The 922746-nt window shown below is 53.7% G+C and carries 775 protein-coding genes, 19 tRNA genes, 3 rRNA genes, 1 other RNA gene, 6 pseudogenes, 3 riboswitches and 1 other annotated feature (2 of these 808 only partly in view); of the genes and pseudogenes, 345 read left to right on the top strand and 459 right to left on the bottom strand.

The genetic code is table 11. The features are described 5' to 3' along the window. From DD586_RS11865 to DD586_RS22120, 7 genes are all read left to right on the top strand, one after another. Positions 1-77, top strand: the 3' end of a protein-coding gene (locus DD586_RS11865; protein WP_012885062.1) for a hypothetical protein. 112 nt of this gene lie to the left of the window's left edge; 77 of the gene's 189 nt are visible here — the last part of the coding sequence; the start codon falls outside the window, past its left edge; it ends in the stop codon at positions 75-77. Next, on the top strand, positions 61-1755 hold the full coding sequence (locus tag DD586_RS11870; protein ID WP_012885063.1) for a glycoside hydrolase family 24 protein: 1695 nt from the start codon (positions 61-63) through the stop codon (positions 1753-1755). Before DD586_RS11865 ends, DD586_RS11870 begins: the two co-directional genes overlap by 17 nt. Before the next feature lie 58 nt (positions 1756-1813). Further along, a complete protein-coding gene (locus DD586_RS11875) occupies positions 1814-2335 on the top strand; it encodes a helix-turn-helix transcriptional regulator (RefSeq protein ID WP_012885064.1) in 522 nt (173 codons plus the stop codon). Between the two features lie 833 nt (positions 2336-3168). Further along, on the top strand, positions 3169-3459 hold the full coding sequence (locus tag DD586_RS11880; RefSeq protein ID WP_012885065.1) for a hypothetical protein: 291 nt from the start codon (positions 3169-3171) through the stop codon (positions 3457-3459). Between the two features lie 579 nt (positions 3460-4038). Next, positions 4039-4281 (top strand): ABC transporter ATP-binding protein/permease, encoded by a 243-nt coding sequence (locus DD586_RS11890; RefSeq protein ID WP_012885067.1) that lies wholly within the window; start codon positions 4039-4041, stop codon positions 4279-4281. 603 nt (positions 4282-4884) lie between these two features. After that, positions 4885-5361, top strand: coding sequence for a GNAT family N-acetyltransferase (locus DD586_RS11895; RefSeq protein ID WP_012885068.1), 477 nt, complete (start codon positions 4885-4887; stop codon positions 5359-5361). Between the two features lie 85 nt (positions 5362-5446). Next, on the top strand, positions 5447-5593 hold the full coding sequence (locus DD586_RS22120; RefSeq protein ID WP_012885069.1) for a hypothetical protein: 147 nt from the start codon (positions 5447-5449) through the stop codon (positions 5591-5593). A gap of 376 nt (positions 5594-5969) precedes the next feature. Here DD586_RS22120 and DD586_RS11905 read toward each other — a convergent pair whose 3' ends face one another. The 5 genes from DD586_RS11905 to DD586_RS11925 form a co-directional block, all read right to left on the bottom strand. Continuing rightward, positions 5970-6623 (bottom strand): CPBP family intramembrane glutamic endopeptidase, encoded by a 654-nt coding sequence (locus DD586_RS11905; protein ID WP_012885070.1) that lies wholly within the window; start codon positions 6621-6623, stop codon positions 5970-5972. 106 nt (positions 6624-6729) lie between these two features. Then, a complete protein-coding gene (locus DD586_RS11910; protein ID WP_012885071.1) occupies positions 6730-7071 on the bottom strand; it encodes a hypothetical protein in 342 nt (113 codons plus the stop codon). Positions 7072-7480: 409 nt separating this feature from the next. Then, positions 7481-7909 carry a glutaredoxin-dependent arsenate reductase gene (gene arsC, locus DD586_RS11915; RefSeq protein ID WP_012885072.1) on the bottom strand — a complete coding sequence of 143 codons (429 nt, stop codon included), beginning with the start codon at positions 7907-7909 and terminating at the stop codon, positions 7481-7483. A gap of 43 nt (positions 7910-7952) precedes the next feature. Beyond that, complete coding sequence (locus tag DD586_RS11920) at positions 7953-9236, bottom strand: arsenic transporter (RefSeq protein ID WP_012885073.1); 1284 nt, start codon at positions 9234-9236, stop codon at positions 7953-7955. A gap of 51 nt (positions 9237-9287) precedes the next feature. Next, entirely contained in the window at positions 9288-9620 is a 333-nt protein-coding gene (locus DD586_RS11925; protein WP_012885074.1) for a metalloregulator ArsR/SmtB family transcription factor, read from the bottom strand. A gap of 197 nt (positions 9621-9817) precedes the next feature. On the opposite strand from DD586_RS11925, the gene DD586_RS11930 reads away from it, so the two are divergent. The 5 genes from DD586_RS11930 to DD586_RS11950 all read left to right on the top strand — a co-directional run bounded on the left by DD586_RS11930 (position 9818) and on the right by DD586_RS11950 (position 12593). Then, complete coding sequence (locus DD586_RS11930) at positions 9818-10225, top strand: Imm63 family immunity protein (RefSeq protein ID WP_041164452.1); 408 nt, start codon at positions 9818-9820, stop codon at positions 10223-10225. Then, on the top strand, positions 10222-10485 hold the full coding sequence (locus DD586_RS11935) for a hypothetical protein (protein ID WP_095522537.1): 264 nt from the start codon (positions 10222-10224) through the stop codon (positions 10483-10485). The genes DD586_RS11930 and DD586_RS11935 overlap by 4 nt, the downstream gene beginning before the upstream one ends. Beyond that, positions 10482-10727 (top strand): hypothetical protein, encoded by a 246-nt coding sequence (locus tag DD586_RS11940; protein WP_012885077.1) that lies wholly within the window; start codon positions 10482-10484, stop codon positions 10725-10727. The genes DD586_RS11935 and DD586_RS11940 overlap by 4 nt, the downstream gene beginning before the upstream one ends. Before the next feature lie 448 nt (positions 10728-11175). After that, positions 11176-11541, top strand: a complete 366-nt coding sequence (locus DD586_RS11945) for a protease inhibitor I42 family protein (protein ID WP_012885079.1) — start codon at positions 11176-11178, stop codon at positions 11539-11541. A gap of 518 nt (positions 11542-12059) precedes the next feature. Further along, positions 12060-12593, top strand: coding sequence for a hypothetical protein (locus tag DD586_RS11950; protein ID WP_012885081.1), 534 nt, complete (start codon positions 12060-12062; stop codon positions 12591-12593). A 112-nt stretch (positions 12594-12705) separates the two neighbouring features. Here the strand turns inward: DD586_RS11950 and DD586_RS11955 are convergent, their stop codons facing one another. From DD586_RS11955 to DD586_RS11990, 8 genes are all read right to left on the bottom strand, one after another. Further along, positions 12706-13047: a GlpM family protein gene (locus DD586_RS11955; protein WP_012885082.1), complete on the bottom strand. Its 342-nt coding sequence runs from the start codon at positions 13045-13047 to the stop codon at positions 12706-12708. A gap of 234 nt (positions 13048-13281) precedes the next feature. Further along, positions 13282-13770, bottom strand: a complete 489-nt coding sequence (locus DD586_RS11960) for an Hsp20 family protein (RefSeq protein WP_012885083.1) — start codon at positions 13768-13770, stop codon at positions 13282-13284. A 213-nt stretch (positions 13771-13983) separates the two neighbouring features. Further along, positions 13984-15291 (bottom strand): purine-cytosine permease family protein, encoded by a 1308-nt coding sequence (locus tag DD586_RS11965; protein WP_012885084.1) that lies wholly within the window; start codon positions 15289-15291, stop codon positions 13984-13986. 213 nt (positions 15292-15504) lie between these two features. Then, entirely contained in the window at positions 15505-16512 is a 1008-nt protein-coding gene (locus tag DD586_RS11970; RefSeq protein WP_012885085.1) for a 5-oxoprolinase subunit C family protein, read from the bottom strand. After that, positions 16499-17383, bottom strand: a complete 885-nt coding sequence (locus DD586_RS11975) for a 5-oxoprolinase subunit B family protein (RefSeq protein ID WP_012885086.1) — start codon at positions 17381-17383, stop codon at positions 16499-16501. Before DD586_RS11975 ends, DD586_RS11970 begins: the two co-directional genes overlap by 14 nt. Position 17384: 1 nt before the next feature. After that, positions 17385-18773 (bottom strand): acetyl-CoA carboxylase biotin carboxylase subunit, encoded by a 1389-nt coding sequence (locus DD586_RS11980; RefSeq protein ID WP_012885087.1) that lies wholly within the window; start codon positions 18771-18773, stop codon positions 17385-17387. A gap of 53 nt (positions 18774-18826) precedes the next feature. After that, entirely contained in the window at positions 18827-19075 is a 249-nt protein-coding gene (locus DD586_RS11985) for an acetyl-CoA carboxylase (RefSeq protein ID WP_012885088.1), read from the bottom strand. Positions 19076-19104: 29 nt separating this feature from the next. Further along, a complete protein-coding gene (locus DD586_RS11990; RefSeq protein ID WP_012885089.1) occupies positions 19105-19887 on the bottom strand; it encodes a 5-oxoprolinase subunit PxpA in 783 nt (260 codons plus the stop codon). A gap of 127 nt (positions 19888-20014) precedes the next feature. On the opposite strand from DD586_RS11990, the gene DD586_RS11995 reads away from it, so the two are divergent. Continuing rightward, positions 20015-20929 (top strand): LysR family transcriptional regulator, encoded by a 915-nt coding sequence (locus tag DD586_RS11995; RefSeq protein ID WP_012885090.1) that lies wholly within the window; start codon positions 20015-20017, stop codon positions 20927-20929. On the opposite strand, the gene DD586_RS12000 is transcribed toward DD586_RS11995, so the two are convergent. Then, positions 20926-22107, bottom strand: a complete 1182-nt coding sequence (locus DD586_RS12000) for an MFS transporter (protein ID WP_012885091.1) — start codon at positions 22105-22107, stop codon at positions 20926-20928. The two genes, DD586_RS11995 and DD586_RS12000, sit on opposite strands and share 4 nt — an antisense overlap. A gap of 96 nt (positions 22108-22203) precedes the next feature. Here DD586_RS12000 and DD586_RS12005 point away from each other — a divergent pair, with 96 nt between their 5' ends. After that, the gene (locus DD586_RS12005) at positions 22204-22698 is read left to right on the top strand and encodes a MarR family winged helix-turn-helix transcriptional regulator (RefSeq protein WP_012885092.1); all 495 of its coding nucleotides are present in this window, start codon (positions 22204-22206) and stop codon (positions 22696-22698) included. A 69-nt stretch (positions 22699-22767) separates the two neighbouring features. Here the strand turns inward: DD586_RS12005 and ompX are convergent, their stop codons facing one another. Further along, on the bottom strand, positions 22768-23283 hold the full coding sequence (gene ompX / locus DD586_RS12010) for an outer membrane protein OmpX (protein WP_012885093.1): 516 nt from the start codon (positions 23281-23283) through the stop codon (positions 22768-22770). Positions 23284-23656: 373 nt separating this feature from the next. On the opposite strand from ompX, the gene rhtA reads away from it, so the two are divergent. The 6 genes from rhtA to DD586_RS12040 all read left to right on the top strand — a co-directional run bounded on the left by rhtA (position 23657) and on the right by DD586_RS12040 (position 30246). Next, positions 23657-24538 carry a threonine/homoserine exporter RhtA gene (gene rhtA / locus DD586_RS12015; RefSeq protein WP_012885094.1) on the top strand — a complete coding sequence of 294 codons (882 nt, stop codon included), beginning with the start codon at positions 23657-23659 and terminating at the stop codon, positions 24536-24538. A gap of 462 nt (positions 24539-25000) precedes the next feature. After that, on the top strand, positions 25001-25504 hold the full coding sequence (dps, locus tag DD586_RS12020) for a DNA starvation/stationary phase protection protein Dps (RefSeq protein ID WP_012885095.1): 504 nt from the start codon (positions 25001-25003) through the stop codon (positions 25502-25504). Between the two features lie 501 nt (positions 25505-26005). After that, positions 26006-26752 carry a glutamine ABC transporter substrate-binding protein GlnH gene (gene glnH / locus DD586_RS12025; protein ID WP_012885096.1) on the top strand — a complete coding sequence of 249 codons (747 nt, stop codon included), beginning with the start codon at positions 26006-26008 and terminating at the stop codon, positions 26750-26752. A gap of 155 nt (positions 26753-26907) precedes the next feature. Then, the gene (gene glnP / locus DD586_RS12030; protein ID WP_012885097.1) at positions 26908-27567 is read left to right on the top strand and encodes a glutamine ABC transporter permease GlnP; all 660 of its coding nucleotides are present in this window, start codon (positions 26908-26910) and stop codon (positions 27565-27567) included. After that, entirely contained in the window at positions 27564-28286 is a 723-nt protein-coding gene (gene glnQ / locus DD586_RS12035) for a glutamine ABC transporter ATP-binding protein GlnQ (protein ID WP_012885098.1), read from the top strand. The genes glnP and glnQ overlap by 4 nt, the downstream gene beginning before the upstream one ends. A 232-nt stretch (positions 28287-28518) precedes the next feature. Then, the gene (locus tag DD586_RS12040) at positions 28519-30246 is read left to right on the top strand and encodes a DUF1349 domain-containing protein (RefSeq protein ID WP_012885099.1); all 1728 of its coding nucleotides are present in this window, start codon (positions 28519-28521) and stop codon (positions 30244-30246) included. Positions 30247-30346: 100 nt separating this feature from the next. Here the strand turns inward: DD586_RS12040 and DD586_RS12045 are convergent, their stop codons facing one another. The 4 genes from DD586_RS12045 to dinG all read right to left on the bottom strand — a co-directional run bounded on the left by DD586_RS12045 (position 30347) and on the right by dinG (position 37093). Next, positions 30347-31624 carry an acid phosphatase gene (locus tag DD586_RS12045; protein WP_012885100.1) on the bottom strand — a complete coding sequence of 426 codons (1278 nt, stop codon included), beginning with the start codon at positions 31622-31624 and terminating at the stop codon, positions 30347-30349. Positions 31625-31890: 266 nt separating this feature from the next. Next, positions 31891-33756, bottom strand: coding sequence for a M3 family metallopeptidase (locus DD586_RS12050; RefSeq protein WP_012885101.1), 1866 nt, complete (start codon positions 33754-33756; stop codon positions 31891-31893). A gap of 30 nt (positions 33757-33786) precedes the next feature. Further along, on the bottom strand, positions 33787-34755 hold the full coding sequence (ybiB, locus tag DD586_RS12055) for a DNA-binding protein YbiB (protein WP_012885102.1): 969 nt from the start codon (positions 34753-34755) through the stop codon (positions 33787-33789). Positions 34756-34975: 220 nt separating this feature from the next. Next, a complete protein-coding gene (gene dinG / locus DD586_RS12060; protein ID WP_012885103.1) occupies positions 34976-37093 on the bottom strand; it encodes an ATP-dependent DNA helicase DinG in 2118 nt (705 codons plus the stop codon). Positions 37094-37310: 217 nt separating this feature from the next. Between dinG and DD586_RS22285 the strand changes: the two genes are divergently transcribed. Continuing rightward, positions 37311-37418 carry a membrane protein gene (locus DD586_RS22285; RefSeq protein ID WP_012770198.1) on the top strand — a complete coding sequence of 36 codons (108 nt, stop codon included), beginning with the start codon at positions 37311-37313 and terminating at the stop codon, positions 37416-37418. Between the two features lie 116 nt (positions 37419-37534). On the opposite strand, the gene bglX is transcribed toward DD586_RS22285, so the two are convergent. Together bglX and DD586_RS12075 are read right to left on the bottom strand one after the other, a co-directional pair. Next, on the bottom strand, positions 37535-39850 hold the full coding sequence (gene bglX, locus DD586_RS12070) for a beta-glucosidase BglX (protein ID WP_012885104.1): 2316 nt from the start codon (positions 39848-39850) through the stop codon (positions 37535-37537). Between the two features lie 222 nt (positions 39851-40072). Continuing rightward, on the bottom strand, positions 40073-41413 hold the full coding sequence (locus tag DD586_RS12075) for an aspartate aminotransferase family protein (protein WP_012885105.1): 1341 nt from the start codon (positions 41411-41413) through the stop codon (positions 40073-40075). A gap of 396 nt (positions 41414-41809) precedes the next feature. Between DD586_RS12075 and DD586_RS12080 the strand changes: the two genes are divergently transcribed. Both DD586_RS12080 and DD586_RS12085 read left to right on the top strand, forming a co-directional pair. After that, entirely contained in the window at positions 41810-42586 is a 777-nt protein-coding gene (locus tag DD586_RS12080; RefSeq protein WP_012885106.1) for a DeoR/GlpR family DNA-binding transcription regulator, read from the top strand. 96 nt (positions 42587-42682) lie between these two features. Then, positions 42683-43369, top strand: coding sequence for a glutathione S-transferase family protein (locus tag DD586_RS12085; protein WP_012885107.1), 687 nt, complete (start codon positions 42683-42685; stop codon positions 43367-43369). Positions 43370-43388: 19 nt separating this feature from the next. Here DD586_RS12085 and pbpG read toward each other — a convergent pair whose 3' ends face one another. Next, positions 43389-44348: a D-alanyl-D-alanine endopeptidase gene (pbpG, locus tag DD586_RS12090; RefSeq protein ID WP_012885108.1), complete on the bottom strand. Its 960-nt coding sequence runs from the start codon at positions 44346-44348 to the stop codon at positions 43389-43391. A gap of 207 nt (positions 44349-44555) precedes the next feature. Here pbpG and DD586_RS12095 point away from each other — a divergent pair, with 207 nt between their 5' ends. Further along, positions 44556-45329, top strand: a complete 774-nt coding sequence (locus DD586_RS12095; protein WP_012885109.1) for an epoxyqueuosine reductase QueH — start codon at positions 44556-44558, stop codon at positions 45327-45329. Between the two features lie 51 nt (positions 45330-45380). Here the strand turns inward: DD586_RS12095 and cyaB are convergent, their stop codons facing one another. From cyaB to DD586_RS12115, 4 genes are all read right to left on the bottom strand, one after another. Further along, positions 45381-45920 (bottom strand): class IV adenylate cyclase, encoded by a 540-nt coding sequence (gene cyaB, locus DD586_RS12100; protein ID WP_012885110.1) that lies wholly within the window; start codon positions 45918-45920, stop codon positions 45381-45383. A 693-nt stretch (positions 45921-46613) separates the two neighbouring features. Then, entirely contained in the window at positions 46614-47021 is a 408-nt protein-coding gene (locus tag DD586_RS12105; protein ID WP_012885111.1) for a VOC family protein, read from the bottom strand. A gap of 89 nt (positions 47022-47110) precedes the next feature. Further along, positions 47111-48046, bottom strand: coding sequence for a tRNA dihydrouridine(16) synthase DusC (dusC, locus tag DD586_RS12110; RefSeq protein WP_012885112.1), 936 nt, complete (start codon positions 48044-48046; stop codon positions 47111-47113). Positions 48047-48211: 165 nt separating this feature from the next. Beyond that, complete coding sequence (locus DD586_RS12115; protein ID WP_012885113.1) at positions 48212-49807, bottom strand: ABC transporter substrate-binding protein; 1596 nt, start codon at positions 49805-49807, stop codon at positions 48212-48214. A gap of 114 nt (positions 49808-49921) precedes the next feature. Between DD586_RS12115 and pepT the strand changes: the two genes are divergently transcribed. Then, on the top strand, positions 49922-51163 hold the full coding sequence (gene pepT, locus DD586_RS12120; protein ID WP_012885114.1) for a peptidase T: 1242 nt from the start codon (positions 49922-49924) through the stop codon (positions 51161-51163). Here pepT and DD586_RS12125 read toward each other — a convergent pair. The 3 genes from DD586_RS12125 to DD586_RS12135 form a co-directional block, all read right to left on the bottom strand. After that, positions 51155-52030 (bottom strand): AraC family transcriptional regulator, encoded by an 876-nt coding sequence (locus DD586_RS12125; RefSeq protein WP_012885115.1) that lies wholly within the window; start codon positions 52028-52030, stop codon positions 51155-51157. The two genes, pepT and DD586_RS12125, sit on opposite strands and share 9 nt — an antisense overlap. 169 nt (positions 52031-52199) lie before the next feature. Further along, the gene (locus tag DD586_RS12130; RefSeq protein WP_012885116.1) at positions 52200-53162 is read right to left on the bottom strand and encodes a DMT family transporter; all 963 of its coding nucleotides are present in this window, start codon (positions 53160-53162) and stop codon (positions 52200-52202) included. A gap of 63 nt (positions 53163-53225) precedes the next feature. Further along, a complete protein-coding gene (locus DD586_RS12135; protein ID WP_226510872.1) occupies positions 53226-53969 on the bottom strand; it encodes an AraC family transcriptional regulator in 744 nt (247 codons plus the stop codon). A gap of 204 nt (positions 53970-54173) precedes the next feature. Here DD586_RS12135 and DD586_RS12140 point away from each other — a divergent pair, with 204 nt between their 5' ends. Beyond that, positions 54174-55070: a DMT family transporter gene (locus DD586_RS12140; RefSeq protein WP_012885118.1), complete on the top strand. Its 897-nt coding sequence runs from the start codon at positions 54174-54176 to the stop codon at positions 55068-55070. Between the two features lie 4 nt (positions 55071-55074). On the opposite strand, the gene rhlE is transcribed toward DD586_RS12140, so the two are convergent. Then, a complete protein-coding gene (gene rhlE / locus DD586_RS12145; protein ID WP_012885119.1) occupies positions 55075-56433 on the bottom strand; it encodes an ATP-dependent RNA helicase RhlE in 1359 nt (452 codons plus the stop codon). Positions 56434-56878: 445 nt separating this feature from the next. Here rhlE and hlyD point away from each other — a divergent pair, with 445 nt between their 5' ends. The 6 genes from hlyD (at position 56879) to clsB (ending at position 64030) form a co-directional block, all read left to right on the top strand. Continuing rightward, the gene (gene hlyD, locus DD586_RS12150) at positions 56879-57883 is read left to right on the top strand and encodes a secretion protein HlyD (RefSeq protein ID WP_012885120.1); all 1005 of its coding nucleotides are present in this window, start codon (positions 56879-56881) and stop codon (positions 57881-57883) included. Beyond that, complete coding sequence (locus DD586_RS12155; protein ID WP_012885121.1) at positions 57873-59624, top strand: ATP-binding cassette domain-containing protein; 1752 nt, start codon at positions 57873-57875, stop codon at positions 59622-59624. Before hlyD ends, DD586_RS12155 begins: the two co-directional genes overlap by 11 nt. Next, positions 59608-60798: an ABC transporter permease gene (locus DD586_RS12160; RefSeq protein ID WP_012885122.1), complete on the top strand. Its 1191-nt coding sequence runs from the start codon at positions 59608-59610 to the stop codon at positions 60796-60798. The genes DD586_RS12155 and DD586_RS12160 overlap by 17 nt, the downstream gene beginning before the upstream one ends. Before the next feature lie 55 nt (positions 60799-60853). Next, positions 60854-61960 carry an ABC transporter permease gene (locus tag DD586_RS12165; protein ID WP_012885123.1) on the top strand — a complete coding sequence of 369 codons (1107 nt, stop codon included), beginning with the start codon at positions 60854-60856 and terminating at the stop codon, positions 61958-61960. A 91-nt stretch (positions 61961-62051) separates the two neighbouring features. After that, complete coding sequence (locus tag DD586_RS12170) at positions 62052-62822, top strand: endonuclease/exonuclease/phosphatase family protein (RefSeq protein ID WP_012885124.1); 771 nt, start codon at positions 62052-62054, stop codon at positions 62820-62822. Further along, positions 62819-64030: a cardiolipin synthase ClsB gene (gene clsB, locus DD586_RS12175; protein WP_012885125.1), complete on the top strand. Its 1212-nt coding sequence runs from the start codon at positions 62819-62821 to the stop codon at positions 64028-64030. Before DD586_RS12170 ends, clsB begins: the two co-directional genes overlap by 4 nt. 461 nt (positions 64031-64491) lie before the next feature. Here clsB and DD586_RS12180 read toward each other — a convergent pair whose 3' ends face one another. From DD586_RS12180 to DD586_RS12230, 12 genes are all read right to left on the bottom strand, one after another. After that, on the bottom strand, positions 64492-65202 hold the full coding sequence (locus DD586_RS12180; RefSeq protein ID WP_012885126.1) for a Bax inhibitor-1/YccA family protein: 711 nt from the start codon (positions 65200-65202) through the stop codon (positions 64492-64494). A 198-nt stretch (positions 65203-65400) separates the two neighbouring features. Further along, on the bottom strand, positions 65401-66435 hold the full coding sequence (locus DD586_RS12185) for an ABC transporter ATP-binding protein (protein ID WP_012885127.1): 1035 nt from the start codon (positions 66433-66435) through the stop codon (positions 65401-65403). Then, positions 66432-67934: an ABC transporter permease gene (locus DD586_RS12190; protein ID WP_228669786.1), complete on the bottom strand. Its 1503-nt coding sequence runs from the start codon at positions 67932-67934 to the stop codon at positions 66432-66434. Before DD586_RS12190 ends, DD586_RS12185 begins: the two co-directional genes overlap by 4 nt. 124 nt (positions 67935-68058) lie before the next feature. After that, positions 68059-69075 (bottom strand): iron ABC transporter substrate-binding protein, encoded by a 1017-nt coding sequence (locus tag DD586_RS12195; RefSeq protein ID WP_012885129.1) that lies wholly within the window; start codon positions 69073-69075, stop codon positions 68059-68061. A gap of 247 nt (positions 69076-69322) precedes the next feature. Further along, entirely contained in the window at positions 69323-69775 is a 453-nt protein-coding gene (gene moaE, locus DD586_RS12200) for a molybdopterin synthase catalytic subunit MoaE (RefSeq protein WP_012885130.1), read from the bottom strand. 1 nt (position 69776) lies between these two features. Then, positions 69777-70022: a molybdopterin synthase sulfur carrier subunit gene (gene moaD / locus DD586_RS12205; RefSeq protein WP_012885131.1), complete on the bottom strand. Its 246-nt coding sequence runs from the start codon at positions 70020-70022 to the stop codon at positions 69777-69779. Beyond that, positions 70019-70501 carry a cyclic pyranopterin monophosphate synthase MoaC gene (gene moaC, locus DD586_RS12210; RefSeq protein ID WP_012885132.1) on the bottom strand — a complete coding sequence of 161 codons (483 nt, stop codon included), beginning with the start codon at positions 70499-70501 and terminating at the stop codon, positions 70019-70021. The genes moaD and moaC overlap by 4 nt, the downstream gene beginning before the upstream one ends. Before the next feature lie 6 nt (positions 70502-70507). Next, the gene (moaB, locus tag DD586_RS12215) at positions 70508-71020 is read right to left on the bottom strand and encodes a molybdenum cofactor biosynthesis protein B (RefSeq protein WP_012885133.1); all 513 of its coding nucleotides are present in this window, start codon (positions 71018-71020) and stop codon (positions 70508-70510) included. Positions 71021-71064: 44 nt separating this feature from the next. Further along, the gene (gene moaA / locus DD586_RS12220) at positions 71065-72054 is read right to left on the bottom strand and encodes a GTP 3',8-cyclase MoaA (RefSeq protein WP_012885134.1); all 990 of its coding nucleotides are present in this window, start codon (positions 72052-72054) and stop codon (positions 71065-71067) included. Further along, a riboswitch (molybdenum cofactor riboswitch) is annotated at positions 72042-72186 on the bottom strand. (Overlaps the previous gene by 13 nt.) 317 nt (positions 72187-72503) lie before the next feature. Next, positions 72504-72644, bottom strand: coding sequence for a DUF2474 domain-containing protein (locus tag DD586_RS21435; RefSeq protein WP_012885136.1), 141 nt, complete (start codon positions 72642-72644; stop codon positions 72504-72506). After that, positions 72644-73651, bottom strand: coding sequence for a cytochrome d ubiquinol oxidase subunit II (gene cydB, locus DD586_RS12225; RefSeq protein ID WP_012885137.1), 1008 nt, complete (start codon positions 73649-73651; stop codon positions 72644-72646). The genes DD586_RS21435 and cydB overlap by 1 nt, the downstream gene beginning before the upstream one ends. A gap of 1 nt (position 73652) precedes the next feature. Beyond that, positions 73653-75062, bottom strand: coding sequence for a cytochrome ubiquinol oxidase subunit I (locus DD586_RS12230; protein ID WP_012885138.1), 1410 nt, complete (start codon positions 75060-75062; stop codon positions 73653-73655). A gap of 568 nt (positions 75063-75630) precedes the next feature. On the opposite strand from DD586_RS12230, the gene DD586_RS12235 reads away from it, so the two are divergent. Next, positions 75631-76551 (top strand): gluconeogenesis factor YvcK family protein, encoded by a 921-nt coding sequence (locus DD586_RS12235; protein ID WP_012885139.1) that lies wholly within the window; start codon positions 75631-75633, stop codon positions 76549-76551. Here the strand turns inward: DD586_RS12235 and DD586_RS12240 are convergent. The 6 genes from DD586_RS12240 to bioB form a co-directional block, all read right to left on the bottom strand. Beyond that, positions 76548-77000 carry a VOC family protein gene (locus DD586_RS12240; RefSeq protein ID WP_012885140.1) on the bottom strand — a complete coding sequence of 151 codons (453 nt, stop codon included), beginning with the start codon at positions 76998-77000 and terminating at the stop codon, positions 76548-76550. The two genes, DD586_RS12235 and DD586_RS12240, sit on opposite strands and share 4 nt — an antisense overlap. A gap of 72 nt (positions 77001-77072) precedes the next feature. Further along, the gene (uvrB, locus tag DD586_RS12245) at positions 77073-79085 is read right to left on the bottom strand and encodes an excinuclease ABC subunit UvrB (protein ID WP_012885141.1); all 2013 of its coding nucleotides are present in this window, start codon (positions 79083-79085) and stop codon (positions 77073-77075) included. Between the two features lie 733 nt (positions 79086-79818). After that, positions 79819-80499: a dethiobiotin synthase gene (gene bioD / locus DD586_RS12250; RefSeq protein ID WP_012885142.1), complete on the bottom strand. Its 681-nt coding sequence runs from the start codon at positions 80497-80499 to the stop codon at positions 79819-79821. Beyond that, positions 80492-81274: a malonyl-ACP O-methyltransferase BioC gene (bioC, locus tag DD586_RS12255; protein ID WP_012885143.1), complete on the bottom strand. Its 783-nt coding sequence runs from the start codon at positions 81272-81274 to the stop codon at positions 80492-80494. The genes bioD and bioC overlap by 8 nt, the downstream gene beginning before the upstream one ends. After that, positions 81261-82415 carry an 8-amino-7-oxononanoate synthase gene (bioF, locus tag DD586_RS12260; RefSeq protein WP_012885144.1) on the bottom strand — a complete coding sequence of 385 codons (1155 nt, stop codon included), beginning with the start codon at positions 82413-82415 and terminating at the stop codon, positions 81261-81263. Before bioF ends, bioC begins: the two co-directional genes overlap by 14 nt. Continuing rightward, a complete protein-coding gene (bioB, locus tag DD586_RS12265; protein WP_012885145.1) occupies positions 82416-83453 on the bottom strand; it encodes a biotin synthase BioB in 1038 nt (345 codons plus the stop codon). 89 nt (positions 83454-83542) lie between these two features. Here bioB and bioA point away from each other — a divergent pair, with 89 nt between their 5' ends. The 18 genes from bioA (at position 83543) to DD586_RS12355 (ending at position 103639) form a co-directional block, all read left to right on the top strand. Next, positions 83543-84835 (top strand): adenosylmethionine--8-amino-7-oxononanoate transaminase, encoded by a 1293-nt coding sequence (gene bioA, locus DD586_RS12270; protein ID WP_012885146.1) that lies wholly within the window; start codon positions 83543-83545, stop codon positions 84833-84835. A 366-nt stretch (positions 84836-85201) separates the two neighbouring features. Next, on the top strand, positions 85202-85873 hold the full coding sequence (locus DD586_RS12275) for a thermostable hemolysin (RefSeq protein WP_012885147.1): 672 nt from the start codon (positions 85202-85204) through the stop codon (positions 85871-85873). Further along, on the top strand, positions 85870-87432 hold the full coding sequence (locus tag DD586_RS12280) for an AMP-binding protein (protein WP_012885148.1): 1563 nt from the start codon (positions 85870-85872) through the stop codon (positions 87430-87432). Before DD586_RS12275 ends, DD586_RS12280 begins: the two co-directional genes overlap by 4 nt. Next, entirely contained in the window at positions 87429-88334 is a 906-nt protein-coding gene (locus DD586_RS12285; protein ID WP_012885149.1) for a TauD/TfdA family dioxygenase, read from the top strand. The genes DD586_RS12280 and DD586_RS12285 overlap by 4 nt, the downstream gene beginning before the upstream one ends. Positions 88335-88391: 57 nt before the next feature. Further along, complete coding sequence (locus DD586_RS12290) at positions 88392-89318, top strand: hypothetical protein (protein ID WP_012885150.1); 927 nt, start codon at positions 88392-88394, stop codon at positions 89316-89318. Then, entirely contained in the window at positions 89315-90682 is a 1368-nt protein-coding gene (locus tag DD586_RS12295; protein WP_012885151.1) for an MFS transporter, read from the top strand. The genes DD586_RS12290 and DD586_RS12295 overlap by 4 nt, the downstream gene beginning before the upstream one ends. A 29-nt stretch (positions 90683-90711) precedes the next feature. After that, complete coding sequence (locus DD586_RS12300; RefSeq protein WP_012885152.1) at positions 90712-91491, top strand: helix-turn-helix domain-containing protein; 780 nt, start codon at positions 90712-90714, stop codon at positions 91489-91491. A gap of 215 nt (positions 91492-91706) precedes the next feature. Then, the gene (locus DD586_RS12305; RefSeq protein ID WP_012885153.1) at positions 91707-92192 is read left to right on the top strand and encodes a hypothetical protein; all 486 of its coding nucleotides are present in this window, start codon (positions 91707-91709) and stop codon (positions 92190-92192) included. 298 nt (positions 92193-92490) lie between these two features. Continuing rightward, positions 92491-94455, top strand: coding sequence for a glycoside hydrolase family 3 protein (locus DD586_RS12310; RefSeq protein WP_012885154.1), 1965 nt, complete (start codon positions 92491-92493; stop codon positions 94453-94455). Between the two features lie 284 nt (positions 94456-94739). Beyond that, complete coding sequence (locus DD586_RS12315; RefSeq protein ID WP_012885155.1) at positions 94740-95150, top strand: CidA/LrgA family protein; 411 nt, start codon at positions 94740-94742, stop codon at positions 95148-95150. After that, positions 95150-95848, top strand: a complete 699-nt coding sequence (locus DD586_RS12320; protein ID WP_012885156.1) for a CidB/LrgB family autolysis modulator — start codon at positions 95150-95152, stop codon at positions 95846-95848. The genes DD586_RS12315 and DD586_RS12320 overlap by 1 nt, the downstream gene beginning before the upstream one ends. A gap of 179 nt (positions 95849-96027) precedes the next feature. Then, positions 96028-96915 carry a cytidine deaminase gene (gene cdd, locus DD586_RS12325; protein WP_012885157.1) on the top strand — a complete coding sequence of 296 codons (888 nt, stop codon included), beginning with the start codon at positions 96028-96030 and terminating at the stop codon, positions 96913-96915. Between the two features lie 264 nt (positions 96916-97179). Then, entirely contained in the window at positions 97180-98877 is a 1698-nt protein-coding gene (locus DD586_RS12330; protein ID WP_012885158.1) for an NAD-dependent malic enzyme, read from the top strand. Between the two features lie 200 nt (positions 98878-99077). Then, positions 99078-100313, top strand: a complete 1236-nt coding sequence (gene moeA / locus DD586_RS12335; protein ID WP_012885159.1) for a molybdopterin molybdotransferase MoeA — start codon at positions 99078-99080, stop codon at positions 100311-100313. After that, a complete protein-coding gene (moeB, locus tag DD586_RS12340) occupies positions 100313-101071 on the top strand; it encodes a molybdopterin-synthase adenylyltransferase MoeB (RefSeq protein WP_012885160.1) in 759 nt (252 codons plus the stop codon). Before moeA ends, moeB begins: the two co-directional genes overlap by 1 nt. 193 nt (positions 101072-101264) lie before the next feature. After that, positions 101265-101660 (top strand): acyl-CoA thioesterase, encoded by a 396-nt coding sequence (locus DD586_RS12345; protein ID WP_012885161.1) that lies wholly within the window; start codon positions 101265-101267, stop codon positions 101658-101660. Between the two features lie 109 nt (positions 101661-101769). Further along, the gene (locus tag DD586_RS12350; RefSeq protein WP_012885162.1) at positions 101770-102822 is read left to right on the top strand and encodes a glycosyltransferase; all 1053 of its coding nucleotides are present in this window, start codon (positions 101770-101772) and stop codon (positions 102820-102822) included. A 262-nt stretch (positions 102823-103084) separates the two neighbouring features. Beyond that, positions 103085-103639 carry a flavodoxin family protein gene (locus DD586_RS12355; protein WP_012885163.1) on the top strand — a complete coding sequence of 185 codons (555 nt, stop codon included), beginning with the start codon at positions 103085-103087 and terminating at the stop codon, positions 103637-103639. A 139-nt stretch (positions 103640-103778) separates the two neighbouring features. On the opposite strand, the gene DD586_RS12360 is transcribed toward DD586_RS12355, so the two are convergent. The 3 genes from DD586_RS12360 to DD586_RS12370 all read right to left on the bottom strand — a co-directional run bounded on the left by DD586_RS12360 (position 103779) and on the right by DD586_RS12370 (position 106786). Next, entirely contained in the window at positions 103779-105866 is a 2088-nt protein-coding gene (locus DD586_RS12360; protein ID WP_012885164.1) for a discoidin domain-containing protein, read from the bottom strand. A gap of 87 nt (positions 105867-105953) precedes the next feature. Continuing rightward, a complete protein-coding gene (locus DD586_RS12365; RefSeq protein WP_012885165.1) occupies positions 105954-106301 on the bottom strand; it encodes a DUF3168 domain-containing protein in 348 nt (115 codons plus the stop codon). 395 nt (positions 106302-106696) lie between these two features. After that, positions 106697-106786, bottom strand: a tRNA-Ser gene (locus tag DD586_RS12370). Positions 106787-106880: 94 nt separating this feature from the next. Between DD586_RS12370 and mtfA the strand changes: the two genes are divergently transcribed. From mtfA to DD586_RS12385, 3 genes are all read left to right on the top strand, one after another. Continuing rightward, positions 106881-107657, top strand: coding sequence for a DgsA anti-repressor MtfA (mtfA, locus tag DD586_RS12375; protein ID WP_012885166.1), 777 nt, complete (start codon positions 106881-106883; stop codon positions 107655-107657). Positions 107658-107781: 124 nt separating this feature from the next. Then, positions 107782-107857 (top strand) — tRNA-Asn (locus DD586_RS12380). Between the two features lie 157 nt (positions 107858-108014). Further along, entirely contained in the window at positions 108015-108326 is a 312-nt protein-coding gene (locus tag DD586_RS12385; RefSeq protein ID WP_267195264.1) for an amidase family protein, read from the top strand. Between the two features lie 148 nt (positions 108327-108474). Here DD586_RS12385 and DD586_RS12390 read toward each other — a convergent pair whose 3' ends face one another. Continuing rightward, complete coding sequence (locus tag DD586_RS12390; RefSeq protein WP_012885167.1) at positions 108475-109857, bottom strand: APC family permease; 1383 nt, start codon at positions 109855-109857, stop codon at positions 108475-108477. Between the two features lie 144 nt (positions 109858-110001). Beyond that, complete coding sequence (locus DD586_RS12395; RefSeq protein ID WP_012885168.1) at positions 110002-110835, bottom strand: helix-turn-helix domain-containing protein; 834 nt, start codon at positions 110833-110835, stop codon at positions 110002-110004. 178 nt (positions 110836-111013) lie between these two features. Here DD586_RS12395 and DD586_RS12400 point away from each other — a divergent pair, with 178 nt between their 5' ends. From DD586_RS12400 to DD586_RS12410, 3 genes are read left to right on the top strand one after another with little or no spacing between them, the layout of a single operon-like run. Further along, positions 111014-112153, top strand: coding sequence for a tyramine oxidase subunit B (locus tag DD586_RS12400; protein ID WP_012885169.1), 1140 nt, complete (start codon positions 111014-111016; stop codon positions 112151-112153). A gap of 15 nt (positions 112154-112168) precedes the next feature. Further along, positions 112169-112591, top strand: coding sequence for a RidA family protein (locus DD586_RS12405; protein ID WP_012885170.1), 423 nt, complete (start codon positions 112169-112171; stop codon positions 112589-112591). A 21-nt stretch (positions 112592-112612) separates the two neighbouring features. Next, positions 112613-113905 carry an NAD(P)/FAD-dependent oxidoreductase gene (locus tag DD586_RS12410; RefSeq protein ID WP_012885171.1) on the top strand — a complete coding sequence of 431 codons (1293 nt, stop codon included), beginning with the start codon at positions 112613-112615 and terminating at the stop codon, positions 113903-113905. Positions 113906-113948: 43 nt separating this feature from the next. Here the strand turns inward: DD586_RS12410 and DD586_RS12415 are convergent, their stop codons facing one another. After that, on the bottom strand, positions 113949-114860 hold the full coding sequence (locus tag DD586_RS12415) for a LysR family transcriptional regulator (protein ID WP_012885172.1): 912 nt from the start codon (positions 114858-114860) through the stop codon (positions 113949-113951). Positions 114861-114956: 96 nt separating this feature from the next. Between DD586_RS12415 and DD586_RS12420 the strand changes: the two genes are divergently transcribed. Further along, complete coding sequence (locus DD586_RS12420) at positions 114957-115943, top strand: NAD(P)H-binding protein (RefSeq protein WP_012885173.1); 987 nt, start codon at positions 114957-114959, stop codon at positions 115941-115943. A gap of 705 nt (positions 115944-116648) precedes the next feature. Here the strand turns inward: DD586_RS12420 and DD586_RS12425 are convergent. Beyond that, positions 116649-117074 carry a phage terminase small subunit gene (locus DD586_RS12425; RefSeq protein ID WP_012885174.1) on the bottom strand — a complete coding sequence of 142 codons (426 nt, stop codon included), beginning with the start codon at positions 117072-117074 and terminating at the stop codon, positions 116649-116651. Between the two features lie 275 nt (positions 117075-117349). Here DD586_RS12425 and DD586_RS12430 point away from each other — a divergent pair, with 275 nt between their 5' ends. After that, the gene (locus DD586_RS12430) at positions 117350-118282 is read left to right on the top strand and encodes a LysR family transcriptional regulator (RefSeq protein ID WP_012885175.1); all 933 of its coding nucleotides are present in this window, start codon (positions 117350-117352) and stop codon (positions 118280-118282) included. On the opposite strand, the gene mdcH is transcribed toward DD586_RS12430, so the two are convergent. The 10 genes from mdcH to DD586_RS12480 all read right to left on the bottom strand — a co-directional run bounded on the left by mdcH (position 118266) and on the right by DD586_RS12480 (position 128150). Beyond that, positions 118266-119174 (bottom strand): malonate decarboxylase subunit epsilon, encoded by a 909-nt coding sequence (gene mdcH / locus DD586_RS12435; protein WP_012885176.1) that lies wholly within the window; start codon positions 119172-119174, stop codon positions 118266-118268. The two genes, DD586_RS12430 and mdcH, sit on opposite strands and share 17 nt — an antisense overlap. Before the next feature lies 1 nt (position 119175). Next, entirely contained in the window at positions 119176-119793 is a 618-nt protein-coding gene (locus DD586_RS12440; RefSeq protein ID WP_012885177.1) for a malonate decarboxylase holo-ACP synthase, read from the bottom strand. Between the two features lie 21 nt (positions 119794-119814). Next, complete coding sequence (locus DD586_RS12445; protein WP_012885178.1) at positions 119815-120774, bottom strand: AEC family transporter; 960 nt, start codon at positions 120772-120774, stop codon at positions 119815-119817. A gap of 259 nt (positions 120775-121033) precedes the next feature. Continuing rightward, positions 121034-121834 (bottom strand): biotin-independent malonate decarboxylase subunit gamma, encoded by an 801-nt coding sequence (gene mdcE, locus DD586_RS12450; protein ID WP_012885179.1) that lies wholly within the window; start codon positions 121832-121834, stop codon positions 121034-121036. After that, a complete protein-coding gene (locus tag DD586_RS12455) occupies positions 121831-122664 on the bottom strand; it encodes a biotin-independent malonate decarboxylase subunit beta (protein ID WP_012885180.1) in 834 nt (277 codons plus the stop codon). Before DD586_RS12455 ends, mdcE begins: the two co-directional genes overlap by 4 nt. Further along, positions 122657-122956, bottom strand: a complete 300-nt coding sequence (mdcC, locus tag DD586_RS12460) for a malonate decarboxylase acyl carrier protein (protein WP_012885181.1) — start codon at positions 122954-122956, stop codon at positions 122657-122659. Before mdcC ends, DD586_RS12455 begins: the two co-directional genes overlap by 8 nt. 9 nt (positions 122957-122965) lie before the next feature. Next, positions 122966-123823: a triphosphoribosyl-dephospho-CoA synthase gene (locus DD586_RS12465; RefSeq protein ID WP_012885182.1), complete on the bottom strand. Its 858-nt coding sequence runs from the start codon at positions 123821-123823 to the stop codon at positions 122966-122968. Beyond that, a complete protein-coding gene (gene mdcA, locus DD586_RS12470; RefSeq protein WP_012885183.1) occupies positions 123824-125479 on the bottom strand; it encodes a malonate decarboxylase subunit alpha in 1656 nt (551 codons plus the stop codon). A 476-nt stretch (positions 125480-125955) separates the two neighbouring features. Further along, complete coding sequence (locus DD586_RS12475; protein ID WP_012885184.1) at positions 125956-126924, bottom strand: chemotaxis protein; 969 nt, start codon at positions 126922-126924, stop codon at positions 125956-125958. 605 nt (positions 126925-127529) lie between these two features. After that, positions 127530-128150 carry a helix-turn-helix transcriptional regulator gene (locus tag DD586_RS12480; protein ID WP_012885185.1) on the bottom strand — a complete coding sequence of 207 codons (621 nt, stop codon included), beginning with the start codon at positions 128148-128150 and terminating at the stop codon, positions 127530-127532. Positions 128151-128344: 194 nt separating this feature from the next. On the opposite strand from DD586_RS12480, the gene DD586_RS12485 reads away from it, so the two are divergent. Then, positions 128345-129313 carry a threo-3-hydroxy-L-aspartate ammonia-lyase gene (locus DD586_RS12485; protein WP_012885186.1) on the top strand — a complete coding sequence of 323 codons (969 nt, stop codon included), beginning with the start codon at positions 128345-128347 and terminating at the stop codon, positions 129311-129313. A gap of 15 nt (positions 129314-129328) precedes the next feature. Here DD586_RS12485 and DD586_RS12490 read toward each other — a convergent pair whose 3' ends face one another. The 9 genes from DD586_RS12490 to DD586_RS12530 all read right to left on the bottom strand — a co-directional run bounded on the left by DD586_RS12490 (position 129329) and on the right by DD586_RS12530 (position 139680). Then, positions 129329-130396, bottom strand: a complete 1068-nt coding sequence (locus DD586_RS12490; protein ID WP_012885187.1) for an alginate lyase family protein — start codon at positions 130394-130396, stop codon at positions 129329-129331. Between the two features lie 14 nt (positions 130397-130410). Continuing rightward, a complete protein-coding gene (locus DD586_RS12495) occupies positions 130411-131331 on the bottom strand; it encodes an alpha/beta hydrolase (RefSeq protein WP_012885188.1) in 921 nt (306 codons plus the stop codon). Positions 131332-131390: 59 nt separating this feature from the next. Continuing rightward, positions 131391-133181 carry an ABC transporter ATP-binding protein gene (locus tag DD586_RS12500; RefSeq protein WP_012885189.1) on the bottom strand — a complete coding sequence of 597 codons (1791 nt, stop codon included), beginning with the start codon at positions 133179-133181 and terminating at the stop codon, positions 131391-131393. A gap of 3 nt (positions 133182-133184) precedes the next feature. Further along, entirely contained in the window at positions 133185-134105 is a 921-nt protein-coding gene (locus DD586_RS12505; protein ID WP_012885190.1) for an ABC transporter permease, read from the bottom strand. Further along, positions 134105-135076, bottom strand: coding sequence for an ABC transporter permease (locus DD586_RS12510; RefSeq protein WP_012885191.1), 972 nt, complete (start codon positions 135074-135076; stop codon positions 134105-134107). Before DD586_RS12510 ends, DD586_RS12505 begins: the two co-directional genes overlap by 1 nt. A 40-nt stretch (positions 135077-135116) precedes the next feature. Next, positions 135117-136076, bottom strand: a complete 960-nt coding sequence (locus DD586_RS12515) for a nucleoside hydrolase (RefSeq protein ID WP_012885192.1) — start codon at positions 136074-136076, stop codon at positions 135117-135119. Beyond that, complete coding sequence (locus tag DD586_RS12520; RefSeq protein ID WP_012885193.1) at positions 136073-137116, bottom strand: nucleoside hydrolase; 1044 nt, start codon at positions 137114-137116, stop codon at positions 136073-136075. Before DD586_RS12520 ends, DD586_RS12515 begins: the two co-directional genes overlap by 4 nt. After that, positions 137113-137997: a dihydrodipicolinate synthase family protein gene (locus DD586_RS12525; RefSeq protein ID WP_012885194.1), complete on the bottom strand. Its 885-nt coding sequence runs from the start codon at positions 137995-137997 to the stop codon at positions 137113-137115. Before DD586_RS12525 ends, DD586_RS12520 begins: the two co-directional genes overlap by 4 nt. A 141-nt stretch (positions 137998-138138) precedes the next feature. Beyond that, positions 138139-139680: an ABC transporter substrate-binding protein gene (locus DD586_RS12530; protein ID WP_012885195.1), complete on the bottom strand. Its 1542-nt coding sequence runs from the start codon at positions 139678-139680 to the stop codon at positions 138139-138141. Positions 139681-139846: 166 nt separating this feature from the next. On the opposite strand from DD586_RS12530, the gene DD586_RS12535 reads away from it, so the two are divergent. Both DD586_RS12535 and DD586_RS12540 read left to right on the top strand, forming a co-directional pair. Then, positions 139847-140737, top strand: a complete 891-nt coding sequence (locus DD586_RS12535; protein ID WP_012885196.1) for a LysR substrate-binding domain-containing protein — start codon at positions 139847-139849, stop codon at positions 140735-140737. A 201-nt stretch (positions 140738-140938) separates the two neighbouring features. Then, positions 140939-141718, top strand: a complete 780-nt coding sequence (locus tag DD586_RS12540) for a CDP-diacylglycerol diphosphatase (protein WP_012885197.1) — start codon at positions 140939-140941, stop codon at positions 141716-141718. Between the two features lie 222 nt (positions 141719-141940). Here the strand turns inward: DD586_RS12540 and DD586_RS12545 are convergent, their stop codons facing one another. The 5 genes from DD586_RS12545 to DD586_RS12565 form a co-directional block, all read right to left on the bottom strand. Next, positions 141941-142333 (bottom strand): hypothetical protein, encoded by a 393-nt coding sequence (locus tag DD586_RS12545; RefSeq protein ID WP_012885198.1) that lies wholly within the window; start codon positions 142331-142333, stop codon positions 141941-141943. Between the two features lie 324 nt (positions 142334-142657). Beyond that, positions 142658-143329, bottom strand: a complete 672-nt coding sequence (locus DD586_RS12550) for a methionine ABC transporter permease (protein WP_012885199.1) — start codon at positions 143327-143329, stop codon at positions 142658-142660. Further along, positions 143314-144105 (bottom strand): methionine ABC transporter ATP-binding protein, encoded by a 792-nt coding sequence (locus DD586_RS12555; protein WP_012885200.1) that lies wholly within the window; start codon positions 144103-144105, stop codon positions 143314-143316. The genes DD586_RS12550 and DD586_RS12555 overlap by 16 nt, the downstream gene beginning before the upstream one ends. Positions 144106-144108: 3 nt before the next feature. Further along, the gene (locus DD586_RS12560) at positions 144109-144915 is read right to left on the bottom strand and encodes a MetQ/NlpA family ABC transporter substrate-binding protein (protein ID WP_012885201.1); all 807 of its coding nucleotides are present in this window, start codon (positions 144913-144915) and stop codon (positions 144109-144111) included. A gap of 36 nt (positions 144916-144951) precedes the next feature. After that, positions 144952-145986, bottom strand: a complete 1035-nt coding sequence (locus tag DD586_RS12565; RefSeq protein WP_012885202.1) for an isopenicillin N synthase family dioxygenase — start codon at positions 145984-145986, stop codon at positions 144952-144954. A gap of 415 nt (positions 145987-146401) precedes the next feature. On the opposite strand from DD586_RS12565, the gene DD586_RS12570 reads away from it, so the two are divergent. The 3 genes from DD586_RS12570 to dsbG all read left to right on the top strand — a co-directional run bounded on the left by DD586_RS12570 (position 146402) and on the right by dsbG (position 149848). Beyond that, positions 146402-147196: a DUF2076 domain-containing protein gene (locus DD586_RS12570; RefSeq protein WP_012885203.1), complete on the top strand. Its 795-nt coding sequence runs from the start codon at positions 146402-146404 to the stop codon at positions 147194-147196. 371 nt (positions 147197-147567) lie between these two features. Continuing rightward, on the top strand, positions 147568-148983 hold the full coding sequence (locus tag DD586_RS12575) for a GGDEF domain-containing protein (RefSeq protein WP_012885204.1): 1416 nt from the start codon (positions 147568-147570) through the stop codon (positions 148981-148983). Positions 148984-149095: 112 nt separating this feature from the next. Further along, on the top strand, positions 149096-149848 hold the full coding sequence (dsbG, locus tag DD586_RS12580; RefSeq protein WP_012885205.1) for a thiol:disulfide interchange protein DsbG: 753 nt from the start codon (positions 149096-149098) through the stop codon (positions 149846-149848). Positions 149849-149963: 115 nt separating this feature from the next. Here dsbG and DD586_RS12585 read toward each other — a convergent pair whose 3' ends face one another. The 3 genes from DD586_RS12585 to DD586_RS22505 form a co-directional block, all read right to left on the bottom strand. Next, on the bottom strand, positions 149964-150812 hold the full coding sequence (locus DD586_RS12585; RefSeq protein WP_012885206.1) for a GNAT family N-acetyltransferase: 849 nt from the start codon (positions 150810-150812) through the stop codon (positions 149964-149966). A gap of 10 nt (positions 150813-150822) precedes the next feature. Then, entirely contained in the window at positions 150823-152154 is a 1332-nt protein-coding gene (locus tag DD586_RS12590) for an NAD(P)/FAD-dependent oxidoreductase (protein WP_012885207.1), read from the bottom strand. 273 nt (positions 152155-152427) lie between these two features. Continuing rightward, complete coding sequence (locus DD586_RS22505; RefSeq protein WP_226510955.1) at positions 152428-152595, bottom strand: YnfU family zinc-binding protein; 168 nt, start codon at positions 152593-152595, stop codon at positions 152428-152430. A gap of 118 nt (positions 152596-152713) precedes the next feature. On the opposite strand from DD586_RS22505, the gene DD586_RS12595 reads away from it, so the two are divergent. From DD586_RS12595 to DD586_RS12610, 5 genes are all read left to right on the top strand, one after another. Continuing rightward, a complete protein-coding gene (locus DD586_RS12595; protein ID WP_012885208.1) occupies positions 152714-152947 on the top strand; it encodes a hypothetical protein in 234 nt (77 codons plus the stop codon). 85 nt (positions 152948-153032) lie between these two features. Then, positions 153033-153227 carry a hypothetical protein gene (locus DD586_RS12600; protein WP_157668902.1) on the top strand — a complete coding sequence of 65 codons (195 nt, stop codon included), beginning with the start codon at positions 153033-153035 and terminating at the stop codon, positions 153225-153227. Between the two features lie 188 nt (positions 153228-153415). Continuing rightward, entirely contained in the window at positions 153416-153586 is a 171-nt protein-coding gene (locus tag DD586_RS22290; protein ID WP_226092910.1) for a YnfU family zinc-binding protein, read from the top strand. A gap of 121 nt (positions 153587-153707) precedes the next feature. Beyond that, entirely contained in the window at positions 153708-162290 is an 8583-nt protein-coding gene (locus DD586_RS12605; protein ID WP_012885210.1) for a GH36-type glycosyl hydrolase domain-containing protein, read from the top strand. A gap of 240 nt (positions 162291-162530) precedes the next feature. Beyond that, positions 162531-163337, top strand: a complete 807-nt coding sequence (locus DD586_RS12610) for a C1 family peptidase (RefSeq protein WP_012885211.1) — start codon at positions 162531-162533, stop codon at positions 163335-163337. A gap of 74 nt (positions 163338-163411) precedes the next feature. On the opposite strand, the gene DD586_RS12615 is transcribed toward DD586_RS12610, so the two are convergent. The 15 genes from DD586_RS12615 to DD586_RS12685 form a co-directional block, all read right to left on the bottom strand. Then, positions 163412-164692, bottom strand: coding sequence for an MFS transporter (locus DD586_RS12615; protein WP_012885212.1), 1281 nt, complete (start codon positions 164690-164692; stop codon positions 163412-163414). A 54-nt stretch (positions 164693-164746) separates the two neighbouring features. Further along, positions 164747-166876, bottom strand: a complete 2130-nt coding sequence (locus tag DD586_RS12620) for an alpha-galactosidase (protein ID WP_012885213.1) — start codon at positions 166874-166876, stop codon at positions 164747-164749. 148 nt (positions 166877-167024) lie between these two features. Continuing rightward, entirely contained in the window at positions 167025-168047 is a 1023-nt protein-coding gene (locus DD586_RS12625) for a LacI family DNA-binding transcriptional regulator (protein ID WP_041164967.1), read from the bottom strand. A 148-nt stretch (positions 168048-168195) separates the two neighbouring features. Further along, positions 168196-168837 (bottom strand): formate dehydrogenase-N subunit gamma, encoded by a 642-nt coding sequence (gene fdnI, locus DD586_RS12630; RefSeq protein WP_012885215.1) that lies wholly within the window; start codon positions 168835-168837, stop codon positions 168196-168198. Next, positions 168830-169753 carry a formate dehydrogenase subunit beta gene (gene fdxH, locus DD586_RS12635; protein WP_012885216.1) on the bottom strand — a complete coding sequence of 308 codons (924 nt, stop codon included), beginning with the start codon at positions 169751-169753 and terminating at the stop codon, positions 168830-168832. Before fdxH (DD586_RS12635) ends, fdnI begins: the two co-directional genes overlap by 8 nt. 12 nt (positions 169754-169765) lie before the next feature. Beyond that, entirely contained in the window at positions 169766-172813 is a 3048-nt protein-coding gene (gene fdnG, locus DD586_RS12640) for a formate dehydrogenase-N subunit alpha (protein WP_012885217.1), read from the bottom strand. A 412-nt stretch (positions 172814-173225) separates the two neighbouring features. After that, positions 173226-175826 (bottom strand): bifunctional aconitate hydratase 2/2-methylisocitrate dehydratase, encoded by a 2601-nt coding sequence (locus DD586_RS12645; protein ID WP_012885218.1) that lies wholly within the window; start codon positions 175824-175826, stop codon positions 173226-173228. A 365-nt stretch (positions 175827-176191) separates the two neighbouring features. Next, complete coding sequence (gene citX / locus DD586_RS12650) at positions 176192-176734, bottom strand: citrate lyase holo-[acyl-carrier protein] synthase (RefSeq protein ID WP_012885219.1); 543 nt, start codon at positions 176732-176734, stop codon at positions 176192-176194. Next, positions 176731-178260 (bottom strand): citrate lyase subunit alpha, encoded by a 1530-nt coding sequence (citF, locus tag DD586_RS12655; RefSeq protein WP_012885220.1) that lies wholly within the window; start codon positions 178258-178260, stop codon positions 176731-176733. The genes citX and citF overlap by 4 nt, the downstream gene beginning before the upstream one ends. A gap of 89 nt (positions 178261-178349) precedes the next feature. Next, positions 178350-179240: a citrate (pro-3S)-lyase subunit beta gene (gene citE, locus DD586_RS12660; RefSeq protein WP_012885221.1), complete on the bottom strand. Its 891-nt coding sequence runs from the start codon at positions 179238-179240 to the stop codon at positions 178350-178352. Next, positions 179240-179530 carry a citrate lyase acyl carrier protein gene (citD, locus tag DD586_RS12665; RefSeq protein ID WP_012885222.1) on the bottom strand — a complete coding sequence of 97 codons (291 nt, stop codon included), beginning with the start codon at positions 179528-179530 and terminating at the stop codon, positions 179240-179242. Before citD ends, citE begins: the two co-directional genes overlap by 1 nt. 33 nt (positions 179531-179563) lie before the next feature. Further along, positions 179564-180613 carry a [citrate (pro-3S)-lyase] ligase gene (citC, locus tag DD586_RS12670; RefSeq protein WP_012885223.1) on the bottom strand — a complete coding sequence of 350 codons (1050 nt, stop codon included), beginning with the start codon at positions 180611-180613 and terminating at the stop codon, positions 179564-179566. 75 nt (positions 180614-180688) lie between these two features. Then, on the bottom strand, positions 180689-181573 hold the full coding sequence (locus DD586_RS12675) for a fumarylacetoacetate hydrolase family protein (protein ID WP_012885224.1): 885 nt from the start codon (positions 181571-181573) through the stop codon (positions 180689-180691). Positions 181574-181716: 143 nt separating this feature from the next. Further along, positions 181717-182961: an MFS transporter gene (locus DD586_RS12680; protein WP_012885225.1), complete on the bottom strand. Its 1245-nt coding sequence runs from the start codon at positions 182959-182961 to the stop codon at positions 181717-181719. 69 nt (positions 182962-183030) lie between these two features. Beyond that, positions 183031-184122, bottom strand: coding sequence for a 4-oxalomesaconate tautomerase (locus DD586_RS12685; protein ID WP_012885226.1), 1092 nt, complete (start codon positions 184120-184122; stop codon positions 183031-183033). A 161-nt stretch (positions 184123-184283) separates the two neighbouring features. Here DD586_RS12685 and DD586_RS12690 point away from each other — a divergent pair, with 161 nt between their 5' ends. Both DD586_RS12690 and DD586_RS12695 read left to right on the top strand, forming a co-directional pair. Then, on the top strand, positions 184284-185210 hold the full coding sequence (locus tag DD586_RS12690; protein WP_012885227.1) for a LysR family transcriptional regulator: 927 nt from the start codon (positions 184284-184286) through the stop codon (positions 185208-185210). Positions 185211-185374: 164 nt separating this feature from the next. After that, the gene (locus tag DD586_RS12695) at positions 185375-186442 is read left to right on the top strand and encodes an MBL fold metallo-hydrolase (protein WP_012885228.1); all 1068 of its coding nucleotides are present in this window, start codon (positions 185375-185377) and stop codon (positions 186440-186442) included. A gap of 209 nt (positions 186443-186651) precedes the next feature. Here the strand turns inward: DD586_RS12695 and DD586_RS12700 are convergent, their stop codons facing one another. Continuing rightward, positions 186652-187677 carry a magnesium transporter gene (locus DD586_RS12700; protein WP_012885229.1) on the bottom strand — a complete coding sequence of 342 codons (1026 nt, stop codon included), beginning with the start codon at positions 187675-187677 and terminating at the stop codon, positions 186652-186654. Positions 187678-187751: 74 nt separating this feature from the next. Then, a riboswitch (M-box (ykoK) riboswitch) is annotated at positions 187752-187921 on the bottom strand. An 816-nt stretch (positions 187922-188737) separates the two neighbouring features. Between DD586_RS12700 and DD586_RS12705 the strand changes: the two genes are divergently transcribed. Beyond that, positions 188738-189427, top strand: a complete 690-nt coding sequence (locus DD586_RS12705) for an MgtC family protein (protein ID WP_041164467.1) — start codon at positions 188738-188740, stop codon at positions 189425-189427. Between the two features lie 49 nt (positions 189428-189476). Further along, positions 189477-189602: pseudogene (locus DD586_RS21445) on the top strand (type II toxin-antitoxin system HicB family antitoxin); the annotation flags it as partial. 47 nt (positions 189603-189649) lie between these two features. Here DD586_RS21445 and DD586_RS12710 read toward each other — a convergent pair. From DD586_RS12710 to DD586_RS12845, 28 genes are all read right to left on the bottom strand, one after another. Next, on the bottom strand, positions 189650-190273 hold the full coding sequence (locus DD586_RS12710) for an RraA family protein (protein WP_012885232.1): 624 nt from the start codon (positions 190271-190273) through the stop codon (positions 189650-189652). Further along, complete coding sequence (locus DD586_RS12715) at positions 190270-191115, bottom strand: ABC transporter ATP-binding protein (RefSeq protein ID WP_012885233.1); 846 nt, start codon at positions 191113-191115, stop codon at positions 190270-190272. The genes DD586_RS12710 and DD586_RS12715 overlap by 4 nt, the downstream gene beginning before the upstream one ends. A gap of 11 nt (positions 191116-191126) precedes the next feature. Next, on the bottom strand, positions 191127-192176 hold the full coding sequence (locus DD586_RS12720; protein ID WP_012885234.1) for a FecCD family ABC transporter permease: 1050 nt from the start codon (positions 192174-192176) through the stop codon (positions 191127-191129). After that, a complete protein-coding gene (locus DD586_RS12725; protein ID WP_012885235.1) occupies positions 192169-193191 on the bottom strand; it encodes a FecCD family ABC transporter permease in 1023 nt (340 codons plus the stop codon). The genes DD586_RS12720 and DD586_RS12725 overlap by 8 nt, the downstream gene beginning before the upstream one ends. Then, positions 193188-194105 carry an ABC transporter substrate-binding protein gene (locus tag DD586_RS12730; RefSeq protein ID WP_041164469.1) on the bottom strand — a complete coding sequence of 306 codons (918 nt, stop codon included), beginning with the start codon at positions 194103-194105 and terminating at the stop codon, positions 193188-193190. The genes DD586_RS12725 and DD586_RS12730 overlap by 4 nt, the downstream gene beginning before the upstream one ends. Positions 194106-194468: 363 nt before the next feature. Beyond that, on the bottom strand, positions 194469-196346 hold the full coding sequence (locus DD586_RS12735; RefSeq protein ID WP_041164972.1) for an IucA/IucC family protein: 1878 nt from the start codon (positions 196344-196346) through the stop codon (positions 194469-194471). Between the two features lie 19 nt (positions 196347-196365). Further along, positions 196366-197142 (bottom strand): HpcH/HpaI aldolase family protein, encoded by a 777-nt coding sequence (locus DD586_RS12740; protein ID WP_012885238.1) that lies wholly within the window; start codon positions 197140-197142, stop codon positions 196366-196368. Next, positions 197136-198992, bottom strand: coding sequence for an IucA/IucC family protein (locus tag DD586_RS12745; protein WP_012885239.1), 1857 nt, complete (start codon positions 198990-198992; stop codon positions 197136-197138). The genes DD586_RS12740 and DD586_RS12745 overlap by 7 nt, the downstream gene beginning before the upstream one ends. Before the next feature lie 97 nt (positions 198993-199089). After that, positions 199090-200538: a DHA2 family efflux MFS transporter permease subunit gene (locus DD586_RS12750; RefSeq protein WP_012885240.1), complete on the bottom strand. Its 1449-nt coding sequence runs from the start codon at positions 200536-200538 to the stop codon at positions 199090-199092. Beyond that, positions 200528-201781 (bottom strand): type III PLP-dependent enzyme, encoded by a 1254-nt coding sequence (locus DD586_RS12755; protein WP_012885241.1) that lies wholly within the window; start codon positions 201779-201781, stop codon positions 200528-200530. The genes DD586_RS12750 and DD586_RS12755 overlap by 11 nt, the downstream gene beginning before the upstream one ends. Beyond that, the gene (locus DD586_RS12760) at positions 201774-203663 is read right to left on the bottom strand and encodes an IucA/IucC family protein (RefSeq protein WP_012885242.1); all 1890 of its coding nucleotides are present in this window, start codon (positions 203661-203663) and stop codon (positions 201774-201776) included. The genes DD586_RS12755 and DD586_RS12760 overlap by 8 nt, the downstream gene beginning before the upstream one ends. Before the next feature lie 102 nt (positions 203664-203765). Next, the gene (locus DD586_RS12765; protein WP_012885243.1) at positions 203766-205880 is read right to left on the bottom strand and encodes a TonB-dependent receptor; all 2115 of its coding nucleotides are present in this window, start codon (positions 205878-205880) and stop codon (positions 203766-203768) included. A 166-nt stretch (positions 205881-206046) separates the two neighbouring features. Next, positions 206047-207441, bottom strand: coding sequence for a diaminobutyrate--2-oxoglutarate transaminase (locus tag DD586_RS12770; RefSeq protein WP_012885244.1), 1395 nt, complete (start codon positions 207439-207441; stop codon positions 206047-206049). 397 nt (positions 207442-207838) lie between these two features. Then, positions 207839-208735: a phosphonate ABC transporter, permease protein PhnE gene (gene phnE, locus DD586_RS12775; RefSeq protein ID WP_012885245.1), complete on the bottom strand. Its 897-nt coding sequence runs from the start codon at positions 208733-208735 to the stop codon at positions 207839-207841. After that, positions 208732-209598, bottom strand: coding sequence for a phosphonate ABC transporter, permease protein PhnE (gene phnE, locus DD586_RS12780; RefSeq protein WP_012885246.1), 867 nt, complete (start codon positions 209596-209598; stop codon positions 208732-208734). Before phnE (DD586_RS12780) ends, phnE (DD586_RS12775) begins: the two co-directional genes overlap by 4 nt. A 162-nt stretch (positions 209599-209760) precedes the next feature. Next, positions 209761-210693 (bottom strand): phosphonate ABC transporter substrate-binding protein, encoded by a 933-nt coding sequence (gene phnD / locus DD586_RS12785; protein ID WP_012885247.1) that lies wholly within the window; start codon positions 210691-210693, stop codon positions 209761-209763. A 141-nt stretch (positions 210694-210834) separates the two neighbouring features. Further along, entirely contained in the window at positions 210835-211695 is an 861-nt protein-coding gene (gene phnC, locus DD586_RS12790; RefSeq protein WP_012885248.1) for a phosphonate ABC transporter ATP-binding protein, read from the bottom strand. Between the two features lie 242 nt (positions 211696-211937). After that, entirely contained in the window at positions 211938-212687 is a 750-nt protein-coding gene (gene phnP, locus DD586_RS12795; protein ID WP_041164471.1) for a phosphonate metabolism protein PhnP, read from the bottom strand. A 435-nt stretch (positions 212688-213122) separates the two neighbouring features. After that, positions 213123-213689: a ribose 1,5-bisphosphokinase gene (gene phnN / locus DD586_RS12800; RefSeq protein WP_012885250.1), complete on the bottom strand. Its 567-nt coding sequence runs from the start codon at positions 213687-213689 to the stop codon at positions 213123-213125. Next, entirely contained in the window at positions 213689-214858 is a 1170-nt protein-coding gene (phnM, locus tag DD586_RS12805; protein ID WP_012885251.1) for an alpha-D-ribose 1-methylphosphonate 5-triphosphate diphosphatase, read from the bottom strand. The genes phnN and phnM overlap by 1 nt, the downstream gene beginning before the upstream one ends. Further along, positions 214855-215577 carry a phosphonate C-P lyase system protein PhnL gene (phnL, locus tag DD586_RS12810; protein WP_012885252.1) on the bottom strand — a complete coding sequence of 241 codons (723 nt, stop codon included), beginning with the start codon at positions 215575-215577 and terminating at the stop codon, positions 214855-214857. The genes phnM and phnL overlap by 4 nt, the downstream gene beginning before the upstream one ends. Before the next feature lie 24 nt (positions 215578-215601). Further along, positions 215602-216417, bottom strand: coding sequence for a phosphonate C-P lyase system protein PhnK (gene phnK / locus DD586_RS12815; protein ID WP_012885253.1), 816 nt, complete (start codon positions 216415-216417; stop codon positions 215602-215604). Beyond that, a complete protein-coding gene (locus DD586_RS12820; RefSeq protein WP_012885254.1) occupies positions 216404-217258 on the bottom strand; it encodes an alpha-D-ribose 1-methylphosphonate 5-phosphate C-P-lyase PhnJ in 855 nt (284 codons plus the stop codon). The genes phnK and DD586_RS12820 overlap by 14 nt, the downstream gene beginning before the upstream one ends. After that, positions 217236-218327: a carbon-phosphorus lyase complex subunit PhnI gene (locus DD586_RS12825; protein ID WP_012885255.1), complete on the bottom strand. Its 1092-nt coding sequence runs from the start codon at positions 218325-218327 to the stop codon at positions 217236-217238. The genes DD586_RS12820 and DD586_RS12825 overlap by 23 nt, the downstream gene beginning before the upstream one ends. Further along, positions 218327-218902: a phosphonate C-P lyase system protein PhnH gene (gene phnH, locus DD586_RS12830; protein ID WP_012885256.1), complete on the bottom strand. Its 576-nt coding sequence runs from the start codon at positions 218900-218902 to the stop codon at positions 218327-218329. Before phnH ends, DD586_RS12825 begins: the two co-directional genes overlap by 1 nt. After that, entirely contained in the window at positions 218899-219348 is a 450-nt protein-coding gene (gene phnG / locus DD586_RS12835) for a phosphonate C-P lyase system protein PhnG (protein ID WP_012885257.1), read from the bottom strand. Before phnG ends, phnH begins: the two co-directional genes overlap by 4 nt. Continuing rightward, a complete protein-coding gene (phnF, locus tag DD586_RS12840; protein WP_012885258.1) occupies positions 219349-220068 on the bottom strand; it encodes a phosphonate metabolism transcriptional regulator PhnF in 720 nt (239 codons plus the stop codon). Between the two features lie 474 nt (positions 220069-220542). Then, a complete protein-coding gene (locus tag DD586_RS12845; RefSeq protein WP_041164473.1) occupies positions 220543-221445 on the bottom strand; it encodes a LysR family transcriptional regulator in 903 nt (300 codons plus the stop codon). A 137-nt stretch (positions 221446-221582) separates the two neighbouring features. Between DD586_RS12845 and DD586_RS12850 the strand changes: the two genes are divergently transcribed. Further along, entirely contained in the window at positions 221583-222329 is a 747-nt protein-coding gene (locus tag DD586_RS12850) for an SDR family oxidoreductase (RefSeq protein ID WP_012885260.1), read from the top strand. A gap of 167 nt (positions 222330-222496) precedes the next feature. Here the strand turns inward: DD586_RS12850 and DD586_RS12855 are convergent, their stop codons facing one another. After that, entirely contained in the window at positions 222497-223036 is a 540-nt protein-coding gene (locus DD586_RS12855) for a DUF3916 domain-containing protein (RefSeq protein ID WP_012885261.1), read from the bottom strand. Between the two features lie 93 nt (positions 223037-223129). On the opposite strand from DD586_RS12855, the gene DD586_RS12860 reads away from it, so the two are divergent. Next, positions 223130-223432 (top strand): hypothetical protein, encoded by a 303-nt coding sequence (locus tag DD586_RS12860; RefSeq protein WP_049779777.1) that lies wholly within the window; start codon positions 223130-223132, stop codon positions 223430-223432. 110 nt (positions 223433-223542) lie between these two features. On the opposite strand, the gene ygjG is transcribed toward DD586_RS12860, so the two are convergent. Both ygjG and patD read right to left on the bottom strand, forming a co-directional pair. Further along, positions 223543-224964, bottom strand: coding sequence for a putrescine aminotransferase (gene ygjG / locus DD586_RS12865; protein ID WP_012885263.1), 1422 nt, complete (start codon positions 224962-224964; stop codon positions 223543-223545). Between the two features lie 279 nt (positions 224965-225243). Then, the gene (gene patD / locus DD586_RS12870; protein WP_012885264.1) at positions 225244-226680 is read right to left on the bottom strand and encodes an aminobutyraldehyde dehydrogenase; all 1437 of its coding nucleotides are present in this window, start codon (positions 226678-226680) and stop codon (positions 225244-225246) included. A 1183-nt stretch (positions 226681-227863) separates the two neighbouring features. Between patD and DD586_RS12875 the strand changes: the two genes are divergently transcribed. Next, positions 227864-229204 carry an anaerobic C4-dicarboxylate transporter gene (locus tag DD586_RS12875; protein ID WP_019844855.1) on the top strand — a complete coding sequence of 447 codons (1341 nt, stop codon included), beginning with the start codon at positions 227864-227866 and terminating at the stop codon, positions 229202-229204. A 95-nt stretch (positions 229205-229299) separates the two neighbouring features. On the opposite strand, the gene DD586_RS12880 is transcribed toward DD586_RS12875, so the two are convergent. The 3 genes from DD586_RS12880 to cbl all read right to left on the bottom strand — a co-directional run bounded on the left by DD586_RS12880 (position 229300) and on the right by cbl (position 233147). Then, positions 229300-230289, bottom strand: a complete 990-nt coding sequence (locus tag DD586_RS12880; RefSeq protein ID WP_012885266.1) for a Gfo/Idh/MocA family protein — start codon at positions 230287-230289, stop codon at positions 229300-229302. A gap of 152 nt (positions 230290-230441) precedes the next feature. Beyond that, on the bottom strand, positions 230442-231761 hold the full coding sequence (gltP, locus tag DD586_RS12885) for a glutamate/aspartate:proton symporter GltP (protein ID WP_012885267.1): 1320 nt from the start codon (positions 231759-231761) through the stop codon (positions 230442-230444). 432 nt (positions 231762-232193) lie between these two features. Continuing rightward, positions 232194-233147, bottom strand: a complete 954-nt coding sequence (cbl, locus tag DD586_RS12890; protein ID WP_012885268.1) for an HTH-type transcriptional regulator Cbl — start codon at positions 233145-233147, stop codon at positions 232194-232196. Between the two features lie 298 nt (positions 233148-233445). Between cbl and DD586_RS12895 the strand changes: the two genes are divergently transcribed. Beyond that, entirely contained in the window at positions 233446-234240 is a 795-nt protein-coding gene (locus tag DD586_RS12895) for an FkbM family methyltransferase (RefSeq protein WP_012885269.1), read from the top strand. Positions 234241-234282: 42 nt separating this feature from the next. Here the strand turns inward: DD586_RS12895 and hybG (DD586_RS12900) are convergent, their stop codons facing one another. Continuing rightward, positions 234283-234561 (bottom strand): hydrogenase maturation factor HybG, encoded by a 279-nt coding sequence (gene hybG / locus DD586_RS12900; protein WP_012885270.1) that lies wholly within the window; start codon positions 234559-234561, stop codon positions 234283-234285. A 407-nt stretch (positions 234562-234968) separates the two neighbouring features. On the opposite strand from hybG (DD586_RS12900), the gene DD586_RS12905 reads away from it, so the two are divergent. From DD586_RS12905 to hycI, 11 genes are read left to right on the top strand one after another with little or no spacing between them, the layout of a single operon-like run. Then, entirely contained in the window at positions 234969-235595 is a 627-nt protein-coding gene (locus DD586_RS12905) for a 4Fe-4S dicluster domain-containing protein (RefSeq protein ID WP_012885271.1), read from the top strand. Further along, complete coding sequence (gene hyfB, locus DD586_RS12910) at positions 235592-237631, top strand: hydrogenase 4 subunit B (RefSeq protein WP_012885272.1); 2040 nt, start codon at positions 235592-235594, stop codon at positions 237629-237631. Before DD586_RS12905 ends, hyfB begins: the two co-directional genes overlap by 4 nt. 11 nt (positions 237632-237642) lie before the next feature. Continuing rightward, positions 237643-238590 carry a respiratory chain complex I subunit 1 family protein gene (locus DD586_RS12915; RefSeq protein ID WP_012885273.1) on the top strand — a complete coding sequence of 316 codons (948 nt, stop codon included), beginning with the start codon at positions 237643-237645 and terminating at the stop codon, positions 238588-238590. 16 nt (positions 238591-238606) lie between these two features. Further along, positions 238607-240046 (top strand): hydrogenase 4 subunit D, encoded by a 1440-nt coding sequence (locus DD586_RS12920; protein WP_012885274.1) that lies wholly within the window; start codon positions 238607-238609, stop codon positions 240044-240046. A 9-nt stretch (positions 240047-240055) separates the two neighbouring features. Then, complete coding sequence (gene hyfE, locus DD586_RS12925; protein ID WP_012885275.1) at positions 240056-240706, top strand: hydrogenase 4 membrane subunit; 651 nt, start codon at positions 240056-240058, stop codon at positions 240704-240706. Between the two features lie 4 nt (positions 240707-240710). Continuing rightward, complete coding sequence (locus DD586_RS12930) at positions 240711-242357, top strand: hydrogenase 4 subunit F (RefSeq protein ID WP_012885276.1); 1647 nt, start codon at positions 240711-240713, stop codon at positions 242355-242357. Beyond that, positions 242350-244077, top strand: a complete 1728-nt coding sequence (locus DD586_RS12935) for a hydrogenase large subunit (protein ID WP_012885277.1) — start codon at positions 242350-242352, stop codon at positions 244075-244077. The genes DD586_RS12930 and DD586_RS12935 overlap by 8 nt, the downstream gene beginning before the upstream one ends. 10 nt (positions 244078-244087) lie before the next feature. Continuing rightward, complete coding sequence (gene hyfH / locus DD586_RS12940; RefSeq protein ID WP_012885278.1) at positions 244088-244657, top strand: hydrogenase 4 subunit H; 570 nt, start codon at positions 244088-244090, stop codon at positions 244655-244657. Continuing rightward, positions 244654-245442: an NADH-quinone oxidoreductase subunit B family protein gene (locus DD586_RS12945; protein WP_012885279.1), complete on the top strand. Its 789-nt coding sequence runs from the start codon at positions 244654-244656 to the stop codon at positions 245440-245442. The genes hyfH and DD586_RS12945 overlap by 4 nt, the downstream gene beginning before the upstream one ends. Then, positions 245442-245840 (top strand): formate hydrogenlyase maturation HycH family protein, encoded by a 399-nt coding sequence (locus tag DD586_RS12950; protein ID WP_012885280.1) that lies wholly within the window; start codon positions 245442-245444, stop codon positions 245838-245840. The genes DD586_RS12945 and DD586_RS12950 overlap by 1 nt, the downstream gene beginning before the upstream one ends. Further along, positions 245833-246327 (top strand): hydrogenase maturation peptidase HycI, encoded by a 495-nt coding sequence (hycI, locus tag DD586_RS12955; protein ID WP_012885281.1) that lies wholly within the window; start codon positions 245833-245835, stop codon positions 246325-246327. Before DD586_RS12950 ends, hycI begins: the two co-directional genes overlap by 8 nt. 88 nt (positions 246328-246415) lie before the next feature. Here hycI and dhiA read toward each other — a convergent pair whose 3' ends face one another. Both dhiA and DD586_RS12965 read right to left on the bottom strand, forming a co-directional pair. Next, positions 246416-246901 (bottom strand): type II toxin-antitoxin system antitoxin DhiA, encoded by a 486-nt coding sequence (gene dhiA, locus DD586_RS12960; RefSeq protein WP_012885282.1) that lies wholly within the window; start codon positions 246899-246901, stop codon positions 246416-246418. 7 nt (positions 246902-246908) lie between these two features. Next, positions 246909-247088 carry a DUF4160 domain-containing protein gene (locus DD586_RS12965; RefSeq protein ID WP_228669684.1) on the bottom strand — a complete coding sequence of 60 codons (180 nt, stop codon included), beginning with the start codon at positions 247086-247088 and terminating at the stop codon, positions 246909-246911. A 626-nt stretch (positions 247089-247714) separates the two neighbouring features. On the opposite strand from DD586_RS12965, the gene DD586_RS12970 reads away from it, so the two are divergent. Together DD586_RS12970 and fdhF are read left to right on the top strand one after the other, a co-directional pair. Further along, on the top strand, positions 247715-248257 hold the full coding sequence (locus DD586_RS12970) for a 4Fe-4S binding protein (RefSeq protein ID WP_012885283.1): 543 nt from the start codon (positions 247715-247717) through the stop codon (positions 248255-248257). 34 nt (positions 248258-248291) lie between these two features. After that, positions 248292-250442 (top strand): formate dehydrogenase subunit alpha, encoded by a 2151-nt coding sequence (fdhF, locus tag DD586_RS12975; protein WP_012885284.1) that lies wholly within the window; start codon positions 248292-248294, stop codon positions 250440-250442. 89 nt (positions 250443-250531) lie between these two features. Here fdhF and flhA read toward each other — a convergent pair whose 3' ends face one another. Beyond that, positions 250532-252700, bottom strand: a complete 2169-nt coding sequence (flhA, locus tag DD586_RS12980) for a formate hydrogenlyase transcriptional activator FlhA (protein WP_012885285.1) — start codon at positions 252698-252700, stop codon at positions 250532-250534. 914 nt (positions 252701-253614) lie between these two features. Here flhA and DD586_RS12985 point away from each other — a divergent pair. Further along, complete coding sequence (locus DD586_RS12985) at positions 253615-254904, top strand: dicarboxylate/amino acid:cation symporter (RefSeq protein ID WP_012885286.1); 1290 nt, start codon at positions 253615-253617, stop codon at positions 254902-254904. Between the two features lie 58 nt (positions 254905-254962). Here DD586_RS12985 and hypT read toward each other — a convergent pair whose 3' ends face one another. Then, complete coding sequence (gene hypT / locus DD586_RS12990; protein WP_012885287.1) at positions 254963-255856, bottom strand: hypochlorite stress DNA-binding transcriptional regulator HypT; 894 nt, start codon at positions 255854-255856, stop codon at positions 254963-254965. 150 nt (positions 255857-256006) lie between these two features. On the opposite strand from hypT, the gene cuyB reads away from it, so the two are divergent. From cuyB to DD586_RS13015, 5 genes are all read left to right on the top strand, one after another. Next, positions 256007-256723: a cysteate racemase gene (gene cuyB / locus DD586_RS12995; protein ID WP_012885288.1), complete on the top strand. Its 717-nt coding sequence runs from the start codon at positions 256007-256009 to the stop codon at positions 256721-256723. An 82-nt stretch (positions 256724-256805) separates the two neighbouring features. After that, positions 256806-257879, top strand: a complete 1074-nt coding sequence (locus DD586_RS13000; protein WP_012885289.1) for a LacI family DNA-binding transcriptional regulator — start codon at positions 256806-256808, stop codon at positions 257877-257879. Between the two features lie 188 nt (positions 257880-258067). Then, on the top strand, positions 258068-261178 hold the full coding sequence (locus DD586_RS13005) for a beta-galactosidase (protein WP_012885290.1): 3111 nt from the start codon (positions 258068-258070) through the stop codon (positions 261176-261178). 212 nt (positions 261179-261390) lie between these two features. Beyond that, positions 261391-261466 (top strand) — tRNA-Asn (locus DD586_RS13010). Positions 261467-261627: 161 nt separating this feature from the next. Continuing rightward, positions 261628-262899 (top strand): tyrosine-type recombinase/integrase, encoded by a 1272-nt coding sequence (locus DD586_RS13015; RefSeq protein ID WP_012885291.1) that lies wholly within the window; start codon positions 261628-261630, stop codon positions 262897-262899. 135 nt (positions 262900-263034) lie between these two features. Here the strand turns inward: DD586_RS13015 and DD586_RS22295 are convergent. The 5 genes and pseudogenes from DD586_RS22295 to DD586_RS13035 form a co-directional block, all read right to left on the bottom strand. Further along, positions 263035-263347 (bottom strand): annotated as a pseudogene (locus tag DD586_RS22295) (helix-turn-helix domain-containing protein). Between the two features lie 13 nt (positions 263348-263360). Then, positions 263361-263603: a Sec-independent protein translocase subunit TatA gene (gene tatA, locus DD586_RS13020; protein WP_012885292.1), complete on the bottom strand. Its 243-nt coding sequence runs from the start codon at positions 263601-263603 to the stop codon at positions 263361-263363. 147 nt (positions 263604-263750) lie between these two features. After that, complete coding sequence (locus DD586_RS13025) at positions 263751-264827, bottom strand: alpha/beta hydrolase family protein (RefSeq protein ID WP_012885293.1); 1077 nt, start codon at positions 264825-264827, stop codon at positions 263751-263753. A gap of 62 nt (positions 264828-264889) precedes the next feature. Beyond that, the gene (locus DD586_RS13030) at positions 264890-265267 is read right to left on the bottom strand and encodes a DUF1330 domain-containing protein (RefSeq protein WP_012885294.1); all 378 of its coding nucleotides are present in this window, start codon (positions 265265-265267) and stop codon (positions 264890-264892) included. A gap of 190 nt (positions 265268-265457) precedes the next feature. Next, the gene (locus DD586_RS13035) at positions 265458-266351 is read right to left on the bottom strand and encodes a LysR family transcriptional regulator (RefSeq protein ID WP_012885295.1); all 894 of its coding nucleotides are present in this window, start codon (positions 266349-266351) and stop codon (positions 265458-265460) included. Positions 266352-266835: 484 nt separating this feature from the next. Here DD586_RS13035 and DD586_RS13040 point away from each other — a divergent pair, with 484 nt between their 5' ends. After that, on the top strand, positions 266836-267531 hold the full coding sequence (locus DD586_RS13040; RefSeq protein ID WP_012885296.1) for a heavy metal response regulator transcription factor: 696 nt from the start codon (positions 266836-266838) through the stop codon (positions 267529-267531). Positions 267532-267539: 8 nt separating this feature from the next. Then, a complete protein-coding gene (locus tag DD586_RS13045; RefSeq protein WP_012885297.1) occupies positions 267540-268928 on the top strand; it encodes a heavy metal sensor histidine kinase in 1389 nt (462 codons plus the stop codon). A gap of 91 nt (positions 268929-269019) precedes the next feature. Here DD586_RS13045 and bhsA read toward each other — a convergent pair whose 3' ends face one another. Next, positions 269020-269274, bottom strand: coding sequence for a multiple stress resistance protein BhsA (gene bhsA, locus DD586_RS13050; protein WP_012885298.1), 255 nt, complete (start codon positions 269272-269274; stop codon positions 269020-269022). A 305-nt stretch (positions 269275-269579) separates the two neighbouring features. Between bhsA and DD586_RS13055 the strand changes: the two genes are divergently transcribed. The 3 genes from DD586_RS13055 to DD586_RS13065 all read left to right on the top strand — a co-directional run bounded on the left by DD586_RS13055 (position 269580) and on the right by DD586_RS13065 (position 272176). Further along, a complete protein-coding gene (locus DD586_RS13055) occupies positions 269580-270704 on the top strand; it encodes an alpha/beta hydrolase (protein WP_012885299.1) in 1125 nt (374 codons plus the stop codon). 105 nt (positions 270705-270809) lie between these two features. Continuing rightward, on the top strand, positions 270810-271469 hold the full coding sequence (locus tag DD586_RS13060) for a flavodoxin (protein WP_012885300.1): 660 nt from the start codon (positions 270810-270812) through the stop codon (positions 271467-271469). Between the two features lie 20 nt (positions 271470-271489). After that, on the top strand, positions 271490-272176 hold the full coding sequence (locus tag DD586_RS13065) for a DUF4405 domain-containing protein (protein WP_012885301.1): 687 nt from the start codon (positions 271490-271492) through the stop codon (positions 272174-272176). A gap of 140 nt (positions 272177-272316) precedes the next feature. On the opposite strand, the gene DD586_RS13070 is transcribed toward DD586_RS13065, so the two are convergent. The 5 genes from DD586_RS13070 to DD586_RS13090 all read right to left on the bottom strand — a co-directional run bounded on the left by DD586_RS13070 (position 272317) and on the right by DD586_RS13090 (position 277266). Further along, positions 272317-273060 carry an NAD(P)H-dependent oxidoreductase gene (locus tag DD586_RS13070; RefSeq protein WP_012885302.1) on the bottom strand — a complete coding sequence of 248 codons (744 nt, stop codon included), beginning with the start codon at positions 273058-273060 and terminating at the stop codon, positions 272317-272319. A gap of 24 nt (positions 273061-273084) precedes the next feature. Beyond that, positions 273085-273846, bottom strand: a complete 762-nt coding sequence (locus tag DD586_RS13075; protein ID WP_012885303.1) for an SDR family NAD(P)-dependent oxidoreductase — start codon at positions 273844-273846, stop codon at positions 273085-273087. Positions 273847-274049: 203 nt separating this feature from the next. Then, positions 274050-275192 (bottom strand): NADH-dependent flavin oxidoreductase, encoded by a 1143-nt coding sequence (locus DD586_RS13080; RefSeq protein WP_012885304.1) that lies wholly within the window; start codon positions 275190-275192, stop codon positions 274050-274052. Between the two features lie 284 nt (positions 275193-275476). Then, positions 275477-276115, bottom strand: a complete 639-nt coding sequence (locus tag DD586_RS13085; protein ID WP_012885305.1) for a flavodoxin family protein — start codon at positions 276113-276115, stop codon at positions 275477-275479. 137 nt (positions 276116-276252) lie between these two features. After that, entirely contained in the window at positions 276253-277266 is a 1014-nt protein-coding gene (locus tag DD586_RS13090; RefSeq protein ID WP_012885306.1) for a zinc-dependent alcohol dehydrogenase family protein, read from the bottom strand. Between the two features lie 350 nt (positions 277267-277616). Between DD586_RS13090 and DD586_RS13095 the strand changes: the two genes are divergently transcribed. Further along, positions 277617-278612, top strand: a complete 996-nt coding sequence (locus tag DD586_RS13095) for an aldo/keto reductase (protein ID WP_012885307.1) — start codon at positions 277617-277619, stop codon at positions 278610-278612. Positions 278613-278738: 126 nt separating this feature from the next. Here the strand turns inward: DD586_RS13095 and DD586_RS13100 are convergent, their stop codons facing one another. Together DD586_RS13100 and DD586_RS13105 are read right to left on the bottom strand one after the other, a co-directional pair. After that, positions 278739-279416 (bottom strand): FMN-dependent NADH-azoreductase, encoded by a 678-nt coding sequence (locus DD586_RS13100; protein ID WP_012885308.1) that lies wholly within the window; start codon positions 279414-279416, stop codon positions 278739-278741. A 311-nt stretch (positions 279417-279727) separates the two neighbouring features. After that, positions 279728-280321, bottom strand: coding sequence for an NAD(P)H-dependent oxidoreductase (locus DD586_RS13105; RefSeq protein WP_012885309.1), 594 nt, complete (start codon positions 280319-280321; stop codon positions 279728-279730). 218 nt (positions 280322-280539) lie between these two features. On the opposite strand from DD586_RS13105, the gene DD586_RS13110 reads away from it, so the two are divergent. The 5 genes from DD586_RS13110 to DD586_RS21460 all read left to right on the top strand — a co-directional run bounded on the left by DD586_RS13110 (position 280540) and on the right by DD586_RS21460 (position 284174). Continuing rightward, the gene (locus DD586_RS13110) at positions 280540-281442 is read left to right on the top strand and encodes an AraC family transcriptional regulator (RefSeq protein WP_012885310.1); all 903 of its coding nucleotides are present in this window, start codon (positions 280540-280542) and stop codon (positions 281440-281442) included. A 678-nt stretch (positions 281443-282120) separates the two neighbouring features. Continuing rightward, a complete protein-coding gene (locus DD586_RS13115) occupies positions 282121-283035 on the top strand; it encodes a hypothetical protein (RefSeq protein ID WP_012885311.1) in 915 nt (304 codons plus the stop codon). Between the two features lie 152 nt (positions 283036-283187). Then, on the top strand, positions 283188-283382 hold the full coding sequence (locus tag DD586_RS13120) for an AlpA family transcriptional regulator (RefSeq protein ID WP_012885312.1): 195 nt from the start codon (positions 283188-283190) through the stop codon (positions 283380-283382). A gap of 14 nt (positions 283383-283396) precedes the next feature. Then, positions 283397-283981 (top strand): DUF2857 domain-containing protein, encoded by a 585-nt coding sequence (locus DD586_RS13125; RefSeq protein ID WP_012885313.1) that lies wholly within the window; start codon positions 283397-283399, stop codon positions 283979-283981. Continuing rightward, complete coding sequence (locus tag DD586_RS21460; RefSeq protein ID WP_012885314.1) at positions 283971-284174, top strand: TraR/DksA family transcriptional regulator; 204 nt, start codon at positions 283971-283973, stop codon at positions 284172-284174. The genes DD586_RS13125 and DD586_RS21460 overlap by 11 nt, the downstream gene beginning before the upstream one ends. A 175-nt stretch (positions 284175-284349) precedes the next feature. Here DD586_RS21460 and DD586_RS13135 read toward each other — a convergent pair whose 3' ends face one another. Beyond that, positions 284350-285201: a LysR family transcriptional regulator gene (locus tag DD586_RS13135; protein ID WP_012885315.1), complete on the bottom strand. Its 852-nt coding sequence runs from the start codon at positions 285199-285201 to the stop codon at positions 284350-284352. 99 nt (positions 285202-285300) lie between these two features. Here DD586_RS13135 and DD586_RS13140 point away from each other — a divergent pair, with 99 nt between their 5' ends. The 12 genes from DD586_RS13140 (at position 285301) to virB10 (ending at position 295812) form a co-directional block, all read left to right on the top strand. Next, positions 285301-286164 carry a DMT family transporter gene (locus DD586_RS13140; RefSeq protein ID WP_012885316.1) on the top strand — a complete coding sequence of 288 codons (864 nt, stop codon included), beginning with the start codon at positions 285301-285303 and terminating at the stop codon, positions 286162-286164. A 483-nt stretch (positions 286165-286647) separates the two neighbouring features. After that, complete coding sequence (locus DD586_RS13145; protein ID WP_012885317.1) at positions 286648-286881, top strand: hypothetical protein; 234 nt, start codon at positions 286648-286650, stop codon at positions 286879-286881. Between the two features lie 76 nt (positions 286882-286957). Further along, positions 286958-287665, top strand: a complete 708-nt coding sequence (locus DD586_RS13150) for a lytic transglycosylase domain-containing protein (RefSeq protein WP_012885318.1) — start codon at positions 286958-286960, stop codon at positions 287663-287665. Continuing rightward, positions 287665-287958 (top strand): TrbC/VirB2 family protein, encoded by a 294-nt coding sequence (locus DD586_RS13155; RefSeq protein WP_012885319.1) that lies wholly within the window; start codon positions 287665-287667, stop codon positions 287956-287958. Before DD586_RS13150 ends, DD586_RS13155 begins: the two co-directional genes overlap by 1 nt. A gap of 10 nt (positions 287959-287968) precedes the next feature. Next, positions 287969-290713 carry a VirB4 family type IV secretion/conjugal transfer ATPase gene (locus DD586_RS13160; protein ID WP_012885320.1) on the top strand — a complete coding sequence of 915 codons (2745 nt, stop codon included), beginning with the start codon at positions 287969-287971 and terminating at the stop codon, positions 290711-290713. Positions 290714-290733: 20 nt separating this feature from the next. Further along, positions 290734-291438, top strand: coding sequence for a type IV secretion system protein (locus tag DD586_RS13165; protein ID WP_012885321.1), 705 nt, complete (start codon positions 290734-290736; stop codon positions 291436-291438). A gap of 11 nt (positions 291439-291449) precedes the next feature. Beyond that, positions 291450-291674, top strand: a complete 225-nt coding sequence (locus DD586_RS13170; protein WP_012885322.1) for an EexN family lipoprotein — start codon at positions 291450-291452, stop codon at positions 291672-291674. A 10-nt stretch (positions 291675-291684) separates the two neighbouring features. Then, positions 291685-292749: a type IV secretion system protein gene (locus tag DD586_RS13175; RefSeq protein ID WP_012885323.1), complete on the top strand. Its 1065-nt coding sequence runs from the start codon at positions 291685-291687 to the stop codon at positions 292747-292749. Positions 292750-292832: 83 nt separating this feature from the next. Then, entirely contained in the window at positions 292833-292970 is a 138-nt protein-coding gene (locus DD586_RS22125; RefSeq protein WP_012885324.1) for a hypothetical protein, read from the top strand. Continuing rightward, positions 292963-293646 carry a virB8 family protein gene (locus tag DD586_RS13185; RefSeq protein ID WP_012885325.1) on the top strand — a complete coding sequence of 228 codons (684 nt, stop codon included), beginning with the start codon at positions 292963-292965 and terminating at the stop codon, positions 293644-293646. Before DD586_RS22125 ends, DD586_RS13185 begins: the two co-directional genes overlap by 8 nt. Beyond that, complete coding sequence (virB9, locus tag DD586_RS13190) at positions 293646-294551, top strand: P-type conjugative transfer protein VirB9 (RefSeq protein WP_012885326.1); 906 nt, start codon at positions 293646-293648, stop codon at positions 294549-294551. The genes DD586_RS13185 and virB9 overlap by 1 nt, the downstream gene beginning before the upstream one ends. Positions 294552-294570: 19 nt before the next feature. Then, complete coding sequence (virB10, locus tag DD586_RS13195; RefSeq protein WP_012885327.1) at positions 294571-295812, top strand: VirB10/TraB/TrbI family type IV secretion system protein; 1242 nt, start codon at positions 294571-294573, stop codon at positions 295810-295812. A gap of 309 nt (positions 295813-296121) precedes the next feature. Here virB10 and DD586_RS13200 read toward each other — a convergent pair whose 3' ends face one another. Beyond that, positions 296122-297129: a hypothetical protein gene (locus DD586_RS13200; protein ID WP_012885329.1), complete on the bottom strand. Its 1008-nt coding sequence runs from the start codon at positions 297127-297129 to the stop codon at positions 296122-296124. Between the two features lie 37 nt (positions 297130-297166). Here DD586_RS13200 and virB11 point away from each other — a divergent pair, with 37 nt between their 5' ends. The 6 genes from virB11 (at position 297167) to mobC (ending at position 302610) form a co-directional block, all read left to right on the top strand. Continuing rightward, positions 297167-298186, top strand: a complete 1020-nt coding sequence (virB11, locus tag DD586_RS13205) for a P-type DNA transfer ATPase VirB11 (RefSeq protein ID WP_012885330.1) — start codon at positions 297167-297169, stop codon at positions 298184-298186. Then, complete coding sequence (locus tag DD586_RS13210; protein WP_012885331.1) at positions 298183-298581, top strand: cag pathogenicity island Cag12 family protein; 399 nt, start codon at positions 298183-298185, stop codon at positions 298579-298581. The genes virB11 and DD586_RS13210 overlap by 4 nt, the downstream gene beginning before the upstream one ends. 45 nt (positions 298582-298626) lie before the next feature. Continuing rightward, the gene (locus DD586_RS13215; RefSeq protein WP_012885332.1) at positions 298627-298929 is read left to right on the top strand and encodes a TrbM/KikA/MpfK family conjugal transfer protein; all 303 of its coding nucleotides are present in this window, start codon (positions 298627-298629) and stop codon (positions 298927-298929) included. A gap of 49 nt (positions 298930-298978) precedes the next feature. Further along, the gene (locus tag DD586_RS13220; protein WP_012885333.1) at positions 298979-299284 is read left to right on the top strand and encodes a hypothetical protein; all 306 of its coding nucleotides are present in this window, start codon (positions 298979-298981) and stop codon (positions 299282-299284) included. Between the two features lie 710 nt (positions 299285-299994). After that, complete coding sequence (locus DD586_RS13225; protein ID WP_012885334.1) at positions 299995-301854, top strand: type IV secretory system conjugative DNA transfer family protein; 1860 nt, start codon at positions 299995-299997, stop codon at positions 301852-301854. A 9-nt stretch (positions 301855-301863) separates the two neighbouring features. Further along, complete coding sequence (gene mobC, locus DD586_RS13230) at positions 301864-302610, top strand: MobC family replication-relaxation protein (protein WP_012885335.1); 747 nt, start codon at positions 301864-301866, stop codon at positions 302608-302610. A 195-nt stretch (positions 302611-302805) separates the two neighbouring features. Here the strand turns inward: mobC and DD586_RS13235 are convergent, their stop codons facing one another. From DD586_RS13235 to DD586_RS13260, 6 genes are all read right to left on the bottom strand, one after another. Next, positions 302806-303753 carry an ArdC family protein gene (locus tag DD586_RS13235; protein ID WP_012885336.1) on the bottom strand — a complete coding sequence of 316 codons (948 nt, stop codon included), beginning with the start codon at positions 303751-303753 and terminating at the stop codon, positions 302806-302808. A gap of 284 nt (positions 303754-304037) precedes the next feature. Beyond that, entirely contained in the window at positions 304038-306179 is a 2142-nt protein-coding gene (locus tag DD586_RS13240; protein ID WP_041164987.1) for a DEAD/DEAH box helicase, read from the bottom strand. A gap of 100 nt (positions 306180-306279) precedes the next feature. Continuing rightward, positions 306280-307911, bottom strand: coding sequence for a HamA C-terminal domain-containing protein (locus DD586_RS13245; protein ID WP_228669686.1), 1632 nt, complete (start codon positions 307909-307911; stop codon positions 306280-306282). A 912-nt stretch (positions 307912-308823) separates the two neighbouring features. After that, positions 308824-309600, bottom strand: a complete 777-nt coding sequence (locus DD586_RS13250; RefSeq protein ID WP_012885339.1) for an SDR family NAD(P)-dependent oxidoreductase — start codon at positions 309598-309600, stop codon at positions 308824-308826. A 30-nt stretch (positions 309601-309630) separates the two neighbouring features. Beyond that, positions 309631-309924: a Dabb family protein gene (locus tag DD586_RS13255; protein WP_012885340.1), complete on the bottom strand. Its 294-nt coding sequence runs from the start codon at positions 309922-309924 to the stop codon at positions 309631-309633. A 10-nt stretch (positions 309925-309934) separates the two neighbouring features. After that, entirely contained in the window at positions 309935-310996 is a 1062-nt protein-coding gene (locus tag DD586_RS13260; protein WP_012885341.1) for an NAD(P)-dependent alcohol dehydrogenase, read from the bottom strand. Between the two features lie 149 nt (positions 310997-311145). Here DD586_RS13260 and DD586_RS13265 point away from each other — a divergent pair, with 149 nt between their 5' ends. The 3 genes from DD586_RS13265 to ggt all read left to right on the top strand — a co-directional run bounded on the left by DD586_RS13265 (position 311146) and on the right by ggt (position 316358). Next, the gene (locus tag DD586_RS13265) at positions 311146-312105 is read left to right on the top strand and encodes a LysR family transcriptional regulator (RefSeq protein WP_012885342.1); all 960 of its coding nucleotides are present in this window, start codon (positions 311146-311148) and stop codon (positions 312103-312105) included. A 996-nt stretch (positions 312106-313101) separates the two neighbouring features. After that, on the top strand, positions 313102-314364 hold the full coding sequence (locus tag DD586_RS13270; protein WP_012885343.1) for a glycosyltransferase: 1263 nt from the start codon (positions 313102-313104) through the stop codon (positions 314362-314364). A gap of 230 nt (positions 314365-314594) precedes the next feature. Further along, entirely contained in the window at positions 314595-316358 is a 1764-nt protein-coding gene (gene ggt / locus DD586_RS13275; RefSeq protein WP_012885344.1) for a gamma-glutamyltransferase, read from the top strand. On the opposite strand, the gene DD586_RS13280 is transcribed toward ggt, so the two are convergent. Next, positions 316352-317962 carry a methyl-accepting chemotaxis protein gene (locus DD586_RS13280; protein WP_041164480.1) on the bottom strand — a complete coding sequence of 537 codons (1611 nt, stop codon included), beginning with the start codon at positions 317960-317962 and terminating at the stop codon, positions 316352-316354. The genes ggt and DD586_RS13280 overlap by 7 nt on opposite strands. A gap of 377 nt (positions 317963-318339) precedes the next feature. On the opposite strand from DD586_RS13280, the gene DD586_RS13285 reads away from it, so the two are divergent. Further along, positions 318340-319356, top strand: coding sequence for a S66 family peptidase (locus DD586_RS13285; protein WP_012885346.1), 1017 nt, complete (start codon positions 318340-318342; stop codon positions 319354-319356). On the opposite strand, the gene DD586_RS13290 is transcribed toward DD586_RS13285, so the two are convergent. Further along, the gene (locus DD586_RS13290; RefSeq protein ID WP_012885347.1) at positions 319347-320231 is read right to left on the bottom strand and encodes a LysR substrate-binding domain-containing protein; all 885 of its coding nucleotides are present in this window, start codon (positions 320229-320231) and stop codon (positions 319347-319349) included. The genes DD586_RS13285 and DD586_RS13290 overlap by 10 nt on opposite strands. Before the next feature lie 360 nt (positions 320232-320591). Here DD586_RS13290 and DD586_RS13295 point away from each other — a divergent pair, with 360 nt between their 5' ends. Together DD586_RS13295 and DD586_RS13300 are read left to right on the top strand one after the other, a co-directional pair. Further along, complete coding sequence (locus DD586_RS13295; protein ID WP_012885348.1) at positions 320592-321761, top strand: pyridoxal phosphate-dependent aminotransferase; 1170 nt, start codon at positions 320592-320594, stop codon at positions 321759-321761. A 92-nt stretch (positions 321762-321853) separates the two neighbouring features. Next, on the top strand, positions 321854-322630 hold the full coding sequence (locus tag DD586_RS13300) for a transporter substrate-binding domain-containing protein (RefSeq protein ID WP_012885349.1): 777 nt from the start codon (positions 321854-321856) through the stop codon (positions 322628-322630). Between the two features lie 110 nt (positions 322631-322740). On the opposite strand, the gene DD586_RS13305 is transcribed toward DD586_RS13300, so the two are convergent. After that, entirely contained in the window at positions 322741-323859 is a 1119-nt protein-coding gene (locus tag DD586_RS13305; RefSeq protein ID WP_012885350.1) for a hypothetical protein, read from the bottom strand. 221 nt (positions 323860-324080) lie between these two features. Next, a complete protein-coding gene (locus tag DD586_RS13310; RefSeq protein WP_012885351.1) occupies positions 324081-325226 on the bottom strand; it encodes a hypothetical protein in 1146 nt (381 codons plus the stop codon). Positions 325227-325351: 125 nt separating this feature from the next. Here DD586_RS13310 and DD586_RS21480 point away from each other — a divergent pair, with 125 nt between their 5' ends. Both DD586_RS21480 and DD586_RS13315 read left to right on the top strand, forming a co-directional pair. After that, positions 325352-325495: a DUF3885 domain-containing protein gene (locus tag DD586_RS21480; protein ID WP_228669689.1), complete on the top strand. Its 144-nt coding sequence runs from the start codon at positions 325352-325354 to the stop codon at positions 325493-325495. A gap of 167 nt (positions 325496-325662) precedes the next feature. Beyond that, positions 325663-326208, top strand: coding sequence for an NADPH-dependent FMN reductase (locus DD586_RS13315; protein ID WP_012885352.1), 546 nt, complete (start codon positions 325663-325665; stop codon positions 326206-326208). A gap of 48 nt (positions 326209-326256) precedes the next feature. Here the strand turns inward: DD586_RS13315 and cobA are convergent, their stop codons facing one another. The 10 genes from cobA to DD586_RS13365 form a co-directional block, all read right to left on the bottom strand. After that, positions 326257-327087, bottom strand: coding sequence for a uroporphyrinogen-III C-methyltransferase (cobA, locus tag DD586_RS13320; protein ID WP_012885353.1), 831 nt, complete (start codon positions 327085-327087; stop codon positions 326257-326259). Between the two features lie 27 nt (positions 327088-327114). Continuing rightward, positions 327115-329763, bottom strand: coding sequence for a nitrate reductase (locus DD586_RS13325; protein WP_012885354.1), 2649 nt, complete (start codon positions 329761-329763; stop codon positions 327115-327117). Next, positions 329760-333938, bottom strand: coding sequence for a nitrite reductase large subunit NirB (gene nirB / locus DD586_RS13330; protein WP_012885355.1), 4179 nt, complete (start codon positions 333936-333938; stop codon positions 329760-329762). The genes DD586_RS13325 and nirB overlap by 4 nt, the downstream gene beginning before the upstream one ends. A gap of 12 nt (positions 333939-333950) precedes the next feature. Then, entirely contained in the window at positions 333951-334745 is a 795-nt protein-coding gene (locus DD586_RS13335; RefSeq protein ID WP_012885356.1) for an ABC transporter ATP-binding protein, read from the bottom strand. A 10-nt stretch (positions 334746-334755) separates the two neighbouring features. Next, positions 334756-335685, bottom strand: coding sequence for a nitrate ABC transporter permease (gene ntrB / locus DD586_RS13340; protein WP_012885357.1), 930 nt, complete (start codon positions 335683-335685; stop codon positions 334756-334758). A gap of 12 nt (positions 335686-335697) precedes the next feature. Further along, positions 335698-336984 carry an ABC transporter substrate-binding protein gene (locus DD586_RS13345; protein WP_012885358.1) on the bottom strand — a complete coding sequence of 429 codons (1287 nt, stop codon included), beginning with the start codon at positions 336982-336984 and terminating at the stop codon, positions 335698-335700. Positions 336985-337439: 455 nt separating this feature from the next. After that, a complete protein-coding gene (locus DD586_RS13350) occupies positions 337440-338729 on the bottom strand; it encodes a nitrate regulatory protein (protein WP_012885359.1) in 1290 nt (429 codons plus the stop codon). Positions 338730-339120: 391 nt separating this feature from the next. Continuing rightward, complete coding sequence (locus DD586_RS13355; RefSeq protein ID WP_012885360.1) at positions 339121-340518, bottom strand: efflux transporter outer membrane subunit; 1398 nt, start codon at positions 340516-340518, stop codon at positions 339121-339123. Continuing rightward, positions 340518-343685, bottom strand: a complete 3168-nt coding sequence (locus tag DD586_RS13360; protein WP_012885361.1) for an efflux RND transporter permease subunit — start codon at positions 343683-343685, stop codon at positions 340518-340520. The genes DD586_RS13355 and DD586_RS13360 overlap by 1 nt, the downstream gene beginning before the upstream one ends. Before the next feature lie 2 nt (positions 343686-343687). Then, positions 343688-344833: an efflux RND transporter periplasmic adaptor subunit gene (locus DD586_RS13365; protein WP_012885362.1), complete on the bottom strand. Its 1146-nt coding sequence runs from the start codon at positions 344831-344833 to the stop codon at positions 343688-343690. A 122-nt stretch (positions 344834-344955) separates the two neighbouring features. On the opposite strand from DD586_RS13365, the gene DD586_RS13370 reads away from it, so the two are divergent. Both DD586_RS13370 and DD586_RS13375 read left to right on the top strand, forming a co-directional pair. After that, on the top strand, positions 344956-345549 hold the full coding sequence (locus tag DD586_RS13370; RefSeq protein WP_012885363.1) for a TetR/AcrR family transcriptional regulator: 594 nt from the start codon (positions 344956-344958) through the stop codon (positions 345547-345549). Further along, positions 345546-346778, top strand: a complete 1233-nt coding sequence (locus DD586_RS13375; RefSeq protein ID WP_012885364.1) for a multidrug effflux MFS transporter — start codon at positions 345546-345548, stop codon at positions 346776-346778. The genes DD586_RS13370 and DD586_RS13375 overlap by 4 nt, the downstream gene beginning before the upstream one ends. A gap of 88 nt (positions 346779-346866) precedes the next feature. Here the strand turns inward: DD586_RS13375 and DD586_RS13380 are convergent, their stop codons facing one another. Together DD586_RS13380 and fdhE are read right to left on the bottom strand one after the other, a co-directional pair. Next, a complete protein-coding gene (locus DD586_RS13380) occupies positions 346867-347850 on the bottom strand; it encodes an alpha/beta hydrolase (protein WP_012885365.1) in 984 nt (327 codons plus the stop codon). 673 nt (positions 347851-348523) lie between these two features. After that, entirely contained in the window at positions 348524-349468 is a 945-nt protein-coding gene (gene fdhE, locus DD586_RS13385) for a formate dehydrogenase accessory protein FdhE (RefSeq protein ID WP_012885366.1), read from the bottom strand. Positions 349469-349779: 311 nt separating this feature from the next. On the opposite strand from fdhE, the gene DD586_RS13390 reads away from it, so the two are divergent. Next, positions 349780-351081 (top strand): MFS transporter, encoded by a 1302-nt coding sequence (locus tag DD586_RS13390; protein WP_012885367.1) that lies wholly within the window; start codon positions 349780-349782, stop codon positions 351079-351081. A 178-nt stretch (positions 351082-351259) separates the two neighbouring features. Here DD586_RS13390 and fdoI read toward each other — a convergent pair whose 3' ends face one another. From fdoI to DD586_RS13490, 19 genes are all read right to left on the bottom strand, one after another. After that, the gene (fdoI, locus tag DD586_RS13395) at positions 351260-351892 is read right to left on the bottom strand and encodes a formate dehydrogenase cytochrome b556 subunit (RefSeq protein WP_012885368.1); all 633 of its coding nucleotides are present in this window, start codon (positions 351890-351892) and stop codon (positions 351260-351262) included. Then, on the bottom strand, positions 351879-352781 hold the full coding sequence (fdxH, locus tag DD586_RS13400; protein WP_012885369.1) for a formate dehydrogenase subunit beta: 903 nt from the start codon (positions 352779-352781) through the stop codon (positions 351879-351881). Before fdxH (DD586_RS13400) ends, fdoI begins: the two co-directional genes overlap by 14 nt. 15 nt (positions 352782-352796) lie before the next feature. Next, positions 352797-355847 carry a formate dehydrogenase-N subunit alpha gene (fdnG, locus tag DD586_RS13405; RefSeq protein WP_012885370.1) on the bottom strand — a complete coding sequence of 1017 codons (3051 nt, stop codon included), beginning with the start codon at positions 355845-355847 and terminating at the stop codon, positions 352797-352799. A gap of 758 nt (positions 355848-356605) precedes the next feature. After that, positions 356606-358027, bottom strand: a complete 1422-nt coding sequence (locus DD586_RS13415) for an aminotransferase-like domain-containing protein (protein ID WP_041164993.1) — start codon at positions 358025-358027, stop codon at positions 356606-356608. Positions 358028-358038: 11 nt separating this feature from the next. Further along, positions 358039-358764 carry a glutamine amidotransferase gene (locus DD586_RS13420; RefSeq protein ID WP_012885372.1) on the bottom strand — a complete coding sequence of 242 codons (726 nt, stop codon included), beginning with the start codon at positions 358762-358764 and terminating at the stop codon, positions 358039-358041. A gap of 112 nt (positions 358765-358876) precedes the next feature. After that, positions 358877-359353 (bottom strand): YlaC family protein, encoded by a 477-nt coding sequence (locus tag DD586_RS13425; RefSeq protein ID WP_012885373.1) that lies wholly within the window; start codon positions 359351-359353, stop codon positions 358877-358879. 93 nt (positions 359354-359446) lie between these two features. Then, on the bottom strand, positions 359447-361747 hold the full coding sequence (hypF, locus tag DD586_RS13430; RefSeq protein ID WP_012885374.1) for a carbamoyltransferase HypF: 2301 nt from the start codon (positions 361745-361747) through the stop codon (positions 359447-359449). A 368-nt stretch (positions 361748-362115) separates the two neighbouring features. Next, positions 362116-363144 (bottom strand): hydrogenase expression/formation protein HypE, encoded by a 1029-nt coding sequence (hypE, locus tag DD586_RS13435; RefSeq protein WP_012885375.1) that lies wholly within the window; start codon positions 363142-363144, stop codon positions 362116-362118. Next, a complete protein-coding gene (hypD, locus tag DD586_RS13440; RefSeq protein WP_012885376.1) occupies positions 363144-364259 on the bottom strand; it encodes a hydrogenase formation protein HypD in 1116 nt (371 codons plus the stop codon). The genes hypE and hypD overlap by 1 nt, the downstream gene beginning before the upstream one ends. Beyond that, positions 364246-364533 carry a hydrogenase maturation factor HybG gene (hybG, locus tag DD586_RS13445; RefSeq protein ID WP_012885377.1) on the bottom strand — a complete coding sequence of 96 codons (288 nt, stop codon included), beginning with the start codon at positions 364531-364533 and terminating at the stop codon, positions 364246-364248. Before hybG (DD586_RS13445) ends, hypD begins: the two co-directional genes overlap by 14 nt. Before the next feature lie 2 nt (positions 364534-364535). Next, complete coding sequence (hypB, locus tag DD586_RS13450; RefSeq protein WP_012885378.1) at positions 364536-365762, bottom strand: hydrogenase nickel incorporation protein HypB; 1227 nt, start codon at positions 365760-365762, stop codon at positions 364536-364538. A gap of 65 nt (positions 365763-365827) precedes the next feature. Continuing rightward, a complete protein-coding gene (gene hypA, locus DD586_RS13455) occupies positions 365828-366172 on the bottom strand; it encodes a hydrogenase maturation nickel metallochaperone HypA (protein ID WP_012885379.1) in 345 nt (114 codons plus the stop codon). Next, positions 366165-366674, bottom strand: a complete 510-nt coding sequence (gene hybE, locus DD586_RS13460) for a hydrogenase-2 assembly chaperone (protein WP_049779818.1) — start codon at positions 366672-366674, stop codon at positions 366165-366167. Before hybE ends, hypA begins: the two co-directional genes overlap by 8 nt. Positions 366675-366720: 46 nt before the next feature. Beyond that, the gene (locus DD586_RS13465) at positions 366721-367221 is read right to left on the bottom strand and encodes a HyaD/HybD family hydrogenase maturation endopeptidase (RefSeq protein WP_012885381.1); all 501 of its coding nucleotides are present in this window, start codon (positions 367219-367221) and stop codon (positions 366721-366723) included. Next, positions 367221-368927 (bottom strand): hydrogenase 2 large subunit, encoded by a 1707-nt coding sequence (gene hybC, locus DD586_RS13470; protein WP_012885382.1) that lies wholly within the window; start codon positions 368925-368927, stop codon positions 367221-367223. Before hybC ends, DD586_RS13465 begins: the two co-directional genes overlap by 1 nt. Continuing rightward, complete coding sequence (gene hybB, locus DD586_RS13475; protein WP_012885383.1) at positions 368905-370104, bottom strand: Ni/Fe-hydrogenase cytochrome b subunit; 1200 nt, start codon at positions 370102-370104, stop codon at positions 368905-368907. The genes hybC and hybB overlap by 23 nt, the downstream gene beginning before the upstream one ends. After that, positions 370091-371110: a hydrogenase 2 operon protein HybA gene (gene hybA / locus DD586_RS13480; RefSeq protein WP_012885384.1), complete on the bottom strand. Its 1020-nt coding sequence runs from the start codon at positions 371108-371110 to the stop codon at positions 370091-370093. Before hybA ends, hybB begins: the two co-directional genes overlap by 14 nt. 3 nt (positions 371111-371113) lie before the next feature. Next, positions 371114-372241 carry a hydrogenase 2 small subunit gene (hybO, locus tag DD586_RS13485; protein WP_012885385.1) on the bottom strand — a complete coding sequence of 376 codons (1128 nt, stop codon included), beginning with the start codon at positions 372239-372241 and terminating at the stop codon, positions 371114-371116. Positions 372242-372829: 588 nt separating this feature from the next. Next, positions 372830-374422: an ABC-F family ATPase gene (locus tag DD586_RS13490; protein ID WP_012885386.1), complete on the bottom strand. Its 1593-nt coding sequence runs from the start codon at positions 374420-374422 to the stop codon at positions 372830-372832. Between the two features lie 213 nt (positions 374423-374635). On the opposite strand from DD586_RS13490, the gene DD586_RS13495 reads away from it, so the two are divergent. Next, positions 374636-375517 (top strand): PhzF family phenazine biosynthesis protein, encoded by an 882-nt coding sequence (locus tag DD586_RS13495; RefSeq protein ID WP_012885387.1) that lies wholly within the window; start codon positions 374636-374638, stop codon positions 375515-375517. A 629-nt stretch (positions 375518-376146) separates the two neighbouring features. Here DD586_RS13495 and nuoN read toward each other — a convergent pair. The 14 genes from nuoN to lrhA all read right to left on the bottom strand — a co-directional run bounded on the left by nuoN (position 376147) and on the right by lrhA (position 392847). Beyond that, complete coding sequence (nuoN, locus tag DD586_RS13500) at positions 376147-377604, bottom strand: NADH-quinone oxidoreductase subunit NuoN (RefSeq protein WP_012885388.1); 1458 nt, start codon at positions 377602-377604, stop codon at positions 376147-376149. Positions 377605-377610: 6 nt separating this feature from the next. Further along, positions 377611-379146, bottom strand: coding sequence for an NADH-quinone oxidoreductase subunit M (gene nuoM, locus DD586_RS13505; RefSeq protein WP_041164492.1), 1536 nt, complete (start codon positions 379144-379146; stop codon positions 377611-377613). A 97-nt stretch (positions 379147-379243) separates the two neighbouring features. Further along, positions 379244-381094 carry an NADH-quinone oxidoreductase subunit L gene (gene nuoL / locus DD586_RS13510; protein WP_012885390.1) on the bottom strand — a complete coding sequence of 617 codons (1851 nt, stop codon included), beginning with the start codon at positions 381092-381094 and terminating at the stop codon, positions 379244-379246. After that, on the bottom strand, positions 381091-381393 hold the full coding sequence (gene nuoK, locus DD586_RS13515; protein ID WP_012885391.1) for an NADH-quinone oxidoreductase subunit NuoK: 303 nt from the start codon (positions 381391-381393) through the stop codon (positions 381091-381093). Before nuoK ends, nuoL begins: the two co-directional genes overlap by 4 nt. After that, a complete protein-coding gene (gene nuoJ / locus DD586_RS13520; protein WP_012885392.1) occupies positions 381390-381941 on the bottom strand; it encodes an NADH-quinone oxidoreductase subunit J in 552 nt (183 codons plus the stop codon). Before nuoJ ends, nuoK begins: the two co-directional genes overlap by 4 nt. A gap of 10 nt (positions 381942-381951) precedes the next feature. Next, positions 381952-382494 (bottom strand): NADH-quinone oxidoreductase subunit NuoI, encoded by a 543-nt coding sequence (gene nuoI / locus DD586_RS13525; RefSeq protein ID WP_012769140.1) that lies wholly within the window; start codon positions 382492-382494, stop codon positions 381952-381954. A gap of 16 nt (positions 382495-382510) precedes the next feature. Then, positions 382511-383485 (bottom strand): NADH-quinone oxidoreductase subunit NuoH, encoded by a 975-nt coding sequence (nuoH, locus tag DD586_RS13530; protein ID WP_012885393.1) that lies wholly within the window; start codon positions 383483-383485, stop codon positions 382511-382513. Beyond that, the gene (gene nuoG, locus DD586_RS13535; RefSeq protein WP_012885394.1) at positions 383482-386208 is read right to left on the bottom strand and encodes an NADH-quinone oxidoreductase subunit NuoG; all 2727 of its coding nucleotides are present in this window, start codon (positions 386206-386208) and stop codon (positions 383482-383484) included. The genes nuoH and nuoG overlap by 4 nt, the downstream gene beginning before the upstream one ends. A gap of 114 nt (positions 386209-386322) precedes the next feature. Further along, the gene (gene nuoF, locus DD586_RS13540) at positions 386323-387672 is read right to left on the bottom strand and encodes an NADH-quinone oxidoreductase subunit NuoF (protein ID WP_012885395.1); all 1350 of its coding nucleotides are present in this window, start codon (positions 387670-387672) and stop codon (positions 386323-386325) included. After that, positions 387669-388199, bottom strand: coding sequence for an NADH-quinone oxidoreductase subunit NuoE (nuoE, locus tag DD586_RS13545; RefSeq protein ID WP_012885396.1), 531 nt, complete (start codon positions 388197-388199; stop codon positions 387669-387671). Before nuoE ends, nuoF begins: the two co-directional genes overlap by 4 nt. Before the next feature lie 2 nt (positions 388200-388201). Further along, the gene (nuoC, locus tag DD586_RS13550) at positions 388202-390001 is read right to left on the bottom strand and encodes an NADH-quinone oxidoreductase subunit C/D (protein ID WP_012885397.1); all 1800 of its coding nucleotides are present in this window, start codon (positions 389999-390001) and stop codon (positions 388202-388204) included. Positions 390002-390117: 116 nt separating this feature from the next. Next, positions 390118-390792 (bottom strand): NuoB/complex I 20 kDa subunit family protein, encoded by a 675-nt coding sequence (locus DD586_RS13555; RefSeq protein WP_012885398.1) that lies wholly within the window; start codon positions 390790-390792, stop codon positions 390118-390120. Positions 390793-390810: 18 nt separating this feature from the next. Then, on the bottom strand, positions 390811-391254 hold the full coding sequence (locus DD586_RS13560) for an NADH-quinone oxidoreductase subunit A (protein ID WP_012885399.1): 444 nt from the start codon (positions 391252-391254) through the stop codon (positions 390811-390813). Positions 391255-391917: 663 nt separating this feature from the next. Further along, positions 391918-392847 (bottom strand): transcriptional regulator LrhA, encoded by a 930-nt coding sequence (gene lrhA / locus DD586_RS13565; protein ID WP_012885400.1) that lies wholly within the window; start codon positions 392845-392847, stop codon positions 391918-391920. 1338 nt (positions 392848-394185) lie between these two features. On the opposite strand from lrhA, the gene DD586_RS13570 reads away from it, so the two are divergent. Continuing rightward, positions 394186-395400 (top strand): pyridoxal phosphate-dependent aminotransferase, encoded by a 1215-nt coding sequence (locus DD586_RS13570; RefSeq protein ID WP_012885401.1) that lies wholly within the window; start codon positions 394186-394188, stop codon positions 395398-395400. Between the two features lie 43 nt (positions 395401-395443). Here the strand turns inward: DD586_RS13570 and DD586_RS22375 are convergent, their stop codons facing one another. Next, a complete protein-coding gene (locus DD586_RS22375; protein ID WP_264183294.1) occupies positions 395444-395572 on the bottom strand; it encodes a hypothetical protein in 129 nt (42 codons plus the stop codon). Between DD586_RS22375 and yfbR the strand changes: the two genes are divergently transcribed. Beyond that, positions 395571-396170, top strand: a complete 600-nt coding sequence (gene yfbR / locus DD586_RS13575; RefSeq protein ID WP_012885402.1) for a 5'-deoxynucleotidase — start codon at positions 395571-395573, stop codon at positions 396168-396170. The genes DD586_RS22375 and yfbR overlap by 2 nt on opposite strands. A 113-nt stretch (positions 396171-396283) precedes the next feature. Here the strand turns inward: yfbR and DD586_RS13580 are convergent, their stop codons facing one another. The 4 genes from DD586_RS13580 to yfbV all read right to left on the bottom strand — a co-directional run bounded on the left by DD586_RS13580 (position 396284) and on the right by yfbV (position 400047). Further along, on the bottom strand, positions 396284-398119 hold the full coding sequence (locus DD586_RS13580) for an SLC13 family permease (protein WP_012885403.1): 1836 nt from the start codon (positions 398117-398119) through the stop codon (positions 396284-396286). 146 nt (positions 398120-398265) lie between these two features. Beyond that, positions 398266-398922, bottom strand: coding sequence for a sugar phosphatase (locus DD586_RS13585; RefSeq protein ID WP_012885404.1), 657 nt, complete (start codon positions 398920-398922; stop codon positions 398266-398268). A 38-nt stretch (positions 398923-398960) separates the two neighbouring features. Next, complete coding sequence (locus tag DD586_RS13590) at positions 398961-399455, bottom strand: YfbU family protein (protein ID WP_012885405.1); 495 nt, start codon at positions 399453-399455, stop codon at positions 398961-398963. Between the two features lie 136 nt (positions 399456-399591). Beyond that, positions 399592-400047, bottom strand: coding sequence for a terminus macrodomain insulation protein YfbV (gene yfbV, locus DD586_RS13595; protein ID WP_012885406.1), 456 nt, complete (start codon positions 400045-400047; stop codon positions 399592-399594). 467 nt (positions 400048-400514) lie between these two features. Here yfbV and ackA point away from each other — a divergent pair, with 467 nt between their 5' ends. Both ackA and pta read left to right on the top strand, forming a co-directional pair. Continuing rightward, complete coding sequence (gene ackA, locus DD586_RS13600) at positions 400515-401717, top strand: acetate kinase (RefSeq protein ID WP_012885407.1); 1203 nt, start codon at positions 400515-400517, stop codon at positions 401715-401717. An 89-nt stretch (positions 401718-401806) separates the two neighbouring features. After that, positions 401807-403948, top strand: a complete 2142-nt coding sequence (pta, locus tag DD586_RS13605; protein WP_012885408.1) for a phosphate acetyltransferase — start codon at positions 401807-401809, stop codon at positions 403946-403948. A gap of 103 nt (positions 403949-404051) precedes the next feature. On the opposite strand, the gene yfcD is transcribed toward pta, so the two are convergent. Next, positions 404052-404666: an NUDIX hydrolase YfcD gene (gene yfcD / locus DD586_RS13610; protein WP_012885409.1), complete on the bottom strand. Its 615-nt coding sequence runs from the start codon at positions 404664-404666 to the stop codon at positions 404052-404054. A 93-nt stretch (positions 404667-404759) separates the two neighbouring features. After that, complete coding sequence (gene yfcE, locus DD586_RS13615) at positions 404760-405311, bottom strand: phosphodiesterase (protein ID WP_012885410.1); 552 nt, start codon at positions 405309-405311, stop codon at positions 404760-404762. A gap of 251 nt (positions 405312-405562) precedes the next feature. Here yfcE and yfcG point away from each other — a divergent pair, with 251 nt between their 5' ends. Further along, positions 405563-406192 (top strand): GSH-dependent disulfide bond oxidoreductase, encoded by a 630-nt coding sequence (gene yfcG, locus DD586_RS13620; RefSeq protein ID WP_012885411.1) that lies wholly within the window; start codon positions 405563-405565, stop codon positions 406190-406192. A 316-nt stretch (positions 406193-406508) separates the two neighbouring features. After that, a complete protein-coding gene (locus DD586_RS13625) occupies positions 406509-407417 on the top strand; it encodes a TIGR01777 family oxidoreductase (protein ID WP_012885412.1) in 909 nt (302 codons plus the stop codon). A gap of 64 nt (positions 407418-407481) precedes the next feature. On the opposite strand, the gene hisP is transcribed toward DD586_RS13625, so the two are convergent. The 16 genes from hisP to tctD form a co-directional block, all read right to left on the bottom strand. Continuing rightward, positions 407482-408255: a histidine ABC transporter ATP-binding protein HisP gene (gene hisP, locus DD586_RS13630; protein ID WP_012885413.1), complete on the bottom strand. Its 774-nt coding sequence runs from the start codon at positions 408253-408255 to the stop codon at positions 407482-407484. A 38-nt stretch (positions 408256-408293) separates the two neighbouring features. After that, positions 408294-409010: an ABC transporter permease gene (locus DD586_RS13635; RefSeq protein ID WP_012885414.1), complete on the bottom strand. Its 717-nt coding sequence runs from the start codon at positions 409008-409010 to the stop codon at positions 408294-408296. Further along, positions 409003-409692: a histidine ABC transporter permease HisQ gene (locus tag DD586_RS13640; protein WP_012885415.1), complete on the bottom strand. Its 690-nt coding sequence runs from the start codon at positions 409690-409692 to the stop codon at positions 409003-409005. The genes DD586_RS13635 and DD586_RS13640 overlap by 8 nt, the downstream gene beginning before the upstream one ends. Before the next feature lie 64 nt (positions 409693-409756). After that, the gene (locus DD586_RS13645; RefSeq protein ID WP_012885416.1) at positions 409757-410536 is read right to left on the bottom strand and encodes a lysine/arginine/ornithine ABC transporter substrate-binding protein; all 780 of its coding nucleotides are present in this window, start codon (positions 410534-410536) and stop codon (positions 409757-409759) included. Between the two features lie 385 nt (positions 410537-410921). Beyond that, a complete protein-coding gene (locus DD586_RS13650) occupies positions 410922-411491 on the bottom strand; it encodes a UbiX family flavin prenyltransferase (RefSeq protein ID WP_012885417.1) in 570 nt (189 codons plus the stop codon). Between the two features lie 144 nt (positions 411492-411635). After that, the gene (gene purF / locus DD586_RS13655) at positions 411636-413153 is read right to left on the bottom strand and encodes an amidophosphoribosyltransferase (RefSeq protein WP_012885418.1); all 1518 of its coding nucleotides are present in this window, start codon (positions 413151-413153) and stop codon (positions 411636-411638) included. Between the two features lie 30 nt (positions 413154-413183). Further along, a complete protein-coding gene (gene cvpA, locus DD586_RS13660; RefSeq protein WP_012885419.1) occupies positions 413184-413675 on the bottom strand; it encodes a colicin V production protein in 492 nt (163 codons plus the stop codon). A 261-nt stretch (positions 413676-413936) separates the two neighbouring features. Then, entirely contained in the window at positions 413937-414821 is an 885-nt protein-coding gene (gene dedD, locus DD586_RS13665) for a cell division protein DedD (RefSeq protein WP_012885420.1), read from the bottom strand. Next, a complete protein-coding gene (gene folC / locus DD586_RS13670) occupies positions 414811-416079 on the bottom strand; it encodes a bifunctional tetrahydrofolate synthase/dihydrofolate synthase (RefSeq protein ID WP_012885421.1) in 1269 nt (422 codons plus the stop codon). The genes dedD and folC overlap by 11 nt, the downstream gene beginning before the upstream one ends. Before the next feature lie 79 nt (positions 416080-416158). After that, positions 416159-417070, bottom strand: coding sequence for an acetyl-CoA carboxylase, carboxyltransferase subunit beta (gene accD / locus DD586_RS13675; protein ID WP_012885422.1), 912 nt, complete (start codon positions 417068-417070; stop codon positions 416159-416161). A gap of 229 nt (positions 417071-417299) precedes the next feature. Continuing rightward, entirely contained in the window at positions 417300-417965 is a 666-nt protein-coding gene (locus DD586_RS13680) for a DedA family protein (protein ID WP_012885423.1), read from the bottom strand. 30 nt (positions 417966-417995) lie between these two features. After that, the gene (truA, locus tag DD586_RS13685; RefSeq protein ID WP_012885424.1) at positions 417996-418874 is read right to left on the bottom strand and encodes a tRNA pseudouridine(38-40) synthase TruA; all 879 of its coding nucleotides are present in this window, start codon (positions 418872-418874) and stop codon (positions 417996-417998) included. Beyond that, on the bottom strand, positions 418874-419884 hold the full coding sequence (locus DD586_RS13690; protein WP_012885425.1) for an aspartate-semialdehyde dehydrogenase: 1011 nt from the start codon (positions 419882-419884) through the stop codon (positions 418874-418876). Before DD586_RS13690 ends, truA begins: the two co-directional genes overlap by 1 nt. Positions 419885-419969: 85 nt before the next feature. Beyond that, complete coding sequence (pdxB, locus tag DD586_RS13695) at positions 419970-421103, bottom strand: 4-phosphoerythronate dehydrogenase PdxB (protein ID WP_012885426.1); 1134 nt, start codon at positions 421101-421103, stop codon at positions 419970-419972. Between the two features lie 134 nt (positions 421104-421237). After that, positions 421238-422629: a sensor histidine kinase gene (locus DD586_RS13700; RefSeq protein WP_012885427.1), complete on the bottom strand. Its 1392-nt coding sequence runs from the start codon at positions 422627-422629 to the stop codon at positions 421238-421240. Further along, positions 422616-423290: a transcriptional regulator TctD gene (gene tctD / locus DD586_RS13705; RefSeq protein ID WP_012885428.1), complete on the bottom strand. Its 675-nt coding sequence runs from the start codon at positions 423288-423290 to the stop codon at positions 422616-422618. Before tctD ends, DD586_RS13700 begins: the two co-directional genes overlap by 14 nt. A 196-nt stretch (positions 423291-423486) precedes the next feature. Between tctD and DD586_RS13710 the strand changes: the two genes are divergently transcribed. The 4 genes from DD586_RS13710 (at position 423487) to flk (ending at position 427976) form a co-directional block, all read left to right on the top strand. Continuing rightward, a complete protein-coding gene (locus DD586_RS13710; RefSeq protein WP_041164497.1) occupies positions 423487-424470 on the top strand; it encodes a tripartite tricarboxylate transporter substrate binding protein in 984 nt (327 codons plus the stop codon). A 33-nt stretch (positions 424471-424503) separates the two neighbouring features. After that, positions 424504-424935, top strand: a complete 432-nt coding sequence (locus DD586_RS13715) for a tripartite tricarboxylate transporter TctB family protein (protein ID WP_012885430.1) — start codon at positions 424504-424506, stop codon at positions 424933-424935. Between the two features lie 15 nt (positions 424936-424950). Further along, complete coding sequence (locus DD586_RS13720; RefSeq protein ID WP_012885431.1) at positions 424951-426468, top strand: tripartite tricarboxylate transporter permease; 1518 nt, start codon at positions 424951-424953, stop codon at positions 426466-426468. Positions 426469-426764: 296 nt separating this feature from the next. Further along, entirely contained in the window at positions 426765-427976 is a 1212-nt protein-coding gene (gene flk, locus DD586_RS13725) for a flagella biosynthesis regulator Flk (protein WP_012885432.1), read from the top strand. A gap of 113 nt (positions 427977-428089) precedes the next feature. Here the strand turns inward: flk and fabB are convergent, their stop codons facing one another. Next, complete coding sequence (fabB, locus tag DD586_RS13730) at positions 428090-429310, bottom strand: beta-ketoacyl-ACP synthase I (protein WP_012885433.1); 1221 nt, start codon at positions 429308-429310, stop codon at positions 428090-428092. A gap of 158 nt (positions 429311-429468) precedes the next feature. On the opposite strand from fabB, the gene mnmC reads away from it, so the two are divergent. From mnmC to DD586_RS13745, 3 genes are all read left to right on the top strand, one after another. Further along, positions 429469-431496, top strand: coding sequence for a bifunctional tRNA (5-methylaminomethyl-2-thiouridine)(34)-methyltransferase MnmD/FAD-dependent 5-carboxymethylaminomethyl-2-thiouridine(34) oxidoreductase MnmC (gene mnmC, locus DD586_RS13735; RefSeq protein WP_012885434.1), 2028 nt, complete (start codon positions 429469-429471; stop codon positions 431494-431496). Positions 431497-432322: 826 nt separating this feature from the next. Next, on the top strand, positions 432323-433990 hold the full coding sequence (locus DD586_RS13740; protein WP_012885435.1) for a methyl-accepting chemotaxis protein: 1668 nt from the start codon (positions 432323-432325) through the stop codon (positions 433988-433990). Positions 433991-434275: 285 nt separating this feature from the next. Then, on the top strand, positions 434276-434620 hold the full coding sequence (locus DD586_RS13745) for a hypothetical protein (protein ID WP_012885436.1): 345 nt from the start codon (positions 434276-434278) through the stop codon (positions 434618-434620). A 144-nt stretch (positions 434621-434764) separates the two neighbouring features. Here the strand turns inward: DD586_RS13745 and DD586_RS13750 are convergent, their stop codons facing one another. The 3 genes from DD586_RS13750 to DD586_RS13760 form a co-directional block, all read right to left on the bottom strand. Next, positions 434765-435394: a glutathione S-transferase family protein gene (locus tag DD586_RS13750; protein ID WP_012885437.1), complete on the bottom strand. Its 630-nt coding sequence runs from the start codon at positions 435392-435394 to the stop codon at positions 434765-434767. Positions 435395-435432: 38 nt separating this feature from the next. Beyond that, on the bottom strand, positions 435433-436110 hold the full coding sequence (locus tag DD586_RS13755) for a type 1 glutamine amidotransferase domain-containing protein (RefSeq protein ID WP_012885438.1): 678 nt from the start codon (positions 436108-436110) through the stop codon (positions 435433-435435). A gap of 120 nt (positions 436111-436230) precedes the next feature. After that, positions 436231-437655: a coniferyl aldehyde dehydrogenase gene (locus DD586_RS13760; RefSeq protein WP_012885439.1), complete on the bottom strand. Its 1425-nt coding sequence runs from the start codon at positions 437653-437655 to the stop codon at positions 436231-436233. A gap of 191 nt (positions 437656-437846) precedes the next feature. On the opposite strand from DD586_RS13760, the gene DD586_RS13765 reads away from it, so the two are divergent. Continuing rightward, positions 437847-438740 (top strand): LysR family transcriptional regulator, encoded by an 894-nt coding sequence (locus DD586_RS13765; RefSeq protein WP_012885440.1) that lies wholly within the window; start codon positions 437847-437849, stop codon positions 438738-438740. Positions 438741-438805: 65 nt separating this feature from the next. Here the strand turns inward: DD586_RS13765 and DD586_RS13770 are convergent, their stop codons facing one another. The 6 genes from DD586_RS13770 to prmB all read right to left on the bottom strand — a co-directional run bounded on the left by DD586_RS13770 (position 438806) and on the right by prmB (position 443494). Next, positions 438806-439084, bottom strand: a complete 279-nt coding sequence (locus DD586_RS13770; protein WP_012885441.1) for a YfcL family protein — start codon at positions 439082-439084, stop codon at positions 438806-438808. A 35-nt stretch (positions 439085-439119) separates the two neighbouring features. Continuing rightward, positions 439120-439683: an elongation factor P hydroxylase gene (locus DD586_RS13775; protein WP_012885442.1), complete on the bottom strand. Its 564-nt coding sequence runs from the start codon at positions 439681-439683 to the stop codon at positions 439120-439122. Beyond that, complete coding sequence (locus DD586_RS13780; protein ID WP_012885443.1) at positions 439683-440483, bottom strand: sulfite exporter TauE/SafE family protein; 801 nt, start codon at positions 440481-440483, stop codon at positions 439683-439685. The genes DD586_RS13775 and DD586_RS13780 overlap by 1 nt, the downstream gene beginning before the upstream one ends. 3 nt (positions 440484-440486) lie before the next feature. Continuing rightward, positions 440487-441317, bottom strand: coding sequence for a penicillin-insensitive murein endopeptidase (mepA, locus tag DD586_RS13785; RefSeq protein WP_012885444.1), 831 nt, complete (start codon positions 441315-441317; stop codon positions 440487-440489). Between the two features lie 84 nt (positions 441318-441401). Beyond that, the gene (gene aroC, locus DD586_RS13790) at positions 441402-442487 is read right to left on the bottom strand and encodes a chorismate synthase (protein ID WP_012885445.1); all 1086 of its coding nucleotides are present in this window, start codon (positions 442485-442487) and stop codon (positions 441402-441404) included. Positions 442488-442561: 74 nt separating this feature from the next. Continuing rightward, positions 442562-443494 (bottom strand): 50S ribosomal protein L3 N(5)-glutamine methyltransferase, encoded by a 933-nt coding sequence (prmB, locus tag DD586_RS13795; protein WP_012885446.1) that lies wholly within the window; start codon positions 443492-443494, stop codon positions 442562-442564. Positions 443495-443755: 261 nt separating this feature from the next. Here prmB and smrB point away from each other — a divergent pair, with 261 nt between their 5' ends. Next, entirely contained in the window at positions 443756-444298 is a 543-nt protein-coding gene (gene smrB / locus DD586_RS13800) for an endonuclease SmrB (protein WP_012885447.1), read from the top strand. 77 nt (positions 444299-444375) lie between these two features. Here the strand turns inward: smrB and sixA are convergent, their stop codons facing one another. The 4 genes from sixA to DD586_RS13820 form a co-directional block, all read right to left on the bottom strand. Continuing rightward, positions 444376-444876 (bottom strand): phosphohistidine phosphatase SixA, encoded by a 501-nt coding sequence (gene sixA, locus DD586_RS13805; RefSeq protein ID WP_012885448.1) that lies wholly within the window; start codon positions 444874-444876, stop codon positions 444376-444378. Between the two features lie 953 nt (positions 444877-445829). Continuing rightward, positions 445830-448022, bottom strand: coding sequence for a fatty acid oxidation complex subunit alpha FadJ (gene fadJ, locus DD586_RS13810; protein ID WP_012885450.1), 2193 nt, complete (start codon positions 448020-448022; stop codon positions 445830-445832). Continuing rightward, positions 448019-449332 carry an acetyl-CoA C-acyltransferase FadI gene (gene fadI, locus DD586_RS13815; RefSeq protein WP_041165005.1) on the bottom strand — a complete coding sequence of 438 codons (1314 nt, stop codon included), beginning with the start codon at positions 449330-449332 and terminating at the stop codon, positions 448019-448021. The genes fadJ and fadI overlap by 4 nt, the downstream gene beginning before the upstream one ends. Positions 449333-449699: 367 nt before the next feature. Beyond that, positions 449700-449996, bottom strand: a complete 297-nt coding sequence (locus DD586_RS13820) for a YfcZ/YiiS family protein (RefSeq protein WP_012885452.1) — start codon at positions 449994-449996, stop codon at positions 449700-449702. A 381-nt stretch (positions 449997-450377) separates the two neighbouring features. Between DD586_RS13820 and fadL the strand changes: the two genes are divergently transcribed. Then, positions 450378-451643: a long-chain fatty acid transporter FadL gene (gene fadL / locus DD586_RS13825; RefSeq protein ID WP_012885453.1), complete on the top strand. Its 1266-nt coding sequence runs from the start codon at positions 450378-450380 to the stop codon at positions 451641-451643. Positions 451644-451717: 74 nt separating this feature from the next. Here fadL and mqo read toward each other — a convergent pair whose 3' ends face one another. Together mqo and mlaA are read right to left on the bottom strand one after the other, a co-directional pair. Continuing rightward, the gene (gene mqo, locus DD586_RS13830; RefSeq protein ID WP_012885454.1) at positions 451718-453289 is read right to left on the bottom strand and encodes a malate dehydrogenase (quinone); all 1572 of its coding nucleotides are present in this window, start codon (positions 453287-453289) and stop codon (positions 451718-451720) included. Between the two features lie 413 nt (positions 453290-453702). Beyond that, positions 453703-454464: a phospholipid-binding lipoprotein MlaA gene (gene mlaA, locus DD586_RS13835; protein ID WP_012885455.1), complete on the bottom strand. Its 762-nt coding sequence runs from the start codon at positions 454462-454464 to the stop codon at positions 453703-453705. Positions 454465-454967: 503 nt separating this feature from the next. Between mlaA and DD586_RS13840 the strand changes: the two genes are divergently transcribed. Continuing rightward, positions 454968-455042, top strand: a tRNA-Arg gene (locus DD586_RS13840). A 101-nt stretch (positions 455043-455143) separates the two neighbouring features. Here the strand turns inward: DD586_RS13840 and DD586_RS13845 are convergent. Next, complete coding sequence (locus tag DD586_RS13845) at positions 455144-455935, bottom strand: NPP1 family protein (protein WP_012885456.1); 792 nt, start codon at positions 455933-455935, stop codon at positions 455144-455146. A 621-nt stretch (positions 455936-456556) separates the two neighbouring features. Between DD586_RS13845 and DD586_RS13850 the strand changes: the two genes are divergently transcribed. Further along, positions 456557-457363 carry a 5'-nucleotidase, lipoprotein e(P4) family gene (locus DD586_RS13850; RefSeq protein ID WP_012885457.1) on the top strand — a complete coding sequence of 269 codons (807 nt, stop codon included), beginning with the start codon at positions 456557-456559 and terminating at the stop codon, positions 457361-457363. 152 nt (positions 457364-457515) lie between these two features. Here DD586_RS13850 and DD586_RS13855 read toward each other — a convergent pair whose 3' ends face one another. Next, positions 457516-459372, bottom strand: coding sequence for an Svx/AvrXca family virulence/avirulence protein (locus DD586_RS13855; protein WP_012885458.1), 1857 nt, complete (start codon positions 459370-459372; stop codon positions 457516-457518). A 415-nt stretch (positions 459373-459787) separates the two neighbouring features. Here DD586_RS13855 and fepB point away from each other — a divergent pair, with 415 nt between their 5' ends. Next, entirely contained in the window at positions 459788-460834 is a 1047-nt protein-coding gene (gene fepB / locus DD586_RS13860) for a Fe2+-enterobactin ABC transporter substrate-binding protein (protein ID WP_012885459.1), read from the top strand. A gap of 28 nt (positions 460835-460862) precedes the next feature. Here fepB and entS read toward each other — a convergent pair whose 3' ends face one another. Next, the gene (entS, locus tag DD586_RS13865; RefSeq protein WP_012885460.1) at positions 460863-462143 is read right to left on the bottom strand and encodes an enterobactin transporter EntS; all 1281 of its coding nucleotides are present in this window, start codon (positions 462141-462143) and stop codon (positions 460863-460865) included. Positions 462144-462353: 210 nt separating this feature from the next. Between entS and fepD the strand changes: the two genes are divergently transcribed. The 3 genes from fepD to DD586_RS13880 are packed head-to-tail and all read left to right on the top strand — an operon-like array spanning position 462354 to position 465311. Next, a complete protein-coding gene (gene fepD, locus DD586_RS13870; RefSeq protein WP_080516776.1) occupies positions 462354-463421 on the top strand; it encodes a Fe(3+)-siderophore ABC transporter permease in 1068 nt (355 codons plus the stop codon). Between the two features lie 10 nt (positions 463422-463431). After that, positions 463432-464466: an iron-enterobactin ABC transporter permease gene (gene fepG / locus DD586_RS13875; RefSeq protein ID WP_012885462.1), complete on the top strand. Its 1035-nt coding sequence runs from the start codon at positions 463432-463434 to the stop codon at positions 464464-464466. Between the two features lie 47 nt (positions 464467-464513). Then, complete coding sequence (locus DD586_RS13880; protein ID WP_012885463.1) at positions 464514-465311, top strand: ABC transporter ATP-binding protein; 798 nt, start codon at positions 464514-464516, stop codon at positions 465309-465311. A 380-nt stretch (positions 465312-465691) separates the two neighbouring features. Here the strand turns inward: DD586_RS13880 and DD586_RS13885 are convergent, their stop codons facing one another. From DD586_RS13885 to fes, 3 genes are read right to left on the bottom strand one after another with little or no spacing between them, the layout of a single operon-like run. After that, positions 465692-474400: an amino acid adenylation domain-containing protein gene (locus DD586_RS13885; RefSeq protein WP_012885464.1), complete on the bottom strand. Its 8709-nt coding sequence runs from the start codon at positions 474398-474400 to the stop codon at positions 465692-465694. A gap of 50 nt (positions 474401-474450) precedes the next feature. Next, on the bottom strand, positions 474451-474669 hold the full coding sequence (locus tag DD586_RS13890) for an MbtH family protein (RefSeq protein ID WP_012885465.1): 219 nt from the start codon (positions 474667-474669) through the stop codon (positions 474451-474453). Between the two features lie 34 nt (positions 474670-474703). Next, positions 474704-475996, bottom strand: coding sequence for an enterochelin esterase (gene fes / locus DD586_RS13895; RefSeq protein ID WP_012885466.1), 1293 nt, complete (start codon positions 475994-475996; stop codon positions 474704-474706). 311 nt (positions 475997-476307) lie between these two features. On the opposite strand from fes, the gene DD586_RS13900 reads away from it, so the two are divergent. The 6 genes from DD586_RS13900 (at position 476308) to DD586_RS13925 (ending at position 483507) form a co-directional block, all read left to right on the top strand. Continuing rightward, positions 476308-478518, top strand: coding sequence for a TonB-dependent siderophore receptor (locus tag DD586_RS13900; RefSeq protein ID WP_012885467.1), 2211 nt, complete (start codon positions 476308-476310; stop codon positions 478516-478518). An 84-nt stretch (positions 478519-478602) separates the two neighbouring features. After that, positions 478603-479790, top strand: a complete 1188-nt coding sequence (locus tag DD586_RS13905) for an isochorismate synthase (protein WP_012885468.1) — start codon at positions 478603-478605, stop codon at positions 479788-479790. After that, positions 479787-481415: a (2,3-dihydroxybenzoyl)adenylate synthase gene (locus DD586_RS13910; protein WP_012885469.1), complete on the top strand. Its 1629-nt coding sequence runs from the start codon at positions 479787-479789 to the stop codon at positions 481413-481415. Before DD586_RS13905 ends, DD586_RS13910 begins: the two co-directional genes overlap by 4 nt. A gap of 3 nt (positions 481416-481418) precedes the next feature. Further along, positions 481419-482294, top strand: a complete 876-nt coding sequence (locus DD586_RS13915; protein ID WP_012885470.1) for an isochorismatase family protein — start codon at positions 481419-481421, stop codon at positions 482292-482294. Further along, entirely contained in the window at positions 482291-483049 is a 759-nt protein-coding gene (gene dhbA, locus DD586_RS13920) for a 2,3-dihydro-2,3-dihydroxybenzoate dehydrogenase (protein WP_012885471.1), read from the top strand. Before DD586_RS13915 ends, dhbA begins: the two co-directional genes overlap by 4 nt. A 41-nt stretch (positions 483050-483090) precedes the next feature. Further along, positions 483091-483507, top strand: a complete 417-nt coding sequence (locus tag DD586_RS13925; RefSeq protein ID WP_041165008.1) for a hotdog fold thioesterase — start codon at positions 483091-483093, stop codon at positions 483505-483507. 55 nt (positions 483508-483562) lie between these two features. On the opposite strand, the gene DD586_RS13930 is transcribed toward DD586_RS13925, so the two are convergent. Together DD586_RS13930 and DD586_RS13935 are read right to left on the bottom strand one after the other, a co-directional pair. Next, the gene (locus DD586_RS13930; RefSeq protein WP_012885473.1) at positions 483563-484621 is read right to left on the bottom strand and encodes an alkene reductase; all 1059 of its coding nucleotides are present in this window, start codon (positions 484619-484621) and stop codon (positions 483563-483565) included. Between the two features lie 547 nt (positions 484622-485168). Beyond that, positions 485169-485741 (bottom strand): RBBP9/YdeN family alpha/beta hydrolase, encoded by a 573-nt coding sequence (locus tag DD586_RS13935; protein WP_012885474.1) that lies wholly within the window; start codon positions 485739-485741, stop codon positions 485169-485171. A 524-nt stretch (positions 485742-486265) separates the two neighbouring features. Here DD586_RS13935 and ypdK point away from each other — a divergent pair. Then, entirely contained in the window at positions 486266-486340 is a 75-nt protein-coding gene (gene ypdK / locus DD586_RS22510) for a membrane protein YpdK (protein ID WP_099327210.1), read from the top strand. A 174-nt stretch (positions 486341-486514) separates the two neighbouring features. Here the strand turns inward: ypdK and DD586_RS13945 are convergent, their stop codons facing one another. The 12 genes from DD586_RS13945 to gspC form a co-directional block, all read right to left on the bottom strand. Next, positions 486515-487366 (bottom strand): prepilin peptidase, encoded by an 852-nt coding sequence (locus tag DD586_RS13945; RefSeq protein WP_012885476.1) that lies wholly within the window; start codon positions 487364-487366, stop codon positions 486515-486517. Positions 487367-487510: 144 nt separating this feature from the next. Beyond that, positions 487511-487999 (bottom strand): type II secretion system protein GspM, encoded by a 489-nt coding sequence (gspM, locus tag DD586_RS13950; protein ID WP_012885477.1) that lies wholly within the window; start codon positions 487997-487999, stop codon positions 487511-487513. Then, positions 487996-489198 carry a type II secretion system protein GspL gene (gene gspL / locus DD586_RS13955; RefSeq protein ID WP_012885478.1) on the bottom strand — a complete coding sequence of 401 codons (1203 nt, stop codon included), beginning with the start codon at positions 489196-489198 and terminating at the stop codon, positions 487996-487998. Before gspL ends, gspM begins: the two co-directional genes overlap by 4 nt. Further along, positions 489195-490301 (bottom strand): type II secretion system minor pseudopilin GspK, encoded by a 1107-nt coding sequence (gene gspK / locus DD586_RS13960; protein ID WP_012885479.1) that lies wholly within the window; start codon positions 490299-490301, stop codon positions 489195-489197. Before gspK ends, gspL begins: the two co-directional genes overlap by 4 nt. Then, the gene (gspJ, locus tag DD586_RS13965; protein WP_012885480.1) at positions 490298-491059 is read right to left on the bottom strand and encodes a type II secretion system minor pseudopilin GspJ; all 762 of its coding nucleotides are present in this window, start codon (positions 491057-491059) and stop codon (positions 490298-490300) included. The genes gspK and gspJ overlap by 4 nt, the downstream gene beginning before the upstream one ends. Continuing rightward, positions 491056-491433, bottom strand: coding sequence for a type II secretion system minor pseudopilin GspI (gspI, locus tag DD586_RS13970; RefSeq protein WP_012885481.1), 378 nt, complete (start codon positions 491431-491433; stop codon positions 491056-491058). The genes gspJ and gspI overlap by 4 nt, the downstream gene beginning before the upstream one ends. Positions 491434-491436: 3 nt before the next feature. Further along, positions 491437-491976, bottom strand: coding sequence for a type II secretion system minor pseudopilin GspH (gspH, locus tag DD586_RS13975; RefSeq protein ID WP_012885482.1), 540 nt, complete (start codon positions 491974-491976; stop codon positions 491437-491439). A 2-nt stretch (positions 491977-491978) separates the two neighbouring features. Beyond that, positions 491979-492440, bottom strand: coding sequence for a type II secretion system major pseudopilin GspG (gene gspG, locus DD586_RS13980; protein WP_012885483.1), 462 nt, complete (start codon positions 492438-492440; stop codon positions 491979-491981). A gap of 33 nt (positions 492441-492473) precedes the next feature. Further along, the gene (gene gspF, locus DD586_RS13985) at positions 492474-493700 is read right to left on the bottom strand and encodes a type II secretion system inner membrane protein GspF (RefSeq protein WP_012885484.1); all 1227 of its coding nucleotides are present in this window, start codon (positions 493698-493700) and stop codon (positions 492474-492476) included. Between the two features lies 1 nt (position 493701). Then, positions 493702-495198, bottom strand: coding sequence for a type II secretion system ATPase GspE (gene gspE / locus DD586_RS13990; protein WP_012885485.1), 1497 nt, complete (start codon positions 495196-495198; stop codon positions 493702-493704). Then, positions 495195-497336 carry a type II secretion system secretin GspD gene (gene gspD / locus DD586_RS13995; protein ID WP_012885486.1) on the bottom strand — a complete coding sequence of 714 codons (2142 nt, stop codon included), beginning with the start codon at positions 497334-497336 and terminating at the stop codon, positions 495195-495197. The genes gspE and gspD overlap by 4 nt, the downstream gene beginning before the upstream one ends. 1 nt (position 497337) lies before the next feature. Further along, positions 497338-498156, bottom strand: coding sequence for a type II secretion system protein GspC (gene gspC, locus DD586_RS14000; protein WP_012885487.1), 819 nt, complete (start codon positions 498154-498156; stop codon positions 497338-497340). Between the two features lie 1121 nt (positions 498157-499277). Here gspC and gspB point away from each other — a divergent pair. After that, the gene (gene gspB / locus DD586_RS14005) at positions 499278-499925 is read left to right on the top strand and encodes a type II secretion system assembly factor GspB (RefSeq protein ID WP_012885488.1); all 648 of its coding nucleotides are present in this window, start codon (positions 499278-499280) and stop codon (positions 499923-499925) included. A gap of 35 nt (positions 499926-499960) precedes the next feature. On the opposite strand, the gene outS is transcribed toward gspB, so the two are convergent. Further along, on the bottom strand, positions 499961-500362 hold the full coding sequence (gene outS / locus DD586_RS14010; RefSeq protein ID WP_012885489.1) for a GspS family T2SS pilot lipoprotein variant OutS: 402 nt from the start codon (positions 500360-500362) through the stop codon (positions 499961-499963). A 155-nt stretch (positions 500363-500517) separates the two neighbouring features. After that, positions 500518-501759: an alanine transaminase gene (gene alaC / locus DD586_RS14015; protein ID WP_012885490.1), complete on the bottom strand. Its 1242-nt coding sequence runs from the start codon at positions 501757-501759 to the stop codon at positions 500518-500520. Between the two features lie 513 nt (positions 501760-502272). Between alaC and DD586_RS14020 the strand changes: the two genes are divergently transcribed. Further along, positions 502273-503133 (top strand): D-amino-acid transaminase, encoded by an 861-nt coding sequence (locus DD586_RS14020; RefSeq protein ID WP_012885491.1) that lies wholly within the window; start codon positions 502273-502275, stop codon positions 503131-503133. Between the two features lie 134 nt (positions 503134-503267). Here DD586_RS14020 and DD586_RS14025 read toward each other — a convergent pair whose 3' ends face one another. Further along, positions 503268-505718, bottom strand: coding sequence for a DUF3772 domain-containing protein (locus DD586_RS14025; protein ID WP_041164507.1), 2451 nt, complete (start codon positions 505716-505718; stop codon positions 503268-503270). A gap of 328 nt (positions 505719-506046) precedes the next feature. Between DD586_RS14025 and DD586_RS14030 the strand changes: the two genes are divergently transcribed. Beyond that, positions 506047-506123 (top strand) — tRNA-Arg (locus DD586_RS14030). Positions 506124-506316: 193 nt separating this feature from the next. Beyond that, entirely contained in the window at positions 506317-507522 is a 1206-nt protein-coding gene (locus DD586_RS14035; protein WP_012885493.1) for a tyrosine-type recombinase/integrase, read from the top strand. Positions 507523-508020: 498 nt separating this feature from the next. On the opposite strand, the gene DD586_RS14040 is transcribed toward DD586_RS14035, so the two are convergent. Further along, the gene (locus DD586_RS14040; protein ID WP_049779780.1) at positions 508021-508575 is read right to left on the bottom strand and encodes an SDR family NAD(P)-dependent oxidoreductase; all 555 of its coding nucleotides are present in this window, start codon (positions 508573-508575) and stop codon (positions 508021-508023) included. Here DD586_RS14040 and DD586_RS14050 point away from each other — a divergent pair. Then, a protein-coding gene (locus DD586_RS14050; protein WP_095522536.1) for an IS3 family transposase occupies positions 508574-509685 on the top strand; the annotation gives its coding sequence in 2 pieces (ribosomal slippage) (positions 508574-508835 and positions 508835-509685; 1113 coding nt in all). The two genes, DD586_RS14040 and DD586_RS14050, sit on opposite strands and share 2 nt — an antisense overlap. On the opposite strand, the gene DD586_RS21490 is transcribed toward DD586_RS14050, so the two are convergent. After that, positions 509665-509937 (bottom strand): SDR family NAD(P)-dependent oxidoreductase, encoded by a 273-nt coding sequence (locus DD586_RS21490; protein ID WP_080516798.1) that lies wholly within the window; start codon positions 509935-509937, stop codon positions 509665-509667. The genes DD586_RS14050 and DD586_RS21490 overlap by 21 nt on opposite strands. Before the next feature lie 87 nt (positions 509938-510024). Then, entirely contained in the window at positions 510025-510603 is a 579-nt protein-coding gene (locus tag DD586_RS14055) for a TetR/AcrR family transcriptional regulator (protein WP_012885494.1), read from the bottom strand. Between the two features lie 256 nt (positions 510604-510859). Between DD586_RS14055 and DD586_RS14060 the strand changes: the two genes are divergently transcribed. The 4 genes from DD586_RS14060 to DD586_RS14075 all read left to right on the top strand — a co-directional run bounded on the left by DD586_RS14060 (position 510860) and on the right by DD586_RS14075 (position 514629). After that, positions 510860-512299 carry an NAD-dependent succinate-semialdehyde dehydrogenase gene (locus DD586_RS14060; protein WP_012885495.1) on the top strand — a complete coding sequence of 480 codons (1440 nt, stop codon included), beginning with the start codon at positions 510860-510862 and terminating at the stop codon, positions 512297-512299. 49 nt (positions 512300-512348) lie between these two features. Continuing rightward, positions 512349-513224, top strand: a complete 876-nt coding sequence (locus tag DD586_RS14065) for an aldo/keto reductase (protein WP_012885496.1) — start codon at positions 512349-512351, stop codon at positions 513222-513224. A 106-nt stretch (positions 513225-513330) separates the two neighbouring features. Beyond that, on the top strand, positions 513331-513981 hold the full coding sequence (locus DD586_RS14070) for an SDR family NAD(P)-dependent oxidoreductase (RefSeq protein WP_012885497.1): 651 nt from the start codon (positions 513331-513333) through the stop codon (positions 513979-513981). A gap of 69 nt (positions 513982-514050) precedes the next feature. Then, positions 514051-514629 carry a TetR/AcrR family transcriptional regulator gene (locus tag DD586_RS14075; RefSeq protein WP_012885498.1) on the top strand — a complete coding sequence of 193 codons (579 nt, stop codon included), beginning with the start codon at positions 514051-514053 and terminating at the stop codon, positions 514627-514629. 254 nt (positions 514630-514883) lie between these two features. Here DD586_RS14075 and DD586_RS14080 read toward each other — a convergent pair whose 3' ends face one another. Further along, entirely contained in the window at positions 514884-515846 is a 963-nt protein-coding gene (locus DD586_RS14080) for a LysR family transcriptional regulator (RefSeq protein WP_012885499.1), read from the bottom strand. A 136-nt stretch (positions 515847-515982) separates the two neighbouring features. On the opposite strand from DD586_RS14080, the gene DD586_RS14085 reads away from it, so the two are divergent. The 13 genes from DD586_RS14085 to DD586_RS14145 all read left to right on the top strand — a co-directional run bounded on the left by DD586_RS14085 (position 515983) and on the right by DD586_RS14145 (position 531170). Then, positions 515983-517131 carry an iron-containing alcohol dehydrogenase gene (locus DD586_RS14085; protein ID WP_012885500.1) on the top strand — a complete coding sequence of 383 codons (1149 nt, stop codon included), beginning with the start codon at positions 515983-515985 and terminating at the stop codon, positions 517129-517131. 244 nt (positions 517132-517375) lie between these two features. Continuing rightward, positions 517376-518308, top strand: coding sequence for an AEC family transporter (locus DD586_RS14090; RefSeq protein ID WP_012885501.1), 933 nt, complete (start codon positions 517376-517378; stop codon positions 518306-518308). Between the two features lie 305 nt (positions 518309-518613). Next, positions 518614-519810: a multidrug effflux MFS transporter gene (locus DD586_RS14095; RefSeq protein WP_012885502.1), complete on the top strand. Its 1197-nt coding sequence runs from the start codon at positions 518614-518616 to the stop codon at positions 519808-519810. A 150-nt stretch (positions 519811-519960) separates the two neighbouring features. Continuing rightward, positions 519961-520608: a flavodoxin gene (locus DD586_RS14100; RefSeq protein ID WP_049779821.1), complete on the top strand. Its 648-nt coding sequence runs from the start codon at positions 519961-519963 to the stop codon at positions 520606-520608. Positions 520609-520812: 204 nt separating this feature from the next. Next, entirely contained in the window at positions 520813-521304 is a 492-nt protein-coding gene (locus tag DD586_RS14105; protein ID WP_228669793.1) for a DUF4405 domain-containing protein, read from the top strand. A gap of 237 nt (positions 521305-521541) precedes the next feature. Beyond that, positions 521542-522606 (top strand): alpha/beta hydrolase, encoded by a 1065-nt coding sequence (locus DD586_RS14110; RefSeq protein ID WP_012885505.1) that lies wholly within the window; start codon positions 521542-521544, stop codon positions 522604-522606. A 305-nt stretch (positions 522607-522911) separates the two neighbouring features. Continuing rightward, positions 522912-523763 (top strand): aldo/keto reductase, encoded by an 852-nt coding sequence (locus DD586_RS14115; protein ID WP_012885506.1) that lies wholly within the window; start codon positions 522912-522914, stop codon positions 523761-523763. Between the two features lie 26 nt (positions 523764-523789). After that, a complete protein-coding gene (locus tag DD586_RS14120; protein WP_012885507.1) occupies positions 523790-524779 on the top strand; it encodes an aldo/keto reductase in 990 nt (329 codons plus the stop codon). 69 nt (positions 524780-524848) lie between these two features. Continuing rightward, positions 524849-525895, top strand: coding sequence for an NAD(P)-dependent alcohol dehydrogenase (locus DD586_RS14125; protein WP_407635427.1), 1047 nt, complete (start codon positions 524849-524851; stop codon positions 525893-525895). Positions 525896-526156: 261 nt separating this feature from the next. Beyond that, positions 526157-526411 (top strand): YdgH/BhsA/McbA family protein, encoded by a 255-nt coding sequence (locus tag DD586_RS14130; RefSeq protein ID WP_012885509.1) that lies wholly within the window; start codon positions 526157-526159, stop codon positions 526409-526411. An 84-nt stretch (positions 526412-526495) separates the two neighbouring features. Then, positions 526496-526837: a helix-turn-helix domain-containing protein gene (locus tag DD586_RS14135; RefSeq protein ID WP_012885510.1), complete on the top strand. Its 342-nt coding sequence runs from the start codon at positions 526496-526498 to the stop codon at positions 526835-526837. Between the two features lie 28 nt (positions 526838-526865). Next, positions 526866-528035, top strand: coding sequence for an efflux RND transporter periplasmic adaptor subunit (locus tag DD586_RS14140; RefSeq protein WP_012885511.1), 1170 nt, complete (start codon positions 526866-526868; stop codon positions 528033-528035). Positions 528036-528041: 6 nt separating this feature from the next. Beyond that, on the top strand, positions 528042-531170 hold the full coding sequence (locus tag DD586_RS14145) for an efflux RND transporter permease subunit (protein WP_012885512.1): 3129 nt from the start codon (positions 528042-528044) through the stop codon (positions 531168-531170). A gap of 42 nt (positions 531171-531212) precedes the next feature. Here DD586_RS14145 and DD586_RS14150 read toward each other — a convergent pair whose 3' ends face one another. Further along, a complete protein-coding gene (locus DD586_RS14150; RefSeq protein WP_012885513.1) occupies positions 531213-532106 on the bottom strand; it encodes a LysR family transcriptional regulator in 894 nt (297 codons plus the stop codon). 146 nt (positions 532107-532252) lie between these two features. Here DD586_RS14150 and DD586_RS14155 point away from each other — a divergent pair, with 146 nt between their 5' ends. The 3 genes from DD586_RS14155 to DD586_RS14165 are packed head-to-tail and all read left to right on the top strand — an operon-like array spanning position 532253 to position 534142. Continuing rightward, complete coding sequence (locus DD586_RS14155; RefSeq protein WP_012885514.1) at positions 532253-533023, top strand: SDR family oxidoreductase; 771 nt, start codon at positions 532253-532255, stop codon at positions 533021-533023. Between the two features lie 46 nt (positions 533024-533069). Beyond that, complete coding sequence (locus DD586_RS14160) at positions 533070-533711, top strand: carboxymuconolactone decarboxylase family protein (protein WP_012885515.1); 642 nt, start codon at positions 533070-533072, stop codon at positions 533709-533711. Positions 533712-533734: 23 nt separating this feature from the next. Next, entirely contained in the window at positions 533735-534142 is a 408-nt protein-coding gene (locus DD586_RS14165) for a cupin domain-containing protein (RefSeq protein ID WP_012885516.1), read from the top strand. Between the two features lie 391 nt (positions 534143-534533). Here the strand turns inward: DD586_RS14165 and DD586_RS14170 are convergent, their stop codons facing one another. Continuing rightward, positions 534534-535364 (bottom strand): SDR family oxidoreductase, encoded by an 831-nt coding sequence (locus DD586_RS14170; protein ID WP_012885517.1) that lies wholly within the window; start codon positions 535362-535364, stop codon positions 534534-534536. A 479-nt stretch (positions 535365-535843) separates the two neighbouring features. Then, a pseudogene (locus DD586_RS14175) lies at positions 535844-536850 on the bottom strand (IS3 family transposase); the annotation flags it as partial. Positions 536851-536916: 66 nt separating this feature from the next. Between DD586_RS14175 and DD586_RS14185 the strand changes: the two are divergent. After that, positions 536917-537933: an IS110 family RNA-guided transposase gene (locus DD586_RS14185; protein WP_012883551.1), complete on the top strand. Its 1017-nt coding sequence runs from the start codon at positions 536917-536919 to the stop codon at positions 537931-537933. A gap of 219 nt (positions 537934-538152) precedes the next feature. On the opposite strand, the pseudogene DD586_RS14190 reads toward DD586_RS14185, so the two are convergent. The 4 genes and pseudogenes from DD586_RS14190 to DD586_RS14210 form a co-directional block, all read right to left on the bottom strand. Then, positions 538153-538272 (bottom strand): annotated as a pseudogene (locus DD586_RS14190) (transposase); the annotation flags it as partial. A gap of 394 nt (positions 538273-538666) precedes the next feature. After that, a pseudogene (locus DD586_RS21735) lies at positions 538667-539707 on the bottom strand (transposase). Positions 539708-539916: 209 nt separating this feature from the next. Beyond that, positions 539917-540384: a nuclear transport factor 2 family protein gene (locus DD586_RS14205; protein WP_012885520.1), complete on the bottom strand. Its 468-nt coding sequence runs from the start codon at positions 540382-540384 to the stop codon at positions 539917-539919. A gap of 37 nt (positions 540385-540421) precedes the next feature. Beyond that, positions 540422-541942 (bottom strand): alpha/beta hydrolase domain-containing protein, encoded by a 1521-nt coding sequence (locus tag DD586_RS14210; protein ID WP_012885521.1) that lies wholly within the window; start codon positions 541940-541942, stop codon positions 540422-540424. Between the two features lie 197 nt (positions 541943-542139). Here DD586_RS14210 and DD586_RS22300 point away from each other — a divergent pair. Then, positions 542140-542415: pseudogene (locus tag DD586_RS22300) on the top strand (IS3 family transposase); the annotation flags it as partial. Between the two features lie 252 nt (positions 542416-542667). Here the strand turns inward: DD586_RS22300 and DD586_RS14215 are convergent. After that, positions 542668-543906: a GGDEF domain-containing protein gene (locus tag DD586_RS14215; protein WP_228669693.1), complete on the bottom strand. Its 1239-nt coding sequence runs from the start codon at positions 543904-543906 to the stop codon at positions 542668-542670. 62 nt (positions 543907-543968) lie between these two features. After that, positions 543969-544244 (bottom strand): plasmid SOS inhibition protein A, encoded by a 276-nt coding sequence (locus DD586_RS22515; RefSeq protein ID WP_157668904.1) that lies wholly within the window; start codon positions 544242-544244, stop codon positions 543969-543971. Positions 544245-544506: 262 nt separating this feature from the next. Here DD586_RS22515 and DD586_RS14220 point away from each other — a divergent pair, with 262 nt between their 5' ends. The 5 genes from DD586_RS14220 to DD586_RS14240 all read left to right on the top strand — a co-directional run bounded on the left by DD586_RS14220 (position 544507) and on the right by DD586_RS14240 (position 548728). After that, a complete protein-coding gene (locus tag DD586_RS14220; protein ID WP_012885523.1) occupies positions 544507-545169 on the top strand; it encodes a DUF3313 domain-containing protein in 663 nt (220 codons plus the stop codon). An 86-nt stretch (positions 545170-545255) separates the two neighbouring features. Further along, positions 545256-545882 (top strand): paraquat-inducible protein A, encoded by a 627-nt coding sequence (locus DD586_RS14225; RefSeq protein ID WP_012885524.1) that lies wholly within the window; start codon positions 545256-545258, stop codon positions 545880-545882. Continuing rightward, positions 545872-546495 (top strand): paraquat-inducible protein A, encoded by a 624-nt coding sequence (locus DD586_RS14230; RefSeq protein ID WP_012885525.1) that lies wholly within the window; start codon positions 545872-545874, stop codon positions 546493-546495. The genes DD586_RS14225 and DD586_RS14230 overlap by 11 nt, the downstream gene beginning before the upstream one ends. Beyond that, complete coding sequence (locus DD586_RS14235; protein WP_012885526.1) at positions 546492-548126, top strand: PqiB family protein; 1635 nt, start codon at positions 546492-546494, stop codon at positions 548124-548126. Before DD586_RS14230 ends, DD586_RS14235 begins: the two co-directional genes overlap by 4 nt. Next, positions 548123-548728: a PqiC family protein gene (locus tag DD586_RS14240; RefSeq protein WP_012885527.1), complete on the top strand. Its 606-nt coding sequence runs from the start codon at positions 548123-548125 to the stop codon at positions 548726-548728. Before DD586_RS14235 ends, DD586_RS14240 begins: the two co-directional genes overlap by 4 nt. A 66-nt stretch (positions 548729-548794) precedes the next feature. On the opposite strand, the gene DD586_RS14245 is transcribed toward DD586_RS14240, so the two are convergent. The 5 genes from DD586_RS14245 to DD586_RS14260 all read right to left on the bottom strand — a co-directional run bounded on the left by DD586_RS14245 (position 548795) and on the right by DD586_RS14260 (position 551958). Then, positions 548795-549418: a TetR/AcrR family transcriptional regulator gene (locus DD586_RS14245; protein WP_012885528.1), complete on the bottom strand. Its 624-nt coding sequence runs from the start codon at positions 549416-549418 to the stop codon at positions 548795-548797. A gap of 424 nt (positions 549419-549842) precedes the next feature. Further along, positions 549843-550049: a helix-turn-helix transcriptional regulator gene (locus DD586_RS14250; RefSeq protein ID WP_041165037.1), complete on the bottom strand. Its 207-nt coding sequence runs from the start codon at positions 550047-550049 to the stop codon at positions 549843-549845. Positions 550050-550238: 189 nt separating this feature from the next. Further along, positions 550239-550622 (bottom strand): putative zinc ribbon protein, encoded by a 384-nt coding sequence (locus DD586_RS21495; protein WP_012885530.1) that lies wholly within the window; start codon positions 550620-550622, stop codon positions 550239-550241. A 9-nt stretch (positions 550623-550631) separates the two neighbouring features. Then, positions 550632-551162 carry a hypothetical protein gene (locus tag DD586_RS14255; RefSeq protein WP_012885531.1) on the bottom strand — a complete coding sequence of 177 codons (531 nt, stop codon included), beginning with the start codon at positions 551160-551162 and terminating at the stop codon, positions 550632-550634. A gap of 160 nt (positions 551163-551322) precedes the next feature. Beyond that, entirely contained in the window at positions 551323-551958 is a 636-nt protein-coding gene (locus DD586_RS14260) for an inovirus Gp2 family protein (protein WP_012885532.1), read from the bottom strand. Positions 551959-552443: 485 nt separating this feature from the next. Here DD586_RS14260 and DD586_RS14265 point away from each other — a divergent pair, with 485 nt between their 5' ends. The 5 genes from DD586_RS14265 to DD586_RS14285 all read left to right on the top strand — a co-directional run bounded on the left by DD586_RS14265 (position 552444) and on the right by DD586_RS14285 (position 559364). Next, positions 552444-553343, top strand: a complete 900-nt coding sequence (locus DD586_RS14265) for a hypothetical protein (protein ID WP_012885534.1) — start codon at positions 552444-552446, stop codon at positions 553341-553343. A gap of 82 nt (positions 553344-553425) precedes the next feature. Then, entirely contained in the window at positions 553426-554301 is an 876-nt protein-coding gene (locus DD586_RS14270; protein ID WP_012885535.1) for a GTPase family protein, read from the top strand. A gap of 83 nt (positions 554302-554384) precedes the next feature. Further along, entirely contained in the window at positions 554385-555206 is an 822-nt protein-coding gene (locus DD586_RS14275) for a DUF932 domain-containing protein (RefSeq protein WP_012885536.1), read from the top strand. Between the two features lie 263 nt (positions 555207-555469). Continuing rightward, positions 555470-556156 (top strand): helix-turn-helix transcriptional regulator, encoded by a 687-nt coding sequence (locus tag DD586_RS14280; RefSeq protein ID WP_012885537.1) that lies wholly within the window; start codon positions 555470-555472, stop codon positions 556154-556156. Positions 556157-556232: 76 nt separating this feature from the next. Continuing rightward, positions 556233-559364: an AIDA repeat-containing protein gene (locus tag DD586_RS14285; protein WP_041164518.1), complete on the top strand. Its 3132-nt coding sequence runs from the start codon at positions 556233-556235 to the stop codon at positions 559362-559364. Positions 559365-559482: 118 nt separating this feature from the next. Here the strand turns inward: DD586_RS14285 and DD586_RS14290 are convergent, their stop codons facing one another. Genes DD586_RS14290 through DD586_RS14300 form a run of 3 tightly spaced genes read right to left on the bottom strand, consistent with a single transcriptional unit; the run spans position 559483 to position 563170 of the window. After that, the gene (locus DD586_RS14290; RefSeq protein ID WP_012885539.1) at positions 559483-561474 is read right to left on the bottom strand and encodes a DUF3732 domain-containing protein; all 1992 of its coding nucleotides are present in this window, start codon (positions 561472-561474) and stop codon (positions 559483-559485) included. After that, a complete protein-coding gene (locus tag DD586_RS14295) occupies positions 561474-561959 on the bottom strand; it encodes a three component ABC system middle component (RefSeq protein WP_012885540.1) in 486 nt (161 codons plus the stop codon). The genes DD586_RS14290 and DD586_RS14295 overlap by 1 nt, the downstream gene beginning before the upstream one ends. A 20-nt stretch (positions 561960-561979) precedes the next feature. Further along, entirely contained in the window at positions 561980-563170 is a 1191-nt protein-coding gene (locus DD586_RS14300; RefSeq protein ID WP_012885541.1) for an ABC-three component system protein, read from the bottom strand. A 1016-nt stretch (positions 563171-564186) separates the two neighbouring features. Between DD586_RS14300 and DD586_RS14305 the strand changes: the two genes are divergently transcribed. The 7 genes from DD586_RS14305 to DD586_RS14335 all read left to right on the top strand — a co-directional run bounded on the left by DD586_RS14305 (position 564187) and on the right by DD586_RS14335 (position 567218). Further along, positions 564187-564630, top strand: a complete 444-nt coding sequence (locus tag DD586_RS14305; RefSeq protein WP_041164520.1) for a hypothetical protein — start codon at positions 564187-564189, stop codon at positions 564628-564630. Between the two features lie 148 nt (positions 564631-564778). Then, positions 564779-565258 (top strand): RadC family protein, encoded by a 480-nt coding sequence (gene radC, locus DD586_RS14310; RefSeq protein ID WP_012885543.1) that lies wholly within the window; start codon positions 564779-564781, stop codon positions 565256-565258. Positions 565259-565319: 61 nt separating this feature from the next. Then, a complete protein-coding gene (locus DD586_RS14315) occupies positions 565320-565793 on the top strand; it encodes an Ivy family c-type lysozyme inhibitor (RefSeq protein ID WP_012885544.1) in 474 nt (157 codons plus the stop codon). Between the two features lie 155 nt (positions 565794-565948). Continuing rightward, positions 565949-566281: a type IV toxin-antitoxin system YeeU family antitoxin gene (locus tag DD586_RS14320; RefSeq protein ID WP_012885545.1), complete on the top strand. Its 333-nt coding sequence runs from the start codon at positions 565949-565951 to the stop codon at positions 566279-566281. An 11-nt stretch (positions 566282-566292) separates the two neighbouring features. After that, a complete protein-coding gene (locus DD586_RS14325; protein ID WP_012885546.1) occupies positions 566293-566487 on the top strand; it encodes a hypothetical protein in 195 nt (64 codons plus the stop codon). 45 nt (positions 566488-566532) lie between these two features. Then, positions 566533-566886: a TA system toxin CbtA family protein gene (locus DD586_RS14330; protein WP_012885547.1), complete on the top strand. Its 354-nt coding sequence runs from the start codon at positions 566533-566535 to the stop codon at positions 566884-566886. Further along, entirely contained in the window at positions 566883-567218 is a 336-nt protein-coding gene (locus DD586_RS14335) for a DUF5983 family protein (RefSeq protein ID WP_012885548.1), read from the top strand. The genes DD586_RS14330 and DD586_RS14335 overlap by 4 nt, the downstream gene beginning before the upstream one ends. 479 nt (positions 567219-567697) lie before the next feature. Here DD586_RS14335 and DD586_RS14340 read toward each other — a convergent pair whose 3' ends face one another. Genes DD586_RS14340 through DD586_RS14365 form a run of 6 tightly spaced genes read right to left on the bottom strand, consistent with a single transcriptional unit; the run spans position 567698 to position 573015 of the window. Further along, positions 567698-568540 (bottom strand): VOC family protein, encoded by an 843-nt coding sequence (locus tag DD586_RS14340; protein WP_012885549.1) that lies wholly within the window; start codon positions 568538-568540, stop codon positions 567698-567700. A gap of 33 nt (positions 568541-568573) precedes the next feature. Then, a complete protein-coding gene (locus tag DD586_RS14345) occupies positions 568574-569293 on the bottom strand; it encodes an ABC transporter ATP-binding protein (RefSeq protein WP_012885550.1) in 720 nt (239 codons plus the stop codon). Further along, complete coding sequence (locus DD586_RS14350) at positions 569290-570069, bottom strand: ABC transporter ATP-binding protein (RefSeq protein WP_012885551.1); 780 nt, start codon at positions 570067-570069, stop codon at positions 569290-569292. The genes DD586_RS14345 and DD586_RS14350 overlap by 4 nt, the downstream gene beginning before the upstream one ends. After that, entirely contained in the window at positions 570066-570953 is an 888-nt protein-coding gene (locus DD586_RS14355) for a branched-chain amino acid ABC transporter permease (protein WP_012885552.1), read from the bottom strand. Before DD586_RS14355 ends, DD586_RS14350 begins: the two co-directional genes overlap by 4 nt. After that, complete coding sequence (locus DD586_RS14360; protein ID WP_012885553.1) at positions 570946-571839, bottom strand: branched-chain amino acid ABC transporter permease; 894 nt, start codon at positions 571837-571839, stop codon at positions 570946-570948. Before DD586_RS14360 ends, DD586_RS14355 begins: the two co-directional genes overlap by 8 nt. Before the next feature lie 48 nt (positions 571840-571887). Then, positions 571888-573015 carry an ABC transporter substrate-binding protein gene (locus DD586_RS14365; protein ID WP_012885554.1) on the bottom strand — a complete coding sequence of 376 codons (1128 nt, stop codon included), beginning with the start codon at positions 573013-573015 and terminating at the stop codon, positions 571888-571890. A gap of 548 nt (positions 573016-573563) precedes the next feature. Between DD586_RS14365 and DD586_RS14370 the strand changes: the two genes are divergently transcribed. From DD586_RS14370 to DD586_RS14380, 3 genes are all read left to right on the top strand, one after another. Next, positions 573564-574265, top strand: coding sequence for a GntR family transcriptional regulator (locus DD586_RS14370; protein WP_012885555.1), 702 nt, complete (start codon positions 573564-573566; stop codon positions 574263-574265). 121 nt (positions 574266-574386) lie between these two features. Then, positions 574387-575571, top strand: a complete 1185-nt coding sequence (locus tag DD586_RS14375) for a M20 aminoacylase family protein (RefSeq protein WP_041164523.1) — start codon at positions 574387-574389, stop codon at positions 575569-575571. After that, positions 575568-576371, top strand: coding sequence for a pyrroline-5-carboxylate reductase family protein (locus DD586_RS14380; protein ID WP_012885557.1), 804 nt, complete (start codon positions 575568-575570; stop codon positions 576369-576371). The genes DD586_RS14375 and DD586_RS14380 overlap by 4 nt, the downstream gene beginning before the upstream one ends. 211 nt (positions 576372-576582) lie before the next feature. Here DD586_RS14380 and DD586_RS14385 read toward each other — a convergent pair whose 3' ends face one another. Genes DD586_RS14385 through DD586_RS14405 form a run of 5 tightly spaced genes read right to left on the bottom strand, consistent with a single transcriptional unit; the run spans position 576583 to position 581872 of the window. Continuing rightward, positions 576583-578097, bottom strand: coding sequence for an ABC transporter substrate-binding protein (locus tag DD586_RS14385; protein WP_012885558.1), 1515 nt, complete (start codon positions 578095-578097; stop codon positions 576583-576585). Beyond that, the gene (locus DD586_RS14390; protein ID WP_012885559.1) at positions 578078-579115 is read right to left on the bottom strand and encodes an ABC transporter ATP-binding protein; all 1038 of its coding nucleotides are present in this window, start codon (positions 579113-579115) and stop codon (positions 578078-578080) included. Before DD586_RS14390 ends, DD586_RS14385 begins: the two co-directional genes overlap by 20 nt. Beyond that, positions 579112-580095 carry an ABC transporter ATP-binding protein gene (locus tag DD586_RS14395; RefSeq protein ID WP_012885560.1) on the bottom strand — a complete coding sequence of 328 codons (984 nt, stop codon included), beginning with the start codon at positions 580093-580095 and terminating at the stop codon, positions 579112-579114. Before DD586_RS14395 ends, DD586_RS14390 begins: the two co-directional genes overlap by 4 nt. Further along, the gene (locus tag DD586_RS14400; protein ID WP_012885561.1) at positions 580092-580937 is read right to left on the bottom strand and encodes an ABC transporter permease; all 846 of its coding nucleotides are present in this window, start codon (positions 580935-580937) and stop codon (positions 580092-580094) included. Before DD586_RS14400 ends, DD586_RS14395 begins: the two co-directional genes overlap by 4 nt. Next, positions 580934-581872, bottom strand: a complete 939-nt coding sequence (locus DD586_RS14405) for an ABC transporter permease (protein WP_012885562.1) — start codon at positions 581870-581872, stop codon at positions 580934-580936. The genes DD586_RS14400 and DD586_RS14405 overlap by 4 nt, the downstream gene beginning before the upstream one ends. A gap of 267 nt (positions 581873-582139) precedes the next feature. On the opposite strand from DD586_RS14405, the gene DD586_RS14415 reads away from it, so the two are divergent. The 3 genes from DD586_RS14415 to DD586_RS14425 all read left to right on the top strand — a co-directional run bounded on the left by DD586_RS14415 (position 582140) and on the right by DD586_RS14425 (position 585911). After that, positions 582140-582892, top strand: coding sequence for a LuxR family transcriptional regulator (locus tag DD586_RS14415; RefSeq protein ID WP_012885563.1), 753 nt, complete (start codon positions 582140-582142; stop codon positions 582890-582892). Positions 582893-582976: 84 nt separating this feature from the next. Beyond that, positions 582977-583870 carry a proline iminopeptidase-family hydrolase gene (locus tag DD586_RS14420; RefSeq protein WP_012885564.1) on the top strand — a complete coding sequence of 298 codons (894 nt, stop codon included), beginning with the start codon at positions 582977-582979 and terminating at the stop codon, positions 583868-583870. A 502-nt stretch (positions 583871-584372) separates the two neighbouring features. Then, positions 584373-585911: a diguanylate cyclase gene (locus DD586_RS14425; RefSeq protein WP_012885565.1), complete on the top strand. Its 1539-nt coding sequence runs from the start codon at positions 584373-584375 to the stop codon at positions 585909-585911. A gap of 96 nt (positions 585912-586007) precedes the next feature. Here the strand turns inward: DD586_RS14425 and DD586_RS14430 are convergent, their stop codons facing one another. From DD586_RS14430 to DD586_RS14440, 3 genes are read right to left on the bottom strand one after another with little or no spacing between them, the layout of a single operon-like run. Continuing rightward, positions 586008-586418 (bottom strand): DUF6691 family protein, encoded by a 411-nt coding sequence (locus DD586_RS14430; RefSeq protein WP_012885566.1) that lies wholly within the window; start codon positions 586416-586418, stop codon positions 586008-586010. 10 nt (positions 586419-586428) lie between these two features. Next, a complete protein-coding gene (locus tag DD586_RS14435; protein ID WP_012885567.1) occupies positions 586429-586860 on the bottom strand; it encodes a YeeE/YedE family protein in 432 nt (143 codons plus the stop codon). Positions 586861-586866: 6 nt separating this feature from the next. Continuing rightward, complete coding sequence (locus DD586_RS14440; RefSeq protein WP_012885568.1) at positions 586867-587196, bottom strand: ArsR/SmtB family transcription factor; 330 nt, start codon at positions 587194-587196, stop codon at positions 586867-586869. A 229-nt stretch (positions 587197-587425) separates the two neighbouring features. Between DD586_RS14440 and DD586_RS14445 the strand changes: the two genes are divergently transcribed. Together DD586_RS14445 and DD586_RS14450 are read left to right on the top strand one after the other, a co-directional pair. Beyond that, complete coding sequence (locus DD586_RS14445) at positions 587426-588565, top strand: ribosomal protein uL16 3-hydroxylase (RefSeq protein ID WP_012885569.1); 1140 nt, start codon at positions 587426-587428, stop codon at positions 588563-588565. 223 nt (positions 588566-588788) lie between these two features. Beyond that, positions 588789-588977, top strand: coding sequence for a YjfB family protein (locus tag DD586_RS14450; RefSeq protein ID WP_012885570.1), 189 nt, complete (start codon positions 588789-588791; stop codon positions 588975-588977). A 160-nt stretch (positions 588978-589137) separates the two neighbouring features. Here the strand turns inward: DD586_RS14450 and DD586_RS14455 are convergent, their stop codons facing one another. Continuing rightward, the gene (locus tag DD586_RS14455; protein WP_012885571.1) at positions 589138-590211 is read right to left on the bottom strand and encodes a LacI family DNA-binding transcriptional regulator; all 1074 of its coding nucleotides are present in this window, start codon (positions 590209-590211) and stop codon (positions 589138-589140) included. Positions 590212-590478: 267 nt separating this feature from the next. Here DD586_RS14455 and DD586_RS14460 point away from each other — a divergent pair, with 267 nt between their 5' ends. After that, a complete protein-coding gene (locus DD586_RS14460; RefSeq protein ID WP_012885572.1) occupies positions 590479-591750 on the top strand; it encodes a maltoporin in 1272 nt (423 codons plus the stop codon). Positions 591751-591868: 118 nt separating this feature from the next. Here the strand turns inward: DD586_RS14460 and DD586_RS14465 are convergent, their stop codons facing one another. The 6 genes from DD586_RS14465 to DD586_RS14490 form a co-directional block, all read right to left on the bottom strand. Next, complete coding sequence (locus DD586_RS14465) at positions 591869-592183, bottom strand: glucose PTS transporter subunit EIIB (RefSeq protein ID WP_012885573.1); 315 nt, start codon at positions 592181-592183, stop codon at positions 591869-591871. Positions 592184-592300: 117 nt separating this feature from the next. Beyond that, complete coding sequence (locus DD586_RS14470) at positions 592301-594358, bottom strand: beta-galactosidase (RefSeq protein ID WP_012885574.1); 2058 nt, start codon at positions 594356-594358, stop codon at positions 592301-592303. Positions 594359-594491: 133 nt separating this feature from the next. Then, positions 594492-595691, bottom strand: a complete 1200-nt coding sequence (locus tag DD586_RS14475) for a glycoside hydrolase family 53 protein (protein ID WP_012885575.1) — start codon at positions 595689-595691, stop codon at positions 594492-594494. Positions 595692-595696: 5 nt separating this feature from the next. Continuing rightward, a complete protein-coding gene (locus tag DD586_RS14480; protein WP_049779784.1) occupies positions 595697-596593 on the bottom strand; it encodes a sugar ABC transporter permease in 897 nt (298 codons plus the stop codon). Between the two features lie 10 nt (positions 596594-596603). Beyond that, positions 596604-597911: a carbohydrate ABC transporter permease gene (locus DD586_RS14485; protein ID WP_012885577.1), complete on the bottom strand. Its 1308-nt coding sequence runs from the start codon at positions 597909-597911 to the stop codon at positions 596604-596606. A gap of 70 nt (positions 597912-597981) precedes the next feature. After that, positions 597982-599214, bottom strand: a complete 1233-nt coding sequence (locus DD586_RS14490) for an extracellular solute-binding protein (protein ID WP_012885578.1) — start codon at positions 599212-599214, stop codon at positions 597982-597984. A gap of 361 nt (positions 599215-599575) precedes the next feature. Here DD586_RS14490 and DD586_RS14495 point away from each other — a divergent pair, with 361 nt between their 5' ends. Further along, positions 599576-600688 carry an ABC transporter ATP-binding protein gene (locus DD586_RS14495; RefSeq protein ID WP_012885579.1) on the top strand — a complete coding sequence of 371 codons (1113 nt, stop codon included), beginning with the start codon at positions 599576-599578 and terminating at the stop codon, positions 600686-600688. Positions 600689-600943: 255 nt separating this feature from the next. Here DD586_RS14495 and DD586_RS14500 read toward each other — a convergent pair whose 3' ends face one another. Then, positions 600944-601306: a hypothetical protein gene (locus tag DD586_RS14500; protein ID WP_228669695.1), complete on the bottom strand. Its 363-nt coding sequence runs from the start codon at positions 601304-601306 to the stop codon at positions 600944-600946. 602 nt (positions 601307-601908) lie between these two features. On the opposite strand from DD586_RS14500, the gene pelI reads away from it, so the two are divergent. Next, a complete protein-coding gene (pelI, locus tag DD586_RS14505; RefSeq protein ID WP_012885581.1) occupies positions 601909-602943 on the top strand; it encodes a pectate lyase PelI in 1035 nt (344 codons plus the stop codon). 129 nt (positions 602944-603072) lie between these two features. Here the strand turns inward: pelI and DD586_RS14510 are convergent, their stop codons facing one another. After that, the gene (locus tag DD586_RS14510; RefSeq protein ID WP_012885582.1) at positions 603073-604164 is read right to left on the bottom strand and encodes an iron-containing alcohol dehydrogenase family protein; all 1092 of its coding nucleotides are present in this window, start codon (positions 604162-604164) and stop codon (positions 603073-603075) included. 273 nt (positions 604165-604437) lie between these two features. Between DD586_RS14510 and manD the strand changes: the two genes are divergently transcribed. From manD to DD586_RS14535, 5 genes are all read left to right on the top strand, one after another. Continuing rightward, positions 604438-605652 carry a D-mannonate dehydratase ManD gene (manD, locus tag DD586_RS14515; protein ID WP_012885583.1) on the top strand — a complete coding sequence of 405 codons (1215 nt, stop codon included), beginning with the start codon at positions 604438-604440 and terminating at the stop codon, positions 605650-605652. Positions 605653-605680: 28 nt separating this feature from the next. Beyond that, positions 605681-607087, top strand: coding sequence for a glucuronate isomerase (uxaC, locus tag DD586_RS14520; RefSeq protein WP_012885584.1), 1407 nt, complete (start codon positions 605681-605683; stop codon positions 607085-607087). 30 nt (positions 607088-607117) lie between these two features. Beyond that, positions 607118-608662 (top strand): MFS transporter, encoded by a 1545-nt coding sequence (locus DD586_RS14525; protein ID WP_012885585.1) that lies wholly within the window; start codon positions 607118-607120, stop codon positions 608660-608662. A 63-nt stretch (positions 608663-608725) separates the two neighbouring features. Then, positions 608726-610183: a mannitol dehydrogenase family protein gene (locus tag DD586_RS14530; RefSeq protein WP_012885586.1), complete on the top strand. Its 1458-nt coding sequence runs from the start codon at positions 608726-608728 to the stop codon at positions 610181-610183. Between the two features lie 135 nt (positions 610184-610318). Beyond that, positions 610319-611005 carry a GntR family transcriptional regulator gene (locus DD586_RS14535; RefSeq protein ID WP_012885587.1) on the top strand — a complete coding sequence of 229 codons (687 nt, stop codon included), beginning with the start codon at positions 610319-610321 and terminating at the stop codon, positions 611003-611005. A gap of 127 nt (positions 611006-611132) precedes the next feature. Here the strand turns inward: DD586_RS14535 and hutU are convergent, their stop codons facing one another. The 6 genes from hutU to DD586_RS14565 all read right to left on the bottom strand — a co-directional run bounded on the left by hutU (position 611133) and on the right by DD586_RS14565 (position 618144). Further along, positions 611133-612824, bottom strand: a complete 1692-nt coding sequence (gene hutU / locus DD586_RS14540) for a urocanate hydratase (protein WP_012885588.1) — start codon at positions 612822-612824, stop codon at positions 611133-611135. A 13-nt stretch (positions 612825-612837) separates the two neighbouring features. After that, positions 612838-614400, bottom strand: a complete 1563-nt coding sequence (gene hutH, locus DD586_RS14545; protein WP_012885589.1) for a histidine ammonia-lyase — start codon at positions 614398-614400, stop codon at positions 612838-612840. A gap of 111 nt (positions 614401-614511) precedes the next feature. Then, on the bottom strand, positions 614512-615297 hold the full coding sequence (locus DD586_RS14550) for an ABC transporter ATP-binding protein (RefSeq protein ID WP_012885590.1): 786 nt from the start codon (positions 615295-615297) through the stop codon (positions 614512-614514). Then, on the bottom strand, positions 615294-616154 hold the full coding sequence (locus tag DD586_RS14555; RefSeq protein WP_012885591.1) for an ABC transporter permease: 861 nt from the start codon (positions 616152-616154) through the stop codon (positions 615294-615296). The genes DD586_RS14550 and DD586_RS14555 overlap by 4 nt, the downstream gene beginning before the upstream one ends. An 18-nt stretch (positions 616155-616172) precedes the next feature. Beyond that, on the bottom strand, positions 616173-617135 hold the full coding sequence (locus DD586_RS14560) for an ABC transporter substrate-binding protein (protein WP_012885592.1): 963 nt from the start codon (positions 617133-617135) through the stop codon (positions 616173-616175). A 244-nt stretch (positions 617136-617379) separates the two neighbouring features. Further along, positions 617380-618144 carry a YkgJ family cysteine cluster protein gene (locus DD586_RS14565; protein WP_041165044.1) on the bottom strand — a complete coding sequence of 255 codons (765 nt, stop codon included), beginning with the start codon at positions 618142-618144 and terminating at the stop codon, positions 617380-617382. Between the two features lie 264 nt (positions 618145-618408). On the opposite strand from DD586_RS14565, the gene hutC reads away from it, so the two are divergent. The 4 genes from hutC (at position 618409) to DD586_RS14585 (ending at position 623967) form a co-directional block, all read left to right on the top strand. Continuing rightward, the gene (gene hutC / locus DD586_RS14570) at positions 618409-619158 is read left to right on the top strand and encodes a histidine utilization repressor (protein ID WP_012885594.1); all 750 of its coding nucleotides are present in this window, start codon (positions 618409-618411) and stop codon (positions 619156-619158) included. A 941-nt stretch (positions 619159-620099) separates the two neighbouring features. Further along, positions 620100-621416, top strand: a complete 1317-nt coding sequence (locus DD586_RS14575; RefSeq protein ID WP_012885595.1) for a PTS transporter subunit IIC — start codon at positions 620100-620102, stop codon at positions 621414-621416. A 221-nt stretch (positions 621417-621637) separates the two neighbouring features. Further along, positions 621638-623251 (top strand): ATP-binding protein, encoded by a 1614-nt coding sequence (locus DD586_RS14580; protein WP_012885596.1) that lies wholly within the window; start codon positions 621638-621640, stop codon positions 623249-623251. Positions 623252-623274: 23 nt separating this feature from the next. Beyond that, positions 623275-623967 carry a response regulator gene (locus DD586_RS14585; protein WP_071818931.1) on the top strand — a complete coding sequence of 231 codons (693 nt, stop codon included), beginning with the start codon at positions 623275-623277 and terminating at the stop codon, positions 623965-623967. Between the two features lie 27 nt (positions 623968-623994). On the opposite strand, the gene DD586_RS14590 is transcribed toward DD586_RS14585, so the two are convergent. The 7 genes from DD586_RS14590 to DD586_RS14620 form a co-directional block, all read right to left on the bottom strand. Continuing rightward, a complete protein-coding gene (locus DD586_RS14590; RefSeq protein ID WP_012885598.1) occupies positions 623995-625539 on the bottom strand; it encodes an HAL/PAL/TAL family ammonia-lyase in 1545 nt (514 codons plus the stop codon). Between the two features lie 10 nt (positions 625540-625549). Beyond that, on the bottom strand, positions 625550-626332 hold the full coding sequence (locus DD586_RS14595) for an ABC transporter ATP-binding protein (protein WP_012885599.1): 783 nt from the start codon (positions 626330-626332) through the stop codon (positions 625550-625552). After that, complete coding sequence (locus tag DD586_RS14600; RefSeq protein ID WP_012885600.1) at positions 626325-627041, bottom strand: ABC transporter permease; 717 nt, start codon at positions 627039-627041, stop codon at positions 626325-626327. The genes DD586_RS14595 and DD586_RS14600 overlap by 8 nt, the downstream gene beginning before the upstream one ends. Then, positions 627038-627760, bottom strand: coding sequence for an ABC transporter permease (locus DD586_RS14605; protein WP_012885601.1), 723 nt, complete (start codon positions 627758-627760; stop codon positions 627038-627040). The genes DD586_RS14600 and DD586_RS14605 overlap by 4 nt, the downstream gene beginning before the upstream one ends. A 16-nt stretch (positions 627761-627776) precedes the next feature. Then, positions 627777-628634 (bottom strand): transporter substrate-binding domain-containing protein, encoded by an 858-nt coding sequence (locus DD586_RS14610; RefSeq protein WP_012885602.1) that lies wholly within the window; start codon positions 628632-628634, stop codon positions 627777-627779. A 275-nt stretch (positions 628635-628909) separates the two neighbouring features. Beyond that, the gene (locus DD586_RS14615) at positions 628910-629458 is read right to left on the bottom strand and encodes a HutD/Ves family protein (protein ID WP_012885603.1); all 549 of its coding nucleotides are present in this window, start codon (positions 629456-629458) and stop codon (positions 628910-628912) included. Further along, a complete protein-coding gene (locus DD586_RS14620) occupies positions 629458-630822 on the bottom strand; it encodes a formimidoylglutamate deiminase (RefSeq protein ID WP_012885604.1) in 1365 nt (454 codons plus the stop codon). Before DD586_RS14620 ends, DD586_RS14615 begins: the two co-directional genes overlap by 1 nt. Positions 630823-631052: 230 nt before the next feature. Here DD586_RS14620 and hutI point away from each other — a divergent pair, with 230 nt between their 5' ends. Next, entirely contained in the window at positions 631053-632267 is a 1215-nt protein-coding gene (gene hutI, locus DD586_RS14625) for an imidazolonepropionase (RefSeq protein WP_012885605.1), read from the top strand. Beyond that, positions 632264-633064: an N-formylglutamate deformylase gene (gene hutG / locus DD586_RS14630; RefSeq protein WP_012885606.1), complete on the top strand. Its 801-nt coding sequence runs from the start codon at positions 632264-632266 to the stop codon at positions 633062-633064. Before hutI ends, hutG begins: the two co-directional genes overlap by 4 nt. An 11-nt stretch (positions 633065-633075) precedes the next feature. Here hutG and DD586_RS14635 read toward each other — a convergent pair whose 3' ends face one another. Continuing rightward, entirely contained in the window at positions 633076-635040 is a 1965-nt protein-coding gene (locus tag DD586_RS14635) for a methyl-accepting chemotaxis protein (protein ID WP_012885607.1), read from the bottom strand. Between the two features lie 460 nt (positions 635041-635500). On the opposite strand from DD586_RS14635, the gene folD reads away from it, so the two are divergent. Then, the gene (gene folD, locus DD586_RS14640; RefSeq protein WP_012885608.1) at positions 635501-636370 is read left to right on the top strand and encodes a bifunctional methylenetetrahydrofolate dehydrogenase/methenyltetrahydrofolate cyclohydrolase FolD; all 870 of its coding nucleotides are present in this window, start codon (positions 635501-635503) and stop codon (positions 636368-636370) included. A gap of 5 nt (positions 636371-636375) precedes the next feature. Next, positions 636376-636588 (top strand): ribosome-associated protein YbcJ, encoded by a 213-nt coding sequence (gene ybcJ / locus DD586_RS14645; protein WP_012885609.1) that lies wholly within the window; start codon positions 636376-636378, stop codon positions 636586-636588. 130 nt (positions 636589-636718) lie between these two features. Here the strand turns inward: ybcJ and cysS are convergent, their stop codons facing one another. Both cysS and DD586_RS14655 read right to left on the bottom strand, forming a co-directional pair. After that, a complete protein-coding gene (cysS, locus tag DD586_RS14650; RefSeq protein WP_012885610.1) occupies positions 636719-638104 on the bottom strand; it encodes a cysteine--tRNA ligase in 1386 nt (461 codons plus the stop codon). A 250-nt stretch (positions 638105-638354) separates the two neighbouring features. Then, entirely contained in the window at positions 638355-638777 is a 423-nt protein-coding gene (locus DD586_RS14655; RefSeq protein WP_012885611.1) for a DoxX family protein, read from the bottom strand. A 338-nt stretch (positions 638778-639115) separates the two neighbouring features. On the opposite strand from DD586_RS14655, the gene ppiB reads away from it, so the two are divergent. From ppiB to DD586_RS14685, 6 genes are all read left to right on the top strand, one after another. Continuing rightward, positions 639116-639610 (top strand): peptidylprolyl isomerase B, encoded by a 495-nt coding sequence (ppiB, locus tag DD586_RS14660; protein WP_012885612.1) that lies wholly within the window; start codon positions 639116-639118, stop codon positions 639608-639610. A gap of 10 nt (positions 639611-639620) precedes the next feature. Further along, positions 639621-640343, top strand: coding sequence for a UDP-2,3-diacylglucosamine diphosphatase (gene lpxH, locus DD586_RS14665; RefSeq protein ID WP_012885613.1), 723 nt, complete (start codon positions 639621-639623; stop codon positions 640341-640343). A gap of 222 nt (positions 640344-640565) precedes the next feature. Continuing rightward, the gene (gene purE / locus DD586_RS14670; protein WP_012885614.1) at positions 640566-641075 is read left to right on the top strand and encodes a 5-(carboxyamino)imidazole ribonucleotide mutase; all 510 of its coding nucleotides are present in this window, start codon (positions 640566-640568) and stop codon (positions 641073-641075) included. Next, complete coding sequence (gene purK, locus DD586_RS14675) at positions 641072-642142, top strand: 5-(carboxyamino)imidazole ribonucleotide synthase (protein WP_012885615.1); 1071 nt, start codon at positions 641072-641074, stop codon at positions 642140-642142. The genes purE and purK overlap by 4 nt, the downstream gene beginning before the upstream one ends. Positions 642143-642693: 551 nt before the next feature. Next, positions 642694-643977, top strand: a complete 1284-nt coding sequence (locus DD586_RS14680) for an HAAAP family serine/threonine permease (RefSeq protein ID WP_012885616.1) — start codon at positions 642694-642696, stop codon at positions 643975-643977. 61 nt (positions 643978-644038) lie between these two features. Continuing rightward, complete coding sequence (locus DD586_RS14685) at positions 644039-645409, top strand: L-serine ammonia-lyase (protein WP_012885617.1); 1371 nt, start codon at positions 644039-644041, stop codon at positions 645407-645409. Positions 645410-645703: 294 nt separating this feature from the next. On the opposite strand, the gene DD586_RS14690 is transcribed toward DD586_RS14685, so the two are convergent. The 4 genes from DD586_RS14690 to DD586_RS14705 form a co-directional block, all read right to left on the bottom strand. Continuing rightward, positions 645704-646144 (bottom strand): helix-turn-helix domain-containing protein, encoded by a 441-nt coding sequence (locus DD586_RS14690; RefSeq protein WP_016943354.1) that lies wholly within the window; start codon positions 646142-646144, stop codon positions 645704-645706. A 193-nt stretch (positions 646145-646337) separates the two neighbouring features. Then, positions 646338-647153, bottom strand: a complete 816-nt coding sequence (gene pstB / locus DD586_RS14695; RefSeq protein ID WP_012885619.1) for a phosphate ABC transporter ATP-binding protein PstB — start codon at positions 647151-647153, stop codon at positions 646338-646340. A gap of 17 nt (positions 647154-647170) precedes the next feature. Further along, entirely contained in the window at positions 647171-648817 is a 1647-nt protein-coding gene (gene pstA, locus DD586_RS14700) for a phosphate ABC transporter permease PstA (protein WP_012885620.1), read from the bottom strand. After that, positions 648814-651000, bottom strand: coding sequence for an ABC transporter permease subunit (locus DD586_RS14705; protein ID WP_012885621.1), 2187 nt, complete (start codon positions 650998-651000; stop codon positions 648814-648816). The genes pstA and DD586_RS14705 overlap by 4 nt, the downstream gene beginning before the upstream one ends. Positions 651001-651221: 221 nt before the next feature. Between DD586_RS14705 and ppk1 the strand changes: the two genes are divergently transcribed. The 3 genes from ppk1 (at position 651222) to DD586_RS14725 (ending at position 655701) form a co-directional block, all read left to right on the top strand. After that, positions 651222-653291: a polyphosphate kinase 1 gene (gene ppk1, locus DD586_RS14710; protein WP_012885622.1), complete on the top strand. Its 2070-nt coding sequence runs from the start codon at positions 651222-651224 to the stop codon at positions 653289-653291. Positions 653292-653295: 4 nt separating this feature from the next. Continuing rightward, positions 653296-654825, top strand: a complete 1530-nt coding sequence (ppx, locus tag DD586_RS14715) for an exopolyphosphatase (RefSeq protein WP_012885623.1) — start codon at positions 653296-653298, stop codon at positions 654823-654825. A gap of 609 nt (positions 654826-655434) precedes the next feature. After that, a complete protein-coding gene (locus DD586_RS14725) occupies positions 655435-655701 on the top strand; it encodes a DksA/TraR family C4-type zinc finger protein (protein WP_012885625.1) in 267 nt (88 codons plus the stop codon). A 94-nt stretch (positions 655702-655795) separates the two neighbouring features. Here DD586_RS14725 and DD586_RS14730 read toward each other — a convergent pair whose 3' ends face one another. Then, positions 655796-656224 carry a universal stress protein gene (locus DD586_RS14730; RefSeq protein WP_012885626.1) on the bottom strand — a complete coding sequence of 143 codons (429 nt, stop codon included), beginning with the start codon at positions 656222-656224 and terminating at the stop codon, positions 655796-655798. Positions 656225-656448: 224 nt separating this feature from the next. Here DD586_RS14730 and DD586_RS14735 point away from each other — a divergent pair, with 224 nt between their 5' ends. Further along, positions 656449-656814, top strand: coding sequence for a DUF4186 domain-containing protein (locus tag DD586_RS14735; RefSeq protein WP_012885627.1), 366 nt, complete (start codon positions 656449-656451; stop codon positions 656812-656814). Here the strand turns inward: DD586_RS14735 and DD586_RS14740 are convergent. Together DD586_RS14740 and DD586_RS14745 are read right to left on the bottom strand one after the other, a co-directional pair. Then, entirely contained in the window at positions 656811-657335 is a 525-nt protein-coding gene (locus DD586_RS14740; protein WP_012885628.1) for an isochorismatase family protein, read from the bottom strand. The genes DD586_RS14735 and DD586_RS14740 overlap by 4 nt on opposite strands. Before the next feature lie 178 nt (positions 657336-657513). Further along, a tRNA-Ser gene (locus DD586_RS14745) sits at positions 657514-657601 on the bottom strand. Positions 657602-657837: 236 nt separating this feature from the next. On the opposite strand from DD586_RS14745, the gene yccA reads away from it, so the two are divergent. Next, complete coding sequence (gene yccA, locus DD586_RS14750; RefSeq protein WP_012885629.1) at positions 657838-658497, top strand: FtsH protease modulator YccA; 660 nt, start codon at positions 657838-657840, stop codon at positions 658495-658497. A 113-nt stretch (positions 658498-658610) separates the two neighbouring features. Here the strand turns inward: yccA and DD586_RS14755 are convergent, their stop codons facing one another. Then, positions 658611-658970, bottom strand: a complete 360-nt coding sequence (locus DD586_RS14755) for a winged helix-turn-helix transcriptional regulator (RefSeq protein ID WP_012885630.1) — start codon at positions 658968-658970, stop codon at positions 658611-658613. 100 nt (positions 658971-659070) lie between these two features. Here DD586_RS14755 and DD586_RS14760 point away from each other — a divergent pair, with 100 nt between their 5' ends. After that, a complete protein-coding gene (locus DD586_RS14760) occupies positions 659071-659820 on the top strand; it encodes an SDR family oxidoreductase (protein WP_012885631.1) in 750 nt (249 codons plus the stop codon). Positions 659821-659918: 98 nt separating this feature from the next. Next, positions 659919-660248, top strand: a complete 330-nt coding sequence (tusE, locus tag DD586_RS14765; RefSeq protein ID WP_012885632.1) for a sulfurtransferase TusE — start codon at positions 659919-659921, stop codon at positions 660246-660248. A 29-nt stretch (positions 660249-660277) separates the two neighbouring features. Here tusE and yccX read toward each other — a convergent pair whose 3' ends face one another. Further along, positions 660278-660556: an acylphosphatase gene (gene yccX, locus DD586_RS14770; RefSeq protein WP_012885633.1), complete on the bottom strand. Its 279-nt coding sequence runs from the start codon at positions 660554-660556 to the stop codon at positions 660278-660280. Between the two features lie 204 nt (positions 660557-660760). Here yccX and hspQ point away from each other — a divergent pair, with 204 nt between their 5' ends. Further along, positions 660761-661069, top strand: coding sequence for a heat shock protein HspQ (gene hspQ, locus DD586_RS14775; RefSeq protein WP_012885634.1), 309 nt, complete (start codon positions 660761-660763; stop codon positions 661067-661069). A gap of 92 nt (positions 661070-661161) precedes the next feature. Here hspQ and DD586_RS14780 read toward each other — a convergent pair whose 3' ends face one another. Then, positions 661162-661575: a CoA-binding protein gene (locus tag DD586_RS14780; protein WP_012885635.1), complete on the bottom strand. Its 414-nt coding sequence runs from the start codon at positions 661573-661575 to the stop codon at positions 661162-661164. 250 nt (positions 661576-661825) lie between these two features. Between DD586_RS14780 and DD586_RS14785 the strand changes: the two genes are divergently transcribed. Beyond that, positions 661826-662473 carry a DUF2057 family protein gene (locus DD586_RS14785; protein WP_012885636.1) on the top strand — a complete coding sequence of 216 codons (648 nt, stop codon included), beginning with the start codon at positions 661826-661828 and terminating at the stop codon, positions 662471-662473. 142 nt (positions 662474-662615) lie between these two features. Continuing rightward, positions 662616-663074: a methylglyoxal synthase gene (locus DD586_RS14790; RefSeq protein ID WP_012885637.1), complete on the top strand. Its 459-nt coding sequence runs from the start codon at positions 662616-662618 to the stop codon at positions 663072-663074. Positions 663075-663149: 75 nt separating this feature from the next. Here the strand turns inward: DD586_RS14790 and helD are convergent, their stop codons facing one another. Then, on the bottom strand, positions 663150-665207 hold the full coding sequence (gene helD, locus DD586_RS14795) for a DNA helicase IV (RefSeq protein WP_012885638.1): 2058 nt from the start codon (positions 665205-665207) through the stop codon (positions 663150-663152). A gap of 167 nt (positions 665208-665374) precedes the next feature. Here helD and DD586_RS14800 point away from each other — a divergent pair, with 167 nt between their 5' ends. Both DD586_RS14800 and yccS read left to right on the top strand, forming a co-directional pair. Continuing rightward, positions 665375-665821, top strand: coding sequence for a YccF domain-containing protein (locus DD586_RS14800; protein WP_012885639.1), 447 nt, complete (start codon positions 665375-665377; stop codon positions 665819-665821). A 9-nt stretch (positions 665822-665830) separates the two neighbouring features. After that, positions 665831-668035 carry a YccS family putative transporter gene (yccS, locus tag DD586_RS14805; RefSeq protein WP_041164537.1) on the top strand — a complete coding sequence of 735 codons (2205 nt, stop codon included), beginning with the start codon at positions 665831-665833 and terminating at the stop codon, positions 668033-668035. On the opposite strand, the gene DD586_RS14810 is transcribed toward yccS, so the two are convergent. Further along, positions 668036-668665 carry a TfoX/Sxy family DNA transformation protein gene (locus DD586_RS14810; RefSeq protein ID WP_012885641.1) on the bottom strand — a complete coding sequence of 210 codons (630 nt, stop codon included), beginning with the start codon at positions 668663-668665 and terminating at the stop codon, positions 668036-668038. It abuts the gene before it with no gap. A gap of 219 nt (positions 668666-668884) precedes the next feature. On the opposite strand from DD586_RS14810, the gene sulA reads away from it, so the two are divergent. Together sulA and ompA are read left to right on the top strand one after the other, a co-directional pair. After that, positions 668885-669379 carry an SOS-induced cell division inhibitor SulA gene (gene sulA, locus DD586_RS14815; protein ID WP_012885642.1) on the top strand — a complete coding sequence of 165 codons (495 nt, stop codon included), beginning with the start codon at positions 668885-668887 and terminating at the stop codon, positions 669377-669379. A gap of 363 nt (positions 669380-669742) precedes the next feature. Beyond that, the gene (gene ompA / locus DD586_RS14820; protein WP_012885643.1) at positions 669743-670807 is read left to right on the top strand and encodes a porin OmpA; all 1065 of its coding nucleotides are present in this window, start codon (positions 669743-669745) and stop codon (positions 670805-670807) included. 965 nt (positions 670808-671772) lie between these two features. Here the strand turns inward: ompA and DD586_RS14825 are convergent. Further along, positions 671773-672735 (bottom strand): aldo/keto reductase, encoded by a 963-nt coding sequence (locus tag DD586_RS14825; protein ID WP_012885644.1) that lies wholly within the window; start codon positions 672733-672735, stop codon positions 671773-671775. Positions 672736-672990: 255 nt separating this feature from the next. On the opposite strand from DD586_RS14825, the gene DD586_RS14830 reads away from it, so the two are divergent. The 9 genes from DD586_RS14830 to trhP all read left to right on the top strand — a co-directional run bounded on the left by DD586_RS14830 (position 672991) and on the right by trhP (position 688119). Beyond that, positions 672991-674172 (top strand): NupC/NupG family nucleoside CNT transporter, encoded by a 1182-nt coding sequence (locus DD586_RS14830; protein WP_012885645.1) that lies wholly within the window; start codon positions 672991-672993, stop codon positions 674170-674172. Between the two features lie 211 nt (positions 674173-674383). Further along, the gene (locus DD586_RS14835) at positions 674384-675649 is read left to right on the top strand and encodes an MdtA/MuxA family multidrug efflux RND transporter periplasmic adaptor subunit (RefSeq protein WP_012885646.1); all 1266 of its coding nucleotides are present in this window, start codon (positions 674384-674386) and stop codon (positions 675647-675649) included. Then, on the top strand, positions 675649-678789 hold the full coding sequence (locus DD586_RS14840; RefSeq protein WP_012885647.1) for an MdtB/MuxB family multidrug efflux RND transporter permease subunit: 3141 nt from the start codon (positions 675649-675651) through the stop codon (positions 678787-678789). The genes DD586_RS14835 and DD586_RS14840 overlap by 1 nt, the downstream gene beginning before the upstream one ends. Beyond that, complete coding sequence (mdtC, locus tag DD586_RS14845) at positions 678786-681875, top strand: multidrug efflux RND transporter permease subunit MdtC (protein WP_012885648.1); 3090 nt, start codon at positions 678786-678788, stop codon at positions 681873-681875. Before DD586_RS14840 ends, mdtC begins: the two co-directional genes overlap by 4 nt. Before the next feature lie 95 nt (positions 681876-681970). Continuing rightward, the gene (mdtD, locus tag DD586_RS14850) at positions 681971-683374 is read left to right on the top strand and encodes an MFS transporter (protein WP_012885649.1); all 1404 of its coding nucleotides are present in this window, start codon (positions 681971-681973) and stop codon (positions 683372-683374) included. Positions 683375-683382: 8 nt separating this feature from the next. Then, complete coding sequence (baeS, locus tag DD586_RS14855) at positions 683383-684741, top strand: envelope stress sensor histidine kinase BaeS (protein WP_012885650.1); 1359 nt, start codon at positions 683383-683385, stop codon at positions 684739-684741. Positions 684742-684754: 13 nt separating this feature from the next. Further along, positions 684755-685486, top strand: a complete 732-nt coding sequence (baeR, locus tag DD586_RS14860) for an envelope stress response regulator BaeR (protein WP_012885651.1) — start codon at positions 684755-684757, stop codon at positions 685484-685486. A 124-nt stretch (positions 685487-685610) separates the two neighbouring features. Next, a complete protein-coding gene (locus DD586_RS14865; protein ID WP_012885652.1) occupies positions 685611-686573 on the top strand; it encodes a glutathione S-transferase family protein in 963 nt (320 codons plus the stop codon). A 169-nt stretch (positions 686574-686742) separates the two neighbouring features. Further along, the gene (gene trhP, locus DD586_RS14870; protein WP_012885653.1) at positions 686743-688119 is read left to right on the top strand and encodes a prephenate-dependent tRNA uridine(34) hydroxylase TrhP; all 1377 of its coding nucleotides are present in this window, start codon (positions 686743-686745) and stop codon (positions 688117-688119) included. Between the two features lie 185 nt (positions 688120-688304). On the opposite strand, the gene psiE is transcribed toward trhP, so the two are convergent. The 4 genes from psiE to DD586_RS14890 all read right to left on the bottom strand — a co-directional run bounded on the left by psiE (position 688305) and on the right by DD586_RS14890 (position 691716). Beyond that, on the bottom strand, positions 688305-688712 hold the full coding sequence (gene psiE, locus DD586_RS14875) for a phosphate-starvation-inducible protein PsiE (protein WP_012885654.1): 408 nt from the start codon (positions 688710-688712) through the stop codon (positions 688305-688307). Positions 688713-688908: 196 nt separating this feature from the next. Then, positions 688909-689712: a bifunctional hydroxymethylpyrimidine kinase/phosphomethylpyrimidine kinase gene (thiD, locus tag DD586_RS14880; protein ID WP_012885655.1), complete on the bottom strand. Its 804-nt coding sequence runs from the start codon at positions 689710-689712 to the stop codon at positions 688909-688911. Continuing rightward, on the bottom strand, positions 689709-690503 hold the full coding sequence (gene thiM / locus DD586_RS14885; RefSeq protein WP_012885656.1) for a hydroxyethylthiazole kinase: 795 nt from the start codon (positions 690501-690503) through the stop codon (positions 689709-689711). Before thiM ends, thiD begins: the two co-directional genes overlap by 4 nt. Positions 690504-690537: 34 nt before the next feature. Then, a riboswitch (TPP riboswitch) is annotated at positions 690538-690638 on the bottom strand. Between the two features lie 175 nt (positions 690639-690813). Beyond that, positions 690814-691716, bottom strand: coding sequence for a LysR family transcriptional regulator (locus tag DD586_RS14890; protein ID WP_012885657.1), 903 nt, complete (start codon positions 691714-691716; stop codon positions 690814-690816). Positions 691717-691854: 138 nt separating this feature from the next. Here DD586_RS14890 and DD586_RS14895 point away from each other — a divergent pair, with 138 nt between their 5' ends. Further along, the gene (locus tag DD586_RS14895; RefSeq protein ID WP_012885658.1) at positions 691855-693507 is read left to right on the top strand and encodes an alpha-keto acid decarboxylase family protein; all 1653 of its coding nucleotides are present in this window, start codon (positions 691855-691857) and stop codon (positions 693505-693507) included. A 587-nt stretch (positions 693508-694094) separates the two neighbouring features. Here the strand turns inward: DD586_RS14895 and DD586_RS14900 are convergent. From DD586_RS14900 to DD586_RS14925, 6 genes are all read right to left on the bottom strand, one after another. Next, a complete protein-coding gene (locus DD586_RS14900; RefSeq protein WP_012885659.1) occupies positions 694095-695276 on the bottom strand; it encodes a MalY/PatB family protein in 1182 nt (393 codons plus the stop codon). Positions 695277-695316: 40 nt separating this feature from the next. Next, positions 695317-696579, bottom strand: a complete 1263-nt coding sequence (locus DD586_RS21105; protein WP_012885660.1) for a multidrug effflux MFS transporter — start codon at positions 696577-696579, stop codon at positions 695317-695319. After that, a complete protein-coding gene (locus DD586_RS14910) occupies positions 696576-698099 on the bottom strand; it encodes a Gfo/Idh/MocA family oxidoreductase (RefSeq protein WP_012885661.1) in 1524 nt (507 codons plus the stop codon). The genes DD586_RS21105 and DD586_RS14910 overlap by 4 nt, the downstream gene beginning before the upstream one ends. Before the next feature lie 16 nt (positions 698100-698115). Then, positions 698116-699822, bottom strand: a complete 1707-nt coding sequence (locus DD586_RS14915) for a carbamoyltransferase C-terminal domain-containing protein (RefSeq protein ID WP_012885662.1) — start codon at positions 699820-699822, stop codon at positions 698116-698118. A gap of 14 nt (positions 699823-699836) precedes the next feature. Then, a complete protein-coding gene (locus tag DD586_RS14920) occupies positions 699837-700658 on the bottom strand; it encodes a class I SAM-dependent methyltransferase (RefSeq protein WP_012885663.1) in 822 nt (273 codons plus the stop codon). A gap of 726 nt (positions 700659-701384) precedes the next feature. Beyond that, positions 701385-702281 (bottom strand): LysR substrate-binding domain-containing protein, encoded by an 897-nt coding sequence (locus DD586_RS14925; protein ID WP_012885664.1) that lies wholly within the window; start codon positions 702279-702281, stop codon positions 701385-701387. A gap of 112 nt (positions 702282-702393) precedes the next feature. Between DD586_RS14925 and DD586_RS14930 the strand changes: the two genes are divergently transcribed. The 3 genes from DD586_RS14930 to DD586_RS14940 are packed head-to-tail and all read left to right on the top strand — an operon-like array spanning position 702394 to position 703616. Further along, positions 702394-702699: a carboxymuconolactone decarboxylase family protein gene (locus DD586_RS14930; RefSeq protein ID WP_012885665.1), complete on the top strand. Its 306-nt coding sequence runs from the start codon at positions 702394-702396 to the stop codon at positions 702697-702699. A 3-nt stretch (positions 702700-702702) separates the two neighbouring features. Next, positions 702703-703089 (top strand): tautomerase family protein, encoded by a 387-nt coding sequence (locus DD586_RS14935; protein ID WP_012885666.1) that lies wholly within the window; start codon positions 702703-702705, stop codon positions 703087-703089. Next, positions 703086-703616, top strand: coding sequence for a DUF4865 family protein (locus DD586_RS14940; protein ID WP_228669698.1), 531 nt, complete (start codon positions 703086-703088; stop codon positions 703614-703616). The genes DD586_RS14935 and DD586_RS14940 overlap by 4 nt, the downstream gene beginning before the upstream one ends. A 42-nt stretch (positions 703617-703658) precedes the next feature. Here the strand turns inward: DD586_RS14940 and DD586_RS14945 are convergent, their stop codons facing one another. Then, positions 703659-704051 (bottom strand): VOC family protein, encoded by a 393-nt coding sequence (locus DD586_RS14945; RefSeq protein WP_012885668.1) that lies wholly within the window; start codon positions 704049-704051, stop codon positions 703659-703661. A gap of 244 nt (positions 704052-704295) precedes the next feature. Continuing rightward, positions 704296-705075 (bottom strand): DUF3750 domain-containing protein, encoded by a 780-nt coding sequence (locus tag DD586_RS14950; protein WP_012885669.1) that lies wholly within the window; start codon positions 705073-705075, stop codon positions 704296-704298. Positions 705076-705198: 123 nt separating this feature from the next. On the opposite strand from DD586_RS14950, the gene DD586_RS14955 reads away from it, so the two are divergent. The 20 genes from DD586_RS14955 to DD586_RS15050 all read left to right on the top strand — a co-directional run bounded on the left by DD586_RS14955 (position 705199) and on the right by DD586_RS15050 (position 756654). After that, complete coding sequence (locus tag DD586_RS14955) at positions 705199-706389, top strand: MFS transporter (protein WP_012885670.1); 1191 nt, start codon at positions 705199-705201, stop codon at positions 706387-706389. A gap of 415 nt (positions 706390-706804) precedes the next feature. Further along, the gene (locus DD586_RS14960) at positions 706805-707929 is read left to right on the top strand and encodes an FIST N-terminal domain-containing protein (RefSeq protein WP_012885671.1); all 1125 of its coding nucleotides are present in this window, start codon (positions 706805-706807) and stop codon (positions 707927-707929) included. Beyond that, positions 707922-709037 carry a sensor histidine kinase gene (locus DD586_RS14965; protein ID WP_012885672.1) on the top strand — a complete coding sequence of 372 codons (1116 nt, stop codon included), beginning with the start codon at positions 707922-707924 and terminating at the stop codon, positions 709035-709037. The genes DD586_RS14960 and DD586_RS14965 overlap by 8 nt, the downstream gene beginning before the upstream one ends. Then, the gene (locus tag DD586_RS14970) at positions 709028-710125 is read left to right on the top strand and encodes an HDOD domain-containing protein (RefSeq protein WP_012885673.1); all 1098 of its coding nucleotides are present in this window, start codon (positions 709028-709030) and stop codon (positions 710123-710125) included. Before DD586_RS14965 ends, DD586_RS14970 begins: the two co-directional genes overlap by 10 nt. Beyond that, positions 710118-711257: a response regulator gene (locus DD586_RS14975; protein ID WP_012885674.1), complete on the top strand. Its 1140-nt coding sequence runs from the start codon at positions 710118-710120 to the stop codon at positions 711255-711257. The genes DD586_RS14970 and DD586_RS14975 overlap by 8 nt, the downstream gene beginning before the upstream one ends. Before the next feature lie 173 nt (positions 711258-711430). After that, positions 711431-712177 (top strand): MerR family transcriptional regulator, encoded by a 747-nt coding sequence (locus DD586_RS14980; RefSeq protein ID WP_012885675.1) that lies wholly within the window; start codon positions 711431-711433, stop codon positions 712175-712177. A 279-nt stretch (positions 712178-712456) separates the two neighbouring features. Then, positions 712457-712927, top strand: a complete 471-nt coding sequence (locus DD586_RS14985) for a nuclear transport factor 2 family protein (RefSeq protein ID WP_012885676.1) — start codon at positions 712457-712459, stop codon at positions 712925-712927. Then, a complete protein-coding gene (locus DD586_RS14990; protein WP_012885677.1) occupies positions 712924-713643 on the top strand; it encodes an SDR family NAD(P)-dependent oxidoreductase in 720 nt (239 codons plus the stop codon). The genes DD586_RS14985 and DD586_RS14990 overlap by 4 nt, the downstream gene beginning before the upstream one ends. Continuing rightward, positions 713640-714902, top strand: a complete 1263-nt coding sequence (locus DD586_RS14995; protein WP_012885678.1) for an NAD(P)/FAD-dependent oxidoreductase — start codon at positions 713640-713642, stop codon at positions 714900-714902. Before DD586_RS14990 ends, DD586_RS14995 begins: the two co-directional genes overlap by 4 nt. After that, a complete protein-coding gene (locus DD586_RS15000; protein ID WP_012885679.1) occupies positions 714895-715638 on the top strand; it encodes a DUF1365 domain-containing protein in 744 nt (247 codons plus the stop codon). Before DD586_RS14995 ends, DD586_RS15000 begins: the two co-directional genes overlap by 8 nt. Then, complete coding sequence (locus DD586_RS15005) at positions 715635-716861, top strand: SAM-dependent methyltransferase (protein WP_012885680.1); 1227 nt, start codon at positions 715635-715637, stop codon at positions 716859-716861. Before DD586_RS15000 ends, DD586_RS15005 begins: the two co-directional genes overlap by 4 nt. A 31-nt stretch (positions 716862-716892) precedes the next feature. Beyond that, positions 716893-717429, top strand: coding sequence for a chalcone isomerase family protein (locus tag DD586_RS15010; protein ID WP_041164545.1), 537 nt, complete (start codon positions 716893-716895; stop codon positions 717427-717429). Continuing rightward, on the top strand, positions 717426-717959 hold the full coding sequence (locus tag DD586_RS15015; protein WP_012885682.1) for a DUF3833 domain-containing protein: 534 nt from the start codon (positions 717426-717428) through the stop codon (positions 717957-717959). The genes DD586_RS15010 and DD586_RS15015 overlap by 4 nt, the downstream gene beginning before the upstream one ends. A gap of 38 nt (positions 717960-717997) precedes the next feature. After that, entirely contained in the window at positions 717998-718957 is a 960-nt protein-coding gene (locus tag DD586_RS15020) for a YbgA family protein (RefSeq protein ID WP_041165056.1), read from the top strand. A 168-nt stretch (positions 718958-719125) separates the two neighbouring features. Next, positions 719126-719761 (top strand): carbonic anhydrase, encoded by a 636-nt coding sequence (locus DD586_RS15025; RefSeq protein WP_012885684.1) that lies wholly within the window; start codon positions 719126-719128, stop codon positions 719759-719761. 593 nt (positions 719762-720354) lie between these two features. Continuing rightward, on the top strand, positions 720355-722130 hold the full coding sequence (locus tag DD586_RS15030) for an autotransporter domain-containing protein (RefSeq protein WP_228669700.1): 1776 nt from the start codon (positions 720355-720357) through the stop codon (positions 722128-722130). 357 nt (positions 722131-722487) lie between these two features. Next, positions 722488-722730: an Imm26 family immunity protein gene (locus DD586_RS22305; RefSeq protein WP_012885686.1), complete on the top strand. Its 243-nt coding sequence runs from the start codon at positions 722488-722490 to the stop codon at positions 722728-722730. A 510-nt stretch (positions 722731-723240) separates the two neighbouring features. Beyond that, positions 723241-723630 carry an acyl-CoA thioesterase gene (locus DD586_RS15040; RefSeq protein ID WP_012885687.1) on the top strand — a complete coding sequence of 130 codons (390 nt, stop codon included), beginning with the start codon at positions 723241-723243 and terminating at the stop codon, positions 723628-723630. Between the two features lie 697 nt (positions 723631-724327). Further along, positions 724328-754906: a non-ribosomal peptide synthase/polyketide synthase gene (locus tag DD586_RS15045; protein ID WP_012885688.1), complete on the top strand. Its 30579-nt coding sequence runs from the start codon at positions 724328-724330 to the stop codon at positions 754904-754906. Between the two features lie 83 nt (positions 754907-754989). Further along, a complete protein-coding gene (locus tag DD586_RS15050; RefSeq protein WP_012885689.1) occupies positions 754990-756654 on the top strand; it encodes a cyclic peptide export ABC transporter in 1665 nt (554 codons plus the stop codon). 165 nt (positions 756655-756819) lie between these two features. Here DD586_RS15050 and guaA read toward each other — a convergent pair whose 3' ends face one another. Then, entirely contained in the window at positions 756820-758397 is a 1578-nt protein-coding gene (guaA, locus tag DD586_RS15055; protein ID WP_012885690.1) for a glutamine-hydrolyzing GMP synthase, read from the bottom strand. Between the two features lie 86 nt (positions 758398-758483). After that, entirely contained in the window at positions 758484-759947 is a 1464-nt protein-coding gene (gene guaB, locus DD586_RS15060; RefSeq protein ID WP_012885691.1) for an IMP dehydrogenase, read from the bottom strand. Positions 759948-760119: 172 nt separating this feature from the next. On the opposite strand from guaB, the gene xseA reads away from it, so the two are divergent. The 3 genes from xseA (at position 760120) to DD586_RS15075 (ending at position 762990) form a co-directional block, all read left to right on the top strand. Next, the gene (xseA, locus tag DD586_RS15065) at positions 760120-761508 is read left to right on the top strand and encodes an exodeoxyribonuclease VII large subunit (protein ID WP_012885692.1); all 1389 of its coding nucleotides are present in this window, start codon (positions 760120-760122) and stop codon (positions 761506-761508) included. A gap of 86 nt (positions 761509-761594) precedes the next feature. Beyond that, complete coding sequence (locus tag DD586_RS15070) at positions 761595-762644, top strand: M4 family metallopeptidase (protein WP_012885693.1); 1050 nt, start codon at positions 761595-761597, stop codon at positions 762642-762644. Next, positions 762625-762990, top strand: coding sequence for a protealysin inhibitor emfourin (locus DD586_RS15075; protein WP_012885694.1), 366 nt, complete (start codon positions 762625-762627; stop codon positions 762988-762990). Before DD586_RS15070 ends, DD586_RS15075 begins: the two co-directional genes overlap by 20 nt. 24 nt (positions 762991-763014) lie before the next feature. On the opposite strand, the gene DD586_RS15080 is transcribed toward DD586_RS15075, so the two are convergent. The 10 genes from DD586_RS15080 to ndk form a co-directional block, all read right to left on the bottom strand. Then, positions 763015-763272: a zinc ribbon domain-containing protein gene (locus DD586_RS15080; protein WP_012885695.1), complete on the bottom strand. Its 258-nt coding sequence runs from the start codon at positions 763270-763272 to the stop codon at positions 763015-763017. 82 nt (positions 763273-763354) lie between these two features. After that, positions 763355-764851, bottom strand: a complete 1497-nt coding sequence (der, locus tag DD586_RS15085) for a ribosome biogenesis GTPase Der (RefSeq protein ID WP_012885696.1) — start codon at positions 764849-764851, stop codon at positions 763355-763357. Between the two features lie 141 nt (positions 764852-764992). Further along, positions 764993-766174, bottom strand: a complete 1182-nt coding sequence (gene bamB / locus DD586_RS15090; protein WP_012885697.1) for an outer membrane protein assembly factor BamB — start codon at positions 766172-766174, stop codon at positions 764993-764995. Positions 766175-766184: 10 nt separating this feature from the next. Beyond that, positions 766185-766805, bottom strand: a complete 621-nt coding sequence (locus tag DD586_RS15095; protein ID WP_012885698.1) for a YfgM family protein — start codon at positions 766803-766805, stop codon at positions 766185-766187. 13 nt (positions 766806-766818) lie between these two features. Beyond that, entirely contained in the window at positions 766819-768093 is a 1275-nt protein-coding gene (gene hisS / locus DD586_RS15100) for a histidine--tRNA ligase (protein ID WP_012885699.1), read from the bottom strand. A 156-nt stretch (positions 768094-768249) separates the two neighbouring features. Beyond that, entirely contained in the window at positions 768250-769371 is a 1122-nt protein-coding gene (gene ispG / locus DD586_RS15105; protein ID WP_012885700.1) for a flavodoxin-dependent (E)-4-hydroxy-3-methylbut-2-enyl-diphosphate synthase, read from the bottom strand. A 36-nt stretch (positions 769372-769407) separates the two neighbouring features. Then, a complete protein-coding gene (rodZ, locus tag DD586_RS15110) occupies positions 769408-770424 on the bottom strand; it encodes a cytoskeleton protein RodZ (RefSeq protein WP_012885701.1) in 1017 nt (338 codons plus the stop codon). After that, on the bottom strand, positions 770414-771169 hold the full coding sequence (gene pilW, locus DD586_RS15115; RefSeq protein ID WP_012885702.1) for a type IV pilus biogenesis/stability protein PilW: 756 nt from the start codon (positions 771167-771169) through the stop codon (positions 770414-770416). Before pilW ends, rodZ begins: the two co-directional genes overlap by 11 nt. Before the next feature lie 198 nt (positions 771170-771367). Continuing rightward, entirely contained in the window at positions 771368-772546 is a 1179-nt protein-coding gene (locus DD586_RS15120) for a bifunctional tRNA (adenosine(37)-C2)-methyltransferase TrmG/ribosomal RNA large subunit methyltransferase RlmN (RefSeq protein WP_012885703.1), read from the bottom strand. Between the two features lie 176 nt (positions 772547-772722). Continuing rightward, on the bottom strand, positions 772723-773151 hold the full coding sequence (gene ndk, locus DD586_RS15125; RefSeq protein ID WP_012885704.1) for a nucleoside-diphosphate kinase: 429 nt from the start codon (positions 773149-773151) through the stop codon (positions 772723-772725). Between the two features lie 416 nt (positions 773152-773567). Between ndk and sseA the strand changes: the two genes are divergently transcribed. After that, positions 773568-774422, top strand: a complete 855-nt coding sequence (sseA, locus tag DD586_RS15130; RefSeq protein ID WP_012885705.1) for a 3-mercaptopyruvate sulfurtransferase — start codon at positions 773568-773570, stop codon at positions 774420-774422. Positions 774423-774540: 118 nt separating this feature from the next. Here sseA and sseB read toward each other — a convergent pair whose 3' ends face one another. The 11 genes from sseB to trmJ all read right to left on the bottom strand — a co-directional run bounded on the left by sseB (position 774541) and on the right by trmJ (position 783395). Next, complete coding sequence (gene sseB / locus DD586_RS15135) at positions 774541-775335, bottom strand: enhanced serine sensitivity protein SseB (protein WP_012885706.1); 795 nt, start codon at positions 775333-775335, stop codon at positions 774541-774543. A gap of 94 nt (positions 775336-775429) precedes the next feature. After that, positions 775430-776725: an aminopeptidase PepB gene (gene pepB, locus DD586_RS15140; RefSeq protein WP_012885707.1), complete on the bottom strand. Its 1296-nt coding sequence runs from the start codon at positions 776723-776725 to the stop codon at positions 775430-775432. A gap of 115 nt (positions 776726-776840) precedes the next feature. Then, positions 776841-777041: a Fe-S cluster assembly protein IscX gene (iscX, locus tag DD586_RS15145; protein ID WP_012885708.1), complete on the bottom strand. Its 201-nt coding sequence runs from the start codon at positions 777039-777041 to the stop codon at positions 776841-776843. Positions 777042-777052: 11 nt separating this feature from the next. Further along, the gene (gene fdx / locus DD586_RS15150; RefSeq protein WP_012885709.1) at positions 777053-777388 is read right to left on the bottom strand and encodes an ISC system 2Fe-2S type ferredoxin; all 336 of its coding nucleotides are present in this window, start codon (positions 777386-777388) and stop codon (positions 777053-777055) included. Between the two features lies 1 nt (position 777389). Then, positions 777390-779240 carry a Fe-S protein assembly chaperone HscA gene (gene hscA / locus DD586_RS15155; protein ID WP_012885710.1) on the bottom strand — a complete coding sequence of 617 codons (1851 nt, stop codon included), beginning with the start codon at positions 779238-779240 and terminating at the stop codon, positions 777390-777392. 74 nt (positions 779241-779314) lie between these two features. Then, positions 779315-779833, bottom strand: coding sequence for a co-chaperone HscB (hscB, locus tag DD586_RS15160; RefSeq protein ID WP_012885711.1), 519 nt, complete (start codon positions 779831-779833; stop codon positions 779315-779317). 104 nt (positions 779834-779937) lie between these two features. After that, positions 779938-780261, bottom strand: coding sequence for an iron-sulfur cluster assembly protein IscA (gene iscA, locus DD586_RS15165; RefSeq protein WP_012885712.1), 324 nt, complete (start codon positions 780259-780261; stop codon positions 779938-779940). A 25-nt stretch (positions 780262-780286) separates the two neighbouring features. Continuing rightward, the gene (gene iscU / locus DD586_RS15170) at positions 780287-780673 is read right to left on the bottom strand and encodes a Fe-S cluster assembly scaffold IscU (protein ID WP_012885713.1); all 387 of its coding nucleotides are present in this window, start codon (positions 780671-780673) and stop codon (positions 780287-780289) included. A gap of 24 nt (positions 780674-780697) precedes the next feature. Continuing rightward, positions 780698-781912 carry a cysteine desulfurase gene (gene iscS, locus DD586_RS15175; RefSeq protein WP_012885714.1) on the bottom strand — a complete coding sequence of 405 codons (1215 nt, stop codon included), beginning with the start codon at positions 781910-781912 and terminating at the stop codon, positions 780698-780700. A 58-nt stretch (positions 781913-781970) separates the two neighbouring features. Beyond that, on the bottom strand, positions 781971-782465 hold the full coding sequence (iscR, locus tag DD586_RS15180; protein ID WP_012885715.1) for a Fe-S cluster assembly transcriptional regulator IscR: 495 nt from the start codon (positions 782463-782465) through the stop codon (positions 781971-781973). Between the two features lie 183 nt (positions 782466-782648). Continuing rightward, positions 782649-783395 carry a tRNA (cytosine(32)/uridine(32)-2'-O)-methyltransferase TrmJ gene (trmJ, locus tag DD586_RS15185; RefSeq protein WP_012885716.1) on the bottom strand — a complete coding sequence of 249 codons (747 nt, stop codon included), beginning with the start codon at positions 783393-783395 and terminating at the stop codon, positions 782649-782651. A gap of 127 nt (positions 783396-783522) precedes the next feature. On the opposite strand from trmJ, the gene suhB reads away from it, so the two are divergent. The 4 genes from suhB (at position 783523) to DD586_RS15205 (ending at position 787510) form a co-directional block, all read left to right on the top strand. Further along, positions 783523-784326 (top strand): inositol-1-monophosphatase, encoded by an 804-nt coding sequence (gene suhB / locus DD586_RS15190; protein WP_012885717.1) that lies wholly within the window; start codon positions 783523-783525, stop codon positions 784324-784326. Positions 784327-784511: 185 nt separating this feature from the next. Next, entirely contained in the window at positions 784512-785636 is a 1125-nt protein-coding gene (locus DD586_RS15195; protein WP_012885718.1) for an ABC transporter substrate-binding protein, read from the top strand. Positions 785637-785738: 102 nt separating this feature from the next. Beyond that, positions 785739-786722: a FecCD family ABC transporter permease gene (locus DD586_RS15200; protein WP_226511666.1), complete on the top strand. Its 984-nt coding sequence runs from the start codon at positions 785739-785741 to the stop codon at positions 786720-786722. Next, on the top strand, positions 786719-787510 hold the full coding sequence (locus tag DD586_RS15205; RefSeq protein WP_012885720.1) for an ABC transporter ATP-binding protein: 792 nt from the start codon (positions 786719-786721) through the stop codon (positions 787508-787510). Before DD586_RS15200 ends, DD586_RS15205 begins: the two co-directional genes overlap by 4 nt. A 119-nt stretch (positions 787511-787629) precedes the next feature. On the opposite strand, the gene DD586_RS15210 is transcribed toward DD586_RS15205, so the two are convergent. The 5 genes from DD586_RS15210 to glyA form a co-directional block, all read right to left on the bottom strand. Next, positions 787630-788751: an ABC transporter substrate-binding protein gene (locus DD586_RS15210; protein ID WP_012885721.1), complete on the bottom strand. Its 1122-nt coding sequence runs from the start codon at positions 788749-788751 to the stop codon at positions 787630-787632. Between the two features lie 300 nt (positions 788752-789051). Next, positions 789052-790089 (bottom strand): nickel/cobalt transporter, encoded by a 1038-nt coding sequence (locus DD586_RS15215; protein WP_012885722.1) that lies wholly within the window; start codon positions 790087-790089, stop codon positions 789052-789054. Beyond that, a complete protein-coding gene (locus DD586_RS15220; RefSeq protein ID WP_012885723.1) occupies positions 790080-790742 on the bottom strand; it encodes a DUF1007 family protein in 663 nt (220 codons plus the stop codon). The genes DD586_RS15215 and DD586_RS15220 overlap by 10 nt, the downstream gene beginning before the upstream one ends. Before the next feature lie 42 nt (positions 790743-790784). After that, entirely contained in the window at positions 790785-791933 is a 1149-nt protein-coding gene (locus DD586_RS15225; protein WP_012885724.1) for a 3-phenylpropionate MFS transporter, read from the bottom strand. 135 nt (positions 791934-792068) lie between these two features. Then, positions 792069-793322 (bottom strand): serine hydroxymethyltransferase, encoded by a 1254-nt coding sequence (gene glyA / locus DD586_RS15230; RefSeq protein ID WP_012885725.1) that lies wholly within the window; start codon positions 793320-793322, stop codon positions 792069-792071. A 332-nt stretch (positions 793323-793654) separates the two neighbouring features. On the opposite strand from glyA, the gene hmpA reads away from it, so the two are divergent. From hmpA to pemA, 6 genes are all read left to right on the top strand, one after another. Next, complete coding sequence (gene hmpA, locus DD586_RS15235; protein ID WP_012885726.1) at positions 793655-794842, top strand: NO-inducible flavohemoprotein; 1188 nt, start codon at positions 793655-793657, stop codon at positions 794840-794842. 494 nt (positions 794843-795336) lie between these two features. After that, the gene (gene pelA, locus DD586_RS15240) at positions 795337-796518 is read left to right on the top strand and encodes a pectate lyase PelA (protein ID WP_319003326.1); all 1182 of its coding nucleotides are present in this window, start codon (positions 795337-795339) and stop codon (positions 796516-796518) included. Between the two features lie 438 nt (positions 796519-796956). After that, positions 796957-798174 (top strand): pectate lyase PelE2, encoded by a 1218-nt coding sequence (gene pelE2, locus DD586_RS15245; protein ID WP_012885728.1) that lies wholly within the window; start codon positions 796957-796959, stop codon positions 798172-798174. Positions 798175-798705: 531 nt separating this feature from the next. After that, positions 798706-799863 (top strand): pectate lyase PelE1, encoded by a 1158-nt coding sequence (pelE1, locus tag DD586_RS15250; protein WP_012885729.1) that lies wholly within the window; start codon positions 798706-798708, stop codon positions 799861-799863. A gap of 78 nt (positions 799864-799941) precedes the next feature. Next, the gene (gene paeY, locus DD586_RS15255) at positions 799942-801600 is read left to right on the top strand and encodes a pectin acetylesterase PaeY (protein ID WP_012885730.1); all 1659 of its coding nucleotides are present in this window, start codon (positions 799942-799944) and stop codon (positions 801598-801600) included. Positions 801601-801700: 100 nt separating this feature from the next. Further along, entirely contained in the window at positions 801701-802798 is a 1098-nt protein-coding gene (gene pemA, locus DD586_RS15260; protein WP_012885731.1) for a pectinesterase PemA, read from the top strand. A gap of 80 nt (positions 802799-802878) precedes the next feature. Here pemA and glnB read toward each other — a convergent pair whose 3' ends face one another. From glnB to purL, 5 genes are all read right to left on the bottom strand, one after another. Continuing rightward, positions 802879-803217 (bottom strand): nitrogen regulatory protein P-II, encoded by a 339-nt coding sequence (gene glnB / locus DD586_RS15265; protein WP_012885732.1) that lies wholly within the window; start codon positions 803215-803217, stop codon positions 802879-802881. 85 nt (positions 803218-803302) lie between these two features. After that, complete coding sequence (glrR, locus tag DD586_RS15270; RefSeq protein ID WP_012885733.1) at positions 803303-804640, bottom strand: two-component system response regulator GlrR; 1338 nt, start codon at positions 804638-804640, stop codon at positions 803303-803305. Next, positions 804637-805422 (bottom strand): two-component system QseEF-associated lipoprotein QseG, encoded by a 786-nt coding sequence (qseG, locus tag DD586_RS15275; protein ID WP_012885734.1) that lies wholly within the window; start codon positions 805420-805422, stop codon positions 804637-804639. The genes glrR and qseG overlap by 4 nt, the downstream gene beginning before the upstream one ends. A 2-nt stretch (positions 805423-805424) precedes the next feature. After that, on the bottom strand, positions 805425-806858 hold the full coding sequence (locus DD586_RS15280) for a HAMP domain-containing sensor histidine kinase (RefSeq protein WP_012885735.1): 1434 nt from the start codon (positions 806856-806858) through the stop codon (positions 805425-805427). 710 nt (positions 806859-807568) lie between these two features. Further along, a complete protein-coding gene (purL, locus tag DD586_RS15285; protein WP_041165062.1) occupies positions 807569-811453 on the bottom strand; it encodes a phosphoribosylformylglycinamidine synthase in 3885 nt (1294 codons plus the stop codon). Positions 811454-811731: 278 nt separating this feature from the next. On the opposite strand from purL, the gene mltF reads away from it, so the two are divergent. After that, complete coding sequence (gene mltF / locus DD586_RS15290) at positions 811732-813189, top strand: membrane-bound lytic murein transglycosylase MltF (RefSeq protein WP_012885737.1); 1458 nt, start codon at positions 811732-811734, stop codon at positions 813187-813189. Between the two features lie 83 nt (positions 813190-813272). Here the strand turns inward: mltF and tadA are convergent, their stop codons facing one another. From tadA to DD586_RS15305, 3 genes are all read right to left on the bottom strand, one after another. After that, positions 813273-813785, bottom strand: a complete 513-nt coding sequence (tadA, locus tag DD586_RS15295) for a tRNA adenosine(34) deaminase TadA (RefSeq protein WP_012885738.1) — start codon at positions 813783-813785, stop codon at positions 813273-813275. After that, complete coding sequence (gene murQ / locus DD586_RS15300) at positions 813785-814723, bottom strand: N-acetylmuramic acid 6-phosphate etherase (RefSeq protein ID WP_012885739.1); 939 nt, start codon at positions 814721-814723, stop codon at positions 813785-813787. The genes tadA and murQ overlap by 1 nt, the downstream gene beginning before the upstream one ends. 128 nt (positions 814724-814851) lie before the next feature. Continuing rightward, positions 814852-815193 (bottom strand): tryptophan synthase subunit beta, encoded by a 342-nt coding sequence (locus DD586_RS15305; RefSeq protein WP_012885740.1) that lies wholly within the window; start codon positions 815191-815193, stop codon positions 814852-814854. A gap of 754 nt (positions 815194-815947) precedes the next feature. On the opposite strand from DD586_RS15305, the gene DD586_RS15310 reads away from it, so the two are divergent. Next, positions 815948-818134 carry a type I secretion system permease/ATPase gene (locus DD586_RS15310; protein ID WP_012885741.1) on the top strand — a complete coding sequence of 729 codons (2187 nt, stop codon included), beginning with the start codon at positions 815948-815950 and terminating at the stop codon, positions 818132-818134. Further along, positions 818121-818945, top strand: a complete 825-nt coding sequence (locus DD586_RS15315) for an HlyD family efflux transporter periplasmic adaptor subunit (protein WP_012885742.1) — start codon at positions 818121-818123, stop codon at positions 818943-818945. Before DD586_RS15310 ends, DD586_RS15315 begins: the two co-directional genes overlap by 14 nt. 10 nt (positions 818946-818955) lie before the next feature. Here the strand turns inward: DD586_RS15315 and DD586_RS15320 are convergent, their stop codons facing one another. Further along, entirely contained in the window at positions 818956-820473 is a 1518-nt protein-coding gene (locus tag DD586_RS15320) for a sensor domain-containing protein (protein ID WP_012885743.1), read from the bottom strand. Positions 820474-821251: 778 nt separating this feature from the next. Then, complete coding sequence (gene pdeH, locus DD586_RS15325) at positions 821252-822043, bottom strand: cyclic-guanylate-specific phosphodiesterase (protein WP_012885744.1); 792 nt, start codon at positions 822041-822043, stop codon at positions 821252-821254. 347 nt (positions 822044-822390) lie between these two features. Between pdeH and DD586_RS15330 the strand changes: the two genes are divergently transcribed. Beyond that, positions 822391-822651: a YfhL family 4Fe-4S dicluster ferredoxin gene (locus tag DD586_RS15330; RefSeq protein ID WP_012885745.1), complete on the top strand. Its 261-nt coding sequence runs from the start codon at positions 822391-822393 to the stop codon at positions 822649-822651. Between the two features lie 28 nt (positions 822652-822679). Here DD586_RS15330 and acpS read toward each other — a convergent pair whose 3' ends face one another. The 11 genes from acpS to rpoE all read right to left on the bottom strand — a co-directional run bounded on the left by acpS (position 822680) and on the right by rpoE (position 832128). Next, positions 822680-823060, bottom strand: a complete 381-nt coding sequence (gene acpS / locus DD586_RS15335; protein ID WP_012885746.1) for a holo-ACP synthase — start codon at positions 823058-823060, stop codon at positions 822680-822682. Next, complete coding sequence (pdxJ, locus tag DD586_RS15340) at positions 823060-823791, bottom strand: pyridoxine 5'-phosphate synthase (RefSeq protein WP_012885747.1); 732 nt, start codon at positions 823789-823791, stop codon at positions 823060-823062. Before pdxJ ends, acpS begins: the two co-directional genes overlap by 1 nt. 72 nt (positions 823792-823863) lie before the next feature. Continuing rightward, positions 823864-824598: a DNA repair protein RecO gene (gene recO, locus DD586_RS15345; protein WP_012885748.1), complete on the bottom strand. Its 735-nt coding sequence runs from the start codon at positions 824596-824598 to the stop codon at positions 823864-823866. An 11-nt stretch (positions 824599-824609) separates the two neighbouring features. After that, positions 824610-825515, bottom strand: coding sequence for a GTPase Era (gene era / locus DD586_RS15350; RefSeq protein WP_012885749.1), 906 nt, complete (start codon positions 825513-825515; stop codon positions 824610-824612). Further along, entirely contained in the window at positions 825512-826192 is a 681-nt protein-coding gene (gene rnc / locus DD586_RS15355; RefSeq protein WP_012885750.1) for a ribonuclease III, read from the bottom strand. Before rnc ends, era begins: the two co-directional genes overlap by 4 nt. A gap of 183 nt (positions 826193-826375) precedes the next feature. After that, complete coding sequence (gene lepB, locus DD586_RS15360) at positions 826376-827344, bottom strand: signal peptidase I (RefSeq protein WP_012885751.1); 969 nt, start codon at positions 827342-827344, stop codon at positions 826376-826378. 15 nt (positions 827345-827359) lie between these two features. Beyond that, the gene (gene lepA, locus DD586_RS15365; protein ID WP_012885752.1) at positions 827360-829159 is read right to left on the bottom strand and encodes a translation elongation factor 4; all 1800 of its coding nucleotides are present in this window, start codon (positions 829157-829159) and stop codon (positions 827360-827362) included. A gap of 261 nt (positions 829160-829420) precedes the next feature. Continuing rightward, a complete protein-coding gene (rseC, locus tag DD586_RS15370; protein WP_012885753.1) occupies positions 829421-829891 on the bottom strand; it encodes a SoxR-reducing system protein RseC in 471 nt (156 codons plus the stop codon). Further along, positions 829888-830838 (bottom strand): sigma-E factor regulatory protein RseB, encoded by a 951-nt coding sequence (rseB, locus tag DD586_RS15375; RefSeq protein WP_012885754.1) that lies wholly within the window; start codon positions 830836-830838, stop codon positions 829888-829890. Before rseB ends, rseC begins: the two co-directional genes overlap by 4 nt. Continuing rightward, positions 830838-831503, bottom strand: a complete 666-nt coding sequence (rseA, locus tag DD586_RS15380; RefSeq protein WP_012885755.1) for an anti-sigma-E factor RseA — start codon at positions 831501-831503, stop codon at positions 830838-830840. The genes rseB and rseA overlap by 1 nt, the downstream gene beginning before the upstream one ends. 49 nt (positions 831504-831552) lie before the next feature. Next, positions 831553-832128 carry an RNA polymerase sigma factor RpoE gene (gene rpoE, locus DD586_RS15385; RefSeq protein ID WP_012885756.1) on the bottom strand — a complete coding sequence of 192 codons (576 nt, stop codon included), beginning with the start codon at positions 832126-832128 and terminating at the stop codon, positions 831553-831555. Between the two features lie 355 nt (positions 832129-832483). On the opposite strand from rpoE, the gene nadB reads away from it, so the two are divergent. After that, positions 832484-834088 carry an L-aspartate oxidase gene (nadB, locus tag DD586_RS15390; RefSeq protein WP_012885757.1) on the top strand — a complete coding sequence of 535 codons (1605 nt, stop codon included), beginning with the start codon at positions 832484-832486 and terminating at the stop codon, positions 834086-834088. A gap of 102 nt (positions 834089-834190) precedes the next feature. Here nadB and trmN read toward each other — a convergent pair whose 3' ends face one another. Beyond that, positions 834191-834952, bottom strand: coding sequence for a tRNA(1)(Val) (adenine(37)-N(6))-methyltransferase TrmN (gene trmN, locus DD586_RS15395; RefSeq protein ID WP_012885758.1), 762 nt, complete (start codon positions 834950-834952; stop codon positions 834191-834193). A 146-nt stretch (positions 834953-835098) separates the two neighbouring features. On the opposite strand from trmN, the gene srmB reads away from it, so the two are divergent. After that, on the top strand, positions 835099-836451 hold the full coding sequence (gene srmB, locus DD586_RS15400) for an ATP-dependent RNA helicase SrmB (protein ID WP_012885759.1): 1353 nt from the start codon (positions 835099-835101) through the stop codon (positions 836449-836451). 254 nt (positions 836452-836705) lie between these two features. Here the strand turns inward: srmB and grcA are convergent, their stop codons facing one another. Then, the gene (grcA, locus tag DD586_RS15405; protein ID WP_012885760.1) at positions 836706-837089 is read right to left on the bottom strand and encodes an autonomous glycyl radical cofactor GrcA; all 384 of its coding nucleotides are present in this window, start codon (positions 837087-837089) and stop codon (positions 836706-836708) included. 405 nt (positions 837090-837494) lie between these two features. Between grcA and ung the strand changes: the two genes are divergently transcribed. Then, positions 837495-838181 (top strand): uracil-DNA glycosylase, encoded by a 687-nt coding sequence (gene ung, locus DD586_RS15410; RefSeq protein ID WP_012885761.1) that lies wholly within the window; start codon positions 837495-837497, stop codon positions 838179-838181. Positions 838182-838305: 124 nt separating this feature from the next. On the opposite strand, the gene DD586_RS15415 is transcribed toward ung, so the two are convergent. Together DD586_RS15415 and DD586_RS15420 are read right to left on the bottom strand one after the other, a co-directional pair. Next, positions 838306-838381 (bottom strand) — tRNA-Ala (locus DD586_RS15415). Positions 838382-838428: 47 nt separating this feature from the next. Then, positions 838429-838504, bottom strand: a tRNA-Ala gene (locus tag DD586_RS15420). 271 nt (positions 838505-838775) lie between these two features. Here DD586_RS15420 and DD586_RS15425 point away from each other — a divergent pair. Next, the gene (locus tag DD586_RS15425; RefSeq protein WP_012885762.1) at positions 838776-840044 is read left to right on the top strand and encodes an O-acetylhomoserine aminocarboxypropyltransferase/cysteine synthase family protein; all 1269 of its coding nucleotides are present in this window, start codon (positions 838776-838778) and stop codon (positions 840042-840044) included. Positions 840045-840188: 144 nt separating this feature from the next. On the opposite strand, the gene gltX is transcribed toward DD586_RS15425, so the two are convergent. Then, positions 840189-841604: a glutamate--tRNA ligase gene (gltX, locus tag DD586_RS15430; RefSeq protein WP_012885763.1), complete on the bottom strand. Its 1416-nt coding sequence runs from the start codon at positions 841602-841604 to the stop codon at positions 840189-840191. Positions 841605-841922: 318 nt separating this feature from the next. Between gltX and DD586_RS15435 the strand changes: the two genes are divergently transcribed. The 6 genes from DD586_RS15435 to DD586_RS15455 all read left to right on the top strand — a co-directional run bounded on the left by DD586_RS15435 (position 841923) and on the right by DD586_RS15455 (position 843283). Next, positions 841923-841998 (top strand) — tRNA-Val (locus DD586_RS15435). A 44-nt stretch (positions 841999-842042) separates the two neighbouring features. Continuing rightward, positions 842043-842118, top strand: a tRNA-Val gene (locus tag DD586_RS15440). Positions 842119-842158: 40 nt separating this feature from the next. Then, positions 842159-842234, top strand: a tRNA-Val gene (locus tag DD586_RS15445). Between the two features lie 7 nt (positions 842235-842241). Further along, positions 842242-842317 (top strand) — tRNA-Lys (locus DD586_RS15450). A gap of 46 nt (positions 842318-842363) precedes the next feature. Next, positions 842364-842488, top strand: a non-coding RNA gene (locus DD586_RS21515) — RtT sRNA. A gap of 360 nt (positions 842489-842848) precedes the next feature. Continuing rightward, positions 842849-843283 (top strand): DoxX family protein, encoded by a 435-nt coding sequence (locus DD586_RS15455; protein ID WP_012885765.1) that lies wholly within the window; start codon positions 842849-842851, stop codon positions 843281-843283. 49 nt (positions 843284-843332) lie between these two features. Here the strand turns inward: DD586_RS15455 and DD586_RS15460 are convergent, their stop codons facing one another. The 7 genes from DD586_RS15460 to dgt all read right to left on the bottom strand — a co-directional run bounded on the left by DD586_RS15460 (position 843333) and on the right by dgt (position 851897). After that, complete coding sequence (locus DD586_RS15460; protein ID WP_012885766.1) at positions 843333-844325, bottom strand: sulfate/molybdate ABC transporter ATP-binding protein; 993 nt, start codon at positions 844323-844325, stop codon at positions 843333-843335. Continuing rightward, complete coding sequence (cysW, locus tag DD586_RS15465; protein WP_012885767.1) at positions 844315-845199, bottom strand: sulfate ABC transporter permease subunit CysW; 885 nt, start codon at positions 845197-845199, stop codon at positions 844315-844317. Before cysW ends, DD586_RS15460 begins: the two co-directional genes overlap by 11 nt. A gap of 17 nt (positions 845200-845216) precedes the next feature. Next, positions 845217-846029, bottom strand: a complete 813-nt coding sequence (gene cysT / locus DD586_RS15470) for a sulfate ABC transporter permease subunit CysT (RefSeq protein ID WP_012885768.1) — start codon at positions 846027-846029, stop codon at positions 845217-845219. A 97-nt stretch (positions 846030-846126) separates the two neighbouring features. Next, positions 846127-847137 carry a sulfate ABC transporter substrate-binding protein gene (locus DD586_RS15475; protein ID WP_012885769.1) on the bottom strand — a complete coding sequence of 337 codons (1011 nt, stop codon included), beginning with the start codon at positions 847135-847137 and terminating at the stop codon, positions 846127-846129. Positions 847138-847434: 297 nt separating this feature from the next. Then, on the bottom strand, positions 847435-848592 hold the full coding sequence (locus tag DD586_RS15480; protein ID WP_012885770.1) for a CdaR family transcriptional regulator: 1158 nt from the start codon (positions 848590-848592) through the stop codon (positions 847435-847437). 172 nt (positions 848593-848764) lie between these two features. Continuing rightward, the gene (gene degP, locus DD586_RS15485) at positions 848765-850216 is read right to left on the bottom strand and encodes a serine endoprotease DegP (protein ID WP_012885771.1); all 1452 of its coding nucleotides are present in this window, start codon (positions 850214-850216) and stop codon (positions 848765-848767) included. A gap of 163 nt (positions 850217-850379) precedes the next feature. Beyond that, a complete protein-coding gene (dgt, locus tag DD586_RS15490) occupies positions 850380-851897 on the bottom strand; it encodes a dGTPase (RefSeq protein WP_012885772.1) in 1518 nt (505 codons plus the stop codon). Positions 851898-852079: 182 nt separating this feature from the next. Here dgt and mtnN point away from each other — a divergent pair, with 182 nt between their 5' ends. Together mtnN and btuF are read left to right on the top strand one after the other, a co-directional pair. Beyond that, the gene (mtnN, locus tag DD586_RS15495) at positions 852080-852781 is read left to right on the top strand and encodes a 5'-methylthioadenosine/S-adenosylhomocysteine nucleosidase (RefSeq protein ID WP_012885773.1); all 702 of its coding nucleotides are present in this window, start codon (positions 852080-852082) and stop codon (positions 852779-852781) included. A gap of 89 nt (positions 852782-852870) precedes the next feature. After that, complete coding sequence (btuF, locus tag DD586_RS15500) at positions 852871-853683, top strand: vitamin B12 ABC transporter substrate-binding protein BtuF (protein ID WP_456072982.1); 813 nt, start codon at positions 852871-852873, stop codon at positions 853681-853683. Between the two features lie 85 nt (positions 853684-853768). Here btuF and erpA read toward each other — a convergent pair whose 3' ends face one another. After that, positions 853769-854113: an iron-sulfur cluster insertion protein ErpA gene (erpA, locus tag DD586_RS15505; protein WP_012885775.1), complete on the bottom strand. Its 345-nt coding sequence runs from the start codon at positions 854111-854113 to the stop codon at positions 853769-853771. A 79-nt stretch (positions 854114-854192) separates the two neighbouring features. Then, entirely contained in the window at positions 854193-855590 is a 1398-nt protein-coding gene (gene clcA, locus DD586_RS15510; RefSeq protein WP_012885776.1) for a H(+)/Cl(-) exchange transporter ClcA, read from the bottom strand. Positions 855591-855767: 177 nt separating this feature from the next. Here clcA and hemL point away from each other — a divergent pair, with 177 nt between their 5' ends. Then, entirely contained in the window at positions 855768-857048 is a 1281-nt protein-coding gene (gene hemL, locus DD586_RS15515) for a glutamate-1-semialdehyde 2,1-aminomutase (protein ID WP_012885777.1), read from the top strand. A 65-nt stretch (positions 857049-857113) separates the two neighbouring features. Here hemL and mrcB read toward each other — a convergent pair whose 3' ends face one another. Next, positions 857114-859657, bottom strand: a complete 2544-nt coding sequence (gene mrcB / locus DD586_RS15520; protein WP_012885778.1) for a bifunctional glycosyl transferase/transpeptidase — start codon at positions 859655-859657, stop codon at positions 857114-857116. A gap of 102 nt (positions 859658-859759) precedes the next feature. Then, positions 859760-862249, bottom strand: coding sequence for an ATP-dependent helicase HrpB (gene hrpB, locus DD586_RS15525; RefSeq protein ID WP_404830631.1), 2490 nt, complete (start codon positions 862247-862249; stop codon positions 859760-859762). A 204-nt stretch (positions 862250-862453) separates the two neighbouring features. On the opposite strand from hrpB, the gene thpR reads away from it, so the two are divergent. The 9 genes from thpR (at position 862454) to panD (ending at position 869556) form a co-directional block, all read left to right on the top strand. Then, positions 862454-862987 (top strand): RNA 2',3'-cyclic phosphodiesterase, encoded by a 534-nt coding sequence (gene thpR / locus DD586_RS15530; protein WP_012885780.1) that lies wholly within the window; start codon positions 862454-862456, stop codon positions 862985-862987. 10 nt (positions 862988-862997) lie between these two features. After that, positions 862998-863717, top strand: a complete 720-nt coding sequence (gene sfsA / locus DD586_RS15535; RefSeq protein ID WP_012885781.1) for a DNA/RNA nuclease SfsA — start codon at positions 862998-863000, stop codon at positions 863715-863717. 168 nt (positions 863718-863885) lie between these two features. Beyond that, positions 863886-864341, top strand: coding sequence for an RNA polymerase-binding protein DksA (gene dksA / locus DD586_RS15540; RefSeq protein ID WP_012768782.1), 456 nt, complete (start codon positions 863886-863888; stop codon positions 864339-864341). 92 nt (positions 864342-864433) lie between these two features. Then, positions 864434-865342, top strand: a complete 909-nt coding sequence (gene gluQRS, locus DD586_RS15545) for a tRNA glutamyl-Q(34) synthetase GluQRS (protein ID WP_012885782.1) — start codon at positions 864434-864436, stop codon at positions 865340-865342. A 68-nt stretch (positions 865343-865410) separates the two neighbouring features. Next, positions 865411-866814 carry a polynucleotide adenylyltransferase PcnB gene (gene pcnB / locus DD586_RS15550; protein WP_012885783.1) on the top strand — a complete coding sequence of 468 codons (1404 nt, stop codon included), beginning with the start codon at positions 865411-865413 and terminating at the stop codon, positions 866812-866814. Continuing rightward, on the top strand, positions 866811-867299 hold the full coding sequence (folK, locus tag DD586_RS15555; protein WP_012885784.1) for a 2-amino-4-hydroxy-6-hydroxymethyldihydropteridine diphosphokinase: 489 nt from the start codon (positions 866811-866813) through the stop codon (positions 867297-867299). The genes pcnB and folK overlap by 4 nt, the downstream gene beginning before the upstream one ends. Before the next feature lie 186 nt (positions 867300-867485). After that, entirely contained in the window at positions 867486-868280 is a 795-nt protein-coding gene (gene panB, locus DD586_RS15560) for a 3-methyl-2-oxobutanoate hydroxymethyltransferase (RefSeq protein ID WP_012885785.1), read from the top strand. A 15-nt stretch (positions 868281-868295) separates the two neighbouring features. Then, the gene (gene panC, locus DD586_RS15565) at positions 868296-869150 is read left to right on the top strand and encodes a pantoate--beta-alanine ligase (protein ID WP_012885786.1); all 855 of its coding nucleotides are present in this window, start codon (positions 868296-868298) and stop codon (positions 869148-869150) included. Between the two features lie 25 nt (positions 869151-869175). Then, on the top strand, positions 869176-869556 hold the full coding sequence (gene panD / locus DD586_RS15570) for an aspartate 1-decarboxylase (protein ID WP_012768777.1): 381 nt from the start codon (positions 869176-869178) through the stop codon (positions 869554-869556). Positions 869557-869628: 72 nt separating this feature from the next. Here the strand turns inward: panD and DD586_RS15575 are convergent, their stop codons facing one another. After that, a complete protein-coding gene (locus DD586_RS15575) occupies positions 869629-870399 on the bottom strand; it encodes an ABC transporter permease (RefSeq protein WP_012885787.1) in 771 nt (256 codons plus the stop codon). Beyond that, entirely contained in the window at positions 870396-871319 is a 924-nt protein-coding gene (locus DD586_RS15580) for an ABC transporter ATP-binding protein (RefSeq protein ID WP_012885788.1), read from the bottom strand. Before DD586_RS15580 ends, DD586_RS15575 begins: the two co-directional genes overlap by 4 nt. Before the next feature lie 127 nt (positions 871320-871446). On the opposite strand from DD586_RS15580, the gene can reads away from it, so the two are divergent. Next, positions 871447-872088, top strand: coding sequence for a carbonate dehydratase (gene can / locus DD586_RS15585; RefSeq protein ID WP_012885789.1), 642 nt, complete (start codon positions 871447-871449; stop codon positions 872086-872088). Between the two features lie 43 nt (positions 872089-872131). On the opposite strand, the gene hpt is transcribed toward can, so the two are convergent. Then, a complete protein-coding gene (gene hpt / locus DD586_RS15590) occupies positions 872132-872662 on the bottom strand; it encodes a hypoxanthine phosphoribosyltransferase (RefSeq protein WP_071818949.1) in 531 nt (176 codons plus the stop codon). 147 nt (positions 872663-872809) lie between these two features. On the opposite strand from hpt, the gene DD586_RS15595 reads away from it, so the two are divergent. Together DD586_RS15595 and DD586_RS15600 are read left to right on the top strand one after the other, a co-directional pair. Beyond that, positions 872810-873280 (top strand): GNAT family N-acetyltransferase, encoded by a 471-nt coding sequence (locus tag DD586_RS15595; RefSeq protein ID WP_012885791.1) that lies wholly within the window; start codon positions 872810-872812, stop codon positions 873278-873280. A 153-nt stretch (positions 873281-873433) separates the two neighbouring features. Then, a complete protein-coding gene (locus DD586_RS15600) occupies positions 873434-873787 on the top strand; it encodes a hypothetical protein (RefSeq protein ID WP_012885792.1) in 354 nt (117 codons plus the stop codon). A 105-nt stretch (positions 873788-873892) separates the two neighbouring features. On the opposite strand, the gene DD586_RS15605 is transcribed toward DD586_RS15600, so the two are convergent. Both DD586_RS15605 and DD586_RS15610 read right to left on the bottom strand, forming a co-directional pair. Next, positions 873893-874960, bottom strand: coding sequence for an ABC transporter ATP-binding protein (locus DD586_RS15605; RefSeq protein WP_012885793.1), 1068 nt, complete (start codon positions 874958-874960; stop codon positions 873893-873895). Positions 874961-874967: 7 nt separating this feature from the next. Then, a complete protein-coding gene (locus tag DD586_RS15610; protein ID WP_012885794.1) occupies positions 874968-876575 on the bottom strand; it encodes an ABC transporter permease in 1608 nt (535 codons plus the stop codon). A gap of 232 nt (positions 876576-876807) precedes the next feature. Between DD586_RS15610 and DD586_RS15615 the strand changes: the two genes are divergently transcribed. From DD586_RS15615 to speD, 3 genes are all read left to right on the top strand, one after another. Continuing rightward, positions 876808-877155, top strand: a complete 348-nt coding sequence (locus DD586_RS15615) for a YacC family pilotin-like protein (RefSeq protein WP_012885795.1) — start codon at positions 876808-876810, stop codon at positions 877153-877155. 108 nt (positions 877156-877263) lie between these two features. Then, entirely contained in the window at positions 877264-878127 is an 864-nt protein-coding gene (speE, locus tag DD586_RS15620; protein WP_012885796.1) for a polyamine aminopropyltransferase, read from the top strand. A 30-nt stretch (positions 878128-878157) separates the two neighbouring features. Next, a complete protein-coding gene (gene speD, locus DD586_RS15625; RefSeq protein ID WP_012885797.1) occupies positions 878158-878952 on the top strand; it encodes an adenosylmethionine decarboxylase in 795 nt (264 codons plus the stop codon). Positions 878953-879106: 154 nt separating this feature from the next. Here speD and DD586_RS15630 read toward each other — a convergent pair. Further along, a tRNA-Asp gene (locus DD586_RS15630) sits at positions 879107-879183 on the bottom strand. A gap of 130 nt (positions 879184-879313) precedes the next feature. Next, positions 879314-880048, bottom strand: coding sequence for a DNA polymerase III subunit epsilon (dnaQ, locus tag DD586_RS15635; protein ID WP_012885798.1), 735 nt, complete (start codon positions 880046-880048; stop codon positions 879314-879316). On the opposite strand from dnaQ, the gene rnhA reads away from it, so the two are divergent. Continuing rightward, positions 880002-880568, top strand: a complete 567-nt coding sequence (gene rnhA, locus DD586_RS15640; RefSeq protein WP_167316303.1) for a ribonuclease HI — start codon at positions 880002-880004, stop codon at positions 880566-880568. The genes dnaQ and rnhA overlap by 47 nt on opposite strands. Before the next feature lie 28 nt (positions 880569-880596). Here the strand turns inward: rnhA and DD586_RS15645 are convergent, their stop codons facing one another. Further along, a complete protein-coding gene (locus DD586_RS15645) occupies positions 880597-881316 on the bottom strand; it encodes a class I SAM-dependent methyltransferase (protein WP_012885800.1) in 720 nt (239 codons plus the stop codon). Positions 881317-881362: 46 nt separating this feature from the next. Here DD586_RS15645 and gloB point away from each other — a divergent pair, with 46 nt between their 5' ends. Then, positions 881363-882118, top strand: coding sequence for a hydroxyacylglutathione hydrolase (gloB, locus tag DD586_RS15650; RefSeq protein ID WP_012885801.1), 756 nt, complete (start codon positions 881363-881365; stop codon positions 882116-882118). Between the two features lie 70 nt (positions 882119-882188). Next, the gene (gene mltD / locus DD586_RS15655; protein WP_012885802.1) at positions 882189-883586 is read left to right on the top strand and encodes a murein transglycosylase D; all 1398 of its coding nucleotides are present in this window, start codon (positions 882189-882191) and stop codon (positions 883584-883586) included. Positions 883587-883641: 55 nt separating this feature from the next. On the opposite strand, the gene DD586_RS15660 is transcribed toward mltD, so the two are convergent. From DD586_RS15660 to rluD, 9 genes are all read right to left on the bottom strand, one after another. Beyond that, on the bottom strand, positions 883642-884433 hold the full coding sequence (locus DD586_RS15660; protein WP_012885803.1) for an endonuclease/exonuclease/phosphatase family protein: 792 nt from the start codon (positions 884431-884433) through the stop codon (positions 883642-883644). 203 nt (positions 884434-884636) lie between these two features. Further along, positions 884637-884713 (bottom strand) — tRNA-Asp (locus DD586_RS15665). 67 nt (positions 884714-884780) lie between these two features. Then, positions 884781-884896: ribosomal RNA gene (gene rrf, locus DD586_RS15670) — 5S ribosomal RNA — on the bottom strand. Positions 884897-885025: 129 nt separating this feature from the next. After that, positions 885026-887931: ribosomal RNA gene (locus tag DD586_RS15675) — 23S ribosomal RNA — on the bottom strand. Between the two features lie 192 nt (positions 887932-888123). Next, positions 888124-888199 (bottom strand) — tRNA-Glu (locus DD586_RS15680). Between the two features lie 86 nt (positions 888200-888285). After that, a 16S ribosomal RNA gene (locus tag DD586_RS15685) occupies positions 888286-889828 on the bottom strand. The 16S, 23S and 5S rRNA genes sit together here with 2 tRNA genes alongside, the layout of an rRNA operon. A gap of 507 nt (positions 889829-890335) precedes the next feature. Further along, positions 890336-892909: an ATP-dependent chaperone ClpB gene (gene clpB / locus DD586_RS15690; protein WP_012885804.1), complete on the bottom strand. Its 2574-nt coding sequence runs from the start codon at positions 892907-892909 to the stop codon at positions 890336-890338. A gap of 134 nt (positions 892910-893043) precedes the next feature. Further along, positions 893044-893769, bottom strand: a complete 726-nt coding sequence (gene yfiH / locus DD586_RS15695; protein WP_041165071.1) for a purine nucleoside phosphorylase YfiH — start codon at positions 893767-893769, stop codon at positions 893044-893046. A gap of 19 nt (positions 893770-893788) precedes the next feature. Continuing rightward, positions 893789-894766 carry a 23S rRNA pseudouridine(1911/1915/1917) synthase RluD gene (gene rluD, locus DD586_RS15700; protein ID WP_012885806.1) on the bottom strand — a complete coding sequence of 326 codons (978 nt, stop codon included), beginning with the start codon at positions 894764-894766 and terminating at the stop codon, positions 893789-893791. 133 nt (positions 894767-894899) lie between these two features. Between rluD and bamD the strand changes: the two genes are divergently transcribed. The 3 genes from bamD (at position 894900) to pheA (ending at position 897772) form a co-directional block, all read left to right on the top strand. Next, complete coding sequence (gene bamD, locus DD586_RS15705) at positions 894900-895631, top strand: outer membrane protein assembly factor BamD (protein WP_012885807.1); 732 nt, start codon at positions 894900-894902, stop codon at positions 895629-895631. A 287-nt stretch (positions 895632-895918) separates the two neighbouring features. Further along, positions 895919-896254, top strand: coding sequence for a ribosome-associated translation inhibitor RaiA (gene raiA / locus DD586_RS15710; protein WP_012885808.1), 336 nt, complete (start codon positions 895919-895921; stop codon positions 896252-896254). 211 nt (positions 896255-896465) lie between these two features. Beyond that, positions 896466-896592: a sequence feature (Phe leader region), on the top strand. Positions 896593-896614: 22 nt separating this feature from the next. Beyond that, the gene (pheA, locus tag DD586_RS15715; RefSeq protein ID WP_012885810.1) at positions 896615-897772 is read left to right on the top strand and encodes a bifunctional chorismate mutase/prephenate dehydratase; all 1158 of its coding nucleotides are present in this window, start codon (positions 896615-896617) and stop codon (positions 897770-897772) included. An 89-nt stretch (positions 897773-897861) separates the two neighbouring features. Here the strand turns inward: pheA and tyrA are convergent, their stop codons facing one another. Both tyrA and DD586_RS15725 read right to left on the bottom strand, forming a co-directional pair. Then, positions 897862-898983, bottom strand: a complete 1122-nt coding sequence (gene tyrA / locus DD586_RS15720) for a bifunctional chorismate mutase/prephenate dehydrogenase (protein ID WP_012885811.1) — start codon at positions 898981-898983, stop codon at positions 897862-897864. 13 nt (positions 898984-898996) lie between these two features. Beyond that, positions 898997-900061, bottom strand: coding sequence for a 3-deoxy-7-phosphoheptulonate synthase (locus DD586_RS15725; RefSeq protein WP_012885812.1), 1065 nt, complete (start codon positions 900059-900061; stop codon positions 898997-898999). A 627-nt stretch (positions 900062-900688) separates the two neighbouring features. Here DD586_RS15725 and DD586_RS15730 point away from each other — a divergent pair. Then, positions 900689-901054: a DUF2799 domain-containing protein gene (locus DD586_RS15730; RefSeq protein WP_012885813.1), complete on the top strand. Its 366-nt coding sequence runs from the start codon at positions 900689-900691 to the stop codon at positions 901052-901054. Positions 901055-901363: 309 nt separating this feature from the next. Next, positions 901364-902314: an SAM-dependent methyltransferase gene (locus tag DD586_RS15735; RefSeq protein ID WP_012885814.1), complete on the top strand. Its 951-nt coding sequence runs from the start codon at positions 901364-901366 to the stop codon at positions 902312-902314. Between the two features lie 76 nt (positions 902315-902390). Here DD586_RS15735 and rplS read toward each other — a convergent pair whose 3' ends face one another. The 5 genes from rplS to ffh form a co-directional block, all read right to left on the bottom strand. Then, positions 902391-902738 (bottom strand): 50S ribosomal protein L19, encoded by a 348-nt coding sequence (gene rplS, locus DD586_RS15740; RefSeq protein ID WP_012768745.1) that lies wholly within the window; start codon positions 902736-902738, stop codon positions 902391-902393. A 70-nt stretch (positions 902739-902808) separates the two neighbouring features. Next, positions 902809-903558, bottom strand: a complete 750-nt coding sequence (trmD, locus tag DD586_RS15745; RefSeq protein WP_012885815.1) for a tRNA (guanosine(37)-N1)-methyltransferase TrmD — start codon at positions 903556-903558, stop codon at positions 902809-902811. A gap of 38 nt (positions 903559-903596) precedes the next feature. Beyond that, entirely contained in the window at positions 903597-904145 is a 549-nt protein-coding gene (gene rimM / locus DD586_RS15750) for a ribosome maturation factor RimM (protein ID WP_012885816.1), read from the bottom strand. A gap of 18 nt (positions 904146-904163) precedes the next feature. Continuing rightward, the gene (gene rpsP, locus DD586_RS15755) at positions 904164-904412 is read right to left on the bottom strand and encodes a 30S ribosomal protein S16 (protein WP_012885817.1); all 249 of its coding nucleotides are present in this window, start codon (positions 904410-904412) and stop codon (positions 904164-904166) included. 158 nt (positions 904413-904570) lie between these two features. Then, positions 904571-905932: a signal recognition particle protein gene (ffh, locus tag DD586_RS15760; RefSeq protein ID WP_012885818.1), complete on the bottom strand. Its 1362-nt coding sequence runs from the start codon at positions 905930-905932 to the stop codon at positions 904571-904573. 172 nt (positions 905933-906104) lie between these two features. Between ffh and DD586_RS15765 the strand changes: the two genes are divergently transcribed. Beyond that, positions 906105-906899 carry a cytochrome C assembly family protein gene (locus DD586_RS15765; RefSeq protein ID WP_012885819.1) on the top strand — a complete coding sequence of 265 codons (795 nt, stop codon included), beginning with the start codon at positions 906105-906107 and terminating at the stop codon, positions 906897-906899. Between the two features lie 105 nt (positions 906900-907004). Here the strand turns inward: DD586_RS15765 and luxS are convergent, their stop codons facing one another. The 13 genes from luxS to pncC form a co-directional block, all read right to left on the bottom strand. Next, positions 907005-907520 (bottom strand): S-ribosylhomocysteine lyase, encoded by a 516-nt coding sequence (gene luxS / locus DD586_RS15770; protein WP_012885820.1) that lies wholly within the window; start codon positions 907518-907520, stop codon positions 907005-907007. 166 nt (positions 907521-907686) lie between these two features. Continuing rightward, positions 907687-909237: a glutamate--cysteine ligase gene (gene gshA / locus DD586_RS15775; protein ID WP_012885821.1), complete on the bottom strand. Its 1551-nt coding sequence runs from the start codon at positions 909235-909237 to the stop codon at positions 907687-907689. An 80-nt stretch (positions 909238-909317) separates the two neighbouring features. Beyond that, positions 909318-909746, bottom strand: a complete 429-nt coding sequence (locus DD586_RS15780) for a YqaA family protein (RefSeq protein ID WP_012885822.1) — start codon at positions 909744-909746, stop codon at positions 909318-909320. Further along, positions 909743-910309: a fructose-1-phosphate/6-phosphogluconate phosphatase gene (gene yqaB, locus DD586_RS15785; protein ID WP_041164563.1), complete on the bottom strand. Its 567-nt coding sequence runs from the start codon at positions 910307-910309 to the stop codon at positions 909743-909745. Before yqaB ends, DD586_RS15780 begins: the two co-directional genes overlap by 4 nt. Positions 910310-910492: 183 nt before the next feature. Further along, positions 910493-910569, bottom strand: a tRNA-Arg gene (locus DD586_RS15790). Between the two features lie 58 nt (positions 910570-910627). Continuing rightward, positions 910628-910704 (bottom strand) — tRNA-Arg (locus DD586_RS15795). 73 nt (positions 910705-910777) lie between these two features. Continuing rightward, positions 910778-910854: transfer RNA gene (locus tag DD586_RS15800), tRNA-Arg, on the bottom strand. Positions 910855-910861: 7 nt separating this feature from the next. Continuing rightward, positions 910862-910954 (bottom strand) — tRNA-Ser (locus DD586_RS15805). Between the two features lie 310 nt (positions 910955-911264). After that, complete coding sequence (gene csrA, locus DD586_RS15810; protein WP_005972168.1) at positions 911265-911450, bottom strand: carbon storage regulator CsrA; 186 nt, start codon at positions 911448-911450, stop codon at positions 911265-911267. 322 nt (positions 911451-911772) lie between these two features. After that, on the bottom strand, positions 911773-914400 hold the full coding sequence (gene alaS / locus DD586_RS15815) for an alanine--tRNA ligase (RefSeq protein ID WP_012885824.1): 2628 nt from the start codon (positions 914398-914400) through the stop codon (positions 911773-911775). Between the two features lie 136 nt (positions 914401-914536). Beyond that, a complete protein-coding gene (gene recX, locus DD586_RS15820; protein WP_012885825.1) occupies positions 914537-915040 on the bottom strand; it encodes a recombination regulator RecX in 504 nt (167 codons plus the stop codon). Positions 915041-915083: 43 nt separating this feature from the next. Further along, a complete protein-coding gene (recA, locus tag DD586_RS15825) occupies positions 915084-916166 on the bottom strand; it encodes a recombinase RecA (protein ID WP_012885826.1) in 1083 nt (360 codons plus the stop codon). A 111-nt stretch (positions 916167-916277) separates the two neighbouring features. Beyond that, positions 916278-916766, bottom strand: coding sequence for a nicotinamide-nucleotide amidase (gene pncC / locus DD586_RS15830; RefSeq protein ID WP_012885827.1), 489 nt, complete (start codon positions 916764-916766; stop codon positions 916278-916280). A gap of 2081 nt (positions 916767-918847) precedes the next feature. On the opposite strand from pncC, the gene DD586_RS15835 reads away from it, so the two are divergent. Next, positions 918848-919357, top strand: a complete 510-nt coding sequence (locus DD586_RS15835; RefSeq protein ID WP_012885828.1) for an SRPBCC family protein — start codon at positions 918848-918850, stop codon at positions 919355-919357. Positions 919358-919410: 53 nt separating this feature from the next. Here the strand turns inward: DD586_RS15835 and cybB are convergent, their stop codons facing one another. The 3 genes from cybB to DD586_RS15850 form a co-directional block, all read right to left on the bottom strand. Further along, positions 919411-919944, bottom strand: coding sequence for a cytochrome b561 (gene cybB, locus DD586_RS15840; protein ID WP_012885829.1), 534 nt, complete (start codon positions 919942-919944; stop codon positions 919411-919413). Between the two features lie 414 nt (positions 919945-920358). After that, positions 920359-920988, bottom strand: a complete 630-nt coding sequence (locus DD586_RS15845; protein WP_012885830.1) for a LysE family translocator — start codon at positions 920986-920988, stop codon at positions 920359-920361. A 119-nt stretch (positions 920989-921107) separates the two neighbouring features. Further along, positions 921108-921761, bottom strand: coding sequence for a hypothetical protein (locus tag DD586_RS15850; RefSeq protein ID WP_012885831.1), 654 nt, complete (start codon positions 921759-921761; stop codon positions 921108-921110). A gap of 335 nt (positions 921762-922096) precedes the next feature. Between DD586_RS15850 and DD586_RS15855 the strand changes: the two genes are divergently transcribed. Next, on the top strand, positions 922097-922746 hold the 5' portion of the coding sequence (locus DD586_RS15855; RefSeq protein ID WP_012885832.1) for a (S)-acetoin forming diacetyl reductase. It continues 124 nt past the right edge of the window; only the first 650 of its 774 coding nucleotides appear in the window; its start codon is at positions 922097-922099; its stop codon lies off the right edge, out of view.

Below are 922746 nucleotides of genomic sequence, written 5' to 3' on the forward strand. Positions count from 1 at the left end.
CGGTACACGCTATCGCACGCAGCCTGATGGATAAGGCATTACACGATATCGGGGTGTTGCATGTCACAGACCATTGATGAACTGCTGATTTCGCTTGGCCTGAAAATGGATGCCAAATCCTTTCAGGCGGCCAACGATGCGATTAAAGGCGTGAGTGACAAAGTCCTCCAGTTGGCTGCCGTTGCCGGTACCGGCATGGGGCTCAGGGCGCTAACGTCTGGTGTGGCTCAGACGGCGCTTGAAATGAAGCGCGTTGCAGATAATACCGGGTTTACCATTCGCCAGATTCAGGGGCTGGAAATGGCGATGAACCGGCTTAAAATCAACCCGGAAGCGGCGCAGGACATTGCCAAGATGATCCCCGCCCTGCAATTAAAGGCGCGGTTTGGTCAGTTGGGCGATAAGGCATACTGGGGCGCGGCATTTAACCCCACCGAGTTTGCCAGTATGGGCGCCATGAATGGGTTGAAATACTTCATCAATGCCTACAGCAAGATGAATTATGACCAGAGAACGTTTTTACGTCAGGGGGCAGAAACCGGCCAGGACTCACCACTTATCAGGCTGTCGGAAAAAGGCAGCGGTTTTCTTGATGAATCCATGAAGATGGCAGGCAACATGCCGTTTCCGATTGATAACGAATTGCTAAAGAATGCGCAGGTGTTTAACGATGAAATGGCCCAGTTCAAAAACAATCTTGATGCGTTAGCGATTTCGCTCGGAAAAGGGATTATTCCCGTCGTTAACGACCTGCTGAAAGCCGCCAACAAATTTATTCAGGAAAACCCGGGAGCAGCAGCCGGGGTGCTGGCAACGGCAGGGGTGGGAAGTGTTGTCGCAGGCAGCGGCATATTAAAGCGGCTCCTCCGACCCACCCCACCCAAAGGGCTGGCTCCCACCGCCAGCAGAGGCTTGCTGTCTCGCCTGCTCTTTAATCCCCTGACTCTCGAAGCCGCAGCAGCTTTTACACCGGGGAATATCTTTACATCGACCGATGAAGCCAGAGCCATGAGCAATCCCCTGTTGAATCGTGGTGGGTCTGGCGGCGGGGTGAGTCCGCGCGAGGCATACCAGCGCCAGACGAGCGGTGAAATAGGAAAATTGGTAGACAATCCCAACGCTCGTGCATATCTGGACGCTATCTCAAAAGCCGAAGGGACGGCGGGATACATGAACAATGGCTATAACACCCTGTTTGGCGGTGAACAGTTTGCCAATATGTCCGACCACCCCCGGATTATGAAGCCATTCACGCAGACGGACGGAGTCCAAAATAAAACGTCCGCCGCCGGGCGCTACCAGTTCACTCAAAAATCGTGGGATGAAGCGGCATCCGCTCTGGGCCTGACCGACTTTTCACCCCGTAGTCAGGACATGGCCGCTTTATGGCTAATCCAGCGTGCCGGGCAGCTGGATAACGTCGTCAACGGTGATTTTATGTCGGCGACAAATGGGCTGGGTGGTGTATGGGCCTCCCTGCCGTCGTCTCCCTATGCGCAGCCTAAAAGGTCACAGGAAGACATGGCGAACTATCTGGGTGACTACGGTTACAGAGCCGGATCCGTGCCAACACCTGCGGCGCTACCCGTTATTGGGCAGGGTGGAAGCGCTGGCGGCGGAATGGTCGTCAACCAGCAAAACGAGTTCAACATATCCGGCGCGGGTCTGAATGAACAACAAATGAAAGACGCAGCCGCCGCGGCAATTGGTGAAACGGCCAAGCGCTGGCAACAGTCTTATGCCCTGGGGAGGTGATCAACACAGGCCCCTTCTGAATACAATCAACGCCACCAACAGAACATGAGGAATAACCATGTTAATGAGTAAGGCCGAATATGCCCGGCATTGCGGTGTCAGCCGCCAGACAGTGTATGACTGGGTGAAAAAAGGTGACGTGGTGCTTTCTGGTGCGAAAATCGATGTGTCCGCAACGGAACAACAACGTGCCAGCACCAGTAACGCCGATGCCTCACCGTGGCCGCATCGCACTGTCGAAATGACGTGGAAACAGACCGCTGAATGGGTGAGGCAACACGATAGCAAGGAGCCCGATGAGGATAATTACACCGCTCGCCTAACTCGCCTGATCGCTGCTGCCGAGGAATTGGGCTATGACGTTGATAGCAGTCAATACGATGCGCAGGAGTCCATGATTGCTCTGTACATGGATGGCAGCGCACGGCACGAATTCTACGATAAAGACTGTGTGGATGCGGCGATCACTTTTTTGCGGACAGAGCTTTTCTATGTCGCATTCCATATTCCTGATGATGAGGCTGACTGGAGTCCTCAGGGGTTATCAGCGTTGTGCTTACGGCAAGGCAACAACATATAAACCGCCATCCAGGTGAAAGGCAAAATCTTAGCAGTTATGGACGCTGTTGAAATCGGCATTACGCCGGGATGTACAGAAATATCGGGTTTATCATCAGTCTAACCGTGACAGCGTCAAGAACGCCCTGACGTGTAAAGCGACCGTTATAGAGATTTATATATGCCATCGGCAGGATGCCGGACACCAATCGGCGTACACCTCAAGGCTAAACATCCTTGATAATTAATATAATCAGCATGTTACCTTACACACCTCACGCCATTGATAACACAAACCACACTGTAAAGTGTCCAACCTCCAAAACGGTCGGAAAACTGGACGGTCGGACAGATTCGCAACCCTCAAAATCAATTTCATCAATTGAAAATCAAATTGCCCGTCAATTGAAATCAATTGGCCGATATGGCTGAAAGCCTTGTGAATACTGGGTTTGTGCTTTATTGGGCTTTCTACTGGCCTGTGCTCTGTCGTGCGAAAGCCACTCAACGGATTGGGTTTGCGTTGATTCGAAGGGCGAGAAAGTGTCAATTTATGCGACCAGTACGATGTATAGAAATGTTAAGGTTTGCTGTATCGGAATGTATCGGCTTTGCTGGTTGAGGTGTAAAGCGAGTGATAGTACTACTACCTCCAGTTGCAGACTGTATAGGCGCTGGCGGTTTATTGGATTAATCCGTTAGTGTCTGCGATTGATCAGGCAAACGGGCAACTGGCGGCAATTTGGGAGGTAAAAAACAAGATGATGCAAGTGCATTAAAATTGCTAAAGATACTTGCAAATCATCCGATACATTAAATTCATTTATGAAAAACTAGTAATGTAAAGGATAAAGCATGGCTCAGGTAAAAAATGTAGAAAAGAAGATTTGGGATGTTCAGGGGTTCGATGTGGATTTTAAATATCCAGATGGGACTAATGTTCGCGGTGATAAAAAAGATATGCCGCAGTACTCACGGAAGAACGCATCTAAAAATGACATGACCGTCAAGGAGTGGAAAGAAGGGCATTTCAAGAAAATTTATCCTGGCTTTGATTGTGACATTCTCTTGGGGGATGGTAGTTCAGCGCATGGTTCCACGAAGCTCGGAACGGTAAGGGATTCATACACAGACGATAGCGAGTGAAACTTTAACCACCTACTGGGGCAGTTTTTATCGCCATCACAAAGGCCACCATCTGGTGGCTTTTTTAATGGTTATAACGGAGTAGCAAACATGGCAAAGACGGACTGGGAGTCGGTCAAGAGCGATTACACCGCCGGTCAACTTTCGATAAGGGCCATCGCCTTACTGCCCCTGTTGGTTCTGAGGGACATGTCGGGCAGATTATCAAGCAATGAAAAATCAAACTCTCTACCGCCATTTTTCAGGATGACTTTTCGCTTTAGTTATACGTTTAGTTATACAAGAAAAAATAAAACCATATAAAATTAAATAAAAACATTATCTTGCATTGAAAATTCAATTTCTCTCGTGAAGTACCGGTTACTGACGGAAACCCCACAGAAACCCGCATCCTCTCTGAGTTTGCGGGTTTTTTGTTGCCTGTTATCTGCCGGGATACCCCGTTTACAGCCTGAAGATTCAGTCTCGTAAGCAGAGCCGAAAACATACGCCACTACCCATTATTTTCTCGTCACCTTGCCCTCTTCCGTTACAGAAACCACAATAGATGCAAGATAACCATTTCTGTGAGGTTTCATCATGGATGCTATGCCAGTTCACCTGAATGACCATTCTTCTGCCCAATTAGTCGCGCCAGTAACGGCGACCGAACGGGTACACACCTTTCTGGTAGAACAGGAGTCTATTGAAGAGAATCTCGCGCGGGAATACCGGCAGATTGCTGAAATTGAACAGGCAATCAAAGAAGCCCATGCAGGCGATTTTGTTGCGGCGGATGAAATGGATAAACTGTTTCAAAAGTTAGGAGAAACAGAGCAATAAGGAAATTAAGCAATGACGCCACTATCCCCCACAGGGCCGTTAGCTTCTGTCTGCGTATTTTCTGTTTCGCCCGGTGTGGAGGTTCGGTTTGTTATTGGGTCAACAAGGCGCAAAACGGAACCGAGCGAGGACCATCTGCAAAAGTGTGGGATGACTTGACCTATACTGCCCCATGCCAGAACAGTCGTTATCTTTATTATGTGAGATAGTCCGATTTATCGGGCAGCTTAGAGCCAGAGTTTGCACTTGAACGAATTCCCTCCTTTGATATAGAAAAATTAGAGCAATTCTCGAAGGTTACGAGCAGAGAAACGTTAGAAATGAACGAATCTCGTTTGCTTGCATTCGCAAATGCTGACTTAGGCAAGAATAGCGGTCGTTACGACGACGGCACTATTATTCCAACAAATCTCTGCAAAATATTTGTAAGAATTGGTATAGGCATGCCCCGGTATTCTACATCCGGCTCTGCTGCCCAATCAGATATCAAGGCACCATCAGTAGAAACCAAGTATAAAAAACGAATTATATTGACGCACTGGAACCACCAACGTTACTAATATTGTCCGATTTGCTGTAGGAACTATCGCTAAGGAGTAATGGATGATCTCGTTCCGTTCGATGACTGAAGAAGAGTATCCAGCTTTTCTTGAATATTTTATTCCTGATTATGCTGATGAGATACGGTCAAACTATAGACTTTCCCCAACTGATTCTCTTGTAAGAGCGACTAAGGAAATATCGGAAACACTAACTGGGGGAGTGAATACTCATAGGCACGTACTATGGTGTCTTTTTGAACGGTCAGATCAAACCGACAGACATATCGGCTATATCTGGTATAAACCAGATACGGCTATGGGTAGTGTTTTTATCTACGATTTTCATATCTTCAACTCCTGCCAGGGAATAGGGCTTGGTAAACGAACTCTTCGCGCTTTTGAAGAAAATCTACGGGAGAACGGTTTTAAAGAAATCAGACTACGTGTTGCTGGTGATAATGTCCGTGCCCGACATATCTACGAGAACAGTGGATTTGGTGTTACGGGTATCAACATGAGTAAGGTTATTGCGGGCTGAGGTACTAAAAATAGCCAGAGTAATATTGTTTTTTTTCTTCTTAACAATATGTCTTCTGTCTGAGCATGTAGTTGAGGATATCGTTATGAATCACCTGGCTATCAGCGGTGATGGTGAAGAGGCGATGGATGATTTCTACTTTTCAGTCTTGATTATCAGGATCATCGTATCGTCTGTTTTCGCTTTTGCCCTGGCGTCCTTGATCGGAAGGCTTTTGAAAAAGAAAAGATAGTTTCTTCGTCCACGGCTGGTTGGTCGTACTGCTAATCCATCACTCACGTTGCAATCATGGCAACCCGTCAGAGAGATACACAGCAGGCAACGCTGTCTCCCCACACAGTAGCCAACTCTGGGATGGGTACGCATACACCGCTGTCATCCAGTGATGTGGATCAGAGGCATATGCGGGAAGTGTTTATTCACGGTTAAGGTATTCCCCCGCAGTCGCTTCGTACTGGCAGGTAGTGTCTCAGTGTCGGATTGTTATTACAATAGAGAAAGAGGCGACTGCCCCACGGGCAGAACACTAAAACGAAAATATTTGATTTATCACTAAGCTGATTTTGAGTCCGAGTCAACCACGCTTCGCATCCAAGTATTAAGTGAAATCAAGCTGCGCTGACATACCTGAACAACAAAACGACTGAATTAGCCAGTATATGTGTTAACACCGGCATCAGCAGACCTTTGCTGGTCAGGCGCGCGTAACACAGCAGCAATGATATTGCTACTAACTCAGTGAGGCTTACAGTGGATGAATATTGTGTATGCGCACCTGCAAATAACAGCGAAACCAGAATACAGCAAGCCAACCTATTATTAGGCAACCACGTAAGAAGCCCCTGCAGCAAAAAACCCCGGAATACTATCTCTTCAACGATAGGACTGAGCAGAACCAGCGCCAACACAACACTCAGCCACCCTTGTTTTGAAAAATCAGTCACCTGCTGCATCCAGCGCTCTTCTCTCGACATTATCAAACCTGTCAGCATCAAAATGAGCAACAGCACAACGGTGAGTTTACGCATCAGACGATAGGAAAAAGGCCCAAGAGAAAGCAATCCATACCGTTTTGTGTACCAAAACCAGAATGGCACAATGATAATAAAGGCCAGTAATGTAAAAAAGACTAACGAATAAGCTGGATTAATCGCTATGCCACGATACAGCAAAATCCCCGTAAAAATTGAAATACTGTACCAAAGGACAGGTAACCCGAAACACCAAAGAGATTGTTCCAGACGATCTATATGATGCGACATATCTTCCCTGAGAAAATGTAATTATTGCTTAAACATTACTAACGCCAATAATTGTGGCATCTGGGTTGTCGGAGACGATAACAACATGCTGTACCAGAAACGGAAGTTAATAAGACGATAAAGGATCGTATTCCCAGTCTGATTCGTCATGGTAAACCGAACCATCGTCATCCATCACTTGCGCATTGAAGTATTTGGCAATTTTCAGCATTTTTCTATACAAGTGCGTGTCTGGCCACTTGGTGTAAATATTACCTGCACTCCAGTCAAGCCATGGCTCATCATGCAGTGAAAAACCTGACCACAACGCATAATAATCGCCGTTTTTAACGTCTATGCTTAATTCATCATCACTATGAATATAGGAAAGCCATTCATCAGAGGTTATTTGAGCTTCGTCATTATCTGCCCAAAAATCAGCTCTTGTTATATGAAACTCAACGCCCATAACATCCCCTGCACACAGTTCAGATAGTAATTTTGCACAACGGTTACCGTTGTTTTCTTACCTTCATACATTAACACAGTGACTTATCAGGAGTGGCTTTATTTGAGTGTACTGCTTTCACTGATTGGAAAGTCGCCATGCCCAAATTTCGCTCTATACCGCTCTTTTACTGACCGCTTTTCAAGCCATAAGCGCTCTGATTTAACGGCATAGTGCTGCGACCTCATCTTTGAGTATCGTCACGCAAACATCATATAGTTGCAGGCCTACCAGTTCCATCAGACTGCTTTTTCATAACACAATTGCCAGTCGCATGGATAAAGGGCTGGGTCACCCCGCATCGTGGTGAAATATGGGCTGCATACCTGACTTTGCCCCACAAAAAGTCCAGCACCGCCGTTGTATGCAGCTAACTCTTAACACGCTTTCCCGACGCATCAATTACTCGCTCGCCATCTTCTTTAATGAATTCGCCTTGTTGTGCATCAGGCAAAATATCCAGCACCACTTCTGATGGGCGACATAGCCGGGTGCCAAGTGGCGTGACCACAATCGGGCGATTAATCAATATGGGGTGAGCCAGCATAAAGGCGATCAACTGTTCATCGCTGAAGCTATCGTCGGCCAGACCTAACGCGGTGTAAGGTTCAACGTTTTGACGCAGCAACATGCGTGGGGTGATACCCATCGCACGAATCAGCTCCTCAAGCTCCGCTTTAGAGGGAGGCGTATCAAGGTAATGAATAACGGTGGGTTCAACACCGCTATTGCGAATCAGCGCCAGTGTATTACGCGATGTGCCGCACGCTGGGTTGTGGTAAATAGTTATCTCTGTCATTGCCCTATTCTCTTTGAAAAGCTGATGCTGAAAGCCGCATGGGTTAAATAGAAAGATGTAGCGCCAACGCTACCAGCGTCACGAATAACACCGGCAACGTCATCACCACACCAACACGGAAGTAATATCCCCAACTGATGCGGATATCTTTTTGCGCCAGTACATGCAGCCACAGCAATGTGGCAAGACTGCCGATGGGAGTCAGTTTGGGGCCTAAATCGCAGCCAATAATATTGGCGTACGTCATGGCCTCACGGATTACACCATTAGCCGCAGATGCATCAATCGACAATGCGCCGATGAGCACCGTCGGCATATTGTTCATCACCGATGACAACACCGCCGTGAGGAAACCGGTGCCTATCGTCGCCATCCACAGCCCTTGAGCAGCAAAATAATTCAGCACATGGGACAGGTAATTAGTCAGCCCGGCATTACGCAGACCATATACCACCAGATACATGCCCAGTGAAAACACCACAATCTGCCAGGGCGCGCCGCGCAGTACACTGGTGGTATCAATCACGTTCCCTCGCCGGGCGACCAGCCAGAGGATCACGGCAGCAATCGTCGCAACCACGCTGACAGGCACCCCATGTGGCTCCAGTACAAAAAAGCCGCTTAACAACAGTGCCAATACCCACCATCCTGCCTTAAACGTTTGCCTGTCACGAATAGCCGCAGCAGGATCTTTCAGTTTGTCCAAATCGTAATCGGCCGGAATCTCCCGGCGGAAAAACAGATGCAAAACGCCCAATGTGGCAACAACAGCGGCGATATTGACTGGAATCATCACCCGCGCATAGGTATTGAAACCGATGCGGAAATAATCCGCCGTAACGATATTAACCAGATTGGATACCACCAGCGGCAGGCTGGAGGTATCGGCAATAAATCCGGCGGCCATCACGAAGGCCAGTGTTGCGCCACGACTAAAGCCCAGCGCGGTCAACATCGCCACCACAATCGGCGTCAGGATCAGTGCTGCACCATCATTCGCGAACAGTGCAGCAACCAGCGCCCCCAGCACAATCATCAAGGAGAACAGGCGTTTGCCTCGCCCGTGTCCTTTGCGTGCCATGTGCAGCGCGGCCCACTCGAAAAAACCGGACTTATCGAGCAGTAAGCTGATAATAATGATCGCAATAAACGTGATAGTCGCATTCCAGACGATATGCCATACCACGGGAATATCGTCTATGTGAATCACCCCGGTAGCCCAGGCCAACACAGCCCCGAACGACGCGCTCCAGCCAATCCCCAACCCGCGAGGTTGCCAGATGACCAGGATCAGCGTCAGTATAAAAACGGCTCCAGCCAGTACCATGCCATGCTCCCATCAACACATATGAAATAACGAATATATAGAGATAAATTTTTATCCGCAAACCCGCTGATGCCCGAGTCGGCTTACCACGCTTGTAACGGTATGCCGCTGGCTTAGCCATGCCTGCTCAATAATCGCGGCACACCAGGCGGGAACATGCGGTGAAAGCCGATAATGAATCCATTTCCCCTGACGACGATCCACTAACAGCCCGGCATCGCGTAACAGCGCAAGGTGACGGGAAATCTTGGGTTGAGGCTCCTGTAACCCCTCACACAAATCGCACACACATAACTCGCCCGCTTCTCGCAGCAATAACACAATCGAAAGGCGGGTTTCATCCGACAACGCCTTAAACAGTTCCAGCGGGGTCAACATAGTCATGAAATCCTCCCCAAAGCACATTTACATAGGTTAAAACAGATATGTTTGTTATGGCAACTATGTAATCTAGTCAATCACCTTTATATGAAGCGGATCGACACTACATGCCAATAACAAATCCCACTTTTCTTTTATGATACAATCAATTAGCATCATTGGTAAAATTGAACATTATTTCAACTCTCTCAGATGGCATCATGAAGACGCTCGAAGAATTACGTCAGCAGCTTATCGAAATTGGCGAGAAATTGGGTGAAGGGGTTCGTCCAAATGGGCATTTTATTATTCCTGATGCACCCGATGGCATGGCAACGCCTCATCTCGAAATTCATGATGATAAATACCATTATGTTGTCTGTGAAAGAGGTGTGGAGTTTTCTCGAAAAATCACCTCAAGTGAAGATGAAATACTTTATTGGTTTGTCGAATCAAGCGTCAGTGCCATTGCCTCCAGCCTGGCTGCCAGCGAATGCCTCCCTAACGGTGAATTCAGACGACTATATTTTAAAAAACAATATGAATTGCTTAAATCAGTAAACCCGACATGGGCAGAAAAAAAGCGAAGAGATTTCGTTGAGATCCTTGTCAGTGAAATGAAAAAATGAGCGTGTTAGATGATGATGGTGGAAAGATGACAATTGTTTTTATACCCGCATTAATTTCACTACTAATGATGCGAGAAGACGAGGCAGGAAGGCCACTAACAAGAGAAGAAGTAGAAACCATTCGGGATAACGCCACCGCAATAAATTTACCTGAAGACGTCGCAATCAGTATGGCCGCCGAAAGAGGATATCATGATATATCCCCTGAACATGTCTGGGATGAATGGATATCATTTAAAATTAATAGGATAGAACTATGAAACATGAACTATGGACGAACGAAGAAGGTCTGGATTTATTTTGCCTGGCGGGTAAAATGGGTGATGATGCACGTAGCCTTCTTGAACCCGACTATAAATTAATCTGGACGTGTGAGGCTGACTGTTATTTTGAAGCAATGACCAAATACTATGAATTTCGCAACTGGGGTAAATATAAAACTAACTTCCCTGCGCATGATAAAAAAACATATAAAGAATTAGAATGGGAGCCAGATAAATAACAATGGCATAGCACAATTATTATTTAAAAATACCATGAACAGCATACTTAAATAAAATTTAGAATAGTGCCATGGAAAACCGATACCACTACATAACCCCTATAAAAACATAATTAAACCATATAATTAATTCAAGTAAGATGTTCACCCATCAATATTCATAGCCTGATCACTATATCCAAAAAATGCTTTATTGCTATTTCAAGATCCTGTGCCATCTTTTATAAAACACAATAAAATCACTATAAAAGAGGTATATACCATGTCATCTGTGATGAATTATCACCTGCTTAACTTTCTGACTTGTATCTTATTGGAGCCTACTGTTCATTTCTTTCATCACACTGGTTTTCATGGCGGATATGACTGCCTGCTAATGCGAAAACACTGGCCGTAATTGCCCTATTCAAGCCATATTTTATATTCACGCTTATCTCTGGAGAGATTCATGAAAAAATTTATGTTTGCAGTTGGTTTATTGTTTCCGCTGAGTGCTATGGCCGCTACCGCCGTAGAGAATCAGCACAAAGAAGTGAAAGTTGGCGAGCAGTTTGAGGTGACGCTGCCAGCGAACCCTAGCACGGGCTATACCTGGGCTATCAAGAAACTGCCCGACGTGGTGGTGTTGACGGGCAAGTCTTACAAGCCCGGCGCGGAGTGCCACGATAAAGTCGGCTGTGGTGGTCATGAAATGTTCCACTTCAAGGCAGTAAAAGCCGGTGTTGGCGATATTGACCTCTCTTATTCGCGCCCGTGGGAAAAACAACCTCAACCGGATGATAAGGAAACGGTTATTAAGGTGACCGTGAAGTAAGGTACGTTTGCCGTCAGGGTGCTCGCCCACTTTATTTACCAGCCTCGCCCCTGACGGCTGTTATCGCAAAACACTGCGTATTCCCCCACCCACCATTTATTCGGCTTTCTGTGCGACAGGGTTACCCACCGTAAATAGCACCACATCCCTCCCCTGCCCCATACCGTAGTAGCGATGAAGCACGGGAAAGGCTCACCACAAGCAGTCGTATCATGGGGCGAAAAGCGCTAGATTAAGCCAATGAGGTATAACACAGGAAACACCATGAGGTTTGATGACGGGTTATGGCGCAAAAAACTGATTGCTTTGCTGATTGTTGTCGTGGTGATTGAACTGCTGTTATTGCTGATCCCTTGGGATCACCGTTGAGTCATGCCACCGGCATTGCGCCATAAGCAAATAAATCGTTCAGAGAATCCGTCTGTCGACGTAAGATAGGTTTTATTATTACCGCCAGGCCCATACGGTTCGTCAGGTGCAAGGCTCATTACCATAGCAACACAATCACGAGGGTTCACATGAACAAGCCACATACCCCTTTGCTGGCGATTGCCTTGTCGCTGCTGTCGCTGACGGCGTCCGCCGCCGATGGCTACAAAAACCTGAAATTTGGGTCTTCCGCCGCCACTATCCGGCAACAGGCGAATTGTTCACTGCGCGGCCCGGAGATGATCATGGGCCAGACGGTATACATCTGCCCTGATTTCAATTTTGCCGATAAGAAAACCCAGGCGATATTCAGTTTCAACAATGACAAATTCAACCGTATGGCTATCTCTATCACAATGGCCGATCTGCCAAGCGTCGTCGAAGGGTTAAAAAGCAAATACGGCATGACGACACCACTGTCAGCCAACGATGTGGATACCTTCATGAACAAGCCCAATACCCGCGTCACCGCCCGGTTCGACAAGAACACGATTACGCTGGTGTTCGATAACGGTATCGATAGCCAGAAGAATATCTACCTGGTGTATAACGCTGAAAACAGTGTCAGCGCCGGCCCGACGGCGGCACCGGCCAGCCGGGGCATCACCAAAGACGACCTGTAATATCACCATCCCGGCGCTCGGCGCCGGGCTCTTCTCGCAGCAACACGGCTATCACACGGGTTTATCCGGCATGCTGGTTTATCCAACATGTGGGTTTATCCAACATGTGGGTTTATCCAACATGATAGTCACTCCAGACTTTGACCAATACCGCGGCCGAAAGGCTCCAGCATACCACCGCCAGTAACAAAGCCGGTGGCAGGCGCATCACACCGGTAAAGTAATAGAGCGATATCAGGTACACCAGATAAGGGATCACCGCCCAAATACCAAACAGAATCGTGGCGCGCAACGCTTCCACACCACGCTCCGTTCCCACGATGTAGTGCGCAATCAACGCAAAGGTCGGAAACAGTGGCACCAACCCGGCAATGTAGTAATTACGGGTTTTGGCCAACAGGCCAATCAAAACCACCACAAGTGCGCCAAGCGCCGCTTTTATCAGTAAGGCCATATTGATGATGTTCGGTTATCGGTTTGCTATTCGGCACGTCACACGTCCGCCCTTTCCGCCCTTACTACCCGGCAGCTATTGCTATATCTAACAGAAAAGCCGCGCAAAAACAGGAGGCGCGCTATTTTTCTCAAAACCGCCCGCAAAACGCACGGCAACATCATGAATGATTGCAAAGTAAAAAGCCCCGAGACTCTCGGGGCTACACTCTGTAACGATGGCGGAAAATACCGGTTAGTGGGCGTGCTCCAGCGCCTTAGACGCCTGCGGATTACGGTTTTCAATGGCGATTTTCTTCGGTTTTTCGCTTTCCGGGATATCCTGCCGGAGGTTGACGGTCAGCAACCCGTTTTCCAGGTGTGCGCCTTCCACCTTGACATGCTCCGGTAGCGAATAACTGATGCTGAAATCCGTGCGGTTGATCCCACGGTAGAGCCAGCCTTCCTGATTTTGCGACGTTTCCGGTACGTCTTCACTGTGTTTGCCGCTAATGGTGAGCTGACCACCCTGTGTATTGATCTCTAATTCCTCTTCGCGCCAACCCGGCACACTCACCGTAATGCCGTAATGGGTGTCGTCAAGACGACGGATATCATAGGATGGTGTCGCACTAAGCGGCGTATCCCCCGTCAACTGGCTGAAAAGCCTGTCGATGCGGTTGAAACGATCAGAAAACAGTGAATCGGTAAACGCCGGAAATAAAGACACCGTTTTGAATGCCATGGTTAACCTCCTGAATATATCGAGACACACATTCAAAAGTGCAAACCGCAAGGCAACAGTATTGTCTTGCTTTCACTTCTTCATATAGATCCGTATCTGATTTTTTCAAGGGGATGGGTCAAGAAATCGACCAGCGGAAAACGGTGGGCGTCCCTGCCCGGTCAGTGCTGTCTTACACAATTACGGCGTTGCGGCTGTCACCAAACGCCACCGTTACCCACGGACGCGATGGCTATCCGGTAGCACCCGGTATAGCGCCAGCGCCACCACAAAGGTCACCGGCGCGGAAAATGACTGCAACAGCGCGCTGCCATGCATTAACGCTACCCCGGCAATCACGCTCAGCAGCCAGGCGATAAGGCCGGTCGGATTAAATGCACGAACCGCTGTTGTGGTCGGTAGAGAACGGCGACCAAGAATATGCGCCAGCGCCACGCCGACCCACGCCACCACAAACACCCCCTGATAGGCCAGCGCCTGCAAAATATAGGCGAAGACATCCGCCAGCATCAGGCCATATACCGCCGCGCCCACCACACAGGCCCAGACAATCTTGCGATGGCGCAACCGAAACAGTCGGTCAAAAAACACCTGCATGTTGACGGTAGCCAGATAATAGTTGGCGGTATTGATACGTGTTTGTGTCACCCACACAAACAGTAATCCCCAGAAACCGAGCAGATTAAGGATATTAACCACGACGGCGGTTTCACTGACGCCATTTTGCTGGGCAAAACTACTGACCAGATAGATACCTACCGCGCCATTGAGCAGGAAAGTAATCAGATAGAACGGCATACCGAAGTTAATGCGCGCATGATACTGACTGTCTTCCTGACGGCCGAAGCGGGCGTAATCAAAGGTGTACATCATCAGGATCCACACCCCCATATAGTAGGTAAAACAGTTCCACCAACCATTGGCAGGTGGCGACGCCGGGCCAAACGACAGCCATTGCGGCTGATAGCCATAATGCTGGATAGATACCGCAACCGTCAGCGCCAGACCTAACAGATAAAACGGCAACAGTACGCCATTGAATTTATCCAGCCAGTGCTGCACGCTGCCGAAAATCAACGGTACGCTGTAGAGCACCACCAGTAATGCCGCCCAACGATAATCCAGCGAGGGAAACAGGTGATTGATAGCAAACGCGATTACCGAGCCTTCAAACACGGCGTAATAAATCGCAGTAGAGAAAAAAATCAGCGTCGCCAGTGCTGACCCCGCCTGACCGAATAACTGGCCAGAAAACGCCGCCACCGACAGGCCGCTGCGGATGGCAAAACGACTAATCACCGCATTGATCACGCCGTAACACACCACAGAGAGCACCATGCCAATAATGGCATTGCGCGCACCGTAGTTCAGCGCCAGCGATGCACCGACCACAATGTAAAAAATCGCGCTGCACACCGCCCACCAGGCCATGGTCAGCGAGAGTTTGCCCATGCGCTCTGCGTCAGACACGGTATCGGCAGGCGTTACCACCTCCCCTTGTACTCCGGATATTTCAGCCATACACCCTCCACAGACCTGTCATTGATGTATCGTTGTTAACGTTAATAAAGTTGACGTTAATGAACCTGCTGATGCAGGTTTTAAGGCCGAACACACCCGCCGTGGCGGTAATAACCGCACGGTCAATGATGTATTCGGTATAATCAGACATGCCCCGCCGCCACCGTTGCCCTGGCGTTGGCGCGGGGTGAGATTTGGCGGGGCTGTCTGAAATCAGTGCGCTAACAGATGTTCCAGCCGCTCAAGGCGGTGGCGATAGTGCTGGCGGGCAAGAAGCGCCTCCTCCAGCGATACCGGCGTAAAGCGAACGCCGTAATGGGGCTGCAACTGTCCGATGAGGTCGAGATCACTGCTGATCACCGTTCCCAACGTCATGTACCCCCCGCCGGATACCGCGTCTCGCAGCAAAATAATCGGCTCCAACCCGCCCGGCACCTGTACCGAACCGATGGGATAACAGGCATCGACGATATTAGAGGGATCTGATCCGGCACCAAACGGTGGTGTGCGCGGCTCAAACGCCAACGGCGCGCCGCCTTTCAGTCGGTACCCGATACGATCCGCCTCGGTGCCAACCCGCCAGTCATCAGCAAAAAACTGCTCGACGGCGGCGGGAGTCAGCCGATGGATATACAACCCGGTGACCATGCGCAGCGTCACCTGCTTATCGAGCGGCTGAAGGCAATCTGCAGGCACCGTCACACCGGGGTTCACCTGACGGGTCGGTACCCCTATCGGTAAGACATCATTGGCCACCAGCCGCCGCCCCTGATAACCTCCCAGCGCGCCCAACGCATAGGTCGAACGGCTATCCAACACTTCCGGTACCGCAATTCCCCCGGCTACCGCCAGATAGGCACGACAGCCTGCCGTCGTCGGTGCAAATCGCAACACCTGACCGGCCCGCACCGCGAACGTGGTATTCATCGGCATGGCTTCGCCGTCCAGCAATGGCGACATACACGCGCCACACACCGCCACCACAGCATCGCCTTCAAACTGTAATTCCGGCCCTAACAGCGTCATTTCCAACACTGCCGCCTGTGCCGGATTCCCCACCAGCAGGTTGGCCAGCCGCAGTGAATACTGGTCTAACCCACCGGACGGCGGGATACCGAGATGGTAATACCCCTCGCGCCCGGTATCCTGTACCGAGGTGGCAAGCCCTGGCCGGATAACGTTGACTCGCCCACCCGATAGCTGCCCACTATTGCGCTGCATACAGCACCCCCTGAAGATAGTGTTTATAACCCACCGGGTCGGCGAGGAATTTATCCAGCTCAAACGTGACTGGGCGAATACGCAGACTGAAACGACCAGCTTCCACCGCCTGCACGTCTTGTTCGTAACGAGCCAGATCGATTGGCTTGAACTGCACGATGTCGCCCGCACGGAAAAACACCATCGACGATTGCAAATAGTCCAGCCGCTGTTCCGGGTCGTAAATCGGCGCGGGCGTTACGCCAAACAACTGATAGCCGCCTGCCCCACGAACCGAGTAGATGCAGCCGAAACAGCCGCCGTGCCCCAGCGACAGCTTGGGGGTATCGGTACGCGGGCGCAGGTATTTCGGTACCTGAAGCTGTTGTGCCTGCTCTGCCATTTGGAACATGAACGGTAATCCCGCCACGAACCCCACCATCGACACAAACCACGGTGTACCGCTGTGCGCGGCAATAAACGCCGCCACATCCTGATAACCGTTGATGCGAGCGGCGTACTCCAGATCAGTAGCGCCGGGGTCCTGATGACGATCGCGAAACCGCATCAGGGTCTCGTGCGTCCAGGGGTCGTTGTACAACACCGGAATTTCGATGATGCGTGTGTCGAGCACCGTCATCGTTTGCGCCTGACTCTCGGTTTGCCGCACCTGTTCCAGCAGCGCCTGCGGTGCGATGACGTCTGGATTAAAACGCACCTGAAACGATGCGTTGGCAAGGCAAATATCCAGTACGCCGGGCAACGCCTGCTGTTCGAGTGCACGGGTCATCGCCAATCCACGGAAGAACGCCCCCAACGACATCGCTTCATCAATTTCAGCAAATAAGTGCTCATCGCCACCAAAGGTGTACCTGATTTCAGGGAACGTCATCTCAGGCCTCCTTGGTCAGCGGTAGCGCATGAGTCGCTTCCCGCTCCTGTAGCCAGTTTTCCAACGAAGTGGTATCAAAGCGCCCAGCCCGCACGCGGGGGTCAGCCAACAGCCACTGGTGTAACGATTGCGTGGTCGTGATGCCATCGATCCGCAACTGACGCAACGCCTGTTCGGCACGGGCCAGTGCTTGTGAGCGATCCGCTCCTGACACCACCACTTTCGCCAGCAGCGAGTCGTAATACGGTGGAATCCGGTAACCACTGAACACATGGCTGTCGATACGAATGCCGGGGCCCTGCGGCCAGGTCAGCGAGGTCACCACGCCGGGGCAAGGAAAGAAATTCCGCGCTGGGTCTTCCGCATTAATTCGCATTTCGCAGGCATGCCCGCGTAAGGCGATGTCCTCCTGACTCAGCGCAAGGGGTTCACCACTGGCGATACGCAACATCCACTGCACCAGATCAACGCCGGTTACCCGCTCGGTAACCGGGTGTTCGACCTGAATGCGGGTATTCATTTCGATAAAATAGAACTGCTCTCGCTCGGTATCAAACAGGTATTCCAGCGTACCGGCGCTGCGATAGCGCAACTGCTGTGCCAACTGCAATGCGCTACGGCACAGCGCGTCACGCTGTTCTGGTGATAACGCCGATGAAGGCGCTTCCTCAAAGACTTTCTGACGTCGGCGTTGCAGCGAGCATTCACGCTCATACAAATGCACCGCCCGTTCGCCATCCCCCAGAATTTGCACTTCAATGTGGCGGGCATGACGAATAAACAGCTCCAGATAGACATCGCCACATCCAAATGCCGCTTTCGCTTCACTTTGGGCGATCGGTAATTCTCGTTTCAGGTCATCCTCGTTATTCACAACCCGAATGCCGCGCCCACCGCCACCGGCGGCGGCTTTAATCAACAATGGATAGCCAATCTCCGTCGCCGCCTGCAACGCCGCTTCCAATGATGACAGCACCCCGGAACCGGGAACGACCGGCACCCCGGCAGCCTGTGCCGTGCGCCGCGCCGCCGCTTTGTCCCCCATCAGGCGAATGGTGTCCGCCGTAGGGCCGACAAACACCAGCCCGGCCTGTTCCACCGCGTCGGCAAATGCCGCATTCTCCGACAGGAAACCGTATCCCGGGTGGACCGCATCGGCGGCGCAATCCCGGGCGGCGTTGAGCAACGCGGCCTGATTCAGGTAACTTTGATCGGCACGCGCCGGACCTAACAATACCGTTTCATCCGCCAGACGCGCGGGCAATGAATCGATGTCGGCTTCGCTGCAGGCAGCGACCGACGTGATCCCCAGACTGCGGGCGGCATGAATAATGCGTACGGCAATCTCCCCACGGTTGGCGATAAGCAATTTTTTGATCGGCTGACGCATCGTTGTGGTCCTCCTGATGGCGTAATAATGAGGTTTATAGGGTAGATTTACCGTTATTCATCGATTTTTATGATGGCTATAACCTGCCCCGGTTCCAGCGCATCACCGTTATTCACACAAAACGAGACTAATACCCCTGCCTGCTCGGCATAAATCTCACTGAACTGTTTCATCACTTCAACCAGGCCAATAACGCTATTCGCCATCACCGGGGTATTTTCTTCAATAAACACAGGGGTATCCGGGGCAGGCTGACGATAGAAAATACCCGGCAAAGGGGAACACACTTCATATGTTTTCATTATCTTTAACCCTTATATTTATTGACTGATTACCGATGATTGAAACTATTTTTCAATGGCGATCGCACCTGAATATTGGCGTCATTCAATGCTTCTCGCGTGGCTTTAATTAATGACAGCGCACCGGGGGTATCACTATGAATACAGATAGAATCAAACTCGACAGCGATATCCTCGCCGTCAACCGTCGTGACCTTGCCCTCAACACACGCGCGCACGACCTTCGCCGCCACCGCCGTCGGGTCGAGCGCACCAACACGGCGGGTAAATACGATAGAACCGCTGATGTCGTATTCCCTGTCACCATAAAACTCGCAAATAACAGGGTGTTGCAGTTTTTTCGCCTCCTGCCACACCAGGGAGCCGTGCAGGCAAAATAACCGTAATTCCGGGTCCAGCCGGTGTAGTGCTTCCACAAACTGTTGCGCGCAAACCTGATCGCGGGCCAGATGCATATACAATGCGCCATGTGGTTTCACATGCTGCAACGGTAATTGGTGCAGTCGGGTAAATTCCCGCACCGCCCCAAGCTGATACAAAATGTCATTCACCACTTCCTGTGGCTGGCTATGAATATGCCGACGACCAAAACCAACCAGATCGCGAAATCCGGGATGAGCACCCACCGCCACGCCACACGCCTTAGCCCATTCAATGGTTTGACATATCGTTGAAGGATCGCCTGCGTGAAATCCGGCGGCAATATTGGCCGAACTGATATAAGGCATAATTTCCTGGTCAACGTTATCGCCTATTTTCCAGGGACCGAAGTTTTCGCCCATGTCGGAATTCAGATCGATTTCATATTTCATAGTTATTTCTTATTTGTGATGGTTTTGTTTAAAAATAATATAGAACTACAATTTTCCATTCGGAAAGACGTATTTTCAGAACACTTACTATCTGAAAAACAGAACGCTCATCGATAAGGAACCGGTCATGGTCACATTGCGTCAGATCCGCTACTTCATCGCCACTGCCGAGATGGGCCAAATCTCACAGGCGGCGATTCATCTCAACATTTCGCAGTCGGCGGTTACGACCGCTATTCAGGAGCTGGAACACCTGCTGGGGAAACCGCTGTTCCTACGCTCGGTACACGGTATGACGCTGACGGAAAACGGCAGTTACTTCCTTAATCACGCTTATGCGGTGCTGCGCAGTGTGAACGACGCCATGAACATCCCGTTAACTGACAACCGGATCAGCGGCTCACTGAATATCGCCGCCAGCTACACGGTCATGGGCTACTTCCTGCCCTTTCACCTGCAACGGCTGTCTGACGGTTTTCCACACGTCACCTTGCATCTCAACGAACGTGAGCGGCAGGATATCGAATTGGGGTTATTGGACCGCTCGTTGGATCTATCGTTAGTGCTGACGGCTAACCTCACGCATCCGGAAATCACCTCAGAAACCCTGTTTAATTCCGAGCGACGTTTATGGCTGCCCAGTCGGCATCCTTTGTGTGATAAAGCGGAAGTGAGCCTGGCGGATGTTGCCGACGAGCCTTTTATCATGCTGACCGTCGATGAGGCGGACCACAGTGCGATGCGTTACTGGGAATCCAGCGGACACCGCCCGAAGGTGATGTTACGCACCAGCTCAGTGGAAGCGGTGCGCAGCATGGTGGCGAATGGGTTAGGTGTGGCGATACTGTCTGATCTGGTGTACCGCCCCTGGTCGCTTGAGGGGCGGCGTATCGAGACCCGTTCGCTAAAAGACAAGGTTCACCCGATGAGCGTCGGGCTAGCCTGGTACCGTGACGCCGAGTTTACCCCGGCCATGCAGGCGGTTCGGGAATATTTCCGTAATCTGTTCCTGACGCCTCAGTTGGCGTTTTCACGCCGTTAGGCTGATGCCGGAACCGGACGGCGTGGACCAAAACGCAACGCCATCAGGATCAAGACGACAACACCTGCCGCCATAATCAGCCAGGCTTGATTCAACCCGCTGGTATGCTGCCGGATGAATCCAGCCAGCAGTGGCATCAGGCTGGCTATCAGGTAACCACCGCCTTGCACAAACCCCATCAATGCCCCGGCCTGACGTGGGTCGTCCACCTGATCCAGCGCGATAATCAGCGATAGCGGAAACAACGCACCGATCCCAAGCCCCAGAGCAATCATAATCGGCAGCACCAGCGTCAGCGGTGCCAGTATCAGGCCCGCCATGCCCAGCAACAGCAACAGCAACACCGGCAGCAACAGATAGCGCCGGTCAGGAACATGGTTGATAAGCCACGACACCAGCAACCCGGCCACCACTTCTGTCAGCGTCAGCCCGCCCAGGAGCAGGCCACTATGGGCCGAACTCCAGCCAAGCTGGGTGTAGTACGGCGGCAACCAGGCCAGCACCAGGGTATAGGCCGCGGTGCCGATACCAAAAAAGATCATCAACGCCCACGCCCGGCTACGCGACAATGTGGTAACCGCCTTCGAGTGCGGTGCGTTATTCGGCATTGGATTGAGCGACACGGTGATCATCCAGGCCATGGCAGCCAGCGTCGCCAGACCGCCCCATATTGCCAGCGCACCGTCCCAATCCATCACATCGGCCAGCGGCGAGACACTGGCGGCCGCCAGCGCGGCACCCGCCATAATCGCGGTGGTGTACAACCCCATCAGGCGGCTGCTTTGTTGACTGAAGCTACGACGTAAAAACGACGGCATCAACGCCTGAATCAACGCAATACCGATACCCGCTAACGCCGCGGTCAGCAGTAACCCGGCGGTGCCAGTTAACCAACAGCGTAGCAGGCTGGCAACCGCAATGCCGACAATACCGATCCCGATCCCCCGGTATTCACCCACCCTGGCCTGCAACCACCCACCATACAAGGCACAGATTCCCATAGCGAACACCGGCAACGTTGTCAGCAGACCCGCCTGCGTATCCCCCATGCCGGTATCCGCCTGAATCCGTGACAACAGTGGCCCAATACCGGCCAGCACCGGACGGAGGTTAAGTCCCAGTAACATGACGGTAATAACGACAAAACATAGTGATTTGGCACGAATTGCGTGTGACATAGCGCTCCCTGTGGCTCCTGATACTTGAGCAACGATACATTTTACCCATAGAATATCTTCACAAAAAGAATCTTAACGTCAAGATAAATTACACGTATGACTGATCGAGCAGATAACGCATATGAGCAATGGCAGCGGGAAAGACCGGATATTGATCCGTTCCCGATGCAACTGGTGGGAAGGCTGTTTGAAGCCTCGTTGCGGCTGGAACGGGATCATCTCAATCCGCTGTTTGCGCAGTTCGGTCTGCGTCCCGGTGAATTTGATGTACTGGCCACATTGCGACGTAGTGGCGCACCTTACGCCCTGACCCCCACGCAACTGTACGAAGCGCTGATGATGTCATCAGGCGGTATGACTAACCGTATCGACCGGCTGGAGCAGGCACAATGGGTCGTGCGTCAAAGTAACCCGCAAGACCGACGCGGCACCCTGGTGAGGTTGACAGAAAAAGGGCGAGAACAGGTGGAGGCGCTGCTGAGGCTGCATATTGATAACGAACGGCAACTACTGGCATCACTGGATGCAGACGAACAGCAACAGCTGAATGTGTTGCTCAAAAAATTACTGGCAGGATTGCCACCGCAATAAAAAATCCGCCCGGACGGGCGGATTTTTAAGCGTACGGTGGTTACACCGCACCTGTCGCACTGGGTGCGATTAGAAACGGTAGCCTACGCCAACGTTCCAGCTGCCCACGTCAACGCTACGGATGCGGCTCTGTTCGTAGCCAACATCAAAGGCAACGTTCTGAACCGGGTTGAACTGCAGACCAGCACCATACACAAAGCCAGCATCGCTGGTGCGGTTGTTGGAAGAACCGTCAGTTTGGTTGAAGGTGAACTTGCCTGCGCTCACACCCACCAGACCGTAGATGCTTGCCCAGTCATTGAAGCGGAAAGACGGACCTGCGCTGAAACCGTAGTACTGGTTCTTGTTGTAGGTGGAGTCAATAGTCTGGCTGTCTTGCAGGTAAGTGAAAGAACCTACCACGCCCAGTTGGCTATTATCGAACTCGTAACGGTACTTCAGGTTGAAGCCCGGCAGTTTGTTCTGCACGCTCTGAGCGTCGCCCTGAGCATAACCCAGAGTAACAGTACTTTCACCAGCGACAGCAGAACCAGCGCTTACAGCCAAAACGCAAGCTAAAGCGGAAAGACACGCGATTTTTTTCATAATATGCCTCGAATTTATCTTACCAAAGAAGATTTAAGCGAGGTAAATATAACAAAAAATTAGGGCGCATGCTGCCTGGTTATTATTTTTCAATTAGGATAAACATGTAACAAATTTTTTCAATATCAAGGTAATCGACTGTTTTAAAACAAAAAACAAAGTTCATTTTTGCATGAAAAAAATAATAACAGGCTGTTCTTTGATACAGAGTTTTCTTAATTTTTTGATTAATTTTCAGGCTGATTTTATATCAAAAAAAAGATTTTCAAAGTGAGAGTAAATTAAGGTCAACAAGAGTAAACTAAGCGAGAATAATTTGTTCATTTATTGCCTGCTTTTCCCCGATTGCCCCACTGAATGTTAAGGCCCTGCAATGACCTTGATTTCCGCATTAAAAAACTCCGTTCTGTTGCCAGTATTACTGCTCATCATCGCCATGCTGTCCATCCAGACGGGGGCCGCGCTGGCCAAAACTGTCTTTCCACTGATCGGCGCATCCGGCATGACGGTGCTGCGTCTGGCGATAGGCTCGCTGATTTTACTGATAGCGTTCAAACCCTGGCGACTACGCGCGGGTTCCAACCGGTTGCCATTGCTGATTTATGGCATCACGCTGGGCGGCATGAACTATCTGTTTTATCTGGCGGTGCGCACCGTACCGCTGGGTATTGCAGTAGCGCTGGAATTCACCGGGCCACTGGCGGTAGCAATACTGGCCTCGCGCCGGGTGTTGGATTTCGTGTGGATAGCGCTGGCCGCCGCTGGGCTGTGGCTGCTGTTACCGCTCGGCCAGCACGTCAATAATGTCGATCTCGCCGGTGCGGCTTTCGCTGTGGGCGCAGGGGCCTGCTGGGCAGGCTATATCCTGTTCGGCCAAAAGGCAGGTGCCAGCCACGGGGCCAGTACTGTCGCGATGGGCTCGCTTATCGCCGCGCTGGTGTATTGCCCGATTGGGCTGCTGTTTTCCGATATCAGCAGCTTATTGTCGATGAGCATCTTACCCATCGGAATTGCCGTAGCGGTACTGTCTACCGCCTTACCCTACACATTAGAAATGATGGCGTTGACCCGGCTGCCAACGCGCACCTTCAGCACATTGATGAGTCTGGAGCCTGCGGTAGCAGCCTTATCCGGCATACTGTTTTTGAATGAGCACCTGACCCTCACGCAGTGGCTGGCGCTGGCATTCATTATTATTGCGTCTCTGGGCACCACGCTCAGCGTAAAAACACGTAGCGCCTCTGCCACATCCTAAAACATCAGTTGTCAGTATTGGTCTGCGATACTGACCCATCATTACGGTGTAACCCTGGCTGAAAAATAATTTCCCACCGGTCATCCGGCTGGGAAATAGTGCGTTGGTTATCTTCACTGCCGTCAGTCGCGAGTGTCATTCTTCGCTGATGTGTTATTAACCACCGTATTCAGAAAATCAGTGGATTATTCCAATAGCACTAAATGTGAAGTTAACCTTCTTGTTTTCGTCATCAGGCTGGCAACATAAATCACTCGCCCTCCTTCTCCGATCTGCTTTCGCTTTTTTAGCGAGTGATGTGAGCGATAAATAACATGCCAACGGCGCGTTATTTCTCACTGACTGAAGCTATTCCTGTAATAGACCGAACTGAGCATCCCCGACTGATATCGGCTGTTATAATTCTTTTTGTTGAAAGCCAGAATCACTATCAGCAACAGAAGAAATAAAGAGGATAACACTATGCGTACAGCCAAACTGGTAAAAGCAGCATCTGCTGACCTTATTTTCACCCGTAACGATCTGGACGATAACGTTAAAGCCTCGACCATCGCCCTGCTCAACCAGCTGGTCGTGGACTTTACCGATCTGTCGCTTATTACCAAACAGGCGCACTGGAATATGCGTGGCGCCAATTTCATCGCCGTACATGAAATGCTGGATACCTTCCGCACATCGCTGGTGACCCATCTGGATACCTTCGCCGAACGCGTAGTGCAGTTGGGCGGCGTAGCAACCGGCACAGTACAGGTCATCCATCAGAATACGGCGTTAGCCAGCTACCCACTGACGCTCCACAGCGTGCAAGACCATCTGAAAGCGCTGGCGGATCGCTATGCCGTTGTTGCCAATGCGGTTCGTAAAGCCATCAGTCAGGCGCAGGACGAAGATACCGCCGACATGCTTACTGCTGCCTCCCGCGATCTGGATCAGTACCTGTGGTTTATCGAAGCTAACATCGAATAATTCATCAATCACTGCCGGCGGCTCTGCCGCCGGGTTTCCCCGACTGTTATCAGCACTTCCCCTTCACCGTTGTTCTCTCTGCCCCATTTTCCACGATTCTGACATCATCAGACGTCATGAAATAATATGCATTTTTTTTGCATCACTACTCAAAATGCATGTATGGTAGCCAAAAAATGTACAAAAAATTAGCGCTTGTTAGCAATATTGCCCTTTGAACGTAATCAACGGTTGTGTCCCCTGCGCAATTCAGTTATTCATAGCAGCGCGTTCCATAGGCGTTTCTGATGGAAGCACCATAATTATTAGCGGGTCTACCCGTCCTGTTTTGGCAACGACTCCCCCTGTTTTCTCCGCCGCACCGTCAACGGCAGCACGGCGGGCGACCCTAGCCGATGCCGTGCCATCAGCGTCATACCGACATGCCGGAGCGGGTGCAACACACCTGTGAGGTGCGGTGAGACAGTGGAATATATAACCAACGAGAGGAAGGACGTTTTGATGAAATCGTTATTTAAATCTTCACTGGCCGCATTAGCGCTGGCCTTCAGCCTGTCCGGTCAGGCCGCCGAGAAACCGCTCATCGTAGCAACCGATACAGCATTCGTACCGTTTGAATTCAAGCAAGGCGACAAATATGTCGGTTTTGATATCGACCTGTGGGATGCCATCGCTAAACAGCTGAACCTGACCTATACCTTGAAACCGATGGATTTCAGCGGGATCATCCCGGCACTGCAAACCCGCAATGTGGATCTGGCGCTGGCTGGCATAACTATTACTGAAGAGCGTAAGCACGCAATCGATTTCTCGGACGGTTACTACAACAGCGGCCTGCTGGTGATGGTGCGTGCCGACAATCAGGACATCAAAGGCGAGCAGGATCTGGCCGGTAAAGTCGTGGCAGTGAAGAGCGGCACCGGTTCTGTCGACTACGCGAAAGCCAACATCAAAACCAAAGAGCTGCGTCAGTTCCCGAACATCGACAACGCCTATCTGGAACTCGGCACCAACCGCGCCGATGCCGTGCTGCACGACACGCCGAATATCCTTTACTTCATCAAAACCGCAGGCAATGGCAAGTTTAAAGCGGTAGGCGATTCCATCAAAGCACAGCAGTACGGTGTGGCGTTCCCGAAAGGCAGCGACGACCTGCGCAACAAGGTGAACGCGGCGCTGAAAACCCTGCGTGACAACGGCACCTACGCCACTATCTACAAGAAATGGTTCGGTACTGACCCGAAATAACCAGCGGAAACACAACACGCGTGCTGAGCATGCGTGTTACCTGGTTAACGATGTACCAGGTTGAGTAACGTATCCGCTTAATAGCATTTAGGGTGCCGTCGGCCAGGCCGTTCGGCACCTTGCTATTACAGAATGATTATTGCTGGAGAATGTTCATGCAGTTTGACTGGAGTGCCATCTGGCCGTCCATCCCGCTTCTGCTGGAAGGGGCGAAAATGACCCTGCTGATTTCGGTGTTGGGTCTGCTGGGGGGGCTGATAATTGGCGTACTGGCAGGGTTTGCCCGTGTTTACGGCGGCTGGCTGTCCAACCGTATCGCGCTGGTATTTATCGAAATCATCCGTGGTACGCCGATCGTCGTACAGGTGATGTTTATCTATTTCGCGCTGCCGATGCTGCTGACTTCGATACGCATCGACCCGTTTAGCGCGGCTGTGGTCACCATTATGATCAACTCGGGCGCTTATATCGCGGAAATCACCCGTGGCTCGGTGTTGTCTATCCACAAAGGCTTTACTGAAGCGGGTCTGGCACTGGGGTTGTCCCGTCGTGACACCCTGCGTCATGTTATCGCGCCGCTGGCGTTGCGTCGCATGCTGCCGCCACTGGGCAACCAATGGATCATCAGTATTAAAGACACCTCATTATTTATCGTCATCGGCGTTGCAGAGCTGACCCGTCAGGGACAGGAAATCATTGCCGGTAACTTCCGCGCACTGGAAATCTGGAGTGCAGTCGCCATCATCTATCTGGTGATAACGCTGGTGTTGAGTGCCGTTTTACGCTGGCTGGAAACAAGACTGAAAATTATATGATTGAATTTAAAAACGTATCGAAACACTACGGCCAGACGCAGGTGCTGCACGATATCAACCTGCAAATTAAACAGGGTGAAGTCGTCGTGATTATCGGGCCGTCAGGGTCGGGTAAGTCCACCCTGCTGCGCTGTATCAACAAGCTCGAAGAGATTACCAGCGGTGAGCTGGTGGTGGATGGTCTGACTGTCAACAGCCCGAAAGTGGACGAACGGCTGATTCGTCAGGAAGCGGGTATGGTGTTCCAGCAGTTCTACCTGTTCCCACACCTGACGGCACTCGAAAACGTGGCCTTCGGCCCGATTCGGGTTCGTGGCGCCAGCAAAGCCGACGCGGAAAAACTGGCACGCGAGCTATTGGGTAAAGTGGGTCTGGCAGAACGTGCGCACCACTACCCTTCCGAGCTCTCTGGCGGTCAACAGCAGCGTGTGGCTATCGCCCGTGCATTGGCGGTTAAACCGAAACTGATGCTGTTTGATGAGCCCACCTCGGCGCTGGACCCAGAGCTGCGTCACGAAGTCCTGAACGTAATGAAGGATCTGGCTGAAGAAGGCATGACCATGGTGATCGTGACCCATGAAGTGGGATTCGCCCAGAAAGTGGCCTCCCGCCTGATCTTCATCGATAAAGGCCGCATCGCCGAAGATGGTCACCCGGATGAGTTGATTTCCAATCCGCCCAGCGATCGTCTGCGTGAGTTCCTGCAACACGTATCCTGATAGCGCAGTGACGGCGGCCTTGACCAGGCTGCCGTCAGTACTGACTTCTGACCCCTTCTGACTGCCCTTCACTGTTGCTGCTATTATCACCACACGATGTCCGACTATTCCGAGATTGATGCTACCGGATTTGGCATTTTTTCCTGATTCCGATACGCTGCACGAAACGTTTGTCACGCATTATTCATATCACTTTTAAATCAATACGTTATCAGTTCACCAGGATGTACGCATGAAAACTCCCCGTTCTCGCCTTTCCCGACGCCGATTCAGCGCCCTGCTGGGCGGATTGTTTTTCAGCGCATATGGACTCGCGGACGACACGCCGCCCACGGTCGATACGCAACGCAGTGCTGACACCGTCGCCTCATCCAGTACTTCCACGTTTAGTACTTCCACGCTCAATAATTCCGCATTCGATAAAGGCAGTCAGGATCTGTCCTATCCGAAGATCAACGGCCTGTACCAACGACCAGCGACCAGTGGCGTCACGCTGGTCGGCGACAACGACGGTGAAGCCAATAAGTACGTTGAACCGGTTAAAGGCTCAAAAGAAGGAAAGTACCTGTTACTACACGCCGGAGAGCACCTGACTTTGACCGGCCAGGGGTATTTTCTGATGCACTGGGAACTGAACTATTTCAATCATGGCGGCACCTTGCTGGCAGAAAATGCACCACTGGTGACCACCTCGCAGGGTTTCATCAAAAAAGTGGCGTTAACCGGCCGTTACGCGCCAGATTACCCCTTTGATGGCGCACCCGGTCGCTCTGCGCTGTGGAACGCCGGTATCCAAACCAGCACCGGCAATCCTCTGGTGCCTTTCTCCGTCGGCGCAGCGGCCGGTAACGGTGAAATCATGCCCAGTCTGTGGCTCAACGAGATTTTCTATCTGGACGGCACCGCGACCCTTACCCAGCGCGAAGGCCCGGTGGATTACGATATCAGTATCACACCGCTGACGTTGGCCGAGGTGAATAACCGACTGGCGGCAACGCGCTATCGCATTAACGCCGCCACGCTACGCGACGGTATCTCGTTGGATCCCTATACCGGCGCAGATAAGCCCCCCGCCTCGCCCGATAGTCTGACGGCAGGCGTTATCTCCAGCTCGGTGGTACAACTGGACTGGAATGATTGCTCGGACAACGAACGCGGCTTCGTCGTTGAATATTCGTATGCTGGTACTTTCGGCGAAGGGTCCTATGACACTACGCCCCATCACTATGACGCTGGTGCAGTCTATACCAGTGCCAAATCGCTGGGGCCGAACGCCACCTCAATCGAGGTCGGGACGCTGGAGCCCAACACGACTTACGCCTTTCGGGTCAAAGCCTACAATCAAGCTGGGGATTCCGCCTACTCCAACGTGGTCACGGTCACCACTCCACCCGACGCGGCACTCAGCGGCAACTGGACGCAGCAGGATATCGGGAAAGCCGACACGCCCGGCTCCGCCAGCGAAGATCATGACGTGATCGCTTTGCAAGCGCATAACGGCGATATGTGGGCAGAGTCTGACAGTGTCCATTTTGTGTATCAAAAACTGAAGGGCGACGGCAGCATTACCGCACGATTGATAGACCTGCGCTATAGCGACCCTTACGCCAAAGCCGGTGTGATGATGCGTAATACCCTATCCGACAGCAGTGCTTACATGCTGACTGGCTATATCGCCTCATCCGGCGCGATGTCGCAATGGCGCAGTAAAGAGGCCAGCGCCACGGGTAGCAGGGGACGGTTTGCCAAATCTGAAAATGGCAGTCAGCCGACCTGGTTACGATTAACTCGTGATGGCAACGCCTTTATCTCTGAGGTATCCAGCGATGGGCAGAGCTGGACTACGCTCAATAAAGTCATCAATCAAAATATGAACGATACGCTGTACGTCGGGCTGGTACTCTCGTCACGCCATAACAGCGGGAAAGTCAGTTTCGATAACGTGAGTATTGAGCGCTAGCCGCCCCGTTGCAGTTGGGTATAGCCACAAAAAAAGAGAGGCGTGAATTTCGCCTCTCTTCATCGCTCACCATGATTTCCCTCAGTGAAGAGGGAATTCTTTATTTCTTCGCAGCTTCCACCGCGTCATGCAGGTTCAGGCGCTGCCAGAAATTGGCGTCCGGTCCACCGGAGGACAACGGATAGCCGTCGGCAATGGCGGTTTTTACCATCAAGGCACGACGTTGGGCAGCGCTCAACTTAGGCAACGGCCCTTCCAGCAACACCTCAGCGCCTTCCGGTACCTTGACCGGCTGGGCTTTCACCTTCGCCATCGGCAGGTTGTACGTCATGGTGTAACGGTAGAATGACTTCATCGCCGGGTCGGTGTAAGGGTCGTTTTTACCCTGCGGTTTGGCACATTCCGCCACTGTCGTGCCACAGGCTTTTTCCAGCGCGGCCCGCAACTGGGCTTTCGCCTCGTTGAACAACACACGGTATTTCGGGTCATTGAGGAAATGCGCCACGCTACGCTCGGCAGTCATACGTCCACCGATGACATCCAGCGGGTAATGCACCCCCAACACCAAGCGGGAATATCCGTAGGTGGCGGCGCGGTCGAGGAGCGGCACAAAACGCTCTGGCAGCATCTGCGCCAATAGCAGTGCATCGTTATAGCCGCCATTGGTATGCCCGCTCGGGAATGAACCACCCGATGCGGTGTAAAGCGCATTGTCCGCCACGACAGCGGTATCCGGCACCAGATGGATGCTGTTACCCTCGTGTTTGAACGGACGCGGGTAGTTAAACGCGTTTTTCGCCGCAGAGGTACTGACGTTAGTGGCTTTAATCAACGCAGCGGCTTTGCCGATTTCACCTTTCTGGTAGACAGCAAGAAACGCCTTGCCCAATTTCGGCCCCAGCGCTTCTGCCAGCGCATACAGATAGCGGGTATTTTCAGCATCAATCAGCGCTTTCTGCCGCAATGGCAGCGTCGCTTCCAGATTAATGCGCTCAACGGTTGCCAGGTTTTTCGCTAACACCTCGGCTGGCAGGGTTCTGAACCCTTCCAGCAATTTCACGCTGGCCTGCTGCTGGTCCTTCGGGTTGAACACGTAACCGGTGGCTTTCAACCATTTCATATCACCCTGCGGTTCCCCCTGATCCGGCGCTTTATCCAGCACGGCGCGAGTCAGCTTTGGCGCGGTTCCCTGTAGGGCTTTTTGCAGGTACTGCTGCACCCGTTGCTGCATTTCAATCACCGGCGCGCTATTGCTGGCCTCGGTGGTAGTTTGCAGCAGGCTTATCTGCGGCAACTGGGTGTCACTACGGGAAGCGGCTTGCGCCTGGGCTGTCGCCAGTGAGCAAACCACCGCCATAAACACGTAAGAATAGCGCATGATATGTCCTTTTTTATTGTCACGGATATCGTCAAAGACAGAAACAGCATCAGCCTAAGCGCTGCTGATGACAGTTCAGTGAAACTTTTTTAATAACAGGCACTTTCATTGCAAATTGATTGCAAATAACCACCAGACCAGTATAGGCAGGGGTTTGTGATGGCGCGAGAGAGCCGCACCGGTTTAGCGATATAAAAGGGTTATGGGAACGCAAGAGATGGCGCGGTGAGACAGACGCTGTGGTTCACCACAGCGCCTGTACATACTCAAGCATGAAGCAGATAAGTTTCCTCAATCACACGAGCGAATGCCTGACACATGAGGTCATCGCCGTCCTGATTATCTGCCAGCACCGTATCACCATCCACCACCTGGATATGGGCGTTGAGGGGGAAATCCGCCGCGGGTTGCGGGCGCGCCATCGCCGCGGCGATGGTGACCTGTGCCTGCTGCCACACCTGCTCAACCGTCAGGTTGCACTCATGGGCCAGATAGTCTGGATTGAATCCTTCGCCCGTCAGGCTGCGTAGCGTTTCATCGTGGCTCAGGCTATTGCCGGGTTGCCAGTAATGGCGCGTCAAATCCGGGCCAATCGCCGGGTTATCCGTCAAATAGCCATCACGCTGACGGAAGAAGTGCCGCGTTTGCTCTACTGCCATCGTCGCCAACAGGTAGCCCTGATAGGAGCAGGCTGACTCCATCGACAACAAATGGGGGATCGCCATCGTCGGGCGCGGACTGCCGCTAATGCCGAGAATACGTTGCTCGGTATCGCGGGCCAGCTGCAAAATCGCCTCGGGCGTGCGCGCCTCATCCTCCATGCAGTACAACTGCCATTCGAAATACGGCACCAGCAAAATGTGGCGTTCGTTGAACGCCCGCATCGGCTGGCGGGCGCGGATATCCGCCTGAATCAACGCATCGGGGATCACCTCGCCTTGTGCGTTATAGGCATAGCGCTTGAGCCAGTCGGCATCCTGCAACAGGCTGTCGCAAAACATCGACTGCGTTTCGGCGTAAGCCATTGATGTCGGCGGGAACTCCTGAGCAAAACAGGGCGCATTCTGGCGGATATTGGCGAAATGCGCCGCATGGCCCCCTTCATGGAACAACGTGTTGATACCGTTGGCACCACTGCCGACCTGATCTGGCTGCGCCAGACTGGTGAAGTTGATGCGCGCAGGCAACCACCGGCCTTGGTCGACAAACGGCGGCACCGGCTGGTGCATAAAACCGTTTTCATATTTCCCTTTGCGTACCAGCAAATCGAGCTGCATTTGTGCCCCACTAAAGCCAATATGCAGACGTTTGAAGCTATCGACCCAGCGGGACAACGACGCTGAAAATGGAAAGTACGGGTCCATCTGCCGGGTCACATCACCGGTACTGGCATAGCGCACGTTCCACGGTGTTAATGCGTCCTCGCCTTTCTCCGCCGCCAGTTGACGCAGACTACGCAGGTTGGCCTCCCGGGTCTGTTCTTCGAAGCGGTCAAGAATGGCGAATAACTGCTCCGGCGTCATGCGCTCGGTCTTGTTGACCTTGTAGTCAAAGTAGTTGCGATACCCCATCTGGCGCGCAAAGCGGTTACGCAGGCTGACCAGCTCTGGAAATCCGTGCTTGACCAGCCACTGTTCTAAATCACGCAGCGCTTGTTGCGAGCTGCGGCGATGCGCCTCGTTATCATTGGTGGCCTGGTTGGTCAGCAACTCGCCAAGCGACGCAGCAACCAGTTCCCCTTGCTCGTCAACATGCATGGGCTGATAGGTTTTGCGGCGGGCGAACAACGCATGCTCAGCGGCAATCAGCTCATCCATTAGCGCCTGCGCCTTCGGGTCTTCAATCACATTGCAGTCAAAAAAACGATACCAGCCGCGTAACCCATGCAACAGCGCGTCACGCGCTTCACTGGCAGGCTCAGCCTCAACCGTCGCCATGTGTTGGCGCAATTCGGCCAGCCGTGAGGATTGTGCAATAAAGCGTTTCCAGGCACTTTCCGCTTCGGCAAAACGGGTGGCAACAGTCTCGTCGCCAGTCCCCATGTAACATTGCCAGAAAAGATCTTCTTTCGTTTGATGCACCGCCAGATAATCACGGTTCAGGGCGTCAAAATACGCCTTAGCCTGTTGCATGTGGTTGTTCCTTATCGTTAATCGTTATGTTCAACCCAGTCGTTTTCGTATTGTCGACACCGCCTGCTCCATCGACGCGGCTTCGCCGGTCCCGACCAGACAGCACGCCAGTTGCAGCCGAATCGCTTGCGGTATCGGTTGTTCCCCGGCCAGACAGGCTTGTGTCCAGCGGGCCGTCGTCACCGCGTCTTTATCAGCAGGTAGTGCTGAGCGATCGACGGCGATATCCTGACGAACCTGCAAAAGGTCGTTGCGCTGTTCACGGATGAAATACATTTCCGGGCAGCGCTGCGGGTTAGCGTACACCTCGCCTTCCGTGCCGTGCATCAATAACGCACGGCCGTTGATGTCCTGAAAAAAGGTACCCACCCGGCCGACGTATTCCGGGTGCGACACGCTTGCCAGACGCAACGCCGCACCTTCATCAAACGGCGTAGCCAGCTTGGCCAGCGTATGCGCGCTATTACGCACCCCCATACGCCAGCGCAAATCCAACTGATGCTCGATGGCCGGGCACAACAGCGACACCGGCATAAACACCGGCTCGCCCTCATCAAGCCGTTGCTGTGCCGACTGGGCATCACTCACCGGCATCAGGCCCAGTTCACGAAAAATGGCCTCGCTGGTCACGCGGGTTGGGTCGTGGCTCACACCGTGCACCACCACCGGCAGCCCCAGGCGGTGCAGCAACATCGCCAGCAATGGCGTTAAGTTAGCTTGTTTGCGTGCGCCGTTATAACTGGGGATCACCACCGGCATCGGCCTGTTGGCCGGTACAGACAGGTGTAGCGTCTGCTCGCGCATCGCCTGATAAAAGCCCCGCATTTCGGCTTCAGACTCGCCTTTAATGCGAAATGCAATCAACAGCCCACCCAGCTCCAGCTCCGGTACCTGATCATTGAGTATATGACCATACAGTTGATACGCCGTGTCCTGGTTCAGATCGCGCGCATGATTTTTGCCGCGACCAACCTCTTTAATGATGTGGGTGTAATCCATGATCTGCTCTCACTGGTAAAGCGATGGTTAAACGATGCCCTCGAACGGGCGAGTGGGTAGCCCCGGTTATGTGGGATAACACACTGGAAACATAGCATGAATTGGTCTGAGGGGAAGTGTGAAATCACCGTTGCCGCTCCCGATGGGAGCAGCAAGGAAAGCGGGTCAACTGTTGCTGTTTACTGTTGATGCGGCTGATAGCGCACGTTGAAACCGCGAGCTACTTATCATCAGGCATCTCATCTGGCATCGCACGCTGTTCGATAGGAAAAACGGGTAACGCCGCCAGTAACTGGGCCCCGTAGCCTTTGGTCAGCAGGCGACGATCGTAGATGACGATTTCACCAAAACAGTCGTGGCTACGAATCAATCGCCCGACCTGTTGAATCAGGCTAAAGGACGCACTGGGCAAACTTTGCACCACAAAAGGATGGCGTTTGAGACTTTTCAGCCACTCACCTTCCGTCAGGATGAGCGGGCTGTCGATCGGCGGAAAGGCAATCTTGTGGATGTGTACCTGCGAGAGCAATTCGCCCTTGAGATCCAACCCTTCGGCGAAAGACTGCAAGCCAATCAACACGCTGGTCTGCCCTTGCTGTACCCGCTGGCGATGCAATTCCACCAGCCGGTAACGCGGTTGATCGCCCTGCACCAGCAACATCAGCCGCAGGTCCGGCACCTCGGTCAGAAATTGCTGCATGGCACGCTGGCTGGCAAACAGCATCAGCATGCCCTTATGCACGTCGCGCTGCAGTTGCGCACGGAAAAAACGCGCCATCTCGGCGAGATGTTCCGCTTCCTGGGTAATCAGCGGTTCATGACGCATCTGCGGGATCACCAACTTACCCTGTTCGCGGTGATTAAACGGTGAATCCAGCGCGATAAAAGTATCGCCCTCCTCTTCATCCAACCCGGATAGCTCTTTCAGGCGGGAAAAGCTGTTGAGCGAGCGCAAGGTCGCCGAGGTGATCACTACATGTGACACATTACGCCACAGTAATCGATCCAACTGGTCGCACACGCGAATACCCGCGCAGTGGAAATAGAGGTGCAACTGGTTGTCACGCCGTTCCCGTTGCAACCATTTCGACACCGGCGCGTTAGAGGATTTCTCCAGCGCCGCCAGCCGCCATAACTTACTTTGCGCCTCCCAATAACCATTGAGTCGACTGATACGCAGCATTGCCTGGTGTAACTTCACGACGTCATGCTTACCGGTTTTTTCCGCCAGGTCGTTTAACAGATACTCCGCCAGACCGCGCAAGCTATCCGTCAGTTTGAATAACCGATTGCAGCACTCGCGCATCTCGTCTGGCAATTCCCCCATCGGGAAACGGTAGTCGGCATCGGGTTGGGCGGCAGGCAGAAACAGGCTGCTCAGGCGATCGAACAATTGCAACTGTTCACGAATTTCACCGCAATACTCACCCAGCCTATCCGGTTGCATCAGTCTGGGTGACGACTTGGGCGGGAACTGCGCCAGACACATCCCTACCTGCTGAATCAATTGATCCATCTGATGTTGCACCGCGCTGACTGTCACCTCGCCGGACATCTCCAGCGCATCGCGCGCCACATCCGGCACATGGTGACCTTCATCCAGTACCAGTAGCATGTTCTTTGCCTGCGGTAATACGGAATCGCTCTCCATCGCCGCCATCACCAGCGCGTGATTCGTCACCACCACATCGGCGTCTTCAATTTCCCGGCGGGCGAGAAAGAACGGGCACTCGCGATAATAATGGCAATTACGCCCCAGACAGTTGGCTTTGTCGGTACTCAGGCGTTGCCATAATCCATCGTCGATAGACTCCTGGCAATGGTCACGCAACCCATCCCAGGCGTAGCTTTGCAATGCCTGTTGCAACCGGGCGCTGGTGGTTTGCTCTTCACGGCTGGATGGCAAGTGATCATCCATAAACAACATCAAATCGCCCTGTGCTGAAGCCTCGGTTGCCATCGCCGCCAGATTGCGTGTGCACACATAGCGCCCGCGACCAAACGCCGCCGTGAATTTCAGCTCAGGAATGAACTGGCGCAACAGCGGCAAATCTTTGTTGAAGATCTGGTCCTGCAACGCCACGTTGGCGGTGCTGATGACCAGCGTTTTCAGCTCAACGCGGCCAACAGCAATGCCGGGGATCAGATACGACAGGGTTTTACCCACACCGGTCGGCGCTTCAATCACCAGATGACGCGGGTAGTCCCCTGCCAGCGCTTTGGCTACCTCGGCGATCATCTGACGCTGCGGCGCACGGGAGACAAAATCAGGAATTTGCTGTTGCAGCGCTTTATACCATTCGCCAATCTGCTGCTTTAACGCGGGGGTCAGGGTCATGCCATCTCACTGTCGTTCAATCTGGCGGGTATTGTCCCACAGACCAACGGCAACGTCAGCAAGCACAGTTTTGCCATCTTGATATTGTGACGTTGTCACATTTATCAGCCCTGTAACGGATTAATAGCAACACGTGCGGCTGGCTTGTATCCGATGGCGGAGTCTCTATAATCGCCGGAACGTCACCATTACCGGGGCGTAACAAAAGGATAACCGGATGAATATCAAAAAACTGGGGGTCGTCAGCCTGTTTGCGTTGTGCGCGTTAGGCGGCATCGGCGGTGTGATGCTGGTGGGGTATATTATTATCGTGCACGGCGGCTAACACCGAACCGGTCAGTCCCGGCCGCCTGTTGCCGTGCAGCCGGTTTTCCTGTCAGGCCCCTGCCAATATCGCAGGGGCTTTTGTTTATCACCCTTAACGGGCTCAACCCACCGTCTTTACAGCAAGGTAAAGCTGCTGGTTTTCACACGCTGGGAATCCAGCCCAATCATCACGTCAAACTTGCCCGGTTCCACCACCTGCTGCATCTGTGCGTTGTAGAACATCAGATCTTTCGGCGACAGGGTAAATGTCACGGTGCGGCTTTCACCCGGCATCAACATCACCTTCTGGAAACCACGCAGTTCTTTCACCGGACGGCTAACCGACGCCACTACATCATGCAGATACAGCTGTGCTACGGTTTCGCCAGCCCGTTTACCGGTGTTGGTGATCGTCACCGACGCGGTAATACTGCCGTTACGTTTCATCGTCGGGCTGGAGAGCTTCACATCGGATACCGCAAAGGTGGTGTAACTTAAGCCATAACCGAACGCATACAGTGGCCCGTTGGCCTCGTCAAAATAGTGCGACGTGTATTTGTTGGGCGCGTCGGCTGAATACGGACGACCGGTTGGCAAGTGGCTGTAGTACATCGGGATCTGACCCACTGAACGCGGGAAGGTCATCGGCAATTTACCCGATGGGTTGTAATCACCAAACAGCACATCGGCGATGGCATTGCCGCCTTCGGTACCACTAAACCAGGTTTCCAGTATCGCGTTCGCCTGCTGATCTTCACGGCTCAGATCCAGCGGACGGCCATTCATCAGCACCAGTACCAGTGGTTTACCGGTTGCTTTCAACGCGGCGATCAGCGCTTTCTGCTCCGGCGGAATAGTGATTTTGGCCCGACTGGAGGCTTCATGTGCCATCCCCTGAGATTCCCCCACGACCGCGATCACCACGTCAGATTTCTTCGCCACGTCGACCGCTTCATCAATCATTGCCTGCGGTGAGCGCGGGTCGACCACCACGGATTCATCATATTCATTCAGGAATTTGATCAACCCCGGATGATTGGTGATGTTCGAGCCTTTAGCGTAGTAAACCCGGGCGTTATACCCGACGGCTTTACGGATGCCTTCATATACGGTGACTGCCTGCGCCTTACGTCCGGCGGCAGACCAACTGCCGATAATATCGCGCTGGCTATCGGCCAGCGGGCCGACAACCGCGATCGTGCCGGATTTTTTCAGCGGCAGAATATCCAGACGGTTTTTCAGCAGCACCAGGCTGCGACGCGCCACATCACGCGCTTCTTCACGGTGTAACCGGCTTTCGGCATTGGTATCCACCGGGTCGGAACCAGCCGGGCCAAGGTGACGATACGGGTCTTCGAACAGGCCCATGTCGTATTTCATGTTCAGCACCTGGCGGCAGGCATCATCGATATCTTTCATGCTGACCACGCCGCGCTTCACCAGATCCGGCAGGTAACGCGCAAAATACTCGTCGCTCATACTCATACCGATACCGGATTGCACCGCGATACGCGAAGCATCACTCGGGTCTGCCGCCACGCCATGCTTGATCAGTTCTTTGATAGCACCGTGGTCGCTGATGGTAATGCCTTTGAAATGCCACTGGTCACGTAACACATCTTTGAGCAACCAGCGGTTGGCGGTCGCCGGTACACCGTTGATAGAGTTGAGCGAGGCCATCACACCGTAGCTGCCGGCATCAATCGCGGCTTTGTACGGCGGCATATACTCCTGGAACATGCGCTGCGGGCTCATGTCGACGGTGTTGTAATCACGCCCGCCTTCTGCCGCGCCATACAACGCATAATGTTTGACGCTGGTCATCAGCGAGTGACGACCGGTCAGGTCATCCCCCTGAAAACCTTTTACCATCATGCGCGCGATTTCACTGGTCAGATAGGTATCTTCACCGAAACCTTCGGAAACACGGCCCCAGCGCGGATCGCGGGTGATATCCACCATCGGCGCCCAGGTCATGTTCAGGCCGTCTTCGGTGGCTTCATACGCCGCTATCTTTGCCGACAGCTCGACGGCATTCATGTCCCAACTGGAAGCCAAGCCCAACCCAATCGGGAAAACGGTACGCTGACCGTGCACCACGTCATAGGCGAAAAACAGCGGAATCTTCAGGCGGCTTAACTGCATCACCTGATCCTGCATCACGCGAATATCCTGCCGGGTGACGGTGTTGAAAATCCCACCGACCTGACCGTTGTGGATCATTTCGCGGATGGCCTGTTTCGGGTTATCCGGACCGACACTGATCAAACGAAGCTGGCCAATCTTTTCATCCAGCGTCATTTTTTTCATTAAGTCGTTAACGAAAGCATCGCGCTGTTGCTGGTGAGCGGGCGTTGCCTGTGGCGCAGCTGTCTGTTGCAGAGGCGTTTGCGCCCAAAGCGGGCTACAGGCCAAACCGACCGCAAGCGCCAGTGGAGTAAACCATTTCATTGTTATTGCGAATTCCTTGTGCAGTTGCCAGTTAGGGTGCGACACGCTGCCCGATGAGTGTGTGGTTAACAAGGCGGCTAATGTGCCACAAAACCGCCAGCGGAAAAATGGCTATCACACATTTTCCCGCCGACGGTGTGACACAACACAAGGGCTGGGGAGGAATCAAACACCGTTCAGGCTAGTTATCGTCAGACGACTGCTCATCGCACGTCGAAACAATCAGGAGCCGGTGGCGCTCAACGCCTTATCCAGCGCGCCGACCAGCCAGTCGATATCATGCGCCTGAAACGCCAGCGTTGGCCGTAATTTCAGCACGTTGCCGTGCGGACCAGCGACCGAGGTTAGTACGCGCTGTTCACGCAACTGTTCTATCACGTTCAACGCGCGCGTTTTGTCCGGCGTTTTGCTATCACGATCGCTCACCAGCTCAAAACCGATAAACAACCCGGCACCGCGAACATCGCCCACACAGGCATGACGATCCGCCAACCCTGCCAGCTCTTTCAGTAACTGGGCACCGACGACCTTGCTGTGCTCCTGCAATTTCTCTTCACGGATCACCGTCAGTACGGCTTGTGCCGCCGCCATCGATACCGGATTACCGCCAAAGGTATTGAAATAGGGAATCTCATCACTGAATGCCGCCAGCACATCGGGTTTCGCCAGCAGCGCCGAGACCGGAATACCATTTCCCATCGGTTTGCCCATCGTGATGATATCCGGCACGATGCCGTGGCGGGCAAATCCCCAGAACGCGTCACCGGTACGGGCGAAGCCGGGTTGTACTTCGTCGGCGATAAAGATGCCGCCGTTGGCATGGACCACATCGATAGCGGCTTGCAGGTAACCGGCTGGCCCCGGCAACACGCCGTCAGAGGAGAAAATCGAATCGGCGAGAAAACCGGCAAACTTGATGCCGTGCGCGGCCATGTCATCGATCTGTTTCTGAATTTCATTGGCAAACCAGGCCCCCAAATCCGGCGCTTCGACACGATAGCGATCCGGCGCGGGGACCAGACGTGTCGTTGCCGCAATCGGCTGGCCGCTACCCAACGCTGGCGATGCACCGGACGTAAGTTCACTGGTGCCATGATACGCTTCACGGGTCACGATAATCCCGGTGCCACCGCTGTAAGCGCGCGCGACGCGAATCGCCAGATCGTTGGCTTCCGAGCCGGTACACATGTACATCGCCTTGGTGATAGCCGTCGGCACCAGCGTCAGCAACTCTTCGGTGTAATCCAGAATGCGGTCGTGCAGATAGCGGGTGTGCGTATTGAGCTGGCACATCTGCGCGTGTACCGCCGCAATGACCGCCGGATGGCAATGGCCGATACTGGCAACGTTGTTGTATACATCCAGATACTGGTTACCCGCCGCATCCCACAGGTATTGCTTCTCACCACGCACCAGATGCACCGGGTTGCGGTAGAACAGTCGGTAAGACTCCCCCAGTACCCTGCCGCGTTTTTCGGTCAGCGTGCGGATATTGTCGCTCAGTGCCGCGGCGTGCTCAGCCCGGAAGCTGTTGGTATCCATGATGGTTGAACGTGTCGCCATGATGACTCCCGATTAAAAGTAGTGTGCCAACGCGTGATGGCGACCGGCTCTCCGGTGCCGCCTGATGAACACTACCCTACACCAAAAGCAACAAAATACACAAATACAAAAATACGCACTATAAAATCGACTCTTCTCTCCTCAAAAAAACCCGTGATTCAGCGCGTTATCACGCGATATATTCCTTCGCATGAAAAGCAATTTAATCAATCAAAAACAAATAAATATATGCGTTCATCTCGTTTTTCCAGCAGACCATTGCCAACACGGTGACACCTGCTATGCTTAAATGCACAAAATAACACAAAAAGACCAACCCTGTGTTGTTCCTGCCAGTCTGCCGTCTTATCGTTATAATGACGGCGACTGTCATCCTGACTGAGAGAATGCCTGCTAATGCTTGAAGAAACCCGTCTGCATCGTATCCGCCTGCTGCTGTCGTCCCTCAACCGGGTCAGTACCGACTACATCATTCAGCACCTTGGTGTGTCGCGGGAAACCGTGCGGCGTGATGTGCTCAAGCTGGAAGCTCAGGGAGTATTGCGCCGGGTTCATGGTGGTATCGTCGCGACGAATGTCGAGCCGGAGCCGCCGCTATCCGTTCGCAACACGGTGAGGGAGCTGGAGAAACGGGCGATTGCCCAACTGGCGGCGCAGCAGGTGAAAGCAGGCCAGACATTATTTATTGATGCCGGCAGCACCACCACCTTGCTGGCTGCAGAATTGCTGGTGCTTCCCGGCATGACCATCATCACCAATAGTCTGAACGTCGCGCTGACGCTCACCGCCGCAGAAACCGACGAGCATGCGCCACATGAGGTTATCCTGCTCGGCGGCCACATGGGCGCAGCCGCACAGGCCACCAGCGGTGCCCTGACAGTGACGGAAATCCAACGTTATCGCGCTGATATCGCGCTGCTCTCGCCGGTCGGTATTGCCAGCAAGTCTGGCGCCAGCAGCTTTTCCCACCATGAAGCAGCGATTGCCGGAGCGATGTCTCGCAATGCCAGACAACGCATCATGCTGGCGGATCACAGCAAGATTGGCGTTACCAGCCGTGTTATCTACGCCGCTCCCACGGATATCGACCTGCTGATTACCGACAGTGGCAGCAGTAGTCATGCCGACTTCCCGGCATTGCAGGCGGTTTGCGCTCACGTGCTGTTGGCCTGAACCGAGGGACGAGCTAATCGGTCAGTGCCATGTTGCTGATTTCGTGATACATCTAAAACGACACCGCCCATCGTTATATCTCCCACGGAGGAAAACATGTATCAGTTGCACATCGCCAATAAAAACTATTCGTCCTGGTCGCTGCGCCCGTGGATCCTGCTGAAAACGTTGGATATCCCGTTTGAAGAGATCCTGACCCCGTTTACCCCCGCCCCCGTCCAGACGGCATTCAAAACATTCTCACCGACCGGCAAAGTCCCTTGTCTGGTTGACGATGGCATCACCGTTTGGGATTCGCTGTCCATTACCGAATATCTGGCGGAAGATTTCCCAGCGGTATGGCCGCAAGACAAGGCGGCCCGTGCCTGGGCGCGCAGCGCGGCGGCGGAAATGCATTCCGGCTTTAACGCCTTGCGTAACCAGTGCTCGATGAGTTGCGGCGTACGGGTGGAACTTCATACCATCACCCCGGAATTGCAACGCGATGTCGACCGGCTCAATCAGTTGTGGCAGGAAGGTATACAGCGATTTGGCGGGCCATTTCTGGCAGGAGCGCAGTTCAGTGCCGTTGACGCGTTTTTCGCCCCAGTAGTCTTCCGGGCACAAACCTATGCACTGCCACTGACGGGCGCGGCGGCACAGTATGCCAGCCACATGCTGGCACAACCGGCGATGCAGTTATGGTACCAGCAGGCACTGGCAGAAACCTGGCGCGAACCCGGCCACGAAGAGGAAATCGCGGCATCAGGCCGGATAGTTCAGGACCAACGGGCGGCGTCGTAACACCGCCCTTATCCGACGGTTATTCATCTACCTCAGCAGTGACGCCAGCTCCGCTGCCATGCGGCTGGCGTGACGCCAGTGACTTCTGCTGCTTGTAGCTCAGCGCCGCTTCCGGAACCGGGCTCACTTTCCCCGTTTCCAGCCAGTTACGCAGGCGATTGGCATCAGCAAAATGGGTGAATTTGCCAAACGCATCCAATACCACCAGCGACACCGGGCGTCCACCGATCACCGTACGCATCACCAGACAGTGGCCTGCCTGATTGGTAAAACCGGTCTTGGTCAACTGAATATTCCAGTCCGGACGATAAATCAGATGGTTGGTGTTACGAAACGGCAGTGTGTAAGACGGGTGGGTAAACACGGCGGTTTTTTCATGCGTGGTACTGAGTTGGCTTAACAGCGGATACTGTTTGGACGCAATCAGCAACTTGGTCAAATCACGTGCGGTAGACACATTACTGGTTGAGAGCCCGGTCGGTTCCACATAGTAGGTATGCATCATGCCAAGCGAACGCGCTTTGGCGTTCATCGCAGTGATAAACGCTTGATACCCGCCACGGTAGTGATGCGCCAGGCTAGCAGCAGCACGGTTTTCCGACGACATCAACGCCAGCAACAGCATATCGTGGCGGCTGATTTCACTGCCCAGACGCACGCGGGAATACACCCCTTGCATCTCTTTGGTATGGCTGATATCAACGGAAATCAGCTCGTCCAGCGGTTGATTGGCATCCAGAACCACCATGGCGGTCATCAGTTTCGTCACAGAGGCAATCGGTACGACCACATCCGGATTACTGGAATAGAGCACCTCGTTATTACGCATATCCACCACCATCGCACTGCCGGAGGCAATCTCCTGACGGGATGGGGCATGCTGTGTCACAGGTGTTTTAGCCACGGCCTGTGCTGCAAAACACACAGGGGCGGAAAGCAACAGCAGGCTTACAACGGAAAGCCGAAATTTTTTATTCATTATTCAATAGCTTAAACAGTGTACTGTTAACTGAAAAAAAAGAACGACGCATTATAATGCGCCGACGGATCGCACGCACTCCGCCTGTCTTAAAAGCTTTGTGACAAAGTTTGACAGCCGTATCCCAACGGGTGCCCGGTTGTCATCGATAAGTGGATAACCGATACTGCCCACCGCTGATGACTCCATGAAGATAAGGATGGCGCCGTGTCTGACAAGGAACTCTTACCCCAAAAGGAACACTCCACCCATAAGGAACACTCCACCGGCAATGAACCGCGCACCGGCTTTCAACGCCCAGTGCTGACACTGCCTAATCAGGCTGACAAATTGTTGCTGCACTCCTGCTGTGCGCCGTGTTCAGGCGAAGTGATGGAAGCTATCACCGCGTCTGGTATCCAGTACACTATTTTCTTTTATAACCCGAATATTCACCCGCAGCGCGAATATCTGATCCGCAAGGAAGAAAACATGCGTTTTGCCGAAAAACAAGGTATTCCGTTTGTCGATGCGGATTACGACAGCGATAACTGGTTTGAACGCGCTAAAGGCATGGAATGGGAACCAGAACGTGGTATTCGCTGCACCCTATGTTTCGACATGCGTTTTGAGCGCACCGCGTTGTACGCACACGAGCACGGCTTTTCGGTTATTTCCAGCTCGTTAGGTATTTCCCGCTGGAAGAACATGCAACAGATCAATCAGTGCGGTGTCACCGCCGCCAGTCGCTATCCGGGCATGACCTACTGGGACTACAACTGGCGTAAAGGCGGTGGCTCAGCCCGCATGATTGACATCAGCAAACGCGAGCGTTTCTACCAGCAGGAATACTGTGGGTGTATCTACTCGCTGCGTGATACCAATAAACACCGCAAGGCGCAGGGCCGCGATATCATCCGCATCGGTACGCTGTATTACGGCGACAACGCGGCCTCCGACAACGACGCCACCGCCGATAAAGACCAGGGCGATAGGGGCTGATAGCCCCGGCTCGTGGAACAGGTGGTGTCACGCTCTATTGGGTGACGCCACTTAATATCCCAGTAGTTGACGGTAGGAGCGGGTTTCGATGCTGTCCATCTGTAACCCCAGCCGTAATGCGCAATCCTGGCAATGTTCACCCAGAATATCGAGTTCTGTTTCGTCTTCCGTCATGCAGGATATTTCGACGAAATGACCCAACGACTCAATATAATCCAGCGTGATGTGAAACCGGTCGAGAAAATAGATGCTACGGGTTTTATTCACTTCAAATATAGGCAAAAAACCCAGCGTTCTCAGCATACTGTCTGTCATATCGAATGATTCTACGTTGACGGCTTCACAACGGCCAGTACGCGGACCTTTCACAATCCATAGCTTAATCCCGGATGGTGCCATACGGCGTAACAGCATACTGATATTTTGCTGACCTAGCTTCTTTTCCGCTGAATCATAATAAATATCATGTTCCTTATTTTCGAATACGAACGATTCAGGATGATGACTGAATAATTTTTCACGAAAAGCGATAATATCCTGAATGCGAAATTTCAATTCAACTTCATATTTCCCTCTAAAATGCTCGTGCACTTTTTTTCTCCGCTTATCGGTTCTCTCTGATCGTCTCCTTATTTGGCAAATACCTACAAGCAGGACAACAGACGATCAGCTTATGTAATATTAATCATCAGATAGATTATTATGCTAACTTTTATTCAGGCTGTCAGCGGTATAGCTAATGGTTCTCAATTATCACGCCGCCAACCGCCCTGCACTCTACCTATCTGGAATCGTATCACCTGGATATTGCTCCGGATAACGACGCGTGAGTTGCGCCAGCCTTCATTGGCATGATGTGCTGAAATAAGCACCACAAGCAAAAAGCACAGTGTGCGTTCACCATGCTGAAAAAAGAGAACGGATTAAACAGAAACGCCATCTATTCCTTACCAGAAAAACCAGTCTTCCATTTTCCATCATGGCTGGCTGGCAAAATGAATCTCATTGCGTCAGACGATCTACCGTTACCGGTTATCGTAACGATAAAAACCAGTCGCTGTTTTCACTTACCCCACGTAACCATGAATCCTGTCACCCTCCCATGTGGAATGTGGATCGTCGTATTTTTCATCACTATTTTCTCTATTTCACCCCGTCATTATTACAAATCTTGCTTTTTGATACTCATGTATAGATACGAAAGCATAATAATTCAATCTGCCATCACGCATTTTGCCGATCAGGAAGAGATATTGTTGTAAATTTTCTTTTCACAGCCCGGCTTCACGAATAAAACGTCATCGCGTGGTAAGGGGCCTGACGGCAGCGCGCCAGCCGTGACGCCAAATCACCAACATGCGCCTCCAGTTGGTGACCGTCAGGGTCGAGAAAATAGAGCGAGTCGCCTTCACTGCGGTTATCTTTCCACTCTGTAACGCCCGCATCACGCAGACGCTGGCAAAACAACGAAAAATTATCGGCAGAAAGGCTGAATGCATAGTGGGTATAGCCCGCGGCGATATCGCCACGTGTCGGTTCCAGTGACAAGCAAAGCCATAATCCCGGTAATGACAGATACGCGCCCGTAGCCCACTCGGCCTCCAGTCGCAACCCCAGCAAATGGTGGTAGAACGCCAGGCTGCGCGGTAAATCGCACACCGATAATGTCAAATGATTGAATCCGGATAACATCAACAACCTCGCGCCTTTCAGGCCAATGCATAAACGAGCAGGTAAGGCACACAGGTTACGACGCTCAGGATGGCACAGCAAGGCATCCTTTAGCGGATGCTGTCGATAACCCGTGCGATATCGGCCGAGGTCGTCAGCGCACGAATCTGGCTAAACAGCTCGCTGGCGTCGTCATACTCTTTACGCAGATAGCCCAGCCACTGCTTGATTCGCGCAACGTGATACAAACCGGTGTCGCCTTGTTTCTCCAGTCGCACGTATTTCTGTAGCAATTGCACCACTTCCGCCCACGGCATACGTGCCTCGCGATACTTGATGACCCGGCTCAGGTTAGGCACATTGAGCGCGCCACGGCCAATCATCACCGCATCACAACCGGTCACGGCCATACAATCCTGTGCGCTTTGCCAGTCCCAGATTTCTCCGTTGGCGATAACGGGAATACGCAGACGTTGGCGGATTTCTCCTATCGCCGCCCAGTTGATGCGCTCTGCCCGATACCCATCCTCTTTCGTGCGCCCATGCACCACCAGCTCACTGGCCCCCGCCTGTGCTACCGCATCGGCAATCTCGAACTGGCGCTCGCCAGAATCCCAGCCTAAGCGCACTTTTACCGTCACCGGCAGCGATAGCGGCACCGCGTCACGCATCGCTTTGGCAGCCTGGTAGATCAGCTCGGGGTCTTTGAGCAAGGTGGCTCCGCCGCCACTGCCGTTAACCAGTTTCGATGGGCAACCACAGTTGAGATCAACCCCCCAGGAACCGAGTTCCACCGCCCGGGCGGCATTTTCTGCCAGCCACTGCGGGTACTGACCGAGCAGTTGTACCCGTACCCGGGTGCCGGATGGGGTACGACTACCGTGGCGCAATTCCGGGCACAGGCGATAAAACGCTTTTACCGGCAGGCGGCTATCCACCACCCGCAAAAATTCGGTGATGCACAGATCGTAATCATTCACTTCGGTGAGTAATTCCCGCACCAGGGAATCCAGCACCCCTTCCATCGGGGCCAGTAAAACGCGCATAACTCGACTCATCATAAAAAAGGCACGTCATGGTACTGTCGGCGGGAGAAACTGTCGACGGGGAGAAAGCATCGACAGGAAAAACGGTGTCACAGCGGGGTGATTGAACGAGCGGGAAAGCCGGAACCCTCCCGCTATGGTGTTAGTATTGCTGTAGTACTGGCATTACTGGCGGATATCGACCTGATAAAAAATGTGTTTACCGAACGGGTCGATTTCGTATCCGCTTACCGTGTTGCGCACCGGCTCAAAGATCGTCGAGTGCGCAATCATCACCGCCGGTGCCTGCTCATGCATCATGAACTGCGCCTGACGGTATAACGCCACGCGTTTCTGGTGATCCTGCTCGGCACGCGCTTCGGTAATCAAGGTATCAAACGGCGGGTAACACCACTTAGATGAGTTCGACCCACCATTGGCGGAAGGACAGGTAAATAGCGGGCCGAAGAAATTATCCGGGTCGCCGGTCGCGGTAGTCCAGCCCATCAGCGCCGCCTGATGCTCACCGCTTTTCACCCGCTTCAGGTATTCGCCCCACTCGTAACTGACGATATTCGCTTTCACCCCCACCTGCGCCCAGTCGGCCTGAATCATTTCCGCCATGCGGCGTGCGTTCGGGTTATACGGCCGCTGTACCGGCATCGCCCACAGGTCGATAGTGGTGCCTTGCGCCATACCGGCTTCTTTTAGCAGCGCTCTGGCTTTTTCCGGGTCGTATGGGTAATCCTCAAGATCAGACGCGGCGCTCCATACGCCAGGCGGCAGCAAATTTTTCGCCGCCGTCCCGGTGCCCTGGAATACCGCCTCGATAATCGCTGGTTTGTTGATAGCCATCGTCAATGCCTGACGTACTTTGAGGTTATCCAGCGGTGGTTTTTGGGTATTAAATGCCAAAAAACCGATGTTCAGCCCGGCTTTTTGCATCAGGGTAATGTCTTTATTGCTCTTCATGTCTGCCAGTTCAGCCGGGTTGGGAAACGGCATCACCTGACATTCATTCTTACGCAGCTTGGCATAACGCACCGAGGCATCCGGTGTGATGCTAAAAACCAGCCTGTCCAGTTTAGCTTTACCCTGCCAGTAGTCCGCAAATGCCTGATACAGAATGCGGGAATCTTTCTGGTACTGCACCAGTTGGAACGGGCCGGTGCCGATAGGCTCCAGATCCACTTTCTCTGGTGTACCGACTTTCAGCATCTGCTCGGCGTATTCAGCAGACAGGATTGAGGCGAAATACCAGGCCAGATCGGCCAAAAACGGTGCCTCCGCATGGCTTAAGGTAAAACGTACCGTGTGGTCATCGAGCTTGTCGATAGCAGTAATCAGGCTGCGAAACGACAGGCTTTCGAAGTTGGCATAGGTGCCGCCGGACACCTTGTGGTAAGGGTTATTGGGATCACGCTGGCGTTGAAAAGAGAAAATCACGTCGTCGGCGTTGAAATCACGACTCGGGGTAAACTGGGCGTTGTGATGGAATTTCACCCCTTTACGCAGATGAAAGATGTATTGCGTGCCATCCGGGCTTACTTCCCAGCTTTCCGCCAGACTCGGCACCAGTTCAGTGGTGCCGACCTTGAAATCCACCAGCCGGTTATAAATCGGCACCGCGCTGGCATCCACGCTGGTCCCGGAGGTATACAACTGCGGGTTAAAGTTCTCCGGTGAACCTTCTGAGCAGTACACCAGGGTTTTGGCGCATGCCATCTGTGTCACCGTCAGCGTCATCGCCGCCAGTGCGATGCGTGTGAGTGTGTTTTTCATCCCCATCCTCGCTTTTTATTGACTTCCAGGTAGCTCGCTGAGTACAACGAAGCCTTTGATTATGGTTGAAAACAATACCGAACCTTCCATGGGGTTTACCAATAAGGATCCGTTATGAACGATAACCTGACGCGTCAGTTGACCGACCGTTTCTACCGCTATCTGGCTGTCACCAGCCAGAGCAACGCCGCCGCGACCACGCTGCCGAGCACGTCAGGCCAAATGGCGATGGCCCAGTTGCTGGCAGACGAGCTGCACACACTGGGGCTGAGCCAGATAGAGTGCGACGAGCATGCCATCGTCACTGCGGTGAAACCGGGCAATACCCCATCTGCGCCACGCATTGGTTTTATTACCCATATTGATACCGTAGATGTCGGCCTGTCACCGGATATTCACCCGCAAACCTTACGTTTTACCGGCGAGGACCTGTGCCTGAACCCGGAACAGGATATTTGGTTGCGCGTTGGCGAGCACCCGGAGATTCTGCCCTATCGCGATCAGGACATTATTTTCAGCGACGGCACCAGTGTGCTGGGAGCGGACAACAAAGCCGCCGTTACCGTGGTGATGACACTGCTGGAAAATCTGCCTGATGACCAGCCACATGGTGACATTGTCGTCGCGTTCGTGCCGGACGAAGAAATTGGTTTGCGGGGCGCTAAAGCGCTGGATCTGACGCGTTTCAACGTCGATTTCGCCTACACCATTGATTGCTGCGAATTGGGCGAAGTGGTGTACGAGAATTTTAATGCGGCGTCGGCGGAAATCCGCTTTACCGGTGTGACCGCCCACCCGATGTCGGCCAAAGGCGTGCTGGTTAACCCTATTCTGATGGCGCACGATTTCATCAGCCAGTTTGATCGCCAGCAGGCCCCGGAACACACCGAAGGGCGGGAGGGATACGTCTGGTTTAACGACATTCACGCCAACGCCAACGAAGCGGTGCTGAAAGCCTCGATCCGTGATTTCGATCTGACCGGGTTTGCACAACGCAAACAGCAGATACGCGATGTCACGGCAGAGATTACCGCCCGCTATCCAGCCGGTCAGGTCAACTGCACCATCGCTGATATCTACAGCAACATCAGCAACGCGTTAGGGGATGACCGGCGGGCGCTTGACCTGCTGTTCGCCGCCATGAGCGCACTGTCGATTACCCCGAACGTGATTCCGATGCGCGGCGGCACCGACGGCGCGGCACTGTCGGCCAAAGGCATTCTGACACCAAACTTTTTTACCGGCGCGCACAACTTTCACTCACGCTTCGAGTTTCTGCCGGTGCCGTCGTTCGTTAAATCGTATCAGGTGGCATTGACGCTATGCCAGCTTGCCGCACAACAGCCATCAGTCTGAGTTGTGCTGACGTAGCGCCGACGGCGTGATGCCGTATTCAGCGCGAAAACGCTGGCTGAAATGACTGGCGGAGCTAAACCCGCAGGCCAGCGCGATATCGGTAATCGAACGGCGGCTGTGACGCAGCCACTGTTCCGCCTGCGCCAGACGGCGTTTCATCACATACTGATGCGGTGCCATCCCCTCACTCTGGCGGAACATGCGTGAGAAGTGAAACTCGCTCAGCCCGGCTTCCATCGCCAAATCCGCCAGGGTGAGCGGTTCCCCCAGTTGGGCGTCAATCCGTGCTTTTACCCGCCGTAACACCGCTGGTGCCAGCCCACCGCGACTGCCCGGCGTCTGCCACTGCAACTGACTGTATTGACGCAACATATGCAGCATCACCATCGTTGATGCAGAACTCAGCATCATCTGACTGGCGGGGTCATCCCAGTTACCGGTCAGCAAAAAATGGCGATACAGTGCTTCCAGTGCCGGGTCGGCGACAAAAATGCGCTCATCCAGTTGGATAGACGCCGGGCTGCGATCCCAGGTCTGTTCCGCCAGTTGGCGCAGGTGCTGATCGGTACAGTAAAAGTGGGCAAAACGCAGGCTACCGCGAATATCCCAGGTGGACTGACTCTCTTGTGGCATCAGGCAAAAACGTCCCGGCGCACCACCGTTAAACCACCCATCCGGACGCTTGTGGTAGCTTTCGTACCCATCTTGCACGTACATACTGAAGGTGTGATGACGGGTATTTTCCAGCGTGACCCGATCGTGACTATTCTGCCAGACCGCCAGTTGCACCTGATTCTCCAGCGTCACGGTTTCCTGCAACCGGGTTTTATAATGTTGTAACACCTCAAACGCGTCGTACTGGCTCATCTGTCACCCTGAAAAACATCCCTCTCTGGCTAACAGAGTAAAACAAGCGTTCACGATTAGGAATGGATCTTTCCGTGTCGATACGCCTCGCATGTCTTTTTTGTCCTAAACGCGGATGTCCAGAATAACAGACCCGATACGGGCAGGCGCGACGCCTCATATCATGACGTCATAACGATAGGGTTAACCGGTCTTCATCATCGCGATGTGTAGGCTTTCGGTGTACGCTGATGCAGGATATTACGCTACAAACGACCAGCGTAAAGGCCGCGGCCTCCAGGTACGTGGGCAGACGTTGTTCCCACAAAAAGCCGTAAATTAACGCGAACAGGGTTTCAAACAAAATCATCTGACCAACCAGCGTGAGCGGCAATAAACGGCTCATCTGATTCCAGAACAGATTACCGACAATCGAGGCCAACACCGCCACTCCGATAGATACGCCAGCGAACTGCGCCCAGTCGATATTGCTATGGTTACTGGTGTTAAGGATGATGGCGACGGGTATCAAGACCAGCGACTGCACGCCGGTAACAATACCCATCAACAGATTCCAGTCGTGACCCGAAACTGGTGCCACCCGTGTCAGCCAGCGACTGTTACCTACCGCGAAGCTACTCCACGATACCAACGCGCCCAGTGCGCACAACAGACCGACCACTTGCGATCCCCGCGCGGTGGACACCGATGGCCCCAGTGCTTGCCAACCGATGCACAGGGCACCGGCTGCACACATCAGCAAAGACGGTAATAGTCTGCGCAGTGGAACCGCACCCTGATCGCGGCTACCGATCAGCGTCACCACCACCGGCATAAAGCCGATCACCAAAGACGTGATGGCGATACCTGCCATCTGCACCGCGCTGGACAGAAGAATGTAATACAGGGTGTTACCCGCCATTGACAGCCAACCCAGTGCGACCCATTCACGGCGTGTCAGTCGCCGCACCAGAGACGACCAGCGCGGGACCAGTAATATCAACGAAATCACTCCATACGCGGCATAGCGGCCGATGGCTATCTGCAACGGACTAAACGTACGCACCAGTTCCGGTGCCAGAAAAACCAGTCCCCATAGCGCGCCAGCTCCCATGCCACACGCCACACCTGCTACTGTTTTTTTGCTATCCACTCTACCGCTCTCTCCCCTATTGCTGACGAGAGAGTATCGCTCAAGGTATACCGCAATGCTTGACTAAGACTCGCGTACTTTAGGCCCAGACTCCTGCAACTGCTGCCGAAACACTGCCGGCGTCAACCCTGTCGCTTTACGCATAGCCCGGGTCAAGGCGCTTTGGTCAGCATAACCGCCGCGGTAGGCAATCTCAGCGATGGGCAGATTAGTTGTCGCCAGCCAATGCTGCACCCTGCCCAGCCGTACATGCGCCAGCCAGGCATGTGGCGTGTTATCCAGCTCGTTTCGGAATACAGCATGCAGTCGACTGACGCTCATCCCCACCTGTTGCGCCATGAACTCGATGGTCCAGTCCAGAAAGGGGTCGCTGTCAATAGCCGATATCAATCCTGCCAACCGTGAGCGCGGCGGCAACCCCTGACCAGTCAGCGCATCTAACAACAACGGCGTCCACAGTTGAATCCGCGATATCGGCACCCTCCCCTTGACCAGCATACCGCCCATATAGTCGATCAGATGGTTAGCTTCCGGGGCGAGCTTCAGGAACCGGCATGATGCCAGATAATCCTCTACCCAAGGCTCCAGATGACTGGACTCAAGATCCACAATCAAGAACTGGTTTTCCCCATGGCTTTGCTGTGCATGAGGGAAATCTCTGTCAACATAGGCGGCCAGTCGGCGATCCAACTGCGCACTTTGTCCTGAGATATCGATATTCAGCGAACCTGACAGCGGTAAAACTAACTGCGCATGTTCGTGACGATGGGGCGACTCCAGCGCACCGTAGCCGCGAATGGACAGCATGAAAGCACCAGGTACGAACATCTCTTACCACCTCACCACTACGTTCTGCTGATATATGAATGGACTACTCATCGAGATAAGCCAACACCGTCGTCTGCACAAAATAAAAAACCGCAGGATTCTGCTACTCACCGCAACCTGCTGACAGCCAGCCTCTCGGCAATGCCGGATAATGAGCGCCTGTGTAGGGTCTGGAGTATAACAATGAATAGCCTGCTTTATAGCGCCGTCGTGCTGATCTGGGGGACTACCTGGATAGCCATCAGTTTGCAGCATGGTAACGTACCACCAGAAGTGTCGATTTTCTGGCGTTTTGCCAGCGCCTCGACGCTGCTGATGGCACTGTTGATCCTGACGCGTCGCCTGCGTCCGTTGAGTGGACGTGCGCATGTATTGTGCATGGCGCAGGGGGCGACCGTCTTCGGCCTTAATTTCTTCTGTTTTTATCATGCCGTCGCCTGGATCCCGAGCGGGTTGGAATCGGTGATTTTTTCGATGGCGGTGCTGTTTAACGCCTTCAACAGTCGGCTGTTTTTCGGCACCCGGCTCAGCCGTAATGTGATGATCGCTGCCCCGCTGGGGCTGGCCGGTATTCTCCTGCTGTTCTGGCACGATCTGTTGCGTCTTAACAGCAGCCCACAACTGCTATGGGGCGTCGGTTTGAGTCTGCTGGGGACGTACGGTTTCTCTCTTGGCAATATGATCAGTGCCCGTCATCAGCACAGCGGCCGGGACATTATGACGACCAACGCCTGGGGAATGTTGTACGGGGCGCTGGCGATGGGGCTGATAGCGTTGATGCTAGGTTACCGCTTCACGCCGGAATTCTCGCTGCAATATCTCGGCTCGCTGTTTTACCTGTCGCTGTTTGGTTCGGTGATTGGGTTTGGCGCTTACTTTGCGCTGGTCGGGCGGATCGGTGCCAGTCAGGCGGCGTATGCGACCTTGCTGTTTCCGTTGGTGGCGCTTTCGGTCTCCACGCTGTACGAAGGATACGTGTGGCACAGTAATGCGGTGCTGGGGTTATTGCTGATTCTGGCGGGCAATGCAGTGATGTTTTATCGCCCCCGGCCACAGCCGGAGGCAAAAACTGCCATCTAGTCGATTATTGCGCGTTGGCAGGCTTATTACGCGGTGGGCGACGGCGAGCAGGTTGCCCTTCCGGACGGCCTGCCGGGCGAGCTCCGCCGTCACGACGTGGCTGAAGCGGACGATCGCCTTGTGGACGAGCAGTCGCTCTTTCACCTTGTGGGCGATCCCCCTGGCGTGGTGCGCCGCCCCGGCCACCCTGACGGCCGTTCTGGATCGGCTCAGCCTTGATGGTTGGGTCCGGTTCGTAACCCGGGATGGCGATGCGCGGGATCTCCCGCTTCAGCAGACGTTCGATATCGCGCAGCAGCTTGTGTTCATCGACGCACACCAGCGACAACGCTTCGCCAGTCGATGCCGCTCGCCCGGTACGACCAATGCGGTGCACATAATCTTCCGGTACATTCGGCAGTTCGTAGTTCACCACGTGCGGCAACTGATCGATATCCAGCCCACGCGCGGCGATATCGGTCGCCACCAACACACGGATGTCGCCGTCTTTGAAATTCGCCAGAGCACGGGTACGCGCCCCCTGGCTCTTGTTGCCGTGGATAGCCGCAGCGGTGATGCCGTCTTTATTCAGCAGTTCCGCCAGATGGTTAGCACCGTGCTTGGTACGGGTAAATACCAGTACCTGCTGCCAGTTGTGCTTGCCGATCAGGTGCGACAACAGCTCACGTTTGCGTTTCTTATCAACAAAATGCACGTGTTGCGTCACCAACTCAGACGGGGTATTGCGACGCACCACTTCCACTGAGGCCGGATTGGTAAGCAGCTTGCCAGCCAGTTCCTTAATCTCGTCGGAAAAAGTCGCCGAAAACAGCAGATTCTGCCGTTTAGGCGGTAACTTCGCCAGTACACGGCGAATATCATGGATAAAGCCCATATCCAGCATACGGTCGGCTTCATCCAGTACCAGAATCTCTACCTGCGACAGGTCAACCGCGTTCTGGTGCTCCAAATCCAGCAGACGCCCAGGGGTGGCGATCAGAATATCGACGCCGCCGCGCAGCTTCATCATCTGCGGATTAATGCTGACGCCGCCGAATACCACCAGTGAGCGCAAGCGCAGATATTTGCTGTACGCCTGAACGTTTTCGCCGATCTGCGCCGCCAGCTCACGGGTTGGCGTCAGGATCAGCGCCCGCACCGGGCGACGGCCTTTCGCCAGTACCGGGCTTTCGTTCAGCAGTTGCAGCAGCGGCAGGGTGAAACCGGCGGTTTTACCGGTACCGGTCTGGGCGCTAGCCATCAGATCGCGCCCTTCCAGCACAACCGGAATCGCCTGACTCTGAACCGGCGTCGGCTCACGGTAGCCCTGCTCTTCCACAGCGCGCAAAATATCGGCACTCAGACCGAGGGATTGAAAAGACATAACGAGAACAACTCCAGAGTCACCCTACCCGGTATCTACCGGTGCAGTTTTTAGGGTGATGACAGATGGGTTCCGCGTCGCTTCGGCTTGTATGCCGCACAACGCCGACTCCAGATGAATGGGCACAAACTACGGTGCATGACTGCCTGCGATTGTAACAGGAAATCGCTTGTCTGAGGAATTTTTATCTGTCGATCACATTTTATCCTCTGCATTGTGCGCAAAATAGTTTTGCTCTTTATGGATATCAATTAGTTACTGATTATAAAGCCCATTCATCCACCGTAGCGTCCGTGAAGGGGGTATCAAACCGCCCCGTCGGCAGTCAGCATGCGGCAAACGGTTGAATGAGCGATTATTCTTACAGTGATGCCATCGTCCAGTGGGAGAGGCCATCCCGCGCTCGATGGGCACACTCAGGACGCAAGAGCACATCGGGAGCGCTATGAATAAGAAAACAGGGCTGTGGCTGGCACTGGCGGTCGTGAGTATCGCAGCCGTCGGTTACGGTCTGGTGCAGCATCGTCATCAGCAAAATACGCCGTTAACGCTGTACGGCAATGTGGATATCCGCAGTGTTAATCTCGGTTTCAGGGTGGGTGGACGCCTGGCGGCACTCAATGTGGATGAGGGTGATGTCGTTCAGCCCGGACAACAATTAGCCAGGCTGGACAGCGCGCCGTTGCAAAACGCGCTGCAACAGGCGAAAGCCAGCGTCGCCAACGCACAAGCGCAACTGGCGCTATTACAGGCAGGCTACCGCAGCGAAGAAATCGCGCAGGTACGCTCTCAGGTAGAGCAGGCACAAGCCGCCTACGACTACGCCAACCGTTTCTACCAGCGACAGCAGGGATTGTGGAAGCAACACACCCTCGCCGACAACGCACTGGAAGACGCCCGCTCGACACGCAATCAGGCTCAGGCGACATTACAGGCTGCGCGAGAAAAACTCAGCCAGTATCAACGTGGTAACCGACCGCAGGAAATTGCTGCCGCCGAGGCCGCACTGGCGCAAGCGCAAGCCGCCGAAGCACAGGCACAACTCAATGTGCAGGATACCCATCTGTATGCGCCCTCCCCCGGCGTGATCCTCACCCGTGCAGCCGAAGTCGGCAGTATGCTGAATGCGGGCAGCACCGTCTTTACTCTATCGCTGACCCACCCGGTGTGGATTCGCGCTTACGTCAGTGAACCGCAGTTAGGGCGTGCCGCACCGGGGGCAAACGTGCTGATTTACACCGACAGCCGTCCGGGACGCCCTTATCATGGCCGTATCGGCTTCGTCTCACCCAGTGCTGAATTTACGCCCAAGAGTGTTGAAACCACGGCACTTCGCACCGATCTGGTATACCGGCTGCGTATTATCGTGAACGATGCAGACGACGGCTTGCGTCAGGGAATGCCGGTCACACTCACGCTGGAACAGGATAACGCCTCACATGACCAGTGATGTACCGCTTATCCACCTTGATGCGCTGGAAAAACGCTTCGCTGGCCGGGAAAAACCAGCGCTGGCGCAACTGAGTGCGGATATTCGCGCCGGGGCGGTCACCGGGCTGGTGGGGCCAGACGGGGCGGGAAAAACCACGCTATTGCGCATGCTGGCCGGGTTGCTGACGCCCAGCGCAGGCACTATTCGGGTGATGGGACTCGACCCGATAGCCGATGATCGCCAGCTACACGCCCGACTGGGCTACATGCCGCAGAAATTTGGTCTGTACGAAGACCTCACGGTGATGGAAAACCTGACGCTGTACGCCGACCTGCGGGGCATTACCGGTGATATCCGGCGTGCCACGTTTGAGCGTCTGTTGCAGTTTACCGATCTCACCCGTTTTACCACCCGGCTGGCTGGCAAACTCTCTGGTGGTATGAAGCAAAAGCTCGGGTTGGCCTGCACGCTGTTGGGGCAACCCAACGTGCTGCTGCTGGATGAGCCAGGCGTCGGTGTCGACCCCATCTCCCGTCGCGAGCTGTGGCGCATGGTGCACGAGCTGGCGGATGATGGCATGCTGATTCTGTGGAGCACCTCTTATCTGGATGAGGCGGAACAGTGCCGCGATGTACTGCTACTCAACGACGGCGAACTGCTCTACCGGGGTGCGCCCGCCGACCTGACGCAACAGATGGCGGGCCGCTGCATTCTGCTTGACCAGCCGGACAGTAACCACCGTCGCCTGCTGCAACAGGCATTGCGCCAGCCACAGGTGAGCGATGGGGTGATTCAGGGGCGCTACGTGCGGCTGATTCTCAAACCACAGGCAGACCGCGACGCCTTACTGCATGCCCTCAGCCTGCCACCTGATCGGGTACAAAATACCGCGCCACGTTTTGAGGATGCCTTTATTGACCTGCTGGGAGGCGGCCCCAGCGCCACCTCGTCACTGGCGGCGATTTTGCCGCAACTGGATACCCATCGCCGGGAAACGGTGATCGAAGCGCGCAACCTGACAAAAAAATTCGGTGATTTTGCCGCCACCGACCAGGTGAATTTTCAGGTTCGTCGTGGTGAAATCTTCGGTTTGCTGGGGCCAAACGGTGCCGGTAAATCCACCACCTTTCGTATGATGTGCGGCCTGCTGACACCCACCGATGGTCAGGCGCTGGTGCTGGGTATGGATCTCAAAACTGGCTCCGGGCGAGCACGCCAGCACCTCGGTTATATGGCGCAAAAATTTTCGCTCTACGGCAACCTGACGGTAGAACAGAACCTGCGCTTTTTCTCCGGTGTCTACGGCCTGAGCGGCCGACGTCAGCAGGAAAAAGTGAACAGCATGGCGCAGGCGTTCAATTTCCATCCCATTTTCCAGCAAACACCCGATTCGCTGCCGCTGGGTTTTCGCCAGCGGCTGGCGCTGGCCTGCGCGTTAATGCACGAACCGGATATCCTGTTTCTTGACGAACCCACCTCCGGCGTCGACCCGTTCACCCGACGGGAGTTCTGGCAGCATATCAACGGCATGGTGGACAAAGGCGTGACCGTCATGGTCACCACCCATTTTATGGATGAAGCCGAATACTGCGACCGTATCGGGTTGGTATACCGGGGACGGCTTATTGCCAGCGGCACACCGGACGATCTCAAGCAGCAGGCGGCCTGCGACGACACGCCGGAGCCAACCATGGAACAGGCGTTTATCACGCTGGTACAGGCTTACGACCGGGAGGTGACGCATGCCGCAAGACCTTGATGAACAGCACCTTGATAACCAGCACCGTGATAAAAAACGCCTTAACGATCAACGTTTTTCCTGGCGACGGCTGCGCGCGCTGTGTCTGAAAGAAACCCGCCAGATCCTGCGCGACCCCAGCAGCGCACTGATTGCCTTCGTCATTCCTTTGTTGCTGCTGTTTATTTTCGGTTATGGCATCAACCTCGACTCCAGCCGTTTGAACGTCGGCGTGTTGATGGAGCAGCACAGCGCCGAAGCCAATAGTCTGGCGCGCGCCTTTACCGGTTCACCCTTTTTGGCCGTCACCCTGAGCGACAACCGCCCGGCGCTGATAGAGAAGATGCAAGCCGGGCAAATTCGCGGCTTAATCGTGATCCCTGCCGACTTCGCTACTCGTCTGGCGCGGCCACAAGACTCGGCCCCGATTCAGGTGATCACCGATGGCAGCGAACCTAATACGGCGCAGTTCGTACAGGGCTACGCCCAGGGGGTATGGCAACTTTGGCAGCAGCAATACGCGCAAGACAACGGCAGCCATTACCAACCGCTGATTGACGTACAGACACGCTATTGGTTCAACGCTGCCGCCATCAGCCGCCATTTCATCATTCCCGGTGCCATCACCATCATCATGACGGTGATCGGCGCTATTCTGACCTCACTGGTGATCGCCCGCGAGTGGGAACGGGGCACCATGGAGGCATTATTATCAACCCAGGTCACCCGCGCCGAATTGCTGCTCACCAAATTGCTCCCCTACTACGTGCTGGGCATGATTGCCATGGTGCTGTGCGTGGTGGTGGCGGTATTTGTACTCGGCGTACCGTATCGTGGTTCGCTGTGGCTACTGTTTGGCATGAGCAGTTTGTTTCTCGCCAGCACGCTGGGTATGGGGTTGCTGATTTCCACGCTGACACGCAACCAGTTTAATGCCGCGATGGTGGCGCTTAACGCGGCGTTTTTGCCCGCGGTGATGCTGTCCGGGTTTATCTTTGAAATTCACAGCATGCCGGTGCTGGTACAGGCGGTATCGTACCTGATCCCCGCACGCTATTTCGTCAGCACACTGCAAACCCTGTTTTTAGCCGGGAACATCGGCAGTGTATTGCTGATGAATCTGTTGTTTTTGATGACATCGGCGGTGTTTTTCATCGGACTGACCGCCTGGAAAACCCGACGTCGGCTCGATTAGATCCGACGCACAACCAGGGACAGTGACGCCCAGAGCAGCACGGAGGGAAAAGCGTATGTTGCATCGCCTGTGGACGCTAATCCGCAAAGAGCTTCAATCATTACTGCGCGAACCACAGACTCGCGCCATTTTGGTATTACCGGTACTGTTACAGGTGCTGTTGTTCCCGTTCGCCGCTACGCTGGACGTCACCGACGCCACCATCGCCATTTACAGCGAAGATAACGGCGCTGCTTCCGTCGAGCTGACGCAGCGTTTCGCCAGCGCCAGCGCGTTTTCGCAGGTCATCCTGTTGCACAGCCCGCAGGCAATCGCCCCCACGCTTGATGACCAGCGAGCTCTGCTGCTGGTGCGCTTTCCCGCTGATTTCTCACGCCAACTGGCAAACGGTTCGCCGACCAGCCTCCAACTGTTACTTGACGGACGCCACTCCAACAGTGCCCAAATTGCTGCCCGCTATATTCAACAAATCGTGCAGGACTACCAGCAGGAGCTTATTAACGCCCCGACGCTGACGCACCAAAGTCACCTGGTGATCCGTCACTGGTATAACCCGAATCTGGACTACAAGTGGTTTGTAGTACCATCGCTGGTGGCGTTGATCACCACCATTGGCGTCCTGATCGTCACCGCGCTGTCGGTGGCCCGTGAGCGGGAACAAGGGACGCTGGAGCAGTTGCTGGTGTCACCACTTTCTACCGGGCAAATTTTTGTTGGTAAAGCGGTACCGGCGCTGATTGTCGCCACCGTGCAGGCCAGTATCGTGCTGGCTGCCGGTATCCTGGCTTACCGCATTCCGTTTTCCGGTTCGCTCTTGTTGTTCTATCTCAGCATGTTGGTATACGGGTTATCGCTGGTGGGGTTTGGGCTGTTGATTTCCGCGCTCTGCTCGACCCAACAGCAGGCCTTCATCGGCGTATTTGTTTTCGTGATGCCAGCTATCCTGCTCTCCGGCTATGTCTCTCCGGTTGAGAACATGCCGATATGGCTGCAACAGCTCACCTGGGCCAACCCGGTGCGCCACTTCACCGACATCACCAAACAGATCTATCTGAAAAACGCCAGCCTGAGCATCATCTGGCATGGTTTATGGCCGCTACTGACCATTACTGCGACCACGGGCAGCGCGGCTTATGCGTTATTCAGGCACAAGATAGGATAGCGGTGAGCGAATCGTTTGCCTCTGGCGTCAGCGACGACTTGCCAAATCCTGACTACACTGATTTTCAGCTACTTGGGAACGAGGGAAAGCCATGGGTACCGTTTCGCAATCGCCATTGGGGATTTCTTTCACTGTCCTCACTATCAATACCCATAAAGGGTTCAGCGCACTCAATCGCCGTTTTATTTTGCCTGAACTGCGTGATGCCGTACGTTCGGTGTCCGCCGATATCGTGTGCTTGCAAGAGGTGTTAGGCCGCCACTCTACCCATCCGCTACAAGTGGAGCATTGGCCGGATACCCCACACTACGAATTTCTGGCGGAAACCATGTGGAATGATTACGCCTATGGCCGCAACGCTATCTACCCGGAAGGCGATCACGGTAACGCTGTGTTGTCCCACTTCCCCATTTTTAGCTACCGCAATCTGGACGTATCGGTATCAGATAAGGCCAAACGCGGTATTCTGCATTGTGTGCTGAAAGTACCCAACCGGGATGTGCATATCCATGTCGTGTGTGTACACCTGGGGCTGACCGCCTCACACCGGCGGCAGCAACTCTCGCTGCTGTGTGACCTGCTTGCCACCCTGCCTGCTGACGCGCCGTTGATTGTCGCCGGGGACTTCAATGACTGGCAGATGAAAGCCAGCGCCATACTCAAGCGCCGCGCCGGGCTGGAGGAGGTGTTCAGTCAACATTTTGGCAAACCGCCCCGCACCTTCCCTGCCCGTTTCCCGCTGCTGCGACTTGACCGTATCTACGTGCGTAACGCCAAGACCAGTGTACCCAAGCTACTGCCGTCCAAACCCTGGGCGCATTTATCCGACCATGCGCCGCTGGCGGTGGAGATCCATTTGTGAGAACCGAATGGCGCGACGGTAATCACATTGAATTGCTGGTAAATGGTGACGAATACTACCCCAGTGTGTTTGAGGCTATCCGCCAGGCCCGCAATCGGGTCGTGCTGGAGACATTTATCTGGTTTGAAGACAAAGTAGGCTACGCATTACGGGAGGTACTGATTGCCGCAGCGCAACGCGGTGTCAGCGTGGACGCCACCGCCGATGGCTACGGTTCACACGACCTGTCGCCCGATTTTCTGGCGCCGATGGTAGAAGCCGGGGTGCGTTTTCATTTTTACGACCCGCGCCCCCGCCTGTTCGGCCTGATGCGCACCAATCTGTTCCGTCGGCTACACCGCAAGCTGGTGGTGGTGGACGGTCACACCGCCTGGATAGGCGGCATCAATTATTCCGCCGACCACCTGAGTGATTACGGCCCGGAAGCTAAACAAGACTACGCGGTGAAAGTACGAGGCCCAGTGGTGGATGACATCTACCGTTTTATGCTGGCGGCACTGGTCCATGATGAAGAACCATATCTCTGGTGGCGGCGACGTTTTCGCCGCCCGGTGCGTAACCCACATCCCGGTAACGCACAAGCGCTGTTTGTCTGGCGCGACAATGGCCTGCATCGCCGCGATGTCGAACGACAATATTTGCTGATGCTGCGGCGTGCCAAACGCGAAGTGGTGATTGCCAATGCCTACTTTTTCCCCGGTTATCGGTTACTGCGGGCGATGCGCAAAGCCGCACGGCGGCATGTGCGGGTACGGTTGATTATTCAGGGGCAACCAGACATGCCTATCGTGCTGTTCGGCGCGCGCTTGCTCTACCCCTGGCTGGTGAAGGCCGGGGTGGATATTTACGAATACCGCCGCCAGCCATTGCACAGCAAAGTGGCGTTGCAAGATGAGTATTGGTCCACCATCGGTTCCAGCAATCTCGACCCGCTCAGTCTGGCGCTCAATCTGGAGGCGAATCTGTTCATCAACGATCGGGGGTTCAACCAGCAATTACGCGATAATCTGCACCAGTTGATACATGAAGACTGTGTGCAGGTTGACCCGACACAGCTACCGGCGCGCTCGTCCTGGCAAGTGTTGAAAAACGTGGTGGTGTTCCATTTTTTGAAACGCTTCCCATCAATGGTCGGCTGGTTACCGGCGCATAGCCCACAGTTAACTCAGGTGGGACACACATCGGCGGATGACAGCGAAAAGAAATGAAAAACACTAACAGAGCAATTTGCCCCGTTGGACTACTGATACCTTTTAAATATCAGACAAGAGTTGTATATCAGACAAGGGTTTTTCTGGCGTAAAAACTGTGCTGAGGCGGGCGACTTCGCCGGATGCGCGGCAGGGAAGCCGCGCAAGCCCGTGCCGCGTATGGAACGCGTCACGGGCGGTCCGAACAGCGAAGTCGAATGCCGAAGGAACCGCGTAGCGGCACACCATTTTGCAACGCAAAATGGAACAGCGCTTGCGCTGGCCCGCAAGGGTGAACCCGTCAGGGTTCATAGTTTAGCCCACCAGCCAGTGGTCAAGGAGAGGCGGCGCTTGAGCCTCTCATTGTCGTGCGTGCGGTGAAGTGGCAAAGAAACCACTCCGTTTATCCCGCACGAAATCATTCACTGACCAGACAAACTTCACCGTTCATAAAACAATCCGGTTGTTTGTTAACAACCTCAACGACGGCTACCGAACAAACGCAACAGCATCAGGAACAGGTTGATGAAATCCAGATACAGCGTCAGCGCACCCATGATCGAGTACTTACGGAAGTTATCCTTGTCATCAACCGACAGCTCTTCACCGATGTTTTTCAGTTTCTGTGTGTCATACGCCGTCAGGCCGACAAACACCAGCACACCGATGTAAGTGATGGCAAGTTGCAGTCCTTCACTCTTCAGCCAGAAATTCACCAGGGTCGCCAACAGGATACCAATCAGCGCCATAAACAGCATGCTACCCAGACCGGTCAGGTCACGCTTGGTGACATACCCGTACAGACTCATGGCACCGAACATCCCGGCCGTTATCACAAACGTACTGGCAATAGACTCACCGGAATACACGATGAAAATACTGGATAGCGTCAGGCCCGTCAGTGCGGAGTACAGCATGAACAACGTGGTAGCGACACCACCGCTCAGGCGATGCACCATGCCGGACAGCACAAACACTAGCCCCAGTTGGGCGATCACCAGTCCATAAAAAGTAATTTTGCTGGAAAACACCAGCTGCAACACCGCCGGGGTATTGGCGGCATACCAAGAGACAAACGCCGTCAGCAGCAAACCACAGGTCATCCAGCCATAGACCTGCGCCATATAGGTTTGCAGACCCGTGCTGGCTTGTTGAACAATGGAACCGTTAGAACGTGGAAATCGATCCATGATGCAACCTTTGCATGAGAAGTGAAACACAACAGGCTTACGCCCACCTGACTTTCAGCTTAACACAAAACCACGCGCACGACGGGTAACACTTTCTCAACAAAGATCGTAATTCCTGCAAAACGGGACACTGCACGGCAAGCATTCGCACGACCGTCAGCACGCCCGCCTGACACACCGGTTTCCCACAGGCTGCGGTTAGTCGAGCCGATGCGCCCGTCCTGCCACCGTCAGATTGACACCACAGCCCACAGCAATCTCTTCCCGACTCACGCTTTTCAGCTCGATTACCTGTTCGCCTTGCGTCATGCGCAGACGTAGCGTAGAGACAAATCCGGCAAACTCAATGCCGGTCACCACCGCCTGCGGCATTGCATGAGGCTCAGCCAGCGTGACCTGAATCTGTTCCGGGCGCAACATGATACGCGCCACCCCGGCAGACTGATTATCATCTACCGCCACATCTCCCAACGCACAGGCGGCACGCCCCCCATTAAGCTGTGCGGGCAACACCAGCGTATCGCCCAGAAACGCGGCGATACCTTCATCCGCCGGGCGCAGGTACAGCGACTGCGGCGACCCTACCTGCACCAACCGTCCCTGACGCATTACCGCGACCTGATCGGCAAACGACAACGCCTCGGCCTGATCATGGGTGACCAGAATGGACGCTACACCGGCCTCCGCCAGCAGCGCCGACACCGCCTGACGGGTAGCGGCGCGCAGGCCGGTATCCAACGCGGAAAACGGTTCATCCAGTAGCATCAATGCCGGGCGTTGCGACAAGGCGCGCGCCAACGCAACCCGCTGTTGCTGACCGCCGGACAGTTCATGTGGCCACAACGCCGCCAGCCGTGAGTCCAGCGACACCATTTCCATCAGCTCATCAATACGCCGCTGTTTGTCCTGCTTACTGCCTTCAAGTCCGAAACCAATATTCTGCGCCACGGTAAAATGCGGAAACAGCGCGCCATCCTGTGGCACAAAGCCGATACCACGCAGGTGCGCAGGCACCCACTGATCCGCATCGGCCACAACGCGTGTTTGCAAACGCACGGTGCCTTTATCGGGCGCTTCAAAACCGGCGATGATACGCAGCAGCGTGGTTTTACCGGAACCAGAAGGGCCGACAATCGCCGTGCGGCTGCCCGGTGCGACCTGCAAGTCGATGCCGTCGAGCACCGTAACGGCGTTAAACGATTTACCGATGCCATAAAGTTCGAGCGTATTCATAAGCCTGCCGTGCGTTTCGATTGGGAATAAAGCAACCAGGTCAGAGGGAGCGACAGCACCACCATAATCAGCGCATAAGGTGCGGCCGCCATATAATCAATTTCACTGGTCAACGCCCAGAAACCGGTCGCCAGCGTGCGGGTACCGTTAGGTGCCAGTAGCAAGGTGGCGGTCAATTCGTTGGTCACCGCCAGAAACACCAGCGCCGCCCCGGCCGCCGCACCCGGTGCCGCCAGCCTGAGCGTAATGCGCCACAATGCACGCCCCGGTGAACATCCCAGACTGCGCGCCACGTTCTCCAGCTCAACCGGCGCTTGCGCAATGCCCGCGCGCAGGTTGATCAACGCCCGTGGCATGAACATCAACACATAGGCAAGCAGCAGGGTAAACTCGGTCTGATACAGTGGCCGCAACGTATGGATGGTGACCGTCACCAGCGCCAGTGCGACGACAATGCCCGGCAACGCGCTGGTCACGTAATTACACCCTTCCAGCAGGCGATACAGTCGTGAGGGATAACGAACCGACAGCCAGGCCATCGGGAATGCGCACAGCGTGACCAACACAGCACCGCTGACACCCAGCCACAGAGTCTGACGCAGCGCGGGCCACAGTTCGTCATTACGCCATACCTCTATGCCGCCAAGCCACAGCCAGCGGGCCAGCGTCATCAAGGGGACACCCAGCGCCAGCGTGGTTAACGCCAGCGGCAGTAATCCGTACATCAACGCCGCCGAGGACGACAGCCGCCAGGGGGTCTGACTGCGGGCGCTACCGGAACCCACGCGCGCATAGCGCGCACGCCCACGCGTCAGGGCTTCCAGTGATAACAGTCCCAGACAGCACAGCACCAGCACGCCCGCCAGCATGTTTGCCGCCAGGCCGTTAAACGTCGACTGGAACTGCTCGAAAATCGCGGTGGTGAAGGTGTCAAAGCGGATCATGGCGTACAGGCCGTATTCCGCCAGCAGGTGTAACGCAATCAGCAGCGAGCCGCCCCATATCGCCAGCCGCAGTTGCGGCAGCACCACACGAAAAAAAACGCGCCAGGGTCTGGCACCCAGCGAGGTCGCCACATCTTCCAGACTGGGATCAAGCCGACGCAGTACCGCTGCCGCCGGCAGATAAATAAACGGGAAATAGGCGAGCACCGACAGAAACACGCCTGCCGCCAGGCCATTCATGCCAGGCAGCAGGCTGATCCAGGCGTAACTCTGGACAAAGGCGGGCACCGCCAGTGGTGCGGTCAGTAACAGCGACCACACCCGACGCCCCGGCAACGTGGTACGTTCGGTCAACCAGGCTAACGCTACCCCAAACAACGTGCACAGCGGCAACGTAACCGCCACCAGCAACACGGTATTGAGCAGCAGTTCCCCAACCCGGGGCCGGAACACCAGCGTCTTTACTGTTTCCCAGCCCGTAGTAAAGGTTACCCCCACGACGAAACCCAACGGCAATAACGCCAGCAGTGACAACAGTAGTGCCATCAGCGCCATACTGCCGCCCGCTATCCGGTACGGCTTCGCCCCCGAACGCGCTGGTTGTGGCATTCCCACACCAGCGACTTTCCATTCCACATCGGCCATCGGTCTTATTGGACTCCCGCCCTATACTGACGTATTACAGCAGACCGGCTTCGGTCATCAGCTCAACCACTTTCTTGCCGTTGAGTTTGGCAGCGTCCACGGCGGGAGCCTGCAAGTCTTTCAGCGGAACCAGTTTCGGGTTGGAAGCGGCATTGACGCCCACAGCGTATTCAAACGCGGTATTGGTGCGCAGCACTTCCTGACCTTTCTTGCCGGTAATCCACTTCATGAATGCCTGAGCTTGTTCTTTATGCTTGCTCGATGCCAGCACACCGCCGCCAGAGATGCTGACGAACGCCCCCGGATCCTGATGCTTGAAGTAGTACAAACGGATATTTTTACTGTTTTCGCCGGTTTTCGCGCCATCGACAAACGGGTAGTAATGATAGATAACGCCGCTGTCTACCTGACCGGCATTCACCGCTTTCATCACCGTGCTGTTGCCTTTATAGGCCGTGAAGTTGGTTTTCATCGCCTTCAGCCAGTCCAGCGTTGCTTTCTCGCCTTTTAGCTCCAGCATCGCGCTGACAATCGCCTGAAAGTCCGCGCCCGACGGAGACGCCGCCCAGCGCCCTTTCCATTCTGGTTTCGCCAGATCCATCAATGATTTCGGTAATTGTGCTTCGGTCAGTTTTTCCGGGTTGTAAACAAATACCGTCGAACGGGCAGCGATACCAATCCAACGTCCGTGGGATGGGCGATACTGCGGCTCCACCTGCGCCAGCGTGTCGGCATCCAGCGGAGCGAACAGGTTCGCGTTATCCACCAGCACCATCGACGGCGAGTTTTCCGTCAAAAATACGTCAGCCGGTGACGCACTGCCTTCCTGCACCAGCTGGTTACCCAACTCGCTGTCGCCGCCGTTACGCAGCGTCACTTTAATACCGGTATCCTGAGTGAAGCCATCTACCCAGGATTTCACCAGGTTTTCATGCTGTGCGTTGTAAATCACAATACCTGCCTCCTCCGCCTGTACGCCGAAGGACAGTCCCATCATCAGGGAAGACGCCAGCAATGTGGCGGGGAACAGGGAAGCTATACGCCGTTTCATACCATTATCCTTTTTCACTGTATGGCAATTAACTGTATGACAATAAAAGCGAATCAGGCGAAAAATCGCCGCGGCTCATTATCGTTGCATAAAAATAGAAATAAAAATGATTCTTATTAATTATTATTCGAACACTACGGTGATGCAACATTTATAAGCGGCTGCTTTTTATCATTTTTATTCCAGTGGTGAAATCATATCGCGGGCAATGGTGTAGCGGCGGCAATCAATCCTCCGCTGCCACCACTTACGACCAGCGTTCTGCCGCCTGTCGATCGCTATCACGGGCATCGACCCAACGGTCGCCATCCTGCGTGGCTTCCCGTTTCCAGAACGGTGCACGCGTTTTGAGGTAATCCATGATGAATTGCGCTGCATCAAACGACGCCTGACGGTGGGCACCGCTGACGCCGACAAACACTATCTCGTCACCGGGGAAAAGCGCACCGACACGGTGGATCAGGCTGACACGCTGAATCGGCCAGCGCTCACGTGCCACCTCGACAATCTCAGCCAGCGCTTTTTCCGTCATCCCCGGATAATGTTCCAGGGTTAGCGCACTGACGTTATCCCCCAGATTGTGGTTACGCACTTTGCCGGTGAACGTGACGACGGCACCGTCTGTATCGTTGGTTGCCAGCCAGCTGTACTCGTCGCCTACGCTGAACGGTTCCTGTCCTACCCGAATACGTGTGTCCATGTCAGCCTCCGGTAACCGGCGGGAAAAACGCCACTTCGTCGCCATCGGTCAGCGGATGCGTCATCGCCACCAGCGACTGGTTAACCGCCGCCAGTAGTTTGCCGTCTTCCAGCGCCAGCGCCCAGCGGTCGCCACGTTCACACAGCGCCTGACGCAGCGATGCCACATCCTGATAGTCGGCAGGCAGGGATAACCGGTCAATACCGGTGAGCTCGCGCACCTGCGCGAAAAATAACACCGTAATCATGATGCCTCCGCCTTAAAGTCACCGGATTTACCCCCGCTTTTCGCCAACAGCCGTACCGGCCCTATCACCATGTCTTTCTGCACCGCTTTACACATATCGTAGATGGTCAACGCCGCAACCGAGGCAGCAGTCAGTGCTTCCATCTCCACCCCGGTCTTACCCGTTAACCGGCACAGGGACTCGATACGCACCCGGTTATGTTCCGGCTGCGCTTCCAATTCAACGGCAACTTTACTGAGCAATAGCGGGTGGCACAGTGGGATTAACTCCCAGGTGCGTTTGGCAGCCTGAATGCCGGCGATACGGGCGGTGGCGAAAACATCGCCTTTATGATGCTTGCCGTCGATAATCATCGACAGCGTATGCGGCGCCATTTCCACAAAGGCTTCGGCACGCGCTTCACGCACGGTCTCTGCCTTGTCGGAAACATCCACCATCGCCGCTTCACCGGCGGCATTAATGTGGGTCAGTTGTGACATAACAGCTTACTTTTTCAGGTGAGGATAGAGGTTACAGGGTTTCTGGCGCGCATCCAGTTGCTCGCGAATAATCCGCTCCCAGGCGGTACGACAGGCTTTGGTCGACCCTGGCATCGCAAAAATCGCCGTCTGGTTAGCCATACCGGCAATGGCACGCGACTGGATAGTCGCGGTGCCGATCTCTTCATAGGACACCATGCGGAACAGTTCGCCAAATCCTTCGATTTCGCAGTCAAACAACACGCGGATAGCTTCCGGCGCGAGATCGCCAGTGGTAAAGCCGGTACCACCGTTAATCAGAATCACCTGCACATCCTCGCGGGCTATCCAGGCAGATACCTGTGCACGGATGTGATAGAGGTTCTCACTGACAATCGCGCTGCCCGCCAGATGGTGCCCATCATGCTGCAATGCTTCGCGCAGATAATCGCCAGACGTGTCGTCGTCGGCCGTACGGCGGGAGGATATCGTCATCACCGCCACACGCAGAGGAATAAACTCACTGCTGACCTTGCTCATAAATACTCCGTAACGGTATGCGTGATACCGTATTGCTCGGCCGCTTAGCCGCCAATAAAGGAAAGATTCGGGGTAATGCCGCTGTCGCCATCATGCAGAAAATGCGACTGTCGCTTGCTGCCAAGACCGCCGGAAATACGCAATTTCAGCGCCTCCAGTTGCTCGTCATCCATCAGCAAATCGCGCAGTGGAATGCCCTGCTCGCCGAACAGGCACAGGTGCAGGTTGCCGATGGCCGAGACCCGCAGGCGATTGCAGCTCTGACAAAAGTCTTTTTCATACGGCATGATTAGCCCCACCTCACCCTGATAGTCCGGGTGCGAAAACACCTGCGCCGGGCCATCGCTGCGCGAGCGAGCCTGCTGTTGCCAGCCCTGCTGCAACAAACGCTCGCGAATCACCTGCCCGGAAACGTGGTGACGGCGGAACATCTCCCGCCCTTCACCGGTTTCCATCAGTTCGATAAAGCGCAGTTGGATAGGCCGGGTGCGGATCCATTCCAGAAAGGTGTGCAGGCTGTTGTCGTTAACATCACGCATCAGTACGGTGTTGATTTTCACCCGCTGGAATCCGTTAGCGAAAGCCGCATCGATGCCGTCCATCACCTGACGGAATTTGTCCTGCCCGGTAATGGCGTGAAACGCCCGGGCATCCAGACTGTCGACACTGACATTGAGCGCCGTCAGTCCGGCGTCGCGCCAGCTCGCCACATCCCGCGCCAGCCGGTAGCCATTAGTGGTCACCGCCAGCGTACGGATAGCCGGGTTTTCACGAATCGCAGCGATAATGTCGACAAAATCCCGTCGTAAAGAGGGTTCGCCACCGGTCAGGCGTACCTTTTCTGTGCCCAGTTCGGCAAACGCCCGGCCAACACGGCGGATTTCATTCAACGACAAAAAACGATGAGGGGTCGCGCCATTGGGCTGATAGCCGTCCGGCAGACAATAAGTGCAGCGGAAATTACAGACATCCGTTATCGACAGACGCAAATAGTAAAACTTGCGCGCAAACGCATCGGTCAGTTGACTCACCATAAACACCTTTCCAAATACGGGAGATGCGGGCATTTCTACCCTGCACCCTGGTGACCCTCAGGTCACGGCCAGGGAACCCTATTCGCGCTGACTCTCGAACGTAGGTTCCAAGGCTAGGAGTTTGATTTCCCGGCATCGAACACCGATGTCGGATAACCGTGATTACTTCATGAAGTCTATCGCCAAATCAAGCCATCCGTCACTGAAAATGCGGTATATAATCTTGTATATAGCGGATTTCATTCACTATTTTCACGCTCAGCATAGCGGAAATCCGATCAATTTTTCTGACCTGTATCATGGTATGACCGATATCCTCTACTCCCATCGGAGTAAACCGCCTCCCAATGGCGACAGGTTGTCCAGTTAACACAAGACGCCCGCGATGCTACCGCGGGCGTCTTGTGATCATGCTGAGACCAATGCCAATTAAGGCATGTGACTCATGGTTAGTGGGTTTTCAGCCCGGCAGCCGTCATCAGCAGGCGAAATACCGTTGCGACCACACCGAGTGCGAGCACACTGGCTCCCCATAACACGACCATCCATAACAGCCGCCGCCATAGCGATGGCGCGTTTGTCCCCGCCATCAGTGGTATCCCTCCTCCGGCCGTACCTTTCCCCGGAAAACGTAGTAACTCCAGAAGGTATACCCCAGAATAACCGGGATGATCAGCAGTGCGCCAAACAGCATAAATCCCTGGCTCTGCGGTGGCGCAGCCGCGTCCCACAGGGTCAATCGCGGTGGAATGATCATCGGCCACAGGCTGATACCCAGCCCGGTGAAACCGAGGAAGATAAGCCCCAACGTCAACAGGAAAGGCGCGTAATGTGCCTGGCGGCGAACGCCACGCACAATACCTGCCGCACACAACACCACCAAAATCGGAACCGGCAGGAACCAAAACAGATTGGGCAGCGAAAACCAGCGCTGCGCAATGGCAGGATGAGCCAGCGGCGTCCACACGCTGATGACGCCAATAACCACCAGCAACAGCGCCACCAGCGACGGTGCCAACGCTGACATACGGCTATGCAGCGACTGCCCGGTTTTCATGATAAGCCAGGTACAGCCCAGCAGCGCATACGCCACCACCAGCCCGACGCCGCAAAACAGCGAAAACGGTGTCAGCCAGCCGAATACCGGGCCGGAGAAATGGCGATCGGTCACCTCAAAGCCATTGAGCACCGCCCCGACGGTCACCCCCTGAAAAAAGGTCGCCACCACCGATCCCCACAGGAAGGCGCGGTCCCAAAACGGACGGTGTGACGGCGTCGCTTTGAAGCGAAACTCGAAGGCCACGCCGCGAAAAATCAGCCCCACCAGCATCAACGTCAACGGGATGGTCAGCGCATCGACGATCACCGCGTAAGCCAGTGGAAAGGCACCAAACAACCCCGCCCCGCCGAGCACCAGCCAGGTTTCGTTGCCATCCCACACCGGGGCGACGGTATTCACCATCACATCCCGGTCAGCTGGGTTCCGGTGAGTCAGAAATAAAATGCCGATACCCAGATCAAAACCGTCCATCACGATATACATCAGGGTGGCGAAAATAATGATGGCGAACCAGACAACAGAAAGCTCAATACCCATGTTATTTCCCCTCTCCCAACAAATCCTGCGCCGCCGATAACGGTCGCGCTGGTGTCTGCGCCAGTCCCGGTTCACCGTTGGGCGCACCCTCTCCCGGTCGCGGTCCTTTTTTAATCAAGCGCACCAGATAGGCATACCCCACGCCAAATACCGACAGGTACACCACAATAAATAGCAGCAAACTCACACTCATCTGCAGGTCGCCGTGTGCCGATACCGCCTCACGGGTGCGTTGCAGGCCGTAAACCACCCACGGCTGGCGGCCGACTTCGGTAGTGAACCAACCGGCCAGAATGGCGACTAACCCCGACGGCCCCATCAGCAGGGTGAACCACAAAAACGGCCGCGACTGATACAAACGCTGACGCCAGCGCAGCCACAACCCCAGAACACCCAGCAGGATCATCAGCATTCCCAAACCGACCATGATGCGAAACGACCAAAACACCACCGGCGAGTTGGGCCGTTCGTCTTTAGGGAAGCTCTTCAATGCCGGGACCTGTTTATCCAGACTGTGGGTCAGGATCAGGCTCCCCAGATAAGGAATTTCCAGCGCATAGCGGGTGGTTTCACGTTCCATATCCGGCCAGCCCACCAAAATCAGCGGCGTCGGTTCGCCGGGTGGGTTATCCCAGTGGCCTTCAATCGCGGCAATTTTAGCGGGCTGGTATTTCAGTGTATTCAGACCATGCATATCGCCCAGCAACGCCTGAACGGGGGCGACAATCAACGCCATCCAGAGCGCCATCGACAACATTTTGCGAATCGCCGGGGTATCGTTGTGCCGCAACAAATGCCAGGCGGCAGACGCACCGACAAAAAAGGCGCTGGCAAGAAATGCCGCCGTCGCCATATGCATCAGTCGGTACGGGAAAGAGGGATTGAAAATAACCGCCAGCCAGTCTACCGGCACCACCACACCGTTATGAATTTCGTGCCCCTGCGGGGTCTGCATCCAACTGTTGGAGGCGAGGATCCAGAACGTGGACATGATCGTACCGAGTGCCACCATGCACGTCGCGAAAAAGTGCAACCCCGGCCCGACCCGCTGCCAGCCAAACAACATGACGCCGAGAAAACCGGCTTCCAAAAAGAATGCGGTCAGCACCTCGTAGGTCAACAATGGGCCGGTAATGCTGCCAGCAAACTGCGAAAAACCGCTCCAGTTGGTACCAAACTGGTAGGCCATCACCAGACCGGACACCACACCCATACCAAAGTTAACGGCAAAGATTTTCGACCAGAAATGGTAGAGATCACGGTAGTCGCGGTTTCTGGTTTTCAGCCACAACCCTTCCAGCACAGCCAGAAAACTGGCCAGCCCAATAGTGATGGCGGGAAAAATGATATGGAAGGATACCGTGAACGCAAACTGTATCCTTGCCAGATGAAATGCATCGAGTCCAAACATGCCTTACCCCTGGACTGTTATCAGCCCTGCTATCGTTTTACTTGTCGGCTGGCACGCAGGCCAGAATCAGGAAACAGCGCCGACGTGCGCCGATGATATACGCGCGGGAAATATCGCGCCGAGGCGAGATACCACCGGCACTGATCTTAAAATGGGCAGGAGTGAATGGGTATAAACAGTCTGCGTTATTTAGACTATAACAGTTTGAACATCATTGAATTATTTCATTATCAATCAACAATAAAATCAAATGATAATTTTTAAAGTCCTTTGAAAACAAATGAATGGTAAATATCGATAGAGATATAACAGAATAATTTATTACAAATTAAATCAGGAAAGAATATATTCCCCCTTCGGTATCGTTGCCTGTCTGATGTCCAGCCAGCCTGTTCACCACCAGACGTTGCAGTATTCGCGGTACGGTTTGCCGCGAGCCGGGCAGATGCCCTTTACCCTGTTGATAACCAGCGCTGAAATTTTCTGTTGGCGCTTATGCAGCTTTGGGCAAAGATGTGGTATATAACCGCTACTTTTTAGGGTAGATAACCGGAATATAAGGGCAGGTATGGGCAATCGCACGTTGGCGGAGCTGGGTAGCGTGGTCGCGCTGGGTGGCGGCCATGGACTGGGGCGCGTGATGTCATCGCTCTCTTTTCTCGGCTCGCGGCTGACAGGCATTGTCACCACCACCGACAATGGCGGCTCTACCGGGCGCATTCGCCGCTCGGAAGGCGGTATTGCCTGGGGCGACACCCGTAACTGCCTTAATCAGCTGATCACCACCCCCAGTGTCGCCTCCGCCATGTTTGAATACCGCTTCAACGGCAACGGCGAGCTATCCGGCCACAACCTGGGTAATTTGATGCTCAAAGCGATGGATCACCTCAGCGTGCGTCCACTGGAAGCCATCAACCTGATACGCAATCTGCTTAACGTCGACGCGCTCTTGATCCCAATGTCAGAGCAGCCGGTTGACCTGATGGCGATTGATGCGCAAGGCAACCCGGTGTACGGCGAAGTGGCGGTCGATCAACTCGCCGCACTGCCGCAAGACCTGATGCTCTATCCGAGCGCACCGGCCACACAGGAAGCGTTGACAGCGATAGCCGAAGCAGACCTGATCCTGATTGGGCCCGGCAGCTTTCTCACCAGCCTGATGCCGCCTTTACTGCTGACCGATCTGGCTCAATCGCTGCACAACGCACGTGCGCCGGTGGTCTATATCGGTAATCTGGGGACTGAACAAAGCCAGATAGCCACCCGTCTGACACTGGCCCAAAAGCTGCAACTCATCGAAAGCAAGATCAACCGGCGCATCATCGATGCCGTTGTTGTCGCTCCCCAAACCGATACCCACGGCGTGAACGACCGCCTGATTATCCGACAGCCGCTGGGGGCACACGATGTCCCTCACCACCACGATCGCCAATTGCTGCAGGCCGCGTTAGAGCAGGCCGTGCAAGCGTTGGGGCTATGTCCGGCTTAAGGTTCAACCCTCAGCCACGGCGTATGGGTCACCCCCACTAGCAGCCCCTCAGGGCTGAGGAAGCGGGTGACCGTCTGCCCCCAGGGTTCCAGTCGGTTATCCACCAGCAATGGGTAACCCTGTTGTTTGATTGCCTCGGTCGCCGCCCCGATATCCGCCACTTCCAGTTCCATCCAGCCTTGCGGAATCGGATAGGTTGACGGCCAGCTGTCGGTACCAAAGCAGGACTGGCTCGCCTGTGCCAGCGGCCATAATGCAAAGTGCTTCACACCGTCCAACGTATCGCAGGTCAGGTAGGCGTCATTACCTTCCATCGGTTTTATCGGCAGATTCAACAAGGTCTGATAGAACGTCTGACTGGTCGGCACCGACACCGTTATTGGCCCAAAGCCAGCGACGAACAGGACATCGACACCAGAAAGCGGCACATCGGGGATCGTATTTTTCATCACGCTATCACTCTTGTATTCAGCAGTATCGCGTCACGCCGCTGGCAACGCATGCCAACAGCACCAACGCAGTCAGGATGCCGCAATAAACTGTTCGCGCAGCGCATGGATTTCGTCGCGCAGACGGGCGGCCTCTTCAAACTCCAGATTCTGTGCATGGGTCAGCATCTGGCTTTCCAGCTCACGGATTTTCTGATCCAACGCTTTCGGCGACAGTTGCTGATACCGGGCCGCCGGTTCCGCCGCTTTCTTGCCGCGACCTTTGCCCTTGCCGTTAACAGACTGACCAATCTGCAAAATGTCGCCAATCTTCTTGTTCAGCCCCTGCGGCACAATGCCATGCTGCTCATTGTAGGCCTGCTGTTTCTCACGGCGGCGTTGGGTTTCATTGATGGCGCGCTCCATCGACGGCGTAATCCTGTCGGCGTACAAAATCGCCTTGCCGTTAAGGTTACGTGCCGCACGGCCAATGGTCTGAATCAGCGACCGCTCCGAGCGCAGGAAGCCTTCTTTGTCGGCGTCCAGAATCGCCACCAGCGACACTTCCGGCATGTCCAGCCCTTCACGCAGCAGGTTGATCCCCACCAACACGTCGAATTCGCCCAGTCGCAAATCACGGATGATTTCTACCCGCTCCACGGTATCGATATCCGAGTGCAGGTAGCGTACCCGCTCGCCGTGCTCTTCCAGATACTCGGTCAGGTCCTCCGCCATACGTTTAGTCAGGGTGGTGACCAGCACTCGCTCGTTAATGACCGCCCGCTTGCGGATTTCCGACAGTAAATCGTCCACCTGCGTGGTGACCGGGCGCACTTCCAGCACCGGGTCCAGCAGGCCGGTCGGCCGCACCACCTGATCGATTATCTCGCCGCCAGATTTTTCCAGTTCGTAATTACCCGGCGTCGCTGAGACATAAATGGTCTGCGGTGCCAGCGCTTCGAATTCCTCAAACTTCATCGGCCGGTTATCCAGCGCCGAGGGTAAGCGAAACCCGTATTCCACCAGCGTTTCTTTACGCGCCCGGTCACCACGATACATGCCCCCCAGTTGCGGGATAGTCACGTGGGATTCGTCAATCACCAGCAGCCCATCGGCGGGCAGGTAATCAAACAAGGTTGGCGGCGGTTCGCCGGGGCCGCGTCCAGACAGAAAGCGGGAGTAGTTTTCAATGCCGGAGCAATACCCCAGCTCATTCATCATTTCCAAATCGAAGGTGGTGCGCTGCGCCAGCCGCTGCTCTTCCAACAGTTTATTGTTGGCCAGCAACACCTGACGGCGTTCTGCCAGTTCGACCTTGATCTCTTCCATCGCCTGCAAAATGCGTTCGCGTGGCGTCACATAGTGGGTTTTCGGGTAAATGGTGTAACGCGGTACGGTTTGCACGATGTGGCCGGTGAGCGGGTCAAACAGCGACAGCCGCTCCACTTCTTCGTCAAACAACTCGACCCGCAGCGCTATCTCATCGGATTCCGCCGGAAAAATATCGATGACCTCACCGCGAACCCGGAAGGTGCCACGGCTAAAGGCCTGATCGTTACGGGAATATTGCAACTCCGCCAGCCGACGCAAAATAGCGCGCTGATCAATCAGCATGCCTTGCGTCAGGTGCAACATCATCTTCAGGTAGAGGTCCGGATCGCCCAGACCGTAAATGGCCGATACCGACGCCACCACCACCACGTCACGCCGCTCCAGCAAGGCCTTAGTCGCAGACAACCGCATCTGCTCGATATGTTCGTTAACCGAGGCGTCCTTCTCGATAAAGGTATCGGAGCTCGGCACGTAGGCTTCAGGCTGGTAGTAATCGTAGTAGGACACGAAATACTCCACCGCGTTGTCCGGAAAAAACTCCTTCATTTCGCCATACAACTGCGCGGCCAGGGTTTTATTCGGCGCCAGCACCATGGTCGGCCGGTTGAGGTCCGCAATCACGTTAGCGATGGTAAACGTCTTGCCGGAACCCGTTACCCCCAGCAACGTCTGATGCGCCAGGCCGTCTTCCAGCCCCTCTTTCAGACGACGTATCGCTTCAGGTTGGTCGCCTGCGGGCTTAAAGGCAGAATGCAGTTTGAACGCTTTACTCATGAACAAGACACCCGGATAAAAAACGGTTGGAATCACGCATCAGAGACGAGTCGGCATGACCCGCATCATCGACAGGAAAGGGATACGTCTAGTATGAAAACCCCCAGCCAGATTTGCCAGCCTCATATTACTGGATATAAAAACAGCATCAAGTAATTCTTAACCATTGACCACACACCAGCACGTGCCCTCGTTGACTAGCACAGAGTGATGTTGCTATCCAGCAAAAAATCTCGCATTTATCCCCAGAAATACTGTTTCTCAAATTATCTGCTACGACCAGTGCCGGTAATTTATTCAGCTCTGCCGCTCTGACATAAAAGTGACTTGATTTTAATTAATTTACTGATTTTAAAGTACTTCATAAAAAAGCGGAGTTTAGCACCAAACCCGGTGCAACCCGCGCCAGCTCTTGGCTGGCGCGTTTTTTCTAACCCTAATACACACAGTTATCCACAGAAATAGTGGATAACTCCCACAAGCGCCCGCGCCTCCTGTATTGGCGTCTTTCGTTACCTTGGTCCGTTAGAGACCGGCAAACGACTTTTAAACAAAATTTCCGTGTTTGACGTGCCGCTTATTATAAAAAAAAGTGCTAAATGACACAGACTTAGCAAAAAGAAAAACTGCTGGCCCAATGGTGCGGACAGCAGTTTTCAAGATGGTTTTTTCTATCAATTTCAATTAGAAACAGGGATAAAACCACGACTCATGCAACATTCACCTAACTTCGTTAACCTCTTAGTAAAGTGATGTTTAAGTAATCGCCAATATCCTGCTGAAACGGCTCGGATAAATACGGGATTTCGCCTAACAGGGGAGCCGGAAGGTTATCCTGCAACGTCTGCAAATAGGCCCCGTGATAACGCCCTGGCGGCTGCACGGCATTGGCAATCCACCCCGCCAGCCTGACACCGGCGTGCTGTACTGCCTGCGCGGTGAGCATGGCGTGATTGATGCACCCCAGTTTGACGCCGACGACCAAAATCACCGGTAGCGATTCTGCCTGCACCCAGTCGGCAAAGGTTTGCCGCCCGGCAAGCGGCGTAAACCAGCCGCCAGCGCCCTCTACCAAGACCCAGTTCGCCTGACGCTCAAGGTGGCGCAGGCCGTCGCTGAGGGTAGAAAAGGCAATCGGTCGATTTTCCTCTGCACTGACGATATGGGGCGACGTCGGCTCCATAAACGCCAACGGATTAACCGCTTCATAGGGCAGTGCCAGCGTGCTGTTGGCCTGTAGCTGCAAGGCATCGCTATTGCGGATGCCGTGTGGAGTTAGTTCACACCCGGACGCCACTGGCTTATAACCTGCGGTACGGTATCCGGCACGACGGGCAGCCTGCAACAGTGCCACACTGGCAACGGTTTTCCCCACTTCGGTATCGGTTCCGGTGACAAACCAGCGCTCAGTCACGGTGAATCACTCCAAAAATGCGTTGATAGGTGAGCGGATAGCCTTGTGGATGACGGCTATAATGCGCAGCCAACGCGGTCAGTTGCCGACGGCTCAAGCCGCGCGGCTCCCGCCCTTCCCGCAGCCAGGTCGCCCCTACGCCTTTGACGGAGCGCATCAGGTCCAGTACGTCGGGGAAATAGCATGTCGCGGGGGCTGGCGAGATATCGGCGTGGTAACGACGACAGGCTGAAACAATGGCTTCCAGCGACAAGAATCGATTAATACGCCGGGAACCATCCAGTCGCTGCCAGGCGTCATCCAGCTCGGCCAGCGTCCCCTGAGCCAGCGTACAAAAGGCAATCACCCCGCCGGGCCGGGTGACCCGATAAAGCTCGGCCAGACCAGCGGCAAAGTCATCACACCATTGCATCGCCATATTGCTAAAACTGATATCCACGCTGCCATCCGCCAGCGGCAAGTGCTCGATATCCCCCTGAAGGTAGTGTGTCGCCGCCTGACGCTGACGCGCCATCGCCAGCATATCCACGGACAGGTCCAGCGCCGTCACCCGTTTTCCGCTCGCCTGCCAGCGCGCACTGAAATAGCCAGTACCACAACCGGCATCCAGCAGTTCGCCGCCGCGATGTTCACCGACCAGCGCGATCAGGTGTTCACCGCTTTCACGTTGTAGCGCGGCAAAGCGGTCATACCGTGAAGCCGCCCGACCGAAAGCACGAGCGATCGCCTGCTTATGGGGGGACGCCACGTTCAACACCCCGTCAACCTGCGTCATGCAACACCTCCAGCAGTCTGTTGATGTCGTCAGGCTGATGACTGGCTGTCAGGGTAATGCGCAAGCGTGCCGTACCCGGAGGCACGGTGGGCGGCCGTATGGCGTTGACCCACAGCCCCGCGGAGCGCAATTGCTGCGACAGCGCCAGCGACCAGGCATTATCACCGACAATCAACGGTTGAATGGCGCTTTCTGATGCCAACAGGCGAAACGGCAGGCCAGCAGCCCCCTCACGAAAACGTCGGACATTCTGCGCCAGCGAATCACGCCGGGCCTCTCCATCATCGCCGCGAATCACTGCCAGCGCCGCTGACAGCGCACAGGCTTGCGCCGGTGGCATGGCAGTGCTGTATATCAGATGGCGGGCAAACTGTAGCAAGTATTCTGCAATCGACTGACTACACAGCACCGCCGCGCCGCTGACACCAAAGGCTTTGCCGAAGGTGACGATCAGCAACTCAGGTTTCACCCCTTGTTGAGCGCAACAGCCGCGCCCTTGCGCCCCCAGCGTGCCGATACCGTGGGCATCATCCACCATCAGCCAGGCGCGATGTGCGTGACAGCACTGGTGCAATGCCGCCAGCGGTGCCGTATCACCATCCATGCTGAATACCCCTTCGGTGACCACCAGCGTCTGCCCGCCAACCGGTTTTTCCAGCAATTGTTGCAGTGACTCCGGCTGATTATGGTGAAAGCGGCGTAGCGTCGCAGGCGACAGGCTGGCGGCCTCCAGTAACGAGGCATGGCTGAGGCGATCCGCCAGAATGCGGTCGCCCTCTGCCATCAGTGCGGTTATCACCGCCTGATTCGCCGCAAAACCGGAGATCATCAGCACAGCCCGGTCATATCCCAGCCAGTCCGCCAACTGTTGCTCCAGTTGCTGGTGTGCGGTGGTATACCCGGTCACGTGGCCGGAGCCGCCGCTGCCCACACCGAACTGCTGCGCCCCCTGCTGCCAGGCGCGCACTATCGCCGGATGCTGACTCAACCCCAGATAATCATTACAGGAAAAATTGAGATAGCGTTGTTGCTCGCGCACCAGCCAGCGACCGCTGCCGCCGTCATTGGCCAGACGCACCCGATAAGCGTCTTGCGCCTGCCGCTGTGCCAGCGCCTGATCGATCCGTTGCTGCCAGCTCATTTATACCGCCGCGTTGTAATATTGCTCAGTATCGGTATGCAGCAATTGCTCGGTCAGATGCTGCTGTTGCTGGTTATCGCCATATTCGGTTTGGGTTTGCTGCGGGTTAAGCCCCAGTTTGCGAAACAGCAACAGGTCCTTATCTTCTTTCGGGTTTGGCGTCGTCAGCAGTTTGCAGCCATAGAAAATGGAATTGGCACCCGCCATAAAACACATCGCCTGTGTCTGTTCGCTCATCTGTTCACGACCGGCGGACAGCCGCACATAAGACGTCGGCATCATGATGCGCGCCACCGCGATGGTGCGGATAAAATCGAACGGGTCCACATCGTCGTTTTCCGCCAGCGGCGTGCCCTTCACTTTCACCAACATGTTGATGGGGACACTCTCCGGCGGCGTCGGCAGATTGGCCAGTTGCACCAACAGGCCAGCACGGTCACGCACCGTTTCCCCCAGCCCGACAATCCCGCCGGAGCAGACTTTGATACCGGCGCCACGTACCTTATCCAGCGTATCGAGCCGTTCCTGATAGGTACGGGTAGTGATGATGTTGCCGTAAAACTCCGGCGAGGTGTCCAGATTGTGGTTGTAGAAATCAAGCCCAGCGGCCGCCAGCCGTTGGGCCTGATCGCCATGCAGCGTACCCAGCGTCATGCAGGTTTCCATACCCATCTCTTTCACGCCGCGCACCATTGATTCGAGATACGGCATATCGCGCTCGTGAGGATTTTTCCACGCCGCGCCCATACAGAATCGGGTCGAGCCGGCTGCTTTTGCCTGACGGGCGGACTCCAGTACCTGCTCAACCTGCATCAGCCTTTCGGTTTCAATGCCGGTGCGGTAACGGGCGCTTTGCGGACAATATTTGCAATCTTCCGGGCACGCGCCGGTTTTGATGGATAACAGTGTGCTGACCTGCACCTGACGGGGATCAAAGTGCTGGCGATGCACCTGCTGTGCCTCAAACATCAGTTCCAGAAACGGCTTATCAAACAAGGCTTGCGCCTGTTCCAGTGTCCAGTTTACGCGTTCGGTCATCGTCATTGCTCCGGGTAAAAAAGTCTCGCCAGTGTAATTTATGTGGGTATACTGTCAACCAAATTGAGATCAGATTAGTTGACAACAGTATGAATCAGGATGACCTGGAGTTCGACCTGCGCCATATCTGGCACCCTTACACCTCTATGACGGCCCCACTGCCCTGTTATCCGGTCACCGCTGCCAGCGGCTACCAGTTGCAGTTGGCTGATGGCCGCCAGTTGGTGGATGGCATGTCGTCCTGGTGGGCGGCGATTCATGGCTACAATCACCCGCGATTGAATCAGGCGCTGCAAGCACAACTGGCACAGATGTCGCATGTCATGTTTGGCGGCATCACCCATCCGGCGGCGGTGGCACTGTGCCGCCAGTTAGTGGCGATCACCCCGGCGGCACTCGAGTGTGTGTTTTTGGCCGACTCTGGCTCGGTGGCGGTAGAAGTGGCGATGAAGATGGCGTTGCAATACTGGCAGGCACGCGGGGAACGTCGTCAGCGTTTTCTGACGCTGCGCCACGGCTATCATGGCGATACCTTCGGTGCGATGTCGGTGTGCGACCCGGACAACTCGATGCACAGTCTTTATCAGGGATATCTGCCACCACATCTGTTTGCCGATGCGCCGCGCGGCGGGTTTGACCAGCCGTGGCAACAGGAAGATATCTCGGCGTTCAGCGCATTGCTGCAACAGCATCAGCGTGAAATCGCCGCCGTCATTCTGGAACCTATCGTGCAGGGTGCGGGCGGTATGCGCTTTTATCATCCCGAGTACCTGCGGCAAGTCCGCCAGTTATGCGATAAGCATGGCATCTTGTTGATCGCCGATGAAATCGCCACCGGATTTGGCCGCACCGGGCGTCTGTTTGCCTGCGAACACGCCGACGTCACGCCGGATATCCTGTGTCTTGGCAAGGCGCTAACCGGTGGCTACATGACACTGTCCGCTACACTGACCACCCGCGCAGTCGCCGATACGATCAGCAATGGCGAGGCCGGTTGTTTTATGCACGGCCCGACCTTTATGGGGAACCCGCTGGCATGCGCTGTGGCCCACGCCAGCCTGACGCTGCTGGCGGAAAATCACTGGCAGGCGCAGGTGGCGGCCATCGAAGAGCAACTGCGTCAGGCATTGCTGCCGCTCAGTGATGCACCGGCGGTTGCCGATGTGCGGGTATTGGGCGCTATCGGCGTAGTGGAAACCCGTCACCCCGTCAATATGGCGAACCTGCAGCGGTTCTTTGTCGAACGGGGAGTATGGATTCGCCCCTTTGGCAAACTGATTTATCTGATGCCACCGTTTATCATTGAACCGCAGGCATTAGCACAATTAACCCACGCTATCGCGGACGCCGTGAGTGGTGCCCATCCCTCGTTTTTCCACTGAACCATACTTTCTGCATGCCTGGCTATTTAAACGCCAGGCAATCCCCCTTAAGGAATAATTATCAGCGTGTTGGTAAAATATTTTTCTGTTTATTTTTTACCCACAAAAGAGGCTAAATTACCTCGGGTATATCCATAGTGTTAAAAGTAATTACCGGCATAGCATTCCCACCCGGTTATTAATTAAAAGACAAAAAAGACAAATGTTTTTCCGTAATAGAACAGTAACAAACCTTGTTATTAGCTTTTACCATTTCGTCATATTTATGTCTGTTCTAATCGACATCATGTCCTGAATGGTCATTCTTCACCGACGGTAACTCCTCTAGTATTCGTGCCATACACAAACCTTAAGGAGGAGACCAAGATGACCCGTCTGATCCACAAAAACATGGATGTTTGCGGCCCTGATACACAACTCGATATTATTTACCCTACTGATGAAGTGGCTATTGAGGTAAAAAAATACATCGCTGATATTTATCTCAAGACGTATAAAGCGACAATTTCGCCCTCACCTGACATCATTATTTGTAGCCGAAATGCCAGTGACAAAAAAATTGTCGCCAGTGCTGGCATCACGTTCGCCGCACAACATGACAAGCTATTTTCCGAGCGTTATTTACCCGACTCACTGGAAGCATTGATAAATCGGAACGCCACCCAGCCGATATACCGCCATCAATTGGTTGAGATAGGCGCGCTGGCTTCCGATAACCCGAATGCGTCTGCTGACCTTATTCGTACCCTGCCGATTCTTTCCTGGTTCATGGGAGCAACGGCTATTTTGTGTACATCCACCCGGCGGTTAAGAAAATTACTGAGTTATTACCACATCCCCTTTGAGCCGATCACCGATGCATCTGCGTTGGCGCTGTCAGAGCAAGAGCGGCAAATCTGGGGGAGCTATTACGACCAATCGCCCCAGACCGGCATTATTCGGCTTTCTCAGTGCGGCCACCTGTTCGAGCACTTTTCTGGTCGTCTGATGATGGCGGATTTTAATAACCTGATTCGGGAATCAAAGGTGGCGGCATGAATATCCTTAGTCGCATTGTCGAACAGGCCAGCCAGACTCCGGATGCCCCGGCCATCATCCAGTTGCAAAACGCGGGCGATGAAGCCCACTACAGTTATTCGTCCCTACTGCACGACGTCCGTAAGCTGGCGGCAGACATTCTCGCTCAGGAAACCTCACAATCCGGCGACGCGCAGCCAAAACCTGTCGGCCTGATTATGGGCAACAGTGCGGAGTGGGTGGTGGCGGATTTAGCCCTGCTGTATGCCAACCGGGTCGAAGTCCCCGTACCGCTGGCGTTCTCAGCAGAACAGGCCGCCTGGTTGCTGCGCGACTGCGATGTCATTTTGATGGATGAAATCGGCCAGCAACAACTGGATGTGTGGCGTCAACGCGGGTTATCGCTGGATGCCAAACTGATCCCGATTTCGCTTTCCGATCTGTCGGGATTATCTGCAAACGCCGGTGATCTGCCTGACGTAACGCAGGATACGATCATCAAGGTCATCCATACCTCCGGCACCACCAGCCAGCCGAAAGGGGTGCAAATCCGCCGTCATGGTCTGGATGCACTGGTCGATGCGTTATGGCAACGCGCCGCCCAAGGTGATTACCACCGCTATTTATGTCTGGTCCCACTGAGTCTGTTGATAGAACAGGTCACCGCGATTTATATGCCGCTAACTTCTGGCGGTGCCATCGTGTTGCCACCGGTCACGTTACCGCCATTAGGGAGCCCAGGCGTTCAGGCCGTCGACCGTTTACCGCTGATCGCCTCAGCCCGCCCGACTGCCATGACACTAACCCCGGCATTGGTGGAAGCGCTGGCCGAAAAAGCCTGGGGCTGTACGCCGGAAAACCGGTTGCAGACACTCTTTGGACACGATCGCCTGCCCCTGTTGGCAGTCGGCGGTGCCCCGGTAGACAGCGACATCCTGCACGGTCTTAATCAGCTCGGTATTCCGGTTTACGAAGGGTACGGCCTGAGTGAAAACAGCTCGGTGGCCAGTTGGAATTGCCGTGGTGCACATCGCATCGGCACCGTTGGCCAACCGCTGTCACATGTAGAAGTCCGTCTGGCCGACGATGGTGAGTTGTGCTTACGCAGTTCCTCATTATTTGCTGGCTATGCAGGCGAAGACCCCAGCAGTTGCCATGTTGATGAAGATGGCTGGTTGCATACCGGAGACATCGCCCGGCTGGATGATGACGGTTTTATCTCCATCATTGGTCGTAAGAAAACCATGATCATCACCGCCAACGGCAGAAATATTTCCCCCGAATGGCTGGAAACGGCTTATCGCTCGGTGCCCGGGGTTTTGGCCGCGATTGTGTTTGGCGACAAGCAGCAGTTTCTTAGCGGCATATTTATCGTGAACGACACCAGCAAAGCGGACACGATCCGCCAGGCGATTGGGGACTATGCCCGCCAGCATTTGAATGAACTGGAGCATATCAGCAACCCGATCCTGCTCCCCCACCATCCAGACATCATGGAACAACTGTTCACCGTTACCGGTCGGCCACGCCGTAATGCCGTTGCTGACTTTCTTGCACACAATGAGGTTAATGTCGAATGAATATCAAGGAAATGGCTCACACATCCTATGCTGGGTTGATTATTACTTCACTGGACGAAGGCGATGTTACCGCACTGACATCGGACTACTTACTCAATCAGCTCCGTACCCACGGCTATCTGATTCTGAGGGGTTTCCGCCACAGTATTGCCGATTTCTCCGAACGCGTGCGCAGTACCAGCAGCCGCATCAGCCTGGACCCAGCCCGCAGTTTTGATGGCGACACCGCACAGAAGGTAGACGCAGGTTATGACAAGGTCGGCCTGCATTGTGAAAACGGGAATAGCCCTTTCTGGCCGGATCTGTGCTGGTTCTATTGCCAGAAAGCGCCGACGCAGGGGTCACAAACCACCGTCTGCGATGGTAAAGCCGTCTATGAAAAAATGAACGCCGCCCAGCGTGCCGCCTTCACATCACAGGATATCGTTTATTCACGACGTGTGGATGAGAAGAAGTGGAAAACCTATGCGCTGCATGCGCTGGCCGGTCAACCGGGCGCGCCGACCTCGATTGACGACATCACGCTGGAGCACCTGTACTCCGTCGCACAAAGCGATGTCGGTATGCGCATTGACAAACTTGATGACGGTGCGATCCGTTATTCGTTCCAGACTCCGGCAATTATTGGCAGCCGTCTGAATACGAAGGAAACACATAACTTCGCCAACAGCATTTTCGGGCCATCGAATAACTATGAAACACCGGTTATTACCTTCGCTGACGGCAACCCTATCCCGGATACGCTGCTGGCCGAAATGGATGACCTGTGCGAAAGCCTGACCTTTGATGTGGGCTGGCAGCAAGGCGATATCGTGCTGATTGACAATACCCGTGTCATGCATGGTCGTCGTCGCATCGAAGACAAAGACAGAACCATCTTCAATGCCCTGTCTTACGTATAACGACACTGCACAGCCGGAATCATCTCACTATTCAGGAATCAAGGAGTAAGGGAATTGATGCGTACCGAAAACGTCATGGATGCGTTCAAATCTATTAACCAATACGCTCATCTTAATAACCTGCATCCCAACCGGATGCCCTGGGAAGAAGCCGCCACCGACAAGGAGTTAACCTTTCTGTCGTGGGCGCTGGTTGGGCAACATGAACAGCAGCCAAAAGCCATCGCTTATCTGTATAAGGAGCTGTCACAATTAGCGGAAATCGAAATGCATGTTTCCACGGTGATGACACGCATTTTGTGCGAACTGCAGTCGGATAACCCCAGCGTACTGGCAGGCGATGGTCTTTATCATGCGTTGTCATGTTTTGCTTCTGAAGAAGTCAATCATGCCAATAGCTTCTATCAGTATGTGCGCCATCTTTCCGGCCGTGATATCAAACTGAGCAATAACCTGCACCAGCAGCGGATTGCGCTCTATAACGATAATGACGATCCGCTGATCAAACTGGCAGCGCTGTGCGCCACCGCGTATGTCGGCGAAACCGTGATTACCGTGTTCGAACGTCGGCTGAAAGTGCTGGACCCGATGCAGCATGGCTTTTTGACCCGACTGCTGCATTTTCATGGCCTGGATGAAGCGCGCCATATTCAGTGTGATCACGCTATTTTCGACCATCTGATCCCGAGTTTCACCGCCCAACAGCGTACCCGCATGCACCAGTTGGTGACCGAAACTGAACGATTGAATACCGAACTGGCTAAAGCATCGGCCGAGACGGTGAAATCCGCGTTCGATATCGATTACACCGAAGGCAATGATGCGGCGGAAACGCAGCTGGCCATGACGTTGCGTTTTCGGGACATCGTGCAGTCCGGCGAGATGATCCGCAAAGTGGATGATCACATGGACGAAGAGACACAAGCGCTGGTCGTTAATTTCTCCAAATCCTCTCATATACATAGCTGGGGTCCTTTCGCATGAAAGAACACGCTCTGAATGCGGCAGCAATGCCGCAACCTAAAACACGTTTAGGTGTGGTGGCGATTGTCGCCACCCTGTTTCTTGCCGCAGTGGATAGCACCATTGTCAGTACCGCCCTGCCAGCCATGCGTGATGAGTTGGGTCACGCTGAACTCTGGCCCTGGATCATGTCCGGCTTCTTACTGCCCGTGGCATTGATTGCTCCGCTGGCCGGTGCCTGCGCTGACCGCCTCGGTGTTTCCATCACGCTGAAAACCAGCCTGATCATCTTTCTGGCCGCCTCGGTTCTGGCGGCGGTCAGCCCGACGATGGGCTGGCTGATTGCCGCACGTGTCTTGCAAGGGTGTAGCGCTGGCGGCCTGATTGTATTGACCTACGCGTTACTCGCCAGCCTGTTTGACGCCAGCCAGCGTGGCAAAATGCAAGGCATGCTCAGCGCCGTCTGGGGGCTTGCCGCTATTATTGGCCCACTGTGCGGCAGCGTGTTAACCCATTGGTTCGGGTGGCGCTCCATTTTCTGGTTTAACCTGCCCGTCGGGCTGGGTGCGTTGCTGTTGCTGGTGTTTACGCCGACGGTGGGTAAACGACAAAACACGGTCCGCCTCGATATGACTGCACAGTTAGCGCTCATCGTGCTGGCCAGTGTGCTGATGTGGCTGATGACCAGCTCATCACGCCTGATGGTGCCTTGGTTTGCCCCTGTCGCACTGGTGCTGATCAGTGCCGCGCTCCTGGCCTTTCGCTTGCAAAAACAACCGCTCAGCAGCCCGATTCCCGTCGAGTTTTTCCGCCACGGTGCGCTGTTCTCGGTCATTGTATTGGTCATGCTCTCCAGTGCGGGTCTCTATGCTTCCGTCACACTGCTCCCCCTGGCGCTCAGTCAGTCTGGTGGCACGCTGTTATCGGGTGGGCTGCTGATTATGCTGGCCGCGTTAGGCTGGGTCGTCGGCTCCGCCGTGTGCGGCAACCTGCTCGCCAAACGGGGATATCGGACCATGGCGGGTGCCGGTATGGCGTTACTGGCTATCGGCTGTATGGTGATGAATGCTGCGCTGACGCTTAATCACACGTTGGTTATCGCGTTGGCACTGGTCATGATTGGTCTGGGGATGGGTTTTACCGCCACCACAACACTGGTGCTGGCCCAAAACAGCGCACCGCCAGAGCGTCTGGGTGCCTGGACCTCAACCATCCAGTTTTTACGCAATATTGGCGCAGCCGTTGGCGTCAACCTGTTGGCGACGCTGCAACAGCATATTCAAACAGGAAATACATATCAGACTTGTTTCGCGTTATTGGGGGGAAGTATGCTGGTAGGCCTAATTTTTTGTTTCCTTATCCCCAATTACTATCAAAAATCCTGACAGTAACGGGCAACACTGACGGATGCATAATGGACGACGTGATCCACCAGCATGACGCTTTTTTTACAGAACGTATTCTTGATTCGGTTTCCGTATCTGAAAATGTACCGCACCAGCACACTCAGGGACAGTTTGTTCTGGTGCGTCAGGGAATACTGTACGGTCACACGGCATTTCGAAACTGGCTGATTAAACCGGGCATGGCGGTGTGGATACCGCCGAATGTGGTGCATTGGGGGCATGCCTTACATCGGGTTGATTTAACCGTACTGTATGTTGCCCCATCGCTGTGCCACTGCTCGTCGAGTGAGATAAAACTGTTGGATGCGTCCACATTTATCGTCGGCTTGTGCGAACGCCTGGCCTTTGCTCACACCGCACTGAGCGATGAACGCCGCGATCGCATCCTGCAACTGCTCTTCGAAGAAATTGAGGAAATGCCCTCCAGCAACCTCTCCCTGCCTTTACCCGGCGATCACCGCCTGAAAAAAATCACCGACTGTCTCATCGCCACACCGGCATTACGCCGCAGCCTCGCCGAATGGGGAAAACTGGTGGGGGCGACGGAACGTACGCTAGCCAGACTGTTTGTGCGCCATACCGGGCTACGCTTCACCGAATGGCATAACCGCCTGTTATTATCCGAAGCCTGGCGCGGACTGGCCGACAATAAATCCAATGATGACCTGGCTATCCAGCTAGGGTTTTCATCCAGCGACTCTTTTGGGCACTGGTTTCGCCGCATGACCGGCAACAGCCCTAGCCATGCTCGCAGGCACCTCAATACACAAAATTCCCCCGCGCCCTGAGTCTACAAACCCTCTCCACCCGCATCCACGGCGACTGACATTGGTGTTCTGTGTTACCAGAACACCGATGACCGTATCGCCTCACTTACGCGAATTGTCACTTTCATTCGATATCATGACTTTATCGAGCATTCCCGCTTAGATTGTGCTGCGTTACCGTAAGCACACTACGATTTACGATAAAACACGATTCACGATAAAAAAGGAAATGACCCATGCTGGAATATAACCTGATGAAATTGATGCATGCGCTGGCGGCAGTGGCTGCCACTGGCCCGTTACTGTTTGCTCCCTGGCTTTCATGGCGGTTGCAATCCTGCCAACAGACCCCTGAAAAGCAACTGTTGCTGAGTGGATTAACCATTACCGACAGATTTTACAACGTGGCAGGCTGGCTGCTGATGATAAGCGGGGCCGTCATGCTGTGGCTGGATGACTGGCACCGCTTATTCCAGTTATGGTTTGTCCTGAGTGTGGCGTTTTTCGTCATCGACTCTATCGCCGAAAAAAAATGGCGTGACCCGGCCACGACCGCACTCGACACCACCGCTCCTGGTGAACCCAGCTGGTTATTGCATACCTCCCGACTGCACCGTGCGGTGTTAACCCAAATGGGGTCAACCAGTCTGATTTTGCTGGCGATGTTATTGCATAACCAGTTGACGATGAGTCTGCTGAGCATCACCTCATTTATCCACTAAACCCAGCCAGATTCATTCCCTCCTCTTATTACGCACAGCGCAATGATTGCTGCCACCTCCCTCCGGTGGCAGCGCACAGGTCACCACTATTTCTTTGAACTCTATCCAGAATTTTATCCCGCTGACTTGAAGGCCACCTGAAGGCTGCACTAGTGTTGATGTGGACTATTGATGTGAATTGTTAATGTGAACGACCTCTCTGGCAGGACAACGGCGAGCGCTCTCCCACATGCGCTGTGAAGCGGTATTGCTGTTGTCTGCAACCGCTGTACCACCTCAAATAACGAGAAATCTACACATGGAAAAAAGTGCGACACGACAAAAGGCGCTTCTCATCGCGCTTCCCTTACTGTTTTCCCCTCTGGCAAGCGCAGTACAACAGGCCGTGCTCGATACCCGTGGCGCACCGTTGATCACGGTCAACGGGCTGACATTTAAAGATCTGAACCGCGACGGAAAACTCAACCCGTACGAAGACTGGCGTTTACCTGCGGCAGAGCGGGCGGCGGACCTGGTCTCACGCATGACGCTGGCGGAAAAAGCCGGGGTGATGATGCACGGTTCCGCGCCAACGGCAGGCAGCGTCACCGGTGCCGGTACTCAGTATGATCTCAATGCGGCAAAGACCATGATTGCCGATCGCTACGTCAACAGCTTTATTACCCGGCTTTCCGGCGATAATCCGGCCCAGATGGCCGAGGAAAACAATAAATTACAGCAACTAGCCGAAGCCACCCGGCTGGGGATCCCTCTCACTATCAGTACCGACCCGCGCAGTTCGTTCCAGTCACTGGTCGGCGTCAGCGTGTCGGTGGGTAAATTCAGCAAATGGCCGGAAACGCTTGGACTGGCAGCAATTGGCGACGAAGAACTGGTCAGACGCTTTGCCGATATTGTGCGCCAGGAATACCGCGCCGTCGGCATCACCGAAGCGTTATCACCGCAGGCAGACCTCGCCACCGAACCACGCTGGCCACGTATTGATGGCACCTTTGGCGAAGACCCTGACCTGACGAAAAAAATGGTGCGCGGTTATGTCACCGGTATGCAGAACGGTAAAAATGGTCTCAACGCACAAAGCGTCATTTCGATAGTAAAACACTGGGTCGGTTACGGTGCGGCGAAAGACGGTTGGGACAGTCACAATGTTTACGGCAAGTACGCGCAATTCCGGCAAAACAACCTGCAATGGCACATCGACCCGTTTACCGGAGCGTTTGAAGCCCATGCGGCGGGTATCATGCCGACTTACTCCATCTTGCGAAACGCGAGCTGGCACGGCAAACCCATTGAACAGGTCGGGGCCGGGTTCAATCGCTTCCTGCTCACTGACCTGCTGCGCGGTCAGTATGGTTTTGATGGCGTCATCCTCAGCGACTGGCTTATCACCAACGACTGCAAAGGCGATTGCCTGACTGGCGTGAAGCCGGGGGAAAAACCAGTGCCGCGCGGTATGCCATGGGGTGTGGAGAAACTGACACCCGCCGAGCGCTTCGTCAAAGCCGTGAATGCCGGGGTTGATCAGTTCGGCGGCGTCACCGACTCAGCGCTGCTGGTGCAGGCGGTACAGGACGGCAAACTGAGCGAAGCTCGCCTTGATACCTCCGTCAACCGCATACTGAAACAGAAATTCCAGACCGGATTATTCGAACGCCCCTACGTTAATGCCACACAAGCCAACGACATCGTCGGCAGAGCAGACTGGCAACAACTGGCAGATGACACCCAGGCCCGCTCACTGGTCCTGTTGCAAAACAATAATCTGTTACCACTGCGTAAAGGCAGCCGGGTCTGGCTGCACGGTATTGCGGCAAACGCGGCACAGGAGGTTGGCTTTATCGTCGTGAATACGCCAGAACAGGCCGACGTAGCGCTGATCCGCACCCACACGCCATACGAACAGCCACACAAGAACTTTTTCTTCGGCAGCCGCCATCATGAGGGGTCACTGGCGTTTCGCAACGACAACCCGGACTATCAGGCTATCGTGCGCGCCAGCGCTAAAGTGCCAACGCTGGTGACCGTCTATATGGAACGCCCCGCCATCCTGACCAATGTGGTGGATAAAACCCGTGCGGTGGTCGCCAACTTTGGCGTTAGCGATAGCGTATTGCTCAACCGGCTGATGTCAGGCGCGGCTTATACGGCAAAATTGCCGTTTGAACTGCCGTCGTCTATGTCGGCGGTGCGCAACCAGCAGCCCGATCTGCCTTATGACAGCGCAAAACCGCTGTTCCCATTCGGTTATGGCCTGCCTCACTGAGCCGCCGTCACGGTTCCATGCTATTTAGTCCATGGCATGGAACCAATGTGATGGAGCGAACGTAACAAACGTAATGGTACACAAGTCGTCCCGGCGTCCCCGGCGTCATGGCGGCGACTTGTTCCCCCCAGCCAATCTGAATCTATCCACGCCCCAGTCAATCTGCTGTCATTCATGAAAAGCCGAACGGCAGAGGTGAAACTCCCCTCTCATTTTTGTGATTCGTAGCACACTAGCGACATTAGCGTTATCATCATCTTAACGGTTCTTCAGGATTTTCCTCTATGCGCAATACCATCACACTGTGCTGGCAGTATTTACGCGCTTTCGCATTGATTTATCTGTGTCTGTTTATTGGCAATGCGATATCCGCGCTACTCCCGATTACCATTCCCGGCAGCATTCTCGGCATGTTGGTGCTGTTTGCCTTGCTGGCATCGCAAATTCTGCCGTCGCGCTGGGTCAAGCCGGGTTGCCAGTTACTGATCCGCTACATGGCACTGCTGTTCGTGCCTATCGGGGTGGGGGTGATGAATTATTATGGCGTTGTGCGCGATCAGTTCGGCCCCATCGTCGTTTCCTGTCTGGTCAGCACATTTGTGGTCATGACAGTTGTGGGTTACACCACCCAGATGATGCACCGTGATCGGGTAGCACCAGACCGGAACACCACAGACACGAAGGAAGAGAAATAATGCTGAATTATCTGTGGTGGTCACTACCGCTGACGCTGGTGGTTTTCTTTGGCGCCCGTCACGTAGCGTTAACGTTGAAAATGCCATTACTGAACCCGTTGCTGGTCTCGATGCTGGTGATCATCCCGCTGCTGCTGGTTCTGGATATCCCTTACAGTCACTATTTTAGCGGCAGCGCCATCCTCAACAGCCTACTGCAACCCGCGGTGGTGGCGCTGGCTTTTCCATTATATGAACAGCTACATCAAATCCGCGCGCGCTGGAAATCCATCATCAGTGTTTGTTTTATCGGTAGCGTCACCGCCATTATTTCCGGCACCGTGATTGCCTTGTGGCTCGGTGCTTCGCGGGAAATCGCCGCCTCCGTGCTGCCAAAGTCGGTCACCACACCAATCGCTATGGCTGTTGCCAGTGCTATCGGCGGCATTCCCGCCGTCAGCGCTCTGTGTGTGATTCTTGTTGGTATTGTCGGCGCAGTCATGGGCCACGCGTTATTAAATCGGTTAAATATTCGCGCCAAATCTGCCCGCGGACTGGCAATGGGAACAGCGTCACACGCACTCGGTACCGCCCGCTGCGCGGAAGTCGATTTTCAAGAGGGTGCCTTCAGCTCGCTGGCTCTTGTTATCTGCGGCATCATCACTTCACTGATCGCGCCATTCCTATTTCCGGTGATCGTCCGTCTGATGGGGGCATAACGCCCCCCTTCAGTCTGTTTTTCCTGCTTGCAACTGGCTTAAAACCTGCGAGATATCTCGCATTTGTAATTTCTTTTTCATTCATTTCATTCTAAAAGTGATAATAATCACAAATATTAGCTGTATCACTGTCCACACTTGGGTCAGTACGCCTTGTAAACCGGGAAAGAGAAACCACCATGCAAGCACGCTTTCATGACGCCTTCACGCAATTGCCTGCAACGCTACAAACCGCACTGGCACCCATACTGGCGCGTGACGATTTCGCCGCCATGCTAACCGCTGACGACGTCCGCCAGATTTGCGCCCACTGCCATCTCGACGCCGATGGGCTGGCCTTTGCCCTGCTGCCGCTGGCTGCCGCCTGCGCGCTGACGCCAGTGTCTGATTTTCACGTCGGTGCCATCGCACAAGGTGTCAGTGGCGCATTCTACTGGGGCGCCAATATGGAGTTTGACGGCCTGCCGTTACAGCAGACTATCCATGCCGAACAAAGCGCGATTAGCCACGCCTGGTTGCGCGATGAACCCGCGTTGCGCGCGGTGACCGTCAATTACACGCCCTGTGGTCACTGCCGCCAGTTCATGAATGAACTGAACAGTGCACCTGAATTGCGTATTTGTCTGCCGGGACGCGCGGCGGCCCCGCTCGGCCATTACCTGCCGGATGCCTTTGGCCCACGAGACCTGGCGATCAACACCCTGTTGATGGATACCATCGATAATGGATTAACACTGGCAACGGATGACACGCTGTGTCAGTTAGCGCTAGCCGCCGCCAACCGCAGCCATGCGCCGTACAGTAAAGCGTTTAGCGGCATCGCGCTGGAGACGCGGCAAGGCCACCGCTATACCGGTCGCTACGCGGAAAACGCCGCGTTCAACCCCAGCCTGCCCCCGTTACAGGCCGCGCTGAATCTGGTCAATCTGGCTGGCGAAGCATTCAGCGACATTCAGCATGCGGTTTTGGTGGAATCAAGCCATGCCACACTCAGTCAGTGGAGTCTGGCCCAACCGTTGCTGGCCTCGTTAGGGTGCACTTCGCTGCATCGCGCGCTGGCCGATTAAGACATGACGCCGCCGTCTTATTCATCGTGAGAATATCGTGGGAATAATGAGATGGCGGCATCCTCACCTTGAGGCTGTCTATGTTGGTCGCTGAAAGCTGTATCTATGTGACTTCCCCCACATATTTTTTATATGCAAGTCATCTGTAATTATTTTAATTAACAATCCCTGTACATATTTGCTGGGTACTTTAAGATCCCGGTATCGATCGCTTCCCGCTGGTTCTCCCGAACCGGTTTCAGCTACCAAAGAGTCGAAAAAGTCATGGAATTGGAATACGAAAGTAAACGTCCGCTCTACATCCCTTATGCTGGTCCTCTCCTGCTCGAGTTTCCCCTTCTGAACAAAGGCAGCGCCTTTACCGAAGAAGAACGTGGTCACTTCAACCTGCACGGTCTGCTGCCTGAAGCGGTAGAAACCATTGAAGAACAAGCAGAACGCGCCTGGCGGCAGTATCAGGAATTCAAGAACGATATGGAAAAACACGTGTACCTGCGTAATATCCAGGACACGAACGAAACCCTGTTCTACCGCCTGCTGGAAAACCACCTGAGCGAAATGATGCCGATCATTTACACGCCGACGGTTGGTGCCGCTTGTGAGCACTTCTCCGACATTTATCGTCGTGCCCGTGGTCTGTTCATCTCCTATCCTAACCGTGAGCATATCGACGATATGCTGCAAAACGCCACCAAACAGAACGTAAAAGTCATCGTGGTGACGGACGGCGAGCGTATTCTGGGTCTGGGCGACCAGGGTATCGGCGGTATGGGGATTCCGATCGGTAAGCTGTCATTGTACACCGCGTGCGGCGGCATCAGCCCAGCGTATACCCTGCCGGTAGTACTGGATGTCGGTACCAACAACCCGCAACTGCTCAACGACCCGCTGTACATGGGCTGGCGTCACCCGCGTATTACCGGTGACGAATACTATGAATTCGTGAACGAATTCATTCAGGCGGTGAAACGTCGCTGGCCGAACGTTCTGCTGCAGTTCGAAGACTTCGCACAGAACAACGCCATGCCGTTGCTGAACCGCTACCGTGATGAAATCTGTAGCTTCAACGACGACATTCAAGGCACCGCCGCCGTAGCACTGGGCAGCCTGATCGCCGCCAGCCGTGCTGCAGGCAGCCAGTTACGTGATCAGACCGTGGCTTTCCTGGGTGCTGGTTCCGCCGGTTGCGGTATCGCCGAGCAGATTATCGCACAGATGAAGTCTGAAGGCCTGAGCGACGAAGAAGCCCGCGCCCGCGTATTCATGGTAGACCGTTTTGGCCTGTTGACCGACAAACTGCCTAACCTGCTCGACTTCCAGAGCAAGCTGGTGCAGAAAAGCGACAAACTGGCTCAGTGGGACGTCACCCGTGACGCCATCTCGTTGATGGATGTGATGCGTAACGCCAAGCCGACTATCCTGATCGGCGTATCAGGTCAGCCGGGCCTGTTCACGGAAGAAATCATCCGTGAAATGCACCGCAATTGCGCTCGCCCAATCGTGATGCCGTTGTCTAACCCGACATCTCGTGTGGAAGCGCGTCCGGAAGATATCATCCGCTGGACCGACGGTGCCGCACTGGTCGCGACCGGTAGCCCGTTCTCCCCGGTAAAACACAAAGACAAGGTTTACCCGATCGCGCAGTGCAACAACTCCTACATTTTCCCAGGTATCGGTCTGGGTGTGTTGGCCAGTGGCGCGAAACGTATTACTGATGGCATGCTGATGGCATCCAGCCGTGCGCTGGCTGACTGCTCTCCGCTGGCGAATCAGGGTGAAGGCGCACTGCTGCCAGATGTCGACACCATTCAGGAAGTATCCAAACACATCGCGCTGGAAGTGGCTAAAGCCGCCCAGTTGCAGGGTGTGGCGGAAGTGACGTCTGAAGATGCGCTGGTCAAAGCGATTGCGCATAACTTCTGGCATCCGCAGTACCGTACCTACAAGCGCACCTCGTTCTGATAGTGCGTGCCGATTGCCCTGATTGCAGGGCAATCACGTTTTCAGACGCGGCTTCGGCCGCGTTTTTTTATCCTTTTCCCTTCTGATACTCATCATTCTCCCCCCCGTCGATTTCTGCCATAATGGCACGCTATCGATACATCAATGTCATACCTGTTTTGCCTGCCCTGCCATGCAACGAACGGGTGTGTGGAGCTGCCATGGATACTTCGGGTTTACTCTCTCTGGAACAAGCGCGGCACGCCATGCTGACGCAAGTTTCCGCACTTACCGCCACAGAAACCGTTTCTATCTATCAGGCTGCCGGTCGTATTACCGCCACCGCGGTGACCTCGCCTATCAATGTGCCGCCATTCGACAATTCGGCGATGGACGGCTATGCCGTGCGGTGTCATGAGCTCACCGCCCAGCCGTTGCCAGTAGCAGGTAAAGCATTTGCTGGCGCGCCGTTTGACACGGATTGGCCTGCAGGCAGTTGTATCCGCATTATGACCGGTGCGGCGATTCCCGCCGGTGCCGACGCGGTGGTCATGCAGGAGGAAACGCAAAGCGAGGCCGATGGCCGGATTCGTTTCACCCATGCGGTGAAACCGGGCCAGAATATCCGCCGTATCGGTGAGGACATCCAGCAGCAGGCGCAGGTTCTGCCTGCGGGTACGCGACTAGGGACGGCCGAATTGCCGTTACTGGCATCACTGGGTATTGCCAGCATATCGGTAATACGTCGCCTGCGAGTGGCGCTATTTTCCACCGGCGACGAGCTACAACCCGTTGGCGAGCCGTTGCAATCAGGGCAAATTTACGATACCAACCGCTTTGCGGTACGACTGATGCTCGAACAACTGGGCCATGAGGTGATAGACCTTGGCATCGTGCGCGATGACCCCACAGCACTGCGTGAAGTCTTTCAGCAGGCGGATCAGTCTGCCGATGTGGTGATCAGCAGCGGTGGCGTATCAGTAGGAGAAGCGGATTACACCAAACAGATGCTGGAAGCGCTGGGAGATATCCGCTTCTGGAAACTGGCCATCAAACCCGGTAAGCCGTTTGCCTTCGGCAAGCTGAGCCACGCCTGGTTCTGCGGGTTGCCGGGTAATCCGGTCTCCGCCGCGGTGACGTTTTACCAGCTCGTACAGCCTCTGCTGGCACAGTTGTCCGGCCATAGCGGGTGGTCGTTACCGGCGCGTTTCCGGGTAAAAACAGCAACGCCGCTGAAAAAATCACCCGGCCGACTGGATTTCCAACGCGGCGTGTTAACCCGCAACGAACAGGGCGACCTGGAAGTGCGTACCACCGGGCATCAAGGCTCGCATGTGTTCAGTTCTTTCAGTCTCGGTAACTGTTTCATCGTATTAGAAGCAGAGCGCGGCCGTGTTGACGCGGGCGAATGGGTGGAAGTCGAACCCTTCAACTCACTGCTACAGAGCCACTACTGATGCTGCCTGAACTGACTGATGAAGAAACCCTGCGTTATAACCGGCAAATCGTCCTGCGCGGGTTTGATTTTGACGCACAGGAGCGCTTGAAAGCCGCTCGGGTATTGATTGTCGGGTTAGGTGGGCTGGGTTGTGCCGCCTCTCAGTATCTGGCATCAGCCGGTGTCGGCCAACTCACCCTGCTGGATTTTGATACCGTGTCACTGTCCAACCTGCAACGTCAGGTATTACATCGCGATGATCGCATTGGCATGCCCAAAGTCGAGTCTGCACGTCAGACCTTGCAGCGCATCAACCCACACGTTCAGATAACACCGATTCAGGATAATCTGGACGATGACGCGCTACAGGCCGTCGTGATGCAACACGATGTCGTGGTGGATTGCACCGACAATGTGTCCATCCGTGAGCGGCTTAACCACCTCTGTTTTCTGCAGAAAATACCGCTGGTCTCCGGTGCGGCGATCCGCATGGAAGGACAAATCAGCGTTTTTACCTATCAACCGCAGGAGCCTTGCTACCGCTGCCTTAGCCGTTTGTTTGGCGACAGTGCGCTCACCTGTGTCGAAGCGGGCGTGATGGCGCCGCTGGTTGGTGTGATAGGGTCATTGCAGGCGCTGGAAACCATCAAGTTGCTGGCGCACTACGGCCAACCGTTGGCGGGTAAATTGCTGCTGTTTGATGCGATGACGATGCAATTTCGCGAAATGCGCTTATCGAAGAATCCGGACTGTGACACCTGTGGGCAGGCGACCTGACCGTCGGCTCCAGCAGAAACAGAAACTGCTGGCGTGGTGCGAATCCTGACGAAAGAACACGACACGGTCGCCACAGCCTCAGACATCTTCCCTAAACGGCCGTTAGACGACTTTAATCGACCAACGGCCAGACCGCTGTAACGGAATTAGTGTAAGATAGCCTCGTTCCTGTTACCCATAAGGTCGTCGTATCATGACACAAGCATTAACCGCGGAAGAGCGCATTCAGCAATCCATCACCCGGGTCGCCAAAGTCGTCTTTCCTACCACTATCAACCACCATTCCACGTTGTTTGGCGGCACCGCACTGGCATGGATGGATGAGATCTCTTTTATTACTGCCACCCGTTTTTGCCATAAACCCCTGGTCACCGTTTCTACTGAAAAGATCAATTTCACGACGCCCATCCCATCAGGCACGATTGTGGAGCTGGTCGGGCAGGTCAGCCGGGTCGGACGCACCAGCCTGACCGTGGATGTGTCGGTCTATCTGGAGCAGATGTACGCCGAAGGGCGCACCAAAGTGATTACCGGTCAGTTCAATTTTGTGGCAGTCAATGACGAAGGACGCCCAGTTCCGCTATTCTGATGGCGGACGCATCGGTGTTGCGATGCATAATAGTGCACGATAATTGCACCAATGATGTCTTCTGGTGACATGATATCGGCGAACTCTTTTCCTCTGGCGGGTAAATATAATGATTTCCGTCTGTATGATAATGAAAAACGAAGCCAGGCATCTTGCCAGCACACTGGCCTCTATCGCGGCGCATTTTGACGATATTATCGTTGTCGATACAGGTTCTACCGATGATTCCAAAGCCATTGCCCGCCAGTTCACCCCTCATGTTTATGACTTCGCCTGGGTCGCCGATTTCTCCGCAGCCCGTAATGCGTCTCTGGATTATGCGCGTTACGATTGGGTTCTTGTGGTTGATGCCGATGAAGAGGTCGACTCGGTTGATATTGACGCATTGCACGCTCTGATAAAAGCGCATCCGCACTCGATAGGCCGCGTAGAACGCATCAATTACCTGGACGAAGGAAACGATACCACCACCGTTCGTGAATCCATCAATCGACTATTCCGCAAAGATAGGTATCACTACAGCGGTATTATTCACGAGCAAGTGACACCACGAGACACTACAACGCCCCTGGCGCAGCCATTTATGGCGCCAATCCGGCTCAATCACGTGGGATATAGAAAGGAAGTCTTACAGGATACCGATAAGGTTTCACGCAATATCACGTTACTGAAGCAGGCGCTCACAACGCAGAAAGATGACCCATACCTGCTGTTCCAACTAGGCAAAAGTTATTATCTGAAACGCGACTATCCGACAGCCATTCACTATTTTCAACAGGCAATACGCTTCGAGACCAATTTTACTTACGAATACACCGAAGACCTGATTGAAACTTATGGCTATGCGCTAATCAATGCCGGAAAATATGCAGAAGCGATGGATATCATTCATTATGAATCCCACTTTTCATCGACGGATTTTATTTTTTTAAAAGCGCTTATTCTGATGAATAATGGCCAGTTGCAGAATGCCGTCGATTTATTCGTACAATGTACAAACATGCCGATAGGGAATAAAGAAGGCGTCAACTCCTATAAAGCCAACTACAATATCGGCGTTATTTTGGAATGTGTCGGCATGAAGCAGCAGGCCCTGGAATTTTACCAAAAATGCGGTAGTTACGCGTTAGCGCGTGACGGCATCCAGCGGCTGGTTCATTAAAGCGTCGGGTACAGATATCCTCAGCATGTCTGGTGGATATCTGTCTTATTCATTTTATTCATATCATAGAAAAGAAATACGCTATTAGTTCGTATTTGATTATTTTCATTCAAATTATCAACCTCGGGTTACCACAGGGTAACTTAGGTACTTTCGGGTAATTCATTGTTTATAAAAATGGGACGCGATAATATGCCGACATCGTTGAATAGGGTTTATGGTTTTACCAACGCTTTTATGCGTCCATACATGAGGAAATACTATGAGTAAGCTCGCGGTTGTCTACTATTCCGGCTACGGCCACACCAAACATATCGCTGAACTGGTTGCAGAGAGTGCACAGGCAAGCCTGATCGCTATTGATAGCAACGGCGATATCACCGACGCCGACTGGGAAACACTGAACGCCGCAAATGGCATCATTTTCGGTGCGCCGACCTACATGGGCAACGTACCGTGGCAGTTCAAAAAATTTGCTGATGCCAGCTCCAAAATCTGGTTTACCCGTGGCTGGCAGGACAAAGTATTTGGCGGTTTCGCCAACAGCGCCAGCCTGAACGGCGACAAGCAAGTTACCCTGATTTATCTGCAGACGCTGGCGGCACAGCACGGCGGTATCTGGGTTAGCCTGGGACAAGCTCCAGCTAACGCGCTGGCTTCCACCCGTAACGATGCCAACAACCTCGGTGGTTCTGCCGGTGCACTGATTCAGTCTCCGTCTGACGCTGGTGCGGATGCCATCCCGGCAGGCGACCTGGAAACCGCTAAACTGTACGGCGCACGTGTTGCGGAGATTACCCGCCGCCTGCACGGTTAATAGTGTTTACTTTAGCTATTCATATGCCCGGTTTAACCGGGCATTTTTTTGTCTATAGATCCTTCTCTGGACGTTCTATAGATAAAAGGCGGGCTGAGAGTATCAGCCCGCCAGTCTATTGATGCGTATAGGTCAGAGATTACGGTTGCTGATAGGCCAGCTTGTAGTTACCCGCCGCAACGGTTTTAAACGTCACTTTATCGGGATACCACCGTATTTCCACTTCAGCTTCAGTTTGTTTTTTCCAGGCAGAAGACACCGCTGATAGTATAATCTGGTCTACCTGTGCATCATCAGTAGCACCATTAGGCACAGAGAAACCAAACGCAAAAGCAATATTATCAGGTACCCCCTGTGTATTCGCATATAACAGTGCCCATTGAGTACTAGTTAAAGCATTCAGTGCTGAAACTGACACACCTTGGGTATTTAATTTATCTGCGCCGTTACGGTCAATAGTTAATGTGCCAATAGAAATAAACGCACTACCATTCCATGTAAACCATTCATTCCCATCTCGCGACACAGCCATTTTTACTGCACCTGCACCTGTTTGCGTTACTGTAGCTGTCACTGTGGATAATAAGCTATAGGATTTAATATTTTTCAGGCTTGCTGTTTTAGCAATCTGTGGCGCTGGTGACACAACAACATTTAATTTTCCATCCTGATTTGAGATTAGTTTTTTTACAATAACATTCGTTATTTTTCCAGACGTAGCGAAACCAGTCGCAGAGATATCAGATGCAACTGATGGTACTGAAACCTGTTTAAGAGCACCTCCAGAAGCAGTGTAGTAATTGTTATCGCTGGCCTGAATTAGTACGTATTGACTATTTTTGATAAGGCGTAACTCATATATATTACATCCGGCATTCGAGAGTAGACGATAATAAGAATATGAAACTGAAGATTGTAGTGTTCTTGTTAATTTAAATTCACCACCGTTGCCAGTATCTAACGTATCCCATGTACCATTATCATTACTACCCTGGAAGCTCCACGTTCCAACAAAGCTAGCATTGAGATAAAAGCTATCGATAGTAGTTTTGTTTTGAAACGCTACACTAATGTTTGCTGGGCCGATGGGCGGTTTCCAGCAAGTCCCCGCATTGCCATCAAATGCCTTCCATGGGTAGTTAATTTCATGGACGCTGCTTGCAGACACAGTTATCCCTGATGCTGAAGTGTTTGATGTTAAAATAGGAATAATCGATGCGTAGGTAGAAATCTGTATGTCACTGACAGGAATTTCAGGGAGTGATGCCTCGTAAATTTCACCCACGGAATTGAGTGTTATATCACCACCAATGTATGGCTTCATGACGCCATTAAACACCAAACCATCAGTTGCAATCATGCCAGTGCCATTATCAAAACTGTTCACAACAACCGGACTGGCAGCCGCCGCTTCCTCTTTTAACGCAAAAGCCTCGAAACTGTAATCCATAGAACCGGTAGTGCTGAACGGAAAGGTGAATACCTGATTCGCCGTCGCACCACTACGCGTTACTACGGTATAACCACTACCGCCATTGTTTCCGCCCCCGCTATTACTACCTGTCGCACTGACAACCAACTGATTGTTGGTTGTATCGTAATTCAGGGAAACACCTTGTCCGGCTGCCAGGGTCGCCACCAGAACTTTACGCACCGCGTCAGTGAAGTCGGTAATTTGCGAGGCGGTATGGGTGTGGTTTGCCAGATCGGACTTATGCACTACGTCACTTAATCCCAGATTAGCGACAAACTGCGCTTTATCCGGAATATCCGCACCATTGAGGGTTTTATCCATCATGCGGCTCACGGCATCAGTCAAATCTGGCAGCGTTTTCACCACCACACTCTGGCCGCTATTATCCGTCAGTGTCACCTGGCCGCGCTCGGTCAGCACTTGTTTCCACTGAGTCAGTTGGGACTGGTAACCTGCCAACATCGCCGCAATCTGCGCCACATAAGCAGCGTGATCGAAGGTATCGTTACTGCCAAACACGGGAATAGCGTAATGCACACCATTAGCGGTACAACCGCTATATTCACTGGCCAGCATCAGCTCGGTGTCCGACACGACGGAGGCAATTTCATAAATCTTAATGCCGCAATCAGCAAAAATCAGCAACATGCTGCCGGCACTAACGCCATTATTCTTATCTGCCCACAGAGTATTTTCACCCAAGACGACTTTGCTGCCAGAAAATAAAGACAAACTACCTGATTTATACCACATAACATCATTCCTTTATTGCATGAAACGGTCAAAAGCAGGCCAACAAAACACAAAGTGAGTGTTGACAATAAATCTAAATCCGAATAATTAACGAGAGATGTCAACTTCCAGTGTCATACGGAATTTTTCGTACTCCACATCAAAGTCGTTATATTCGATGGTCTTATTCGGCTGCAATACTGACAGCGCCGTTCGTACCTGTTCACGCAACGCGCGGGCTTCAGCTACGGTATGCGCATAACAGTCTGCACTGACCGTGACCTTCTGGCTGGCCAACTGCTGAGAGCCGTTATAATTATTTTCCTGACTCAGTGAAAAAAGAATAAATGGATGTTTCTGGTGTGGCGCATGATAGTCACAGCAGGGCACGGCATAAGCATAAACACGGCCATACGCCAATTTACCCAACAGTGGATAGATATCTTCTTCAGTCATTTCAATCAGCCTTATTTAGACAATGAATAAAATCTATTTTCACCAGTTCAGTAGAAAATAGGCTCTTTCGAAAACGTATCGCTTCGGTCATTATCATAAAGGGATTGAACACCACACTTCTCGCGTTCATTGTTGTGCCATCAACCAGAAACAACAGCGCTGGATGCTGCACCTTCATTATTAACAAACAATAAAGTGAGACGGCATAACGATAGCTCCATGAGCCCTGGACCTGGACCTGGATATCAATGACAATAACTTATGGTATAAGAATGGTAATTTCATGACGGCTCTGCCAGAAACAGCCACCATCGGATGTTAGGCTACGCCATGCGCTGATGAGGGATACATCGACGAAAAAATGCAGGATAGAGTGAACAGCGAAAAGAAATGAGTGGCGGAGAGAGGGGGATTTGAACCCCCGGTAGAGTTGCCCCTACTCCGGTTTTCGAGACCGGTCCGTTCAGCCGCTCCGGCATCTCTCCACGAAATTGGTGCCTATAATGCCCTGTTTTATGGCATGTTAACAAGAACAAACCGACGCCTTTGAATTCAAGTGATGACTTAGCGAGCAACACCATGATGAAGTGGCAATGGAAATCCCCTACACCCGATGCGTTTTCAGACTGGCAAGAGGCGCTATCAATCCCGCTGTTAACGCCACTGGCAGAACCGGAGCGACAACAGATAGCGATGGTGGCCAGACAATTTTTACGTCAAAAACGCCTGGTGCCGTTACAGGGGTTAACGCTCACCGAGCTGATGGCGCAACGCATCGCATTGCTATTCTCACTGCCGGTGCTGGAACTCGGTATTGAATGGCTTGATGGCTTTCATGATGTGCTGATCCACCCCGCACCTTTCATGGTAGATGGCGAGTGGATGGATGAGTTCGGTCTGGTGCATAGCGGCCCCAACGTTCAGTCCGGCCAAAGCTGGGATCAGGGACCAATCGTACTGAACTGGCTGGAGATTCAGGACTCGTTTGATCTTTCCGGGTTCAATCTGATTATCCATGAAGTGGCACACAAGCTAGACAAACGTGGCAATGAACGCCCTTCTGGCGTACCGGCGATGCCGCTACGCGACATCGCGCATTGGGAACAAACCCTGCACGCTGCCATGGAGGCATTGCGCGAAGAAATCGAGCTGGTAGGAGAAGACGCTGCCAGCATGGATCCTTACGCCGCCACCGACCCCGCCGAGTGTTTCGCTGTGCTGTCTGAATATTTCTTCAGCGCGCCTGACTTGCTGGTGGAACGTTTCCCGGAGGTATACCGGAATTTTTGCGGCTTTTATCGTCAGGACCCGCTGGAGCGCTTGCAACGCTGGCAGGCAATACCGCCAGCCGACTGATTTATCACCATAATGATGATGAACTCTGCGGATTGTACATAAGCCAAGCAGTCAGTACGGAATGTCGGTTTTGCCCGTTGACAGCACAGGGCACCACAGATAAGATTCGCCCCGTTCCAACGATTCCTCTGTAGTTCAGTCGGTAGAACGGCGGACTGTTAATCCGTATGTCACTGGTTCGAGTCCAGTCAGAGGAGCCAAATTCAGGAAAAGCAGATGTCGCAAGGCATTTGCTTTTTTGCTTTTTATTTAGCGTAATAGCGTGAAAGTCATGCCCCTCCCCACGTAACGTTCCCCCAGAGTAATCCCCCCAGGCTTGAGAGTGGTCGAATACACGGCACTGACTATGTGATGGCCGTGAATGCCATACACGCGCTGGGACGTCGCTTCGCCCATTTCATGACGCAATACGACCTGATTCTTACACCGACGCTGACACAGGCCCCGCCGCTTATCGGCCAACTGGATGCCTTCGATGATACGCTGAGCCTGCGCGATGTTATTGAAGGGTTTCATCATTATTGTCCGTTTACCGCATTATTTAACGCTACTGGCCAATCCGCCATGTCTGTCCCGCTTTACTGGACGCCGGAAGGGTTACCTCTTGGTTCACACTTTGCGCCCGCTTTGGTGATGAGCAAACACTGTTGTCACTCGCCGCCGGGCTAGAGCGCGTGAAACCGTGGGCGAAATACATCCCCCCGATTAACGCGCTGAGTTAACCCATCCAGTTGGCGTCTAAAAAAACAGTAAAAGGCGCTCCCCACACAACGTGAGGGCGCGCCTTTTTCGTTGCTAAGACAGAACGTCTTCTGTCTTAGATTCTCACGGTACGCAGTGATGACATGTAATACCCCGCCAGCGCACAGGCAGCAATAACCCACGGAATCGTCTTCACCACCACGGAATCACTGCCGCTCAAGGACTGCAGATTGTTGACGACCAGAATAATGGTGATGGACATGAAAATAACCGATAGCAGTGGGGCCCAGAAGACCTGCAGGCGGCTATCGTCGGTGGACATACGGCGGAAGAACATCACCACCGCAGCCGATACGCCCAATTGCAAAATCAGAATGCATAGGGTCGCCACTGCTGAACCGATGGCAAAGATATGCACCATCGGATCCAAGCCTGCTATCCCGATTCCAAGCAGCAATATCAACAGGATAACGCTGTGCAGATGGCTGGCATTATGCGGAGTGCCGTTGGTCAGGTGGGTTTTGCTCAGCGCTTTCCAGATAAGTCCATCACGGCTGATGCTAAAGATGTAACGCGAAATGTTGTTGTGAAAGGCCAGAGAAGCAGCGAACAGGCTGGTGATCAACAGCACTGACATACTATCGACCGCCCACTGTCCGACATACTGGCGAGTAATATTGAAGACAAAATTACCGGGGTCTTTGCTGGCAATGGCGACAATGTCATTGAAGCCATACGCCTGCACCAGCGACCAACTGGTGAAACAGAAAAAAGCGGTGATCAGCAGCAAGGCGCAGAGGGTGGCACGTGGTACGGTTTTCTGCGGGTCACGGCACTCTTCAGCGTAAATGGCTGTTGATTCAAAACCGATAAAGGAAGCGATAGTAAAAATGAAGGCGATTCCAAGGTTACCGTGCATGAACACCGAAGGTTCAAACGACTCGACGGTGTAGGAACCGGCTTTCTTTACCAGCAGCATGACGTCAGTCAACAGTACGATGGCAACTTCAGCCAGCATCAGCACGCCCAGCAGCTTGCCCCCCACCTCAACCCGCTTGATGCCCAGCACCCAGGCAATCACCGTGAATACCATGCTCAGCGTCCACCAGGGAAGATGCAAACTGACATGTTCTTCCAAAAACAGCTGGGTAAAAAAGCCGAGCATGGCAATAATCGCCACCTGGATAGAGGCGTAAGCCATCAACGCCAGCACAGAGGCTGATGCCCCCCAGTGGTCGCCTAACCCCTTGGAGATATAGGTGTAGAACGCACCGGCATTATTGACGTAGCGGCTCATGGCGATAAAACCCACCGCAAACGTCATCAAAATAACGCACGACAGGATATAAAACACCGGAATGCCGCCGCCGTTGCCGGAAATAATCGCTATCGGCAGGCCACCGACCACGCCAGTCAAAGGCGATGCGGCCGCGACTACAAAAAAGACCAGGGAAAATAAGCCCAACGTATTTTTGCGTAAACCATGATTGTTATTCATCGTTAGCGTCTCCGTGAAAGAGAGTGAAATTTTTCAGACAATCTGCGTTGCCTGAAGCAGGTAACTTCACTGCATCATTTCTCCGTGTACGCGGATAGAAAAAATCGGACAGAGCAACGGTGCAGGCCTGCACCGTTGTGGTGCTTAGTGGTAGCGCAGGCGATGGAGTAACGCATCGTCTGCAATGTGTCGCTGATAATCGCACGGTGTAATACTGACGAACTTCTTAAATTCGCGCAGAAAGTGCGACTGGTCGCTAAAACCAAGGTCAAACGCCAGGTTGCTAAAGGAAATATCTTCTTGTGAATGAATGCGGTGCAGTGCGGACTGGCCGCGCAGAATACGACTAAATGCTTTCGGTGATAACCCGGTGTCCTGGCGGAACTGTCGTTGAATAGTCCGGCATGTATAGCCGGTCAATGTTTCCAGTTGATCGATACGGATATTCCCCTTTTGCTGCACCATCGCCCGAATAATTGAGGTGGTGACGGATGAGGACTTACGCACCAGCCTTGGCATGAAATGGGCATTAAATAATGAGATTTGCCGCGAAAAATTACGCTCCTGCACAATTTGCTCAAACGCCAACCGGGCATCTGGCACCACGTCAAGAAAGCTGAATTCACGGTTGGCGATCTCTTCGGCCATCACATCAAGAAAATCAGGAATAACACCCGGCGCAAAACGCACGCCGAAATAATGATGGTTGTGCAGCATGTCGGCACCACGTGCTTCTAGCGTGGTACCACACACACGACCTTTAGGATTGAGCGGATCGCAATCAAAAACGATATCAACACAACCGTCAGGCACCGCCAGCGTCATCCCTGCCGTTTGCGCTACATCGAAGCTGTAAAAATGTGAAATTGCCGGGTTTTCTGAGGCGGTCACCGAGTAATGCGGCGCTGAATTGAGCACAAACCACGGCTGTTCCGGGAGAAAACTTCCCGCAGGGCGACAAAGGGAATGTTCAGACATGACACGCTCCGATATGGACTAAACCTATCGCCAGATAATGCAAACCCTGTGCCACGCTGATGTCGCAAATATTCAATACAGGCCGACTGCCGTCACGTATTTCTATGGTCATTCACCTGCACGCCGGTCGCACTGTGGCGACGGCGATACTGAAAATAAAACAGAAAGAGGCCAGACCATGACTGATTCAACCCGGATTGATTTTATCTACCTGTCGGAGCAGGACATGATCCGTGCGGGGGTTACCGACATGCCCGCTTGCGTCGACACCATGGAGGAGATGTTTGGTTTGCTTTATCGGGGGGACTACCGCATGGCTGGCGCGAATAACGATTCACATGGCGCGATGGTGACCTTCCCGGAAAACTCGCCGTTCCCCACCATGCCAAAGCCAACGGCCGATCGCCGTTTAATGGCGATGCCCGCCTATCTTGGCGGCAGTTTTGGCACCGCCGGGGTGAAGTGGTATGGCTCGAATATCGCCAACCGCGAAAAGGGGCTACCGCGATCCATTCTGATGTTCACGCTCAGCGATGCCGATACCGGCGCACCGCTGGCGCATATGTCTGCCAACCTGCTCTCGGCCTATCGTACCGGTGCGGTGCCCGGCGTTGGGGCACGTCATCTGGCGCGCAAAGATTCACGGGTGATTGGCTTGCTGGGGCCAGGCGTGATGGGGAAAACCTCCGTGTCGGCGTTTATCGCTGTCTGTCCGCTGATTGATACCATCAAAGTGAAGGGGCGTGGTCAGCGTAGCCTCGATCATTTCATCACCTGGGTAAACACCACTTACCCGCAAATCAAACATATCGATGTCGTCGACACGTTGGAAGCCGTGGTGCGAGATTCAGATATCGTCACGTATTGCAGCTCTGGCGAAGTCGGCAATCCTGACAGCTATCCGCTGGTGAAACGCGAATGGGTAAAACCCGGTGCCTTCCTTGCCATGCCCGCGCTGTGCAACATCGACGCCGGAATGGAGCAGAGCGATGTGCGTAAAGTACTCGATAACACCGGCCTCTATCAGGCCTGGTTTGAAGAAGTCCCAAAACCTGCACATAAAACGATTCCGGTGATTGGCGTGCGTTTTATGGACATGATTGCCGAAGGGAAACTGACGACAGAGCAACTGGAAGATATCGGTAAGATCGTGGCCGGTGATGCGCCGGGGCGTCAGAACGACGACGAAATTATCATCATGTCGGTGGGTGGCATGCCAGTGGAAGATGTGGCCTGGGGAACCGTGATATATCGCAATGCGCTGGCTAATGACATCGGCGTGAAATTAAACCTGTGGGAAACCCCGGTACTGAGCTAATTAAGGGCAATCAGCATGACAACTATCATCAAAGTAAAAACGGGCTCGAAATTTGAAGAAATGGGCAGCTACTCACGCATTGTCGCGGTGGATAACTGGATTTATGTCTCGAATACCGCGGGTCGCAATCCGGTCAGCCAGGAAATCCCGGCTGATGTGAGTGAACAGACGTTGCAAGTGTTCGCCAATATTGAAACGGCGCTGGCAGCCATTGATGCCTCGCTGAAAGATATCGTGTTCTCGCGGGTGTTTATTCAGGATCCAGACGATGTACCAACAGTCATGGCCATCATCGGGGATAAGTTTCGGGGTATCAATCCTGCCACCACGGTGACCTGTCCACCGTTGGGCTCGACGGTTTACAAAGTGGAATTGGAGGTCACTGCGTACCGTGGGGCCGCCAGTGCTGACGTTCAGGAAATCACCGTTGCGCGGTAAGGCGCAACAAGGAGGCGCACGATGTCACCAGAAATTACCCCCGTTACCACATCATCTGATTTTCCTGAATCCACCACTGTCGTCATTATTGGCGGTGGCATTGTCGGTTTAACCGCTGCGCTGACGCTGGCAGAGCGCAATATTCCGGTAGTGGTGCTGGAGAAAGGACGCATTGCGGGTGAGCAGTCATCGCGCAATCTGGGCTGGATTCGTAAAACCAGCCGTGCCGCCGATGACATCCCTCTGGCGCAGGCGGCTGATCGCCTGTGGGCTGAAATGGCAGCACGCGTTGGCTGTGATGTGGGTTATCGTCAGGCAGGCATTATGTTCATTGCCCGCAGTGAAGCACAGATGGCGCTACACGAAAGCTGGTATAAAGCGGTCGCGCCGCTTGCGCTGGATACCCTACTGCTGAGTAAAGCAGACATCGCCGAGCGAGTACCGGGTGGGAAAGGTACATGGGCTGGGGGGATTTTTACCGCTTCCGATGGCCGTGCAGAGCCGACACTGGCGGCGAGCGCGATTGCTCGTGCGGCTATCGCCAAAGGCGCGATCATCGTTGAACAGTGTGCCGTGCGCACGCTGGAGACAAGTGGTGGCAAGGTGAGTGGTGTAGTCACCGAGCGAGGTGAAATTCGCTGCGAGCACGTACTGCTGGCGGCAGGTGCCTGGTCGCGGCGTTTTCTTGGCAATCTGGGTATTGCGTTACCCACGCTGCCGCTGATTTGTTCGGTGTTGCGTACTCAGCCGCTGGAAGGGCCAACCACCATCGCTGTCGGTGCACCGGACTTCTCATTTCGTCAACATCAGGATGGCGGTTTTATTATTACTCAGCGTGGCGCACTGGATGCACCGTTGACACTCGACCACCTGCTGATTGGGATGCGTTATCTACCGCAACTGCGCCAGGCGCGTGACAACCTGCGCATTTCACTTGGCAAATACTTTGTTAAAGATTTGGCGCTGGCCCGCCGCTGGCGCAGTGATAGCCTCTCGCCGTTCGAGCGCATTCGCACGCTTGACCCTGCGGCGAATCCAGCGCTGAATCAGGAAGCGATGCGTAACCTGTGTGCAGCCTGGCCGGTATTTGAGCAGGCGAAAGTGGCACAGGCATGGGCTGGCGTGATCGATGTAACGCCAGATTCCAATCCGGTGATAGGGGATGTCGCGGCACTGAGGGGCCTGACGCTGGCAACCGGTTTCTCCGGCCACGGTTTCGGTACATCGCCAGCCGCTGGGCAGTTGGCTGCTGACCTGGTATCAGGCCATACGCCGCTGATTGACCCAACGCCGTATCGCTTTGCTCGTTTCTGACAGCATGCGCGATTTATCGCGCACTGCCCGTTAAACGAAACGTTCACCGTTTATGTGCCCGATGGATGTATTCCTGTAATCCCTCTGCCAGCATATCGAAAACCCGTTTGCAGCACGGGCTATGGCGCAAGTCTTCGTGCATGACTACCCATGTATCCAGGTGCAGCGAAAAAAAATCAGGGAGTACCCGCTGAAGTGGAATACCCCCATCGGCAAGTTGTACCTGACAGATGCCGATACCTGCACTGGCGCGAATCAGATTCAGCTGTGCCAGGTCGCTGTCTGTACGCATAGAAAAGACATCGCGCTGGAACTGAGGGTACTGTTTTAATGCCTTGCGGATAAGGGGCGTGCTCTGATCAAAACCGATCAGAGCATGCGTCAGCAAATCATCGATACTTTCGGGTGCTCCCTGTCGCGCAAGATATGCCTCAGACGCGTGCAGACCGAGTTCGATCCTGCCCAGGCAACGTGCGACAAGCTGCTCCTGTAATGGTGGCACCATGCGTACGGCAATATCGGCTTCCCGGTGAAGAACATCCTGAAACCGGTTTGACAGCACTAACTCGATCGCTATTTTCGGGTAGGCCTGCCTGATCCGGGTAATGAGTGGCGGTAGTACCTCAGCCCCAATCACTTCACTGGCAGAAACGCGCACTACCCCACGTATGGCTGCGCTGTCCATACTCAAGTTGGCTGCGGTTCGCAAAAGCGCGTTAGCAGTGCTCTCCATGGTTTCTGCATGTGCCTTTAGCGCCAGCGCAGCATCAGTCGCCAGCAAGCCGGTCTGGGAACGTGTGAATAACACCTGACCGAGGGCTGACTCCAGCCCGGCAACGTGGCGCCCCGCCGTTGGCTGCGTAATCTCAAGCGTACGTGATGCACCCGATAGCGACCCTTCCCTCAGCACAGCCAGAAATGTTCGGTACCACTCCCATGGAATAGATGTTGTCATACAAAAATGTATAGCCGCTCAATAAAGATATGCAATTTCATTGGACATGGACCAGGAGTACGCTGTCAAGCATCAATCGATTAAGAGGTGAAAGACATGGAAACCAAAGGCAATGTGCTCATACTGGGGGCGACTGGCGGCCTTGGCGGTGAGGTGACGCGGCGGCTCATTCAGGAAAAGTGGAGCGTACGGGCACTGAAACGTGGGTTACCGGTCAGCACGCAGAATGATGGCATCCAGTGGGTGACGGGGGATGCTCTTGATGCACAACAGGTCGCGACAGCCGCAGCGGGATGCAGTGTGATCGTTCACGCTGTCAACCCGCCCGGCTACCGCAACTGGAAAAGTCTGGTATTGCCCATGCTGCGTAACACGATAAACGCAGCAGAACAAAGCGGAGCCTTAATTGTGCTCCCCGGCTCCGTTTACAACTATGGACCCGATGCCTTTCCGCTATTACGCGAAGACGCCAGCCAGATGCCGGTGACAAGAAAAGGCGCTATCAGAGTTCAAATGGAGAAAGAGCTGCTGGCCTACTCACAGCGTGGTGGCCGGGTGTTAATCGTCCGTACGGGGGACTTTTTTGGCCCGCTGGCCGGTAATAACTGGTTTTCGCAAGGGCTGATCAAGCCGGGTAAACGTCCGGATGTGATTAACAATCCCGGTTCGGCCGGAATCGGCCATCAGTGGGCCTATTTACCTGATATTGCCGAAACAATTGCTGCGCTACTGGCTCGCCGGGCGGAGCTTGAACCGTTTGCCTGCTTCCACATGCAAGGTCATTGGGATCACGACGGTACCGACATGGTAACCGCGATTCAGCGGGTCACCGCCAGCTATGGTGGCGTTGCCAAAATACAGCCATTTCCCTGGTGGTTCATTTATATGGCAGCCCTTTTCAATGTGACCTTGCGTGAGCTGTTAGAAATGCGCTACCTGTGGCGCCAGCCAGTACGCCTGCACAATGCCAAACTCGTTAAGTTTTTAGGTGCAGAGCCGCATACCCCTCTTGATGAAGCGGTTCACATGACACTGCGAGGCCTGGGTTGTATTGGTGATAAGCCATCTGAGGTTGGCGCATAATAGCGCCAAAAAAATGAATTGCTGTATATCGGTCATGCCGAATACTTTAATTTTCCAGAAAATTATAAAAAACCATCACAAGCCTAATAAGCATTAAATACATCACTACTTCACACCTCAGTTATGAATATAAAAATGGTGTTCTACTGAGAACACCACTCTCAGAAAATCAGTGTGTTGCTTTTTTAGTGCCATACGTGTTTGTATATGGATTATAATTACCCTTAGTACTAAAATTATTATATTGCGTGGAGTCTTTTGATGTCCTTTGATATGGGGGAACATATGTTCCATTATTTTTAATATACCCAGTTACCTTTTCATGACTCGAGCTGCTCCCTGTTCCATAACCATATGTCTTCGGTGCACTATAACCACTTCCTGTATATGAGTGGTGCCCACCGCCTTTTGCAAAAGCACCGCTTGCAATTAATAAAGAAAAACACGCAATAATTAGCTTTTTTATAATATCACCCCGCAATTAATTGAGCCTATAAGAGAAGACTTTTAACTATAGACATAGATTAAGAGAAATGGGTTTGGCTCGATCAAATGTGCATTTTTAAATGCATAATCGTTCTGCTGGCTACTACAACGGCTAGTAGCCTTCGATTTTATTCGTATACACCATCCTTTTATCTGCCCCAGCCGTTTCAATTTTTGCCGGGCAAGAACAATAACGTATACCGCTCACAAAGCACTCTGCTATACCAGTATTATCTGTTGAATATTCAGATGGTGCGACAGCTCACGCATAATAACCAGATAGCTGATAAACCCGGTTTCATCCGGGAATTCGCCGTCGCGTTTGGGACTGCCGGAAATCACATCCGCTACCCGGTTGAATACATCCTCGATCTGCGGCTGGGTCAGCATGTCATGGCTGCCCGTGATGCGGGCAATCTCTTTAAGGTAAGGGTCGGCGCATGAAGCCTGTTGCGCGACCTGACGTAGTGCCGATGTCGCCTGAAGCACATCTTCAATGGTGGCAATCGCCATCTCGACTTCATAAGCGGATGGAATGGTGTGGCGAAAAAAACGATGAGCAATGGCCTGATACCCCAGCGGCAAAACGACTTCGGGGGCGGTGAAACTCACGTGATCATCACCAATAGTGAACAGCTCATTCATCGTCGACATTCCTGCAGCAACACTCTAATGCCTAAAACAATAGCGCTGATACACCAGAAAAGGAAACGCCCCTTTTAATTGGCGGTCAGGATTCACGTTGCGTCGCTAGTAGCAACACGCGCGTGTACTCTCCGCTGGCCGATAAAGGCTCCGCCCCCTATCAGATATCACAACAAACAATACCGATCTCCCCTTTTATCACGCATTGCAGGTACAATTCTCGCCACGGTTTAGCGATTGGTATCCACCGCCCCACCACATATTATGAGCCCAACATGCTAACAGACAGCGACATCACCTTCCGTAAACTTGAGATTTTCAAGACTTTCATGGAAACCGGCACCATCACCCGCACCGCGGAACGCCTTGGGTTGAGCGGTGTCAGCGTGCACCGGGCGTTGCATACGCTGGAAGAAGGCGTGCGCTGCCCGCTGTTTATCCATAAAGGTCGCAATCTGGTGGCGCTACCTGCGGCACATACACTGCTGGAATACAGCCAGGAAGCGATGTTGCTGATGGAACGGGGGCTGGAAGAGACCCGCAAGACCGCAGGCGTCGGTCAGGGGCGACTGCGTATCGGCACACTGTATTCGCTAACACTGGAAACGGTGCCGCGCCTGATTATGGGCGTCAAACTGCGCCGTCCCGATCTGGAGCTGGATTTGACCATGGGGTCGAATCAGCGTCTGCTCGCCATGCTGGATGACCAACAGCTTGACGCGATCCTTATCTCGCTGTCCGACGACACGATTGATCGTAACCGGTTAGAGTGTCTGCCGTTGTTTGAGGATAATATTTGTCTGGCGGCACCGGCCAGCGCGCAGCTCGATACCCACCAACCGGCCGACCTGCGGGATTTTCATCACCAGCGGTTCGTTTCACTGTCTGAAGGGTTTGCCACCTATGCCGGTTTTCAGGAGGCGTTTCACATTGCAGGCTTTGAACCGGAGATCGTCACGCGGGTGGGTGATATCTTTTCCATGCTGAGTCTGGTGCAGGCTGGCGTCGGCTTTACCCTGATCCCCGAGCGGATGAAAAAGGTATACGAGAACGATGTGCAACTGCTACCACTGGCAGCGCCTTATCAGATGCGCCAGCTTATCGCCATCGTCTTCGCTCGCAATCGCGAGCACGACCCGAATCTGCTGGCGCTGGTGGCCGAAGGCCGCATGTACGCCCGCAGCCTGAATACTACCTCTGCGCCCTAAGTTGCGCCGTGCGGTGGATGACCACATCGCTACCGCTGCGCTCCAGTGAAAATGCCTCGCTGCGACTAAACGCCTGTTTCGCCAGACAGGTCAGCACGCCACCCGGTGGCATCTCAATCGCCAGCCCGACATCGCGCTCTTCCGCCGCCACCATCGCCTCATGCCAGCGCACGGTGCGCGCCATGTTCATCGCCAGATCGTCTGCAATACGCTCCGGTTGCCAGATAGCGCGGGCGGAGCTGCCACTGAGGTAACAGCAGCGGGGAGGAGAAAAGGATACTGACGCCATCGCCGCCGCCAGTTGCCTGGCGGGCGCATCGAGCAGAGCACAGTGCGACGGCACGCTAACGTGCAGGCGTTGCGCCCGGCTGGCACCGCGTTGCAGTGCCTGTTCCGCCACCTGTGCCATGCTTTCATCGCTACCGGCAATCACAATTTGCCGTTCAGCATTCAGGTTGGCGATATACGCCCCGCTGCCGGGCAGCAAGGCTTCCACTTCGGACTGGCTTAAGCCCATAATCGCGGTCAATCCGTAGCCTTGCGGGTATGCCTGTTCCATCAGATCACCGCGCAACGCCACCAGCCGTAACGCATCGTCAAAACGCAGCACCCCGGCTATCACCGCCGCCGGAAACGCGCCAATCGATAAACCGCTGACCATGTCCGGCATCAGGTCACGCGCCATCAGCGCTCTGGCCCAGGCCACCCCGGTTATCAACAGGCACAGTTGCACCGCGCGGGTGTGTCGTAATGCCTGCGGGGTATCCAGTTGGTAAACCTCATCCCCCAACACGGCAACCGCCTCATCCAACACACTCGTCTCGGCAGGCAATTGCTGCAACATGCCGGCGTACTGGGCGCCCTGTCCGGGGAAGGTAAACAGAATTTTCATTTTACGGCTCCATTGCCCACGGGTCGCTGACCCGCTTCGGGCCGTGGTTGGTTTTTAACAGCACCTGTCCATCGCGTAACCATTCAGCCAGCGCAAAGCCCCCGTTGGGCGTTTCAATTTGCGTATCAGCCCGGCACAGCGGCGATGCGGATAGCAGCCGCTGCCAGTTTTCCAGCGCGTCACGCTCCAGCGCCTGTGGCGCGCGAATCAGCAGGTCCAGGTCGCTGGCGGTATGCAGTACCGGCACTTGCGTTGCCAGCGCGTAGGCGGTAGCACCGGTGATGCCCCATTGCCACGGCCAGTGCTGTTGCGCCAGTTGAATCGCAAGCTGTACCGGTGGCTGAGAGACAAACGATGAATGCAATAGCGATGACAGGTTGCTCAGACTCTCCGGCGTAACCACCCGAACAATCTGCGCTGCTGCTACCCACCCGGCAGCACGCTGGTCGCGGCGCAGGCCGCGCACACCCACCGGAATACGCCCGGCCGGGTCAACGTCACGCCGCACCACCACCGGCAGCGCCGGTTGCCATTGGCTCGCTACCCAAGGGGCATCAATGCCCTCCAGCGTATCGCGGGAGGCAAGCCATAACAGATCGTGCGGACGTGTCGTTACCATGATTCAGACTCCTGATGTCGTTCAAATACCTGACGTTAGCGTGATAAACAGCGGCAGCGACAGGATACAGAGAACGGAGCTTAACAGCAGCACGGCTTCCGCATCCGGCGATTGCACGCCAAAGCGGTTACCGAACACCACCCCGAAAAACCCGGCGGACAGCGCAATCATCAGAATCGCGGTGATCGCCACCGAGCCGTGTAATCCCAGTACCAGTACGATACCCCATGCCAACGCTGGTTGAATCAGCAACTTGGTCAATACCGCAGTGGTGACCATCGAATTCAGTTTTAACTGGCGTGCAGACAGAATAACCCCGGTCAGGAAGAGCGCAGTCGCAGTGGCGGATAACCCCAGCGGTTTGATCGCCGACAACAACAGTTCTGGCATACGGATACCGATGGCGGACAACACGACACCCAGCAGCGGCCCTAACACGATCGGTTTTTTCAGCGAACGCCACATCAACACCGGCAGCATCGACAGCGTAGAGGTCTGATTGCCGCCAGACGCCAGTGCCTTCTCACGCTCCAGAATCAGCAGGCAGAACGGCGTCATTAATACCGAACCACAGGCAATAGAGACCGCCACGGAAAGTGATGTCGATGAGCCGTCGCCCAGCACACTGCCGAGGATCGGCAAACCGAGTGCCGCGTAATTGGGCAGCGCAACGGTCAGTGTCAGCACCGCGGCATCCTGCGGCGTTTTATGGAATACCTTGACGGCCAGAAAGTAGATAGCGGCATAGGTTATCCACATCGCCAACGTCAACACCACGATCAGCGGAGACTGCTGGACAATACCGGACCAGGGCGTTTGCACGGTGGCGCTAAACAACGCCGCTGGCAAAGCAAAATCCATCACGAAAATATTGAGCAGCGCGACGTTCTTGTTATCCACCAGCTTGGCTTTGCCCGCCCAGAATCCCAGCAGCATGATGATAAAAATGGGCGCGAGGGCATGAACAATTACATAAGTCATATCGTATTCACCTGTAATAAAAAGAGTATCAGTTCCAGCACGATGGTTTGGCTTGTGTCCGCACAGTGGCGGGCGCAATGTCTGTCGATGTTCAGACGGCCGTTTTTTCAGACAAAAGGACTCCTGCAGGCGCTTAATGGCACCTTGCCCTGTTATCTGGCAGGTCTCTTTATTGGCTTACCGATAATAGGTGGCCGTCGTGGTTCAACACGAACCAGCCACCGGTGTGTGACTTAGCTGTAAACGTGGTTGAGCACGCTTACCACTGCGCCCTCATACGCTCACGAACGAGGGAAGAACTGCGCCGGTTGTCCGCACCCAGCCGCGTTTTCAGCGACGGATCACGGCGGGCATCGGCCACCGCCTGTTGCAGTGCCGCGCTCACCTGCGACAAATCGTCGGCGGACGGCGCATCCGGGTTAGCGATATCCAGCAGCGTTGATAACAACCCCAGCGTGGCGTAGTTGCGAATGTCATACGCCATCGGCGGGATGGTCGCAGCCAGCTTCTCCAGGTCTTCCACACTTCTGAGCGTGATACGCGCCGCTGAGGCTTTGCCCATGGCGTGAATTTGGACTTCCGGGTCATTAAAGGCGATCAGTCGGTTAGCCTGATAGCCATGAGCCAGAAATGCCCCAGACATCGCTTTGCCGACGATCAACCCAATAACCGGGTGACCGGCAAGGCGCGCCTGGGCATAGGCCCCGGCCGACGCCGCCAGCGCCTGATGGATGCCGAAGGCTTCTTCCCGGCGACCATACGCCTGACTGGGCACATCAATTACCGCTACGATCGGGCGTTTCTTCTCGCTGTTGCGATCGGCCGCGATCGTTTCATGCACCACCTTCGCCAGCGTCCAGCCTTCCAGCAAGCCAACTTCGCCTTTTACCGCACGCGGGTAGTGGTTATTCGCGTCGGGAACCACGGCGATAAAACGTACCGGCTCACCGGCGATATCGCCGTCTGCCACCTGTACCGACGGGCACAGCTCGCTCAGGCGTGGTTTTCCGGGTGCCAGCGCGTCTAACCATAGCGCGCCGCGATGTGCTACCTGACTCATGGTTTTACCTCCCCGAAAAGCTGTTGGATCTGTTGCGTGTCGGCCTGTATGCGGGTATCGGCGTCAGTCAGACGTGTCAGATACCACGCATACTTATCCGAACGGTGTTGCGCCGGTACGCCGTGGGCAAGGGCATCATTCACCGCGTGTTTGACGGCGTTAATGCCATCGGCCACCAGACTGTCGGCCAGACCGCTGTGGTGACGAATCTCACCGCCGGTCATACTCCAGATGAACGGACGATCGCGCGAGTCGTACTCGGCGACGCCGGCTTCCTGTTCAATCACCTGCGGACCATTCAGACCCAGACGTGCCTCGCGGGTAACAATCAGGTGGCTGCACAGCGCCGCGGCGATCGACATGCCGCCAAAGCAACCCACCGTCCCGGCGATGATGCCGATAACCGGCGTGTAACGACGCAAGTCGACAATCGCCGCATGGATATCAGCGATCGCCGCCAGGCCCAGATTGGCTTCCTGCAACCGTACCCCGCCCGTTTCCAGACACAGAATCGCCTGCGTCGGAATGCCGTTACGCTGGTCCTCAGCCGCCAGTTCCAGCGCCGCAGCCATCTTGGCCCCGGAGACTTCCCCCATACTGCCGCCCTGAAATGCCCCTTCAATCGCGATGACGACGGTCGGTTTGCCCTGCAACGTGCCTTTCGCGACTACCATGCCGTCGTCAGACTGCACCACGATCCCTTGCTGCCCCAGCCACGGCGACACCATACCGTCAAACGGGCCGAGCAACTCGCGGTAGCTGCCTTCATCGAGCAGTGCGTGGGCGCGTTCCCGCGCTTTAAGTTCGATAAAACTGCGGTCGTCACGCATAACTCACCCCTTCAAAAACCTGTTCGATACGGATGCGTGCCACACCGGGCGTGGCACCGAAATCATGGATGGTCATGGTGCCGGCCGTCAGGCTGCCAAGCGAACTTAACCGGGAAAACAGCGCCTGCCAGCGCGCCCGGCTGTTATCCACCGACGTGGTGATGTCGATGGTAAGCGTCTGTCCGGCATCCGCCGTCAACAGCACTTCCATATCACCGGATCCCACCACGCCCGCCAGTGCGTTGCCGCTGGCCGTGCGGGTAGCCGGGAATGACAATGTAATGTGTTCCATAACACCCTCTTAATCGTATAAAGATGGTTGTGCGATACCATCAAGCAATAGCGTGGCGGCCAGCAGGTCGGCCGCGCCGCCGGGCGACGCGTTCAGCGCCAGCATGCGTGTATCTAATTGCGCCAGCGCCTGTCGACCGGCAGGGCAAGACACGCCTCCCGCCGCCAGTACCGCTTGTGCGCCCTGCTGCATGGCCTGCAACCCGTCGAGCCCGGCGCGCGACAACACACAGGTATCGCTTAGCGACGTCATGACCGCCATCAGCGCATCCAGCCGTGCGTCGTTCTCGCTCGCGCCCTGACGCCGACTGCGTCGCAGTTGCGGCAACGCCAGTCGGGTAATATGTGGAAAGCCTTGCTGCGCTTCTTCACGCGCCCCCGGTACCTGATAACGCTGTGTCGCCAGCCGCCCTTTGCTGAACACTGTCGGCGCAGCGCTATCCGGCAAACGAGCCAGCCGCGCCGCGGTATCGGCGATGGCCTGAGCGCTGCCGAGACCGCCGAGCATTGCTGCGGCGCTCACCAACAGTCCCAATGCCCAGATGGCTCCGCGGTGCGTATTCACACCGTCGGTCGCCAGCATCATCTGCTGTTCGCCTTCGCGCCCCACCCGCCCCACTGTCTGCCGTAATGCGGCATCCGCCGGGCGTTGCCAGCTCTGAAGCGCCAGCACATGAAAGGTCGCGGTCAAGCTGTGAGCGGAGCGTTCCATCAGTGCGAGCGTCAAATCCTGATGCGCACCGCTGCCACGGCTATCAACCAGACCCGGTTTGGGGCTCAGTCGCGCCTCCTCAATCAGGCAATGCGTTGCGGTGTCGGCCAGCCAGTGGGCGTAGTCGTGGGCATCGGACTGTCGCTGCGTTTTCATTTACCAGCTCCGGAATTTGGCTGGCGGGTTGTACAAGCCGCCTGACCATTCCACCAGGTCGGCTACGCTGCCTGCGGCCAACAAAGAACGGGTCGCTTCGGTACGGCGGATCCCCAAATCTTCCGGGTAGGCCACCTTGCCGCTGCGGCGGAACTCCGCCACACGTTGCGCGTCCACACCCAACCCGATATCGGTGATCCCGGCAACCGCTGCGACCATCGCCCGCCGCTCTTCCAGGCTGTTAGCGCGATAGAGATAGGCAATCCCCTCTTCGGTCAGCACGTGGGTCACGTCGTCGCCATAAATCATCACCGGTGCCAGCGGCATACCGGTAGCTTTCGCCACATCGACTGCATCGAGTTTTTCCACAAACGTCGGTTTAACGCCGGCTTGGAAAGTCTCCACCATTTGCACCACCAGCTTGCGCCCGCGCTGCATTGGGTCAGGCTCGTTGATCATGGCGAGCCAGGCCGGGGTGGCGTGACGACGTCCATGTGGGTCGTGCCCCATGTTGGGCGCGCCGCCGAACCCGGCAAGGCGACCTTTGGTGACGGTAGAGGAGTTACCCAACCCGTCGACCTGCAAGGTCGAACCGATAAACATATCGACAGCGTATTGTCCCGCCAGCTGGCAAAATGCACGGTTAGAGCGCATCGACCCATCGGCACCGGTGAAGAACACATCCGGCCGCGCGGCGATATAGGCTTCCATCCCCAGTTCACCACCGAAGCAGTGGATACTCTCGACCCAGCCGCTTTCGATCGCCGGGATCAGCGTGGGATGCGGGTTCAGTGTCCAGTGTTTACAGATCTTGCCTTTCAGCCCCAGGCGCTCGCCATAGGTCGGCAGCAGCAGCTCAATCGCGGCGGTGTTAAAACCGATCCCGTGGTTGAGTGACTGCACCTGATGCTCGGCATAGATGCCCTTGATGGCCATCATCGCCATCAGAATGTGTTCTTGTTTGATCAGCCGCGGATCGCGGGTAAACAGCGGCTCGATAAAGAACGGCTTATCTGCGACAACGACATAATCAATCCAGGAGCCGGGAATATCGACGCGTGGCAAATCGGTTTCGTCATCCACCAGTTCATTCACCTGCGCGATAACGATGCCGTCATGGAATGCAGCGGCTTCAACCAGCGCCGGGGTATCTTCGGTGCTGGGGCCGGTGTACAGGTTGCCTTTGCGGTCAGCTTTATACCCTGCCACCAGAGCCACATTCGGGATCAAGTCAACATACAGGCGGGAATAGAGTTCGATATAGGTATGAATCGCGCCCACTTCCAGCGCGCCGTCTTCCAGTAGCTGAGAAATACGCAGACTCTGTGTACCGGAGAAAGAGAAATCGAGCTTATGGGCGATGCCTTTCTCGAAGATATCCAGATGCTCGCTACGCCCAACGCTTGGCATGATCATGTGCAGGTCATGCACTACCTGCGGGTTGACTTCTGACAGGGTGCGGGAGAGGAAATCGGCCTGCTTTTGGTTATTACCTTCCAGCACGACCTTATCGCCGGGAGCGATCAGTTTTTCCAGCATCGCGGCCAGATGTTCGGTAGGCAGCACCTTGCCCGAAACGGGTATCGACGCTTTGCGTCGTTGTTTTTCACTGCGGCGCGTATTCCAGACCCGCGGTGACGTTTGCCCAGACAACATTGTTAACCTCCTGATTCAGCTCATCATTTTGATTTGCCTTGGTCTGGGGAAAGTATGTTCTCTGGCTGAAGCGGCTTCAATCAAGCAGCCATCGCAATCATTAGCTTTAGAGTAAAGATAACTGGCACGCTGACCGTGATTGCCATGCCAGCCCGCGTGGCGTGCGGGTTTCCATCACTCCCCTTACATCGCGCGAATTGTGATCAGCCCTGCGCTTTGCGCATCGGTATCGTTAATCACAATGAGGTAAGAGCGGGAAAACAAAACGGGGAAATCAGTGCGGGAGACAGGAATATCGGCAGGAACCCGGTGCCGTATACGCATCGGCCCCATGCTAGCAGCACAGGGCCGAACGGAATTACTTACATTATTGGATTAACACCATCCTGGATTAATACCATTTAGCCGACACAATTTGGCTAATGCTATTGTGTTAATACCATTGTGTTCATGTCATTGTGTTAATGCCATTGGCCTTATTTCGGTTTTACACGATCCACAACCTTGTGGATAGCGGCGGCCAATTCATTGATTTCAAATTTCGCCACATACGAATCAGCACCGACATTGCGTACATGATCTTCGTTGGCTGAGCCGGACAGTGAAGAGTGGATGATAACGGGAATGTGCTTAAGCGCCTCATCACGCTTGATATTACGTGTCAGCGTAAATCCATCCATCTCTGGCATTTCCAGGTCGGTCAACACAAAGGCAATCTTATCTGAAATGGGTCGACCTTCCGCCTTCGCTTCCTCCGCCATGGATTTGATCTTATTCCAGGCTTCCAATCCGGTGATATGCATGATGTAGGGAATGTTCATCACCTTCAGCCCCGTTTCGAGCATCGTGCGCGCGACTTTGGAGTCTTCAGCCACAATCGCTACTGCACCGGGTTTCAGGTGGAACGTTTTCTCTTCCACACTTTCAATCTTAATTTCACGCGCGGTAGGAATAATATCGTGCAGAATCTGCTCCACATCCAACACCAGCGCCAGACGGTTGCTCGCCGGATCGCTGTCCAGACGCGCGATACTGGTGATATAGCTATTGCTGACGCCCGCCTCAGCGGTATTTACCTGACTCCAGTCAAGACGGACAATATCGTCAACCGATTCAACGGCAAATGCCTGGGTGCTGCGTGCATATTCCGTCACCAGCAGGATGTTGCGCCCGGTACTTGCAGCACACCCCACCACGGCCGGAAGATCGATAACGGGAATAATCTGCCCGCGAATATTAATCATACCAAGCATCGGTGGTGTCATACCCGCAGCCTTGGTCAAGGTTGGCATCGGAACGATTTCACGAAGCTTGAACACATTGATACCGAACAGCTCGGATGGCCCTTCACCGGTGGCCGATCCCAAACGGAACAATAACAATTCAAACTTGTTGGACGAGGTAAGATTAGTTCTCTCCTCAATCTCTTTTTGAAATTTATCCATTCTGTCCTCAATGCAAATAATTATTAATGTATGGTTACAAGGCAACATCAGTCATGCAGGTAAATCAGGCCGGTGGCCTTACCCCACTCTACGCGATCGCTGACGCGCTTCAAATAACTCTTACTTCTTATACAGCATTAAAAAGAAAAATATGTGTCTCACGTCATCTGCTGCATCTTCCTGTTTTGAAAAGCATAGACCACCGGTCATTTCTCCACCATATTCCCGCAGCAAATGTTCTGCATCCTGTGATGAATGGCAGATTTGATTATGTGTGTTGTTATTACCTGCCTATATATACCCGTCATACTGCAAGTTGCAGGTGTGTTGGCGGCGTTCGTTCACCCGAATCACTTACCTGTGTAAGCTCATCGGGATTCACTCTCTTGCCGCCTTCCTGCAACTCGAATTATTTAGGGTATAAATAGGTACCGATTTAAAATGACTGAGGCGTGAGAGTTAACAGAAATAATCAATAGAATAATAAGAAGATCATAAGAAAATGATCTTTCTTCTGATGAGGATTAGCTCGCTGTACCTTACATTATTCGAGCAGCATGACGCAGGTTCACGGCTACCGCGACGATGGCCTGTTCCAGCCAGGGCTAGCGGGCATAGCTATAAACGGAAGCGCGTGAAATACCCAGATGCTGCGCAATCGTCTCCATCGATTTTTTCACGTCGAGTAAACCGCTTTCGCGCAGTTCCTGCATCAGCAGACGCCGCTCCGGTGCCTTCAGTGCGCGCGGTGTGGTCGCCAGACGCGCCGCAAATTGGTCGATACGTTGACGGATCGCTTCGGCACCGGACGGTTCCAGACTTTCGTTAAGCACGCCGCTATTGACCTGATTAAAATGCGCGAAGGCGTGCTGGATGCCGCGAAACAGTGTCATATCCACATTCAGGCACAAAGAAGCGACATACTCGCCGCTGGCGTCCTTGATGCCTATCGAGGTGCTTTTTACCGGGCGGCCATCGGCAAACTGATTGGCATAATTAGCCACAACACCGGGAAATTCCGGCGACGCGATACGCGCCAACCCCAGCTCGGTAGCTGACTGACCGATTTCCCGCCCGGACAAATTGTTGTAAATCGCCAGAATCGAGTGCTCCGGGTTTTTCAGGTCATGGATCACCACCTCGCAAAACGGTGCAAAGGTCTCCCCCAGTCCTTCTGCAATGGTATTGAGCTGCTCAAGCAGTATCGAGTCTGGCAGATGCGTCACCCTGTTTCTCCTTCACCTTTTATTGCTGGATAAATTATTTATAAATAGACGTTATGTCAAACCAGGCCAGTGTGGCATTCAGACAGAAAAGCCTGACTGCCTGCGAAAAACGGTTGGCAATGGCTACAATACCGGCTATAAAAATAAGACATTTTGTTTAAAACTGGATAAATCGTTTATATAAAGGAACCGCCATGAGCCAGCTTGTTCTGCCTAGTTATGACGACGTCGCCGCCGCCAGTGAGCGGATTGCCGGATATGCCCACCGCACGCCGGTTCTCACCTCCCGTACCGCCAACGACGCGCTCGGCGCAGAGATTTACTTCAAATGCGAAAACTTCCAGCGCATGGGGGCGTTTAAATTTCGCGGCGCGATGAACGCGCTGTTGCAATTTACCCCTGAGCAAAAAGTGGCCGGTGTGGTGGCGTTCTCCTCCGGTAACCACGCGCAGGCGATCGCCATGTCGGCAACACTGCTGGGGATACCCGCTACCATCGTCATGCCGCAGGATGCACCCGCGGCCAAGATAGCCGCCACCAAAGGGTACGGCGCACAGGTGGTGACCTTCGATCGTTACACGCAAGACCGTGAAGCTATCGGGCGTGAACTGGCGCAACAGCATGGCATGACGTTGATTCCGCCCTTTGACCATCCACATATTATTGCCGGGCAAGGAACGGCAGCTAAAGAGCTGTTCGAGGAGGTCGGTGAGCTGGATGCCCTGTTCGTTTGTATGGGTGGCGGTGGGTTGCTATCCGGTTCAGCGCTGTCGGCACGTCAACTGTCACCCGGTTGTCGGGTATACGGCGTCGAGCCTGAAGCCGGTAACGATGGTCAGCAGTCTTTTCGTTGCGGCCACATCGTACATATCGATACGCCCAACACCCTCGCCGACGGCGCTCAGACGCAGCATCTGGGTCAATACACCTTCGCGTTGATTCGCAAGCATGTGGATGACATCTTAACCGTCAGTGATGATGAACTGGTCACAGCGATGCGTTTTTTTGCCGAGCGGATGAAGATGGTGGTCGAGCCGACCGGCTGTCTCGGCTTCGCCGCAGCCCGTGCCAGCCAGCACGAACTGCGGGGGAAACGTGTCGGTATTATCGTCAGTGGCGGCAACCTTGATCTGGCCCGCTACGGCCAGTTACTGGCGGGGTAAACCGCCAGGTACCGCTTACCGGCACGATACCGCCGCCCATAACCATCGGGGCGGCGTGGCGTTCAGCTTGCGAGCCGTCTCCAGATAACGGGTATCCAGCAAACTGGCTGACCAGTACAGGGCCGCCGCCGTTTTGGCAGGCCAGATACCATCAAACCCAGACACCCCCGCTTGTCGCCGTGCGATGTCAAATTTCACCGTGGTACGGGCAAATTCCTGGTGAGTTTTCACCCCCTCGGCATACGGGGTAAGCCACGCCAGCGCCCCACGCAGGCTTTGCCTTTCCGCGCCTTTCAGATCAAGCCAGTCATGCCCTTGTGTTCGCGCCGACAGGGCGGCACGTACCAATGGTTCAAGGTCATACACCACATAATGCAGCGCATCACGCTGGCTGAAATCCAACACTTCACCATCAGGGCGGATGTTGGCATTCAACTGGCGAATAAACGCCTCTTGCGCCGCCGCCATCAGGTGGACATCCCCCAGTACGGCCGCCCCCATCGTCAAGAGCTTAACGCGGTGGCTTTGCCAATTATTACTCCAGGTCCCGCGCTTATCCTGCTGATGCGCCTGCATCTGTTGCAGGTAACCGGTGGTCATCTCGTTAAGAAAACGTCGGGTACGCGTCCGTGTCGCCTCCGGCAACGCATCACCAGTCAGTTGATACGCATCAATCAGTCCATCCAGACTGGTTTCATCGATAGGGTTAAAGCTCAGACGATAAGTTGTCGTCCAGGCATCAAGATAGGTTGCCAATCGGGATAGCGATGTCGCATCCCCGGCCCGATACCACGCCAGCGCCAAATCACGCATATAGCTAAAATCGCGTCGGGCGGCATTTGAAATATCATAAATCCCCTGATGGGGGAGCGTTCCTTCGGTATGCATAACCGGGATAGCCTGCGGCTGTGCTGACGGCGGATGGGAAACGGTCGACAGCAGTGCGGCTGCCGAGGGTGCGCTCGCCGCCAGACACAACCGGCTGTCAGCCTGCGTGGTTCCCGCCTGTACTGAAGCCATCACACCGGCAACCAGTGCGCCTACGGCCCATCGGGTCATGCGCTTCGGCATCATGATACTCATGCGTAATACTCCTTCTAAAATAGCGTGACGGGATGCTGATGACGCAGCCAGTTCAGGTATACCGACGGCCAGGCCGCGACCGGCGAGCCCGGCTCCCCCAGTCCAAAACCGTGTCCGCCAACGGGATAACGTTGCATCACCACCGGCACGTTAGCGCGCTGGCAGGCCTGCGCCATGATCAACGTATTATGCGGATCGGACACCGAATCATCGTCTGCCTGCACCAGAAAAAAGGGGGGCGAGTGCTGTGAGACATAGGATTGCACCGACCACTCAGCCTCCATGGCAGCGCTGGCACCGCGCCCTACCAAGACCCGGTGCGTCGCCGTATGCTGATAAGGTTTTTCCAGCGTAATCACCGGATAAATCAGCGCAGCATGGTCAGCCTGAATCGGCAACGCATCCAGTTCATCCTGAGGGGGATAGAGCGCCTCATGCCTGAGCGCTGCCATGCCCAACAAGTGCCCTCCGGCTGAAAAACCCAATACCCCCACCCGGCGTTCCCGGTGGCGAATCACCCGTAATGCACGCTGCGCGTCCTGCAACGCCACCCGGTTGCCGTCATGCCAGCCTTCACCGGGCAGACGATACGCCAGAACATAGGCCGTATACCCCTGCGCTGCCAGCCAGGCGGCGGCAGGCCAGGCCTCTTTGCCCATTTCGATGCGCTGATAACCGCCACCCGCCGCCACCAGGATAGCCTGACCATTGGGGTTTTCCGGTGCAAACACCTCAAGATATGGGTTGGCGATGTGGCTAAGCGCACCTCGTGCACTCACGTGAGGCGGGTCAAAGGGGCCACCGCCGCCCGGCGGGGTGTTGCCCCACAGGTTGATACGCGGGCGTGGCGCAGCCAATGATACCCCCAATACCCGGCCAGCTGTCAGGAGCACGGTAGCCGTCGATATAGCGGTAAGAAATCCTCTGCGATTCATCACTGGCCGCCCTCTTTACATCTGAAGCGATACGATCACGGCTTGGGTGACCGGTTTTTTCAAGACAATAACACCAGATGGTCGTCGCCTACCTGCCGATAACGGCGTACCGGCGGCTGGTAACCCACAGGACGCAACGGGCTATGCAACTCGTCCGCCAGCAGTGAGCGGTATACCCGCCTTTGCGGGTCAGGCACCGGCACAGCAGCCAGCAGGCGTCGGGTATACGGATGTTGGGGGTGGTTGAATACCGCCTGACGCGGGCCAATCTCCACAATCTCCCCTTGATACATCACCGCCACACGATGGCTGATGCGCTCCACCACCGCCATGTCGTGAGAAATAAACAGATACGCCAGCCCCAGTTGTTGTTGCAAATCGAGCAACAGATTGACGATTTGCGCTTTAACCGTCATGTCCAGCGCCGACACCGCCTCATCGGCGATGATCAACTGCGGATTGAGTGCCAGCGCCCGTGCAATGCATAACCGTTGGCGCTGCCCGCCAGAAAACTGGTGCGGATAGCGCTCCGCCATGTCGGCCTGTAATCCGACCCTCTCCAGCAGTTCTGCCACTTTCTGCGGTGCCTGCCGGGTGGATGCCAGACCGTGACTGACCATGGGCTCGGCAATCGCGCGCCCGATGGTCAGCCGTGGGTTGAGGCTGTCATACGGGTCCTGAAAAATCATCTGCGCCCGCATCCGTAGCGCGGCCAGCGCGGGCTTATCAGCGCTCAGCATGTTCTCACCGCACAGCGATACCGTACCGCCATCCGGCTCCAGCAATCGCAAGATAGCGCGCCCGGTAGTAGATTTGCCACAGCCGGACTCGCCCACCAGCGATAGCGTTTCTCCGGCTTGCAGACTGAAAGACACGTTCTCCACCGCGTGTACCCGGCCGGTCACCCGCCGCAACCAGCCGTTTTTCACCTCAAACCGTTTGATCAGATCACGCACCGCCAGCACCGGTGCGCCCGCGATGACGGTGTCTTGCAGCGGTTCGCTCGTGGTCGGTTGCCCGAATAACGCGAAGCGTTGCGGCAGCGGACTCTCAGCCATGTCACCCAGTCGCGGTACGGCAGAAAATAACGTTTTGCTGTAAGGATGCTGCGGTGCCTGAAATAACTGGCGGGTCTCAGCCATTTCCACCCCTTCACCGCGATACATCACTATGGTGCGATCGGCGACCTCCGCCACCACCCCCATATCGTGGGTGATGAACAGAATCGACATGCCCTCTTCGTCCTGCAACGTCTGGATCAACGACAGAATCTGCGCCTGAATGGTGACATCCAGCGCCGTCGTCGGCTCATCGACAATCAACAATCGAGGATTGCATGCCAGCGCGATGGCGATCACCACCCGCTGTCGCATACCGCCGGAAAAGCTCAGGGGATACTCATCCAGCCGTGCCTGCGCCGCAGGAATACGCACTTTTTCCAGCAGGCGTACCGCTTCGGCACGGGCACTGGCGTGGTCCATCCCCCGATGGCGTTGCAGCACTTCCGTTATCTGGGTGCCGATTTTCAGTACCGGATTGAGGCTGGTCATCGGTTCCTGAAACACCATGCCGATGCGGTTGCCACGAATGCGCTGCATCTCACGGGCGGGTAATGCCAGCAAATCACGCCCCTCGAACAGCACCCGCCCACGGGTTTGCACCTGTGGTCCTGCCAGCAAACGCATGATGGACAGCGCGGTGACACTCTTGCCAGAGCCGGATTCCCCCACCAGCGCCACGGTTTCCCGCTCGCCAATTTCAAATGACAAATCCTGCACCACCTTCAGCCACTCACCGTTCACCCGAAAAGCGGTATTCAGTTGTTCAACGCGCAGTACCGGCTGATTCACCCCTCACTCCTCCTGTCTGGTATTGAGCGCATCACGCAAGGCGTCGCCGATCAGGTTGATGGCCACAATCAGCAACAGCAGCATCACGCCGGGAAACAGGCTAATCCAGTAATCACCAGACAGCAGATAGTCAAAACCGTTAGCTATCAATAGCCCCAGCGACGGTTCGGTAATCGGCAGGCCGATGCCGAGAAACGACAGCGTCGCTTCCAGCATGATGGCGTAAGCAATACGCATCGTGGCGACCACGATCAGCGGCGGCAGGCAGTTGGGCAACACATGGCGAAACAGAATGCGTGGGGCGGAAAAGGCCATACCGCGCGCCGCATCCACATAGTTGCGGCGATTTTCCAACAGCGCAGAGGCACGAAGGGTACGGGCGTAATAGGCCCACTGGGTGATCACCAGCGCCAGAATAATTTTATCCACCCCTTGCCCGAGCACCGCCAACAGGATCAGGGCTATCAGTATCGGCGGGAAGCTAAGCTGGATATCAACAATACGCATCAACAACGCATCGGTTTTGCCTCCCAGCCAGGCACTCAACAAGCCGACGACCATACCGATACACAACGCCACCAGTGCACTGCTGACACCCACTATCAGGCTGGTGCGGGTGCCATAGAGAATAGCGCTGAGCACATCACGACCCTGATCATCACTGCCGAGCCAATACGTTAACCCGCTCATACCGCTTGAACCTGGCGGCAGGCGGTTATCCATGATCATCAACTGCGATAAGTCATAGGGGTTTTGCGGCGCAATCCACGGGGCGAGCAGCGACAGCGCCACAATCAACGCCAGCACAAATAGCCCCAGCCGCGCCAGCCGGTCTTGCCACAGTATCAAGACCCTGCGGCTCAGTGCCGAATGTGATACCGGCAGGGTAGACGTCGTATGCACCGAACGCTCTGGCAAGCTCATTACTCACCCCCTAAGCGGATACGCGGATCCACCACGGCGTACAGCACATCCACCAGCAGGTTGATCAGGCTAAACATCACCACCGTCATCATCAGGTAAGCCAGAATCACCGGGCGATCCAACACGGCGATGGCGTCGATAATCAGTTTGCCCATCCCCGGCCAGGCGTAAATCGTTTCGGTCACGACCGCAAAAGCAATCAACGACCCCAATTCCAGACCAATTACCGTAATCAGCGGTATCAGGGTGTTTTTCAGCACATGAACAAATAGGATACGGCTTTCAGACAACCCTTTGGCGCGGGCAAAACGCACATAATCCTGTTGCAGGCATTCCCGCACACCTGCGCGGGTCAGACGAATAATCAGTGAAATCTTGAATAGCGCCAGATTCAGTGCTGGCAACAGCAGATGTTGCCAGCCATCCAGCGTCAGCAGACTCAGGGGAACGCCTGCTACCGTTACCGTCTCGCCCCGCCCTGACGACGGCAGCCAGCCGAGCTTCACGCTAAACAGCATGATCATCATCATGCCAATCCAAAATGTTGGCAGGCTAAACCCCAGAATGGAGACCGTCATCACCGATTTTGCCGCCAGACTGTCCGGTCGCAGACCGGCGAACACCCCCAATGGAATACCCACCAGCAGCGACAGCAAAAACGCCACCAGTGCCAACTCCAGCGTGGCGGGCATCCGTTGCAAAATCAGGTGTAATGCGGGTTGGTTAAAAATAAAGGAGTTGCCCAAATCACCCTGCAAGGCATGGGTAACAAACAGCAGGTACTGCTGCCACAGGGTTTTATCCAGCCCGAAGGCACGGATCACCGCGTCGCGCTCGGCGGGCGTCGCGTTGCTGCCCAGTAACAAATCCACCGGGTTACCAACCAGATACACACCAGCGAACACCAACACCGACATGACCGCCAGCGTTATCAAGGTTTGCAAAAAACGGCTGAGTAAAAAACGAGCCATAACAAGTCCTTGTGGTTAGCAGTGAAGATTACACAGGAAGCTACGGGGTATCCGCCCGGCCATAACGACTGAGCACCCGCACCAGCAACGACAAAAAGCCGGGCTCATCGACCGACTGCATGACCTGCGCATTGGGTGCCTGCGACAGCTTGCCATAAAAATCCGCCCAGGTGTGTCCGGCGGTTTCACCAGCAACCGTCACCCCAACCCGCGCTTCACAACCAGCGAACAGCGACGGTTGCAGTAACCACGCCACCGTCGTTGCATCATGTATCGGGCCGCCTTCGCGCCCGAAGCGCGTTACATCACTGCGGTCAAATGCCTCCAGCAGACGCGCGATAGCCTGCCCCGGTAACCCGGCATCACGTTGCAATTGGGCGATTTCCTGCTGGGTGATCAGCGCCTGAAAGGTCATATCTAGCGGCATGACAACCAGCGGTATACCGCTGCTAAATACCCGGCTGGCGGCGTGGGGATCGGCATACACATTGAATTCCGCCCACGGCATGCGGTGACCGAGTGCGCTAAATGCACAGCTCATGGTCACCACCTGGCGGATACCGCGCGCCACATCTGGGTGTTGGACCAACGCCAGCGCCAGATTGGTCATCGGCCCGATGGCGCAAAAGGTAATCGGGTTGTGTTCCTGTGCCGCCTGACGCGCGGTACGCACGATAAACTCCACTGCGTGTTCCTGCATCATGGCCTGACACTCGCCCGCCGGTACCAGCGCATCGCTGAACGCGCCGATATGAACATACTTGCCGTAACGCTGTGGACCAACCAGCGGCTTTGTCGCACCGGCGAAGACCGGCACATCGATACGACCAGACAACGCCACGATCCGCCGGGCGTTCGCCAGCGCATGTTCTAATGCCACATTACCAGCCACTACGGTGATACCCAGCACGTCCAGCTCCGGCGAGGCCAACGCCAGCCACAACGCAATCGCGTCATCGACGCCGGGGTCGGTATCAATGATGATTCGCTGGCGTGTCATCGCGTGGTTCCATGAGCTGAATGCCTGTTATCGGTTGAAGGGCTGTTATTGGCTGAAGATACGTCATACATTGAAGACGTGTCATACGCTGAAAACGTTTCATAAACTGAAAACAACTGGCAGAACAAGCGGATGACCTCTTCAACCTCTACACCCGTCACCACGTCGACATTCGGTGTCAGGCCAGATTTGCCGTAAAGATCCATCACGCTCTGCCCCATGCACAGTTCACTTTGATGCTCCACCAGTATCCGTGCCCGTTCAGTGCGAAACAGATCGGGGCGCAGTAACCAGGCAATCACCAGCGGGTCATGCAACGGTCCGCCGCGCGAGCCGTAACGTTTGATGTCATTACGATCCCAAAAGGCCATCAGTTGACTCAGCGGGCCGCGTAATCGTCCGGCATGGGCCACCAGTTCATGGACACGTTCCGGCGTCAGGATCACCTGATGGGTGGCATCCAGTGGTAACAGCGTCATCGGCACGTCCTGAGAAAAAACGATGTGTGCCGCGTGCGGGTCAGCCAGCAGGTTAAACTCTGATGTCATAGTTCGGTTACCCAACTCACGGCAGGCACCGCCCATCGATACAATCCGCTCAATACCTGCGGCGATATCGGGCGCGATGCTGAACGCGCTGGCCAGATTCGTCATTGGCCCCAGCGAACACAGCGTAATTCGCTCACCGCACTGCGCTGCCGCCCGGCAACGGGCTATCAGAAAGTTAACCGCATGCTGTGGTTCCTCGGTTTTACGCGGCGCAGGGAAATCACTGTCGCCCAGACCATGCTGTCCATGAAACTGACCGTGGATAGGCTCGCGTAATAAAGGCTGCCAGCAACCGGCAAACACCGGAATATCGGTGCGTCCGCCCAGTTCAACTATCTGCAACGCATTGCGCAGCGTGTTGGGTAACGGCTGATTGCCATTCACTACCGTAATGCCTTGAATCGCCAGCTGCGGGGCGACAAACGCACTCAATAGTGCCAGCGCGTCGTCAATACCGGGATCACAATCGATAATAACGGGAATGGACCTCACAATGCGCCCACCTCTTTTAACACGCTGGCTATCTCATCGCGGGCGTGATGCGTTAACGGCTGTTGCGGGGCGATCGGATTGCCAACGGCAAAACCCTGCATTTCCAGCGCCGCCTTGATACAAGCGGCCACGGAGTATTTGGCAAAAATCTCGTTTACCCGCCACAACGGACGTTGCAGTTCCATCGCCCGCTGCCAGTCGCCCTGTTTAGCCGCGTCATACAAGGCCAGGCTTTGTCGCGGCACGATACAGGCTGGACCGGCCATCCAGCCGACGCCACCAATCAGCATCACGCAGGCGGGAATATGGGCAGAGGCGGAGAAAACCTGCATGCGACCACCGGTACGCTCAATGATCGAGAGCAACCGGCCAGTATTGGTGGAGGCATCCTTAATGTAGCGAATGTTATCCACATGGCTTAAACGCTCAATCACGGGAAGGCTCAGGTCGGTACGTTGAAATTGCGGGTTGGTGTACAACACCACCGGCGTGGGATGCGCCGCGGCGGCAATGGCCCGGAAGTAGCTCTCTACCCCGGCATCGGTCAGCGGGAAATAGGCTTCCAGTATCGCCAGAATGCCGTCAACGCCCAGACTCAGGTAGGTATGAGTCTGGGCGACCGCATCCTGAATCGTTGTCGCTGCCACACCGGCTACCACCGGCACCCGGCCGCGCGCGGTATCCATCACGGTACTCACAACATCAACGCGTTGCTTTTCCGTCAGATACGCGAACTCACCGGTGCTACCAAGCGGCGTCAACCCGTGTACGCCACTATTGATAAGGTGTTCGACCAGTTCAGCGAGGACGACGCGGTCCACCTCGCCATTCGCTTTTATCGGTGAAACCAGATAGGGAAATACGCCGAAGAATCCGCTCATGGAGTGATCCTGAAGGTTGCAGGCTGGGTGTCCCACCACGAATGCGGCGGGACACGGCCTGATGGGAGAACCCTGGTGTTAACGTAAAAATCGCACTACATTTTTCTATCCACCACCAGTATCGGGTGAAACACTCACCGTTTACTGTTTGTGAACAAAATAGGGCAATGTGTAGCCGTCTGTGCGGCCCACGTAGCTATAGCCTTTTTTCATTGCCCAGGTATTGGAAAGAAACAGCAGTGGGATCACCCCTTGCTCTTTCATCGCCAATTCACTTGCCTGCTGCAGCAGTGCATCGCGTTGCTGTTCATTCAGCGTGGCGCGTGCCTGACTCAGCAGCTTGTCAAATTCAGGATTGGAATAGCGCCCCCGATTCCCCTGCCCGGCATTCGGGCCAAAGGTTTCCAGCAACGGCCCCAACACACCGGACGCCTCGCCGGTTTCGATCGCCGCCCCGCCCATCACCAGGCTGAACTCACGCTGCGCCGCCTTGGCGAAGTAGACGTTGCCGGGCATGGTGACCACCTCGGTCTTGATACCCGCCTGCGTGAACATCTGCCCTAACGCCTGTGCAATTTTGGCGTCGTTAGGGTAACGGTCGTTTGAAGCATGGAACGTCAGGGTAAACCCGTTCGGGTAGCCTGCCACCGCCAGTTTTTGTTTTGCCTGCTTCAGGTCATAAACCGGCGCGGGTATGTTGGCGGAATAACCCGGATACCCTTTCGGCACCAGTTGTGACGACGCCAGCCCCTGACCGTCAAGAATGCGCTCTACCAGTGCATCACGGTTGATAGCCAGCGACATCGCCTGACGCACCGCCACATTTCGCAACGGGTTTTTACCGTCATCACCTTTGGCAAACGGCGATACCTCTCTGTCCTGATCCGGATGCAGATACAAAATACGGTTACCCGGCACCGACTCCGTAACAAATGCCTGTTGACGGGCAATGGTGGCGCGATCCGCCGTTGGCACGCTTTCTATCATGTCCACATCACCGGAGAGCAACGCGGCGATACGGGCACTGCTGTTTTTAATGACGCGCAGCGTAACGGTGTCCCACTCGGCTTTGCCGCCCCAGTAATGATCGTTTCGGCTCAACACCACCTTGTCATCCGGGGTGTAGGAAACAAATTTGAATGGGCCGGTGCCAATCACGTCTTTACCGCTGTTCAATACCTCCGTCGGCTGCTCAGCCAGACGAGCCGGTAGAATAGCGATACGGCTTAAATTGTTGAGCAACAGCGCCGCCGGGCCTTTGGTTTTGATTTCTACCGTCAGCGGATTGATTTCACGGACCTCGCTGATATCCGCCACGTAAGGCGTATAGGCACTGGGGCTATTTTTTGCCGCTAACGCGACGCGTTTCACACTGGCGACCACATCCCGGGCGCTAAAATCGGTGCCGTCGTGAAATTTGACGTTGGGTCGCAATGCAAACTGCCAGGTCGTATCGTCAATGGCTTTCCACGATACCGCCAGAGCAGGAACAATCTGTTGTTTTTCGTTTTGGTTAACCAGCCCATCAAATAGATTACGGGCCATGGCGCTGTTCGCACCGCCGACATAAAACTGCGGATCCATCGAGGTCGTGGATGACGCGAGTCCAATCGTCAAATCTGCCGCCTGCGCGATGGGCATCATCAGCGTCATCAAACTGGCGGCAAACAACATTCCTTTCATGGTTACTCCTTTAGATTCAGATCCATCTCGCATTCGTATTTATCACGTTTTGCTCAAACCTATGACAAACTGTAACCTTGTAGATGGAGTCTACGTGGTGATTAAAATAATTAAAAATCGCATTTTGTACCGAATACATAAATAAACATTATGGTTGGTAACATCTATGAGCCGTATCAACTTAAGGCAGGTTGAAGCATTCCATAAAGTGATTTTGACCGGCGGCATCACACAAGCCGCCAACATCATGAATATTACCCAACCGGCGGTCAGCCGCCTGATTAAGGATTTTGAATACGCGGTTAAACTCAAGCTGTTTGACAGGGATGGCCGGGGGTTGGAACCCCGAGAAGAGGCCCTTAAGCTTTTCCGTGAAATAGAACGACTGTATCTGGGGCTGGACCACATTCTGCGGGTGGCGGACGATATCCGACACGCCAAAGGCAGTGTCCTGCGCATCGGCGCGGTATCCGCGCTTGCCAATCTGTGTACCGAACGTATTTTCCCCTCGATGCTGAAAAAATACCCAGACGTGGCGCTATCGATGGACGTGGAAAGTACATTATCGATCACCGAAATGGTGCTCAGTAATCAATACGACATTGGCTTTATCAACAGTACACCGGCCATCAAAGGCTTGCAGGCTGAACTGCTGGGCGTTGCGCAGGCGGTTGCCGTTGTCGCACCCGGCCACCCACTGGCGGAACGTACCGGCATTATTCTGGACGACCTAAACTACCACCGTTCGATACTGCCTGGGCGCAAAACCGTGTTACGGGAGCAACTGGCGCAGGCCATCACCGCGCAAGACATCGTATTGCAAAGCCCAATCGAAACCTCGCTGCGCCACTGTTGTGTCATGGCAGGTACCGGGTTGGGGGTCGGCATTGTCGATGCCATTACCGCCCGCACCAGCGAAGCCAGACTTTTGATCAAACCGTTTGAACCCAAAATCGACGTCGCCTACATGGCGATTTTCCCGCCCCAGCATGCCCGCAGTCTGCTGGTTGAGGAGGTCGTTGGCGCTATCCGCACCTTGATCAACGAGAGCGCATAAGCTGTGTCGTCCCTATAGCGGTTGTCATCATAGCGCCATCTGTACGCGGCACGATGTGACCAGCCGTCACACGATGAACCACCTGGCAACGACTTATCTTGAAACGATTTATCTTGATAACGGATAGCCGTGAAAACGCTCGCCTTGCGACAATGGCACTGTCACCCATACCCCGACAGCCCCCTTTGATGGAATCGCGCTATGACACGCAACGTTATGATACGTAAAAAGTACCTTATCGGTTTGATCGTTACGTTATTGTTGGTCGCCCTGCTGCTCTATTTCTGGCAACCTTTCGCCCGGCGCGGTAATGGTAATGCCTTGTGGCAGTTCGTCAGTCAACAGTGCGTTCCCAACCAGCAGAACAACCACTCGCCCGCCCCTTGTCTGGATGTCAATCTGCAAGGTCATTACGCCCTGTTCAAAGACCGGCGCGGCCCGTATCACAATCTGCTGATCCCGACCGACCGTATCAGCGGTATTGAAAGCCCGTTGCTGTTGCAACCCGGCACACCCGCTTATTTTGCCGCTGCCTGGAGCTACCGCGACAGACTATCGAGCCAGATGGGTAAACCAATCAGCGACGATAAGCTGGGGTTGGCTGTCAATTCGCTGTATGGCCGCACACAAGGCCAGTTGCATATTCATATTTCCTGCCTGAAACCCGAGGTCTACCAAACGCTGCGTGCCCAAAATGCACACATCGGCTACGACTGGGTTGCCCTCGGCCAGCCGCTACTGGAGCACGACTATCTGGCTACCAAGCTCAACGGCAGCGACCTGACACGCGCCGACCCGTTCAAGTTGCTCAATCAATATGTACAGGCCCGTGGGGACAAAATGGAAAACTACGGTCTGGCACTCACCGCCAACGCACAAGGTGAATTGATCCTGCTGGCAGTACGGCGTGACTTCATCGGTATGTTCAATCGGGGTTCAGCGGAAGAAATTCTGGATGTGAGCTGCGCGCTGGCGCAGTAAATCTGGAGCTATTGTTATGGTGAAGCCGGATACGCCGCATAAATAGTCCCCTTTAATAAATCCCGGCCGGGCATCGCACCTGTTCTCTGCATCAGGCAAAAAACAGACGATGACCAGCCGGGGAATAAGGGGGCCAGCCCGATAATACCGTTTAAGCTATCCGTTTAAGCTACGACTGACTCCCTTCAGTGGCTGGCATAATGCTTTTCTAATTAATAAAAACTATTCTGTTTTAGCTGGGCTTGATGTTGTCGGTGTCGTTTCTTTTTTCTCATCTGTGGTATTTTTCTTTTTCTCTGCGGTTATTTTATGTTCCGCTGTTTTTTCTTTTCCTACTTTTTCTGCCGCCGCCTTTTCTTTTTCCTCTGTCGTGATTTTTTTATGCATCACTTTTTTATCGCTATGCTTATTGAGCGATTTGTCCGTAGCCGTTTGCTGCGCCGTTAGCGTTTTGTTATTCGCCTCCTGACTCGCTGTAGCGTCTGCGACGGGCGTGGTTTTCACTTCCGCGCTGGTGGCCGTTCCGGTTACCGGTTTGGCGCTCACTTCAGTGGATGCAGCGTGAGCGTAAGAAGCAACCAGGATAACGCCTAAAAACAGAGGTTTCATATTCATTATGAATTTCCTTTAACAAGTCATTTGCGATTAACCAGACATAACGTTTTATATTCTGGTTAATAACTGAAGCGTTCAGGTAACCGCCTCGTGAGTGATTAAAGCAAAGCTGGAAATAAAAAGAATATGGAATACTCCTAGAAATTACCTGACTCATCCGACCTGATTATTTTATATTCTCCTCCCAGCCAGAATAAATACCGTGTGCTTTGTTTGTTTTATGTAACTCTTGCTCTCACGCAGTGGATAAACTGGCTACCGGGTTCAGGGTTATTCATAGCCAATCGATTGGATACCAGCAATATCGTGGATAAGATAAAAAAATTATCGTCGGTAGGCCAGCCGACGTACCAGCCTGTCGCCCAGCGACTGCACCAGTTGCACCAGCAACACTAGTACGATCACCGTGCCCGCCATCACTTGTTGATTAAAACGCTGATAACCGTAGCGTATAGCCAAATCCCCCAGACCGCCGCCGCCAATCACCCCCGCCATTGACGAAAAACCGATGAGCATCACTACCGTCAACGTCACGCCTGCCAGAATCGACGGCAGCGCTTCCGGCAATAGCGCTTTGGTGATCACATGCCAGACGGTGCCGCCCATCGATTCAATGGCCTCGATCCGGCCGCTATCCACCTCGGCCAGCGCATTTTCCACAATGCGGGCGAAGAACGGAAACGCACCAACGGCAATGGGTACTACCGCCGCCGTACTGCCCAACGTGGTACCGACCACCCAGCGGGTAAACGGGATCAGGGCAATCAACAACACGACAAATGGCAGCGAGCGTCCAACGTTGATTACGCTTCCCAGCACCGCGTTGACACGCGGCAACGGCAAAACACCGGACTGTCGACTGATAAACAGCAACACCCCGGTCGGCAAACCGATCAGCACGGTAAACAGCGCCGCCAACCCTACCATATAGAGCGTTTCCAGCGTCGCGTTCAGCATGATCGGGAAAAACTCGTCCCAGCTCAGGCGACTTTGCATAATCCGTTCTCCTCAATGCCATGACGCCGTAGAAACGCGCGTTCAGCGGCTAAATCCGGCAGCAGCGCGTGTCGCAAACGGGAAGTCGGATCCGCCAGTAAGGTCCGTAACGCACCACTTTCCGCCACACGCCCTTGCTCCAGCAACGCGGCATGGTCGCAGATAGCTTTCACCACCTCCAACTCATGGGTAATCAGCACTATCGTCAGGCCCAGTTGTTGGTTGATCTCCGCCAGCAACGCCAGTATTGACGCGGTCGTCTCCGGGTCAAGCGCACTGGTGGCTTCATCACACAGCAGATAACGCGGTCGCGCCGCCAGCGCGCGAGCAATGCCGACTCGCTGTTTCTGACCACCGGACAACTGCGATGGATAAGACTGCGCCTTGTCGCTTAACCCCACCAACGCCAACAATTCCGTTACCCGTTCCTCACGCTCGAGCTTGCCAACCCCGGCAATTTCCAGCGGTACTGCCACGTTATCCCGCACAGTACGGGCATGCAGTAAATTAAAATGCTGGAAAATCATTCCGGTGCGCTGGCGTTGCTGGCGTAGTTCACGCGGCGACAGGCTGGCGATATCACACTCATCTATCAGAATACGGCCCGAGGTGGGCCGTTCCAGTAGATTGAGACAACGGATCAACGTACTCTTGCCCGCACCACTACGCCCGAGAATGCCGTACACCGCCCCTGAGGGAATCGTCAGCGACACATTCTCCAACGCAGGTTGTGCACAGCCCGGATAGCGTTTTCCCAACCGTTCGATGCGAATCATGCGTTATTGCCCCGCCACCGCAATCACCGACCCTTTATAACGCTGGCTGATGAAATCCGCCGTCGCTTTAGACTCCAAATCCTTCGCCAGTTGTTTAATGCGCGGATCGTCTTGCAACGCAGGTGTCGTCACCAGAATGTTGGCGTACGGGTTATGGCTGGCGCTCTCCAGCCCCAGCGCATCACGGGATGGCACCAACCCTGCTTCCAGTGCGTAGTTACCATTGATCACCGCCAGGTCGACGTCATCCAGCGAGCGGGGGATTTGTGCCGCTTCGATCTCTTTAATCTTCAGTTTTTTCGGGTTGTCGGCGATATCTTTCGGTGTCGCCTGATCTTTCGCCGGGTCGTTATAACCCGCCTTGAGTTTGATTAACCCCTGCCCTTGCAGCAGGTACAGCGCCCGACTGAGGTTCGTGGCGTTATTTGGCACCGCCACGGTGGCATTCTCCTTCACCTCGTTAAGCGATTTGTATTTGCGGGAATAGATCCCCAGCGGTTCGATATGCACAGTGGCTACCACCACGAATTTTTTGCCCAACGCTTTTTCCTGATCGCGCAGATAAGGCACGTGCTGAAAGTAGTTAGCGTCAACATCGCCGCTGGCCAGTAACTCATTGGCGTTTACGTTACCGCTCAGTTCCACCACCTTCAGTTTCAGCGACGGATCCGTCTTTTGAATCTGGGCCAGAATTTCTGCATGCGGCACCGGGTCCGCCGCCACCCGCAAGGCATCAGCCGCCTGAGCCGATACCGATAATCCCATTGCCAATGCCAATGCTGTCAGAGCAAAAAATTTATTATTTTTCATGTTGTTATTCCTTATTAATGGTAATTATTTTACGTCTCAGACGGTCTCTGCCTGTTGTTGCGCCTGCAACACATCGCCGTAATAACGCTTCGCCACCTCTGGGTGGGAACGTAAGCGCCCTTTCAGGTAATTCCAGCCGACGTCACGCAGCAACGGGTTGTTCGGGTCGCTGGCGGGTCCGCGCGCCAGTTTTGCCAGCGTGGGCGACAGAGGAAATACCGGCACCACTGCATCCAGTTGTGCACCAAGAAAGAACGCGATGGATAAGCGCTCCTGATCTGGCGGCGGCGACACCACCCGGTGCACCGTGGCACGTAGATAGCCATCGGTCGCCAGTTCCAGCAACTCGCCGATGTTGACCACAAATGAACCCGGCAATGGACGCGCGTCGACCCAACTATCCGGTTCAAGCTCCACCTGCAAGCCGGGCTGATCATCTTGCAACAGCAGCGTCAGAAAACCGGAGTCTTTGTGCGCGCCAACCCCTTGCTGGCTGCCTACCACCGGTTGCCCGGGATAGCGAATCAGCTTGATATGCTCGTTGGGTTTATTACCGTACAACGCATCAAACGCGGTGACCGGCAACCCCAGAAGCTCAGCGAAAGCACGCAACAGGCGCAGTGAAATTCGGGTCAGGGTTTGCTGCCATTCCAGCAGTGTACTTTTCAGCGCAGGTAGCGATTCAGGCCACTGATTCGGCCCCTGCAGTCGCCGCCAGGCCGGATCGCCCGACAGCAGGCGCAACGCCGGGCGCTCTGCCCCAATATCAAACTGCTCACGCCAGTCCGGCGCGCTGCGGGTTCGCTCGGCACCTGCCAGGGTATACCCCCGAAAATGGGGAGAGCGAATCATCGCCACGTGCTGTTTTTCATCATCCGGCAGAGAGAAAAAAGCTCGCGATACGCGCTGAACGCGTTGTTGCAATTCCGGCGAGACGCCATGGTGGGTGAGATAAAAGAAGCCGGTTTCACGTGCGGCGTGATTCAGGCGTTGCAGGAACTCGGCGCGTTGCCGGGCATTGCCTTCAAGCAGCGAAAAATCGAGTACGGGCAAGGTTTCGGTGTGACTCATGGCTAACTCCAGTAATGAAATGTAGAGATGTCGTGACATTCAACATGGAGCAACCGCAACAAGACGAAGGGGACATGGTGATTCCTCATGGTCGATAATCGGAAAACCGGTTCGTAAAACGAACCCAAAACATGACGCCATCAAACCGTAGCGACAGATAACGGCTGAGAGGTATTAATCCCGATTTCCCCACGCAGGTAAAATATCAATAGCGGCAAAGGTAAGACAAAAATCGGCACAACCACGGACGCCGATTTGCTGTAATTGGTAACAAATTTGTAAGCAGCTTTACCTGACAATCCATGTATTCGCCGACGGGAACACAGTAGGATGACGGCGAAGGGTGTGATAAAACAGCCGCAGGACCGCCCACCGTGTGCCCGGTCTGCAATCCAATATCTCTTGAGGTAATCCTATGCAATCTGAAGAACAACGCCTTATTGATGGTCTGTTTAGCCGACTGAAGACAGCCGAGACCAACACGGGCCCTCGGGATCTCAAGGCAGAACAGCAAATCAACGACTATATTCGCCAGCAGCCCGCCGCACCTTATTACATGGCGCAGGCGATGATTATTCAGGAAGCGGCGCTCAAACAACTGGATCAGCGTGTGAAAGAGCTGGAAGCCGAGGTTAACCGGCTCAGACAAGAAGCCGCTGTGCGCCCACAGCAAAGCAGCGGTGGTTTTCTGTCCAGTCTGTTTGGCGGCGGCAGCCGTAGCAGCGCGCCACAACAACCGGCTCAACCTTCACAACCGGCGGGTTATGGTCAGCAGCCTGCGGGCTATGGCCAACCTGCCGGTTACGGCCAGCCGATGGGATACACTCCGCCGCCAGCAGGTTACGGCCAGCCTGCGCCGGGTTATGCCCAGCCAGCCCCTTCCCGCGCGGGCGGTTTCCTGAGTGGTGCGCTGCAAACTGCGGCTGGCGTGGCAGGCGGCGTCGTGCTGGCGGATATGCTGACCGGCATGTTCCATCGTTCACAGCCAGAGGAAATCGTCAATATCATCAATGAAACACCGATGATTAACGACAATCCGTTGGGCAATGCCAGCGATAATTTCCGCGATTTCAGCGCGGATAATCTGGATACCTTCAACGGTACAGGCAACAACGACCAGTGGAGTAATGTCAGCAGCGACCCGCAGGGTAACGACTACGACGATTTCTCTGCCGACGACTCCTACGACGACGACGATTCTTACGTCTGATACCCCGTTTTCCCCGCCATCAAGCTGTCTCTTGTGTCGTCATGCTGACTCAAGGGACGGCCACATAAGCAGATATGGATTATCCTGGCACCGGTTTCAGGCTATCCTAAGCCTCTGAAATCGGCGACGACGGGATAGCGGCCAACACCCATGGCAACGGCAGATCAATGTTGATTGCCCACCTCTGTTCGTAACGAATTGAAAGAAATAGAATAAAAGAGAAACAGTGCGGAATGGGCTTTTTTCATATTATTTATCGATAACACTGTATTATACCGGCTCTACGTGTGAACCGTTGTAGCCAGATAGCGACAACGTCACAACGATTAGCACCAGGGGAAGGTTCTGAAACCTGAAAGTGGACCGACGGCATGCATCTGAACGTGGCTTTATTTAAAAACGGCAGCACCGGGCTGAACAGTTTGAATGTCTTCATGGTGACGCTGGTGGGTTGTAATATCGGCGCGCATGCCCGGTTATCCAACATTGATTTATCCGTATTCTGGCCGGTGAACATTATCATCGCGGCCTTGTTTTACCGCTGCCGATACCTGAATAATCCCTGGTATTACCTCGTCGCCTACGCCGCGATGATTCTGCAAGATACGATGTTCTATGGTTGGGGTGTGAGTGCGTTGACCATCAACTCCGCCAACATCGCGTTTATCGTTGTGCTCACCCAGTTGCTCAACTGGCCGGGGCTCCTGACACGCCGGGAAACCGACATGATCAGCTCACTGTATGTGTTTGCCGCGTGTATGATTGCCGCTCTGGCCTGCGGTTTTGTAGGGGCTCTGGCGCAGCAGCCCTGGCCCACCTTCCCGGCGGCGATATTTCGCAGTAATTTTCTCAATTGGTTTAGCGACCAGTTCTACACAGCGGTGCTGTTCCTGCCGCTGTTGTTAACCCTGCAAAGCCGGATCCCGCTGCATCTCCCGGCGTCGCTGCAAATGGCGGATGCCCTGCCATTATTGTTACTGTTGCTGTCTATCTGCATCGCCCCGCTGCTCGGCCCGGTCGCGATTCTGGCGTTCCCCTTACCAGCATTAACCTGGTGCGCGATTGTCTACCCGTTATGGTTGATTCGGCTTATCACCTTGTGCGTCGGTGCGACAGAGTTAATCATGACCGCCGAGCATGTTTACGCGCTCTATAACCCACAAGACCCGATGTTTCTGCATCAGGTCGTGATTGCGCGCATCGGCATTGCCGCCACCATCTTCAGCCCGCTGATGATGGCAACCAACGCACGAACCATCCGCCAGCTAAACGCCCGCCTGCTGCGACAGGCCAGCCATGACTTTTTGACCAACACCTTGTCGCGCTACGGGTTTACCGAAGCGCTGTCCACGCACGATCAGAACATCAAATCACAACAGGATGCGGTCAACATCATGCTGATCGACATCGATAACTTCAAAAACATCAACGACAGCTTCGGGCATGACTGCGGCGATGAAATCCTGCGACAGGTCGCCAATGTGATACAACGGACGGTTTCTGCACAGGGGCTGGTTAGTCGTATCGGCGGGGAAGAGTTTGCCGTCGTATGCTTTAATTACAGTCCGCCCGCGTTTTACCGGCTGGCCGACGAACTGCGTCAAACTATCCAGCACACCGTATTTCTGTTCAACCAACAGCACGTGCCGGTCACCGTCAGCATTGGCATTGCCCATGCACAGGTAGCGGGTAAACACCTGGTGGATACAGTACATGAGCTATTTCCGCTGGCAGATAAAAACCTCTATACCGCCAAGCGTGAAGGGCGTAACCGTACTATTCAGTAAATGAATAATCGCTGAAAAGCGCGTCGGTGATACCTCGCCCGGTAGCTGCCCTTCGGCCTACCGACGCTCACCACATGGCACGCTACACATAAAAACGTATCGGGACATCAGGATGAAATACCGTTATTTACTGCTCTGCTCCCTGCTTGCTGCGGTATCGGCACAGGCCGACACCGCCATACCGCCTGCGGTAAAACAGCTTGAAAAGCAGGGTATCAGAATTATCAAACCGTTTTCTGCACCCGGTGGCGTGCAAGGCTGGCTGGGTGAATATCAAAAAATGGGCGTCACCATTTATCTGACGCCCGATGGCAAACACGCGATATCTGGCTACATGTACGACGCGCAAGGCAACAATCTGAGCGAACAGTTGATTGACAAGGAACTCTACCTGCCCGCCGGGCGAGAAATGTGGAAAAAACTGGAGCGCGCGCCGTGGATTGCTGAAGGTAAGGCTGATGCTCCCCGCACCATCGTGGTATTCGCTGACCCATTCTGCCCCTACTGCAAGCAGTTCTGGGAAAAGGCTCAACCCTGGGTGGCATCCGGTAAGGTGCAGATACACACATTACTGGTTGGGATTATCCGCCCGGACAGCGGCCGGTACGCCGCTGCGATCCTCAGTGCGAAAAACCCCGCACAAGCCTGGCACGACTTTGAACTGTCAAACGGGAAAACCGTGCCACCGTTCCCGGACGCTACACCGCCCGATGTCGTGAAGAAGCTGCAATTCAACCAGCAGTTGCTTGACGAACTGGGCGCTAACGTGACACCGGCTATCTACTACATGAATGCCGACAACGCCCTGCAACAGGTCGTCGGCCTGCCCGATGAAAAGCAACTGGCCGACATGATGGGCAAATAAACCACCCCGCCAGTCACGATAAGACCGGGCACACAGGCCCATGCCGCCCAACTGTCGCCATCACGGCCAGTGCCAACTGGCCGATATGCGCTATCGGTGTACAGACCCAGCCTGATTACGCCATCGCCTGCGTCATCAGCGTCCAGGCCTGCATACCGCCCGCTTCTGGCTGCCACGGTGTGCCCCGGATCATGGTGATAGGCGCATCGACCCGTTGCAGCCCGCACTCCGCCAGCCAGTTCCCCAGTCCGAGAGCAGCGTCAGTGTCGATACGAACAAACTCGCCGCCAAGCTCAGTCATCAACGCACTGATCAACAAACGGGCATGTTCGGCGCTGTCGGCAATCACCGGGCCGATAACATACCCACGGCCAAAAGGTCGCACCGCGGCAAACCCAGCGATACGACCATGCTGCTCCAGTACCCGCATCGACGTTGAATGACGCAACAGCCAGGCGATTAGCGCCGGGCGTGCCAACCCATGCGCCTGTTGATCCAACATCGACAGGTGGTGAGCATCCGCCAGCATAGCGGCTCGCAGTTGCAGCCCATCATCCAGCGTGGGCGCAGCGATTGCCGGTAACTGCGGGCACTGATACTGATGGATTTCACCCACCGCCGTAAATCCCAACTGGGCATACAACCCCTGCCCTGCCGCAGTGGCGTGCAGCCGCACCTGATAACCGTCAAGACCGGCCAGTAACCCTTCCATCAGCAACCGGCCGATGCCACGCCCTTGCTGCTGTTTCTCCACCACGACCAGGCCAATAGTGGCCCAACGGTCACCCCAGCGCCAGCACACCGCGGTTCCCAGCGGTTGCCCGTCTTCTTCCGCCAGCATCCCCTCCCCCAGCCGCAACGCGTCCTGCCAGTCCTGCAGCCGGTGCGGCCAGTTCGTCTGCTGGGTTAACGACCAGCCAAAATCAGCATCCGCTGCCGTCATGGCACGTAACGTTATCGTCATGTCATGCTCCTCACATCATGCCCGGCGCTTTCAACCCGGAACCGTCTACCAGTCGGGCGTAGCGGAACGGGGTTGGATCCACAATCGGGGTATCCCCCGTCACCAGATCTGCCGCCAGTCGACCGGCTCCCGGCCCGATACCGAAGCCATGCGCGCTGTATCCGGCAGACAGCACCAGCCCCGGCAGGCTCTCCACTGGTGAAATGACCGGAATCGCGTCCGGCGTGCTGTCGATCATCCCGCCCCACGCCTGTACAGCGCGGATAGTGGCCAGCGCCGGGTATTCACGCCGCATCGCCGCCAGCCCGTCGCTCACTATCGCCATATCCGGTAACGGGTCGAGAATACGGGTTTTCTCAAACGGCGACAGACCGTCGAATGACCAGGCCGCCCGTGACTCCGGCCCGCACAGGAAGGGTTTAATACCCGGACGGAACGACAAATTTTTACGCCGTGCCCGGAAGGTCGGATAAAACTGTCGGGCATAGCGCAGGCTCTGGAAGCCTGGCTCCAGTCGGCCGCGCCCGGATACCGACACGGTATAGCTGCCGTCTGACTGCGGGCGGCAGGCAAACCCCGCAGTGTAAAACGGCAGGCTAATCACCTGCTCGATCGGCGCGGTACGAAACGCCGTACCAATCACATTGCCCAACGGCAGTTCGATACCGTGACGACGGCAGAACAGCGAGCTCCAGACACCGCCAGCACAAATCACGGTGGAGGTTTTGACCCGGCCACGCTCAGTCCACACGCCGCTGACCCGTCCACCGCTGATATCCAGCCCGCGCACCGCACATTGTTGGATAACACTGGCACCAAGACGTTGCGCGGCGATAGCTAACCCGGCGCAAGCCAGCGCGGGTTCGGCATGACCATCAGTCGGCGACGAGACGCCCCCCAGCCACGCGGTGGTACTGCCTGGCGTCATTACTTTGGCCTGCTCGGCATTGAGAATATCGCTGCGTACACCGTAGGCCTTCGCCATCTTGCCCCAGTTGTCCCAGGCATCGATTTCCGCCTGATCCACCGTGGTGTACAGCAGCCCGGAACGGTGAAAGCCCAGATCCTCACCGGTCTCCTGTTGCAGCGCTTCCCAGCGGCGCAACGCGTAGATGATCAGCGGTAATTCGCGTTCATCGCGATTTTGCTGTCGGCACCATCCCCAGTTGCGGCTGGATTGCTCGCCACCCACCAGCCCTTTTTCCAACAGCAACACGCTGACGCCTTTTTTCGCCAGCTCATAGGCTGCCGCCACGCCAGCAATACCCGCGCCAATCACCACCACGTCTGCCTGATCCGGCAACTGTCTACTGTCCTGAACATATCTGATCGGTGCAGGCATGTTGTTCCTCTATATCCCTTAAATAATAAAAAAATGCTTATGCCGAGAAATTCGCAAGAGCCACATAAAACGTAGAATATGATGTAGGACAGTAGATTAGCCTTGTTTCGACTCATCTCATAGATCTGCGAGGCTACCGGCTACCGAAGTACGTCTGCGAGGGAGATTGCGCCGCTATCTTACGTCACCGTCATTCGATGACGTTCCTTCTGCCACAGGGTCAGTGTGTGTCAGTAAAAACTGTCCAGAGGCAGTGGACTCAAGAACGGCATCTTAGCGATGAATGACAAACAGGGTCTTGCAGCGTGGGCAGATAAGCGTCATTTCACGCATGACCTTCGTCTTTACCTGGCGTGATTTATGTCCGCAAATTGGGCAACTGACGGTAACGCAATTGGCGTTGCTGATACGCCTGATCGCATGTTCGAGGGGGGATGGCATGGAGCTTACTCTCTTGAAGAATGAGCCTTAATTTACCATAACATCGAACAAGAAACGATCGGCATGAGGTGTGCACCGCTACATAGTGGTACGATACCCTTCCCGGAGAATTTTCATCATGAAATCTGAAGACACACTTGACTGGTATCCGGCACAACTTCCTCCTGTAAAAATCATCCTGGGTAATGCGGTACTTGAGGTCGGAAAACTGGGTCGTCCGATTAACACCAGGACGTTGCTTGAGTATTTGCAGGTCATGCAGAGGAGTCAAAAGCGACGTGACAATAAAGTTGCTATGCAAACGGCAATCGATGTGCTTCGGGATAATCAGCGCATCAACGGAAGAATGTAACGTCTCCCTCCTCCATCCAGAAAAGCCTGGCGTCATGCTGAGGCTTTTGATGTCTTCAGTGAACATCTGCCATCGAGAGAACACCATGAAAAACCAGCACGAAATCATCGGCGCTGCCGTCGAACGCGTCATCAACTGTCATGGCATCGTTAACCAGGATACGATCGCTCAGGAAATTATGCGGGATTTTATTCGTATTTCGAGAGCAAACGCGTCTGTCGATGAACGAAAGTTATACGAAAAGGCGATGGTGTTTGTTTCCCCCGGTCGGCTTGAATAGAAAAACCGGTTTTACGCCAGAGTCAAATCGGTGCTGACCTTGATGCCACTCAGGTTTACACCATCACCAGTTTGCTGATGCCGATGCGTTTCCCGGGCGACGCTGTCCCATCACATTTCATGCATTATTGTATATTTTTTAATCTATCAGTGGTAGGGTGAATCTCATTCATTGAAAGGTTAATCACTATGTCCTTCTTCGATTACGCAATGAAACACATCGGTAGCTTAACGCACTCGACCATCACGTGCCCGATATGCGGGCATCAGGCCCTCCAGCTCACGACCAAAATCCGCCGAAAGCAAACAATGCTTTGCCCGCAATGTAAATCGCTGTTTGTTTGCGAGACAGCGAAATAGATCGGAAATCACTCTTGCAGCTGTTAAATCCCCGATGCCGTTACACATCATCCTGAGAGAACGTTTCTGACTCGATTAAACAACTGCTCCTGCGCGTTCACTACGCCTGATGAGCACCGTCATGAAAACGAATATTAAACAGTGGCTTACTGCACATAAGCCAGAAAAAGCCCAGCCGGAAAAGCCGGTGTGGAAAGACAATGCGTCCGCCTACGATCTTGCTATCAAGGCAGAATTATTTTCACGTGCACAAATGGAACGTTATGGCCAGAAACTGGCGCACTCGCACAAGCTCTCCCCCACCAGGCAACCCTATTATTTATTGCAGCGTCTGAAAGATAACGAAGCGATGATTACCCGCAACTGCTATGTGCTGAATGCCGCCGCTCAGTCCAGCATTACGCCGGAGGGGGAATGGCTGCTGGATAATTATTATCTTATCGAAGAACAGATCCGCATGGTCCGGCACCATCTGCCAAAGAATTTTGGCAAAGGCCTTCCGGTACTGGCCCCGCCGCATGACTGCCCACGAATTTATGATATTGCTTCCGAAGCGATTGCCCATGGTGACGGGCGCTGGGACACCACCAGTCTCACCGGCTATATCGCTGCTTATCAACAGGTCACGCCGCTAAGCCTGGGCGAACTTTGGGCGCTACCAGGGATGCTACGCCTGGCAATCATCGAGAATTTGCGGCGTATCAGCATTGAAGTCGCTAACGCGCAGAAAGCGCGCAATCTGGCCGATGCCTGGGTGACACGCATTCTGGAGTGTGCGGAAAACACCCCGGTGGATGTAATTATGGTCATTGCTGATCTGGCCCGCTCCCGCCCACCGTTAAGCAGCGCGTTTGTGGCGGAGATGGTGCGGCGGCTGCAAGGACGCGGCGCTATGCTGGCCTTACCCCTCACCTGGGTGGAACAACGTCTGGCCGAAAGCGGCATCACCACTGACGTCCTGATCCGACGCTTCAATCAGCAACTTGCTGCCAGCCAGCTTTCTGTCAGTAACAGCATCGCAGGTCTGCGGCAATTGAGTGAAACCAACTGGACTGATTTTGCCGAGGCGATGAGCCTGGTCGAACAGACGCTGCGCCAGGATCCCGCCGGGGTGTATCCCGATATGCACTTCGATACCCGGGACAACTACCGGCATAGCATTGAAACGCTGGCACGGCACAGCCGTCACAGCGAACTGGATATTGCCCGCCACATTCTGACGCAGGCGCAGGCGGCGAACACCGCAACGCCCGGATATCACGTCGGCTATTACCTGATTGGTGCAGGCAGGCCCGAACTCGAACGGCAGTTAGCCGTGAACACCTCGTGGATCACTCGGCTGAGGCAGGGCTTCAATCAGGTTTCCCTACTGTCATGGCTGGGTAGTTTAAGCCTGCTGACCCTCACCTTAACCGCCGACATGGTGCTGAAAACCCATGAGCAAGGTATGCACTGGCCGCTGTGGCTGATGGCATTGCCACTGGCAGTCGTCATCAGCCAGTTAGCGAGTCATCTGCTGAGCGAGGCCGTCACCCGCTGGCGTACCCCGCTGCCACTGCCTCGCATGGACTTCTCCACCGGCATTCCGCCGCAATTCAGTGCAATGGTCGTCATCCCCTGCCTGCTGACGCACCGCGAGAGCACAGACCGGCTGATCAACAGTCTGGAGGTCTGCTATCTCGGCAATAACAGTGCGAATCTTTACTTCGCACTCCTGACGGACTTCACCGACTCACCGACAGAAAACACACCGGAAAACCGTGTGCTACTGAGCTGGGTCGGGTCACAAATACAAAATCTGAATCACCGCTACGCAAAGGGTTCCCGCCCCTTGTTCTACCTGCTGCACCGTTCACCCCAGTGGAACCCGCAGCAAGGCGTGTGGATGGGCTATGAGCGCAAACGTGGCAAGCTGTCGATGCTAAACAGTTGGTTGCGTCAGCCTGGCGCGCAATTTTCCACTGTGGTGGGGGATGAGCAAGGCCTGCCTGAGCGGGTGAAGTATGTCATTACGCTGGACAGCGATACGGTGCTGCCGCGCGATACAGCGCATAAGCTGGTCGCTACGCTGGCACACCCGTTGAATCATCCGGTCTATGACCCGACTAAACGACGGGTGGTGACAGGGTACGGTATTTTACAACCGGGGCTGGCGGAAGAGATCCCACGAAACGGTCAGGGGCGCTACGCCGCGATATGCAGCAGTGTGGCAGGTAACAACCCCTACTCGATGATGTCATCCGATGTCTATCAGGATTTGTTTGGCGAAGGGTCATTCGTCGGTAAAGGCATTTACGACGTCGATACCTTCGTTGAGGCGACACACAACACCTGCCCTGAAAATCTGGTATTAAGTCACGATCTGCTCGAAGGGTGCTATGCCCGTTCAGGTCTGCTGAGCGAGGTCCTGCTGTACGAACACTATCCGAATAATTACCTGACCGACGTCGCCCGGCATAGTCGCTGGATCCGTGGCGACTGGCAGTTACTCAACTGGCTCACACCACGCGTCAAAACCGCGGACGGTTCTTGGGTTAAAAACCCGTTGAGTGCGCTTTCCTACTGGAAGCTGTTGGATAATCTACGCCGCAGTCTGGTAGCCCCGTCGCTGTGGGGGCTGCTGTTCTGCGCCCTGCTGCTGGTGCCCAATCCGTTTTACTGGCTGGGAATACTCGCCATGACGCTGCTGCTCCCCACGCTACTGGCCGTAACGCTGGATCTGGTCAATAAACCCATGCGGCGACCGTTCTGGCCACACCTGATTCTGGTATCCTCCGGCGTTGTCAAACGTCTGATACGTATCGGGCTGGATTTCGCCACCCTGCCACATAAAGCCGGTTATTCCCTGTATGCCATCCTGACGACACTCTGGCGGCTGGGTATCAGCCACCGCAACCTCCATCAGTGGGCCAGCATCGATCAATGTGCCGACGGCGAGGAGGCATCGCCGTGGCGCTTTTACCAGACGATGTGGCTCAATGTGGTCTCCGGCCTGGCACTGATCGCTTTGACGGCACAATTCGCGCCGATGTGGCTGCTTTTCGCCTTACCCATCGGCACGCTGTGGTGTCTGGCACCGCTGTTGTTAAGCTGGCTGAGCCGCCCGCCACGACGTCGTCCCCCCACGATAAGCATTGGACAAACCCGTTTTCTGCGGCAAACCAGCCGCGAGATCTGGGCGTTTTTTGACACCTTCGCTACGGCGAAAGACAACTGGCTTCCGCCAGATAACTATCAGGAAATACCGCGTGCGATGCTCGCCCATCGCACGTCGCCGACCAATATCGGTCTCGCGCTAATGGCCAACCTGACGGCATGGGACTTCGGCTACATTCCACTCAGCGACGTATTGCGGCGCGTCACACATACGCTGGATACGTTGGATAAAATGGCGCATTACCGCGGCCATTTATACAACTGGTACGACACCCGCACGCTGGCACCGCTCAATCCACGCTACATATCCAGCGTGGACAGCGGCAATATGGCCAGCCATCTCCTCACACTCAGCGCCGGGTTAACCCTGTCACGCCACCAGCCTATCCTGAACAGCTCACAGATGCTGGCAGGCCTGGAAGACACCCTGTGTCTGCTGGAAACCGCCTGGGGTCGGAACGCGCCCACGTCGCTACGCCAGTTGCATAAGCACTGTACCCGCGCCGCCACGCTGCCCCCCGCCTTGTTGTTCGCCGAACTCAACAACATGCGCGCCCAGTGCCGCCGCCTGCACGCGTTGTGTAACCGTGAAGACAGCCGTATTCGCCGCTGGGTCGATCATCTCAGACATCAACTGGCGCGGTTCTGTCGGGAATGGTCGTCACTTCTGGGCTGGATCACACCGGACTGGCGTGCCGCCACGCTACCATCGCTGACCTGGCTGGCGCAGGCAACACCGGACGCCGAAGGCGCACCTTCACCAGCAGCAATCGGGCGAGCCCGTCGGCGATTAAACATCATCACCGAGCTGGAGCTACGCCTCAATGCGCACGCACGCATGGATTTCACCTTCCTCTACAACCCGGTGACCAGCCTGCTCAGCATCGGCTATCACAGCGACCACCAAAAGCTGGACACGAGTTATTATGATTTGCTGCCTTCGGAAATCCGCCTGACCAGTTTTCTGGCGATCACCACCAACCAGTTACCGCTCAAAAGCTGGTTTGCACTCGGTCGCCTGTTCACCACTATCAATAACGAAACGGCACTGATGTCCTGGAGCGGCTCGATGTTCGAGTACCTGATGCCCAGTCTGGTGATGCCTACCTATCCAGGGAGCCTGTTGGAGGCGATGAACCACTCGGCGGTCAACCGCCAGATCGATTGGGGTAAAGCGCGCGGTGTGCCGTGGGGGATTTCGGAATCGGGTTATTACGCCTTTGACGCGCAGCAAAACTATCAGTACCACGCATTCGGCGTACCGGGCCTCGGCCTACGGCGCGGTCTGGCAGACGACATGGTGATCGCGCCTTACGCCACGCTGATGGCGCTAATGGTGGTGCCGCAAAAAGCCTACGAAAATCTGGTCAATCTGGAAAAAATCGGTGCCCGTGGTGAGTATGGTTTCTACGAAGCGCTGGACTACACACCGTCCCGACTGGCTAACGGCCAGCAGTACGCCGTGGTTCGCTCATGGATGGCGCATCATCAAGGCATGGCGTTTCAGGCGCTATCCCACCTGCTACTTAATGCCCCGATGGTGGACCGATTTATGTCCTGCCCGGCCTTTCAGTCGGCACGTCTGCTGTTACAGGAACGCACGCCGGACGCCATTGAGCTTTACAGCCCGCGCCGCCACTTTGAATCGCATGAAGGGGCGTTGCCGTCTGCACGCTATGAAGCGCGTGAATTCACCGGCGTCGGCAATCTGCCCCCCGAGGTTCAGCTACTGTCCAACACCCGTTACCACCTGATGGTAACCCAGTCTGGCGGCGGCTACAGCCACTGGAACGATCTGGCGCTGACCCGGTGGCGCAGCGATACCACCTGTGATGACCAGGGTACGTTCTGCTATATCAGCGACCCGAAAACCGGCGATGTCTGGAGCAACGCCTGGCAACCACTCGGTGGGCCAGTCAGCCAATATCACGTGATATTCACCGACGCCAGTGCGGAATTCAGGCGCACGGAAGGCACGCTCAGTATCAAAACGGAAATCGTGGTCTCGCCGGAAGACGATATCGAACTGCGCCGCGTAACCCTGCTGCACCGCGGTCGCCAGCCGAGAACGCTTGAACTGACGACCTACGCCGAAGTCGTGCTGGCTTATGCCGCCAGCGATCTGGCGCACCCGGCGTTTAGCAAGCTGTTCGTGCAGACAGAACTGATACCCGAGCAGGACACGATCCTATGCCATCGCCGCCCCCGTTCGCCCGATGACCCCTGTGTGTGGTTATTCCACATGATGGTCGTGCGCGGACAAACCCCAGAGCAAAAAACGTCGTTCGAAACGGACCGAGCACGATTCCTCGGCCGTGGGCGAACCACCGCCAACGCTCTGGCACTGAGGCAAAACGGCCCACTCAGTAATACTGCCGGGCCGGTGCTGGACCCGATCTTCGCCATCCGTCAGTCGGTTGTGTTGCAGCCGGGCAAGCCGGTCATCGTCGATATGGTGTATGGCGTCGCGGACAACCGCCAGCGCAGTCAGGCACTACTGGAAAAATACCGCGATCACCCGATCGCCGAACGTGTCTTTGAACTCGCGTGGTCACACAGTCAGGTCATGTTGCGGCAAATCAACGCCAACGAAGACGACGCCACACTGTTTAACCGCCTCGCCAGTGCGCTACTGTTCCCCGGCCCGGAACTGCGCGCCGACGCATCCATCATCAGTCGCAATCGTCGCGGACAGCCCGGCCTGTGGGGGTGGGCGATTTCCGGCGATCTCCCTATTGTCATCCTTAACGTCACCCGCAACGACAGTCTTGCGGAGATAGCCACGCTGATCCAGGCACATCACTATTGGCGTCAGAAAGGGCTATCGGTTGATCTGGTGATCCTCAATGACAGTCAGGGCGGCTACCAGCAGGAGCTGTACCACCAGATTATGGATCTGATCGGCACCGTTTCCGCCACCAGTCAGATGGACAAACCCGGCGGTATTTTTGTACGCAATGGCGAACTGCTGTCGGCGGACGATCGTCTGCTGTTGCTGAGCGTTGCACACATTCTGCTTGACGACCGGGCAGGCGGTCTAAAAGAGCAGCTTAATCAGCGCGTTCAGGCCACTGTCGCCATGCAGCCGACGTTGATTCCGCATACCGGGCTACCGGTGAATCAGCATGAACCCTGGCAGCCGGACACCCGTGACCTGCTGTTTTTCAACGGTTACGGCGGATTCTCTGCGAATGGGCGCGAATACCAGATTACGCTGGCGGACAACGCCCCGACCCCGGCACCGTGGTCAAACGTGCTGGCCAACGCCCAGTTCGGCACCGTCATTTCTGAAGCAGGACAGGCCTATACCTGGTATGAAAACGCACACGAATACCGACTGACGCCCTGGGAAAATGACCCTGTCAGCGACAACGCCGGAGAGGCATTCTATCTACGCGACGAAGAAAGCGGTGCGGTCTGGTCACCGACGCCACTACCGGTACGCGGCAGCGGACACTACCTGACCCGCCATGGCTTTGGCTACAGCGTCTTCACCCACCGTGAGACCGGCATCGACAGTGAGCTGACGGTGCTGGTAGCCGAGCACGCCCCGGTTAAATTCGCGATCCTTACGCTTAGCAACAACTCGGGGCGTACTCGCAGGATTTCCGCCACCGGCTATGTGGAATGGACGCTGGGTGAATCCCGCACCCACTCTGCCATGCACGTGGTGACCAGCCCCGCCGCGGTCACCAACGGCTGCGGCGTACTGGCACATAACTTTTACCGCAGTAATGGCTCGGAACGAACCGCGTTCTTCGCTGTCACCGGTGTTCACTGTTCAGTGACCGGCGATCGACGGGAATTTCTTGGCCGCAACGGCTCCCGGCGCGAGCCAGCGGCAATGACGCAGCGCACCCTGTCGGATAACACCGGTGCAGGGCTGGACCCGTGCGCCGCCGTGCAGTCGACCACCAAGCTCATCGATGGCGATCAGCGTACATTCGTCTTCGTGCTGGGCGTCGGGCAGCGTCACCAGCACGCGGAGTTGATGATCGCGCAGTACCTCAGCGAAGACGCCGCCCGTGTTGAACTGGCCTGCGTGCATCGCTATTGGCGAAACCTGCTCGATAACATCGTAGTCGACACCCCCGATCCCGCCGTCAACCTGTTGGCTAATGGCTGGCTACTCTATCAGACCCTCGCCAGCCGCATCATGGCGCGCAGCGGCTACTATCAGTCCGGCGGTGCATTCGGGTTCCGTGACCAGTTGCAAGACGCTCTGGCACTGAGCCATGCCGCCCCCGAGCGGCTGCGCGAACAGATCCTACTCTGCGCGTCACGGCAGTTTATCGAAGGAGATGTTCAGCATTGGTGGCACCCGCCGCTGGGTAACGGTGTGCGAACCCACTGCTCGGACGATTACCTCTGGCTACCGTTCGCCCTGTGCCATTACGTGGAAACCACCGGCGATGCCGCCATTCTCGAACAACGGCAGCCGTACCTCGAAGGCCGACAACTCCAACCCGGTGAAGAGTCGCTCTACGAACAACCCACCGTCAGCACTCTTGAGGAAACACTATGGCAACATGGTGTAAAGGCGATCCGATATGGTTTGCGCTTCGGTCGGCACGGCCTGCCGCTGATGGGGAGTGGCGACTGGAACGACGGCATGAACCGGGTCGGGCTGGCCGGATTGGGAGAAAGCGTCTGGCTCGGTTTTTTCCTCTACGACGTGTTACAACGCTTTGCACGGCTGGCCGAACAGAAACAGGAACACGACATCGTCGCGCTGTGCCGTACGCAAGCGGCGCGTTTGCAAACCAGCCTCGAAACCGCAGGCTGGGACGGCAACTGGTATCGCCGGGGCTATTTTGACCGAGGGGAACCGCTGGGATCTAAAACCTCGCCGGAGTGTCAGATAGACGCCATCGCCCAAAGCTGGGCCGTCTTGTCTGGTGCGGGCAGCCCGGAGCATTGCGCGCAGGCCATGCAGGCGCTGGATCAGCAACTGGTGGATGATGACGCGGGGTTGATAAAGCTGCTCACACCGCCGTTTGACGGCCGTGGCCCCAGTCCGGGCTATATTCAGGGTTACCCGCCCGGCGTGCGAGAAAACGGCGGACAATATACTCACGGTGCCCTCTGGGCAGTGATGGCGTTTGCACACCGGGGAGATACGGCACGCGCGTGGCAACTCTGGTCACTCATCAACCCCATCAACCACGCCCTGAACGCCGACGCGGTCGAACGCTATAAAGTGGAGCCCTATGTCATGGCGGCAGACGTCTACAGCGTCGAGCCCCATACCGGGCGCGGGGGCTGGAGCTGGTATACCGGCTCGGCAGGTTGGGCATACCGGTTGATCGTCGAGGCGCTGCTGGGTGTCAAACGGCACGGCACAACGATTGCCGTCCATCCTTTGCTCCCCCAGAACTGGCCATCGGTCAGCCTGCGCTATCAGCATGGCAATAGCCATTATCAGATAACGGTGACGCGTGGCGACGATGACTATTGCGTCACGCTGGACGGCAACGTACTACCGGGTGACCGAATCCCGCTGGTCGATGACGGCCAGTCACATAAGGTGGATATCGTACAGCGATGAGGGAGGGATGCACGGCCGATGCGTCTTCGACAGGATGTAACCAAACAAAGCACGGTGTTACCGGCGAAAATCACCTGTCGTGCCGTCGGCGGCGGATTGGACGTCGGTAGCGACGCCGTCGCACTCACATCCTGCAACAGATGATCATCGGCCAGTCATCCTCTCTCAACCCATTCCGATAGCTGAATAAACCCCATCGCCAACAATGGGCAGGAACCCTACCATCAGGAGAGCGATGCTATGTTAACCAAAAGACGTAAATCCCGACTGGGCTACATTCCCGATACCCCAGACATTCGCGACCATCACTACACCCCTGACCCCAGCGTGCTGAAAGTGCTCCCGGCCAAAGTGGACCTGACGCCAACGTTTGAGGTCTACGATCAGGGCCCTATCGGCTCGTGTACCGCCAACGCGCTGGCAGGCGCGGTGCAGTTTGAACGATTAAAAATTGGTGAGCGACCTAACTTTATACCGTCACGGCTGTTCATCTACTACAACGAGCGCACCATTGAAGGCGATATCAAGTATGATGCGGGCGCTACGCTGCGCGATGGCATCAAAACCCTGCATAAACTGGGAGTCTGTCCGGAAGAAGAGTGGCCCTATGTGGCGACCCCCGCACAGGAAGAAGGCGGTGAATTTCCTCCCGGTGCCCCGGCGGCGACCAGACCACCGGAACGCTGTTATCAAGACGCATTGAAATACACCATCACCAACTACCAGCGTCTATCCCAGGATTTGTCACACTTACAAGGCTGTCTGGCCTGCGGCTTTCCGTTTGTGTTCGGTTTTACGGTCTATTCCAGTTGGATGGACCTGAAAAACCTGCCGGTGGTGGTACCGCTGCCCTGCGGCAAAGATAAACCGGAAGGTGGCCATGCCGTTCTGTGTGTCGGGTATGACAACGCCACACAGCTCTTTAAATTCCGCAATTCATGGGGAAAAAACGTGGGAGAGAACGGCTATTTCTATATGCCTTACGCCTATCTGCTCGACCACCGGTTGGCGCAAGATATCTGGGCTATTAATACCGTTAAAAGCTAGTGTAGTTAACAGTTAGCGCTCTTAAAAACAACGTCGGCCGCAATCAGCGGCGGCCGACCCAGGAGTAAACGCCGTTAAGACACCGTGGTTCGATAGGTCGGTTGCGGGGCGCTACGCGCGCCGGATAGCGTGAAAGCGGAGATCAGCGTCACCGTCAGGGCAATCGCCCCGAGAATCCAATAGGTGTGCTGAAAGCCAATGCGGTCATACAGATTTCCGGCCATCGCCGACAGGAAAATCGCCGCCGACTGTTTGGCAAACTGAAAACCAATCAGGTAGATGGTGGCAGACAAACGGGTGTCAAAGGTGGTGGTGATATATTTGAACGCTCCTACCAGCAGGAACGGGACTTCCAGCGCATGCAGCATTTTCAGCGCCACCACTTCCTCCACGCTGGTCGCAAACGCCGACCCGACGATACGCACCGTCATGATAATCCCCGCCACCAGCAGCGTGTTTTTCGCACCGATGCGATTAATTATCCACGGCGAGCAAAACATGATGACTGCATTCGCCAGTTCGCCGAGCGTGGTGGCAAATCCAAATACCTCATTGCCCCGCTGCGGTGTGGCGAAAAACGATTTAAAGAAGTTGGCGAACTGTTGGTCAAACACGTCGTATACGCAGGCGACGCCCACCACGTACAAGATGAACATCCACAGCTTGCGATCGCCGAACACCCGGCCTGCCATTTTTAGCGTCACCTGCGGCTGATTGGCACCTAATGCGTCCATCACCTGCGCCGTCGGGTGAGCTTCCGGTCGGGCTATCAGCAGCAACACGAGCAGCAGCACCGCCGCGCCCGACCCCATCCAAAACACCAGTTCCGGGTTAACGTTAAACAGGATACCCGCAGTGGAGGCACACAATCCCCATCCCAGGCAGCCAAACATACGCGCCTTGCCGTACTCAAAACCGCTCTGGCGACTGACGCGCTCAATGTAGGCTTCCACCGCCGCAGAGCCTGCGGAAAACACCAGCCCGATGTAAACACCGCCCGTGACCGCCCCTAACAGGCTATTCACCTTTAACAACGGCGCAAACACATACAAAAAGAACGGCGCGAACAAAAACAGCAGGATGGCGATGACCCACAGCAAGTGTTTTTTCAATCCCAACCGGTCTGACAGTACCCCCATCAACGGCTGGAACAGAATGGCGAACAGAGAAATGGCGGAGAACACCACGCCAGTCTGGGTTTTGTTCAAACCAATCACCTCCGCCAGCCAGACCGGCAGAAACGGAAAACAGGTCGCCATGATGAAGAAATACAGAAAGAAGAACAGGCCGAAAATCCAGAAATTACGGTTATGTTTATGTGTTGTCGTGTGTAGGGTCGGTTGACTGATGTCCATATATCTATCCTTAAAAAAGGCCAGTCGGGGGAGAGGTCGCCCTCTCCCGCTGTATTACAGACGTTCTAATTCCAGTAACAGCGCCGTTTCCGGGTTAAGAATGGGCAGACGCAACCCGGCTTTCATCAACCATTCGCCGCTGTATTGCGCCGGTGTCGCCATCCAGGACGGTAACTGGCGCATGGTGCTGCCACCTTCGATAACCGGCTTCAGGTCTGGGTGGTCCACCACGGTTAAGCGATAACGGGCTTGCGCGTCCAGCCCGGGGAAACGCAGCACCCCGGCCAGCGCGTAATCCGGCATGGCCAGTTGCGCGACCAGAAACAGCGCCTGTCGGCTATCCTCGCTGACCACCCCCTGCACCTGCGTGGTGGCATCCGGCATGTCGACCCGCCACAGGCGGCCGGTGTGCAATAGCGTGCGGTACTGGCGGTGCAACGCCACGTAATGGCGAAAACCGGCCTGTTCCTGCGCGTCGGCACGTACCGGATCCAGCTCGATACCCATGTGACCAAACAACGCCGTCAGGCCACGAAAGGCAATGCTGTGTTGACGTCCGGTGGCGTGACAGCGATAGTGGCCGATGTGTGCGCCCATCACTTCGGGTGGGAAGAAATAACTCATGCCGCGCTGAATCGTCTGCCGCTCCAGCGCGTCGTTATTGTCAGACGCCCAGAAGCGGTGACTACGCCGTAGCACCTCGTAGTCGATACGCCCACCGCCCGAGGCACAGGACTCAAACTCCACCTGCGGGAACCGTTCGCCCAGTACATCAAGCAGGCGATAAAACGCCTTGGTTTGGCGATCGGCGGCCGCCTGCCCCTGATGGGCCGGTTGCACCAGTTCGCGGTTCATGTCCCACTTCACGTAATCGATAGGGTGTTCACCCAGCAGCCAGCTCAGGCGCGCCAGCAGATAATCGAATACCTCAGGGTTCGCCAGATCGAGCGCATACTGATAACGCCCGGTCGGCTGTTCGTAACCGGGCACGGCCAGCAACCAATCCGGATGCGCGCGATACAAATCGGAATTCGGGTTAACCATTTCTGGCTCCACCCAGATGCCGAACTCCATGCCCAGCGCCCGCACATGGTTTATCACCGGCATCAGCCCTTGCGGGTATTTCTCCACGTCCACGTACCAGTCGCCGAGAGCAGCACGGTCATGGTCGCGCCCGCGAAACCAGCCGTCATCGATAATAAAACGCTCGACGCCCAGCGCAGCCGCCTGCGTCGCCATCTGCATGATGTAGTCCGGGTCGTGTTTAAAATAGATGCCTTCCCAGGTATTGAGATGCACTGGGCGGGCATTGGCGCGAGGAAAGCGGATAATTTCCTGGCGCAAAAAGCGGTGAAACTGTTGGCTCATACCGTTGAGCCCCTGCTCAGAGCAGGCGGCGTACAGCCACGGCGTGGTCAGGGACTCCCCCTGCGCCAGCGCGATTTCGCCGGGCAAATACAGCGCTTCCGCCTGCACCAGCCGTCGTCCATCGGTTTTCACCTCCGCGCGCAACCGATGGTTGCCGCTCCAGCCGAGGTGCGCCCCCCATACCCGGCCCTGTTGCTCGGAAAATCCCGGCTCGCCGCTCACCATCGCCGGGAAATACTCATGCGAGGTACGCCCACGGCGGTTTTCCTGAACCAGACTGCCGTGCGACAGTAGCGTACGGTGTGGCTGAAACTCCCGCACCCAGCGCCCGTGAAACGCCATCACCTCCGCCGCTGATTCCGGCAGCGGCAGCGTGACCGCCAGCCGCTGCACCTGCCAGTCACCCGGATGCAGGTTGGTCAGACAATGACGCAGTTGCAGCACCCCGCTGTCGGCGTGCAGCTTGAATTCGCTCCTCAGGCGCAAGCCTGCCTGACGGTCTTCCGCTTCAATGATCAGGTGTTGCGGGCTCGGTTGTTCTACCGAAACGGTCGTCAGCACCGCAAAGGCGTCAAGACCGTTACGGTGCCCTTCAATGCCCGGCGAGCCAAACAGCCCACGTCCGGTTTCCGCCGCCAGCGTCACCGGCACGTCCACGTCCAGTCGACCATTCGCCACCGGTCGTGACAGACTCTGCACATCCTGTGGCGAAAACGTCGCCAGATGTGACCCCCAATACAGTATTTCCGCCGCCGGTCGGCAGCGCACAATCACATCCGTCACCGAACTGGTCAGACGAATTAGCGTCGTTTCCATCCTCATCCTCCTGAATGGTTGATGAGGTTAGTTGTATTCCGAAACGTTTCGGATAAAAACCGAAACGTTTCGGTTTTGTGATCGGGTTAAAAAACGAACGCAGAAACGAGGGTGGAAAACGATGCCGAAAATGGCGGACGCAGGCGGGTTATTTCGTTGCTGGCGGCGGGTTATCCGTCTGTCCGGCGCGCAATTGTGGTTGCCATAACACCTGTAGCGAGGATGGCGCCTCCCCCATCAACAAACGCGACACCATCTGGGCTATCTGCTGGCCCACCTGCGAACGGGTAGCCTGTGTGATGGCGGTGACCGGTATCTCCAGCAACGAGTCGGCGGGCAGGCCATCATAGACGATCAGCGATACCGCGCGTTCCCCTTGCAGACGGCCGCTGTCACGCAACGCTAGCGCCGCCCCCTCCCCTTGCGTGCTGCCATCGATAACGATAGCGGTAGGTGGCTGCGGCAACGCCAGCCATTGCAACGTTGCCTGATACCCTTCCCGGCGTGATGGTGCCACCTGCCGCAACAGTTCATCACGCGGAGTGATACCGGCTGCCGCCAGCGTCTCCAGATAACCAGCGCGACGTTGGGCGATAAAGGATTGCGGGTGATGTTCGCCAAGAAAAGCGATGTGACGGTGACCGAGCGAGATCAAATGCCGGGTAGCGAGCGCCGCACCAGCCTGACTGTCAAAATCGAACCAGGCATAAGGCAATGGCAGATCACTGCGCCCGAGCGCTAAAAACGGAAAGCCGACCGATTGCAGGTATTGCAGTCGGGGGTCTTGTTGCAACGTATGCGCGACGATCAACGCATCCACCCGGCGGCTTTCTATCATGCGTAAAAACGCATGGTGATCGGCCTGCTCCTTGTCGGCAATCAACAGCAGATCAATCTCCTGCTTCGCCAGCTCGTGGCTGATTTCCGCCACCATCTCCATAAAGGTGGTATTACTGAGCGGTGCGGGCTGCATCGGAAACACCAGCCCTACCGCGTCAATACGCCCCATTTTCAGTCGGCGGGCAAACGTATTGGGCCGATAACCAAGACGCCGGGCTTCTTCTTCCACCCGCAGGCGCGTTCGAGCCGCCACGTCATCGTAGCCATTGAGCGCCCGGCTAACGGTGGTGACCGATAATCCCAACGTTTTTGCAATCTGTTTCAGTGACATGCGCACCATTCACCCTGAACTCTGTTACGGGCCAGACTACCACAAATCACGGCAAGGGGGGGATGCGAGAGGCTGTTGACAAACAGCGGGATGTTTTGTCAACAGCCTGGCGGTTCCCGCTCCAAACGGGAACCGCCAGCAGGGAGGGCTACTTCTTGTCTTTGTTGGCTTTGCTGATCACATCACGCGCCCAGCGCGGGTGGTGTTTCAGCGCCCACTTCTCCGAGACCTTACCTTCGATCATGCCTTTGATCGAACCACGGACCCAAAACGCCATGTACAGGTGAATCAAAATAGCGTGGATCAGCACAATGGCCGCGGTGGCATGCAGCAAAATAGCGTATCGCACCAGGTCTATCGGGAACAAATGGGCGAAGTACGGCCGCCACATGATGACACCGGTAATCAACAGCACCAGCGTTAAGCCCATGATACTCCAGAACATCAGTTTCTGGCCGGGGTTGTATTTACCCACATCCGCCACTTCATGCTCGTTGCCCTTAAGTACCTCAATAATATTCAGGAACCACGGCACATCCTGACGTTTCGGGATGTTATGACCGACAAAACGGATAAACATCGGCACCAGACACACCACAATCAGAATACCGAAGAACGGGTGCATGATGCGCCCCATCTGCGGCGTACCGAAGGTTTGCGTCAGCCATTGCAGCGTCGGGAAAAACAGCGCGATACCCGACAGCGCCACCAGAAAGAAACTGATCACCACAATCCAGTGGCAAACGCGGTCGGCGAACTTCGTGCGCACAATCATTTTTGGGTTACTCATGCTTATCGTCTCCTTCATGCGCCTGTTCTTTATCCGAATGTGCGTCATCCGAATGCGCTATCTCCTCCGTGTTCGGGCCAATACCGATGTAGTGGAACATCAACCCGGCGAAGGTGGCGACAAAGCCCAGCGTGGATAACGGCTTGAGAATACCTTTCCACAGATTAACCGGCGTCGAAATTTTCGGATTGTCCGGCAGGTTGTGGTACAGCGACGGTTTATCCGCATGATGCAACACATACATCACATGCGTACCGCCAACGCCCTCAGGGTCATACAGACCGGCGTTGGCGTAACCGCGTTTTTTCAGATGCGCGATACGTTCGGCCGCCACGTTCTTCATTTCTTCTTTGGTACCGAAATGAATCGCGCCGGTCGGGCAGGTTTTCACGCAAGCCGGTTCCTGACCGGTACTGACGCGATCGACACACAGCGTACATTTGTAGACGCGGTTATCCTGCTTGTTTAAGCGCGGAACATTGAACGGACACCCGGCGATACAGTAGCCACAGCCGATGCAGTGTTCAGACTGAAAATCGACGATACCGTTGGCGTACTGAATAATGGCACCGGCCGACGGGCAGGCTTTCAGGCAGCCCGGCTCGGCACAGTGCATACAGCCGTCCTTGCGGATCAACCATTCCAGACGGTCTTCGCTCTCCACTTCAGAAAAGCGCATCACCGTCCAGGATTTCGCGCTCAGATCGGTGGGGTTGTCGTACACTCCCACGTTGTGACCGACGTCATCACGAATGTCGTTCCACTCGGAACAGGCCGCCTGACAGGCTTTACAGCCGATACAGGTGGTGACATCGATAAGTTTGGCGACTTCGCTTTTATCATCCCGAACCTGTGGCGGCGGCGTCAGGCTACTGGTGGCCGAACGCTGGATAATATCCTGAGATTGCATTGACATAACGTTTTACCCTTACACCTTTTCCACATTGACCAGAAACGCCTTGTACTCCGGCGTTTGCGAGTTGGCATCGCCGACGCTAGGCGTCAGGGTATTCGCCAGGAATCCCTTGCGCGTCGTCCCTTCGAATCCCCAGTGACAGGGAATGCCGACGGTTTCAATCGCTTTTCCGGCCACGGTCAATGTTTTGATACGCTTGGTCACCACCGCTTTGGCTTTGATGTAACCGCGTTGGCAGGAGACCTTCACCATATCGCCCGCCTGAATACCTTTGCTTTTCGCCAGGTTCTCGCCGATTTCGACAAACTGCTCCGGCTGGATGATCGCATTCATACGCGCATGCTTGGTCCAGTGACGGAATAGCTCGGTGATGGAATAGGTGGTAGCGACATACGGGAAATCGCTCGCCTTGCCCATGGTTTTCGCATCACGCGCAAACAGGCGTGTCGCCGGGTTCGATACCACCGACGGGTGCAACGGGTTGGTGCCGATCGGGCTTTCTATCGGTTCGTAGTGTTCCGGGAACGGGCCATCCGCCAGCTTATCCATTGAGAACAACCGTGCGACGCCTTCCGGTAACATGATGAACGGCATGGTGTCTTTGCCCGGCGCTACCGTGGCAGCAAAGTCCGGCACGTCGATGCCTTTCCATTTCTGGCCGGTCCATTCCAGCAGTTTGCGTTTGCTGTCCCAGGGTTTACCCTGCAAATCCGCCGAGGCGCGGTTATACAAGATGCGGCGGTTCTGCGGCCAGCACCAGGCCCAACCCGGCGTACAGCCCAGACCCACATCGGTGTTATCACGGTTCGCCATCTGGTTACCGGCTTCGGTCCAGCTCCCGGCGTAAATCCAGCAGAAGCTGGTGGTGGTGCCGTCGTCACGCAACTGCGAGAAATCCGCCAGTTGCTGACCTTTTTTCAGCAGCAGATTGCCTTTCTCGTCGAACACATCCGCCAGCGCCATGCCGTTGGATTCGCGGGCGATTTCTTCCGGCGTCGGGTCTTCCGGGTCCTGATAGTTCCAGTTGATGTTCAACACCGGTTCCGGGCACACACCGCCCTCTTCCCGGTACAGTTCACGCAGGCGCATCATCAGGCGACCGAGGATCTTCGCGTCGTGCAGCGCTTCAGCCGGTGGCTCGGCCGCCGCCCAGTGCCATTGCAGCCAGCGCCCGGAGTTGGCGATAGAACCGTTTTCTTCAGCAAAACAGCTCGACGGCAGACGGAATACTTCGGTCTGAATCTCAGCCGAATTCACGTCATTAAACTCGCCGTGGTTCTGCCAGAAAGTGGAGGTTTCGGTCGCCAGCGGGTCGATCACCACCATGTATTTCAGTTTCGATAACGCGGCGGTAGCCTTGTTCTTGTTGGAGAACGCCGCCAGCGGGTTGAAGCCCTGAACGATGTAGCCGTTCATTTTGCCGTCCAGCATCAGTTCGGTTTGGGCCATCACGTCATAGCTGCGGTCCCACTTCGGCAGCCAGTCATAACCCCAGTTGTTGGAGGCTTGCGCGTTATCACCCCAGAAGCTCTTCATCATGCTGATAAAAAACTTCGGCGTATTCTTCCAGTAGTTAACCTGATCCGCCAACAGGGCGTCCGGTGTTATCTGGCTGAGGTAGGTTTTCAGGTCACCATGTTTTTCAGACGGCAGCGGCATGTAACCCGGCAGGTTGAGGCTCAGCAGCCCCAGGTCGGTATACCCCTGAATGTTGGAGTGTCCACGCAGCGCATTGATGCCGCCGCCCGCCATACCGATGTTGCCGAGCAGCAGTTGGATCATGGCCGCCGAGCGGATGATCTGCGCGCCGTTGGTGTGATGCGTCCAGCCCAGTGCATACATGAAGGTCGCGGTTTTGTTCGGCACGCAGGTGCTGGCCAGCGACTGGCAAATCTCTTCATAGGCTTTCGCCGGTGTGCCACACAGTGAGGTCACCATCTCCGGCGTATAACGGGAAACATGTTTTTTCAGCAGGTTCCACACGCAACGCGGATGGCTTAACGTCATGTCCCGTTTGGCGAAACCGTCCGCTCCCAGCTCGTACTGCCAGCTGCTCTTGTCGTACTGGTGCGTCTGGCTGTTATAACCGCTGAACAGCCCCTCGTCGAAGCTGAAATCCTCACGCACGATCAGGCTGGCGTTGGTGTAAGACTTCACATACTCGTGGTGAATCTTGTCGTGGGTGATCAGGTAGTTGACGACACCGAGCAGGAAAGCGGCATCCGACCCGGCGCGGATCGGCGCGTACAGGTCAGCAACGGCGGCAGAACGGTTAAAACGTGGGTCAACCACAATCAGTTTGGCGTCATTGTGGGTTTTGGCTTCCACCGCCCATTTGAAGCCAACCGGATGTGCTTCCGCCGCGTTGCCACCCATCACGATGATCACGTTGGCGTTTTTAATGTCCACCCAGTTGTTGGTCATCGCCCCACGGCCGAACGTCGGTGCCAGCGCGGCAACGGTCGGGCCGTGGCACAGGCGCGCCTGGCAATCGATAGCCACCATACCCAGCGAGCGGGCAAACTTCTGGTCGAGAATACCGGTTTCATTGCTGGCAGCAGACGAGCACAGCATCCCGGTGGTCAGCCAACGGTTGACCAACGCACCTTTGGCGTTGACGCGCTCGAAGTTGGCGTCACGGTCTTTTTTCATCAGCCGGGCGATACGGTCAATCGCCTCATCCCAACTGATACGCTGCCACTTGTCTGAACCTGGCGCACGGTATTCCGGGTATTTCAGGCGGCCTTCGCTGTGGATGTAATCCACCAGACCGGCACCTTTCGGGCACAACGAGCCACGGCTGACCGGGTGATCCGGGTCCCCTTCGATGTGAAAGATGGCGGGTTTGGCGTTTTTTGCCCCGTCGCCCAGGCTGTACATCAGCAGCCCGCAGCCCACAGAGCAATATGTGCAGTTGTTGCGGGTTTCTTTTGAGCGCAGCAGTTTGTACTGACGGACCGAGGCCATCGCCTCTGTGGGTGTAAATCCTAAAACAGCGAGTGTAGTCCCTGCCATTCCCCCGGCGCAGACTTTAAAAAAGCCCCTTCGATTAACTTGCATGTTTTTCCCTATCATTTTATGTGTCTTTTTTGTTGCGAGGAATCTAACAACACGCCACGAGGAGATTTTGAGCAAAATCAAGAATTACGGTTTTAATAGTACATTCACCCCCTTTATGGGTATTTATGCTCAGACTTTCGCTATACATGTAAATACATAGCGATATCCGCCGCTTGTCATGTCTCGTCGTGTCAGCCTCATTTCATTCCGGCAACCTGCCGTTACCGAGGCATTAACAACCCAACGCGATAACGAGCAGACGAATAAATCGATGCGGTGTCGTGTTGCAACATGTCAGCAACACCATAAAAGCAAGGTGATGAAGGCGGATAATGGAAGCGGAGGTAACAGTGGGGGTCATGCCGGACACACCGGCATTAAAAATGGCCCGCATCAATGCGGGCCAGCATGATCAAACCGCCTGTACCGGAATACGCTTTCCTGCCGACGGGTCTGCCGGTGCAGCAAAGTTCAAATAGCGGTAAATATCTGACGCAGACTGGGACAGAACCGCCACCTGCTGCAAATACTCCGCCGCCGTAGGTAACCGACCCAGTATCGCCGCTACCGTACTCAGCTCAGCCGATGCCAGATAGACACTGGCGTCCGTCCCCAGACGATGCGGGAAATTACGCGTCGAGGTGGAAACCACATGGCTACCGGCTTTCACGCGGGCCTGATTCCCCATACATAGCGAGCATCCAGCCGGTTCAATACGCACGCCTGATTTAATGAACTGGCTAAAATAGCCCTCGTCGCTGAGTTGGTGGGCATCCATACGTGTGGGCGGTGCCAGCCAAAGCCGGGCGGCGATATCCCCTTGATGTTGCGACATCAGTTTACCTGCCGCACGGAAATGCCCAATATTGGTCATGCATGAACCGATGAACACCTCGTCAATACGGTTTCCCGCCACGTCGGAGAGGGTCTTCACATCATCCGGGTCATTGGGAACGCACAGAATCGGCTCGTTGATGGTTGCCAGATCGATCTCGATAACAGCGGCATAGTCGGCGTCAGCGTCGGCTTCCAGCAACTGTGGGTCATCCAGCCACTGTTCCATGCGTTCAACGCGCCGTGCTAGCGTCGGCGCATCCTGATATCCCTCTTCTATCATGGTGCGCAGCAACGCCACATTCGAGCGCAAATAGGTTTCCACTTCCGTCTGTTCGAGCTTGATGGTACAGGCTGCCGCCGAGCGCTCGGCCGAGGCATCCGCCAATTCAAACGCCTGCTCGACGCTCAACCCCGCCAGACCTTCAATTTCCAGAATACGGCCGGAGAAGATGTTTTTCTTACCCTGCTTGGCCACAGTCAACAACCCTTGCTGGATAGCAAAGTAAGGGATGGCATGGACCAGGTCACGCAGCGTAATGCCCGGCTGCATCTGCCCTTTAAAGCGCACCAGTACCGACTCTGGCATATCCAGCGGCATGATGCCGGTTGCCGCCGCGAACGCCACCAGACCGGAACCGCCGGGGAAAGACAGACCAATCGGAAAACGAGTGTGGGAATCTGCACCGGTGCCGACGGTATCCGGCACCAGCATCCGGTTGAGCCAGGAGTGGATGATGCCATCACCCGGACGCAGCGATACCCCATTACGCTGGGTGATAAAATCCGGCAGGGTCTTATGCAGATTGACGTCAACCGGTTTCGGGTAAGCCGACGTATGGCAGAACGACTGCATCACCAGATCGGCAGAGAATTGCAGACAGGCCAAATCTTTCAGTTCATCACGTGTCATGCCGCCAGTGGTATCCTGCGAGCCCACCGTAGTCATCCGCGGCTCGCAATACTGCCCCGGACGAACACCGGCAACGCCACACGCCTTACCCACGATTTTCTGCGCCAGCGTATAGCCGCGTGATGACTCAGCAGGTGCCTGGGGCAGACGGAATGCCGTGCTTGTGGCCAGCCCCAACGACTGACGGGCACGTGCAGTCAGGCTGCGGCCAACGATCAGCGCAATACGGCCACCTGCGTGCACTTCATCCAACAACACGTCGGTTTTCAGGCTAAAGCGGGTGATCAGGGTATTGTCATCATGGCGACGCACTTCACCCTGATAGGGATACACATCGATCACATCACCCGTCGACAGCGCGGTCACATCCATCTCGATTGGCAGCGCACCGGAGTCTTCCAGTGTGTTAAAGAAAATCGGCGCGATTTTCCCGGCCAGCACCACCCCACCGGCACGTTTATTCGGTACGAACGGAATATCCTGCCCGATATGCCACAGAATCGAGTTAGTGGCAGATTTACGTGACGAACCGGTGCCCACCACATCGCCGACATACACCAGCGGATGCCCCTGCGCTTTCAGGGCTTGCATCTGCGCCACCGGGCCGATAGACCCCGGTTTATCCGGCGTGACACCATCACGAGGCACGCTCAGCATGCACAGCGCATGCAGCGGGATATCTGGACGTGACCAGGCTTCCGGTGCCGGAGACAGGTCATCAGTGTTGGTTTCACCCGCGACTTTAAATACCGTCAGCGTGATTTTTTCCGCCAGAGCCGGACGAGCACTAAACCATTCGGCATCAGCCCAGGACTGTAATACCCGCTGTGCAGCAACATTCCCCTGCCCGGCTTTCTTTTCAATCTCACCAAAATAATCAAATATCAGCAGTGTATGGCTGAGTGCCTTTACTGCTTCTTCGGCTAGCTCATTATTATCGAGTGCATCAATTAATGGCTGAATATTATAGCCACCCTGCATCGTCGCCAATAAACGCACAGCGGCAATCGGAGAAATTGCTGCAATAGTTAGCTCACCACGCACTATTTTCCCCAGAAAGTCGGCTTTCACTTGTGCCGCATCATCAACGCCGGGGGAAATATGGTATGTCAGCAGGTCAAGCCACGTCGGAATATCGCCAGATGACTGATTTTCTCTGGCAGATAATTGAGCGACCAGCTCTGTCGCCTGTTGTGCAGTTAACGGCTTGGGCGGAATGCCCATTTCACGTCGTTCTGCAATATGGGCATTATACTGTTCTAACATGACAACTCCTCTTACCATGGCAATGGTAATTAATGCGTAATTAACGCCAAAATAAAAACAGATTTGGGTTCAGAGTATTGACATAACAATTGGCGATATCATTTTTATACCCGTCATACTTCACGTTATTCGAGTTATTTTGGGTATGTCATTTTCAGTCAGACATGCGGTCCTAAGCCCGGAAAATAAATAACGAGCAAACATCAAACAAAGAAAGTCAGTGCCGCAATACTGGCCTGCAAATACTGAACTGAAATAGCGGCGCTCCCTTATTACGGGTTCACCCAAGCCAACCAGACACAATTTCAGCATCAGTATTTATTACCACCAAAGCCGACACTATCCGCTGGTGAATAACCCTCTGATCAGCGTGCGTCAAACCAGCCATGTAGCATGTCGTCGATACGCCCTACCACCGCCGTCAGCGTATGACGCTGTCCACGGGAACACACATGAGCCGGTTCATCACACAGCAGACACCGACGAGGTTCGTGCGCCAGCAACGTTCGGCTGACCGACCCGGCCTGCGGGCAGAACACGTCAAAATCCCACAGCCGACCCAGCGGATGCTGCTCTTCCAGCGCAATCGCCGCCGCCTTCACGCTCAGCGCATCCTTGGTTATCACCCAGAACGCCTCCGCCCCCGTCTCCAGCCAGTGCAGCTGCTGCTCCGGCACCCCCCATCCCCGGGCCAGACACAGGTCGTTGAACGCCGCCACCGCGGCCCCCATACCCCGACGGTACAGCGCCGAGTCCTTCACCGCGCCCGGCGTCACCAGCGTCAGCGACACCACCGTCGCACGGTGCAACGCCAGCAGCTGCTGCTGGCGTGCATGGCGGCGATCCTTCGCCGCCAGCAGACTGTTCAGTGAGACGCTGACCGCAGAGCCTGTCGCTGCCTCGCTCACGCGTTGTCCTCTTTCACCTGACGCACCACGTCGATCACGCTGCCGTCACGGTAGCGGATCACCCCCACGATGCGGTCGTGGAATTCAATCGCCTTCGGTTCGCCCACCAGCGCTATCGCCCGCTGGTACAGTTCTTCGATAGGCATCACGCTCAGCCCGGCCTCGGTCAGCCGTGCGGCCACTTCCGGGCGCGCCGGGTTCACCGCGATACCGTGGTCCGTCACCAGCACGTCTATCGCGCTGCCCGGTGTCACGCAGGTGGTCACCTGACGCACCACCGTCGGGATACGGCTGCGGATCAGCGGCGCCACCACGATGGTCAGGTTCGCCGCCGTCGCCACGTCGCAGTGCCCGCCCGACGCCCCGCGCATCACCCCGTCCGACCCGGTTATCACGTTCACGTTGAACTGGGTGTCGATTTCCAGCGCACTCAAAATCACCACGTCCAGCTGGTCGCAGCACGCCGCCTTGGCGCTCGGGTTGGCGTACACGTTGGTCGAGATTTCCACGTGTTTCGGGTTTTTCGCCAGCGATGCCGCCGCGTTGGCGTCAAAGCACTGGGTGTCCAGCAGCGTCTCTATCAGCCCCTTCTCGTGCAGGTCGACAATGCTGCCGGTAATGCCGCCAAGCGCAAAACGCGCCGTCACCCCCTGTTTCTGCATCCGGTCTTCCAGAAAGCGGGTACAGGCGGTCGACGCCGCGCCGGAGCCGGTCTGGATGGAAAAACCCGGTTTGAAGTAGCCGGAATGGGCTATCACGTCCGCCGCCCGGCGCGCTATCAGCAGTTCACGCGGGTTGCTGGTCACGCGCGCCGCCCCCACGCTGATCTTCGCCGGGTCGCCCACTTCCTCCACCGGCACCACGAAGTCCACCTGGTCCTGCACGATGCTGGCCGGCAGGTTCGGGAACGGCACCAGGCTTTCCGTCAGCAGCACCACCGTCTTCGCGTAGTGCGCGTCCACCATCGCGTAACCCAGCGACCCGCAGCGCGATTTCCCCGACGTGCCGTTGGCGTTGCCGAATTCGTCGCTGCTCGGCACCCCGAGGAACGCCACGTCTATCGTCAGCTCCCCGCTCTGCAGCAGGTGCACCCGCCCGCCGTGCGAGTGGATGTGTACCGGCTCTTTCATCAGCCCGTGCGAAATCGCGTCCGCCAGCTTGCCGCGCATGCCGGAGGTGTAGATACGGCTAATCACCCCGTTGCGGATATGCTCTATCAGCGGCGCGTTGCAGGTCATCAGCGAGCTCGACGCCAGCGTCAGGTCCTTAAAGCCCAGCCGGGCCAGCGTGTCCACCACGTGGTTGATCACCTTGTCCCCTTCACGGAACGCGTGGTGGAACGAAATCGTCATCCCGTCCTGCAGCCCGCTCTTGCGGATGGCCTCCTCCAGGTCGGCACACAGCTTGCGCCGGTGTTTTTCGGTGACGTCATCCAGCCAGGGGGTACGGTGGTTGGCACTGACGAACGGGTGCAGCGGACGTTGTTCCGGGTATTGCTTCTGCAGTGCTTCAATAAAGTTACTCATGCTCTCATCCTGTCATTGCGACGGCCCGCCGGGGCGTGCTCCCGCCACCGGCCGGCCCGTGCAGAATCTGTCGGTTAACCGGGCCGTGCCTACTGGCGCACGCCGGAGGCCCGTGCACGCTCCACCACCTGGCGGGCGTGGTTGATAATCGGGCCGTCGATCATTTTTCCGTTCAGCGAGATGACCCCCAGGCCGGCGCGCTCGCCCTCTTCCGCCGCCTTAATCACCAGGTGGGCGTAGTCCACCTCGTCCTGGGTCGGCGCGTAGGCGTTGTGCAGCAGTTCAATCTGCCGCGGGTTGATCAGCGACTTGCCGTTGAAGCCCAGTTTGCGGATCAGCTCCACTTCCTTCAGGAACCCCTCCTCGTCGTTGACGTTGGAGTACACCACGTCAAACGCGTCGATACCGGCGGCACGGGCGGCATGCAGCACCGCACAGCGGGCGTAGAACAGCTCGGTGCCGTCCCCGCGCTCGGTCTGCATGTCCATCACGTAGTCGAACGCCGCCAGCGCGATGCCAATCATGCGCTCGGACGAGCGGGCGATGGACACCGCGTTGATCACCCCGACCGCCGACTCGATGGCCGCCATGATGCGGGTGGAGCCGACTTCCCGGCCACAGGCCTTCTCGATGCGCGCCAGGTGGTGCTCCAGTTCGTCGACGTCGTCGGTGGAGTCGGTCTTCGGCAGGCGGATGACATCCACCCCGCCACGCACCGCCGCTTCCAGGTCCTTGAGCCCGAACGGGGTGTTGAGCTGGTTGATGCGCACCACGGTTTCAATGTCCCGGTACATCGGGTGTTGCAGCGCATGGAACACCAGCAGGCGCGCGGTATCTTTCTCGCGCAGCGACACCGCGTCCTCCAGGTCGAACATGATGGAGTCCGGCTGGTAGATGAAGGCGTTGGACAGCATGGCGGCATTGGCGCCCGGCAGGAACAGCATGCTGCGGCGCAGTTTTTTCGGTTGCGTGGTGCTCATCACAGTGTCTCCCAGTCAATCTGTTCCACCTCGGCGGCACGCAGCACGGCGCTCTGCACCCGGGCACGAATGACGCAGTCCAGCGCCCCCTTGTCTTCCACCACCACGGTGCCGGACTCGACGCCCAGCGCACTCAGCGTGTCGTTCACCACCCGGGTGATCTGGTCGCCAAACTGCTTGATGACCTCACTGTTTATCACCACCGTCAGCGGGCCTTGCGCCGGGGACACCCGGACCAGCAGGTCGCTGGACTCGAAGGTGCCCGCCAGGGCTTCCTTGATAATTTTCATGTTGGTTTTCCTGCCTGATACATTAAAAACACGTCACGCGCAGGCGAGCTCGCCATAGCGTTGTAAATGCGCAAACGTCGTCGCCGGCACAATCTGGCGGATGGCGTCGAACTGGCGCTGCCGCAGCAGCCGCCGTACCGCCGAGGCGGATATCGCCTGACCGTCGTGCTCGCGCGTGCGTTCGATTTCCACCACCGTCAGGGCCGGGGCGGGCACCCGCCCGTCCTGCTCCAGCCAGTGGTGCATGTCCTGGTTGTACTGGTGCGTCACCGGGCAGAACGGCTCGGTGCCGACAAAGCGCCGGGTGATGCCGAGCGCCGGGGCGATGTACTGGCGGAAGATGATGAGGTCCAGCGCCGCGTGCGCCTGGCTTATCAGCGACTCTTCCTTCAGGAAATAGCCCGGAAAGGTGGCCTTGGAAATCAGGTACTCCGACCCGGCGTGCACCGTCAGGTTGGGGATGTCCGCCACCCCCTGGCGCACCATCTCCAGCCGCTCGGCGAACGGGAAGAAGGAGACGTCCTCGCGCACCACGAAGATGTGCAGCCAGTCGCAGGCCCGCGCGGCCTGCTCGGCCAGGTAGCGGTGCCCCAGCGTGAACGGGTTGGCGTTCATCACGATGGCCCCGATGTCCCGCCCCGGCCGTACCTCGGCCGCCAGTGACTGGCAGTACTGCCGGATGCCGAGCGGCGTGTTCTCCATCAGCACCGCCTGGTCGTCATAGCAGGCAATCGGGTAGAAGCCGCAGCCGCGGAACGCCGTGACGTTGCAGGGACGGGTGTAGAGAAACAGGTGGAACAGGCCGCGCTCGGCCGCCAGCTGCACCACCTCGTTGACCACCTTCGCCCCCAGGCTGAGCTCGCGAAAGTCGGGGTCCACCGCCACGCACTTGATGGTGCTGGCGCACAGCCCGGCACAGGCCACCAGCCGCCCGTGATGCGTGCCGGCCACAAAAAACTCGACATCCTGGTCCCGGTCCAGCTGGCAGCGCGCCAGCAGCGCGGTTATCTCCACCAGCGTGGGGGACGGGACGCGCGCATCCAGCGTGGCAAACGTAACACTCTCGTCGTCATCGGCGTACATAACGGTTATCCTGCTTGTTACTGGGCCCCGTCACCGCGGGGCTGACGCCGCCGGTCACCCGGCGGCGGGAACGATTCAGTGCCCGGCCGCCACGGACGCGGCACGCGGGGCGGTCACCGGCCGGACGGCCTCGCCGATGGTGTTGCGCAGGTGGCCGACCTTCTCGATCTCCACCTCGATGCTGTCGCCCGGCTTGAGGAACAGCGGCGGGGTGCGCTTCTTGCCGACGCCGCCCGGCGAGCCGGTGATGATGACATCACCGGCGCTGAGCGCGGTGAAGGTGCTGATGTATTCAATCAGGTCCGCCACCTTGTGGATCATGCTGGCGGTGTTGTCGTCCTGCACCATGCGGCCGTTGAGGAAGGTACGGATGGCCAGAGCGTGCGGGTCGGGGATTTCGTCGCGGGTGGTGAGGTACGGGCCGAAGGCGCCGGTCTTCTGCCAGTTCTTGCCGGCGGTGAACCAGCTGTGCTGCCAGTCGCGGGCGGAGCCGTCCATGTAGCAGCTGTACCCGGCGACAAACGACAGTGCGTCGTCACGGTGGATGTTCTGGCCGTTTTTGCCGATGATGACCGCCAGCTCGCCTTCATAGTCGAACTCGCTGGAGTAGTGGGGCTTGAGCACCGGGGTGCCGTGGCCGGTCTGGGAGTCGGCGAAGCGCACGAACAGGGTCGGTGCGGGGTTCAGCTCGTTAAACTCCTTGCGCTTGTCGGCGTAGTTCATGCCGACGCAGAGGATTTTGGACGGCGCGACAATCACCGGCAGGAAGGTGACGTCGGCGACGGCGACATCCGGGGTGTCGGTCTGGAAGGCGGCGGCCTCGTGCAGCGCCTGACCGGCCAGCAGGGCTTTCAGGTCGGCGTAGCGGTCACCGAGACGGCTGCCCAAATCGATCAGACCCGCCGGTGTGTGGATCCCGTAACTGTTTTTGCCCTGATGGCGATAACTTGCAAGTTTCATGATTACACCTGGTGTGAGTGCAATAGCAATTCTGTACCGGCTGGAAAACACGCTTCAGCAACGGTATCCCTTTTTTATTTCTCAGACTTTTCTGGCATGTGGATTATCGGGTAATGACTTACCCGATGATTCATTACAGAGGGTTATTTATTACTTTGTGCCGCGACTAAATTCACCCGTTGAATACCATTGAGGTACGTCGCCACCAAAATACCGCCAATCAGCAACGTAATGATAAATGCGGTCATACCCAGCCAGCCTGCGGCCGAGAAGATAAGTCCGTTGCAATAACCGACGACGGAACCGCCCATATAATAGAAGAACAGATACAGTGCCGTTGCCTGACCACGGGCATGGGTAGCATTTTTACTGACCCAGCTTAATCCAATCGAGTGGCAACCGAAGAAACAACCGGTAAACAGAATGGCACCAATCACAAACGCCGGCAGATTAGCGGTTAACGTCAGTAACATACCGCCGATCATAATCATGAATAATGCGGACAACACTTTCAGCGCGCCGTATTTTTGTGACAAACGCCCTGCTTGCGGTGCAGTAAAAAAGCTCATGATAAAACTGAAGGAAATCAATCCGGCATTAGCATGAGACACATTGAAAGGCTCGCGTGCCAAATAGAAGGCCAGATAATTATACAGTGAAGTGAACACACCAAAAATAATGAAGCTAACCACATACATCAGTGATAACTTTTTATTTTTGAAATGTGCCTGTGCGCCTTTAACGATGTAAGAAAAATTCAGGCTGGTACTGGCTTTGAAGTTTTTCGATGCAGGCAGAACCCTAGCAACCAGCAGTGCGGCAAACATCAGCGTCAGGGCAAAACCATAGAAAATGACATCAATAGACACATGCCCAATCAACTGGCTGGCAACCACGCGACCAGACATACCGCCAATCGAGTTACCAAAGACAAAATACCCGGTCACCACCCCGGCGACTACCGGTGCGACTTCTTCGCTGATATACGCGGTGGCGGCTGCCGCGATACCACTTAATGACAGACCAATCACACCACGGACCATCACCAGCAATGCCCAGGACTTCACCAGCGGGCAAATCAGCGTCAGCAGACCGCCCAGCAGCAGCGATACCACAATCAGACGTTTACGTCCGTAACGGTCGGCTAATGTACCGGTAAACAACAACCCGATAGCCAGCATGGCGGTTTCTGCTGACAGAATAATACTGACCTGGCTGACTGGAATGTCATAATCTTTAGCCAATACAGGGAGTAATGGCTGAATAAAAAATAAAGAGGCCAGTTCAGCCAGGCCGGAAAAGGCCAGTGCGAAAATGACACGCATGTATTGCGTAATATTCACGGATGCTTCCTGACTTTGTGATGTAGGCGCCTTAATTGCACTCATAATAACCTCACAATATAGTTTTAGGGATACAGGGGGAAATAAAACAACGTTTTATTACATTAATTATTTTTAAATATCTTCCGTTTCCAGAGCGTATGAAGGAACATAAACATTACCGACAAATAACTTTCTTGCCGTTCGAATAACCGAAGCACGGATATCTTCGTGACGCTCACCATTTTTCATCAGCGACACGGCTATTTTTCCGCTAGGGTGTTCAATATTGACGTTTTCCAGGAAAGCCGTTCTGTCTTTTTCTGACAGCACATCTTGTGCCACGCTGCCTTCAACCACACAGGCGGTGGAAATACCAATAGACCCGGTAATCGCCAGCGAACGATGGCAGTTGTGCGGCATAAAGTAGCGCACCTGAATAGTGCCACCGGCATTCGGCGGGCTGAGTAATACGGGTTTGGGAATCACTTTATTGCTGACATCCCCCAGCCCCATCGCCTGCCCGGCTTGCAAACGGATATGTTCCAGTCGTTGCATAAACGCCTGATCCGTTTCCAGTGCCTGCGGCGACTCGCTACCGGTTTTATCCAGTGAGCGGGCATCGATCAGCACCATCGGCATCGCCATATCGATACAGGTCACCGCGACGCCATCAAACACATCGCGTACGTTGCCGGTGGGAAACAGTTTGCCGGTTTTGCTGCCAGCGGAATTCAGAAAAGTCAGACCGACCGGTGCCGCGCTGCCGGGTACACCGTCGATTGTCGTTTCGCCGTCGTACTCTACGCATTGTTGCGGCGTGTGGATGTCGGCATCCACCATCGTCCCGGTATTCAGGTTACGAATGCGTACCCGTGTGGTAGGATGCCGGGCGCTCACCAGCCCATGTTCAATCGCGAACGGCCCCACCGCGCACAGCATATTGCCGCAGTTGGGTGTGGTATCAACCCGGCGCTCTTTGACCATCACCTGTGCAAACAGGTAATCGACATCCGCTTGCGGGTGGGTGGATTTGCTAACAATGGCGACTTTACTGGTCTGCGGCGCACCACCGCCAATGCCATCGATCTCCAGCTCATGACCGGAGCCCATCAAGGCCAGCAACACCTCGTCACGCTGTTGGCTATCTTGCGGTAAATCACTGGCCAGAATCACCGGGCCTTTCGATGTACCACCGCGCATTAATACACAGGGAATCTTTACCATCACGTTCTCTCACGCTGTAACTGCTTCTGATGGCACAAGCATTCCATAGCACTATCAATGAATCTAATGTCAAAAAAATACCGATTAATTCATTTCTTGCATTAATCAAGAGACCGGTACAGATTATCTTGTCAGTACCCCGTCAACAGGAGAGAACCCCCATGCAGCATGAGCTTCAGGGCATTAAGGCATTTGTGAAAATTGCGGATACCGGCTGTTTTACCAAAGCCTCAGAGTTGTTGCATATTTCTCAACCCGCGTTGACGCGGCGGATAAAAAAACTGGAAGAGAGCCTGGGAACTGCGCTGTTTGAACGTTCGACTCGCCGGGTCAGCCTGACCGCCGTCGGCAAAAGTTTTTTGCCTAACGCAAGAAACCTCATTGATTTTTATGAAAACTCGATCCTGAATATTCAGGAGATGGCGTCACACCAAACCGGCTTTGTCACGTTGTCATGTATTCCAACCGCCGCCTTTTATTTCCTGCCCGCGGTGATTCGTAATTACAACGAACACTACCCGAATATACGCATTCGTATACTGGAACACAGCGCAAGCGACTGTCTGGATGCCGTGCTCAACGGGGACGCGGATTTTGGTATTAATATGATCAACGTCACACACTTTAATGTGGAGTTCATACCGCTGGTGAATGAGCCTTTTGTACTGGCCTGCCGACGCGACCACCCGCTGGCAGAGAAGTCACTGGTGATGTGGGAAGAGCTGGCAGATTACCCGCTGATTGGCGTAAGACGCTCCAGCGGCAACCGGTTATTGATTGAACAGGCACTGGAAAACAGCGCCTGGAAACCGAATTGGTTTTATGAAGTACGCCACCTCTCCACCTCACTGGGTATGGTAGAAGCCGGTTTAGGGATTGCGGCGGTGCCCAGTCTGGCGATGCCGCGCGACGAGCACCACGTGTTAGTGAGTAAACCGCTGATAGAACCCGTCGTGCGCCGAACGCTCGGGGTGGTACAGCGCAAAGACTCCACGTTGAGTCCGGCGGCGGAGCGCTTTAAAGATATGTTGATGCATCTGTGGTCTAACGAGAAAAACAGCCCCTGGATCGGCAAGTTTAACCTGTAAATACCGAGCGGGTGGCACTCTCTGAGCGGTGCCGTTCAATTCACGCACCGCATCATATGCGATGACAGGTACGGCACGGCATGCTATCCGTAATCATGTCGGCACGGATAGCCTCATCCGTTGTTGTCAGCGTATCCCCTCTATACTGCACGTCAGGAGCACCTATGCCAACGACCATCACGTCACATGACACCCCGCACTATAACCGGCAAACCGGGCGTTTTTTCAATCCGCGCCCGTCGACGGCTCCGAGGATGAGTCTGTGGCAAAGCCTGTCACTGCTGTGGCGGCTGGGTTTTCAGCGCAAAGGGCGTGTACCAGCTAAACGGTTACCGACGCTATCCCCCAACCTGACCGCGTTCCTTGCCGCCGATGAGCGCCTCAAATTTATCTGGTTCGGGCACTCCACTTTGCTGCTTAATCTGGATGATACCCGCATCCTGATAGACCCGGTCTTTTCCGCCAGCGTCTCACCATTCAGTTTTATGTTCCGCCGCTTTCAGCCCCCCGTGCTGGCACGTGAAGCCCTGCCGGATATCGACCTCATCCTGCTATCGCACGACCATTACGATCATCTCGACGAGCAAACCATCCGCGCCTTTCGTGACACCACAACCCGGTTTATCGCCCCGCTGAAAGTGGGTCAACGCCTGCAAAAATGGGGGATCGACGCCAGCCGCATCCAGGAACTGGATTGGTATCAATCTCATACGTTTCACGGTATTCGCTTTACCGCCACACCGTCGCACCATTTTTCTGGCCGCAGTATGTCTGATCGTAACACCACGCTATGGGCATCCTGGGTGATCGAAGGACAACAGGAGCGACTCTTTTTTAGTGGTGATTCTGGTTACGGCGAACATTTCCGTGAAATTGGTGAACGCTTTGGTCCGTTTGATCTCGCCTTCATGGAAAACGGCCAGTACAACGAACGCTGGCCAGACTCACACATGCATCCGGAACAGACCATACAGGCGGTACAAGACGTGCAAGCCCGCCAGTTCATGCCCATCCATTGGGGGATGTTTGCGCTGGCGTTTCACGACTGGGCCGACCCGGTGCAACACAGCAGCCAGTTAGCACAAGCGCGGCACATACCGATGCTGACACCGATGCTGGGTGAAGTGGTCACGCTGGGGACACCCACGACCACACCGATGTGGTGGGAGAAAAACATTGATGCCCTGCCATCACGGCCTATCGCCAGAAACGCGGTACAGGATGCGGAATAACTGAGGTGGGGGATAACTGAGGTGGGGACAGTATCGCGTCCCCTCAGATAAAGACGATGTCCTGCATCACGGGCCAGGCACAACAGCCAGACAGAGCCTTCCTTAATCGGTACACAGGTCCGTGAGAGAGGCGGCTTATTGTGCCACTTCTGATGCGAAGTGGCTTGCAGGCCTAAGCTCCGGACTTAATAGCATGTTCAGAAGGTTATCTAAATCCCCATGACATACTGCGCTATTTTGAAATAAATGATTAATCCTGTTCCATCAATAAACGTTGCAATGAAAGGGGCTGAAACAACAGCAGGATCAATATCAATCCGTTTCAATAGCATCGGGATCACTGATGACACAATCGCACTCCATACCGTAATTGCAACCAGTGCCAGACTGACCACCAGGGTGACCTCTACCCCAACGCCCATAACCCACGCCCGTATCCATGCCGCGATGCCGATGGTTAACGCAATAAGCAGTGAGGTAGACAGCTCCTTGCGAAGGACTACATGTAGCTTTGACAGGCTAACCTCACCCAGCGCCATGGCACGTACTAGCGTTGAAGTAATCTGAGTACCGCTGTTACCACCGGAACCAATCAGTAACGGGATAAAAAATGCCAGCGCAATCGCTGCTTCCAGTTGCTCTTCAAAAGCCTTTAGCACATTACCAGTGTAGGCTTCAGCGGCAAAAAGCATCAGCAGCCACGGTGCTCTTTTACGCCATAACTCCCATGGACTGGTATCCATGTAAGGTTTGTCCAATGGTATGGTAGCTCCCTGACGTTGGGCATCCGCAGTATTTTCGTCTTCAATCAGTTGCGCAATTTCACGCTCGCCCAATACGCCCACTAACGTATGGTGTGCCACCACCACAGGTACCACTTCCGGGTTGTTTTCCATCAGTAAATGCGCGACATCATTGCGGATATCATCAGGTGAAACCTGAAAATATATCGGGTCCATCATTAACCCAACGGCGCTATCGCTCTCGACACATTGCAGTAGCTTTTTTACCGAGAGAGTACCCCGCAGATGATAATCTCCCTCGGTGATAAAGATTAAAGGAGGAATTTCATCGGTTTTTAACTGAGCCAGAAAATATTGTCTTGCTTCCTCAACGCACAGATTGTAAGGAATGGTGATGAAATCAGATCTCATATAATTCGCCACCGAAATCTTATCAGAAAACTCAAAACCGGCTGACGATTCACATGAATATTTTAGACGTATTTTTTCCATTATTAGTCCCTATTTCTGTTTAAATTTCAACAGTGAATCGTATAGGGGCGCTAACCAGAGAGGGAGTACAGATTATCTAATCTCCACGTCCAGGTTTTAGCACTATACAACGTATCTAATTAATCAGAAGTTACCTTGGGCTGAACCTTAATCCGATAAAGCCTGTCTTAACCTTGGGCATCTCTCGATGTCGTCAGATCAGTAACCTATGTTTGTATAGGAGCCTCGCCAAACGAGATACTGCAATTTATTACACAGCTAATATAGATAATCAGTTTAGTTGGAAGAAGCGAATTCTCACATTTGTTTAGGATAGGTTTATCTTTACAAAAAAACAACGACACGCCACATTAATTACATTAATGAAATCACTGAAGATACGCATTAGATAATGACCAGAAAATTTTTATTCTCCAGATTATTAACACCTCAACTTACCATCAGTAAATAACCACATTGTCATAAAGTAGCGCACTCCACTTTCGTGGAGTATATATCCTCATTCCACTGTTTAAATGCGACGGATAATTCATGTCTATCCAGATAGTTTTCCAAACAGAAACTAAACAACCGCAGGAAAAATCCAATAAATACGCAATGGGTAGCTTTTGGGCTTTACATAATTTATTAGATGACTATAATCAGGCCAAATTTTCATAGGAGCACTATGTTGGACTGTCACCCTTACATAATAACTATCAAGGCAAGCTAACGCATACCTCCTGCGCTGCTTGCCGAACCGGCGGGCAGCAATCCCCTCATTATGACGATTGCATCCCTATACCCTTCATACTTCAAGTTGCAGGTGTGTTGGCTGCTCTCACTCACCCCAGTCACTTACTTGTGTAAGCTCCTGGGGATTCACTCGATTGCCGCCTTCCTGCAACTCGAATTATTTTGGGTATATACTGTAAAAATCGCTTATTAACGTGAGAGAAATCGTCATGTTCATGTTTAAAAATTCATTATTTCCCCCACCGGCGATACGGTACTGATCACCCTTGCGGGTGATAATCTTATCGTGTGCTAAATAAAACACGTATTTAATTCTTCCAGCAAAATGGAGGAAAGTATGTTGATGCTTCCTTATATCTCAAATTTGCTCGCAGCGATGCTGCTGGGGGCGCTCATTGGTGCGGAAAGACAATGGCGCCAGCGTATGGCAGGTCTGCGCACGAATGCATTGGTCGCAACGGGTGCCGCGGTTTTTATTCTTAGTTCAGTGTTTACCTCTCCTGACAGCCCAGGCCGTATTGCGGCGCAGATTGTCTCCGGTATTGGCTTTCTCGGTGCAGGAGTGATCATGCGTGAAGGCATGAATATTCACGGTTTGAATACTGCAGCAACGCTTTGGTGTTCAGCAGGTATTGGTGTGTTGTGTGGACTGGGGCAGTTCTGGAATGCAGCCGCGGCAACACTGGTTATCCTCTGTGCTAATATTTTACTACGCGAGGCTGCACAACGGATTAATCAATTCCCCAATACATTGGAAGAGGAAAAATGCTATATCCTGAAGGTCACCTGCAACAATGAATATGAAAATACTGTCCGCCAGCTATTACTTGATACGGTAGATGAATTGGCGCTCAGTCTGCAGGGGTTCGGGTCTGTTTGTGCGAAAGAAGAAGACCACATAGAAATCCGCGCGGAGCTTATTAGCGGCGCCGATTATCGAAAAAATATGAATATAATTATGTCCAGAATCAGTGGGTACGAGAATATTACCTCAGTACGCTGGAGTGTAGAATAAGGTTAACCCCTTCACTCCCGGAAGGGAGCATAGAGAGAGTATTTAAGATAACGTCACGCTGCCTAAATCACTGTTCGACCGTATCGACTGTTGCGTAGCAAGTAACCCAGAATTTAAAAGCCGCTCGGGGTTTCTTGCCCAGGCGGCATTAGAGCGGATGTCATCCCTGCGCTGACCTTTATTCAGAAACCTGCTTCGGCAGGTTTTTTGTTTGCACCGATATCAGAAAGCCCCCGGTAATTTTTGCCGCAGCGCCTCCCGCCGTTCTGCATCCGCGAGTTCTTTGTGTTGCGCCACCGCCAGCCAGTCGCGGGCAGCAGACGGATTCAAGATAAACACGCCGTCGTCATCACCTATCGCCATATCGCCGGGATACACCGTCACCCCAGCGATCGTAACCGGTACGTTGACAGCCCCAGCGCATCCCAGTGTGCGGGTGGTAATGGCACTGATGCCTTTACAGAACACCGGCAGGCCCAGCTTGCGTAGCGCACGCGAATCCGTCACGGCACCGGCTACGACAACCCCCGCCAGCCCTTTCACTTTCGCCGCCAGCGTGCGCAGTTCCCCCCAGCAGGCGCGTTCTTCTTCATCCGACGCATCAATCACCAGCACATCGCCGGGCTGGCTCAGTAACAATGCCTCACGCAGTACGCCACCATCCGGCGGGCACAGTTTAACCGTCACCACGTTGCCGATCATCTGCACATCCGCCAGTAGCGGCCGGATACCCGGCAAATACCCCTGTTCCGTCAAATGTCCCAGTGTGGAGGTGCTGACATGGCGATAGCCAGCCAGCAGTTCATCGCTAAGCGGCGAGACGCGGGGAAGAATATGATAATTCATCCTGCCACCTGCCCATGCCAGTCATCCGACGGGCCACTGTCTGCTACTATTTCATGCGGTTTTTCACGGCCAAATGGAATGCATAACGGTGTGTGGAAAAACGGATCAGCAATAATACGGCAGTCCAGATTAAACACGGTTTTCACCAGCGCTTCGTCCAGAATTTCCGCCGGTGCTCCCTGTGCGAAGGCGGTGCGATTATGCACCGCCACCATATGGTCGGCGTAACGGCACGCCAGATTGAGATCGTGCAGTACCATGATGATGGTTTTCCCGTGTTGACGGTTCAACTCACGCAGCAAATCCAGCACTTCAATCTGGTGCGCCAGGTCGAGAAAGGTGGTGGGTTCATCCAGCAGAACCACCTCGGTATCCTGTGCCAGCGTCATAGCGATCCACACCCGTTGGCGTTGACCGCCGGATAACGCATCTACCGGTCGGTCCGCCAGCCCGTCGGTGCCGGTTTGCACCAGCGCACGGTTTACCATCCGCTCGTCTTCCTGTGACCACTGCTGTAACCAGTTCTGGTAGGGATAGCGCCCCAGGCTGACCAACTGCTTCACGGTAATGCCTTCCGGCGCATCCGGCATCTGCGGTAAAATCGCCAGCGCTCGCGCCACCTCGGCGGTCGACTGACGGTGAATATCCTCACCATTGAGGATGACCGAGCCACTCAGTGGTTTAAGCAAACGGGCGAAAGACTTAAGCAGTGTGCTTTTGCCGCACCCGTTGCTGCCTATCAGTACCGACACTTTGCCCTTCGGCAACTGTATATCCAGATTGTCGATAATCGTCTGGCTGGCATAGCCGAGGGTCAGCTCCCGGCTGGTAATGGCGGTCATCATCCGTTTCCTTAATGACGTTGTTTGATCAGTAAATATAAAAAGAACGGCGCGCCCAGCGCCGAAACGAAAATCCCGGCGGGCAGATCCAGCGGTAAAAACAGCGTACGTCCGCACAGATCCGCCACCATCACCAGTACAGCGCCACACAGAAACGCCATCGTCGCCTGCCCGGCAAAGGTCGGTGCCACCAGCCGTTTAGCAATGTGGGGGGCGATAAGCCCGACGAACGCCATCGCCCCACCCCAGGCGATCGCCGCACCGGCCAGCGCCACACTGAGCAGCAACAGCGCCAGGCGCAGCCCCTGCACCCGCACACCGATGCCCTGCGCCAGCCCATCATCCAGTTGCTGCACCTGTACCTGACGCGCCAGCCACACCAGCCACGGCAGCATCAGCAGCAGCCAGACACCCAGTTCACGGGTTTCACGCCAACTGGCACCGTAGACGCTGCCGGTCAGCCAGACATACGCCGAGAGCGTGGTGGTCAGCGGGCTGAACACCAGCATAAAGGTGGTCGCCGCCATCAACAGTGCCGATACCCCCACGCCGGTCAACACCAACCGCTGTGGCGATACACCCGATTGCCACGCCAGCCAATACACCGCCAGCGCAGCCACCCCCGCCCCGATCATCGCCGCCAGCGGCAGGTAGTGCGCGCCCAGCGTGCCGGTAAGAAACGACAGGTAGAACACCGCCGCGGCGCTGGCACCGCTGGTAATACCCAGAATATCTGGCGATGCCAGCGGGTTACGGATCATCGCCTGTAAAATCAGCCCGGACACCGCCAGTGCACCACCGACCAGCGCCGCCAGCACCACCCGCGGCAAGCGTAATTGCTGTACGATAAGCGTCGCGCCCTCTGACTGTGACGAGAACAATGCCCGCAGCACCTCCCACGGTGACAACATCAGCTTGCCGATACCAAGTGATATCACTATCACCACCAGCATCAGTACCAGCGCCAGTGCGATGCGTCCAACGCTAGTCAGGTTAATCTGGCGGGAAAACGGCCCTTGTCGCCACACCAGCACCGCATCCCGACCTTCGCGCTTATCCATGCCGACCTCCGCGCCGCAGCAGCACAATAAAGAACGGCGCACCGAACAGCGCCGTCATCACCCCGACTGGCACTTCCTGCGGCACAATCACCACCCGCGCCAGAATATCCGCCAGTAGCAATAACGCCGCTCCTAATAGCGCGCAACCGGGCAGCAGCCAACGGTGGTCGGCAGGCAACAGTTTTCGCGCCATATGCGGCACAATCAGACCAATAAAGCCGATGCTGCCCGCCATCGCCACCGCGCCCCCCGCCAGCACAATCACCAGCAGACTCATCAACAGTCGGATGCGCCCGGTACGTTGCCCCAAACCACGGGCGATAGCTTCACCGGCGTTCAGCACGTTAACCTGCCCTGCCAGCAACAGGCTGGCGACCAACGCCGCCAGACAATACCCCATCAACGGCAATACCGTCGCCAGCTCGCGATCGGCCACCGAACCGGCCAGCCAGAACAACACCGTATCCAGTCCTTCCTGATTGACCACCAGCATTCCCTGACTAAAGGCCGCGAACATAGCGGTGATAGCCGCCCCCGCCAGCACCATACGCAACGGGTTCAGACTGCCTTTGCCCATGGTGCCAATCAGCCATACCAGACAACCAGCCAGCGCCGCACCGGCAAACGCCGACCACAGCCACACCGACATCGCCACCTTGGGAAACAGCGACACACAGACAATCAGGCAAAACATCGCCCCAGCGTTAATACCGAACAGCCCCGGCGATGCCAGTGGATTACGGGTCAGCACCTGCATCAAGGCCCCCGCCACCGCCAGACTGGCCCCGACCACGATAGCTATCAGCGTGCGCGACAGGCGCGTCGAGGTGACCAGAATATGGTTCACATTCAGCGGATCCGCATGCCACAACGCCCCGAACACCTGCGATGGCGCAATCGCTATCGGCCCGACCATCAGGCTCAACAACGCCAGCGCCAGCAGGCACACCGCACCGCCCGCCAGCACCTGACCGGGTGCCATCCGCTTCATGTGGATTTTCACGACCTGGCTCATGACACCCCTCCGGCGATACCGGTCACCCGGGCGATATCATCAAGCATCATGTTGGCCCCCAGAATACCGCCGGACAGGCTCCAGGTGACGCCATTGACCACCCACACTTGCTGTCGCTGTGGCGCACGCAGTCGCTGCCACAACGGATGACGAATCAGCGATTCATAGTTGCGTTGCACGGCGGGACTCTCAGAGCGCAGAAAAATGAAAAAAATATCGGCATCCACCACCGGGATGCTCTCTTTGCTGGTCAGCTTGAGTGACACCCCCGGCTGAGCGCGGCTGGCATCACTCCAGCCAAACCCCAGTTCGCTCAATACCGAGCCGGGAAAGCTGCTGGGCAAATAGCTGCGGATATGATCTTCGCGGATATCCAGTATTGATACGGTGGGCGGCCAGCCGCTGCCAAAGCGGCGTTGCAACTGCTCACGCAGCCTGTCCACCCGCTGCTGCCATTGCTGCAACAATGTGTCGGCCACTGCCTGACGTCCCAGCGCCTGCCCCATTACCTGCACCGTTTTTTTGAACTGGTAGATTTCATCGAGCATCACCACCGGTGCAATCTGCGACAGCAGCGGTTCCAGCCGCTGGTGACGAAAGCGCGAAGCGACGATGGTATCGGGCTTTAACAGCACGATGTCTTCCAGACTGGGTTGGGTTTCCAGCCCCACATGCGGCACTCCGGCCAGCGCCGGACGCAGGTAGCGGTACATCGGTTTCTCGCTCCACGAATCCACCACCCCGGCGGGTGTCACCCCCAGCGCTACAGCGGTATCCGTCGCGCCCTGAAACAGGGTGATGACCCGTTGCGGCACTAACAACGACTGGGCCAGCGCAGGCCGGGAAAGCCCCAGCGGCAACAGGCTTAACGACCACCGCAGCAATCGGCGGCGCGACACTAAATACTCATTCACGATTTGATGTGATCTGCCTTTTCCATAGTGATGACCAACTCATTACGTTCAGAAGAGCGATCTCTGGCGTCAAAAACTGTGCTGAGGTGTTCGTCTTCGCCGGGTGAGCCGCATGGACGCGGCGAAAGCCCGTGCCGCGCAGGGAGCGCGTCACGGGCGGCCCGAACAGCGAAGACGAACGCCGAAGGTACCGCGTAGCGGCATAGTTTAGCCACCAGCCAGTGGTCAAGGAGAGGTGGCGCTGAACCTCTCCTTGTCGTGCGTGCGATGAAATAGCAAAGAAGCAATGCCGTCTATCCCGCACGAAATATCTCTCTGTCTTTACATGAACCCGATAACGACGCTCTATTGTTCGTTAACAATCTATTTACCAATGATTGCCTGAAACGGGTTAATCACTTCTCCCTTGCCGAACGGCATGCTCCCCGGCCCACCGGCGCGGGCGATCATCGGGGTGATCAGCAGTTTCTGCGGCCAGTTGGGTGCGTCAAACAAGCGGGTTTTCAGCATCGCTTGCGTATCAGCTGCGAAACCGGCACGGTCAATCGCCCCATTGATTTCAGTGCGCATCACACCCCACAACGTTGCGGCATCCAGATCGTAGGTTAGCGATAACGTGTCAATGATCGCCCGCATGTTGACCTGAATCCCCAGCGTTTGCAGCCAGAACAGCAGGTCGTCCAGACGTTCGTGGTAAAGCGTATTGGCATGGCCTTGTTTGATGCGGTACACCGGGTCCTGCATACCGTTTTGTTCCAGCGTCGGCACATGAATACGCAGTGAATCGTGGTCACGCAGCAACAGGCCGTGGGCCTGACCGGCTTTCCACACCAGCACCGCGTTCTGCCCGTGGATCTCACCCAGCATCCCTAAGCGGAACATGCGGAAATTAATGTCGAAGAAACAATGACAAAGCTCGGCAAACAGTGTCAACACTGCATCAGCGTTCGACGCTAAACCTCGATACGCCAGCCAGTCGTCAAAGAAGTGACGACGACTACCCGGCAACGGTGTACCTAGCGCCGCCATCGGCAGCAGGCGGTAATCCGGGTCATCAAACAGTTCACGGGGATAACTGCGCACCATCGCCGACAGGTGGCGCGGCGCTTCATCAAACAGGGTGGCCTGCGGCGGCATAAACGCCCACCATTTGCCTTCATCACACAGATAAAGCCGCTGCTGTAATACCGCGTCTTTGTCGCGCGCCTGTCGCAACAACGCTTCACTTAACCCGCCGTTGATCATTTTCACTGCCGGTAGATAGCGTGACGCCCCCAGCGAATACACCGCCATCGGCAGCTTGAGGTAGTCCGCGCTGGCGAAACACGGGGTCATGGAACGCAATGACGAGGTCGGCAGGTAGCGAGCGGCACGGAAATCCAACCGCTGGCAGTCACCGTTGCGAAACGCCTCGCCCAACTGGGTTTCCAGAATATGGTCGAACTGCCACGGGTGCACCGGCAAAGCAATGTGAGTGTCGGCAATGCCGCGTGTCACCAGTTCCTGTTGTAACGCCGCCTGTTCCGCCTGCGGCAACAGGTAATGTGCCGGGTACTGGTCAGCCGTGTCGTGAATACCATCGCCACATTGCAGCTTGTCTTTTGCCACCGCCACCCAGTTCAGCGCCACTGGCGCGGCGAACTCCGCCACATAGCGACGGTACTCTTCGGCACTCAGCCCCTGTTTGGCTTTCGCCGTCGGGTGATACGGCCGGTCGCGCAGCGAAGCCCACTGCTCCATCACGTGGAAGAAATCAGCGTTGCCGCGTGCGAGCAACTCGTCAGTATCAATACGGTGCTCGCGTGACAGCGCGGTCTGCTCCACGCTGGTGTTGAGCACATCCAGAAACAGCGCCTGCCCTTTAGTATTGTCTTCGTCACTGTGCTGCCCGGCGAAGACCAGATGCATGAAACTTTCCGGTTCCAGCGCCTGCCAGTCGTTACCGCCCTGCTGCCAGGCATACACCACCGTGTCCGGTACTTTTTCCCAGCGCTGGGTAATGCCAGGGCGCAGCGCCACCACCAGATGACGTTGTTCACGCTCATCGCTGCACCAGCGCCACAGGCGAACAGAACCTTCCAGCGCACCGAACGGTGACGACTGCCCATACTGCTGGTGCCATTCATCGGCGGTATACAATGCCAACGGCTGGGCACCAAAAAATTCTTCGGCCAACAGGCAATCCACCAGATCCTGCATCACGCTGTCGCTGGCATCCTTGTAGTGAGACGTATTTTTCATCACATGACTTTCCATTGGATTACTGTCCTTCTGCTGAAATCGTTGCGGCCAGTCTGGCCTGTAACGCGCGAAACGCGATGCCGCGCTCGTCGCCCAAAACAAATGCGCGCACACCTTGCTCACGCCAGCGGGCATGATCGTCAGGTTGGCGGGGGATGGCGCAATAGCACACACCCTGCGCCTCGGCGGCAAAACGCACCTCGGCCAGCGCGGCCTGCACCGGGGCGGCCGCGGTCTGCCACGGCATGCCCAGCGACTGAGAGAGATCCGCCGCGCCCTCCAGTATCATGTCCAGCCCCGGTACTGCGGCGATAGCCTTTGCCTGACGCACGCCCTCGGCGCTTTCAATCATCGCCACCAGCAGGATTTCCCGGTTCGCCAGCGTGACGTATTCCGCCAGGCTGTGCTTACCAAAAGCACCGGGGCGGCCGCTGTTGAGACTGCGCTCGCCCTGCGGGTGGTAATAGCAGGCACGGACCGCCGCCTGCACCTGCTCAGTCTGCTCCACCATCGGCAGCACAATGCCCTGCGCGCCGCCATCCAGCAGCCGCAGCATGGTTTTAGGGTTGGCGTCTGCCACCCGCACCAGCGGCGTGAGCGCATAGCTCTCCGCCACCCGGATCATGTTTTCCACCGTTTCCGGGTTAATCAGCACGTGTTCGGTATCGATAATCACGAAATCGAACCCGGCTTCGGCGATCAACTCCACCGATACCGGCGAGGGAATCGAGGCGATTAACCCATAGACCGGCGTACCGGCCGCCAGCTTGCGCTTAAGATGGTTGGTTCTTAGCATGACGACGGCCTGAACGGATGCAGGGGGTTCGGCACCGATTTAAATCGGCGTTCACCGTCGCCCAGTAACCGGCGTTTCGTCAGTTCTTCTACCTCGTAGGTCGGTGCAAACACGTCAAACAGCGCGTAACGCGCACGGTGCTGTGGGTGTGCGGCCTGATAACCCAGCACCACGTCCGCCGTCATTTCCCAGAAACGCGCTTCCGGCAGCTGATAGTGCTGACGCAGGAATACCGCCATTTCTGCCAGACAAATAAAGAAGAACGAATCGCAGGTGAAATCGCGCACTGCTTCAACGTCATCAGTCAGGATGAAAGAGTTACGGTTGATTTTGGCGTGGCTGGCCGGTAACGGCACCAGATCCGGGCGCATCGCCGGGCGTGCCAGATGGTCCGGCGAATAGCGCACCCCGTCGTGGAAATCTTTCAGTGCGATGCGCTGCGGCCAGCCATCACGCACCACCAGCACGATATTCTGGCCGTGCGACTCCATGCCGATGCCTTCGGCGTACAACATGTGAATGATGGGGGAAACCGTCACGTCCAGCAGTTGGCGAGTCCAGGCTTCCAGCCCGTACTGACGAATCCATGCATCGATAAACGGGGCCTGTTCGCCGCCGTCGTAGCGGTGTTCAACATGGCTTAAGCCGTTAAACGGCACCGCCTGCTCACCCGGTTGCAGATACTGATGGATGCTTTCACGCCAGATAGCCCCCATCACGCCATAGGCTTGCGCCATGCGGGTGGCGGGTAAATTCTGGGTGTCAAAGCTCACCCCAGCGACTTCGCCGAGGATCACAAACTTCAGGTTGCGGGCAGTCTGGTCGGTATCGATCAACTGTTGCAGCCAGTCGGTGATGATTGGCCCGTTCATCACCGTGTGCCGTGCCAGAATACGGGTGCTGGAGGTGTTGGTCATACTCATCGCCAGCTTGACGTACGGCCGTGTTTTTTCGGTCACGTTCGCCAACGTGCGAATCGACTGTTGCGCCTGCCAGCGGTCGTCAGAATCACCGAGGTAAATCAGCTCGCCGCTGACCAACTCCGGGTAAAACACCGGCGCAATCACGTTTTTCCACTGCCACGGGTGCACCGGTATCAGTTGATAGTCCTGCGCTTTGCGCCCCTGACGCGCCAGTTGCTCGCTAAACGCCTGCCAGCGCGCTTCACCAAACTCAGTGAGCAGGAAATCATCCAGATTCAGTTTGATCGAATGGTTGGCTGAGGCGCGTTGCTTCGACAACGCCAGCCAGACGATAGCGAAAGGCTGACCGAACTCCGGCCCCCACTGGACGTTATCCTGCAGGCTAAAGCCGATGCGCGACTTGTAGCAGGCGTGATAGCTGTGCGCATCCATAAAATGGCGCTCCAGCTCATCGAAACTGAGCTGATGTGCTGGCTTACCGGGGCGATAATCCTGTGCGCGCGACTGCAAATCTTTGAGTTGCGTCTGCTCCAGTTCCTGCACAAAACGCGTCAGAAACGGGTTACTCTCCTGCTCGCCCAGCAGTTCTTCCAGCATCAGGTGCAGGTTGGGGGACTGCGCATTGCCGTTAGCATCAACGCGCTGCACACTGGCGTAATCCAGACGAATCAGCGCAAAGCTGTCGCTCAATAACCCATTACAGCGGTATTCCACCGGCTGTTGCTGCGCATCACGGCCGGTTATCACAAACTGGCTGTGGCCCTCGCCTATGTCCGTGCAGTGATAAGGCAACACCTCTTCGTACAGCAACGTCTGTAACAGTTGCCCGACCACACGCTGTTCTACCAGCTGATAACGCTGCGCATCCATCTGCAACAGCCAGTCACAGGCGATACCCTGCAATACGACGGGGGATAATGTTTCCATACAGTCTCTTAACCTTGTCAGTAAAAATAACGTTGTCAGCCCAAATAACGTGGTAGTCAAAATAGCGTGACAGTCGTCAACCCAGTACCTGTGTGCCTCAGCGCATCTCACGTGTCCCGATGTGGGGTGGTGAAGCCCCGGCCAACAGTGCGTTGGCCGCTGTTTCGTCACTGCCCGAGGGGAAACGCAAGGCACAGGGCAGCGCCAGCACGATCAGTATGCCGGTAGCCATAAAGGTCTCGCTGATGGCGGCGGCACGCGCAGCCTCCTGTGCCAACCCGCTGCCCGCCAGCCGGAATTCGAGGTACAACGACGCCACCACGATCGCCAGCGATGACACCAGACGCCGTGAAATGTTGTTCATCGCCGCCCCCTGCGTGACCAGCGTTTCCGGCAGTACATTCAACCCGGCGGTGGTGACCGGCATGTAGGACAACCCCAGCCCGATGCCGCGCAGTATCATCCAGCCGAACACCACACCAATGGATGACTGCGCCCCCACCATGCCTAACCCGATGGTCGCCAGCGCGGTCAGTAACACCCCGGTAGCCACAATCCGCGCCGGGCCGTGGCGGTCGAGCAGGTTGCCGCCGAGCTTACCGAACAGGCTGGCGAACAGTGCGGTACACAGCAGCGCCAGCCCGGTCCAGATGGCGCTGTAACCCATCACCATTTGGACCAGCATCGGTAATAACACCAGACATTCGAACATCCCGACCGACTGCACCACCGCAATCACCACACTCAGTCGATAGCCGTGCAGTTGAAAAATACGCAGGTTCAGCAGCGGCTCGCGTTTACGCAGTTCGACGCGAACAAAGGCCACCAGACAGGCCGCTGCCACCAGCAGCATCAGCAGGTTGAGTGGATTCGCCAGCGCCGATGCATGATGTAATCGCCCGGCGGCTACCATCAGCAAACCAATACCGGCGGACACCAACAGATAACCGGTCATATCAAACGGCTTGCGCTCACCGGGCGTGGTTTTCGGCAACACCACCAGCCCCATCAATAGCGCCAGTGCGCCGATGGGAATATTCATGGCAAACAGCGAGCGCCAGCTAAACCACGTCAGCAGAATGCCGCCGCACAGCGGCCCCAGCGCCGGAGCCAGCATCACGATAGCGCCCCAGATACCGGTAATACCGCCACGTTCCTGTTTGGGGTATACCGAAAAAATCAGCGTCAGCGACAGCGGGATCATCAGCCCACTGGCAATGCCCTGCACCGTGCGAGCGGCTATCACCAGCGAGATGGAATCCGCCAGCATCCCCAGCACCGAGCCGCTGATAAACAGCGCCACCCCCAGCAGATAGAGCGGTTTGTTGCCCAGCCGGTGCCCGAGATAGCCGGTCAACGGCATCGTCATCCCCATGCTGACCATGAACGCTGCCACGATCCAGGTAGCGAGCAGTGGCCCAATGTGAAACACCTCGATGAACGCGGGCAGTGCCGGGTTCAGCGAGCTGTTATTCAGGCTGACCGTCGTGGTGCCGAGCAATACATTCACCACCACCAGCCAGCGTGGAACAGCACTAGTCGACACGGTCCACCGCTCCGGTTACGTCTACGTTCGTCCCGTCCGCCGTGATAACCCCAGCGTCGGTGATGAAATACTGCGCAGGACGGGGGTGACACAGAAAATCGGCATGCGAAATGTTGTAGCCATAGGCCCCTGCCAGCGGCAGCACCAGCAGGTCACCGATATTTACATCCGTCAGGCGCTGGTCACGGCTGAGTACATCTTTGGGCGTACAGAGCTGGCCGACGACCGTCCAGTCGCGCGTTTCCCCTGCTGGCTGCGCGGGTGCTAACGGCAGATGGATGATGGGGTGGTCATGCCCTTGCGCCACTGGCAGTCGGAACTGATGGGTACCGCCGCGACACACCAGAAAATGCTTACCGTGGCTGCGTTTCTTATCCAACACTTCGATGGCGTAATAGCCGCAATACGCGCTGATAAACCGCCCCGGCTCAAAGCGAACCACCGGCACATCTGGCTGTTGCGCCAGCCGCACACGCAGGTAGTCACACAATGCTGACCAGTCGAAACGCTCCGGCGTCAGGTACGGCACCCCAATGCCACCGCCGACATTCAGGTGAGTAATCTGTTGTGGATGGGCAGACAACGCTTTCCACTGCGGCCAGCGCGTCAGGTACAGATCCAGCAGTTGCTGGTGCCGCTCCACACTCATCTGGTGCGACATGGCATGCACGTGGAACCCTTTGAGTTGCAGGTGGCTGGCGTTATCCACGTCACGCACCGCATCCGGCAGGTCTGCCTCATCCATGCCGAACGGTGTCGGCGTACCGGCCATCGCCAGTTTGCTGGTCAGCGACGACGCCAGCTCCGGGTTGATACGGATGAACACCGGCTGAACCACGCCGTGTTGCTGCGCTCGCTGTTGCAGGCGGGCTATCTCATGGCGGCTCTCCACATGGACCGCCTCCACCCCGTGTTCCAGCGCCAGATCAAAATCAGAATCCAGCTTGCCCGGCCCGGAGAACACAAACGGTTTCGCGGTGGCGCACCCGGCCACACGGTCGATTTCCCCGCCGGAGGAAATCTCAAACCCATGAACCAGCGGTGCGATGGCATCCAGAATCGGTTTTTCGCTGTTGGCCTTGATGGCGTAATAGAGTTCGACGCCGGGTGGCAACGCTGCCATCACCTCGCTGACGTGTTGACGCAACGCCGCCAGGTCATAGACGAATGCAGCCAGCGGGTCGCGGTGCTGCTGTTGCAGGCGAACCATCAGATGGCGAACAGGCTGTGGCAGCTTAACCATGCTGCACCTCATGCCGTACTGTATGCTGCGCCTCGCTCTGCGCGAGCGAATCATGCCGCCGTCCCCCGGTATGCCACGCTTCGCCGTAGCCTGCCGCCCCACTCTGGTGTGCGGTATCACCCCAGGGGGACGGTAACTGGACGTAGCTGGCCTGACGATCGGCCTCGGCCGCCAGCCGCACCTTGAGGTTGGTTTTGCATGCCACCGGCTCACCGGCGATCAACGCTTCCAGCTCCGGTGCCGGTTGGCGCAGTTCCGCCTGAATCGCACGTAGCTGCTGTCGGACCCGTTGCCACATCAGCGGTGCCAGATGGGCATGACCATGACTCAACGCCAGAATGGCTTCTGACAGGTGGTTGATGAACAGGCAGTACATGATGCGGTTCCAGCCCTGCTCGCGGGAATACAGCAACGACTGGCGCACGCGGGGGTGTATATCGTCAGGAATCGCGTGGATACCGAGATCGTCGGTCAGCTTCACCCCTTCGAAATCGCGCAGCAACACCTGATGTGGTCGCCCTTGTTGATGCACCAGCACGCTGTTTTGCAGATGCGGTTCCATCACCACACCGTGATTGAAGAACAGTGACAATACCGGTCGCAGTAACCGCGTCTGATAGTCGTCAAACCAGTACAACAACGCGTTGTCATCCAGCACAGCACCGTAGTGTGTGCGCAGGAAAGTATGAATCATCGGCTGTAAATCGACGCCACGGGCAAACAGCGTACCGGCCATGATGCTGTGCTCAGCACCAGTGCGGCGACAGAAGTTCTCACGCAAAATGCCGCCGGTTTGCTCGCGAAACCAGTATTGGTCCGATTCGCTAACACCAACCGGGCTCCAGCTCACCACACCCGGTTCGGCCGCCGCCGTCAGACCGCCCAGCGTATCGGCCTGCTGCGCCAGTAACTGGCGGAATAACCGGTCGATCAACACCGTGCTTTCCAGCTCGTACCAGGCGTTTTTACGCACACAGTTGGTGATGCGCACGTTCAGCGAACCTTTGATAAAGTAATCATGGTTTTCGATAAACCAGGTGCGGATAGAAGCCGTCGGGCTGGCGACGCGTCCGCTTTGTCCCAGATCGCGGATCACCTCGTTTTGTAATAACTGCTGTACGCGGACATCCTGCATAAACAGTTGCGCCTGCACCGGGTGCATACAGATGATGGCGCGCCCCGGTGCCGCTGGGCCTTGATCAGCAAACCCCTCCAGCACCTGTTGCGGCGTCAGGCCGTTGGCACCGATGTGTAAACCTTCTGTTGGCACCTCGAACTGATGCAACGCCGCTCTGGCCTGAAATTCCGGTGCCCACTGTTCCTGACCGAGATGCGCGGGCCACAGGCGCGCCTTGGGCGCAGGGTGGCTGGGGTGGCCGAACCACAACCCTTGCTCGCTATGCAGGTAGTGCTGTAGCGGTGCGTCCGTTTGCTGGCGCTGGTTGTGGCTGACAATCGCGCCGACCAATTGCCTGCTCTGAAGAATCTGTTCGTAAAGTTCCGGGTTTTTTCTCCCGGCGATGTGTTCGCAGGCCGCCAGCACACGGGCGATCACACGTTCAAAATCGGGGCAGTGCCAGTCACCTTGTGACTGACGCAAATAGACATCAGACAGATAGTGCTGACTGCCGAACGTATCACGGCGGTCCACCATGACAAATAATTGCAGTGAGTCGGGCAAACCGATAACCATCGGAATACCTTTCCAGTCCGCGCCATCAAAATAGGCCCCCGGCGGGATCCCTTTCATTTCGTCTGGCCATTCATATCGCACATACCCTTCCGGTATAGCGAACTCTTTGATAAGGCAATTGAGTAACCCATGCAGGGCTGCTTTTTCGCTTATCATTCTGGACAAAGCATCATGATTAAGGTTGTTCATCTCTGCTCCATAAGAATAACAATCGGCCGGTGATGTCGTGGCGACGGTTAACTATCCTGATTAACGCACGGGAAATAGCCCCGCCTTTCGACGGGACATGAATTAAAAGTCAACGCTATATCCTAACGTCACGGTTCTTCCCCGACCGGAGAAATAACGCAGGGAGTTCACAATCGCGCTTTGCGAGTAATACGTGATGTACTCCTTATCAAACAAATTGGAGACCGCCAGATTAATTCTGCCTTTCGGCAATTTATAACCGACGGCGGCATCCACCAGTAAATAACCGTTAAAGTCCTGCTGACGGTTATCCATAATTCTGTCGAAGGCGTAATTGGCCTGAATAAAGGAAGACCACTGCGGCGTCCAGTTGGCAGACCAGCTGGCGGTCAGGCGATCCGGCGGAATATTCAAGCCGTCCAGCTTGCTGTCCAGGCTGCCGTTGCCATCACTGTCATACCATCCCTGAATGTGGGAATAACCGAACTTCAGGCTATGGTCGTCATTCACTTTATAGCCCAGTGAGGTTTCAATACCGTCAATGCGGGTTTTCTGGCGCTCACTCTGGAAGGTGCCGTTGACATCCACCACACGTTCGCCCAGCTTAGAGGTCGAGCGGTAGTAACTCATCTCAAACGTCACCGGGTCTTTATCGATACGAAAACCGGTTTCAACGTTATCCGTGACAATCGGTTCCAGCGGCAGCATATTGACCGACTGATTGGCGGTTTTAATGCCACGCAGCGTGCGGCCTACGTCAGGAATACCAAAGCCTTGTGAATAGTTGGCGAACAGGCTCACTGGCTTATACGGCGTAGTCCAGACCGCGCCCACGTTATACAGCGTCTTGTTGAAACTCAGCCGACCGCCCTGCACATCCACACTGTTATTCGGCGCTTTGGCGGTACTGGCTGCCACCGTCCGGAAACTGTCGATGTCCAGTCGGGCGTACTCATAGCGCACCCCGGTGGTAATTTTCAGTGAATCGACCGGCTGAATATCCCACTGCATAAACGGCGACAGGTCGGTGTATTTCATCTGTGGCGCATAGATGCGCTTGGTCAGCCAGAAGTCTTGTTTACCGGTATCAAACAGGGTATCGAACCCAACGGTCGCTTTCAGGTAGTCATCCCAGATATCGTCTTTGGTCAGCGCCACTTTGCTGCCATAACGGTCAGAGGTTACCCGAGACTGGTCATAGAGCTTATTCAGCGGCGCAATGCGGACATCCTGGAAAGAGGCGGAGTTATCTGCGCCGAACAACGACTCGTAATTCTGGTAATACACCAGCGAGTTCAGCTTCATGCCCGCCAGATTGTAATTATCGTAGGTAGCGCTGGTGGTCCAGACGCTGTTCATCGGCGCATCGCCGACCGGACGCCCAGAGATCGAGGTTGTTGGGATACCCTTGTCGCGATCGCCAGCAATGCCCAGATAGTTCATCTTGCCTTTGATCTGATAACGGTTGAGGCTGAACTGGACTCGCTGGTCATCATCCAGCCAGTAGCCGACCTTCGCTATCACGTCATAGGCACGTGAATCCATCAGGTCGCCCTGGGTATTATCCACCCCAATCGGGCGATCTTTTCCGTCCAGAAACAACCCCTGATCTTCATAACTGACGGAGAACAGGTAATCCAGATACTCTTCGCGGCCACTGAAACCGTAGGTGGTTTTGTAGCTCATGGTGTCTGAGCTGACTTTCGTCGGCGAGGTGGTTTCCACGCTGAAGTGCTGGTTAAACGAACCCGGCTCCGGGCGGCGGGTAATAATATTGATAACGCCGCCGGTCGCACCAATACCGTTGCTGGCGCTGGCACCGTGAATCACTTCGATGTGGTCTACCATCGAGAAATCAATGGTGTGCATTTCGCGCCCGGTGGGGCGCAACGGGTTCGACTGCGGAATGCCATCGACCAGAATCAACGGTGCGCGACCACGGAATGTTTCGCCGCTACCACTCATTTTCTGACGGCTCGGCGCCATTGCCGGTAATAAATTACTTAATATCTGGGAAGAATCACTGGTAATTTGTCGCTGCTGTTCAATCTGTTCTTTGGTAATAATGGTTACAACCTGAGGCGAATCTTTTTTTTCGGTATCCGTTCGGGACGCCGTGACCACCATTTCGCTGTCGTTTTTATTTGTATTATCTGCTGCGTCAGCCTGTGTAAATAAAAGTAATGGCGTCAACGCATATAATGCCCGAACCTTCATTCCTGCAACCTCATTATTATTTTCCCAGTCAATAAAACGCTGATGTTCCCACCAGCACATGTCATTAAATAATTTGTTCAGCCCAAAGTGATGTCCGTAATAACGCCACCAACGGTTGGCTTTTATTATTTCGTTTTTGGGGTCATGACGGGCGATTCACGCTGAATTACCGATGACGGATTTGCGCTACCGCGTCAGTTAACGCCTGCTCGAAACGTGCCACAACGCTGCGACACTGTTCTTCGGTAATAATCAGGGGTGGCAGCAACCTGACCACATTACCCTGTCGGCCCCCCCGCTCCAGCAGCAGCCCCTGACGGAAACAGTGCTGTTGGATAGCAGCGGCCAGTTCAGCATCCAGCGGGTAGCAACCACCGGCCTGCACGGGCTGACGCTCATCCACAATTTCGATACCCAGCATCAGGCCACGACCGCGCACCTGCCCCAGACAAGGGAATCGTGACTGCATCTGCATAAACTGCTGTTTGAGCCACTCGCCGCGTGCCGCCGCCTGCGCTGCCAGCTTGTCGCGTAGCAAAATATCAATGGTGGTTTTCCCGGTCGCCATCGCCATCTGGTTGCCACGGAAGGTGCCGGTGTGGGTGCCAGGTTTCCAGACATCAAACTCGCGTCGAATGCCCAGCACCGCCATCGGTAAACCACCGCCCACCGCTTTCGACATCACGACGATATCCGGCTCAATACCCGCCTGTTCAAAGGCGAACATACTGCCGGTGCGGGCAAACCCAGCCTGTACTTCATCCACGATCAGTAGGATGCCGTGGCGGCGCGTCACCTCGCGCAGCGTTTGCAGCCAGCGAGCCGGTGCCGGGTTAACGCCCCCCTCGCCCTGCACCGCTTCGACGATAACCGCCGCTGGCAGTGGCATACCGCGCTCGACATCATCGATAAACGCAGTGAAGTAGCGACTGAGTGCCTCAACGCCCGCGTCACCGCCAATCCCCAGCGGGCAGCGGTACTCATGGGGATACGGCAGGAATTGAACCCCGGGCATGAGATTCTGTACGGCCTCTTTCGGGCCGATATTTCCGGTCACGGCCAGAGCACCGTGAGTCATGCCATGATAACCGCCGGAGAAGCTGATAATACCGCCCCGACCGGTGTAGGTTTTCGCCAGTTTCAGCGCCGCTTCCACCGCGTCCGCCCCCGAGGGGCCGCAAAATTGCAGGCAGTACTGGCTTTCACCGCCCGGCAACAGCGCCAGCAAGGTTTCACAGAAGGCATCTTTTAGCGGTGTGGTGAGATCCAGCGTGTGCATCGGCAGGCCCGATGCCAGAAATGCCTGAATACTGGCGACGACCTCCGGGTGGTTATGTCCCAGCGCCAGCGTCCCCGCCCCTGCCAGACAATCCAGATACCGGTTGCCGTCCACATCCGTCACCCACACACCCTGTGCTTGCTGAATGACCAGCGGTAACTTGCGCGGATAACTACGCACATTGGATTCAAACCGTCTTTGGCGCTCCAGATAATCGGCATTGGTTCTCTGCCCACTCTCCACGACCGCCGCATCCATTACCGCCCACTGTGTCTCTGACATCGCCTTCACCCTCCGTGATATTGATAATGACAATAATTATCATTAAGAATAGTGATACTCAAGTGTTATTTAAATGACAGTTTTCATAACCAAATCCTTACAAACACTGACGGAATGCTAACTAAGCTCAGGTGGCAAGAGGGTTTTTTGCGGCAAAACGGGGGCAAAATACATGAGGCGAGCAGGCCGAACATGAACTCATTTTTGTGATGAATATCACAGTAAGCGATTGGGGAGTATTCGGGTGTATCGCTGCGATATCCCGCAAGGGGAATTGTAGGATGGGATAATAAAAACGCCGGTTCCCGTATAGAAAACCGGCGTTATAACAAATAGATAAGTCAGTCAGCTCAGTATGACTGATGATGAGTGTGACGATAATGAGTGCGGCGATGAATTAGTGTGACGACGATTCCGGCTCAAACAACGGCAACGGTTTGCCGATGATATACCGCTGGCGCAGATGGGCGGATAACACATCCATCAGCATCACCACCACCACCAGAATCAGGGTGATGAACATCACCACATCCCAGTTCCATAGCCGCATATTTTCGGCATACACCAACCCGATACCGCCCGCGCCGACAAACCCCAGCACGGCGGCGGAGCGCACGTTCGACTCCATTTGGTAGAGGCTGAGCGCCAGAAAGGTGGGGAACGATTGGGTAAAAATACCGAAGCGGTGTTTTTGCAGGCTATTAGCCCCCACCGCACTCAGCCCACGGCTCGGCGAACGTTCTACCGCTTCATGCCCTTCGGCGTACAGCTTGCCGAGCAAACCGGCATCCTGCATCAAAATAGCCAGCGCACCGGATAGCGGCCCCATGCCTACTGCTCGCACAAAAATAAGCCCCCATATCGCCATGTCGATGCCGCGTAGCACATCCAGCAAACGACGCACCAGCAACGCGACCGGTCGCAATATCGGCGCGTGCATCACGTTACGGGCCGCCAGAAATGACAGGGGTAACGCCACCAGCGTCGCCGTCAGCGTACCGGCGAATACAATCGCGATGGTGATAAATATCTGTGACAGGTAGTAGCCAAACGGCCAGTTGGCAAAATCGTGCCACACAAACATGCGCATAAAATAGCGCCCTAATTCACCGAAGCCGCGCACCCACTGCTCGATGCTGATGCCGAAAAACACCAGAAACACCACATAGTAAAGCAGTACGGCGGCCCCCGTCAGCCAGACACGCCACAGATAACGGCGCTGCTGGCTGAATAGCTCGGGGTGTTGCTGTTTGATGACGGCGATATCCGTCGACGCCAGCGAGGTCATGTTCATTTGCTGCCCTCCACTACCCGCTGTCGCAACCATCCGGACAGCGCATCCAGCATTGAAACCACCACAATAATCAGCAGCATGGTGATGCTGACCTGGTCGTAGCGGTCCAGTTTGATATTGGTCATCAGTTCCTGACCGATGCCCCCGGCCCCCACCAGCCCAAGGATGGTCGACTGGCGGAAGTTGATCTCCAGCCGCATAAAGCTGTAGGAGAGCACAATCGGTTTGACCTGTGGCCACAACCCGAAGCGCATGCGCTGTAATACGCTGGCACCACAGGCGGCCAGCCCGCGTACCGGCCGTTCCGAGGCGGTTTCGATCGCTTCATAAAACAGCTTGGTCAGGCTACCAATGGTGTGTAACGCCAGCGCCAGAAAACCGGGGATGACACCGATACCAAAGGCCATCACAAACATCACCGCCCACGCCAGTTCCGGCATGGTGCGCAAAAACGCCACCAACGCACGGATAGTAAAACGCACCCCTGGCGGGCTCTGGGTATTCCCGGCAGCCAGAAAGCCCAGCACCACCGATGCCGCCACCGAGAATAAGGTGGCCGCCAGCGCCAGGTTGAGCGTTTCCCAAATCAACGGTAACTGGATAGGCAGGCGGTATCCCCAGTAAGCCAGTGACCCTTCGGTATGACCATCCGCCAATAGCAGATGCCAGTGCAATACCGGCATCGTTTCCGACAGGTAGTCAAAAAAATGGGGGAACGACGTCCACAGGGTGTTCAGATTAAATTCGGACAATTTGCCCGCGCCGATATACAGCACGGCCAGCACCAGCGCCCATGTCAGTGACTCGCGCTTTTGCTGCGTGCGTATGCGCTGGTAGTAGCGTTCAAAATCAGGGTTCAGCATGCGTTTAGTCTGGATGGTGGAAAACAGATGAGCGGGTCGGCGTCGCCATTAAGCGAGAAAGGCATCCTGCCTGTGTTACCGTCCTCAATATCGCGCCATGATGCACCGCGGATTCAGGGACGCGCCGGGAGCGATAGCCCGGCGCAGCACCGCTAAGCGTGCTTAACGGTTGCCTTTAGTCAGCTCGCGTTTCATCTCGATGATGGTTTTATAGTCATCCACGCTGGCCGGGCCAATATGCTGTTTGCCACCGACCGCTTTGATGAAGCACTCGTGGTCTTCTTTATCCAGCTTATTCACCGCGGCGATCAACTTGGCTTTAAACGGCGCAGGCAAGGCGTTGCTCACCAGAACAGGACCGTTCGGGATCAACGGCGATTGCCAAATAATACGAATCTGCTTCATCAGATCCGGATGGTCCATACGGATCAGGCGGCCAAACGCGCCGCTGGTATAACCGGTGTTGTAGTCACCGATCATCGATGCCCAGGTCACCGCACCATCAAACTGGCCGTTCAGCACACCGAGGATGTCCTGCTCGTGGCCGCCGGAGAAGGTCACGCTGGAGAAAAAATTGTTGTACTTGTTATCCGCATTACCGCCGAACTGCTGTTTAAATGCCTGATTAGGAATCAGGTAGCCGGAGGTGGAATCCGGGTCGGCGAAACCGAACGCTTTGCCTTTCAGGTCTTCCAGCTTCTGATAAGGGCTGTCGGCTTTGACGACTACCACCGAGTGGTAACCACGCGACTGGTCTGCGTCATCCACCACGATACCGACGATATCCACCGCGTTTGGATCTTTGATGTACACCGACGCATACGATGAGGGCGACATGCTCAGCACCAGATCAATCTTCTTACCCAACAGCCCCTGGATGACACCGGCGTAATCGGACGAGTTACGCATTTGCGTGTCCACGTTCAGCTCTTTATCCAGAAACTGTTTGACGCACTGGTTATCGCCGATTTGCTGGGTGGCATTCTGCCCGCCCAAAATGCCCAGGTTCAGGGTTTTCGGTGTTTCCGCGGCGAAGACGCTGGCGGACACTACCGCACCGGCCAGCAACGTGGTCAACGTAAAAGTTTTTTTCATCGATTTGCCTATTTTGTCGTTATGCCAAGGTGATGTGATAGTCGAAAAGCCCCGCATCAGCGCTAGTGCATCCTTGCTCAAACGTCATCGTTAAACATCATTGTTAAAACCAACGGAGCACGGGTGATGCCAAACAGGGAATTAATGAACCGGTTGCAGGTCGTCGCCATACAAGGTACGCAACAACCCGTCGGTCAACGCTGACGGCGAACCGTCAAACACAATGCGCCCTTGTGCGATGCCAATTGCCCGGGTGCAATACTCTTTCACCAGCTCGACCGAGTGCAGGTTGACGACCACGGTGATGCCGTTGTCACTCACCTGTCGCAACACGTCCATGATGCGGCGGGTGTTTTTCGGGTCGAGGGAGGCGACCGGCTCGTCGGCCAGCAAGATTTTAGGGTTCTGCATCAATGCGCGGCAGATAGCGACACGCTGCATCTGGCCGCCAGACAGGTTTTCCGCCCGTTGCAACGCATGCGGCAACAGATTCATCCATTGCAGCAGCCCAATGGCATGGGCGCGGTCTTCGTCGGAAAACAGCTTGAAGAATGATTTCAGGGTCGAGGTTTGGCTCAGGCGACCCAGCAGTACGTTGGTCAGCACATCCAGTCGCGGCACCAGGCAGAAATCCTGAAAGATCATGCCGCACTCGCTGCGCCACTGGCGCATCTGACGGCGACTGAATTGCAGTACATCCTGCGTCTCGCCGTGTTCACTGACCTGCGGCTGCGTATAGCTCAGGATTTGCCCTTCGCTGGCCGGGATCGTGCCGTTCATCACGTGCAACAAGGTCGATTTACCTGCACCAGAACGACCAATCACCGCCACCATTTCACCGGCGTGCAGATCAAAATTGAGGTTCTCCAGCACCCGTTTCTGCTGCCCGGAGTAGGCTTTGCACAGCTGCCGTACTGACAGAATGGGAGACTGTGATTGCGTCTGGGGTTGATAGGTGCGCAGTTCAATCGCGCTTTCAGATGCTAACAGTGCCTGTGCCATGGTTTTCGTCATCGTTTACGGTTAGTCAACACTATGGACGCTATTAAGCGCAGTGCAGATGAACACTTGATGACAGCTGTGTGATTAGAAAATGAACATTACAGAAGAACGACAGCACAAAGGCGCGACAGCAACGTGCACGTTGGCAAGTCGACATCCCTACTTACCAACGCACACGGGTGAAAACGCCAGCAGGTGAGCAGCGTCGACAGACCCGCTGCCCACAGTAGTGACACGATGGCTTACACAACAATCCACACCCCATCAGCAGCGGCCTGTACGCCCTCCGGCAGCGTGTTTTGCATCAGCCAGGCGTCGGTTTCATGGCTGAGGTGGGTCAGCCAGGTGTGTTCCGGACGTAACCACTCACGGACCTGCAATACGGTGTTCAGGTCACTGTGATTGAGCGGTGGTGTGTCGCGCGGCGGCTGGGTGCAGTCCATCACCATATGCTCAAGCCGCTTACCACGCAAAAACGCCAGGGTGTCATCCGGCAGGCCGCAGGTGTCGGTTAAGTACGCCACGGCATGGCGACCGGTCTCCAACAGATAACCAAAGGTGGGTTTGGAATGATTCAGCGGCAGTGCCGTCACCCGTAACGCGCCCATCGCCACCGTCTGAAACGGCGTCATCGCCGGTTGAAAATCCAGCCGTCGAGGATGTTTATACAAATCATCGCAGCCCTGTTCATCCGGTGGGCCGAATACCGGGATCCGATCGCCGATGCCCCAACGCAACGAAAACAGCCCCTGAACATGGTCGACGTGGTAATGCGTCAGCAGAATACGGCGGATTTCATTCACGCCAAAGCGCTGCTCCAGTTGCGTCACGCCTGCATCCAGCAAGGTCACCTCGCCATCACACCGAATCATCAGGCTGCTTGGCCCACGCCGAAAACGGGGATCCCGACGCGCACGTTCGCAGGCGATACACTCACAACCGGTCAACGGCACCTGCTGTGCGTCACCGGTGCCCATAAACATTAGTTCCATAACATTAGCCCCATAGCATCACGTCCATTTTTAATGGCTGTTGACAAACAGCCGTGTTGTTTTGTTACTGGCGAATAGATATCAACACAATGAAATGTTTCGTGCGTGATAACCACGATGGTCCCTTGCAACTTCATCGCACGCCCGACAAGGAGAGGCTCAACGCCGCCTCTCCTTGACCTCTGGCTGGTGGCTAAACTATGCCGCTGGCGCGGTCCCTTCGGCGCTCGCCTTCGCTATTCGGGCCGCCTGTGACGTGGTTACTCGCCCCATCCTTGGGGCTCGCCCTTCGGGCCAGCGTAAACGCTGTTCAAAAACGTTCCCGACGTTTTTGTCCGGCGCGGCACAGGCTTTCGCGGCGTCCATGCCGCTCACCCGGCGAAGTCGCTCACCTCAGCACAGTTTTGGACGCCGGAAAAAACCACACGCTCAAGCTCAAAGGGATATTTGCCAGAAATCTGATTTTTCAGCCGCCAGCAGGGTGTGGAACGCCTGTAGCGTCTGCGCCAGTGGTCCGTCGTTGTTCAGCCGTCGGCACGTCGCCGGGAGGATATCCATCGCATCAGCCCGTTGCAGCCGCAGCGCTATCTGCGCTTCGTCTTCCCGCCCACGCTGGCGTAATCGCTGTGCCAGCACCGCCGCAGACACCTGCAAACACACCGGTAATAACCGGCTGCCATAACGCTGCTGTGCTTGCTGGTGGTGAGAGCGGGAGCCGTTGACCACCACATCCAGCCCGGCGGATAACCAGTGATCGACTTCAATGCCGATACCGTACTGATACTGGTGTGCCTGCCAGTGCAACGCGAACAGGTTGTGCTCACGCCGATAGGCAAACTCGGCTTCGCTCAGCGCGATGTGGTTCTCGCCCCCCGCCTGTGCCGGGCGGGTGATATACCGATGCGCCACCAGCAGGCGCACTGGCTCGGTCTGCCGCAGGGCATCCAGCAGCGTGTCTTTGCCGGAGCCGGACGCCCCGGTCAGCCAGATGAGCCGCGCCATCAGAACACCTGCCGCCCCTGAGCCCAGACATGACGGACTCGTACCTGCCCGTGGGTATGGTGCGCCAGCACCAGATCGGCACGCCGTCCCTCGGCTATCCGCCCCCGGTCGACGAGCCCGACCGCCTGCGCCGGATTGTCGCTGACCATCGCTACCGTCTGCGGCAAGGTAAAGCTATTGCGCTCATCGTCAGCGAGGCGAAACGCCGCATCCAGCAAACTGGCGGGGTAATAGTCGGATGACAGAATATCCAGCAGCCCCTGCTCCGCCAGATGAGACGCCGCCACGTTGCCGGAGTGAGAACCACCACGCACGATATTGGGTGCCCCCATCAGCACTTTCATGCCGCGGGTGTGCGAGGCCTGCGCCGCGATTTCCGTGGTAGGAAACTCGGCAATCACGCTACCCAGCGCCAGCGATTCATGCACATGGGCCTCGGTGGCGTCATCATGACTGGCGAGCGCAATCCCCCGCTTGCGGCAGTGAGCGGCAATCGCCAGTCGGTTTGGCGTTGACCAGCGTTTGGATAGCATGCGCTGCTCGGTTTCAAACGCATCCATCTCGGCATTGTTCAGCCGGTATTTCCCCTGATAGTACTCGCGGTATTTCTCGGGTGTCGCAAACTGCCGTTGCCCCGGTGAGTGGTCCATCAGCGATACCAGCGCCACTTCCGGAATATCCATCAGCGCTTCAAACAGCGGCAGGGTGGTGTCGTGCGGTAATTCACAGCGCAGATGCAGCAGATGCTGTGCCCGGTTCACCCCCTGCTGCTGGCTATGCACCACGGCATCAATCATGCGCTGCAGGTTATCGAGCCGATGGCCGCCATCGCGCACATCCCCTATCGCCACCGCATCCAGCACCGTGGTAATACCGCTGGAGACAATCAGCGCATCGTGGCTGCTCATCGCCGAATACGCTGGCCAGTCAACTTTCGGGCGCGGCATAAAAAACTTGTCCAGATTGTCGGTGTGCAGCTCGACTAATCCGGGTAACAGCCAGCCGCCCTCACCGTCCAGCGCTTGCGGCAGTTGGCTGGGCGTAGAAGAAAAGTCTTCAATCACGCCATCACGCCAGGCCAGCGATCCGCTGACCACCTCGTTTGCCAACACCAGTTGGACATTATTGATTATCTGGGTTGTATTGGTTACCTGAGTCGTCGCACTCATGCCGTAAGCTCCTGCGTGACGGGTGCCATGTAGTGCAGACGGTCCGCCACGCGGGCACGCACGTCTGCATCGTGGAAAATACCGACCACGGCGGCGCCACGCGCACGCGCTTCTTCTATTAACCCCACCACCGCATCGCGGTTGGCGGCATCCAGCGAGGCAGTCGGTTCATCGAGCAACAGCACGGGATAGTCGGCGATAAAGCCACGGGCGATGTTGACCCGCTGCTGCTCACCACCGGAAAAGGTGGCGGGGGCCAGCGTCCATAACCGGCGCGGGACGTTAAGGCGGGTCAGCAGTGCACTGGCGCGTGCTTCACACACGGCACGGTCTTCACCGCGCTCCAGCAGCGGCTGCATGACCACCTCTAACGTCGAAATACGGGGGATCACCCGCAGGAACTGGCTGACCCAGCCGATGGTGTCGCGTCGTACCGCCAGTATCTGCCGGGCTGGTGCTGTTACCAGGTCCACCCACGTATGACGATGGCGTACCCACACCTGCCCGCTATCCGGCTGGTAGTTGGCGTATAAAGAGCGCAACAGCGTGGACTTGCCACTGCCGGAGTGCCCATGCAACACCACACACTCCCCCGCCGATACCGTCAGGCTGGCCTGATGTAACACCGGCAGCCGGGCGGCATGCTGGTTATGCAGAACAAAGGTTTTACTCAAATTTTCCACGCGCAGAATGGTCATGGATGTGCCTTCGGTTGTCATAGTTAACCTCATCGCCAGTCGCGCTTATCCCAACACCGACGACACCAGTAACTGGGTATAAGGATGATGTGGATCATCCAGCACCCGGTCGGTCAGGCCGTTTTCCACGACCTTGCCCTCACGCATCACCAACAGCCGATGCGCCAGCAGACGCGCCACACCGAGGTCATGGGTCACAATCACCACCGCCAGCCCCAGGTCGCGTACCAGCGTGCGCAGCAGGTCCAGCAACCGCGCTTGTACTGACACATCCAACCCGCCGGTCGGTTCATCCATAAACACCAGCTTCGGGTGGGTCACCAGATTGCGGGCAATCTGTAGCCGTTGCTGCATTCCACCGGAAAAGGTGGTGGGCAGGTCATCAAGCCGCGACAGCGGGATTTCCACGTCCTGTAGCCATTGCCCGGCCTGACGGCGAATATCGCCGTAGTGGCGAGCGCCGACTGCCATCAGCCGCTCGCCGATGTTGCCGCCCGCTGACACGCGGGGTCGCAGTCCGTCCATCGGGTGCTGGTGCACCACCCCCCACTCGGTGCGTAACAGGCGGCGGCGGTCGCTTTCGCTCATGGCGTATAACGAGCGGCCCTGATAATCAATCTGCCCAGCCTGCGGTGTCAGCCGGGCGGAAATCGCCCGTAATAGCGTGGTTTTACCGGAGCCGGATTCACCGACAATCCCCAGCACCTCACCGGGATAGAGATCGAACGACACCTCGCTAAACCCTTTACCGGGGGCGTACAGGTGGGTCAGATTACGCACCTGCAACAACGGTGCGTCATCACCGGTTTCCTCGATGAGCCTGCCCGCCTGCTCCACCGCCGCGTGATCAATGTGATTCATGGTGCCCCGCCTCCTGACGTTCACGGCAATAATCGGTATCGGAACAGACGTACAGCCGGGTGCCCTGATCGTCCATCACCACTTCATCGAGATAACTGTCGTGCGATCCGCACAGTGCACAGGGTTGATCCCAGCGTTGGACGCTGAACGGGTGGTCATCAAAGTCGAGGCTTTCCACGTTGGTGTAAGGCGGCAGCGCATAAATCCGCTTTTCACGCCCGGCCCCAAACAGTTGCAGCGCTGGCATCTGATGCATTTTCGGGTTGTCGAACTTGGGAATGGGTGACGGGTCCATAATGTAGCGACCGTTCACTTTCACCGGGTACGCGTAGGTGGTGGCGATATGCCCGAAGCGGGCGATATCTTCATACAGTTTCACCTGCATGATGCCGTACTCCTCCAGCGCGTGCATTTTGCGCGTTTCCGTTTCGCGCGGTTCGATAAAGCGCAGCGGTTCAGGAATCGGCACCTGATAAATCAGGATCTGATCTTCACGCAGCGGTGTTTCCGGAATGCGGTGACGAGTTTGAATCAGTGTCGCCTCGACGGTGCGCTCGGTGGTCGCCGCTTCGCTGACCCGCTGAAAGAAGCGGCGGATAGACACCGCGTTGGTGGTATCGTCCGCGCCCTGATCAATGACTTTTAATACATCGTCATCGCCAATCAGGCTGGCGGTGAGCTGGATGCCGCCGGTGCCCCAACCGTAGGGCATGGGCATCTCCCGGCCACCAAACGGTACCTGATAACCGGGGATCGCCACCGCTTTAAGAATGGCGCGCCGAATCGTGCGTTTACTCTGTTCGTCCAGATAACCGGGGTTATACCCGCTCAGCGTGTTCATCGCGCTCCTCCTGCAGTGGCTGGCGTAACTGACGCAGCAGCGCCAGTTCGGCCTGAAAGTCGACGTAATGCGGTAATTTGAGGTGAGAAACGAAACCCGCGGCCTCTACGTTATCGGCATGCGACAACACAAACTCTTCGTCCTGCGCCGGGCTGCTGACAGGTTCCTGATAGGCAGGGGCCTGTAGCGCCCGGTCCACCAGCGCCATCGCCATCGCTTTGCGTTCCGCGCGACCAAACACCAGCCCGTAACCACGGGTAAAATGCGGTGGATCCTCTTCCGGCACCGTAAAACCGTTAACCATTTCGCATTCGGTCAACAGGATGTCGCCGATTTCCAGCGCAAACCCCAGCTCTTCCGGCTCTATCTCCACCGTGACGTAACCGGTACGAATCTCACCGGCAAACGGATGGTTGCGGCCATAGCCACGCTGGGTGGAATACCCCAACGCCAGCAGGAAGCCTTCGTCGCCGCGCGCCAGTTGCTGCAAGCGGGCACTGCGCGGCATCGGGTATGTTGGTGGATCGCGCGTGATATCCAGCGGCTCGCTGCCATCATCGTCCTCGACCGCCGCCAGCCCTTCCGCCGTCATCATGTCGAACATATGCGGGCAGTGTTCTGCCAGTGGTTCTTCGGCCTTGGGCGCACGCGGTGTTTCACCTTCCGCCAGCAAGGCGAAATCCAACAACCGATGGGTATAGTCATACGTCGGGCCTAGCACCTGTCCGCCGGGCAAGTCCTTGTAGACCGCCGAGATACGCCGCTCCAGTTGCATCCGCCCGGTATCCAGCGGCAGGCTATCCGCCAGCCGGGGCAGCGTGGTGCGATAAGCGCGCAGTAAAAAAATTGCTTCGACCAGATCACCGCTCGCCTGTTTGATAGCCAGCGCCGCCAGCTCCCGGTCGTAAATGCCGCCTTCGGTCATCACCCGGTCTACCGCCAGCCCCAGTTGCTGTTCAATCTGCACGGTCTGCACTTCGGCCAGCCGGGTATCGCCACGCCGCAGGTTCGCCTGTAACTGATGGGCGGCCTCAATGGCTTTCTCACCCCCTTTCACCGCGACATACATCAGCACACCTCCACATGACTGGTACGCGGTAACGCCATCAGCGAGTTGCCGCAGGTAAACAGAAAGTCCAGCCCGGCGGGAAACACATGCGGGCGCTGTTCGAGGTAATCCAGCACACTGGCGGGTAACTGCGGCGCAATCATCCGCGCTTCGGCAATACCCGGCCCGGTCAGGCGCAATGCGCGACCGCCACCCAGTGCAGGCACTTCCAGCACCAGCGTGGTGCTGTTTTCCGGTGCCATTTCATCACCGGCCGCAAACCCTTCCAGCGACAGCTCCCGGCTGACCGGCAGCAAAGCGAAGGCAGCAGCCTCACGTTCGACCAGTTTCACCCCAGTGTGAAACCGCAGGTTAGACAACAGCACCTCTTGCGATAACGCGGGGTCCAGCCAGAGCGGTGTTTCACGGTCCATCAGCGTCAAGACCACAGCGGTAGCAGAAGACGATAAACCCTCCCAGCCGTTGTCATGGTCCAGCGATACCACCACGCCCGGTTCGCTCATCGCTTTCAAAATGCGGCGAAAGGCGTACTGCGCATCGCGCCACGGATGGGAAAAGCCTGCCAGTAACGTCATGCGTTATCTCCCCGCACCAGCGTAAAGAAATCGACCTTGCTGCTGGCGATTTCCCGTGCGCGTTGCTGACGCAACTCGTCATGGGTCGCCGCCAACGGCACGATCAGTTGTTGGTAAAGCGCGCTTTGGGTACCTTGCTGTTGCAGCAAGCCATCAATCAATGCGCAGAGTTCGGCATGGGGTTTATTACGCCCCATCACATAGCTGTAGCCACAGGTACCGTCATCCAGCCGGACCACCGCCCGCGTGACGGTGACATCGCCCAGCACGAAGCGATTGCCGGTTGCGCCCATGCGTGCCTGCAAGCGGGTTAAACCGATTTCTGGTGCACGCAGCGACTGCCAGGACGGCTGTAATGCCAGCGATAGCCAGTGACGCCGCAGTTGCTCCGCATCACTGTGCGCCAGTACCGAGAGCCAGCGCTGCCGTGGGGTTTGGGTTGTCATTCAGTGCTCCATGGTCAATTCGATCATGTCAGCGCGTGCCAGACTGACGGAATACTCCGCCACCCGGTCGCTGCCGTTACAGGTATTGAGCGTGCGGATACACATCAACGGGGTTTGCAGCGCCACTTCCAGCAGTTGCGCCTCTTTCGCCTGTGATGCCCGTGCGCTGATGCGGGTTTGGCGGCGGGTGAGTGACTGCTGTAGCTCACGCGCCAGAAATTCGTGCAACGACCCGCTGGTGAAACGCTGTAGCACGGGCCACCAGTCGAGATTCGGCAGGTAGTGATCTATCAGTGATACCGGTACGCCGTTAACCCGGCGCAGAGTACGCAGATGAATCACCTCATCGCCCTCTTCGCGCCCCAGCGCCGCCGCCACAGATGCATTAGCCGGTCGCAGCACCGCCAGTAGCCGTTCGCTGGTGGGGTGGCTCCCCTGCTCCAGCAGGTTCTGGCTAAAACGTGTTTGCGCGTGTAACGGGTAATCATAAGGACGCATCAGCACCAGAATGCCGATGCCACGCCGACGCTGAACCAGCCCTTTATTGACCAGTTCATCCACTGCCCGGCGCAGCGTATGGCGATTGACGTCATAACGTGCCGCCAGTTGCTGTTCGGACGGCAGGTAATCGCCACAGCGATATACAGTGCGCAGCTCTTCTTCCAGCCGGGCGGCGATGGCCTGATACACAGTGGTAGGATGTCTAGATAACCTGTCCATAAAAAACTCCTGCTCGCAGGATTCGACTCCGTATCCCAACCGGCATACGGATTTTGCTTAACCCCGACACCGAGCCGGAATGCAACCAGCCATCGGCAGAGTTGACGTCTCAGTCAGGGAATTGGTGGTTATGTTGACAACACTGTGTGACAGGCTGGCGAAGCACGGATGACGAAATAGTGAAGGAAAAAGGACAGGTGGTGACGTGGGTTGAGTTATTAATAGAAAGGCGTGTGATGAATGTGGAACGTTTATTCGCTCAGATTTGAGCTGACATGTTGCGGTTTAGGGCTATGTTTCATCTGATGGGTGGCTTTGTGTCAGGAGCGGGAGTCGCTAATCAAATGCCACCGGCGAAATATGAAAACCAATATTATCAACAGCTCGGAAGTGTCTAGATTATCCGTGGCGATTAATACAGTCTAAGATTGACTAAATTTTATTAATGATTCAGATATGTTCGTTATCTCAGGCTCATTTCATTGAGTTGTAAACTTTGAAGCCGGGATTTTTTTCAAAAATCTCAGCAACAAAATCCATGAACACAATCGCCCGTTTTGGTAAAAGTCGATTTGCAACATAAACGGCTTGAATGGGAACGGGAGGTGCAGTGTAATCCGTCAGTAATAATTGTAAGTTGCCATTTGCCAGTCCCTCCTCGAACAACCATTCTGGGCCCTGTGCGATCCCAACCCCAGCATTGACAAATTTCTGCACTGCTTCGGGTGAATTGACCCTGAGCCGACCAGAAACAGGAACATTGATATCCTGAAATCTCCAGGTAGCTCCTGTTGTTAGCAAGGTATAGATCAAACAATCATGTTTTTTTAAATCCTCTGGGATATTAGGGGTTCCGTGTTTAGCTAAGTACTTGTTACTGGCAACACAGACTCGCTCAAACATGCCAAGTCTGCGGGCACGCATAGCACTGTCCTCTAAGTGTCCAATGCGGATTGCCAGCTCAGCCCCTTCATCAATGAGATTGATATAGCGGTCATTAATCTGTAGATCGAGTGTTAGCTCAGGGTAGCGTTCTAAAAAATCTGGGATGTGCGGGACTAAGAATGTGTGAGCCAATGCTGTGGGGCAAGCAACGCGTAATAGCCCTGTGGGTGTAACATTTTCTCTGAAAGAAGACTCCGACTCTTCGACGGCTTCCAGAATACGCCTTGCTTCCAAATAATAACGTTCTCCTTCAGGAGTCAGGGAAAGCTTGCGGGTTGATCTGTGAAGTAATCTGGTCTGCAAATGCTCTTCGAGGGTTGCAACATGACGACTCACGTTCGGTTGCCCCAAGCCTAAATCCCTACCGGCTGCGGAAAAACTGCCTGTTTCAGCGGTACGGACAAAGCATGTCATCAAAAGTAATCTATCCATCCTTAAACCCATTTATGCTTTTAATGCATGAAACATATTTAAAAATACAATCTTATCACTATCTGGGCATGAGCATACAGTGGCTATCAAATCGGTCATTCGCCGATCAGTTGTTAAAACCAAAAGGAGATTTTTTCATGTCCAGATTACAAGGTAAACGCGCACTGATTACGGGTGGAACAAGTGGTATCGGTCTTGAAACAGCGAAGCTGTTTGTTGCAGAAGGTGCGCGCGTAATTGTTACTGGTGTTAACCCTGATTCTATCGCAAAGGCAAAAGTAGAACTGGGTAATGATGTGTTAGTCGTAAGCGCCGACTCCGCTGATGTGAATGCACAGAAAGCTCTGGCTCAAACGGTTAAGCAACACTTTGGTGAACTGGATATCGCTTTCCTGAATGCGGGTATATCAATGTATATGCCAATCGAGGTGTGGACAGAAGAGATGTTCGACCGTATTTATGATATCAACGTCAAAGGCCCTTACTTCCTGATGCAGGCACTGCTGCCGGTATTCGCAAGCTCCGCATCAGTGGTCTTTAATACATCTGTAAATGCGCACACGGGGCCAGTGAACTCTTCCGTTTATGGCTCAACCAAAGCGGCATTACTGAACATGTCAAAAACACTTTCTAACGAGTTACTTTCTCGTGGAATTCGTATCAACGCAGTGAGCCCAGGCCCGGTTGACACGCCGCTTTACGATAAGGCGGGAATTCCAGTGGAATATCATGATCAAGTGATGAAAGATATCGTTGCAACCATCCCTGCTGGTCGTTTTGGTAAGCCCCAGGAAGTAGCGCAAGCGGTACTTTACTTCGCATCTGATGCGTCTGCTTGGACCGTGGGTTCAGAAATCATCATCGACGGCGGCGTTTCAATCTAAGCCACCAAAATAAGATTTACCATTCATCAAGCCCGCCACCTTTTATGGCGGCGGGCTATCATTTTATCTGGAATTTGAGATGTCTACCCATGACCTAACACTTATTAGCCATCCACTATGTCCCTTTGTGCAGCGTTCAGCGATCGTTCTTCTATATGGTAAAGTCACTATAACTGCCCATAATACCAGCGCTCACCTGAAAACCACTCATCCGGGTCGTCACTGCCATAGTAATCAAGTGTAATTCCTAATTCTTGCACCCCATCTGGAAGAATTAGCCCCCACTCCTGGGCAAGGCTTCGTTCTCTGATGAGTACCGATGAACCATTTTCAGAACGCCCCTCTGTAATGAAACTCTGAAAGTATTCCTCCGAGCGAAATAAACAGACCTCACTTGTAAACATATCCGGGAGGCAAATTACGGTAGTTATTCGAGGAACGTCATCACAATCTGCTGTGGCGAGCATCAGGTTGTAACAGGCATTAATCATGGCCTGCGCGCAGGCTGCCTTAGTTTTTTGTTTACTGTGTTTTCCTTGAATAAGATTAATTTCTACGGGTATCTTGTAATTCCAGTAATGTTGATCCTCAGCGAAATCTGCGCGATCTGGGTTATGAAAGGTTTCAGCCCAACGGTTAAGTGACCTTATACGACGGGGGATATTTCGTATTTTTGTGCGGTTATCCCTGCATAAACGCCTGCTCATATTTTTAACCTCCTGTTTTTTATTGACTATCAACTTAGTCGCATAACTATACCACTGTTATTTTCTATACCTCTCCCAATATAAATGAATAAAATGCAAAGAACACGTGACAACACATCAAGAATCACCCGCCTCTTTTTCCTGCTACCGTGGCAGGTTACGTTAGCGAATAACGTTCATTTACCTGATGACGTACAACGCTTCTTAAATAACGCGGAAGAATGCCAGTATTTCTCCGGAGAATGGGATAGCACACTGCCTAAACCACGCCAGCGGGAAATTGAGCGGGAAGCCAATAAGTACTGTAAAGCGGCGAAAAAACAGCAGGATGAACTCAGACATAAATATAAAGGAAATCAGCCGATAGAGAATAAACTCAGCGAATATGATTTTTAATTTCTCTTCGAGACCGACTGTTACCCCCCCCCCCAAAAAAAGCCAGTCGACGAATCAGACTGGCTTTATGTATCGGCTCAGCACAGGGCTGAACGCTGCTGGGTGGGTGTTCACTGAAGTGCGAGTTCCTTATTAGCAGGTTTAGGTTTGGCGTCGTCGTCCACACCGGTTGCCCGTAGCCTCGCCAGCGCCCGTTCTGCCTCTTGCAGCACGTGCTGACATTGCTCTGGGGTAATGGTTAACGGCGGTTCAATACGAATCGATTTGGCATTATTCAGCGTGCCTGCCACCAGCACCCGGCGCTGGAACAGTTCGCTGGCAAACGCATAGCCGATCGCGTTTTCTCTGAATTCAATCGCCTGTAGCAGGCCTTTGCCACGCGCTTCCACAATCAAATCAGGATACGCGGCAGCCAGTCGTTGCAGCCCGGTCAGCAAAAATGCCCCCTGACGCGCCGCCTGCTCCGCCAGATTATCACGCAGCAGTACGTTGATGGTGGCCAGCGCCGCCGCACACGCCAATGGGTTACCGCCAAAGGTGGTGGTGTGCAGGAACGGGTTGTCAAACAGTACCGAAAAGACCTCTTCGGTCGCGACCGTGGCACCAATCGGCATCACGCCGCCGCCGAGCGCTTTCGCCAGACACAGGATATCGGGCTGCACGCCATAGTGCTCACAGGCAAACATCTTGCCGGTACGCCCCATGCCGGTTTGTACTTCATCAAGGATCAGCAACGCGCCGGTCTCATCGCACAATGCACGAACCGCAGGCAGATACTGATCCGGCGGCACAATGACCCCACCTTCACCCTGAATCGGCTCCAGAATCACCGCTGCGATGCCTTCGCCGTTGCGCTGGCACTGCTCGATTTTCTGTCGCATCGCCTGGATATCACCAAACGGCACATGGTGAAAACCGGGCAATAATGGCATGAATGGACGACGAAATACCGGTTTGGCGGTTGCGGATAACGCGCCCAGCGATTTACCGTGGAATGCACCGTGGGTAGCGATGAAGCTGAACTTACCACGCGGTGACTGGTAGGCTTTCGCCAGCTTGATCGCCGCTTCCACCGACTCGGTGCCGCTATTGCAAAAGAAACTGTACTTCAGCGTACCCGGTGTAATGGCCGCCAGCGTTTTTGCCAGCATGGCACGCAGCGGATCGAGCAGTTCCTGACTGTGCAACGGCTGTTTGGAAAGTTGCTTTTCCACGGCGGCCACGACGGTGGGGTTGCGATGACCGACATTGAAAATGCCATAACCGCCGAGACAATCGAGGTATTCGTTACCCTGTGTATCAAGCAGCGTATTGGGGCCGCTGGCGCGCCATTCTACCGCACCGAAGCTGCCACCGGAGGTGACGGATTTTCTGTACTCCAGAAAACCGGGATTGACGTACTCACGAAATGCATTGAGCGTTTCACGATTGAGCGCCGCCATCGCGTCGGCGGTAAGGGTATCGCTCATAATTAAATCAAGTGCCTGCTGAGAACACTCTAGCGGGTTGAAATGTGACGGTTGTCTGGACAAAATGTGCTCCTTGGGGGTGAGGTATCACGTGATACCAATTTAAGTAATGCATAGAACGCACCACTCCGCCCGCCTAATCAGAAAATCACGATTTCGTCCCTTTCCTGCTTATTTTTACAACAGATTATAGACAGAACTGCTCATTTATTGTCACATTCTGCTATTACTAACCGGATAAAGAATAAAAATCGTCCAAAAAACAAGGCGAACGCACTGTTTATGTGCAGTTCGCCCTACAGTTGGGCATTTTTTCACCGCCCATCGGTTATCGCGCTACGGTTAATGGCGAATCATCACATGCCGCACGATGGTGTAATCTTCCAGACCATAGACCGACATATCCTTACCGTAACCAGAGAGTTTCTGCCCGCCGTGCGGCATCTCGCTGACCAGCATGAAGTGGGTGTTCACCCAGGTACAACCGTATTCCAGACAGGCGGCAACGCGATGCGCACGGCCGATATCCCGCGTCCATACCGAAGACGCCAGCCCATAGCGGGAGTCGTTGGCCCACGCCACCACTTGTGCTTCATCATCAAACGGCGTAATGGATATCACCGGACCAAAGACTTCACGCTGGACTATCTCGTCTTCCTGCCGGGCATCAGCCAGTACGGTGGGTTGAAAATAGTACCCCCCACCGGGCACCCGTTCTCCCCCGGTGATAAGCCGGATGTGGGGTTGTGCACGGGCACGCTCGACAAACCCAGCCACCCGTTCCAGTTGCTCTGCTGTGATCAGCGGCCCCAGCTCCGTGGTCGGGTCGTCGGGCGTGCCGATTTTGATCGACGCAACCGCCTTACCGAGCTTTTCCACCAGTTGGTCATAGATGGGGCGCTGCACGTAGAGACGGCAGGCCGCGGTGCAATCCTGCCCGGCATTATAGAAGCCAAAACTACGAATACCGTCTGCCACCTGTTCCAGATCCGCATCATCGAACACGATAACCGGTGCCTTGCCGCCCAGTTCCATGTGGGTACGTTTTACACTGGCCGCCGCGTTGCCAATAATATGCGACCCGGTGGCAATAGAGCCGGTCAGTGACACCATGCGCACCCGCTCATGGCCGGTCAGCGCATCGCCGATTTCCCGCCCCTGCCCGAACAGGATATTGACGACGCCCGGCGGGAACAGGTCAGCCAGCAGGCTGGCCAAGTACAATGCTGTTAACGGCGTTTGCTCTGCGGGTTTCAGCACCACACAGTTACCTGCCGCCAACGCCGGAGCCAGCTTCCAGGCAGCCATCATCAACGGATAATTCCAGGGAGCAATGGAAGCAACCACCCCCACCGGATCACGGCGGATCATCGAGGTATGCCCTTCCAGATATTCGCCCGCCGCCGAGCCATTCAGGCAGCGGGCGGCACCGGCAAAAAAGCGAAACACATCCGCTACCGCGGGTATCTCGTCATTGAATACCGCATGGTAGGGCTTGCCACAGTTCAGCGATTCCAGTCGGGCCAGCGCTTCACCGTGCTGTTCAATGCAGTCCGCCAGCTTCAGCAACAGCGTGGCGCGTGTTTTGGGCGTTGTCTGCCCCCAGTGGGCAAACGCCGCCTCTGCCGCCATTACGGCTGCATCCACCTGTGCCAGATCCGCCTGCGCCATCGTGATGATGGCCTCTCCCGTGGCCGGGTTGTGCACCGTGTAAGGCGCTCCATTGCCCAGCACCCGTTTTCCGTCAATCAACATGTCAATCAGCAAATTGTCGTGCATACCCTGCTCCCCTGAAGCGATAGCTATAGACGTACCCTATGGCAATCATCTAGCAAAATACCTGCCATCTTCTCGACCTGTTCACCCTGCGCGGGTTCGTCATCGCGCACCTCATAGTGAATCAATGTGTGAAAACGCGTGTATTCGCTATCGTTAAAGCGTAGCTGAGCCACCACCAAAAGGAGAATGACCGGGAACCGATATCAACCAGCAAAGGGATTACTGACATCACATATCACGCATTCACATCACACCATGAATGCCCTGACACAACGGTATAAGTACGGTGCGTAATTGTTGCCCAACTGAACGGCACCATCGGGCTGGAAATCCCGATTACGGCACTGGAAGGAAAATGGAAAGTGAGCCAGAACAGAACCCCGGCAGACCGCCAGGGCGTGATTGATGGATTACAACGTGAACAGGGTTGCCCGGCAATGGCCGCGTTGGTCAGCGCACGACAGGCAGAATAAGCGCTGACTAATACTGTCTCGCGCAACAGGTTTAGGGTTGGGTTTGATAATGCGGCGTGACACAGAGCACGATGAAAAAACCGTCATTGCCGCATTATTTTAATAACTCTATATACTATTAGGCACGGCGTACTATATTTATTTTCTCACGAGTACAGCAATGTGACACCACCGATAGATTTATAAAATAACGCCCCAGACGACCCGAAAATTATTATCATTTATTCCCGACTAACCCGCAGATGATTGACATAGAAAAAACAGAATAAATCAGCAAATCACCATAAATTTTAACCATTAAAAATCAATAACATAAAAATAAAAATCACTAACAGTACATTTTTCAATATAACGTTATTTCACGCCCCTCACCAAATTGAGGCAAAAAATAAACCATAAAAAAACACCACTACAACAAAAATAAAACACATACCAAAACAAAAAATCGAAACACCGAAAATAATTAAACAAACGCGTGAAGACATATCTTTATTAAAGGTTATAAAATTAATCTTATAGTTAATAAACTAAAAAAACTACGATTTCTTTATCTTCGCCAACACGCCATTTAATTTGTCCTACAGGCAAGAAACAATGGAAATTGTAGACTTAGATCAAGAAAAAATAGACGGAATAATCCCTATAGTAGTTCCGACGACAGTAATCCAATCTCAATTAATTAACTCGTCATGCTGAGTAATGGGGAATCTATGGACTTTATCATTCAACTTGTCATAGTCCTGATCTGCCTGTTTTACGGTGCGCGAAAAGGCGGTATCGCGCTCGGATTATTAGGGGGTATCGGACTCGTCATTCTGGTTTTCATTTTCAAACTAGAACCTGGGAAACCACCGGTGGACGTGATGCTGGTCATCATTTCCGTAGTCGCTGCATCGGCGACATTGCAAGCTTCCGGCGGTTTGGACGTTATGCTGCAGGTAGCAGAAAAAATGCTGCGGCGTAACCCGAAATATGTGTCAATTATTGCACCGTTCGTCACCTGTATATTGACGATCCTGTGCGGTACCGGCCATGTGGTGTATACCATTCTGCCGATTATTTACGACGTCGCTATCAAGAATAACATCCGCCCGGAACGCCCCATGGCAGCCAGCTCGATCGGTGCGCAAATGGGGATTATCGCAAGCCCGGTATCCGTGGCGGTGGTATCACTGGTCGCCATGCTCAGTAAATTTACCTTCCACGGTAAACACCTCGAGTTTCTGGACTTACTGGCAATCACGATTCCCTCTACCCTGTTGGGTATTCTGGCCATCGGGATTTTCAGTTGGTTCAGGGGTAAAGATCTGGATAAAGACCCGGATTTCCAGAAATTCATTTCCGTACCGGAAAACCGTGAGTACGTCTATGGTGACACCGCCACCCTGCTGGATCGCAAACTGCCACGCAGCAACTGGGTCGCCATGTGGATCTTCCTTGCCACCATCGCGGCGGTAGCTCTGCTGGGTGCAGTCGAAAGCCTGCGTCCGACCTTCGGCGGCAAACCGCTGTCCATGGTGCTGGTAATCCAGATGTTCATGCTGCTGTCTGGTGCCATCATTATTATCGCCACCAAAACCAATCCGGGGTCGATTTCGAAAAATGAGGTGTTCCGTTCCGGGATGATTGCGATTGTCGCGGTGTACGGTATCGCCTGGATGGCGGAAACCATGTTCGGTGCTCACCTCGGACAGATCAAAGATACGCTGGGGGCGTTGGTTAAAGAGTACCCCTGGGCTTATGCGCTGATCCTGCTGCTGGTCTCCAAGTTCGTTAACTCGCAGGCTGCCGCGCTGGCCGCTATCGTACCGGTCGCACTGGCGATTGGTGTCGATCCGGCGTATATCGTGGCATCTGCACCGGCTTGCTATGGTTACTACATTCTGCCGACTTACCCCAGCGACCTGGCCGCTATCCAGTTCGACCGCTCTGGTACGACCCACATCGGCCGGTTTGTTATTAACCACAGCTTCATTCTGCCCGGCCTGATTGGCGTCATCACCTCCAGCGTATTCGGTTGGGTGTTCGCCGCCATGTACGGGTACTACTGAGTTAATGTTACTGAGTTAGCCATTGCGCCAGACCGCTCTTCTGGCGCATGTCGGTTTCTCCCTCAACCGCCCGCTCGGTCCCAGCCGTCGGGCGGTTATTCTTGAATAAGAGGGAAATCAATATCGCAACACGCTCTGGCCTGTTCCAGCACGCGAGCAACGATCAATGCAATATCCAGCAACTGATAGCAGCGGGAAAGATCCTGGGCGCTGACAATATCTCTGAATACCTCAAACTCGTACTTCATGTGGTGGTTATCCATTGTGTCGTCAAATGTGGCGAGCTGTCCTTGCTTCACACACTCGACATGCTTGCATACGCCGGGCGCATCGTTAACCTTCACATAGCCCGCCGTCCCCTGCACGGTGAAATAAGCAGGGCTGGCTGAATCTTTGGCCCCAATACACACCACAATAAACGTCCGATAACTCATGACGAGAACACCCGACGTATCGATACCGTTATGCCCTTTATTGCACAGATAGTTCACGCTCTCCGGCGCGCCGAATAACGCACAGGCGTGGTAAATGTTATATAAATTGATGTCGTAAAGCGCACCGCCCGACGCCGCCGGGTCAAATGCCGGGTGTACGATCCCATTGACATAATCATCATAGCGACTCGAATACTGCGAGTAATTCGCCTGTACCATTTTAATGTCGCCAATCTCAGCGATGTTTTGCTTCAGATAATGGAATCCCGGCGTGTGAATCGCGGTTATCGCTTCGAACAAACAGCGCTTTTTGGATTTAGCCAGCGTAACCAAACTCAGTAATTGCGCATAACTGGACGTAAACGGCTTTTCACAGACAACATGCTTCCCGGCAGATAATGCCCGGTGGGAATACGCGTAATGCAGATGATTGGGTATCCCGAGGTAAACAACATCGACATGCTCATCGCGCAGCATGGCATCGTAATCGGTATACAACGAACGGATAGCATATTCGCGGGCGAGCGTTTCACCTTTTGACCGGCTCCCTTGCCGGACACACAACGCACACAGTTCTATCCCCTCCATAGTTGCCAGCACCTCAAGACAGGTAGCAACAATCTTCCCCGACCCAACCAACGCTATCTTCATGCCTCAGACTCCAAAACGGATTAGCGGAACAGGACTTAACATACCAATATGACGCGATATAAAAAAACACCCTGCCAACATAACGCTCGCAGGGTGAGGGTGAGAAGCTCATAACCGGACAATGCCCGATGGCCTGTTGTCACCGTGCAGGATTACTCCTGACTGGCGGCGGGACGAACTGCCATTGTTGCCTGCTCCAGTTCGTAGGCTCGCGCTTTTTCTTCGTCAAACTGCCCTTCCCACTTGGAAATCACCAGCACCGCCAGTGCGTTACCCACCACGTTCAGTGCCGTACGCGCCATATCCAGAATACGGTCAACCCCGGCGATAAACGCCAGACCTTCGAGTGGGATCCCCACACTGCCCAGGGTCGCCAGCAATACCACGAAGGAAACACCCGGTACGCCGGCAATCCCTTTGGAGGTAATCATCAGCGTCAACACCAGCACCAACTCCTGCCACAGGCTCAAATCGATACCGTAAAGTTGGGCAATAAAAATAGCCGCGATACTTTGATACAACGTCGAGCCATCCAGATTAAACGAGTATCCGGTCGGCACCACGAAACTGGTTATCGCCTTCGGCGCACCGTAGGCCTCCATCTTTTGGATGATACGCGGCAGCACCGTTTCAGAACTGGCGGTGGAATAGGCCAGAATCAGCTCGTCTTTCAGGATACGGATCAACGTCATGATCCGTAACCGACACAGACGCGCTACCGCGCCCAGTACCACCAACGCAAAGAACAGAATCGCGGCATAGACCATTATGACCAGCTTGGCGAGCGGCCACAGCGAAGCGAACCCGAAATTGGCGACGGTCACCGCAATCAGCGCAAATACCCCAACCGGGGCATACCGCATAATCATATTGGTAACGCGGAACATGGTTTCCGAGGCACTGCGAAACACATTCAACAGCGGGTCACGCTGCTCACGCGGCAGAGATGACAGCCCAAGGCCGAACAATACGGCGAAGAAGATCACCGGCAGCATGTCACCCTTGGCCAGCGCGGCAAAAATGTTGGGCGGAATCAGCGAGAGAATCGTGCCCACCAGGCTGTGCGAGCCGCTTTGCACCTGTTCGGTGGTTTTCTCATACTGAGAAATATCCACCCGGGTAAGCATCGACATATCAATGCCATGCCCCGGATGAAACAGGTTGGCCAGCGTAATACCAATCACAATCGCCAGCGTGGTAATGACCTCAAAGTAAACGATGGTTTTAAAACCGATACGTCCCAGTTTTTTCGCATCGCCAACCCCGGCAATACCCACCACCAGCGTGGTGATAACGATCGGCACCACAATCATTTTGATCAACCGGATGAAGATATCCCCGGCCGGACTTAACACGTTGGTCACCAACCACAGTTTATTGGCCGGGTTTTCATGCAACCAGGCACCGACGGCAATACCGACAATCAATGCGATGAGGATTTGCCAGGCAAGGCTAACTTTCTGTTTTTTCATAATACGAATCCATTGTCTGTGCTCCCTGCGACTACTTGCCGATGGCTATAACACGGCCATCGAACGCTCCAGCGTATGCTGAACTGCTACAGATGAAGGGGGAGGTTTGAAGGTTATTTTTGCAAAAACTCGTGACCCACAGGCAAATGCGTGACTCACCAAAACAGAATGCGTAATCAAATAGTTATTCATTAAAATTGCGCAACTATTTGTATCGCAAAAGAAAATAAAAAAGGCATAACCTGTTGTTATGCCGAGGCATGTTACTATCCCCCTCCCGTGAGATCAAGCGCTACGTTCGGGGTAGTTTTCATAATTATGCGTTTCGTCACTGTCTATTGAACACCGTCGAACGCCGGTATAAGCCCAATTTGGCTCATGCAAATCGAGGCAAAACGCAGTGTAGCCCACCGTTCGGGCATCAATCAGCGATTAGATCTGATAATCGATCGCCACCTCGTTCTCCTCGGCAAACACCCGTGCTTTAATCTCATCCGGCGTCAGTTCCGGGTTACATAACTGAATAAACTTCCACGTGTAGTTGCGCTGCAATTGACCGCGTTTAAGACCAAGCCAGACGGTGTTGGCTTCAAACAGGTGGCGGGCATCCAACCGAACCAGACCGGGATCACGCGTGGCGTCGAACGACATATCCGCCACAATCCCCACGCCTAACCCCAGTTCAACATAGGTTTTGATCACATCAGAGTCTTGTGCGCTGATAGAGATATGCGGTGTCAGGCCAGCGGCAGTGAACGCCCGGTCAATGCGTGAGCGGCCGGTAATGCCCTGACGGTAGGTAATCAACGGTACTGCGCTCAGTTTATCGAGCGTTATGACCGGCTCTTGTGCCAGTGCATGCCCTTCCGGCAACAGAATAGCGTGATGCCAGCGGTACCAGGGAAATGCGGCCAGCGAGGTAACATTGATCAGTTGTTCAGTGGCTATCCCGATATCCGCTTCACCGGATTCCAGCATCGCGACGATCTCATCCGGCGTTCCCTGATTCAGCACCACTTGAACCTGCGGATAAAGCGCGCGGAATGCTTTGATGACCCCCGGTAAGCTGTAGCGTGCCTGAGTATGGGTCGTGGCGATAACCAGTTGCCCGACATCGTTATCGCTAAAAAGGTTCGCCAGCCGACGGATGTGGTTGGCGTCATTAAGGATACGCTCGGCCATCACCAGCAGCTCTTTACCCGGTTCCGTCATCCCCAGTAAGCGTTTACCGCGACGGATAAATATCTCAATCCCCAGTTCTTCTTCCAGTTCGCGAATATGACGGCTTACTCCAGACTGGGAGGTGAACAGGGTATTGGCAACCTCGGTCAGGTTATAGTTGCATCGCGCCGATTCGCGGATGATCTTCAATTGTTGAAAGTTCACGCCTTGTCCCTTGTCACTTCTGTTGTTAGCACTATTCATACGAAGTATTGTTATTCCATACAAATAAGGAAAAATTACTATTTATAATTTTTTGAGCTATAACAGCACGCATGATTCCCCTTTCTACTCGACAGGAAAAAAGCGTTGTAAACGAAAGCATGGTGAATTAAGACGCCAAAACTACACAGTACAATCCACACAATTTGTAATCTGTCATCGTGGTGGCATTCTCGCCAACCTTTACTAAGCTTATGCCGAGTTATCTCTTACTTTACGCTTATTTAACTAAGGCGGCTTTATGTTACCGAGGGTTCATTTAGTTAATTCATCGCAAGGAAGTTTTTTAACACTAGGCCAGGATCTGATAACACAACATCTCACAACCAAGGATGAATGGGAAAAATGGCTATGTCTCGTCACTAATGAATTTACCTCGGAATTCGATTCCCCGGTTATTTTTGACATTGGTGCTAATCTGGGTGCTTATACCGTACCGGTCGCAAACGAAATAGAGAAACAAGGTGGCGTTGTTTATTCGTTCGAACCGCAGAAATTTGTGTATTACCAGCTATGCGGCAACATCTTCTTAAACCGGCTGAGTAACGTCACTGCGCTCAATAAGGCCGTTGGCAGTGAGGATGGAGTCATTGAAATCCCTATTCCTGATTACCAGAAAATGGCCAATGCCGGTGCATTTTCAATGGTGGATGAGTATAGAGAGCGTAATGGCATAAGCGGATGCATGTCGAAAGAAACGCATTTCGTGCAGGTCATCAAGCTCGACGATCTTCTGTTTAACGAAAAAACTCGTTTTGTAAAAATAGACGTAGAAGGTCTGGAATTAGACGTACTAAAAGGTGCTGTCGGTTTTCTGGAGCATAACAATTTTCCGCCCTTCTCATTTGAAGCCTGGAATACCCATTGGTTCGCCGAGAAAAAACAAGAACTGTTATCATTTATAATACATATGGGCTACACCATAGAGCACATTTATAACGATGACTATATTGCGCATCACCCCAAAAATGATGCAAAAGTAGATTTTAATCGGGATAGCAACGGAACATTACAGTCCGTATGTCGAGCTAAATAAGCAAGATGTCAGAGCCATAATGTCAGTTATGGCTCTGATCCTTCAAATCGATCGGGTCAAAAAATCGCTCACATCTGACTCGACTTCTTCCATCTGCCGCAACGCATCCAGCGTGTCGCGCGCTTCTTGTTCATCCAGCCGACTCATGGCAAAACCGACGTGTACCAGCACCCACTGGCCTATTAACGTGGCAGGCGATTGCCCCTCGTCCTGCACCAGTGTCACATTCACTTCACGGCGTACGCCACAAACATCAACCCATGCCAGTTGATGATCCGATGATGCCCACTCCACCACCTGCCCCGGAATTCCCAGACACATAACACCCATCCTGTTCGTTAGTCACCTTTCTCCCTGACAGCTTAAGCAAATTTGATGCCAGCTGACATGATCCTGCGCAGCCTGGGCGCTGTCGCGAAATCGAACCACTGTCAGTTGTCTCTCACCTGGCCGTCAGGCCGCTACACACCGGGCTACTCGTCAAATCTGTCGGCAATGACCTCCCTACCGACGGAGCTAACGCACTGTCGAGGGTGACGACAGTCGCCTGGTGGTTCGTCGGAAAACATCGTCACTAATGTCGAACGGCAACAGTCATCAGGGATGAATTTCATTACACGAAAATCATAACAATATGATTATTAAAGCCATTATACCCATATTTTTCTTATGGCATGGAATATGCTTGGGGCGCAGTAAACATTTCTATCACCCCGGAGGGTATGGCTATGAACCGCTTCGTCATTGCGGAGCCAACACGTTGTATCGGATGCAACACTTGCATGGCGGCCTGTACACAAGTGCACCGACAGGCTGGGTTGCAGTCTCATCCGAGACTGACCGTTGAGCGTGACGCCGGAGGCACCGCCCCAGTGCTGTGTCGCCATTGTGAAGACGCGCCCTGCGCGAAAGTTTGTCCGGTCAATGCCATCACGCATCAGGACAACGCCGTGTTGCTGGATGAAAACACCTGTATCGGCTGCAAACTCTGCGCCATCGCCTGCCCGTTTGGTGCTATCACGCCATCTGGCAGTGCCCCGCTGGCGACACCGACTGCGTTTGACCAACATATCCCGCTGACATTGCTGTCCGATGTCCCCGTCAGCTTGCCGTCAGTGCATCCGATGCTGTCGTGGAACGCCGGGGTTCGCAGCATCGCGGTGAAATGCGACCTGTGTGATTTTCGCGAACAAGGGCCAGAATGCGTACGCGTCTGCCCGACCCACGCGTTGTATCTGGTAGATGACACCACGCTGGACGATGCTATCGCCGCTAAACGCCGTCAGGCCGCACAATGGCCGCAGGGCAACGTCCCTTTCCCTCCCACAGGGGCTGACAGGGAGCAAAACCTATGATGACCTCATTGCAATTATTCACGCCACTGCAATGGTTGGGACTGTCGTTAGCGCTGTATCTGGCAGGAGCAGTGTTTTCATTGCTGTGCTGCCGTCAGGAGTCGCTGGCTATCCGCTTAAGCGGGCTGTGTGCGCTGGCAGGAGGGTGTGCCGGCGTCCTGGCCGCCGCCCCTGTACTGCTCGGCGGCGATGTGCTGACCGCCGTATTCGCGGGGCCGTTTGACGCATTCGCTCATCTGACACTGCGTTTCGACACGCTCGCGGCGTTTATGACGTTAGTGATTTCGCTACTGGTAGCGGTATGTGCGCTGTATTCACTGGCCTATCTGGAAGAGTATCGCGGGCGCGGTGCCTGGGCGATGGGGTTCTTCATGAACCTGTTTGTCGCCTCAATGGTCGCGCTGGTGATCGTGGATAACGCGTTCTACTTCATTGTGCTGTTCGAGGTGATGTCGCTCAGCTCCTACTTCCTGGTCATTGCCGATCAGGATGACGAAGCCGTCAGCGCCGGGCTGCTCTACTTCCTAATTGCCCACGCCGGTTCCGTGCTGATTATGGCGGCGTTCTTCCTGCTCTATCGCCACAGCGCCAGCCTCGACTTCGCGGATTTCCGCCACGCATCGCTGTCGACACCTCAGGCCTCCGTGGTATTCCTGCTGGCGTTTTTCGGCTTCGGCGCCAAAGCCGGGATGCTACCGTTACACGGCTGGCTGCCCCGCGCGCACCCGGCCGCACCATCGCACGCCTCTGCACTCATGTCTGGTGTGATGGTGAAGATAGGGGTGTTCGGTATCATCAAAGTCGGTATCGATTTACTCGGGGCGACAGAGACCTGGTGGGGTGTCGTCGTACTGGCATTCGGCGCGGTTTCGTCAGTGCTGGGTGTGCTGTACGCGCTGGCCGAACATGACATCAAGCGTCTGCTGGCGTACCACACGGTAGAAAATATCGGCATCATTTTGATGGGTGTCGGCGTCGGCATGATCGGTATCGCCACCCATCATCCGCTGCTGGCGTTGCTTGGCCTGCTGGGTGGCTTGTATCACCTGCTCAACCATGCGGTGTTCAAGGGATTGCTGTTCCTCGGTGCTGGTGCGGTTATCTACCGCGTCCACACCAAAGACATGGAAAAAATGGGCGGACTGGCACGGTTGATGCCAAAAACCGCGCTGGCGTTTCTGGTGGGTTGTATGGCGATATCCGCCCTGCCGCCTCTCAATGGCTTCGTCAGCGAGTGGTTTACCTACCAGTCGCTGTTCACCCTCAGCCATAACGGCGGCATGGGTCTGCGACTGGTCGCCCCGATTGCCATCGTGATGCTGGCCATCACCGGTGCGCTGGCAGCGATGTGTTTCGTCAAAGTGTATGGCATCAGCTTCTGTGGCGCACCGCGCAGCGAAAAAGCCTCGCACGCCCGTGAAGTGCCCTGGCCGATGACACTCGCCATGCTGCTGCTGGCACTGCTGTGCATCCTGCTTGGCATCGGTGCCAGTGTGGTGGCACCGGTCATTACCCGTATCGCTGCCGACCTGGCACACACCCCGACGGTCGCCATGGCGCAAGGACTGGGCGTGTTCCCCGGCGACAGCCAGCAGACCAGCCTCAACACCCCGCTGATCTTCATTCTGCTGCTGGGGCTGCCGTTGTTGCCGCTGATGATTTACAGCCTGCTGCGCGGTTCTCGCCTCGACTTTCGCCAGAAAGGCACCCCCTGGGCCTGCGGCTATGGCTACGAACAAGCCATGTCAGCTTCTGCCGGTAGCTTTACCCAGCCGTTGCGGGTGATGTTCGCCCCACTCTATCGCGTGCGTAAAACCCTCAACCCGGCCCCGGCCATGCAGCAGGCGCTGGAGAAAACCACGCAAGCGGCAGCGCGTGTCGAACCCGTCTGGGATGACCATGTGGTCATGCCGATCGTTAGCATCGTGCAACGCATCAGCCGGGCGGTGCAATGGATTCAGCACGGTGATTTCCGGGTGTACTGCCTGTATGTGGTGGCGGCGCTGGTGGCCCTGCTGCTGGTCACTCTGGTTTAAGGAGACGGAACATGACTCACGTTTCACTCATATTTCCGCTGCTATGCGGGCTGTTGCAAGCCGTACTGCTGATGGCGGTAGCACCGCTGCTGTCCGGTCTGTCGCGCGTTCTGCGCGCCAAAATGCACTCCCGACAGGGACCGGGGCTGCTGCAGGATTATCGTGACATCGTCAAACTGCTGCGACGCCAGGAAGTGGCGCCCCAGCACAGCGGCGGCGTCTTTCGCCTGATGCCATTCATCCTACTCGGCACCATGCTGTTGGTGGCGATGACGCTGCCCGCAATGACCGACGCGTCGCCGTTCGGCGCGGCGGGGGATGTCATCACCCTGCTGTACCTGTTTGCAGTATTTCGCTTTTTCTTTTCACTGTCTGGTCTGGATTCTGGCAGTACCTTCGCCGGTATCGGTGCCAGCCGCGAGCTGACGCTCGGTATTCTGGTAGAGCCTATCCTGATGCTCGCGCTGCTGGTGGTAGCACTGGTGGCCGGTTCCACCAATATCGGCAACATCAGCATCAAACTGGCAAGCGGTCACTGGGTCTCCCCTACCGCCACCGTGCTGGCTTTACTGGCCTGCGCGTTCGCTACCTTCATTGAAATGGGCAAAATCCCGTTCGATGTCGCGGAAGCCGAACAGGAACTGCAGGAAGGGCCGCTGACCGAATACGCCGGTGCCGGGCTGGCGTTGGTGAAATGGGGCATCAGCCTCAAACAAGTGGTGGTCGCCACGCTGTTTCTGTCTATTTTCGTGCCGTTCGGCAAAGCAGAGACGCTGTCTGTCGCCTGCCTGCTGTGGGGTGCGCTGGCGCTGTTCATCAAGCTGGTGGTGGTGTTTGTCATCGCCGCGGCTATCGAGAATAGTCTGGCGCGCGGGCGCTTCCTGCTGACCGGCCGGGTCACCTGGCTCGGCTTCGGTGTCGCGGCGCTGGCGTTCGTTTTCTACCTGACTGGATTATAAGGAGTCGACATCCATCATGGAGAATATTGCTCTTGCCACCCTACTGCTGCCGTTTCTCGGCGCGCTGCTGATAGCATTTGCGCCGCAGCGCCTGGCCAAAGGGTTATGTACGCTGTTCGCCCTGCTGGCGACGCTCGGTATGGCGCTGCTGGCCTGGCGCTATTTCGATGGCGGAAAAACCGATTTGGTCGTGCCGCTTTATCGTTACGGCCAGGCAGATTTATTCGGTTTCGTGTTCGACCGCATCAGCCTGTTGATAGGCTTTGCGGTGGTCTCGCTCGGTTTCCTGGTTAGCCTCTATTCCTGTGGCTACCTGACGCTGGGCAACCGCGAACACCCGCACGACGGCAGCAATCGCTATTACGCGTTTTTGCTGGTGTTCATCGGTGCGATGGCCGGGTTAACACTGTCATCCACCATTCTTGGTCAATTGCTGTTCTTTGAAATTACCGGCGGCTGTTCCTGGGCGTTGATCGGCTACTACCAAAAACCGAAGTCGCTGCGTTCTGCGCTCAAAGCGCTGCTGGTGACCCATGTCGCGTCCGTTGGCTTGTATCTGGCGGCAGCCTGGTTGTTCGCCACCACCGGTACCTTCGCGCTCAGCGCTATTGCGCAACTGGACAACAGCAGCAAAATCATCGTCTTCAGCGGCATTCTGTTCGCGGCATGGGGCAAGTCAGCCCAGTTGCCGCTGCATGTCTGGCTGCCGGATGCGATGGAAGCGCCAACACCGGTGAGTGCGTACCTGCACGCCGCCTCGATGGTGAAAGTCGGCGTGTATATCTTCGCCCGCGCGATTTTGTCCGCCGTTGAGGTGCCACATGTTATCGGTGTGGTCGGCGTCATCATGGCGACGATCACGCTGGTGTACGGCTTCCTGATGTATCTGCCGCAAAAAGACATGAAGCGACTGCTGGCGTACTCCACCATCACCCAGCTGGCTTACATTTTCCTGGCGCTGTCGCTGTCCATCTTCGGTTCGCGCATGGCCTTTGACGCCGGTATGGCCTACATCTTCAACCATGCTTACGCCAAGAGCCTGTTCTTCCTGGTGGCTGGTGCGCTCAGCTACAGCTGTGGTACCCGCATGCTGCCACAGTTACGCGGCATGATGGCCCGCCTGCCGCTACTGGGTATCGGCTTTTGTGTCGCGGCGTTGGCGATCACCGGCGTTCCCCCGTTCAACGGCTTTTTCAGCAAGTTTCCGCTGTTTGCCGCCGGGTTTGCGCTTTCCAACGACATCTGGTGGTTACTGCCGTTGATGATAGTCGTACTGGTGGAGTCGGTCGCCAGCTTTGCCTGGTTCCTCTACTGGTTTGGCCGCACCGTGCCGGGCGAGCCTTCCGAGGAGGTGGCATCCGCAACGCCCGTGCCGATGTCGATGAACCTGGTGCTGCTGGTGCTGATAGTGATGTCGCTGTGCTCCAGCGTTATCGCCGCACTCTGGCTGAAATAAGGAACTCCCATGACTGGATCACTTCTCGTCAATAATCTGGCAGGTTTGCTGATCATCACCTCGTTGCTGGTGATCGCGGCCAGAAAACCCACGGTATCCGCCGCGCTGTATGCATTACAGTCGCTGGTGCTGGTGCTTATCTTTATCTCGCTGGGTGGACTACTCGGCTCGCATGAGCTGTATCTGTGGTCACTGACCGCCTTTATCACCAAGGTGGTGATGGTCCCCGCCATTATGAGCTTTGCTTTCTGCCGACTGGCCGACCCGAAAGCCGATGGCGGTGTGATTGGCACCGCCACATTGATACTGATCGCCACCTTGATTGTGCTACTGAGCTACTTTGCCGTCTCACCGGTGAAACTGCCGATGGTCAATGACCTCAAGCCGGTGCTGGCGGTCTCACTCGGCCACTTCCTGATTGGCCTGCTGTGCATCGTCAGCCAGCGCAACATCCTCAAACAGGTGTTTGGTTACTGCTTAATGGAGAACGGCGCTCACCTGACGCTGGCGCTACTGGCTTATCGTGCGCCTGAACTGGTGGAAATCGGCATCGCGACCGACGCTATCTTCGCCGTCATTGTGATGGCGCTGATGGCACGCAAAATCCACCGCACGCTGCACACGCTGGATGTTCAGCAACTGACTGCGTTGAAAGGATGAAACCATGACGACTTTGGATCTTTTTTCCCTGCTGCTGGGTGTGCCGTTTGTCGTCGCCCTGCTGGCGTTCGCCTGCCGCTTTACTGGCTCGGCGGCACGCTCGCTGGTGAGCCTGATTCATCTGGCAGGCATCAGCGCCCTGCTGCTGGTGGCATTACTGATAGTCTGGACTGTCTACCAGCAAGGTGAATTACTGGCAGCACATCGCTGGCTGCACCTCGACAGCCTGAGTGCGCTATTCCTGGCCATTCTTGGCGTCATCGGCTTTCTTACCGGCCTCTACTCAATGGGGTACATGCGCCACGAAGTCGACAGCGGCGAAGTCAGCGTTACCACGCTGTGCCACTACTACGGCTTCTTCCATCTGTTCCTGTTCACCATGTTGCTGGTGATCACCAGTAATAACCTGATCCTGATGTGGGCGGCGATTGAAGCCACTACCTTGAGCTCAGCGTTTCTGGTGGGACTGTACGGTCAGCGTTCCTCGCTGGAAGCGGCCTGGAAATACATCATTATTTGTACCGTCGGCGTCGCGTTCGGTCTTTACGGTACGGTGCTGGTGTATGCCAACGCCGCCAACGTGATGGCGGAACCGGGCAATGCTATTTTCTGGACGGAAGTGCTCAAGCATGCCGGTGAGCTGGACAGCACGCTGATGCACCTGGCATTTATCTTTATTCTGATCGGGTTCGGTACCAAGACCGGCCTGTTCCCGATGCATGCCTGGCTACCGGATGCCCACAGTGAAGCGCCAAGCCCGACCAGTGCCCTGCTCTCTGCGGTACTGCTCAACTGCGCACTGTTGGTTATCGTGCGCTACACCATCCTGATCAGTGCGGCCATCGGCCCGGAATTCCCGCAACGGCTGTTGCTGGTCTTCGGTCTGCTGTCGGTAGCTGTCGCGGCATTCCTGATTTTGGTGCAGCGCGACATGAAACGCCTGCTGGCCTATTCCAGTGTGGAAAACATGGGATTGATCGCCGTCGCCCTCGGCATCGGTGGCCCGCTCGGCATTCTGGCAGCGCTGTTGCATACCCTGAATCACAGCCTGGCGAAAACCCTGCTGTTCTGCGGTTCCGGTAACGTACTGCTGAAATACGGCACCCGCGATATGGATGCGGTGAAAGGCATCCTACGTGTTGCGCCGATTACCGGCGCACTGCTGGCCGGTGGCGCACTGGCGCTTGGCGGCATGCCGCCATTCAACGTGTTCCTGAGCGAATTTATGACGGTAACCGCCGGTATCCATGCAGGCCATTTACCGTTGGTGCTGGTGTTACTGGTGCTGTTGACCGTCGTGCTCGCCGGGCTGGTACGCATGATCGCCACCAGTGTGCTGGGTAGCAAACCGGAAGCGGTCAGTAAAGGCGAGCTGGGCTGGCTCACCACCGCGCCGATGCTGATCCTGCTGGTATTAATGCTGGTCATGGGTACCCGCATTCCGCAGCCGGTCACCCATTTACTCGAGCGTGCTACAGCCATTGTGCTGAACGGTAATGCGTTGAACGGCAATCAAGCCGGTGAACAGGGACAACCCAGCATGGGCTGGCCCGCGCTAAGCGCACGCACGACCGCGCTGGAAACTACCCCAGCGAATACCGCACCTGCTTCATCGTTAACCCCTTCCCGTCAGGAGATGTACCGTGATTAATTCATCCAACGCGACCAACGCCGAAAACCTGGGCGCGAATTATGTCGCTCATGTCAGACAGCAATTCCCGACGGCGATTCTGGAAGAAGAACGGCAAACCGCCAACCAGTTGACGATCACCGTCAAACTGCATCAGTTGCCGGAAGTCGTCGAATACCTTTACTACCAGCACGGCGGTTGGTTGTCCGTCCTGTTTGGTAACGACGAGCGCACCCTCAACGGCCACTTCGCTATCTACTATGTGCTGTCGATGGAACAGGGTGAGAAGTGCTGGGTGGTGGTGAAAGCGCTGGTTAACCCGACTGTGCCGGAATTCCCCTCAGTGACACCGCGTGTGCCTGCTGCCGTATGGGGCGAGCGCGAAGTGCGTGATATGTACGGGCTGATTCCGGTCGGCCTGCCGGATGAGCGCCGACTGGTGCTGCCAGATGACTGGCCAGATGAACTCTACCCGTTGCGCAAAGACGCCATGGATTACCGCCAGCGCCCAGCTCCCACCCGCGATGACGAATCCTACACCTTCATTAATGAAGCCACCGGCGACACCCGTGTCGTGCCTATCGGCCCCATGCACATTACTTCCGACGAACCGGGGCATTTCCGGTTGTTCGTCGACGGCGAGCAAATCATTGATGCGGATTACCGCCTGTTCTACGTGCATCGCGGTATGGAAAAGCTGGCGGAAACCCGCATGGGTTACAACGAAGTGACGTTCCTGTCCGACCGGGTGTGCGGCATCTGTGGTTTCACCCACAGCGTGGCCTATACCTCATCTATCGAGAATGCGTTAGGCGTGATAGTACCCGCCCGCGCCCACACGATCCGCAGTATTCTGCTGGAGGTAGAGCGTCTGCACAGTCACCTGCTGAACATCGGCTTGTCCAGCCACTTTGTGGGTTTTGACACCGGCTTCATGCAGTTCTTCCGGGTGCGTGAGAAATCGATGCAAATCGCCGAAATGCTGACCGGTGCACGTAAAACCTACGGCCTGAATCTGATTGGTGGTATTCGCCGCGACATCCTGAAAGAAGACCGGCTGAAAACCATCAAACTGATTCGTGAAATGCGCGAAGAGGTTACACAACTGACGGACATGCTGCTGGGCACCGCCAACATGACGCAACGTACCCAGGGTATCGGCGTGCTGGACCGTCAGATCGCGCGTGACTACAGCCCGGTAGGCCCGATGATTCGCGCCAGCGGCTTCCAGCGCGATGTGCGTGTCGACCATCCGTTCTCCGGCTACCTGGACCTGCCAATGGAACTGCATCATCTGGATGGCGGCGACGTCTACTCCCGTGTACTGGTGCGGGTACGCGAAGTGTTCACCTCGCTGGCGATGATTGAATTCGGGCTGGACAACATGCCGGAAGGGCCAATCCTCAACGAGCACATCAACTATCAACCGCATAAGTTTGCGCTGGGCTTTACCGAAGCGCCACGCGGCGAAGATATCCACTGGAGTATGACCGGCGATAACCAGAAGCTGTTCCGCTGGCGCTGCCGTGCCGCCACCTACGCCAACTGGCCGGTGCTGCGCTTTATGTTACGCGGCAACACCATCTCGGATGCGCCGTTGATCATCGGCAGCCTTGATCCCTGCTACTCCTGTACCGACCGCGTCACACTGGTGGATGTCCGTAAAAAGAAAATCACCACCGTGCCGTATAAAGAGATCGAACGCTACGGGCTGGAACGTACCCGCTCGCCGCTGAAATGAGGGAGGCCCCATGATTAAATTGTTTAAAACCATCCTCAAGGCAGGCAACAGTACGGTGAAATACCCGTTCGCGCCGCTGGCGGTACCCACCGGATTTCGCGGCAAACCGGAGTATGACCCGGAGCAGTGTATCGGTTGTGCTGCTTGTACCATGGCCTGCCCGGCGAATGCCCTGACCATGGCCAACGATCTGGACAGCGGCACCCGTACCTGGCAACTGTTCCTCGGCCGCTGCATTTTCTGCGGCCGTTGTGAAGAAGTGTGCCCGACCCGCGCCATCGTGTTGTCGCAAGAGTTTGAAATGGCGGTCGCCAACAAGGCCGACTTGTATCAGCGTGCCACCTTCCGGCTACTGAACTGCCATGTCTGCCAACAGCCGTTCGCCCCGCAAAAAGAAGTGGAGTACGCCATGGCGCTGCTGGCACACGCTGGGGTACCGGAAAATGAGGTGGAAGCACGCCGCCACCAGTTTGAAACCTGTCCAGACTGCAAACGCAAACAGAACATGAACCATCAGGGCAATGTGCAGCTCAGCCAGCACCTGTCCACCCCGTCCACTCACAAGGGGAATGCACAATGAGTATGCTGCCCAATGGGGTCGACCATTACCAGACCACCCCGATTACGCTGGACGAACACGCTCAGCAGTTGAAAAAAACGCTGCTGAAAGATATCAAGCGTTCCGCCTATGTTTACCGTGTGGACTGCGGCGGCTGCAACGGTTGCGAGATAGAGATTTTCTCTGCGATTACGCCGCTGTTCGACGCCGAACGTTTCGGTATCAAGGTGGTGGCGTCACCACGCCATGCCGATATTCTGCTGTTCACCGGCGCAGTCACCCGCGCGATGCGCACACCGGCGTTACGTGCCTATGAGTCCGCACCAGACCCAAAAATCTGTATTTCGTACGGTGCCTGCGGTTGCGGCGGCGGCATCTTCCACGACCTGTACTGCGTATGGGGCGGTAGCGACAAAATTGTGCCGATCGATGTGTATATCCCCGGCTGCCCGCCGACGCCCGCCGCGACGATTTACGGTTTTGCGGTCGCATTGGGGCTGCTGGAGCAAAAACTGCACGGCAGCGACCACCAGCAGGGCGACAATGAGAAAGCCGCACTGATTCATCCGGCACTGCCGCTGGATTTACGCGTGCAGGTAGAACGGGAAGCCCGCCTGATGGCGGGGTACCGTCAGGGGCGGGAAATCAGCGATCGTTTCCTTGGGCTGCTGGAAAACCAGCCGCTGGAGGGGTTCGAACAGCGCGTTACCGGCTGGCTTGATCAGCACAACGACCCACGGCTGAACGAAATCGCCGGCCGGTTGCTGCGCATTTACCATGCCATGTTGAATGGGGAGATCCTGTGATGAGCAGTGTGCGTTTCTATGCCCTGAACCGCAAATTTCTCGACAGCCGCGACAAAATACCGGAGCAGGCGCAACAGGTGATGTACTACTCGCTGGCGATTGGTCATCACGTTGGCGTCATCGACTGCCTGAAGCAGGTATTGCAGTGCCCGCTGGCGGACTTCGAAGGTTGGGTCGGCCAGTTGAGCGATGACGAAGCCCGCCACAAAATGCTGGGCCTGTTACGCTTTGGTGAAATCACCATCGATCATACCCACACCGCCCTGCTGGGCGGTGCTTTCAGCGCATTGGCTCAACACGACACTCACCCGGAATGGACCGCGACATTGATGGAGTATCTTGCCGCGATGCAACGGGAACCGGCTCTTTATCTGATGGTGAAACGTATCGATGACTGAACATCTGCACAATGAAGCGCCACTGTATATCGAAAATATCGTGCTGGCGGTCGGCAATACCCTGATGGGGGATGATGGCGCAGGCCCGCTGTTGGCAGAGCAAATGAACCAGCATCCGGTGGCGGGCTGGTCAGCCATCGACGGCGGAGCCATTCCGGAAAATGCGGCACACACACTGCGGGAACTAAAACCTCGTCGCCTGCTGGTGGTGGATGCCACCGATATGGGGCTGGCTCCAGGTGAAATCCGTATCGTCGACCCGGACCGCATCGCCGAAGACATGCTGATGAATACCCACAGCCTGCCGCTGAACTATCTGATCGACAGCCTGAAGGAAGATATTCCCGAAGTGATTTTTGTCGGTATTCAGCCAGCACTGGTGGCGTTTTATTTCCCGATTAGTCCGGAAGTTACCCGAGCGGTGGAGCAGCTATACCAACGCCTTGAAGGCTGGGAAGGGAACGGTGGTTTTGAGGTGCTGGCGTGACATGCCCGCACATTAACAAGCTATACCGCTGACCTCCCAAGGGGGCAGCAGGCAGATCGGATTCTGTCTCTGCCCCGAAACCGCTCGCCTATTTCTCTTCCAACTGCAACACCGTGTGGGCCAGGCTAACCACCGTCGCCAGGCTGACATTGGTATTTTTATTCAGCGACTTATACAAGCTGGTACGACTTTTGGCTCCCGCTTCTTTGGCCACCGTACTGTTGCCATGTTTATCTACTGCGATTTTCAATGCCGCCTGCAGAATTTCTGGCCGGTTCTCAATTACGGCATCATAGAAGGCTCGGGAGATAATATCGGCAAAATTTCGCTCCCGCACCGCCAGCGTATGGCCAACATTTTCCCCCTTTTCCCGTAATACGGACGAGGAAATCGTGATATCCGGCCATTCCAACGAACCATCAGGTAATAACCCGAACCGGACAAACAGACTGGCATTCGAAAACACAGGATGTGAAGCATAGTGATACAGGTTGACATCGCATATCAGGCCGTCGTCATAAGTCAGGCGCAGCGAAAAATCGCCAATCACGTCAACATCCACAATCTTATGCATAACCACCTCACAATTTTCCCGGATTCTTCCCGATGACCGCCTGTGCCCACATACTCAACAGTTGCTCACGATGGGTCATGATATGTGCAATCGCCAGCTTACGTTTGTTATTTGGCAAATATCCTTCTATCTCGGCTCCGGTACGAATACTGATGATAAGTTCATGATTACCGTAGCAGACATGCACTGCGGCAAGTGGTACCGCTCATCATCGTAAAAGTACAAATGGAAGATTAACCCTGCCAGTCTGTCAATCTCAGGCATTAACACTCCTTGTCCGTCAACAGAGTACTCCCGTATCCCATGGGATACAACCCTCTTTTTCAATACTCTGTTTATTACTCTTTTCAGTTCTCCTCCTGTGGAGGCCCTTTTAACTTTCTCCGGATTAACTTTCTCCGGAAATTGTCGCGGCAAACGAACGCGCTATTGATCACCACAACACTGCTCACCGCAAAACGCGTCCATCACAACCGTTATGGTGCAGATGCCACAATAAATGCCGGATGGTCTCACCTCGATAGAGAATATTCAGATCTGGAATGCGTATTACAAACAAGTGCCCAGTCCCCCGCTCTATCCGACGTCAGGTATACATCGTCAAATCTGCCGAAGGCGGACGTCGACACTCGACATCCGCCCATTCATCACACCGACATTCATCAATCATCCGTCTTTAATCTTTTATAAATCAAAACACTAAATCATAAGCATTCATTCTGGCATAAACCCTGCTTTGTGTATGGCGATGTGTCGGTGCCATACCGTCGACATAACCTTTAGTCAACCAGAGCCGCGGAAGGAGACCCTGTCATGAACCGGTTCGTTTTAGCAGACCCCAAGAAATGTATTGGCTGCCGCACCTGCGAAATCGCCTGTGTGCTGGCCCACAGTGATGGTAACCCGTCATCGCTGTCTGCAGAGCATTTCGCACCGCGACTGAAAGTGGTGAAGGGGCTGAATGTCAGCACCACGATTCAGTGCCGTCATTGTGAAGATGCACCCTGTGCGAATGTTTGCCCTAACGGGGCGATCGTCCATGCCGGCGATCATATCCGGGTGCAGCAAGAAAAATGCATCGGTTGCAAAACCTGCGTAGTGGCATGCCCCTACGGTGCCATGACGGTGATCAGTAAACCGGTAGCGCGTATCAGCCATTATCAGGCGCTGGGCAACTGCATCAAGGCGGAAGCGCACAAGTGCGACCTGTGTGAAGGACGCGCCAACGGTCCGGCTTGTGTCGAAGTCTGCCCCACCAAAGCCCTGCACCTGATAAGCAGAGACGACATTCAGGAGATGATCCAACGTAAACAGCGGCGCGCAGCACTGGATGAAGCCGCGGAAATGAAATTCTGAGCGTGCCGTCGGTACGATGAAGGAGAGCAATGTCATGCAGAAAGTGATTACCGTCTGCCCATATTGTGGGTCAGGCTGCAAAATTAACCTGTTGGTGGAAAATGGCAAAGTCGTCGGTGCAGAAGGCGCCAACGGCCTGACCAACGAAGGTGAGCTGTGCTTAAAAGGCTATTACGGTTGGGATTTTCTTAACGACACCAAACTGTTAACCCCACGCCTCAAACAACCGATGATCCGCCGCCAGAAAGGCGCGCCGTTTGAGGTCGTGTCCTGGGAAGAAGCCATCGACTTCGCCAGTTCTCGCCTGAAAGCCATCAAAGAAAAATACGGCCCGGACGCCATCATGCACACCGGTTCATCCCGTGGTCCGGGTAACGAAACCAACTACGTGATGCAAAAATTCGCCCGCGCGGTGACCGGCACCAACAACATCGACTGTTGCGCCCGCGTCTGCCACGGCCCGTCAGTTTCCGGGTTGCAGGTTACGTTGGGTAACGGGGCAATGAGTAACTCGATTTGCGAAATCGAAAAAACCGACTGCATTTTAGTCTTCGGTTACAACGCCGCCGACTCTCACCCGATCGTGGCGCGCCGCATCATCAAAGCCAAAGAACGCGGTGCCAAAGTTATCGTTTGTGACCCTCGCCATATCGAAACTGCCCGTATCGCCGACCTGTGGCTGCCGCTGAAGAACGGCTCCAACATGGCACTGGTCAACGCGTTTGCCAACGTACTGATCAACGAAGGGTTGTATAACTCGAATTTCGTGGCACAGCACACCGAAGGGTTCGATGAATATCGCGCCATCGTGGCGAAATACACCCCGGAATACGTGGCAGATATCACCGGCCTTGACCCGCAGTTAATCCGTGATGCGATTCGGATGTATGCTGCAGCACCGTCAGCCACCATCCTGTGGGGCATGGGTGTCACCCAGTGGACACAAGGGGTCGACGTGGTGAAAGGCCTGTCTGGCCTGGCACTGCTGACCGGTAACCTCGGTCGCCCGAATGTCGGCGTTGGCCCAGTTCGTGGACAAAACAACGTTCAGGGTGCCTGCGATATGGGGGCGCTGCCAAACCAGTTCCCCGGCTACCAAAAAGTCACCGAAGCAGATGTGCGTGAGAAATTCGCCAAAGCCTGGGGCGTGCCATCGCTGCCTGACCGCATCGGCTACTCGCTGACCGATGTTCCGCACATGATCAAAGAAGGCAAAATCAAAGCCAATTACCTGATGGGGGAAGACCCGCTGCAAACCGAGCCAGACTTGTCGGTGGTGCGCGAAACCTTCAACCAACTGGAATTGTTGATCGTTCAGGATATCTTCATGACCAAAACCGCCGCTGTGGCGGATGTCATCTTCCCGGCGACCTCCTGGGGCGAGCATGAAGGGGTGTATTCTGCGGCTGACCGCGGCTTCCAGCGCTTCTATAAAGCGGTGGAACCGAAAGGCAATGTGAAGCCGGATTGGGAAATCATCAGTCTGATGGCTACCGCCATGGGCTATCCGATGCATTACAACAACACCCAGGAAATCTGGGATGAGTTGCGCAACCTGTGCCCGCTTTACTACGGCGCCACCTACGAGAAAATGGCCGGACTGGGTTATATTCCGTGGCCGTGCCTGACCGAGGATAGTCCCGGCACACCGTGGCTGTATGCCGGTAACAAGTTCGACCGCCCGAACGGCAAAGGGCTATTGTTTGCAACAGAATGGCACCCGCCGATGGAGCAAACCGACGCCGATTACCCGCTGGTGCTCTCCACCGTGCGTGAAGTGGGCCACTACTCTTGCCGTTCCATGACCGGTAACTGTACCGCGCTGCAAACACTGGCGGACGAACCGGGTTACGTGCAGATGAACCCGGAAGACGCCGCTAAACTGGGCATCCGAGATCAGCAACTCACCTGGGTAGCATCACGCCGCGGCAAAGTCATCAGCCGGGCGATGGTCAGTGAACGCATCAATAAGGGTGCAGTTTACATGACTTATCAGTGGTGGATTGGTGCCTGTAACGAACTGACACTGGATGAAGTTGACCCGATCGCCAAAACCCCAGAGTACAAACACTGTGCGGTGAAACTGGAACCGATCGCCGACCAGAACTGGGCGGAAAACTATGTCAGACAGGAATACAGCGCCTTGAAAGCCCGTCTGCGTAAAGAAGCCGAAGTAGCGGGTTAATCCCTCTCAGCCCTCTCCATCCGGAGGGGGCTGCTATTACGCCCCTTCCCTTTCTGCTGTCACCGTCTTCTCCGCTATCACCGTCGTCGTTACGAAATCCCTTCAATTTCCCGGGCGGAAATCCCCATACGCTGCATACGCGACAATAATGTGGTGCGTTTAAGGCCAAGGCGTGCCGCCGCACCTTTCGGGCCTGCGACAATCCCATTGGTTTCCCGTAAAACCCGGATGATGCGCTCGCGTTCTGACTCGTCATCGGCTTCCAGCGGCCCAGGCGTAGGGTCAACCATCGGCATGATATCGTGGTGCGAGGGCTTGGGCACATCCAGCGGCGACAAATGGTGCTGGAGTTCATCCATATGCAAGTTGAGCGTGGTGCCGCGTGTCAGGATCACCGCCCGCTCCACCACATTTTCCAGTTCCCGCACGTTGCCGGGCCACGGCAAGCGACTCAACTGACGCAGCATATCGGAAGGGATACTGTCGATAGTACGGTTCATACGACGGGCTATCTTGCGGGTAAAAAACTTCACCAACAGCGGAATGTCCTCCGGCCGCTCACGCAACGGCGGAATAACGATGGGGAACACATTGAGGCGATAGTAAAGATCGCTACGGTATTCACGGTCCGCCACCATTTGTTTTAGGTCACGGTTAGTCGCGGCAATCAACCGCACATTCACCGGGATGATCTTACTGCCGCCCAACCGCTCTATTTCCCGCTCCTGTAACACCCGCAGTAACTTAGGCTGCAACTCCAGCGGAATATCCCCGACCTCATCTAAAAATAACGTGCTGTTATCCGCCAGCTCAAAGCGCCCCTGCCGCAGGCTGGTCGCGCCGGTGAACGCCCCTTTTTCATGCCCGAACAGGTCGCTTTCCAACAGGCCAGAAGGAATAGCCGCGCAATTCATTTTCACCATACGTTGTGATTTGCGCTGGCTCAGGCTATGAATAGCGCGGGCAATCAACTCTTTACCGGTGCCCGTTTCCCCCAGAATCAACACCGTGCTGTCACTGGCGGCGACCATCGCTACCTGTTCCAGTACCTGTCGAATCGCCGCGCTACGGCCGATGATCTCGCCAAACTCATCACCGCTACGCTGATGAATGTGTTCAGTCAGTTGCTCGGTCAGGTAGAAGTTTTCATGGATTAACGAATCCTTCAGCCGGGTAATCTGCTCATAGGCCAGTGCGTTATCCAACGCAATGGCGATGCGGGCGGCAATCTGCCGCAGCAGCCGCAGGTCCGCCTCGCTCACGGCAAGCGCGGTGCGATGAGCCAGCTCCAGCACACCGAGCGTGCGGTTCCCGAATACCAGCGGCAACAAACACACATGAGACAACTCACGGTCAAACCACTGACAAAGCGGACGCGGGTCTTCGGCCGCCAGACAAGTCGGCACCTCTACCAGTTGCGGCTGATGTTGCGCCATCACGCCGTCAGCCAGCGTTTGCGCTCGATCCACCTCGCCTTGTACCGTTTTCGGCGCGCCGGAAGTCGGATACACCGTGGCAAGATACTTCAGTGGGTTGCCTTGCTCTTCGCCGTCTTTCAGCACCAGTGCGATAAAATCAATACCGAAGAAGCGGTGGATCTCGCGCGACACTTCCAGCGCCAGCGCTTTCAGCTCCAGTTTGGAAATCACGGTATTGGTGACATCCACCAGAATACGCAGGTGATCCCGCTCGTGGCGCAATCGCTCTTCTTCCTGCAACACTTGCTCACGCTCACGAATATTTTCCACCACCAGTGCAACCACGCCTGCCAGCGCCTGAAAGAAATCCAGTTCGCTGTCAGTAAAGCGGCTGCCGTCGGTCTTGAGAAACTCGACCCCGCCCAGTACACGCTGGGTGCCACGCAGCGGCAACTGGCAATAGTCGCTTAATCCGGCGTAGGCGGGCAGATCGGTCAGATGGGGAAAATCGCGCTGAAAGTGTGTCCGGTCACAGTGCAGCACGGTTTGGGTGCTCCACACGACCCCGCCGGGGCCATTGGCCAGTAAAATCGCCTCTTCGCTGCACAGCGTCCGCCCGGAATCACGATCGTGGCGGTAGAAATGCATCTGGTTACGTAATGGGTCAAGCAGGATCACATTAACGCGACCAAACCGCACCACCGAGAACGACACACCGTCCAGGCACTGCAGCAGATCGGGTAGGGTGCGCTGTTGCAACAGCGACTGAGAAATTTTCAGCAAGGCATCCTGCCAGAGAATAGACAGCCGGGACGGGGAGTCTGTCAGTCGTGTCGCCATAACCACTGTAATCCAATCTCCATAGATAGTGTGGGGAAATAGTGTAAGTGCTTCACTGGTGAAATGACACGTCACCTCACCAATAGCTTGATCTGAATCGTGCTAAACCGGGGTTAGCGAGCAACAACCGGTTACCTGATGAGCGGAGATCAATGGTCAGATGGATAATAATAAGAATTATTTATAATTAAGGGTGCGAATGATGTGATTATCATCACCTTCCCTCATGGCGGCAAGTGCGTTTGCGCGTTTTCTCTTCTCTTCCCAATCGCATAAAATTCCACCACATTAAAACCCGGCCGCAACATTCCAATTACATGCAGGGAATGAAAACAACATTTGTGTTCCATTTTTACGCAATACAGGCAGGTGATTAAAATTACTGTCATTTTTATTTCATGGTCAACATCACTCTTCGTCCTGGGTCCGATTATATTTTTATAAATACGAAGGGTAATTCCTGTTTATTAATCCAACACGTTATCAATCAATAAAAGGTGCATCCTCCCTTATCAATAAATCCCCCGGTCATTATTGGTGATATTGCTGACTCCAGCCAAGATATAAGAAAAAGTTATGATTAGTACAAAAATCACCATTCCCCACAAAAAGAATTAATCATAATACATTGAAAATAATGACTTTATTGGCGATTTACCAATAACAGCCAGTTAGACTTTTCGTGATGAATAACGGGAAAATAACGTATTTTGGGCCCGATTAAGTGATGCGTTTCATTTTATTCGCAGAAAAAAAGGGAAAAGCTCGCAATTCGTTGTAATATTCGGCGCGGCAGACACAGCACCCCACAAACAAATCAGGGTACCGGCCCACGTATGTCTTACGGCATATCTGACCGCTACGCTGCAATAACACTGGTGTTGTCTGGGTACATTCATCAACATGAGGTTTATATGCAAAGGCAGAAGTTATTAATACAGATAATGCTGGCGATCGTGCTCGGTATTCTGATTGGCTGGGCATGCCACACTTATCTGGATGGCGCCCGCGCCAAAGAAGTGGCGTCGTACTTTAATATGGTTACCGATATTTTCCTGCGTCTGATCAAGATGATCATTGCACCGCTGGTATTCGCTACCCTGGTTTCCGGCCTGGCCAGTATGGGTAACTCTTCTGCCGTAGGTCGCGTTGGTCTCAAAGCCATGACCTGGTTTGTTACCGCGTCTTTCCTGTCATTGCTGATAGGTATGATGCTGGCGAACTTCTTCCAGCCGGGCACCGGCATGAACCTGGTGGCCTCGGCCAGCCACGTCACTACCGGTCTGAATACCGATGGTTTCACACTGAAGAACTTCATCAGCCATATCTTCCCGAAAAGCATTGTGGAAGCGATGGCCAACAACGAGATCCTGCAAATTCTGGTGTTCTCGCTGTTCTTCGGTTCGGCGCTGGCTTACGTCAAGCACCACAACAAACAGGCCAACTTCATTCTGTCTACCATCGAAGAGCTGGCTAAAGTGATGTTCCGCGTCACCGATTACGTGATGGCGCTGGCACCTATCGCCGTCTTTGCCGCTATCGGTTCCGCCATCACCACTCAGGGTCTGGGGCTGATCTATGACTTCGGTAAGCTGATTGGTGAGTTTTACCTGGGCCTGGCACTGCTGTGGGCGGTGTTGTTCCTGGTGGGTTACGCCTTCCTCGGCCGCTCTATTGCCGTACTGGCGCGCCTGATTCGTGAACCCACCATGCTGGCCTTCGCTACCGCCAGCAGCGAGTCCGCCTATCCGAAAACCATGGAGGCGCTGACCCGTTTCGGTGTACCGAAGAAAATCACCAGCTTCGTGCTGCCGCTGGGTTACTCCTTCAACCTTGATGGCTCTATGATGTACCAGTCATTTGCCATCCTGTTCATCGCTCAGGCCTACAATATTGATCTGAGCATGACCCAGCAAATCCTGATCCTGCTGACGCTAATGATCACCAGTAAAGGGATGGCGGGTGTCGCACGTGCTTCTGTGGTGGTGGTTGCCGCTACCCTGCCAATGTTCAACCTGCCGGAAGCCGGTATCCTGCTGATTCTGGGCATCGACCAGTTCCTGGATATGGGTCGCACCGCGACCAACGTTATCGGCAACAGTATCTCTACCGCCGTGGTAGCCAGTCTGGAAAAAGACATCACCGACGACGAAGAAGAAACCGAGCCGGAAGTGGTATTGCAGCAGGCCAGACAAGAGGCCTGATCCACGCCATACCATCACGCGTATACCACACAGACAGCGGCCATTCGGCCGCTGTTTTTTATGGCGCCGGACGAAGTGCCGTCATTGCCCGCCAGAACGATTCCGACGCCACATTCAGCCGCGCATCCAATCGATACAGATACACCTGCATCTTCATCACCGCATTATCCAGCTTCAACACGGTCAGCTCTTTGTTCGCCAACTCATCACGGATCGAATAATCCGGCAACCAGGCAATGCCGTGACCTTGCTTGACCATGCGTTTGAGTAAATCACTCATTGAGGAGACAAAACTCACGGTAAAACGCTCAGGAGTCAGCGTGGAGAGGTAGCGATTGACCTGACGGCCCATATAACTGGTATCGGTATAATTGAGTAACGGCAATGTGGCGGCACGCGCATCAAACCGCGGTTTACCGAGCGCGTCGCAGGCGCAAACCGGATATAACGTGGAATCCATAATGCGGGTATGACGAAACGGTTCTGACATCAATTCCTCGTTATAAAAAGAGAAAATGAAGTCACTGCGCCCCTCTTTAAGGTTGAGAACCGCATCATCGACATCGATGGATTCGACATAGAAGATTTTCTCTTGCACATCCGGCACGGCTTTCAGCAATTCCGGCATCACAAACACCGACAACGAATGCGCTGCGGCAATCGTTATCTTATTTTTATAGTGACTGCCGCCGTGCAATTTATGAATCTGATACTCCAGATCGTCGAGGGTATTGCGGATATGGGCATGAAAAATCTTCCCCTGCTCGGTCAGTTGCAACGGCTGTGCGCTGCGATCAAAAAGGTCAAATCCTACGGCCTCTTCCAACGCCCGAATGCGTCGGCTAAACGACGACTGAGAGATGTTCCGTGTCTCCGCCGCCAGGGTAAAGCTGCGGTGTTCCTCCAGCGCAATGAAATCATATAACCATTTGGTTTCAATATTGTTTAGCATCATCAACCGCCGTTTTGAAAACTCATTATACGCATAATACTGGTCGTGTTATGCAAAAAATACATAGAGGATGGGAATTTCGCAATTCACATTTCCGGGCGCTGTGCGATGATTTTTCCACTCCAGACTATTCGTAGTGAGGCGGGAAACGTGAACCCTGTAATCGGAATTCTTGGCGGCATGGGGCCGGGTGCCACCGTAGACGCCATGCAAAAACTTATCCGGCAGACCCCGGCGCGTAAGGATCAGGAACATATTCCAATGATCGCCGTGTCTATCCCGGATATTCCGGACCGTACCCAGTGCATTCTTAATCACAGCCCGTCGCCGCTGAAAAAGATGATTGAGTACATGAGAATTCTGGAAAACGCCGGAGCCACCTGCATCATCATTCCTTGCAATACCGCGCACTACTGGTTCGAGGATTTGAAGCGGCATACTCAGGTAGACATGATCAGCATTATTGATGCCGCCTGCCAGCAGGTTGCTGAACAGCGCGTCCATCACGTCGGTATTTTGGCAACGACCGCGACCGTGCGTGGCAATATCTACCAGCATGCGCTCAGTGGTCAGCAGGTGCGCAGCACCCTGCCTGACGATGCACAACAGCAGGCGGTCATGAACAGTATCTATGCTTATAAAGCAGGCGATTTCAGCCAGTCTCGCGCACTACTGCTGCCGGTCGTCGACTCGCTGCGCCAGCAAGGGGTAGAGAAAATCATTCTGGGTTGCACCGAGTTACCGCTGATTCTGGAGGCAGAAGTGAGCGCCACACCCGATGCCTACCTGGATGCCACCGATGCGCTGATCAAACAAACCATCGCCTGGTATTACCGGCAGGTAACGCATTCCCCCGTTGCGGCGTAATTTTTCTCTGTTGACCACGGTATGTCCAGCATTTGTTATGATAACGTCAGGTGACAATGCAGAGACCGACTAACAGAGCATCATGAAAGCAAAACCAGTAACGCTCAATGACGTAGCAGCTTACGCCGGTGTGTCATACCAAACCGTTTCCCGGGTGCTGAATCAAGCACCTCATGTATCGATACGCACGCGGGAAAAGGTGGAGCAGGCGATGGCTGCGCTCCACTACATCCCCAACCGGGTCGCACAACAACTGGCGCGCCGCAGTGCCACGACTATTGGGTTGGCGACAATTGATCTATCGCTGCATGCGCCATCCCAAATCGCCGCCGCCATCAAAACAACCGCCAGCGAATTGGGGTTCACAGTGGTGATCTCCATGTTGCGCGCTGCCGATGGTAATGACGTCCAGCGTGCCGTTAGCGAATTACTGTCACAGCGGGTAGATGGCGTGATCATCAACGTGCCGCTGGAGCAAGAGGAGGCCGAGCACATCTATCAGTTGTGTGCTGCCACACCGGCGCTGTTTCTCGACACCGCCCCCAGCGCCAACCTGCCAAGCGTAATGTTCGACCCGCAACAGGGCGCGAAGCTGGCTATCGACCATCTGGTAGAAATGGGGCACCGTCGAATCGCCCTGCTGACCGGTCCGCAAAGCTCGGTGTCGGCACGTTTGCGTTACGAGGGCTGGCAGAAAGCGCTAGCCGCCAACCTGTTAACCCCTTGTGCCATCGCCGAAGGCGACTGGAGCGCCAGTTCAGGGTATCAGCAGGCACATTTACTGCTGGCACATTCAATCCGCCCCACCGCAATCGCCGTTACCAACGACCAGATGGCGTTGGGCGTTCTGCGGGCGATTCATGAATACGGCTTGCGTGTACCGGAGCAGATTTCGGTCATCGGTTTTGACGATACCCGCGACAGCGCCTATTTCCAGCCGCCGTTAACCACCATCCGTCAGGATTTCAGACAACTGGGCCGGGAAAGCGTCAATCGGCTACTGGAGTGTCTGCAACATCCGCACACGCCAGCGCCACTGCGGTTAAAAACGACCCTGATACCACGTCAGACCACGGCGGTCTGGCGCCCTTCTACTCTGTCTCCGCAGGATGTCGCCCAGCAGTTGATTAGCCTGGCACGGCAGTTACAGCGTTAACCGTTCCCTGCGGATACCGGTTTTGTGATCGATACCACTTTCCGGCATCGCTGCACTTTACTCATACCCGGCAAGCCGCGATCCTGACAATAAAATTGTGAGCGGATAACAATTTCATTTATCCTCTCATCAACTGTTTTCAGCCATTCATTTGCAGCCAACTCAGCCAATAAAGGAAAGCCTGCTTTATGTCCACTGTTTCCGCTTATGTTCCGCTATCCGACATCTCGCTGGCGGATATTCTGGCCAGACGCGACTGGGAAAACCCGGCCTGCCCGCACATCCGTCGTCTGGATGCCCATCCGCCTTTTTCCAGCTGGCGTGACCTTAACGCGGCACGCGACGATAAGCCTTCTGACCGGCGTCAGTTACTGAATGGCGAATGGACCTTCAGCTATTTTGATCGTCCGCAAGCGGTACCGGAACAGTGGCTGACACAGGATTTAAACGATGCCGAACGGATTACCGTTCCCTCTAACTGGCAGTTAGCAGGATACGACGCGCCGATTTACACTAACGTTAAGTACCCTATTCCCGTCAACCCGCCATTCGTACCAGAAGACAACCCTACCGGGTGTTACTCGCTCACATTTTCAGTCACCCCTGATTGGCTGGCACAAGGGCAGACCCGCATCGTATTCGACGGCGTTAACTCTGCGTTTCACCTGTGGTGCAACGGTCAATGGGTCGGTTATTCTCAGGATAGCCGCCTGCCAGCGGAGTTCGACCTGACACCTTGCCTGCACGTGGGCGAAAACCGACTGGCAGTGATGGTGTTGCATTGGTCTGACGGCACCTATCTGGAAGATCAGGATATGTGGCGCATGAGCGGCATTTATCGTGATGTCTACCTGCTGCATAAACCGGTGGTACACCTGCGTGACGTGCAACTCACCACGCCGCTGCGACACAGCTACACTCAGGGGACATTGTGCGTCACTGCCCTGGCCAACCTGCCGGAAGACCAGGCTGAACACTGGCAACTGGCGGTACAGTTATGGCGGGGCGAACACCTGGTGGGAGAACAACGCAAACCGCTCGGCACCCCGGCGATAGATGAGCGCGGCGCCTATCACGACAGGCTGAGTCTGCAACTGGAAGTGGCGCAGCCCGCGTTGTGGAGCGCGGAAGAGCCCAATCTATACCGGGCGGTAGTGGCACTGGAGTGCAACGGCTCGCTGGTGGAAGCAGAAGCCTATGACGTCGGTTTTCGTGAGGTCACCATCCGTAACGGCTTGTTGCTGCTCAACGGTCAACCGCTGCTGATCCGCGGTGCTAACCGCCATGAGCACCACCCGCAGCACGGTCAAGCGATCGATGAAGCGACCATGCGGCAGGATATCCTGCTGATGAAACAGCACAACTTCAACGCGGTACGCTGCTCCCACTACCCCAATCATCCGTTGTGGTATCGGCTGTGCGACCGCTATGGCTTATACGTGGTCGATGAAGCCAATATCGAAACCCACGGCATGCAGCCGATGAGCCGCCTGTCCGACGACCCGCGCTGGTTACCCGCTTACGCCGAACGCGTCACTCGCATGGTGCAACGCGACCGCAATCACCCCTGCATTATTATCTGGTCGCTGGGAAATGAATCGGGTTACGGCCACACCCATAGCGCGCTTTATCAATGGGTGAAACAACATGATCCCACCCGACCGGTGCAATACGAGGGCGGCGGTGCCAATACGCCAGCGACCGATATTCTGTGCCCGATGTATGCCCGCGTCGATCAAGACCAGCCCTTCCCCGCCGTCCCGAAATGGTCAATCAAAAAATGGATTGGCCTGCCGGGCGAACATCGTCCGCTGATTTTGTGTGAATACGCGCACGCGATGGGCAACAGTTTTGGCGGATTTGACCGTTACTGGCAGGCATTCCGCCAGTACCCGCGTCTGCAAGGCGGCTTTGTCTGGGATTGGGTGGACCAAGCGCTGGTACGTGAACAAGACGGCAAAACACACTGGGCCTATGGCGGTGACTTTGGTGATAAACCGAACGACCGTCAGTTCTGTCTCAATGGTCTGGTATTCCCTGACCGTACACCGCACCCGGCGCTGTACGAAGCCCAGCGCGCCCAGCAATTTTTCCAGTTCAGCCACCATGACGACGCCCCGCTGACGCTGAATGTCACCAGTGAATACCTGTTCCGCCACAGTGATAATGAAGAACTGCACTGGCGCATCATGCAGGATGACGTGCAACTGGCATCAGGCCGGGTACCGCTCGATATCGCCCCCCAGGGGAGTCAGACGCTCACGTTGCTGGAACAGGTGCCAGCGCCACAGCACCACGCCGACATGTGGCTGACCGTAGAGGTGATTCAGCCGAAGGCGACCGACTGGTCACCAGCGGGTCATCGCTGCGCCTGGAATCAATGGCAGTTACCGATGCCGCTGGCACGTTCACTGCCACCTGTTCACGATGGCAAGTCTCCATCATTGAGCCAAACCGATGAGCAATTCGAAGTCACACAGGGCCAGCAGCGCTGGGTATTTAACCGTCACAGCGGCTTACTGACACAGTGGTGGCGTGATGGGCAACCCCAGTTACTCAGCCCATTGCAGGATAATGTGACACGCGCAGCACTGGATAACGACATCGGCATCAGTGAAGTCGACCGTATTGACCCGAATGCGTGGGTAGAGCGCTGGAAACTGGCCGGGCTGTACCAGTACGACACCGATTGTCAGCACATCCACGCCGACACCCTCAGCGATAGTGTACTGATCACCACCGAGCACATCAGCCACTATCAGCAACAGGTGTTATTCATCAGTCGCAAACAGTGGCAAATCGACGCCTGCGGCGTATTGAGGGTGAATGTCGAGGTCGAGATGGCTCGCCACCTGCCCTCGCCAGCTCGCATCGGCCTTTCCGTTCAACTGGCGGCAGTCAACCCGCAAGTCAGCTGGCTGGGGCTAGGCCCGCATGAAAACTACCCTGACCGCCGCCTTGCCGCGCTACACGGCCGCTGGCAGCAGCCGCTGGAGTCAATGCACACGCCATATATTTTCCCATCGGAAAACGGCCTGCGCTGCCACACCCAGGAATTGCGCTACGGCAACTGGCTTATCGAAGGGGATTTCCACTTCGGCATCGGCTGCTACAGCCAGCAACAACTGATGTCATGCACCCATCACCATCTGCTGCAACCGGAAGCCGGCACCTGGCTTAATCTGGATGGTTTCCACATGGGCGTTGGTGGTGACGATTCCTGGAGCCCTAGCGTTGCCCCAGACTTCCTGCTGACAGCCCCTCGTTACCGCTACCAGTTGCAATTGCGGTTACGGTAATTTTATCCCTCTCAACCCAGCGGGCTGGCAGCATTCTATTGCTGCCAGCCCGCTGTTTTTCCATCGCCATGCAACGAAAATGTGGCTTTGCCACCGCAATGGTGTGAAAAAAACGGCATATTGCGCATTCCCTCGCCAAACGCATCAAAAATGTGGTTTACACCTTTGACATGCGCGACGGACCCCGTTATTATGCGCCCCGTTCCAACGATTCCTCTGTAGTTCAGTCGGTAGAACGGCGGACTGTTAATCCGTATGTCACTGGTTCGAGTCCAGTCAGAGGAGCCAAATTCTTGTTTTCATGCCGCTTTGCGAATCCCTATGTGATTCAGATTCAATAAGTTAGCGTGAAAAGTCTTCCCGATGCATTTTCAGTTTTCCCTCCGCATCGGGAGAATTTGGTGGTCAGATTTGGGGTCAAGTTGGTTCGATGACGGAGTGACCCCCAAATGTCTCTTAACGACTCAAAAATCCGCAACTTAAAACCATCCGTTAAACCCTTCAAAGTTTCCGATTCTCATGGTCTGTATCTGCTGGTTAATCCAGGCGGTTCACGTCTCTGGTATCTCAAATATCGTATCAATAAAAAAGAATCCCGCCTCGGCTTAGGTGCCTATCCTGATGTCTCTCTGGCTGATGCTCGTCAACAGCGTGACGGTATCCGTAAGCTACTGGTGCAGAATATCAATCCAGCACAACAGCGCTCCGCTGAAAGAGCCACTGCGTTGCCCGAAGAAACCTTCAAGTCTGTTGCACTGAGCTGGCATAAAAGCAACAAAGCATGGTCTGAAAATCATGCCGTCCGTCTGCTCGCCAGCATGAATAACCATATTTTTCCGATCATTGGGCATCTACCTGTCTCTGAACTAAAACCACGTCATTTTATCGACCTGCTGAAAGGGATTGAGAAAAAAGGCCTGCTGGAAGTGGCGGCACGTTCCCGGCAGCATATGTGCAACATCATGCGCCATGCCGTGCATCAGGAGTTGATAGATAACAATCCGGCGGCAAATCTGGACGGTATCATCGCCCCTCCGGTTAAACGCCACTACCCAGCCCTTCCGCTGGAGCGACTATCGGAGCTGTTGACTCGTATCGGGGACTATAAGCAAGGACGAGAATTGACCCGCCTGGCAGTCTCACTCACCCTGCACCTGTTCATCCGTTCCAGCGAACTGCGTTTTGCCCATTGGTCTGAGATCGATTTCAAAAACAATATCTGGACTATTCCTGCCAATCGCGAGGCTATCCCCGGTGTTCGCTATTCCGGGCGTGGCGCTAAAATGCGCACACCGCATATCGTTCCTCTCTCCAGTCAGTCCATCACTATTCTGAAACAGATACGGGAAATATCCGGGCATCAGGAGCTGGTATTTCCCGGTGATCATAATCCGTATAAGCCGATGTGCGAAAACACGATCAACAAGGCACTGCGCCTGATGGGCTACGACACAAAAAGCGACATCTGCGGTCACGGATTCAGAGCAATGGCCTGCAGTGCGCTGATGGAATCTGGGCTGTGGGCGCAGGATGCGGTTGAACGGCAGATGAGTCATCAGGAACGCAATAGCGTTCGAGCGGCTTATATCCATAAAGCAGAATATCTCGATGCCCGTAAAGCGATGATGCAATGGTGGTCGGATTATCTGGATACCAACCGGGAAGAATATGTTGCGCCATACATTTATGCTCAACAACATGAAACGGCTGGAGCAGCCTGATCGATAGTGCTCTTAAGAGCAGGTCCTGATAAAAAAGGATCTGCTTCTAAGACGGAGAGAAAATCTTGCCTCAGCATTTCACAAAAAGTCGAGAAATGTCAGTAAATTGCTCAGACTGGATACGTGAATGAAGGTCTAATGTGGGGTAATCAACAACATAGAATTAGGGTTACTTTCTTGTAACGATGGTACTGCAAGATTAGCGTTGCGAGATCCTCATCGACAGCATAGAAATACGCTTCCGGCGCATCCAGCACCGCCGCAAACCGGCAAACCAGACCAAAACCAGGGGAGCTGACTTCCCGTGCATATGGGCTTAACGGGAACTCGACGTTTCTTTATCCAGTCCAGCAAGACAAGCGAGCTCACCCTGTTTTAATCCGGCATTCACTCGGGCGAATCTTAATCGTTTACGAATCGGGCCATTACCGACTTCGCAGATTAACAAGTGAAAGTGCTTCTCACTTGTCTTTTTTATGAATTTCGTCCGGCTGATCGTTAACATGATGATTGCTCAAAGATGGGGGGAGCTTGCTACTTTCATCAGCAGACGTAGCTTTTTCATTTTCCTCATCCATTGCTTTTTTAAAACCTTTAATCGATGCCCCTAAATCAGCACCCAAACTGCTTAATTTTTTCGTCCCAAAGAGTAAAATAATAATTGCCGCGATAATTAATAGCTGCGTGATACTAATGCCACCCATAGATACCTCATCAGTTAACTTTCCTTAATCAGGAATAATATAACTCTATATTGAACAGGGCCAGCGCGAAAACCAAAATTCACCTAGCTAATTAAATTAGCACAGGCTATTAATGATTTTGCGCTGAACTTAAATCCTGTTACTTATTCAGATATGACTATTAAACCAATCAAGCATCACTTCTGGATTTTTACCGAAATAGTTATAGCCCTGAAAACGCTGATCGGTTCCTTCTATCCAGAACAACTTTTTATCCGTGGCAGAGATCGTGTCATAAATTTCCTGCACATTGGAGGGCTTAGTCAGAAAATCATTGCGAACCTGCGCAACCAACGTTGGCACCGTGACTGCTTTAGCATATTCCATCGGCCAGACATCAGCCAGATGATAGCCGGTTCTTCTGTGGAACGCGGTATCAAATTTCTCTACGCCATTAACAATGTGTTGTGCCTCCACTGCTTTCTCAACAAACACCCTCGGCGTCACAGGTTGCAAAGCAAATAATGCTTTAACGTGTGCAAACTCTTTCGGGTGCTTGTGCATCCCCACAATCGTGGCATTTGCGCCCAAGCAACGGCTGTAAAGCGCTGTTTTCATTTTTTTCGTTTCAGAACGCGTTTTCGCATAGCGTAAAGAACCAATCACATCACGATATTCCAGTACACCATGCCCATTAACACCACCGCTTCCCAACCCGCTACGCCCATGATTACGGATATCATAAGCAATGATGTTATAGCCTGCATCGTGTAACACTTTATATTCTGGCAGGAAATTCACCTCGAAACCGCCAAAATTGGTCCAGGGTTCTAAGTGCCCAGGATAGCCATAACGATTACACGGCATAGGGTGGTTACAGATGATAAGTTTATTCGAGTTAGCGGGAATGAACCAACCTTCGACTGTGACACCATCGATGGCAGGGAAAAATATTTCCTCAAATTCCATACCATATTCGTTTGGCCATCTCAAAATAGGCGTACGAGTCGAGTGCGCCATTAAGTCAGCCAATCCGTTGATAAATGCATCGGATGCAGTATCGGCCGTAGCGTCATTCGTAGTCGTTGCGGTGGTGGCTGCAGAAGCACTCGCAGCCATCACCCCCGAAGAGACTGCAGCAACAATCGGAAGTGCAGCAAGAGACAGACCCGTTTTCAACATCTGTCGACGACTTTGTAAAAGGGACTGTTCCTGTACAGTTTTGGTATCGTTATTATGACGCATGTTAGTCTCCTTATTTCCTATCTAAACGTGAGTTGCCGTTAAACCATGGAGGCAATTGCCTTCTATTGTTTCGGCGGCACGAATCCTTCAGTAAGGATTACGGAACCTTCCGTCGATGCAATGCGAAATTTCTTGGCTGCGGTATATTCAGGGGAATTATAAAAGCGCTGTGCATCTGCAAGACTCGGGAATTCAGCAATGGCCATGACTGATTTTGGATGCCCTTCCACAGCGATTGCATTTAAATTAAAGACAGTCACGGTACCATTATATTTCGGTGCCAACGATCCGGCTGCATCCATATACTTCTGGAAACCAGCCTGATCTTTAATATCATAATTTGCGATCATATATCCGCGTGGTTGAATCTCTTGTGCGTGTCCCATGGCAGAAAATACCAAACTCATAGCAGCAATCGCACCGATAAAACATTTTTTCATTATATAAACTCCCCAGTGTGGTTATTGATGCGACGAAAATAGGTCGTCGGTAGTCGTAAATTGAGGAGAGAATAACCGGAAAAAATCGGCTCGATTAGAGGCAATAATTTGCATGCACTTAGAAAGGAATTTTATGAATAGGCCACAGTACGCAGATTCACAACCTAGTTAACTGAGAGTTCATACTCTACTAGCCTTTGTAGCGAAGTGTATCAATCAGAAGGGCGAAGGCTGGTGTATGTTGTTTTCTGCTGGGGTAGTAAAGATGGTAACCTGAGACAGGTGGACACCAGTCTTCCAATACTCGGATTAAACGCCCCGCAGTAATATGCTGAATAACATGGCTTTCGAAAGTGTAAACGAGACCCAATCCGCTTAGCGCCGCATCTTCCAACATTTCGTTATCGTTGATAATCAACGGCCCATTAACCCGCACCTCCAGCGCATCCCCCTCCTTCTCAAACTCCCAAGCATAAATACCGCCGCCTGAACTCTGCCGGTAGCTGATGCAGCGGTGCTCACTCAACTCACGTGGCGTCTTGGGGGTATTTCGTGCAGCAAAGTAGGACGCAGAACCAACAACGGCCATACGAATATCAGGGCTGATCTTGACTGCGATCATGTCTTTGTGCACCTGCTCTCCCATGCGAATACCAGCGTCAAACCGACCAGCAACAATATCAGTCAGACCTTCGTTAACACTGATCTCGACCATGATATCTGGGTAATCGTGTAAGAATGGAGTCAGTGCTGGCAGGAGTACCGTTCTGGCGGCATGTCGAAACGTGGTGATACGGATAGTCCCTGCGGGCTTGCCTCGCTGGGAACTGAGGGCCGCAATTTCATGGTTGATATGTTCAAATGCTGGTTTTAACGCATGGAGTAGTCGCTCCCCTGCATCCGTTAGCGATAAGCTACGGGTGGTTCGGGAGAGTAGGCGTGTATCAAGACGCTGCTCAAGCATGCGTACTGTGTAGCTCAGTGCCGACTGTGACAGTCCAAGTTTTGCAGCTGCTCGCGTAAAGCTACCCTCTTCAGCTACAGCAATAAAGACGGCAAAATCACTAAAATCACCTTTTTTCATTGAAACATCCTACCTCAGTAAGCCGACATGATGATCTACACTGAAACAAAATTTTTAGGTATATCAAATTTTGTATATTTTATTGTAAATTGTGCCATATTCTCAATTGCATTCAAAAATAAATAGGCTCATAGAAAAGACATTATAATCAATCATCTAAAAGATTGGTTTTATCTCTTTTCATTATTCTCATGATTCACTAGGTTCTGTTGAAATAGGCAATAATTAAATCAAATCTGGCAATGCGATTCCTTTTTATCACCGCATACTGTTACATCATCAGCTACTGAATATTCTCTCGTTTCAGAGCAAATCATTATCTGCCTGCAACAGGAAGTCACCCTCTTACCTTTACTTGAATTGGGTACATCTTAACCTGGCTGTCATAAATGTCAGGGGACAGTCAGGCTGGCGTTGGATTGAGGCATTTATACTGTGGAAAAACGCAGATAGGTGCAAAAATAACATGATAGAGACAGGTAACATGCGATTACTACTGGTTGAAGATGAGGAGAAAACCTCATCTTATATCTACCGAGCGCTAAGCGAACTAGGCTATATGGTCGATATAGCTGCCGACGGGATAGAAGGTTTACATCTCGCGGTTCAGTACGACTATGACGCCATAATTCTGGACGTTATGCTGCCGGGAAAAGATGGATACTCAGTACTGGAAGGATTACGCCTCCATAAACAAACACCAGTGCTAATGCTATCAGCTCGCGGCTCAGTCGATGAGCGCGTGAAAGGATTACGGCATGGGGCTGACGATTATTTGTCAAAGCCCTTTTCTTTAATTGAGCTTGTCGCTCGGATTCAGGCGCTACTGCGTCGCCGAGTCAGTGACGGTGCAGATGTCACACAGCTACATATCGATGATATGCATCTCGATCTTCTGGCAAGACGCGTAACTCGTGCAGGGCAACGTCTGGAACTGACAGCTAAAGAATTCGCGTTACTGAGCCTGCTAGCACGACATCAAGGCGAGATACTGTCGAAAATGATGATTGCCGAGCAGGTATGGGATATGAATTTCGATAGCGATGCCAATGTGGTAGAGGTGGCTGTCAAGCGACTAAGAGCCAAAGTGGACACCCCCTATACAGTGAAACTGCTCCATACCGTCAGGGGAATGGGCTATGTGTTAGAAAATCGCCCCACGCCTCAAGCTGATCAATGAGCTACACCATGACGAAACTCTCTATATCCATCCGCCTAGCGCTGATGTTCGCCTTGGCTGCTATGGTGATCGTTTCCGGCTACGCCGTCCTACTCCACAACTCTTTGCATGAATCGTTGCGTAACCAAATGCATAAAGAGTTGCAATTTCGCCACTCGCTAATCGCCCCCTATTTAACCTCGCTAACCACGCCAAAAGACTGGCAAATGATTCAGGCTAAATTCGACAATCTCATTCAAGTCGAAGGTGGGAAAGCACAATATTGGATCCTCAGTGAGGATCCCCGCTATCGCATAGGTTCCCCACTCCCAAGTGGCGTCAATTGGGCACAATTAAAAAGTGGTTTTACCAAAATGCCCGACAACGAAGATACCCGCTCATTTTACCTATTGATTACCGATATCCCCTCGCGTGATGAACGTCCAGCTCTGCGTTCCGCAGTAGCGATTGATTCCACCCCTTACTTGGGTACGCTAAACGAATTTACTCGAGTATTAATCATTATCACCGTGGTAGGTGTACTGTTAGTTGCGGTGTTGGGTTTCGTTATTGCGCGTATTGGCATGCGGCCAGTTAACTACCTAAGCAGACAGGCACATACCCTTGCCCCTGGAGACAATAGCCGTCGCCTTGATACCGTAGCTCTCCCAGTTGAACTGCAAAAACTCGCAACCTCATTCAACGGTGTTCTTGCCCGTCAGGAGGTAGCCTGGAAACAGCTAGAAAGTTTTAACGCTGATGTCGCCCACGAATTACGGACACCACTAACCAATCTTATTGGCCAAACTCAACTTGGACTATCGCGAGAGCGTACCTCCCGCGAGTGGGAGGATTTACTCCAGTCTAACCTCGAAGAACTTGAGCGAATGACCTCGATTGTCAATGACATGCTATTTCTTTCTCATGCTCAGGCTGGCCAGTTTGCGAAGCAATTAACTAAAATATCTCTACGCGAGGAAACGTTAAAAACTGCGGAATACGTGGAACCTTCCTTTGCCGAAAAAGCACTCACCCTCCGTATTGATGGTGACGTATTGGTTCAAGTCGATCGTAGACTTTTTCATCGTTCCCTCGCCAATTTATTAGAAAATAGCGCACGGCACGCTCCAGAAAACAGCGAAGTAACAGTAACAATTGAAAAGATTGGTGAGTTGGCTTATATAGCCGTCGCTAACGTAGGCGAGCCTATTGCAGATACGCATTTGAAACGTCTGTTTGAACGTTTTTATCGTGTAGACGCCTCCCGTTCGCGCAGCGATATGCATCATGGACTGGGCCTCTCGATCGTCCGCGCTATCTCGTTAATGCATCACGGGGATGTATTTGCTAAAAGCAAAGATGGCATCAATACATTCGGTTTTTCTCTATCCATTGCTCCACACGAAAAAGAGAAGTAAAAGAGATTTTACATTGTAAGCACCAACAATATAAAGGCGATAACTAATGTCATCGCCTTTATATTATACATTTTTAATAGAGATATACGAACTATCGATAAATGACTGCCACGCCATATAGTCTATTATCGCCATGGGCAGAAATAATTCTGTAAGCACTAGCCCCAGCCTTACTTGCTTTATCAGCAACTTTATTCTCCAGATCATCCAGCGTAGAAGCGCTACGCACTGAAACAACGCCAATCTTTGTTAAGCCCTCATCCGAGGTCACGCTCTTAGCAGCAAAGGCACTGGTTGAAATAGAGAGAATGACACATGCAGAAAGGATACATTTAATACGATTCATATAACCACCTTAATAAATTCACTATTCCAAGAAAACCTATTTAACGCAGCCATAATATGATCGCGTACCTGACATACGTATGACCATCCGATAACATTTTTGTCAGGAAGAAAAAATATTATTTTTTTATAAAATCGCTTATCAGTATAAATTCTGACAGCTATGTCAGCCAAATGTCAGCATCTCGACCCTATCAATGGATTACCATTAATTCATGGGGGGCGCATTCATCGCTCTTCTACCGAATACAGTTACCAAGGTAATAATGCGATCAAATTTACGAATATTGTACAACGGAGTTTACTATGAACGATAAAGCATTTAACGAGCAAAGACGTAAGTTTCTGGGTACATCCGCGCTGGTAGTCTCTGGCGTTGCAATGGGGGGAAGCATGTTGATGCCTTCTTTAGCCTCAGCTGCATCCGCAAAATCTACGGCCTCAGCTTCCCCACGTGCGACAGTAACAGTGCCTACCGTGATTGGATACGCCAACGAGAAAGGTCTTACCATCGATCGTGTTACTTATTCCAACAGAAATACACAGACAAATATCGTTGCGAATCTATTCAAACCTGCTGATTTTGATAAGAATAAAAGATACGCAGCCATTGTTGTTACTCACCCGATCGGCGGAGTAAAAGAACAAACTGCCGGCCTTTATGCCCAAAAATTGGCCGAACAGGGCTTTGTCACACTCGCGTACGATGCTTCCTATCAGGGAGAGAGCGGTGGTGAACCCTATCTGATGGAATTACCATCCGCCCGTGTGGACGACATCAGTTGTTCCATCGATTTTCTCAGCACCCTTCCCTATGTTGATGCAGATCGTATCGGTTCACTCGGTATATGCGGCGGCGGCGGATATGTATTAAACGCGGCTCAGACTGAACAACGCGTCAAAGCAGTTGCTACTGTCAGCGCCGCTGACATTGGCGATCTACGGCGAAACGGTCTTGCAAATTCCCGCACCTACGAGCAACGCATGAAACTTCTGAAAGAAGCCTCAGAGCAAAGAACTCGCGAAGCACGGGGAGAACCTATCCGCCTTACCGCAGCAGTGCCGGAATCAACAAAAGATTTCACTGACAGCACACCTGTTATGTACAAAGAGGGCTATGAATACTACCGTACAGCGCGGGCCCAACACCCGAATGCGCCAGCTCGTTCCGTGTTCTCAAGCCTTCCCGCCCAGATGGCATATTACGCATTTGAACAACTTGAAACGATTTCACCACGCCCCGCGCTGATGATCGCTGGTGACAAAGCAGATAGCCTGTATTTTAGCGAGCTTGCTTATCAGAAAACGCAGGAACCTAAGGAACTCTTCCTCGTTCCGGGGGCAAGCCATATTGATATGTATGATAAACCACAATACGTTACACCAGCTGTCACAAAGTTGACGGCCTTTTACCAAAAATATTTAGCGTAAATTGAACATTGCCACACCAGGAAAAAACCGCCCACTGTCTACACTCCAGTGGGCGCAGCACATAAGTATCAACGCAAATTCCATGCATACTATGAGGATTACTGTATGAGAAATTCCACTTTGCGACTCATTACCGTACGGTTATTTATTTTTCTGGCAATGTGCGTCAGCAGTTTAACGGCTATCGCCGCCCCACAGAGTCAGGAAGGAAAGCGTATTTTAGTAGTCTATTTTTCTCAGCCTGAAGATGTCAAGTTAGAAGGCGTTGATGGCGTGTCTGGGGCTAGCGTATTACAGAAAAATAACGAGAAACTCGGTAGCACGCAATATATTGCTCAGCTCATTCAAAAGCAAACTGGCGGAGACCTATTTCGTATCGAAACAGTGAATCCTTACCCTTTGCAGCATGACCCTTTATTACAATATGCTGAAAAAGAACAAAAAGAAAATGCACGTCCAGCAATGAAAGCAAAGATTGAAAATCTTAATAATTATGACACGGTATTTATTGGTTACCCCATTTGGTGGTACAAAATGCCGATGGTGTTATACAGCTTCTTAGAACAACACGACCTACGTGGAAAAACCATCATTCCCTTTACAACGCATGGCGGTAGCCGTTTCTCAGACTCACTTAGTGAAATTGCACGCCTTCAACCGAATGCCAAACTCATTACTCAAGGACTCACGATTTCAAGAAACGATGTGACGGATGATGAGACAGTAACAGACGTTACCAATTGGCTGGATAAGTTGCCTCAATAACAGAAATCGCAGGGTAGTAAATGAAAGCAAAATATAAATTCCAGGTCATTCAAGATACGGTGATGCTGTTAATTTTGTTATCACTGATGGGGTTTCATTTATGGGGTGAAAATATACATGAATGGCTTGGTGTTATTTTTTTCTTTATTATTTTATTGCATAACGGTTTAAATAGCCATTGGTTCCAAAAACTCTTTCAAGGGGAATATTCGGCACTCCGTTTCCTACAAGTATCGGTGAATATTCTCTTAATGTTGATTTTACTTTCCGCAATACTGAGTGGAATAATGCTATCACGGCATGTCTTACCTGACTTGCCGATCCATAGCACATCAGATCTTGTCAGGAAAATACACATGACCAGTGTACATTGGGGGCAGGTTATTATTGCCCTGCATTTAGGTTTGCATTGGAAAATGTTAGCTAATTTTTTCTGCAAGATATGGAGTATTTCACCTATTTCATTATTCGCCACAAAAATAATGCCACTTATTTTTATTGTGATATCAATATACGGCCTTTATACCTTTATTTATCGAGACATGTTGCCATATTTATTGATTCAGGTGGATTTTGCCTTCTTCAACTTTGAAGAGTCGAAAGCAATATTTTATTGGGATTTTTTTGCTGTCATCATTTTTTTCTCTTACCTGACAAGATATTTATTATGGCTATTTTTGTTTAGAGAAAAGCCTACAGGAGGATAATAATGGAAGGATATACCTTCTTGGAATATGTTACACAACAGTATTAAATCGCGAAAAAAAAGATATAATATCAAGTCACTGATTTTGTCAGTGACTTGATTTTTTACTCTAAAAAAACAGGCTTATTTTGACACATAAAACTACAAGGTCGCCAACTGCTTTTTCAATTGTTCCATATCACGGCTAACTTGCGGAGCTCTCATTACATCATAAGAGCCGAATATAGGCAGAATTTCAAAACCGCAAAATTTATAAACGGATGTGGTCGCAGAAAATAGATCCTCGAGAGAGCGCCCTGCATGCAACTTTTGATTCTTGTCGTTAAATGCTTCTTTTGGCGAATTCATTGTCAAGGATAACAGGAATTTTTTACCCTGCAATTTCCCACCGCTACCGTACTGCCTACTCGGATCATCTGATGTCCGCCCATCCCCCGATATAAAACTTTGCTGTATCATACCTGCGGTGAACACTTCATCGACATACTTTTTATAGATCCAAGGCGCTCCGAACCAGAACATCGGTGACTGAGTAATAACAATATCTGCCCAAAGATGCTTTTGCACTTCCTCATCAATATTGTAACCCTGCTCGATATAAGTTTCCCGTACCTCGTACCCCTTGTTCTTCATCTCATCCTTGATCAAGGCCGTGAACGTATTATTAAGCTTTCCCTCGCTAATACCGGGATATTTTTGATGTGCGTTGATCACAAGAACATTCTGTTTCGTGCTTTGTGGGGCAGCAACGGCACTATCTACAAAGCCAAGTAACAGTGCCGCCGCAGTTACAATGAGCCCCATATTAATGAATGTGCGGCGCTCATATCCCGCGATATTACCCACATCCTTATCTTCATCATCTTTGAACGGTGGATTACTCATTTGGATAGTTCCTATAAGAAAGAGTTAGGCTTGATCGGTAGGCATGATCCACAGCTCACTGACAGATGTATGGCGTGGTCGTGTAACCATATAAGCGACGCCTTCGGCTATATCTTCCGATTGCAGAACCTCGGTAGTCTTATAGAACGTATCGATGCTTTCGCGCATCGGCCCACTATTGTGCGAGCCTAATTCTGTATCGACACCGCCTGGTTCAAGCACACCAACTCGAACATGTTTTTTGGTGATCTCTTGGCGCAACGACTCGGTGAACCCGTTAACACCGAACTTTGTCATGTTGTAAACACCGTAATTCGCCCATGCTACACGGCCAGCAATTGAGGAGATATTTACAATATCGGCAACGCGGCGGAGGCCGTTCTCCGCAGCTTCTAACAAATGAGGCAAAGCCGCATGCGTCATATAGAGCAAACCCTTCTGGTTAATGGCGATCATACGCTCCCATTCATCAGGATCTGCACCAACAATAGGGCCGAGCAACATCAGCCCTGCATTGTTGACCAAAATATCCAGATGTCCAAATCGATCGATCACCTGTTGGACCGCCGCTTCTGCTTGTCCACGGTCAGTTATATCTGCAGGAATGGCAAATGCAGTCCCACCAACCTCTTCAATCTGTCTAACAAGCGCTTCCAACCTTTCTTGTCGGCGGGCAACCAGTGCAACTGATGCTCCCTGTGCAGCAAGAACCAAAGCAGTGGCATGACCGATTCCACTACTCGCCCCCGTCACAAGGGCGACGGTACCGTTAAGTGTTGATGTCATGAATATATCCTCAGTGAATTATGAAACAGAGCGTTAAACATCACCATGCGAAAGCGATGAAGATAGCTTGCGGTGAACATCAGCCTGATCGAGAAGCATCTGGGCCTTATTCTCAAAAGCCTGTACAGCATCAGCGCCAGCCGCAAAGCGAATGGGAGTGTCGATATTTAATTAATCGATCGTGCATCTATTGCCTAAATATTCTACTTTGCGTTTTTAATGTCGAACCAACCAGGAGTAGCGTCAATCACGTCCCACAACTTACTCGGGATATCGCTGTACGCGATTTTTGACTGGTCTAAAGCGATGTCTATTTCTTCAGAATGTCCCTTTTCTGCCAGCTCTATCCAATCGGGATTAACGACAAGAGTTTTGCCGATCGCCACAAGTGGCAAGCCAAGCTCAAGGGCCTCAGCAGCGTGATTGGGGGTTTTAATCTGCCCAGCGGCAATGACAGGGGCACGTCCATTGATGCGCTCGAGAAGTAGCATCGCTATCGTTTTGTCTTCAGCACTATCTATAGGCAAGGTTTCAAGGATATTTGTGAGTGAAACGTGAATATAGCCAATACCGTGGTTAATTAGCTCATCGATAAGTACATAGGTATCGTCAATTCTCAGTCCCTCCCTATCCGGTTCTTCCGGTGAAAGCCTGTAGCCAAGAATAAACGGTCTAGTAGCATAAGTCTTGATGGCACGTTTTACTTCCTGCACCACGGCCAGCGGGAAACGCAGGCGATTCTCAAGCGATCCGCCCCATTCATCCGTCCGGCGGTTAAATTTTGGTGAAAAGAAATTCTGAATCAGAAAACTATGAGCACCATGCAGTTCAACACCATCAAAACCGGCTTCGATGGCACGACGAGTGGCATCGCCAAAGGCCCTGATGGTCTCTTTGATCTCATCGTGCGTAAGTTGACGCGGCGTAAGCGCCGGCACGCCGAAAGGCCCAGCCTCAGTATTGACCGCGCTAGCACTGACAACATCACCGTTAGGTATCAACTCAGGTATAGCTTTGTTTCCCGCATGAAATAATTGCAAAATCATGGGCGCTCCACCGCTCTTCCCCGCGTCAGCCAACCGCTTCAAACTCGGAATAAAACGATCGTCGTAAGAAGCAAATTCATTGGTGAAACCAATACCGTTTTCCTGAACGTGAGTACAGCCGGTAATGACAAGGCCAACTCCATTTACCCTGCGACGATAGTATGTAATCTCTTCATCAGAGATGCTTCCATCGGTATTACCGGCCCACGTTGTCATGGGAGCCATCACCATACGGTTACGTAGAGTAATTCCGTTGGGGAAAACGAAGGGTTCAAATATTTTATGGAAGTTATTATTCATCGGATTACCTGTTAAAAATAGATTATTCTCGGTCCTATAATCCCACCAATTCATTTCCTCGAATGACTGTACACTGATATCATTCGTGATCATCGCCTTATTTTAAATACCACCTGATATCTGCACAGATGATAATATTTTCGCATCATATAAGTACGATAAAATACGCTGTAAAAAACCGATTATTTCCTAAATTAATAAGTCCATTCATGAAAATAGTAAATGCAGCGTAACGTTTTATAACTTAAAAAAGGGATGTTCATCCGCAGAGAGGAAGCGAATAATTACAGTGATGTGGCATGCTGGTATTCACGTATCTGATCTCTGACGTCCTCAATCAATTCTTCACGACTCTTCTGCCAATAAATACGTCCGCGACGCAGGAAGATATGGTGCACGAGATGACCGCCGTGAGCCGCCACCCGCGCCGCAAAAGCATCCGTCTCTTCTTGTTTGAATCGGCTATTACCCGTGGTAACAAGCACAACTTGTTTTCCCGTAAGATCTGTCTGCTCAACATAAGCCCAGAGAGGTGTTGCAGGGCGGAACATCCAGGTCGGTGCAACCAGAAAAATTCGCTTAACTGGCGCTAACCCGATAGATTCCACAACGATTTTGGGGAGAATTTCCTTACTTGCATCCGATACAGCATTTCTTTGCCCTGCCATATCGAGAGTATATTCAGCATATATACGAGCAATCGGGGCATTAAATGTCTGGGCAATTTCACGCGCCACAGCCTCAGAATGCCCTGAACGAGAATAGTAGACGACTGCAACGGCACGATTTGATTCCCCAGCAGGCGCATAAACAGGGCTTGGAACATAAGTCCGATCCTTTACGACCATAACGATAAAAGGGATACTCCCAACAACCAAGGCCAACACCGCTGCATAAACAAACATGCTTTTCTTCCAGCTCACCTTGCTTACCTCTATATAGGCACAGACTAACGGGTTAATCTGCGAAACTGATAGGTGATAAACCGATTTGCAACAACCAGTACACAGCAGCGTGAACGATCAGTGGAATAGTTTTGCCGCTCTACGTCGGTCTGCTTCTAAGAACATCTTATGACGACTTTTCCGAAATGTGCTCTGCTGTCAAGATGAACAAAAGCCTTCTTAGCTTCCTCAAAATCAAAAATGCGGTCGATAACTGGTTTAATACCGGCCATCTCGATCACACGCACGAGATCCTTAAATGCTTCACGGCTACCAACTGAAATATGCCGTAATGTCGCACCGCTCATAAACATATTGATGTAGTCTACGCCCGCGCCCCCAGAACTCACGAAACCAACAAGGGCTATTTCGCCGCCGGGACGGATTGCACGTAGACTTTCCGCTATTGTGCCTGGCCCACCCACTTCCACAATACGATCCACACCTTGCCCGTTAAACAAATCCCGCACACGATCTCCCCAGCGCGGTTCTTCACGGTAGTTAATAACCTGATCGGCTCCAAGCTCACGTAAACGTTTAGCTTTCTCCGTACTGGATGTCGTCGCAATAACAGAAGCGCCAGCAGCCTTAGCAAGCTGAAGCGCAAAGATAGAGACACCACCTGTTCCTTGAATCAAGACTGTATCACCACAGCGAATAGGAGAACCGTCGGTAAGTGCGCTCCATGCTGTTAATGCAGCACAAGGCAATGTAGCAGCCTCTTCATAGGAAAGATTATTTGGTATACGAACGAGTGATTCCTGGTTGACGACTTTCTGCTCAACCAGCCAACCATCAGACACACTGCCATAACCATAATGGAAGAGATTAGTCGGCATATGCCCTGCGAACCAACGAGGGTGGAACGTCCCCATTACCCGATCTCCGACGTTAAAATAATCAACCCCCTCCCCAATGGCAATAACTTCACCGGCTCCATCGCTTGTTGGGATCAATCCCTTTAAATGAGGAGCGGGATACTGACCGCGAAGGATTGCGATATCTCTAAAATTCAGTGATACAGCATGAATGCGAACTAATACCTCACCTTGTTGTGGTTGTGGGATGCTCTCCTGTTGTACATGCAGGTCATCAATACTTGTGAAATTATCTAAACGATATGCTTTCATGTAATGTTTCTCACCCTCATCCTTAAATACATAACCATACGTGGACCACACCAAAAATTATTGCCTAATATGTCACATTAATTGCCTAATCCAATCATTACTGTGATAAGGGATTTGAGAATGCTTTTTATTTTTCAGTTCGCAACTACAATGATGCCAGCGATAGCAAAGATTAAGAGAGATATTAATTTTAATAAATCGGATTTATAAATAGGATTTATAACAGAATGCAATATTCTCTATCTAGTTTTACCTTTCAAATTGAGCCAAGATGATACACATCGATTATCTACGAATAACATGATTGGTTTAACGTAAAAACTACCCGCGACATAGTAAAATGGTGAAAAATGAAAAAACGTTTATTGGGCAAAAATGGGCTGGAAGTGTCTACCTTAGGGCTAGGCTGCATGGGGTTAAACCATGCTTACGGAACAGCAATAGATAAGCAACAGGCCATCAGCCTCATCCGAAGTGCATTCGATCAAGGTGTCACCTTCTTCGATACGGCGGAGGTTTATGGACCATTCACTAATGAGGTGCTCGTCGGTGAAGCGCTTGCGCCAATCCGTGACAGCGTCGTAATTGCAACCAAATTCGGTTTCGATATTGATCAAGATACGGGCTATCGCCACGGTACACTAAACAGCCGCCCCGAACACATCAGGCTCGTTGTTGAAGCATCTTTAAAGCGACTGAAAACCGATAGCATTGATCTACTTTATCAGCATCGCGTTGATCCAAACGTACCGATAGAAGATGTCGCTGGCACAGTTAAAGATCTGGTTATTGAAGGAAAGGTCAAACATTTTGGCCTTTCTGAACCCGGGGTCCGAACAATCCGTCGCGCCCATGCTGTCTATCCTGTAGCTGCGGTTCAGAGTGAGTATTCACTGTTTTATCGGGGTGTTGAAAATGAAATATTACCAGTCCTTGAAGAACTCGGCATTGGTTTCGTTCCTTTCAGTCCATTGGGCGCAGGTTTTCTCACAGGAAAGATCGATGAGAATACGGCATTTGAAAACTCAGATTTTCGCGTTGCGGTTCCTCGTTTTTCATCTGAAGCCCGCAAAGCTAACGCCACTCTAGTGGACGTTTTAAAAACGCTTTCACAGCGTAAAGGGATAACGCCAGCCCAATTATCGCTAGCTTGGTTGCTTGCTCAAAAACCATGGATTGTTCCTATACCCGGCACTACAAAGCCACATAGGCTGGAAGAAAATCTGGGCTCGGTCAACGTTGAACTTTCTGCTGAAAACAAGATCGAAATCGATGAAGCATTATCAACAATATCAGTTGTCGGAGAACGTCTGCCAGAAAGTGGAATGAAAATGGTAGGTCTGTAAAGTCGCGGTACCTTCAAAATATAGTAAAACAATTTGGCCGCAACAGATTTTGCGGCCAAATTGTTTGTATCATGCTGAAAATACGTTTATCTCCATGCTCTCGGCGAAGAGATAATTTCAGTCCCTTCATACCCCGCGTGCCGCCAATAGGTTATTCGCCAGATCAGCAGTGCGCGACAGGGCACTCTGTAGGGAATGGGATAAAGCGTCTCCCCCCTCAGATTGATGTTCAACAGCAATGCAATGGATCTCATTGATGCCAATAAAACCCAGAGCTGTCTTTATCGCAGGGTCAAGATGATTCATATGTGCATATTCTCCCCCCGGATCCATTCCATGATCACCGCGTGAAGATAAAAGTACAACCGGTAGTGGCCGTTCAGAAAAGGCACCAGTGAAAGGATGTCCAGGAACATCGGGAGTATAAAACAGTGTCCGCCCCAACCGAACAATGTTATCTATCCACGCTTTCAGGCTAGATGGCATACCAAAATTGTACATAGGAACCCCCAGAACCAACACATCGGCCCAGAGTAATTCATCGACGAGTTCATTACTTTTTCCCAATACGCGATCGACTTCTACCGGCTCAAGACCCGAACCGAATCCAGCCTCAATCCAGGAATGGTTTATATGATCGGGTGGTTGCAGCCCCACATCACGATAACGAACGGCAGCATCAGGCTGACGTGATAACCAATACTTTACGAAATCGTGGGTCAAGCGGCGGCTGTAAGAACCATGTAAATCAATTCCGCCTAAACCCGGGCGCGCACTGGCATCAATATGCAGAATTTTTGTCATCTTTTTATCCTTTTCGATAACATTAAATATTTAGCAGGAATTCTGCTATCAGAGTATATTGAGTCAATTAATTTCTATTTATCAATAAATAATGGGTTACTGTAAGAATTGGCACAAAAGATTACTGACTAAAGAGATATTAATATTATCTCCTCGATTAACACTGCTTAATCACGAGGAGACGACATTATAGATTAAAACCAGATATATCCATTTATTTAAAATAGCTATTAATAAATTTAAGAATTGTACCGTCTAGGTTTTTTAGCTCTTTTAAAACATAACGGATGGTAATCAACCAGATATCTATTTTAGGAAAAAACATATGCCAAATGTTCTTTCAGTCTTTCGATATCTTTCTCGATCTCAGGAGCTTTCATTACATCAAAACACGAAAATGACGGCACTGGTTCGACACCGCAAAACTTGTAATTGACCGTATTGTAAGCGAACACATCATCCACCGATTTTCCGGAAAATAAGATCTGTTCTTTGTCATCAAAGGCCTCTTTCGGGGCATTCCACGTCAGCGAAAGCATGTACTGTTTACCTTGCATTTTCCCCCCCGAACCATATTGCCGACTTGGATCTTGCCGCGTTCTGCCATCATCCACCAGGAAACACTGTTGCATAAGACCAGCAGTAAAGACTTCATCGACATACTTTTTATAAATCCAAGGTGTGCTGAACCAGTACACGGGAGATTGGGTGATAATAATGTCAGCCCAAAGATGTTTTTCAACCTCTTCATTAATATCATAGCCTCGTTCTATATCGGTGAGTTTCACCGTGTAACCGCGCTTTTCCATTGCCTCTTGAATCACGCTAATTAACGCCTTGTTTAAACTCCCTGACGAAATGCCTTCATAGAACTGATGTGCGTTGATGATCAATACGTTCTTCATAATGTTTCCTGCGTTTGATTGCCTTAAGAGACGTGCGAAAGACAGCATTTGTAGGCAGATAGTATGGCTCGGTGAGTGAAACTCACGCTTGCCAGATATGATTGATTTTTTGCCTAATTCGATTAACCGCTATCAATATCGGCAATATATTTACAGAACAATGTTAGACTTTTCATTACTGAACATATCGGAAAATCTCACTAAAAGGGGAGGAGCAGATGCTAGCTCAAAACGGCAGTGAAAGATTGGCACTATTGGTAGCCAAGATGGCAACTATCGATGGTGATTACGAAACAGCAATCCCTGCACTCTCACTTTATCGCAGAAGCGCCGCCACCGCACCCATGCCTTGTATCTACGGGCTGGGGCTAGGCATTACCGTTCAAGGTGGGAAACGGGTAACTCTGGGGGATAAAATCTTCGACTATGGGCCAGGTCAATCCCTTGTCACCTCTGTCGATTTGCCGGTTGTCTCCCATGTTACCAAAGCCAGTACAGATGAGCCCTATCTGGGAATTCGTCTGAATCTGGATGCCCGGCTTATCTCCCAATTAGTGGCCGATATGGATTTTTCCCATACAGCAAAAACGTGTAGCACCAGTGCAATATCGGTAGTTGAACTTGATGAGAGCCTTTTGGAAGCCATCTGTCGGCTTATTCGACTATTGAATGACCATACGTTACTTCCTCACATCGCCCCTTTAATTCAGCAGGAGATAACCGCGCGGTTACTACACGGACAACATGGCCCAACATTGCGACATCTAGTCACACAGGGATCACCCGGGCAGCAAATTGCCAAAGTTCTGTCATGGCTGAAGCTAAATTTCACCCAGGACTTATCGATGGAGGAATTGGCCGCCAAAGCATATATGAGCCCTTCGGCCTTTCGCCAGCACTTCCGATCGCTGACAGATATGAGTCCCTTGCAATATTTAAAGAACTTGCGATTACAGGAAGCTCGACAGTTGATGATGAACGAAAGTCTTGATGCAAGCAGCGCTGCCGTTCGTGTCGGATATGAAAGCGCATCCCAGTTCAGCCGTGAATATACCCGACTGTTTGGCTCACCTCCGCTCCGAGATATGAAAAAATTAAGGAAATATTCCTCAAGCAAATAAAAATGGGGCACCCCAATGTGTAGATAGATATCAGCTACATACTAACTGACCCAAGTCGAGAGATTTTGGTGTTTAGATTATTGTCAGTTCCATCTTAATAGGACTTAGAATTTTAAGCGCCCTTGAGCCAGTAATGGCTCGAAAGCGTGACGTTTATCCTCAGAATACGGATATTTGGTTTTCAGTATCAGCGCATCACTACACTAAACAACATCAGTATATTTCAGATATAGATGTAAAATGATGATATCCAGAATGGCTTCCAAATCTTCACTGACGAGGGTCGCCTGTATTTCCTAACTCCATCATGAACTCAGCCAGCCTAAAAAAATTAAATAAGTTCCAAAAATTCGTTGAACTTGCTAATTTACACCCCTCGATGGAAAGTTAACGAAGGGGATTTTAAAATAATCAACAGCACTGTAGCCAATTTATAAAAACAGGATCACCACGTCTAGATTTATTGTGAAATAGCACATGAGCAGGCAAAAAACTCACTCATGAAATAAAAATCACAAGAAAAAATATAATTAAATAATTTATCGAAAAATACAACTATGACTATCAAAACCGATCACCTATCCGGAAATTTATTGGAGACTAACATATGCCATAAAATACTAAAAAGAGAAAGGATCTTCAGGTAATAGATTGCCGTCATATAAATGGAGATTGATCATGACAATAAAAAATAGAAAAATAAATATCACGAAAAATAATCACAACTGGATTACGATACCAGAGGCAATAGTTATAGCGACGAAGACAAGAAAATCACAATTAACAGAAGCTGACATTTATCGCTATGCTTTATATGGATACATCAACCTTTCTATCTATTTTCAATCTCAAGTAATCTTACGAGAAATAAAGTTTTCAAATGCTAAAGTAAAACTTAAAACTATAGGAAGCAACCTGATTAACCAGCTATGCATTCTAGAAAAAAACTGCTTTATCAATAATAGAAGATTAATCGTCATTACCGGAGGAGAATATATTCACTTCAAGCAAAAAGTAATTGATACCACGCTTGTCGGATATGAATACATACTAATTCAACGTTTATTGGCTAGGTCCCTCGGTATCCCACTACCGGTAGTCGGAGAAAATAATATTAACTATGGCCTTACCGTCAACATTGACGATTGCCATTTTCAAATATTTGAAAAAATCAGATATCGTGAAAGGATAAGACTGCAACTCATGAAACTCCCTAAGAATATTGCATTGCATGTTACTGAAAAAAAACCATACCAAAAAACGAATCAATACAGCCATAGTGAATATTTCCCGATTCATGATTTACCAGAAGATGCTTGTTTTGTCATCAGACAGGCCGAGTTTGACAAATTACTTAGTATACATGCCAAAAACGATATTTCCGAAACATCCTCGACGCGTATATCTACACCATTATCTAGACTGTTTTGGCTTGCCTGTAAAAATAATGAGTCTATAAGACCACTAATAAGACAACCTTATAAACTTCTATCCATCTTTGAACAGTGGGCATCAGCCGAAGGCATGACCGACCGGTTCAGCGGCGATACGTTAAAAACGGCGCTTGAACGCGGTTCTCCTACGTCCATTTAGGGCCCAGTTAAAATGAAACTACATACTTCAATCTAAAAACCCGTATTAAGGATTGTGGTGTCCGTAATGCGGGCTCATCAACTTTCCCTCCTCCCCTATCTGTGTTTTTTTACCCACTCCGGGCATATCCCATTTCTGCACTGGAGGTATTTATGACATCTCATCAGTTATTACGGCTGAAACAAGTGGAAGTAAAAACCGGACTAAAGCGCTCACAAATCTACCTGTACATGAAAGAGGGAACCTTTCCTTCTTCAATAAAGATTGGGCCTGCTAGCGTAGCCTGGCTCGAATCTGAAATTGACGGATGGATTAACCTCAAGTTAGCTAACCGCTTAACGCGTTGAAGGGAGGCGTACCTATGTTCCCCTCACTGAATTATGCAGTATTAACAAATGCCCTTGCCGCCCTCAAGGAAGGCAACTTTCGTTATTGTGAAACGTTAGGATTCACATTCGACGAATTGAATACCCTCAATCAGCTGTCCCTCGACGAACTATTCATCGTCATCCGTGCATCCACACAGTTTATGTCGTTCTCTGTCCATCACGAAACTTTACAACAGATCCTGACGTTTTCACGTGAGGAGGCACACCATCAGCAACAGATTAATCGGGCCATAAAATTGAGAGGGTCTATTGCGCTCCTGAATCACTTTTTCGGCCTCACCTCAAATGAGATCTGTACTCGTCGCCGGTTGCTGGGTGTCACCATCCCTTATGGCCGAACGCCTATCCCTGATGAAACTATCGATGCCGAAATCTGGCTGTCATGGCAAAAGAACCGTCATGAAAACCTTGATACTTCTGAAGCGCTGGAAGCGATGATGCAGGTCACTGAATCATTGTCCTCGCGGGAAAAAGGGCCTTCCCTCACCGCCGTCTGGAACCACATCACCCTTTGTGAGAAAGAAGCACTGAACAGGAGGACATCGCATGCCAGATGAGATAGACCGTGATCAGGAGTTTAATGAGCAGCGTCTGGAGGAAATGATTGAACAGAGTCGTTTCAAACCAGCAACCACGCCCTCATTACATTATTGCCGATTGTGCGGTGAACCCATTTCCGAAAAGCGGAGGGAAACTCTTCCGGGCGTGACAACCTGCACAGAATGCCAAACCATTCTTGAACGTCGCTAATACTGATAATATGAAAATACACGTGCAGAAACGTTATATTATCTGCACGTTTTCATTATTTTAATAAATCATTATGCATATTGTGGAGTGGTAATATGCAAAGTTATTTAGATAAGACCTTACAATCAGCTGCGAGCGAAAAACGGACCATCACCAGCAATCAGTAACATTTTTCTTATCTGAACATATCGATCACTACATCAGTCAGGCGGCTGGCAGGATGGTCATCTAAACAGTGGTGACCTTTGACGATTGCGACATCCAGTACTGGTAATTTTGGCAGTTTCTCGCTATTGATGATTTTCATACCCTCCGGAACACTGCACTGAGTAAGAATGGCTAAAGCAAGCCCACTTTTGGCAACAGCTATCTGGCCTGCAATGTACGGACTGTTGTACATAATTCGGCATCCCTGCGTCACCTGTTCAAGACTGCTTATGATTTTTTTTCTGGCCTCACTACCGAATTCATACATTGCTACAGGCAGCGGGGCATCATCGATCGCGTCCTCGGGAAAATAGCCGACCCATACAAGCGGTTCGTGGGACAGAAAATGACCTCGGTCTGGGACGTCGCGGGTAATGATGGCCACATCCAGCGTCCCGGCATCAATTTTGGGCAACAGCAAAGATGAAGGTTCACATAACAGGTTAAGCTCAACAGCAGGATAATGTTGTGAGAAGAACGTGAGAATCTCAGACAGATATGCGGAGGCGTAATCATCAGGTATGCCAAAGCTGACCTTACCGCAAAGTTCAGAACGCCTTATTGCAGATTTCGTCTGAGAATGAAGAAGAAGTAGTTTTTCTGCATAGCTTAGTAACTCGTACCCGGCAGTTGTTAATGAAAGTTTCTTCGAATCCCGGCTGAATAATCTGACGGCAAGAACATCCTCAAGTTTGCGAATATGCATGCTGATAGCGGACTGAGAGCGACAAAGCTGTTCTGCAGCAACTGTCATTGAGCCCTTTTTAACCACAGTAAGGAAGGTTCGCAACCATTGGATTTCCAAATCTCCATCGTTCATAAATGCCTTACCTATCTGTTTATCGAATGGTTAGTTGCCAAATTATTCGTTTTTTTGCGGAATCATTCAATGTTAATTTGGCACTAGGAGGTAGTACCATTGGAAAAAATTAAATTATCTGCCGGTGTTCATCTTTGCACCATGCTGTTCGGCTTATCGGCTGTTCTCGCTAAACAACTTACTGTTTCTGCATCGTCCATTGTTGCTGGGCGAGCCTTTTTTGCGACCCTCACGCTACTGCTTGTATTGGTTTGTACCAGATCATATACCCTCAATAGTCTGACGCGAAAAGATTGGTTTCATTACCTGATGAATGGTGTACTGCTTGCCTTACACTGGGTGTGTTTTTTCACCGGGGTTGAACGAGGAGGTGTTGCTGTTGGCACACTTGGATTCGCCTGTTTTCCTATCTTTGTTTCAGTATTTGGATGGTGCATTTTCCGTTCATATGTCGGATGGCGTGATGTGCTGGCAATGTTTCTGATTGCAGCCGGACTTATTGTTATTTCTCCGAATATCGTGGTAGGAGGAAGCGACCGCAATGCGCTGCTCTGGGCACTAGCGGCCGGGGCCTCCTATGCCATTATTGTTCTGTATAATAACCATGCGAAAACGAGTGGAACCCCTCTGCAGTCATCCTTTATTCAGTGTATGTTTTGCGCCATAGTGGTAACCCCAATGGGCGCAGGAGGGATTATGCAGGCGGATTTTTCATCCCTTCTTCACATCATCTTTATTGGCGTGGTTTGCACTGGAGTGGCTTACAGCATGCTGACGTATGTTCTACGTTATGTGGATGCAGGAAAAGCTGCGGTTATTATATCTCTTGAACCTGTTTGGGCGATTACGTTCAGTATCGTGTGGTTTGGCACTGCGCCAGATACCAGAACATTACTTGGCGGTAGCGTGATAGTTGTAGCCGTCATTGTAAGTGCACTGCCCCAACGTGGCAGAACCACTTGATTTATCGAACATGTTAATAATATGAGAAACGGCTTTTGGTAACGATCTTTTTCTGAATAAAGCTATTAAGGCCGTTTTCTGATTTCGCCGACTACGGCTTCTTTTCAAAAATCCATTTACCTGTTTACCTGATTAGTTTTGTCCATGACGTACAACAGTTCCTGATCAAATTTAAGTTGAGACAACCCACCCGTACAAATAATTAACACACTATTTATTTTATCTCTCATTCCCATTTTGATTTTAGCATTCCCCTCCTAACACTGATATCGCACGCTAATCGCGTCACCTTCCACTGACGAGCTTGATGGACGTTTATTCGTCCGGGCCGAGTATTGCTCTTTAACAATGTGAGTCGGGCTGTCACACAACCACAATTCAGGGTGCCGCTGAATGTTCTCGCTGACCCGTTAAAACCGGAATGCAGAATCGGGATGTGACCCGTTTATTTCATTCGTTGTCATTCTGATGAGAGGATAATTCATGAGAAAACCCATCTACCACGTATTTGTCACCCAGGAAGTCCCGCCTGATATGCAGGGCGAAAAAAACACCTACTGGACAAGGGTTGGTGTGGCATTTGCCCATAATGGCAAACCCGGCCTGAATATTGTCCTGACACCCGGTATTGCGGTTTCCGGCAAACTGGTCCTGCTTGAGCCACGGGAGGATAGCAATCTTCCACAGAGTGCGGAACCCGGCGAAACGGCGCTTTAACCCTTCTTTATTACTCCTTACTCCGCAGCGTGCCGGGTCGACTGACTGACACACTGCCTTCAATTCCGAGGCCATCATGCTTTCCACCACTGCCTTTCTGGCGGCGGCCATGCAGTGTGCCGCCAGCATTCATCCGTCCACTGCACTCGACGTGGCACGGGTGGAATCCGGTTTTAACCCTTATGCCATCGCCGAAATTATTCCGAAGGCCACTCGCTCCCTCGGAGATAACAATGTTATCTCCCATCAGCCCGCCAGCCGGGAAAAAGCTGAGCATATTATTCGCCGCCTTATGGCACAGGGACGCCGTTACTCTGTGGGGCTGATGCAAATCACCAGCACCAATTTCCATCATTACGGCGTGACGGCCTCTGACCTGCTTGATCCCTGCACCAATTTGTCCGTTTTTGAACGCATTCTCAGCGACTGCTACCAACGTGGCGGTTCCCTGAAAAGGGCGCTGAGCTGCTATTACTCCGGCAATTTCCGTACCGGACAACAACCTGAAGCGGCATTTTCCGGGACCAGCTACGTGCAGCGGATAGGTTATGTTTCGGCATCTCCCCGTTATGCCGTACCGGGCACCCGCGCGGATAAATCCACAACGCCGACTCCCCTCGAAGCCATCCCTGTTGATAAGCCATCCCCTCCCCGTCTGATCTGGCCGGGGACCGTTGTTCGGGGCGTCCCCGCAAAACTCCGTCAGGGGAAAACCGCCATCGCACAAACCTCCGCGCCGTCAGTGCGCCGGAGCCTCTCCCAGTCACCCCGTGAGGAAGAATAATGATACTTTTTCGCAAGCTAAAGACCGCTGTCAGTGCTGTTTCCGCAGGTGTGCTCATGGTTTTTTCTACTACCCCGGCGTTTGCCGATGGTTTCACTCGCGCAAACACCGTGATGGAGAAAGTCTCCACCGGTCTTCATGGTCTGGCGGCCATCACCATCACCGTGGCCGTGATCTGGGTGGGTTACAAGACGCTCTGGAAAGGCGAAAGCCTGTCCCAGTGCGCCTACATCATTATTGGCGGGATCCTGATTGGTGGAGGCAGTGAGATCGGCGCACTGCTGATGAGCTGAGAGGTCATCTATGGCAAAGCTGCTCAAAGCAATGAAGCGCCCGGCGGCACTGTGGGGAGTGCCGATGGTGCCCCTGCTGGGTGTCACCGGTATCACCATCATCGCCGCTGTCTGGACTTCCGTCGCTTTCCTTGCCCTGCTCCCGGTTGAATTTCTGGTAATGAAGTCTGTCACCCGGAATGAACCCATGCGGTTCAGCCTGATTGCCGTCTGGCTCAGGGCAAGAGGAAAACCGGCAGCAAACCGGCTGTTTGGCGCAACAGTATTTATGCCCGTCAAGCATGATGCTGTTGATATCACGGAGTTTCTCAACGCCATGAAACTGAATCAATGTGCCACGCTCAGGAAGTACATTCCGTATTCATCGCATATTCATCAGCATGTTGTTCGCTCACCACACAGTGATCTCTACTGCACCTGGGAACTGACGGGGACCCCGTTCGATTGCGAATCAGAAGAAACCCTCAATATTGACCGCAACCAGCTGCACGGACTCATCCGCTCATTCGAGGGGATGCCGGTCACCTTTTATATCCATAATGTGCGGGAGCCGTTTACCGATTCGCTGCATAAGACATCCGACAACCCTTACGCCGATGAAATCAGCCGTCTGTATTATGCCTCGCTGGCGGCGGACCCATTTCGCCGTAACCGCCTGTTCCTGACCGTCTGTTACCGTCCATTTGTCAGTCTGGAAAAAGCCGGGCGCAGACGCATGAATGACGGCAAGAAACTGAAAGAGCTTGACGCTGCACTGCGGGAAATGCTGGAAATCAAAGAATCGCTCGATACCGCACTGTCACGCTACGCCGCACGTCCTCTTGGCACGTTTACCGAAGATCACGCGGTATTCTCCTCCCAGTTATCCTTTTATGAGTACCTGTTGACGCACCAGTGGCGCAGGGTACGCGTCACCCGCGCTCCGGCGTATTCAATGATGGGGTCGGCGGCGCTGTTCTTTTCTGGCGAGTCCGGGCAGATAAACCACGCCAGCGGCACACAGTATTTCCGGGGGCTGGAGGTGAAGGAGTTCCCGGAGGAGACCGCGACAGGGATGATGGACTCGCTGCTGTACGCCCCCTGCGATTATATAATTACACAGTCGTACACCTGCATGTCACGTGAAGAAGCCCGCAAGGCCATCAAACGTACCCGACGTCTGTTAATGAGTTCAGATGACGATGCAGTGTCACAGCGACTGGATCTGGATGTGGCGCTCGACCTGCTGACCTCGGGGAAAATCGCCTATGGAAAACACCATTTCTCCATCATGGTGTTTTCCCGCTCGCTGGACAGCCTGGTGGCCGATACCAGTGAAATCAGCAATGCCCTGAACAACCTCGGCATTACACCGGTTCCCGCCGCGCTTTCTCTTTCAGCTGCGTATATGGCACAACTGCCCGGCAATTATCACCTGCGACCCCGGAAGGGAGAGCTGAGCAGTCAGAACTTTGTTGAGCTGGCCGCACTGCACAATTTCTATCCCGGAAAGCGCGATAACGCGCCCTGGGGGGATGCGATGGCCTTGCTGCGCACCCCGTCAGGGGATGGCTACTATCTGAACCTGCATAACACGCTGGCGGACAAGGACGAGTTCAACGAGAAGAACCCGGCCAGTACCTGCATTCTCGGCACCAACGGTTCGGGTAAAACCATGCTGATGACGTTCCTTGAAAACATGCAGCAGAAATACGGCCGTACGGACAGTTTTTCTCCTGATGCAAAAACCAAACGACTGACCACCGTTTATCTGGACAAAGATCGGGGCGCGGAAATGAATATCCGGGCGCTGGGAGGTCGTTACTATCGCATCACGCATGGCGACCCCACGGGTTGGAACCCGTTTTCGCTGTTGCCCACCAAACGCAATATCAGTTTCATCAGTCAGTTGATGAAACTGCTGTGTACACGTAACGGCGCGACCATCACGCCCCGTGATGAACGCCGCCTGAATGACGCCGTGATGGCGGTGATGAGTAATGAACCACAATATCGCATCTATGGGATCACCCGTTTACTGGAGAATTTACCTGAGCCTGCCACCCGGGAGGCACAGGAGAATGGCCTGAGTATTCGCCTGTCGCAGTGGGCGCAGGGTGGCGAGTTTGGTTGGGTGTTTGATAACGCCTCAGACACTTTCGATATCAGCCGTTGCGATAACTTTGGCATTGACGGCACAGAGTTTCTCGATGATGCCAATGTCTGTGCGCCGATCTCCTTTTACCTGCTGTATCGCATCACCACGCTGCTCGACGGAAGACGACTGGTTATCTTCATGGATGAGTTCTGGAAATGGCTGCGGGATCCGATCTTTAAGGATTTCGCCTATAACCGACTGAAAACCATCCGTAAACTCAACGGGATGCTGGTTGTGGGCACCCAGTCCCCGGCGGAGATCATCAGAGATGAGATTGCGCCCGCCGTTATTGAGCAGTGCGGCACGCAGATCCTGGCAGCCAACCCCAGTGCCGACCGGGCGCACTATGTTGACGGGATGAAGTTTGAACCGGAAGTGTTCGATGTGGTGAAAAACCTGGATCCGCAGGCCCGCCAGTATGTGGTAGTGAAAAATCAGTTCAGGCGTGGCGACACAAAACGTTTTGCTGCACGCGTGACGCTCGACCTCTCCGGTGTCGGCAGATACACCCGAGTGATGAGCGGCAGCGCCGATAACCTCGAAATCTTTGATTCCCTGTACCGTGAAGGGATGCAGCCCCATGAATGGCTGGAACCCTACCTGGCTCAGGCACTCTGATAACCCAAAGGAGATCCATGATGAAAAGGCGTTTTCATGCCCTGATTTTCGCGTGCGTCATTGCCAGCCCGCTGGCACATGCCGGTATTCCTGTCCTTGTTGATGCTGACCCGCTGCGTGAGCTCGAATGGCTGAAAGAAACGCAGCGCTGGATGCAGACCGCGCAACATTATCAAAGCCAGATCCAGGCCTATAAAAATCAGTTAGCGACGGCCACCGGCGTCCGGGATGTTGCAGACTTTGTGGATCAGGCGAAGAGTCTGAAATCGGATCTGGAAAAAATGCGCAAACCCGGCCAGACACTCAATGACCTGCTACTTTCCGGCGGCACCTCAGGACAGTTCGATGCGCTGTACGCGAAGTACCGGGTTTTCGATACCTGCAATGCCGAACAGTCAGGACGCTATGCTGATACCTGCAAACAGCTGGTCATCAATAAGGCGATCCAGCTTGAGCAGACTGACGAGATCCAGGATCAGGTCAGCCAGACGCTGGGCGAGATTAACGGCCTCTCGAACCGTATCGCACTATCCAAAGACTCAAAGGAGTCTCAGGACCTTGCCAACAGTATTCAGCTAAAATCAGTGATGCTGAACACGCTCACTGACCAGTGGGAAATGAGCGTGAAGGCAGCAGAAAAGCGCGAAAAAGTCCTTGAAGATGTGCGTATTAAACAGTGGAATCAGCAACAGTTAACTTCGCCAACCCCTGATTTAAACGGCTAAAGGAGTCTCACATGCGTTTATTAACCCTCTCTTTCCTGTCCTTATTACTCATCATCAGTGGCTGCAAAGAAGAAGCCAAAACCACTCAGTGGTACAAAGATCATCCCGATGAGCTAAAAGCAGTGTATGAAAAATGCCAGAAAACCGGCGATGCCTCAGATAACTGTAAAAACGCCAATGAAGCCCATTATCAAATTCAGCAGTTAAATGCCCCCACTCCCGACCTGAACTCATAGTGAGGTTAATATGCCCGGTGGTGTATTTATCGGTGTTGAAAAACACCTGATAGGAGGAGTTACTGACGCCACAAAGGGACTGATGATGTCATACTCCTCCATGATGGTGGGGCTGGCGGCAACGTCAGCCACGCTCTATATCATGTGGCGTGGATACCAGATCCTGGCAGGTAAGTTGTCCACACCAATGGAGGATGTCACGTGGGACATCATGAGGATGGCAATCATCCTGTCTTTTGTGGCAAATGTCAGCGGTTATCTCGATGGGGTGATAGATGCCATTAATGGCCTGAAGGAGGGATTTTCCGGCAGCGATAATATCTGGCAGTTACTGGATAGCTTATGGGGTAAAGCGAAGGTATTGGGTAAAACGTTACACGACATGGATAACTCAACCTATGTAAAAGATGAGGGTATGACGGCTCAATTTTATGTCTGGCTCGGCATATTCGTTTTAATGATTATCACCGCCTTTATTTCGATGATCGCGGAAGTCATGGTTTTACTGCTGAGTATTACCGCCCCCGTGTTTATCTTTTGTCTGCTGTATGGCTTTTTACGCCCCATGTTTAACAACTGGCTGCAGAATGTTTTCGCCGCCATATTAACGGTTCTGTTTTCTGCGTTGTCGCTACGTATTGTCGTTAATTATTTAAACTCGCGGTTAGATATTGCAACACAACTGTCTGCACAATCCAACATTGTAGAGCTAGGCGCACAGGTCTGTCTGGCCGGTGTCTGTGCTGCAATACTGGTCTACCTCTCCGCAAAACTGGCCAGCGCGCTGGCCGGGGCCAGTGCAACCGTGTCCATGCAGGGGCTGGCGGCGGTGGGTATCGGCGCGGCGGCGTTTGGTGCCGGGAAAGTGGCAGCAGGAGCCGGTAAGCAGACTACCCGCACCCTTCAGGATAATATCCAGGGCTGGAGGGATGCCAGTGCGGGTAAACCCGGCAGCGGTCCGGGATACAGCGCAGCTCAGGCACGTAAGAATGCGATTGAGCAGATGATTGCCCGCAACGAAGCCCGAAGACTGGCGCGATCAAGAGAAACGGCCGTTCAGAAATTCCATCGTTAAACCTGTCATCCCTGCTGAAATACTCCCGTTAATCCCTCCGACGAAAACATAACCCTGTTTTCATCTCACTAAGGAAACACCCCATGAAACGCTTGATTGCGCTGGTTTTGCTGTGCGCGCTTTTCGGCTGCACGCAATCTTCCCGTCCCCCAGCTTTTGGTGGTCAAGGCATCCCGGTGAACACCCCTCAGATAATGGCGGAGTTAAACAGTCATGAGTGAACAGACCCTCATTGCGGATTCCCGCACCTTTGAACAGCAGATGATTGAGCGGGACAAACGTGCCACAAAAGCCGGGTTTATGGTGGGCGGTGCGGGCCTGCTCACCGCCGTAATGGCGCTTACCGCCGTGGTGCTGATGCTGCCCCTGAAACAGACGGTCGTTGAACTGTACACTGTGGATAATCATACCGGACGAGTCGAGCACGTCACCCGTGCATCGAAAACCAGTCTGACGGCGGAGGCGGCTTATCAGAAGGCGATGACGTCCGGTTACGTCAGGCTGCGTGAACGCTATGTTTACCCTTCTCTGCAGGACGATTACGCCACGGTACAGGTTTATAACAGCCCTCAGGTCAACGATGACTATCTGGCGCTGTATGCCGGAAAAGATGCCCCGGACAAGGTGTACCAGAATGGGACAAATACCGTACGGATCGACATTCTGTCAAACCAGATCACCTCAGGCACGGATCCCGATAAAGTTGCCACCCTCCGTTACAAAAAGACCATCCGCCGCCTCGCAGACAACAGCACCCGCACCGAATACTGGGATGCCCGCCTGACATTTCACTCCGACCCCGGCAGAGAAATGAGCGATACGGAGCGGGAGGTTAACCCGTTCGGTTTTACCGTGACCAGTTGGCAGGCAGACCGTGAAATCCGGGGAGGTGAATAATGAAAAGCATCACTCTTATCCCGCTGGCGCTCATGATGTGTGGCACGGCATGGTGCGCGGCCATCCCGCAGGCCAGCCGCTATGATGCCCGCGTTCAGCAGGTTGTCTATAACCCACTGAACGTTACTGTCGTCAGCACCCGGCCCGGCTTCATGACCACGCTGGTCTTTGACAGCGACGAAGCGGTTATCAGCGCCAGACCCGGTTTTGAAGAAGCGTGGGAAGCCACACCGGACGCCAACCGGGTCAACGTCCGCCCGGTGGCGCTCGTTCAGGGCGCGCCCGGCGCGGACGGTAACACCACGCAGGTGGTGATCCCCCCTAACAGCCAGGACTGGCATACCAACCTGCTGATCGTCACCACCCGTCGGCTCTACAACGTCGAGCTGAACGTCATCGATGATAAGTCACCGCAGCAGCCCGCTTTCCAGGTGAGTTACCGTTATCCGGGTGAAGCACAGGAAAAGGCCAGCCGTGAGACAGCGGCCAGAATGCGGGAGCAGGAGCAAAAACAGCAGCAGGCTGACATTCAGCAGGCCCTGAATGCCGCACAGACGCCACGCAACTGGGACTACCTCAAATATCCGGGGCGCGACAGCACCCGTATCGTGCCGGATTTCGCGTATGACGATGGCCGCTTTACGTTCGTGGGCTTCTCCCCGGCCAAATCTATTCCCTCCGTGACAAAGGAGCTGAACGGCCAGGAGCATGTGGTTAACAGCAGTATCCGCAGAAAAGGCAACTTCACCGTATTGGTTATTCAGGAGGTCACGCCCCGTCTGGTCCTGCGTTCCGGTAACGCCGTGGTCGGTCTGGAAAATCGTGGTTTCGGTAAGGTCCAGGCCGCTGATGGTGCCACGGTTTCACCGTATGTCGAACGGGTGGAAAAGCCCGCAACCCATTGACAACTTAGGAGTCATGCAGATGAACGATGAACACCCGCATCCGGTGCCTGATGGCTCAGTGCCTTCTCCGGCACAACGAGATAATGATATTGCCACGCTGGAGCGCGAGGCCCGAGCAAGGCGGGAAACGGCGCTTCTCACCGCGCAGGACGATGAAGAGGACGATCCGCTACAACCCGCCGTCAACAAACTGAAAAAGCGCAGGCGCGGGAAAGCCACCGCGTTTCTGGCGATCGCCGCCGTTGCGCTGATTGCGCTGGCATGGGCGGGCAACTGGGTATACCGCAATCTGCTCTGGCAACCCGGTGAAGAGAAGCGGCAGGATGCTAAGCCACAGCCGAACAGGAGCGATTACCGGCAGCGTACCGATCTGGGTACGCAAGATACCGGAGCCGAAGCATCGGAACCGGCAGAAAACAGCCCGCACATGACGACAGCCCCGGAGCCTGAGATGCCGCCTCAACTTGATAAAGCCCATTTTTTGGTTCGGCGCGATGGTTCAGCCGCTGCGGCCCAAAACCCGGTACGGACCCGGCAGCAGGAGATGTCGCAGGCAACCTCTGACATGCAACAGTCAGGAACGTCATCCACTGATCAGCAAAACACCACCGCGCCACCACCGGAACCCTCCCCTGCAGCAGTTCGGCGTATTCCTTACAATCCGGACCTGTACGTCCCGGAAAATACCGCTATTCCCTGCTCACTGGATTACCGCTTTGTTTCGGATCGGGCGGGGGAAATCCGCTGCACGATCGCCGACGATATCTGGAGTGCCAGCGGTAATACCAAACTGATTGAAAAAGGGACCACCGCAACGGGCATTTACCAGACGGGTGCGGAAACCGGGATGACGCACGGACAGGGACGCGCCTTTCTCATCATCACAAAGCTGCGTACTCGCCAGCCCCCTTATCTTGATATTCCGCTGGTCGATACCCGCGCTGCCGGAGGGCTCGGCGAGGCTGGCGTTGACGGCTGGATCGACACGCATTTCAGGGAGCGATTCGGCGGCGCATTACTGGTTGGTATGATCCCTGATATTGGGGCATGGGCATCCAACAGCGTCGGTCAGAAAGATCGTAATACGGACTATACCGAAAACAGTCGTCAGGCGATGGCAGATATGGCGCGAACCACGCTGGAAAACAGCATCAATATCCCACCGACCCTCTACAAAAATCAGGGTGAGATCATCAATCTGATCACTGGACAGGATATTGATTTTTCCGGCATCTATACGCTGAGGATGAAGAGTGAATAATCGAAAATTTCTGTTTGGCGTCACCGCGACAGACGTCATCGTTAGGGACGATTACAACAATGCCGTAGTCAACGACGTAATGTCACATCTTAGCGGGATCAGGAGAATAGTCATGACATGTTATCGTGCCGGGGGCGCATTGACAGAGCTCATGATTGACTCAGGAGAAGGACAAACTTTCTGCCTCACCATCTGTGAAGGTCCTCTGGATGCACCACCTGTTTCCTCAGACGATATCCGGCTGGCACATAAGCAGATATCGCTGCCTGACGTCACCGATATTATCATTCTTGTGACGACATTAGCCCGCTATGCCGGACTATCCCCATCCTTCTCCGTTGATGGAGAATCATCTGCCTTGCTGGAGTTCAGCTCGTAGTAAATCGCCAGTTGACGCAGCTTTGATATTTCAAGGTTGATAACGCTTTTTCCTGCGCTATTTTCCCGTTCAGAAACAACCGGGTTGAGCAGAAACACACGGAAATATCTGACGTTCTCTGTGTCCAGAATTTCATCGATATAATGACCAAACCGGCCTTTCGCCATCAGATCTTTACTGACGTACAGGCGAACAGGTTTACCCTCATGTTTATCAAAGAAATTAAAAAGAAAACCCCGTCCATACCGATGCATTAGCGTCCCGCCACCATAGATGACGCCCGCGTACGGGTTAGTCAATCCTCGCTGAATATGCGTTATATATTCATGAAGATAGACCTGATTGTGGTGCATGATCCTGAGTCTCAACGCCCTGAACTCATCCTGAGGCAGCGTTTCTTTCGCTTCCTGCCATGTGTCGATAAGTCGCTGAAGCTGGTTAGTTCGCGTATAGCGGCTCCAACGGGGCTCTTCACCTGTACCGGGCTTATCATCATCCCCGTCAGGTTTTTTTACATATGCAGGAGTAGCAAGCTTAGCGGGATCGGCTGGCTCACCATCAGGATCATCAATTGAAGGATCAAAGCAGTTGATATAGTCCGTCAGCTTTTGCTTGGCTTTTCTTTCCGTGAAATCAGCTTCTGATTCGTCCGGACGTCTGTCCTGATCGGCATCTTCGGTGAACTCGACCCATTCACATCCGAACCTGTGAGGATGGGGTGAACGGAAGTGTGCGGCCTTGAATTTTTCACCATCTTCAGCTTTGACGTGATAGTTAACGCCACTGATGGTGACATTACAGTTGCGATCGCTACAGGAAAAAGTGAACCGCTTTCTTTCTTCCGGCTTTCTGGAAAAAAATTCCGTTCGCGCTTCATCAATAGACAAGCAGCGCCCCAGCTCATGGCAATAAGCGAACAGTACCTTCGTCTTCGACATGCTCCCTCCACACATTTATCCGATCCAAGGATATCACATGAAAAACATCTCTCTCGACCGCTATAAGCAGCGATTTTTTGGCGATTTTCTGGATCGCCGAGGACTGACAGAGATCGCCGTCAACCGCCCGGGTGAGCTATTCACCAAAATTGATGGCATCTGGGAACAGCATACTGTCCCGCTGGATTATGAGGGCTGCTACAACTTTGCCAGATGCCTAGCGAAGCATCACGGCGACAATATCGAAGATATCAAGCCGGGGCTGTCAGCCACGCTGGAATCCGGCGAACGTTGTCAGGTTATTGTACCCCCGGCCTGCGAGCGTAACACGGTGTCCATAACCCTGCGTAAACCCTCACAGGTGCAAATCCCGCATCAGGACTATATCGCCGCCGGGTTTTATAACCGGGTGACGGGCACGGAAAAAACGCAGACGCACGATCAGGAATTACTGGCTTTATATGACGCAAAAGACATTCCGCGCTTTATGGAGAAATGTGTGGAATACGGTAAAACCATTGCGGTGGCCGGGGAAACCAGTACCGGGAAAACCACCTATATGAAGATGCTGATTGATTATATCCCTCCTCATCTGCGTATTACGACCATTGAAGATAACCCGGAAATCACCCTATTTATCCATAAAAACTACGTCCACCTTTTTTATCCGTCGGAATCGGCAGATGAAAAAGGGTCAATTGTGACGCCCGCCAGCCTGCTGCGCTGGAATTACCGTATGAATCCCGACCGCATACTATTAACCGAAGTGCGTGGCGGTGAGGCCTGGGATTTTCTCAAGATAACCGGCTCCGGCCATGAAGGCAGTATGACCTCTATCCATGCCGGTTCAGCAATGGAAGCGGTAGACGGGTTTATTACCCGCTGTTATGAAAACCCGCAATGCGCCCGACTCCCTTACACCTTTATGTTACGCAAGGTACTGGACAGTCTGGACGTTATCGTGAGTATCGACCTGGACGGTAATGTGCGCCGGATGAATGATATTTATTTCCGGCCACTGCACCGCAGCGCCTTTTTTGAGGAGATGAAAGCATGATGAAGGTTATCAATATGCTGCTATTTTCGCTGGTACTTTCCGGCTGTTCTTCACCCCCGCCACCGGTTCCTGTTGAATGGGATAAACCGGGCCAGTCAGTCAATACCGGTTTACCGCAATGGCGAGACAACCCGGTTATCATTCCTTCTCCGGTGGTTAACGATAAATGGTTATTATCCATTCACGCACGGAATTTTAATGAGACACGTTGGACGCCCGCCGTATTTTACGCGGTCGCCCACTTTGCGCGTATTGTTGTTGCTGCACCATCAGGTTCGGCCTTCTTTAAGGCAAAAAGCTTGCTTCACCAGCATGGTTCAAAAGGCGTTATTGAATATCAGCCTGTCTCTGACTGCCTGACATGCAGCGACACCCGTATTTATTTCTCGCATTAAATACTTCCGCCCCTCTTAAACTCACCTTACCGTAAGGACGTCATCATGAAATATTCCGTTATTGCGGCGGCAGTGCTGTGCATTACTGCCGGGACGCCTGTTTATTCTTTCGCTGCTGACCCGTGCGAAGTGGTGCTTTGTATGTACGGTAAAGCAACCGGAAACAGTGGAGGAAGCGAATGCCGTTCTGCGGAGCGTGCTTTCTTCAATATCATTAAAAAGAATAAACACGTTTTTTTACCCAACCACACACTGAATGCCAGAAAAGATTTTCTGGGGGAATGCGCCAGTGCTGACCCGGAGGCGGTGAATAAAATCCTGTCCAGGTTTGGCAGGGCCAGAGGGTAATACAACACTGGCCGTTATCTTAATATACTTTCTGCATGGAGAAACAAAAGTGGATAAAGAAAACCTGTTTATTTCCAATATTCACTCAACGCATCACGACAGAATATCTGTCACGTGTATCTATGATTCTCTGTCAAAAAAAGCACATCAGGGATGCGGGCTTTATTACGAAATATTTGAGAGCAGATTTATCGGTTTATTGCGACATCATTTATCACAGCTTAATGAATCGGACGCAGAGAAGCTCAGGCGGTATGCCGAAAGTCAGGGAACGAAAATCGATGATGAAACGTACCATGCGGCATTAAACGCTGAACGGGAATGCCTAGCTGAAATAGCCCGCGAACAGATGTGAATCACAAACATTGATAATGTATCGAATGACGCCACAGACTGACAGACGGCGGGTTTCAGGCGTGCTTATTTCTGGCTTCAATTTCGGAGAAATTGTTAAGCCGTAAAATAAGCACGTGGAGCGCGGACAGGAAATTCAATTTCGCAGAAATTGCTAATTTTCAGGCACCGCGCCCACCTGCGAACATTCGCCCAAAGCGAATTGAGCAGGCCGGGGGGAGCCGAATAAATTTCGCCGCCCCAGCGAGCGAAAAGCTGTCGCCCACGACAGCGGTTTATTTGGGGGGCTTGCCCCGCACACCGTCAAGCCAGGTGATATTTCCCGCCCCAGCGGGGAATATCACCGATCAGGCGCGACCAACCCCTTTAAAGCAGCGTTCCCGTTTTTTGGAGCTTGCGAGAAAAAACAGGCGAAACGCGCGTCTTAAAGGGGTTGGTCGCGCGTAGCGGGCGACGGTGTGCCGCCGTTGACGTTGGGGGTTTTGGCGCGGCGTCCAGCCGGAACATTACCCCCATGTGACATTACATAAGGGCGTCCAGCCAGCATGTACTGGCGCACGCCGTTTCGTGCAGGGAAGCATGCTTCCCTGCACATGGCCGCAACGCGGCCACCTTCTTTGCCCCTGACGTTCGCCCCATCAGTTCGCCCGACACCGCGGGGAGAACTGATGGGGCGATGTCATGGGGCGAATAGCTGACGAAGGAGGCACCGTGATTTTGAATAAGCTGGCCGCTTCACTGTCGCCGATAGTGAACGGGATGCTGGCACTGCTCGCTTTTATGCAACAGCAACAACTGATGCTGGCATTATTAGCGGGACTGACGATGCCGTTTTTCGCGTCGATGAAAAGCGATGAACGACAGAAAGCCCCGTTATGGAAAAAGCTGATTATCGCTTTTTCCATGCTGTGTTTTTTCTCTGGCACACTAGCCCCGGTCATTATCGGCTTTTTTCAGTGGCTGTATAAGACCAGACTCACCAGCGATAATACGGTACTGGCCTGGTCAGTACGGATTGCTTTCACTGTAACCGGGATGATTTTTCATATTATGTTTCGCCGGGTATTCACGCCGAAACTGGACAGGATAAAGAAAAGCCTTGTAAAAAAAACCACACTTGAACGGAAACTGCGCACTGATGTCCGCACCGTAAAATCACTGCTGCCGAAAACTCTGCATTATAACCCGCTGGATTATATCGACCTGAATAAAGGCATTTTTACTGGCATGGGCAGGGCAAATGAACCGATTTATCTCCCGTTAAAAGACTGGCAGAAACAACACGCGGATATTATCGGTACCACCGGAGCCGGTAAAGGGGTTGCCGCTGGTATTTTGCTTTATCAAAGTATTCTGGCCGGTGAAGGTGTGTTTGTTATGGACCCCAAGGATGATGAATGGGCACCGCATCTTTACCGGAAATCCTGCGAGGATGCAGGAAAACCCTTTGCCTTAATTGACCTGCGAAAACAGCAATACCAGTTAAACCTGATTGAAGATATCACGCCCAATGAACTGGAAGAATTGTTTGTTGCCGGTTTCAGCCTGGCAGAAAAAGGGCAGGAATCGGACTTCTATCGTATTGATGACCGAAAAGCCGCCCGTATGGCCGCGCAATTTGTCAGTGATAACCCATCGGCAACTCTCCGTGATGTTTATAACGGTGATTACGTTCAGGGTATTGCCGAAAAAATCAAAGCGTTCTTTGGGAAGATTGAGGAACTGGCGTTACTCAATGCCATTAACTCACCGGAGGGTTTTTCACTCAAAAAAATATTTGATAAAGGTGGCTGCTGTTATGTTATCGGTTCCATGCGAAACAGCAAAATTATTACAGCCCAGCGCATGTTACTGGTTCGCCTGTACCAGTTAGCAGAAAGGCGCGACCGTGTAACAGACGTACCGCGCCCCATTGCTATTTATCTTTCCGAACTGAAATACCTTTTATCCAGGCCAGCACTGGAGGGATTAGGTGCGGCGCGGGATAAAGGCGTACATATTATTATGGATCACCAGTCCATTGCCGATTTAAAAGACTGCCCGGCAGATTTAAAAGGCGAGGCGGTTGTCGGCGCTGTGGTAGAAAATGCAAAATTCAAGCTGGTTTACCGGGTTATGGACCCGGATACGGCGGAATGGGTGGCAAGAATGTCAGGCACGATTCTGGTGGATGACGAACTCCGTAAAGCTAAAACGGATAATATGCTGACGGAGACCATCGACAGTGAGCGCACAATCCGCCAGGCCGAACGTTTCTTTATTGACAGCAATATGATCCTGAACCTGCCCGATTTTGTCAGCTTTATCTTTACGACAAAAACGCTACCTTCTGCCTCACTGATCTCGCCGATAAAGGTCAGAAAGCGTCAGCTAAAAATCTTTTCGGTTTCCCCTGATATTGCCGCAGCGGCAGCCCCAGTGAAGATCATGCTGGATTTTTGCGAGGATGATAAACCAGCCATGTCGGATGTGATGACAACACACCCGGCTCTTTCCATCGACGAAAACGAAGTAAAACCGGTAAAGCCGAAACCTGATGATGAAGAACACCTCTCCCCGCTTGATTTTTAAGGAGCACTTATGCTGATTTCGACATATCAAGAGCGCCAGACACGCAACAGAGAAAAAATAAAACAACTGCTGAATTTTCTGAAAGAAGAAACCTACAGTGATTTTAAAACGCTGATGATGTTATTTGGTTTCCGGGATCATAAGTCGCTTTATTCGCTGCTGGCAAAAACAGAGCAAATGGGGTTAATCCAGAAGCATGTGCTTGAATCACGGACAATGAATATTTCATTATGGGGGATCACCAGCGACGGGCTGGCGGTGGTGTTAACCCCGAATGATAAAATCTTTCCTGCGCGGTTTGAACCGTCCAGAATTACCGGCTGGACGCTGGAGCACCATCTTGATAATCAGGCCGCCAGGCTTATTCTGGAGAAGAAAGGCGCTTCGGGATGGATTAACTGCGACCGAGCCAGCTTTCTCAGCCAGTATCAGGTAAAACATCGCCCGGACGGATTACTGACGCTGCCCGACGGTAACGTTATTGCCATTGAAACCGAGCGTCGCCTGAAAACCCGAGCCCGATACCAGTCGATTATTGCCAGCCACCTTCTGGCCCGAACCCGTAAACAGTGGATTTATGTTTTTTATGTCATGCCTGACTCACAGAAAAAGCAGGCGCTTGAGCTGCTGTTTGATAGCATCAGGCATGTCATCATCAACCATCAACACGTCCCGCTGGAAGAACGTCACCGTCGGGTGTTTCGCATTTATACCCTTGATGAACTGAAACGCCTGTCACTAGACAGCTATACGTAAGATTTTACTCAGGACATCGTGATGTCCCCACCGGCCTGGCGGCAACACTCGCCAGGCCGGGCGATTATTTTATCCCACAACCAGACACAGACTGTTCGGTACTCGCTGTGCTGCGTTCCGCCTCACTCTGCGTCTTGCTGCGTTGCCGGTAAATCTCATGTAATCGCATTCCCTTGCGGTTGTCTGGCTCCGTCCTCAGAGTTTATCCATCAGATAACGATGCGCTTTAGAGGCTGCGCTGGCCGCTTTGAAAATATAGCGCTTGTCGTTTTTCAGCGCTTTCAGCCAGGAAGCAATGTAGCTTTCATGTTGTACCTCTCCCTCAATCCCCAGATCCGCCATCAAAAAAGCACTTCCCAGTTCCGCCACCAATTCTTCCTCTGCATAATCCGCACTGCCAAACTTCCCTTTCATTTCACGGTTCAGCCGTTTTTTACCCCCGCTCCAGTGGACAAGCTCATGCAGGCCGGTAGCGTAGAAGTTAGCCGCATCCGAAAACAGATGGCGCTCCGGTAGACAGACTTCATCTGTTGATGGACTGAAAAAAGCATTTTGTCCTTTCTCAATGATGTTTGCGCCGCTCTTCCTGAACAGGTTTTCAGCCAGTGGCAACGGGTCAAAGGTTGCTTCCGGGCTGACGGTTTCCGTTGTCAGGGCCAGGCCGTCGATTTGCTGAACGTTAAACACGGTGAAGGTTTTCAGCATCGGGATATGTTCAACTTCTCCGGCGTCGTTTTCCTTCTCCAGTGTGGTGTAGAAAATGGCTGTTGTGCCACGTTCACGCGTGCGAACCTGTCCACCTGCAGCCTGTGCCTGTTTGTAGGTCAACCAGCGTGAATCGCTAAACCCCTGTTTTGATGCACTACTCCACAGCAACATGATATTCATGCCACTGTAGGCTACGCCGGTGGCGTAATTTGAAGGCAGACCAGACATGCCAGAGACACGCTGCCACGGGCAGGACCAGGGTTTAACACCGGCTTCCAGCGCTGCAATGATGTTGTCGGTAACGGTCTGATAAATATCCTTTCTGGTTCTAGAAAATTTCGTTTTTGAGGAGCCTGACGGGTCCAGCGGGGATACGCTGGTCGCCGCTGCGGTGTTAGGGGCGCTTGTCCGGGTGGTATGCAGGGAAATCGTCATGGTTTTTTCTCCGTCAGTGTGTGATTTTCGTCTTCGTATCGCCTGACGGTTCGCTTTCCCGACATCGTTCTGGCCAGCAAGGGCGCAGCATGCGTGCTATTTACCCTTGCGGGACGGGTTGTGTTGGGAAACGATTAACCGGAAGCAGATATGGAGAACGGAAAGCGCACAGGAGAAAAACCTGCCCCTGCATAGGCGGGCGTAGCGCCCCTTGCTCCGCAGTGGTGAAATGGGTTTAGAAAGTACTAGCTAGCTATTTAGGGTGCTGCTCACAGCCAAGCACTCTACATTTCGGACACAGCCCAACGCATTAAGCTTTTTTCAAAATCAGTCAGTTGAAGGCGTTCTACTCTGGGAGCCAGGGCCCGAAGTTTCGCCAGCAGGTCGTTCAAATGCTCCGATGGCAAGATAAGATTCTTGATCTGGGTCGAGATCTGAGTGGGAATTCCGTATTCGTCCAACGCAGTGAGTAGCGGGTCAAGGAACATATTTTCAAGCTGCTCAGCAAAGAAGCTGAAATCGCCCGGCTCAATCCCTTCTTTCGCCAGCACGTCGGCCTGAATTTTATTTACGGCCATGATGTCCCGAGGCAATCTGAAGCACACCATGTTTCTGATGAATTTCAGGCGTAGATTGATCGCTTCACTAGGTGTATGTTCCTGTCGCCGATTATCTACCGCATCTCTTAGGTATGCAGGCAGGTTTTTCTGAATTCGGAGCGCATTGATGTGCCACACCAATTGCGAGCTGGACGATATCCCATAGTCCATCAGGTTACCACCCTCCAGGCTGTAGACCAGCTCACATAGGTAATTGAGCTGGTTTGGCTCAGGGATGCCTTTCCAGTCCAGAAGTTTGTTGCTGAGCGGCAGGTCACGAATTATCGTTTCTGCTACCTCGACTTGCCGCTCAATCGGAACGTGCCGGTTCTCGGTTAGGGTTGTCGGCGACAGTACCGGGTTGGCGTATGCATCTTGAAGCCGACCACGTGAAATATCAGTAAGGTATTCGTTCTCCAGTTGCATAAGGAGCCCCATCGGGGAGTTTTCATCCTGATGCCCGATGGGGTACTCGACTGTGAGGCCCTGCTCAAGCGGAGGCACTTCGAGCATGAATACTTTGCCAATAAAGTACTTATTCATGCGGCCAGCACGACCGGAAATATTCTTGTAAGTGAAGTAATCGAACGTTGAGTTTTTCAGACGACGGTCGTAAATGATCACATTCTCTGCCGACGTGTTGACGCCTTCGATCATCGTAGATGTACAGATGATTCGCTTGATGGTGCCCTCGTTGAACAACTTGACGATGTACTGCTGCAGTGCACGCGGCACTCCTCCATGGTGAATTCCGATACCCAGAGAGATTGCCTTGGCAACGTTCCATTCAGGGTGGTAGTGCTTAGAGATCCATTCGGCGATTTCCTGCGTCTCCGGTACTGGCGTCAGTCCAGCTTCCTGAATCAAATATTCGGCGACCCTGTTCGCACTAGGTGGTGCCTGGCAGTAGATTAGGGTGGGCGAGTTCAGAGTTGTGACCAACTCAAGCAATTTTTCCTTTCGCTCTTCGGAACGCATCTCCAGATTGAAATTCTGGATGTCGACCGCGACAGTACTGTAGTCGGATGGGATGAAGTGGTATTCGTAATCATCCAAACCAGAGATCTTTTGGATGTGCGGTCCGAGCATGTAGAACTGAGCTCCAGTCTTTGCAAGCTTGTGGAAAGCCAAACTTAGATCTACAGCGCGTGTACTTTCATCTGTTATGTTACCCAAGTCGATTTTGTAGAACTCGTCCAAGACGAAGAATTCAACATCAGCAAGATCAGGTCGCTGGATGACTCGCTCCTGGGTGAGAAGGTAGACATTGGTTGTGTCGGGCACTGCTTCCTGACTAGGATGCGTGATCAGGTTGAAGTCCTTAAAGCGCTTGACTAGGCGACGACGGGTCTCGTCGATCAGCGCAATGGTCGGAACGATCACTACCATCTTTTTGAATCGTCGCTGTGCCAACACAGCATCAATGATGAGGCTTTTTCCGACGCTTGTAGAAGCACTGAGCACCACGTTTCGGCCTTGCATGATCAAGCTGAAAACATGGGCCTGCAAATGATGAAACACCATGCCCTGTTCTACCCCCTCAACCCTGTGAGCTTCGTAAGCCAAGCGGTCAGAAAGCGCCATGGTACTGAGGTGAGGCGTGATGTAGGGGAATAGTCCGACAGCTCGTACCATGTTAAGCAGAAGCGATTGTTCGACTGAGTCGAAAAGCTTAAATTTGTCGAGAGCTCGAATTACCAAATCGCGTCCCTCCCATTCTGAACTACTTCTGTTGACGATGGTGTTGATGGCGAGCAGCACATCGACCGTTGATGCTCTCTCTTCACCGAGTTTCGCCAGATTATACTTGATCGTTTCGTAGTTCATGACCGCATCGTTCCTTAAGATATCCACGAAAGAGTGACCTGCTTGGAATATCTTCATCCTCGTGTACCTTCTGCTCTGCAAATCGCAGAGCAGGTGTCAGTTATGCCTGTAACTCTTCCAGTTTTTCGCAGCGGGCGTTGAAAGCCTTAGTCAGATGCTCGATGCTTTCCATTGGCACCAGAAAGACTATCACCTTCATTTGTTTGATGTTCTCCGGCAGTTTCGAGGTGAACGTGCTAAAGTGGGTCTCGATCTCTGTCTTGAGGTTGTCTACGTAATCAGCGAGCCAGCCTGACGAAAGCGCTTCACTGTCGTAGGTTAACAAAATGGGGAAACAGAGGATATTCAGCATGTCATCGACCGGCGAATTACGATGTAGAGCCTGGTTGAAGGCATCTGCTTTTGGCTGGTGATGTAAGGGTTCGCGTAGAGAAATAATGATTTCACGTTCTGCCGACAGCACCGTTTCTGAGATCGTTTCGTCAAGGATTGCGCGGATATGCTCCATCGTTGTATCCAGGTCGTTTGCTTTGATCAGGCGAGCAAGACCTAACCATAACTGATCTTCCTGACCAGGTATCTGAACGACGTGAGCGTTGCCAAACTCCGAAAGCTTGTCGGCGGATTTGTAGAAGACTTTGCACGCAACGGGCTCGCTATTTTGGCGACTGCGCAGGATCGAATGGAGAATCAGTTCCGCGATGAGCCTGTCGCGCGGAAGCTCACTGTCGCTAAAGGTACTGATTGACCGTGCCAAGGTTGCTTCGGCATTATGCGCAAGGATATTTACAATTTCGCTGGCCTTGAGGGAAAATTCTGGTAACCATTCGATGAGATGCTTTGCAAAATGTTCATGCCGCCATTTCTTAAGCGCATAGCGCACGTCAAAACCAGAAAATGAGTGCAACAAGCCCTCTTTAGTGTTGGCGTGAAATTCATTCAAGAACGGATCCGGACGCTTTTTATAAGGTTTTGATGTGGCCATTGACTTATCATCAGCCTCGTCTAATAACTTCTTGAGGTAAGCCAGCGTCTCATCTCGGAGGATGATCTTGGATGCTACAGTTGTCTTCACGCTGGCCGTGGCCGCCTTGTCAGCAATTTCTAAGAATTCATCGTAAATTGCCTGCAGTTGTGTGAAGTTAGGGCGATTTCCAAGCCTCTCCGCAAGCTGGGACAAAGCCTTTATATTAACGGCCTCCAGCGCCTCGATATCGCCGTACACTTGCCAGACAAAGTTTTCTGCCCAGTACAAGAAGTCTCGTTTTTGAGGCGAGACAACCGTTTTAAACTTCTTGCGCAGTGCTACGCCTCGGGCCGTAGTTATATCAGGCAAAACTCGTGTATCTATCTCTTTTTTGAATCCTTCTAGAACTTTTGCGACGTCCCGCTTTGTCACAATTCGAAAGCGGGCAAAGCCGGGACGCACGTCGCATTTCAGCGATTTATGCAGCAGAGAAGAATTGGCCTTGGTGCCATCTAATGCTGTTATCTCTTTCAAGTTCCATTTGCTGTCACTTTCGGTAGTCTTGACCTGAATGTATTCGTTTATGAGCTGCCCCGCACATTGGAATACAGCCACGATATCATCCGCTGTCTCGCACTCCACTTGGGAGTAGTTGCTATCCCAGAGCATCTTGAAGATGAAACTGACGGCTACGTGATCTTGATACTTGAAGCCTTGCCTTGCCGCAGGCCCTCCTGCATCGGATAAGCTAGTAATACTCATCATGACATCCTTGCATTGCGAGAAGATTTGCAGAAATCGGACATCAGCTCAGCCAATCAAGACAATACATGCGAAACTTGCTAATACCTCAGCGCTATGCTTAATAGCAGTTATTGGCAGGTAATCTGCTATATTTATTGTCACTTTATGCTGTTCTCTAAAGTCCAGGGTAAAAGCAATATTTCGATTGAATCACCCACAATAGTGAACACAGTTCAACCGTTTTGGCCGAAAGCAATCATTTATACAAATGGATAATAGACGAAATAAATCCTTGCGTCTCCGCTTTGCAGATCGTGCTGCTCTAGGTTCGCTGTCTACTCATCCATAAGAGGATTGGCTATCGCCATACTTCCACATCCATGACGCCTACCGACCGGCTTCCAGACCCGAGTCTGCGCGCTTGCGCTTGCCGTGAAGCTCAGCACACAGAAACGACCATTGACATATCCAGCCATCTTTCCTGACCCAATCACCTTGTTCGTGATTATAACCCGTAGCTGCGGGCCATCAAGGTGCGCCAAGCCATGTCCTCAGATGTGCGTATATGCCACACCTACCTGCCGCTTTTACCCTTGCAGCTTCTTTTGCTGCCGCATTCCTTTGACTGTCTTCCTGTTGATTGAACTCGCATCATGAAGCAAGCTACCTCATATAGCGCAAGGTCTGTTGTGAGCGAACAGCGTATGTTGAATTGTGAGCGGTTTACGTGACTTATCCGCGCCCGCAATCCCCGGAAGCATCCCTGCAGCCAGGTGGAGCATGAGAGAGGAGGCCAGCCACTGTATTATTTTTTTACATTTTTATTCAGATTCCCCTGATACAGGAATGCCCGATTCCTGTCTGTGGGTACGTCGTGGCGACGTATGAAGAAAAACGGCTCCAGTGAGGAGCCGTTAGCATGGTATGAGCGGGTTATGACAGATTCCCGGCGTAAACCTGTGTTTGGCCACCGTCGATGGTCAGATTAATGCCGTTGATAAAGCTGCTGGCATCAGAGGCCAGGAACACGACGCCGTCCCCGATCTCATCAGCACGGCCAACACGTCCGACTGGGATTTCAGCGGCACATTTACTTGCGAAGGCTTCAACCTGCTCTGGGGTCATACCCTGTATGGTTTCATAGCCTTCAGTCGGGATAGCCCCAGGACTAATCACATTCACGCGGATATTGCGTGACTTGAGCTCAGTGGTCCAGACTCGTGCCATGCCGATAACTGCCGCTTTGGACGCGGCGTAAGTAGTGTATTCTGGCAGACCAATAAAGGCGGTCATGGAGGACGTCAGAATGATTGATCCGCCAGCATTCATAATGGGCAGCATGGCCTGAACGGTGAATAACTGCCCCTTAAGGTTGACGTTCAGCATGTTGTCGAAAAATTCTTCACTCACCTCCTCCAGTTTCTTGCCAATGCAATAGCCGGCATTAGAGAAAATGATGTCCAGATGACCTTTTTCCTGCTGAATGACAGAGGCGACATTTACCATCTCCTCTTTACGGGAGACATCGGCAACGATGGCGCGGGCGTTCGGGCCAATCTGTTTAATCGCCTCATTCAGGACATTCTGACGGCGACCCACGATATAGACAAAAGCCCCTTCTTCAGCCAGACGCTTTGCGCCACCTAGACCGAGTCCCGTTCCGCCGCCCGTTACCAGTGCCACCTTACCTTTTAACGTTTGAACCGACATAGATTTTCCTTTGTTTGCATTATAGGCTGCTTACGCGACCGTCTGCACGACGCTCATGCAGGAGAGATCGATGGTGCCTTTAATTTTCTCTCCGAGCGCCAGGTGATCAGGGTCGTTCATGTAACGCGCCCAGTCCTCCGGGGTGTCAAACTCGGCAATCAACACCACTGCCTGGGTTTCTGACCAGTCGAGTGTCTTTTCAACGCTGAAGGCTTTGATCCACGGGACGATGGTAGGTAGATGGCGAAGGATGTCCACTACAGCAGATAGCTCGGCCTCAGTCTTACCCGGATATGTTTTGCCGATGAAAATATGTTTCAGCATTCGAGGCTCCTCAGGCATTTTTCAGCGTGGACATGTCAATAGAGAACCGATATTTAACGTCACCATTTTCCAGGCGGACATAAGCGTCGTTAATCTCCTGAATCCCGATGACCTCCACATCCGATGTGATGTTGTGCTGACCGCAGAAGTCGAGCATTTCCTGTGTTTCAGCAATCCCGCCAATCAGTGAGCCGGACAAGCTACGGCCACCAAAAATAAGGCTGTAGGCTGAGATATCGATTTTGTCAGCAGAAGCACCAACCAGCGTCAGGTTGCCTTCCGGTTGCAGCAGGTTGAGGTAAACATTCAGATCGTGCGGGGCGGACACGGTATCGAGAATAAAATCAAACGTACCGACGTGTGCCTGCATCTCTTCGGGGTTGCGCGACACCACCACTTCGTGGGCACCTACACGGAGTGCATCTTCTTTTTTGGATGGGGACGTGGTGAAAAGAATCACATGTGCGCCCAGAGCGCGGGCAAATTTCACGCCCATATGACCAAGCCCGCCCAGACCCACGATGCCAACTTTCTGACCAGCCTTTACACCCCAGCGACGGACGGGCGAATACGCAGTGATACCCGCACATACCAGCGGTGCAACACCTGCCAGGTCGAGATTTTCCGGTACCTGAAGGACAAAATGCTCATCCACCACAATGCTTTCGGCATAACCTCCGTAGGTCACCGGTGCAGTACCGTGATTATCCGGTGAGTTATATGTCAGCACTTTGGTGGGGGAATACTGCTCGCGATTTGCTTTACAGTGAGGACAGGTCGGATTGGCATCGACCAGGCAACCCACTGCGACAATATCGCCAGCCTTGTGTTTTGTCACCGCCGCGCCCACCGAGATAACCCGACCCACAATTTCATGACCCGGAACAATCGGGTAGATGGTTGGCATAGCGCTGCCGAACTCATCACGCACATGGTGAATATCAGAGTGGCAAACCCCGCAGAAAAGAATATCAATCTGGACATCGTGCTCATTTGGGTCACGACGCGGGATTGATAGCGGTGCAAGTGGGGATATTGCGGATGCGGCCGCATAAGCTTTGGTTACGTACATTCTTTGCTCCCGGTTGATCCCGGCCAAAGGTGCCGGGAAGTGTAGGTACTATAGGGAGTCAATTATCAAGTGAATAGATAGAAAATCATTGAAGCTGTTGCAAGTATAGATTGATAATGATGTCAGTTATCCTGATCGGGAAAGGCATCATGCTGACAAAAGACATTCGCGCATTAGACATATTAGCGAAAGCTGTGGAGCTGGGCAGTCTACGCCAGGCAGCTATCTCAAAAGGGGTGACATCACAGGCCGCCAGCCAGGCACTCGCTCAACTTGAAGAATCATTAGGTGTGCGCCTTCTGCACCGAACAACACGCAGCCTCTCTCTGACAGAGGAGGGCAAGCAACTGTTGGAAGCCACACAACCGGCACTGGCGGTACTAGACCGCGCCTTTGCGCGTGCACGGCAGGTAAAAGACGAAATTTCAGGTCCGTTGCGTATTATTGGTCCCCGCTCGGCCTTCCCCCCGGTTTTATGGCCAGTCATTGACGAATACTGTCGTCGATACCCGGACATTCAGCCAGAAGTTCAGCTTGATGATAACGTGGGGGACTGGGTTCTTGATCGCGTGGATGTGGGGTTTCGGTTTGGTTCTCAGCCTACAGAGGGACTTATCGCACGCCCGTTGTTTCGCGCGCAACTGATTATTTGTGCTTCACCGGCATACCTGCGCACACACGGTGTACCCCGTTCGCTGGAGGAGCTGGCGTACCATCGTTGTAGCGTTTTTCGCCATCCGGGAACGGATGCAATATTTCCCTGGTACGTAAATATTGGGGGAGAAATCCAGACACGAGAGTTTCCACCAACCGTGGCAACAAACAGCACAGACATAGAAGCTGAGGCCACGCTTACCGGGCAGGTTATTGCACAGCTCTCATCATTGTCCTCAGCTGCGCTGATACGTGAAGGCCGTCTTGTGCCCTTACTGACGGAGCATGTGGCCAGCCACCTTCATCTGTACGCTTACTACGGGAGTCGCAAAGCGCAGCCACTGAGGGTCAGAAAATTTATCGAGCTCGCCGTTGAACGACTGACGGACAACCGGGAACTGACTCTGACGACAGATGAACTGCAGATGTATTCTGCTGAATGGCTGAACCAGTGAGCAATATGTACGGAAAAGGCCTGTGTGAATTAAGCCGGGATTCAGATTCAGAACCCAGTCAGGTATGTCCGCTTCTGGCTCAGGCTGTGTGAAAACTCTGATTGCTGACAGAAGGTCACGCGTTTAGACGATTTCTTAGAAAATTTGCATAGAAATATGATGCAGATTTTACGTAAAAGCGCTGGCGTCGGCCTCTTTTGCGTCTATGTCCCAAGCTTAAATCGTTTTCACACAGCCTGGACACAGAGCAGACAACCCTTGTAGATATGACCATAGTAACGATCATCAAATGCATGAGACCGCTCAAATCAGTTTATATAACCGCTTCGATTGGTGGTCATTCTGGTGGTCTTGACAGGAAGGTAATTATTATTTAGGTTAAGTATCAGCCAGTTATTGGCAAAGGCGATCCCAGTCAGAGGAGCCAAATTCAACGCCTTGCAATTCATAAAGAACTGCGAGGCGTTTTTTTTTGTATGGCCCGACACCCCGCTATGTCATCGCCATGCTGTCATATCAGCGTTATCACCGCGGATGAATTAATCGGGTATAAAGTCAGATCATTATTAATGATCAGCCAGGTAGACCGTGATAATCAGCCCATGTTAATTAATTAACCTCAACTATCTATCCACAATAAAAAACCAGTGTGACAATCAATTATTGTTATTTTCCTGTTGCTATTTTATTCTTTACTTAGAATAAAATTTGATACAAAAGTCAATAAACCGGCACGAGAATAATACCTGTACAGACTTATATTCCCTCCCCTATACTCGCGATAACACGCTACCAGCCAGCCGATATTGACTATCACAGCCTTATGCAAAAAGAGCGGTAAGACATCCTACCTTCAGTGCCGTGCACGCATCGGGTAAGGAATAATAGGCAATGAAAGCCAGCTAAGAGGTTATTTTCCACACCACTATTAATTACCGTAATAAATCACAAGGATGAAATTACACCAGAGAATTCTGGTGCACACAGGAGGGAGTCATGAGGATATTTTTATCCACGCTGGGATCTGCCGGAGATGTTTATCCATTCATTATAATAGGTGAAGCATTAAAGAATGCCGGACTGGAAGTTTACCTTTGTACCAATCCTTATTTTGAAAAAACGGCAAAAGAAAGAGGATTGCAGTTTATCCCGGTTGGTAGCAGTGAGGAATATTTACGTGCCGTTAACTCACAGCGCTTATGGAATCAAAAATCCGCATTCAATGAAATGGTGATGTATATGAATGCCCAACAGCAAGCCGCTTATGATGCGCTGGAACCGTGGGTCGACAGTACCTCGGTCATCCTCACCTCGCTTTGGTCGTTCTCCGCCAAAATGTTCAGCGAAACCCGTGGCTGCTGCGTTATCCCGGTACGCGTCACGCCATCAACATTCATTTCCAGCTACGATCCTCCCTATCACCGCCAACTGGCCTGGGGCCGTCGGTTACCGATTCGCCTGCGCCGCCTGTTTTTGCATCTCGCCGAGAAATACCTGATTGACAGAACACTGGCGCCTTCTATCAATCGCTTTAGAAATCAACTGCAATTACCGCATATCGAACGCGTACTGACATCCTGGGCGCATCGTACTGACTCGACGTTACTGTGCTTGTTTCCGGAGTGGTTCGCCTCTCCCTTACCAGACTGGCCGCCTCATATCCGCCAGGTAGGGTTTCCGTTGTTTAACCTACTGGATAATCAGCAAGATGACTCTCTGGCACAGTTCATCGCACATCGGCCGACCGTAATGTTTATGCCGAGCTGGGCGCTCAGTAGCAAACAGGCATTGATGGTTTCTCTGGTAAAAAAAATTCGTCGACGTGGTTATCAATGTTTAATCGTTGGCAAGCCCAATGATGACTTAGCAAACGATACCGGTATTCGTATCGAACGCCATGTCAATCTGAACCACTACTTGCATCGGTGTGCGGCCATTATCCATCACGGCGGTATCGGTACGATGGCGCAATCCTTCGCCGCCGGAATCCCTCAATTGGTGATTCCCAGTGCCTTTGATCAGTTCGATAACGCACGTCGGGTGACGGCCATGAAGTGTGGTACCTGGCTTAAAGACAACGAGATCGACAGGTTCGAGGATACGTTATGCCAGCTACTGGACGACCCCGAGATTGCCGAAAATTGCCAGCGCATTCGCCAGCAATGCCTTCCTGGGCCGGTTATCGGTGAGCAAATCGTCACAACGGTATGCGATGCCTATGCCAGGCATACCGCAAAATCCCATTCATCCCCAGGTTAATCCCTCTTCGGGTCATGCTCTACTGATACACCTTCGGACTTACACCTCATCAGGCGAAGACATCACAAATCGATAACATTCCTGATGATTTTCCGTGTATTGCATGCCGTCACAGCTACACTGAAAACGGCATGGTGTCAGAGCTAAAGTGGCACGCGGCATGCATTACAGAGACACAATCACAACGGTACGTAAAGACAACAACATCAATCCGGTTACAAGGGGGTTTTATGGCATCGGGAAAATGGCTGCTACCGTTAAGTCTGACGGCGTTACTGGTCAGCGGTGCAGTCCACGCGGTTTCCATACCGGCAGTGGAAGCGAAAAACGGTATGGTGGTCACCTCACAGTACCTCGCATCACAAGTTGGTGTCGATATTCTGAAAATGGGGGGGAACGCCATTGATGCGGCGGTAGCGGTCGGTTATGCGCAGGCCGTCGTCAATCCCTGCTGCGGCAACATCGGCGGCGGTGGGTTTATGACAATCCATCTGGCGGATGGTCAGGATACGTTTATTAATTTCCGTGAAACAGCGCCTGCCGCCGCTTCCGCCAATATGTATCTGGATGCGAACGGCAACGTTAAAAAGGATGCCAGTCTGTATGGCTATCTGGCAGCGGGTGTTCCCGGTACGGTACTGGGGCTGGAAACGGCCCGCGAAAAATACGGCAAGCTGACCCGCGCGCAGGTCATGGCACCGGCTATCAAACTGGCGCGAGAAGGTTTTGTTTTGACACGCGGCGATACCGATATCCTCGACACGACTGTCAAACGGTTTAAACAAGACCCCGAATCTGCACGCATTTTTCTGCGCCCGGACGGCTCCGCCTTACAACCGGGCGACCGACTGGTACAGACTGACTTAGCCAACACATTACAGGCGATATCCGACAAAGGCCCTGATGCGTTCTACCACGGCACCCTTCCTCAGGTTATCGAAGAGGCGGCGAAAAAAGGGGGTGGTATTCTGACAGCGGCTGATTTCGCCAACTATCGGGTGACAGAAACCAAACCTATCACCTGTAGCTATCGCGGTTATCAGTTCATCTCATCACCACCGCCCAGCTCCGGTGGGATCACGATGTGTGAAACGCTCAATATTCTCGAAGGCTACGACCTTAAGAGTATGGGATTTAACTCAGCGCAAGCTATCCATGTGATGACCGAAGCCATGCGACACGCTTACATGGACCGCAACACCTATCTGGGTGACCCGGCATTCGTTAAAAACCCCACGGAGCGGCTGTTGAGCAAAGACTATGCGGCTCAAATCCGCAAAAAAATCGACGAGACCAACGCCACGCCGTCTGAACAGGTCAAACCCGGCATGGAACCGCATGAAAAACCGGAAACCACCCATTACTCGATCGTCGATAATCTGGGGAATGCCGTCTCTACCACTTATACGGTGAACGGTCGCTTCGGTGCGGTCGTTATCGCGCCCGGCACGGGTTTCTTCCTGAACGACGAGATGGATGACTTCACCGTCAAAGTCGGTGAGAAGAACCTGTATGGTCTGGTACAAGGAGAACGCAACGCCATTGCCCCGGGTAAACGCCCGCTGTCGTCAATGAGCCCGTCACTGGTGACCAAAGACGGCAAAATCTTCCTGGTACTGGGTTCACCGGGAGGGTCGCGGATTATCAGCATTACGCTGCAAAGCGCGCTGAATATTCTTGATTTTAGCATGCTGCCGCAAGAAGCGGTGGATGCACCACGCATCCACCACCAGTGGTTACCCGATGAGGTGTACTACGAACAACGTGGTCTGTCTGCCGATACCCTCAAGCTGCTAAAAGAACGCGGCTATAAGATGGTGGAACAGACCCCCTGGGGCGCCACCGAGCTTATCATGGTCGGTCTGCCCGGTGTGGAAGGGGTCATCCCTGCTAACTCCGGCAACGACTCAGCCGTGTCTGGCAAGGTTCGTGAAGGGTATCTGTACGGCGCCAACGATTCACGCCGACCCGCCGGCGCCGCTATCGGTTACTGATAACTCGGTAACCACGCTTGTTCTGTAGCTTGTTCTGCACTACGGGTGTCCGGTACCACGCCGGGCGCCCGCTCCGAGAGTCGAAATACCCCTACGGCCTGCACCAGTTCTTCTGCCTGACCACTCAAACTTCCCGCTGCTGCCGCCATCTCTTCAACCAGCGCCGCGTTTTGCTGGGTAGTACGCTCCATGCTCACCACCGCCTCGCCAATCTGCGATACGCCACTACTCTGTTCATGGCTGGCTGAGCTGATTTCCCCCATAATGTCGGTCACCCGGCGGATACTATTGACCACATCATGCATGGTACTACCGGCTTTATCAGCCAGCGTGCTGCCGCTTTCAATGCGCTCGACACTGCTGGAAATCAGCGCTTTGATCTCACGGGCTGACTCTGCGCTGCGCTGCGCCAGCGCCCGCACCTCACCCGCCACCACCGAAAATCCGCGACCTTGTTCACCGGCACGGGCCGCTTCCACCGCCGCATTCAGCGCCAGAATGTTGGTTTGAAACGCGATACCGTCGATAACACTGATGATGTCGGCAATACGCTGGGCGCTATCATTGATCTCCCGCATGGTGTCCACCACCTCAGTGACCACGCTTCCGCCCTGCTCCGCCACCTGACTAGCCGTCTGGGCCAGCTGATTTGCCTGACGAGCATTATCCGCATTCTGTTTCACCGTCGCGGATAGTTGCTCCATCGACGCGGCCGTCTGCTCCAGCGCGCTAGCCTGGGATTCCGTACGTGCGGACAAATCATGGTTGCCGTGCGCGATTTCACCGCTGGCCATCCTCACCGATTCAGCACCATGACGCACCTGCGTGACAATGCGCCCCAGACTTTCCTGCATATGCGACAACGTATTGAGTACGACGGTAATTTCATCACGTCCACGGACGGTGATCGGGTAGGTTAAATCGCCATTCGCAACCGCTTCGGCGGCTGATTGTGCCTGCAGCAGACTGCGGACGATGCCACGCACCATCAACCAGCCAAATACCACCGCGCCGCTAATACCGGCCAGCACCGCCAGAATAGCCAGCGTTTTTAGCCACTGGTAACGCTGCACAGAGTCGGTGTATTCCTCTTTAGCCACATCAACCTGCAACGTCACCAGTTGGCTGAGTATGGCATGGCTTTGTTTTTCCAGCGGGCTGACTTTGCTGTCATAAAGACGCATTGCCTGTTCCATTTGTCCGGCACGGATCGCCGAATCAGTAGGCTGTATCCCCTCGCGGTTATAGCGTTGCAAATTCCCAGCGAATTGATCCGCCAGACGCGTTTCATCCGGTGTCAAATATGTTGCACGGTACTCACGCCACACCTGATCGATCCGGGTCGTATTCTGATTGAGTTCTTCAACGCGTTGTTGTTTATTGGTCGCGTCCGGTAATAACAGCATATCCATCAGCAATATCCGGTTACGCTGCATCAGCCATTCCATTTTTTCCAGTTGGGCCAGTACCACCGTGCGGTCTTCATACACGGTCTTAAGTGATTGATTGGCCTTTTCAGCGGTAAACATGCCGATAGCGCCCATGATCAGGATGCCCAACGATAGCATCCCGGTGAAACTCCATAATCGTGTCGAAATTTTCATTGTTGCGAAGCCTGTGCTGTGTAATGTCGTCTGTTGTTATGTCTTCATTGACCATACGGCTATCCCGTACCTATCAAGTCGGGGAAATGTTTTTCTGCGAGGTGACGCGAAAACAAGAGGTGAACTATATATAAAACCTTGTAATGACAGAAGGTTATCAATTTTCGCACCCGGCGAATAAAATAGAATGAAATGGCATTTCACAAGCAGAACTGCATAGCTATTACCGCTTTTCAGCACGGTAAATGTTACTTATGTTATTGAAGGCCACCATTTATAAAAAACGTCGGAAATTATTTTTTATAGTGATCGGCAATTAAAAAGAAACGCTTATGATTGATAGCCACCCTATGGCACCTGTTCGGAGAAAGGAATTCATGTCGCATACCCTGTTACTGCCCCCACCGTTGCATCCGGGCGACACCATCGGTTTTTTCTCCCCCTCTTCACCGGCAACGCACTTCGCTCCGGCCCGTTTTGAGCGGGCGAAATCCTTTCTCCAACAGCACGGTTACCGCCTGCATGCCGGTTCGCTGACCGGTAAAAGCGATTACTACCGCTCCGGCAGTATTGCCGCTCGTGCCGACGAGCTGAATACGCTGATTCGCGATCCGGCGGTACGCTGCATCATGTCGACTATCGGGGGTAACAACAGCAACGCACTGCTGCCCTATCTCGACTACGACGCACTACACCGGGCCCCTAAAATCATTATCGGTTACTCCGACGTGACCGCGTTATTACTGGGTATTTATGCCCGTACCGGACTGGTGACGTTTTACGGCCCCGCGCTGGTGGCTTCGTTTGGCGAATTCCCACCGTTGGTAGACGAGACCTTTGCCAGTTTCGTCGCACTGACCAGCACAGTGCAGCCCAGCCAAACATATGCTCAGCCATCACGCTGGACCGACGAACGGGTGGACTGGAACCAGCAGTCACGCGCCAAAACCACCTATACCAACCAGTGGCGTTTTGAGGGCAGCGGTTCGTATCAGGGGCGGCTTATCGGTGGCAATCTCAACACCATGGCCGGGATTTGGGGCAGCCCGTTTATGCCGACCATTAATGACGGCGACATTCTGCTGCTGGAAGACTCACTCAAGGACATCGCCACCGTAGAACGCGCCTTTGTACACCTGAAGCTATGCGGTGTGTTTGACCGGGTCGCCGCAGTGATCCTGGGTAAACACGAATTGTTCGATGACAAAGGCAGCGGCCGTGATTCGTTAACCGTATTGCGCGAGGTGCTTAAGGGACAACCGTTGCCGGTACTGGCGGATTTCGACTGCTGCCATACCCACCCGATGTTAACAATGCCACTCGGGGTACAGGTCAGTGTCGATTTCGACGCAGGCCAGGTCAGGCTGTGTGAACCCTGGCTACATCAGCCCTGACCCATCGATAAACACGCGGTGAAGCTGGTCAGAAAATCCGTCAGCCATTCCGGTTGTGTGCCGGGCCGGTGCACCAGATAATAGGCTGCCCCCGTCTTCACTGTACTGCTGAAGGGCATCACCAACCGCTGGCGGCGGAGATCGTCTTCTACCAGCGTCACATCGGCAATCGCAATCCCAAACCCTTGAATCGCGGCACTGATCGCTAAATCCATCGTATCGAACTGCTGATGGCGACGTATCATCTGCTCGCTGATGCCCTGCGTTTTGAGCCACAATTTCCAGTCGCGCTGATCCTGGGTGGGATGCAGTAACGTCAACCGGGACAGTTGCTCCGGCATCAGTGTTGTCTGCCCGGCTGACAACAAGTGCGGTGCCAGCACTGGCGAGAGTACCTCGTCGAACAGCTTGCCATCGTGTTGCGTCGGTGCCGTATGTGGCGCAAACACCACCGCCACATCGAAATCTTCATGGCGAAAATCAACCCCGTGCTCGGTGGTGGTGGTCAAGGCAACATGGATATCCGGTCGTGACTGCTCCAGCATCATCAGGTGTGACACCAGCCAGCGCATGGCGCAGGTCGGCGCTTTCATGCGGATCGAGCGCCCTTCACGCACCTGATCGGTGACCCGAAACAGTTGCTCGAACACCTCACGGACGTCTGGCAGTAGCTGGCTGCCCTGCGGGGTGAGCCGCAAACCGCGCGCATGACGCTGAAACAGTGCAAACCCCAGCCACGCTTCCAGTGAAGCGATTTGACGGCTTACCGCCCCCTGGGTCACAAACAGTTCCTCTGCCGCCCGAGTGAAATTGAGATGGCGAGCGGTGACCACAAACGCGTGTAGCGCATTGAGTGGCGGAATACGTTTATTCATGTTCAGCAATGCCCTTTGGCCAGTAGCCATAAGTAAATTGATTACATAACTATGCAGAAAAAACGGCACTGCCACTGACCTGTTAATCCTGCATCACTGGTGCTAATGGCCGCTCATTTCATCAAGTATGCGGCTCATCATCACAGCAACTTATCGTTGACAGAGGATAAAAGCACCAGGAAAGGCCTCAAGCCATGCATTTTTCTCATGGCTATTATGACAACAATTCGATTGTGGTACTACTACCGGCAACGTCTAATGCATGAATAGTTATTCATTTATTACGTTTCGACGTACTGTGTTATTAACGTCTCGTGTTACTAACGTACGAGTATTAACGGCAACCCACGGAGATCACGTATGCCGATTCACACCCCGGTGCGCTTTAGTTCCAAATTACCGGATGTAGGAACCACTATCTTCACCGTCATTGGTCAGTTATCCAGCCAGCATAACGCCATTAACCTGTCACAAGGCGCACCCAGTTTTCCGTGCTCTCCCGAGTTGATCGCCGGGGTGACGCGCGCCATGACCGCTGGTCATAATCAATACGCATCGATGTCCGGGCTGGTGTCGCTCAAAGAGGTGGTGGCGGAAAAAGTGCGGCGTTTGTACGGCCAGCATTATGACGCCGGGCAGGAAGTCACGATCACCGCCAGTGCCAGCGAAGGGCTCTACTCCGCTATTTCTGCGCTGGTACACCCGGGCGATGAAGTCATTTATTTCGAACCCTCCTTTGACAGCTACGCGCCAATTGTGCGGCTGCAAGGCGCGACACCGGTTGCACTGAAACTGGCGTTACCGGGTTTTAGCATTAATTGGGATGAAGTGCAGGCCGCCATCACGTCACGCACCCGCATGATTATCATCAACTCGCCCCATAACCCGAGTGGTCAGGTGCTGAGTGCTGACGATCTGGCGCAACTGGCACGCCTGACGCGCAACACTGATATCGTGATCCTGTCTGATGAAGTCTACGAACACGTGGTCTTTGACGGGCAGCAACACCACAGCATGGCAACCCACAGCGAGCTGGCGGCACGCAGTGTAATTGTCTCATCGTTTGGCAAGACGTTTCACGTCACGGGCTGGCGCGTCGGTTACTGTCTGGCCCCGGCAGCGCTGATGGATGAGATCCTCAAAATCCACCAGTTTATGATGTTCTCCGCCGACACGCCGATGCAGTATGCCTTTGCCGAGTACATGGCAGACCCCGCTACCTATTTGTCGTTGGGGCTGTTCTATCAACAAAAACGCGATCTGCTCACGCAGGCGTTGCAAGCTAGCCCCTTTGAACTGCTGCCTTCCGCCGGATCCTTCTTCATACTGGCCAGCTTCGCGCATTTCAGCGATGAGAGCGACAGCGATATGGTCAAACGACTGATTGTCGAGCACGGCGTGGCGACTATTCCGCTCTCGGCGTTTTACACCGATGGTACGGATAATAAATTAATTCGTCTTTCCTTCTCTAAGGATGACGCTACGCTACTGGCGGGTGCAAAAGCCTTGTGTAAGGTAACAGGTCGTTAATAGGTCGCCGTACCTGGCTGTTACCTGAAGGGCACCGTTGTTTAATCATGATTTGAACACTACTTACTGATTCACCGGAGATCGTTCCCACTATGAAAAAACTAAGCATACTGATGTTGTCACTGGGGTTGTTGTCCTCTTCCGTTGCACTGGCGCAAACTGAATTGCGTTTCGGTCTTGAAGCAGAATACCCGCCGTTTGAGAGTAAAAACGCCAAAGGGCAACTGGAAGGGTTCGATATCGATCTGGGCAACGCCATTTGTAAGGCCGGTAACTTCAAATGCAGTTGGGTAGAAACCTCCTTTGATGCCCTGATCCCGGCACTGCAGGCCAAAAAATTCGACGCTATCAACTCTGCCATGAACATCACGGAAAAACGTAAAGAAGCGATCGACTTCACCCAGCCGATTTACCGTATTCCGACACAATTAGTCGGCAAACCCAATACCGGTCTGGCCCCGACGGCCGAAGCGCTAAAAGGCAAAAATATCGGTGTGTTGCAGGGGTCTATTCAGGAAGTGTATGCCAAGGCGCACTGGGAGCCGAAAGGTGTGACGGTGACAAGCTATAAAGATCAAAACCTGGCATACGACGATCTGGCGGCAGGCCGTCTGGACGGCACGCTGGTAATGGCGGCGGCAGGTCAGTCCGGTTTCCTGGATAAGCCAGAAGGTAAAGGCTACGCCTTTATCGGCGGGCCGGTAGAAGACACCTCGATTCTGGGCAGCGGCATCGGTTTTGGCCTGCGTAAAGGTGATGAGACTTTGAAAGCCGAACTGGACAAGGCTATCAAACAAGTGAAAGACGATGGCACCGTCGAGAAACTGGCGAAACAATACTTCCCCGGTTTCGACGTACGGGTGCAATAACAAACGTTATCACCGACTCATGCACTGAAAGACAGCTATAACATGATAAGGCCCGCATCATATATGCGGGCCTTATTGCATTTAACAAACCAAACGCGGAAAGATGCCTGTTACGGCAACGGCAAATCTTTCAACCGTCCGGGATGTTGTTTGACGATATCCCAAGGCAGGATTTCCCAGCCGGAACCTTTACACAGCGACGTAAAATTAGAGGCCATGGTCTGAAAATAGATGCCTTTGGGTGTCAGGCTCCAGGGCGCGTTCGCCCACACTTCCGATGAACTGTAATCACAGACATCGTCACTTTCATCATCCGTCGCCGCGGTCTGTTTCGGATAAAGCCGGGCAAACTCAGCCGCCAGCCATGTCGGTAAAGTGTCCTGCAAATACGCATCAGGGATAGCTGAGGCATCAGGTACTGGCGACGTGTCTACCCACATCAGATCAGAGAGTGTCAGCCAGCTCGCATTTGAGACTTGTAAAATATGGGGTGACACGTCCATATAGCTATGCGCACCGCCGCAGTCTCTGACATCGGACACCACGTAGCTGATCAGCGTCTCTGACAACAGACTAATTTTCACCTTGTCGTCCGAGTGTTCACACTGTGCAACAGCCAAGACTGAGCGCCAGAAGCTGTCTCGTAGTGCGGTATTCAATGCAACAAGTCTTTCTGCCGGATAACCCGAGGTTAACTGGAACATCGATATTTTAGCGTTCGGTTCCTGCCACCACTCCACGTTATAACCATTGACGACACCTTGTTTGACCATCACCGGCTCAGCCGTTGCACGCAGCAGATAGTCATAAGGCGAGACTTGGTAGAGTGACTGCATAAAGGGCGACAATCCGGCGGTAGCTATCGGTGCTACTGGCGACAGTACCACGGTGAGCGGTGCCCCCTGCCCCTGACGCCACTCGCCCTGCCAGCCGTTATTATCGGCAGGTTGTAACGTGATAACCGGGCTGTTGGTGGGCTTTGCCTCAGCATCGGCCTCGTCATCATTCTCCAACGCATCTACATCGACATTCAGCGTCAACTGCCCTTGTTTGCTGCGCTGACCATTAATATGGTGAGTCACTCGCTCTGGGGTAGTGAAATAGCGACTCTCCACACGCCCATCTACGTTAACATCCAACTCCATCACTACCGGCGTTGTCCCCAGCGTGCCGTTATATATTACAGTCTTGGCCTGAGCCATCCCCACCAGAAAAACGAAACCCAGCACCACTATCCTTGAGGCTAATGTTAATAATTTCATATTAAATAAACAGATAAGAAAGAGAGCTGATACTATAACGGAAATAGATTAAGCATCGTAATCAAAAACCATACAGTATTCTGATCCTATCCCAAATAATTCGAGTTGCAGAAAGATGGGTATATACAGGGAATCACAATGAGTACCCCGGTCTGGATACACGCAAACCGGGACATTCGTCGTGCATATTAAGGTAGCGGCAAATTCTTCAAACGACCAGGATGTTGCTTCACGACACTCCACGGTACGATGGCCCAGGGAGCATCATCACAAACGCTGTCACTCGTCGGGAAAGTCGGGTGGAAAAGAATGCCCTGAGCAGTCAGGCTCCATGTTGGAAACATCCAGACCTCAGGCCGCCGATAATCACACAGAGTATTACCTCCACCACTATTTACCGTATTAGCCATTCTTGCTGGATACATCACAGAGAATTGCTCAGCCAGCCAATGTGGGAGTATTCCATCATTGTAATCTTTCGGTTCCAACGTATTATCTGGTGCTGGCTGCTCGCCAACCCAGAACAAATCCTTTAACTCCATATGACTAGCATCGCTAGCATATAGGCTTTCACTTCTAACACCAGAGTTATAACCATTGCCACAGCTTTCACTGCCAGCGATAGAGTAACTCACTACCCAAGGTAGTAACTGGTTGATGTTTACTTGCTCAGTATAGGAGCCTTTATCTGTCCCTTGCATACAACGGTAGTAATTTAATACCTCCTGCCACAGTTCCTTGCGCAACACCGTATTCAACCCCGACAATTGTTCTGCCGGATAGCCGCTGCGTAACTGAAATGTCGTCATGCCAGATAATGGATCCCGCCACCATTCCACATCATACCCATTCACCGTTTCCTGCTTTGTCATAACTGGCTCAGCTCTTTCATGCCGCAGGTATTCATAACGTGAATGCTGATAAGCCTGTTGCATAAACGGTGAGGCTGTCGCAGGCAATTCGGTAACCAGAGACAGCACCACCGGATAGGATTTCCCTTTGCCGTTGCGCCATTCGCCCTGCAAGGTGTTCTGATCGCGGCTACGCAGCACCATCACCGGTATCGGATCTTTGCCAGCCAGTGCTTGTTGCTCATCCATCGAATCATCGCCTTCCGACAGCACCAGATTGCCCTGTACATCCTGTGAGCCGGATAATCCAATGTCTTTGCGGTATTTAGTATAAAAATAACGCCCATTAATACTTTGGTTCTCTGGCTGACCGGGGGCGTTATACAGCTCCACCACAATGGTGGTATTGCCTATAGTGCCGCGATAAACGGGAAAATCATCGTCAGCCTGAACTACCCCGGCCAGACAAACGAAACCCAGCACCACTATCCTTGAGGCTAATGTTAATAATTTCATATTAAATAAACAGATAAGAAAGAGAGCTGATACTATAACGGAAATAGATTAAGCATCGTAATCAAAAAAATAGAAGACTATACAGGTCATTGATGGTGCAGCTTTTCCCCTACGACGATCAGGGCATGGATGTGATTGGCGATAATCCTTCACAGTTAAGCGATCTCTACCAGCGTTTCAACCACTACCTGCTGGATAACGACCGTCCGCTGATGGACCGCTATTACGGTGCCTAATATCTTCAGAGTAAAGTACAAAAACGCCAATATCCTCACGGAATAGTCCACACTACTCGATGGCAATTTTCTCCCCACGCTCTATGCTATGACGAGTCAGGGAAAACGATGACGCGATGCGCGCCGACGTTATCCTGGTGATTTTTTCACACAAAAAGGACAACACCATGAATCAAATCAAGTTGTTAGGTATTGGTGGTAGCCTGCGTAAAGCCTCTGCCAACCGGGGATTGCTGCGTGCCGCGCAGTCGGTACTGCCCGCTTATGCCACGCTGGACATTGCCGACCTGCTGGATGTACCGTTTTATAACGCTGATTTGACTGAGGTACCGGAATCCGTACAGCGCATCGCCCGTCAGGCCAGTGAGGCGGATGGGTTTGTGTTTGCCTGCACCGAATACAACTATTCGATGGCACCGGCGCTGAAAAATATTCTGGACTGGTTATCCCGCCTGCCGGATACCACCATTTTAAGCGGTAAACCGGCAGCCTTGATGGGCGCGGGCGGCGGTATGGGCACCTCTCGAGCGCAGTATCATTTGCGCCAGAGTTGCGTCTACCTGAATGTTCATGTGCTGAACAAGCCGGAAGTCTTCGCTAACGCCTTTGCCGGTGGTTTCGACGATCAGGGCAACCTGAAAGATGAAAACATTACCGTTCTGATTGCCGAGCAAATGAATGCGCTTGTCGATGAGATCGGGCTCAGAAGATAACACATCCTTTCATCAGGCTACCGCCCGCTGTCGGGCGGCAGTCGTCGCTTATGCCGCCACCGTTCCCACCTTCATCATCGCTTCGCTGGCCACCGTCAGTGCCGGATGGCGACAAAAACGCACCACTTCCCCGACCACTAGCAAGCTGGGCGACTGCGGCTGATAACGCGCCATCAGTGCGGGCAAGGTCGCAAGCGTCGCGGTCATCACGCGTTGCTCCGGCTGCGTGCCGCGCTCAATAATCGCCAGCGGCGTACTGGCAGGCAGGCCGTGTGCTATTAACTTCTGGCACAGACGGCTGGCATGACTCAACCCCATATAAAACACCAACGTTTGCTGGCCTGCCCCCAGGGTTTCCCAGTCCAGTTGCGGCTCGCCATCACGGGCATGGCCGGTAATAAACCGTACCGATTGAGCACAATCCCGGTGTGTCAACGGCAACCCTACCGCTGCCGCACAACCGGTAGCGGCAGTAATCCCCGGTACAACATGGCAACGCACACCCTGTTGATGCAGGTAATCCATTTCCTCACCGCCACGCCCGAAAATAAACGGGTCACCGCCTTTTAAGCGCACGACACGCTGCCCGGCTTGCGCCAGCTCCATCAACAGTTGATTAATTTGCGGTTGCGGCAGTGCGTGGTTGCCCTGCTGTTTACCAACATCGATGCGCAAGGTGTCGCGCTGAATTAACGCCATAATATCGGCGGAAACCAGCCGGTCATGCACGACCACATCCGCCTGCTGAATCACTCGCAGTGCTTTGATCGTCAGCAGCTCGGCATCGCCGGGACCGGCACCCACCAGCCAGACGTCGCCTGCCAGTAACGGCTGGCGCTGATGGCCCTGCGCCATCAGCTTATTCAGAGTAAGGTTCATAGGATGACTCCTTTTTCCGGGCGCGGCTCAGCCCGCCCGGCGTAATGTGTCTGGCGTCGCATACTGTTGCAGCAACGCCTTCAGTTCCGGCACGCAGGATCCGCAGTTGGTCCCGCACTGTAGCTGTTCACCCAGTTGCGCCACGCTGTGGTACCCCTGACGGATAGCGTCGATAATGCGCTGCTCACCAACCGCGAAACAGCTGCAAATGGTCGCGCCTTGCGGTGTTTCCCCCTGTGGGGCACACCCCGCCAGCAACGCCAGTCGATCAGACGACTGCTGTGGCGGCACGGCAAATGCCGCCAGCACCGCTTCACGCGCCAGTTGCGGACGATGCGCGCCGACATAAAGCGCCACAGCGACCTGTGTGCCTCGCCAGCCAATCGCATGAAACAGTCGGTCGTCCCCCTGAGTCTGCTGAAATTCAACGTCGCTCAGGTCATATTGCCGGGTCAGCCAGTCGAGCCAGTGCTCTGGTGTACGCTCGTCGGCGATCACGTAATGCGACACCCCGTCAGCAGTAATCCGGCTCCAGTAGCCACAGTCCGGTACGGCGACATCGCCGCGGACAAACAGCTCGCCGAACCAGACGGCGGGCCAGCGTTGGATGCGTACTCGCGCCTGCTTGCTTTCCGGCTGACCGGAGTAAGGGTCAGTCACCGCCGCGACCAGGCTATCGACGCGCGCCTGTGCGCTGAATTGCCGGTTCCAGTGCATGGGGACAAAAATGCTGCCGGGTTGCTGACCACGCTGAACCTGCGCCCGCACCAGCATCCAGCCTGACCCGGCGCTGATACGCACCAGTTCGCCATCGTGCACACCGGCGTTAAGCGCATCCTGCGGGTGCAGATCGCAGTAGGGCTCCGGCAGATGCTGCATCAGACGCGCCGCCTTGCCGGTGCGGGTCATGGTGTGCCACTGGTCACGCACCCGACCAGTATTGAGCACCAGTGGATACGCCGGGGACGGTGGATTGACCGGCAATTGCGGGGTGATTGCCAGCAGCCTCGCCTTACCGTCCGAATGCCAGCAGCGGCCATCGGCATATAAGCGCGCGGTACCGCTATTGGCATGAGGGGTCACCGGCCATTGTACCGGGGCAAGTTGCTGCCATTGCTCATCGCTGAGCGTTGCCAGCGCGCTGATGTTGAAGGCACGCTGCCCCTGATTCTCAAACCCGGATAACGCGGCATGTTCACGGAAAATTTGCGCCGGGTGGCGGTAATCAAACGCCTCGCCAAACCCCATACGCGTCGCGACCTGCGACACAATCCACCAGTCTGCCTTCGCCTCGCCCGGTGCTGGCAAAAACGCACGTTGACGGGAAATACGCCGTTCGGAGTTGGTGACCGTGCCGTCTTTTTCTCCCCATGCCAATGCGGGTAACAGAATATCGGCGCATTCGGTGGTATCGGTATGGCGCATCACATCAGAGACAATCACCAGCGAGCAGCGCAACAACGCCTGCCGCACCCGATCCGCCTCCGGCATTGACACCACCGGGTTGGTGCCCATTATCCATACCGCCTTCACCTGCCCGGCTTCGATGGCACGAAACAGATCCACCGCCATCAGCCCTGGAGCCGAGGCCACCCGATCACTGCCCCAGAAGCGACCGACCCGCGCCACCTCTTGCGGGCTGAACCCCATGTGCGCCGCCAGTTGATTCGCCAGCCCGCCCACTTCCCGGCCCCCCATCGCATTCGGCTGACCGGTAATCGAAAACGGGCCGCACCCAACCCGGCCGATACGGCCACTGAACAGATGCACGTTGATAATCGCGTTGCATTTGTCGCTACCTGAAGCAGACTGGTTAATGCCCTGCGAGTAGAGCGTGACTACCTTGCCGGTCTCACTGAACCACTGGTAAAAGCGGGTGATGTCCTCGTGTCGTAACCGGCAGAATTCCGCCACCTGTTCTACCGTCCACTCATCGGCCGCCGCCAGTGCCGCCTCCACACCGCTAAGTGCGTCGGGCAGCGGCGCGGACTGCTGCGCCAGCCAGTGCAGCAGTCCGTTGAACAACCCGGCATCACTGCCGGGTGCCAGCGGCAGGTGTAAATCCGCCGCATCGCAGGTGGCGGTATGACGCGGGTCCACCACCACGACTTTCATGTGCGGACGCTGTTGTTTGGCCTGCATCAGCCGCTGATACACCACCGGGTGCGCCCAGGCGGTATTGGAGCCGACCAGCACCACCAGATCCGCCTGTTCGATGTCCTCATAGTTACCCGGCACCGCATCGGCACCCAGCGCCCGTTTGTAACCAATGACCGCTGAGGCCATGCACAGCCGGGAATTGGTATCCATGTTGGCGCTGCCAATGAATCCTTTCATCAGCTTGTTGGCGACGTAATAGTCTTCGGTCAGTAATTGTCCCGAACCGTAAAACGCCACCGCCTGCGGGCCGTGCTGCGCGATAATATCGCCGAGCGATTGCGCGACCCGGTCCAGCGCCTGATCCCAACTGACTCGCTGCCCGTCTACCAGCGGCCATAACAACCGCCCTTGTAGACTCAGCGTGTCGCCGAGCGCTGAACCTTTGACGCACAACCGTCCCTGATTGGCCGGGTGCTGGCTGTCGCCTTTTATGGTCACCCTCCCGTCCGGTTGCGCCGTGGCAATCACGCCGCAACCCACGCCGCAATAAGGACAAGTGGTGCGACAGTCGGTCATAACGCCTCCGCCATGTCGGTCGCTACCACCGTCATCGGTTCATCAGCCACCCAGATACGATCCTGAACGACACGTACCGGCCAGACGCGTACCCGCAACTGACTGTCATCCGGGCTGACACCGTCACACAAGCGCAAACGTTTTTTGTACAGCGGCGAAATCACCACCGGCTCACCGGCCACGTCGCCGACAATGCCGCGCGATAGCACGTTAGCACCGCTTCCCGGCTCCAGGTTATCGAGCGCGAACACGCGTGCCGCCTGCCCCGGTTGCGACGCCGGGAGATGGAACAACGCCACCTGCCGATGCCCGACCCGCGCTGCCATCCCTGCATTCGCCGGGATATCGCTGAGGAAACCGACGCACTGCCAGCCATCGGCCCCGAGGGTCTCGGATACGGTGATCGGTTTTTTCTCTTCCGGGCGCGCCGGGCGAATCTGACCACGTTCGGGGACCATCACCACCGCCTCATCCGGGGTGTCGCTGTTGAGGAAGGCGCGGAACAATGCCCGGTTTTCGTCATGCGCCAGTGTAGTCTGCCACTCGCACTGGTAGCTGTCGATAACATGGCGCATCTCGCTTTCCAGCTCATCGGCAATCCCCAGGCTGTCGTCGATCACCACCTGACGCAGGTAATCAACGCCGCCTTCCAGATTATCCAGCCACACACTGGTACGCTGGAGCCGGTCTGCGGTACGGATGTAAAACATCAGCAGGCGGTCGATAAACCGGAACAGCATCTCGGTATCCAGATCGCTGGCAAACAGGTCGGCATGACGCGGTTTCATACCGCCATTACCGCACACGTACAGGTTCCAGCCTTTGTCGGTGGCAATCACACCGATGTCTTTACCCTGCGCTTCGGCGCACTCACGGGTACAACCGGAAACCGCCATCTTGAGCTTATGCGGCGAGCGCAACCCTTTGTAACGATGCTCCAGCGCAATCGCCAGCCCAGTCGAATCCTGCACGCCATAGCGACACCAGGTTGACCCCACGCAGGATTTCACGGTACGCAGCGACTTGCCGTAGGCATGACCGGTTTCAAAACCGGCGTCGATCAGTTCCTGCCAGATAGCAGGCAGTTGTTCCAGCCGCGCCCCGAACAAGTCAACGCGCTGACCACCGGTAATTTTGGTGTACAAGTGGTAGCGTTCCGCCACCTGACCGATGGCAATCAACCCTTTAGGGGTGATCTCCCCACCGGGGATACGCGGTACCACCGAGTAGGTACCGTCTTTTTGGATGTTGGCCAGAAAACGGTCATTGGTATCCTGCAACGGCACGTGTTCGGGTTTCAGCACATAGTCGTTCCAGCACGATGCCAGCATCGACCCCACCAGCGGTTTACAAATTTCACACCCCAGCCCGTGGCCGTGACGGGCGATCAACTCGCCGAAACTGTGGATACGGTTGACGCGGATCAGGTGGTACAGTTCCTGACGCGACCAGGCAAAGTGCTCGCAGATGTCTTTTTTCACCTCAATGCCTGACTGCTGCAACCGGTATTCCATCACCTGCTTGAGTAACGGCACACAACCGCCACACCCCGTCCCGGCCTTGGTGCAGGCTTTCAGTGACGCCAGATCGGTACAACCGTTGTCTACCGCCGCGAAAATGTCCGCTTTGCTGACGTTGTGGCAGGAGCAAATCTGCGCGCTGTCCGGCAATGCCGCCACCCCCAGCCCTTTCGGTACCGCCCCATCCAATGCGGGCAGAATCAGGCTTTCCGGATGATCGGGTAACGTCATGTCGTTGAGTTTCATTTGCAGCAGTGTGCTGTAATCGCTGCTGTCGCCGACCAGCACCGCCCCCAGCAGTCGCTTGCCGTCTGCCGAGACAATGATTTTTTTGTAGACCTGATTCGGCTCGTCGTTCCACTGATAACTCTGGCTGCCTTCGGTGTTGCCGTGGGCATCGCCGATTGACGCGACATCAACCCCTAGCAGCTTGAGCTTGGTGCTCATGTCAGCGCCGGTGAAAGCCTGTTGCTGCTGTTCCTGCTGCGCCGATCGGGCCAGTTGGGCGGCAACGGTGCGCGCCATCTGGTAGCCCGGGGCCACCAGTCCGAATATCTGCCCTTGCCATACCGCACACTCGCCGATAGCGAAGATAGCGTCATCCGACGTCTGGCAATGATCGTCAATCACGATACCACCACGCGTACCTATCGCCAGCCCGGCTTCACTCGCCAGCCGAACGCGTGGACGAATACCGGCGGAAAACAGTATCAGATCGGTTTCCAGCGACGTGCCATCGGCAAAGTTCATGCGGTGACGCGCCTGCTCGCCTGCCGTAATGGCGAGCGTTTCTTTGCTGGTGTGTACATGCAGACCCAACGCTTCGATTTTGCGCCGCAGCAACTGCGCGCCGCCATCATCCAGTTGCACCGCCATCAGCCGGGGCGCGAACTCCACCACATGGGTCTCCAGCCCCAGTTGGCGCAGTGCGTTAGCGGCTTCCAGCCCCAGCAGTCCGCCGCCCACGACGACGCCACTGCGTGATTCGCGTGCTTCGGCGGCAATCGCATCCAGATTGTCCAATGTGCGATAGACCAGACAGCCGGGGCGATCATTGCCTTTGATTGGCGGTACAAACGCATAGGAACCAGTGGCCAGCACCAGACGATCGTAAGGCGTTTCCTGACCATTCGCATCGCGCACACAGCGGCGCTGGCGATCGATGGCCATCACCTGACAGCCGGTACGCAGCTCAATACCGCTCTGCTCGAAAAAACCGTCACTGACCATCGACAGCGACTCGGCGCTACGTCCGGCAAAATACTCGGACAAATGTACCCGGTCATAGGCCGGGTAGCGTTCTTCGCCAAACACCACCACGTGATATTCCTGGTGCAGGCCGCGTTCCACCAGTTGCTCCAGAAAGTGGTGACCGACCATGCCGTGCCCCACTACCACCAATACGGGTTTACTCATAACAGAAATCCTTACGGCTTCAGGCCGTATGTCTATTTCAGGAAAAGAAAGACCAAATAAAAGCGATGACGGTGCCGATGGCAGCCTGGTCTCCATGGCCGCCAGCAGTTGCGGGCTGTCGTTGACATGACCGAACAGCAGCGCACCGCACAACCGATCGTCGCGGAATATCAGACGGCGGTAGTGACCGCCGAGTGGGTCTGACAGTGAGTGAGTCTGATCGCCCGCCTGCGGATGCAATTCTCCTGCACTCACTACGTCAATCCCGGTTACCTTCAGGCGCGTGGCCAGCGGCGTCGGCACGTAATCCGCTACCGGCTGCCCGGCCAGTCTGGCCGCCAGCACATCGGCCTGCGCCAGACAGGGGGCCACCAGCCCCACCGTCTCCCCATTAATTTCAGCGCATTCGCCGAGCGCGCTGATAGCCTCGTCGGTGGTACGCAACTGGCCATCCACCACAATGCCGCGTCCGCATGGCAGGCCGCTGTCGCGAGCCAGCTCACATACCGGCTGTACGCCGGTCGCTACCACCACCAGACCGGCAGGAAGGCGTGTGCCGTCTGCCAGATCCACCGCCTCAACCTGGCCGCTCCCGCGCTTTTCATTACCGATAAACGACTGGATCTGCACACCGGTCAGGCAACGGATGCCACGCTCTCGCAACCGGGTAGCCAGTAAATCGCTGGCGACATCATCAAGCTGGCGCTCCATCAGCCGGGTGTGGCGATGTACTAACGTCACCTCGGCACCGTGCAGGCGCAATGCGGCGGCGGCCTCAATCCCCAATACCCCGCCACCTATCACCACCACTGGCGTTTTTTGCCGTACCGCCGCCCACATCCGCTCGACATCATCCAGAGTGCGAAACCCTGTCACACCTGACAGGTTGATGCCCGGCCATGGCGGCATAAACGGACGGGACCCCGTCGCCAGAACCAGGTGGTCATACGCCAGACGGCGGCGGTCGGTGACCACCTCCCGCGCGGCCCTGTCGATACACAGTACCGACTCACCGGTCAGGACGGTGACGTCCATCGACTCGGGTACCGGCTCCAACTGCGTTTCCTCAAACGTTTTTTCACCCCCCAACACCGACGAGAGCAGCACGCGGTTATAACTGGCACGCGGCTCACGATCGATGAGGGTGATGCGGTAGCGTTGCGCTGCAAGCTGCCCCAGTTTTTTTACCAGCCGGGCGCTGGACAGGCCGTTACCGATGACAACCAGATGCGCTCTCATCGCTCCCTCCCGTCAGGCCGCGTGCGGCTGCTTCTCGTAGAGGAAATGCAGTACCTGTTGGCGGTACTGGTGATAACGCGGGTCGTCCGCCAGCGCGACGCGAGAACGCGGACGTTCCAGCGCTACCGTCATGATTTCCCCCACGGTGGCGGCCGGGCCATTAGTCATCATCAGCACCCGGTCGGACAGCAGCACTGCTTCATCCACGTCATGGGTGATCAGCACGATGGTGGTATTCAGTTGCTGCTGAATATCCATCACCGCATCCTGCAAATGAGCACGGGTCAGCGCATCCAGCGCACCGAAGGGCTCATCCATCAGCAACACTTTGGGTTTCATCGCCAGCGCCCGGGCGATGCCCACCCGCTGTTTCATCCCACCGGAAATTTCATGTGGCCGCTTGTTCAGGGCGTGCCCCATGTGCACCAGTTCCAGGTTGTGGACAATCCACTCGTGCATTTCCGCCTTGGTCATCTGACCGCGAAACACCTGTTTTACCGCCAGCGCCACGTTGTCGTAGGTGGTGAGCCACGGCAGCAGTGAATGGTTCTGGAATACCACCGCCCGCTCCGGCCCCGGTCCGTCGATTTCACGGTTGTCGCACAACAGACCACCGTGCGTCGGCAGCGTCAGCCCGGCAATCAGGTTAAGCAGTGTTGATTTACCGCAGCCGGAATGCCCAATCAGACTCAGGGTTTCCCCGGCATGAATATCAAAGCTCACGTTATCAAGCGCCACGAACGAACCGCTGGCGGTGGAGAAACGCTGGCTAACCTGCTGAATACGAATAATCGGTTGATGGCGCATCGGCTTCTCCTTAACGGGTTTCATAGCTAAAGCGTTTGGCCAGCAACATCAGCCCTTGCTCAAGTAACAACCCGACCACGCCAATCACCAAAATAGCGGTGATGATGTTGGGCACGTTGAGGTTGTTCCACTCGTTCCAAATCCAAAAACCGATGCCGATACCGCCAGTCAGCATTTCTGCTGCCACGATCACCAGCCAGGCGATACCGATAGACAACCGAACCCCGGTCAGCACACTCGGCAGTACCGCCGGTAGCAAAATAGTGCGCATGATGGCGAACTCAGACAGCTTCAACACCCGCGCCACATTCAGGTAATCCTGCGGGATTTGGCGTACCCCTTCCGCGGTGTTGAGGATCATCGGCCAGATAGAGCAGATGAAAATCGTCCAACTGGATGCCGGTTCGGCACGCTGGAACAACAGCAAGCCGATGGGTAGCCACGCCAGCGGGCTGACCGGACGCAACAGCGAAATAATCGGGTTGAACATCGCGGCAATAAACCGAAAACGGCCAATCAGGAAACCGGCGGGAATGCCCACCAGCGCCGCCAGACCGAACCCGATACCGACGCGTTTGAGCGACGCCAGCACATTCCAGCCAATGCCCTGATCGTTAGGGCCTGCCACGTAAAAGGGGTCGGCAAAAATGCTCTGCGCCGCCAGCCAGGTTTGCCACGGCGTCGGGAAACCTTTGCTGCTCAGTGCCGCCATCTGCCATACCGCCAGCAGCAGCAACATACCGAGTCCTCCCGGCAACAACCGGGACAGCCCGTTACTCAGACGCTGTCGCCAGACAGGGCGCGGCGTCGCCACTACCGGTTCCTCCGGTGGCGCTACGGTGGCGGCATCAGGCAGCGTGATAACCACAGCATCGGCGGTAGTCGTGTTTTCCGACTCAGCGTCAGGGACGATCGAAAGAATCTGGGCTTGCGTTTTCATGGTCGCTCTCCGTTACTTTTTCACGCTGAAGCTGTTGGCATAACCGGCCGGATCGCTGCCGTCCCACCGCTTACCGTCAATCAATACGCTGCTGCGCATCTCACTGGACGGCAGCGGTACATTGCCGACCATGCTGGCCGCCTGTTTGTAGATATCGATGCGGTTGACCTGACGGGCTAACGCCTGATAATCCGGCTCCTGCGTCAGCAAACCCCAGCGCTTGTGCTGGGTGAGAAACCACATGCCGTCCGACAGATACGGGAAGTTCACTTCGCCGTCGTGGTAGAAGCGCATCGCGTGCGCGTCCTGCCATTGTTTACCGGCACCGTTGTCGTATTGCCCCTGCATGCGACCGACAAGCGTCTCCTCCTGGGTATTGACGTAGGCCCGCCCGGCGATCACGCGGGCAGTTTCACGTCGGTTATCGTCCGAGCTGTCTATCCAACGCGACGCGTCCAGTACCGCCGCCGTCAATGCCCGTGCGGTGTTAGGGTTAGCGTTTACCCAGTTGGCACTGGTACCGAGCACTTTCTCCGGGTGGTCCGCCCAAATCTCCTGCGACGTCACGGCGGTAAAGCCAAGTCCATCGGTAATCGCACGCTGGTTCCAGGGCTCACCGACACAAAAACCGCTCATGTTGCCGATCTTCATGTTCACCACCATCTGCGGTGGCGGTACCACCACCGTGCGCACGTCATCAAACGGGTTGATGCCGGCGGCACCCAGCCAGTAATAGAGCCACATGGCATGGGTGCCGGTGGGAAACGTCTGGGCGAAGGTATACGTCCCCGCTGGGCTGGCTGAGATGAATTTTTTCAGGCTGGCGGCATCCGTCACCCCTGCCTGACGCAAGGCGTTGGACAAGGTGATCGCCTGGCCGTTGTTGTTGATGGTCATCAACGCCGCCATATCGTGCTGCGGCCCTGACGCACCGGCTTGCAAGCCGTACAACAACCCATACAGCACATGGGCAGCATCCAGTTCGCCCGATACCAGCTTGTCACGTACCGCGGCCCAGCTCGCTTCCTTACTCGGCACAAGGGTAATGCCGTATTTCTTGTCAAACCCTTTGACCGAGGCCATCACCACCGAGGCGCAATCAGTCAATGGAATAAAGCCGACACGCACTTCGTTCTTCTCTGGGGCGTCGGAACCAGCCGCCCAGGCGCTGTTCATTATTCCCGGCATTCCCGGTAGCAACATGGCACCGCCCAGTGCGGCACTCCCTACCAAAAACTGGCGACGGGAAAACGCCTGTGTTTGGTTACTGGTTTTCTTATCGGTTGTGGAATCACTCATTAACGACACCTCGGCAACCCGCCCTTCGACGGCAAAAACAAAAAGGCGCCCATAAGCCATGCGAAAATCGCACGCTTATGGGCGCCTTTGCCCAGCGCTTTTCCGTACCGCCATTAGCACGGAAAAGTCGCAGTGAATTGTTACCGGAGATGAAGCAAGGTGTGTGCCAATCTGTCAGATATCCCTATAACCTGACGGCACATTGAATAACTCATTTGTGCCGCGCCGGATAGCTGACGAGTCCCGATGACGCTATTCTGCTCGTCAGTGGCATAGCAAATATTGAGCTGGATCAATTCAGCAGGGATATCCGAGAGATTGAAAAACCGTTATCAGCCTCAGTAAACGCGGGGCCTGCACGGCAAATATTACCCTGAGCTGCACCGTTATCTGGCACGTTGCGCACATTTTATGTGCATTCAACACCCGTATCACCGCTTATCGCAGTGCAACCGTCAGGGCATATCCTGAAAAACATCCGCCACCGCCAGCATCGCGGTAGCAATCTCGATGAGTTTTTTGTTCTGGTTCATCGCCATGCGGCGCAGGGTTTTGTAAGCCTCTTCCTCGCTCAATCCACGATGTTGCATCAACAACCCTTTAGCCCGGTCGATTTGACGGCGCTCATCCAGCGTTGCCCGCATCGCCGCCAGTTCATGGTCCAGCGCCTGCAAGCGCCGCGCCTGCTGCTGTACCAGTGACAACAGCGAACGCCCCAATTGCGGCCGCACACCGTCGCTATCAAGCCAGCCGCTTTGCCCGGTACTGCTCTGCTCCATCTCGGAACGAGCGATAAACACCGAATAACTGTGGTCATCACCTTGCTGCTGCGCCATCAGGCTGGCGACATCAGCTTGCTGGTCGAGGCAGGCTTGCTCCGCGGCGGCAATACGCTCACGGCACAGGTGCATCAGCGTCTGCGACAAACGGTCTTCAATCTGCTTCATGGCATCAATACGTGCCGTTGCCAGGGCAAACCATTGCAAACCGCCTTCCGGCGGTAAGTTCTCCGGCGCACGGGTACAGGCGACGCGGCGTAACCGCTCAAACTCCCGGTCGGTGACCAACGATTGCCAACTCTCCCGGTTGGCATCATCGGCAAAGGTGGCGAAGGTATCAAAGCACCGCTCCTGACGGTCGATCAAATCCATCAACGTTTGCTGAACGTTGACCGGAAACTCGCCAGCGGCAAACGCCGCCGCGCCAACCGCCCGCTCCTGCCCAGCCAGCTCCTTCCCTTGCATGAAACTAAACATCGCCACCAGCGCGCGGGCGATAACCGGTTCCGCCGCGGTATCCGACACTTCAAATACCAGCGTCAGCAAATGACGAATACTATCGTTAAATAGCGTCATCACCGCTGACTGCGCAAGCGTACGCTGGCGCATGTGCTCGCGCATCGATGGCAATAATCCCAGGGTATACACCACGCTGGCAGCACGGCTGAACAGTCGGCTGGCCTGCGGCAACAGGCTGGCACGCTGCGCCAGATCGTCGAGTTGCGCCATAAACTGCAATTCGGCCTGCTGCACATCCTGCTCGCGTTGCGACAACTCATCGGCACATAACCGCCCGTCCGAGCACAGGAACAGGTTAGCGGTTCCACGCTCACGCTGTAGCATATGCACCAGTTGACTGATGCGCCCCACCAGTTCGCCGCTTTGCAGCAAACCGCGCAGGCTGTTCAGCTCACACTGGCGCGATGCCATCAGAAAACGAATTGTCGTTGAAGGGTCCGCTATCATTCTCTCTTCTCTCCACACGGCGGTGAGACATCCATGCGCCGTTATACATCCATGCGCTGTTATACAACGTCCTGTTATACAACTGTCTTGTTATACAACCATTCTGTTATAAAACCGCCCTGTTATAAACTATCCCGTCATAAAACCATGCACTAGTATCGCCATGCAAACCCTACGCCATGCTGCTGTTACGACGAGGGTTTACTAAGGTCAGTTCTTACGGTCAGTTCTCAGAGGGTATAGACAACGAAAAGCGATTTTCTGGGCTATTGGTGAGAGTGACGTTGTGAATGTGACATGGTGAGTGTGACTCGCTATATCCGTCACACCACTACAACAGCGACATCTAAAAGACAGAGCCGGTCAATCATACCGGCTCTGTCAGAACGTACTATTTTCCCCCGCCGCCCAACACATTATACAGCGTGATCAGATTATCCAGCCGCGACTGCTCCAGGCTGAATAACGACTGACGGGCACTGTACAAGGTACGCTGGGCATCCAGCACATTGAGGTAGGTATCTACCCCAGCCTGGTAGCGGTTGCTGGCCAATTGATAGCTACGTTCGGCCGCTGTCACGTAATCTCGCTGTGCCGCCTGCTGCTCATCAATCGTGCCTTTACGCGCCAGCGCATCGGCCACTTCGCGAAATGCGGTCTGCACCGTTTTCTCGTAACTGGCGACATAACCCTGCTTTTCTGCTTCGGCATAGCGTAACGCCGACAGATTGGACCCCCCGTCAAAGAGAGGCAGACTGACGGAAGGCGCCAGCGACCACACGTGAGCGCCACCACTGAACAACGATGACAACGCCTCGCTACTCAAACCGTTGCTGGCGGTCAGGGTAATACTGGGGAAAAACGCCGCACGCGCCGCGCCGATATTGGCATTGGCCGATTTCAGCGTATGTTCTGCGGCCTGTACATCCGGGCGGCGCAACAACACGGCAGACGAAATACCGGCGGCGACCGGTTTCACCGCCTGCGACAGCGACGCCACATCCGTTGGCAATAACGCCTCTGGCACCGACCGTCCGGCTAACAAATCGAGCGCATTTTTATCCTGCGCTTCGGTGGTTAGCGCGCTGGCGACATCGGCCCGTGCCTGTTGATAGACGGTTTCTGCTTGCGCCACATCCACTGCCGATACCACACCATTACGCAATCGGCTGCGGGTTACCGCCAGCGATTGCCCGGCACTCTCCATCGTCTGTCGTGCCAGCGCCAGATTGCTGCGGGCCGTTGCCAGCGCCACCCAGGCTGTCGCCGTATCGGCAATCAGCGTCAGGCGGGTACTGGTGGCGGTCGCGGCACTGGACAAATACGCTTCCCGCGCCGCACCCGTCAGGCTGCGGTTTTTCCCAAACAGATCAAGCGTAAACGCGCTGGTAGATAAGCTGGCACCATAACTGCTGCTTAGCACGGTGCTGTCACTGCCACTGATGAGTGACCGGCTGCGATCACCGTTCATACCGGCGTTAATCGTCGGCAACAATGTTGCCCGTTGTTCGCCAAGCTGCGCCCGTGCCGCCTCCACATCGGCAATCGCTTTACGCAAATCCCGGTTATCCGATAACGCCATCTCCACCACCTGGCGCAATTTGTCATCCACCACCACCTCTCGCCAGGGAATATCCTCTGCGGGTTGGGGTGCCTGCGCTGTCGCCGGATAGGATGCGCCTTGCGGCCAGGCGGCAGGCACCGGTGCGGAGGGCCGTTGATAGTGCGGATCCAGTGAACAACCGGATAACAGCAGGCTGCCGCCCAATACCATCATGATAACGCGCATCAGTTTTCTCCCTGTGTAGAGGTAGGCTCTACCGTTAACGATGCTGCTGGCGTGCGGCGACCGGGGAAGGCCCGTCTGACCATCACAAAGAACATCGGTACCAGAAAAATCGCCAGTACGGTGGCCGTCAGCGTACCGCCGACAATACCGCTACCAATAGAGATGCGGCTGTTGGCACCGGCACCGGTCGCTATCGCCAATGGGAACACTCCGGCGATAAACGCCATCGACGTCATCAGTACCGGCCGCAGACGCGTGCTTGCCCCTTCCAGTGCTGCTTCATACAGGGTGGCACCCCGCTGGTAAGCGGCTTCGGCGAATTCCACAATCAAAATGGCGTTTTTGGCTGACAACCCGATAGTGGTGAGCAGCGCCACCTGGAAATACACATCGTTTTCCAGCCCACGCACTGTCGCCGCCAGCACTGCGCCTACCACACCCAGCGGGATCACCAGCATCACCGAGAAAGGGATACTCCAGCTTTCATACAGCGCTGCCAGACACAAAAACACCACCAGTATCGACATGACATAAAGCGACATCGCCTGCCCGCTGGCCAGCCGCTCCTGATAGGAAAGTTCACTCCAGGCAAAGGTCGTACCGGCGGGCAGTGCACGAGCCAGTGCTTCCATTTCATCCATCGCCTTACCGGAACTGACACCGGGCGCACCGATACCCTGAATTTCGTAGGACGCCAGGCCGTTATAGCGCGACAGGCTTTCCGGACCATAACTCCAGCGGGTAGACGCAAACGAGGAAAACGGCGTCATCACCGTGTTGCCACTGCTATCGGTACCACGGACAAACCATTTATCGAGGTCCGATGGCTGGCCGCGGGACTCAGCGTCGCCCTGGATATAGACTTTTTTTACCCGGCCTCGATCGATAAAGTCATTGACGTAAGTCCCGCCCCAGGCGCTGCTTAGCGTACTGGTGACATCACTTATCGACAGCCCCAGCGCTCGCACTCTGGCGTAATCAAGGTCCACCTGCAGTTGCGGCATCTGCGTCAAATCGTTAGGACGTACCGCCATCAGCCGTGGGTTTTTCGCCGCCGCGGCCAGCAGTTGATCGCGTAGCGCCAGCAGGCGGCCGCGATCCGTATTACCGGTCGCCTGCAATTCAAAGGTAAACCCGTCGGACTGCCCCAGCCCCTGTACCGCCGGTGGCGACATGGTGAATACCTGTGCGTCACGAATGGCAGACAACGCTTGCATGGCGCGTTGGGCTATCGCGGTGGAGCTGTTCGCCTGACCGGGGCGCTGGCTCCAGTTTTTTAGCGCCACGAACGCCATCCCGGCATTCTGTCCACTGCCGCTGAAGTTAAAGCCGGAAATCACGAAAATAGCCTCAACATTGTTTTTCTCTTCATTGAGAAAATAGTGCTCAATGCTCTCCCCGACTTTGCTGGTACGGGCTTCGGTGGCACCTGCCGGTAGCGTAAACTGCACCATCACGTCGCCCTGGTCTTCATTAGGCAGAAAGCCGCCCGGCAGCCGCACGAACAGTACCCCCATCACCACAATCACTACGCCGTACAGCGCCAGATAACGCCACGGGCCGGTTATCACATGCGTCACCCGTCCGGTATAGCGCTGCTGTACATTTTCATAGCCCCGGTTGAAACGGGCAAAAAAGCCGTTAGCGTTCGACGGCGCATGCGCCACCGGTTTGAGCAACGCAGCACAGAGTGCCGGTGTCAGTGTCAGGGCCACAACGACCGACAGTAACATCGAGGAGACAATGGTGATGGAGAACTGCCGGTAGATAACCCCGGTCGAACCGCCGAAGAACGCCATCGGCAGGAACACCGCGCTCAATACCAGCGCCACCCCCACCAGCGCACTGGAAATCTCGCGCATCGACTGTTCCGTGGCCGCCACCGGCGATAACCCCTTGTCGCGCATTAACCGCTCGACGTTCTCCACCACCACGATGGCATCATCCACCAACAGACCTATCGCCAACACCATCCCGAACAGCGTCAGGGTATTGATGGAATACCCAAACACCGCCAGTACGCCGAAGGTACCCAGCAATACGACCGGTACTGCCACGGCGGGGATCAACGTGGCGCGCAGGTTTTGCAGGAACAAAAACATCACCAGCACCACCAGCAGGATGGCCTCAAACAAGGTGCGCACCACCTCTTCCACCGATACCTTGATAAAATCGGTGCTGTCTTTCGGGTAAGACACCTCATAGCCTTTCGGCATCTGTGCGGTGAATTCCTCCACCTTGGCCTTCACTCGCTCCGCCGTTGCCAGCGCGTTGGCGCCGGACGACAGCATCACGGCGATACCGGCAGCCGGGTGACCGTTCAACCGTGTAGTGGTGGTGTAATCCTCATTACCCAGCTCAACCCGCGCCACATCGCCAAGATGTACCAGCGCACCGCTGGATTCACTTTTCACGATGATGTCGCGAAACTGCTCCGGGGTTTTCAACCGCGATTGCGCTGTGACCGTAGCGGTCAGTTGCTGATCGCGACTGGCGGGCTGCGCACCGATTTTCCCGGCGGAAACCTGGGTGTTTTGCGCTTCTATCGCGGAGGAAATATCAGATGGCATCAGGCTGTACGCCGCCAGTTTGGTCGGGTCCATCCAGATCCGCATCGCATACTGGGAACCAAACACTTGTATGCTGCCCACCCCTTCCACCCGGGAGAGCGGATCCTGTAGGTTGCTGACCATATAGTCAGCGATATCGGCGGCGGTGCTTTTGTCGGTTGTGTCGTACAACGCCATAATCAGCAGGAAATCCTGCTGGGATTTGGTCACCGTAATGCCTTGTTGCTGCACTTCCGTAGGCAGACGCGAGGTGGCTTGCTGTACTTTATTTTGTACCTGCACCTGTGCGGTATCCGGGTTGGTGCCCTGCGTAAAGGTGGCGGTGATGCGGACATCACCACTCGAATCACTGGATGACGAAAAATAGAGCAACCCATCGAGCCCGGTGAGCTGCTGTTCAATCACCTGGGTCACGCTGTTTTCCAGCGAATCGGCGGAAGCACCGGGGTAACTGGCTTTGATAGCGATAGACGGCGGTGCCACATCCGGGTATTGCGCCACCGGCAGCGACTCTATTGACAGCGCCCCTGCCAGCATAATCACGATAGCGATAACCCAGGCAAACACCGGCCGATGAATAAAGAAACGGGAGAACATGATTAGTGGGCCTCCGCCGTGCCTGACGTTGTCGACGCAGGCTGGCTCGTCGCCTCAACGGCGGTGACCTTATCGCCTTCGCGAATCTTGTCGGTCCCCTCTGTCACCACGCGCTCCCCTGCTGTTAACCCTCGGGTTATCAGCCAACGGCTACCAATAGCCTCGCCGGTTTCCACTTCCCGCCGTTCCACCACCTGCTGGTTATTGACCACCAGCGCGTAGGCATTACCTTTGGTATCCCGCAGGATGCCTTGTTGTGGTGCCAGAATGGCATCAGGCACGTTAGCGGTCTCCACCGCCGCACGCACAAACATGCCCGGCAGCAGCATATGGCCCGCGTTGGGGAACTCAGCGCGCAACGTTACCGAGCCGGTGGACGTGTCTACCGCCACTTCTGCCAGTTTCAGCCTGCCGGTCTGGTCGTAAGGCTGGCCGTTTTCCAGCGTCAGCGCCACCGCCGCCTGCTGCTGTTTCTGATGTCCCAGCATCGCCAGTCGCTGGCTGCTTGACTGGGTGAGATCAACATAGATCGGATCCAACTGGCGAATGGTCGCCAACGCGGTGCTCTGACTGGCGGTGACCAGCGCACCCGGCGTGACCGATGAAATGCCGATACGACCGGATATCGGTGCGGTAATCCGCGTGTACGCCAGGTTGATTTGTGCGGTTTTCAGTGCGGCGGCTTTCTCTGCCACACTGGCGACATCCTGTTCATACGTGGCCTGGGCGTCATCCGCATCCTGCTGGGATACGCCCTCGTCTTTCAATAAGCGAGCATAACGTTCGGCTTTCAGTTTGGCCGATCGCACGGTGGACTGGGCATTTTTCAACGCTGCCGCCGCCTGATCGACCGCCGCCTGATAACTGGCTGGGTCTATCTGATACAACACCTGCCCGGCTTTGACTTCGCTCCCTTCGGTAAACAGCCGTTGCTGGATAATGCCATCGACCTGTGGGCGAACCTCAGACACCATCGCCGCTGTTACGCGGCCAGTCAGTTCGCTGTGCAATGTCACGGGGGCGCTATGCAGCGTCTGCACGGTGACCGCCACCGGTTGTATCGCCTCTGATGAAGCGGTGTTGCGCTCACATCCGGTCAGCAGCACGGTGAGCATACCGGCTGTTACAATAAAGCTCTTACCTCTCATCAGTCCCTGTCCTAATATTGAGAATGAACGTTCATTCTCAATATAAAAAATTTGACGTCAGACTTCTTATAAAATTTGCAAGGATAACGTTAACAAGGTTGTCCAGGCATTGGAGCAATGTTATGTCATCACCCCATCATGAAGAGAAAACCCAGGCCCGGCGTGACCAGATAGTCGCTGCTGCCCGCCTGTGCTTTCGTCGCTCGGGCTTTCACGGCGCCAGCATGGCGGAGATAGCCGGGCAGGCGCAGCTCAGCGTCGGGCAGATTTACCGTTACTTCGTCAATAAAGACGACATCATCGAAGAGATCGTGCGCCGTATCGTCGATATTCGGCTCCAACGCATGACGCCCGAAAATGGCGACCCTCAGCGCTTTATCCCGCTGCTGGCCCGCCGCCAGTTGCCGGTTAATCCTGGCGACGACGATGACGACCTGCTGATGCTGGAGGTGGCATCCGAGGCAACCCGTAACCCACGCGTAGCCGACATCATGCGGGATGCCGAGCAGAAAATGTTTTCCCACACCAGTTCATTGATAAAAAAACGCTTTCCGCATTTTCCGGATGAAGACATCGCCGCCCGAACCGAACTAATAGCGGTATTGTGCGAAGGCACGACGTTTCGCAGCTTAATTCCGCAACACGCTCCGGTTGCGGTGCTGGAGCGGCTGTATCACACCCTGATTGATTCGTTATTCCCAGAGAAAGCACCATGACTGAAAAATCATCCCGTTCGCAGCTTGAGTACGCCCTGATTCTGGGGTCACTGGCCGCTCTCGGCCCGCTGTGTATCGACCTCTATCTGCCTGCGCTGCCGCAGATGGCGAATGCATTTGCCACCTCGACCTCCGTCACCCAACTCAGCCTGACCGCCGGTTTACTCGGGCTGGGCGCGGGTCAGTTGGTCTTCGGGCCGTTGAGCGACAAGCTCGGCAGACGCCTGCCGCTGCTGCTCTCGCTGGCCATGCTGCTGTTGACCTCCATCTGGTGTGCGCTAGCGCAGGATATTGGTCAGTTGATCGTTGCCCGCTTATTGCAAGGCATCGCCGGTGCGGGTGGCGCAGTACTCTCCAGGGCTATCGCACGGGATCTGTACATCGGCCATGCATTAACGCGCTTTTTCTCACTGCTGATGTTGATCAACGGCCTGGCCCCCATCCTCTCGCCGGTATTCGGTGGGCTGTTGCTGAGTATCACCAGTTGGCGCGGTATTTTTGCATTGCTGGCGGTGATTGCCTGCTTGCTGCTGACGATGAGCGCGCTGCGGCTCAATGAAACGCTGCCTGCCGAGCGACGCATCACCGGGGGTGTCGGTTCGATGCTGTCATCATTGGGAAGCCTGCTGCGGGAACGGACATTCATGGGCTTGTGTTTGGCTCAAGGGCTGTGCGGTGCCGGCATGTTCGCCTACATCGGTGCCTCGCCGTTCGTGCTGCAAGAGGTCTACGGTTTGAGCCCGCAGGCGTTCAGCGTGTGTTTTGCGGTCAACGGCATCGGGCTTATCGCCGCCGGGCAACTGGCTGCCCACTTTAGCCTGCGTTTTGGCGAACAACGCGTCCTGCGCGCCGGGCTGACTATCGCGGTGACTGCGGCACTGGCGTTGACGGTGGCAGGTTTGTTACATGCGCCACTCATCGGCATTCTTATCCCGTTGTTTTTTGCCATCGCCATGATAGGGATTGTCGGCCCTTGTGCGTCATCGCTGGCGATGCAGAGCCAAGGCGACAAAGCGGGCAGCGCTTCGGCACTGATTGGTCTGAACATGTTCATGTTTGGTGCACTGAGCGTGCCGTTTACCGGGCTGGGCGGGAACACCAGCGCGTTATCGATGGCGCTAGTGATTTTGGGGTGCTATCTGCTGGCGGTTACCGCCTATCTGTTGTTATCACCGCAACCGCTCGCCCAAAAAGCGTTAGCGGAAAAAAGGCAAAAGAAGAATACGTGAAAGACATCAACCTTCACGGGTAGGCCCCGTGAAGGTGATCTTTCTTTACCAGAACCCAGGCCGCATAACCTGTAGACTGGGTTGATTATTACAGCTGACCGCCGGTGTCGTTACCGCCCCCCGTTGGAGCCGTTTGCGTGATAGGTTCACCCAGCGTTTGTTTGAACCAATTCACGATTTTATTGATGATCACCGGCTGGAACCAGTTAATATCGCCATGACCAGCCCCCTCCAGCAGCACGTACTCCGCTTTGTTGCCGCCAGCTACCAGCGCTTCATACAGTTGTTTGCTCTGCAACGGTGAAACGACAGTATCCGCACTGCCGTGCATGATGAGATACGGCGGTTTTTTCCCGTTGAGATGCCCCATCGGGCTGGCATTAAGCGCTTTGACCGGGTCGCTGGTAATGGTGGCGCCGGGAAAATCCCCAAATGCCGTGCCATTGACCAACAACGCTTCCGTTACCGCCGGCGAATCATGCACTACGAGCAGGTTTTCTGGAAGGCCTTCGCCAATGCTCAACAAATTGGAAATACCGTACGCCGAAACCACTGCCTGAACATCCGACGATTTATCCAGAAAGCGCCCTTTATCAAAGCTACGCAGCCCATTCGTCGCACCGGTCATTTGCGCGACATAACCACCGGCGGAATCACCCAATACACCAATTCGGTTCGGGTCAATGCCGTATTCCGCTGCGTGTTCACGCAAGTAACGCACTGCCGATTTGGCATCCTCAATCAGTGCCGGGTATTTGTCGGCCACCACACGATATTCCGCCGCCGCGACGACAAAACCAGCTTCCGCAAGCGCCATACGCACATCAATGTATTTGGCATACGCAGCGGAAGCGAAACCACCACCGGGGAAATAGACAATCGCCGGTTTAAGTGTCGTCGTACGTGGGACAAGCAACGACATTTCCAACTGCTGTACTCTTTGTGTACTTTTAATCTGGGAATAAACGATATCATTAAGCGCATCAATTTGTTGGCGTACGGGTTTAACACGAATAACCTGTGCGCCTTTAGTATATCCCATCAGATTATTAACATTCGTTGAGTTAGCCATAATATATGAGTCCTTAAATAATTTAGAGAAAATACTTCGCAATCACCTGTAAGGCGATAATTCCTGATGGTCATATCTCACTATTTTCCGAAGAACAACCGAATTGCGCGTTGAATAACGCAATACATCGATTTTTTACGGCAAGGAAAATAAAAATCAATTTATCAATACAAAATAACAGCGAAAATAAAAAGACGTAAAATAAACCGAGCCATCATACCGATGTAGTGGAAAGTTAAATATGACGACATATTCAGATAATACCTTTGAACAACGCCACTATACTTGCCATTCAAAATATAAAAAAATCAGGCTGGTTCGTTGGTAGGGGGAAGAACGCCAATATATTGGAAAGAAAACGATTTATTATAAAAAAGAAAAATAAAAAAGAGATAACAAAAAAAATAACGTCGCCTATCTTTATTTATGGTCTTATTTTTAGAATAAATTAATTACAAATGTAATTAATTCATGAAAGTGGAATTTAAAAGAATATATCCTAAATAACTTAAGTTGCAGAATAAAACGCGCTGCGTTTTGGACAACACAGCGCGTTGGCACATGATTATTGTAACGCGGCGAAGCAGGGTCACTGATACAACGCCAACGCCTGACACAGGCGCTGACTCCAGAATACCAGTACAGTGCATGCCAACAGGCTGAGTTATCCCGCCTATTGGTTACTGTCCGGGAACAGAAACGGGTTGATGCTGCTGCGGGAAAAACCTTCTTCTTCCATTTTCACATCCAGTACCAGCGAGGCCAGGTCATCCGCCACCGCTTCCACCCGATGATCTTTTTCCTGATACAGCAGCTTCAGGTACGTCCCACAGTCGTCGCAGCTTTCCACTTTGATAGCCGCGTTCTCATCATCAAGCGACCAGTAGTGCAGTTTGCCTGCCTGCTCGCAATTGCTGCACTTGACGCGCACCATGTGCCACTCGGTTTCACACAGATTGCAGTGTAAATAACGCAGGCCGCTGGTGGTGCCAATCTGTACCACCCCAGAGACCGGCATGCTACCGCATACCGGGCAGAATTGACGATGCTCACCCTGCTCAGCCTGCGCTCGGCCCGGTAACTGCGTGGCCATCTGTGCCCAGTACAGCGACAACGCCGCCCAGACAAACGGGGCTTTATCGTTATTTTCCGCTGTGAACTGCTGGCTGAGCAGGGCATCCGCCAGTGAATCCCACTGCTGGGCTGACATTTTTTCCAGATTTTCCAGCGTGGCAAGCACCTGACCGCTAGCCGCAGGCTTGAGTTCTTCGATCAACGCCTGCAATAACCGATGCCAGTGTGGGTCGCGGGTTAGGGTGGTGATATGCAGCGGCGGGCGCGCGGCGACGTTATCGTGTAAATCACCGCAGTGTAGCAACCCAGAGAGCTCTTTCTCCAACGGATGGTCATGACGCACTTTGTCCTGCGCCTCTACCACACCTGCGGCAAACAGCAGGTAATCCGCCAGCGGATGGTCCTGCGCCAGTTGACGCAAGCGCTCGGCACGGCCACGGTACAAGCTCTTTAGGTTGGCGAACAGTAAAGGAGGAATGACGCCGATGGTTGAGGTTTTCTCACTGTCAGCCAGTTGCTCCTGCGGCACAATACGAATACTCATCAGGTGATGCTTCCTGTTTATCTATGTTGACGAGACGTGGCGCTCGCGGCGAAGGCCCCGTTCTGATGTCCTCATGTTAGCAGGTTATTCCCCACAATCAGCAGGATTTTCCGCCGCCTACCCCGGAGTGGATACATCAACGAAACAAGATGGACACAACGGGTCATCAACCGCACAATGGAACGACTGTGGTTGCTGACCGTCAGTCTGCTTTCGCTTTCGTTCATGTTGTCTTGAGGTAAGCATGATGTCGAAGCAGCACTGTCGATAGGTATCGCGATAATTCTGTCTACATGCTGGAAACGACATCCATGACTGCCGTTGATTCTCATACGCCTCCATCGGGCACCACTCGGGTTTACCGCAAAATTGCCTGGCGACTGATTCCCTTTTTGTGTCTGTGCTATCTCGCCGCCTACCTTGATCGCATCAATATCGGGCTGGCGAAACTCCAGATGGCAAACCAACTGGCGCTCAGCGACATCGCCTTCGGTCTGGGTGCCGGGCTATTCTTCGTCGGCTATATTTTGTTTGAGGTGCCCAGCAATCTGATTTTGCAACGTGTCGGCGCTCGACTATGGATTGCACGCATCATGATAAGCTGGGGGCTGCTATCCGCCGGAACCCTGTTTGTCACCACGCCGGGCCAGTTCTATGTCCTGCGTTTTCTGCTGGGTGCCGCTGAAGCCGGTTTTCTCCCCGGTGTGCTGTTTTACCTGACTCGTTGGTTCCCTTCCTGGCGGCGCGGTCGCATTATTTCCCTGTTCATGATTGGCCTGCCGCTCTCCAGCGTGGTGGGCGCACCGCTGTCTGGTTTTATCATGTCGCATTTTGATTCCGCTTATGGGCTACACGGCTGGCAGTGGATGTTCCTGCTGGAAGGGCTGCCAAGTGTACTACTGGGTGTACTGACCTTCTGGCTCCTGCCGGAAAGCATTGAGCAGGCGCACTGGTTGAATAAAGCAGAAAAAATGCAGGTGCGTGCCGATCTAGCCATTGACTCCCGTGAAGCGCCGCACCTGAAACACCATTTCCGCGACGGTTTTCTGAACCTGAAAGTCTGGATGCTCGGCGGCATCGACTTTTCGATTTTGTTGTGCGCTTATGCGATGGGATTCTGGCTCCCGACGTTCATTAAACAGGCCGGTGTGGCTGACATCGGACAGATTGGCGTACTGACCGCTCTTCCCAGTATCGCGGCGTTGGCAGGTATGGTGCTGCTGGGAGCCAGTTCCGACCGGCTACGCGAACGGCGCTGGCATATCATTGTGCCATTTTGGCTCGGTGCGGCGGCCATGGCAGCCAGTACCTTCTTCACCCACAATATCGTGATGACGGTGTTGCTGTTCTCGGTAGCACAGGCCGCCATCATTGGCACCGTGCCGGTGTTCTTCAGCCTGCCTGCGACCTTTCTTACCGGCACTGCCGCGGCCACCGGCTTTGCGCTGGCCTGTTCGCTGGCGAATATCGCCGGTCTGGTGAGTAACTCCATCATGGGTTTTGCGATGGAGCTAACCGGTAGCGGTAATGGCGCGCTGTGGTTCTTTGCTTTCTGCCTGTTGCTCAGTTCGCTGTTGGTAGTGGCGCTACCGGCAAAACTGGTAAATAGGTGAGTTAGGCTGTAGGCAAACAGCCATGTTGCTTTGTGAACGAGTAAGTTTGTCTGATCAGGGAAGAGTTTCGTGCGAGATAAACGGTGTCGTTTCTTTGTTACCTCATCATACGCACGACAAGGAGAGGCTCAATGCCGCCTCTCCTTGACCATTGGCTCAATCGGTTTGCGATGAGGAGTCAGTGCTTATCCTGCCCTTTGGATTGCAGCTCACGATACCAGCGCGGATGGTGTTTCTTCGCCCAACCGCTGGATACCCAGCCTTCCACCATCGCGGTGATAGTGCCCTTCACCCACAGCGCGGCGTACACGTGCACCATGATGGTCAGGATCAAACCGACTGCGGATACCGAGTGCACGACCAATGCGGCGCGGATCACCGGGATGGAGAATGACGGCGCAAAGTAAGGCCGCCAAATCACAATCCCGCTTGCCAGCAACAGCAGCAGACAGAGAATCGCCAGCCAAAACACGCACTTCTGACCGAAGTTGTACCGACCGGTATCACCAACCTCTTCGTTGCGAGCGATTTTGTGGATGTTTTTCGCCCACTCCAAATCGCTGCGCTCAATCAGGTTGTGTTTCCAGTAGCGTAAAAACATCAGCAGGAAGGCGACAAACATCACCACGCCGACAAACGGGTGCAGGATACGCGCCAGTTGCGGCGTGCCCAGCACACTCATCAGCCAGTTGAGCGACGGGAAGAAAAACCCTAATCCGCTGAGTGCGGCAAACACAAAGCAGAACGCCACAATCCAGTGATTAATGCGCTCGGGGGCGCTGTAACGCTGAATTCGATTACTCTTTTTCATGCTGCTTGCCCTCGTGGTGCGCTTCGTCATCGTCTTCTACCCGGTTCGGGCCGATACCCACGTAGTGGAATACGCTGGCCGCGAAGGTGGCGGCAAAACCGATGGCCGCCAGCGGCTTCCAGATGCCTTTCCAGAAGGTGACCGCCGGGCTGATGGTCGGGTTAGCGGGCAGACCGTTATACAGCTCTGGCCGGTCTGCATGGTGCAGCACGTACATTACGTGCGTTCCACCCACGCCTGCCGGGTCGTACAGACCGGCATTCTGATAACCGCGGCTGTTCAGGTCTTTCACCCGTTCGGCCGCCAGCACTTTCATCTCGTCTTTGGTACCGAAATGAATCGCGCCGGTCGGGCAGGTTTTCACGCACGACGGTTCCTGGCCGACTTCCACACGATCGACACACAAGGTGCACTTGTACACCTTGTTATCGTCCTTATTCATGCGCGGCACATTGAACGGACAGCCAGCGATACAGTAGCCACAACCGATGCAGTGCTCGGACTGGAAATCGACGATGCCGTTAGCGTACTGGATAATCGCGCCTTCCGACGGGCACGCCTTCAGGCAGCCTGGGTCGGCACAGTGCATGCAGCCATCCTTACGGATAAGCCACTCCAGCTTGCCGTTTTCTTCGAACTCGGCAAACTTCATGACCGTCCAGGACTTAGCGCTCAAGTCGGTCGGGTTGTCGTACACCCCTACGTTATGCCCCACCTCGTCACGGATGTCGTTCCACTCGGAACAGGCCACCTGACAGGCTTTACAGCCGATACAGGTGGTCACATCGATCAGTTTGGCCACCTGCTCTTTGTGGTTGCGGGCCTGCGGCGGTGGCGTCAGTGAGTTAGTCGCGGAGCGACGGATAATATCTTGTGATTGCATTGCCATAATGTTTCTCCGCGACTACGCTTTTTCCACATTAACCAGAAACGCCTTGTATTCCGGCGTCTGACTGTTGGCGTCACCGACATGCGGCGTCAGGATATTCGCCATAAAGCCTTTCTGGGTGGTGCCTTCAAAGCCCCAGTGACAAGGCACGCCGATGGTTTCCACCGGTTTGCCCTGAATCATCAGGGTACGGATACGCTTGGTAACGACTGCCTTCGCCTTGATATATCCTCGTTTACTGCTGACTTTCACCACATCGCCGGCCTGGATACCCTTCTGCTTCGCCAGCCCTTCGCCGATTTCCACAAACTGCTCCGGCTGAACGATGGCGTTAAGACGCGCATGTTTCGTCCAGTGGCGGAACAACTCGGTAATCGAGTAGGTCGTGGCAACAAACGGGAATTCTTCCACCGTTCCCATATACGGGCGGTCGGCAGGCAGAATACGGGCAGCCGGGTTAACCTGAACTTTGCTGTAAACCGGGTTGGTTTTCAGCGGCGATTCCAGCGGCTCATAGTGTGCCGGGAACGGCCCTTCGGCCATCTTGTCGAGAGCGAACAGACGCCCCAGCCCTTCGGCGTTCATAATAAACGGACCGGCAGCGCTACCCGGCGGCACGGTAGCGGCGAAATCGGGCACATCTATCCCCGTCCACTTCTGGCCGTTCCAGCGAATCAGTTCACGTTTTGGATCCCACGGGCGGCCTTGTTCGTCAGCCGACGCACGGTTGTAAAGAATGCGACGGTTTTGCGGCCAGCACCAGGCCCAGCCCGGCGTACAGCCCAAACCTGACGGGTCGGCGTTGTCGCGACGCGCCATCTGGTTACCTGCCTCGGTCCACGAACCGGCGTAAATCCAGCAGAAGCTGGCCGTGCTGCCGTCATCGCGCAGCACCGAGAAGTCAGGCAGCAGTTGCCCTTTCTTCAACAACAGGTTGCCTTTATCGTCGTACAGATCCGCCAGCGCGCGACCGTTGGCTTCTTTGGTAATTTCCTCGGCGGACGGGTCTTCCGGCTGCAAGTAATTCCAGCTCATGTTCAACACGGGCTCAGGATTAGCGCCACCTTCTTTGGCATACAACTCACGCAGACGCAGGAACAGGCCAGCGATAATCACCCCGTCGTGGCGCGCCTCACCTGGCGGCTCAGCGCCCTGATAGTGCCATTGCAGCCAGCGGCCGGAGTTAACGATGGAGCCGTTTTCCTCGGCAAAACAGCTCGACGGCAGGCGGAACACCTCAGTCTGAATCTTACTGGGGTCGACATCGTTCAGCTCACCGTGGTTCTGCCAGAAGTTGGAGGTTTCGGTCGCCAGCGGGTCAATGATCACCAGATATTTCAGTTTCTTCAGTGCATCACGAGCGCGGTTGGAGTCCGCGAAGGCCGCCATCGGGTTGAACCCCTGCACGATATAGCCGTTGACCTTGCCGTCCAGCATCATGCGGGAATACGCCAACGCATCGTAGCTCTTGTCCCACTTCGGCAACCAGTCATAACCCCAGTCATTCTCTTTGGTCGCTTTATCGCCCCAGAAACTTTTCAGCATGCTGATAAAGAACTTCGGCGTATTCTTCCAATAGTTAACCTGATCCGGCAGCAGCGCTTTCGGTGTTATCTGATCCAGATACATCGCCAGCGAGGTTTGTTTTTCCGATGGCAGCGGCATGTACCCCGGCAGGTTCAGCGACAACAACCCCAAATCGGTGTAGCCCTGAATGTTCGAGTGACCGCGCAGTGCGTTCACACCGCCACCAGCCATACCGACGTTACCCAGCAGCAACTGCACCATGGCCGCGGTACGGATAATTTGTGCGCCTGCGGTGTGCTGTGTCCAGCCAAGGGCATACATGATGGTCGCGGTGCGATCCGGTACGCAGGTCGAGGCCAGTTGCTCACAAATGGTCAGAAAATCCTGCTTCGGCGTGCCGCACACATTGGTTACCAGGTCCGGCGTATAACGGCTGACGTGCTCTTTGAGCAGGTTCCAGACGCAGCGCGGATCACTGAGCGTGTCATCACGTTTGGCAAAGCCGTTTTCATCCAGCGCATACTGCCAGCTGGTGCGGTCGTACTTACGCTCTTTCTCGTCGTAACCGCTGAAGAGACCTTCATCAAAGTGGTAATCATCACGTACGATCAGACTGGCGTTGGTATACGCCTTCACATACGGCATCTGCACCTTGCTGTGGATGAGCAGATAATTGACAACACCCAGCAGGAAGGTGATATCGGACCCGGCGCGAATCGGTGAGTACATGTCAGCAACGGCGGCCGAGCGGTTAAAACGCGGATCGACGACTATCAGTTTGGCACCGTTGTGAATCTTGGCCTCTACGGCCCATTTGAATCCGACCGGGTGCGCTTCTGCCGGGTTGCCCCCCATCACCAAAATCACATTGGCGTTCTTGATGTCGACCCAGTTATTGGTCATCGCACCGCGACCAAAGGTCGGTGCCAGTGCCGCGACCGTTGGGCCATGACACAGACGCGCTTGCGTATCGATGCCGATCATACCCAGTGCGCGGGCAAATTTTTGATCCAGTATTCCGGTTTCATTACTGGCGGCGGAGGAACACAGCATCCCGGTAGTCAGCCAACGGTTAACCGTCACACCGGCGGCGTTTTTCTCAACGAAATTGGCGTCGCGATCTTTTTTCATCAATGTGGCGATGCGATCGAACGCCTCTTCCCAACTGATGCGCTGCCATTTGTCCGAGCCCGGCGCTCGGTATTCCGGGTATTTCAGGCGCTGATCGCTATGGATAAAATCGACCAGACCGGCCCCTTTCGGGCACAACGAACCACGGCTCACCGGATGATCCGGATCCCCTTCAATGTGGTAAATAGAGGCGTTGGCGTTTTTGGCCCCATCGCCCAGGCTGTACATCAGAATACCGCACCCGACTGAACAGTAAGTGCAATTATTCCGGGTTTCTTTGGCTCGCAATAACTTGTATTGCCGCGTTTCGGCCAACGCCGCACTGGGCGAGAACCCCAGAGCGGTGACCGTCGTTCCGGCCATACCGCCTGCGCATATTTTAAAGAACTGCCTTCTGCTGACCTGCATGGGAGATTCCTCGCACGACATCACTCAGAACTATACCCTTCATACTTCAAGTTGCAGGTGTGTTGGCTGCCCTCACTCACCCCAGTCACTTACTTGTGTAAGCTCCTGGGGATTCGCTCGATTGCCGCCTTCCTGCAACTCGAATTATTTGGGGTATATACCCGTCATACGTCGAATTGCAGGTCCATCGGCTATGCTATCAGGCTCACCTGAGCCCTACCCTGAAAAGGCAACGCGCGGCGTTGTTCAACACGTTGTCCCGCAACTCTGATTACTGGGGGTAATATCGTATTTTATGTATTAATGCTTTATTAATATGAATGAATGCTGACAGGGAGTGTGCATAAACCCCTATCAAACATATGTATTATGTACCGACGAATAAAAAGCGCCAATTAATTATCTCAATAACAACAAATAAGTCACAATTCGTCGTGGCGCGGCTGTTTTTTAACGTTATCACGCAGTTAAGAATAATCATTCTCATTATCAAGAGAGCCAAGCTATTGTATCGCTATATATTTTTTTACATATCGATTGCAGGCAAGTGCCCTTCACTACGTTATACCAATGAGAAATAATTAAAATTTTCTTTATAAAAAAACAGAGTATCTGTTGCTTCGACGGATAAAGAGGAATACCCGTCTGACGATAAAAAAATAAATAACGCAGACGACGTAAAATAAATAACGCCCGACATGATATGACCGTGAATCGATTATTTTTGATGGAAAACGATAAATAACGCGGGTTACCGATCAGGACGAGGAGAGTGCGTTTTTCAACAATGTCGCCAACGCGATAATGGCGTTTTCCGTTTTCTCCTGCCATTCGAAAGAGGTATTGATACGAAAGTAGCGGTCAAACTTATCGCTGGTCGTGAACATGCGGCCCGGCGCGATACTGATATTCAGAGCCAGTGCCTGCTGATACAGGTCAATACTGTTGATGCCATCCGGCAACCCCAGCCACAGAAAATAGCCGCCATCGGCGTAGTAAATATCCACACCGGCCGGGAAGTGCGCTTTCATTGCCTGGTACAAGCGGTGTTTGCGTTGCTCAAGCGTTCGCCGCAGACGCCGCAGATGACTATCGTAACTACTGGTCGCCAGATAATCGGCCACCGCCAATTGCATCGGTGCACTGGCAGACAGCGTGCTCATCAGTTGCAGCCGCTGGATGCCTTGCGCAAAGCGGCCTGCCGCCACCCAGCCAACACGAAATCCGGCGACCAGATTTTTTGAAAACGAAGAGCAGTGCAATACCTGCCCTTGCGTATCCAACGCTTTGACCGGCAGCGGACGATGAGGACCGGCGTACAGCTCACTGTAGACATCATCTTCAATCAACGGTACCTGATGTTCGCTCAACAGCGCGGCCAGTTGCTGCTTTTTCTCCCATGCCAGCGTACAACCAAGCGGGTTATGAAAATTAGTCATCAGCCAGCAGGCGCGGATCGGATAGTCCTGCAATGCCTGTCGCAATGCCGCCAGATCAATGCCGGTATGCGGATGGGTGGCGATAGCAATCGCCTTCAACTGCAAACGTTCGATAGCCTGCAATGCACCGTAAAACGACGGCGACTCCACCACCACATAATCGCCCGGGCGGGTCAACATCTGCAGGCTGAGGTTCAGTGACTCCATGGCACCGCTGGTGATGACTATCTCATCCGGCGAGACGGCGATACCTTGCAACGCATAGCGCTGGGCTATCTGCTTGCGTAAGCGCTCATTGCCGGGTGGCAGGTTATCCAGCGCACTTTCCGGTTGCATACGGCGTGCTACCGTCGCCAGTGAACGGGTTAACTGGCGCTGAGGAAACAACCGGGGATCGGGAAAAGCAGAACCAAACGGCACCACGCCGGGCGAACGGCTGGCGTGCAGCACATCAAAAATGAAGCGGTTAACGTCAACGTTTTCCGTCAGATGCACCGCTTCGCCATCGCTCGCTGGCGTGGACGGCCGCTCAATACGCGGTGCGGCGTAATAGCCCGATTGCGGGCGCGACACAATCCAGCCCTGACTTTCCAGTAGCTGATAGGCATGCAGCACCGTCATCAGACTCAGGCCGGAATGCACCGCCTTTTCGCGCAACGACGGCAGTTTTTCCCCCGGTTGCCAGATACCCGACTGTAACTGCTCGCGCATCTGGTCAGCCAGTTGTTCGAACTTAGCCAGAGCCATGCTCCTTAGCGGGACAACGCCTGCCGGACAAAATCCAGCAGCAACCGCCGCGCCCACACTGGCTCAGCGCTATGGGTTATTTCCGGCAAGGCGCAGTGTCGCAGGCAGGCGTTCATCACCGCGGCATCCATCTCGGGGTGGAACTGGAATGACAAGGTATGCGGCGTGTAACGAATAATCTGGCATCCATCCTGTTCTGACGCCGCCAGCACCTGTGCACCCGGTGGGGGCGTCACCACAGACTGAAGATGGCTGAGGTAAGCGCTAAACTGCGTCGGTATCGCCGTCAGCAACGCGTCATCCGCGGCATGGTCATGCAGCGTTACCGTCTTAAGCCCCATCTCACGTCCATTCGGGTTATCCGCTACCGTGCCGCCTAGTGCATGCGCCAATAACTGATGGCCGTAGCACACGCCCAGCACCGGCAACCCGACCTGCACGCTCTGGCGTAGCCACTCAGCGGTACGCTCGCTCCAGTCCAGCCGGTCGGTCACCATCGACCAGGAGCCGCTGATAATGGCGGCATCGTGCTCATCAGGAGAAGGCAGAGTATCGCCGCTATACGGCCGCACCACATGCAGCTGCACGCCTTGCGCCGCCAGCGCGCTGCAAAACCAGTCAGCCTGTTGGCCGACAGCCTGCGCGATAGGCTCAGGGGGTTCCCCCATCTGGACGATGAGTAAAGAAGGAGAACGTGATGAGGAGGGACAATCTGCGTTTCGCATCGTCATAGCGCGTCTCTGGCCTCAAAGAACGGTAAACAAGATGAGTTTTGAACCTATCACGCAGGACGCGCCCTGTCATCGCTTCATACCGTTGATTTTTATTCACAGCGATAATCCCTCAACGCGCAGCAGTTGAACGGTAGGCCAGAGAAAACACATCGTAGAAATAGAGATACCCTTTGGTTTGCAACAAACGGGCGATCCCCTCTTTTACCGCGGCGGCGACCTGCGGATTATGCAGCAGCGCTTCCAGCGTCTGTGCCGACACATGCCGACTGTTATACCACTCGCCGTTGTAGCACACCCGCAGATCCAGCGTGTCGATATCTTCAAAGTGATAGCGTGGATTAATGTCCATCGACATCGCCAGCGACATCACTGCCAGAAACAACGTAAACCCCACCACATAAGGCAGGCCGAAATAGGGTGCGTACCACAGAATCAACGCCACCGGCACATAACTCGCCAGCATGCCGCCGAATAAATAAGGGTGGGTTACCATAAAGCGGCGACTGAAACGGATGCGATTATCGCGCCGCTCCTCACGATTCAGACGTTCGATTTCTTCATTCAGAATACGTTTCACTTCGTCCATACCGACACCTCTGCCGCTGCGTATTGGTGCGCAACGGTAGCACGGCGTACTTTATCAGAACAGATACAGTCCGGTGAAAAAAAGCTATAACAGTTACCCTTGTGTTGACAGACGGCTGGCAGCAATCAACGCCTGCCCCAACGCCAGCCCACCGTCACCCGCCGGTAAACGTGAGGGCATCAGTAACGTCACATCCGCCAGCCGTTCGCGCAGCAGCGCTACCAGCAAACGGTTATGCATCACCCCACCTGAGCATACCACCGTATTCAGCCCATACTCCCGTGATACCTGACGAACCAGTGCTGCCAGCCCATCCGCCAGCGCCACATGAAACGCAAACGCACGATCGGCCACTGGTGCGCGATATGCCAGAAACTGCCGCCAGAACGTAGCCAGATCCAACTGGTAGCCGGATAACGGTAGCGTCACCGGCGGTCGGGTCTGTTGATGTTGCCGGGCCAGCGCTTCCAGCCAGCAGGCCGCCTCTCCTTCCCAGCTTTGTTCGCCGCCAAACCCACAGGCGGCTGCGACGGCATCAAACAACCGGCCAGCGGATGAGGCCAGCGGGGCGTTGAGGCCACGCTCAATAGCGCGCGTCAGCAACGGCCACGCAGCGACAGGAATCACACCCGCTTGCGGCAGTGACGCCCAATCCGGTACAAATGCCAGAAACTGTGCCAGTAGATTACGCCACGGCTGGCGTGCCGCCAGATCGCCGCCCGGCAGTGCCACCGCCGGCAGCCCCCCCAGATGCTGGCACTGACTGTAATCCACCAACAAACACTCACCGCCCCACCAGCGGTTATCACCGCCATAGCCGATACCATCCAACGCCAGCCCGATGACCGGCCCGGCGTCGCACGGCCAGCGATGTTCCGCCAGACAGGCAACGATATGTGCGTGATGGTGCAGCACCTCAATACAAGGGATACCCAACTGTTGCGCCTGTTGCTGCCCTAAACGACGGCTGACATACCCCGGATGAGCATCCACCGCGATGGCCTGCGGGGTAAACCGGTAGATATCAGCAAACAGCCTTTGCGCCTGCTGGTACTGCTGTTCCACCTCGTCATCAGCCAGATCGCCCAGGTGCTGGCTGACGATGGCAGAGCCATCACGCAGCAGGCAGAAGGTATTTTTGAGGTCAGCCCCCATGGCGAGTAACGCGGGCTGTTGGCTAAACCCCGGCGGCAGCGGCAGGGCATCCGGCACATAGCCGCGCGCGCGCCGCAGCATCTCCGCCCGATCGCCCTGTATTCTCACCACCGAGTCATCGGCCCGCTGCACAATATCGCGGTCATGCAGCAGCCATAGGTCAGCGATAGCCGCCAGCTCAGCCAGCGCCTGCGTGTTATCCAGCGCGGGCGGTTTACCACTGGCATTGCCAGAGGTCATCACCAGCGGTCGACCCACCGCCGCCAACAGCATGTGCTGCAATGGGTTGGCAGGCAGCATCAATCCCACTTCATCCAGACCGGGGGCAATGCCCGCTGCCAGTACGCCATCGTGGCGCAGCGGTAGCAGTACGACAGGCGCCGCCGGGCTTTGCATCAGACGCAACGCGGGCGCAGAATTCTCCACACAGCTGCACTGTGCGAGCCAGTCAGCACCCGGCAACATCACCGCCAGCGGCTTGGCCGGGCGGTGTTTACGCTCACGCAGTCGTGTCACCGCCTGCGCATGGGTGGCGTCACAAGCCAGATGAAACCCACCCAGCCCTTTTACTGCCACGATTTGCCCGGCGCATAATGCGGTGGCCGCTTGCATAATAGCGTCATCGCCACGCACTACGACACCCGAGGCATCACTCAGCCACACCTGCGGCCCGCAGGTTGGGCAGGCGTTGGGTTGAGCATGAAAGCGCCGATCCGCCGGATGTTGGTATTCCTGCTGACAGGTGGGGCAAAACGGGAACGTCGCCATCGCCGTATTCGGGCGGTCGTATGGCATCTGGCGGATGATAGTAAAACGCGGGCCACAATGGGTGCAGTTGATAAACGGATAACGGTAGCGACGATCGCGCGGATCAAACAGCTCCTGACGGCAGGCATCACAGGTCGCCGCATCCGGCACAATGTGGGTATCCATCTGCCCGGCACCGCTGTGTTCAATGGTGAAATCGTCCGGCAGTGTTGCCCAGCGATAAGGCTGACAGGTGACCTGGTCAATCTGCGCCAGCGGCGGGCATTCGGCGTATAGCGCGGCAATGAAATCCACCTCGGCGCTCGCAGGCCACAGCCGGACTAACACCCCCGCGCCGTCATTTAGCACACTGCCTTTAGCACCAAGCCGGTGAGCAATTTGCCAGACATAAGGCCGAAACCCCACCCCCTGCACTTTGCCTTTAACGCGAATTTCAACGCCTGATGTCGTCTGTACATTAATTGCTGACATAGGTAAGAACCTATACTTGGGATCTATAGGATGAAGTTTCTACAGCAAAGACACGAATGTTCGTCTTTTCTGCGTCAAAAACTGTGCTGAGGTGGGCGGCTTCGCCGGGTGAGCCGCATGGATGCGGCGAAAGCCCGTGCCGCGTCGGGAACGCGTCACGGGCGGCCCGAACAGCGAAGGCGAACGCCGAAGGCACCGCGCAGCGGCACAGTTTAGCTACCAGCCAGTGGTCAAGGAGAGGCGGCGTTTGAGCCTCTCCTTGTCGTGCGTGCGACGAAATAACAGAGAAACCATATGGCTTATCGCGCACGAAATCCCTCACTATCTTGTCGATAAAAACAGTTCGGCTGTTTATCAACAACTGCTTGTCAGCAAATCCTCGGCATCGGCTCGCTGTGGGGCAAGTCCAGCAGGCGGGAGGTGCCGAATACGCCGCACAGGCGTACCTGTTTTTTGTCGGTGACGCTGCCGATGACCGCGGCATCGCGCCCCAATGGGTGAGATTGTAAAACATCCAGGACCCGGCTTTCCGCTTCTGGCGACACCGCCAGCACCAGTTTACCTTCATTGGCGAAATTGAGCGCTTCCAGACCCAGCAGTTCACAGATACCACGCACCGCCGTTTTGACCGGTAACGCACTTTCCTGTATTTCCATGCCGCAACCACTGGCTTGCGCGAATTCGTGCAGGATTGCCGTCACCCCGCCACGGGTAGCGTCGCGCAGAGCACGTACGCCATTAATCTCGCGCAGCGGCGCAATCAACGGTGCCAGTACCGCGCAATCGCTGGTCAATTCGGCCTCCAGCCCCAGCTTTTCACGCAAATTCAGGATGGTGGCACCGTGATCCCCCAACGTACCACTGACGATCAAACGGTCACCGGGGCGAATTTCACCGGTGCCCCACTGCACATGTGGTGGAATCACGCCAATACCGGCGGTATTGATGAAAATTTTGTCCGCCGCGCCGCGCGGCACCACTTTGGTATCACCGGTGACGATCTGGATACCGGCCTCGCGGGCAGTTTGCGCCATCGAACTGACGATGCGCAGCAGCGTTTCTCCCGCCAGCCCTTCCTCCAGAATAAAACCGCAGGAGAGGTAACGCGGCACAGCACCACTGACCGCCAGATCGTTAGCCGTACCGCATACCGCCAGCTTGCCGATATTACCGCCGGGAAATTCGATCGGGTCGATAACATAGCTGTCGGTGGTAAACGCCAGCCGATCGCCTTCGGCATTCAGCTCCGCCAGCGATAAACGCGCCTGATCCTCACGTTCCGCTAATAATGGGTTATCGAACGCCTGCAGGAACAGGCCTTCGATCAACTGCTGCATCGCCTGCCCACCGCTGCCATGCGCTAGGGTAATCTCTTTTGGCAATAAGGTATTCTTCATCAGGCGCACTCCCGTCGATACTGGTAATAAGCGGCACAGGCACCTTCTGAGGACACCATCAGCGCGCCGATAGCATTTTGCGGCGTACAACGCTGCCCAAACAGTGGGCAATCACCCGGCTTGCAGCGCCCGGTGAGCACATCGCCGCAACGTGACAGCGGCTCATCTGCCACCTGTTGCTGCTGCGGTTTGAAACGGCGTTCAGCATCAAATGCCGCATACTCTGCCCGCAACTGCATACCGGAATTGGCAATTTCACCCAACCCACGCCATTCACTGCTGGCCTTGGTTTCAAATACCTCGGCCATCGCCTGCTGCGCCAGCGTATTGCCACTGTCTGGCACGATACGACGGTACTGGTTTTCCACTTCGCAGCGTTCATCATGCAGTTGTTGCACCAGCATTAACAGCGCCTGCAGGATATCCAACGGCTCAAAACCGGTGACCACAAACGGTTTATGGAACTGCTCGCACAGCGGCTGATAAGGATACGCGCCAATCACCATGCTGACATGTCCCGGTGCCAGGAACCCGTCGATACGCAAATCGGGTTGCTCCAGCAGGCTTCTCAGCGTGGGAATGATAGTAATGTGCTGGCAAAACAGCGAAAAGTTATCGATACCACGACGTTTGGCCTGTTGCAGGGTCAGTGCGGTGCTCGGCATGGTGGTTTCAAATCCCAGTCCGAAAAACACCACCTGTCGATCAGGGTGTTGCTCCGCCAGCGCCAGCGCATCCAGCGGGGAATAAACCACCCGAACATCAGCGCCGTGGCGTCGGGCATCCTGCAACGACCCGTTACGACCCGGCACCCGCATGGCGTCGCCGAAAGTACAAAAGATCACGTCAGGGCGAGCGGCTATCTCCAGACAGGCATCGATCCGCCCCATCGGCAACACGCACACTGGGCAGCCCGGTCCGTGCACAAACTCAATTTCCGGCGGCAATAGCCGGTCGATACCGAACTTAAAAATGGCATGGGTATGCCCGCCGCACACTTCCATCAGTTGCAACGAGCGCGCCTTTAAATGCGGCATATCGTCAACCAGCGCCTGAATGCGCTGTAACAACGATTTCGCCAGTTCGGGATCACGAAATTCATCAACGTACTGCATAAATGGCTCCGGTTTGCCTGACTTCATCCAGCTCCAGTCCAACCGCCTGCATGGATTGCAGCGCCGCCAGCGTTTCCTGCGCTTCCTGCTCATCGAGCAGACTCATGGCGAAACCGACATGCACCAGTACCCACTGCCCTACCAACTCTACCGGGTCGCCTTCGCATACCAGCGCAATATTGACTTCGCGCTGTACACCACACACATCCACCCGTGCCGGATAATGTAAATCCAGCCCGACAGCGACCACTTTACCGGGAACGCCCAAACACATGGTTAGACTCCTGACAGCAGTGACGGTTGTGACGGCGTTTGTGCCCCCAAAAGCTGGGCTTCCAGCCAGGTCAACCAGGCTTCCATCCCTTCGCCGGTGCGAGCCGACAGCGCAATTACCTCGATCTGCGGGTTAACGCGACGCGCATTAGCAACACAAGCGTCGAGATCGAAATCCAGATACGGCAGCAGATCGATCTTGTTGATGATCATCAGCGAAGCAGCGGCAAACATGTGCGGATACTTAAGTGGTTTGTCTTCGCCTTCGGTGACCGACAAGACCGCAATTTTGTGCCGTTCCCCCAAATCGAAACCGGCCGGACACACCAGGTTGCCAACATTTTCGATAAACAGCAGGCTCTGATTTGGCAGTTGCAGTCGGTGCATGGCGTCATGCACCATCTGTGCATCCAGATGACAGCCTTTGCCGGTATTAACCTGAATCGCCGGTACGCCGGTAGCCCGAATACGTTCGGCGTCGTTGGTGGTTTGCTGGTCGCCTTCGATCACTGCGCACGGCACGCGCTCACGCAGCAAGTGCAAGGTATTGGTCAGCAGCGTGGTTTTCCCGGAACCGGGGCTGGACACCAGATTCAACGCCAGAATCTGGTCGGCATCGAAATGCTCGCGGTTATGCGCTGCCAGTTGGTTGTTTTTACTCAGCACATCCATTTCTATCTGCAGCAGTCGTTGCTGACCGACACCCGGCGCATGGGTGCCTGCCGCGCCCTGCCCATAGTGCAGATGGTTTTCCTGCTCTACCGGCTGGAACCGCTCTTCCTGCTGACGGTGTTCGTGTGAATGCGCGTGATGGTCATGACCATGATGAGCATGGCTGTGATGAGCATGCTCATGGTGGTGATCATGGTTGTCGTGATCATGGTTGTCGTGATCATGGTGGTCATGCGAATCGTGCGTATGGGCATGATGCTCATGCGCGTGGCGCACGGCCAGCGGACGTGATGTGCCATGATAGTGATGGTGTACGTCGCCGTGGTGATAGTAATAATGGTGATGATGAATAATCACACTGGGCGCGGCCGCTACGTCGTCATGATGATGGTCATGCCCGTGATCGTGGTCATGATGGTGAGGATGCGAATGCGCATGATCATGACTGTGGCTATGTTCGTGGTGGTGATCGTGCGTATGGGGATGGTGGTGTGAATGCGCAGGTTCATCGCCCTCTATCCGGCGTTCTCCTTCGCCACAACCGCATGTGGTACACATTGATACGACTCCTCCGGTCAATCTGACCGTCTTTTACTGACGACACGCCGCATGACAGCAACGTGTTATTCAACCGCCAATTGCTTTAGTTGCAGGCTATCGCCTCCGCTTTCAACTCGCAGGCTATGGCTGCCGCAATGCGGACAGCCGCTGTCGTGGTGGGTCACTTCCACTGGCTGGCTACACTCCCAGCACCAGGCCTGTGCCGGACGCACCGACACATGCAACTGGCAGCCTTCTGCCATGGTTTCCCGGCAGACCGACTCAAAGCAGAACTGCAACGCACTTTCTTCAATGCAAGACAGCGCGCCGATTTCCAGCCACACGCCGGTAACCCGGCGGGCGCCATGCTGACGCGCCTGCTGTTCAATCAACTCCAGTGCGTTGTAGCACAAGGACACTTCATGCATGCCGCTGACTCCGATAACGGCTGAACAGCGCGCGGCGACTCAGGTTCTCTGGCGCATCGGCATCCTGTACCGGCAATGACAAGGCCATACGTGCGCTTTGCTGCGCCAACTGTAACGCCTGGTCCGCACCGAGTGCCGAGTCCAGCGGCGACATCAGTGAACAGGACAGATACTGCTGCCCGTCATCGCTTTCGCTGACCACGAACTTCATGCTGCCGCACGGCAGCGCTAATGCCAGTCGGGTGGACAGCTCACGTCGGGGCCATTGTTGCCCCGGCCCCGGCAGCACCAGCAGACTCAACATCCACGGCGTCAACAGGCAACCGAACCACTGCTGTTCAAACAGGGTAAATCCACAGGCCCGCACCGGAATACCGTCACGATAAAACGGCAACAACCGCATGCGTTCTTGCGCAATACGGTTGAACTCGGCTTCCAGCCAGGCCACCGGACTCTGATCATGCCCCGCAATCCACGCCAATTCTTTGCGCTCATCGGGTATTACCGACGGATTATTACCGCCGTCGCGTGGCGAAGCAGAAAAAATATCAGTCACCACACACCTCCTGCGCGGTTTTCTCCGTCACCGTCACGCCACTTTGACGCAGCGCGGCAATCATGTGCTGTAACGCCGGTTCCAGCGCCCGGGTCACGGTATCGGACAAGCCGATACCAGAATCGAGCGCTTCCGGCTCCACGCCAACCAGTGTCAGTTGGCGGGGAAATTCGCCGGTCAGTTGCAGCGCCATCAGCACGTCGGCCAGACCTAACTGGTGCGGGGAGATCTTGCGGGTAAACAACGCCGGGACTTCACGGTCACGCAGCACCGTCACACTGCCCGGTGCCTTGCCAGTCAGTACCGCATCGGCAACGATCAGGTGATCGCGCCCGGCCATGCATTCCATCAGCTCCATGCCGCAGGTGCCACCGTCCACCACATCAATGGCGGGTGTGCAGTCAAAGCACTGCTCCAGTTGTTCCACCAGACGCACCCCAACCCCTTCATCACTCAGCAAAATATTGCCGATCCCCAACACCAGTATATTCATCACAGCACCTTCACCCGCGTCACTTCATTGCCATTCACGGTATCCACTACGTGCACCGCACAAGACATACAAGGGTCGAAGGAGTGGATGGTACGTACCACTTCCAACGGCTTATGCGGGTCCGCCACCGGTGTACCGACCAGCGACTGCTCGTACGGGCCGGGCTTGTCTTCACCGTTACGTGGGCAGGATGTCCAGGTCGACGGCACTACCGCCTGATAGTTAGTGATTTTGCCGTTTTTAAACACCACCCAGTGCGACAGCATACCGCGCGGCATTTCCCCGAAGCCCACACCGTGAAACTCGGTATCGGGTGAAAAGTCCGGTTTGATGAAGGTCTGATGATCGCCTTTACCGATGTTGTCCACCAGCGCCTGCCATTGCTGCGCCAGCGTATCTTTCAGTACGCAACAGTGCACCGTACGGCCAATCACCCGACCCAACGTGGAGTGCAAATGTTTCTCTTCCAGTTGGTGCCCACTGAGCGTCTGATAAGCGGCTTTAACCTGAGAGAAATGGGTCAACGTGTCTTTATGCTTCGCAGCCAGGCCGCACAGCAACCAAGCCAGCGGCCCCACTTCCACGGTTTTGCCGTAGAAAGTCGGCGATTTCACCCAGGAGTATTTGCCGTCTTCATGCCAGCCGGTGTACTTCGGTCGGGTCAGCCCTTCCCACGGAGCCAGCGGCTGATCGTCCTGATACCAGGCGTGTTTACCGCTCTCACGGATACCCTCGATCAGGAACTTATCGCTGTGGCTGGTGATCGGTCGGTACGTCGACAGATCGCTGTTTTCGATATACCCACCCGCCAGCAGGAAGCTGCCATTCTTGTTGTCGGTCGGCAGTTCCGGCACGCTCAGGTAATGATCGGCACCGCGTCCCAGCGACAACCATTGTGGGTAATGGGCAGCAATCACCGCGCAGTCCACTTTGTAGACTTGCTCAATAAAATCCCCCAACCGGTCGATAAAGCTCTTCACATACATCAACCGTTCCAGATTGAGTACGCTTGGGGCATCCAGATTGATAGGGTTAGCCACACCGCCAACCGCCAGGTTTTGAATGTGTGGTGATTTCCCGCCCAGGATCGCCACGATACGGTTAGCATCACGCTGGCATTCCAGCGCCTGCAGATAGTGAGCGACGGCAATCAGGTTCACTTCCGGCGGCAGCGACATCGCCGGGTGGCCCCAGTAGCCGTTGGCGAAAATACCTAGCTGACCGCTGGCAACCAGATCTTTGAGCTTCTGCTGCACCTTGGTGAACTCGGCAGCGGTATTCAGCGGCCACGTGGATAACCCGTTAAGCAGCGTCGCCGCTTTCTGCGGATCGGCTTTCAACGCGGAGGTCACATCCACCCAGTCAAGCGCCGACAACTGGTAGAAATGCACAATATGGTCATGGATACTGTGTGCGGCCAGAATCAGGTTGCGGATATACTGAGCGTTGACCGGCACATTCAGGCCCAGCCCATTCTCTACCGCACGCACGGAGGCGATAGCATGCACGGTGGTGCACACGCCGCAGATACGCTGCACGATCATCCAGGCATCACGCGGGTCACGCCCTTTGACAATCTCTTCCATGCCACGCCACATAGTGCCGGATGACCAGGCTTTGGTGACCTTGCCGTTTTCAATTTCGCAATCAATGCGCAGATGCCCTTCGATACGGGTAATGGGATCAATGGTGATGCGTTGGCTCATGCTTTACCTCAGCCTGATGATGCGTATGTTCGCCTTTCAGCGCGGGCAGTACCGGCAGCAGGCGGATTAACAAGATGTAGGCGCAGACCTCAATGGCGACGAAGCCAATGGAAATCAGGATCTCCTGCGCTTTAGGAAAGTAGTGGTAGCCGTTGCCCGGGTTGAACGCCAACAGCGAATAGCTCAGTCGCCACAGGGCCGCGCCAAACAGCATGCACAGCGCGCTGACGAACAGCCAGCGAGCATCCTGACGGCAGCGTTTCAAGCGCAGCAGGATCAGCGGCAAGACCATCAAAGCGGCTTCGCACCAGAACATGACAGCAAACCGGTCACCGGCAAACAACAGTGCGGTTTTCTGATGCCAGATGATTTCACCGAAGCGCAGCACCACAAACAGCAGCACCAGCACATGGGCCAGTCCGGTCAATTTGCGGAACAACGCCTGTTCGTCCGGACCACGCCCTTTCAGCCCAGCCTGTACCAGCGAGCCTTCAAAAATCACGATCGAAAAGCCCATGATGAACGCGGTCAGCAGCGACAACAGCGGCAACAACTCATAGCTTTGCCACAGCGGATGCACTTTATAACCAGCGGAAATCATCAGCGATCCCATCGATGACTGGTGCATCGTCGGCAGTAACGCCCCCAACGCAATGATGAAAAACATCACCTTGTTGAGTCGTTTCAGCGACACCTTCCAGCCAAAGCGTTCCAGCACGACCGGCGCGAACTCCAGCGCCATCACCCCGATGTAGATAGTCATACACACAGCGGTTTCAAACAGTACCGAGTTGGTATTGAAATAACCGGGGATATAAAAATACGGCAGGTTCCAGTAACGGCCGACGTCGATGGTGATTGACAATCCACCCAGCGAATAGCCAAACAGACTGGCGAGTAACGCCGGACGTACTAACGGGTGGTATTCGCCACGGTTGAATACATAAACCGCCCAGGCCAACGCCCAACCGCCGCAGGCAAAACCGGTACCGACCAACAGGTCAAACGCGATCCAGATCCCCCACGGGTAGCCGCCGTTCAGATCGGCAACGGAGCCTATCCCCAGAAACAGACGTTTCACGATGAGGATCGCGCAAATTGCCACCAGCGGGGCCAGCAGCATCACCGGCCAGCTCACCAGCCGACCGCCCAACGGACTTGCTTTATGCGCCGTCATGAGGTTTCTCCTGTGAGTCGTCGTGCGTCTCCTCGCGCTCAGCACGGGTATTGCGATGCACCAGTACGGATAACCCGGCCAGTACCGCCAGCGGTAACACCATACCTTTGTACAACGTGTGCTGGATGTGCTCTGAGCGTGCACCGGTAGACAGCGAATCCAACGCGGGCATTTCCAGGTTTGAGTACGGCACCCCAGACAACACCAGCACTTGCGTCCCGCCCGCTTCCTTCTCGCCATAGACATAGCGTTCGTAGCGTGGCACGGTGTGCTGGTAGGTGTCTTTCCTGTCCAACGTTTGGCGTGGATAGGCGTATTCATCACCCGGTTTCAGCGCCAGCCGACGTTTTGCTTCCTCCAGCAGTTGCTCACGGGTACCGTAAATCACCGCACCCGTCGGGCAGACTTCCACACACCCCGGCATGCCGCCTTTGTCGAGTCTGGCCAGCTCAGGCTGGTTGCACAGCTCGCATTTGTGGATTTTGCCCAGAGGGTTTTCATAGTCGTACTTCGGCACATCGAACGGGCACGCCACCATGCAATAACGACACCCGGTACAGATGCTGGCGTCGTAATGCACCACGCCGGTTTTCGGGTCTTTTTTCAACGCCGATACCGGACACACCGACACACAGTTGGGATCGACGCAGTGCATGCACTGCTTCTTGATGTAGGCGTAGCCGTCTTTTTCCTGATCTTTGTTCTTGCCGTCGCCGCTACGCCACACCTGGATGATGTTGTTGGTGTAAGGGCTGAGCTTGTCATTGTTAGACCAGGTCGCCGCACCACCAGAATAGACCGTGCTATCCGGTTTATACTCCAGCTTGTTGACCTGTTGGCATTTACTTACGCATGCCTGACAGCCCACACACAGCGTCGAGTCGTACAGCATGCCGAGCGCGCCAGGAATTGGCGGCCGGTTGGTGGCCTGCGCCTGACTGGCAAGCGGCGTCCCCGCCAGCAGTGCTCCCGCGGACGCCAGCTTGAAAAAATTGCGTCTGTTCACGGCTTAACCCTCCCGGGATGCGTTGCCGGCGTCCTGCTGTTTTTGCTGCCGACCCAATTCGCGTACTGCCATCAGGCTGACACCGGCTACCGCCCCCAGCACGCCGCCGATAAGCCCTGTCGCGGTAGCGGAGCTGTTGCCGCCTTCCGGGCTGGTCACCGACGGTTTTTCAACACGTGGCGTCGGATTTTCCACATTCGCCAGTTGGAAAATACCCTTGGTAAAACCGATGCCCTGCTCGTTGCAGCCGTAGCATGGATGCCCGATCCCCACCGGCCAAATGCCGCCGCCCACGTCACAAAACTCCAGCGTCGGGCAGTTGCCGTAGGTTTCCGGCCCTTTGCAACCAAGATGATAGAGGCACCATCCCTGCCGGTGCCCTTCATCGCCAAACTCTTTGGCAAACCGACCTGCGTCGAAATGCGGACGACGTTCGCAGTTCTCGTGAATCAGGCGGGCATAAGCAAAGGTGGGACGATTCTGGCTGTCGAGTGCGGGTGCACGCTGATAGGTAATGATGTGCGCCACGGTCGCCAGGAAGTTATGCGGGTTGGGTGGACAACCGGGAATGTTGATAACGGTTTTACCCGGTAGCACCGCTTGCAAGCTGACGGCTCCCGTTGGGTTAGAACCGCTGGCGGGTACCCCGCCCCAGGCAGAACAAGACCCAATAGCGACGATAGCAGCAGCATGCTCAGCGGCGGCGCGAATATGCTCGACAATCGGCTTACCGGCCACCATGCAATAGATGCCGCCATCTTTCAGCGGGATGGAACCGTCTACCACCAGAACATATTTACCTTTGTACTGTTCGATAGCCCGGTGCTTGTTCTCCTCAGCCTGTTCGCCAAATGCGGCAGAGAGGACTTCGTGGTATTCCAGCGAAATGGTGTTTAGTAGCAGATTTTCAATGGTCGGGTGGGTAGCACGTAACAGGGATTCGGTACACCCGGTACATTCCTGAGCGCCAATCCAGATCACCGGCGGACGCTGGGGAGACGTCAGTGACTGTGCCATCTCTGCGGCAGCGGCCTCTTTTAACCCCATGGTGGCGGCAAGTGCTGCACATAGCTTCATAAAATCACGGCGATTGATACCGTGATGGGAAAGCATCATATTTTCCCCATTCATTCTTTATTATTCTCCTGTAGCCAAGTCGGAGTAACACATTTCCGTGTCGGCATAGAATAATGAGGAGAATAACGTCACCGACTTGATCTCTATCAATCGGCCGGGGAATAACCATTCTATTTATGCGTCTTCTGTGAAGTTCTTCGCGACATTCCTTTTTTAAAAGCACCGGACTGAGATTAAATGAGAAAATATCTCAATGCGTGACAAACACATATTTTTTTGTGATCCAGAATAGCTTAATCGATTTAACTACGTCTTATATCAGTTATAATAAAATTGTCATGATATTGATTTTAAATCATTTTATTAAATCGTGTTTTTATTTGATTTCATTCTTTAATTATTGATTTATCTTTATCACTCACTTTCGCTTCAATCGGTTACTTTAGCTATTTTACTTTTAAAAGTGTAATTGCAGGATAATATTGCTGCCAGTCGCAAAGATAAAAGTATGCCCTGTGGTGGTTTTTTATTCAGGATTTTGATTATCTCACCGCTGTCATGATTCTGCTGCGCGGCGTTTTAACATTTCACGCAATAAAAAAAGCAGCCGGTAATGGCTGCTTCTCGTCAATACGCTGAATGTTATTCGATTCCGCGACTGCGCAGATAGTCTTCGTAGTTGCCGCTGAAATCAACCACTTTACCCGGCATGATCTCGACAATTCGAGTGGCCAGTGAGCTGACGAATTCACGGTCATGCGACACGAACAGCAACGTCCCCTGATAGAGCTCCAGCGCCATATTCAGCGACTCGATGGATTCCATATCCAGGTGGTTGGTCGGTTCGTCCATCACCAGCACGTTCGGTTTTTGCATCATCAGCTTGCCGAACAGCATCCGCCCTTTTTCCCCACCGGACAGCACTTTGACTTTTTTACGGATATCGTCCTGAGAAAACAGCAGACGCCCCAGCACGCTGCGTACCGCCTGCTCGTCATCGTTTTCTTGCTTCCACTGACTCATCCAGTCAAATACCGTCAGCTCATCGTCAAACTCGTACTCGTGGTCCTGCGCATAATAGCCAATACGCGCGTTTTCCGACCACTTCACCAAGCCGGATTCCGGCTCCAGTTCACCCACCAGTGTTTTCAGCAAGGTAGATTTACCGATCCCGTTGGTACCCAGAATCGCGACTTTTTCCCCGACTTCCACCAGCATTTTTAGCTGGCTGAATAGTGGCCCATTATCAAAACCCTTGGTCAGGCTGTCGATTTCCAGCGCGTTACGGAACAGTTTCTTATCCTGCTCGAAACGAATAAAGGGGTTTTGACGGCTGGAGGCTTTCACCTCTTCCAACTGGATTTTTTCTATCTGGCGCGCACGGGATGTTGCCTGACGTGATTTGGACGCGTTAGCGCTAAAGCGGCTGACAAACGACTGCAACTCGGCAATCTGTGCTTTCTTCTTGGCGTTATCCGAGAGCAGACGTTCACGCGCCTGCGTTGCCGCGGTCATGTACTCATCGTAATTGCCCGGATAAATTCGCAGTTCGCCATAATCCAGGTCCGCCATGTGGGTGCACACCATATTCAGGAAGTGACGGTCATGGGAAATGATGATCATGGTGCTATCGCGTTCGTTCAGCACCTGTTCCAACCAGCGGATGGTATCAATGTCCAGGTTGTTGGTCGGTTCGTCCAGTAACAGAATATCCGGGTTGGAAAACAGTGCCTGTGCCAGCAACACACGCAGTTTCCAGCCGGGTGCGACTTCGCTCATCAGTCCATAGTGCTGCTCCAGAGGAATACCCACGCCCAACAGCAGTTCACCTGCACGTGACTCGGCGCTATAGCCATCCATTTCGCCGTATTTGACTTCCAGATCGGCCACCCGGTAACCGTCTTCCTCGCTCATTTCGCTCAGCGCATAGATGCGGTCACGCTCTTCCTTCACTTCCCACAGCTCGACGTGACCCATGATGACCGTATCCAGCACGGTATATTGTTCAAACGCGAACTGATCCTGACGCAATTTACCGATCCGCTCATTCGGATCGATAGCGACGTTACCCGCACTCGGTGCCAGATCGCCGCCAAGGATCTTCATAAACGTCGATTTGCCACACCCATTGGCGCCGATCAGACCATAGCGATTACCGCCGCCAAATTTGACAGAAATGTTTTCAAACAACGGCTTACTGCCGAATTGCATCGTAATATTATTGGTTACCAGCACAGCACTTACTCGATTCGGAATGTGATTTGGCGCGCATTATGCCACAAGCGAGACCCAGAATCCCGGCGATTAAAGCACATTTTTTAATCAGATGGAGGGGAAATAGCCGCCATCGGCCCCCGGCAGACCAAACGCTAATTGAAAACAGGCACGACAGCGCGTAACCGGGCGTACATAATGGATGCTGACCCAGCTTGCACAAGGAAAAATCAGATGCCGTCATCACGCCGTTTCAAACAAGTCGATGTATTCAGCCAGCATCCTGCTAAAGGAAATCCGCTCGCTGTCATTCTGGACGCCGATGGGCTTAGCGACGAGCAAATGCAAGCGATTGCCCGCTGGACTAATTTGTCGGAAACCACGTTTGTGCTGGCGCCGGATGACCCTGTGGCCGATTATCGGGTACGGATCTTCACCCCGCAAGACGAGCTGCCCTTCGCGGGTCACCCTACGCTTGGCACCGCGCACGCATTACTGGAGTCTGGCCTGACGCCACATGTCCCTCATCAGCTTATCCAGCAGTGTGGCGTTGGTCTGGTACCTGTTGCGATAAGCGATGACGGTCAACTTGCGTTTCGTGCACCAGAAGCCACCATGACCGAACTCGACCCTCAGCATGACGGATTACTCGACGCCGCCATCGGTAGCCATTTACACCATGCAGACAACCGACCTGTCAATGTCCACATGGGGATACGCTGGCTGACGGTACGGATGGAAAGTGCACGAGCCTGCCTGAATGCTCGTCCGGACGCCGTTCATCTGCAACGCTTGCAGCAACTCGCCCAGACCGATGGCGTGGCAATCTATGGACCACATGACGATAGCACGCCCACTGACTATGAAGTGCGCGCCTTCTTTATGCTGAATGATGCTGTAGTGGAAGACCCGGTAACCGGTAGCGCCAACGCCTGTATTGCCCGGGTGATTCAGCACAGCCCGTTACCGGAACAGGCAGACCATCGGCTTGGTTATCAGGTACGTCAAGGCACCATGCTGTACCGTGACGGCCGGGTCAACGTATCCTACATAGATGGCCAACCATGGATTGGCGGTTACAGCAACACCTTGATTGACGGGCACCTCACCCTCTGATACCCGCTTTCTGACGTTACCCATCTGACGACGAGCCTGCCGCTGGCGGCTCGTTATTCACCGTCACACACGACACTCGTAAAAATAATGTGACTTTTATCACGAAAAAGTTGAAATGCCGTTTCTTATCCATTATTATCAAAACCGTGATGAACATCACATAAAACACCAACGACAATAATGGAGATACAACATGAACGCATTCATCAGCTTCTTCAAAAAACTCGGCGACATCTACGTGAGCTACTGCGAACGTATCGGCTCTATCATCAGCCCGTTTTAAGATGAACGCCGCAGACTAAAAGCCGCCCACTTCGATCAGGCGGCTTTAGTTTTTATCCCTTCCTGGTATTTCCCTTGCCGTATTCCCGATTTCCTTTCTGGTTTTAGTTTTCCTCAAGCTTTTTCTGATCCAAGCCTTTTCTGATTTTAGTTTCTAGCATAGTCATCCGGTTTTCCGTTCTTATCTTACACCAGCGCATTTCGCTCTGTCTGTCATCGACGCTCTTCTGCCTTTGCCTGATGCACTTCAGTAAACGCATACAAACCACTTTAGTAGCAAAGAACTAACGACATCTGTATAAAAAAAGCCGCGACATGCGCGGCTTTCATTATCACAGAGGACGGGATTACATCAGTGGCTGCGCCAGTTGTACCAGCGAAATCAGCGGCTGTGGGTAGAGCCCCAACAGCAGCACCAGCACCGATGAAATCAGCACGACAACACCGCCCGCAGTCAACGCCCAGTTGTTCGGCGTATCACGGTTCAGTGTCTGCGGTGCACTCAGGTACAAACTGATCAGTACGCGCAGGTAGTAATACAGGCCAATGGCACTGCCTACCACGACAGCGGCACTCAACCACCACAAGTGAGCGTTAACGCCTACCGCCAGAACATAGAATTTACCGAAGAAGCCCAGCGTCATCGGAATACCCGCCAGTGACAGCATCATCACCGTCATTACCGCAGACAGAATCGGCTTATGCCAGAACAACCCACGGTAAGAGAACAGCGAATCCGCATCCGGGCCACGGTACGGGCTGGACATCAGGCTGACCACGCCAAACGCGCCCAGACTACTGAACAGGTAACCCGCCAGATACACACCGATGGTTTCCAGTGCCAGCTGATGCGTCTGCACAGCAATCAACGCCACCAGCAGATAACCCAGGTGCGCAATGGAGGAATACCCCAGCAGACGCTTGATGTTGCTCTGCGCCACCGCCATCAGGTTACCAAACAGGATCGATGCGAAAGCAATGATACCCAGCGTAGTGCGTACCGACTCGCTATCAACCAGCGGTGCGTACAAGAACAAACGCATTACCGCACCAAAGATAGCGATTTTACTGGCGGTCGCCAGGAAGGTAGACACCGGAGCCGGAGCACCCTGATAAACATCGGGAGTCCACAGATGGAACGGTACCAGCGACAGCTTGAAGCCCAGACCGACCAGCATCATACCCAGACCAGCCAGCAGCAACGGTGCGTGCAGTTGGTGATCACCGAGGCTCTTGCCAAGACTGGCGAAGCTCAGGCTGCCGGAATCGGCATACACCAGCGCCATACCAAACAGCAGGAATGAGGATGCAGCGGCAGACAGCAGCATGTACTTAATCGCCGCTTCCAGCGAACGCTTCTGACGGAAGGCATACCCCACCATACCGAACAACGGCAGGGAGATAAGCTCAATACCGATGAAGAACGCAGCCAGATGGTTTGCGCTCGCCAGCAGAATACCGCCCAGCGCCGCAATCAGCACCATCAGGTAAAACTCGTCTTTATTGTCCGGGAAACCTTCCAGCCACGGGTACGCGAAGGTACTGGTCGCCAGGCTCGCCGCCAGCACCAGACCGGTATAGAACATCGAGAAACCATCGACCCGGATAAGCGGGGTCACATCGGTCGGCCCAACCTGGCCGACCAGATACAACGATAACAGCGCAATGTTCAGGCCGATGACCGTCAGTGTAGCGTTGATAAAATGGTTGCGTCGCCACGCAATGCACAGCATCACAACCACAACTGTCAATCCGACGATTAACAGTGGCGACATCGCGATCAGTTGTTGAGGAGTTATTGTCATGGCGAATTACAGCCCTGTCGTTGAAATTGTTGAACTCTGAACCGCTGACGTAAACCAGTGCTGGATATTTGCCATCGCCGCACTGGATGTGTCCAGAATCGGCTGCGGATAAACACCTAACAACACCAGCAGTACCACCAGCAGCAGAATGAGTGACAGTTCACGTGCGGTCATACCCTGCAGCGGCTCATCCGATTTGGCGGCACCGTAGAATGCACGTTGCATCATCACCAGCGAATACACAGAAGCAAACACCAGACCAAACGTTGAAATCACCGTAATCACCGGCACGACAGGATAACTGCCGAACAGGATCATGAATTCGCCAACAAAGTTACCGGTACCCGGCATCCCGAGGGTAGCCACTGCAAAGAACAGCGACAGTGCAGGCAAGTAACGAATACGGCCCCACAATCCGCCCATCTGACGCAAATCGCGCGTGTGCAGACGTTCATACATCTGACCACAGATAATGAACAGACCCGCTGCTGACAGGCCGTGTGCAATCATCTGCACCACCGCACCCTGATAAGCCAGTTGACTGCCGGAGTAAATGGCAATCATCACAAAGCCCATGTGCGATACCGAGGTATAGGCAATAAGGCGTTTGATATCGGTTTGTTTAAAGGCCATCCAGGCGCCGTAGAAAATACCGATAATCCCCAACCACATCGCGATAGGCGCAAAATCATGGGAAGCATTCGGGAACAGCGGCAGGCTGAATCGCAATAAACCGTAAGCCGCCGTTTTCAGCAGGATACCCGCCAGGTCAACGGAACCTGCGGTCGGTGCCTGGCTGTGCGCATCCGGCAACCAACCATGCAACGGCACTACCGGCATTTTCACCGCGAAAGCGATGAAGAAACCCAGCATCAGTGCGTATTCCAGCCCATAAGACATCGGGGTCTTCAGCAGACGTGAATAGTCAAAGGTCCATTCGCCAGTGGCGTTATGATGAACGAACACCAACGCCAGAATGGCTATCAGCATCACCAGACCACTCGCCTGCGTATAAATAAAGAATTTAGTCGCAGCGGCGATACGCGTTTTACCGTCAGACCCTTTGTGCCCCCACAGCGCGATCAGGAAGTACATCGGCACCAACATCATTTCCCAGAAGAAGAAGAACAGGAACATGTCGATGGCCAGGAAGACACCAATCACCCCGCCGAGGATCCACAGCAAGTTCAGGTGGAAAAAGCCCTGATAACGTTGAATCTCACGCCAGGAACAGAGGATCGCCAGCACACCCAGCAGGCCGGTCAGCACCACCATCAGCAATGACAGACCATCAAGCGCCAGGTGAATAGAGATACCAAAACGCGGTATCCAGTTCAGGATGAACTCCGACTGCCACTGCGGAATGCCCGTCGGTGTCGCCAGCGAGAAGCCGCCTTGCAGCCACAACTGCAATGACAGCGCCAGTGTTAACCCCATTGAGATCAGCGCGATCCAGCGCGGCACACGCGTGCCGAAACGCTCGAGCTGCCAGCACAGCAGGCCGCCGATAAAGGGGATAAGAATCAGCCAAGGTAGTAGCATGGCGTTTTGTGTCCCTAAATTAAAGAAAACGAAAAACTTGCTGCCTGCGGGGCCACGCAATGTTACGCGCCCCCGCCCCTCTGCATTACCGCATCGCTTAAACCAGCAACAGCAGCGCCAGTACCACCACAGCGCCGATGCCCATTGAAGCGGCATACCAGCGCACCTGCCCGTTTTCGCTGACGACCAGCGCACGGTTACCCCAACGGGTGATAATGGCTGGAATATTCATCAACGCATTCAGCGGGTCACGCTGCAGCAATGTCGCAATAGCCAGATACGGTTTGACGAACACCTTGTCGTACAGCCAGTCGAATCCCCATGCATGGAACCACCATGTTGAGAAGAAGCGACCCGGTGCACTGTTAGCGACACGGGTCACCAACTGGCGTTTGCCCAGCCACAGTGCGGCTGCCAGCAAAATACCGGCGATAGCGACCACACCAGAGGCGATTTCCAGCGTCATGACCTGACCATGCTCAAGTTCGGTCGTAGCTGGCAGTACGCCATGCAGCGGCAGCGCAATCTGAGCGCCAACGAAGGTGGACAGCACCAGCAGCACCAGCAACGGTAAGTGATGGGAGATTCCCTTACCTGCGTGGGCTTTGGTTTTTGCTTCACCATGGAACACGATAAAAATCATCCGGAAGGTATACAGCGACGTCATGAACGCGCCCACCAGACCGGCAACGACCAGATTGATATGACCGTTGGCCCAGGCACCGGCCAGGATTTCGTCCTTACTGAAGAAACCGGCCGTTACCATCGGCAATGCCGACAGCGCCGCGCCACCCACCAGGAAACAGGCGTATACCAGCGGAATGGTTTTACGCAGGCCACCCATCTTGAAGATGTTTTGTTCATGATGGCAGGCCAGAATGACTGAACCGGACGACAGGAACAGCAGTGCTTTGAAGAACGCATGCGTCATCAGATGGAAGATGGCAGCGTCCCACGCCTGAACACCCAGCGCCAGGAACATATAACCAATCTGGCTCATGGTGGAGTAGGCCAACACACGCTTGATGTCGGTCTGCACCAGTGCGGCGAAACCCGCCAGCAACAAGGTAATCGCGCCGACATTGGCCACCAGATGCAACACATCCGGTGCCAGCAGGAACAGGCCGTGGGTACGAGCGATCAGATACACGCCAGCGGTCACCATGGTTGCCGCGTGAATCAACGCGGAAACCGGTGTCGGACCGGCCATCGCGTCCGCCAGCCAGGTTTGCAACGGCAACTGAGCCGATTTACCTACCGCACCACCCAACAGCATCAGCGTTGCCCAGGTGATAGCCGGTGAGCCTTCAGCAAAATGCTGCGGTGCCAGTACCATCAGGTCACGGAAGTTCAATGTACCCAGTTCGCGATACAGGATGAACAGCGCAATCGCCAGGAACACGTCACCCACACGGGTAACGATGAAGGCTTTCATCGCCGCCGCGCCGTTATTCGGGTTAGTGTAGTAGAAGCCTATCAGCAGGTAACTGCACAGCCCCACCCCTTCCCAGCCGAGGTACATCAGCAGCAGGTTGTCTGACAGCACCAGCACAACCATGCTGGCGATGAACAGGTTGGTGTAGGCAAAGAAGCGGGAATACCCCTCCTCACCGCGCATATACCAGGAAGCAAACAGGTGGATGAAGAAACCCACGCCAGTCACCACCGACAGCATGGTCAACGACAGGCCGTCCAACGCCAGCGTAACGCTGATGTCAAACTTGCCTACCGTCATCCAGCTCCACAGGTGTTGACTGAAGAAGGTCACCCCGCCAGGCTGTTGCTGGCTGAGAAAATCCATCACCACTCCGCCGGTAACCAGCGCGGCCAGACCAATCGACCCCACCCCGACGGTCGCGGAAACATTTTCCGACCAGCGTCCACGAGAGAAAGCCAGTAACAAGAATCCGATCAGCGGAAACAGAATAGTTAAGTAGAGTAAGTTCATCCGCGCATCTCACTGACAGTATCAATATTCAGGGTCTGACGGCGACGATACAGCTGAAGCAGCAACGCCAGACCAATACTGGCCTCCGCTGCGGCCAGCGTAATAGCCAGGATATACATCACCTGACCATCCGATTGTCCCCAGTAGCTTCCTGCAACCACAAAAGCCAGCGCCGCAGCATTAATCATGATTTCCAGACAAATCAGCATAAACAGCAGATTGCGACGGATCACAAGCCCGGTCAGCCCCAGTACAAAGAGGATGGCCGCCAACAGCAAACCATGTTGAAGCGGAATCATGCGCGTTCCTCCGTTATTTTCTTATCGGCATCCTGATCTTTGGCAACCAGATCTCCGCGCTTATCTTCACGGCCAATGTGGAAAGCAACCACCAGACCAGCCAGCAACAGCATCGACGCCAGTTCAACCGCCAGTACATACGGCCCGAACAGACTGATACCCACCGCTTTCGCATCAACCATATTACCGACGATATTCTGGTCGGTGATGCTGGTAATCCCTTTGACGATCACCGCCAGCAGAATCAGAGAAAGCGCCCCCGGCCCTATCCATACAGCAGGTTTCAGCCACAGTTTTTCCTGTTCATCCACCGAATTACCGAGGTTCAGCATCATGACCACGAAGACGAACAACACCATGATGGCGCCAGCGTAGACGATTATCTCCAGCGCCCCGGCGAAATACGCCCCCAGCGAGAAGAACACACCGGCAACCGCCAGTAACGAAATAATCAGATAAAGTAATGCATGTACTGGATTGGTATGGGTAATGACACGTAGTGTTGCCAGTACCGCAATAATCGCAGTCGCATAAAAAGCGAATTCCATGCTTGGCTCCTTAGGGCAGCAGGCCTTTGACGTCAATGGGTTTGGCTTCGTTTTCGGCTTCGCCCTTCTCTTTCCCATCAACAGCCATACCGGCCATCCGGTAGAAGTTGTATTCCGGATATTTACCCGGCCCCGAGATCAGCAGATCTTCTTTTTCGTACACCAGATCCTGGCGCTTGAACTCACCCATTTCAAAATCAGGGGTCAGCTGAATTGCCGTCGTTGGGCAGGCCTCTTCACACATGCCGCAGAAAATACAGCGGGAGAAGTTGATGCGGAAAAACTCCGGATACCAACGGCCATCCTTCATTTCCGCCTTCTGCAAAGAGATACAGCCTACCGGGCAGGCCACAGCGCACAGGTTACAGGCTACGCAACGCTCCTGCCCGTCCGGATCACGGGTCAGTACAATACGACCACGGAAGCGCGGCGGTGGATTCACCGGCTCTTCCGGATACATTTTGGTTTCACGCTTTTTAAACGCGTTGGAACCCACCATGCAGATACTGCGTACCTGGGTGCCGAAACCAATCAAAAGTTCTTTCAGTGTCATGGTTTATTCACCCCTATCAAGCGTTGTACAGAATGACCGCAGCGGTCACCAGCAGGTTCAGTAGCGTCAGCGGCAAACATACGCGCCAGCCGAATGCCATCACCTGGTCATAACGCGGACGTGGCAACGACGCACGAATCAGGATGAACATCATCATGAAAAACGCCGTTTTCAACGCAAACCAGACGAACGGAGGCAGGAAAGGACCATGCCAGCCGCCGAAGAACAATGTGACGATAAGCGCAGAAACCGTCACGATACCGATGTATTCACCGACGAAGAACAGGCCGAATTTCATCCCGGCGTACTCGATATGGTAGCCGTCCGCCAGTTCCTGCTCCGCTTCCGGTTGGTCAAACGGATGGCGGTGACACACCGCCACACCCGCAATCGCAAAAGTGATGAAGCCGAAGAACTGCGGGATGACGTTCCACACCGTGGACTGCGCGTTAACGATATCCGCCATGTTGAACGAACCCGCCTGCGCGACCACGCCCATCAGCGACAACCCGAGGAATACTTCATAGCTCAGTGTTTGCGCCGACGCACGTACCGCACCCAACAGCGAGTATTTGTTGTTACTCGACCAACCGGCAAACAGTACGGCGTAAACCGCCAGCCCCGCCATCATCAGGAAGAACAACACCCCGATGTTCAGGTTGGCAACCTGCCAGGTTGGACTAACCGGTACGATAGCGAACGACAGCAGCAGCGACGTAAACGCAATCACTGGTGCGAGGATGAAAATCACCTTGTCGGCAAACGGCGGCGTCCAGTCCTCTTTGAAGAACATCTTGAGCATGTCCGAGACCAGTTGCAACGAACCGCCCCAGCCAACCCGGTTAGGTCCGTAACGCCCCTGGAACAGCGCCAGCAAACGGCGCTCCCCCATACTCATCAGCGCACCGCAGCTGACTACGACCAGCAGAATCACGACTGCTTTGCCGACAGTAGCCAGAATATCCAGTACATCCGGAGTCAACCAACTCATTGTGCAGCCTCCCGCAGCATTTCAACGGTCGCACCCGCCAGCACCGGAGCAATGCCCGGGAAGCCCAGCGGCAAACCAATCTGGCCCTGACGCAGTTCTGCGCTTAACCGCACCGGCAGGCGCAGCGTCTGACCACCACAGGTGATGTCCAGCAACGCTCCGGCATTAACCCCCAGCAACGCGGCATCAGCCTGACTGACTACCGCACAAGCCTGCGGCATACGCTGCTGAATCACACCAGAGCGCTGTGACAACTCGTCGCTACCAAACAGATTGTAGTAAGGTGCAACCTGCCACTGCCCTTGTTGAGGAGCAAACGGCGCGGGGATCTGGCTGAAGTATGGCAGCGAACCCTCACCGGCTTCGATAAGGCGCACGCCCGGATCGCCGTGACGCAAATGTCCGCCCACTTCATCCTGGAACTTGTTCCACGCTTGCGGTGAGTTCCAGCCTGGCGCCCAGGCAAACGGCACCTGCTGACGCTCAGCCAACGGGCTGTTGTTCCCTTCCATTGAGAAGGCGAACATGGTGTCGCGGTCCTGCGGCTGACGCGGCTCATGCACGCTGATGTTAGCACGCATCGCGGTGCGGCCACTGTAACGATGTGGCTCACGTGCCAACTTCTGACCATGAATGCGGAATGAAGCATCCGGTGCGGCGTCCTTAATTGCTGCCAGTTGCGGCAGCGCGCTGACACAGGCGTCAATAACATGGTCCAGTTGTGTCCAGTCCACCTGACGGCTGTTATAGGTGATATACAGGGAATGCAGCCAACGCCAGCTTTCCAGCATAATCACCTTGCTGTCGTAGTAGGTCGGATCGTAGACCTGGAAGAAGCGCTGCGCACGACCTTCCTGACTGATGAGCGTACCGTCGCTTTCTGCAAAGCTGGCGGAAGACAGCACCAGACTGGCTTTATCCATAATCGCAGTGCGCTGGTGATCCAGCACAATCAGATTGGTTGCTTTTGCCAACGCCGCATCGACACGCGCTGCAGGCGCATGGCGATACAGATCGTTTTCCAACACCACCACACTGTCGGCTTCGCCGGTTTCCAACTGAGACAGTGCATCATCCAGCGAACCACCACCCATCATGGCCACACCCATGCTGTTGGCAGCGGCGGCGACAAACGTGATGCCGACGTCGGAACCACGAGCTTTGAGCGCTTTGGCAACGTTAGCTGCTGCCGCGATCACGTCGTCGCTACCGGCATTGGTGCCGGAGATAATCAACGGTTTGCGAGCGCCAGCCAGCGCCTGAACGATGACGTCCACTTTCTGGGTAAGATCAGCAGGTAAATCGCTAACGGCCGGGGCGGCATTGTCGAGTGCATGGGCAATCGCGAAGCCCAGACGAGCCTGTTCTGCTACCGGTGCACGGTAATTCCATGCCGCGATATCATCCAGACGGGTGCTATCGACGTTAGTGACAAACAGCGGGTGTTTGGCGTGCTGACCGATATTCAGGATAGCTGCAATCTGCCAGTCGGCGACTTTCTGGGCTGCCGCCAGCTCACGCGCTTTGCCTTTCACCGCCTGACGGACCGCCAGCGCAATACGCGCCCCGGTTTGGGTCAAATCTTCACCCAGCACCAGCACAGCGTCATAGCTTTCGATTTCACGCAGAGAAGGCGTACGGACACCACTCTCCTTCAACACTTTCAGCATCAGTTGCAGACGGTTTTGCTCAGTCTGCGATACACCGGTGTAGAAGTTGTCGGCACCGACCAGCTCACGCAACGCGAAGTTGCTTTCTACGCTGGCGCGCGGCGACCCGATACCGATGACACGTTTAGCCTGACGCAACACATCGGCAGCACCTTGCAATGCCTGCTCGGCATTCAGGGCAATCCAGTCATCACCGCGACGTTGCAACGGCTGACGAGGACGATCTTTCAGGTTGACGTAGCCATAACCGAAACGACCGCGGTCGCACAGGAAATAATGGTTCACGCTGCCGTTATAGCGGTTTTCGATACGGCGCAATTCGCCATAACGTTCGCCAGGACTGGTGTTACATCCCACGCTGCACTGCTGACAAATGCTCGGCGCGAACTGCATATCCCACTTACGGTTGTAACGTTCAGAATGGGTTTTGTCGGTGAATACCCCAGTCGGGCACACTTCCACCAGGTTGCCGGAAAACTCGCTTTCCAACACGCCGTCTTCCGGACGACCGAAATAGACGTTGTCATGCGCACCGTAAACACCCAAATCTTTACCGTCGGCGTAATCCTTGTAATACCGCACGCAACGGTAACAAGCGATACAACGGTTCATCTCGTGGGAGATGAACGGGCCAAGATCCTGGTTGTGATGCGTACGCTTGGTGAAACGGTAACGACGGAAGTTATGGCCCGTCATTACGGTCATATCCTGCAGATGACAGTTCCCCCCCTCTTCACAGACCGGACAGTCGTGCGGGTGGTTGGTCATCAGAAATTCCACAATGGTTTTGCGGAACTGCTTTGCTTCGTCATCGTCAATAGCGATATAAGCGCCATCCGACGCTGGCGTCATACAGGACATTACCAGACGACCACGGGTATCTTCCGCGTTCTGATACTGCTTGACCGCACACAGGCGGCAAGCACCGACGCTCCCCAGCGCCGGATGCCAGCAAAAGTAAGGAATATCAAGTCCCAAAGACAGACAAGCCTGCAGCAGGTTATCCGCTCCGTCCACTTCATATTCTTTGCCGTCTACATGAATCGTTGCCATAGTCAGCATGCTTCCATAACAGCCCACCTCAGGCGGGCACTAATCAAAAATTCTGTCTGCGGGATGAATCGACGTTTATTCCCGGCATGATGCTCAACACACCGGGCAACGTGATTACCAGCGCTGTTTCAGCAGGTTGGGCTGAATGCCGCCAATCGGTTTGGCGTTACTGACCACCTGTCTGGCGATGCCTGCCTCGAATTCGTCCCGGAAATATTTAATGGCGCTCTGCAACGGTTCGACCGCACCTGGCGCATGGGCGCAGAAGGTGTTGCCCGGCCCCAGGAAGCGGCACAATTGCTCCAGCGTTTCAATATCGCCGGGTTGCCCTTCACCACGCTCCAGCGCACGCAAAATCTTCACACTCCACGGCAAGCCGTCACGGCAAGGCGTACACCAGCCACAGGACTCACGGGCGAAAAACTCTTCCAGATTGCGGGTCAGCGATACCATGTTGATCTCATTATCGACCGCCATCGCCAGCGCCGTACCCAGACGGCTACCGGCCTTACCGATGTTTTCGAAGTCCATCGGTAAGTCGAGATGGGCATCGGTCAGAAAATCGGTACCCGCTCCGCCAGGCTGCCACGCTTTTAAGGTCAGACCATCGCGCATACCACCGGCATAGTCTTCCAGGATTTCACGGGCAGTAGTGCCAAACGGCAGTTCCCACAGACCTGGATTTTTCACACGGCCGGAGAAGCCCATCAGTTTGGTGCCGGCATCTTTGCTCTTGCCAGCCGACAGCCCCTGATACCACTCAACGCCATGCTCGATAATGGCAGGTACGTTGCACAGCGTTTCTACGTTATTAACGCAGGTGGGCTTACCCCACGCCCCGGCAGAAGCCGGGAACGGTGGTTTAGAGCGCGGGTTGGCGCGACGACCTTCCAGCGAGTTGATGAGCGCCGTTTCTTCACCGCAAATGTAACGACCCGCGCCGGTATGGACAAACAGCTCAAAATCAAAGCCGGTGCCCATGATGTTTTTGCCAAGCAGCCCGGCTTCTGTCGCCTCAGCGATAGCACGGCGCAAATTGGCCGCCGCCTCAACGTATTCGCCGCGCAGGAAGATATAACCGCGATAGGCTTTCAGCGCATACGCACCGATCAACATGCCTTCCACCAGCAGATGCGGCATCTGCTCCATCAACAGGCGGTCTTTGTAGGTACCCGGTTCCATCTCATCCGCGTTGCACAGCAGGTAGCGGATATTCATGCTTTCGTCTTTCGGCATCAGGCTCCACTTAAGACCCGTGGAGAAACCTGCACCGCCGCGACCACGCAAACCAGCATCTTTAACCAGGGTGACGACTTCATCCTGTGCCATACCGGTCAGCGCTTTTTTAGCACCGGCATAACCATTTTTGCTGCGGTATTCGTCCAACCATACCGGCTGCTTGTCTGCACGCAAGCGCCAGGTCAAGGGATGCTGTTCAGCCGTCAGAACAATGTTTTTACTCATTGATACTGCTCCAGTAACGAATCGAGATCATCAGGCTTCAACTGACTATGGGTGTCCTCATCGATCATCATCGTCGGCCCCTTGTCGCAGTTCCCCAGACAGCAGGTCGGCAATAATGTAAAACGACCATCAAATGTCGTCTGACCCGGCTTGATATTCAGCTTTTTCTCCAGCGCAGCCTGAATGCCTTGGTAGCCCGTGATATGGCACACGACACTGTCACAGTAGCGGATAACATGGCGCCCTACCGGCTGACGGTAAATCTGGCTATAAAACGTCGCTACGCCTTCTACGTCGCTGGCTGGGATACCAAGCACATCGGCAATAGCATTAATCGCGCCATCCGGTACCCACCCGCGCTGTTTCTGTACAATTTTCAGCGCTTCGATAGACGCCGCGCGCGCATCTTCGTAGTGGTGTTTTTCATGCTCGATAGCATCACGCTCTGTGTCACTTAACACAAAAACATCGCTGGCGGCCTGCGCCGGAGCATCGATAGAATCCTGAGTGTTGTTATGGTCGTGCATAATTAGCGGTCCACATCTGACATGACAAAATCAATACTACCGAGGTATACGATCAAGTCGGATACCAGACAGCCACGAATCACCGCCGGGATCTGTTGCAGGTGCGCAAAGCTCGGCGTGCGAATACGGGTTCGGTAACTCATGGTGCTGCCGTCGCTGGTCAGGTAATAACTGTTGATTCCCTTGGTCGCTTCGATCATCTGGAATGATTCGTTAGCCGGCATCACCGGGCCCCAGGAAACCTGCAGGAAGTGGTTAATCAGCGTCTCAATATGTTGCAGCGTGCGTTCTTTCGGTGGCGGCGTAGTCAGCGGATGATCAGCCTTGAACGGACCTTCCGGCATGTTCTTAAGGCACTGTTCCAGAATACGCAGACTCTGACGCAGCTCTTCCACTTTCAGCATTACGCGGCTGTAGCAATCGCTAACGCCATCACCCACCGGTATCTCAAAGTCGAAGTTTTCATAGCCAGAGTAAGGACGGGCTTTACGCACATCGAACGCAATGCCGGTAGCACGCAGGCCTGCGCCAGTTACGCCCCATTCCAACGCTTCTTTAGCGTTGTAAGCGGCAACACCCTGTGAACGCCCTTTCAGAATACTGTTTTGCAGCGCGGCTTTGATGTAGGTGTCCAGACGAGCCGGCATCCAGTCAAGGAATTCACGCAGCAGACGCTCCCAGCCACGCGGCAAGTCATGTGCAACGCCGCCGATACGGAACCAGGCCGGATGCATACGGTAGCCGGTAATCGCTTCGACCAAATCGTAGATTTTCTGACGATCGGTAAACGCGAAGAACACCGGTGTCATGGCGCCGACGTCCTGAATAAAGGTACTGATGTACAGCAGGTGGCTGTTGATACGGAACAGTTCGGACAGCATGACGCGAATCACCTTCACGCGTTCCGGCACCTCGATACCCGCCAGTTTTTCCACCGCCAGCACATAAGGCATTTCATTTACACAACCGCCGAGGTATTCGATACGGTCGGTGTAAGGGATATAACTGTGCCAGGACTGGCGCTCACCCATTTTTTCCGCACCACGGTGGTGATAGCCGATATCGGGGATACAATCGACAATCTCTTCACCGTCGAGCTGCAGGATGATACGGAAGGCACCATGCGCAGACGGGTGGTTCGGCCCCAGGTTCAGGAACATGAAGTCTTCGTTATTCGTACCGCGCTTCATCCCCCACTCTTCTGGTTTGAAGGTCAGGGACTCCATCTCCATGTCCTCGCGCTGTTTGGTCAGCACGAAAGGATCGAATTCGGTAGCTCGCGCCGGAAAATCCTTACGCAGCGGGTGACCCTGCCAGGTCTGCGGCATCATGATGCGCGTCAGGTGAGGATGGCCTTTGAAGGTGATGCCAAACATGTCCCACACTTCACGCTCATACCAGTTGGCGTTAGGGAACAGTTTGGTCAGGGTAGGCATGTTGAGATCGTTTTCAGACAGTGCCACTTTCAGCATGATATCGCGGTTACGCTCAATCGAAATAAAGTGGTAGAAAACGGTAAAATCGGCATCTGGTAACCCTTGGCGGTGGGTACGCAAACGTTCGTCCACACCATGCAGGTCAAGCAACATCACATAGGGTTTAGGCTGTTTTTTCAGGAAAACCACTACATCCAGCAATTGCTCGCGTTTCACCCAAACTACCGGCAGACCGGTACGGGTTGCCTGGATGGTGAACGCTTCCGGCCCAAAACGGTTACACAGCTCGCCAACGACCGGATCATCCCTATGATCACGGGTTTGCCATGCAGGCAGAGCGACATCGTGCGTCGTTAAATCTGTCATAAATTATGTCACCACAGTAATGTGCTATTTCTGTGACTGATGATGGCTACACACGTTTATCGTGATATGAATTTACCGTGATCTTACGTAGCCACTACAGCCTTCACTCACAGGGGTCAAATCTCATCAGGAGAACGCAGGTTGGTTACCGCAATGCGCTCGCCTCGTTTACGTTCACGCTCGGATTGCATGTTCGCGCGGTAAACCCCCTGATCGCCTACCACCCATGACAGAGGACGGCGTTCCTTACCAATAGACTCTTTCAGCAGCAACAGTGCCTGCATGTAGGCTTCCGGACGTGGCGGGCATCCAGGGATGTACACATCGACCGGCAGGAACTTATCAACCCCCTGCACTACGGAGTAAATATCGTACATACCGCCGGAATTCGCACAAGCTCCCATGGATATAACCCATTTAGGTGCCAACATCTGGTCGTATAAACGCTGAATGACCGGCGCCATTTTTAAGAACGGCGTACCGGCCACGACCATAAAATCCGCCTGACGTGGTGAAGCACGGATAACTTCGGAACCAAAGCGCGCCACATCGTGCACAGAGGTAAAAGATGTCGCCATTTCTACATAGCAACAGGAAAGACCAAAGTTATAAGGCCACAAGGAATTGCTGCGCCCCCAGTTGACCATGCTGTGCAGCGACTGTTCCAGGTTGCCCATGAAAACGCTGCGATTGACATGCTGCTCAAGCGGATCGCTGACAATCTCTTGCTTCTGGAGGGGGTAACGGTCGTTCTCACCGTCCGGGTCAATGCGGGTGAGCGTATAATCCATCTTCTAAATGCCTCGCTATTACTGCTGATGAGTGTTAGTGGTCTGGGTCACGACATTGGATTTCACGACTTGTCTTTTGGAACGCACAGGCGTCCAGTCCAACGCGCCGATGCGCACCAGATAGACCAAACCAGCCAACAGCACCAAAATGAAAATTGTAGCCTCGACGAAGCCTATCCACCCACTTTCCCGGACAGAAACTGACCAGGCGTAAAGGTAGAGAGCTTCAACGTCGAAAATAACGAAAAACATAGCAACCAGGTAAAACTTGGCAGAAAGCCGCAACCGCGCTGAGCCAACGGAAGCGATACCTGATTCATAAGGAATGTTTTTGTGTCGAGCCCGGGCTCTGCCTCCTAGCAGGAAGCCGCCGAGTAACATAAAGCCGCAGAGACCTACAGCAATGATAACGAATAGCGCAAAGGCCCAGTGATGGGCGAGGACTTCAGTAGTTGTTGACATACTCTTGCTTACTCATCAAAAGTGATCAGACACCTGCTCTTTACCCGGCAGTTTGTCGCCACATCGATTAAAAGGAAGGATTTTTCGCCACAAAAACGCCACAACGTATAAGGTTAAGAAGCGCTTTAATGCGGTCTGATTCCCTGTTATGTAACCTTATTTTCAACGCCACTAAAAATAACAGCACATTACTTTACATGCACGTGGTTTCGTTAACATTTTGTGTGTAACACGGTAACTAAATCGAGTCAGTCAATCGCCCCACGTTAACGATTCCTCCTGCAAAAAGCCCTTAAGAGGCTGGGTGACTATACCATTTTCGACAAGAATTCCTGTTCCCCCATAGGGTTAATAGGGGTATTTTTTGATCCAGAACACACTTTTTTCATTTATGTTAGTAAAAAAATTGCGCCAGTTGCTCAGCCATTAACCTTTTCATTCGGTCAACATAGCTTTAAAAAAAAAGAAAAGCAGTTTTAATAAAACGGGAACACAACGACGGTGCTAAATGACGATAAGCGACTGGAAAATGTGATGATACTCCCTCTGCAAGGTGCAAAGCGGGGAATGCGTCGGCAGGGCAAAAAAACGGAACAAAAAGACAGAACATAGTGGGGCTTGTCGCCCCGCTATGTCGTGATATCGATAATATCGCGTAACAGATCAGTCGTTGGGTGGCTCGCGCATATCGCTTTCTGATCCAGCACTCACCGGCAGCAGATGAGAGCGTGTACCAGACTCGATAGCGCCGAAAATGGCGTTCGTCAGTTCATTGTCATGATCCGGATTTTTGCACAGGTAGTAACGCGTATCAGGCAGCTTAGGCAACCCTTCTTCTTCACCCAACACGCGCAGCTCCGGACTCATCATTTCGACTGAACGAACCGTAATCCCCAGACCTGCTTTCACCGCCGCACGCACCGCAGACAACGTAGAAGCAACATAGGAAATTTTCCACGGGATACCCGCCGCGGTCAATTGCTCGAGCGCCAACGTACGGAACGGACTCGGCTCATCCAATACCACCAGAGAAACGGTCTCTCCCGGCTGATACTGATAGTCGGCAGCGCAATACCACAACGTCGGTGACGTACGCAGCAACACATGGGGTAAATCCTCGGCATTAGACGTAGTAATGACCAGATCAATTTTCCCCTGTTGCAGCATATCTGCCATTTCTGCGCTGCGTTTGATACTGACCGCAATCGACAATTTCGGAAATACGGTTGTCACACGCTGCAGGATGAAAGGCAGAATAGTATCCGCCGTATCATCAGAGGCACCGATAGTCAGCGTACCCTGAATATCGCTATACATCAGTGAGGCGCATGCCTCATCATTAAACTGCAGAATTTTTCTGGCATACCCGAGAAACTGGATGCCATGCTCAGTGAGCAGCTTGTTTCGCCCGTGGCGGGCAAACAGCTCCTTACCAATTAACTGTTCCAGACGCTGCATCTGCTGGCTTACTGCCGACTGTGTTCGACACACAGCGACAGCGGCTGCCGCAAACGTATTCAAATCTGCAACAGCGACGAACGTTCTCAACAGATCGAGATCCAGGTTGAGGACAGGGCGACTTGTATTTGTCATACGGCTCTTCACTTATCTATTTTAATTTTTAACAAACATACCTGGTGTTGATGTTGATGCCCCGACAACGGTCGGATGCACAATAAAAGACGAACAGTATCGCAGACGAACGGTTACGGCAAAAGGCTATCGCTACTATATTCCTTTCCCCGAATCACCTCTCTCCCCCACCCTCCTTATTTAAGCATCTTATTACGGAATCAGACCATCAAGAAGAACCCTTTTATTATTTTAGATAGTAAAATAAAAATGAAAAAAACACCAGCTATCTCACTGCGCCACAATTTACTGTCAGCAGATATAAGATTCTGATTGCGCTTACTTTACGAGCCGCTGCCAGCAAAATATACGACATCTCTTATTTTTCACTTTTGACGCATACTTTGTGCATCATTGATTGTCTGTTTGCTTGAAAAAGACATTACGCACAAAACATCAGCAGGCTTTCAAATCACACTATTCCGTTTAAAATCGCGATTTAATCCCATCGCAGAACCCATCAATCAGCCTGATGAATCTGCTTCTGTCGATGCTTTTGTCACTAACCTGCCATCCGTAAGCGCTCTGCAGCCTCCGGACACAATCACAACTAATACAGTGAGTTACTATCAGTCTGTGACACATTTTTTATGTAAAGATTATTTCTTTTTTGTAAAATAATCAAAAAATACACAAAAATGTCATGTGTAACATAAACTTTCATGAAGTTATGCGCTGAGAATTCCAACGAGAAAATAATTATCGTATTTACTGTAGGAGATGCCTGTTCTTTATTATTCCTGCACGGTCATTTACGCTATTCGATTAAATAGTCTGGTTTTTTATTATCAGCACCTTGGACACTTTTTATTTTATCACCAATAAGGAAACATTCCGTGCTGCTCTACAGAGAAACATTTGCTTGCTCTTCTGTTATTACCCTATTTTAAAAATGGTTTTTATGGCACCAGAACTCATCCGCCATTTTATGATACCGGTTTCAGCGCTGAAAACAGGTATCTCAATTACGTCAATAAGTGACCGAAATATTCCCCAGACCCTCACCATAAGATGATTAACGCGTCGTTATGCGAGCCAGCTCGAATTATCGAACGAAGCCAGATGGTTCTGTTCTGATCATCGACGTCGGAATGTGGTCGAAAAATAAAAACACAGCCACAATTTCAGAACATTCCGTTAACAGAAAATGCTATTTATCGCCGCCATGCCGATAATCACTAATCTGGAAGCATCGTCACAGCCATAGTAATGATTCTTCAAAACACACAACGAGAAGAGTACATTAGTGTCGTTAGGCGATTACTCATCAGGAATAGGATCCTGTAAAAGGCTTGTTAAATGTCACCGATAGAAAAATCGAAAAAACTGGAAAACGTTTGTTACGATATTCGTGGCCCAGTACTAAAAGAAGCAAAACGACTGGAAGAAGAAGGCAACAAGGTGCTTAAGCTGAATATCGGCAACCCGGCGCCTTTCGGGTTTGATGCCCCGGATGAAATTCTGGTGGATGTCATCCGCAATTTGCCAACCGCGCAAGGTTACTGTGATTCAAAAGGGTTGTACTCTGCCCGTAAGGCTATCGTACAGCACTATCAGGCGCGCGATATGCGTGATGTCACGTTGGAAGACGTCTACATCGGTAATGGCGTATCCGAGCTGATTGTCCAGTCAATGCAGGCGTTGCTGAATACCGGTGACGAAATGCTGGTGCCTGCACCGGACTATCCACTGTGGACCGCCGCGGTTTCGCTTTCCAGCGGCAACGCTGTGCACTACCGCTGTGACGAAGAGTCCGACTGGTTCCCGGATCTGGATGATATTCGTAGCAAAATCACCCCCCGTACCCGCGGGATCGTCATTATCAACCCGAACAACCCGACCGGAGCGGTATACAGCAAAGAACTGCTACTGGAAGTGGTTGAAATCGCGCGTCAGCACAACCTGATCATTTTTGCCGACGAGATTTACGACAAAATCCTTTATGACGACGCACAGCATCATTCTATTGCCGCACTGGCACCGGATTTGCTGACGGTGACCTTCAACGGCCTGTCCAAAACCTATCGCGTCGCCGGGTTCCGCCAGGGGTGGATGGTGCTCAATGGCCCGAAAAAACACGCCCGCGGTTATATTGAAGGCCTGGAAATGCTGGCATCCATGCGCTTATGCGCTAACGTGCCGATGCAGCATGCTATCCAGACCGCGCTGGGCGGTTACCAGAGTATCAGTGAATTCATCCATCCGGGCGGGCGTTTGTATGAACAGCGCAATCGTGCCTGGGAACTGATTAACCAGATCCCCGGTGTTTCCTGTGTTAAACCGAATGGCGCGCTGTACATGTTCCCCCGCATTGACGCCAAACGGTTCAATATCCACGACGACCAGAAATTGGTACTGGACTTGCTGCTGCAGGAAAAAGTGCTGCTGGTGCAAGGCACCGCGTTTAACTGGCCGGAACCGGACCACCTGCGTATCGTGACGCTGCCGCGTGTTGATGATCTGGACATGGCAATCAACAAACTGGGCCGTTTCCTGGAAGGGTATCACCAGTAATGCGTTGCGTCCGGCTCTGCACGGTGCCGGACGCACCTTCCTTTTATTCTGAACCTTTATCTTCTCCTGATCCTTTCACCACATCGGCTTTTTTCAGGCTGGCCCTGATTTGCTTCTTGATGTCAGAGCCGCCACAATAAACCTCTATTGCCTTACGCCGAGAGATGTTCATGGTCCAGAGTCACTTCTTCGCTCATTTATCCCGCCTGAAACTCATTAGCCGCTGGCCGCTGATGCGCAATGTCCGGACAGAAAATGTCTCCGAACACAGTCTGCAGGTCGCCTTTGTCGCGCACGCGCTTGCTGTGATCAAAAACCGTAAATTCAACGGCAATATCAATGTTGGCCGTATTGCCCTGCTGGCCATGTACCATGACGCCAGCGAAGTGTTGACCGGCGACATGCCCACACCGATTAAGTATTACAACGCACAGATTGCCCACGAATATAAGAAAATCGAAAAAATCGCCCGCCAGAACCTGATCGCCATGTTACCTGCCGAACTGCAACAGGACTTCAGCCCGCTGCTGGACGAATCTCACATCAGTGAAGAAGAACATGCGATGGTTAAACAGGCGGATGCACTTTGCGCGTACCTGAAGTGTCTGGAAGAACTATCAGCAGGGAATAATGAGTTTCTGCTGGCCAAAGCGCGACTGGAAAAAACACTCCAGCAACGCCATAGCCCAGAAATGGATTACTTCATGACGGTGTTTATTCCGAGTTTTAGCCTGTCGCTGGACGAAATCAGCCAGGAATCGCCGCTGTAATCGCTCCAGCAGGCCAACTCAAACAGCCTGAATCATGCCCCTCAGGCTGTTTTCCTTATTTACGGTTTTACGGTTTTACGGTTTTACGGTTTTACGGTTTTACGGTTTTACGGTCAGAATGGGTATAACCAGGGCACCATCACCACGCTAACGACCATCACCACCAGGGTGAACGGTACGCCGACCCGAACAAAATCGCTGAAGCGGTATCCGCCAGGTGCCAGCACCAGCGTATTCACTGGCGAGGAAACCGGTGTCATAAATGCAGCCGAAGCGGCAATCGCAATGATCATTGCAAACGGGTAAGGCGAAACCTGCATCTGTTCTGCCGCGGCAATCGCAATCGGCGCCATCAGGACCGCTGTCGCCGTGTTGGAAATAAACAACCCCGTCAGCGCGCACAGTAGAAACAGGCATACCAGCATCACATGCGGCCCAGCATCGCCGCCAATTTCCATCAGCCCTTTTACAATCAGCGCGACCCCACCGGTTTGCTGCAATGCCAGCGCAAACGGCATCATTCCAACGATAAGAATCAGGCTCGGCCAGTGCACCGCACGGTAGGCGCTTTCCATGTTGATACAGCGGAACTGCCCCATCAACAGACACGCAATCAACGCGGCAATCGCATTAGGAATTTCGTCGGTGAGCATCATCGCCACCATCAGCGCCAGACAAAATAACGCATGTGGAGCCTGATTACTGGCGGGGGCGACCTCATCCACTTCCGCCGGTAAATTGAGCACAATAAAATGACGCTTATGCTGATGCAGCAGACGGATGTTTTTCCAGTCGCCGATAACCAGCAGGATATCGCCCAGCTTTAACGCTTCGTCAGCCAGCGTCCCTTCCATCGCCTCACCATCCCGGCGAATACCGACGACCGTCAACCCATAGCGACTGCGAAATGCGACCTCTTGCAACGTTTTGCCCAAGAGCCCGGAATCCGGGATAAGCGAGACCTCCGCCATACCGACATCGCGCGCCTGCTCAGAGAAATATTCGCCGCGTAGCACCATCGGCTCCAGCCGTTGGGTGGCGCAAAACTCACGCAGGTCAACTTCCGATGCCGACATATCGACCAGCAGCACATCATTGAGCCGTAACTCGCTATTACCACTCACGCTCACCATAATGCGTCGGAACTTTTGCCAGCGTTCAATCCCGACCACATTGGCACCATAATGCTGACGTAATTGCAGATCGTCCAGACGCTGACCGATGAGCGGTGATCCGGTTCGGATCGCCAGTCGACGCGCCCGCCCGGTCAGCCGATATTCCCGAATCAGATCCCGAAACGTTTTACGCTTCCACCCGTCTTTTTGGCCATCGCTATCTGTTGTGGTCAGCCAGAAACGGGCAACCAGCATATATACAATCCCGGTCAACAGAACGACGGCACCGATAGGCGTGACGCTAAAAAAACTGAACCCGGCCATTCCGGTTCGTATCAACTCACTGCTGACAACCATATTGGGTGGCGTCGCCACCAACGTCATCATCCCACTGATAAGGCCAGCGAAAGCCAGCGGCATCATCAGACGAGCTGGCGTCGTTTTCATTCGTGCGGCAACATTCAGCACCACGGGAATAAAAATAGCCACCACGCCGGTCGAACTCATGAAAGCCCCGAGCAGCGCTACCGTACACATCAGCAGAATCAGCATGCGGGTTTCACTCTGCCCGGCCACACGCATCAACCAGTCGCCGACCTGATAAGCGACGCCCGTTCGCACCAGACCTTCACCAATCACAAACAATGCCGCTATCAGGAATACGTTTGGATCGCTGAAGCCAATCAGTGCCTCCTGTAGCGTTAGCGTACCGCTCAAGACAAACGCGACGATTACCAGCAACGCGATCACATCCATGCGCAGCTTACCGGTGGCAAACAACACAATGGCAATCGATAACAGAATGACGACCCAGACTAGCGAACTGCTCAACATGCCTCCTCCTGACGTTAACAGTCCTTATTCATCAGGCGGCACTCCGGTCAGAAGTGGTTCTTCCAAAGGAGCCGCTTAAGCCCAGAATGCCATAAAAAAACCCTGACAAAGCAGGGTCTTGATCATGTTTAGCGGGGTTTGCGCCATCATTTCAGGGTGATGTTCACCCAGCCATCTGCTGTACGCGAAATCTGCAATTGCTCAAGAGAAGATAATGCGGCATCTACCTCATCCAGACGTGGCGTATCGGCTGGTGCCTTCACCGCGATAACCTTGCACCCGGCCGCCAGACCTGACAGCACACCGGCTGGTGCATCCTCCACGACGACACACTCTGCCGGCGACAGCCCCAATCGTTCGGCACCCAGCAGGTAAGCATCCGGGTTGGGTTTACCCCGTGCTACCTGCTCTGCGGTAATAAACTCACGCGGAGCAGACAACCCCGCCTCGCGATGGCGGGCATGGGCAATCGGCACCGTTCCTGACGTCACTATCGCCCACGGGATATCCAGTTCATCCAGACGAGTCAGCAACGCCTGTGCGCCTGGCATAGCGACAATACCTGCCGTATCCGTCGCCTCAACCTGCTCCAGCGCAACAAACTCTCGTTGGATAGTCTCTTCGCTGGCACCTGCCAGAAAATGACGCAACGAGGTAATAGCTTGTTTACCATGAATAAAATCCAGGACCGTTTGCGGCGCAATATCATGATCTCGTGCCCAGTTACTCCAGGCCCGCTCCACCGCGGGCAATGAATCCACCAGCGTGCCGTCAAGATCAAACAGAAAACCTTTACACTCCACAAAAAGCCCCTTCTTTACTTATCTGCCCCTGAACCGAATCAGGCATTGATGATTTGTGCGATCTCCACCGCACTCAGGTGATACTGACGCGGGCAGGATTGCCAAATCGCCAGCATGCGGACGTATTTATCCCACATTTTGGTCTGTGAGTTAAAGCCATGTGTGCCGGAATCAAAATGAGGATAACGGCCTTCCACATGTACCATAAAGCGTACGTAACCCAGGTAGCGTGCTTCCGTTGCCGCATCGAAACCCAGAAACGCCAGGCGGCGCTCATCCATATCCGGTTTTTCTTTCAGGTTGGCCCAGGACACCTGCAACGCATGGTGCATTTCCATGACATTGATAAGGGTACGGCACACATCTTCACTCAAATCGCCAAAATCGCGATCCAGCTCCCGCATTTGCAGCCCATATCCTCGTTCAATAATGGTTTGCAGACGACGGTAACGCTCTGCGTTATCGGGATCCAGCATCGACATCATTTTGTACTGGTTAGACAGGATAAGTCTTTGAGCATTGGTCATTTCCATGGTGCACTCCTGAATCTGATTCCGACGAAAGGGATATTGACAGCAGAATCGCACACTGACTGGCAGTCGTTTCTTGATTTAAAACAGAATCGAATGGAAAAAAACTCAGCGTCTTTGGCTAAAAACCGGGTTTACATCAAAGAGAGTCCAGGAATGTCTTATCAAGTTGTCTGAAGGCACGATTCAGCACATCCGCCAGCATCTGATAAGTGGGCTCCCCTTCCACCGGTGTCAGCGCCATCCCCGACGCCAGCAGCTTATTACGAATTTCATGAAACCAGTGTAATAAAGAAGGCGGCAACGGTGTCACCGAACGACGCCCCAGCCACCATAGCCCCTGCATTGGCAGGCTAAGCGCAAACAGAGCGGTTGCCACGCACGGACCTAATTGCCCGCCCAATCCAATTTGCCAGGTCAGGGTAAATACGGCCAATGGCGGCATGATGCGAATGGCAAACCGCGTGGCTCGCACCACACGATTTTCAGGAAACACCGGCGCCAGACGCTTATCCGCAGGCCAGGTTTTCATATAGTGCTGACCAAGACGGAACAGTTGTAGCCATCCTGTTTTACCGGAGGGTTTCGTCGTCACGCTTAACCTCAATTTCATGTATAAAAAATAAAAAATTCGTATAAATCACCAACTGCAATTGACAAACTTAAAATATATTTTGTGTTTAATGATTGCTATCGGTATCCTAAAATAGCCTTTTGGCCGCGATAAAAGCCGTCTGACACCGTCTGGTATTCGCTGTCGTGTCACTGTAGTGTCTGTGTGTTTTCAGACAGCGTTTTAGCCTGTCACTCAGCGAGTCGGGCCATTGTTGATTTAGCGCGCAGCCCCCCTCACGGGTATTTGCTGTCGCCGTTTTTTGCTGCGCCGATGTCACCTCGTCAGGGCGTTCATACGCCGCCAGTCGATCAACATCGGTGTTTTCCGTTGTCATGTCTGGAAAGTTGACCCGGCCATGATGTTAATCATAAATGTCAACCGTCTTCTGCGCTACGCTAGTCGTTGTATGACATTTTTTTAACCATGTATAACAAGTAGGTACTTCCATGTCGAGTAAGTTAGTACTGGTTCTTAACTGCGGTAGTTCTTCTCTGAAGTTCGCCATCATTGATGCGGTAAACGGAGATGAATACCTGTCTGGTCTGGCCGAGTGTTTCAATCTGCCAGAAGCGCGCATCAAATGGAAAATCGATGGCGGCAAACAGGAAGCCGCACTGGGTGCCGGTGCCGCCCACAGTGAAGCACTGAGTTTTATCGTTAACACCATCCTCAGCCAGAAGCCGGAACTCTCCGCTCAACTGGTAGCGATTGGTCATCGTATCGTACATGGCGGCGAGAAGTTCACCCAGTCCGCTGTGATCAACGACGAAGTGTTGCAGGGTATCAAAGATGCGGTTCCATTCGCACCGCTGCATAACCCGGCTCACCTGATCGGCATCGAAGAAGCACTGAAAGAATTCCCGCACCTGAAAGACAAGAACGTCGCTGTTTTCGACACCGCGTTCCATCAGACTATGCCGGAAGAAGCCTACCTGTATGCCCTGCCGTACAAATTATACAAAGAACATCACATCCGTCGTTACGGCGCTCACGGTACCAGCCACTACTTTGTTTCCCGTGAAGCGGCAAAAGTCCTGAACAAGCCGGTAGACGAACTGAACGTCATTACCTGCCATCTGGGCAACGGCGGTTCCGTTAGCGCGATTCGCAACGGCAAATGCGTTGATACCTCTATGGGTCTGACGCCGCTGGAAGGTCTGGTGATGGGTACCCGCAGTGGTGACATCGACCCGGCGGTGGTTTTCCACCTGCACGATTCGCTGGGTATGAGCGTAGACAGCATCAATAAACTGCTGACCAAAGAATCCGGCCTGCTGGGCCTGACTGAAGTGACCAGCGACTGCCGTTACGTGGAAGATAACTACGAAACCAAAGAAGACGCCAAGCGCGCGATGAACGTGTACTGCCACCGTCTGGCGAAGTACATCGGTTCTTACTCCGCACTGATGGAAGGCCGTCTGGATGCGGTTATCTTCACCGGTGGTATCGGTGAGAACGCCGCCATGGTCCGTGAGCTGACGCTGAAGCAACTGGGTCTGCTGGGCTTCGAAGTTGACCACGAGCGTAACCTGGCTGCCCGCTTCGGCAAAGGCGGCAACATCGCTAAAGACGGTACCCGTCCGGCATTGGTTATCCCGACCAACGAAGAACTGGTCATCGCTCAGGATGCACTGAGCCTGACCGCCTAAGTCTCCCCCACTCCGTCAGCCCAGGCTGACGGAGTTGTTTTAGCAGCATCGTTTTTGAACAACGAGCAACCGCAAACAGAGGTTAAGCCGTGTCCCGTACAATCATGTTGATTCCTACTGGCACCAGCGTGGGCCTGACCAGCGTCAGCCTGGGTGTCATTCGTTCCATGGAACAAAAAGGCGTGCGTCTGAGCGTATTCAAGCCTATCGCCCAGCCACGTTCCGGTGATAGCACACTGGATCAGACCACCACTATCGTTCGCGCCACATCCGCCATTCCAGCCGCTGAACCGCTGGCAATGAACTACGTGGAATCCATGCTGAGCAGCAACCAGCAGGACGTTCTGCTGGAAGAGATCATCGCTCGCTACCACGAAAACACCAAAGACGCAGAAGTCGTGTTGGTTGAAGGTCTGGTACCGACCCGTAAACACCAGTTCGCCAACGCGCTGAACTATGAAATCGCCAAAACGCTGAACGCGGAAATCGTCTTCGTACTGGCGCTGGGTAATGACTCCCCGGCACAGTTGAAAGAGCGTATCGATATCGCCCGCTCCAGCTTCGGCGGCAGCAAGAACAAAAACATCACCGGCGTTATCATCAACAAACTGAATGCGCCGGTCGATGAACAGGGCCGTACCCGTCCTGATCTGTCTGAGATCTTTGACGATTCGACCAAAGCCAGCGTTGCCAACATCGATCCGAAGCTGCTGTTTGCCAACAGCCCGCTGCCGATTCTGGGTTGTGTACCCTGGAGCTTCGATCTGATCGCCACCCGCGCCATCGACATGGCCAACCACCTGAACGCTCGTGTTATCAACACCGGCGACATTCAGACCCGTCGCGTGAAATCGGTAACGTTCTGCGCCCGCAGCATTCCGCACATGCTGGAGCATTTCCGCCCGGGGTCACTGTTGGTGACCTCAGCTGACCGTCCGGATGTACTGGTTGCTGCCTGTCTGGCTGCCATGAACGGTGTTGAAATCGGTGCCCTGCTGCTGACCGGCGGTTACGAAATCGACCCGGCTATCAGCAAGCTGTGCGAACGTGCCTTCCAGACCGGCCTGCCGGTGTTCATGGTCAAGACCAATACCTGGCAGACCTCACTGAACCTGCAAAGCTTCAATCTGGAACTGCCGCCGGACGACCATGAGCGTGTGGAAAAAGTGCAGGAATACGTGGCTCGTCACATCGATGCCCAGTGGATTGACTCCCTGACCGCCACCTCTGAGCGTTCACGTCGCCTGTCTCCGCCAGCGTTCCGTTATCAGTTGACCGAACTGGCACGTCAGGCTGGCAAACGCATCGTACTGCCGGAAGGCGACGAACCGCGTACCGTTAAAGCCGCTTCCATCTGTGCCGAACGCGGTATCGCACAGTGCGTGCTGTTGGGCAACCCGGATGAAATCCAGCGTGTCGCCGCTGCACAGGGTGTGGAACTGGGCAAAGGTATCGAGATTATCGACCCGGTTGAAGCCCGCGAACGCTATGTCCCGCGTCTGGTTGAACTGCGTAAGAGCAAAGGCATGACCGAAGTGGTCGCCCGCGAACAGCTCGAAGACAACGTGGTACTGGGTACCCTGATGCTGGAACAAGGCGAAGTTGACGGTCTGGTCTCTGGTGCCGTTCACACCACCGCTAACACCATTCGTCCGCCGTTGCAGTTGATCAAAACCGCACCGGGCAGCTCACTGGTGTCTTCCGTGTTCTTCATGCTGCTGCCAGAACAGGTACTGGTGTATGGCGACTGCGCCATCAACCCGGACCCGACGGCTGAACAGCTGGCTGAAATCGCTATCCAGTCCGCCGACTCGGCTGCCGCTTTCGGCATCGACCCGCGTGTGGCGATGATCTCCTACTCCACCGGTAACTCCGGTGCGGGCAGCGATGTCGATAAAGTTCGTGAAGCAACCCGTCTGGCGCAGGAAAAACGCCCGGATCTGGTCATCGATGGCCCGCTGCAGTACGACGCGGCTATCATGGCTGACGTTGCACAGTCCAAAGCACCGAACTCACCGGTTGCTGGTAAAGCCACCGTGTTCGTGTTCCCGGACCTCAACACCGGTAACACCACTTACAAAGCGGTACAGCGTTCTGCCGACCTGATTTCCATCGGGCCGATGCTGCAAGGCATGCGTAAACCGGTTAACGACCTGTCCCGTGGTGCACTGGTAGACGACATCGTCTATACCGTAGCCCTGACCGCTATTCAGGCTACTCAGATTGCCTGATAAGGGTGTAGCGGCGCATCAACTGATACGTCGCTACGACAGAAACACAAACGCCAGCATCCGCTGGCGTTTTTTATGCGACCCATTCTCACCGTAACGGCAATTAATGCTCTTCTTCTACGGCATCATGGTCTTGTGTTCCGCTCGGCTCCTCGTTTTGAGCGCGCGCCGTCACACGTGTCGGCTTGATGTAATCATTGTTGCTGCCGCTGTTGCGGCTTAGCCAAAGCGACAACGCTTTGAGTGAGTCCGGGGTGAACTCATCACAGCGCGCGGTAATCTCCTCCGGTGTCAGCCAGCTCACCTCGTCAATTTCTTCGGCTTGCAAGGCAAACGGGCCATGCATGACGCAACTGAACAACGCGCCCCACACCCGACAATCATCGCTTTCATAATAAAACAGGCCGTGTTCGGCAAACGGAACACCCGCGATACCCAATTCCTCTTCCGCCTCACGGCGCGCCGACTCCAGCAGATTTTCACCCGTTTGCACCACGCCGCCTGCAGTCGCATCCAGCCAGCCGGGGTAAAAATCTTTGGTTTCGGTACGGCGCTGGACCAGAATCTTGCCCATGCCATCATGTACGACAATATAGGTAGCGCGGTGTCGCAGATGCTGAGCACGCATCTGTTGGCGGCTCGACTGGGCAATCACCTCGTTGTTCTCATCAACGATGTCGACCCACTCTGTACCTGCCGTCTGTGTTTGTTCCACCATCCTCTGAAACCCTTTCGTCATCACGCGCTGATGCGCATCAGTTTTTAGAAATATTGGAATTATCGATGTAACCTGAGAGTAGTAGCGTCTAAATTAGTGGCTAATCGCAACCTGCGCAATAGTCTCCCCGCCTTGTAATGGCACAACCTGCAACACGCCGTTTTCCAGTAAGCCATAACTGGCAGGGTAACCGCCCTTCGGCAGGCTGACGGAGCCGGGGTTGAAGCAAAAAATATCATCACGTCGCTCGGCTACCGGGATATGAGTGTGACCAAACACCAGCACATCACCGGCGTGCAACGGTGGTCGTTTTTCCGGATGATAAAGGTGCCCGTGGGTTAAAAATAAGCGGTTGCCTGGTAACAGCACCTGCTGCCAGGGGGCAGTAATGGGGAATTGCAGCAGCATCTGGTCAACCTCGCTGTCACAATTTCCCCGCACCGCCATAATCTGCGACGCATAACGATTCAATAAACTCGCCACATCCGCAGGTTGATAGCGATCCGGCAACGGGTTACGGGGGCCGTGATTAAGAAAATCGCCCAGCAGAATCAGCCAATCGGCGCCGCTTTGTTCAAAACGGTCCAACAGGGTTTCAGTAGCTGACAGTGAGCCATGCAAGTCAGAGGCAAACATCAGTTTCATGGTTCTATCCCGATGTGTGAATACATTCAGTCTCGCTATAGTACCAAAAACCCATGTCATCACAGGCAAAATTATCAGCCCTGACGCTTTTCATTCAACCACGATAACGCCGCGCTATCTGTATGAAAGAAAAAGAATAGCCATAACGGTTATTTATGTTTTATCCACTAAGGTGCTAGGCTTTTGTCTGCAAACTGCTTTTCGGAGTCCTCAGCCTCAAGGCAATGATTCCCCCACTGGAGAGATGATTCATGATTGATTTGTATTATGCCCCGACGCCTAACGGTCACAAAATCACCCTGTTCCTGGAAGAAGCACAATTACCTTACCAATTGCACAGGGTCGATATCAGTGCTGGCGACCAGTTTAAACCGGCGTTCCTGGCAATTTCCCCGAATAACAAAATCCCCGCGATTGTGGATAACCAACCGGCAGATCAGGGTGCTCCGCTCAGCCTGTTTGAATCTGGGGCTATCTTGCTCTATCTGGCGGAAAAAACCGGCAAACTATTGAGTACCGACATGCGGGAGCGCGCTACCACCCTGCAATGGTTATTCTGGCAAATGGCAGGCTTTGGCCCAATGCTGGGACAAAACCATCATTTCAATCACTTTGCTCCGCAGCCGGTACCCTATGCTATCGAGCGCTATCAGAAAGAAACGGAACGGCTATACGGTGTGTTGAACAAGCAGTTGTCCGAGCACACCTGGCTGGCCGGCAATGCGTACAGTATTGCCGATATCGCCACCTATCCCTGGGTGGTGTCGCATGAACGCCAGCGCATTGATCTTAACGACTTCCCGGCGGTGAAAAGCTGGTTTGAACGCATCCGCGAACGTCCGGCTACAGAGCGAGCCTATCAACTGGCCGCAAAAGCCTGACAAACACCGAATGAGAAGCCCCACGCCCGGTTAACCGGGCGTGATCCCTTCCTGTACACCATCCCTTCACTCTCGATTATCATCTCGCGGATTATCGCGACGCTTTCTGTTGTTATCCCATCACGCTATGCTGTTTCAGCTAAGCGGAAAAGTGCTTGTTCCGCTGATAAAAATTCCCTGAGATGTGGGTAATATCACCGGCAGGTACAGATGAATCATCTATGCTGAAATCAGAGTGAGTCAACGCGATTCCAGCGTATAAAGCACCACCGTCAGCCCCAGGGGAATAACCTGATACACAAAGCGAGGCCAGCATATGAAGCTACTGATTACCGGAGGAACCGGCCTTATTGGGCGTCATCTGATTGCGCGTTTGTTGTCCCTGTCACATCAGGTCACCGTCGTTTCCCGCTCGCCGGAACGTGCACGGCGACTCTTGGGCGATAAGGTGACTTACTGGCATGGGCTGGAAGATAAAACTTCGTTGGATGGCTTTGATGGCGTCATCAATCTGGCAGGAGAGCCTATCGCCGATAAGCGCTGGACCAAAGCCCAGAAAGCCCGGTTGTGCCATAGCCGCTGGGACATCACCCGGCAACTGGCACAGTTGATCCGCCACAGCCAGACGCCGCCTGCGGTGTTTTTGTCCGGTTCAGCCGTTGGCTATTACGGCGATCAGGGACAGGCGCTGGTGACCGAAGATGAGCCGCCTCACGATGACTTTACCCATGAGCTCTGCGCCCGTTGGGAAGCGCTGGCGTTGGAGGCAGAAAGCGATAAGACCCGTGTATGCCTGATGCGTACCGGGGTGGTGCTATCGGCAGAAGGCGGCGCGCTGGCAAAAATGATGCCAGTTTTCCGCCTCGGGTTAGGTGGCCCGATAGGCTCCGGCAGGCAATACCTGCCGTGGATTCATATCGATGATATGACCAACGCGATTTTATACCTGCTGGATACCCCCATGCTGAACGGTCCCTTCAACATGGTGTCGCCTTATCCGGTGCGTAACGAGAAATTCTCCGCCATGCTGGCGAATGTGCTGGATCGTCCCGGCTTTATGCGCACGCCTGGCTGGGCACTCAGAATACTGATGGGGGAAGCCGCGACACTGTTACTGGGCGGGCAGCGTGCCATTCCCCAGCAATTGGAGAAAGCTGGGTTCGGTTTCCGCTTTTTCGAACTTGAAGAAGCCTTGAACGACTTGTTGCACCCTCGCGCCAGCTGAGTGATTTCAACCCGCGCGAGGAGTGCGTGATGTGAGCAACGAGACGTCTACGGTGAGGTGAACGTTACTTCAGCGCACCAGACAGGAACTGCTGTAAACGAGGGCTTTGCGGGTTGCCGAATAGCGCCTCCGGCGGGCCCTCTTCTTCCACTACGCCCTGATGCAGGAAAATCACGTGGCTCGACACATGCCGGGCAAACTCCATTTCATGGGTCACCACCACCATGGTTTTGCCCTCTTCTGCCAGTTGCTGCATGATGCGCAGCACTTCGCCCACCAGTTCTGGGTCCAGCGCGGAAGTCGGCTCATCAAACAGTAACACATCCGGCTCCATCGCCAATGCGCGGGCAATAGAAACGCGCTGCTGTTGACCACCAGACAAATCAGAGGGGTACTTCTCCTGTGACGCCCCGGTGATCCCGACCTTATTCAGATAGAACTCCGCACGTTTACGGGCTTCCGCCTTACTCAGCCCCAACACCTGTACCGGCGCTTCCATGACGTTTTCCAACGCCGTCATGAAGCTCCACAAGTTGAAATGCTGAAACACCATCGTCAACCGGGTACGCAGCAATTGTAGCTGCTTTTTGTCAAAAACCTTGAGCTGGCCGTCCTTGTCCCGCACCATGTGGATTTCCTGTCCATTCACATGGATAGACCCTTCGCACGGTTTCTCCAGAAAGTTGATACACCGTAATAAGGTGCTCTTCCCCGACCCCGATGATCCAATAATCGAAATAACGTCCCCGGCTTTAGCCTGTAATGAAATGCCTTTCAGCACCTCATGCTGACCATAACGCTTACGCAATTCCGTCACCATCAGCTTATTATTCTGCATGCTTTATCTGTTCCTGCACAATTTAATGGAATGAACGGTTAATGGGATGAACGGGTGTGAAGATGCCGTAACCAGCGGCGTTCGGCCTTCCTGAACAACGCAATCAGTACGAACGATATCGCCAGGTACATCGCGCCTGCAATGCCAAAGGCGTAAAACGGTTGATAGGTGGCGGCGTTAATATCACGCGCCACCTTCAGCAAGTCCGGCACCGTGACGGTAAAGGCCAACGCAGTAGAATGCAGCATCAGGATGACTTCGTTGCTGTAAGCCGGTAAGGCGATGCGCAACGCACCCGGCAAAATGATGCAGCGATACTGTTTGAAACGCGAAAAACCATAGGCACGAGCCGCTTCGATTTCACCATGCGGCACCGAGCGAATGGCCCCGGCAAAAATCTCCGTGGTATAAGCACAGGTGTTGAGCGCCAGCGCCAGAATAGCGCAATTCAGACCGCTGCGAAAAAAAGCATTCAGCAAATCAGTACCGCGCACAATCTCCAGACTGTACACGCCAGAATAAAATACCAGCAGTTGCACGTAGAGCGGTGTACCGCGAAACACGTAGGTAAAAACCCATACCGGCAACCAGTAACGACGACGCGGCGAAACACGGGCCACCGCCAACGGAACCGCCATCAGCCCCCCGATGGTTACCGAGATAATCAGCAGCCACAGTGTCATCGCCAGCCCGGTAAGGCGATAGCCGTCGCTCCACAGCAGTGCCTGCCAATATTGTTGTAGAATCTCACTCATAATTTACTTTCCGGACTCCCTGCGAGTAGCGTTTTTCCAGCCACCACAGCACCCCGTTGGAAAGGGTGGTAAAAACCAGATACAGCACACCGGCGACAATGGCGAAAAAGAACGGATGGTGCGTGCCTTTCCCGGCTAATTGCGTCGCTTTGATCACATCGCTCAGCCCCAGCAGCGACACCAGCGCCGTCGCCTTCAGGATAACCTGCCAGTTGTTGCCGATGCCCGGCAGCGCAAATCGCATCATCGACGGAAACATAATGCGGCGAAACACCTTCATCGGTGTAAAGCCAAACGCCACAGCGGCTTCAATCTGGCCACGCGGTACCGCCAGATAGGCCCCACGGAAGGTTTCAGTGAAGTACGCGCCGTAGATGAATCCCACTGTAATAATCCCGGCACCCATCGGATCGATGTCGATTTGATCCACGCCCAGCGTTTCGGTGATGCTGTTAAGTACCATCTGCAACCCATAAAAAATCAGCAGCATCAGCACCAGGTCTGGTACGCCGCGAATCAGGGTGGTATAGCCAGAAAAAAAGCCGGACAACAATCGACTGGATGAGAGCTTCGCCGCAGCGCCCATCAGACCAATCAGCAGTGACAGCACCAGTGAGCACAACGCCAGTTGCAACGTCATGCGCGCGCCATCCATGATTAACTCGGAATAGCCATAAAGCATTACATCAATCCGCTCAGAAAAGACATGCCCCTGCCTGCGCCAGGCAGGGGTTAATCAGGAAGGCTTAATCACCGTACACGTTGAAGTCAAAGTACTTCTTCGCCAGTTTGTCGTAGGTACCGTCTTTACGCATATCAGCAAATGCTTTGTCCAGCGCCACTTTCAGATCGGTTTCATCTTTACGCAGCCCCATACCGGTACCAACGCCGAACAGCTTGTCGTCTTTCACCGCCGGGCCGGCAAACGCATAATCTTTACCTGCAGCCTGCTTGAGGAAACCTTCGCTGCCTGCCACTTCATCCTGGAAGGCCGCGTCGATGCGCCCGGAGGTCAGGTCGGCATAGATCAGATCCTGGTTCTGGTAGGCCACCACATCCACCCCTTTCGGCTGCCAGTACTGGTTGGCGTAAGCCTCCTGCGTGGATGCCTGCAATACGCCGACACGTTTGCCCTTCAGTGCGTCCAATGCCGGCACAATCGGCGAGCCTTTTTTCGCGATCAGGCGAGCATTCGCGGCGTACAGTTTGTCGGTAAACGCAATTTCCTGCTGACGTTTTTCAGTGATAGAGAGGGAGGAGATGATGGCATCGATCTTTTTCGCTTTCAGTGATGGGATCAACGCGTCGAAATCACTCTCAACGAAGGTGCAATTGGCCTTAATGCGTTGGCACAAATCTTTTGCCAGGTCGATATCAAACCCAACCAGTTGGCCACTGGCATCTTTGGATTCGAACGGCGCATACGTCGGGTCGGTACCAATCTTGATATTTTTCGGAACCTCGGCGAACGCACTGCCTGCCGCGAATACCAGTGCAAGGGGCAAAAGTTTCAACATTTTTTTCATTGCATTACCCTTATTTTATGATTGTCTATGCCTAAGTGATGTTGACTGCGAACGCAAAACCGTTGTGATGAATACGTTTGCTGTGTGCATTAATTTATGTGCTGTTTGGCAAAATATAGCAAATTTTATGCCATAAAAAACATGCCACTCTGCATAAAGTCAGATCCCGTGACCATGACAATCACATCAATATAATCAATAAATTATCCCGGTATCAGCGACAGAGGGAGGGGATGGCGCAACACGGCCCCGCATGATGCGCACAACCATGGTGCATCGATGTGCACCATAAAAATAATATGCATCAAAATAGTGCAGTTCATGACACTATCATCAGGCAGCCTGACGCGGTAATAGCGCCGTGAAGGGATATCACATGGGAGGCTTACGCGCCCTGCCAGCGTGTAAAGAGCTCTTGCGGCAATTCGATATCAAATTGATCAAGTACCCGATTAACGGTCTGATCGACGATATCTTGCACAGTTTGTGGGCGATGGTAAAACGCAGGCACCGGCGGCATGATGACCGCCCCCATTTCTGCGGCGGCATTCATCAACCGCAAATGGCCGATGTGAAGCGGCGTTTCCCGCACACACAACACCAGCGGGCGGCGCTCTTTCAGCACCACGTCTGCCGCACGAGTCAGCAAACTATCGGTATAGCTGTGCGTAATACCCGACAAAGTTTTGATAGAACACGGCAGAATCACCATCCCTGCGGTTTTAAACGAACCGGATGAAATGCTGGCGGCAATATCACGGGAATCATGCACGACGTCAGCCAGCGACTGCACATCGCGCACGGTCAGATCGGTTTCCAGCGCCAGCGTTTGCCGGGCTGCCGGGCTCATCACCAAATGGGTTTCAACCCCGCTTACCGGTTGCAGCACCTGCAACAACCGCACCCCATATATCACGCCGCTGGCGCCAGAAATACCGACAATCAGTCGTTTCATTTTCACCTCACGGGCCACCGCCGCAGCGGTACTCACAACTTGTGCGCTGACTTTGCCGCATCACCTACAGATTGGCAAGAATAACAGCGACAAAAAAGGGAGCTTGCGCTCCCTGTATCGTTATCGGTCGATAGCTGACGATACTTAACCTTCGTTGTGCAGTTCCAGGTCTTCGACTTCATTCTGGCTACGCATCGCTTTGGCATCGTCATTGCGCAACGCTTCCAGATAGTCGAGATAATCCTGATTCACATCTTTGGTGACATACACACCGTTGAACACTGAACATTCGAACTGGACGATTTCCGGATTATCTTCCCGCACCGCCTCGATCAAATCGGTCAGGTCCTGGAAAATCAGGGCATCGGCACCAATAATCTTACGAATTTCTTCCACTTCACGGCCGTGGGCAATCAGCTCGTTAACGCTTGGCATATCAATGCCATACACATTCGGGAAGCGGATTTCCGGTGCCGCAGAAGCCAGATAAACCCGGCGGGCGCCCGCTTCACGCGCCATCTCCACAATCTGCTGAGACGTGGTGCCGCGCACGATAGAGTCATCCACCAGCAGGACGTTTTTACCGCGGAATTCTGCCCGGTTAGCGTTCAGCTTACGGCGCACGGATTTAATGCGGGTTTGCTGACCCGGCATGATAAAAGTACGGCCGACATAGCGGTTTTTCACAAACCCCTGACGGTATGGTTTATTGATGATACGAGCGATTTCCAGCGCGATATCGCAGGAGGTCTCTGGAATCGGAATCACAACATCGATATCCAGTTCTTCCCACTGGCGGGCAATTTTCTCACCCAGCTTCTGCCCCATCCGCACACGCGCGCTGTAGACTGAAATTTTGTCGATGAAGGAGTCAGGACGTGCGAAATAGACATACTCGAACAGGCACGGGTGGCTTTTCGGATTTTCCGCACACTGGCGGGTAAACAGCTGACCGTTTTCGGTAATGTATACCGCCTCGCCCGGTGCCACATCACGCAGAAATTCAAAGCCCAGCGTATCCAGCGCGACACTCTCCGACGCCACGATATACTCGTTACGCCCATCTTCCAGTTCACGCTTGCCGATCACCAGCGGACGAATACCGTTTGGATCGCGGAAAGCCACCATGCCGTGGCCGATAATCATGCCAATGCAGGCGTAAGCACCACGAATCTGCTGATGCACGGCTGCCACCGCCGCAAAAATGTTATCCGCTTCCAGCGGATAGTGCTGAAAACGGTCCAGCTCTTTGGCAAAGACGTTCAGCAGAATTTCGGAGTCCGACGTGGTATTGACATGACGACGGCCTTCTTCAAACAGCTTTTGACGCAGTTCATGGGCGTTGGTCAGGTTGCCGTTGTGAGCCAGCGTAATGCCGAACGGGGAGTTGACATAGAAAGGCTGGGCCTCTGAGGCGCTGGAGCTGCCCGCGGTGGGATAGCGCACGTGGCCGATCCCCATGTTGCCCTGCAACCGTTGCATGTGCCGGGCTTCAAACACATCCTTCACCAAACCGTTTGCTTTTCGCAGGCGAAAGCAATTGGTTTCATTAATGGTGACGATGCCTGCGGCATCCTGCCCACGGTGCTGTAACACCGTTAACGCGTCATAAATCGACTGGTTGACCGGTGTAAAACCGGCGATACCGACAATACCGCACATGTGGTCTTTTCCTCATCAGCGCTACCGCGGCTAGATGTGCCGCGGCAAGAAACTCGACGTGCTTTGCAGGTAGTCAAAAAACCACCTGATGATATAACTGAATTGCGGGATCAGATGGGACTGCTTCCAGTCAGCACTCTGTGAAAAACCGGTGAAGGTATCGAGAAAAAACAGTAACGCAGAGACTATCAACACACCACGCAAGGCACCAAAACAAATGCCCAGTACCCGATCAGTGCCCGATAATCCGGTGCGTTCAACCAACGAACCGATCACATAATTGACGATAGCACCCACAATCAACGTCGCAATAAACAGAATGGCAATAGCGATACCGTTGCGCACCAGCTCATCAGTAAACCGCGTGAAATAGACCGCGAGATAGGCATAGTAGTGGCTGGCGATAAAGAACGCCGCCCCCCAGGTCACCAGCGACAGCGCTTCACGTACAAACCCCCGGATGAGACTGACCAGAGCCGAGAATCCGACAATACCGATAATGACGTAATCAACCCAAACCATGAACTATCCTAATAATGAACGATGACAATCATAGCGCCGCTCATCCTGTTCGCGGCGCATTCTAACAGAAAAAGAAAACGTTTGCGTAGCGTATTTCCTGCCGATTTTTTCGATAGGCGAAGAAATTAAAAAAACCGTCTGCCGCCAGACAAATAGCGCCTGTTGTTCGCTACCCGCCGTCTTGCTTCGTCCCACAAAACACAAGGGGCAAGGTCGCTACGCTCCCCCACCCCTCAATGTACTGACTGACGGTCGGCCGACTCAGCGCGCGCTGTACGACCGAACCTGTCCGCTCAACCCGCTCAGTTGCTGCAAGTCTCCCAATGCTGACTGCAGTTTCTGCTTCGATGCATCCGGCCCGACATAGATACGGGTAATCTGCCCGGCTACCGGTGCCGATGGCACGGTATAGGCGCGATATCCCGACAAGCGCAACTTCGCGACAATCTCATTGACCTTGTCAGCGTTCTTCAATGCACCTAACTGCACCACAAAAGCCTGACCTGCCGGAGCCTGCTCCTGCGATGCCGCTTTAGCGTCCGTCGGCTTGTTTTCTGTGGATCGGTTTTCTGTTGCTCGGGTGTCGGTTCTTGCTTCCGCTACCGGTTTTTCGCTCGGCTTGCTGTCAGATGACTTGTTATCAGCCGTTTTGCTTTCTGCCGTTTTGCTTTCTGCTGTTTTCACGTCGGGCTTAGGCCGGGTATCCGCTTTCGTTTCCGGCTTTTTCGGTTCCGGTTTCGCTGGCTGCGCTTTCATCGCGGGTGGAGCCAGTTGCAGCACTGGCTGACGCGGTTCTGTCACCAGCGGGGCGACAGGCGTCGCCGGATGGGCAGACGACGGCGATGCCCCACGACGTTCCGGTACAGCGGGTGCCGGAGTCGGTTCAGGTACCGTTTCGGCATCAGCGTTATTTTTGTTTTGCATTGCAGCTTCAGCGCCTTCAGGCGGCTGGGCAGGCAACGACTGATTGACAGGCGGCATCGACTCCGCCTCCAGCGTATCGCCCGGCTTGGGAACCAGCGGGATGGCGGCAAACTCGTCTTCGTAATGCTTTTTTTTGCCATCCAACAGCCCAGGCAGCACGATGACACCCAGCGCCACCAGCACAACGGTTCCCACCAGGCGATTCTGAAACTTACTCGCCATGCATTCCGCTCCCGTCCAACGCTTCCATCACATGCGCGACAGTATGGAAAGAACCACAAACAATCACCACATCATTTTCTCCAGCGTCCTGCATCGCCTGACGCCAGGCTGTCGCCACATCCGAATACCGGGTACAGAGCGCCAGATGCTCAGCCAATTGATCGGCACTGGCACCGCGCGGGCCTTCCAGCGGCGCGCAGTACCAGACATCGACCTGCGGCTTAAGATGCGCCAACGTACCAGGAATATCTTTATCGGCCAGCATACCGACCACCGCCCGTACCTGACCGGTACGCGGCAAATCAGCCAGCCGGGCAGCCAGATAAGCGGCTGCATGAGGATTATGCGCGACATCCAGAATCAACAACGGTTTTTCGCTCACAATCTGGAAACGGCCCGGCAGCTGCGCCTGACGCAATCCCTGGCGAATCACATTGACACTCAGTGCAATGTCAGAAACCTGCAGCGCTGCCAGCGCGGTGGCTGCATTGGCCAACGGCACGGAGGGGATGGGCAGCGCCTCATAGCACACGTCGCCGCTCTGCCAACGCCAGCCGCCATCCTGCAATGAAAACTGCCAATCTGCACCCCGGCGAAACAGCAGGGCGCCTTTTTCCTGCGCAACGGCGGCGATGGATACTGGCATGTCCGGCTCGCCCACCACTGCCGGTCGGTTGCCACGGAAGATCCCTGCTTTTTCCCGACCGATGCTGTCACGGTCGTTGCCCAGCCAGTCGGTATGATCGAGCGCGATGCTGGTTACCACCGCCACATCGGCATCCACAATGTTAGTGGCATCCAGGCGACCACCCAGACCCACCTCCAGTATCACCACATCCAGTTGTGCCTGTTTAAACAACCACAATGCCGCCAGCGTACCGAATTCAAAATAGGTCAGCGACGTACCGCCGCGACCCGCTTCGACAGCCGCAAAGGCTTCAGCATGCAGTGATTCTGCTAATTCCTGGCCCTGAATGCGCACGCGCTCGGTGTAACGCAGCAAATGTGGCGAACTGTAAACACCAACACGTAACCCGGCAGCGCTCAGAATGGACTCCAGCGTGCAGCAGGTTGTGCCTTTGCCGTTGGTTCCCGCTACGGTAAATACGCGGGGTGCGGGTTGTTGTAGCTGCAAGCATTCCGCGACATGCCGGATGCGATCCAGACCCAGATCAATGGCCTGACTGTGCAGATGTTCAAGATAGTGAAGCCACGTGGCCAAAGGCGACGTGGCTTGAGGTGTCTGAAGATTGTCCATGAGTCCCGTTCACTGACTTACGGTTGATTACTGCCGGGAACACGGCAACAACGCCGCCCAGCTCCCGGTTCATCATTGATTAGGCATCACTCTGTGATTCGTGCGAGGCGGACAACCGCACCACAGCGGGTTCCTGCGGTTCCGGACGGTTAGTCAACCGGGACAGGATACTGGCCAGTTTGTGGCGCATATCCGCACGACGAACGATCATGTCGATAGCGCCTTTTTCCAGCAGGAATTCACTACGCTGGAAGCCCGGCGGCAGTTTTTCACGAACGGTCTGCTCAATAACGCGCGGACCGGCAAAACCGATCAACGCTTTCGGCTCGGCGATATTCAGGTCGCCCAGCATCGCCAGACTGGCGGATACGCCGCCCATGGTCGGGTCGGTCAGTACCGAAATATACGGCAAACCGCGCTCGCGCATTTTCGCCAGCGCCGCACTGGTTTTCGCCATCTGCATCAGCGACATCAGCGCTTCCTGCATACGGGCACCACCACTGGCAGAGAAGCAAACCAGCGGGCAGTTATCTTCCAGCGCTTGTTCCACGGCACGAACGAAGCGTGCACCCACGACCGACGCCATGGAACCGCCCATGAAAGAAAACTCGAACGATGCGGCAACCACCGGCATGTCGTACAAGGTCCCTTTCATCACCACCAGCGCGTCTTTTTCATCAGACTGTTTCTGCGCTGAAGCAATACGGTCTTTGTACTTCTTCGAGTCTCTGAACTTCAGGATGTCCTTGGGCTCCAGTTCGCTGCCCAGTTCGACCATACCTTCCTTGTCCAGAAACGCATGGAGACGAGCCCGGGCAGATAACCGCATGTGGTGATCACATTTCGGGCACACTTCCAGATTACGTTCCAGCTCAGCGCGATAAAGCACCTGACCGCAACTGTCACATTTCGTCCAAACCCCCTCAGGAATATTCGCCTTACGGGTAGGTGTGACATTACTTTTATTGAGAATTCGTTCAATCCAGCTCATTGATAACCTTTCTGCTTGAACCTGGCACCAGCCAGTACGCTGCTACACGTTGCCCAATCCCTGGCAACGCCGCCGATAAAGCGATGTCCCATCCCGGCAAGCCGGGGCAAGACATAGGTATTAAGGCTTGTTAATACAAACACAGCCGTAAATGCTGCTCATTAAACCATAACGATCCGGGCGTGTGGATAAAAAACTGGTCAAACCGGATGTTAAAATAATTTTCCACTTATTTCATATTTTGCCGCGTCATGGCGCGCTTATGCCGCCAGAACTCGATCAACCCCGGCAAAATGGAGATGAAGATGATCGCCACGATCAATAACTTCAGGTTCTCCTGCACCACCGGCAAGTCGCCAAACAGGTAACCGGCATAGGTGAATAACAACACCCACAACACGGCCCCGGTCACGTTATACAGCGCGAACTCGCGATAACGCATATGCCCCATCCCGGCGACAAAGGGCGCAAATGTTCTCACAATCGGCACAAATCGCGCCAGAATTATTGTCTTGCCACCGTGACGTTCGTAAAACGCATGGGTGCGATCCAGGTAGCTGCGGCGGAAAATACGCGAGTGAGGATTGCGGAACAATTTCTCACCGAACAATCGACCGATAGTGTAATTCACCGCATCGCCCAGCACTGCTGCGACCAACATCAGCGCTACCATGGTGTGGACATTCAGGTCGTTGGTCGGCAGCGAAGCCAGCGCCCCCGCGACAAACAGCAACGAATCACCCGGCAGGAACGGCGTCACTACCAACCCGGTTTCACAAAACAAAATCAGGAACAAAATGGCGTAAACCCATATGCCATACTGCGCCACCAGCTCAGCCAGGTGCACATCAATGTGCAAGATAAAATCAATCATAAACCGTATAATATCGAGCATAATCGCGTCCTTATTCAGTTCAATACCGACTCAATTCATATCAATGTCGGCTTCGCCGTTTATCGCCGTCACGCCGGTGTCACTTATCTCATCAGGCAAAAAGATCGGCCCCATCGACGCGCATGGAATCCCGAAATGCGGTGGATAGTCCACAGCAACCAGATACAATCCATCCGCCTTTGCCGTCGCGGCAGCCAACGTGCGATCTTTCGCCGCCAGCAGTTCGTCCATCCAGTTTTCTGGCTGGTTGCCGCACCCGATCTCCATCAGGCTGCCAACAATATTACGCACCATATGATGCACAAAGGCGTTGGCTTTGATGTCTACCACCACGTAATCGCCCAGACGCGTTACCCGCAGGTGCATCAGGTTGCGCCAGGGGGTACGTGACTGGCATTGCACCGCCCGAAACGAGGTAAAGTCGTTCTCCCCCAACAGGCACTGACCAGCTCGATGCATGCGATCGGCATCCAGTGGCAGGTAATAATGCGTCACCCCGTGCGACAGGATGGCCGGCCGAAAACGCCGGTTATAAATCACGTAGCGATAACGGCGCGCCGTGGCGCTAAAACGGGCGTGAAACGCCTCATCCACCGTTTTTACCCAACGCACGGCGATATCCGGCGGCAGGTTGGCATTAACCCCCATCGTCCAGGCGGCGTCTTTGCGCACGGCGTTGGTCGTGAAATGCACCACCTGTCCGGTTGCATGCACCCCGGCATCGGTACGACCGGCGCAAAACACATCGATACGCTCGTTCGCCACCTGAGACAATGCAGCCTCCAGGCACCCCTGAACGCTGCCTACCTCTGCCTGACGCTGCCAGCCATAATAGCGACTACCGTCATATTCAATCCCCAAGGCGATTTTCAGCGGCGCCTCATCGTCCGCGTGCTGCAACGCCGTCATTACCCCAGGTACTCCTCAATCAGTCGTTCCGCGGTTTCTATCGCCATCAACGCGCCGCCGAAGCGGATGTTGTCGGCCACCGACCAGAACTGCAACAGCTCAGGCATGCCGTAATCGTTACGCAAACAGCCAATACTCAGTTGTACATTGCCGGAGGCATCTTCCACCTGCGTCGGATAGTCGTCTTCCTCGCTCAACGTGATATCACCGGCCTGCGCCAGCACATCACGCGCTTCGTCGGCAGACAACGGGCGCAACGCTTCCAAATGCACCACCTGCGCATGACCGTAAAACACCGGCGACTGCACGCAACTGACCGATATCGGCAGGCCGTCATCCTGCAATACCTTGCGCACCTGATCGACCAGCCGACGCTCCTCACGGACACTGCCTTCGCCATCGGCCAGCAGCGGCAACACATTGAACGCCAGTTGTTTCGGGAACAAGCTCGTTTCAGCCGGAATACCGTTGAGCAGACGCGCACTTTGGCCCGCCAAATCATCGACTGCCGCTTTACCATACGCCGACACCGATAACAGGTTGCTGACGTGCAGACGCGACAACCCAGCCTGTTCCGTCAGCGGTTTGATCGCGGTCAGTAACTGGCTGGTCAGGCTATCCGCCACCGCCACGATATTGCGATTACGGTAATCCCCCAGCACATGCGGATTCACCCCTGGCACCACCAGCGGGACATCTGGCTCCAGCGCAAACAGGCCGCTACTGTCAATCACCAGACACCCGGCGTCGCCTGCGGCTTGTGCATAGCGAGCACTGGCTTCCACACCGGCGACGAAAAAGGCCAGTTGCGCCTGCGACCAGTCGAAATCGGCCGCGTCTTCTACCCGCAGCGAACGGCCGTTAAAACGCAAACTCTCACCGGCACTGTTTTCACTCGCCAGCGCATAGAGCTCACCCACGGGAAACTCACGCTCCTGCAATAGCTCCAGCAACGCGGTGCCGACAGCGCCGGTCGCTCCCAGCAACGCGATATTCCAGCCATTGGACATGTGGTTGTACTCCCCAAGAATAATGAATAAAACACACCGGACGATGGTGACACCGCCCGGATTAATCTGATTTTGATACAGGAAATTAGCGTTCGTTCACCGACGCGGTGAAACCTAACCGGTTCAGTTGCTCAGCGCTTTCGCGATCAGCGCAGACAACATGCAACGATGACCACTCGCGCCGCTCCTGATAGCACTTACGCAACCGATCGAATTCACCAGGTATCTGTGCGACCTGGCGCAATAAGGCATCATCGCGGCGCACATCATACACCAGATGCACCAGTCGTTTGAGTTGATACTCATCCAGCGGCACCGTCAGGCTCACCTGAGCCAGTTCCGGCGTTGGCAACAACGATGACAAGGCGACCTGTTGCGGTTGACCGATAAAACGGCTCCAGGCTTCGAACACCTGCGTGGTGCCGCGCGCCTTACCTTCCAGCGTATAACCAGCGATGTGAGCAGTACCAATGTCGACCCGCTCAAGCAGTTCGAGAGATAGCTCAGGCTCGGGTTCCCACACATCCAGCACCACGCTAAGGTGTTGGCCACGTTTAAGGGCAGCCAACAAGGCAGCGTTGTCCACCACCGGTCCGCGACAGGCATTAATCAGGATGGTGCCTGCTTTCAGGCGCGCCAGCAGTGCGTCATCCACACAATGCCAGGTAGCATAAGGCCCCGCTTTCAATAGCGGCGTGTGGAACGTCAGCACATCAGCCTGCTCCACCACCTCGTCCAGCGACAAAAACGGTCCTTCATCACCGCGATCCGCCCGCGGCGGGTCACACAGCAGCGTCCGCACGCCCAGCGCCGTCAACCGATCATTGAGGCGAGACCCCACGTTCCCTACCCCGACGATCCCAACGGTACGGTCCGTCAACGCGAAGCCATCGCGTTCTGCCAACATTAACAGCGCGGAAAACACATACTCGACCACCGCAATCGCATTGCAGCCGGGGGCAGCGGAAAATGCTATCCCCTGTTGACGCAGAAACGCTTCATCAACATGGTCAGTGCCCGCTGTCGCCGTTCCGACAAACTTTACCGCTTTGCCGGTCAGCAGCTCGGCATTCACTTTCGTGACCGAACGCACCATCAGGGCATCCGCCCCGTTCAGGGCCTCTGTCGGAATCGGTCGGCCCGGTACCGCCGTTACCTCGCCAAGGCGGCTGAACAGCGTCTGGGCATAAGGCATATTTTCATCAACAAGGATTTTCACGTTGGCTTTCCTGATAGACCGCTGACGACACCCGCGTCGCCGCGACAAAAAGAAGGGCGTTATTCTGCCATAAACCGACTGACGGTAACACAGACGAGCGGGATTGGTTCATGACCGGATATAAGATATCGGCGTCAGGAGGCTGCCTCCCCAAAAGCGATGCGTACCCGCAGTCCGCCCAGTGACGGACAATCCAACAATTGAAGCCGGGCGTGATGCCAGAGCGCGATATCCCTGACCAGCGCCAACCCCAGCCCGGCACCCGGTAAGCCGTGATGGCTATCCAGCCGGTGGAATGGCCTCATCGCCTGCGCGCGTTCCGCCGTCGGAATCCCTGGGCCGCTGTCGTCGATTTCCAGTTGCTGTGCCTGTACCCGAGCCGTCACCACGCCGCCTTGCGGTGTGTATTTCAGCGCATTATCCAGCAAGTTGGCGCACAATTCCGCCAGCAGTAGCGGTTCACCGCGAATCAGGCAATGTTCATCGCCTTCGTATCCCAGATCGATCTGTCGGCTGCGCGCCTGTGGCAGGCGGGAAAAGCAGGCATCCCGCACCAGTTCAGCCAAATCCACGGTTTGCCAGATGTGTTCTTTGCTATCTTGCGCTCTCAGGCGCGACAGTTGCAACAAACGATCGGTCAGTTGGATGGTATCGTCCAGCGTGGCGCGCATGCCGGTCAGGCTGTCACGCCACTGCGCAGGCTGGGGGCTATTGAGCGCCACTCCCACCTGCGTTTTCAGCACCGCCAGCGGTGTTCTGAGCTGATGCGCGGCATCAGCGCCAAAACGCTCCTGCCGTTGAAGTACGCCTCTAAGCCTTGCCATATAGCGGTTGAACGCCACCAGTAATGGCTGCATTTCGGACCAAGGTAATAGCGGGGGCAACGGCGTCAAATCACCGGGTTCACGGCGCGCCATCACACCAGACAACTGGCGCAACGGCCGCAGCAATTTACGAAACAGCAGCAGCACCAGCAACAACGCGAGCAACACCAATGCGCTTTGGCTAATCAAGGCAATCAGCCATTGCTGGTGCGCAAAGGCCTCGCGGGAGCGCAGTGTTTCCGCCACCAGAATCAACACCATCCCCTCCACACCAGACTCATTGACCGGTTGCCATAACGCCACGACCCGGATAGCCCGGCCGTGATAATGCGCATCATAGAAATGCGCCAGCGCCGGATAATGCCGGGACAAGGGAATAGTGCGCGGCAACGGTGGCAGGTCGTCATAGCCAGAGAGCGTATTCCCCTGCGGGGTCAGTATCTGATAATACAGTTGATCGTTCATGTTGCGCTCAAAGCTATCCAGCACCACCCAGGGCACATCCACCGCCAGTTGTCCGTTGCGTACCGTCAATCGCTCAGCCACGGTGCGTGCCGACGCCAACAGCGTGCGATCATAGGCCTGCGTCGCCGCCGCTTTGGCGCTGTGGTAGTGGCTCCACACCGACAACGCCCACAGCAGCGCCATCGGCACACCGAGGTAGAGCATCAGCTGGCCGCGCAGCGAATTAACTTTCAGCATGCTGGCATTCCAGGCTGTATCCCAACCCACGCAGCGTGACAATCATGACATCGCTGCCCGCCAGCTTTTTGCGAATACGGTGCACGTACAGATCGAGGCTATCTGTGCTGGCCTCATCGGCCAGGGTAAACACCTGCTCATACAGATACTGCCGTGAAACCGGTCGCCCCCGGCGTTGCATCAGTGTATGCAGCACCGCCTGCTCACGCGGCGTCAGCGCCAGCGGTTTGTCCTGTAGCAGAAAGTAGCCTTCATCGTGCCAGCTGAGATTGCCCAAGCGCTGCACATCCTGTACCTGCCCCTGGCTACGCCGCAATAATGCGCGCAACCGCGCTTCCAGTTCGGCCAGTTCAAACGGCTTGGTCAGATAATCATCCGCGCCCAGATTCAGCCCTTTAACCCTGTCCGCCACACTGGCGCGGGCCGTCAGCAGCAGCACCGGCAAGTTCTGCCCGCGTTTACGCAACCGCGCCAGTAACGCCAGGCCATCCATGCGCGGCAATGACACATCCAGCACCACCAGCGTGTAGGCTTCCTGCTGCAACAGGTGATCCGCCGCCACACCATCGCCGACCAGATCTACCGCGAATCCCGCCTCGCCCAGGGCTTTTTTCAGCCAGTGCGCCAGCTCAGGATGATCCTCAACCAGTAAAAGTCGCATCGCCGTCAGCCTTTATCCACATTGATTTCTCCTTTCATCACCTGCTGGTGACCATTCTCCCTCAAGACCGGCCGTTTTTTTAAGCGACGGTAATCACATCCTGAACACATTTTCACTAACCGAAAGGTAACTGAAAGATTACATCATTAACAATCCTCCAACAGTCCCGTTCCGGGAATAATAAAAACAGGAAGAAATGACAATGAAAAAATACCTCGCCCTTTCCCTGCTGCTATGCGGTTCGGTTGCCACCGCTGCGACCAACCCGGCAACCGCACCGACACGAACCGAGTGCATCGCCCCCGCCAAGCCAGGCGGCGGATTTGATTTGACCTGTAAATTGCTACAGATATCGCTACAGGAAACTGGCACGCTCACCAGTCCGATGCGCGTCACCTACATGCCGGGCGGTGTCGGCGCGGTGGCGTACAACGCGATTGTGGCGCAACGACCAGACGAACCCGGCACCGTGGTCGCCTTTTCCGGCGGTTCGCTGCTCAATCTGGCGCAGGGTAAATTCGGACGTTACGGCGTCGATGACGTGAAATGGCTGGCGGCGGTCGGCACTGATTACGGCATGATCGCCGTGCGGGCCGATTCCCCTTATCAGACGCTGAAAGACCTGCTCGGTGCTATGCAGAAAAACCCCAGTCAGGTGGTGGTCGGGGCCGGGGCTTCCATCGGCAGCCAGGACTGGATGAAAACCGCGATGCTGGCGCGTCATGCCGGTATCAGCCCGCGTGACATGCGCTACGTGGCGTTTGAAGGCGGCGGTGAACCGCTGACCGCCATGCTGGGTGGACATGTGCAGGCGGTTTCCGGCGATATCAGCGAAATGGTGCCTCACCTGCAAGGCGGCAAAATTCGGGTATTGGCGGTATTTTCCGAGCAACGCCTGCCGGAACCGCTGGCGAGCATCCCCACCGCCAAAGAGCAAGGGGTCGATTTAGTCTGGCCAATCATTCGCGGCTTTTATCTCGGCCCCAAAGTGAGCGAGGCCAGCTACCAGTGGTGGGAACACGCGTTCAGGCACATCGCCACCACCGACGAATTCAAAAAACAACGCGACCTGCGTGGCCTGTTCGAGTTCAACCTGACCGGACAGGCGCTGGATGCCTACATCAAAAAGCAGGTCGCGGATTACCGCGAGCAGGCGAAGCTGTTTGGGCTGGCTAAATAGCTAAATATCCATCGCTAAATAGAGGAGAAACACATGATAAGCGATCGTCTGTTTGCCGGGGTCTGGTTGTTACTGTGCCTGATTGGCCTGGTGATTGGCTGGGAAATCCAGAGCGAATACAGCTACGAACCGGTTGGCCCACGCCCGTTTCCCGTCACGATTCTGGGGTTGATGGCGATGTGTGCCGTTCTGATGCTGCTGCGTAAACCCGATGCCCTCGCCTGGCCTTCCGCCGTGGTTCGTCGGCGCTTGTTGTTGCTGGTCATCATGCTGACACTGTACGCCTGGCTGTTTGAACCCTTGGGCTTTCCGCTGACCACCGCGCTGCTGGGTTGCGGTATCGGTATGTTATTTGGCGCAGTGTGGTGGATGGCGGCGTTATCCGGTGCGGTCATGGGCATCTCGCTGTTTTACGCCTTCGATAAACTGCTCGACGTCACGCTGCCAGCTGGCGCGTGGCTCTAACCGGGAGGCAGGTTCATGGATATCTGGTCTTTTCTGATGCAAGGTTTTGCTGTGGCGATGACGCCGCAAAACCTGATGATTGCGCTGATCGGCTGCTTTATCGGTACCGTTGTCGGGCTGTTGCCCGGTTTGGGCCCGATTAACGGTGTGGCGATTCTGATGCCGCTGGCTTTCGCGTTGAAACTCCCGGCGGAATCGGCGTTGATTCTGCTGGCTACTGTTTACCTCGGTTGTGAATACGGCGGGCGTATATCTTCCATTCTACTTAACGTTCCGGGCGATGCCGGGGCAATCATGACCGCCCTTGACGGCTACCCGATGGCGCAACAAGGGAAAGCAGGCGTAGCGCTGTCGATTTCCGCCGTCAGTTCGTTTGTCGGTTCCAGTATCGCGATCCTCGGTATCATTTTGTTTGCGCCACTATTGGCTAACTGGTCACTGGCATTCGGCCCGGCGGAATACTTCGCGCTGATGGTGTTCGCCATCGCCTGCCTTGGCAGCATGATGAGTCACAACCCGCTGAAATCGTTTCTGGCAGCGCTGATCGGCTTGTCGATGGCGACAGTCGGTGTGGACGCCAATACCGGCGTCTACCGCTTCACCTTCGACAGTGTCCATCTGTCCGACGGGATTCAGTTTGTGGTGGTGGTCATTGGCCTGTTTTCCGTTAGCGAAATCCTGCTGATGCTGGAACAAACCGGTAGCGGACAAAAGCTGACCAGAGCGACCGGGCGCATGCTGTTTAACGCCCGGGAAGGTATGCAGTGCATCGGGGCGACATTACGCTCCTCATTGCTGGGGTTCTTTGTCGGCATCCTGCCGGGCGCGGGTGCCACTATCGCCAGCGCGATGGCCTGGATGACGGAGAAGAAAATCAGCGGCAACAGTGACAGTTTTGGTAAAGGTGACATTCGCGGCGTGGCGGCACCGGAAGCGGCTAACAACGCCTCCGCCTGTGGTTCATTTATCCCGATGCTGACGCTGGGTGTTCCCGGTTCTGGTACCACCGCAGTGATGATGGGCGCACTGACGCTGTACAATATAACGCCGGGGCCTGCCATGTTTACCGAGCAGCCGGATATCGTCTGGGGGCTTATCGCCGCCATGCTGATCGGTAACCTGATGCTGTTATTGCTCAACCTGCCGATGATTGGCCTGTTTACCCGTATGCTGGCGATTCCGATGTGGTTTCTGGTACCGACGATTGCTGCGATTTCCGCGGTTGGCGTCTACGCCGTACACAGCACCACCTTTGACCTGTTGCTGATGGTCGGGCTGGGAGTGTTCGGCTATCTGCTGCGCAAAATGCACTTCCCGATGTCGCCGCTGATCCTCGGCTTTGTGCTGGGTGAGATGCTAGAGCAGAACCTGCGCCGCGCGTTGTCCATCAGCAACGGCGGGTTATCCATCCTGTGGGAAGGACACATCAGCCAGACGTTACTGGGGATGGCGGTGCTGATTCTGGTGGTACCGCCGGTATTGAAACGCTGGCGACATCGCCGTACTCAGCTTCAGTCCGTCCCGCGCACATAACACCGCCGCCCGTCTCATCACGCGCACGCGGGTGCTTTACCCCGCGTGCTGCGTTGCCCGCAAGGAGCGCTGATGTCACGCCCATTCTGCGTTTTCTCGCCTTTTTGCCCTGTTTAACGAAATATTAACCTGTTCATACTCCACGACTATCGGGAATACCGCACCGTTGTTATGATGACAATAGTTATGATCACAATAGCTGTGATGACAATAAACATGCAGATGACACCTATCATGGTGATAACGTCATCGGGCTGAGGCGAAATCCGTCACGCGTCTACGGTAAGGAGAGCAGCATGCAACCGATCAGTAATCCCGGTAATGTTTCCCTGCCGGGAGAAAAAACGCTGGACCCCACGCTGTCAAAAACCGCGACATCCCAGACGGATGATTTACCGCTGACGCTGGCACAACGTACCACGCTGGAAAAGCTGGTAACGCAGATTGCCACCCTGAGCGGAGCCAAACCAGCAGAAGTCTGGGCAACAGTGCGCGCAGAATTGGGTAACAAAAATAATGCCGAACTGCTCGCCAGCCAGTTTCCGGCCGCCGAACAGAGTTTGCAAAACCGGCTAAGCACGGTACAAGGTTCACAGGATACCCGCCAGTTGCTGCAACAATTGACTAGCCTGCTATCTCAGGGGAATAACCGACAGGCGGCCAGCGACTTTATCCGCCAGCAGTTTGGTCACACCGTGTTAAGCTCACTGACGCCTTCACAACTGAAACTGGTGGTGACGCTGCTGCAAAATGGCCAGTTGCCTCAGGCCGCCACACTGTTGTCTACGGACGCTAACGCCACGGTGTCACTTGGTCAAACGGCTAACGGGCAAACACTCCCGTTCGCACAAACGCCTACCGCAACCACGATCCCCTCCCCCTTGCCGCAAACATCCCAGCAACTGGCGGCGATGTTACAAGCTGGCGTGGCACCAGGCGGGTTGGGTGCCAATACCTCAACAGCCGCCTTGCTGGACCGCGCCTTGTTACCCGCAGAACACAACCAGCTCAACCAGTTGGTTGCCAAACTGGTTGCCCTGAGCGGTGAATCGCCCGCTAAAGTCTGGCATACACTGATGGACATGCAGGGGTTAAAAATCGGCGACCCGATACCGGCGAAGAATTTTCACGTGTTAAGTCAGTTCATTAATACACAAAGCACGCTGCTACAGCAGCACACCCCGACCACATTGCAGACGTTACAGGCGGCGCTAAAGCAACCGCTCGACCAACAAGAGCAGCAGCTGTTGCAGGATTTCACCCGTAATACCCTGAACCTCATGCCGCAAATGCCGCTCACCCCCTCGCAGGTTAGCGATGTGGTGGCCTTTCTGTACCGGCGGCGGTTGCAACAGATACAAGACGCCACCACCACACCGATGCAGCCGTTTATCAACCCGCTGATCATGGCGTTACCACAGGAGTGGCGGGCGCTGGTCAATAAACCTATCGGTCTGGCGTTAGTCGCCGTAGTGGTCGTGGCGTTGTTGATGTGGGTATTGCTCTGACGCTTCGCAAATCCAAAGCAAGGCAGGCGTTCGGGATAGGCGGTCAGCCTGCTTCAGGCAAAAAAATACCGGGCAAGCCCGGTATTTTTACGCAATGACAAGGTTCTGTCGGTTTATTGTGCGTATTTACGCATCACCAGCACGGCGTTGGTACCACCGAAGCCGAAGCCGTTGGACATCACTGTCGTCAGCTCGCGCTCAGTCGGCTCGGTCACCACGTTCATGCCCACGGCCTGCTCGTCGAGTGTTTCAACGTTAATGCTTGGCGCGATGAAACCGTGCTCCAGCATCAGCAGTGAATAAATGGCTTCCTGAACACCGGCAGCACCCAGCGAGTGACCGGTCATCGCTTTGGTAGAAGAGATAGGCGGCACGTTGTCGCCGAACACCTGGCGGATAGCCCACAGTTCTTTGACATCACCCACCGGCGTTGAAGTACCGTGGGTATTGATGTAATCCACCGGCGTATCGACATCCTGTAGCGCCAGCTTCATGCAGCGTACCGCGCCTTCGCCTGATGGTGCGACCATGTCAGCGCCGTCGGAGGTGGCACCGTAGCCAACCACTTCAGCGTAGATGTGCGCCCCACGCGCCAGCGCGTGTTCCAGCTCTTCCACCACCACCATACCGCCGCCGCCAGCAATCACGAAACCATCGCGATCAGCGTCATAAGTACGGGAAGCGCGTGTCGGCGTTTCGTTGTACTTCGTGGACAACGCGCCCATGGCGTCAAACTCGCACGCCAGTTCCCAGCACAGCTCTTCGCCACCACCGGCAAATACGATGTCCTGTTTGCCCATCTGAATCTGCTCAACGGCGTTGCCGATACAATGTGCGGAGGTCGCACAAGCAGAACTGATGGAATAGTTCACGCCGTGGATTTTGAACGGCGTTGCCAGACAGGCGGAAACACCGGAGGCCATCGCCTTGGTTACCACATATGGACCCACTGCTTTCAGGCCGCGCGGGCTACGCATAGCGTCAGCGCCAAACACCTGGAAACGCGGAGAGCCACCGCCAGAACCGACGATCAGCCCCACACGCGGGTTGTTCTGATAAGTTTCCTCAGCCAGACCGGAATCCTTGACAGCTTCTTCCATGCACAAATAAGCGTAAATGGAAGCATCGCTCATGAAACGCACGATCTTACGCTCAATCAGGCCTGCTGTATCTAACTTGACATTACCCCAGACGTGACTGCGCATGCCGGAATCTTTCAGCTCTTGAGAGAATGTGATGCCAGAACGGCCTTCACGCAGGGATGCCAGCACTTCTTCTTTGTTATTACCGATACTGGACAGGATCCCCAGACCCGTAATCACCGCACGTTTCATGCAATACCTCTTCCGCTTGTAGAGTTTGGATTTAGCTCCGCACTTTAGCGTACAGTTGTAAGCTGAACAAGTCCGATCAGACTAACTTTTCTCAAATTTGCGACTTAATAAACCACTCGCTAGAATCCCGCCATCGCCTGAATAATGAGTTAGTTGTCGTGACAAGCCCTTCCATCCAGCATGCGGACCTTAACTGGAACGCTCAGGGTACACCTGTATCGCAACAATTTGATGACGTCTATTTTTCCAACCAGGACGGTCTGGCGGAAACCCGCTATGTCTTTTTACAGGGCAATGGGTTTCCACAGCGTTTCCTGGAAAACGCAGGCCAGGTCGTTACCGTGGCGGAAACAGGTTTCGGTACGGGGTTAAATTTCCTGACGTTGTGGCAGGCATTCATGCAATTTTGCCAGCAACAGCCGGAGGCCGTAGTACAACGCCTGCACTTCATCAGCTTCGAGAAATTTCCGCTACGCCAGTCGGACCTTGCCGCCGCGCACGCCAGTTGGCCGGAACTGGCGTCTTTCGCCGAGGAATTACGCCAGCACTGGCCACTGGCGCTGCCCGGCTGCCACCGGCTGATTCTGGCGCAGGGGCGCATCACGCTGGATTTGTGGTTCGGTGATGTCAACACACTACTGCCGACGCTGGACCACAGCCTGACACGCCGTGTCGACGCCTGGTTTTTGGATGGTTTTGCACCGGCCAAAAACCCGGACATGTGGACCGATGCGTTGTTTAGCGCAATGGCGCGTCTGTGCCGAACGGGAGGAACCTTCGCCACCTTCACCGCCGCCGGTTTTGTTCGCCGGGGTCTGCAACAGGCCGGTTTTCAGGTCAGTAAAATAAAAGGATTCGGGCAGAAGCGGGAAATGCTGTGCGGCACCGTGTCACACAGTACTGAACCGTTACACCCTGCGCCCTGGTACGAACGCCCAGCGGCCACCAACCCGCAGGACGTGGCCATTGTCGGCGGTGGCATTGCCGCCGTACTCACCGCGCTCGCCCTGCTGCGACGAGGCGCACGGGTCACACTGTATTGCGCCGACGATCAGGTAGGGCTACGCGCCTCCGGCAATCGCCAGGGAGCACTCTATCCGCTGTTGAACGACAAGCAGGATGCCTTGTCAGGGTTCTTCGCCGCTGCGTTCGGCTTCGCCCGTCGCTGCTATGACAACCTCGCGGCACAAGGCGTGGCGTTTGAACATGACTGGTGTGGCGTCAGCCAACTGGCCTACGATGAAAAAAGCACGCGTAAGATAACACAGATTCTGGCAGGCAACTGGCCCGATACGTTGGTGCGACCGGTCGATGCCCACCATCTGACCGAGCAGGCGGGTGTCGCATTGCACACCCACGGTATCACCTACCCACAAGGCGGCTGGCTATGCCCGTCCGAACTGACGGAGTCCGCCTGCGCGATGGCTTGTCGGCAGGGACTTCAGGTTCATTTATCGACCGGCGTAACGGCACTCACGCCTACTGACAACGGCTGGCAGTTAACGCTGGCAGACGGGCGTCGGGTGCAACATGCCACGGTAGTACTGGCAAACGGTCATCAGATAAACGACTGGGAACAAACGCAGCACCTGCCCGTCTACGCGGTTCGTGGTCAGGTCAGCCACATTCCTGATACCCTGGCGCTGTCTGCGTTGCGTCAGGTGCTGTGTTATGACGGTTACCTGACGCCGGTTAGCCCGCACCACCAGACACACTGTATCGGTGCCAGTTATCACCGTGGTGACACGGATATCGACTACCGCGAAACCGATCAACAGCAGAATCGCCAGCGGCTGATTGACTGCCTGCCTGACTGTGACTGGCCGACGTCGATAGACATCTCCGGGCAACAGGCACGATGTGGCGTGCGCTGCGCCATCCGTGATCATCTGCCACTGCTCGGTCAGGTGCCGGATTATCATCAAACGTTGGCGGACTATCAGAACCTGCCGGGACAGCTTGCTGCTGGCTCTGCGGTGAAAACGGCGCCATCCTGGCCGAATCTCTATCTGATTGGCGCATTAGGGTCGCGCGGCTTATGCTCAGCACCGTTAGCAGCCGAGATCCTGGCCTCGCAACTGTTTGGCGAACCGTTGCCGCTGGCAAGTGATACGCTGGCGGCGCTGCACCCCAATCGTTTCTGGGTGAGAAAATTACTCAAAGGCAGAAGCCCACACACCCGTTAGTACAGAATCAGAGCTATCCCATTCGGGCTATTACACTTACCATCTGGGCCTACTGGGACAGACGCTAAGCGATACCAAGACACGGGCTGTCGTTAGCCGGAAGGAAAACACCGCCCGATTATCTCGCGCAACAGCTCGGATGTGATTACCCATCGATATGTAGCATCATTGATGTATAGCACAATGAGTGTCTGCATTCGGTGGACCTTATTACTCCACCACCACTCATAAGATCTCCTACCATTTGTATTGCATGGCATACGGATGCTCACGGGTGTTTTATTTTTCTTTTCATCCGGTTAGTTAAGCAAACGTTTTCTTCACTGCAGCATGATGATGGAGGTTACGAATGTTTTTGACGATCAATAACACTGTATTAATATAGTAATACTATCAATCATTTCATATTGAATGGTTTTTTCGATCAAAATTATCAAGACACCGGTTTCAATGCCGATAACAGCTAATGAATCGCGTGTTGTCGGCGGCTTATCCGGCGCGGGCACATCACGATTCAGCACGCGCTTTACACCATGAGCTGTATCCCGAAAGTTCGGGTTGTAGGACCCACTCTGGCATTTTCACCGCGGCTCCCACACTAAGCTTTCAGACCGGGGCCCGTGATGATCCTTACAACGTGGTGGCTAGGTAGCCCTTCTGGAAATAACGTCAATCGAACGACGAGAAAAAGCAACGCGGTCTGTCCATAGCAACAATATTGAGCAGCGCGAACCACGACCCCATAGGGCGCAGCCCGTAAAGGGGCAGAATAATAAAGCCAGTACACCTGCAATCTGACGCATCACAGGAATAAAACGGAGAGGTTATGAATATTACGCAACGCCTGTTACTGACGTTTTCACTGTTATCTCTGGCACTTATCGCACTGGTTGTGATTACCCTGTCACTGCTATCCGGCTTTCAATCTCGCGCCGATTATGTACAGGATAATACCGTCGCCAGTATTAAGGACCTGAATAACGCCGTGGATAAAAGCAACGCCCTGGGGCTTTTTTTCTACCGCTACCAAACCACGCCAGACAGCAGTAAATTACCCGAGATAGAACAAAGCATTAATCAAGCTATTGAGGATATCAAGTCACTCAATGACAATTATATGAAGAACGATGTTTCCAACGAGGAAGATAAAAATCTGACCCTTGCGTCAATCGACAATACCAAAAAATTACAATCGGTGTTACCGGCTTTTCTGACTGCCGTAAAATCCAACCAGAAAGAACTTTCACTGAACCTGCTGCAAGGCACAGGGGGAGTGGGTGAAGCCCTGCGCGACATGATCAGCACCTACCGTAAACAGTTCGATTTGAATGTTAAAATCGGCGATGAACTGCGCCAGACTAACACACGCATCTATAACCAGAGCTGGATGAGCTTATTAATTGGTGCAGTGTTGACGATATTGCTGACCAGCTTCCTGGCGATCAAAACGATCTCGAGCATTCGCAGAAGCCTCAGCAATATGAGCCAGGTGATGGAGACCGCCAGTACCACCCTCGATCTGACGCTCAAAGCGGACGACCAGCGCAAAGATGAAATCGGCATCACCGCACGGGCGTTTAATGCGCTGATGCAGCGGGTCGCCAGTACACTGGCTTCCGTCAGTGTTTCTGCGCAATCGGTTGGCAGCGCCGCAACGCAAATCGCAGCGGGTAACGAAGACCTTTCTTCCCGCACGGAGCAGCAGGCCGCTTCACTCGAAGAAACCGCCGCCAGCATGACGGAAATCAGCGAAACCGTGCGTCAGAATGCGGAAAACACGCAACAAGCCAGCATGCTGGCAGGCAATGCCAGCCAGATCTCCGTCAACAGCGCCGACGCGGTCGCGACCATGCTCGATACCATGGATAAGATCCGCACCAGCGGCAGTAAAGTCACCGATATTATCGCCCTGATTGAAGGCATCGCGTTTCAAACCAATATTCTGGCATTGAACGCCGCCGTGGAAGCCGCTCGTGCCGGGGAACAAGGGCGTGGGTTCGCGGTTGTGGCCGGTGAAGTGCGCACGCTGGCGCAGCGCTCCTCTACCGCGGCTCGTGAAATCAAGGACTTGATTGATACCTCCAACGCGCTGATCCTGACCGGTGCCGAGCAGGCAGGCGATGTGGGCAAAAAAATGTCATCCATGAAAGAGGCCATTCAGCAAGTCACCGACCTGATGAGTGAAATCTCCGCTGCCACCGAAGAGCAAAGCAAAGGGATTGACCAGGTGCATCAGGCCGTCAATCAGATGGATGATGTCACGCAACAAAACGCCTCGCTGGTGGAAGAAGCCTCGGCGGCATCGCAATCCTTGCAGGAACAAGCGCTGATCTTAAACCAACTGGTAGGGCAGTTTACCGTTGGTCATCATGCGGCGGCGGCACTGGCAGCCACCGGCACGCCATCAGCACCATCGGCCCCCGCGCCACGCCTTCTGTCACCGACCAAAAAGCGTGTCGCCACCGCCGGGGAAACAAGTTGGGAAAGTTTCTGATAACCGACGCTTTCTGCTATCAACGTTTCGCTTAACGTTTCGATTAAAAATAGGCTTCTACCAGCCTGAAATCCATCGCATCAGAGCCTGCTCTGGTGCGATGTACCGGTATCCACCGCAGATAACCGGTTAAGAACCGCTCCCAACCGGTGTAATCAGTACCACATGTACGCGCCATTCATAACGGTTAAGTGCGCGGAGGTTAATACACCGGCCAGAGGCAAGATGGCGAGAAAATTGCTTATTGGGATAAGGTTCTATAACACAATAAGGAAAACAACCATTATGCATTGCGACAAAGACAATATGCACTGCGACGAACACGACAGGGAAAACCGGGACAACCATGCATTACTGGTTGATGAATTTGAACAGCTCACGACCTTGCTGGCGCAATTGCTCAACAGCGATTACCGATCATTCGAGAGTTATCTCAACAATTGCCGCCACGTGAGCTTACGGCAGATTGCGATCAGCAAAATGCTCACTAAACCGACATTCGAGCATTATTTGCAGCGGCACGATGCCGCGCTCTATTACAACATCAACAGTATTGGTATTGCGTTACGGCTGTTTGAAAACCTGCTCATCAATATCCGAACATTGTCTGAGGTGGAACGCTTTTACTAGATGGAGCAGAACGTCATCTATAAGCGCTATCACCACGAAGAACCGTCAGCCATCAGCATTATCAGGCCGACGGTTTTCCAGGGAGCCCTACTCACTTAGCGCATCGTCGACGGGAGACCCTGACAGCCTCCCGGCGATGGCACGTTATGCCGGGGTGGAATCCAGATGTTTTGCCCGCTGCCAGCCAGGTGTGTCGGCAAGACGCGTCACATAACGGGCAATATGGGGATACTGCTGCCCCAAATTAAACCGCTCGATGACCAATTGCACCACGAACCCCAGCATAAAGTCTGCCCCAGTCAGGCGCTGCCCGACAATAAACTCGCGTGAAGCAAGGTAGTCGTCCAGATAAGAAAATACTTTTCTGAATTCCGTGTCAGCATAGTCATCCAGAAAATGCAGTGTCTGACCGCTTTTCTTCTCAAACTGGTTAAAGACTTTCAGTAACACCGGCAGCATGGCGGAGCTTTCCGCAAAATGGATCCATTGCAGATAGTCGACATAGCTCGCGTCCTGTTCGTCAGGTGCCAGATGTGTCGCGTATCGACGAATGATGTACTCAACAATCGCCCCTGACTCGGCAACCACCTTGCCATCAATCTCAACCACCGGTGATTTGCCCAGCGGATGAATCGCCTTCAGTTCTTCCGGTGCCAGTTGCGTCTGCGGATTACGTTGATAGCGGATCAACTCATAAGGAAGCTGCGCCTCTTCAAGCAACCAGAGGATACGCATAGAACGCGATTCATTCAGATGATGTAGCTTTATGACCATGTTGCCGGTTTCCTTTTTAGCTAATTACGTTTAGCCAATTAAGCCAGTTGTTTTAACAATGCGTGGGCGACCGCTTCCGAGCTGGCCGGGTTCTGACCGGTGACCAACTTACCGTCTTCCACCAGATAGGGGTGCCAGTCAGGGCCTTTGCTATATTCGCCGCCCAGTTTTTTAAACTCATCTTCAATTAAGAACGGAACCACATCGGTTAATTCCACCGCGGCTTCTTCCGAATTGGTAAACCCGGTTACCCGACGGCCTTTGATCAGCGGTTCACCATTGGCGGCTTTAACATGGCGCAATACGCCAGGCGCATGACACACGAAGCCGATAGGTTTCCCCGCCCGTTCAAACGCTTCAATAAGCGCAATCGAGGTGGCTGACTCGGCCAGATCCCACAACGGACCATGTCCACCCGGATAAAATACCGTGTCGAAATCTTCCATACCGACGCTGTCGAGTGTTACCGTCGACGCCAGTGCCTGCTGAGCCGCGGGGTCAGCTTTGAAACGATGGGTCAGTTCGGTTTGAAAGTCCGGCAAATCACTTTTCGGATCCAGCGGCGGTTGCCCACCCGCGGGCGATGCCAGTACAATTTCGGCACCGGCGTCTTTAAACACATAGTAAGGCGCAGCAAACTCTTCGAGCCAGAAACCGGTTTTTTTACCGGTATTTCCCAGTTGGTCGTGGGATGTTAATACCATCAATACTTTCATTGTCATTCTCCTCACATCACCCTTCACTTGCCGGGCGCGTTTACATTAAACGTTAAATACAGTAAGCGTTAAAAAACATTGATCGTTCAAATGCATGAACCGTTTAAATACATGAACCGTTCAGAATTGGCCCTTCAGAAACGCTTCAAGCTGAGACAATTTATCGCTGTAGGGTGCCCGTAGGCGCAGACTAGATGTCCCCTCTTCATTCTGGACCACAATCGGCTTGTCGTGGCTAAAACGGCGAAAACCGTGAATACCGTGGTACGCCCCCATACCGGAAGCCCCAACGCCACCAAACGGCAGCGCGTCGATACTGGCATGCGTCATGACATCGTTAATCACCAGTGCGCCGGAGGTGGTACGCTCTGCGAATGTGGCTTGCCGATCAGCCTGTTGACCAAAGTAATACGCCGCTAACGGACGAGGATGGGCATTGATATACGCTATCGCCTCCTCCTGCGACGCACAGGTGCGTATCGGCAGCAGCGGTCCGAAAATTTCTTCCTGCATGATGTGCATATCATCGGTAGCATTCAGTACCAGATGTGGCGCGATTTTGCGCGACGCGGCATCCGTGTCCGGTTCACCCGACGGCGCGAGGCTCACCAGTGTCGCCCCCTTGCTTGCCGCATCAGCTAACAGCGCGATCAGGCGTTCATAGTGCCGCGACGAGATGATGGCGGTATAGTCCGGGTTGTGTTGAAGCGTCGGAAATGCCTGCGTCATAAACGCTTTGCTGGCATGAACAAAGGCGTCAACCTGCGCGTCCTGCAACAGGACATAATCCGGAGACAGGCAAATCTGCCCGGCATTGAAGGTCTTCACTGTCAGGGTACGCTGCGCGGCCAGACTGATATCGGCGTCATGGTCGATAACCACTGGCGATTTGCCCCCCAGTTCCAGCGTCACCGGCACCAGATTTTCTGCGGCAGCACGCATAACATGACGCCCAACAGCAGAACTGCCGGTAAAGACCAGGTGATCAAACGGCAGGCTACTGAACGCCGCGCCGATAGCGGCATCTCCCAGCACCACTTCCAGTTCCAGTGGGTCAAAGTAGCGTGCGATAAGCTCAGCCAGCAGTTCGGATGTGGCGGGTGTTAGCTCGGACGGCTTGAGCATAGCGGTGTTACCGGCGGCAAAGACACCAGCCAGCGGACCAAACGCCAGATTGATGGGAAAATTCCACGGACTGATCACCCCAACAACGCCCAGTGGCTGATGCTGTATCCAACTTTGCATCCCCGGCATCGGGCTGTCGACAAACTCCGGTTGCATCCACTGCGCAACGTGCTCTGCGGAATGATCCAGCGTTTTTACCGTTGTCGCCATATCCGCCACCAGCGACTGATAGCGGCTGCGATGACCAAAATCCGCACTCATCGCCTTGCTGAGCGATTCATAATTCTCCCGGATCAGTTGGGCGCTGCGTACCAACCGGTCACGACGCAACGCCGCATCGGCAGGCCCATTGGCGATATGGGCATTCTTCATGGTCTGCAGTATCGCTTTTAAGTCGTTGCTTGTTTGTACTAATGACACCGTAGTCGCTCCTTAAAAATGGGATGCCGTCTTTTTCGCCCTGCCGCTGGTATAAATTTTCTTTGCTCTTCGCAAGGCGATTTTCTGACAAAAGACAGTTATGCTTTGATAGAGCGCACTTTACTGATGTTAACGTGCTGTGACCAACTAGCATATTTAGGTATAGGTATAAAAAATTTTATGGATAATCTATGTCTCTCGTTCGGCTAAGAACCTTTATTGAGGTATACCGACAGCGTTCCATTAGTGGTGCCGCCCGCACGCTGAACCTGACACAGCCTGCGGTATCGCAGCACATTGCCGGTCTGGAAGCATCGCTGGGGCATCCGTTGTTTGCGCGCCAAACGCGCGGGGTCGTCCCGACTTCGGTTGCTGACGAACTGGCAGCGGATATTGGCGACCGGCTGGATGAGGCGGAAAACGCACTGGCGTCGGCAAAGGCGCGTTCGCTGGAACTGGCTGGGGCGCTACAAATTATTGGTCATGCGGATTTTCTGGCCGAAGTCGTGGCTAAACAGCTGTTGCCGTTGCTGGAGGTGGGGGTACGCATCCGAATGCAAACCGGAGATTATGACGTGATTACCCAAAGCCTTATCGAAGGGTATTGCGACCTAGGGATCTCAGCGGCCCCGGCAAATGACGGGCGCTTAAAAAGCGAACTGATGCTGACCGATGAAATCATGGCGGTCGCCGCACCGCAGGTGGTCAAACGCCTGGTGAATACGCCGGATACCCTGGCGGCCATGCAAACCGAGCCGGTACTGGCCTACAGCCTGACACTGCCGCTTATCGATAACTGGTTTGCTGCTAATCGGGTACAGGCACCCGCCATTCTTCCGGCTATGGTCGGGCAGGACTTACGGGCGCTGTGCAGTTTATTGTGCCAGGGGTTTGGCTGGAGCGCGCTCCCGGCTTACCTCTGCACACCGTATATCGAGCGAGGAGAGCTGGCTGAAATTCCCGCGCCGGTGGCACGGGCCAGCAGAAGTTACTATTTACTCTGGCAACCGAGTGCGCTGCGTCAGCCACGTGTCGCCCATGCCCGGCAGGCGTTACTGTTTCGGTTAAGGCAAAAGCACGGCTAATCGACACAGCGTAAAAACGCGTTGGCAGGCCGAAACAGGCGTCGCCCATGTCGGCCTGAGCGGTATTAAGGCAGTTGCGCCTGCTGGTAAAGCGCTTCCCACACCTGGGCGACCAGCGCCTGATCAGGCGGCGACAACTCACCGTTTTTAATCGCCTGGTCCAGGCTTTCCTGAACCCGTGCATGTAGCGCCTGTGCTGTCTGTTCGTCATGCGCTTCGACTTGCGCCACCGCCAGCGTCAGGTGACCACGCAGGTAACCGCTGGCAAACAGCTCATCATCACTGCCGTGCTCCACCAGATTGTCAATCAGCGTCAGGATGCGCGCCTCGAATTCTGCGATCATTCATAGTCCTTAATTATTGGAGTCGTTGCCGAACATCACAGATCGGCTGGATAAGGAAAGTCCGCCGCGGTTTGCGGCGCGGTGTGGTAATAGTCCTGCAACGCCTCGATAAAACGCGCAGGCCGACTGGGTACGCCCTGTTGCAGATAGACCATCACTTGTGCGTGTACCCGGCGCTGAAAGGCGATACGGTCTGGGTCGACATCGCCACTGAGGTTGTCGCAGCTAACATTAAACGGGAACCCGGCCGCGACGCAAAACATCCATTCCAGCGCCTGTGGTTTGATTTCCACCACTTCGAACTGGCTCTGCGTCTCGGCATCACGCCCATCCGGGCAGTACCAGTAACCAAAATCCACCAATTTGCGCCGTTCTTCACCGGCAATACACCAGTGCGAAATTTCGTGCATCGCGCTGGCATAAAACCCATGCGCAAACACAATGCGGTGATACGGCGCCTGTTCGTCGGCCGGCAGGTAGATGGGCTCGTCATCGCCTTTCACCAGACGGGTATTGTATTGCTCACTAAAACACCGGTTGAAAATAGTGATCAACTGCTCGTAATGGTGAGTACTTTCAGTATCAGTCAACATCGTCATCAAAATAGCTGTCCCAGCCAGCGAGCAATCTCGCTGCCGTGGTTGTCGTGAATCAATTTAATACTCATCAGGGCGGACATGACAACCAACATCGGGCGAATCAGTTTTTGCCCTTTGGTGAGCACCATTCTGGCACCCAGACGAGCACCGATAATTTGCCCCACCAGCATCACCAGACCCACGCCCCACACCACCTGACCGCCCAACATGAAAAACAGCAGGCTGCCAAAATTGGAGGTGAAGTTGAGTACTTTGGCGTGCGCGGTGGCTTTGGCCAGATTGAACCCCAGCAGGGTGACATAGGCCAACGCGTAAAACGACCCGGCCCCCGGACCAAAGAAGCCGTCGTAAAACCCGACGCAGGCTCCACCTAACAGGGAGAACGGCAGCAATGACAGACGGGCATGCCGATCTTCGCCACCGACTTTCGGCATCAGCAAAAAATAGAGCCCGATGCCAATCACCAGCACCGGCAGCAATTTACGCAGGAAGTCAGCATGAATCTGCTGAATAAGCCAGGCACCGAATACCGCGCCCAGAAACGTCAGCGGCACAGTCAACCTGAGTATTTTCATATCCACCGCTTTGCGGCGCATGAAATACAGGCTGGCGGAAAACGATCCGCCCACCGCCTGTAATTTATTGGTCGCCAGTACCTGTGCCGGGGATAGCCCCGCCGCCAGCAACACCGGAATAGACAACAACCCACCGCCACCGGCGATTGAATCGACAAAGCCGGCAATCACGCTGGCCAAAAACAACAAGGCCAGAATATCTGGCCCGACAACAAACCATTCCATGAATTAGTCCGCAATCAAATGACGATCAAGTAATGCCTGACAGGATGGCGGTAACGGCGGCGGTGTTGTTTTCACCGGCGCTTGTGTACCCGGTTGACGCGGCTGGAACCAACTGTTCAGTTCGGCACCGCACCCATCGCCCGCTGGCGGTGCGTCCTGCTCCTGACACTCCAGACTTTCCGGCGGACAACGCAGGCGCACATGCATATGGGCACGATGGGCAAACCACGGTCGCACCTTGTGCAACCAGTTGCGATCGCTACCCGCTTCCAGACACAGTTGCTTTTTGATAGCCGGGTTCACAAAAATACGCGTGACGTCGTTATCCTGCGCCGCGGTTTTCACCAGTTTCAGTACATCTGGCGACCAGACGCGCGGGTTGACGTTTTTACCATCCGCCAGGACCAGGTCCAGCGGTTGTGGTTGCAACAGTTGTTGCTGGCTCCAGCGCTGGCGGGGCAGCTGTAACCAGATATCCACATCCAGACCTGACTGATGACTGGCATGGCCGCTGCTAAAACGCCCACCAGCTGGCATCCCCATATCACCGATCAACACCGTACCACCGGTGGTGCGATGGACCGTGGCGCTAAGCCGATGGATGAACGCCAGCAGGTCTGGGTGACCAAAATAGCGCCGTTGATCAGCACGCATCACCTGATAATCAGGCGACTGCAACGCCAGCGGCTGTGCCCCAACGATGCAGCCATTGGCAAACGCGCCGATAGCCTGAGGCTGGCCTGCCACCGGATGCGTTATTTCCTGCCACGGTGTTTTCGCCAGCACGGCGCTGCAAAACAGCAGCGCAGCCATCCCAATCCAGTTTGTTTTCATTCTATTGCCGTCATTCGATCTATTGTCGTCATTCGATCTATTTTTGTCGTTCGTTATCGCCTGCGAGAACGGTGTACGACCGCCTTACCAGCGCGGTACCTGACAGATCACATCGGCACACTGCGCCCGTTGGCGCAACAGGTGATCCATCAACACGATCGCCATCATCGCTTCGGCAATCGGTACCGCACGGATGCCCACGCAAGGGTCGTGTCGACCACGGGTGATCATTTCCGTGGCTTCACCGTCGCGGGTAATGGTGCGACCCGGCACAGTAATGCTGGATGTCGGTTTCAACGCCAGATGCGCGCTAATGGTTTGGCCGCTACTGATACCGCCAAGAATGCCGCCGGCATGGTTGCTCTGAAAACCGTCCGGGGTGATTTCATCACGGTTTTCACTGCCGCGACGGTTGACCACGGCAAAGCCGTCGCCAATCTCCACACCTTTAACTGCATTGATGCTCATCAGCGCATGGGCGAGATCGGCATCAAGACGGTCAAACACTGGCTCACCCAGTCCCGGCGGGACGGACTCAGCCACCACCGTCACCTTCGCGCCGATAGAATCACCGTCTTTTTTCAGTGCACGCATCAGCTCGTCCAGCGCCTCCAGCTTATCTGGATCCGGACAGAAAAACGGGTTCTGCTCTACCTGCTCCCAGTCTTTCAGTTCGCACACCACATCGCCCATCTGCGCCAGATAGCCACGGATCGCCACGCCATACTGTTGTTGCAGGTATTTCTTGGCGATAGCCCCAGCAGCCACACGCATCGCCGTTTCACGGGCAGAAGAACGGCCACCACCACGGTAATCGCGGATACCGTATTTCTGCTCATAGGTGTAATCGGCATGACCCGGACGGAATACGTCCTTAATGGCGCTATAATCCTGCGAACGCTGATCGGTATTTTCAATCAGCAATCCGATACTGGTGCCCGTCGTCACCCCTTCAAACACCCCAGACAGAATGCGAACCTGATCCGGCTCACGGCGCTGGGTGGTATAACGGGACGTCCCCGGACGACGACGGTCCAGGTCGTGCTGCAAATCGGCCTCGGTTAACGGAATACCCGGCGGTACGCCATCCACCACACATCCCAACGCAATACCGTGGGATTCACCAAAGGTGGTGACACGGAAAAACTGACCAATACTGTTTCCTGCCATCACGGCTCCTTAGCATTGAAAAAACATCAAGACGGCAGACGGGAACACACCGCGCGCGCCGTCCTGCAGAATAATTAATCCCGGTAAGCGCTGAAATGCGCCTGACAATCCAGCAATTGAGAGCGGGTCAGCATGAACACGCCATCACCGCCATTGTCGAACTCCAGCCAGGTGAACGGAATGTCTGGATACTGATCCATCAGATGCACCATGCTATTGCCGACTTCGCAAATCAGCACCCCGTCTTCAGCCAGGTAGTCCGGCGCGCACGCCATAATCCGACGCACCAGTGTCAGGCCGTCGCTGCCTGCCGCCAGCCCCAGTTCCGGCTCAAAGCGGTACTCCTGTGGCAGGTCGGCCATGTCTTCTTCATCGACATACGGCGGGTTGGTCACAATCAGATCATAGTGAATCGCAGGCAGCTCGCGGAACAGATCAGAGCGAATCGGCGTCACGTTATATTCCATACCGTGCTGCTGAATATTCTGCTCGGTGACGGCCAGTGCATCGGCGGAAATATCCACCGCGTCCACTTCCGCCTCAGGGAAAGCCTGCGCACAGGCAATGGCGATACACCCGCTACCGGTACACAAATCGAGAATATGGCGCGGGGCAGTCGGCAACAGCGAGACGAAGCGCTGGTTAATCAGCTCGCCAATCGGTGAACGGGGGACTAACACGCGCTCATCAACGTAAAACTCCAGTCCGCAGAACCAGGCTTTATTCGTCAGATACGCCACCGGAATACGCTCGTTGACGCGGCGAATCACGCGCTCAACGATACGATGACGCTCGCTGGAGGTCAGCCGGGCGTGGTACATGTCTTCGGGAATATCGACCGGCAGAAACAACGAGGGCAGCACCAACTGTAACGCTTCATCCCAGGGATTATCGGTACCGTGGCCATAGTAGACATTGGCGGCATTAAACCGGCTCACCGCCCAGCGCAGCATATCCTGAATGGTATGCAAATCGTTGACCGCCTCATCGACGAAAATTTTGTCCAAGTTTGTTCTCCGCAAACGACTGTTTCTGTGATCGCATGTTTCTGTGATAGCGATAGTTTGCCATGAAGACGGCGACAAATCAGCAGATATCACCGCCAGACGGCGCGGGCCGGGGAAACAGTCGGGGGAATGGACAAGGAATGATAAGGTTTTGTTTAGCCACCGACACGGAACAGGTAGACTACATTGATACCGTATTTCTATACCGATACCGTATTTCTATTCTGAAACAGAACGGCGACGAGACAGAGTAACGCACTAATGAAAAAAAAATTCATGCTTGATGACGAGGAACAGGCGCTTTTCCGCACGTCGGTAGCGGGTGCCACCCGGTTGCGTCAGGATACCTATGTCCACCGTCCGGTTCGTCATAAACCCGGCGTACTGCCGCCCCGGCGAATGATTCAGGAACAGGTGGACGCCAGTTTCTATTTTTCGGATGAATTTCAACCGCAACTGGAAAACGACGGGCCAACACGTTATATCCGTCCCGGTGCCAGCCATTATGAGTTGAAGAAATTGCGCCGCGGAGATTACTCACCGGAGCTGTTTCTGGATTTACACGGACTGACGCAACTGGAGGCCAAACAGGAGCTAGGGGCGTTGTTGGCCGCCTGTCAGCGCGAACATGTTTACTGTGCCTGCGTGATGCACGGTCATGGTAAACATATTCTCAAACAACAAACGCCGCTGTGGCTGGCACAGCACCCGGATGTGCTGGCATTCCATCAGGCACCGAAAGAATTTGGCGGTGATGCCGCCTTGCTGGTACTGGTGGCACAAGAAAGCGCTGACGATGAATAACCACTGATCGTCGACGCATCTTGTCAGCTATAGCCACCTTCACCCCGATGCAGCTCACCGCTCGGGGCATTGACGATTCAGAGTTTGGCTGCTTTGGCTGCTTTAGCGGCTAACTGAGAAGGGGAAACCTGCCAGTGATAAACGCCGGTTCCAGATGCATCATCCAGTTCGACGCAGGCAATGGCCGAGGTGGCAAACATGGGCGCATTCTCAGCCGGGCACAACCCAGCGACCAGATACCCCACCAGCGGCAGATGAGATATTACCAGCACGGCGCTGGTGCCTTCTTTTGCCAGCGCCAGCAGGTAGTCACACACTAATTCGGCATTACCGCCCGGTGTCAATTCCGGCAGGCATTCACTTTCTTCCGGTAATGGCATGATTTCTGCTACTACCTGTAACGTCTGTTGAGCCCGCACATAGGGACTCACCAGTACCCGCTCAATGTCAATCGCCTGATCGTTAAGCCAGGCTGCCATCTGACGCGATTCTTCATCTCCCCGACGGCTTAACGGCCGGAGTGCATCACTGGCAGCGTCAGGTACGGCATCACCATGACGCATGATCAAAACTTGCATATTACACCGCTATATTAATGAAAAAAGGGCAATAAATCCCTGGGGATAGCTGTAGATTAACTGAATCGGCACAACGCCGTTTTGCGACAGGTCACAGCCTGGTGTCGGATACCACCCTCGTCTTGCTGATGGTGTTTTGACCGACGCAAAGCGCATTTTTTTACCCCAATTGTCAGGGAATCGCAACCAATCCCCTGCGTGGAGCACCGCCATCACCATGCCACCCTCCCATTAGGTTAGCGTCGACACCGCCAACATCCCGTATTTTCAGGCAATTAACCTTGCTTTTATCAGGGGAAAATCAGTATAGCTGCATCATAATATGCTACCCGTCATCAATTCCCTCTCAGTTAGCGGAATTTTAAACTGTAATATAATTTTTATTCAGATAAAAAAATTATCAATCCTGATAATACAGAACAAACCGACACAGGTTTTATTTTTATGACACTTTTACACTTTTTCATCTTATTAACATGGGAAACGCTGGAAAAAAGACGCAGCCTCACTCATAGTAAACACAGGCAGCACTGGCAACGAATACAACATATTTAAATAGTTCAGCGCGGTATTATGCCCAGCACTCAGGGAATCGTTATTCAGGGTAACGGAAGACTATAAAGCACCCAATTAAAAACACTATTTTTCAAAAAGATAAAATAGAAACCCTCAAAAAATTCGTCTTTATATTTAATGCGTTTATTAATTAAAGGCCTTAACCAAAAATTAAATTCAGCGAAGGCCTTTCTCGTCATAAAATAATGATATTTTTTAAACAAGATCGGGTCGAGTCATTCAAAAAACCTGTTTCTAATACATTACCGTCTTTATTCATCCTATCGGGGGAAGAATAAACAAGGTAACGCAAAGTGGGGCAGACTCTGCCTTTACCCTGTGGTGCCTATACCAAAACGGCAAGTAAATTAGCCCTAACGGAACAGGTTCTTAAGTTCTTAACTCATCGTGTCATCGGTAAAACCGGACTGTTCAGACTGCCGCCGGAGCAGCCCTTCAGCAGGGGCAAACCGATCGCCGTACTGCTTTTGCAATGACCGCAGCGTACCGACCACCGTCGTGATACCCAATTGATTCATATAATGAAACGGCCCGCCCAGAAACGGTGGAAACCCAATCCCCATTACTGCGCCGATGTCCCCCTCCCCTGGGCGACGAATCACCCCTTCATCCAGACAACGTACCGCTTCATTGAGCATCATCATGACGCAGCGCTGCGCCATCAACGCCGGGTCCAGATGCGCGGTTGGCGTGACATCCAGCAAGCGATAGATACGGCTATCAGAGACTTTATGCTGTCGACGCCATCGGTTGCACAACCGCTCATATCGAGACAGATCGTAGCGATAAAAACCCCGCCCGTTCTTACGCCCTTTGCGGTTATCCCTGGCTATCGCCTCCAGTGCCGGAGGCGCGCAGAATCGATCTCCCAGTTCGGCGACCAGCACGGGTACAATTTTCATCGCCACATCAATCCCCACTTCATCCAGCAAGGTAAACGGGCCGACAGGAAAACCAAAACGTACCAGCGCCCGGTCAATCGACTCTACCGGTTCCCCTTCCAGCAGGCAGCGGGCCGCTTCATTCAGGTAAGGTGCCAGAATGCGATTGACGTAAAACCCGGCTTTATCCGCCACAACAATCGCCGTTCTGCCCTGCTTTCTCGCCAACGCCACCGTAGTGGCTAACGTCACCTCATCGGTTCCGGCATGGGGAATGACCTCAACCAGCGGCATCTTATCCACTGGGCTAAAGTAGTGCAGGCCGATCACCTGCGCTGGACGGCTGGCACCCGCGGCAATCTGATGAATGGGTAACGATGACGTATTGGTGGCAAACACGGTATGGGGTGGCGTGACTGCCTCGATTTCCCGAACCATCTGCTGTTTGAGCGCGATATCCTCAAATACCGCTTCCACCACCACATCAACATGCTCAAACCCCCGATAATCGGTGCCACCGGAGAGCAGGCTCATCTGTCGCCGCTGTTCTGCTGGTGTCATACGCCGACGGGCCACCTGCTTGTTTAGCCGTTGCCAACTACTGTGTAACGCCTGGGTGATCCCCTGCTCTTGAATATCCTTAATCCTTACCGGCAACTGACCATTCAGCGCCGTCACACTGGCGATACCGCCCCCCATTAGCCCGCCGCCCAGCACGCCGACACGGCGTAATGGGCCGGGTGCTACCGGCGCACCAAAATCTTTTTTCAATGCTGTGGTGGTAAAAAACAACCGCCGCAATGCCACGGATTCCGGTGACATCACCAATTGCCCGAAAGCGCGGGCCTCCGCCTGATAACCGGCCTGACGCCCCTGTTCCAGACCACAGCGCACTACCTCAATGATGCGCGTCGCCGCCGGATAGTTGCCCTGGGTTTTTGCCAGCGTCTGTCGCCGCACCCGCTCGAACAGCCAACGGCGAACATACGGCAGCATCAGTAACCGGTGTCGCCAGCCGGGTGAGGTCACCTGCCGTTTACCTCGACGAATAAAACCTAGCGCCGCCTCCAGCAAGACGGCTGGCGCCACCACTTCATCAACCAGCCCGATACGCCGTGCCTGCGCAGCCCGCAGTTGTCGCCCGGTAAGTATTAACTCCAATGCACGATCTACGCCTATCAGTCGTGGAAGGCGTTGAGTACCGCCAGCCCCCGGTAATAGCCCCAGTTGCACCTCCGGTAATCCGAGGCGGGTGCTGTCATCGGCGGTACAGAGCCGATAGTCGCAAGCCAGCGCCAGTTCCAGACCACCACCCAGACAGGTACCGTGAATAGCCGCCACCACCGGGAACGGCAGATGAGCGATCGCCTCCAGCGTGTGCTGGCCGGTTTCGGCTAGCTTCTGCGCGCTGGCTACATCGGCACAGGCATCCAACATGCCGATATCCGCGCCCGCAATAAACGACGCGGGTTTTCCTGACAGGATAATGAGCCCCTGCAAGCCGTTGTACTGCCGGGCTTGTGACAGCACGGCTTGCATCTGCTCAGCAAACTCCGCTTTCAGGGTATTCACTTTTTCACCGGGGACATCCACGGTAATAACCCCGATGTGGTCAGGGCGAAATGTCAGTTGGAAAGCGGCGTGGGTGCCGCGCTCATCCGTTTGATCCATCCCTAACTGCTCCGTCATTGCGCCACCTCCACCACCATCGCAGCTCCCAGACCACCCGCCGCACAGGCGGTCACCAAGCCTAACCCACCGCCCCGTCGACGCAATTCATGCAACGTTTGGGTGATCATTCGTGCGCCGGTTGCCGCAAACGGATGCCCATAAGCAATCGAACCACCGCGGACATTAAAACGCGCCTCATCCACTTCCCCTAACGGTGTGCTACGACCAAGTTTGTCGCGGGCGAATGCCGCACTGGCGAACAGGTGAAGATTGGCCAGCGTTTGAGCGGCAAAGGCTTCATGCATGTCAATCAGCGTCAGGTCATCAAGCCGGATGCCTGCCCTGTCAAGAGCCAGTGGCGTGGCGTACGCAGGCCCGGCCAACATGTCTTGCTGTACCGGAATCGCGCTAAAGGCATAACTGCGCAGGTAACCGAGCGGGGTCAAGCGCAGTTCGCTGGCCCGGGATTCGCTCATCAGCAACACCGCCGCGGCGCCATCGGTCAACGGCGAACTGTTAGCCGCGGTCACACTACCGTAGCGACGGTCAAAGGCGGGGTTAAGGCGGGAATACTGTTCTGGCGCGCTGTCACGCCGAATGGCGTTGTCTTCGCTGATGGCCTGCTTATACGGCGGCACCCAGGCCGTCATCACTTCATCACGTAACACACCGTCAGCCCAGGCCTGTGCCGCCCGTTGATGGGAACGGTGAGCGAACGCGTCCTGCACGTCGCGACTGATACGGTAGTCTTTCGCCATCTGTTCAGCGGTATCCCCCATTCGCAAGCCGGTGGAATACTCCGCGACGGCCGGTGCTACCGGCAGTAAATCCCGGGGGCGCAATCGGGCCAGCAACGCCAGCCGCTGGCTGAGTGTTTTGGCACGCGACAGAGACACCAGGGTGTGCGCCAGCGCTTTGCTAACGCCAATCGGCAGCACCGATGCTGAGTCCGCGCCACCAGCAATACCGATGCCGATAGTGCCAGCCAGAATACTTTCCGCCACGTTAGCCACCGCCTGAAAACTGGTCGCGCAGGCGCGGGAAACACTGTAAGCATCAGTATGCACACTCATGCCGCTGCCCAGCACAATTTCACGCGCAATATTGGGGGCTTCAGGCATCTGAATCACCTGTCCGAAGACCAGTTGATCCACCTGTTCTGGTTCAACACCGCTACGCAGCAGTAACTCATTAACCACCAGCTTCCCCAACTCCAGCGCCGGAACGCCATGGTATACCGTCGCCTGCCGGGCAAACGGGGTTCTCAATCCACTGACAATCGCAATCCGATCGCCGCGCCGGGTGAGCAACGGCGTGACTTCGCGCATAACCATGAGGTTCATCCCTTTTCAGAGGTCGAGGAGGTTTGAAATCATTGTTAACCTGAAGATTACATTATGCAAACAAGCCGATACCAAACAGCGAACCCCGCCACGCTTCCCGGTACGCCGATACAGTAGATATAGCGATACGACAGGGCATAACCAGACGAAAAACGACACGGCACAAGACAGCAAAAACGCAGAAATGAAAATGGCAGGAATGACAGAAATAATGACGAGATGATAGCGAAGAAATACCGCCTCGCTCCGTGTCAGACACAAAACGAGGCAGAGTGCGCGGGAATCCCGACCCGTTCTGGGCCGCTGTTAGCGCAGGTTAGATCCCGCGCAGGGCTGTTGGCACAGCGGAGAATTAACGCAGACCCAGTTGGAAAATCAGCGTTTCCGCCTGGCAACTGAAGGTGAAATCCATATCCAGTTTGACCCCTGTGTCCACCTCAGACAGGCGGGCATCAATCACGCAAGGTTCAGATTCAACTGAACGGGCTTTTTCCGTTAATTGTGTCTGCATCTGCTCTGCATCGCTACGGCTGGTAAAAATGTGGCTGTAAGACGCCGTGCAGTCGGTGTTATCCATTACGGTTCCCACATCCACACAGCAACAGGCGGCGGTTTCTTCTGCGCTACATTTGTTAATCGCGTTTGTCATGGCAAAACTCCTCTGCGGTGACAGGCGCTTCCTCAAGCGGAAGCGGGCCATCAATGTAATCTGGCTCTCATTTTACTCACACGGACGGCCTATCACTAGCACTTACCAACTAAAGGGGCATTGCGTGACACAGATCACGCATTAGCGTTATTTTTCAATGAAATAAGCTAAAAATCCTAAACACAACCATAACATTTGTTAACCAGATCCAAATTCTTGAATCATTTTTGCAACATACATGGAACTTTAAGAAAACATTTCATAGTGTTAATTCTATATTTTTCGTAACTGGTCTGATTTGTCAGCCCAGTAAGCCCCCCTACAATGCGCGTCCCTTGTTACACGCTAACAAAAATAGCCAATATCAGTGAGGTTTCGGTCATGAGCCAGAAAGTCCTGTTAAAGAAAACATCACTTGCTGTGGCGCTGGCGCTCATGGCATCCAATGCAACCGCAGCGGGTTTCCAGTTGAATGAATTCTCTTCATCGGGTCTCGGGCGTGCTTTCTCCGGTGAAAGTGCCATTGCAGATAACGCCAGCTCCGGCAGCCGCAACCCAGCCACGATGACGATGTTTGATCGCCCGTCGTTTTCTGGCGGTGTCACCTATATTGACCCAGACATCAACCTGCACGGCACCAGCAGCAGCGGCCGTGACGCCAGCGCCGATAACATCGCGCCCAACGCCTGGGTACCTAACCTGCATTTCATCATGCCGCTGAACGATCAGTGGGCGGTAGGTGCTTTTGCCACCACCAACTTCGGTCTGGCGACCGAATTCAGTGATAATTACAGTGCTGGTTCCATTGCGGGCAAAACCGACCTGAAAACGACCAACCTGAACCTGAGCGCCGCCTATCGCCTCAACCAGCATTTCAGCTTTGGTCTGGGTGTTAACGCCGTATACGCCGATGCCAAAATTGTGCGTAATGCCGGTGAAATCGGCCCGGCGCTGCGCGTGAACCCAACCGCTGAGATAACACATCTGGACGGTAAAGAATGGGGTTATGGCTGGAACGCCGGTCTCTTGTACGAGCTGGATAAAAATAACCGTTTTGGCCTGAGCTACCGTTCCAAAGTTGATATCGACTTTAACGGTTCGTTCCGAAGTGACCTGGCAGCGCCACGCGGCACCAGCGGTACCACCATCCCCGGTAAGCTGACGCTCAACCTGCCGGAAATGTGGGAATTCTCCGCGTACCACCGTGTGGCACCGCAATGGGCCGTTCACTACAGCTTGGCCTACACCAGCTGGAGCGCATTCCAGGAACTGCGCGCTACCGGCAGCAACGGCCAGCAGTTGTTCCAAAAAGACGAGAGCTTCCACGACGCCTACCGTATCGCGTTGGGAACAACCTACTACTACGACAACAACTGGACTTTCCGTGCAGGTATCGCGTTTGACGATAGCCCGGTTCCGGCTGACAAACGCACTATCTCCATTCCGGATCAGGATCGTCTGTGGCTGAGCGCCGGTACCACTTACGCCTTCAATAAAGACGCGTCGGTCGATGTGGGTGTGTCTTACATGCATGGCCAGAAAGTGACTATCCACGAGCCGGGCATTTCCCAGAGCGTGCCTTCCTACACCTTTACCTCTAAAGGGCAGGCGTGGTTGTACGGTGTGAACTTTAACTACAGCTTCTGACACCGTCTGTGTGCGTAAAAAAGGCCGCGATTGCGGCCTTTTGCTTTCCTGCATAGCGATGACTGATGCGGTGATTACTCCGGTTTCACTTCCATGTAATCCAGCTTCAGCGTACTGCTGGTGTAACGGCGAATCGTATTCGTCAGCTCGATGTTGCCTTCCAGTTTCTGGCCGTAAGACGGGATGATTTCTTTTAGCTTCGTCTGCCATTGTGGCGTGGCGACTTTATCTTTAAACACCGTTTGCAACAGGCTCAGCATGATAGGCGCGGCGGTGGATGCACCCGGCGAAGCCCCCAGCAGTGCGGCAATGGTTCCGTCTTTGTCGCTGACAATCTCGGTACCCAGTTTGAGTACGCCGCCTTGCTCTTTGTCTTTTTTGATGACCTGAACACGCTGCCCCGCTACCGCCAGGCGCCAGTCAGACGGTTTGGCCTGCGGAAAATACTCTTTCAGCGCGGCAAAACGGTCATCATCATTCATCATCAGCTGCCCGATCAGGTATTTCACCAGGTCGAAATTATCGATCCCCACATCCATCATCGGTATCACATTGGAGGTGTTCATTGACGAGATAAGATCCCACAATGAGCCGTTTTTCAGGAACTTGCTGGAAAAAGTTGCAAACGGGCCAAACAGCAGCACCGGTTTACCATCAAAGATACGAGTATCCAGATGAGGAACTGACATCGGTGGCGCGCCAACCGACGCCTTACCATACACCTTGGCAAGATGGCGTTTTACGATATCCGGATTATCCGTCACCAAAAACTCACCACCGACCGGAAAGCCGCCGTAGTTATTCGCTTCCGGAATACCGGATTTCTGCAACAATTGCAGTGCCGCACCGCCCGCGCCGATAAACACAAACTTCGCGTTAATCGCGCTTTCTTTCCCACCGTTTTTCAGGTCAGCGACCACAACGCGCCAGGTTTTATCCGGGTTACGTTTGATATCACGCACTTCATTGTTCAGTTTCAGGTTGAAAGTCGAATGCTGTTGCAACCCATTCACCAACTGGCGGGTTACTTCGCCGTAGTTGACATCGGTACCAATCGGCATGCGGGTAGCGGCAACTTTCTGCTGTGAGTCTCGCCCTTCCATCACCAGTGGAATCCACTGTTTTATCTGTTCCGGATTATCCGAGAACGCCATGCCGCGGAATAAGGTGCTGTGCTGCAACGCCTGATAGCGTTTGTGCAGATAATTGACGTTCTCGTCCCCCCACACGAAGCTCATGTGCGGTACGCTGTTGATGAACGACGACGGGTCTTTCATCACATCATGGGAAATTTGATAAGACCAGAACTGGCGGGAAACCTCGAACGCTTCGCTGATTTCAACCGCTTTGCTGATATCAATCGAGCCATCGGCTTTTTCCGGCGTGTAGTTCAGTTCCATAAATGCCGAGTGGCCGGTGCCAGCGTTATTCCAGCCGTTGGAACTCTCTTGCGCGACGTTGTCCAGCCGCTCAACCATACTGATGGTCCAGTTCGGCTCCAGAGCCTGTAAATATGTCCCCAGTGTGGCACTCATGACTCCGCCGCCAATCAGCACCACATCCACAGCGTGCTGTTCCTCCGCCATGGCAGGCTGTGCCAGCCCTATTGTGCCCAGACACAAGGTGGTAACCAGTAACTTTTTCATATTTATGTCCCGTTATGTCAGTGTGTCATCCCTGCAGGTGAACAAGGGTGATTCCCGATTAGCGAGATAACGATACAAAAGCGATGAGCCATGGGGGAAACAGTGGCAAACCGTGGTAGTCAAACCTGCCTTTATGATGTCGATACGACATAAAGCCGGATGACGACAGACGGAGATAAAAACAGGTTACGCAACATGCGGATTGCCTGCCCAGGACAGCTGAATCGTTACCTTTCCTAACCGTCTGTTATTATTGTTACATAAACGATAAAAATGAATTTATGTAATTAAATAAACGATTAACAATAAAATAACGCTTCACAAACAACCAATTGGCTGTAACAGAAGGGGTTTGACGGGAAAATTAGTTACAAAAGGCACCCGCAGGTGCCTGTATAACACTACAACAAGGCTTATTTATTTGAATCAATTTCGTCCAGACTGCCTTCAATCGCCTTAGCATTCGGGTTGACCACCGGAACGGATTTACCGCCGTTCGCCAGGAAATCATGGCGCTGGAAGTAAGCATCACGCACCATCAGGTATGGATCAGACGAATTACGCAGCAACCCGTCGGAATCCAGCAGGCTGGCTCGGGTTTCCAACCCTTCCACCACCCATTTACCCGCCGACATCCAGAACGTGAGGTAACTCAATGGTGGATAGAGCGTATCCACGACACCCCCACCGTCTTCACGTAATGTCGCACTGCCATACCCCGGTAACACCAGATAAGGCCCGTAGCCCACATGGTAATAACCCAAGGTACTGCCGAAACGATGTGGTTCTTCTTTCGCCAGCTTCGGATTCGCCATCGAAGCCACATCAATCAGGCCACCCATACCCAGTAAGGTATTGAGGAAGAAACGGTTAAGGTGAATCATCGCCTGATAGGGTTTCCCCTCAGCGAAATAGTTCACCATCGTGGCAGGTTCAGACAGGTTGACAAAGAAATTGGTTAGCCCGTTACGTGCAGGCTGTGGCATGTAGTCACGCCAGACTACCGCAGCCGGACGAACGACATAGGGATCCAACACATTGTAGTTGAACCCGAACATGGTACGGTTGAATCCTTCCAGCGGATCCGAACGTTGCTCCGGCGCTGAGGTTTTAGAGCTGGCACAGCCGGCAAGCACCACACTCGCCAGTACCACACCACCCAGACGAAAATTCATAACGTATCTCCCTGCTGAACTTTCATGCGGTCCGCACGACCTGCCACTGGGCCGTCAGCGCACAAGGCCACATGTTATCATTTTAATACACCGGGCTTTGGTTTGCCCGTGCCGCCCTGTCGCGGCATATCGGAAAATGGCAATCGCCTGATCGCAACACCAGACGTGACGCAGCTCTCATCAATGCTTCGGAATTGTCCGGTTCTTACCTGGTACGATGAACAAAGACGCTCATCGGTTCGCCACCGTCGCCGACGCGATGGTCAACCGTAGCAGAGTGCAGATCCTGCGTTAGCCGCCCGCAAAATTCCAGCACCCATTGTGCGATCGCAACCGAATTCAGTGACTTGCTATACAGTCATCCCCGTATCAGGGCGATTCGGATAACGGAAGATAGCATGATTAAGACCGGTATACCGCTCAAAACTGGTGGCAGATTGAGCAAACGCACCGGCAAGTGCTTATGAAGACTGCTAAATCAGGTATAATGCGACGCCAACGCGGTCCCCGTAGTTAAATGGATATAACGAGCCCCTCCTAAGGGCTAGTTACAGGTTCGATTCCTGTCGGGGACGCCATCGACCCGCCTAACACCTTCTCAAAAAGTCTAAAAATCCTTTAAAAACAAACACAAATCATAAAAATGACGTTAGCCGGACTGTCAGGCCCGGCCGGTACATTATTTAGCGCTGTCCACGCTGGCTTGCGTGAAGCTCGGGTAATCACCCGGTTTGCCCGCGTTCAGGTTAGACAGAAAATTGCTGTCCTTCATCGGAATATCTGCCGAGCCATAATCGAACGAATTCATCTTATTACGCATGTCCTGATTGCTGACGCCATCACCATGCACGGCATACCAGCTGATAATATCCGGCGTGACAAAGGTGTTATAAGGGTTTTCCGCCTGCTCGCCTGATTTGGCAAAACGAAATGCGTGGGTCAGCGCGCCATCTTTGTGATAGACAAACTTCAGGTGGCCATTTTGCTTATCCAGGCTGGAGGCGGCAGCCGTCGTCAGCTTGCCGTGGGCGCTGTAGCTACCATGCGTTACCGTGCCGTTTTTGGTCCAGACTGCCGCATATTCCCAGTCATTCCGGTGGCCGCTTTTGACGCCCGCCACAATCTGATCTTTCAGGAAATAGAGCGCATAAAAATGGCCACAGTAGCGGTTACCGCTGCTATTAACGCAGGCGTATCGATGTAGCGTATTGGATTTATCGAGAAACGTCGTCCAGCGGCAACCACCTGTCAGGCTACCGGTCGGATTGAGGCCACCATTTTGCTGACCGCTACGACTGATTCCGGCACTGGGCAAGCAGCCATCGCTATCGAAATCAAATACCGGCGCAATCGACGCCGCGTTAACACCGGAAGGCAATGCCTGATCCAGTTTGTCGAAATCATCAGCATGCGCTGTAAATACGGCCCAGAGAGGGAGAGTTGCCAGAATCACTTTCTTCTTTAAAAACATAGTATCTCCTGTTTCTATTTTGCTTAGGCGTCATGCCCATTCGTGTTTTTAAAAATAAAGATAGGGATTACGGTTAACGCGTAATCCTTTAATCAGCAAATCGTTATTCAGTAAAACCATAATAAGAAAAACCATCAGCTATCTATTTCAGCCCTATGACAAAAACAGATAAGAAAACGGTCTTCCGGCAATTATCATAGCTATCTTTCAGCCAGCAACCAACGATTACCCGGAGAAACAAACTTATATTACCTCTTTAATATTCATTTTCTTTTCTGTTTTAAAATAAATAAAACCGAGATAACCCTCTCCTATTAATTATTCACACTTAATTCGCTGTTATTTTTCTTATTATTATCGTCCTTTGTTTTTCACTGCATTTCTTTTATCGCCTGATGAGACAGGTTCTTCACTCCCCTGCCCCCTCACATCGTGGTGGCGCATTCTGAAGCCCGTCTTCGTCCACATACAGATTCGTGACAGCACTTAAAAAAGTACGTACAAATAAAACCGGCGTATTTACTCTCTGATACATTGCTGTTTCGATACGTTGATGCACGTACTCCATGACTTCGGCGCGGTGCACTTACCCTGCCTGGCCCAAACAAGAAAGGAAAACACATGAAAAAGCTGACTTTCAGCGCAGGTGCTCTGATGGTAATGCTGGCGTTAACCGGTTGCAGCACACCGTCACAACAAGCCCAGACGACGCTCTCTAACCAGTCGGTGCTGGCTCTGAACTGGTTCCAGCAGTCGGGTGAATATCAGGCATTGTGTTATCAGGCATTCAACTCGGCTCGCGTGGCATTCGATGCCGCTCCCGTGACTGCCGGTAAGAAAAAAGTTGTTGTGGTTGACCTGGATGAAACCATGCTGGATAACAGCGCCTACAGCGGCTGGCAGGCCAAAGAACACCAGCCTTTTAGTCCGACAAGCTGGAGCCGCTGGTCACATGCCCGTCAGGCTCTGGCAGTACCCGGCGCGGTGGAATTTGCGCGGTATGTCAATAGCCATGGCGGGCAGGTGTTTTATGTCTCGAACCGGCTGGAAAGCGAAGCCACGGATACCCGCGAGAACATGCTAAAACTTGGTTTCCCGGACGTGAACAGCCAGACACTGTGGCTGAGCAAAGGGAGCAGCAATAAACAAGCCCGCTTTGATGAAATCAGCGCGAAAGGCAACCAGATCGTGCTGTATGTCGGCGATAACCTCAATGATTTCGGCGCAGCAACGTACCACAAGCTGAACGATGAACGCCGTGCGTTTGTCAGTGCAAACCGGGCGAAATTCGGCACACAGTTCATCGTATTGCCTAACCCGCTTTACGGCGACTGGGAAAGCGGCCTTAGCAGCAACTATAACGCGCTGACACCAGAACAAAAGTTACAGGTACGCAGCCAACAAATGCGTGTCTGGAACGGTCAGTAATCCGGATTACAGCGCATTGGTCAACAACAACGGGGCGTCTGCCCCGTTGTTTATTCACCCGAGTCGACAAACACTCACGTCGACAAACACTCACATCGACAACCACGGATGTTATCGACTCACCGATCACATACCGCGATTCCGTCTGCGGCTTATTTGGCGTAAGCCGGGCGTTCGGTCACTTCAGGTACCGCGTCGCTCAGGCTGGCACCGGCCTGATTGTCCCGCACCTCATTGTCATCAATGAAGCCGTAGAACACCCCTTGAGAGACAGAAACCCCACGAATTTCCGCATCACCGCGCAGTTGCGCTGAGCCGGACACCACCACGCCACGCTCAAACGCCCCCGGTCCTTTGAACACGGTATTCACCTGCGCATTGTCTTTGATGACCGTATCGCCCTGCACGACGGTGAGGCCACCCACACGCGCATTGCCCGAGACCGTGCCGCTTAACACCGTCGCATGATCTTCGATACGGGCATAATCCAGCACCTTGCCACCAATCACGCGGGCATACGGCCCGACATACGCAGTCGATGCCACTTGCGCACCATTCGCCACCCAACCACCGCCGTTACTATGGCGACGGCCCTTGGCAGTCGGTGTCGGCGCGTTTGGCTGTGAGCCTTCCGCCCAAGCGTTAGTCAGGTCCACCGTCCACGGATAGCGGTACAACGAGTAATACGCCTGATCCCAGGTGATCTGATGCATTTGCGACGGTGTCCCCATCACCACCAGATACAGCCCTTTATCATTGGATTTCACCGCAAAGTTACTGATTTGAGCTGAAGCGCCACGTTGCAGCGCGCTGTAACGGCTCTTACCGGCGGAGTCGATCGCCACCAGGCCCCAACGCCAATCGGAATCCGGCTGGGTGAACGAAACCGGATCGTTCTTTAAGCCTGGCAGGCGGTTAACCGCCGGTGCACTTTGCACCACGCCCTGAAACGACACCGTTACCTTGGTGGCACCGCTATCCGGGATCAGGCGAACGATGTTGTAACCCCAGCGTTGCGGTGCCTGATCAAACGGGACGGCAAATCGTCTGGCACCAGAAGCACTGACCGACTCCAGCGCCGTCGTTCGCAACAACTGGTCGGCGTTATCCTGAGATGGCGTCAACGCACCATATCCACCGTAAGTCCGGCGATAGAAACTACCACGATCGTAACCGTCAGGATCGGTATAGTCCCAGTTGACGTTGTGCATCGCCCAGTCGCCGAAGAAATCGTTCAGTTCGGATTGGCTCCAGCCCATATTGCTCTTCAGCACACTGAACGGGTCGGTCGTGTTTTGCTCGGCACTACCCGCCTTCGGCGCTTTAGCCCAGATGTCGTTCACTGCGCTGTAGCCATAGCGGTTCTTTAGGTGTTCCATGAACTGCCAGTTACAGTAACGATCGCGGGTCGACCCCAGATACAGGTGCGGATAGTTCACCAGCATATCGGAGCAATGTGCGGAAGTGCCGCGGTATTCATCCAACTGATGCGACATCCAGTTCGCGTGGGATTCCCAGATCCAGCCGACAAAGTTTTGATTACCGTAAGACTGGAAGCTGCCGGTCTGCCCTTGCAACGCATGGGTGAATTCATGCGCCAGCCCCCAATGGTCAAGCAGTGCGTCGGGGCCGATCCAAACCCCCATCGTGCCGCCATCCGCAACACCGCCGGTCAGACCAAAGGACGGATCGATATGAATATTCGCCTTGTACTTGGTGGTGGCGTTGCAATACGGCTGCGGGAATTTGATCTGGTTGATGAACTTATCCCAAATCAACTCCAGTTGCTTACCGGCGGCAACGACGTCGGCCTGTTTAACCTGATTACTGTTCCAGCGAAACGCGAAGTGTTCGGTTTGATACTGCACTGCGGGCATATCGCTGACGTTACTGACTCGCCAGTTGCCTGCCACACAGGTTTCATCGGCATAAGCGGCGTTCGCCGCCAATAAGCTACCTGCAACAAACAAGCAGCGCCCCAGAGAAATATGCTTTTTTATCTGCGACATAAGTCCGTTTTCCGAGCATGATAATGAATAAGTACGCCTTCTCACGATCCAATGAAAAGGAAAGCAAGCCTCCTGACATCGGACGTCAAAGGCAGCCTTAAGGCCTTCATGACCTGTTTGGTATAAATAAAGAATGTTGCCGCTCGCAACGGAACGACACATTAACTTTATTACACTTATTATGCTTTCGATACACAGTGATGAATCATGATTAACAAAACATGACATAGCCGCTGTGTGTTTTACTTTGAAAAAACGATGAACATGTCTGACACCAAAAAATCAGCATGGTTAACTGATCATTTTCACCCCAGGCAATCATTAAGAGATATTAACCATCCCACTAAAGCGTATTGAATATGATTCGCATTATCGATAACCTTGCGGCACATTTTCATGCTCAACAGGTAAACGTATGGTGGGATCAGGGACGTGCGCGCAAAGCGTGCCATCAGGGAATAAACAACAGGGTTACCTACCCTGGCTACTGGGGTTACTGGCAATGCTGCTGGTCGGTTGCGACAACGCCGCCACCCCAACGCCAACAACCTCGGCGTCAGCGTCCGTGGGCTGGCCCCGTACGGTACCAACGCCGAAAGGGCCGCTCACACTCACGCACCCACCACAACGCATCGTTTCCACCAGTGTCACCCTCAGCGGTACACTACTGGCTATCAATGCGCCGCTGGTTGGCTCCGGTGCCACCAGCCCTGATACCGTCGTGGCTGACGAGCAAGGGTTCTTTCGTCAGTGGAGTGCCGAAGCAAAAGACCGCCACGTCAAACCGCTCTATATCACCGAACCGAATGCAGAAGCGATTGCCGCGGCCGCACCGGACATGATCATTATTGCCGCCACTGGCGGTGACTCCGCCCTGAAGCTGTATGAGCAACTTTCGGCCATCGCGCCGACGCTGGTGGTGGATTACGGCGACAAAAGCTGGCAACAACTGGCTGACTATCTGGGTGAAGCTATCGGTCACGAAACCGATGCCCGCCAGGTCATTGAGCGTTTCGAACAGCGGGTGCAGGCGGTGAAACAGGCGATTGAGCTGCCGCCACAACCCGTGTCGGCACTGGTGTATTACGAAGACGGTCGGGGAGTTAACCTATGGACACCCTCGTCCGCACAGGGACAATTGCTCCATGAACTCGGGTTCCAGTTAGCTTCGCTGCCGGACAACCTGCCTACCGAAACGCGAATGGGCAAACGGCAAGATATTGTGCAGATTTCCGGCGAGAATATGGCTGCCAGCCTCAACGGCCAGTCACTACTGCTGTTCGCCACTGACGAGGATACCGTGAAGCGGGTTATCGATAACCCGTTCCTCAGTCACCTCGAACCGGTCGTGCAACACCGCGTTTGGGCGATGGGCCCGGACACCTTCCGGCTCGATTATTACAGCGCCAGCAACATGCTGGACCGGATCGAACACCGTTTTCGTCGGCCAGCGGCTCACTGACCGACAGCATTGATCACACGGCGACGCGTTATCCTTCCTGTAACACGTCGCCGGTTTCCTCTTCGGTCTGCGTTTCCGGCGGCTCGCCAAAACGGCATTGTCGTAGCGGACGTACCAGCAATGCCATCAGTGCCCCCAGCGCGGTCGCCGCCGCACCGAACGCCAGAATGCTGGTCGCAGGCACCAGGAGTTTGCCCATCAGCCCCAGAATCAGCGCGCCAACGGAATCACCGGTGACATCCTGCGCGGTACCGAGACTATTGACCCGGCCCAACAGGTGATCCGGCGTGTGACTCTGAATCAGGGTGAACTGCAACAACGAGGTGATCGCATTGAAATAGCCATAACAGACTAACGCCAGCAGCGCTGGCAGCAAATGGCTAAACAGCCCCAGCGACCCCACCGCCAGAAACGCCCCTGTCGCACAGCCCAGCAGAATGCGCCCCGGCCGCTCTACACCCGATACCCAGCCACTGGTAAACGCCCCCAGCATGGCACCCAGCGGTACGGCGGAATACATTAATCCCACCGCCGACGGCCCGGCGTGGTACGCGTCACCCGCCAGCGCCGGGAACAGCACCCGCATGGCACCCACCACGCTCACCAGCATACCCAGTAGCACCACACATCCCACCACCGGGTGCGCACAAACAAAACGCACCCCGCCCGCCAGCGCCTGTAATGGGTGCTCCGGTTTGCCCGGTGCCGGTTTCATGGTCGGCAGTCGCACCAAGGGGATCAAGGTCGCCAGCGTACCGGCGGCAGCCACCGCGAAATTCCAGCCTACGCCACCAGCGACAATAATCACCCCACCCAGCGCGGGTGACAAAATGGCACCCAGTCGTACCGTCAACATGGTCAGCGCCCCGGCAGCCGGTAAATTTTCCCGACCGACCAACAACGGGATGACCGCCATCAGCGCGGTCATCCCCAGTGCGCCGAAAAAGCCGTCCCAGGCCGCCAGCACGTACAGCGCCAGCAATGACGGCGTGCCGGAAAACGCGTTCAGGCTCAGTGCCACAAACCCTATCCCACAGGTGCCGCGGGCAAACAAAATCAGTTTGCGGCGATCAAAGCGATCCGCCAGTACCCCGCCCAACATCAGCCCGATAAACATGCCGATGCCATCCAATGCCACCGCCATACCGACCTGTAACGTTGAACCGGTCATCGCCTGAATCTGCACCGGTACACCTACGGTCAACATACCAAGAGCAAACACCGATAACATGCGGGCCACAAAAATGGCGCGAAAATGCGCATTCTGCCTGAGCAGACTGAAGTCGAGAAAAAAAGAAGATTTAGCCATGAGTGTTGGTTGAATTCCTGTCTTTAGTCAAAATGCGGCTTCGGCCGCACAGCAGCGCCGCCAGTAGCGACCTGAAAAACGGCATACCCGGCAAGGTGCGAGACGTTAATCCTGTGGTAAACGCCCCTAACCCGGCTTCAGGTCAATGTCTTTACCAAAACCTCAATGTTACCCTAGTCATGCCATAACATTAATGATAATAATAATCATATGCATTATTTAATAAAGCAGTTCTTATCAATGCGTTCATCTCTTTGTAGTCAGGCAACCGTCCTGCCGTACACACTGTCATCGTTAACCGGGCGTCGGCTTGGTGGCGTACTGCCTTGTCTGCTGTTGCTAGCTTTGGTGTGTCTCGCCAGCCTGATGCTGGGTGCCCGCGCCATCGCGCCGGAGGTCGTCTGGCAGAGTCTGGCCGGTCATACACAAGGTCCGGACAGCATCATCGTTTTACAGGCGCGGCTGCCGCGCACACTGGCCGGTATTCTGGTGGGCATGGCGCTCGGTGCCTCCGGTGCGGTGATGCAGGCGCTGACCCGCAACCCGCTGGCCGACCCCGGCATCCTCGGCGTTAACGCCGGAGCCAGTTTCGCCATCGTGCTCGGCATCAGCGTATTCGGGATTACCGGTATGGCGTCGTGGCTGGGGTTTGCCTGGCTCGGCGTGTTGGCAGCCAGCCTGATGGTGTGGATCATCGGTACACTGAGCGGCGGTCGGGTTAATCCAATACGCCTGACGCTGGCCGGTGTGGCGCTGAGCGCCGTGTTGTCGGGGTTTACCTCATCACTGTCGCTGCTCAATCCACACGCCTTTGATCAGTTGCGTCTGTGGGAAGCCGGTACGCTGGATATCCGTTCGCTGAGCAACATTGCCTGGGTCACGCCCATCGTACTGCTGGGCTGCGCACTGGCTTTTTTGGCCGCTCGTTCATTGAATACGCTTAGTATGGGGGATGACCTCGCGACGGCACTCGGCACCCGTGTGGGGGTCATTCGTGTGATGGCGATGCTGTCGGTGATGCTGTTGTGTGGCTCCGCTACCGCGCTGACCGGCCCGATTGGCTTTGTCGGCCTGATGATCCCCCATATCGCTCGCGGCTGGGCCGGTCCGGATCAACGCTGGATTCTGCTCTATTCCCTGCTGTTCGCCCCCATACTGTTGCTCTGCGCTGATATTGTCGGCCGCCTGTTGGTAGCGGGTGAATTGCGGGTTTCTATTGTCACCGCCTTTATCGGTGCGCCGGTGCTGATCTGGCTGGTACGCCAGCGCAAGTTTTAGGAAACACGTTATGTCTACCCGAACTCTGTTCCTGCGCACGGCTTCTGGTTTGATTAGCGGTCGGTTGCCGTTGCGTGCATTGTGGATCAACCTCTCGCTGCTGTTGGTCTGCATTGCCCTGCTGACGCTGGCAGTCAGCCTCGGCACCCTGCCGCTGTCAGCCGTCACCGTCTGGCAGGCGCTGGCTCACCACGGTGATGCCGGTACCGTGACCGTGGTCACCCAATGGCGCGCCCCTCGGGCGATCATGGCGTTACTGTGCGGTGCCTGTCTTGGTATCAGCGGTGCTATCTTCCAGTCCCTGACGCGCAACCCATTGGGTAGCCCGGACGTCGTGGGCTTTAACACCGGTGCCTATACCGGTGCGCTGGTCACGATCATTGTGCTGCACGGCAGCTATTACCAGATTGCCGGTGGTGCCATGTTGGGTGGTCTGGCGACCGCGTTACTGGTGTATCTGCTGGCCTGGCGGCAGGGTATCAGCGGTTTTCGGTTGATTATCGTCGGGATCGCGGTCAGTGCCGTGTTGTCGGCGTTCAATACCTGGTTGATGATCACCGGCGCGCTGGAAACGGTGATGAGCGCCGCCTTGTGGGGAGCTGGCTCGTTGAACGGTATGACCTGGGCCAAAGCCATGCCAGCGTTACTGGTAATGCCACTGACCGTGCTGGCAACGCTACTGCTGGCGCGGCGCTTGCAATTGCTGGAAATGGGCGATGACAGCGCCAGAGCGCTGGGGGTCAATGCACAGGCCAGCCGATTGTGGCTGATGCTGTGCGGCATCGTATTGATTGCGGTGGTCACGGCCAGTGCCGGGCCGGTTTCCTTTATCGCACTGGCCGCACCGCAGATAGCACGCCGCCTGACTCGTGCCAGCACTATGCCGCTGTGCGCCGCCGCACTGGTGGGGAGCGTGCTGCTACTGGCAGCGGATATTGTCGCTCAGCATCTGTTTACCGGTCGGCAATTGCCTGTCGGTTCGGTGACGGTCAGCATTGGCGGGCTGTATCTGATCGGGTTGCTGATCCGTGAATCGCGTCGCTAATCCGCCCCTTTAATTTACCTGTAATTTGCCTGTAAAGAGTGATTCGGATGACACAGCTTTTACACGCCGAGCAGTTAACGCTGGGCTACGACAACAACATTATCGCCCGCAATTTGAGCGTGGCGATCCCGGCAGGAAAATTCAGCGTCATCATCGGCCCCAACGCCTGTGGCAAATCCACCCTGCTGCGAGCGCTATGCCGCCTGCTCAAACCGATGGCGGGCGACGTGTTGCTGGACGGTACCAGCATCCACCGCATTCCCACCAAAACGCTGGCACGGCAGTTGGGTCTGCTGCCACAGCACGCTATCGTGCCGGATAACATCACCGTGATGGATTTGGTCGCGCGCGGCCGCTACCCGCATCAAACGCTACTGCGTCAGTGGAGTGAGGCGGATCAAGTGGCGGTGGAACAGGCGATGGTGGCGACTAACGTCAGCGAACTGGCAGAACGCAGCGTCGATGAACTGTCTGGCGGCCAGCGTCAACGGGTGTGGATTGCGATGGTGCTGGCACAACAAACGCCGCTGTTATTGCTGGATGAACCGACCACCTGGCTGGATATCGCCCATCAAATTGACCTGCTCGATCTGTTTCGGGAACTGAACCAGCAGCATGACCGCACACTGGTGGCGGTACTGCACGACCTCAATCAGGCCTGCCGCTACGCCGATCACCTTATCGTGATGCGCGCAGGCACCGTCATGGCGCAGGGTGCCCCCGCCGATGTCATCACCGCCGAACTGGTGCAGGCAGTGTTCGGCATGGCCTGCGTCATCATCGACGACCCGGTTTCCCACACACCCCTTATCGTCCCCTGCGGCCGCCATCACCCAGCCCCTTGACGCTGTTGACAAACAGCGCTGTTGTTTTGTTATTGGTGATTTCTGTTGGAGTTACGAGAGGTTTCGTGCTTGATGGCATCCGTTATCCCTTTGCGACATCATCGCACGCACGACAAGGAGAGGCTCAGCGCCGCCTCTCCTTGACCACTGGCTGGTGGCTAAACTGTGCCGCTGGCGCGGTCCCCTCGGCGTTCGCCTTCGCTGTTCGGGCCGCCCGTGACGCGTTCCAGACGCGGCACGGTCTTTCGCCGCGTCCATGCGGCTCACCCGGCGAAGACGAACACCTCGGCACAGTTTTTGACGCCAGAAAGACCCATTGCTGACGATTAAGATGGTTGTCTACAGCCTCCATGGCCGACTGCTGTCGGCCATGTTCTCATTCACCGGTGTAGCAGCTTATTCAGCAACGGCCCCAGGTTTTCCAGCGATGCGGGCGACAGAATATCCGCGTGCTCACAATACTGCGGATACTGCGTCAGTGTACCGACATACGGTGCCCAGGTTGCGTCAACGTCCATCCCTGCTGGCAGGGTGCGGGTTGCCACAAACAACGTGGCTTCACCGTCGTAACGCTGTGAACGGGCCGATGACAACAGCCGTACCGCATCCTGATAGTTAGCGACGATATTGCCAAACATCGCCTCCCGTTCTGCGCGCAGTTGCGGGTCGTCCTCCGCCTGCGTGTCGGCCATAAACCCGGCCTGTTCACGCTCGACTTCCTCGCGGGCGTCGGCTTCATCCGGGGCGGTCCAGTCCTGCCCTTCCGGCGGATAGGTATCCAACAAACCGAGGAACGACACCGTTTCGCCCGCCTGTTGCAACCGTGCAGCGATACCGTGCGCCAGCGTACCGCCGAGCGAGTAACCCAGCAGGAAATACGGCCCCTGCGGCTGAATACGCCGGATGGTCGCCAGATGGCGCTCACACATCGCGTCCACCGATTCACACGCGGCAATCACCCCGTCCGGTCGTGGTGATTGCAACCCGACGATCGGGTACTCCCCGTCCAGATACTGCAACAGACCCGCATACTGCCAGGCAAAGCCCGATGCCGGATGCAGGCAGAACAGCACCGGCCCGGTTCCCGTCCGTAACGGCAGCATATCGCCATTACCGTCCAGATGCTGGCTGTCCGCATCGCCTTCTACCAGCGCTGCAATGCGGGCTACGCTGCGTGCCGCCATAATCTGCCCCACCGTCAGCGAGTGTTGCAGCTGACGGCGAATCTCGGCGGCCAGTCGCATGGCCAGCAACGAGTGACCGCCCAGTGCAAAGAAATCGTCATCCACCGATACTGTCTCGCAGGCCAGTAAATCAACAAACAGGGCCGCGACCGTGCGTTCGATGTCCGTTTGCGGAGCGCGCCCGTCAGCGTGCTGTCCGGCAGGTGCCGGTAACGCCTTACGATCCAGTTTGCCATTCGCACTCAGCGGGAATGACGCCATCAGCACATAACTCACTGGCACCATATGGGCTGGCAATTGCTGCGACAGCGACTGTTGCAACTGGTCAACATCCAGCGAGACACCGGCCTGCGCCACCAGCCAGGCCACCAGCTGTCGGGCATCGGCACCGTGCAGTCGGGTTGCTTTTCCACCCAACTCACGCGCACCGACCACCGCTTGCGCCACGCCGGGCTGTGCCAGCAGCACCTGCTCAATTTCGCCCAGTTCGATGCGCTGACCACGGATTTTCAACTGGTCATCGCTACGCCCCAGGTAGTCTACCGTGCCGTCTTCCAGCCAGCGTGCGATATCGCCGGTACGGTACATCCGTTCACCGTGGGCAAACGGGTCCGCCACAAAACGGCTGGCAGTCAAATCCGGTCGCCGCAGGTACCCCTGCGCCAGTTGGATACCGCACAAATACAGATCGCCCGCTACGCCGACCGGTACCGGCCGCAACGCGCCGTCCAGAATACGCAGTTGGGTATTCCACACCGGCAGGCCGATAGGAATGCCCGGCAACTGACAGCGTTCCAGCGCCTCGCCAGAGGCCGGTTGCCAGGTGACATCCACTGCGGCTTCGGTCGGGCCGTACAAGTTGTGCAGCGGTGCCGCGATGAGCGACTGATAATCCAGCGCCAGTTCGCGCGACAGCGCTTCACCACTACAGAACACTCGCCGCAGGCTGCCACAGCCGATCTCGTCACGCGGATGCGTCTCCAGCGCACTCACCCAGGCCGCCAGCATCGACGGCACGAAGTGCAAGGTGGTCACCGCGTAATCGTTGATCAACTGTACCAGTGCCTCCGGGTCACGGTGCGCATCCGGCGGTGCCATCACCAGACGGGCACCGACCATCAGCGGCCAGAAGAACTCCCACACCGACACATCGAAGCTGCACGGTGTTTTCTGTAGCACCACGTCATCCGCCACTAACGGGTATTGATGCTGCATCCACCACAAACGGTTGACGATAGCCTGATGGCCGACCACCACCCCTTTCGGGCGGCCAGTAGAACCGGAGGTGTAAATCACGTAAGCGGCCTGCTGATCGGCGACCGGCGGCGACGAGTGACGCGGCGACTGGCGTTCATCCGCCAGCGTATCGAGCAACAGTACATCGGCCATGCCCGCAAAACGCGATTGCAAACGGCTTTCGGTGATCAGCAGGCGAGGTTGCGCATCCTCCACCATCAGCGCCAGCCGCTCATCTGGGTAACCGGTATCCAGCGGCAGCCAGGCCGCACCCGCCTCCAGAATGGCATATAACGCCAGGCTCAAGCGCACCGAGCGCGGCAGCGCCACCGCCACGATGTCGCCGGGGCGCACACCGGCGTCGATCAGCCGGTCGGCCAGCAGACGGGTCTGGCGTTGAACCTGACGGTAGGTCAACTGATGCTGACTATCCACCAGCGCGATACGCTCCGGCGTGCGTTGTGCCTGTGCTGCCAACGCCTGATGCAACGTACCCGGCGGTACTGGCTGTTCGGTACGATTGACCGCCGCCAGCAGCGCCTGCTCTTGCGGCAGTTGCAGATTCCAGGCCGACAGCGGGCGCTCCGGGTCTGCCACCAGTTGTTGCAGTAACAGTAATAAGCGCTGCGCCAGCCGCTGCGGCTGCGCCACGCTGTCGCGGTATTCCATCAGCAGCCGCAGCCGTTTGCCCGGCAGCACCAGCAGCGTCAGCGGATAGTGGGTATAACCCCGATTGTTGACCGCCTCACAGCGCAGCGCCTGCCCGGCCTGACTCAGCTCATCGCCATCCGGGTAGTTCTCCACCACCAGCAAGGTGTCGAACAGCGTGCCGGTACCCGCCAGTTGCTGGATTTCCCCCAGGCCTACGTCATCGTGTTCAATCAGTTGAATTTGCAGCGCCTGTAGCTCAGCCAACTGCGGCGGCAACGGCCGTGATGCATCCAACCGTACCCGCACCGGTAACGTATTGCTGAATAACCCGACCTGCTGGCTGATGCCGTCGATCTGCCCGAAGCGGCCGGACACCGGCGAGCCGAACAGCACATCGTCCGCGCCGCTACTGGCGCACAGCAACATCCCCCAGATGCCCTGCATTACGCTGTTGAGCGTCAGGCCATACTGTTTACACAGCGCCAGTAACCCGTGTTCCAGTTGCGGTTCCGGCAGTAACTCCAGCTCGCGCACTTCATCATGATACGAACCATCGCCATGATGCGGTCCGTCACCAAATAGCAGGGTCGGGCGGGCACCCGTCAGCACGTCACGCCAGCGCTGACGTGACGCCTGCGCGTCGCGGGCCGCCAGTTGCCGAACGATGTCGGCATACGGCACGCTGTGCGGCGTGAGTGCCGAGCGCCCCTGATACAACGTGGTGAACAGGTCACGCAGGCATACCGGGGTCGACCAGCCATCCACCACCAGATGATGCGCATTCAGAAACAGTGTGTGACGCTCAGTGCCCGCATGGCTGACCAGCAAGGCGTGCAACATGGATGAGGGCTGGTGAAACAGGTCGCGCGCCAGTTCAGCTTTTTCCAGCGCCAGCAGCGCAGCGGCCTCTTCGTCTGCTGGCATCGCCGGTAACGTCTGACTCTCCAACGGCCAGTAGCACTGGTCGTCACGCAGCACCGGCAACACCTGCAACGGCACCGACGTCTGTTCGGTATCAAAACGCGCCGCCAGTTGTGGATGGTGACGAACCACCGCTTCTAATGCCTGACTCAGTTGTGCCACCGACAGCGGGCCGTGCAACGACAGCCGGGTCAGCGAGTTATAACTCCCGGAGGTCTGCGCCAGTTGCGCGTGGAACAGCAACCCTTGCTGTAATGGCAGCACCGGCAACACTGCTGACAATGGCCCGTAATGTTGACGCAGGCAATCCAGCGTCTCGTCGGTGACCGCATCCTGCGCGACGTCAGCACAGACCAGCGTATCCGACAACGGCGGGTAATCCGCCTGTTGCCGCCACGCGTCGATCGCTTGCGCCATTCCCTGATGCAACGCGTCGATATCATCCTCATCGAACACGCCATGCGCCCATCCCCAGTGGATGGCCAGTTGCGGCTGTTCGCCCTGTTCATCAACAAAGATATTGATATCCAGCGGGTGGCTGAGCGGTATCGTCGGTGCCTGTAGTACGGCAAAGGTATCGCGGAAGTGGCGATCGCTGCGACGAGGTGACCAGTGGCCCTCGCCCGACTCGAAGCGCCCCAAATAGTTAAACAGGATTTCCGGTGCATGGGTGTGCAACGACGCCAGGGTCTCGGCACTCTGTGTATCCAGATAGCGCAGCACGCCGTAGCCGACGCCGCGATCCGGCACCGCCCGCAGCGCACTTTTCACCGAACGTAAAATAGCCCAGGGCGTATCGGCCTGTGCCGTCGGTGCCGCGATGCACACCGGGTATTCGGCGGTCAGCCAGCCGACGGTACGGGCGAGATCCACCCCTTCCGGCGTTTCGATACGCCCGTGAGATTCCAGTGCCAGTCGCAGCGGTTGCACGCCAAAACGGTGGTGGCAAGCCTGAACCAACGCGCCCAGCAGAATCTCGTCCACCCGCGCCTGATAGCATTCCGGTAAGCGCGTCAGCACCGCCTGCGTCAACCGGGTATCCAGCACCCGACGTGATTGTTGCCGGGTCTGCTCCTGATCGCAGGACGGGTTAAGCGCTCGACGCCCCAGCCGAGGCAGTGGCGTCGCCAGCACTGATTGCCAGAATGGTAACTCAGCACGGCGCGCGGCTACCTGCCCTTTCAGGCTGGCAGACCAGTCGTATAGCGAGCACTCTTCAGCCGCTAACACGACCGGCTGCCCCCCCATCGCCGCTTCAGCAGCCTGACGCAGCTCGGGTAACAGCACACGCCACGACACGCCGTCCACCACCAGATGATGGGCCACCAGCACCAGCCCACAAGCACGACCATCGCGTTGCAATAGTACGGCCTGCATCATCTGACCGGCTGCCGGGTCAAGACGTGCTACCGCTGCCTCAAATGCCCGTTCTGCCGCCACCTCAACCGGCTCTTGTGCGCTTAGCGTGTCACACTGTAGCGGCACGGCCGTCGATGACGTCTGATGAATGATCAGATGGTCGTCACAGGTCTGTGCGGTTAACGCCGGGTGGGCCTGCACCAGTGCGCTCAACGCCTGCATCAGGTGTGCCGGTTGCAATGTTTCAGGCACCGACAGGAATACGCCGTGCGCAAACCGTTGGTTGATGCCCGCCAGTTGGGCGAAACTGTGTACGATAGGCAGCCCGTCCACCACACCGTAGCGCATGGTGCGTGACGGCGTGGCTGTCGTCGTCAGCGGCTGCATCGCCTGCGCCATCCGCGCTGGCGTGCGCTCGGCGAAAATGGTTTTCGGCCGCAGTTGCCAACCGGCGCGTCGCAACAGCGTGCCCAGCCCCATGGCGGAAATACTGTCGCCGCCGAGTGCAAAGAAATCCGCTTCCGCGCTGACCGCGTCCAGTTTCAGCAGGCTGGCGATGGACTGGCAAATCAGCCGTTCTTCATCGGTGGCGGGTTCACGTCCCGCCACGGCTTCTGCTTGCTGCGGTTTTGGCAGTGCCTGACGGTCAATTTTACCGTTGACGGTCAGCGGCAGTTCCGCCATCACCATCAGCACCGCCGGGACCATGTAATCCGGCAGTTGCTCAGCCAGTTGTGCCAGCAAACGGGCAGCGCAATCCGGTTGTTCGCGGACGTTCTCGTTCGGCACCGAGCAATAACCGATGAGCCGGTGCGTCGCACCCAGTGGTTCGGCGATCACCACCGCGGTACTGACCTCATCCAACGCCACCAGCGCATTTTCTACTTCGCCCAGCTCCACGCGAAAGCCGCGCACTTTGATCTGATGGTCAACGCGGCCGATAAAGGCCAATTGGCCGTCGTGACGCCAGCGCATCAGGTCGCCGGTGCGGTACATCACCGCCCCCGCTATGAACGGACAGGCGACAAAGCGCGTCGCCGTGAGATCCGGGCGGCGCAGGTAACCACGCGCCAGCCCCGGCCCGGCGATATACAGCTCACCGGGGACGCCTACCGGCACCGGTCGCAGGTGGTTATCCAGCAGCCACACACGGGTATTGGCGACCGGTTGGCCGATAACCGGCTGGTCCGCCACCGTGACCCGGGCACCCAGCGTATCGATGGTGTATTCCGACGGCCCGTAATAGTTATGAATTTCCATCTGCGGGTGCTGGCGCATCAGTTGCCACAGCCGAGGTGTGGCCGCTTCACCGCCAATCATGATGAAAGCGGGCTGATGGTTATCCGGCTCCAGCAAGCCGCTGTCGATCATCTGGGTGAAAAACGACGGGGTGATGTCCAGCAAATCGATAGGCGTCTGAGTAAAGTGTTGAACCAGCGCCCAGGCATCTTTACGCAGCTCTTCATCGAAAATGTGTAATTCGCTGCCCATCATCATGCAAAACAGCGGTTCCCAGGAGGAATCGAAGGAGAATGACGCCGTGTGTCCGGCACGTAAACGGCGACCATTTTGCCGTGAAAAGCGATCTATCACCGGGCCAAACAGGAAGCTCGAATGTGACATCATCAGGTTGAGCAAACCGGCATGGGTACTCATCACCCCTTTCGGCTTCCCGGTAGAACCAGAGGTGTAGATCATGTACGCCAGATGTTCAGCCCGTAACGGCTCTCGTCGCTCCGCGTCCGTTACCGGGTGGGCAGGCAAGCGGGCGCACTCGGCCCGTAACGTGGCATCGTCCAGACACAGCACCTGCGGCAGTGTCGGCATAGACTCACGTACCGTGCTGTGGGTCAGCAGCAGGACCGGACGCGCATCGTCACACATCAACGCCAGACGTTCGCGTGGGTAATCCAGATCCAACGGCATATAAGCCGCACCGCTGGCCAGTACCCCAAACATCGCCACCACCGACGAGACCGAACGCGGTACGCCGATCGCCACCACATCACCGGCACCGATGCCCTGCGCCATCAGCCGACGGGCCAGTTGCATGACCTGCGCCGATAACTGGCGGTAGCTGAGTTGCTCGCGGCCGCAGGTCACAGCCAATGCATCGGGTTGTTGCTGTACCTGCTGTTGCAGGCAATCCAGCACCGAGTGCAACGTCGTGGGTATCGTCAGGCGCGGGCCACTGCCCCAGCCGTCAATACGCCGCCATTCGTCGTCACTCAACAGGCTTAATTCGCCGATAGCCTGCTCCGGTTGTTGTATCAGTTGCGTCAGCAGGTGTTGCAGACGCTGCGCATGCCCTTGCAACGCTGGGGCATCATAGCGCGCCGGATTGGCGACCAGTTCCAGTTGCAGCTCGCCCTCCTGCACGCCAAGGGTAAACTCCATATCGTCCACCGGCCCCATCGCCAGCACATGGGTGGTGACCGGCGTATTGCCCAGTGTCAGTTCGGCGTTATACACCTTGAAATTGATCACTGGCCCGTACAAGCCCTCACTGCCACCGACCAGCCCCAGATCCCGTCGTAACTGTTCCGCTTCATAACGCTGATGACGTCGTACCGCCTTGATTTCCTTCTGCAACCTCTGCGTGGCATCGATGAGGGTCATCTCGGGTTGCAGCGTGAGTTGAAGCGGCAGTACGTTCACTACCGGCCCACACGCACACAATGCTGCCGACCCCATGCGCCGCATAAACGGAAAGCCTACCGACAAACGCGACTCGCCACTCATGCGGTAGAGGTACACCGCCAGTGCCGCCATCGCAATTTCCGCCGGTTGTAGCTGAGCGCCAAACCGTTGCTCCGCCAGTGCGACAAAAGGTGCAGCGGGTAAGGTGACCCGTTGTTGTAAGGTGCGGATGCCCTGCGGCGAGGCCTCACAAACGTCTGCCGCCAGCGACACCGGCGTCGGCAATTCGCTGGCATGCTCGCGCCAGAACGTAGCCGACTGCTGATAGGCCGACGAACGTTCCCACTCTTGGTATTCCGTCACCACATCAGCAAACGGTGTAAACGGCGAGGCGTCCGGCGTTTTACCGGCGCTAAGGGCGTTGTAAATCGCCACAATACGCCGGGTCAGAGCATCGAAACTGAAACCATCCACCATCAGATGATGAAAGCGCTGATACCAGAACCAGCGTTCCGGCTGTGCCGATACCTGCATCAGTACCTGACGATACAGCGGTTGCCCACCATCAACCGGCAGCGGCGCGGCTAAATCCGCTTGCATCAGCGCCCAGGCAGCCTGCTCGCCTTGCGCTAGGTCGCGAAAATCCAGCCATTCCGGTTCATGAATCGCCGCTATACCCGGTGCAGAAGGTAGCCACTGTACCGGTTCGCCAAGATCATTGAAGCCAAAGCGCGCCTGCACCGTATCCGCTTCCGACAGCCCCTGACGGATGGCCGCCAGCAGACAGTCCGGGTCAACCGGGCCGTTCAACTCCAGCGCATGCGCCACCGTGAACGCATTCGACTGACTGGCGATGTGATCGGCCATCCAGATACCGGGTTGGGCCGCCACCAGCGGCAGTTCCAACACATTCACCGACTGTGCCGACGTGACGTCGTGAGCAGAAACCGGCTGCCCGGACGCTCCCGCCGGGGAGAAGGAGACGTGGGGATGAGACGATGACGCTTCAGCGGATGATGGCTGCTGGGTCGATGATGGTTTCTTTGTCGATGATGATTGCTGGGTAGATAATTGTGTTTCGTTAAGTAGCTCTGACACGTTGTTTTCCTTACTCCGTCAACGGAAACAGTCCCGACTGGTCATGCCGGTTAGGCGTTTTCAGCCCGCAGGCTCGCCGGACGCATGTCCTGCCAGTGGGTTTCGGTATAGGCGATGCACGCCTCGCGGGACTGCGGCCCGTAGACCACCTGCCAGCCCGCCGGTACGACGGCAAACTCTGGCCACAGGCTGTATTGCTGTTGCTCGTTGGTGACGACCAGAAATGTCAGACGATCATCGTCAAACGGATTTACTTGTTCCTGACTCATTGTTATTACCTCATGTGATAAGGGGTGCCGCGCGTTATCGGATATGGCTGTGGTTTAACAACCAACGACATCCGTCCATCAACCCGCCACGCCAGCACAAGGTGTCATGCCCACCGGCATACACACGCTGGTAAACCTGATGCCCTGCAGCTATCAGCGCCTCATGCATCTGTTGATTGACGAAGGCGATATCTGCCTCACGCCGTCCCGCTTCCTGAAAAATCACCAGCGGCGATGCCGTCCGACCACCCTGCCGCACCTGGGTCACCAACACGCCGGGCTCCAGCGTCGCGTGCTGATCAAAATCGGTGATGAATTGCAGATTCGGCCACCAGAACGAGCCAGATTGCGTGAGTACGCGGCCAAAACGCTGCGGCCAGTGCAAACCGGCGTACAGCGCCGCCAGTCCGCCATAACTCTGCCCGGCTACGACGGTACGGTCCGGATCGTCACTAAACGGCGTCAGGCGCGCTGCCTGCGGCAGCAATTCCTGCTGTACCGCCAGCCAGAACGCGGCATCGCACGGCAGTTCCCGACAACGGGTTTCCCCATCAATCGCGTCAATAAATAACCAAACGGCGGGCGGAATATTGCCCTGTGCGGTTTCCGTATCCAGAGCATTAAACAGCGGTGTGTCGTCAGCCCACCGCTGCCCATCCAGAATGAGACAGAGCGGCCGTTGTGCCGGAGCGTCGCTCTCCCCGGTGGTGTACAGCCAAATGCGACGCTGGTTGCCAAGCTGCTCGCTCTGCCAGTCAAACACCGTCAGCCTGGCTGGGTCTGCGCCACTCGCTGTCCCTTGATCCACCGCACACCAGGCCTGCTGTGATGGCGCCCCCGGCATATGCGCCGCTGACAATTGCGCTCCCCACGGTCGGCTCAGGTTGAACGGGTCAGCCATCGCGCAGGGAAACAGCGAACACCACCACGCCCGCTGCTGATCATCACGCTGTTGTTCATCGTCGCTGAATGCCGGTGGCAGTTGCGCCGCCGCAATCGGGATCAGGGAATAACTGCCACGCCAGTCGTGTTCAATTACCATCGACCAATGCCAGACATCGGTGCCGGGCAGGCGCGCCAGGCTCTGCGGATCAGTACTGTGGTGATCGGTCACGCCGTTGATATCGGCATACACCCGTTGGATAGCGGAGTGATGCTCATCGCCGTTCGGGTCACGCCAGAGAAAGGTCATGCGAACCCGCTCGCTATCCTGCGTTTCCACCAGCGGCGTACCCACGCGGGCGATCTGTTGCCACCACGCGTCATCCCCGGCCTGGGGTGATGACAACAGCGTGGCGGCGAAACCTGACGGCTGTACTGCCGACATCAAAACCTCCTGGGTCAACCCTTTACGTTTCACTTACATTCAGTTAACAGAACTAATGTGTCGATTTGTGAATTTACATTTATTTAGACAACGAGAATAATATTGAGAAACATTTTCATTTGCAATAAGATGCAATTCCCAAAGTTTACTGGGATTTAAAAACTCGCCATCTGGTCACATATCGCTAAAAAACAAATTAACCACATGAATTCAAAGTTAATTCGATTTTTTAATGCAAAGAATGGCAAGGCCGGTGAGTACACAGCCTGACGCACATAAAAAATAAGGTCTTTTACAGGAGGGGATCTCTGATGCGTAGCACCAGGAAGAAACAATTAACAAAACTAAAGTCTTGGCAGAAAAATAAAAACGCCATGCCAGCCATGCTGGCTTCCACCTTGCTGGTGGCTGCGCATGCACAGGCAGCGGACACCACGACCAGTACCGATACCATGGTGGTGTCGGCAACCGCCGCTGAAAGCGTGACTGCACCGCTGAAAGGCATCGTGGCGAAGGAAAGTGCGTCCGGCACCAAAACCAGCACGCCGCTCATCAAAACCCCGCAATCCGTCACCGTGGTCACCCGCGACCAGATGGACGCACAAGCGGTTTCTTCCGTATCCGACGCTCTGAACTATTCCAGCGGCGTGGTCAGCAACTACCGCGGTTCGTCTAACCGCAACGATGAAGTGATTGCCCGTGGTTTCCGCTACGCGCCGAAATTCCTTGATGGCCTGAGCTATGGCCTGAGCGGCCAGGGTGCTGCGCTGGGGAAAATAGACCCCTGGTTACTGGAACGAGTAGAGCTAGTGCACGGTCCTGCCTCCGTCCTGTATGGACAGGTCAACCCCGGCGGGCTCATCAGCATGACCAGCAAACGCCCAACGGCAGAAGATATCCACAAAGTGGAATTCAGCGCGGGTAATCAGCATCTGGGTGAAGCGGCGTTTGATTTCGGCGGCGCACTCAATGACGATAAAACCCTGCTTTACCGCCTCAACGGTATCGCCAGCACCCGTGATGAATTCGTCAAGGATTACAAAGAGAAGCGCGTTGCTATCGCGCCAGCCATTACCTGGTTGCCGAACAGCGATACCAGCTTTACGCTGCTGACCAGTTACCAGAACGACCCTAAGGCCGGTTACCGCAACTTCCTGCCCAAGATAGGTACCGTGACCGAAGCCAGCGCAGGCTATATTCCGCGTGATCTGGACGTCAGCGACCCTAACTACAATCGTTCAAAACGCGAGCAGATCGGCATCGGTTATATTTTCGACCACTCCTTCAACGATAACGTCTCTTTCCAGCAAAACTTCCGCTATTCCCAGCTAAGAGAACGTTACAAGTATCTGGTGTATACCTGGAGTAACCCGGAGATCTCTGATACGTCGCTGTCCCGCCGTCAGGTGCGTGAAGAGCTGAACGCCGACGAAATCGGTCTGGATAACCAGATGAAGGTCAAGCTGGAAACCGGCGATGTCCAACACACTGTACTCAGTGGGGTGGATTACAAATGGCAGGATCGCGATTACAACTACTGGCGCAACAGCGGTTCGGGATACAACTTTGACTGGGCGAACCCCAGCTACGGTGGTTCTTATCTGGTCAGCGACAGCCAGCTCTCGTTGAACCAGTCTTACAAGAAAAAACTCGATCAGGTCGGCGTTTATCTGCAAGACCAGATGGAATGGAATCAGTGGAACCTGCTGCTGTCCGGTCGCCATGACTGGAGCCAAATACGCACGCAAGACCACACCACCAGTACCTCAACACAGCAAGACGACAGTAAATTCACGGGTCGTACTGGCCTGCTCTACGCGTTCGATAACGGTATTTCGCCGTATGTCAGCTACAGCACCTCGTTTGAACCCAACCTGGACTCCGGCGCCCCCGGCACGCCTGCGTTTAAACCGACCACCGGTGAACAATCCGAGGTGGGTATCAAATTCCAGCCTAAAGGCAGCAATACCCTGCTGACCTTATCGCTGTTTGATATCACGCAGAAAAACATCACCTCGTACAACAGCGTGACCCAGTACAACGAACAGATCGGCAAAGTGAAATCCAAAGGCGCGGAAGCGGAAGTGCACACGCAACTGACGCCGGAAATCAGCCTGATGGCGGCCTACACCTATACCGATGCGGTCACCAAAGACAGCTACACCGCCAGCCAGGTGAACAAAACGCCATCGGCGATTCCGCGTCACTCCGCGTCCACCTGGGGCAGCTACAGCTTCCAGAACGGCCCGCTGCGTGGTGTCACGCTGGGTACCGGGGTGCGTTATGTCGGCTCAAGCTACGGCGATAACGCCGAGAGCTTCAAAGTCCCGGCTTATACCCTGTACGACGCGATGGCGCGCTACGAGTTAGGTTCGCTCTCTTCGCAGTTGAAAGGCACAACGGTGCAACTGAACGTCAACAACCTGACCGACAAGCGCTATGTGGCGTCATGCGGTGGCGATACTGCCTGCTTCTACGGCAGCGGGCGTACTGTCGTCGCGACGGTCAGCTACAGCTGGTAATACGCGGCAGGGCGGGTTTTCCCGCCCTGCGGTGACGCCTGCGCGCCACCATTTTGTTCCACTCTCGACATAAGGATACCCCCCGTGTCAACGCTCGCAGCTACCTCTTCATCGCTGGATGTCCGCACGCTTCAGCACGATGATTTTCTGTTTCTGTCTCCCGACAACAGCCTGCATGCCCGTGGATGTTACGCCGCCTTGTCGACGGCCGTGGCAGGGGGCGAGCACCTCCAGGGCGATGTTCAGCAGCAGGTCAGCGCCCTGTTTGCCCGCGCCCGGCAGGATGGTATCGCCCGGCCGCTGCTGGTGGGCGCTATCCCGTTTGACAAACGCCAGCCTGCACGACTGTTTGTGCCGCAACAGTCGCACTGGTTCTCACGGGACACCCTACAACACGATATTCTGCCCTCTACGCCAATAAGCGCACGCCAGATACGTGAAGTACCGGGACACGATGCGTTTTGCCAGATGGTCAGCGCAGGCGTTGAGGCCACCCGTAACGGCGATTTGAATAAAATCGTGCTGTCTCGCCTGCTGGATATCGACACCGAACAACCGCTGGACTCAATCCGCCTGTTGCGACAACTCAACCAGCAAAACCCCTGGAGCTACAACTTCCACGTACCGCTGGAACAAGGTGCACTGCTGGGTGCTAGCCCGGAACTGCTACTGCATAAGCAGGGTAACCAGATTGTGTCCCAGCCGCTGGCCGGTTCCGCCCGCCGTAGCGACGACCCGGTGGAAGATCAGCGCCTGCGCCGTACGCTACTGGCCTCCGCGAAAGATCGCCACGAACACCGACTGGTCACCGATGATATTCGTCGGGTACTGGCAGCACGTTGTCGGACACTGAGCATTCCGGACACCCCCGAGCTGCTGAGCACACCGGTGCTGTGGCATCTGGCGACCCGTGTTCAGGGTGAAGTGTTGAACGCCCAGGAAAACGCCCTGTCGATTGCCTGCCTGCTACACCCCACCCCGGCGCTGTGCGGCGTACCGTTTGAAGCGGCTCGGGACCGTATCGCTCAACTGGAACCGTTCAACCGTGGGCTATTCGGCGGTATCGTCGGCTGGTGCGACGATGAAGGCAACGGCCAGTGGGTGGTAACCATTCGCTGTGGCGAGGTACGGCAAAACCGGGTACGGCTGTTTGCCGGTGCAGGCATCGTACCAGACTCTCAGCCCGTGTCTGAATGGCACGAAACCGGCGTTAAATTGAGCACCATGCTGCGTGCATTTGGTCTTCGTCAGGATCAGGAGTGTGCAGCATGATGGTTGAATTCACCCGCTGGCCGCCCGAGCTGGAGCAGCGTTATCGCGAGCGGGGCTACTGGCTGGATCTCCCGCTGGGCGACATCCTCACCCGTCATGCTGATAATGACGCCATCGCCCTGATCGATGGCGAACGCACGCTCAGCTACCGCCAGATGAACCAACTGGTGGCGCAATTAGCTGGCTCACTGCAACGCCAGGGCATCACCCCAGGGCAAACGGCGCTGGTACAACTAGGCAATATCGCCGAGTTCTACCTGACGTACTTCGCGCTGCTGCGTGCCGGTATCGTGCCGGTCAACGCCCTGTTCAGCCATCAGCGCAGCGAGCTGTGCGCCTATGCCGACCAGATTGCGCCAACGCTGCTGATAGCCGATCGCAGCCACGCATTGTTTGCCAGCGATGATTTTATCAACGAACTACGCCAACGCTGCCCCACGTTACAGCACGTTCTGCTGCGTGGTGATGGCGACACGTCTCAGGATTTGTCACAGTTGCTGCTGGAAGCGGAAGCCTTCGCACCAGCAACCCCGACACCCGCCGATCAGGTGGCATTCTTCCAGCTTTCCGGCGGTAGCACCGGCACCCCGAAACTGATTCCTCGTACCCACAACGATTACTACTACAGCATCCGCGGCAGCGTGGAGATTTGCCGGGTTGACGCACATACCCGTTTCCTGTGCGCCCTGCCCGCCGCCCACAACTACCCGCTCAGTTCGCCGGGCGCACTGGGTGTGTTTTATGCCGGGGGCACGGTCGTGCTGGCAAGCGACCCCAGCCCAGCCTGCTGTTTCCCGTTGATTGCGCAGCACCGCATCACCCTCACCGCGCTGGTCCCCCCAGCTGTCACACTGTGGCTGGAAGCGGTGGCGTTATCCGGCGATCGCCACGCGCTGGCAAGCCTGCGCGTACTGCAGGTCGGTGGTGCTCGGTTAAGCGAATCGCTGGCACGGCGCATACCAACAGAGCTGGGTTGCCAGTTACAGCAAGTGTTCGGCATGGCCGAAGGGCTGGTGAATTACACCCGGCTGGACGATGACGATGTCCACTGCTTTACCACGCAGGGCTGCCCGATCAGCGACGATGACGAGGTCTGGGTAGCCGATGCCGACGGCAACCCATTGCCGCACGGTACACCGGGCCGTCTGATGACGCGTGGCCCCTACACCTTCCGTGGTTACTACCGCAGCCCGGCCTACAACCGCCAGGTGTTCAACGCGCAAGGGTTCTACTGCTCCGGCGATGTGGTGATCCAACAGGCCGATGGCTACCTGCAAGTGGTCGGGCGTGAAAAAGACCAGATCAACCGTGGCGGGGAAAAGATTGCCGCTGAAGAGATCGAAAACCTGCTGCTTCGCCACCCCGCCGTGATCAACGCCGCGCTGGTGGCGGTGCCCGACCCGATGATGGGTGAGAAAAGCTGCGCTTTTCTGGTCACCCGCGAGCCACTCAAAGCGGTGACATTACGTCGCCACCTGCGTGAACAGGGTATCGCCGACTACAAATTACCGGACCGATTTGAACAACTGCCCACCCTGCCGGAAACCGCAGTGGGCAAAGTCGATAAACAGCGGCTACGCCAGCTGGCGCAACAGCACGTCGCAACGGCCGCTGCAGGAGAATAAATCATGGCTATTCCAAAACTGAACGCCTACCCACTTCCCAGCGCAGAGCACCTGCCAGTCAATAAGGTGAACTGGCCGGTTGACGCCTCTCGCGCGGCCTTGCTGATTCATGACATGCAAAACTACTTCCTCAATTTCTGGGGAGAAAACAGCCCGCTGACCGAACAGTTGATCGCCAACGTCGCACGCCTTCGACAGGCATGCCGTCAGCAGGGTATCCCGGTGTTTTATACCGCCCAGCCCAATCAGCAAAGCGACGCTGACCGGGCGCTGCTCAACGACATGTGGGGACCGGGACTCAATCGCCACCCGGAACAACAGCGCATCGCCGCCGCCCTGACGCCGGAAGACAGCGATACCGTGCTGGTGAAATGGCGCTACAGCGCCTTCCACCGTTCTGATCTGGAACAGCGCTTGAAATCATCCGGCCGTGACCAGTTGATTATCTGTGGGGTATACGCGCATATCGGTTGCCTGACGACCGCTACCGATGCGTTTATGCGTGACATCAAACCGTTCATGGTAGCCGATGCGCTGGCAGATTTTTCCCAGGAAGAACACCTGATGGCACTGCGTTATACCGCCGGTCGCTGCGGCCGGGTGCTGACCTGCGAACAACTGCTGGATGCGCTCACGCCACATACGGACGACGGCCTGACGCGCCTGCGCGCCGAACTGCTGCCGTTGCTGGATGACGATGACGACATCGGCGACGACGACAACCTGCTGGATTATGGGTTGGATTCAGTACGCATCATGTCGCTGGTTACCCGCTGGCGTCAGCAAGGGCATGACCTAGACTTCGTGGCATTAGTGAAAAAGCCTACGTTGCGTCACTGGCATCAGTTGCTCAGCCAGCGTCAGGCGGAGGAAGCATGAGCGTCGCGCTGGATTTCAGCGGTAAGCAGGTGTGGGTAACCGGTGCCGGACGCGGCATCGGTTATGACATCGCCTGCCGTTTTACCGAGGCGGGGGCGACCGTCACCGGGTTTGACCGTGCCTTTTCCTCAGACGATTTGCCGTTTCACGCCATCGAGCTGGATGTCAGCGATGCAGCGGCTGTTGCTGCCACCTGTGCCAGACAACTGGCACAGACGCCGCATCTGGATGTGCTGATTAACGGTGCCGGGATCCTGCGAATGGGCCACACCGAAACGCTCAGTCAGCAAGACTGGCAGGATTGCCTAAACGTCAACGCTGGCGGTGCGTTTCATCTGTTTCAGGCCGTGCTCCCACAATTTCAGCGGCAACGCCGCGGTGCTATCGTGTCTATCGGCTCCAACGCCGCGCATGTGCCGCGCGTCGGCATGGCCGCCTATTGCGCTTCCAAGGCGGCCTTACGCAGCCTGTGCCTGACCGTCGGTCTCGAATTGGCGCCGTATGGCGTGCGCTGCAATCTGGTCTCACCCGGCTCCACCGATACCCCGATGCAGCGCAGCCTGTGGCACGCCCCCGATGCAGAACAACACACCATTACCGGTTTTCCGGAACAGTTCAAACTGGGCATTCCGCTCGGCAAAATCGCCCGTCCGCGCGACATTACCGACACAGTGCTGTTTCTGGCGTCTGATTTGGCAGGCCACGTGACGTTACAGGATGTGGTCATCGACGGTGGTGCTACGCTGGGCGCATGACCCCGGCACGGGCTCTTGATGGAAAACAGGAGAAACACACCTTGATCTGGAAACGCGTCACCACGCTGGACATGCTCAACCAGATGAGTGAAGACTGCATGTTGTCGCATCTGGGGATCCGTTTTGTCCACATGACGGACAACAGTCTGGAAGCGCTGATGCCGGTAGACGCCCGCACCCGACAGCCATTTGGCCTGTTGCATGGCGGTGCTTCGGTGGTGCTGGCCGAATCTCTCGGCTCAGTGGCGGGCTGGCTGTGCACCGAACCAGGTGCCAGCGTGGTCGGCGTAGAAATTAACGCCAGTCATCTACGGGCGGTGATACAAGGAGAGGTACGGGGAATCTGCCAGCCACTGCATCTGGGCCGCCAGACACAAGTCTGGCAGGTAGAAATAGTGGACGAACGCCAGCGGCGCTGCTGCATTGCCCGGCTAACCACCGCGGTGATTCAACCGTAGCGGTCGTAAATACGTAGAGTCGTAAAAAAGGAGGCCGATGGCCTCCTGGGGAGTTTTATTCCGCCAATACCGGGTAATCGGTATAGCCTTCCGCCCCCGCACCATAGATCGTGCTGCCGTTGAGTTCATTCAGCGGTGCACCGCGACGCAGGCGCTCAACCAGATCCGGGTTGGCGATATACATTCTCCCAAACGACACCGCATCCGCCTCGCCATCCGCTAACAATTGTTCGGCCGTGTCACGGGTCAGGCCATCATTGGCGATCACTACGCCACGGAAGGTTTTACGGATCAGCGGCAGAATACGCTGTGGGGTATCCAACGCTTCACGCACAAAGATGAAGGCCAGTTCACGACTGTCCAGTTGTTCTGCTACATAGCCGAACAGCGCTTGCGGATCGGCGTCCTGCATAGAATGGGTGTTAGACATGGTATTCAGGTGCACGCCGACCCGATCCGCTGGCCAGACGGTCAACACAGCATCGACGGTTTCCAACAGGAAACGCGCCCGATTGGCAATCGAGCCGCCGTACTGATCGGTGCGCTGGTTTGAGCCATCATGCAGAAATTGATCGAACAGGTAACCATTGGCCGCATGGATTTCCACCCCATCAAACCCAGCGCGTTTGGCGTTTTCCGCCGCCTGACGAAAGTCTTCAACAATCCCTGGGATTTCATCCGTTTCCAGCGCGCGTGGCACCACATAGGGTTTGTATGGGCGAATCGTCGCCACATGCCCCTCTGCCGCAATGGCGCTGGGAGCCACCGGTAACTCGCCGTCCAGATAGACGGGGTCTGAAATGCGACCCACATGCCACATCTGCAACACCATTTTGCCGCCTGCCGCGTGGACCGCCGCATTGATGCGACGCCAGCCTTCAATGTGTTCCTCCGACCAGATGCCTGGGGTATTGGGGTAACCGACACCCTGTGGGGTAACGGCGGTCGCCTCCGTCAGGATCATCCCGGCACTGGCACGCTGAACGTAATACTCCTGCGACAGCGCGCTTGGGATACGCTGATCAAAAGCACGCATGCGGGTCAGCGGTGCCATGACAATACGGTTTTCAGCCTGAATAGCACCAATATGAATAGGATCAAACAAACCTGACATAGCGTTTTCCTTATTTGTTGGCGGTCGATACGGGCAATTACGCCCCGCCGCCTCATGTTGTTAGCGAACAGCAATGTGATAGCAGAACGATCATCCGATAGCCGAATACCCAATAATAACGATCAGTAAAAACGATCAGTAAAAATGACGTTATTGGTAACGGCTCAGGACAAGGGATATACCTTATTGCAGGAACAGCCGCCATACCATTCGGTGCTAATGACGACGCATCAGGTTATATACACGCTGAGTACGCCAGGTGGCGGGCGAAGAATCCACTGGGTTAACACAGGGTGTATTGGCCCATCGGGCGACAGGCCAATATATACCCGTCATACTTCAAGTTGCAGGTGTGTTGGCTGCGTTCATTCACCCGAATCACTTACCTGAGTAAGCTCATCGGGATTCACTCACTTGCCGCCTTCCTGCAACTCGAATTATTTGGGGTATAGATCAGATAAGCAAACCAACGCGTTGGTAGCCTATCAATGACGAAGATAGGTAAGGATAACCACACAGCACACCGGCCTGTGTGTGAACCGCCGTATCAACCGGCAGGCGACAGGTGCTCACCAAACGCCGCCAGACGTTGCAGCCCATACTCCCATTTACCAAACCCAGCTTCAGCATTGATATGCCCGCCTTCGCCCACATCCACCAGGCTACTTCCCCAGACTTTCGCCCAGTACTCAGCACGGGAAAAGGTCATCAGCGGGTCGTTGTGGCTGGCAAATGCCAGGCTGGGTACCGCCAGTTGCTCGGGTAGAATTCGGTCTTCAATCTCAAAACGCATGGGTTCTGCAGGTGCCACCAGCATCACACCGGCAATCCCTTCCATGCCCTGCTGGACCACATGGCAGGCAGCCAGCGCGCCAAAACTGTGGCCTATCAGCACCGCAGGGCGATCACAGGTCGCCAGTTCGCGGCGGATAGCCAACACCCAGCGATCCAGATCTGCCTGATACCATTCTTTCTGACGGATACGCCGCCAGAAGGGAAACCGGCGTTCCCAGTAGCTCTGCCAGTGGTCTTCGTCACTGTCACGTAATCCCGGCACCAGCACCATCGTTAAGCGCGAGTCGAGCTCTCTCAGCCGCTGGTCTACTTCTGTTGTCTGCATCAGGTTCTGTGTCTCCCTGTTGATTGTCCGTCAGGATGACACAGACAGCATTGACGACTTCGCCATCCTTACATCCTTTCCATTACAATCTGATAACAATATCAGTACCGGCTTACAGCCTACCACGGGATTCCTGATTTGTATCCTGATTCAGTACAGCAATTTACATGCTGGCCCGATTCACCAAAAAAACGATTTTTTCTTTTTATGTCTGGCACTTGCCGCCATATAACCTGCTGGCTTACCCCGTCTGACGAGAGAATGTCCATTCACTGGGACTGGCGATACGACGATCATCGTCACTATTGAGGACAACTGAGCACGTCAATGAGCCGACGTTAAACATTCCTCTTGAATTTCGCCCCTGACCCGGCGTAGATTAGCGCCGATTCCCTCATCTGCCCGCCCAGGCGGCAGTGACTGGGGATCGTCTTAATACAGGCGGCTCCTGAAGCTAAACGCACAATCGGAATTATTGCTGGCGTAGGAATTATTGCTAGCGTAATAGTGCTGGAGAAAAATCAGTGAAGTACTTATTCATGGGCGTTTCGTTTATTTTATTTTTATGGGTAGGCACTTTTTTACTGATGCTGGAATAACCCTGACGGTTTTTCCTCATCCACTTCAACAGAAGGCTCCTGTTGAAGCGACAACAAAAAATTATTATCAGTACACGAAAGACGAATAAACGACAGGCTGGCAGCCATTCTGCCAGCCTGTTTCTTTTAGGCGTACAGCGAAAAAAGACCGGCCGCAAGACGGTATCCGGCTCGTTAGTGACTCCAGCCGCCAAGCACATTCAACACCAGACCGATTGCGCCACTCACCGCCAGCCAGGGGCCGAACGCCAGCGGTTGCTGCATATTGATTCGCCGGATGCGCCGCCACAACAGTGTTGCCACCAGCCCGGTTAACGACGCGATCAGCACCAGATTAGGGAGCGCCTGCCAGCCAAGCCAGGCTCCCAGCGCAGCCAACAGTTTGAAGTCACCGTACCCCAACGCCTCACGTCCACTCAACAGGCGAAATCCCCAGTAAATCAGCCACAGCGACAGGTACCCCGCCATGGCACCGATAACCGCCTGTTCAAGCGGTACAAACGTATCGGCCAGATTGAACAACAACCCGCACCATAATAGCGGCAATGTCATCACATCCGGTAATAATTGGGTTCGCGCGTCAATCACTGCCAGCGCCAGCAACATGCTAATACACAGCAGTGCCCCCAGCAGCGCCATCCCCGGTTGCCAGAGTAAACCGGCCAGCAAAAAAGCGCCCCCTGACAGCAATTCAATCAGCGGATAACGCCAGGATACCTCGCCACCGCAACAGTGGGCGCGCCCACGCAGCCATAACCAGCTCAGCACTGGGATATTGTCACGCACACGTAAGCGTTGATGGCAGTGTGGGCAGGAAGACGGCGGCCAGCACAGATCATAGCGAGAAGGCGGCGCACCAACGGGCAACCCCAGGTGGAAACGCGCCTCCTGCTGCCAGCGCCGCTCCAGCATGACAGGTAACCGATGGATAACCACGTTGAGGAAACTGCCGATGACCAGCCCCAGCACTAACAGCATCCCCAGCCAGATACGTGGGCTAGTATTGGCGAAGGCGACCAGATCCATGTTGTTCTCCTATTCCCTGATGGCCGGTATGCTGACACACGCTACTGGCGCCGCCTAGACAGTTGGACGCCGGACATCATTTTTTGCGCACTAACACGCAGAACGGCTGACTCGGGGATTGAACCGTTACAGTACCCACTCCAGTTACAATACCCGCTCCAGCGACAAACGGGTCACTTCCACGATGCCAGGACTGTTGGGTACTGCGGTCACATCCATCCCTTGGGTAATCACACCGTTTTTCTGCTCCAGTTCAGCCAGCCAGTGCAGCAGGTTATTGAAGTCGCTACGGGCCAACGTTACCGATACCTGCGACTCCTGCGGCTGCATACGCAGTACGGTAATGCCGAAACGGGCGGCGCTTTGCGGCACCAGCACCGTCAGGCTGATGTCACGACCGGCGATTTGTCGCCGTGCGCCTTCCGGCGGCGGTAACCGTGGCGCTTGTTGTTGCATCCAACGCACGGTCTGACGCTCACGATCGATAGTCATCTGCCATTGTCGCGCACTCTCCTGCCAGGGTGACCAGATCAGGTAATACAGCAGGCAAAGTACCACCAAACCGCCACACGCCAGCATCATCATCCGCTCACGCTGGCTCATTATCTGCCAGCGACGACGTAATTCATTCATGGCTGACTCCTCAGGGTTAACTGGCCTTCAACATGATCTTTTTCCTGCTTCATTTCCCCCGGCGGGATCTGGAAATACGCCTGAGCCTGCTGACGGAACTGCTCCATCTGCGCATAGGACGTGGCACGCAGGCTGAGCCGTAACTCATCGCGGCTCCGATCGTACGACAACGACTGCAACGACACGCCGTCATTCTGCGCCACCAGTTGCTGCAACCGGTTCATCTGCTCGGTCAAGGCAAAGCCGCTGCCCCCCGTGCGTACCTCCTGCAAATGGCGTTGCATCTGCGCACGCGGGTTAACCACCTGTTTTTCATCCGGGAACAATTTGCGGTATACCCGCACGCTTTCCTGACGCCAGTAGTCCGCCTGGCGATACAATTGATAATGGGTCCAGACAGATTCGCCCAACACCAGCAGCAACCAGGCAGACAAGGCAATCAGCACATTGCGCCACGGCAACAACGCCTGTTTCCAGGGCTTCACCGGCGCATACTCCCCCTGCCGCAAATCCATACTCATTGGCAAGGCCGCTTGTGCTGCCAGTGTCAGTAAATCGGTTACCGGTTGTGGTTGCCAGGTGAGTGCCGACGCTGGTACCGGGCTGTAGCAGTGTACGGCAGGTAATGGCTGAAAGCTGGACAGCAACGATTGATACCAGCTTTCCTCCGCAGCCATGCCAACACCGGTATCCTGACGAAATAACCACAGATTCTGGTGGCTAATGGCGCTCCAGGCACTATCGGCACGCGGCAATGCCATCACATCCGGCATGATGGTTTCTAGCGGCACGCCCAGCGCTTCGCACAGCGTCAGCCACGCCTGCAAACGTGACTTTTGCACCACCGCCACCGTCGCGGTATCCCCTTGCATGTCCATAACGGCAAAATGCAACTGGTCAATATCGCTTGCTACCTGCTCTTCCAACATAAATGGAATCGCCTGTAACAGTTGCCGACGCGACTGGCGTGGTAGTGACAGGTTATGCAGCGTCACATCCGTGGACGGCACCAGCGCCCGTACTGACATGACCGGATAATCCACCAACGCCGACTGGAGGTTCTCCAGCGTGCCCATACCTCTGGATAACGCCTGGTGGCGGCTGACAGACCAGATAAGCCACTCCAGACTGCCGGAGGCCTCTGTCGGTAACCGCAAAATCAGTTGTTGTTTGCCGCTGATATTTTCGGCCTTATTCATGGGTTCACCGTCCTATATCCCCCGTACTGACGCTGTACTACCTCAGTCTGTTTACCACGGTGAAACAGGCTGCGTTGATAGAATTCACTGTCGTCCACCCGTATCTGAATGTCGGCAAAAAACCAGTCGCTCTTTATCACCAGCGCCTGGCGAGCGCCAGTCTTACCATTTCCCGACAGGGTCAGCATCCCCATAAAATCATTAAGATTGCGCCACCCTTGCGGTGGCCGCTGCTGCAATATGCGCTCAGCGATATCCCGATTGATTTCGCCCATGAATAACGCCGATAGCAGCGGCGCGCTGTCTGGTGTCAGCGTATTCACATTGATAGCCAGCTTATCCACCGGCAAAACGCAGACATAAGGCAATAACCGGCGATATAACCCCGCATCCACCCCCATGACCGCCCGCAGCTCTGAAACATCCGCCATACGCTGATTACCGGGATGAAAATTGACATAGCTGTCGTCTTCCGCCCCGTTCATCAGCGGCTCGCTATCCTCATCGATCCAATCGCGCACCGCATCGGTAATATGTTCCGCCTGCTTAGGCTCTTCCCCCAACACAATCAATAGCTGGCGAAAAACCCGCGCGGCATAAGGCCCTTGCTCAGGGTTACCGTTGTTGGCGGACGAGGACTGGCTGCTGCTATTGTTGCTGCTATTACTCGCGCTGGCGGAGCTACCGCTATTGCTGCTACTGCTGCTGTTACTCGTGTTGCTGCTATTCGTATCGTTGCCGGATGTGCCTGTAGCTAATGTTTTTTTCGCTGGACTCAACGCATTCAGATTAAGACAAGCCTGACCATCCTGTACCTGTGCACGAATTTCACTGCCGTCAGACATTATCTGGTGGTCCACCTTAGACCAGGGCTGGCCGATAAAGGTACTTTGGGGTGAGGCCTTCGCATCACGCTGTAACACACTGGAAATCAGCGCCTCCGCGCCCAGGGCATACCAGCGGGCCTGAGAACGGTTGAGTAAATTGCTGGTACGTTGCCAGGCTTTGCCGCTGCGCTCCGTAATCGACGCGGCGATAGTAACCATCAATGCCAGCATCAACATTACGATCAGCAGGGCGACACCACGTTGACGACGGCTCATGAATCCCCCCCGCTGTTATCATCCGGGGCGGCCTGCTGGTTCTGCTGGCCATCGGTATTGTCCTGCGACTGTTGTTCCTGACTGCTCACGTTCTTATCGTCGTCGCGGTTATCGCCGTTTTGCCCTGCCTTATTTTGACTTTGCGTCGCCACGTAGCGCGGCGTCACCATAAACACGCGGGTAATGTCGCCGTAATCCCGCAGGGTCACGACGATGGCGATACCTCGCGGCAGATGAGTCGTATCATCCCAGCGATCCTGCCAGCCATCCTTGCCGAAAAAGCGCAAGACGAAACCGCTCACACCGGTTAACACCGCCCGTATCGCCGGTTCCTGCGTCGACAGTGGTTCGGAGGAATCATAAAACAACCGCTCCAGCGTATCGCCGCGCAGCCGGTATCCGACCCGCTGTAGTTCCGAACGCGGCATAATGCCCAGCGGATTGAGCCAACCATTGCGGATGAAGCTAACCGCCCAGTCGGCGCTGCCTAATTGATAACGCTCAGTGTAAAACCCCAGTTCATAGCCTTGGCTACGGCGAGGAACGATTTGTGAAAAATCTCGCTCCATCAGGGAAAAGCCCCGTTGCAGTTCTGCCAGTCGGGCTTCTTTGCGCGCTGACGTCTCGTCGTTACGCATCACGCCATTCATCACCTGCGAGGCAGCCAGACTCAACGCCGCGAAAATCGCCAGCGCCAGCATCATTTCCAGCAAGGTAAAGCCGCTCTCTGGCCGTTTCACTCTTTCTGGACGTTTCACTGCGCAGGGTCTCCCGGCTGAACCTGATAACTGCGCAATACGGCATCGGCAGCCCGGCTGTCACGATCATGGCGCACTTCAACATCGATGGCGCGTACCTGCGGATCCGCCGTGGCTACCCCTTGAATGCGCCAAAACCACTGTGAACCGGCAAAAGTAACCTCCCCCGTCACCCATTGGGTTTGCGGCCACTGTTTTTCCAACCGCATCACCGCCTGTTGGTTTTCCGCAATCCAGAGCGCAAACGTCTTCTCTTCCAGACGCCCCAGGCTATTTGCCTGCTGCGCAGTTGTTTTCAGCACCGTCAACCCCGCCAGCGCGAAAATAACCAACGCCACCATCACTTCGAGCAACGTCATTCCCTGCTGTTTCATCCCTTAGCGCTCCGCTTCCGACGACGTATGTAGCTGACCGTTGGTATCGACCTGTAGCCAGGCAGAGTCATTACCGTTACGCAACGTCAGACGAAAAGGCGTCACTTCGCCGCCCGGCAGAATCAGGATATGCGGGTCGCCATTGCCCGGCGAAAAACCGGCACCGCCGCCCGCCGCCACTGTCTGCGTAGACAGTTCAATTTGAAAGCTAGCCGGTAGTTCGCTGGGTGAAGACAGGCGGTACGGCTGCCACGGTACCCAGACATAGCGCAGACGTTGTTGATCTTCGGGCGAATTCTCCACGACCTGACGCTGCAACAGTGCGTATTGCCAGCGGTGAGGTTGCAGATAAATCCCCAGAATATGGTCATTCATCTGACTGTCCTCCACCGCGTATTGCAGTTGTGCTTTAAAGCGGGCTATCTGCCAGCCGCTGTCCTGCTGCTTGGGCGCAGGGATCGCCATCATGACCAGTGTGGCGGCAATACCGGCCAGCAATACCACCAGCATGATTTCCAGCAGCGTGAATCCCCGCTGGCGCACAATCAGGGGTTCCCGTTGCCGTTGTTACCGTTATTGTGCGCACCATTGCCGACATTCCAGTTGCCAATGTCGTCATCGGTATCCGGCATGCCATCCGGGCCGTAGGAGAACACGTCTATCTTACCGTGACGGCCAGGGCTGACCAGTTGGTATTCCGCGCCCCATGGGTCTTGTGGTAAACGGCGAATATACCCATCCTGCGGATAGTTTCGAGGTTCCGGCGGCGTAGTCGGCTTTTTCACCAACGCCCCCAGCCCTTGTTCAGTTGTCGGGTAACGACTGTTATCCAGTTTGTACATGTCCAGCGCGCTCTCCAGCGCCACTATGTCGCTGACGGCTTTCTGCTTGTCGGCTTTTTCTTTGTTGCCCATCAGGTTAGGGACAACCAGACTGGCCAGTACGCCAAGAATGACGATGACCACCATGATTTCCAACAGGGTAAAACCTCGCTGACGTCGTTCCATCTCTTTGTTACCTCATTAACGTATCAATCTTCGCTACATACTCATTAGGGTATTCAGTTGCAAAATCGGCTGGAGGATAGCCAGCACGATGAACAGCACAATGCCCGCCATACTCACCACCAGCAGCGGCTCAAACAGCCCCAGCGCCAATGTCATCTGGGCGCTGAATTCGCGATCCTGGTTATCCGCGGCACGAGTCAGCATGCCGTCGAGTTCACCGCTGCGTTCACCGCTGGCGATCATGTGGCGCATCATCGGTGGGAACAGCGATGTCTGCTCCAACGCTTTGTGCAGGCTCACGCCTTCACGTACGGCGTCGGTCGCCTGCCCCAGCCGAAAACGGGCATAATCGTTGGTCAGGACATCACCGCTGATACGCATCGCCTGCAATAGCGGCACGGCGCTGGAATTCAAAATACTTAATGTGCGGGCGTAGCGGGCGGTGTTAAGACCACGGGCAACCCGCCCAATGACAGGCAAAAACAGTAAACGCCGGTGGAACGCCAGACGATGCTTCTCATGGCGCAGCAATACGCGCAGCCCCATGACAGCCAGTATCAGCAATAGCACCACCCACGGCCCATACGTTCTCACCGCGTCGCTGACGCTCATCAGTAAACGGGTTGATAACGGTAGCGTCTGTTTCATGTGAATAAACTGCTCGACCACTTTAGGTACCACGGCAGACAACAGGATAGACACCACCGAAATCGCCACCAGGGTCAACACACAGGGATAAATCATCGCCTGCTGAATACGGCTACGCATCTGTTGACGCTGCTCGGTGTAATCCGCCAGTCGATTTAACACCGCATCCAGATGGCCCGAGGCTTCGCCCGCTGCCACCATGGCGCAGTACAACCGTTCAAAGCTGCCGGGGAAGTTCCCCATCGCTTCAGCCAATGAATGCCCTTCCACCACTTTGGCGCGCACCGCCGCCATCAGGGCGCTGAGCTTCGGTTTTTCACTCTGTTTCGCCACCGCGTCGAGTGCTTCTTCAAGCGGTAACGCCGCCGCGACCAGCGTCGCCAATTGCCGGGTCAGCAACGCCAGATCGCTGGCGCTAATACGGTGGGAACGGCGCAGCGACAGAGAAAAACCGCTGCGGGGAGCGGCTTCGCCGCGCTGCTCCTCAATTTTGACCGGCACCAGCCCTTTCTCACGCAGCAACTGGCGTGCGTGACGCGCAGAGTCCGCCTCCTGCATGCCCTGACTTCTCTTTCCCTGGGCGTTTAATGCCTGATACTGGAACAGCGCCATGTCATTCCTCTTTCGTTACACGCACCACTTCTTCCCAGGTGGTGATGCCCGCCAGCACTTTATCCATCCCATCCTGACGAATCGTGATTCGCTCATCGCCCAGCATCCGGGCAATCCCCAATTCACTTTCGCCGCGATGGATCGCCGTGCGCACCGTATCATCAATCAGCAACAGCTCATGGATACCGGTACGACCGCGATAACCACTGTAGCTACACTTCTCGCAACCACCGGGATGGTACAGCGTGGTTCCCACCGCCAGCCCGGTCTGTTTTGCCTGTTCCTCATCGACGTTATACGGCTGACGGCATGACGGGCAGAGTGTGCGCACCAGCCGCTGCGCCAGCACGCCCAGTAACGACGTTGACAGCAGAAACGGTTCGATCCCCATATCCTGCAAGCGGGACAACGCCCCCAGCGCGCTATTGGTATGCAAGGTGGATAACACCAGATGACCGGTTAGTGACGCTTGCACCGCAATTTGTGCCGTTTCACCGTCACGAATTTCCCCCACCAGCACCACGTCCGGGTCCTGACGCAAAATAGCGCGCAAACCACGGGCGAACGTCATATCAACCTTGGGGTTCACCTGAGTCTGACCAATGCCTTCCAGTTCATATTCAATCGGGTCTTCCACCGTCATGATGTTGCGTTCGGCAGAGTTGAGTCGGCTCAAGGCGGCATACAGGGTGGTACTTTTTCCCGAGCCGGTAGGGCCGGTAACCAGAATGATGCCGTGTGGACGGTGGATCAGCGTATCCAACTGGCGACGGTTGTGCTCGGCCATCCCCAACGTTTCCAGATCCAGTCGGACGCTGTTTTTATCGAGCAAACGCAGCACCACGCGCTCGCCATAGTTAGAAGGCAGGGTCGAGACACGCACATCAATGGCACGGCCGCCAATACGCAATGCCATACGGCCATCCTGCGGGACGCGCTTTTCGGCAATATCCAGCTTGGCCATGACTTTGATACGCGATACCAGTAATGACGCCAGTTGGCGTTGCGGGCGCAAAATCTCCCGCAACACACCATCAATACGAAAGCGGATCAGCAGGTGGCGCTCAAAGGTTTCGATGTGAATATCCGACGCCTTGTGTTTGATGGCCTCCGTGAGCATGGCGTTGATCAACCGAATAATCGGTGCGTCGTCGTCGGCATCGAGTAAGTCATCGCTGTCCGGCAACTCTTCGGCCAACGTGTAGAAATCGATATCGTTACCGATGTCTTCCATCAGGCGTCGCGCTTCTTCAGAATCGCGCTGATAACGCATAACCAGTTGCCGCTCAAACTCTTCCGGACTGACCTGGCTCACTGCCAACGCCACCCCGGCGACCCGGCGAGCTTCCAGTAACGCCAGTGCTGAGGTGCCGGGTACACAAACCGCCTCTGCGACGGTTGCCGACTCATCTTGCAGCAACAGAATTTGCTGTGACCGGGCAAACGCAAACGGCAGTACAGGTCGTAATTCAGACGTGTGGGCGGGCTGAGCGCTCATCGCCCCTCCGGCTGATAAAACGCGGCGATAGATGACTGCACCTGTCGGAAGGTGTAGGTGTTGCCACCGGGTAAACGCACCGTGTTGCTATCCAGCACACTGCTGCCTTCACCACGTTGCTGCTGCTGTTCGTTGTTAAAGCTGCGGTATTTGCTGATCGACGCATCCTGGAATTGTTTCGGGTCGCGGATGATAGTCGGTCGTAAAAACAGCATCAGATTGCGTTTTTTCACACTCTGGCTCTTCGAACGGAACAGATTGCCCAGCACCGGAATATCCCCCAACAACGGCACTTTGCTGTTGTTTTCATCAGTCGATTTATCGAGCAGGCCCCCTACGACCACCGTTTCGCCATTACTGACCATGACCGCGTTATTCACCGTTCGGGTATTAAAGGTGACCCCCAGTGAACTGTTGGCGCTGCTATTGCTGTCTGCCACGCTGGAGACTTCCTGCTCAATTTGCAGCAACACCGAATCGCCTTCGTTGATCTGCGGTTTGACACGCAGTTTGATACCGACGGTCTTACGTTCCACGGTATTAAAAATGTTGTTTCCTGAACCAACCGTGGTTTGCGACCCAGTCAATACCGGCACTTCCTGACCGACATTGAAGGTCGCTTCCATGTTATCCAGCGTCACAATGCTTGGCGTCGCCAGCACATCGTTTTTACTGTCGCTGGACAATGCAGTCATCAGCATCGACCAGTTACCACGATAGAAACCGGCGGTAATACCGTTGAAGCTACCGAGTGCGCTGGCATAGGCCGTGGTCAGGGTTCCATCTTTACGGAACTGATCGGTGCCGATCACCGCCGTTGAAATCGGTATGCCGGTATTGGTGAATTGGGTCATCCCGGCGCGATTATTGGCCCACTGGATCCCCAGGTTCAATCCGTCGGCATCCTGAATCTCAGCGATGATCGCCTCTACCAGTACCTGAGGCCGACGAATATCCAATTGGTTAATCACCTGTTCCAGGTCTCGCATGATATCGGGCGGCGCGGTGATGATCAGTGAGTTGGTCTGATCATGGGCACGCACCGTCACCTCTTTGCCCTGAATCATGATCGTGCGACCACCAGAACTGTTGGTTGAACCAAACGCAGAACCAAACCCCATACTGGAGCTGGATGAAGACGACGACGAAGAGGAAGATGACGAATTGGAGGAATTATTAGACGAACTGAGAGTACCGTTGCTGTTGGTGCTGCTGCCTGAACGCGAAGAAGACGAATTGGGCGACGATGAATTACGGTTGCCGCTGGTTCCGTTACCGGCCAGCACTTCGATCAGATCTAACGCCTTAGCGTACTTGAGGTAGATAACTTTGGTGCCACCCTGCACCACCTGCTTGCGATCCAGTTGTCGGATCATCTCTACCGCGCGCTGACGGGCATTCTCTTCACCACTGACCACCACCGAGTTGGTACGGCTATCTGCCACCACATTCGCCAACATGGTGCTGGGTAACGAATTTTTCTCATCCGTTTTGTTGAGATCGTTCACCAGTTTGGCTACATCGTCCGCTGATGCGTAGGTCAACGGCACGGTGATCATTTCACGATCGCCGGTTTTATCCACGGTATTGACGATATCCACCAACCGTTTGATAACCGCCGCACGTCCGGTCATCAGCAGTACGTTGGAAGGTTCATAATGCACCACCGTACCGGCACCGGCGTTATCGTTAAGTTGACGCAGTAATGGCGCCAAATCGCGGGCGGCCACATTATTGAGCGGTACCACACGGGTTACCAGTTCATCACCCACCCCGGGCTGTTCGTTATTCGCCAGCGGAATGGACGACGATTTGGCATCTTTAGAACGGATGACTTTCAACACGCCGTTATCCATCGGCACGACAGAAAAACCATAAACATCCAGTACACTGAGGAAAAACTGGTAGTACTGATCTTCGTTCATCATGTCATAACTGCGCACACTGATCGTGCCACGCACCGTTGGGTCAATAATCACCGTTTTGTTCAGGTTCTTACTGACCGTATTGATGAACTCCTGAATATCGGTTCCTTTAAAACTGGCTGAAAATTCAGCGGCCCAGCCACACGGCGAGCCAAGCAGGAGAACGGTTAGCCCCAGCCACCCCAAGCTTTTTTTTATCCCTTTGCCAAGCACGTTACTCGTCTCCCCCAAATTCCATATAAATATCCTGACGCTGCCCATCCCGCTCAATCGTCAGGGTAAAGTTATGCACATCGGCCATACGTTCCATGGCCTTTTTAGCCTGCTCTTCATCACGCAAATCCAATCCATTCAGGGCAACTGCCATATCGTTATCCTGAAGTCCGACACGGTAGAACGAGTCACTCTTCGGTCCGGGATTCAACCGGTATCCTTGCAGTTTGTTACTATTCATCACCGGAGAGAACGACACGTAATCACTCATGGCGGTGGAAGCACGCTGCTGAAGCTGCTCATTCACCTGCGCACCGGGTACACCGTCCGCACCGCTCTCCTCCTGACCATACAACCCCAGCACCTCATAACGTCCCTGGTACTGCAACACCACTTTATCCGGCTGGATTGACACGATTTTGGCGTTATAGCCGGGGACCTCTTCATTAACACCGCGACTAAACTGCTCATTGTCTTTGCTAATGATGGCGATCGAGCGGGACGCATCGTCGCCTGCCATCACGCCAGTCAGCGAAAGATTCAGCGTAGAGGGCGGAAGATTGCTCATTTGCGACGCATCCAATGCGCCCGAGCGATTTTTTTCAGGAGAAACGCCGAACAGCGTGAAGTCATTCAGGGTAACAGGCTGCTGCCGGGCTTGAGCCGGGGTGATCTGCACACTGGCAACCGGCGTATTCTCCGGCAAACCAATGCGCCAGAAAATCATCGCCAGTTGCTGACAAAAGAGCAGCATCAACAGATAAAACAAAATCCGTCTGATAGCAGACGGAGATAACGGTGGCAGTGTCGAGATATTCATCTGCAAACATTATCCCTATGTGTTCGCCGATTATCCTTGCCACGTTCGTAAACGTGGAATAAGGGCCATACAGCGCCATGTTTAACGGCATGGCACCCATTTGAAATGGATGCTACTTCTGAAAAACAGCGCTTCTGCGTTGGTTGTCGTTTTAATACCTGCAGGCCAGATATCACCGATACAGGTAATGATATGTGTTCAAACTGGTTTGCCGGAAAGGCGACACGCCCACATGATGACATTCATGCTTTATGACATTCATGTTTTGCGCATTTTTTTCGCGTTTTTCGTCATCACACCGTGCTTATGCGACACCTGTCTACAGTCATGTTGCTGGCTGACAGGCATCCTGTTTCCTGTTATGCCAGGCGAGTGACACGCCGTACCGTCATGCCGGGTCGCGCTAAAACCTTCAACAATATAACCCAGGTTAATGACAAGACAATCCTCCAGTCAGCAACCATTTTCCTACCCTGTTCCAGTCACTACTCGATATCATTGGTCATACAAGTATTACCGAAGTTTCTTAAACACGTAGAAATATTCTGTCTTGTAAAAGAATCGTATTTTATTGACATACTCATTTCATGTCGTGACTAAGATTGCTGACTGATACAAAAATACAATTTTCCTGCAGAAGATGACTTTTATCGCCAATGACGTCTCGTCTGTTATCTAAAAAAACGATCGTCTAAGAGATATATCTTCCGCTAAGCAGTTGATGAACCACCCTATTGCCCCCCGGCTTGCTCCCTGCCATCAGGCCATCCCAAAATACGTCGGATTATTTAATCACCTGACGTCATTTAGGTTTCCTATACTGTATCCGCTGCCTGTGATTCTTTTATGTACAAAAAAAGAAACAACACAAACATGATAGTAAAACGCCGTTTCATTAAAACATATTCCTGCTTTTTTTTTGCGACCAGCCTCAAATTTTTACCGGCATTAATGAGCAGCGTAATAGAATGTTGTTGAAATGGCATTCAGGTCACATAACTGGGATGAAGCGTTGATTATTCCTTTTCATTCCCGGGAAAATAAGGCATCCACATTCCTGCCAAGGTCTGTCAGACGGATTCACAAAAGAGCGTCAGGCTGCATAACCGTTGAGGTAAGACGTGAAAAATACACCGGAAGTAACATCATCGACCCAGGCCACATCGACCCAAACAGGCTACCGTATTCCCGGTTATTTGCTGGTGGTTTACGCGCTGCTGCTGTTCACGCTGGGGTGGTTTGGTCATCTGCACTGGGCGGACATTCACTCGCCAGCAACACCCATCGCAGCGATCGCCGCTTCGCCAGCGCCTTCACCGGTTCTTGCAACGCCTCCCCATGACAAGCCGACCGAGGCTACCGCGTCGCTTCCGACACAGACAGCCGTGAATCATCAGGACACCTCGGCTGAACCGACAGATACCGCAGGAGAAGCGAAAGCACAAAAATCGCCAGCCCATTGGCAAACCGCTCAACCCGGCGAATTACCCTCTATCGCCTTCAGCGCCCACGTCTATACTTCTGACCCAGACAAACGCAGCGTCACCCTGAACGGAGAGCGTTATCGGGAAGGCGACAGCCCGTATCCTGGGCTGATTATCGAGCAAATTGAACAGGATATGGTGATCTTCAGCTTCGATGGCGAGCCGTTTATTCTGGATTCATTACAGGATTGGCCGGGCGGAAAACCAGGGAGCGACGCCGGAGAAGACGCGATGCCGAAAACAACGTCGAAACCGGAAAAAACCATCAGAACCACGAAAAAATAATGCAGCAACTGCACGTCAGGCAGTTGCTTGCCTCATCAGCGGACGGTGCGCATAGTGTCAAGGAATGGCGTCATCGTGCGATTGAACGACGAGCACTGTGTGGCTTTAGGCGTACCGTCTTTCAGCAGCCCTTGATACAGGTTTTCACTCAGTTGCGGCAAGGTTTGATAGCGGGTCGTATCCCAGCCTTTTTGCGCCGCCACCTTCATTGCCGTTTTCAGAATCACGCTGTCATCCGGCAAATCGCTACGCTCACACTGCACACGCAGGTATTTACTGGCCGCCACCAATGATGCCAGTTGGCTGACTTGTTCATTAACCGACAGACTGGTTGTGCTGCGAGACGCCGTGTTTTTCACCGGCGCGGACGTTTGACAGGCCGCCAGACTCAGACAACAGACACCGAAAAGCACCACTTTTAACGAAGATACATGCATGACTCAACTCGTCTTATTGATTAAGTTCCATCTCTGGGATGCCCGACATGGGCATCCACCTAGCAAACCATTATCCCTTTGTCGCCACAAGCGGCGACAAAGGACGGCGTGATCAAACCATCAGAAAAATATTTCTGCAAGCCTGGCCGACAGGCTTATCCTCCTTTCTTATTGCCGGACAACGCGTTAGCGGCAGGCAATATGCCATCGGCACGGAACATGGCTTTGATGCCACGCACCGCCTGACGAATACGGTCCTGATTTTCGATCAAGGCAAAACGCACGTGCGTGTCGCCGTAATCACCGAACCCGATACCGGGAGAGACACACACTTTCGCCTCTGCCAGTAGTCGCTTGGCGAACTCCAGCGATCCTAAATGTGCGTAAGCATCCGGGATTTTCGCCCAGACATACATTGAGGCTTTCGGCTCATCCACCATCCAACCCGCTTCATGCAGACCACGCACAAGCACATTGCGGCGCTGACGATACTGCTCGGCAATATCGCGCACACATTGCTGATCGCCTTCCAACGCGGCGATTGCCGCCACCTGTAACGGCGTGAACGTGCCATAGTCGTGATAACTCTTGATTCGCGCCAGTGCACTCACCAGCTCCGGGTTACCCACCATGAAACCGATACGCCAGCCTGCCATGTTGTAGCTTTTTGATAGCGTAAAGAACTCTACCGCTATCTCTTTGGCTCCGGGAACCTGCATGATCGACGGTGCTTTCCAGCCATCGTAAACGATATCGGCATACGCCAGATCGTGTACCACCAGCACCCCATACTGTTTGGCCAACGCCACAACCCGCTCAAAGAAATCCAGCTCGACACACTGCGCCGTCGGGTTAGACGGAAAACCTAAAATCATCATTTTAGGTTTAGGAATACTTTCACGAATTGCACGCTCCAGCTCGTTGAAGAAATCGATACCCTCGATCAACGGCACTGAGCGAACCTGCGCACCGGCAATAACCGCACCATAAATATGAATCGGATAACTGGGGTTCGGCACCAGCACGGTGTCACCGTGATCCAGTGTCGCCAGCATCAAATGCGCCAGACCTTCTTTGGAACCGATTGTGACTATCGCTTCACTTTCGGGATCAATCTCGACCTGATAACGCTCGGCATACCAGTTGGAAATCGCCCGACGCAACCGCGGGATACCACGTGATGTGGAATAACCGTGGGTATCTTCGCGCTGGGCCACCGTGCACAGTTTCTCAACAATATGCGGTGGCGTGGGGCCATCTGGATTGCCCATACTGAAATCAATAATGTCCTCGCCGCGACGACGCGCAGCCATTTTCAATTCAGCTGTAATATTAAAAACGTAAGGCGGGAGACGATCGATGCGCGCAAAATGGCGCTGAGAAGTAAATTCAGCCATAGAATCCTCAGGATAACGTGAGCGCCCGGACCGTCCGAGCGACGCCTGGCCCGTGAGAAGGGCCGTTACTCACTCTATCCCAGTTAACCTATGCTGTCGATAGCAGCAGATAATTATTTTTTTCCCGGCACAGGAGTGGTTTATCCGGCGATGTTACCGCCTACAACCGTTCAGCAATAACCGTTCAACAACAACCGTTCAACACCCCCCATTTCTACGATAATTATCACTGGCAAAGATGGGACGCACCAACGCCATCCGACACCAACAGTATATCTTTTTCCTATGAAAGACTGCCGCAACGCACTTTCACCCGGTCAGGGAAATCAGTATCTTTATGCGCGGTTACGACGCGCGACAATCTTTGCTCCTGATGCCTCTGACTGCCGCTGGCAGAACTGCCCGTCCGATTCCTGAAATTTTCCCACACGCCTGAAGCTGTCGTGTCTCCAGTACGGCAATACGGCGTTATGACATGATTGATTTTGCCCGACACCATTAAGGAGTGTTGTCATGCAGCGTATGGTTTATGTTGATGGTCAGTATCTGCCGGAATCCCAGGCCACCATTTCGGTGTTCGATCGCGGCTTTCTGTTTGCTGATGCGGTATATGAAGTGACATCGGTTATTAACGGCGGACTGGTCGACCTGGACGCACACCTGATGCGACTACAGCGTTCCTGTCGTGAGCTTTCCCTGTCACTGCCCGTGTCGAATGATGACCTGAAAACCATCCACCAACAGTTAATTGAGCGAAATCACCTACAGGAAGGTTCGATTTACCTTCAGCTCAGCCGTGGCAATGGTGGTGATCGCGATTTCTACTTTCCATCGGCGGATGTCAAACCAACGCTGGTGTTATTCAGCCAGGCTCGCCCCATTATTGCCCACCCCAAAGCGGAAACCGGGCTCTCGGTGGTGACCTGCCCGGATATTCGCTGGCATCGCCGCGACATTAAAACCGTCAGTTTACTGGCAGCCTGTATGGCTAAAGAGTATGCACATGCCCATCAGGCAGATGATGCCCTGCTCGTCGAAAACGGCTTCGTCACCGAAGGCACCTCCTGCAACTGTTACATCGTGCTGGATGACAATACCGTGGTCACTCGTCCGTTGAGTCACGATATCCTGCACGGTATTACTCGCCAGTCACTGCTTGCGCTGGCAGAGCAGCAGCAGATCAAGGTAGAAGAACGGCCATTCACACCGGAAGAAGCCTGGCAGGCGCGGGAAATTTTTATCACCTCAGCCACGTCCTTCGTGTTACCGGTGGTGAACATCGATGGTCGGCAGGTTGGCGACGGCAAGCCAGGGCCTGTCACTCGCCGCCTGCGTGACATCTACATCGCGATGGCGCACGCCCAAACCCGTTAACAGCCCCCTATTCGTCTGACAAACCGGCCCCCTACTGAAGCGGGGAACCGGTTTGTCACGATGACAACAAGGCGACGATGGTGCGATACCGTCTCTCTATTATTTTCCTGACTGTTTTCCTGCCGCTCGCCGCTTTACTGTCTGGGTAACGGTAACGCTTCTGTTTGTAACGAGGAAATATCCACGTTGCTTTCCAGTACCATTTTTTGCGGCACGGCCAGTGGAATATTTTCGGTTCTCAGGCGCTTGATGATGTCGAACAACAGGTCACTCTTAGCTGACGATACCATGCGTGGACTACCAACATACCCGGTGACACTGAGTACCATACCGTTTGGCGTCAACTGGCTAAACATCACAGATGGTGCCGGGGTGTCCAGAATTTTTTCATGTTCGTGGTAGGCCTCCAGCAGAATATTCCTGACCATTTCCGGATCGATATCCAGCGGGAAAGTGAGTGCCAGCGTTGCCACGCCGTGTGGATTACCCATCGTAATATTGCGTACATTCTGCGAAATAAACTGGGAGTTAGGCACAATCACGGTGGAACGATCTCCCAACTGAATTTCCGTCGCACGCACATTAATACGTCGAATGTCCCCTTCAACGCCACTGATGTTGACCAAATCCCCCACTTTAACCGGCCGCTCCGTCAGCAGGATCAACCCGGAAATAAAGTTCTTCACGATTTCCTGCAAACCAAACCCGATACCGACAGACAGGGCACTGACAATCCAAGCCAGCTTGCTCCATTCGATGCCAAGCGTCGCCAGCGTCAGCAGAATAATCAGGATGTAGCCGATATTGGAATACAACGTCACCAGTGAGGCCTTGATACCGGCTTCCAGCATCGTTTTCGGGAAAAAATCATGCTCCAGCCAACGGCGAGACACGCGCAGGCTATAAATACCAATCACCAGCAAGATAATGGCATTGACCAGGTGGGCAGGTACGATGCTGATAGACTCCAGGCCTTTGCCGCCCCAGATTTCAACGACTTTTTGCACCAGTTCAACCGGTGTCGTGGAGCCAAAGGTGCCATTCATCAATGCCACAATCGCCATCAAAATCAGCATGACTTTCAACCCGGCTGACAAAATAGTCGCGGCCTGATCCAGATGGCGATCGTCCAGATTCAGTGTTCGCTTAATCTGTCGGCCACAGGCGAATGCGGGTGAAAACACGCTCTCGCACACATCTTCCACAAAGATCGTTGTCAGATACAACAGCGATAACACCATGCCAACCCAGACCAGTTCATACGTCAGGAAGCGAGCCAGCGAAATATAGCCAATCAACAGCGACACCAGCACCGCCAGCGTCGTTAACAACACAGCCAGATGAATCAATCCTGCCAGCGTAGAGCGAGCTTCTGGCGTTTCGCCAGCCTCTACCATACGCCGCCGAATCTGATCGCTGCGTAAGGCAATGGCTCCAAACGCCAGCGCCAGAAACAGTGACGACAGGCCGTTGCCTACGACCGTCACTCCCACAGAAATACCGCTAACGGTGTTAATCTGCTCAATCACACCAAAAATAACGATAAAGCTGGTGGCAATAATCGAGAATGGCTCCATCGCCTTCGCCACCGGGTTAGCCATCGCCGGTAATCGCCACGATGGGCGTTTATTGGAAAGAAAAGCCCGTCCGAGCGCGGAAATCATCGAGCAGAACACAACCAGCCGCACCAATCCTTCCAGGAATCCTTCAGCACGATCGGTCACATCGCCATGACGGGTGAACACATAATCCACCAACAGAATGGCCAGCCCCATCGTCAGCACCGTGGAAAACACCACTGCGATAGCCAGGAAACTGCGTCTCAGGCGGCCTTCCGGCAAAAGATGAATCCCCGCCCGCGCCAGATATTTCTCCAGCAGCTTTCGACCGACCGTACCCAGCGCTATCGCCAGAAACAGGAAAAATGCCGAACCATAACGCCACTCAGGTTGCCAGGCGGCGCTAAACGCCTCGCCCAGGTCATCTCTCAAGTCGGATAAACGCTCCACGTCTTCCTGCAGCGGCTTGATAATGGGTGACCAAAACCGGCTGCCCAGAATACTGCCGGAATTGAGCGCCAGCTGACTTTTCAGCACATTGCGACGTAATGCCAGAATCTGCGTCGACAGGTTCTCAGCACCCGTTTTTATCGACTGAACCTGATTGGCCTGTGTATCCAGCTTTTGTTTTTGTTGATTAAGCGAAGTGCGTTTACGCGTCACCTCCGCCGTTTCACTCACCGCGGCCTGTGGCGCAGGCGCAGGCCCTAATACGTCCAGTTGGGCCTGTAGCTGCGCACGCATCGGTGCAATGACACCCGCGAGCTTATCCGCACTGGCCACCAATTCCAGCGTGGTATCGTTGAGCGCGTTGAGCTTAGCGTCAGTGGTCGTGCCGGAGACCTGTTGTTTGATACCATCGAGCTGTTTTTGCAACTTCACCAGTTCGGTATCCACATTCACTTTTTCTACGGCATCCCCTTGCCCATCCGATACCGGGTCTGTCGCCGCCATACTCACTGAACTGAAGGCAAACAACGCCATCAGCAGCATCACTCCGTAAACCCCGAATAACCTTTTACGCATACACTCAATGTACCCTTGATACTGTCGTCAGCCGGTACAGCACACCCCATACCGGCTGCCTATAAAATAAAAACCCACGTCACTCTGCAGGCAGGTGGCTACTAACTTACTCAGCAATGAAGGTAAAACTCAAACAGATATCGCCGAAACTGCTCAACGTGCGAGACCGCTTCCGATATGCTGACGTGATTTGCAACAATAACAAGGAATAATGCAACAGTTGTTCAGGGATTCGCCGACCGACCCGAATAGCGCGCCAATTCATTGACTCATCAGTGATGCCCGGTATAATCCAGCCCACATCGCCAAGCGACTGTATCCCATCAAGGCGCCCTTAGCTCAGTTGGATAGAGCAACGGCCTTCTAAGCCGTAGGTCACAGGTTCGAATCCTGTAGGGCGTACCATTTTCAAGTAAACAGACGTCAACCGACGTCTGTTTTTATGCCTAAAATTCAATGTATTGGCTGAATTTAGCGCGTCGCTATTCTACTGAACTCTACTCGTATCAACCTACATCAAGTAGTATTTGTTGGTATATGTGATGGTATCACCTTGTTCGATAAAATCTTGTACCAACAGCCAGCATGGGGGCCTCAAATGGCATTAACCGATGTGAAGGTAAGAAGTGCAAAGCCAATGGACAAGCCTTATAAGCTTACTGATGGGGAAGGGATGCATCTGATGGTCCATCCCAATGGGTCTAAATACTGGCGATTGCAGTATCGTTTCGATGGTAAACAAAAGATGTTAGCACTCGGTGTTTACCCGGAAATCTCATTGTCCGAGGCCCGGCAGCGCAGAGATGAAGCAAAACGGCAAGTGACTAATTCCATTGATCCCAGTGAAAAGAAAAAGGTAGAGAAGCAGGCTCGTAAAGTCGCTGTAGAAAATACGTTCAAATCTGTTGCACTGGAATGGCATGAATATAAGCGACCCAATTGGTCAAAGGGATATGCCGAAGATCTGATGGAGGCGTTTGAGAACGATATTTTTCCTGATATCGGCAAACGACCAATAGCAGAGATTGAACCGTTAGAGGCTCTCACCACGCTACGCAAACTTGAAAAGCGTGGCGTACTCGATAAATTGAGGAAGGTTCGTCAGGCCTGCAAACAGGTTTGCACTTATGCCATCGTTACGGGTAGAGCAAAAACCAACCCTTTTGCCGAACTTGCCAGCGCCCTGACTACGGCGAAATCAACTCACTATCCTCATCTTCTGGCTGATCAGTTGCCAGCTTTCTTGAAAGCTTTAGAAGCTTATTCTGGTAGCCCTATAACACGCCTTGCGACGCGCATTTTGATGCTAACAGGGGTTCGTACCATTGAACTTCGTCTGGCTGAATGGAAAGAGTTTGATTTTGACAAGCGAGTTTGGGAGGTTCCAGTCGAAAGGATGAAGATGCGACGACCTCACTTGGTGCCTTTATCTGATCAGGTTATAGAGGCACTGCGTGAACTCCAGATGATAACTGGCAGGTATAATCTGGTTTTTCCTGGTCGTAACGACATTACTAAACCAATAAGTGAAGCCAGCATAAATCAGGTACTAAAACGGATTGGTTATCATGGAAAAGCTACTGGACATGGGTTCAGGCATACGATGAGTACGATTCTTCATGAGGAAGGATTTAACACGGCGTGGATTGAACTTCAGCTCGCGCATGTGGATAAAAATACTATTCGTGGGACTTATAACCATGCACAACATTTAGAGAACAGGAGAGGGATGCTGCAGTGGTATGCTGATTATCTAGAATCATTAACAAACGGCTCTTCGTTACCTCGCAGAAAAGAGGCGTAGAAGAAAAGGAACCTGCGCAAAAATTGTGCAGGCTTTCTTTTTTATATTTTTCTGCAAAAAAACGCTTTCCCGCTGGTTAAACATTAAAAAATATATTATTACACTTATCAAGTGTAATATAGAATTGACACGGATGATCTCGGTGTTTCCAAGCCGTTGCCAATACTGATGCTGATATTCAACTAGTATCTGGTTAGCTTCATATACCAATCGTTATTGAAGCTGTCTGGCGCTGACTGGCTGATGAAGGGATTGGGCTGGCTATTTTTGTTACTGAAAATACAGATACTTTATATCTTGGAAGAAAATTAAAAGTTATGTTATCACAAGTCACTCTAGTAAAGCGCAATGTATTAATTAAGGTAATCAGGTTTGCTATGAGCTATTAACGGTCAGAAATTAAAGGCATATCAACAATTGCCATATTTTAATAAACAGGGAGAAGCTCATCTTTGATAGTTGATAGGGAGCAATCACTCCCTATATAACTGTCTATTATTATTCTATTGCCTGTAAATAAATATCAGGGTATGTAGAAAGCGCTTGATGTACTTTTTGAGTCGCTTCATCAGCTAAAACCTGATGCGCATCTTGTTCTAGGGCATCAAATGTTCGGGCGACCACAACATCGGGGGCTGTTTTGGGCACATCAAACCCACTGGTTAGATCGGTATCAATAAAACCCACATGGAGACCAAGAACCTGTGTTTTTTGCTGCTCTAGTTCCTGTCGTAATGCATTAGTTACTGACCATGCGGCAGATTTTGTGACAGAATACGTTGCCAGTATGGGGCTTGTTATCCAACTGGCTATGGATAGCACATTAATAATTCCACCGCCACCATTAGCAGCTAATGTCGGTGCTAACGCTTGTGATAATCTAATTGGTCCGTATACGTTAGTTTCCATTTGGTGACGAAGAATTTCTTCTGCATTATCACTTAGGATTCCACCGATCTGAGCAATGCCCGTGTAAGTATCCCGGTAAACCGAACCATTCACTTTTAGAGATCTTCCGACATACTGATTATGTCCCGTTGAGGAGATCGCCATGCGTAAAGCCCGATTCACCGAACACCAGATCATTGCCGTTCTGAAGTCCGTCGAAGCCGGACGTACCGTTAAGGATGTCTGCCGTGAAGCCGGTATTTCTGAAGCCAGCTATTACAACTGGAAAGCGAAGTTTGGCGGTATGGAAGCCTCTGATATCAAAAAGATGAAAGAGCTGGAGGACGAAAACCGGCGTCTGAAACAGATGTTTGCCGATCTGAGCCTTGAGAATCGGGCATTAAAAGACGTCATCGAAAAAAAGCTTTAAAACCAGCGATAAAGCGTGAGCTCGTCAGTTATCTGACCGCGCAGTTTACGATGAGCATACGCCAGGCATGCAGGACGTTATCGCTGAGCAGGACGGTATTTCGTTATCAGCCGGATACGCAACGTGATGAGCCGGTGATTATGGCACTGACCGCAGCAGCTGAACGCTATCCGCGATATGGATTTAAAAAGCTTTTTCAGGTGCTTCGCAGGCAGGGCAATATCTGGAACCATAAAAGAGTTCACCGGATTTACTGCCTGCTGAAACTGAATTTTCGCCGTAAGGGAAAGCAACGTCTGCCGGTGCGTAACCCCGCACCGCTGGTGACGCCGGAAGCACTTAACCAGAGCTGGTCGATAGATTTTATGCATGATGCGCTGGTCTGTGGCAGGCGCTTTCGGACCTTTAATGTGGTAGATGACTTTAACCGCGAGGCTCTCGCGATAGAAATCGACCTGAATATCCCGGCGCAGCAGGTAGTCAGAGTACTGGACAGGATCGTGGCAAACCGTGGTTATCCGCTGAAACTGCGGATGGACAATGGCCCAGAGCTAATATCACTGACTCTGGCGCAGTGGGCTGAAGAGCATGGCGTGATGCTGGAATTTATCAAACCGGGAAAACCCACGCAAAATGCCTTCATCGAACGTTTTAACCGGACATACCGGACAGAGATACTGGATTTTTATCTGTTCAGAACATTGAATGAAGCACGGGAAATCACAGAGCGCTGGCTGACGGAATACAACAGCGAGCGGCCTCATGAATCCCTGAATAACCTGACGCCGGAAGAATACCGGCTGATGACTGAAAAACCGGATATCTCAAAAAGTGCATGGAACTAAAACGGGTGTGCTTACACCCGCATTATTAATCAACAGAGTAACATCGCTATAATCTTTTGCTACACGCGAGATATCTTCTGGGTTGGTTACATCTAATTTGACGGGGATGACACCATCAAGCGTAATATTCTCTGGATTTCTTGCAGTTGCATAGACTTTGCGTGCACCTCGTTCCAGTGCTGCTTTTGCAAATGCTAAACCAAGCCCTCTGTTTGCTCCGGTAATTAATACGACTGCATTTTCAAGTTTCATCGATTTGCCTCTTAGTAGATAAAATATGATGGTCATCATATTTTTGATTGAAAAAACAGAGCTTATTCCGTCTGTTAAGTAGGTCTTTTAAGTAAACATACTCAGTAGGCGCTGTTTGCTGCTTGCTAGGTATGAGGTAATGTCTTCGCTGTTTGTCAGATTCCGTGCAAGTTGCAGCACGCCAACCAGGGCGCTTGTCAAAAAAAATGCATCTTCCCGCTTCAGTGTCTTGCTGCTTAGGTTGATTAAATTTTCGATAAAAGCGTCTATCGCTCTGCAGGCTTCTCTTTTTGCATCAACATTTTGCCGTAAAAATTCTGAACCTAATGCGGCAATTGGGCAGCCGGCCCCTAAACGATAGGCTTCAAGGTGGGATTCTGACAAATAAACATCGATATACGCAGCAATCCCCGTAACGCCTTGTTCAAGTTGATGCATGATTCCAAGTGCCATTGTATCTGCCCCTGAGCTTTGTGCATAAGCTAATGCCTCAGCCACAAGTGCATCACGGTTTGGAAAGTGCGCGTAAAAACCACCATGAGTTAACCCTGCTTGTTTCATGACATCGACAATTACTAGCGCATCAAAACCATCTCGTCTGATGATCTTTGATGCTGTCTCCAGAATGCGTTGCCTTGTTGCTTCTTTCTTAGTTAACGATCTCATAGTCGGTATGATGCTTTACGAAATATGATGATAATCATATTTTGCGGTTTAAATAAGTTCAAATCATTTTTTATGATTAAAGGTGGGCCTGGTTTCCTTAGTTGGCAAGACAAAAAATAATTATGTCATCAATTAACAAATGTCATAGAGTGACAGATTATCGATGTGGCAATGTACTCACTGGCTGCCTCAGGAATCGTACCCGTCTCATGAATAGATGCTTTTCCTGATGCTTAAATCAACATGGAAAACATTTATGAGCTTATCGACTTACCCACTTTTATATCAATGGATTAATGGACAAAAGCTGTCTGGAGAAGGGCGTCAGGTCAGTGCTGTAATCAACCCATTTGATGGCAGCGTACTTGGTGAAATGCCGCATGCGACGTCCAGCGACCTTCAGGATTCGCTTGAATCAAGTGAAAGGGCTTTCAAAGTGTGGCGTAAAGTACCTGCATGGCAACGCGCTGCAGTTATTGAAAAGGCGGTTTCGCTGTTGCACGAACGTGTAGATGCCCTGGCATATGCGTTGACGTTGGAAGTCGGCAAACCACTCTCTGAATCTCGCATGGAACTCAATTTAACATTTGAATCAATGAGCTGGTGTGCAGAAGAGGCCAAGCGTATTTATGGTCGCACATTGGAAGCACGTATTCCGAATGGTCGCGCGATTGTCTCACGCGAACCGATTGGTCCGGTTGCAGCGTTTGCACCCTGGAACGGACCGGCATTGTTGACTGGCCGTAAAATTGCCGCAGCACTTGCCGCAGGTTGCTCAATAATTATCAAGCCCTCAGAAGAAACGCCGGCAACTTGTTTGATGATTGCGGAGGCCTTTGCTGATGCCGGTCTACCTGCTGGCGTTTTGAATGTTGTGCTGGGCGAGCCAGCTTTTATCTCTGAAACGCTAATTAAATCGAAAATTATCCGCAAGGTATCGTTTACCGGCCCGGAAGCAGTGGGGAAACAGTTGGCTAAACTGGCAGTAGAGAATATCACCCCCATTACGATGGAGCTTGGCGGACATGCGCCGGTCATTGTCTGTGATGATGCAGATATTGATGCAACTGTGGCGGCTTCAGTGCAAAACAAATTTTTTAATGCGGGGGCAAGCTGTATTGCACCGACTCGTTTCTATGTGCAAAAAACTGTTTTTGAAGAATTTGTCACTAAATTCACCGCAGCGGCAAAAGCAATTCGAGTAGGGAATGGTCAGGATGAGTCAACGCAAATGGGACCGCTGGCTAATGCACGTCGCCTGAGTTCCATGCAACGCCTTATCAGTGATGCTGTAAATAAAGGAGCTAAACTGACGACTGGCGGCAAGCGTATCGGTGACTCAGGTCTGTTGTGGGAACCAACGGTGCTTGTTGATGTTCCGGAAACGGCCTTGATCATGAATGAAGAACCGTTTGGCCCGGTAGCAACTATCTGTCACTTCTCAGAACTGGATGAAGCGATTACCAGCGCTAATCGTTTGCCTTTCGGTCTGGGGGCGTATGCGTTTACTCGTAGCATGGCTCGCGCACATTTACTCGCCGATAACATTGAGAGTGGCATGGTTGGGATAAACACCTTCTATTTTGGTATGCCTGAAGGGCCATTTGGCGGCGTAAAACAAAGCGGCTACGGTAGTGAGAATGGGATCGAAGGTATCGATGCCTATTTGGTGACTAAATTCACGAATCATGCCTGAGCCTTATCCAACCTAATGTCAGAAAACCACTATGAGCAGGATTTTGAAAATGCAAAAAATTGATGCAAGTGTTTCCGGTCAATTCAGTATCGGCGGAGATATGACCATTAACCGATTGGGTTATGGTGCAATGCGTATTACCGGGCCGGGTTTTTATGGGGAGCCCGAAGATCGTGATGAAGCGCTGCGTGTCCTTAAACGTGCGCCAGAACTGGGTATTAATTTTATTGATACCGCTGATTGCTATGGTCCTTTTGTCAGCGAAGAATTAATTGCTGAGGCGCTTTATCCCTTCAAAAAAGACCTGATTATTGCGACTAAAGGTGGTCTTGTCCGTCCTGGGCTGACGGAAGGGCAGTGGCCAATTATTGGTGATCCGGCCTATCTTGGTCAGGCCGTTCGCATGAGTATACGTCGCTTGAAAGTTGAACGTATTGACTTGTGGCAGTTGCATCGGGTTGATCCAAAAGTTCCGGAGGCGGATCAGTTTGGTTTTATTAAAGATATGATTGATCAAGGTTTTATTCGTCATGCCGGTTTAAGCCAGGTAACAGTCGCTCAGATTAAAGAAGCTCAGAAATACTTCCCGGTCGCGACGGTTCAAAATATGTACAATCTGGTCACTCGGGATGATGAAGATGTGCTGGATTATTGTGAAGAGAATAACATCGGTTTCATTCCATGGTTCCCGCTCGCTTCAGGTGAGCTTGCCAAGCCAGGTGGTGTTGTCGATACGATAGCCAAAGCTAAAGGAGTGACGCCAAGCCAAATCGCACTCGCATGGATGCTTAAACGCAGCCCGGTAATGCTGCCAATTCCGGGGACGAGCAAGGTTGCCCATCTTGAAGAGAATGTTGCTGGTGCCAGTGTTGTGTTGAGCGATGAGGAGTTTGCACTGCTTGACAGAGCTTCACCGCGCCCTTAATCGCAGTGGGATCGCTGCTGATTCTTTTGTTGCAGTGTAATTATGTCGACGTCAACATGGCCAGCCTTTTAAGCTGGCCTTATTACTCTATAGAACCGAGATAATCATGAAAACATTCTTGAGTATTGGTACTGGGCCTGGCATTGGCCTTGCCACTGCGGATCGTTTTTCTACCGAAGATTTTAATATTGTACTCAGTTCTCGTAATCCTGAGCAGTTGGGAAAGTATGTGCGAAAATTTCAAAGTGAGGGACGAGTCAGCGCGGCGTTGGGAGTTGATGCCTCTGATCCCGTGCGTATCCAACAGTTGCTAACAAGAGTATTTCAACAGTACGGCTCTATCGATGTTCTGCACTACAATGCCGCATCGTTGCGAAAATCAAACATTGCAGAGCAGCCCACGAACACTTTTCTATCTGATCTCTCGGTCAACATTGTTGGAGCTATGGTTGCTATTCAGAGTGTTCTCCCCTTGATGCTGGCTCAGGGAAAAGGAACGATACTGCTGACTGGTGGCAGATTTGGCGTTATGCCTGCACCTGAATATATTTCTCTAAGTGTTGGTAAAGCAGGGATAAGATCGCTTGCAATAGGATTATTTGATGACTTAAAAAGACAAGGAATACATATTGGTACGGTCACTGCGTCGGCTTCAAATGGAACTGATACAGCTTGGAGCATGGGTGTTGCACAAGCATTTTGGCAACTATACTGTGCCCCTTATAATGACTGGGTTGCTGAAATTGCATACCCTTAACGTCGTTTTTGGATATGACAATTCAGTTGCTTGTGCAAAAAAGACATAACAGCTTTCCAGGGAATACCGATGGGTTTAAGAGAAAGAAAGAAAGATCAAACGCGTCGTCAGATATTGGAAGCGGCACTTGTATTGATTGGTCGCCAGGGGTTCGAAGACACTACCATTAATCAAATTGCAGCTGCCGTCGATATTTCGCCAAGAACTGTTTTGCGCTACTTTCCGACAAAGGAAGACGTGATCGTTAGCTGGGTTGAAGACGGCATGGCAATTTTCTTGTCTTGCCTTCATAAACGACCAACGGATGAACCGGCTCATTTAAGTCTTCTTGCATGTGCACGTGAACTTTTGAAATTGTATCAGGAACGCGCCGATTTTTATCTCACAATCGAGCGAGTGATTGCTTCATCATCTGGAATCAGTGCCCGTAAGCATGAGATGTCGGCGGCACTGGGAGAAAAAGTGTCTCAGGTTCTCTCTGGTCGAGCTGCTTTTTCAGAAACAACATCACTTGCCGTTGAACTTTATCCGGCAGTTATTTTTTCGATATTGAGGGTGGTCATCCGTTCATGGGTAGCTACGGATGGGCAGCGGCAGTTACTCAAACTGTTCGATGAAGCAGTGGAACTGATCAACTTTAAGCTATAGTCCTGGCAAGCAAACGCAGCACCAACTTCAATCAGCAAGGCCTGGTTGTGTTTTTCGTCAATCAAATTGGCGTAGACAAAGAACTCACAATGACCGTCAATGAAGCGGAATTTCGGTTCGGATATATAGGGTTAAATCCAACAAGTTTCACAAAAATAGCAGGCATGCAATCAGATAGGCTCTTAACACGCATGTAAATTTAAATAGAGTGGGTTTAGAGCTTATGGTATTGCTGTCGAAATACCAACGAAATGTTAACCTAAAGAAGATTTCCCTTTGATATAAGCAAGCTCTAGTTCCTCGGCACTAAGAACAAATTCCTGACTGTCAGTAAGTCGTTCAACCGCGAGGTCTATGAAGCGGCGAACTCGTGCAGGTTGGGCAGTACGGCTGCCATAATAGAGGAAAAGGCTGTGTATCTGACTCATGTGTTCAAGCAACAGGGGAACCAAACGACCTGCCCGAATGTGCGCCGCCGCCGTTGGCCCGGCGAGCTGACCGATGGCCTCTCCTGCTAGTACAACCCCCAGTTCTACCGTCTCATCATTGGTAGATATCGCCGGACGTACTAGCTGTTCCTGCATATTTTCTCCGACCTTCACATGCCATGGGATAACATGCCCGGTGCCTGCATGACGAAAGACGCTGCAACGGTGTATGCTGAGATCATTCAAAGTCAATGGAATACCATATTTGCGCAGATAGGTCGGGGATGCACAGATGATGAGCTGCAAGGGAAATAAGCGGCGCGCGATCAAACCATCTTGTGGTGAGACGCTAATCCGAAGCCCCACATCAACTCGCTCCTCAACCCAGTTGCCGATGCGGTCATCGAGCTGCACATCCGGTTGGACTTCCGGATAGAGTCGGCAGTATTCGTCCAATACATTCCCGATTATCATCTGACCGACCGACCGTGGTCCCACGATCCGCAATGCGCCTGCAAAGGCCTCACGGGTTTGTTTCGCCGCTGACAGGGCTTGCTGTAAACCGATCAAGGCGGGTTGTGCAGCCTCTAAAAAGCGTTGCCCCTCTTCAGTCAATGACATGCTTCGAGTTGTACGGTGGAACAAGCGCACACCCAAATAAGTCTCCAATTGTTTTAATGCCTTGCTGGCGGCCTGAGGAGAGATCTGTTGAGCCTCAGCCGCCTTGCTGAGACTGCCTAATTCCACCGTACTTACGAACGTTGTGATGGAACGCAATTCACTGATCATGATTTATCCTGGCAATTTACATTATTTAGTTGTAACTGATTCATCCGTTTACTGTCTAGTTCGATGTTTTATGCAGGCTTATAGTCACGGTATCGACAATCTTCCTGACATGAATGCATACAGAGAGACGAGCAATATGGACAACTTCAGTTTTTACAACCCAACCAGGATAGAATTTGGTGCTGGGAAGGAGCAGCTCATCGGCGAGATCATGGCCTCGCACGGCATCAAGAAGGTTCTACTGAGCTATGGTAGCGAACGCATTAAGGATAATGGTCTCTTCGTCACAGTCAGCGACAGCCTGAATAGACATGGCATCACGCTCATCGAATGCGGCGGCATCATCAGTAACCCGCTTATATCAAAAGTTCGTGACGCTATCACAGTAGCAAAAGAACAGAACGTCGATGCGATCCTCAGTGTCGGTGGTGGATCTGTGCTCGACAGTGCCAAAGCGATTGCCGCTGGGAGTCTCTATCAGGGGGATGTATGGGATCTGTTCATCGGAAAAGGCCAGATTGATGCGGCTCTACCAGTATTTGCAATCCTAACTCTGGCCGCCACCGGCAGTGAGATGAATAGCGGGGCCGTAGTCACCAACGACGACACGAAGGAGAAGTTTGCCATCAACTCAGTGCATATCTTCCCGAAGGTCTCCATCGTCAACCCGGCACTCATGCAGACAGTCTCTCGCGACTATTTGGTTTACTCGGCGGCTGACATCATCGCTCACTCTATAGAGGGTTACTTCACCGCTACGATACAACCCAAAATACAGTCACGCCTGGTTGAATCCGTTATTGCCACTGTACTGGAAACCACAGAGCAGTTGCTGGCAGATTCTGCCGATTATAATGCACGCGCCGAATTCGCGTGGGCTGCAACCCTGGCATTGAATGGCTTAACTTATGCGGGCACTTCAGGTTTTGGTTATCCCAACCACATGATCGAGCACGCTCTATCCGCCCTATTCAATGTGCCCCATGGTGCGGGCTTGTCGGTCATAATGCCTGCCTGGATGAAGTGGTTCCACAGCCAGAATACAGCTCAGTTCGAGCGCTTTGCTCAACATTTGTTCGGTTTGAACACTGCCGAAGAGGGCATTGCCGCCCTGGAGAAATGGTTTGACAAGATTGGTACGCCAACCCGCCTTTCCCAACTCGGTATCAAGGCGACAGATCTGCCCGCTATCCTCGATAACCTAGAGGGTAACGCACGCTGGTTTGGTCTGGCAGAGACTTACACTGAAGAGGTGCTGGCCACTATCCTCAGGCTGGCACTATAACACGTCACGGGGCTTTAGCCCCGTAGTGCGCGATATACACAATGACGGAGTGACACTATCTGGCGGAATGCCCCCTTCATTAACAAAAGAGCCGTTGGTTGAAGTCCAGGCTCCGCTCAACGATCAAGTTTTATTCGTCCTGTCTTGGTGCCAGCTACCGGGCCGCTTTATAGCAAATGCACGCCAGCGTGAATAAAACCTCTAATTGGGTCGGTTAATTTTCAGTCATAACAAGAGAATGATTATGGCAATACTGCAACAGATGATTATTTTTTCATTACTCATCATTGTTGGGGCTATCGCCCGGAAAAAACAAATTATCACCAAAGAAAATACGCCACAGCTAACGGCTCTGGTATTAAACATCACCATGCCAGCAATTATTCTTTCAGGTATCACAGGTAATGCACAGCATATAGCCGGACGTGAACTTGCTGAGGTATTTGTCGTCGTCGCAGCTACCATCACATTGCTGATCCTGAGCAGCAGAATTTTGGCGCGCGTACTCAATTATGGTCGTGAATATGAGGGCGTCATTATCGTCATGACAACTTTTACCAACATCTCCATGATGGGAGTGCCAATGATCTATTCGTTGTTCGGCACCGATGCCATGATTTACATGACAGCCTTCCTTTTGCCGTATAATGTTTTGTTCTTTTCCTTTGGCTATCGCTGGATGAGAGGTAAAAGCGCTCAACAATCAGGTGGCTATTGGCAGAAGCTACGGCAGTTCCTTAATCCAGGCATTGTCGCCTGTTTGCTGGCACTGCTTCTCTACCTTGCTCACATCCAGCTCCCCTACCTACTCGCGCAACCACTCCACCTTTTAGGTGCCGTCACCGGGCCAATGTCCATGATGTTGATTGGATCCTTCCTGCTGGATATGGACTGGCGCGAAGCGATTGGCGATAAGAAAATCTGGCTCTATACCTTTATCAAGATGGTTGTGATTCCCGTTGTTATCATGTTGATAATGAAGCAGTTCGTCGATAATCGTCTACTGTTGGGCGTACTGCTGGCCGCAGTGTCCACTCCCGCAGGGGCTGGGGTACCCTTGCTGGCGCAAGCGTTGAATAAAAACGCCTATCCGCTGGCACTCAAAGGGGCAGCTCTGACCACCATAGCGGCCTTATTGACCATGCCTATAGTCGCTGCTATCACCGAACTTAATTAACTAACACAGCTCCTTATTTGGTCTAAAAATAAGGTGCCAGACCTTTATTAATTAGGTCCGAAATTAAATATGCCTGCCAAAATTAATTTCCTAAACACTGAGACGGTTAATCCATTACACTCCAAATGACAACACTTCATTTTATACTCCTTACGCATTATTAATGAATGTATAATAATGGTTGCTGATTAGTTTTTTTACAACATTAATGAAAACAACTCATAAAGCTTATCTGGTTTAATGGGATTATTGTTAACCATACTATCGCTATCCTAGAGTGAATTATCACTGGCTTGCAGGCTTTCATGAATCATTCATCATCGGTTAAGACAACAGGGTTGCTTTTCATCATTATTTTAAGCGCCCTTATGGCTTTTACCTCTCTATCAACAGATATCTATCTTCCGGCTATGCCCGTCATGGCAAAAGATTTGGGAGGAAATGCAGAGTTAACCATTACTGGGTTTTTGATCGGTTTTTGCTTAGCTCAACTCATCTGGGGCCCCATCAGCGATCATTTGGGTAGACGCACTCCTTTGATGATAGGGATGGCTCTGTTTATTGTGGGCTCTGCTGGTTGTGCCCTCTCTAATGACATTACTCAAATTATTTTCTGGCGAGTATTTCAGGCTCTGGGAGCATGCACAGGGCCTATGCTGGCTCGCGCAATGATACGAGATCTATTTAGCCGAACCCGCGCCGCCCAAATGCTGTCAACACTAACGGTTGTCATGGCGATAGCGCCAATTGTGGGCCCACTATTAGGTGGACAGGTGATTAAATTTACATCCTGGCATGCCATCTTCTGGTTGTTGACTGCCATTGGGGTATTAATGTTGCTGTCACTATACTGGCTACCAGAAACATTACCCGTTGAGCGAAGAGTGAAAGCTTCATTCACTGGAGCCTTTCAAACATATTACCGATTATTCGGTAATGCAAACTTTATGAAAGTTACGCTCTGCTTAACATTTTATTATATGGCGCTTTATGCTTTTATCGTGGGTTCCCCCTTTGTATATATTACTCACTTTCATGTTGCAGCACAGCATTATGGATGGTTATTCGCCATCAATATCCTGGGTGTTATGGGGCTGAGCACGATTAACCGCCATTTGGTACAACGCTATTCTCTTGAGGTGTTGCTAAAGAGGGCTCTTCTTGTTGCCGCTGCTGCTTCAATCGTGCTTGCATTTGCGACAAAATTTAATGTAGGCGGAATATCCCTGATTGTTGTCGCAATATTTGTGATGTTTTCAATGAATGGTATCATTGCGGCTACTGCAACGGCTTCTGCACTTGATGCCGCACCAGATGCATCTGGTTCAGCTTCGGCGCTGATTGGTTCCCTCCAATATGGTAGCGGCATTATTTCATCGTTACTTCTGGCTCTATTCAATGATGGAACGGCATGGGCTATGGGCTGGATTATCACTTTATTTATACTGACCAGCACAATTATAGGAATGACCACCCATGTTAAGAAAAGGGTTCCAGCCTGAATTATTCAAGTACAGGAAGGTATAACTTAGCAAGTTCGCAAGGATCAACTCACGTCAGGCATTAGGCAGAAGAGAAAAGATGATACGCCTAAAAATGAGATGTGACGGGTATAAGTAGCTATTTTTAGTGAGGGAATAAAAGTGGGAAAAATAAGCATTCTATGCAGAATAGTAGTGAAGATTTTTTTATGCTTTACAGTGCAGGCAGCTTTCGCATCAGAGAATATCGCTTCATCACACCATATACTCATTGTCTATTTCTCTCAACCAGAGGAAATGATGTCTGATACCGTTGACGGTTTTACTGGAGCCAGTGTGCTTCAGAAAACTATGCCAGAAACCGGTAGTACCCAGTACATTGCACAGCTTATTCAGAAACAGACGCAAGGTGATCTGTTTCGTATTGAAACAACAATACCCTATCCCCGCCAACATGATGCACTGTTGCGAACTGCTGAAAAGGAACAACAAGAAAAAGCCAGACCCTCATTCAAAACGCCGCTCCCGGATCTAAGTAATTATGATACTGTCTATGTCGGATATCCCATTTGGTGGTATACCATGCCCATGGTAATATATACCCTTTTTGAGCAAAATAATTTTTCCGGGAAAACAGTCATTCCTTTTACCACTCATGGTGGCAGCCAATTGGCAGATTCCTTACGAGAAATCGCGCGTATGCAACCACAGGCAAAATTAGTTACTCGCGCATTGTCTATATCACGTAATGATATATCAAACCCTGAAATACCGAAACAGGTAAAGGAATGGGTTCAACAAGTTAATCCACAATATTAATATCCAGCCATGAAAAAAATTTATTTTCTTCAGGTAATCCTTGATGTGGGAATGGCCTTATTGTTACTAGTACTAATGGGGTTTCATCTTCATGGGGAGATTATACATGAATGGTCTGGAATACTCCTCACATTGATGATTTTTTTCCATTTGTATCTGAACAGACATCGACTCTGGACTCTGCCACCAACACTCCCTTCAGCTATGCGTTTTATCAACAGAGTAATAAATATCGTAACACTAATGGTTATCCTAATAGCCATCGTCTCTGGAGTAATGCTCTCGCGCCATATCTTTTCAGACTTTTCATTTCATAACCCGAGTACATGGATTAGAAAACTACATATGACGGCAGTCTATTGGGGTATGATCATAATAGCTATACATATCGGTCTGCACTGGAAAATGCTCGCTAAATTTTTCTGTCTCGTTCTAAAAATCCCCGAACATTCCTATTTTGCGAATATCATTATACCTTGCGTATTTTCGGCAATATCGGTACTTGGTCTGTACTGGTTTCTGTCCACAGACTACCTTTCTTATTTACTGATGGCTGTTGATTTCTCCTTTTTTGACTATGATGAATCTGCATTTATTTACTACTCTCGCTATTTTTCCATTATCATTTTGTTTTCATTAGCTACCCGTTTTTTGCTTTGGTTGTTTATATTTAGGGCTCTTAAGATAGAACCATAGCAATAAGGATTAAAAGATTGATAATATCATTTCATCTTTTTCGATTTCATCGTGAATTCCGTACTTAAGTAAAGGTTTGCGGTTACATCACTCACTATTCTAATTACCTATGGCGGCACCGACAAAGGTAACAACTGTATTCATGAATATGATAAATAAGGGCAATCAGGACTATTCAATAATCCTTTCTGAAAACAAAGATATGATTGAACCACGAACATAACCGAGGGCATAGTCTTGGAAACATTTTTAAAAACGCTGTTCATTTGCCTGATGGCGAGTTCTCAGGTGGTTCAGCTCGCCAATGCAGAGTCATTAGTCATTCAGGAACAGGGAAGCTTTTCCGCTGGTGGCACCATCATCACTGCGCCAGGAAAATTTGACGCAACTGAGCCTCTGAATTCCGCGGGCCAAACTTATCATGGCGATCACGCATCGGTGTTCTACCAAATCCCTGACAATCCCCACAAATACCCAATCATTATGCTGCATGGTGCAGGTCAATCCTCACGAACCTGGGAAAGTACGCCGGATGGCCGTGAGGGATTCCAGAACATTTTCCTGCGTCGCGGTTTCTCAACCTATCTCGTCGATCAACCACGTCGTGGAAATGCAGGGCGTAGTACGGTAGAAAATACCATCACACCTAATCCCGATGAACAGATGTGGTTTAATCAGTTTAGGGTGGGCGTATGGCCCGATTATTTTAAAGGTGTTCAGTTCTCTCACAATAAAGAAGCTCTCAATCAGTATTTTCGGCAAATGACGCCGAACACAGGGCCGTTTGACATCAATGTGATAGCTAACGCCATGTCTGCGGTTGTCGATAAATCCGGCCCGGCGATTCTTTTTACGCATTCTCAGGGAGGCGGGCTGGGCTGGTACACAGCAATGAAAAACCACAAGGTAAAAGCCATTGTTGCCTTCGAACCGGGTAGCAGTTTTGTATTTCCGGAGAAAGAATTACCCGCACCAATGCCAAGCTCGTTCGGTACGCTAAAAGGTGAGTCTGTTCCACTGGAACAATTTAAGACCTTGACCAAAATTCCGATTCTGATCATTTATGGTGATAACATTCCTGATAAACCCGTTGCCATGCCAGCACAAGACAGCTGGCGAGTACGCCTGGAAATGGCCAGAAAATGGCGCGATGTGGTCAACAAATACGGTGGCGATGTTACTGTTATACACTTGCCAGAAATTGGGATCAGAGGTAACACTCACTTCCCCTTCGCTGATTTGAATAACATCCAGATAGCTGACCTGGTTAGTCAGTTCATTAAAGATAAAAAACTTCAGTGATTGGATACTGTCGTGTGAGCAGTCCGATATGGACTGCTCACACGAACAACGATTATGAATTTAAAGAGTTAATAGTGACAGATTGAGCGTCAGGCTACTCAGGAAATGTTTAGTATCACGTTTATATACCAAGCCATCATTTTACACTGCCTTACTTTATTAGCAGACCTTGGGGAAGTTTTTATAGGTCCAGGCAATGACATCATTAATGAACAAATATAATAAACCTTAGCTGATTACACTACCTAATCGGATAAATAACTTTGCGTTATGCTTTTTCTACACAACAGCTGAAGGAAAAAGTCATGCAAACAGTAAAACTGAACAATGGTATTGAGATGCCCCTGCTGGGCTTTGGTGTGTTTCAGATGTCTGATGCCGCTGAATGCGAAAGATCCGTTCTTGCTGCCATTGACACGGGATACCGCCTGATCGATACCGCTGCATCTTATCAGAATGAAGCCCAAGTAGGGAACGCACTGAAACAGACTGATATCGCTCGTAACGAGCTTTTTGTAACAACGAAACTCTGGCTACAGGATACAAACTACGAAGGTGCTAAAGCACAGTTCGAACGCTCTCTAAATCGACTGCAACTGGACTACGTAGACCTGTACCTGATTCATCAGCCTTACGGTGATATTCATGGTGCCTGGGATGCCATGGAAGAACTCTTACAGGCTGGCAAAATTCGCGCCATTGGCGTGAGTAACTTCCATCCTGACAGATTGGCTGATCTTATCGCCTACAAAAAAGTTACGCCTGCGGTAAACCAGATTGAAGTAAACCCGTTCAACCAGCAGTTACATGCCGTTCCGTGGATGCAAAGCCGTGGCATACAGCCAGAGGCCTGGGCACCATTCGCAGAAGGTAAAAATGGTCTGTTCCAGCACCCTGTTTTAACCGCACTTGGTCAGAAGTACGGCAAAAGCGTTGGCCAGGTGGTTCTTCGGTGGATCTTCCAGCGAGGCATCGTTTCGCTAGCGAAAACAGTACGAAAAGAACGAATGGAAGAGAACATCAACATTCTCGATTTTGAACTCAGTTCCGAAGATATGCTACGCATTGCAGCCCTTGATACCGCAACCAGCGCATTCTTTTCTCACCGCGATCCAGCAATGGTGGAATGGCTGACTGGCCGCAAACTTGATGTTTAAGCCGCGATAAAAGAGGTATTCATTTAATGGAAAAACGATATCTGGGTAAATCAGGCCTTGAAGTGTCAGCGCTTGGGCTCGGTTGTATGGGACTCAGCTACGCCTACGGCCCGGCAACAGATCTCCGTCAGGCTATTGAACTCATTCGCGCCGCGTTTGAACGTGGCGTTACGTTCTTCGATACTGCTGAAGTGTATGGCCCTTATCTCAATGAAGAAGTTGTGGGTGAAGCATTAAAGCCCTTTCGTGATCACGTGGTCATAGCCACTAAATTTGGTTTTACTTTTGGCGATGACAACAAACAGCAGATTTTAAACAGTCGCCCGGAGCATATCCGTGAAGCTGTTGAAGGGTCATTACGGCGTCTTAAGACGGATGTCATTGACCTACTTTATCAACACCGTGTCGATCCGGATATCCCTATTGAAGATGTCGCGGGAACGGTGAAAGACCTTATCACCGAAGGCAAAGTAAAACATTTCGGCCTTTCAGAAGCTGGCGTTCAGACTATTCGTCGTGCACACGCAGTACAGCCGGTCACCGCGCTGCAGAGCGAATATTCTCTGTGGTGGCGCGACCCTGAACAAGAGATCCTGCCGCTGCTGGAAGAGCTTGGTATAGGTTTTGTCCCCTTCAGCCCCTTGGGTAAAGGATTCCTGACAGGGGCCATAACATCAATAACCACCTTTGCAGAGGATGATTTCCGCCGTAAAGTGCCTCGTTTCGCGGCTGAAGCGCTGGAAGCCAATGAGCAACTCATTACTCTTTTAAGTGTTATTGCCGTAGAAAAAGGCGTCAGCCCGGCACAAATTGCGCTTGCATGGCTGCTCGCGCAAAAGCCCTGGATAGTCCCTATTCCCGGCACAACGAAACGTCATCGTTTAGAAGAAAACATGGCCTCTGCAGATATATCGCTCTCTCAGGAAGAGTTGCTGAGAATAACAGTAGCCCTTGATACAGTCAGAATTGTCGGTGATCGTTATCCGGCCTCATTGCAAGCACGTGTGGGCCGTTGAATCTATTTTATAAGAAAACAAGCAAATTAATTTTCGCTGATTTTCTGCTCTATAAAAAGGTTAAATATGATTAAGACAGTCAAAGCCATGGGTACGGATGCGGCAACAAATTCTCTTAGAGAATTCAGTATTAAGCGCCGTGGCCTATTACATGATGATGTGGAAATAGAAATTCTTTACTGCGGTATTTGCCATTCTGATTTACATCAAATAAGAAATGACTTTGGCGGTACGCATTTTCCAGTGATTCCGGGGCACGAAATCGTCGGCCGCGTAATTGCTGTGGGTGAGAATGTAACAAAATTCAAACCTGGTGATTTTGCCGCAGTGGGCTGTATTGTCGATTCATGTGGTGAATGCCCTGCCTGTCGTCATGATCTGGAACAGTTCTGTGAGTCCGGTACGACACTGTCGTTTAATACACCAGACAAGCATCTGGGGGGCATGACCTACGGTGGATTCTCACAAACCTACGTTTGCCGGGAAAGTTATACTCTTAAAATGCCTGAGAATTTAGATCTCGCAGCCGCTGCGCCACTACTTTGCGCTGGTATTACTGTCTATTCTCCGCTCAAACACTGGCATGCTGGTGCAGGTAAAGTTGTGGGGATCCTGGGGATTGGTGGACTTGGGCATGTTGCGATTAAAATAGCTAAAGCCATGGGCTCTCATGTCGTTGTTTTTACAACATCAAAGGCTAAAGTTGCAGATGCACATCGTTTAGGGGCTCACGAAGCAGTACTCTCCTCCGATGCTGACAAAATGGCAAAATTTGCCGGTAAACTGGATCTTATTTTAGACACAGTTTCTGCAAAACATGACGTCAATGAGTACCTGAAACTATTAAAAATTGATGGTTCCATTGTACTTGTCGGATTGCCTCCGGAGCCCATTGAAATTTCGCCATTTAACGTTGTTAAAGGGCGCCGAAGTTTCTCAGGTTCAAATATTGGCGGCATTGCTGAAACACAGGAGATGCTTGATTTCTGCGCAAAAAACAATATTACTGCTGATATCGAACTGATTGACGCCAGCCAGATAAATGATGCGTTCAATAGGCTGGAAAAAGGCGATGTAAAATATCGTTTTGTCGTGGATATCAAGACGTTGAAATAATGTTATGCAGCCTTAGGGCTGCATGTTTCTCACCATAGCTACTTGGGCATACCAACACCACACTTATTAAATCACGATAATAATAAACGCACTTTTAGTGATGGTTATCACTAAATGATGTGCAACTCCCTTTTTAAACGTCTCATTCATGTTTTTTATTCATAAGCACTTGCAGCCAGACTATCTTAATGAACCACACTTTCCCCGTTATCATGTATTCGTTCCGTTATATTGTTGAAAATTTAACTTACGAGGTTATCTATGAAAAGCATCGGTTTTACACTCTCTATTCTGTTATCTCTGTTTAGCATTGACAGTGCATTTTCCGCACAAGTTGTCCCCAATGATATAGGTAAAGAAAAAGTTGGTGTTGTTTCCGCAAGTGATGCCGCGACTCTTGATGAATTGGTTACAAAACTCTCATCACAGGCAGATAAACAGGGTGCTTCCTCTTTTAAAATCCTTTCCGTAACAGGCAATAACAAAATGCATGGTGTAGCAGAAGTTTATAAATAATCATTCAAAGGATTTTTTGTGCACAACTTACTTAATGTGATCATTTAATCCTCTTACCGTTTTGTTGACATAGTGAGACCGATGATGATTAAACTCGAGGAACTGATTACTGAAATTATCCAATGGATAGATGACAATATCCACCAGCAATTAAGCATTGATGATGTTGCTGCACGTTCTGGATACTCCAAATGGCATCTTCAGCGTGTTTTCTTTCAGAAAAATGGTAAAAACATTGCGGCGTATATTAGGGATAAAAAGCTGGCTCTGGCGGCATACGACCTCGTCGAAAGCAAGGACAGAGTTCTGGATATCGGTTTCCGGTACGGTTTTGATTCCCAGCAGTCCTTCACCCGATCATTCTCAAAAAAATACAGTATTCCACCTCAGAAATATCGTCGACTGTATACCGGAAAATATTTTTAAAGTGGATTGATAATAAGAGTCAAATATTATGAAAAGTTCAGCGGCTTATTCGCCTCTGGCTGTGCTATGCCTTTTTGCAATGACGACAGGGTTGACAGGATGCGACAATAAGAATGTTTCTTCTGCCAGCAAAGATATTCATCCCAATGTTATCATTGAGACAGTAAAGGCAACTCCTGTCGCCCTGAACAGCGATCTTCCTGGACGCACTGTAGCATCCCGTATTGCGGAAATTCGCCCGCAGGTTTCAGGGATTATACTGTCCAAAGATTTTACTGAAGGAAGCGATGTTAAAGCAGGACAGGCGCTCTATCACATCGACCCGGCAACATTCAAGGCAGCGGTCGATAACGCCAATGCAGCAGTCAAGCAGGCAAACGCCCAGTCACAGCTCGCAAAAGCGACGCTCTCCCGTTATCACGCGCTGAGTCAACAGGATTATATCAGCCGCCAGGATCTTGATCAGGCTCAGGCAACAGCCCGTCAGTCTCGTGCGGCTATTGATTCAGCCAGCGCGGCACTTCGAACTGCCGAAATCGATCTGGCTCACAGCACGGTTACGTCACCGCTGGATGGTCGTATTGGACTGTCAAACGTGACGGAGGGAGCACTGGTACAGAACGGTCAAAGTGCTGCTCTGGCAACCGTGCAGCAGTTAGATCCAATCTACGTTGATATCACCCAGCCCAGTGAGGTATGGCTGCAGCTGCAAAGAGCATTGGCTAGCGGCCAGATTAAGCAGGAGAACGGCAAAGTACCCGTGCACGTGCTTATGCAGGACGGGAGTCAGTACCCACTGAGTGGAACGATGGCATTCTCTGATGTCACCGTCGACCAGACAACTGGATCGATTACCTTGCGCGCGATTATTCCCAACCCGCAGCATCAACTTTTACCCGGTATGTTTGTTCGCGCACGCATTGAAGAAGGCGTTGTGCCGGAGGCACTGCTGGTTGCCCAGCAGGCTGTAACCCGCACACCGCGTGGCGAAGCCACAACGCTCGTTGTGGATAAAGAAAACCGGGTACATTCACGCACTGTCACTGTTATGGGGACATTTGGTGATCGCTGGCGGGTTACTGAGGGCCTTCAGATTGGTGAACGCATTATTGTCTCAGGTAGCCAGCGCGCTAAACCAGGAGAAATTGTGATCCCTCATGAGCGCACCACTCTCTCCGGTTCGTCTTCACAGGAATAATTATTGATGTCTAAATTTTTTATTGACCGCCCTATTTTTGCCTGGGTATTAGCCATTATTGTGATGATAGCAGGGGGGATTGCAATTCTGGGGTTACCCGTAGAGCAATACCCAAATGTCGCACCTACGGCGGTACAGATCCGCGTGAACTATCCTGGCGCTGATGCTACAACGCTGCAAAACAGCGTCACTCAAGTGATTGAACAGAACATGACGGGGCTGAATGGCCTGATGTACATGTCCTCAACCAGTGATTCATCCGGGACGCTGCAACTGACCCTCTCCTTTAAAAATGGGACCAATCCCGATATCGCGCAGGTTCAGGTGCAGAATAAATTGCAGGTTGCCACCCCTCTGCTACCTCAGGAAGTACAGCAGCAGGGAATTACTGTGATGAAGTCCTCCAGTACGTTCTTCCTGGTCCCCGGCTTTGTTGACGAAAGTGGACGAATGAGCATGGAAGATATCGCTGACTTCGTGGCGTCGACTATTAAAGATCCGATCAGCCGGATTGACGGCGTTGGCGACACGACGTTGTTTGGTTCTCAGTATGCTATGCGCATCTGGCTTGATCCCAACAAACTCAACAACTATCAGTTGACCCCCGTTGATGTCAGCAATGCGCTTAAGGTACAAAACGCACAGATCGCTGCTGGTCAGTTGGGCGGTGCGCCTGCGATAAAAGGCCAGCAGTTAAACGCCTCAATCATTGCACAAACCCGTCTTACGTCGCCCGAAGAGTTTGGTGATATTTTGTTGAAGGTCAACAGCGATGGCTCACAGGTTAAATTGCATGATGTGGCGCGGATTGAACGCGGCGGCGAGAACTATCAGTTTGTAGTAAAAATCAACGGTAAAGCCGCTTCCGCACTGGGCATCCAGCTTGCCAGCGGAGCTAATGCCATGGATACAGCAAAGGCTATTCGCGCCAAACTGTCAGAACTGGAACCATATTATCCGCAGGGGTTAAAGGTGGTTTACCCCTATGACACCACACCATTTATCAGTATATCGATTAACGAAGTCGTGAAGACGCTGTTTGAGGCGATAGTTCTCGTCTTCCTGGTAATGTATCTGTTCCTGCAAAGCCTCCGCGCAACGCTCATCCCGACTATCGCAGTACCGGTCGTTTTATTGGGTACATTTGGCACACTGAGTGCGTTAGGTTACTCCATCAACACTCTGACAATGTTCGGAATGGTGCTCGCCATCGGTTTGCTGGTCGATGATGCGATTGTGGTCGTGGAAAACGTTGAACGCGTCATGGCGGAGGAAGGGCTTAAGCCCCGAGCCGCAACGCGAAAATCGATGGATCAGATCCAGGGCGCATTAGTAGGGATAGCGCTGGTGCTATCAGCGGTATTTATTCCGATGGCCTTTTTTGGCGGTAGTACGGGCGTTATTTATCGGCAGTTCTCCATTACCATTGTTTCAGCCATGGTGTTATCAGTGCTTGTTGCACTCACCCTGACGCCTGCGCTCTGTGCCACCCTTCTTAAACCTGTTAAACCGGGTGAACATGCCAAAAATCGTGGGCTGTTTGGCTGGTTTAACCGTCGCTTTGATGCCAGCAGCTCCCATTACGCACGTGCCGTTGCAAGTATGCTGAACGGAACCGGACGCTACTTAATCATTTACGGCGTGATTGTACTCGGCATGGCATTACTCTTTGCACGTCTACCGACCGCATTCCTGCCATCAGAAGATCAGGGCGTCCTGGCTACCCAGGCCGTTCTACCTGCTGGTGCCACGCAGGAGCGATCTCAGCAAATTCTGGATCAGATCAACGACTGGTATCTTAACGATGAGAAGAAAAACGTGGCCAATGTGTTGACCGTTAACGGCTTTGGTTTTGCCGGTCGCGGGCAAAATATTGGTATTGCGTTTATCGGCCTGAAAGACTGGGCTGAACGTAATGGCGCTGAAAACAGCGTTGACGCCATCGCAGCCCGCGCCAACCAAGCTTTTTCAAAGCTGATTGATGCACAGATAGCGGCGTTCAACCTGCCACCCATTATTGCACTTGGTAATGCCACAGGCTTTGACTTTGAGCTGGTTGATCAGGCCGGTTTAGGTCACGAAAAACTGCTGGAAGCCCGTAATACATTGTTGCAAATGGCTCAAAAGCATCCTGATGTGCTGATGGCCGTTCGACCGAACGGTATGGAAGATACGCCGCAGTATAAGATCAATATCGATCAGCAGAAGGCCTCGGCATTAGGGGTATCTTTAGATGATATCAACACAACACTGAGCACAGCATGGGCGGGAAGCTATGTGAATGACTTTATGGACCGTGGCAGAGTCAAAAAAGTCTATGTAATGAGCGATGCTGCATGGCGCATGATGCCTGACGATCTCAATAACTGGTATGTCCGCGCCGGGAATGGCAAGATGGTGCCTTTCGCAAGCTTCGCTGATGCGCAGTGGATTTTCGGGTCGCCGCGACTTGAGCGCTTCAATGGACTGTCATCGCTTGAAATTCTTGGTCAACCCGCGCCAGGTCGAAGTTCAGGTGAGGCGATGGCCTTGATGGAACAACTGGCCTCTCAGTTACCAAAGGGAATCGGTTATGATTGGACAGGAATGTCTTACCAGGAACGACTTAGCGGCCAGCAAGCTCCGGCTCTCTATGCCCTGTCTTTGATTGTTGTTTTCTTGTGTCTGGCTGCGCTGTATGAAAGCTGGTCAATTCCTTTCGCGGTGATGCTGGTTGTCCCTCTGGGCGTCGTTGGCGCACTTCTCGCAACTACGATACGTGGGCTAAATAATGACGTCTATTTCGTTGTAGGCCTGCTGACGACAATCGGCCTGTCAGCGAAGAATGCTATCCTGATCGTTGAATTTGCCAACGACATGATGGTGAAAGAAGGCAAAGGGTTAATTGAAGCGACGCTTGAAGCAGCACATATGCGCCTGCGTCCGATTCTGATGACTTCACTGGCTTTTATTCTGGGTGTACTACCATTGGCCCTGAGCAGAGGAGCGGGCTCGGGGGCGCAAAATGCTGTGGGTACTGGCGTCATCGGTGGGATGATCGCCGCTACACTGCTGGCTATCTATTTTGTACCCGTTTTCTTTGTTGTCGTCCGGCGCCGTTTTAACGGAAAACGTGTTAGAGAATATGATGAGTAATTAACTTTGTCGCCGGAGCAGTCATGCTCCGGCGCTTTTACTTTAGGCAGAATAACGTAAAGCATCTATCAGCAGTGCAAACGCAGGTGGATGTTGTTTTCTGCTTGGATAGTATAGGTAATAGCCCGGGAATAACGGACTCCATTCGTGCAATACCTCGATCAACGTCCCCGATTCAAGCTGTGACTGAACGGTATCTTCCGGAACAAAGGACAGCCCAAATCCTGACTCTGCGGCATCAATACGTTCAGATAAGTGATTAAAGGTCAATTGCCCATCAACTTTTACCTGTAACGGTTTGCCATCTTTTTCAAATTCCCAATGATATAACCCCCCCATCGTGGGGAGTCGCATATTAATGCAACGGTGGTGTTGAAGGTCGTGTGGAGTATCGGGAACGCCATAACGAGCAAAATAATCGGGAGAGCCAACGACAACAAGTCGCAGGTCTGGCCCAATACGAACCGCTACCATGTCCTTATCCAGACTTTCTCCCAACCGGACGCCCGCATCAAAGCGGCCTTCTACAATATCTATAAAGCCATTATCGACGACTAATTCAACATTAATTTCAGAATATTCGCGCAGGAAAGGCTTGAGCTTCGGCCATACCAGGCTTTTTGCCGCATGCTCTCCCGCCGAAATACGGATATTCCCTGCCGCAATACCGTTAAGCTGCACCAGTTGTTCCAGTTCCTGTTCCAGCTCTGCCAGGCGAGGCTCCAGACAAGTGATAATTCGTTCCCCCGCCTCAGTCGGTGCCACACTGCGGGTAGTACGGGTTAAAAGACGTATATTCAATCTGCTCTCCAGCGCCTTCATGGCATGACTCAGCGCTGACTGAGATATACCAAGTTTAGCTGCCGCCCGGGTAAAGCTTCGCTCCCTGGCCACAGCCAGAAAAAGCTGGAGTTCATTGAAGTTTTCTTTAAGCACGTCTCTTTCCCTCAGTAGATTGGACTATTAATTTAATCATGAGACAGTTTCATAGACACAATCATTCTACCCCCGTAACTCTTATTAATCACGGTTGATACACTTAACCCCAGATAATTTTTATTCGATTAAGTGAGAGTTCTATTATGAAAATATTGATCGTGGGTGCTACCGGCAGCATAGGTCGCCACGTTGTTGCAAGATCCTTAAAAATGGGGCATGAGCTAAAGGCACTTTTACGAAATCCACAGAAAAGCAAATTACTGCCACAAGGTGTTGAGATTGTTCACGGGGATGTTTCCATGCCAGAAACACTGGCGGGAATATGTGATGATATTGATGCTGTCATTTTCACGCTGGGATCTGATGGCCAGGGCCGTATTGGCGCAAGGGCCATTGATTATGGTGGCGTGCGTAATATTCTTCAAACCCTCAAGCAACGTTCTGTAAGGATAGTATTAATGACAGCTATCGGGGTCACTGACAGAGACGGAGCCTATAATCGCAGGACGGAGGCGCATGACTGGAAACGACGCGCAGAGCGTCTCGTTCGTGCCAGCGGTCATCCCTATACGATTGTCAGACCCGGGTGGTTTGACTATAACAAATCAGGTCAACAAAAAATTGTCATGCTACAGGGTGACAAACGTCACTCGGGGACACCTGCTGATGGTGTCATTGCCCGCCAACAAATTGCCCGGGTATTGGTTAGTGCATTAACGGATGACGAGGCTACAAATAAGACGCTGGAATTAGTAGCAGAATATGGAGATGAACAGCAGGATCTTACTCCTCTATTTTCTGCATTGCGTCAGGATTCTGTTATGCACAATGACGGCATACTGGATATCGATAATATGCACCTCTCTTCTGAGCCTCTATGCGTTATTGATGATCTAACCATGATTGCCAACTGACATAAATCAGAAATAGAAACTAACCAGTACAGCCGGAGGATTTTAAATGCAAACACAGCTCGATGAGAAACAACAAACTATAATCCCTGTTGCCGCATATGCTGCTATCGGCGAAGTAGATAAGTTAAATTCAGTTCTACATAAGGCTTTGAATGCCGGGATAACCATAAATGAGCTTAAAGAAATACTGGTACATATTTATGCTTATTGTGGTTTTCCCAGAAGTCTGAATGCTATTTCTACACTGATGACTGTTCTGGAAAACCGCCATCTCCAGGGGATTAGGGATGAAGCTGGCAGAGAACCCTCTCCAGTACTACAAGGCTGGAATAGTCTGATAGGCGGTACAGAAAATCAGACTCAACTTGTTGGAAAACCAGTAACCGGGGCAATATTTGAGTTTGCACCTGCTATCGATCAGTTTCTTAAATCTCATCTTTTCGGAGACATGTTCCAGCGTGACGTGCTGGATTGGTCAACCAGAGAACTGGTAACAATATCAGCGCTGGCTGCTATGTCCGGCGTAAGTAGTCAACTAAGAAGCCATTATGTGATCAGTCTGAATAGTGGACTGACTATTCAGCAACTTCATCATTTTGTAGACATACTGGAAACAGAATGTGGGGATATTTCGGCAGATTGTGCACGGGAAATACTGACACAACTTTCGGATATCGATAATAATTAGTGATAATAAAGCGTGGAGTTATTATGAACGATAAATTTGATGGCAATGGTGTTTTTCCTAAAGGTCCCAAAAATGAAGCCTATGCGCAATACTTCCAGGGCACTAGTTATCTTAATATGCTATCCATAGAAGGCGTCAAAATCGGTAATGTAGTATTTGAACCTGGCTGTCGTAATAACTGGCATATTCATCATCAAGGTGGGCAAATTTTACTAGTTACTGGCGGTCGGGGCTGGTATCAGGAATGGAACAAACCGGCACGCTTGCTTAACTCAGGGGATGTAGTGAATATACCTGCAGGAACAAAACATTGGCATGGCGCGGCAAAAGATAGTTGGTTTTCTCATATCGCAGTAGAAGTACCTGCTGAAGGAGCCTCTACTGAATGGCTTGAACTGGTCGATGATACACATTATAATACACTTCTGTAATTAATTTATCAATATGTAATATGTTCAGAAAAACCATCTCCTCCGGAGATGGTTTGGCATGTATAAAAACATTACCCCGACTCACCTCATGTCATAACTAATAAAAAATAAGTCAAAAAATATGTTCAATAGCGTTTTTAAAAATACGTAACCAAACAATATATTTAATATCATAAGCGCATCACAGGATGATAAGTCAGCCAATGGCAATGATTGCAAAAAATTAGGAGGTAATAGATATTAGTATTTAGTGCTAAAGCAGTCTTGATATAAAGTTTAACTAAATTCAGGATAAATTTGAAGTGATAGAGATGCAGGGAAATCAATGACAGGGTCAGATGGATGCGATATTAATACTATTAATATCGCATCGCTGAGTAGTCAGGAGAGATTATTGAGGACGTAATTCACCATATTTATAAGATGCTGTTGCGCCGCCATCAATCAGTAAATCGCTCCCGGTGACGTAAGTTCCGTTTGGACCAAAAAGAAATTCAGCTAGTGCACCTATTTCATCCGGCGTACCTCCACGGCCTGCAGGAGATTTATCCAGCATATTTCTATAGAATGCCCCACGCTCTACGCTGTTAAGTTCGTCATAAGCAAGCGGGGTAAAGATGATACCCGCGCTAATGCAGTTAATTCGCGCACCGCGCTTACCCCATTTAACAGCTTCTGACATCACTCGAAGCGCATTACACCGTTTGGAAATCTGGTAACCATAAAGGCTGTCTTCAATTTCTTTTACCAGAGGCATTTCGAGAAGCTCCTCTGGCGACAATGTTGCCAAAGCATCAGCCTGAGCCTGCGTCAAAGCATCAACGGCTAAGCGATGACTCGACTGCGAGCCAATAACAACACAGGATCCACCTTCCGCAATAACCTTGCCAAATTCTTCAAACAGCACGGCGCTACCGTATAAATCTACGCGAATTAGATCCTGAGCCTTTGCCTGAGACGGCGATAGTCCTGCTGTGTGGATAACTCCTTTCACCTCTCCCAGGTTACACGCCGTATTTACGAGTGCCTGTATCGACTGACGTGAACGAACATCTACACTTGTAGTACTGACATCAAAACCAGCACGAGAGAGAGTTTTTTCGGCCTCTTCGGCATTTTCAGCTTTGATATCAGCAAGGAGAATATGTTTTCCGACGCTGACGCGTCGCGCTATAGCCTGTGCAATAGAACCGCTTCCAATGACAACGATTACGTCTTTCATTTTTATCCTCTCTATATACAAGTTGTTGCCTTATTTGAGTGAATGACAGCAGATAATCGGCCACCTCGCTTTTCGGCAATTTATTAAGAATAGTGGTTAGAAAGGTCCGGTTTAAGCTAGCGCGGAAGCTTGCCCTTATGAGCTTTACTCATGAATCGTGGTAAATCAGTTGAAACAGGCTTGATAACGCTACGTTTTGGTAACACAGTCGTTGATGCGCAACAAACACAACATTTCATAGTCAGTTAGTAACTGAGAATGAATCCAAAAGCTTTATTTCGTGTGGTATAAAAGGGTTAGCAAAGTCATGATGAGTTGCTTTGTCATAGCCTTCCGGAATAATAATTTTGCCTGTGAAAAACATAGAAATGCTTAGTAATTCTAAGATGCGATTTGCTGTGTTTTCAGAATAAATATCCTCCGGCATAGCCGGAGGTTTTTCAGATGCACTGACCTGCCCCCAGTATTAGATACAACCGTCAGTTAGTAATGTCGGTTTGTTTATCTTCATATTTTTCATTTCGCCACCGTGCTGCAAACTCTGATGGCGTCTGATAATTCAGTGCCGAATGTGGACGACACTCGTTATAATCCTGCCGCCAGTCATTAATGATTTTCCTGGCGTGAACGATATCGCTGAACCAGTGCTCATTCAGACATTCATCGCGAAATCGTCCGTTAAAGCTCTCAATAAATCCGTTCTGCGTTGGCTTGCCCGGCTGGATTAAGCGCAACTCAACACCATGCTCAAAGGCCCATTGATCCAGTACGCGGCAGGTGAACTCCGGCCCCTGGTCAGTTCTTATTGTCGCCGGATAGCCTCGAAACAGTGCAATGCTGTCCAGTATACGCGTGACCTGAACGCCTGAAATCCCGAATGCTGTGCTAATTGTCAGGCACTCCTTCGTGAAGTCGTCCACACAGGTCAGGCACTTTATCCTGCGACTGGTGGCCAGTGCGTCCATGACGAAATCCATCGACCAGGTCAGGTTGGGCGCTTCCGGGCGGAGCAGCGGCAGACGTTCCGTTGCCAGTCCTTTACGACGTCGTCTGCGTTTTACGCTCAGCCCGCTGAGATGATAAAGACGGTACACGCGCTTGTGATTAACCTGAAGGCTTTTACGGCGCAGTAATTGCCAGATGCGGCGGTAGCCAAAACGCCTGCGCTCCAGTGCCAGCTCAATAATGCGCTCTGATAAATGCGCATCAGCTGCCGGACGCTGAGCCTCATAGCGGCAGGTCGACAGGGACAAACCTGTAAGCCTGCAGGCACGACGTTGCGACAGACCGGTCGCATCACACATAAACTCAACGGCTTCCCGCTTCTGGCCTGTCGTCAGTACTTTCGCCCCAGAGCCACCTGAAGCGCCTCCTTATCCAGCATGGCTTCGGCAAGCAGCTTCTTGAGTCTGGCGTTCTCTTCCTCAAGCGACTTCAGACGCTTAACCTCGGGCACCTCCATACCGCCATACTTCTTGCGCCAGGTAATGGGATGGACTACCTCTTCCCTCTGCGCTTGACTGAACAGAATTCATCCAGCAGGAGTGTGACTATGAACATCGTATTTATGGGCATCGACCTGGCAAAAAATGTTTTCCAGCTTTGCGGATTAAACCAGGCCGGCAAACCGGTTTATACGAAACGCACTGGCCGAAAAGAATTACTCCAGACGCTGGCAAATATTCCAGCCTGTCTGATTGGGATCGAAGCGTCCACCGGGGCATTTTACTGGCAGCGTGAGTTTGAGAAACTGGGGCACAAAGTAAAGGTCATCAGTCCTCAGTATGTAAAACCCTTTGTCCGCGGGCAAAAAAATGACGGTAATGATGCACAGGCTATCGCAGTGGCTCTGATGCAACCGACAATGCAGTTCGTACCGCCAAAAAGCCCGGAACAGCAGGATATCCAGGCTTTACACCGGGCAAGGCAGCGTATTGTTAATCACCGCACTGCGACAGTCTGTCAAATAAGAGGGCTGTTACTTGACCGGGGGATCCCCATTGGCAGTGCTGTCTCCAGAGCTCGCCGGGCTATTCCTCTTATCCTTGAAGATGCAGAAAACGGTCTGAGCCCCCGTATGCGCAGAACAATTGCAGAACTCTATGATCTCTTTAATGATCTCGAGCGTCGGATCCATTTTTTTGATAAGGAAATTGAAACAGTATTCAGACAATCAGAAACCTGTCAGCGTATCGCCAAAGTGAAAGGCATTGGTCCGAAAACGGCCACGGCCGTTGTTGCTGCTATTGGCAAAGGAACTGAATTTAAGAATGGCCGTCACTTTGCTGCATGGCTGGGTCTGGTTCCACGCCAGCACTCGAGTGGCGACAGGCAAGTGCTGATGAATATGACGAAAAAAGGCGACAAGCATCTACGGACACTTTTTATTCATGGCGCCCGCGCTGTCGTCAGGGTTGCCACGAATAACAATGAGGGTTATATGAATCAGTGGGTTAACCAGTTAAAGGAACGGCGCGGATTTAATAAAACGACCGTGGCGGTCGCTAACAAAAACGCGAGAATAATCTGGTCGATGCTGAGAAATGAGACCGAGTATCAGGTAGTGTGAAATTAATACCCTGCCAGCAAAAGTTGCAGCGTACTGAGAAATGGTGACAGGTTGCACCTACACAATCGGAGCCTGATTTTTATACTGGCCCCAGAGGCCGTCCAGTTGTTGAGGCGATTGTGTGCGGATTACCCATTTGGGCACAGATTTTCCTGATGCCGGATAGATGTAAGCAACAACCCAAAACCAGATTCAGTACTTGCAAAACGGAGGTAGTCCATAGATGTAAAAGGTGGCGTCGGAAATGGCGTGCTTACGGCAGAGCTCACGGGCAGAAACCCCGGCTTCAGCCTCGCGGAGGATACTGATGATCTGTTCGTCGGAAAAACGCTTCTTCATGGGGTTGTCCTCATGTGGCTTATGAAGACATTACTAACATCGCGGTGTATTAATCAACGGGGAGCAGGTCAGAAGTATGTTGGAGAAAGGCTTAAATCTGTACTGATCTGACAAGAAAAGGCAAAAAGTGATGAGGCAATCACATCATCGACAGCAGGAAAGGAAAAAACTGTTAGAGCGTTAAAAACCGGCCCCTATGCGAGTCACTTTGTACACTAATGGGGCTGGTCGTTGAATTTTATGCATGACACGTTTTTGATGGCTATTCCATCAACATGATCTACTTTCCTAGCCGAAACAGCGCATTTTTCACCCGCCAGTGAAACAGCGCCAGAGTGGTGCTTCACAGAATGCGCATGGATTTGACCCTATATATCCAGACGCATTTTTTCTCTTAGGGTTGCGATAATTTTCTGCGCATAAATTCCCGCGGCGAACGATATCCCAGCGCGCTGTGCGGATGATGTTCATTGTCATGACTGAACGCTACTGCCAGATTTATTATCGCCATCTGGCTTTCCGGTTTAGGCATGATGCTGATGTAATCCCGCTTTATCATCTTCACGAAGCTTTCTGCTATGCCGTTGCTTTCCGGACTTCGCACAGCTGTCGTGCAAGGTTCCAGTCCCAGCAACCGGACGAACGCCTGCGTTTCATGAGCCGAGTAGGCTGAACCGTTATCCGTCAGCCACTCCAGCGACTCTGTTGGCAACTGTCTTCCAAACCGTTTTTCCACTGCACCCAGCATCACATCCTGCACCGTTTCTTTGTCATAGCCTCCGGTGCTCGCTGCCAGGTCAATGATCACCCTATTACTGCAGACCTGTGCGAAGGTCACCCGCAGCTTTTCGCCATTGTCGCAGCGGAACTCGAAGCCATCTGAGCACCAGCGCCCACACGCGGTGATAACCATACGTCGGCAGGTCAGCCACAGCCGTGTTTATCCGGGATAACACGGAGATATCGTCAGAACGGGACTGCCATCTGCTATCCTGCCAGTCAGGCGGCCGGTGAACTCTGATGCTCAGTTGCGCACGCGATACACCAATACTCCGGCAGACGTCGGTTAGTCGTCGTCCCCGTGCAACAAGGGCGCATGCGCAATCCATTTTTTTGCCCGACCGAACTCCACGGTCTCTTTCAGTATTTCGGCTTCCATCGTCTTTTTGCCCAGAAGGCGCTGGAGCTCGCGGATTTGCTTATTAGCCGCAGCAAGTTCAGAGGCGGGTACGACCTCTTGGCCAGAAGCCACGGCAGTCAGGGAACCGTCTTCATATTGCCTGCGCCATTTGAAAATCTGATTAGGATTGATGCCATGCAGGCGGGCGACATGAGACACGGTCATACCGGGTTCCATAGTCTGCTGAATAATGGCAATTTTTTCCTGCGGTGTACGACGCCGACGCCGCTCAGGTCCCGATAACACTTCAACCATCTTGTTATTCTGACGGGTGTTAAACATAGTTCCAAGACTACCTCTTATTTTAAGAGAGGCGAAGTGTCTGGTGATCTATGGGGCTAATCTACTTGCTGCGTCAATAACACCTGCTAGGATAGGCTCAAACACTCAACATGTTGAATAACACGTCACCATATTACTAGGCCTATCGGTATTGCGATAGGCCCGGCTGTGTATGTGGCGTTCTAGCCTAATTCAGCGATAAGCTCGCTGGTATCACGCCAGTTGAATCGGGCATCGCGTTTAGCAATCAACCATTGCCCGTCTTGGCGCACATACTCGTCCTGATAAATAATTCCGTTCATGTTTTTGTATTGTTTGCCCTGTTGTTCCGATATCAGTGTCACTAAGCAATAGTGAGTTGATGAGGCGCGATCACCATCAATATCTACTACCAGGTGGCCGTTCATGTGGTACATCGTAGTGAAATTGGCGATAAAGCTGGAGAAGACCTCCGCGATCTGCTCACGGCCCTGCATGGAAGCAAACAGCGTGTCGCCAAAATATGTTGTTACCGTTGCATCTTCGGTGAACAGATACATCTGGTTAGCGATATCCATCTGATCGGCCATATTGGCAAACGTATCTACCAGGCGTTTGATAGCCGCCTGATCTTCCAGTTTTTGAATTCTTTGTTCTAGGGTCATAGTCATGGTCTGTTTGCTCCTGATAGTGAATGAAAGAGACTGTTTAGTTTACGGGACAGGCAAAAGTCAGTGCCTGTGCTTGTTCGATTGTCTTATTGGCTTCTTCTGGCAACAGGACACCTTGCCGTACATTTGAAGCGACAACCGCTTTTACCTGTTCAACATAGGTGTCGTGGCTGCCATAACGCTTACAAAGCTCGGCAGCAGTAAAGTCCACATGGTTACCGGATGGCCCACAGAACCAGGGGCCCTTACCGATACCGGCATTACGTGCCAAAGGTGCGTCTTGTGCTGCAGTGCGAATCCCACCAATGATTTGATTATTCGCATTACGGACATATTGAGGAGGTGTCTGGTTATTGACGACAAATCGAGGCATTTTCGCAGGAGCTGGTCCACCTTTAATCCAGGTGTTGAGAGCTTTCAACGCCGCTTTCATCACATCACCATTCGGTACTCGACTGTAAATGGTCGGAGGGGTGCAGGGGCCATTTTTTGCTGTGATCTCAGAAAGACTCATTGCTTTACCCTGGGCGTCGCGGAAAGCCGCATCGCGCTTAATCATCGGGTCAACATAGTTTGCGATTTCATCCAGCGAGAAATGTGAAGCTCCATTAATTTCCCACCAGCGTTGATGGTCGGTATCTGGCTGAGGCGCAGACTTCATTAAGGCAGTGAAGATTTCTGTACCAATCGCGATCGATTTAGCATCGACATCCGATCGTAATGTCGCACTGCGATCGTAGAAGAGGAAACCATCATACACATGGTGCAACGGCTGAATACTATTATAGTAAGTAGAAACTTTGAGTGTGGATTGGGACTCGGCAGCGGCGATCACTTTTTTGACTTTCAACCCACCCAACAGGTCGGTATTACTCGTTTTCGCCAGTGCGCCAACTTGGGAGAAAATATCCCATGCCAGTACATCCCCCCCCTTTGCCATAATGAGAGGATTTTGTGGATCAATCAAACTGCCATCGGCAGGGTCAACATTTGAAGCCGTAACGTTAAGTGCACCATAGCGTGATGGATTCCAGCGCTTCATTGCATCTATACCATTATGTTGTGCACTGACCCCAATCCAGGCATATCCTTCACGCAACATCAGCTCGCGCGTGGCACCAAATACAAAATCGATATCCTGATCCAGTGTCACGTTTAGCCACTCGACGACAACAGTACCGTTGAAACGTGCCGGATCTGCAGGTCGGCGTACCAGCGCTCGGGTGGTATAAGGATTGCTTCCATCAATACGCTGCGCATCCTTCATCGCATCCTTGATGCGGTAACGACCTGCCTGACCTTTGATAAACAGCTCGGATTCAACGAAACCACGTTGCTGCAATGGCTCAACCGTGGCACTCATCGGAGTACCAGTGGCTGGCGGAGTAAGCACTTGCGGAAGGGGCTGCTTGGCCACTCCAGATGTTGCTCCTCCGACACAAGCAGAGAGGACGACGCCAGCCACAGCGACCATTGCCCATTGGCGCAGGTGTCTTGTAACTGACGCGTTGCGGTTAACTTTTAGATTGCAAGCTATCGATGTAAACAATCTGTTCATGATATTTCCTGTCTATGTCCGGTTATGACATAACTTTACTCATTTTATTGACATCCAACTATCCACTAATTAGTTGAATGATTAACAACTAAATGATGTTAATTGATGGGGATAGGAACGTTCAGCGCTGAGGGGACAGGGTGCTCAGAAAAAATTTCCAGGATGATTAATGTACTTATCTGTAAACAGTAGTTACGCGGCGTGATGAGCCAGTGATTGAGGCGGCTGAGCTATAGCCACGGTATGCATTTAATAAACTTTTCCATATACTTCGCAGGCACTGTAACGTCTGGAACCATAAGAGGGCTCACCGGATTTACTGCATGCTGAAACAGAGTTTACGCCGTAAAGTAAAGCAGCGTTTGCCAGTACGTAACCCGTCACAACCAGTGATACCGGAGGTACTTAACTAGAGCTGCTCGATAGACTTTATGCATGATGCTTTGGTCTGCGGCAGACGATTTCTGGCGTACTTTTTAGGAGGCTGTTTTACTGGGGATACGACAGAAACGCGCTCGGGGGATTTTTGCGGTGCGTACAATTAAGGGGGCATGGTAAAGATTCTGAAGCCATGTATGCTCTGAGCCAATTGAATCGTCACGGATAATGCGACGCTATTGTTAATGGGGGGATGGTTAATGGCCGCCAAACTATGTAGAGGTGCTACTAAACTAAAACCAAAAATCAGCTTTTAAGAGCCTTTGTGGTTGTTACAATACAGGCCTTTAATTGTCGGCCAACTCAATTCTGTTTCGTCCGTTTTCCTTTGCCCGGTAGAGCGCCTTGTCGGTTTTTTTTATTAACGACTGCTGGCTTTCCCCAACTTTTCGGAAACCAACCCCGATGCTGACGGAGATACCTTGACCATCATCCAACCTGATGTTTCTGGCATCCCTGCAGATGGCTTCTGCATAACGAATCACCTCATACCGGGAAAGTCCCTCGCCGATCACCGCAAATTCCTCTCCCCCGATACGGAAAACTTTCAGTGCTGTCACACTGATATCCTTCAGCTGATCGCCGAATCTGGACAAAACCTCGTCACCGACATCATGTCCCCTGCTGTCATTGATGTGCTTAAAAAAATCAATATCGATGATCATCATGGACATTTTTTTATTGGTCGTGTTGCTGAGGGTTTCCACAAAATAACGCCTGTTCGGAAGCCGGGTGAGTTCATCATACAGGGCGCTGGTCTGCGCCACTGAAAAACGGGAATTCATCCGCAGGATGATGCGGTAGACGCTAATAACGGTGAGAAGCATTCCAGACAGCTTTAACAAATCTTCGCAGAAGTAGCCTACCCATTGCGGTTGGCTGACTATTTCATCCATCACATCGAATGCACCTGCAGCAATCCAGAGTATAAGGCCGGTAATCGCCCCGCTCAGGGGGCGCCCGTCAACGAAAACACAGGTAACATTCCACAAGGTAAAAATCAGGAGCATCAGGAAGAAAATATCAATATATAACCCCGGACTGGACATGATTTCACGGGATGTGCCCAGCGGGGAACCTGCATTGATGGCCACTATAGCTGCTGCGGTGAGTGCCATGCAGGCTAGGAGAATAACCCCACACCTGAAGCGAACAGATGAAGACTGCAGCATATTGAATTTCCGTAGTGGATTATGTTTATAACCAAGCCCCATCGAGATGGTGTTTCCGTGTATCAGTTTGCGCACCGCACGAGCTTGCTGCGATCGAGACAGTTGACAGGAAAGCAGGTAACTAAAAAGTACATCAGTTAGATAAAGGCGAAAGCCTATTATTACCGCCATAATGGCACATAGGTGTGAACTTTTAAAAGCTTCTTGAAATAGTGTTGTATTGGATGTGGTATCCAGTGTAACGGGTAGTTCTCTTTCATACAGACCGTCAACGACCAGCACAATCTGGTCTCGGTATGCAGCACAGTTGCAGCTCTGCTGATGGCTTTTTAAGGTGATAGCGACAATCGTCACTACACCGGCGTTTGTCCTGGCAACTGTGTTATCCGGTGCTGCTCAGTTTACGTCTGTAGTCATTACGCATGGTTGGGGGATACGACTTCAGTAAACGAAGCCTGCTGTACCTCGTATGAAACTGGAGAGTAACAATGTTCGCTCCGTCTGCATATGAGCCGCTTCGGTTCATTTTCTATATTTTTCAGCCCCACAGCCTTAACTTTCGGGGCTTTGGTTAATCCCGGAACATCTTGCGCAGATTGCATATTTAACCGGAAGTGGCCCGTCAGTTGGTGGATGAGCGTGCAAATCCGAGCGCAAATAGTGCATGGGAACCGACTATCGATTTTTTCCATGAGAGTTCAGGCACAAAATCGCTATATGTCATCATCCACTATTTCCAAATTCCCTCTCTAAATGTGGACATCGACAGTATTTCTAAAACAATCAATGTGCTTCTGAGTCTCATCACAAACGTCTTATCGAACAATTTCGTTGACAGGTTTCAGTAATGCGATCAAAACTAAACTGTACAGTTCACATGTGCGCAAATTTGATGCTTCTTGCTGAGGGCATGGCGGTACGCGCGGCCCCTAGCCAAAACGAAAGGATGTACTCATGAAGATGTTAAGACAGGTCAGTGGGCTGGTGGTCGTCTGTGCTGCTTTACTGCTGGCAGGCTGTGCAGGTAATCAACCGGTGCGCTACAGCAGCATCGACTCGGCTGCAAAGCTTTCTGCAAACACCAATGATAATGCCGAACGCATGCCGTGGCGGTATTCAACTCAGGTCGACTGGCGCAAGTACGACAGCATCATTATTGACCCGGTGAAGATTTATCAGGGTAGCGACGGGCAGTTTGACGACATAGCACAGGCCGACCGGCAGGCTCTTGCCACTCATATGCAGAATGCGTTCAGCAAAGCATTAAGCACACGCTTTAAAACGGTCAGTACACCTGCTATCCGAACTTTGCGCCTGAAACTGACGCTGACGGGTGCAGATACCACGCCACAGGTGGTGGGTACCGTCACCAAGTTCGACCTGGCGGGCGGCCCCTACAACATTGTGCAGTCGGTACGTGGTGGGAGAGGACTGATGAGTGGTTCGGTGGATTACGTCGTTGAAATTTATGACGCCAGCAGTCACGAACTACTGATGGCTTACGTTGCTCACCAGTACCCGAATGCCATGAACATCTCTGCCAGTATCGGCTCGCTGAGTGCTGCTGAGGTGGGTATTGAAAAAGGGGCGGAAGAACTGGCGGAGATGCTCCAGTAGCCGTCTTCACCCTACGTACAGCCGGATGCCTTAACCGGTACCGGCTGTGATTTTCCTCGTGCATTACTTCCTGGTGAACCGGCTTTATGAAGACATTCCCGCATCTGACTATCTGCCCGCATTGCGACAGTGTTTACCAGACGTTGCCCTGCGCGCCGGGCGATATCGCGCTCTGTCAACGGTGCTACGCCGTTTTATGGCATGGTCATCATCGGGTGCCCGGTCATGTGCTCCCCCTGATATTGACGGCGGCCATTACCTTATTCCTCGCCTGTCTCTTTCCGATAATGTCCGTTGAATTTTACGGTATGGCGAATGACATCACTCTCTGGAATGCGGCATGGGCGCTTGCAGCAGATGATAGCAACTCTATGATGGCGGTCTGTACCGTCTTCCTGCTCATTGTCGCGCCTTTTCTGAAGATAACACTGACAGCCTGGCTGCTGAGCTTTGCACATTTCGGGCGTGCGGCACCGGCGTTTGTCTTCATCATGAAAGTACTTAAATCGCTTCATCCCTGGAGCATGGTCGAAGTGGGCGTGCTGGGCTTTCTCGTGGCGGGGATAAAACTCTCGTCACTACTGGACGTTTCTGTGGGACCAGGCGGTTGGGCGCTGGCTATTTCCTGCGTGCTGGTTGTTCTCATCAACAGTCACGATTTACGCCCGCTGTGGGATCTGCTTTCTGTTGGGGAGAAGGGCCGTGACTATTGATGTGCCGTTTGCCCGTGAGATGCGCGTGTGTCGCTGCTCCTTATGTGGGCTGGTGTGTTCCGATGACAGGGCACCCGGTGTGGAGGGTAAATGCCCTCGCTGCCATACGCTGTTGCCCCATCAACCGCATAGCCGTCAACAGCTGAGCTGGGCGCTATTGTTCACCGCGATGATATTCTATGTGCCCGCCAATCTGTTCCCGGTGATGTCCACCACGCTGCTCGGCCAGGGTAGTGACAGCACTATTCTTTCCGGTGTCGTGGCCTTCTGGCGAAGCGGGTCGTGGGGCATCGCGGCGATCATCTTTGTTGCCAGCGTGGTGGTTCCTTGTCTGAAGTTTCTCTCACTGAGTGTGCTGCTGTTCTCAACGAGCCGTAAGAGCCGCTGGGCCAGACGCGAACGAGCCCGGCTGTACCGCGTAATGGAATGGATTGGCTGCTGGTCAATGCTGGATGTCGTGGTGGTAGCCGTGGTGTGTGGCCTGCTCCGGTTTCATAAGCTCAGTGAGGCTGAACCCCGGGCCGGCATTTTTTTCTTCGGCTTTGTGGTCATCCTGACCATGCTCTGCGCGCTGAGTTTTGAACCAAAAACATTATGGGAAGATAAGCAATGATGCGTCCTATTTCGGGTATTCCTCTTTTACATCATGGGCGCTGGCGCAATGCCGTCATCTGGCTACTTCCGATTGTCGCGCTGGTGATTGCGGTATCAATGGTCATCCAGGCGCGCTTATCCGTCGGGCCGGAAGTGGTTATCGCGTTTCGCAGCGCCGCCGGTCTGGAAGCGGGTAAAACTGCCGTGAAATACAAAGATGTCAATGTCGGGCTGGTGAAGGAGATCACCCTCAGCCCCGATAACACGCAGGTACTGGTGCGGGTTTCGCTTGGCAAAAGTGCGCAGAATCTGGCGCGCAGCGACACCCGATTTTGGGTGGTCAGGCCGCGAGTGGGAATGAACGGCGTCAGCGGTATCGATACGCTGCTGTCCGGGGCGTACATAGGCGTGGACAGAGGGCTGTCTGATGAGAGCCAGTACCGGTTCACTGGCCTGGAAACGCCTCCGTCCATCGTTAACGATATGGAAGGCAGCCAGTTTCTGCTGGAAGCGGACGACCTCGGGTCCCTGGATATTAACTCGCCGATTTACTATCGCCGCATCCCGGTCGGGCGGATTACCTCTTATCAGCTACGTAAAGACGGCAAGGGAATCGATCTGGACATCTTTATTGATGCCCCTTACGACCGCCTGGTCACCGCAGACTCACGGTTCTGGAATGTAAGTGGCGTAGATCTTTCCGTGGGCAGCGACGGTTTTCAACTAAAAACCCAGACCGTTGCTGCCATCATGGCCGGGGGGATTGCGTTCTCCACGCCGGAGGGACCTTCTCATGGTGTGCTCTATAAGCAAGCACGTTACAAACTGGCTCCGGATGAAGAGACCGCGATGGCTCCTGCGGACGGCCCACCGGTGCGCTTTCAGTTGCGTTTTGAACACACACTGCATGGCCTGAATGTGGGGGCACCAGTAGAGTTTTCCAGCGTGCGTATTGGGCGTGTTGCCTCCATCGAGCTCGACTACAATGCCGAAGGGTATCGCTTTCCGATTGTGGTGGGCATTGATGTTTATCCTTCGCGAATGGGCAAGGTGCTCGAAAAACTCCCGAAACCAACGGGTGACGTTGACCTCAACACCGCTATTTTCACCCGTGAGATGATCGCTAATGGATTACGGGCGCAGGCCACATCCAGTAGCCTGCTGACAGGGCAATTGTACATCTCTCTCGATTTCATACCGGATGCGCCCAAAGTGAAGTTTGATGTGACAAAACGCCCGGTAGAACTCCCCACCATTAATAGCGGACTGTCCATTCTCCAGGATCAAATCACGGATATCACCCGCAAAATCAATAAAATGCCGCTCGATGAAATTGGGAGCAACATGAATACCTCGCTGGTAGAACTGACTAAAACGCTACGCATGGTCAACGCCCGGACCCTGCCCGCAGCCAACCGCCTGATCCAACAGGCGCAGTTCACAACGCAGGACGTGCAAAATTTGCTGGTAGAAGATTCCCCGCTGATGGTGACTCTCCTGCGGTCTTTACAGGAAGCAACGCGAACGCTGCGGACCGTGCGCAGCCTGACAAACCAACTGGACAGGCACCCGGAATCATTAATACAGGGACGCGCAGCGGATGCGGCACTGGATGACGGTCTTTCACTTAAGCAAGGAGAGCAGCCATGAAAGTCGTTTTATCGCTGATCCTCGGTGTTACCAGTGTGCTGGCCGGGTGTTCCTCACCGCATGTGCGTTACCACACCCTGGTCAGTTATGACTCCGTTTCCCACATGGTTACACCACCTGAGTTTGTGATCGACCTGCTGCCTGTTGGCGTTCCGGCACAACTGGATAGCCAACAGGTGGTGGTTCGCCAGAGCAACAGTCGTATGGTGGTTCTGGATGACGACCGCTGGTTAAGTCCATTAGGTGATGAGTTGCAAACCGCACTGTCTCTGGGCATGACGCAGCAGCTTAACACCGTGGATGTGGCAGGGCTGGCGCGGGATAATCGCAAACCGGTGGTACGAGTGCTGATACAGGTTCGGCGTTTTGACAACTGGCCCGGCAACGCCGTCAGTCTGTACGCTGAGTGGAGTTTATCCATTCAGCAGGAAGGAAAAAACCGGCGGCTGGTGTGCAGAAGCAACATTACACAACCGGTTGCCGGTGATCCTGCGCAGATATTTAGCGCCGGGCAGCAGGTGGTGAAGCGCCTGTCAATCCAGATAGGGCAGGTCGCGACTGACTGGGTGACGAAGGGCAGGGATACGTGTCACCTTAACTGACCTGACGCAGAAAATCCGGGTTTGATGCGGCGAACCCGATTTTTTATACTCTGTTGCACAAGAGAGTTACTCCGTTTTTTTCACTGCACCATTCAGAAAGAGTTGCAGGCCATTGGCGACCATTTCACTGACCTTTTCCTCTGAAAAATCAGGTAGTTCGCGCAGAAAAAACAGGGCCTCAGTTTCCGCTTTGACAAGCGTCGTAAACTGGATGGCTCGGAGCATCGGATTTGCCGGTGCCAGTTCACCCCGTTCCATTGCGGCACTCATTTCCTGCGCCAGCGCCGCCATGCTCTGCCGGATACCGGATTCCAGGAACAGTTGCCCGATATCAGAATGCCCGGCTTCCCCCAGCACCACGCGGTAAATCTGTAATGCCTGGTTGTCGCAGGTCACCACCCGCAGCATATCTTCGCCAAAACGGGTGAGCTTTTGTTCCAGTGTCAGGTGCTGGTATTCCGGTTGTGTTAACCCGTTTGCTGCTTCGGTGAGGAACCGGGCGCTGTAATTGCGCACCACCGTTTCAAACAGCGTTTCTTTTGATGAGAAGTATTTATAGAGCGTGGCCTTGGAGCCACCGGCGCGTCTGGCCACTTCATCCATGGAAGTACGTTCGTACCCAATCTCAAGGAACACCTCAGCGGCGGCAGCCACGATCGCATCACGGCGCGCCTGCGTTAGTACTTTCATGTTGAACCCTTAGCTTGTTAAAAAGTCATGCTTAAACATAACTATACCGTACGGTACTCACGCAATTATGCCACAATAGCAGCCTTAAAGGGGGACGAATATCGCTTGATGAGCAGCGGTAGGTGAGGTTGCAATTTAGTGCATATACTGCAGTTGTCTTGTCCCGGTGATTGAAAAGGTTATGAATGCCAGCTCGGATGTGCGCTAGGGTTTATAAGGCTTATTACAACAGCGTTACCAGACCGGTCAACATTAAAGCCTACTGACGGAATAGGACATCGGTGCTGCGGCAAGCGCTGTCAGCGTGAAGAGTAAGCGTGCGGTTGTTCTTACAACTAAAAAGCATTGATTACATCTTGGCTTTTTAAATCCACATGGGAACATGTCAGAGTGGCTGTTAAAGATAAAAGCACGGGTTATGGTATTAGGCGCGGGAGCGTGTAATACGTTCCTGTAACCAGGCTTCCACTTCGCTTTGCAGCCAGCGTGAGCTACGTCCCAGTTTAATGGGTTTCGGAAACTCCCCGTCTTTGATGAGCTTATAAAACCATTTATCGGTTAATCCCGTCAGGCGAGTAATAAAAGCCATATTGACAAATTGGTCTTCGAGCAAGGTTGGTTTGGTCGTCATCATGAATGTCTCCGGTTGCGTTATGGAAACCGGAGCTCTGTTGATGGTTGTTGCTGTCCTCTCCGGCATAGCAACGGGTCGTCATGTAAAAAATATAAGGGTTGCCTCTGTAGTCGATCTCGTCCGGGCTATAGCTTCTCTAGTATGTGGGTTTAGGCCAGCCTATATGCGGGCTGGCCCTGTTTGTTTTTATCTCGTCTCTTTGCTGTAGATGCCTGTTTTACATAAAGAGCAGAATTTCGTTCCTTCGTAGTGTCGCCCGCACATCGTGCAGTGCCAACGGGTTGCCGTGTGTACTGCTGGTAATTGGTTTAACAGCCTTTTAAACCTTCCCACTCTGTCGGTTCGACCTGATTCCGGGGCCAGGTAAGGGCAGTGCAGGAAACTCACCGGATCTCCGCGCGTGATGTCATGCTCAAACCACGGCGGCGAAGTCAGGGTGGGTAAATGAAATATCAGTGGGCACTTGCAGTGGTGACACGACCAGTGTTGGTTCATGGTGGAATGGACATCCCGGGCTGCGACTGTCGTGCCTTTTTCATCCCGCGCCATATAACATTTTGAAACTGACATGGTGCCCCCTCAGTACGGTCTAATGGCGTGGAGATACGCACCTGTTAGCCTGCTCAGCCCAGGGTGTTTTTCCTGGCTGTCGCAGAGCCACTGTTGCACCCCCTCAGGTTGCAGACAGGGAATACACCATCCAGAGGCATCGCTGTTTTTCACCAGTTCGCACCAGCACAACAGGGTAAGGGACTCCCGCATACCGAAAGCAGTATTTAGCCAGAATGCAGATTTCAGTTGTTTAGCCAGACTTAGCAATCCCAGACGGGCACATTCACTGAGTAATACCCCGGGAAGGAGGGGGTAATCGGCGTATTTTGTAATTTGGGTCTGCTCAGTTGGATTATCTGTAACGGGGGTTTGCGTCACACTCAGCAGAAAGTGGGGAATGACCAGAGATGACGGAAGTCCATTAAGTGGCCTGCAGGTTGTCATCGCCAGTGTATGCCAGCGTTTTATGTCCGGCTGACATAAGCCATGGGCAAGATTCGCCCGGGTAAAATCGTCAAGCCAGGCCTGATAATGGTTAAGTAAGGGTGTCGTTATCATTGTGGAATACCTTAGATTCTGGATTACAGGCAGCCGAAGCACACCGCTCTCAATGGTGCATTCCGTAAACTGCCTGTGAATGGAAAGAAGAAGGCGGCTCTTTGGTTATATTGGCCAGCCATAGCTACTGGTGGTGCTGTGAAAAAGGGGGGGTACGGTGTTAGGATTGGCTGCAACCAAATGACCTCTCTTCTTTGCTGTAATATTTACTGTCCTCTTTTGCAAAATAACTAAGTCGAAACATTAATCTCTGAAATTTTTCATGGAAATCAGGGGCTTTTGCATTAATATAATAAGGTGAATTTTTCAGGAAATGCACTAGCGTACGATATTCTGGATACCCCCCTAAATCTAAGGCGCTTAGCCACGCCTCTTCAATAAATGAGCCGAGATTACCGGCCTTCTGATTAAAATTTCCCAGAGAGTGAAATCTCTGAGTATTTACCAGTAAAGCAACGTGATAATGTATTTTACCATTTTTGCAAACTTCCCTGACCCAAAGGTAACGCAATGTTGTAGGATGTACTCTGATACCATTCTTTTCTTTATGCCTGGTTTGAGCTATTACCTTTTGTCTTATGGAGTTAATAAATCGCGACATTAATCCGTCATCGAGATTCACCAATGCGGAAATCGAATCTCCATTATCTCTGTACTCCGGTAGTCGTAAAATTAGCATCACCACAGTCGTCCTTGGATAATGACTCAGTGATTTGGCTACGACTTGCGTTATCCGATGAATATAGTGTTTATTGAAAGGTGCATGAGCATAATTAAGACTTAATGAGCTAAGCATGTTATCGCCTCTGATACTGTCATGGTTGTATATTCCATAACAAGAGGTACATCTGTTTTTTATTCGCATTGCTTAATGCAAATGGTTATATGATGAATTTGTAAAGATTTAAAAAGAGATACATATGAGATGTATATAATACAAAACATACAGCCTTTTTTTAATGAAAGGCAGAGCTCATGCAGGTTATAACGGTATAAAAACTGTGATATTACTCTGAAGTTAAATGGCAAGTTCGCAAGTTGCTGCACAAGTGCACCGAGGTGAAACTGAGCTACTGTGTAGTGTCCCGCCTTTGCTTCTGGGGGTAAGGTCCTGCTTTCGTTGTTTCAGAGAAAAGGTACATAGCAGGCATGCCTGCTATGGGCTTAGAAAGTAAAATCACCTTTATCCTGTACATATATTCACATGAAAAGTCGTTGACTTTTGTGGTTAGCTCTGCCTTTATGTACATAAAATCACGTAGTGATTCATAGAGGCAAGTTATGGTAAAGCTTATTGAGGATAGAGATGCTGTTCTTTTTTTGTCTAACGCTCTTGCCGCTAAGGGGATTACTTTCCCTCCGGAAGCAACTGAAAGGAATATTCATCGATATCAAAGCAAGGCCAGAGATTTTTTAATTAGGAAAGGGCGTCTTGCTGAAGAGATTGATACCTTTTTTACTCAGACCCTGGAACGGTACAGACAAAGGACCCCTACAGAGAACGAACTTAATTGGTTTATGGATGATCCTCGGGCAAGCTTTTGGCTGATGTGCAAACTGGACCATGCTGATGATATAAATTCTCTGAGTGACCTAATCGTTACCGGTAATAGCTTGCTTGATGAACTCGGAACGAAGAAAAATGACACCCCTCCGAATCATAATCTTCGGGTTGATTACATAAAGGATAAAATCCGTAATCAGGGTGGCATATTAACCCCAAGAGAATATTTGCGCGATCTGAATAATGAATGGGAAGGTAATCTGGGATTTCGGGATATTTTTAAAGATGTCAACAGTCCATCAGGTGTAAGCATTGACTGGCTGATCGGTTATCTGAAAGATAATAATATCACTCTTGCGAACTATCAATGTGGTTCCATTATCGAAGAAAAACTCGCGTATTGTTATGCATCTTATTTTATCTGGTGTGAGCAAAACAGACACGACGGTGTAATTGAAACCAATTTTAAGAATAAGTTCAAAAGTGCTTTCAGTACCCAAAAGGCAAGAGCAAAGAAAAATGCATCCAGGGCCAAACAGCTTAATGTGCATATAGCAGAAGAGTTTTATGACAAAATGAGAGATATTGCCATATCTGAGGGCATCTCAAATGCCCGTGTAATTGAGCATGCAATACAGTTTGCATGGCATAATAAAAAACACCCTCGTTATAAATAAAATCAGACAGATGTTATCAGCATGACTATTCCTGAAAGCGGACTCATCAGAGCCCGCTTTCTTTCCCCTCAAGGAAACCATCATGCAAGAAAACAATGGCTTTACCGTTATTGAACATTCCCTGTCCGCTCTTCCTGTCACCATACGCAGACATATCCTGAACCACATCCGCAAGCTCACCGATTACGAACCCGTCATCGGTATCATCGGTAAAACCGGTGCGGGGAAATCGTCGCTGTGCAATGCCCTTTTTAAGGGTGACGTTTCGGCGGTCAGCGATGTCTCGGCCTGTACCCGTGAACCGTTGCGGCTCCGGATTTCAGTCGGACGGCACAGCCTCACGCTGGTGGATTTGCCCGGTGTCGGGGAAAGCCTCACCCGTGACCGGGAATACCGGCAACTCTATCAGGAGTGGCTCCCCAGGCTGGACCTGGTCCTCTGGGTGATAAAAGCCGATGACCGGGCGCTCTCCATTGATGAGCAATTCTACCGTCAGGTGATTGGTGAAGCACACCGGCACAAGGTGCTGTTTGTGGTTAACCAGGCCGATAAAATTGAACCCTGTCATGAATGGGACTCGCTCACAGGGAGTCCGTCCGCGATGCAGTACCTCAATATCCAGAGCAGACTTATCGATATCGGTAAGCTGTTTTCCCCTGCAGCACCAGTGGTGGCCATCTCCGCCCGGACCGGATGGGGACTGACCGCGATGGCGGAAGCCATGATGAAACATTTACCGGCACAGGCGGGCAGTCCTGTATCCACGCAACTACGTGAGGAGGTTCGTACTGAGCAGGTAAAGTCCCGGGCCCGGTACGGGTTCGGTGAGGCGGTGGGACGCTCACTGGACACAGTGGCCGAAGGCCCCTTTACTCCTGCCCCTGTCAGCACACTGATACGCTGTGTCCGCGATGCGGTCGTGTCTGTGGCCCGCGCCGTGTGGGATTTTTTCTTCTGAGCCGTTAATCCGCTACTTCTCCCTGAGCCCTGTCGCCACCGCGACGGGGCTTTTTTATTTTCACGCTATTTCAGGAGTTCACCATGACCCGTCTGGCCTCGCGCTTTGGCGCAACAAATCTTATCCGCCGTGACCGCCCGCTGACCCGTGAAGAGCTGCTCCGCACGGTACCGAGTGTGTTCAGCGAAGACAAACATGCTTCACGCAGTGACCGTTACACATACATCCCGACCATCACCCTGCTGGATAACCTGCAACAGGAAGGTTTTCGTCCCTTTTTTGCCTGCCAGACGCGGGTACGGGATGAAGGCAAACGTGAGCACACAAAACATATGCTGCGCCTGCGCCGTGAAGGGCACATCACCGGCCATCAGGTGCCGGAAATTATCCTGCTCAACAGCCATGACGGCTCCAGCTCGTATCAGATGCTGCCGGGACTTTTCCGGGCTGTCTGCCAGAACGGCCTTATCTGCGGCGAATCGTTCGGGGAGGTGCGTGTTCCGCACAAGGGGGATGTGGTGGGCAAAGTCATCGAAGGGGCGTATGAGGTGCTGGGCATTTTTGACCGGGTGGAAGAAAAGCGCGAGGCGATGCAGTCGCTGTTGCTGCTGCCCCCGGCACAGGAAGCTCTGGCCCGGGCGGCCATCACCTACCGCTTTGGTGAAGACCACCAGCCGGTGACCGAAGCGCAGGTGCTGTCCCCCCGTCGCTGGCAGGATGAAAGCAGCGACCTGTGGACGACGTACCAGCGGGTGCAGGAGAACCTGATTAAGGGCGGGTTATACGGACGCAATACAAAAGGGAACCGCATGCACACCCGGGCCGTGAAGGGTATCGACGGTGACGTGAAGCTCAACCGGGCACTGTGGGTAATGGCGGAAACACTGCTGGAAAAACTGGGCTGACAGCGGCTCCTGCCGGTGCAGTTTAGGTTAGGGAGAAATTCCGGTCAAATTCAGTCTGTTGCCGGAATGTTATAAACGGACATCTCCTGTCCGTCAGGGGGCCGCCCGGGGGCCTGAAAATGTCCCTGTGCGTGGTCAGCCCGCGTCCTGACTCACTTCCTTTTCCTGAAAAAATAATTCCCGGTGTGTCCATACCCTGTCCTGCCCCCTCTTTAAAGTAATCACATTCATTTCAGTCAGTTAACTGCCACGGAGCGTATCCAATGGTTCAGACAGAACGCCGCCATGACCGGCTGGCTGTCCGGCTCTCCATCATTATCAGCCGTCTGCTTGCCGGGGAGACCCTGAGCGTGCAAAAGCTGGCCGCTGAGTTTGCCGTTTCTCCCCGCACCCTGCGCCGGGATTTTCGCGAACGGCTGATGTACATGGACCTGGAGTACCGCAACGGCATCTGCCGTCTGCGTTCCGGTGTCAGTGGTACGCAGCGTGAGCTGGACATTCTGACGTTTGCCCACCGTTCCGGTCTGGCGGACCTGTTCCCCGGGCTGGACCGGCGTCTGGTCAGTACCCTGCTGGAAAGCGAAGCCTCGCCCTGCCTGGTCTGGCCGGTGCCTTCCGGCAGTTCACCGGCGCTGGCACTGTCTTTTTACCGTCTGATTAAAGCCATAACGGCACGTCAGCAGGTCGGGCTGCAGACGGAATGCCAGCGCACGGAGTATCTGTCACCTTACCGGCTGGTGGCGCAGGAGGGTGCCTGGTATCTGGTGGCGGAACACAACGGACAGCCCGCGGTGTTCAGGCTCGATGACATTCAGGTCGTGCAGCCGACTGCCGAAACGTTCAGATGGAATGAACAGCTGTACCGGCTGTCGGAAAACCCCGGCTTCGTTCAGGCCCTGCCGCATTTTCGCTGTATCCGGCAGTCCCTGGATGTTCTTTCTTCCCCGTAGCTCTGTTTCTTACCGGTCTGCCCCGCATCTGCAGGCGCAGGCCTTTTTTTATCTAAAACTCAATAAGGTTACTCCAGTGAAACGAAACCTGAACACCAGCTACCGGCTGGTATGGAATGATGTTCTGGGTGCATTTGTGGTGGTCTCTGAGCTGGCCACAGCCCGGGGTAAACGCAGCAGCACCGTACTGGCCATTGCCGTGGCCGGGCTGATGAGCACTGCCGCTCTGGCTGCCGGTAATACCACGGTTCCCGCCGGACAGACGGTGGACGGCGCGGTTATCAGCAACCACGACACCCAACAGGTCTGGGGCAGCGCCACCGGCACGGTGGTGAATACCGGCCAGGAATACGGTGATAACGACGATGCGAACACCGGCGGACAGTTTGTGCAGTCCGGTGGCGTGGCAGATAACACCACAGTGAACCGCAACGGCCTGCAGGCGGTCCTGTCCGGTGGCTCCGCCACCCGCACGACGATTAATGCCGGTGGCGGTCAGAGTGTGCACGGACAGGCAACGGACAGCGTGCTGAACGGCGGTGAACAGTGGGTGCAGAGTGGTGGCAGCACCACCGGTACCGTCATCAGTGCCGGGGGGTATCAGCTGGTGAAAAACGGTGCACAGGCCAGCGGCACGGTGGTGAATACCGGGGCAGAAGGCGGACCGGATGCGGAGAACAGTGACGGGATGTTTGTCAGTGGCATCGCAACGGACACACTCATTCATGCAGGCGGACGGCAGATTGTGGCGGCGGGTGGCTCATCGACCGGCACCACTATTCAGGCAGGTGGCGACCAGAGCGTACACGGTCAGGCACAGAGCACCACGCTGGACGGCGGTAATCAGTATGTCCACGCCGGAGCCCTGGCCACCGGTACGACGGTGAATGCCGGGGGCTGGCAGGTGGTACAGCAGTCCGGGACTGCAGACGCCACCACGGTGAACCGTGACGGTAAACTCAGCGTGTCCGCAGGCGGCACCGCCAGTAACGTCACCCTCAATGCCGGTGGTGCACTGGTGACCAGTACGGCGGCCACGGTCTCCGGTATCAACAGTCTCGGCGGTTTTAATGTGGATGCGGCCACGGCCAGCGCCACTAACGTTCTGCTGGAAAACGGTGGTCGTCTCGATGTGCTCTCCGGTGGTTCGGCGGATACCACCACCGTCAGCAATGGCGGTGTGCTGGCGGTGGCCACCGGTGGTGTGGCACAGCATATCGTGATGAATGAGGGCGGTGTGCTGATTGCGGACAGTGGTTCAACAGTCAGCGGGACGAACACTGCGGGTACCTTTGGTATTGATGCGGCTACCGGCAGGGCCAGTAACCTGCATCTCGGTAACGGCAGTATGTTCAGCGTGCGGGCAAACGGCGTGGCGGACAACACCACTGTCAGCAGCGGCGGCACACTGAATGTCAGTCAGGGAGGTATGCTGAGCGGGACCACCACGCTGACGGACAGTGCCACACTCAGCGGCAATGCCATCAGCAATGACCGGGTACAGGTCACCACCGCGACGGGAACAGTGGCACTTATCTCCGGTTCGCTGGGCGGCAGTGGTCAGTTGCTCAAAGACGGTGGCGGAACCCTGACGGTCAGCAACGGCACCCTCACGCAGTCAGCCGTGAACCTGAATCAGGGTTCGCTGATACTGGATAATGCACAGGTCAGCACGGACATCATCGCACAGTCCGGCACGTCACTGACGCTGACCGGCAGTACCGTGATGAGCGGGGCCATTGACCCGACAGATGTCACTCTGGACAGCGGTGCCTCCTGGAATATTGACCGTCATGCCTCTGTGGCTTCCGTGCTCGACACGCTCACTAACGCCGGGGCCATCAGTTTCTCAGCCCCTCAGGGTAACTTTGTGCCTGCCACCCTGACGGTGAAAAATCTCACCGGTCGCGGCGGGAGTATCAGTATGTTTATCCGCCTGGATGACCCGACCTTCCCGACCGACAGGCTGGCGATTGACGGCGGTCAGGCGACCGGGAAAACCTGGCTGAACTTCACCAGCATCGGGAACAGCGGACTGGGCCTGGCCACCACCGGCAACGGTATTAAAGTGGTGGATGCTGTGAACGGGGCTACGACCACCGGTGATGCCTTTGCGCTGGGGCATAAACTGCAGGCCGGGGCCTATAACTACACCCTGAACCACGGTACAACGGATGAAAACTGGTATCTCAGCAGTGAAGCTGTTTACCGGTCCGAAGTCGCCCTCTATGCCTCGCTGTATGCACAGAGTATGGACTATGACCGGGCACTGGCAGGCACATACAGTCAGCGCAGCACGGCGCAGGAAGCCAGAGGGATGTGGGGACGTGTTCAGGGCGGGCATACCGGTCACGGGGACCGCAGCGGTATTGCACAGGGTGCAACGCCTGAAAGCAGCGGCAGCTACGGTTTTGTGCAGCTCGGGGGCGACCTGGTGAACGCGCAGACCGGTCCGGTATCACTGACGGCGGGAATTTACGGTGCGGCAGGTGAGTCCCGTTCAGACGTGAAAAATGATGACCGCTCTGCTGCCGGTACCGCACGAGACACGGTATACAGCCTCGGCGGATACCTGACAGCCGTACACCAGCCATCAGGTTTATGGGCGGATGTGGTGGCGCAGGGGTCACGGCATTCCCTGAAAGCGCAGTCTGATAACAACAACTTCGATACCCATGGACAGGGCTGGCTCGGTTCGCTGGAGACCGGCCTGCCACTGAGTGTCAGCCAGGGGCTGGTACTGGAGCCACAACTGCAGTATGTCTGGCAGGGGCTCAGTCTGAACAACGGTCATGACGATGGTGGTTATGTGGATTTTGGTCACGGCAGCGCACAGCATGTCCGTGCCGGTCTGCGTTTTGGCAACCAGTCTGAAATGACCTTCGGTCAGGGCTCATCCACACTCCCGGGCCATGAGCGCAGTATGAAGCACAGCATCAGCGAGCTGCCGGTAAGCTGGTGGGTCCGGCCGTCGGTGGTCCGGACATTCAGCTCACAGGGCGACCTGAATATGGGAACGGCAACACCAGGCAGTAATGTCACGTTCAGCCCGTCGCAGGACGGTACGTCGGCTGAGTTGCTGGCTGGTCTATCAGCGCAAATCCGGGAAAATGTGACGCTGGGTATTCAGGGTGGCTATACCAGAAGCCTTAGCGGTAACAGTGCTGAGGGTTATAACGGACAGGCCAGTGTGAAAGTTCTATTTTGATATTATAAAAAATATGAGCTATCCCTCCATGGGATAGCTCTGCTAATAATTATTGGTAATTTATGCTTTTTCTATAGGCATCTGAGATTCTGAAAATAGCACGAGTATTAATTGTCAGTTATACCCATTCTTTCGGAATTAGGCCATCTTTTTCAGACTTCCATTGTGCTGCTTCATAGGTATGAGGAACCTCACCCCAAATAGTTTGATCTGCATGTTCAAGAACAATCACCTGAAATTTAAAAGCATTTAACTCTATTGCTGATGAAAGCATCTCAAATATTTTCTTTGTTGCCAAAATGTCATTTTCCCTGGCAGTCATTAATTGATTGTTGCTATTCATTTCATCAAGGATATTTTCCCCGGATGCAGCGCTGGGGAAATACACTTGGCTCGGTTGATCGATAATTAAGAAACTAAATGGAGGGAGGTTTTCATTTCCCGGCGAAGATAAGAACTCATGCAGGGCAAGGAACGTTGAAAGATGATACCCCATCCAGTTGGCACCACTACCGACTTCCCAAAGATATTCACTTTTTGAATATTCGCTTTCTTTGAAGCTCAGTGTTAATTCGTTTTTGTCGAGAAATATCTTGCCTCTACGTTCAAGGTTAAGCATGTCAGAGTATTCCTCTATCAGGCTGTTAATTTTACTATACGTGACACTTTCTTTACTTTTTATATTGGTAGTTTTAAAGTATTCGCTTAAGGGTTCGATTGTTTTTTTTAGCTCTTTAATTTGCTCACTTAAATCACCTGTGTTTTTAATTTTGTCTAAAGATACTAGGTTTTCTTGAATTCTTCCAATTAAAACATATACTTTTTGTAATGAGTCGCTGGTTGATTTGTCTAATCTCTCAAGTTGAATTTTTTGCTTTCTTATTGAGTGCAGTGTTTCTTGATAATCTCTAAGCGTTTTCTTTAGTTTATCTAATTCTTTATCTGCAATTGGTGTGTCAAATAATCCTTCAGATATTGAATTTAATTTTGATATTTTCTTCTCAAGATTATTAATTATATTCGAGGTAATCGTAGTCTTATTACCGCAGGCAATACATTTACCATCTGGTGATAGATTTCTCTTCAGCCATTCGAATCCATTTGTATGATTTTTCTCTGATTTTATTGCATTTGAAAAAGCCTGCCCTTGGGCAAAAAGTTGTTCATAATTTCTTATTTTTAAACGAGTATCATCTATTTTTCTTTGAATTTTTTCGCCTTCAAATATTAGTTTTTTAAGCGCTTCATTAGTGTAAGTATAATTTGGATTAACTAATAAATCGCTAAGCGATCCTTCAGTGTATTTCTTATTTATAAATTGTAGGTCAAGAAGTTTATCCGTACTTTCATTGATATTCTCTTGATTTGCATGTAGAAGGCCTAGTTCGATTGCTTGATACCATAAATGCGATATATCATTTTTCCATCCGGAAAGAGCTTTATTATTTATTTCTTGTTGTCTTAAGAGCGAGTCATGTCGTTTGTAAAGGTCAATTAATTCTTTTTCTTTTATCATGTATTCACGGTCAATTATACCTAGCGCAAATGGCATTACCCTCTTTAATCTTTCTTTATTTTGATAAGAATCAGCTTTGAAGAAAAGTGTATAAGGGTTTGCAACAATATGCTGTGGGAGGAAATTGAATGCTGCCATATCCCGATAAGATGTTCTGCCATCAAAGCCAATTTTTTCTTTTTCATCATCAATAGCCAAGTTGCTTAGTTTAACCAGTTGATTTAGTGTCTCTTTAAAACTTGAAAAATTATGTGTCGCTTTTTCAATTATTTCTGGTAGTTCACCTTGCAGTCGGGATAGATAAAATTCTTTACCTGCATTTTTTTGATTTGGAGATTTCCTGCAAATAAGGCATTTTGTGCCTTTAATTTCGACTTGTAGTCCAAACCATTCAACCGATTCACGAATTATACCTACGGGGATGGCGCATTTACTTGAACCTAAGCAGTAGTCTACAATCGATATTATTGACGATTTCCCTGTCCCGCTGATACCATGAATGATATTGAGTTTATCTTGTGCAAATTCGATTGTTCTTAGTGCATTTTTAGAATTTACAGGCCAGAGAATTATTTTTTCGATTAAAAATTTCATTATTTTTCACCTAAAATTAAACTAAATATTTCCGCGGTATCTAGCTGAGAAAACCAAAAAGCAATACGCGGAATACATTTTTGCATATCATCAGGTAATTCATTTTTTATATCTTTGGGGATTTTCTTCTTAGTGCATTTGAAATAAATGTTGTGATCAATTTCCAATTTTTCAAGCAATCCAGATGCTACTGCGAGATTGAGACCTTGTAATGTTGCGCCTGAAAAATTTGTTATTCTGTCTTTAATTGAATATTGTATTAAAGGATTATCAACGATTATTGTACTGAGAAGAGTGTTTTTTTTCTTGTTCCTTATTGCGATTCTGGATGTCTCGTGCCAAAGAAGAGGAAGCACTAGTAATAATAAAGCTATGTCAGTGTTTCTATTGTTCAGTGTATTTTTTTCGAACTCTGCTATAAAAGTTGTGAGTAAAAAACAAGCTAACACACTATTGTTTATAATGTTTTTGTCAACATAAAACATAATAAATTACCCCGTTAATTTTATGACCTGTATTTCTTGAAAACATCATGCCAATAAATAAAATTCTCGTTGTCTGGTTCATCAGCAAGCGCATGATAATTACCAGTAGTAAAATAGTTATGAGTTGTAGGATATCCGTTTAGTGGAGCTAGAAAATTAATATCCACTGTGTCTTGATAAATTTTACAATAATATGAATCATTTTTTTCTTTTGATAATGTGTTAAAAGTAACCTGTTTCCACCGGTCATAAAGGGCATTATCTCTATTCTCCCATGCACTAAGTGGAATCTCTCCCATTTCTTGCAGTCTAATTTTTTCAGAATAAAATGCCCAATAATTTTTTAAAGCATGTTCGCATGCTTCATCATCAAAGCCTAATGTTTTTAATTGCCCAATAAATAGAAAATTATTAAATGAATTTAACTTCATGTACTCTATATAAGATGTTTCTCTAAATGATTTCTCAGACAGCCTTTCATTCATGTACTTTCTTTTTATATCGAAAAGTAATTTTGAAATCATTGATTTTTTAATTACTACTTGCTTCCTTTCTTTCCAATGCTCTTGACAATAGGATACTATATTGCCAAATATCAAGCTGTAAATAAGCTCTGAATGATGTGATATTTCTGTGGGTAAGTGCATCAATGTAATAGTTGCTTCCTTCGGAGATAAGCCTGAATTAGTTGCATGTTCTCCCAATAACTCAGTTCTCTTTATCAGAAAGTAAAGATCTTCATCAGAATAATTTAAGACCATATCAACGGTTTTTTTTACCTTTCCTGAAATAGTTGCGCCATGAGATTTTAGTTTCTGGACGGCTTCTTTTATTTCATGGTCGTTTTTTGCGCCTGAAATTAATGATGCTAAAGTATTAGAACCAACAGATTTATTAGTGACGAGGCAATAAAAAATTTCATCATATTGGGATTTTACTTCATTCATAGAATTAAGCCAGATATGCAAAGTATGCCAAAGATTTTTGCTACTATCTTGGTAGGGTTGGCCTGTCTCATCGACTGAGTGTTTATCTTGTTCAAACTTTATCTGAATATTTCCGTTTTCAAAACGTATTTCTTCAACGACATCATCAGCTGTTTCTATACCAACCATGACATGGTTGTGTTCGCTCGCGAAAATGCGGTATAGAGCACGTTCTATCTGATAAATGAAAGCTGCGATTTTCGAACTAGCTTCGATTGTTACCATTTTTACTCTTTTCCCTGTATGAATTTACAGTAAAATTAGCCACTTGAAGAAAAATTATACTCATTCAAACTCATCTTTCGCTAATATGCAATATATATTTAGCATGTTCTTTTACTTAAAATTTCCATAACAAGTTATCACTTTATAATAAAATTATTGCATGTGTTATCGTTGGGAATATAGTGTAAACAGTGTGTATTAATTTGATTTGATTCCTAATTAAATTAATGCCAATAAGAGATGTTGGCTTGATTTTTATTCCTCTAATTTACCTTCAGTGAATAAATTATTAAATGCAATGTGACTTCCAGTAAATCAATGGTGCAATTAAAGTCTTGTTGTTATAATAGGAATTGCAATTAGGAATCTAGCATCAAAAATTATAAATATATTCACAATTACACCTATCTCTCCTGAAAGATTTACCTTATTTGATGCTCTCATTTGCACCTAAAGTGGCTTGATATATCACAGTTAAAACTATATGTACTTCATTGCTGGCATTTTTATTTTTTGCTCACGTTATTTTATTCATTAATTATCTAAGATACTCTCTATCCTTGCTGTTTAATATAATACATTCTGAAAAGGCTGTAGTTATCTATAAAATAAATGTTTTTTATATACTGCAGTTGAGCAATTAAAGTGGTAATGTTTTCATTTTAAAATAATCTCGGATATATATTATTGCTGTGACTATCTATATTTATGGTCGTGATTGCCTATAGAGAGGGGTGTTTATTTCATGCAGACAAAACCTGTCAATCTGCCAAAGTACTTCGCAATACAGATATGTTACTTATAACATAACCTCTTGTAATTACTTTATTATTCAGCTTAAAAATATTTTTGTTCTAGTGTCCATACCCTGTCCGACTCCCTCGTTAAAATAATTTCTTGCGATAGAACTGTTCATTACCGATCAAAAAAGCTTTTACAGGCACTCCGCCATCGTCTTAACCAACGCGTATCTATTTACTTCCGCTTTCGTTGCGGGAAACTACAAAGGTGACTTTATGAGATTAATGATTTGTATCCTGCTCGCTGCAGGTTCACTAATGATAAATGCAGGTAACGCTCTGGCTCAGCCTTTTCGCGGAATACTGCCTGCAGCGGTTAATTACAAGACCGATAACCGTTTCTGGTGTGACGCTCATCTGCAGATGACTCGCAAATGTACAGTCACGGAAGCAGATCAACCAGGAATGATGGTGATTGTGCATTCTGCGCCCACAGAACACTGTGAAGGTGGATTATGGGGTTTCATCAGTATCTACCGGAATGAACCATCCCTTGGCTTTACAATCACCCCAGACCAAAAATTTGGTGTAACGGTTAAGGACTTATGTCGTCCCGGCACGGTTGTGATGTTTCAACCCAACAGTACACATCCCGATTATGACGATCTCGTCGGTCTGTACCAGGGAAAGGAAATCTTCCGTTATAAACACTCTTCATAAAGCCATAAGATTCCCCTCAAGACTGCCGCGTCAAAGTTGAGTCTGTCTTTATGTCCCTGAGCACTTCGCTCATGTCTTCCACATTCATATCACCAGAGTCCTGCCAGCATTCGCTGGCAGGACTCTTTATTATTTTCGGGAGTTTGCTATGTCTGATATTTGTTTCGCTTCATCTTCGCCGTTCACAAGTTCTGAACGGCGAATTATTGATTGTGCAGTCCGGACGCTGGAGAAATATTTAAGGAAAACAGGAGAGGCATTCACGACGTCGGATTATGCCAAAGACTGGGTTCGTCTGCAGTTTGCGAACCTGGATCGTGAGGTATTCACCGTGCTTTACCTCGACAACCAGAACCGGTTTCTTGATAAAGAAATACTTTTTCTGGGAACGGTTAATCACACAGAAATTCACCCACGTGAAATCGTTAAAGGAGCTCTACGTCATAACGCTGCTGCCGTCATTCTGGCTCACAATCACCCATCCGGATACACGGCACCCAGTGAGTCTGATAAGGCAATTACCCGCAAGGTCATTCAGGCACTGGCGCTACTGGAAATACGGGTGCTTGATCATTTCATTATCGGCACTCACGATGTTTTATCCTTTGCCGAGCACGGATTGATGTGATGGATTTTTACGTTGTTGCTATTCAAGTTAAAGATAACTCATTGATTAATGGTGAAAATTTATGAATCTATGTATAAATAATTTAACTAGGAGAACCATTTTTTCTCTGCTGCTCATCAGTGGATATGGCTATGCAGACAGTAATATCGTCACGGCTGAGCAGGCGATGAACTGTAATACAGCTGCTACCCCCGGGACCGGTGATGCATGCCCCTATCCATTGGACGTTGAAAAAGCCGATGAGTCATTCAGAAAAACGGTCAGCCGTGCAATGGAGAAGGCTGGCTTGGGTAAGCTATGGGAAAATGAAGGAATTCTTCGTGGGCCCCAGACACCTCTGGAGCCAGTGGCCATTTCGGGCGTGACCTGGTTACGTTCATCTTCCTGCGAACAGCATAATTGCGGGGAACACTATATTGCATATCTTTACCAACCCAACCTGAAAGCCTTCGTGGGCCTCTACAGTAATGGGGGTAAAAAGCTGTTAATCGGAAATCCGGATGCAGACCAACTGAGATTTCTACAGTCTCAGTGATTTCCTTCCAGGCACATATGTCCAGGCATTTTATCGGTACCTGAATACAGATAATCCCACTTATCCCATCCCGCGTATATATGCCGCAATTACAGGCGCCTGGAATAATGCCGCCAGTGCGCTGACCTCATTCAGTCATTAAGAGAGAAAACAATATGATTACAACCGAGCCCCTTCAGTGGGGCCTTCGGCGTGATGTCACGCCATGCTTTGGTGCCCGCCTGGTCCAGGAGGGAAAACGACTGCATTACCTGGGGGACAGGGCCGGGCTCTACGGCACGTTCTCCGCCATGCAGTTACGTGCGCTGGACCGCAGCTTTCCAGCATTTATCCGACAGATGGAAGCCGCGCTGCGTTCCGGCGAACTGGACCCGCATAAGGCACACGCTCTCAGACGGGAAAAGGACGGTCTGATTTGCGAGGCCGATACGCGGGGAAGCTGTGGTTATGTTTACGTTTCTGTTTATCCGGCTCCACCGCCAGCATAAGGCAGGCAGACATGCTTGTTCCCATTGAACGCCTGAATGGCTTATGGCGGGAACTGGAGAGCATCGCCGTCACTGAGGAAGAAGGCACCCTAGTTATCCGTGACGCATTTATTCATTTCCCTGCCGGTACGCCGGTCCTGGATATCTGGACCTGGTTCGAAGCCAGTAACAGCACGTTTGTGGTTGCCCGGATGCTGTACGGTTGACCCGACACGCTGACCCTTTTGACATTAATTCCACGAGGATTACGTATGAAACACATCACTGCACCGGCCACGGTGCTGGTGTCCCCGTGCCTGTCGCCTGTGCAGGTATGGCAGACCTTACTGACTTATCTGCTGAATAAACATTACGGACTCACCCTGAATGATACACCTTTCCATGACAGCAACGTTATTGATGAACATATCGAGGCTGGAATCTCGCTGGTCGATGCGGTGAACTTTCTGGTTGAACGGTATGAACTGGTTCGCATCGACAGGCATGGATTCGCATGGATGGAACAGTCGCCGTTTTTAACCACATTGGAAATTCTACGGGCAAGGCACGCGACGGGGCTAAAAGTCGCTTATGCAAAACCAGACATTAAGGAGGGAAGGGGATGATGCTAATGACTCCAGCACTTCCGCTGCACTGTATCTTTACCGGCATACAGTGCAGCACTGCGCACATAACGGACCAGGACAACGAACGCCTGTATCAACTCTCACATGACATGGCAGAGTATGGTGATGCAGAGTGGGTACATTTCACGGGGACGGGATATTTAATTCGGCTCGATGCCTGGCAATACCCGGTGCTTCGGTTGAAACGACTTGGCCTCTCGAAAGCGTGTCGTCGATTGATCCTGGCGTTATGTCACCAGTATGCGATCACCTCCATCTATTTCGATGCGGCTGGTGATGTGTTGCCTGGAGTAGAGCATTTCGACTGGTGATTGCTTTTTACGTAAATGGATGCAGGATGGGGCTACCTGGCAGAAGTGTTCTCCGCCATCCCCATTCCTGCAATAAAGATACAAAACATAATGTTGGTATAAACGTTGGTATAAATTTTATCGAACACATTTTAATTCATATTTATCATATAATTATTAATTATGTTCGAGTCCTGTAGGGCCATTCAAACCCATCAGTTACATCAACTGTAGTGGTCAACTAAAACTGGCCACGGTTTTATCGTTTTCCCTGTACAACCCTTCAGCTTCGCCTCGGTGACAGCGAATCGCCAAAAGTTGGGCAGGCCAGCGCCATCGTGGATAGTGTCCTCTGAAGTGGATGGTGCCCTCTGAATTTGTAGCGGGATCGGCCGGCTGCCAGAGCGTGCAGCCGGGCTAAAATCGGTGATGACTGAAGAAAATCGGCGGGCGAATATTCACTCCACACCCTGCTCTTCCTTCGTTTTCAGCTCTCCCCTCTATCCTTTTTCCGCAAAACGCATCGCCAGCCATTGTGCCTGCTGCTGCATCACTAGCACCTGGCTGTCCTGCTCACGCCACTGAATATCGCCCTGACTAAGGCAGCGCCTGAGCTGCTCCAGTGAGGCCACCTGAAAACAGAGTGCCACCATTTTCGCTGGTGCCTGCGCAGCGACAGGTGGCAGCGCGAACTCCAGGCTTGCCTGTTGATGCGTGATAATGCGCAGGCAGCAGGATCCTGAATCAAGCACATAGCCACCGTTGTCCTCCGCGCGAGCCTCTGTACTGAATAACTGACGATACAGCGCCAGTGTCTGTTCAGGTTGAGGCGAAGCGATAACGAATGCGGACAGCGCCTGCACGCCATTCGGATGTACTTGCCAGGCGGGCTGCCAGACGGCTTGCGGCGTCTGATGTTCACAGAAAAAACTGAATCCGTACTCCACGGCGCTGGCGCGGATCCGCGAGATACAGAACCGGGCCTCAGTCTGACTGCCGTCTGGCAGTATCACCGGGCGAAAGAAGCGGGTCGGCGGTTCGCCATCGAGTTGACATTGCTGGAGGTGCTGCCATACCGCATGCGCATCCCGGGTTTTCCAGACCAGCCCGGCAAGGCCTGGAGCAACGTTCCATAAACCTCGCGAGTCTGTCTGCCTGGCGGGCTCATAGCCTAAAAGCTCCAGATAGTTATCGGCAAATATGGCCAGATGGTTGCTGGAGCCCATCGAATGATGTCCCCGCGTACTGAGCTGAAATCCCATCCGCTGAAACAGGCATTGCGCCTGATCCAGCTCTTCATCGACATTAATCACCGCGTGATCGATAACCGGGGTAATCGGCATGGTGTATTCCTTCTGTTCTTTTTATTGATCCTGTCAGGCGGCACGACCGCCAAAATAGAGCTCGCGCATACGAGAGTCGTCCAGCAGCTCCCGCGCACTGCCCTCCATCGCTACTTTCCCCAGCGCCAGCACATAAGCCCGGTCGGAAATGTGCAGTGCCTCCATGGCGTTCTGCTCAACCATCAAAATGGTCACTTTTTCCTTGCGGCGAATAGTTTGTATGGCGCTAAACACTTCCGTCAGCATTTTCGGTGACAGCCCGGCCGACGGTTCATCAAGCAGCAGTACCGCCGGTTCAGGCATCAGTGCGCGGGCGAGCGCGAGTATTTGTCGCTCGCCACCGGAAAGCGCGGACGCGGGGGATTGCCACTTTTTATGTAACACCGGGTAATGTTCCGCCAGTTGCGCCATCCGCTGCTTACGCTGGCCGGGCGCTAAAAACTGTCCCCCGGTTTGCAGGTTTTCTGCCACGGTCAGAGTGTTGAAGACGTTGTCCAGTTGCGGGACAAACCCGAGTGCGCATTCACGGATTTTCCGGTGCACCGGAATTTTGGCCGTGTCCTGTCCATTGATTTCAACCCGTCCTTCGCGCGGGGAGACAAAACCGGCAATCGATTTCAGCAAGGTGGATTTGCCGCAGCCATTTGGCCCCAGCAGCGTCACAATTTCCGCCTGTTTAACATGCAATGAAATACCATGCAGAATATCAATCCCCGGGGTATAACCGGCAACCACGTTTTCGAGGGTAATCATACCGCCTCCTGCAATGTTGCGGTGCTGTGCCCGAGGTAGGCTTCCAGTACCTGCTGGTTCTGTGCCAGTTCGTTCGGGCGGCAACTGGCGACAATCTGCCCGCGATCCAACACAATGCAGCGCTGACACAAGGTGTTAATAAAGTGCATGTCGTGCTCGATAACCAAAAGTGAAATGCCCTGACGACTCAGATTGACCAGTGTTTCCACCAGTTCCTGGCGTAATTTCGGGTGCACGCCCGCCATAGGTTCATCCAGCATCAGCAGCGTCGGTTTGCCCATCAACGCGCAGGCAATGCCCAGTAATTTTTTCTGTCCGCCGGAAAGCGCTGCGGCAGGCAGGTCTTTCACTTTGGTTAATAACAAGATATCGAGTAATTCACGGGCACGGGCTCTGTCTTCCTGCTCGACTTTACGCCCGGAAGCCAGCCCCAGCAGACCGTTGAATAACCCGTGCTGACGAGTACCCGCCGCCATCACGACTTCCATCACGCTCATTTTTTCCGGCATGACGGGAAGCTGGAAGGTGCGCGCAATGCCTGCCTGGATAATCCGGTGACTGGGCTGACAAGCAATAGCGCGGCCATCAAATGTGATGCTACCGCCATCCGGTCGGGTAAAACCGGAAATGGTGTTGAGCAGCGTGCTTTTACCGGAACCATTCGGCCCCAGCAGGCCAAGAATTTCGCCCTTTTCCAGCGTAAATGATACGGATGTCAGTACCTGGTTGCCGCCAAAGGCTTTGCTGACATCAGCCACTTCAAGCAAACGGCTCATGATAACGTCCTTAATTTTTCCGGTAACAGGCCGCCCGGCCGGGTGAGCAGACAGAGTAATAAAGCCAGACCTACCAACCCCAGGCGCAGAGCGCCAGTCAGGTCTGAGCTGATCTGGAAATAATCTTTTGCGAAGGGGATAAAGTTATACAACCCTTCTACCAACAACACGCCCAGCAGCACGCCACGCACATTGCCAATGCCGCCGATCATCACCATGCTCCAGATAAGAAAGGTTTCCGAAGAGAGCAAATAATCCGGGCTGACATAGTCGGTGTACCAGGCCAGTAACATACCGGCCAGACAACACATCACCGCGCTACTCATTAACGCCCGGCATTTCAGCCATAGCAGCGCATAGCCCATACAGATAGCCAATTGAGGTTGCTCGCGCATCAGGCGTAGCGCCCGGCCAAACCGGCTGGTGCCGATCCGCAGGCTGGCAAGCGTAGCGATGATGACGCAAAGCAGGATAATGACCGCAAAGATGCGCGTATCGGCGACGGTATCGCCGGTTGACCAGGGTGCGGACAGCCCGCCAATCCCCTGCGCGCCACCCGTCAGACGGTCTTCATTGACGACCGCAATACGGATGATTTCAGCCAGCGCCAGCGTGGCGATGCCCCAGTAATCCGCCGTGAGCTGACGGCCCAGCAACGTCATCAGCACGCTGATAACAAGGGCGCACAGTAACCCGCCCGGGATCACCAGCCACAGCGGCAACCCAAAATGGCTTCCCAGACCGATGGCATAAGCGCCGGTTCCGACAAACACGATATGACCGAAATTCAGCAAACCGGCGTAACCTGCCTGTAAATTCAGGGCAAGTGCGACGATGGCATAGATCCCGCCAAGGCAAAGGATATGCAGTAAAAACTCAGACACGGCGGACCTCCCGGTTAAACAGGCCATAAGGACGCAGCAACAGCGCCAGCAGCAAAATCACAAACGATGAGGCATTCACCCAGGTGACCGGGATAAACAGTAAGTCGCCGCCGAACAGCCAGCTCCAGTCGATGTTGGTAACGAGGGTTTCGGTTGCCGCGATAAGAAGTGCGCCAAAAATAGCGCCCATTGGGTTTCCCAGCCCGCCGAGAATGGCGGCAGCGAGTACCGGCAACATCAGATCATTGCCCTGATTAACCCATGCGCTGGCGTTCATCGCCAGCATGCTGCCTCCCACAGCGGCCAGCATGCCGGCCACCAGATTGACGTTGTGGATAATGGCACTGGCATTCAACCCGGAGGCCGCCGCCAGATCCCGGTTACTGGCCAGCGCACGGATAGCGCGACCTTGCGGTGTGCGAAACAGCAGCAGGCTGAACATCACCACCAACGAAATCGTGACGCCAAGACTCCAGAGTTCGTCGGTCGAGATACGTGTGTCCCCCACCAGCAAGAGTTCGCCCACTGGCAGTGAATAATTAACCGGGGCCGATCCTTCAACCCCGAGAACCAGTGCAATCAGCACCATCGATACCGCCAGCGAGCCAATCATGGCGTTAGCGGTGCCGCGTTTTAGCAGCGGCTGGTACACCCAGTGATGCAACATCATGGAAAGCATGCCGCAGACCATTGCCGAAAACACGATTGCCATAGACAACGGCATGCCAAGACGAAGCCCGGCAGCGGTAATAAATGAACCGACCATGGCATATTGCATATGGGCGATATTGGCAAACCGTACCAGCCCGTATACCAGGCTTAATCCCAGCGCGACCAGCGACAAATCCGCCGTGCGAATCAATGTATCAATCAAAAACTGCAGCATGGTGTTTCCCCGATGATGTAGCGTGAACTGGCAAGATAAAGCGGCTCGTTACCGGGGAACCGGTACGCCATTAAACGCGTTCACTTTCAGGTATGGCTGGGACTGACGCTGGTTATCGGCATCCAGATTTAATGTGCCGGTAATGCCCGTAAAGCCAGGCGCAACGGTTTTCATTGCTGCGATCATCGCTGCCGGATCGGCACTGTGTGCTTTATCAATCGCTGCCGCGGCCAGCATCACGCTATCCCAGGCATAGCTGCCGTACACAGAGCGAGGCTTCTCATGGAATTTTTTCTGGTACAGCTCAGCATAATTTGCGCCGTTGCCGCTCGCCGCTTGCTGGTCAATACCCGCGACTTCCATACCCACCTGTCCATTGGTGTACTGCGCCGGAGAACCTTCAATGGCCATAGTTAAATACATGCCATACCAGGGCGTTTTATTCAGCCCCAGTTCCCAGGCCTCACGGTTGAGCACAATGGCATCCTGTCCGTAACTGGTATAGACATAGGCTTGTGGATGAGCGCGGGAGATTTGTTCCAGCTCGCGGCGATAAGAAGGCTGACCGCTGGTATAGAGCACTTTGGCGACCACTTTGCCACCTGCTTTTTCAAACGCTTTGGTGAACTGCTCCGCCATCCCCTGCCCGTACGCCCCATCCGGTGCGATAAAGGCGACGCTGCTGTAACCGAGCTGGCGCACATCTTGTGCCGAGAAGCTCGCGGAAAGGGAATCCAGGCCAATAACGCTCCAGGACGTCGCGCCGATTTTGCGGATATCGGTGCTGGTGCCGGAAATATTGATGTGCAGCAAATTGTTCTTCACCAGATATTGCCCAACCGGAATGGTGACGCTGGAGGAAAAACTGCCCACCACTAACGGCACATGGTTAACCTGAGTTAGCTTGCGTACGGCATTCAGGCCGGTTACCGGGCTTTCAGCGGAATCTTCCACGATCACATGTAATGGCTGACCGTTGACGCCGCCCTGGGCATTAACCTGTTCAACCGCCAGTTCAATACCACGACGCTGATCTTCGCCAATGCTGGCGCTGGTGCCAGTTAGGGGCAAAATCGCACCAATATTCACATCGGCCTGCGCCGTGTGCGCCAGACCTAACAATGTCATACCTGCCAGTATTGACAGCGTCATACCCTGCCCAAAACGATTTTTCATGTTGGTTCTCCGGTTTGCTGTTACCGACTTCTGAGGCCGGTGTTGTGTCGCCTGTGCAAACGTGCACAAGCCTGCCTGGTCATGCCAAAAAAGTGCGCACCAAAGTGAATATATAAGTGCATACACTTATGCATTAAGCAAAGACGATGCCAGAAAGCCAGGCTGTTCCCGACAGCACATGCTTATTTCAGGTGAGGCGAATGCAAATTCCCGAATAAATACAAGGAAATCTAAAATAATAAAAATCGCCTAGTAAAACTTTCACTTTCTTTTTTTACCGTGATTGATAAAAAAGTCTGCATACAAAAGTGAAGTCACGTTGATTCATTTTGGTGCAATGCTGCCGTAAAATGGTGCGGAAAAGTCATTAGCAAAAGAAATAAGATATAAAACACTTATAAATCAGTGTTTTTAAATAAAACAGAAGTGTATTCACTTTTGTGTTGAGTTGTTTTTTTCGCTGTGCTATCAATAAAAAACATTACGTGAAACAACCTGTGCAGCATTTTTATCTTCATGCTGAGTGTGCGGTAAATTAAGGGGATAATGTGGTTACTATTAAAAAGAAATCCCGTAGCGCTGACAGTGTGGAAAAGGTCTACGAGAAAGTGAAAGGCCTGGCGATTGATTACCACTTTCGTCCCGGCGAACGGGTGAATGAAGTTGAGCTTGCGGCACAACTGGGCGTCTCGCGCACCCCGGTACGGGAAGCGCTGAACCGTCTGGCAAAAGATGGCTTTATGAACTTTGTACCCAACCGGGGTTTTTACTCCCGCGACCTGACGCCGGAGGGTGTCCGTGAGCTGTATGAAGTGCGAATGGTGATAGAACAATCCACCTTTCGTTTCGCCTGCCTGCGGGCAACCGATGAAGAGATCGCCGCGACCACCGCTATCTGGGAGGAAGTAAGCCAGCATCGCCCGGCGCAAACCGAGCAGGACTGGGCGAAGATCGCGGAAATCGACGAACGTTTCCACATGGAGATAGCCCGTATTTCCCATAACGGTCGGCTCTATGAAATGCTCGATAGCCTGAATTCGCTCAGCCGTTTTTTCCGGCGTATCGATCTCGAAACGCCCGTGCGCAGAAATAATGCTTATGACGAACATGTCGACATTATCGCGGCGTTACGTCAGCGGGATATAGAAAAAGGCGTGGTGCTGATTGAGCAACATATTGCTTTGAGCGCCGAGCACGCGGTTGAAGTGACAAAGGAGGGGCTGGCCAGAATCTATTTTGGCAAACCCTGAGCCACTCTTTTTCGTTAAAAAAACACAATAATGTAATCCGCTACCAGAAGGCATTATGCGTTCTGGTCATCCATTCACAGCGTCATGCTGCGGCATTGTGCCGGGAAAATGCAGAGGAAATATGCGCGCCATTCCCGAAGACATTATTCAACAGGCGATTATCTGGCGGCGTGAGATTCACGCGCGCCCGGAGATTGGCTTACAAGAGTTTAATACTTCCGCGAAAATCAGCAGCCTGCTGCGCGAATATGATCTTGAAGTGCATACCAATATTGCAGGCACGGGCGTGGTTGGTGTGCTTCGCCATGGCGCGGGCCCGGCGATAGCCCTGCGCGCTGATATTGATGCTCTACCCATCAAGGAAAATAACGCCGTTGCCTGGTGCTCAACCTCGCCAGGCACGATGCACGCCTGTGGACACGACGGGCATACCGCCATTCTACTGGGTGCAGCGCGCTATCTCAGCCAGACCAGAGCGTTCAACGGTACGGTGTACTTTATTTTTCAGCCTGCGGAAGAGAATGCTGGCGGTGGGCGTTTGATGGTGGAAGAAGGGATCTTTACGCGCTTCCCTGTTTCTGCGGTTTATGCGCTGCACAACTGGCCGGGGTTGCCGGTAGGCGAAGTGGCCGTTAGCGCAGGCCCAATGATGGCTTCGCAGGACAATTTTTTTATCACGCTGACTGGCGTGGGATGCCATGCGGCGATGCCGGAAAAAGGAGCCGATCCGGTGCTGGCTGGTGCGCACCTGATTACCGCGTTGCAAACGATCATGACACGCCGCCTCTCTCCGCTGGAAAGCGCCGTGATCAGCGTGACGCAACTGCAGGCCGGAGAAGCGATAAACGTCGTTCCGCAGACAATGCACGTGTCCGGCACGTTGCGTTGCCTGAGCCAGGCCGCCAGAGCGCGTTGCCAGACCCTGATGGCAGAGTATGTCGAACAGCTCGCCCAGCCGTTTGGCGTCACTGGCAGCATTCGCTGGGAATACGGTTACCCGGTCACTGTCAACCATGCGCAACAGGCCAAAATACTGGCGGATGCCGCACGCCATGTCCCCGGGATCACGCAGGTCCACACGCAGTTATCGCCATCCATGGCAGCGGAAGATTTCGCCTATTTTCTGGAGGCCTGTCCGGGCGCTTATCTGTGGCTGGGGGCCGATGGCCCAACGCCGGGCGCGACATTACATAACCCGCATTACGATTTTAATGACCAACTTATCGCACCCGGCATCGGTCTTTGGGTATCGCTGGTGGAGAGGTCATTGGGCCCTGTTTCTGTTACTTCCGAGGATTCACTATGAGTCATATCCACTTTATTGGTGCCGGTCAAATGACCGAAGCTATTCTGCGCGCCGCCTTACAACGCGGAACATTAACCCCGGATAAGGTCAGCTTATCGGATATTGATCCTGAGCGAATTGAAACGCTGAAAGCGCGCTATCGGTTGAGCAATATACAAGATTTGCCCAACGGGCTGGCCGCAGCGGATCACATCGTGATAGGGGTTCGCCCACAGGATGATATTGCCGGTGTCGCACAGCTGATTAAAGCGCATGCGGCACCGAAGGCGTCGGTCATTTCTATTATTGCGGGTGTAACGCTGGCTCAGTTGTCTGCCATGCTGGGCGAGTCGCGCCCGATTACGCGGATCATCCCGAATACGCTGACGGATACCGGGCTGGGCTACAGCGGCGTGGCGTTTAATGCTTATGTCAACAGCGCGTCCGTTATGCCATTCCTCGAAAGTTTCGGCAAGGTGATGGTGCTGGAGGAACGGCTGATTGACGTCTTCACCGGTTTTGCTGTCGCTGGCGTCAACTATGTCTATTACTTTGTCGAAGCGCTGGCTGACGCCGGTGTTCTTGCCGGATTAACCCGTACTCAGTCAACGCAGGTGGTGTGGGAAAATCTGGTCGGCGCGGTTGAAATGCTTAAGTTATCCGGATGCCATCCGCGCCAACTGATGGATATTAATAACTCTCCGGCGGGAGTCGGCATTAATGGCTTATACGAGTTGAATAAAAGTGATTTCGCTGCTGGCCTGCAAAGCAGTGTTCTGGCTGCGGTACGTCGAACAACAGAACTTTCCGGTCAAAAATAACGCGACTTTTAATAAGGTTGGTCTATGTCAGCAATTGCAACTTCTCAGGCACCTGCCGCTATTGGGCCTTATGTCCAGGGGGGAGTACGCCGCTAATGGCATCAGTGTAACAGTCAGGGCAACTCGCCTTGTTTGGATATGCCTGTATAGCGATTGGTCCAAGCCGCATGAAATAGTTATATAGCGGCTTGAACCAATGTTGAAGCGTATATTATTTCTTTACCGTGTCTTCGAGAAAGAAACGGCCAAGCGGATTCTGGTAGAAACCGTCGATGTTTTTCCGAGTGACATTACGATAAGAGCTATAATAGAGATCGATCCAGTTCACGTCGGCTTTCGCCATTTTTTGCAATTCAATATACATTTGCTCACGTTTTTTCGGATCCATTTCCACCCGCGCAGCCGCCACGAGTGATTTCACCTTGTCATTATTATAACGCGTCATGTAATTCATATTCGTGTCATGACCCAGTACAAAGGTGGTTTTTTGATCCGGGTCGAGAATATCATTGGTCCAGTACATCACCGAAATATCATAGTCGCCCGCTATCAGCATATTCCAGCTTTGGCTCGGATCGACTTTTTGCAGGTTCACTTTCACACCCGCTTTCGCCAGTTGCTGTTGCAGCAGGATAGCGATTTGTTCATCGACTTCATCACCGGCATTCACCAGATAATTCAGCGTGAGGTTAGACGCCCCTGCGGCTTTTAACATCTGCTTAGCTTTCTCTGGATCGTAGGCGCGGCGCAGGTTATCGCTGTAGTGATACAGCGCGCCAGCCGGGATATAGGAGTTCGCCACCTGGCCGTAACCAAAGGTCACGGTCTTCACGATCGCCTCTTTGTCGATGGCAAAGTCCAGCGCCTGGCGCACTTCCACTTTACCTAGCACACCGTGTGAGTGGTTGATCAACAGATGATCTTCACGGGTTGATGGATCCAGTTCCACCTTCAGGTTGTTGTCTTTTTGCAGTGAGGCAATACGCGAAAACGGCACCATTAGCGCGGCATCCAACTCACCGGCCTGCACTTTCAGCATACGGGTGTTGTCATCAGGAATAGTCAGCCAGTCCACTTCGTCGAGGCTAACGTTCTTCGCCTGCCAGAAGTTCGGGTTCTTCACCAGCACAATTTTCTCGCCGCGCACCCACTCTTTCACGCTAAACGCGCCAGAACCGACCGGTTTTTCGGCAAACGTCTCTGCGCCTTCGGCCTTCAGCGCTTTTTCCGAGATTACCGACGCATTCGGCAATGCCAGTTGTGACAGGAACGGTGCCGACGGCGATTTCAGCGTGACGATCAGCGTGCGTGCATCCGGCGCTTCGGCTTTATCGATAATGCTGTACGAATCGCGCCACAGTGAACCGGCATCGTCACGAATACGCAGCAGGCTGAACGCGGCATCGCTGGCGCTCAGCGGTGTACCGTCAGAGAATTTGGTGTCGCGAATTTTAAAGGTATAGACCTTGCCGTCCGGCGAAACGGTCCAGCTTTCCGCCACGCCCGGCTCCAGTTTGGTGCCGGTTTTATCCACCCGTACCAGCGGATCAAAGACGTTGGAAAACACCCAGTTGTCGGCGTTTTGCGCCGATTTGATCGGGTCGAACGTGGTGCTGTCTTCACGACGTCCAATGGTTAATACGCCTGCTGCCTGCGCCATTTCGCTGACCACACTGAGCGCCAGAAAAACGCTGGCCGCCAACAACTTAACATGCTTGTGCTTCATCAAAAGATCTCCTGGTTAAAGGAAAAACAGTCTCATCGCCTGTGTGGGTCAACACACAGGAATATGCGTGATCGGCAATCTGCCGGGTTGGAGGTAACGCGCCCGTGCGACACTGCACTTGCGCATAGGGGCAGCGCGGATGGAAAGCGCAACCTTGTGGAATGGATAACGGGCTGGGCGGTTCGCCGCCAAGCGGCTCCGCAGGCAGCGGTTTATCGGGGTCAATTTCCGGGATAGCTGCCACCAGCGCGGCGGTATAGGGGTGGCGCGGCTGCGTGAACACCGCTTCGCAGGGGCCTTCTTCGACAATGCGCCCGAGATACATCACCGCCACGCGATCGCACAGGCGGCGCACAATCGCCAGATCGTGCGCGATAAACAAAATCGCCAGCCCCATCTTTTCACGCAGTTCCATCAGCAGGTTAACGATCTGCCCCTGAATGGAAACGTCCAGTGCCGCCACGCACTCATCTGCCACAATCAAGCGGGGTTCGATCGCCAGCGCACGTGCAATACCGGCACGCTGGCACTGCCCGCCGCTAAGCTGGCCAGGTCGAGACTTCGCCTGCTCCGGGCGTAGCCCGACTAACGTCAACAGTTCAGCCACTCGCGCATGCACACCACTGCGCGGTACTTTCCGATGTACACGCAGCACTTCCGCGATGCTGTCGCCGATGGTCTGGCGCGGGTTAAGCGAGGCGAAAGGATCCTGAAAAATCATCGCTGTTTGCAGGCGCAACCGCGCCACGTCACTCTTCAGTCCATGCGTAATACGGTATCCATCGAAGCGCACCTCGCCCGCCGTCACCCGCTCAAGCTGCAATAACGCCCGACCCAGCGTACTTTTGCCGCTGCCGGATTCGCCCACCAGACCGAGGGTTTCCCCAGCGTGAATTTTCAGTGTGACGTCATTAACGGCGTGCACCCTCCGCCCGGTGCCAGGCAGGCCGCCGGAAACCGGAAAGGTCACGCTGACATTGTCCGCCTCTAACAAAGGCCAGTTTGCTGATGTCGTCATGCGCCCTCCCGCAGGCTAAGGGGTTGTAATGCGTGATGGCAGGCCGCCGCATGTGCCAGTGTGTCGCGCCCCTGCCGCAGCGCAGGCTGCTGCTGACAAGCCGCGCTGGCATGCTGACAACGGGGATGAAAACGGCAACCGGCCGGGAAGTTATCCGCCACCGGCGGCTGGCCGCTGATGGTCATCAGTCTCCCCTGCCCGCCTTCGCTGGCTGGCTGGCAATCAATTAATCCACGGGTGTAGGGATGCAGCGGCTGCGCCAGCACATCGCGCTTGCCGCCCACTTCACACAGCCGCCCGCCATACATGACGGCGATGCGATCGCAGGTTTGTGCCACCACGCCGAGATCATGGGTGATCATGATCACCGCCAGCCCCAGTTGCTGTCGCAAGTCGCTGAGCAGACGCAGGATCTGCATTTGCACAGTAACGTCCAGCGCGGTGGTCGGCTCGTCGGCAATCAGCAGCGACGGCTCAGGTGCCAACGCCACGGCGATCATCGCGCGCTGACGCATGCCGCCGGAAAATTCGTGCGGATAGTTGTGAATACGGTTTTGTGGATCGGGGATACCGACCTGACGCAGCAGTTCTTTGGCATCTTCCCGAGCTTGTGCGCGGCTCGCACCGAAATGACGGCGGCGGCTTTCAGCAATCTGCTCACCGATAGTCATCACCGGGTTGAGATGGCTGGCCGGGTTTTGAAAAATCATCCCCATTTCGCGCCCACGCACCGCCGACATTTGCGCGTCGCTTAACGACAACAGGTCGCGGCCGCCCAGCAGCACTTCGCCTCCGGTAATGGCTAACCCCTGGCCGGGCAACAGCCGCATCAATGCCCGACAGGTCACGGTTTTCCCGGAGCCGCTCTCGCCGACCAGGCCGAGCATCTCGCCGGCATTCAACGTAAATGAGACTTTATCGACCAGCGCGATATCCGGCTCGCGGGTAATAATCAGTTCTGAGACTGTCAGCAGTGTCATACGCGCGCTCCCAGTTTATCGCCAAGGCCATCGGCCAGCAGGCTGAAGCCCATCGCCAGCAGCACAATCGCCAGCCCCGGAAAGGTGGTTATCCACCACGCAGTAGTGATAAAGCTCTGCCCTTCCGCCACCATCACGCCCCACTCCGCCGTGGGTGGCTGCACACCCAGCCCAAGGTAGCTGACCGCCGCGCCATTCAGCAGCACCAGCACACAGTCAGACATGGAGAACACCAGCGCGCCGGTGATGGCGTTCGGCAACAGATGGCGGAACAGAATGCGCGCGTGGCTGTAGCCAAGGCTGCGTGCTGCGACAATAAAATCCCGCTGTTTTAGCGTCAGCACCTGCGCCCGCACCAGACGGGCGTAAGAAACCCAGCCGACCATCGCCATCGCAATATAGAAACTGCCCAGCCCCAGCCCGAGGATGGCGATGATCGCCAGCATCAGTACCAGAAAAGGAAACGCCAGCACGATGTCAATCAGCCGCATAATGGCTGCATCCACCACGCCGCCGAGATAACCGGACAGCGCACCGAGTGTAGTGCCAAGCAAAAACGGGAAGATAACCCCCAGCAGGCAGATTTGCAGATCCACCCGCGCCCCCCACAGCACGCGCGAGAAGATATCGCGGCCAAAGTTATCGGTACCGAACAGGTGCGCGCCGCCGGGGGGAAGCAGGCTCGATGTGGCGTCCTGCGTAATGGGATCAAACGGTGCCAGCCACGGCGCAAACAGGGCGATACACAGCCACAGTCCGACAATCACTATCCCGGCGCGCAATGCGTGCTGGCGAGGGATCGCCCGGCGACGTAACCCGGAAATCACGCTGAGCGCACTCATAATTTCACCCTCGGATCCAGCGCCACGGTCAGCACATCAGCCAGCAAATTGACCACCACCGTTGCCAGCGCAAACACCATCACCACGCCCTGCACCACCATGTAGTCGCGGCTAAAAATCGCCTTCACCAGCAACTGGCCCAGCCCCGGAATGGCAAACACACTCTCAATCACCACGGTGCTACCGATCAGCCAGCCAATATTCACCGCCAGCAGGTTCAGGGTCGGTACCAGTGAGTTGGGCAACACGTGACGCCAGAAGATACGGTTTTCGCGCTGCCCCCGCGCCCTGGCAGCCACTACATAATCACTGCTCATCTCCATCAGCAGGCTGGCGCGCAGGTTGCGAATCAGGACTGCCGCCAGTGCCAGTGCTACCGTCAGGCACGGCAGCACCATATGGTGCAGTTGGTCGGCAAAACCGCTACCGTAACCGGAGACCGGGAACCAACCGAGCACCACGCTAAAAATAATGATCATCATGATGCCGAGCCAGAACGCCGGAAACCCTAACCCGGCTGTGGTGAACAGACGGATCAGTTGATCCGCCAACCGCCCGCGCTGCCGTGCCGCCAGCGAGGCCAGCGGAATGGTCAGGATCACTGCCAGCAGCACGCTGCCAAACACTAGCCACAATGTCGGTTCAAGACGTGAGTTAATCAGCTTCAGGGTATCAACGCGGTAGACAATCGATTTGCCCAGCTCCCCCTGTAATAAATTGCGCAGAAAGTAGCCGTACTGCACCCATAACGGTTCATCAAGACCGAACTGCGCACGGATACGCGCCAGTGCTTCTGGCGTACTGTGTACGCCAAGCAGAATGCGCGCCGGATCGCCGGGGATTGCCCGTACCATCGCGAAGGTGATGATGCTGATCCCAAGCAGTACGGGCAGCAATTGCAAAGGTCGAAATAATAGAAAACGGTAACGATGCATCAGCGAACTCCCATGGTGCATACAATGGTGAAGGGTTAAAAAATCGCTCCGCCACAGTGCAGCCCTGTGTCATCAATTTGCGCCTGGTCAGCCTTATCGGGCGTTTTCTTTACGCTAACGACATCGTTCAAGTCTGGATAGTTAGCAAAAATACTAGTTTTACCCTTCCCACAAGGCGGCACCGGAATTGCATGTTTTATGAGGCCTCGGGGAAATTGCACACACTGTACCCGTGGCATGGCACCGTTTACCTTGGGGGAGTTCATTATGCGCATTGATATCGAAAGCCCTGGTGCAACCAACGCCACCAGGCTTGAAGAGGCTTTTGCCGGGCTGTTCGCCCGGACGCAGGCGTTGGGTTTTGATGCGGTGATTTACGACTACACGCCGGTGCCGCGTTCGCTGGAAGGCGCGCTGATTACGCCGTCGCTGCTGGAGATGCGCAATGTACCGGATGATATGCGTCGGCTGTGGTGCGAGCGTGGCTACTATCAGGTCGATCCGGTTCAGCATTTTGCGCTGGAGAGTTGCGCGCCGTTCGTCTGGTCTTATCAACGTCCGGATCGCAGCGCATTGCACGGGCGACTGGATGAGCACGCGCAAGAAGTGACGCACTACATGCGCGATAACAATATGCCCTGCGGCGCCACCGTGCCGCTGCATCTGCCCAATGGCGGTTTTGTCACGCTAACCGGCATTGTGACCGACCAGCGGGAAGAGCGGGATATCAGCGAAACGCTGGCGCAGTTGACCTTTCTGGCGCACCGCTTTCAGGAGTCGGCGTTCCCGCTGTTTGACGCCTCAATGCTTACCTGCCGCCATGTCAAACTGAGCAACCGCGAGCGCGAATGTCTGGCGTGGTCCGCCGAAGGGCTGACGGCGAAAGAGATTGCACGCAAGCTGCACCGCTCGGTCGCGACTGTCACACTGCACCTGAATACAGCGGCGAAAAAGCTCGGCGCGACCAACCGCGTGCAGGCTGTTGTCCGGGCGTTGCATTACCGTTTGCTGGACAGTTAATAACTAGCATTTTTGCTAGTGTTCAGTGCAAGCAGTGACGTTCTAACCTGAAAGCCACTTCACTTAACAGGGTAAACGTCACTCATGTACACCATTCGAGAAGGCTATGTCCCTTTCCGGGGATATCAGACCTGGTTTCGCATCTGCGGTGATCTGCACAACGGTCAGACGCCGTTGGTGGTCGCGCACGGTGGCCCCGGCTGCACCCACGATTATGTCGATGCGTTCAAAGATATCGCCGAAACCGGGCGTGCCGTGATCCACTATGATCAACTGGGTAACGGTCGTTCCACCCATCTGCCGGAGAAAAGCCCCGATTTCTGGCAGCCCTCGCTGTTTCTCGACGAACTGAATCATCTACTGCAAGCGCTGGAGATTGCCGACAACTACGCGCTGCTGGGGCAATCCTGGGGCGGAATGCTGGCAGCCGAACACGCGGTCACCCAGCCGCAAGGGTTGAAAGCGATGATTATCGCCAACTCACCGGCTTCAATGGCGCTGTGGCTGGAAGGCGCGGCGAAACTGCGTGCGCAGCTTCCACCAGACGTGCAGCAGACACTGCTGGCACACGAAGCGGCGGGCACGCTGGACAGCGCTGAATACAAAGCGGCCAGCCAGGTATTTTACCAGCGCCATGTCTGCCGTCTCTCTCCCTGGCCGTTGGAAGTGCAGCGCACCTTTGACGCCATGGACGCCGACCCGACGGTATATCACGCGATGAACGGCCCGACGGAATTCCACGTTATCGGCAGCATGAAAGAATGGACGATTATCGACCGTTTGCCACAAGTCCGCGTGCCCACATTGCTGATTTCTGGTCGCTATGATGAAGCAACACCCGAGGTGGTGCAGCCGTTTATGGACAAGATTACCGGTGCACAATGGGTCATTTTCGAATCCTCCAGCCATATGCCCCATGTAGAAGAACGGTCATTGTGCATGCAGACCGTCAGTGATTTTTTGACGCAGTATTGTTAATGGTTGCTAACACCAGGTAGGTTGTATCAAGTGGATGGTATCAGGTAGATAGTGTTTGTACGCTTAAGCGCCGTAAGGCGCTTAGTTCATTCCTTATGAGAAAAAGCAAACAGAGATGAGAGCCAATAAGCAAGGTATGCTGTTCGCGGTGTCAGGGTTAGCAATCACCAGCGGTGTCATGGCGAGTATCTCAATAAATTACCGCCCTCTTCTCTTTATTCGATGACGAGTTGCCCCCCCATCCATACGTCGTAATACTCACCTACCCAGGTGGCAGCTACACAGAATTATTTACGCGTATTATCATAACCCCCGAAATTTTTTCTGCTGTGATTTTATGTCTTGATACCCCGTCTAAAAGTAATACCTGATGGCAATAATCTTTTACTTTCTACTCATGGTTATTTTCAGATAATACTTATAGACTGAAATATCTTACCCACAGATTACATTAAAATAATTAATGAATATTAATCTTTCCTCAATATTAGGGTCGTGATTAATGCTGGACGTTAAAACAATTTTTTTACTTATTGTTGTCATTAACTTCACTTTTGGGATAACAATTTCATTAGCATCAGCCTCAGAGCGAAAATCCGGGTTATATCATGTCTCTTTCGCTAATATCGCACATGGTACTGGATATCTCCTGTTCATTACCGCCGCGAGTTACGGTAGCCTGTTCGTTTGGGCAGGCGAAACCTGTATTGCAATCAGTATTTCCTTGTGGATGGCAGGGATTTATAAATTTCTAAAAATCCCGCCGCCATCAAAAATTCAACTGCTCCTGGTTTTGTATGTAACGCTGGTTTCATTTCTTTATAAAGACAGTAAAGATGCCCGCATTATTTATAACTCATCGGCTTATGTCTGCATTGAGCTAATGACTACCTATGCGCTCTTGCGCTTCTGGCGTCAGATTAAAGGACGAGGGAAATATTTGGTCCTTATTTCTATTCTGACTAATATGCTGATACTGACGTATCGCGTCTTTTTTGCTTTATTACGCTCACAAGATATAAAAGGTCTTTATTCAGGAGATATATCGCAGATGGTGCTATATGTCTCGGTTTTAATTACAGTGATTTGTTTTTCCGTTGGATTTGTTCTTATGACGAAGGAACGGACAGATTACTTAAATATGGAGTTAATCCTGAAAGACGGGTTAACCGGCCTTTGGAACCGGCGTAAGATTGATGAAGTCGCGACTTATGAAATGGGCCGTCTGAAGCGATATGGAACACCAGTGGCGCTGGCGATCATCGATATTGATAATTTTAAACAGGTTAACGATATCTACGGGCATGTTGTGGGCGATCAGATATTAATTAAAATATCAGCCGTGTGCAGGGCTCAATTGCGGGATACAGATATTATCGGGCGATGGGGCGGAGAAGAACTGGTGATCATATTCCCCAATACTGGGCTTTCCGGGGTGCACGATATCGCCAACCGCCTATGTCATGCTGTGAATCATGAGGTGTCTTTGCCTGACAGAACACTGAGTGTAAGTATTGGTTTATCTCTTTGTCTGAGTACGGACACATGGAGTAGCTGGTTTGATCGTGCAGACAGTGCTTTGTATGATGCGAAAATAACAGGGAAAAATAAGGCATTATTTGATGCTCCGATTCAATTTGAAAAGGGTGCACCTGCAATTATTTGGTCTGATAAATTATCAACGGGGCTAAATGATATTGATGGTGACCACGTTAATCTCATCAATCTCACTAACGAATGGGCCACTTATGCCCACCGGGATTACAATAAAGCACAGTTACTGAATTATATTGCGCGTCTGCGGGAAGCCATGTTATCTCACTTCATTCTTGAGGAAAAATCCATATCATCAGATAGAGCGTCTCCAGGCAGAGATGAACACCATCAACGTCACAAGAGCCTGATTGATCGATTAGATTATCTGGTTGACTTGTTCTCAAGAGGAAATCTGGAGCTTGATGCTATTTCACAGTTTCTGGTCTATGAGCTCTGTATCGAACATATTCTTACGGAAGATAAAAAAGTTTTTGATGAAACATAACTCAGCTGCCGAAACAATCAGCTGTCTACATAACATGTGCACGTGGGTATATGGTGGCTCACCAAAGCACGGGATATTTTATAAAATAGCCCATCATCAAGAACGCTTAATCAGCCCGACAAACCCCATGCCGCCCAACATTGCCAGGGTAAAAATCATCCCCTTGGTATAACCTGCGCCAACCAGTACCAGCGCCGGTCCGGGGCAAATGCCAGCAATCCCCCACCCGGCGCCGAAAAGCAGTGCGCCGGTGATGAGCGGGCCGTCAATTGTTTTACTTTTTGGTAAGGCCATGTCCATGCCGAGAAGTGCCGTCTTGCGTCGTTTTGCCAGCGAAAAACCAACAATACCGACGGCGATAGCCCCCACCATTACAAACAGCAATGATGGATCCCACGTGGCGGATAAATTCAGAAAGCCCAACACCTTTTCCGGGTCGGCCATTCCGCTAATAATTAACCCAAGTCCAAAGATCAGGCCGGAGAAAAAAGACACCAGAAGAGTCATCGTCTTATCCTTACCACTGAAAATAGCCGATTAGTGTGGCAGTCGCGAAACCCACCACCATAAAAACGAGGGTGGCGACCAGCGAACGAATGGAAAAACGAGACAATCCGCAGACACCGTGCCCACTGGTGCATCCCGAACCCAGTCGTGTTCCCACCCCCACCAGAAAACCGGCCAACAGTAATCCCGGCGTAGAAGTGCTGAGCGTAACGTCTGGGTGGTGGAAGAACGCGGTATACAACAATGGGGCTAGGATGAGACCGGCAAGAAACGCCAGCCGCCATTTCTCGATTATTTTTCCTCTTTTGGGCAACACGCCGACCAGAATCCCACTGATACCGGCGATTCTGCCACAAAAAAGAACCAGTAAACTGGCCGCGATACCAATCAGCAACCCGCCGCTTAAACTGGGCAATGGCGTGAATTGTTCAAGATTGATCATGATGTTTTACTCATCCTCTGCCTGTGGGCAGTACAGGGTATATAGCGTGTTGAGCAGTGAAAGCACCCGTTCATCTTCGATGCGGTAAAAAATCTGTTTGCCTTCCCGCCGCGTCGCTACCAGGTTCAGGCGCCGCATCACGCCTAACTGTTGCGACAACGTAGGCTGGTGTATGCCCAATCGCTCCTCTAACTGAGCCACACAGGCTTCCCCGCGGGTAAGCTGGCACATCAACAGTAAGCGGTCATCGTTAGCAAGCCCACGCAGCACATCCGCCGCCGCCTGAGCTGCCTTTCTCATGTCGTCGGGTAACGTCTGATCGCCGGTTTGTAGCATAGCTGACACCTCAACAATATACAATTATATATAATATAGTTTGATTTATTATGATTTCAACCGTGGTGACCTTCTGTCATGACGTTGCACGCCGTGATAGCAGTCACGCCCTCACCAACCTATTCACAATGATAACCGCCCAAACACACGACCTTGACCCATGACAAGGCGACCAGGCATCCAGCGTCTTTATAATCAGGCCCGTTTGTCTTCTCACTGGTGTGAATGTATGGCTTATCAGCTTAACCTTAACTGGCCCGAATTTTTAGAAAAATACTGGCAGAAACAACCTGTTGTGTTAAAAAATGCCTTCCCGAGTTTCGTCGATCCGATTACGCCGGATGAATTGGCGGGTCTGGCTATGGAGCCGGAAGTCGATAGCCGCATCGTCAGCCATGTGAATAACCAATGGCAGGCATGGAACGGGCCGTTTGAGCAGTTTGATCACTTAGGGGAAACCGGCTGGTCACTGTTGGCGCAGGCGGTTAACCATTGGCATGCGCCGTCTGCCGAGCTGGTGCGCCCGTTTCGCGTACTGCCGGACTGGCGTTTAGACGACTTGATGATCTCCTTTTCTGTACCGGGTGGCGGCGTTGGACCGCATATCGACCAGTACGATGTGTTTATTATTCAGGGGATGGGCCGCCGCCGCTGGCGGGTCGGCGATAAATTACCGATGCGTCAGTTCTGCCCGCATCCGGCACTGCTGCACGTTGATCCGTTCACGCCAATTATTGAAGAAGAGCTTGAACCGGGCGACATCTTATATATTCCGCCGGGTTTCCCGCACGATGGCTTCACCTTCGAAACCACACTCAACTACTCGGTTGGTTTCCGTGGGCCGAACGGTAGAGATTTGATCAGCAGCTTTGCAGACTATGCGCTGGAACACGATCTCGGCAGCGAGCACTACAGCGACCCAGACTTAACCTGCCGGGAACACCCAGGCCGGGTGGAAGAGTATGAACTTGATCGCCTGCGTAACATGATGATTGAGGTGATCAATCAGCCGGAAGCGTTTAAACAGTGGTTTGGTCGCTTTGCGAGCACGCCGCGCCACGAGTTGGATATCGCACCAGCGGAACCACCCTACGAACCGGATGAAATTGCCGATGCCCTGCAGGCCGGTGAAGTACTGACCCGCTTAAACGGACTACGGGTACTGCATATTGGGAACCATTTTTTCATTAATAGTGAAGAACTGGATACCGTCGCCCCGGATGCAGCCGATGCCTTGTGCCGTTACACCACTATCGGTAAAAAAGAACTGGGTGACGCGCTACACAACCCGGCTTTCGTGGCGGAATTAACCGGACTGATCAATCAGGGCTACTGGTTCTTCGACGACGACATCGCAGACGACGACTAATGTGACGAAAAGAGCGGCAGTCATGTCCAGAACCTGTTAGCCTAAAGTTTGAGCAAAAAAGACCGATACCGTAAAGACGCTGGTGTGATATTGCACCAGCGCATCGGTATGCGAATGGATACCGTATTGATGGACGCCACGTCGGTACGCAGAGCAGTTCATTTACGCAGAGTAGTTCATTGCTGTACCGGCCCTCTTCCAGCACAACCATAGGATAACCACAATGGATGTATCACAGATTGCATCGCTTTCCACTGGTCTGAATAACATGCAGCTTAGCAGCGAGATCGGTACTGCTGTTCTCAAAAAATCTCTGGATAATCAGAAAAACACCGTGACCAGCCTCGTCCAGTCTATCCCTCAATTACCTGCCAATCCGGCGATCGGACGCAACATCAACACCACCGCGTAATCCCGGTTGTCTTATCAGGAATGCATCAACAGATTTCCCGTTAAGACAGATTGTACAAACCCGGCGGGTCACACAACTTGCCGGGTTTTTATTCTTGCCGGGTTTTGCTCCCACCAGTTTTTATTCCCAGCGGATTTTATCTTCGTTTCTATAACGCCTTTTACCGACTCAAGCGATGCGCAATCAACCGTAATTCTTCGGCGATTTGCTGCAAATCGCGCTGCTCATCAATACGCGGGCCGGTAGAGTTACGGATAACCAACTTGGCAGGCAGAATGGAGGACGAACGTTGAGCATCGCTGTCACCAGCGTTCAGCAGGCGGTTAACCGCTTCCTTGCCCTGCAGGTCGAGATCCAGCGAGACGGTGGTCAGCGCCGGGTGGAAAAACGAACTTTCATAAGTCCCGTCATAACCAATCACTGATTTTTGACCGGGAATAGTCAACTGGTTTTGATGAAAGGCACTCAATACGCCGAGCGCCATCTGGTCGTTGGCGACCAGAACCGCGCTGAATTGCGGCGTTTCACGCAGCATCTGCAATGCGCTGGCGTAACCGCTCTGTGCATCCCAGTTGCCATGCATCACCGTTGTCGGCGTCAGGCCGTATCCCTCCAGCGTTTCCAGCCAGTTTTTCAGTCGCAGCCTTGCGGAAACTGAGCCGGCTGGCCCCGCCAGTAAAGCAAAATCACGGTGCCCCAGTTCATACAGATACTTCACGCTGGCGCGCGTGCCATCCGCCGGGTTAAACGACACGTTGAACACCGAACTGTAGGGGTCCACATCCAGAAACAGGCACAAAACGTCGTCATTGTCCGCAGCGATACGCTCCGCTTCTTCCGTTTCCAGCGGCACGTTGATGATAACCTTATCAACCCGCTGTGACTTGAGTTCATTGATAGAATCCTGAATGCCATGATTGACGTTCTCATCAATCATCGAGATCAGTACCTGATAGCCTTCGATATTCGCGTATCTTTTCACCGCCGCAGCGACCTGTGACGGTGCGTGCAGCGCCAGCGATGTCGTCACCAGCCCCACCGTCATACTTTGCTTACCCACCAGTTGCTGAGCCAGTCGGTTAGGTACATAACGCAGCAACTCGATAGACTGCTCCACCTTGCGGCGCGTGGACTCGGAGACATTCGCAGATTTATTTAGCACCCGCGATACCGTCTGATAAGAAACACCCGCATGGCGGGCAACATCCTCTAGCGTAGCGCTTTTCGACTTCATGATCGGGTTTTCCGTCGTGGTTTTAGCGGGATTGTAACAGCTGCCTCGACGAAAAAACCATGCCCGGAATGCCATTCTGGCCAAACCACATAAAAGTATTACGTTCACATAACAAAAACTCGTGACAGACCTCACCAATCATTACAAAACAAAATGATTTATTTGCATTAAATCACAATAAACCAACGAAATCGTTGCTCACTTTTACGCTTAAGCATTTTATTTACCCATAAATGTGAACGTAATACATTACAACAAGAGGCCATCATGAACACCACACTCCTTACTGTCTCTACCGCACTCACCGCCGTGTTGATCTCGCCAGCCTTGCTGGCAGCAGAAGCCACCAGCGTCCCCATCGATTTTCACGGCTACCTGCGTGGTGGTGTGGGAGTATCCAATGATGGCGGCATGGCACAATGGCAAAAAAACAAAGTCGGTCGTCTGGGTAACGAAAACGATACTTATGGCGAAGTGGAACTGGGCTCGGAGGTGTACAAGAAAAACGATGTCAGTTTCTACGTCGATAGCATGGTCAGTATGGTGTCAGATGGCTCTAACGATAACGAAACCACCGTCGGCAATGATGCCCAGTTCGGCCTGCGTCAGCTGAATCTGCAAATTAAAGGGCTGGTCCCCGGCGATCCTAACGCGATGATCTGGGGTGGGAAACGCTACTATCAGCGTCACGATCTCCACATTATCGATACCAAGTACTGGAATATTTCCGGCTCAGGTGCCGGGATCGAAAACTATACGCTGGGCCCGGGGGCGCTGTCCGTTGCCTGGCTACGCGGCGACGCCAACGCCGTGGATGACCGCATCAACGGCAACAGTAACGTCAACATCAATTATGCCGATGTGCGCTATGCCGGGCTGAAACCCTGGAAAGGTGCCTGGACCGAATTCGGTATCGACTATGCCATGCCCAATGCCACCAAAAAACAGAAAGACTACGGCGGATTGTACGATGCAGACAACGGCGTCATGCTGACCGGTGAAATCAGTCAGGACATGCTGGGCGGCTATAACAAGGTGGTGTTGCAGTATGCCAATAAAGGGCTGGCGCAAAACATGGTGTCGCAGGGCGGCGGCTGGTATGACATGTGGAACCAGGTTAACAGCGCTACCGGTTATCGCGCGATCAACACAGGTCTTATCCCGCTCACCGAGCGGCTGTCATTCAACCATGTATTGACCTGGGGCTCGGCTAACCACATCAATGAAGCGACGGATACCACCCGGTTGCTGTCGTTGGTAGGGCGTTTGCAATACCAGTTTACCGATTATGTCCGCGGTATTGGTGAAGTGGGTGCGTTTACCCAGAAAGACAATTTCAAGAACGGCACCGCATTTAAACAGAGCGGTGAGAAATATACGCTGGCACTGGCGCTGGCGGCAGGCCCGGCATTTATGTCACGGCCGGAATTACGGCTTTATACCTCTTATCTCAACGACAGTCAGGATGGCAAGCCGTTCAAAGACGGTACGGCGAATAACACCTGGAACGTTGGTGTACAGGTGGAGGCCTGGTGGTAACCGGCCCCCGAAACATTCCCTTCTCCGGTAGTTTTTTCATCATTGTTATCTGAATGTTTAACGCTATATTTTGAGGATAACCAGCCGGGTTATCCTCTTTTTTATTTATAGCGTGCGGTTATTCCTGCCGGGAAAAATGTTCCTCCAGTAATTTACGCAATGTATCCGACTGTTTACCGAATATGGCATGAACCTGCTGCCCCAAAATAATCACGCCCAGCGCGCCTTCTTGCTGTAATCCTTGTGAATCAACCACACTCAGGTTTTTTACCGTCACCCGCAGCCGGGTAATACAAGCATCGACCTGCTCGATATTCTCCCGCCCACCAAATAACTGCAGCAGACGCTGAATTTGCTGTTTATCGTCGTCGCTTAATTCCGCCGTCGGCTTCGGGTGTGAAAAATAACGCATAACAGAATGCAGACTGACCATGAGCATACTCCTGTGAAGGTATCGTTCGGTACACGGCGACGCCCATCGGCACGGTGGGTATCACCCCAAAAGAAAGCGCCCATGCCGACACAGCAATGGGCGCAGGTTTGATAGCTGTTACACCAAACGGCGGCGGATCACCCGGCAATCCCAGGCGGAAAGGACAACATCGCTCAGCGGTGCACCGGTCAGCATATCGCGGTACCCGGCGGGCAGTGGGAGCGTCTGCGGCAACGCGCTGTAGTTTTCAATGAAGATAAACTCGTCGTCACCGTTGGTGCGGCGGTGTGCTGTTACCGCCTCGGGGAATGGCATGTCCAGTGCCCGAGGCAGATTCAGCTCACGAATGATAGCGGCAAAGAAATCGCGCTGAAACGCCTGGTCGTTACGCGACGTGACGTACCAGGCTTTTCCGTCGCCGACGCGATTCACCGTTACCGCAGGTCGACCGGCATAGAAATCGTCACAGTAGCTGGCGAGCGCCGTCGCCCCCTCAAGGTGAATCAACTCGCACAGATGGCGTGCCTGATACGGCCCTTTCAGCCCAATGTCATTGTCTGACAGCCCCAGTATCCGGTTAAATTCGCCGTCCGCCAGGCAATCAATCTCTTCTGACCAGATTCCCAACAGCGGGCGCAGCGGGCCGGGAAAGCCGCCCAGATAACACAGGTCACTGTCGTTAACGATACCACTCCAGTAGGTCACCACCACCTGGCCACCTTGCCGGACAAACTGCTCGAGACGCTCGGCAAATCCCGACCGGACCATGTAGAGCATCGGCGCAATCAGCAACCGATAGCCGCTGAAATCACAGTCAGCGTTGATGACGTCTACCGCGATCCCCTGCTCCCAGAATGGACGATAATGCTCCGCTACCGTTTTTTCATATTCCAGACCCAGGTTACGCGGCCCCTGCGCATCATCCATCGCCCAGCGGCTTTCCCAGTCAAACAGAATCGCCACCTGTGCGTCCACCCGGCTGCCTGCCACATCGGCGAGCTGCGATAAGATCTGCCCCAGTTGGGCGACTTCACGACCGACGCGGGTATCAACATGGCCGACGTGATCCACTACCGCGCCGTGAAATTTCTCCACCGAACCGCGGCTCTTACGCCACTGAAAATACTGCACCGCATCCGCACCGTGCGCCACCGCCTGTAGCGAGGAGAGAATATGCATACCCGGTTTTTTGAGCTTGCTGAGCGGTTGCCAGTTGGTCACGCTGGGGGTCGATTCCATCAGCACAAACGGTTTACCCTGCTTGAGCGAGCGCATCAGGTCATGGAACAGGGCGATATAACAGGCGAGCGTGGCGTCGTCCTTATCCCGATGCCACATCGGGTAACTGTCCCAGGAAATAACATCCAGTACCTGCGACAACTGCCAGTAATCGTAGTCGTAGAAATACTCCATGAAGTTGGTGGTGACCGGAATAGCCGGATTGACTCGCTTCAATGGTGCAATTTCCTGTGCGCAGAAGTCTTTCGCCTGTGCGGTATTAAAGCGCCGCCAGTCAAGGTTCAACCCATGAATGGACACCTCGCCTTGCGGCGCGGGTGATTCAATCTGTAACCAGTCGCTGTAGGTGTGGCTCCAGAAATCACTCCACCAGGCGTGATTGAGGTTCTCCAGCGTCTGGTAACGTGCCTGCAACCAGTGACGAAAGGCCTGCTGACAGCGAGGACAATGGCACTCACCGCTGTATTCGTTAGAAATATGCCAGCCGATGACCGCCGGGTGGTGCCCGTAGCGTTCTGCCAGCAACGTATTGATTTTTTGGACCTTATCCCGATACACCGGCGATGACAGGCAATGATTGTGGCGGCCACCGTGCAAGGCCGGCACCCGGTCACGCCCGACACGCAATACTTCCGGGTAGCGCTGCGACATCCAGGCCGGACGCGCACCGCTGGGTGTCGCCAGAAACACGGAAATGCCCTGCTGATATAATTTATCAATCACCGCATCCAGCCAGTCGAACCGATAGACCCCCTCCTGCGGTTCCAGTTTGGACCAGCTAAAAATCCCCACCGACATGACATTGCATTTCACCTGTTTCATCATGGCGATATCGTCATCAATCATGCCGGGGTAATTCTCCCATTGCTCCGGATTATAATCAGCGCCATGTAATAACCCTTCGACCTTCGGATTCAAAGGCGGAAATCGTTTCATAAAACAATCCTTAATACTGAATAGGCAAACAGCATCGTTGCACTATTTTGATATGCAGGCGGGCGGTAACGCATTACTCTCCGACATGCATCGAAGACCACCAACACACCTGCACGTGAAATATGACGGGTATTTATTTAAAGACTTTTATCGAAGGCAACACCTCCCCCTGGCAATTAAATAACGCCTGATTTTCACGGGCGTTGCCCAATTTCCAGTGGTCATTGATATAAGTCATACCGGCTTCGGTGGCCCAGGTATTTCCCGGCGGGGTTATCCAGGCGGGTTCCCAATAGAACACCCCTTTGCCGCGTTTTTTCGGCACATCAATCACGCTTTGCATCAGGTCACGAACGAAATCAGCCTGCCCTTGCACTGTAGCCGGGTAGCCACCCGCCGCTGCTTCTTTTTCGCCAAAGCTGTTTTCGGCGTTGTCACAGTTCGCCAGGGTATAGCCGTAGGCGGCCTCTACCACGATAACGTCCTTGTTGTAGCGCTGGCTGATATCGTCCATGTTGGCTTTCAGGGCGCTGATGGGGCCGTTCCAGTAGGTGTACATCGACAGACCAATCACATCGAACGGCACACCGCGCTTAGTGATTTCATCAAACCACCAGCGGAAGGTATCGTTCTTGGTGCCTTCAGCCAGATGCAGCATGATCTTCACCTGCCCTGGCGAACTGAGGTTTTCGCGCAAACCGGCAATCGCGGCATTCAGCAGGCCAGCCAACCGGTCGAATTCGCCGCCGCCCTGCCCCCAGCTTTTGCCTTCCGGCCACAAGATACCGCCGTTGGCTTCGTTACCGATCTGCACCATATCCGGCAACACCCCTTCCCGCTTAAAACGTGCGATGGTGTCACGGGTATAGTCATGAATGACGGTTTTCAGTTGATCGTAGGACAGGTTAGCCCAGGCTTTCGGCTTGAATTGCTTACCCGGGTCAGTCCAGAAATCGCTGTAGTGAAAATCCAGCAACAGCTTCATCCCTGCGGCTTTGGCACGTTTAGCCAGCGCCAGCGTCGTCGCCAGATCATTATCGCCACCGCCGTAGGGGTGCCCGGCGCTGTCTTTTGGGTCTACCCACAACCGCAACCGGATGTAGTTAACGCCGTTCTTTTTCAGCAGCGCGACTGGGTCGACACGCGTGTGGTTCTCGTCATAAAACACAGCGCCCTGACGCTCCACTTCCAGCAGGGTGGAAATATCCGCCCCTTTGATAAAATCAGCCGGGGCATTGCGCAGCGGTTTAATAACGACAGACTCCGCCGCCATGAGCGGCATCGCGCCCAGCGACAGGGAAACAGCCAGTAAAGCGGGTATCATTTTTTTCATCGTGATTATCCTTTGGTACTGCCTGAAGTGAGACCGGAGACAAAATATTTTTGTAGCATCAGGTAAAGCAGCGCGACCGGCACGGCAATCAACACCGCACCGGCCGCGTAAGTGGTGTAGCTGGCCCCCATTTTCTGCGCCACCAGGTTGTACAAGCCGATAGGCAGGGTGTACTTATCCGGCGTGCGCAAAATGGTGCTGGACAGGATGAAATCCCCCAGCGGGCCGGTGAAGGAAAATAGCGCCACCACGGCGATAATGGGCTTGGATAACGGAAGGATGATCTCAATGAAGATACGAAAATTGCCTGCACCGTCCATGCGCGCTGATTCGTCCAGCTCACGGGGAATGGCGTCCAGATAACCTTTCATTAAGTAGGTGTTCATCGGGATCATGCCAGCGACATAAATCAGCACCAGCGCCAGATGGCTATTGATCAACCCCAGCAGTTGCGACAGCACAAAAATGGCAATCAGCGCCGAAAACTGCGGGATCATCTGCAACAGCAAAAATAGCATCAGACCGTTTTGCCGCCCTTTGAAGCGGAAACGGGAAAAGGCATAGGCGGTGAAACTGACACTTAACAACGTCAGCACCATGGTCAGGAAGCTGATTTTCATCGAGTTCCAGTACCAGGTCAGATAATTGACCTGGCCGTTAAACAGATCCGCATAGTGCTGGAAGGACGGGTTATCCGGAATGATCGAGGTGCTCAACAGGCTGTTGCCCGCATTGAGCGATGCTCCGACCGTCCACACCAGCGGATAAATGATCACCACGGACACCGCAATAATCACCAGCCAGGACAACGAAAGCCGAATCGCCCTCTCACGTTTGATACTTTGATGATTAACACCCTGCCGATTAACGCGTTGATGCTGAATACGCTGAGTCGTCGCCATCATTGCCCCCTTAGGCCATCTCATCGTTTTTGAACGACCGGGTCGCCCGGAATTGCCACAACGCCAGGCCGACGACAAAAATCGACAGCAGGATGGTGATGGTGGCGGCAATCGCATACTGGGACGACGACATCGTCAGCTTGTAAATCCAGGACACCAAAATATCGGTGCCCCCAGCATTGGAGCCGGCCACGGCAGGCCCGCCATTGTTAAACAGATAGATGATGTTGAAATTGTTAAAGTTGAAGGTGTACTGGGTGATGATGATCGGCGCAATCGAGTACAGCACCAGCGGCAGCGTAATGGTGCGCAGTTGCGTCCAGCGGCTGGCACCATCCATCGTGGCCGCCTCGTACAAATCCTCCGGAATGGCCTGTAGCACACCGGTGGTCATGGCGAACACAAACGGGAAACCGAGCCAGGTCTGCATCATGATCAACGCCGTTTTGGTCCAAAACGGATCGGTCAACCAGGCTTTGGGGCTCACCCCTAACGACGCCAGAATGGCATTGTTAATTACGCCAAACGAATCGTTGAACATACCGGCGAACACCAGAATAGTGACGAACCCCGGCACCGCCCACGGCAGAATGAAAATCGTGCGAATCAGCGGTTTAAAACGCAGGTCTTTCTGGTTTACCAGGATTGCCAGCAATACCCCCACCGAGCACTGCAACGTCGTCGCCAGCAGCGTCCACACCACCGTCCATTGCAGCACATCCAGAAATGTCGAACGCCAAATGCTGAGGGTAAAAATACTGACGAAATTCTTCAGACCGACCCATTCCACCAGTTTGGCGGGCGGTGTGTGGTACAGGTTGTAGTTGGTAAAGGCGATGGCGAAACCAAACAGAATCGGGAATATCACCACAAACACCAGCAGGATAAACCCGGGCGTAATCATCAGGTAAGGGAAGCCCTCGCTTAACAACAGGCGGTATTGCTGCCGCACACTATTAAGCGCCAGCCCCTCATCACGACGCTTGCCGTTACGCCAGGCATCGTTAATAGACCAGGCATAAATCAGCACACCAAACGCGATGATCAGCAAGCTGATGATCCCTTCCGCCAGCAGGAAGATGGAGTTATCACGCGGGACTTCCTCGCCCAGCGTATACACGCCCCACAGACCGGTACGCAGAAAATCATGAAATACCCCCAGGTAACTACCGAGCAGCACTAAAAAGATCATGCCCTTCGCCCACTGACGATGGTAAAACTGCCCGCCACCAGGCAGCACGGCGCAGCCTGCCGCAACCCAGGCGTGGCGTCGGGTACGCTTTTCCCCACAAAGGGGTTCGCCAGAACTGATAATCACACGCGACTCCTTGTTATCGCGGGAGGCAGCCCTCCCGCACGATATGACTGATGCCAATGAATAACGGCGGTTACTGATTGCTGGCCTGCATCGCCTCAACCTGCATTTTGATTTGCTTCACCGCGTTATCGAGTGCCGCTTTCGGTTCTTGCTTGCCGGTCATGCTCAGTTCCAGCGCCGCGTTAGCCGGCCCCCAGACTTCGCCCATTTCCGGAATACCCGGCATTGGCACCGCGCGGGCGGCCTGAATGGCAACCGCGCTGGCTTTCTCGTCGTTCTTAATTAACGGGTCGTCGATCATGCTTTTTTGCGGCGGGATCTCACCGGTACGCTGGTAGCGGACCTTCACGTAGCGCGGCTGGTTGATAAATTCGATAAAGTGTTGTGCCAGCGCGTTGTCCTTGCTCCAGGTCGATACCACATAGCCTTTCACGCCAAGGAATGAGCTCATTGGTTTACCGTCCGGCAGCAGCGGTAGCGGTGCCACGCCGTAATGAATACCCGCCGCCTCATAGGGCTGGAACGCCCAAGGGCCATTGATCACGGCGACGGCTTTCTTCTCAGTGAACAGCGAATCGATGGCGTTTAACCCGTTATCACCGATAATCCCTGCTGGAAAGAGCTTGTCCGCGTAAAATTTACGCAGCAGTATGACGGCATCCACCGCCCCCGGTGTATTGAGCCCGATGTCCAACGGGTTGAGGCCGCCTTTATCATTCTTGCCGAAGATATAGCCGCCCATCGGCCCAATAGCACCCCAGCTGTAGTAAATCTGATCAAACTTCGCCAACAGCCCAAACGCCCCCTGCGCCTGCCGTTGGCGGGAAAAGTCATACCACTCCTGCAGGCTGGCTGGCGGTTTGCTTACCAGTTCCTTGTTGTAAATCAGTACCAGGGTTTCTACTGCTTTCGGCCAGCCATACACCTGATTGTTCATGCGAAATGCGGCAATCGACGCCGCGGTAAAGCTGTCCTGCACGGTTTGGTCGAGTTTGAGCGGCGCAATCAACCCCTGCACCACCGCCCCGCCCACTTGGTCATTGGGGATGACCAGTACGTCGGGACCAATACCCGCCGGGCCATCTAAACGCAATTTCTCCAGTTGCTGGGCATACGGCATTTCCTGCACGTTCACGCTGACGTTGAACTGTTTTTCGAAATCCCTGATGGCGTCTTTAATGCCATCCGACTTGCGGATGTCTTCCCAAACGGTCAGCGACGGCGCGGCATGCACCGAAAAAGCCGACAGGTGGCCGACCACCGTGGTGGAGAGTAGCAGGGCGGTAAGTGTTTTGGTTTTCATTATCGACCTCATGTGAAGGTATAACATTTTAAATAAAAAAACATGGCACTTCGCATTGGCAAACCTGACATCACCTTATGATTAAGGGGTTAAAACCGAAACGAATCATTTAATGATGATGTTATACGCTACGCTAAGCATCCTGACATGACGACAGAAAAGTGGCTATTGTGTGATCACAATTGCAGAAATGAAACATGCCGATAGGGTGCGAAAAACAAGGCAGTTATAGTCTTTTCAACGTAAATACGCGGTCAGGTTATCCGATAAAATTTGTTACACGTAGTACATTTACTGACTGACGCGACGCTGGCGGCATCTTGCCATCGCCGTATTGATAAACCCGTTTGAGGAAAAGCGGATGTCCAGCATATGCTTACAAAATGTCACCAAACGCTTTGGCAACACTGAAACGCTGCACAATATCAATCTGGATATCCAGGCGGGTGAGTTTGCGGTGTTTGTCGGCCCTTCTGGCTGCGGCAAATCCACGCTACTGAGGATGATCGCCGGTCTGGAGGAGATTAGCGATGGCAAGATTCTGATTGATGACGACGTGATGAATGACGTTGCACCGGCTCACCGCGGTGTGGCGATGGTGTTTCAGTCTTACGCGCTCTATCCGCACATGACGGTGGCGGAAAATATGGGCTATGGGCTGAAAGTCAACAACGTGCCGAAGGCGGAGATTCGCCATCAGGTCGAGATGGTCGCCAAAACCCTACAGTTGTCTCATTTGCTGGACCGAAAACCGAAACAGCTGTCCGGCGGACAGCGCCAACGCGTTGCTATCGGCCGTGCCATCGTGCGTAACCCAAAAGTATTTATGTTCGACGAACCGCTCTCCAACCTCGATGCAGAGCTGCGGGTGGATATGCGTTTGCACATCGCCAGGCTGCATCAGGAACTGAAAACCACGATGGTGTATGTGACCCACGATCAGGTGGAAGCGATGACACTGGCCGATAAAATCGTGGTGATGAATAACGGCAAGGTGGAGCAAACCGGCTCGCCAATGGCGCTGTACTACAATCCGGTCAACCGCTTTGTCGCCGGTTTTATCGGCTCACCCAAGATGAACTTTCTGCCATCGACAGTCATCGCCTGGCAGCCGCATCAGTTAACCGTCGCGTTGACGGCAGATAAAACGCTGACGCTGGCTATCGCCACCTCCCCGCTCGACGCTGGCGACGCGATTACACTGGGTATTCGCCCGGAGCATCTCGGTATTCAGCCCTCCTCGCACCCGGTGACGCTGGATTTCCAGTGCGAAGTGGTAGAACGACTGGGTAATAACACCTACCTGTTCGGGCAGTGCTACGGTCACGACGGTTTTAAAATTCTGCTGCCCGGCGACGTACAATTCCGTCCCTGGCAGGCGATCACTGTCGGCTTCGACGCCGCTCACTGTCTGGTGTTTGACGCCACTGGGCGGCGAATCAACGCTGACGTGCCCGTACCCGATGTACATTGATAGATATGCATGGATAGATATGCACGGATAGATGGGCATTGAGACACTCAACAATGTGTTGTGCCAGAGTGACGCCCACGGATGGGCTGAGTAACAAAGCGGACTCCCTTACAACCTGATGTATGGTGTGGATCCCCTTTGGGAAACCGATGCGCTCTACTCAGGAAAATAGGGAAATCATGCAGAATAAATAATCGTGGCATTCTTTCCCTATAACACCACTCATGGAGAAATACTACTTATGGAAATAACACTTTACTTTATTATCTTCCATCCGTCATGTTTACGAATAAAAACCAGCACAACGGTTTCTTTTTTGTTTCCACCTTGCGGTGGGGTGACATCGAGTTCAACATTGCATTGATAAGTATTAATCTTAACGTTAATACAACCCAACCTTTTTAATGAATTGATTTTAATTAACATCTCGTCATTAAAAAGCGAGCCGACTCGCTGCTTTATTTCCTGATTGGTTTGCATCACGCTCTCATCAATGGCCTGCCTGATTTCCTGCTCTGTTGGTTCACCGCCGCCACATCCCGCCAGCAATGTGACCCCTCCCATTACAACACTCCATAGTATGGCAACTTGTGTTCCCCAAACGGTCTTCTTCATCATCACCACAGACATCCTTATTTCAATAATCAGTATAAATCCCTATAAATAAAAAACGATGTGACATACATATGAATGTATTCACCATTTTTACGTTACAATGTTTTATATTGTTAAGAAATAACAGGATAGTCATCCGAATAAAAATCGGCCGATAATTACCTTACCCCCTGGTGTTTGATATCGTCATCATCTGGCGGCCAGCCTGCGGTGGCAGCGCTCAACATCTCATTGAGATCACTATAACGGCTGAATAAACTACGGGCTTTACTATTCGCTTGTTATTCACATGTCTCCATCTCCATTCGTAAACACCGTAAAAAATCAATTCACCAACAATAAAAAATTGATGTCTATCACAGTCGTTTTTATATTTTTCATTCGTGAATCACAAATTATCATAACGAATTCTTTTTTCAGAATGAGAAAATAAAACGGATTACTTTCACCTTTGGTTAATTTTCAAAACAGCGGTTTATTTTTCTCACGATTTTTATTTTTTGATCTATAGTAGTCTCGATACTTTCAGGAAGTACCCGCTTTTATTTATTTCTTTCTCTCAACTGAATGAGAGTCAATACCTGTGGGATTTACAAGGAGATTGTATGTTTAAGTATGTATTGCCCCTGTGTGCACTCGTGCTGGCGGCACCGTCGCTCGCGACCCAAACCACACTGATGTTGTCCCAGAAAAGTGATGTCAATTATCTGGGCTGGTCTACCGATGCCAGTAAAGTCGTTCGTCAGGAAGTGTATCGTGGAACCACCAGCAATCCTGACCTGCGTGAACGCATCGCCGTACTGGATGCAGAAACCCGTACCTTTAACGATGCCGACACCAATAGCGGCGTCAACTACTGGTACTGGGTGGATGTCGTCAGCGACAATCAAAACCAGACCGTTTCGAATGTCGTGACCACCACACCGAGTACCGGCCCGCTGCGTGCAGCGAAAGCCAGCTCTGAGTGTAAACCGGGCGTCACATTCGAAAACCGCACCGTCGATTGCGGCGGCGTAACCATCGGTACATCCTGTCCGAATGACAGCGATAAACAAAAGCCGCTGATCATCCTGAAAAACGCCACGGTGAAAAACCTGCGTATTTCGGCTTCCGGCGGGGCGGATGGTATTCACTGTGACAGCGGTGACTGCACCATTGAAAACGTCATCTGGGAGGACATCTGTGAAGATGCCGCAACCAATAACGGTAAAACCCTCACCATCGTTGGCGGGATAGCGCATAACGTCAGCGGCGGTTACGGCGGTAAGCCGGATAAAGTGCTGCAGCACAACTCCAAGAACAGCACCACCGTGGTGAAAGGCAACTTCACCCTGACCGGTGAACACGGAAAGCTGTGGCGCTCCTGCGGTGACTGCTCCAACAACGGCGGCCCACGCTTCCTGACCGTCACCAGCGCCACCGTTAACGGCACCATTGACAGCATTGCTGGCGTTAACCGTAACTACGGCGATGTGGCCACCATCAGTGGCCTGAAAATCAAAAATTACAAAGAAGGCAAACCGCCCGTCTGCGAAGAGTTCAAAGGCGTGGTGAAAGGCCAGGGCTCAACGGAAAAATACGGTGAGAAGTGGGATACCGCTAACTGCAAGGTAAGTCGTTCTGGTGTCAGCAAACTCTGACAGGGTCATGTGACCGCTTGAAACACAACGCGGGCTTCCATTAAGTATCAATCAGACAAAGACCGGGCTCGCCCGGTCTTTGTTATCGCCCCACCCGCTGGGTGAGGCGACTCTATAATGGTTCGCGCGTTACCCGGCTGTGACGCACACCGCCAGCGCTTCAACCCGGCGTATCGCCTGATGCAACTGCGATTCCGTCACGCTAAACGGCATGTTCGCCATATCCGGCGCGTCAATCGAGGCACGAATAATCGCCGCCAGTTCATCTTCAGACAGATCCGGGCAGATAGCATTCAACGTCAGCGGCACCGCACAGGCATGGGCCAGCCGAATCGCTTCCAGCAATTCCTCATCGCTACGCTGTTCCAGCGCCAGCAGACACAAATTGCCAAAGCCGACCAGCAAGCCGTGACCAAATTCACGGGTTTTATCACAAACGGTAAACCCTTCATACAGCGCATGGGAAGCGGCGGCATGTGCGCCACTGGCCATCAGCGACGTCAACCCGGCAAACAGGAAGATGGCATCCAGCACCTGGTCAAGTGCGTCATTGGCTTGCCCTTCCATCACCGCACGGCAGGCAGACTCGCCGTACTGCGCTATCAACCGAAAACAGATCTCGCTGTTAGCGCGCGACGACGCGGCAAAGCCGTTGCTATTGTCACCCTTATCAATCGCGCGAAACTCATACCACTTGGCGAGCGTATCCCCCAGCCCGGCTGCCAGCCAGCGCAGCGGCGCACGCACCAGCAGCGCACTGTCTATCACCACGGCTGCGGGGGCTACCGGCAGGTGATACAAATCGTGGAAATGACCATCATCATGGTAACGCACCGACAACGGTGTCACCGCCGCACAGGTGGCCGCAATAGTCGGCAATGTCACTACCGGAATGCCACACTGAAATGCCACCGCTTTCCCGGTATCCAGCGCTTTACCGCCACCGACCGCCAGGATCAGATCGCTGTCGGTTTCACGCACCCGCGCACACAACCGCTCTATCTGGCTGACACTGCACTGCTCGCCGGACCACTCCACCGCCGTCAGCGTCACCCCAGCCTGCCGCAGTTGCTCAATGATCACGGTTTGTGCGGCTGCCAGCGCCTGATGCCCCCCAGCGACCAAGACCCGACGGCCGAACCGGGCGCACATCGCTCCCAACTGTTGACTGACCCCGGCGCCACGTAACACGGTGGCAGGAAAGAAAACCTGTTGTGTCATCTCTATTACTGTTCCTGTTTGCTGTCATTGATTGCAATTAATGGTCTATCGGGGCTCGGTACTGCCCCCTGTTTTACAAAGCTCGCCATTCATTAAGCAAACACTATGCCACTTAACGGCTGTTTTTCGCTACAGGTTGCCATCGGCGATTCCGGCATGGCGTGAGGCGGTTTTTCACCCGGCCAGATGAATAACTGTGAGGCAGCGCATGGTGTGTGTGAATATATACTTGTATGGTAGTTAGCGTAGAAGACATGAAAAGGACTCAAAACCGTGAAAATTGTTAGCGCAGAAGTGTTTGTCACCTGTCCGGGACGTAATTTCGTTACCCTGAAAATCACCACGGCCAGCGGTGTTACTGGTCTTGGCGATGCCACGCTGAACGGACGGGAGCTCTCCGTTGCGTCTTACCTTAAAGATCATCTTTGCCCGCAGCTGATCGGCCGTGACGCCCGGCAGATCGAAGACATCTGGCAATATTTCTATAAAGGTGCTTACTGGCGTCGCGGTCCGGTCACCATGTCGGCCATTTCCGCCGTGGATATGGCGTTGTGGGATATCAAAGGCAAAGTGGCGAACATGCCGCTCTATCAGTTACTGGGCGGCGCTTCCCGCAGTGGCGTCATGGTGTATTGCCATACCACCGGTCACTCCATCGACGAAGTGCTGGATGACTATGCCCGCCACCGCGAGCAGGGTTTCAAGGCGATTCGTGTGCAATGCGGCATTCCGGGTATGAAAACCACCTACGGCATGGCAAAAGGCAAAGGACTGGCGTATGAACCGGCCACCAAAGGCAACTGGCCGGAAGAACAAGTCTGGTCAACGGAGAAGTACCTCGACTTCACCCCCAACCTGTTTGAAGCCGTGCGTAACAAATTTGGCTTTAACGAACACCTGCTACACGACATGCACCACCGCCTGACGCCGATTGAGGCGGCGCGTTTCGGTAAAAGCGTGGAACCATACCGTTTATTTTGGATGGAAGACCCGACACCGGCCGAAAATCAGGCCTGCTTCCGTCTGATTCGCCAGCACACCGTCACGCCGATTGCCGTCGGCGAGGTCTTCAACAGCATCTGGGATTGTAAACAACTGATCGAAGAGCAGTTAATCGATTACATCCGCACCACCATCACGCACGCCGGCGGCATTACCGGGATGCGCCGTATCGCCGATTTCGCCTCGCTGTATCAGGTTCGTACCGGTTCGCACGGCCCATCGGACTTGTCGCCGGTCTGCATGGCCGCCGCATTGCACTTCGATCTTTGGGTGCCGAATTTCGGTATTCAGGAATTCATGGGGTATTCCGAACAGATGCTGGACGTCTTCCCGCATAACTGGACGTTTGAAGACGGTTATATGCACCCCGGCGACAAACCCGGTTTGGGGATCGAGTTTGACGAAAAACTGGCGGCCAAATACCCCTACGACCCCGCCTATCTGCCGGTTGCCCGTCTGGAAGATGGCACGCTGTGGAACTGGTAAACCAACGACAGGGTGAGGAGAGAAAGCCATGAGCTTGATTAACGACAACTTCATGATAGGCAACCCAACGGGAATAACGCTCTACCAACAGGTCGCGCGTGACTTACCTATCATTGACTATCACTGTCACCTGGACGCCAGGGATATCTACCACAACCGCCAGTTCAGCAACATAACCGAGCTCTGGCTGGCAGGCGATCACTACAAATGGCGCGCAATGCGCGCCAACGGCATCCCCGAAGCTAAAATCACCGGCGATGCCACCGCAGAAGAAAAGTTTCAGGCCTGGGCAGAAACCGTGGAAGCGGCATTCGGCAATCCGCTTTATCACTGGACGCATCTGGAGCTCAAGCAGTACTTTGGCATTGACGAACCGCTCAGCAGCCGTAACTGGCGTGAAATCATGGAGGCCTGTAATCGCCAGCTCCGCGACGAGGCTTTCACGCCACGCGCGCTGATGACGCGCTCCCGGGTGGAGGTTATCTGCACCACCGACTCGCCGCTGGACGACTTGCACTACCACCAGTTATTAAAACAGGACGACACCTTCACGCCACGCGTATTGCCAACCTTCCGTCCGGATGAGTTTTTTTCTCAGCAACATCAGGTATTTTTTACTGCACTGACACGCCTGTCGGAATTAACGGGTGAAAAAATTACCCAACTGGCGGATTTTGAGCGTGCACTGGAAGCGCGAGTGAAATATTTCCATGATGTCGGCTGTCGTATTTCCGATCACGGATTGGGAGAATTCACGTTTAGCAAATTCACACCTGCTGAAGCCGATGCGGTATTCCTGAAAAAAACACAGAACAAGACATTACCCCCCGCAGAAGACATCACCTGGCAGAGTGTATTATTAATTACGCTTTCCAGGCTTTATAAAAAATATGATTGGGCCATGCAAATTCATTTCGGCGCAATTCGTAATAACAACCAGAGAATGCTTGAAAAAGTGGGCATTAACAGTGGCTTTGATTCCATTGCCGATCAGAATCTATTAGCCAGCAATCTGAATGCCTTTTTCAATGCCATGACCAGGGAGAATCACTTACCGAAAACCATTCTCTATAATCTCTACGCAACGTACAACGATATTGTGGCCTCGACGATCGCCAATTTCCAATCTGGCGAAGACGGCGTTAAATCACCGTTACAGTTCGGTTCAGGCTGGTGGTTTAACGATACCCGTCGTGGTATGCAAAACCAGCTCAACACCCTGGCAGACCAAGGGTTGCTGATGAATTTCGTCGGTATGCTGACTGACTCACGCAGTTTTGTTTCTTATCCCCGGCATGATTATTTCCGACGCATTCTCTGCGGATTAATCGGGCAGTGGATTGAGAATGGCGACTATCCTGCCGACACGCTCATTCTCCAACGCATGGTAAGAAATATTTGCCACGATAACGCCCTACACTATTTTAAATTCTGATTATTACTCTCATTTCAATGAGGATAAATTATGTCTGGTACCAAGAAAGTCACGATACCTGTCAGTATTGGTTATGGCCTGACAGATATTATGGGTGGCGGTGCCTTTACCGTCATCGGGGCCTGGTTACTCTTTTTCTATACCACCTTTGTGGGGTTAACCCCCGTAGAGGCGGCGTCTATTGTCGCCATCGCTCGTATTGTCGATGCGATTGTCAGTTTATTTATGGGCAGCTTTACCGATCATTTTTATAAAAATTATTTTGGTAAAAAATTTGGCCGCCGCCGATTCTTTTTATTAATTGGTGCACCGCTGATGCTGGTTTATTCCCTATTATGGATAAACGGCATGAATTATTGGTTTTATTTGTCGGTGTATTTGGCATTCGAAATTATCGCCGCGATGGTGCTCATCCCGTGGGAAACACTACCGTCGGAAATGACCAAAGGGTTTAACTCACGCACCAAGCTCTCTACCTGCCGTATGTTTTTATCTGCACTGGGGACATTCCTTGCCACCTTTATCCCCGGTTTGCTGATTAAGCACTATGGCGAGCACGATGCCAACGCGTATCTGGTGAATGGCGTGATGTTCGCCGTGACCTTTATGCTGTGCGTGTTTATCTCATGGAAAGTGACCTGGGAGCGTGAGCTCACCCCCGACATGCTGGCGGAACTGGAAGCGAAACGGCACCCTGGCACCGCATGGGAAAAACTGCGGATGCTCGGCGGGCTGCTGAAGGATTATGCCTCTACCCTGCGTGTGCGTGCCTTTAGAAAGCACCTGGCGATTTACCTGTTCTCGTTTACCGCCAAAGACGTCTATAACACCGTGTTCGTGTTCTTCTGCGTCTACTGCCTGAACGTTTCGTCGTCCTTTGCTGGCAGCCTGCTTTCCATGAGCATTGTCGGGTTACCGGTGACGTTGCTGGCAGGGCTTGCCATGATCAAATACGGTCCATCACGTTTGTACATCTTCGCCTACACGGTGATGATGGTGTGTCTCGCCGGTTTCTTTTATGTCTACCGCATGCCGATGGATAACAAGGCGGTGGCACTGGTGGCGCTGGCGGGTGTCTATCAGGTTGGCCGTTGCGTGCTGGAATTTACCCCCTGGAATGTCTTCCCGTTTATTCCGGATATCGATGAGATGGTCACACGTCAGCGCCGTGAAGGGCTGTTCGCGGCGGTAATGACCTTCTCACGCAAAACCACGGTTGCCATCGCCACCTTTGTCGTCGGTTTGCTGTTGCAATCGGGGGGATTCGTAAAAGGCAGTCAGGTGCAACCGCAGGAAGCGATTAACACCATCGCCGGGCTGATGTTTATCGGTACCGCCGGGTTATTGCTGATTGCGCTGTGGCAGGCGTTGACCTTCCACCTCAACAAGCAAACGCACAAAGTCCTTATCGATGAAGTCGAACGCCTGAAAGCGAACGGCAGGAAGCAGGATGTCACGCCAGAGACTCGTCGTATCGTGGAAGACCTGACCGGGCATGCCTACGACACCCTGTGGCAACACACCGAATCCCCCACCCTCAACCGGGCGCGAACCATCACTCACGTCGGTGAATAACATTTCAGCAGTCACGCCGGTGGTCAAAAACCACCGGTAAGCATTCACGTTAGGAAAAAAGTCATGACCATTCCACTGTTACAGGCAAACGCGGTAAAGCCTGAGTATGACCGTAGCAAACTGGTGGCACGCATCGCCCATATTGGCTTTGGTGCCTTCCATCGCGCTCACCAGGCGGTGTGCGCAGATAAACTGGCCGCACAATTCGGCAGCGATTGGGGCTATTGTGAAATCAACCTGATTGGCGGAGAGCAACAGATCAACGATATCCGCCAGCAGGATCTGTTGTGGTCGGTATCGGAAATGGCGGGCGATAACTGGAGTAGTCGCCTCATCGGTGTGGCGAAAAAGGCATTGCACGCCGAATTGGACGGCATTGAAAGTATTCTGGCGGCACTCAGCGCACCCGAAATAGCCATTGTGTCGATCACCGTGACGGAAAAAGGCTACTGCCATCATCCCGCTACCGGGCAGTTAAACACCGACCACCCATTGATCGCGCATGATCTTCAACACCCGCAACAGCCACGCTCCCTGCCGGGCGTGATACTGGCTGCCATCAGACGTCGTAGAGAACATGGCCTGCCGCCGTTCAGCGTCATGTCGTGCGATAACATGCCGGAAAATGGCCATGTGACACGCAACGTCATCACCCAGTTAGCGCAGGTGCAGGAGCCCGGCCTGGCAGGCTGGATAGAACAAAACGTGACGTTTCCGTCAACCATGGTGGACCGCATTGCACCGGCGGTCACCGCGGAAACACGGGCACAAATCACCGCCATGCTGGGGGTTGATGACCCGGCGGGTGTCGCCTGCGAGCCCTTCTTCCAGTGGGTCATCGAAGATAACTTCGTCAATGGACGACCGGAATGGGAAAAAGGCGGCGCTGAACTGGTGTCGGATGTCTTACCTTATGAAGAAATGAAACTGCGTATGCTCAATGGCAGCCATTCGTTTCTGGCCTACCTCGGTTATCTGGCGGGCTACGCGCATATCAGCGACTGTATGCAGGACCCGGTACTGGTCGCCGCCGCACGTCACCTGATGCTAGAGGAGCAGGCACCGACACTGCGTACCATTGGGGTCGACAGGATTGCCTACGCCGACGCGCTGCTGCAACGTTATCGCAATACGGCGCTGAAACACCGCACCTGGCAAATTGCCATGGACGGTTCGCAAAAATTACCACCGCGCCTGCTGGATTCCATTCGCTGGCATCTGGCCCATAACAGCCGGTTCGACATGCTGGCGTTGGGCGTTGCGGGCTGGATGCGCTATGTCGGCGGCGTGGACGAGCAAGGCCAGCCGATCGAGATAAGCGATCCGCTGAAAGAGGTGCTGGCGCAGGTTGTCCAACACAGCGAACAAGGCGAGGCGCGTGTCAACGCCCTGCTGGCACAAGAGAGCATTTTTGGTCGCGACCTGCCCGCTGATAGCCGTTTTGTCCAGACCGTCACCCGCTATTATCTGTCGCTGGTCAATCACGGCGTCAACACCACGCTACAAGCGCTGATGCAATAATCATCGCCCGACACGCACAGGCCGCCCCGTCAGCCTGTGCGTTCACCCCCTACGGGGAAAATCACCTGCCTTATGGATAAGGCGTTGGCTAACCATGTATCATGATGACAAACAGCTTAAATACACCACGGATGCATGGATAACTACGCCCAAATCAACAGCAACGAACCTGTTAATCAACAGATCTATCGCGTATTGCGCAAAGACATTGTGGAATGCACGATCCCTCCCGGCAAACTCTTGTCTGAAAAGGAAATTTCGACTCGTTTCTCAGTCTCCCGTCAGCCGGTACGAGAAGCGTTCATCAAACTGGCGGAAGCCGGGCTGGTACAGATTCTGCCGCAGCGCGGCACGTTCGTGATGAAGATTTCCGAGCAGCGCGTGGCCGATGCCCGTTTTATCCGTCAGGCGCTGGAATGCGCGATTGTACGCCGGGCTGTCGAGTTCATTACTGATGAACAGTTACTGATGCTGGAACACAATTTGCGCCGTCAGGAGCTGGCGGCACAGAACGAGCAAATACGCGAATTTCTCAGTCTGGACGATGATTTTCATCAGTTACTGACGCAGATAGCCCGATGTCCACTGGCCTGGGAAACCATCGAATCGATCAAAGCCACGATGGACCGGGTTCGTTTCCTGAGCCTCAGCCAGGTGTCGCCGCCCGCCAGCCTGATTCAACAGCATTATGTGATTTTCAATGGCTTAAAAGCCCGTGATGCTAACGCGGTGGAAGCCGCGATGAGCGGGCATTTACAGGAGATGATCCACTCGATTACCCCGATTGCTGAACAGAATCGGGACTGGTTTGAATTGTCCTAAGCCGGTGACGCCCCACACCGTGCCGATGTTGATTCGGTCACTGCCGTCAGCCCACTACCCGGTTTATCCTGCCTGAGGATGAGCAGAGCCGCCCGGCGGCCCTGCTCATGTCAACCGTCATGACGGCCTATTTCACCATCGGCAAATTCAACTGATGCGTTGCCGCACAGGCTTTGGCGGTGTCATAACCGGCATCCGCGTGACGCATCACCCCGGTAGCCGGGTCGTTCCACAGCACACGCCCCAAGCGGGCATCCGCCTGCTCGCTGCCATCACAGACAATCACCATCCCGGCATGCTGGGAAAAGCCCATGCCGACGCCACCGCCGTGATGCAAACTGACCCAGGTTGCGCCGCCCGCTGTATTCAGCAGGGCGTTGAGCAACGGCCAGTCTGAGACCGCGTCCGAGCCGTCCTGCATCGCTTCCGTTTCCCGGTTGGGCGACGCCACCGAACCGCAATCCAGGTGGTCACGACCGATAACGATCGGCGCTTTCAGCTCACCGTTACGCACCATTTCGTTAAACGCCAGCCCGGCCAGATGACGCTCGCCCAGCCCCAGCCAGCAAATGCGCGACGGCAACCCCTGAAACGCGATGCGCTCGCGCGCCATATCCAGCCAGCGGTGCAGGTGGTGATTATCCGGGAACAGTTCTTTGAGTTTGGCATCGGTTTTGTAGATATCCTGCGGATCGCCGGACAGTGCCACCCAACGGAACGGCCCTTTGCCTTCACAAAACAGCGGGCGGATATACGCCGGGACGAAGCCGGGGAAATCAAAGGCATTAGCGACCCCTTCGTCGAACGCTCGCTGGCGAATATTGTTGCCGTAATCCACGGTAGGCACACCCATGTGGCAAAAATCCAGCATCGCCTGCACATGTACCGCCATCGAAGCACAGGCCGCTTTGGTCACCGCCTGCGGATTACTGACGCGCTCCTGTTCCCAGCGCGCCACGCTCCAGCCAGCGGGCAGATAGCCGTTGAGCGGGTCGTGGGCGGAAGTCTGGTCGGTGACGATATCCGGCTTCATGCCACCGGCTTTGGCGCGTTTCACCAGTTCCGGCAACACCTCGGCAGCGTTACCGAGCAGACCGACGGAAATGGCCTTTTTCTGCGCGCAGGCCTCGGCGATCATCGCCAGTGCCTCGTCAATATTGCTGGCTTTATAGTCGAGATAACGGGTACGCAGCCGAAAATCAATGCGAGACTCCTGACACTCCACCGCCAGCACACTGGCACCGGCCAGCACACCGGCCAGTGGCTGCGCGCCGCCCATACCACCAAGTCCGGCGGTGAGGATCCATTTACCGCTCAGATCGCCCTGATAGTGCTGACGACCCGCTTCGGCGAAGGTTTCATAAGTCCCCTGCACAATGCCCTGCGCACCGATGTAAATCCATGACCCGGCGGTCATCTGGCCGTACATCATCAACCCGGCTTTATCCAGTTCATGGAAGTGATCCCAGGTGGCCCAATGCGGCACCAGGTTCGAGTTGGCAATCAACACACGGGGAGCATCGGCATGGGTGCGAAACACCCCAACCGGCTTACCGGATTGCACCAGCAGGGTTTCATCCGCTTTCAACTGACGCAGACTGTTCAGAATCGCGTCGAAGCAGTCCCAGTTGCGAGCGGCTTTGCCAATCCCGCCATACACCACCAGATCTTCCGGGCGTTCGGCTACATCCGGGTCAAGGTTATTCTGGATCATGCGGTAGGCGGCTTCTATCAGCCAGTTTTCACAATGCAGTTCGGTGCCGTGCGGAGCACGCACAACGCGGGCACCCGCAGGCGTCACAGACGAAGAGGAGGTCATAGCACATTCCTTATCAAACAGAAGCAAAAGCCGGGTCAGCGGCATAACTGGGTAACAATGCGGTGATAACAGACGGCCAATGATCACGGCTGGCCCACTGGCGCATCCGCTCAATATCGGTCGCCATCAGACGATCACGCTCCAGAAACGCCACCTGTTCACGCACCTGCGCCAGCTCATGCTCCAGCAACGGCGAACTTTTCAGTGGACGATGGAAGTCGATGCCCTGCGCCGCCGCCATGGCTTCAATCCCCACCACCGTCGCGGTGTTAAAGCACATGCTGCCGAGACGGCGGGCGGCGTAGGTCGCCATCGATACATGGTCTTCCTGATTGGCGGAGGTCGGCAGACTGTCGACACTGCCAGGATGCGCCAGCGATTTGTTTTCTGACGCCAGCGCGGCGGCGGTCACCTGGGCTATCATAAATCCGGAATTCACCCCGCCATCGTGAACCAGAAACGGCGGTAACCCAGACAATGTACTGTCGAGCAACAGCGCCATGCGCCGTTCTGAAATCGCGCCGATTTCCGCTACCGCCAGCGCGATGATGTCAGCGGCGAACGCCACCGGTTCCGCGTGGAAATTGCCACCCGAAATCACCTCATCGGCATCGGGAAACACCAGCGGGTTATCCGATGCGGCGTTGGCTTCAATACCCAGCACGCGGGCGGCGTGGTGCAAATTGTCCAGACAAGCCCCCATCACCTGCGGTACACAGCGAATCGAATACGGGTCTTGTACCCGGCCACAATGCACGTGTGACTGCAAAATCTCACTGTCGGTCAGCAAGGCGCTGACTGCCGCAGCGACCACTATCTGCCCATGCTGACCACGCGCCTGATGGATGCGGGCATCAAACGGCTTCACCGAACCTTTGATGGCCTCCAGTGATAGCGCCCCTGCCACCAGCCCGGCGGCAAACACGTTTTCAGCCTCAAACAATCCGCGCAGCGCCAGCGCGGTAGACACCTGAGTCCCGTTGAGCAGCGCCAGACCCTCTTTCGGCCCCAGCACCAACGGCTCAACGCCAGCCCGCGCCAGCCCGTCGGCCGCCGGGATAAGCGCGCCGTCAACCCGCGCCTGCCCTTCTCCCAACAGCAGCAGCGATAAATGCGCCAGCGGTGCCAGATCGCCGCTAGCCCCCACCGAGCCTTTTTCTGGAATACAGGGCATGACCCCGGCGTTAAACAGCGCCAGCAAGGTGTCGATGACTTGCAAGCGCACCCCGGAGTGCCCGCGCGCCAGGCTAATGACTTTGGTCGCCATCACCAGACGCACCACATCATCCGGCAACAGATCGCCGATACCCACGCTGTGGGACAACACCAGATTGCGCTGTAGCTCCGCCAGTCTGTCGGCGGGGATACGGGTCTGGGCCAGCTTGCCAAAACCGGTGTTGATGCCATAGACCACCCGGTCCTGGCGCACAATGTTCTGCACCGTTTCCTGCGCGGCTGCCACCGCCGTACGCGCCTGTGCCGCCAGCGTCAGGGTGACGTTCCCCCGATAAATCGCGCGCAGTGTGGCGAGATCCACCGTGCCGGGCATCAGGCAATAGCTTCGGGTTTGTGACATATATCTAATCCTGTATAGACAAGTAAAGCTAAACCAATCCGGCTGCGTTCATCATCCTTTATCCAGCCGGTGCGTATGTTTCATCCTGCACCCCCACAGCAGGCGCGACGCTCAGTGCGCCAGCGCCTGCCGGGTTTCACTACGAATCTCTTCCGTCACCCGCGCCTTGAGCGCCATAAATTCTGGCGAGGTTTTAAGGGTATAGTCTCTCGGCCATGGAAAATCCACTGCCACTTCAGTTTTAATCCGACCCGGCCGGGCGCTGAAAATCGCCACTTTGTTAGCCATGAAAATCGCTTCGTCGATATCGTGGGTGACGAACAACACCGTCTTGCGCGACGACTCCCACACCGACAACAGCAACTCCTGCATCATGACCCGGGTCTGGTTATCCAGCGCACCGAAGGGTTCATCCATCAACAGAACTTTCGGGTCGTTAGCCAGCGCGCGGGCAATGGCGGTACGCTGTTGCATGCCACCGGAGAGCTGGCGCGGGTAATGATGCTCGAACCCGTTCAACCCCACCTGATGCAGATAATACTCGCTGCGTTCGCGTTGTTGCGCCGCACTGACGCCCCGCTCCTGCAACCCAAAACAGATGTTCTCGCGCACCGTCAGCCACGGAAACAAGGTATAGCTCTGAAAGACCATGCCGCGATCGGCTCCGGGGCCGTCCACCAACGCGCCATCCAGCCAGACTTCGCCACGGGTTGGCGTATCCAGTCCGGCAATAATGCGCAGTAACGTCGATTTACCGCAACCGGATGGTCCTAAAATCGTGACGAAGTCGTTTTCATTGACCTGATAATCGATGGGCTGCAACGCCGGGATAGCCTCACCCTGCGGGCCGGTAAACACCCGCTCCACCTGCCGAATGGTCAGTTTGCTGTATTTCATGACAGGCTCCAGGCGAATAAACGGCGATTAACGGCTTTAAACAGGAAATCGGACAGCAACCCGATAACGCCGATGACAATAATGCCGAAGATGATTTGTCCGGTATTGAGCAGCGCCTGGCTATCGACAATCATGTGGCCGATACCGCTTGAGGCACCAATCAGCTCGGCAACGATCACGTAAGTCCAGGCCCAGCCGAGTACCAGCCGCAATAATTCGGCTATTCCCGGTGCAGCGCCGGGGATCAACACCCGGGTCACCACACTGCGGCTGGAGCACCCGAGCGTATAAGCCGCTTCCACCAGATCACGCCGTGCGGTACCGACGCTGACCGCCACCATCAACACAATCTGGAAGAACGAGCCGATAAAAATCACCAGGATCTTCTGCATCTCACCGATACCGGCCCACAAAATCAGCAACGGTACGAACGCCGAGGCGGGCAGATAACGGCAGAATGACACAAACGGTTCGAAGAAGGCTTCCACCAGCTTGTACGCCCCCATCAGGATGCCGAGCGGCACACCAATCAATGCAGCCAGCAGAAAACCGGCCACCACGCGCATCACCGTCATGCCGATGTCTTGCTGAAAATCATAATCAGTAAACAGCAGCACCCCTTCGTGTAGCATCGTCAGCGGGTTAGCCAGAAATGTGGCGGAAACCACACCGCTGAACGTCACCAGCGACCACAAGCCGATAAACAGCACGAAGAACCCCACGCCGAGCGTCCAGCGTAAGCGCATCGATACCGGTCGCAGCGGCACCATCAACGGGTTATGCACCCGCACCGGCGCATCGGGCAGTGCCGCAGGTGTACGCGTGGTGGTGTGAGAGAGGCTATTGATGTCCGCCATGTCCGCATCCTTCCCCGGTTATTTCACATAGCTGGCGTCATACAGCGCGGAAAGATCCGGTTGCTGGCGAATGACTTTCGCCTCCAGCAACAGTTTTGACGCTTCGTCACTGAACCGGGCGATTTCGCCACTAAAGAAGACACGATTTTGCTCCCGATCCTGCCAGCGTAGATAACGGGCTGACTCGGCGAACGCCTTACCGCTGGTTTTCACCGCCGCGCCCATGATGTCGTATGACTTATCCGGCTGCGTTTTAATCATCTCCAGCGCGTCAAAATAGCTTTCTACCAAGGCTTTCGCTGCCTGCGGGTGTTGCTGCAAAAACGTCGGCGTACAACCGAGCGTGTCCATCACCATCGGGTAATCGAGTGTCGTGGCGAGAATTTTCCCCTTGTCCGGCTGCTGACGAATGGTAGACAGGTACGGTTCATAGCTCATGGCCGCGTCATTTTGCCCGGCAACAAACGCCTGAGCCGCCGCCTGCGGCGACAGCGTCGCAATGTGAACATCTTTCAGGCTCATGCCGTTTTTATCCAGCATCCACGCCAGTGCGAAGTACGGTGAAGTACCGGGTGCATCAACGCCGATGGTTTTCCCTTTCAGGTCATGCACGCTGTTCACACCATTGCGTACCGCCAGTCCATCCGCGCCGTAAGATTTGTCGAGCTGGACAATCTGTTTGAGCATCACACCACTGGCTGCCCAGGAAACGTAGGTTTCCACCGTCGTTGCGGCACACTGAATCGCACCAGATGCCACCGCCAGATGGCGGTCTTTCTGTGGGATCATTTTCAGATCCACTTTCAGCCCATGCTGTTGAAAAATACCGGCCTTATCCGCCAGTGTCAGCGGGGCGAAGCCCGTCCAGCCGGAAATACCGATAGCCACCGGCGTTTCCTGCGCCTGTGCGCTCAGGGCGCTAGCCAGACAAACGGCCATCAACGAGATTTTCCAACCGGTACGACCTGGTGCTGTACTCATGTTTCTACTCCTGTCAGGAAAAGAAAAAGCGATGGACCGCAAGTGTTATAATCTTGTCTATACAAGCAAGAGGCGTGCCAGTACAGCAACACGGGCAAATCGACGGAAATGGCGGGATGAAGCGACAGAAAAGAAGAGAATCACCACAGGGAGGGAGGCAGAGCGCCCTATAACGGTGCACCCTGCCCTGTTTTCAACCATGCACGTTCAAACAGACAAACGGCAGGGCGTGTTTACCACGCGATCAGGCTGCGCGCAAACCGATAAAACCATAAGACTGAGACGGCCCGGTGACCGCGTCAGCACCGGCCTGTTTCAGGGTTTCCAGCACGTCCTCACCGGAAACATGGAACTGCCACGCACGACCCGGCGCGGCGTCGGCATGTTCTTTGGCGCTAAACTGCCCGGCCAGTTCCAGCGCCGACAGAAACGCCGTCATATCCGGCAGGTATGCCGTGAAACCATCGCCTTTCAGCGCACTGGTGGCGATCCCGAGCCAATGGCAAACCGATGCTTTGATATGGATATCATCACGATCCGCCTGGCGGGAACGTTCGATCAACGCCTCGGTTTCACTGTCCACCAACCGGTCTGAAACAATCAGCGCGTCACCGTGTTGCCAGGCCTCGGGCGGACAATCCTTGTTAACCTGCCGCAGTGGAATATGCGGGTTGATCTCCATCGGGTAAATCCGGCACACCAGCGGGCGACGCGCGTAGATTCGACAACGTAAATCGTCGTCCAGATGCCGACACGGGCCAGGACTGTAAGCCGCAAAGGTAATAGCGATAAATGCCCGGGTCTCACCACTTATCACATCACAAGAGCGCGACTGGGCATGCTGTCGCTGCTCTGGGGGTATGCCGATGCCATTTTGCAGAAACCCCTCCACCAGCACGATAATTTGGCCACCGTCCGATGCCCATTCTTTCGCCTCAGTCAGAGTCAGGGGAACATGATGGCCCATGCAGCATTTGCCGCATCCTACACAGGAAAACGTTGTATTCATCGGTGATCGACTCTTATTGACACCACATGCATAAATCAGGAATAAGCCCGACAAGATTGAAGACGTCATCTGAACACCATCCTGATGATCAGGATTTCGTAAAGATAACGTCAGTATAACGTTAAGGATCGATATTTTGATAAATTTACAAAATGCGGTGGGCTGGCAGTGCGACGAAAACTGCCTCGAATCACAGGTTGTCTATACAGGACTGGGCGTTGTTCGTTACACTGCCTTTATCTGTCGCCTTTTGAGGATAACGCCTTGACCGACCAGCAAACCGCGTCCCAACTTGCCGCGGCCATGAGTGATACCCCGGCCCCCATCTACCAGCGGGTAAAGCAAGCCATCATCAACCAGATTCGCAGCGGAGCCTGGCAATCGCACCAACGGGTGCCGTCGGAAAGTGAGCTGGTCAACGAATTGGGCGTGAGCCGTATGACCATCAACCGGGCATTACGGGAACTGACCAGCGAAGGTTTTCTGGTGCGGATGCAGGGGGTGGGAACCTTTGTGGCAGAGCAGAAAGCCCATACTGCGATGCTGGAAGTTCACAACATCGCCGATGAAATTGCCGCGCGCGGTCATCGCCACAGCAGCCGGGTGCTGGTGCTGGAACGTCTCAGTGCCGACGGCGATCAAGCCGCACAACTGGATATCGCGCCTGGACAACCGCTGTTTCATTCGCAAATTGTGCACTATGAAAACGGCGTGCCGGTACAGTTGGAGATCCGCTACGTGAACCCGCAGGTGGCACCGGATTATCTGCAGCAGGATTTTACCGTTGTCACGCCACACAGTTACCTGAGCCGCGTGGCACCACTGACCGCCGGTGAACACCGGGTAGAGGCGGTTGCCGCTGAACCACGCCAGCGCGAGCTACTGGCGCTGGACGAACAGGAACCCTGTCTGCTGATCCGCCGCCGGACCTGGCACGGCTCGCGGGTCGTTACCGCCGCACGGCTGTTTTATCCCGGTTCCCGTTATCAATTGTTTGGACGGTTCGGCGGCTAAGCGCCTATCCCATTCGGCTATTCTGGTGCCAGCCGTCAGCAGGCAGGAAAACGGCACCTTAGTGTTGAATGGGAATAGACGGTATATACCCAAAATAATTCGAGTTGCAGGACAACACGCATGCGTGTTGAACAACGCCACGCGTTGGCCCTTTAGGGCAAGGCTCGTTCGAGCCTTGTAACGCGGCAAGAGAGCGACAAATTCGTTGGGAACGAATTTGACCAGCCAACGGCTGGCCTCCGGTGAGAGACAGGATGTCTCTCATTTCGTCCCCAGGAGCTTACACAAGTAAGTGACTGGGGTGAGTGACAAATTGGCGTAAGCCGATTTGAACGCTGCTAGCAGCGGCCCCGAAGGGGCGAGGCCCATGAAGTGGGCCGAGTAACGCAGCCAACACACCTGCAACTTGAAGTATGAAGGGTATAGAGAAAAGCAGATGGAAGCGGTCTCGTTGCATCACAAGGGGAGACAAGTTCCACATCAATACCGAAACCACCTGCTTTTATTCTGTGTTGCTCTTTTTATGTGCTATTTGTGACGATAAGGCGCATCGTGACCAGATTTTATTCATCATCCGACGCCCCACGATATACCCGCCAGCACTACTCACTTATTTCAATAAAAAGCGCCCAGTATTTTTACAAAAACTAAAAGATAATACAGGCTGAATAAGTAATAATACTAAAATACATCAATTAATTCATCACCACACTTAACATTCGCCGAGATATTCATTAACATAAGGCGGGTAAAACGTAACGCTTAACAACGCTGCCGACGGTAAAGAAACAAAAAAACAAAATCAACCAAATAATAATTAAGCGCATAAAAATCATTTAATGCTTTAAATTTATCCACCAATGTGACCGCAGATCAACTTTCACCGATATGAACACCGTTATTTTACCCTGAGTAGAAGTTTATTAATAAAGGGGAATATCGTGCTTCAATTTTTGATTGAATTACTCAAAGACGCCGCCATATTGGTGAGTCTTTTCACCATGTTGGGAAATATTATTCAAAAGAAAAACATCAATGACATCATTACGTCAACAGTGAGAACCTATCTGGGCTTCATCATTCTGTTCGCCAGCGCAGATTTGCTTATCTCGCCGGCATTGAGTAACTTTTCAAAAATTTTCCTGACTGCTTTTCACGTTCAGGGTATCGTGCCTAACAATGAAGTGGTGATTGTTGTCGCGATGGAAAAACTCGGTAAGCTGTACTCTTCCGCCATTGCTGCCGGGCTTATCGGCGCTATGTTTTTCAATATTGTGCTGGCTAAAATCACGCCGTTGAAATACATCGTCCTTTCCGGACACCATGTGTTCTTCATGGTCAGTTGTTTGACCATCATCGCCATGCTGCACGGTATCTCCGTTTCCAGCTCGGCGATATTGGCGACGCTTATTACCGGAGTGTGGTGTGTTATTTCTCCCGCCTTGCTGGTGCGCTATTGTCGACAAATTGAAAACTGTGATGCGTTGCGACAGTCCGGTGATTTTTCTATCGGACAATTTGGCTCCACCAGTTATATGCTGGCTGGCTGGTTGGGCGAAAAATTCGGTAATAAAGACGTCGATGCCGAGAAACTGGCTATTCCGACCAGTATCGGCTTCTTAAAAGATAAGCAGGTTTCAACCTTCTTTGTCATGCTGCTGTTTTTCGTTATCTCCTCACTGGTTGCCGGTGCCGAACACGTACAAGCGATCGCTGACGCCAGCCATAAAGACCACAGCCATATCAATATATTTCTGTTTTTGCTCAAACAAGCCGGGTTATTTTCAGCAGGCGTTTATATGCTGACCCGCGGCGTACATATGTTTATCGAAGAACTGATTCCGGCGTTTAAAGGCATCAGTGATAAGATTATCAAGAAATCCATTCCGGCGATTGAAATCTATTCACTGTTTCCTTATTCCAACAACGCCGTTTTCATCGGTTTTATCTGCTGCACTATCAGTGGCTTCCTAACCATGATTCTGTTGCCGGTATTCGGCTATCCGGCAATGGTTCCCAGCCTGCTGTTTACCTTTGCCAGTGGCGGCGGCGCAGGCATTATCGGCAATGCCACCGGCGGTATCCGTGGCGCGGTTATCGGCGCGGTTGCCTGCGGTATCATCTCTATCGCCGGTTCGGCATTTATTTTCCAGCCGATCCACGATGCGGGTGTCGATGCGCCGACCACCTACTCAACCACCGATTTCACGTTGCTGGGCCTTTCGCTGCATAGCGTGTTGTCACTGTTGAATCGCTAATTATCACCAGAAACATTGATGCGGCCTGAGGCAATCAGGCCGCTTGTCTGTTTAAATAGCAGCACCCGATCCTGTTTCCCGTGGCTCGCAAACGCTGCCACTTTTCGCAGCATTCCCCTGCGCGCGTTGTGATGATACGCGATGATATCGTTTGCCCGGACGACGCCACAGGATGCGGCAGTCTTTATCTGTTGTACAACCCATGACTGACGGAATACACCATGTCAGAGGCCATCACCACCGGCAGCGAGCCGAGCAGCTCCTATAAGTATCAGATAATACTCTACTATTTCATCACGTCTCTGGCCGTGGTGGTAGCGACCGGCTGCGCTGTTTTTCTCGTTATCAGTCATCTGCTGTATAACGACGTAGCGGATAAATCCAAGAATCTGGCGCTTATCCTCTCGCAGGACACGGCACTCAAGCTGGCAGTGCAGCATCGGGATCTGGCGATGCTGCGTGATCTTATCAGTCAACGCTACGCGCGCAGTGATGCGGATTTTATTGTCATCAGCGACCCGGATAATATCCGCCTCTACCATCCTGATCCGGCGCAGGTAAACCGGGTCATCAACGATAGTGGTAACCTTGAGCTGCTGCGCACCGGAAAAAGCTACACGGTCAACAATACCGGTTATTCCGGTGCCTCGGTCAAAACCCGCGCCCCGTTGCTGCTCGACGGTAAATTCATCGGCTATGTTTCGGTTGGGTATACGGAAGCGCACCGCCAAAACCTGCTGGAGGATTACTTCTCGCCGTTTTTCGGCTTGCTGATCGCCGTCTTTATCCTGATTTTGCTAGGTGGCGTCTTTTCCTACCGCCTGCTGAAAAAGCAGATGTCCGGCCTGACGCCGGAGATGATCAATTATAGATACCAGGTACGCCGGGCCATTCTGCACGCCATTTACGATGGCGTGATCGCCGTCAGCCCGGAAGGCCGCATCATCGCCATCAATAACGCGGCCAAAAAGATGCTCGCCATCGACCATCCCAACGGCCCGCTGACCGGACACATCATTACCGATTATGTGGTACCGGCTGATTTCTTTTTATCCAGCGAACGTCAGGAATGCCATGATGTAGACGTGACCTTCAACGGCTCGACGTTTATCGCCAACCGCACCATCATCCTCAACCAGCAGGATGAGTTTGCCGGTTTTGTCATCAGCCTGCGGGAAAGAACCAACGAAACGCTGATGAGCAAACAGGTCAACCACATTAAGCATGAAAGCGAAGAGCTGCGGGTTATCAGCCACGAATTCAAAAACCGGCTGGCGGTTATCTACGGCCTGCTCCAGTTAGGGGAATATGAGCGCGTCAGCCAGTATGTTGCGCAGGAAAACGCCCAGCAACAGCAACTTTATGACGCCATCATCCAGTCTTTCCACTGCCCCTGTGTTGCCGGGTTGATACTCGGTAAACTGGGGCGGGCGAGCGAACTGGGCATCGACCTGCAGATTGACCCGCTCTCTTGTTACACTGGAACGGATGCACCACTGAGCGCCGAGGAAATGGCCTGTATCATTGGCAACCTGCTGGATAACGCGCTGGAAGCCACGGTGAAAATGCCCGCCCATGCGCAATCTGTCGAACTTTATCTCAATGACAGCAGTGATGAAATCGTCTTATCGGTGCAGGATAACGGCCCAGGGCTCGGTCAGGTGGCGATAGAAGAGCTGTTTATGAAAGGCACGACCAGCAAATCAGGACGCCATCATGGTGTCGGTTTGTATCTGGTGCAGTCGCTGGTACAAAAGGCACAGGGCGTTTGTCTGGTTGATACAGACGGCGATAACGACGGCGCGGTATTTTCCGTTTATATACCCAAAGTTTAACCGATAGTTAGAAGATTAACGCTATGGCAAACACAATCAGCGTCTTTTTGGTTGAGGACAATCACGACATGGCTTTCTTCATTGAAAGCTTCATCAGGAAACACCCTGAATTCCTGCTATTAGGCAGCGCAGACACGCTGGCAGATGCCCGATTAGCTATCGCTGCCCAAAAACCCGACCTCGTGATGCTGGATAACTACCTGCCCGATGGCACCGGCATCGACATGATGAAGCATCTGCGTGCCACCCAACCAGAGGTCGACGTCATTTTTATTACCGCAGCCAATGACATCGAGACGATCAAAGCAGCAATACGGCATGGTGCCAGTGATTATCTGGTCAAACCGTTCATACTGGAGCGGCTGGAAGAAGCGCTGAAAAACTACCTGATGTTCAACAGAAAAGTCGCCCAGAAATCGCACCTGCAACAAGACGAGATCGACCGGGTCATACGTCAGAGCATTCCACATCATGTGCCTGCCGGGTTTATCTACCCAAAAGGTATCGACGAGTTGACGCTCAATCAGGTACGGGCGGCGTTTTCCGGCGAGCACACGCAGCACACCGCCGACAGCCTGAGCGATATGATTGGCATCAGTAAGTCTACCGCCCGGCGCTATCTGGAGTACTGCAAAAACATTAAATTGCTGGAAGCCCACATTCAGCACGGCACCGTCGGGCGGCCTCAACGTTTTTACCGACTGGCGTTTAATTAGCCAGCGCGCCCCGCTTCCTGCTCGCCGTTATTCGTCTGTTTCTGAACCGTCCTGCCTGTTCGGGTAGGACAACTCATCCCAGTCAGGATCCTGATGCCGTAACACGGCTACTGCACGGGCGATATCCGGTGCCAGCCAGCGATCCTCCTGCCAGACCCCAACCTGTCGACGCAACTGCCGCCAGGCCAGTTGTGTTCCCACACCGGCGTTATCCGGACCGAGAAAATCCAACGCCTGTGCTGCCAGCAGGTATTCGATAGCCAGCACGTGCCAGACGTTTTCACTCAGTTTCAGCAACTTGAGCACCGCCGGGGTCCCCATGCTCAAATGGTCTTCCTGCAAGCCGGAGGTGACAAAGTTATCGACCACCGCTGGCTGGGCCAATAAGCGGTTCTCACCACAGAGTGAAGCGGCCACATACTGAGCGATCATCATGCCGGAATTTACCCCCGGCTGGGCGACCAAAAACGGTGGCAGCCCGCTCACCAGTGGGTTGATCAGCCGGTCCAGCCGACGCTCCGCCACGCCCGCCAGTTCACATAACGCCAGCGCCAGACTGTCTGCCGCCAGTGCCACCGCTTCACCATGCGGGTTTGCCTGCGATATCACCCGCCACTGCTCCGGCGTGCCCAGCACCAGTGGATTATCGGTCGCAGCATTGAGTTCCATCTCAATACGCTGCGCCGACGCGGTAAATTGATCGCGGCAGGCACCATGAATTTGCGGAATGGATCGCAGGCTTAGTGCATCCTGCGTCCGGATGCCTTCGCTCTGGGCGATAATCTGGCTCCCAGCCAACAGGGCGCGCAAGCGCTGCCCGACCCGTTGAGTGCCTGCACTCGGTTTCAATGCCAGCACTTCGGGGTCAAATGCCACGATCTGCCCACGCAACGCCTCAAAGCTCATCGCACCAGTCACATCTGCCCAGTCCAGCTGACGCGCCGCATCATCCAACGCCAGACAAGCCAGCCCGGTCATGCACGGCGTGCCATTGACCAGCGACAGCCCGTCTTTTGCGCCCAGCGTCACGGGTGCCACACCAATACGTTGCAACGCCTGCGATGCTGGCAATACCTGACCTTGCCATTCCACCTCGCCGACGCCAATCAACGCCAGCCCGATATGTGCCATATGGGTGAGATACCCCACCGAGCCTTGCGATGGCACGCAGGGTGTGACGCCCTGATTGAGCAGCGCGAGCAGCGCCCGTACGATATCAGGCTGAATTCCCGACCTGCCGTGACTGTAATTGGCAATCGCCGCACACAGAATGGCGCGGGTCTGTTCGACCGGCAGCCGCGGCCCGACGCCACAGGCGTGACTGAGCAAGGTATTGCGCGACAGTCGCGCCAGATCCGCCACCGGTAACGTTACATTACATAACGCGCCCAGACCGGTATTCACGCCATAGGCCAGCGTTTCGCTGTCGACAATCTGTTCGACGATACGCCGTGATTGGTTCATGCGCTGCCAGGCCGCCTCACTCAGGCTAAGCGGTGCGCCATGACGCGCCACCTGCACCAGTTCACGCCATGTTAGTGGCGCATCGCCCCAACAAATCTCGGTAACCATAGTGTTCCCCTTACACGGTCTGGTGACTGGCGATAAATTGCTGAAAACGCGCCGAGCTTTCGCCACCGAACATGGCTTCTGGCGCGCCTTCGCAGTCAATCCGCCCCTGATGCATGAACACCACCCGACTGGATACGTGGCGGGCAAACCCCATTTCGTGGGTCACCACCAGCATGGTGCGCCCCTCTTCGGCCAGCCCGCGCATCACCTTCAGCACGTCGCCGACCAGTTCCGGATCCAGCGCCGAGGTCGGCTCATCAAACAGCATCACCTCTGGCTCCATCGACAACGCCCTGGCAATTGCCACTCGCTGCTGCTGGCCTCCGGACAGTTGCGCCGGATAAAAGTGCCGCCGCTCATACAGCCCGACCTTCGCCAGTAACGCCTCCGCCTTTTCGACACAGTCGACGCGCGAGCGCCCGAGAATATGCAACGGCCCTTCGATGACGTTTTGCAGCACCGTCATATGGCTCCACAAATTGAAATTCTGGAACACCATCCCCAATCGGGTACGCAGCCGCTCCACCTGACGCCGGTCAGCCGCGACCTGATGGCCGAGTTTGTGACGCTTCATCAGGATCATTTCACCGCTGACAGCGACCGTGCCGTCATCTGGCGTTTCCAGCAGGTTGATGCAACGCAAAAAGGTACTCTTGCCCGATCCACTGGCACCCAACAGCGAAATCACCTCGCCTTTGCGCGCATCCAATGAGATACCTTTGAGCACCTCAAGCGCACCGAATGACTTGCGGATATCGATCATCGATAAGGTGATGGGGGCGGTTTTATTCATGATCTCTCCCAAAAGACGTCGGTACCGCGGCCAGATTGGGCGACAACGCGCGTTCCAGCCAGGCAAACACCCTGACAATAATGAAGTTCAGTAGCAGGTAAATCAGCGCCGCGCAGACAAACACCTCCAGCGTGCGATACGTGCGCTGGATTATCTGTTGCGCGACACCGGTGATATCCCACACCGTGACCAGACTGGCCAGTGCGGTGGACTTGATCAGCAAGATCGCCTCGGTTGACCAGGCAGGCAACGCGTGGCGCAACGCCACCGGCGCGATAATGCGGCGCAACAGTAGCCAGCGCGACATGCCGCACGCCAGCCCCGCCTCAATCTGCCCCGCGGGAACAGACAACAGCGCACCGCGCAGAATTTCCGCGGTATAACCGGCGGTGCACAGCGCTAATGCCATCACAGCGCAACTGAACGGATCGCGCAGTACCGGCCAGAACAGGCTGTCACGCACCACGCTGAATTGCCCCAAACCGTAATAGACCAGAAATAGCTGGATCAGCAGCGGCGTACCGCGAAATATCAACATATACAACCGGGCAAACCCACTCAGCGGCCAGATAGCGCTCACCCGCATCGCTACCAGCAGTACCGAAAGCGCAGCGCCCACCACAAATGAGGAAAAAAACAGCCCCAGCGTCACCGGCAGCGCTGACAGTAACCGCAGGAATGTTTGAGTCAGAAAAGCAATATCCATCATGACGGCTCCTGCATCGCTTTACGCCGATAAGGCTGAGACAACATCCGCTCCAGGCGGGCAAACGCCGCATTGGAAAACACAGTCAGGATCAGATAGAGGGCCGCACCGGCGAGGTAGAACAGAAAATAGTCGCGGGTCGAACCGGCGGCCATCTGGCTGGCGCGCATCAGCTCGATAATGCCGGTGACCGACACCAGCGCTGAATCCTTCAGGCTCATTTGCCAGACATTGGACAAACCCGGCAGGGCAAAGCGCATCACCTGCGGCAGCAGAATTCGCCATCCAATGCGCCAGTGCGACATCCCCATCGCGCTGGCCGCTTCAAGTTCACCGCTACTCACGGCCAGACGCGCCGCGCGGTACACCTCGCCCTGATACGATGCGGAAATCAACCCAATCGCCAACGCGCCAATCAGGAAAGGCGGCAGTTCGATAAATCCCTCGGCACCGAACCAGCGCCCAATCTGCGTCAACACGCCGGAACCACCAAAATAAAACAGGTAGATGATCAGCAGTTCCGGAATGCCACGAAACACGATGGAATACGTCTCCCCGGCCACGCGCCAGAACCGGCGCGTGGACAGTTTGGCCGCTGCAACCGCAGCACCGACCAATGCGCCGATCAGCAGCGCAACCATCGTAAGGAATAAGGTGGTCAGCGCGGCCATCGCCAGCAGTCCGCCCCACCCCTGATCGCTGAAATCTAACAGGGCCAGCATACCGTTTCCTTAACTCTTAGGGGGTGACGTCTGTTTTGAACCACTTCTCGCTGAGCGTTTTTACCGTTCCATCCGCCAGCGCGGTTTTAATAGCGGCATCAAATTTTGCCTTCAGTTCCGGGTCGCTCTTGCGAAAGCCCAACGCTTCGCCCTCTCCCCAAATAGGCCCAGCCAGTTGCGGGCCACCTAACGTCAGGTTGCTATTTTCCGGCTTGCTGAGGATGGAATTGGCGAAGGTGACATCGTCGAACACAGCATCAATGCGCCCTGCCTGCAAATCCAGAATGGCATCAGCGGATGCGGTGTATTCACGCACGGTGGCGACATCCCGGAAGTAGGTGTCGATAAAAGGCGTATAGACAGTGCCGGAAGCGATGCCGATGGTTTTGCCTTTTAGCGCGCTGCGCAGACCCGCTATCGCCGGTTTAATCTGCTCAGGATCATTCGTCAGCTTAATCATTGCCTTATCCGCTTCAACCGGCAGCGCCAGTTTACCTTTGACGGTAATAAAACTGGCCGGGGTGGACGCATAGGGAACAGAAAAATCCACCACCTGCTTACGCTCTGGGGTAATCACGATGGCATCCATCATCACATCGAACTTGCCAGCCTGCAGACCCGCTATCATGCCGTCCCAGTTTTGCACCACCAGCTTGCACTGGATGTTCATTCGCTGGCACAGGATAGTCATCAACTCTGGTTCAAATCCGCCCAATTTGCCGCCGGGCAAGGTCAGATTCCAGGGTTCATAACTGCCTTCCGTTGCGATAGTCACCGACCTCCACTCTTTGGCCTGCGCACCTGCGCAAAAGACAGCCGACACGCTGACTACACATAAGGCAATCACAGACTGAACCAGCTTGCTCTTTTTCATGTCTTCCCCCTGGTGTTTACGCTTCAAAGTAATTACATGTATATACAACACCAAATAAGCAGCAAGATTCGGGCCATGATTTCAGTCGATGGGTAAATTCGGGTGGATAATGTCGGGCAACCCCGCCCGGCAGCGGCGAACAGGAAGTCGCGATAAGCGGAGAAACACATTCGCGGGAGGTATCGCACACTTGCAAGTTGCACCGTGCATTTACAGCTTGCACCACATAATGGCGGTGCCTAATGATTGTGCATCAGGACGATGCACAGAGCAGATTATCGTGCGTGAATCGTGGCAAGAAGTAAGACAGCATTGTCGTCATCGGGTGTCCAGCACACTCCCGATGACCGCCACCATACCCCCTCCCCGGCAGCCAGTCGGTGTGTGTTCGCACACCAGTGGCCTGCCAGTACATAGGCGATGCCGTCGGTAACTGGCGTTTGCACCGTCGCCCCCTTGATGACCGAAACGTCTGCCCGGTAACCACATCTTTCCACCATAATATTGAAGTCCAGACTGACGTCGCCACACAGCCGTGCGGTGATAGCCTGTTCGCCGGTAAAGGCAAACGGCTGATGCAGCGTCAGCCGGTGTTGCCAGCCCTCACCGCACAGGTCCACCCCCTCCCCGGACAACAGCGTGATCACCCGATCGACACCGGGGAAACGGGAAAAATCACCGTCTTTCTCGATGGTGGCGATACTGGCTCGCCAGGCAAAATCCCCATCGGGCTGATCAGAGGCTATCCGGCAAATCTCACGGGTGTCACCACCGCCGTTTTTCCAGCGGCTGACCGCCAGCCTATCCAGACTGAATTTGTGCATCACAGCACCGCCTGTAATGTTTTCATGACGTCGATAAACCGGGCGTCGGCTTCGTCGTCCAGCGCATGCCGCCCATCTTCGATAACCAGCTTACCCGCCACCCACACCTCCTGGATCTGCTGACGTCCACCCGCAAACAGCCAGCGGTTGAGCACGCTGTCGTCAGCCACCGCACTCAGCAACGCGTCTTCACGCAACACCAGCCAGTCGGCGCGCCAGCCTTCGCTTAATTCGCCGACCGGCACCCGGCAGGCCTGGGCACCGCCCTGCAATGCCTGAGCGTATAACAGGCTGCCGACCGCCGGTTGCTGCACAGTGACCACCCGGTTACGGCGGCGATCACGCAGCCGCTGCCCGTATTCCAGCCAGCGTAGCTCTTCCACCACATTCAACGACACATGGCTATCAGAACCGATGCCCCAGCGCCCTCCCGCGGCCACATAGCGGTCAAGCGGGAAAATACCGTCACCGAGATTGGCTTCAGTGGTGGGGCACAGCCCTGCCACTGCCAGGCTGTCGGCCAGTCGACTCAGTTCCCAGTCATCCAAATGGGTGGCATGCACCAGACACCAGCGGGCATCGACCGCAAACCGATTAAACAACCACTGTACCGGGCGTTCTGCGCTCCAGTTCAGGCAATCCTCCACTTCTTTTTGCTGCTCGGCGATATGGATATGTACCGGCAGGCTACTGTCAGTGGCTTCCAGCACATCCTCCATCTGATTCTGACTGACCGCCCGTAACGAATGAAAACACAACCCGTGATTGAGCAACGGATAAGGCTGAACCAGCGAGGCCAGCGTTTCCTGCTGGCGCAGGTAATGGTCTACATCCTGAATAAAACGAGCCTGCCCCGGCTGCGGCAGTTGTGCGCCGAAGCCGCTGTAGCGGTAGAGCACCGGCAGCATGGTTTGACCGATGCCGACCTGCTGCGCCGCCGCCAGCAGATGGCGCAGCATGTCATGCTGGCGGTAGGGTTTACCGTGCGGGTCATGGTGCAAATAATGAAACTCCGCCACCTGGCTGTAGCCGCCCTTGAGCATATCGATATACAACCGGGTGGCGATCGCCCCCACCTGTTCCGGTGTCAGGTGCGACACCATGCGATACATCAGGTCGCGCCAGGTCCAGAAACTGTCCTGCGGATGACCCGCCACTTCCGCCAGCCCGGCCATCGCACGTTGAAAAGCATGTGAATGCAGGTTAACCATCGTCGGCAGCACGATGCCGCTTAGCCGCTGCGCGCCTTCTGGCTCCGCCTGCGGCGTAACGGATTGCAGATACCCCTGTTCATCCACTTCCAGACGCACATGGCGCGCCATTCCCTGTGGCAGTAACGCTCGTTCGGCAAAATAAACGGACATAGCAAGATCCTGTCGGTGATTGTCATCAGTAACATTGTATAGACATATCTATACACCAAAGTTGGCGACGTGGGATATAAGGCTTTTTTATTCCGCCATCAACGCGGGTTCACTGCCGGTACTGTGACGGAGAAAGTGAATAAGAAATTCCTATTCCGTCACAGCTTGCTGAAATGCTGTGGTGGCGTATAACTTGTCTATACAAGATTATAACAGCAAGGGAATACACGATGACGATACCGTGCGACAGCCTGTGGCTGGGTGCTGATCTGGTCACCCTGCGTGGCGGCCGCTATCACGTGATTGAAGATGGAGCGCTGGCCGTCACCGCCGGGCGCATCGTCTGGCTGGGTGCACGGCATGCATTGCCCGATTTCGCGCCGTCGCAGGTCACCGATTTCGGTGGCGGCATCATTACACCCGGTTTGATCGACTGCCATACCCATCTGGTGTTTGGCGGTGATCGCAGCGGTGAATTCGAACAACGCCTCAATGGCGTCAGCTATGCCGATATCGCCGCTGCCGGCGGTGGCATTCTTTCTACCGTCAATGCCACCCGCAAGGCGAGCCACGATAGCCTGCTCACCTCGGCACTGGCCCGTTTAAGACCTTTACTGGCCGAAGGGGTGACGACGATTGAGATCAAATCCGGTTATGGGTTAGCGCTAGACAGTGAGCTGAAAATGCTGCGGGTGATCCGTGAATTGGGGCGACAACAGCCGGTGCAGGTTGTTTCCACCTGTCTGGCCGCCCACGCCATTCCCCCCGAATACCGGCAGCAGCCGGAGGCGTGGCTCGATCTGGTCTGCCAGGAGCTGCTACCCACGGTGGTCAGCGAAGGATTGGCCGATGCCGTTGATGCCTTCTGCGAACACCTGGCGTTCAGCCCGGCGCAGGTCGAACGTGTGTTTCAGGCCGCTCAGGCGCTTCACCTGCCGGTGAAACTGCATGCCGAGCAACTGTCATCGCTACACGGCAGTGCGCTAGCCGCTCGCTTTCAGGCGCTGTCCGCCGATCATCTGGAATACGCCACCGAACAGGATGTCGCGGCGATGGCCGCCGCGGGCACGACCGCGGTGCTGTTGCCCGGTGCCTATTACCTGCTGCGCGAAACACAATGCCCGCCGATCGAACTGTTTCGCCGCTACGGTGTACCGATGGCTATCGCCAGCGACTGCAACCCTGGCACCTCGCCCGCGTTGTCACTGCGGCTGATGCTCAACATGGCCTGCACCTTGTTCCGATTAACACCAGAAGAGGCACTGACTGGCGTCACCTTACACGCGGCCCGCGCTCTGGGGCTGGAACAGAGTCACGGTTCGCTGGAAGCCGGTAAAGTGGCCGATTTTGTCCACTGGCCGCTGGCGCGTCCGGCAGAACTGGTTTACTGGTTGGGCGGTCAACTGCCCTGCACAACGATTTTTCGAGGAGAACACCGTCCATGACGCCATTTACCTTGATGGAGGGCGACAGCCCGCTGTTGCTCAGCATTCCCCATGCGGGTACCGATCTTACGCCGGAAGTAGCGGACCGGCTCACGCCTGCCGCTCGCCCGCTATCAGATACCGACTGGCATATTCCGCAGTTGTACGATTTTGCCCACGGGCTCGGTGCCAGCGTACTGGCGGCTAACTACTCACGTTTTGTTATCGACCTGAACCGCCCGGCCGACGACCAGCCACTGTATACCACCGCCACCACCGGCCTGTTCCCCGATATTTTGTTCGATGGCACGCCAGCATTTGCTCCCGGCAATGCGCCGTCTGACGCCGATCGTGCCCGCTATCTGCGCGATATCTGGCATCCTTATCACCAGCAGATCCAACAGCAGCTGGCACGCATCAAACAGCGCCACGGTTACGCGTTGCTATTCGATGCGCACTCTATTGCGTCGCGTATTCCACGCTTGTTTGATGGACAATTGCCAGACCTGAACCTGGGCACCAACGGCGGCCTGAGCTGCGCACCGGCTATTGAGTCAGCGGTGCTGGAGACATGCCACTCACAACAGCGCTGGAGTTGGGTTATGAACGGTCGTTTCCGTGGCGGCTACATCACCCGGGCTTACGGCCAGCCAGAACAACACCAACACGCGATGCAACTGGAGCTGGCGCAGTGTAACTACATGAGTGAGCAGGCTCCTTTCGCCTGGCAACCGGACAAGGCGCAGGCATTACAGCCGATGTTGGAACGCATCGTTCGCACCTTCATGGACGCGGCGGCCAGACAGTATCATCGCTGACCGCCGGTGTATTAACGAGGCAGGCCGATTCTTGTGCTGGCGACAGCATTGTTATTATCAGCGTCGTTATCAGCGACGACAAAGCGATCGACCGTTTCTTTCATGTCACTGGCCTGCCTGTCGAGCAACTGGCTGGCCGTGGCCGCTTCCGATACCAGCACCGCATTCTGCTGGGTCACTTGTTCCAGTTGATTCAGTGCCAGATGCACCTGATCCACACCAAGCGACTGCTCCCGCGCCGCCGTGGCGATATCGCTGACAAAATCCCGCACCTGAGACGTACTGGCCATGATCTGTTTCATGGTCTCACTGCTGCGAGCAACCAGCGTCACACCGGCATGCACCTGCTCAATGCTGGCTGAGATCAAATCCCGGATACGTTGCGATTCACTCGCACTGCGCTGGGCCAGATTGCGCACTTCCGTCGCTACCACGGCAAATCCGCGCCCTTGCTCACCCGCTCTGGCCGCCTCTACCGACGCGTTCAGCGCCAGCAAGTTGGTCTGAAACGCGATGGCGTCGATGGCGGCGGTGATTTGCGACATCTGCTCACTGGATTGCCGGATTTGCGTCATCGCATCACTGGCCTGCATGGTGACGAGATCGGCTGCACTGATCTGCGCTTCCATCGTCGTCATCAGCCCGGACGCCTGACCGGCGTAATCCGCCGTCTGCTTCACCGCAATGGCTATCTGCTCCATGCTGCTGGCGGTTTCCACCAGCGAGGCCGCTTGTTCGTCCGTTCGCTGCGCCAAATCCTGATTACCCTGCGCGATTTCGGTACTGGCGCGCTCCACCAGTTGTGCGCCCTGCTTAATGGTGCTCACCACCATCTCGATGTTTTCCAGCGACCGGTTGTACGCCTGATTCAATTGCGACAGCTCATCTTTACCCGGCACAGCCAAACGACAGGTCAGATCGTTACCCATTTCATCAATGGTTTTCAGTGTGGAGGTCAACTGCTGGTACACGTTGCGCGCCACCAGCACCGCCAGTAATAGCGCCAACACCACCGCCGCCACCGCACCGCCAAGATAACCATAGCCGCTTATCCGTGCCTGAGATTCCAGTCGATTCGCCCAGTTCAGCAATTCAGCAGAAGCGGCGTCCTCCACCACTTTTAATCGATCGATACGCTGGGTTTGCTGGCTAAACCACTCGTTAGCATCGATACCGAATCCACCGGTAGCGGCTTTAGCAAAGGCAGTATCACGCATTTTCAGCGCGGTTTGCGCCGCGGCATCGCTTAGCGAACTCTGCAATTGCTGCCTGAGCGCCGGTTCCGCGAACTGATTAAACGCTGTGGTGTAAGCATTCTCCATACCGACTAACTGGCTGAAACGCTCGTATTGCCCCGGAGCAAAGCGATCCACTGCAAACACTTCGGACAACAATGCCCGCATGATGCCGGCCTGTTCTTTAATATTCAGCAAGTTGTAATACGCCGCAACCCGGCTAACCAACCCACCTTCGGTAACCAGGTGGCTCATGTCGCCGACCAACGCGATAAGGTCGCTGACACTGGCGGTGTACCACCCGACAACTTGCGTGGTGGGCAGAGAGAAACCATCAACCTGGGAACGCAGTGAGGACAATGTTTGCAAGCGCTCTTGCAGGCGGCTTAGCCGCTGTGCAATATCACCAGCAGAGCCAGATAACACCAGCGCAGACCGGCTTTCCCACAACGCCGCCAGTGCTTTATCCGTTTCGCCTCGCTGCTCGCGTAACGGGTCGGCAAATTTCTGCCCCTTGCTGCCAATGTAGCCTGAACTCATACCGCGTTCGCGTTGCAGGGCGTGTGCCGCATTGCCCGCTCGCTGCGCCAGTGTCAGTAACTGGGCAAACTGCACCATATCCTGCTCAGTATGACGCCGATCCAGTACGCCGTTAGTGGCGAACCACAACAGCGCAATCAGTAATGGCGTCAGCGCCAGCGCGAACTTGTAACGGATAGAAAGCGAGGATAATCGCAGCATAAATGTCCCCCGAATGGCCCTCAAAAAACACCAGAGATAATCAATCGACTGATACTCACTTCATCGTCAATCATTGTAGAAACTTTATTTACATTAAAGGGATATGTTTGACAAAAAACAAAAAAATCAGTAATACCGAGTTCTTATCGCCCCATTCCCTGCCACACCGTATTGAAAAACCCAACAACAGTTTAAAACGATTAACACATTTTGGCGTCCGGCAGGCTAACACAGGGTGGCAGCTCGTCGCAGTGAGAAACGCTGCCATTACTCCCTACAGGGATGAAGAATTACCCCTTATGAGGTATTCGCATGACAGGTATTGTTACTCTGCGGTAACAGTATGCAGAGATAAATACCGTGCTATCACAATTAATCCACACACAACGCCTGACAGTCTGCGGCGCTTCTGCCAAAATAGGCGCATCCCCCCGTAGTGAAAATGATGGATTTTCTGTACATGGTTGCAAAAATTATTGATGGTAAAACGATTGCGCAGCAGGTGAAGGACGAAGTCGCCGTGCGCGTGAAACAACGACTGGCTGAAGGTAAACGCGCACCGGGGTTAGCCGTCGTGCTGGTAGGTGATAACCCTGCCTCGCAGATTTACGTCGCCAGCAAGCGCAAAGTGTGTGAGGAAGTGGGTTTCGTTTCCCGCTCCTACGACTTGCCTGCCACCACCACCGAACCGGAACTGCTGGCGCTGATCGACGAACTGAATGCCGATACCGCCATTGATGGTATTCTGGTGCAATTACCGTTACCGGCTGGCATTGACAACACCAAGGTGATTGAACGTATTGCCGCCGACAAAGATGTGGATGGCTTCCACCCGTATAACGTCGGTCGGCTGTGCCAGCGCGCGCCGTTGCTGCGCCCTTGTACCCCACGCGGTATCGTCACGCTGCTGGAACGTTATGACATCAAGATGTTCGGCCTGAACGCCGTGGTGGTCGGCGCATCCAATATCGTCGGTCGCCCGATGAGCATGGAACTGCTGCTGGCGGGATGCACCACCACCGTCACCCACCGTTTCACCAAAGATTTACGTCATCACGTTGAACACGCTGATCTGCTGGTGGTCGCGGTCGGCAAACCAGGCTTTATTCCGGGTGAGTGGATCAAACCGGGCGCTATCGTTATCGATGTCGGCATTAACCGGCTGGAAAATGGCAAAGTCGTGGGCGATGTGAAGTTTGATGAAGCTGCCGAGCGCGCGGCGTATATCACTCCGGTACCGGGTGGCGTCGGGCCGATGACCGTTGCTACGCTCATCCAGAACACCTTGCAGGCTTGCGAGGAATACCACGACACTCCAGCACAGGCATAACCCTCATGAACGTATTCCATTTGGATAAACACCCGCACGTGGAACTGTGCGATTTACTGAAACTACAAGGCTGGAGCGAAAGCGGCGCCGCCGCCAAGCAGGTTATCGCCGACGGTGAAGTCACCGTCGACGGCCAGACCGAAACCCGCAAACGCTGCAAAATCGTTGCTGGTCAGGTAGTGAAATTTGGCAGCGAATCGGTAACCGTACAGGCATAATCGCTGGTTTTTAGTACCACCAGCAACAGTAAAGGCCCGCAAAACGGGCCTTACTTTTATACTGTGGGTTTTATACTGTGGTCGAAAACGTTTACTGTCTAGAACACTTCTGACTGTCTGACTGCCGCGATTATTTGCGGCGCCAGGTGGTACCTTGTGGGCCGTCCTCCAGCACGATGCCCATTTCCGTCAGCCGATTACGCGCCGCATCAGCCAGCGCCCAGTCTTTAGACTGACGAGCATCGTTACGCTGTTTGATCAGCGCTTCGATCTCTTGTACTTCACTGTCATCCGCCTGCGCACCGCTTTGCAGGAATAATTCCGGGTCATGCTCCAGTAAGCCCAGTACACCGGCCAACTGGCGCAACGCTGACGCCAGACCGCTGGCTGCCGCAGCATCATCCGCTTTCAGACGATTGACCTCGCGAGCCATATCGAACAACACCGAATAGGCTTCCGGCGTGTTGAAGTCGTCGTCCATCGCGTCGCGGAAACGGTGCTCGAACGCCTCACCGCCTGCCGCTGGTACCGACGCATCAGTGCCACGCAGCGCAGTGTACAGGCGCTCCAGTGACGCACGCGCCTGCTTTAAGTTCTCTTCCGTGTAGTTCAACTGACTGCGGTAATGACCAGAAATCAGAAAATAGCGAATAGTTTCAGCATCATAGTGAGACAACACATCACGAACGGTAAAGAAGTTATTCAAGGATTTGGACATTTTCTCCCGGTCTACCATGACCATGCCGGAGTGCATCCAGTAATTGACATAGTCGCCACCGTGCGCGCAGGTAGACTGGGCAATCTCGTTTTCATGGTGTGGGAACATCAGATCTGAGCCACCACCATGAATATCGAAATGCTCACCCAGTTGCTTGCAGTTCATCGCCGAGCACTCAATATGCCAGCCGGGACGACCATTGCCCCACGGCGACGGCCAGCTCGGCTCACCCGCCTTGGACATTTTCCACAACACGAAATCCATCGGGTTGCGTTTCACTTCGGTGATTTCCACCCGCGCACCGGCTTTGAGCTGCTCCAGGTCCTGGCGGGACAACACGCCATAGCCCGGTGCGGTATCCACTGAAAACATCACGTCGCCGTTATCCGCCACGTAGGCATGACGGCGGGCAATCAATTTTTCAACCAGTTCAATGATTTCCGCGATGTAATGCGTAGCACGAGGCTCTTCATCCGGGGAGAGGATATTCAGCGCGCGAAAATCGGTATGCATCTCATCGATCATACGGTTGGTGAGTTGCTCGATGGTTTCACCGTTTTCCGTCGCACGCCTGATGATCTTGTCGTCAATATCGGTGATATTGCGAACGTATTTAACGTCATATCCCAGATAGCGCAGGTAACGCGCCACCACGTCAAACGCCACGAAAGTACGCCCATGACCGATGTGACACAGGTCGTAAACAGTTATCCCGCACACATACATGCCAACTTTGCCAGCGTGAATGGGTTTGAATTCCTCTTTTTGACGACTCAGGGTATTAAAGATCTTTAGCATCAGGGCATTCCATGGTGTTCGCAGGAGATGTACATCGTTGTCTGCGGTACGCGTAATAAAGTCAGTTTTTATCCGGTTTTCGGACGTAGCTGCGTATTGAAACCTGAACCCTGCCCTATTGCAAGCGGGCGTACTTAATATTCGTCTTTCCCCGCCATTTCACATTTTGCTCAGGCTAAAACGCATAAACCCGGCGATATCGCCGGGTTTGTCTCGCTGCCAATGTAGACGAATATGCGCTATTGCATGCTTAGCGTAAGCGGGGGTTGCTCATTACGGAGTATTTACCACTGCCCAGCAGTGCAATGGCGATACCGGCAAAGAAGTAAACGGCAACGCCTTCTGCTCCCCAGGCACCGGTTTTTTCCAGCATGAACAGTGCTTCCGGCTCTGCCAGCAACAAAGCAACAATCATCGTGGAGGAGAAAATAAGCGCGGCAGGACGTGTCAAAATACCGAGGATCATCAGGATCGGCGTCACCACTTCGCCCATAAACACACCATAGGCGATAAAGCCCGGCAGACCATGAGCCGCCAGCATTCCCTGAATGGGGCCGACACCTCCGATCAGCTTATGAACGCCGTGGAACAGCATCAAAATACTGAATGACAGTCGCAGAACCAGCTTACCGAAATCCGGGTTGTCTAATAGCTGATTAATCCGGTCTAACATAATTTACCTACCTGTATGATTATTGAGTGAGCAACGTGTTAACGAGAGTGACTATCAACTACAACAAGAATAAATTTAGAAAGTAAAAAAACATATCAAAATGATACTAGTTATTGATTTAGCGCAAGAAAAATATATTTCAAATTAATTCACTTAATTTTACTTATGTTAATGAATTTATTTGAAATAGAATTCATCGCACGGTGCTCATTGTGCCGCCCACCACGCCCTGTGCTGACTCAGCCATTCACTTATGTTATAAGAGCGCTCTTGGCGGCTTGGCGCCTCGGTGAATATCTCTCATTATTCTGTGTATTATGGCTAAGTAAGGTTTATCTATGATTACGTTTCATACCAACCACGGCGATATCGTCATCAATACCTTCCCGGAAAAAGCGCCGGTTACCGTAGAAAACTTCCTGAACTACTGCCGCAGCGGTTTTTACAACAACACGATTTTTCACCGTGTGATCAACGGTTTCATGATCCAGGGTGGTGGTTTCGAACCCGGCATGAGCCAGAAAAGTACCAATGCGCCGATCAAAAACGAAGCGAACAACGGTCTGGCCAACAATCGTGGCACGTTGGCCATGGCCCGTACCAACGATCCGCATTCAGCAACCGCACAGTTCTTTATTAACGTCGTAGACAACGACTTCCTGAACTTCAAGTCTGAAACCGTGAATGGCTGGGGTTACTGCGTATTCGCTGAAGTGGCAGAAGGCATGGATGTGGTTGACAAGATCAAAGCCGTCTCTACCGGCCGCAGCGGTATGCATCAGGACGTACCGAAAGAAGACGTGATCGTCACTAGCGTAACCGTTAGCGAGTAACGCCCGCGGTATGTCGACGCTGTTTATTAGCGATCTGCATTTGAGCGAACAGGAACCGGCGATCACCGCCGGTTTTCTGCGTTTTCTGCAAGAAGACGCCCCCAACGCCGACGCACTCTACATCCTCGGCGATCTGTTCGACGCCTGGATTGGCGATGACGACCCGGCCCCGTTGCACAAGATAGTCGCACAGGCGCTAAAGTCACTGACCGACAGTGGCGTGCCTTGCTATTTCGCACACGGCAACCGCGACTTTCTACTCGGCAGGCGTTTCGCTCACCAGAGCGGCCTGCACTTGCTCGCCACAGAAACCGTGCTTGACCTCTATGGCCGACGCACTCTGTTATTGCACGGCGATACCCTGTGCACCGACGATCACGCCTACCAAAATTTTCGTCGTAAAGTGCATAACCCGCTTATCCAGCGGCTTTTCCTGTGGTTGCCCTTGTCTTTTCGCCTGCGCATTGCGACACGTATGCGTGCTGCCAGCCAGAGAGCCAACCAGCATAAATCCATGACGATCATGGACGTCAATGCCGATGAAGTGATTAACCGTCTGCACTACCACCGTGCCACCCTGATGATCCATGGGCATACACACCGCCCGGCTATCCACGTTATCGATCAAGGCAGTGTAAAAGCTGAACGCGCGGTATTAGGTGCCTGGCATCAGGAAGGATCGTGGCTCCAGGTAACGGCGGATGACGTTCGTCTGAACTCGTTTCCATTGTAACGCCCCGTTTACACTGATTTTCCCTGTTAACGGCCCATTTCATCGCCACGCAACCGTTTTCCTCCCTTCTGGCTCATGGTATGCTCTACGCCCTCGCGGCCTGTGGCTCCGGTTTCAGGTCGCCGTTGCAGCGCGCAATGACCGTATCATTAACGTTCACTGTCATTGCACGTCATCAACATGAATTACTACCGCCATGCAAACCACAGGAGCATTACAGGCATGTCATCCAACGCTGCCCCGGCGAAAATCGCTATTGTTATGGGTTCAAAGAGTGACTGGGCTACCATGCAGTTTGCTGCAGAGATCCTCACTACACTGAATCTGCCTTATCACGTTGAAGTGGTCTCCGCGCACCGCACACCAGACAAACTGTTCAGCTTCGCCGAACAGGCGGACCAGAATGGCTTTGACGTTATTATCGCTGGCGCGGGCGGCGCTGCTCACCTGCCGGGAATGCTGGCAGCCAAAACGCTGGTGCCGGTGCTGGGCGTTCCGGTTCAGAGCGCTGCGCTAAGCGGCGTAGACAGCCTCTACTCTATTGTGCAGATGCCGCGCGGCATTCCTGTCGGCACGCTGGCTATCGGTAAAGCGGGCGCAGCTAACGCCGCGCTGCTGGCCGCCCAGATTCTGGCGCGTCACGATAGCGCACTGGCAACCCGTCTGGCGGCCTGGCGTCAGGCGCAAACCGATGAGGTACTGAACCATCCGGATCCGAGGGAAGAGGTATGAAACCGGTTTGCGTACTGGGTAACGGCCAATTAGGCCGTATGCTGCGTCAGGCTGGCGAGCCGCTTGGCATCGCTGTCTATCCTGTCGGGCTGGATGCAGAACCGGAATCCGTTCCGGTGCAACACAGTGTTATCACCGCCGAAATCGAACGATGGCCAGAAACGGCGCTGACCCGCCAGTTGGCGCAGCACGCCGCCTTCGTTAACCGTGATATCTTCCCGCGTCTGGCTGATCGCTACACCCAAAAGCAACTGCTGGATGAGCTGGGTCTGGCCACTGCGCCCTGGCAACTGCTGGCTTCAGCGCAAGAATGGCCAGCTGTCTTCGCCTCACTGGGCGAACTGGCGATTGTTAAACGCCGCGTCGGTGGCTATGACGGTCGGGGCCAGTGGCGTATCCGCACCGGCGAAGAGCACAGCCTGCCAGCCGACTGCTACGGTGAGTGTATTGTTGAGCAAGGCATCGCCTTTTCTGGCGAAGTTTCGCTGGTTGGTGCTCGCAGCGCGACTGGCGAATGCGTATTTTACCCCCTGACCCACAATCTGCACGAAGACGGTATTTTGCGTACCAGTGTCGCGTTGCCGACCCCACAGCCCCACCTGCAGCAGCAGGCGGAACAGATGCTGTCAGCTATCATGCATCGTCTCGGTTACGTGGGCGTGATGGCCATGGAGTGTTTTGTGGTAGGCGATCGCCTGCTGATCAACGAGCTAGCCCCACGGGTGCATAATAGCGGCCACTGGACGCAAAACGGTGCCTCCATCAGCCAGTTCGAACTGCATCTGCGCGCGATCCTCGCGTTGCCACTCCCCGCTCCGGTGGTTGCCAGCCCAGCGGTGATGGTCAATCTGATCGGCACTGATGTGAATATCGACTGGCTGGCGTTGCCGCTGGTACATCTGCACTGGTATGAAAAAGAGGTACGTCCGGGTCGTAAAGTCGGACACCTGAATCTCTCTCATCCCGATAACGCGCGGTTGAGCCAGACACTACAGGCATTAGCGCCCCTGCTGCCGGAGGCTTATCACTCTGGACTGGCGTGGGCACAACACCGGTTGGCTGATTAAGCAACCGGTGTCGACTACGGGTCAGCGGTGCATGCAGGTCAGTCATGACCCGCTGATACCCGTTTTGCTTGACGTTGCAGACAGGTTAGCTTTCTGACAACGGGAATATTTAGGGCGTCTCATCGCCGGTACGATTTTTACGTGACATTATGACGATTGGGTTTATTATCTTCAGCGCGAATAAAATAAATACTTTGTGTCAGCTATTTATTTCACTCACGGACATCCAGAAAGAGAAATATTTCCGCTTTATTATTCACCAATTCAAATCAATTAACGCATCAAAAAAGATACCTCCCAAAATAAATTATTTAACGCATCAATCCTGATATTTTATTTTTGAATAATTGGGGTTAAAATAATTGACCTTTATTCATTTGTGTGATCGCCTCACTATTATTTCACACTGGTCAGGATATAGAATGCCGCCACAATAAAAGGTTACCCCGATTCACATGATGTCTCGTGTGACACCTGCGAATTACCCCTGTATTGGCCTGTAGCCGGTACGGCATTTTTTTATACTCTGTGTTCACCAAGGAGAAACTCGCATGAGCACAATTCAAGACAGCAGTCAGGTACTGGAGAACGCTTCAGGCTGGCGTAAAAGCGATACCGTCTGGATGCTGGGCCTGTACGGCACGGCCATCGGCGCGGGCGTGCTGTTTTTGCCCATCAATGCCGGTATTGGCGGTTTGATTCCGTTGATTATCATGGCAATTATTGCTTTTCCGATGACCTATTTCTCTCACCGCGCATTATGCCGTTTTGTTTTATCCGGTAAAAAAGGTGGTGAAGATATTACCGAAGTCGTAGAAGAGCATTTTGGTACTGGTGCGGGAAAATTAATCACCCTGCTTTATTTCTTCGCTATTTATCCAATACTGCTGGTTTATAGTGTCGCTATTACCAATACCGTTGACAGCTTTATTACTCACCAGTTGCATTTACCTTCACCGCCGCGAGCGATTCTGTCTCTGATATTGATTTTGGGACTGATGTTTATCGTTCGCTTTGGCGAAGCGATGATCGTGAAAGCGATGAGCGTGCTGGTTTATCCGTTTGTGGCCGTATTAATGATGCTGGCGCTGTATTTAGTTCCGCACTGGAATACGACTGTTTTCCATAATATTTCCCTGACCAACAGCACCACAGGTAATGGCCTGCTGGCAACGCTGTGGCTGGCCATTCCGGTTATGGTATTTTCCTTCAACCACTCGCCGATTATTTCATCTTTTGCGGTATCCAAGCGCCGTGAATATGGCGATAACGCCGAGAGAAAATGCTCCCGTATCCTGGCTTGCAGCCACATCATGATGGTGCTGACCGTGATGTTCTTCGTATTCAGTTGCGTACTGGCACTCTCTCCGTCTGACCTGATGGAAGCGAAAGCTCAGAACATCTCGATCCTGTCCTATCTGGCTAACCACTTTAATAACCCGGTCATGGGCTATCTGGCACCGGTTATCGCCACTATCGCCATTTCCAAATCGTTCCTGGGTCACTACCTGGGTGCGGGTGAAGGCCTGAACGGCATGATGACAAAAATGCTGCGCAGCCGCGGTAAGACAGTTTCAACCGCCAAACTGAACCGCATCACTGCCCTGTTCATGCTGGTCACCACCTGGCTGGTCGCCACACTGAACCCGAGTATTCTGGGTATGATTGAAACCATGGGCGGCCCGGTTATCGCTTGTCTGCTGTTCCTGATGCCGATGTACGCTATCCGTAAAGTACCGGCAATGCGTCAGTACAGCGGCGCGCTGAGCAACGTGTTCGTCACCCTGCTGGGCCTGATTGCCATCACCGCCATCGTTTACACCCTGTTCGAGTAATTCCTCTGTCCCTCCCGACGCAGGCGGTGCTGCTGCCTGCGTCAGCTGAAAGGAACCCCCTATGGTCAGCGTATTTGATATTTTCAAAATTGGTATCGGCCCTTCCAGTTCGCATACCGTTGGCCCGATGAAAGCTGGCAACATGTTCACCGACGATCTGGTCAACCTGTCTCTGATTTCATCGGTTGACGCTATTATCGTTGATGTTTATGGCTCGCTGGCTCTGACCGGCAAGGGCCACCACACCGATATCGCCATCATTATGGGACTGGCGGGCAATTTGCCAGACAGCGTGGATATCGACGCGATCCCGGCTTTTATTCAGCAAGTACAGCACAGCGGCCGTCTGCCGTTGCTCAATGGGCGCTATGAGGTCAACTTCCCGCTGGACAGCGCACTGCGCTTCCAACCGGAGAACCTGCCGCTGCACGAAAACGGCATGACAATCCGTGCGCTCGATGCCAGCCAGAACGTGCTGTACAGCAAAACCTATTATTCGATCGGCGGCGGGTTTGTCGTTGATCAGGAACACTTCGGTCAACCTGTGACACAAGAAGAGCGCGCTCCCTGGCCGTTCTATTCCGCCCGACAACTGCTTCAGCATTGTCACGATAATTGCCTGTCGCTGTCAGCGGTGGTGATGAAAAATGAAATCGCCATGCACGGCCGTGATGCGCTGGAAACCTATTTCGCCAGTGTCTGGCAAACCATGCAAAACGCTATTCATCGCGGTATGAATACCGAGGGCGTACTTCCCGGCCCGCTGCGCGTGCCACGTCGTGCCTCGGCGTTACACCGGTTATTATTCACCAACGGACGTTTTTCCAATGACCCGATGGATGCCATGGATTGGGTCAACATGTTCGCGATGGCGGTATCAGAAGAGAACGCCGCAGGTGGCCGGGTAGTCACAGCACCGACCAATGGTGCGTGTGGCATTATTCCTGCCGTGTTGGCCTACTACGACCGATTCATTCAACCGGTAACGCCAGACACGTACCTGCGTTATTTCCTGGCCGCCGGGGCCATCGGCATTCTGTTTAAAATGAATGCGTCGATTTCCGGTGCAGAAGTCGGTTGTCAGGGAGAAGTGGGTGTTGCCTGTTCGATGGCAGCAGCCGGTTTGGCTGAACTGCTGGGTGCCAACCCAGAGCAGGTGTGCATCGCGGCGGAAATCGGTATGGAACACAATCTTGGACTGACCTGCGACCCGGTTGCCGGTCAGGTTCAGGTACCCTGCATTGAGCGTAACGCTATTGCATCTGTTAAAGCGATCAACGCCGCCCGCATGGCGATTCGTCGTTCCAGCGAACCTCGAGTTTCGCTGGATAAAGTGATTGAAACCATGTACGAAACCGGCAAAGACATGAACGCCAAATACCGCGAGACATCCCGTGGGGGCCTGGCGATTAAAGTGGTGCAATGTGAATAAACCCGTGGTGCGCCTGAGCGCGCACTTCGTTAGCAATTGGCCTCACTAGCAACAACCTTTACTAACACCAGTCGCCAACAACAGTACCCGCAGCATAACGCGCTGATACTTCCAGGGAACAATAAGCCACCGGGCTGATGCAACCACATCAGCCCGGTGTATTTTTAGTCATACTGTATTTTGGATAACACCATGTTTTCACTCGCCGCGTAGTCGAATATTACGGGTGTTGAGTATCACAGATGTTGAAAATCGGTACGTTAAGCGCCGCGCCCGCCGAGTAACGGTATGCTGTCAGGATGGTTTTTTCTCGTTGTCCGGCCAGGACCAGATCAGGTTGTTTTCTGCTGCGGACACATACCAGTCAAGTGCACTGGCGACGGGTTTCGGCATGGATTCCGCTGCTGCGACAGGGGCGGGCGTGTCAGTATTTTTCTTACGAATGCGTAGCGGCGCACGAGACTGCCCGCCATTTAACCGCGCATTGAAGTTCTCCACTTCGGTATCAAACAGCACCCCTTCCAGTTGATGCAGACGGTTCAACCCACGCAGTATCGCCAGCAGGCTGCTCAGGGTAATGGATTCCCCCATCTCTGCCCGTTTGATGGTCGCGATGCCAAGCCCGGCGCGCTCAGCCAGATCCACCTGGGATAACCGCTGCTGAATACGTGCGTCTTTTATACGTCGACACAGCTCGGTGATGATGTCACCTTCGCTCATGGTACTGAATCTCATAATGCCACTATCTGCCCCCACGCTAAGTTGCGCGCAGTTTATCATCACTCGCTGCAATCACAGCGATGGGCGAACAACTAAACGTCAGTTTCTCGATACAGGTCAATTTTTCATAAGAAAAAAGTATGGATGAGACAGTGCGCATAGCACACGCGGCGTTCACACCGCGTGCGATGAAATGCGATGAAAACAACTACCCGAAACGACCAGTAATGTAATCCTCAGTACGCCGCTCGGCCGGTGCGGTAAACAACGAGTCGGTTTCGTTGTACTCGATCAGCCGACCATGATGAATAAACGCCGTGTAATCAGACACCCTCGCCGCCTGCTGCATGTTATGCGTCACCAGCACCAGTGTGAAACGGCGCTTGAGCGCGCCAATCAGTTCTTCGATCACCAATGTCGAGATAGGATCGAGCGCCGATGTCGGCTCATCCAGCAATAGTACTTCCGGTTCGATGGCGATAGCACGGGCGATCACCAGCCGTTGCTGCTGACCGCTGGACAGCGTGAGCGCGTTGTCGCCGAGCCGGTCTTTCACTTCGTGCCACAATGCCGCCGCCCGTAGCGCGCTTTCCACCGACTCATCCAACAGACGTCGGTCTTTCACCCCCTGCAGGCGCAGGCCGTAAATCACGTTTTCATAGATGGATTTAGGAAAGGGATTGGGACGCTGAAAGACCATGCCGACCCGGCGGCGCAATGTCGAGACATCCAGCAACGGATCGTTGATGCACATGCCCTGCAAACGGATGTCGCCATCAATACGGCAGCTATCCATCAAATCGTTCATGCGGTTAAAACAGCGCAGCAAGGTAGATTTGCCGCAACCCGACGGCCCAATAAGCGCCGTCACACGGTTTTTCGGAATACGCAAAGAAATATCACACAGCGCTTGTTTATCGCCGTAATACAAATTCAGCCCGTCAACCGACAACGCGGTTTGTTCATCGGTTAACCGGTGGACGTCCATCACGGGGAGTCGCTCCAGTGGTTTAGGCATACCCATCACTATTCTCCCGCCACTTAGAGTGACATCGCTCGGTATTTTTCACGCAACACATGGCGAATGCCAATTGCCGCCAGATTCAACGCCACCACAATCAACACCAGCAGTAACGCGGTGGTATACACCAATGGGCGAGCCGCTTCCACATCCGGGCTTTGAAACGCCAGATCATAAATCTGGAACCCCAGGTGCATGAATTTCCGCTCCAGATGCAGATAAGGAAAGATATCGTCCACCGGCAGTACGGGTACCGATTTCACCACCCCCACCAGCATCAGTGGCGCGGTTTCACCTGCGGCTCGGGCCACCGCCAGAATCAGCCCGGTCATCATCGCGGGGACCGCCATCGGTAGCACCACACGCCACAGGGTTTCCGCCCGGGTCGCCCCCAGTGCCAGCGAGCCATGACGCACCGATACCGGAATGCGCGACAACCCCTCTTCCGTAGATACTATCACCACCGGCAACGTTAATAACGCCAGCGTCAGCGACGCCCACAGCAACCCCGGTGTACCGAAGGTCGGGTTCGGGAGTGACTCAGCGTAAAACAGACGATCCAGCGTACCGCCCACCAAATAAACAAAAAAGCCCAGTCCAAACACACCGTAGACGATGGATGGCACCCCGGCCAGATTCGCCACGGCAACCCGTACCCAACGGGTCAGGCTGGTGTTATCAGCGTATTCATGCAGATAAACCGCCGCCACCACCCCTAGCGGCATCACGATAACCGACATCAGAATAACCAGCAGCACGGTGCCGAAAATGGCGGGAAACAGCTGGCCGGGGCTACTGTCGTCAGGTTCAAACCGGCTTAACAGACTCCCTATTACCTGCAGCGTCTGGTGCGCCTTTTCACTGAAGGTCATCGCATTGGGGTACCACGCTCGCTCAATCATTTTGACCGGGATGGTATGCAGTTGCCCCTGCGCATCGCGTAGCAACACCGCCGTGCGGTTGATATCGGCATTGAACGCCATCAGTTGTTGATTAAGCGCACTGAAATGACGCTCCAGCGCGGTTCGCTCAGCACCCAGGCGTGCCTGTGCCTGCTCATTCAGCCGGTTTTCCCGACGCAGTTTTTCTTCCTGCAACCGCAGTGCGTCAAACTGCTGGTTCACCCGGCTCATCTCCCCCAGGCGCAGCGTCTGAGCATGCGTCATCAATTGATGCACCTGCGCAATCCGCTGCTGTAGTGTTGACGGCAGATTGTCGGACACCAATGGCTGCCCGTCTTCCGTCATACCATCAAGATAACCATACGCCATACCGTTGGTGGTGCGGCGCACCGCCAACACATCCGCTGGCTGGCTGGCATGGGTCACCGAGGTGGACAGCAATGTCTGGAAACTCTGGCCGTAAGACTCTCGCCACCCGGTTTTAAGCAGATAGCGCGTAGCACCTGATGTAGGCGCATTGACGACACCGGCATCCGTCAGTTGCTGATGGGTCAGCGGTTGTTCATCATAGCGCTCGCCGATCAACTGACGGGGATTGCCCTGCGCATCGTGCAGGTTAAACGACCATACCGGCTGCGGCCACAGGTAGCGCGCGCTCTGCCCGACCAGCAGCACGAATACCGCGACAATCGCAATCAGGCTGAACGTAATCGCAGACGCGGTTAGCCATACCCAAGGTGTTCCGGTGCGAAACCAACGCATCATGACAGTTTTCCCTCGTCGCGGTAACGGCGACGCAAACGCTGACGAATGATTTCCGCCAGCGAATTCACCACAAAGGTAAAGAGAAACAGCACCAACGCGGCTAAAAACAGCACCCGATAGTGCGCGCTGGACATTGCCGCTTCCGGCATTTCAATCGCGATATTCGCCGCCAGCGATCGCAACCCCTGAAACAAGCTGTTGTCCATCACCGGCGTATTACCGGTCGCCATCAGCACGATCATGGTTTCTCCCACCGCACGGCCAAAACTCAGCATCAGGGCAGCAAAAATGCCGGAACTGGCTGATGGCAGCACCACCCGCCACAAGGTTTGCCACGCGGTAGCCCCCAGAGCCAGCGACCCCTGACTCAGGCGAGCCGGTACGCTGAACAACGCATCCTCCGCCAGCGAAAAGATCAGCGGGATCAAGGCAAACCCCAGCGCGACACCCGCGACCAGCGTATTGCGCTGGCTAAAACGATCCCCCATCCATTGCCAAAGTGGTTGCCCCAGTAGACGTGAATCGAGCCACGGCCCCAACCAGCACGCCAGCGCGAGCATCAGCAACATCGCCGGTATTAATAGCAAGGCATCCCACCCAGCCGATACGCCACGTCGCCAGCGGGCGGGCAACTGTTCGAGCAACCACCCACATCCCAACACCGCCACACCCCATAGCAGCGGCAGCAACAGGATGGCGGTCAGGTACGTCGCCATACGGGGGGCCAGCCACAACGCGGCAATCAGGCCGATCACCACCGTCGGCAGCGCCCCCATGATTTCCATGGCAGGTTTGATCCAACGCCGTAGCGTCGGCGTCATGAAACAGGCGGTATAAATCGCTGCCGCCAGCGCCAACGGTGCCGCGAACAACATGGCATAGAGCGCCGCTTTGAACGTGCCGCTCAGTAACGGAACCAGACTGAATTTAGCCTGATAACTGTCGTCTGCGGCGGTCGGTTGCCAGACATAATCCGGTTCTGGATAGTTTTCATACCAGAGCTTTTGCCACAGCCCACGCCAGCCAATATCCGGATACGGATTATCGAGTTGGTACGGTCGCCAGTCCGTGTCCGTTTCCAGCAACAGTGCTCGCCCACGCGGGGAAAACGCCGCGATTCGGGCCTGTGGCGCCAGTAACGCGCTCATCAGCTCGCCGGATTGCTTACTGGCAAACAACGAGAAATGCCCTCGCGGGTCAAGGGTGGCAAAAACACGGCGGCGCGGCTCAACAATCAGATTCAGTTGCCGTCCATCGGTAGGGAAAATACGAATTTCACTCAAATGAGGCCCGGTTGCCGTCGGGGTATCAAACCATTGGCTGACCCGTCCATCAGCGGATTTGATCAGCAACGAATGCCCACCAGCCAGCAGCGATAACGACAGCGGTGCCGTTCCCGGCAAGGTGACCGTTTCACGGGCGGTAAGCACTTGCTCACGCAGTTGCCATACCGTCAGGCGGTTGCCACTCAAGGCATAGAGCTGCTGACCATCCGGCGATAACAGCAGTTGTTGCACAGGTTCGTCGGGTTGCACCTGCGACACCGGTTGCAGGTCCGCGAGCGTCAACATGTCTACTGGCGGGGTATCGAGCGACAGCGCATAAAGCTGCAAACGGTTCTCCGCGTCAATTAACGCCATCCACAACATATCGTCTGACTCGGCAATCGCCAGTTGTCGCAGCGGCTGCGTCGCCCCCGCCAGGCGAAGCGAATGCTCACCCAGCGGATAGCGCCATTGGGGTATACCGGCGCTGGACAACGGCAAATCCGGGCGGAGCACTCTCAGTGCCCCGTCAGCCTGCCCCAGCACCAGTAGTGGGTGCTCACCAGTACTGATCGCCGCCACGGCGACCGACGGCGCCACCGACACACTGGCGTTAACCTGCCCGCGCGCAAGATCGATAAACTCGCCGTTTCCCCCGGCATCAACCCGAAAAGCCCAGCGGCCGCTATCATTAATGCCAAGCGCCAGCGTCGGGTCATGGCTATCGACAGCTACAGGCTCCAACGGGCGAATTGACGCGGACGAAAACAGCGGGATCACCACATACAGCAGATAAAAAAAGATCGTCAGCAACGCCAGCAGTACCAGCCATCCACTGCCCACCACAATCCGGCGCGTCAGCCGGTCGATGAACGCCCGCTGCCTGTCCCGATACGCTAAATTGCCTGAGTCTGCCATGTGTCGCCGTTGTTCCTGCTGTGTCGAAAATATGACCATCTTCTTGCATTGAGAAGAGGAAATGAAATATCCCGTCGCAGACGGGGTAACATATGTTGCCTTTACACCTGTAATATGACAATGGTAAGTCGATACGCGCATTCGCTTTTATCGTCATTTGCGCGCCATAATGAACGTGGATAGTAGCTGCACTTAAGTAAAAATAGTGTAACGGAGCGACAATGAGTCAGGACAAACTCTACATAGAAAAAGAGTTGAGTTGGTTATCCTTTAATGAACGTGTGTTGCAGGAAGCCTCGGACAAAACCAATCCACTGATTGAACGGATGCGATTCCTGGGTATCTATTCCAGCAATCTGGACGAGTTCTACAAAGTTCGTTTTGCTGACCTGAAGCGCCGCATCCTGATCAATGAAGAACAAGGCTCCGATGGCGAACTGCGCCAATTACTCGGCAAAATCCAGGCCCGGGTGCTGAAAACCGACCAACAGTTTGACAATCTGTACAACGAGTTGCTGCTGGAAATGGCCCGTAATCAGATCTTTTTGGTGAACGAGCGTCAGGTTTCTTCCAATCAGCAAATCTGGCTGCGCGAGTATTTCCGACAGAATCTGCGTCCACACATCACGCCGATTTTGATTCTGCCGGAAACCAATCTGGTCGAATTCCTGAAAGACGATTACACCTATCTGGCGGTAGAAATCATTCGCGGCGAAAAAACCGACTATGCGTTGCTGGAAATCCCGTCTGACAAGGTGCCCCGCTTTGTCGACCTGCCGCCAGAAGCGCCACATCGTCGCAAGACCATGATTCTCATCGACAACATCCTGCGTTACTGTCTGGATGATATTTTCCGTGGCTTTTTCGATTTCGACGCGCTAAACGCCTACTCCATGAAAATGACCCGTGACGCCGAATACGATCTGGTCACGGAAATGGAATCAAGCCTGCTGGAATTGATGTCCTCTAGTCTGAAGCAACGCCTGACCGCCAAACCGGTACGGTTCGTCTATCAACGCGATATGCCAGATGCGATGGTGGAATGTCTGCTGCATAAACTGGGGATCTCCTCTTATGATTCAGTGATCCCTGGCGGGCGTTATCACAACTTTAAAGATTTTATCGGCTTCCCGAATATCGGCCGCGCCAATCTGGTCAACAAACCACTGCCACGTCTACGCCATCACTGGTTCAGCCAGTTCCGCAACGGGTTTGACGCCATTCGCCACCGCGATGTTCTGCTCTACTACCCGTACCATACGTTTGAGCATGTACTGGAATTACTGCGTCAGGCATCTTTCGACCCCAGCGTGCTTTCGATTCGCATTAATATTTATCGTGTGGCGAAAGATTCCCGCATCATCAACTCCATGATCCACGCGGCCCACAACGGGAAGAAAGTCACGGTGGTGGTGGAATTGCAGGCACGCTTTGATGAAGAAGCCAATATTCACTGGGCCAAACGGCTGACGGAAGCGGGTGTTCACGTTATTTTCTCCGTACCGGGGCTTAAAATCCACGCCAAGTTGTTCCTTATCTCCCGCAAGGAAGGGGACAACATCGTGCGTTATGCGCATATCGGTACCGGTAACTTCAACGAGAAAACCGCTCGCCTGTATACCGACTATTCGTTGCTGACCGCCGATGAGCGTATTACCAACGAAGTACGCCGGGTGTTCAACTTCATTGAAAACCCATACCGCCCGGTCAGCTTCCACCATCTGCTGGTGTCGCCGCAAAATTCCCGTGACCGTCTGTATCAGATGATCGATCAGGAAATAGCCAATGCACAGGCAGGACAGGAAGCCAAAATAACTCTTAAAATCAACAATCTGGTGGATAAGGGACTGGTGGACAGGCTGTATGCCGCCTCTGGCGCCGGAGTAAAAATCAACCTGCTGGTTCGTGGCATGTGCTCACTGATTCCAGAACTCCCTGGGATCAGCGATAATATTCGGGTTATTAGTCTCCTTGACCGCTACCTGGAACACGATCGCGTCTATGTGTTCCATAACGGTGGCGACCACAAGGTATTCCTGTCATCTGCTGACTGGATGACTCGTAATATTGATTACCGTATCGAAGTCGCGGTGGAAGTGCTTGACGACAGGCTGAAGGAACGGGTGCTGAACATACTGGATATCTTGTTCAGCGATACGGTAAAAGCCCGTGTGGTAGACAAGGAGCTGAGCAATCGCTACGTCACCCGCGGTAACAGGCGCAAAGTGCGCGCCCAGAATGCCATCTATGACTATATCAAGGCGCTCGAGCAACCCGGAGAACAGGCCTGACCCAATGCCTTTAATGAACCACACTACCGAACAACCTCAGGAATTCGCGGCTATCGACCTGGGCTCCAACAGTTTCCATATGGTGATAGCCCGCGTTGTTAACGGCGCGCTGCAAGTATTGGGCCGCCTGAAGCAACGCGTACACCTGGCCGACGGGCTGGACAGCCAAAACCGGCTTAGCGAGGAGTCCATCCAGCGCGGGCTAAGCTGTCTGGCGCTGTTTGCCGAACGGCTACAGGGTTTTCCCGCCACCAACGTGTCGATTGTCGGTACCCATGCGCTACGCCAGGCGGTCAACGCCCAGGATTTTCTGCGTCGCGCCGCCAAAATTATCCCCTACCCGATTGAGATTATTTCCGGTAATGAAGAAGCGCGTCTGATCTTCATGGGGGTAGAACACACCCAACCGGAAAAAGGCCGCAAGCTGGTTATCGATATCGGTGGTGGTTCTACCGAGCTGGTTATCGGCGAAGACTTCGAACCGATGCTGGTGGAAAGCCGTCGTATGGGGTGCGTCAGTTTCGCCCAACAATTTTTTCCCAATGGGGAAATCAGTGAAACCAACTTCAAACGCGCCCGCCTCGCCGCCGCCCAGAAACTGGAAACGCTGGCGTGGGAATACCGTATCTATGGCTGGGATTACGCACTCGGCGCCTCTGGCACCATCAAAGCCACCTGTGAAATTCTGGTGGCGATGGGAGAAAAAGACGGTCTTATCACCCCAGAACGGTTGGAAATGCTGCGTGAGCGGATCCTACAGTTTAAAAACTTCCGGGCGCTCAGCCTGCCCGGCCTGACCGAGGATCGTCAAACCGTGCTGGTGCCGGGCTTCGCGATTCTGTGCGGCGTATTTGACGCGCTCGCTATCAGGGAATTGCGTTTGTCAGATGGGGCATTGCGCGAAGGGGTACTCTATGAAATGGAGGGCCGCTTCCGCCATCAGGATATCCGTATTCGCACCGCGCAAAGCCTCGCCAGCCATTACAACATTGACCGGGAACAGGCAAAACGTGTGCGGGAAACCGCCGAACAGCTTTACACACAATGGGCACAGCAGAATCCGTCACTGGTACACCCACAACTGGAAGCACTGCTGAAATGGTCGGCGATGCTGCATGAGGTGGGCCTCGGCATCAACCACAGCGGTATGCACCGTCATTCCGCCTACATTTTGCAAAACACCAATCTGCCCGGTTTCAATCAGGAACAGCAGCAACTGCTGGCGTTGATGGTGCGGTTACATCGTAAGGCGGTGAAGCTCGAAGAATTGCCACGCTTCAATCTGTTCAAAAAGAAACACTACCTGCCGATGGTGCAACTGCTGCGTCTGGCTACGTTGTTAAATAACCAGCGTCAGGCGACCACAACGCCAAAAACGTTGCGCCTTATTGCCAGCGAAACCGCATGGACGCTGATCTTCCCGCAGGGGTTCTTCAATCAGAACATGTTGATTCAACTTGATTTGGAACGAGAACAACTGTACTGGGACGACGTCAGCGGCTGGAAACTGTACATCGAAGAAGAGCCGGTCTGATGGTTTTTCAGGCCGGCGGCCGCTGTGCTGTCCGGCCTGTTATTATCAAATCCGCTTTTTCTGTGATAATGTTCGCACTATTACAGCCAATCGCGCATCTGATACCCCTTTCACCACGCTTTTTACCCCACTCACGTTGACCATACCGCCAGCTTGTGCCTAAATAAAATACAGCGAATGTTCGCCATAACATGGAAACCGAAAACCAATGACAACCCTGACCCATAAACGACGCATCGCCCTTCGTCAGCGACGACGATCCGGTACGCGCATCGCTCGTACTATACTCATGATTAGTTTTATTATTCTGCTTGGTCGTTTTGCCTATTCCGCCGTCGGCGCGTTTTTCCACCACCAGAACATACAGCAACAACGTGTCACACAGCCTGTTGCCCCGACAGTCACTCCAACAGCCGTGACACCCCAACGCGAATAGCATCTGTTATTGCTGATGCCGTTGATACCATGATGTATGACTCATGCCATTGCGCCTGGCGCCGTAGCACCCTGTGGTTGCGCTCTTTTTATGCGCCTGCCTGCGCATTTCAGTCCATACTCAATACATCATCTCAATATTGACGAGAGAACGTTGACGAGAGAGGTAGCACTATGGCCAGCGGCTGGTCTAATGACGGAGCGGTTCAGGATCAAATTGACGCCACAGTGGATGACGCCATCGCCCATGCCCGTAGCCTGCTGCATCAGGGTGACAGCGCAGACTATTGCGAAGAGTGCGGTGATGCCATCCCGCAGGCTCGCCGTCAGGCACTGCCGGGTATCCGCTTTTGCGTGCAGTGTCAGGAAAAGAGAGATAAAAAACACGCCCTTAACAGCGGTTATAACCGGCGGGGCAGTAAAGATAGCCAGTTACGCTAAAATAATACGGGCGTCGATGCCGACACGACACACGACATCTGCCTGACTAACATCACGACACGCCAAAAGCCTTACAACCTCATTGATTCGCCATTCACCGCACGACCAGCACCGATGTCTGGGCATGGCGGACGATTGCCGCCGCGTTTGACCCCAGCAGGTACGTTTTCACATTCGGGCGCCGCGAACCAATCACAATCAGGTCCGCTTCAATCTCCTGAGCCAGCTCCAGCACTTCATCACGCGGGATACCAAAACTGATGCTGTGAGACAGTTTGTCTGCTGGCAGGTCGATGGTTTTCAACAGCGCATGCAGTTTTTCATCCGCTTTGATCACCGCTTCATTCTCAAACTCTTTGATGCCAAAAGAGTAAGCCGACATAAACGCCGAGGCGTCAGGCAACGCATAGAATAAGTGAACGGTCGCGCCAGATTGCCTGGCCAGTTCCACCGCGTGCGACAATGCCTTTTGCGTCAACGTTTCTTCATCAATATCCACGGGCACTAAAATGGTCTTGTACATCATCACGTCCTTAAGTCAGCCATCGCTATACTCAAAGCGTAGCCCCGTTTGCCGCGGTGCGACATCGTTTTTCAGGTATTTGTGAAGCGAGGCCAGGTTTAGTGCCGATAGGGACAATCTGATACAACCACAAGCGAATACAACGGGTTATCTGCAACCTTGCCTGCCTGCGGTAACGGGAGTAGTCTTGCCCGGGTTCAGCCCCTGACTCACAGACTGCAAGCATGACAACTCTTGATGCGCTGTTCTTACGGCTATCACGCTCTCGTTTCCGCCAGCGTTTTCATCTGGGCGCTAAAGAGCGCGACTACTGCTTTAGCAAAGGCAAAGAGCAAATTGCGGTTCATGCCGCCGATTTTATCGCCCGGAGACTGGCACCGGCAGAACCGGCCAACGACGGTAAACAGACCCCGATGCGCGGTCATCCGGTGTTTATTGCTCAGCACGCCACCGCGACCTGCTGCCGGGGCTGTCTGGAGAAATGGCATCAGATAAGCCCACACCGCCCGCTCACTGATGACGAACAGCGCTACATTGTTGATGTTATTCTACGCTGGCTTGAAAACGACCTACTGCACCATACGCCTTAACGTTGTGCCTGCCACGCCTGCAAAATCGCCGCGGTGTCTTTCACCAGCAAGGTATTACCGGGGATGATGAAGTCGCGCCAGACATCGTTATGCTGGTCGATCAGTTGTGCTGCACTCACTGCCCGTCTGTCCGCCGTGGTGTGAGCATCACCGGCCACCGTTTGCGCATACCCACGGCTGGCGGCATTTTTAATGGTGGCATCAACACAATAGTCCGTCGCACAGCCACATAGCGTAAAGTGCCTCACCTGAAGACGGTCCAGAATCTGCGCCAGTTCGGTACGGTAAAACGCATCACAGGCTGTTTTAGTCACCGATATGGCATTGGCAGGCCGATGTAGTGAAGGCAGCACCTGCCATGCTTCGCTGCCGGGTAGCATGTCGGCGTCCGTATGTTGGATAAAAATGGTCTGATCCGCGGCGTCAATCAACTGATTGATACGCTCAGTCACACTCTCCTGCTGATAGCGCGGCGTAGCGAACACCCCATTTTGCATATCGATGACGATTAACACCTGCATGTCTACCTCCGAAAGCATAGCGCAAAACGCTATCATACTGCGCTATCGTGCAGGCAGACATTATTCATGAAGGGAAACATCGCATGAAAGAAAACTGAGTGTGGGGAACGTGGAATAGCAGGCGGAGCGAATAGCAGAAACGAAAACGGGCCAGCATAATGCTGACCCGTTAGAATTTTGGCGGAGGAGTAGAGATTCGAACTCTAGAACGCTTTCGCGTCGCCGGTTTTCAAGACCGGTGCCTTCAACCACTCGGCCACTCCTCCGCAACGACGCGAACTATAAACAGTGTGTCGGATATTGTAAAGTGACATAACGTTCAATCGCCTGAAAAACAGGCAACAACTGATTGAAAGTATACAAAATCGCCATCAGACTCAAACTTTTACCGTCAGGTGAGTTCAAGTGAGTAAAGAAGGGTAAAACGGCTTTAATAACATAGTGCAACTACTTACTCTCTCTACAGACACAATGGCCCCCCTTAACAGAGAGAGTCGTTATTATGGATCGTATCATTGCCTCCTCTACGCGTGAGCAATCGCTGCTCAGTACCCACAAGGTGCTGCGTAATACCTATTTCCTGCTGTCGCTAACGCTGGGTTTCTCTGCTGTCACCGCCACGCTTAGCACCATGCTGAATTTGCCGTCACCAGGTTTTCTGCTGACGATTATCGGCTTTTACGGCCTGATGTTCCTGACCTATCGGCTGGCTGACCGCCCGGCGGGGATCCTGGCCACATTCGCGTTGACCGGCTTTATGGGTTATACCCTCGGCCCATTGCTCAATGCGATGATTGCCGCAGGCGCTGGTGACATTATTATGCTGGCGTTGGGGGGGACCGCACTGGTGTTCTTCTGTTGTTCCGCCTACGTGCTGACCACCCGTAAGGACATGTCTTTCCTGTCCGGTATGCTAATGGCGGGTTTCGTCGTCTTACTGGTGGCCACTATCGCTAACCTGTTCCTGCATTTACCGGGGTTACATCTGGCGATCAGTGCGATGTTTATCCTGTTCTCCGCTGGCGCGATTTTGTGGGAGACCAGTAACATCATCCACGGCGGCGAAACGAACTACATTCGTGCGACCGTCAGCCTGTATGTTTCCATCTACAACCTGTTTGTCAGCCTTCTGAGCCTGTTAGGTATGTCCCGCAGCGAGTAACCCAGACCGACATCAGGCAACCAGACAAGGCACCTTCGGGTGTCTTGTCGCATTTTGAGTCATCCGGGGAACAAAAAATGGTGAGGTGCTGTCGATACTTCGCCGAAGGCTCCTCACTCCCGTATCAACCTATCCCCATAAGCTCGCATCCAGTCAGCCAAAGAGTCCAGCGTACCACGCAACGTCTTTCCCAATGCGGTGATTTCATATTCCACTCGTGGTGGCACTTCGGCATAGACCGTACGGCAAACCAGCCCACGCAATTCGAACAAACGCAATTGCCGGGTGAGCTCTTTCTGAGTGATGGGCGCCACCGCACGTTGTAGATCGCTAAAGCGCATGGGTTTGTCGATAACGATCAGCCGATACAGGATGGGAATAGCCCACTTACCGGAGATCAGGTTCACGAAGTCCACCATCGGGCATCGTTCCGTGGACGGAACATCTGCCGACGCCTGCCTGAGTATTGCCATAACTATCCCTTTTCTCCATTAGTATTCAAAAGGTGCCTACTATGCAAAGTATACCATTAGTCAGATAATCTGGCTCTCAGCTCACCAAAAGGATAACGACATGCCAAGACTGCAAGATAAATATGTGCTGATCACAGGGGGGACCAGTGGCATCGGCCTGGAGACTGCACGTCAATTTTTGAAAGAAGGCGCAATAGTCGCCATCACCGGACGCAGCCAGGAAAGCCTGTTGGCAGCCGGTCGGGAACTGGGTAATAACGTGCTGCTACTTCAGAGCGACGCGGGTGTTACGGCTGCCCAGCGCACATTGGCTGGGCAGATTGCACAACATTGGCCACGCCTTGACGTACTGTACGTCAATGCAGGTGATGTGACGCACCGCCCGTTGCAAGAGTGGGATGAAGCGACGTATGACCGGCTCATGAATACCAATCTCAAAGGCCCGTTCTTTCTTATTCAGTCCCTACTACCTTTGCTGGCAAATCCGTCTTCCGTCATTTTGTGTGGTTCGGTCAGTGCGCATATTGGCTTGCCACAGAGCAGCGTCTATGCCGCCAGCAAGGCAGGATTGCTCTCGCTGGCCCGAACCTTATCCGGCGAACTTGCAGGCAGAGGCATTCGAGTCAATGGATTAAGTCCGGGCCCGACTGAGACGGCCGCACTAGGCAAGCTGGGGCTTCCACCACAGGAAGAGGACGCCTTACGCGAACAAATTAAACATCTCGTCCCCATTGGTCGTCTGGGTACGCCGTGGGAATTGGCAAAGGCGGCGGTATTCCTGGCTTGCGATGAGTCCAGCTTTATCGTCGGCACTGAACTGCAAGTTGATGGTGGCGTGGGTAACCTCTAAGTACACCGTTTCCCCACCGCCCTCGATGCATGTACCTTCTCTGCGTCTGTCGCAAAGTTTGCTAGACTAGGCCCGTTTTCACGTGATACCGAGGCAATATGTTAGAGTTTGAAGGCAGGGTTATCGAAACCGATGCCCAGGGATATCTGAAAGATAGCAGCGACTGGCAGGAAGACATGGCTCCCCTATTGGCAGAGCAGGAAAGCATCACGCTCACCGAGGCGCACTGGGAAGTGGTGCGCTTTGTCCGGGCGTTTTACCTCGAATTCAATACATCCCCCGCCATCCGTATGCTGGTTAAAGCCATGGCCCAAAAATACGGAGAGGAAAAAGGCAACAGCCGTTATCTTTATCGTCTGTTTCCCAAAGGCCCGGCCAAACAGGCGACCAAAATCGCCGGGCTGCCAAAGCCGGTGAAATGTATCTGAGCATTCAGACCGAACAGACAGACCCAGGGTCAGTAACGGATAGAGAAATCCCGCTCATCGGGTGCCGAGTGGGGCTCAGTCAGCACCTTATCCACCCGTGCATGACGCGGCCCCCCTTGCTTTAACCAAGCCAGCAGTTGCGCGACGCCACGCTCTTCACCACTGGCGACGATTTCCACACTGCCGTCATCACAATTTCGGACATAACCACACACACCCAACTGTCGGGCCTGGAGTTGGGTGTGGTAGCGAAAACCGACGCCTTGAACCATCCCGTAAACCCACACAATCATGGACATTGTCGACATCTTTTCCTCCTCCTCCGTCACATCGATGTTGTGTAAAAATGCATCAGGGTTAACGCCTTTTTACCTTCATTCAGCCTATTATTAATACAGCAGAAAGACTGACTGGCTTGTTACCTGAATGAACATCACCACCACGCCTGATGACTTGAAAATCACACGCCGTCCCCCCATTTAGGGTTCGTAATACGTTTCTCGGGAGGTCATATGATTAACTGTAAATTCACCATCGGACAGCAGATTCGTCATAAACTGCTGGGGTACCCAGGCGTCGTCATTGATATTGATCCTGAGTATTCCCTTGCACAACCCAAGTGGGAAGAACTTTCAGTCAATGACACCTTGCGAACGGCTCCGTGGTATCACGTGGTGATGGAAGATGAGCATGGCCGCCCTATTCACACGTATCTGGCGGAAGAACAACTGATCAACGAAGGGCCCAACCCTTCCGATCACCCGTCGCTGGATGAACTGGCTGCCACCATCCGACGCCGCGCACCGCATCTGCTGCACTGACATCACCCCCATCAACCATGGAAGGTGATGTGATATGTGCAGCACACGCTTGCCGTCGGTAGTTATCTGGAATGAAACCTGAGGCGGGAGGCTTATTTTCCCAACCCCAAGCGGGGAATTTCAATTTTAGGGCAACGATCCATCACGACTGATAAACCGGCGTCATGCGCCAGCACTGCCGCCGCTTCATTGATGACGCCAATCTGCAGCCACAACACCCGCGCCCCAATCGCAATCGCCTCCTGAGCGATTTCAAACGCCGCATTCGACTGGCGAAAGACATCCACCATATCTACCGGCTCTGGAATCTCAGTCAGCGACGCATAGACGTGTTGCCCCAACAGTGTCTCCCCCGCCAGTCCCGGATTAACCGGAATCACCCGATAGCCTTGCTCAAGCAGATAGGCCATGACCCCATAACTGGGCCGTGAGGGATTATCGCTGGCGCCAACCAGCGCGATAGTCTTCACCTCGGTGAGTAGCTTTTTTATGTCGTTATCTTGCATGGTTGCCTCCGTGACGATTAATCCGACAAACGCCCACGCTCGCATGAAGGAGGTCAGGCACTGCCTGGTATCAGTGTAACGCAGAATATCCATGGTGATGTGTGTGCCCGCTCAATCCGCCCGCTGGCACACCGTGCACTGTCTCCCTTTTCCTGCCGCTTATTGATAACCAAATATTTCAATTTTAAAATTTTGACACATTCTGCTTGTTACTGAACAATACGATGATGAGATCCACGATGAGGTTTGTATGAAAACCATTTCTGCTATCGCCGCCACGTTGTGGTTGATCACCTTCAGTTCTCTGGCGATGGCAACGACGCTCAAGCTCCGGCCTGACATCGAGTTAGTGATGGTGGATGGGAAAAAAGTCCCGGGTTCGTTGATCAATGGTGCCGACAGTCTGGAACTGGAAAAAGGCTATCATCAAATTGTCTTTCAGGTATTGAAATCCGTAGGCCCTTCAGTTGGCACCAAACAGACTTACCGTTCGCCCGGCCTGATCGCCGTATTTGACGCCCGCACTCTGAGCGAAGTCGCTATCCGGCTTCCTGCTCTGGACGATCCTGCGGCTCGGCAGAGTTTTAGTCAGTCCCCCGACTATCAGCTGGTAGACAGCAAAAATCTGCCTATCCCTATTCGCACCGACGTGCTACCCACCGGTAACGCCGAGTTATCCGGCGAAATAGAAAAACGCATGGCTGACTACAACCGCTCAGGTCAACCGGCAGCCGCCATAGCGTTCGCGCCGCTACCGTCAGCAAAGGCATCTACCACGCCCAACGCCGCCGCCAACCCGCTCGATCCACTCAGCATCATGCAATACTGGTTTCAACAGGCGGATAAAAACACACGCCAGCGTTTTCTGGAATGGGCAAGAGACAGAGAAAGCCAGTAAGCATGCTGATTTTACAGGCAAAAACGGCTGTTTTTGGAAAGATGCTCGCATTTTTTCAGTCTGCCACTTTCCACTGAAACCGCGTTTCCGTAATCTGTGAAAACAATACTGTTCGAAATTATACTGTTCGAAGGATGTCGCCATGGAGTACACCACCCGCACAATCGAGGTGCATAAGCACATTGCACTGGTTGCGCACGATCACTGTAAAGAATCGCTGCTGGAATGGGTTACCGCTAACAAAACCCAACTGGCGGAACACCATTTGTATGCTACCGGCACAACAGGCAACCTGATCCAACTGCATACCGGCTTGCCGGTCAGAAGCATGCTGAGTGGGCCGATGGGCGGTGATCAGCAGGTGGGAGCCCTGATATCCGAAGGCAAAATCGACATGCTGATTTTCTTCTGGGATCCGCTCAATGCCGTGCCGCACGATCCAGACGTTAAGGCGCTGCTGCGTCTGGCAACGGTATGGAATATCCCGGTGGCGACCAATCGCTCCACGGCCGATTTTCTGATTAATTCCGCGCTATTCCGCCAACAAGTCTCCGTCACCATCCCGGATTATCAGCGTTATCTTCAAGGGCGCCTGAGATAAGCCTGCATTTTTCGTGGTAACTGGCCGGTGATTACCGGCCGGTTTTTCCTGCAAAACTCACAAATAAAACCAGGCTTAACCCGGTTTACGCGGCATAGGTACGCCCAACTGGTGTAAATCGTCCACAAATACAGACGGCTCATCACGGCTGTACAACAGCCACACCTGATGTTTCGCCCGGGTCAGTGCCACATACAGCAATCGCCGCTCTTCTGCGTCCGGGAACGGTTCCGGATGAGGCAATAATACGGCTTCCAGTACCGATTCACGCACGGGTGCAGGAAATCCATCACGCCCTTCATGCAACCCCAGTAAAATCACATAATCCGCCTGTTGCCCTTTGCTGGCATGAATGGTCATGAAATCAAGGTGTAAATTCGGCCAACGAGTCTGAGCCTTATCCAACACATCCGGGCGTAAATGGTGATAGCGCGCCAGTATCAAAATGCGCGCCTCTGGCGTCACATAACCGCTCATCTTGTCCAGCAACGCGTCCAACTGTTCTTGTTCCAGCAGCACGACTGATTTTTTATCACCGTCTCGCAGGCTGTTGAGCGTTTTTTTCAACTGCGCCGGATTTTGTTGAATAAACCGACTCGCAATCTCGCCGATGCGGTGGTTAAAGCGATAGGTGGTATCCAGAACACATTGCGCCCCTTCGCCAAAATGCCGCTCAAACGCCGTCGTCAGCGTCAACTCAGCACCGCTAAAGCGGTAAATCGCCTGCCAGTCATCGCCAACCGCGAACAGACTGCTATCAGGCGACTGGCGACGCAGCGCCTCCAGCAAGCGGGCGCGCTGGGGCGAGATATCCTGAAACTCATCCACCAGTATATGGCGCCACGGACTGACAAAACGGCCTTTATCCAGATAGTTGACGGCCTGATGAATCAAACCGGAGAAATCTACAGCGCCTTCGTCTTTCAGGGCTTTTTTCCAGGCTTTTAGCAACGGGGCCATTAACCGCAACCGTTGCTGGAATACTGGACGCGTTTCATCATCGGCCAACGCCAACATTTCACTCTGTGTACCGCCTTGCATCCGCATCAATCCCAGCCAGCGCTCCAGTCGCCCTGCCAGCCTCGATGCAAGCGCGGTATCCTGCCAAAAGTTTCCCTCCGGCAACGTCCACTCCAGCTCTTCCGTCAGCCACTGCCGCCACCCTTTTGCCTGGGTCTTCTTTTCATCACACTGCTGCTGCCAGTGCCGACTCAAAAATTCCCGCCGGTACGCCCCATCTGTTTCCAGCCGACTGATCACCGGTACCTTGCGGCTGCACTGCTGAATAATGTGCAACGCCAGCGCATGGAAAGTCATTGCCTGCACATCGTCGGTATGCAGCCGCTCCAGGATACGGCTATTCATTTCCTCTGCCGCCTGTCGGCCAAACGCCAGCAACAGAATCTGTTGTGGCGACGCCTCCCCCCGATGCAATAACCAGGCAGCACGCGCCACCAATACCGACGTTTTGCCGCTACCGGCACCAGCCAGCACCAACACGGCATTTTCACCATTGACCACCGCCTGGCACTGACTGGGGTTTAATGGTGAGCTTTCCACCGTATTGAAAAACGCGCTCTGCGTAACCAGCGTTGTTTGCGTCCAGTTCTGGTTGGCCTGCTGACGCCGCGTTTCGCCTTGCTCCAACCAGAGCAGGCACTGCTGGTAGTTATCCCGACACACATCAAACTCATTCAGACGCGCCAACGGCAACGGCAATGCGGCGAACCCGGCACGAATCTCTTGCTGGACGCGCACCAGCGCCTGACGGCTAAACCACCCATCCCGGTGTTCCTGTTCCGAAATCTCGTTGACCAGTCGTTGCAACACCGCGCTGCAAACTTCGCTCATTTCCTGGCTCCAGCTTTGCCAGGCCATAAATAGATGACGAAAAAACTGCTGGGTTTCTTGCCACTCGGTACCGTGCAAACGCACGACTTTATCTTCCGGCAACTCGAACTCCAGTTCTCCCCAAATCAGCCCTTTTTTGCAGCGGATAGCCAGCAATTGATTGAATGGAATCAGATACTCATGCCGGTCGCCGCTAACATTGACGCCGGCATTCAGTAATTGCACACGATTATAAGGATGCTGTGCCAGATGCTTACCTAACGCGGTCGATTTCAGTTCCATGATCCCAGAGCCATTTTCAGAAGACGTGTTCAACGTTATCGTTCACAAATTGTAGTGTAACCGCTATCCGACTCCGCACTCTAGCAACAAAAACGCGTTAGAATAACCCGGCGAATAATGTGATAATTCTTTCCTCATCAGAGAGTTTGACCGAGGGTATTCCTATCATGCGAGCCGTACTCAATATCCTGAATTTCGTGCTGGGCGGTTTTTTCACCACGCTCGCCTGGTTGCTGGCTACCGTCGTCAGCATAGTACTGGTGTTTACCCTGCCGCTTACTCGCTCATGCTGGGAAATCGCCAAATTATCGCTGCTGCCATACGGCAATGAAGCCGTCCACATTGACGAACTACGGCCGGAACAAAAAAATTCACTGCTGAATGCCAGCGGCACACTGCTCAATGTGTTCTGGCTGGTCGTTTTCGGCTGGTGGCTGTGCCTGTCGCATATTGCCAGCGGCATTGCACAATGTGTGACGATCATCGGCATACCGGTTGGCATCGCCAATTTCAAAATTGCCGCCATTGCGCTTTGGCCAGTGGGACGCCGCGTTGTCTCGGTAGAAGAAGCGCAAGCGGCAAGGGAAGCCAACGCCCGTCGGCGTTACCAGTAATCAGGATGGATGATCATCGTGCAACAGAACGTCACAACCAGTCTGCGGCGGGTTATTTATAACAGTAGTTGGCTGTATAACCTGCGGATTCTGATAGCACTCAGCGGTGTGGCGATCGTGCCCTGGTGGCTCGGAGTCTCGACCAGCACTATCCCGCTAACGCTGGGCGTCGTGGCCGCGGCGTTGACTGACCTTGATGACCGTTTATCCGGTCGTCTGTTCAATCTGATCATTACGCTCGCCTGTTTTCTGGTGGCATCCGTATCGATAGAGCTGCTCTATCCACATCCCTGGTTATTCGCCATTGGGCTGGCAGGCTCAACCTGGAGCTTTATCCTGCTAGGGTCGCTGGGGCAGCGCTATGCCACTATCGCCTTTGGCGCACTGCTGATCGCCATCTACACCATGCTGGGTATATCGCTTTACAGCGACTGGTATCAGCAACCGTTTTTACTGTTGCTGGGGGCACTGTGGTATAACCTGTTGACGCTGCTCGGTCACCTGCTGTTTCCCATTCGTCCTTTGCAGGACAACCTGGCCCAATGCTACCAGCAGTTGGCCCACTATCTGGAAATCAAATCCAATCTGTTCGACCCCGACCTTGATGACAACGACCAACCGCTGATTGACGTTGCCATGGCTAACGGCCAGTTGGTTGATATGCTCAATCGGGCCAAAGCGTCGTTGCTGACCCGTCTGCGCGGCGATCGCGGCCAGCGCGGTACCCGACGCACACTCCATTATTATTTTGTCGCGCAAGACATTCATGAGCGGGCCAGCTCAGTACACATTCAATATGAACAACTGCGGCATATGCTACGCTACAGCGATGTGCCTTTCCGGTTTCAACGCCTGTTGTTTATGCTGTCCCGCGCTTGCCAGCAGGTGTCGCAATCCATTTTATTGCGGCAGAAATACCAGCATGATTACCGAATCGAACGGGCCTTTTCCCACCTCGACGCGGCTATCGACAGGCTGGCGGCTCAGGGTGTGGAAACCGTATACATCAAAGCGCTACGCTATCTCCTCAATAACCTGCAAGCGATTGACGCCCAGCTCATCAATATCCAGTCCGAGCAGACGCTTGAACGCCACAATCATCGCCTGCCGGTAGAAAGTCGGTTATCGGACGATAAAATTACCGGCTGGAGCGATATCCGGTTGCGTATCAGTCGCCATCTCACACCGCAATCTTCACTGTTTCGTCACGCGGTGCGTATGTCGCTGGTGCTGTGTGTCGGCTATGCGATTATTCAATTTACCGGTTTACACCACGGTTACTGGATCCTGCTGACCAGCCTGTTTGTCTGCCAGCCTAACTATAACGCCACTCGCCGACGTCTGGCGCTGCGTATCCTCGGAACGTTGGGCGGGGTACTGATCGGAGTGCCGCTGCTATACATCGTGCCGTCACTGGAAGGACAACTGGCGTTAATTGTTATCAGCGGGGTGCTGTTCTTCGCGTTTCGCACGGTGCAATACGCTCAGGCCACGCTGTTTATCACCTTGCTGGTGCTGATGTGTTTTAATCTACTGGGAGAAGGGTTGGAAGTCGCCATCCCCAGAGTCGTCGACACATTACTGGGCTGTGGTATTGCCTGGGCAGCGGTCAGTTTTATCTGGCCAGACTGGCGATTCCGCGGCCTGCCTGCGGTGATCAATAAAGCCATGGACATGAATTGCCGCTACCTCGATGCCATTATGGTGCAATATCATCAGGGCAAAGATAACGGACTGCCTTACCGAATCGCCCGGCGTGACGCCCACAATAGCGATGCGGAACTGGCCTCGGTGGTGTCCAATATGTCGGCCGAGCCGCATGCCCGGCCGGGCTCACTGGAAAACGCCTTCCGGCTGATGTGTCTCAACCATACCTTGTTGGGATATATCTCCACGCTGGGAGCGCATCGGGAACATATTCAGTCGACTGAAACATTGCAATTGCTGAACGACGCCGTTTGTTACGTCGATGATGCGCTTCATCAGGACAATCGCGACCAGACCACGTTGGATAAAGAACTGGAAGCACTGAAACATCGTATCCATAGCCTGTCGCCGGAGCAGGACAGTCAGGAGCAGTTGGTATTACAACAGATTAACCTGATAATCGGCCTGTTGCCGGAACTGACGCAACTGAAAAACCAGATGATTGCTGAAGAAAATCGACCACAGGAACCGATGCATCGGAATCGACAACAGACCTCTGCCCACTAACTAATTCAGTCTGGGTGGTCTCAAGGCTTGGGGACTGGCCTTCTCGAACCACTCAAGCAATTCGCTGCGTATGCCTTGCGGCAGCGCAGCCTGATGTACACCACAAATAGCACCGGCCAATGCCAGTAGTACATTAACGCTCAAATTCTGGCTGATGGTGCGCAGTTTCAGGTAGCTGGTTTTTGCGCCAAGCCGGTGTAGCTCATCGATGTTTCTAATGCCTACCTTCCAGAGTAACCGCTCCAGATCATGATTGATATTTGGCAGGTCTTTTAGCCTGATACAACGCTTTCTGGCTGCTTTATCCTGTCGCGCACCCTGCAAAGATAATCGCGCCAGCTCCAGCAGTGCCGGCTCATCCTGCCAGAGTGACTCCCCAACCAAATAATAATTGAGCGGTACCGGCAAACCGCGTTTGGTATAGATGAGTTTTGGCGCGCACTCTTCGAGAAAAAAGGCTTCATTATGACGAGCCGCCCGCAAATAGAGTTCTCCACCGGATACCAGCGCGAAAATCACTCCATCCGCCGCAATACTGTAACCGCCGAACTGTGAGCGAGAGAAAATAGTTCCCAATGAGGAAAACACGGTTTTCGCCTGTAAAATCCTTTTTTCACATAGCTTTTTCATTACTTATTCCTTGTATTGAATGTTTTTCCCTGTTTACCAAAGACATCTGCAACGGGAACAATTAATTAAACACAGCAAAACCCGGTCTTCAAATACAAAACATGTCATACCGGCAATAACATGACGATTATGCGAAGCGCTTTCAGAAATTCCGGTTGATCTTTGCCCACACAAAAGATACTGTACACCCATACAGTATAGCTGTGAGGTAAAGAAACTATGCGTACTCAAACCATCCGTTCTCGTCATGTCTGCAACACGTCACGCCTGGGTCATAACGCGATGCCTCAAACCGCTTCCAGCGGCTTCATCAGCGAAATCGTCTATGGTGACGACCATCCCATGCTGACGCCGTTACTGCTGCCTTTGTTGCAGCAATTGGGTACGCAATCACGCTGGCTACTTTGGCTTTCCCCACAGCAAAAACTGAGCCGCCTGTGGCTACAACAGACAGGCTTACCGTTGGAAAAGATGATCGAGCTTCATCGCCTCAATCCGGTATCGACCGTTGATGCAATGGAGAAGGCGTTAATGACGGGTAATTACAGCGTCGTTCTGTGCTGGCTGCCAGACGAACTGAATAATGAACAAAAAATGCGGCTGCAAAGAGCGGCACAGCATGGAAATACCTATGGATTCATCATGCGTCCAGAGGGAGAAACAATCACAAGACCCTTTTCCACACTAAAAATTCACTCAAGATTGTATCATTGAATGAATATTAGGATTTTTCTTACAGGGATGTAGCGTGTTATCCGTAGCCCGCGCAAACACAGCGCCGGACGTGTTATTGCGAAGTACTAATATTAAAAGAGATCAGGGTAATCTGACAAAATCGTCCATTATTTGTTAGTAATTATGTATGAACGACTGGTTTTTTCATGGCGTCTGTCACATCATACTTGTAACTTTCTCACCACGTTGTAGACTTTAGCTCGCTGGAGTTGCCCTTTCATAATGCCAGTTCACTGGCAGCACGTAATTAGACCAAGGGCAATATCTCCGAGAAAGGATTTTAACCAAAGGCTAATTAGCTTACAGAGCTGATTGCCGATTTGGATGATAATGAGGCGTAAAATGAAAAAAACAGCTATCGCGATTGCAGTGGCACTGGCTGGCTTTGCTACCGTAGCACAAGCCGCACCGAACGATAACACCTGGTACGCAGGTGGTAAACTGGGCTGGTCCCAGTACCACGATACCAACCTGACTGGCAATGGTTACAACGCAACCAACGCTGCGCAGAACCAGCTGGGTGCCGGCGCATTCGGTGGCTATCAGGCTAACCAGTATCTGGGTTTTGAAATGGGCTATGACTGGCTGGGCCGTATGAAGTATAACGGTGGCAACCAGGGTAGTTTCAAAGCTCAGGGTATCCAACTGGCTGCTAAACTGAGCTACCCGATCGTTGACGATCTGGATGTCTACACCCGTCTGGGTGGTTTTGTATGGCGTGCTGACAGCCATGACAACTCCGGTCGTAACGATAACGACACTGGTGTTTCTCCGCTGGCTGCTGTGGGTGTTGAATACGCAATCACCAAAAACTGGGCAACCCGTCTGGATTACCAGTGGGTGAACAACATTGGTGACGCTGCTACCGTTGGTGGTCGTCCTGACAATGGTCTGCTGAGCGTGGGTGTTTCTTACCGTTTCGGTCAGGAAACTGCTGCTCCGGCTCCGGTTATTGCTCCGGCACCGGCTCCGACCCCGGCTCCGGCTCCGGTTGTTCAGACCAAACGCTTCACCCTGAAGTCTGACGTTCTGTTCAACTTCAACAAAGCAACTCTGAAACCGGAAGGTCAGCGTTCTCTGGACCAGCTGTACACTCAGCTGAGCACCCTGGATCCGAAAGACGGTTCCGTAGTGGTTCTGGGCTTCACCGACCGTCTGGGTTCCGACCAGTACAACCAGACTCTGTCTGCCAAACGCGCACAGACTGTTGTGGATTACCTGGTTCACAAAGGCATCCCGTCGAACAAGATCTCCGCTCGTGGTATGGGTAAAGCCAACCCGGTTACCGGTTCTACCTGTGCTAACGTGAAAGCACGTGCAGCACTGATCGAATGTCTGTCTCCGGATCGTCGCGTAGAGATCGAAGTGAAAGGCATCAAAGACGTAGTGACTCAGCCTCAGGCTTAATTGCCACTGAGCATACGCTAGTGGAAAAGGCGGTAGCCCTATAGTTAATTCTATAGATTTACGTTACCGCTCTTCCCTGCCAGAAAAACAGCCTCTGCTTATGTGAGGCTGTTTTTTATTGGCACCATCCAGTATTTTTCATTCCTGCTTATGCTCCCTCCCATATGATTTGGGGTAGACCTATTTTCGTGTTTTCATGGCTATAAATATTTTCATGAGCACACGTGTCGTCATAAATATAAATGCCTTGCTGGATATAATTACCCTCACTTCATAAACTCTTGCACTAGCTATACGAAATCTCTCCGGCCATACCTATCAGTTTATTGGTATATACCCAAAATAATTCGAGTTGCAGGAAGGCGGCAAGTGAGTGAATCCCGATGAGCTTACTGAGGTAAGTGATTCGGGTGAACGAACGCAGCCAACACACCTGCAACTTGAAGTATGAAGGGTAATTCGATGGCGACCAATAACACGACAGAAAATACCATCAATGATAAATAAACCGATGTCACATCACATACGACAAGCGCTGCTGCCAGGGGAATAGCTCGCAGAGCCTTGCTGGCTCTTACCATCTGAGGATGAAAAGCATAGGTGGATTGTTCAGACTGGTTTCATAACCAATATCACTGTAATGATAAATATCATGGCCCCAATAGCAGGTCGCGCTCAATTAAAATACAAACTGAAATAGCAGTAGTAATATATTTTTATTCCTCATCAGCTCGCAGAAAAAATTGTATTTACTGCGAGCTAAGCCATCAAATCGATTTTCATTAGCGTTCTTTCACCGTAGGGTAAAATATAAACAAGAGGTAACATAACCTCGGTAATGTAGACTACAAATAAAGCTAACCTCACGGTAAATAATATGGTTCACAAGCATGATGGTGGCGATCTGGCTTACTACCAGATCGCCCATGGCTATGCGGTTAGTACACATCAAGCCATGTTCGGCTTCAGGCACTGGCACTATTGAGTTGTTCAATCTCATAAGGCGTTAACGCCAGCCGGGTGGCACTGGCCAACTCCGCAACCTGCTCTACCGAGGTCGCACTGACTATCGGGGACGTCACACTGGGACGCGCTATCAACCACGCCAACGCAACCTGAGCAGGAGTGGTGCGATGAGCCTCCGCAATCTGATCCAATGCGTTCAAAATCGCCAGACCGCGCGGATTGAGATAATGTTCAATCACGCCCTGACCACGGGCACTTTTTACCGAATCGGCGGCCGAGCGATATTTGCCCGACAAAAAGCCGCTCGCCAGCGAGTAATAACCGATCACCCCTAACCCGTTAGCTTTTACTACCGGTTCAAGCGTGGTCTCATAGTGCTGACGATCATACAGGTTGTATTCCGGTTGCAGCGTTTCATAACGCGCCAGGTGGTTATCCTGGCTCACTTGCAGCGCCTGAGCCAGACGCTCACCATCATAGTTGGAAGCGCCGATAGCACGCACCTTGCCTTCGCGAATCAACGTATCGAAAGCCGACAAGGTTTCCTCCAGCGGGGTGTGCTTATCATCCTCATGCGACTGATAGAGATCGATATAGTCTGTTTGCAGACGTCGCAGCGAATCTTCCACCGCCCGGCGGATATAAGCCGCCGATAATCCGTGCCGAACACCGCCCATATTCTTGCCGACTTTGGTGGCAATAATGACGCGATCGCGGTTTCCACGCAGTTTCAGCCAGTTACCGATTATGCTTTCCGATTCGCCGCCCTTATTACCTGGAGCCCAGGCAGAATACACATCGGCGGTATCAATAAAGTAGAGACCTTGACTGAGCAAGGCATCCAGTACCCGAAACGAGGTTGGCTCATCAATAGTCCAACCAAATACGTTGCCGCCAAAGGTCAGTAACGGCACCCGAATTCCCGATTGTCCCAACTCACGTAACGCATCAGACGCAGGCATTGTCATCTCCTTGTGCTTACATTTTCCCTACAACCAACATGCTGGCAGGGAACTTTCATCACAGCATTTTTCGGTCTGGCATGATGAAATATTGAGATATCTCCCAGACAGAAGCGAATGCTATGAGACCCACGCTTTAGTTTAGGTTATTTTCCGCGATATAATTCCGGTTTTGCGTCTTACGTCGCATTTTAGGCGCAATCGTTACATAAAATGACGACCAAAAATCGGCCCCTATCATAATTTGGAGCAAACATGTCCAACATTCTGCAATTTATCCTGGCCCTGATTGTTGTCGCCGGCCTGTCACTGCTGGTGTGCCGCGATCGCAAAAGCATTCGCGTCAGGTATATTGTTCAACTTTTAGTCATTGAAATTCTACTCGCCTATTTTTTCCTCTACTCCAGTGCAGGGTTGGGTTTTGTGAAAGGGTTTGCGAGCTTGTTTGACAAACTGCTCGGCTTCGCAGGTGAAGGTACCACCTTCGTCTTTGGCAATATCGGTAACAACAGCTTTGTGTTCTTCCTCAAAGTGCTGTGCCCGATCGTGTTTATCTCCGCACTGATCGGTATTTTGCAGCACATCAGAGTACTGCCGTTCATTATCCGACTGATTGGTACCGTTCTGTCCAAAGTTAATGGTATGGGCAAACTGGAATCGTTCAACGCGGTCAGCTCACTGATTCTCGGTCAGTCTGAAAACTTCATCGCTTACAAAGACATTCTGGGGCAGATGTCTGAAAAACGTATGTACACCATGGCAGCAACCGCGATGTCGACGGTATCCATGTCAATCGTCGGTGCCTACATGTCGATGCTGGATGCAAAATACGTGGTCGCGGCGCTGGTGCTCAACATGTTCAGCACCTTTATCGTGTTGTCGCTCATTAACCCTTACGACACCAGTGAAGAAAAAGAGCTGCACCTGAGCAATCTGCATGAAGGCCAGAGCTTTTTTGAAATGCTGGGTGAATACATTCTGGCCGGTTTCAAGGTGGCGGTTATCGTTGCTGCGATGCTGATCGGTTTCATCGCGCTGATCGCCGGTATCAACGCACTGTTCAGCGCAGTATTTGGCCTGAGCTTCCAGGAAATTCTGGGTTATGTGTTCTACCCGTTAGCCTGGGTGATGGGTATTCCTAAAGCTGAAGCACTGCAGGTAGGCAGTATCATGGCCACCAAACTGGTGTCCAACGAGTTTGTCGCCATGATGGAATTGCAGAAAGTAGCCGGTCAATTGTCACCACGCAGCGTAGGTATTCTGTCAGTCTTCCTGGTGTCGTTTGCCAACTTCTCATCGATTGGTATCGTCGCCGGGGCTATCAAAGGGTTGAATGAAGCACAAGGCAACACGGTTTCACGCTTCGGTCTGAAACTGGTTTATGGTTCTACCCTGGTCAGCCTGCTTTCCGCCGCTATCGCCGGGCTGGTGCTGTAACACGCCTGTCCTGATAATGACACTGTGCTGACATACTCAGCACAGTTCCCCGGTGTTAACTACGCTGGGGATTCTTTTTCTACAAACCCTGACATATCTTCCATATTTCCTCCATTTTTGTCCTCCGTTCGCTGTTTACACTAGTATTATTATATTCAGTGTTTCATGGGCTTATCTTGGCCTGTGCTGATTGGAGGTTCCGTCCATAACTATGAACGCCGCACGCTTATTTCGTTTCTTGATACTGCTTGTTGTCATTGCCGCGGCGTTTTTCGCCTGGCGTTATTTCCGCCCCTCACAATCAGATTCTGCCAACGAGGCAACAACCACACAGCACGCATCACCTCAAGGACAAGGACAAAATCGTAGCGGCAGCGGACGCCGGGGTTCTACCGCACCACCGCCTGTGCAAGCCGCACTATCCTCATCCTCTTCGGTGCCCTATTACCTATCTGGTTTGGGGACGGTCACCGCCGCCAATACCGTCACGGTTCACAGCCGGGTTAGCGGCCAGTTGATGGCCATCCACTTTCAGGAAGGGCAGCAAGTCAAAGAAGGCGAGTTGCTGGCAGAAATAGACCCGCGCCCGTTTCAGGTAGCACTGATACAAGCACAAGGGCAGTTGGCCAAAGATCAGGCGTTACTGGTCAATGCCCGCCAGGACTTAGTCCGTTACCAGCAGTTGTCCAAAACCAATTTGGTGTCCGGCCAGCAACTGGATACGCAGGAATCGCTGGTGCGCCAATATGAAGCGACGGTGAAATCCGATCAGGGCGCTGTCGCCAGCGCACAATTGCAACTGGATTACAGCCGTATCACCGCACCGTTCAACGGCCGCGTCGGCCTGCGTCAGATTGACATCGGCAACTACGTGACCAGTACTGACAACCTGTTGGTATTAACGCAAACCCATCCGATCGATGTGATATTCACCGTACCGGAAAGCGATATCGCCACCGTACTGAAAGCACAGAAATCCGGCCAACCGGTACCGGTGGAAGCCTGGGATCGGGGCAGTCAGCGCATTCTCTCTCAGGGACGCCTGCTGAGCATGGATAACCAGATAGACGCCACCACCGGCACTATCAAACTGAAAGCCCGCTTCGATAACACCGATGATGCGTTGTTCCCCAATCAGTTCGTCAACATCAAGATGAAAGTCGATACCCTGCAAAATGTGGTGATCGCCCCTTCAGCTGCGATTCAGATGGGTAACGAAGGGCACTTCATTTGGGTATTGAACGATAAAGATCAGGTGAGCAAGCACATCATCACCACGGGGATTCAATACGGCCAGCAAACTGTGGTTTCCAACGGGCTGAATGCAGGCGAGCGAGTGGTAACAGACGGGATCGACCGCCTGACCGAAGGCGCTCGCGTTGAGGTACTGGCGCCCGCTGCGGCGGATAGCAAATCTACCGCCGGTGCCGAGAAGCCCCAGCATGAAAAATCTCAGCATAACGCGGAGAAATCCTGATGCAGGAAACGACGCCGTTACAGGATGCCGCGCTAAATACAGGTGGTGGACCGTCGCGCCTGTTTATTCTCCGGCCGATAGCCACCACCCTGTTGATGATCGCGATTCTGCTGGCCGGGATTGTAGGCTATCGAGCGTTGCCGGTTTCCGCGCTACCGGAAGTGGACTACCCGACGATTCAGGTCGTGACGCTGTACCCGGGTGCCAGCCCGGATGTAATGACCTCAGCCGTCACCGCACCGCTGGAGCATCAGTTTGGCAGCATGTCGGGCCTCAAGCAGATGTCGAGCCAAAGCTCCGGTGGCTCGTCGGTAATCACATTGCAGTTCCAGTTATCGCTATCGCTGGATGTGGCGGAGCAGGATGTTCAGGCAGCGATTAACGCCGCTACCAACCTGCTGCCCACCGATCTGCCGTTTCCCCCCACTTACAGCAAGGTGAACCCGGCGGACCCACCGATCATGACGCTGGCGGTAACGTCCACTGCCCTGCCGCTGACGCAGGTGCAGGACATGATTGAAACGCGCATCGCGCAGAAAATCTCGCAGGTGGAAGGCGTCGGGCTGGTGACGCTGGCCGGTGGGCAACGGCCATCGGTGCGCATTAAACTCAACCCTGGCGCACTGGCCTCTTATGGTTTGAGCAGCGAAAGCGTGCGTACTGCGATTACCGCCGCTAACGTCAACACCCCGAAAGGCAGTTTTGACGGCCCGGCGCGTTCGGTCACACTCTCCGCCAATGACCAGATGCGTTCACTCGACGACTATCGCCAGTTGATTATCTCCTGGAAAAATAATGCGCCAGTACGGTTGCAGGATGTCGCCACGGTGGAACAGGCAGCAGAAAATACCCATCTGGCCGCCTGGGCCAATCAACATCAGGCTATTGTGCTTAACATTCAGCGCCAGCCAGGCGCGAATGTGATAGCCACCGCCGACCATATCCGCAATCTGCTGCCATCGCTGAAAGCCAGTCTGCCAAAATCGGTGGATGTCGCCCTGCTCACCGACCGCACGACCACTATCCGTGCCTCGGTCGAGGATGTGCAGTTCGAACTGATTCTGGCTATCGCGCTGGTGGTGATGGTTATTTACCTGTTCCTGCGCAACGCCGTCGCGACGCTTATCCCCAGTATCGCCGTGCCGTTATCGCTGGTGGGTACCTTTGCCGCCATGTATTTTCTCGGTTTTTCTGTCAACAACCTGACGCTGATGGCGCTCACCATCGCCACTGGTTTCGTGGTTGATGACGCCATCGTCGTTATCGAGAACATCGCCCGCTACATTGAGCAAGGCGAAAAACCGCTACAGGCCGCGTTGAAAGGCGCAGGGGAAATCGGCTTTACCATTATTTCGCTGACGTTCTCGCTGATTGCCGTCTTGATCCCCTTGCTGTTCATGGGGGATATCATCGGCCGTCTGTTCCGTGAATTCGCCGTGACACTGGCGGTGTCGATCCTTATCTCTGCCGTGGTGTCGTTGACGCTCACACCAATGATGTGCGCCCGCTTGCTAAGCCACCATTCATTGAGCCAACAAAACCGCTTTACCCGTGCCAGCGAACGCTTTTTTGACACCGTCATCGCCTGGTATGGCCGTGGGCTAACGCGTGTCTTGAGTCATCCGTGGATTACCCTTAGCGTCGCATTGAGTACGCTGGTGCTCACGGTCTTGCTGTATATCGTCATCCCCAAAGGTTTCTTCCCGATACAGGATAACGGCATTATTCAGGGTACGGTGCAGGCGTCACAAACCATCTCCTTCTCCGGCATGGCTGACAAGCAACAGCAAGCTACCACGCTTATCATGCAGGATCCGGCGGTGGAAAGCGTGACCTCGTTTATCGGCGTGGATGGCACTAACCCATCACTTAACAGCGGCAGGTTACAAATCAACCTCAAACCGCTGGATGAGCGCAGTGACCGTATCCAGGCCGTGATTGCACGGCTACAGCAACGCACTTCCGCGCTACCGGGCGTCCAGCTCTATCTGCAGCCGGTACAGGATCTGACCATCGATACACAGGTCAGTCGTACCCAATATCAGTTCACCCTGCAAACCATGTCGCTGGATGAACTCAGCACCTGGGTGCCAAAACTGATCGCCGAGTTACAGAAACTGCCGCAATTGCAGGATGTCAGCAGTGACTGGCAGGACGGTGGTGCCGTCGCCTACGTGAAGGTTAATCGGGATAGTGCCAGCCGCCTTGGGATCACCATGTCCCAGGTGGACAGCGCCCTGTACAACGCATTTGGTCAGCGGCTGATCTCCACTATCTATACGCAATCCAACCAGTATCGGGTGGTGCTGGAACAGCATCAGGGCAACAACAACGGGCTGGAGTCACTGAATGATATCCGGCTTATCAACACCAGCGGCGGTGTGGTGCCGCTTAGCAGCATTGCGACCGTGGAAGAGCGCAAGGGGCCGTTATCCATCAACCATATCGATCAGTTCCCGTCGACGACCATTTCCTTTAACGTCGCGCCGGGCTACGCGTTGGGTGATGCGGTAAAAGTCATTCAGCAAACGCAGCAAAGCATGCAGTTACCCAGCGATATCATCACCCGCTTCCAGGGCAGTACGCTGGCATTCCAGTCGGCGCTAACCAGCACTATCTGGCTGGTGGTGGCTGCGGTGGTGGCGATGTATATCGTATTGGGTGTGCTGTATGAAAGTTTTATCCACCCAGTCACCATCCTGTCTACGCTACCGACTGCGGGCGTCGGCGCGTTGCTGGCACTCATGGCCGCAGGCAGCGATCTGAACATCATCGCCATCATCGGTATCATTTTGCTGATCGGTATCGTGAAGAAGAACGCCATCATGATGATCGACTTTGCGCTGGCTGCCGAACGTGAACAAGGGATGACGCCGTATCAGGCGATTTATCAGGCCTGTCTGCTGCGTTTTCGCCCCATCCTGATGACCACCATGGCAGCGCTACTCAGCGCCATTCCGCTGATGTTCAGTACCGGCGTCGGTGCGGAACTGCGCCGCCCGCTCGGTATTTGTATGGTGGGTGGTCTGGTGATGAGCCAGGTGCTGACGCTATTTACGACACCTGTTATCTACCTGCTGTTTGATCGTCTGGCACATCGCCTGCGCCGCCGCCAGCCGCAGGAAGGGGAAGCACAGTGAAGTTCTTCGCGCTGTTTATCCATCGGCCGGTCGCCACCACGTTGCTGGCGCTGGCGATAGCGCTGTGCGGGCTACTTGGCTATCAGTTGCTGCCGGTGTCGCCGTTGCCACAGGTGGACTACCCGGTGATTTCGGTCACCGCCACCATGCCCGGCGCATCACCGGAAACCATGGCGTCATCGGTAGCGACGCCGTTAGAGCGCTCACTGGGCCGTATCGCCGGTATCAATGAAATGACCTCGATGAGTTCGCTGGGCAATACTCGCATCATCTTGCAGTTTGCGTTGGATCGAGACATCAACGGCGCGGCCCGTGACGTACAGGCGGCGATCAACGCCGCCCAGAGCCTGTTGCCAAGCAATATGCCAAGCCGCCCTTACTACCGTAAAGTCAACCCGTCTGATGCGCCGATCATGATCATCACGCTGACGTCGGACACCTACGGCCCCGGTCAGTTGTACGACTACGCCTCGACTCAGGTTGCCCAGCGTGTTTCGCAAATTGATGGGGTTGGCGACGTCACCATCGGCGGCAGCTCATTACCGGCAGTACGGGTCGCGCTCAACCCACAGGCGCTGTTTAATCAGGGCGTGTCGCTGGACGCTGTTCGCCAGTCGATCGCCCAGGCTAACGTACGCCAGCCGCTTGGCAGCGTGGACAGTGGCAGTACTCACTACCAGATTCAGACCAATGACGAACTGAAAACCGCCGATGTTTATCGTTCGCTTATCATCCACTACAACAATGGCGCACCGGTACGCCTGAGCGATGTGGCGACGGTAAAAGACTCGGTACAGAACGTACTCAACGCCGGGATGACCAACGCCAAACCCGCGGTGTTGGTATTAATTCGCCGTGCACCGGACGCCAACATCATCTCCACCGTTGATGCAATCCGCGCCGCCATGCCTGAATTGCAGGCTATGTTGCCCGCCTCAATCAACCTGAATATCGCGCAGGACCGCTCGCCCACCATTCGAGCCTCATTGCGTGATGTGGAACGATCGCTGGCTATCGCGGTATCGCTGGTGATTCTGGTGGTGTTCCTGTTCCTGCGTTCCGGTCGCGCCACGCTTATCCCGGCCATCGCAGTACCGGTATCGTTGATTGGCACGTTCTCCGCTATGTACCTGTGCGGTTTTAGTCTGAACAACTTGTCATTGATGGCCTTAACCGTGGCTACCGGTTTTGTGGTGGATGACGCCATCGTGGTGCTGGAGAACATTTCCCGCCATGTCGAAGCCGGTATGAAGCCGTTGCAGGCCGCACTGCAAGGGGTACGGGAAGTCGGCTTTACCGTCGTCTCGATGAGCCTCTCGCTGATCGCGGTGTTTATACCGCTGCTGTTCATGGATGGACTGCCCGGGCGTCTGTTCCGCGAGTTCTCGGTGTCGCTGTCGGTAGCGATACTGATTTCATTGCTGGTCTCCATCACCCTGACACCGATGATGTGTGCACGACTGCTACGACCTCACGCCCCGCACAGCCAGCCGCGTGCGCGTGGCTTCAACCGACTGCTGCTCGGATTGCAGCAAGGTTATGGTCGCACTTTACGCTGGGTGCTGAATCACTCACGTTGGGTCATGATGGTACTGCTGGGGACGATTGGCCTGAGCGTCTGGCTTTATATCAGCATCCCCAAAACCTTCTTCCCGGAGCAGGATACCGGGCGACTGATGGGATTTATTCAGGCCGACCAGAGCATCTCCTTCCAGGCAATGAAACGCAAACTGCAGGATTTCATGACCATCGTGCGTGCGGACCCAGCGGTGGACAACGTCACCGGTTTCACAGGTGGGATGCGAACCAACAGCGGCTCGATGTTCATCAGCCTGAAACCGCTCGCCCAGCGTGACGTCAACGCGCAACAGGTCATTACCCGGCTACGCGCCAAACTGGCGAAAGAGCCCGGTGCCAACCTGTATCTGATGGCGGTGCAGGACGTGCGTATCGGTGGCCGTGAAGCTAATGCCGGCTATCAGTTCTCACTGTTATCGGACGATCTGTCCGTGCTGAGAAGCTGGGAGCCCAAGATCCGCGATGCGTTGAGCAAGTTACCGCAACTGGCGGATGTCAGTTCTGACCAGCAGGACAAAGGGGCTGAGCTGAGGCTGGTCTATGATCGTGATGCCATGGCACGGCTCGGTATCAATGTTTCCAGCGCCAACACGCTACTGAACGACGCCTTTGGGCAGCGTCAGATCTCCACCATTTACCAGCCGATGAACCAGTATAAAGTCGTCATGGAGGTTGACCCGGCCTATACCCAGGATCCTGGCTCGCTGGATAAAATGTTCATTATCAACAACGACGGCAAGCCGATACCGTTGTCGTTCTTTGCCCACTGGCAACCGGCCAACGCACCGCTGGCCGTTAACCATCAGGGGCTATCGGCTGCGGCGACCATCTCGTTCAACCTGCCGGAAGGTGCCAGCTTGTCGGAGGCGACCACCGCGATTGAACGCACCATGACCTCACTGGGTGTGCCACCCACGATTCGAGGTCAGTTCGCCGGTACCGCACTGGCGTTCCAGCAGTCGCAGCATTCGCAGGTTGTGCTGATTATTGCGGCGATCGTAACGGTCTACATCGTGTTGGGGATGCTGTATGAGAATGTCGTCCACCCGCTGACCATTCTCTCTACCCTGCCCTCCGCCGGGGTCGGCGCGTTACTGGCGCTGGAGTTGTTCAATAAGCCGTTCAGTCTGATTGCACTGATTGGCATTCTACTGTTGATAGGCATCGTGAAGAAAAACGCCATCATGATGGTGGACTTTGCGCTGGTCGCGCAACGGGAAGGGAAACTCTCCGCGCATGAGGCGATTTTCCGCGCCTGTATGCTGCGTTTTCGTCCCATCATGATGACCACCATGGCGGCGTTGTTCGGCGCGTTACCGTTGGTGCTCAGTAGCGGTGATGGCTCAGAGCTGCGTCAGCCGCTGGGTATCACTATCGTGGGCGGGCTGGTGATGAGCCAGTTACTGACACTGTATACCACGCCGGTGGTGTACCTGTTCTTCGATAGTCTGCGCTGGCGCCGTCGTGAACGCAGTGACGCCACCACGCATACAGAACCGTCAGCCTGATGCCGCTTCAGTCGCCATTGTTGTATCTGTAATCGTCGCCAGGGTTCGCCCCGGCGCCTGCAAGGGACAGGATATTCCCGGGAGTAATACCACGCATGACCCATCAGCCCGCCTCCGTTCGCTGGCAATTGTGGATTGTCGCCTTCGGCTTTTTTATGCAAGCGCTGGATACCACCATCGTCAACACCGCCTTGCCTTCTATGGCGGTCAGCCTGAATGAAAGCCCGCTACGGATGCATGCTGTGATCGTCGCCTATGTCTTGACGGTCGCCATGCTGTTGCCTGCCAGCGGCTGGCTGGCAGACCGGATTGGCGTTCGCAATATTTTCTTCTCCGCCATTATGCTGTTTAGCCTCGGCTCACTGCTTTGCGCCCGCTCCACCACCCTCAACGAGTTGCTGTTTTCCCGCGTGATTCAGGGCATTGGCGGCGCCATGATGGTGCCGATTGGACGCCTGACGGTGATGAAGCTGGTGCCACGCGATCAATACATGGCCGCAATGACCTTCGTGACATTGCCGGGGCAGATAGGCCCACTGATGGGGCCAACACTTGGCGGTTTTCTCGTCCAGTACGCCAGCTGGCACTGGATTTTCCTGATTAATATCCCGGTGGGTCTGGTTGGTGCCTTCGCCACCTGGTGGCTAATGCCTAATTTCACCATGCCACCACGTCGCTTTGATCTGCTCGGTTTTATTTGTCTGGTGATTGCCATGGGCACCCTGACACTGGCGCTAGACGGCCAGAAAAGTCTGGGGTTGTCCGCCTTAGCGCTGAGCGCACTGGTGCTGACCGGCGTTCTGGCGCTGTTGGGGTACTGGTGGCACGCCAGAGACAACGAGCAATCGCTGTTCAATCTGCGTTTATTTGATACCCACAGCTTCAGCATCGGCCTGTTCGGCGGCTGGCTGGCGCGCATCGGCAGCGGCATGTTGCCGTTTATGACGCCGGTATTTTTACAAATTGGTCTGGGCTACACACCGTTTCACGCCGGGATGATGATGATCCCGCTGGTGCTGGGCAACATGGGGATGAAACGGATCGTCGTGCTGATAGTTAACCGGTTTGGCTACCGTGTGGTGCTGATGGCTTCGACATTGACGCTGGCGCTGGCTACGCTACTGTTCGCGCTGGTCGCACTGATGAACTGGCACTGGATGACGCCGGTGGTGCTGCTGTTGGTCGGTATGGTCAACGGCATTCGGTTTTCCACCATGAATACCCTGACGCTCAAAGATCTGCCGGACGACCTGGCCAGCGGCGGTAACAGCCTGCTATCGATGTCAATGCAGCTATCCACCAGTATGGGGGTGACTATCGCCGGTCTGCTGCTGGGCATTTTTGCCAATCAGCATCTGGTGAGCGGTACACCGGAAACCCACACCGTATTCCTGTATACCTATCTGTGCATGGTGGCGGTGATGGCATTCCCGGCGCTGATTTTCAACCGGGTGCCGCCCGATACCGTTCAGCAGGCGACGCTGACGCGCCCTTCATGAGGTGAATGATGAGATTCGGCATTACCGCCAGACTGTTTCTGGCCATTTTCTCCACCTGTATGCTGGTGCTGATCATCATGCATTTCGGTGTCCGGCTCAGTTTTGAGAAAGGGTTTATCGACTATATCCGCCGTGGTAACGAACAGCGGGTGATACAAATTCGTGGCTGGCTGGAAGATCAGTACCAGCAGTACGGCAACTGGGATTTTCTGCACAATACCGAACGCGGTATTTTCCCGATGCTGCGAGCAATGGAGCAGAATAACGACGAGGCGATGCAAGGCTGGCGTACCCGTTTTTGGGTGACGGATGAGAACCGCCGTCGCCTGATAGGCCCACCGATCCCGATGCCTGCGGGCAGCACCTGGCAGCCGCTGATGGCGAAAAAACGCATCGTTGGCTGGCTGGTGGCGGCACCGGTAGAAGGGCTGACCCGTAGCGCCGATATCAGTTTCGATCGCCAGCAACAACGCACCAGTTGGCTGATCGTCGCCTTTACTACTCTGTTGGCGGCCGTAGTGACCTGGATGATGTCCCGTGGCCTGCTGGCGCCGGTCAAACGGCTGGTCAACGGTATCCACCAACTGGCTGGCGGCGACTTTAGTACCCGGGTCACCGCCAGCGGGCGCGATGAACTGGATAGGCTGTCGCAAGATTTTAACCAGTTAGCCTCAGCGCTGGAGAAAAACGAGCAGTCACGCCGGGCGTTTATGGCAGATGTCTCCCATGAATTACGCACGCCGCTGGCGGTGTTACGTGGTGAACTGGAAGCCTTGCAGGATGGCGTGCGACGGCCCGATAGCGCCGCATTTAGCTCGCTGCAAGCAGAGGTCGCCTTGTTGACCAAGCTGGTGGACGACTTGCATCAACTCTCGTTATCTGACCTGGGTGCACTGGCTTATCGTAAGTCGGCCGTCAATGCCAGCGCATTGCTACAGTTATCTGTGGCGGCGTTCAGAGAGCGTTTTCAACACAAAAGCATTCAACTGACCACGCATCTTCATCCTGAAGCGGTGGTATTTGGCGACCCGGACCGCTTGAATCAGTTGTTTAACAACCTGATGGAAAATAGCCTGCGTTACACGGACGATGGCGGGCAACTGCAAGTGGAAACCGAACTACGCCAGCAACGGCTGATTATTCACTGGCGCGATAGCGCCCCCGGTATCAGCGATGAACAACTGGCGCTGATCTTCGAGCGTTTCTACCGTGCGGAAAGCTCGCGCAACCGTGCCAGCGGCGGCTCCGGGTTGGGGTTAGCCATTTGCGCCAAGATCGTTGAGGCGCACGATGGACGCCTGTATGCTGATCATTCAGCGCTCGGCGGCGTACAAATCACCGTCGAGCTCCCGTTGCACCTATCCTGATACAGGAACCGACATGACCGCATCCTCTTCTGCAACAGTGGGTGATGAAAACTTGCCTGTGCTGATCGTTGAAGATGAGCCCAAACTGGCCCAGTTACTGGTGGATTACCTGCAAGCATCAGGTTATCGCACCCACTGGCTGACCCAGGGAGAAGAGGTCGAACCCTGGGTACGTGAACACCCCTGCCAGCTCATTCTGTTAGACCTGATGCTACCGGGCCGTGACGGCCTGACGCTTTGCCGCGCCATTCGCGGTTTTTCCAATGTGCCAATCATTATGGTCACCGCACGTACCGAAGAAATTGACCGGCTGCTTGGATTAGAAATCGGCGCCGACGATTACATCTGTAAGCCCTACAGCCCGCGTGAAGTCGTCGCCCGGGTGAAAACCCTGTTGCGCCGCTGTCGCTGGCAGCATGAACCGCTACCAAACGATGTCCTGCCCGCGTTGCTGATTGACCAAAATCGTTATCAGGCCAGTTACCTCGGCCGTCATCTGGAACTAACGCCCGCCGAATTCCGGCTGCTGAAAACCCTCTCAGCCGAACCGGGACGCGTCTTTTCACGCGAACAGTTGCTCGATCATCTGTACGACGATTACCGGGTGGTGACTGACCGTACCATCGACAGTCACATCAAGAATCTGCGCCGTAAGCTGGAAGTGTTTGACCGGGAAACGTCGTTCATCCGCACGGTTTATGGCATTGGTTACCGGTGGGAAGCCGCCGCCAGTCAGGAAATATAGACGACCGCGTTCACCGACGGACACGCGGTCAAAGAAACTGTTCGACTCGGTTAAAAATTTGCAATTTTCTATTGGCTCGCGGCTGCTAGCATAATCACATACCAAAATGATGATGAGGGTAAACATGTCGGGATTAGTTAATGGCAAATGGGTCGATGGCGATGTAGCGGCCGAAGAAATCAAAGGCGGGGCTTTCCATCGCCAGGAAACCCGATTCCGAGCCACCGAACTGGTGCCGGAGGCGGGACGATATCAGCTATTTGTCTCGTATCTTTGCCCGTGGGCCTCCCGCACAACGATTTACCGTAACCTGAAAGGTCTCGGCAATGTGATTGCCTTGTCGGTTGCAAATCCCTGTATCGGCGAACAGGGTTGGGAATTCAGTACTCCGCAGGATGCTGGCGAACATGTCGCGCCGGTGCGCTATCTGCACCAGCTCTACACCGCCAGTGACGCGCATTACACCGGGAAAGTCTCGGTTCCGGTACTGTGGGACCGCAAAGAAGGTCGTATCGTCAATAACGAGTCGTCGGAAATCATCCGTCTGCTTAACCATGACTTTAACGATTTGACCGGTAACCGGCTGGATTTCTACCCACTGGATCTGCGAGTGGAAATCGACCGCTGGAACAGCCTGATTTACGACAACATCAATAACGGCGTGTATAAGACTGGCTTTGCCAAAACACAAGCGCACTACGATCAGGCGGTAACGAGCTTATTTGCAGCACTGGATACGGTGGAAGCGCACCTGGCACACCATCGCTATCTGGCGGGCGATACCCTGACCGAAGCGGACTGGCGACTGTTCGTGACGCTGGTGCGTTTTGATGCGGCTTACCACGGTGCCTTCAAATGCAACATCCGTCGACTGGAAGATTATCCGCACCTTTCCGGCTATCTGCGTGAGCTGTATCAATGGCCGGGGGTCAAAGACACCGTCAGGTTGGACGACATCAAAGCCGGTTACTACAGCATCCGCTGGCTCAACCCGACCGGTATTATTGCAAAAGGGCCGCTCGTGGACTTCGAACGCCCGCACCAGCGTGAATTGATTGGCCCCTCAGCCGGTATCCGCACAATCTAATCCTCGCTCACGGTCAGAGAAACGCTGGCCGTGAAGCATCATGCCCATCAATAGACGCACTTTCTATAAGCCGACTACTGATTTTTCCCGCCGTTGGCGTTAGAATCTGCCGCCTTTACTGTTCCCGCCCGGGAACAGCCTGACCTGTGATCAGACTTGAGAAAACACCATGTTTAAACCGGAATTACTCTCTCCGGCCGGTACGCTGAAAAATATGCGTTACGCCTTTGCTTATGGCGCTGATGCAATTTATGCCGGCCAGCCTCGCTACAGCCTGCGTGTGCGCAATAACGAATTCAACCACCAGACGCTGGCACAAGCCATCAATGAAGCCCATGCGCTGGGTAAAAAGTTTTATGTGGTGGTTAACATCGCGCCCCATAACGCCAAACTGAAAACCTTCCTGCGTGACCTGCAGCCGGTGGTCGACATGAACCCGGATGCGTTGATCATGTCTGATCCGGGGTTGATCATGCTGGTACGGGAAAACTTCCCCCAGATGCCTATCCACCTGTCGGTACAGGCCAACGCGGTCAACTGGGCGACGGTGAAGTTCTGGCAGCAAATGGGGCTCAGCCGGGTGATTTTGTCACGCGAACTGTCGCTGGAAGAGATTGAGGAAATCCGCCACCAGGTGCCGGAAATGGAGCTGGAAGTGTTCGTTCACGGCGCACTGTGTATGGCTTATTCCGGCCGCTGCCTGCTGTCTGGTTACATCAATAAGCGCGACCCGAATCAGGGCACCTGCACCAATGCCTGCCGCTGGGAATACAACGTGCAGGAAGGTAAAGAAGACGCGGTGGGCAACATCGTACATATTCACGAGCCGATTGCGGTTACCCAGATAGACAGCGCTCAGCCGCAACCCACGCTAGGCATTGGCGCACCGACCGATAAAGTCTTCATGCTGGAAGAAAAACAGCGCCCGGGCGAATACATGAGCGCGTTTGAAGACGAGCACGGCACCTACATCATGAACTCACGCGACCTGCGCGCCATTCAGCACGTAGAACGCCTGACCAACATGCAAGTCGCCTCGCTGAAAATCGAAGGCCGCACCAAGTCGTTCTATTACTGTGCCCGTACCGCACAGGTGTACCGCCGCGCTATCGACGATGCTGTCGCCGGTAAGCCGTTTGACCCAACGTTGCTGCAAACGCTGGAAGGCCTCGCGCACCGTGGTTACACCGAAGGCTTCCTGCGCCGCCACGTTCATGAGGATTACCAGAATTACGACTACGGTTACTCGGTGTCTGACCAGCAGCAGTTTGTCGGGGAGTTCACCGGCGAGCGGCGAGACGGTCTGGCGGAAGTGGCGGTCAAGAACAAATTCTCTCGCGGCGATAGCGTGGAAATGATGACGCCGGGCGGCAATGTCCAGTTCACTATCGATACCCTGCTCAATAAAAAAGGCCAGACGATCGAGGTGGCACCGGGTGACGGCCACACCGTGTATCTGCCCGTGCCGGACGATATCGACCTGGAATACGCGTTACTGCTACGCAACCTGTCGGGGACAACCACCCGTAACCCGCATGCAAAATAGCAAAAAAGTGACACTATCGTGCCAATTGTGACATTTTTTAGAATCAGATCACATCAATGGCCCAGGTGACTGGTTATTATTGCAGCGCTGAGAAAATACAAAACGAAAAATAAGCGTAGTAATGCTACTAGGAACCACCTCCTTGGCCAGCTCAATCTCCCTTGAGCTGGCTTTTTCTTTGCGCGCTATTCACGCTTGAGACGTGGGCTGTTCACCAGATAGAGCGTGATCACCAAAATCAGGATCGCCCCGGCATAGGTGAAGGTATCCGCCGGATTTTTATGGTCGACGATAATCAGCCGTACAATCGCGGTGATACCGATGTAGATGAAATAGCGCAGCGGGAAGTGATAGCCGGAGAGAAAATACTTCACGATCAGCGCCAAAAACTCAAAATAGAGGAAATAAATCACCAAGCTTTCGATCAGCATATACGACGACTCTTTTTCATTGCTGACCAGCAGTACCGTCGCCAAATGCCAGGTTTCCTTCGCCAGAAAAACCACCAGAATCACCGCCAGCACCAGCAGGCCGAAATTGAGTATCGTCTGTAATCCTCTGGCGATCATGATCGCACGCGCAGACCCCGCCATAAGCCTCTCCTCAACGCTAGATTCAGAGAAAATACGCCCCAAAAAAACAGCCCCTGAAGACCTGGGGGACGTCAGTGTCGCCATCTGGCAATAACCTGACGGAGATCACAAAACTACCGGGTCATCAGCGAGCTGTCTATGCAATATTTTTTACTACTTATCTGATTTTCTTATCGCTTTGATCAGACTGCCATCATTACCACCAGCGGTGAAAATGATGCACCGGACCGATGCCGTGACCGACCTCCAGCGAATCAGCCTGTTCCAGCGCGCCTTGCAGATAGGCCCGTGCGGCAGAGAGGGTATCGAGCCAGTTATCATAACGCGGTCGCAACGCCGCCAGCGCCGCCGACAGCGTGCAACCGGTGCCGTGTGTATGTCGGGTGTTCACACGCGGCGTGCTTGACCGAACGGGCTCAGCATGCGGCATGAACAACCAGTCAGGACTTTCCCGGTCGCTCAGGTGCCCGCCTTTCATCAGCACCGCCTGACACCCCATCGCCAATAGCGCTTCGCCTTGCTGACGCATCCCGTATTCATCGTCGGCAGGCGCGCACTGTAACAGCGCCGCCGCTTCAGGCAGGTTAGGCGTGATCAACGATACCCGCGGCAACAGCAACTGACGCACCGCCTCCACTGCCTCCGCCGCCAGTAGCGGATCACCGCTTTTGGCCAGCATCACCGTATCCAGCACCACATAGGGCACCGGGTAACGCAACAGCCGGTCTGCCACCGTTTCCACAATATCCGTCTGTGCCAGCATGCCGATTTTCGCGCTGTCAATGCGAACGTCGCTCAGTACCGAATCCAGTTGGGCACCGACAAACGTCGGTTCAATGCGGTAAACCGACTGCACGCCGCGGGTATTTTGTGCCACCAGCGCGGTAATCACACTGGTGCCGTATGCTCCCAGTGCCGAGAAGGTTTTCAGGTCAGCCTGAATACCGGCACCACCGCTCGGGTCAGTACCGGCGATCGTCAGCGCGTTGATACGTTTCATACCAGCGCCTCCCGCGTCAGGGTATAGAGCGCATCCAGAAACGCAGGAATAAAACTCCCTGGCCCCCGTGCCTGCGCCGCCGCCCGTTGCCCGCAATGAGACATCACCGCACAGGCGGCGGCCACATGACCGAGGCGGTCACCTTCCAGCGCACAGAAGCCTGCGACCACTGCCGACAGCGCGCACCCGGTGCCAACCACCCGGGTCATCAGCGGATCGCCGCCGGGTATCGCCAGCACCCGATCGCCGTCGGTCACATAATCCACCTCGCCGGTGACCACCACACAGGTAGCCCAGCGTTGTGCCAGTGCTATGGCGCAAGGCAAGGCAGCCAGCACATCGTTGCCGCTGTCCACGCCACGTCCGGCAGACTGCTCGCCTGCCAGCGCCATCACTTCGGAGGCGTTACCACGGATAGCCGTTGGCTTCATCGCCAGTAATTCAACGGCAAATTCAGTGCGAAAACGCAGGCCACCGACCGCGACCGGGTCCAGCACCCACGGTGTACCGGCGTTGACGGCGCTGGTTACCGCGGCGCGCATCGCCTGCGCGCGGTCAGCCTCAAGCGTCCCCAGATTAATCAGTACCCCATCGGCCAACGCACTAAACTGTGCCGCTTCACCGGCATCGACCACCATCGCGGGCGAAGCCCCTAACGCCAGCAACACATTGGCGGTAAACCCTTGCACCACCTCATTGGTGAGGCAATGCACCAACGGTGCGCGCAAACGGAAAGCATCGAGAGAGTCCGCGACAGACGCGGCAGGGAAAAGTACAGGTCGAGCGTTCATAAACCTCCCAACCGGCGTGGAAGAAGGCGGTACCGGTGGGATACCGTGACTTCCCTACGCTGGCATTATCCAGTTCAGGTAATACGGGTATTTCTCAGCCCCGCTTTTCATAAAGGGGCACCCCGAGTCAACGAACGCTATTATTGGGAGTATTGAGTAAAAAGGTCAATGGCAGGATGCCTGCCGTCATGGATAATCCGTATTCCCTCGATGACCGATGTGGCCCCCTTCGCACCAGCCCCACCTGGACTCACCGTAGCGCGATACGCCCCAAAAAAAGCGCCGAGGTGTTATTTAAGGAATTAATAATCTATTCTGTTTCCGTCGGCAAAGAGATACCTAACATTTTTCTGGCTAACACATTCCAGGCTAAAACATTTCGGCTCTTGTAGCCTTTGAAATTCACGAGAGCTAATTCATAAGATAATATGGGATTAGACACGGGAAGCGTCACTACCCCATCAATTTTCCTTGCACGGCACATACTTTCAGGCAATAACGTTATTCCGACCCCGGCAACAACCATAGCAATGATTAAATCAAGATGGTTACTACTACCAGCCACCTCTGGCTTTTTATTATAAACACCAAAAGCGCTATGAATAAGCTCATTAACCCTAAGATTTTCTGAGAAAAAAACGAACTTATGTTCAATCAGCTCAATAAAATCAACCTCTTCTTTATCTACAAGGGGATGATTTTCATTAACGAGTAACACCAACCGATCTGAGCCAAACTTTTGCAGTTCAAAGTTATTATCATCAAAAGGTAGCAGAACAGCAGCCGTCTCAATTTTACCAGACTGCATTGCATCGTAAATATTCGTTGTGCTTAATTCGAATATCTTAAGCTCGACCAGAGGATGGCATGAGCTGAATTCTTTAATGATGGCTGAAAAAAATGTTGAAGCGATGACTGGCGGCAATCCAATATTCAAATTCCCCGATAAGGGACCAGATTTCTCACGTAGAGCGTTATGCATAGATTCAAACTGAGACAAAATTATTTTTGCGTGATCAAAAATAATCATACCGTCATCAGTCAGTGTTAACCCACTTTGCTCACGTTTTATTAAGGTACAACCGAGTTCATCTTCCAGCCTGAGGATGCTGCGACTAATGGCGGATTGTGTAACAAACAATGACTTTGATGCTCTGTTAAAGCCATTACTTTGTACCACTTTTACAAAATAGCGTAAGGCACGTATATCCACGAAGACGCCCCTATTACATTATTGAATACCCCCTATGATAATAAACCATTTTCCACGCAAGGTAATCAAGCGTATTAGTAAAAAGGCTTAATGCTGAATTTAAAAACTTGATTAAGAGCAAAAGTGGAGATGAATATCATGAAAGAACAACTAACCGTAGTGGAATATGTGATTGAACGTCTGGCCGCGCTTGGGATAGAACACATCTTTGGGGTAGCCGGTGACTACGCATTCCCCATCGAAGACGCCGCTTGTAAAAGTGACAACCTGCAGTGGATTGGGAACTGTAATGAATTAAACGCTTCGTATGCTGCTGACGGCTATGCTCGCATAAAAGGAATGGCAGCCCTATCCACCACATTCGGTGTTGGGGAGCTGAGTGCTATCAATGGCGTCGCAGGTGCTTATGCTGAAAACTTAACGGTGTTCCATTTAGTGGGAATGCCTGCCAGTCATGTTCAACAATCATCCAGGCTGGTACACCATACTTTAGGTGATGGAAATTTCCTGCTTTTTTATGAGCTGGGCCAGCGTCTGGCATGCGCGCATGCCATTTTGACGCCTGAGAATTGTGTAGACGAAATGGAGCGGTTAATTCATGTTGCAATGAAAGAACATCGCCCGGTATACATCGGTTTGCCTTCTGATTATGCTGAGTCAGCCCTTATTTTTCCTGATGAAGAGAGAGTCATCACGCCTGATATCAGTGACCCGGCTTCACATGATGAAGCCATAGCAGCAATTGTTGGAAAATTAACTGAAAGTAAATCGGTCTGTGTATTACCGGGGATTATAACGTCAAGATTAGGGTTAACCCGTGATGTCAAAACGTTAATCAGCACCACAGGTTTTCCATTCGCCACCATGTTTATGGACAAGTCAGTAATTGAAGAGTCAGATCCACATTATATCGGTATGTATAATGGCAATCTCATGAACACAGACGTGAAGCAGTTTGTCGAAAACTGTGACTGCGTATTAATGATCGGCGCGACCCTAACAGATTTTAATACCGGATGTTTTACCTCCGCCCTCGAAAGAAAAAAAATTATCTCTATCGACTCTCATCAGGTAACAGTAGACGATAAAACATTTCACAACATCGCTATGAAAGATGTACTACAGGCCCTGATATCAATACTCCCTCATGCTGAAATTGCCACTCCAAAACCAGGCAGCCTTGGCAAGCCGGTATCCAATGCTGAAGGGAAGATAACCCCACAATATCTTTACCCACGGTTTGAGCGTTTTTTCAGAAAAAATGACATCATTTTCGCCGAAACGGGTACAGTTTCTATGGGGCTGGGTTTTGCGCTACTCCCTGAGGGAGCACAACTCCATAACCAGACCCTATGGGGATCAATAGGTTGGGCCACACCAGCCGCCTTTGGCGCTGGGATGGCGTTACCTGACCGCCGTACCCTATTAATTACCGGTGAAGGGGCTCACCAATTGACGGCACAAGAAATTAGTCAGTTTGGTCGCTTTGGTTTAAAACCCATTATATTTGTAATTAACAACGAGGGTTATCTTATTGAGCGTCTTTTGTGTAAAGACCCAGAAGCCATTTATAATGATTTACCTCAGTGGAGCTATGCACAACTCCCCAAAGTACTGGGGTGTAATGACTGGTTTTGCCGCAAAGTCAGTACATGTGACGAGTTAGATGAGGCGATGAGGGAAGCAGAATCTTGTAATCAAGCCTCATATATTGAGATTGTCATGGAAAGATATGCTGCATCAGAATTAGCAGAGAAATTAGGTGCATCTGTTGCTACGCTTTACTCTTAAGCAGCAATTAATTAACACCCAATATCATGGCATTACATCAATAATTAAACGACAGTTAGTTAAGAGTAAATAACATCACTCTATACCCAAAATAATTCAAGTTTCAGGACAACACGCTCGCGTGTTGAACAACGCCATGCGTTGGCCCTTTAGGGCAAGGCTCGTTAGAGCCTTGTAACGCGGCAATCGAGCGAATCCCCAGGAGCTTACACAAGTAAATGACTGGGGTGAGTGACAAATTGGCGTAAGCCGATTTGAACGCTGCTAGCAGCGGCCCCGAAGGGGCGAGGCCCATGAAGTGGGCCAAGTAACGCAGCCAACGCACCTGCAACTTGAAGTATGAAGGGTATATATAGATCAATCAAACTATTTTATGAAGTAATGGTTCACAAGCACTGCTTACCTGAAATTGTAATTTTTTAAAAAATTACATGAGTCACACATAATTAAGGGGGAGGGTATTTTTCGCTCCCTTAATTAAAAAATATCGAAAACTTAGGCGTGCTGACTAAAGAAAGCATTCTGTCACTAATCATGGTGGAATAACCTTCTCTCATCATCAACCACACAGATAAACGCGCCTGCCTTTACTGCATCTTAAATGTATCAGTTATTCTTGCCAGCGCAGAACGCAACAATTCACGCCGACAGGCGAAATTAATCCGGGCAAACCCGGCGTACTCAGGGCCAAATTTCGCACCATCATCCAGCCACACCCCAGCCTGTTTGAGCAATGTTGGCTGTAAGTCCACCGGCGCAATACCACTGGCCCGAAAATCCAGCCAGCCAAGATAGAGCGCATCAGCATCGAACAGTCGAACACTGACACCGGTAGCAAGACTCGCCTGCAACAACGCCCGATTACCGCGTAAGTAATCCAGTAACACTGATAACCACGGACCGCCATGACGGTAAGCTGCCTCACAGGCCACCAGCCCTAACATATTTGGGATATGCAATGAGCAACATGCATAAGTGCGTTTAAGCCTGTCACGTAGTGACTTATTAGGAATAAACAGATTTGACGTCTGTAATCCCGCCAGATTAAAGGTTTTACTCGGCGAGGTACAGGTAATGCTATTGTCGGCAAACTCATCGTTAATGCTGGCAAATGGCTGATGTCGTGCCGTTGGATTAATAATCAAATCCTGGTGAATTTCATCGGCAACCACTATGACGCCATGACGTTGGCAAATCTCCCCGATTGCCAGTAATTCATCCCGACGCCACACATGCCCAGTCGGGTTATGCGGATTACAGAGAAAAAATAACCGTGTCGTCGGTGTAATCGCCCGTTCAAACGCCTCAGGATCGAACGTATATCCTGAGGCGATTTCAATAAGCGGTGCCGTCACCACCTGGCGCCCATTCATCGTCACACTATGATAAAACGGCCCATAAACCGGCGGTTGAATTAATACCGCCTCCCCCGGCTGGGTAAATGTCTGCACAATCATGCTCAGGCTATTCACTACACCAGGACTTTGCATAATCCAGTCTTCATGGATTTTCCAGCCATGATGATCTGACTGCCATTGGATAATCGCATCAAATAGCGTGTCACTGGCGCGTGTGTAGCCAAAAACCCCTTGATTGACGGCATCATGCAATGCCTGCTGCACTTCATCCGGGCACGTAAAGTCCATGTCTGCAATCCACAAAGGCAACGGTGCCTGTGCGGTGGAATGCGGTAAATAGGGAGACGGGTATTCCCACTTCAATAAATGGGAATGCGAAAAATCGATAACCTCATCAAAACGGCAAGCCATGTAGTACGCCCCTATGCCACGTCTATAATATCCGTCGCCGTCAGTCAGAATTCGGTGAAGACTTTTCAAACACCGCAGGCTCGGGTTGGTGCCGTCTGATTCGCGTCAGCCGGTGAGCCTGTAATTGCACTAACAACGCGACAGCCAACAGGAAATAGGCGGCGATCATTGGCGACCAATCGTCGCGCCAATGGTTCATGACCCCCCAGGCAACCAGTGAGGAGAACGACATCTGTATCGCGGCCATGAGGGCGGATGCCTGCCCAGCAAGAGACTTGAATGGAGACAATGCTATCGATGCGCCGGTTGCAATCAGTACAGCGAACCCCAGGCTCCCCAGCGTAGCTGAAATCAGATAAGGCCATACTGACACCGTCAACACATGCATCGTCAGAATAAAACCAGCCATTGCCAGTAATATCAACACTGCACCACCATGTAAAATCACCGTTTCTTTCACTCGCCCCAGCAACCGGGCAGTCAGCAGGCTACCCGTGGTGATGGCCAGGGCATTAACAGCAAAATAGTATCCAAATTGATCTACCGGGATATGCAGCGTTTCTATCAATACAATGGGCGAACTGGAGAAGAAAATCAGTTGGGTAGCAAAACCGAAACTGGCGGCAAAGCATCCCAAACGAAATTCGGGATGCCGGAACACGGTGAGATAACCGGAAAAAACGTTTAACGGCGCAGCCGAAGAAAGCCGCCCCTTCCCCTCTGAGGTGCCGCAGCATACCGCGGGCAGCGGTTTCCATAAGACCAACATACCGCACAGTAAGGCGAAGAGACCTAGCGCATAGAAACTGGAACGCCAGCCGTAATGGACAATCAGTACCCCCCCTATCACGGGTGCCAACACCGGTACCAGACTGATCACACCGTTAAGCAGGCTGAACACTTTCCCGATGGCTGCCCCCTGAAAGCGCAATGGCACACTGGCCGATGCGGCAACCGCCATCGCTCCGGCCCCACACCCTTGTACCAATCGTAGTGCGATAAACCCTGAAATGGTGCTGGTCAGGTAGACGCCCAGCGCACTCAACGCATAAACCACGCAACCGCCTAGCAATACACGTTGTGCGCCAACGCGGTCGACCAGTGGACCGAAGAAAAGCTGACTGAGGCTCAAACACAGCACAAATCCGCTGATGATCCATTGCGTCATCCCCGGCATACTACCCAATTCATGGGACATCGACGGCACGCCGGGAAGGCAGATATCCAACCCTAACGGCGCCGCGACTACTAATGGAAACAGGCCAGCAATCCGCCCCAGATTCTCCTTTCCTACCTTTATCACAGTATGAATGCCTCTGGCTGCAAAGCCGGTTCCCGGCTTTTTAGACAACGATTAATCAATGGATTAAGCCGATGATAACGATGGCTGATAGACTGATAAATCGCCGATGTCAGCGCCGCTCCCACCTCATGTTTACTGAAATCAGATACCATGTCGTCCACGGCAATTTCGCCCCGCATGCCCGCGATAAATTCATAGAAGGCTTTGGCTTTGGATTTTCCTCTCAATCCTTTTCGTCCGCCTTCCATCGCAATAATGTCGTCAATATCGAACACTTCCACATGTTTTCCACCAAGCATTTTGTCATTGCGGAAAATATAGATTTCCAGATGCTCTTTCGTACCGATGCGATGCCTTTCCTCTGATGTCTCATCAGGCAAAGCATCCGACTTATAGGAATGGAAATGGATCGACTGGAATGGCCCTTGCTGAAATATATGCGATTCATGAGAAACACGGCCATTACCTTTATACAGGTCTCTACCTGCCGCCGTTACCCAATTTCTCTGCGAGTAGCCATTATGGCACAGGTTAATCGACACCGCTGTCAGCGTTCTATCACCGCATTTAAAACAGATATTACTGCTGCAATCCACTTCGCCAAATGTTCCCAGCAGCAGCCCTAACTGTTTTTCATCATAATGGTTAGCTTCGTCGAAACGGCGTCGCCCAAAAAGCGCACGATAGTCATCAAGCGCCAATTGGCTAAGCACATCATCTGGCCTAACCGCCATCGAAAAGACATCAATGTTATCGAACTGTTTGCCTTCGCCAAAACCAGACTCGAGGACAAAAGGTACAATATCGAAATAGTGATAACCACTATGCGAGCATTTCCCGTACCCCTGATGGTAAGGGTGATAATGCTGTTCCACTATTTCTGTCGGCATACGCCACTGGCCGTCCGAGTGGAAGGTTTGCACATTGGTGACCGGACAATGGGTTTGTGCAAAGCACTCGGCAATATAACGTTTAATCAGATTAAACGACGTCTGATAACGTCGTTGGGCCATGAGTGAAAACACCTGGCGAGGATTATCACGCCGTTTTTTTTGATACAGGGTATTCAATGCATAATAATCTTCCGCAATCTGTATCGACTTCTCAATTGAGGTTGAAATACCTTCATAAGATGAAATTGGTTTATCCATCAAAATGGACAAACCAGATGCCAATGCCCAGCGAGCATAGGCCATATGGGCAAGCGGTTCGGTGGCGATAATCACACCATTAATTGCATACCTGTCCACCACATCATTGAGTTTTTTTATGACATCAACGCTTAATTCAGTCTGACTATTATCGCTATCATTAAAATAAATTACTTCAGGTCGTAATTGTTTACCTGCAAGATAAGTTTCTATCGCTGGCCTGGCCGAAATAAAATCCACTGCGGCACACAGATTTAATGTCGGATCCTCATGAGATATTTCAAGCAAGGGGTAATAAATTCTCTTGGCGTGGGGGCCAAATCCTATCAGCAACAAATTGACAATATTATTATTCGTCAACATAGTCATCGCTTACCTCCTTGCGTTAAAGGCTCTGCTTCTTTTCCAGCAAATAATGACCGATAAACAGGGCATCCATACCGATGGCGCTCCTGAAACACTCGATCGCATCATCCGGTGATTCAACAATAGGCATTCCCGCGAGATTAAAACTGGTATTGAGTACTACCGGCATGCCAGTCAGGCTCTCCAATGCCTTAATCAACTGGTAGAATTTTTTATTCAATGCAATAGAAACGGTTTGCAATCTGGCGGTGCCATCGACATGAATACAGGCAGGCATGTCCACTTTAGCCTGCGTTTTCACCGGGGCCACTTTCATCATATAAGGAACAGGCGACAGCATATCGAAATACTTATCAGCAGCCTCTTCCAATACCACAGGTGCATAAGGGCGAAACCACTCACGTAGTTTAATTTGGCTATTGAGGATTTCTTTTGTCCAGCTATTGGTTGGTGAAGCCAGAATGCTCCGGTTTCCCAATGCACGAGGCCCGAACTCACTGCGATCCTGGAACCAACCGATAATTTTCCCTTCAGCAATAAAGCGGGCGGCTAATTGCTCTGGCTGGCTGACGCGTTGGATACTGAATTCATTCTCACAGGCACGTAGGCTACCTGTAATGTCCTCTTCAGTATAAACCGGCCCCAGATAAGCAGAACTGTCAAATTTGGGTACACGATGATCTTTTTTCCAGAAGTACTCGGCAGCAGCTCCTAACGCCAACCCGGCATCTCCTGGAGACGGCGGCACATATACCGTAATCCCTAACTCTTCTTCCAGTTTTCGATTCATCACGGAATTCATGGCTACGCCGCCTGCAACACACAACGCATCGATATGATGTTGCTCAATCAGTGCTTTCGTTCGCCGAATGATTGATTTTTGTAGTTGATCCTGAGCCCAGGCAGCCAAATGCATATCAAACGGACGAATTACTTCCCCTTTGCGGCGACGTTCGGAAATATCAAGCCCTTGCTTTTTAAACCAACGCTTAAGATCCTTGGTACAGTCATCGGAATAAGGCTCATCTTTCAGAGCAGAAAGTTCACCCCGCGGTGTTTCAATAAACGGCGAATAGTCTGCAAAAATCGTCGGATTACCGAAAGAGGCCAGCCCCATGGTTTTGCCTGACTCACGATAACTATCAAAGCCCAAATAGCAGGTAATATCACCATAAAACCGGCCATATCCCTGATCACAAGGTTGTGTATTATCCTGAGCGAGCAGTATCAGATCATTATTTTCGTACAGATAATAACTGACCTGTTCCGCCGCATTATTTTCCAGCACATCGGCGTCAACCCGTTCACCAATAATATTTCCTGTGTGATCGGCAACGACGACCAGGGCACGCTGAATATCAGTCTGGCTAACCGCACTTAATGCATGGGCCGAATGATGTGACGTCACAGTGTGAATGTGCTCCACCTCAGGAAACAGTGTATCGATCTCTTGTTTAAGCTTGCCGTCAAGCCCTGCCTTTCCATTCATTGGCTGCCCAAAACTCACTACAGAGACAGCTGAAATATCACTCAATGTCAGTTTATTACGTTGCAGTATTTCCCTTACCGCACAAGTGACATGACCATCGTATTTCTTTCTGGAAACGCGCTCTTCTGCGATTGCGGTTATCACTTTATCTCGGGTAGCCAGTACCACATTGCCATCGTAGGTTACCGTTCCATCAGCCAGTACTGGGAGATTAACTGCTAAAATTAACTCTTGCATAACCATCCTTTTTTCTAAAATTTTCTTGCCCGCAGAAAAAACGTTAGTGGAATCGATGAAATACCATTACTGAAACGCCACCAGCCATCTTCATGCAGTGATAATTGTGAGAATGCTTTATAAAAACCCTTATCAAATTCCTGAAAGGCTGTTATACACAACCCTTTGCTAGTCAGGCTGGTGATAATTTCAGACAGACTATGAAACCAGACATATTGCTCCTGATTTTCTATCTGATGATGTTCATTGGCATACGAATATTTATAATTCGCTTTTACAGGTGCATCCGCTCGGGTGACATTGAATAATGAATTACCATCAAACGGTGAATTATCCTGAAGGGGGTTACTGAACATTCTCGCAATCGGATGTTCGTCAATCAACAATAGATCACCACCAGATTTAAGGTGAGAAGCAATCGTGCTCGCCCACAAATTCAGGTGCTGCAACCAGACCAAAACACCGTAGGAGGTAAAGATAATATCGAACTCACCGAGTGCTAATGCAGATATATCATAGACACTGGCACAGTAAAATTGAGTGTTAAGACCAAATTTATTCTTTATCGAATTAGCGGTATCAATAGCATCAGAAGAGTAATCAATCGCGCTTACCTCTGCTCCCATTACCTCAAGAGCAAAACTATCTAACCCAATATGGCATTGCAGATGTAGTACTCTTTTACCTCGCAGCTCACCTAATTCAGATAACTCAATGTCTTTAAGTTGATATCGCCACGGGTCATAATTATTAACATCATAATCTGATTGGTCAGAGTGAATGCGTGCCAGCTCATTCCAGAACTGGATATTTTTACTATCATAAAAACTTTTCAAATGAAATTCCTTTCACCCACCTCAATATTCGGCCGCATAGGCACCGGATAAAATTATCATTCTAACATCGTAGAATTGTTAATTTTCCGCATCATACAACCCGTTATCATTCCCCTTCTAAAAGATAGCTATATTTTCACCTCAAGAAAAATATGAGTGAAATTACTTAAAAAGCTAATAAAAAATACTATAAATTAAAGAATTTCGAAAAATAGTAATTTACAAAATCAAAGGTGTCAACAAGAGTTATTTACAAAAACAAGCTACTAATTACAATGATAACAATCATAAATGAGACTATATTAGAAACAACCCTTACTTAAAGGTAATTCATTTAACCAATAAAATCACAATTAGCGAATTAAATTCACAATAGGTCACCATTTTTCACCATCAATTAGCCAGACAGGTAAAACTTAATAATTAGAATATTCCTACGACATTACCGATTTACATCCAAAATAATTCCAGTTACAGGAAAGGCAGCAAGAGCGTGCATTATCAGGATAATAACCAGTAAATGGTCGGGAAAAGCGAGAAGCCAACCTACTCGCAACCTCACGTACGATGGGAATATTCACAGCGAAAAAATAACGATAACGCTATTAATAATACGAGCTATCATTCATCCGAAATAATCTAAATAGCAGCGAAAACACCTTAAACCGGTCACCCGGCGCTAACGCTAAAACCGGAGATTCAGCCGGGTGGCAGCGGCTTTGCGATTCATACGGATAATGCCTGAGGCAACTGGTGCGATAGTTCTTCCTCCAGCAGTTGTTTCAAACGCGCCGTGGCATCAGGCAAGCTGGCCGGTGCCTGCAACAAAGCAACACCTATTTCGGGCAATGGCGGCAACCGGTTATGGGCTGCCGCCGTGAGAGACGACGGCATGCCGACAGCAGAGCGTACCGTAACGCCCAATCCCGCATTCACCGCCGCCCAGATGCCGCTAAGACTGCGGCTGACAAACACTACCCGCCAGGGGATACCGGCCTTATCCAGTGCGTCGGTTCCCCGTCGGCGCATCAGGCACGGCGTTTCAAACATCACCAGTGGCAGCGGCCGTCCGGTCTCCAGATAGTCGGCTATCTCAAACGAGGGATGACGAATCCAGCGCATCGGCAGATGCGCCAGCGCGCCGATACCCGGCATACTCTCCTCATCAAGCCAGCTTAACGCCAAATCGAGCTGTTGCTGGCTTATCGCCTCACACAGCTCGCGGTTGCGGGCAATACGGGCGCTGATCTGCACCCCCGGATAGGCGCGGGCGAAACGACCGAGCACATCCGGCATCAAACTTTCACCAAAATCTTCCTGCATACCGAACCGTACTTCCCCTTCAACACGGGCTCCGCGCACGGCATGCATGGCCTCGTCATTGACCGCCAGAATTTTATGGGCGTAATTCAACAAAATCTCACCGCTATCCGTGAGCTTCAGGTGACGCCCCTCCTTACGCAGCAAGGTGGCATCACATTGCTGCTCCAGCTTTTTCAGATGCGCGCTGACTGCGGATGTTGAACGGCTAAGCTGCTGCGCGGCCAGCGCAAAGCTGCCTAACTCCACGCCAGCGACAAAACTGCGCAGCGCATCCAGATCCAACGTGACGAGTCTTCTCATGTTTTAATCCCGATTTTCAGGACGATTAATGCCAAATATTTCGATTTTAAAAACTATAGCACAAAGACACAATCCCTTCATCGCCATGAACAGAACACCACAGGAGAATGCTATGTCACAGCCGCTTACCCGCGAAACACTGCAACATGTCGCCCCGAAACTGGCACAACTCAGCAACGACGTCTTGTTTGACGACATCTGGCAGCGGCCGAACCTTTCTGCACGCGACCGCAGCCTGATTACCGTCGCCGCGCTGATAGCGCTGAACCGCCCGAATCAGTTGTCCTGGCACTTTGATTTCGCCAGCCGCAATGGCTTGCAACATGATGAACTGGTAGAAGCCATCACGCATCTGGCGTTTTATGCAGGCTGGCCTGCCGCTGTCTCGGCGCTGGAATGCCTGTCACAGGAGGGATAATACATGCCGTTTACCCGCATTATCGTTCAGGCTGGCCGTCCTACGCATGAGCTGCACCAGATTGCCGACCTGTTTCATCAGGCATTGGTAGAAGAATTTGACGTTCCCGCCGATGACCGCTTCCAGGTTATCGAAGAGCGACCCGCCGGGATGTTGCATTACGCATCGCATTACCAGGCAGGTACGCGCTCCGAACGTTATACGCTATTTCACATTACGGCAGGAAAACCACGTAGCCGCGAGCAAAAACGCGGTTTTTACCGGCGATTGCAACAGTTGCTGCACACGCAACTCGCACTGCCACCCGACGATGTGATGGTCATCATCCAGTTCACCACGCCGGACGACTGGAGTTTCAGCCGCGGCGTCATGTATCAACAGGAGGCATGATGATCGTCATGCAATACAGTTTTGTCCTGCCAGCGGACTACGATATGGAAACTATCGAACAACGCATTGCCAGGAATGGGGCCAGGCTGGACGGGTTTACCGGATTACTGTTTAAAGCCTACCTGTACGCAAAACGTAACGATCCGGATATCCCTTCGCTCGCCAACCTGTACGCACCGCTTTATGTCTGGAAACACAGTCAGGGGATGGCGGCGTTTTTGCAAAGTCCCGGTTTTGCCGCGCTGACTCGAGACTTTGGCTGGCCGCAGATCGATTGCTGGCTGGCGGGCAAAATACCGCAACCCAGCGAGGTGAAAGCGGGGGCTATCGCCCAGCGTGTCATCACGCCGATTCCGCCTTATAGCCACCTGCCGGACTGGCTGACTGGCGACACGCAAACGATGCTGACAGCATGGGATGTTAGCCACTGGCGTCAATTGCAGATGGATTTTTTACCCTTGTCTGCGGCTACCACCACGGCGGATGACAGCACACAGCGCTACCGTATCGGTTACGTTGCCTGCTGACCACATCATTGCATCAGCGGGGTACAACGCTACCCCGCCGTTTCACACGGCGTGGTGATAGACCGCTTCGATGTTGTAGCCATCCGGGTCACGCACAAAAGCGGCATAATAATCAGGATGATATTGAGCACGCACGCCGGGCTGGCCATTATCCACCCCACCCGCCGCTACCGCAGCGGCAAAAAAGGCATCGACCTCGGCTCGTGATTCGGCACTGAAAGCAAAATGCGTTGTCGGCGGTGATGACAGCTCACCTTGAAAAATCCAGAATTCGCCACCCGGATCGGAAGACTGTCCATATCCCATCAACACGCCGAAGCTCACGGCGAATTTCATGTCTTTGACCTGCTCATAACCGAGTGGCTTTAACGCCTGTTCATAAAACTGTCGGCTACGCCGTAGATCAGACACCGGAATACTCAGATGATCCAGCATACTTCCTCCCTCTGGCGATTGAATTTTGTGGTTTTTCGCTCCCGTTCGCCTCCGGCGCGAGGCGGAAGTACCAACATAATCGCGTTAACAGCGAGAAAAGATGATCCAGATCTATAAATGACTGCTTATTTATTCATTAAAAGTGATTTTTTATTGGGTCACTACCGTCATGCCATCACCGCCACTACCCCCTTAATCCATTGCCAGAGAACAGCAACCTGCGCAGATGTGGCGGCGTCAGCGCTCACCCCTCATGTTTTGTCGCTTTGTCGTACCCCAGGCGGCCGATAAACGGCAGGCGCAAGGCTGGCGGGTTGAACTCCACGCCCAGATTGGCACTTAATATATTGATTTCAATACCCTCTTCCGCTCCCACCGTCAGGCCGAGTACGCCCAGTAACGATACCTGAATGCCCCTTCCCGACGGCGGTAACCCAACCGGGTGTGTCAACGCACGAAAATCCTTACCGATGGCATTGGCCGGTAGATCGAGTTTTAGCTCGGGGACTTCCCGGCCGATATGCGCCATAAAGGTATTACTATTCGGGCCGGGCCAGGCGTGATAAGTATGCGGCCAGGGGTAGCTGCTAATTGCCGCTTCTATTTTCGGGATCATCGCGGCCGCTCCCGCCCCACGATGTTCAACCAGCAGCCGCGGCATTGACCCGAACCAAAACCCGTCAGGCACGGAATCATTACGACGCACGACATCATCGCCACCCCAACCGATCACTTCATAACGCTGGTAACGGGTTTCACCGGCTTTTTTGACGATGACCCAGGGGTGAACCGCCACCAGACCGCGCCAGCCGTAGGTCGGCGCGGCATAGACCTGTACAATGGCAATATGACTCAACGCCACAGGATCCGGCGCGATACCGGCAGAGTCCCGTCGAGCGGTCCAAACCCCCTGACTGGAGAAACGCGCCTTATCCTCGCTCCATGAAACTTGCGCCAGGCTACGCCCAAACGACAACACCACGACAGCGGTAAAGACGAAACCCAATACTTTGAGATAATTCATCGATGCGGTTTTCTCCAGAAACAGGCGGGCAAGTGCACGGGCAAGAGTGCAATGGTCATGGCGATAACAATCATTGCGGTAACATAGAGTGCCAGGCACCAATAACCAAGAGAAAAATCATTGATGAATACTGAGATAGCGTTATCCGCCAGCCAGCAAAATAGCAATATTCTCCGCCTTGCCACCGCTCAGGCACTGGCGGGTGCCAACTCAGTTGTTTTTTACACCACGGGTGCGATTGTCGGTAATGCCATTGCCCCTGACCGCACGCTGGCTACCCTGCCGATAACGGTGTTTGTTTTGGGGATGGCCGCCTGCATTCTGCCGTTCGGCGCGCTGGCTAAAAAGCAGGGCCGCAAAGCCGTGTTTATGGCGGGGACAGGAGCCGGTATCGCCACGGGGCTGACTGCCGCGTTGGCGGTGGTCATGGGTTCTTTTTTGCTGTTTTGCCTGGCTGCATTTATGGGCGGAGCCTATGCCGCAGTAGCGCTCTCGTTTCGTTTTGCGGCGACGGACGGCGTGGCGAAAGAGCGGCAAGCACGTGCCCTTTCTCTGGTCATGGGCGGGGGTGTGCTGGCTGGCGTTATCGGCCCGATGCTGGTCACCAGCACGATGAATTTCTGGCCCCCTCATACCTTTGCCATCACCTTCATCGCGCAAGCGCTGGTTGCCGCCGTATCCGCGCTGGTGCTGCTTGGCGTCACCTCACCCAAACCCGTAGCGCACACCCAAGCCGGTGGCCGTCCTCTGCGTGAAATTGTTCGTCAACCCGGTTTTTCCCGCACGGTATTTAGCGGTGCCGTTTCTTATATGGTGATGAATTTTCTGATGACAGCAGCGCCGCTTTCCATGCACATGCACGACATTTCCCAACACGCCTCGAATCTGGGTATCCAATGGCATGTGATTGCCATGTATGCGCCAGGCTTTTTTACCGGCAAATTGATCCACCACTTCGGAGCCAGACGTATTGGTGCTGCGGGTTTATTCATCACCGGGTTGTCAGTCATGGCAGGGTTGGCCGGAACCGACGTCATGCATTACTGGCTGTCACTGATTTTACTGGGCATTGGCTGGAACTTTGGTTTTACCGGCGCGTCGGCGAAAATCATCGACTATCACCGCCCGGAGGAAAAAACGCAGGTGCAGTCGTTTAACGATTTCATCGTCTTTGGCGTCATGATCGTCGGGTCCTTCTCCTCCGGCGCATTGCTGAACCTTTTTGGTTGGAATGCCGTGCTGTGGGGATCGCTGGTGCCGGTGATAGCGGCCTTTCTGACATCAGTGATGGTAAGCAGAGCCAAAGCGGCCTGACCCAAACCGCTTTGGTCATCCCCAGAGATTCATGCGTGATACCTGCACGGCGTTGCTCAGATGCCAATCACATTCTGTTCAGAGATAATAATCATTTTTCATTTTCGATACCGTGAATAAACACATTGGTTTGCCACAGACCGACAGTCCTTACATTTACGAAATCCTTTCATCTACCTGTTCATATGATGTTTTCTGACTGCCAGTACGCCCTGGGGGGGTGACAGCATAACAATGGCAGGCGTAGCCCTGCTAATTCCGATAAATAAGATAAAATTCTATATATTTGCTATTTGCACCACCACCGCCTACCCTCACTGAAAAGGGATAAGGGACAGAAGGATACTGACAGAGGATAACCAAAGAAGGCAGGAACGCAGGCGAAGGTTTCTGCTTAATACAAGGAGAACTCGTCATGAATTTCCACCCCAAATATGCCAGTAGCGAATTGCCGAATCCGGTCGAGGCTGTCGCCGAGTTTGCCAGCCAGATTGGCCACGAAGGCATTGATACCGTGATTTTCTTCTGTTCTCCAGACTACGACCTGGACGTTTTGGGCCGGGAGCTGAAGAACGCATTCTCCTGTCCCTGTATAGGCTGTACATCCTCTGGTCAGATTGGCACCAAAGGCTTCCAGCACTCCGGGCTGTTGGGGCTCGGATTGGGTGGAGGCTTTCGTACCCGCTTTTTCATGATTCACCCGTTGGTCAATTACACCTCGGTAATAGCCGATATTGCCGAAGCCATTCGCCTTGATACGGAGGCCAGGCCGAACCTAAATCGCTTCGGCCTACTGCTGGTAGACGGCCTTTCTATGGTTGAAGAGCGCCTGACAGCAAATCTCTACCAGCAGATAGGCAACGTTCCTATCATCGGTGGCTCTGCTGGCGATGACCTGCGTTTCGAAAAGACGCACGTCTATGATGGAAATGGACAATTCATTTCCGACGCAGCAGTCTTCGCCGTTATCGAGACCAGCTCGCCCGTCACCACCTTTAAGGTCCAGCACTTCGAACCCAGCGAGGTGGAACTCATCATCACCGAGGCCGACCCGGAGAAGCGACTCATCCTTGAGATAAACGGCGAACCTGCCGCTCAAGTTTACGCGGAGGCCTTGGGGCTCACGGTGAACGAATTGACACCAACCGTCTTTTCCCGCAACCCGCTGGTGCTTTCTTTCGGCGATGAACCCTACGTCCGTTCCATCCAGAAGTGGAACGAAGACCTCTCTCTCACGTGTTACTGCGCCATCGAAGAAGGGCTGATCATCGCCATCGGCAAAGCGGAGGACCCAGTCCAAACCTTCAAAGCGGCTTTTGACAAGGTCCGCGAGACCATCCCTGATCCTGCGGTCATCATCGGTTGTGATTGCATCCTGCGTCGCCTCCAGTTCGAACAGGAAGGACTTGAACAACAGATTGGCGACGTCATGATGCAAAATCGGGTAGTGGGTTTTTCCACTTACGGCGAGCAATATAACGGATTGCACGTGAACCAGACATTCACGGGCATCGCCATCGGAGGACAAGACGTTGACTGAAGAAACATTTTCCGAAACGTCCACGATGGGGCTGTCCGTCGCAGAATACGAGCGTAAGCTCGCCGCCCGGGACAAAACCATCGACGTACTCAAGCGCCGCATCGCACAAGAGGTGAGGCACAGTCACGCAACACCGTTTGCCATCCTGGAGCAGAACGTGGGCCTGGAGAAGGTGGTCGCCCGCAAGACCCTGGAGTTGGAGAACGAACGGCAAGAGTTAGAAAAAACCTTGACCGAGTTGCGCTTCACCCAGGCCCAGTTACTGCAGGCGCAGAAGATGGAGTCGATAGGCCAACTCGCCGCCGGCATCGCCCACGAAATCAACACGCCAACCCAATACGTCTGTGACAATGTGGGGTTCGTTAAGACCGCCACCATTTCCCTGCTCAGCTTGTTGGACTCTGCTCTGGCTCTGGCCGAGACGGCACGAGAAAAAATGAATGAAGACCCCACGGTGGTGGCATTCGACGCGGCCCTCAGGCGCACTAAAGTGGAGTTTCTACGCCGCCAGATCCCAAGCGCTTTAGACGAATCACTAGAAGGACTGGGTCATATAGCCAAGATAGTGGCAGCCATGAAGGAATTCTCCCATCCGTCTCATAACGAGAAGGAAATGGTGGATGTGCGCGAAATCATCAACACAACAGTAACCGTCGCCCGCAATGAATGGAAATACGTAGCAGAACTTGAGACACGCTTCGAGGAGGATTTGCCTCAACTGCCGTGTCTGCGCGACATGATTAGTCAGGCCATTCTCAATCTGGTAGTAAACGCCGCCCATGCCATCGCAGATACCATCCAGGAAGGCGTCAAAGAAAAAGGCCAGATCATCTTATCAGCGGCGCGGAACGGCGAGCATATGGAGATCCGAATCAAAGACGATGGCAGCGGTATTCCGGCAGGGATCCGCGACCGCATCTTTGACCCCTTCTTCACAACCAAAGCGGTAGGCAAAGGTACGGGCCAAGGTCTGGCCATTGTCTATTCGACCGTGGTAGACAAACATGATGGGCGGATCCGCTGCGAGTCGGAAGAAGGTGTAGGCACAACGTTCATCCTGCAACTTCCCCTTCACTGCCACAAAGAGGATTGTCCTGCATGCAAGTGATGTTCGTCGATGACGAAAGTCGGGTGCTCTCCGGTATTGAACGGGCCCTCATGATGCAAGACACCGACTGGGAATGTCGTTTCGCCAATAGTGGGCAAGAAGCGCTTGCGATGCTAGAGGAAAAACCGGCCGACGTGGTGGTATCCGACATGCGCATGCCCTTCATGGATGGCGCAGAGCTGCTTTCTAAGGTACGCAACCGCTGGCCCGGCACAATACGTATCATCTTGTCTGGCTACTCCGAACCTGAAGCCACCTTGCGCATGCTGGACGTGGCCCATCGCTTTGTACCCAAACCCTGCGACAGCACGGTGCTGCAAGCGATGGTAGGCAACGCCCTGGCCCTGCGAGACCGGTTTCAGAACCCAGATCTGGTCGATATAGTGGGCCGCACCAGCCAACTACCTGCAGCACCCAACGTGTTCACCGAAATGTGCCGACGCCTTGCTGACCCAAGCAGCGATACCCAGCAAGTCGCCAAGCTTCTGGGCCGTGATCCGGCCTTGAGCGCCAAGATTATGCAGCTTGCTAACTCGGCCTATTTCTCCAGAGGCGGTCAAATTAACGATATCGGCAACGCCATCACCCACCTGGGCCTGGATCAGGTGAAGCTGCTTGTCCTGTCTTCTCAGGTCCCGGCGGATGCGAAGACGGCCCCTTATGTAGACCAGCTACAACAGCGCGCCCTGCTCGCCTCCACCCTGGCCGCCCGCATTTCCGGCCACCAGGGACTAGAAGCGACCGCCGCCTTACTCGCCAACATTGCGCTGCTGATCCCCGAACTGAGGGAGCCCAACCATCAAGACACCACAACTCGCGGCAATATCTCCGTACAGGCTGCGGCAAGCGCGTATCTGTTGGCTTTGTGGGGGTTACCCATGGATATCGTGGAAGCTGTGGCGTGTCACCAGCAGCCATCCCGTTTCGCGAATAACGCCTTCGGCGTAGCTGGTACCGTACATGTCGCGGTCGCTCTTGCCAATAACAGCGACCTCGATCTGGACTATCTAGAACAAACTGGCGTGCTGAACAACCTGCCCTTGTGGCAGAACATGCTCGCCCACACGCAGGAAACGCTCAATGACTGAAACTGCCTTGCCCCGGGTGCTGTGCGTAGACGATGAACCCAATGTACTCGCCGCGATGGAACGTAACCTCTTTGGCGAATTCGATGTAGTAGTAGCTCACAGTGGTGAAGCTGGTCTGGACGCCGTTCGCTGGGGCAAGCGTTTTGCCGTGATCATGTCCGACATGCGTATGCCTGGCATGGACGGTGCCACTTTCCTATCCAAAGCGCGGGAAATCTCCCCCGACAGCGTGCGCATTCTTCTCACCGGGCAGGCCGATGTGGAATCCTCCATCGCGGCCATTAACAAAGGGGCCATCTTCCGCTACCTCTGCAAACCTTGCCCCAAGGAGGATCTGGTTTCAACGCTTAACGACGCCGTCAGCCAGTACCGCCTAATCTGCGCGGAAAAAGAATTATTGGAAACCACCCTTACCGCCTCGGTCAAAACGCTGACCGACGTACTCGCTATGGTTGCTCCATGGGCTTTCCAGCGGGCAGCTTTCGCCCAGTCTTGTGTCCGCCACGCACTGCCCAAGCTAGAGTGGCCCGATGGCTGGATATACACCATTGCCGCCTCATTGAGCCAAATCGGCTGCGTTGGTATCCCCATCGACATCGTCCAGGCCGATGCAGCTCAGCGCGAGCTATCGGAGGACGAGAAAAAACTCCTTCTGGAGCACCCGGATGTCGCCGGTCGTCTGGTAGAACACATTCCCCGCCTTGAGCTGGTAGCCCAGATTATCCGCCACCAGGCCAAGACGGCCCCGTCCACCGCACCCACAGAGGTTATCCGCGGTGCTCACCTCTTGCGTGCCGCTCTCGAGCTGGAACGCCACGCGGCCCGGGGACTGGGTCTGGAACACCCAGGGGAAATTCTGCGCGCGGTAAAGCCGCCGATCCCCGAGTACATCATCAAAACCCTGACTAATTTTCGTGCTAACGTGGCCGGCGTTCGCTCCGCACGCATTAGCGAATTGAAGCCCGGCTGGGTGGTGGATGAAGACATCCGGACCACCAACGACTTAATGGTGCTCACCAAAGGCCATGAACTCACTGACACCGCGATTTCCGCTCTTCAGCGTCTTCTCGCTGTCAACGCCGTCAAAGAGCCGATACGGGTACGTGGCGTTCCGGACACAGAGCCGTTGTGAGTCTGGGTATGTGTTCGTCGTGCACAGCTTATCCTGAGAAAGCGCCGCTATGGCGCTTTCTGGTTTATACACTCAGTTACCCTTGGTTTACAAACTGCACACCTACCCAGTTTCATTCAGGGCTAAAATATTCGTAATATATCAAACAAAATAGTTTTCAGCGGATGCCCTTTATGTCCTACTCCATCGGCGAATTTGCCAGACTCTGCGGTATTAACGCCACGACACTCAGGGCATGGCAGAGTCGCTACGGTCTGCTCAAGCCGCTGCGCACCGAAGGTGGGCATCGGTTATATAGCGATGCGGATGTCCAACAAGCGCTGAAAATCCTCGACTGGGTAAAAAAAGGGGTTCCGGTCAGCCAGGTCAAACCGTTGCTGGAACGCCCGCAAGCGCGGCGAAGCAATAACTGGGCGATCTTGCAGGAAACGATGCTCCTGCGCCTTAAAGAAGGACGCATCGAATCGCTGCGCCAGCTTATCTACGACACGGGCCGCGAATACCCCAGGCCGGAAATGGTCGATGAGGTGCTACGCCCGCTACGACGCCATGTATCGGCCAATACCCCCGCCATGATGACGCTGCGCGAAATACTCGATGGCCTGATTATTTCCTACACGTCGTTTTGCCTCGAAGGTGACAGAAAAGCGCCTGGCGACAATTACCTGATTGGCGGCTGGCAATTGACTGACCCGTGCGAAATCTGGCTGGAAGCGCTAAAACGCACCGGACAGGGTCACCGCATTCATGTCCTGCCGATCTCTCCTGCCATGCCTGCACCGGAAATTTTCCCGGACAGACAATGGTTGCTGGTCACCAGCGGGAAGCTCACCGTGGCGCGAAAAAAGCAAATCGACAAGTGGCGTGAACACGTGGCGTCACTGGAGATTATCTTATTACAGGCCACTTCCGTCGCCTAAACGCTGCCTTACCCGTGCTGAAAACCCCTGCCGCATTCGTCTACCGCCAGCGTTTCACGGTTAACGACTCACGTGGACAGGGTATCCCCCGACAAGTCACCTCTCATAGTCACCTCTCATTACCCATCAAAACCATCGATTCTGATTAAAATTTAATTCATTGATTTTAAGTGATTAAAAAAAATAACTTCGAAAAAACTTAGACAAAAATTTAAGTTTGTGTAAGTTTTATATCTATACCACGTTGATTCAGGATTGCCCTAGATAAGGGTAACGCGCATGAGCACACTACAACCTGTATTCGATGAGTTTGCTGACTTTTATGCCTCGCTGGCTGCCCAACCTCTGGAGAGGCTGTCTGCGCTCTATCACCCGGATGCCGTACTGACCGATCCATTTGGACAGCATCAAGGGCTACCAGCCATCCAGCGCTATTTCTCGTACCTGCTGGAAAATACCCGCTACTGTTATTTCATCGTTGATGCCCCACTCTTCGACACCGGGCGCTTCGCCGTGAGCTGGACGATGCACTGGTCACACCCGCGTATCGCGGGGGGAAACATGCTGTCTTTGGCAGGCTGCTCCCTCATCGACGTACAACACCAACACAGCCATCACCACCACCATCAACAACAAGCCCGTATCACATATCAGCGTGATTACTACGACGCCGGAGAAATGCTCTACGAACATCTTCCGGTGCTGGGGTGGGCTCTTCGCCACGTGAAGAAGAAGGTTCGCTCATCATGACAACCGTACTTATTACCGGTGCCAGTTCGGGGATTGGCGAAGCGCTGGCGAAATCCTGGGCCGATGATGGCCACACCGTTATTGCCTGCGGCCGGGATATCGATCGCCTCACTGCACTGTGTCAGTACAGTCCGCATATCACCGTTCGTCAATTCGATATGACAAATAGTCAGGCTTGCCATGCGGCACTGGCTGACTGCCACGTCAATCTGGCTGTGCTCTGCGCCGGTACCTGTGAATATATCGACCACGGTATTATCGACCCGGAGCGGGTATCACGGGTTATGAACATCAATTTCATCGGCCCAATCAATTGCCTGTCAGCCTTACAAGGGCAACTGGCTCCCGGCAGCCGTGTAGTGCTGGTCAGTTCCATGGCGCACTGGCTCCCCTTCCCGCGGGCAGAGGCATACGGCGCGTCGAAAGCCGCGCTGAGCTGGTTTGCTGAAAGCCTGCGGCTGGACTGGGAACCCAAGGGCATCGCCGTCACCGTCGTTTCGCCAGGTTTTGTCGATACCCCGCTTACCCGTAAGAACGATTTTTCGATGCCAGGCCTCGTCACCGTTGAACAAGCAGTAACGGCGATACGACGCGGCATTACGGCAGGGAAATCACATATCGCCTTTCCAGCCGGGTTTGGCGCACTACTGCGTCTGCTGTCGTGGCTCCCCGGTATCGCTCAACGCGCACTGCTGCGCAGGATGGTAAGACCATGAAAATCGCTATTATCGGCAGTGGCATCGCCGGGTTGACCTGCGCATGGCGGCTGGCCGGGCATCATGACGTCATCATGCTGGAAGCAGGCCCCACCCCTGGTGGTCACACCGCCACGGTGGATGTCACCACGCCCTCTGGTACCTATGCCATCGACACCGGTTTCATCGTCTATAACGATCGCACCTACCCGCGTTTTATGGGGCTATTGAGCGAACTGGGTATCAGCGGACAGAAAACGGAGATGAGCTTTTCGGTGCATAACCCGACGAGTGGACTTGAGTATAACGGCCACTCACTGCGCTCACTGTTTGCGCAGCGCAGCAATCTGGTTAACCCTCGATTTTGGGGGCTGTTAAAAGACATCGTCCGGTTCAATCGTCTGGCGAAACAGGCGGTGGCGCAACCGGTCGGTGACGACGAAACACTGCACACCTTTTTGTCACGCCACAAATTTAGCGCCTTTTTCGCCCGTCACTATATTTTGCCGATGGGGGCGGCGATCTGGTCCTCTTCCTTGCAGGAGATGCGCCGTTTTCCACTCGCCCTGTTTTTGCGCTTTTTTGAAAACCATGGGCTGCTGGATATTACGCAGCGCCCGCAGTGGTACGTGGTGCCCGGCGGCTCGCGGGAATACGTTCGCGCCCTGCTCAGCCAGTTGGAAAACCGCTTCACGCTTTGCGTCAACTCGCCGGTGCAACGCGTCGTACGCCACGATCAGGGGGTGGATATCAGCCTGGCGGACAACACCATGACCGTCGATCAGGTGATTTTCGCCTGCCACTCCGGGCAGGCACTTGCCCTGCTTGATGAACCCAGCCGCGAAGAGAGAGAGATTCTGGGGGATATCGGCTGGCAACGTAACGAGGTGGTGTTGCACAGCGATAAACGCTGGCTACCGGTGCGGCCCGCCGCCTGGGCCAGTTGGAACTATCGCCTGCCTCACGACGATCAGGCCAGCGCCTGTGTCACCTACAACATGAATATTTTACAAGGGTTGCCGGAAGGCAGCCCCTTGTTCTGCGTCACCCTCAATCCTGACTCCCCGATTGATGAGCGCGATGTGTGGCAGCGTTTTGTCTATGAGCACCCACTGTTTACGCCGAAAAGCTGGCGGGCGCAGTCGCGGCGCGCCGACATTAACGGCCAGCGACGTAGCTGGTTTTGTGGGGCTTACTGGTACAACGGGTTCCACGAAGATGGGGTACGCAGCGCGCTGGATGTAGTTAAGGGCATCGCCGATGGGAGGAACGATGAATAGCTGTCTCTATCGCGGCGTGTTGCGCCACCGGCGTTGGCAGCCGCGCGTGCATCAGTTTTGTTATGACGTCTTTCTGGCGTATCTGGATCTTGACGACCTGGATAATCTGCCGTCGTTAGGCATCCGCCGTAATCAATTTGCCACCGTCGCCTTTTACGACAGCGACTACCCGCTGGGTACGCCGCTCAAAGAAAACGCCCTGAGCCGACTGGCGGCCCTGACCGGCGAACGCCCTGACGGCAAAGTGATGCTGTTAACCCAGTTGCGCTATCTGGGCTTTCATTTTAACCCGGTGAACTTTTATTACTGCTTTGACGCCAGCGAAACCCTGTGCTGGATCCTGGCTGAAGTGCGCAACACCCCGTGGAATGAACGTCACTATTACGCGGTTAACGCGCAAGAGACCCGCCCCATCGCCAAAGCGTTTCACGTTTCTCCGTTCAACCCGATGGATATGGTCTATCACTGGCGGTTTAACTGCCCCGGTAAAACGCTGCATATGCATATCGAAAATCATCAAACCGTGGATGAAAACCAGCAGGATGAAAAAATATTCGATGCCACGCTGACGCTATCGCGTAAGCCATTAACCCCCCTGCACTTGCGCCAGATGCAAATTAGCATCCCCGTCATGACACTGAAGACTGTGGTGGCGATTTACTGGCAGGCGCTGTTGTTGTGGCTCAAGCGTGTGCCGATTCATAACCACCCCACCAGCAGGAGTGAACGCTCATGACTGACCCCGTTTTTGCGCTTGAGTCCGATGTGCCGCGCACAGCAACGATTCGCTTTGCACGCTGGCTGTTGTTCCGCCTGTTGGCGGGTATACAGCAAGGTTCGCTGACCCTCCACGAAGGCAACCAGAGCGTCCATTTTGGTGATACCGCCTCACCCCTGCGTGCCGAGGTCAACATCCTTTCACCCGGTATTTACGCACGCCTGCTGACCGGCGGTAGCATCGCGGCGGCGGAGTCCTGGATGGAGGGTGAGTGGGAAACCGATCAGCTCACCGAACTACTGCAGATCATGGCCGCGAATGCTAGCGTGCTGAGTCGGCTGGAAAATGGCTTTCGTATTGTGGGCCAACCCTTTCAGCGACTATGGCACTGGACGCGTCGCAATCGTCGCCAACAGGCACGTGAGAACATCGCCGCCCATTACGATCTGGGCAATGCGTTTTACCAGCAGTTTCTTGATGAGGGACTGCTCTATTCCAGCGCGTTATTCACCCCCGACACGCCGGATCTCGCCAGTGCGCAGCAAGCCAAAATGCGGCGTTTATGCGAAGAGCTGGCACTGACGTCGGACGATCACCTGCTTGAAATCGGCACCGGCTGGGGGGCGCTGGCGGAGTTCGCGGCACGTCATTACGGCTGCCGGGTCACGACCACTACGCTCTCTCAGGAGCAGTATCACTATGCGCTAACACGTATTGCCCAGGCAGGCCTGCAAGACAGGGTGACTGTGCTGTTGTGCGATTACCGCGATCTCACCGGTCAGTTCGACAAACTGGTGTCAGTCGAAATGATCGAAGCGGTCGGCAAAGCGTTTCTGCCACAGTTTTTCAAGACCTGTCAGGCACGCCTGCGTTCGGGTGGGAAAATGGCGATTCAGGCCATCACCATTCAGGATCAGCGCTATCACGATTACAGCAAAAGCGTTGATTTCATTCAGCGCTACATTTTCCCCGGTGGCTTTTTACCCAGCGTCACCGCCATCAGTTCCCTGATGACGCGCCATACCGATTTTGTACTGCGTAACCTGTTCGATATGGGGCCGCACTACGCCCAAACGTTGGCACACTGGCGACAACGCTTCCTGCACGCCTGGCCGGAGATAGAACGACTGGGGTTCGACACCCGGTTTCGTCGCATGTGGTTGTACTACTTCGGCTACTGCGAAGCTGGATTTAACGCGCGCACCATCAGCGTGGTGCAATTGACCGCCGAGCGGGTGTGACATGCAGGCGCTACGGATGGGCAGGGAGGCAATGACGAAACAGCACGTGCCCTTGCTGGCCTGGCTGGTTGCCGCGCTGTATCTCACCTCAGCACAGGCTGCCGATTGGACACACTGGCGCAACGTCGGTGACGCGACGCTGCGCTTCGGCCCGTTTTCGGTATATCGCTCGCAGTTGCGTACGCCAGATGGACGCTACAGCGGACTGCAACAGGATCAGGCGCTGATTATTACCTATCAGCGGCATATTGACAGTGAAACGCTGGTCGACGCCACACGTGAACAGTGGCAGGCGCTGGGAATTCTGGACAGAGAACCGCAGAGCGAAGCGTGGCTGCACATGCTGGCGCAGTTATGGCCCAGTGTGGATGACGGGTCGCAACTGGCTTTTGTGACCAGCAACCGGCAAGGGCAATTCTGGTATCGCCCCTCATCGTCGCAGGGCCAGTTTATGCCGCTTGGCCCGGTTCAATCCGCCGCTTTTAGCGCGTGTTTTCTGTCCATCTGGCTGAGCCCACAGACCCACTATCCCGAATTACGCCAGCAATTACTTGGGGGTGAACGATGAAACGCTTTTTGCTCTTCGTATTGACGATGACGATGCTGCTCACCGGTTGTAGCACAGACATCACCGACTACCGCAGCCAGCAGCCACGCTTCGATCTCTTCCACTATTTTCAGGGCCAGACGCAAGCCTGGGGAATGGTACAGGACCGCCACGGTAAACAACTACGCCGCTTTCACGTCGCCATTCGTGGTGATGTCGCGGGCGATACGCTGACACTCAACGAACAATTTATCTATGACGACGGTGAACGCCAGCAACGCGTCTGGCATATCCGCCGGGTGGGCGATGATCGGTATGAAGGCACTGCGGGAGATATTGAAGGGGTTGCCTACGGCCAGGCATCAGGCAATGCCTTTCACTGGCAGTACAGCATGAACGTCAAGGCAGACGGCGCAACCTGGCTGCTCAACTTTGATGACTGGATGTTCCAGCAAGACGACAGCCACCTGTTCAATAAAACAGAAATGACGAAATTCGGCCTCACCGCAGGTTACGTCACCCTGTTTTTCAGTAAAGGGGCAACGCCATGAACAATCACCCAGAAAATAATCATGCCATGACAGGCAGCATCGACAGCAAACCCGTTCTGGGTATTAGCGGCTGTCTGACTGGCTCAACGGTACGCTTTGACGGCGGGCATAAACGGCTGCGTTTCGTGATGGATGAACTGTCGCCGTGGATAGCGTTCAGGCCCGTCTGCCCGGAAATGTCTATCGGCCTGCCGGTTCCTCGTCCGGCGCTGCGCCTTATTCAGACTACCAGCGGTGATATCCGCATGCGTATGAGCCATGACACCCAGCAAGACATGACGGAAAAAATGGACGACTTCACCGCCCGGTATCTGCCGACTATCGGGAATCTTGCCGGGTTTATCGTCTGTGCCAAATCCCCCAGTTGCGGCATGGAACGGGTAAGACTGTACGATGAGCAAGGCCACCGTGGCCGTAAAGCAGGCGTCGGGTTATTCACCACCGCCCTGATGAAAACCTACCCCTGGCTTCCTGTCGAGGAAGATGGTCGCCTGCACGACCCGGTATTACGCGAGAACTTCGTCGAGCGTTTGTTTGCGTTGCATGAGCTTAACCAGTTGCGTGCCGGTGGATTAACCCGCCACAACCTGCTGGCATTCCACAGCCGCTACAAACTCCAGTTGCTGGCGCACCATCAGGCCGGTTACCGCGAGATAGGCCCTTTTGTCGCCCGCCTCCACGAGTGGGACGACCTTGATGCGTTTTTCATTGCCTACCGTTACAAACTGATGGCGATCCTCCGGCAACCCGCTTCGCGTAAAAACCATACCAACGTGCTGATGCACATTCAGGGCTACTTCCGTAAACAGCTTAATAACCGCCAGCGCGCAGAGCTGCGCGAGGTGATTATTGGCTATCGGGCAGGACGTCTGCCCATTCTCGCGCCGATTACACTGCTCAAGCACTATCTGGCGGAACACCCTGACAGTTACCTGTTGACACAAAACTATTTTGACCCCTATCCGCAAGACTTAGGATTGCGTTTAGCGGTCGCATGATTATCAATCACAAACTTATCAATAACATATTATCAACAAGAAGAAGGTCCCTGGCCGTCAATACATGGCGGCCAGAAAACGAGTCCGGTCACACTATCGACAACACCTGCAATTTAAAACCTGACGAGTATATGATGTCGTGATCACTGCCAAAAAAGAGAACGTGCTATGCAACATATCATTGAGGGTTTCCTCAGCTTTCAAAAAGATATATTTCCTCAACGCAAGGAACTCTTCCGCAGTCTGGCATCCAGCCAGAATCCTAAAGCGCTGTTCATTTCCTGCTCCGACAGCCGTCTGGTACCAGAACTGGTTACCCAGCAGGAACCCGGACAGCTGTTCGTTATCCGTAATGCCGGTAACATCGTGCCTTCTTTCGGTCCGGAACCCGGCGGGGTTTCCGCTACGATTGAGTATGCGGTTGTCGCGCTGGGCGTTACCGATATCGTCATCTGTGGTCATTCCAACTGTGGAGCGATGAAAGCCATCGCCTCCTGCCAGTGCCTTGACCCGATGCCCGCCGTGGCACACTGGTTACGTTACTCGGACGCCGCGAAAGCGGTAGTGGAGAAAAAAACCTGGGATAATGAAACCGATAAAGTGAATGCGATGGTGGAAGAAAACGTCATCGCACAGTTGAATAACATCAAAACTCACCCTTCCGTCGCTGTCGGCCTGCGTGACAACGCGCTACGCCTGCATGGATGGGTATACGACATTGAGAGCGGGGTCATTCGCGCGCTGGATAAAAACAGCAAGACGTTCGTTTCGCTGGCTGAAAACCCGCACGTTTATTTCGAATAACCCCTCTGGTAGTCAGTAAACTTGCCCTGCGGCCTGCCGGCCCAGGGCATGAATTCCCCTCTTTCCTCTTCCTCATAGTCATCCATAGAAAAATACAAAATTAAAAACACCGAAATATAATCACCCATCCTGAAAAAAGCCGTTTTAAATAATCGCACCCACCAGCAAACCTTCTTTTATTATCGATTTAATTGTTTCATGAAAAATATAAAAACGAGACAGACAGATAAAACAACACCATAGGATGAATAACACAACGGTAGGATATATCTCATATATCACCACTGACATATCACTGTCATTATGACAATCAATGATACCCATTAAAAACACACATAAAAAAGCAGAATAAATCCCGTAGCGCCTGTTATCGCATTTAATTTTATAAAAAAATGAGTGGAATTATTTTCACTCGTTACACCCATTAACACGACTATCTCCACTAACACGATAGTTATCAGCATTTTCATGCTAATACCAGGAGCATCATGTATATGTCACTGTCTCGAAAAGTCTTCAGCAAATATTATACAGCCTATGCCATTGTGTTAACTCACCCTCGGCCTGTCATTCGCCGCGGGATTATCCCTCTCGTGGCGTTACTCTTTGTTTATACCCTGGCAGTGAAAGCAGAACCGTTCGATAGTGTGGTGGTTTTTGGTGATAGCCTGAGCGACGCGGGGAACCTCTCGCAGGCGTTAGGGCTTGGTGTTTCCCGATTTACGACCAACCCCGGTGAAAATACAGTGATGTACGTTGCCGATGGGCTGGGCCTGTCTGCAACCGATTCCACTTCGGGAGAGAGTAATTATGCCTGGGGTGGCGCGGGTATTCTCAATAATTATTCGTTGGGTGTTTTTTTCTCACCGACTATTCAATCTCAGGTTGACAGTTACCTGAAAAATAATCGAGCCAGCGCATCAACCCTTTATCAAATGTGGGGAGGCTCCAATGATATCTATGCCATTTATGAATCAGCCCCCTCGACAGCCACGTCGGAAATTATCCCGGTCGCCAACGCTGAACTGTCACTACTGAATAATCTCTATGAAGCCGGTGGGCGATATGTCGTGGTGTATAACCTTCCCAATCTTGGCGCGACACCTGATGGCGTCAGTCACAACCTGCAAAATAAATATCGTGAAGTGGTTAATCAATATAATCAGACATTAAATGCCGGGCTAGCCACATTAAGCCGACGGGGGCTCAATATCATCCCGGTCAATACCTATGCCATTCTCGCTGAAATCATGGCCAACCCGTCAACCTATGGCATTATCAACACCAGTAGTGGCGCGTGTAACGCCCTCTCATCCCTTATCTGTGAACCTGGCGATTACGCCAGTGGTACGGAAAATACCTATCTTTTTGCTGATACAGTCCATCCCACAACCGGGGGGTACAAGATGCTGGCCAGCATCGTACTCTCTGAAATTGCCGCACCCGGTAAAATTTCATTACTGAGTAAAGGTCCACTCGCCGCCACAGCGTCCCAGTACCGTTTATTACACAATGAAATTCTGGCTGATACCGATGCCAGTGACACGCGGATATTTGTGAGTGGCGATGACAATCATGCCGGATCAAGTAGTACCTCACCGTCCAGCACAGGAAATAATCGCTTTATCTCCCTCGGCGGTGACGTGAAATGGAGCGAGAATCTTAACACTGGCGTAGTGGTAACCCAGTCTCACCAACGCACGAACGGGGATGACGCGGGCTACACACTGTATGACGGCAGCCTCGCACTTTACGGGGTTTATCATCAGGAGCACGCCTGGCTGAGTGCGTTCGCCAACACCGGACGTTCCAGCTTCGATAATGCTTATCGCACCCTTCATATTGGCCCGGCTAATCGTCGGGAGTCTGGCTCAGTAGACGGGTATCATGTTGGCGGTGGTATTGATGGTGGCTGGTGGTTCAATCTGGGCCCCGTCAAAACCGGCCCCTTTGTCCGCCTTGAACGTCAGTTCGTTAAGGTCGATGGCTACAGTGAACGCGGTGATGACAGCTCCGCCATGTGGTTTTCATCACAACATCGTCAATCTCTGGTTTCCAGTCTTGGCTGGCGAGTGCAGGCGTTATGGAACCTGTCCGGTTTAGGAATCAGCCCTTTTGCAGACGTGGCCTGGAATCACGATTATATGACCCATCCCCCGCAGATAACGGCCGGGCTGAACACCATGAACGGTGCTTTCACGATGCCAGGTGCGGCTTCAGAGAAAAACTGGGGCACGGCCAATGCCGGGGTCGCGGTCGATATCACCCCCCAATGGCATACCTGGTTGCAGTATTCCAGCCAGTTTGGCGGTAATACCCGAAAAGAGGACTATGGCGTCAGTGCCGGTCTGGCCTATGCGTTCAAATAAGGCTCCAGCCCGACGCGCTCCCGCCACGCAAAAGAGATCAATATCACAAAAAACACGGTCGCGGAGATGCACCTTCGAGATTGGATATTCATTCTCAACCCCTGGTAGGTCACACCTAGAACAATTAATTATTTTTGATAACAATCTGACAAAAGCAGAGGCGAAATTTTTAGAAGAAAAATTAATAGGTATGCATGGTGGTGCAAAATATATGAATTCATTGACTAACCTACTAAATAAAATTCGATCATATAGTCCATCTAATCCTAATACAGCAAGCTATAAAGTTGCCGGTGATAATTCATCATAGGGAAATGAAATATTAAAGGATGCGCTATCTATAACAAGGGAGAACACATGAGTAAAAAATATAATAAAGGGGATGTATTCGTCATCCCAATGAATAATGAAAAATCCGCTATCTGTCAGATAGCATGTGCCTTTAAAGGTCGATTTAAGAAAGCATTTTCTTTTGGCGTTATTGGAATTCAAGCTGATTGCAGTATGCCAAACGATAGTAAATTCTTAACATTTAAAAATTCAAGAGGAGAGTTTAACATTATATTTTTATCGCCAGAAAATATAAAAAATGGTGATTAGGTAATCATTGGAAACATCCTGCTAACACAAAAAAAGAAACGTTCAGGATTTATCAGAGTGCAGGTAATTTATATCAATACGATGAATACATAAGGGCTCTTAATAAAGAGGAATATAATAGTTTTAATGTGATGGGTGTGGCTGGATATGAACGGGTTCATCAATATTTATCTCAACACTAATTACTAAAACAAAAGGGATCATGATGCTCCTTTTTGTTCTACTTTATCTATAAGTTATCCATCGCAACTTAATCTCTGTTACTCAGTTTTCCATACTATATAACCTGTTCGACGGCGACTGGGAAACGGATTTTGTCACCAGCAGCCAGAACGGTACCCCGCAAGCGCTGTTCGCACCGAACGGCACCCTGCGCTGGCAGCACACAGTACTGGCCCAATCACATCACTGTTTTTATCATTCGATGCACTTTCTCATTTCTTCAACCGTAGAAGTGAGATATATCAACGGGACGACCAAAGTAACTATCAGATCAGGATGAGACGAGACATGTTTTCAAAATACTATGACGTTGAAGATAGCCATATCGATTTCCAGGGCGTCGTCGATGGCCTCTATTACCCATTCTATATGGAATGGACACGCCATGCGTTCATGAAAGAATCGTTGGGTATTGATATCGAAGAGGAGTTTAAGCAAGGGAAAGTCTACATGGTACTTGAGTATTCCCTGCGCTTTCGTAAAAGCCTGCAAAAAGGCGATCGGCTAGAGGTTACCTGCCAGTTAGAAAAAAATGAGAAGCGTAACCGCGTCAACTTCGTTCAACACATTAAGGTTGATGGCACCACGTATGCAGAAGCCACATTTGTGGCAACCTGTCTGAGTCATGGTCGCCCGTCCATGCCTGAAGCGGTAACCAATGCGCTAGCGTTGTTGTAATAGCGCGTGTTGCCTCCTGTCACCTGTCATCGGTGCGGGTACATGAGGAGGCGACAGTCCCTGCCAGAACACAATATCAATCTCTTCGACTGAAGCGTGAGGGATGGAACGATTTGCAGATCATTACCCTGTGGGTGAATTATCCCCCATGAGCATCACACCAATGCACCGGAAAGAATTCTGTTGAAAAATAAGATTCCACTTTAGCGTATTTAATGTTTATCAATTTACTATCAGTGCAAGCAGAGATAAGACAGTCCTTCGAAAATATTCCTTCACGTTTCCCTCCGGGTTAATTTTACTGTTCGATATTGCGACCTTTTTATTGATACTTTTCATTTCATGGTTAAGTCCATGCCTGACGGCTTTAGGAACCACCATCATCAGAACAAGCCAAAAACAATTAACTACCAATAGGAAAATAATAACTCACGTAATATCTGTAAGTCGTTTTGTTTTTCCTGGAGATAATTTAACTTAGTTAAACAAACTTTAATACATTCTATACGAATGAGGGATCATTCCTAATCATTCCGTCATATTTAATAAACCTACGTTGTATTTAATAATGGGGTTGTTAGTATGCAACACGAGCGTTACCGCTTTTTGTTTTGATTTACGTTCCTGCGCCTTTATCAAAACAGGTAACTCTGAATTTTTCAAAAGGATGTGTCAGATTAAATAGGGACTAATTCATATGAGTAATAACAAAGAGCGTCGTTCATCAAACTATTCTCCCTCGTTTCCATTATCAACCGCTCAGCAAGGCATCTGGTTAGCACAGGAAGTGAATCAGAATGCCCAAGCTAATGTATTCAAGGTTTCCAAATATACCGATATTGGTGGTCAGGTAGATGCCGATATGTTGAAGATGGCTATTGCTCAGGCAATTGAAGAGACCGAATCGTTCCGATCAGTCATTGATGCCTCTGGCTCCACACCGGTACAGAGGGTGTTGGAAGCACCACGCTGGGCGTTTCCAACACTGGATTTCAGTACCGAACAGTACCCTGAGCAATGTGCCATCCAATGGATGCGGGAAAACCTGAACCAGCCTTTTGATATTGAGCAGGGGCCACTTTTTTCATTTTCCCTGCTGCGCATCGCGCCTGACCGGTTTTTCTTTTACCAGTGCGCTCACCATGTGGTGATCGATGGTTACAGTGGAACCCTGATGACACGCCGCATTGCCGATATCTACTCGGCACTAATGCAGGGACAGCCGGTGTCAGAGCACTCCTTTGGCAGCATTCAGGACCTGATGACGCTGGAGCAGGATTACCACACATCCAGCCATGTTGAGCGTGACCGTCAATACTGGCTGACGTTGATGCAAGACGCACCGGCCCCCGTCAGTCTCGCCAACCAGCAGGCACGTTGCGCTGACATTGTCAGACGAGCGCGGGCTATGAGCCGTCAGGAAAGCCAGCGCGTTCGTGACCTCGCCCGCCAGCACGATGCCAGCCTTGCGCAGTTATTGACCGCCCTGACCGCCATTTATCTGTACCGGATGACCGGCCAGAACGACCTGGTCATGGGGCTGCCGGTCACGGCGAGGATGACCCGTCAGCACCGAAGCCTGGCGGGCATGTCGTCCAACATCGTCCCGATGCGCTTAACCCTGTCAGCCGACCTGACCCTGAGCGAGTGCCTGCAACAGGTGAAAGGCCGCTTAAGCAGTGCGCTGCGCCACCAACGCTACCGGGGCGAGCAGTTAAGAACCGACCTCGGCCTGGCGACAGAGAACCGGACATTTTATGCCACCGCGTTCAACTTCCTGCCGCTGTCAGGCGAGGTGACGTTCGATGGCCTGAGTACCGCCGAGCATAATCTGGCCTTCGGCCCGGTGGACGACCTTTCCGTCACCGTCTCCGACCTCGGTGATCATGGTCTTGAATTTTACATGGACGCCAACGCGGCCTTGTACAGCACCGCAGATCTGGACAGTCATCTCCAGCGTCTGCTCTGTTTTATCGCTGAAGCCGACCAGCATCAGGAGCAGCCTGTCGGCGAGCGGGAGCTGTTTGTCCCCGGCGAGCGAGCCCGCATTCTGGAGCAGTGGAATGCCGCTCAGCTCGCCGGTCCTGTCAGCGACTATATCCACCTGCCGTTTGAAGCGCAGGCACGTCAACAGCCAGACGCGACAGCGTTGTCACTTAACGGTAAGACGCTCAGCTACGGTGAGCTGAACCACCGAGCCAACCAGCTGGCCTGGTGGCTACGCCAACAGGGTGTGGGGCCGGACAATCGGGTCGGTGTCGCGCTGGATCGCAGTCATGAGCTGGTTATCGCCCTGCTGGCAACCTTGAAAGCCGGGGGCGCTTACGTGCCGCTGGACCCGGATTATCCGGAGGATCGGCTGTCCTACATGATCGATGACAGCCAGCCTGCGATGCTGATCACCAGTCAGTCTGTCCGCGCCCGGGTCAGCCTCCTGTCTGCACAGTCCAGTGCGATCCAGCTGATTGAACTGGATGGCGAAACCACACCGTGGCGGCAATGCCCGACAGACAACATCAACCCAGGCGACATCGGACTGAAACCTCATCATCTGGCGTATGTTATCTACACCTCCGGCTCGACCGGTCAGCCCAAAGGGGTAATGAATGAGCACCGGGGCGTGGTCAACCGTCTGGCCTGGATGATTGAAGACTACGCCTTCGACGCACAAGACATCATTCTGCAAAAAACCCCCTTCAGTTTTGATGTCTCGGTGTGGGAGTTTTTCTGTCCGCTATGGGTCGGTGCAACCCTGCTGCTGGCTAAACCGGAAGGTCATAAAGACCCGTATTATCTGAGTACACTGATTGAACGGGCACGGGTGACCATCGCTCACTTTGTCCCGCCGATGTTGAGCCACTTTCTCAGCGTGCTGAACCCCGGCCAGTGCCCCAGTCTGCGAGTGATATTCTGTAGCGGGGAAGCCCTGCCTGCCGCCACCATCAGGCAAACGGGTAGATATTTGCCCCACACTGAACTGCACAACCTCTATGGGCCGACGGAAGCCGCCGTGGACGTCACCGGCTGGGCCTGCGCCTATGACACCGACAGCGTGCTGGTCTCCATCGGTCGGCCCAAAGCCAATGTCCGCATGTATATTCTCGACCCGCAGGGGCGCCCGGTTCCTGTCGGCGTGGTGGGTGAACTCCATATTGGCGGGGTTCAGGTGGCGCGCGGCTACCTGAACCGGCCAAAACTGAGTGCCGAACGTTTCATTCCCGACCCGTTTTCATCTACACCCGGCGCACGCCTGTATAAGACAGGTGATCTGGGGCGCTGGCACGCCGATGGCACCATTGACTATCTTGGCCGTAACGACTTTCAGGTCAAGATCCGCGGTTTTCGCATCGAACTGGGTGAAATTGAGTCCTGCGCACGCCACTGTGCCGGTGTTACTGACGTCATCGTCATGGCCCGAGCGGATCAACACCATCAGCCGCGGCTGATTGCCTGGTTTAGCGGTCATACCGGGGTAACCGAGCTGCATGCACATCTTGCCGCTCAGTTACCAGTTCACATGTTGCCGGGCGCGTATATTCACCTCGAGACTCTGCCGTTGACGCCAAATGGTAAGGTCGATCGCAAGGCCCTGCCGGAGCCCACAGAACACGATGTGGTGCGCACCGAATACGAAGTTCCACAGGGTGAGCGCGAACAGCTTTTGGCTGCTCTCTGGCAGGATCTGCTTGGCATCGACCACGTCGGTCGTCAGGATCATTTCTTCGCACTGGGCGGCCATTCCCTGCTGGCGATTACCTTGCTCGAACATTTGCGCCGGGCCGGTTATACGCTCTCTGTCAGTCAGTTGTTCAAACAGCCAACACTGGCCGCTCTCGCCACCATACTGACCGAGACCACCACGACCGACGCCGTACCGGCCAATCAGATCCCCCCGCATGCTGAACAGATCACCCCGGCCATGCTGCCGCTGGTGGCCTTGACGCAGGCGCAGATCGATGCGGTGGTAGCGACCGTGCCGGGCGGTGACCGTAATGTGCAGGATATCTACCCACTGGCACCGTTACAGACCGGTATTCTGTTCCACCATCTGCTGCAACCGGTAGGGGATGCCTATATCACCCGTTCCATCCTGAGCTTTAAGGAACAGGACGGTCTGGATAACTTTGTCTCGGCATTACAGGCAGTGATCCAGCGCCACGACATTCTGCGCACAGCGGTCGTCTGGGAAGGGCTCGACGAGGCCGTGCAGGTGGTCTGGCGCGAGACGCTGATGCCAGTGGAAACGCTGGTTATCCAGTCCGACGATGTCATCGCGGCGTTGCACCAAAAATTCGATCCGACGCGTCTATCCATGAACCTTGCTCAGGCACCGATGATCCAGGGGTATCAGGTCGCCGACCCGGCCAATAACCGCTGGCTGCTGTGCCTGTTGCACCACCATTTGTGCATGGACCACACCACGCTGGAGCTGCTGCTGGAAGAAGTGCAGGCGCACCTTGAAGGCAAGGCCGACCAGTTACCCACCCCGCTGCCGTTCCGGCAGTTTGTCGCTCTCGCCCGTCAGCAGACGGATGCGCAGGTACAGCAGGACTATTTCCGGGCACAACTCGGGGATATTGACGTGCCCTGTGCGCCGTTCGGGCTGTTCGATATTCAGGGTAACGGTCAGGATGTCGGGCGCATTGAAGAATGTCATTTACCGCTTGAAAGCGAACTGGCACAACGGCTGCGGATGCAGTCACAACACCGTGGCGTCACCGTAGCCAGCCTGTTCCATCTCGCCTGGGGTCGCGTGGTGCAGGCCACCACCGGGCAGGATAACGTCGTGTTCGGCACTGTGCTGTTCGGTCGTATGGCCGGTGGTGAAGGCGCTGATCGGGTGCTGGGCATGTTCCTGAATACCCTGCCGTTGCGCCTGTCGCTGGGACAGGTCAGTGTCGAACAGGCGCTGCGTCAGACGCACGACAGCCTGGCCGACCTGCTGAACGTCGAGCACGCCTCTCTGGCTGAAATTCAACAATACAGTGGCGTTGATGCCCAAAGCCCGCTGTTCACCAGCCTGCTCAACTACCGTTACGACGGCGGCAGTCAGCAACTGGACACGACGGAGCGGTCCGGCATCACGGGGATGCACATCCTGTTCAGTCAGGAGCGTACCCACTACCCGGTTAATATCTCGGTCAATGACCACCGCGGTGTGGGCTTCAGTCTGGATGTTCAGGTCGACCAACGCATTGGCGCAGAACGCACCGGTCAGATGATGCTGGCAGCGTTGGCAGAGCTGGCCGACGCGCTGGAGCAAACACCGGAACGGCGTGTACCGGCGCTGAATATCCTGCCGGATGCAGAACGCCAGCAGGTGCTGTACGGCTTTAATGACACCACGGCAGACTTCCCGGCGGATCAGTGCATCCATGAACGGTTTGAGCAGCAGGCCGTGCGCTCGCCGGATGCCATCGCCGTGGTCTTCGAAGGGCAGTCGCTGAGCTATCGCGAGCTAAATGAACAAGCCAACCAGCTGGCACACTGGCTGATTGAATTGGGTGTCAGACCGGATAATCGTGTGGCGATTGCACTGGAGCGCCGCCCTGAGCTTATCGTAGCTCTGCTGGCGACCCTGAAAGCCGGTGGGGCCTATGTGCCGATTGACCCGGGTTATACCTCACAACGATTAAGCGACATGCTGGCCGACAGTGCACCAGTGGCGCTGATTACCACCCGCACGGTACGCACTGCACTCATCACGCAGACCTCCGCTGACCTGACGGTTGTCGAACTGGACAATGACGCCCGGCCGTGGGCAACCTGCCCGACTGACAATATCGCACCGGCGACCCTCGGCCTGACACCGCGTCATCTGGCCTACATCATCTACACCTCCGGCTCCACCGGGCGACCCAAGGGTGTCATGATCGAACATCGCAGCCTGATGAACTACCTGTTCTGGAGCCTGCAAACCTACCCGGACACCGCCGGTGATCGCGTCCCGATGAACTCATCCATCGGTTTTGATGCCACCATTACCAGTGTATTTGTACCGATTCTGGTCGGTAAGACGCTGTATATCGTTGATAGTCAGGATGAAATCGCGTCGCTGTACCATGCGCTGGTGTCCGGCGAGCCGTTCAGCTTTATCAAGCTGACACCCTCCTATCTGGATGCATTAAGCCGTCTGCTGATCAGTGATCCAAACGGTGTCGACATCGCCACGCTGCCCGGTTTGCAGCAATTCATTCTCGGCGGGGAAGCCGTGCTGGAGCGCCATGTGAGTTTCTGGCGGCAGCATCGGCCCGATGTGCGCATCGTGAACGAATACGGCCCGACTGAGACTGTGGTCGGCTGTTGTATGCATACACTGGGCGATTTGTGCAGCACCGGTGCGGTGCCGATCGGCCGTCCGATCGCCAATACCCGGATGTATATTCTGGATGAACACCGTCAGCCGGTGCCAGTTGGGGTGGTGGGTGAAATCTATATCGGCGGGATGGGGGTGGCACGCGGCTACCTGAACCGCCCCGACCTGACAGCAGAGCGTTTTCTGGATGACCCGTTTGCTCACGAGCCGGGTGCACGGATGTACCGCGCTGGTGACCTCGCGCGCTGGAATGCTGACGGCACCCTTGACTACCTCGGCCGTAACGATTTTCAGGTCAAAATTCGCGGCTTTCGTATTGAGCCCGGCGAAGTTGAATCGGCGTTGCAGTCATGCGACGGGGTCAGTGACGCGGTGGTCGTCGCCCAACACACCGATACCGGCGATCACCGTCTGGTGGCCTATTACACGCTCTCGGATACATCCGTTTCAGAGGCATCCGTTTCCATTGAGGCACTGAAACAGCAGCTCGCGCGCCGTCTGCCTGATTTTATGGTGCCATCGGCCTATGTGCCGCTGGCTCAGATACCGCTGACCCGGCATGGCAAGGTGGACCGCAAGGCGCTGCCCGCGCCGGATGACAGCGCCTTTGTCCGTACTCACTACGAGGCACCGCAAACCGCAACCGAACAGGCGATTGCTACGATATGGCAAGAACTGCTGGGGATTGAACGCGTCGGTCGTCAGGATCACTTCTTCGAGCTCGGCGGCCACTCCCTGCTGGCGATTAAACTGATCGAACGCCTGCGCCGGGCGGGGTATACCCTCTCCGTCAGCGAGCTGTTCAGACAACCGACGCTGGCCGCACTGGCCACCACACTGACAGCCAGCACCACGGCCGACAGCGTACCGGCCAATCTGATCCCCCTGCATTGTGAACAGATCACCCCGGCCATGCTGCCGCTGGTTGCATTAACGCAGGCGCAGATCGATGCCGTGGTGGCGACCGTACCGGGCGGTGCCCGTAATGTGCAGGATATCTACCCGCTGGCACCACTCCAGACCGGCATTCTGTTCCACCATCTGCTGCAACCGGTGGGGGATGCCTATATCACCCGCTCCATCCTCAGCTTTGAGGAAAAGGACGGGCTGGATCATTTCATTGCCGCCTTGCAGGCCGTCATTCAGCGTCACGACATTCTGCGCACAGCGGTCGTCTGGGAAGGGCTGGACGAGGCCGTGCAGGTGGTCTGGCGCGAGGCACTGATGCCGGTGGAAACGCGGGTTATCCAATCCGACGATGTCGCCGACGCCCTGCAACAGCGTTTTACCCCGTCGCAGTTGCAGATGAACGTCGCGCAGGCACCGATGATCCAGAGTTATCAGGTCGCCGACCCGGTGAATAACCGCTGGCTGCTGTGCCTGCTGCACCACCATCTGTGCATGGACCACACCACGCTGGAGCTGTTGCTCGAAGAAGTGCAGGCACACCTTGAAGGCAAGGCCGACCAGTTACCGGCCCCGCTGCCATTCCGGCAGTTTGTCGCACTCGCCCGTCAGCAGACGGCTATACCTGCACAACAATCGGCACAGCAGGAGTATTTCCGCACACAGCTCGGGGATATTGACGAACCCTGCGCCCCGTTCGGGCTGCGGGATAGCCAGGGCGACGGTCAGCACATTGACGAACATCACCTGCCATTATCAGACAGATTAGGACAACGGCTGCGCACACTGTCACAACGGCACGGTGTCAGCGTAGCCAGCCTGTTCCATCTCGCCTGGGGACGCGTGGTGCAGGCCACCACCGGGCAGGACAATGTCGTATTCGGCACCGTGCTGTTTGGTCGTATGGCCGGTGGCGAAGGCGCGGACCGGGTGCTGGGCATGTTCCTGAACACCCTGCCGTTGCGCCTGTCGCTGGGACAGGTCAGTGTCGAACAGGCGCTGCGCCAGACGCACGACAACCTGGCAGGACTGCTGCGTTTTGAACACGCCTCGCTCGCTGAGGTCCAGCAATGCAGTGGAGTGGATGCCCAAAGTCCGCTGTTCACCAGCCTGCTCAATTACCGCTACGACGGCGGCAGTCAGCAACTGGATGCCACGCAGCGGTCTGGCATCAACGGTATGCACATTCTGTTCAGTCAGGAACGCTCCAATTACCCGGTCGATCTTTCGGTCAATGACCACGGCGGCAAACACTTTAGCCTTGATGTTCAGGTCGACCCGCGCATCGGTGCCGAACGGGTTAGTCAGATGCTACTGACGACGTTGAACGCGCTGATCGACTCGCTGGAACAGACCCCGACGCAGACAGTCAACACACTGCCGGTGCTGCCGGAGACGGAACGCCAGCAGGTGCTGTACGATTTCAATGCAACCCATACCGCATTCCCGTCAGGTCTGTGTGTTCATGAATTGTTTGAGCAGCAGGTCGAACAGCAACCGGATACCACGGCGGTGGTTTTCAACGAGCAGTCATTGAGTTACGGCGAACTGAACCGTCGAGCGAATCAACTGGCGCATCGGTTGGTTGAACGGGGTGTCCGGCCGGATAATCGCGTAGCGATTGCCCTGGAGCGCAGCCCTGAACTGATCGTAGCCCTGCTGGCAACATTAAAAGCGGGCGGAGCCTATGTGCCACTGGATATCACCTACCCGCCAGAGCGTTTAGGCTACATGCTGGACGACAGCGAACCGACGGCGCTGATCACGACATCCGCCTTGCGCGCACAGCTGACCTGCCTGTCTGCCGACACGGCGACACCACATGCCGTGATTGAACTGGAGCAGGAGTCGCCGCGTCAGACTGTCCATCCGACCGATAATATCCCCCCGGCGCGACTGGGTCTGACACCGGCGCATCTGGCCTATGTGATTTATACCTCCGGCTCTACCGGAAAACCGAAAGGTGTGATGATCGAACATCGTCATGTCGCGCATCTGGCGATGTCTCAGGCGCAGTACTGCGCGCTGACCCGGCACGACCGCGTGGTTCAGTTTGCCAATATCGGCTTTGACTATTCCGTGGCCGATATTTTCGGTTCGCTATGCTGCGGTGCCACGCTGGTGCTGCGCACCGATGACTGGATAAGCAGCGTGGAGGCCTTCTGGCAATACTGCCGCGCGTACCGCATTACCTACGCGGATATCCCCACCCAGTTCTGGAAACAACTGTGTCACGCCGGATTGGCGCTACCTGAAACACTGCGAATTGTCTGCACCGGTGGTGAAGCCGCACCGGAAGCGGCGGTACAGAGCTGGTTTGAGAATTACCCTGAGGGCCCGGCGCTGCTCAACTTCTACGGCCCGACTGAAGCAACGGTGAATACGACCGCCCTGCGCTTTCAACCGCAGGATACGGCGGCGATTTCCATCGGTCGGCCGCTGGCCAATATGGCAATCTACATTCTTGACGCAGCCGGACAACCGGTACCGGTCGGTGTGGAAGGGGAACTCTATATCGGCGGCGTGCAAGTGGCGCGAGGCTACCTGAACAAGCCGGAATTGAGTGCCGAACGCTTCCTGGACGACCCGTTCGCAACCGAGCCGAACGCACGCATGTACCGCACCGGCGATCTGGGCTGCTGGTATGCCGATGGTCGCATCGATTATCTGGGTCGTAACGATGATCAGGTCAAGATCCGCGGTTTCCGGGTCGAACTCGGTGAAATAGAAACCTGCCTGCGGGCGGACGCTGGTGTAAGCGACACCGTGGTCATGATCCGCCGCAGCGCTCAAGGTGAACAGCGTCTGATCGCCTGGTATGTCGGTAACGCTACTGCTGAAACACTGCGTGCGCATGTAACGGCGCACCTGCCTGCTTATATGGTGCCGTCGGCCTATGTGCAGCTCAGCGCACTGCCGCTCACACCCAACGGCAAGGTCGATCGCAAAGCCTTACCCGCCCCGGATGACAACGCCTTTGCCCGCACCGACTTCGAGGCACCGCAAACCGCAACCGAACAGGCGATTGCCACGATATGGCAAGAGCTGCTGGGGATTGAACGTATCGGGCGTCAGGATCATTTCTTCGAGCTCGGTGGTCATTCCCTGCTGGCGATTAAACTGATTGAACGCCTGCGCCGGGCGGGGTATACACTTTCCGTCAGTGAACTGTTCAGACAGCCGACACTGGCCGCACTGGCGACTACGTTGACCGCCACCACCACGACCGACGCCGTACCCGCCAATCAGATCCCCCTGCATTGTGAACAGATCACCCCGGCCATGCTGCCGCTGGTTGCATTAACGCAGGCGCAGATCGATGCTGTGGTGGCAACCGTGCCGGGGGGCGTGCGCAATGTGCAGGACATCTACCCGCTGGCACCACTCCAGACCGGTATTCTGTTTCACCATCTGCTGACCCCTGTCGGCGATGCCTATATTTCTCCGCTGATGTTGAGTTTCAGCGATGAAAACCGACTGACCGAATTCCTCAACGCCTTGCAGGCGGTGATCCAGCGCCACGACATTCTGCGCACGGCGATTGTCTGGGAAGGGCTGGATGAAGCCGTTCAGGTGGTCTGGCGCGAGGCTGTGATGCCGGTGGAAACCCTGGTGCTCACCTCCGACGATGTCATCGGCGCGCTACACCAAAAATTCGATCCAACCCGGTTATCCATGAACATTGCTCAGGCACCGATGATTCAAGCCTGGCAGGCTGCCGACCCGACGAATAACCGCTGGCTGCTGTGCCTGCTGCATCACCATCTGTGCATGGACCACACCACGCTGGAGCTGCTGCTCGAAGAGGTGCAGGCGCACCTGCAGGGCCGTGCCGACCAACTGCCTGCCCCGCTGCCGTTCCGGCAGTTTGTCGCTCTCGCCCGTCAGCAGACCGATGCGCAGGCACAGCAGGACTATTTCCGGGCACAACTCGGGGATATTGACGCGCCCTGCGCCCCGTTCGGGCTGCTCGATGTTCAGGGCAGCGGCCAACACATCGACGAACACCATCTGCCGCTGTCAGACACCCTGGGGCAACGGCTGCGGGCACTGTCACAACAGCGCGGTATCAGCGTCACCAGCCTGTTCCATCTCGCCTGGGGTCGCGTGGTGCAGGCCACTACCGGGCAGGACAACGTCGTGTTCGGCACCGTGCTGTTTGGTCGTATGGCCGGTGGTGAAGGCGCTGACCGGGTACTGGGCATGTTCCTGAACACCCTGCCGTTGCGCCTGTCGCTGGGGCAGGTCAGTGTTGAACAGGCACTGCGCCAGACGCACGACAGTCTGGCCGGGCTGCTGGCTCATGAGCACGCCTCGCTGGCCGACGTCCAGCAATACAGCGGCGTTGACGCTCAGAGCCCGCTGTTCACCAGCCTGCTCAACTACCGCTATAACGGCGGCAGCGAGCAGACGGCGGTACAAACAGAACTGGATGGCATCGAGGTGTTGTTCAGTCAGGAGCGCACCAACTACCCGGTCAACGTATCGGTGAACGATCAGGGTGCGGCGGGCTTCAGTCTGGATATTCAGGTCGCCATGGGTATTGGTGCAGCGCGTGTCGGCGAAATGATGCTGCTCACCCTGACGGCACTGGCTGACGCGCTGGCGCATACACCGGCACAACCGGTGCATGCCCTGACGGTGCTGCCGGACGCCGAACGCCAGCAGGTGCTGCATGACTTTAATGACACCGCAGCAGACTTCCCGGCGGATCTCTGCATTCATCAGTTATTTGAACAGCAGGCAGCCCGACAGCCAGATGCCGTTGCCGTAGTCTTTGACGGCGAATCGCTGAGCTATGGCGAACTGAATGAACAAGCCAACCAACTGGCACACTGGCTGATTGAACAGGGTGTCAGGCCGGATCAGCGGGTGGCGATTGCCCTGGAGCGCAGTGTCGACCTGGTGGTGGCGCTGCTGGCCACCCTGAAAGCCGGTGGGGCTTACGTCCCGCTCGATCCGGGCTACCCGACAGCGCGTCTGCAGTACATGCTGGCCGACAGTGCACCGGTAGCGTTGCTCACCACCGCCGCGCTGCGCTCAACACTCTCCACTGACTGCCCGGTGATTGAACTGGATAACCCGACACCACCGTGGGCCTCGTGCTCTGCTGATAATATCGCCCCGGTGACGCTCGGCCTGACGTCGCATCATCTCGCTTATGTCATCTATACCTCCGGCTCCACCGGGCAACCCAAGGGCGTGCTGGTCGGGCACGACAGCGTGGTCAACCTCTGGGCCGGACTGGAGCAGGCGGTGTACGGGTCAGCCGACCTGCAACGCGTCAGCCTCAATGCCTCACCGTCCTTTGATGCCTCCGTGCAGCAACTGGTGCAGTTGGCCTCGGGCCGCTCGCTGGTGATGGTGCCCGAGGCGATACGCCAGAACGGTGAACAGCTGCGCGAGTGGATGACGCAGCAGGCGCTGGCGGTCTTTGACTGCACACCGTCACAGCTGGCGCTGCTGATGGCCGCCGGGCCGTTACCACCGTCACTGCGTACGGTCCTGCTCGGCGGCGAAGCCATCGGTACCGCGCAGTGGCAGGTGCTGGCCTCGCTGGACGGCATCACATTCCATAACGTCTACGGCCCGACCGAATGTACCGTGGACAGTACCCATACGCGTATTACCGGGCAAATGGCCCGGCCGCATATCGGCCGCCCTATGGTCAACCGCCGGGTTTACCTGCTGGACGCTGACCGCCAGCCGGTGCCGGTCGGGGTGACCGGTGAAATCTATATCGGGGGTGTCGGTGTAGCACGTGGTTACCTGAACCGCCCCGAGCTCACCGCCGAACGCTTCCTGACAGATCCGTTCTCAACCGAGCCGAATGCGCGGATGTATCGCACCGGTGATATGGGTCGCTGGCTGGCCGACGGCAGCATTGAGTATCTGGGTCGTAATGATTTTCAGGTCAAAATCCGCGGTTTTCGTATTGAACCCGGTGAGGTTGAATCGGTGTTGCAGGACTGCGCCGGTGTGCGCGAAGCGGTGGTGGTAGCACAGCGCACCGCAACGGGTGATCAGCGACTGGTGGCCTATTACACCAGCAATGACAGTGAAGTCACGACGGACGAACTGAAATCGCAGCTGACACAGCGCCTGCCTGCGCATATGGTGCCGTCGGCGTATGTGCGGCTGATACAGATCCCGCTGACACCCAACGGCAAGGTGGACCGCAAGGCGCTGCCTGCCCCGGATGACAGTGCCTTTGTCCGCCACAGCTACGAAGCCCCGCGGGGCGAGACCGAGCAGGCGATTGCCACGATATGGCAGGACCTGCTGGGGATTGAACGCGTCGGTCGGCAGGATCACTTCTTCGAACTCGGCGGCCATTCCCTGCTGGCGGTGCGGCTGGTCTCCCATATCCGCTCCACACTCCACCGTGAACTGCCGCTGACGCAGCTGTTTGCCCACCCGACGCTGCAGGCACTGGCCGCGGTACTGCAGGAGGCGGCCCCACAGACCCTGTCGGCTATCACACCGCTGCCCGATGACGTCACCCCGCCGCTGTCACTGGCCCAGCAGCGCCTCTGGCTCCTGACCCAGCTCGACCCAGCGGCCAGCGCCGCCTATGTGATCCAGGGCGCGGTGCAGTTGCAGGGGGCGCTTAACGTCTCCGCACTGACCCGGGCGCTGGACCGCATCATGGCCCGTCATGCCCCCCTGCGCACCCGCGTTGAGCCGGTAGAGGGCGATGCGGTTCAGGTCATCGCGCCCGCCGGTCGGCGCCCGTTCCCGTTAGAACAAATAGCCGTGGCACCCGGCGACGACCTGCCGCCATTCACCCCGGTGTTTGACCTGCGCACCGGCCCGCTGGTGCAGGGGCAACTGCTTTGTGTGGATGCACAGACCCACCTGTTGCAGATTGCCCTGCACCACCTCATTGCCGATGGCTGGTCGGTCAGCCTGTTTATCAGCGAGCTCAGTACGCTGTATGCCGCGTTTAACGCCGGTCAGCCCGACCCGCTGCCGCCCCTGCGCATCCGTTATGGCGACTATGCCGACTGGCAGCGCCAGCACCTGCAGGGCGAGGTCCTGCAGCGTCAGCAACAGTACTGGGTCAGCCACCTTCGCGGCGCGCCGGACTGCCTGACCCTGCCCGCCGACCACCCGCGCCCGCCGACACAGCGTTACGACGGTGCCACCCTGACCTTCACACTGGAGCGCGACCTGACCAACGCCCTGCACGCGCTGGGCCGTCGTCACAACAGCACGCTGTTTATGACCCTGCTGGCAGGCTGGGCCGCCCTGCTGGGCCGCCTCGCCGGGCAGGACGATATCGTTATCGGCACCCCGGTTGCCGGGCGTACCCGCACCGAGCTGGAAGGACTGATTGGCATGTTCGTCAATACCCAGCCGCTGCGCATCGATTTGTCCGGACAGGTCGACACCGCCACCCTGCTGGCCCGGGTCAGGGAGACCGTGATTGCCGCGCAGGCCCATCAGGACCTGCCGTTCGAGCAGATTGTCGAAGCCGTCGCCCCCGTCCGCAGTCTGGCGCACAGCCCGCTCTTCCAGGTGACATTCGGTGTCCAGAACACCCCGTCCGCCACGCTGGCGCTGGACGGACTGACGCTGACGCCGCTGACACCGGACAGCGACACCGCCCAGTTTGACCTGAGTCTGGACATCACGGAAAGCGACACCGGCCTGAGCGGCCAGTTGAACTACGCCACGGCGCTGTTTGAAGCACACACCATCCGGCGTTTCCTGACCTACTGGCAGACGCTGCTGCGCGGTATGGTGGCCGACAGCCAGCAGCCGGTGGCGCAGATTGCGCTGCTGGCCGACGCCGAACGCCAGCAGGTGCTACACAGCTTTAATGACACCGCAGCAGACTTCCCGGCGGATCTCTGCATTCATCAGTTATTTGAACAGCAGGCCGCCCGGCAGCCAGATGCCGTTGCCGTGGTCTTCGACAACGAATCGCTGAGCTATGGCGAGTTGAACCGCTGTTCGAATCAGCTGGCGCACTGGCTGACAGAGGCTGGCGTCAGACCGGATGAGCGGGTGGCGATTGCCCTGGAGCGCAGCGTCGATCTGGTGGTGGCGCTGCTGGCCACCCTGAAAGCCGGTGGGGCTTATGTCCCGCTCGATCCGGGCTACCCGACAGCGCGTCTGCAGTACATGCTGGCCGACAGTGAGCCCGTCGTGTTGATAACGACGGCTGCGCTAAACAACCGGATGGCTGCCGACTGCCCGGTGATTGAACTGGATAACCCGACGCCACCGTGGGCCTCGTGCTCTGCTGATAATATCCCCCCGGCAACACGCGGCCTGATGTCGCATCATCTGGCTTATGTCATCTATACCTCCGGCTCTACCGGGCAACCCAAGGGCGTGATGAACGAGCATCGGGGCGTTAACAACCGGCTGCACTGGATGATTAACGATTACAACCTGACGTCTGACGATGTGGTGTTGCAAAAAACGCCGTACAGTTTTGATGTCTCGGTCTGGGAATTTTTCGCGCCGTTATGGGTGGGAGCGACACTGGTACTGGCACGGCCGGAGGGCCACAAGGATCCGTACTATCTGTGCACGCTGATCGAGCAGACCGGCGTCACCGTCATGCACTTCGTTCCACCGATGTTGCAAAGTTTTGTCGCCGTGCTGATGCCGGGGCAATGTGCCAACCTGCGTCTGATTTTCTGTAGCGGTGAAGCCCTGCCTGCAACCACCGTACAGCGAACCTATGAGCGTCTGCCACACATCGCATTGCACAACCTGTATGGCCCGACTGAAGCGGCAGTGGATGTCACCGGCTGGGCCTGCCCGGCCGACCTCAAGACCATGCGGATCGGTTATCCGAAAGCCAACAACCGGATATACATTCTGGACGCAGGCGGCCAACCGGTGCCAGTCGGTGTTGTCGGTGAGCTATATATAGGCGGTGTACAGGTGGCGCGCGGCTACCTGAACCGCCCCGATCTGACTGCCGAACGTTTTCTGGCGGATCCGTTCTCAACCGAGCCGACCGCACGCCTGTACCGCACCGGAGATTTAAGCCGCTGGCTGGCTGACGGGACCATTGAATATCTGGGCCGTAACGACTTTCAGGTCAAGATCCGCGGCTTGCGAGTCGAACCCGGTGAAATCGCTTCCGCACTGCTGGCGTGTACTGGTGTCGCTGACGCCGTGGTGACGATTCGTTCCAACCAGCAACTGGTGGCCTATTACACCGTCGCCGATGAGGTGCTCACCGTTGAGGGTTTGAAGCAGCAGTTGGCCCAGCGTCTGCCGGCACATATGATACCTGCGGCCTATGTAATGCTGGCTCAGATCCCGCTGACACCCAACGGCAAGGTGGATCGCAACGCCTTACCAGCCCCGGACGACAACGCCTTTGTCCGCTCCGACTATGAGGCACCGCAGGGCCAGACAGAGCAGATACTCGCTCAGGTCTGGCAAGACCTGCTGGGGATTGAGCGCGTCGGGCGGCAGGATCACTTCTTCGCGCTCGGCGGCCATTCGCTGCTGGTGGTGCGTCTGATTGCCGCACTGCAGAGTCAGGGCCTGAATGTCCCGGTGCGGGCGGTATTTGAACACACTAGTCTGGCGGAGCTTGCCACGACGATTGGACGTTTTGAACAGACAGCGGTGCCGGAAAACCGGATCACCACCGACAGTCAGCACATTACACCGGCCATGCTGCCGTTACTTGAACTGACTCAAGAGGACATTGATAGGATTGTGTCCAGCGTTCCCGGTGGCGTCCGCCAGATTCAGGATATCTACCCGCTGACTCCGTTACAGGAAGGCGTGTTGTATCACTACCTCCGAACAGAGTCGCATGATCCTTACCTGAACAGTTCACTGCTGGCATTTGCCACACGACAGCAACTGAAAGCGTTTATCACCTCGCTGAACCGCGTGATTGCCCGTCACGATATTCTGCGCACCGCCGTGCGCTGGGAAGGCTTGCCGCAACCGGTACAGGTGGTGTTACGTCGTGCCGAACTGACGGCAACGCCGGTGAACCTGAATCCGGCAGCGGGCGACGCCGCCGATCAGCTGTTCGGCATGAAACCGGGGCGTCTGGATCTGCGTCAGGCACCGCTGTTCAACCTGCTGATGGCAAGCGATGAGACCCATGACCGCTGGCTGCTATGCCTGCAACATCATCACCTGTGTCTGGATCACACCACGCTAGATATTCTGCTTAGCGAAATACACGCGGACGAGCGCGGTGAACTGGAGCAACTGCCAGCATCGATCCCTTTCCGTCATCACGTCGCACAGGTACTCGCCAGAGCCGCCACCACTGACGATAACGCGTTTTTCCACCAGCAACTGGCGGATGTGGAAGAACCCACCTTGCCCGGCGGCCTGACCGAACTGGTCGATATGGATGAAGCCATCCTGCCGCTGCCGGACACACTGGCCGGGCGCATTCGTCGGCAGGCGCAACATGAGGGCATCAGTGCCGCCAGTCTGTTCCATCTGGCCTGGGGCCACGTTATCGGTGCGCTGTCCGGTCGTGATGATGTGGTCTTCGGCACCGTGCTGCTGGGTCGCCTGCAAGACGGTAGCGAGCAGGCGCTGGGATTGTTTATTAACACCCTGCCGCTGCGACTGACGCTGGCCGATGTCACTGTCCGGGCCGCACTTGAGCAGACGCACCGCCGTCTGACCGACCTGCTGGCCCATGAACACGCCTCGCTGGCTCTGGCGCAGCAATGCAGTGGCGTTGCCGCCTCGCAACCCCTGTTCAGCGCGTTGCTGAACTATCGCCATGATGTCACGCAGGCAAACGACAGCGTTGCCGAAGACCCGTGGCACGGCATCACACTCCTGAAAGCGGAAGAACGCACCAATTACCCGCTTACGCTGTCCGTGGATGATGCGCTTAACGCCGGTTTCTCACTCAAGGTTCAGGCCGATCGCCGCCTGGGCGGTGAACGGATTGGACAAATGATGCAGCACGTGCTGACGCAACTGATCGATGCGCTGGAGCGGTCACCTGAACAGCCATTGTACCGGTTGTCCGTTCTGCCGGACGCTGAACGGCATCAGGTGCTAACGGGGTTCAATCGCACTCAAACGGCTTACCCGACCGGGATCTGTGTTCATGAACGTATCGAGCAGCAGGCGGCACAGCATCCGGAACGGATTGCGCTGGTCTTTGCAGACCAGTCGCTAAGCTATGGCGAACTGAACCGTCGCGCCAACCAACTGGCGCACCATCTGCGTGGGCTGGGTATCGGTGCCGATGATCGGGTGGCTATCTGTACTGAGCGCCACCCGGAGATGATCGTCTGTGTGCTGGCCACACTGAAAGCCGGGGCCGCTTGTGTGCCGCTGGACCCAGAATACCCCTCCGCACGTCTGGCATTTATGCTCAAAGACAGCGCCCCCGGCGTTATTCTGGTCGATCAGCTCGGACAGGCGGTGTTAGACAACCTGACCGGTACAGCAACAGTGCTGCATCTGACACGGGATGCCGAACGCTGGGCAACACACCACAGCGACAACCCGTCTCGCAACGAAATCGGCCTGACACCGGATAATCTGGCCTATGTCATCTACACCTCCGGTTCTACCGGGCAGCCCAAGGGGGTGGCGATGCCGCATGCGCCGCTGGTCAATCTGCTGCACTGGCAGGCCAGAGAGCAGGCAGCCATGACCACACTGCAATTTGCCTCCTTCGGTTTTGATGTCGCGTTTCAGGAAATCCTCAGCGCCCTGACCGGCGGCGGCAAACTGGTGATGATCGCCAGTGAAGATCGCTTACAAATGGACCGGCTGCTGGACGTTATCGATAAGCAATCCATCGAGCGCGTCTTTTTACCGGTCGCCGCGTTGCAGACACTGGCCGTGACCTGCGCACAAACTCAGCAGGGATTGCCGGTAAAAGAAATCATCACCGCTGGCGAACGGCTGCTGATAAGCAATGAAATCCGCGCCCTGTGCCAACGCTCCGGCCCAATCCGCCTGCACAACCAATACGGCCCGGCAGAAACCCACGTGGTGACGGAGTATCAATGTTCCGGCAACGCTGCTGACTGGCCGCGCCTGCCGCCGATTGGCTACCCGATAGACAATAGCCGCCTCTACATTCTGGATGCGCATCAGCAGCCGGTGCCGCAGGGTATTGCCGGTGAAATCTATATCGGGGGTGTCGGTGTGGCACGTGGTTACCTGAACCGCCCCGACCTCACCGCCGAACGCTTCCTGACAGATCCGTTCTCAACCGAGCCGAATGCGCGGATGTATCGCACCGGTGATATGGGTCGCTGGCTGGCCGACGGCAGCATTGAGTATCTGGGTCGTAATGATTTTCAGGTCAAAATCCGCGGTTTTCGTATTGAACCCGGTGAGGTTGAATCGGTGTTGCAGGACTGCGCCGGTGTGCGCGAAGCGGTGGTGGTAGCACAGCGCACCGCAACGGGTGATCACCGACTGGTGGCCTATTACACCCTGTCGAATGAAGCACTCACCGTTGAGGCACTGAAACAGGAACTGGCGCAGCGTCTGCCGGGCTATATGGTGCCATCAGCATACGTGCGGCTGATACAGATCCCGCTGACACCCAACGGCAAGGTGGACCGCAAGGCGCTGCCTGCCCCGGATGACAGTGCCTTTGTCCGCCACAGCTACGAAGCCCCGCAGGGCGAGACCGAGCAGGCGATTGCCACGATATGGCAGGACCTGCTGGGCATTGAACGCGTCGGTCGGCAGGATCACTTCTTCGAACTCGGCGGCCATTCCCTGCTGGCGGTGCGGCTGGTCTCCCATATCCGCTCCGCACTCCACCGTGAACTGCCGCTGACGCAGCTGTTTGCCCACCCGACGCTGCAGGCACTGGCCGCGGTACTGCAGGAGGCAGCCCCACAGACCCTGTCGGCTATCACACCGCTGCCCGATGACGTGACGCCACCCCTCTCTCTGGCCCAGCAGCGCCTCTGGCTCCTGACCCAACTCGACCCAGCGGCCAGCGCCGCCTATGTGATCCAGGGCGCGGTGCAGTTGCAGGGGGCGCTTAACGTCTCCGCACTGACCCGGGCGCTGGACCGCATCATGGCCCGTCATGCGCCCTTGCGCACCCGCGTTGAGCCGGTAGAGGGCGATGCGGTTCAGGTCATCGCGCCCGCCGGTCGGTGCCCGTTCCCGTTAGAACAAATAGCCGTGGCACCCGGCGACGACCTGCCGCCATTCACCCCGGTGTTTGACCTGCGCACCGGCCCGCTGGTGCAGGGGCAACTGCTTTGTGTGGATGCACAGACCCACCTGTTGCAGATTGCCCTGCACCACCTCATTGCCGATGGCTGGTCGGTCAGCCTGTTTATAAGCGAGCTCAGTACGCTGTACGCCGCCTTTAACGCCGGTCAGCCCGACCCGCTGCCGCCCCTGCGCATCCGTTATGGCGACTATGCCGACTGGCAGCGCCAGCACCTGCAGGGCGAGGTCCTGCAGCGTCAGCAACAGTACTGGGTCAGCCACCTTCGCGGCGCGCCGGACCGCCTGACCCTGCCCGCCGACCACCCGCGCCCGCCGACACAGCGTTACGACGGTGCCACCCTGACCTTCACACTGGAGCGCGACCTGACCAACGCCCTGCACGCGCTGGGCCGTCGTCACAACAGCACGCTGTTTATGACCCTGCTGGCAGGCTGGGCCGCCCTGCTGGGCCGCCTCGCCGGGCAGGACGATATCGTTATCGGCACCCCGGTTGCCGGGCGTACCCGCACCGAGCTGGAAGGACTGATTGGCATGTTCGTCAATACCCAGCCGCTGCGCATCGATTTGTCCGGACAGGTCGACACCGCCACCCTGCTGGCCCGGGTCAGGGAGACCGTGATTGCCGCACAGGTCCATCAGGACCTGCCGTTCGAGCAGATTGTCGAAGCCATCGCCCCCGTCCGCAGTCTGGCGCACAGCCCGCTCTTCCAGGTGACATTCGGTGTCCAGAACACCCCGTCCGCCACGCTGGCGCTGGACGGACTGACGCTGACGCCGCTGACACCGGACAGCGACACCGCCCAGTTTGACCTGAGTCTGGACATCACGGAAAGCGACACCGGCCTGAGCGGCCAGTTGAACTACGCCACGGCGCTGTTTGAAGCACACACCATCCGGCGTTTCCTGACCTACTGGCAGACGCTGCTGCGTGCCATGGTGGCCGACAGCGCCCGGCCGGTGGCGCAGATAGCGCTGCTGCCGGACGCCGAACGCCAGCAGGTGCTGTACGACTTCAATGAGACAGAAACCCGCTTCCCGGCAGATAGCTGCATCCACGAGTTGTTTGAACAGCAGGCCGCCCGGCAACCAGATGCCGTTGCCGTAGTCTTTGACGGCGAATCGCTGAGCTATGGCGAGTTGAACCGCTGTTCGAATCAGCTGGCGCACTGGCTGATTAAACAGGGCGTCAGGCCGGATGAGCGGGTGGCGATTGCCCTGGAGCGCAGTGTCGACCTGGTGGTGGCGCTGCTGGCGACGCTAAAAGCCGGTGGCGCCTATGTCCCGCTCGACCCGGCCTACCCGACAGCGCGTCTGCAGTACATGCTGGCCGACAGTGCACCGGTAGCGTTGCTCACCACCGCCGCGCTGCGCTCAACACTCTCCACTGACTGCCCGGTGATTGAACTGGATAACCCGACACCACCGTGGGCCTCGTGCTCTGCTGATAATATCCCCCCGGCAACACGCGGCCTGACGTCGCATCATCTCGCTTATGTCATCTATACCTCCGGCTCCACCGGGCAACCCAAGGGCGTGCTGGTCGGGCACGACAGCGTGGTCAACCTCTGGGCCGGACTGGAGCAGGCGGTGTACGGGTCAGCCGACCTGCAACGCGTCAGCCTCAATGCCTCACCGTCCTTTGATGCCTCCGTGCAGCAACTGGTGCAGTTGGCCTCGGGCCGCACGCTGGTGATGGTGCCCGACGCAATACGCCAGAACGGTGAACAGCTGCGCGAGTGGATGACGCAGCAGGCGCTGGACGTCTTTGACTGCACACCGTCACAGCTGGCGCTGCTGATGGCCGCCGGGCCGTTACCACCGTCACTGCGTACGGTCCTGCTCGGCGGCGAAGCCATCGGTGCCGCGCAGTGGCAGGTGCTGGCCTCGCTGGACGGCATCACATTCCATAACGTCTACGGCCCGACCGAATGTACCGTGGACAGTACCCATACGCGTATTACCGGGCAAATGGCCCGGCCGCATATCGGCCGCCCTATGGCCAACCGCCGGGTTTACCTGCTGGACGCTGACCGCCAGCCGGTGCCGGTCGGGGTGACCGGTGAAATCTATATCGGGGGTGTCGGTGTAGCACGTGGTTACCTGAACCGCCCCGACCTCACCGCAGAACGCTTCCTGACAGATCCGTTCTCAACCGGGCCGAATGCGCGGATGTATCGCACCGGCGATCTGGGTCGCTGGAATGCCGACGGCACCATTGACTACCTCGGCCGTAATGACTTCCAGGTCAAGATCCGTGGCTTCCGTATTGAACCCGGCGAGGTTGAGTCGGCAGTGCAGGGCTGCACCGGTGTACGCGAGGCGGTGGTGGTGGCACAGCGCACCGCAACCGGCGATCAGCGACTGGTGGCCTATTACACCAGCAATGACAGTGAAGTCACGACGGACGAACTGAAATCGCAACTGACACAGCGCCTGCCTGCGCATATGGTGCCGTCGGCGTATGTGCGGCTGGCGCAGATCCCGCTGACACCCAACGGCAAGGTGGACCGCAAGGCGCTGCCTGCCCCGGATGACAGTGCCTTTGTCCGCCACCGCTACGAAGCCCCGCAGGGCGAGACCGAGCAGGCGATTGCCACGATATGGCAGGACCTGCTGGGCATTGAACGCGTCGGTCGGCAGGATCACTTCTTCGAACTCGGTGGTCATTCCCTGCTGGCGATTAAACTGATTGAACGCTTACGGCAGGCGGGGTATACGCTCTCCGTCAGCGACCTGTTCAGACAGCCGACGCTGGCCACACTGGCAGCTACGCTGACGGGCAGTGACACCGCCATGACAGTACCGGCCAACCGGATCCATGCCGACAGCACCCACATCACTCCGGCTATGCTGCCGCTAGTCGAACTGACGCAGGCGCAGATCGATGCGGTGGTAGCGACCGTGCCGGGCGGTGCCCGCAATGTGCAGGATATCTACCCGCTGGCGCCGTTGCAGAGCGGTATTCTGTTCCACCATCTGCTACAACCGGTGGGGGATGCGTATATCACCCGCTCCATCCTGAGTTTTGAGAAACAAACCGGGCTGGATAAGTTTATTTCTGCCTTGCAGGCGGTAATCCAGCGTCACGACATTCTGCGAACGGCGATTGTCTGGGAAGGGCTGGACGAGGCCGTGCAGGTAGTCTGGCGCGAGGCCGTGATGCCGGTGGAAACGCTGGTTATCGAGTCCGACGATGTCGCCGACGCCCTGCAGCAGCGCTTTACCCCGGCGCAGTTGCAGATGAACATCACTCAGGCACCGATGATTCAAGCCTGGCAGGCTGCCGACCCGGCGAATAACCGCTGGCTGCTGTGCCTGCTGCACCACCATCTGTGCATGGACCACACCACGCTGGAGCTGCTGCTCGAAGAGGTGCAGGCGCACCTTGAAGGCAAGGCCGACCAGCTACCCGCCCCGTTGCCGTTCCGGCAGTTTGTCGCTCTCGCCCGTCAGCAGACCGATGCGCAGGCACAGCAGGACTATTTCCGGGCACAACTCGGGGATATTGACGCGCCCTGCGCCCCGTTCGGGCTGCTCGATGTTCAGGGCAGCGGCCAACACATCGACGAACACCATCTGCCGCTGTCAGACTCCCTGGGGCAACGGCTGCGGACACTGTCACAGCAGCGAGGTATCAGCGTCACCAGCCTGTTCCATCTCGCCTGGGGTCGCGTGGTGCAGGCCACTACCGGGCAGGACAACGTCGTGTTCGGCACCGTGCTGTTTGGTCGTATGGCCGGTGGTGAAGGCGCTGACCGGGTACTGGGCATGTTCCTGAACACCCTGCCGTTGCGTCTGTCGCTGGCTCAGGTCAGTGTTGAACAGGCACTGCGCCAGACGCACGACAGTCTGGCCGGGCTGCTGGCTCATGAGCACGCCTCGCTGGCCGACGTCCAGCAATACAGCGGCGTTGACGCTCAGAGCCCGCTGTTCACCAGCCTGCTCAACTACCGCTATAACGGCGGCAGCGAGCAGACGGCGGTACAAACAGAACTGGATGGCATCGAGGTGTTGTTCAGTCAGGAGCGCACCAACTACCCGGTCAACGTATCGGTGAACGATCAGGGTGCGGCGGGCTTCAGTCTGGATATTCAGGTCGCCATGGGTATTGGTGCAGCGCGTGTCGGCGAAATGATGCTGCTCACCCTGACGGCACTGGCCGACGCGCTGGCGCATGCACCGGCACAACCGGTGCATGCCCTGACGGTGCTGCCGGACGCCGAACGCCAGCAGGTGCTGCATGACTTTAATGACACGGCGGCAGACTTCCCGGCGGATAGCTGCATCCATCAATTGGTTGAACAGCAGGCCACACGCCAGCCGGACGCCGTCGCCGTGGCCTTCGACGGTCAGTCACTGCGCTATGGCGAGTTAAACCGCCGGGCGAATCAGCTGGCGCACTGGCTGATTGAACAGGGTGTCAGGCCGGATAACCGGGTGGCGATTGCCCTGGAGCGCAGTGTCGACCTGGTAGTGGCGCTGCTGGCCACCCTGAAAGCCGGTGGGGCCTATGTCCCGCTCGACCCAGCCTACCCGCCAGAGCGCCAGCAGTACATGCTGGCCGACAGCGCACCGGTGGTGCTGATCACCACTACCGTGCTGAATAGCCAGATAGCAGCCGACTGCCCGGTAATTGCGCTGGATACCCCGGAACAACCGTGGGCCACCTGCCCGGCCGACAACATCAGCCCGGCGGCGGTGGGCCTGACGCCCTGTCATCTGGCCTATGTGATTTACACCTCCGGCTCCACCGGGCAGCCCAAAGGGGTGCTGGTCGAGCACCGGGGCCTATGTAATCTGTCGCAGGCGCAAATTCGTCTGTTTAACGCAGGGGCAGGCAGCCGTGTACTCCAGTTCAGCTCCCTCAGTTTCGATGCCAGCCTGTTCGATATCGTGATGGCATTGTGCTCTGGGGCAGCGCTGTACCTGCCGCGGGGCCGACTGCTGGGTGAGACGTTGACGCAGTTTATGCAGCAACAGCGTATCAGTCATGCCACATTGCCACCGGCGGCACTCTCCAGCCTCAACCCGGCACAGGCGCTGCCGGATCTGGCCGTGCTGGTGACCGCCGGGGACGCCATCAGCCGTGAAGCGATTGCACCCTGGTGTGCTGGCCGGGCGGTCTACAACGCCTATGGCCCGACCGAAGCCACCATCTGGGCCAGCACCTTTGCCCTGCATCAGCCTTATGCCGGTCAGCCACCGATCGGCTACCCGGTTGAAAACACCAAAATCTATCTGCTGGACGGTCACGGTCAGTTGGTCCCCGTCGGTGTCACCGGTGAGATTTATATCGGCGGCGTCGGTGTCGCGCGCGGCTATCTGAACCGGCCCGATCTGACGACTGAGCGTTTTCTGAATGATCCGTTTGCTCACGAGCCGGGAGCACGGATGTACCGCACCGGCGATCTGGGCCGCTGGCAGACTGACGGGACGCTGGAATACCTCGGCCGTAACGACAGTCAGGTCAAGATCCGCGGTTTTCGTATCGAGCCGGGTGAAATCGAGTCCTGCGCACTTGGCTGCCCTCACGTCACCGAAGCAGTGGTGCTGGCGCGAGCGGATCATAACGGCCAACCGCGGCTGATCGTCTGGTATGTCGGTGACGCCGAGGCGCACGCCCTGCGCCGCCATCTCGCCGAGCGGCTGCCTGTCCATATGGTACCGGCAGCCTGTGTACAGATGCTCGCACTGCCGCTCACACCAAACGGTAAAGTCGATCGCAACGCCTTACCCGCCCCGGATGACAGCGCCTTTGTTCACACCGACTACGAGGCTCCGCAAACCGCAACCGAACAGGCGATTGCCACGATATGGCAGGACCTGCTGGGGATTGAGCGCGTCGGGCGGCAGGATCACTTCTTCGAACTCGGTGGTCATTCGCTGCTGGCGATTAAGCTTATCGAACGCCTGCGCCGGGCGGGGTATACGCTCTCCGTCAGCGACCTGTTCAGGCAACCGACGCTGGCTGCACTGGCAACCACGCTGACGGGCAGTGAAGCAACCGCGACTATTCCGGCCAACCGGATCCATGCCGACAGCACCCACATCACCCCGGAGATGCTGCCGCTGGTTACTCTGACGCAGACGCAGATTGATGCCGTGGTGGCGACCGTGCCGGGGGCTGCCCGTAATGTGCAGGACATCTACCCGCTGGCACCGTTGCAGACCGGCATTCTGTTCCACCATCTGCTGCAGCCGGTGGGGGATGCGTATATCACCCGCTCCATCCTGAGCTTTGAGGAAAAGGACAGGCTGGATCATTTCATTGCCGCCTTGCAGGCCGTCATTCAGCGTCACGACATCCTGCGCACAGCTGTCGTCTGGGAAGGGCTGGACGACGCCGTGCAGGTGGTCTGGCGCGAGGCACTGATGCCGGTGGAAACGCTGGTTATCCAGTCCGACGATGTCGCCGACGCCCTGCAACAGCGCTTCACCCCGGCGCAATTGCAGATGAACGTCGCGCAGGCACCGATGATCCAGAGTTATCAGGTCGCCGACCCGGCGAATAACCGCTGGCTGCTGTGCCTGTTGCACCACCATTTGTGCATGGACCACACCACGCTGGAGCTGCTGCTCGAAGAGGTGCAGGCGCACCTGCAGGGCCGTGCCGACCAACTGCCTGCCCCGCTGCCGTTCCGGCAGTTTGTCGCCCTTGCCCGTCAGCAGACGGCTATACCTGCACAACAATCGGCACTGCAGGACTATTTCCGCGCACAGCTCGGTGATATTGATGAACCCTGCGCCCCGTTCGGGCTGCTGGATAGCCAGGGTAACGGCCAGCACATTGACGAACATCATCTGGTACTGTCAGACACCCTGGGGCAACGGCTGCGAACACTGTCACAACGGCACGGCATCAGCGTCACCAGCCTGTTCCATCTCGCCTGGGGCCGTGTGGTGCAGGCCACCACCGGGCAGGACAATGTCGTGTTCGGCACCGTGCTGTTTGGCCGTATGGCCGGTGGTGAGGGCGCTGACCGGGTGCTGGGCATGTTCCTGAACACCCTGCCGTTGCGCCTGTCGCTGGGTCAGGTCAGTGTCGAGCAGGCGCTGCGCCAGACGCACGACGGCCTGGCCGGACTGCTGAACTTCGAGCACGCCGCGCTAGCCGACGTCCAGCAATACAGCGGCGTCGGCGCGCAACGCCCGCTGTTCACCAGCCTGCTCAACTACCGCTATAACGGCGGCAGCGAACAAACAGATGTACAGACAGAACTGACAGGCATTGATGTGCTGTTCAGTCAGGAGCGCACCAACTACCCGGTCAACGTGTCGGTGAACGATCAGGGTGCGGCAGGTTTCAGTCTGGATATTCAGGTCACCGCGGGTATTGGTGCAGCGCGTGTCGGCGAAATGATGCGGGTCACCCTGACGGCGCTGGCCGACGCACTGGCGCATGCACCAGCGCAACCGGTACATGCCCTGACGGTGTTGCCGGACGCCGAACGCCAGCAGGTACTGTACGACTTCAATGAGATAGAGACCCACTTCCCGGCGGATATCTGCATTCATCAATTGTTTGAACAGCAGGCCGCCCGGCAGCCAGATGCCGTTGCCGTGGTCTTCGACAACGAATCACTGCGCTATAGCGAACTGAACCGCCGTGCGAATCAGCTGGCGCACTGGCTGATTAAACAGGGCGTCAGGCCGGATGACCGGGTGGCGATTGCCCTGGAGCGCAGTGTCGACCTGGTGGTGGCGCTGCTGGCGACGCTAAAAGCCGGTGGGGCTTATGTCCCGCTCGACCCGGGCTATCCGGAAGAACGGTTGCACTATATTCTGCTTGACAGTGAGCCGGTCGCGTTGATCACCACAACCACCCTGCGTGCCAGCGTGCCGACTGACAGCCCGGTGATTGTGCTGGATAACCCGGCGCAGCCGTGGGCCACCTGCTCTGCGGATAATCTCAACCCGGTGGCAGTGGGCCTGACACCCCATCACCTGGCCTATGTCATCTACACCTCCGGCTCCACCGGGCTGCCGAAAGGCGTGCTGGTGGAGCATCACAATGTCGTGCGGCTGTTGCGCGCCTCGCAACCGCTGTTCCACTTCGGTGCCGGGGATGTCTGGACACTGTTCCACTCCTACGCCTTTGACTTTTCCGTCTGGGAAATCTGGGGGGCACTGCTCAATGGGGGTCGTCTGGTGGTGGTGCCGTATCTGGTCAGCCGCTCGCCACAGGCCTTCTATCAGTTGCTGTGTGAGCAAGCAGTCACGGTGCTCAACCAGACGCCGAGCGCGTTCCGACAGTTGATGGCGGCACAGGCCGACCATGCCGGGCACCACGCGTTGCGCTATGTGATTTTCGGCGGCGAAGCGCTGAATCCATCGAGCCTGGCACCGTGGTATTCACGCGCAGCCAATCACCGCACACAGCTCATCAATATGTACGGCATTACCGAAACCACGGTACACGTCACCTGGCAGCCGTTGCAGCCAGAGGATGTCGCCGCCACAGGCAGCCCGATCGGGCGTCGCCTGCCGGATTTACGCGCCTACCTGCTGGATGCGCAGCAACAGCCGGTGCCAATCGGGGTGATCGGCGAGCTGTATGTTGCCGGGGCCGGTGTCGCGCGCGGTTACCTGAACCTGCCAGAACTGACTACAGAACGGTTCCTCGACGATCCGTTCACGGCACAAACCGGTGCGCGGATGTACCGCACCGGGGATCTGGCGCGCTGGAATGCCGACGGCACCCTCGACTATCTGGGCCGTAACGATCATCAGGTCAAAATACGCGGTTTCCGTATCGAGCTGGGTGAGATTGAAGCGGCAATGCGCCGCCACGCGCAGGTCACGGATACCGTGGTGCTGACACGCCCCGGTCAGGACGGTGAGCCGCGTCTGGTGGCGTGGTATGTCGGCGACGCTGACGTGCAGGCGCTACGTGATCACATCGCCGGGCAATTGCCCGCCTACATGACCCCAGCGGTCTATGTGTCCGTTGACGTGCTGCCGCTGACAGCCAATGGCAAGATTGACCAAAAAGCCCTGCCGCAACCGGATGACAGTGCATTTATCCGACAGACCTTTGAAGCCCCGCGTAGTGCCATGGAACACACGCTGGCGGAGCTGTGGCAGACGCTACTGGGGGTTGAGCGCGTCGGTCGTCAGGATCACTTCTTTGAACTCGGCGGCCATTCATTACTGGCGGTAAAACTGGTGAGTGAAATGCACAGGCGTGGACTCACACTTTCCCTGTCCACCCTGTTTGAATCCCCTCGCCTGTTTGAACTGGCAGCAGCGCTCGAAACGGCTGAAATACAACGCAAAGCCTGGGTAGCGTTGCGTTCATCCGGGTCGCAACGCCCCGTGTTCATAGTGCCAGAGGCAACCGGCGAGCTGCTTTACGGCCCGCAACTGACGGCAGCCATTGATGCGGATATTCCGGTGTACGGCCTGCTGGGGCCGGATCGCTATCTGCCGAGCTTCAAAACGCTGCAAGGAGCGGCAGCCCGCTATGTCAGCATCATCCGCGAGGTACAACCACAGGGGCCGTATCGCCTACTGGGCTGGTCGCTGGGCGGTACGCTGGCGTATGAAATTGCCGCGCAACTGATCGGGTTGAACCAGTCGGTTGAATTCCTGGGGCTGCTCGATACCTGGGCTTTCCCGCCGGTCGAGGTCTCATCGAATAGCGGGGACTCGCTGGAGCAGATGAGTCAGGCACTGATTCAGGATGTCCTGACGCTGCGGGGTGAAGCGCTGCCAACCGCGGCGCTGGCGGAGTGTCAAAAATGGCAGGAATACCATGCACTGGCCTGCCGACTGGGCGTCATCCCATCTGACTGGACGCCGACGTATTTCTGCCGCTGGCTGCAACACCGTCAGGATCTGCTGAATGCCGAGTACCGGCCACAGCCACTGCCAGTTCAGATTGACCTGCTGGCTGCCCGTGAAAGTCTGGCACTGTCAGAGCCGTACCTGCACTGGGACCGCATCTTACCCCCGTCCTCGATCCGCGTGACCCCGGTACCCGGTGATCACATGAGCCTGTTTACCGAGGCCCATGTCGGCACGGTCGGTCAGCAGATATCCCGGGCGATTCAGGCCCGCAGGCTGCCAGAGCCGACAGCCATGCTGCATACTCAGACGCCGGTGATAACGTTACAAGCAGGCCGACAGGCCGGGCCTGTGCTGGTCTGCATTCCCGGTGCCGGTGATAACGTCATGAGTTTTATGGCGCTGACTGCCGCCATGCCGGATGACTGGCAGGTATGGGGCCTGCAACCGCAGGGTTTGCTGGAAGGCACCACACCTCACAGTTCGGTCGAAGCTGCCGCCCAGTATTATCTGGAGGCGTTGAAGGCGCAGTCGCTCAACGGGCCACTCCATCTGCTGGGCCATTCGTTCGGCGGCTGGAGTGCACTGGAGCTGGCGCGACGGCTGGAGCAGGAGGGCACGCCGGTGGCATCGCTGACGCTGGTGGACTCCAGAGTGCCTCAGGCGGCGAAAGAGTATTCCGACCTGCAGGTATTCATGCGGCTGATCGCGCTGTTTGAGATGCAAGGTACAGCACTGGCACTGACGGAGCCTGAGCTGGCGACATTGACGCAACCACAGCGGCTGGTGTGCCTGCATCAGCGCCTGGTCGAGCGCGGTGTGATGTCGGCCAGTAGCCAGGCGCAGGATTTGACGGCCATCTTCCGGGTTTTTGCCGCCAACCTGCGCACCGGATACCTGCCGACGTCGCTGCCGGAGGTCACGCCGTCACTGATCCTGGCGCAGGACGCAGACGTCAACCGGACGACCGGCTGGCAGACGCTTATCCCGGCCATACAGTTCCAGCGAGGCGCCGGTAACCATGTCCGGTTGCTGAAAATGCCGCACGTGACGTTTATTGCCGACAGGGTACAGCGGAAATAAACCATCGTACTGTCGTTCATCCCCCGCCGGTTATCACAACCGGCGGTTTTATACTGAATAACAAGGAAAAACAGGAAAAACGGATGTTCAAATTTATCGTTGTCCGTTTCAAATGGCTGGTGCTGCTGGCCACGGTGCTGAGTACCATCAGCGCGCTGTCCGGTATCGGCATGCTAAAGATCATTACCCTGCAGATCAGTGCCATGACCAGCCAGTCCGCTGCCAGCGTCACACCTTTTGTCTGGTTTTTACTGGCGGTCTCGGCGGTATTGCTGTTCGGCCTGATGTCCCGCTATCTGCTGGCCAGGCTGGGGGCCCGCGTCGTTTATGAATTCAGGGACTCACTCACCCGCCGTCTGCTGTCAACGCCTTATGCCATCATTGAACGCATCGGCGGGCACCGCATTCTGGCCGCGCTAAAAACCGATGCGGCCAAGCTGTCGGAAGGCCTGCTGATCCTGCCGGAGTTCATCTACAGCCTGATCACGGTGGTGCTCTGTCTGAGTTACATGAGTTATCTCTCCGGACGTCTGTTTCTGGTTTCAACGGCGCTTATCATCCTGCTCGGACTGATCGCTAGCGTCTTCCTGCGTTATGGGCTGCGCCATTTCAAGCACCTGCGCCACTATGAAGATACGCTGTTTCAGGGCATGCAGATGATGGTCGACGGCAGCCAGGAGCTGAGCATTAATGCCAGACGGCGTCACTTCATTTATGAACGGGTTCTGAAAACCAATTACCGCGATATCCGCCATCTCAGTGTCCGGGTATCGTTGATCTTTACGATGCTGAATAGTATTGGCTCGACGTTGATTTTTTTTCTGGTCGGTCTGGTGGTATTCGGCTCCAGCCTGTATTTCAAAGACATCCCGACCGACTCGGTCGTCGGCTTCGCGCTGGTGATCCTGTATATGATCGACCCGGTGGAAAACGTCGTCAGTTCATTATCCCGTTTCAGCGAATTTACCGTCTCCTACCGTAACGTCGAAGGGCTGCCGCTGGCCCGGGACGAGGTCGACATGGCCCCATCAAGCCACCATTCGCTCTCGGAACGGCTGGCATGGCAGACGCTTAACGTCTGCCAGCTCACCTTTCACTATCAGGCAGATGCGGAGGATCAGTACCGCTTTGGTATCGGCCCGATCGATGCACAGTTCCGGCGCGGAGAAGCGGTCTTTCTGACCGGCGGCAACGGCAGCGGTAAATCGACGTTTGCAAAACTGCTGGTCGGGTTGTACCAGCCGGATCAGGGCCAGATCAGTCTGGATGATGACATCGTGTCTGACACCATCCCACTGACCGAATACCAGCAGGCGTTTTCCACGATTTTTGCGGATTTCTTCCTGTTCGATCACGTGCTGGATGAATGGGGTAATCCCGGTGATGATGCCATGATCCAACGACATCTGACTGATCTGGAATTGAACAATAAAGTGAGCGTCTCCCACGGTCGGTTGTCCTCGACAAACCTCTCCTCCGGGCAGAAAAAACGCCTGGCGCTGATCATGTCCTACTGTGAAAACACACCAATCTGTGTCTTTGACGAGTGGGCGGCGGATCAGGACCCCAGATTTCGTCGGCTGTTTTACACCGAAATTATTCCCCGGCTGAAAGCGCAGAATAAACTGGTGATTGTGATCACCCATGATGACCGTTACTTTCATCTGGCCGATCAGTTGCTCCGGTTTGATGACGGTCAACTGGTCACAGGCACCTTCTCATCGGCGGGAGGGGCATCTGCTGATTGAGGCGATGAATAATCGTGGTGCTAAAGGATGGCGGCGCTAAATAACGTAACGGCCAGCAGCTCCTGCTGGCCGTTACTACCGATAGTCACCATAACCCATTTAATTAAGCATCAAACCGTTATGGCGAATTTTTGGCAGTTGGTAGTCGTTTTTGAGAGACAGGGATCATTCCCACTCAATCGTTGCTGGCGGCTTACCAGAAACGTCGTACACCACGCGGGAGATACCGTCGACTTCGTTGATGATACGGTTGGAAACGCGGCCGAGGAATTCATACGGCAGGTGCGCCCAGTGCGCGGTCATGAAGTCGATAGTTTCGACTGCGCGCAGCGAAACAACCCAGTCATATTTACGACCGTCGCCCATCACGCCGACGGAGCGTACCGGCAGGAACACCGTGAACGCCTGGCTGACTTTGTCATACAGTTCCGCCTTGTGCAGTTCTTCGATGAAGATGGCATCGGCGCGACGCAGCAGGTCGCAGTACTCTTTCTTCACTTCGCCCAGTACACGCACGCCAAGACCCGGACCCGGGAACGGATGACGGTACAGCATGTTATACGGCAGGCCCAGTTCCAGACCAATCTTGCGCACCTCGTCTTTGAACAGCTCTTTGAGCGGCTCAACCAGACCCAGCGCCATATCATCCGGCAAACCGCCCACGTTGTGATGCGATTTAATCACATGCGCCTTACCGGTAGCAGAAGCCGCGGATTCGATCACATCCGGATAGATGGTGCCTTGCGCCAGCCATTTCACATCGGTCAGCTTACCGGCTTCTTCATCGAACACGTCAACGAAGACACGACCGATGGTTTTACGCTTGGCTTCCGGGTCATCAATGCCCGCCAGCGCCGACAGGAAACGGTTTTCCGCCTGAACATGTACGATGTTCAGGCCGAACTCGTCACCAAACATCTCCATCACCTGCTCGGCTTCATTCAGACGCAACAGACCGTTGTCCACAAACACACAGGTCAGGCGATCACCAATCGCACGATGCAGCAGCAACGCTGTCACCGACGAGTCGACCCCACCGGACAGGCCAAGAATCACCTTGTCTCCACCAACCTGCTGACGAATACGCTCAACGGCGTCGTCGATGATTTTGGCCGGTGTCCACAGCGCTTCACACTGGCAAATATCACGGACAAACCGCTCCAGCATACGCTGACCTTGACGAGTGTGGGTTACTTCCGGGTGGAACTGTACGCCATAGAAGCGTTTTTCTTCGTTCGCCATGATGGCATACGGGCAGGTATCGGTGCTGGCAACAGTAACGAAATCCGCCGGAATAGCGGTCACTTTATCGCCGTGGCTCATCCATACGTCTAACAATGGTGCACCGCTGTCGCTGACGGCATCCTGAATGTCGCGGACCAACGCACTGTTGGATTTGACTTCAACCTGAGCATAGCCAAACTCACGCTCGCTGGAGCCTTCGACTTTGCCGCCCAACTGCATCGCCATGGTCTGCATGCCATAACAGACGCCCAGTACCGGTACACCGGCCTGGAAAACATACTCCGGCGCACGCGGGCTATTAAACTCGGTGGTACTTTCCGGGCCGCCGGAAAGGATGATGCCATTCGGGTTGAACTCGCGAATTTGCGCTTCGGTGACATCCCATGCCCACAGTTCGCAGTATACGCCCAGTTCACGTACGCGACGTGCCACCAGTTGCGTGTATTGCGAGCCGAAATCCAGAATAAGAATGCGATGTTGATGAATGTTTTCTGTCATGAGAGGCGTATTCCACTACGGAGCGAAAGAAAAATTGAACCCGGTAAGTCTACCGGGTTCGTAACAGTAAATCAGCCGGTAAGCGCTTAGCCCATGCGATAGTTCGGCGACTCTTTGGTAATGGTCACATCGTGGACATGGCTTTCCTGAATACCGGCACCGCTGATACGCACGAATTCAGCTTTGGTACGCAGCGCATCAATGGTCGCACAACCGGTCAGACCCATGCAGGAGCGCAAACCGCCCATCTGTTGATGCACGATCTCTTTCAGGCGGCCTTTATAAGCCACGCGACCTTCGATACCTTCCGGTACCAGCTTGTCAGCCGCATTGTCAGACTGGAAATAACGGTCGGACGAGCCTTTAGACATCGCACCCAGCGAGCCCATGCCACGGTAAGATTTGAATGCACGGCCCTGATACAGTTCGATTTCACCCGGCGATTCTTCCGTACCCGCCAGCATGGAACCAACCATCACGCAGGCGGCACCCGCTGCGATCGCTTTGGCGATATCGCCAGAGAAACGGATACCACCATCGGCAATGACCGGAATGCCGGTGCCTTCCAGTGCGTCGACCGCGTCGGCAATCGCCGTAATCTGCGGTACGCCCACACCGGTTACGATACGGGTAGTACAAATAGAACCGGGGCCAATCCCGACTTTCACGGCACTGACACCAGCGTCGGCCAGCGCACGCGCACCGGCACCGGTCGCGACGTTCCCACCGATAATTTGCAAATCCGGGTATTTGGCACGGGTTTCACGAATACGCTGCAACACCCCTTCAGAATGACCGTGCGAGGAGTCAATCAGCAAGACGTCCACGCCAGCGGCAACCAACGCATCAATACGCTCTTCGTTGCCAGCACCCGCACCGACTGCCGCACCAACGCGCAGACGGCCGTGCTCATCTTTACACGCGTTCGGTTTACGTTCCGCTTTCTGGAAATCTTTTACTGTGATCATCCCAACCAGACGGAACTGCGCATCCACCACCAGCGCTTTTTCGATACGGCGCTCGTGCATTTTTTGCAGCACCACGTCGCGCGCTTCACCTTCTTTGACCGTCACCAGACGTTCTTTCGGGGTCATTACCGCACTCACCGGACGGTCCAGATCGGTAACGAAGCGAACGTCACGACCAGTGATGATGCCAACCAGTTCGTTACCGGTCGTTACCACCGGATAACCGGCGAAACCGTTACGTTCGGTGAGCGCTTTCACTTCACGCAGCGTCGTTTCCGGCGTTACCGTCTGCGGGTCAACCACCACGCCGCTTTCATGGCGTTTCACGCGGCTAACTTCTTCCGCCTGACGCTCAATGGACATATTCTTATGAATGAAACCAAGGCCGCCTTCCTGTGCCAGCGCAATCGCCAGACCGGATTCGGTCACGGTGTCCATCGCGGCAGACAGCATAGGAATGTTCAAACGGATACGTTGAGTCAGTTGCGTACTCAGATCGGCCGTGTTGGGCAGAACGGTGGAATGGGCAGGAACGAGGAGAACATCATCGAAGGTCAGTGCTTCTTTAGCGATTCGTAGCATGGCAATATCTCACCGGGATTGAGGATGGGAAATAGATAAAATATTGCCGCGGCATTATACAGGCCGAAATCGATTGCCTCCAGCATTTTTTTATAAAAACGCTTGCGAACGGCCCATTGACCGGTAGTATTGATAGATTAACTCTCTGTTTTACTATTTGATCCGGGTCACAATGTCTTCATTGCCGTCATCCGCCATATTTACCGTCAGCCGCCTTAATCAGACAGTAAAACAGTTGCTGGAAGGTGAAATGGGCCAGGTTTGGCTCTCCGGCGAAATTTCCAACTTTTCTCAGCCTTCCTCGGGGCATTGGTATTTCACGCTCAAAGATGAGCGCGCTCAGGTGCGATGCGCCATGTTCCGCACCAGCAATCGTCGGGTGACCTTTCGGCCGCAAAACGGACAACAGGTGCTGATTCGCGCCACCATCACGCTGTATGAGCCGCGTGGCGACTACCAGTTGCTGGCAGAAAGCATGCATCCGGCAGGCGATGGGTTACTGCAACAACAGTTCGAGCAGCTAAAACAGCGTTTGTCTGCTGAAGGGTTATTTGACCAACACTACAAACAGTTACTTCCCAAACCCGCCCGTCAGGTCGGCGTGATTACCTCCGCCAGCGGTGCGGCGTTGCACGACATTTTGCACATTCTGCAGCGCCGTGACCCGTCACTACCGGTCGTTATCTACCCGACAGCGGTACAAGGTGTGGATGCACCAGGTCAGATTGTGCGGGCTATTGAGCTGGCTAACCTGCGCGAAGAGTGTGATGTGCTGATTGTCGGTCGTGGCGGCGGCTCACTGGAAGATTTGTGGAGTTTCAACGACGAGCGGGTGGCTCGGGCCATTTTCGCCAGCCGTATCCCGATTGTCAGCGCAGTCGGCCACGAAACCGATGTGACCATCGCTGACTTTGTGGCGGACCTGCGAGCGCCAACGCCTTCGGCAGCCGCTGAACTGGTTAGCCGCAACCAGTTGGAACTGCTGCGACAAATTCGTGCCCAGCGCCAACGGCTGGAAATGGCGATGGATTATTATCTGGCACAGCGCCAGCAGCAATTCGTCCGATTACAACATCGGTTACATCAGCAGCATCCACAACTCCGTCTGGCCCGCCAGCAAACCCAACTGATTCGGCTACGTCAACGTCTGGATGACGCGATTCAATTGCAACTACGCCAACAAACACGTCGTCAGGAACGCCTCGCCCAACGTTTGCAGCAACACCAGCCGCAATCACGGTTGCATCGCGCGCAACAGCAGATACAGCAGCTACGCTACCGCATGCACCATGCGTTAGAAAAGCAACTTAGCCAGTATAAACAACAATTTGGCGAAGCCTGCTCTCATCTCGAAGCCGTCAGCCCGCTGGCGACGCTGGCCCGTGGCTACAGTGTCACCACCACTTCAGATGGCAAGGTCATGAAGCAAACGGTTCAGGTCACCAAGGGCGATAAACTAAAAACCCGGTTACAGGATGGCTGGGTTGAGAGCCAGGTAACTGAAATCAAAAAAGAATCTACTAAACCACGTGCAAAACGTCAGCCGAAAAATATTCAGTGATTAGGCTATACTTATCGTGTCGTAATTGTGGTAGATCAGTGTAAATCATATGTTGCACCATACTGTCAGGCATAAGGAGATGAAGTATGCAATCCGCCCGTAGCATCATTCCGCCCTACATTCTGCATCGCATCATTAATAATGGATCAGATGAAGAGCGTCGTTGCGCGCAACACACGCTGATGCACGTGCAATCCCTGATGGTGGCTCCGGTCGTCCATCCTGATGAGCATGAGGAGCGCCCCGCTGGTCAGGTACAGCGCGACATCTACGATGCCGAGCATCAACAGACATTACCGGGCAAGCGGATTAGGGCCGAGGGTCAACCAGGAAACGGTGATGTCGCGGCTGACGAAGCCTACAATTATCTGGGCATCACCTACGACTTTTTCTGGAAAATCTTTGGTCGCAACTCACTGGATAATAAAGGGTTATCACTGACTGGCAGCGTTCACTACGGTAAGGATTACCAAAATGCCTTCTGGAACGGACAACAGATGGTATTTGGCGACGGCGACGGTAAGATTTTCAATCGGTTCACTATCGCACTGGATGTCATCGCCCACGAACTGTCGCACGGCGTGGTAGAAAGCGAATGCAATTTACTGTACTTCCGCCAGTCCGGTGCACTCAACGAATCGCTCGCCGACGTGTTTGGCTCGATGGTCAAACAATACTACCGCAACCAGAAAGTACAGCAGGCGGACTGGATTATTGGCGAAGGGCTGCTGGCCGAAGGCATTGACGGAAAAGGGCTGCGCTCGCTGTCCCGCCCCGGCACCGCTTATGACGACCTGCTGCTAGGTACCGACCCACAACCCGCCCATATGCGTGATTTCGTTAACACCCGTGAAGATAACGGTGGTGTGCACCTGAATTCAGGGATCCCCAGTCGGGCTTTCTACCTCGCAGCGATGGCACTGGGAGGTTATTCCTGGGAAAAAGCCGGTCAAATCTGGTACGACACTGTGTGCGACAAAGAGCTGCCGCAAAATGCCGATTTCTCCATCTTTGCCAGATTTACCGTAGAGCACGCCAGACGGAGCTTCAATGAAGCGGTTGCTGACGCCGTGCTGCGAGCCTGGCATCAGGTTGGGGTTGATACGGGAATCATCAATGAGCACGAACAGGAATAACCTGCCCGATTTAACGGATGATGTGATTATTGAGCTGGCACGCGAAGGCGGTTTTGCCTGGCTCCCTAAACTGGCTGGCCCGCGTCGCTTTACGCTGGCAGAAGTACCCGCCACACAAAAAGAAAAAATCCGTGCCGTGCTGCATGACGCCCTGCCTGCAGCACAGGAGCCAGGTCAACCTGGTTCCCCTGGCCGCGGTGACCAGTTCTATTACCGAATTCACATTCACTACTGCAATACGCAGGATAGCCGCCAGGAAGACTGGGTACTGCTGATCCCCGAACGGCATGCCTCGTCCGAGTTGGAAGCCCTGTGGCGTAATGGGCTGGATGACGAAGCCCCCTGACTGCCACAGCACGGTACTACTGCACTACTGCGGCTGGTAACGTACCACCACGCGAGAGCGCGAAATCAGGCCATGTCCGTTGGTACACAGATAGTTTTCTGCACCACAGGCACGTAGCACCTGCAATGGCGGTTCACATTCTGGGCATAGCGCCAGACGAAGAAAATCACGCTGGCACGCCTCACAATAATACTGGTCGTTGCCGCTGTGTTGAGTGCCTTGCTGCCGATCGCTGGCGCGCCATACCATCGGTTGCTGACAGTCGGGACAATAAGCGTCCATCGCCTTCCTCCAGTTCCTCGCATGAAAAACGGGGCAGAATTGCTTCTACCCCGGTTGATTAACAACGCCTTGCCATCACGGCTTATTTGCCTTTTTTGATATGCTGCATCAGGCGTTTACGTTTACGCAGCTGATTTGGCGTCAACGTGTTGCGTTTGTTGGCAAACGGGTTTTCCCCTTCCTTGAACTGAATACGGATGGGGGTTCCCATCACATCCAGTGATCGCCGGTAGTAGTTCATCAAATAGCGCTTATAGGAATCCGGCAAATCTTTGACCTGATTACCGTGGATTACCACGATCGGCGGGTTGTACCCCCCGGCATGTGCATATTTCAGCTTCACCCGACGGCCACGAACTAATGGCGGCTGATGGTCGTCTACGGCCATCTGCATGATACGGGTTAGCATTGCCGTCCCTACCCGTCGGGTTGAGCACTCATAAGCTTCATTCACGGATTCGAACAGGTTACCCACGCCGCTACCGTGCAATGCAGAAATAAAGTGGATACGAGCAAAATCGATAAACCCAAGGCGCAGATCGAGGGTTTCTTTTACCTGATCCTTAACCTCTTGTGTCAACCCATCCCACTTATTCACCACGATAACCAGTGAACGGCCAGAGTTGAGGATAAAGCCCAACAGCGACAAGTCTTGATCAGAAATCCCTTCACGAGCATCGATCACCAGCAACACGACGTTAGCGTCTTCAATTGCCTGCAATGTCTTGATCACCGAGAATTTTTCGACAGTATCGGTAATTTTGCCGCGTTTGCGCACCCCGGCAGTATCAATCAGCACATAGTCGCGGCCATCACGTTCCATCGGAATATAGATACTGTCGCGTGTGGTGCCAGGCATGTCATACACCACCACCCGATCTTCCCCGAGAATGCGGTTGGTCAGTGTCGATTTACCGACATTCGGACGACCCACGATCGCCAGTTTAATCGGCAGTCCTTCGAAATTTGGTGCTTCGTCATCGACATCGTCACCCTCAATGCCATCATCGCCTTCACCAAGTTGTTCCGCCCAGTAAGCCGCATTGGCTTCTTCTTCGGTTAACTCACGCGCTTCCTGAAGCGGCTCGGTGGCAAACGGCAACAGCACTTTTTCCAGCAACGAGGTCACGCCACGGCCATGGGATGCGGCAATAGGATAGACGTCACCCAGACCAAGCGAATAGAAATCGGCAATGCCGGTATCGATATCAATACCATCGACTTTGTTGGCCACCAGAAACGTGTCTTTTTCACGCGAGCGCAAGTGTTGGGCAATGGCATAATCCGCTGGCATCAAACCGTCGCGGGCATCCACCAGAAACAGCACAATATCCGCTTCTTCGATCGCCAGCAGCGACTGCTCAGCCATGCGTGTTTCCACACCATCTTCAGTACCGTCAATACCGCCGGTATCAATGATGATGAACTCATTTCCTTCTACCTCGGCACGACCATACTTGCGGTCACGCGTCAGCCCAGGGAAATCCGCCACCAATGCGTCACGGGTACGCGTCAAGCGATTAAACAGCGTGGATTTCCCCACATTCGGGCGCCCGACCAGCGCGACGACAGGTATCATTGTTACAACCTCTATTGCTTATAGTTCAATTCGTTACAGCAGAAAACGCTGCTGAAGATAAAAGACGAAACGGCCCCTGACAGCATCAGGAGCCGTTACAGGGACGATGGCATCGCCATCTGTCCCGAACATGCGCAGCGGTTAACGGGTAAAAGCGTAAACCTCGCCACCTTTGGCTTGCACCAACAGTTTGTCGCTGGCAACGACCGGTTTACTCAGCAAGCCAGAGCCGTCGACTTTCTGCTGAACCACAAAACGACCGTCAGTGGTATTCACCCAGTGCATATAACCTTCGGCATCACCGACAACCAGATAACCGTTATACAACGCAGGTGCGGTTACATTGCGGTGCAGCAGATCGCTCTGCCGCCAGAGTACCACCCCGCCGTTGGTATTCAGCGCGACGATGCGATCATCTTGATCCACCAGATAAATGCGATCACCATCAACAATAAAATCGTTTACCGACCCAATCTCACGCTTCCAGGTAATCTGTCCAGAACGCAGATCCAGTGCTGTCAGGTTGCCATTATATCCCAGCGCATACACGACGTTACCTGCCACAACCGGTGTGGTATCGACATCATTCAGACGAGCGATTTCGGTCGCGCCGCCAGGTTGGGAGATACGCTGCTGCCAGATCAACTGACCTTGATTAATCATGACGGCGCTTACGCGTCCATTGTCGCCACCGACAATAGCGGCGCCAAACGCGGTTGTCGGCGCAGATTCACCGCGCAACGACAGCGACGGCATATCCAGATTTACCGTCCATTTGATGGTGCCATCAGACTCGCTAAGCGCCTGCAGCATGCCGTTGCTGGTATGAATAATGACCACACCATCACTGACCACCGGGCTGGATAACACTTCACCCGCCACTTTGGTCTGCCACTGCAACGAGCCGTCATCAGCATTCAGGGCAAAAAGCTGCGCCCGTTCGCTGCCGACATAAACATGGTTACCCGATACGGAAACACCGCCTGACAGCAATGCAGGGCGATTGCTGGACAGCAGGCCGGTTTTCTCCGCCAGATCGGCGCGCCATTTCTCTTCACCGCTATTAAGATCCAAGGCTTTCACCGTACCGTGGCGATCGGCGGCATAAACATGGCTGTCCTGCCAGGTCGGATGCAGATTGGAGTAGAACTCCCCCGTACCGTCCCCAACGGAGCGACTCCAGACTTTGGTGGGGGTAAACTGGTTGGTCACCTGCGGCAGAGGGGACATTTTGACCACGTCCTCCTCACGATCAAACAGCGAACAGCCGCTCAGCAGGGTAACAGAAACCAGTCCGACCAAAAGTGTTTTACGCAGTTGCATGAAGTCCCTCTTAGCTGGGCAGATTATTCAGTTTGATACGCAACAGGGATTGCAGGCCCTGAGAAGGTTTTGCCGCCATACCTTTACTGTAAGCATCTCGAGCGCCCTGATTGTCGCCTTTGCTCGCCAGCACATCACCGCGAACGTCAGCAACCATCGCCGCCCAACCTTCCAGCTTGATGGCATCCAGCGTCTTCAAGGCTTCATCCGGCTTCTTCTGCTGCAATAATACGCGAGCCAGACGCAGGTTAATCAGCGCCTGTAGATCGCCATCTTTGGTTTGGCTCAATGCCAGGCGGAGCTGCTGCTCAGCGTTGGCGATATCATTTTTTTCAACAAACTGGTGCGCCAGCGCCAGTGCGGTCAGCGCGGCATAATTGCCGTGATCACCGGCAACAAATTTTTGAGCGCCAGCAACGCCTTCCGCCGTACCGGCAGACAGCGATTCGGTGACTTGCTGATAGGCAGCGGAAGCCGCCATCGCGCTACTTTCCTGATGATTTTGCCAAAAGCGCCAACCGACCAGGGCACCGACACCCAGCACCACGCCGATAGCCAGCGCCTTGCCGTTTTCAACAAAGAAGCGGCGAATTACCTCAACCTGTTCGTTTTCAGTGGTATAAACTTCCACGCTGCCTTTCTCCTTAATTCAGTAACGCCGCCAGGCGCGCCGCTACATCCGCTTGAGACAGAGTTTCCTGCTCGCCGTTGGTCAGGTTTTTCAGCACGACCTGCCCGGCCGCCACTTCAGTTTCACCCAGCACCAACGCAACACGAGCCCCACTCTTATCCGCACGGGCAAACTGTTTTTTGAAGTTACCGCCACCGTAGTTGGTCATCAATTTCAGTTGCGGCAGCGCGTCACGCAGTTTTTCCGCCAGGCGAATCGCCGCATGTTGCGTACCCGCACCCGATGAAATCAGATAGGCATCTACGCCAGGCTGTACCGCAAACGCTGGATTGACCGTTTGTACCAGCAGCACCAGACGCTCTAGCCCCATGCCAAAACCTACCGCCGGGGTACTGGAACCGCCAAGCTGCTCAACCATACCGTCATAGCGACCACCGCCACACACCGTTCCCTGTGATCCCAGACTGCTGGTGACCCATTCGAAAACAGTGCGGTTGTAATAGTCCAGCCCACGAACCAGCCGCGGATTAACCTTATATGGGATACCTGACTGGGTTAAAAGTTCACACAATTCATCGAAATGCGTACGAGACTCGTCATCCAGATAGTCGGTCAGGGTCGGCGCGTTATTCAGTAACGCCTGCACCTGCGCATTCTTGGAATCCAGTACCCGCAACGGGTTGGTATACATACGGCGCAAGCAGTCTTCATCCAACTGATCTTTATGCTGTTCCAGAAACGCGATCAGCGCATCGCGATAACGGGCGCGGGCATCCAATGAACCAATGGAATTCAGTTCCAGATTAACATGCTGATCGATCCCCAACACACGCCACCAGCGGGCGGTCATCAGGATCATTTCCGCATCGATATCCGGCCCTTTCAGGCCAAACACTTCGCAACCCAGTTGATGGAACTGGCGATAGCGCCCTTTCTGCGGACGCTCATGACGAAACATCGGGCCGGTATACCACAACCGCTGCTCCTGATTGTACAGGATACCGTGTTCAATCCCGGCGCGAACGCACCCCGCAGTCCCCTCAGGACGCAACGTCAGGCTGTCGCCGTTGCGGTCTTCAAACGTGTACATTTCCTTTTCAACGACATCGGTCACTTCGCCGATCGCACGTTTGAACAACGAAGTCTGCTCGACGAGCGGTGTACGAATTTCGCTATAGCCGTACCCGCGGAGTACCTGTTTCAGGCTATCTTCAATACGCTGCCACAGTGCCGTTTCGGCTGGCAGGTAGTCGTTCATGCCACGGATGGCTTGAATATTCTTTGCCACGTCAGTTCTCTATGCGTTTTCAGAAAGTAATGCGCTGTTAAAAAATAGACCCGATTATAGAAGCAACGACGCAATGTCTTCAATGTCGCTGCCGCCATCATCGGGTGCTTCAGTTCAGGAATTCGTACCGGATCGCATCCAGACTTGCCGGATGAATCACTTATCCACCATATTGACGGCGATACGCTGTTTTTCATCCAGCATAGACGCCTTGGCGCGGATCCTGGCTTCCAGTTGATCGATCATATCGTCGTTGTCAAAGCGCTCTTTCTGGCGTACGCCATCTTCGTAAAAACCGCTCTTCTTATTGCCGCCGGTGACACCCAGCGTCGAGACCAGCGCCTCACCTGGGCCGTTGACCACGCAACCGATAATCGACACATCCATCGGCGTGATGATGTCTTCCAGTCGCTGCTCCAGCGCGTTCACCGTGCCGATAACATCAAACTCCTGACGTGAGCAGGTCGGGCAGGCAATAAAATTAATGCCGCGTGAACGAATACGCAGTGACTTGAGGATATCAAAACCGACTTTAACCTCTTCCACCGGATCCGCCGCCAGTGACACACGCAGGGTGTCACCGATACCTTCAGAGAGCAGTAAGCCAAGACCAATAGCTGACTTCACCGCACCGCTACGTGCCCCACCCGCTTCTGTGATGCCTAAATGCAGCGGTTGATCAATACGGGACGCCAGCAAGCGATAGGACTGCACCGCTAAAAAGACATCCGATGCTTTCACGCTGACCTTGAACGAATGGAAATTAAGGCGATCGAGGATATCCACATGGCGCATAGCGGATTCCAGCAACGCTTCCGGCGTCGGCTCGCCATATTTTTCCTGCAAGTCTTTTTCCAGAGAACCGGCATTGACGCCGATACGAATCGGAATATTTTTGTCACGCGCGCAATCCACCACCGAACGAATACGCTCTTCGCTGCCGATGTTGCCAGGGTTAATACGCAGACAATCAACCCCGTATTCCGCTACTTTTAACGCAATACGGTAGTCAAAATGGATATCCGCCACCAGCGGTACATCCACTTGTTGTTTAATCAGACGAAATGCCTCTGCAGCATCCATCGTCGGTACCGACACGCGCACGATATCCACACCAACCCGCTCGAGCGACTTAATCTGCCTGACTGTCGCGTCGACATCGGTAGTGCGGGTATTGGTCATCGACTGCACTGCAATCGGTGCACCGTCACCGACAGGCACCTTGCCGACATAAATCCGGGTTGATTTGCGGCGGTTGATGGGTGCGGGATTATGCATCACTTCTTCTCCACAATTGCCAGTGCGACGGCACCATTACTCTGCCGTCAGCGTAATACGAGCCACCTGATGGCTTTTGACAAACCGGCTCAAATCAACCTGTTTGCCCTGAAACTCGACCTGTACCGCACCCGGCGCGCCGATTTTCAACCGGTACGGCGCCTGGCCGGTCAGATTCAACACATTGCCGTTACGCTGTACGCCGCTGAACAGTTTTTTGCCCGCTGCATCTACCACTTCCAGCCAGCAATCCGCCGTAAAACGTATTACGATAGCGCCTGGGGCTTCTGCCGTTGTCGCTGCACTGGCCGGTGCGGTAGCGGTCTGGTTCAACAAGGACTGATCAGAAGACGGCGCTGGAGCCTGAGACGCCGTACCCGCCGCTACAGGCGTATTATTCGGTGCAACTGGCGTCGACGCAGCAGGTTGAGACGGCGTTGCGGCCGACGAATTCAGCGCAATAGGCTGCCCGTTATTCATCGCCGCGTTGTTAACCGCTGTATTATTCACCGCCGTATTGTCATCGGTATCAACCGGCTCCGGATCAGTGTTCACATCGCTTGCCTGCCCGCCGTTACGATTCTGGGAAGCCGCGGCGTGATCCACCATTGAATTGATTTCCTGCTGTTGAGCCTGATGATTCTGCCACCACCAGGCGACGGTCAGGCCCAACACGCCGATCAAAATCAGCCAGGTGAACAGCATCAACCAGCCATCACGCTTTTTGCGGCTCTTACCTAATGCCAGACGCTGCATCGGTGCCACATTGGAAACGCGACTTGGCATGACCTGCTTTTCCAGCATCGGCAATAATTCATCTTCGGGGAGGTGAACCAGTCGGGCATAGGAGCGGATGTAACCGCGAAGAAAAGTAGGAGCAAGACCAGCAGGCGTATTGTTATCTTCTATTTCACGAACGGTCGATAGTTTCAGGCATAACCGTTCAGCAACAACCTGTTGCGTCAATCCCAGTTGCTCGCGCGCCTCACGCAAACGTTCGCCAGGAGTCATTATCGTTGCTGCAGTATTATCTTGAGTGGCTTCAGTATTCATTAGCTAAGAACTGCTGGTACTGTTTGGATTGTGGAAAACTTCGCGCCAGCAATCCGCCATAACGTTCTACTTCGTCATGATGATTCGCCAGCGCGGCGAAACGAATCTGTAGCCACACACTTTCGGCGCTTGCCGCAAGTTGTGACTGATAAATACTCAGGAGCAATCGCGCCTGATCATGGCGACCGGCGTTGAAACGATTCTCCGCCTCCGCCAGAAGCCGATTGCCTTTCGCAGGATCGTATCTCAGTGCACGACTGAGCCACTGACCTGCCTCATCTGACTGCCCGGCTTTGAGAAAGCAATACCCCGCGTTCTCAAGCGCATCGGCAACCTGATGGTAATCAGGGAGTTGCGCGGCAGCGGCAAATTGCTGTTGCGCCGCTACATACTGCCCTAAACCACAGAGAAACGCACCGTAATTATTCATCACGCCGCCGTTGGCGGGCGCCTGTCGCAACAGACGTCGATAGCGTTTTTCAGCCGCCGGGTTTTCGCCAATACGCTGCTCGTACAGCGCCATACCTAACTGAGTACGGTAATCATCCGGTGCCAGTTGCTCTGCTTTTTGCAGATTATCACGCGCCGCATCAATATTATTCCGGGACAGATATTCCAGCCCCAGTTGCAACCGCGTTTGTGCCGCTGCAGGATTAGCCTGCTTCGACGGCGAGTGCAAACACCCAGCCAGCAATCCAATACCTGCGACTAATGCCGCACACTTTCCCGGCAACATCCGTTTCATCCCTGATACTCCTTGCAGCCATCCTGGCTCATCACCTCTGTGACATATTAACGCAATCGATGACCCACCACAGCCTGTCATCAACCAACAACGGTATGAAGCCGTCGCCGGGCCTTCAATAACCCCACCGTATGATAAGCCCCGAAAACGTATTTATCACCTGCTTTCCTCAGAAAGCAGGTTGATTTGACATCATTTTCAGACGGTTTTTACCGCAATCGTGTCGCGTTCCATCTTTTTCTTCAACGTGCGCTTGGTGCGATCCACCACTTCTCCCGCCAACTGACCGCACGCCGCATCGATATCATCACCGCGAGTTTTACGCACGATAGTCGTAAAACCATACTCCATCAACACCTTGGAAAAGCGGTCAACCCGGCTGTTGGAACTACGGCCATAAGGCGCGCCGGGGAACGGGTTCCAGGGGATCAGGTTTATCTTGCACGGCGTGTCTTTCAGGCACTCCGCCAACTGATGCGCATGCTCGGTGCCATCGTTGATGTGATCCAACATCACGTATTCCACCGTCACACGCCCCTGATTCGCGTTGGATTTGTCCAGATAACGTCGTACCGCGGCCAGAAAGGTCTCGATATCATACTTTTTATTAATCGGCATGATTTCGTTACGAATTTCATCCGTTGGCGCATGCAGGGAAATCGCCAGCGCCACGTCAATCATATCGCCCAGTTTATCCAGCGCAGGGACAACCCCAGACGTTGACAACGTCACCCGACGTTTAGACAAACCGAAACCAAAATCATCCAGCATGATTTCCATCGCCGGCACCACATTGGTCAGGTTCAGTAACGGTTCACCCATCCCCATCATCACCACGTTGGTGATAGGACGCTGACCTGTTACTTTGGCGGCACCGATAATTTTCGCCGCACGCCATACCTGCCCGATAATTTCAGATACGCGCAGGTTGCGGTTAAACCCCTGCTGCGCGGTAGAACAGAATTTGCACTCCAGCGCACACCCCACCTGTGAGGACACACAGAGCGTGGCGCGGTCATCTTCTGGGATGTACACCGTCTCCACACGCTGGCCGTCAACCAGAATCGCCCACTTGATGGTACCGTCAGAAGAGCGTTGCTCGTCCACGACTTCCGGTGCCCGAATTTCCGCGATCGCCTGCAGCTTGCCGCGCAGAACCTTATTAATATCGGTCATCTGGTTAAAATCATCACAGCAGTAATGATACATCCATTTCATGACCTGATCGGCACGGAACGGTTTTTCACCCAGCTGTGCAAAAAAGGCGCGCATTTGCTGGCGATTGAAATCCAACAGGTTGATTTTTTCATTGCTGCTGGCGGCAACGGCGATAGCGTCGGATACAGCAACGGCGGAAGATACGGTTTGCTCAGACATAAATTGACTCATGGCCTCGTTGTTACACGTTATGGCGCGAAAGGGAAACGGATAAAGAAACGCCCTGGTTAAGCGCGTGCTCACCCAGGGCGCGGCATTGTACAAATTTTATAACACCCGCGCTACCTCAGCCTGATTATTTCACCGGGAAGCACGTGTCTGGCCGACTATAGCGGTTAGCTACGCGGGAAGATTTCGTCAGCGCTGAAGAAATAAGCGATTTCACGCTCGGCAGATTCTACGGAATCTGAACCATGTACCGCATTCGCGGTGAAGCTGTCAGCATAGTCAGCACGCAGGGTACCCGCCAGCGCGTTGGCCGGGTTGGTAGCACCCATGATATCGCGGTTACGCTGTACCGCGTTTTCCGCCTGCAACACCTGCACCATGATCGGGCCGGAAGTCATAAAATCTACCAGGCCGTCAAAGAACGGTTTGCCTTTATGCTCAGCGTAGAACCCTTCTGCCTGTTCGCGGCTCAGGTGCAGCATTTTAGAGGCAATAATGGTGAAACCCGCGCTTTCGAAACGGGCATAAATCGCGCCGATCGCGTTTTTGGCAACTGCGTTTGGTTTGATAATAGAGAAGGTACGTTCTACCGTCATAGTGGCCTCATCCAATAACATGTCATAACAGCTGGTCATACCCTAAATAATTCGGGTTGCAGGAAGGCGGCGACGCAGTGAATCCCTGGGAGCTTACATAAGTAAGTGACCGGGTGAGCGAGGAAAGCCAACGCATCTGCAACATGAAGTATGACGGGTATAGATAAAGTTATAATACCAGCCCGTGTAAAGTGGCGCCGATTATAGAGGCACTGTCATGACTTTCCCATCAGGAAAATAACATTTTCGTAAAAAAAATTTAGCCTCTTCGTCGGTATGCTACCTGCACGACGATAACAACTCTGACCCAGACCATACCGCGATACCAGACACCTTGCTCAGAGCAGAAATATTACTGACAATGCCATCAATTGACACATGCAGGATCGGTGAACCGATCCATACGGGGAGGTTTTATGTCTACATCTGCCGCCGGGCTGTTTGTTAGCGCATCCTGGCTGAATACGCATCGCCACGATGCCGATATCGCCTTGATTGACGCTCGCATGTTGCCGCCAGGCAACGATACACGCGATATCGCCGCCGAATACCGTGCAGAACATGTGCCGGGCGCGGTGTTTTTCGATATCGAGTCCCTTTCTGACCACCACACTCCTCTGCCGCACATGATGCCAGACATCGCGACCTTTGCTGACGCACTGGGCAAACTGGGGCTGAGCGAGCAACAGCACCTGGTGATTTACGATGAAGGTAACCTGTTTTCCGCACCACGGGCCTGGTGGATGCTGCGACTGGCGGGCGCTCCACGCATTTCTATTCTCAGTGGCGGTCTGGCTGGATGGAAACAGCAGGGCTTCGCTCTGGAACAAGGGAACGCGTCGCCCGTTGCCAACGTATTCCATGCCCCAATGCCAACCGCAGGCGCTATCCGCTCGCTTGCTGAGGTGCTGGAGCTTTGCCACACAGGTAATGAACAAATCGTTGATGCTCGCCCTGCGCCGCGCTTTCTCGGTGAAATGGATGAACCCCGGCCAGGGTTACGCCGTGGACATATTCCTGGCAGTTTCAACGTTCCCTGGAACCTGTTGGTTGACCACGGTACGCTAAAACCAGCTGATGAACTGGCTGCCATCTTTCATCAGGCTGGTGTCGACATCCAGCGTCCGATTGTCGCCAGTTGCGGCTCCGGTGTGACGGCATCGGTCGTGTTGCTGGCATTGTTTGTACTCAATGCGCCGCACATTTCGCTCTACGACGGTTCATGGAGTGAATGGGGTGCACGCGATGACGTGCCGGTCGTTACCGGCTAGCGAAGATACCCTTCTAAACAGACATTCGATGCATAAAAAAAAACGGCACAGGCCTGTCAGCCTATGCCGTTTTTATGTGCTCTGCGTTTACTGCGAAGCCGCTATCACGGAATTCCCGCTAGGCCTGCACGCCATTTTTGAATTCGCGCAGGAAGCTGCCCCATTTGCGCTCGTAAAACGGCGTCGTGTGGCGAATCAGGAAATGACTGATACCGGGTTCTTCATTGTTCACCAGACAAATATCGATCGGACGGTCATCTGGCTGCGTATCCGTAGCCACCGAACCGGCAGCCTGAATCAGCTCCTCCACCTCATCGCCATAGATATCCAGCCCAATCAGCAAATGCGGTTGTTCTTCATCGGGTTCCTGAATCTGCGCCAGAAACGCCCGCTTAACATTACGGTGTTTGCTGAACAATTGGGTCAGCGACTCAATCATCTGTGTTGGCATCTCTGCCGGAATGCCGATTTTCAGTTCGGTATCACCATCCAGAACATGCTGTTGCGCCAGACCATTGCCCTCGGCGGACAACAGGTGCTCAATTTCCTGCGGCAGAAACTCTTTGCCATACGGTAACTTCGGGTTCAAAAACAGCGTGGCGCCGCGGGTGATATCAAACAGCGTTCTGGCAGGTAATGCCAGAAACGCCTGTTCATCGGTCACCGCCAGTTGTAACGCTTCCAGCGAAGAAAAAAACGGAATCGCGGAATCGCCATCCGGTTTATCCCAATGCTGCAATTGCAACCCGCTGTCTGCCGAGACAACGTCACCGGATATTTCGTTTTCTTCGCTGTGACCAAGTACATACACCGTGGCTTCCAGCAATTCGCTGAAAAACTCAGGACGGTGAGCCGGTTCCGATGCGGCCAGCTTTAACACCTCTTCCAGCCGATTGTGGGGTGAAAACTCCATAACTCTCCTCAATGCTTAACATGAGCGGTAAGCACAGTAACGACAACAGGGAACATCGGTTCCCTGTTGTCGTCTTCACATTGCCTGAACCAGGTTAACCCGCTTTATGTAGCAGGAAATCAGCCAGCGTACGCACGCCTAAACCGGTTGCACCAGCAGACCATTGATCCACCGCCGACTTACGGTAAGTGGCAGAACAGTCGATATGCAACCAACCCTGCTGGTAGTTCTTCACAAAGTGAGACAGGAACGCCGCCGCGGTGCTGGCACCGGCGGTATGGGCCGCCCCCGCCACATTATTCAGTTCAGCGAAGTTAGACGGTAAATGCTGGCGGTGGAACTCTTCCAACGGCAAACGCCAGAACGGCTCGTCTTCACGACGGGCACTCTCCATCAGCGAATCAATCATCGCATCGTCGAAGCTAAACAGCGCGTGATAGTCATTCCCCAACGCCGTTTTAGCCGCACCGGTCAGGGTCGCACAATCCACAATCCACTGCGGATTCTGCTCAGACGCATCAATCAGTCCATCGGCCAGGACCAGGCGCCCTTCCGCATCAGTGTTCATGACTTCGACGGTTTTACCATTACGATAGCGAATAATGTCACCCAGACGGAATGCGTTGCCGCTGACCATGTTATCTGCGCAACACAGATACAGTTTTACGCGCTGTTGCAAGCCACGGGCTGCCGCCAGTGCCAGTGCACCGGTTACCAAAGCCGCACCGCCCATGTCCGACTTCATGGAATCCATGAAGCTACTGCCTTTCAGGCTGTAACCACCGCTATCAAAGGTGATGCCTTTACCGACCAGACAGGCCAGCACCGGCGCGTCTGCGTTGCCAGTCGGGTTGTAATCCAGCGCCAGCAATACCGGCGAACGTTCAGAACCGCGACCCACGGTGTGCAGGCCAGCATAGTTCTGCTGGCGCAGATCTTCGCCTTTGGTAATGCGATAAGAGATAGCGTCGCCCGCCACGCTGCACAGCAGATCGATAGCACGGGTGGCCAGTTGCTCCGGCGCCAGATCTTCCGCTGGCAGGTTGATGGTATCTCGCACCCAGTCAACGATTTTCAGACGGCGTTCCAGCTCCTGCTGTTGCGCTTCGGGCAACGTGGCCCACTCCACCGTACGTTTGCCCTTCGGCCCACGGTATCCCTGCCAGAACGCCCAACTGCTTTCCAGATCCCAGCCATCGCCAGCCAGTTTGACGTGTTTGATGCCCTGCCCATCGATTTTACGGGCAGCTCGCTGAATAATAGTCTGCGGCTTGCTGCCGGACAGATGAATGGTAAATCCCTGCTCATTGGCGGTTAACGAGGCTTTCTCACCCCAGCGTGAGTCTGCTGGCTGATGGGAAAGGGTAATCAGCATCGCTTCAGTTGTCATACATCTACTCCAAATTGGCTCTCATTTAATTGGGCCTTGCTCTTGTTAGCCCACTCTCGCCATGATGAAAAAAGAGAAAACGGGCCACCTCAAGGTAGCCCGTTGACTAATTTAGTTATTCGGCCTCATCCAGCCACACGAGCAGGATAGCTTCCAGAATTTTTTCGTTCGACGCATCAGGTTCATCGTCAAACTCATCCAGTTCGCAAATCCAGCGGTGTAGATCGGTGAAACGCACAGTTTTTGGGTCAGTATCTGGATACAAATCGTACAACGCTTCGCCGATTTCGCGGCTATCGGTCCATTTCAGTCCCATGAATTACCCCATCAGTGTTCGCGTGCATGGTTAATGGTATAACGCGGAATTTCCACCACCAGATCTTCATCGGTGACACGCGCCTGGCACCCCAGACGGCTTTCCGGTTCCAGTCCCCAGGCTTTGTCCAGCATGTCATCTTCGTCTTCGGTACTTTCCGGCAACGAATCAAACCCTTCCCGAACAATGCAGTGACAGGTGGTACAAGCACAGGATTTCTCGCAGGCATGCTCTATCTCGATACCGTTACGCAATGCCACGTCCAGAATGGTTTCACCACTGTTCGCTTCTAAAACCGCCCCTTCCGGACATAAATCCTGATGCGGCAGAAAAACAATCTTGGGCATGTTATACCTCGTCCACAGAATGGCCTGCCAGCGCACGGCGAATAGATTCATCCATCCGGCGAGCAGCGAATTCCTGGGTTTGTTGATCTAATTTTTTAATCGCGGCCTCAATCGCTGAGGCATCGTTTTCCTGTGCAGCCTGCTGCAAATGAAGACTGGCAGCGTCTATCGCCGCCCGCTCTTGCGAGGTGAGCAACGCGGCATCCGCTGCCAGTGCGCTAGTGAGGCTTTCGAGCACGCGTGTGGCTTCCACCCGCTGTTCTGCCAGCCTGCGCGCACTAATATCACTCTGCACGTTCTGCATAGAATCGGTAATCATGGTGGCGATTTCATCGTCGCTCAAACCATAAGACGGCTTCACCTGAATTGAGGCTTCCACCCCGGTGGATTTCTCCATCGCAGTGACGCTCAGCAATCCGTCGGCATCCACCTGGAACGTGACCCGAATATGCGCACCACCAGCAGGCATTGCCGGAATACCACGCAGCGTGAAACAACCAAGCGAACGGCAATCCTGTACCAGCTCGCGTTCACCCTGCAACACGTGAATCATCATCGCGGTCTGGCCATCCTTGAAGGTAGTGAACTCCTGCGCGCGCGCCACCGGAATCGTGGTATTACGCGGAATCACTTTCTCGACCAGTCCCCCCATGGTTTCCAGTCCCAGCGACAATGGGATCACATCCAGCAACAGCATTTCACTGTCGGGCTTGTTACCGACCAGAATATCCGCCTGAATAGCCGCGCCGATAGCCACCACCTTATCCGGATCGATAGAGGTCAACGGCGTGCGGCCAAAGAATTCGCCGACCTGCTCACGTACCAGCGGTACACGGGTCGATCCGCCAACCATCACGACTTCTTTCACCTCGTCCAGCTCAACACCCGCGTCTTTGAGCGAGCGTCGACAAGACAACAGCGTGCGTTTCACCAGCGGTGCAATCAACGCATTGAACTGTTCACGGGTAATCTCACCTTGCCAGCCCGCTACCGATACCGGCACAGATTGCGACTCACTCAGGGCGATCTTAGTCTGTACCGCGGTATTGAGCAGCGTCTGTTGCAATTGATGATCATCACGCACGACGATACCGGCCTGTCCGCGAATCCACTCAACCAGCAGGTGGTCAAAATCATCCCCCCCCAAGGCCGAGTCACCGCCGGTCGCCAGCACTTCAAATACCCCACGGCTAAGGCGCAGGATAGAAATATCAAAGGTACCGCCGCCCAGATCATATACAGCGATAACGCCTTCCTGACCGGAATCCAGGCCATAGGCTATCGCCGCCGCCGTGGGTTCATTAAGCAGGCGCAGCACATGCAGACCCGCCAGACGGGCGGCGTCTTTGGTGCCCTGACGCTGAGCGTCATCAAAATAAGCCGGCACAGTAATCACCACGCCGTCAGGCACCCCATTGAGCGCCTCTTCAGCACGGCGAGTCAGCGCAGATAGGATGTCGGCCGAGATCTGAATCGGATTGCGTGGACCACCAGCGGTTTGCAACACCGGCAAACCATTCTCGCTGGCGGTAAACTGATAAGGCAGATGAGGATAACGCTGACGGATGTCGGAAAGTGACCGTCCCATTAAGCGCTTGACGGAGCTGACGGTGTTAACTGGGTCAATGGCCGCCTGCTGACGAGCCTCCCAACCAACGGTGTGCCCGTCAGCATCATAATGCACAACAGACGGTAACAGGTGACGCCCGTTATGGTCAGGCAGTGTCTGTGCCTCGCCACTTCGGACCGTGGCAACCAGAGAATGGGTGGTTCCCAGATCAATGCCAACAGCCAAACGGTGCTGATGCGGCGCTGCACTCAGTCCTGGTTCGCTGATTTGTAATAAGGCCATATTGAGCTTCCATCAATTGGCGGGCGGGCAAACCTGACATCAGGTCATGATTGCCCTACCGGATTGAATGTGACTTATCGTTCCAGCAATTGTTCTTCGAGTTGTTCGACCTGCTGCCGGAGTCGATCAAAAAAGCGTAGTTTACGCACGGTATCCGCTGCATCCGACCAGGATTCAGCATCCAGCTCGCTCACCATTTGCTCGCTACGCTGGCGGATCATCCCTTGCAGACGCTGTGCAAATGCCGCCAGCGCACTTTCCGCATCCGGTCGGCGTTCAATCTCATCGAGCTCTTCGCGCAGCTCCATCTGCTCCATCAGGAATGCAGTATCATGGAGCGTATGCTGCTCGCTGCTCAAATCGAAGCCGTGCAAAGATAGCATATACTCGGCGCGTTTCAGTGGGTGCTTTAGCGCCTGATAGGCATTATTGATGGTGGCTGCCTGTTGTAGCGCCATCATACGGTCGCGTTCCGGGCTGGCAGCAAAGCGGTCAGGATGAAACTGACGCTGCAGTTCCTGAAACCGGGAAGCAAGCAGGCTGCCATCCACCTTATAGCGAATCGGCAGCCCGAATAAAGCAAAGTAATCCATAGTGTGCTCTGAGTTCGCAGACAATTCATGCACGCCCGCCGTGCTCTGTGCCGAAGCACACCACACGGCGGGAGCCAGTCAACAGACCGGCCAGCGGTCAGACATTAAACATTAAAGCTTTCGCCGCAACCGCATTCGCTGGAAACGTTAGGGTTATTGAACTTGAAACCTTCGTTCAGCCCTTCCTTGACGAAATCCAACTCGGTGCCGTCAAGGTAGACCAAGCTTTTACCGTCAATAATGACCTTCACGCCCTTGTCTTCAAACACCACATCATCGGTGTTCAGTTCGTCAACAAATTCCAGCACATACGCCATACCGGAGCAACCGGAAGTTCTCACCCCCAGACGCAAGCCGATACCTTTGCCGCGGTTAGCCATAAAAGCATTAACACGTTGTGCAGCACTGTCGCTCAGGGAAATCGACATAGCAAACCTCTAATTCATCTGCCTGTTATTTGTCGCTACGTTTGCTCTTGTAATCGGCGATGGCGGCTTTGATAGCGTCTTCAGCCAGAATAGAGCAGTGAATTTTCACCGGCGGCAATTCCAGTTCTTCGGCGATTTGGGTGTTCTTGATCGATTCAGCTTCCGTCAGACTTTTGCCTTTCACCCACTCGGTGACCAGCGAGCTGGAGGCGATGGCGGAACCACAACCGTAGGTTTTAAAGCGGGCATCTTCGATAATCCCCTGCTCATTGACCTTAATTTGCAGTTTCATCACGTCACCACAGGCCGGTGCGCCCACCATACCGCTGCCGATGCTCGGATCAGAAGAATCGAACGAGCCGACATTGCGCGGATTTTCATAGTGATCAATTACTTTTTCGCTGTAAGCCATAATATACGTCCTGATTCCTGCGAATTAATGGTGCGCCCATTCGATGCTGTTGATATCCACGCCTTGCTTGAACATGTCCCACAACGGAGACAAATCACGCAGACGGCCGATGGATTTACGAACCAGATCGATGGTGTAGTCAATTTCTTCTTCAGTCGTGAAGCGACCCAAAGAGAAGCGGATGGAACTGTGTGCCAGTTCATCGTTCATCCCCAGTGCACGCAGCACATAAGAAGGCTCAAGGCTGGCAGAAGTACAGGCCGAACCGGAAGACACCGCCAGATCCTTCAGCGCCATGATCAGCGACTCACCTTCTACATAGTTGAAGCTGACGTTCAGGATATTCGGTGCACCCTGCTCCAAATCGCCGTTCAGGTACACTTCTTCGATATCGTTGATGCCGTTCCACAGGCGATCACGCAGAGTACGCTGGCGAATAGCCTCTTCAGCCATTTCTTCTTTCGCGATGCGATAGGCTTCACCCATACCGACAATCTGATGAACCGGCAGGGTACCAGAACGCATACCACGTTCGTGGCCACCGCCATGCATCTGCGCTTCGATACGCACACGCGGCTTACGACGCACATACAGCGCGCCAATCCCTTTCGGGCCGTAAATCTTGTGACCGGTGAAAGACATCAGGTCAACTTTCAGTTGGCTGAGATCAATCGGCAGTTTGCCTACGCTTTGGGTCGCGTCGACATGGAAAATGATGCCGCGGCTACGACACATTTCGCCGATGGTCGCGATGTCCTGCACCACGCCGATTTCGTTATTCACATGCATGATGGACACAACAATGGTGTCATCACGCATAGCCGCTTCCAGCTCTTTCAAATCAATGATGCCGTTGCGCTGTGGTGCCAGGTAAGTTACTTCAAACCCTTCGCGCTCAAGCTGACGGCAGGTATCCAGCACGGCTTTATGCTCGGTCTTGCTGGTGATGATGTGCTTGCCTTTTTTCTGGTAGAAATTCGCCGCACCCTTGATAGCCAGATTGTCGGATTCGGTAGCGCCAGAAGTAAAAACGATCTCGCGCGGGTCCGCACCAACCAGTTCAGCCACCTGGTTACGGGCGATATCTACCGCCTCTTCCGCCTGCCAACCAAAACGGTGAGAGCGTGAGGCCGGGTTGCCGAACGTACCGTCCAGCGTCAGAAACTGCATCATTTTTTCGGCTACACGCGGATCGACCGGCGTAGTAGCGGAATAATCCAGATAAATAGGTAACTTCATTGCTCTTAAACTCCGTACATCACTTCAAAACGTTCAAGGCGTTTCGTTCTTTTTTCTTTCAGGCACGCAAGTTGACGTTGATGGTTTCTTGTATGCGTCCGTTGGAGGTACGACGCACGTCAGCATCCTGACGATCCGCGACGTCCAGAATCTCTTTGTTATTGACCAATTCATCCAGGGTGATGTTATTGAGAAACTCGCTAATGCGGTCGCTCAAATCACGCCACAGCGTGTGGGTCAGGCAGCGATCACCGCCCTGACATCCTTCTTTCCCCTGGCAGCGGGTGGCATCAACCGATTCATCCACCGCCGAGATGACCGAGCCGACAGCGATTTCGGCGGAGTCTTTCCCCAACAGATAACCACCACCTGGACCACGCACGCTGGCGACCAGCCCATGCTTGCGCAGGCGAGAGAACAGCTGTTCCAGATAAGAAAGCGAAATACCCTGACGCTCGGAGATATCCGCCAGCGGAACCGGGCCTTCCTTTGAATGCAGCGCCACATCAAGCATGGCGGTAACGGCGTAGCGGCCTTTAGATGTCAGTCTCATGTTAGTGGTATCCGTAAGATAAACATGTATTATTAAGACAAGTATTATGAGTCAAGTATACATAGCACAGTCATAAGTCTGACATTCCCGAGTGTTTCAGTCAACTATTTAACCAAGTAAATAACTCAACTATTACACCCGCACAGCACGTATTCCCAATAGCCGCCCTCAAGCCATTCTTATTCAATGATTATTCTGCGACGGATCCGATGGCGTCGTTTTGGTGATGGCGCTCAGAATGCCGCGCAGAATATTGAGCTCCTGAGTTTCCGGACGGGCGCGGGTAAACAACCGACGCAACTTGTTCATCACCTGTCCCTGATGGGACTGACGGATGAAACCGGTATGCAGCAAGGTATCTTCCAGGTGCTGATAAAAGCGCTCCAGATCATCCACCAGCGGATAAGGGCTCTCTTCGTGTGCCACTTCGCCCTGTTGCTGGCGGTCCAGCCAGGCGACGCGCACCTCATAAGACAGGATCTGTACAGCCATCGCCAGGTTGAGCGAGCTGTATTCAGGATTAGCGGGGATCGCCACATGATAGTGGCATTTTTGCAGTTCCTCATTCGTCAGCCCCACGCGTTCGCGACCGAACACAATAGCCACCGGTGCGTGCTGCGCTTCCTGAATACTGAGCACACCGCATTCGCGCGGCTCCAGCATTGGCCAGGGTAACGTGCGGGAACGAGCGCTGGTACCCACTACCAGACCGCATCCTTCCAGCGCCTGATCGAGAGTATCAACAATAGTAGCGTTGCCAATGACATCACTGGCACCCGCAGACAAGGAGATTGCCTGCGAATCGGGTTTGACCAGCGGATTAACCAGCCAAAGATTAGTCAGGCCCATGGTTTTCATCGCCCTGGCCGTTGACCCCATATTGCCGGTATGCGACGTCTCCACCAGCACAATGCGTATATTCTGTAACATGCGGACTCTGTCATACGAAACGGAAAACCGGCGTATGTTAACACAAACTTCTCTGTTTTCTCTTTCTCCTGCTATCTGCTATACTTCGCGCCGCTTTCTGTTCTTTAACATTCTTGTGGACGATACCATGCATCCGATGCTTAACATCGCCGTGCGCGCAGCGCGCAAAGGCGGCAACTTGATCGCAAAAAACTATGAAACACCTGACGCCGTTGAGGCCAGCCAGAAAGGCAGTAACGATTTTGTCACTAACGTTGATCGCGATGCAGAGCGCCTGATTATCGAGGTAATCCGTAAAGCCTACCCGCAGCACACCATCATTAGTGAAGAATGCGGTGAAATGGTGGGTGAAGATCAGGACGTGCAATGGGTTATCGATCCCCTGGATGGCACGACCAACTTCATCAAACGTCTCCCCCATTTTGCTGTTTCCATCGCCGTTCGCGTCAAAGGCCGCACCGAAGTCGCCGTTGTCTACGATCCAATGCGTAATGAACTGTTTACCGCCACCCGTGGTCAGGGCACACAGTTAAACGGTTATCGCCTGCGCGGCAGCAACGCCCGCGATCTGGACGGCACTATTCTTGCTACCGGATTCCCGTTCAAACACAAACAGCACAGCGCCAGCTATCTGCGTATACTGGAAGCCCTGTTCAGCCAGTGCGCCGACTTCCGCCGTACCGGTTCCGCTGCGCTCGATCTGGCCTATGTGGCAGCAGGCCGCGTAGATGGCTTCTTTGAGATCGGCCTGAAACCCTGGGATTTCGCTGGCGGTGAGCTGCTGGTACGTGAAGCTGGCGGCATCGTGACCGACTTCGTTGGCGGTCATAACTACCTCGCTTCCGGTAACATTGTTGCGGGTAACCCGCGCGTAGTGAAATCCCTGCTGTCCACCATCCGCGACCAGTTAAGCGACGCACTTAAGCGCTAACCCTTCCTGTGGGCATGTCATCAGCCATGCCCACGCTATGATTTCTCTCTGTTATTTTTCTTTACAACTCAGTCCTATTGAGTGAGAGTTTAACCTTATATGATAATAATTATTAAACTCATTCATTTCCTATTCACTCGATTCAGAATTGACCTATCACACAGCGGTTAATGACAGGATAAGTTATGTTAAAGAAATCATGGCGTTCTCTTCTTTTGGCTACCACACTGACCACCTCCTTCGCCAGCTTAGCCACCCAGTATCCCCTCACCGTGACCGATATCGATGGACAGCACGTCACCATCAACCAGGAACCGCAGCGCGTTGTCTTGCAGGACGGCCGCGACATCATGTCGATGGCGTTGTTAGATCGCGATAATCCGTTCCACCGACTGGTTGCCTGGAACAATCTGCCCAAGAAACAAGACACCGCTACCTGGGATCTGTTGAAGAGCAAATGGCCACAGTCTGAAGGCATCCTCGACATGGGGTTCAGCGACAAAGGCGACGTGGAACTGGAAAGCATTCTGGCTAAAAAACCAGACTTGATGATCGCCCAACTCCGCGCCAAACCGGCGCTGATGGAAAATGGCGTCATCAGCAAATTGAATGCGTTGCACATTCCGCTGGTATTTGTGGACTATGAAATCAACCCGGCCCAAAACACCGCTCCCAGCGTTGACCTGCTTGGCAAGGTGTTGAACCGCGAAGAAAACGCCAAAGCCTACACTGATTTTTACCGCCAGCACTTTAGTGATATTCAGAAAGTGACCGCCAGTATCACCCCCAAACCCACCGTATTTATCGAACCTATCGCTGGCAACACTGACGCGTGCTGCTTCACTCACGGCCACAATGGCTGGGGTGGCCTGCTGGAAGCCATCGGCGCGAAAAATATCGGCTCCGGTTTGCTGCCCGGCGCATCGGGTTTTGTCTCACTGGAAAAAGTGATCAGTGAAAAACCGGATACCTACATCATGACCGGCTCCAAACGTGGTAACGGTACCAGCAAAATTCTGCCATTTGGCTATGGTGCCAGCGACAGCGATATCCAGGAAAAAGCCAAAGCACTGCTGAGCCGTACCGGTATTGACCAGGTTCCTGCGATTAAAGCGGGTCAGGTCTATGGGGTTTACCACCACTTCTATAACCATCCGTACAACATCGTTGGTATGGAATATCTGGCCAAAGCGGTGTACCCGAAGCAGTTCAGCAATCTGAACCCGGACGAGACCTATCACTACATCGTTCGCCATTTCACCACCTTACCTGACGACAATTTTGTGTTTGCCCGTAAACTGGCTAATTAACCCATGAGTGTAACCACCGAATCCTCCATCAGCCGTGTCAGCACGGCTGAAAACAGCGCGATAGCCCATTACAATGCCGTCATCCGCCATCGGCTGGTGATCATGGCGGTGATGGCAGTCGCGATTGTAGCCTCCCTGCTGCTGGACTTTATGCTCGGCCCTTCCGGCCTGCCACTGGATGTGCTGTGGCAGACACTGACCGACCCGGCTAACGCGGATGCCGGTAGCCGGGTCATCGTCTGGGACATCCGTCTGCCCTACGCGCTAATGGCGGTGGTGGTCGGTTTGGCGCTGGGATTGGCTGGCGCAGAGATGCAAACCATTTTGAATAACCCGCTAGCCAGCCCATTCACGCTGGGGGTTTCTTCGGCGGCGGCGTTTGGCGCGGCGCTGGCAATCGTACTGGGGATTGGTATTCCCGGCGTTCCGGCGCAATGGTTCATTTCAGCTAACGCCTTCCTGTTTGCGCTACTGGCGGCCCTGTTGTTGGATGGTATTACCCGCTGGACGAAGGTGGCGACTTCTGGCGTGGTGTTATTCGGTATAGCACTGGTGTTCACGTTTAACGCGCTGGTATCTATTTTGCAGTTCGTCGCCAACGAAGACACGCTGCAAGGACTGGTGTTTTGGACGATGGGTAGCCTGGCCCGTTCCTCCTGGGAGAAACTCGGTATTCTGCTGGCCGTTCTGGCCGTGGTGATGCCGCTGTCCATGATGAGCTCATGGAAGTTGACCGCACTGCGTTTAGGTGAAGATCGCGCCATCAGCTTTGGCATCAACGTGCGTCGTTTGCGTCTGGCGACGCTGCTGCGTATCAGTTTCCTGTCAGCGCTGTCGGTCGCGTTCGTCGGGCCGATTGGTTTTATCGGCCTGGTCGCCCCCCATATTGCCCGTATGATTTTCGGCGAAGACCACCGCTTTTATCTACCGGCCAGTGCCCTGACGGGCGCGTTGGTATTGTCGCTGGCATCGGTCGCGTCCAAAAACCTGCTGCCCGGCGTCATTATTCCGGTTGGGATTGTCACCTCGCTGGTAGGGGTTCCTTTCTTCCTGAGTATTATTCTGCGTAACCGGGGGAACGTATGAGTCACAATGGGTTGTCGATTTCGCGTTTTTCTGCGGGTTACACCAAACGAAACATCATTAACGACCTGTCGGTGCCACTCCTGCCACGCGGTAAGATCACGGTATTGTTGGGGCCAAATGGTAGCGGTAAATCGACACTGCTGCGCGCGTTGGCCGGTTTGGGGCAGGCACAAGGCGATTTGTTGCTGGATGACGTCAACCTGATGCAGTTACCTTTCGCCAAACGGGCGGAAAAAGTGGTGTATCTGCCGCAATCATTGCCCGCAGGCGTACATCTCCACGTACTGGAATCGATTATCGTCGCCCAGCGTGCATCCGGCGGGCTGCATCACAACAGTAACGAAGATGAAGTGCTGGCGCTGCTCAGACAACTGGGTATTTCGCATCTGGCAATGAGCTATCTGGATCAGCTCTCTGGTGGTCAGAAACAGTTGGTCGGGCTGGCACAATCACTGATTCGCCAGCCTTCACTGCTATTGCTTGATGAACCACTCAGTGCATTGGATCTCAACTACCAGTATCACGTCATGGACCTGGTCCGCCAGGAAACCCGTAAGCGCAATATTGTGACGGTAGTAGTCGTGCATGACATTAATATCGCACTGCGTCATGGCGACCATGTGTTGATGCTTAAAGACGGCAAACTGATCGCCGATGGCGAGCCTGCTAACGTGATCAGTGAAGACAGTCTGGCTCAGGTGTATGGCGTGCGTGGCCGCATCGAACGCTGCTCGCGCGGTATTCCACAAGTGATGATCGACGGGCTGGTCACTGAACCTCGGCTGTGAAATTCCCGCTGCGAACCCGCTAACCCGTCTAATAAGCACTGAAAAAAGCCCCGAACAGTTACTGGTTCGGGGCTTTTTTATTGAGCGGTCAGCCGCCCGATGAAGGCAGCAGTCGTCTGTCAGGATTTCGCCGGTAGCGTCACCCAATAACCTGGCTGATACGGCAGCGGCAGGAATTTCTCATGGAAGGTGCGGAAAGTCGCATCGGGATCGATATCTTTAAATAAATCCGGATGCAGCCACTTCGCTATCACCTGAATCGCGACAAACTGATATGGGCTGTCATAAAACTGATGCCAGATGGCATGCGCCTTACCGTTGGTGGCAACTGGCAAGGTTTTAAATGCAGGGCGCTCCATCAGTTTCTGCAAACGCTGCAACGCCTGCGACTTGTCAGCACCGGGACCAACACCGACCCAACCGTTGGCGGTATTGTAGTTTTTCCAGTTAGCACCGGTGACGATCACCACATCCGGGCGCGCGCTGATGATCTGCTCCGGGTTTAGCGTACCGAATGTACCTGGAATAATACCTTTAGCGATATTCACGCCACCGGCGGCTTCCACCATTTTCCCGAAGTTCTCATTGCCGAATGACATGCAGCACTCTTCGTCATAACCGCCTGCGCGATCGATCATAACTTTCGGACGTGGCCCCTGATACTGTTTGAGGCGTTCGGTCACGACCTCAATCTGCTGGCGACGGAATTGGATAATGGCCTCAGCACGCTCTGGTTTACCCAGCAGTTTCCCCATGATGCGAATGCTTTTCTCTGCGTTTTCAAACGGCTTTTCCCGAAAGTCGATAAAGACCACCGGGATGCCCAAACCGCCGAGCTTTTCAATCAGCTTAGCCTCATCGGTCGCGGCTTTCGCTTCCAGATTCATCAGCACCAAATCCGGCTTCAGATTCACGGCTTGTTCTACGTTGAAAGTACCGTCTTTAGCACCACCGAAGGTCGGCAACTGTTTAATCTGTGGATACTTCTGCTCATAAGCCAGATAGCTGTCATAGTCTGCTTTCGGCAAGTCATCCCGCCAGCCGACCACGCGCTGGAACGGGGCTTCGGTATCAAAAGCCGCGAGCAGATAAATCTGCCGCCCTTCCCCCAAAATCACCCGTTTGACTTCAGATTTGATCTCAACGGTTCTGCCGCTGACATCTTCAATCATTATCGGTGCCGCCCTGACGGCCGACGCCAACCCCAATACCATGCCAACGGCACACAACCACTTTTTCATTCTGTTATTCCCTGATTACTCAATAGATAATGATACTGATTATCATTCAAATAAATAATAAAGTTGCCTCGGCTTTGGAGCAATATTTTTCACAGGAAAAGAACAGGATAAGTAACTGTGTGGACAGGAAATGAACAGAGGATACAGACAGGCAGACGACATAGAGCGGTGTTAACGCCCCCTTCTGCTTTACAGAGTGACAATGCGCTTAACGCACAGAATTTTAGGAAACTGAGCGTTAGAGAACTGCTATTTGGAAAACTGTGGGCCAGATGACGATGCGAAGGGAGATAACGGTACCTACCCCATCAATGGTCGAATGCCGCCCATCACATCGGGTTGGCTGGTGAGATAAAGTACAATACCGGCAAAGGTCAGCATCATGCCACCGGCTAGCGATAAGGCCGACCAGAGAAAGGGTTGCCAGCGGGAAGGTGTCCCATCACGACTTAAACGCTCCAGTTGACGACGGCAGAACAATACCGCCACGCCTAACAGCGAAACCGTCAGCGCCGTTCCCAACGCCATGGTCAAAGCCGAGATCACCCCCCAGACAAACACATCCAGCACTTTGGCGAATAACAACACCAGGACAGCACCGGAACACGGGCGCATTCCCATCGCCAATACGACCATCAGGCGGGTTCGCCAGCCATCACTGTGGTTTAACGTGTCTGCCGACGGCACATGCTGATGACCACACCCGCAATGCGCGTCATGCTGATGGCGTGTGGCAGGCGGTGTCAGCCGACGACCCGGCACCGGTGCGTTCAGCGGCGTTAATGCGTGAATTCGTGGTTTAGACTGGGGGAACAACACCGTCAGCAGGCGCCGCAGCGCACGCAGACACAACCATCCCCCAAGCCCTGTCACTAACACAAAGCTGAGTTTTTCCATCCAGAAACTGCTGATATGCAAAGTCCGGCTGGAAAGCTGCAACACCGCCAGCACGACGGTCACCAAAACAATCGCGACCAGCCCCTGTAACAGCGCGGCCGCCAGGGTCAGTTGCAGGCTGCTTTTCAGTCGGGACGGGTGCGTCGCCAGGTAAGTGGCGATCACCACTTTGCCATGGCCGGGACCAATAGCATGCAGCACACCGTAGACCAGACTGAACATCACCAGCGTCCAGCCAGCCTGTTGAGGTCTGGCATGCACCTGCTCCATCAAATCCGACATCTGTTGATGCAAAGATCGCTGCCATTCAACACTTTGCAGCAAGAGCGATGGCCACCAGACCCACGCCTGCCATACGGCAACCCCCATCAGCAGCACAAACAGCGCCAGCGGCCACCAGCGCAGGTAATTAGCGGAAACTCGCGAGTGGTTTACTGACATTGCAACGTCACCTGTTGAGCAAACTGTTTTCCCAAGTCCATGTCCTGAGAGGGTTTCGCGTTTTTATCCAGCGACAGCGCATAGGACTGCAGCGAGGCATCGGGTTTAGGCGTCATCAGCGTGGTTTTACAACGTGCAGCCAGCGCCGCACTAATCTGAATCGCTTTATCGTCTTTATACGACATATCCACGAAGTAGGAAGGATCATAGGTGGAAATCAGTAACGGTGCCCCTGCCAGCGGTTGCGGGTGAGCCAATGGCAACACGAACTCCAGCACCGCCTTATTGCCCGCTCGGGAGAGATGATATTCCGTTGGCAGCGACAGGTATTTCACAGGCTTTCCGTTTCGATAAACATCGGTGAAGTAATGCTGTCCTAGTACATTCGCCATCACTTCCGCCGCCAGTTTTTTCCACACGTCGGAATCTTTCGCCGCATTACCGGCATCATAGAGCAAATCGGCGGAAGTAATAGGATCCATAGTCCAGTTCATACGCAATCCGGTTATCAGGTCGTCTTTCCCTTCCACCGTCGTTTTCATGTCGATAAAACTGTGTGGATGGGCCAATGCCGGGCCGGATAACGCTAGCAGTGTCAATAACAGGCAGCTTACCCAACGGAATGAAAAGCCTAAATTGTTATAATGTAACATTGTTTATCCTGACCGTTTCACCTGACACCGATGCCCATTCACTTAGCGCGAGCGAGTACTCACCTGCGGACGCAACATGAACGCAGGTAACACCAGCAATGCCATTATCCAAAAGGTCCTACCTTGCAAATGCTCAAACAGGAACCCTGATACTACCGTCATCACCGCAACCGCGCCCCCCGTGCCCAACGCGGAATACGCCGCCTGTAAGCGCAGTACGTCAGCATCGTGACGGGAAGAGATAAACCGCATCGCCGCCAGATGGCAAACCGTAAAGGTGCCGCAGTGCAAGATTTGCATCACAATCAACCATGGCAGCGACACCGTCGCCCCCATCAGGCTCCAGCGTACCACGCTGCACAATGCGGACAATATCAGCAACCCGGATGCACTCCAATGCCCAAACAGGCGTTTACTCAGTGCAAAAACCACGATTTCCGCGACCACACCCAACGACCACAGATAGCCGATAACCGCCGCTGAATACCCCGCCTGCTGCCAGTAAATCACACTAAAGCCGTAGTAAGCGGCATGCGCCCCCTGCAACAAAGACACACACAATAAGAAACGCCAGACCGCAGACTCACGCAGCAAAACACGCCATGGCGTAGCGGTGGTTTGTGTCTGGTGACGTTTTACCGAGGCTGGCATCACATGTGGCCGTAACATCATCCCCAGCAGCATTGAGAGCAACCCGGCTGCCAGAGTGACTAAAATCGCCTGATGCCCCCAGACGGCAACCAGTTGCCCGGTCACGGCGGAGCCTATTACAAATGCGATGGACCCCCAGACGCGCACCCGGCCGTAATCGAGCGGCATCTGTTTTTGCCAGGTCGCCGCCAGCGCGTCCGTCAGTGGAATCAAGGGTGCAAAAAATAGGTTAAACCCCGCCATGACCATCAGGAGCCAGAGCCAGGCGCTGCCCAACCAGAACCCGATGAATGTCAGCACCGACAGCAATGCCAACAATCTCAATACACTAATCAACCGGGCAGGATCTTTCACCAGCGGTGTAATAAACAGACTGCCAATAAATCGGGCTACCAGCCCAGCGCCCAGCAGGATACCGATCGACTCAGCGGATAGCCCTTCGCCGTTGAGCCAGCCGCCCCAAAAAGGCAAAAAAATGCCATAGCTGAAGAAATAGGTGAAATAGCTGAGTGCCAGCCAATATGTGGATTGTAAAACCATGTTGTCTCCCCTCTACGGTCGGTTACTCTGTCAGAGAGCCAGAACAGACGCAACGGGAAGCAGAAAAACAAACGCCAGCCCTAAGGCTGGCGTGAGCAACATACCCGACAAAGTCGGGCACATCAGGCAAGACTATCAGGCGTAAACCGGGAAACGGCCGCAGATGTCCAGCACTTTCTGTTTGACGCGCTCAATAACCGCTTCGTCATTGATATTGTCCAGCACATCGCAAATCCAACCAGCCAGTTCACGGACTTCCGCTTCTTTGAAGCCACGACGGGTTGCCGCTGGTGTACCGATACGGATACCAGAGGTCACGAACGGGCTCTTCGGATCGTTCGGTACGCTGTTTTTGTTGACGGTGATATTGGCACGACCCAGCGCAGCATCCGCCTCTTTACCGGTCAGATTCTTGCTGACCAGATCCAGCAGGAACAGGTGGTTGTCGGTACCGCCAGACACCACGTTGAAACCGCGAGACAGGAACACTTCCACCATCGCTTTGGCGTTTTTCGCAACCTGCTGTTGGTAAGTCTTGAACTCTGGCTCCATCGCTTCTTTCAGCGCTACCGCTTTACCGGCGATAACATGCATCAGCGGGCCACCCTGTCCGCCAGGGAACACGGCGGAGTTCAGTTTCTTGTACAGGTCTTCGTCGCCGCCTTTCGCCAGGATCAGGCCACCACGCGGGCCCGCCAGGGTTTTGTGCGTCGTGGTCGTCACGATGTGCGCATGCGGAACCGGGTTCGGGTAAACACCCGCCGCAACCAGACCCGCAACGTGCGCCATGTCGACGAACAGGTAAGCGCCGATGCTGTCAGCGATTTCGCGCATTTTCGCCCAGTCAACGATACCGGAGTAGGCGGAGAAGCCACCCACGATCATCTTCGGCTTATGCGTGCGTGCCAGCTCAGCCATTTCGTCATAGTTGATCTTACCGCTGTCATCAATGCCGTAAGGCACGACGTTGTACAGCTTACCCGACAGGTTAACCGGGGAGCCGTGAGTCAGGTGGCCACCGTGCGCCAGGTTCATACCCAGAATGGTATCGCCCGGCTGCAGTAACGCGGTGTAGACAGCAAAGTTAGCCTGAGAACCTGAGTGCGGCTGAACGTTGGCATAATCAGCGCCGAACAGTTCTTTAGCGCGATCGATCGCCAGTTGCTCAACCACGTCGACGTATTCGCAACCGCCGTAGTAGCGTTTGCCCGGATACCCTTCGGCATATTTGTTAGTCAGCTGAGACCCCTGGGCCTGCATGACGCGTGGACTGGTATAGTTTTCTGACGCAATCAGTTCAATGTGCTCTTCCTGACGCACCACTTCTTGCTGCATTGCTTGCCATAGCTCGGCATCGTAATCGGCAATGTTCATTTCACGCTTTAACATCCGCATCTCCTGACTCAGCTAACGTGCTTCTTTATTAAAATCACCCCGGGGGGCCGTGGGTGCATAGTGTAAACCGTTTTGGACTGGGGATGATAGAGCTTGACAGAGGTTTTTACGCAAACGATTAGCTACAGGCTACACAAGGCTTCCCATCCTGCCGGGATTTATCGTTCTGGCTGATTTTTTCTCATCCGCCGCCTGCATTTTTTTCATACACACCATCTTCACCCTTCCCTTTTGCCTATCGCACAGCCAGGTATTTACAGACGGAGCCCTTTCCAATAACATGTATTTTAAATACAACTTAAAAGACAACAATGAAGAGGTTCACCATGCTGGATCAACAAACCATCGCCACCATTAAATCCACAATACCGTTACTGGCTGAAACTGGCCCAGCGTTGACTGCGCACTTTTACCAACGGATGTTTCAGCATAATCCGGAACTGAAAGATATCTTCAATATGAGCAATCAGCGTAACGGCGATCAGCGTGAAGCGTTATTCAATGCGATTTGCGCCTATGCGACGCATATTGAAAACCTGCCTGCGTTGCTGCCTGCCGTCGAACGAATCGCCCAGAAACATGCCAGCTTTACTATCCGCCCGGAGCAATATCAGATAGTAGGTACTCACCTGCTGGCTACGCTTGAAGAAATGCTGAAGCCGGGTCAGGCGGTGTTGGATGCCTGGGGCAAAGCCTACAACGTACTGGCAGACGTCTTTATCAAGCGGGAAAGTGATATCTATCAGCACAGTGCTGAGCAACATGGCGGGTGGTCCGGCACACGGCCGTTTCGTATCGTATCAAAACAGCCTCAGAGTAGCCTGATTACCAGCTTCACGCTGGAGCCGACGGATGGCGGCCCTATCGCTGCGTTTCGTCCGGGCCAGTATCTGGCGGTCTATATTCGTGATAAACGCTTTGAGTATCAGGAAATTCGTCAGTACTCACTAACCACTGAGCCCAACGGACGCTACTACCGTATTGCGGTCAAACGCGAAGCCATGGGCAGTGTATCGGGCTACCTGCATGAGATTGCCCGTGAAGGTGACGTCATTGAACTGGCTGCACCACACGGCGATTTCTTTCTGGATGTTGCGCCATCGACACCGGTGGCGCTGATTTCCGCAGGTGTCGGCCAGACACCGATGCTCAGCATGTTGCATAGCCTGAAACAGCAGCAACATCAGGGTGACATCTTCTGGCTGCATGCGGCGGAAAACCCAGAAGTACATGCCTTCGCGGATGAAGTCACCAGCCTTGGCACGGCGTTACCGCAGTTGCAATCCTATATCTGGTATCGGGAAACCCCACCACAAGCGATATCACGCACTTCTGTTTTTCACGGCTTAATGGCGTTGCAGGACCTTCCAGCACCACTGCCGGTGGCAGACCTGCAGTGCTATTTGTGCGGTCCGGTGGCTTTTATGCAATTTGCTGCCCGGCAATTGTTGGAAGCGGGAATTACCGAATCACACATTCATTACGAATGTTTTGGTCCACACAAAGTGATATAGCTCACACCGACGATATTTTTACATCTACAATGTCAGCGGGCCGACCATTCGGCCTGTTTTATTTTCTAAAAGAAAATACTGGAATCCGGTTTCCAAATAAACTCATCGCTGCTTTTTAAGGCCATTTTCATTCCCCTTCGCGCTACACGGAAAAATAAAAAGGCGTAATAAAAATAACGTAAGTTATCATTTCCACACCTTATTCCCGAACAAAAAGAAAGCCCTACCCATCTATTCTAATCGGAGATAAAAAACACAATGTTACATTTAAAACACTGTTTCATTATTTGTTTCAATTGAAAAATAAATAAATAGATCGTATTCATTGGCAGCCCTTCAGCGACATCAGAAACAACTATTCATTATTGTTAAGGCAAGAAAGTTAATAAATAGTGAAATTCATGACGTGATGTCTTGGTGGGCAATAAATAAAAAATGCCTTTCGATATATATGGAAATTTTTAATACTCAAACAAGCGTCAACTAAGGAAAATATGATGAACACATCATCAGGACGTTCTTTTACCCGCTCTTCAACCTATCTGCTGGCCACCTTGATAGCTAGCGTGATGACCTCTGGTGTGTCCGCCGCTGAGCTGATTAACAATAACGCGCTGGAATCTGCTCCCTCTGTCGGCTGGGCATCACAAAACGGCACGACCACCGGCGGAGCGGCCGCAAGCAGTGACAATATCTACATCGTCACGAATATCAGCGAATTCACCAATGCATTAAGTGCAGGTACCGCGGCAAAGATTATCCAGATAAAAGGGACGATTGATATCAGCGGCGGTACACCTTACAAAGACTTTGCCGATCAAAAAGCCCGCAGCCAGATTATGATTCCCGCCAATACCACCGTTATCGGGATTGGTAGCGACGCAAAATTCCTCAATGGTTCGCTGATTATTGATGGCACTGACGGTACCAACAACGTCATCATTCGTAACGTCTATATTCAGACGCCGATTGATGTCGAGCCGCACTACGAAAAAGGTGATGGCTGGAATGCCGAGTGGGACGGCATGAATATCACCAATGGCGCGCACCATGTGTGGATTGATCACGTCACCATCACTGACGGCAGCTTCACTGATGACATGTACACCACCAAAGATGGCGAAACCTATGTGCAGCATGACGGCGCATTGGATATCAAACGTGGCTCCGACTACGTGACCATCTCCAACAGCCTTATCGATCAGCACGACAAAACCATGCTGATTGGTCATAGCGACACCAACTCCGCCCAGGACAAAGGCAAGCTGCACGTCACCCTGTTTAATAACGTGTTCAACCGCGTCACCGAGCGCGCTCCTCGCGTACGTTACGGCAGCATTCACAGTTTCAATAACGTTTTCAAAGGTGACGTAAAAGATCCGGTTTACCGCTACTTGTACAGCTTTGGTATCGGTACCAGCGGCAGCGTGTTATCGGAAGGCAATAGCTTCACTATCGCGAATCTGAGCGCCAGCAAAGCCTGCAAGATTGTGAAGAAATTCAACGGCTCCATTTTTTCAGATAACGGTTCCACACTAAACGGCAGCGCAGTTGATCTATCGGGTTGTGGTTTCAGCGCCTATACCAGTGCCATTCCTTACGTTTATACCGTTCAGCCAATGACTGCTGCACTGGCACAATCCATTACGGATAAAGCCGGCTCAGGCAAACTGTAATTTCCCTTTTCGTGTTTTCAACGAATTCACGTTTTCAACGGCTGCATCAGCAGCCGTTTTTACACCACTTTTGCTTTTCATCGCTTATCCTATCCTTCCACGCCGGTTAGACCAGCGTTGTATCCCCCACTCACCAATACGCAATTTATTTAATCATACCCACGCTAAACAGCGAAAATCACCCAATCAACTCATTGATATTATTTGAAATATAAAAATCGCGCACGTAACACAAGGTTACAAATTTAGTCAATAGATTATTTTTTGTTAACAAAAGCGATTACCATCATCGTGAAACAGTTCACAAAACAGACACTGAAAACACACGAATAGTCGCCAAAACAAAAGATGAAATGCTATTCCGTTTTCTGAGACACCGTTAATCCATAGACACATTAGGAACATTCACTGCGTGAACAAGGAATAAGGAAAATCGTGATGAACAACTTATCTATGTCTTCTGTTTCAAGACAGAAAATAGCCGGACGTTCTGCACTTGGCACCACGAAAAACGTGTTAGCTGCCGTCATCGTCGCTGCGCTGATGGTATCCACCGCTTCCGCTGCCAGCCTGCAAACCACCAAAGCGACAGAAACCGCCTCTACCGGCTGGGCGACACAAAGCGGCGGCACCACCGGCGGCGCTAAAGCGGCATCAGCCAAAATCTATGCGGTGAAAAGTATCAGCGAATTTAAAGCGGCGTTAAATGGAAACGATTCGTCACCCAAGATTATTCAGGTAACTGGCGCGATTGATATCAGCGGTGGCAAAGCCTACACCAGCTTTGATGACCAAAAGGCCCGCAGCCAGATCAGTATTCCGTCCAATACCACCATTATCGGTATCGGCAACCAAGGTAAATTCACCAACGGTTCGCTGGTTATCAAAGGGGTGAGCAACGTCATCCTGCGTAATCTGTATATCGAAACGCCGGTGGACGTTGCGCCGCATTATGAAACCGGCGATGGCTGGAACGCCGAGTGGGATGCCGCCGTGATCGATAACTCGGATCACGTCTGGGTCGACCACGTGACCATCAGCGATGGCAGCTTTACCGATGATAAATACACCACCAAAAATGGCGAAAAATATGTCCAGCATGACGGCGCGCTGGATATCAAGAAAGGCTCTGACTACGTTACCGTTTCCAACAGTCGCTTCGAACTGCATGACAAAACCATTCTGATCGGCCACAGCGACAACAACGGCTCACAAGATGCCGGTAAACTGCGCGTCACCTTCCACAACAACGTGTTTGACCGCGTCGGTGAACGAACGCCTCGGGTACGTTTCGGCAGCGTGCATGCTTACAACAATGTCTACATCGGCGACGTTAACCACAAAGCCTATCGTTATCAGTACAGCTTCGGTATCGGCACCAGCGGTAACCTGCTGTCTGAATCCAACGCCTTTACCATTGATAACCTCAAAAAGATCAGTGGTCGCGATAAAGAATGCAGCGTGGTCAAAGCGTTTAACGGCAAGATCTTCTCCGATAAAGGCTCAATCATCAACGGTGCCTCGTACAATCTAAACGGCTGCGGTTTTGGTTTCAGCGCTTATACCGCGAAAATCCCCTACAAATACTCCGCCCAGACCATCACGACCAGCCTGGCAAACAGCATCAGCAGCAACGCGGGTTACGGCAAACTGTAATTCTCCGCTCAATCATCGAGGCAACCATCACCAGTGGCCTCGATGATTTTCCCTCTTCCCTGACCTACTTCCATCACAGTGCCTCAACAGGAATATCGACTCTTCTCACTCCGATGCGTTTCAGTTCTGCAACAACGGCGTTTTTCGCAAGCCTGTCCGTTTTTCACCATAAGCACCGGGGGGTTAACCTGACATAAGCCCCTCATATCAATAAAATTATATTTAATAAAAATCGAATCAATTGTTAACCACATTATTTACAACAGACAAAAACACCAAATTATATTGCTGAATTTAATAGAAAATTTAATTCAACATCTATTAGCAAAAGTTACCGGTCTCGATCACACTTTAGAAAAAATTAATAACTCTCATAAAAAAAACGAGATTTCGATCTCAAAACATACAATCAAAAATGCTTAAAAATCCGCCTTGCCGAAGGACAAAATGGCATTTCATTTTTTCACAAACGGTTTTTCGATTTTCAACAATGCACTTTGGATTAGCGCCTACAGCGCAAGGAAACGGTCTATGAATAACTCTCGTGTGTCTTCAGTAGGAAAAAAAAGTTTACTGGCTGCCATTGTCACAGCCGCACTGATGGCTACCTCTGCCTATGCAGCAGTAGAAACTGATGCCGCAACAACCGGTTGGGCAACGCAAAACGGCGGCACTACCGGTGGCGCGAAGGCAGCAAAAGCAGTTGAAGTAAAAAACATTAGCGACTTTAAAAAAGCCCTGAATGGAACTGACTCATCACCCAAAATCATCAAAGTAACCGGACCAATTGATATCAGTGGTGGCAAAGCCTACACCAGCTTTGACGACCAGAAGGCCCGCAGCCAGATCAGCATTCCGTCCAATACCACCATTATCGGTGTTGGTAGCAATGGTAAATTCACCAACGGTTCACTGGTTATCAAGGGCGTGAGCAACGTTATCCTGCGTAACCTGTATATCGAAACCCCGGTGGATGTCGCGCCGCATTATGAAACCGGTGATGGCTGGAACGCCGAGTGGGATGCAGCCGTTATCGACAACTCTACCAACGTCTGGGTTGACCATGTCACCATCAGCGATGGTAGCTTCACTGACGATAAATACACCACCAAAGATGGTGAAAAATACGTTCAACACGACGGCGCACTGGATATCAAGAAAGGCTCTGACTACGTCACTATTTCTTACAGCCGCTTCGAACTGCACGACAAAACCATCCTGATCGGCCACAGCGACAGTAACGGCTCTCAGGATTCCGGCAAACTGCGCGTCACCTTCCACAACAACGTGTTTGACCGCGTAACCGAACGTACTCCACGCGTACGTTTCGGTAGCATCCACGCTTACAACAACGTATATCTGGGCGACGTGAAGCACAGCGTCTATCCTTACCTGTACAGCTTCGGCCTGGGCACCAGCGGTAGCATCCTGTCTGAAGCTAACTCCTTCACGCTCTCCAACCTGAAGAGCATTGATGGTAAGAACCCGGAATGCAGCATCGTGAAGCAATTCAACAGCAAGGTCTTCTCCGATAAAGGCTCACTGGTTAATGGCTCGTCAACCACTAATCTGGACACTTGTGGCCTCACCGCTTACAAACCGACTCTGCCGTACAAATATTCGGCTCAGACTATGACCAGCAGCCTGGCTACCAGCATCAACAACAACGCAGGCTACGGCAAACTGTAATTTCCCCTGCCGACAACAGCGGCCACTCCATCGAGTGGCCGCTTATTACATCAATCGCAGGCAGAAGAGGTCGCCACCATGTTTACCACTACCTGGCAACGGACGCTTTTCCTCAGCACGCTGTTTTGTTGTATGCCCTCTGCTGTTGTGCTGGCGGCAGGCACCACCTCGGACACACCGTCTTCCGCCACACAGCCGGTATTGGCTGTCGCGACGCTGGCTCCCAACACGCTGATTAGTGGTCAGGTGATGTATCGTGACATACGCTTTCCAGCCACCTTGCTTATCAAAGACCAACGTGGCACAGAGCGCAGCCTGAAAACCGATATCCAGGGGCGGTTTTATGCCGAGGTCTCTTCAATGGTCACACCGCTGCGTCTGTCCGTCATTGAAGCTGGTGGACAACATTGCCTGACGAGTAATCAGCTTCGCGCCGTTTGCCTGGGCGCACTGGTACCGCAGTTGCGCGACGGCCATGAAAATCGTATCAATATCAATCCGCTGACCGATCGTATTTTATCTGACGTCGCCACATCAGCCGGTTATATTGGACCGCAGCAACTACTTAATGCCACCACGCTACCCACCTTGTCCGTCGCAGCCTGGGAAACCGCTTATCGTGAATTCCATAACGGTTTTGATGATGCACTGAAACAGGCGGGTATTACCGACCCCACCCAGTTCGATCCATTAACCTATCCGAATACGCTGACCCCGGCCTTTACGAAGATCCTCCAGGTGACCAACCATGCCCGTAATTATCACAATGATAGCGGTGAGGCTGGCCATACGGTGCTAACCGACATCGGATTCCACCCGATTGTCGGATTAAACGCCTCCGGCAGTTATGAACCGTTAGATCTCGCCAGCGCCAGCCAGCAGCGCAAAGCACTGGAACAGGCTCGAACCCGTATTTTCATCGTGAGCGACTCGACGGCAGCAACCTACGAGAAAGCGCGTTTTCCGCGTATGGGCTGGGGACAGGTCTTTGAACAACAGTTACGCCCAGACAGCCATCTCGCCGTCGTCAACGGTGCTCGTTCAGGACGCAGTTCACGCGATTTTTATTACGAAGGGTGGTTCCGTCAGATGGAGCCATTCATGCGGCCAGGTGATTACCTGTTTATCGGTATGGGACATAACGATCAAAACTGCGATAGCCAGAAAGCCGTTCGCGGGGCTGCAGATGTCGCCAACCTTTGCACCTACCCCAACAGTGCGGATGGCAAGCCGCAATATCCGCAGGGCAAACCGGATATGTCGTTCCAGATTTCGCTGGAACGCTACATCCGTTACGCACGGGCACATCGTATGATACCGGTGTTGTTGACCCCGACAGCCCGCGTCAAAAACGCTGACGGAAAAAATGGAACACCGGCTGTTCACAGTCATCTGACAAAACAGAACAAAGCAGGCGGCTATGCCTTTGTTGGCGATTACACTCAGACCATTCGCGATACCGCCAGCAAGAACAAGGTGCCGCTATTGGATGTAGAAACTGCAACGCTAGCGCTGGCTAATCAGGGTGATGGACAGCAGTGGCAACAATACTGGCTGGCCGTCGATCCGGAGCGCTACCCTTATTACCGCGATCAGGCTGGCAGCCTGACTCAACCTGATACCACCCACTTCCAGCAAAAGGGCGCGCAGGCGGTCGCCGCGATAGTCGCAGACCAGATCAAAGCAACCCCTTCGCTACGGGAATTGGCCAGTAAGCTGCAGGCAACGGATCGCTAATGCGGAGAAATCACGTTTTAGGCAAAGCAACGTTTTATTGGATGTTGTCTGTTCATAAAACATCTGGACTTCTGTCACCTACCACTAAAGGAATATGTGTATGTTAAAAACGCTCTCTGGAACTCTTGCGCTGTCGTTGATGGTCGCCCTCAGCGTTCATCAGGCTCAGGCAGCCACCACCTATAATGCTGTGGTGTCAAAAACCGCCAGCGACGGCAAAACGTTTAAAACCATCGCCGATGCTATCGCCAGCGCACCGGCCGGTAGCTCGTCGTTTGTCATTCTGATCAAAAATGGCGTCTATAACGAGCGCCTGACCATTACCCGTAATAACCTGCATCTGAAAGGGGAAAGCCGTAACGGCACTGTTATCGCCGCAGCGATAGCCGCAGGAACACTGAAGTCGGACGGCAGCAAATGGGGAACCGCAGGCAGCAGCACGGTGACCATCAGCGCCAAAGATTTCAGCGCCCAATCACTGACTATCCGCAATGATTTTGACTTCCCGGCCAACCAGGCCAAAAGTGACAGTGACAGTACTAAAATCAAGGATACTCAGGCCGTTGCGCTTTACGTGACCAAAAGCGGCGACCGCGCTTACTTCAACGATGTGAGCCTGGTCGGCTATCAGGACACGCTATATGTGTCTGGTGGGCGCAGCTTCTTCTCTGACTGTCGAATCAGCGGCACCGTTGACTTTATCTTTGGCGACGGCACAGCCCTGTTCAATAACTGTGATCTGGTATCACGCTACCGTGCCGATGTGAAAAGCGGCGTTTCTGGCTACCTGACCGCACCTAGCACCAACATCAACCAGAAGTATGGTCTGGTGATCACCAACAGCCGCGTAATTAAAGAAAGCGACTCGGTTCCAGCGCAGAGCTATGGGCTGGGGCGCCCTTGGCATCCGACAACGACCTTCTCTGATGGACGTTACGCGGACCCGAACGCCATTGGACAGACGGTATTCCTGAACACCAGCATGGATAACCATATTTACGGCTGGGACAAGATGTCCGGCAAAGACAAAGACGGCAATACCATCTGGTTCTATCCGGAAGATTCCCGTTTCTTCGAGTACAAATCTTATGGTGCCGGTGCTGCAAAAAGCTCAGCGCGTCGGCAGTTGACCGATACGCAGGCAGCGGAATACACCCAAAGCAAAATACTGGGTGACTGGACGCCAACACTCCCCTGACCGATTACCGTGTTGCTGATAACAAACAGCCAGCCGATAACGGCTGGCTGTTTTACTTTCGATGTGCCGAAAGTAACCGGTCAGATAGCGGTTTCATCCTCTTCACCGGTACGGATACGGATCACGCGGGCGACATCAAATACAAAGATCTTGCCATCACCGATCTTACCGGTCTGTGCAGTAGTCATGATCGTTTCCACACAGGTATCCACGATATCGTCAGACACCACGATCTCAATTTTTACTTTCGGCAGAAAATCCACCATGTATTCCGCGCCACGGTACAGCTCGGTATGGCCTTTCTGGCGCCCGAATCCTTTTACTTCTGTTACGGTCATCCCGGTGATACCGACTTCAGCTAACGCCTCGCGTACATCATCCAGTTTGAACGGTTTAATAATTGCATCAATTTTTTTCATGGTGAAATCCTAATCATCACTATGTAGCGGCAAGAGCCAGCACGGCGAAATCATGATCGGCCATGCAATTCACAATAACTTAACACTATTCTTTAAAATCGTTGGCGTCCAGTTCGTGCCGCGCCAACAATTTGTAAAATTCGGTACGGTTACGCCCGGCCATACGTGCGGCCTGCGTGACGTTGCCTTTCGCAATTTGCAGCAATTTTCGCAGATAATTGAGCTCAAATTGGTTACGTGCTTCAGCAAACGTAGGTAATGCCGTATTTTCCCCTTCCAGCGCCTGCTCTACCAGTGCATCACCAATGACCGGCGCACTGGTCAGCGCGACGCATTGCTCAATGACATTGACCAGTTGCCGCACATTGCCGGGCCAACTGGCCGCCATCAAGCGTTTCATGGCATCGGTCGAAAAGCTGCGCACAAAAGGCTTATGCCGGGTCGCCGCTTCACGCAGCAAATGGTTCGCCAACAATGGAATATCTTCTGCGCGTTCATTCAATGCCGGAAGCTTGAGATTCACCACATTGAGGCGGTAGTAAAGATCCTCACGGAACTCGCCTTTTTCCATCGCCTTGGGCAAATCCCGATGCGTAGCGGAGATGATCCGTACATTGATATCCTGATCCCGGTTACTCCCAAGCGGCCTGACCTTGCGCTCTTGCAACACACGTAGCAGCTTCACCTGCAATGCCAGCGGCATATCACCGATTTCATCCAGAAACAGCGTCCCGCCTTCCGCCGCCTGAAATAACCCTTCACGCTGGCTGACAGCACCGGTAAAAGCGCCTCTGGCATGGCCGAACAGCTCTGACTCCAGCAACGGCTCCGGCAATGCGCCACAGTTGATGGCGATAAATGGCCGTCCCGCACGCGGGCTGGCAGCGTGAATCGCCTGTGCCAGGACTTCTTTTCCCGTACCACTCTGGCCGTTAATCAGCACGCTGACATCTGACTGCGCCACCATTTTGGCCTGTTCGAGCAGACGTTGCATAATTGGGCTGCGAGTCACCACCGCGGCGCGCCAGCTTTCATCGCTGGTCGGCGGTGAAAGTTTGAGTGCATCATCAATCGCTTTATACAGCGCATCACGATCGACCGGTTTCGTCAGAAAGCTGAACACCCCTTGCTGTGTTGCCGCCACCGCCTCAGGAATAGACCCGTGAGCAGTTAAAATGATCACTGGCATGCCCGGCTGATTCTTCTGAATTTCAGCAAACAACGCCAATCCATCCATTTCATCCATGCGCAAGTCGCTGATCACCAGATCAATTTTTTCCCGCAACAGCAATCGTAGCGCTTCCTGACCACTGGTTGCCGTAATCACGGTAAATCCTTCGCTGGTCAGGCGCATCCCCAGTAATTTCAGCAGACTGGGGTCATCGTCTACCAACAGCAGGGTGGCGGATTTTCTGGTGGTCATTCGCTTTTCATTCCTTTTTTCGCCACAGCCGGCGGTGCTTCACTCTCAGCGCTTTTCCCCCGACGGCTTTCACCATCAGGCAAATCCCCCTGTGTCGGTTTACGCGATGACAGTTGGCGTTCAATATCGGTCAAATTCTCCAGTTTACGCGTCGTGGTTTCCAGTTGTGACTGTAACTGCGTCTGCTGCTCGTGCATCGCTTCCAGCTGTTTATCGCTGTTTTCCAGCGTACGCTGAAAACGCTGACGTTCATCCGCCAGGGTCAATATCAGATTCTGTTTATCCAGCCAGACCTGAAACAACGGCAATAACGTCAGTGGCACATTCAACCGCTGACGATTCAGTTGTTCAATAATCTGTTGACGTTCTTGCGGGGTGGTTTCGGCATTGTCCAGCAAGATGGCCTGACGGAATAACCCACTCCAGTCATTTTCACCGACCAACAGCGTCTGTTGCCGGGCCTGCATCGGTGTCATACGTGAAGCACACTCCATGACGCGCAACCAGTACAGCGCATTATTCATCGCGTCGGCATTGTGGAGTGGCCATAACTGTTCACATGACATGGTGCGATAGTCTGCAACTTGTGCTTTAGGCGGGCTGACGATTTCAGCCTCTCGCCGACCAACAGGTGGGTTATCACTATCCTGAGCACAACCGGCAAGCAAAAACAGCAAGGGCAAACCAGTCAGCAGTTTTTTCAGCGCGGCAATCACCTCCAGACCGGGTAACAGCACCACCAGGCTTCGTAACGGCAGAAGGCTCAACAACCGTGCAATCATGGTTAATTCTCAGTGTTTAATGGTAATTCAATACGGAAACAGACATCGGCATACTCCACCGCCACCAGATTCAGTTCACCCTGCATACGGCGGATACAGTCCTGTGCAATGCTTAACCCCAGACCACTGCCTTTTACCGCGCCTTTACGCTGGTGGGCACCCTGATAAAAAGGTTCAAAGATCATACTTTTGTCTGATTCAGAAATGGGAGTGCCGCTGTTAGCGACGTCAATCTGAACCCGGTTCTCTATCTGGCGGCTGCGGATCCAAATGTTACCGGATTCCTGACCATAGTGCACCGCATTGGAATAGAGATTATCCATCACCCGCATCAACAATGTGGTTTCCGCACGACACGTCTTCGCATTCAGTTCGACATGCGTTTGCATCAGTTTGCTGCGAGCCGGCAGGCTATGCGCGGCAACCACCATATTGACGATATCGTTGACATCTACCTGTTCAAGCCCGGCCGGTGCATCCGCCAGCTTGCGGTTATAGTCGAGCAACTGCTCGATCAGTTGCTGCAAGTGGCGGCTGCTATTATCCAGAATGGCGACCACCTCTTTCTGGTCGTCTGTTAGCGTGCCCACCACTTCATCAGCCAACAACGCCGCGCCTTCACGCAGGCTCGCCAGTGGCGTTTTTAGCTCATGGGATAAGTGGCGCAAAAATTCATGACGCTGGGCTTCCAGCCAAGAAAGGCGCTCACTTAGCCAAATGATCCGCTGTGCCAGGGAGCGAATTTCCGTCGGCCCCCTAAAATTGATGAGCTGGCCTAACGGCCGACCTTCCCCCAGCCGATTAATCATTCTCTCGACGCCTTTCACCGGCCCGATGATCATCCGAGTAAACAGCATCACCAACAGCACACTGACCAGAAACAACACCAGTGCCTGCCAGCCGAAGAAGCGGCCACGCTCAGCGATATCCTGCTGCAACTGCTGCCCCCGCGAGAAAATCACTTCACGTGTGGCCTGCACCATCTGGGCATTGGTTCGAGAGAAGTTATCCAGTACGGTAATAGACGCGGCTGCCGGGCCGTTGTTCTGACAACGGATATCGGTCAGTTCCGTCAGGTATTGCCGCAGATTTTGATAATAAGACGGGTCAGGCAAAATCGGCGCATGCACGTCCAGCATCTGGGAATACTGCTTACGCTGATTTTGATACAGCTGCGACAAGGTCTGATCGCCCAGCACGCAAAACTGACGATAGCTACGTTCCATGCTGATAGCCGTAGTGGTCATGGCTTCGCTGCGCCGTGCATCAGCCAGTGTGGTGCTATTGATCCCCGCCGCCTGTTCACTGAGGTGATCCAAACTCTCATAGGCCTGATAAGCCAATACCAGCAACGGCAACAAGACCAACAGGAAGGCCATAATGACCAATTGCCGCAAAGAGCGTGGAAAAAAACGCCAACGTTTCAACGAAATCATATCGTTACCTGCCAAAGGACACCGTCTGATACCTCGCCCGCCATTGTACGCGTTATCAGTATCAGCTCAAATGCAGACCATCAGTATCTTGGGAAGACGGCCGCAATCATGCCATGCAACCCTGCAAATTGCGGTAGTCAGAAAGGAACGAACGCGCAACAGGCGCTGGGAGTGACTCGGTGAATGCCCCAAAACAAAACCCGGTCACACAGTAACTGTCTGACCGGGTCTCTGAATAGGCGGTGCCTCACTCAACGTGTCGCCCGATGTGTGATAAAGCCCGAGGGCAGTTATCAATAATGCTGGACGATAGGCACCTTATCTTTTGGCATCATTCCGAGCGTTATGAGCATGTTTTTTACATTGCTATCATAACCAGTTGAATGAGCAGCGCACTTATTATGCACTCATCGTGCCAGTTTTCAACTTAAATAATCAATGCATTGAAATAAAAAGAAAAATAAAAATAACACGCCGAAGATATTAATAATACAGCCTGAACGCTTTCCGCGATTCCTCCGCTATTCGGTGAAATCAGGGCTTTTTGTCGCTAAAAAAAGACACCCTAATACCCATTAAAAATAATTCTTTAGAATCAATAAAATAAATGTCACCTTTTGGAGACACTCAATCATGCTGTTGTCGCTGATTTGAGACAAAAAAAGAAAGGGGCCGAAGCCCCTTTCTTATCAACGCTGTATTCGAATACATCACCCCAACTGGCGGCGAGCATTACGGAACATACGCATCCACGGGCTATCTTCGCCCCACTCTTCCGGGTGCCATGAGTTACTCACGGTGCGGAACACTCGTTCCGGGTGTGGCATCATCACCGTGGCACGGCCACTCACGCTGGTCACCGCCGTGATACCATTCGGCGAGCCATTCGGGTTAGCCGGGTAATCTTCCGTCGCCTGACCATAATTATTCACGTAACGCAGTGCCACCAGCTGATGCTGTTCCAGTGCAGACAGCTGGCTGTCGTCACGGACTTCTACACGACCTTCGCCATGCGACACAGCGATCGGCATACGAGAACCCGCCATATCCTGCAGGAACAATGATGGGCTGCTGGTCACTTCTACCAGGCTGAAACGCGCTTCAAACCGGTCAGATTTATTACGAACAAAACGCGGCCAATGCTCCGCCCCTGGGATCAGCTCACGCAGGTTGGACATCATCTGACAACCGTTACAGACCCCCAGTGCCAGCGTTTGCGGACGCAGGAAGAATGCAGCGAATTCATCGCGCACCCGATCGTTGAATAGAATGGATTTCGCCCAGCCTTCACCCGCGCCCAGGACGTCGCCATAAGAGAAGCCACCACACGCGACAAGCGCCTGGAAGTCTTGCAGATTACGACGACCGGCGAGCAGGTCGCTCATATGAATATCAATGGCATCAAACCCAGCGCGATGGAACGCCGCCGCCATTTCTACATGCGAGTTGACGCCTTGCTCACGCAAGACCGCCACCTTCGGACGCGCCTGACGGCTGATAAATGGTGCGGCAATGTCTTCGCGCAGGTCGAAAGTCAATGCGACATTCAGCCCCGGATCGTTGTCATCAGATTTCGCGTGGTGCTCCTGATCCGCGCACTGTGGGTTATCACGCAGACGCTGCATTTGCCAGGTCGTCTCCGCCCACCAGTTACGCAGTGTAGTGCGGCTTTCGTGGTACACCACATCGTTACCACTGTGAATGATGAAGTGGTTGCCCGCTTGTGCCCGTCCCAGATAGTGCACGCACTCTGCCAGACCGTGTTCAGCCAACACCTGTTCGACTTCGGCACGGCGAGAGGCCTCTATCTGGATAACAGCGCCCAGCTCTTCGTTGAACAGCACAGCCAACGCATCTTCACCCATAGAACTGATGTCGACTTTCACGCCACAATGGCCGGCAAACGCCATTTCGGCCAACGTGACCAGCAAACCGCCGTCTGAGCGGTCGTGGTATGCCAGCAGTGCCTTGTTCGCCACCAATGTCTGCATGGCATTGAAGAAGCCAGCCAGCTGTGCCGGATTACGCACATCCGCCGTTTTACGACCCAGTTGACGATAAACCTGAGCCAGTGCTGTCGCGCCCAATGCGTGATGTCCGGCACCCAGATCGATCATCAGCAGTACGTTGTCTTTGTCGGTACGCAACTGCGGTGTAACGGTATGGCGTACATCTTCTACGCGGGCAAACGCAGAAATCACCAGCGATAACGGCGCAGTTACCGATTTATCTTCGCCATTTTCCTGCCAGCGGGTTTTCATCGACATGGAGTCTTTACCCACCGGAATCGTCAGTCCCAGTGCCGGACAGAGTTCTTCACCAACCGCCTTCACCGCCTCGTACAAACCCGCGTCTTCACCCGGATGCCCGGCTGCCGCCATCCAGTTGGCAGACAGTTTCACACGCTTCAAGTCGCCAATATGCGTCGCGGCGATGTTAGTCAGTGCTTCCCCTACCGCCAGACGCGCTGATGCAGCAAAGTTACGCAATGCCACTGGCGCTCGTTCGCCGATTGACATCGCTTCACCGTAATAGCTATCCAGGCTGGCGGTTGTCACGGCGCAATCTGCCACCGGTATCTGCCACGGCCCAACCATTTGGTCACGTGCCACCATCCCGGTCACCGTACGATCACCAATGGTAATAAGGAAGGTTTTCTCAGCCACCGCAGGCAAATGCAGCACGCGTTCAACCGCTTCCGCCAGATAAATGCCTTCGCGATTCAGTGGGGTGCCTTCAACGTCTTTACGCTCAACATCACGCAGCATTTTCGGCGTTTTGCCCAGCAGTACGTCCAGCGGCATGTCGATCGGCTTATTGTTGAAGTGGCGATCGCTGAGTGTCAGGTGCTGTTCTTCCGTCGCTTCACCAATGACGGCATAAGGCGCGCGCTCACGACGACAAATTTCATCAAACAGCGCCAGTTGTTCCGGCGCTACCGCCAGCACGTAACGTTCCTGCGATTCGTTACACCAGACTTCCAACGGGCTCATCCCAGGTTCATCATTCAGAATATCGCGCAGTTCGAAACGACCACCGCGACCACCGTCGCTGACCAGTTCCGGCATGGCGTTGGACAGGCCACCGGCACCGACGTCATGGATAAACAGGATCGGGTTTTGCTCGCCAAGCTGCCAGCAGCGATCGATAACCTCCTGACAACGGCGCTCCATTTCCGGGTTGTCGCGTTGCACCGAGGCAAAATCCAGATCCGCGTCAGACTGGCCTGATGCCATGGACGATGCAGCACCGCCCCCCAGACCAATATTCATTGCAGGCCCGCCCAGCACGATCAATTTGGCACCAATGCTAATTTCGCCTTTCTTGACGTGTTCCGCACGGATGTTGCCGATCCCGCCCGCCAGCATGATAGGTTTGTGATAACCGCGCACTTCAACGCCGTTATGACTGTCTACCGCTTCTTCATAGGTACGGAAATAGCCGGTCAATGCCGGACGGCCAAATTCGTTATTAAAGGCAGCGCCACCCAGTGGGCCATCGGTCATGATATCCAGCGCACTGACAATGCGGTCCGGCTTACCGAAATCCTGCTCCCACGGCTGAACAAAGCCGGGAATACGCAGGTTAGATACCGAGAACCCGACCAGACCGGCTTTCGGTTTCGCGCCTCGTCCAGTTGCGCCTTCATCACGGATTTCACCACCGGAACCAGTCGCGGCACCCGGCCACGGTGAAATAGCCGTCGGATGGTTATGGGTTTCCACTTTCATCAAGATGTGAGCGTCTTCCTGATGGTAGGCATAAGCGCCTTGTGGGTCAGGGAAGAAACGGCCTACCGCCGATCCTTCCATCACTGCCGCATTGTCCTTATAGGCAGACAACACATAGTCCGGTGTATGCTCAAAGGTGTTTTTGATCATCTTGAACAGCGACTTCGGCTGTGTTTCACCATTGATGACCCAATCGGCATTGAAGATTTTATGGCGGCAGTGCTCAGAATTCGCCTGAGCAAACATATAGAGTTCGATATCGGTTGGATTGCGCCCCAGTTTAGTAAAGGCTTCCAGCAGATAATCCATTTCATCATCAGCCAGCGCCAGCCCCAAACGCAGGTTGGCCTCCTCCAGCGCCGGGCGGCCCTGGAGCAAAATTTCCACCCGTTTCAGTGGTGCAGGCTGGTGCTGAGAGAACAGCAGGTTAGCCTGTTGCAGGTCGTCAAAGACGCTTTCCATCATGCGATCATGGAGCAGTGCAGACAGTTCTTTCCACTGGGCATCACTTAATGTCGGCGCATGAATGTAAAACGCCAGGCCGCGTTCCAGACGACGAATTTTCTGCAGGCCGCAATTGTGCGTAATGTCGGTAGCCTTGGAAGACCAGGGAGAAATGGTGCCCGGACGCGGGGTCACCAGAATCAGCCGCCCGGTAGGCTCATGCTCAGCGAGAGAAGGCCCGTACTTCAGCAGGCGGCTCAGTCGTGACTGTTCTTCATGGTTTAGCGGAGCGTTCACATCGGCGAAGTGGACGTATTCGGCATAAATGTCGCTAACGGGCAGTTGGTATTCCTTGCACCGGGCCAACAGTTTATTGATACGGAAAGCCGATAAGGCCGGTGAACCACGCAGTATTTCCATCATCTAAATTTCTCTCGTCTTCGAGGCACCGGAGACAGTGCGTCAGGGCGCTACAGGGGGGAAACGCGGGCTATTATAGAGAATAGTGGCGCGTGACGAAACCGTTTGCGTAGCGATTGTTAAACATTGCAGAGGTTCGGTGGTCAAACAATAGACAAACGAATAACAGTTGCACACTGGCGGTTTGTTAAGCAAAATGCCCCCCGACTCTGGGACAGACGTAATAAGAAACTGCCGTTACAGACAGACAGGCCAACTGGCCGCCGAGAGACAACTCATTGAAGCGTTTAACGATAAATTATGTTTTCATCGGGGTAATCGCTTTGCTGTTGACGCTGGCACTGTGGCCAAATATTCCCTGGCGCAGTCATCAGGACGTCCAGTTAAGGCAAATCCTTTCACGTGGCGAGCTACGCATCAGCACCGTGACCTCTCCGTTGACCTATACCCTCAGCAACGGTTCCCCCACCGGGCTGGATTATGAACTGGCCAAGCGATTCGCCGACTACCTCGGCGTGCGGCTGGTGGTTTCCGTGCGTCAAAATGTTGACGATTTATTCAGCGATCTGGATAACGACAATGCCGACCTGTTGGCGGCAGGCCTCATCTATAACCAGGAGCGTCTGAACCGTTTCCAGGCAGGCCCTTCCTATTATTCGGTGTCACAGCAACTGGTCTACCGTATGGGGAGCGCTCGTCCCACTTCACTGGATAAAATGCAGGGTAAACTGACCGTACTGTCTGGCTCGGCACATGCCGCTACCTTGCGCGATCTCAAAGCCGAAAAATATCCGCAACTGAGTTGGGAAGTCGCCACCGATGTCTCTGAGCTGGATCTCCTAAAACAAGTAGCGGATGGAAAGCTGGATTACACCATCGCTGATTCAATCAACATTGGTCTGATGCAACGAATCCACCCCCAGCTGGCGGTGTCATTCGATCTTAGCGACGAAGAGCCGGTTACCTGGTATATGCGGCAAAACCGCGATGACAGCCTATCTGCGGCACTGCTCGACTTCTTTAGTCAGGTGATGGAAGACGGCACCCTCGCCCGTCTGGAGGAGAAGTATCTGGGGCACGTCGGCGAATTCGACTATGTGGATACCACCACATTCCTCAGCGCTATCGACAACACATTGCCGGGTTTACGCCCGCTGTTCGAGAAATACGCCCGGGAAATAGACTGGAAACTGCTGGCGGCAATTTCTTATCAGGAATCGCACTGGAACCCGCTGGCAACCTCGCCAACCGGGGTACGTGGTTTGATGATGCTAACGCGCAATACCGCTGAAAGTCTGGATGTGGTCAACCGGCTCAATCCGGAGGAAAGCATTCGCGGCGGTGCCAGATATTTAAGCCAAATGATGCAGCAGGTACCTGCCACCATCCCGGTAGATGAGCGTATCTGGTTTGCGCTGGCAGCCTATAATATGGGGTACGCGCATATGATGGATGCCCGTAAGTTGACAGAAAAACAGCAGGGAAATCCAGACAGTTGGGCAGACGTCAAAATACGCCTGCCAATGTTGAGTCAGAAACGCTACTACTCCCAGACAGCCAACGGTTATGCGCGTGGTCAGGAGGCTTACGACTATGTGGAAAATATCCGACGCTACATGGTCAGCCTGGTGGGGTATCTTTCAGAGAAAGAAAGCCGTGCGTTACAACAGCAACTGGCTGGCAGCGCCTACCCCGCCGTACCACCAGAGCAATTGACCGCCACGCGTTCCCGTTGACCTATCCCCCACTGGTTCACTGCGGTTTGGCTCACTACGATTCAGTTACTGCGGTTCGGGCGGCGTTATTCTGAACGCTCGATTCAGGCCGAAGTATCATGTGACGTATCACGTCCGGCGCGCGCTTCGCGCTGCTGCTGGCGGCGCATACGGAAAAAACGACTCAACAGTTCGGAGCACTCTTGCGCCAACACACCGTCGGTAATGGCTATCTGATGGTTCATTCCGGGATGGCGCAGAATATCCACCAGCGAGCCGGCAGCTCCCGTCTTGGCATCCGCCGCACCGTACACCAATCGAGTGATGCGGCTATGAATCATGGCACCGGCACACATCACGCAGGGTTCCAGCGTAATATACAGGGTGGTGTCTAGCAGACGATAGTTCTGCAGCACTTGCCCCCCTTGCTGCAACGCCATGATTTCTGCATGGGCTGTGGGATCATGGCGACCGATCGGTCGATTCCAGCCCTCGCCAATCACCCGATCGCCTTGCACCAGTACCGCGCCAACCGGTACTTCACCTTCGTCCCAGGCTCGTTGTGCCAGCGACAAGGCGTGACGCATCCAGAACTCATCATCCATCGGACTACTCATTATTCCCCTTGGTTTTTTGCATTTTCTTTATATAACGCATCACGCAGATACCCATTGCTTTGTGCTAACCGTTGTCTGGCTTGTTGTGCATCACATCCTGCTACTACCATGACTATCGCCGGTTTGACGTCATAATCGGTTTGCGCCAGACACAGCTGCGCCGTTTCCCGCTCAACCCCAGTGGCCTCCATCAAAATACGGCAGGCTCGATCGACCAATTTCACGTTGGTGGCTTTCACATCCACCATCAGGTTCTGATATACCTTACCCAGTCTCACCATCGCACCGGTGGATATCATATTTAATATCAGTTTTTGTGCTGTGCCGGATTTCAGCCGTGTGGAGCCGGTCAACACTTCTGGCCCCACCAACGGAGAGATCGCGATCTCCGCTTCTTGTGCAATCGGTGAATGGGGATTGCAGGAAATGGCGACGGTGCGACAACCCAGCGTCCGGGCATAACGTAAGCCGCCAATCACGTAGGGTGTTCGCCCTGAGGCGGCAATGCCGATGACGATATCGCGAGAAGTGAGTGTCAGCGCGACCAAATCCGCTTCGCCGAGTGCAGGGTCATCCTCCGCTCCTTCCACCGCCTTTAGCAACGCGCCGGGGCCACCGGCAATCAACCCCACCACCACCCCATGCGGCACGCCAAAGGTCGGTGGACATTCGGATGCGTCCAGCACGCCAAGGCGGCCGCTGGTACCGGCTCCCTGATAAATAATTCGTCCCCCCACCTTCAGGCAACCTGCAGCCGCATCCACCGCCTGAGCAATAGCGGGGAGGACCTTGCGCACCGCTTCCGGCACCCGGTGATCTTCCTGATTGAACAAGGACACCATTTCCAGCGTGGATAACTGATCCAAATTCATGGATGCAGGATGACGTGTTTCTGAAACCAGCGTACCGAAATCGATACTTTTCTCATCGTTTACCATTATCAGCCACCTTGATTACCCGTTTGTTCCGTGCCGTCGGCAAGCACTCATCACTCTGCCGTCTGTCGGACCAATAAAAAACGGCTTGCAAGGTAACTGGCAAGCCGTTTTGTCGGAACTTATCAGCATCAGAAGATTTTATCTTCATCCTCACGGATCAGTGACTCCAGATTACCCAGCTCTTCACGCGCCCGTGCACGATTGATGAGTTTAAGCTGCGCCGCCGCTGGAAAATCCGTGATGTTGATCTGCCCTTTGGTGATCAGCACCTGAATCAAGTCTTCAAGTACACGTACCATTTCCAGATCGCTGCTGCGCAAGCGCTCGATCTTAGCCAGAATAGCCCGCTGGTTATGCAGCCATGCTGCTGCCTCAACTGAATTATCCGGCAGCTCACCATTCATTTCCGGAAACGGCGATCTTTCTACCCTGATAAGATGCCCGTTGCTATCACGCAAAATGTAAAACATACCAAGCCCTTTTTATTAGCAATAGAAGAGAATCCAACGACAGGAGGAGCCTCCGCTCTTGATTAGGATTTCATTTTATTACCGCGCTGCAAGCCGATAGACATAACGGTCCCAAACACACGCCCACAGTACCAGGCTGCGCACTAACACAACCTTGCCAGCCCACCTTATTGCCTGTGTTTGCCAGAGGATACCGACACGAGAATCTATCGTCTTCACCCGAGCAAGGCTGCCGCATTAATGGATAACACACCGCCGCCGGATGGAGTTAGTCACGCCGCCCGTGCGATATACCCTGCGACGAAACCTGACCAGGTGACTACAATTTTCTATCGCCACACCGTCAGACCATCTATCAGAATGGCATTTTCGCCATCACCCGGCAAGCTATCCAGACGATTATCCGTCCGCTATTCACATTTCATGTAGAGTCGATAGCCCGCTAAAAGGTGATCAATACAAGAGTTAACCGACGTATTATATCGCATCAAAATGTCAGTTATATTGACCAATACCCGAGTGTTCAAACTTGAGCAGATCAACTGACTGGCAGCGTTCTCCCGTCGCCAGACTGGCTGATACCACTGAAATGAAAGGTTGCGTCTGGTAAGGTTCGCCATGAATAATGCTTGCCAGTCAACACCAGAAAAAACAACAAAATCAGGCCATATTGCTCACTTTTGTTTATTGTCATTTTTTATCGGTGATCGCCTTGCCTGCAAGCAGTCACGATAGCTAAGGAATGAGCAGCGACATGAATACACACCATGAGCAGCCACCAGGCGGCGGAGAATGTCCGCATTCTCTACAACATCAGGATCCTCGCGCCCGTCATGATGATCCCTTACTGGATTGTCTGTTGGCCTTGTGCCAATTGCAGGGGAAACCGACCAGTCGCGCCACACTGACAGCAGGATTACCGCTGGAAGATCTGCGTTTATCTGCCAGTCTGCTACCCCGTGCCGCAGCGCGTGCCGGTTTGCGCGCCCGCATACTCAAACGCTCGTTAAGCGCGATACCCAGCATGTCGCTGCCAGCGATGTTGCTACTGCGTGAGGGTCGGGCGGCCATCCTGCTGGGCTGGACAGAAGACGGCAATGCCCGGCTGATGACTGGCGAAACCGAAGGCGGCGAAATCATGGTTGACCACAATACGCTGCAGCAAAACTATCTGGGATTGGTCATGTTCGCGCAGCCAGCTCATCGTTTTGATGCCCCGTCGGCGACACGGCTGGCACGCAGCAAAGCCTGGCTGCGTGACACACTGAAACTGTCTCGCCCTCTTTATCTTGATGCAATAGCCGCCAGCCTGCTCATCAATATCATCGCGCTATTCATTCCGCTGTTTGTGATGCAGGTCTACGATCGGGTGATCCCCAATCAAACAACAGCCACCTTATGGGTACTGACCTCCGGCCTCGGTATTGCACTGGTATTCGACCTTATTCTGCGCATATTGCGCAGCGTCTGTCTGGATATTGCAGGTAAAAAAACCGATTTGATTCTTTCTGCCACGCTATTCGAACGGCTGACCGGCATGATGCGCTCCGCTTTCCCGGCACGAGTCGGCGCCATAGCGCATCGGGTGCGGGAGTTCCATGTCTTGCGTGATACCTTATCGTCGCAGTCACTGGGTAGCCTGATAGACTTTCCCTTCGCACTACTGATGATTATCTTACTCGGTGTCTTAGGCGGCCAGTTGCTTTGGGTACCATTACTGACAATACCACTGGTATTGTTGATTAACTGGCTGTTTCAAAAACCCATACTGGCAGCACAAGCCCTTTCCCGCCAACTAACGGATGAACGCCAGGCGCTGTTGACGGAGACACTGAGTGGGCTGGAAGCCATTAAAATCAATAACGCAGAAGGCGAACGCCAGCGCCAATGGGAACACATCAGCGGTGATATTAGCCGACTCACCTTAAGGGTGAAAACGTTGTCAGCCTGCGCTTTGCATCTGACACAAACCTGCCAACATCTCGCCAGCGTCATCGTGATAGTCGTCGGAGTCTACCTGCTGCAAAACGCCCAATTGACGTTAGGTACGCTGTTTGCCTGTTACCTGCTCAATAGTCGTGTATTGCTGACCCTGGGGCCGTTATCCGAATGGGTCATCCGCTACCAGCATGCCAGGCTAACGCTGGAAGAAACTCAGGAATTGATGATGCTGCCGCAAGAACGTGGCGAGCAACACTATCCGCTAAAACGAGAAAACATTCAGGGCAGTATCGAATTTCGCGATGTCACGTTTAGTTATCCCGAACAGAAAAACCGTGCTCTGATCGATATTAACCTGTCTATTCGCCCAGGAGAAAAAGTCGGCATCATAGGCCGAACCGGCTCGGGTAAGAGCTCGCTGGAAAAGTTAATCGTCAACCTTTACCACCCCACCCACGGTAACCTGTTGATTGATGGTGTCGATGCGCGTCAGCTCGATGTTGCCGATCTGCGCCACCATATTGGTTACGTGCCGCAGGATATTCATCTTTTCAGTGGTACGTTGCGGGATAACCTGATTTGTGGGGCCCGCTACGTTGAGGATGATGCCATGCTGAAAGTCGCGGATATCGCTGGTGTCAATGATTTCGCCCGGTTGCACCCGGATGGCTACAACCTGCAGGTTGGCGAACGCGGGATGAACCTGTCGGGTGGTCAAAAGCAGGCGGTAGCGATTGCCCGTGCCCTATTGCTAAATCCCCCTATCCTGCTTATGGATGAGCCCACCAGTGCGATGGACAACAGCAGTGAAGACCACTTTAAACAGGCCCTGCAAGCCATTATTACCAACAAAACACTGTTGCTGGTGACACACCGGATATCCATGCTGACGCTGGTGGATAGACTGGTTATCGTGGATAAAGGCCGTATTATCGCTGACGGTCCCAAAGCCATCGTGCTGGATGCATTAAAAAAAGGGCAGATCAATGCGTCTCGCTAAATTCACTCGCTATTTATCCTGCCATCACCAGCAGGACTCACACGCGCTGCCCGCTGTCGGTGAGGCTCTGGTGGAAGATACGCCCCGCCTCATTCGGTTATCAATCTGGATTATGCTGGCCTTCATCATGTTCCTGATTGGCTGGGCCGACATGGCACAAGTGGATGAAGTCGTCAGTGCGACGGGAAAGACGCTCAGCCAATCACCACAATACCGGGTACAGGCAACAGCCACAGGGGAATTGAACGAGTTATACATCCGTGAAGGACAAATCGTTAATATCGGCGACCCACTGATGCGGCTGGATACCCGCTCATCGCAGGAAAAAGCGCCGGCAAATACCTCAGATGAGCTGTCACTGGTCGCATCGCCAGTACGGGGTATGGTCAAACATATTTTGGTTGATACGAATAATAAGCAAGTTTTACCGGGCCGCACGCTGGTGGAAATCACGCCGCTGGATGACAAGTTACTGATAGAAGCCCGAGTCCAGTTGAAAGATATGGCGTTCTTGCGTCCAGGCCAGGAGGCGGTAATCACTTTCGCAGCCTATGATCACGCCACATTTGGCAGCCTGAAAGGGTATATCGAGCAGATTAGCCAGGATGCCATGACAGACCCAGCCGGTCACAGCTTCTATCTGGTTCAGTTACGCACACAGAGCAACTACCTGGGGACTATCGACAAGCCACAACTGCTCCTTCCCGGCATGGTAGCTCATGTGGGTATTATTACTGGCAGGAAAACATTGCTCAGCTATCTGCTAAAGCCAATACGACAGGCTCGGATGGAAGCCTTGCGGGAGAGATAACGCCTCGGCGCTACTGATGTGTATTCAGGTCATGGTAAATCTGGGTCTGGCTTCGTCCTAATGCCTTCGCCTGATACATTGCCGCATCTGCGTTGATGGCTAATGTCAGCGAATCGGTTCCATGTTCGGGGTACAGCGCAATCCCAATACTGCATGAGATATCCAATTTCTTGCCCTCGATATAAAAAGGCTCGTTAAGGGCATGGTGAATCTTGTCCGCGACATACAACGTATTCTCGACTTCCTTGATCCCCTGCAGCAGAATAATAAACTCGTCACCGCTACGACGGTAAACCGTATCCGTTTCACGTACCGCACCACGCATACGCGCCGCCGCCTCTTTGAGCAGTAAATCCCCAGTCGCATGGCCGAAGGTATCGTTAATCTGCTTAAATTTATCCAGATCGAGGAACATTAATGCGATCTTCCGGCCTGTCTGCCGTGACAACTGGATAGCCTGCTCCATCTGTTCAGCGAACGTCAGACCGTTAGCCAGCGAGGTCAGAGAATCGTAATGGGCCAGTTGCCGGTAGTGCTCTTCACTGCGACGCAGCATATCAATCGCCCGATAACGTTCGATGGCGACAGCCACCAACTGGGCTGATTTCTCAATAGAGGCGATTTCATCCTCCGTTGGGGAATAGACTTTGCGGTGATAAACACTCAGTACCCCCAGAATCTCTTTGTTCTGCCCGAAGATGGGCTCAGACCAGCAAGAGCGCAGGCCAGCATACAATGCCAAGCCTTTATACAGCGTCCAATGCGGATGCGTGGAGATATCCTCGGCAATCACACGTTTGCCAAAGTAAGCCGCCGAACCAAACGACGCCGCCCCATCGGCAATTTTCACGTTGTGAATCGCATTCTTATAAAAACCTGGCAAACTGGGCGCAGACCCTAGCGTCAGACATTTCTTCTCCTTATCAACCAACAGGACGGAACACACGATCCGCCCAGGGTTTTTCTCCTCGACGCTGAAGATGATAGCGTCCAGGATATCTTTCAACGGCGCGCCGCTCGAGAGCAACTCCAGCGCACGGTTGTAGGAGTTGTCATGGTGTTCCTGAGTCTTACGCTCAGTGATATCCATTTTTATGCTGACATACTGAAGCGCATCGCTGGCTTTATTATATATTTTGACGATGCTGGCTTTTTCCCAATATAACTGACCGTTTTTCTTACGGTTGACGAACTCGCCGTTCCAAATCTCGCCTTTATTGAGGGTAGACCACAGTTCTTCATACACGCTGGCGTTGGTCATACCCGAGCTTAATATATTTGTTTTACGACCAATCACTTCTTCTGCTTCATAACCCGACATCACGGTGAACTGCCGGTTCACATACACGATTTCACAGCTTTCATTAGCGATCATAATGGATGACGGGCTGTACTCAGCGGCGAAGAACACCATATTCAGGAAGTCTTGCTTTTTTTGTTCTGCGTCGGCTTTTTCCTGGAATTTACGGCTTCTTGCAGTAGAAATCCCTAAGAGCACTATTAATAGGGTTATTATAATTTCATACACAATAACACTCTCCTCAGGCCCGGAGCGGTCCTGAACGAACAAATCGCATCACTGAAGACGAAAAATCCCGGTAATAACTCCCCTCGTATGGATTTTCAGGGTTGGCACATTTCCGGAGAGTAGAAAGGATGAATGAAAAAACTATCCAGCTCTGCAGGACAGGTTCATAGCCATAAAAACGACAGCATAAAGCCTCCATTATATCGCCGTGTGCAGACCTAAATAATAAAATCAAGAGAATTAGCTTAATCAGTTATATTAATGATCGTTATAGACATAAGCCTGGCTAATATTTTGATACAGCCCTTTACAGATTTCGTAGCGCAGTATTTTGACTATCAATTTTTCGTAAGCAAATCAATTATACCGATAAGTCACATCATTTTAATCAAAAAAAACTATCACCAGACGATTTTTGATCGTTGATAGCAAACATCTATTTTTTTGTATTTATAAATCAAACAGTTATATCTTTTAAAATTAGCCAGTTCTTTCTCTTATGATTGCTGATTTTTTCAGCTATCATCACGGTTTCCCTATTCAGAAAACAGCGCCTCGGCCACATAAAACACTATATTTATATAAAAAACAAGGCATAAAAAATGAAAAATCCATGGCTAGCAATCTAATCATTTATTTTATACGGTATATTTTTGGAAGATGAATTTTTCTTTTACCCTCAAGGGATTAATGGGTCGGGGTCTGGGTTTGTGGGCGTCGGGAAGGTTTACTCTAATCAAATAAACAGTAGTGACTCAGGAATATTAAGAAGGCGTAATTACAGCTCTGAACGGAGATCTTCCATATTTTCAAATGGTTGAGGTCGAGACAGGAAATATCCCTGGGCAGCAGAAGCATTCGATTGTCTGACTATCTCCCACTCTTCTTGCGTTTCAACCCCTTCAATCACCACATCATTACAGTAAGTCGCCATCAAAGAGACCAGCGATGGGAATAGCTTTCTGCCCTCTTCGCTTTGCAGCAGCATAATGAAAAGTTCACGGGCAATTTTGATGCAATCATATTTTACTTGCGCCAACGAGGAAAAATTCGCTACACCGCAACCGAAATCATCCAGCCAAAGCTGATTTGCTTCGGGGAGCGACGCCAGCACGTCATGGGGCAATACAGCCAGACTTTCAACCAACTCAAAACGTAGCCAGGGCATGGTCGACAGCAGTGCTTTAGCCTCGCGACTGTCCTGCAAAGCCAGCAAAGTAAGGCCATCAATATTGACGGAGGCACGTAACCCGTCACGAACAAAGCGATCATGCCACTGGTTAAGTAGCTGGAGCTGTTCAATGACGATTTGCAAGCGCTCTTCAACGCTCAGGCGGGCAAAATACTGTTCAGGAGATAAAAACGTCTGCGGCATGGATGGATGAAAAACAGCGGTCAGTAACTCAATTCCCATTAAACGACCTGACGTACGATAAATGGGCTGAAATCTGTATCGCCGATGGCAGCCGTGACAGTAATCAGCATCTGTAAGCAGTGCCTCCCCGGAGATAGAGGCTGCAGAGCCGGGCTGATTAAAGTGACTGTTTTGCTGCACTATGTGTTCCGCCATTGAAGGAGATGCTTACAGATCAAGTATACCACATGCACGCATGAGTTTATCGGCTTCACCCCGACAATCTTTATCTGGGTTGACTGTAATGCAAGTTACAGTACAAAGCGAATATGACGGACACATTGCATGGGAATTTTTGTTTTTTTATATCAAAAAGCTATGAGAAATTATGCATTACGATCGCATAATAGTGATTAATGTCTTTGTCGTATAGTCCGTCAATCAATCGAATAAACTCGCTTTTTGAGCCCTTCTCTAGCGGCATTGTTTATACCATAACCACGCTGTGTAACTGGCCCGTAGAAGAGTATAATCGGCGGCTGATTGATGAAAGGAAAGAAAACATGGCGCTACTGATTACCGCGAAATGCATTAACTGCGATATGTGTGAGCCGGAATGCCCCAATCAAGCCATATCGATGGGGGATGAGATCTACGAGATTGACCCGCTACGTTGTACCGAATGCGTCGGGCATTACGATACGCCGACCTGCCAAAAGGTCTGCCCTATCGACAACACCATTATTAAAGACGCGAGTCACCCAGAAAATCACGAGCAGTTGTGGGAAAAATTTGTCCTGTTGCACCATGCCGACCAGCTGTAATACCCGCTCAGCATAATGCCATTCAATTTTACCCTTCGATAATCACGGTAGCACAGGCGTAGTGTCGCTCATCTGCCAGCGATACATGCACACGCTGCCCCCCTAAGGCTTGCGCCAGTTCAGCGGCGCGCGCCAGAAACTGTAAACAGGGTTTGCCCAACGCATCATTTACCACTTCAAACTGGGCAAAGGCCAGACCGTCGCGAATGCCGGTGCCCAACGCCTTTGCGGCAGCTTCTTTCACTGCAAAGCGCTTAGCCAAAAAGCGAATGGGTTGAGAGTGAGACTGATATTGCGCCCATTCCTGAGGACTAAGCACTCGCCGAGCCAGGCGATCGCCGGAACGACCGACGATCGCTTCAATACGGGCGATTTCAACAATATCTGTACCGAGACCCAAAATCGCCATTAGCGACGAGCTTCCCGCATCAGTGTTTTCATCTCGGCCACCGCCGGAGCCAACCCACTCATCACCGCACGCCCAATAATTGCGTGACCGATATTTAGCTCATGCATTTCCGGCAACGCTGCAATCGGCAGGACATTATGATAAGTCAAACCGTGGCCGGCATTAACCTTGATGCCACGAGACGCCGCATAGGCCACCGCATCACGGATGCGTTCAAACTCTTGTTGCCGGGCCACATCGTCTTGCGCATCGGCATAAGCGCCGGTATGAATTTCAATATAAGGCGCACCACTGGCAACGGCGGCATCTATCTGTGTGCGATCAGCATCGATAAATAACGACACCTGAATCCCCGCCTCACGTAATTGCGTTACCGCCGATGTGATGCGCGCAAGCTGCCCTGCTACATCCAGCCCGCCTTCTGTCGTCACTTCCTGACGTTTTTCCGGCACCAGGCAGCAAAAATGCGGTTTCAACTCACAGGCTATCGCCAGCATTTCATCCGTTACCGCCATTTCCAGATTCATGCGAGTCTGGATGGTCTGACGTAATAAACGCACATCGCGATCGGTAATATGGCGGCGATCTTCACGCAAATGGACGGTAATGCCATCCGCTCCCGCCTGCTCTGCGACAAATGCCGCCTGAATCGGATCGGGATACGCGGTACCACGAGCATTACGCAGGGTGGCAATATGATCGATATTTACGCCCAACAACAACTCAGCCATGATCCATCCTTCAATAATTAAGTCTTCGTCGCAGTGTACACCCCGGCCGACACTGGCGGTACCCGGCCGGTTCTAGATCTTTTCATCCGGTACCGCTTTATAGGGCTTCGGCATGAACTGACGAAATAGCTCCCGGCTCTTCAGCGGCTTACCGCCAAGATAAGGTTTCAGCGCCATACGAGTAAAACGTTTGGCGGCACGCAATGTGTCGGTATCGGGAAACTCTCTCGACGCCAGCGCCTGCAATTCACGCCCGGTAAAGCTAACATTATCCACCACCAGACTGGCAATAAAGCCTTTCTCTGAACGGTAACGATAGGTCATGGTATCAGCAACGGGCTCGCCGCTACCGGCACAGTGTAGAAAATCGACGCCATACCCCAGATGCTCCAGCAACGCCAACTCAAAACGACGCAATGCCGGTTCTGGCGATCCGTTGGTGCCAGCCAGTTGTTGTAAACAGTGGAGATAATCGAAAAACAGAGCGGAATAATTGGTTTCTAATTCCAGTACGCGGGTCAGCAGCTCGTTCACATACAAACCGCTATAGAGCAGTGAGCCGCTTAATGGCAACGCCAGAGAAACAGGCTCAGCGTTACGAAGCGTTTTGACTTCGCCTCGCCCCCCCCAGCGCACCAGCAACGGTGTAAAGGGTTGAAGCGCCCCTTTAAGGCTGGAACGCCGCGCCCGGGCGCCTTTTGCCAGCACCCGCACACGGCCTTCATTCTCAGAAAACAGATCCAGCAACAGGCTGGTTTCACTGTAAGGTCGCCCATGCAAGACAAACGCGCGCTGCCAGCCTTCCATCGGCGTATGCCTTACAGGTCGTCAATGTAACCCAGGCTACGCAGCGCACGCTCATCGTCCGCCCAGCCAGATTTAACCTTCACCCACAATTCCAGATGAACCTTGGCATCAAACATCTGTTCCATATCCTGACGCGCTTCAATACCGATGGTTTTAATCTTGGTACCCTTGTTACCAATCACCATCTTTTTCTGGCCTTCACGTTCTACCAGAATCAGGCCATTGATATCGTAACCACCACGTTCATTGGCGACAAAGCGCTCAATTTCCACCGTCACCGAATACGGCAGTTCTTCACCCAGAAAACGCATTAGTTTTTCGCGAATGATTTCCGATGCCATGAAACGTTGTGAACGGTCAGTGATATAGTCTTCCGGGAAATGGTGAATGGCCTGCGGCAGATGCTTACGCACAATCGCGGCGATGGTATCGACATTAGTGCCTTTCTCCGCAGAGATGGGGACCACATCGAGGAAATTCATCTTTTCACTCAGCATTTGGATATGCGGCAGCAGCTTCGTTTTATCTGTGACGTTATCCACTTTATTGATAGCCAACAGTACAGGCGTTTTCTGATCGCGCAGCTTGTTCACTACCATTTCATCATCGTCAGTCCAGTGGGTACCTTCCACCACGAAGATGATCAGTTCCACATCACCGATTGAACTACTGGCCGCACGGTTCATCAGGCGGTTGATAGCCCGCTTTTCTTCGATATGCAGCCCTGGGGTATCCACGTAGATAGCCTGATACGGCCCTTCGGTGTGGATCCCCATAATACGGTGACGCGTCGTCTGCGGCTTACGCGAGGTAATAGACACCTTCTGCCCCAATAACTGGTTCAGTAGGGTGGATTTACCGACGTTCGGTCGGCCAACAATCGCGACAAAGCCGCAGTAGGTCTGTTCTTCGCTCATTCAAGCTCCAGCTTTTTCAGGGCCTGTTCCGCCGCCGCCTGTTCGGCTTTACGACGGCTAGACCCAGTACCCACTACCGGCTCGCTAAACCCGCTGACCTGGCAATGAATCGTAAATTCCTGATCGTGCGCCTCGCCACGTACCTGCACCACCAGATAGGTCGGTAAAGGTAAGTGACGTCCCTGCAGGAACTCCTGCAGGCGGGTTTTCGGATCTTTTTGTTTGTCTCCAGGGCTTATTTCATCGAGTCGGGTTTGATACCACGACAGGATAAGCCGCTCGATGGTCTGGATATTACTGTCCAGAAATACACCGCCGATTAACGCTTCGACGGTATCCGCCAGAATCGACTCACGGCGGAAGCCACCACTTTTCAATTCACCAGGACCAAGGCGCAGGCATTCGCCCAATTCGAATTCTCGGGCAATTTCCGCCAGTGTATTACCACGCACTAGCGTTGCACGCATCCGGCTCATATCACCTTCGTCCACGCGGGGAAAACGGTGATACAGCGCATTGGCAATAACGAAACTCAGAATGGAATCCCCTAGGAACTCCAGTCGCTCGTTATGTTTACTGCTGGCGCTACGGTGGGTCAGTGCCTGCAATAAAAGGTCATATTGTTGGAAAGTATAGCCCAGCTTTTTTTGTAAACGATTTATCAGGATGGGGTTCATGTGCTACCAATAGATCTATAATGCCTTCTTAAACAACAGCATACGGAACAGCCCTGCCTTGCCACTACATTTAAGTCAAAACTGTTTCGTTTGCAGTGGCTCCCGCCCGGGAGCCAGCATTTATTATTCAGAAATATTCTACAACGGAAGTCGCAAATATGCTGCGAGTTTATTTACATTCGATTAATGAATACCACCGATGCGACTTAAACGCACACCTGTGGGCCATTCACCTTCCTGTTTTTCAAAACTCATCCAGATGGCCGTTGCTTTACCCACCAGATTTCTCTCCGGTACGAATCCCCAATAACGGCTGTCGGCGCTGTTATCGCGGTTATCCCCCATCATGAAGTAATGGCCAGCAGGCACCACCCAACTGCCCAGGGGCTGACGGGGTTGCTGATAATACATTCCCAGTTGGTCCTGAGCACCGGGTACAGCGAGAATATTGTGCGTCACATCGCCCAGCGTTTCCTTGCGGGTCGCCATGCGAATGCCTTCGCTTTTCTGGCCCACCGGAATCTGATAGAAACCGCTGGTCATCTCACGCCCGCTGCCGCTAAACGTCTGCACAAAATCGCTGGGTTCAACGTTGCTATAGGTCACCGGTAACGCACTGGTGCAGCTCGACTTGTCGCTACACCCCGGCTGGATGGTGACCTGTTTGGCGATAGGGTCATAACTCACGCGATCACCCGGTAACCCTACCACGCGCTTGATGTAGTCCAGACGCGGATTTTCCGGGTATTTAAATACCGCGATATCGCCACGTTTCGGATGCCCGGTCTCAATCAACGTCGTTTGCGTTATCGGATCCTTGAGGCCGTAAGCAAATTTTTCGACCAGAATGAAATCCCCGATCAGCAACGTTGGCATCATCGAACCAGAAGGGATCTGAAACGGTTCGAAGATGAATGAACGCACGACAAACACCAATGCCAGCACAGGAAAGACTGACGCGAACGTTTCCACCCATCCCGGCTGTTTAATGTTGCTCGCCAGGGTTTTCTCATCGAGCGCGCCATTAACCTGCTGGCTCAACGCCAAAATCTTGGCACGCCGAGCTGGCGCCCATTTGAACCGCTCCAGACACCAGACAACGCCGGTCACCAGCGTTGCCAATGCCAAAATCAGGGCAAACATATTGGCCATGCCAACTCCTCAGGGTTATTTGCTTTCTTTTCCAACATGTAGAATGGCCAAAAACGCTTCCTGCGGCAGCTCGACATTCCCTACCTGTTTCATGCGTTTCTTCCCTTCCTTCTGTTTCTGCAGCAGTTTCTTCTTACGGCTGACGTCACCACCGTAACATTTCGCCAGAACGTTCTTGCGCAGCTGTTTTACGGTGGAACGGGCAATAATGTGGTTGCCGATCGCCGCCTGAATCGCGATGTCGAACTGCTGGCGCGGAATCAAATCTTTCATTTTTTCCACCAGCTCACGACCGCGGTACATTGAGTTATCACGGTGGGTGATCAGCGCCAGCGCGTCTACACGTTCGCTGTTGATCAGCACGTCCACACGCACCATGTCCGATGCCTGGAAGCGCTTAAAGCCGTAATCCAGCGATGCGTAACCACGTGAGGTGGACTTGAGGCGATCAAAGAAGTCGAGTACCACTTCGGCCATCGGAATTTCATAAGTCAGCGCCACCTGATTGCCGTGATAGACCATGTTGGTCTGCACGCCGCGTTTTTCCACGCACAAGGTGATCACATTACCCAGATATTCCTGCGGCAACAGCATATGACACTCGGCTATCGGCTCACGCAGTTCTTCGATGTTATTAACCGGCGGCAGTTTAGACGGGCTATCGACATAGATAACCTCGTTACTGGTGGTTTTCACTTCGTACACCACCGTCGGTGCCGTGGTGATCAGATCAAGGTCGTATTCACGCTCCAGACGTTCCTGAATGATCTCCATGTGCAACAGCCCCAGGAAACCACAGCGGAAACCAAAGCCCAGCGCGGTAGAACTTTCCGGTTCGTAGAACAAAGACGCATCATTCAGGCTGAGTTTGCCCAATGCATCGCGGAAAGCCTCATAGTCGTCGGAGCTGATCGGGAACAGACCGGCATAGACCTGCGGTTTGACCTTTTTAAAGCCCGGCAACGGCTTTTCAGCCGGTTTACGCGCCAGCGTCAGGGTATCGCCCACCGGTGCACCCAAAATATCTTTGATGGCACAAACCAGCCAGCCCACTTCACCGCACTGCAACGCATCGCGGTCCACCTGTTTGGGGGTGAAAATTCCTAAACGCTCAGCGTTATATACCTGGCCGGTGCTCATGACTTTGACTTTATCGCCTTTACGCAACGTACCGTTTTTAATCCGGATCAGCGATACCACACCCAAATAGTTATCAAACCAGGAGTCGATAATCAGTGCCTGCAACGGCGCTTCCGGGTCACCTTCCGGCGGCGGAATCTCACGCACCAGACGCTCCAGCACATCCGGCACACCAACGCCGGTTTTAGCGGAACAGCGCACCGCATCGGTTGCATCGATACCCACGATATCTTCGATTTCCTGGCTGACGCGATCAGGATCGGCCGCTGGCAGGTCAATCTTGTTCAGTACCGGCACCACTTCCAGATCCATTTCAAGCGCGGTGTAGCAGTTAGCCAGCGTTTGCGCTTCAACCCCTTGCCCGGCGTCTACTACCAGCAATGCCCCTTCACAAGCAGCCAGCGAGCGGGAAACCTCATAGGAGAAGTCGACATGTCCGGGGGTATCGATAAAGTTGAGCTGATAAGTTTGGCCGTCTGAAGCCTTGTAATCCAGCGTCACACTCTGAGCTTTGATGGTAATACCGCGCTCACGCTCCAGATCCATGGAGTCCAGCACTTGCGCCTCCATTTCACGTTCGGACAAGCCACCACAAATTTGGATGATGCGATCAGAGAGCGTCGACTTACCGTGGTCGATGTGAGCAATAATGGAGAAATTTCGTATATGCTTCATTATAAAAGTTTTTCTACCTTGGTATTTCTGAAATTCTTGCCGAACGGCATGCGCAATGTGATGACAGCCATAGCTACTGTCATATACCTGAATCGCAGCATTCTACATGCCATGCAAAGGAAAACCTAGTCATGGCGCATCGAATCAATTTCTTGATTATGGCAAGGTTATGGATGAGAAGATGAAAGCAGAGGTAAAAAGTCATTAAAGGGAAAAAAGCAAACCGACCACCAGCCCGCCATCCTGCTGGCCGCCTGCGTTTTAACGTTCCGGCGTCATATCAGTTCGCAGTAGATTTTCAGGCAGAGAAACCTGCAGAATGACCGGCTGATAACGCTGATTATTGCCAATTTTCGCAGATAAGCGCTTTACCAGAGCGAAACTCACCGCCACGCCGACAAAGGCGCCGATGACTGTTGCCGGTTCGCTCTCCAGCCAGTATTGCATCAACGTGGCCCCCAGCATCAGCCCCAGCAACGGAAGCAGATAAACCAGCATTGCCGAGCGCAGCAAGCTGGACTCCGCCAGACCGATTTCCACCCGTTGACCAGGAGACAAAGGCTGCGAATACGCAACGGTCAGTTGGTGCGTTGCCGCACCGCCAATCTGATTCAGCACACCGGTGCCGCACGATGTACGGGACTGGCAACTCTGACACCCGGAGCGTTGTTCGCAATGCAACACGGCGACGCCCGCCTGCCACGATACCACCGTCGCCCATTCTTTAATCATGGCTGCGCCTTGAAGAGCACGTTATCCGCAATACGTTTGGCGGTTGCCAACGGCAACTCACCAATCACCGTGATTTCCCGGTTATTCCGTACTTCGGTATGGATAGTTCTGCGCCCCAATGAGGCATTCTGGTCGGGGTGGTTTTCCCCTACCGGGCTGATATTAACGGAAAAGCTGAACAAACCATCGCTATAAAGACGAGATTCCGTCAGACCGGTCACCCCAGGTAGCGGCCGCTGACTGCGCGACACTTCCTCAACACCAAGCGGCAGCCACTCCGGCGTCCAGTTAAAATCGGCAACAGACGTCGTAGAAATACTGAGAGATGGCGGCTGACTGACTTTATCGAGCGGTTTCATGGCTAGCTGCACGTTTTTGTCCACCATGACGGAAATCGCCCGGAACTGCTCTAGCAACTCACCATTCTGATCGAGCAGATCGACCCGCAATGGCAGGCGAGATTCCGCATCAAGACAGACGATGTAACTGAAACGCGTGCCATCCCGCGAGACAATCCTCACCACATCGCCCTGGCGGTCCGCCAGACGGATACGACCGGTAGGAATAAAGTCGTAATACGCAGACAAACGCTCAATGTTGGCGAAAATCAGTGCCGGCAGTGAATCGACGATATGATCGCCAGACAACGTAAACGGTTCGGCATCCGCTTCGAAATAGCTAATGTCGCCACCACGCTGAATCACTTCGCGCTTCGGACCATCAAGATGAATAAGTTCAGCCAGCGTTTCGCCATTTTGTACCGAATGCCGGTAGCGCAATGACTCAATGCCCTGACGGGAAACATTGATGTAGTAAATTTCGTAATTTAATGATCGGCTGGCGCTGCTCATCTGCTGCAACAACGCCCCGGAATCACTTGCCGGGGCGAGGGAGGAATAAGACAGGCTGCCCAGCAATACACATGCGGCAAACCAGAAGCGCTTCATTACTGCGGTTGAATTCCTAATGACTGAGTACCAGGCACCTGTACGGCGGCCTGTTGCTGGCTCCCTTGCTGCTGCAACTGGAGCTGATCAGAATGCACACGGCGCTGCAGTTCGTAATCCTGCAGCAGCGCATTAATGCGCTCATGCTGCGCCTGCATCTGACGCTGTCCGGTATGTGCCACGCTATTTTCCGCAGGCACGCTCAGGCTAACTGGCGAAGCGGAACCCCCCATCACCGGCAATGTGCCCAGTACCGGCGTGTTTTCCGCCACATTGTCGCTAACGACGTTGCTTTGCTGGTAGTGCTGAACACCAACAATCACTGCCAGCGAAACGCACGCGGCCACACCAATTTGTGTCAGATGACTGGCGAGTGGACGGACTTTGTGCCAGAACGGTAACGCCTGCCAGGACTGAGGATGCGGCTGAGACTCCGGCATGGTTTTCGTCTTGAACGGAACCGGTTCCTGTTCGAGGGCGGCAGCCACACGCGAAGCGATATCAACCTGCATCAGCGTTTCGCTGACATCCCCTCGTAACGTGTCGCGTACCAGATGGTAACGCTGCCAGCTTTGCTGCAATGCATCGTCTTTGGACAAGGCACCCAGCAGCGCATTATCCACTGCTTCACCATCCATTAAAGCGGAAAGTTTTTCTTTCTGCATAACTTCACCTTACCTTGTCAAACCCGTCATGAGTAACGTTAAGAACAAGCTAACGCTGAATAAGCGGTTGCACTTTATTATCAATCGCTTCCCGTGCGCGGAATATGCGCGAGCGAACTGTACCGACCGGGCAATCCATGATGTCGGCGATCTCCTCATAACTCAGCCCATCCAGTTCACGCAGCGTAATTGCCAGACGTAAATCTTCGGGCAATGACTCGATAGTATGGAAAACGATCCGTCGTAACTCTTCAGACAACATTAAATTCTCAGGGTTCGATATTTCTTTCAACGCGCTGGCACTTTCGTAATTTTCAGCGTCGTTCGCATCCACATCGCTGGAGGGAGGACGTCGCCCCTGAGCCACCAGATAATTCTTCGCCGTGTTCACGGCAATGCGGTACAACCAGGTGTAAAAGGCACTCTCGCCACGAAACGACTCCAGCGCGCGATAGGCTTTGATAAACGACTCCTGCACGACATCGGGTACATCCCCAGAGGGAACGTAACGCGATACCAGGCTCGCCACTTTATGCTGATAACGAACGACCAGTAAATTAAACGCTTTTCTGTCGCCGTTCTGGACCCGCTCAACCAGCACCTGATCCGCTAACTGCTCGCTCATCCGAGATCATGTCTCCCCAAAACCGTGTCGCCACGCCTAAGTCATGTACTGCCAGCCATATATCTGAAATCGAGCAAGCATCGGCTTGGAGTCTTTTAATGTCATAAAGTTCCACTACACGACGCTTTTTTTGCATCCTGTCGGATACTTGCTACGTGTCACCGTGCTGCTCTGTGGGGTTTTATTCTCATGACGTTCCCCAGCCAATTGGCAAATCATACGTCAAAAGCCCGTTGCTGGCACCCCGTTCCACCTTTTTACACCCACAATGTTTAATACACTAAACGCACGCGTGCATTTAAGATAAATATTGTGCTAGATTCAAAAATACCGTTTTATAAATTAAACAACGATCATGATGTCTTCAGTTACAGACTACCACTGTGATGTGCTGATTATCGGCAGCGGAGCCGCGGGATTATCACTGGCGCTACGTCTGGCGCCCCATGCTCGCGTCATGGTGCTGAGTAAAGGCCCACTTAGCGAAAGCGCTACTTTCTACGCACAAGGCGGAATAGCCGCCGTCTTTGATGAAACCGACAGCATTGACGCCCATATTAACGATACCCTGATTGCTGGCGACGGTTTATGCGACAGGGAAGCGGTCTCGTTTATTGCGCGTAACGCACGTCATTGCGTGCAGTGGCTTATCGATCAAGGCGTGTTATTCGACACCGAAACCGCACCGCATGGTGAAGCACGCTACCACCTGACACGTGAGGGCGGCCATAGCCATCGCCGTATCCTGCATGCAGCAGACGCCACGGGCAAGGCGGTAGAAACCACGCTGGTGAGCCAGGCGAAACAACACCCCAATATTGTCTTGCTGGAACGTTGCAATGCGGTGGATTTGATTCCCTCCAGCAAACTCGGCTTGCCGGGTCACAAACGGGTGGTCGGTGCTTATCTGTGGAACCGCGAAAAAGAGCATGTTGAATCCTGCCGCGCCAAAGCCGTAGTACTCGCCACCGGTGGTGCTGCCAAAGTTTACCAGTACACCACCAACCCCGATATTTCCTCCGGGGACGGTATCGCCATGGCCTGGCGAGCGGGCTGTCGGGTAGCCAATATGGAGTTTAACCAGTTCCACCCGACGTGTTTGTATCACCCACAGGCTCGCAATTTTTTGCTGACCGAAGCGCTGCGTGGTGAAGGTGCCTGGTTAATCCGGCCAGATGGTAGCCGTTTCATGCCTGATTTTGACAAACGGGCAGAACTGGCACCGCGAGATATTGTCGCCCGAGCCATCGATCATGAAATGAAACGTCTGGGCGTAGACTGCATGTATCTGGATATCAGTCATAAACCCGCAGACTTCATCACGCAGCACTTCCCAACTATCTACGAAAAGTTACTGTCACTGGGCATTGATCTGACCCGGGAGCCCATCCCCATTGTTCCCGCCGCCCATTATACCTGTGGCGGCGTCGTGGTTGACCAGCAGGGACGTACCGATCTGGACGGCCTGTATGCCATTGGCGAAGTCAGCTACACCGGTTTACATGGTGCCAACCGTATGGCGTCGAACTCGCTGCTGGAATGTCTGGTATATGGCTGGTCTGCCGCCGAAGACATTTTGCAGCACTTACCCGAAAAAACACTGGTGGAATCGCTGCCTCGCTGGGATGAAAGCCAGGTAGAAAACTCGGATGAAAGGGTCGTGATTCAACATAACTGGCACGAACTGCGGCTATTCATGTGGGATTACGTCGGCATTGTGCGCACCACCAAAAGACTGGAGCGCGCACTGCGGCGCATCACGCTGCTACAGCAGGAAATCAGTGAGTATTACGCCCACTTCCGTCTCTCCAACAATCTGCTGGAGCTACGCAATCTGGTTCAGGTCGCGGAATTGATTGTGCGCTGTGCACTGGAGCGTAAAGAGAGCCGGGGGTTGCACTACACGCTCGATTACCCAGAACGTTCGCCAAACGCGCATCCCACGATACTTCATCCTTAATACATAACTCAGTGCCTCTGCCGGGTCTCCCCCGGCAGAGCCCCCTCACACCGGGCAAAAAACGGGCTGCTCAGGAGAGCCGCATCCTTCCAGCATCCCTTTTCACATCGACAAATAAAAATCCCGCGTCAAGGCCTGAAAAGATGACGAGTATTGGCGATCATCATCACGGATGATTAACGACGTTCGGTTCACCGCTATCGCGCTTATCTCTGACTCGCCTGCACGCCGCAGTGACAGCAGCACCCGATTGACCGGCCGGCTCGCACTGTCCGCCACATCGACGCGGATATCAGCACGCCATGCCGACTGTTGCGCCAGCGTTAAGAAATCTTCCGCCCCACTTACCGGCAACACGACACAAAATCGCCCCTCAGGCTCCAGTAGCCGACTGGCGCAATCCAATAACGCGTCGTGCGTCAACGTGGTGGTATAGCGCGCCTGCGCTCTCTGGGTCGATGCGCAATCCACACCGGGGGAAAAATAAGGCGGGTTGCTCACGATCAACGAGTAGCGCGAAGCCGTATCTCGAGCGTAGGCCAGAATATCGGCCTGATAAATTCGTATAGCGTCAACCCAGGGTGACAATGCCACATTGTCTGCCGCCTGCGCGCTGGCGGCAGCATCCAGTTCTACACCGTCGATGGGCACCAGCCCACCGCTGCGTTGCGCCAACATGAGCGTCAATAAACCGGAACCACAGCCGATATCAAGTATCCGCGTTTCCTGATGCAGTGGTGTCCATGCGCCCAGCAACACGCCATCGGTTCCTACTTTCATCGCACAGCGGTCATGGGCGACAAAAAACTGTTTAAAAGTAAATCCTCCGGCGCGCGGAGCCGGTGTATGCTGCTGGAAGGTCATTGCTATGCCGTATTTATGCCATATTGTTGTCAAACCGCGATTAGCATAGGAGAAACGCCCGCCCGGGAAAAGTGGCGAATGCCGCTTAAACAGATGAACAAGCCCGCCAATGCGTCTATAATCAGCGCCCCGAACAGAGGTAGACCATGACTGCGACCAATTTTTCCGAGTTTGATCTTGATGACAGCCTGCTTGACGCCTTGCGCGACATGGGCTTCAGCCGTCCAACCGCCATTCAGGCCGAAGCTATTCCTCCGGCGATGGAAGGGCGGGATGTACTGGGCTCCGCACCAACCGGAACCGGCAAAACCGCAGCCTATCTGCTGCCGGTTTTACAACACCTGCTGGATTTTCCACGTAAAAAATCCGGCCCGCCGCGGATCCTGATCCTGACACCGACCCGGGAACTGGCGATGCAGGTGGCCGATCAGGCTCGGGCGTTGGCGGCTCATACTCATCTGGACATTGCGACCATCACCGGTGGGGTGGCTTATATGAACCACGCTGAGGTGTTTAGCGAAAATCAGGATGTGGTTGTCGCCACGACCGGTCGTTTATTGCAATACATCAAAGAAGAGAATTTTGACTGTCGTGCAGTCGAAACCCTGATTCTGGATGAAGCAGACCGCATGCTGGACATGGGGTTTGCGCAGGACATCGAGCATATTGCTGGTGAAACCCGCTGGCGTAAGCAGACCATGCTGTTCTCTGCAACGCTTGAAGGGGATGCTATTCAGGATTTTGCCGAGCGACTGCTCAACGACCCTGCCGAAGTGGAAGCCGATCCATCGAGGCGTGAGCGTAAAAAAATTCTGCAATGGTACTACCGTGCTGATGACATTCAGCACAAGACAGCGCTACTCAGCCACCTGCTCAAGCAGCCGGACGTCACGCGTTCCATCGTGTTTGTGCGTAAACGTGAGCGGGTGCACGAACTGGTAGACTGGTTGCGATCTGCTGGCATCGAATCCTGTTACCTGGAAGGGGAAATGGTGCAGGCCAAACGCAATGAGGCCATCAAACGGTTGAGCGAAGGCCGGGTGAAAGTGCTGGTTGCTACAGATGTCGCCGCACGCGGTCTGGATATTCAGGATGTCAGCCACGTGTTCAACTTCGATTTACCCCGCACGTCTGACATTTATCTGCATCGCATTGGCCGTACCGGACGAGCGGGCCGTAAAGGCAGTGCTATCTCGCTGGTCGAAGCGCATGACTATCTGCTGCTCGATAAAATTGGTCGTTATCTCAACGAGCCATTGAAAGCGCGCGTCATTGATGAATTACGCCCGAGCACCCGCGCGCCAAGCCCCAAATCTAACGGTAAGCCATCGAAAAAAGTGCTGGCTAAGCGCAAAGAACAGAAAGAAAAAGAGAAAGAAAAGCAGAAAGTGAAGGTCAAGGTGCGCCACCGCGATAGCAAAAATATCGGTAAGCGTCGTCAGCCCAGCGCCAAAGCGTCAGCGGAACAACCAAAAGAAAAACCAGCGGATAATACCTGAAGCAAAATTGTTACCCGTGAAACCAGACAGGGAGCCACATGGCTCCCTGTGTTTTTAAGGGCAACTGAAAGCCAGCGTCAGGCTATCGATACCTGCTATCCCTCGCCATAAAAACCATCTCATAAAAAACATGCCATAAAAAAACATGCCGGACACATTATGTGACCGGCATGGTTTATATGACGATAGCTTGTCTAGTGCTGTTCAAGTAACAGCTAGCGTTCTTCGCCTGACTCTCTGTCTTACCGACGCGCTTACAGGCTTTCAGTAAAGGTACGGGCGATAACATCACGCTGCTGTTCAGGCGTCAGCGAGTTGAAACGAACGGCATAACCCGACACACGAATGGTCAACTGCGGGTATTTTTCCGGGTTCTTCACCGCATCTTCCAGCGTTTCACGACGCAACACGTTCACGTTCAGATGCTGACCACCCTCAACGCGCACTTCCGGTTTGATTTCCAGCGGTACTTCACGATATTCGAACTGCCCCAGATCACTGATAGCCACGATTTGATCTTCGTTAAACTCCGATTTGGCACACACGCAACGCGCCTGAGATTTCTCTTCATCCAACAACCAGAAAGAGTTAACCAGGGCATTGTTATTTGCTTTGGTGATTTGAATACCTGTAACCATTATTGCCTCCGTTAAGCGGCGTCTATTGAACCGAATACAAAATCCACGATTGATAACAATGTGCCAGCAACCTTAACGCCAGCGCAAAACCAATCGAATCTGACACTCTGTATACCAGCCCTTTCCCACCCACTCTTTGATGCAGGTCAATTTTAACCACCCACCACTTGGCGAATGATTCATAATTAATTGTTTTATATCAATTTACCCCAAAACCCTTAATGCAATTATTTTTGTAAATTTTAAAAAAAATGCGCAAGCCGCAATTTATCGGCAATAAAAGACAGCGAATAATTTTCCCTCTGCCGTGTTTGACGGTAATCTTAGGCACCTGGATTGATGAATCAGGCTGAACCTGCGCACCCAGGTTGTCGCCATTTACCCGATTGAGCAAAGAGCCTTGCCATGACCACTTCCCTGACCTGGCACGATGTGCTGGCCCAAGAGAAAGAACAGCCTTACTTTGTTAACACCTTGTCGTTTGTCCATCAGGAACGTGCGGCAGGCAAGGTTATCTATCCGCCACAAAAAGATGTTTTTAACGCCTTCCGCTTTACTGAGTTTCATGACGTCAAAGTCGTGATTCTGGGGCAGGACCCGTACCACGGCCCGAATCAGGCGCATGGGCTATCGTTTTCGGTACGCCCGGGCGTGCCAGCGCCCCCCTCATTAGTCAATATCTATAAAGAGCTGGCCAACGATATTCCTGGATTTGAGATCCCCTCCCACGGCTTTTTACAAAGCTGGGCACAGCAAGGTGTAATGCTGCTGAATACCGTACTGACGGTAGAAGCCGGTAAAGCACATTCTCACGCGAATCTGGGTTGGGAAACGTTCACCGACAAGGTGATAGAGAATCTGAACGCACACCGGGAAGGGATCGTATTTCTGTTGTGGGGGTCACATGCGCAGAAGAAAGGCAGCATTATTGATACACAGCGGCACCATGTTCTGAAAGCACCGCATCCGTCGCCGTTATCTGCGCATCGTGGTTTTTTAGGATGCCATCATTTCTCGAAAACCAATCAGTTGCTGGAGCAACAGGGAGATTCGCCCATCGACTGGACGCCCCGTTTACCAGAAACCGTCTGATAGCGAGCTCGTTATTGCCTTTGCTGGTCAGAGGCAATGACGCATAATCATAAGCACAAAAGCAAAAATTGATTGAATCGTAAGGAAATAAAAGGAAGTAACAAGGGAATACTGCGAAGAAATATGGTGGAGCTAAGCGGGATCGAACCGCTGACCTCTTGCATGCCATGCAAGCGCTCTCCCAGCTGAGCTATAGCCCCACACCTGATGATACTATCGATAACCAGACCTTTATGGGATGAAGGTTTGGTGGAGCTAAGCGGGATCGAACCGCTGACCTCTTGCATGCCATGCAAGCGCTCTCCCAGCTGAGCTATAGCCCCGTATCGACACAGTATCGTGTGAACGGGTCGCATGATATGCAACGCCCCTACCCCTGTCAACGCCAAAATCCATTTATCCGATCAACCGCTGAAAAAGCCGTCAACGCAGGGCGCAATGTGGTATCACACAATAATACACGTTTTATCCCAAAGGCAAAAAACGCTGCAAATCAAGCGCGTTTGCTATTAGCTTATGACAAAAAAGTTTTTCTTACTTTTCACAAAAACCTTAACAATGCGTCATTATTTCATCTACCGGAGTTTTCCAGACATGAAAGATGCCACACTCGCTCTGCACCATGGTTTTACCTCCGATCCCGTCACCAAAGCCGTGGCCGTGCCGATTTACCAAAATGTCGCCTTTGAATTCGAGAATGCACAGCACGGCGCGGATCTGTTCAACCTTGCTGTCCCAGGCAATATCTATACGCGGATTATGAACCCTACCAATGATGTGCTGGAACAACGTCTGGCCGCATTGGAAGGCGGAATTGCGGCGCTGGTGGTTTCTGCCGGTAGTGCCGCCATTACTTATGCAATTCAAACGCTGACCCGTCAGGGTGACAATATCGTGTCGACGCCACAATTATATGGCGGCACCTATACCCTGTTTGCTCACATGTTGCCGAGTTTCGGGGTAGAGGTCCGTTTCGCAGCGGATGACTCGCCGCAAGCTATTGCCGAACTGATTGATGAGAAAACCCGGTTGGTCTACTGCGAAAGTATCGGCAATCCGGCGGGCAATATCGTCGATATCGAAGCGCTGGCACAGGTCGCCCACCAGCATGGTGTACCGCTGGTCGTGGATAACACCGTTGCTTCGCCAGTACTGTGCAAACCCATTGCATTCGGTGCAGACATCGTCGTGCATTCGATCACGAAATACGTTGGTGGTCACGGTAATTCACTCGGCGGTGTCATTGTGGATGCAGGTACATTCCCCTGGTCACAATACCTTGAAAAATATCCGGGACTGAATCTCCCTGAACCGGCCTATCATGGTGTGGTTTATACCGAAACATTCGGCCCCGCCGCTTTTATTGCCCGAGCCCGAACCGTTCCACTGCGCAACACCGGTTCAGCTCTCGCCCCCATGAATGCCTTCTTGTTATTACAGGGGTTGGAAACACTGTCGCTACGCATGGAACGACATGTAGAAAATGCCCAAAAAGTGGCGGAATACCTGCAATCGCACCCCAGCGTGGCCTGGGTCAGCTATGCCGGATTGCCGGATCACCCGCATTACGCGCTGGCACAGAAATACATGAAAGGTACGCCGTCCGCTATTTTGTCGTTCGGCCTCAAAGACGGTTATGACGCGGGTGTACGCTTCTATGACGCCCTGAAAATTTTTAAACGGCTGGTCAATATTGGTGATGCCAAATCATTAGCCTGCCACCCAGCATCGACCACTCATCGCCAGATGACACCGGAAGAACAGGCTAAGGCTGGAGTTAAACCGGAAATGATTCGCCTGTCAGTTGGTATCGAAGCAATAGAAGATTTACTAGACGACCTGAATCAGGCACTCAATGCCTGATACTCTGACCTCATCTCTGTGATCACTTGCCATCATGTTGAAAATGATGGCGAGTGCGAGGGTAGAAGCAGGACGTAAAAAAACCCTGGCAAGCCAGGGTTTCGATGAACAACGATCGCGACAAACAATCGCCACAATAGACGATTATTGCTGGGCTTCACGCTCACTGATAAACGCCAGTGCCCGATCGATACGCGCCAGTGTACGCGACTGACCGATAGCATGCACCGTCACATCCACACCCGGAGACTGACCAGCGCCGGTTACCGCCACACGCAACGGCATCCCTACTTTCCCCATCCCCTGCTGCAATTCGTCGGCAGTGCCCTGGATAGCATGGTGAATATTTTCTGGTGTCCAGTCAGCGATGGCAGCCAGCTTGCTGCGAACCAATTCCAGCGGCTGACGCGCTACCGGGCGCAAGTGTTTCTTCGCGGCATCGGCATCGAACTCAGCAAACTCTTCATAGAAGTAGCGGCAGGATTCGGCAATTTCTTTCAGCGTCTTGCAGCGCTCGCCCAACAACGTCACCAGTTCGCTCAACTGAGGACCGGTACGGGTATCAATACCAGCCTGCTCGATATGCCACGACAGATGGGTCGCCACGTATTCCGGCGGCAGATGGTTAATATAGTGGTGATTCAGCCACTGTAGCTTTTCAGTATTAAATGCACTGGCGGATTTGCTGACAGCATCCAGTGAGAACAACTGCTTCATCTCATCAATAGAGAAAATTTCCTGATCGCCGTGAGCCCATCCCAAACGCACCAGATAGTTCAGCAGTGCTTCAGGCAGATAGCCATCATCACGGTACTGCATCACACCTACTGCACCGTGGCGCTTGGACAGCTTCTTACCGTCGTCGCCCAAAATCATGGAAACGTGCGCGTATTCCGGCACGGGAGCACCCAGCGCCTTGAGGATATTGATCTGACGCGGCGTATTATTGATATGGTCCTCACCACGAATAACGTGGGTGATCCCCATATCCCAGTCGTCGATAACCACACAGAAGTTATAGGTCGGTGAACCATCGGTACGGCGGATGATCAGATCATCGAGCTCAAGGTTGCTGAATTCAATCGGCCCGCGAATACGGTCATCAAAGATAACCGAACCATCCTGGGGGTTGCGAAAACGCACCACATGCGGTTCATCATCAGCATGGTGTTCATGAGAATCGCGGCAGCAGCCGTCATAGCGCGGCTTATCACCGTTAGCCATCTGCTGTTCACGCAGCGTTTCCAGACGTTCTTTAGAGCAGTAGCATTTGTAAGCCGTACCGTTTTCCAGCATCTGATCGATGACCGCGTTATAGCGATCAAAACGTTTGGTCTGATAGTACGGGCCTTCATCCCAGTCCAGATTCAACCAGTTCATGCCATCCATAATGGCGTCAATCGCCTCTTTGGTCGAACGCTCCAGATCGGTATCTTCAATACGCAAAACAAATTCGCCGCCATGATGACGGGCAAACAACCAGGAATACAGAGCGGTACGGGCACCGCCAACATGAAGATAACCAGTCGGGCTGGGCGCAAAGCGGGTTTTGATTTTCATTGGGATTACGGCCTTCATTAGACAGCAACGGTCGGTTAACACCAACCAGGATTCCGGACTGCGCCCCGCCATCAAGGGTGCGCGCTGTCAGCGCGAGACACAGCCTGCTTAAAGTGGGCAATATTCTATCACTCCCCCTCGATTCCTCAACGCCATAACCGCGTCGAGGCCAGTCTCTTCGCGCTAAAATGCGCAGGGATTCAACGATAACGCACAGAAACACGGCATATCGACTAATTTTACAACGAACAACCATTTTCGTTTTAAAAAGCGTTGACTCATAGGCAACTATCCCTATAATGCGACTCCACACAGCGGGGGTGATTAGCTCAGCTGGGAGAGCACCTCCCTTACAAGGAGGGGGTCGGCGGTTCGATCCCGTCATCACCCACCACTCATCAGAGTGCCGCGCTGTGTAAAGTAAGAAGATTTGAGATTGGGTGATTAGCTCAGCTGGGAGAGCACCTCCCTTACAAGGAGGGGGTCGGCGGTTCGATCCCGTCATCACCCACCAATCTCATACCAGCTGTCTTCTTACGATGAAGTACAGAAGTGGGTGATTAGCTCAGCTGGGAGAGCACCTCCCTTACAAGGAGGGGGTCGGCGGTTCGATCCCGTCATCACCCACCACTTCTGCGGGTCGTTAGCTCAGTCGGTAGAGCAGTTGACTTTTAATCAATTGGTCGCAGGTTCGAATCCTGCACGACCCACCACCGCTAAATGTATCACCTTCCTCGATTATTCACTCTGACGCTTCATACGCACACGATGTTGTGCAGGTGAGAACCTGCGTTCAGGTTCGAGTCGAGCGAAGCGAGACAACAGCGCATCGCGCTGGCCCGAAGGGCGAGGCCATAGGCCGAGTCATCCTGCACGACCCACCACCGCTAAATGTATCACCTTCCCCAATTATTCACACTGATGCATCATATGCACACGATGTTGTGCAGGTGAGAACCTGCGTTCAGGTTCGAGTCGGGCAACATTGCGCAGTTTTGCTCTCTGCGTTTCTCCACGTTTCTTATATCTCTCAGCATCCTCTGTCTCCCGGCTAAAAATCATCCCCACAAGAACCAGCATTCTCCCTTATTTATTCAAAAGCGCTCCACCACCCTTTACAACCTGCGCGGATCATCAGGCAAAATTTTTGATAAGGAGCGTCAAATGTATTGGTTTTTTATTCTGTCACCAAAAGACGACACTAGGCGACGTAATAAAACCTATTCCTAATTAAGGGTAAGACGATGATAGCGAAAGCCAATAAATTTTTTACCGGTTTAACCAACCATCAGGATGGTGGCAAACTGTTGTTGCGTTTGACCGTCGGCATTCTGTTGCTATTCCATGGCGTTGCCAAAATCCAAAACGGCGTCGGTTGGGTCTCAGGAATGCTGGCACAGCATGGCCTGCCGGGCTTTATTGCCTACGGCGCCTATATCGGCGAAGTACTGGCTCCTATCCTGATTATTCTCGGCGTATTGACCCGCCTTTCTGCCGCCGTGGTTGCGTTTAACCTGTTAGTCGCGACGCTGCTGGTCACGCTAGGTAAATTGTTCACCATCACCAATGTGGGGGCGTGGGGATTAGAAGGGGAAGCGTTCTATTTCCTGTGCAGCCTGGTCATCATGTTGCTGGGTAGCGGCCGTTACTCCGTAATCGCCAATGAAGACTACCGTTAATTGACTTATTTATCTGAAAAAAAACGCCCTGACGGGCGTTTTTTTATACTCAAATTTCCCAGTCATAGTTATAACGCTTCGGCTTGAACTGTACGACATCGCCACGGTGTAAGTCGGTCAACACCGCGTCGTCATGCGCCACTTCCGCTTCAATCAGTTCATTGTTGCCATCGACCTTCAGAACCAGACGCGTCAACGCTCCCAGTGGGCGAATATCCTTCACCACCACCGGCTGGAAATCAGCCTGCGTCTGTTTTGACAGCGCCACTTCATGCGGGCGGAACTGAATCACCTTGTCATGACCTGCGAGTTTCAACCGGTTGCTGTCCCCGAGGAAATTATAAACAAATTCGGTAGCCGGACGGTTATACACCTCATCAGGGGTGCCAATCTGCTCAATCACGCCTTTGTTCATCAGTACAATGCGGTCAGCCACTTCCATTGCCTCTTCCTGATCATGGGTCACAAATACCGATGTCAGGTTGATATCTTCATGCAAGCGCGATAACCAACGGCGCAGTTCCTTTCGTACTTTTGCATCAAGCGCCCCAAATGGTTCATCCAGCAGCAAAATGCGCGGCTCCACAATCAACGCCCGGGCCAGTGCAATGCGCTGACGCTGCCCACCGGATAACTGTTCCGGGTAGCGATCCGCCAGCCACTCGAGTTGTACCATATTGAGCAATTCGCGGACTTTAGCATCGATATCGCGCTTTGACGGCCGTATCGCCTTCGGTTTCATGCGCAAACCAAACGCTACATTGTCGAACACCGTCATATGACGAAACAGCGCGTAATGCTGGAAGACGAAACCGACATTACGATCACGCACATCGTGCCCCGATACGTCCTCACCGTGGAACACAATATTGCCGCTGTCCGGCGTTTCCAGACCAGCAATAATGCGCAGTAGTGTAGTTTTACCGCAGCCCGATGGCCCCAATAGCGCCACCAGCTCGCCACTCTGAATCGACAAATTGATCTGATTGAGGGCCCGGAACTGACCGAACTGCTTGTTAACGTTGTGAACTTCAATGCTCATTACCGGCCAGCTCCTGTTGTTTCTCTTGTTGTTTCGACAAATGCGCTTCACTCCACTGACGCAGCAACAGCACCACCAGCGACATCGCCAGTAGCAAAATCGCCACGCTGAATGCAGCAACAATGTTGTACTCGTTATAAAGAATCTCGATATGCAACGGCAAAGTGTTGGTCAGACCACGAATATGGCCCGATACCACGGAAACCGCGCCAAATTCCCCCATGGCTCGGGCAGTACACAGCACCACACCGTAGATCAACGCCCATTTCACATTCGGCAACGTGATATGCCAAAACATCTGCCAGCCATTAGCACCCAGCAATCTGGCTGCTTCCTCTTCCTGACTCCCCTGCTGCTCCATCAGTGGGATCAATTCACGCGCCACATATGGCAAGGTGACGAACATCGTTGCCAGCACGATGCCGGGAACGGCATAAACAATTTCCAGATTATGCTCAGTCAGGAATGGATATAGCTTGCTCTGTGCACCAAACAGCAATACATACATCAGGCCAGTCACAACCGGCGACACTGAAAATGGCAAATCCAGCAACGCCAGCAGCAGCGCTTTACCCCGGAACGCAAACTTCGTTACACACCAGGCGATGGCCAGCCCAAAAACCATGTTCAGCGGTACTGAAATCACCGTCGCCAGCAGGGTCAGCTTGAGCGCCGAGACCGCATCCGGCTCGGTAATCGCATTCCAGAACGCGCTGATACCGTTATGCAGCCCTTGAGTAATCACCATCACCAGCGGCAAGACCAGAATCAGAACAAATACCAACCAGGCCAGCGTCGTCAGCACATAAAACGTCGTCGGACGCTTAGCGGTGGACGGGCGCTCCGCCACCGGTGCAGAAATACTGTGATCCATGCTCATCCTTTATACGTCTATAACGAGGGTTGAATGCGCCGCTGCAACAGGTTAATCAGCAACAGCATGATAAAAGAGACCACCAGCATGAACACGCCGATACCGGTCGCGCCTTTGTAGTCGTACTGGTCCAGTTTGGAGACGATCAACAACGGCAGAATTTCTGTCTTAAACGGAATATTTCCGGCAATAAACACCACCGACCCGTACTCCCCCACACCTCGTGCGAATGCCAACGCAAAACCGGTCAGCCAGGCCGGTAAAATGGCCGGTAGCAGAACATGGCGGAAGGTCTGCCACGGGTTTGCGCCCAGGCAGGCTGATGCTTCTTCTACTTCCTTAGGAATATCCGCCAGCACCGGCTGTAAGGTGCGAACCACAAACGGTAAGGTGACGAAGATAAGCGCCAGCGTAATACCAATCCCGGTATAAGCAATGCGAAACGGAAATAGCGAACCGATAAGACCATGCGGCGCATACAGCGACGTCAGTGCAATCCCGGCGACAGCAGTAGGCAAGGCAAACGGCATATCAATCATCGCGTCGATGATTTTCCGGCCAGGAAAGGTATAACGCACCAGCACCCAGGCCAGCAGCGTTCCCAGAATACCGTTGACGAAGGCCGCTATCAGCGCAGAACCGAAGGATAAGCGCAGAGAAAAAAGAACCTGACGGCTGGTGATAAGCTCCCAAAACTGGATAAGTGTCAGCTGACTGGCATACAAAAACATGGCGGCCAACGGAATCAGGACAAGCAGCCCCAAATAGGTAAGGCTAAAGCCCAGAGTCAGACCAAAACCGGGAATTACCGGTGAAATACGTCGCGACATAACAAGCCTTTCAATAAAAAAACACGGATTGCCGACTCAGACAACCAACATGGCAAAACCGCCCCAGCGGAGGCGGTTTCGACGGTTAACATACCGTTTATTTATTAATCTGTTTGAAGATAGCGTCGAACACCCCACCATCATCGAAGAACTTGGGCTGCGCATTTTTCCAGCCGCCAAATTCATCATCGATCGTCACCAACTTCACGGGTGCAAACTGGGACGTAAACTCCTCGGCAATTTTCGCATTGCGTGGGCGGTAAAAATTCTGCGCGATGATACGCTGCCCTTCGTCGCTGTAGAGGTAGTTCAGGTAGGCCTCCGCCTGTTTACGCGTTCCTTTGCGGTCCACCACTTTATCGACTACGGCTACCGGCGGCTCCGCCAGAATAGACAGGGACGGCGTGACGATTTCCAACTGGTCGCCACCCTGCTCTTTGAGCGACAAATACGCCTCGTTTTCCCAGGCAATCAGCACATCGCCTAACTGACGTTGCACAAAGCTGATGGTCGCGCCACGCGCACCGGTATCCAGCACCGGTGCATGCTTATACAGTTCGGTCACGAATTTTTGCGCGCTTTCATCGGTTCCGCCCGGCAAGTGTTTGGCATAGGCCCAGGCAGCCAGAAAGTTCCAGCGCGCGCCGCCAGAGGTTTTCGGGTTCGGCGTGATCACCTGCACATCCGGCTTAATCAGGTCATCCCAGTCTTTGATATGTTTCGGGTTACCTTTACGCACCAGAAAGACGATGGTGGAAGTGTAAGGCGTACTGTTATCCGGCAAACGCGCCTGCCATTTCGAGTCAATCAACGGCTGATTCAAATTGAGCGCATCAATGTCACCAGCCAGCGCCAGCGTCACAACATCCGCCTGCAAGCCGTCAATCACCGAGCGAGCCTGCTTACCTGAACCGCCGTGGGAATTTTTCACGGTAATCGTTTCACCGGTGGTCTCTTTCCAGTGTTTGATAAATGCGGCGTTATATTGCTGATAAAACTCACGAGTCGGGTCATAAGACACATTCAACAATTCCGTAGCAGCCGATGCTACCCCCGACAATAACAACGCGGCAGTAGCCAGCGACCATCCCAAACGACGCATTGACATTATGATGATTCCCCTCAAAGTCTGCCCGTTGCTTGCGCGAGCGATCAAAAAAGCCCAGAGACCCGTTGACGGTTATCCTGCTACCGGCACAACGGCCAGACCGCACCACAGCGGCCAGTGTTATCTATGAGAGGGACAATAGAGGATAAGGCTGAGGGGAAAAAATACTGTTTCGAGATAATTTATGCTCTCGGGTTATATTATTGAGGGCTTAACAGCGCTTTTGAATCTAAGGTAAGCGACAGGCCTATAGCCTGCCGCCGGTCATCGCCAGTGGATGAATAGGATGTATCTGGCTTACTGCTCTTCATCCAGTTGCAGCGCAATATACAGCAATAGCCGATCGTCAAAGTTACCCAAATCCAACCCGGTCAGTTCAGATATGCGATTGAGGCGATACTCCAGCGTATTGCGATGTACAAATAGCGCCTTGGCCGTTGCCCCCGGCTGTACGTTGTTGCGAAACCAGGCATTCAGCGTACGGCGCAGTAAACCATTGCTGTCCATCGCCTTCAGTCTGGCCAACGGCCGAACCAGTTCGTTGGCCTGCCAACCGCCACGCAGGCTATCAAGTAACACCGGCAGCATTAGATCCTGATAGAAGTAACTGCGCTGGGTTGGCATGCGTTGCTTGCCGACACTCATGGTGGTGCGGGCGGTTCGATAAGAACGGGCAATACTGCCCGGACCAGTAAAATAGTTACCCAACGCCACCCGTACCCGTAACCGACTGCTTTCCTCCATGCGCGACAACAACGTATCGACACGGCGTCGATGATCTTCAGCATCCCAGCGGCCATGGTTGTTGAGCGCAGGTTTCAGCACCACCATTTCCGTCAGGGAGACTATCGCGATCAGATTGTTACGTTCCGGCGTCGTCAGCAGTGTCTGCAATTGCTGCAACTCCGCCATGGCACTGTCCACCCCTAACTGACCGCTATCCACCTCAACCACGGCCGCCACACGCGGCTGATTCAGATCGATGCCGAGACGTTGCGCCCACTCCATCAACGCAGGCGAGAGGTCATCCGTACGAATCAGGTTCAGTACCAGTTCTTCCCGTAAGCGGCTGTCCTGCGCCAGCATGTGCAGCAATCGCGCCTGTTCCAGCATCATCTCGGCCGTCATGCACACCAGTTCGCCGTAGTGGCGTAACTGGCCAGGGTTACCCGTCAGACCAATCACACCGACGATTTCACCGTCGATTTTCAGCGGCAGGTTGATACCAGGCCGGACGCCATGCAAATGGCGCGCTACCGCATCATCAATATCCACCACGCGACCTTGCGACAGCACCAATAGCGCACCTTCATGCAATTCCCCAATACGCTCGCGATCACCGCTGCCAATAATTCGCCCACGCGCATCCATCACATTGATATTACTATCAATGATTTTCATGGTGCGTGCGACAATCTCCTGTGCCAGTTTGTCATTCAGGTGGTATGACGCCATATCAACCTCAAGGGATAGAGACAACCGCACCAGCATAACGCCGGATATAGCGTCAGACATTGTGCAAATGAACAAAAACTGGGGGATCACACAGGAACTGTGGAATAACTCACAAAACAGCTGGGAAAAAACATGACCGGGCGGCGATTACCCGGCCATGTTCCTGGTCAGGTTATTGAATCAACAAATACAGGTCACTGCCACCACGCCGAATGTTCAGCGCCAGTACCGGCGGCTTGCTGTCGATAATCTTGCGCAATTCACCGATATTTTCGACCGGCTGCTGGTTCACGCCGAGGATCACGTCATCAGGTTTCAGGCCAATCTTCGCTGCGGCGGAATTCGGTTTCACCTTCTCGACTTTCACGCCTTTCTGCCCGTCTACCTGCGTATTACTCAACTCGGCCCCTTCAATCGCGGAGTTCAGATTACCGGACTCAACCTGCGATTGCGTGCTCTGCTGCAGTGTGACGTCTACCGAGATCGGCTTCCCGTCACGAATCAGCCCCAACGTCAGTTTGCTGCCTACCGGCAATGAACCAATCTGGGCGCGTAGCGCAGAGAAGCTACTGATGGTTTTCCCGTTCATCGACACGACCACATCCCCGGCTTTAATACCAGCCTTGGCAGCGGCGGAATTTGGCTGTACCTGGCTGACAAAGGCCCCGCGCTGCGCATCCACCTTCATGGCTTTGGCAATATCGGAGTTGAGTTCGGTGCCTAAAATCCCCAGTTCGCCACGTTTCACTTCACCGTATTCTACTATCTGGCTAACCAAGTTCTTCACGATATTACTGGGGATAGCAAAACCGATACCGATATTGCCGCCGCCCGGCGCGAGGATCGCCGTGTTAAGACCGATCAGTTCCCCGTTGAGGTTGACCAGCGCACCACCGGAGTTACCCCGGTTGATAGCCGCGTCGGTCTGGATAAAGTCTTCATAGTTTTCAATATTCAGGCCACTGCGTCCCAGCGCGGAAATGATCCCGGATGTCGCGGTTTCCCCCAAGCCGTAAGGGTTACCGATGGCAACCGCATAATCCCCCACACGCAGTTGATCAGAATCCGCCATCTTAATCTCCGTCAGATTGCGGAAATCTTTTAACTGAATCAGCGCCACATCCGAACGTGGATCCTTACCAATCACTTTGGCGTCGTACTTACGGCCGTCGTTAAGGCGAACCTGAATTTTATCGGCGTTTTCCACCACGTGGTTATTGGTGACGACATAGCCTTTGGCCGCATTAATAATGACCCCCGCCCCTAATGCCTGGAACTCCTGCTGCTGTGGTGCATTGTCTGCGCTGCCGTCATCGTCATCATCGCTGCCCTGACACATCGGCGATGACTGGAAAGGTGAGCCCTCCTGACAGAAAGGCGAATTATCACCGAAGAAGGGCTGCATTTGCGGCGGCACCTGGGCACCCTGACTGGCCGTGGTATGCCCTTGTACAGAGATATTCACCACCGAAGGCATCACTTTCGACAACATGGGGGCCAGACTCGGCAACTGGCCGCTGGACGATGACACCGACTCAGCGGCAGTAGCAGTGGCTGGCAGCGTCCCCACCGCTATCGCCAGACTCAGCGCTAACGCGCTTAACACCAATGATTTTTGTTTCATAGCGATATGTCTCACAATTCAGTCAACGAGAGAACTCTGACAGCCATTCAAGCGGTCAGGAGCAGTGAGTCCACTATGCGCAGCAGCGCCTGTTCTGTGCAAGACGGTGAAGGGTAAGGAAATATTGTCCAAATTTACAAAACTCCGGCCGTCTTCACCTGCGTCAATCCACCGCCATCAAGCGACGATATTCATCGTAAGCGTACAAATCGGTCATCCCGCTGATGTAATCGAGAATCAGCCGGGCACGGTAGTAATACTCCCACACCTCTTGCTCTTTATCGGATAATGCCGCCAGAGGTCGCGTCGCCTCACGGTAGGCATGACAATGCTTGCTGGAGAGCTTGTGGTATAACCGGGTTTCGATGGGATAACGCTTGTGAGTATCGTCCGCGACTAACTGGCAAAAATCGCGATACGGCATGTTCAGCAGTGGACTATAAATCTCCAGCAAGCCGCTGATGATACGATCGCCCTGTAGTTCAAGTTGCTCGACCTCATGATGATTAAAGACGAACTTTCTGGCGACATCTTTAAAGATCTTTAATAATCGCCCGTAGTCGTCCTTCTCTTCTTCCAGCAACGAATGGTTGAAACTGCCCTCATAAATCGCGGGCAGATTATCGATAAAACGCCACGTAGCATAACGTACCATCGTATTCACGGTGTTGACCCGCAACTTCATGAAAAATTGGTCACTTTCGCTACGCCCCGGCAAGTGTTGCCGCTCTTCATAGGCTAAATCGACAGTACGGCTAAAGACGTCTTTTTCCGCCCGTTCTCCCCAGGCCTCTTTCAGACGGTGATAAAGCTGCTGATAGGTGATGATTTTCTTTTCTACCGCATCTTCCAGATCGGCGATGCAGTAAGAAATATCATCCGCCGCCTCCATGATGTAGGTCAGCGGGTGACGGTGAAACTCCGCCATATTCAGTTCACTGCGTAACTGCTGCACGAACGCCTCTTCCGACAGGTAAAACCCGACCTTTTTCGTCAGATAACTGTATTGCGAAGGCGTTGGCTGCGCCCGGTAGGCCGGTTTGGTGTACTTCAAAATACAGCCGATCTGGGCATAGGTCAGATTGAGCTTCAGCAGTGAGTGCACCAGCCGGATCGCCTGGGCATTGCCTTCAAAGTTACTGAGATCATGGCGGATACGGTCACGCAGTGCGTTCAGTTCTGCACTATCTTGCTCATCGAATTTCAGACAAGGCACCAGACAGGGATCTGGCTGTGAACCTCGCGGTTTTTCTCCCGGTGATAGCCGTTGCCTGAACCAGTTATTGATCGCCGCCTCGCCGAAATGTCCAAACGGTGGATTGCCGATGTCATGCATCAGACACGCCATTTCCACCAGGCTCTCGAACGGCGTTTCCAGTGGCTCCAGCCCTAGCACATCCAGTTGCCCGCTTTTACGCAACTGGCGGAAAATCTCTTTGGCGATATAACGCCCGACCTGCTGCACCTCCATGGAATGTGTCAGCCGGGAACGCACCGCGGCATTACGCTCCAGCGGAAAGACCTGCGTTTTTTGCTGTAATCGACGAATAGCCGCAGAGTTAATGATCCGCCCGCGATCGCTCTCAAACTCCTGCACAATGGCATATTCATCCTTTTTGTCTCTTTTCCTGCCAAAGCGCCGCTGGAAACTGAGTTTGGTTGAGAAATCGATAGCAGACATACTGTTCTCCATGTAATGCCCTGATCAGAGGGGCCTGCAAACACGCAGAGTATCACTGGCGTGCGTTGGCACGGGTATCACCTCAGTGATAGCACGTCCTCGGGCAGGTGTACAATCGCTGCCCGCCTCAAGCCGTGATAGACTAAACTTTTGTGACTTGTGACAAATTGGTGGGGAACCCTATGAAAGTTGGCATTATCGGCGCGATGGAACAAGAAGTAACCCTGTTAAGAGAGCTGATCCAAAACCGCCAGACCTTCCAGCGTGCGGGCTGTGAAATTTACAGCGGCCAGTTGCACGGCGTGGAGGTGGCCTTGCTGAAATCCGGTATCGGTAAAGTATCCGCCGCGCTGGGAACCACGCTGCTGCTGGAACACTGCCAGCCGGATGTGGTGATTAATACCGGTTCCGCCGGTGGCCTGGCGTCATCACTCAAGGTGGGGGATATCGTGGTCTCCGACGAAGTGCGCTATCACGACGCAGATGTCACCGCGTTCGGCTACGAACCCGGCCAGATGGCGGGTTGCCCGGCTGCGTTTGTCGCCGATGAAAAGCTGATCACGCTGGCGCAAAGCGCCATCAGTCAGTTACAGCTAAATGCCGTACGCGGGCTGGTCGTCAGCGGTGATGCCTTTATCAACGGTAAAGCGCCGCTGGAACGTATCCGTCACACGTTCCCACAGGCCATCGCGGTAGAAATGGAAGCCACGGCCATCGGCCACGTTTGCCACCAGTTTGGTGTACCTTTTGTTGTGGTACGTGCCATTTCCGATGTTGCCGATCAGGAATCACACCTCAGTTTCGACGAGTTCCTGGTTACCGCCGCTCAGCAGTCAACCAAAATGGTAGAAACCATGCTACAGGCACTGGCGCAAAGCCATTAATTGCTGCCTCCGGGGCCACCCGCCCCGGTTCGTTTATCTTCGAGACCCGCGCCGTGACATCCTTTTATTCTCTCATACGGTATTCTCGCATACGGTATTTTCACATCCTGTGGCCGTTCGCCCTGTTATGGTTGTTACCCTGTCGGGCTGAGCCGGTAGCACAGCGTGTTGTCAGTCTGGCACCGCATGCTACCGAAATGGCGTTTGCCGCCGGGCTTGGCGAACGGTTAGTCGGCGTCAGCGCCTGGTCCAATTATCCGCCAGAGGCTGAACACATCGAACAGGTCGCCAACTGGCAAGGCATCAATCTGGAGCGGATTCTGGCATTAAAGCCGGATTTGGTTCTGGCATGGCGAGAAGGCAATGCCCAGCGCCCACTAGAGCAACTGGCATCATTCGGTATCCACATTCTGTACCTTGACCCCGCCACACTCGATGACATTCCACGCCAGTTAGACATGCTGGCGCAGTACAGCCCGCATCCGGAACAAGCGCATGAAGCCGCGCAGCGGTTTCGTCAGCAACAACAGTCGCTGGCGCGGCAGTATAACCACCGTGCGCCGGTACGGGTGTTTTTGCAGTTTGGCAGTCAACCGCTGTTTACGTCATCGCAGGCAACGTTGCAAAGCCAGGTAATCAGCCTGTGCGGTGGCAGCAATATATTTGCCGACAGCCCGGTGCCCTGGCCGCAGGTCAGCCGCGAACAGGTGATTCGGCGGCAGCCTCAGGTCGTCGTCATCAGCGGCCAACCCGCTGCGGTGGCGCAGGTCAAAGCCTTCTGGCAACCGCAGCTGAACCCTGACGTCATTGCGGTCAACGAAGACTGGTTTAGCCGCACAGGCCCACGGCTAATGTTGGCAGCAGAACAGCTGTGCCAGCAATTCGCTGCCCGACAAGGTTGACTGTCATCCACACCCGCTGGAGTACCGACATAAAAAAACCCGTGTGCCAGTCAGGCCACGGGTTTTTCTTATAGACGAGCTATTGTCAGATACTGAAAGAGGAACCACATCCACAGGTGGTTTTGGCGTTCGGGTTCGTTACCACAAAACGCGAACCTTCCAGCCCTTCGGTGTAATCCACCGAGCCGCCGATCAGGTATTGCAGACTCATCGGGTCGACCACCAGGGAGACCCCTTGTTTCTCAATGGTCATATCACCGTCGTTAACCTTATCATCGAAGGTGAAACCATACTGGAAGCCACTGCAGCCGCCGCCAGTGATGTAAACCCGAAGTTTCAGTTCCGGATTCTCTTCATCGGCAATCAGGAGTTTCACCTTATTAGCTGCCGCATCGGTAAACTGCAGGGGCAGTGCTACATCATCGCTCATTTTTTTACTCCCAATCAATACCGGGCGGAATTCAACAGCCCTCATTATCGTTTTATTATCCAACAGCACCCGACAACGTTCAAGATTTGATACCAGCGCCAGTTTCGGCCGTTAGTGCTTCTTGCTGCGCCTGACGCTCCAGTGTGCGGGCCAGAATACTCGAGTAAAGCGGCTTGCCGCCAAGAAACTGTGCCACCAACGTCGCGCCAAGGCACGTAATGATCATCGGCAAAATCAGCTGATAGTTGTCCGTCATCTCCAGAACCAGCACGATACCGGTCAGCGGCGCGCGAACCGATGACGCGAACAACGCCCCCATCCCCGCGACGGCAAAGGTTCCGGCCCCAAGCCCCCAGTCGGGGAAAATATGTGCGCATACCATACCAAACGCGGCACCCAGCAACGTACCTAGCGACAGCATGGGAGCAAAAATCCCCCCCGGCGCGCCGGAACTAAAGCAGAGCAAGGTCATCCCTACCCGAGCCAGAAAAATCACCAGCAGCATCCCTACCCCATAGTGCTCCGCCGCCGCAACCGGGATCAGCGTAAAACCGCCGCCCGTCGCATCGCTGAATGCCAGCGTCAACAACCCGGATATTCCCCCCGCCACCAGCCCGGTGAGCAAAAATCGTGGCAGCGAATGGCCGTGAAAGCGTAAAAAACGCGCCTGCGCCCCCAGCACCAACGCATTGAATATCACCCCGACAGCACCAAACAGAATGCCAAGCAGCAGATATAACCCCAGTGTTCCCACGGGTGCGGACGGCAGTTGGCCCACATTGATCACCGCGTGATCGCCTTCCAGCAACCGATAGACGATGCTGGACATAATCACGCCGATAAATACCGCTTTGATGGAAATCAGGTTGTAGCGAAACTGCGGGCGCATCTCTTCAATAATGAACAAGATCCCAGCCAGTGGCGCATTGAACGCGGCGGACAAACCAGCGGCCGCGCCGGTCGCCAGTAGTGAATGCCGCACATCCCCTTTACGCGCCGGGAGCAACGCCGCCACCATACCGCCAATGTTTCCGCCCAGTTGTACCGTCGGCCCTTCACGCCCCAGCACCATACCGGCTCCCAGCGATCCAATCCCACCGACGAACTTCACTGGCAGCACCCGCCACCAGCGTACCGGGCGCAAATCTTCTAACGCCCCCTCGATTTCAGGGATACCGGAGCCACCGGCTTCCGGCGCAAAACGCCGCACCAGCCCGTAACCCGCCGCCGCCAGCAGAGCGGATATCAGGATACTCAACGGCCACACCCAGGCACTGCCAGACAAAGACGACAGCGAGGACAACCGCCAGTGCTGCACGGCATTGACCGCCTGATTGAACCCCACCCCGACCAACCCAACCAGCGTGCCGGTCAACGCGGCCATCACTAAGATGTAGACAGGGGTTTTATCACGGCGAACAAGTTGTCTGATAGCAGCGCGACGTACCGCCGCAGGCAAAGAAAAGGAAGAAAGCATGACAGCAAATCAACGTTAACATAGCGGACAAGAGCCTCATTCTAGTCATGTAACGACGCACTTGCCCAGCAGGAATACAGATGGCGGAACGCTAAAGTGTGTCCGGCGATTTCACAACGCGAAACAGACGATTAGAATGGGCGTCACTCGCTATGCAAATCCAATCAGGAAGCCGCAATGAATAAATCTGAAAGTCTGTACGCCGCCGCCCGTCAACTGATTCCCGGTGGGGTTAACTCGCCGGTGCGCGCCTTTAACGGCGTTGGAGGCGTTCCCTTGTTCATTGAACGGGCGGAAGGCTCAAGACTCTACGACGCGGATGGCAAATCCTATATCGACTATGTGGGATCCTGGGGGCCGATGATTCTGGGCCACAACCATCCAGCCATTCGTCAGGCGGTGATTGAAGCCGCTGAGCGCGGCCTGAGCTTTGGCGCGCCGACCGAAATGGAAGTGAAAATGGCGCAACGGGTGACCTCGCTGGTACCGAGCATGGAAATGGTACGCATGGTGAACTCCGGCACCGAAGCGACCATGAGTGCTATCCGTCTGGCGCGTGGTTTCACTGGCCGTGACAAAATCATCAAATTTGAAGGCTGCTATCACGGCCATGCCGACTGCCTGCTGGTGAAGGCGGGTTCCGGTGCGCTGACGCTGGGGCAACCCAACTCTCCCGGTGTACCGGCTGATTTTGCCCGCCACACCCTGACCTGCACCTACAACGATCTGGACTCGGTGCGCGCGGCATTTGAACAGTATCTGCAGGATATCGCCGCCATTATCGTCGAGCCAGTAGCAGGCAACATGAACTGCATTCCACCACTGCCAGCCTTCCTGCCGGGGCTGAGAGCACTGTGTGACGAATTCGGCGCGCTGCTGATTATCGACGAGGTGATGACTGGTTTTCGCGTAGCACTGGGCGGTGCACAAGCGCATTACGGCGTACGCCCTGACCTGACCTGCCTTGGCAAAATTATCGGCGGCGGGATGCCGGTGGGCGCGTTCGGCGGACGTCGTGATGTCATGGAAGCGCTGGCACCGACCGGCCCGGTTTATCAGGCAGGTACCCTGTCCGGCAACCCGATCGCGATGGCGGCTGGTTTCGCCTGCCTGAGCGAAGTGGCTAAACCCGGCGTGCACCAGACACTGACCGAGCGGACAACACAACTGACGGAAGGTTTGCTGGCAGCCGCGAAAGCACAACACATCCCACTGGTGGTAAACCATGTCGGTGCCATGTTTGGTATCTTCTTTACCGATGCCCCACAGGTGACCTGCTATCAGGATGCGCTGAAGTGTGATGTGGAACGATTCAAACGCTTCTTCCACCTGATGCTGGATGAGGGCGTCTATCTGGCACCGTCCGCGTTCGAAGCTGGCTTTATGTCGCTGGCACACAGCCCAGAGGATATCGAACACACGATAGCGGCCGCTCGTCGCTGTTTTGCCGCCCTATAAGCAAACACCAGAAAAAAATACGCCCGGCAAGCCGGGCGTATTATCAACTTATCTGCTGCGGGTCGTTACTGCCCGAACATCTGTTTGATCCAATCAGGAACGCTGCCACCATCTTGTTGCTGGTTTGGTTGGTTTGGTTGATTTGGCTGACCCGGCTGACTTGGCTGCGGCTGACTCTGACTGCCCGACGACGCAGCTGGCGACTGTACCACCTGCTGCTGGCTGGCCTGACACAGCGCCTGCGGATTATCAGTCCACACCGGCAATGCCCGGCCTGCGCTACCATTACAGATAAAGTTGCCGCTGCTATCCACCGTCATGGTGGTAATGCCGTCCGGCGGCGTCAACATCAACGGTAGCGGCGTCTGATTTTCCAGATAGCGACGATAGATGGTCAACGCACCGTTAGCCCCGGTGAGTTTCGCCGGGCCGTTGTTATCACGCCCGACCCAGGTGATCACCACTTCTCTGCCATCGACGCCCGCAAACCAACTATCACGCAAGTCGTTCGTGGTACCGGTTTTCCCCGCCAGATGGTAATTGCCGAATTTCACCATCAGCGAACGCGAAGTCCCGCGCTCCACCACTTGTTGCATGCCATATAAGGTCAGGTAGGCGGCCTGTGACGGCACTACCCGTTCAGCCTGCGGGAAGCTCTGATACAGCACCTTACCGTCTTCAGCAATCACCGAGCGCAGCGCCGAAAGCGGCGCGCGGCTGCCACCGCTGGCGATAGTCTGGTACTCCTGCGCGACTTCCATCGGTGTCAGGCTGATCGCACCCAGCAGCATCGCCGGTACTGGCTGAATCTGGTTCTGCGGGATCCCCAGCTTCTGCAACGTATCGCTGATCTGGTCCAGTCCAACAGCCATCCCCAGATTAACCGTTGGCACGTTGAGTGAATTCGCTAGCGCATCCACCAACATCACCCGGCCACGGAATTCACGATCGTAGTTTTTCGGCTCCCAAACTGTGCCGTTCGGCTGTTTAAGCGAAATCGGTTCATCCGGCAGGATGGTATTCAGACGGTAACGATCCGGCATACTGAGCGCGGTCAGATACGTCGGTGGCTTCGCCAGTGAACCAACCGAACGACGCGCCTGCATGGCACGGTTAAAACCGGCAAACTGCGCATCGGAACCGCCCACCATCGCCCGGACCTCGCCGCTGAAGCGATCGACAATCACCATCGCCGATTCCAGGTCCTTAACACCACGCGCGGCGCGCAGTGCAGGGATGCCGTCTTCCACCGCTTTTTCCGCCGCATCCTGCGACACCGGATCCAGTGTGGTGAAGATTTTCACGCCGGACAGATCGTTAGCTTTGTCACCCAGCCGCTGCTGCAATTCCTGGCGCACCATCTGCATAAATGCCGGTTGTGGGCTTATCACACCGCCTTTCGGCTGCACCCCTAACGGACGCGCACTCAGCATGTTATACAGGTCTTCGTCGATAACCTGCTGGTTTTGCAACAGCTTCAGCACCAGATTACGGCGCTCCAGCGTGACCTGTGGGTTACGCCACGGGTTGTACAGCGACGCCCCTTTTACCATACCCACCAGCATCGCCTGCTGATCGAGACTCAGCTCGTCTACCGGACGCCCAAAATAGTAAAGGCTAGCCAGTGGGAAACCACGGATTTGATCGTTACCGCTCTGACCGAGGTACACCTCGTTCAGATACAACTCCAGAATGCGATCCTTGCTGTAGCGGTAGTCCATGATCAACGCCATGTAGGCTTCGTTGGCTTTACGCCACAACGAGCGCTCGTTGGTCAGAAACAGGTTTTTCACCAGCTGCTGGGTCAACGTACTGCCGCCCTGCACTGCCCGGCCCGCCGTCAGGTTGGCTATCAACGCACGGCCGATGGAGTAGAAGCTGATACCGTCATGCTCGTAGAAATGGCGGTCTTCGGTGGCGATCAGCGTTTGCACCAATAGGTCGGGGAAGCCGGAACGCTGAACAAACAGCCGCTGCTCGCCGTTTGGCGATTGCAGCATGGTAATCAGCTTCGGATCGAGCCGGAAGAAACCGAAATTACGCTGATTGTCCATGTTTTGGATCTGCGACAGCCGATCGCTGCTGAAGATCATTTTGGCGTGGATCTGGCCTTCTTTACCGTCTGGGAAGTCGAACGGGCGGCGCAGAATTTCAATGCTGTTGGACTGCACCGTAAACTCACCCGGACGGGTAATCCGGCTCACTTCACGGTATTGCATGCCTTCCAGCAGCGCTATCATATCTTTCTTGTTGTAAGGCATGCCGGGCTCAAGGCTGACCATGCGGCCATACACCGCCGCTGGCAGTTGCCATACCTTACCGTCGATACGACTGCGGATTTCTCCGTCGAGGTACACGCCGTAAATCGACATCACCACCACGAAAATCAGGAACAGCCGGATAAGCCAGCCCAACCAGCGGCGCTTTTTACGGGGCCGCTTGCTCATGACCTCTTCCTCGTCATCCTCGTCATAGTCGTCTTCGTACTCGTCTTCATAATCGTCGTCGTAATCATCATCCCTGCGACGGCGCGTCGCTTGCCTGCGAGGGGGAGTGTGTCGTGACGCACTACGTTTGCGCCCGATAGGTTCGCGGTCATCCCGAGACATTACAGTGACATCTCCATCAGTTACTGACGGCTCAGGATTACTCACCATGGCCGTCTACTCTGTGTCTCCCACGCTGCACAAGGAAGGGGGAAACATCTGAAATTAGGTGTTCTGGTATTTTCTGGTACGCCGCGTTGGCGCCGTATTCGCCGGATCATCCGGCCAGACATGTTTGGGGTAGCGCCCTTTCATTTCTTTTTGCACCTCGCGATAAGCCCCATTCCAAAACGCCGCTAAATCACGGGTTATCTGCAAGGGCCGCATCGCCGGAGAAAGCAATTCGAGCACCAGCGCGACTCTCCCCTCTGCCAGTAACGGGCTGGCCTGTTCACCAAACATTTCCTGCAACCGAACCGCCAGCACCGGAGCTTGATCCGCCTCATAGCGGATCGGTAAACGGCTGCCGCCAGGCGCGGTATAGTGACTGGGCAACGCACTCTCCAGCCGCTGACGTTGCGGCCAGTCAAGCAGCCGCCACAGTGCTTCACTCAGGTTGACCTGATTGAGCGTACGGCGATCCCGCACACCGCTCAACGACGGCAACAACCACTGTTCCAGCGACGCCAGCAAAGCGGCATCATCCACCGCAGGCCATGCCACCTCTGGCAACCACTGGCGGGCGCACAGCAGACGCTGGCGCAACTGTTGTGCCGGTTCATCCCAGTTCAACACCGACAACCCTTGTTCGCGCAGCCAGTTCAGCATCGCCTGCTGCAACGCCTCGTCCGAGGGTTTTGCCAACGGACGGGAGGATAACGTCAGGCTGCCAATATGCGTTCGCAGACTGGCGCGCAGGGTACCTTTTTCTTCGTCCCAGTGCATCAGATTCTGTTCAGCCACCAGTTCCGGCCGCTGCCGTACTAACGTGTCGATATCCACCGGCAACGCCAGTAACACACGCGCATCCGCGCTGTTCGGGCTTTGCATCAGTACCGGAGCCAGCAGCCATTCTGACGCCGCCAGCGCCTCATCCACCGGCAAACTGGCACCGGTACCGTTCGCCAGTTGATAACGTCCCTCCTGACCACGTCGTCGGGCGAGACGATCCGCAAACCCTATCGAGAGTAGCCATGCCGCCAGCCCTTCATTCACCTTACCTGACGCCTTGCCCACACGGCGCGCCAGTTGTTGCGCCCGACGTTGCCAGTGGTTGGCTGGGCGATGCAGGGCATCGAATAAATTCAGGGAGCCTGCGCGTGGTGGTTCTTCGATAATCGCCGCCAGCAATGCCGCCGTCGCCAGCGCATCGTCATCCTGCCCGGCGGCATGCAGCATCGCCGCCAGTCGTGGATCGCAGCCCAACGCGGCCATCTTACGCCCATCAACCGTCAGACGCTGTTGCGTATCGCACACACCCAATTGCAGTAGTAAACGCTCCGCCGCCAGCAACGCCGGTTGAGGCGGGCTATCCAGCCAGTTGAGCTGAGCAACCTCATGACAGCCCCATTGCAGCAGATCCAGCCACAAACCGGACAGGTCGCTGTGCAGGATTTCCGGCTCACTTTGCGCCGCGGCACGTTCGGCCTGCTCGCGGGTGAACAGATGCCAGCACACGCCCGGCTCCAGTCGTCCGGCACGCCCGGCCCGCTGTACCATGGATGCCTGGCTGATACGCTGCGTCGTCAGCCGGGTCAGGCCGGTTTTAACATCAAACAATGCCACTCGCTCCAGCCCGCAGTCCACCACCACCCGAATCCCCTCAATGGTGAGACTGGTTTCGGCAATATTGGTCGACAGCACCACTTTGCGCCGCCCAACGGCAGCCGGAAGAATCGCCTTTTGTTGTTCCGCCAGCGTCAGCGCGCCATACAATGGACACACATCTACCTGATTAAAAGCTATCTGATTAAAAGCCACGCCGGTCGATAGCGCGTTTTCCAGCAGTGTCTGCACCCGCTTGATTTCCGCCACACCCGGCAAAAATACCAGTAACGAACCGGCTTCGTCCTGCAACAAACGATAAACGAGTCGGGCTGTGGCATCTTCCAGCCGCTCCTGCGAGCCGACCGGTTGGTAATGTCGCTCAACTGGCCATGAACGTCCTTGCGACGATACGCCGAGCGATTGAGGTAGTAAGGAGGCCAGGCGAGCATTGTCGAGCGTGGCAGACATAATCAACAGTTTCAGGTCATCACGCAGCCCTTGCTGGACATCCACTAACAGCGCCAAGGCCATATCCGCCTGCAAACTGCGCTCATGAAACTCATCCAACATGACCAGCGAAACACCCTCCAGCGCCGGATCCTGTTGCAGCATTCGGGTCAGGATACCTTCTGTCACCACTTCCAGCCGGGTTTGGCTGCTCACCCGACTTTCTGAACGCATGCGGTAACCGACAGTCTGCCCAGGCGTTTCGCCCAGCCACTCAGCCAGCCGGAAAGCCACGCTTTTGGCGGCCAGCCGACGAGGTTCGAGCATAATAATGCGGCCGGGAAACTCGCACCGCTGTAATAACTGCAACGGTAACCAGGTCGATTTTCCTGCGCCGGTCGGCGCATGCAGCAACACCTGTGGTGCGGTATGCAACGCCTGGATGACCTCATCCACAACGGCGCTGACAGGGGGTAGATTCACATAACGCTCCGTCACCATTCAGTCCCATTCACTGACGTAATCATCATCATTTGTTATCTGTGGTGTTCAACACACCACCAATGAATAAAGAGAAAGAACACCCGGCCGCTCATCGGGGCATGACGATAAGAGGCAAAGCGCCGCCTTAACTTTATTCGGCGGGCATTAACTTTATTCGGCAAGCATTGTAGCATCGGTACCCCGCAGAACAGAGAGATTGCCATGACGCCAACCCGCCGCCTGTTTTTTGCCCTTTCGCTGCCAGACGCGGTCAGCCAGCAGATCGTGCACTGGCGTGCAACGCAGTTTGCTCACGATGCCGGACGCCCGGTGGCGGCAGCGAATCTGCACCTGACGCTGGCCTTTCTCGGTGAAGTGAGTGATGCCAAAATGCAGGCACTAATGACACTGGCAGGTCGCATCCGCCAGCCAGCGTTCACCCTGAATATCAACGATGCGGGACACTGGCCACGCCCCGGCGTGGTATGGCTGGGCTGCCGCCAGGCACCACGTGGCTTATTGCAACTGGCCGATATGCTGCGTTCGCAGGCGGCGCGCAATGGCTGCTACCAGCCAGCGCAACCGTTCCACCCGCACATTACCTTGCTGCGCGGCGCGACCCGCCCGCTGTCGCTTCCCGCCGCCACATTTAACTGGACGGTACATGCCGAGCAATTTTTTCTTTATGAATCATCCACTGAAGCCGGGCGTACTCATTATCGCCCGCTTGCCCACTGGCCGTTGCTGACAGCCTGAGAGACTATTCATGCAATTTTCCCCACCGCTGCGCCCGGCCACGCTACTTAAACGCTACAAGCGATTTCTGGCTGATATGGTCACCCCCGACGGTACCACCCTGACGTTACATTGCCCCAATACCGGGGCGATGACAGGCTGTGGCACGCCTGGCGATACTATCTGGTATTCCACATCCGACAACCCTAAACGCAAGTATCCTCATACCTGGGAGCTGACGCAAACCGCGCAAGGGCACTGGATTGGTGTTAACACCTTACGTGCCAATCAACTGGTGCTTGAAGCGCTGCAAGCCGACAAACTTCCGGATTTAGCAGGTTACACCACTATCCGTACCGAAGTGCGCTATGGTTCAGAAAACAGCAGGATAGATCTGTTATTGCAGGCAGAAGAACGCGCTGACTGCTATATTGAAGTCAAATCAGTCACATTATTGCAACATGGATGTGGTTACTTTCCCGATGCGGTGACCCTCAGGGGACAGAAGCATTTGCGGGAACTGCAACAGATGGCATCACAGGGTTGTCGCGCCGTATTGTGTTTCGCCGTACTGCACTCTGGCATCGGCCAGGTTTCAGCGGCGCAACACATTGACCGACATTACGCCGAATTATTACAACTCTCACAGCAGCAGGGGGTTGAAATTCTGTGTTACGGTACCCATATCAGCCCGGATGGCATGACGCTAACAGGGCTGTTGCCGTTCAATAACGTGACGTCAGCGAGCTAATTCTGCCACGCGTTATGTATTATCTGATGGGATTATGTCGTTCCTCACACTTTGTCAGGCCAGTGTCGGGAATCATTGCCAACCACACCTCCATCTGTTATTTATAGCGGCCTGTTTTTCCCCCCCGGGGGATCGATACTGCGTGTCGTGTTATGTAGGAGAAGCAACATGCAAGAAGGGCAAAACCGTAAGACATCCTCTCTGAGCATTCTCGCAATTGCCGGAGTGGAGCCGTACCAGGAGAAGCCGGGCGAAGAATACATGAACGACGCTCAGCTGGCTCACTTCAGGCGTATTCTTGAAGCATGGCGCAATCAACTCAGGGATGAAGTCGATAGAACCGTATCGCACATGCAGGATGAAGCAGCTAACTTTCCAGACCCGGTAGACCGTGCCGCTCAGGAAGAAGAATTCAGCCTTGAGCTGCGCAACCGTGATCGCGAACGTAAGCTGATCAAGAAGATTGCCAAAACACTGCAGAAAATCGAAGACGAGGACTTTGGCTATTGTGAGTCCTGCGGCGTGGAAATCGGCATCCGTCGTCTGGAAGCGCGTCCCACCGCTGATCTGTGTATTGACTGCAAAACACTGGCCGAAATCCGCGAAAAGCAGATGGCTGGATGATATCGTCCGGCGGGAAAGCCTACCGCCCTACCGCCGGATCTTTACTGATTATGGCCCGTCACCCTTCATCCTGACCGGCACGATATCGCCGTATGTCTGAATCTCTCCCTTATGTCGGACGCTTTGCGCCCTCACCCTCTGGCGATCTCCATTTTGGTTCCCTGATAGCCGCATTGGGCAGTTACCTGCAAGCTCGCGCCTGCCAGGGACGCTGGCTGGTGCGTATCGAAGATATCGACCCACCGCGCGAAGTACCCGGTGCCGCGTCCCGTATTCTGCGTCAACTGGAACAGTATGGTCTGCTGTGGGACGGCGAAGTGGTGTATCAGTCTCAACGCCATGAGCGTTATCGGGCAGTGCTGGCTGAATTGCAGCGTCAGGGGAAATGCTATTACTGTACCTGCACCCGACAGCGTATCCAGCAAAACGGCGGCTACTACGATGGTCACTGCCGCAATCGTGGATTAGCGCCGGATAACGCCGCATTACGTCTTCGCCAGACACACCCCGTCCTGCACTTTCACGATCGCCTGCGTGGACGGATTGATGCCGACCCGATGCTGGCGAAAGAAGATTTTATCATCCATCGTCGTGATGGCTTGTTTGCTTATAATCTGGCGGTGGTGGTGGATGACCATGATCAGGGGGTTACTGAAATCGTACGTGGCGCAGACTTGATTGAACCGACGGTGCGGCAGCTATCGTTGTACCAACAGTTGGATTATCCGGCACCAGACTATGTGCATCTGCCGCTAGCGCTTAATACCGACGGTAATAAGCTCTCCAAGCAGAATCACGCACCGGCGTTACCTGATGGCGACCCTCGGGCGGTACTGGTACAGGCTCTGGCTTTTTTGCACCAGCCTTTGCCGACGCACTGGCGTGATCTTGAAAGGGACGCCTTGCTCGCCTGGGCTATCGCGCATTGGTCACTGGCGGTGGTCCCTGTCGAAGCCGCTCTAATATCGCCGGAAATAACATCAGCATTCTCAAAGGGCTGAGGGTGAGCTATGATTAGCCGCTATTTTTTGTTGTACCGCTAAATTTTCAATGATTATCGAGGTGTATTATCTTTACCCGGGTAGCTAATTTTTGCCGCAAGGTACTGAATCGTGAGAATGAGCCCGTCAGTGTGGACAACCCACCACAGACAATGACCGTCATTCCTCGCGACCAGCATGCCATTTCACGCAGTGACATTAGTGAGAATGCGCTGAAAGTACTGTATCGCCTGAGCAAAGCGGGCTATGAGGCTTATCTGGTAGGCGGCGGTGTCCGCGACCTGCTGTTGGGCAAAAAGCCCAAAGACTTCGATATTACCACCAACGCCACCCCGGAGCAGGTTCGCAAATTGTTCCGTAATTGCCGATTGGTGGGCCGACGCTTTCGTCTGGCGCATGTGATGTTTGGCCCGGAGGTGATTGAAGTCGCCACATTCCGCGGTCACCATGAGCAGCATCAGGAGCAGGAAACCAAGAATGCCGCCCAGCAAGGCCATAACGGTATGCTGCTGCGTGACAACATTTTCGGCACCATTGAAGAAGACGCCCAACGGCGCGACTTCACCATCAACAGCCTCTATTACAGCATTGCTGACTTCACCGTGCGGGATTACACCAACGGCCTGAACGATCTGCGTCAGGGGCTGATTCGCCTGATTGGCGACCCGGAAACCCGCTACCGTGAAGACCCGGTGCGTATGCTCCGTGCGGTACGCTTTGCCGCCAAACTCGGTATGCGCATCAGCGCTGAAACCGCCGAGCCGATTCCTCGTCTGGCCTCGTTGCTGCACGACATCCCACCAGCGCGGTTATTTGAAGAATCACTGAAGCTATTGCAGGCGGGTCACGGTTACCCCACCTACCAGTTACTGTGCGAATACCAGTTGTTCCAGCCCCTGTTCCCGCTCATCAGCCGTTATTTTACCGCGAATGGTGAAAGCACAATGGAACGGATGATCGTGCAGGTCTTGAAGAATACCGATCAGCGCATCCAGAACGATATGCGGGTTAACCCGGCATTTCTGTTCTCCGCCATGTTGTGGTATCCGCTGGTGGAGCATGCACAGAAACTGACGCAGGAAAGCGGGCTCGCTTACTTCGAAGCCTTTGCGCTAGCCATGAACGACGTTCTCGACGAACAGTGTCGCTCACTGGCTATTCCTAAACGGATTACTTCGCTTGTCCGCGATATCTGGCAATTGCAATTGCGCCTGTCGCGCCGTCAGGGCAAACGTGCGTTTAAACTGATGGAGCATCCGAAATTCCGGGCAGCGTATGACTTGCTGTGTTTGCGTGCGGAAATTGAAAACCATCAGGAATTACAGCGTCTGGCACAGTGGTGGGGCGAGTTTCAGGTAGCGGCACCGCCGCGCCAGCAAGTGATGCTCAATACACTTGATGACGGCCCGACACCGCATCGCCGTTCTCGTCGTCCGCGTAAACGTCCAATTCACCGGGATAATAACCGATGACCTGCGTTTATCTGGCGTTGGGAAGCAACCTGTCCGAACCATTGCAGCAGGTACACGCGGCGCTGCGCGCGCTGGACGCCATAACGCAAACCCGACTGGTGCGTTGCTCGTCATTTTATCGCAGCCGCCCGCTCGGCCCGCAGGATCAGCCCGACTACCTCAACGCCGTCGCCGAATTACAGACCGAATTATCGCCAGAAGCGCTGTTGGATAACACCCAGCGCATTGAGCTGGAGCAAGGTCGGGTGCGCAAAGAAAATCGCTGGGGCCCGCGCACCCTCGACCTGGATATCCTGTTGTTTGGCAACCTGACGCTGCATACCGAGCGGCTTACCGTACCGCACTATGACATGAAAAATCGCGAATTCATGCTCTACCCGCTGGCAGAACTGGCGCCGGAACTGGTGTTTCCCGACGGCGAAGCCCTGGCAACCCGTTTGCAACACGTCCCCCGTAACGGCTTAAGCCTGTGGGACGAACACTAACACGCACTGTTTCACCCTCCCCCCCTCTTGCGCCCCTCACCACAGTGGATCATGATGCGCATCCAGCTCGGGCTTGATGTCAATCGTCTGTTTTACAAATAGAAACAGACTGCTGTTCCTGATGCCTGCCTTCCATTAGAATGACTTCCCCTTGAATTGCCATTGAGTTGACTCAGGAAGGTTGCCATGAAAGCGACAACGATTTCCCACCTGCGCCAGTGGAAACAGGAACAGAAAAAGTTCGCCACCCTGACGGCTTACGACGCCAGCTTTGCCCACCTGTTTTATGAACAGGGGATCCGCGTGATGCTGGTGGGAGATTCTCTCGGTATGACCGTACAGGGTCACGACTCCACCCTGCCCGTTACCCTTGATGACATGGTGTACCACACCCGTTGCGTCCGACGCGGTGCACCACACTGTCTGCTGCTATCCGACCTGCCCTTTATGGGTGCCGCTACCCCAGAGCAAGCCTGCCAGCACGCCGCAGAACTGATGCGTGCCGGTGCCAATATGGTCAAAATCGAAGGTGGCAGTTGGCTGGCACCTACCGTGCGCATGTTGACTGAACGTGCCGTCCCGGTGTGTGGACACCTGGGGCTGACGCCACAGTCAGTGAATATCTTTGGCGGTTATAAAGTCCAGGGCCGTGATGAAGCGGCTGCCAGCCAACTGCTGGAAGACGCTCTGGCGCTGGAACAAGCAGGCGCGCAGTTGCTGGTGCTGGAGTGTGTACCGGTTTCGCTGGCACAGCGGGTCACCGAGGCGCTGAGTATCCCGGTTATCGGCATCGGTGCAGGCAATGTCACCGATGGCCAGATTCTGGTCATGCACGACGCGCTTGGCGTAACCGGCGGGCATACGCCGAAATTCGCCCGTAACTTTATGGCGGAAGCGACGGATATCCGTGCGGCTATTCGTCTGTACGCGCAGGAAGTCGAACAGGGAACCTTTCCTGATGAGAAATACAGTTTTATTTAACACAGGAGTAAGCGTGTGTTGATTATTGAAACGCCGGTGCTGCTGCGCCGTGAACTCCGCCGCTGGCGTCAGGATGGGAAACGCATCGCGCTGGTGCCGACGATGGGTAACCTGCATGACGGCCACCTGACGCTAGTGGATGAGGCCCGCGCACGGGCGGATATCGTCGTGGTCAGCATTTTTGTTAACCCATTGCAGTTCGACCGGGCTGATGACCTGGCTCGCTACCCACGAACACTGCAGGAAGACTGCGAAAAACTGACTCGTCGTGGGGTTGACCTGGTGTTTTCACCAGCACCCGATACCCTCTACCCTAACGGTTTGCAGCAACAGACGTTTGTCGAAGTACCGGGGCTGTCCCAGATGCTCGAAGGTGCGAGTCGCCCCGGTCATTTTCGTGGCGTCGCCACGGTTGTCAGCAAACTGTTTAATCTGGTGCAGCCGGATGTGGCCTGCTTTGGCGAAAAAGACTACCAGCAACTGGCTCTGATTCGTCAGATGGTGGCTGATATGGATTACGATATCAGTATCGTCGGCGTCCCCATCGTGCGGGCGAAAGACGGCCTGGCGCTCAGTTCACGCAATGGTTACCTGACTGCCGAAGAGCGCCAGCAAGCACCGCAACTCTATCGCATCATGAACGAGGTGACGGCGCAATTATCCAATGGCGACCGACAAATTGATGATATGCTCGCCAGAGCATCAGAAGCGCTGCGAGACGCCGGATTCACGCCGGACGAACTCTTTATCCGCGACGCAGTAACGCTGCAACCGCTCACCATCGACAGTACTTCTGCCGTGGTGCTGATGGCTGCCTGGCTGGGTAAGGCGCGCCTGATTGATAACCAACAGGTGGATTTGACCACCTGATTTTTCCAACCAGAGTGACAGACCGATGATTCGAACCATGCTGCAAGGTAAGCTGCACCGGGTAAAAGTAACCCAGGCAGATTTACATTATGAAGGGTCCTGCGCCATCGATCAGGATTTTATGGATGCCGCCGGTATTCTTGAATACGAAGCGATCGACATTTACAACGTGGATAACGGCCACCGCTTTTCCACCTACGCGATTGCCGCAGAACGCGGCTCCCGCATCATTTCCGTCAATGGGGCGGCGGCACGCTGCGCCTGTGTCGGCGATAAACTGATTATCTGCTCCTATGTGCAGATGCCGGATGAACAGGCTCGCACCCATCATCCTAAAGTCGCCTATTTTGGCGATAATAACGAACTGCAGCGAACGGCTAAAGCCATTCCCGTACAGATTGCCTGAGCGGATCAACGCGGATAAAAAAAGCGAGGCAGCAACACCGCCTCGCTTCACCTTGACCAACAGAAACGTGTCTTAACTGCGCAGCCCGCGCCCACGCTCAATCAGCCACCAGCTCACGCCATAAAACACCACGATGAAGGCCAGCAGTACTGCCAACGTCAGCGGCAACGGCACGTCATGAATACCCAGGAACCCAAAGCGAAAGCCGCTTATCATGTATACGATCGGATTTAGTTTGGACACCGCCTGCCAGAATGGCGACAGCAATGACAACGAATAGAACACCCCCCCCAGATAGGTAAGCGGTGTCAGCACGAAGGTAGGGATCAGGCTGATGTCGTCAAACGTTTTGGCAAACACGGCGTTGATCAACCCCGCCAGCGAAAATAACATCGCGGTCAGCAGCAAGGTCACCACCACCATCCACCAGGCATGAACCTGTAACGGCACAAAGAATAGCGATACCGCCGTCACCAGCACGCCGACGCAGATACCGCGCGCCATACCGCCCCCCACATAACCGGCGATAATAATATGCGTCGGTACCGGCGCGACCAGCAGCTCTTCGATATTGCGCTGGAATTTGGCGCTGAAAAATGACGAAGCGACATTCGCATACGCATTGGTAATCACCGACATCATGATCAACCCCGGCACGATGAACTGCATATAGCTAAAACCGTTCATTTCGCCGATGCGGTTACCGATCAGATTACCGAATATAATAAAATACAATGACATGGTGATCACCGGCGGCACCAGCGTCTGGATCCAGATCCTCGCGAAGCGGTTGACCTCTTTGGTCCAGATACTCTGCAACGCCACCCAATATAACCCCATCATGCTTTATCTCCGTTGTTATTGAGCAGAGCGACAAACAGTTCTTCCAGGCGATTGGCTTTGTTACGCATGCTAAGGACCTGAACCCCCTGAGCGCTAAGCTGGCTGAAAATGCCGTTCAACCCTTGCTCTCTTCTGACATCCACCTCCAGCGTCGAGGTGTCCACCAGACGGTGTTGATACCCCTCCAGTCGTGGCAATGCACTTTTCGCCGCCAAATCGAAAATGAAGGTTTCTGATTGCAGCTTGGCCAGCAACGCCTTCATCGAGGTGTTTTCCACCAATAGCCCAGACTGGATGATGCCGATATTGCGGCACAACATTTCCGCCTCTTCCAGATAATGGGTGGTCAGGATAATCGTCGTCCCCTGCCCGTTGAGTTCTTTAAGAAATCCCCACATTGAGCGGCGTAATTCAATGTCCACCCCGGCGGTCGGTTCATCCAGAATCAGCAGTTTGGGCTCATGCATCAACGCCCGGGCGATCATCAGGCGACGCTTCATGCCGCCAGACAGCATACGTGCCCGTTCGTTACGCTTACCCCATAAATCAAGCTGATTGAGGTACTTCTCCGCGCGTTGCACCGCTTCATGCCGCGGTACGCCGTAATAACCGGCCTGATTAACCACGATTTGCATCACGGTCTCAAACGGATTGAAGTTGAACTCCTGCGGTACCAATCCCAATTGCCGTTTGGCATTCACGACATTCCGGTCCAGATCGTGGCCGAATACCTGCACCCTGCCGCCCGTTTTATTGACCAGAGAGCTAATGATGCCAATAGTCGTGGACTTGCCTGCACCATTCGGGCCCAGCAAGGCGTAGAAATCCCCGGCTTCCACACGCAGATCAATACCTCGCAGCGCCTGAACGCCGCCAGGGTATGTCTTAGTCACATTCGACAATTCAAGTGCATATGTCATAGCTGAAAGCATGCCTTCTTATCAGTTAAGCGGGCCCTGGTCGGACCCAGTTTTCGATTTCAAAACCCCTATGATTGCTCTATATTACCTTGCACCGCCCTTTTGTCGTTACAGGTCATTTACTTTCATGAAAACAATAGAAACGCTTATCGCCAATAACCAGCAATGGTCTGAAACGATCGTGAAAGAAGACCCCGATTATTTTGAGCGGTTGGCACTATCTCAACGTCCCCGTTTTCTGTGGATCGGCTGTTCAGACAGCCGGGTTCCTGCAGAAAGCCTGACCAGTCTGGAACCGGGTGAACTGTTTGTGCACCGTAACGTGGCCAACCTGGTTATCCATACCGACCTTAACTGTCTGTCCGTCGTTCAGTACGCGGTTGAGGTTCTGGAAGTGGAACACATCATTATTTGTGGTCACTATGGTTGCGGTGGTGTACAGGCCGCGGTTGAAAACCCGGAACTCGGGTTGATCAACAACTGGCTGCTCCACGTTCGAGACCTGTGGTATAAGCACAGCTCATTACTGGGAGAATTGCCACCGGAACAGCGATTTGACAAACTCTGTGAAATCAATGTAGTAGAACAAGTGTACAACTTGGGTCACTCGACCATCATGCAGTCGGCCTGGAAACGCGGTCAGAAAGTGACAATTCACGGCTGGGTTTACGGGATTCAGGATGGACGTTTACGCGACCTGGAAGTCACCGCCACCAGCCGCGAGACGCTGGAACAACGTTATCGTCGGGCGGTCTCGTCGCTGCTGTAATCATTCGTATCGCGCCCATGCGGTATGGGCGCGATTTCACGCTTTACTGTGGAATCACCTTACCGATAAACGGCAGATGACGGTAGTGCTGCGCATAATCAATACCGTATCCCACCACAAACTCGTCCGGAATGGAAAAACCAACCCACTCTACCGGTACCGGGACTTCGCGACGCGACGGCTTATCCAGCAACGTGCAGATCGCCAGCGATTTTGGGGCGCGTAGCTGCAAAATTTCCCGCACTTTACTGAGCGTATTACCCGAATCAATGATGTCTTCGACAATCAGCACATCTTTACCACGGATGTCCTCATCCAGATCTTTGAGGATTTTCACATCGCGGCTCGAGCTCATGCCACTGCCATAACTGGATGCGGTCATGAAATCCACTTCGTGAGAATGGTCGATGGCGCGGCACAGGTCGGCCATAAACACAAAGGATCCACGCAGTAACCCCACCAACACCATGTCACTGGTGCTATCACGGTAATGTTCGCTAATCTGGCGTCCGAGCTCAGCCACCCGCGCCTTGACCTCAAGCTCGGAGATCATGACTTCCACCGTATGTTTCATCATACTGACTACTCACCCAAAAAAGATATCCAGTATCGGCCACTGTGGCCATACTCCAGGGCAGACACACAGCCAGGCTATGCCGCCATTCATCACGGCGCGCAGTATATAACAGAAAGCCAGCTTTCCCCCACTCAAGGAGAGAACATGACCTCGTTATCGTCTTCAGCGTCTGACAACACCCTCACCCCCCCAGACGTCATCACCTACAAAGTGAATGACCCCATCACTGTCGATCAATTTATCCATCTGCTTAACCGAACCTCGCTAGGCCCCAGACGGCCGCTGGAACAGCGCGATACCCTCGCAGGCATGCTGACGCAAGCCGACCTGTTGGTGACGGCATGGCGTGGGGAGGAACTTGTGGGGGTCGCCCGCAGCGTGACGGATTATCACTTTTGTTGCTATATGTCGGATCTCGCGGTGGATGAAGCCTGTCAGCATGGTGGCATCGGCCGCCAGCTTATCGAGCACACGGTCCAGCAACTCAAGCCACAGTGTCGCCTGATTCTGATTGCCGCACCGCTGGCCGTGGATTATTACCCCAAAATCGGTTTTGAGGCACACCCCAGTGCCTGGCATATTCTGGCAAAGGACTTTCTGGCGCTGAAGCCGTAAAGCCCGGCAGGCTCGATGACGGCAGAGGGAATATCAGTGCATGTATAAGAATGTGAAGATTCCGTTATCACGGCATAAAACAGAGTAAAGCGCATTGCACGGTGTCGGTGAAAGGTTTCTGATGGACGTCGGCCAACCGAAACGAGGTGTAACATGACAGTACTCACGAAAACCTGCCGTACCGCAGCGTGGATTGCCGGTATTTCACTGCTTTCGAGCTTGTCTGTAGCGTCTGCGCATCCAGAGAATGTGGATCCACGGTTACCGGACAGACAGGAAATACAGCCACCGCCACCCGGGTTCCCGCCCCCACCGCCTGCGTTACGTCCCCCCGTTCATGCACTGTATCAGGCGTCATTACAGGCGAGCGACCCGGTATTAGCCGCCAATAAACTGGTCGCTAACGTGCCCCAAGGTAATGGTAAAACGTATGAAGTCAGCATCAGCGTAAGAGAACTGCCACCAGAGCCGAATCCTGCGCCGGTGGCACCAGCAACCGCCAAATGACCAGAGTGCGACAGCATAGGGAAGGGAGCGGCAGGGTGGCCGCTCCCATATTAAGCGGTGATGAACCGCCTCTTGCTTCCTACGGCAATGCGGGCCTGTGGCCCGCTATTCCTGAGCACTTACCGCAGATTGCGGCGGAAACAAAACCGGCTGATCAATGCGAATACTGAGTCGAACCGGTTGTCCTGGCTCAAACCAGTTACCACTTTGCACCTGAAGCGCCAGCTCATTAACCCGAATACGGTAAAAATTGCTGTTCCCCATGAACAAGCGGTCCTCAATCACCCCTGGCCCATCCTCATCGAGGGCGAGTGCTATCTCTTGCGGGCGAACCAACCAGTCGTATTGTGCGCCATGCGGCAACTTCAACGCCCGTGTTGCCTGATGCTCGCCGAGAAAACTCTGCCATTGTCTGTCACCGCTAATCTTCACTGGCAGGTAGTTGGTTTTCCCCATAAAACTCGCTACGTAGCGGTTAACCGGCCGGTAGTACAGGTCAGCGGAAAATCCCTGCTGCACAACACCACCGTCATGGATCAGAATCAGATGATCGGCAAACGCAAATGCATCCTCCCGGTCAGCGGTCGCAAATAGCGTAGCAATCTGCCGCTGCCGCAGGATTTGACGCAATTCGCTGATCAACTGATAGCGAAGCTGACTATCAATGGAAGAAAAAGGCTCATCCAGCAACAACAGTTTAGGCTGACACGCCAACGCCCGGGCAATGGCGGCACGCTGATACTGCTCGCGAGAAAGTTCATGCGGATAGCAACGGGTAAACGTTTCCAGTTGCATCACCCCCACCACATCCATCGCCAGCGTACTGATTTCTTCGGATGACTTACCGCGTAGCCCAAAAGTAATGTTTTCCATCACCGTCAGATGGGGAAACAACACATCATCCTGAAACACCATCCCGACTACACCTGGCGAGGTTTCAGCACGTTGCGTTTGGAGAGGAACAACCTTCTGACCGGCAATAACTATTCGGCCTTTTTCCGGCGACAGCAGACCCGCTATCGATTTCAGCAGCGTGGTTTTACCATCGCCGCTGGCACCCAGCAGACACACCATCTCTCCCTCATGTACCGAAAAACCCACATTCTCTAATACAGAAACCGATGGGTAGCCGCAACTGAGCGAGGTTATCGTCAGAATCTCCGGAGTCGTCATAACGTTCCTATCCTTCCATTCGCATCAATCGGGTGATCCCAAATAACGGGATCATCCCCACACCGACCAGCATCAACGCAGGTGTGGCGACCAACGGCAACCGTTCATCCATGATGAAACGAAACACATAAGTCGCCATGGTTTCCACCTCAAACGGCTGCAACAGCAGCGATGCATTCAACTCACGCAGGCTTTCGGTAAACACCAACAACACGCCGACCACCAGACAGTGGCGTAACTGCGGCAGATAAACCCACAGCACTTGCTGTACAGGCGTATACCCCAGCGACTGACTGACATGGTTCATCGCGCCCGGTAAACGGGAGATTCGAATTTGCAGCCGATCGATCAATAAACCGCTAAAGCGCATACAGTAAGCCAGGATCAGCACCAGTACCGACCCGGCCCAAGGGTCATCCACCACGCCACCGGGCGAAGCGTGCAAGGCATCCAGTCCGAGGAACGGCACCAACAGCCCCATCCCTAGCGCCGTCGAGGGTAACAAGCGGTTGATGTTGACCCAGCGCAGCGGGTTACGGTAAGCCGGGTTACCCGTTGCCTTGAAATCAAACGTGCATACAACGGCCAGTCCAATCACCAGCAGTGTCGCGCAGGCCGCCGCCATCACACTGCTGGTAAATGCCAGCAGGAATGGCAGGCTCCAGATCGGTGCTTCAGACAGCACGGCCCAGCACACCAGGCGGCCAACGGGTACGACAAACGCCACCACCACCAGCCCACCGCCGAGCAATACCGTCAGAAAGCGCGCCCACCCACGCAAAACCGGCAGGTCTTTCGGGCAAACGCTCCCCAATTGTTGATAACGCAATTGACGTGAACGACTGCGACGCGCCTGAAACCATATCAGGAAGACCAACGGCAGCAATAACGACATCAATAACGCGGCTGCCCCGTGCTGCGCTTTGTCACGCCACAAATCCAGACCCGCGGTCGTCACCGTCCGTAATGAGAAATAGGCGGAAATGCCGTAATCACCGAGTGCCTCAGAAGCCATCAATACCATGCCAAGAGCGATCGCCGGGCGCGCCATAGGAAACACTACGCGCCAGAAAACCTGAGCGCGGGTATGATTCATCAACAAGGCGGCCTGCCGCAGATTGGCGGACTGTGACATCAATGCGGTACGCACCAACAGATAGATATAGGGAAACAGCACCAACGCCAGACTGAGACTGGCACAGCCTACCATCCAGACTTGATGCCCAAATGTCTGGGGTACACGGTCTGAAGTAAATGATAAAGCGTAAAGCGTCTGTTTAACCGGCCCCTCGTACCCGAACAGATCGCCATATACGGCCGCCAGCAGGTACCCGGGCACCGCCAGCGGCAACAGCAATGCCCGATGCAGCCATGCCTGACCGGTAAAGCGGTAATGCGACATAAGCCAGGCCAGAGGTAGCGCAAACAGCAAGCTGAATAGCACGCAACCGATCACCAGCATCAGCGAGTTCGTCCCATAAACGGGCAGAGCTTGCCATAACGCCAATACCGCGTTGCCGGGGGCGAAAAAGGCCATACCGACGATAGTCACTAGCGGGAACAGAAGGATCGCCGCCAACAGCACACTACTAATGCGCCAGATACCTGAAGTCATGAGAAATCGGTAAAATAAATTTAAACTGCACTATTAATATCAAAGCCGGGCGCTGGCGTCATGGTATCAATCGCCGATAAATGGCCGGTAATTATCCCATTGAACAAACAGCACCTCGTTTTACCCCACCCAGCAGCCGATTACGGGATATCACGCTGATCTGAATAAAACTTGAAATCAGGGCCGGTAACTGTGATAACGTCATCTAATGAAAGATGAAACAGGTTAAATTATGAAACACTCCGCGCTGGTGCTGCTCCTGCTCTCATTGTTGGGCTTCTCCTCCGCCAGTAAGGCATTGAATGATTTCGAGGCAGAAGACCTCGCCGATCTGACCGCCATTTTCGTTTATCTAAAAAACAACTGCGGCTATAAAGACCTTCCCAACGATCAGATTCGCCGAGCGCTGGTTATCTTCGCCCAGCAAAACCGTTGGGATCTCAGCAATTACAACCAGTTCGACATGATTGCGCTTGGCGAAGCCAGCTACCGTGATCTCAGCGGCATCGCTATCCCCACACCGAAAAAGTGTCAGTCTTTGGCCCGGAACTCACTCAGTTTACTCGCCACTACACAGTAAAGCCTAAAATCCTCCGCATTGCGTGAAATTTGACCGTGCAAGCACCCTGAGAGTTAGCTATCATAGCGCGCCAATTTTCATGGCTGTTATCGCGGAGGAAGCCCTAACATGTCCCGGAAAGAAATTTGGTATGAGACCCTGCATGCCAACTTCGGTCAGTACTTTTCAATAGACCATGTGCTCTATCATGAAAAAACCGACCATCAGGATCTGATCATCTTCGAAAACGCGGCGCTAGGTCGGGTGATGGCGTTAGATGGCGTCGTACAGACCACCGAACGCGACGAGTTCATCTACCACGAAATGATGACCCACGTTCCGCTGCTCGCCCATGGCAACGCCAAACGTGTGTTGATTATCGGTGGCGGTGACGGCGGGATGCTGCGTGAAGTCTGTCGTCACCGTAACATCGAGCAGATAACAATGGTCGAAATCGACGCGGGTGTCGTGTCGTTCTGCCGCCAGTACCTGCCCAATCACAGCGCTGGCGCTTACGATGACCCACGTTTTCGTCTGGTGATTGACGACGGTGTTAACTTCGTCAATGCCTGTCAGGAAAAGTTCGATATCATCATTTCCGACTGTACCGACCCCATTGGCCCCGGTGAAAGCCTGTTCACCTCAGATTTTTATCAAGGATGCGCGCGTTGCCTGAACGATGGCGGAATCTTCGTGGCACAAAATGGCGTCTGTTTCCTGCAGCAGGATGAGGCGGTTAACAGCCATCAGAAACTGAGCCACTATTTCAGTGATGTCAGTTTTTATCAGACAGCCATTCCCACATATTATGGCGGGATCATGACTTTTGCCTGGGCCAGCAATAACCCTGCGTTGCGGGCTATCGACCAACAGAGCCTGCAACAACGGTTTGAGGCAGCGGAAATCGTCTGCCGCTATTACAACCCAGCCATCCATATCGGCAGCTTTGCCCTGCCACAATATTTACTGAATGCCCTGTCAGCGGCACGCTGATCATAGGCATCCATAAGGGGGTGAATTAAATTGCAAAAGCTGAAACTACATGGCTTTAACAATCTGACCAAAAGCCTGAGTTTTTGTATCTACGATATCTGTTATGCGAAAACGCCCGCCGATCGCGATGGCTACATCGCGTATATCGACGAGCAGTACAACGCAAACCGCCTGACAGAAATCCTGAGTGAAACCTGTTCCATCATTGGCGCCAATATTCTGAACATTGCTCGCCAGGATTATGAGCCGCAAGGTGCCAGTGTGACCATTTTGGTCAGCGAAGAACCGATGGATCCGCGCGATGTGGATACCTCCGAACATCCCGGCCCCTTGCCGAATTCCGTCGTCGCACACCTTGATAAAAGCCACATCTGTGTGCACACCTACCCGGAAAGCCACCCTGGTGGCGGCCTGTGTACGTTCCGCGCTGATATAGAAGTGTCGACCTGTGGCGTCATTTCACCGCTTAAGGCACTGAACTATCTGATCCATCAACTGGAATCGGATATCGTAACCATTGACTACCGTGTACGCGGTTTTACCCGCGACATCAACGGCGTTAAGCATTTCATCGACCATAAGATCAACTCAATTCAGAACTTCATGTCTGACGACATGAAATCGCTCTATCATCTGATGGATGTTAATGTTTACCAGGAAAATATTTTTCACACCAAAATGCTGCTGAAGGATTTCGACCTGAAGCACTACCTGTTTAACGTCAGCCCTGAAGAGCTGAGCGCCGAAGAGCGCAAACGTATCACGGACTTGCTGTATCGTGAGATGCAGGAAATCTATTACGGCAGAAACATCGCAACCGTATGATCATCCGCCTGAGGGCATATGCCCTCAGGTTCCGGCAAATCCTCGCCCGTTATTCCTGACATAAGTACGCATCACCGCGCAAAGGCAAAGCACTGTATTTGCGCTTTGAAAACGAAGAAGCCCTGAATCAGACGATTCAGGGCTTCGGAATGATTGGCGGTGCGGACGGGACTCGAACCCGCGACCCCCGGCGTGACAGGCCGGTATTCTAACCGACTGAACTACCGCACCGCGCTATGCTCAGTGAGCGAGGTGAATACTACGGTCCGATGCCGGTTGCGTCAACGTTTTTTATCACTAACTGCTTCTGTTTGCTTACATTTTCAGCGCAATGATGTCTTTGTGATCAAGGCACCATGTCTTAGTTGCGCCACAGGCAACTGCCGCCTTTCTTCATAATTAAATCCAGCCGTTGCTCATGCGCCACCAACTCATCATCACTGGCATACAACACCGTCAAAGCCGATGTAGGGCGTGAAATACGCTGTATGGTTTCGGCTTGTACTGTCTGCTGCTGGCTCTCCCCTTCCATCGAAAAAGCCAGTGACGTTTGGCCGCCAGTCATCGCCAGATAGACTTCAGCCAGAATCTCGGCATCCAGTAACGCGCCGTGCAGTGTACGCTTACTGTTATCTATCTGGTAACGGTCGCACAATGCGTCCAGGTTATTACGCTTGCCGGGGAATAACCGGCGAGCCATCAGCAGGCTGTCGGTGATAGTACAGAAGGTTTCCGTTTTGGGGATGTCTCGTCCCAGCAACCGGAACTCATAGTCCATAAAGCCGATATCAAACGACGCGTTATGGATCACCAGCTCCGCACCGCGGATAAAATCGATAAAATCATCGGCAACCTCAGCGTAAGTCGGCTTATCAGCCAGAAACTCATCGCTAATGCCATGAACATTATAGGCTTCCGGGTCTATCAGACGGTCCGGCCTAAGATAAACATGGAAATGACGCCCGGTCAGGCGACGATTCACCACCTCAACCGCACCAATCTCAATAATCTTGTGCCCTTCATAGTGCACCCCCAGCTTATTCATACCGGTGGTTTCCGTATCAAGAACGATTTGTCGTGTAATTGCAGTGCTCATCGGTTTCGTTTATGTCAGACTTATGCTTTTGACCATGAATAAGAGTCTACCAGAGATGCTAAAACAGGTTGAGATTTTCACCGACGGCTCCTGTCTCGGCAATCCTGGCCCGGGTGGCTACGGGGCGCTTTTGCGCTATAAGCAGCACGAGAAAACACTGAGCGCAGGCTACCGGCTAACCACTAACAACCGGATGGAACTGATGGCGGCGATCGTCGCACTAGAAAGCCTGACCTCGCCTTGTGAGGTGACGCTCAGTACTGATAGTCAATATGTCCGCCAGGGGATTACCAGTTGGATCCACAACTGGAAAAAACGCGGCTGGAAGACCGCAGAGAAAAAACCCGTGAAGAACATCGACCTGTGGCAGCGGTTAGATGTTGCGATTCAGCGCCATACCCTGCATTGGATGTGGGTCAAAGGCCACGCCGGTCATCCAGAAAACGAACGCTGCGATGAACTGGCCCGGCAAGCCGCTAATATGCCAACCCTTGATGACACCGGCTATCAGCCGGAATAATCAGCACTATCACTCGCCTGGCGGGTGATTAGTCATGCCGATACCGATAGCTTTTCGTCGCCCCTACCGGGCGATGCATCGGTGATTTTCTTAACAAGCTTTTGCTCGGCGTCATTGTCAGTGGGATGGTACGTTTGCGTGCAACGATCAGATTCAGGCACCCCAATAGCGGTAGCGTATTGTTCCATTTGCCCTGCCCTGGCTCACGCCACGGTAGTACCAGCAAACTATTATGATGCACAATCTCGTAGTTCAGCAGACTCAGCCAATCCATCACCCGCATTTGGCTAAACATACGGCTACAATAGGGCTGGCGTCGGCGCATTCCCGGTACCAGACGCCCCATTCCCACCAGACTAACCGGGTTGAAACCACTAATGATGACCCATCCATCATTAATCAAAACCCGGTCTACCTCACGCACGATACGGTGAGGATCGGCAGAGTAAGCCAGAACATGAGTCAGTAGACAGGCATCCACGGATTTCTCTATAAATGGAAGTTGGTAGGGATCAGCCATAACATGCGCCTGCTGATCGCGACTGACATTCACCTGATGTGGGATAGTGCACGTCTGACTGTCAATCGCGATGCTCAATCCACCAATCTTCAGCAGATGGAATCCGAATATCCGGCTCCACCAAGGGGCCAGCGCAGTATTCAAGGTGTGAAGATAGTTCTCTCCCCAGGGAATGGCTTCCCAACTATCAGGTGCCACGATTTTCTGGGATGTTTGTGCTGGCTTCATGTTTTAGAATCGTCCACAAGCTAACCATCAACAACGAGGATGCAGCATGAATCTTATCAGTGTACCGGCTTTCAAGGATAACTACATTTGGCTGCTGGCTAATGATGAAAACGACTGTGTGATTGTGGACCCGGGAGATGCCGCCCCCGTACTGCAGGCACTGGAACATCACGGGCTATCTCCCGCCGCGATTCTGCTGACCCACCATCACAATGACCATACCGGTGGTGTCGAGCAATTGGCCGCTCATTACCCTGATATACAAATTTACGGCCCACAGGAAACTAAACGCTGTGGCGTGACACACACAGTACAAGAGGGAGACAAGATTACGGTCGCAGGTTCGGAATTTTCTATTTTTTTCGTGCCAGGACACACCGCAGGACATATCGCGTACTATAGCCACCCATATCTGTTCTGTGGTGATACGCTGTTTTCTGCTGGGTGCGGTCGCATTTTTGAAGGTACAGCACAACAAATGTTCGAATCATTGATCAAGTTGGCTGATTTACCCGATGAAACCCAAGTATGTTGTGCGCATGAGTACACATTGTCCAATCTGGCGTTTGCTCACCATGTTTGGCCAGAAGATGTAGATATTTATGATTACCTTGTAAAAATCAGGCAATTACGTGAAAAAGGAGAATCATCCCTCCCCTCTACACTGGGTCGGGAACGAAGAATAAATATTTTTTTACGCTATCATGACATTGATTTAAAAAGAAAATTGTCCATTAACTCGGACACCCAGGGTGATTGGCAGATTTTTGCGCATTTACGCGCATTGAAAGACCAATTCTGACGGTTTTTGTTGTACTGAATTGCCAATCAAAGTATCATTGTCTGTCTTTTAAGCAACTATTGACACAGATATGAAGACTAAAGCGATATTCATCGCCTCAGTCGTGTTGACAGGTTGCCAGGTGCCACCCAATGACACCTCTCAACCCAGACAGCATGCACAGAGTCTGTCTTCGGCAGGTCAAGGTGAAGCAGGAAAGTACACAGATGGTCGAGAGACCGGTACGCGATGGCTGGATGATGAAAGCATCGCGCAGCAAGACCTGTGGAACTTCATTGGCGACGAGCTGAAGATGGAGGTTCCGGAAAATACCCGGATCCGCGAGCAAAAACAGCGTTACTTAAAAAATAAGAGCTATCTCCACGATGTAACATTACGGGCAGAGCCGTACATGTACTGGATAGTCGGGCAGATTAAAGAACGTAAGATGCCGATGGAACTGGTACTGCTACCCATAGTGGAGAGCGCTTTTGACCCAAACGCTAGATCATCATCCAACGCCGTAGGGCTTTGGCAGATTGTTCCTGGTACAGGGCGTAATTATGGGTTGAAACACACCCAGTGGTACGCTGGACGTCGTGATGTTGTTGCATCTACGACTGCTGCGCTGGATATGATGCAGCGCCTGAATCGTATGTTTGACGGCGACTGGTTATTGACCGTAGCCGCCTATAACGCAGGTGAAGGGCGAATCATGCAAGCGGTGAAAGCGAATAAAGCAAAAGGTCGTCCAACAAATTACTGGGCGCTGGCGTTGCCGTATGAAACGTCAACCTATGTGCCCAAAATGTTGGCACTAAGCGATATTCTCAAGCACAGCAGAAAGTACGGAGTTGAACTGCCGAAACCTAATGAAAATCGTGCGCTGGCACGCGTTGATTTAGGCCAGCAGATGGAGTTGACGCAAGCTGCCGAGCTGGCGGGATTGTCTGTCACTAAGCTAAAGAGTTACAACACGGGCTACACACGTGATGTTACCGCACCTAACGGTCCACATTACATTATGGTGCCCAAGTCCCATGTGGGACAGTTGAAAGGCTCATTGGCAGATGGTGATATTGCTGCAATCCAGCCAACCAAAACTGCGCAGCCGACCGTGGCGACTCGCTCTGCCGGATATAAAGTTCGTTCAGGTGATACCCTATCGAGTATCGCTAAACGAATGAATGTCCGTACGCAGGACCTGCAGAACTGGAACCACCTCAAGGGCAGTGCTCTAAAAGTGGGTCAGACATTGCAGGTTGCTAAGGCAACCATACCCGTGACGGCAGGTGTAGTAGCAAGCAATAAGTCGAACTCGATCATTTATCAGGTTCGTAAAGGTGATTCGCTGGCAAGCATTGCCAAACGCCACGGCGTTAACATTGCTGATGTGATGCGCTGGAATACGGTCATTAAAGATGCCAACCTTCAGCCAGGTGATCGGTTGACACTTTATGTCACCAGAAGACAATCACCCGACTCCTGATACAAAAAAAACCGCCACTTAGGCGGTTTTTTTATTGGTAGTGATATAGCAGAGCTCACGCAATACCAAACTCGACCAGTAAGGGATTGTGATCAGAGGCATCTGTAACAAGTACCGACGAATCAGTCACCGCCAGTTCCCGATAGAAAACGAAATCCAATGGTCGGCCAAACGCTCTGCGCCGCTGATCATTGGAAAACGACACCTCACAAAGCCCCATTCGATGCGCAAACCGATACAGTGCACTCACCCTAGGCTGACTCCATGCATTAAAGTCTCCAGCCATGATCACGGGCCCAGAGTGACGCTTCAATTGCTCCCCAATGGTCTCAAGTTGATTGGTATAGGCCTCCACTCCCAGGCTGAAATTGACAGCATGGATATTAATGACCATTAACAATCGCGCATCACTCAACGAATACACAGTGATCAACGCTGATTTAGCCAGACGAATTAACGGTTCTCGTTCACGCAGAGGAAAGCAATACATAGGCTGAGCAGAAGATAACGTCATTACGCCTGAAGGATGAGTAGGAAGCACAAAAGCGGGTACCTGTTCGGCAGAAAGATAGTGCGTTGTAGCAAAACGAATCAGCTCGGGGGAGGATTGAGCTTCCTGCAATAGCATGAGCTGTGTGCGTTCACCAAAATGCTTCAGGACGGACAACCAATTCGTACGCTGCTGTTTGAAAATATTCCATACCATTATCCGTAGAGGATCCTCCGTTACCATCAGAGGTCCTGAGGATGCCGGCTGCTGTTTTAAATAATGCATTGCCGAAGGCTGAAAGATACGCTCCACCGGTTGCCCGGCGACATATCTCATCGCATAGGTTTTCTTGTGCACTTTGTTCCTGCTATACCCGTGTACTGTTAATCGTTATAGGGTTTTTACCTTCACGTTTCAATGGGTATAAGCCGTCAGATGAGAAATTCGACACAGTAAGCCATGATAATACGGCGGAAAGGAAGGAATGATGCTCTCTTTGCCGAAGGGATAGATTTATAAAAGCAAAAAGCCCTGAGCTCATGCTCAGGGCTTCTATAAGTTGGCGGTGCGGACGGGACTCGAACCCGCGACCCCCGGCGTGACAGGCCGGTATTCTAACCGACTGAACTACCGCACCACCGATTCTGTATGTTATCAGAGGAGTCAATCCGATAACCGGTGTCTTACTTACACCACAATTTGATGCCTGGCAGTTCCCTACTCTCGCATGGGGAGACCCCACACTACCATCGGCGCTACGGCGTTTCACTTCTGAGTTCGGCATGGGGTCAGGTGGGACCACCGCGCTCTCGCCGCCAGGCAAATTCTTTCGACGTCTATTCAACGTCCTGATTCTTCATGCCGCCGTGTATCGCTACACCACGCCATCCAATCCTCGAACAAGCCAAATTCTACTTTTAGTCTCTCACCAAAACACCTTCGGTGTTGTAAGGTTAAGCCTCTCGGGTCATTAGTACTGGTTAGCTCAACGTATCGCTACGCTTACACACCCAGCCTATCAACGTCTTCGTCTTAAACGTCCCTTCAGGGGCCTCAAGGGCCCAGGGAAGACTCATCTCGGGGCAAGTTTCCCGCTTAGATGCTTTCAGCGGTTATCTCTTCCGCACGTAGCTACCGGGCAGTGCCATTGGCATGACAACCCGAACACCAGCGGTGCGTTCACTCCGGTCCTCTCGTACTAGGAGCAACCCCCCTCAATCTTCCAACGCCCACGGCAGATAGGGACCGAACTGTCTCACGACGTTCTAAACCCAGCTCGCGTACCACTTTAAATGGCGAACAGCCATACCCTTGGGACCTACTTCAGCCCCAGGATGTGATGAGCCGACATCGAGGTGCCAAACACCGCCGTCGATATGAACTCTTGGGCGGTATCAGCCTGTTATCCCCGGAGTACCTTTTATCCGTTGAGCGATGGCCCTTCCATTCAGAACCACCGGATCACTAAGACCTGCTTTCGCACCTGCTCGAGCCGTCACTCTCGCAGTCAAGCTAGCTTATGCCTTTGCACTAACCTCCTGATGTCCGACCAGGATTAGCTAACCTTCGTGCTCCTCCGTTACTCTTTGGGAGGAGACCGCCCCAGTCAAACTACCCACCAGACACTGTCCCCAGCCCGGATTACGGGCCCAGGTTAGAACATCAAACATTAAAGGGTGGTATTTCAAGGTTGGCTCCATGCAGACTGGCGTCCACACTTCAAAGCCTCCCACCTATCCTACACATCAAGGCTCAAGGTTCAGTGTCAAGCTATAGTAAAGGTTCACGGGGTCTTTCCGTCTTGCCGCGGGTACACTGCATCTTCACAGCGAGTTCAATTTCACTGAGTCTCGGGTGGAGACAGCCTGGCCATCATTACGCCATTCGTGCAGGTCGGAACTTACCCGACAAGGAATTTCGCTACCTTAGGACCGTTATAGTTACGGCCGCCGTTTACCGGGGCTTCGATCAAGAGCTTCTCCTTACGGATAACCCCATCAATTAACCTTCCGGCACCGGGCAGGCGTCACACCGTATACGTCCACTTTCGTGTTTGCACAGTGCTGTGTTTTTATTAAACAGTTGCAGCCAGCTGGTATCTGCGACTCTCGTCAGCTCCATCCGCAAGGGACTTCACCCACAAGAGCGTGCCTTCTCCCGAAGTTACGGCACCATTTTGCCTAGTTCCTTCACCCGAGTTCTCTCAAGCGCCTGAGTATTCTCTACCTGACCACCTGTGTCGGTTTGGGGTACGATTCAATGTTACCTGATGCTTAGAGGCTTTTCCTGGAAGCAGGGCATCTGTCACTTCAGCACCGTAGTGCCTCGTCATCACGCCTCAGTGTTAACAGCAGACCGGATTTGCCTGGTCCACCCACCTTCACGCTTAAACCGGGACAACCGTCGCCCGGATGACATAGCCTTCTCCGTCCCCCCTTCGCAGTAACACCAAGTACAGGAATATTAACCTGTTTCCCATCGACTACGCTTTTCAGCCTCGCCTTAGGGGTCGACTCACCCTGCCCCGATTAACGTTGGACAGGAACCCTTGGTCTTCCGGCGTGCGGGTTTTTCACCCGCATTATCGTTACTTATGTCAGCATTCGCACTTCTGATACCTCCAGCAGCCCTCACAGGCCACCTTCACAGGCTTACAGAACGCTCCCCTACCCAACAACACATTGTGTCGCTGCCGCAGCTTCGGTGCATGGTTTTAGCCCCGTTACATCTTCCGCGCAGGCCGACTCGACCAGTGAGCTATTACGCTTTCTTTAAATGATGGCTGCTTCTAAGCCAACATCCTGGCTGTCTGGGCCTTCCCACATCGTTTCCCACTTAACCATGACTTTGGGACCTTAGCTGGCGGTCTGGGTTGTTTCCCTCTTCACGACGGACGTTAGCACCCGCCGTGTGTCTCCCGTGATAACATTCTTCGGTATTCGCAGTTTGCATCGGGTTGGTAAGCCGGGATGGCCCCCTAGCCGAAACAGTGCTCTACCCCCGAAGATGAGTTCACGAGGCGCTACCTAAATAGCTTTCGGGGAGAACCAGCTATCTCCCGGTTTGATTGGCCTTTCACCCCCAGCCACAAGTCATCCGCTAATTTTTCAACATTAGTCGGTTCGGTCCTCCAGTTAGTGTTACCCAACCTTCAACCTGCCCATGGCTAGATCACCGGGTTTCGGGTCTATACCCTGCAACTAGACGCCCAGTTAAGACTCGGTTTCCCTGCGGCTCCCCTATTCGGTTAACCTTGCTACAGAATATAAGTCGCTGACCCATTATACAAAAGGTACGCAGTCACACCCTAAAGGTGCTCCCACTGCTTGTACGTACACGGTTTCAGGTTCTATTTCACTCCCCTCGCCGGGGTTCTTTTCGCCTTTCCCTCACGGTACTGGTTCACTATCGGTCAGTCAGGAGTATTTAGCCTTGGAGGATGGTCCCCCCATGTTCAGACAGGATACCACGTGTCCCGCCCTACTCATCGAACTCACGGCCTGTGCATCTTCGTGTACGGGACTGTCACCCTGTACCGTGCGCCTTTCCAGACGCTTCCACTGACACACAAGCCGATTCAGGTTCTGGGCTCCTCCCCGTTCGCTCGCCGCTACTGGGGGAATCTCGGTTGATTTCTTTTCCTCGGGGTACTGAGATGTTTCAGTTCCCCCGGTTCGCCTCACACACCTATGGATTCAGTGTGTGATAGTGTGTCGAAACACACTGGGTTTCCCCATTCGGGTATCGTCGGGTATAACGGTTCATATCACCTTGCCGACGCTTTTCGCAGATTAGCACGCCCTTCATCGCCTCTGACTGCCTAGGCATCCACCGTGTACGCTTAGTCGCTTAACCTCACAACCCGAAAGTGTCTCGGGATATGAGTATTTTTAGAGACTCCAACAACACATGAATTCTCATTCACATGCTGTCGTTTCAAATTATTCAGCTTGTTCCGGATTGTTAAAGAGCAGATAACATAAACCTGACTATCTCTAATCAGTTTTAGGTTAGCGTTGACCGTGCCTTTCACACACTGTCAGTCATTGGCGTCCCCTAGGGGATTCGAACCCCTGTTACCGCCGTGAAAGGGCGGTGTCCTGGGCCTCTAGACGAAGGGGACATCACTTGTCAGCTTCGCAAGACGCTTTTGACTCTTTCTTATCATCAGACAATCTGTGTGGACACCACGCAGGCACTTCTACTCGGTAAGGAGGTGATCCAACCGCAGGTTCCCCTACGGTTACCTTGTTACGACTTCACCCCAGTCATGAATCACAAAGTGGTAAGCGCCCTCCCGAAGGTTAAGCTACCTACTTCTTTTGCAACCCACTCCCATGGTGTGACGGGCGGTGTGTACAAGGCCCGGGAACGTATTCACCGTAGCATTCTGATCTACGATTACTAGCGATTCCGACTTCATGGAGTCGAGTTGCAGACTCCAATCCGGACTACGACGTACTTTATGAGGTCCGCTTGCTCTCGCGAGGTCGCTTCTCTTTGTATACGCCATTGTAGCACGTGTGTAGCCCTACTCGTAAGGGCCATGATGACTTGACGTCATCCCCACCTTCCTCCGGTTTATCACCGGCAGTCTCCCTTGAGTTCCCACCATTACGTGCTGGCAACAAAGGATAAGGGTTGCGCTCGTTGCGGGACTTAACCCAACATTTCACAACACGAGCTGACGACAGCCATGCAGCACCTGTCTCAGAGCTCCCGAAGGCACACCCGCATCTCTGCAGGCTTCTCTGGATGTCAAGAGTAGGTAAGGTTCTTCGCGTTGCATCGAATTAAACCACATGCTCCACCGCTTGTGCGGGCCCCCGTCAATTCATTTGAGTTTTAACCTTGCGGCCGTACTCCCCAGGCGGTCGATTTAACGCGTTAGCTCCGGAAGCCACGGTTCAAGACCACAACCTCCAAATCGACATCGTTTACAGCGTGGACTACCAGGGTATCTAATCCTGTTTGCTCCCCACGCTTTCGCACCTGAGCGTCAGTCTTCGTCCAGGGGGCCGCCTTCGCCACCGGTATTCCTCCAGATCTCTACGCATTTCACCGCTACACCTGGAATTCTACCCCCCTCTACGAGACTCTAGCCTGTCAGTTTTGAATGCAGTTCCCAGGTTAAGCCCGGGGATTTCACATCCAACTTAACAGACCGCCTGCGTGCGCTTTACGCCCAGTCATTCCGATTAACGCTTGCACCCTCCGTATTACCGCGGCTGCTGGCACGGAGTTAGCCGGTGCTTCTTCTGCGGGTAACGTCAATGAACAGGGTTATTAACCCTGCTCCCTTCCTCCCCGCTGAAAGTGCTTTACAACCCGAAGGCCTTCTTCACACACGCGGCATGGCTGCATCAGGCTTGCGCCCATTGTGCAATATTCCCCACTGCTGCCTCCCGTAGGAGTCTGGACCGTGTCTCAGTTCCAGTGTGGCTGGTCATCCTCTCAGACCAGCTAGGGATCGTCGCCTAGGTGAGCCTTTACCCCACCTACTAGCTAATCCCATCTGGGCACATCCGATGGCAAGAGGCCCGAAGGTCCCCCTCTTTGGTCTTGCGACGTTATGCGGTATTAGCTACCGTTTCCAGTAGTTATCCCCCTCCATCAGGCAGTTTCCCAGACATTACTCACCCGTCCGCCGCTCGTCACCCAGGGAGCAAGCTCCCTTGTGCTACCGCCCGACTTGCATGTGTTAGGCCTGCCGCCAGCGTTCAATCTGAGCCATGATCAAACTCTTCAATTTAAAGTTTGATGTGTTTTCCGAAGAAAACGGTGCTCAAAGAATTTACTGTTTATTCGTAATGAATTAACTGTTGTCACTCTTCAAGACTTTCACTAATTTTTTAGTGAAGCGTCCTGCGAGTGCCCACACAGATTGTCTGATTGATTGTTAAAGAGCAGTGCGACCGGCCTGAGCCTGCTGTCGCGAGGTGGCGTATACTACGCTTTCCTCATGAAGTGTCAACGATTATTTTCGTTTCCGCTTCCTGACACCGCGCTGCGTTGCCGCTGTTGCCGTGTCAGTGGAGGCGCATTATAGGGAGTTATTCCGGCCTGACAAGCGTAATTTTCACAAAAAAACGCAACAGCTCACCTTTTAACCAAAAACGTCATCGGGAGAATATTTATTAAACAAATTGATGATAAAAAACCCGAATCACAGCATTAAACTGGTATTCGGGTTTTAAAGGCACATCTCTTCTATTCGTCACCAACGATTACTCGTGACCAACTATCGTTTCGTGATCAACTATTGTCGGGCAACGATGGTGTCGTTTTCCACATCCAGCGTCACCGCTTTTCCGGGTACCAAAGCCCCAGACAATATTTGCTGTGCCAGAGGGTTCTCAATCATCTGCTGAATAGCTCGCTTCAGCGGACGTGCACCGTAGACGGGGTCAAACCCTGACTTACCAAGTAACTCCAGCGCAGCATCGGAGATAGACACGGTATAACCCCGCTCTTCCATACGTTTATAAAGACGCTGCAATTGGATCTGAGCAATCGAGGTAATATGGGCTTGTCCCAATGGATGGAACACCACGACCTCATCAATACGGTTGATGAACTCAGGGCGGAAATGATGGCTGACAACGCCTAACACCATGTCACGCATCTGAGCATAATTCATTTCGCCGAATCGTTCCTGAATGAGGTCTGACCCAAGGTTAGACGTCATGATCACTACCGTATTGCGGAAATCTACCGTACGGCCTTGCCCGTCGGTCAGGCGCCCATCATCCAACACCTGAAGCAGAATGTTAAACACATCAGGATGCGCTTTTTCCACTTCATCCAGCAAGATAACCGAATAAGGCCGACGGCGTACCGCTTCGGTCAGATATCCGCCCTCTTCATAGCCAACATATCCTGGAGGAGCACCGACCAACCGAGAAACCGAATGCTTTTCCATAAACTCGGACATATCAATACGCACCATCGCGTCATCACTATCGAACAAGAATGACGCCAGTGTTTTGCATAACTCGGTTTTACCCACACCGGTCGGGCCGAGAAATAAAAATGAACCGATAGGACGATTGGGATCCGACAACCCGGCACGGCTACGACGAATCGAGTTAGCGACGGCCTCCACCGCTTCATTCTGTCCAATGACCCGCTGATGTAGCTCTTGCTCCATACGCAGCAGTTTTTCCCGTTCACTTTCCAGCATCCGTGAAACTGGAATCCCGGTCCAGCGGGCCAGTACCTCGGCAATCTCGGCATCGGTTACGCGATTGCGCAGCAGATGCATGGTTTTACCTTCAGCCTGCGTGGCTGCCGCCAGCTGTTTTTCCAGTTCAGGGATTTTGCCATACTGCAGTTCGGACATTCGCCCTAAATCCCCCTGGCGTCTTGCCTGCTCCAAAGAGATTTTGGCCTGTTCCAGCGCTGCTTTAATATTTTGCGTGCCGGTTAACGACGCTTTTTCCGCTTTCCACTCTTCTTCCAGTTTCGAGTATTCGCGCTCTTTCTGCTCAAGTTCACTATTGAGGATCTCCAAACGTTTCAGGCTGGCCTCATCAGACTCTTTCTTTAAGGCCTGTTGTTCCAGTTTTAACTGAATAATCCGGCGATCAAGGCGGTCCAACGGTTCTGGTTTCGAGTCAATCTGCATACGGATACTGGAGGCGGCCTCATCAATCAAGTCGATAGCCTTATCCGGTAATTTTCGGTCTGAAATATACCGATGCGACAACATAGCCGCTGCGACAATCGCAGGGTCGGTGATTTGCACGTGGTGGTGCAACTCATACCGCTCTTTCAGACCACGCAGAATCGCGATAGTGTCTTCAACAGTCGGTTCCGCGACAAACACCTTCTGGAAACGACGTTCGAGCGCAGCATCTTTTTCAATAAACTGGCGGTACTCGTCCAGTGTGGTGGCCCCTACACAGTGCAGCTCGCCACGCGCTAACGCTGGCTTCAGCATGTTACCGGCATCCATCGCACCATCAGCCTTGCCAGCACCCACCATGGTGTGCAACTCGTCGATGAAGAGAATGACGCTACCTTCCTGTTTAGACAGGTCATTCAGTACGCCTTTTAGGCGCTCTTCAAACTCACCACGGTATTTGGCCCCGGCAACCAGTGCGCCCATGTCAAGTGACAGCACACGTTTATTCTTCAAACCTTCGGGGACTTCACCATTGACGATACGCTGTGCCAGTCCCTCGACAATCGCTGTTTTACCGACGCCTGGTTCACCAATTAAAACCGGGTTGTTCTTGGTTCTTCGTTGTAACACCTGGATGGTACGGCGAATTTCCTCATCGCGGCCAATCACCGGATCCAGTTTGCCTTGCTCGGCTCGCTCGGTAAGGTCGATCGTGAATTTTTTCAGCGCCTGACGCTGATCTTCCGCACTCTGATCGTTTACTTGCTGCCCACCACGAACCTGCTCGATTGCGTGAGTCACGTTCTGTTGTGTGGCTCCAGCGTTCTTTAGCAGATCGCCAAGGGTCCCGCGTGATTCAAATACCGCCAGCACAAATAATTCTGAAGAAATGAAAGTGTCGCCCTTTTTCTGCGCCAGCTTGTCGCAGATATTGAGCGTCCGTACCAGCTCGCTGGACGGTTGAACATCGCCATCGGTGCCTTCCACCTGTGGTAAACGGCTGATTGCCTGCTCGATTTCATTTTTAAGGCGACTGACGTTCGCACCGGCGGCTGTCAGCAACGGGCCGACAGTCCCCCCTTCCTGATTCAGAAGGGCGCTCATCAAATGCAACGGTTCAATGAATTGATGATCTCGTCCGAGGGCGAGAGATTGGGCATCAGCGAGGGCAAGCTGGAATTTGTTGGTAAGACGATCCAGACGCATAACTCCTCCCATACATACTGGTCAAAATTGCTACTGGAGATTAAATGAGGTCATTCCTCAAAAATTCAAGATTATTTTGCCAGTAATAATAGAAGGAAAAACGTTAATCCTCCGGATCGTCTTAATTCAATAGGTTATATCAGCCAAATCAAAGTTGCCATACGTCCGGTCATACCATCGCGCCGATAGGAGAAAAATCTGCCCGAATCGCTGACGGTACAGTACTCGCCACCGAACACCTGGGTGACGCCAGCAGCCTGTAAACGCAAACAGGCCAGCTGATAAATATCGGCAAGGAATTTACCATTGCGGGGAACAAAAGCGCAATCGGCAACGGGGTCTACTTGCAGAAAAGCCTCGCGAACCTCCCCCCCGACTTCAAATTGCTGCGGGCCGATAGCTGGCCCCATCCATGCCAGAATATCTGCCGGGCGAGCACGAAAATGGCGCAGCGTCTCTTCGAGTACACCGGCCTGCAACCCCCGCCAGCCTGCATGTGCCGCCGCAACCTCGTCGCCACTAGCGGAACAGAACAGAACAGGCAAACAGTCTGCCGTCATGACAGCACATACCCGGTCCTGACGGGTGGTATAGGCTGCATCCCCAGTCAGTGAATCAGGTGATACCTGATCAAGATTAATCACTTGTGTGCCATGCACCTGCTCCAGCCAATGCGGCATAACAGGCAACCCGGCCGTGGCGAGCAGACGTTGTCGGTTGCCCTGAACGTGCAGCGGAGAATCTCCCACATGATTACCCAGATTGAGTGAAGCATAGGGAGCACTACTAACCCCGCCCAAACGTGTAGTACTGCAGGCCCGCACCCGTGTCGGAGCAGGCCAGTCCGGTATTAACATCATGCTGTCAAGCGACATGCCATCACCAGTCAAGTTGATCTTTGAACGCTTCGGTATCCGCTTTCAGTGCGGCGATCAGGTCTACCATATCCTGCGGCAAAGGCGCATGCCACTCCATCTGAATGCCGCTGATAGGATGATAAAGCCGCAACATAGTGGCATGCAGCGCCTGGCGATCAAAATTGCGCAGCGTCTCGATAAACTCATCGGACGCCCCTTTAGGCAGACGCGGACGACCGCCATACAACGGGTCTCCCACCAAGGGGTGATTGATGTGCGCCATGTGAACACGAATCTGGTGGGTTCTTCCCGTTTCCAACCGCAAACGCAAGCGGGTATGCGCGCGGAAATGCTCCATAATACGGTAGTGCGTGACAGCTGGTTTCCCCATCGGATGCACCGCCATATGGGTGCGCTTGGTCGAATGGCGCGCGATTGGCTCATCGACAGTGCCGCCTGCCGTCATCGTACCGATGGCTACTGCTTCGTATTCACGGGTGATTTCACGCGCCTGCAGCGATTCGACCAATCTGGTCTGTGCGGGTACCGTCTTCGCGACTACCATCAGTCCGGTGGTATCTTTGTCTAATCGGTGGACAATACCAGCACGCGGCACATCCGCAATCTCTGGATAGTGATGTAACAACGCATTCAGCACCGTACCATCCGGGTTGCCGGCACCAGGGTGTACGACCAGATCGCGAGGTTTATTAATCACCAGGATATCGTCGTCTTCGTACACAATATCCAGCGAAATCGGCTGGGCTTCCCAGCGCGCGTCTTCCTCAATAAGGGCATCAATGGCAACGGACTCTCCACCAAGCACTTTCTCTTTTGGTCTGTCGACCATATTGCCGTTAATCTGTACCCGCTGTTCCAAAATCCATGTTTTTATGCGAGAACGCGAATAATCAGGGAACAATTCGGCCAAAGCCTGATCTAAACGTTGTCCAAGTTGAGATTCGGCCACCGTCGCGGTGAGTTGTACTTGTTGGGACATAGTATGCTGCTTCTTATTAACGTTGGGTTTTAACGGCGATGCCGTTTAAAATAATGTACCATTGTAGCTGGTCTTAATCGGGAGCTTAACGGACAGTTTCCCGGAAAAACACTCTGAGGATAATCAAATCGTCATGACGCGTATGAAATACCTGGTGGCCGCTGCCACGTTGAGCCTGACGCTGGCTGGTTGCTCCAATTCCAAAGATGCGGTTCCCGACCGTCCACCTTCAGAACTGTATGCCACCGCCCAGGAAAAACTGCAGGACGGCAACTTTAAAGCAGCCATCACACAGTTGGAAGCGTTGGATAACCGTTATCCATTCGGCCCTTACTCCCAGCAGGTCCAGCTAGACCTGATTTACGCCTATTACAAATCCGCCGAGTTGCCGTTGGCTCAGGCGTCGATTGATCGTTTCATTCGCCTTAACCCAACACATCCAAACGTGGACTACGTCCTCTATATGCGTGGGCTGACCAACATGGCGCAGGATGACAGCGCGCTGCAAGGTTTCTTCGGCGTCGATCGTTCAGACCGTGATCCTCAATATGCCCGTGCGGCATTTAAGGCGTTTAACCAGTTACTCCAGGGCTATCCGAACAGCCAGTATGCAACAGACACCAGTAAACGTCTGGCATTCCTGAAAGAACGTTTGGCCAAGTATGAACTCTCTGTCGCACAGTATTACACGAAACGCGGCGCTTATGTTGCGGTGGTTAACCGTGTAGAGCAAATGCTGAAGGACTATCCGGACACGCAGGCGACACGCACTGCGCTACCGCTGATGGAAAATGCCTATCGGGAATTGCGACTGACTGCAGAAGCAGACAAGGTGGCCAGGATTATTGCCGCCAATCCTGCCTGAAGGAACACCTGAATCCGCATTATCACGGCAACTTAGGTTGCCGTTTTTTTACCACCGTATCGACGAATCTCGTCAATTTACCTGCAAAAATCAGTCAATACATCCAATAAATAATGGCACACGCCTGATGAGGCGACAAGCCCGTCGCACCGATTCCCCAAAGCCGCTCACAAATCAATTCATATGACGGAAAAGCGACCAAAAAAAGTGATCAAAATCACCCACTTTGTATCGTCTAGGGGTATGCTGAAATCACCAAGACGGAAAAGGCAGAGAGGTAAGTTTTTATGACTATCAACATTACCAGCAAACAGATGGATATTACCCCCGCAATACGTCAGCATGTCGAAGACCGTCTCACCAAACTGGATAAATGGCAGGCCCAGTTGATCAATCCGCACATTATCCTGTCCAAAGAGCCTCAGGGTTTTGTGGCTGATGCGACCATTAGTACGCCAAATGGCCCACTGGTGGCCAGCGCCAAACATGAAGATATGTATGCTGCTATCAATGAACTGATCGCCAAACTGGAGCGGCAGCTAAACAAAGTCCAGCATAAAGGCGAAGCTCGCCGGGCAGACGCTGGCATCAAAGATGTAAACTTACAGGCTTCGGCGGAATAACAGGAACGGGTGGAGAAACTACCGTATCCTTATGTTGAGTGACAGATTCTCTCCGTTGTCTGAAACGCGCCGTAAGGCGCGTTTTTTATGCAGGCAGCGTCGATACTGCTGAACGGCACGCGGCATTGTTCATCGCTCCTTGTGATTTTGTGTTGACAGGATGAAAAGGCAACAGTTACCTTAAACGGCATTCCCTATAAGGATATAGTCACATGACGCCAAAACTGTTTTTCTTCGTATTCTTCTTTACTCTCCCCAGCGCGGGGGCCGATTTGTCGTGTGAGTAAAAATACGAAGACGAACAAAAAAAGCCTCCTCACCCAGGAGGCTTTTTTATTGGACAGCAAACAGGTACACACCATGACCGATAATCCATTACTGGCGCTGCGCGCGCGTATTACCGCGCTGGATACACAACTACTCGACCTGTTAGCGCAACGGCGAGAACTCGCGCTCGATGTGGCGAGAGCCAAACAGCATTCCCATCGCCCCATTCGCGACAAAGAACGTGAGCGGGATTTACTGTCCCGGTTGGTTGAAGAGGGAAAAAAGCGGCAGCTTGACGGCCATTATATTACCCGTCTGTTCCAGCTGATTATCGAAGACTCCGTTCTGACTCAGCAGGCGCTACTGCAGCAGCACCTGAATGCAGGCGAATCTCACTCTGCCCGCATCGCTTTTCTCGGTCCCAAAGGTTCCTATTCCCATTTAGCTGCACGCCAGTATGCAGCACGCCATTTTGACCAGATCGTTGAATGCGGCAGCCAACGTTTTCAGGACATCGTCAGCCTGGTGGAAACCGGGCAGGCAGATTACGCCGTGCTGCCGATAGAGAACACCAGTTCCGGTTCAATCAACGATGTTTACGACCTGTTGCAACATACCGGGCTATCCATCGTCGGCGAACTGAGCACTCCCATTGACCATTGTGTGTTGGTGGCAGTAGATACACAGTTGGATCAAATCCAGACCGTTTACAGCCACCCACAACCGTTCCAGCAGTGCAGTAATTTTATCAACCGGTTTCCGCACTGGAAAATCGAGTATTGTGAAAGTACGGCGGCTGCCATGGCAAAAGTCGCTGAACTCAATTCCCCACATGCCGCAGCGCTGGGCAGCGAAGCTGGTGGAATGCTTTATCAATTGCAGGTGTTAGAGCATAACCTGGCTAATCAGGTGCAAAACATCACCCGATTCATCGTTCTGGCGCGCAAACCTATTGAGGTCACCGAGCAGGTTCCCGCTAAAACGACCTTGATCATGGCGACGGGACAGCAATCCGGTGCACTGGTGGAAGCCCTGTTGGTGCTACGTGAACATGGTATTGTGATGACAAAACTCGAGTCACGCCCCATAAATGGCAACCCGTGGGAAGAGATGTTTTATATTGATGTGCAGGCGAATCTGCGCAACGACACCACCCGTAAGGCACTACAGGGACTGGCGGCGATTACGCGTTCACTCAAGGTTCTGGGCTGCTATCCCAGTGAAAATGTGGTGCCAGTAGAGCCGTCATAACCGGCGTGAGGCCAAGCACACACTGCGATTTTATCAGCAAAAACCCCACCATCTCAGGATGGTGGGGTTTTATGAAGGCCTATTACTGACTACTGACGGATATCGTTCGCCTGGCGCAACAGTGTGCGACTTTCAGCCATGAATCGCCGGGAATAATCGCCGAACCAATGTTCAACCTTCTCAAAACTGCGGACAAATGCCTCCTTGTCCCCCGCCTCCAGCAACGAAATCGCTTCACCAAAACGCTGGTAGTAGCGTTTGATCAACGCAAGATTATTGCCCGAAGACATGATGATGTCGGCATAGAGTTGCGGGTCTTGTGCAAACAAGCGCCCCACCATCGCCAGTTCAAGGCGGTATATTGGCGAAGAGAGTGCCAGCAATTGTTCCAGTTGCACATTTTCTTCTGCCAGATGAAGCCCATAGGCAAAGGTCGCGAAATGGCGCAACGCCTGAATGAACGCCATGTTCTGGTCATGCTCTACTGCACTGGTGCGATGTAACCGGGCTCCCCATACCTGAATTTGCTCCAGCAACCATTGATAGGCTTCAGGTTGACGCCCATCGCAATACACAACAACCTGTTTAGCCAGGCTACCTGTATCTGGACCAAACATGGGGTGCAGCCCCAGAACCGGACCATGATGTGCCGCCAACATCGCCTGCAGAGGCCCATTTTTAACCGAAGCCAGATCAACCAGAATACAATCATCAGGTAGTCGGGGAAGACGAGCAATAACCTGTTCAGTCACATGGATCGGAACGCTCACAATAACCATGCCAGCATCGGCCAGCAGGGCTTGTGCCTGTGGCCAATCTTCTTGCTCCAGAATACGAACCTGATAGCCAGACAGCGTCAACATTCTGTCAAACAGACGCCCCATCTGCCCACGCCCCCCAACGATCACAATCGGTCGCAGCGACGGAGAAAGTGTTTTAAACCCTTTGTCATTCTCACTGGCATAGGACTCTCGCATCACCCGACGTAGAACATCTTCAATCAAATCAGGAGGAACACCTAACGTTTCGGCTTCTTTACGTCGTGAACTCAGCATTGCTGCTTCCCGATCAGGTGCATAAATTGGCAAACCATAACGACTTTTCACCTCGCCGACTTCCGCCACCAGGCGCAACCGGCGCGACAACAACGCCAATAATGCTTTATCTACCTCATCTATCTGATCACGCAATGCGGTCAGTTCAGCGACCATCTTGTTCTTCTCCTTACTGATTGGCGCTTATCACACCCAGTTCCTTATGAACCGAGCGCAACAATGTTTCTGTGCTTTCCCAACTGATGCAGGCATCAGTCACCGACACACCATAGCGCATGTTCGCTCGCGGTTGCTCAGATGACTGATTACCTTCGTGGATGTGGCTTTCCAACATCAACCCGATGATAGAACGGTTGCCTGACTTGAGCTGTTCAATCACGGATTCCACCACCAGCGGCTGCCGACGGTAATCCTTGTTAGAGTTACCGTGGCTACAATCTATCATCAGCGCCGGATTCAGTCCCGCATCGCGCATCTGTTTTTCACATTCAGCAACGTCTTCTGCACTGTAATTCGGCGTTTTACCGCCGCGCAGGATTACGTGCCCATCCGGGTTACCTTGCGTTTGCAACAGACACACCTGCCCACTCTGGTTGATACCAACAAAACGGTGTGGCATTGAAGCAGCCTTCATCGCATTGATAGCAGTCCCCAGGCTACCATCTGTACCGTTCTTGAACCCGACAGGCATAGACAGACCGGATGCCATTTCACGATGCGTTTGGGATTCGGTGGTTCTGGCGCCGATCGCCGACCAACTAAATAGATCACCCAAATATTGCGGGCTATTGGGATCCAATGCTTCGGTCGCCAGCGGCAACCCCATATTGACCAGTTTCAGCAACAGGTCACGGGCGATATGTAACCCCGCCTCCATATCAAAGGAACCATCCATGTAAGGATCATTGATAAGCCCCTTCCAGCCAACGGTAGTACGAGGTTTTTCAAAATAGACACGCATCACGATATACAGCCGATCGCTCAATTCGGCTGATAAAGATTGCAAACGACGGGCATATTCCAGTGCGGCATCCGTATCATGAATAGAACAAGGACCACACACCACCAGCAGACGCTTATCATTGCCATGAATAATGTCAGCGATGGTTTTACGCGCTTGCGCTATCGCCAGTTGTTCCGGCTCGTTAAGCGGGAATTTGGCTTTCAGCTCGTCAGGCGTGATAAGAATCTGTTCGGCGCTGATATGGATATTATTGAGCGTGTCTTTTTGCATGATGGTGATCCTGTTTATTCCTTTGGTATGAGGGGAGCGGTCGTCATTATCAGTAACAGATCCACACCTTATCATACAGGCCGTAAACACCACAAGCCAAAAGTGTAAAGTTAAAGTTACTAGTGGAAAATCATACATGCATCACGAAGCAGGTAATGCGGGTTAACAGAATACGTTGTCACTAAAACCAACCAAGGATGAAGGAACATACCTGGATTATTTCTTTTTTACCAAAAAATGAAAAAAAACACCGAAAAAACAAAATAATATAAATACATGAAAGGTCAAATACGCTATTTCCACTAACAACGATGAATGAGCGTGTTTGGTTTACTGGACATATTGTCGAAGATTATTGGTTGAAACTGGTCGGCACACACAAATCACAACCGTAAATAATTCTATACACACCGGGTTATTTACGCCATCAACACCCCCCACTCGCTTTTAGCACCATGGCTGAAAGGGACGTTCAGGTGTTCAATCTGACAGCAAAAAGCCGCGATAAGGGCTGCGAATAGCCGTTCTCTATCTGAAATCATTAAAGGAAAAACAGGGAATTGCGTAATATTAGTGGTATTCATCTATCCAGCAGCAAACAGTACGGGTTCAATCATGAGAAACGGTATGGTACTAGCAGGGTTATTGCTTCTTGCCGGCTGTCAGCCCCCTCCATCAACGTCACCGACTAAAAACGGGCATGGCTTCTGGTACGAGGCTGGGTATAACGACGCAAGTAGTGGGTTGATCGTCAAGGATAACGAAACACTGTCAGAATGGTTTGGTAACCCAGATGTTGATCGTCATGCTTATCTGGATGGATATCAGGCCGGTCAGAACGCCTGGTGCAATACCAGTAACGTTGAAACCTGGGGGCGAGCGGGCAAGCCCTTTCCTGCCAGTTGTGACGGGGCCAATGACGTAGAAACGTTAAAAAAAGTCTGGCAGCATGCGGCAGATAGCCTTCCACTCGCCATCGGCTCTGCACACTAACGCAAGCACCTCGCATAACACCTTGTTATAGAAAAAGTTATTCCATCGGAATTATAGCCCCCTTGGGTTACGCCGAGGGGGATCTGGATATACAGCCTGTTTGATGAGCACATCATCAGGCTTTCAGATAAATCGCCTCCCCACAAAAACAAACCATATTTATAATAACGCTTATAAATAATAACCAAACACAATAAAAACCCGCACAAAATGGAAGTAAACACACGTTTACCTTGTCTTGCCATCATTGCTCTGGCTGAACCTCCACCGCATTTATGCACGCAATAAGCTGGCAAACAGGATCTGATTATGAAAAACACGTCGCTATATTCTGGTCAAGGGCAACTGCTGTCACATCAATTACATACAAAGGATGATCTCGACGCGACGCTTAATTCAGTCAAAATCAGGCTACAAGAGGCAGGGGATCTTCCCGGCGCTACAGTAGAAGAGCAAGTCGCGCTCGCCGAAGAGCTATCGACATTCGATTTGGGTTGTTTCTTACTGGCGCACAGGGGATTGAATGCCTACTGGACTCATCATCTGGTCACCTACTCATCCAGCAGCGTAACGCTCCCTTCTCATAGTGATCTGGAACGATTGATCTATGAACGGTTACCGGCCGTACTCGCCACCCGTGAACGGTTTAGCATTTTCCGCCAGCAGTTGCAGTCACGGCTACATGATGGAATGGTTCTGGCCTCGGTCCCTTGTGGGCTGATGGGTGATTTACTGTTGCTGGACTATTCTCACCATCAGAATGTACGGTTAATCGGCGTAGATTTGGATCATCAGGCGCTGGAAGCAGCGGATTCACTAGCGAGACAACAGCATTGTGATAATCACATTACATTGTTGCAGAGTGATGCCTGGTCATTACAACTCCCTGAGCCGGTAGATATTCTCACCAGCAACGGACTCAACGTGTATGAGCAGGATGATGAACGAGTCACCGATCTTTATCGCGCATTCAATCACGCGCTAAAACCTGGCGGTATACTGATCACCAGTTTTCTGACACCGCCCCCGGTGTTGTCGTCGGAATCGCCCTGGAAAGTCACGGAGGAAGAGCAGCGCTTACTTCCCTTACAACATTTGCTGTTCTCACGCATTCTGGAAGCAAAGTGGACGGCATTTCGTACCCACCGTCAGACACAACGCCAGTTGGAAAACGCCGGGTTTCACGACATACGCTTTGTCGATGACCGCATGTCTATATACCCTACCGTTATCGCCCGGAAAATGGAAAGCGCGGCATAGCACAGAGAAAGCACCAAAGAAAAAGGGGTGGCAAATGCCACCCCTTATCGCTTTCGGATGTTGCGAAAGCGGATGCTTAGTTAAGACGCTCTTTGATACGAGCAGACTTACCAGCACGCTCACGCAGGTAGTACAGTTTGGCTTTACGCACAGCACCACGACGTTTAACGGTAATGCTATCCACTACCGGAGAGTGCGTCTGGAATACGCGCTCTACGCCTTCGCCGTTGGAAATCTTGCGAACAGTGAATGCAGAATGCAGACCGCGGTTACGAATTGCGATAACCACGCCCTCGAATGCCTGCAGACGTTTTTTAGAACCTTCAACGACCCATACCTTAACTTCCACGGTGTCACCCGGACGGAATGCAGGTACGTCTTGCTTCATCTGCTCTTGTTCAAGCTGCTTGATAATATTGCTCATAATATGTCTCTTACCCTAGGTAAACTGATATTTGGGTTCGCCCGGCACTGCCGCAACGCCCCCCTAATACTCATTGTTGTTCGGACTGATATTCCCGTTGAAATTCAGTCAACAACGTTGCTTGCTCGTCAGTCAGAGCTAGGCTTTTCAGAAGTTCAGGTCTTCTAAGCCAGGTTCGGCCCAGCGACTGCTTCAAACGCCAGCGGCGTATTTCAGCATGATTGCCCGACAGCAACACCGCCGGTACATCCATACCTTCCAACACTTCAGGACGGGTATAATGGGGACAATCCAGCAATCCATCGGCGAAAGAATCTTCTTGTGCCGATGCCTCATGACCCAGAACACCGGGAATAAACCGGGCGACCGAATCAATCAGCGTCATTGCTGGCAGTTCGCCACCACTGAGAACGTAGTCACCGATTGACCATTCTTCGTCAATTTCGGTTTGAATGACTCGCTCATCAATGCCCTCGTACCTTCCACAAACCAGAATCATCTTCTGGTGTGCGGCGAGTTGACGTACGCCTTGCTGATCCAGTTTGCGACCCTGCGGTGACAGATAAATCACCCGAGCCCCTTCGCCTGCCGCTGCTTTCGCTGCATGGATGGCATCCCGCAAAGGTTGCACCATCATCAACATACCGGGGCCACCGCCATAAGGGCGATCGTCCACAGTACGGTGTCGATCGTAAGTGAAGTCTCGAGGACTCCAGTACTGTACGCTCAGCAGGCCATTTTTAACTGCCCGGCCAGTAACTCCATAATCAGTAATGGCGCGGAACATCTCAGGAAACAGGCTAATCACCCCAATCCACATAGTACCGTTCCACTCATTGACTGCAGACTCTATAGAGTTCAAAAACCAGGATCCCAGTCTACTTCAATACGATGCGTAGACAGGTCAACATGCTTGATAACCTGTTCAGTCAGAAACGGAATCAACCGTTCCTTGACTCCGTAAGCATCTTTCAGGTTGGCTCTCACTACCAAAACGTCATTAGAACCGGTTTCCATCATATCGATGACTTTTCCCAGTTCGTAGCCACCTACGGTGACAACGTCGCAGCCAATAAGATCCTTCCAGTAATAATCCCCCTCATCCAGTTCAGGCAATTGAGCCGAATCCACGACAATTTCACAATTGGTCAGTAAATTCGCTGCCTCCCGATCGTCAATATCTTTAATCTTGATGACCAGGTCCTGATTATGGTGCCGCCAGCTCTCGATCTCGATCGGTTGCCACAGCCCCTTATTCCGGATGAACCAAGGTTGATAATCAAAAATGCTTTCGGTGTCTTCGGTGGATGAAAACACTCTGAGCCAACCTTTAATGCCGTACGTCGACCCCAATTTTCCCAATACGACCGGGTTAACCGGGGCTTTCGGGCTGAGTTGCTTGCTCATTACCACCACCGCAACAGATTATGCTGCTTTTTTCGCGTCTTTGATCAGCGCAGAAACGCGATCAGAAACGGTAGCGCCCTGGCCAACCCAGTGCTCGATACGGTCAAGATCCAGACGCAGAGCTTCTGCTTTACCGGTAGCGATCGGGTTGAAGAAACCTACGCGCTCAATGAAACGACCGTCGCGCGCATTGCGGCTATCGGTCACAACGACTTGATAGAACGGGCGTTTTTTAGCGCCGCCACGTGCCAAACGAATTGTTACCATAACATCCTCTTTAGTTAATAAAACAGCCGGGCCCCATCGAGGAACGGGGCCCAGTGTCATATAAAAAGCCCGAAGATTTTACTCATTTTGGTGCAAAAAGCAATCTAAACCATGCGTTCGCACCATCGGCTTTATCTGTCGGGGTCATACGATCCGACTCAACGGCCCGGAAAGCCCGGCGGCATCATACCTTTCATGCCACGCATCATCTTGGCCAAACCGCCATTCTTCATCTTTTTCATCATGCGCTGCATATCGTCAAACTGTTTCAGCAGACGGTTAACGTCCTGCACCTGCATGCCGGATCCCATTGCAATGCGACGCTTACGCGAGCCTTTAATGATTTCCGGTTTGGCACGCTCTTGTTGCGTCATGGAGTTGATAATAGCCTCCATCCGCACCAGTACCTTGTCATCCATCTGCGATTTTACATTATCTGGAATCTGCCCCATGCCCGGCAGCTTGCTCATCATGCTGGCCATGCCGCCCATGTTGCGCATCTGCTTGAGTTGGTCCAGAAAATCGGTCAGGTCAAAGCCATCACCTTTTTTCAGTTTTTTGGCCAGCTTTTCCGCCTGAGAGCGATCAACCTTGCTTTCTAACTCTTCGATTAACGAGAGTACATCGCCCATCCCCAGAATACGGGAGGCGATACGGTCGGGGTAAAAAGGCTCCAGCGCGTCGGTCTTCTCGCCCACACCTAAGAACTTGATGGGCTTGCCAGTGATATGACGGATAGAAAGCGCTGCACCACCGCGGGCATCACCATCAATCTTGGTCAATATCACCCCAGTCAACGGCAACGCTTCATTGAAGGCTTTGGCGGTATTCGCTGCATCCTGCCCTGTCATCGCGTCAACAACGAACAGCGTTTCTACCGGGTTGATCGACGCGTGCACCTGCTTAATTTCGTCCATCATCGCGTCATCGACATGCAGACGACCGGCGGTATCCACTAGCAGTACATCATAGAACTTCAGTTTGGCATGCTGCAGGGCGCGATTAACGATATCGACGGGTTTTTCATTCGCATCAGAAGGAAAGAAATCAACACCAACGGTCTGTGCCAATGTTTCCAACTGTTTGATAGCTGCCGGGCGATACACGTCCGCCGAAACAACCAGAACTTTCTTCTTCTGCTTTTCACGCAGGAATTTACCCAGTTTAGCGACGCTGGTGGTTTTACCCGCCCCTTGCAGGCCGGCCATTAACACGACAGCCGGTGGTTGAGCCGCCAAATTGAGCGCCTGGTTGACTTCGCCCATGGCGGCCACCAGCTCGTTTTGCACAATTTTGACGAACTCCTGGCCCGGCGTCAGGCTCTTATTGACCTCATGGCCCACCGCCTGCTCTTTGACACGGTTAATGAAATCACGCACCACTGGCAGCGCCACATCCGCTTCCAGCAAGGCCATACGGACTTCACGCAACGTATCCTTGATATTGTCTTCCGTCAGCCGCCCACGGCCGCTGATATTGCGCAGAGTGCGCGATAGTCGATCGGTTAAATTTTCAAACATATCTCATGCTCAATGTGAAACTGGCCGCTACCGCGACGCGAATGGCGGTAAGTATAACACGAAAGCCAGACCAATCTGCGTGCAACGGCACGGATAACTGGTTGGTGGCGGTGTCGACTACGGCTATACTGACCTTTCATTTTACTTAGTTGATAGCGAATAACCCATTGCTATGTCTGTCTTCGCCATTGTAGCTTTAGCGACCTATTTCCTCAGTCTGGGATTGATTATTCCGAGTCTGGTGCGGAAAAACGGAGCCTACCGCCGTCTGGCCGTCGTCTCCGCCACGATCGCCCTGATCTGCCATGCAGTGGCCTTGTATCAGCGTATTTTCAACGTACAGGTTGGGCAAAACCTGAGCCTGCTCAATATGGGCTCACTAATAAGCCTGATTATCTGCACCGTGATGACTATCGTAGCGTCACGTAATCGTGGCTGGTTTTTGTTACCCATCGTCTACACCTTTGCCTTCATCAATCTGGCCTTTGCCAGTTTCATGCCCGGTGAATTTATTACCCATCTCGAAGCACAACCAGGCCTGATGGTACATATCGGTCTGGCGCTGTTTGCGTATGCCACGCTGATGATTGCCGCGTTGTATGCATTACAACTGGCACTGCTGGACTATATGCTGAAAACCAAGAGGCTGGGGTTTACCGCTGATATGCCACCGTTGCTGGGTATCGAACGAAAAATGTTCCACATTACCCAGATCGGTGTCATTCTGCTGACGCTCACGTTGTGTACCGGGCTTATCTACATGAATGATCTGCTCAGCAATAAAGAGAACCTGCATAAGGCGCTGTTCTCCTTGCTGGCATGGTTTGTCTATATTCTGCTGCTTTGGGGTCACTACCACGAAGGTTGGCGCGGACGCCGGGTTGTGTGGTTCAATCTTATTGGCGCATTACTCCTGACGCTTTCCTACTTTGGCAGCCGGGTCATCCAGAACTTTCTGGCGCACTGACGCTTGTGACCTACCGAAAACGGTGGGCGTAATGAGGCATAAAAAAAGAGAGCAATGCTCTCTTTTTTTACAACACGAGTTTACAACGCGAAGGATTCACATAGATCAGATATGCAACTCGGCCAGCTTGTCTTTCGGCAGCGCCAGATCGTCGTTCTTATTGACGATAACCCCCTGATCCAAAATATGACGCGCAATATCCTGTGCCTCGGTCAGAGAATGCATCTCATAGGTACCGCATTGATATTCGTTCAACTCAGGGATCTTACGTTGATCTGTAACCTTGAGCACATCCGCCATCGCCGCTTTCCAGGCATCAGCCACACGCTGCTCTTGCGGCGTACCAATCAGGCTCATGTAGAAACCGGTGCGACATCCCATTGGAGAGATATCGATAATTTCCACACCATCACCGTTCAGATGATCACGCATAAATCCAGCGAACAGGTGCTCCAGAGTATGGATACCGCGCTCCGGCATGATCTCATGGTTCGGGCGACAGAAACGTAAATCAAACACGGTAATCGTATCACCATGAGGGGTTGTCATGGTTTTAGCTACCCGAACGGCAGGTGCAGCCATACGAGTATGATCGACAGTAAAACTATCCAGTAATGGCATGTTGCCACCTCCTCATGAAAAATTTATTTCTCGTTTCCAGGAAACTTTTCTTACCGATACCAGTCATAGTATATGAAAGACGCGCATTTATTATCATCATCCCTATTATCAGAGATGTTTCTTTGGCCACCCGATGACAATCGGGTGGCGTTTTCTTTTCCAGACCTTACTGACCGGCCAGATAAGCGTCAAAGCTTAGCGTATCTTCCGACTCCAGTTGACGCTGATGCTGCCATGAGCGCTCACACTCTGAGGCAAACTGGGTTTCAGACAAAATTTCCAGCGGCTCTTGCAATAATTGCTCACGGTATTGAGCGGACAGTTGAAGGCCCACACCACCGCTCCCTTGCTCCAGCATCATCGCCAATATCCGCGCGGAGAAGGTCTTATCGGGATCATCGAATCCTTCCACCAGTTGGTCGCAGACCTGTCGATAGTACGGCTTAGACTGACCTTGATCCAACAGTTCCGCCACACGACGTAAATCAGCAAACAACGCACGCCCAACCTCAGCGATAGGTTGACGGGCCGTGTCACATCCCATCCCGATTGTTTGGCCCGGCTTACGCCCTTCCAGGATAACCTGATTCCAGTTTTTGCGTGTACAGAGCAATTCAGCCTCGCTCATTTCCGGCGCATCCGCCAGCGCGCACCAGATCAGGAACAGATCAAGGAACCGAACCTGCTCTTCGCTGACACCTGTCGCCGAGAACGGGTTGATGTCCAACGAACGCACTTCAATATACTCAATACCGCCACGCAGCAACGCGTCGGAAGGTGACTCTCCCGGACGGGTGACACGCTTGGGACGAATCGGGGCGTACAATTCATTTTCAATCTGCAATACGTTGGTATTCAGTTGCAGATAACGCCCCTCGTTCTTAAGACCAATATTGGCGTACTCTTGCGAAGGCGTTCGGATAGCTTTTTTCAGTGCCGATACATAGCCTTCGAGACTATTAAAGGTAATACCGAGATTGCTCTGCGACTTATTGGTATACCCCAGGTCGCTCAATCGCAATGATGTCGCATAAGGCAGATAGAGCATGCCTTTTGAACGCTCAAACGGCAGATGGGTTTCTTTCCCTTGCAGGAAAGAGGAACAAATAGCCGGAGAGGCCCCAAACAGATAGGGAATGACCCAACCAAAACGGTAGTAATTACGGATCAGTTGGAAATACCCGGCAGAAATCGCTTCCTTACCGCTGTCGACATCGGTAATCCCTTCACGGGCCTGCCAGAATGCTAATGGCAGCGAAAAGTTATAGTGCACACCGGAAATGGTCTGCATTAACGCGCCATAGCGATTCTTTAACCCTTCACGATACAGGGTTTTGAAGCGACCAATATTCGATGACCCGTATTGTGCCAGTTCAATGTCCTGCCCTGCCTCAATAAAGCAAGGCATGCTCAACGGCCACATACGCTCATCGCCCAGATGACGGGCAACATACCGATGGATATCACGCAAAAAGGCCAGAAGGTGATCAATATCCTTGTCAACCGGCGTTATGAACTCCAGCAGCGCCTCGGCAAAATCCGTCGTAATCCAGGGGTGAGTCAGCGCCGCCCCGAGTTTCTCTGGATGCCCTGTCGTCGCAAGATGCCCATTTGCCATCACACGCAATGTTTCACGCTCAATACCACGCTGGATCCCTATTACCGACTGAGGATGTTTTTCCAGCCAGGACAGCGCTTTTGATACGTCCGGGATCAAATCGACCTCCCGCTATGAAGATGTAGTTGTGTTAATAAGAATAATGGATGGTATATGGGGGCAACAATCATGATTACAACTCACCCGGCTCCCATCGTCCATTGCAGCGTCACACCAGCGATTATCAGGTAGCGCAACGTTTTTCCGATAAAAATACACATGACTGAGCCCACCCAGGGCATCCTCAGCCAGCCTGCCAGTACACACAATATATCGCCGACTATCGGCACCCAGCTAAATAATAATGCTGCCGTACCATAACGCTGCAGCCAACGACGCGCGGTCTCCAGCCCTTTTTGCGGTTTAAGCTCAGGAGCCAGACGCCCGATAATAATATTGGTGATACCACCGAGCGTATTACCGATAGAAGCAACCAGAATGAGCCATAACGGGCTAGCACTGTGGGTCGATAACAGTGAGATCAATACAACTTCTGAGCTGCCCGGCAACAGCGTTGCACTCAGAAAGCTACTCCAGAACAGGGAAAAGACTGCACAGAACTCACTCACAACGTTCTTACGTCAACGACCGCCATGCCAGCGCTGATTGCTGCCTGTACGCCAAAATCAGCATCCTCAAACACAACACAATGCGCAGGAGCAACCTGAATCAATGCCGCACACCGCAAAAACGTATCCGGAAAAGGCTTGTGTCGTTGCACATCGTCGGCCCCTACCAGCGCAGTAAAATAATCACGCAATCCCAGGTGGCGTAATAAACGCTCAGCCAGACCATGCGTACTGCCGGTCCCCACCGCCATCGGACGGCGGCCATGATATGCCTTGACAACCTCAATAAGTGGTAACGGTTGCACGGTATCCATCAGTATGGTTTCAGTCAGAGATGCCTTTTCCGCTGCCAGGACATGCGGATCAAGGTCTGATTGATGATGATGGAGAATAACCTCAGCAATACGCCAGGTCGGTGCCCCATTCAGTGCCGTCATCGCATCGTCGTCATAGCTCATACCATACTTCGCCAACACCTGTTGCCATGCGCGGCTATGGGTGGACTCTGTATCAAGGATGGTGCCATCCATGTCGAATATGAGGCCCTGATAGCGATCGTACATCATGATTCCGTACCTATCGAAAAGAGAGAACTACTTTAACGCAAAGTAAAAATATTGTCGCTTACTCAATAACCCCATTAAAAACAGTGAAATGGCTATGGCCAAGGGCATAAAGCCACATGCGTTTGATACGCGATATAAAAGAAGCAACGTCAGGGAGAAGAAAGAAGGTAAATCAAGAGATGGTGCATCCGGGAGGATTCGAACCTCCGACCGCTCGGTTCGTAGCCGAGTACTCTATCCAGCTGAGCTACGGATGCATTTCGGAAACTAATCAGATTCTACATTTTACAACAAGAGGAAACAGCATCAGGAGAATGGTGCATCCGGGAGGATTCGAACCTCCGACCGCTCGGTTCGTAGCCGAGTACTCTATCCAGCTGAGCTACGGATGCATTTCAAGACTTACTGAAAACTTCTCTTAAATTGTATTGCTGACAACGCTGTTGTCATAACGCATCCATTAAATGGTGCATCCGGGAGGATTCGAACCTCCGACCGCTCGGTTCGTAGCCGAGTACTCTATCCAGCTGAGCTACGGATGCAATTTAATGGCGGTGAGGGAGGGATTCGAACCCTCGATGCAGCTTTTGACCGCATACTCCCTTAGCAGGGGAGCGCCTTCAGCCTCTCGGCCACCTCACCGTACCGACACATAACCGCTGAATTTCGTTTTCATTCAGCGCTCACCTGTCTGCGTGGCGCACATATTACTTTCCCGGTCTTATAAGTCAAACAATTTTTCCGATATCAGTTCCGTTTGAACACTTCGCACCCAACAAGAACAGATTAACAACAAAAAGCATGCTTTATCGCCAATAAAACAACCAGTTATTCCGATTCAGAAAAGCAAATACCGAATAGCCATTTATTGACGGAAATAAGGAAACACAGGGAGCAGAACGAAAAACATTCGAACAACAACAGCGCCTCGTCAACACGAGACGCTATTCAATCAGTAGGAGGTAGGCTGAGATTTCTCTGCCTGAATACGCTGGTAGATCTCTTCACGGTGTACAGACACTTCTTTCGGCGCATTAACACCGATACGAACCTGATTGCCCTTTACTCCTAGTACGGTAACCGTAACCTCATCGCCGATCATGAGGGTTTCGCCAACTCGACGAGTTAAAATAAGCATTCTTTGCTCCTTGAAAGATTATAAAGAGTCAGGTCTCTCCGTTCTCCCGTCATTATCCATCATGGTTGGGGAAGACGTAAACCTGGATGACGAAAATGTCTCATCATCGCACTCATTGTTTGTTACTAGTGTTCAGTTTAGTCGATATAAGACAGCTTGCGCTTTTTGTTATCACAACCAAAACTGGCCTCACAGGCCGTCTCTGGACCCCCACAGACGACCTGTTTATCAGTCTTGTTTACGGCCATCCTTACCGCAAGCCAAAAACGCCAAAACCACTCAAAGTCATGGCGTTTTTGCCGGGATAACACGTATTTAGTATTTATAGCTTATCAACCACCCAGGCTTCAACGCTGGTCAACGCTGATGGCAACGCATCCACATCACTACCACCTGCCTGGGCCATATCCGGACGACCACCGCCCTTACCGCCGACCTGATTTGCCACAAAGCCAATCAACTCACCCGCTTTGACACGGTTAGTCAATTCTTTGGTCACACCCGCGATCAGGCTGACTTTACCATCCGCGACTGTCGACAGCACGATCACTGCAGAACCCAGTTGATTCTTCAGATCATCTACCATAGTCCGTAGCAACTTAGGCTCAACGTTGTTCAATTGCGTGACAAGTAACTTCACACCGTTGATCTCTTTCGCCTTACTGGACAGTGAAGAACTCTCCTGAGCGGCCTGCTGTTCCTTCAACTGCTGCAACTCTTTTTCCAGCCCGCGGTTACGCTCCAGCAATGAACGCACTTTGTCAGCCAGAGTGTTGCTATCCCCCTTCACCAACTGCGTGACCTCATGCAACACATCACTCTGCTCATGTAGGGCAACTATTGCATTTTCACCGGTAACGGCTTCAATGCGGCGGATACCTGCCGCGGTACCCGATTCAGAGACAATTCGGAACAAACCGATATCACCAGTACGACGAGCGTGTGTACCACCGCACAATTCAATGGAAAAATCGCCCATCGACAGCACGCGGACATGCTCATCATATTTCTCACCAAACAGCGCCATCGCACCTTTCGCTCTGGCAGCATCCAACGCCATCACATCCGTATCAATCGACAGATTGCGACGGATCTGGGTATTGACGATGTCTTCTACCTGACGGATCTGCTCAGGTTTCATCGCTTCAGGATGAGAGAAGTCAAAGCGCAGGTAGTTGTCATTGACCAGCGAACCTTTCTGCGCGACATGCTCACCCAAGACCTGGCGCAAAGCCGCATGCAGCAAGTGAGTCGCCGAGTGGTTCAGACGAATGCGGTCACGGCGAACATGATCCACCACCGCATTCACCTTGTCGTTGACCCGCAAGACACCTTGGGCCAACGAACCAATGTGCCCGATTGCCTGGCCGTACTTCTGTGCGTCGGCGACGGAGAAACAGGCAGCAGCGGATACCAGCTCACCCTGATCCCCCACCTGACCGCCAGACTCACCGTAGAATGGCGTTTCGCTCAGAATCACAACCGCATCGTCACCCGCCTGAATTTCCTGCACGGATTCACCCTGACGGTAGATAGCGACGACTGTCGACTGCTGCTCGGTACGTTCATAGCCACAAAACGAGGTAGATGCATCCACACGGATCAGGCTGTTATAATCAGCACCAAAGCCGCTGGCATCACGCGCTCGTTGGCGTTGCGCTTCCATGGCACGTTCAAACCCAGCTTCGTCTACTTTCAGATTGCGCTCGCGGCACACATCCGCCGTCAAATCAACCGGGAAACCATAGGTGTCATAAAGACGGAACGCCGCTTCACCGCTCAGCGTATCGCCTTTAAGCTGCTTGATTTCTTCATCCAGCAGTAACAAACCACGTTCCAGCGTACGGGCAAACTGTTCTTCTTCATTCTTCAGCGCCTGTTCAACCAGGCTCTGTTGACGTTTAAGCTCTTCGCCTGCCGCCCCCATCACCTCAATCAAGGTACCTACCAGCTTGTAGAAGAATGTTTCTTTCGCTCCCAGCATATTCCCGTGGCGGATCGCACGGCGAATAATGCGGCGCAACACATAACCGCGGTTTTCATTCGATGGCATCACGCCATCGGCAATCAAAAATGCACAGGAACGAATATGGTCGGCAATAACGCGCAGCGATTTATTGTTCAGATCGTCGGTTCCCACTACCCGGGCCGCTTCGGCGATCAACGTTTTGAATAAATCGATATCGTAGTTGGAATTCACATGTTGCAGAACAGCGGAAATACGCTCCAGCCCCATGCCGGTATCTACCGATGGTTTCGGCAGCGGCAACATCGTACCGTCCGCCTGTCGGTTGAACTGCATGAATACCAGGTTCCAGATTTCGATGTAACGATCGCCATCTTCTTCAGGACTTCCCGGCGGTCCCCCCCAGATATGATCGCCATGATCGTAGAAAATTTCAGAGCACGGGCCGCAAGGACCGGTATCACCCATTTGCCAGAAGTTATCTGATGCGTACGGCGCACCTTTATTATCACCGATGCGGATAATACGCTCACGCGGTACACCTACCTCGTTAGCCCAAATGTCATAGGCTTCATCATCGGAGGCATAGACCGTAACCCACAGTTTTTCCTTGGGCAAGCCAAACCATTGAGAACTGGTCAACAGCTCCCAAGCATAAGTAATGGCGTCGCGTTTGAAATAGTCGCCGAAGCTAAAGTTACCCAGCATTTCGAAGAACGTGTGATGACGCGCCGTATAGCCCACGTTCTCTAAATCGTTATGTTTACCACCAGCACGGACACAACGCTGAGACGTCGTGGCTCGTACATAGTTGCGTTTGTCCAACCCAAGGAAAACATCCTTGAACTGGTTCATCCCGGCATTGGTAAACAACAGTGTGGGATCATTGTTCGGCACCAGCGAACTGCTGGCGACAATCTGATGTCCTTTACTATGGAAAAAGTCGAGAAACGCTTGACGGATCTCAGCGGTGCTCTTGCTCATAATTGTCCTGAAATCAAGCTAAAAGAACAGTCGCGGGCAAGGTGGGTGCAACATACTGACGTGACCGAGCCAAACGCGAACAAAAAGTGGGAATAAGATAAATTTTCTTAGGGGGGAAGTAAAATCCCGTATGCGTTCAATCGGAAAAATTCATATATATCGACTGAATTTCATCGTGGGAAAAGCCGCGATACAGCAAATAACGTTGAACTTTAGCTCGTTCCTGCCAACTCGTTGGTAATGGTGAGCCAAATTTACGGTTAGCGACTGCTTGAGCTTGTAAATACCAGTCAATGTCGCAGGACTGCAGCGCTACACGCTGGATGGATTTGTCGATGCCCCGTTGACTGAGCTCGGCGCAGATACGCTGGGTACCGTATCCCTTACGGCTGCGGCTGCTGATATAACGCTGTGCATAGCGCTCATCATCCAACCAGCCTTGCTGCCGACAGCTAACGACTGCCTGTTCGACTTGGGTATCGAATTCAGAAAGTACAGCGCAACGTTCTGTACTCTCGCATTCAAGATTCTCGCATTCAAGATTGGATTGTAAATACGCCGCAATCTTGCGGCGTAATTCCATTTCACTGTGATCTCGTACAGCCAACACATTCATTGCATAGCGAAGTACGTTAGGCATTACCGGTTATCCTGAGAGCATGCTGCCTGCGTAACGACGCCCATTAAAAGTCGTCGTTCAGTTCGCCAGCGGCTTCCTCATTGTACTCGGCACTTTCACTACTGCTGACACCACCTGATACTACTTCGTTACCTTTATGCAGCAACAATTCGCGCAGCTTCTTGTCGAGTTCGGCAGAGATGGCCGGATTCTCTTTCAGGAAATTACAGGCATTCGCCTTACCCTGACCAATTTTGTCACCATTGTAGCTGTACCAGGCACCGGCTTTTTCAATCAGCTTGGACTTCACGCCAAGGTCAACCAACTCACCGAAGGTATTAATCCCTTCGCCATACAGAATCTGGAATTCAGCCTGTTTGAAGGGTGCCGCAACCTTATTCTTCACAACTTTAACGCGGGTTTCACTCCCAACAACTTCTTCACCTTCTTTGATAGAGCCGATACGGCGAATATCCAGACGGACAGAAGCATAGAATTTCAGCGCATTACCACCAGTCGTGGTTTCGGGGTTACCGAACATCACACCAATCTTCATACGGATCTGGTTGATAAAGATCAGCAGTGTATTGGATTGCTTCAGGTTACCGGCCAGCTTACGCATAGCCTGACTCATCATACGAGCCGCCAGCCCCATGTGAGAATCACCGATTTCCCCTTCAATTTCTGCTTTCGGCGTCAGCGCAGCAACGGAGTCCACGATAATGACATCAACGGCACCAGAACGCGCCAGCGCATCACAAATCTCCAGTGCCTGCTCGCCGGTATCCGGCTGGGAACAAAGCAGATTATCGATATCAACACCCAACTTTTTAGCGTAGATCGGATCCAGCGCATGTTCGGCATCGATGAACGCACAGGTTTTACCTTCACGCTGCGCGGCGGCAATCACCTGCAGTGTCAGGGTCGTTTTACCAGAGGACTCCGGACCGTAAATCTCAACAATACGGCCCATTGGCAAACCACCAACACCCAGTGCGATATCAAGCGACAAGGAACCTGTGGAGATCGTTTCAACATCCATTGAGCGATCCTCGCCCAAACGCATGATAGAACCTTTACCGAATTGTTTTTCGATCTGACCCAGCGCTGCCGCCAGTGCCTTTTGTTTGTTCTCATCAATAGCCATTTTTACTCCTGTCGCGCAGCCTCTGCCGCTGCTTCTACGCTGTTGCTTATTCATGATTCACCGAACCGATGGACGCATTATACTGTATACTCATACAGCATCAAGCCTATTTTATAAAAATCTCTCCAGCAGCGTTTGCAGAGCAAAAGCCACGGCCTGCAACCGAACCTCGTGACGATCGCCGTCAAACTGCATCCGCTGAGTGATGATATTGCCGGCTTTATCGCTAAAACCGAACCATACGGTTCCTACTGGTTTATCTGGCGTCCCGCCGTCAGGGCCTGCTATACCGCTGACGGATACCGCAAAATCGGCTTCAGAACGGCTCTGCGCCCCACGGGCCATTTCCGTCACCACCTCACGGCTTACTGCGCCACATTGTGCCAGCGTATTTTCCTGTACGCCGATGAGCGACTGCTTGGCCTGATTGCTGTAAGTCACAAAGCCATAGTCAAACCATGCAGAACTGCCAGCCACATCCGTGATCGCTTTCGCCAGCCACCCACCGGTACAGGACTCAGCGCAGGTTATCTTCGCCTGACGCGCTTTCAGTCGCTCTCCGAGCTGCGCGCTCAGTTGCAATACATCTTTTTCTGTCATCACGGTATCCCGTTTTATCCATCGCGGCCCAATAGTAAGGGGCCCCTTCTTTTTCAGGGTAGCATTTTTCCTTTGAAAACCTTTTTACATAACAGGAATGCGAAGCCGCGCGCAACATCGTACGGCAGAGTGTCGTAGTATTGTCACTGTCTCGGTATATGCTCCACATACAATAATAACGTCGATAGCGTTTTATGACATGCATGCCCCGCCTCGGGGCTTTTTTATTGGTGTGGCAGGGCATTAGAAGCCATTCGAAAACGGTGCCGCAGTGACCGTGTCGAACTGCACGGATAAGCGCATTAGCAACACCGATATCTGGCCTAAAATAATGCAGGCCTGTCAGCTGACAGGCCTGGTGGGAATAGCATCCCGGAAGGTATCAACACCCTTGCTACGCAACACCGTGGGCTACATGGCGGATTAACGCATCAAGCGAGCAGACTACGTTATGCTATTACTGCTGCCTTGCCGGTTGCAGGAACATCGCTGACTCCAGTTCATTTCTGATGGTCTTTATACCAGAAATAGGACTTGCGACATGGCGACAATGCGGCTGGCAATCAATAATAGATACCTTATTCATTCTTGTTTTTTCATCCCTGGCGGGTATTTAGCGCGATACACTCACTCTACCTTTCCCCTTTCTTTTTTTGCATTTTTCACATGCAGCACATATTAAAGAACGAACTTACTCTCTCACCCATTTTATTTATCGGAAGAAAAAACGCCAACATGATACTGACAAAAAAATATTTTTAATTTCCATCATGACTATTCCCTGATAAATCATATTTACGTAAAGAAGCATTAATAACGGATAAAAAAAGCCCACCATAAAGGTGGGCAAAGCTATTGGGTTTTTCAACAGCAAGGATTTCGTAGTACTGGCACGACAGTTATCCATCCACTGTCTGTTAATAAATCTACCTGACTATTCTTAAAATAACCTTAGTTTCGCCTCGAAATCAGCAAAAATTAATAAAAAAACCAAAAATACAACTCGCTGTTTTTGAAGCAAAAAAAAGCCCACCGCGAGGGTGGGCAAATGACACTATTCTCTGGCATGAAGCATCCTGAAGACACAGGTTGGCGGTTTTCCTCCGCCTGAAAGCTATCCTAGGGTATTAAGATTAAGCCAACATTAGGAAAACAAAAAAAACATAATTTTTTAAAGATTAATTTCCACACCCATTATTCCCCTCTCTCTCAACAATGGGGGAAAAATACATATACAGAAAAACCCCTGTTATTTTTCAGCAATCAATGCAACAAAGTATATCCGAGACCGCTCAGCTACAGTGAGGAAGAAAATGAATACACACGGCAACCATATCTGCTGACTGAGGTATGAGTAACATAAAAAAAGCCCACCTGACGGTGGGCAGAGAGGCTATATTATTATGGATAAACCCTGGTGTTTTGGCGCGGAGAAGTCTTTAACTGAAAACAAAATTACACTAAGGAGATTAAATCAACCTTAACAATAAAAATAAAAACCATTTTTTCTGTGACGCTGACAACATCTATACCCAAAATAATTCGAGTTGCAGGGAAATACGCCCCCCGAATTATAACGGGCGTAAATATTAAAAATAAAAACACGCAGCTAATAATTCTTACCGTTATTATCAGAAAACAAAAAGCCCATCAGGTGATGGGCTAAATGAGAATGAACATCGAAAATAAAATTCTTACTTTACTAACATGGCACAGCAGTCAATTAACACTAATTGAAGTGTAACAGATAGCGGCAAACCTGCCCAAAAATCGACCACTATTCTTCATATTTTGTGAGTGCACGCATTCTCTTTGGCTCTCTGCAAGACATCGAACTCTGTATCAGAACTACGCGGCTAAGCGACCGAACCAGTCACAGTCGAGTACCGAGATAGCCACATCGCAAAAGCAGACTTTTATTTTACCGAATTTGCAGGTTCACCCAGCCATCACGTACACTCGCCAAAAGAAATAATGCACCGTATTCTACAGCCCGCGTTGGCCGCAATGTCACTACCGGTGTCGACATAATAATTGCGGGACATTGCCTGTTCCGGGCGGCATTGAAGGGAGAAGACACTATGCCATCAAAATTCTCACGCAGACCAGGCATGCTGGACAGCCATGCCGATCAGCTCAGCAGTTCGCTGATTATTCGCCAATCGGCTGATGTGCTGTTTGATTTGTGGCGCAACCCCGAAACACTTCCGGTCTTGATGAACCATGTCGCTCACATCGACATCATTAATCACACGGACTCGCTGTGGCGAATGAAAGCCCCGTTCGGCCAATATATCGAATGGCGGGCTCGTATTGAGGATGAACAGCCCGGTCAGTTTATCTACTGGCGTTCACTCCCTGGAGCCAAAATCCCCAATGAAGGGTGCCTTGTCTTTCGCCCTATCCCAAACAGCGAGAATACTGAAGTTACCCTCAGCATCCGGTTTGACCCACCTGGCGGCTTTCTGGGAAGAGCACTCAGTCAGGTATTCCAGCTTTTGCCTAAAGAGATGCTGCACAAAACCTTACTACGCTTTAAGCAGATGGCAGAGCACCCAGACACCACCACCTCTTCTGACCAGAACGCATAAAAAAACGGGCGGCAGGGAATCCCCAGCCGCCCGTCATTTTTATACCCACGACATCATTTCTTGTTGGGCATCATTCTCAAAAGCGTATTGTCACGCACCACATAGTGATGATACAGGGCGGCAACGGCATGGAGCCCCACCAGGAAATACCCCGCATTAGCAATCAGTTCATGAATGCTCAGCAATGTGTGCTTGATATCATCATTCGGATCGGTCGCAAACGGCATCGCAATACCGAATATCGACCAGGCATCACCGCGATAGTACATCCCCAGTACGCCTAATACCGGCAACGCCAGAAACATCAGATATAAAAAGCCATGCACCGCATGGGAAGCAATCACCATCAGGCGATCAGGTTGCGGCGTGATAGGTGGTGTAGCATGAAGGAAACGCTGCACTACACGCAGGATCATCAACACCCAAACGGATACACCGCAACTGTAATGGATCGTCGACATTAGCGCCCTTGCGCTACTTCCGCGCGGAGCAAAACCCCGCAGCTCCATCGCCGCATAGGTCGCCACCACCAGCAGAAACGCCAGCCAGTGCAACAGAATCTGAGATGAATGATACTTGGTCTTCATGGAATTCCTTCTCTGTATTGAGCATACAATCAGTGTGTGTACATAGGACGTATACAGCCTAGCTTCACTCTATTAAGCCAACATTAGTTTTTCGCTCACTGTAGCAAGACTTTTTGATAAACCCAAAAATCTTATGGGCAAAAAAAATCCCGCCTTAATGGAAGGCGGGAAAAAACTACTACTCTCTGACAGGGATGAATAACACAACATCAACAAGGGTTGAGACAAACATTACCAGTTGCAGTGTATAGAACTGTCATCGGTCAGTAAGGTTGATTGGCAGGATGTAAGTCGAATTTGGCGTGGATATCATCATTTTACCGGGTATATCGGAGAAGGACGCAGACGTCGTGTAGGGGATAGATGAAAAACGGCCGACGCTCGCCGACCGCACGTCTGACTAGCGGGTATTGATTAGCGCCGACTGTCTACCAACATTCTCACCGCCAGCGCCGCCAGTACCGTTCCCATCAGCCAGCGTTGCACTCGTTGCCACAACGGGCGCTCAGCCAGAAACGCGGCGATATACCCCGCGACCATCACCAGCGAGGCATTAACCGTCATGCTGATGAGTATCTGGGTGATGCCGAGCGTTAACGACTGTCCCAGTACATTGCCTTGCTCCGGGCGGATGAACTGCGGTAGAAGGGACAGATAAAGCACGGCAGCTTTGGGATTAAGCAGGTTGGTGACCAGCCCCATCACGAACAAGCGCCGATTACTGTCAGGTTTAAGTTGTCTCAACTGGAAAGGCAATGCGCCACCCCGTACAGCCTGCCAGGCCAGCCATAGCAAATAGAGTGCGCCAGCAATTCGCAGCGCATCGTAAGCTAATGGCACCGCCATGACTATCGCCGTAATACCGAGTGCCGCTGCGGTCATATAGAACAAAAAACCCAATGCCACGCCAGATAACGATACCAGACCAGCCCGACGCCCCTGACACACGGTGCGAGAAAGCAGATAAATCATATTAGGGCCTGGCGTCAACACCAACCCCAGCGCAATAGCAGCAAACGGTAACCATTGGGACACACTCACCATGACTCACCTCAATCACACAGCCTGTCAGATAAAACGATTATTTACGTCCCAAACCTGCCTGAACCCACGTCAGTGCAGACTAACGTCCGATCCGCTCTGCCAGTACACCGCCGCCACGATCACTCCTCCGGTGGATAACGGTAATCCCACCGGAAAAAGCCGTGATCCTGAAATGAACCAGATAGTAACGACTGCTTTCGTGTTTTGACATAATTTGGCGGCGGACAGGTGACATTGCACATCCAATATCCCGGAAACCACGCCTCCATACCGGGCAGTCGCGCCATCTCCGTGTCGAACGGATTCAATTCCGGCAACGAGTAGTAAACAAACTCGCCAATAGAGTGCTCAATCCATTCTTCAGCACTCCCCATTTCCGATAACGGGTTAGGGTGCAATGGCGAGTGAGCCAAATCGACAAACTCTCTGACGTGATTCATCGACCAGCCACAAAACTCCAACGCGCGAGGTCGCTCCGCCATTTCGTACAGGCGGTCGACCGAGACTATCGGTAGCGGGTCTGGCTGCTCAGGGAAAAATTCATTGTGCTTTTGCAGGCATAACAATAGGTAGGACGCCACCAGCGCCCCCAGCTCATGGATAACCAGCGCCGGATGCTCCCCCGCCCCGCCGCCAATAATCAAATTGTCGGGTGTACATGAAAAATCATCCTCACCCCAAGGCGAATCCGCCACCTCTTCTAGCGGATGGTAGATTGGCAACCCGTTCAGGAAACCAACCAGTTCGTGTTTGATGGTATCGATGTAGCTCATGGTTACCGGCTTTTAAACAGTCATCAAGACAGATATCAGCGGGCACGGCCCGGGTGATGCTCTTCGCAGAGTACACTGTGTTTATCGCCTTCTCCACACCAATCTTTACCACCCCAAAGGTGACCTGCGCCGATACCCCCACACAGAAACATCAGAATAAAAAATCGAAAAAAAGCAAAAATCAGGATGCAAACCAATGCGGTTAGATTAAAAGCAAAAAAGTTAATCCATTAAAATGATAGTTGTCGATATTTACTATAAGTTTTCATTCCAATTGCCACGCGCTAGCCTGCCTGTCATGGCTGTATTTTTATTCACAACACAGGAAAAGACCCATGAAACAGAAAGTCGCATTGGTCACTGGCGCGGGCCAGGGAATTGGCCGGGCCATCGCTATCCGTCTGGCAAAAGATGGTTTTGCCGTAGCGGTCGTGGATTACAACGGCGATACCGCAGGCCAGGTAGCGCATGAAATCAAGCAACTCGGCGGCAACGCTATGGCACTCACCGCGGATGTCTCAGACCGTGACCAGGTATTTAATGCGGTTCGCACCGCACACAAACAATGGGGTGGTTTTCACGTTATCGTCAATAACGCCGGTATCGCTCCTACCACGCTGATTGAAGACATCACGCCGGAAATCGTTGATAAGGTTTACAACATCAATGTGAAAGGCGTCATCTGGGGAATACAGGCTGCGGTAGAAGCCTTCAAAGCCCAGGGACAGGGAGGCAAAATCATCAATGCTGCCTCTCAGGCAGGCCATGTCGGTAATCCGGAGTTGGCGGTTTACAGTTCCAGTAAATTCGCCGTACGCGGTCTGACCCAGACCGCCGCCCGCGATTTAGCGCCGCTCGGCATTACCGTTAACGCGTATTGCCCAGGTATCGTCAAAACACCCATGTGGGCTGAGATTGACCGCCAAATTTCCGAAGCAGCAGGTAAGCCACTCGGTTACGGTACGGCAGAGTTCGCCAAACGCAT

The sequence above is a fragment of the Dickeya parazeae Ech586 genome, from assembly GCF_000025065.1.
GTDB classification, from domain to species: domain Bacteria; phylum Pseudomonadota; class Gammaproteobacteria; order Enterobacterales; family Enterobacteriaceae; genus Dickeya; species Dickeya zeae.

What these genes read in the sequence shown, in the direction of transcription:
- DD586_RS11870 (WP_012885063.1), top strand. Translation starts at nt 61, where the DNA reads ATGTCACAGACCATTGATGAACTGCTGATTTCGCTTGGCCTGAAAATG.
- DD586_RS11875 (WP_012885064.1), top strand. Translation starts at nt 1,814, where the DNA reads ATGTTAATGAGTAAGGCCGAATATGCCCGGCATTGCGGTGTCAGCCGC.
- DD586_RS11880 (WP_012885065.1), top strand. Translation starts at nt 3,169, where the DNA reads ATGGCTCAGGTAAAAAATGTAGAAAAGAAGATTTGGGATGTTCAGGGG.
- DD586_RS11890 (WP_012885067.1), top strand. Translation starts at nt 4,039, where the DNA reads ATGGATGCTATGCCAGTTCACCTGAATGACCATTCTTCTGCCCAATTA.
- DD586_RS11895 (WP_012885068.1), top strand. Translation starts at nt 4,885, where the DNA reads ATGATCTCGTTCCGTTCGATGACTGAAGAAGAGTATCCAGCTTTTCTT.
- DD586_RS22120 (WP_012885069.1), top strand. Translation starts at nt 5,447, where the DNA reads ATGAATCACCTGGCTATCAGCGGTGATGGTGAAGAGGCGATGGATGAT.
- DD586_RS11905 (WP_012885070.1), bottom strand. Translation starts at nt 6,623, where the DNA reads ATGTCGCATCATATAGATCGTCTGGAACAATCTCTTTGGTGTTTCGGG.
- DD586_RS11910 (WP_012885071.1), bottom strand. Translation starts at nt 7,071, where the DNA reads ATGGGCGTTGAGTTTCATATAACAAGAGCTGATTTTTGGGCAGATAAT.
- arsC (WP_012885072.1), bottom strand. Translation starts at nt 7,909, where the DNA reads ATGACAGAGATAACTATTTACCACAACCCAGCGTGCGGCACATCGCGT.
- DD586_RS11920 (WP_012885073.1), bottom strand. Translation starts at nt 9,236, where the DNA reads ATGGTACTGGCTGGAGCCGTTTTTATACTGACGCTGATCCTGGTCATC.
- DD586_RS11925 (WP_012885074.1), bottom strand. Translation starts at nt 9,620, where the DNA reads ATGACTATGTTGACCCCGCTGGAACTGTTTAAGGCGTTGTCGGATGAA.
- DD586_RS11930 (WP_041164452.1), top strand. Translation starts at nt 9,818, where the DNA reads ATGAAGACGCTCGAAGAATTACGTCAGCAGCTTATCGAAATTGGCGAG.
- DD586_RS11935 (WP_095522537.1), top strand. Translation starts at nt 10,222, where the DNA reads ATGAGCGTGTTAGATGATGATGGTGGAAAGATGACAATTGTTTTTATA.
- DD586_RS11940 (WP_012885077.1), top strand. Translation starts at nt 10,482, where the DNA reads ATGAAACATGAACTATGGACGAACGAAGAAGGTCTGGATTTATTTTGC.
- DD586_RS11945 (WP_012885079.1), top strand. Translation starts at nt 11,176, where the DNA reads ATGAAAAAATTTATGTTTGCAGTTGGTTTATTGTTTCCGCTGAGTGCT.
- DD586_RS11950 (WP_012885081.1), top strand. Translation starts at nt 12,060, where the DNA reads ATGAACAAGCCACATACCCCTTTGCTGGCGATTGCCTTGTCGCTGCTG.
- DD586_RS11955 (WP_012885082.1), bottom strand. Translation starts at nt 13,047, where the DNA reads ATGGCCTTACTGATAAAAGCGGCGCTTGGCGCACTTGTGGTGGTTTTG.
- DD586_RS11960 (WP_012885083.1), bottom strand. Translation starts at nt 13,770, where the DNA reads ATGGCATTCAAAACGGTGTCTTTATTTCCGGCGTTTACCGATTCACTG.
- DD586_RS11965 (WP_012885084.1), bottom strand. Translation starts at nt 15,291, where the DNA reads ATGGCTGAAATATCCGGAGTACAAGGGGAGGTGGTAACGCCTGCCGAT.
- DD586_RS11970 (WP_012885085.1), bottom strand. Translation starts at nt 16,512, where the DNA reads ATGCAGCGCAATAGTGGGCAGCTATCGGGTGGGCGAGTCAACGTTATC.
- DD586_RS11975 (WP_012885086.1), bottom strand. Translation starts at nt 17,383, where the DNA reads ATGACGTTCCCTGAAATCAGGTACACCTTTGGTGGCGATGAGCACTTA.
- DD586_RS11980 (WP_012885087.1), bottom strand. Translation starts at nt 18,773, where the DNA reads ATGCGTCAGCCGATCAAAAAATTGCTTATCGCCAACCGTGGGGAGATT.
- DD586_RS11985 (WP_012885088.1), bottom strand. Translation starts at nt 19,075, where the DNA reads ATGAAAACATATGAAGTGTGTTCCCCTTTGCCGGGTATTTTCTATCGT.
- DD586_RS11990 (WP_012885089.1), bottom strand. Translation starts at nt 19,887, where the DNA reads ATGAAATATGAAATCGATCTGAATTCCGACATGGGCGAAAACTTCGGT.
- DD586_RS11995 (WP_012885090.1), top strand. Translation starts at nt 20,015, where the DNA reads ATGGTCACATTGCGTCAGATCCGCTACTTCATCGCCACTGCCGAGATG.
- DD586_RS12000 (WP_012885091.1), bottom strand. Translation starts at nt 22,107, where the DNA reads ATGTCACACGCAATTCGTGCCAAATCACTATGTTTTGTCGTTATTACC.
- DD586_RS12005 (WP_012885092.1), top strand. Translation starts at nt 22,204, where the DNA reads ATGACTGATCGAGCAGATAACGCATATGAGCAATGGCAGCGGGAAAGA.
- ompX (WP_012885093.1), bottom strand. Translation starts at nt 23,283, where the DNA reads ATGAAAAAAATCGCGTGTCTTTCCGCTTTAGCTTGCGTTTTGGCTGTA.
- rhtA (WP_012885094.1), top strand. Translation starts at nt 23,657, where the DNA reads ATGACCTTGATTTCCGCATTAAAAAACTCCGTTCTGTTGCCAGTATTA.
- dps (WP_012885095.1), top strand. Translation starts at nt 25,001, where the DNA reads ATGCGTACAGCCAAACTGGTAAAAGCAGCATCTGCTGACCTTATTTTC.
- glnH (WP_012885096.1), top strand. Translation starts at nt 26,006, where the DNA reads ATGAAATCGTTATTTAAATCTTCACTGGCCGCATTAGCGCTGGCCTTC.
- glnP (WP_012885097.1), top strand. Translation starts at nt 26,908, where the DNA reads ATGCAGTTTGACTGGAGTGCCATCTGGCCGTCCATCCCGCTTCTGCTG.
- glnQ (WP_012885098.1), top strand. Translation starts at nt 27,564, where the DNA reads ATGATTGAATTTAAAAACGTATCGAAACACTACGGCCAGACGCAGGTG.
- DD586_RS12040 (WP_012885099.1), top strand. Translation starts at nt 28,519, where the DNA reads ATGAAAACTCCCCGTTCTCGCCTTTCCCGACGCCGATTCAGCGCCCTG.
- DD586_RS12045 (WP_012885100.1), bottom strand. Translation starts at nt 31,624, where the DNA reads ATGCGCTATTCTTACGTGTTTATGGCGGTGGTTTGCTCACTGGCGACA.
- DD586_RS12050 (WP_012885101.1), bottom strand. Translation starts at nt 33,756, where the DNA reads ATGCAACAGGCTAAGGCGTATTTTGACGCCCTGAACCGTGATTATCTG.
- ybiB (WP_012885102.1), bottom strand. Translation starts at nt 34,755, where the DNA reads ATGGATTACACCCACATCATTAAAGAGGTTGGTCGCGGCAAAAATCAT.
- dinG (WP_012885103.1), bottom strand. Translation starts at nt 37,093, where the DNA reads ATGACCCTGACCCCCGCGTTAAAGCAGCAGATTGGCGAATGGTATAAA.
- DD586_RS22285 (WP_012770198.1), top strand. Translation starts at nt 37,311, where the DNA reads ATGAATATCAAAAAACTGGGGGTCGTCAGCCTGTTTGCGTTGTGCGCG.
- bglX (WP_012885104.1), bottom strand. Translation starts at nt 39,850, where the DNA reads ATGAAATGGTTTACTCCACTGGCGCTTGCGGTCGGTTTGGCCTGTAGC.
- DD586_RS12075 (WP_012885105.1), bottom strand. Translation starts at nt 41,413, where the DNA reads ATGGCGACACGTTCAACCATCATGGATACCAACAGCTTCCGGGCTGAG.
- DD586_RS12080 (WP_012885106.1), top strand. Translation starts at nt 41,810, where the DNA reads ATGCTTGAAGAAACCCGTCTGCATCGTATCCGCCTGCTGCTGTCGTCC.
- DD586_RS12085 (WP_012885107.1), top strand. Translation starts at nt 42,683, where the DNA reads ATGTATCAGTTGCACATCGCCAATAAAAACTATTCGTCCTGGTCGCTG.
- pbpG (WP_012885108.1), bottom strand. Translation starts at nt 44,348, where the DNA reads ATGAATAAAAAATTTCGGCTTTCCGTTGTAAGCCTGCTGTTGCTTTCC.
- DD586_RS12105 (WP_012885111.1), bottom strand. Translation starts at nt 47,021, where the DNA reads ATGTTATCCGGATTCAATCATTTGACATTATCGGTGTGCGATTTACCG.
- dusC (WP_012885112.1), bottom strand. Translation starts at nt 48,046, where the DNA reads ATGCGCGTTTTACTGGCCCCGATGGAAGGGGTGCTGGATTCCCTGGTG.
- DD586_RS12115 (WP_012885113.1), bottom strand. Translation starts at nt 49,807, where the DNA reads ATGAAAAACACACTCACACGCATCGCACTGGCGGCGATGACGCTGACG.
- pepT (WP_012885114.1), top strand. Translation starts at nt 49,922, where the DNA reads ATGAACGATAACCTGACGCGTCAGTTGACCGACCGTTTCTACCGCTAT.
- DD586_RS12125 (WP_012885115.1), bottom strand. Translation starts at nt 52,030, where the DNA reads ATGAGCCAGTACGACGCGTTTGAGGTGTTACAACATTATAAAACCCGG.
- DD586_RS12135 (WP_226510872.1), bottom strand. Translation starts at nt 53,969, where the DNA reads ATGCTGTCCATTCGCGGCTACGGTGCGCTGGAGTCGCCCCATCGTCAC.
- DD586_RS12140 (WP_012885118.1), top strand. Translation starts at nt 54,174, where the DNA reads ATGAATAGCCTGCTTTATAGCGCCGTCGTGCTGATCTGGGGGACTACC.
- rhlE (WP_012885119.1), bottom strand. Translation starts at nt 56,433, where the DNA reads ATGTCTTTTCAATCCCTCGGTCTGAGTGCCGATATTTTGCGCGCTGTG.
- hlyD (WP_012885120.1), top strand. Translation starts at nt 56,879, where the DNA reads ATGAATAAGAAAACAGGGCTGTGGCTGGCACTGGCGGTCGTGAGTATC.
- DD586_RS12155 (WP_012885121.1), top strand. Translation starts at nt 57,873, where the DNA reads ATGACCAGTGATGTACCGCTTATCCACCTTGATGCGCTGGAAAAACGC.
- DD586_RS12160 (WP_012885122.1), top strand. Translation starts at nt 59,608, where the DNA reads ATGCCGCAAGACCTTGATGAACAGCACCTTGATAACCAGCACCGTGAT.
- DD586_RS12165 (WP_012885123.1), top strand. Translation starts at nt 60,854, where the DNA reads ATGTTGCATCGCCTGTGGACGCTAATCCGCAAAGAGCTTCAATCATTA.
- DD586_RS12170 (WP_012885124.1), top strand. Translation starts at nt 62,052, where the DNA reads ATGGGTACCGTTTCGCAATCGCCATTGGGGATTTCTTTCACTGTCCTC.
- DD586_RS12180 (WP_012885126.1), bottom strand. Translation starts at nt 65,202, where the DNA reads ATGGATCGATTTCCACGTTCTAACGGTTCCATTGTTCAACAAGCCAGC.
- DD586_RS12185 (WP_012885127.1), bottom strand. Translation starts at nt 66,435, where the DNA reads ATGAATACGCTCGAACTTTATGGCATCGGTAAATCGTTTAACGCCGTT.
- DD586_RS12190 (WP_228669786.1), bottom strand. Translation starts at nt 67,934, where the DNA reads ATGGCGCTGATGGCACTACTGTTGTCACTGCTGGCGTTATTGCCGTTG.
- DD586_RS12195 (WP_012885129.1), bottom strand. Translation starts at nt 69,075, where the DNA reads ATGAAACGGCGTATAGCTTCCCTGTTCCCCGCCACATTGCTGGCGTCT.
- moaE (WP_012885130.1), bottom strand. Translation starts at nt 69,775, where the DNA reads ATGGACACACGTATTCGGGTAGGACAGGAACCGTTCAGCGTAGGCGAC.
- moaD (WP_012885131.1), bottom strand. Translation starts at nt 70,022, where the DNA reads ATGATTACGGTGTTATTTTTCGCGCAGGTGCGCGAGCTCACCGGTATT.
- moaC (WP_012885132.1), bottom strand. Translation starts at nt 70,501, where the DNA reads ATGTCACAACTGACCCACATTAATGCCGCCGGTGAAGCGGCGATGGTG.
- moaB (WP_012885133.1), bottom strand. Translation starts at nt 71,020, where the DNA reads ATGAGCAAGGTCAGCAGTGAGTTTATTCCTCTGCGTGTGGCGGTGATG.
- moaA (WP_012885134.1), bottom strand. Translation starts at nt 72,054, where the DNA reads ATGGTGAGTCAACTGACCGATGCGTTTGCGCGCAAGTTTTACTATTTG.
- DD586_RS21435 (WP_012885136.1), bottom strand. Translation starts at nt 72,644, where the DNA reads ATGGCGGGGACAAACGCGCCATCGCTATGGCGGCGGCTGTTATGGATG.
- cydB (WP_012885137.1), bottom strand. Translation starts at nt 73,651, where the DNA reads ATGGGTATTGAGCTTTCTGTTGTCTGGTTCGCCATCATTATTTTCGCC.
- DD586_RS12230 (WP_012885138.1), bottom strand. Translation starts at nt 75,062, where the DNA reads ATGTTTGGACTCGATGCATTTCATCTGGCAAGGATACAGTTTGCGTTC.
- DD586_RS12235 (WP_012885139.1), top strand. Translation starts at nt 75,631, where the DNA reads ATGGGCAATCGCACGTTGGCGGAGCTGGGTAGCGTGGTCGCGCTGGGT.
- DD586_RS12240 (WP_012885140.1), bottom strand. Translation starts at nt 77,000, where the DNA reads ATGAAAAATACGATCCCCGATGTGCCGCTTTCTGGTGTCGATGTCCTG.
- uvrB (WP_012885141.1), bottom strand. Translation starts at nt 79,085, where the DNA reads ATGAGTAAAGCGTTCAAACTGCATTCTGCCTTTAAGCCCGCAGGCGAC.
- bioC (WP_012885143.1), bottom strand. Translation starts at nt 81,274, where the DNA reads ATGACGCAGGTTGACGGGGTGTTGAACGTGGCGTCCCCCCATAAGCAG.
- bioF (WP_012885144.1), bottom strand. Translation starts at nt 82,415, where the DNA reads ATGAGCTGGCAGCAACGGATCGATCAGGCGCTGGCACAGCGGCAGGCG.
- bioB (WP_012885145.1), bottom strand. Translation starts at nt 83,453, where the DNA reads ATGACCGAACGCGTAAACTGGACACTGGAACAGGCGCAAGCCTTGTTT.
- bioA (WP_012885146.1), top strand. Translation starts at nt 83,543, where the DNA reads ATGAATCAGGATGACCTGGAGTTCGACCTGCGCCATATCTGGCACCCT.
- DD586_RS12275 (WP_012885147.1), top strand. Translation starts at nt 85,202, where the DNA reads ATGACCCGTCTGATCCACAAAAACATGGATGTTTGCGGCCCTGATACA.
- DD586_RS12280 (WP_012885148.1), top strand. Translation starts at nt 85,870, where the DNA reads ATGAATATCCTTAGTCGCATTGTCGAACAGGCCAGCCAGACTCCGGAT.
- DD586_RS12285 (WP_012885149.1), top strand. Translation starts at nt 87,429, where the DNA reads ATGAATATCAAGGAAATGGCTCACACATCCTATGCTGGGTTGATTATT.
- DD586_RS12290 (WP_012885150.1), top strand. Translation starts at nt 88,392, where the DNA reads ATGCGTACCGAAAACGTCATGGATGCGTTCAAATCTATTAACCAATAC.
- DD586_RS12295 (WP_012885151.1), top strand. Translation starts at nt 89,315, where the DNA reads ATGAAAGAACACGCTCTGAATGCGGCAGCAATGCCGCAACCTAAAACA.
- DD586_RS12300 (WP_012885152.1), top strand. Translation starts at nt 90,712, where the DNA reads ATGGACGACGTGATCCACCAGCATGACGCTTTTTTTACAGAACGTATT.
- DD586_RS12305 (WP_012885153.1), top strand. Translation starts at nt 91,707, where the DNA reads ATGCTGGAATATAACCTGATGAAATTGATGCATGCGCTGGCGGCAGTG.
- DD586_RS12310 (WP_012885154.1), top strand. Translation starts at nt 92,491, where the DNA reads ATGGAAAAAAGTGCGACACGACAAAAGGCGCTTCTCATCGCGCTTCCC.
- DD586_RS12315 (WP_012885155.1), top strand. Translation starts at nt 94,740, where the DNA reads ATGCGCAATACCATCACACTGTGCTGGCAGTATTTACGCGCTTTCGCA.
- DD586_RS12320 (WP_012885156.1), top strand. Translation starts at nt 95,150, where the DNA reads ATGCTGAATTATCTGTGGTGGTCACTACCGCTGACGCTGGTGGTTTTC.
- cdd (WP_012885157.1), top strand. Translation starts at nt 96,028, where the DNA reads ATGCAAGCACGCTTTCATGACGCCTTCACGCAATTGCCTGCAACGCTA.
- DD586_RS12330 (WP_012885158.1), top strand. Translation starts at nt 97,180, where the DNA reads ATGGAATTGGAATACGAAAGTAAACGTCCGCTCTACATCCCTTATGCT.
- moeA (WP_012885159.1), top strand. Translation starts at nt 99,078, where the DNA reads ATGGATACTTCGGGTTTACTCTCTCTGGAACAAGCGCGGCACGCCATG.
- moeB (WP_012885160.1), top strand. Translation starts at nt 100,313, where the DNA reads ATGCTGCCTGAACTGACTGATGAAGAAACCCTGCGTTATAACCGGCAA.
- DD586_RS12345 (WP_012885161.1), top strand. Translation starts at nt 101,265, where the DNA reads ATGACACAAGCATTAACCGCGGAAGAGCGCATTCAGCAATCCATCACC.
- DD586_RS12350 (WP_012885162.1), top strand. Translation starts at nt 101,770, where the DNA reads ATGATTTCCGTCTGTATGATAATGAAAAACGAAGCCAGGCATCTTGCC.
- DD586_RS12355 (WP_012885163.1), top strand. Translation starts at nt 103,085, where the DNA reads ATGAGTAAGCTCGCGGTTGTCTACTATTCCGGCTACGGCCACACCAAA.
- DD586_RS12360 (WP_012885164.1), bottom strand. Translation starts at nt 105,866, where the DNA reads ATGTGGTATAAATCAGGTAGTTTGTCTTTATTTTCTGGCAGCAAAGTC.
- DD586_RS12365 (WP_012885165.1), bottom strand. Translation starts at nt 106,301, where the DNA reads ATGACTGAAGAAGATATCTATCCACTGTTGGGTAAATTGGCGTATGGC.
- mtfA (WP_012885166.1), top strand. Translation starts at nt 106,881, where the DNA reads ATGATGAAGTGGCAATGGAAATCCCCTACACCCGATGCGTTTTCAGAC.
- DD586_RS12390 (WP_012885167.1), bottom strand. Translation starts at nt 109,857, where the DNA reads ATGAATAACAATCATGGTTTACGCAAAAATACGTTGGGCTTATTTTCC.
- DD586_RS12395 (WP_012885168.1), bottom strand. Translation starts at nt 110,835, where the DNA reads ATGTCTGAACATTCCCTTTGTCGCCCTGCGGGAAGTTTTCTCCCGGAA.
- DD586_RS12400 (WP_012885169.1), top strand. Translation starts at nt 111,014, where the DNA reads ATGACTGATTCAACCCGGATTGATTTTATCTACCTGTCGGAGCAGGAC.
- DD586_RS12405 (WP_012885170.1), top strand. Translation starts at nt 112,169, where the DNA reads ATGACAACTATCATCAAAGTAAAAACGGGCTCGAAATTTGAAGAAATG.
- DD586_RS12410 (WP_012885171.1), top strand. Translation starts at nt 112,613, where the DNA reads ATGTCACCAGAAATTACCCCCGTTACCACATCATCTGATTTTCCTGAA.
- DD586_RS12415 (WP_012885172.1), bottom strand. Translation starts at nt 114,860, where the DNA reads ATGACAACATCTATTCCATGGGAGTGGTACCGAACATTTCTGGCTGTG.
- DD586_RS12420 (WP_012885173.1), top strand. Translation starts at nt 114,957, where the DNA reads ATGGAAACCAAAGGCAATGTGCTCATACTGGGGGCGACTGGCGGCCTT.
- DD586_RS12425 (WP_012885174.1), bottom strand. Translation starts at nt 117,074, where the DNA reads ATGAATGAGCTGTTCACTATTGGTGATGATCACGTGAGTTTCACCGCC.
- DD586_RS12430 (WP_012885175.1), top strand. Translation starts at nt 117,350, where the DNA reads ATGCTAACAGACAGCGACATCACCTTCCGTAAACTTGAGATTTTCAAG.
- mdcH (WP_012885176.1), bottom strand. Translation starts at nt 119,174, where the DNA reads ATGAAAATTCTGTTTACCTTCCCCGGACAGGGCGCCCAGTACGCCGGC.
- DD586_RS12440 (WP_012885177.1), bottom strand. Translation starts at nt 119,793, where the DNA reads ATGGTAACGACACGTCCGCACGATCTGTTATGGCTTGCCTCCCGCGAT.
- DD586_RS12445 (WP_012885178.1), bottom strand. Translation starts at nt 120,774, where the DNA reads ATGACTTATGTAATTGTTCATGCCCTCGCGCCCATTTTTATCATCATG.
- mdcE (WP_012885179.1), bottom strand. Translation starts at nt 121,834, where the DNA reads ATGAGTCAGGTAGCACATCGCGGCGCGCTATGGTTAGACGCGCTGGCA.
- DD586_RS12455 (WP_012885180.1), bottom strand. Translation starts at nt 122,664, where the DNA reads ATGCGTGACGACCGCAGTTTTATCGAACTTAAAGCGCGGGAACGCGCC.
- mdcC (WP_012885181.1), bottom strand. Translation starts at nt 122,956, where the DNA reads ATGGAACACATTACATTGTCATTCCCGGCTACCCGCACGGCCAGCGGC.
- DD586_RS12465 (WP_012885182.1), bottom strand. Translation starts at nt 123,823, where the DNA reads ATGAAAACGCAGCGACAGTCCGATGCCCACGACTACGCCCACTGGCTG.
- mdcA (WP_012885183.1), bottom strand. Translation starts at nt 125,479, where the DNA reads ATGTTGTCTGGGCAAACGTCACCGCGGGTCTGGAATACGCGCCGCAGT.
- DD586_RS12475 (WP_012885184.1), bottom strand. Translation starts at nt 126,924, where the DNA reads ATGGATAAATTTCAAAAAGAGATTGAGGAGAGAACTAATCTTACCTCG.
- DD586_RS12485 (WP_012885186.1), top strand. Translation starts at nt 128,345, where the DNA reads ATGAGCCAGCTTGTTCTGCCTAGTTATGACGACGTCGCCGCCGCCAGT.
- DD586_RS12490 (WP_012885187.1), bottom strand. Translation starts at nt 130,396, where the DNA reads ATGAGTATCATGATGCCGAAGCGCATGACCCGATGGGCCGTAGGCGCA.
- DD586_RS12495 (WP_012885188.1), bottom strand. Translation starts at nt 131,331, where the DNA reads ATGAATCGCAGAGGATTTCTTACCGCTATATCGACGGCTACCGTGCTC.
- DD586_RS12505 (WP_012885190.1), bottom strand. Translation starts at nt 134,105, where the DNA reads ATGAGCTTGCCAGAGCGTTCGGTGCATACGACGTCTACCCTGCCGGTA.
- DD586_RS12510 (WP_012885191.1), bottom strand. Translation starts at nt 135,076, where the DNA reads ATGGCTCGTTTTTTACTCAGCCGTTTTTTGCAAACCTTGATAACGCTG.
- DD586_RS12515 (WP_012885192.1), bottom strand. Translation starts at nt 136,076, where the DNA reads ATGACACGCCAGCGAATCATCATTGATACCGACCCCGGCGTCGATGAC.
- DD586_RS12525 (WP_012885194.1), bottom strand. Translation starts at nt 137,997, where the DNA reads ATGAGCGGATTCTTCGGCGTATTTCCCTATCTGGTTTCACCGATAAAA.
- DD586_RS12530 (WP_012885195.1), bottom strand. Translation starts at nt 139,680, where the DNA reads ATGAAAGGAATGTTGTTTGCCGCCAGTTTGATGACGCTGATGATGCCC.
- DD586_RS12535 (WP_012885196.1), top strand. Translation starts at nt 139,847, where the DNA reads ATGAGCCGTATCAACTTAAGGCAGGTTGAAGCATTCCATAAAGTGATT.
- DD586_RS12540 (WP_012885197.1), top strand. Translation starts at nt 140,939, where the DNA reads ATGACACGCAACGTTATGATACGTAAAAAGTACCTTATCGGTTTGATC.
- DD586_RS12545 (WP_012885198.1), bottom strand. Translation starts at nt 142,333, where the DNA reads ATGAATATGAAACCTCTGTTTTTAGGCGTTATCCTGGTTGCTTCTTAC.
- DD586_RS12550 (WP_012885199.1), bottom strand. Translation starts at nt 143,329, where the DNA reads ATGCAAAGTCGCCTGAGCTGGGACGAGTTTTTCCCGATCATGCTGAAC.
- DD586_RS12555 (WP_012885200.1), bottom strand. Translation starts at nt 144,105, where the DNA reads ATGATTCGCATCGAACGGTTGGGAAAACGCTATCCGGGCTGTGCACAA.
- DD586_RS12560 (WP_012885201.1), bottom strand. Translation starts at nt 144,915, where the DNA reads ATGAAAAATAATAAATTTTTTGCTCTGACAGCATTGGCATTGGCAATG.
- DD586_RS12565 (WP_012885202.1), bottom strand. Translation starts at nt 145,986, where the DNA reads ATGAGTCACACCGAAACCTTGCCCGTACTCGATTTTTCGCTGCTTGAA.
- DD586_RS12570 (WP_012885203.1), top strand. Translation starts at nt 146,402, where the DNA reads ATGCAATCTGAAGAACAACGCCTTATTGATGGTCTGTTTAGCCGACTG.
- DD586_RS12575 (WP_012885204.1), top strand. Translation starts at nt 147,568, where the DNA reads ATGCATCTGAACGTGGCTTTATTTAAAAACGGCAGCACCGGGCTGAAC.
- dsbG (WP_012885205.1), top strand. Translation starts at nt 149,096, where the DNA reads ATGAAATACCGTTATTTACTGCTCTGCTCCCTGCTTGCTGCGGTATCG.
- DD586_RS12585 (WP_012885206.1), bottom strand. Translation starts at nt 150,812, where the DNA reads ATGACGATAACGTTACGTGCCATGACGGCAGCGGATGCTGATTTTGGC.
- DD586_RS12590 (WP_012885207.1), bottom strand. Translation starts at nt 152,154, where the DNA reads ATGCCTGCACCGATCAGATATGTTCAGGACAGTAGACAGTTGCCGGAT.
- DD586_RS22505 (WP_226510955.1), bottom strand. Translation starts at nt 152,595, where the DNA reads ATGCCATCCCCCCTCGAACATGCGATCAGGCGTATCAGCAACGCCAAT.
- DD586_RS12595 (WP_012885208.1), top strand. Translation starts at nt 152,714, where the DNA reads ATGAAATCTGAAGACACACTTGACTGGTATCCGGCACAACTTCCTCCT.
- DD586_RS12600 (WP_157668902.1), top strand. Translation starts at nt 153,033, where the DNA reads ATGAAAAACCAGCACGAAATCATCGGCGCTGCCGTCGAACGCGTCATC.
- DD586_RS22290 (WP_226092910.1), top strand. Translation starts at nt 153,416, where the DNA reads ATGTCCTTCTTCGATTACGCAATGAAACACATCGGTAGCTTAACGCAC.
- DD586_RS12605 (WP_012885210.1), top strand. Translation starts at nt 153,708, where the DNA reads ATGAAAACGAATATTAAACAGTGGCTTACTGCACATAAGCCAGAAAAA.
- DD586_RS12610 (WP_012885211.1), top strand. Translation starts at nt 162,531, where the DNA reads ATGTTAACCAAAAGACGTAAATCCCGACTGGGCTACATTCCCGATACC.
- DD586_RS12615 (WP_012885212.1), bottom strand. Translation starts at nt 164,692, where the DNA reads ATGGACATCAGTCAACCGACCCTACACACGACAACACATAAACATAAC.
- DD586_RS12620 (WP_012885213.1), bottom strand. Translation starts at nt 166,876, where the DNA reads ATGGAAACGACGCTAATTCGTCTGACCAGTTCGGTGACGGATGTGATT.
- DD586_RS12625 (WP_041164967.1), bottom strand. Translation starts at nt 168,047, where the DNA reads ATGTCACTGAAACAGATTGCAAAAACGTTGGGATTATCGGTCACCACC.
- fdnI (WP_012885215.1), bottom strand. Translation starts at nt 168,837, where the DNA reads ATGAGTAACCCAAAAATGATTGTGCGCACGAAGTTCGCCGACCGCGTT.
- fdxH (WP_012885216.1), bottom strand. Translation starts at nt 169,753, where the DNA reads ATGTCAATGCAATCTCAGGATATTATCCAGCGTTCGGCCACCAGTAGC.
- fdnG (WP_012885217.1), bottom strand. Translation starts at nt 172,813, where the DNA reads ATGCAAGTTAATCGAAGGGGCTTTTTTAAAGTCTGCGCCGGGGGAATG.
- DD586_RS12645 (WP_012885218.1), bottom strand. Translation starts at nt 175,826, where the DNA reads ATGTTAGAACAGTATAATGCCCATATTGCAGAACGACGTGAAATGGGC.
- citF (WP_012885220.1), bottom strand. Translation starts at nt 178,260, where the DNA reads ATGAGTAACTTTATTGAAGCACTGCAGAAGCAATACCCGGAACAACGT.
- citE (WP_012885221.1), bottom strand. Translation starts at nt 179,240, where the DNA reads ATGAGCACCACGCAACCGAAAAAACTGCGCCGCAGCATGCTGTTCCTG.
- citD (WP_012885222.1), bottom strand. Translation starts at nt 179,530, where the DNA reads ATGAAAATTATCAAGGAAGCCCTGGCGGGCACCTTCGAGTCCAGCGAC.
- citC (WP_012885223.1), bottom strand. Translation starts at nt 180,613, where the DNA reads ATGTACGCCGATGACGACGAGAGTGTTACGTTTGCCACGCTGGATGCG.
- DD586_RS12675 (WP_012885224.1), bottom strand. Translation starts at nt 181,573, where the DNA reads ATGAAACTTGCAAGTTATCGCCATCAGGGCAAAAACAGTTACGGGATC.
- DD586_RS12680 (WP_012885225.1), bottom strand. Translation starts at nt 182,961, where the DNA reads ATGAGTGCAATTAAGGCGCCTACATCACAAAGTCAGGAAGCATCCGTG.
- DD586_RS12685 (WP_012885226.1), bottom strand. Translation starts at nt 184,122, where the DNA reads ATGGTAAAGATTCCCTGTGTATTAATGCGCGGTGGTACATCGAAAGGC.
- DD586_RS12690 (WP_012885227.1), top strand. Translation starts at nt 184,284, where the DNA reads ATGCAGCATGAGCTTCAGGGCATTAAGGCATTTGTGAAAATTGCGGAT.
- DD586_RS12695 (WP_012885228.1), top strand. Translation starts at nt 185,375, where the DNA reads ATGCCAACGACCATCACGTCACATGACACCCCGCACTATAACCGGCAA.
- DD586_RS12700 (WP_012885229.1), bottom strand. Translation starts at nt 187,677, where the DNA reads ATGGAAAAAATACGTCTAAAATATTCATGTGAATCGTCAGCCGGTTTT.
- DD586_RS12705 (WP_041164467.1), top strand. Translation starts at nt 188,738, where the DNA reads ATGGAGGAAAGTATGTTGATGCTTCCTTATATCTCAAATTTGCTCGCA.
- DD586_RS12710 (WP_012885232.1), bottom strand. Translation starts at nt 190,273, where the DNA reads ATGAATTATCATATTCTTCCCCGCGTCTCGCCGCTTAGCGATGAACTG.
- DD586_RS12715 (WP_012885233.1), bottom strand. Translation starts at nt 191,115, where the DNA reads ATGACCGCCATTACCAGCCGGGAGCTGACCCTCGGCTATGCCAGCCAG.
- DD586_RS12720 (WP_012885234.1), bottom strand. Translation starts at nt 192,176, where the DNA reads ATGGATAAGCGCGAAGGTCGGGATGCGGTGCTGGTGTGGCGACAAGGG.
- DD586_RS12725 (WP_012885235.1), bottom strand. Translation starts at nt 193,191, where the DNA reads ATGAGCCAGGTCGTGAAAATCCACATGAAGCGGATGGCACCCGGTCAG.
- DD586_RS12735 (WP_041164972.1), bottom strand. Translation starts at nt 196,346, where the DNA reads ATGAAAAATACGTCTCACTACAAGGATGCCAGCGACAGCGTGATGCAG.
- DD586_RS12740 (WP_012885238.1), bottom strand. Translation starts at nt 197,142, where the DNA reads ATGCTAAGAACCAACCATCTTAAGCGCAAGCTGGCGGCCGGTACGCCG.
- DD586_RS12745 (WP_012885239.1), bottom strand. Translation starts at nt 198,992, where the DNA reads ATGGAAACATTATCCCCCGTCGTATTGCAGGGTATCGCCTGTGACTGG.
- DD586_RS12755 (WP_012885241.1), bottom strand. Translation starts at nt 201,781, where the DNA reads ATGGTTAAGCTGCCACAGCCTGTTCGCCATCTGATGGTTCGCCTGCAA.
- DD586_RS12760 (WP_012885242.1), bottom strand. Translation starts at nt 203,663, where the DNA reads ATGAACAACCTTAATCATGATGCTTTGTCCAGAATGATAAGCGAAAAA.
- DD586_RS12765 (WP_012885243.1), bottom strand. Translation starts at nt 205,880, where the DNA reads ATGAAGGTTCGGGCATTATATGCGTTGACGCCATTACTTTTATTTACA.
- DD586_RS12770 (WP_012885244.1), bottom strand. Translation starts at nt 207,441, where the DNA reads ATGTCAGAGACACAGTGGGCGGTAATGGATGCGGCGGTCGTGGAGAGT.
- phnE (WP_012885245.1), bottom strand. Translation starts at nt 208,735, where the DNA reads ATGAACATGACCTCGCTGGCGTCGACGGATATCGCCGTCATCAAACAG.
- phnE (WP_012885246.1), bottom strand. Translation starts at nt 209,598, where the DNA reads ATGCTGAACCCTGATTTTGAACGCTACTACCAGCGCATACGCACGCAG.
- phnD (WP_012885247.1), bottom strand. Translation starts at nt 210,693, where the DNA reads ATGAAAAAAACTTTTACGTTGACCACGTTGCTGGCCGGTGCGGTAGTG.
- phnC (WP_012885248.1), bottom strand. Translation starts at nt 211,695, where the DNA reads ATGGCACAGGCACTGTTAGCATCTGAAAGCGCGATTGAACTGCGCACC.
- phnP (WP_041164471.1), bottom strand. Translation starts at nt 212,687, where the DNA reads ATGGAACTAATGTTTATGGGCACCGGTGACGCACAGCAGGTGCCGTTG.
- phnN (WP_012885250.1), bottom strand. Translation starts at nt 213,689, where the DNA reads ATGGCGCGGCTCATCTGGCTGACCGGGGCGTCCGGCTCCGGCAAAGAC.
- phnM (WP_012885251.1), bottom strand. Translation starts at nt 214,858, where the DNA reads ATGAGTGCGACGACTCAGGTAACCAATACAACCCAGATAATCAATAAT.
- phnL (WP_012885252.1), bottom strand. Translation starts at nt 215,577, where the DNA reads ATGACAACCGAAGGCACATCCATGACCATTCTGCGCGTGGAAAATTTG.
- phnK (WP_012885253.1), bottom strand. Translation starts at nt 216,417, where the DNA reads ATGAATCACATTGATCACGCGGCGGTGGAGCAGGCGGGCAGGCTCATC.
- DD586_RS12820 (WP_012885254.1), bottom strand. Translation starts at nt 217,258, where the DNA reads ATGAACACGCTGAGCGGGTATAACCCCGGTTATCTGGACGAACAGAGT.
- DD586_RS12825 (WP_012885255.1), bottom strand. Translation starts at nt 218,327, where the DNA reads ATGTATGTCGCGGTGAAAGGGGGTGAGAAAGCCATTGAGGCCGCCCAT.
- phnH (WP_012885256.1), bottom strand. Translation starts at nt 218,902, where the DNA reads ATGACGTTACTGGCAGGCTTTTCCCATCCGTGGCGCGATGCGCAGTAC.
- phnG (WP_012885257.1), bottom strand. Translation starts at nt 219,348, where the DNA reads ATGACAACCCAAACCCCACGGCAGCGCTGGCTCTCGGTACTGGCGCAC.
- phnF (WP_012885258.1), bottom strand. Translation starts at nt 220,068, where the DNA reads ATGGACAGGTTATCTAGACATCCTACCACTGTGTATCAGGCCATCGCC.
- DD586_RS12845 (WP_041164473.1), bottom strand. Translation starts at nt 221,445, where the DNA reads ATGGATAGATTACTTTTGATGACATGCTTTGTCCGTACCGCTGAAACA.
- DD586_RS12850 (WP_012885260.1), top strand. Translation starts at nt 221,583, where the DNA reads ATGTCCAGATTACAAGGTAAACGCGCACTGATTACGGGTGGAACAAGT.
- DD586_RS12855 (WP_012885261.1), bottom strand. Translation starts at nt 223,036, where the DNA reads ATGAGCAGGCGTTTATGCAGGGATAACCGCACAAAAATACGAAATATC.
- DD586_RS12860 (WP_049779777.1), top strand. Translation starts at nt 223,130, where the DNA reads ATGCAAAGAACACGTGACAACACATCAAGAATCACCCGCCTCTTTTTC.
- patD (WP_012885264.1), bottom strand. Translation starts at nt 226,680, where the DNA reads ATGCACGACAATTTGCTGATTGACATGTTGATTGACGGAAAACGGGTG.
- DD586_RS12875 (WP_019844855.1), top strand. Translation starts at nt 227,864, where the DNA reads ATGGACTTTATCATTCAACTTGTCATAGTCCTGATCTGCCTGTTTTAC.
- DD586_RS12880 (WP_012885266.1), bottom strand. Translation starts at nt 230,289, where the DNA reads ATGAAGATAGCGTTGGTTGGGTCGGGGAAGATTGTTGCTACCTGTCTT.
- gltP (WP_012885267.1), bottom strand. Translation starts at nt 231,761, where the DNA reads ATGAAAAAACAGAAAGTTAGCCTTGCCTGGCAAATCCTCATCGCATTG.
- DD586_RS12895 (WP_012885269.1), top strand. Translation starts at nt 233,446, where the DNA reads ATGTTACCGAGGGTTCATTTAGTTAATTCATCGCAAGGAAGTTTTTTA.
- hybG (WP_012885270.1), bottom strand. Translation starts at nt 234,561, where the DNA reads ATGTGTCTGGGAATTCCGGGGCAGGTGGTGGAGTGGGCATCATCGGAT.
- DD586_RS12905 (WP_012885271.1), top strand. Translation starts at nt 234,969, where the DNA reads ATGAACCGCTTCGTCATTGCGGAGCCAACACGTTGTATCGGATGCAAC.
- hyfB (WP_012885272.1), top strand. Translation starts at nt 235,592, where the DNA reads ATGATGACCTCATTGCAATTATTCACGCCACTGCAATGGTTGGGACTG.
- DD586_RS12915 (WP_012885273.1), top strand. Translation starts at nt 237,643, where the DNA reads ATGACTCACGTTTCACTCATATTTCCGCTGCTATGCGGGCTGTTGCAA.
- DD586_RS12920 (WP_012885274.1), top strand. Translation starts at nt 238,607, where the DNA reads ATGGAGAATATTGCTCTTGCCACCCTACTGCTGCCGTTTCTCGGCGCG.
- hyfE (WP_012885275.1), top strand. Translation starts at nt 240,056, where the DNA reads ATGACTGGATCACTTCTCGTCAATAATCTGGCAGGTTTGCTGATCATC.
- DD586_RS12930 (WP_012885276.1), top strand. Translation starts at nt 240,711, where the DNA reads ATGACGACTTTGGATCTTTTTTCCCTGCTGCTGGGTGTGCCGTTTGTC.
- hyfH (WP_012885278.1), top strand. Translation starts at nt 244,088, where the DNA reads ATGATTAAATTGTTTAAAACCATCCTCAAGGCAGGCAACAGTACGGTG.
- DD586_RS12945 (WP_012885279.1), top strand. Translation starts at nt 244,654, where the DNA reads ATGAGTATGCTGCCCAATGGGGTCGACCATTACCAGACCACCCCGATT.
- DD586_RS12950 (WP_012885280.1), top strand. Translation starts at nt 245,442, where the DNA reads ATGAGCAGTGTGCGTTTCTATGCCCTGAACCGCAAATTTCTCGACAGC.
- hycI (WP_012885281.1), top strand. Translation starts at nt 245,833, where the DNA reads ATGACTGAACATCTGCACAATGAAGCGCCACTGTATATCGAAAATATC.
- dhiA (WP_012885282.1), bottom strand. Translation starts at nt 246,901, where the DNA reads ATGCATAAGATTGTGGATGTTGACGTGATTGGCGATTTTTCGCTGCGC.
- DD586_RS12970 (WP_012885283.1), top strand. Translation starts at nt 247,715, where the DNA reads ATGAACCGGTTCGTTTTAGCAGACCCCAAGAAATGTATTGGCTGCCGC.
- fdhF (WP_012885284.1), top strand. Translation starts at nt 248,292, where the DNA reads ATGCAGAAAGTGATTACCGTCTGCCCATATTGTGGGTCAGGCTGCAAA.
- flhA (WP_012885285.1), bottom strand. Translation starts at nt 252,700, where the DNA reads ATGGCGACACGACTGACAGACTCCCCGTCCCGGCTGTCTATTCTCTGG.
- DD586_RS12985 (WP_012885286.1), top strand. Translation starts at nt 253,615, where the DNA reads ATGCAAAGGCAGAAGTTATTAATACAGATAATGCTGGCGATCGTGCTC.
- hypT (WP_012885287.1), bottom strand. Translation starts at nt 255,856, where the DNA reads ATGCTAAACAATATTGAAACCAAATGGTTATATGATTTCATTGCGCTG.
- DD586_RS13000 (WP_012885289.1), top strand. Translation starts at nt 256,806, where the DNA reads ATGAAAGCAAAACCAGTAACGCTCAATGACGTAGCAGCTTACGCCGGT.
- DD586_RS13005 (WP_012885290.1), top strand. Translation starts at nt 258,068, where the DNA reads ATGTCCACTGTTTCCGCTTATGTTCCGCTATCCGACATCTCGCTGGCG.
- DD586_RS13015 (WP_012885291.1), top strand. Translation starts at nt 261,628, where the DNA reads ATGTCTCTTAACGACTCAAAAATCCGCAACTTAAAACCATCCGTTAAA.
- tatA (WP_012885292.1), bottom strand. Translation starts at nt 263,603, where the DNA reads ATGGGTGGCATTAGTATCACGCAGCTATTAATTATCGCGGCAATTATT.
- DD586_RS13025 (WP_012885293.1), bottom strand. Translation starts at nt 264,827, where the DNA reads ATGCGTCATAATAACGATACCAAAACTGTACAGGAACAGTCCCTTTTA.
- DD586_RS13030 (WP_012885294.1), bottom strand. Translation starts at nt 265,267, where the DNA reads ATGAAAAAATGTTTTATCGGTGCGATTGCTGCTATGAGTTTGGTATTT.
- DD586_RS13035 (WP_012885295.1), bottom strand. Translation starts at nt 266,351, where the DNA reads ATGAAAAAAGGTGATTTTAGTGATTTTGCCGTCTTTATTGCTGTAGCT.
- DD586_RS13040 (WP_012885296.1), top strand. Translation starts at nt 266,836, where the DNA reads ATGCGATTACTACTGGTTGAAGATGAGGAGAAAACCTCATCTTATATC.
- DD586_RS13045 (WP_012885297.1), top strand. Translation starts at nt 267,540, where the DNA reads ATGACGAAACTCTCTATATCCATCCGCCTAGCGCTGATGTTCGCCTTG.
- bhsA (WP_012885298.1), bottom strand. Translation starts at nt 269,274, where the DNA reads ATGAATCGTATTAAATGTATCCTTTCTGCATGTGTCATTCTCTCTATT.
- DD586_RS13055 (WP_012885299.1), top strand. Translation starts at nt 269,580, where the DNA reads ATGAACGATAAAGCATTTAACGAGCAAAGACGTAAGTTTCTGGGTACA.
- DD586_RS13060 (WP_012885300.1), top strand. Translation starts at nt 270,810, where the DNA reads ATGAGAAATTCCACTTTGCGACTCATTACCGTACGGTTATTTATTTTT.
- DD586_RS13065 (WP_012885301.1), top strand. Translation starts at nt 271,490, where the DNA reads ATGAAAGCAAAATATAAATTCCAGGTCATTCAAGATACGGTGATGCTG.
- DD586_RS13070 (WP_012885302.1), bottom strand. Translation starts at nt 273,060, where the DNA reads ATGAGTAATCCACCGTTCAAAGATGATGAAGATAAGGATGTGGGTAAT.
- DD586_RS13075 (WP_012885303.1), bottom strand. Translation starts at nt 273,846, where the DNA reads ATGACATCAACACTTAACGGTACCGTCGCCCTTGTGACGGGGGCGAGT.
- DD586_RS13080 (WP_012885304.1), bottom strand. Translation starts at nt 275,192, where the DNA reads ATGAATAATAACTTCCATAAAATATTTGAACCCTTCGTTTTCCCCAAC.
- DD586_RS13090 (WP_012885306.1), bottom strand. Translation starts at nt 277,266, where the DNA reads ATGAAAGCATATCGTTTAGATAATTTCACAAGTATTGATGACCTGCAT.
- DD586_RS13095 (WP_012885307.1), top strand. Translation starts at nt 277,617, where the DNA reads ATGAAAAAACGTTTATTGGGCAAAAATGGGCTGGAAGTGTCTACCTTA.
- DD586_RS13100 (WP_012885308.1), bottom strand. Translation starts at nt 279,416, where the DNA reads ATGACAAAAATTCTGCATATTGATGCCAGTGCGCGCCCGGGTTTAGGC.
- DD586_RS13105 (WP_012885309.1), bottom strand. Translation starts at nt 280,321, where the DNA reads ATGAAGAACGTATTGATCATCAACGCACATCAGTTCTATGAAGGCATT.
- DD586_RS13110 (WP_012885310.1), top strand. Translation starts at nt 280,540, where the DNA reads ATGCTAGCTCAAAACGGCAGTGAAAGATTGGCACTATTGGTAGCCAAG.
- DD586_RS13115 (WP_012885311.1), top strand. Translation starts at nt 282,121, where the DNA reads ATGACAATAAAAAATAGAAAAATAAATATCACGAAAAATAATCACAAC.
- DD586_RS13120 (WP_012885312.1), top strand. Translation starts at nt 283,188, where the DNA reads ATGACATCTCATCAGTTATTACGGCTGAAACAAGTGGAAGTAAAAACC.
- DD586_RS13125 (WP_012885313.1), top strand. Translation starts at nt 283,397, where the DNA reads ATGTTCCCCTCACTGAATTATGCAGTATTAACAAATGCCCTTGCCGCC.
- DD586_RS21460 (WP_012885314.1), top strand. Translation starts at nt 283,971, where the DNA reads ATGCCAGATGAGATAGACCGTGATCAGGAGTTTAATGAGCAGCGTCTG.
- DD586_RS13135 (WP_012885315.1), bottom strand. Translation starts at nt 285,201, where the DNA reads ATGAACGATGGAGATTTGGAAATCCAATGGTTGCGAACCTTCCTTACT.
- DD586_RS13145 (WP_012885317.1), top strand. Translation starts at nt 286,648, where the DNA reads ATGAGAAAACCCATCTACCACGTATTTGTCACCCAGGAAGTCCCGCCT.
- DD586_RS13150 (WP_012885318.1), top strand. Translation starts at nt 286,958, where the DNA reads ATGCTTTCCACCACTGCCTTTCTGGCGGCGGCCATGCAGTGTGCCGCC.
- DD586_RS13155 (WP_012885319.1), top strand. Translation starts at nt 287,665, where the DNA reads ATGATACTTTTTCGCAAGCTAAAGACCGCTGTCAGTGCTGTTTCCGCA.
- DD586_RS13160 (WP_012885320.1), top strand. Translation starts at nt 287,969, where the DNA reads ATGGCAAAGCTGCTCAAAGCAATGAAGCGCCCGGCGGCACTGTGGGGA.
- DD586_RS13165 (WP_012885321.1), top strand. Translation starts at nt 290,734, where the DNA reads ATGAAAAGGCGTTTTCATGCCCTGATTTTCGCGTGCGTCATTGCCAGC.
- DD586_RS13170 (WP_012885322.1), top strand. Translation starts at nt 291,450, where the DNA reads ATGCGTTTATTAACCCTCTCTTTCCTGTCCTTATTACTCATCATCAGT.
- DD586_RS13175 (WP_012885323.1), top strand. Translation starts at nt 291,685, where the DNA reads ATGCCCGGTGGTGTATTTATCGGTGTTGAAAAACACCTGATAGGAGGA.
- DD586_RS22125 (WP_012885324.1), top strand. Translation starts at nt 292,833, where the DNA reads ATGAAACGCTTGATTGCGCTGGTTTTGCTGTGCGCGCTTTTCGGCTGC.
- DD586_RS13185 (WP_012885325.1), top strand. Translation starts at nt 292,963, where the DNA reads ATGAGTGAACAGACCCTCATTGCGGATTCCCGCACCTTTGAACAGCAG.
- virB9 (WP_012885326.1), top strand. Translation starts at nt 293,646, where the DNA reads ATGAAAAGCATCACTCTTATCCCGCTGGCGCTCATGATGTGTGGCACG.
- virB10 (WP_012885327.1), top strand. Translation starts at nt 294,571, where the DNA reads ATGAACGATGAACACCCGCATCCGGTGCCTGATGGCTCAGTGCCTTCT.
- DD586_RS13200 (WP_012885329.1), bottom strand. Translation starts at nt 297,129, where the DNA reads ATGTCGAAGACGAAGGTACTGTTCGCTTATTGCCATGAGCTGGGGCGC.
- virB11 (WP_012885330.1), top strand. Translation starts at nt 297,167, where the DNA reads ATGAAAAACATCTCTCTCGACCGCTATAAGCAGCGATTTTTTGGCGAT.
- DD586_RS13210 (WP_012885331.1), top strand. Translation starts at nt 298,183, where the DNA reads ATGATGAAGGTTATCAATATGCTGCTATTTTCGCTGGTACTTTCCGGC.
- DD586_RS13215 (WP_012885332.1), top strand. Translation starts at nt 298,627, where the DNA reads ATGAAATATTCCGTTATTGCGGCGGCAGTGCTGTGCATTACTGCCGGG.
- mobC (WP_012885335.1), top strand. Translation starts at nt 301,864, where the DNA reads ATGCTGATTTCGACATATCAAGAGCGCCAGACACGCAACAGAGAAAAA.
- DD586_RS13235 (WP_012885336.1), bottom strand. Translation starts at nt 303,753, where the DNA reads ATGACGATTTCCCTGCATACCACCCGGACAAGCGCCCCTAACACCGCA.
- DD586_RS13240 (WP_041164987.1), bottom strand. Translation starts at nt 306,179, where the DNA reads ATGAACTACGAAACGATCAAGTATAATCTGGCGAAACTCGGTGAAGAG.
- DD586_RS13245 (WP_228669686.1), bottom strand. Translation starts at nt 307,911, where the DNA reads ATGATGAGTATTACTAGCTTATCCGATGCAGGAGGGCCTGCGGCAAGG.
- DD586_RS13250 (WP_012885339.1), bottom strand. Translation starts at nt 309,600, where the DNA reads ATGTCGGTTCAAACGTTAAAAGGTAAGGTGGCACTGGTAACGGGCGGC.
- DD586_RS13255 (WP_012885340.1), bottom strand. Translation starts at nt 309,924, where the DNA reads ATGCTGAAACATATTTTCATCGGCAAAACATATCCGGGTAAGACTGAG.
- DD586_RS13260 (WP_012885341.1), bottom strand. Translation starts at nt 310,996, where the DNA reads ATGTACGTAACCAAAGCTTATGCGGCCGCATCCGCAATATCCCCACTT.
- DD586_RS13265 (WP_012885342.1), top strand. Translation starts at nt 311,146, where the DNA reads ATGCTGACAAAAGACATTCGCGCATTAGACATATTAGCGAAAGCTGTG.
- DD586_RS13270 (WP_012885343.1), top strand. Translation starts at nt 313,102, where the DNA reads ATGAGGATATTTTTATCCACGCTGGGATCTGCCGGAGATGTTTATCCA.
- ggt (WP_012885344.1), top strand. Translation starts at nt 314,595, where the DNA reads ATGGCATCGGGAAAATGGCTGCTACCGTTAAGTCTGACGGCGTTACTG.
- DD586_RS13280 (WP_041164480.1), bottom strand. Translation starts at nt 317,962, where the DNA reads ATGAAAATTTCGACACGATTATGGAGTTTCACCGGGATGCTATCGTTG.
- DD586_RS13285 (WP_012885346.1), top strand. Translation starts at nt 318,340, where the DNA reads ATGTCGCATACCCTGTTACTGCCCCCACCGTTGCATCCGGGCGACACC.
- DD586_RS13290 (WP_012885347.1), bottom strand. Translation starts at nt 320,231, where the DNA reads ATGAATAAACGTATTCCGCCACTCAATGCGCTACACGCGTTTGTGGTC.
- DD586_RS13295 (WP_012885348.1), top strand. Translation starts at nt 320,592, where the DNA reads ATGCCGATTCACACCCCGGTGCGCTTTAGTTCCAAATTACCGGATGTA.
- DD586_RS13300 (WP_012885349.1), top strand. Translation starts at nt 321,854, where the DNA reads ATGAAAAAACTAAGCATACTGATGTTGTCACTGGGGTTGTTGTCCTCT.
- DD586_RS21480 (WP_228669689.1), top strand. Translation starts at nt 325,352, where the DNA reads ATGGTGCAGCTTTTCCCCTACGACGATCAGGGCATGGATGTGATTGGC.
- DD586_RS13315 (WP_012885352.1), top strand. Translation starts at nt 325,663, where the DNA reads ATGAATCAAATCAAGTTGTTAGGTATTGGTGGTAGCCTGCGTAAAGCC.
- cobA (WP_012885353.1), bottom strand. Translation starts at nt 327,087, where the DNA reads ATGAACCTTACTCTGAATAAGCTGATGGCGCAGGGCCATCAGCGCCAG.
- DD586_RS13325 (WP_012885354.1), bottom strand. Translation starts at nt 329,763, where the DNA reads ATGACCGACTGTCGCACCACTTGTCCTTATTGCGGCGTGGGTTGCGGC.
- nirB (WP_012885355.1), bottom strand. Translation starts at nt 333,938, where the DNA reads ATGAGAGCGCATCTGGTTGTCATCGGTAACGGCCTGTCCAGCGCCCGG.
- DD586_RS13335 (WP_012885356.1), bottom strand. Translation starts at nt 334,745, where the DNA reads ATGCGCCATCAACCGATTATTCGTATTCAGCAGGTTAGCCAGCGTTTC.
- ntrB (WP_012885357.1), bottom strand. Translation starts at nt 335,685, where the DNA reads ATGAAAACGCAAGCCCAGATTCTTTCGATCGTCCCTGACGCTGAGTCG.
- DD586_RS13345 (WP_012885358.1), bottom strand. Translation starts at nt 336,984, where the DNA reads ATGAGTGATTCCACAACCGATAAGAAAACCAGTAACCAAACACAGGCG.
- DD586_RS13350 (WP_012885359.1), bottom strand. Translation starts at nt 338,729, where the DNA reads ATGATAGCGGACCCTTCAACGACAATTCGTTTTCTGATGGCATCGCGC.
- DD586_RS13355 (WP_012885360.1), bottom strand. Translation starts at nt 340,518, where the DNA reads ATGCGCGTTATCATGATGGTATTGGGCGGCAGCCTGCTGTTATCCGGT.
- DD586_RS13360 (WP_012885361.1), bottom strand. Translation starts at nt 343,685, where the DNA reads ATGTTCTCCCGTTTCTTTATTCATCGGCCGGTGTTTGCCTGGGTTATC.
- DD586_RS13365 (WP_012885362.1), bottom strand. Translation starts at nt 344,833, where the DNA reads ATGAGAGGTAAGAGCTTTATTGTAACAGCCGGTATGCTCACCGTGCTG.
- DD586_RS13370 (WP_012885363.1), top strand. Translation starts at nt 344,956, where the DNA reads ATGTCATCACCCCATCATGAAGAGAAAACCCAGGCCCGGCGTGACCAG.
- DD586_RS13375 (WP_012885364.1), top strand. Translation starts at nt 345,546, where the DNA reads ATGACTGAAAAATCATCCCGTTCGCAGCTTGAGTACGCCCTGATTCTG.
- DD586_RS13380 (WP_012885365.1), bottom strand. Translation starts at nt 347,850, where the DNA reads ATGGCTAACTCAACGAATGTTAATAATCTGATGGGATATACTAAAGGC.
- fdhE (WP_012885366.1), bottom strand. Translation starts at nt 349,468, where the DNA reads ATGAGTATTCGTATTGTGCCGCAGGAGCAACTGGCTGACAGTGAGAAA.
- DD586_RS13390 (WP_012885367.1), top strand. Translation starts at nt 349,780, where the DNA reads ATGACTGCCGTTGATTCTCATACGCCTCCATCGGGCACCACTCGGGTT.
- fdoI (WP_012885368.1), bottom strand. Translation starts at nt 351,892, where the DNA reads ATGAAAAAGAGTAATCGAATTCAGCGTTACAGCGCCCCCGAGCGCATT.
- fdxH (WP_012885369.1), bottom strand. Translation starts at nt 352,781, where the DNA reads ATGGCAATGCAATCACAAGATATTATCCGTCGCTCCGCGACTAACTCA.
- fdnG (WP_012885370.1), bottom strand. Translation starts at nt 355,847, where the DNA reads ATGCAGGTCAGCAGAAGGCAGTTCTTTAAAATATGCGCAGGCGGTATG.
- DD586_RS13420 (WP_012885372.1), bottom strand. Translation starts at nt 358,764, where the DNA reads ATGACGATGCGAAACGCAGATTGTCCCTCCTCATCACGTTCTCCTTCT.
- DD586_RS13425 (WP_012885373.1), bottom strand. Translation starts at nt 359,353, where the DNA reads ATGGACGAAGTGAAACGTATTCTGAATGAAGAAATCGAACGTCTGAAT.
- hypF (WP_012885374.1), bottom strand. Translation starts at nt 361,747, where the DNA reads ATGTCAGCAATTAATGTACAGACGACATCAGGCGTTGAAATTCGCGTT.
- hypE (WP_012885375.1), bottom strand. Translation starts at nt 363,144, where the DNA reads ATGAAGAATACCTTATTGCCAAAAGAGATTACCCTAGCGCATGGCAGC.
- hypD (WP_012885376.1), bottom strand. Translation starts at nt 364,259, where the DNA reads ATGCAGTACGTTGATGAATTTCGTGATCCCGAACTGGCGAAATCGTTG.
- hybG (WP_012885377.1), bottom strand. Translation starts at nt 364,533, where the DNA reads ATGTGTTTGGGCGTTCCCGGTAAAGTGGTCGCTGTCGGGCTGGATTTA.
- hypB (WP_012885378.1), bottom strand. Translation starts at nt 365,762, where the DNA reads ATGTGTACCACATGCGGTTGTGGCGAAGGAGAACGCCGGATAGAGGGC.
- hypA (WP_012885379.1), bottom strand. Translation starts at nt 366,172, where the DNA reads ATGCATGAAGTGTCCTTGTGCTACAACGCACTGGAGTTGATTGAACAG.
- DD586_RS13465 (WP_012885381.1), bottom strand. Translation starts at nt 367,221, where the DNA reads ATGAATATACTGGTGTTGGGGATCGGCAATATTTTGCTGAGTGATGAA.
- hybC (WP_012885382.1), bottom strand. Translation starts at nt 368,927, where the DNA reads ATGAGCCAACGCATCACCATTGATCCCATTACCCGTATCGAAGGGCAT.
- hybB (WP_012885383.1), bottom strand. Translation starts at nt 370,104, where the DNA reads ATGACGGCGCATAAAGCAAGTCCGTTGGGCGGTCGGCTGGTGAGCTGG.
- hybO (WP_012885385.1), bottom strand. Translation starts at nt 372,241, where the DNA reads ATGAATGGGGAAAATATGATGCTTTCCCATCACGGTATCAATCGCCGT.
- DD586_RS13495 (WP_012885387.1), top strand. Translation starts at nt 374,636, where the DNA reads ATGCCGTCATCACGCCGTTTCAAACAAGTCGATGTATTCAGCCAGCAT.
- nuoN (WP_012885388.1), bottom strand. Translation starts at nt 377,604, where the DNA reads ATGACAATAACTCCTCAACAACTGATCGCGATGTCGCCACTGTTAATC.
- nuoM (WP_041164492.1), bottom strand. Translation starts at nt 379,146, where the DNA reads ATGCTACTACCTTGGCTGATTCTTATCCCCTTTATCGGCGGCCTGCTG.
- nuoL (WP_012885390.1), bottom strand. Translation starts at nt 381,094, where the DNA reads ATGAACTTACTCTACTTAACTATTCTGTTTCCGCTGATCGGATTCTTG.
- nuoK (WP_012885391.1), bottom strand. Translation starts at nt 381,393, where the DNA reads ATGATTCCGCTTCAACATGGTTTGCTGTTGGCGGCCATCCTCTTTGTA.
- nuoJ (WP_012885392.1), bottom strand. Translation starts at nt 381,941, where the DNA reads ATGGAATTCGCTTTTTATGCGACTGCGATTATTGCGGTACTGGCAACA.
- nuoI (WP_012769140.1), bottom strand. Translation starts at nt 382,494, where the DNA reads ATGACACTGAAAGAACTTTTGATTGGTTTCGGCACCCAGGTACGCAGT.
- nuoH (WP_012885393.1), bottom strand. Translation starts at nt 383,485, where the DNA reads ATGAGTTGGTTGACTCCGGATGTACTGGATATTCTGGCTACTGTCGGC.
- nuoG (WP_012885394.1), bottom strand. Translation starts at nt 386,208, where the DNA reads ATGGCAACGATTCATGTAGACGGCAAAGAATATGAAGTGGACGGAGCG.
- nuoF (WP_012885395.1), bottom strand. Translation starts at nt 387,672, where the DNA reads ATGAGTAAAAACATTGTTCTGACGGCTGAACAGCATCCCTTGACCTGG.
- nuoE (WP_012885396.1), bottom strand. Translation starts at nt 388,199, where the DNA reads ATGCACGACCATAACAACACTCAGGATTCTATCGATGCTCCGGCGCAG.
- nuoC (WP_012885397.1), bottom strand. Translation starts at nt 390,001, where the DNA reads ATGACAGATTTAACGACGCACGATGTCGCTCTGCCTGCATGGCAAACC.
- DD586_RS13555 (WP_012885398.1), bottom strand. Translation starts at nt 390,792, where the DNA reads ATGGATTATACGCTCACCCGCATTGACCCGGACGGTGAGAACGACCGT.
- DD586_RS13560 (WP_012885399.1), bottom strand. Translation starts at nt 391,254, where the DNA reads ATGTCAACAACTACTGAAGTCCTCGCCCATCACTGGGCCTTTGCGCTA.
- lrhA (WP_012885400.1), bottom strand. Translation starts at nt 392,847, where the DNA reads ATGACAAATACAAGTCGCCCTGTCCTCAACCTGGATCTCGATCTGTTG.
- DD586_RS13570 (WP_012885401.1), top strand. Translation starts at nt 394,186, where the DNA reads ATGTCACCGATAGAAAAATCGAAAAAACTGGAAAACGTTTGTTACGAT.
- yfbR (WP_012885402.1), top strand. Translation starts at nt 395,571, where the DNA reads ATGGTCCAGAGTCACTTCTTCGCTCATTTATCCCGCCTGAAACTCATT.
- DD586_RS22375 (WP_264183294.1), bottom strand. Translation starts at nt 395,572, where the DNA reads ATGAACATCTCTCGGCGTAAGGCAATAGAGGTTTATTGTGGCGGCTCT.
- DD586_RS13580 (WP_012885403.1), bottom strand. Translation starts at nt 398,119, where the DNA reads ATGTTGAGCAGTTCGCTAGTCTGGGTCGTCATTCTGTTATCGATTGCC.
- DD586_RS13590 (WP_012885405.1), bottom strand. Translation starts at nt 399,455, where the DNA reads ATGGAAATGACCAATGCTCAAAGACTTATCCTGTCTAACCAGTACAAA.
- ackA (WP_012885407.1), top strand. Translation starts at nt 400,515, where the DNA reads ATGTCGAGTAAGTTAGTACTGGTTCTTAACTGCGGTAGTTCTTCTCTG.
- yfcD (WP_012885409.1), bottom strand. Translation starts at nt 404,666, where the DNA reads ATGGTGGAACAAACACAGACGGCAGGTACAGAGTGGGTCGACATCGTT.
- yfcE (WP_012885410.1), bottom strand. Translation starts at nt 405,311, where the DNA reads ATGAAACTGATGTTTGCCTCTGACTTGCATGGCTCACTGTCAGCTACT.
- yfcG (WP_012885411.1), top strand. Translation starts at nt 405,563, where the DNA reads ATGATTGATTTGTATTATGCCCCGACGCCTAACGGTCACAAAATCACC.
- DD586_RS13625 (WP_012885412.1), top strand. Translation starts at nt 406,509, where the DNA reads ATGAAGCTACTGATTACCGGAGGAACCGGCCTTATTGGGCGTCATCTG.
- hisP (WP_012885413.1), bottom strand. Translation starts at nt 408,255, where the DNA reads ATGCAGAATAATAAGCTGATGGTGACGGAATTGCGTAAGCGTTATGGT.
- DD586_RS13635 (WP_012885414.1), bottom strand. Translation starts at nt 409,010, where the DNA reads ATGAGTGAGATTCTACAACAATATTGGCAGGCACTGCTGTGGAGCGAC.
- DD586_RS13640 (WP_012885415.1), bottom strand. Translation starts at nt 409,692, where the DNA reads ATGCTTTATGGCTATTCCGAGTTAATCATGGATGGCGCGCGCATGACG.
- DD586_RS13645 (WP_012885416.1), bottom strand. Translation starts at nt 410,536, where the DNA reads ATGAAAAAAATGTTGAAACTTTTGCCCCTTGCACTGGTATTCGCGGCA.
- DD586_RS13650 (WP_012885417.1), bottom strand. Translation starts at nt 411,491, where the DNA reads ATGAAACGACTGATTGTCGGTATTTCTGGCGCCAGCGGCGTGATATAT.
- purF (WP_012885418.1), bottom strand. Translation starts at nt 413,153, where the DNA reads ATGTGCGGTATTGTCGGTATCGCCGGTTTTACACCGGTCAACCAGTCG.
- cvpA (WP_012885419.1), bottom strand. Translation starts at nt 413,675, where the DNA reads ATGGTTTGGGTTGATTACGTCATTATCGGTATTGTCGGATTCTCGGCT.
- dedD (WP_012885420.1), bottom strand. Translation starts at nt 414,821, where the DNA reads ATGGCGAGTAAGTTTCAGAATCGCCTGGTGGGAACCGTTGTGCTGGTG.
- folC (WP_012885421.1), bottom strand. Translation starts at nt 416,079, where the DNA reads ATGGACAATCTTCAGACACCTCAAGCCACGTCGCCTTTGGCCACGTGG.
- accD (WP_012885422.1), bottom strand. Translation starts at nt 417,070, where the DNA reads ATGAGCTGGATTGAACGAATTCTCAATAAAAGTAATGTCACACCTACC.
- DD586_RS13680 (WP_012885423.1), bottom strand. Translation starts at nt 417,965, where the DNA reads ATGCTCGATATTATACGGTTTATGATTGATTTTATCTTGCACATTGAT.
- truA (WP_012885424.1), bottom strand. Translation starts at nt 418,874, where the DNA reads ATGACGGCGTTGCAGCACGCGGACGATGAGGCGCCGCTGAAAATCGCC.
- DD586_RS13690 (WP_012885425.1), bottom strand. Translation starts at nt 419,884, where the DNA reads ATGTCCAATGGCTGGAATATCGCGTTGCTGGGAGCGACCGGCGCTGTC.
- DD586_RS13700 (WP_012885427.1), bottom strand. Translation starts at nt 422,629, where the DNA reads ATGCTGAAAGTTAATTCGCTGCGCGGCCAGCTGATGCTCTACCTCGGT.
- tctD (WP_012885428.1), bottom strand. Translation starts at nt 423,290, where the DNA reads ATGCGACTTTTACTGGTTGAGGATCATCCTGAGCTGGCGCACTGGCTG.
- DD586_RS13710 (WP_041164497.1), top strand. Translation starts at nt 423,487, where the DNA reads ATGACAATGAAAAAATACCTCGCCCTTTCCCTGCTGCTATGCGGTTCG.
- DD586_RS13715 (WP_012885430.1), top strand. Translation starts at nt 424,504, where the DNA reads ATGATAAGCGATCGTCTGTTTGCCGGGGTCTGGTTGTTACTGTGCCTG.
- DD586_RS13720 (WP_012885431.1), top strand. Translation starts at nt 424,951, where the DNA reads ATGGATATCTGGTCTTTTCTGATGCAAGGTTTTGCTGTGGCGATGACG.
- flk (WP_012885432.1), top strand. Translation starts at nt 426,765, where the DNA reads ATGCAACCGATCAGTAATCCCGGTAATGTTTCCCTGCCGGGAGAAAAA.
- fabB (WP_012885433.1), bottom strand. Translation starts at nt 429,310, where the DNA reads ATGAAACGTGCGGTGATTACGGGTCTGGGGATCCTGTCCAGTATCGGT.
- DD586_RS13740 (WP_012885435.1), top strand. Translation starts at nt 432,323, where the DNA reads ATGAATATTACGCAACGCCTGTTACTGACGTTTTCACTGTTATCTCTG.
- DD586_RS13745 (WP_012885436.1), top strand. Translation starts at nt 434,276, where the DNA reads ATGCATTGCGACAAAGACAATATGCACTGCGACGAACACGACAGGGAA.
- DD586_RS13750 (WP_012885437.1), bottom strand. Translation starts at nt 435,394, where the DNA reads ATGGTCATAAAGCTACATCATCTGAATGAATCGCGTTCTATGCGTATC.
- DD586_RS13755 (WP_012885438.1), bottom strand. Translation starts at nt 436,110, where the DNA reads ATGAAAGTATTGATGGTATTAACATCCCACGACCAACTGGGAAATACC.
- DD586_RS13765 (WP_012885440.1), top strand. Translation starts at nt 437,847, where the DNA reads ATGTCTCTCGTTCGGCTAAGAACCTTTATTGAGGTATACCGACAGCGT.
- DD586_RS13770 (WP_012885441.1), bottom strand. Translation starts at nt 439,084, where the DNA reads ATGATCGCAGAATTCGAGGCGCGCATCCTGACGCTGATTGACAATCTG.
- DD586_RS13775 (WP_012885442.1), bottom strand. Translation starts at nt 439,683, where the DNA reads ATGACGATGTTGACTGATACTGAAAGTACTCACCATTACGAGCAGTTG.
- DD586_RS13780 (WP_012885443.1), bottom strand. Translation starts at nt 440,483, where the DNA reads ATGGAATGGTTTGTTGTCGGGCCAGATATTCTGGCCTTGTTGTTTTTG.
- mepA (WP_012885444.1), bottom strand. Translation starts at nt 441,317, where the DNA reads ATGAAAACAAACTGGATTGGGATGGCTGCGCTGCTGTTTTGCAGCGCC.
- aroC (WP_012885445.1), bottom strand. Translation starts at nt 442,487, where the DNA reads ATGGCAGGAAACAGTATTGGTCAGTTTTTCCGTGTCACCACCTTTGGT.
- smrB (WP_012885447.1), top strand. Translation starts at nt 443,756, where the DNA reads ATGAAAAAAAAATTCATGCTTGATGACGAGGAACAGGCGCTTTTCCGC.
- sixA (WP_012885448.1), bottom strand. Translation starts at nt 444,876, where the DNA reads ATGCAAGTTTTGATCATGCGTCATGGTGATGCCGTACCTGACGCTGCC.
- fadJ (WP_012885450.1), bottom strand. Translation starts at nt 448,022, where the DNA reads ATGACGGAGCAGTTAGGGATGGATCAAACGGATGAGCGCGGCACCCAC.
- fadI (WP_041165005.1), bottom strand. Translation starts at nt 449,332, where the DNA reads ATGCGCGAAGTCACGCCGTTGCTCACCCGGCGCGGCGATCGGATTGCG.
- DD586_RS13820 (WP_012885452.1), bottom strand. Translation starts at nt 449,996, where the DNA reads ATGACAAACGCGATTAACAAATGTAGCGCAGAAGAAACCGCCGCCTGT.
- fadL (WP_012885453.1), top strand. Translation starts at nt 450,378, where the DNA reads ATGAGCCAGAAAGTCCTGTTAAAGAAAACATCACTTGCTGTGGCGCTG.
- mqo (WP_012885454.1), bottom strand. Translation starts at nt 453,289, where the DNA reads ATGAAAAAGTTACTGGTTACCACCTTGTGTCTGGGCACAATAGGGCTG.
- mlaA (WP_012885455.1), bottom strand. Translation starts at nt 454,464, where the DNA reads ATGAATTTTCGTCTGGGTGGTGTGGTACTGGCGAGTGTGGTGCTTGCC.
- DD586_RS13845 (WP_012885456.1), bottom strand. Translation starts at nt 455,935, where the DNA reads ATGTTTTTAAAGAAGAAAGTGATTCTGGCAACTCTCCCTCTCTGGGCC.
- DD586_RS13850 (WP_012885457.1), top strand. Translation starts at nt 456,557, where the DNA reads ATGAAAAAGCTGACTTTCAGCGCAGGTGCTCTGATGGTAATGCTGGCG.
- DD586_RS13855 (WP_012885458.1), bottom strand. Translation starts at nt 459,372, where the DNA reads ATGTCGCAGATAAAAAAGCATATTTCTCTGGGGCGCTGCTTGTTTGTT.
- fepB (WP_012885459.1), top strand. Translation starts at nt 459,788, where the DNA reads ATGGTGGGATCAGGGACGTGCGCGCAAAGCGTGCCATCAGGGAATAAA.
- entS (WP_012885460.1), bottom strand. Translation starts at nt 462,143, where the DNA reads ATGGCTAAATCTTCTTTTTTTCTCGACTTCAGTCTGCTCAGGCAGAAT.
- fepD (WP_080516776.1), top strand. Translation starts at nt 462,354, where the DNA reads ATGCATTATTTAATAAAGCAGTTCTTATCAATGCGTTCATCTCTTTGT.
- fepG (WP_012885462.1), top strand. Translation starts at nt 463,432, where the DNA reads ATGTCTACCCGAACTCTGTTCCTGCGCACGGCTTCTGGTTTGATTAGC.
- DD586_RS13880 (WP_012885463.1), top strand. Translation starts at nt 464,514, where the DNA reads ATGACACAGCTTTTACACGCCGAGCAGTTAACGCTGGGCTACGACAAC.
- DD586_RS13890 (WP_012885465.1), bottom strand. Translation starts at nt 474,669, where the DNA reads ATGAGTCAGGAACAAGTAAATCCGTTTGACGATGATCGTCTGACATTT.
- fes (WP_012885466.1), bottom strand. Translation starts at nt 475,996, where the DNA reads ATGTCGGCAGTACAGCCGTCAGGTTTCGCCGCCACGCTGTTGTCATCA.
- DD586_RS13900 (WP_012885467.1), top strand. Translation starts at nt 476,308, where the DNA reads ATGCGTAGCACCAGGAAGAAACAATTAACAAAACTAAAGTCTTGGCAG.
- DD586_RS13910 (WP_012885469.1), top strand. Translation starts at nt 479,787, where the DNA reads ATGATGGTTGAATTCACCCGCTGGCCGCCCGAGCTGGAGCAGCGTTAT.
- DD586_RS13915 (WP_012885470.1), top strand. Translation starts at nt 481,419, where the DNA reads ATGGCTATTCCAAAACTGAACGCCTACCCACTTCCCAGCGCAGAGCAC.
- dhbA (WP_012885471.1), top strand. Translation starts at nt 482,291, where the DNA reads ATGAGCGTCGCGCTGGATTTCAGCGGTAAGCAGGTGTGGGTAACCGGT.
- DD586_RS13930 (WP_012885473.1), bottom strand. Translation starts at nt 484,621, where the DNA reads ATGTCAGGTTTGTTTGATCCTATTCATATTGGTGCTATTCAGGCTGAA.
- DD586_RS13935 (WP_012885474.1), bottom strand. Translation starts at nt 485,741, where the DNA reads ATGCAGACAACAGAAGTAGACCAGCGGCTGAGAGAGCTCGACTCGCGC.
- DD586_RS13945 (WP_012885476.1), bottom strand. Translation starts at nt 487,366, where the DNA reads ATGGATCTGGTCGCCTTCGCCAATACTAGCCCACGTATCTGGCTGGGG.
- gspM (WP_012885477.1), bottom strand. Translation starts at nt 487,999, where the DNA reads ATGAATGAATTACGTCGTCGCTGGCAGATAATGAGCCAGCGTGAGCGG.
- gspL (WP_012885478.1), bottom strand. Translation starts at nt 489,198, where the DNA reads ATGAATAAGGCCGAAAATATCAGCGGCAAACAACAACTGATTTTGCGG.
- gspK (WP_012885479.1), bottom strand. Translation starts at nt 490,301, where the DNA reads ATGAGCCGTCGTCAACGTGGTGTCGCCCTGCTGATCGTAATGTTGATG.
- gspI (WP_012885481.1), bottom strand. Translation starts at nt 491,433, where the DNA reads ATGAAACAGCAGGGAATGACGTTGCTCGAAGTGATGGTGGCGTTGGTT.
- gspG (WP_012885483.1), bottom strand. Translation starts at nt 492,440, where the DNA reads ATGGAACGACGTCAGCGAGGTTTTACCCTGTTGGAAATCATGGTGGTC.
- gspF (WP_012885484.1), bottom strand. Translation starts at nt 493,700, where the DNA reads ATGGCGCTGTTCCAGTATCAGGCATTAAACGCCCAGGGAAAGAGAAGT.
- gspE (WP_012885485.1), bottom strand. Translation starts at nt 495,198, where the DNA reads ATGAGCGCTCAGCCCGCCCACACGTCTGAATTACGACCTGTACTGCCG.
- gspC (WP_012885487.1), bottom strand. Translation starts at nt 498,156, where the DNA reads ATGAATATCTCGACACTGCCACCGTTATCTCCGTCTGCTATCAGACGG.
- outS (WP_012885489.1), bottom strand. Translation starts at nt 500,362, where the DNA reads ATGCATGTATCTTCGTTAAAAGTGGTGCTTTTCGGTGTCTGTTGTCTG.
- alaC (WP_012885490.1), bottom strand. Translation starts at nt 501,759, where the DNA reads ATGGCTGAATTTACTTCTCAGCGCCATTTTGCGCGCATCGATCGTCTC.
- DD586_RS14020 (WP_012885491.1), top strand. Translation starts at nt 502,273, where the DNA reads ATGCAGCGTATGGTTTATGTTGATGGTCAGTATCTGCCGGAATCCCAG.
- DD586_RS14025 (WP_041164507.1), bottom strand. Translation starts at nt 505,718, where the DNA reads ATGCGTAAAAGGTTATTCGGGGTTTACGGAGTGATGCTGCTGATGGCG.
- DD586_RS14035 (WP_012885493.1), top strand. Translation starts at nt 506,317, where the DNA reads ATGGCATTAACCGATGTGAAGGTAAGAAGTGCAAAGCCAATGGACAAG.
- DD586_RS14040 (WP_049779780.1), bottom strand. Translation starts at nt 508,575, where the DNA reads ATGGCGATCTCCTCAACGGGACATAATCAGTATGTCGGAAGATCTCTA.
- DD586_RS21490 (WP_080516798.1), bottom strand. Translation starts at nt 509,937, where the DNA reads ATGAAACTTGAAAATGCAGTCGTATTAATTACCGGAGCAAACAGAGGG.
- DD586_RS14055 (WP_012885494.1), bottom strand. Translation starts at nt 510,603, where the DNA reads ATGAGATCGTTAACTAAGAAAGAAGCAACAAGGCAACGCATTCTGGAG.
- DD586_RS14060 (WP_012885495.1), top strand. Translation starts at nt 510,860, where the DNA reads ATGAGCTTATCGACTTACCCACTTTTATATCAATGGATTAATGGACAA.
- DD586_RS14065 (WP_012885496.1), top strand. Translation starts at nt 512,349, where the DNA reads ATGCAAAAAATTGATGCAAGTGTTTCCGGTCAATTCAGTATCGGCGGA.
- DD586_RS14070 (WP_012885497.1), top strand. Translation starts at nt 513,331, where the DNA reads ATGAAAACATTCTTGAGTATTGGTACTGGGCCTGGCATTGGCCTTGCC.
- DD586_RS14075 (WP_012885498.1), top strand. Translation starts at nt 514,051, where the DNA reads ATGGGTTTAAGAGAAAGAAAGAAAGATCAAACGCGTCGTCAGATATTG.
- DD586_RS14080 (WP_012885499.1), bottom strand. Translation starts at nt 515,846, where the DNA reads ATGATCAGTGAATTGCGTTCCATCACAACGTTCGTAAGTACGGTGGAA.
- DD586_RS14085 (WP_012885500.1), top strand. Translation starts at nt 515,983, where the DNA reads ATGGACAACTTCAGTTTTTACAACCCAACCAGGATAGAATTTGGTGCT.
- DD586_RS14090 (WP_012885501.1), top strand. Translation starts at nt 517,376, where the DNA reads ATGGCAATACTGCAACAGATGATTATTTTTTCATTACTCATCATTGTT.
- DD586_RS14095 (WP_012885502.1), top strand. Translation starts at nt 518,614, where the DNA reads ATGAATCATTCATCATCGGTTAAGACAACAGGGTTGCTTTTCATCATT.
- DD586_RS14105 (WP_228669793.1), top strand. Translation starts at nt 520,813, where the DNA reads ATGCGTTTTATCAACAGAGTAATAAATATCGTAACACTAATGGTTATC.
- DD586_RS14115 (WP_012885506.1), top strand. Translation starts at nt 522,912, where the DNA reads ATGCAAACAGTAAAACTGAACAATGGTATTGAGATGCCCCTGCTGGGC.
- DD586_RS14120 (WP_012885507.1), top strand. Translation starts at nt 523,790, where the DNA reads ATGGAAAAACGATATCTGGGTAAATCAGGCCTTGAAGTGTCAGCGCTT.
- DD586_RS14130 (WP_012885509.1), top strand. Translation starts at nt 526,157, where the DNA reads ATGAAAAGCATCGGTTTTACACTCTCTATTCTGTTATCTCTGTTTAGC.
- DD586_RS14135 (WP_012885510.1), top strand. Translation starts at nt 526,496, where the DNA reads ATGATTAAACTCGAGGAACTGATTACTGAAATTATCCAATGGATAGAT.
- DD586_RS14140 (WP_012885511.1), top strand. Translation starts at nt 526,866, where the DNA reads ATGAAAAGTTCAGCGGCTTATTCGCCTCTGGCTGTGCTATGCCTTTTT.
- DD586_RS14145 (WP_012885512.1), top strand. Translation starts at nt 528,042, where the DNA reads ATGTCTAAATTTTTTATTGACCGCCCTATTTTTGCCTGGGTATTAGCC.
- DD586_RS14155 (WP_012885514.1), top strand. Translation starts at nt 532,253, where the DNA reads ATGAAAATATTGATCGTGGGTGCTACCGGCAGCATAGGTCGCCACGTT.
- DD586_RS14160 (WP_012885515.1), top strand. Translation starts at nt 533,070, where the DNA reads ATGCAAACACAGCTCGATGAGAAACAACAAACTATAATCCCTGTTGCC.
- DD586_RS14165 (WP_012885516.1), top strand. Translation starts at nt 533,735, where the DNA reads ATGAACGATAAATTTGATGGCAATGGTGTTTTTCCTAAAGGTCCCAAA.
- DD586_RS14170 (WP_012885517.1), bottom strand. Translation starts at nt 535,364, where the DNA reads ATGAAAGACGTAATCGTTGTCATTGGAAGCGGTTCTATTGCACAGGCT.
- DD586_RS14185 (WP_012883551.1), top strand. Translation starts at nt 536,917, where the DNA reads ATGAACATCGTATTTATGGGCATCGACCTGGCAAAAAATGTTTTCCAG.
- DD586_RS14205 (WP_012885520.1), bottom strand. Translation starts at nt 540,384, where the DNA reads ATGACTATGACCCTAGAACAAAGAATTCAAAAACTGGAAGATCAGGCG.
- DD586_RS14210 (WP_012885521.1), bottom strand. Translation starts at nt 541,942, where the DNA reads ATGAACAGATTGTTTACATCGATAGCTTGCAATCTAAAAGTTAACCGC.
- DD586_RS22515 (WP_157668904.1), bottom strand. Translation starts at nt 544,244, where the DNA reads ATGGAAAAAATCGATAGTCGGTTCCCATGCACTATTTGCGCTCGGATT.
- DD586_RS14220 (WP_012885523.1), top strand. Translation starts at nt 544,507, where the DNA reads ATGAAGATGTTAAGACAGGTCAGTGGGCTGGTGGTCGTCTGTGCTGCT.
- DD586_RS14225 (WP_012885524.1), top strand. Translation starts at nt 545,256, where the DNA reads ATGAAGACATTCCCGCATCTGACTATCTGCCCGCATTGCGACAGTGTT.
- DD586_RS14235 (WP_012885526.1), top strand. Translation starts at nt 546,492, where the DNA reads ATGATGCGTCCTATTTCGGGTATTCCTCTTTTACATCATGGGCGCTGG.
- DD586_RS14240 (WP_012885527.1), top strand. Translation starts at nt 548,123, where the DNA reads ATGAAAGTCGTTTTATCGCTGATCCTCGGTGTTACCAGTGTGCTGGCC.
- DD586_RS14245 (WP_012885528.1), bottom strand. Translation starts at nt 549,418, where the DNA reads ATGAAAGTACTAACGCAGGCGCGCCGTGATGCGATCGTGGCTGCCGCC.
- DD586_RS14250 (WP_041165037.1), bottom strand. Translation starts at nt 550,049, where the DNA reads ATGACGACCAAACCAACCTTGCTCGAAGACCAATTTGTCAATATGGCT.
- DD586_RS21495 (WP_012885530.1), bottom strand. Translation starts at nt 550,622, where the DNA reads ATGTCAGTTTCAAAATGTTATATGGCGCGGGATGAAAAAGGCACGACA.
- DD586_RS14255 (WP_012885531.1), bottom strand. Translation starts at nt 551,162, where the DNA reads ATGATAACGACACCCTTACTTAACCATTATCAGGCCTGGCTTGACGAT.
- DD586_RS14260 (WP_012885532.1), bottom strand. Translation starts at nt 551,958, where the DNA reads ATGCTTAGCTCATTAAGTCTTAATTATGCTCATGCACCTTTCAATAAA.
- DD586_RS14265 (WP_012885534.1), top strand. Translation starts at nt 552,444, where the DNA reads ATGGTAAAGCTTATTGAGGATAGAGATGCTGTTCTTTTTTTGTCTAAC.
- DD586_RS14270 (WP_012885535.1), top strand. Translation starts at nt 553,426, where the DNA reads ATGCAAGAAAACAATGGCTTTACCGTTATTGAACATTCCCTGTCCGCT.
- DD586_RS14275 (WP_012885536.1), top strand. Translation starts at nt 554,385, where the DNA reads ATGACCCGTCTGGCCTCGCGCTTTGGCGCAACAAATCTTATCCGCCGT.
- DD586_RS14280 (WP_012885537.1), top strand. Translation starts at nt 555,470, where the DNA reads ATGGTTCAGACAGAACGCCGCCATGACCGGCTGGCTGTCCGGCTCTCC.
- DD586_RS14290 (WP_012885539.1), bottom strand. Translation starts at nt 561,474, where the DNA reads ATGAAATTTTTAATCGAAAAAATAATTCTCTGGCCTGTAAATTCTAAA.
- DD586_RS14295 (WP_012885540.1), bottom strand. Translation starts at nt 561,959, where the DNA reads ATGTTTTATGTTGACAAAAACATTATAAACAATAGTGTGTTAGCTTGT.
- DD586_RS14300 (WP_012885541.1), bottom strand. Translation starts at nt 563,170, where the DNA reads ATGGTAACAATCGAAGCTAGTTCGAAAATCGCAGCTTTCATTTATCAG.
- DD586_RS14305 (WP_041164520.1), top strand. Translation starts at nt 564,187, where the DNA reads ATGAGATTAATGATTTGTATCCTGCTCGCTGCAGGTTCACTAATGATA.
- radC (WP_012885543.1), top strand. Translation starts at nt 564,779, where the DNA reads ATGTCTGATATTTGTTTCGCTTCATCTTCGCCGTTCACAAGTTCTGAA.
- DD586_RS14315 (WP_012885544.1), top strand. Translation starts at nt 565,320, where the DNA reads ATGAATCTATGTATAAATAATTTAACTAGGAGAACCATTTTTTCTCTG.
- DD586_RS14320 (WP_012885545.1), top strand. Translation starts at nt 565,949, where the DNA reads ATGATTACAACCGAGCCCCTTCAGTGGGGCCTTCGGCGTGATGTCACG.
- DD586_RS14325 (WP_012885546.1), top strand. Translation starts at nt 566,293, where the DNA reads ATGCTTGTTCCCATTGAACGCCTGAATGGCTTATGGCGGGAACTGGAG.
- DD586_RS14330 (WP_012885547.1), top strand. Translation starts at nt 566,533, where the DNA reads ATGAAACACATCACTGCACCGGCCACGGTGCTGGTGTCCCCGTGCCTG.
- DD586_RS14335 (WP_012885548.1), top strand. Translation starts at nt 566,883, where the DNA reads ATGATGCTAATGACTCCAGCACTTCCGCTGCACTGTATCTTTACCGGC.
- DD586_RS14340 (WP_012885549.1), bottom strand. Translation starts at nt 568,540, where the DNA reads ATGCCGATTACCCCGGTTATCGATCACGCGGTGATTAATGTCGATGAA.
- DD586_RS14345 (WP_012885550.1), bottom strand. Translation starts at nt 569,293, where the DNA reads ATGATTACCCTCGAAAACGTGGTTGCCGGTTATACCCCGGGGATTGAT.
- DD586_RS14350 (WP_012885551.1), bottom strand. Translation starts at nt 570,069, where the DNA reads ATGAGCCGTTTGCTTGAAGTGGCTGATGTCAGCAAAGCCTTTGGCGGC.
- DD586_RS14360 (WP_012885553.1), bottom strand. Translation starts at nt 571,839, where the DNA reads ATGCTGCAGTTTTTGATTGATACATTGATTCGCACGGCGGATTTGTCG.
- DD586_RS14365 (WP_012885554.1), bottom strand. Translation starts at nt 573,015, where the DNA reads ATGAAAAATCGTTTTGGGCAGGGTATGACGCTGTCAATACTGGCAGGT.
- DD586_RS14375 (WP_041164523.1), top strand. Translation starts at nt 574,387, where the DNA reads ATGCGCGCCATTCCCGAAGACATTATTCAACAGGCGATTATCTGGCGG.
- DD586_RS14380 (WP_012885557.1), top strand. Translation starts at nt 575,568, where the DNA reads ATGAGTCATATCCACTTTATTGGTGCCGGTCAAATGACCGAAGCTATT.
- DD586_RS14385 (WP_012885558.1), bottom strand. Translation starts at nt 578,097, where the DNA reads ATGAAGCACAAGCATGTTAAGTTGTTGGCGGCCAGCGTTTTTCTGGCG.
- DD586_RS14390 (WP_012885559.1), bottom strand. Translation starts at nt 579,115, where the DNA reads ATGACGACATCAGCAAACTGGCCTTTGTTAGAGGCGGACAATGTCAGC.
- DD586_RS14395 (WP_012885560.1), bottom strand. Translation starts at nt 580,095, where the DNA reads ATGACACTGCTGACAGTCTCAGAACTGATTATTACCCGCGAGCCGGAT.
- DD586_RS14400 (WP_012885561.1), bottom strand. Translation starts at nt 580,937, where the DNA reads ATGAGTGCGCTCAGCGTGATTTCCGGGTTACGTCGCCGGGCGATCCCT.
- DD586_RS14405 (WP_012885562.1), bottom strand. Translation starts at nt 581,872, where the DNA reads ATGCATCGTTACCGTTTTCTATTATTTCGACCTTTGCAATTGCTGCCC.
- DD586_RS14415 (WP_012885563.1), top strand. Translation starts at nt 582,140, where the DNA reads ATGCGCATTGATATCGAAAGCCCTGGTGCAACCAACGCCACCAGGCTT.
- DD586_RS14420 (WP_012885564.1), top strand. Translation starts at nt 582,977, where the DNA reads ATGTACACCATTCGAGAAGGCTATGTCCCTTTCCGGGGATATCAGACC.
- DD586_RS14425 (WP_012885565.1), top strand. Translation starts at nt 584,373, where the DNA reads ATGCTGGACGTTAAAACAATTTTTTTACTTATTGTTGTCATTAACTTC.
- DD586_RS14430 (WP_012885566.1), bottom strand. Translation starts at nt 586,418, where the DNA reads ATGACTCTTCTGGTGTCTTTTTTCTCCGGCCTGATCTTTGGACTTGGG.
- DD586_RS14435 (WP_012885567.1), bottom strand. Translation starts at nt 586,860, where the DNA reads ATGATCAATCTTGAACAATTCACGCCATTGCCCAGTTTAAGCGGCGGG.
- DD586_RS14440 (WP_012885568.1), bottom strand. Translation starts at nt 587,196, where the DNA reads ATGCTACAAACCGGCGATCAGACGTTACCCGACGACATGAGAAAGGCA.
- DD586_RS14445 (WP_012885569.1), top strand. Translation starts at nt 587,426, where the DNA reads ATGGCTTATCAGCTTAACCTTAACTGGCCCGAATTTTTAGAAAAATAC.
- DD586_RS14450 (WP_012885570.1), top strand. Translation starts at nt 588,789, where the DNA reads ATGGATGTATCACAGATTGCATCGCTTTCCACTGGTCTGAATAACATG.
- DD586_RS14455 (WP_012885571.1), bottom strand. Translation starts at nt 590,211, where the DNA reads ATGAAGTCGAAAAGCGCTACGCTAGAGGATGTTGCCCGCCATGCGGGT.
- DD586_RS14460 (WP_012885572.1), top strand. Translation starts at nt 590,479, where the DNA reads ATGAACACCACACTCCTTACTGTCTCTACCGCACTCACCGCCGTGTTG.
- DD586_RS14465 (WP_012885573.1), bottom strand. Translation starts at nt 592,183, where the DNA reads ATGGTCAGTCTGCATTCTGTTATGCGTTATTTTTCACACCCGAAGCCG.
- DD586_RS14470 (WP_012885574.1), bottom strand. Translation starts at nt 594,358, where the DNA reads ATGAAACGATTTCCGCCTTTGAATCCGAAGGTCGAAGGGTTATTACAT.
- DD586_RS14475 (WP_012885575.1), bottom strand. Translation starts at nt 595,691, where the DNA reads ATGAAAAAAATGATACCCGCTTTACTGGCTGTTTCCCTGTCGCTGGGC.
- DD586_RS14480 (WP_049779784.1), bottom strand. Translation starts at nt 596,593, where the DNA reads ATGGCGACGACTCAGCGTATTCAGCATCAACGCGTTAATCGGCAGGGT.
- DD586_RS14490 (WP_012885578.1), bottom strand. Translation starts at nt 599,214, where the DNA reads ATGAAAACCAAAACACTTACCGCCCTGCTACTCTCCACCACGGTGGTC.
- DD586_RS14495 (WP_012885579.1), top strand. Translation starts at nt 599,576, where the DNA reads ATGTCCAGCATATGCTTACAAAATGTCACCAAACGCTTTGGCAACACT.
- DD586_RS14500 (WP_228669695.1), bottom strand. Translation starts at nt 601,306, where the DNA reads ATGATGAAGAAGACCGTTTGGGGAACACAAGTTGCCATACTATGGAGT.
- pelI (WP_012885581.1), top strand. Translation starts at nt 601,909, where the DNA reads ATGTTTAAGTATGTATTGCCCCTGTGTGCACTCGTGCTGGCGGCACCG.
- DD586_RS14510 (WP_012885582.1), bottom strand. Translation starts at nt 604,164, where the DNA reads ATGACACAACAGGTTTTCTTTCCTGCCACCGTGTTACGTGGCGCCGGG.
- uxaC (WP_012885584.1), top strand. Translation starts at nt 605,681, where the DNA reads ATGAGCTTGATTAACGACAACTTCATGATAGGCAACCCAACGGGAATA.
- DD586_RS14525 (WP_012885585.1), top strand. Translation starts at nt 607,118, where the DNA reads ATGTCTGGTACCAAGAAAGTCACGATACCTGTCAGTATTGGTTATGGC.
- DD586_RS14530 (WP_012885586.1), top strand. Translation starts at nt 608,726, where the DNA reads ATGACCATTCCACTGTTACAGGCAAACGCGGTAAAGCCTGAGTATGAC.
- DD586_RS14535 (WP_012885587.1), top strand. Translation starts at nt 610,319, where the DNA reads ATGGATAACTACGCCCAAATCAACAGCAACGAACCTGTTAATCAACAG.
- hutU (WP_012885588.1), bottom strand. Translation starts at nt 612,824, where the DNA reads ATGACCTCCTCTTCGTCTGTGACGCCTGCGGGTGCCCGCGTTGTGCGT.
- hutH (WP_012885589.1), bottom strand. Translation starts at nt 614,400, where the DNA reads ATGTCACAAACCCGAAGCTATTGCCTGATGCCCGGCACGGTGGATCTC.
- DD586_RS14550 (WP_012885590.1), bottom strand. Translation starts at nt 615,297, where the DNA reads ATGAAATACAGCAAACTGACCATTCGGCAGGTGGAGCGGGTGTTTACC.
- DD586_RS14555 (WP_012885591.1), bottom strand. Translation starts at nt 616,154, where the DNA reads ATGGCGGACATCAATAGCCTCTCTCACACCACCACGCGTACACCTGCG.
- DD586_RS14560 (WP_012885592.1), bottom strand. Translation starts at nt 617,135, where the DNA reads ATGAGTACAGCACCAGGTCGTACCGGTTGGAAAATCTCGTTGATGGCC.
- DD586_RS14565 (WP_041165044.1), bottom strand. Translation starts at nt 618,144, where the DNA reads ATGAATACAACGTTTTCCTGTGTAGGATGCGGCAAATGCTGCATGGGC.
- DD586_RS14580 (WP_012885596.1), top strand. Translation starts at nt 621,638, where the DNA reads ATGTCAGAGGCCATCACCACCGGCAGCGAGCCGAGCAGCTCCTATAAG.
- DD586_RS14585 (WP_071818931.1), top strand. Translation starts at nt 623,275, where the DNA reads ATGGCAAACACAATCAGCGTCTTTTTGGTTGAGGACAATCACGACATG.
- DD586_RS14590 (WP_012885598.1), bottom strand. Translation starts at nt 625,539, where the DNA reads ATGGTTACCGAGATTTGTTGGGGCGATGCGCCACTAACATGGCGTGAA.
- DD586_RS14595 (WP_012885599.1), bottom strand. Translation starts at nt 626,332, where the DNA reads ATGAATAAAACCGCCCCCATCACCTTATCGATGATCGATATCCGCAAG.
- DD586_RS14600 (WP_012885600.1), bottom strand. Translation starts at nt 627,041, where the DNA reads ATGATGGATATTGCTTTTCTGACTCAAACATTCCTGCGGTTACTGTCA.
- DD586_RS14605 (WP_012885601.1), bottom strand. Translation starts at nt 627,760, where the DNA reads ATGCTGGCCCTGTTAGATTTCAGCGATCAGGGGTGGGGCGGACTGCTG.
- DD586_RS14610 (WP_012885602.1), bottom strand. Translation starts at nt 628,634, where the DNA reads ATGAAAAAGAGCAAGCTGGTTCAGTCTGTGATTGCCTTATGTGTAGTC.
- DD586_RS14615 (WP_012885603.1), bottom strand. Translation starts at nt 629,458, where the DNA reads ATGCACAAATTCAGTCTGGATAGGCTGGCGGTCAGCCGCTGGAAAAAC.
- DD586_RS14620 (WP_012885604.1), bottom strand. Translation starts at nt 630,822, where the DNA reads ATGTCCGTTTATTTTGCCGAACGAGCGTTACTGCCACAGGGAATGGCG.
- hutI (WP_012885605.1), top strand. Translation starts at nt 631,053, where the DNA reads ATGACGATACCGTGCGACAGCCTGTGGCTGGGTGCTGATCTGGTCACC.
- hutG (WP_012885606.1), top strand. Translation starts at nt 632,264, where the DNA reads ATGACGCCATTTACCTTGATGGAGGGCGACAGCCCGCTGTTGCTCAGC.
- DD586_RS14635 (WP_012885607.1), bottom strand. Translation starts at nt 635,040, where the DNA reads ATGCTGCGATTATCCTCGCTTTCTATCCGTTACAAGTTCGCGCTGGCG.
- folD (WP_012885608.1), top strand. Translation starts at nt 635,501, where the DNA reads ATGGTTGCAAAAATTATTGATGGTAAAACGATTGCGCAGCAGGTGAAG.
- ybcJ (WP_012885609.1), top strand. Translation starts at nt 636,376, where the DNA reads ATGAACGTATTCCATTTGGATAAACACCCGCACGTGGAACTGTGCGAT.
- cysS (WP_012885610.1), bottom strand. Translation starts at nt 638,104, where the DNA reads ATGCTAAAGATCTTTAATACCCTGAGTCGTCAAAAAGAGGAATTCAAA.
- DD586_RS14655 (WP_012885611.1), bottom strand. Translation starts at nt 638,777, where the DNA reads ATGTTAGACCGGATTAATCAGCTATTAGACAACCCGGATTTCGGTAAG.
- ppiB (WP_012885612.1), top strand. Translation starts at nt 639,116, where the DNA reads ATGATTACGTTTCATACCAACCACGGCGATATCGTCATCAATACCTTC.
- lpxH (WP_012885613.1), top strand. Translation starts at nt 639,621, where the DNA reads ATGTCGACGCTGTTTATTAGCGATCTGCATTTGAGCGAACAGGAACCG.
- purE (WP_012885614.1), top strand. Translation starts at nt 640,566, where the DNA reads ATGTCATCCAACGCTGCCCCGGCGAAAATCGCTATTGTTATGGGTTCA.
- purK (WP_012885615.1), top strand. Translation starts at nt 641,072, where the DNA reads ATGAAACCGGTTTGCGTACTGGGTAACGGCCAATTAGGCCGTATGCTG.
- DD586_RS14680 (WP_012885616.1), top strand. Translation starts at nt 642,694, where the DNA reads ATGAGCACAATTCAAGACAGCAGTCAGGTACTGGAGAACGCTTCAGGC.
- DD586_RS14685 (WP_012885617.1), top strand. Translation starts at nt 644,039, where the DNA reads ATGGTCAGCGTATTTGATATTTTCAAAATTGGTATCGGCCCTTCCAGT.
- DD586_RS14690 (WP_016943354.1), bottom strand. Translation starts at nt 646,144, where the DNA reads ATGAGATTCAGTACCATGAGCGAAGGTGACATCATCACCGAGCTGTGT.
- pstB (WP_012885619.1), bottom strand. Translation starts at nt 647,153, where the DNA reads ATGGGTATGCCTAAACCACTGGAGCGACTCCCCGTGATGGACGTCCAC.
- pstA (WP_012885620.1), bottom strand. Translation starts at nt 648,817, where the DNA reads ATGATGCGTTGGTTTCGCACCGGAACACCTTGGGTATGGCTAACCGCG.
- DD586_RS14705 (WP_012885621.1), bottom strand. Translation starts at nt 651,000, where the DNA reads ATGGCAGACTCAGGCAATTTAGCGTATCGGGACAGGCAGCGGGCGTTC.
- ppk1 (WP_012885622.1), top strand. Translation starts at nt 651,222, where the DNA reads ATGAGTCAGGACAAACTCTACATAGAAAAAGAGTTGAGTTGGTTATCC.
- ppx (WP_012885623.1), top strand. Translation starts at nt 653,296, where the DNA reads ATGCCTTTAATGAACCACACTACCGAACAACCTCAGGAATTCGCGGCT.
- DD586_RS14725 (WP_012885625.1), top strand. Translation starts at nt 655,435, where the DNA reads ATGGCCAGCGGCTGGTCTAATGACGGAGCGGTTCAGGATCAAATTGAC.
- DD586_RS14730 (WP_012885626.1), bottom strand. Translation starts at nt 656,224, where the DNA reads ATGTACAAGACCATTTTAGTGCCCGTGGATATTGATGAAGAAACGTTG.
- DD586_RS14735 (WP_012885627.1), top strand. Translation starts at nt 656,449, where the DNA reads ATGACAACTCTTGATGCGCTGTTCTTACGGCTATCACGCTCTCGTTTC.
- DD586_RS14740 (WP_012885628.1), bottom strand. Translation starts at nt 657,335, where the DNA reads ATGCAGGTGTTAATCGTCATCGATATGCAAAATGGGGTGTTCGCTACG.
- yccA (WP_012885629.1), top strand. Translation starts at nt 657,838, where the DNA reads ATGGATCGTATCATTGCCTCCTCTACGCGTGAGCAATCGCTGCTCAGT.
- DD586_RS14755 (WP_012885630.1), bottom strand. Translation starts at nt 658,970, where the DNA reads ATGGCAATACTCAGGCAGGCGTCGGCAGATGTTCCGTCCACGGAACGA.
- DD586_RS14760 (WP_012885631.1), top strand. Translation starts at nt 659,071, where the DNA reads ATGCCAAGACTGCAAGATAAATATGTGCTGATCACAGGGGGGACCAGT.
- tusE (WP_012885632.1), top strand. Translation starts at nt 659,919, where the DNA reads ATGTTAGAGTTTGAAGGCAGGGTTATCGAAACCGATGCCCAGGGATAT.
- yccX (WP_012885633.1), bottom strand. Translation starts at nt 660,556, where the DNA reads ATGTCGACAATGTCCATGATTGTGTGGGTTTACGGGATGGTTCAAGGC.
- hspQ (WP_012885634.1), top strand. Translation starts at nt 660,761, where the DNA reads ATGATTAACTGTAAATTCACCATCGGACAGCAGATTCGTCATAAACTG.
- DD586_RS14780 (WP_012885635.1), bottom strand. Translation starts at nt 661,575, where the DNA reads ATGCAAGATAACGACATAAAAAAGCTACTCACCGAGGTGAAGACTATC.
- DD586_RS14785 (WP_012885636.1), top strand. Translation starts at nt 661,826, where the DNA reads ATGAAAACCATTTCTGCTATCGCCGCCACGTTGTGGTTGATCACCTTC.
- DD586_RS14790 (WP_012885637.1), top strand. Translation starts at nt 662,616, where the DNA reads ATGGAGTACACCACCCGCACAATCGAGGTGCATAAGCACATTGCACTG.
- helD (WP_012885638.1), bottom strand. Translation starts at nt 665,207, where the DNA reads ATGGAACTGAAATCGACCGCGTTAGGTAAGCATCTGGCACAGCATCCT.
- DD586_RS14800 (WP_012885639.1), top strand. Translation starts at nt 665,375, where the DNA reads ATGCGAGCCGTACTCAATATCCTGAATTTCGTGCTGGGCGGTTTTTTC.
- yccS (WP_041164537.1), top strand. Translation starts at nt 665,831, where the DNA reads ATGATCATCGTGCAACAGAACGTCACAACCAGTCTGCGGCGGGTTATT.
- DD586_RS14810 (WP_012885641.1), bottom strand. Translation starts at nt 668,665, where the DNA reads ATGAAAAAGCTATGTGAAAAAAGGATTTTACAGGCGAAAACCGTGTTT.
- sulA (WP_012885642.1), top strand. Translation starts at nt 668,885, where the DNA reads ATGCGTACTCAAACCATCCGTTCTCGTCATGTCTGCAACACGTCACGC.
- ompA (WP_012885643.1), top strand. Translation starts at nt 669,743, where the DNA reads ATGAAAAAAACAGCTATCGCGATTGCAGTGGCACTGGCTGGCTTTGCT.
- DD586_RS14825 (WP_012885644.1), bottom strand. Translation starts at nt 672,735, where the DNA reads ATGCCTGCGTCTGATGCGTTACGTGAGTTGGGACAATCGGGAATTCGG.
- DD586_RS14830 (WP_012885645.1), top strand. Translation starts at nt 672,991, where the DNA reads ATGTCCAACATTCTGCAATTTATCCTGGCCCTGATTGTTGTCGCCGGC.
- DD586_RS14835 (WP_012885646.1), top strand. Translation starts at nt 674,384, where the DNA reads ATGAACGCCGCACGCTTATTTCGTTTCTTGATACTGCTTGTTGTCATT.
- DD586_RS14840 (WP_012885647.1), top strand. Translation starts at nt 675,649, where the DNA reads ATGCAGGAAACGACGCCGTTACAGGATGCCGCGCTAAATACAGGTGGT.
- mdtD (WP_012885649.1), top strand. Translation starts at nt 681,971, where the DNA reads ATGACCCATCAGCCCGCCTCCGTTCGCTGGCAATTGTGGATTGTCGCC.
- baeS (WP_012885650.1), top strand. Translation starts at nt 683,383, where the DNA reads ATGAGATTCGGCATTACCGCCAGACTGTTTCTGGCCATTTTCTCCACC.
- baeR (WP_012885651.1), top strand. Translation starts at nt 684,755, where the DNA reads ATGACCGCATCCTCTTCTGCAACAGTGGGTGATGAAAACTTGCCTGTG.
- DD586_RS14865 (WP_012885652.1), top strand. Translation starts at nt 685,611, where the DNA reads ATGTCGGGATTAGTTAATGGCAAATGGGTCGATGGCGATGTAGCGGCC.
- trhP (WP_012885653.1), top strand. Translation starts at nt 686,743, where the DNA reads ATGTTTAAACCGGAATTACTCTCTCCGGCCGGTACGCTGAAAAATATG.
- psiE (WP_012885654.1), bottom strand. Translation starts at nt 688,712, where the DNA reads ATGGCGGGGTCTGCGCGTGCGATCATGATCGCCAGAGGATTACAGACG.
- thiD (WP_012885655.1), bottom strand. Translation starts at nt 689,712, where the DNA reads ATGAAACGTATCAACGCGCTGACGATCGCCGGTACTGACCCGAGCGGT.
- thiM (WP_012885656.1), bottom strand. Translation starts at nt 690,503, where the DNA reads ATGAACGCTCGACCTGTACTTTTCCCTGCCGCGTCTGTCGCGGACTCT.
- DD586_RS14895 (WP_012885658.1), top strand. Translation starts at nt 691,855, where the DNA reads ATGAAAGAACAACTAACCGTAGTGGAATATGTGATTGAACGTCTGGCC.
- DD586_RS14900 (WP_012885659.1), bottom strand. Translation starts at nt 695,276, where the DNA reads ATGGCTTGCCGTTTTGATGAGGTTATCGATTTTTCGCATTCCCATTTA.
- DD586_RS14910 (WP_012885661.1), bottom strand. Translation starts at nt 698,099, where the DNA reads ATGACTATGTTGACGAATAATAATATTGTCAATTTGTTGCTGATAGGA.
- DD586_RS14915 (WP_012885662.1), bottom strand. Translation starts at nt 699,822, where the DNA reads ATGCAAGAGTTAATTTTAGCAGTTAATCTCCCAGTACTGGCTGATGGA.
- DD586_RS14925 (WP_012885664.1), bottom strand. Translation starts at nt 702,281, where the DNA reads ATGAGAAGACTCGTCACGTTGGATCTGGATGCGCTGCGCAGTTTTGTC.
- DD586_RS14930 (WP_012885665.1), top strand. Translation starts at nt 702,394, where the DNA reads ATGTCACAGCCGCTTACCCGCGAAACACTGCAACATGTCGCCCCGAAA.
- DD586_RS14935 (WP_012885666.1), top strand. Translation starts at nt 702,703, where the DNA reads ATGCCGTTTACCCGCATTATCGTTCAGGCTGGCCGTCCTACGCATGAG.
- DD586_RS14940 (WP_228669698.1), top strand. Translation starts at nt 703,086, where the DNA reads ATGATGATCGTCATGCAATACAGTTTTGTCCTGCCAGCGGACTACGAT.
- DD586_RS14945 (WP_012885668.1), bottom strand. Translation starts at nt 704,051, where the DNA reads ATGCTGGATCATCTGAGTATTCCGGTGTCTGATCTACGGCGTAGCCGA.
- DD586_RS14950 (WP_012885669.1), bottom strand. Translation starts at nt 705,075, where the DNA reads ATGAATTATCTCAAAGTATTGGGTTTCGTCTTTACCGCTGTCGTGGTG.
- DD586_RS14955 (WP_012885670.1), top strand. Translation starts at nt 705,199, where the DNA reads ATGAATACTGAGATAGCGTTATCCGCCAGCCAGCAAAATAGCAATATT.
- DD586_RS14960 (WP_012885671.1), top strand. Translation starts at nt 706,805, where the DNA reads ATGAATTTCCACCCCAAATATGCCAGTAGCGAATTGCCGAATCCGGTC.
- DD586_RS14970 (WP_012885673.1), top strand. Translation starts at nt 709,028, where the DNA reads ATGCAAGTGATGTTCGTCGATGACGAAAGTCGGGTGCTCTCCGGTATT.
- DD586_RS14975 (WP_012885674.1), top strand. Translation starts at nt 710,118, where the DNA reads ATGACTGAAACTGCCTTGCCCCGGGTGCTGTGCGTAGACGATGAACCC.
- DD586_RS14980 (WP_012885675.1), top strand. Translation starts at nt 711,431, where the DNA reads ATGTCCTACTCCATCGGCGAATTTGCCAGACTCTGCGGTATTAACGCC.
- DD586_RS14985 (WP_012885676.1), top strand. Translation starts at nt 712,457, where the DNA reads ATGAGCACACTACAACCTGTATTCGATGAGTTTGCTGACTTTTATGCC.
- DD586_RS14990 (WP_012885677.1), top strand. Translation starts at nt 712,924, where the DNA reads ATGACAACCGTACTTATTACCGGTGCCAGTTCGGGGATTGGCGAAGCG.
- DD586_RS14995 (WP_012885678.1), top strand. Translation starts at nt 713,640, where the DNA reads ATGAAAATCGCTATTATCGGCAGTGGCATCGCCGGGTTGACCTGCGCA.
- DD586_RS15000 (WP_012885679.1), top strand. Translation starts at nt 714,895, where the DNA reads ATGAATAGCTGTCTCTATCGCGGCGTGTTGCGCCACCGGCGTTGGCAG.
- DD586_RS15005 (WP_012885680.1), top strand. Translation starts at nt 715,635, where the DNA reads ATGACTGACCCCGTTTTTGCGCTTGAGTCCGATGTGCCGCGCACAGCA.
- DD586_RS15010 (WP_041164545.1), top strand. Translation starts at nt 716,893, where the DNA reads ATGACGAAACAGCACGTGCCCTTGCTGGCCTGGCTGGTTGCCGCGCTG.
- DD586_RS15015 (WP_012885682.1), top strand. Translation starts at nt 717,426, where the DNA reads ATGAAACGCTTTTTGCTCTTCGTATTGACGATGACGATGCTGCTCACC.
- DD586_RS15025 (WP_012885684.1), top strand. Translation starts at nt 719,126, where the DNA reads ATGCAACATATCATTGAGGGTTTCCTCAGCTTTCAAAAAGATATATTT.
- DD586_RS22305 (WP_012885686.1), top strand. Translation starts at nt 722,488, where the DNA reads ATGAGTAAAAAATATAATAAAGGGGATGTATTCGTCATCCCAATGAAT.
- DD586_RS15040 (WP_012885687.1), top strand. Translation starts at nt 723,241, where the DNA reads ATGTTTTCAAAATACTATGACGTTGAAGATAGCCATATCGATTTCCAG.
- DD586_RS15045 (WP_012885688.1), top strand. Translation starts at nt 724,328, where the DNA reads ATGAGTAATAACAAAGAGCGTCGTTCATCAAACTATTCTCCCTCGTTT.
- DD586_RS15050 (WP_012885689.1), top strand. Translation starts at nt 754,990, where the DNA reads ATGTTCAAATTTATCGTTGTCCGTTTCAAATGGCTGGTGCTGCTGGCC.
- guaA (WP_012885690.1), bottom strand. Translation starts at nt 758,397, where the DNA reads ATGACAGAAAACATTCATCAACATCGCATTCTTATTCTGGATTTCGGC.
- guaB (WP_012885691.1), bottom strand. Translation starts at nt 759,947, where the DNA reads ATGCTACGAATCGCTAAAGAAGCACTGACCTTCGATGATGTTCTCCTC.
- xseA (WP_012885692.1), top strand. Translation starts at nt 760,120, where the DNA reads ATGTCTTCATTGCCGTCATCCGCCATATTTACCGTCAGCCGCCTTAAT.
- DD586_RS15070 (WP_012885693.1), top strand. Translation starts at nt 761,595, where the DNA reads ATGCAATCCGCCCGTAGCATCATTCCGCCCTACATTCTGCATCGCATC.
- DD586_RS15075 (WP_012885694.1), top strand. Translation starts at nt 762,625, where the DNA reads ATGAGCACGAACAGGAATAACCTGCCCGATTTAACGGATGATGTGATT.
- DD586_RS15080 (WP_012885695.1), bottom strand. Translation starts at nt 763,272, where the DNA reads ATGGACGCTTATTGTCCCGACTGTCAGCAACCGATGGTATGGCGCGCC.
- der (WP_012885696.1), bottom strand. Translation starts at nt 764,851, where the DNA reads ATGATACCTGTCGTCGCGCTGGTCGGGCGCCCGAATGTGGGGAAATCC.
- bamB (WP_012885697.1), bottom strand. Translation starts at nt 766,174, where the DNA reads ATGCAACTGCGTAAAACACTTTTGGTCGGACTGGTTTCTGTTACCCTG.
- ispG (WP_012885700.1), bottom strand. Translation starts at nt 769,371, where the DNA reads ATGCATAATCCCGCACCCATCAACCGCCGCAAATCAACCCGGATTTAT.
- rodZ (WP_012885701.1), bottom strand. Translation starts at nt 770,424, where the DNA reads ATGAATACTGAAGCCACTCAAGATAATACTGCAGCAACGATAATGACT.
- pilW (WP_012885702.1), bottom strand. Translation starts at nt 771,169, where the DNA reads ATGAAACGGATGTTGCCGGGAAAGTGTGCGGCATTAGTCGCAGGTATT.
- DD586_RS15120 (WP_012885703.1), bottom strand. Translation starts at nt 772,546, where the DNA reads ATGTCTGAGCAAACCGTATCTTCCGCCGTTGCTGTATCCGACGCTATC.
- ndk (WP_012885704.1), bottom strand. Translation starts at nt 773,151, where the DNA reads ATGACGGTAGAACGTACCTTCTCTATTATCAAACCAAACGCAGTTGCC.
- sseA (WP_012885705.1), top strand. Translation starts at nt 773,568, where the DNA reads ATGTCTACATCTGCCGCCGGGCTGTTTGTTAGCGCATCCTGGCTGAAT.
- sseB (WP_012885706.1), bottom strand. Translation starts at nt 775,335, where the DNA reads ATGGAGTTTTCACCCCACAATCGGCTGGAAGAGGTGTTAAAGCTGGCC.
- pepB (WP_012885707.1), bottom strand. Translation starts at nt 776,725, where the DNA reads ATGACAACTGAAGCGATGCTGATTACCCTTTCCCATCAGCCAGCAGAC.
- iscX (WP_012885708.1), bottom strand. Translation starts at nt 777,041, where the DNA reads ATGGGACTGAAATGGACCGATAGCCGCGAAATCGGCGAAGCGTTGTAC.
- fdx (WP_012885709.1), bottom strand. Translation starts at nt 777,388, where the DNA reads ATGCCCAAGATTGTTTTTCTGCCGCATCAGGATTTATGTCCGGAAGGG.
- hscA (WP_012885710.1), bottom strand. Translation starts at nt 779,240, where the DNA reads ATGGCCTTATTACAAATCAGCGAACCAGGACTGAGTGCAGCGCCGCAT.
- hscB (WP_012885711.1), bottom strand. Translation starts at nt 779,833, where the DNA reads ATGGATTACTTTGCTTTATTCGGGCTGCCGATTCGCTATAAGGTGGAT.
- iscA (WP_012885712.1), bottom strand. Translation starts at nt 780,261, where the DNA reads ATGTCGATTTCCCTGAGCGACAGTGCTGCACAACGTGTTAATGCTTTT.
- iscU (WP_012885713.1), bottom strand. Translation starts at nt 780,673, where the DNA reads ATGGCTTACAGCGAAAAAGTAATTGATCACTATGAAAATCCGCGCAAT.
- iscS (WP_012885714.1), bottom strand. Translation starts at nt 781,912, where the DNA reads ATGAAGTTACCTATTTATCTGGATTATTCCGCTACTACGCCGGTCGAT.
- iscR (WP_012885715.1), bottom strand. Translation starts at nt 782,465, where the DNA reads ATGAGACTGACATCTAAAGGCCGCTACGCCGTTACCGCCATGCTTGAT.
- trmJ (WP_012885716.1), bottom strand. Translation starts at nt 783,395, where the DNA reads ATGTTACAGAATATACGCATTGTGCTGGTGGAGACGTCGCATACCGGC.
- suhB (WP_012885717.1), top strand. Translation starts at nt 783,523, where the DNA reads ATGCATCCGATGCTTAACATCGCCGTGCGCGCAGCGCGCAAAGGCGGC.
- DD586_RS15195 (WP_012885718.1), top strand. Translation starts at nt 784,512, where the DNA reads ATGTTAAAGAAATCATGGCGTTCTCTTCTTTTGGCTACCACACTGACC.
- DD586_RS15200 (WP_226511666.1), top strand. Translation starts at nt 785,739, where the DNA reads ATGGCGGTGATGGCAGTCGCGATTGTAGCCTCCCTGCTGCTGGACTTT.
- DD586_RS15205 (WP_012885720.1), top strand. Translation starts at nt 786,719, where the DNA reads ATGAGTCACAATGGGTTGTCGATTTCGCGTTTTTCTGCGGGTTACACC.
- DD586_RS15210 (WP_012885721.1), bottom strand. Translation starts at nt 788,751, where the DNA reads ATGAAAAAGTGGTTGTGTGCCGTTGGCATGGTATTGGGGTTGGCGTCG.
- DD586_RS15215 (WP_012885722.1), bottom strand. Translation starts at nt 790,089, where the DNA reads ATGTCAGTAAACCACTCGCGAGTTTCCGCTAATTACCTGCGCTGGTGG.
- DD586_RS15220 (WP_012885723.1), bottom strand. Translation starts at nt 790,742, where the DNA reads ATGTTACATTATAACAATTTAGGCTTTTCATTCCGTTGGGTAAGCTGC.
- DD586_RS15225 (WP_012885724.1), bottom strand. Translation starts at nt 791,933, where the DNA reads ATGGTTTTACAATCCACATATTGGCTGGCACTCAGCTATTTCACCTAT.
- glyA (WP_012885725.1), bottom strand. Translation starts at nt 793,322, where the DNA reads ATGTTAAAGCGTGAAATGAACATTGCCGATTACGATGCCGAGCTATGG.
- hmpA (WP_012885726.1), top strand. Translation starts at nt 793,655, where the DNA reads ATGCTGGATCAACAAACCATCGCCACCATTAAATCCACAATACCGTTA.
- pelA (WP_319003326.1), top strand. Translation starts at nt 795,337, where the DNA reads ATGATGAACACATCATCAGGACGTTCTTTTACCCGCTCTTCAACCTAT.
- pelE2 (WP_012885728.1), top strand. Translation starts at nt 796,957, where the DNA reads ATGAACAACTTATCTATGTCTTCTGTTTCAAGACAGAAAATAGCCGGA.
- pelE1 (WP_012885729.1), top strand. Translation starts at nt 798,706, where the DNA reads ATGAATAACTCTCGTGTGTCTTCAGTAGGAAAAAAAAGTTTACTGGCT.
- paeY (WP_012885730.1), top strand. Translation starts at nt 799,942, where the DNA reads ATGTTTACCACTACCTGGCAACGGACGCTTTTCCTCAGCACGCTGTTT.
- pemA (WP_012885731.1), top strand. Translation starts at nt 801,701, where the DNA reads ATGTTAAAAACGCTCTCTGGAACTCTTGCGCTGTCGTTGATGGTCGCC.
- glnB (WP_012885732.1), bottom strand. Translation starts at nt 803,217, where the DNA reads ATGAAAAAAATTGATGCAATTATTAAACCGTTCAAACTGGATGATGTA.
- glrR (WP_012885733.1), bottom strand. Translation starts at nt 804,640, where the DNA reads ATGACCACCAGAAAATCCGCCACCCTGCTGTTGGTAGACGATGACCCC.
- qseG (WP_012885734.1), bottom strand. Translation starts at nt 805,422, where the DNA reads ATGATTGCACGGTTGTTGAGCCTTCTGCCGTTACGAAGCCTGGTGGTG.
- DD586_RS15280 (WP_012885735.1), bottom strand. Translation starts at nt 806,858, where the DNA reads ATGATTTCGTTGAAACGTTGGCGTTTTTTTCCACGCTCTTTGCGGCAA.
- purL (WP_041165062.1), bottom strand. Translation starts at nt 811,453, where the DNA reads ATGGAAATACTGCGTGGTTCACCGGCCTTATCGGCTTTCCGTATCAAT.
- tadA (WP_012885738.1), bottom strand. Translation starts at nt 813,785, where the DNA reads ATGAGTAGTCCGATGGATGATGAGTTCTGGATGCGTCACGCCTTGTCG.
- murQ (WP_012885739.1), bottom strand. Translation starts at nt 814,723, where the DNA reads ATGGTAAACGATGAGAAAAGTATCGATTTCGGTACGCTGGTTTCAGAA.
- DD586_RS15305 (WP_012885740.1), bottom strand. Translation starts at nt 815,193, where the DNA reads ATGTTTTACATTTTGCGTGATAGCAACGGGCATCTTATCAGGGTAGAA.
- DD586_RS15310 (WP_012885741.1), top strand. Translation starts at nt 815,948, where the DNA reads ATGAATACACACCATGAGCAGCCACCAGGCGGCGGAGAATGTCCGCAT.
- DD586_RS15315 (WP_012885742.1), top strand. Translation starts at nt 818,121, where the DNA reads ATGCGTCTCGCTAAATTCACTCGCTATTTATCCTGCCATCACCAGCAG.
- pdeH (WP_012885744.1), bottom strand. Translation starts at nt 822,043, where the DNA reads ATGGCGGAACACATAGTGCAGCAAAACAGTCACTTTAATCAGCCCGGC.
- DD586_RS15330 (WP_012885745.1), top strand. Translation starts at nt 822,391, where the DNA reads ATGGCGCTACTGATTACCGCGAAATGCATTAACTGCGATATGTGTGAG.
- acpS (WP_012885746.1), bottom strand. Translation starts at nt 823,060, where the DNA reads ATGGCGATTTTGGGTCTCGGTACAGATATTGTTGAAATCGCCCGTATT.
- pdxJ (WP_012885747.1), bottom strand. Translation starts at nt 823,791, where the DNA reads ATGGCTGAGTTGTTGTTGGGCGTAAATATCGATCATATTGCCACCCTG.
- recO (WP_012885748.1), bottom strand. Translation starts at nt 824,598, where the DNA reads ATGGAAGGCTGGCAGCGCGCGTTTGTCTTGCATGGGCGACCTTACAGT.
- era (WP_012885749.1), bottom strand. Translation starts at nt 825,515, where the DNA reads ATGAGCGAAGAACAGACCTACTGCGGCTTTGTCGCGATTGTTGGCCGA.
- rnc (WP_012885750.1), bottom strand. Translation starts at nt 826,192, where the DNA reads ATGAACCCCATCCTGATAAATCGTTTACAAAAAAAGCTGGGCTATACT.
- lepB (WP_012885751.1), bottom strand. Translation starts at nt 827,344, where the DNA reads ATGGCCAATATGTTTGCCCTGATTTTGGCATTGGCAACGCTGGTGACC.
- lepA (WP_012885752.1), bottom strand. Translation starts at nt 829,159, where the DNA reads ATGAAGCATATACGAAATTTCTCCATTATTGCTCACATCGACCACGGT.
- rseC (WP_012885753.1), bottom strand. Translation starts at nt 829,891, where the DNA reads ATGATTAAAGAATGGGCGACGGTGGTATCGTGGCAGGCGGGCGTCGCC.
- rseB (WP_012885754.1), bottom strand. Translation starts at nt 830,838, where the DNA reads ATGAAGCGCTTCTGGTTTGCCGCATGTGTATTGCTGGGCAGCCTGTCT.
- rseA (WP_012885755.1), bottom strand. Translation starts at nt 831,503, where the DNA reads ATGCAGAAAGAAAAACTTTCCGCTTTAATGGATGGTGAAGCAGTGGAT.
- rpoE (WP_012885756.1), bottom strand. Translation starts at nt 832,128, where the DNA reads ATGAGCGAGCAGTTAGCGGATCAGGTGCTGGTTGAGCGGGTCCAGAAC.
- nadB (WP_012885757.1), top strand. Translation starts at nt 832,484, where the DNA reads ATGATGTCTTCAGTTACAGACTACCACTGTGATGTGCTGATTATCGGC.
- trmN (WP_012885758.1), bottom strand. Translation starts at nt 834,952, where the DNA reads ATGACCTTCCAGCAGCATACACCGGCTCCGCGCGCCGGAGGATTTACT.
- srmB (WP_012885759.1), top strand. Translation starts at nt 835,099, where the DNA reads ATGACTGCGACCAATTTTTCCGAGTTTGATCTTGATGACAGCCTGCTT.
- grcA (WP_012885760.1), bottom strand. Translation starts at nt 837,089, where the DNA reads ATGGTTACAGGTATTCAAATCACCAAAGCAAATAACAATGCCCTGGTT.
- ung (WP_012885761.1), top strand. Translation starts at nt 837,495, where the DNA reads ATGACCACTTCCCTGACCTGGCACGATGTGCTGGCCCAAGAGAAAGAA.
- DD586_RS15425 (WP_012885762.1), top strand. Translation starts at nt 838,776, where the DNA reads ATGAAAGATGCCACACTCGCTCTGCACCATGGTTTTACCTCCGATCCC.
- gltX (WP_012885763.1), bottom strand. Translation starts at nt 841,604, where the DNA reads ATGAAAATCAAAACCCGCTTTGCGCCCAGCCCGACTGGTTATCTTCAT.
- DD586_RS15455 (WP_012885765.1), top strand. Translation starts at nt 842,849, where the DNA reads ATGATAGCGAAAGCCAATAAATTTTTTACCGGTTTAACCAACCATCAG.
- DD586_RS15460 (WP_012885766.1), bottom strand. Translation starts at nt 844,325, where the DNA reads ATGAGCATTGAAGTTCACAACGTTAACAAGCAGTTCGGTCAGTTCCGG.
- cysW (WP_012885767.1), bottom strand. Translation starts at nt 845,199, where the DNA reads ATGGATCACAGTATTTCTGCACCGGTGGCGGAGCGCCCGTCCACCGCT.
- cysT (WP_012885768.1), bottom strand. Translation starts at nt 846,029, where the DNA reads ATGTCGCGACGTATTTCACCGGTAATTCCCGGTTTTGGTCTGACTCTG.
- DD586_RS15475 (WP_012885769.1), bottom strand. Translation starts at nt 847,137, where the DNA reads ATGTCAATGCGTCGTTTGGGATGGTCGCTGGCTACTGCCGCGTTGTTA.
- DD586_RS15480 (WP_012885770.1), bottom strand. Translation starts at nt 848,592, where the DNA reads ATGGCGTCATACCACCTGAATGACAAACTGGCACAGGAGATTGTCGCA.
- degP (WP_012885771.1), bottom strand. Translation starts at nt 850,216, where the DNA reads ATGAAACAAAAATCATTGGTGTTAAGCGCGTTAGCGCTGAGTCTGGCG.
- dgt (WP_012885772.1), bottom strand. Translation starts at nt 851,897, where the DNA reads ATGTCTGCTATCGATTTCTCAACCAAACTCAGTTTCCAGCGGCGCTTT.
- mtnN (WP_012885773.1), top strand. Translation starts at nt 852,080, where the DNA reads ATGAAAGTTGGCATTATCGGCGCGATGGAACAAGAAGTAACCCTGTTA.
- erpA (WP_012885775.1), bottom strand. Translation starts at nt 854,113, where the DNA reads ATGAGCGATGATGTAGCACTGCCCCTGCAGTTTACCGATGCGGCAGCT.
- clcA (WP_012885776.1), bottom strand. Translation starts at nt 855,590, where the DNA reads ATGCTTTCTTCCTTTTCTTTGCCTGCGGCGGTACGTCGCGCTGCTATC.
- hemL (WP_012885777.1), top strand. Translation starts at nt 855,768, where the DNA reads ATGAATAAATCTGAAAGTCTGTACGCCGCCGCCCGTCAACTGATTCCC.
- mrcB (WP_012885778.1), bottom strand. Translation starts at nt 859,657, where the DNA reads ATGTCTCGGGATGACCGCGAACCTATCGGGCGCAAACGTAGTGCGTCA.
- hrpB (WP_404830631.1), bottom strand. Translation starts at nt 862,249, where the DNA reads ATGGTGACGGAGCGTTATGTGAATCTACCCCCTGTCAGCGCCGTTGTG.
- thpR (WP_012885780.1), top strand. Translation starts at nt 862,454, where the DNA reads ATGACGCCAACCCGCCGCCTGTTTTTTGCCCTTTCGCTGCCAGACGCG.
- sfsA (WP_012885781.1), top strand. Translation starts at nt 862,998, where the DNA reads ATGCAATTTTCCCCACCGCTGCGCCCGGCCACGCTACTTAAACGCTAC.
- dksA (WP_012768782.1), top strand. Translation starts at nt 863,886, where the DNA reads ATGCAAGAAGGGCAAAACCGTAAGACATCCTCTCTGAGCATTCTCGCA.
- gluQRS (WP_012885782.1), top strand. Translation starts at nt 864,434, where the DNA reads ATGTCTGAATCTCTCCCTTATGTCGGACGCTTTGCGCCCTCACCCTCT.
- folK (WP_012885784.1), top strand. Translation starts at nt 866,811, where the DNA reads ATGACCTGCGTTTATCTGGCGTTGGGAAGCAACCTGTCCGAACCATTG.
- panB (WP_012885785.1), top strand. Translation starts at nt 867,486, where the DNA reads ATGAAAGCGACAACGATTTCCCACCTGCGCCAGTGGAAACAGGAACAG.
- panD (WP_012768777.1), top strand. Translation starts at nt 869,176, where the DNA reads ATGATTCGAACCATGCTGCAAGGTAAGCTGCACCGGGTAAAAGTAACC.
- DD586_RS15575 (WP_012885787.1), bottom strand. Translation starts at nt 870,399, where the DNA reads ATGATGGGGTTATATTGGGTGGCGTTGCAGAGTATCTGGACCAAAGAG.
- DD586_RS15580 (WP_012885788.1), bottom strand. Translation starts at nt 871,319, where the DNA reads ATGACATATGCACTTGAATTGTCGAATGTGACTAAGACATACCCTGGC.
- can (WP_012885789.1), top strand. Translation starts at nt 871,447, where the DNA reads ATGAAAACAATAGAAACGCTTATCGCCAATAACCAGCAATGGTCTGAA.
- hpt (WP_071818949.1), bottom strand. Translation starts at nt 872,662, where the DNA reads ATGAAACATACGGTGGAAGTCATGATCTCCGAGCTTGAGGTCAAGGCG.
- DD586_RS15595 (WP_012885791.1), top strand. Translation starts at nt 872,810, where the DNA reads ATGACCTCGTTATCGTCTTCAGCGTCTGACAACACCCTCACCCCCCCA.
- DD586_RS15600 (WP_012885792.1), top strand. Translation starts at nt 873,434, where the DNA reads ATGACAGTACTCACGAAAACCTGCCGTACCGCAGCGTGGATTGCCGGT.
- DD586_RS15605 (WP_012885793.1), bottom strand. Translation starts at nt 874,960, where the DNA reads ATGACGACTCCGGAGATTCTGACGATAACCTCGCTCAGTTGCGGCTAC.
- DD586_RS15610 (WP_012885794.1), bottom strand. Translation starts at nt 876,575, where the DNA reads ATGACTTCAGGTATCTGGCGCATTAGTAGTGTGCTGTTGGCGGCGATC.
- DD586_RS15615 (WP_012885795.1), top strand. Translation starts at nt 876,808, where the DNA reads ATGAAACACTCCGCGCTGGTGCTGCTCCTGCTCTCATTGTTGGGCTTC.
- speE (WP_012885796.1), top strand. Translation starts at nt 877,264, where the DNA reads ATGTCCCGGAAAGAAATTTGGTATGAGACCCTGCATGCCAACTTCGGT.
- dnaQ (WP_012885798.1), bottom strand. Translation starts at nt 880,048, where the DNA reads ATGAGCACTGCAATTACACGACAAATCGTTCTTGATACGGAAACCACC.
- DD586_RS15645 (WP_012885800.1), bottom strand. Translation starts at nt 881,316, where the DNA reads ATGAAGCCAGCACAAACATCCCAGAAAATCGTGGCACCTGATAGTTGG.
- gloB (WP_012885801.1), top strand. Translation starts at nt 881,363, where the DNA reads ATGAATCTTATCAGTGTACCGGCTTTCAAGGATAACTACATTTGGCTG.
- mltD (WP_012885802.1), top strand. Translation starts at nt 882,189, where the DNA reads ATGAAGACTAAAGCGATATTCATCGCCTCAGTCGTGTTGACAGGTTGC.
- clpB (WP_012885804.1), bottom strand. Translation starts at nt 892,909, where the DNA reads ATGCGTCTGGATCGTCTTACCAACAAATTCCAGCTTGCCCTCGCTGAT.
- yfiH (WP_041165071.1), bottom strand. Translation starts at nt 893,769, where the DNA reads ATGATGTTAATACCGGACTGGCCTGCTCCGACACGGGTGCGGGCCTGC.
- rluD (WP_012885806.1), bottom strand. Translation starts at nt 894,766, where the DNA reads ATGTCCCAACAAGTACAACTCACCGCGACGGTGGCCGAATCTCAACTT.
- bamD (WP_012885807.1), top strand. Translation starts at nt 894,900, where the DNA reads ATGACGCGTATGAAATACCTGGTGGCCGCTGCCACGTTGAGCCTGACG.
- raiA (WP_012885808.1), top strand. Translation starts at nt 895,919, where the DNA reads ATGACTATCAACATTACCAGCAAACAGATGGATATTACCCCCGCAATA.
- pheA (WP_012885810.1), top strand. Translation starts at nt 896,615, where the DNA reads ATGACCGATAATCCATTACTGGCGCTGCGCGCGCGTATTACCGCGCTG.
- tyrA (WP_012885811.1), bottom strand. Translation starts at nt 898,983, where the DNA reads ATGGTCGCTGAACTGACCGCATTGCGTGATCAGATAGATGAGGTAGAT.
- DD586_RS15725 (WP_012885812.1), bottom strand. Translation starts at nt 900,061, where the DNA reads ATGCAAAAAGACACGCTCAATAATATCCATATCAGCGCCGAACAGATT.
- DD586_RS15730 (WP_012885813.1), top strand. Translation starts at nt 900,689, where the DNA reads ATGGTACTAGCAGGGTTATTGCTTCTTGCCGGCTGTCAGCCCCCTCCA.
- DD586_RS15735 (WP_012885814.1), top strand. Translation starts at nt 901,364, where the DNA reads ATGAAAAACACGTCGCTATATTCTGGTCAAGGGCAACTGCTGTCACAT.
- rplS (WP_012768745.1), bottom strand. Translation starts at nt 902,738, where the DNA reads ATGAGCAATATTATCAAGCAGCTTGAACAAGAGCAGATGAAGCAAGAC.
- trmD (WP_012885815.1), bottom strand. Translation starts at nt 903,558, where the DNA reads ATGTGGATTGGGGTGATTAGCCTGTTTCCTGAGATGTTCCGCGCCATT.
- rimM (WP_012885816.1), bottom strand. Translation starts at nt 904,145, where the DNA reads ATGAGCAAGCAACTCAGCCCGAAAGCCCCGGTTAACCCGGTCGTATTG.
- rpsP (WP_012885817.1), bottom strand. Translation starts at nt 904,412, where the DNA reads ATGGTAACAATTCGTTTGGCACGTGGCGGCGCTAAAAAACGCCCGTTC.
- ffh (WP_012885818.1), bottom strand. Translation starts at nt 905,932, where the DNA reads ATGTTTGAAAATTTAACCGATCGACTATCGCGCACTCTGCGCAATATC.
- DD586_RS15765 (WP_012885819.1), top strand. Translation starts at nt 906,105, where the DNA reads ATGTCTGTCTTCGCCATTGTAGCTTTAGCGACCTATTTCCTCAGTCTG.
- luxS (WP_012885820.1), bottom strand. Translation starts at nt 907,520, where the DNA reads ATGCCATTACTGGATAGTTTTACTGTCGATCATACTCGTATGGCTGCA.
- yqaB (WP_041164563.1), bottom strand. Translation starts at nt 910,309, where the DNA reads ATGTACGATCGCTATCAGGGCCTCATATTCGACATGGATGGCACCATC.
- csrA (WP_005972168.1), bottom strand. Translation starts at nt 911,450, where the DNA reads ATGCTTATTTTAACTCGTCGAGTTGGCGAAACCCTCATGATCGGCGAT.
- alaS (WP_012885824.1), bottom strand. Translation starts at nt 914,400, where the DNA reads ATGAGCAAGAGCACCGCTGAGATCCGTCAAGCGTTTCTCGACTTTTTC.
- recX (WP_012885825.1), bottom strand. Translation starts at nt 915,040, where the DNA reads ATGCCTAACGTACTTCGCTATGCAATGAATGTGTTGGCTGTACGAGAT.
- recA (WP_012885826.1), bottom strand. Translation starts at nt 916,166, where the DNA reads ATGGCTATTGATGAGAACAAACAAAAGGCACTGGCGGCAGCGCTGGGT.
- pncC (WP_012885827.1), bottom strand. Translation starts at nt 916,766, where the DNA reads ATGACAGAAAAAGATGTATTGCAACTGAGCGCGCAGCTCGGAGAGCGA.
- DD586_RS15835 (WP_012885828.1), top strand. Translation starts at nt 918,848, where the DNA reads ATGCCATCAAAATTCTCACGCAGACCAGGCATGCTGGACAGCCATGCC.
- cybB (WP_012885829.1), bottom strand. Translation starts at nt 919,944, where the DNA reads ATGAAGACCAAGTATCATTCATCTCAGATTCTGTTGCACTGGCTGGCG.
- DD586_RS15845 (WP_012885830.1), bottom strand. Translation starts at nt 920,988, where the DNA reads ATGGTGAGTGTGTCCCAATGGTTACCGTTTGCTGCTATTGCGCTGGGG.
- DD586_RS15850 (WP_012885831.1), bottom strand. Translation starts at nt 921,761, where the DNA reads ATGAGCTACATCGATACCATCAAACACGAACTGGTTGGTTTCCTGAAC.